Source organism: Gilliamella sp. LMG 34362 (assembly GCF_984569125.1).
The window spans coordinates 1,382,779-2,305,524 of sequence record NZ_OZ474902.1 but is presented as its reverse complement, the minus strand read 5'-3'; the positions used below and the strand labels follow the sequence as shown (position 1 = coordinate 2,305,524).

The 922,746-nt window shown below is 33.3% G+C and carries 803 protein-coding genes, 19 tRNA genes, 2 other RNA genes, 8 pseudogenes, 2 CRISPR repeat arrays, 3 riboswitches and 1 other annotated feature (2 of these 838 cut by a window edge); of the genes and pseudogenes, 507 read left to right on the top strand and 325 right to left on the bottom strand.

From position 1 onward, the window contains the following. Window positions 1-857, bottom strand: partial view of a tRNA modification radical SAM protein MnmL/YtqA gene (gene mnmL / locus AC5LWZ_RS10525; RefSeq protein ID WP_086353886.1) — the 5' portion only. The gene continues 70 nt to the left of window position 1, outside the view; only the first 857 of its 927 coding nucleotides appear in the window; its start codon is at window positions 855-857; its stop codon lies beyond the left edge, outside the window. A 370-nt stretch (window positions 858-1,227) separates the two neighbouring features. Here mnmL and glyA point away from each other — a divergent pair, with 370 nt between their 5' ends. After that, window positions 1,228-2,484, top strand: coding sequence for a serine hydroxymethyltransferase (gene glyA / locus AC5LWZ_RS10520; RefSeq protein ID WP_086353885.1), 1,257 nt, complete (start codon window positions 1,228-1,230; stop codon window positions 2,482-2,484). 60 nt (window positions 2,485-2,544) lie between these two features. On the opposite strand, the gene AC5LWZ_RS10515 is transcribed toward glyA, so the two are convergent. Next, window positions 2,545-4,716, bottom strand: coding sequence for a phage holin family protein (locus tag AC5LWZ_RS10515; RefSeq protein WP_493463662.1), 2,172 nt, complete (start codon window positions 4,714-4,716; stop codon window positions 2,545-2,547). A 199-nt stretch (window positions 4,717-4,915) separates the two neighbouring features. On the opposite strand from AC5LWZ_RS10515, the gene AC5LWZ_RS10510 reads away from it, so the two are divergent. Further along, complete coding sequence (locus AC5LWZ_RS10510) at window positions 4,916-6,850, top strand: ABC transporter ATP-binding protein (protein ID WP_493457094.1); 1,935 nt, start codon at window positions 4,916-4,918, stop codon at window positions 6,848-6,850. Window positions 6,851-6,877: 27 nt separating this feature from the next. Here AC5LWZ_RS10510 and AC5LWZ_RS10505 read toward each other — a convergent pair whose 3' ends face one another. After that, a complete protein-coding gene (locus AC5LWZ_RS10505; RefSeq protein WP_370547582.1) occupies window positions 6,878-8,044 on the bottom strand; it encodes a sugar transporter in 1,167 nt (388 codons plus the stop codon). Between the two features lie 171 nt (window positions 8,045-8,215). On the opposite strand from AC5LWZ_RS10505, the gene AC5LWZ_RS10500 reads away from it, so the two are divergent. Both AC5LWZ_RS10500 and AC5LWZ_RS10495 read left to right on the top strand, forming a co-directional pair. Then, window positions 8,216-8,590 (top strand): DMT family protein, encoded by a 375-nt coding sequence (locus tag AC5LWZ_RS10500; RefSeq protein ID WP_493463661.1) that lies wholly within the window; start codon window positions 8,216-8,218, stop codon window positions 8,588-8,590. Window positions 8,591-8,858: 268 nt separating this feature from the next. Further along, complete coding sequence (locus AC5LWZ_RS10495) at window positions 8,859-9,599, top strand: acid phosphatase (protein ID WP_493463660.1); 741 nt, start codon at window positions 8,859-8,861, stop codon at window positions 9,597-9,599. Between the two features lie 76 nt (window positions 9,600-9,675). On the opposite strand, the gene apbC is transcribed toward AC5LWZ_RS10495, so the two are convergent. Next, window positions 9,676-10,743: an iron-sulfur cluster carrier protein ApbC gene (gene apbC / locus AC5LWZ_RS10490; RefSeq protein WP_198200756.1), complete on the bottom strand. Its 1,068-nt coding sequence runs from the start codon at window positions 10,741-10,743 to the stop codon at window positions 9,676-9,678. Window positions 10,744-10,996: 253 nt separating this feature from the next. On the opposite strand from apbC, the gene metG reads away from it, so the two are divergent. Both metG and AC5LWZ_RS10480 read left to right on the top strand, forming a co-directional pair. Then, the gene (metG, locus tag AC5LWZ_RS10485; RefSeq protein ID WP_493463659.1) at window positions 10,997-13,024 is read left to right on the top strand and encodes a methionine--tRNA ligase; all 2,028 of its coding nucleotides are present in this window, start codon (window positions 10,997-10,999) and stop codon (window positions 13,022-13,024) included. Window positions 13,025-13,938: 914 nt separating this feature from the next. Further along, window positions 13,939-15,429 carry a hypothetical protein gene (locus AC5LWZ_RS10480; protein ID WP_493463658.1) on the top strand — a complete coding sequence of 497 codons (1,491 nt, stop codon included), beginning with the start codon at window positions 13,939-13,941 and terminating at the stop codon, window positions 15,427-15,429. Window positions 15,430-15,864: 435 nt separating this feature from the next. Here the strand turns inward: AC5LWZ_RS10480 and AC5LWZ_RS10475 are convergent, their stop codons facing one another. Then, window positions 15,865-16,644 (bottom strand): SDR family NAD(P)-dependent oxidoreductase, encoded by a 780-nt coding sequence (locus AC5LWZ_RS10475; RefSeq protein ID WP_493463657.1) that lies wholly within the window; start codon window positions 16,642-16,644, stop codon window positions 15,865-15,867. A 228-nt stretch (window positions 16,645-16,872) separates the two neighbouring features. On the opposite strand from AC5LWZ_RS10475, the gene AC5LWZ_RS10470 reads away from it, so the two are divergent. Then, on the top strand, window positions 16,873-17,763 hold the full coding sequence (locus tag AC5LWZ_RS10470) for a LysR family transcriptional regulator (protein WP_294892653.1): 891 nt from the start codon (window positions 16,873-16,875) through the stop codon (window positions 17,761-17,763). 112 nt (window positions 17,764-17,875) lie between these two features. On the opposite strand, the gene tolC is transcribed toward AC5LWZ_RS10470, so the two are convergent. Next, a complete protein-coding gene (gene tolC, locus AC5LWZ_RS10465) occupies window positions 17,876-19,222 on the bottom strand; it encodes an outer membrane channel protein TolC (RefSeq protein ID WP_198200747.1) in 1,347 nt (448 codons plus the stop codon). A 140-nt stretch (window positions 19,223-19,362) separates the two neighbouring features. On the opposite strand from tolC, the gene nudF reads away from it, so the two are divergent. Continuing rightward, on the top strand, window positions 19,363-19,992 hold the full coding sequence (gene nudF / locus AC5LWZ_RS10460) for an ADP-ribose diphosphatase (protein ID WP_110447250.1): 630 nt from the start codon (window positions 19,363-19,365) through the stop codon (window positions 19,990-19,992). 172 nt (window positions 19,993-20,164) lie between these two features. Continuing rightward, window positions 20,165-20,983: a 3',5'-cyclic-AMP phosphodiesterase gene (gene cpdA / locus AC5LWZ_RS10455; RefSeq protein WP_493463656.1), complete on the top strand. Its 819-nt coding sequence runs from the start codon at window positions 20,165-20,167 to the stop codon at window positions 20,981-20,983. Window positions 20,984-21,016: 33 nt separating this feature from the next. Here the strand turns inward: cpdA and cls are convergent, their stop codons facing one another. The 5 genes from cls to fldA form a co-directional block, all read right to left on the bottom strand. Next, window positions 21,017-22,480, bottom strand: coding sequence for a cardiolipin synthase (gene cls, locus AC5LWZ_RS10450; RefSeq protein ID WP_110447252.1), 1,464 nt, complete (start codon window positions 22,478-22,480; stop codon window positions 21,017-21,019). 5 nt (window positions 22,481-22,485) lie between these two features. Beyond that, window positions 22,486-22,944, bottom strand: coding sequence for an acyl-CoA thioester hydrolase YciA (gene yciA / locus AC5LWZ_RS10445; RefSeq protein WP_110447253.1), 459 nt, complete (start codon window positions 22,942-22,944; stop codon window positions 22,486-22,488). Window positions 22,945-22,971: 27 nt separating this feature from the next. Next, a complete protein-coding gene (locus AC5LWZ_RS10440; RefSeq protein ID WP_110447254.1) occupies window positions 22,972-23,514 on the bottom strand; it encodes an inner membrane-spanning protein YciB in 543 nt (180 codons plus the stop codon). A gap of 68 nt (window positions 23,515-23,582) precedes the next feature. Further along, window positions 23,583-24,041, bottom strand: a complete 459-nt coding sequence (gene fur, locus AC5LWZ_RS10435) for a ferric iron uptake transcriptional regulator (protein ID WP_086364310.1) — start codon at window positions 24,039-24,041, stop codon at window positions 23,583-23,585. A 78-nt stretch (window positions 24,042-24,119) separates the two neighbouring features. Further along, window positions 24,120-24,632: a flavodoxin FldA gene (fldA, locus tag AC5LWZ_RS10430; protein ID WP_110447255.1), complete on the bottom strand. Its 513-nt coding sequence runs from the start codon at window positions 24,630-24,632 to the stop codon at window positions 24,120-24,122. Window positions 24,633-24,808: 176 nt separating this feature from the next. On the opposite strand from fldA, the gene sucC reads away from it, so the two are divergent. The 11 genes from sucC (at window position 24,809) to hslU (ending at window position 34,695) form a co-directional block, all read left to right on the top strand. Then, on the top strand, window positions 24,809-25,981 hold the full coding sequence (sucC, locus tag AC5LWZ_RS10425; RefSeq protein WP_493463655.1) for an ADP-forming succinate--CoA ligase subunit beta: 1,173 nt from the start codon (window positions 24,809-24,811) through the stop codon (window positions 25,979-25,981). Window positions 25,982-26,005: 24 nt separating this feature from the next. Further along, entirely contained in the window at window positions 26,006-26,872 is an 867-nt protein-coding gene (sucD, locus tag AC5LWZ_RS10420) for a succinate--CoA ligase subunit alpha (protein ID WP_493463654.1), read from the top strand. A 107-nt stretch (window positions 26,873-26,979) separates the two neighbouring features. Then, a complete protein-coding gene (locus tag AC5LWZ_RS10415) occupies window positions 26,980-28,551 on the top strand; it encodes a cytochrome ubiquinol oxidase subunit I (protein ID WP_110447258.1) in 1,572 nt (523 codons plus the stop codon). Between the two features lie 19 nt (window positions 28,552-28,570). After that, window positions 28,571-29,707, top strand: coding sequence for a cytochrome d ubiquinol oxidase subunit II (cydB, locus tag AC5LWZ_RS10410; protein ID WP_493463653.1), 1,137 nt, complete (start codon window positions 28,571-28,573; stop codon window positions 29,705-29,707). A 9-nt stretch (window positions 29,708-29,716) separates the two neighbouring features. Next, window positions 29,717-29,827: a cytochrome bd oxidase small subunit, CydX/CbdX family gene (locus tag AC5LWZ_RS10405; protein WP_110447260.1), complete on the top strand. Its 111-nt coding sequence runs from the start codon at window positions 29,717-29,719 to the stop codon at window positions 29,825-29,827. Between the two features lie 183 nt (window positions 29,828-30,010). Continuing rightward, the gene (gene ybgC, locus AC5LWZ_RS10400; protein ID WP_198200729.1) at window positions 30,011-30,406 is read left to right on the top strand and encodes a tol-pal system-associated acyl-CoA thioesterase; all 396 of its coding nucleotides are present in this window, start codon (window positions 30,011-30,013) and stop codon (window positions 30,404-30,406) included. A 51-nt stretch (window positions 30,407-30,457) separates the two neighbouring features. Continuing rightward, window positions 30,458-31,078 (top strand): protein TolQ, encoded by a 621-nt coding sequence (gene tolQ, locus AC5LWZ_RS10395; protein ID WP_232350151.1) that lies wholly within the window; start codon window positions 30,458-30,460, stop codon window positions 31,076-31,078. A 2-nt stretch (window positions 31,079-31,080) separates the two neighbouring features. Further along, window positions 31,081-31,500, top strand: a complete 420-nt coding sequence (tolR, locus tag AC5LWZ_RS10390; protein WP_306243546.1) for a colicin uptake protein TolR — start codon at window positions 31,081-31,083, stop codon at window positions 31,498-31,500. Between the two features lie 32 nt (window positions 31,501-31,532). After that, window positions 31,533-32,645, top strand: a complete 1,113-nt coding sequence (gene tolA, locus AC5LWZ_RS10385) for a cell envelope integrity protein TolA (RefSeq protein ID WP_493463652.1) — start codon at window positions 31,533-31,535, stop codon at window positions 32,643-32,645. Window positions 32,646-32,811: 166 nt separating this feature from the next. After that, entirely contained in the window at window positions 32,812-33,339 is a 528-nt protein-coding gene (gene hslV, locus AC5LWZ_RS10380; protein ID WP_025316169.1) for an ATP-dependent protease subunit HslV, read from the top strand. A gap of 27 nt (window positions 33,340-33,366) precedes the next feature. After that, the gene (hslU, locus tag AC5LWZ_RS10375) at window positions 33,367-34,695 is read left to right on the top strand and encodes an ATP-dependent protease ATPase subunit HslU (protein WP_110447264.1); all 1,329 of its coding nucleotides are present in this window, start codon (window positions 33,367-33,369) and stop codon (window positions 34,693-34,695) included. Between the two features lie 76 nt (window positions 34,696-34,771). Here hslU and asmA read toward each other — a convergent pair whose 3' ends face one another. The 3 genes from asmA to mltA all read right to left on the bottom strand — a co-directional run bounded on the left by asmA (window position 34,772) and on the right by mltA (window position 38,433). Continuing rightward, on the bottom strand, window positions 34,772-36,670 hold the full coding sequence (gene asmA / locus AC5LWZ_RS10370; protein ID WP_493463651.1) for an outer membrane assembly protein AsmA: 1,899 nt from the start codon (window positions 36,668-36,670) through the stop codon (window positions 34,772-34,774). A 33-nt stretch (window positions 36,671-36,703) separates the two neighbouring features. Continuing rightward, window positions 36,704-37,285, bottom strand: coding sequence for a dCTP deaminase (dcd, locus tag AC5LWZ_RS10365; RefSeq protein WP_065650757.1), 582 nt, complete (start codon window positions 37,283-37,285; stop codon window positions 36,704-36,706). Window positions 37,286-37,353: 68 nt separating this feature from the next. Then, window positions 37,354-38,433 (bottom strand): murein transglycosylase A, encoded by a 1,080-nt coding sequence (gene mltA, locus AC5LWZ_RS10360; protein ID WP_493463650.1) that lies wholly within the window; start codon window positions 38,431-38,433, stop codon window positions 37,354-37,356. Between the two features lie 198 nt (window positions 38,434-38,631). On the opposite strand from mltA, the gene cycA reads away from it, so the two are divergent. Then, window positions 38,632-40,005: a D-serine/D-alanine/glycine transporter gene (gene cycA, locus AC5LWZ_RS10355; RefSeq protein ID WP_110447267.1), complete on the top strand. Its 1,374-nt coding sequence runs from the start codon at window positions 38,632-38,634 to the stop codon at window positions 40,003-40,005. Window positions 40,006-40,053: 48 nt separating this feature from the next. Here cycA and AC5LWZ_RS10350 read toward each other — a convergent pair whose 3' ends face one another. Then, window positions 40,054-41,076 (bottom strand): TerC/Alx family metal homeostasis membrane protein, encoded by a 1,023-nt coding sequence (locus AC5LWZ_RS10350; RefSeq protein WP_110447268.1) that lies wholly within the window; start codon window positions 41,074-41,076, stop codon window positions 40,054-40,056. A gap of 179 nt (window positions 41,077-41,255) precedes the next feature. Between AC5LWZ_RS10350 and dacB the strand changes: the two genes are divergently transcribed. After that, window positions 41,256-42,689: a serine-type D-Ala-D-Ala carboxypeptidase gene (dacB, locus tag AC5LWZ_RS10345; protein WP_493463649.1), complete on the top strand. Its 1,434-nt coding sequence runs from the start codon at window positions 41,256-41,258 to the stop codon at window positions 42,687-42,689. A 49-nt stretch (window positions 42,690-42,738) separates the two neighbouring features. Here dacB and AC5LWZ_RS10340 read toward each other — a convergent pair whose 3' ends face one another. Both AC5LWZ_RS10340 and AC5LWZ_RS10335 read right to left on the bottom strand, forming a co-directional pair. Beyond that, entirely contained in the window at window positions 42,739-44,574 is a 1,836-nt protein-coding gene (locus AC5LWZ_RS10340) for an ABC transporter ATP-binding protein (RefSeq protein ID WP_493463648.1), read from the bottom strand. Between the two features lie 258 nt (window positions 44,575-44,832). Further along, window positions 44,833-45,516, bottom strand: coding sequence for a LexA family transcriptional regulator (locus AC5LWZ_RS10335; protein WP_110447271.1), 684 nt, complete (start codon window positions 45,514-45,516; stop codon window positions 44,833-44,835). 655 nt (window positions 45,517-46,171) lie between these two features. Between AC5LWZ_RS10335 and tatA the strand changes: the two genes are divergently transcribed. Further along, window positions 46,172-46,348 (top strand): Sec-independent protein translocase subunit TatA, encoded by a 177-nt coding sequence (gene tatA, locus AC5LWZ_RS10330; protein ID WP_081300038.1) that lies wholly within the window; start codon window positions 46,172-46,174, stop codon window positions 46,346-46,348. A 12-nt stretch (window positions 46,349-46,360) separates the two neighbouring features. After that, complete coding sequence (locus tag AC5LWZ_RS10325; RefSeq protein WP_493463647.1) at window positions 46,361-47,545, top strand: FAD-dependent monooxygenase; 1,185 nt, start codon at window positions 46,361-46,363, stop codon at window positions 47,543-47,545. Window positions 47,546-47,588: 43 nt separating this feature from the next. Here the strand turns inward: AC5LWZ_RS10325 and AC5LWZ_RS10320 are convergent, their stop codons facing one another. From AC5LWZ_RS10320 to raiA, 5 genes are all read right to left on the bottom strand, one after another. After that, window positions 47,589-48,629 (bottom strand): NADH:flavin oxidoreductase/NADH oxidase, encoded by a 1,041-nt coding sequence (locus AC5LWZ_RS10320; protein ID WP_493463646.1) that lies wholly within the window; start codon window positions 48,627-48,629, stop codon window positions 47,589-47,591. A 134-nt stretch (window positions 48,630-48,763) separates the two neighbouring features. Next, window positions 48,764-49,960 carry an MFS transporter gene (locus AC5LWZ_RS10315; protein WP_493463645.1) on the bottom strand — a complete coding sequence of 399 codons (1,197 nt, stop codon included), beginning with the start codon at window positions 49,958-49,960 and terminating at the stop codon, window positions 48,764-48,766. A 74-nt stretch (window positions 49,961-50,034) separates the two neighbouring features. Further along, window positions 50,035-51,072, bottom strand: a complete 1,038-nt coding sequence (mutY, locus tag AC5LWZ_RS10310; RefSeq protein WP_493463644.1) for an A/G-specific adenine glycosylase — start codon at window positions 51,070-51,072, stop codon at window positions 50,035-50,037. An 8-nt stretch (window positions 51,073-51,080) separates the two neighbouring features. Further along, window positions 51,081-52,232 carry a bifunctional chorismate mutase/prephenate dehydratase gene (gene pheA, locus AC5LWZ_RS10305; RefSeq protein WP_110447275.1) on the bottom strand — a complete coding sequence of 384 codons (1,152 nt, stop codon included), beginning with the start codon at window positions 52,230-52,232 and terminating at the stop codon, window positions 51,081-51,083. A gap of 97 nt (window positions 52,233-52,329) precedes the next feature. Continuing rightward, complete coding sequence (raiA, locus tag AC5LWZ_RS10300; RefSeq protein WP_110447276.1) at window positions 52,330-52,662, bottom strand: ribosome-associated translation inhibitor RaiA; 333 nt, start codon at window positions 52,660-52,662, stop codon at window positions 52,330-52,332. A gap of 308 nt (window positions 52,663-52,970) precedes the next feature. Here raiA and trmJ point away from each other — a divergent pair, with 308 nt between their 5' ends. Continuing rightward, entirely contained in the window at window positions 52,971-53,651 is a 681-nt protein-coding gene (gene trmJ / locus AC5LWZ_RS10295; RefSeq protein WP_493464202.1) for a tRNA (cytosine(32)/uridine(32)-2'-O)-methyltransferase TrmJ, read from the top strand. Window positions 53,652-53,707: 56 nt separating this feature from the next. Here trmJ and cysS read toward each other — a convergent pair whose 3' ends face one another. The 5 genes from cysS to mog form a co-directional block, all read right to left on the bottom strand. Then, window positions 53,708-55,099, bottom strand: coding sequence for a cysteine--tRNA ligase (gene cysS, locus AC5LWZ_RS10290; RefSeq protein WP_493457076.1), 1,392 nt, complete (start codon window positions 55,097-55,099; stop codon window positions 53,708-53,710). Between the two features lie 226 nt (window positions 55,100-55,325). Further along, the gene (locus AC5LWZ_RS10285; RefSeq protein ID WP_065578554.1) at window positions 55,326-55,568 is read right to left on the bottom strand and encodes a GlsB/YeaQ/YmgE family stress response membrane protein; all 243 of its coding nucleotides are present in this window, start codon (window positions 55,566-55,568) and stop codon (window positions 55,326-55,328) included. 342 nt (window positions 55,569-55,910) lie between these two features. Further along, window positions 55,911-57,272 (bottom strand): lysine-sensitive aspartokinase 3, encoded by a 1,362-nt coding sequence (gene lysC / locus AC5LWZ_RS10280; RefSeq protein WP_198247433.1) that lies wholly within the window; start codon window positions 57,270-57,272, stop codon window positions 55,911-55,913. A gap of 74 nt (window positions 57,273-57,346) precedes the next feature. After that, window positions 57,347-57,521, bottom strand: a riboswitch (Lysine riboswitch). 111 nt (window positions 57,522-57,632) lie between these two features. Then, window positions 57,633-58,091: a transcriptional regulator ArgR gene (argR, locus tag AC5LWZ_RS10275; RefSeq protein ID WP_034905059.1), complete on the bottom strand. Its 459-nt coding sequence runs from the start codon at window positions 58,089-58,091 to the stop codon at window positions 57,633-57,635. Window positions 58,092-58,287: 196 nt separating this feature from the next. Then, the gene (gene mog, locus AC5LWZ_RS10270) at window positions 58,288-58,866 is read right to left on the bottom strand and encodes a molybdopterin adenylyltransferase (RefSeq protein ID WP_493463643.1); all 579 of its coding nucleotides are present in this window, start codon (window positions 58,864-58,866) and stop codon (window positions 58,288-58,290) included. A gap of 150 nt (window positions 58,867-59,016) precedes the next feature. Here mog and AC5LWZ_RS10265 point away from each other — a divergent pair, with 150 nt between their 5' ends. Together AC5LWZ_RS10265 and AC5LWZ_RS10260 are read left to right on the top strand one after the other, a co-directional pair. Then, window positions 59,017-59,961: an ABC transporter ATP-binding protein gene (locus AC5LWZ_RS10265; RefSeq protein WP_294892626.1), complete on the top strand. Its 945-nt coding sequence runs from the start codon at window positions 59,017-59,019 to the stop codon at window positions 59,959-59,961. Beyond that, a complete protein-coding gene (locus AC5LWZ_RS10260) occupies window positions 59,954-60,724 on the top strand; it encodes an ABC transporter permease (protein WP_086363041.1) in 771 nt (256 codons plus the stop codon). The genes AC5LWZ_RS10265 and AC5LWZ_RS10260 overlap by 8 nt, the downstream gene beginning before the upstream one ends. Before the next feature lie 55 nt (window positions 60,725-60,779). On the opposite strand, the gene AC5LWZ_RS10255 is transcribed toward AC5LWZ_RS10260, so the two are convergent. The 3 genes from AC5LWZ_RS10255 to accB form a co-directional block, all read right to left on the bottom strand. Further along, window positions 60,780-61,418, bottom strand: coding sequence for a bifunctional 4-hydroxy-2-oxoglutarate aldolase/2-dehydro-3-deoxy-phosphogluconate aldolase (locus AC5LWZ_RS10255; protein WP_110447283.1), 639 nt, complete (start codon window positions 61,416-61,418; stop codon window positions 60,780-60,782). Between the two features lie 66 nt (window positions 61,419-61,484). Continuing rightward, complete coding sequence (gene accC / locus AC5LWZ_RS10250; protein WP_493463642.1) at window positions 61,485-62,831, bottom strand: acetyl-CoA carboxylase biotin carboxylase subunit; 1,347 nt, start codon at window positions 62,829-62,831, stop codon at window positions 61,485-61,487. Window positions 62,832-62,872: 41 nt separating this feature from the next. Then, window positions 62,873-63,328 (bottom strand): acetyl-CoA carboxylase biotin carboxyl carrier protein, encoded by a 456-nt coding sequence (accB, locus tag AC5LWZ_RS10245; protein WP_110447285.1) that lies wholly within the window; start codon window positions 63,326-63,328, stop codon window positions 62,873-62,875. A gap of 371 nt (window positions 63,329-63,699) precedes the next feature. Here accB and AC5LWZ_RS10240 point away from each other — a divergent pair, with 371 nt between their 5' ends. From AC5LWZ_RS10240 to AC5LWZ_RS10215, 6 genes are all read left to right on the top strand, one after another. Then, a complete protein-coding gene (locus AC5LWZ_RS10240) occupies window positions 63,700-64,743 on the top strand; it encodes a rod shape-determining protein (protein WP_065562215.1) in 1,044 nt (347 codons plus the stop codon). Window positions 64,744-64,858: 115 nt separating this feature from the next. After that, complete coding sequence (gene mreC / locus AC5LWZ_RS10235; protein ID WP_198220813.1) at window positions 64,859-65,701, top strand: rod shape-determining protein MreC; 843 nt, start codon at window positions 64,859-64,861, stop codon at window positions 65,699-65,701. Continuing rightward, window positions 65,688-66,179 carry a rod shape-determining protein MreD gene (gene mreD, locus AC5LWZ_RS10230; protein ID WP_198220811.1) on the top strand — a complete coding sequence of 164 codons (492 nt, stop codon included), beginning with the start codon at window positions 65,688-65,690 and terminating at the stop codon, window positions 66,177-66,179. The genes mreC and mreD overlap by 14 nt, the downstream gene beginning before the upstream one ends. A gap of 12 nt (window positions 66,180-66,191) precedes the next feature. Then, complete coding sequence (rng, locus tag AC5LWZ_RS10225) at window positions 66,192-67,667, top strand: ribonuclease G (RefSeq protein WP_110447288.1); 1,476 nt, start codon at window positions 66,192-66,194, stop codon at window positions 67,665-67,667. A gap of 101 nt (window positions 67,668-67,768) precedes the next feature. Continuing rightward, entirely contained in the window at window positions 67,769-69,226 is a 1,458-nt protein-coding gene (gene tldD, locus AC5LWZ_RS10220) for a metalloprotease TldD (protein WP_493463641.1), read from the top strand. A 30-nt stretch (window positions 69,227-69,256) separates the two neighbouring features. Further along, window positions 69,257-69,946 carry a DedA family protein gene (locus AC5LWZ_RS10215; RefSeq protein ID WP_110447290.1) on the top strand — a complete coding sequence of 230 codons (690 nt, stop codon included), beginning with the start codon at window positions 69,257-69,259 and terminating at the stop codon, window positions 69,944-69,946. Between the two features lie 2 nt (window positions 69,947-69,948). Here AC5LWZ_RS10215 and rnpB read toward each other — a convergent pair. The 3 genes from rnpB to AC5LWZ_RS10200 all read right to left on the bottom strand — a co-directional run bounded on the left by rnpB (window position 69,949) and on the right by AC5LWZ_RS10200 (window position 71,374). Then, an RNA gene (gene rnpB / locus AC5LWZ_RS10210) (RNase P RNA component class A) lies at window positions 69,949-70,337 on the bottom strand. Between the two features lie 184 nt (window positions 70,338-70,521). After that, the gene (locus tag AC5LWZ_RS10205) at window positions 70,522-70,884 is read right to left on the bottom strand and encodes an outer membrane protein assembly factor BamE domain-containing protein (protein WP_110447291.1); all 363 of its coding nucleotides are present in this window, start codon (window positions 70,882-70,884) and stop codon (window positions 70,522-70,524) included. A 217-nt stretch (window positions 70,885-71,101) separates the two neighbouring features. Next, on the bottom strand, window positions 71,102-71,374 hold the full coding sequence (locus tag AC5LWZ_RS10200) for a helix-turn-helix domain-containing protein (protein ID WP_110447292.1): 273 nt from the start codon (window positions 71,372-71,374) through the stop codon (window positions 71,102-71,104). A 178-nt stretch (window positions 71,375-71,552) separates the two neighbouring features. On the opposite strand from AC5LWZ_RS10200, the gene AC5LWZ_RS10195 reads away from it, so the two are divergent. From AC5LWZ_RS10195 to AC5LWZ_RS10160, 8 genes are all read left to right on the top strand, one after another. Beyond that, window positions 71,553-71,909, top strand: a complete 357-nt coding sequence (locus AC5LWZ_RS10195) for a DNA-binding protein (RefSeq protein ID WP_110447293.1) — start codon at window positions 71,553-71,555, stop codon at window positions 71,907-71,909. Between the two features lie 66 nt (window positions 71,910-71,975). After that, the gene (gene proQ, locus AC5LWZ_RS10190) at window positions 71,976-72,512 is read left to right on the top strand and encodes an RNA chaperone ProQ (RefSeq protein WP_110447294.1); all 537 of its coding nucleotides are present in this window, start codon (window positions 71,976-71,978) and stop codon (window positions 72,510-72,512) included. Between the two features lie 9 nt (window positions 72,513-72,521). Next, window positions 72,522-74,594 (top strand): carboxy terminal-processing peptidase, encoded by a 2,073-nt coding sequence (gene prc / locus AC5LWZ_RS10185; protein WP_493463640.1) that lies wholly within the window; start codon window positions 72,522-72,524, stop codon window positions 74,592-74,594. Window positions 74,595-74,623: 29 nt separating this feature from the next. Beyond that, complete coding sequence (gene cydH, locus AC5LWZ_RS10180) at window positions 74,624-74,713, top strand: cytochrome bd-I oxidase subunit CydH (RefSeq protein WP_110447296.1); 90 nt, start codon at window positions 74,624-74,626, stop codon at window positions 74,711-74,713. A 67-nt stretch (window positions 74,714-74,780) separates the two neighbouring features. Further along, window positions 74,781-74,868: transfer RNA gene (locus tag AC5LWZ_RS10175), tRNA-Ser, on the top strand. Between the two features lie 150 nt (window positions 74,869-75,018). After that, a complete protein-coding gene (prmB, locus tag AC5LWZ_RS10170; RefSeq protein ID WP_493463639.1) occupies window positions 75,019-75,912 on the top strand; it encodes a 50S ribosomal protein L3 N(5)-glutamine methyltransferase in 894 nt (297 codons plus the stop codon). 34 nt (window positions 75,913-75,946) lie between these two features. Then, window positions 75,947-77,014: a chorismate synthase gene (gene aroC / locus AC5LWZ_RS10165; RefSeq protein WP_198247438.1), complete on the top strand. Its 1,068-nt coding sequence runs from the start codon at window positions 75,947-75,949 to the stop codon at window positions 77,012-77,014. 2 nt (window positions 77,015-77,016) lie between these two features. Next, the gene (locus AC5LWZ_RS10160) at window positions 77,017-77,769 is read left to right on the top strand and encodes a TSUP family transporter (RefSeq protein ID WP_110447299.1); all 753 of its coding nucleotides are present in this window, start codon (window positions 77,017-77,019) and stop codon (window positions 77,767-77,769) included. Window positions 77,770-78,309: 540 nt separating this feature from the next. Here the strand turns inward: AC5LWZ_RS10160 and AC5LWZ_RS10155 are convergent. Beyond that, complete coding sequence (locus AC5LWZ_RS10155; protein ID WP_493463638.1) at window positions 78,310-79,674, bottom strand: MFS transporter; 1,365 nt, start codon at window positions 79,672-79,674, stop codon at window positions 78,310-78,312. Window positions 79,675-79,993: 319 nt separating this feature from the next. Here AC5LWZ_RS10155 and AC5LWZ_RS10150 point away from each other — a divergent pair, with 319 nt between their 5' ends. From AC5LWZ_RS10150 to AC5LWZ_RS10090, 13 genes are all read left to right on the top strand, one after another. Beyond that, the gene (locus tag AC5LWZ_RS10150; RefSeq protein ID WP_493463637.1) at window positions 79,994-80,848 is read left to right on the top strand and encodes an AraC family transcriptional regulator; all 855 of its coding nucleotides are present in this window, start codon (window positions 79,994-79,996) and stop codon (window positions 80,846-80,848) included. 370 nt (window positions 80,849-81,218) lie between these two features. Beyond that, the gene (gene cas1f, locus AC5LWZ_RS10145; RefSeq protein WP_493463636.1) at window positions 81,219-82,172 is read left to right on the top strand and encodes a type I-F CRISPR-associated endonuclease Cas1f; all 954 of its coding nucleotides are present in this window, start codon (window positions 81,219-81,221) and stop codon (window positions 82,170-82,172) included. Then, window positions 82,169-85,504, top strand: a complete 3,336-nt coding sequence (cas3f, locus tag AC5LWZ_RS10140) for a type I-F CRISPR-associated helicase Cas3f (protein ID WP_493463635.1) — start codon at window positions 82,169-82,171, stop codon at window positions 85,502-85,504. The genes cas1f and cas3f overlap by 4 nt, the downstream gene beginning before the upstream one ends. Before the next feature lie 445 nt (window positions 85,505-85,949). After that, a complete protein-coding gene (locus AC5LWZ_RS10135; protein WP_493463634.1) occupies window positions 85,950-86,273 on the top strand; it encodes a hypothetical protein in 324 nt (107 codons plus the stop codon). A gap of 68 nt (window positions 86,274-86,341) precedes the next feature. Next, window positions 86,342-87,718 carry a type I-F CRISPR-associated protein Csy1 gene (csy1, locus tag AC5LWZ_RS10130; RefSeq protein ID WP_493463633.1) on the top strand — a complete coding sequence of 459 codons (1,377 nt, stop codon included), beginning with the start codon at window positions 86,342-86,344 and terminating at the stop codon, window positions 87,716-87,718. Next, entirely contained in the window at window positions 87,718-88,635 is a 918-nt protein-coding gene (csy2, locus tag AC5LWZ_RS10125) for a type I-F CRISPR-associated protein Csy2 (protein ID WP_493463632.1), read from the top strand. The genes csy1 and csy2 overlap by 1 nt, the downstream gene beginning before the upstream one ends. Window positions 88,636-88,670: 35 nt before the next feature. Further along, window positions 88,671-89,684, top strand: a complete 1,014-nt coding sequence (gene csy3 / locus AC5LWZ_RS10120) for a type I-F CRISPR-associated protein Csy3 (RefSeq protein WP_493463631.1) — start codon at window positions 88,671-88,673, stop codon at window positions 89,682-89,684. A 4-nt stretch (window positions 89,685-89,688) separates the two neighbouring features. After that, on the top strand, window positions 89,689-90,258 hold the full coding sequence (cas6f, locus tag AC5LWZ_RS10115) for a type I-F CRISPR-associated endoribonuclease Cas6/Csy4 (protein ID WP_493463630.1): 570 nt from the start codon (window positions 89,689-89,691) through the stop codon (window positions 90,256-90,258). Window positions 90,259-92,108: 1,850 nt separating this feature from the next. Further along, a complete protein-coding gene (locus tag AC5LWZ_RS10110) occupies window positions 92,109-93,032 on the top strand; it encodes a LysR family transcriptional regulator (RefSeq protein WP_065651727.1) in 924 nt (307 codons plus the stop codon). A 147-nt stretch (window positions 93,033-93,179) separates the two neighbouring features. Beyond that, window positions 93,180-93,449 (top strand): 30S ribosomal protein S15, encoded by a 270-nt coding sequence (gene rpsO, locus AC5LWZ_RS10105; protein WP_065578587.1) that lies wholly within the window; start codon window positions 93,180-93,182, stop codon window positions 93,447-93,449. Between the two features lie 317 nt (window positions 93,450-93,766). Next, complete coding sequence (gene pnp / locus AC5LWZ_RS10100) at window positions 93,767-95,881, top strand: polyribonucleotide nucleotidyltransferase (RefSeq protein WP_110448026.1); 2,115 nt, start codon at window positions 93,767-93,769, stop codon at window positions 95,879-95,881. Window positions 95,882-95,905: 24 nt separating this feature from the next. Beyond that, window positions 95,906-96,757, top strand: a complete 852-nt coding sequence (gene nlpI / locus AC5LWZ_RS10095) for a lipoprotein NlpI (protein WP_110447308.1) — start codon at window positions 95,906-95,908, stop codon at window positions 96,755-96,757. Between the two features lie 347 nt (window positions 96,758-97,104). Further along, on the top strand, window positions 97,105-98,871 hold the full coding sequence (locus AC5LWZ_RS10090) for a DEAD/DEAH family ATP-dependent RNA helicase (protein ID WP_493463629.1): 1,767 nt from the start codon (window positions 97,105-97,107) through the stop codon (window positions 98,869-98,871). A 50-nt stretch (window positions 98,872-98,921) separates the two neighbouring features. On the opposite strand, the gene AC5LWZ_RS10085 is transcribed toward AC5LWZ_RS10090, so the two are convergent. Next, on the bottom strand, window positions 98,922-100,319 hold the full coding sequence (locus tag AC5LWZ_RS10085; RefSeq protein WP_110447310.1) for an MFS transporter: 1,398 nt from the start codon (window positions 100,317-100,319) through the stop codon (window positions 98,922-98,924). 151 nt (window positions 100,320-100,470) lie between these two features. Here AC5LWZ_RS10085 and AC5LWZ_RS10080 point away from each other — a divergent pair, with 151 nt between their 5' ends. The 4 genes from AC5LWZ_RS10080 (at window position 100,471) to AC5LWZ_RS10065 (ending at window position 107,220) form a co-directional block, all read left to right on the top strand. Continuing rightward, entirely contained in the window at window positions 100,471-100,767 is a 297-nt protein-coding gene (locus AC5LWZ_RS10080) for a YfcZ/YiiS family protein (RefSeq protein ID WP_065651730.1), read from the top strand. 25 nt (window positions 100,768-100,792) lie between these two features. Then, on the top strand, window positions 100,793-101,236 hold the full coding sequence (sixA, locus tag AC5LWZ_RS10075; protein ID WP_198200636.1) for a phosphohistidine phosphatase SixA: 444 nt from the start codon (window positions 100,793-100,795) through the stop codon (window positions 101,234-101,236). Further along, window positions 101,215-104,700: an exodeoxyribonuclease V subunit beta gene (recB, locus tag AC5LWZ_RS10070; protein WP_493463628.1), complete on the top strand. Its 3,486-nt coding sequence runs from the start codon at window positions 101,215-101,217 to the stop codon at window positions 104,698-104,700. Before sixA ends, recB begins: the two co-directional genes overlap by 22 nt. A 777-nt stretch (window positions 104,701-105,477) precedes the next feature. Beyond that, a complete protein-coding gene (locus AC5LWZ_RS10065) occupies window positions 105,478-107,220 on the top strand; it encodes a carbohydrate porin (RefSeq protein WP_493463627.1) in 1,743 nt (580 codons plus the stop codon). 98 nt (window positions 107,221-107,318) lie between these two features. Here the strand turns inward: AC5LWZ_RS10065 and AC5LWZ_RS10060 are convergent, their stop codons facing one another. Beyond that, on the bottom strand, window positions 107,319-108,323 hold the full coding sequence (locus tag AC5LWZ_RS10060; RefSeq protein WP_493463626.1) for a substrate-binding domain-containing protein: 1,005 nt from the start codon (window positions 108,321-108,323) through the stop codon (window positions 107,319-107,321). Window positions 108,324-109,338: 1,015 nt separating this feature from the next. Between AC5LWZ_RS10060 and AC5LWZ_RS10055 the strand changes: the two genes are divergently transcribed. The 6 genes from AC5LWZ_RS10055 to AC5LWZ_RS10030 all read left to right on the top strand — a co-directional run bounded on the left by AC5LWZ_RS10055 (window position 109,339) and on the right by AC5LWZ_RS10030 (window position 111,674). Continuing rightward, window positions 109,339-109,953, top strand: coding sequence for a TIGR04211 family SH3 domain-containing protein (locus AC5LWZ_RS10055; RefSeq protein ID WP_493463625.1), 615 nt, complete (start codon window positions 109,339-109,341; stop codon window positions 109,951-109,953). Then, the gene (locus AC5LWZ_RS10050) at window positions 109,954-111,051 is read left to right on the top strand and encodes a tRNA nucleotidyltransferase/poly(A) polymerase-related protein (RefSeq protein WP_493463624.1); all 1,098 of its coding nucleotides are present in this window, start codon (window positions 109,954-109,956) and stop codon (window positions 111,049-111,051) included. It abuts the gene before it with no gap. A 117-nt stretch (window positions 111,052-111,168) separates the two neighbouring features. Continuing rightward, window positions 111,169-111,245, top strand: a tRNA-Met gene (locus AC5LWZ_RS10045). Between the two features lie 37 nt (window positions 111,246-111,282). Further along, a tRNA-Leu gene (locus tag AC5LWZ_RS10040) sits at window positions 111,283-111,367 on the top strand. A gap of 26 nt (window positions 111,368-111,393) precedes the next feature. Next, window positions 111,394-111,468: transfer RNA gene (locus tag AC5LWZ_RS10035), tRNA-Gln, on the top strand. 131 nt (window positions 111,469-111,599) lie between these two features. Continuing rightward, window positions 111,600-111,674: transfer RNA gene (locus AC5LWZ_RS10030), tRNA-Gln, on the top strand. A 251-nt stretch (window positions 111,675-111,925) separates the two neighbouring features. Here AC5LWZ_RS10030 and AC5LWZ_RS10025 read toward each other — a convergent pair. From AC5LWZ_RS10025 to AC5LWZ_RS10015, 3 genes are all read right to left on the bottom strand, one after another. Next, window positions 111,926-113,431, bottom strand: coding sequence for a hypothetical protein (locus AC5LWZ_RS10025; RefSeq protein ID WP_493463623.1), 1,506 nt, complete (start codon window positions 113,429-113,431; stop codon window positions 111,926-111,928). 233 nt (window positions 113,432-113,664) lie between these two features. After that, the gene (locus tag AC5LWZ_RS10020) at window positions 113,665-114,465 is read right to left on the bottom strand and encodes a YdgH/BhsA/McbA-like domain containing protein (RefSeq protein WP_198220773.1); all 801 of its coding nucleotides are present in this window, start codon (window positions 114,463-114,465) and stop codon (window positions 113,665-113,667) included. A 300-nt stretch (window positions 114,466-114,765) separates the two neighbouring features. Beyond that, window positions 114,766-115,389, bottom strand: coding sequence for an NUDIX hydrolase (locus tag AC5LWZ_RS10015; protein WP_493463622.1), 624 nt, complete (start codon window positions 115,387-115,389; stop codon window positions 114,766-114,768). Window positions 115,390-115,497: 108 nt separating this feature from the next. Here AC5LWZ_RS10015 and AC5LWZ_RS10010 point away from each other — a divergent pair, with 108 nt between their 5' ends. From AC5LWZ_RS10010 to purD, 10 genes are all read left to right on the top strand, one after another. Further along, window positions 115,498-117,969, top strand: coding sequence for a class I adenylate cyclase (locus tag AC5LWZ_RS10010; RefSeq protein ID WP_493463621.1), 2,472 nt, complete (start codon window positions 115,498-115,500; stop codon window positions 117,967-117,969). A gap of 201 nt (window positions 117,970-118,170) precedes the next feature. Next, entirely contained in the window at window positions 118,171-118,743 is a 573-nt protein-coding gene (gene rpoE / locus AC5LWZ_RS10005; RefSeq protein ID WP_198200610.1) for an RNA polymerase sigma factor RpoE, read from the top strand. Between the two features lie 35 nt (window positions 118,744-118,778). Next, complete coding sequence (locus AC5LWZ_RS10000) at window positions 118,779-119,339, top strand: RseA family anti-sigma factor (protein ID WP_493463620.1); 561 nt, start codon at window positions 118,779-118,781, stop codon at window positions 119,337-119,339. Between the two features lie 99 nt (window positions 119,340-119,438). Continuing rightward, the gene (locus tag AC5LWZ_RS09995) at window positions 119,439-120,347 is read left to right on the top strand and encodes a MucB/RseB C-terminal domain-containing protein (protein WP_493463619.1); all 909 of its coding nucleotides are present in this window, start codon (window positions 119,439-119,441) and stop codon (window positions 120,345-120,347) included. A gap of 127 nt (window positions 120,348-120,474) precedes the next feature. Further along, the gene (gene lepA, locus AC5LWZ_RS09990) at window positions 120,475-122,271 is read left to right on the top strand and encodes a translation elongation factor 4 (RefSeq protein WP_065578602.1); all 1,797 of its coding nucleotides are present in this window, start codon (window positions 120,475-120,477) and stop codon (window positions 122,269-122,271) included. A 20-nt stretch (window positions 122,272-122,291) separates the two neighbouring features. Beyond that, window positions 122,292-123,293, top strand: coding sequence for a signal peptidase I (lepB, locus tag AC5LWZ_RS09985; RefSeq protein WP_110447323.1), 1,002 nt, complete (start codon window positions 122,292-122,294; stop codon window positions 123,291-123,293). An 11-nt stretch (window positions 123,294-123,304) separates the two neighbouring features. Then, window positions 123,305-123,979 carry a ribonuclease III gene (gene rnc / locus AC5LWZ_RS09980; protein WP_110448027.1) on the top strand — a complete coding sequence of 225 codons (675 nt, stop codon included), beginning with the start codon at window positions 123,305-123,307 and terminating at the stop codon, window positions 123,977-123,979. Further along, the gene (era, locus tag AC5LWZ_RS09975) at window positions 123,976-124,881 is read left to right on the top strand and encodes a GTPase Era (RefSeq protein ID WP_110447324.1); all 906 of its coding nucleotides are present in this window, start codon (window positions 123,976-123,978) and stop codon (window positions 124,879-124,881) included. Before rnc ends, era begins: the two co-directional genes overlap by 4 nt. A 174-nt stretch (window positions 124,882-125,055) precedes the next feature. Then, complete coding sequence (gene purH / locus AC5LWZ_RS09970; protein ID WP_493463618.1) at window positions 125,056-126,648, top strand: bifunctional phosphoribosylaminoimidazolecarboxamide formyltransferase/IMP cyclohydrolase; 1,593 nt, start codon at window positions 125,056-125,058, stop codon at window positions 126,646-126,648. Window positions 126,649-126,675: 27 nt separating this feature from the next. Beyond that, window positions 126,676-127,965, top strand: a complete 1,290-nt coding sequence (gene purD / locus AC5LWZ_RS09965) for a phosphoribosylamine--glycine ligase (protein WP_493463617.1) — start codon at window positions 126,676-126,678, stop codon at window positions 127,963-127,965. A gap of 187 nt (window positions 127,966-128,152) precedes the next feature. On the opposite strand, the gene AC5LWZ_RS09960 is transcribed toward purD, so the two are convergent. The 16 genes from AC5LWZ_RS09960 to AC5LWZ_RS09885 are packed head-to-tail and all read right to left on the bottom strand — an operon-like array spanning window position 128,153 to window position 141,702. Then, window positions 128,153-129,379: a beta-ketoacyl-ACP synthase gene (locus AC5LWZ_RS09960; RefSeq protein WP_086354114.1), complete on the bottom strand. Its 1,227-nt coding sequence runs from the start codon at window positions 129,377-129,379 to the stop codon at window positions 128,153-128,155. Continuing rightward, window positions 129,376-130,107 carry a 3-ketoacyl-ACP reductase FabG2 gene (locus tag AC5LWZ_RS09955; protein ID WP_086354113.1) on the bottom strand — a complete coding sequence of 244 codons (732 nt, stop codon included), beginning with the start codon at window positions 130,105-130,107 and terminating at the stop codon, window positions 129,376-129,378. Before AC5LWZ_RS09955 ends, AC5LWZ_RS09960 begins: the two co-directional genes overlap by 4 nt. A gap of 5 nt (window positions 130,108-130,112) precedes the next feature. Beyond that, window positions 130,113-130,586 (bottom strand): hotdog family protein, encoded by a 474-nt coding sequence (locus AC5LWZ_RS09950; protein ID WP_198191815.1) that lies wholly within the window; start codon window positions 130,584-130,586, stop codon window positions 130,113-130,115. Continuing rightward, complete coding sequence (locus AC5LWZ_RS09945; protein ID WP_493463616.1) at window positions 130,586-131,767, bottom strand: beta-ketoacyl-[acyl-carrier-protein] synthase family protein; 1,182 nt, start codon at window positions 131,765-131,767, stop codon at window positions 130,586-130,588. Before AC5LWZ_RS09945 ends, AC5LWZ_RS09950 begins: the two co-directional genes overlap by 1 nt. A 3-nt stretch (window positions 131,768-131,770) precedes the next feature. Continuing rightward, window positions 131,771-132,340: a DUF3261 domain-containing protein gene (locus AC5LWZ_RS09940; RefSeq protein WP_198191813.1), complete on the bottom strand. Its 570-nt coding sequence runs from the start codon at window positions 132,338-132,340 to the stop codon at window positions 131,771-131,773. Between the two features lie 30 nt (window positions 132,341-132,370). After that, window positions 132,371-134,614 (bottom strand): MMPL family transporter, encoded by a 2,244-nt coding sequence (locus tag AC5LWZ_RS09935; RefSeq protein WP_493463615.1) that lies wholly within the window; start codon window positions 134,612-134,614, stop codon window positions 132,371-132,373. A 43-nt stretch (window positions 134,615-134,657) separates the two neighbouring features. Then, window positions 134,658-135,263: a LolA family protein gene (locus AC5LWZ_RS09930; RefSeq protein WP_493463614.1), complete on the bottom strand. Its 606-nt coding sequence runs from the start codon at window positions 135,261-135,263 to the stop codon at window positions 134,658-134,660. Then, the gene (locus AC5LWZ_RS09925) at window positions 135,260-135,682 is read right to left on the bottom strand and encodes an acyl-CoA thioesterase (protein ID WP_294910744.1); all 423 of its coding nucleotides are present in this window, start codon (window positions 135,680-135,682) and stop codon (window positions 135,260-135,262) included. The genes AC5LWZ_RS09930 and AC5LWZ_RS09925 overlap by 4 nt, the downstream gene beginning before the upstream one ends. Continuing rightward, window positions 135,675-137,408, bottom strand: a complete 1,734-nt coding sequence (locus AC5LWZ_RS09920; RefSeq protein WP_493463613.1) for a glycosyltransferase family 2 protein — start codon at window positions 137,406-137,408, stop codon at window positions 135,675-135,677. The genes AC5LWZ_RS09925 and AC5LWZ_RS09920 overlap by 8 nt, the downstream gene beginning before the upstream one ends. Continuing rightward, window positions 137,399-137,761 carry a 3-hydroxyacyl-ACP dehydratase FabZ family protein gene (locus tag AC5LWZ_RS09915; protein ID WP_294883490.1) on the bottom strand — a complete coding sequence of 121 codons (363 nt, stop codon included), beginning with the start codon at window positions 137,759-137,761 and terminating at the stop codon, window positions 137,399-137,401. The genes AC5LWZ_RS09920 and AC5LWZ_RS09915 overlap by 10 nt, the downstream gene beginning before the upstream one ends. Beyond that, complete coding sequence (locus tag AC5LWZ_RS09910; protein ID WP_493463612.1) at window positions 137,758-139,128, bottom strand: AMP-binding protein; 1,371 nt, start codon at window positions 139,126-139,128, stop codon at window positions 137,758-137,760. The genes AC5LWZ_RS09915 and AC5LWZ_RS09910 overlap by 4 nt, the downstream gene beginning before the upstream one ends. Beyond that, complete coding sequence (locus AC5LWZ_RS09905; RefSeq protein ID WP_294883494.1) at window positions 139,098-139,661, bottom strand: COG4648 family protein; 564 nt, start codon at window positions 139,659-139,661, stop codon at window positions 139,098-139,100. Before AC5LWZ_RS09905 ends, AC5LWZ_RS09910 begins: the two co-directional genes overlap by 31 nt. Before the next feature lie 4 nt (window positions 139,662-139,665). Further along, entirely contained in the window at window positions 139,666-139,914 is a 249-nt protein-coding gene (locus tag AC5LWZ_RS09900; RefSeq protein WP_034904287.1) for an acyl carrier protein, read from the bottom strand. Between the two features lie 15 nt (window positions 139,915-139,929). Next, complete coding sequence (locus AC5LWZ_RS09895; protein WP_065578618.1) at window positions 139,930-140,184, bottom strand: phosphopantetheine-binding protein; 255 nt, start codon at window positions 140,182-140,184, stop codon at window positions 139,930-139,932. A gap of 19 nt (window positions 140,185-140,203) precedes the next feature. Next, window positions 140,204-141,001, bottom strand: coding sequence for a lysophospholipid acyltransferase family protein (locus tag AC5LWZ_RS09890; protein ID WP_294883498.1), 798 nt, complete (start codon window positions 140,999-141,001; stop codon window positions 140,204-140,206). Beyond that, window positions 140,983-141,702 carry a beta-ketoacyl synthase chain length factor gene (locus AC5LWZ_RS09885; protein WP_294883500.1) on the bottom strand — a complete coding sequence of 240 codons (720 nt, stop codon included), beginning with the start codon at window positions 141,700-141,702 and terminating at the stop codon, window positions 140,983-140,985. The genes AC5LWZ_RS09890 and AC5LWZ_RS09885 overlap by 19 nt, the downstream gene beginning before the upstream one ends. Window positions 141,703-141,841: 139 nt before the next feature. On the opposite strand from AC5LWZ_RS09885, the gene AC5LWZ_RS09880 reads away from it, so the two are divergent. From AC5LWZ_RS09880 to AC5LWZ_RS09825, 12 genes are all read left to right on the top strand, one after another. Further along, window positions 141,842-142,909: a methyltransferase gene (locus AC5LWZ_RS09880; protein ID WP_363317476.1), complete on the top strand. Its 1,068-nt coding sequence runs from the start codon at window positions 141,842-141,844 to the stop codon at window positions 142,907-142,909. A 26-nt stretch (window positions 142,910-142,935) separates the two neighbouring features. Next, window positions 142,936-143,334 carry a hypothetical protein gene (locus AC5LWZ_RS09875; protein WP_294883504.1) on the top strand — a complete coding sequence of 133 codons (399 nt, stop codon included), beginning with the start codon at window positions 142,936-142,938 and terminating at the stop codon, window positions 143,332-143,334. Window positions 143,335-144,314: 980 nt separating this feature from the next. Then, a complete protein-coding gene (locus AC5LWZ_RS09870) occupies window positions 144,315-159,197 on the top strand; it encodes a non-ribosomal peptide synthetase (RefSeq protein WP_493463611.1) in 14,883 nt (4,960 codons plus the stop codon). Window positions 159,198-159,260: 63 nt separating this feature from the next. Continuing rightward, the gene (locus AC5LWZ_RS09865) at window positions 159,261-159,926 is read left to right on the top strand and encodes a 4'-phosphopantetheinyl transferase family protein (protein WP_198247463.1); all 666 of its coding nucleotides are present in this window, start codon (window positions 159,261-159,263) and stop codon (window positions 159,924-159,926) included. 185 nt (window positions 159,927-160,111) lie between these two features. Then, entirely contained in the window at window positions 160,112-161,812 is a 1,701-nt protein-coding gene (gene aspT, locus AC5LWZ_RS09860; RefSeq protein ID WP_493463610.1) for an aspartate-alanine antiporter, read from the top strand. A gap of 29 nt (window positions 161,813-161,841) precedes the next feature. After that, window positions 161,842-163,443 carry a bifunctional aspartate transaminase/aspartate 4-decarboxylase gene (locus tag AC5LWZ_RS09855; RefSeq protein ID WP_086363303.1) on the top strand — a complete coding sequence of 534 codons (1,602 nt, stop codon included), beginning with the start codon at window positions 161,842-161,844 and terminating at the stop codon, window positions 163,441-163,443. Window positions 163,444-163,633: 190 nt separating this feature from the next. Beyond that, window positions 163,634-163,837 (top strand): hypothetical protein, encoded by a 204-nt coding sequence (locus AC5LWZ_RS09850; RefSeq protein ID WP_493463609.1) that lies wholly within the window; start codon window positions 163,634-163,636, stop codon window positions 163,835-163,837. Between the two features lie 205 nt (window positions 163,838-164,042). Beyond that, window positions 164,043-165,257, top strand: coding sequence for an MFS transporter (locus AC5LWZ_RS09845; RefSeq protein WP_086359347.1), 1,215 nt, complete (start codon window positions 164,043-164,045; stop codon window positions 165,255-165,257). A gap of 59 nt (window positions 165,258-165,316) precedes the next feature. After that, window positions 165,317-166,081 carry an ABC transporter ATP-binding protein gene (locus tag AC5LWZ_RS09840; protein WP_086363302.1) on the top strand — a complete coding sequence of 255 codons (765 nt, stop codon included), beginning with the start codon at window positions 165,317-165,319 and terminating at the stop codon, window positions 166,079-166,081. Then, window positions 166,078-166,986 (top strand): iron-siderophore ABC transporter substrate-binding protein, encoded by a 909-nt coding sequence (locus AC5LWZ_RS09835; RefSeq protein ID WP_493463608.1) that lies wholly within the window; start codon window positions 166,078-166,080, stop codon window positions 166,984-166,986. Before AC5LWZ_RS09840 ends, AC5LWZ_RS09835 begins: the two co-directional genes overlap by 4 nt. Before the next feature lie 4 nt (window positions 166,987-166,990). Next, window positions 166,991-168,964: a Fe(3+)-hydroxamate ABC transporter permease FhuB gene (fhuB, locus tag AC5LWZ_RS09830; protein WP_493463607.1), complete on the top strand. Its 1,974-nt coding sequence runs from the start codon at window positions 166,991-166,993 to the stop codon at window positions 168,962-168,964. 153 nt (window positions 168,965-169,117) lie between these two features. Next, window positions 169,118-171,154 (top strand): TonB-dependent siderophore receptor, encoded by a 2,037-nt coding sequence (locus tag AC5LWZ_RS09825; protein WP_493463606.1) that lies wholly within the window; start codon window positions 169,118-169,120, stop codon window positions 171,152-171,154. 144 nt (window positions 171,155-171,298) lie between these two features. Here AC5LWZ_RS09825 and AC5LWZ_RS09820 read toward each other — a convergent pair whose 3' ends face one another. Further along, window positions 171,299-171,886: a hypothetical protein gene (locus AC5LWZ_RS09820; RefSeq protein ID WP_110447333.1), complete on the bottom strand. Its 588-nt coding sequence runs from the start codon at window positions 171,884-171,886 to the stop codon at window positions 171,299-171,301. 332 nt (window positions 171,887-172,218) lie between these two features. On the opposite strand from AC5LWZ_RS09820, the gene AC5LWZ_RS09815 reads away from it, so the two are divergent. The 3 genes and pseudogenes from AC5LWZ_RS09815 to AC5LWZ_RS09805 all read left to right on the top strand — a co-directional run. After that, a complete protein-coding gene (locus AC5LWZ_RS09815; RefSeq protein ID WP_493463605.1) occupies window positions 172,219-173,574 on the top strand; it encodes an SWIM zinc finger family protein in 1,356 nt (451 codons plus the stop codon). Beyond that, the gene (locus AC5LWZ_RS09810) at window positions 173,564-176,959 is read left to right on the top strand and encodes a hypothetical protein (protein ID WP_493463604.1); all 3,396 of its coding nucleotides are present in this window, start codon (window positions 173,564-173,566) and stop codon (window positions 176,957-176,959) included. The genes AC5LWZ_RS09815 and AC5LWZ_RS09810 overlap by 11 nt, the downstream gene beginning before the upstream one ends. Window positions 176,960-177,523: 564 nt before the next feature. Continuing rightward, window positions 177,524-177,685, top strand: a pseudogene (locus AC5LWZ_RS09805) (KilA-N domain-containing protein); the annotation flags it as partial. Between the two features lie 28 nt (window positions 177,686-177,713). Here the strand turns inward: AC5LWZ_RS09805 and AC5LWZ_RS09800 are convergent. Continuing rightward, the gene (locus AC5LWZ_RS09800) at window positions 177,714-178,532 is read right to left on the bottom strand and encodes a helix-turn-helix domain-containing protein (RefSeq protein ID WP_110447336.1); all 819 of its coding nucleotides are present in this window, start codon (window positions 178,530-178,532) and stop codon (window positions 177,714-177,716) included. 220 nt (window positions 178,533-178,752) lie between these two features. On the opposite strand from AC5LWZ_RS09800, the gene AC5LWZ_RS09795 reads away from it, so the two are divergent. Continuing rightward, entirely contained in the window at window positions 178,753-179,349 is a 597-nt protein-coding gene (locus AC5LWZ_RS09795) for a 4'-phosphopantetheinyl transferase family protein (protein WP_493463603.1), read from the top strand. Window positions 179,350-179,365: 16 nt separating this feature from the next. Here AC5LWZ_RS09795 and AC5LWZ_RS09790 read toward each other — a convergent pair whose 3' ends face one another. Together AC5LWZ_RS09790 and AC5LWZ_RS09785 are read right to left on the bottom strand one after the other, a co-directional pair. Further along, complete coding sequence (locus tag AC5LWZ_RS09790) at window positions 179,366-180,895, bottom strand: DHA2 family efflux MFS transporter permease subunit (protein ID WP_198214993.1); 1,530 nt, start codon at window positions 180,893-180,895, stop codon at window positions 179,366-179,368. An 8-nt stretch (window positions 180,896-180,903) separates the two neighbouring features. After that, entirely contained in the window at window positions 180,904-181,923 is a 1,020-nt protein-coding gene (locus AC5LWZ_RS09785; RefSeq protein WP_493463602.1) for an HlyD family secretion protein, read from the bottom strand. A gap of 814 nt (window positions 181,924-182,737) precedes the next feature. On the opposite strand from AC5LWZ_RS09785, the gene AC5LWZ_RS09780 reads away from it, so the two are divergent. Both AC5LWZ_RS09780 and AC5LWZ_RS09775 read left to right on the top strand, forming a co-directional pair. Then, window positions 182,738-183,160 carry a hypothetical protein gene (locus tag AC5LWZ_RS09780; protein WP_493463601.1) on the top strand — a complete coding sequence of 141 codons (423 nt, stop codon included), beginning with the start codon at window positions 182,738-182,740 and terminating at the stop codon, window positions 183,158-183,160. Further along, window positions 183,157-183,927, top strand: a complete 771-nt coding sequence (locus AC5LWZ_RS09775) for an MBL fold metallo-hydrolase (RefSeq protein WP_198247471.1) — start codon at window positions 183,157-183,159, stop codon at window positions 183,925-183,927. The genes AC5LWZ_RS09780 and AC5LWZ_RS09775 overlap by 4 nt, the downstream gene beginning before the upstream one ends. 612 nt (window positions 183,928-184,539) lie before the next feature. On the opposite strand, the gene AC5LWZ_RS09770 is transcribed toward AC5LWZ_RS09775, so the two are convergent. Beyond that, window positions 184,540-184,627 (bottom strand) — tRNA-Ser (locus AC5LWZ_RS09770). Window positions 184,628-184,820: 193 nt separating this feature from the next. On the opposite strand from AC5LWZ_RS09770, the gene AC5LWZ_RS09765 reads away from it, so the two are divergent. The 6 genes from AC5LWZ_RS09765 (at window position 184,821) to AC5LWZ_RS09740 (ending at window position 188,324) form a co-directional block, all read left to right on the top strand. After that, window positions 184,821-185,138 (top strand): TusE/DsrC/DsvC family sulfur relay protein, encoded by a 318-nt coding sequence (locus AC5LWZ_RS09765; RefSeq protein ID WP_034902173.1) that lies wholly within the window; start codon window positions 184,821-184,823, stop codon window positions 185,136-185,138. Between the two features lie 21 nt (window positions 185,139-185,159). Then, window positions 185,160-185,450: a cell division protein FtsB gene (gene ftsB, locus AC5LWZ_RS09760; protein WP_198200554.1), complete on the top strand. Its 291-nt coding sequence runs from the start codon at window positions 185,160-185,162 to the stop codon at window positions 185,448-185,450. A gap of 68 nt (window positions 185,451-185,518) precedes the next feature. Continuing rightward, window positions 185,519-186,157, top strand: coding sequence for a 2-C-methyl-D-erythritol 4-phosphate cytidylyltransferase (ispD, locus tag AC5LWZ_RS09755; protein WP_220000075.1), 639 nt, complete (start codon window positions 185,519-185,521; stop codon window positions 186,155-186,157). A 12-nt stretch (window positions 186,158-186,169) separates the two neighbouring features. Then, entirely contained in the window at window positions 186,170-186,643 is a 474-nt protein-coding gene (gene ispF / locus AC5LWZ_RS09750; protein WP_198220731.1) for a 2-C-methyl-D-erythritol 2,4-cyclodiphosphate synthase, read from the top strand. Window positions 186,644-186,669: 26 nt separating this feature from the next. Next, a complete protein-coding gene (truD, locus tag AC5LWZ_RS09745; RefSeq protein WP_294911178.1) occupies window positions 186,670-187,692 on the top strand; it encodes a tRNA pseudouridine(13) synthase TruD in 1,023 nt (340 codons plus the stop codon). 5 nt (window positions 187,693-187,697) lie between these two features. After that, a complete protein-coding gene (locus AC5LWZ_RS09740; RefSeq protein ID WP_110447412.1) occupies window positions 187,698-188,324 on the top strand; it encodes a protein-L-isoaspartate(D-aspartate) O-methyltransferase in 627 nt (208 codons plus the stop codon). A gap of 71 nt (window positions 188,325-188,395) precedes the next feature. Here AC5LWZ_RS09740 and pnuC read toward each other — a convergent pair whose 3' ends face one another. Together pnuC and nadR are read right to left on the bottom strand one after the other, a co-directional pair. After that, window positions 188,396-189,100: a nicotinamide riboside transporter PnuC gene (pnuC, locus tag AC5LWZ_RS09735; RefSeq protein ID WP_493463600.1), complete on the bottom strand. Its 705-nt coding sequence runs from the start codon at window positions 189,098-189,100 to the stop codon at window positions 188,396-188,398. A gap of 5 nt (window positions 189,101-189,105) precedes the next feature. After that, window positions 189,106-190,338, bottom strand: coding sequence for a multifunctional transcriptional regulator/nicotinamide-nucleotide adenylyltransferase/ribosylnicotinamide kinase NadR (gene nadR, locus AC5LWZ_RS09730; RefSeq protein WP_493463599.1), 1,233 nt, complete (start codon window positions 190,336-190,338; stop codon window positions 189,106-189,108). Window positions 190,339-190,568: 230 nt separating this feature from the next. Here nadR and AC5LWZ_RS09725 point away from each other — a divergent pair, with 230 nt between their 5' ends. Further along, on the top strand, window positions 190,569-192,146 hold the full coding sequence (locus tag AC5LWZ_RS09725; RefSeq protein WP_493463598.1) for a DUF4139 domain-containing protein: 1,578 nt from the start codon (window positions 190,569-190,571) through the stop codon (window positions 192,144-192,146). Between the two features lie 24 nt (window positions 192,147-192,170). Further along, the gene (gene recD / locus AC5LWZ_RS09720; protein WP_493463597.1) at window positions 192,171-194,027 is read left to right on the top strand and encodes an exodeoxyribonuclease V subunit alpha; all 1,857 of its coding nucleotides are present in this window, start codon (window positions 192,171-192,173) and stop codon (window positions 194,025-194,027) included. A gap of 75 nt (window positions 194,028-194,102) precedes the next feature. Here the strand turns inward: recD and AC5LWZ_RS09715 are convergent, their stop codons facing one another. The 9 genes from AC5LWZ_RS09715 to rsfS all read right to left on the bottom strand — a co-directional run bounded on the left by AC5LWZ_RS09715 (window position 194,103) and on the right by rsfS (window position 201,243). Next, window positions 194,103-194,828 carry an amino acid ABC transporter ATP-binding protein gene (locus AC5LWZ_RS09715; RefSeq protein ID WP_198220721.1) on the bottom strand — a complete coding sequence of 242 codons (726 nt, stop codon included), beginning with the start codon at window positions 194,826-194,828 and terminating at the stop codon, window positions 194,103-194,105. Next, a complete protein-coding gene (locus AC5LWZ_RS09710; protein WP_198247476.1) occupies window positions 194,825-195,526 on the bottom strand; it encodes an ABC transporter permease subunit in 702 nt (233 codons plus the stop codon). The genes AC5LWZ_RS09715 and AC5LWZ_RS09710 overlap by 4 nt, the downstream gene beginning before the upstream one ends. Window position 195,527: 1 nt before the next feature. After that, entirely contained in the window at window positions 195,528-196,262 is a 735-nt protein-coding gene (locus AC5LWZ_RS09705; RefSeq protein WP_110447418.1) for an amino acid ABC transporter permease, read from the bottom strand. 82 nt (window positions 196,263-196,344) lie between these two features. After that, window positions 196,345-197,253 (bottom strand): glutamate/aspartate ABC transporter substrate-binding protein, encoded by a 909-nt coding sequence (locus AC5LWZ_RS09700; protein WP_110447419.1) that lies wholly within the window; start codon window positions 197,251-197,253, stop codon window positions 196,345-196,347. A gap of 226 nt (window positions 197,254-197,479) precedes the next feature. Beyond that, window positions 197,480-199,021: an apolipoprotein N-acyltransferase gene (gene lnt, locus AC5LWZ_RS09695; protein WP_493463596.1), complete on the bottom strand. Its 1,542-nt coding sequence runs from the start codon at window positions 199,019-199,021 to the stop codon at window positions 197,480-197,482. After that, entirely contained in the window at window positions 199,014-199,886 is an 873-nt protein-coding gene (gene corC, locus AC5LWZ_RS09690) for a CNNM family magnesium/cobalt transport protein CorC (protein WP_110447421.1), read from the bottom strand. Before corC ends, lnt begins: the two co-directional genes overlap by 8 nt. Before the next feature lie 86 nt (window positions 199,887-199,972). Beyond that, a complete protein-coding gene (gene ybeY / locus AC5LWZ_RS09685; protein WP_294883723.1) occupies window positions 199,973-200,437 on the bottom strand; it encodes an rRNA maturation RNase YbeY in 465 nt (154 codons plus the stop codon). 13 nt (window positions 200,438-200,450) lie between these two features. Continuing rightward, complete coding sequence (rlmH, locus tag AC5LWZ_RS09680) at window positions 200,451-200,921, bottom strand: 23S rRNA (pseudouridine(1915)-N(3))-methyltransferase RlmH (protein WP_110447423.1); 471 nt, start codon at window positions 200,919-200,921, stop codon at window positions 200,451-200,453. A gap of 4 nt (window positions 200,922-200,925) precedes the next feature. Continuing rightward, a complete protein-coding gene (rsfS, locus tag AC5LWZ_RS09675; protein ID WP_294883737.1) occupies window positions 200,926-201,243 on the bottom strand; it encodes a ribosome silencing factor in 318 nt (105 codons plus the stop codon). Window positions 201,244-201,904: 661 nt separating this feature from the next. Between rsfS and AC5LWZ_RS09670 the strand changes: the two genes are divergently transcribed. Continuing rightward, window positions 201,905-203,149: a hypothetical protein gene (locus tag AC5LWZ_RS09670; RefSeq protein WP_493463595.1), complete on the top strand. Its 1,245-nt coding sequence runs from the start codon at window positions 201,905-201,907 to the stop codon at window positions 203,147-203,149. A gap of 209 nt (window positions 203,150-203,358) precedes the next feature. Here the strand turns inward: AC5LWZ_RS09670 and cydC are convergent, their stop codons facing one another. From cydC to AC5LWZ_RS09645, 5 genes are all read right to left on the bottom strand, one after another. Beyond that, window positions 203,359-204,990 carry a heme ABC transporter ATP-binding protein/permease CydC gene (gene cydC, locus AC5LWZ_RS09665; RefSeq protein WP_493463594.1) on the bottom strand — a complete coding sequence of 544 codons (1,632 nt, stop codon included), beginning with the start codon at window positions 204,988-204,990 and terminating at the stop codon, window positions 203,359-203,361. Beyond that, window positions 204,984-206,723 (bottom strand): heme ABC transporter permease/ATP-binding protein CydD, encoded by a 1,740-nt coding sequence (gene cydD, locus AC5LWZ_RS09660; RefSeq protein WP_493463593.1) that lies wholly within the window; start codon window positions 206,721-206,723, stop codon window positions 204,984-204,986. Before cydD ends, cydC begins: the two co-directional genes overlap by 7 nt. A 15-nt stretch (window positions 206,724-206,738) precedes the next feature. Next, window positions 206,739-207,692: a thioredoxin-disulfide reductase gene (gene trxB / locus AC5LWZ_RS09655; protein WP_198200524.1), complete on the bottom strand. Its 954-nt coding sequence runs from the start codon at window positions 207,690-207,692 to the stop codon at window positions 206,739-206,741. 545 nt (window positions 207,693-208,237) lie between these two features. Then, window positions 208,238-208,891 (bottom strand): NAD(P)H-dependent oxidoreductase, encoded by a 654-nt coding sequence (locus AC5LWZ_RS09650; RefSeq protein ID WP_181414634.1) that lies wholly within the window; start codon window positions 208,889-208,891, stop codon window positions 208,238-208,240. Window positions 208,892-208,899: 8 nt separating this feature from the next. Next, complete coding sequence (locus tag AC5LWZ_RS09645; RefSeq protein ID WP_198220705.1) at window positions 208,900-210,162, bottom strand: AmpG family muropeptide MFS transporter; 1,263 nt, start codon at window positions 210,160-210,162, stop codon at window positions 208,900-208,902. A 266-nt stretch (window positions 210,163-210,428) separates the two neighbouring features. Here AC5LWZ_RS09645 and AC5LWZ_RS09640 point away from each other — a divergent pair, with 266 nt between their 5' ends. The 6 genes from AC5LWZ_RS09640 to AC5LWZ_RS09615 all read left to right on the top strand — a co-directional run bounded on the left by AC5LWZ_RS09640 (window position 210,429) and on the right by AC5LWZ_RS09615 (window position 220,492). After that, a complete protein-coding gene (locus AC5LWZ_RS09640) occupies window positions 210,429-211,418 on the top strand; it encodes a 2-hydroxyacid dehydrogenase (protein ID WP_363317486.1) in 990 nt (329 codons plus the stop codon). Between the two features lie 55 nt (window positions 211,419-211,473). After that, window positions 211,474-212,547 carry a lytic murein transglycosylase B gene (gene mltB / locus AC5LWZ_RS09635; protein WP_198200523.1) on the top strand — a complete coding sequence of 358 codons (1,074 nt, stop codon included), beginning with the start codon at window positions 211,474-211,476 and terminating at the stop codon, window positions 212,545-212,547. A 766-nt stretch (window positions 212,548-213,313) separates the two neighbouring features. After that, window positions 213,314-214,648 (top strand): hypothetical protein, encoded by a 1,335-nt coding sequence (locus AC5LWZ_RS09630; RefSeq protein ID WP_493463592.1) that lies wholly within the window; start codon window positions 213,314-213,316, stop codon window positions 214,646-214,648. A 608-nt stretch (window positions 214,649-215,256) separates the two neighbouring features. Further along, window positions 215,257-216,639, top strand: coding sequence for a hypothetical protein (locus AC5LWZ_RS09625; protein WP_493463591.1), 1,383 nt, complete (start codon window positions 215,257-215,259; stop codon window positions 216,637-216,639). Between the two features lie 352 nt (window positions 216,640-216,991). After that, entirely contained in the window at window positions 216,992-218,458 is a 1,467-nt protein-coding gene (locus AC5LWZ_RS09620; RefSeq protein WP_493463590.1) for a hypothetical protein, read from the top strand. A gap of 690 nt (window positions 218,459-219,148) precedes the next feature. Then, window positions 219,149-220,492 (top strand): hypothetical protein, encoded by a 1,344-nt coding sequence (locus AC5LWZ_RS09615; protein ID WP_493463589.1) that lies wholly within the window; start codon window positions 219,149-219,151, stop codon window positions 220,490-220,492. 141 nt (window positions 220,493-220,633) lie between these two features. On the opposite strand, the gene AC5LWZ_RS09610 is transcribed toward AC5LWZ_RS09615, so the two are convergent. Beyond that, window positions 220,634-221,440, bottom strand: a complete 807-nt coding sequence (locus tag AC5LWZ_RS09610; protein ID WP_198200515.1) for a sulfite exporter TauE/SafE family protein — start codon at window positions 221,438-221,440, stop codon at window positions 220,634-220,636. A 276-nt stretch (window positions 221,441-221,716) separates the two neighbouring features. Here AC5LWZ_RS09610 and AC5LWZ_RS09605 point away from each other — a divergent pair, with 276 nt between their 5' ends. From AC5LWZ_RS09605 to AC5LWZ_RS09595, 3 genes are all read left to right on the top strand, one after another. Further along, entirely contained in the window at window positions 221,717-222,136 is a 420-nt protein-coding gene (locus tag AC5LWZ_RS09605) for an OsmC family protein (protein ID WP_110447437.1), read from the top strand. Between the two features lie 112 nt (window positions 222,137-222,248). After that, the gene (locus tag AC5LWZ_RS09600) at window positions 222,249-223,595 is read left to right on the top strand and encodes an APC family permease (RefSeq protein ID WP_198200513.1); all 1,347 of its coding nucleotides are present in this window, start codon (window positions 222,249-222,251) and stop codon (window positions 223,593-223,595) included. Between the two features lie 688 nt (window positions 223,596-224,283). After that, a complete protein-coding gene (locus AC5LWZ_RS09595) occupies window positions 224,284-224,910 on the top strand; it encodes a LysE/ArgO family amino acid transporter (protein ID WP_173795321.1) in 627 nt (208 codons plus the stop codon). A 36-nt stretch (window positions 224,911-224,946) separates the two neighbouring features. Here the strand turns inward: AC5LWZ_RS09595 and AC5LWZ_RS09590 are convergent, their stop codons facing one another. Beyond that, window positions 224,947-225,903 (bottom strand): tetratricopeptide repeat protein, encoded by a 957-nt coding sequence (locus tag AC5LWZ_RS09590; RefSeq protein WP_493463588.1) that lies wholly within the window; start codon window positions 225,901-225,903, stop codon window positions 224,947-224,949. Window positions 225,904-226,298: 395 nt separating this feature from the next. Here AC5LWZ_RS09590 and AC5LWZ_RS09585 point away from each other — a divergent pair, with 395 nt between their 5' ends. Next, the gene (locus AC5LWZ_RS09585; RefSeq protein WP_110447440.1) at window positions 226,299-228,260 is read left to right on the top strand and encodes a glycoside hydrolase family 3 protein; all 1,962 of its coding nucleotides are present in this window, start codon (window positions 226,299-226,301) and stop codon (window positions 228,258-228,260) included. A 115-nt stretch (window positions 228,261-228,375) separates the two neighbouring features. Here AC5LWZ_RS09585 and AC5LWZ_RS09580 read toward each other — a convergent pair whose 3' ends face one another. Continuing rightward, the gene (locus tag AC5LWZ_RS09580; protein WP_493463587.1) at window positions 228,376-228,993 is read right to left on the bottom strand and encodes a tetratricopeptide repeat protein; all 618 of its coding nucleotides are present in this window, start codon (window positions 228,991-228,993) and stop codon (window positions 228,376-228,378) included. Between the two features lie 139 nt (window positions 228,994-229,132). Here AC5LWZ_RS09580 and AC5LWZ_RS09575 point away from each other — a divergent pair, with 139 nt between their 5' ends. Next, window positions 229,133-229,258, top strand: a complete 126-nt coding sequence (locus tag AC5LWZ_RS09575) for a hypothetical protein (RefSeq protein ID WP_493463586.1) — start codon at window positions 229,133-229,135, stop codon at window positions 229,256-229,258. Window positions 229,259-229,776: 518 nt separating this feature from the next. On the opposite strand, the gene AC5LWZ_RS09570 is transcribed toward AC5LWZ_RS09575, so the two are convergent. The 3 genes from AC5LWZ_RS09570 to AC5LWZ_RS09560 all read right to left on the bottom strand — a co-directional run bounded on the left by AC5LWZ_RS09570 (window position 229,777) and on the right by AC5LWZ_RS09560 (window position 230,055). Next, a tRNA-Lys gene (locus AC5LWZ_RS09570) sits at window positions 229,777-229,852 on the bottom strand. Window positions 229,853-229,868: 16 nt separating this feature from the next. Next, window positions 229,869-229,944: transfer RNA gene (locus tag AC5LWZ_RS09565), tRNA-Val, on the bottom strand. Between the two features lie 35 nt (window positions 229,945-229,979). Beyond that, window positions 229,980-230,055, bottom strand: a tRNA-Val gene (locus AC5LWZ_RS09560). Between the two features lie 200 nt (window positions 230,056-230,255). Here AC5LWZ_RS09560 and AC5LWZ_RS09555 point away from each other — a divergent pair. The 6 genes from AC5LWZ_RS09555 to tusA all read left to right on the top strand — a co-directional run bounded on the left by AC5LWZ_RS09555 (window position 230,256) and on the right by tusA (window position 234,539). Next, a complete protein-coding gene (locus tag AC5LWZ_RS09555) occupies window positions 230,256-231,203 on the top strand; it encodes a PilN domain-containing protein (RefSeq protein WP_493463585.1) in 948 nt (315 codons plus the stop codon). Then, complete coding sequence (locus tag AC5LWZ_RS09550; protein WP_110447443.1) at window positions 231,196-231,669, top strand: hypothetical protein; 474 nt, start codon at window positions 231,196-231,198, stop codon at window positions 231,667-231,669. Before AC5LWZ_RS09555 ends, AC5LWZ_RS09550 begins: the two co-directional genes overlap by 8 nt. Further along, on the top strand, window positions 231,666-232,037 hold the full coding sequence (locus AC5LWZ_RS09545; RefSeq protein ID WP_493463584.1) for a hypothetical protein: 372 nt from the start codon (window positions 231,666-231,668) through the stop codon (window positions 232,035-232,037). The genes AC5LWZ_RS09550 and AC5LWZ_RS09545 overlap by 4 nt, the downstream gene beginning before the upstream one ends. Before the next feature lie 29 nt (window positions 232,038-232,066). Then, window positions 232,067-233,359, top strand: a complete 1,293-nt coding sequence (locus tag AC5LWZ_RS09540; RefSeq protein ID WP_493463583.1) for a secretin GspD/PilQ domain-containing protein — start codon at window positions 232,067-232,069, stop codon at window positions 233,357-233,359. A gap of 116 nt (window positions 233,360-233,475) precedes the next feature. After that, window positions 233,476-234,282, top strand: coding sequence for a Cof-type HAD-IIB family hydrolase (locus AC5LWZ_RS09535; protein ID WP_110447446.1), 807 nt, complete (start codon window positions 233,476-233,478; stop codon window positions 234,280-234,282). 26 nt (window positions 234,283-234,308) lie between these two features. Continuing rightward, window positions 234,309-234,539: a sulfurtransferase TusA gene (gene tusA / locus AC5LWZ_RS09530; RefSeq protein ID WP_110447447.1), complete on the top strand. Its 231-nt coding sequence runs from the start codon at window positions 234,309-234,311 to the stop codon at window positions 234,537-234,539. A 39-nt stretch (window positions 234,540-234,578) separates the two neighbouring features. Here tusA and AC5LWZ_RS09525 read toward each other — a convergent pair whose 3' ends face one another. Continuing rightward, window positions 234,579-234,983: a protein YgfX gene (locus AC5LWZ_RS09525; protein ID WP_110447448.1), complete on the bottom strand. Its 405-nt coding sequence runs from the start codon at window positions 234,981-234,983 to the stop codon at window positions 234,579-234,581. Between the two features lie 434 nt (window positions 234,984-235,417). On the opposite strand from AC5LWZ_RS09525, the gene AC5LWZ_RS09520 reads away from it, so the two are divergent. The 5 genes from AC5LWZ_RS09520 (at window position 235,418) to AC5LWZ_RS09500 (ending at window position 239,932) form a co-directional block, all read left to right on the top strand. After that, window positions 235,418-237,958 carry a penicillin-binding protein 1A gene (locus AC5LWZ_RS09520; RefSeq protein ID WP_493463582.1) on the top strand — a complete coding sequence of 847 codons (2,541 nt, stop codon included), beginning with the start codon at window positions 235,418-235,420 and terminating at the stop codon, window positions 237,956-237,958. A gap of 13 nt (window positions 237,959-237,971) precedes the next feature. Further along, a complete protein-coding gene (gene rsmD / locus AC5LWZ_RS09515; RefSeq protein ID WP_198220677.1) occupies window positions 237,972-238,535 on the top strand; it encodes a 16S rRNA (guanine(966)-N(2))-methyltransferase RsmD in 564 nt (187 codons plus the stop codon). Continuing rightward, window positions 238,535-238,792, top strand: a complete 258-nt coding sequence (locus tag AC5LWZ_RS09510) for a DUF1145 domain-containing protein (RefSeq protein WP_086364237.1) — start codon at window positions 238,535-238,537, stop codon at window positions 238,790-238,792. Before rsmD ends, AC5LWZ_RS09510 begins: the two co-directional genes overlap by 1 nt. Before the next feature lie 71 nt (window positions 238,793-238,863). Then, window positions 238,864-238,939 (top strand) — tRNA-Gly (locus AC5LWZ_RS09505). A 717-nt stretch (window positions 238,940-239,656) separates the two neighbouring features. Continuing rightward, the gene (locus AC5LWZ_RS09500; protein ID WP_110447450.1) at window positions 239,657-239,932 is read left to right on the top strand and encodes a hypothetical protein; all 276 of its coding nucleotides are present in this window, start codon (window positions 239,657-239,659) and stop codon (window positions 239,930-239,932) included. An 18-nt stretch (window positions 239,933-239,950) separates the two neighbouring features. Here the strand turns inward: AC5LWZ_RS09500 and AC5LWZ_RS09495 are convergent, their stop codons facing one another. Then, complete coding sequence (locus AC5LWZ_RS09495; protein ID WP_493463581.1) at window positions 239,951-240,082, bottom strand: hypothetical protein; 132 nt, start codon at window positions 240,080-240,082, stop codon at window positions 239,951-239,953. 648 nt (window positions 240,083-240,730) lie between these two features. Further along, the gene (locus AC5LWZ_RS09490; RefSeq protein WP_493463580.1) at window positions 240,731-241,660 is read right to left on the bottom strand and encodes a LysR family transcriptional regulator; all 930 of its coding nucleotides are present in this window, start codon (window positions 241,658-241,660) and stop codon (window positions 240,731-240,733) included. 111 nt (window positions 241,661-241,771) lie between these two features. On the opposite strand from AC5LWZ_RS09490, the pseudogene AC5LWZ_RS09485 reads away from it, so the two are divergent. The 3 genes and pseudogenes from AC5LWZ_RS09485 (at window position 241,772) to AC5LWZ_RS09475 (ending at window position 243,666) form a co-directional block, all read left to right on the top strand. After that, a pseudogene (locus AC5LWZ_RS09485) lies at window positions 241,772-242,518 on the top strand (SDR family NAD(P)-dependent oxidoreductase). Between the two features lie 189 nt (window positions 242,519-242,707). Beyond that, complete coding sequence (locus AC5LWZ_RS09480; protein WP_493463579.1) at window positions 242,708-243,229, top strand: DUF2867 domain-containing protein; 522 nt, start codon at window positions 242,708-242,710, stop codon at window positions 243,227-243,229. A 155-nt stretch (window positions 243,230-243,384) separates the two neighbouring features. Further along, window positions 243,385-243,666: a YciI family protein gene (locus AC5LWZ_RS09475; RefSeq protein ID WP_086364228.1), complete on the top strand. Its 282-nt coding sequence runs from the start codon at window positions 243,385-243,387 to the stop codon at window positions 243,664-243,666. 103 nt (window positions 243,667-243,769) lie between these two features. Here AC5LWZ_RS09475 and AC5LWZ_RS09470 read toward each other — a convergent pair whose 3' ends face one another. Genes AC5LWZ_RS09470 through AC5LWZ_RS09460 form a run of 3 tightly spaced genes read right to left on the bottom strand, consistent with a single transcriptional unit; the run spans window position 243,770 to window position 247,722 of the window. Continuing rightward, a complete protein-coding gene (locus AC5LWZ_RS09470; RefSeq protein WP_493463578.1) occupies window positions 243,770-245,197 on the bottom strand; it encodes a hypothetical protein in 1,428 nt (475 codons plus the stop codon). A gap of 3 nt (window positions 245,198-245,200) precedes the next feature. Further along, the gene (locus AC5LWZ_RS09465; RefSeq protein WP_493463577.1) at window positions 245,201-246,571 is read right to left on the bottom strand and encodes a DUF6384 family protein; all 1,371 of its coding nucleotides are present in this window, start codon (window positions 246,569-246,571) and stop codon (window positions 245,201-245,203) included. Further along, the gene (locus tag AC5LWZ_RS09460; RefSeq protein WP_198220665.1) at window positions 246,571-247,722 is read right to left on the bottom strand and encodes a hypothetical protein; all 1,152 of its coding nucleotides are present in this window, start codon (window positions 247,720-247,722) and stop codon (window positions 246,571-246,573) included. Before AC5LWZ_RS09460 ends, AC5LWZ_RS09465 begins: the two co-directional genes overlap by 1 nt. 724 nt (window positions 247,723-248,446) lie before the next feature. Between AC5LWZ_RS09460 and AC5LWZ_RS09455 the strand changes: the two genes are divergently transcribed. Next, window positions 248,447-253,465, top strand: coding sequence for an autotransporter outer membrane beta-barrel domain-containing protein (locus tag AC5LWZ_RS09455; protein ID WP_493463576.1), 5,019 nt, complete (start codon window positions 248,447-248,449; stop codon window positions 253,463-253,465). A 106-nt stretch (window positions 253,466-253,571) separates the two neighbouring features. On the opposite strand, the gene AC5LWZ_RS09450 is transcribed toward AC5LWZ_RS09455, so the two are convergent. After that, window positions 253,572-254,420, bottom strand: coding sequence for an aldo/keto reductase (locus AC5LWZ_RS09450; RefSeq protein WP_198220662.1), 849 nt, complete (start codon window positions 254,418-254,420; stop codon window positions 253,572-253,574). A 665-nt stretch (window positions 254,421-255,085) separates the two neighbouring features. Here AC5LWZ_RS09450 and AC5LWZ_RS09445 point away from each other — a divergent pair. From AC5LWZ_RS09445 to acuI, 6 genes are all read left to right on the top strand, one after another. Continuing rightward, window positions 255,086-256,321, top strand: coding sequence for an NRAMP family divalent metal transporter (locus tag AC5LWZ_RS09445; RefSeq protein WP_493463575.1), 1,236 nt, complete (start codon window positions 255,086-255,088; stop codon window positions 256,319-256,321). A gap of 8 nt (window positions 256,322-256,329) precedes the next feature. Then, the gene (locus AC5LWZ_RS09440; protein ID WP_198220658.1) at window positions 256,330-257,112 is read left to right on the top strand and encodes a LamB/YcsF family protein; all 783 of its coding nucleotides are present in this window, start codon (window positions 256,330-256,332) and stop codon (window positions 257,110-257,112) included. A gap of 102 nt (window positions 257,113-257,214) precedes the next feature. Continuing rightward, window positions 257,215-258,822 (top strand): 5-oxoprolinase subunit B/C family protein, encoded by a 1,608-nt coding sequence (locus AC5LWZ_RS09435; RefSeq protein ID WP_493463574.1) that lies wholly within the window; start codon window positions 257,215-257,217, stop codon window positions 258,820-258,822. Then, window positions 258,815-260,563 (top strand): acetyl/propionyl/methylcrotonyl-CoA carboxylase subunit alpha, encoded by a 1,749-nt coding sequence (locus AC5LWZ_RS09430; RefSeq protein WP_493463573.1) that lies wholly within the window; start codon window positions 258,815-258,817, stop codon window positions 260,561-260,563. Before AC5LWZ_RS09435 ends, AC5LWZ_RS09430 begins: the two co-directional genes overlap by 8 nt. Before the next feature lie 483 nt (window positions 260,564-261,046). Next, window positions 261,047-262,279 (top strand): serine/threonine transporter SstT, encoded by a 1,233-nt coding sequence (gene sstT / locus AC5LWZ_RS09425; RefSeq protein WP_110447462.1) that lies wholly within the window; start codon window positions 261,047-261,049, stop codon window positions 262,277-262,279. A 156-nt stretch (window positions 262,280-262,435) separates the two neighbouring features. Further along, window positions 262,436-263,428, top strand: coding sequence for an acrylyl-CoA reductase (NADPH) (acuI, locus tag AC5LWZ_RS09420; RefSeq protein WP_493463572.1), 993 nt, complete (start codon window positions 262,436-262,438; stop codon window positions 263,426-263,428). A 64-nt stretch (window positions 263,429-263,492) separates the two neighbouring features. Here the strand turns inward: acuI and AC5LWZ_RS09415 are convergent, their stop codons facing one another. After that, window positions 263,493-264,629: a DUF3829 domain-containing protein gene (locus tag AC5LWZ_RS09415; protein ID WP_493463571.1), complete on the bottom strand. Its 1,137-nt coding sequence runs from the start codon at window positions 264,627-264,629 to the stop codon at window positions 263,493-263,495. A gap of 293 nt (window positions 264,630-264,922) precedes the next feature. On the opposite strand from AC5LWZ_RS09415, the gene AC5LWZ_RS09410 reads away from it, so the two are divergent. The 13 genes from AC5LWZ_RS09410 to ggt all read left to right on the top strand — a co-directional run bounded on the left by AC5LWZ_RS09410 (window position 264,923) and on the right by ggt (window position 275,249). Further along, on the top strand, window positions 264,923-265,150 hold the full coding sequence (locus AC5LWZ_RS09410; protein WP_493463570.1) for a ChaB family protein: 228 nt from the start codon (window positions 264,923-264,925) through the stop codon (window positions 265,148-265,150). 113 nt (window positions 265,151-265,263) lie between these two features. Further along, window positions 265,264-265,548: a YciI family protein gene (locus tag AC5LWZ_RS09405; RefSeq protein ID WP_493464201.1), complete on the top strand. Its 285-nt coding sequence runs from the start codon at window positions 265,264-265,266 to the stop codon at window positions 265,546-265,548. A gap of 262 nt (window positions 265,549-265,810) precedes the next feature. Continuing rightward, on the top strand, window positions 265,811-266,050 hold the full coding sequence (locus AC5LWZ_RS09400; protein ID WP_493463569.1) for an RNA polymerase sigma factor: 240 nt from the start codon (window positions 265,811-265,813) through the stop codon (window positions 266,048-266,050). A 102-nt stretch (window positions 266,051-266,152) separates the two neighbouring features. Then, entirely contained in the window at window positions 266,153-266,344 is a 192-nt protein-coding gene (locus AC5LWZ_RS09395) for a sigma factor-like helix-turn-helix DNA-binding protein (protein ID WP_493463568.1), read from the top strand. 20 nt (window positions 266,345-266,364) lie between these two features. Further along, window positions 266,365-266,574, top strand: a complete 210-nt coding sequence (locus AC5LWZ_RS09390; RefSeq protein WP_493463567.1) for a hypothetical protein — start codon at window positions 266,365-266,367, stop codon at window positions 266,572-266,574. Next, window positions 266,567-266,896, top strand: a complete 330-nt coding sequence (locus AC5LWZ_RS09385; protein WP_493463566.1) for a carboxymuconolactone decarboxylase family protein — start codon at window positions 266,567-266,569, stop codon at window positions 266,894-266,896. The genes AC5LWZ_RS09390 and AC5LWZ_RS09385 overlap by 8 nt, the downstream gene beginning before the upstream one ends. 255 nt (window positions 266,897-267,151) lie before the next feature. Beyond that, window positions 267,152-268,588 carry a 6-phospho-beta-glucosidase gene (locus tag AC5LWZ_RS09380; protein ID WP_493463565.1) on the top strand — a complete coding sequence of 479 codons (1,437 nt, stop codon included), beginning with the start codon at window positions 267,152-267,154 and terminating at the stop codon, window positions 268,586-268,588. 25 nt (window positions 268,589-268,613) lie between these two features. Further along, a complete protein-coding gene (locus AC5LWZ_RS09375; RefSeq protein WP_110448036.1) occupies window positions 268,614-268,931 on the top strand; it encodes a PTS cellobiose transporter subunit IIB in 318 nt (105 codons plus the stop codon). Between the two features lie 148 nt (window positions 268,932-269,079). Then, window positions 269,080-271,089 (top strand): BglG family transcription antiterminator, encoded by a 2,010-nt coding sequence (locus tag AC5LWZ_RS09370; protein WP_493463564.1) that lies wholly within the window; start codon window positions 269,080-269,082, stop codon window positions 271,087-271,089. Between the two features lie 2 nt (window positions 271,090-271,091). Continuing rightward, entirely contained in the window at window positions 271,092-271,433 is a 342-nt protein-coding gene (locus tag AC5LWZ_RS09365) for a PTS cellobiose transporter subunit IIA (protein ID WP_086364133.1), read from the top strand. Between the two features lie 11 nt (window positions 271,434-271,444). After that, on the top strand, window positions 271,445-271,942 hold the full coding sequence (locus AC5LWZ_RS09360) for a hypothetical protein (RefSeq protein ID WP_086364132.1): 498 nt from the start codon (window positions 271,445-271,447) through the stop codon (window positions 271,940-271,942). Window positions 271,943-271,956: 14 nt separating this feature from the next. Continuing rightward, on the top strand, window positions 271,957-273,294 hold the full coding sequence (gene celB, locus AC5LWZ_RS09355) for a PTS cellobiose transporter subunit IIC (protein WP_110447472.1): 1,338 nt from the start codon (window positions 271,957-271,959) through the stop codon (window positions 273,292-273,294). A gap of 251 nt (window positions 273,295-273,545) precedes the next feature. Continuing rightward, window positions 273,546-275,249, top strand: a complete 1,704-nt coding sequence (gene ggt, locus AC5LWZ_RS09350; RefSeq protein ID WP_493463563.1) for a gamma-glutamyltransferase — start codon at window positions 273,546-273,548, stop codon at window positions 275,247-275,249. Between the two features lie 126 nt (window positions 275,250-275,375). Here ggt and rplI read toward each other — a convergent pair whose 3' ends face one another. The 4 genes from rplI to rpsF are packed head-to-tail and all read right to left on the bottom strand — an operon-like array spanning window position 275,376 to window position 276,758. Continuing rightward, window positions 275,376-275,825 (bottom strand): 50S ribosomal protein L9, encoded by a 450-nt coding sequence (gene rplI / locus AC5LWZ_RS09345; RefSeq protein WP_065579335.1) that lies wholly within the window; start codon window positions 275,823-275,825, stop codon window positions 275,376-275,378. 22 nt (window positions 275,826-275,847) lie between these two features. Then, window positions 275,848-276,075 carry a 30S ribosomal protein S18 gene (rpsR, locus tag AC5LWZ_RS09340; protein WP_025314965.1) on the bottom strand — a complete coding sequence of 76 codons (228 nt, stop codon included), beginning with the start codon at window positions 276,073-276,075 and terminating at the stop codon, window positions 275,848-275,850. A gap of 4 nt (window positions 276,076-276,079) precedes the next feature. Further along, entirely contained in the window at window positions 276,080-276,406 is a 327-nt protein-coding gene (gene priB / locus AC5LWZ_RS09335) for a primosomal replication protein N (RefSeq protein WP_366940012.1), read from the bottom strand. Next, window positions 276,375-276,758 carry a 30S ribosomal protein S6 gene (gene rpsF / locus AC5LWZ_RS09330; RefSeq protein WP_065579333.1) on the bottom strand — a complete coding sequence of 128 codons (384 nt, stop codon included), beginning with the start codon at window positions 276,756-276,758 and terminating at the stop codon, window positions 276,375-276,377. The genes priB and rpsF overlap by 32 nt, the downstream gene beginning before the upstream one ends. 332 nt (window positions 276,759-277,090) lie before the next feature. On the opposite strand from rpsF, the gene AC5LWZ_RS09325 reads away from it, so the two are divergent. The 18 genes and pseudogenes from AC5LWZ_RS09325 (at window position 277,091) to msbA (AC5LWZ_RS09240) (ending at window position 294,762) form a co-directional block, all read left to right on the top strand. Next, entirely contained in the window at window positions 277,091-277,438 is a 348-nt protein-coding gene (locus AC5LWZ_RS09325) for an HIT domain-containing protein (protein WP_198247510.1), read from the top strand. A gap of 5 nt (window positions 277,439-277,443) precedes the next feature. Beyond that, on the top strand, window positions 277,444-278,061 hold the full coding sequence (locus AC5LWZ_RS09320) for a penicillin-binding protein activator LpoB (protein ID WP_493463562.1): 618 nt from the start codon (window positions 277,444-277,446) through the stop codon (window positions 278,059-278,061). After that, window positions 278,061-279,107, top strand: a complete 1,047-nt coding sequence (gene nagZ, locus AC5LWZ_RS09315; RefSeq protein WP_493463561.1) for a beta-N-acetylhexosaminidase — start codon at window positions 278,061-278,063, stop codon at window positions 279,105-279,107. Before AC5LWZ_RS09320 ends, nagZ begins: the two co-directional genes overlap by 1 nt. A 352-nt stretch (window positions 279,108-279,459) precedes the next feature. Beyond that, a pseudogene (locus AC5LWZ_RS09310) lies at window positions 279,460-280,329 on the top strand (sigma 54-interacting transcriptional regulator); the annotation flags it as partial. Between the two features lie 25 nt (window positions 280,330-280,354). Beyond that, entirely contained in the window at window positions 280,355-280,864 is a 510-nt protein-coding gene (locus AC5LWZ_RS09305; protein WP_493463560.1) for a GDP-mannose 4,6-dehydratase, read from the top strand. Between the two features lie 499 nt (window positions 280,865-281,363). After that, entirely contained in the window at window positions 281,364-282,359 is a 996-nt protein-coding gene (locus tag AC5LWZ_RS09300) for a WavE lipopolysaccharide synthesis family protein (protein WP_493463559.1), read from the top strand. 61 nt (window positions 282,360-282,420) lie between these two features. Continuing rightward, the gene (locus AC5LWZ_RS09295; protein ID WP_493463558.1) at window positions 282,421-283,170 is read left to right on the top strand and encodes a glycosyltransferase family 2 protein; all 750 of its coding nucleotides are present in this window, start codon (window positions 282,421-282,423) and stop codon (window positions 283,168-283,170) included. Then, window positions 283,167-283,793, top strand: a complete 627-nt coding sequence (locus AC5LWZ_RS09290; protein ID WP_493463557.1) for a PI-PLC domain-containing protein — start codon at window positions 283,167-283,169, stop codon at window positions 283,791-283,793. The genes AC5LWZ_RS09295 and AC5LWZ_RS09290 overlap by 4 nt, the downstream gene beginning before the upstream one ends. Further along, window positions 283,783-284,415, top strand: coding sequence for an HAD family hydrolase (locus AC5LWZ_RS09285; RefSeq protein WP_493463556.1), 633 nt, complete (start codon window positions 283,783-283,785; stop codon window positions 284,413-284,415). Before AC5LWZ_RS09290 ends, AC5LWZ_RS09285 begins: the two co-directional genes overlap by 11 nt. Beyond that, on the top strand, window positions 284,415-285,149 hold the full coding sequence (locus AC5LWZ_RS09280) for a glycosyltransferase family 2 protein (protein ID WP_493463555.1): 735 nt from the start codon (window positions 284,415-284,417) through the stop codon (window positions 285,147-285,149). Before AC5LWZ_RS09285 ends, AC5LWZ_RS09280 begins: the two co-directional genes overlap by 1 nt. Continuing rightward, entirely contained in the window at window positions 285,149-285,472 is a 324-nt protein-coding gene (locus tag AC5LWZ_RS09275; RefSeq protein ID WP_493463554.1) for a hypothetical protein, read from the top strand. The genes AC5LWZ_RS09280 and AC5LWZ_RS09275 overlap by 1 nt, the downstream gene beginning before the upstream one ends. 41 nt (window positions 285,473-285,513) lie before the next feature. Then, entirely contained in the window at window positions 285,514-286,308 is a 795-nt protein-coding gene (locus tag AC5LWZ_RS09270) for a hypothetical protein (RefSeq protein ID WP_493463553.1), read from the top strand. 296 nt (window positions 286,309-286,604) lie between these two features. Next, on the top strand, window positions 286,605-287,780 hold the full coding sequence (locus tag AC5LWZ_RS09265) for a glycosyltransferase family 4 protein (RefSeq protein WP_493463552.1): 1,176 nt from the start codon (window positions 286,605-286,607) through the stop codon (window positions 287,778-287,780). A gap of 37 nt (window positions 287,781-287,817) precedes the next feature. Next, the gene (locus AC5LWZ_RS09260) at window positions 287,818-288,873 is read left to right on the top strand and encodes a WavE lipopolysaccharide synthesis family protein (RefSeq protein WP_493463551.1); all 1,056 of its coding nucleotides are present in this window, start codon (window positions 287,818-287,820) and stop codon (window positions 288,871-288,873) included. Between the two features lie 148 nt (window positions 288,874-289,021). Beyond that, a complete protein-coding gene (locus tag AC5LWZ_RS09255; RefSeq protein WP_493463550.1) occupies window positions 289,022-289,966 on the top strand; it encodes a DUF7796 domain-containing protein in 945 nt (314 codons plus the stop codon). 75 nt (window positions 289,967-290,041) lie between these two features. Continuing rightward, on the top strand, window positions 290,042-291,124 hold the full coding sequence (locus tag AC5LWZ_RS09250) for a glycosyltransferase family 2 protein (protein ID WP_493463549.1): 1,083 nt from the start codon (window positions 290,042-290,044) through the stop codon (window positions 291,122-291,124). Window positions 291,125-291,226: 102 nt separating this feature from the next. Then, entirely contained in the window at window positions 291,227-292,981 is a 1,755-nt protein-coding gene (gene msbA, locus AC5LWZ_RS09245) for a lipid A export permease/ATP-binding protein MsbA (RefSeq protein ID WP_493463548.1), read from the top strand. An 8-nt stretch (window positions 292,982-292,989) separates the two neighbouring features. Next, a complete protein-coding gene (gene msbA, locus AC5LWZ_RS09240; RefSeq protein WP_493463547.1) occupies window positions 292,990-294,762 on the top strand; it encodes a lipid A export permease/ATP-binding protein MsbA in 1,773 nt (590 codons plus the stop codon). Window positions 294,763-294,801: 39 nt separating this feature from the next. Here the strand turns inward: msbA (AC5LWZ_RS09240) and AC5LWZ_RS09235 are convergent, their stop codons facing one another. After that, window positions 294,802-295,869 carry a glycosyltransferase gene (locus tag AC5LWZ_RS09235; protein ID WP_086360122.1) on the bottom strand — a complete coding sequence of 356 codons (1,068 nt, stop codon included), beginning with the start codon at window positions 295,867-295,869 and terminating at the stop codon, window positions 294,802-294,804. Between the two features lie 18 nt (window positions 295,870-295,887). Next, window positions 295,888-296,865, bottom strand: coding sequence for a glycosyltransferase family 8 protein (locus tag AC5LWZ_RS09230; RefSeq protein WP_198220619.1), 978 nt, complete (start codon window positions 296,863-296,865; stop codon window positions 295,888-295,890). 192 nt (window positions 296,866-297,057) lie between these two features. Between AC5LWZ_RS09230 and AC5LWZ_RS09225 the strand changes: the two genes are divergently transcribed. After that, on the top strand, window positions 297,058-298,026 hold the full coding sequence (locus AC5LWZ_RS09225) for a glycosyltransferase family 8 protein (RefSeq protein WP_493463546.1): 969 nt from the start codon (window positions 297,058-297,060) through the stop codon (window positions 298,024-298,026). Here the strand turns inward: AC5LWZ_RS09225 and AC5LWZ_RS09220 are convergent, their stop codons facing one another. Continuing rightward, the gene (locus AC5LWZ_RS09220) at window positions 298,027-298,983 is read right to left on the bottom strand and encodes a glycosyltransferase family 8 protein (protein ID WP_086366005.1); all 957 of its coding nucleotides are present in this window, start codon (window positions 298,981-298,983) and stop codon (window positions 298,027-298,029) included. It lies immediately after the preceding gene. A gap of 147 nt (window positions 298,984-299,130) precedes the next feature. Between AC5LWZ_RS09220 and AC5LWZ_RS09215 the strand changes: the two genes are divergently transcribed. The 4 genes from AC5LWZ_RS09215 (at window position 299,131) to tsaB (ending at window position 303,999) form a co-directional block, all read left to right on the top strand. Further along, the gene (locus AC5LWZ_RS09215) at window positions 299,131-300,111 is read left to right on the top strand and encodes a glycosyltransferase family 8 protein (RefSeq protein WP_198200423.1); all 981 of its coding nucleotides are present in this window, start codon (window positions 299,131-299,133) and stop codon (window positions 300,109-300,111) included. A gap of 10 nt (window positions 300,112-300,121) precedes the next feature. Next, window positions 300,122-301,096, top strand: coding sequence for a glycosyltransferase family 8 protein (locus AC5LWZ_RS09210; RefSeq protein ID WP_493463545.1), 975 nt, complete (start codon window positions 300,122-300,124; stop codon window positions 301,094-301,096). A 291-nt stretch (window positions 301,097-301,387) separates the two neighbouring features. Then, the gene (gene yoaA, locus AC5LWZ_RS09205) at window positions 301,388-303,322 is read left to right on the top strand and encodes a DNA repair helicase YoaA (protein ID WP_198220611.1); all 1,935 of its coding nucleotides are present in this window, start codon (window positions 301,388-301,390) and stop codon (window positions 303,320-303,322) included. Next, window positions 303,319-303,999, top strand: a complete 681-nt coding sequence (gene tsaB, locus AC5LWZ_RS09200; protein WP_493463544.1) for a tRNA (adenosine(37)-N6)-threonylcarbamoyltransferase complex dimerization subunit type 1 TsaB — start codon at window positions 303,319-303,321, stop codon at window positions 303,997-303,999. Before yoaA ends, tsaB begins: the two co-directional genes overlap by 4 nt. Before the next feature lie 52 nt (window positions 304,000-304,051). On the opposite strand, the gene AC5LWZ_RS09195 is transcribed toward tsaB, so the two are convergent. Beyond that, a complete protein-coding gene (locus tag AC5LWZ_RS09195; protein WP_065579308.1) occupies window positions 304,052-304,318 on the bottom strand; it encodes a GrxA family glutaredoxin in 267 nt (88 codons plus the stop codon). A 280-nt stretch (window positions 304,319-304,598) separates the two neighbouring features. Here AC5LWZ_RS09195 and AC5LWZ_RS09190 point away from each other — a divergent pair, with 280 nt between their 5' ends. From AC5LWZ_RS09190 to AC5LWZ_RS09175, 4 genes are all read left to right on the top strand, one after another. Further along, entirely contained in the window at window positions 304,599-305,291 is a 693-nt protein-coding gene (locus AC5LWZ_RS09190; protein ID WP_198200409.1) for a DUF2884 family protein, read from the top strand. A gap of 70 nt (window positions 305,292-305,361) precedes the next feature. Beyond that, entirely contained in the window at window positions 305,362-306,213 is an 852-nt protein-coding gene (gene folD / locus AC5LWZ_RS09185) for a bifunctional methylenetetrahydrofolate dehydrogenase/methenyltetrahydrofolate cyclohydrolase FolD (protein WP_110447506.1), read from the top strand. Window positions 306,214-306,283: 70 nt separating this feature from the next. After that, window positions 306,284-306,775 carry a peptidylprolyl isomerase B gene (gene ppiB / locus AC5LWZ_RS09180; protein ID WP_110447507.1) on the top strand — a complete coding sequence of 164 codons (492 nt, stop codon included), beginning with the start codon at window positions 306,284-306,286 and terminating at the stop codon, window positions 306,773-306,775. Continuing rightward, window positions 306,768-307,520 carry a UDP-2,3-diacylglucosamine diphosphatase gene (locus tag AC5LWZ_RS09175; RefSeq protein WP_086364030.1) on the top strand — a complete coding sequence of 251 codons (753 nt, stop codon included), beginning with the start codon at window positions 306,768-306,770 and terminating at the stop codon, window positions 307,518-307,520. Before ppiB ends, AC5LWZ_RS09175 begins: the two co-directional genes overlap by 8 nt. Here AC5LWZ_RS09175 and modC read toward each other — a convergent pair. From modC to modA, 3 genes are read right to left on the bottom strand one after another with little or no spacing between them, the layout of a single operon-like run. Next, window positions 307,499-308,179: a molybdenum ABC transporter ATP-binding protein gene (modC, locus tag AC5LWZ_RS09170; protein WP_086364029.1), complete on the bottom strand. Its 681-nt coding sequence runs from the start codon at window positions 308,177-308,179 to the stop codon at window positions 307,499-307,501. The genes AC5LWZ_RS09175 and modC overlap by 22 nt on opposite strands. A 6-nt stretch (window positions 308,180-308,185) precedes the next feature. Next, the gene (gene modB, locus AC5LWZ_RS09165) at window positions 308,186-308,875 is read right to left on the bottom strand and encodes a molybdate ABC transporter permease subunit (RefSeq protein ID WP_493463543.1); all 690 of its coding nucleotides are present in this window, start codon (window positions 308,873-308,875) and stop codon (window positions 308,186-308,188) included. 12 nt (window positions 308,876-308,887) lie between these two features. Beyond that, a complete protein-coding gene (gene modA, locus AC5LWZ_RS09160; protein WP_493463542.1) occupies window positions 308,888-309,652 on the bottom strand; it encodes a molybdate ABC transporter substrate-binding protein in 765 nt (254 codons plus the stop codon). A gap of 196 nt (window positions 309,653-309,848) precedes the next feature. Between modA and AC5LWZ_RS09155 the strand changes: the two genes are divergently transcribed. The 9 genes from AC5LWZ_RS09155 to amtB all read left to right on the top strand — a co-directional run bounded on the left by AC5LWZ_RS09155 (window position 309,849) and on the right by amtB (window position 320,022). Further along, complete coding sequence (locus AC5LWZ_RS09155; RefSeq protein WP_493463541.1) at window positions 309,849-310,625, top strand: TOBE domain-containing protein; 777 nt, start codon at window positions 309,849-309,851, stop codon at window positions 310,623-310,625. Window positions 310,626-310,640: 15 nt separating this feature from the next. Beyond that, complete coding sequence (gene modF, locus AC5LWZ_RS09150; protein WP_493463540.1) at window positions 310,641-312,101, top strand: molybdate ABC transporter ATP-binding protein ModF; 1,461 nt, start codon at window positions 310,641-310,643, stop codon at window positions 312,099-312,101. A 395-nt stretch (window positions 312,102-312,496) separates the two neighbouring features. Next, the gene (gene uvrB, locus AC5LWZ_RS09145) at window positions 312,497-314,500 is read left to right on the top strand and encodes an excinuclease ABC subunit UvrB (RefSeq protein ID WP_493463539.1); all 2,004 of its coding nucleotides are present in this window, start codon (window positions 312,497-312,499) and stop codon (window positions 314,498-314,500) included. A gap of 24 nt (window positions 314,501-314,524) precedes the next feature. Continuing rightward, window positions 314,525-314,875, top strand: a complete 351-nt coding sequence (locus AC5LWZ_RS09140; RefSeq protein ID WP_086359936.1) for a RidA family protein — start codon at window positions 314,525-314,527, stop codon at window positions 314,873-314,875. A 201-nt stretch (window positions 314,876-315,076) separates the two neighbouring features. Next, window positions 315,077-315,577: a 5-(carboxyamino)imidazole ribonucleotide mutase gene (gene purE, locus AC5LWZ_RS09135; protein ID WP_198200399.1), complete on the top strand. Its 501-nt coding sequence runs from the start codon at window positions 315,077-315,079 to the stop codon at window positions 315,575-315,577. A gap of 7 nt (window positions 315,578-315,584) precedes the next feature. Then, window positions 315,585-316,649, top strand: a complete 1,065-nt coding sequence (gene purK / locus AC5LWZ_RS09130) for a 5-(carboxyamino)imidazole ribonucleotide synthase (RefSeq protein WP_493464200.1) — start codon at window positions 315,585-315,587, stop codon at window positions 316,647-316,649. Window positions 316,650-316,672: 23 nt separating this feature from the next. Further along, window positions 316,673-318,157 carry a dGTPase gene (dgt, locus tag AC5LWZ_RS09125; protein ID WP_493463538.1) on the top strand — a complete coding sequence of 495 codons (1,485 nt, stop codon included), beginning with the start codon at window positions 316,673-316,675 and terminating at the stop codon, window positions 318,155-318,157. Window positions 318,158-318,382: 225 nt separating this feature from the next. Further along, entirely contained in the window at window positions 318,383-318,721 is a 339-nt protein-coding gene (gene glnK / locus AC5LWZ_RS09120; protein ID WP_086359933.1) for a P-II family nitrogen regulator, read from the top strand. 20 nt (window positions 318,722-318,741) lie between these two features. Further along, window positions 318,742-320,022 carry an ammonium transporter AmtB gene (amtB, locus tag AC5LWZ_RS09115; protein WP_493463537.1) on the top strand — a complete coding sequence of 427 codons (1,281 nt, stop codon included), beginning with the start codon at window positions 318,742-318,744 and terminating at the stop codon, window positions 320,020-320,022. 81 nt (window positions 320,023-320,103) lie between these two features. Here the strand turns inward: amtB and AC5LWZ_RS09110 are convergent, their stop codons facing one another. After that, complete coding sequence (locus AC5LWZ_RS09110; protein WP_110447516.1) at window positions 320,104-320,580, bottom strand: hypothetical protein; 477 nt, start codon at window positions 320,578-320,580, stop codon at window positions 320,104-320,106. Between the two features lie 1,057 nt (window positions 320,581-321,637). Here AC5LWZ_RS09110 and dsdC (AC5LWZ_RS09105) point away from each other — a divergent pair. Then, window positions 321,638-322,579, top strand: coding sequence for a DNA-binding transcriptional regulator DsdC (gene dsdC / locus AC5LWZ_RS09105; RefSeq protein WP_198200393.1), 942 nt, complete (start codon window positions 321,638-321,640; stop codon window positions 322,577-322,579). A gap of 61 nt (window positions 322,580-322,640) precedes the next feature. Here the strand turns inward: dsdC (AC5LWZ_RS09105) and AC5LWZ_RS09100 are convergent, their stop codons facing one another. The 4 genes from AC5LWZ_RS09100 to fdhD form a co-directional block, all read right to left on the bottom strand. After that, a complete protein-coding gene (locus AC5LWZ_RS09100; protein WP_110447518.1) occupies window positions 322,641-323,540 on the bottom strand; it encodes an EamA family transporter in 900 nt (299 codons plus the stop codon). 175 nt (window positions 323,541-323,715) lie between these two features. Then, complete coding sequence (locus AC5LWZ_RS09095; RefSeq protein WP_493463536.1) at window positions 323,716-324,954, bottom strand: nucleoside permease; 1,239 nt, start codon at window positions 324,952-324,954, stop codon at window positions 323,716-323,718. Between the two features lie 75 nt (window positions 324,955-325,029). Further along, a complete protein-coding gene (locus AC5LWZ_RS09090) occupies window positions 325,030-325,848 on the bottom strand; it encodes a purine-nucleoside phosphorylase (RefSeq protein ID WP_065651819.1) in 819 nt (272 codons plus the stop codon). Between the two features lie 385 nt (window positions 325,849-326,233). Further along, the gene (gene fdhD, locus AC5LWZ_RS09085) at window positions 326,234-327,046 is read right to left on the bottom strand and encodes a formate dehydrogenase accessory sulfurtransferase FdhD (protein ID WP_294910072.1); all 813 of its coding nucleotides are present in this window, start codon (window positions 327,044-327,046) and stop codon (window positions 326,234-326,236) included. A gap of 198 nt (window positions 327,047-327,244) precedes the next feature. Between fdhD and AC5LWZ_RS09080 the strand changes: the two genes are divergently transcribed. Further along, window positions 327,245-327,775, top strand: coding sequence for a DedA family protein (locus AC5LWZ_RS09080; RefSeq protein ID WP_086360037.1), 531 nt, complete (start codon window positions 327,245-327,247; stop codon window positions 327,773-327,775). On the opposite strand, the pseudogene mscM reads toward AC5LWZ_RS09080, so the two are convergent. Both mscM and asd read right to left on the bottom strand, forming a co-directional pair. Beyond that, window positions 327,772-330,255 (bottom strand): annotated as a pseudogene (gene mscM / locus AC5LWZ_RS09075) (miniconductance mechanosensitive channel MscM); the annotation flags it as partial. The gene AC5LWZ_RS09080 and the pseudogene mscM sit on opposite strands and share 4 nt — an antisense overlap. Window positions 330,256-330,393: 138 nt before the next feature. Beyond that, the gene (gene asd / locus AC5LWZ_RS09070) at window positions 330,394-331,242 is read right to left on the bottom strand and encodes an archaetidylserine decarboxylase (protein WP_110447522.1); all 849 of its coding nucleotides are present in this window, start codon (window positions 331,240-331,242) and stop codon (window positions 330,394-330,396) included. Between the two features lie 225 nt (window positions 331,243-331,467). Between asd and rhaB the strand changes: the two genes are divergently transcribed. From rhaB to rhaM, 6 genes are all read left to right on the top strand, one after another. Further along, window positions 331,468-332,877: a rhamnulokinase gene (gene rhaB, locus AC5LWZ_RS09065; protein WP_493464199.1), complete on the top strand. Its 1,410-nt coding sequence runs from the start codon at window positions 331,468-331,470 to the stop codon at window positions 332,875-332,877. 10 nt (window positions 332,878-332,887) lie between these two features. After that, window positions 332,888-334,141 carry an L-rhamnose isomerase gene (locus tag AC5LWZ_RS09060; protein ID WP_294893159.1) on the top strand — a complete coding sequence of 418 codons (1,254 nt, stop codon included), beginning with the start codon at window positions 332,888-332,890 and terminating at the stop codon, window positions 334,139-334,141. A 10-nt stretch (window positions 334,142-334,151) separates the two neighbouring features. Then, window positions 334,152-334,976: a rhamnulose-1-phosphate aldolase gene (gene rhaD / locus AC5LWZ_RS09055; RefSeq protein ID WP_493463535.1), complete on the top strand. Its 825-nt coding sequence runs from the start codon at window positions 334,152-334,154 to the stop codon at window positions 334,974-334,976. 31 nt (window positions 334,977-335,007) lie between these two features. Continuing rightward, entirely contained in the window at window positions 335,008-336,042 is a 1,035-nt protein-coding gene (gene rhaT, locus AC5LWZ_RS09050; RefSeq protein ID WP_198247533.1) for an L-rhamnose/proton symporter RhaT, read from the top strand. A 16-nt stretch (window positions 336,043-336,058) separates the two neighbouring features. Further along, on the top strand, window positions 336,059-337,213 hold the full coding sequence (gene fucO, locus AC5LWZ_RS09045; protein ID WP_493463534.1) for a lactaldehyde reductase: 1,155 nt from the start codon (window positions 336,059-336,061) through the stop codon (window positions 337,211-337,213). A gap of 68 nt (window positions 337,214-337,281) precedes the next feature. Beyond that, window positions 337,282-337,596 carry an L-rhamnose mutarotase gene (rhaM, locus tag AC5LWZ_RS09040; RefSeq protein WP_493463533.1) on the top strand — a complete coding sequence of 105 codons (315 nt, stop codon included), beginning with the start codon at window positions 337,282-337,284 and terminating at the stop codon, window positions 337,594-337,596. Between the two features lie 70 nt (window positions 337,597-337,666). Here rhaM and AC5LWZ_RS09035 read toward each other — a convergent pair whose 3' ends face one another. The 3 genes from AC5LWZ_RS09035 to AC5LWZ_RS09025 form a co-directional block, all read right to left on the bottom strand. Beyond that, window positions 337,667-338,512: a helix-turn-helix domain-containing protein gene (locus AC5LWZ_RS09035; protein ID WP_110447529.1), complete on the bottom strand. Its 846-nt coding sequence runs from the start codon at window positions 338,510-338,512 to the stop codon at window positions 337,667-337,669. Window positions 338,513-338,529: 17 nt separating this feature from the next. Continuing rightward, window positions 338,530-339,348, bottom strand: coding sequence for an HTH-type transcriptional activator RhaS (gene rhaS, locus AC5LWZ_RS09030; RefSeq protein ID WP_493463532.1), 819 nt, complete (start codon window positions 339,346-339,348; stop codon window positions 338,530-338,532). 872 nt (window positions 339,349-340,220) lie between these two features. Continuing rightward, window positions 340,221-341,639 (bottom strand): sodium:proton antiporter, encoded by a 1,419-nt coding sequence (locus AC5LWZ_RS09025; protein ID WP_493463531.1) that lies wholly within the window; start codon window positions 341,637-341,639, stop codon window positions 340,221-340,223. A gap of 202 nt (window positions 341,640-341,841) precedes the next feature. Between AC5LWZ_RS09025 and rlmF the strand changes: the two genes are divergently transcribed. The 5 genes from rlmF to AC5LWZ_RS09000 all read left to right on the top strand — a co-directional run bounded on the left by rlmF (window position 341,842) and on the right by AC5LWZ_RS09000 (window position 347,068). Then, window positions 341,842-342,801: a 23S rRNA (adenine(1618)-N(6))-methyltransferase RlmF gene (rlmF, locus tag AC5LWZ_RS09020; protein ID WP_493463530.1), complete on the top strand. Its 960-nt coding sequence runs from the start codon at window positions 341,842-341,844 to the stop codon at window positions 342,799-342,801. A 259-nt stretch (window positions 342,802-343,060) separates the two neighbouring features. Continuing rightward, complete coding sequence (locus AC5LWZ_RS09015) at window positions 343,061-344,581, top strand: hypothetical protein (protein ID WP_493463529.1); 1,521 nt, start codon at window positions 343,061-343,063, stop codon at window positions 344,579-344,581. Between the two features lie 32 nt (window positions 344,582-344,613). After that, on the top strand, window positions 344,614-345,147 hold the full coding sequence (locus AC5LWZ_RS09010; RefSeq protein WP_493463528.1) for a hypothetical protein: 534 nt from the start codon (window positions 344,614-344,616) through the stop codon (window positions 345,145-345,147). Window positions 345,148-345,687: 540 nt separating this feature from the next. After that, window positions 345,688-346,476: a siderophore-interacting protein gene (locus AC5LWZ_RS09005; RefSeq protein ID WP_181414642.1), complete on the top strand. Its 789-nt coding sequence runs from the start codon at window positions 345,688-345,690 to the stop codon at window positions 346,474-346,476. Window positions 346,477-346,492: 16 nt separating this feature from the next. Next, window positions 346,493-347,068, top strand: coding sequence for an acyl carrier protein phosphodiesterase (locus tag AC5LWZ_RS09000; RefSeq protein ID WP_493463527.1), 576 nt, complete (start codon window positions 346,493-346,495; stop codon window positions 347,066-347,068). A 74-nt stretch (window positions 347,069-347,142) separates the two neighbouring features. On the opposite strand, the gene AC5LWZ_RS08995 is transcribed toward AC5LWZ_RS09000, so the two are convergent. Together AC5LWZ_RS08995 and ilvY are read right to left on the bottom strand one after the other, a co-directional pair. After that, a complete protein-coding gene (locus tag AC5LWZ_RS08995; protein ID WP_493463526.1) occupies window positions 347,143-349,194 on the bottom strand; it encodes a 3-hydroxybutyrate oligomer hydrolase family protein in 2,052 nt (683 codons plus the stop codon). A gap of 63 nt (window positions 349,195-349,257) precedes the next feature. After that, window positions 349,258-350,160 carry an HTH-type transcriptional activator IlvY gene (gene ilvY / locus AC5LWZ_RS08990; RefSeq protein WP_493463525.1) on the bottom strand — a complete coding sequence of 301 codons (903 nt, stop codon included), beginning with the start codon at window positions 350,158-350,160 and terminating at the stop codon, window positions 349,258-349,260. 199 nt (window positions 350,161-350,359) lie between these two features. On the opposite strand from ilvY, the gene prfC reads away from it, so the two are divergent. From prfC to AC5LWZ_RS08930, 12 genes are all read left to right on the top strand, one after another. Next, the gene (gene prfC, locus AC5LWZ_RS08985) at window positions 350,360-351,952 is read left to right on the top strand and encodes a peptide chain release factor 3 (RefSeq protein ID WP_198200353.1); all 1,593 of its coding nucleotides are present in this window, start codon (window positions 350,360-350,362) and stop codon (window positions 351,950-351,952) included. Between the two features lie 340 nt (window positions 351,953-352,292). Next, window positions 352,293-355,172, top strand: coding sequence for a pitrilysin (ptrA, locus tag AC5LWZ_RS08980; protein WP_493463524.1), 2,880 nt, complete (start codon window positions 352,293-352,295; stop codon window positions 355,170-355,172). Window positions 355,173-355,272: 100 nt separating this feature from the next. Next, window positions 355,273-356,145: a helix-turn-helix domain-containing protein gene (locus AC5LWZ_RS08975; RefSeq protein ID WP_306243150.1), complete on the top strand. Its 873-nt coding sequence runs from the start codon at window positions 355,273-355,275 to the stop codon at window positions 356,143-356,145. A 27-nt stretch (window positions 356,146-356,172) separates the two neighbouring features. Further along, complete coding sequence (gene aroA / locus AC5LWZ_RS08970) at window positions 356,173-357,456, top strand: 3-phosphoshikimate 1-carboxyvinyltransferase (RefSeq protein ID WP_493464198.1); 1,284 nt, start codon at window positions 356,173-356,175, stop codon at window positions 357,454-357,456. 1 nt (window position 357,457) lies between these two features. Next, the gene (cmk, locus tag AC5LWZ_RS08965) at window positions 357,458-358,138 is read left to right on the top strand and encodes a (d)CMP kinase (protein WP_493463523.1); all 681 of its coding nucleotides are present in this window, start codon (window positions 357,458-357,460) and stop codon (window positions 358,136-358,138) included. Between the two features lie 127 nt (window positions 358,139-358,265). Next, window positions 358,266-359,948, top strand: coding sequence for a 30S ribosomal protein S1 (gene rpsA / locus AC5LWZ_RS08960; RefSeq protein WP_493463522.1), 1,683 nt, complete (start codon window positions 358,266-358,268; stop codon window positions 359,946-359,948). A gap of 99 nt (window positions 359,949-360,047) precedes the next feature. Continuing rightward, window positions 360,048-360,338 carry an integration host factor subunit beta gene (gene ihfB, locus AC5LWZ_RS08955; protein WP_034901983.1) on the top strand — a complete coding sequence of 97 codons (291 nt, stop codon included), beginning with the start codon at window positions 360,048-360,050 and terminating at the stop codon, window positions 360,336-360,338. 222 nt (window positions 360,339-360,560) lie between these two features. Continuing rightward, window positions 360,561-362,846 (top strand): DNA internalization-related competence protein ComEC/Rec2, encoded by a 2,286-nt coding sequence (locus AC5LWZ_RS08950; protein ID WP_493463521.1) that lies wholly within the window; start codon window positions 360,561-360,563, stop codon window positions 362,844-362,846. 90 nt (window positions 362,847-362,936) lie between these two features. Beyond that, entirely contained in the window at window positions 362,937-363,950 is a 1,014-nt protein-coding gene (lpxK, locus tag AC5LWZ_RS08945) for a tetraacyldisaccharide 4'-kinase (RefSeq protein ID WP_493457779.1), read from the top strand. Further along, window positions 363,947-364,132 (top strand): Trm112 family protein, encoded by a 186-nt coding sequence (locus AC5LWZ_RS08940; protein WP_493463520.1) that lies wholly within the window; start codon window positions 363,947-363,949, stop codon window positions 364,130-364,132. The genes lpxK and AC5LWZ_RS08940 overlap by 4 nt, the downstream gene beginning before the upstream one ends. A 21-nt stretch (window positions 364,133-364,153) precedes the next feature. Then, window positions 364,154-364,918, top strand: a complete 765-nt coding sequence (gene kdsB / locus AC5LWZ_RS08935; RefSeq protein ID WP_493463519.1) for a 3-deoxy-manno-octulosonate cytidylyltransferase — start codon at window positions 364,154-364,156, stop codon at window positions 364,916-364,918. Between the two features lie 3 nt (window positions 364,919-364,921). Next, window positions 364,922-365,614 (top strand): DUF2461 domain-containing protein, encoded by a 693-nt coding sequence (locus AC5LWZ_RS08930; protein ID WP_110447545.1) that lies wholly within the window; start codon window positions 364,922-364,924, stop codon window positions 365,612-365,614. 44 nt (window positions 365,615-365,658) lie between these two features. Here AC5LWZ_RS08930 and AC5LWZ_RS08925 read toward each other — a convergent pair whose 3' ends face one another. Both AC5LWZ_RS08925 and AC5LWZ_RS08920 read right to left on the bottom strand, forming a co-directional pair. Beyond that, entirely contained in the window at window positions 365,659-366,321 is a 663-nt protein-coding gene (locus AC5LWZ_RS08925; RefSeq protein WP_133052222.1) for a MarC family NAAT transporter, read from the bottom strand. Window positions 366,322-366,432: 111 nt separating this feature from the next. Further along, window positions 366,433-367,329 carry a DMT family transporter gene (locus AC5LWZ_RS08920; protein ID WP_493463518.1) on the bottom strand — a complete coding sequence of 299 codons (897 nt, stop codon included), beginning with the start codon at window positions 367,327-367,329 and terminating at the stop codon, window positions 366,433-366,435. A 175-nt stretch (window positions 367,330-367,504) separates the two neighbouring features. On the opposite strand from AC5LWZ_RS08920, the gene AC5LWZ_RS08915 reads away from it, so the two are divergent. Next, window positions 367,505-368,239 (top strand): helix-turn-helix domain-containing protein, encoded by a 735-nt coding sequence (locus tag AC5LWZ_RS08915; RefSeq protein WP_294883217.1) that lies wholly within the window; start codon window positions 367,505-367,507, stop codon window positions 368,237-368,239. A 101-nt stretch (window positions 368,240-368,340) separates the two neighbouring features. Here AC5LWZ_RS08915 and AC5LWZ_RS08910 read toward each other — a convergent pair whose 3' ends face one another. Then, complete coding sequence (locus AC5LWZ_RS08910) at window positions 368,341-368,856, bottom strand: single-stranded DNA-binding protein (RefSeq protein WP_110447548.1); 516 nt, start codon at window positions 368,854-368,856, stop codon at window positions 368,341-368,343. 215 nt (window positions 368,857-369,071) lie between these two features. Between AC5LWZ_RS08910 and corA the strand changes: the two genes are divergently transcribed. From corA to AC5LWZ_RS08890, 4 genes are all read left to right on the top strand, one after another. Beyond that, window positions 369,072-370,013: a magnesium/cobalt transporter CorA gene (gene corA / locus AC5LWZ_RS08905; RefSeq protein WP_110447549.1), complete on the top strand. Its 942-nt coding sequence runs from the start codon at window positions 369,072-369,074 to the stop codon at window positions 370,011-370,013. Between the two features lie 198 nt (window positions 370,014-370,211). Beyond that, a complete protein-coding gene (locus AC5LWZ_RS08900) occupies window positions 370,212-371,171 on the top strand; it encodes a glucokinase (RefSeq protein WP_493463517.1) in 960 nt (319 codons plus the stop codon). A gap of 22 nt (window positions 371,172-371,193) precedes the next feature. Next, window positions 371,194-371,442, top strand: coding sequence for a YcgL domain-containing protein (locus AC5LWZ_RS08895; protein WP_493463516.1), 249 nt, complete (start codon window positions 371,194-371,196; stop codon window positions 371,440-371,442). After that, entirely contained in the window at window positions 371,439-371,861 is a 423-nt protein-coding gene (locus AC5LWZ_RS08890) for a YcgN family cysteine cluster protein (RefSeq protein WP_086363791.1), read from the top strand. Before AC5LWZ_RS08895 ends, AC5LWZ_RS08890 begins: the two co-directional genes overlap by 4 nt. A gap of 27 nt (window positions 371,862-371,888) precedes the next feature. Here AC5LWZ_RS08890 and AC5LWZ_RS08885 read toward each other — a convergent pair whose 3' ends face one another. Both AC5LWZ_RS08885 and AC5LWZ_RS08880 read right to left on the bottom strand, forming a co-directional pair. Then, window positions 371,889-372,446: a YggT family protein gene (locus AC5LWZ_RS08885; RefSeq protein WP_198220561.1), complete on the bottom strand. Its 558-nt coding sequence runs from the start codon at window positions 372,444-372,446 to the stop codon at window positions 371,889-371,891. A 36-nt stretch (window positions 372,447-372,482) separates the two neighbouring features. After that, window positions 372,483-373,184, bottom strand: a complete 702-nt coding sequence (locus AC5LWZ_RS08880) for a YggS family pyridoxal phosphate-dependent enzyme (protein ID WP_493463515.1) — start codon at window positions 373,182-373,184, stop codon at window positions 372,483-372,485. Between the two features lie 36 nt (window positions 373,185-373,220). Between AC5LWZ_RS08880 and AC5LWZ_RS08875 the strand changes: the two genes are divergently transcribed. From AC5LWZ_RS08875 to cspE, 5 genes are all read left to right on the top strand, one after another. Further along, window positions 373,221-374,165: a type IV pilus twitching motility protein PilT gene (locus AC5LWZ_RS08875; protein ID WP_493463514.1), complete on the top strand. Its 945-nt coding sequence runs from the start codon at window positions 373,221-373,223 to the stop codon at window positions 374,163-374,165. Between the two features lie 477 nt (window positions 374,166-374,642). After that, window positions 374,643-376,052, top strand: a complete 1,410-nt coding sequence (locus AC5LWZ_RS08870; RefSeq protein ID WP_493463513.1) for a hypothetical protein — start codon at window positions 374,643-374,645, stop codon at window positions 376,050-376,052. 141 nt (window positions 376,053-376,193) lie between these two features. Next, entirely contained in the window at window positions 376,194-376,748 is a 555-nt protein-coding gene (locus tag AC5LWZ_RS08865) for a hypothetical protein (protein WP_493463512.1), read from the top strand. Window positions 376,749-376,819: 71 nt separating this feature from the next. Next, window positions 376,820-377,629 (top strand): pyrroline-5-carboxylate reductase, encoded by an 810-nt coding sequence (gene proC / locus AC5LWZ_RS08860; RefSeq protein ID WP_110447556.1) that lies wholly within the window; start codon window positions 376,820-376,822, stop codon window positions 377,627-377,629. A gap of 291 nt (window positions 377,630-377,920) precedes the next feature. Next, a complete protein-coding gene (gene cspE, locus AC5LWZ_RS08855) occupies window positions 377,921-378,130 on the top strand; it encodes a transcription antiterminator/RNA stability regulator CspE (protein WP_065579252.1) in 210 nt (69 codons plus the stop codon). Between the two features lie 417 nt (window positions 378,131-378,547). Here cspE and AC5LWZ_RS08850 read toward each other — a convergent pair whose 3' ends face one another. The 3 genes from AC5LWZ_RS08850 to AC5LWZ_RS08840 all read right to left on the bottom strand — a co-directional run bounded on the left by AC5LWZ_RS08850 (window position 378,548) and on the right by AC5LWZ_RS08840 (window position 381,558). Next, window positions 378,548-379,030, bottom strand: coding sequence for a thermonuclease family protein (locus AC5LWZ_RS08850; protein ID WP_198200336.1), 483 nt, complete (start codon window positions 379,028-379,030; stop codon window positions 378,548-378,550). Window positions 379,031-379,123: 93 nt separating this feature from the next. Continuing rightward, window positions 379,124-379,645 carry a bifunctional 3-hydroxydecanoyl-ACP dehydratase/trans-2-decenoyl-ACP isomerase gene (fabA, locus tag AC5LWZ_RS08845; RefSeq protein ID WP_065579250.1) on the bottom strand — a complete coding sequence of 174 codons (522 nt, stop codon included), beginning with the start codon at window positions 379,643-379,645 and terminating at the stop codon, window positions 379,124-379,126. 137 nt (window positions 379,646-379,782) lie between these two features. Then, on the bottom strand, window positions 379,783-381,558 hold the full coding sequence (locus tag AC5LWZ_RS08840; protein ID WP_493463511.1) for an AAA family ATPase: 1,776 nt from the start codon (window positions 381,556-381,558) through the stop codon (window positions 379,783-379,785). Window positions 381,559-381,748: 190 nt separating this feature from the next. Here AC5LWZ_RS08840 and AC5LWZ_RS08835 point away from each other — a divergent pair, with 190 nt between their 5' ends. Further along, window positions 381,749-383,521, top strand: a complete 1,773-nt coding sequence (locus AC5LWZ_RS08835; protein ID WP_493463510.1) for a DUF3413 domain-containing protein — start codon at window positions 381,749-381,751, stop codon at window positions 383,519-383,521. Between the two features lie 25 nt (window positions 383,522-383,546). Here the strand turns inward: AC5LWZ_RS08835 and lipA are convergent, their stop codons facing one another. Further along, on the bottom strand, window positions 383,547-384,506 hold the full coding sequence (gene lipA / locus AC5LWZ_RS08830) for a lipoyl synthase (RefSeq protein WP_110447560.1): 960 nt from the start codon (window positions 384,504-384,506) through the stop codon (window positions 383,547-383,549). A 10-nt stretch (window positions 384,507-384,516) separates the two neighbouring features. Further along, window positions 384,517-385,137, bottom strand: a complete 621-nt coding sequence (gene lipB / locus AC5LWZ_RS08825) for a lipoyl(octanoyl) transferase LipB (protein ID WP_110447561.1) — start codon at window positions 385,135-385,137, stop codon at window positions 384,517-384,519. Window positions 385,138-385,513: 376 nt separating this feature from the next. Between lipB and aceE the strand changes: the two genes are divergently transcribed. The 7 genes from aceE (at window position 385,514) to AC5LWZ_RS08790 (ending at window position 395,715) form a co-directional block, all read left to right on the top strand. Continuing rightward, complete coding sequence (aceE, locus tag AC5LWZ_RS08820; RefSeq protein WP_086363801.1) at window positions 385,514-388,180, top strand: pyruvate dehydrogenase (acetyl-transferring), homodimeric type; 2,667 nt, start codon at window positions 385,514-385,516, stop codon at window positions 388,178-388,180. A gap of 13 nt (window positions 388,181-388,193) precedes the next feature. Beyond that, window positions 388,194-389,783: a pyruvate dehydrogenase complex dihydrolipoyllysine-residue acetyltransferase gene (gene aceF, locus AC5LWZ_RS08815; RefSeq protein ID WP_493463509.1), complete on the top strand. Its 1,590-nt coding sequence runs from the start codon at window positions 388,194-388,196 to the stop codon at window positions 389,781-389,783. A gap of 15 nt (window positions 389,784-389,798) precedes the next feature. Continuing rightward, entirely contained in the window at window positions 389,799-391,223 is a 1,425-nt protein-coding gene (lpdA, locus tag AC5LWZ_RS08810) for a dihydrolipoyl dehydrogenase (protein WP_110447564.1), read from the top strand. A gap of 581 nt (window positions 391,224-391,804) precedes the next feature. Beyond that, complete coding sequence (locus AC5LWZ_RS08805) at window positions 391,805-393,106, top strand: PTS sugar transporter subunit IIC (protein ID WP_110447565.1); 1,302 nt, start codon at window positions 391,805-391,807, stop codon at window positions 393,104-393,106. Between the two features lie 27 nt (window positions 393,107-393,133). Further along, a complete protein-coding gene (locus tag AC5LWZ_RS08800; protein WP_493463508.1) occupies window positions 393,134-394,561 on the top strand; it encodes a glycoside hydrolase family 1 protein in 1,428 nt (475 codons plus the stop codon). A gap of 10 nt (window positions 394,562-394,571) precedes the next feature. Continuing rightward, window positions 394,572-394,892 carry a PTS sugar transporter subunit IIB gene (locus tag AC5LWZ_RS08795; protein ID WP_110447567.1) on the top strand — a complete coding sequence of 107 codons (321 nt, stop codon included), beginning with the start codon at window positions 394,572-394,574 and terminating at the stop codon, window positions 394,890-394,892. A gap of 67 nt (window positions 394,893-394,959) precedes the next feature. Further along, entirely contained in the window at window positions 394,960-395,715 is a 756-nt protein-coding gene (locus tag AC5LWZ_RS08790; protein ID WP_110447568.1) for a GntR family transcriptional regulator, read from the top strand. Between the two features lie 116 nt (window positions 395,716-395,831). On the opposite strand, the gene AC5LWZ_RS08785 is transcribed toward AC5LWZ_RS08790, so the two are convergent. Genes AC5LWZ_RS08785 through AC5LWZ_RS08770 form a run of 4 tightly spaced genes read right to left on the bottom strand, consistent with a single transcriptional unit; the run spans window position 395,832 to window position 398,464 of the window. After that, window positions 395,832-396,656: a PTS system mannose/fructose/sorbose family transporter subunit IID gene (locus AC5LWZ_RS08785; protein ID WP_086359482.1), complete on the bottom strand. Its 825-nt coding sequence runs from the start codon at window positions 396,654-396,656 to the stop codon at window positions 395,832-395,834. 14 nt (window positions 396,657-396,670) lie between these two features. After that, window positions 396,671-397,501, bottom strand: coding sequence for a PTS mannose/fructose/sorbose/N-acetylgalactosamine transporter subunit IIC (locus tag AC5LWZ_RS08780; RefSeq protein ID WP_110447569.1), 831 nt, complete (start codon window positions 397,499-397,501; stop codon window positions 396,671-396,673). Window positions 397,502-397,525: 24 nt separating this feature from the next. Further along, entirely contained in the window at window positions 397,526-398,017 is a 492-nt protein-coding gene (locus tag AC5LWZ_RS08775; protein WP_110447570.1) for a PTS sugar transporter subunit IIB, read from the bottom strand. Between the two features lie 27 nt (window positions 398,018-398,044). Continuing rightward, window positions 398,045-398,464 carry a PTS sugar transporter subunit IIA gene (locus AC5LWZ_RS08770; RefSeq protein ID WP_110447571.1) on the bottom strand — a complete coding sequence of 140 codons (420 nt, stop codon included), beginning with the start codon at window positions 398,462-398,464 and terminating at the stop codon, window positions 398,045-398,047. 181 nt (window positions 398,465-398,645) lie between these two features. Here AC5LWZ_RS08770 and deoC point away from each other — a divergent pair, with 181 nt between their 5' ends. Further along, window positions 398,646-399,356: a deoxyribose-phosphate aldolase gene (deoC, locus tag AC5LWZ_RS08765; RefSeq protein WP_493463507.1), complete on the top strand. Its 711-nt coding sequence runs from the start codon at window positions 398,646-398,648 to the stop codon at window positions 399,354-399,356. 56 nt (window positions 399,357-399,412) lie between these two features. Here the strand turns inward: deoC and AC5LWZ_RS08760 are convergent, their stop codons facing one another. Next, the gene (locus tag AC5LWZ_RS08760) at window positions 399,413-400,141 is read right to left on the bottom strand and encodes a GntR family transcriptional regulator (RefSeq protein ID WP_198200316.1); all 729 of its coding nucleotides are present in this window, start codon (window positions 400,139-400,141) and stop codon (window positions 399,413-399,415) included. Window positions 400,142-400,252: 111 nt separating this feature from the next. Continuing rightward, window positions 400,253-401,440: a mannose-6-phosphate isomerase, class I gene (gene manA, locus AC5LWZ_RS08755; protein WP_493463506.1), complete on the bottom strand. Its 1,188-nt coding sequence runs from the start codon at window positions 401,438-401,440 to the stop codon at window positions 400,253-400,255. A gap of 776 nt (window positions 401,441-402,216) precedes the next feature. Between manA and prfA the strand changes: the two genes are divergently transcribed. From prfA to AC5LWZ_RS08730, 5 genes are all read left to right on the top strand, one after another. After that, window positions 402,217-403,302, top strand: coding sequence for a peptide chain release factor 1 (prfA, locus tag AC5LWZ_RS08750; protein ID WP_086359489.1), 1,086 nt, complete (start codon window positions 402,217-402,219; stop codon window positions 403,300-403,302). Then, window positions 403,299-404,135: a peptide chain release factor N(5)-glutamine methyltransferase gene (gene prmC / locus AC5LWZ_RS08745; RefSeq protein ID WP_065579243.1), complete on the top strand. Its 837-nt coding sequence runs from the start codon at window positions 403,299-403,301 to the stop codon at window positions 404,133-404,135. Before prfA ends, prmC begins: the two co-directional genes overlap by 4 nt. 17 nt (window positions 404,136-404,152) lie before the next feature. After that, the gene (kdsA, locus tag AC5LWZ_RS08740; RefSeq protein WP_110448040.1) at window positions 404,153-405,007 is read left to right on the top strand and encodes a 3-deoxy-8-phosphooctulonate synthase; all 855 of its coding nucleotides are present in this window, start codon (window positions 404,153-404,155) and stop codon (window positions 405,005-405,007) included. Between the two features lie 431 nt (window positions 405,008-405,438). Then, the gene (locus AC5LWZ_RS08735; RefSeq protein ID WP_493463505.1) at window positions 405,439-406,854 is read left to right on the top strand and encodes an OprD family outer membrane porin; all 1,416 of its coding nucleotides are present in this window, start codon (window positions 405,439-405,441) and stop codon (window positions 406,852-406,854) included. Window positions 406,855-406,863: 9 nt separating this feature from the next. Further along, window positions 406,864-409,542, top strand: coding sequence for a beta-N-acetylhexosaminidase (locus AC5LWZ_RS08730; RefSeq protein WP_493463504.1), 2,679 nt, complete (start codon window positions 406,864-406,866; stop codon window positions 409,540-409,542). Between the two features lie 67 nt (window positions 409,543-409,609). Here the strand turns inward: AC5LWZ_RS08730 and rraB are convergent, their stop codons facing one another. After that, on the bottom strand, window positions 409,610-410,005 hold the full coding sequence (rraB, locus tag AC5LWZ_RS08725) for a ribonuclease E inhibitor RraB (RefSeq protein WP_110447577.1): 396 nt from the start codon (window positions 410,003-410,005) through the stop codon (window positions 409,610-409,612). Between the two features lie 28 nt (window positions 410,006-410,033). Between rraB and rnm the strand changes: the two genes are divergently transcribed. The 6 genes from rnm to AC5LWZ_RS08695 all read left to right on the top strand — a co-directional run bounded on the left by rnm (window position 410,034) and on the right by AC5LWZ_RS08695 (window position 416,926). Then, on the top strand, window positions 410,034-410,906 hold the full coding sequence (gene rnm / locus AC5LWZ_RS08720; RefSeq protein ID WP_493463503.1) for an RNase RNM: 873 nt from the start codon (window positions 410,034-410,036) through the stop codon (window positions 410,904-410,906). 102 nt (window positions 410,907-411,008) lie between these two features. Beyond that, on the top strand, window positions 411,009-411,629 hold the full coding sequence (locus AC5LWZ_RS08715) for an L-threonylcarbamoyladenylate synthase (protein WP_086320192.1): 621 nt from the start codon (window positions 411,009-411,011) through the stop codon (window positions 411,627-411,629). A gap of 71 nt (window positions 411,630-411,700) precedes the next feature. After that, a complete protein-coding gene (gene rluB / locus AC5LWZ_RS08710) occupies window positions 411,701-412,705 on the top strand; it encodes a 23S rRNA pseudouridine(2605) synthase RluB (protein ID WP_493463502.1) in 1,005 nt (334 codons plus the stop codon). A 283-nt stretch (window positions 412,706-412,988) separates the two neighbouring features. Beyond that, entirely contained in the window at window positions 412,989-414,374 is a 1,386-nt protein-coding gene (locus AC5LWZ_RS08705; RefSeq protein WP_493463501.1) for a hypothetical protein, read from the top strand. Window positions 414,375-414,399: 25 nt separating this feature from the next. Further along, window positions 414,400-415,566, top strand: coding sequence for a hypothetical protein (locus tag AC5LWZ_RS08700; protein ID WP_493463500.1), 1,167 nt, complete (start codon window positions 414,400-414,402; stop codon window positions 415,564-415,566). A 25-nt stretch (window positions 415,567-415,591) separates the two neighbouring features. Beyond that, window positions 415,592-416,926 carry a hypothetical protein gene (locus AC5LWZ_RS08695; protein WP_493463499.1) on the top strand — a complete coding sequence of 445 codons (1,335 nt, stop codon included), beginning with the start codon at window positions 415,592-415,594 and terminating at the stop codon, window positions 416,924-416,926. Between the two features lie 96 nt (window positions 416,927-417,022). Here the strand turns inward: AC5LWZ_RS08695 and AC5LWZ_RS08690 are convergent, their stop codons facing one another. Further along, window positions 417,023-418,039: an amidohydrolase family protein gene (locus tag AC5LWZ_RS08690; protein ID WP_493463498.1), complete on the bottom strand. Its 1,017-nt coding sequence runs from the start codon at window positions 418,037-418,039 to the stop codon at window positions 417,023-417,025. Window positions 418,040-418,481: 442 nt separating this feature from the next. Here AC5LWZ_RS08690 and AC5LWZ_RS08685 point away from each other — a divergent pair, with 442 nt between their 5' ends. Then, complete coding sequence (locus tag AC5LWZ_RS08685) at window positions 418,482-418,775, top strand: putative quinol monooxygenase (RefSeq protein WP_294909971.1); 294 nt, start codon at window positions 418,482-418,484, stop codon at window positions 418,773-418,775. Between the two features lie 59 nt (window positions 418,776-418,834). Here AC5LWZ_RS08685 and argS read toward each other — a convergent pair whose 3' ends face one another. After that, the gene (argS, locus tag AC5LWZ_RS08680; RefSeq protein ID WP_294909972.1) at window positions 418,835-420,568 is read right to left on the bottom strand and encodes an arginine--tRNA ligase; all 1,734 of its coding nucleotides are present in this window, start codon (window positions 420,566-420,568) and stop codon (window positions 418,835-418,837) included. A gap of 161 nt (window positions 420,569-420,729) precedes the next feature. After that, window positions 420,730-420,838, top strand: a riboswitch (TPP riboswitch). Between the two features lie 40 nt (window positions 420,839-420,878). Here argS and thiB point away from each other — a divergent pair. The 7 genes from thiB (at window position 420,879) to dinB (ending at window position 430,211) form a co-directional block, all read left to right on the top strand. Beyond that, window positions 420,879-421,877, top strand: a complete 999-nt coding sequence (thiB, locus tag AC5LWZ_RS08675) for a thiamine ABC transporter substrate binding subunit (RefSeq protein ID WP_198247556.1) — start codon at window positions 420,879-420,881, stop codon at window positions 421,875-421,877. Between the two features lie 13 nt (window positions 421,878-421,890). After that, entirely contained in the window at window positions 421,891-423,471 is a 1,581-nt protein-coding gene (thiP, locus tag AC5LWZ_RS08670; protein WP_493463497.1) for a thiamine/thiamine pyrophosphate ABC transporter permease, read from the top strand. Then, window positions 423,449-424,144 (top strand): thiamine ABC transporter ATP-binding protein ThiQ, encoded by a 696-nt coding sequence (gene thiQ, locus AC5LWZ_RS08665; RefSeq protein ID WP_198200292.1) that lies wholly within the window; start codon window positions 423,449-423,451, stop codon window positions 424,142-424,144. The genes thiP and thiQ overlap by 23 nt, the downstream gene beginning before the upstream one ends. A 479-nt stretch (window positions 424,145-424,623) precedes the next feature. Next, entirely contained in the window at window positions 424,624-426,120 is a 1,497-nt protein-coding gene (locus tag AC5LWZ_RS08660) for a hypothetical protein (RefSeq protein ID WP_493463496.1), read from the top strand. 261 nt (window positions 426,121-426,381) lie between these two features. Further along, window positions 426,382-426,576, top strand: a complete 195-nt coding sequence (locus AC5LWZ_RS08655) for a hypothetical protein (protein ID WP_493463495.1) — start codon at window positions 426,382-426,384, stop codon at window positions 426,574-426,576. Window positions 426,577-427,369: 793 nt separating this feature from the next. Beyond that, window positions 427,370-429,076: a phosphoethanolamine transferase CptA gene (cptA, locus tag AC5LWZ_RS08650; RefSeq protein ID WP_493463494.1), complete on the top strand. Its 1,707-nt coding sequence runs from the start codon at window positions 427,370-427,372 to the stop codon at window positions 429,074-429,076. Window positions 429,077-429,155: 79 nt separating this feature from the next. Then, entirely contained in the window at window positions 429,156-430,211 is a 1,056-nt protein-coding gene (gene dinB / locus AC5LWZ_RS08645; RefSeq protein ID WP_198200287.1) for a DNA polymerase IV, read from the top strand. Window positions 430,212-430,340: 129 nt separating this feature from the next. On the opposite strand, the gene AC5LWZ_RS08640 is transcribed toward dinB, so the two are convergent. Further along, a complete protein-coding gene (locus AC5LWZ_RS08640; RefSeq protein WP_493463493.1) occupies window positions 430,341-431,777 on the bottom strand; it encodes a 6-phospho-beta-glucosidase in 1,437 nt (478 codons plus the stop codon). 13 nt (window positions 431,778-431,790) lie between these two features. Continuing rightward, complete coding sequence (locus tag AC5LWZ_RS08635) at window positions 431,791-433,662, bottom strand: glucose PTS transporter subunit IIA (protein ID WP_493463492.1); 1,872 nt, start codon at window positions 433,660-433,662, stop codon at window positions 431,791-431,793. 173 nt (window positions 433,663-433,835) lie between these two features. On the opposite strand from AC5LWZ_RS08635, the gene AC5LWZ_RS08630 reads away from it, so the two are divergent. Next, window positions 433,836-434,540 carry a GntR family transcriptional regulator gene (locus AC5LWZ_RS08630; protein ID WP_198200276.1) on the top strand — a complete coding sequence of 235 codons (705 nt, stop codon included), beginning with the start codon at window positions 433,836-433,838 and terminating at the stop codon, window positions 434,538-434,540. Between the two features lie 83 nt (window positions 434,541-434,623). Here the strand turns inward: AC5LWZ_RS08630 and AC5LWZ_RS08625 are convergent, their stop codons facing one another. The 3 genes from AC5LWZ_RS08625 to rph all read right to left on the bottom strand — a co-directional run bounded on the left by AC5LWZ_RS08625 (window position 434,624) and on the right by rph (window position 437,252). After that, the gene (locus AC5LWZ_RS08625) at window positions 434,624-435,730 is read right to left on the bottom strand and encodes an SIMPL domain-containing protein (RefSeq protein ID WP_493463491.1); all 1,107 of its coding nucleotides are present in this window, start codon (window positions 435,728-435,730) and stop codon (window positions 434,624-434,626) included. A 144-nt stretch (window positions 435,731-435,874) separates the two neighbouring features. Continuing rightward, window positions 435,875-436,522, bottom strand: a complete 648-nt coding sequence (gene pyrE / locus AC5LWZ_RS08620) for an orotate phosphoribosyltransferase (RefSeq protein ID WP_493463490.1) — start codon at window positions 436,520-436,522, stop codon at window positions 435,875-435,877. A gap of 13 nt (window positions 436,523-436,535) precedes the next feature. Next, window positions 436,536-437,252, bottom strand: a complete 717-nt coding sequence (gene rph / locus AC5LWZ_RS08615) for a ribonuclease PH (RefSeq protein WP_086363570.1) — start codon at window positions 437,250-437,252, stop codon at window positions 436,536-436,538. A 163-nt stretch (window positions 437,253-437,415) separates the two neighbouring features. Between rph and AC5LWZ_RS08610 the strand changes: the two genes are divergently transcribed. From AC5LWZ_RS08610 to AC5LWZ_RS08600, 3 genes are all read left to right on the top strand, one after another. Continuing rightward, window positions 437,416-438,282, top strand: coding sequence for a YicC/YloC family endoribonuclease (locus tag AC5LWZ_RS08610; RefSeq protein ID WP_110447593.1), 867 nt, complete (start codon window positions 437,416-437,418; stop codon window positions 438,280-438,282). 11 nt (window positions 438,283-438,293) lie between these two features. Continuing rightward, entirely contained in the window at window positions 438,294-439,181 is an 888-nt protein-coding gene (locus AC5LWZ_RS08605) for a DMT family transporter (protein ID WP_198220503.1), read from the top strand. A 257-nt stretch (window positions 439,182-439,438) separates the two neighbouring features. Next, the gene (locus AC5LWZ_RS08600) at window positions 439,439-440,125 is read left to right on the top strand and encodes a tetratricopeptide repeat protein (RefSeq protein ID WP_110447595.1); all 687 of its coding nucleotides are present in this window, start codon (window positions 439,439-439,441) and stop codon (window positions 440,123-440,125) included. Window positions 440,126-440,271: 146 nt separating this feature from the next. Here the strand turns inward: AC5LWZ_RS08600 and AC5LWZ_RS08595 are convergent, their stop codons facing one another. Next, the gene (locus AC5LWZ_RS08595; RefSeq protein WP_493463489.1) at window positions 440,272-441,651 is read right to left on the bottom strand and encodes an MATE family efflux transporter; all 1,380 of its coding nucleotides are present in this window, start codon (window positions 441,649-441,651) and stop codon (window positions 440,272-440,274) included. A 183-nt stretch (window positions 441,652-441,834) separates the two neighbouring features. Between AC5LWZ_RS08595 and yejK the strand changes: the two genes are divergently transcribed. The 5 genes from yejK to AC5LWZ_RS08570 all read left to right on the top strand — a co-directional run bounded on the left by yejK (window position 441,835) and on the right by AC5LWZ_RS08570 (window position 448,687). Continuing rightward, window positions 441,835-442,842 (top strand): nucleoid-associated protein YejK, encoded by a 1,008-nt coding sequence (yejK, locus tag AC5LWZ_RS08590; protein ID WP_198200267.1) that lies wholly within the window; start codon window positions 441,835-441,837, stop codon window positions 442,840-442,842. A 14-nt stretch (window positions 442,843-442,856) separates the two neighbouring features. Further along, entirely contained in the window at window positions 442,857-443,702 is an 846-nt protein-coding gene (gene nfo, locus AC5LWZ_RS08585; protein ID WP_198247800.1) for a deoxyribonuclease IV, read from the top strand. 964 nt (window positions 443,703-444,666) lie between these two features. After that, window positions 444,667-445,995, top strand: a complete 1,329-nt coding sequence (locus tag AC5LWZ_RS08580; protein ID WP_493463488.1) for a hypothetical protein — start codon at window positions 444,667-444,669, stop codon at window positions 445,993-445,995. An 83-nt stretch (window positions 445,996-446,078) separates the two neighbouring features. After that, the gene (locus AC5LWZ_RS08575) at window positions 446,079-448,403 is read left to right on the top strand and encodes a DUF4132 domain-containing protein (protein WP_493463487.1); all 2,325 of its coding nucleotides are present in this window, start codon (window positions 446,079-446,081) and stop codon (window positions 448,401-448,403) included. Then, window positions 448,397-448,687, top strand: a complete 291-nt coding sequence (locus AC5LWZ_RS08570) for a hypothetical protein (protein WP_493463486.1) — start codon at window positions 448,397-448,399, stop codon at window positions 448,685-448,687. The genes AC5LWZ_RS08575 and AC5LWZ_RS08570 overlap by 7 nt, the downstream gene beginning before the upstream one ends. Window positions 448,688-449,875: 1,188 nt before the next feature. On the opposite strand, the gene yccS is transcribed toward AC5LWZ_RS08570, so the two are convergent. Further along, window positions 449,876-451,954, bottom strand: coding sequence for a YccS family putative transporter (yccS, locus tag AC5LWZ_RS08565; RefSeq protein WP_493463485.1), 2,079 nt, complete (start codon window positions 451,952-451,954; stop codon window positions 449,876-449,878). Between the two features lie 356 nt (window positions 451,955-452,310). On the opposite strand from yccS, the gene AC5LWZ_RS08560 reads away from it, so the two are divergent. The 3 genes from AC5LWZ_RS08560 to hisM are packed head-to-tail and all read left to right on the top strand — an operon-like array spanning window position 452,311 to window position 454,521. Continuing rightward, window positions 452,311-453,099 (top strand): lysine/arginine/ornithine ABC transporter substrate-binding protein, encoded by a 789-nt coding sequence (locus tag AC5LWZ_RS08560; protein WP_110447603.1) that lies wholly within the window; start codon window positions 452,311-452,313, stop codon window positions 453,097-453,099. 3 nt (window positions 453,100-453,102) lie between these two features. Next, window positions 453,103-453,786 carry an ABC transporter permease gene (locus AC5LWZ_RS08555; RefSeq protein WP_110447604.1) on the top strand — a complete coding sequence of 228 codons (684 nt, stop codon included), beginning with the start codon at window positions 453,103-453,105 and terminating at the stop codon, window positions 453,784-453,786. A 12-nt stretch (window positions 453,787-453,798) separates the two neighbouring features. Then, entirely contained in the window at window positions 453,799-454,521 is a 723-nt protein-coding gene (gene hisM / locus AC5LWZ_RS08550; protein WP_110447605.1) for a histidine ABC transporter permease HisM, read from the top strand. 48 nt (window positions 454,522-454,569) lie between these two features. Here the strand turns inward: hisM and AC5LWZ_RS08545 are convergent, their stop codons facing one another. After that, a complete protein-coding gene (locus AC5LWZ_RS08545; protein ID WP_110447606.1) occupies window positions 454,570-454,944 on the bottom strand; it encodes a hypothetical protein in 375 nt (124 codons plus the stop codon). 50 nt (window positions 454,945-454,994) lie between these two features. Further along, window positions 454,995-455,621, bottom strand: a complete 627-nt coding sequence (gene lexA / locus AC5LWZ_RS08540) for a transcriptional repressor LexA (protein ID WP_086358542.1) — start codon at window positions 455,619-455,621, stop codon at window positions 454,995-454,997. Window positions 455,622-455,992: 371 nt separating this feature from the next. Here lexA and coaE point away from each other — a divergent pair, with 371 nt between their 5' ends. The 4 genes from coaE to tsaD are packed head-to-tail and all read left to right on the top strand — an operon-like array spanning window position 455,993 to window position 458,608. Beyond that, window positions 455,993-456,607, top strand: coding sequence for a dephospho-CoA kinase (gene coaE, locus AC5LWZ_RS08535; protein WP_493463484.1), 615 nt, complete (start codon window positions 455,993-455,995; stop codon window positions 456,605-456,607). Beyond that, window positions 456,600-457,337, top strand: a complete 738-nt coding sequence (gene zapD, locus AC5LWZ_RS08530; RefSeq protein WP_198200251.1) for a cell division protein ZapD — start codon at window positions 456,600-456,602, stop codon at window positions 457,335-457,337. Before coaE ends, zapD begins: the two co-directional genes overlap by 8 nt. Window positions 457,338-457,361: 24 nt before the next feature. Beyond that, a complete protein-coding gene (gene yacG, locus AC5LWZ_RS08525) occupies window positions 457,362-457,580 on the top strand; it encodes a DNA gyrase inhibitor YacG (RefSeq protein ID WP_493463483.1) in 219 nt (72 codons plus the stop codon). Next, the gene (gene tsaD, locus AC5LWZ_RS08520; protein ID WP_110447611.1) at window positions 457,580-458,608 is read left to right on the top strand and encodes a tRNA (adenosine(37)-N6)-threonylcarbamoyltransferase complex transferase subunit TsaD; all 1,029 of its coding nucleotides are present in this window, start codon (window positions 457,580-457,582) and stop codon (window positions 458,606-458,608) included. Before yacG ends, tsaD begins: the two co-directional genes overlap by 1 nt. Window positions 458,609-458,681: 73 nt before the next feature. Here tsaD and AC5LWZ_RS08515 read toward each other — a convergent pair whose 3' ends face one another. Continuing rightward, window positions 458,682-459,008 carry a DUF4282 domain-containing protein gene (locus AC5LWZ_RS08515; RefSeq protein WP_110447612.1) on the bottom strand — a complete coding sequence of 109 codons (327 nt, stop codon included), beginning with the start codon at window positions 459,006-459,008 and terminating at the stop codon, window positions 458,682-458,684. A gap of 124 nt (window positions 459,009-459,132) precedes the next feature. On the opposite strand from AC5LWZ_RS08515, the gene ycaO reads away from it, so the two are divergent. Together ycaO and AC5LWZ_RS08505 are read left to right on the top strand one after the other, a co-directional pair. After that, window positions 459,133-460,896 carry a 30S ribosomal protein S12 methylthiotransferase accessory factor YcaO gene (gene ycaO / locus AC5LWZ_RS08510; protein ID WP_493463482.1) on the top strand — a complete coding sequence of 588 codons (1,764 nt, stop codon included), beginning with the start codon at window positions 459,133-459,135 and terminating at the stop codon, window positions 460,894-460,896. A 359-nt stretch (window positions 460,897-461,255) separates the two neighbouring features. Beyond that, a complete protein-coding gene (locus AC5LWZ_RS08505; protein WP_493463481.1) occupies window positions 461,256-462,215 on the top strand; it encodes a carbohydrate kinase family protein in 960 nt (319 codons plus the stop codon). A 482-nt stretch (window positions 462,216-462,697) separates the two neighbouring features. Here the strand turns inward: AC5LWZ_RS08505 and AC5LWZ_RS08500 are convergent, their stop codons facing one another. Then, window positions 462,698-463,528, bottom strand: coding sequence for a shikimate 5-dehydrogenase (locus AC5LWZ_RS08500; protein WP_493463480.1), 831 nt, complete (start codon window positions 463,526-463,528; stop codon window positions 462,698-462,700). A gap of 72 nt (window positions 463,529-463,600) precedes the next feature. On the opposite strand from AC5LWZ_RS08500, the gene AC5LWZ_RS08495 reads away from it, so the two are divergent. The 6 genes from AC5LWZ_RS08495 (at window position 463,601) to tkt (ending at window position 470,688) form a co-directional block, all read left to right on the top strand. Further along, entirely contained in the window at window positions 463,601-463,942 is a 342-nt protein-coding gene (locus AC5LWZ_RS08495) for a nitrous oxide-stimulated promoter family protein (RefSeq protein ID WP_086363911.1), read from the top strand. A gap of 233 nt (window positions 463,943-464,175) precedes the next feature. Continuing rightward, window positions 464,176-464,415 (top strand): FeoA family protein, encoded by a 240-nt coding sequence (locus AC5LWZ_RS08490; protein ID WP_294892956.1) that lies wholly within the window; start codon window positions 464,176-464,178, stop codon window positions 464,413-464,415. Further along, window positions 464,412-466,739, top strand: a complete 2,328-nt coding sequence (gene feoB, locus AC5LWZ_RS08485; protein ID WP_493463479.1) for a Fe(2+) transporter permease subunit FeoB — start codon at window positions 464,412-464,414, stop codon at window positions 466,737-466,739. Before AC5LWZ_RS08490 ends, feoB begins: the two co-directional genes overlap by 4 nt. Window positions 466,740-466,770: 31 nt before the next feature. After that, the gene (locus AC5LWZ_RS08480) at window positions 466,771-467,007 is read left to right on the top strand and encodes a FeoC-like transcriptional regulator (protein ID WP_110447618.1); all 237 of its coding nucleotides are present in this window, start codon (window positions 466,771-466,773) and stop codon (window positions 467,005-467,007) included. Between the two features lie 609 nt (window positions 467,008-467,616). Then, window positions 467,617-468,567 (top strand): transaldolase, encoded by a 951-nt coding sequence (gene tal, locus AC5LWZ_RS08475; RefSeq protein WP_198247787.1) that lies wholly within the window; start codon window positions 467,617-467,619, stop codon window positions 468,565-468,567. A 114-nt stretch (window positions 468,568-468,681) separates the two neighbouring features. Continuing rightward, window positions 468,682-470,688: a transketolase gene (gene tkt / locus AC5LWZ_RS08470; RefSeq protein WP_493464197.1), complete on the top strand. Its 2,007-nt coding sequence runs from the start codon at window positions 468,682-468,684 to the stop codon at window positions 470,686-470,688. A 108-nt stretch (window positions 470,689-470,796) separates the two neighbouring features. Here the strand turns inward: tkt and AC5LWZ_RS08465 are convergent, their stop codons facing one another. The 4 genes from AC5LWZ_RS08465 to AC5LWZ_RS08450 all read right to left on the bottom strand — a co-directional run bounded on the left by AC5LWZ_RS08465 (window position 470,797) and on the right by AC5LWZ_RS08450 (window position 475,746). After that, complete coding sequence (locus AC5LWZ_RS08465; RefSeq protein WP_493463478.1) at window positions 470,797-472,185, bottom strand: MATE family efflux transporter; 1,389 nt, start codon at window positions 472,183-472,185, stop codon at window positions 470,797-470,799. Between the two features lie 9 nt (window positions 472,186-472,194). After that, window positions 472,195-473,517 carry a 30S ribosomal protein S12 methylthiotransferase RimO gene (gene rimO, locus AC5LWZ_RS08460; RefSeq protein ID WP_110447622.1) on the bottom strand — a complete coding sequence of 441 codons (1,323 nt, stop codon included), beginning with the start codon at window positions 473,515-473,517 and terminating at the stop codon, window positions 472,195-472,197. A gap of 542 nt (window positions 473,518-474,059) precedes the next feature. Continuing rightward, window positions 474,060-474,641, bottom strand: a complete 582-nt coding sequence (locus AC5LWZ_RS08455; RefSeq protein WP_110447623.1) for a hypothetical protein — start codon at window positions 474,639-474,641, stop codon at window positions 474,060-474,062. Window positions 474,642-474,825: 184 nt separating this feature from the next. Beyond that, entirely contained in the window at window positions 474,826-475,746 is a 921-nt protein-coding gene (locus AC5LWZ_RS08450; protein ID WP_493463477.1) for an ABC transporter substrate-binding protein, read from the bottom strand. Window positions 475,747-475,916: 170 nt separating this feature from the next. On the opposite strand from AC5LWZ_RS08450, the gene AC5LWZ_RS08445 reads away from it, so the two are divergent. The 3 genes from AC5LWZ_RS08445 (at window position 475,917) to AC5LWZ_RS08435 (ending at window position 479,610) form a co-directional block, all read left to right on the top strand. Next, window positions 475,917-477,890, top strand: coding sequence for a TonB-dependent receptor domain-containing protein (locus tag AC5LWZ_RS08445; protein WP_493463476.1), 1,974 nt, complete (start codon window positions 475,917-475,919; stop codon window positions 477,888-477,890). 193 nt (window positions 477,891-478,083) lie between these two features. Then, the gene (locus tag AC5LWZ_RS08440) at window positions 478,084-478,377 is read left to right on the top strand and encodes a hypothetical protein (RefSeq protein WP_493463475.1); all 294 of its coding nucleotides are present in this window, start codon (window positions 478,084-478,086) and stop codon (window positions 478,375-478,377) included. Between the two features lie 261 nt (window positions 478,378-478,638). Continuing rightward, the gene (locus AC5LWZ_RS08435; protein ID WP_065613193.1) at window positions 478,639-479,610 is read left to right on the top strand and encodes a sugar-binding transcriptional regulator; all 972 of its coding nucleotides are present in this window, start codon (window positions 478,639-478,641) and stop codon (window positions 479,608-479,610) included. A 64-nt stretch (window positions 479,611-479,674) separates the two neighbouring features. Here AC5LWZ_RS08435 and pssA read toward each other — a convergent pair whose 3' ends face one another. Both pssA and ydiK read right to left on the bottom strand, forming a co-directional pair. Beyond that, window positions 479,675-481,030, bottom strand: a complete 1,356-nt coding sequence (gene pssA, locus AC5LWZ_RS08430; protein ID WP_493463474.1) for a CDP-diacylglycerol--serine O-phosphatidyltransferase — start codon at window positions 481,028-481,030, stop codon at window positions 479,675-479,677. 138 nt (window positions 481,031-481,168) lie between these two features. Next, window positions 481,169-482,221: an AI-2E family transporter YdiK gene (gene ydiK / locus AC5LWZ_RS08425; protein ID WP_198200224.1), complete on the bottom strand. Its 1,053-nt coding sequence runs from the start codon at window positions 482,219-482,221 to the stop codon at window positions 481,169-481,171. Window positions 482,222-482,325: 104 nt separating this feature from the next. Between ydiK and eco the strand changes: the two genes are divergently transcribed. The 8 genes and pseudogenes from eco to AC5LWZ_RS08385 all read left to right on the top strand — a co-directional run bounded on the left by eco (window position 482,326) and on the right by AC5LWZ_RS08385 (window position 492,135). Continuing rightward, window positions 482,326-482,820, top strand: a complete 495-nt coding sequence (eco, locus tag AC5LWZ_RS08420; protein ID WP_232350096.1) for a serine protease inhibitor ecotin — start codon at window positions 482,326-482,328, stop codon at window positions 482,818-482,820. Between the two features lie 312 nt (window positions 482,821-483,132). Beyond that, window positions 483,133-484,242, top strand: coding sequence for an extracellular solute-binding protein (locus tag AC5LWZ_RS08415; RefSeq protein WP_198201144.1), 1,110 nt, complete (start codon window positions 483,133-483,135; stop codon window positions 484,240-484,242). 143 nt (window positions 484,243-484,385) lie between these two features. Then, window positions 484,386-485,480: a putrescine ABC transporter ATP-binding subunit PotG gene (potG, locus tag AC5LWZ_RS08410; RefSeq protein WP_198201142.1), complete on the top strand. Its 1,095-nt coding sequence runs from the start codon at window positions 484,386-484,388 to the stop codon at window positions 485,478-485,480. Between the two features lie 327 nt (window positions 485,481-485,807). Then, window positions 485,808-486,677: pseudogene (gene potH, locus AC5LWZ_RS08405) on the top strand (putrescine ABC transporter permease PotH); the annotation flags it as partial. Window positions 486,678-486,920: 243 nt separating this feature from the next. Beyond that, window positions 486,921-487,679 (top strand): ABC transporter permease subunit, encoded by a 759-nt coding sequence (locus AC5LWZ_RS08400; RefSeq protein WP_493464196.1) that lies wholly within the window; start codon window positions 486,921-486,923, stop codon window positions 487,677-487,679. 107 nt (window positions 487,680-487,786) lie between these two features. Then, window positions 487,787-487,925: riboswitch (FMN riboswitch) on the top strand. Between the two features lie 147 nt (window positions 487,926-488,072). Then, entirely contained in the window at window positions 488,073-488,711 is a 639-nt protein-coding gene (gene ribB / locus AC5LWZ_RS08395; protein WP_493463473.1) for a 3,4-dihydroxy-2-butanone-4-phosphate synthase, read from the top strand. Window positions 488,712-488,842: 131 nt separating this feature from the next. Then, window positions 488,843-489,772: an alpha/beta hydrolase gene (locus AC5LWZ_RS08390; protein WP_493463472.1), complete on the top strand. Its 930-nt coding sequence runs from the start codon at window positions 488,843-488,845 to the stop codon at window positions 489,770-489,772. A 116-nt stretch (window positions 489,773-489,888) separates the two neighbouring features. Continuing rightward, a complete protein-coding gene (locus AC5LWZ_RS08385) occupies window positions 489,889-492,135 on the top strand; it encodes a TonB-dependent siderophore receptor (protein WP_493463471.1) in 2,247 nt (748 codons plus the stop codon). 47 nt (window positions 492,136-492,182) lie between these two features. Here the strand turns inward: AC5LWZ_RS08385 and AC5LWZ_RS08380 are convergent, their stop codons facing one another. The 3 genes from AC5LWZ_RS08380 to AC5LWZ_RS08370 are packed head-to-tail and all read right to left on the bottom strand — an operon-like array spanning window position 492,183 to window position 494,420. Next, window positions 492,183-493,283 carry a M20 peptidase aminoacylase family protein gene (locus AC5LWZ_RS08380; protein WP_493463470.1) on the bottom strand — a complete coding sequence of 367 codons (1,101 nt, stop codon included), beginning with the start codon at window positions 493,281-493,283 and terminating at the stop codon, window positions 492,183-492,185. Between the two features lie 14 nt (window positions 493,284-493,297). Then, window positions 493,298-493,771: a YjiG family protein gene (locus tag AC5LWZ_RS08375; protein ID WP_110447635.1), complete on the bottom strand. Its 474-nt coding sequence runs from the start codon at window positions 493,769-493,771 to the stop codon at window positions 493,298-493,300. Beyond that, on the bottom strand, window positions 493,764-494,420 hold the full coding sequence (locus tag AC5LWZ_RS08370) for a nucleoside recognition domain-containing protein (protein WP_110447636.1): 657 nt from the start codon (window positions 494,418-494,420) through the stop codon (window positions 493,764-493,766). The genes AC5LWZ_RS08375 and AC5LWZ_RS08370 overlap by 8 nt, the downstream gene beginning before the upstream one ends. A 613-nt stretch (window positions 494,421-495,033) precedes the next feature. On the opposite strand from AC5LWZ_RS08370, the gene AC5LWZ_RS08365 reads away from it, so the two are divergent. The 5 genes from AC5LWZ_RS08365 to AC5LWZ_RS08345 all read left to right on the top strand — a co-directional run bounded on the left by AC5LWZ_RS08365 (window position 495,034) and on the right by AC5LWZ_RS08345 (window position 497,851). After that, the gene (locus tag AC5LWZ_RS08365) at window positions 495,034-495,357 is read left to right on the top strand and encodes a DMT family transporter (RefSeq protein ID WP_110447637.1); all 324 of its coding nucleotides are present in this window, start codon (window positions 495,034-495,036) and stop codon (window positions 495,355-495,357) included. A 24-nt stretch (window positions 495,358-495,381) separates the two neighbouring features. Then, window positions 495,382-495,696: a DMT family transporter gene (locus tag AC5LWZ_RS08360; RefSeq protein ID WP_198200209.1), complete on the top strand. Its 315-nt coding sequence runs from the start codon at window positions 495,382-495,384 to the stop codon at window positions 495,694-495,696. 105 nt (window positions 495,697-495,801) lie between these two features. Then, window positions 495,802-495,877 (top strand) — tRNA-Lys (locus AC5LWZ_RS08355). A gap of 192 nt (window positions 495,878-496,069) precedes the next feature. Further along, window positions 496,070-497,305: a tyrosine-type recombinase/integrase gene (locus AC5LWZ_RS08350; RefSeq protein ID WP_493463469.1), complete on the top strand. Its 1,236-nt coding sequence runs from the start codon at window positions 496,070-496,072 to the stop codon at window positions 497,303-497,305. A gap of 45 nt (window positions 497,306-497,350) precedes the next feature. Beyond that, on the top strand, window positions 497,351-497,851 hold the full coding sequence (locus AC5LWZ_RS08345; protein WP_493463468.1) for a helix-turn-helix transcriptional regulator: 501 nt from the start codon (window positions 497,351-497,353) through the stop codon (window positions 497,849-497,851). 47 nt (window positions 497,852-497,898) lie between these two features. Here AC5LWZ_RS08345 and AC5LWZ_RS08340 read toward each other — a convergent pair whose 3' ends face one another. Both AC5LWZ_RS08340 and AC5LWZ_RS08335 read right to left on the bottom strand, forming a co-directional pair. Continuing rightward, complete coding sequence (locus tag AC5LWZ_RS08340) at window positions 497,899-498,285, bottom strand: hypothetical protein (protein WP_493463467.1); 387 nt, start codon at window positions 498,283-498,285, stop codon at window positions 497,899-497,901. 17 nt (window positions 498,286-498,302) lie between these two features. After that, window positions 498,303-498,749 carry a hypothetical protein gene (locus AC5LWZ_RS08335; protein WP_493463466.1) on the bottom strand — a complete coding sequence of 149 codons (447 nt, stop codon included), beginning with the start codon at window positions 498,747-498,749 and terminating at the stop codon, window positions 498,303-498,305. Window positions 498,750-499,026: 277 nt separating this feature from the next. Here AC5LWZ_RS08335 and AC5LWZ_RS08330 point away from each other — a divergent pair, with 277 nt between their 5' ends. From AC5LWZ_RS08330 to AC5LWZ_RS08320, 3 genes are all read left to right on the top strand, one after another. After that, the gene (locus tag AC5LWZ_RS08330; RefSeq protein WP_493463465.1) at window positions 499,027-499,257 is read left to right on the top strand and encodes a hypothetical protein; all 231 of its coding nucleotides are present in this window, start codon (window positions 499,027-499,029) and stop codon (window positions 499,255-499,257) included. 17 nt (window positions 499,258-499,274) lie between these two features. Further along, window positions 499,275-499,622: a hypothetical protein gene (locus AC5LWZ_RS08325; RefSeq protein WP_493463464.1), complete on the top strand. Its 348-nt coding sequence runs from the start codon at window positions 499,275-499,277 to the stop codon at window positions 499,620-499,622. 570 nt (window positions 499,623-500,192) lie between these two features. Next, window positions 500,193-501,347, top strand: a complete 1,155-nt coding sequence (locus AC5LWZ_RS08320; protein WP_493463463.1) for a hypothetical protein — start codon at window positions 500,193-500,195, stop codon at window positions 501,345-501,347. 127 nt (window positions 501,348-501,474) lie between these two features. Here the strand turns inward: AC5LWZ_RS08320 and AC5LWZ_RS08315 are convergent, their stop codons facing one another. Beyond that, window positions 501,475-502,365, bottom strand: a complete 891-nt coding sequence (locus AC5LWZ_RS08315) for a hypothetical protein (RefSeq protein ID WP_493463462.1) — start codon at window positions 502,363-502,365, stop codon at window positions 501,475-501,477. 637 nt (window positions 502,366-503,002) lie between these two features. Here AC5LWZ_RS08315 and AC5LWZ_RS08310 point away from each other — a divergent pair. From AC5LWZ_RS08310 to AC5LWZ_RS08290, 5 genes are all read left to right on the top strand, one after another. Then, complete coding sequence (locus AC5LWZ_RS08310; RefSeq protein ID WP_493463461.1) at window positions 503,003-503,968, top strand: replication initiation protein; 966 nt, start codon at window positions 503,003-503,005, stop codon at window positions 503,966-503,968. A gap of 1,413 nt (window positions 503,969-505,381) precedes the next feature. Next, the gene (locus tag AC5LWZ_RS08305) at window positions 505,382-506,008 is read left to right on the top strand and encodes a hypothetical protein (protein ID WP_146208315.1); all 627 of its coding nucleotides are present in this window, start codon (window positions 505,382-505,384) and stop codon (window positions 506,006-506,008) included. A gap of 661 nt (window positions 506,009-506,669) precedes the next feature. Next, complete coding sequence (locus AC5LWZ_RS08300) at window positions 506,670-506,870, top strand: hypothetical protein (protein WP_086364385.1); 201 nt, start codon at window positions 506,670-506,672, stop codon at window positions 506,868-506,870. 388 nt (window positions 506,871-507,258) lie between these two features. Beyond that, window positions 507,259-507,687 carry a hypothetical protein gene (locus AC5LWZ_RS08295; protein WP_198200206.1) on the top strand — a complete coding sequence of 143 codons (429 nt, stop codon included), beginning with the start codon at window positions 507,259-507,261 and terminating at the stop codon, window positions 507,685-507,687. A 250-nt stretch (window positions 507,688-507,937) separates the two neighbouring features. Then, complete coding sequence (locus AC5LWZ_RS08290) at window positions 507,938-508,135, top strand: phage integrase (RefSeq protein WP_493457637.1); 198 nt, start codon at window positions 507,938-507,940, stop codon at window positions 508,133-508,135. Window positions 508,136-508,980: 845 nt separating this feature from the next. On the opposite strand, the gene AC5LWZ_RS08285 is transcribed toward AC5LWZ_RS08290, so the two are convergent. After that, window positions 508,981-509,190: a hypothetical protein gene (locus AC5LWZ_RS08285; RefSeq protein ID WP_086364383.1), complete on the bottom strand. Its 210-nt coding sequence runs from the start codon at window positions 509,188-509,190 to the stop codon at window positions 508,981-508,983. 777 nt (window positions 509,191-509,967) lie between these two features. On the opposite strand from AC5LWZ_RS08285, the gene AC5LWZ_RS08280 reads away from it, so the two are divergent. Then, entirely contained in the window at window positions 509,968-510,300 is a 333-nt protein-coding gene (locus tag AC5LWZ_RS08280; protein ID WP_110447651.1) for a DMT family transporter, read from the top strand. A 127-nt stretch (window positions 510,301-510,427) separates the two neighbouring features. Here AC5LWZ_RS08280 and AC5LWZ_RS08275 read toward each other — a convergent pair whose 3' ends face one another. Both AC5LWZ_RS08275 and srmB read right to left on the bottom strand, forming a co-directional pair. Continuing rightward, window positions 510,428-511,030, bottom strand: a complete 603-nt coding sequence (locus tag AC5LWZ_RS08275; RefSeq protein ID WP_034902551.1) for a peroxiredoxin C — start codon at window positions 511,028-511,030, stop codon at window positions 510,428-510,430. A gap of 123 nt (window positions 511,031-511,153) precedes the next feature. Beyond that, window positions 511,154-512,464, bottom strand: coding sequence for an ATP-dependent RNA helicase SrmB (gene srmB, locus AC5LWZ_RS08270; protein WP_493463460.1), 1,311 nt, complete (start codon window positions 512,462-512,464; stop codon window positions 511,154-511,156). A 268-nt stretch (window positions 512,465-512,732) separates the two neighbouring features. On the opposite strand from srmB, the gene trmA reads away from it, so the two are divergent. The 3 genes from trmA (at window position 512,733) to AC5LWZ_RS08255 (ending at window position 516,267) form a co-directional block, all read left to right on the top strand. Further along, window positions 512,733-513,830, top strand: coding sequence for a tRNA (uridine(54)-C5)-methyltransferase TrmA (trmA, locus tag AC5LWZ_RS08265; RefSeq protein WP_493463459.1), 1,098 nt, complete (start codon window positions 512,733-512,735; stop codon window positions 513,828-513,830). A gap of 360 nt (window positions 513,831-514,190) precedes the next feature. Next, window positions 514,191-514,877, top strand: a complete 687-nt coding sequence (locus AC5LWZ_RS08260; protein WP_034902561.1) for a heavy metal response regulator transcription factor — start codon at window positions 514,191-514,193, stop codon at window positions 514,875-514,877. Then, window positions 514,864-516,267: a heavy metal sensor histidine kinase gene (locus tag AC5LWZ_RS08255; RefSeq protein WP_493463458.1), complete on the top strand. Its 1,404-nt coding sequence runs from the start codon at window positions 514,864-514,866 to the stop codon at window positions 516,265-516,267. The genes AC5LWZ_RS08260 and AC5LWZ_RS08255 overlap by 14 nt, the downstream gene beginning before the upstream one ends. On the opposite strand, the gene AC5LWZ_RS08250 is transcribed toward AC5LWZ_RS08255, so the two are convergent. The 5 genes from AC5LWZ_RS08250 to AC5LWZ_RS08230 form a co-directional block, all read right to left on the bottom strand. Further along, entirely contained in the window at window positions 516,260-516,460 is a 201-nt protein-coding gene (locus tag AC5LWZ_RS08250; protein ID WP_198200194.1) for a YaeP family protein, read from the bottom strand. The genes AC5LWZ_RS08255 and AC5LWZ_RS08250 overlap by 8 nt on opposite strands. Window positions 516,461-516,498: 38 nt before the next feature. Next, a complete protein-coding gene (gene rfaC, locus AC5LWZ_RS08245) occupies window positions 516,499-517,461 on the bottom strand; it encodes a lipopolysaccharide heptosyltransferase RfaC (protein WP_198200193.1) in 963 nt (320 codons plus the stop codon). Between the two features lie 2 nt (window positions 517,462-517,463). Continuing rightward, on the bottom strand, window positions 517,464-518,510 hold the full coding sequence (gene rfaF / locus AC5LWZ_RS08240; RefSeq protein ID WP_493463457.1) for an ADP-heptose--LPS heptosyltransferase RfaF: 1,047 nt from the start codon (window positions 518,508-518,510) through the stop codon (window positions 517,464-517,466). A 10-nt stretch (window positions 518,511-518,520) separates the two neighbouring features. Further along, the gene (gene rfaD, locus AC5LWZ_RS08235) at window positions 518,521-519,447 is read right to left on the bottom strand and encodes an ADP-glyceromanno-heptose 6-epimerase (RefSeq protein ID WP_493463456.1); all 927 of its coding nucleotides are present in this window, start codon (window positions 519,445-519,447) and stop codon (window positions 518,521-518,523) included. Window positions 519,448-519,569: 122 nt separating this feature from the next. Beyond that, window positions 519,570-520,565, bottom strand: a complete 996-nt coding sequence (locus tag AC5LWZ_RS08230) for a KpsF/GutQ family sugar-phosphate isomerase (protein ID WP_493463455.1) — start codon at window positions 520,563-520,565, stop codon at window positions 519,570-519,572. Between the two features lie 240 nt (window positions 520,566-520,805). On the opposite strand from AC5LWZ_RS08230, the gene AC5LWZ_RS08225 reads away from it, so the two are divergent. The 4 genes from AC5LWZ_RS08225 (at window position 520,806) to AC5LWZ_RS08210 (ending at window position 525,567) form a co-directional block, all read left to right on the top strand. Continuing rightward, complete coding sequence (locus AC5LWZ_RS08225; RefSeq protein WP_086360826.1) at window positions 520,806-521,561, top strand: DeoR/GlpR family DNA-binding transcription regulator; 756 nt, start codon at window positions 520,806-520,808, stop codon at window positions 521,559-521,561. An 84-nt stretch (window positions 521,562-521,645) separates the two neighbouring features. Next, window positions 521,646-522,944 carry a four-carbon acid sugar kinase family protein gene (locus AC5LWZ_RS08220; protein WP_198247767.1) on the top strand — a complete coding sequence of 433 codons (1,299 nt, stop codon included), beginning with the start codon at window positions 521,646-521,648 and terminating at the stop codon, window positions 522,942-522,944. A gap of 75 nt (window positions 522,945-523,019) precedes the next feature. Continuing rightward, window positions 523,020-524,021, top strand: coding sequence for a 4-hydroxythreonine-4-phosphate dehydrogenase PdxA (pdxA, locus tag AC5LWZ_RS08215; RefSeq protein ID WP_065651908.1), 1,002 nt, complete (start codon window positions 523,020-523,022; stop codon window positions 524,019-524,021). 205 nt (window positions 524,022-524,226) lie between these two features. Beyond that, on the top strand, window positions 524,227-525,567 hold the full coding sequence (locus AC5LWZ_RS08210) for a GntP family permease (protein WP_363317448.1): 1,341 nt from the start codon (window positions 524,227-524,229) through the stop codon (window positions 525,565-525,567). Window positions 525,568-525,617: 50 nt separating this feature from the next. Here AC5LWZ_RS08210 and cmoM read toward each other — a convergent pair whose 3' ends face one another. Beyond that, window positions 525,618-526,394 (bottom strand): tRNA uridine 5-oxyacetic acid(34) methyltransferase CmoM, encoded by a 777-nt coding sequence (gene cmoM, locus AC5LWZ_RS08205; RefSeq protein WP_198200185.1) that lies wholly within the window; start codon window positions 526,392-526,394, stop codon window positions 525,618-525,620. Window positions 526,395-526,415: 21 nt separating this feature from the next. After that, entirely contained in the window at window positions 526,416-527,144 is a 729-nt protein-coding gene (locus tag AC5LWZ_RS08200; RefSeq protein WP_198200183.1) for a 1-acylglycerol-3-phosphate O-acyltransferase, read from the bottom strand. Between the two features lie 85 nt (window positions 527,145-527,229). Here AC5LWZ_RS08200 and mnmC2 point away from each other — a divergent pair, with 85 nt between their 5' ends. Further along, window positions 527,230-527,943 carry a tRNA (5-methylaminomethyl-2-thiouridine)(34)-methyltransferase MnmC2 gene (mnmC2, locus tag AC5LWZ_RS08195; RefSeq protein WP_294882367.1) on the top strand — a complete coding sequence of 238 codons (714 nt, stop codon included), beginning with the start codon at window positions 527,230-527,232 and terminating at the stop codon, window positions 527,941-527,943. A 49-nt stretch (window positions 527,944-527,992) separates the two neighbouring features. On the opposite strand, the gene tamB is transcribed toward mnmC2, so the two are convergent. The 5 genes from tamB to dapB form a co-directional block, all read right to left on the bottom strand. Then, on the bottom strand, window positions 527,993-531,793 hold the full coding sequence (tamB, locus tag AC5LWZ_RS08190) for an autotransporter assembly complex protein TamB (RefSeq protein ID WP_493463454.1): 3,801 nt from the start codon (window positions 531,791-531,793) through the stop codon (window positions 527,993-527,995). Between the two features lies 1 nt (window position 531,794). After that, entirely contained in the window at window positions 531,795-533,477 is a 1,683-nt protein-coding gene (gene tamA / locus AC5LWZ_RS08185) for an autotransporter assembly complex protein TamA (RefSeq protein ID WP_181414675.1), read from the bottom strand. Between the two features lie 53 nt (window positions 533,478-533,530). Beyond that, window positions 533,531-534,070 (bottom strand): hypoxanthine phosphoribosyltransferase, encoded by a 540-nt coding sequence (hpt, locus tag AC5LWZ_RS08180; RefSeq protein WP_110447667.1) that lies wholly within the window; start codon window positions 534,068-534,070, stop codon window positions 533,531-533,533. Between the two features lie 160 nt (window positions 534,071-534,230). Continuing rightward, the gene (tadA, locus tag AC5LWZ_RS08175) at window positions 534,231-534,701 is read right to left on the bottom strand and encodes a tRNA adenosine(34) deaminase TadA (protein WP_110447668.1); all 471 of its coding nucleotides are present in this window, start codon (window positions 534,699-534,701) and stop codon (window positions 534,231-534,233) included. 9 nt (window positions 534,702-534,710) lie between these two features. Beyond that, window positions 534,711-535,532 (bottom strand): 4-hydroxy-tetrahydrodipicolinate reductase, encoded by an 822-nt coding sequence (gene dapB, locus AC5LWZ_RS08170; RefSeq protein WP_493463453.1) that lies wholly within the window; start codon window positions 535,530-535,532, stop codon window positions 534,711-534,713. 134 nt (window positions 535,533-535,666) lie between these two features. On the opposite strand from dapB, the gene AC5LWZ_RS08165 reads away from it, so the two are divergent. Next, the gene (locus AC5LWZ_RS08165; protein ID WP_198200175.1) at window positions 535,667-536,860 is read left to right on the top strand and encodes an MFS transporter; all 1,194 of its coding nucleotides are present in this window, start codon (window positions 535,667-535,669) and stop codon (window positions 536,858-536,860) included. Between the two features lie 37 nt (window positions 536,861-536,897). Here AC5LWZ_RS08165 and bamJ read toward each other — a convergent pair whose 3' ends face one another. Next, on the bottom strand, window positions 536,898-537,509 hold the full coding sequence (gene bamJ, locus AC5LWZ_RS08160; protein ID WP_110447671.1) for a BamJ family beta-barrel-assembly machinery protein: 612 nt from the start codon (window positions 537,507-537,509) through the stop codon (window positions 536,898-536,900). Window positions 537,510-537,719: 210 nt separating this feature from the next. On the opposite strand from bamJ, the gene bamE reads away from it, so the two are divergent. Next, window positions 537,720-538,187 carry an outer membrane protein assembly factor BamE gene (bamE, locus tag AC5LWZ_RS08155; RefSeq protein WP_110447672.1) on the top strand — a complete coding sequence of 156 codons (468 nt, stop codon included), beginning with the start codon at window positions 537,720-537,722 and terminating at the stop codon, window positions 538,185-538,187. 80 nt (window positions 538,188-538,267) lie between these two features. Here the strand turns inward: bamE and AC5LWZ_RS08150 are convergent, their stop codons facing one another. Then, window positions 538,268-538,642 (bottom strand): DUF5362 family protein, encoded by a 375-nt coding sequence (locus AC5LWZ_RS08150; protein ID WP_493463452.1) that lies wholly within the window; start codon window positions 538,640-538,642, stop codon window positions 538,268-538,270. Between the two features lie 125 nt (window positions 538,643-538,767). Here AC5LWZ_RS08150 and dusA point away from each other — a divergent pair, with 125 nt between their 5' ends. The 3 genes from dusA to AC5LWZ_RS08135 all read left to right on the top strand — a co-directional run bounded on the left by dusA (window position 538,768) and on the right by AC5LWZ_RS08135 (window position 542,189). Continuing rightward, window positions 538,768-539,694: a tRNA dihydrouridine(20/20a) synthase DusA gene (gene dusA, locus AC5LWZ_RS08145; protein WP_493464195.1), complete on the top strand. Its 927-nt coding sequence runs from the start codon at window positions 538,768-538,770 to the stop codon at window positions 539,692-539,694. A 96-nt stretch (window positions 539,695-539,790) separates the two neighbouring features. Next, window positions 539,791-541,806, top strand: a complete 2,016-nt coding sequence (rep, locus tag AC5LWZ_RS08140) for a DNA helicase Rep (protein ID WP_493463451.1) — start codon at window positions 539,791-539,793, stop codon at window positions 541,804-541,806. 306 nt (window positions 541,807-542,112) lie between these two features. Continuing rightward, a tRNA-Arg gene (locus AC5LWZ_RS08135) sits at window positions 542,113-542,189 on the top strand. Between the two features lie 1,008 nt (window positions 542,190-543,197). On the opposite strand, the gene AC5LWZ_RS08130 is transcribed toward AC5LWZ_RS08135, so the two are convergent. The 4 genes from AC5LWZ_RS08130 to AC5LWZ_RS08115 all read right to left on the bottom strand — a co-directional run bounded on the left by AC5LWZ_RS08130 (window position 543,198) and on the right by AC5LWZ_RS08115 (window position 550,078). After that, window positions 543,198-545,501, bottom strand: coding sequence for a TonB-dependent receptor domain-containing protein (locus AC5LWZ_RS08130; RefSeq protein WP_493463450.1), 2,304 nt, complete (start codon window positions 545,499-545,501; stop codon window positions 543,198-543,200). Between the two features lie 90 nt (window positions 545,502-545,591). Continuing rightward, window positions 545,592-546,443 carry a heme/hemin ABC transporter substrate-binding protein gene (locus tag AC5LWZ_RS08125; RefSeq protein ID WP_110447700.1) on the bottom strand — a complete coding sequence of 284 codons (852 nt, stop codon included), beginning with the start codon at window positions 546,441-546,443 and terminating at the stop codon, window positions 545,592-545,594. 368 nt (window positions 546,444-546,811) lie between these two features. After that, window positions 546,812-549,115 (bottom strand): TonB-dependent receptor domain-containing protein, encoded by a 2,304-nt coding sequence (locus tag AC5LWZ_RS08120; RefSeq protein WP_493463449.1) that lies wholly within the window; start codon window positions 549,113-549,115, stop codon window positions 546,812-546,814. 111 nt (window positions 549,116-549,226) lie between these two features. Beyond that, window positions 549,227-550,078: a heme/hemin ABC transporter substrate-binding protein gene (locus AC5LWZ_RS08115; RefSeq protein ID WP_493463448.1), complete on the bottom strand. Its 852-nt coding sequence runs from the start codon at window positions 550,076-550,078 to the stop codon at window positions 549,227-549,229. Window positions 550,079-550,330: 252 nt separating this feature from the next. On the opposite strand from AC5LWZ_RS08115, the gene hutW reads away from it, so the two are divergent. The 8 genes from hutW to AC5LWZ_RS08075 all read left to right on the top strand — a co-directional run bounded on the left by hutW (window position 550,331) and on the right by AC5LWZ_RS08075 (window position 558,535). Beyond that, window positions 550,331-551,746, top strand: coding sequence for a heme anaerobic degradation radical SAM methyltransferase ChuW/HutW (hutW, locus tag AC5LWZ_RS08110; protein WP_493463447.1), 1,416 nt, complete (start codon window positions 550,331-550,333; stop codon window positions 551,744-551,746). 15 nt (window positions 551,747-551,761) lie between these two features. Next, entirely contained in the window at window positions 551,762-552,262 is a 501-nt protein-coding gene (hutX, locus tag AC5LWZ_RS08105; RefSeq protein ID WP_493463446.1) for a heme utilization cystosolic carrier protein HutX, read from the top strand. 17 nt (window positions 552,263-552,279) lie between these two features. Continuing rightward, window positions 552,280-552,918: an NAD(P)H-binding protein gene (locus AC5LWZ_RS08100; RefSeq protein WP_493463445.1), complete on the top strand. Its 639-nt coding sequence runs from the start codon at window positions 552,280-552,282 to the stop codon at window positions 552,916-552,918. Between the two features lie 83 nt (window positions 552,919-553,001). After that, complete coding sequence (locus AC5LWZ_RS08095; protein ID WP_493464194.1) at window positions 553,002-553,928, top strand: FecCD family ABC transporter permease; 927 nt, start codon at window positions 553,002-553,004, stop codon at window positions 553,926-553,928. Window positions 553,929-553,986: 58 nt separating this feature from the next. Next, complete coding sequence (locus AC5LWZ_RS08090) at window positions 553,987-554,718, top strand: heme ABC transporter ATP-binding protein (RefSeq protein WP_232354888.1); 732 nt, start codon at window positions 553,987-553,989, stop codon at window positions 554,716-554,718. A gap of 85 nt (window positions 554,719-554,803) precedes the next feature. Next, the gene (zntB, locus tag AC5LWZ_RS08085) at window positions 554,804-555,808 is read left to right on the top strand and encodes a zinc transporter ZntB (protein ID WP_493463444.1); all 1,005 of its coding nucleotides are present in this window, start codon (window positions 554,804-554,806) and stop codon (window positions 555,806-555,808) included. A 426-nt stretch (window positions 555,809-556,234) separates the two neighbouring features. Then, the gene (locus tag AC5LWZ_RS08080) at window positions 556,235-556,429 is read left to right on the top strand and encodes a GNAT family N-acetyltransferase (RefSeq protein ID WP_110447707.1); all 195 of its coding nucleotides are present in this window, start codon (window positions 556,235-556,237) and stop codon (window positions 556,427-556,429) included. A 189-nt stretch (window positions 556,430-556,618) separates the two neighbouring features. Next, entirely contained in the window at window positions 556,619-558,535 is a 1,917-nt protein-coding gene (locus tag AC5LWZ_RS08075; protein WP_493463443.1) for a DNA topoisomerase III, read from the top strand. A gap of 57 nt (window positions 558,536-558,592) precedes the next feature. Here the strand turns inward: AC5LWZ_RS08075 and AC5LWZ_RS08070 are convergent, their stop codons facing one another. Then, entirely contained in the window at window positions 558,593-559,279 is a 687-nt protein-coding gene (locus AC5LWZ_RS08070) for a hypothetical protein (RefSeq protein ID WP_493463442.1), read from the bottom strand. A 698-nt stretch (window positions 559,280-559,977) separates the two neighbouring features. On the opposite strand from AC5LWZ_RS08070, the gene mgtA reads away from it, so the two are divergent. Next, window positions 559,978-562,686, top strand: coding sequence for a magnesium-translocating P-type ATPase (gene mgtA, locus AC5LWZ_RS08065; protein ID WP_493463441.1), 2,709 nt, complete (start codon window positions 559,978-559,980; stop codon window positions 562,684-562,686). Window positions 562,687-563,070: 384 nt separating this feature from the next. Here the strand turns inward: mgtA and AC5LWZ_RS08060 are convergent, their stop codons facing one another. Then, window positions 563,071-563,286 (bottom strand): HP1242/YdcH family protein, encoded by a 216-nt coding sequence (locus AC5LWZ_RS08060; RefSeq protein ID WP_493463440.1) that lies wholly within the window; start codon window positions 563,284-563,286, stop codon window positions 563,071-563,073. 108 nt (window positions 563,287-563,394) lie between these two features. On the opposite strand from AC5LWZ_RS08060, the gene AC5LWZ_RS08055 reads away from it, so the two are divergent. Next, window positions 563,395-564,912, top strand: a complete 1,518-nt coding sequence (locus tag AC5LWZ_RS08055; RefSeq protein WP_493463439.1) for a helicase HerA-like C-terminal domain-containing protein — start codon at window positions 563,395-563,397, stop codon at window positions 564,910-564,912. Between the two features lie 49 nt (window positions 564,913-564,961). Beyond that, on the top strand, window positions 564,962-566,050 hold the full coding sequence (locus AC5LWZ_RS08050; protein ID WP_493463438.1) for an AI-2E family transporter: 1,089 nt from the start codon (window positions 564,962-564,964) through the stop codon (window positions 566,048-566,050). Window positions 566,051-566,331: 281 nt separating this feature from the next. Here AC5LWZ_RS08050 and AC5LWZ_RS08045 read toward each other — a convergent pair whose 3' ends face one another. After that, the gene (locus AC5LWZ_RS08045; RefSeq protein ID WP_110447714.1) at window positions 566,332-566,616 is read right to left on the bottom strand and encodes an ArsR/SmtB family transcription factor; all 285 of its coding nucleotides are present in this window, start codon (window positions 566,614-566,616) and stop codon (window positions 566,332-566,334) included. 480 nt (window positions 566,617-567,096) lie between these two features. On the opposite strand from AC5LWZ_RS08045, the gene AC5LWZ_RS08040 reads away from it, so the two are divergent. After that, complete coding sequence (locus AC5LWZ_RS08040; RefSeq protein ID WP_294893067.1) at window positions 567,097-568,623, top strand: MFS transporter; 1,527 nt, start codon at window positions 567,097-567,099, stop codon at window positions 568,621-568,623. Window positions 568,624-568,776: 153 nt separating this feature from the next. Here AC5LWZ_RS08040 and bcp read toward each other — a convergent pair whose 3' ends face one another. Together bcp and hemL are read right to left on the bottom strand one after the other, a co-directional pair. Further along, window positions 568,777-569,250: a thioredoxin-dependent thiol peroxidase gene (gene bcp / locus AC5LWZ_RS08035; RefSeq protein WP_294893066.1), complete on the bottom strand. Its 474-nt coding sequence runs from the start codon at window positions 569,248-569,250 to the stop codon at window positions 568,777-568,779. Between the two features lie 69 nt (window positions 569,251-569,319). Continuing rightward, the gene (gene hemL, locus AC5LWZ_RS08030) at window positions 569,320-570,612 is read right to left on the bottom strand and encodes a glutamate-1-semialdehyde 2,1-aminomutase (protein WP_493464193.1); all 1,293 of its coding nucleotides are present in this window, start codon (window positions 570,610-570,612) and stop codon (window positions 569,320-569,322) included. Between the two features lie 158 nt (window positions 570,613-570,770). Between hemL and erpA the strand changes: the two genes are divergently transcribed. The 14 genes from erpA (at window position 570,771) to AC5LWZ_RS07960 (ending at window position 580,464) form a co-directional block, all read left to right on the top strand. Then, the gene (gene erpA, locus AC5LWZ_RS08025) at window positions 570,771-571,109 is read left to right on the top strand and encodes an iron-sulfur cluster insertion protein ErpA (RefSeq protein WP_034914816.1); all 339 of its coding nucleotides are present in this window, start codon (window positions 570,771-570,773) and stop codon (window positions 571,107-571,109) included. Window positions 571,110-571,310: 201 nt separating this feature from the next. Further along, window positions 571,311-571,398 (top strand) — tRNA-Leu (locus tag AC5LWZ_RS08020). Between the two features lie 17 nt (window positions 571,399-571,415). Then, window positions 571,416-571,491: transfer RNA gene (locus AC5LWZ_RS08015), tRNA-Gly, on the top strand. A gap of 501 nt (window positions 571,492-571,992) precedes the next feature. Further along, window positions 571,993-572,457: a PTS sugar transporter subunit IIA gene (locus tag AC5LWZ_RS08010; RefSeq protein ID WP_493463437.1), complete on the top strand. Its 465-nt coding sequence runs from the start codon at window positions 571,993-571,995 to the stop codon at window positions 572,455-572,457. Continuing rightward, on the top strand, window positions 572,450-572,740 hold the full coding sequence (locus AC5LWZ_RS08005) for a PTS sugar transporter subunit IIB (RefSeq protein WP_065578057.1): 291 nt from the start codon (window positions 572,450-572,452) through the stop codon (window positions 572,738-572,740). The genes AC5LWZ_RS08010 and AC5LWZ_RS08005 overlap by 8 nt, the downstream gene beginning before the upstream one ends. Window positions 572,741-572,757: 17 nt before the next feature. Continuing rightward, complete coding sequence (gene ulaA, locus AC5LWZ_RS08000; RefSeq protein WP_065578058.1) at window positions 572,758-574,017, top strand: PTS ascorbate transporter subunit IIC; 1,260 nt, start codon at window positions 572,758-572,760, stop codon at window positions 574,015-574,017. Between the two features lie 75 nt (window positions 574,018-574,092). Beyond that, entirely contained in the window at window positions 574,093-574,689 is a 597-nt protein-coding gene (locus AC5LWZ_RS07995; RefSeq protein ID WP_198220418.1) for an SIS domain-containing protein, read from the top strand. Then, window positions 574,683-575,564 (top strand): 4-hydroxy-tetrahydrodipicolinate synthase, encoded by an 882-nt coding sequence (gene dapA, locus AC5LWZ_RS07990; protein WP_198220417.1) that lies wholly within the window; start codon window positions 574,683-574,685, stop codon window positions 575,562-575,564. Before AC5LWZ_RS07995 ends, dapA begins: the two co-directional genes overlap by 7 nt. 18 nt (window positions 575,565-575,582) lie before the next feature. After that, window positions 575,583-576,221, top strand: coding sequence for a beta/alpha barrel domain-containing protein (locus AC5LWZ_RS07985; RefSeq protein ID WP_065651934.1), 639 nt, complete (start codon window positions 575,583-575,585; stop codon window positions 576,219-576,221). Between the two features lie 51 nt (window positions 576,222-576,272). Then, window positions 576,273-578,333, top strand: coding sequence for a BglG family transcription antiterminator (locus tag AC5LWZ_RS07980; RefSeq protein ID WP_198200114.1), 2,061 nt, complete (start codon window positions 576,273-576,275; stop codon window positions 578,331-578,333). Window positions 578,334-578,657: 324 nt separating this feature from the next. Continuing rightward, entirely contained in the window at window positions 578,658-578,969 is a 312-nt protein-coding gene (locus AC5LWZ_RS07975; RefSeq protein ID WP_493463436.1) for a hypothetical protein, read from the top strand. Continuing rightward, entirely contained in the window at window positions 578,956-579,114 is a 159-nt protein-coding gene (locus AC5LWZ_RS07970) for a hypothetical protein (RefSeq protein WP_493463435.1), read from the top strand. The genes AC5LWZ_RS07975 and AC5LWZ_RS07970 overlap by 14 nt, the downstream gene beginning before the upstream one ends. A 148-nt stretch (window positions 579,115-579,262) precedes the next feature. After that, window positions 579,263-579,754 carry a hypothetical protein gene (locus AC5LWZ_RS07965; RefSeq protein ID WP_493463434.1) on the top strand — a complete coding sequence of 164 codons (492 nt, stop codon included), beginning with the start codon at window positions 579,263-579,265 and terminating at the stop codon, window positions 579,752-579,754. 251 nt (window positions 579,755-580,005) lie between these two features. Then, window positions 580,006-580,464 carry a hypothetical protein gene (locus AC5LWZ_RS07960; RefSeq protein WP_493463433.1) on the top strand — a complete coding sequence of 153 codons (459 nt, stop codon included), beginning with the start codon at window positions 580,006-580,008 and terminating at the stop codon, window positions 580,462-580,464. A gap of 253 nt (window positions 580,465-580,717) precedes the next feature. Here AC5LWZ_RS07960 and AC5LWZ_RS07955 read toward each other — a convergent pair whose 3' ends face one another. From AC5LWZ_RS07955 to AC5LWZ_RS07930, 6 genes are all read right to left on the bottom strand, one after another. Continuing rightward, a complete protein-coding gene (locus AC5LWZ_RS07955; protein ID WP_493463432.1) occupies window positions 580,718-581,269 on the bottom strand; it encodes a TetR/AcrR family transcriptional regulator in 552 nt (183 codons plus the stop codon). A 585-nt stretch (window positions 581,270-581,854) separates the two neighbouring features. Next, on the bottom strand, window positions 581,855-583,066 hold the full coding sequence (locus AC5LWZ_RS07950; RefSeq protein ID WP_198220414.1) for an MFS transporter: 1,212 nt from the start codon (window positions 583,064-583,066) through the stop codon (window positions 581,855-581,857). Between the two features lie 251 nt (window positions 583,067-583,317). Next, the gene (locus AC5LWZ_RS07945) at window positions 583,318-584,175 is read right to left on the bottom strand and encodes a methylated-DNA--[protein]-cysteine S-methyltransferase (protein ID WP_493464192.1); all 858 of its coding nucleotides are present in this window, start codon (window positions 584,173-584,175) and stop codon (window positions 583,318-583,320) included. A gap of 336 nt (window positions 584,176-584,511) precedes the next feature. Further along, on the bottom strand, window positions 584,512-585,444 hold the full coding sequence (locus AC5LWZ_RS07940; RefSeq protein WP_493463431.1) for a DUF1848 domain-containing protein: 933 nt from the start codon (window positions 585,442-585,444) through the stop codon (window positions 584,512-584,514). Between the two features lie 3 nt (window positions 585,445-585,447). Continuing rightward, a complete protein-coding gene (locus tag AC5LWZ_RS07935; RefSeq protein WP_198247743.1) occupies window positions 585,448-586,140 on the bottom strand; it encodes a DNA alkylation repair protein in 693 nt (230 codons plus the stop codon). Between the two features lie 138 nt (window positions 586,141-586,278). Continuing rightward, the gene (locus AC5LWZ_RS07930) at window positions 586,279-586,443 is read right to left on the bottom strand and encodes a TetR/AcrR family transcriptional regulator (RefSeq protein ID WP_198247742.1); all 165 of its coding nucleotides are present in this window, start codon (window positions 586,441-586,443) and stop codon (window positions 586,279-586,281) included. A gap of 115 nt (window positions 586,444-586,558) precedes the next feature. On the opposite strand from AC5LWZ_RS07930, the gene AC5LWZ_RS07925 reads away from it, so the two are divergent. After that, window positions 586,559-587,098 (top strand): HPP family protein, encoded by a 540-nt coding sequence (locus tag AC5LWZ_RS07925; protein ID WP_198247741.1) that lies wholly within the window; start codon window positions 586,559-586,561, stop codon window positions 587,096-587,098. A 341-nt stretch (window positions 587,099-587,439) separates the two neighbouring features. Here AC5LWZ_RS07925 and AC5LWZ_RS07920 read toward each other — a convergent pair whose 3' ends face one another. Beyond that, on the bottom strand, window positions 587,440-587,649 hold the full coding sequence (locus tag AC5LWZ_RS07920; protein WP_493463430.1) for a hypothetical protein: 210 nt from the start codon (window positions 587,647-587,649) through the stop codon (window positions 587,440-587,442). Window positions 587,650-587,854: 205 nt separating this feature from the next. On the opposite strand from AC5LWZ_RS07920, the gene AC5LWZ_RS07915 reads away from it, so the two are divergent. Continuing rightward, a complete protein-coding gene (locus AC5LWZ_RS07915; protein ID WP_144188008.1) occupies window positions 587,855-588,517 on the top strand; it encodes a DUF421 domain-containing protein in 663 nt (220 codons plus the stop codon). Window positions 588,518-588,578: 61 nt separating this feature from the next. Here the strand turns inward: AC5LWZ_RS07915 and AC5LWZ_RS07910 are convergent, their stop codons facing one another. Next, window positions 588,579-588,851 carry a DksA/TraR family C4-type zinc finger protein gene (locus AC5LWZ_RS07910; RefSeq protein WP_110447727.1) on the bottom strand — a complete coding sequence of 91 codons (273 nt, stop codon included), beginning with the start codon at window positions 588,849-588,851 and terminating at the stop codon, window positions 588,579-588,581. A gap of 153 nt (window positions 588,852-589,004) precedes the next feature. Between AC5LWZ_RS07910 and msrA the strand changes: the two genes are divergently transcribed. Genes msrA through msrB form a run of 3 tightly spaced genes read left to right on the top strand, consistent with a single transcriptional unit; the run spans window position 589,005 to window position 590,585 of the window. Further along, window positions 589,005-589,553, top strand: coding sequence for a peptide-methionine (S)-S-oxide reductase MsrA (gene msrA / locus AC5LWZ_RS07905; RefSeq protein WP_493463429.1), 549 nt, complete (start codon window positions 589,005-589,007; stop codon window positions 589,551-589,553). A gap of 3 nt (window positions 589,554-589,556) precedes the next feature. Then, window positions 589,557-590,087, top strand: coding sequence for a cytochrome b (locus AC5LWZ_RS07900; RefSeq protein ID WP_493463428.1), 531 nt, complete (start codon window positions 589,557-589,559; stop codon window positions 590,085-590,087). A 60-nt stretch (window positions 590,088-590,147) separates the two neighbouring features. Continuing rightward, window positions 590,148-590,585: a peptide-methionine (R)-S-oxide reductase MsrB gene (gene msrB / locus AC5LWZ_RS07895; protein WP_493463427.1), complete on the top strand. Its 438-nt coding sequence runs from the start codon at window positions 590,148-590,150 to the stop codon at window positions 590,583-590,585. Window positions 590,586-590,800: 215 nt separating this feature from the next. On the opposite strand, the gene lptG is transcribed toward msrB, so the two are convergent. Together lptG and lptF are read right to left on the bottom strand one after the other, a co-directional pair. Further along, window positions 590,801-591,865, bottom strand: coding sequence for an LPS export ABC transporter permease LptG (gene lptG, locus AC5LWZ_RS07890; RefSeq protein WP_493463426.1), 1,065 nt, complete (start codon window positions 591,863-591,865; stop codon window positions 590,801-590,803). A gap of 10 nt (window positions 591,866-591,875) precedes the next feature. Next, entirely contained in the window at window positions 591,876-592,979 is a 1,104-nt protein-coding gene (gene lptF / locus AC5LWZ_RS07885; RefSeq protein ID WP_493463425.1) for an LPS export ABC transporter permease LptF, read from the bottom strand. A 138-nt stretch (window positions 592,980-593,117) separates the two neighbouring features. Between lptF and AC5LWZ_RS07880 the strand changes: the two genes are divergently transcribed. From AC5LWZ_RS07880 to AC5LWZ_RS07860, 5 genes are all read left to right on the top strand, one after another. Further along, on the top strand, window positions 593,118-594,602 hold the full coding sequence (locus tag AC5LWZ_RS07880) for a leucyl aminopeptidase (protein WP_493463424.1): 1,485 nt from the start codon (window positions 593,118-593,120) through the stop codon (window positions 594,600-594,602). A 13-nt stretch (window positions 594,603-594,615) separates the two neighbouring features. Beyond that, a complete protein-coding gene (locus AC5LWZ_RS07875) occupies window positions 594,616-595,071 on the top strand; it encodes a DNA polymerase III subunit chi (RefSeq protein WP_493463423.1) in 456 nt (151 codons plus the stop codon). Between the two features lie 626 nt (window positions 595,072-595,697). Beyond that, the gene (locus tag AC5LWZ_RS07870) at window positions 595,698-597,179 is read left to right on the top strand and encodes a hypothetical protein (RefSeq protein ID WP_493463422.1); all 1,482 of its coding nucleotides are present in this window, start codon (window positions 595,698-595,700) and stop codon (window positions 597,177-597,179) included. 582 nt (window positions 597,180-597,761) lie between these two features. After that, the gene (locus AC5LWZ_RS07865) at window positions 597,762-599,597 is read left to right on the top strand and encodes a hypothetical protein (RefSeq protein ID WP_493463421.1); all 1,836 of its coding nucleotides are present in this window, start codon (window positions 597,762-597,764) and stop codon (window positions 599,595-599,597) included. Between the two features lie 293 nt (window positions 599,598-599,890). Further along, window positions 599,891-600,550 (top strand): DUF7424 family protein, encoded by a 660-nt coding sequence (locus AC5LWZ_RS07860; protein WP_294884364.1) that lies wholly within the window; start codon window positions 599,891-599,893, stop codon window positions 600,548-600,550. 244 nt (window positions 600,551-600,794) lie between these two features. Here AC5LWZ_RS07860 and AC5LWZ_RS07855 read toward each other — a convergent pair whose 3' ends face one another. Next, on the bottom strand, window positions 600,795-601,118 hold the full coding sequence (locus AC5LWZ_RS07855) for a YnfA family protein (RefSeq protein WP_086364555.1): 324 nt from the start codon (window positions 601,116-601,118) through the stop codon (window positions 600,795-600,797). A 479-nt stretch (window positions 601,119-601,597) separates the two neighbouring features. Here AC5LWZ_RS07855 and AC5LWZ_RS07850 point away from each other — a divergent pair, with 479 nt between their 5' ends. From AC5LWZ_RS07850 to AC5LWZ_RS07835, 4 genes are all read left to right on the top strand, one after another. Further along, window positions 601,598-602,443 (top strand): Rossmann-like and DUF2520 domain-containing protein, encoded by an 846-nt coding sequence (locus AC5LWZ_RS07850; protein WP_493463420.1) that lies wholly within the window; start codon window positions 601,598-601,600, stop codon window positions 602,441-602,443. After that, window positions 602,440-603,282 carry a 3-methyl-2-oxobutanoate hydroxymethyltransferase gene (panB, locus tag AC5LWZ_RS07845; RefSeq protein ID WP_110447740.1) on the top strand — a complete coding sequence of 281 codons (843 nt, stop codon included), beginning with the start codon at window positions 602,440-602,442 and terminating at the stop codon, window positions 603,280-603,282. The genes AC5LWZ_RS07850 and panB overlap by 4 nt, the downstream gene beginning before the upstream one ends. Window positions 603,283-603,300: 18 nt before the next feature. Continuing rightward, window positions 603,301-604,146 (top strand): pantoate--beta-alanine ligase, encoded by an 846-nt coding sequence (gene panC, locus AC5LWZ_RS07840; RefSeq protein WP_493463419.1) that lies wholly within the window; start codon window positions 603,301-603,303, stop codon window positions 604,144-604,146. A gap of 192 nt (window positions 604,147-604,338) precedes the next feature. Beyond that, a complete protein-coding gene (locus AC5LWZ_RS07835) occupies window positions 604,339-607,197 on the top strand; it encodes a valine--tRNA ligase (RefSeq protein ID WP_493463418.1) in 2,859 nt (952 codons plus the stop codon). A gap of 53 nt (window positions 607,198-607,250) precedes the next feature. On the opposite strand, the gene AC5LWZ_RS07830 is transcribed toward AC5LWZ_RS07835, so the two are convergent. From AC5LWZ_RS07830 to AC5LWZ_RS07815, 4 genes are all read right to left on the bottom strand, one after another. After that, window positions 607,251-608,771 (bottom strand): glycoside hydrolase family 43 protein, encoded by a 1,521-nt coding sequence (locus AC5LWZ_RS07830; RefSeq protein WP_493463417.1) that lies wholly within the window; start codon window positions 608,769-608,771, stop codon window positions 607,251-607,253. A gap of 44 nt (window positions 608,772-608,815) precedes the next feature. Then, window positions 608,816-610,201 carry a glycoside-pentoside-hexuronide (GPH):cation symporter gene (locus AC5LWZ_RS07825; protein ID WP_493464191.1) on the bottom strand — a complete coding sequence of 462 codons (1,386 nt, stop codon included), beginning with the start codon at window positions 610,199-610,201 and terminating at the stop codon, window positions 608,816-608,818. Window positions 610,202-610,559: 358 nt separating this feature from the next. After that, window positions 610,560-611,231: an OmpW/AlkL family protein gene (locus tag AC5LWZ_RS07820; RefSeq protein ID WP_198200059.1), complete on the bottom strand. Its 672-nt coding sequence runs from the start codon at window positions 611,229-611,231 to the stop codon at window positions 610,560-610,562. A 586-nt stretch (window positions 611,232-611,817) separates the two neighbouring features. After that, on the bottom strand, window positions 611,818-613,230 hold the full coding sequence (locus tag AC5LWZ_RS07815) for an EmmdR/YeeO family multidrug/toxin efflux MATE transporter (protein WP_110447746.1): 1,413 nt from the start codon (window positions 613,228-613,230) through the stop codon (window positions 611,818-611,820). Between the two features lie 225 nt (window positions 613,231-613,455). On the opposite strand from AC5LWZ_RS07815, the gene AC5LWZ_RS07810 reads away from it, so the two are divergent. Further along, the gene (locus AC5LWZ_RS07810) at window positions 613,456-613,884 is read left to right on the top strand and encodes a hypothetical protein (protein ID WP_493457371.1); all 429 of its coding nucleotides are present in this window, start codon (window positions 613,456-613,458) and stop codon (window positions 613,882-613,884) included. 141 nt (window positions 613,885-614,025) lie between these two features. On the opposite strand, the gene AC5LWZ_RS07805 is transcribed toward AC5LWZ_RS07810, so the two are convergent. After that, window positions 614,026-614,178, bottom strand: coding sequence for a hypothetical protein (locus AC5LWZ_RS07805; RefSeq protein ID WP_493463416.1), 153 nt, complete (start codon window positions 614,176-614,178; stop codon window positions 614,026-614,028). 317 nt (window positions 614,179-614,495) lie between these two features. Between AC5LWZ_RS07805 and AC5LWZ_RS07800 the strand changes: the two genes are divergently transcribed. From AC5LWZ_RS07800 to AC5LWZ_RS07750, 11 genes are all read left to right on the top strand, one after another. Beyond that, window positions 614,496-615,524: a hypothetical protein gene (locus AC5LWZ_RS07800; protein ID WP_493463415.1), complete on the top strand. Its 1,029-nt coding sequence runs from the start codon at window positions 614,496-614,498 to the stop codon at window positions 615,522-615,524. Between the two features lie 414 nt (window positions 615,525-615,938). Then, entirely contained in the window at window positions 615,939-616,406 is a 468-nt protein-coding gene (locus AC5LWZ_RS07795) for a hypothetical protein (protein WP_493463414.1), read from the top strand. A gap of 625 nt (window positions 616,407-617,031) precedes the next feature. After that, window positions 617,032-617,577: a hypothetical protein gene (locus AC5LWZ_RS07790; protein WP_065578649.1), complete on the top strand. Its 546-nt coding sequence runs from the start codon at window positions 617,032-617,034 to the stop codon at window positions 617,575-617,577. A 470-nt stretch (window positions 617,578-618,047) separates the two neighbouring features. Continuing rightward, window positions 618,048-618,764, top strand: a complete 717-nt coding sequence (locus AC5LWZ_RS07785; protein WP_493463413.1) for an epoxyqueuosine reductase QueH — start codon at window positions 618,048-618,050, stop codon at window positions 618,762-618,764. A 212-nt stretch (window positions 618,765-618,976) separates the two neighbouring features. Next, the gene (locus AC5LWZ_RS07780; protein ID WP_493463412.1) at window positions 618,977-623,251 is read left to right on the top strand and encodes an acyl-CoA dehydratase activase-related protein; all 4,275 of its coding nucleotides are present in this window, start codon (window positions 618,977-618,979) and stop codon (window positions 623,249-623,251) included. A gap of 21 nt (window positions 623,252-623,272) precedes the next feature. Beyond that, window positions 623,273-623,890: a CDP-alcohol phosphatidyltransferase family protein gene (locus AC5LWZ_RS07775; RefSeq protein ID WP_198200052.1), complete on the top strand. Its 618-nt coding sequence runs from the start codon at window positions 623,273-623,275 to the stop codon at window positions 623,888-623,890. A 3-nt stretch (window positions 623,891-623,893) separates the two neighbouring features. Beyond that, window positions 623,894-625,651, top strand: coding sequence for a bifunctional alpha/beta hydrolase/class I SAM-dependent methyltransferase (locus AC5LWZ_RS07770; protein WP_493463411.1), 1,758 nt, complete (start codon window positions 623,894-623,896; stop codon window positions 625,649-625,651). A 2-nt stretch (window positions 625,652-625,653) separates the two neighbouring features. After that, window positions 625,654-626,976, top strand: coding sequence for a phosphatase PAP2/dual specificity phosphatase family protein (locus AC5LWZ_RS07765; RefSeq protein WP_493463410.1), 1,323 nt, complete (start codon window positions 625,654-625,656; stop codon window positions 626,974-626,976). Continuing rightward, window positions 626,970-627,434 (top strand): hypothetical protein, encoded by a 465-nt coding sequence (locus AC5LWZ_RS07760; protein ID WP_110447754.1) that lies wholly within the window; start codon window positions 626,970-626,972, stop codon window positions 627,432-627,434. The genes AC5LWZ_RS07765 and AC5LWZ_RS07760 overlap by 7 nt, the downstream gene beginning before the upstream one ends. A 35-nt stretch (window positions 627,435-627,469) precedes the next feature. Beyond that, the gene (locus tag AC5LWZ_RS07755; RefSeq protein WP_294883516.1) at window positions 627,470-628,411 is read left to right on the top strand and encodes a phosphatidate cytidylyltransferase; all 942 of its coding nucleotides are present in this window, start codon (window positions 627,470-627,472) and stop codon (window positions 628,409-628,411) included. A gap of 144 nt (window positions 628,412-628,555) precedes the next feature. Next, entirely contained in the window at window positions 628,556-628,819 is a 264-nt protein-coding gene (locus AC5LWZ_RS07750; RefSeq protein ID WP_034913021.1) for an HPr family phosphocarrier protein, read from the top strand. Window positions 628,820-628,942: 123 nt separating this feature from the next. On the opposite strand, the gene AC5LWZ_RS07745 is transcribed toward AC5LWZ_RS07750, so the two are convergent. Together AC5LWZ_RS07745 and AC5LWZ_RS07740 are read right to left on the bottom strand one after the other, a co-directional pair. Further along, window positions 628,943-630,325, bottom strand: a complete 1,383-nt coding sequence (locus AC5LWZ_RS07745) for an APC family permease (RefSeq protein ID WP_493464190.1) — start codon at window positions 630,323-630,325, stop codon at window positions 628,943-628,945. 363 nt (window positions 630,326-630,688) lie between these two features. Further along, the gene (locus AC5LWZ_RS07740) at window positions 630,689-632,371 is read right to left on the bottom strand and encodes an amidohydrolase (protein WP_493463409.1); all 1,683 of its coding nucleotides are present in this window, start codon (window positions 632,369-632,371) and stop codon (window positions 630,689-630,691) included. A gap of 148 nt (window positions 632,372-632,519) precedes the next feature. On the opposite strand from AC5LWZ_RS07740, the gene matP reads away from it, so the two are divergent. The 3 genes from matP to cysB all read left to right on the top strand — a co-directional run bounded on the left by matP (window position 632,520) and on the right by cysB (window position 636,763). Then, entirely contained in the window at window positions 632,520-632,984 is a 465-nt protein-coding gene (gene matP, locus AC5LWZ_RS07735) for a macrodomain Ter protein MatP (protein ID WP_110448052.1), read from the top strand. A gap of 29 nt (window positions 632,985-633,013) precedes the next feature. Then, the gene (topA, locus tag AC5LWZ_RS07730) at window positions 633,014-635,614 is read left to right on the top strand and encodes a type I DNA topoisomerase (protein ID WP_493463408.1); all 2,601 of its coding nucleotides are present in this window, start codon (window positions 633,014-633,016) and stop codon (window positions 635,612-635,614) included. Between the two features lie 177 nt (window positions 635,615-635,791). Next, complete coding sequence (gene cysB, locus AC5LWZ_RS07725; RefSeq protein ID WP_198220340.1) at window positions 635,792-636,763, top strand: HTH-type transcriptional regulator CysB; 972 nt, start codon at window positions 635,792-635,794, stop codon at window positions 636,761-636,763. Between the two features lie 65 nt (window positions 636,764-636,828). Here the strand turns inward: cysB and hisIE are convergent, their stop codons facing one another. The 9 genes from hisIE to AC5LWZ_RS07680 form a co-directional block, all read right to left on the bottom strand. Beyond that, window positions 636,829-637,428, bottom strand: coding sequence for a bifunctional phosphoribosyl-AMP cyclohydrolase/phosphoribosyl-ATP diphosphatase HisIE (hisIE, locus tag AC5LWZ_RS07720; RefSeq protein WP_493464189.1), 600 nt, complete (start codon window positions 637,426-637,428; stop codon window positions 636,829-636,831). Window positions 637,429-637,448: 20 nt separating this feature from the next. Continuing rightward, complete coding sequence (gene hisF, locus AC5LWZ_RS07715; protein WP_065613040.1) at window positions 637,449-638,225, bottom strand: imidazole glycerol phosphate synthase subunit HisF; 777 nt, start codon at window positions 638,223-638,225, stop codon at window positions 637,449-637,451. Beyond that, the gene (gene hisA / locus AC5LWZ_RS07710; RefSeq protein WP_493464188.1) at window positions 638,207-638,944 is read right to left on the bottom strand and encodes a 1-(5-phosphoribosyl)-5-[(5-phosphoribosylamino)methylideneamino]imidazole-4-carboxamide isomerase; all 738 of its coding nucleotides are present in this window, start codon (window positions 638,942-638,944) and stop codon (window positions 638,207-638,209) included. The genes hisF and hisA overlap by 19 nt, the downstream gene beginning before the upstream one ends. Window positions 638,945-638,961: 17 nt before the next feature. Next, window positions 638,962-639,549, bottom strand: a complete 588-nt coding sequence (gene hisH, locus AC5LWZ_RS07705) for an imidazole glycerol phosphate synthase subunit HisH (protein WP_086363954.1) — start codon at window positions 639,547-639,549, stop codon at window positions 638,962-638,964. Next, window positions 639,550-640,617, bottom strand: coding sequence for a bifunctional histidinol-phosphatase/imidazoleglycerol-phosphate dehydratase HisB (gene hisB / locus AC5LWZ_RS07700; RefSeq protein ID WP_493463407.1), 1,068 nt, complete (start codon window positions 640,615-640,617; stop codon window positions 639,550-639,552). 11 nt (window positions 640,618-640,628) lie between these two features. Next, window positions 640,629-641,684: a histidinol-phosphate transaminase gene (gene hisC / locus AC5LWZ_RS07695; protein ID WP_493463406.1), complete on the bottom strand. Its 1,056-nt coding sequence runs from the start codon at window positions 641,682-641,684 to the stop codon at window positions 640,629-640,631. A 9-nt stretch (window positions 641,685-641,693) separates the two neighbouring features. After that, window positions 641,694-642,995, bottom strand: a complete 1,302-nt coding sequence (gene hisD / locus AC5LWZ_RS07690) for a histidinol dehydrogenase (protein ID WP_493463405.1) — start codon at window positions 642,993-642,995, stop codon at window positions 641,694-641,696. A 4-nt stretch (window positions 642,996-642,999) separates the two neighbouring features. Beyond that, window positions 643,000-643,899, bottom strand: a complete 900-nt coding sequence (hisG, locus tag AC5LWZ_RS07685) for an ATP phosphoribosyltransferase (RefSeq protein WP_198247262.1) — start codon at window positions 643,897-643,899, stop codon at window positions 643,000-643,002. Between the two features lie 39 nt (window positions 643,900-643,938). After that, window positions 643,939-644,064: a sequence feature (His leader region), on the bottom strand. Between the two features lie 195 nt (window positions 644,065-644,259). Further along, window positions 644,260-644,652 carry an Lrp/AsnC family transcriptional regulator gene (locus AC5LWZ_RS07680; protein WP_493463404.1) on the bottom strand — a complete coding sequence of 131 codons (393 nt, stop codon included), beginning with the start codon at window positions 644,650-644,652 and terminating at the stop codon, window positions 644,260-644,262. A gap of 106 nt (window positions 644,653-644,758) precedes the next feature. Here AC5LWZ_RS07680 and AC5LWZ_RS07675 point away from each other — a divergent pair, with 106 nt between their 5' ends. Then, window positions 644,759-645,310, top strand: coding sequence for a cysteine hydrolase family protein (locus AC5LWZ_RS07675; RefSeq protein ID WP_493463403.1), 552 nt, complete (start codon window positions 644,759-644,761; stop codon window positions 645,308-645,310). Window positions 645,311-645,957: 647 nt separating this feature from the next. Continuing rightward, window positions 645,958-646,833 (top strand): DUF4261 domain-containing protein, encoded by an 876-nt coding sequence (locus AC5LWZ_RS07670; RefSeq protein WP_493463402.1) that lies wholly within the window; start codon window positions 645,958-645,960, stop codon window positions 646,831-646,833. Between the two features lie 69 nt (window positions 646,834-646,902). Here the strand turns inward: AC5LWZ_RS07670 and AC5LWZ_RS07665 are convergent, their stop codons facing one another. The 3 genes from AC5LWZ_RS07665 to AC5LWZ_RS07655 form a co-directional block, all read right to left on the bottom strand. Further along, entirely contained in the window at window positions 646,903-647,319 is a 417-nt protein-coding gene (locus tag AC5LWZ_RS07665) for a DoxX family protein (RefSeq protein WP_110447771.1), read from the bottom strand. 253 nt (window positions 647,320-647,572) lie between these two features. Further along, the gene (locus tag AC5LWZ_RS07660; protein WP_493463401.1) at window positions 647,573-648,406 is read right to left on the bottom strand and encodes a phosphoenolpyruvate hydrolase family protein; all 834 of its coding nucleotides are present in this window, start codon (window positions 648,404-648,406) and stop codon (window positions 647,573-647,575) included. Between the two features lie 16 nt (window positions 648,407-648,422). Further along, window positions 648,423-649,634, bottom strand: a complete 1,212-nt coding sequence (locus AC5LWZ_RS07655; RefSeq protein ID WP_198200020.1) for a Tm-1-like ATP-binding domain-containing protein — start codon at window positions 649,632-649,634, stop codon at window positions 648,423-648,425. A gap of 219 nt (window positions 649,635-649,853) precedes the next feature. Between AC5LWZ_RS07655 and AC5LWZ_RS07650 the strand changes: the two genes are divergently transcribed. Further along, the gene (locus AC5LWZ_RS07650; protein ID WP_493463400.1) at window positions 649,854-650,480 is read left to right on the top strand and encodes a TetR/AcrR family transcriptional regulator; all 627 of its coding nucleotides are present in this window, start codon (window positions 649,854-649,856) and stop codon (window positions 650,478-650,480) included. Between the two features lie 606 nt (window positions 650,481-651,086). Here the strand turns inward: AC5LWZ_RS07650 and AC5LWZ_RS07645 are convergent. Both AC5LWZ_RS07645 and crcB read right to left on the bottom strand, forming a co-directional pair. Next, the gene (locus tag AC5LWZ_RS07645; protein WP_110447774.1) at window positions 651,087-651,485 is read right to left on the bottom strand and encodes a cell division inhibitor SulA; all 399 of its coding nucleotides are present in this window, start codon (window positions 651,483-651,485) and stop codon (window positions 651,087-651,089) included. Window positions 651,486-651,590: 105 nt separating this feature from the next. Further along, complete coding sequence (gene crcB, locus AC5LWZ_RS07640; protein WP_086357986.1) at window positions 651,591-651,968, bottom strand: fluoride efflux transporter CrcB; 378 nt, start codon at window positions 651,966-651,968, stop codon at window positions 651,591-651,593. Window positions 651,969-652,162: 194 nt separating this feature from the next. Here crcB and AC5LWZ_RS07635 point away from each other — a divergent pair, with 194 nt between their 5' ends. From AC5LWZ_RS07635 to hxlB, 10 genes are all read left to right on the top strand, one after another. After that, on the top strand, window positions 652,163-652,771 hold the full coding sequence (locus tag AC5LWZ_RS07635; RefSeq protein ID WP_110447775.1) for a riboflavin synthase subunit alpha: 609 nt from the start codon (window positions 652,163-652,165) through the stop codon (window positions 652,769-652,771). Window positions 652,772-652,872: 101 nt separating this feature from the next. Beyond that, the gene (locus tag AC5LWZ_RS07630; RefSeq protein WP_493463399.1) at window positions 652,873-653,427 is read left to right on the top strand and encodes a YbhB/YbcL family Raf kinase inhibitor-like protein; all 555 of its coding nucleotides are present in this window, start codon (window positions 652,873-652,875) and stop codon (window positions 653,425-653,427) included. Between the two features lie 25 nt (window positions 653,428-653,452). Beyond that, a complete protein-coding gene (locus tag AC5LWZ_RS07625; RefSeq protein ID WP_493463398.1) occupies window positions 653,453-654,253 on the top strand; it encodes a helix-turn-helix domain-containing protein in 801 nt (266 codons plus the stop codon). 226 nt (window positions 654,254-654,479) lie between these two features. Continuing rightward, complete coding sequence (locus AC5LWZ_RS07620) at window positions 654,480-656,456, top strand: BglG family transcription antiterminator (protein ID WP_110447778.1); 1,977 nt, start codon at window positions 654,480-654,482, stop codon at window positions 656,454-656,456. Next, window positions 656,446-656,901, top strand: coding sequence for a PTS sugar transporter subunit IIA (locus AC5LWZ_RS07615; RefSeq protein WP_086364284.1), 456 nt, complete (start codon window positions 656,446-656,448; stop codon window positions 656,899-656,901). Before AC5LWZ_RS07620 ends, AC5LWZ_RS07615 begins: the two co-directional genes overlap by 11 nt. 29 nt (window positions 656,902-656,930) lie before the next feature. Then, a complete protein-coding gene (locus tag AC5LWZ_RS07610) occupies window positions 656,931-658,268 on the top strand; it encodes a PTS galactitol transporter subunit IIC (RefSeq protein WP_294884049.1) in 1,338 nt (445 codons plus the stop codon). A gap of 14 nt (window positions 658,269-658,282) precedes the next feature. Beyond that, window positions 658,283-658,567 carry a PTS sugar transporter subunit IIB gene (locus AC5LWZ_RS07605; protein WP_034901958.1) on the top strand — a complete coding sequence of 95 codons (285 nt, stop codon included), beginning with the start codon at window positions 658,283-658,285 and terminating at the stop codon, window positions 658,565-658,567. Between the two features lie 96 nt (window positions 658,568-658,663). Continuing rightward, window positions 658,664-659,179, top strand: coding sequence for a YjbQ family protein (locus tag AC5LWZ_RS07600; protein ID WP_086357980.1), 516 nt, complete (start codon window positions 658,664-658,666; stop codon window positions 659,177-659,179). Window positions 659,180-659,194: 15 nt separating this feature from the next. Beyond that, entirely contained in the window at window positions 659,195-659,845 is a 651-nt protein-coding gene (locus tag AC5LWZ_RS07595) for a ribulose-phosphate 3-epimerase (RefSeq protein WP_493463397.1), read from the top strand. A gap of 10 nt (window positions 659,846-659,855) precedes the next feature. Next, window positions 659,856-660,392, top strand: a complete 537-nt coding sequence (hxlB, locus tag AC5LWZ_RS07590) for a 6-phospho-3-hexuloisomerase (RefSeq protein WP_086360713.1) — start codon at window positions 659,856-659,858, stop codon at window positions 660,390-660,392. 270 nt (window positions 660,393-660,662) lie between these two features. On the opposite strand, the gene mmuM is transcribed toward hxlB, so the two are convergent. The 5 genes from mmuM to mfd all read right to left on the bottom strand — a co-directional run bounded on the left by mmuM (window position 660,663) and on the right by mfd (window position 669,567). Continuing rightward, window positions 660,663-661,607, bottom strand: coding sequence for a homocysteine S-methyltransferase (gene mmuM / locus AC5LWZ_RS07585; RefSeq protein WP_493463396.1), 945 nt, complete (start codon window positions 661,605-661,607; stop codon window positions 660,663-660,665). After that, on the bottom strand, window positions 661,607-662,998 hold the full coding sequence (gene mmuP / locus AC5LWZ_RS07580; RefSeq protein ID WP_198220323.1) for an S-methylmethionine permease: 1,392 nt from the start codon (window positions 662,996-662,998) through the stop codon (window positions 661,607-661,609). The genes mmuM and mmuP overlap by 1 nt, the downstream gene beginning before the upstream one ends. A 68-nt stretch (window positions 662,999-663,066) precedes the next feature. After that, window positions 663,067-664,452, bottom strand: a complete 1,386-nt coding sequence (locus AC5LWZ_RS07575) for a YdgA family protein (RefSeq protein WP_493463395.1) — start codon at window positions 664,450-664,452, stop codon at window positions 663,067-663,069. A 94-nt stretch (window positions 664,453-664,546) separates the two neighbouring features. Further along, a complete protein-coding gene (locus tag AC5LWZ_RS07570) occupies window positions 664,547-666,073 on the bottom strand; it encodes a DUF945 family protein (RefSeq protein WP_493463394.1) in 1,527 nt (508 codons plus the stop codon). A 32-nt stretch (window positions 666,074-666,105) separates the two neighbouring features. After that, complete coding sequence (gene mfd, locus AC5LWZ_RS07565) at window positions 666,106-669,567, bottom strand: transcription-repair coupling factor (RefSeq protein WP_493463393.1); 3,462 nt, start codon at window positions 669,565-669,567, stop codon at window positions 666,106-666,108. A gap of 159 nt (window positions 669,568-669,726) precedes the next feature. On the opposite strand from mfd, the gene lolC reads away from it, so the two are divergent. From lolC to lolE, 3 genes are read left to right on the top strand one after another with little or no spacing between them, the layout of a single operon-like run. Beyond that, complete coding sequence (gene lolC, locus AC5LWZ_RS07560) at window positions 669,727-670,929, top strand: lipoprotein-releasing ABC transporter permease subunit LolC (protein ID WP_493464187.1); 1,203 nt, start codon at window positions 669,727-669,729, stop codon at window positions 670,927-670,929. Beyond that, window positions 670,922-671,620 (top strand): lipoprotein-releasing ABC transporter ATP-binding protein LolD, encoded by a 699-nt coding sequence (lolD, locus tag AC5LWZ_RS07555; RefSeq protein WP_110447785.1) that lies wholly within the window; start codon window positions 670,922-670,924, stop codon window positions 671,618-671,620. The genes lolC and lolD overlap by 8 nt, the downstream gene beginning before the upstream one ends. Before the next feature lie 20 nt (window positions 671,621-671,640). After that, window positions 671,641-672,879: a lipoprotein-releasing ABC transporter permease subunit LolE gene (lolE, locus tag AC5LWZ_RS07550; protein ID WP_110447786.1), complete on the top strand. Its 1,239-nt coding sequence runs from the start codon at window positions 671,641-671,643 to the stop codon at window positions 672,877-672,879. 48 nt (window positions 672,880-672,927) lie between these two features. Here lolE and AC5LWZ_RS07545 read toward each other — a convergent pair whose 3' ends face one another. Both AC5LWZ_RS07545 and AC5LWZ_RS07540 read right to left on the bottom strand, forming a co-directional pair. Next, entirely contained in the window at window positions 672,928-673,656 is a 729-nt protein-coding gene (locus AC5LWZ_RS07545) for a rhomboid family intramembrane serine protease (protein WP_198200001.1), read from the bottom strand. Window positions 673,657-673,702: 46 nt separating this feature from the next. Next, a complete protein-coding gene (locus tag AC5LWZ_RS07540) occupies window positions 673,703-674,197 on the bottom strand; it encodes a GNAT family N-acetyltransferase (RefSeq protein ID WP_198199999.1) in 495 nt (164 codons plus the stop codon). A gap of 351 nt (window positions 674,198-674,548) precedes the next feature. Between AC5LWZ_RS07540 and AC5LWZ_RS07535 the strand changes: the two genes are divergently transcribed. Both AC5LWZ_RS07535 and AC5LWZ_RS07530 read left to right on the top strand, forming a co-directional pair. After that, on the top strand, window positions 674,549-676,090 hold the full coding sequence (locus AC5LWZ_RS07535) for a hypothetical protein (protein WP_493463392.1): 1,542 nt from the start codon (window positions 674,549-674,551) through the stop codon (window positions 676,088-676,090). Between the two features lie 151 nt (window positions 676,091-676,241). Further along, entirely contained in the window at window positions 676,242-676,775 is a 534-nt protein-coding gene (locus tag AC5LWZ_RS07530; protein WP_493463391.1) for a hypothetical protein, read from the top strand. A 73-nt stretch (window positions 676,776-676,848) separates the two neighbouring features. Here AC5LWZ_RS07530 and AC5LWZ_RS07525 read toward each other — a convergent pair whose 3' ends face one another. Continuing rightward, window positions 676,849-677,808, bottom strand: a complete 960-nt coding sequence (locus tag AC5LWZ_RS07525; protein ID WP_493463390.1) for a LysR family transcriptional regulator — start codon at window positions 677,806-677,808, stop codon at window positions 676,849-676,851. A 174-nt stretch (window positions 677,809-677,982) separates the two neighbouring features. On the opposite strand from AC5LWZ_RS07525, the gene AC5LWZ_RS07520 reads away from it, so the two are divergent. The 3 genes from AC5LWZ_RS07520 to AC5LWZ_RS07510 all read left to right on the top strand — a co-directional run bounded on the left by AC5LWZ_RS07520 (window position 677,983) and on the right by AC5LWZ_RS07510 (window position 680,854). Beyond that, window positions 677,983-679,185, top strand: a complete 1,203-nt coding sequence (locus AC5LWZ_RS07520) for an MFS transporter (protein WP_493463389.1) — start codon at window positions 677,983-677,985, stop codon at window positions 679,183-679,185. A gap of 33 nt (window positions 679,186-679,218) precedes the next feature. Then, on the top strand, window positions 679,219-680,010 hold the full coding sequence (locus AC5LWZ_RS07515) for a Vgb family protein (protein ID WP_110447794.1): 792 nt from the start codon (window positions 679,219-679,221) through the stop codon (window positions 680,008-680,010). Window positions 680,011-680,203: 193 nt separating this feature from the next. Then, the gene (locus AC5LWZ_RS07510) at window positions 680,204-680,854 is read left to right on the top strand and encodes a hypothetical protein (protein ID WP_493463388.1); all 651 of its coding nucleotides are present in this window, start codon (window positions 680,204-680,206) and stop codon (window positions 680,852-680,854) included. Between the two features lie 198 nt (window positions 680,855-681,052). Further along, a CRISPR array of direct repeats spans window positions 681,053-681,386; the repeat unit is 29 nt; unit sequence CGGTTTATCCCTATGTGTATAGGGAACAC. A 95-nt stretch (window positions 681,387-681,481) separates the two neighbouring features. Here the strand turns inward: AC5LWZ_RS07510 and AC5LWZ_RS07505 are convergent. Then, complete coding sequence (locus tag AC5LWZ_RS07505; protein WP_198247239.1) at window positions 681,482-682,063, bottom strand: IMPACT family protein; 582 nt, start codon at window positions 682,061-682,063, stop codon at window positions 681,482-681,484. 60 nt (window positions 682,064-682,123) lie between these two features. Between AC5LWZ_RS07505 and nfi the strand changes: the two genes are divergently transcribed. Together nfi and AC5LWZ_RS07495 are read left to right on the top strand one after the other, a co-directional pair. Further along, window positions 682,124-682,789 carry a deoxyribonuclease V gene (gene nfi, locus AC5LWZ_RS07500; RefSeq protein ID WP_198221108.1) on the top strand — a complete coding sequence of 222 codons (666 nt, stop codon included), beginning with the start codon at window positions 682,124-682,126 and terminating at the stop codon, window positions 682,787-682,789. Beyond that, window positions 682,779-683,525: a tRNA1(Val) (adenine(37)-N6)-methyltransferase gene (locus tag AC5LWZ_RS07495; RefSeq protein ID WP_493463387.1), complete on the top strand. Its 747-nt coding sequence runs from the start codon at window positions 682,779-682,781 to the stop codon at window positions 683,523-683,525. Before nfi ends, AC5LWZ_RS07495 begins: the two co-directional genes overlap by 11 nt. 15 nt (window positions 683,526-683,540) lie before the next feature. Here AC5LWZ_RS07495 and AC5LWZ_RS07490 read toward each other — a convergent pair whose 3' ends face one another. From AC5LWZ_RS07490 to apt, 3 genes are all read right to left on the bottom strand, one after another. Continuing rightward, a complete protein-coding gene (locus AC5LWZ_RS07490; protein ID WP_493463386.1) occupies window positions 683,541-684,950 on the bottom strand; it encodes a basic amino acid/polyamine antiporter in 1,410 nt (469 codons plus the stop codon). Between the two features lie 44 nt (window positions 684,951-684,994). After that, window positions 684,995-685,765 carry a dimethylargininase gene (ddaH, locus tag AC5LWZ_RS07485; RefSeq protein WP_493463385.1) on the bottom strand — a complete coding sequence of 257 codons (771 nt, stop codon included), beginning with the start codon at window positions 685,763-685,765 and terminating at the stop codon, window positions 684,995-684,997. Between the two features lie 242 nt (window positions 685,766-686,007). After that, entirely contained in the window at window positions 686,008-686,553 is a 546-nt protein-coding gene (gene apt / locus AC5LWZ_RS07480; RefSeq protein ID WP_086320681.1) for an adenine phosphoribosyltransferase, read from the bottom strand. Window positions 686,554-686,823: 270 nt separating this feature from the next. Here apt and AC5LWZ_RS07475 point away from each other — a divergent pair, with 270 nt between their 5' ends. The 3 genes from AC5LWZ_RS07475 to AC5LWZ_RS07465 are packed head-to-tail and all read left to right on the top strand — an operon-like array spanning window position 686,824 to window position 690,303. Then, window positions 686,824-688,170 (top strand): vWA domain-containing protein, encoded by a 1,347-nt coding sequence (locus tag AC5LWZ_RS07475; RefSeq protein WP_110447802.1) that lies wholly within the window; start codon window positions 686,824-686,826, stop codon window positions 688,168-688,170. A 2-nt stretch (window positions 688,171-688,172) separates the two neighbouring features. Further along, a complete protein-coding gene (locus tag AC5LWZ_RS07470; RefSeq protein ID WP_493463384.1) occupies window positions 688,173-689,615 on the top strand; it encodes a sensor histidine kinase in 1,443 nt (480 codons plus the stop codon). A 4-nt stretch (window positions 689,616-689,619) separates the two neighbouring features. Further along, window positions 689,620-690,303 carry a response regulator transcription factor gene (locus AC5LWZ_RS07465; RefSeq protein ID WP_110447803.1) on the top strand — a complete coding sequence of 228 codons (684 nt, stop codon included), beginning with the start codon at window positions 689,620-689,622 and terminating at the stop codon, window positions 690,301-690,303. Between the two features lie 183 nt (window positions 690,304-690,486). Here the strand turns inward: AC5LWZ_RS07465 and AC5LWZ_RS07460 are convergent, their stop codons facing one another. Beyond that, the gene (locus AC5LWZ_RS07460; RefSeq protein WP_493463383.1) at window positions 690,487-691,548 is read right to left on the bottom strand and encodes a bifunctional transcriptional activator/DNA repair enzyme AdaA; all 1,062 of its coding nucleotides are present in this window, start codon (window positions 691,546-691,548) and stop codon (window positions 690,487-690,489) included. A gap of 335 nt (window positions 691,549-691,883) precedes the next feature. On the opposite strand from AC5LWZ_RS07460, the gene AC5LWZ_RS07455 reads away from it, so the two are divergent. Next, window positions 691,884-692,534, top strand: coding sequence for a DUF421 domain-containing protein (locus AC5LWZ_RS07455; RefSeq protein WP_294892275.1), 651 nt, complete (start codon window positions 691,884-691,886; stop codon window positions 692,532-692,534). 82 nt (window positions 692,535-692,616) lie between these two features. Here AC5LWZ_RS07455 and ispE read toward each other — a convergent pair whose 3' ends face one another. Both ispE and lolB read right to left on the bottom strand, forming a co-directional pair. After that, window positions 692,617-693,459: a 4-(cytidine 5'-diphospho)-2-C-methyl-D-erythritol kinase gene (ispE, locus tag AC5LWZ_RS07450; protein WP_493464186.1), complete on the bottom strand. Its 843-nt coding sequence runs from the start codon at window positions 693,457-693,459 to the stop codon at window positions 692,617-692,619. 9 nt (window positions 693,460-693,468) lie between these two features. Continuing rightward, window positions 693,469-694,089: a lipoprotein insertase outer membrane protein LolB gene (lolB, locus tag AC5LWZ_RS07445; RefSeq protein WP_493457341.1), complete on the bottom strand. Its 621-nt coding sequence runs from the start codon at window positions 694,087-694,089 to the stop codon at window positions 693,469-693,471. A gap of 159 nt (window positions 694,090-694,248) precedes the next feature. On the opposite strand from lolB, the gene hemA reads away from it, so the two are divergent. The 22 genes and pseudogenes from hemA to AC5LWZ_RS07335 all read left to right on the top strand — a co-directional run bounded on the left by hemA (window position 694,249) and on the right by AC5LWZ_RS07335 (window position 714,904). Then, entirely contained in the window at window positions 694,249-695,520 is a 1,272-nt protein-coding gene (gene hemA, locus AC5LWZ_RS07440; RefSeq protein ID WP_294892272.1) for a glutamyl-tRNA reductase, read from the top strand. Window positions 695,521-695,608: 88 nt separating this feature from the next. After that, on the top strand, window positions 695,609-695,809 hold the full coding sequence (locus AC5LWZ_RS07435) for a DUF1289 domain-containing protein (RefSeq protein WP_198199975.1): 201 nt from the start codon (window positions 695,609-695,611) through the stop codon (window positions 695,807-695,809). Window positions 695,810-695,925: 116 nt separating this feature from the next. Then, window positions 695,926-696,168 (top strand): zinc ribbon domain-containing protein, encoded by a 243-nt coding sequence (locus AC5LWZ_RS07430; protein ID WP_198220307.1) that lies wholly within the window; start codon window positions 695,926-695,928, stop codon window positions 696,166-696,168. A gap of 99 nt (window positions 696,169-696,267) precedes the next feature. After that, a tRNA-Leu gene (locus AC5LWZ_RS07425) sits at window positions 696,268-696,354 on the top strand. A gap of 832 nt (window positions 696,355-697,186) precedes the next feature. Beyond that, window positions 697,187-697,744: a hypothetical protein gene (locus AC5LWZ_RS07420; protein WP_493463382.1), complete on the top strand. Its 558-nt coding sequence runs from the start codon at window positions 697,187-697,189 to the stop codon at window positions 697,742-697,744. 680 nt (window positions 697,745-698,424) lie between these two features. Then, window positions 698,425-698,895 (top strand): VENN motif pre-toxin domain-containing protein, encoded by a 471-nt coding sequence (locus AC5LWZ_RS07415; RefSeq protein ID WP_493463381.1) that lies wholly within the window; start codon window positions 698,425-698,427, stop codon window positions 698,893-698,895. 9 nt (window positions 698,896-698,904) lie between these two features. Further along, on the top strand, window positions 698,905-699,615 hold the full coding sequence (locus AC5LWZ_RS07410) for a hypothetical protein (RefSeq protein ID WP_493463380.1): 711 nt from the start codon (window positions 698,905-698,907) through the stop codon (window positions 699,613-699,615). Window positions 699,616-699,620: 5 nt separating this feature from the next. Continuing rightward, window positions 699,621-700,010, top strand: a complete 390-nt coding sequence (locus AC5LWZ_RS07405) for a DUF596 domain-containing protein (RefSeq protein ID WP_294911101.1) — start codon at window positions 699,621-699,623, stop codon at window positions 700,008-700,010. A 234-nt stretch (window positions 700,011-700,244) separates the two neighbouring features. Continuing rightward, complete coding sequence (locus AC5LWZ_RS07400) at window positions 700,245-701,318, top strand: VENN motif pre-toxin domain-containing protein (RefSeq protein ID WP_493463379.1); 1,074 nt, start codon at window positions 700,245-700,247, stop codon at window positions 701,316-701,318. Window position 701,319: 1 nt separating this feature from the next. Continuing rightward, the gene (locus tag AC5LWZ_RS07395) at window positions 701,320-701,562 is read left to right on the top strand and encodes a hypothetical protein (RefSeq protein WP_034885008.1); all 243 of its coding nucleotides are present in this window, start codon (window positions 701,320-701,322) and stop codon (window positions 701,560-701,562) included. A 460-nt stretch (window positions 701,563-702,022) separates the two neighbouring features. Continuing rightward, window positions 702,023-703,213 (top strand): VENN motif pre-toxin domain-containing protein, encoded by a 1,191-nt coding sequence (locus AC5LWZ_RS07390; RefSeq protein ID WP_493463378.1) that lies wholly within the window; start codon window positions 702,023-702,025, stop codon window positions 703,211-703,213. 7 nt (window positions 703,214-703,220) lie between these two features. Continuing rightward, window positions 703,221-703,571, top strand: a complete 351-nt coding sequence (locus AC5LWZ_RS07385; protein ID WP_493463377.1) for a DUF596 domain-containing protein — start codon at window positions 703,221-703,223, stop codon at window positions 703,569-703,571. A gap of 264 nt (window positions 703,572-703,835) precedes the next feature. Further along, entirely contained in the window at window positions 703,836-704,327 is a 492-nt protein-coding gene (locus tag AC5LWZ_RS07380; protein WP_493458272.1) for a hypothetical protein, read from the top strand. A 118-nt stretch (window positions 704,328-704,445) separates the two neighbouring features. Next, window positions 704,446-705,672, top strand: coding sequence for a VENN motif pre-toxin domain-containing protein (locus AC5LWZ_RS07375; RefSeq protein WP_493463376.1), 1,227 nt, complete (start codon window positions 704,446-704,448; stop codon window positions 705,670-705,672). 1 nt (window position 705,673) lies between these two features. Beyond that, the gene (locus AC5LWZ_RS07370) at window positions 705,674-706,138 is read left to right on the top strand and encodes a DUF6392 family protein (RefSeq protein ID WP_086362890.1); all 465 of its coding nucleotides are present in this window, start codon (window positions 705,674-705,676) and stop codon (window positions 706,136-706,138) included. Between the two features lie 1,224 nt (window positions 706,139-707,362). Beyond that, window positions 707,363-708,091, top strand: a pseudogene (locus AC5LWZ_RS07365) (ABC transporter substrate-binding protein); the annotation flags it as partial. Window positions 708,092-708,229: 138 nt separating this feature from the next. Then, the gene (locus AC5LWZ_RS07360) at window positions 708,230-709,744 is read left to right on the top strand and encodes an amino acid ABC transporter permease/ATP-binding protein (RefSeq protein WP_493464185.1); all 1,515 of its coding nucleotides are present in this window, start codon (window positions 708,230-708,232) and stop codon (window positions 709,742-709,744) included. Window positions 709,745-709,797: 53 nt separating this feature from the next. Next, on the top strand, window positions 709,798-710,283 hold the full coding sequence (locus tag AC5LWZ_RS07355) for an L-2-amino-thiazoline-4-carboxylic acid hydrolase (protein ID WP_086363667.1): 486 nt from the start codon (window positions 709,798-709,800) through the stop codon (window positions 710,281-710,283). Then, on the top strand, window positions 710,276-711,511 hold the full coding sequence (locus AC5LWZ_RS07350; protein WP_493463375.1) for a M20 family metallo-hydrolase: 1,236 nt from the start codon (window positions 710,276-710,278) through the stop codon (window positions 711,509-711,511). Before AC5LWZ_RS07355 ends, AC5LWZ_RS07350 begins: the two co-directional genes overlap by 8 nt. Window positions 711,512-711,591: 80 nt before the next feature. Beyond that, window positions 711,592-712,173, top strand: a complete 582-nt coding sequence (locus AC5LWZ_RS07345; RefSeq protein ID WP_493463374.1) for a hypothetical protein — start codon at window positions 711,592-711,594, stop codon at window positions 712,171-712,173. A gap of 364 nt (window positions 712,174-712,537) precedes the next feature. Beyond that, window positions 712,538-713,329, top strand: coding sequence for an acid phosphatase (locus AC5LWZ_RS07340; protein ID WP_181414662.1), 792 nt, complete (start codon window positions 712,538-712,540; stop codon window positions 713,327-713,329). A 177-nt stretch (window positions 713,330-713,506) separates the two neighbouring features. Beyond that, window positions 713,507-714,904: an FAD-binding oxidoreductase gene (locus tag AC5LWZ_RS07335; protein ID WP_493463373.1), complete on the top strand. Its 1,398-nt coding sequence runs from the start codon at window positions 713,507-713,509 to the stop codon at window positions 714,902-714,904. 234 nt (window positions 714,905-715,138) lie between these two features. Here the strand turns inward: AC5LWZ_RS07335 and AC5LWZ_RS07330 are convergent, their stop codons facing one another. Further along, complete coding sequence (locus AC5LWZ_RS07330; RefSeq protein WP_294884194.1) at window positions 715,139-716,020, bottom strand: LysR family transcriptional regulator; 882 nt, start codon at window positions 716,018-716,020, stop codon at window positions 715,139-715,141. Window positions 716,021-716,180: 160 nt separating this feature from the next. Here AC5LWZ_RS07330 and AC5LWZ_RS07325 point away from each other — a divergent pair, with 160 nt between their 5' ends. Then, window positions 716,181-717,143, top strand: a complete 963-nt coding sequence (locus AC5LWZ_RS07325; RefSeq protein ID WP_493463372.1) for an aldo/keto reductase — start codon at window positions 716,181-716,183, stop codon at window positions 717,141-717,143. 66 nt (window positions 717,144-717,209) lie between these two features. On the opposite strand, the gene dsdA is transcribed toward AC5LWZ_RS07325, so the two are convergent. Together dsdA and dsdX are read right to left on the bottom strand one after the other, a co-directional pair. Beyond that, window positions 717,210-718,541, bottom strand: coding sequence for a D-serine ammonia-lyase (gene dsdA / locus AC5LWZ_RS07320; RefSeq protein WP_294892262.1), 1,332 nt, complete (start codon window positions 718,539-718,541; stop codon window positions 717,210-717,212). Between the two features lie 20 nt (window positions 718,542-718,561). Continuing rightward, complete coding sequence (gene dsdX, locus AC5LWZ_RS07315) at window positions 718,562-719,899, bottom strand: D-serine transporter DsdX (protein ID WP_493463371.1); 1,338 nt, start codon at window positions 719,897-719,899, stop codon at window positions 718,562-718,564. Window positions 719,900-720,111: 212 nt separating this feature from the next. On the opposite strand from dsdX, the gene dsdC (AC5LWZ_RS07310) reads away from it, so the two are divergent. From dsdC (AC5LWZ_RS07310) to AC5LWZ_RS07285, 6 genes are all read left to right on the top strand, one after another. Further along, entirely contained in the window at window positions 720,112-721,074 is a 963-nt protein-coding gene (gene dsdC, locus AC5LWZ_RS07310) for a DNA-binding transcriptional regulator DsdC (protein WP_294892260.1), read from the top strand. 162 nt (window positions 721,075-721,236) lie between these two features. Next, window positions 721,237-722,061 (top strand): MetQ/NlpA family ABC transporter substrate-binding protein, encoded by an 825-nt coding sequence (locus AC5LWZ_RS07305; protein WP_493463370.1) that lies wholly within the window; start codon window positions 721,237-721,239, stop codon window positions 722,059-722,061. A 247-nt stretch (window positions 722,062-722,308) separates the two neighbouring features. After that, a complete protein-coding gene (locus tag AC5LWZ_RS07300; protein ID WP_493463369.1) occupies window positions 722,309-723,244 on the top strand; it encodes a hypothetical protein in 936 nt (311 codons plus the stop codon). Between the two features lie 152 nt (window positions 723,245-723,396). After that, entirely contained in the window at window positions 723,397-724,326 is a 930-nt protein-coding gene (locus AC5LWZ_RS07295; protein ID WP_493463368.1) for a hypothetical protein, read from the top strand. 150 nt (window positions 724,327-724,476) lie between these two features. Next, window positions 724,477-725,403, top strand: a complete 927-nt coding sequence (locus AC5LWZ_RS07290) for a hypothetical protein (protein WP_493463367.1) — start codon at window positions 724,477-724,479, stop codon at window positions 725,401-725,403. A 239-nt stretch (window positions 725,404-725,642) separates the two neighbouring features. After that, entirely contained in the window at window positions 725,643-726,542 is a 900-nt protein-coding gene (locus tag AC5LWZ_RS07285) for an endonuclease/exonuclease/phosphatase family protein (RefSeq protein ID WP_294884736.1), read from the top strand. Window positions 726,543-726,674: 132 nt separating this feature from the next. Here AC5LWZ_RS07285 and cmoB read toward each other — a convergent pair whose 3' ends face one another. Both cmoB and cmoA read right to left on the bottom strand, forming a co-directional pair. Beyond that, window positions 726,675-727,643 (bottom strand): tRNA 5-methoxyuridine(34)/uridine 5-oxyacetic acid(34) synthase CmoB, encoded by a 969-nt coding sequence (gene cmoB, locus AC5LWZ_RS07280; RefSeq protein WP_493463366.1) that lies wholly within the window; start codon window positions 727,641-727,643, stop codon window positions 726,675-726,677. A 35-nt stretch (window positions 727,644-727,678) separates the two neighbouring features. Beyond that, window positions 727,679-728,449 (bottom strand): carboxy-S-adenosyl-L-methionine synthase CmoA, encoded by a 771-nt coding sequence (gene cmoA / locus AC5LWZ_RS07275; protein ID WP_232354826.1) that lies wholly within the window; start codon window positions 728,447-728,449, stop codon window positions 727,679-727,681. A gap of 32 nt (window positions 728,450-728,481) precedes the next feature. Here cmoA and AC5LWZ_RS07270 point away from each other — a divergent pair, with 32 nt between their 5' ends. Further along, window positions 728,482-729,636, top strand: a complete 1,155-nt coding sequence (locus AC5LWZ_RS07270; protein ID WP_198247220.1) for a metallophosphoesterase — start codon at window positions 728,482-728,484, stop codon at window positions 729,634-729,636. 24 nt (window positions 729,637-729,660) lie between these two features. Continuing rightward, on the top strand, window positions 729,661-730,749 hold the full coding sequence (gene rnd / locus AC5LWZ_RS07265) for a ribonuclease D (RefSeq protein WP_294910548.1): 1,089 nt from the start codon (window positions 729,661-729,663) through the stop codon (window positions 730,747-730,749). Between the two features lie 71 nt (window positions 730,750-730,820). On the opposite strand, the gene AC5LWZ_RS07260 is transcribed toward rnd, so the two are convergent. Further along, window positions 730,821-731,513, bottom strand: a complete 693-nt coding sequence (locus tag AC5LWZ_RS07260; RefSeq protein ID WP_294884730.1) for a 5'-methylthioadenosine/adenosylhomocysteine nucleosidase — start codon at window positions 731,511-731,513, stop codon at window positions 730,821-730,823. Window positions 731,514-731,612: 99 nt separating this feature from the next. Between AC5LWZ_RS07260 and AC5LWZ_RS07255 the strand changes: the two genes are divergently transcribed. Next, entirely contained in the window at window positions 731,613-732,383 is a 771-nt protein-coding gene (locus AC5LWZ_RS07255; RefSeq protein WP_110447834.1) for an SDR family oxidoreductase, read from the top strand. A 28-nt stretch (window positions 732,384-732,411) separates the two neighbouring features. Continuing rightward, a complete protein-coding gene (locus AC5LWZ_RS07250; RefSeq protein WP_110447835.1) occupies window positions 732,412-733,281 on the top strand; it encodes a co-chaperone YbbN in 870 nt (289 codons plus the stop codon). A 203-nt stretch (window positions 733,282-733,484) separates the two neighbouring features. Here AC5LWZ_RS07250 and map read toward each other — a convergent pair whose 3' ends face one another. Then, the gene (gene map / locus AC5LWZ_RS07245) at window positions 733,485-734,273 is read right to left on the bottom strand and encodes a type I methionyl aminopeptidase (RefSeq protein WP_110447836.1); all 789 of its coding nucleotides are present in this window, start codon (window positions 734,271-734,273) and stop codon (window positions 733,485-733,487) included. A gap of 214 nt (window positions 734,274-734,487) precedes the next feature. Here map and rlmC point away from each other — a divergent pair, with 214 nt between their 5' ends. The 6 genes from rlmC to AC5LWZ_RS07215 all read left to right on the top strand — a co-directional run bounded on the left by rlmC (window position 734,488) and on the right by AC5LWZ_RS07215 (window position 743,039). Then, a complete protein-coding gene (rlmC, locus tag AC5LWZ_RS07240; RefSeq protein ID WP_493457328.1) occupies window positions 734,488-735,633 on the top strand; it encodes a 23S rRNA (uracil(747)-C(5))-methyltransferase RlmC in 1,146 nt (381 codons plus the stop codon). 300 nt (window positions 735,634-735,933) lie between these two features. After that, complete coding sequence (locus tag AC5LWZ_RS07235; protein WP_493463365.1) at window positions 735,934-738,129, top strand: TonB-dependent hemoglobin/transferrin/lactoferrin family receptor; 2,196 nt, start codon at window positions 735,934-735,936, stop codon at window positions 738,127-738,129. 119 nt (window positions 738,130-738,248) lie between these two features. Then, window positions 738,249-739,895 carry an ABC transporter ATP-binding protein/permease gene (locus AC5LWZ_RS07230; RefSeq protein ID WP_493457384.1) on the top strand — a complete coding sequence of 549 codons (1,647 nt, stop codon included), beginning with the start codon at window positions 738,249-738,251 and terminating at the stop codon, window positions 739,893-739,895. A gap of 51 nt (window positions 739,896-739,946) precedes the next feature. Then, complete coding sequence (locus AC5LWZ_RS07225; protein WP_493463364.1) at window positions 739,947-740,471, top strand: HugZ family pyridoxamine 5'-phosphate oxidase; 525 nt, start codon at window positions 739,947-739,949, stop codon at window positions 740,469-740,471. A gap of 230 nt (window positions 740,472-740,701) precedes the next feature. Further along, window positions 740,702-742,264: a glutamate--cysteine ligase gene (gene gshA, locus AC5LWZ_RS07220; RefSeq protein WP_493463363.1), complete on the top strand. Its 1,563-nt coding sequence runs from the start codon at window positions 740,702-740,704 to the stop codon at window positions 742,262-742,264. A 1-nt stretch (window position 742,265) separates the two neighbouring features. Beyond that, a complete protein-coding gene (locus AC5LWZ_RS07215) occupies window positions 742,266-743,039 on the top strand; it encodes an endonuclease/exonuclease/phosphatase family protein (RefSeq protein ID WP_110447842.1) in 774 nt (257 codons plus the stop codon). Here the strand turns inward: AC5LWZ_RS07215 and AC5LWZ_RS07210 are convergent. The 3 genes from AC5LWZ_RS07210 to rnhA are packed head-to-tail and all read right to left on the bottom strand — an operon-like array spanning window position 743,026 to window position 745,547. Continuing rightward, window positions 743,026-744,276, bottom strand: a complete 1,251-nt coding sequence (locus tag AC5LWZ_RS07210; protein ID WP_493463362.1) for a transglycosylase SLT domain-containing protein — start codon at window positions 744,274-744,276, stop codon at window positions 743,026-743,028. The two genes, AC5LWZ_RS07215 and AC5LWZ_RS07210, sit on opposite strands and share 14 nt — an antisense overlap. A 42-nt stretch (window positions 744,277-744,318) precedes the next feature. Further along, window positions 744,319-745,047 (bottom strand): hydroxyacylglutathione hydrolase, encoded by a 729-nt coding sequence (gene gloB, locus AC5LWZ_RS07205; protein WP_493463361.1) that lies wholly within the window; start codon window positions 745,045-745,047, stop codon window positions 744,319-744,321. Window positions 745,048-745,073: 26 nt separating this feature from the next. Next, a complete protein-coding gene (gene rnhA, locus AC5LWZ_RS07200) occupies window positions 745,074-745,547 on the bottom strand; it encodes a ribonuclease HI (RefSeq protein ID WP_110447845.1) in 474 nt (157 codons plus the stop codon). A 196-nt stretch (window positions 745,548-745,743) separates the two neighbouring features. Between rnhA and dnaQ the strand changes: the two genes are divergently transcribed. The 3 genes from dnaQ (at window position 745,744) to AC5LWZ_RS07185 (ending at window position 747,375) form a co-directional block, all read left to right on the top strand. Continuing rightward, window positions 745,744-746,478 carry a DNA polymerase III subunit epsilon gene (gene dnaQ / locus AC5LWZ_RS07195; protein WP_493463360.1) on the top strand — a complete coding sequence of 245 codons (735 nt, stop codon included), beginning with the start codon at window positions 745,744-745,746 and terminating at the stop codon, window positions 746,476-746,478. Between the two features lie 113 nt (window positions 746,479-746,591). Continuing rightward, window positions 746,592-746,668 (top strand) — tRNA-Asp (locus AC5LWZ_RS07190). Between the two features lie 341 nt (window positions 746,669-747,009). Beyond that, complete coding sequence (locus tag AC5LWZ_RS07185) at window positions 747,010-747,375, top strand: YbaN family protein (RefSeq protein WP_493463359.1); 366 nt, start codon at window positions 747,010-747,012, stop codon at window positions 747,373-747,375. An 84-nt stretch (window positions 747,376-747,459) separates the two neighbouring features. Here AC5LWZ_RS07185 and AC5LWZ_RS07180 read toward each other — a convergent pair whose 3' ends face one another. Further along, window positions 747,460-748,512 carry a beta/alpha barrel domain-containing protein gene (locus AC5LWZ_RS07180; protein ID WP_294910566.1) on the bottom strand — a complete coding sequence of 351 codons (1,053 nt, stop codon included), beginning with the start codon at window positions 748,510-748,512 and terminating at the stop codon, window positions 747,460-747,462. A gap of 524 nt (window positions 748,513-749,036) precedes the next feature. Here AC5LWZ_RS07180 and AC5LWZ_RS07175 point away from each other — a divergent pair. From AC5LWZ_RS07175 to AC5LWZ_RS07165, 3 genes are all read left to right on the top strand, one after another. Further along, window positions 749,037-751,805: a flavocytochrome c gene (locus tag AC5LWZ_RS07175; protein ID WP_493463358.1), complete on the top strand. Its 2,769-nt coding sequence runs from the start codon at window positions 749,037-749,039 to the stop codon at window positions 751,803-751,805. An 18-nt stretch (window positions 751,806-751,823) separates the two neighbouring features. Further along, window positions 751,824-752,786, top strand: coding sequence for an FAD:protein FMN transferase (locus AC5LWZ_RS07170; protein WP_493463357.1), 963 nt, complete (start codon window positions 751,824-751,826; stop codon window positions 752,784-752,786). A gap of 87 nt (window positions 752,787-752,873) precedes the next feature. After that, window positions 752,874-754,334, top strand: a complete 1,461-nt coding sequence (locus tag AC5LWZ_RS07165) for a DASS family sodium-coupled anion symporter (protein ID WP_198199896.1) — start codon at window positions 752,874-752,876, stop codon at window positions 754,332-754,334. A gap of 79 nt (window positions 754,335-754,413) precedes the next feature. Here the strand turns inward: AC5LWZ_RS07165 and AC5LWZ_RS07160 are convergent, their stop codons facing one another. From AC5LWZ_RS07160 to AC5LWZ_RS07145, 4 genes are all read right to left on the bottom strand, one after another. Beyond that, window positions 754,414-755,937, bottom strand: coding sequence for a Ppx/GppA phosphatase family protein (locus AC5LWZ_RS07160; RefSeq protein ID WP_220000058.1), 1,524 nt, complete (start codon window positions 755,935-755,937; stop codon window positions 754,414-754,416). A gap of 10 nt (window positions 755,938-755,947) precedes the next feature. Continuing rightward, window positions 755,948-758,005 (bottom strand): polyphosphate kinase 1, encoded by a 2,058-nt coding sequence (gene ppk1 / locus AC5LWZ_RS07155; RefSeq protein ID WP_110447852.1) that lies wholly within the window; start codon window positions 758,003-758,005, stop codon window positions 755,948-755,950. Between the two features lie 111 nt (window positions 758,006-758,116). Further along, on the bottom strand, window positions 758,117-759,529 hold the full coding sequence (gene pykF / locus AC5LWZ_RS07150; RefSeq protein ID WP_086358947.1) for a pyruvate kinase PykF: 1,413 nt from the start codon (window positions 759,527-759,529) through the stop codon (window positions 758,117-758,119). 332 nt (window positions 759,530-759,861) lie between these two features. Then, complete coding sequence (locus AC5LWZ_RS07145; RefSeq protein ID WP_493463356.1) at window positions 759,862-760,278, bottom strand: META domain-containing protein; 417 nt, start codon at window positions 760,276-760,278, stop codon at window positions 759,862-759,864. A gap of 75 nt (window positions 760,279-760,353) precedes the next feature. On the opposite strand from AC5LWZ_RS07145, the gene hrpA reads away from it, so the two are divergent. Then, complete coding sequence (gene hrpA / locus AC5LWZ_RS07140; RefSeq protein ID WP_493463355.1) at window positions 760,354-764,223, top strand: ATP-dependent RNA helicase HrpA; 3,870 nt, start codon at window positions 760,354-760,356, stop codon at window positions 764,221-764,223. 66 nt (window positions 764,224-764,289) lie between these two features. Here the strand turns inward: hrpA and AC5LWZ_RS07135 are convergent, their stop codons facing one another. From AC5LWZ_RS07135 to AC5LWZ_RS07000, 28 genes are all read right to left on the bottom strand, one after another. Further along, complete coding sequence (locus tag AC5LWZ_RS07135; RefSeq protein WP_493463354.1) at window positions 764,290-765,339, bottom strand: YdgH/BhsA/McbA-like domain containing protein; 1,050 nt, start codon at window positions 765,337-765,339, stop codon at window positions 764,290-764,292. Between the two features lie 45 nt (window positions 765,340-765,384). Next, window positions 765,385-766,098 carry a helix-turn-helix domain-containing protein gene (locus AC5LWZ_RS07130; RefSeq protein WP_110447856.1) on the bottom strand — a complete coding sequence of 238 codons (714 nt, stop codon included), beginning with the start codon at window positions 766,096-766,098 and terminating at the stop codon, window positions 765,385-765,387. A gap of 297 nt (window positions 766,099-766,395) precedes the next feature. After that, window positions 766,396-766,596, bottom strand: a complete 201-nt coding sequence (locus AC5LWZ_RS07125) for a phage/plasmid replication protein, II/X family (protein WP_493463353.1) — start codon at window positions 766,594-766,596, stop codon at window positions 766,396-766,398. 434 nt (window positions 766,597-767,030) lie between these two features. Next, window positions 767,031-767,324 (bottom strand): Aca2/YdiL-like domain-containing protein, encoded by a 294-nt coding sequence (locus tag AC5LWZ_RS07120; RefSeq protein WP_110447859.1) that lies wholly within the window; start codon window positions 767,322-767,324, stop codon window positions 767,031-767,033. Window positions 767,325-767,725: 401 nt separating this feature from the next. Further along, window positions 767,726-769,660, bottom strand: coding sequence for a peptidase U32 family protein (locus tag AC5LWZ_RS07115; RefSeq protein ID WP_493464184.1), 1,935 nt, complete (start codon window positions 769,658-769,660; stop codon window positions 767,726-767,728). Between the two features lie 111 nt (window positions 769,661-769,771). Continuing rightward, a complete protein-coding gene (gene htpX, locus AC5LWZ_RS07110) occupies window positions 769,772-770,641 on the bottom strand; it encodes a protease HtpX (RefSeq protein ID WP_110447860.1) in 870 nt (289 codons plus the stop codon). A gap of 600 nt (window positions 770,642-771,241) precedes the next feature. Continuing rightward, a complete protein-coding gene (locus AC5LWZ_RS07105) occupies window positions 771,242-775,366 on the bottom strand; it encodes a bifunctional glycosyltransferase/CDP-glycerol:glycerophosphate glycerophosphotransferase (RefSeq protein WP_493463352.1) in 4,125 nt (1,374 codons plus the stop codon). Between the two features lie 67 nt (window positions 775,367-775,433). Continuing rightward, window positions 775,434-776,516 carry a stealth family protein gene (locus AC5LWZ_RS07100; RefSeq protein ID WP_493463351.1) on the bottom strand — a complete coding sequence of 361 codons (1,083 nt, stop codon included), beginning with the start codon at window positions 776,514-776,516 and terminating at the stop codon, window positions 775,434-775,436. 34 nt (window positions 776,517-776,550) lie between these two features. Beyond that, entirely contained in the window at window positions 776,551-777,759 is a 1,209-nt protein-coding gene (locus tag AC5LWZ_RS07095) for an acyltransferase (protein WP_493463350.1), read from the bottom strand. A gap of 28 nt (window positions 777,760-777,787) precedes the next feature. Beyond that, window positions 777,788-778,981: a capsule polysaccharide biogenesis protein gene (locus tag AC5LWZ_RS07090; RefSeq protein WP_493463349.1), complete on the bottom strand. Its 1,194-nt coding sequence runs from the start codon at window positions 778,979-778,981 to the stop codon at window positions 777,788-777,790. 369 nt (window positions 778,982-779,350) lie between these two features. Continuing rightward, window positions 779,351-781,435: a capsule polysaccharide biogenesis protein gene (locus AC5LWZ_RS07085; RefSeq protein WP_493463348.1), complete on the bottom strand. Its 2,085-nt coding sequence runs from the start codon at window positions 781,433-781,435 to the stop codon at window positions 779,351-779,353. 27 nt (window positions 781,436-781,462) lie between these two features. After that, window positions 781,463-782,122 carry an ABC transporter ATP-binding protein gene (locus AC5LWZ_RS07080; RefSeq protein WP_493463347.1) on the bottom strand — a complete coding sequence of 220 codons (660 nt, stop codon included), beginning with the start codon at window positions 782,120-782,122 and terminating at the stop codon, window positions 781,463-781,465. Then, window positions 782,122-782,922 (bottom strand): ABC transporter permease, encoded by an 801-nt coding sequence (locus tag AC5LWZ_RS07075; RefSeq protein ID WP_493463346.1) that lies wholly within the window; start codon window positions 782,920-782,922, stop codon window positions 782,122-782,124. The genes AC5LWZ_RS07080 and AC5LWZ_RS07075 overlap by 1 nt, the downstream gene beginning before the upstream one ends. Next, window positions 782,922-783,788, bottom strand: a complete 867-nt coding sequence (locus AC5LWZ_RS07070) for a KpsE/RkpR family capsule polysaccharide export protein (RefSeq protein ID WP_493463345.1) — start codon at window positions 783,786-783,788, stop codon at window positions 782,922-782,924. Before AC5LWZ_RS07070 ends, AC5LWZ_RS07075 begins: the two co-directional genes overlap by 1 nt. 63 nt (window positions 783,789-783,851) lie before the next feature. Then, window positions 783,852-784,973, bottom strand: coding sequence for a polysaccharide biosynthesis/export family protein (locus tag AC5LWZ_RS07065; protein WP_493463344.1), 1,122 nt, complete (start codon window positions 784,971-784,973; stop codon window positions 783,852-783,854). 142 nt (window positions 784,974-785,115) lie between these two features. Continuing rightward, window positions 785,116-785,211: signal recognition particle sRNA small type (gene ffs, locus AC5LWZ_RS07060), an RNA gene on the bottom strand. Between the two features lie 139 nt (window positions 785,212-785,350). Continuing rightward, window positions 785,351-785,644 (bottom strand): integration host factor subunit alpha, encoded by a 294-nt coding sequence (locus AC5LWZ_RS07055; protein WP_034882129.1) that lies wholly within the window; start codon window positions 785,642-785,644, stop codon window positions 785,351-785,353. A 5-nt stretch (window positions 785,645-785,649) separates the two neighbouring features. Next, window positions 785,650-788,037: a phenylalanine--tRNA ligase subunit beta gene (gene pheT / locus AC5LWZ_RS07050; protein WP_493463343.1), complete on the bottom strand. Its 2,388-nt coding sequence runs from the start codon at window positions 788,035-788,037 to the stop codon at window positions 785,650-785,652. 16 nt (window positions 788,038-788,053) lie between these two features. Next, entirely contained in the window at window positions 788,054-789,037 is a 984-nt protein-coding gene (pheS, locus tag AC5LWZ_RS07045; protein WP_110447862.1) for a phenylalanine--tRNA ligase subunit alpha, read from the bottom strand. Window positions 789,038-789,241: 204 nt separating this feature from the next. Continuing rightward, complete coding sequence (gene rplT, locus AC5LWZ_RS07040) at window positions 789,242-789,595, bottom strand: 50S ribosomal protein L20 (protein WP_024496189.1); 354 nt, start codon at window positions 789,593-789,595, stop codon at window positions 789,242-789,244. A 32-nt stretch (window positions 789,596-789,627) separates the two neighbouring features. Beyond that, window positions 789,628-789,825: a 50S ribosomal protein L35 gene (gene rpmI, locus AC5LWZ_RS07035; protein ID WP_065557738.1), complete on the bottom strand. Its 198-nt coding sequence runs from the start codon at window positions 789,823-789,825 to the stop codon at window positions 789,628-789,630. Window positions 789,826-789,909: 84 nt separating this feature from the next. After that, a complete protein-coding gene (gene infC, locus AC5LWZ_RS07030) occupies window positions 789,910-790,449 on the bottom strand; it encodes a translation initiation factor IF-3 (protein WP_065612958.1) in 540 nt (179 codons plus the stop codon). A gap of 27 nt (window positions 790,450-790,476) precedes the next feature. Next, on the bottom strand, window positions 790,477-792,402 hold the full coding sequence (gene thrS, locus AC5LWZ_RS07025) for a threonine--tRNA ligase (protein ID WP_110447863.1): 1,926 nt from the start codon (window positions 792,400-792,402) through the stop codon (window positions 790,477-790,479). Between the two features lie 320 nt (window positions 792,403-792,722). Beyond that, window positions 792,723-793,610, bottom strand: a complete 888-nt coding sequence (locus AC5LWZ_RS07020) for a carbohydrate kinase family protein (protein ID WP_110447864.1) — start codon at window positions 793,608-793,610, stop codon at window positions 792,723-792,725. Then, complete coding sequence (locus tag AC5LWZ_RS07015) at window positions 793,603-795,009, bottom strand: hypothetical protein (RefSeq protein WP_493463342.1); 1,407 nt, start codon at window positions 795,007-795,009, stop codon at window positions 793,603-793,605. The genes AC5LWZ_RS07020 and AC5LWZ_RS07015 overlap by 8 nt, the downstream gene beginning before the upstream one ends. A 61-nt stretch (window positions 795,010-795,070) precedes the next feature. Beyond that, on the bottom strand, window positions 795,071-796,054 hold the full coding sequence (locus AC5LWZ_RS07010) for an ABC transporter permease (protein WP_370527360.1): 984 nt from the start codon (window positions 796,052-796,054) through the stop codon (window positions 795,071-795,073). A gap of 34 nt (window positions 796,055-796,088) precedes the next feature. Continuing rightward, window positions 796,089-797,579 (bottom strand): sugar ABC transporter ATP-binding protein, encoded by a 1,491-nt coding sequence (locus AC5LWZ_RS07005; RefSeq protein WP_110447866.1) that lies wholly within the window; start codon window positions 797,577-797,579, stop codon window positions 796,089-796,091. A gap of 52 nt (window positions 797,580-797,631) precedes the next feature. Then, window positions 797,632-798,576: a sugar ABC transporter substrate-binding protein gene (locus AC5LWZ_RS07000; protein ID WP_110447867.1), complete on the bottom strand. Its 945-nt coding sequence runs from the start codon at window positions 798,574-798,576 to the stop codon at window positions 797,632-797,634. 249 nt (window positions 798,577-798,825) lie between these two features. Between AC5LWZ_RS07000 and AC5LWZ_RS06995 the strand changes: the two genes are divergently transcribed. Both AC5LWZ_RS06995 and AC5LWZ_RS06990 read left to right on the top strand, forming a co-directional pair. Next, complete coding sequence (locus AC5LWZ_RS06995; RefSeq protein WP_110447868.1) at window positions 798,826-799,923, top strand: GntR family transcriptional regulator; 1,098 nt, start codon at window positions 798,826-798,828, stop codon at window positions 799,921-799,923. Window positions 799,924-800,042: 119 nt separating this feature from the next. Next, the gene (locus AC5LWZ_RS06990; protein WP_493463341.1) at window positions 800,043-800,780 is read left to right on the top strand and encodes a hypothetical protein; all 738 of its coding nucleotides are present in this window, start codon (window positions 800,043-800,045) and stop codon (window positions 800,778-800,780) included. Window positions 800,781-800,853: 73 nt separating this feature from the next. Here the strand turns inward: AC5LWZ_RS06990 and recO are convergent, their stop codons facing one another. Then, window positions 800,854-801,546: a DNA repair protein RecO gene (recO, locus tag AC5LWZ_RS06985; RefSeq protein ID WP_493463340.1), complete on the bottom strand. Its 693-nt coding sequence runs from the start codon at window positions 801,544-801,546 to the stop codon at window positions 800,854-800,856. Between the two features lie 151 nt (window positions 801,547-801,697). On the opposite strand from recO, the gene AC5LWZ_RS06980 reads away from it, so the two are divergent. The 3 genes from AC5LWZ_RS06980 (at window position 801,698) to AC5LWZ_RS06970 (ending at window position 805,124) form a co-directional block, all read left to right on the top strand. After that, window positions 801,698-803,326 carry a Na+/H+ antiporter gene (locus tag AC5LWZ_RS06980; protein ID WP_198192049.1) on the top strand — a complete coding sequence of 543 codons (1,629 nt, stop codon included), beginning with the start codon at window positions 801,698-801,700 and terminating at the stop codon, window positions 803,324-803,326. After that, complete coding sequence (ubiT, locus tag AC5LWZ_RS06975) at window positions 803,327-803,833, top strand: ubiquinone anaerobic biosynthesis accessory factor UbiT (RefSeq protein WP_110447872.1); 507 nt, start codon at window positions 803,327-803,329, stop codon at window positions 803,831-803,833. Window positions 803,834-804,062: 229 nt separating this feature from the next. Beyond that, complete coding sequence (locus AC5LWZ_RS06970) at window positions 804,063-805,124, top strand: alpha/beta fold hydrolase (RefSeq protein ID WP_493463339.1); 1,062 nt, start codon at window positions 804,063-804,065, stop codon at window positions 805,122-805,124. Window positions 805,125-805,436: 312 nt separating this feature from the next. On the opposite strand, the gene AC5LWZ_RS06965 is transcribed toward AC5LWZ_RS06970, so the two are convergent. The 3 genes from AC5LWZ_RS06965 to AC5LWZ_RS06955 form a co-directional block, all read right to left on the bottom strand. Then, window positions 805,437-805,823, bottom strand: coding sequence for a hypothetical protein (locus AC5LWZ_RS06965; RefSeq protein WP_198247199.1), 387 nt, complete (start codon window positions 805,821-805,823; stop codon window positions 805,437-805,439). After that, complete coding sequence (locus AC5LWZ_RS06960; protein WP_493463338.1) at window positions 805,823-806,701, bottom strand: endonuclease; 879 nt, start codon at window positions 806,699-806,701, stop codon at window positions 805,823-805,825. Before AC5LWZ_RS06960 ends, AC5LWZ_RS06965 begins: the two co-directional genes overlap by 1 nt. Before the next feature lie 547 nt (window positions 806,702-807,248). Continuing rightward, complete coding sequence (locus AC5LWZ_RS06955) at window positions 807,249-807,641, bottom strand: hypothetical protein (protein WP_110447876.1); 393 nt, start codon at window positions 807,639-807,641, stop codon at window positions 807,249-807,251. A gap of 420 nt (window positions 807,642-808,061) precedes the next feature. On the opposite strand from AC5LWZ_RS06955, the gene sbcB reads away from it, so the two are divergent. The 12 genes from sbcB to AC5LWZ_RS06895 all read left to right on the top strand — a co-directional run bounded on the left by sbcB (window position 808,062) and on the right by AC5LWZ_RS06895 (window position 817,609). After that, window positions 808,062-809,495 carry an exodeoxyribonuclease I gene (sbcB, locus tag AC5LWZ_RS06950; protein ID WP_493463337.1) on the top strand — a complete coding sequence of 478 codons (1,434 nt, stop codon included), beginning with the start codon at window positions 808,062-808,064 and terminating at the stop codon, window positions 809,493-809,495. A gap of 106 nt (window positions 809,496-809,601) precedes the next feature. Then, a complete protein-coding gene (locus tag AC5LWZ_RS06945) occupies window positions 809,602-810,045 on the top strand; it encodes a CidA/LrgA family protein (RefSeq protein WP_493463336.1) in 444 nt (147 codons plus the stop codon). Then, window positions 810,042-810,731, top strand: coding sequence for a CidB/LrgB family autolysis modulator (locus AC5LWZ_RS06940; RefSeq protein ID WP_493463335.1), 690 nt, complete (start codon window positions 810,042-810,044; stop codon window positions 810,729-810,731). Before AC5LWZ_RS06945 ends, AC5LWZ_RS06940 begins: the two co-directional genes overlap by 4 nt. Before the next feature lies 1 nt (window position 810,732). Then, window positions 810,733-811,380, top strand: a complete 648-nt coding sequence (locus AC5LWZ_RS06935) for an ElyC/SanA/YdcF family protein (RefSeq protein WP_493463334.1) — start codon at window positions 810,733-810,735, stop codon at window positions 811,378-811,380. Between the two features lie 296 nt (window positions 811,381-811,676). Beyond that, window positions 811,677-812,405 (top strand): arginine ABC transporter ATP-binding protein ArtP, encoded by a 729-nt coding sequence (gene artP, locus AC5LWZ_RS06930; RefSeq protein ID WP_086360008.1) that lies wholly within the window; start codon window positions 811,677-811,679, stop codon window positions 812,403-812,405. Between the two features lie 29 nt (window positions 812,406-812,434). Then, the gene (locus AC5LWZ_RS06925) at window positions 812,435-813,169 is read left to right on the top strand and encodes a transporter substrate-binding domain-containing protein (RefSeq protein ID WP_086360009.1); all 735 of its coding nucleotides are present in this window, start codon (window positions 812,435-812,437) and stop codon (window positions 813,167-813,169) included. A gap of 83 nt (window positions 813,170-813,252) precedes the next feature. Continuing rightward, on the top strand, window positions 813,253-814,029 hold the full coding sequence (gene artQ / locus AC5LWZ_RS06920) for an arginine ABC transporter permease ArtQ (RefSeq protein WP_216819478.1): 777 nt from the start codon (window positions 813,253-813,255) through the stop codon (window positions 814,027-814,029). A 9-nt stretch (window positions 814,030-814,038) separates the two neighbouring features. Continuing rightward, window positions 814,039-814,716 (top strand): arginine ABC transporter permease ArtM, encoded by a 678-nt coding sequence (gene artM / locus AC5LWZ_RS06915; protein WP_086354161.1) that lies wholly within the window; start codon window positions 814,039-814,041, stop codon window positions 814,714-814,716. A gap of 1 nt (window position 814,717) precedes the next feature. Continuing rightward, the gene (gene uvrC / locus AC5LWZ_RS06910) at window positions 814,718-816,553 is read left to right on the top strand and encodes an excinuclease ABC subunit UvrC (RefSeq protein ID WP_198199858.1); all 1,836 of its coding nucleotides are present in this window, start codon (window positions 814,718-814,720) and stop codon (window positions 816,551-816,553) included. Between the two features lie 107 nt (window positions 816,554-816,660). Then, on the top strand, window positions 816,661-817,215 hold the full coding sequence (gene pgsA, locus AC5LWZ_RS06905; RefSeq protein ID WP_493463333.1) for a CDP-diacylglycerol--glycerol-3-phosphate 3-phosphatidyltransferase: 555 nt from the start codon (window positions 816,661-816,663) through the stop codon (window positions 817,213-817,215). 213 nt (window positions 817,216-817,428) lie between these two features. Continuing rightward, window positions 817,429-817,516: transfer RNA gene (locus AC5LWZ_RS06900), tRNA-Leu, on the top strand. A gap of 17 nt (window positions 817,517-817,533) precedes the next feature. Continuing rightward, window positions 817,534-817,609, top strand: a tRNA-Gly gene (locus tag AC5LWZ_RS06895). A gap of 237 nt (window positions 817,610-817,846) precedes the next feature. On the opposite strand, the gene AC5LWZ_RS06890 is transcribed toward AC5LWZ_RS06895, so the two are convergent. The 3 genes and pseudogenes from AC5LWZ_RS06890 to AC5LWZ_RS06880 form a co-directional block, all read right to left on the bottom strand. After that, window positions 817,847-818,077 (bottom strand): LysR substrate-binding domain-containing protein, encoded by a 231-nt coding sequence (locus AC5LWZ_RS06890; RefSeq protein WP_110447884.1) that lies wholly within the window; start codon window positions 818,075-818,077, stop codon window positions 817,847-817,849. Window positions 818,078-818,284: 207 nt separating this feature from the next. Next, window positions 818,285-819,376 carry a hypothetical protein gene (locus AC5LWZ_RS06885; RefSeq protein WP_198221354.1) on the bottom strand — a complete coding sequence of 364 codons (1,092 nt, stop codon included), beginning with the start codon at window positions 819,374-819,376 and terminating at the stop codon, window positions 818,285-818,287. Window positions 819,377-819,645: 269 nt separating this feature from the next. Continuing rightward, a pseudogene (locus AC5LWZ_RS06880) lies at window positions 819,646-819,967 on the bottom strand (carboxymuconolactone decarboxylase family protein); the annotation flags it as partial. 824 nt (window positions 819,968-820,791) lie between these two features. On the opposite strand from AC5LWZ_RS06880, the gene AC5LWZ_RS06875 reads away from it, so the two are divergent. Further along, a complete protein-coding gene (locus AC5LWZ_RS06875; RefSeq protein ID WP_493463332.1) occupies window positions 820,792-823,008 on the top strand; it encodes a TonB-dependent receptor in 2,217 nt (738 codons plus the stop codon). A gap of 63 nt (window positions 823,009-823,071) precedes the next feature. Here the strand turns inward: AC5LWZ_RS06875 and AC5LWZ_RS06870 are convergent, their stop codons facing one another. Further along, a complete protein-coding gene (locus tag AC5LWZ_RS06870; RefSeq protein ID WP_493463331.1) occupies window positions 823,072-823,983 on the bottom strand; it encodes a helix-turn-helix transcriptional regulator in 912 nt (303 codons plus the stop codon). Between the two features lie 138 nt (window positions 823,984-824,121). Between AC5LWZ_RS06870 and AC5LWZ_RS06865 the strand changes: the two genes are divergently transcribed. Then, window positions 824,122-825,330 carry an MFS transporter gene (locus AC5LWZ_RS06865; protein ID WP_493463330.1) on the top strand — a complete coding sequence of 403 codons (1,209 nt, stop codon included), beginning with the start codon at window positions 824,122-824,124 and terminating at the stop codon, window positions 825,328-825,330. Window positions 825,331-825,543: 213 nt separating this feature from the next. Here the strand turns inward: AC5LWZ_RS06865 and AC5LWZ_RS06860 are convergent, their stop codons facing one another. After that, window positions 825,544-825,969 carry a hypothetical protein gene (locus AC5LWZ_RS06860; protein WP_493463329.1) on the bottom strand — a complete coding sequence of 142 codons (426 nt, stop codon included), beginning with the start codon at window positions 825,967-825,969 and terminating at the stop codon, window positions 825,544-825,546. A 309-nt stretch (window positions 825,970-826,278) separates the two neighbouring features. Between AC5LWZ_RS06860 and AC5LWZ_RS06855 the strand changes: the two genes are divergently transcribed. After that, complete coding sequence (locus AC5LWZ_RS06855; protein ID WP_110447890.1) at window positions 826,279-827,100, top strand: DeoR/GlpR family DNA-binding transcription regulator; 822 nt, start codon at window positions 826,279-826,281, stop codon at window positions 827,098-827,100. 354 nt (window positions 827,101-827,454) lie between these two features. Here AC5LWZ_RS06855 and AC5LWZ_RS06850 read toward each other — a convergent pair whose 3' ends face one another. The 4 genes from AC5LWZ_RS06850 to AC5LWZ_RS06835 are packed head-to-tail and all read right to left on the bottom strand — an operon-like array spanning window position 827,455 to window position 831,816. Then, a complete protein-coding gene (locus AC5LWZ_RS06850) occupies window positions 827,455-828,387 on the bottom strand; it encodes a sugar kinase (RefSeq protein ID WP_493463328.1) in 933 nt (310 codons plus the stop codon). Window positions 828,388-828,403: 16 nt separating this feature from the next. Then, window positions 828,404-829,387 (bottom strand): ABC transporter permease, encoded by a 984-nt coding sequence (locus AC5LWZ_RS06845; RefSeq protein WP_220000061.1) that lies wholly within the window; start codon window positions 829,385-829,387, stop codon window positions 828,404-828,406. Beyond that, the gene (locus AC5LWZ_RS06840) at window positions 829,384-830,877 is read right to left on the bottom strand and encodes a sugar ABC transporter ATP-binding protein (RefSeq protein WP_198199849.1); all 1,494 of its coding nucleotides are present in this window, start codon (window positions 830,875-830,877) and stop codon (window positions 829,384-829,386) included. Before AC5LWZ_RS06840 ends, AC5LWZ_RS06845 begins: the two co-directional genes overlap by 4 nt. Before the next feature lie 51 nt (window positions 830,878-830,928). Next, window positions 830,929-831,816, bottom strand: coding sequence for a substrate-binding domain-containing protein (locus AC5LWZ_RS06835; protein WP_198199847.1), 888 nt, complete (start codon window positions 831,814-831,816; stop codon window positions 830,929-830,931). Window positions 831,817-832,323: 507 nt separating this feature from the next. Between AC5LWZ_RS06835 and AC5LWZ_RS06830 the strand changes: the two genes are divergently transcribed. Together AC5LWZ_RS06830 and AC5LWZ_RS06825 are read left to right on the top strand one after the other, a co-directional pair. Beyond that, window positions 832,324-833,064, top strand: coding sequence for an Imm52 family immunity protein (locus AC5LWZ_RS06830; protein ID WP_198221364.1), 741 nt, complete (start codon window positions 832,324-832,326; stop codon window positions 833,062-833,064). A gap of 34 nt (window positions 833,065-833,098) precedes the next feature. Then, on the top strand, window positions 833,099-833,677 hold the full coding sequence (locus AC5LWZ_RS06825) for a hypothetical protein (protein ID WP_493463327.1): 579 nt from the start codon (window positions 833,099-833,101) through the stop codon (window positions 833,675-833,677). 96 nt (window positions 833,678-833,773) lie between these two features. Here AC5LWZ_RS06825 and AC5LWZ_RS06820 read toward each other — a convergent pair whose 3' ends face one another. The 6 genes from AC5LWZ_RS06820 to AC5LWZ_RS06795 form a co-directional block, all read right to left on the bottom strand. After that, on the bottom strand, window positions 833,774-836,107 hold the full coding sequence (locus AC5LWZ_RS06820) for a TonB-dependent hemoglobin/transferrin/lactoferrin family receptor (protein ID WP_110447896.1): 2,334 nt from the start codon (window positions 836,105-836,107) through the stop codon (window positions 833,774-833,776). A 216-nt stretch (window positions 836,108-836,323) separates the two neighbouring features. After that, window positions 836,324-837,184, bottom strand: coding sequence for a class II fructose-1,6-bisphosphate aldolase (gene fba, locus AC5LWZ_RS06815; protein WP_232350080.1), 861 nt, complete (start codon window positions 837,182-837,184; stop codon window positions 836,324-836,326). A gap of 33 nt (window positions 837,185-837,217) precedes the next feature. Further along, window positions 837,218-838,177 (bottom strand): carbohydrate kinase family protein, encoded by a 960-nt coding sequence (locus AC5LWZ_RS06810; protein ID WP_294910016.1) that lies wholly within the window; start codon window positions 838,175-838,177, stop codon window positions 837,218-837,220. 116 nt (window positions 838,178-838,293) lie between these two features. After that, a complete protein-coding gene (ulaA, locus tag AC5LWZ_RS06805; protein WP_086358910.1) occupies window positions 838,294-839,664 on the bottom strand; it encodes a PTS ascorbate transporter subunit IIC in 1,371 nt (456 codons plus the stop codon). Between the two features lie 24 nt (window positions 839,665-839,688). Then, window positions 839,689-839,970: a PTS sugar transporter subunit IIB gene (locus AC5LWZ_RS06800; RefSeq protein WP_086358909.1), complete on the bottom strand. Its 282-nt coding sequence runs from the start codon at window positions 839,968-839,970 to the stop codon at window positions 839,689-839,691. A gap of 512 nt (window positions 839,971-840,482) precedes the next feature. After that, window positions 840,483-840,953 (bottom strand): nuclear transport factor 2 family protein, encoded by a 471-nt coding sequence (locus AC5LWZ_RS06795; RefSeq protein WP_493463326.1) that lies wholly within the window; start codon window positions 840,951-840,953, stop codon window positions 840,483-840,485. A gap of 184 nt (window positions 840,954-841,137) precedes the next feature. Here AC5LWZ_RS06795 and AC5LWZ_RS06790 point away from each other — a divergent pair, with 184 nt between their 5' ends. Continuing rightward, on the top strand, window positions 841,138-841,503 hold the full coding sequence (locus AC5LWZ_RS06790) for a winged helix-turn-helix transcriptional regulator (RefSeq protein ID WP_086358907.1): 366 nt from the start codon (window positions 841,138-841,140) through the stop codon (window positions 841,501-841,503). A gap of 71 nt (window positions 841,504-841,574) precedes the next feature. On the opposite strand, the gene AC5LWZ_RS06785 is transcribed toward AC5LWZ_RS06790, so the two are convergent. From AC5LWZ_RS06785 to AC5LWZ_RS06775, 3 genes are all read right to left on the bottom strand, one after another. Next, a complete protein-coding gene (locus AC5LWZ_RS06785) occupies window positions 841,575-843,104 on the bottom strand; it encodes a tannase/feruloyl esterase family alpha/beta hydrolase (protein WP_493463325.1) in 1,530 nt (509 codons plus the stop codon). 222 nt (window positions 843,105-843,326) lie between these two features. After that, the gene (gene prfH / locus AC5LWZ_RS06780) at window positions 843,327-843,947 is read right to left on the bottom strand and encodes a peptide chain release factor H (protein ID WP_493463324.1); all 621 of its coding nucleotides are present in this window, start codon (window positions 843,945-843,947) and stop codon (window positions 843,327-843,329) included. Next, window positions 843,947-845,035, bottom strand: a complete 1,089-nt coding sequence (locus tag AC5LWZ_RS06775; RefSeq protein ID WP_086364459.1) for an RNA ligase RtcB family protein — start codon at window positions 845,033-845,035, stop codon at window positions 843,947-843,949. Before AC5LWZ_RS06775 ends, prfH begins: the two co-directional genes overlap by 1 nt. A gap of 541 nt (window positions 845,036-845,576) precedes the next feature. Here AC5LWZ_RS06775 and AC5LWZ_RS06770 point away from each other — a divergent pair. Then, complete coding sequence (locus tag AC5LWZ_RS06770) at window positions 845,577-846,023, top strand: LexA family protein (RefSeq protein WP_198221378.1); 447 nt, start codon at window positions 845,577-845,579, stop codon at window positions 846,021-846,023. Continuing rightward, on the top strand, window positions 846,020-847,285 hold the full coding sequence (locus AC5LWZ_RS06765) for a Y-family DNA polymerase (protein ID WP_493463323.1): 1,266 nt from the start codon (window positions 846,020-846,022) through the stop codon (window positions 847,283-847,285). Before AC5LWZ_RS06770 ends, AC5LWZ_RS06765 begins: the two co-directional genes overlap by 4 nt. Before the next feature lie 28 nt (window positions 847,286-847,313). Here AC5LWZ_RS06765 and AC5LWZ_RS06760 read toward each other — a convergent pair whose 3' ends face one another. From AC5LWZ_RS06760 to AC5LWZ_RS06740, 5 genes are all read right to left on the bottom strand, one after another. Beyond that, window positions 847,314-847,739 carry a hypothetical protein gene (locus AC5LWZ_RS06760; RefSeq protein ID WP_493463322.1) on the bottom strand — a complete coding sequence of 142 codons (426 nt, stop codon included), beginning with the start codon at window positions 847,737-847,739 and terminating at the stop codon, window positions 847,314-847,316. 71 nt (window positions 847,740-847,810) lie between these two features. Continuing rightward, the gene (locus AC5LWZ_RS06755; protein ID WP_110447903.1) at window positions 847,811-848,941 is read right to left on the bottom strand and encodes an ABC transporter permease; all 1,131 of its coding nucleotides are present in this window, start codon (window positions 848,939-848,941) and stop codon (window positions 847,811-847,813) included. 5 nt (window positions 848,942-848,946) lie between these two features. Next, window positions 848,947-851,748, bottom strand: coding sequence for a ribosome-associated ATPase/putative transporter RbbA (gene rbbA, locus AC5LWZ_RS06750; RefSeq protein WP_198247182.1), 2,802 nt, complete (start codon window positions 851,746-851,748; stop codon window positions 848,947-848,949). Between the two features lie 13 nt (window positions 851,749-851,761). After that, window positions 851,762-852,835 carry an HlyD family secretion protein gene (locus AC5LWZ_RS06745; RefSeq protein ID WP_198247181.1) on the bottom strand — a complete coding sequence of 358 codons (1,074 nt, stop codon included), beginning with the start codon at window positions 852,833-852,835 and terminating at the stop codon, window positions 851,762-851,764. A 370-nt stretch (window positions 852,836-853,205) separates the two neighbouring features. Then, window positions 853,206-853,829: a hypothetical protein gene (locus AC5LWZ_RS06740; RefSeq protein ID WP_493463321.1), complete on the bottom strand. Its 624-nt coding sequence runs from the start codon at window positions 853,827-853,829 to the stop codon at window positions 853,206-853,208. A 258-nt stretch (window positions 853,830-854,087) separates the two neighbouring features. Between AC5LWZ_RS06740 and argE the strand changes: the two genes are divergently transcribed. After that, window positions 854,088-855,245: an acetylornithine deacetylase gene (gene argE, locus AC5LWZ_RS06735; RefSeq protein ID WP_493463320.1), complete on the top strand. Its 1,158-nt coding sequence runs from the start codon at window positions 854,088-854,090 to the stop codon at window positions 855,243-855,245. Between the two features lie 287 nt (window positions 855,246-855,532). On the opposite strand, the gene AC5LWZ_RS06730 is transcribed toward argE, so the two are convergent. Further along, window positions 855,533-855,880: a winged helix-turn-helix transcriptional regulator gene (locus AC5LWZ_RS06730; protein WP_110447908.1), complete on the bottom strand. Its 348-nt coding sequence runs from the start codon at window positions 855,878-855,880 to the stop codon at window positions 855,533-855,535. Between the two features lie 112 nt (window positions 855,881-855,992). On the opposite strand from AC5LWZ_RS06730, the gene AC5LWZ_RS06725 reads away from it, so the two are divergent. Then, window positions 855,993-856,553 (top strand): NAD(P)H-dependent oxidoreductase, encoded by a 561-nt coding sequence (locus tag AC5LWZ_RS06725; protein ID WP_493463319.1) that lies wholly within the window; start codon window positions 855,993-855,995, stop codon window positions 856,551-856,553. Between the two features lie 247 nt (window positions 856,554-856,800). Here the strand turns inward: AC5LWZ_RS06725 and rnz are convergent, their stop codons facing one another. The 3 genes from rnz to AC5LWZ_RS06710 form a co-directional block, all read right to left on the bottom strand. After that, the gene (rnz, locus tag AC5LWZ_RS06720; protein WP_493463318.1) at window positions 856,801-857,718 is read right to left on the bottom strand and encodes a ribonuclease Z; all 918 of its coding nucleotides are present in this window, start codon (window positions 857,716-857,718) and stop codon (window positions 856,801-856,803) included. Between the two features lie 198 nt (window positions 857,719-857,916). Further along, window positions 857,917-858,345 carry a lysozyme inhibitor LprI family protein gene (locus AC5LWZ_RS06715; RefSeq protein WP_086358893.1) on the bottom strand — a complete coding sequence of 143 codons (429 nt, stop codon included), beginning with the start codon at window positions 858,343-858,345 and terminating at the stop codon, window positions 857,917-857,919. Window positions 858,346-858,406: 61 nt separating this feature from the next. Then, window positions 858,407-858,634: a YccJ family protein gene (locus AC5LWZ_RS06710; RefSeq protein WP_086364319.1), complete on the bottom strand. Its 228-nt coding sequence runs from the start codon at window positions 858,632-858,634 to the stop codon at window positions 858,407-858,409. Between the two features lie 76 nt (window positions 858,635-858,710). On the opposite strand from AC5LWZ_RS06710, the gene yaaA reads away from it, so the two are divergent. After that, complete coding sequence (gene yaaA / locus AC5LWZ_RS06705) at window positions 858,711-859,484, top strand: peroxide stress protein YaaA (RefSeq protein ID WP_493463317.1); 774 nt, start codon at window positions 858,711-858,713, stop codon at window positions 859,482-859,484. Window positions 859,485-859,498: 14 nt separating this feature from the next. Further along, a complete protein-coding gene (locus AC5LWZ_RS06700) occupies window positions 859,499-860,458 on the top strand; it encodes an AEC family transporter (protein ID WP_493463316.1) in 960 nt (319 codons plus the stop codon). 7 nt (window positions 860,459-860,465) lie between these two features. Here AC5LWZ_RS06700 and AC5LWZ_RS06695 read toward each other — a convergent pair whose 3' ends face one another. Both AC5LWZ_RS06695 and AC5LWZ_RS06690 read right to left on the bottom strand, forming a co-directional pair. Continuing rightward, entirely contained in the window at window positions 860,466-861,323 is an 858-nt protein-coding gene (locus AC5LWZ_RS06695) for a carboxylate/amino acid/amine transporter (RefSeq protein WP_493463315.1), read from the bottom strand. Window positions 861,324-861,438: 115 nt separating this feature from the next. Further along, on the bottom strand, window positions 861,439-862,125 hold the full coding sequence (locus AC5LWZ_RS06690; protein WP_493463314.1) for a hypothetical protein: 687 nt from the start codon (window positions 862,123-862,125) through the stop codon (window positions 861,439-861,441). 799 nt (window positions 862,126-862,924) lie between these two features. On the opposite strand from AC5LWZ_RS06690, the gene AC5LWZ_RS06685 reads away from it, so the two are divergent. Next, entirely contained in the window at window positions 862,925-864,517 is a 1,593-nt protein-coding gene (locus AC5LWZ_RS06685) for an ABC-F family ATPase (RefSeq protein ID WP_065651174.1), read from the top strand. 67 nt (window positions 864,518-864,584) lie between these two features. Here AC5LWZ_RS06685 and AC5LWZ_RS06680 read toward each other — a convergent pair whose 3' ends face one another. Both AC5LWZ_RS06680 and rhlE read right to left on the bottom strand, forming a co-directional pair. Beyond that, the gene (locus tag AC5LWZ_RS06680) at window positions 864,585-864,926 is read right to left on the bottom strand and encodes a YggL family protein (protein WP_065651175.1); all 342 of its coding nucleotides are present in this window, start codon (window positions 864,924-864,926) and stop codon (window positions 864,585-864,587) included. Between the two features lie 26 nt (window positions 864,927-864,952). Next, complete coding sequence (gene rhlE / locus AC5LWZ_RS06675; protein ID WP_493457289.1) at window positions 864,953-866,257, bottom strand: ATP-dependent RNA helicase RhlE; 1,305 nt, start codon at window positions 866,255-866,257, stop codon at window positions 864,953-864,955. A gap of 278 nt (window positions 866,258-866,535) precedes the next feature. Between rhlE and nikA the strand changes: the two genes are divergently transcribed. From nikA to clcA, 7 genes are all read left to right on the top strand, one after another. Continuing rightward, window positions 866,536-868,101, top strand: a complete 1,566-nt coding sequence (nikA, locus tag AC5LWZ_RS06670; RefSeq protein WP_493463313.1) for a nickel ABC transporter substrate-binding protein — start codon at window positions 866,536-866,538, stop codon at window positions 868,099-868,101. A 23-nt stretch (window positions 868,102-868,124) separates the two neighbouring features. Then, window positions 868,125-869,069, top strand: a complete 945-nt coding sequence (gene opp1B / locus AC5LWZ_RS06665; RefSeq protein ID WP_493463312.1) for a nickel/cobalt ABC transporter permease — start codon at window positions 868,125-868,127, stop codon at window positions 869,067-869,069. 2 nt (window positions 869,070-869,071) lie between these two features. Next, window positions 869,072-869,899, top strand: a complete 828-nt coding sequence (opp1C, locus tag AC5LWZ_RS06660) for a nickel/cobalt ABC transporter permease (protein WP_493464183.1) — start codon at window positions 869,072-869,074, stop codon at window positions 869,897-869,899. Then, window positions 869,892-870,758 (top strand): ABC transporter ATP-binding protein, encoded by an 867-nt coding sequence (locus AC5LWZ_RS06655; protein WP_493463311.1) that lies wholly within the window; start codon window positions 869,892-869,894, stop codon window positions 870,756-870,758. Before opp1C ends, AC5LWZ_RS06655 begins: the two co-directional genes overlap by 8 nt. Further along, complete coding sequence (locus tag AC5LWZ_RS06650; protein WP_198221411.1) at window positions 870,758-871,537, top strand: ABC transporter ATP-binding protein; 780 nt, start codon at window positions 870,758-870,760, stop codon at window positions 871,535-871,537. The genes AC5LWZ_RS06655 and AC5LWZ_RS06650 overlap by 1 nt, the downstream gene beginning before the upstream one ends. Window positions 871,538-871,540: 3 nt before the next feature. Beyond that, complete coding sequence (locus tag AC5LWZ_RS06645; protein ID WP_493463310.1) at window positions 871,541-872,866, top strand: MATE family efflux transporter; 1,326 nt, start codon at window positions 871,541-871,543, stop codon at window positions 872,864-872,866. A gap of 149 nt (window positions 872,867-873,015) precedes the next feature. After that, window positions 873,016-874,392 (top strand): H(+)/Cl(-) exchange transporter ClcA, encoded by a 1,377-nt coding sequence (clcA, locus tag AC5LWZ_RS06640; RefSeq protein WP_493464182.1) that lies wholly within the window; start codon window positions 873,016-873,018, stop codon window positions 874,390-874,392. A gap of 156 nt (window positions 874,393-874,548) precedes the next feature. Here the strand turns inward: clcA and AC5LWZ_RS06635 are convergent, their stop codons facing one another. From AC5LWZ_RS06635 to AC5LWZ_RS06610, 6 genes are all read right to left on the bottom strand, one after another. After that, entirely contained in the window at window positions 874,549-874,986 is a 438-nt protein-coding gene (locus AC5LWZ_RS06635) for a hypothetical protein (protein ID WP_493463309.1), read from the bottom strand. Between the two features lie 495 nt (window positions 874,987-875,481). After that, on the bottom strand, window positions 875,482-877,395 hold the full coding sequence (locus AC5LWZ_RS06630; protein ID WP_493463308.1) for an enterotoxin: 1,914 nt from the start codon (window positions 877,393-877,395) through the stop codon (window positions 875,482-875,484). Window positions 877,396-877,813: 418 nt separating this feature from the next. Further along, a complete protein-coding gene (locus AC5LWZ_RS06625) occupies window positions 877,814-878,020 on the bottom strand; it encodes a hypothetical protein (RefSeq protein WP_065578823.1) in 207 nt (68 codons plus the stop codon). Window positions 878,021-878,363: 343 nt separating this feature from the next. Further along, complete coding sequence (locus tag AC5LWZ_RS06620) at window positions 878,364-878,834, bottom strand: hypothetical protein (protein ID WP_110447926.1); 471 nt, start codon at window positions 878,832-878,834, stop codon at window positions 878,364-878,366. A 184-nt stretch (window positions 878,835-879,018) separates the two neighbouring features. After that, window positions 879,019-879,468 (bottom strand): hypothetical protein, encoded by a 450-nt coding sequence (locus AC5LWZ_RS06615; RefSeq protein WP_086365413.1) that lies wholly within the window; start codon window positions 879,466-879,468, stop codon window positions 879,019-879,021. A gap of 277 nt (window positions 879,469-879,745) precedes the next feature. After that, the gene (locus AC5LWZ_RS06610) at window positions 879,746-880,789 is read right to left on the bottom strand and encodes a type II asparaginase (protein ID WP_493463307.1); all 1,044 of its coding nucleotides are present in this window, start codon (window positions 880,787-880,789) and stop codon (window positions 879,746-879,748) included. Between the two features lie 1,108 nt (window positions 880,790-881,897). On the opposite strand from AC5LWZ_RS06610, the gene AC5LWZ_RS06605 reads away from it, so the two are divergent. Together AC5LWZ_RS06605 and AC5LWZ_RS06600 are read left to right on the top strand one after the other, a co-directional pair. Next, window positions 881,898-885,047 (top strand): alpha-mannosidase, encoded by a 3,150-nt coding sequence (locus tag AC5LWZ_RS06605; protein WP_493463306.1) that lies wholly within the window; start codon window positions 881,898-881,900, stop codon window positions 885,045-885,047. A gap of 29 nt (window positions 885,048-885,076) precedes the next feature. Then, complete coding sequence (locus AC5LWZ_RS06600; RefSeq protein WP_294913153.1) at window positions 885,077-886,570, top strand: MFS transporter; 1,494 nt, start codon at window positions 885,077-885,079, stop codon at window positions 886,568-886,570. A gap of 493 nt (window positions 886,571-887,063) precedes the next feature. Here AC5LWZ_RS06600 and AC5LWZ_RS06595 read toward each other — a convergent pair whose 3' ends face one another. After that, window positions 887,064-887,705 (bottom strand): hypothetical protein, encoded by a 642-nt coding sequence (locus AC5LWZ_RS06595; RefSeq protein WP_493463305.1) that lies wholly within the window; start codon window positions 887,703-887,705, stop codon window positions 887,064-887,066. A gap of 314 nt (window positions 887,706-888,019) precedes the next feature. Here AC5LWZ_RS06595 and AC5LWZ_RS06590 point away from each other — a divergent pair, with 314 nt between their 5' ends. Then, window positions 888,020-889,174: an MFS transporter gene (locus AC5LWZ_RS06590; protein WP_493463304.1), complete on the top strand. Its 1,155-nt coding sequence runs from the start codon at window positions 888,020-888,022 to the stop codon at window positions 889,172-889,174. A gap of 388 nt (window positions 889,175-889,562) precedes the next feature. Here AC5LWZ_RS06590 and AC5LWZ_RS06585 read toward each other — a convergent pair whose 3' ends face one another. From AC5LWZ_RS06585 to AC5LWZ_RS06575, 3 genes are read right to left on the bottom strand one after another with little or no spacing between them, the layout of a single operon-like run. After that, window positions 889,563-890,207: a hypothetical protein gene (locus AC5LWZ_RS06585; RefSeq protein WP_493463303.1), complete on the bottom strand. Its 645-nt coding sequence runs from the start codon at window positions 890,205-890,207 to the stop codon at window positions 889,563-889,565. Window positions 890,208-890,217: 10 nt separating this feature from the next. Next, window positions 890,218-891,219 carry a phage integrase gene (locus AC5LWZ_RS06580; protein ID WP_493463302.1) on the bottom strand — a complete coding sequence of 334 codons (1,002 nt, stop codon included), beginning with the start codon at window positions 891,217-891,219 and terminating at the stop codon, window positions 890,218-890,220. 24 nt (window positions 891,220-891,243) lie between these two features. Next, window positions 891,244-891,600, bottom strand: a complete 357-nt coding sequence (locus tag AC5LWZ_RS06575; RefSeq protein WP_086365444.1) for a helix-turn-helix domain-containing protein — start codon at window positions 891,598-891,600, stop codon at window positions 891,244-891,246. Window positions 891,601-891,742: 142 nt separating this feature from the next. Here AC5LWZ_RS06575 and AC5LWZ_RS06570 point away from each other — a divergent pair, with 142 nt between their 5' ends. The 11 genes from AC5LWZ_RS06570 to lysC (AC5LWZ_RS06520) all read left to right on the top strand — a co-directional run bounded on the left by AC5LWZ_RS06570 (window position 891,743) and on the right by lysC (AC5LWZ_RS06520) (window position 897,289). Continuing rightward, window positions 891,743-891,982 (top strand): MerR family transcriptional regulator, encoded by a 240-nt coding sequence (locus AC5LWZ_RS06570; RefSeq protein ID WP_493463301.1) that lies wholly within the window; start codon window positions 891,743-891,745, stop codon window positions 891,980-891,982. A gap of 1 nt (window position 891,983) precedes the next feature. Further along, window positions 891,984-892,127: a hypothetical protein gene (locus AC5LWZ_RS06565; RefSeq protein ID WP_165601668.1), complete on the top strand. Its 144-nt coding sequence runs from the start codon at window positions 891,984-891,986 to the stop codon at window positions 892,125-892,127. Between the two features lie 89 nt (window positions 892,128-892,216). Further along, window positions 892,217-892,519, top strand: a complete 303-nt coding sequence (locus AC5LWZ_RS06560) for a hypothetical protein (protein ID WP_493463300.1) — start codon at window positions 892,217-892,219, stop codon at window positions 892,517-892,519. Between the two features lie 25 nt (window positions 892,520-892,544). Further along, window positions 892,545-892,760, top strand: coding sequence for a DUF2732 family protein (locus tag AC5LWZ_RS06555; protein ID WP_493463299.1), 216 nt, complete (start codon window positions 892,545-892,547; stop codon window positions 892,758-892,760). Next, complete coding sequence (locus AC5LWZ_RS06550; RefSeq protein WP_493463298.1) at window positions 892,760-892,966, top strand: TraR/DksA family transcriptional regulator; 207 nt, start codon at window positions 892,760-892,762, stop codon at window positions 892,964-892,966. Before AC5LWZ_RS06555 ends, AC5LWZ_RS06550 begins: the two co-directional genes overlap by 1 nt. Beyond that, window positions 892,953-895,133, top strand: a complete 2,181-nt coding sequence (locus AC5LWZ_RS06545; protein ID WP_493463297.1) for a replication endonuclease — start codon at window positions 892,953-892,955, stop codon at window positions 895,131-895,133. The genes AC5LWZ_RS06550 and AC5LWZ_RS06545 overlap by 14 nt, the downstream gene beginning before the upstream one ends. 190 nt (window positions 895,134-895,323) lie before the next feature. After that, window positions 895,324-895,506 (top strand): hypothetical protein, encoded by a 183-nt coding sequence (locus AC5LWZ_RS06540; RefSeq protein WP_065651193.1) that lies wholly within the window; start codon window positions 895,324-895,326, stop codon window positions 895,504-895,506. A gap of 559 nt (window positions 895,507-896,065) precedes the next feature. Further along, entirely contained in the window at window positions 896,066-896,329 is a 264-nt protein-coding gene (locus AC5LWZ_RS06535) for a hypothetical protein (protein WP_493463296.1), read from the top strand. A gap of 48 nt (window positions 896,330-896,377) precedes the next feature. Then, window positions 896,378-896,818 (top strand): D-Ala-D-Ala carboxypeptidase family metallohydrolase, encoded by a 441-nt coding sequence (locus tag AC5LWZ_RS06530; protein ID WP_493463295.1) that lies wholly within the window; start codon window positions 896,378-896,380, stop codon window positions 896,816-896,818. Next, window positions 896,815-897,162: a hypothetical protein gene (locus tag AC5LWZ_RS06525; RefSeq protein ID WP_493464217.1), complete on the top strand. Its 348-nt coding sequence runs from the start codon at window positions 896,815-896,817 to the stop codon at window positions 897,160-897,162. The genes AC5LWZ_RS06530 and AC5LWZ_RS06525 overlap by 4 nt, the downstream gene beginning before the upstream one ends. Continuing rightward, window positions 897,059-897,289: an Rz1-like lysis system protein LysC gene (gene lysC / locus AC5LWZ_RS06520; RefSeq protein WP_493464181.1), complete on the top strand. Its 231-nt coding sequence runs from the start codon at window positions 897,059-897,061 to the stop codon at window positions 897,287-897,289. Before AC5LWZ_RS06525 ends, lysC (AC5LWZ_RS06520) begins: the two co-directional genes overlap by 104 nt. Before the next feature lie 89 nt (window positions 897,290-897,378). Here lysC (AC5LWZ_RS06520) and AC5LWZ_RS06515 read toward each other — a convergent pair whose 3' ends face one another. Then, the gene (locus AC5LWZ_RS06515; RefSeq protein ID WP_493463294.1) at window positions 897,379-897,528 is read right to left on the bottom strand and encodes a hypothetical protein; all 150 of its coding nucleotides are present in this window, start codon (window positions 897,526-897,528) and stop codon (window positions 897,379-897,381) included. Between the two features lie 291 nt (window positions 897,529-897,819). Further along, window positions 897,820-898,023, bottom strand: coding sequence for a hypothetical protein (locus AC5LWZ_RS06510; RefSeq protein ID WP_493463293.1), 204 nt, complete (start codon window positions 898,021-898,023; stop codon window positions 897,820-897,822). 429 nt (window positions 898,024-898,452) lie between these two features. On the opposite strand from AC5LWZ_RS06510, the gene AC5LWZ_RS06505 reads away from it, so the two are divergent. The 4 genes from AC5LWZ_RS06505 to AC5LWZ_RS06490 all read left to right on the top strand — a co-directional run bounded on the left by AC5LWZ_RS06505 (window position 898,453) and on the right by AC5LWZ_RS06490 (window position 899,952). Continuing rightward, window positions 898,453-898,656, top strand: coding sequence for a tail protein X (locus AC5LWZ_RS06505; protein ID WP_110453473.1), 204 nt, complete (start codon window positions 898,453-898,455; stop codon window positions 898,654-898,656). Between the two features lie 4 nt (window positions 898,657-898,660). Beyond that, window positions 898,661-899,038, top strand: a complete 378-nt coding sequence (locus tag AC5LWZ_RS06500; protein WP_065651199.1) for a putative holin — start codon at window positions 898,661-898,663, stop codon at window positions 899,036-899,038. Then, window positions 899,035-899,316: a phage holin family protein gene (locus tag AC5LWZ_RS06495; protein ID WP_198215136.1), complete on the top strand. Its 282-nt coding sequence runs from the start codon at window positions 899,035-899,037 to the stop codon at window positions 899,314-899,316. Before AC5LWZ_RS06500 ends, AC5LWZ_RS06495 begins: the two co-directional genes overlap by 4 nt. 204 nt (window positions 899,317-899,520) lie before the next feature. After that, a complete protein-coding gene (locus AC5LWZ_RS06490) occupies window positions 899,521-899,952 on the top strand; it encodes a phage tail protein (protein WP_493463292.1) in 432 nt (143 codons plus the stop codon). Window positions 899,953-900,420: 468 nt separating this feature from the next. On the opposite strand, the gene AC5LWZ_RS06485 is transcribed toward AC5LWZ_RS06490, so the two are convergent. Beyond that, the gene (locus AC5LWZ_RS06485; protein WP_493463291.1) at window positions 900,421-900,888 is read right to left on the bottom strand and encodes a hypothetical protein; all 468 of its coding nucleotides are present in this window, start codon (window positions 900,886-900,888) and stop codon (window positions 900,421-900,423) included. Window positions 900,889-901,098: 210 nt separating this feature from the next. Next, on the bottom strand, window positions 901,099-902,040 hold the full coding sequence (locus AC5LWZ_RS06480; protein ID WP_493463290.1) for an Abi family protein: 942 nt from the start codon (window positions 902,038-902,040) through the stop codon (window positions 901,099-901,101). Between the two features lie 326 nt (window positions 902,041-902,366). Then, window positions 902,367-902,994: a CRISPR direct-repeat array (repeat unit 28 nt; unit sequence TTTCTAAACTACCTACACGGCAGTGAAC). Between the two features lie 264 nt (window positions 902,995-903,258). On the opposite strand from AC5LWZ_RS06480, the gene AC5LWZ_RS06475 reads away from it, so the two are divergent. The 16 genes from AC5LWZ_RS06475 to AC5LWZ_RS06400 all read left to right on the top strand — a co-directional run bounded on the left by AC5LWZ_RS06475 (window position 903,259) and on the right by AC5LWZ_RS06400 (window position 916,945). Continuing rightward, window positions 903,259-903,897 carry a phage baseplate assembly protein V gene (locus tag AC5LWZ_RS06475; RefSeq protein WP_493463289.1) on the top strand — a complete coding sequence of 213 codons (639 nt, stop codon included), beginning with the start codon at window positions 903,259-903,261 and terminating at the stop codon, window positions 903,895-903,897. Beyond that, window positions 903,894-904,247 carry a GPW/gp25 family protein gene (locus tag AC5LWZ_RS06470; RefSeq protein ID WP_086359666.1) on the top strand — a complete coding sequence of 118 codons (354 nt, stop codon included), beginning with the start codon at window positions 903,894-903,896 and terminating at the stop codon, window positions 904,245-904,247. The genes AC5LWZ_RS06475 and AC5LWZ_RS06470 overlap by 4 nt, the downstream gene beginning before the upstream one ends. Beyond that, on the top strand, window positions 904,235-905,146 hold the full coding sequence (locus AC5LWZ_RS06465; protein ID WP_493463288.1) for a baseplate J/gp47 family protein: 912 nt from the start codon (window positions 904,235-904,237) through the stop codon (window positions 905,144-905,146). The genes AC5LWZ_RS06470 and AC5LWZ_RS06465 overlap by 13 nt, the downstream gene beginning before the upstream one ends. Then, window positions 905,136-905,741, top strand: a complete 606-nt coding sequence (locus AC5LWZ_RS06460; protein ID WP_493463287.1) for a phage tail protein I — start codon at window positions 905,136-905,138, stop codon at window positions 905,739-905,741. The genes AC5LWZ_RS06465 and AC5LWZ_RS06460 overlap by 11 nt, the downstream gene beginning before the upstream one ends. Further along, window positions 905,738-907,171 (top strand): phage tail-collar fiber domain-containing protein, encoded by a 1,434-nt coding sequence (locus AC5LWZ_RS06455; RefSeq protein WP_493463286.1) that lies wholly within the window; start codon window positions 905,738-905,740, stop codon window positions 907,169-907,171. The genes AC5LWZ_RS06460 and AC5LWZ_RS06455 overlap by 4 nt, the downstream gene beginning before the upstream one ends. Before the next feature lie 17 nt (window positions 907,172-907,188). Then, window positions 907,189-907,794 (top strand): tail fiber assembly protein, encoded by a 606-nt coding sequence (locus tag AC5LWZ_RS06450; protein ID WP_493463285.1) that lies wholly within the window; start codon window positions 907,189-907,191, stop codon window positions 907,792-907,794. A gap of 284 nt (window positions 907,795-908,078) precedes the next feature. After that, window positions 908,079-909,383, top strand: a complete 1,305-nt coding sequence (locus tag AC5LWZ_RS06445; RefSeq protein ID WP_493463284.1) for a phage tail-collar fiber domain-containing protein — start codon at window positions 908,079-908,081, stop codon at window positions 909,381-909,383. Between the two features lie 15 nt (window positions 909,384-909,398). Further along, a complete protein-coding gene (locus AC5LWZ_RS06440) occupies window positions 909,399-910,007 on the top strand; it encodes a tail fiber assembly protein (RefSeq protein ID WP_493463283.1) in 609 nt (202 codons plus the stop codon). A gap of 211 nt (window positions 910,008-910,218) precedes the next feature. Beyond that, entirely contained in the window at window positions 910,219-911,394 is a 1,176-nt protein-coding gene (locus tag AC5LWZ_RS06435) for a phage tail sheath protein (protein WP_493463282.1), read from the top strand. Between the two features lie 13 nt (window positions 911,395-911,407). Then, window positions 911,408-911,920 (top strand): phage major tail tube protein, encoded by a 513-nt coding sequence (locus AC5LWZ_RS06430; RefSeq protein ID WP_065651211.1) that lies wholly within the window; start codon window positions 911,408-911,410, stop codon window positions 911,918-911,920. Window positions 911,921-911,985: 65 nt separating this feature from the next. Then, window positions 911,986-912,285, top strand: a complete 300-nt coding sequence (locus AC5LWZ_RS06425; RefSeq protein WP_086359675.1) for a phage tail assembly protein — start codon at window positions 911,986-911,988, stop codon at window positions 912,283-912,285. 8 nt (window positions 912,286-912,293) lie between these two features. Next, window positions 912,294-912,416, top strand: coding sequence for a GpE family phage tail protein (locus AC5LWZ_RS06420; RefSeq protein ID WP_086359676.1), 123 nt, complete (start codon window positions 912,294-912,296; stop codon window positions 912,414-912,416). Window positions 912,417-912,558: 142 nt separating this feature from the next. Further along, window positions 912,559-914,889, top strand: a complete 2,331-nt coding sequence (locus AC5LWZ_RS06415) for a phage tail tape measure protein (protein ID WP_493463281.1) — start codon at window positions 912,559-912,561, stop codon at window positions 914,887-914,889. Window position 914,890: 1 nt separating this feature from the next. Then, window positions 914,891-915,319 carry a phage tail protein gene (locus AC5LWZ_RS06410; protein WP_065651214.1) on the top strand — a complete coding sequence of 143 codons (429 nt, stop codon included), beginning with the start codon at window positions 914,891-914,893 and terminating at the stop codon, window positions 915,317-915,319. Window positions 915,320-915,326: 7 nt separating this feature from the next. Then, a complete protein-coding gene (locus AC5LWZ_RS06405) occupies window positions 915,327-916,463 on the top strand; it encodes a contractile injection system protein, VgrG/Pvc8 family (protein WP_493463280.1) in 1,137 nt (378 codons plus the stop codon). A 263-nt stretch (window positions 916,464-916,726) separates the two neighbouring features. After that, a complete protein-coding gene (locus AC5LWZ_RS06400; protein ID WP_082205083.1) occupies window positions 916,727-916,945 on the top strand; it encodes an Ogr/Delta-like zinc finger protein in 219 nt (72 codons plus the stop codon). A gap of 292 nt (window positions 916,946-917,237) precedes the next feature. Here the strand turns inward: AC5LWZ_RS06400 and AC5LWZ_RS06395 are convergent. Continuing rightward, window positions 917,238-917,314, bottom strand: a tRNA-Ile gene (locus AC5LWZ_RS06395). 220 nt (window positions 917,315-917,534) lie between these two features. Between AC5LWZ_RS06395 and AC5LWZ_RS06390 the strand changes: the two genes are divergently transcribed. Next, the gene (locus AC5LWZ_RS06390; RefSeq protein WP_493463279.1) at window positions 917,535-917,894 is read left to right on the top strand and encodes a DUF4156 domain-containing protein; all 360 of its coding nucleotides are present in this window, start codon (window positions 917,535-917,537) and stop codon (window positions 917,892-917,894) included. A 63-nt stretch (window positions 917,895-917,957) separates the two neighbouring features. Here the strand turns inward: AC5LWZ_RS06390 and serC are convergent, their stop codons facing one another. From serC to argB, 4 genes and pseudogenes are all read right to left on the bottom strand, one after another. Beyond that, window positions 917,958-919,043 (bottom strand): 3-phosphoserine/phosphohydroxythreonine transaminase, encoded by a 1,086-nt coding sequence (serC, locus tag AC5LWZ_RS06385; RefSeq protein ID WP_198199744.1) that lies wholly within the window; start codon window positions 919,041-919,043, stop codon window positions 917,958-917,960. 157 nt (window positions 919,044-919,200) lie between these two features. Beyond that, window positions 919,201-920,577: an argininosuccinate lyase gene (gene argH, locus AC5LWZ_RS06380; protein ID WP_110447948.1), complete on the bottom strand. Its 1,377-nt coding sequence runs from the start codon at window positions 920,575-920,577 to the stop codon at window positions 919,201-919,203. A 251-nt stretch (window positions 920,578-920,828) separates the two neighbouring features. Next, window positions 920,829-922,040 (bottom strand): annotated as a pseudogene (locus AC5LWZ_RS06375) (argininosuccinate synthase); the annotation flags it as partial. 107 nt (window positions 922,041-922,147) lie between these two features. After that, window positions 922,148-922,746 carry the 3' portion of an acetylglutamate kinase gene (gene argB / locus AC5LWZ_RS06370; protein WP_493463278.1) on the bottom strand. The gene runs 181 nt beyond the window's last position, so 599 of the gene's 780 nt are visible here — the last part of the coding sequence; the start codon falls outside the window, past its right edge; its stop codon occupies window positions 922,148-922,150.

Here is a 922,746-nt window from a genome sequence, read left to right as displayed (position 1 = left end):
ACTGCATTCATTGATTGCCAATGGTTTTCACACCAATCAGGGGCCAGTAAGGTTGGTTTTCTGGCATTGGCTGAAATCCGATGATATAAAATATTGGCTGGTGTTTGTCGAATAATATCACCGGCAATATCGACATAATCTTCAAGAGATAACACATTGATCCGCCCAGCTCGCCATGCTTTGGCCATAATACTGCCTTCAACAATATGTAAAGGATGAATTTTTAAACCATCCACTCCACTGTCTAATACTTTGTTTAAAGTGATGAGATTGTCGGGTTTATTCTCTTTGGGTAAACCAATAATAAGGTGAGTACACACTTTTATGCCTAATTGTCGTGCTTTTTGTACCGTTTGGTGATAATCCGCAAAGGTATGACCACGATTAATATGATGTAATGTATTGTCATGTGCGGTCTGTAATCCGAGTTCTAACCAAACTTCATAACCGCTGGATTGGTAATGTGCCAGCAAATCAAGAGCTTCATCGGGGACACAATCTGGTCGTGTGCCGACGCAAAGCCCGACAATATCAGCACTATTCAGCGCTTCTTCATACATATTTTTAAGAATTTCAACTTCAGCATAGGTACTAGTATAAGCCTGAAAATAAGCAAGGTACCGTTTAGATTTTTTCATCTGTTGCGCTTGCGACATAAGCTGCTGCGAAATTGATTTAACCTGTATAGACTCATCAATGATTGACGCTACATTGCAAAAAGTACACCCACCCTGACCAATGGTACCATCACGATTGGGACAGCTAAAACCACCGTGTAAAGTGAGCTTATAGATTTTTTCGCCATAGCGACGTTGTAGATCGGAACCAAATGTATTAACGACTAAATGAAGTTGCATGTTATACCAAATAAAATTTTTGCTTATTCTACCAAGATATTCCAGATACTCAATTGCAATTGAGCTAGAGATAATGATTAATAAGATTATTATTCTCTAATAGATTGTTTGCATTATCAAACTAGATAATTTATCAATGATAATGGTTTTAAAAATTTTGAGGAAAGGGGTTTTTAGTAGGCTAAATGATATTGTGCTGTAAAGCATTTTAATTATTATTCTAACTATCTATAAATATTATTTATAACTTCAAAAAAAGATTGAAATTAAAGGTCGATTAAGTAAGGATAGTAACCCATGATGTTTTTTTGTGCTAATTAAATACAGTAACAAATCGTTACGTTGATGTAATTGCCTACAAGGAGCCAATATGTTTACTAAACAAATGACAATTGCCGATTATGATCAAGAGCTATGGGATGCCATTAAAGGCGAAGAACAACGCCAAGAAGATCACTTAGAACTTATTGCATCGGAAAACTATACAAGTCCAAGAGTGATGCAGGCACAAGGTACTCAACTAACCAATAAATATGCTGAAGGCTATCCTGGTAGGCGCTACTATGGCGGTTGTGAATATGTTGATATTGTTGAGCAGTTAGCTATTGATCGTGCTAAAGAACTATTTGGTGCTGATTATGCTAACGTTCAACCGCATTCTGGCTCACAAGCCAATTTTGCTGTTTATATGGCATTGTTAAAACCGGGTGATACGGTGCTAGGCATGAACTTGTCACAAGGAGGGCATTTAACGCATGGTTCACCAGTCAGTTTTTCAGGTAAGTTGTATAACGTGGTTGCTTATGGCGTAGACGAAACGGGACATATTGATTATGAGCAATTAGCGAAAATTGCTTTAGAGTCAAAACCAAAAATGATTATAGGTGGTTTTTCTGCTTATTCTGGTGTAGTTGATTGGCAGCGCATGCGTGAGATTGCTGATAGTGTAGGAGCCTTCTTATTTGTTGATATGGCTCATGTGGCTGGTTTGGTGGCTGCTGGTGTCTATCCAAATCCAGTGCCTTTTGCTCATGTTGTGACGACAACGACGCACAAAACCCTCGGCGGACCGCGTGGTGGACTTATTTTAGCTAAAGGTGGTAGTGAAGAACTTTACAAAAAATTGAATTCTTCTGTATTTCCAGGTGCACAAGGTGGCCCATTAATGCATGTGATAGCGGCAAAAGCAGTTGCTTTAAAAGAGGCGATGGAGCCAGCTTATAAAGAATATCAACAACAAGTTGTGAAAAATGCCCAAGCGATGGTTGATGTGATCATCAAACGTGGTTATAAAGTCGTATCTGGTGAAACAAAAAATCACTTATTTTTAATAGATTTAGTTGATAAAAATATCACCGGTAAAGAAGCTGATGCTGCTTTAGGTAGTGCTAATATTACCGTGAATAAAAATAGTGTGCCAAATGATCCGCAAAGTCCATTTGTAACATCTGGTGTGCGGATTGGTACACCTGCAGTGACTCGTCGTGGTTTCAACGAAGAAGAGTCTCGTGAATTAGCTAATTGGATTTGTGACGTATTAGATAACATTGATGACGAACAAGCTATTCAAGCGGTTAAACAAAAAGTGTTGGCGATTTGCCGACGATTACCTGTTTATCAACATTAATCATAAAATATTCGCCGACTTAATGTCGGCGAAAAATTATTAAGTATAATTCAATAGTTGCTATTGCTTTTCAGTAGTATTATTTTGTTGCTGACTTAACAGCTGTTGCTGCTGTTTAAAATAATTGGCAATATCATTTTTAAACCAAAAAGCCGTACCGACGATTACTACGCCTAGTAAAATTGCTGACCAAAATAGTATTCGCGCTTTTTTATTACGTTTTTTTAAAGGGTCAGTTAAATTACGTCTTGCGTTGGTAGGTAATTCGGCTTTACTGGTCAGCAGACCACCAAGCAGTAAATTGATTTTAACTTGTCCATTTATCGCCCAACCCGAAGCTTCAAGTAATGGCCCAAGTGTTCTTCTTCTTAATTTTAACCAAGCCAATATTACAGATGGTCCCGATATAATCAAGAACAAGCCGAAAATCACTAATGGGAATTGCCACCATGTAAGCGAGAAGATAGCTTGAAAAATAGTCGCTAAAGCGGTACCAATGGCGCCAATAGCTAAACCGATAGCTGCAAAGATACCAACACTTTTACCAATATCAAATTTGCTTTCTGGATTTTGTACCGCTTGTGTACTGGTTTTCTCTATGTCAGTATCTTTATTGCTTGCCCATTTATTAATTTGTTCAGTGATTAAACGGCCTATACGTTGATAAGGTGCCCAAATAGCTTGTTGGATACTAATTGGTTTAGTAATCATCTTAACAACACTTGCATCCCAATCATTACCTTCATTATCAATAAAAACGCCATTGCGGCCTTCCATTAATAAATCACCTTGTCCAGCGGTAATTGCTGCAGCAATTGTCTGCTTTTTACCATGCCTTGTACATTCACAATATAATAAACATAGTTCAGAATAATTAGCCATAGTTGAATGTTTAGCTATATTATCTACGGCAACACAGAGGGTAGCACAACGACCGTCAATATAAAGTTTACCTAATTGAAATGCCGCATAATGGTCAAGTGAAAAGAATTCAGCAAACGAAGCAAAGTTAATCAATAAACGATAGAGATGTTTTTGAAATAAGACTAGCTTTTCTAATACAAAAACATCTGAGGCTGAAATTGGTGTTTGGTTATCCTGTTCAACCATGCTTTCAAATTCGTTTAGTAAATTATCATCAACTAAATTAGCAATTTGATTGCCAGTAAGATCCTCAATGCTAGCGGTTGGTTTAGTTGTTACACTTAATTGTTGCATCTCAGGTTTAGAACTGATTAGTGTTGTGTAAGCATTAAGATCTGCCTGAATATCTTGCCATTCTTGTGCAGTTAGTTGTTTGGGATCGGCTAAGTGTGAAGCGATTAAATCTCTAAATCGAATGATTTTAGTTTTCCACAGTGGATTAAGGCCATTAACCAGATCTAATGTGTTATTGGTATCTATTTTAGATAGAGGTAGCTCAGATAAAGCTTCATCAGAAAGTAATCCGTTTTGGGATGGGACAATATATTTCTCGTCAACATTTAACGCCGTTTGTGCTTGAGGTGCATATTGTGCTAATTCAACACGCAAAAAGTAGTCATCAATTTTTGGCTTTAATTCTTGAACTAATTTCCATATTTCTGAGCGGTTTTCGCCAAAAGGTGTTTGGGTATTACTGATATCGTTTTGCCATTTTTGCCAACTTTTTAAGTTTTTAACAAAAGTTTGCGCAATCTCTAGATTAATTCCATCCTGACCACTCATATCTTTTTCCGCACCAGTTGTTTTTATTGCTGCTTGAATAAAATTTTGCAGCTCTGGCGATAATTCGGCTGAAGGAGGAAAAATTAAATCACCATTGTAGAGTTTGCTGGCATTAATTTTAAGTGATTGTTGCACATCATCTTGCGTTAAATAATCAGCTTGGTTTTTATTTAAGTTCGCTAAAATGCTATGGGCGGTAATTAATAATTTTTTACCTTGTTCGTTTGAATCATCAATTTGCGATAATGATAAAGTTTGTGATGATTGAACAATATTATCAAAAGAAACTATTTTATCTTTAAGCCAATTAATTGCCTCTAAAATATCGGGAATACGAATGCGACCATCGTTATCTGAATCTAATAATTGTAATGTTCTTTGATCAAAATCTAGCCCTGTGGTTGGGCAACTGAGTGCAACCCATAATTTAGGATCTAAATTGGGTAAATTGATAATGTCATCGGCATTTTTTAATACGACTTGATCTAATCCACCAACACGTTGAAATGTCCAAGTATGACTCATAATTACCTCCATACCGAAATATTATTAATATATTCAATTATTAATAATTATAACAGTATTCATTTTTTTAGAAGAGAATTGGAATGCTCACGTTTTAAGAGCCGTTAATTGTATCTTTGATAATTGATTTTGGTTGCCAACCGCAACTTTATGATAGAATACCGCCTTATTATTTAATATCCAAATAAAAACCACAAATATGTCATTAATTAATCTTACCAATGCCTATTTATCATTTAGTGATGCTCCACTTCTTGATCATATTGATATGTCGATAGAAACTAACGAGCGAGTATGTCTTGTTGGTCGTAACGGTGCCGGTAAATCAACTTTGCTAAAAGTGCTAAATAAAGAAGTACCGCTCGATGAAGGACAAATTGTTTATGAAAACAACGTTATTGTCTCTCGATTGCAGCAAGATCCTCCTCGAGATATTCAAGGAAATGTTTTTGATTTTGTTGCGGAAGGTTTAAAAGAACAAGCGCAATTATTAAAAGATTACTATGCATTGTCACACTTGGTTGAAACTGATCCAAGTGAGGGTAATCTATCTAAATTAGCTAAAATGCAAGAACAGCTTGATCACCAAAATGGTTGGCAATTGGATAATCGTATTCGTAATGTCATTTCCTCATTATCGTTAGATGGTGAGGCATTATTGTCTTCGTTATCGGGTGGTTGGTTGCGTAAAGCGGCATTAGCAAAGGCGCTAGTTTGCCAACCATCAGTATTATTATTGGATGAACCAACTAACCATTTAGATATCGATACCATTAGATGGCTGGAAGAGTTTTTAAAAAGCTTTAATGGCAGTATTGTTTTTATATCGCATGACCGATCCTTTATTCGGCAAATGGCGACTCGGATTATTGATTTAGACCGTGGTAAGATTGCTTCTTGGGGCGGTGATTATGACAGTTATTTGCTAGGTAAAGAAGAAGCGCTGCGTGTTGAAGAGTTACAAAATGCCGAATTTGATAAGAAGTTAGCACAAGAAGAAGTCTGGATCCGTCAAGGTATTAAAGCTCGTCGAACTCGTAATGAGGGTAGAGTGAGAGCATTAAAAGCGATGAGACAAGAATATTCACAGCGTCGTCAAGTCATGGGCAATGCGAAAATGCAGATCGAGGAAGCACTGCGTTCAGGTAAAATTGTCTTTGAGCTAGATAATGTCAGTTATCAAATCGATGATAAAGTGTTAGTTAAGGACTTCACGGTACAAGTGTTACGTGGTGATAAAATTGCTCTAATAGGCCCCAATGGTATTGGTAAAACCACATTATTAAAACTGATGCTAGGTAGTTTAGCACCGACCTCAGGAAGTGTTCATTGCGGAACCAAACTTGAAGTGGCTTATTTTGATCAGTATCGATTAGAGCTTGATCCAGAAAAAACCGTTATGGATAACCTTGCAGAAGGTAAGCAAGAGGTGATGGTAAATGGTCGCTCAAGACATGTGCTTGGCTATTTACAAGATTTCCTATTTCCACCAAAACGAGCTCGAACACCGGTTAGAGCACTCTCGGGTGGTGAACGAAATCGTTTACTATTAGCAAAATTATTTTTAAAACCAAGTAATTTATTGGTGCTTGATGAACCAACTAATGACCTTGATATTGAAACTTTAGAGCTATTAGAAGAACTTGTGAATGATTATCAAGGAACGGTTTTATTAGTTAGCCATGATAGACAATTTGTCGATAACGTGGTTACTCAGTGTTGGTTTTTTGAAGAACAAGGACGAATTGGTATTTATGCTGGTGGTTATACAGATGCATTACAGCAACAACAGCAAGCTAAACCAGTGAGTGCTCAAGTCACCAGTAGTAAGAGCAATGAATCAGCTAAAAGTGACACCAACAAAACCAATAGCTCAGACCTAACGCCAGAGCAAGCGACTAAAAAGAAGGTTAAATTAAGCTATAACGAACAACGAGAACTCGCCCAGTTACCTAATAAAATCGAGGAATTAGAAACAGCTATTGCGGATCTTCAAGCACAAATTGGTCATAGTGACTTTTTCAATCAACCTCATGAAGTAACGAGCCCAATATTGCAATCTTTAGCCGATAAAGAAGCCGAGCTTGAAGTGGTATTTGAACGTTGGGAACAGTTAGAAGCATTAACTCAATAAGCGCTCAATGTGAGCGCTTATTCATGACTACCAAGTTTTTCTTGATAAAAAGTAAAAAAGTATTAAGGCAATAATCACAAAAATAGCGCCAACAAAGCCAATATAATGGGTGGATAAGTAAACTAGCACTTGGCTACCGACAAAGGCGCCACCACCTATACCGATATTATAAATACCCGAATAAACCGAGGTCGCAATATCGGCAGCATCAGGTGCAGCATCAATAACTTTACTCTGCATCACCATACCAATAATAGTAATCGCAAGCCCCCAAACCATACCTTGTAGTATTGCGGTTATGAGACTAAAAGAACAAACATAAAGCGATAATAAACAGATAATTAATAATATCACCGGCATGACTAAAATGGCGGTTGGGTGCGGTTCAGCATATTTAGCAAAAATTAAACTACCTATCATGCCTGAAAAACCGACAGCTAATAATAAGCTCACGACAATTTGTTCGCTAAAGCCACCAACATTAAGCATAAATGGGGTTATATAAGTATAAGCGGTAAAATGGCCGGTAATAATAATAGCAGTTAACAAATAAATGTTTAGTAATACAGGTCGTTTAAGTACTTTAGGAATGGCTTTTAGTGAAATTGTGTTCATACTAGGAACAGCTGGTAATAAATAAAGTAATGAAGCCATTACACAAAATGCGATAAACCCGATACATAAAAATGTGACTCGCCAGCCAACTAATTGGCCGATCATTGTTCCAATAGGAATCCCTAATACTGTTGCCATTGAGGTGCCAACTACAATAAAGCCCATCGCTTTAGCTTTTTTACCATTGGGTGCTAATCGAACCGCTAAAGGCGTGGTAATTGCCCAAAATACAGCATGGGCGCAAGCAATGCCGATTCTAGCAACCATTAAACTATAAAAACTCCAAGCAAAGCCAGCCAAGATGTGACTACCAATAAATAAACAAAATAGAAATATAAGTAGTTTACGGCGTTCCATTTTTGCGGTTAATACCGTTAAAGGTAAAGATAATAACGATACAGCCCAAGCATAAATAGTTAATAATAGCCCGGCATGCGCAACATCCATCGAAAAACTTTCAGCAATATTCGGCAGTAATCCAACTGGTACAAACTCTGTGGTATTGAATATAAACGCAGCAAGGGCAAGGCAGAGAATCGACGACCAGATTCGAGACCGTTTATTAGCATTATTCATGATTAATGTTATAGAAGGGATTGAGATTCAATAAGCTGATTATAGCTGAATATTATCAACTATTAAACAATGATGACAAATAAATCATCAGATTAAATTAGTTACTTTTTGTTTAATCAGTGAACTATTTTACGACATTAAATCATATAACGTTATATAATATCGCCACCTACAATGAATCGTTCGATTAAATATCAAGAATCAACTTTTGAACACAGTTGTCTACTAACCTATAGTAATATTTTTATGACTTTTGCTTGGTACGGTCATTTACGGTTTTTGCATAATCAAGTTTGGATTGTCGCCGTATTTATCAGTTGGGGTTTTGCACTGTTTGAATATTTACTACAAGTCCCTGCAAATCGGATTGGCTTTCAAGTCGCCAGTGCCGGGCAATTAAAGATACTTCAAGAAGTGATTAGTTTGTCTGTATTTATTCCCTTTTCAGTTTACATTCTAAAAGAATCATTTAAAACCGATTATATTTGGGCGGGTTTATGTTTGCTCGGAGCAGTATTTTTTATGTTCAAGGATAAAATTATCTCTTAATAGCGATATTCATAGTCGGGATATTATACAATATGTTTATCCATCGCCATAAATTATTCGGTTATCAAAAATCTTAAGTAATAAATAGTAATGTGCTGTTCTTCATAAAAAGATTTTTGCTAACTAATGTTTACTGTTTTATTATCAAACAGTGCTGTATTTATAATAATTATTGCTAATCTCATTATATATAAAACTTGTTGTTTCTTTATTTGTTCTATTAAGTTGCGTTGTCATCACTAATTAAAATAGTACTTAGGAGATATCTATGCGTAAAAATTTTTTATATTTATTAGTAGTATCTATTTTATTTTGTTTTAGTGTCCATGCCATTGAGGTTAAAGATGTAAACACTGATCCGAATGATTTTTATCTTACCCAAGAACAAGCACCAGATAGTTTACATTTATTACCGCCACCACCAGCATTTAATAGCATTGATTTTTTAAGAGATAAAGCAATGTATGATTGGGGAAAATCCATGCGAAATACTGAGCGAGGTAAACAAGCTTATCTTGATGCTGATTCGAGTAAAAATAATGTTACTAAACAGTTTTCAGCCGCTTTTGGATATGATATTTCAATTGATACCTCGCCTGAGATTTATAAACTTATTACCACAATGAAAGAAGATGCTGGTGATCTTGCTACTCGATCGGCTAAACAGTATTACAACCGCATTAGACCATTCTCATTCTTTAATGAAGCCACTTGTCGACCAGAAGACGAAAAAACATTATCGACTAATGGCTCATATCCTTCCGGACATACCACAATGGGATTTGCTATAGCCTTAGTTTTAGCTGAAATACATCCAGAACGGCAAAATGAAATTTTAAAACGAGGTTACGAAGTTGGTGAAAGCCGAGTTATTTGTGGTTATCATTGGCAAAGTGACGTTGATGCCGCAAGAGTCATGGCGGCGGCAGTAGTTGCACAATTACATACTAATTCTGCATTTATTGAGCAATTAGCTAAAGCAAAAGCTGAACTAAATCAATTTCTATAACTATAGGGTGTTAATGGACAACTAAATCATTTATTTATATTGGTTGTTATCCTTTAACAACCAATATAAATTTCCGTTATAACGCCTTAAATGATATATCTGGCAAAATTGTTTCTCCTTGCCAATACAGTTGACTAGCAACTTGTGCGGCAATATTACAATATAGTTGTGTAAATTCACTATCAGGATGGCTGACTACCGTTGGTTGTCCAGAATCGAGATCTTGGCGTAATAAACGATGAAGCGGCATTTGACCAAGTAATTTTGTTTGGTATTTTTCAGCTAATCGCTTAGCACCATCCTCACCAAAAATCGCTTCATGGTGACCACAATTTTCACAGATGTGATAACTCATATTTTCAATAATACCAATGGTTGGAATATTCACTTTATTAAACATCGTGATGCCTTTTTGCGCATCAATTAATGCAATATCTTGTGGTGTGGTAACAATAACTGCTGCTGTAACAGGAATGTTTTGTGCCAATGTTAATTGGATATCACCAGTACCTGGTGGCATATCAATAACCAAATAATCAAGTTCAGGCCAGAGTGTATCTTGTAAAATTTGCAAAAGCGCTTTACTTGCCATTGGTCCTCGCCAAACCATCGCACCATCGGCATCAACTAAATAGCCAATAGAATTACTAGCAAGGCCATAAGCCATAATCGCTGACATATGTTTATTGTCAGGCGTTAATGGTTGTTCTTTTTCAGTGCCAAGCATTGTTGGGATTGACGGGCCGTAAATATCAGCATCTAAAATACCTACTTTAGCCCCTTGTTTTTGTAACGCTAAAGCTAAATTAACTGCAGTTGAGGATTTACCAACTCCCCCTTTACCGGAACTTATCGCAATAATATTTTTGATATTCTTAATAGCATGATGACTATTGGCTCGCTTCAATGTGGCAATATTATAGTTAATATTCCAATTAACATTTTCAACATCATCTAATTCAAGTAATAATGGCGTAACTGTTGTTTTCAGATCTTCAAAACCAGTTTGCCAAGCAAAAGGCATGGTCAAGCTAATCATTAGTTCTTGATTAACCCGTTCACATTGGGAAATAGCGCCAAGTTCAATCAAATTTTTCTGTAAAGTAGGGTGACGAAAATTCTCAAGAATTTTTTTTGCTTCCATGTTAATAAACCTTGTATCTAGCTCGTTGGTATATATTTAGTTATTTTACTTCAATTTGTTATAGATATTATCAATAACTTTAATGGACAATAAATTACAAAATTATCTTTTTTACATTCCAATAAAAATACAACCAGTTCAAAATTGATTGGTTTTATAAAGAAATTTAGGCAAATTATGGCATAAATCTAGCGATAATCACACGATTGTTGTACTATTTCTGCCATTATGAAATTAAAGGTAATAATTTAACATGACAACTCAACGCAAAATATTGGTGACTTGTGCGCTTCCATACGCAAACGGTTCAATTCACTTAGGTCATATGCTTGAACATATTCAAGCTGATGTATGGGTTCGCTACCAGCGCATGCGTGGTAATGAAATCTATTTTATTTGTGCCGATGATGCGCATGGAACGCCGATTATGCTAAAAGCTCAGCAATTAGGCATTACTCCTGAGCAGATGATCGCGGAAGTAAAAGTCGAACACCAACGTGATTTTGCCGGATTTAACATTAGTTTTGATAATTATCATTCAACCCATAGCCCTGAAAATCGTGAAATATCAGAACAAATATATAAACGTTTAAAAGAGAATGGTTATATTAAAACGAAGGTTATTTCACAACTGTTCGACCCTGAAAAACAGATGTTTTTACCTGATCGTTTTGTAAAAGGTACATGTCCTCGTTGTAAAGCCGCAGACCAATATGGTGACAATTGTGAGGTTTGTAGTGCTACTTATAATCCTACTGATTTAATTGATCCTAAATCGGTTGTTTCTGGTGCGACGCCAATTTTGAAACAATCTGAGCATTTCTTCTTTGATTTACCTGAGTTTGCCACAATGTTACAAACTTGGATACGTTCAGGGACTTTACAAGAACAAGTTGCTAATAAAATGCAAGAATGGTTTGAGGCTGGTTTACAACCTTGGGATATCAGTCGTGATGCACCATATTTTGGTTTTGAAATTCCTGATGCGCCAGGTAAATATTTTTATGTTTGGTTAGATGCGCCAATTGGCTATATGGGCTCTTTCCTTAACTATTGTAATAAAAATAATAAAGCGATTTTTGATGAATTCTGGAATAAAGATTCAACGACAGAGCTTTATCATTTTATTGGTAAAGATATTGTTTATTTCCATAGTTTGTTTTGGCCAGCAATGTTAGATGGTAGTGAACATCGCAAACCATCAAATATTTTTGTACACGGTTATGTAACCGTTGATGGCGCTAAAATGTCAAAATCACGTGGTACTTTTATTCAAGCAAGTACCTATCTAAAACATTTGGATCCAGATTGTTTACGTTACTATTATGCCGCTAAATTGTCGCCACATATTGATGATATCGATCTTAATCTTGAAGATTTTGTTCAACGAGTTAATAGCGATTTGGTGAATAAAGTGGTTAACATCGCATCGCGTTCGGCTGGATTTATCAGTAAAAGATTCGACGGCAAATTATCTGATAATATTGCTGCACCAGAACTTTACGCCTTATTTGTGGAAAAATCGCAAGTTATTGCTGATGCTTTTGAAAAACGAGAATCAGGTAAAGCGGTACGTGAAATTATGGCTTTAGCTGACGAAGCTAACCGCTACATTGATGAAAAAGCGCCGTGGGTGGTTGCTAAACAAGAAGGGCAAGATCAGCAGTTACAAGATATTTGTTCAATGGGGATCCATTTATTCCGTATTTTAATGACCTATTTAAAACCTATCGTACCTTCATTAGCTGAACGTAGTGAAGCATTTTTAAATAGTCAATTACAATGGCATACAATTGATAAAGCCTTAACCGGTCATAAAATTAACAGTTTTAAAGCGTTATTCAACCGAATTGATATGGATAAAATCACAGCCATGATTGAAGAAACTAAACAGCAAGCGGCAGCAACCACACCAGCAAAAGAAAAGGTAGCCGAACCAATTGCGGAAACTATAAATTTTGACGATTTTGCTAAAGTAGATATGCGCGTTGCCTTAATCAAAAACGCCAGTTTTGTGGAAGGCTCAGATAAATTATTGCAATTAACGCTAGATATTGGCGATGAAACCCGAAACATCTTTTCCGGAATCAAACAATACTACCCAGATCCGCAAGTATTAATCGGCCGTTTAACCATTATGATTGCTAACTTGGCACCTCGTAAAATGCGTTTTGGTGTTTCAGAGGGTATGGTGCTTTGTGCTAGTGGTAAAGATGACAATGAAGGTGTTTATCTATTATCACCAGATAGTGGTGCAAAACCGGGGATGCGAATCTCGTAAAGATATGTAATCAATTCTTTAATCTGTATCTTAACAAGCTATTAGGCTTGTTAAGATGCTTAAATAAAATAATATTACAAGTATAAGTTTGTTCTGTTACTCAATTGATTGTTTACTAAAATAATAATTTGCAACCATTTTAGTTTTGCCTTGTAAGCGAATAAAATCCCATTTAATTGCTATAGTTAATCAGAATCCCGATAATATTCAAGAACCAATAACCAACTAGTCACTATAGTTTTCATCATATATCGTTAAAATATTTCAGAATTTAAATAAAAAATTTTGAGGAACGGGTTTTTTTAAGTCAAAATCTAGCCAATGAATTGCTAAAGTGGTTATAGAATTTGTTAGTGCCAATAATAAAAGTTTATTTTTATAAATCAGTTTGGTGTAATTAATTTAGCAATATCAACAACCTGCTGACAACTGAGAGAGATTAGTATGGCAAACAGAGATGTTTGGTTGGGTTATTGTTTGTCAGGAACAAATCACCGCCGGTGCGTTAACAGCGAACGAAGGCGGAAGGCCGTTACATTATGACCATTTGCTTAGTCGCCGCGTGAGTTGATAAAGAGGATTCGCTCAAATGCTCTTTACACAGACTTAATCACCATATAAAACCAACCACCAAACAACAAAACGTCCGAAACTAAAATAACAAAAAATTAAGGAACGGGGTTTTTAAAGCCAAAAAATCCTCCAATAACTTCTTCGAAATTGGTTTTAAAGGAATAATTAAAGTGTAATATTACATTAAACTTTACAAAAATTAACAATTTAACAGTCGAAATAAGTTGCATGGTTTTTTTCAATCACTATACTTTTATAAAATATTTATATGAATGGATGAGTTTTTATGCAAAAGGATTTAAAATTTCAAATAAATCATTAAGTTAATAATGGCTTCGGGTATGTATTATAATTTACAACACCAAACCTGTCCAATCTCTAATTTAACGTTAGTAAAGTTAAGCTCGCATCGTCTAGTACTTCACTATAGTTTATTTTCCCAGCAACTTCGGCAAAATTTTTCAAACTTTCTTGGTTTAGTCTTTTTATCTCGGCAAGTTTTTTTAGTATTAACCGTTGTTGTTTTATTGTCTATCTCTTTTTCTAATCATGCATTAACATCTAAAACTGCCTATGTTATTCATGGCTCAGCCCCATATTTAACGTTTGATGGTGGGCGTACACGAGTGACTGATACTGACGGTCTGCTTGCAATATCTTTATCTAATGGTGAACAATATACCCCATCGTATAGTAATTCGAGTATAACAAAACCAATCGAGTTGCCTATTGCTGGTCAAACTTTTGCGGATATTGGTATGTTAGTGCCAACAAATACTAATTCTATTGCATTAAGTTCACTTATTGGTACGCCTTATAATTATTGGGGGGATGATGATGGTGATGGTCAGGGGATTAATGATATAACCGCGACAGGTAGTTTAAGCTTAACCATTGTTGATAAATATAATCAGGCTGTCGCCCGTAATGAAGTGCTGACTATTTGTAAGTCCCCGTATAAATTAACCTTATCTAATACTGGTGGTACATTAAAAACACGTTATGGTATACCTAATGAAAGTCGTTTTAGTGCCAGTAATGCCACTTATTATATTAATCCTAAGGCAACACCAGTGATTTGTTTTGTCAAGCCTAACTTGGTTAATGGTTCTTCATATTACACTGGTCCTGCTAACATTTGGAACCCTAATAAAGGATTTCTTACTCAGTCAGTTACGCCATCGTCTTATGGTTTAAACTTTCCGACTACTGGCGCTCATAATTTGTTTTTTGATTTGGATATTGCAGGTAATAATCAGGCCTTATATTGGAAGGCGGTTTCTCCTAATGGTGATATTAAGGCTAAGATGACCAAATCAACAAAAAATAGCGTTCGTGTCACCCTAACTGGTCCTGCCGTTACAGACTCTTCGCAACAGCGTTCAGATAATCCACGTCGTATCAAAAGGCCATCTTTGCCTCAGACTTTCGAGTTAGTTGGTCGTGATAGAAAAGGTAAAGCGGTCGTCAAGTATGGTTTTGTATTAAAGCAGTGGTTTGTCAATCGTGGTAAGGTTTATTACACTTATTCGAGTACATCGTCGTGGTGTACAAAAATTGGTGATTATCGGTTGCCTAAGGTTAAGGATTTAACTAATACGGTTTGTCAGGATTCAAATTCTTGGGGGTGTCAAGATGCTGTCGGTGTTAAATCATCATCACCTAATAATATATACCAGCGTCATATTGAAGCAGGGTTCTTCTCGGAATGGGGGAGCATGTACACTTACACAGGTGCTGGCTTTGGTAGTAATTCTTATTGGACGAGTGATGCAAATAGTAATAACCCGTTTGTCGTTTTTCTCGCACACGGGTTATGTGTATCACTTTAGTTCGAGCTACTACGGGCATTGCCTTTGCTAGGCAATTATTTTTTAATGTCCTAACGCTATTTTTCATATCTTCAACTCAACAGCTCAATGACTAAGGACTAAAAAATAAGGATAGGAGCAATGGTGCTGACAACAGAGAGATTAGTATGGCAAACAGGGATGTTTGACAAGGCTGTTGTTTGTCAGGAACAAATCACAGTCAGTGCGTTAACAGCGAACGAAGGCGGAATGCAGTTACATTGTGACCATTTTCGTGGTCGCCGCGTGAGTTAGTAAAGAGAGTTGCTCAAATGCGCTTTACTCGGACGTAATCACCATATAAAACCAACCACTAAACAACAAAACGTCCGAAACTAAAATAACAAAAAATTGAGGAACGGGGTTTTTGAAACCCCAAAATCCTTTATATAAATAACTTTAATTGTTATTAATTATTTATTTCTGATTTTCTGCTGGATTACCCGAATAAGGTAATATATTATTTTTTAAACTGAATGAGAAATCCTTCGTGCTGATCTCGCCAATGATTTTGTCGCTATCATAAAGGGCTAATAAAAACTCAGCCATTTGATCAGCAGAATGATATTTAGCAAAACTTTTATCATAATCATATTTATCAACATTATTGGCTTTTTTGCCAAATTCCGTTTGTGTTGCGGCCGGAGCTAGTACTTTTGCTCTTAATTGAGCCTTAGCCTGTATCAGTTCTTGGGCAAGCCCTTCAGTGAAAGCATTAACATAAAATTTCGTGGCACAATAGGTAACAGCATTTGGCACAATAGTATAGCCACCGCGAGATGATATATTAATCAACTGAGTATTTGCTTGATCTTTATATTTACGTACATAAAGCGTTGATAGAATGGTTAATGCTTCAATATTTAAATGCAGCATTGATTCAATCTTTGTTAAATCTTGATCGTTTACACTGCCATAATGACCAAAACCGGCATTATTAACCCAAGTTTCGATAAAATAATTTTCTAATTCATCAAATAAATTATAATTAGACTGTATGTTGGTTAAATCGTAAACTTTTATAATAACTTCAATTTTTGGATTTATCTCTGCAATTTGTTGCTGTAATGATTCTAAATTTTCTTTTCTTCGAGCAATTACGATCAGATTTTTGTTTCTTTTGGCAAATGCGATTGCTGTTGCATAACCTATTCCTGAGCTAGCGCCAGTGATAAGAGTATATTTTTTATTTTCCATTTTTAATCCTTTTGTTTCTTAGATTGGTAGCTATATTTTAATGAGTTGACATCACAAGATTATTAGCTGACATAAAAGTAGTTATGCAAATTTAATCAGCAAAACTTTGTTTGATGATTATATGCTCACTAAATTTCCGTATTTAATTGAAGATCTGTATTATATTCATTGATAAAATGACAATAAATAATATTAAAATTGATTTATTAACAACTGAGGGTTACTAATATGGATTTAGTTAAATGTATGGAAGCATTTGTTATAACAGTAAAAACAGGCTCTTTTGCTGCAACGTCTATTTCATTAAATACCTCCCCACAAATGATAGCTAAATATATTCTTTTTTTAGAAAATTATTTGGGTCTGAAATTGCTTAATCGAACGACAAGATCGCAGCATTTAACTGAATTTGGCAAACAGTATTATGAACGATGTTTGTTTATTCTAGGTGAAATCAAAAGCACCAAAACATTAGCCCAACAATTTAGCCAAGAGCCTAAAGGAAGGTTAAGGATTAGTGCCCCGATTAGTTATGGTCAATTTAATTTGATACCAGTAATAAGTCGCTTTATGAAATGTTATCCGAAAGTGAATATTGATATGCAATTAAGCGATCGTTATGTTGACTTAGTTAAAGATGATTTTGATGTGGTGTTTCGAATTGGCTCGTTAAATGATTCAAGTTTAATTGCTCGTAAACTAAGTGACTTACAGCTGATTTTTGCTGCTTCACCAAGCTATTTAGCTCAGAATGGCATACCATCAATACCTGATGATTTGAAGAAACATCAATGCTTAATTTATCAATATGTCACTCCGACCAAAAAAGATAATTTTTGGCCATTTACTATCAATGGTAAGTTAACTAATATCGCTATTTCTGGCGCATTTCAAAGTAATAATACCACTGCATTGGCTACAGCGGCTATTGAGGGATTAGGTATCACGATGTTACCTGAGTCGGTACTAAATGAGTCTATAAAACAAAGTAAGTTGATTCCTATTTTGCAAGATTTTTTACCTCCGCCCAGAGAAGCTCATCTTTTATATACAGCAGATAAGCAAAGGTTACCTAAACTTAATATTTTTATTGAGTTTATGGTTAATGCTCTGTCTTGATAAATATTGCGATACACTTATTAATTGAATTAAATTAGATAAATTAATCACCCAAAATAGCAAAAGCGATCTTATGATCGCTTTTTTATGTCTAATTTAACTTTATAGTTGATTATTTTATTGTTGCAATTGTACTAACTTCTTTACCTAACATGTTGTTTAAGTAAACTAAATCATTTGCAGTTAAAGTACCAACAGAATATTTCAGCTGTAATAAACTCGTTAAATAGTTGTATTTAGCATCAGATAGATTTCGTTTTGAGCTATAAAGTTGTGTGGTGGCATTAAGTACATCAACAATAGTACGCGTACCCACTTGATAACCAGAAGATGTAGCTTCTAATGAACTTTGTGCAGAAACAACCGCTTGTTGATATGCTCTAATCGCACTAATAGATGATGAAATATTGTTATAAGATGAACGAACTTGGTTAATCACACTACGATTAGTACTTTCAAGTTTTTCACTAAAACTGACAAAATTATGCTGTGCTTGTTGAACTTGTGAAACGGTCGCACCACCAGAGAAAAGCGGTAAACTTACGCTTACACCAACTCTATTCTCTCCAGAATATTTTTTACCAGCAGTATGTCGTTGATAATTTGCATTACCATAACTATCAGATTTATTTAAGTTAGTTGATGCATCAAGACTTGCTGTAGGCATAAAACCTGATTGTGCCATTTTTATTTGATCACGAGCAATCTCTTGATTTAGCTTCATAGTTAATAAGTTAAGATTGGCTGTTTCAGATTGTTTTAGCAATGTATTAATTTGTGTTGGCGCTTGAGTTTTAAAGGTTTTGGTATCAACACTTGCTAGCTTAGAGTAAAAGCGACCACTAACTTGACGCAATGCTTCAATAGCGTTATTTAAGTCATTTAATGCATTAACTTGTTGTGCTACCGTTAAATCGTAATTTGCTTGTGCATTTTGTACATCTGTAATGGCAACTAAACCAACTTTATGTTGTTGGCGAGTTTGCTCTAATTGACGACCAATTGCTTTTTTCTGTGCATCGATAAAGCTTAATGCATCAAGACATTTAAGTACATTAAAGTAAGCTACAGAAGTGTTTAAAATTAATGTTTGTCCTTGATATTGATAAGAAATATCCGCAATAGTTGCTTGTTTTTTCGTGATATCTAGAGCTTTCCAATTAGAAAAATTAAAGATACTTTGCGATACGGCGACTTGATATAAGCTACCACTTTTAGTTTTAATACCGCTGTTGTCTCGACGCCCATGCGCTACCCCATAAGAAGCACTTAGACCCACTTGCGGGAGTAAACTTGCACGAGAACCTGAAATTGCTGAATAAGCTTTATCTTTTTCAGCCAATGAACTGCGTAAATCTGGATTGGTTTCTTTTGCTTGTTCATAAACTTGAACTAAGTTTTCAGCAAACACAGTTTGACTTAATGCTAAGCCAATTAAAAAGGTTAAAGTTTTTTTCATCAATCTTTCTCTTTAAAAGCAATAAAATAGAATAATATTTTTCAATTGCGTAATTTTAACAGATAATTAGCATATAGAAAGTGCCCATATTGGTTATTCGCACTTTTTATTAAAATTTAGCTTAAAATCGAGAACTTAATATGAAATATAAATCTACCCCAGTAATTTTTAACAAAAAAGATGTGTTTAATTTAACTAAACGAATTTTATATAAAGGTTTTTTCTCGTTGTTTGAATATCGTTTTCAATATCGTAAGTTTGATGGTTCTGTAAGCGAAATGGTTTCGCGTGAAATTCTAGAACGCGGTCATGCTGTGGTGCTTTTAGCTTATGATGATAAACGAGATGAAGTTGTCCTTATAGAACAAATTCGTATCGCAGCTATTGATACTCAAGCTAGCCCATGGATATTAGAATTAATTGCCGGCATGATGGATCATGATAATGAGTCGACTGAAGAAGTAGCAAGACGAGAAGCGATGGAAGAGGCAGGTATTGTTATTGGACAATGTAAGCCGATCATTAGTTATTTAGCTTCACCAGGCGGCTTAACTGAGCAGTTGCATATTTTGGTTGGTCAAGTTGATTCTTCGACCGCAAAAGGTGTACATGGTTTGGCCGAAGAAAACGAAGATATTAAGGTTCATGTAGTAAGTCGTGAACAAGCGTATAAATGGGTTGAAGAAGGAGTAATTAATAATGCCGCTTCAATTATTGCACTACAGTGGTTACAACTTAATCATCTAACACTAAAGAATGAGTGGAAATAAGCAGTTTTTTGTTAAACTAAGCAATTATTACTTTCCTAAAAATAGAATTTATTTTACAATTTAGTATAACATCATGATTTAAAATAAAAATTGTGATGTTGATCACAATATCAATTCTATTACTGGCATGATTTCATATAATAAATGATAGAGGTAGATTTTGGAGTCACTTTTGAAGCTTCAAATACGTAATAAGCATTGTGCAAAAATACTGCATATTACTGATACACATCTGTTTGCTGATGATAATGGCGCACTACTAGGTGTTAAGTCAAATGCCAGTTTTTTATCAGTTATTTCTGAAATTGAGCGCAGCAATAAGAAGTTTGATTTGATTGTTGCAACGGGTGATTTTGTCCAAGATGGTGCTAAAAAATCATATGCACGCTTTGCTGAGCAAATTCAAAAATTTGCTACACCGTGTGTTTGGTTAGCTGGTAATCATGATAACTATAGTTATATGCAAGAGGTATTTTCGAATTATCAACTTGCTGAAAATAAAAGTATATTACTCGGCGATAACTGGTTAATTGTGTTATTAAATAGTCAAGTTGTAGGGCGGGCTTATGGAATGTTGCCTGAATCTGAATTGCAGTTTTTAGAAAATACCTTAACTGCACATGCCGATAAAAATGCACTAGTATTTTTGCATCATCATCCGATCTCCTCGGGTTGTGATTGGTTGGATGAGCATATTTTAAAAAATAGTTACAAACTAGAAGAAATCATCAAGCATAATCCTATTATAAAAGGAGTAGGTTGGGGACATATTCATCAACAACAAGATCATATTTGGCATAATTGTCATGCATTTTCGACGCCTTCTACATGTTTTCAATTTAAACCTAATTGTTATGATTTTCAGTTATCTAATGAAGATGCACCTGGGTGGCGAGAAATTGTTCTTAATCAAGATGGGGTGATTGAATCTAAAGTTTTTCGTATCGCGGATAATCAATTTCTACCTGATATATCACAAAAAGGCTATTAAGGGCTCTTTTGCCTGTTAATTATCTAAAATTACCTAGAGTAAAGGGGCAAAAAAGTAGAATAATCTTTCAATCACACGTTGCCAGATTGGTCGTTTATTCCATTTTTGGATATTAATTTCTTCTGACTGTGATAAATATTGTTTTAGTAGCTGTGATAGTGATTTGGCAAATTGAGCGTCATCAATTACAGTAGTGATTTCAAAATTTAACCATAAACTGCGCATATCTAAATTAACGGTTCCAACTAGGCTAAGTTGATTATCAACTAGAACACTTTTTGTATGTAATAAATTATCATTAAATTGATAAAGTTTAACGCCACTATTTAATAATTCTGAAAAGAAAGCGCGACTAGCCCATTTAACCATTAATGAGTCGTTCTTTTTCGGCGTAATGATAATAACTTCAACTCCACGTTGGGCGGCAGTGCAGATTGCATGTAAAATATCATCACTAGGTACTAAATAAGGTGTAGTAAAAATAATTTTTTCTTGAGCAGAATAAATTGCTGTCAATAACACTTGATGGATCATGTTTTCGGTATAACCAGGACCAGAAGGAATAAGCTGCATAATATGTTTCTTTTCTTCTGGTGGTTCAGCAAAATCCGTAATTTGCGGTAGAGCTAAATGTTTCCCTGTTTCAAGTTCCCAATCACTCGCGTATATAGCCCCCATTAAGGTGGTAACCGGTCCATTCATTCTAATCATGATATCAACCCATTCTCCAACATGCTTGTTTTGTTTAAAGAATCTAGGGTCAACAATATTCATACTTCCGGTATAGGATATATAATTATCTATAATGGCTACCTTACGGTGTTGACGCAAATCAAGTCGTCTAAACATAAATCTTAATAGATTAACTTGTAATGCCTCTATAATGATAATACCTGCATCACGCATTCTTTGACAGGCTTTCGATCTAATAAAATGTCTACTTCCTGCTGAATCAATCATTAATCGACAGGTAACGCCTCTTTGTGTAGCTTGTATTAGTGCTTGTTCAACATCATCCGCTTTACCGCCTTCATTCCAGATATAAAATACCATTTCTATATTGGAGTTTGCATTATTGATATCTTCAATAAGACGATTGAAAATGGTGTCGGTATCACTTAATAATTCAATATGATTGCCTTTTATACCGTCAAGTCCTGTTTGATGTTTACAAAGTTGAAAAATAGGCTTACTAACTTGACTGACTTTAGCGGTAAAAATATCAGGAAAAGCGCATAATTGCTTAATAAATTTGGTGATCGTTGGGCGCATTTTTTGCGCACGCTTAGCTCGCTGTTGCCCTAAGTGGGTCTCGCCTAATGCGAAGTAGAGAATAATGCCAATAATAGGTAATATATAAATGACCAACATCCATGCAATCACGTAAGTAGTTGGTCTTCTTTTGAAGACAATACGTAGCGTGGTCGACACAATAAGCAACCAGTAAACGAGAAAAATTAATGTACTTATTAATGCATGGAATGATGTAAATTGCATATTTATCAGCTATAAGTTAAGTTTAATTTGCTAATAGGATCTTTAGTACAATCATAATGTTGAAATATTTCTGGCAAAGGTTTTGGATTATTGTGTTTATCTACAGAAACATAAGTAAAAGTAGCATCAGTGATACGAAAACGCTGTGTAGCAATTTCTGAATCGGTTACTTTTTTAATCCAAACTTCAATCTCGATGGTAATCGAGGTAGTGCCAGTTTTTATACAATGAGCATAACAGCATACTACATCGCCAACCATTGCCGGTTTGTGAAAAGTAATACTACTTGCATTAACTGTCACTACTCTTCTTTTGGCAATTTCTTTAGCTAAAATACCTCCAGCTAAGTCCATTTGCGACATGATCCATCCGCCAAAAATATGGCCATGTGGATTAGTGTCTGCCGGCATAGCTAAGGTTCGTAATACTAATTGTCCCTTAGGGATGTTGTCATTTTGTGTCATGTTGATAATACTCCTACCTAAATAATTTTATCCGTTGTCAGTGGCCTTACTCATATTTCGGTAAATATAAATACCCGAGATCAAAGACATTATTAAAGATACAGCCGGTAAAATAAATACTTTAAAAATCCAGAAGAAGTCATCTGTTGCATAATATGTTGCAATTAAACTGAAAGTTCCACAGGCAATAAAAAATACAATCCATATTAGATTCAACTTATTCCAGACTGTTATATCAAGCTGTATCTCTTTACCTAACATTTTTTGTATAAGATTTTTCTTGAAAATAAACTGACTAACAGATAAAGCAGTAGCAAATAAAAAGTTAATAATGGTTACTTTCCATTTGATAATATTAGGTTCGCGAGTTAACAATGTCACGCCACCAAAAATCATTACCATCAGATAAGATATCAGCTCAACTTTGTCAATTTTTTTATACATAACAAGAATAATTAAAAAGGATATTGTTGAGGCAATCATTAATGCTTGGACGCCGACAAAAATATCGTAAATTGTTAAAAATATAAAAAATACTATAAGTGGGATAAAATTTAAAAGCTGCTTCATGTGATTATTAACCTGACAGATAAAAGTATGTATTATTCTCAATAAGTAAAAAAGCCTATAAAATAGGCTTATTTTTTAGTATGAAGTTCGGGATGAGCTTTACAGTTACCAGCTTTACAATGTCCGTAAAGATATAAGCTATGAAAAGTGAGGGTAACGCCATATTGTTCTGCAATTTCTTTTTGACGTTGATTAATTGTTTCATCTCGAAATTCAAACACTTCGCCACAATCTAAACAAATTAAATGATCGTGGTGTTTTTGTGAAGCAAGTTCGAAAACAGCTCTGCCACCTTCAAAATTGTGTCGAGTCACAATTCCGGCATCGTCAAATTGATTCAATACTCGATAAACCGTTGCAAGGCCAATTTCTTCACCCATATCAAGTAGTTTTTTATAAAGATCTTCTACAGTAATGTGTTGGCATGAAGGGTCTCGTAATAATTCTAAAATTTTTAATCGTGGTAAGGTAACTTTTAAGCCGGCACTTTTCAGTGCTGCATTATTATCTTTATCATGATTCGTCATATTACATTCCAGTTGAGTTGTTTAATAAAACATATTATAAAAATATGTACGGAAAATAAAATAAATCACTTTGATAGATCAAATATTCATTTCGGTTTTTACTTGTTTCACCCAATTATTAATGCGTTCTTCGGTTAATTCTGGTTGACGATCTTCATCAATGGCTAAACCAACAAAATGATTATCATCAACTAAACTTTTCGATGCTTCAAAGCTGTATCCTTCTGTTGACCAATGACCAACAATTTTTGCCCCTTTAGGTTCGATAATATCGCGAATTGTTCCCATCGCATCACAAAAATATTCAGCGTAATCTTCTTGATCACCACAGCCAAAAATTGCTACAGTTTTACCATTAAAATCAATTTGTTCCAAATTAGGGAAAAAATCGTCCCAATCAGCTTGAGATTCGCCATAATACCAAGTTGGGATACCAAAAAATAAGCAGTCATATTTTTCGATATGTTCTTTTGTAGTTTTTGCAATATCGAAAAGATCTGCTTTATCTGTACCTAAAATTTGTTGGATTTGTTTAGCTACATTCTCTGTATTACCGGTGTCACTACCAAAAAAGATTCCAACTTGTGTCATATTTTTACCTTTACTGTTTTTACAATATCAATATATTTTTGAGTATATCATTGTCGGTAGTTATCAGCAATAATTCTCAATTACTATAAACATAAGTAATTATTTACTACACAATCTTTACATCTTGAATTAAAATTAGCCACTATTTTTGGCAATCAAAGCTTTGGGATTTATTTATGAACTTGCATGAGTATCAATCAAAACACCTATTTAAACAGTATAATTTGCCAGTGCCCGAAGGTTATGTATGTAACTCTATTGATGAAATACAAGAAACCTTGGCTGAACTTTCCTCGCAAACAACGACCAGCGTTTGGGTTGCAAAATGTCAAGTACATGCTGGGGGCCGAGGTAAATCTGGCGGGGTCATTTGTACTAAGGATTTTAATGAAATAAAGCTTTTTGCTGAAAAATGGCTAGGCCAGTATTTAGTCACTTATCAAACAACATCTAAAGGTCAACCCGTTAATCAGATTTTAATTGAGAAGGCCTCCAATATAGCTAAAGAGCTTTATTTAGGTGCAGTAATTGATCGTAGTAACAAACGTATTGTGGTGATGGCATCGACCGAAGGTGGCGTTGATATTGAAAAAGTTGCTGAAACCTCGCCGCATTTAATTCACAAGATATCGCTTGACCCATTAACAGGACCATGCGGTTATCAAGGTCGTGAACTCGCATTCAAGCTCGGTCTTAGCGGTAAACTAGTCAATCAATTTGCCAAATTATTTGTCAATTTTGCTAATCTTTTTATCAATAATGATGTTTCATTAGCTGAGGTAAATCCTTTAGTTATTACTGATTCACAAGAATTAATTTGTTTAGATGCTAAAGTTGTGTTAGATGATAATGCTATGTTCAGACATCCTGAATTAGCAATATTAAGAGATACTACCCAAGAAGATGAACGTGAATCAATTGCAGCTAAACAAGGTATTAGCTATGTTTCACTGGAAGGTAATATCGGTTGTATGGTTAATGGTGCCGGCCTGGCGATGGCAACAATGGATATGATCAAACTTTATGGTGGTGAGCCAGCGAACTTTTTAGATGTAGGCGGCGGCACAACCAAAGAGCGCGTAGCGGAAGCGTTCAAATTAATTTTATCAGATAAAAATGTCAAAGCCATTTTAGTCAATATTTTTGGTGGTATTGTTCGTTGTGATCTTATTGCTAATGGCATTATTGATGCAATTAAAGAGATAGGTTTGACCGTGCCTGTTGTTGTTCGTCTTGAAGGTAATAATGCTGAGCTAGCAAGAGAGATTTTGGCTAAAAGCGAATTGAATGTTATCACAGCAAAAGGTTTAGTCGATGCAGCCCAACAAATTGTTGCTGTTGCACAATAATAGGATGGGTGGAGAATAATTACTATGTCAATTTTGATTAATAAAGAAACAAAAGTGATTTGTCAGGGATTCACTGGTAGTCAGGGGACTTTCCATTGTGAGCAAGCAATTGCTTATGGAACAAAAATCGTTGGTGGCGTAACGCCAGGTAAAGGCGGTTCCATGCATTTAGGCTTACCTGTGTTTAATACGGTTAAAGAAGCTGTTGCCGCAACAGGTGCAACAGCAACGGTGATTTATGTCCCTGCTGCATTTGGTAAAGACTCGATTTTAGAAGCAATTGATGCAGGTATCAAACTAATAGTATGTATTACAGAAGGTATTCCAACTTTGGATATGCTTATCGTTAAACAAAAATTAGTTGAAAATGATGTTGTTATGATAGGGCCTAATTGTCCTGGAATTATTGTACCTGATGAGTGTAAAATAGGTATTATGCCTGGACATATTCATTTGGCTGGAAAAGTAGGTATTGTTTCTCGTTCGGGGACTTTGACTTATGAAGCTGTAAAACAGACTACCGATATCGGATTAGGCCAATCAGTTTGTGTTGGAATTGGCGGCGATGCTATTCCGGGTAGTGATTTTATCTCCATTCTAAAATTACTTCAGCAAGATCCTAAGACAGAGGCTATTGTTATGATAGGTGAAATTGGTGGTAGTGCCGAAGAAGAAGCTGCTAATTACATCAAACAAAATGTCACTAAGCCTGTTATCGCTTATATTGCTGGTGTTTCGGCACCTGTAGGTAAACGTATGGGCCATGCTGGGGCAATCATTTCTGGAAATAAAGGGACTGCTGCCGATAAAACTAAAGCATTACAAGCCGCAGGAATCATTGTCGTAAATAGTTTGGCTGAAATCGGTGAAACGGTAAAAAAACACCTTTAATTTCATTTTTTTGACATTCATCAAGTTTTATTTTTACAATAATATTGTAAAATACAATAAATAACGACAAAAAATTTGTGGGTATTTAAGGATAAAGGGAGCACATTATGTTTGATATTGTAGAATTATCAAGACTTCAGTTTGCACTCACCGCAATGTATCATTTTATTTTTGTTCCATTAACGTTAGGTATGGCGTTTATGCTTGCAATTATGGAAACAGTATATGTGGTTAGTGGCAAGCAAGTTTGGAAAGATATGACTAAATTCTGGGGTAAACTGTTCGGTATTAATTTTGCCGTTGGTGTTGCTACCGGTTTAACCATGGAGTTCCAATTTGGGACTAACTGGTCTTATTACTCGCATTATGTAGGTGATATATTTGGTGCACCGCTTGCGATTGAAGGATTAATGGCATTTTTCTTAGAATCAACGATGGTTGGTTTATTCTTTTTTGGTTGGGATAGATTAAGTCGTGGTAAACATTTAATGGTTACCTGGTGTGTAGCTTTTGGTTCTAATTTCTCAGCACTTTGGATTTTAGTTGCCAATGGTTGGATGCAATTTCCAATCGGCTCAGACTTTAACCCAATTACCTCTCGTATGGAAATGGCCAGTTTCTTTGAATTAATTACTAATACTGTCGCACAATACAAGTTTGTTCACACTGTTGCAGCTGGATATTTAACCGGTGCTATCTTTGTTTTAAGTATTAGTTCATATTATCTATTGAAAAAACGAGATTTGCCTTTTGCAAAACGTTCTTTTGCTGTAGCAGCTGTGTTTGGTTTTATTATGTCAATTGTTGTCGCAATCATGGGGGATGAGGCTGGTCATGAGTTGACAACTGTACAACCAGCAAAACTTGCGGCAATTGAAGGTGAATGGGAAACTCAACCTGCACCTGCATCATTTAATGTTATCGCATTCCCGTCGCAAGAGAAGAAAGAAAATTTATTTGCTCTTGAAATTCCTTATATAATGGGAATCATGACTACTCGTTCCTTCGATACCCAAGTTACTGGTTTAAGAGATATCTTAACTAATAATGAAACTCGAATTCGTAATGGTATTCTCGCTTATACGAATTTGGAAAAAATTCAGAAAGGTGATCAGGATCCTACTGTCTTAAAAGCCTTTGAAGATAATAAAGTTGATTTAGGTTATGGTTATTTAGTTAAACGTTATACTGATCGTGATAATTTAACAATTCCGGAAGCGACTGAACAACATATTAAAGCTGCAACTGAAGATTCAATTCCTACTGTATGGCCTCTGTTCTGGGCATTTAGAGGTATGGTTGGTTTGGGCTTATTAATGATTTTAGGTACTGGACTTGCTGTATGGACAACCTATAAAGGCCGAATTGGTGAAAAACGTTGGTTATATCGTTTACTTCTATTATCTTTACCATTCCCTTGGTTAGCATGTGAATGTGGTTGGTTTGTTGCTGAATATGGTCGTCAACCATGGGCAATTCAAGATATTTTACCAACAGGTGTCGCTAATTCTTCGCTAACCGCAGGTGAGGTATTATTTACTATGGTGCTAATTTGTGGACTTTATACTCTGTTCTTGGTTGCTGAACTGTTCTTGATGTTTAAGTTTGCACGATTAGGGCCTAGTTCATTAGGTACTGGTAGCTACCATTATGAAAAAACACAATCAATATCGGAATAAGGCATAGGGAGTATATACAATGATTGATTACGAAATTGTACGCGTCATCTGGTGGGTGTTGATTAGTGTTGTTTTAATCGCTTTCGTTATCACTGATGGCTTCGATATGGGTGTCGGTATTTTATTACCTTTTATTGGCAAAACCGATACTGAACGCCGAATCATGATAAATGCAATCGCACCTCACTGGGATGGAAACCAAGTTTGGTTAATTACCGGTGGTGCAGGTATTTTTGCTGCATGGCCTACGGCTTATGCAGTATCTTTTTCCGGTTTTTATATTGCGATGATTTTAGTGCTCTGTGCGCTATTCTTTAGACCAATTGGTTTTGATTACCGTAGTAAACTGGAAAATTCTAAATGGCGTAATATGTGGGATATCGCAATCTTTTTTGGTAGTTTTGTACCAGCACTTGTTTTCGGGGTTGCATTTGGCAATTTATTAGAAGGTGTACCATTTAGATTTGATATGACTAAACGTGCTTTTTATGATGGTTCATTCTTTGAATTATTGAACCTATTTGCAATATTAGCTGGTATTGTGAGTTTGATGTTAATCGTTGCTCATGGCGGTGCTTGGTTGCAAATGAAAACCTCAGGTGAACTTTACTTAAGAGCGAGAAAAGCAACGCAAATAGCAAGTTTGGTTATGCTAATTGCTTTTGTATTGGCTGGTGTTTGGGTTGCATTCGGTATTCATGGCTATGAAATTACAAGTGCTATAGATCATAATGGAGTATCAAATCCATTAGTTAAAACTGTATCAACAGATTCTTCATGGTTAAACAATTACATGAATTATCCTATTTTATGGGCGGTTCCAGCATTAGGCGTATTATTACCATTATTAACTATTTTCTTTTCTAGTATGAATAAAAATGGCTTAGTGTTTTTATCTTCTTCACTAACTATTGCTTGTGTATTACTTACCTATGGAATTGCAACATTCCCATTCATTATGCCATCAAGCATTATGCCAAACGCTAGTTTGACTATTTGGGATGCAACTTCTAGTCAATTAACACTTAATATTATGTTTGGTGTTGTAGTAATCTTTTTACCAATTGTTCTTTTCTACACTATCTGGTCTTACATTAAAATGTTTGGGCGTTTAGATAAAAACCATATAGAAAATAATAAACATTCACTTTATTAAGGATTAATTATGTATTACGTTTTATGGTTCATTGGAATAATTGCAGCTTGTATGTTAGCTGTTGTTACTGGACTTTTGGTTGAAAATTCTAGTAATGAAAAAGAAACTAACAATAAATAATATAATAAAATAACGAATATAAAGGTGGCAAATTGTCACCTTTTTACTTATAGGTCTGAACGAAATATAAATAATTCACAAATGATAATTGTTTTCATTTAACTATTTTTATATCATAGTGCAGCGAATTTCATATTCATATATAATATGGTCAATTTTTTAGGCTAAATTAGATCGAACAATATGAAACAATTCAATTGGAATGCAAGAGTCTATTATGAAGACACAGATGCTGGTGGGGTAGTTTATCATGCTCGGTATCTTGCTTTTTTTGAGCGAGCTAGAACAGAAATGCTTAGGCAACTGGATATTAGTCAACAAAAGTTGCTGCAAGAAGGTATTGCTTTTGTTGTTAAAAAGATGGATATTAGCTACGACTTTCCAGCACGTTTAGATGATATGTTATCTATCAGCACTAAGATTGAACAAATTCGTAAGGCGTCTATTATTTTTAAACAGACAATTTTAAACCAGAATAAGCAAATTATCAGCAGTGCTGATGTGGTGATTGCTTGTGTCAATATGACTAAAATGAAGCCTTGTGCGCTTCCAAAGTCATTATTTTTGGAGTTAATTTAAGTGAATATTATTGATCTATTTTTACAGGCAGGACTTTTAGTACAAGGCGTTATGCTATTGTTACTCATGTTTTCTGTTATGTCTTGGGCTTTTATTTTTCAACGTAGTAGCGTTTTAAGCAAGGCTAAAAAACAAGTTGAGCAATTTGACAATAGTTTTTGGGCTGCTGATGACTTAAATGTGCTCTTTGATAAAGCAAAATTCAATAAAGAAGAGATCTGTGGTACAGAACATATTTTCTATTCGGGATTTAAAGAGTTTTCTCGTTTATATCAAATTAATCCAAATATGCCAGAAGCAGCGTTAGATGGCGCATCTCGTTCAATGCGTTTAGCGATGAATCGTGAATTAGATAATTTAGAATTGCATATACCTTTTTTAGGTACTGTAGGGTCAATTAGCCCATATATTGGTTTATTTGGTACTGTTTGGGGAATTATGCATGCTTTTATTTCACTTGGCGAGGTCAAGCAAGCAACATTGCAAATGGTTGCTCCCGGTATTGCTGAAGCGTTAATTGCGACCGCTATTGGTTTATTTGCCGCGATTCCTGCTGTTTTAGCTTATAACCGATTATCATTGCGTGTAAGTCGAATGGAACAAAGTTATTTGAACTTTATTGATGAGTTTTCATCAATTTTACAACGTCAAGCAGTAGCTGTTAGGAAATAATTATGAGCAGACGTTCACGTTATTCAACCAAATCAGAGATCAATATTGTACCTTTGCTAGATGTATTATTGGTATTGGTGTTGATTTTTATGGCTACAGCCCCAATAATAAGCCAAAGTGTTGAAGTTGATCTTCCAGAAGCAACAGAATCAAAAACTGTTTCGCCTTCTGATAATAAACCTATAATTATCGAAGTATCTGGAGTAGGGGAGTATGCAATTATTATAGATCAGAATCGACAATCGAATATTCCTCAAGAGCAAATTGTTGCGGAAGTTAAGCAGCAAATGTCACTTAATGATAAAGCTGTTTTTTTAGTTGGTGGTGCGAAACAAGTTCCTTATGAAGAGATTATAAAGGCTTTAAATTTGCTTCAATCAGCAGGTGTCAAATCTGTTGGTCTGATGACTCAACCAATTTAACTTAATAATTATTAAATATAAAAATGTCAGCAATGTCTAGTAAGTTAAACTCAAAATTAAGTTTACCGGTTATCATTTCCATTCTTTTACATGGCATATTAATTATTGCCTTGGGATATAAGTTTGTAAGTGATACTGGTGAAAACTATGGTACTATCAATGGTAATTCGATTGATGCTATCATGATTGATCCATCGGTTATGACCGAACAATATCAAAGACAATTGCAGACTAAAACTAATCAACAAAAAGCAGATCAAAAGAGTCAAGAACTTTTAGATAAACAAATAAAAGAACTCACTGAAAAAGCGGAAGCAGAGAAAGCAGCTGCAGAAAAAGCTGCCGCTGAAAAGGCAGCAGTAGAGAAAGCCGCCGCTGAAAAGGCAGCAGCAGAGAAAGCTGCCGCTGAAAAAGCCGCTGCAGAAAAGGCAGCAGCAGAAAAAGCAGCAACTGAAAAAGCCGCTGCAGAAAAGGCAGCCGCAGAAAAGGCAGCAGCAGAAAAAGCTGCCGCTGAAAAGGCAGCAGCAGAGAAAGCCGCCGCTGAAAAAGCAGCAGCAGAAAAAGTCGCCGCTGAAAAGGCCGCGGCAGAAAAAGCAGCAGCAGAGAAAGCTGCCGCTGAAAAGGCAGCAGCAGAAAAAGCTGCCGCTGAAAAGGCAGCTGCAGAGAAAGCTGCCGCTGAAAAGGCCGCAGCAGAAAAAGCAGCAGCAGAGAAAGCTGCCGCTGAAAAAGTAGCAGCAGAAAAAGCTGCTGCCGAAAAAAAAGCCAAACAGAAGGCTGAGCAAGCTAAAAAAGATAAAGCTCTCAACGATCTTTTAGGTGGGCTTACCTCAGGAACACCAAGTTCTGGAGGAGCTGCCAGTCGTAAAGGTGTATCCGATGGTGAGCTAGATAAATATAAATCGTTAGTACAAAATGCAATAAGTAATAAATTTATTAATCCACCAAATGTTTATCGTGGCAAAACTTGTGAATTACAAATTCAGATAGCACCTGATGGACTATTGCTTAATGTCACTTCAAAAGGTGGTGATGCTGATCTATGTAGAGAAGCGCTTGCTGCAACTAAATTAGCGGTTATACCAAAACCAGCAAGTAGTTTTTATAGTGAAGTAAAAACCATGAATATCGAATTTCAACCAAAGTAAATAATTTGATAGTTATCTGATTTTTAAAATTTATTTATGTTATGTCATTTATTGATGAATAAATATTCCGCATCTTGATAATCTGATATTGAAAATTTACTAATCACCCCAATATATTCTCTATTCATTTCCGAATTAAGTTTTTATGTAAAAGAAGGAGCAGAATATGACAACAATTGTCAGTGTTCGTCGTGAAGGTCAAGTCGTTATTGGTGGCGATGGACAAGTTACATTAGGTGAGCGCATTATTATGAAAGGTAATGCTCGTAAAGTTCGCCGATTGTACAACAACAAAGTGATTGCAGGATTTGCTGGAGGTACTGCTGATGCTTTTACGCTATTTGAATTATTTGAGAGAAAGCTAGAAATGCATCAAGGTCATTTAACTAAGGCTGCTGTAGAGCTAGCTAAAGATTGGCGGACAGATAGAATGCTTCGTAAATTAGAAGCACTACTTGCCGTTGCAGATGAAAGCGCATCGTTGATTATCACCGGTACTGGAGATGTAATTCAACCAGAAGATGATTTGATAGCGATTGGATCTGGTGGACCTTATGCTCAAGCAGCTGCAAGAGCCTTATTAGATAATACCTCATTATCTGCACATGATATTGTGCAAAAATCTCTATCAATAGCGGGCGATATTTGTGTTTACACAAATAACTTCCAAACTATTGAAGAGCTTAATTACTAATTAATCTGATTTAAGAGAAATACTACTATGTCTGAAATGACTCCTCGCGAAATTGTAAGCGAACTAAACCAACATATTATTGGACAAGATAAAGCAAAACGTTCTGTTGCCATTGCTTTACGTAATCGCTGGCGTCGTATGCAACTTGATGAAGCATTACGTCATGAAGTTACGCCAAAAAATATTCTTATGATCGGCCCTACAGGGGTAGGTAAAACTGAAATTGCTAGACGATTAGCTAAATTAGCTCATGCACCTTTTATTAAAGTAGAAGCTACCAAATTTACTGAAGTTGGTTATGTCGGTAAAGAAGTTGACTCGATTATTCGAGATCTTACTGACTCTGCTGTGAAAATGATTCGCCAAGAAGCTATCGAAAAAAATCGTAATCGAGCTGAAGAACTAGCTGAAGAGCGTATTTTAGATGTGCTTGTTCCACCAGCTAAAGATGGTTGGGGGCAAGTTGAAAATAATAATGATTCAACAGCTAGACAAGCATTTAGAAAAAAATTACGTGAAGGTGCACTTGACGATAAAGAAATTGAAATTGAAGTAGCTGGCGTCAATATAGGTGTAGAAATTATGGCTCCTCCAGGTATGGAAGAGATGACTAACCAACTACAGTCGATGTTCCAAAATTTAGGTGGTCAAAAAACTAAAGCGCGTAAAATGAAGATCAAAGATGCCTTCAAACAGCTAATAGAAGAAGAGGCTGCGAAGTTGGTTAATCCTGATGATCTTAAACACGAAGCCATTGAAGCTGTTGAGCAAAATGGAATTGTATTTATCGATGAGATCGATAAAGTGTGTAAACGAGGTAATTCATCTGGACCGGATGTTTCTCGTGAAGGTGTGCAACGCGATTTACTACCACTTGTTGAAGGTTGTACCGTTTCAACTAAACATGGTTCAGTAAAAACTGATCATATTTTGTTTATTGCATCGGGCGCGTTCCAAACTGCTAATCCATCAGATTTAATTCCTGAGTTGCAAGGACGTTTACCAATTCGAGTTGAATTACAAGCGTTAACAAGCGAAGATTTTGAACGAATTCTAACTGAACCGAATGCATCATTGACAGTCCAATATAAAGCATTAATGGCAACTGAAGGTGTTAATATTGACTTTACACCAGATGGTATCCGTAAAATTGCTGAATCTGCATGGCAAGTTAATGAACAAAATGAAAATATTGGTGCTCGCCGTTTGCATACAGTGCTTGAACGTTTAATGGAAGATGTCTCTTTCGAGGCCAGTGAATTGGGTGGTCAAACTATCACAATTGATGCTAAATATGTTAGTGATCATCTAGATAAGCTTGTTGCAGATGAAGATTTGAGCAAGTTCATTTTATAATAAAAGATGTTGTTAAATTAAAAGGTGAGTTAGATAACTCACCTTTTTTATCTTTATTATTTAGTTAATGAGAAATTTATTTCTTTAGTAATCCGCCTAATATATCGACTGCTTTAGACTTTAATTTGTCTTTGTCTTTGTCTTTGTCTTTATCCTTGCCATTGCGATTTTCTAATTTATCACGTAGTTTATCTAAACGCTGTTGTAATTTATCACTAAACACATCGGACAGTATTTGAGCTATATCTAACTGATAGCGTAAATTAGAAAACTGACCATATATACGTAGTGGTATAGTCACTTTCTGTAATTTGGCAATGGTGTCGCTTTTACTATTCCAACCACCAAGCAACTTGATATTTAAATTAACATCCAAATCATGATTAAGCATTCCCACTTTGCCTGAACCACTTATTATATCTAAGGTTTCTGAATTGGCATTGAGCAAATTAAGTTCTATATTACCTTGATTTAAATAAGCATTGGTGTTGATTTTATGAAACTCAGTATATTTCTTTTGATTACCCGATTTGTCATTGCCGTTGCCATATTTTGCAGCTGCACTTTCGATAATATTTTGAATATTAATGTTATTCAATTTAGCATTGGTAATGACGATATTCGCATTACCTTTGAGACTTTCTAATAATTTATTTGTTGTTAAGCTATTGGTTTCTAATATCCCTGAAGCATTAAATATACCATCTAGATCATACGCCATATCCATTTGGGTAAAAAAAGAATTTAAATTAATATTGTTAATTTTGGTATTAAGTTTAATCTGCGGTGTTTTCTGTTTGCCGTTAGCAGTGCCAGTTGCGGTTATATGTCCATTAGCAAAATCAAAATTTAAATCTTTAAATGTCGCTATTCCATCCTGATTATCAACGTTTAGTTTAACATTGTTCATGATGATTTTATTTGCTTTAATTTCCTTGATATTTATCGTTGTTTTGCCATCAAATGCATTAAGAATACTTAATTGATTATTATCTTTGGCAACACTAGAAACAACAGGTGAAGTTTGTTGTACGGGAATGTCTTTGTTTGATTTTGCATTTTGTTGTAAAAAAGGCGTTAAATCTAATTTTTCTGAACTCAATTGTAAATCGACGTATGGTTTATTATCAAAACGAGTATTGATTTTACTGGTAAAATTATTGTCATTAACGGAAAAAACTAAGTTTTGGCTATTTAATTGCTTAGGGCTTTTTTGATAATTAAATACACCAGTTGCACTTCCTTTGAGTGCTTTGTTTGAACTCGCAATGCCGTTATAGCTGTAATCTAACTTTTTAAGGTCGATAATGGCTTTTTCTGGGAATTGAGTTAAATCGACATTGGCATTAACCGAATAAAATAGATCTTGCTGATTTTTATCAATATTTCCTTTTAATTCGATTGAAAGATTCTTATCGTTATTTTGTTCTAATAACAAATTGATATTTCTGAAATTTATCAAATCATTATTATATTGTAAGGCCACCGTACTATCGGCTATTTCAAATTTATTTAAGCTGAATTTCCAATTAGATACATTCTTTTTATTTTCAGATATATCTGTGTTTGGTTGCGATGGAGGAGTTAGAGTTTGGGTATATTTTTTAGCATTATCACCTTTACTTTCGTCAGTAATATTGATTAATGCTGATTTGATAAATACATTTTTAATCGCTAAATTTTTTGAAAAAAGCGGTAGAAGTTCAACATCAAGTCGCATATTGTCTGCAGTTAATAGCGGTTTTGTTGCACCGTTATCAGATAATTTAACTGCATCAGTTAAGATGCTGACCTGAGGCCAGATATGCCAGCGTAAGTCACCTTCAATAGTTAATTCATAACCAGTTTTATCTTTTACTGTTTGAGATATATATCCGCGAAAATGATTTGGATCAACAAACACAATAAGAGAAACAATGCTGATAACAATAACCAAAATTAAGATAAATAGAATAACCAGTATCTTTTTTATCATATGAATGTTCCTATATTAAGGTGATAAATGTTATTAATCTTTATCAATACGACTGGCAACAGCGCCATGTTGGTCTTTATATTTAGCATCTTGTCTTCGATTATATGGTCGTGCAGCTGGGCCACTAAGGGTTTCAAAACTTAGTGCACCAATGGTCATACCTGGTCTTAATGCTACTGGGATTTTTCCAGAATTGTAAAATTCTAAAACGATTTGTCCATGCCAGCCTGGATCAATGCGATGGGCAGTAACGTGAACCATAAGTCCTAGACGCGCTAACGATGAACGCCCATCTAACCAACCAACTAAATCATCAGGGATGGTTACCGATTCAAGCGTTACGGCTAAAGCTAACTCGCCAGGATGTAAATAGAAAGCATCACCTTCAGATAGTATCATCTCTTCGCTCATGACACGCTCTAAAACAGCAGAAACTTCTTCTTTTGGACCACTTAAATCAATATAGGGGGTAGTATGTTCTTTAAAAGTACGAAATTGATTACCAAGTCGAACGTCAACAGTTGCACCATTAATACAACTCAGTTCTGGTTGTGGCGTGATTTTTAATTTACCACTATCTAAATATGCTTCAATATCACGGTCACATAATCTCATAAGTTATCCTTAATTCTGCTTTTTAACGTATTCTAGCAGGTTCTTTTGTTGACGTCGATGTTGGTAAATTAAGGTTTGATAACCCAAGCTCGGCCAAAATGATTATAGTAACCAGCTTGTTTACCAGCTTTATCACCAATGCCTAAATAAAGATCAAAATGATGGCCTTTAATTGCACCACCAACATCAAGTGCCACCATCAATCGTACTTCTCGTCTACCACGATACTGACCATCATTATCGAGAAGTGGTACATCCACTAATACGACAGAACCTGTTGGTACTAATAATTTATCTGATGCCACTGAAGCATTAGCAATTAAAGGTACTGCGGCAGATCCTTTTACTTCAGCATTATATTGTGGTTTAAAAAAGACAAATGATCGATTTTGAATCAATAGCGTTTTAAGTTGTTTTTCACTTTTATTTTTAGCCCAATTTTTAATTGCTTGAATGGACATATCTTCCTTGGCTATTTCTCCCTGCTCAACTAATAAACGCCCGATACTTGAGTAACCGTGACCATTTTTACCACCATAACAGAAGAAAACTAATGGTGTGCCATCTTCAAAATCAATATAGGCACTTCCTTGTACTTCCATTATAAAGTTATCCATTAATGAATTACTGTAAGCAATTTCGAGCCCTTTACCGGTTAATGCTCCATTATAGATTTGTTCACGACTTGGTAAGCGACCTTTAGACTTAGCTGGCATTCTATAAATTGGATATTTAAATTCACCGGTTGGTTGGTGTCTAGCTTTGATTACCGGAGTATAATAACCAGTTAAATGAACATTGCCATATCCATCTTTACCTGCCATTTCATAGCTTTTTAGCCCTACTTTATGGAATTCTGCTGAACCTAGCGAACGATTAATCCAAGCGTCAACGGCTTTATAAATATGTTCATTTCTCTGATACAGCGAAGGTGATGTTGTTCTTAATTTTTCAATTTGAATAGTATAATCAGAAATATTGACTGGAACGGCTAACAGGGGACGGCTGATATTGAAATCATTGGATAGTTTTCCATCTCTAAATTGCTTACTTTTTGCATTTGAATCACTTTGACAGCCAGTTAATAATGATAGAATTAATAAAATAGATAATATGAAAATATTAGATTTACAGTTGTTTTCTTTCATTTTGAATAATTTATTGTAGTTAGTTATATGATATAGATGGATATGCTACACAATTATATTATAAGAGACTATCAATAATTATTAGAATGTCATAAAAAGTTTTGATAACGATTCAGCTTGCGATTTAAGGCTATTAACTTTATAGTCATCTATTCCACATAAAATAGAAAATTGTAAAAACGATAGGTAATCAATAAGATGAACACTACGTCTTCAAATCAAGATCTTAAGCGAAATCTCTCCAGCCGACACATTCAATTAATAGCAATTAGTGGTGCAATTGGTACGGGTTTATTTATGGGCTCAGGAAAGACGATTAGTCTTGCTGGACCATCTATTATTTTTGTCTACATGATTATTGGGTTTGTTTTATTTTTCGTTATGCGAGCTATGGGCGAAATTTTATTGTCCAATTTGAATTATAAATCTTTCAGTGATTTTGCTAACGATTTATTAGGTCCGTGGGCAGGTTTTTTTACTGGTTGGACCTATTGGTTTTGTTGGGTTATTACTGGAATTGCTGATGTTGTGGCTATCGCAGGATATGCACAGCATTGGTTTCCTGAGCTACAAGCGTGGATCCCGATGCTACTTACTGTCATCGTTCTATTAACCTTGAATTTGTTGACGGTAAAAATGTTTGGTGAAACTGAGTTTTGGTTTTCGATGATTAAAATTGTCGCTATTTTAGCTTTAATTGCTATTGGACTTGTTTTAGTTGTTACCGCCTATCATTCGGAACAAACTAATACTACTGCTGCATTTTCTAATCTTTGGCAATATGGTGGTTTCTTCCCTCATGGTACTATGGGTTTTTTTGCAGGTTTCCAAATTGCAATTTTTGCTTTTGTCGGGATTGAGTTAGTTGGAACGACGGCAGCTGAAACCCTCGATCCGAATAAAAATTTACCTCGAGCGATCAATTCCGTGCCAGCCCGTATTATTTTCTTCTATGTCTTTGCGTTGATTATCATTATGAGCGTAACGCCTTGGCAGTTTATTTCACCAAATAAAAGTCCATTTGTTGAGTTGTTTACGTTAATTGGCTTACCTGCTGCAGCCAGTATTATTAACTTTGTGGTACTTACTTCAGCTGCTTCTTCTGCTAATAGTGGTATTTACTCAACCAGTCGAATGTTATTTGGCCTTGCTAAAAAGCAGGATGCACCTGAACCATTTGGTAAATTATCAAGACGTTCTGTTCCTGCTAATGGCTTGCTATTTTCATGTACTTGCTTGTTTGGTGGGGTAGTACTGATTTATTTAGTACCTAATGTTATGGAAGCATTTACCATTGTAACGACTATTTCTGCAATATTATTTATGTTTATTTGGTCGATGATTTTAATTTCTTACATTGCCTATCGTCGTAAAAAAGCTAAATTACATCAAGAATCACAATTTAAGATGCCGGGGGGCGTTTTAATGTGTTTTATTTGCCTTGCTTTTTTTGCTTTTGTGATTGTGTTATTAACTTTTGAAACAGATACTTGCCAAGCACTTATGGCAACACCTATTTGGTTTGTTATTTTAGGTATTAGTTACTATATTCGATCATTAAAACGGGTATAACTTTTAATTCTTAGTCGGCAGGTTGCCTGCCGATTATCTCCTCATATCTTATTTTTTTGTTTGGTTAGGCCAAATAACACTCGCAATAATACCTAACAATAATATACCTAATACCACATAAAGACTGGTGGTTGGGCTAATACTAATTCCATAACCAAATAGATGTTCAGTTGCATTTAAAGCAAGTTTTGCGGCAATAAAAAATAATAGGCAAATTACTGCTTTACCTAAATGAACAAGATATTGTTGCATTGCCTCTAAAACAAAATACATGGTTCGTAAGCCTAAAATAGCGAATATCATTGCACTATATACAATTAATGGCTCTTGGCTAACCGCAATTACTGCAGGGACCGAATCAAATGCAAACATAACATCACTTAACTCAATCACAACGATACACAAGAAGAGTGGTGTTGCATATAATGCACTTTTGGGCATTTTGTTGATCAGTTCACTATTCTCTGGTTTGGCTAGTTCTATGTTGAGTTGTTTTTGCGTTAATAAGAAATGGTGCCCGACTATTTTAGGGTAGGAAGGAAAAATACGTTTAGCAATACGATAAGCAAAATGTTCTGAATAATCTTTTATCTCATCATCATTGCCTTGGTTTTTTAGCATCATCAATCCAGTTAAGGCAACCACGACAGAGAAAACCAGCTCCATCCAAGGCCCTAAGGATAATAGACCAGTACCAATAATGACAAAAACAGCTCGGAAGATGATTGCACCAATTACTCCCCAATAAAGTAACCGATGTCGATAATTGTTGGGGATAGCAAACCAAGAAAACAGTGCCATAATAACAAATAAATTATCAACAGAGAGTGCTTTTTCAAGTACATAACCAGTAATAAACAGGCTAGCTATTTCACTACCGTGATGTATATACAGATACAGCGCAAATCCTAACGCCACGAAAATCCAAAATAAAGACCACATAACTGCACTAGTTAAGCTAATGGGCTTATCATTATGATGAGCGTATAAATCAATTATAATCGCAGCTAAAGCCAAAACGATAAACATCAGCACGGTTTCAATGGGAAAGCCTAATGAATGTTGAATCATAGCTATGTTACCTATATTAAGTTATTTTTTTGAAATAAATAGAAAAATATTATGAGTATTGATATTTGGAACATATTTTTAAAAGTGATTGAGTATATATTGATAGGCCAAGCAAAAAAAGATATATTTATCATCTTTACTTAACTATCATTATTCAATACTCATGTGAGCATACGTTCATGACTAATATAAAGGTATCTTTTTTCTTCATTGTTACTTTTTTTTCATGTTTATTACCAGCACAGTCAGTGGAACCATATATCTCATCCTTACCTAAAGGAAGTGATTTATCCATTTTAGTGCAAACTGTTGAGGGAAAACCTAAAACTTTAGCAAAATACAAAAGTGATCAATTTAAACAACCTGCTAGTACGCAAAAAGTAATAACGGCATTAGCTGCACAACTTGAACTTGGTGACAATTTTCGGTTTATTACTGGTATGTATACCAATGGTTCTCTAAATAATAAACAGCTTAGTGGTGATCTTATTATCAAGTTGAGTGGGGATCCAACTTTTAATCGTGCTAGGTTAAAGAATATGTTTACCGCTTTACGTCAAAAAGGCGTAGAAAAGATCTCAGGTAATGTTATTTTAGATACTTCTATTTTTGCTAGTCATGATAAAGCAGAAGGTTGGTCATGGAATAATTTAACTGCTTGTTATAATGCCCCTGCATCGGCTGCAACAATTGATGATAATTGCTTTGTTGCAAGCATTACTCCAGGTAAAACCGGTTCCAAAGCTTCGATATCAGTATCACCTAATATACCGGTTATGGTTACTGGTGATGTCAGAACAATTGCTGCCAATAGCAAAGATTTAAATGATAGATATTGTGAACTTGATGTTAGTGCTGATAAAAATCGTTACCATTTATCTGGTTGTATCGCGTCGAATGCTGATAAAACACCATTAAAGTTTGCGGTAATTGATCCAACCGAATATTTTTCAACAATTTTAAAAAATGAACTAAAACAACAAAAGATTACTTTTAATGGTCGAGTTGTTGAAAGAAAACAAAAAGCAGCAGGTGGGTTAACATTACTGACTTCCAGTCAATCAGCGCCACTTTCAGAGTTATTAACCGTCATGCTCAAAAAATCAAATAATTTATATGCTGATACTATTTTTAGAACCTTAGGTGCGCATTATTATAATGTGTCAGGAACTTGGCGTAATGGTGGTGATGCGGTAAAACAAATTTTACGTAAAAAAGCCGGAATTGATTTAGAAAATTTAGTTATTGCCGATGGTTCTGGTTTATCACGTCTAAACTTGGTTAGTGCGAATAAATTAATGGAGATTTTGCAATATATTTCTGTACATAATAATCAATTAGCTTTTATTGAAAAATTACCGATTGCTGGCGTAGATGGAACGTTACAAAATCGTAAAAGTTTTAATCAAGCTCCATTTAAAGAAGCAGTTATGGCTAAAACGGGTTATATTCAAGGTAGCTATAATTTAGCTGGGTTTATTCAAAAATCAGATGGTCGTTATATTGCCTTTGTTCAGTTATTATCCGGCTATCGAGCTGATAGTCAAGGTGAGCCAAAAAATGGTGCAATTATGCGATTTGAATCTGAATTTTATAAAAACTTTATTAATTAATATATAGAATTAGTATAAGGGCGATGTTTAATCGCCCTTATATTTTTAGTTAGAAATTATCCGCTAGGAAGCCACCACTTTGATGTTTCCAAAGTTGTGCATAAAGACCATTTTTACTGAGTAATTCTTGATGTGTTCCTTGTTCAATGATTTTACCTTGATCTAAAACGATTAATCGATCCATTGCTGCGATCGTTGATAAGCGATGGGCAATAGCAATAACCGTTTTACCTTCCATTAAGGTATATAAACTTTCTTGGATGGCTTGTTCAATTTCAGAATCCAGTGCACTTGTAGCTTCATCTAATAACAGTATTGGTGCATTTTTTAAAATAACACGAGCAATAGCGATCCGTTGACGTTGTCCGCCAGATAATTTAATTCCTCGTTCACCAACAAAAGCATCGTAGCCGGTTCTACCATTAGCATCAACTAAACCTTCAATAAAACTGTCAGCATGGGCTTTTTGGGCAGCGATTATCATCTCTTGTTCAGTAGCATGATTATTTCCGTATAGTAAATTGTCTCTTACTGAACGATGTAACAGAGACGTATCTTGGGTTACCATACCAATTTGAGCACGTAAACTCTCTTGATTTACTTTAGTAATATCCTGGCCATCAATGGTGATCTCACCATGTTGTAAATCATAAAATCGCAACAATAAATTGATTAATGTTGATTTGCCAGCTCCAGATCTGCCAACTAAACCAATTTTTTCCCCAGGTTTGATGGTTAAATTTAAATTCTCAATAATTGCATTATTTAGTTTTTCATCGTAACTGAAATCTATCTGTTTAAATTCAATTTTACCTTCAGTTACTTTAAGTGTAGGTGCATTTGGTTGATCAACAACCGTTTTCGCTGCAGAAAATGTATTAATACCATCTTTAACTACGCCAATGTTTTCAAATAGTGAAGCCATTTCCCACATAATCCAATGTGAAAATCCATTTAATCTTAGCGCTACTGCGGTTGTGGTTGCAATTGCACCGACACCAACGAAATCATTGCTCCATAACCATAATGATAAGCCGGTAGTGCCCAGTACTAGGAAAATAGACAATAAATGATTAACAATTTCAAAGCTACTGACTAAACGCATTTGCTTATTAACTGTAACCATAAATTCATCCATCGATTCTTGTGCATATTTTGCCTCATTACCTGCATGAGAAAACAGTTTTACCGTCATGATATTTGTGTAAGCATCTGTTACACGGCCAGTCATGGTTGAACGCGCATCTGCTTGCATACTTGCTACTTTACTTAATCGTGGAATGAAGTAATACATAGCAATGCCATAAAAAAAACACCAGACTATAAATGGAACTAATAACCAAAGATCTAATTGACCTATGATTGTTGCCATGGTGACAAATGAAATTAGAACATAAATAAAGATATCAGCGACTAAAAAGCAAGTATCTCTTACAGCAAGTGCAGTTTGCATGACTTTTGCTGATATTCTACCGGCGAATTCATCTTGAAAAAAACGCATGCTTTGATTTAGAACTAATCTGTGCAAATTCCAACGCAAACGCATTGGAAAATTTCCAGCTAAGCATTGATGCTTAATGATGGTTTGTAAGGCAATAATAATCGTGCTAGCTAATATAATGATGGCAAATACGATTAAAGTTGTTTTTTCTTGTTGCCAAAATTGATTTGGTGATACAGCAGCAAGCCAATCAACAACTTTACCAAGTGCTGCATATAAAAATGCCTCAAATGCACCAGCTAGCGCACTCAATATTATTAATAGTAATAAGAAACAGCGAGTTCCTTTAGTGGATTGCCAAATAAAGCTAAAAAAATCTTTAGCCATTGGTTGTGGTTCATCTTTGGGATAAGGTGATACCAATTTTTCAAAAAATCGATACATAGTTGACCTAATTAGTTAAAAGGTTATTCACTGATAATTTATCAATGATATAAAAAGTGAGGTTTGTGTTGCTAAATACTTATTGCTGTAGTTGCAAACATAAATCTGAAATTAGTAAATTAAAATCACTTGAATATATACCTATTAAACTGATGTTATGTGTTATGAAAAACGTAACGTTTTGAGGAAAGGGGGTTTTTATACTTTCCTCATGTAATAAATTATATCTTGAAAAATTTTAGATTACTAATAATTGTCTTAAAAGACATCTTTGATAACTTGCACTACTCGGCCGACAATGTTGTATTTTTCAAAATGAGCTTTAGGTACTTCAATTGTTGGGTATTGATCATTATTACAGATTAATATCCAATTACCGAGAGTTAAGCGTATTTTTCTTAATAATGTAAAATTTTCATATTCTAATAAATAAATAGCACCATCAATAATTTCGTTTACATCGGTATTAATAATTAAGCCGTTATTATTTTCGATATCAGGCGCCATCAAATCACCTTTAGCCCAGTAAAGAATTAATTTTTTAATATCTAAACCGCGATGAGATGCCCAACCTTCAATTACAGGATAATTCATCACAGGAGGAGTTTCGCGAACATAACGTTGGTTTTGTGCTTCTTCTTTAGTTGGTAACTGTTTTTTATAAACGGGAATACGATAGATATTTTCATTATAGACTTCATCATCATCTTTAGGATTTAAAATTTCTAGCTTATAACCTGTTGCTAACCAGTTAAATGATACGTTACATTTCTCGGCAATCACTTCTAAACGGGTCAATGATGGATAAGTTTTTCCTGACAAATAATCACGAATTACTGTTTCTGACATATCACATTTTTTTGCAAAAGCGGATACAGATAGACCTTGCATTGAAGTATGGAGTCTGTCTTTAAAAGTTTTGACATTTTTATTTTTAATCATATTTATTTTTGTCTCGTTTTTATTTATTCATCCGATTTATGATTATATTGTATTTTTTATGAGTTTTATATAAGTGATTAAATGAATATTCTTAACATTATAGTTTTTAAATATGAATATTCTTTAAAGTTCGTTTTATATTTTGTTATTTTATTGAATTTTCATATAAAAACAAACGTTTTTTGTTTTTTTAATAAATTTATTTCGTTGTTTTTTTTGTTGTATTTCTTTGTTTTTCCGCGAGGTTGTTTTCCGATTTATGGGCTAAAAATGGCTTTTTTTAGTGAGTAAGTATTGAATAAATATGCTTAAATTACATTTGTGTCATTTTCTGTTTGTTTTGTTAATATTTTATTAACGCTATTTATTATTCGTGTAAATTTGATTATTTTCGCTAAAATCCAAATAAAAACGTTGACTGAGGCGAAAAAAAATGGATAATAAGCTGCGTAAGGATTTTTCATTGTTTTCTTTCCTTATATTCCTTATATTTCATGTTGGCCTGCATAATTTTTATGCAGGTCTTTTTTTTATTTAAAATTAACTTGTCATGAAATCCCAGTTTAAAAAGAGTATAATTAATCCCATTATTTAAAATCTATTTGCTGAGTAACAGAGTCCAAATAGAGATATATCTTTAAAAGAGGTTTTAATTATGTCATTTAGCATCCCACATCTTTTGGTCTTTCTAGCTGTAGTTGTGTTAATTTTTGGAACCAAAAAATTACGCAATTTAGGTTCTGATCTTGGCTCAGCATTAAAAGGTTTTAAAAAAGCAATGAATGATGATGAAGTTGAAACCAAAAATGATAATAAGCTTGATAAGCAATAACAAAATATTGATATGAAAACGCAATTCGATGTCGCCATTGTTGGTGGTGGGTTAGTTGGTTTGGCTACAGCCTGTGCATTAAGCAGATACGATTTAACGGTAGCCATTATTGATACTAAAGTTGATGAATGGCAAGATTTTAAGTTTGATGACATAGGTATAAGAGCGTCGGCGATAAATGGTGCCAGCCAGAGATATTTTTCTCAAATTGGTATTTGGCATGATCTTTGTGCTAGCAATCGAGTTCATTCATTTAGTGAAATTGGTGTCTGGGAAAAGAATGGTTTAGCTCATCTTTCGGCTCATGCTAAAGATTATGGTTATGAAAATCTCGGCTATATTATTGAAAATAATCTCATCGCTTACCATTTGTATCAACTTGCGGCAGCAACAGATAATATTACTATTTTCAATCAGGTGGCTATAGATAATAATTATACTGATGATTATGCCTTTTTGACCTTAGCAGATAATACGACTTTACAAGCTAAATTAATTATTGGTGCTGATGGTGCTCATTCTTGGTTACGTAGACATGAAAAAATATCAGTATTTGAGCGTAATTATCTTCACCACGCAGTGATTACTACTGTTGAAACACAATTCCCTCATCAAGCATGCGCCAGACAGATTTTTTACCCGAATGGTATTGTTGCATTTTTACCGCTTTGGCAAGCTAATAAAAGCTGTTTGGTATGGTCAACTAAACCTGCACAAGCAGAAATTTTAACTTCGCTGACAGAATCTGATTTTTGCCACGAATTGTTCAAATTAGCAGGTGATAAAGTAGGGCAATGTCAGTTGGTTAATCCACGAATGGTCTTTCCATTAAAAGCTCGTTTTGCCAAACAATTTATTAAACACCGATTAGCCTTAATTGGTGATGCAGCTCATACTATTCATCCATTAGCAGGACAAGGCGTTAATTTAGGTTTTCAAGATTCTGCATTGTTGGTGGCTACTATTAAAAAGCTTATTGATGAGCAAAAAGATATTGGTTTAGTGGAAAACTTAAAATCATTCCAATTTACTCGTCGTAAAGATGCATTAGTGATGCTAACAGCTATGCGAACGATCCAAGATATGTTTAATGGGGATAATGCCTTTAAAAAGATGGTTAGAACGGTTGGTATGAATGCTATTGACAACTTTTCACCAATAAAGAAACAGTTGATCAAATACGCCATGCAAATTTAATTTATTACTCATCCTGTATTTGTGAACACAGGATGAGTAGCTATTATTTGAAAGATATTTGATAAGAAGTTGGTATAAATGGTGACGATGGAATTCGTAACGGCCAATAAGGATCTTTCAATAACCCTCGACCAATTCCAACTAAATCAGCATTCCCAGTGCTTAGCACATAATCGGCAACATAAGGATCTTCAAGCATACCAACAGTGATAATCGGTAAATCGGTTACCTGTCTAATTGATCGGGCTAAATAAACTTGGTAACCAGCATGAAAATCAGGTGTGCGTTCTGGATCCAGTTTTCCATCTCCACCACCACTAACATCTAAAACATCGGCACCAGCTTGAGCTAATCGTTTGGCAATTTGGCAGCCATAATCAATATCATAACCGTTAGTACCGTATTCTTTAGCCGAAAAGCGCACAATTAATGGCATATCTTTTGGCATAACAGATTTTGCAGCTTTAATAACTTGTTCAGCGAATAATAATTTATCTTGACCATATTCATCGGTTCTTAAATTCGTTTTTGGCGAACAGAATTGGTGAATTAAATAACCATGAGCACCATGTAATTCAATGGCATCAAAACCTGCTTCCACTGCTCGTTTCGTTGATTGTTTAAATTTTTCGATGATGTCGATAATTTCATCTTTGGTTAATTCTCTTGGCATTTGGTATTGCCATTCCGGATTAGCTTCGACATTGCCATCATAGCGGGTTGCAGAACATGAAACCACATCAGACTCACCTAAAGCTTTTCGACCAGCATGGGCAATTTGAATAGCAATTTTACCATTTTGTGCATGAACAGCATCGACAATACCTTTCAGTTGATCTCGTTGTTTATCATTCCATAATCCCAAACAGTTAGGTGTAATTCGCCCATTAGGCGCTACATTGGTCATTTCTAAAATAATTAAGCCGACACCACCAATCGCCCGAGAAACGTAATGAACAAAGTGCCAATCATTAGCTACCCCATCTTTTGCTTGATATTGACACATTGGTGGCATAACGATGCGATTTTTGAGTGATAAATTTTTTACTTTAAATGGCGTATTAAGATAAGATATTTTTGCCATAAGTAACTCCTGTTTTAATAATGGTTCAAATACTAACTAGTTATATTAACAGATAAATAATATATGGTGTTTAATATCTGAAACTTAAAGAGGATAATGGTTAAAAACCCCGTTCCTCAAAATTTTTAGTTTAATTAAGCCTTATGTTTAGGATGGTGAACGGTTTTAAGATAATAGATCCAACAGAGTATACCTAAGAGTCCTAAAACGGTTCCGGAAATAATTATTGCTATCCAACCATAATTGCTATACAAGTAAGTAGAAGCAATAGAGCCTAACATACCACCGATAAAATAACTGACCATGTAACCAGTATTCATACGGCTACGAGCTTCTGGACGAATTTGATAAATAGCATTCATATTGGATACATGGGTAACTTGCACAGCAAAATCTAATAAGATTACACCAAAAATTAAGGCCACGAGAGAATACTTGGCAATAGAAAGCGGTAGCCAAGCAGCAAGTAATAATGTCAAACCAATGGAAGTGGCTAACCAGCCTTTTCCTTGATCTGATAATTTGCCTACGATGGGGGAACCTAATGCGCCTGCTGCACCAGCCAAACCGAACAAACCAATAATAAAGTCAGAATAATGATAAGGAGCATCACTTAATAAGAAGGCCAGCGGTGTCCATAATAATGAAAATAAAGCAAAGGAAATAATCGCTAACAATGACCTGATGCGTAAAACAGCTTCTTGTTTGTACAATGAACCAATTGACAATAACAGTTGGAAATAGTTAATGTCGATGTTGTTTTTATAAGTTGGTAATGATAACCAAAGTAATAAAGTGACTAAGGTCATAATTGACGAGGCAATCCAATAAACATAATGCCAATCGGCTATTGATGAAACAAAACCCGCAAATGTTCTACCTAGTAGAATACCAAGTAACATACCGCTCATTAGTGTGCCGACAATTTTACCTCGATGTTCAGGACGTGATAGCGTTGCAGCAAAAGGAATGAGTACTTGGGCAACGGTCGAAAATAGGCCTGTCATTGCAGTACCTAATATCAACATCCATAAATGCTTTGATATCGCACTAATTATTAGTCCACAGATTGATAATATCATTAATGTAAGTATTAGCTGTTTACGTTCAATTTTATCTCCGAGTGGGGTGATAAATAGTAAACCAACAGCATAACTAAATTGAGCTGCCATAATGATTAAACCTGCATGTTTAACTGCAATATGTAAATCATCAGTTATTGAGTGTAATAGCGGTTGTGCATAATAATTACTGGCAACTGTAATGCCAATGGCAAAAGCCATTAAAAAAACTAACCACGCAGATAGCCCTTGGGATTGTTTGCGACTCATAGTAAAAAGATAAGAAAATAAATAATGACTAATTATATATCAAAAGTTTATTAGATACTGTTAAATAGTGGTGTTTAAGCTAATTGATTCAATAAATTATAAACAGGCGTAGCTAAGCCAATTTTGGTATTCTCCGAGTTAAGTTTATACCAATAACCATTTGAATCCTCCAAACACTTAGTGTTATTTTTCATCTCACAGTAAATTGGGATAATATCTAAGTGAAAATGGCTAAACGTATGACGAAAGGCTATTAACTGTTTAGGTTTGCTGGTTTCAATACCATGCGTTTCCAGCCAGTCAGTTAATGCTTGCTCGCTTGAGAATTGTGGTAAGCAATATAAACCGCCCCAAATCCCAGCCGGAGGTCTTTTTTCTAGCCAAATAGCTTTACTATTTTCGAGCATTAAAAAATAGGCCATTTTTTCAGGTATAGTTTTTTTAGGTTTTTTGGTTGGATATTGTTGCCAACTGTCACTCTGATAAGCAAGGCATGAGTAGTTTAATGGGCATAAATTGCATTTTGGTTTCGAACGTGTACAGACCATTGCACCAATATCCATCATTGCTTGATTAAATTTTGCAACGTTATGTTTAGGCGTCACTTGTTCACTTAATTGCCAAAGTTGATTCTCAACAAATTTATTCCCTGGCCAACCTTCTATTGCAAAAGATCGGGTTAAAACTCGCTTTACATTGCCATCAAGTATCGGGTAATGTTGATTTTGTGATAGAGATAAAATGGCACCAGCGGTTGAACGCCCAACTCCTGGCAAGGCAATCACATCTTCAAATTTAGTTGGAAATTTGCCATCAAAATTTTCAGCGATAACCTGTGCTGCTTTATGTAAATTGCGTGCCCTAGCATAATAGCCCAGTCCGGTCCAAAGATGTAATATATCGTCAATTGGCGCTTTAGCTAAATCAGTAATTTTAGGGAATTGTGCAATAAAACGCTTAAAGTATGGAATAACCGTTGCTACTTGTGTCTGCTGTAACATGACTTCGGATAACCAAACATGATAGGGGCTTTTTTCAATTTGCCATGGTAGTGATTTTCTACCGTACTGTTCATACCAATCAAGTACAGCATTTGCAAAATTTTTTGTCATGCTAGTCATTACATAATAGCGGTAATTGAATCACTAGGATAACAGCCAAGTACTTTGGTATATAAAGTGATTGCAGCTAATTCTTTAAGCGCGACTTGCATTTCATAATCATGAACATTACCTTGTAGATCAATATAAAACATCTCTTCCCATGGTGTACCATGGATAGGTCGTGATTCAAGTTTTGTCATAACAATATTATGATTACGTAAAACGGATAGGGCATCAACTAGAGCACCTGCTTGTTGGCCAGTTTTCATTAAGATCGTGGTTTTAGCTGGAATTTGTTCGGAAACTTCGATTGGATCGCGCGCTAAAACAATAAAACGGGTAATATTCTCTTTTTGATTAGCAAAATTGTGCTCAAGAACCTGTAAACCGTATAATTCCCCCCCGTCTTTGTTACCCATAGCAGCAATATTAGGTTGATTTAATTTAGCAACAGTTTCCATTGCTGATGAAGTGCTATCACAATAAACGATTTTCCAATGTGGATAATTTTCTAGGAAATTACTGCATTGTTGGAAAGGTTGCGGGTGGCTATAAATGGTATCTATTTGCTCAAGTTTAGCACTAGGAATGGCTAAAACGCAGTGATCAATCGGTAATGATAGTTCACCAATAATATGTAAATTGGTTTTTTGTAACAAATCATAAACTTCATTGATAGAGCCGGAACTAGAATTCTCTATTGGCAAAATTCCATAATCAACAACTTTTGATTCGATCTTTTCAAACACATCTTTAAACGTACTGCAGCTTGATTCAGTTAACTGATCAAAGTGGGTACTCGCATAACGGCGGGCTGCTGAATGTGAATATGATCCTTTGGGTCCTAAAAAGGCAATATTTGCTGAGGAAATAGCCCCTTGATTCAATTTTTCTTGTAAAAGTTTCTGTTGTAGTAGCACTGAATCTTCAATAATAATTTGATACAGGCGCTTAATTAAAATATCATCAAGATTGTATTGTTTACCTTGTTCGATTAATGCCTTAATGAGTGAGCGTTCACGAGCTAAATCACGTAAAGGTATGTTAGCCGCTATTTTAGTTTGAATAACTTCGGTTGAAACTTGACGTCTTTCAGCAAGGATTTCAATTAATTTTTGATCGAGTCGGTTAATTTTTTCGCGTAAAGGCAATAAAGGATTGGTAGTCATATTCATTAATATAATAAAAAATAGATGGGCAATATTATAGCAAGCTAAAAAATAAAGGCACTATTAAAGTGCCTTTTTATTACTTTTGAATTATTAATTAATATTCTTCTTCAACTACTGTATTTTTTATACTGTCAAATGCACGGCGAGATTCGCCTTTATGTTGGATTTTATTCAGTTGTTTTTCAAGTTTAGCAACTAAATCATTAATTGCAGCATACATATCTGAGTGTTTAGCGGAAGCAACTAGTGGAGAACCTTTGGTTGCAATTGTCGCATCAACAATAAATCCATCAGGTTCTTTAGATAAAATAAAGTGAGGGTTAATTAACAGTGCTCTCCATTTATCTAATTTCGAAAACTTATCTTCTAGATAGCTACGAATTGCAGGGGTAATATCCATTTGTTTACTGGTAATACTTAAAGTCATAATTGACCTCCACTATGTTTACTTACAAATTGAGCTAATATAATTATTCTATTGATTACATTGACAAATTTTTTGCAATTCGTCAATAGGTTATTTCAATTTGATTAAACTTTTTGTGAACTTTGTCTAAAATAATGAATCTCTAGTTACGATTAACCTTTGTGAAACTGCTTTTAAACTATTTTTTATTATATACTGTAGTTTATTTGTGTTAATTTGAAGTATAAGTTGTGTTATTTAATGAGGAATATGTGAACTATTTAAATAATGTTAAGATTGTTTTAGTTGAAACTTCCCATACGGGTAATATGGGTTCTGCAGCTCGTGCAATGAAAACCATGGGATTAACTAATCTCTGTTTGGTTAATCCGATAATAAAGCCAGACTCTCAGTCTATTTCACTGGCAGCTGGAGCCAGTGATATTATCAAACAGGCACAAATATTTTCCTCTTTAGAAGAAGCTGTTGCGGATTGTTCTTTAGTTATTGGTACTAGTGCTCGGCCACGAAGCCTACAATGGCCAAATTTAACACCAAAAGAGTGCGGGGATAAAATAATTGCCGAAGCTTCTCATCATGCTCAAGTGGCTTTAGTTTTTGGTCGTGAACGAGTTGGGTTAACTAACGATGAATTACAAAAATGCCACTTCCATGTCGGTATACCTGCTAATCCTGACTATAGCTCTTTAAATTTAGCAATGTCAGTACAAGTTCTTTGTTACGAAATCAGGATGTCGATGTTGTCTGCTCAAGACGCATTATCACAATTAGTTGATCAGAATGTAAATGACATACAATATCCTAAAGATGAAGATATTGAACGATTTTATCAGCATTTAGAGCAAACCTTATTACAAACAGGTTTTATTAATCCTAATCATCCGGGACAAATTATGGGGCGTTTACGAAGATTATTTACTCGTGCCCGTATTGAACAACAAGAACTGAATATATTAAGGGGAATTTTAACCTCAATAGATAAAAAATAATTAATCTATCCCCTAGTAATTTTTTATTAAATCTAGGGGATTTTAGGTTTATTGCATTAACTTTTTTTACGCCAAGTTGTGCCGTTAGCACCGTCTTCTAAAATAATATTCATTTGATTGAGTTTATCTCGTGCTTCATCAGCTAAAGCCCAATTTTTACTAGCACGAGCATCATTACGTTGTTTAATTAAAGCTTCAATGAGTTGTGTTTCACTATCATCCTGATTACTACCTTGTAAAAATTTAACTGGATCTTGTTCAAGTAAACCAAGTACAGAAGATAAATAGCGTAATTCAGCAGCAAGTTCATTGGCTAATTGCATATCATTTTCTGCTTTAGCTTTATTTATCTCTCGAGCTAAATCAAATAAGGTTGAATATGCTTCTGGAGTATTGAAATCATCATTCATTGCCTGACAAAATTGTCGATAATAATCACTATCAGGCGTGTTATGTGGATAATTAGTATCAGTATCTCGTAAAGCAGTATAAAGTCTTTCTAAAGCAGTTCTAGCTTGCTTTAAATTTTCCTCACTATAATTAAGCTGGCTACGATAATGACCTGATAATAAAAAGTAACGCACAGTCTCTGCATCATAATGCTCTAATACATCACGAATGGTGAAAAAATTATTAAGTGATTTAGACATCTTTTCTTGGTCAATCATCACCATACCTGAGTGCATCCAGTAATTTACATATTGACCATTATGGGCACAGGTTGATTGGGCGATTTCATTTTCATGATGTGGGAACATTAAGTCAGATCCGCCACCATGGATATCAAAATGATTGCCTAACTGATGACTATTCATAGCCGAGCATTCAATATGCCAACCTGGTCGGCCTTTACCCCATGGAGAATCCCAACTCGGTTCGTTAGGTTTTGACATTTTCCAAAGCACAAAATCCATTGGATTGCGTTTTACATCAACGACATCAACGCGCGCGCCTGCTTGTAACTGTTCTAAATTTTGACGTGATAAAATGCCGTAGTTAGGATCACTATCGACAGAAAACATGACATCACCATTATCAGCGATATAAGCGTGCTCTTTTTTAATTAACTCTTCGACAAGCTGGATAATTTGCGGCATATGACGAGTTGCTCGAGGCTCTACATCAGGTCGTTTTATATTCAGTGCGTCAAAATCGGCATACATCTCTTTTAACATGCGATCCGTTAATTCATCACAGGTTTCGCCATTTTCAAGCGCACGTTTAATGATTTTGTCATCAACATCGGTAATATTACGCACATAAGTCAGATCGTAACCTAAAAAACGTAAATAGCGAGTAACAACATCAAATGCAACAAAAGTACGACCATGGCCAATGTGGCAAAGATCATAAATGGTAACGCCACAGACATATAGTCCAACTTTATTAGCTGTAATAGGTTGAAATATCTCTTTTTCTCGAGTTAGTGTATTAAAGATTTTTAACATTATAAATTACTGCTCATGTCAGATTGTGATTAATCGTTAATATAACAAAAATCAGAGTATGGCGGAATGACTTTTGCTAATCTTAAAGATTAAAAACAGTACAAATAGTGATTGTATTAAAATTGTTTATGGTTTAATCAGTGCAGATTAAAATTGTTAGAAGAGGATTTGATTGAATTTGATATAAAATGACGAGTAAATGTCCTCGTCATTTTATTAAATAATTTTATTTTATTAACCGATAAATATAAATCAATAAAATAGCGCCAAGAACCGAAATAAATAAACTTGGGAAGTTAAAACCAGTTACACTACCCCAACCGAAGAATGTACTAATGTAACCACCAACTAATGCACCAGCCACACCAAGTAGAATGGTTTTAAGCACACCAACTTGTCCTAACGGCATAAAAAACTTAGCAATCCATCCAGCAATTAATCCTAGAATAATCCAGCTTAAAATACCCATGATAGTTTCCTTCGTCTAATTAAGTTAAAAGTTACTTTTTGTATAGCTTAAAACATATTGAAGATGAAAATAATCGTTGTGAAAGATATAACTAATTAATAAAACGTAATATTTACAGCTTTAAAAAAATTGTTATCAAAGAATGAAGAAAAATGATTAATACTAAGAACTGTGTAGCGATAAATGTATGTCACAGCATTACCTACAATAGCCTTCCATACAAATATTGAGTGTAGTTTACAATTATTTTTTCAAATATTCTAGAAATTTTTAGTATTGCTTAAGTGAAGATTAATATCATTATTTACAAGGAGCGATAATATAATCGCTCCCATTAAGTCATTATTCAAAAATAGTTTTGTGTAAAACTTTGATCACATCTTCTGCATCATTACTTCTTGCTAGTAAGCAAAGATTATGCGTGCTAGCACCATAACAACATAGACGAATAATAAAATCATCTAAAGCACCGAAAACTTCTTTTGCTATACCTTTAGTTGAGGTCAGATTATTACCAATTATAGCAATCAACGCTAAATCTTCTTCAACTTCAACATGGCAAACCGTTGATAACTCATCAAATAACGCTTTAGTTAATAAGCTGTTACCATTGGTATTTGTGCCTGTGGTATCAATGGTTAATGCAATGCTGACTTCAGAGGTTGTCACTAAATCGACCGAGATATTGTGTTTAGCCAATATAGTAAATACATTAGCTAAAAAGCCTTGTGCATGTAGCATATTTAAACTGGTTAAAGTCAATAATGTCTGTTGACGACGAAGTGCTAATGCTCTGAACGAAGGTAATGAAGATTTAATACTATGAGTATTATAGACAATAGTTCCTCCGTCTTGTGGTGCTTTGCTTGATCCAACAAATACCGGAATATTGCTACGCACTGCTGGTACTAGTGTTGCTGGGTGCAAAACTTTAGCTCCAAAAGTAGCCATTTCAGCGGCTTCAGCAAACGATATTTCATCAATACGTTTTGCAGCAGAGGTAATCCGAGGATCAGTGGTATAAATACCAGCAACATCGGTCCAGATATCAATTTGAGTAGCATTTAATGCTTCGCCAAGTAAAGCCGCTGTATAATCGCTTCCGCCTCGGCCTAAGGTTGTGGTTTTACCTGAACTTTCACTGCCAATAAATCCTTGAGTAACGACGATAGTTTCTGGATTGAGGGATTTTAAATGTGCACAACAAAGTTGTTTGATTTCATCAATTTTTGGTACTGCTTTACCAAATTTATCATCGGTTCGCATTACTTTACGGACATCAAACCAAATGGCATTTTTTTGTTGATGTTTTAGTATTTCAACAAACAGTTTTGATGACATTATTTCACCATGGCTAACTAATTCATCGGTTAATGCCGGTGAGGTTGCTAAACTTGCGGCTTCAGATAATGAAGCAATATTGGCAATAATTTGGTCAATTTCAGTGCGTAGAGCTTGATTTTCAGGTAGATTTTCTAAGATATTATATTGAATTGATTGAATTTTGGCGATGTGTTTTGCTCTGACATTGGCATCACGACCCTCAGCTAATGCTACCAATAAATTGGTTATACCTGCTGAGGCAGATAATACGACAACTTTGACATTAGGATTAGCTAGAACAATATTGGCACTGTTGACCATTGCTGGATAATCTGCAACGCTAGTACCACCAAATTTAGCAATTATAAATGATGTTTCCATGGATTCCTCATATTAAAAATTCTTATTTTTAACAGAGATAGAGCGGGCATGCCTTACTACCGTTTAAAAAACACATACCGTGAAGCGCTCCACCTGTTAGGGTGACAACCCAAGGGATTCAGCCCTTGTAGCCGATTCAATTGCTTTCTGGAATAACAATCGAACCTCGGCATTACACCCCCTTAATCATCTTTTTACGGTTCCAGTTCCTAAAATGATCTACCTGAGTAATGCGCCTCTTCTTTTTTTTGTAATATTGGTTACAAAATCAGTGTTATATAGGATTAACGATTTAACCAAGTGTGTCAATAGCTTAAATATTAAAAAAAATTATTGGTCTGGCTTAAAATAAATTCTTTTTTATAAGCTTCGCTCAAATAATTCAATAATAGTTTGATACAGTTTCTTAACCGAACAATCTTTAGTTGGAGTGCTAAAAATCGTATCATCACCTGCAATTGAGCCTAAGATCCCTTCTGATTTACCAATTGAATCTAAAAGTCTAGCAATTAGTTGAGCTGCGCCAGGACTGGTACGGATAACGACCATTGAACTATTGTAATCAATATCCAATACTAAATTCTTCAGTGGACTACTAGTGGTTGGTACGCTCATTTCGGCTGGTAAGCAGTAGACCATTTCAGATTTTGCATTGCGAGTTCTTACTGCGCCAAATTTGGTTAACATTCTGGATACTTTGGACTGATTTATATTATCAAACCCTTGTTCCTGTAAGGCCTGTACGATACCTATCTGAGAACTAAACTTTTCTTGTAATAACATTTCTTTAAAAGTTTTAGTGAGATCATTTTGTTTCATACTGTTCCTTTAAATTAAATTTATGACCTATTACGCCAGTAGTGTTTATTAATCATATTAACTCGTTATCTAAAATTACCTAATTATCATCTTAAATAACGTCATTATTGGCCATTAAGGTAATGTTGCTATTATCAATCTTACCAGCGCTGTTAAAAGATTAATTTACATAATTATGCATGATATTTGCATAAAATTAAAGATTAGATTTGCTAGCATTTTTAGGTCGAAAAGCTTGAACAACATGATTATGAGTTTCGATATAAGGGCCATCTAATAAATCAATACAATATGGAACACTTGCAAAAATACCTTTAACAATAGTATTTCCTTGTTCATCTTTCACGCCTTCAAGGGTTTCTTTAATTGATTTAGGCCTGCCTGGTAAGTTTAAAATTAAACATTGCTTTCTAATGACACCCACTTGTCTGGATAAAATTGCCGTCGGAACAAAATGCAAACTAATTTGCCGCATTTGTTCGCCAAAACCTGGCATTAATCGGTCAGCAATTGCTAAGGTTGCATCTGGAGTAACATCTCTAATTGCTGGCCCAGTACCGCCAGTAGTTAATATTAGATGGCATTGCAACTTATCTACCAATTCGCATAAAGTTTCTTCAATGATTAGTTGTTCATCAGGAATAATACGTTGTTCGGTAATAAATGGTGTTTTTAAGGCTGTTTGTAACCATGATAACAGCGCTGGAATACCTTCATCTTGATAAACGCCTTGTGATGCTCTATCCGATACTGAAACCAAACCAATTTTGATCATAACCTGTAATCCTTAATCTTATATTCATCTAATCATTATATTGTTAGCATTAAAAATTGAATTAATCTTAAAATCATAACAATATTGTCGATCGGTCAAACATGATATCATATTATATAAATAACAAATTATAGAATTAGGATTCATTTTATGTCATCAACGCCCGCACTAGAGCTCATAGCGCTCAAGAAAAAATATAAAAATGGTGTAGAAGCATTAAAAGGAATTAATTTAACCGTGCAAGCAGGGGATTTTTACGCTTTGCTCGGTCCTAATGGTGCAGGTAAATCAACCACCATTGGTATAATTAGTTCTTTAGTTACCAAAACCTCTGGGCAGGTTAAAATCTTTGGATATGATTTAGACAGCGATGTTGTTAATGCAAAAAGGCAATTAGGTCTGGTGCCGCAGGAGTTCAATTTTAACCAATTTGAAGAAGTCTTACAAATTGTTACTAATCAAGGTGGTTACTATGGCTTGCCACGCAAATTAGCTTTGCAACGAGCAGAAAAATATCTACGTATTTTGGATTTGTGGGATAAACGTCATAGTCGAGCCTGTATGTTATCTGGCGGAATGAAAAGACGGCTGATGATAGCTAGAGCACTTATCCATGAACCAAAATTACTCATTCTTGATGAACCAACCGCAGGGGTTGATATTGAAGTACGCCGTTCTATGTGGGATTTTCTACGAGAAATTAATCGTCAAGGTATTACCATTATATTAACGACTCACTATTTGGAAGAAGCTGAAATGCTATGTCGCCATATAGGTATTATTCAGCGTGGTGAATTAGTTGCTAATTCATCAATGCGTGATCTGCTAGCAAAAAGTCAGTCTGAAACCATTATTATTGATTATGTTCCGACCGCTACACCTATTGCGCTAAATGGTTATACTTTTACGGATGTTGAGTCAGGTATGTTAGAGGTTAAAGTAGATAAACAACATGGATTAAATCAACTATTTGAACAACTCAATCAACAAAATATTAAAGTGATTAGTGTTCGCAATAAAGCCAATCGACTAGAAGAATTATTTGTAGATTTATTACATAACGATACAAAAGCTAAAGGAGCTATTGATGAATAATTTATATTGGATTGCCTTAAAAAGTATTTGGCGTAAAGAAGTTACCCGATTTTTAAGGATTTGGATCCAAACATTAATTCCTCCAGTTATTACTATGTCACTTTATTTTGTTATTTTTGGTAATTTGATTGGTTCTCGAGTTGGAGACATGGGGGGGTTTAGCTATATGGCATTTATTGTCCCTGGTCTAATTATGATGTCGGTAATTACAAACTCTTATACTAACGTTTGTTCTTCATTTTTTAGTGCTAAATTTCAACGAAATATTGAGGAGCTATTAGTTGCACCAGTACCTACTCATATTATTATTTTGGGATATGTCGGTGGTGGCGTCATGCGTGGCTTATTAACAGGCGTTTTAGTTACTATTGTGTCGCTATTGTTTGTAAGATACCAAGTTTATTCATGGCCTTTTGTCATTTTCACCTTATTACTAACCTCAATTTTGTTTTCATTAGCAGGGTTATTAAATGCAGTATTTGCCAAGACATTTGATGATATTAGCATTATTCCGACCTTTGTATTGACTCCGTTAACTTATTTGGGGGGCGTTTTTTATTCAATCACCATGTTACCCACTTTTTGGCAATGGGTTTCTAAACTTAATCCAATTGTTTATATGATTAATGGTTTTCGTTATGGCTTTTTAGGTGTTAGTGATGTGTCATTGATAATTACTTTTTCAATGTTATTACTGTTTGTCAGTATATTATATCTGTTAGCGTGGAAGTTTATTGAAAGTGGCAGAGGGCTTAGAAGTTAATTAAATCAGAATAGCGAATCAAAATAAACCGCCGACCAATGTCGGCGGAAAAGTATTATTTAGCACCGGCAACCGCTTCTTTAGCCATTTCAGTGATTTTAGCAAAATCACCTTTAGCTATTGCATCGGTAGGGATAAACCAAGTTCCACCAACACATAGTACATTATCAAGAGCTAGATAATCGCGATAGTTTTTCGGATTTACACCGCCAGTTGGGCAAAACTTCATATAACCACAAGGACCAGCAAAAGCTTTTAACGCCGCAACACCGCCATTGATTTCTGCTGGGAAGAATTTTAATGCAGTCAAACCATATTCTTGAGCGGTTAATAATTCTGAAATTGTTGCTATTCCTGGAATAACAGGAACTGTCCCTTCAACTGCTGCTTTTAAAATTGAATCTGTAATCCCTGGTGTAATAATAAATTCAACACCAGCTTCAGTTACTTGTTTAAGTTGTTCAACAGTGGTTACTGTTCCTGCACCAACTACAGCTTCAGGCACTTCCTTGATGATTTTTTTAATGGCATCAAGTGCACATTCAGTTCTTAATGTAACCTCTAGAACTTTAACTCCTCCAGCAATTAATGCTTTTGCTAATGGAACAGCATCTTCTAAACGTTCAATAACAATAACCGGTACAACAGGGCCTAATGTTAAGATTTCCTCAGCGGTTTTTTTCCAACTCTTCATATGTGTTACCTATACTTTATTTACTTCTATACAGCAATAAGCCCTCAACGTAGTGAGGGCTTATTTTTACTCATAAATACCTAATTTCTTTTCTAAATAATGAATGTTTGTGCCACCTTTCATGAAGCCTTCATCATTCATAATTTCTATATGAAGTTCGATATTGGTTTTTATTCCATCGATAACCAGTTCTGCTAATGCATTTTTCATGCGGGCAATAGCAACTTCTCGAGTCTCTCCATAAGCGATTAACTTACCAATCATTGAATCATAATAAGGTGGTACCGCATAACCAGCATAAATATGAGATTCCCAACGAATACCAAACCCACCTGGTGCATGGAAGCGAGTGATTTTACCTGGAGATGGCATAAACGTTTTTGGATCTTCAGCATTTATTCGACATTCAATGGCATGACCTTTAATTTCAATATCGCTTTGCTTGATAGATAAAGGTTGCCCAGCAGCAATAAGAATCTGCTCACGAATTAGATCAACGCCTGTCACCATTTCAGTAACTGGATGTTCTACTTGAATACGGGTATTCATTTCAATGAAATAGAATTCACCGTTTTCAAATAAAAATTCAAAAGTACCTGCACCACGATAACCAATTTCAATACATGCATTTACACAACGTTCGCCGATAAATTTACGCATTTCTGGTGTGATGCCAACAGCCGGTGCTTCTTCAACGACTTTTTGATGGCGTCGTTGCATTGAACAGTCACGTTCGCCTAAGTAAACGGCATGACCTTGGCCATCAGATAGCACTTGAATTTCAATATGACGTGGATTTTCAAGGAATTTTTCCATATAAACCATGTCATTATTAAACGCTGTTTTTGCTTCAAGTTTAGTCATTTTGATTGATTGTTCGAGGTCTTTTTCTTCTCGAACAATACGCATTCCGCGGCCACCGCCACCGCCAGATGCTTTAATAATCACTGGATAACCAATTTTTTTCGCAATCTGTTTATTGGTGTCCATATTGTTACCAAGTGGACCATCAGAACCAGGAACACAAGGTACACCAGCTTTTTTCATTGCTTCAATTGCAGATACTTTATCGCCCATTAAGCGGATAGTATCTGGTTTTGGACCAATAAATATAAAGCCAGAACGTTCGACTTGTTCAGCAAAGTCTGCATTTTCAGATAAAAAACCATATCCTGGATGAATAGCTGCTGCGCCTGTTACTTCGGCGGCAGAAATTAAGGCTGGGATATTAAGATAACTTTTGGCAGAAGCTGCTGGACCAATGCAAACCGTTTCGTCTGCAAGTAAAACATGTTTTAAATCTTTATCTGCCGAAGAGTGAACAGCGACAGTTTTAATTCCAAGTTCTTTACATGCTCGTAAGATGCGAAGAGCAATTTCTCCGCGGTTAGCAATAAGAATTTTATCAAGCATATTCAATCTCTTAATCGTCTAAGTTAATTAATAATTTCAGATTATTCAATAATGAATAGCGGTTGATCGAATTCAACTGGTTGACCATTTTCAACTAAAATAGCTTTAATAGTCCCTGCTTTTTCTGATTCAATTTGGTTCATCATTTTCATCGCTTCAACAATGCAAAGCACATCACCAACATTTACTGATTGGCCGACTTCAACAAATGCTTTCGATTCCGGACTAGGGGTACGATAAAATGTACCAACCATTGGTGATTTTATTGTTGTACCATTAATTGTATTGGTATCTGCGATGACTTCTGCTTCAACCGTTGGGGCAACCACAACTGGAGTTGGTTGAGGAATTTGAATATTTTGCACTGGCGCAGAATAGTTTGCGGCAGGCATAGCTCGACTAATCCGAACTGATTCTTCACCTTCAGAAATTTCAAGTTCAGAAATACCTGACTCTTCTACTAATTCAATTAACTTTTTAATTTTGCGTATATCCATGAATTACACCGTGTTTATTTGAAATAAATAAAAATTATTTTAATGTATACTTAATACTTTAAAAGTTACCTTTTAATACGATACTAAGTTTGTAACTCAACATTAACGCGGAAGGATACACTGTAAATCGTAATTTGTCATTATATATCTCCTTTACAAACACTTGTTATACTATTTTCTAGGTATTATTTTAGAATTGCGATACAATAGTAACCCTTAATTATAATTGAGGCTGGCTGTGGTTTTTATCTGCTAAATAATCTCTTATTTATCGGATAAAATTTAGAAATATATATTCTGTAGATGCCTTAGTTTGCTTCTAAATACTCAAATATATACAAACAAGATTAATTCTAGGAAGAGTTTTTATTATGTTCAAAAAAGTTCGCGGCTTGTTTTCAAATGATTTATCGATTGATTTAGGTACAGCCAATACGCTTATTTATGTTAAAGGGCAAGGCATTGTACTTAACGAACCTTCAGTTGTTGCCATTCGTCAAGATCGCTCTGGAACACCTAAAAGTGTTGCTGCAGTTGGCCATGCTGCGAAACAGATGCTAGGACGAACACCTGGTAATATTGCAGCGATTAGACCAATGAAAGATGGTGTAATTGCAGACTTTTCCGTAACTGAGAAAATGTTACAGTACTTTATCCGACAAGTTCATAGTCATAGTTTTTTAAGACCAAGTCCGCGTGTACTAGTTTGCGTACCTGTAGGTGCTACTCAAGTTGAACGCAGGGCTATTCGTGAATCAGCTTTAGGTGCTGGCGCACGTGAAGTTTATTTAATTGAAGAACCAATGGCTGCGGCTATTGGCGCTGATTTACCTGTTTCAGCACCGACTGGTTCAATGGTGGTTGATATCGGTGGTGGTACAACTGAAGTCGCCGTTATTTCGTTAAATGGTGTGGTTTATTCCGCGTCGGCACGTATTGGTGGTGACCGCTTTGATGAAGCAATTATCAATTATGTTCGTCGTAATTATGGTGCATTAATTGGTGAGGCAACCGCTGAGAAAATTAAGCACTTTATTGGTAGCGCTTATCCAGGTGATGAAGTGCTTGAAATTGAAGTGCGTGGCCGTAATTTAGCTGAAGGTGTACCACGTAGCTTTACCTTAAATTCAAATGAAATATTAGAAGCATTGCAAGAGCCATTAAGTGGCATTGTTAGCGCGGTTAAAGTAGCGCTTGAACAATGTCCACCAGAACTTGCTTCAGATATTTCTGAACATGGTATGGTATTAACTGGTGGCGGTGCATTATTACGTAATATTGATAAATTGTTATCCGCTGAAACTGGTATCCATGTTGTTGTCGCTGAAGATCCACTAACTTGTGTAGCGCGTGGTGGTGGTAAAGCACTTGATATGGTTGATATGCATGGTGGTGATCTCTTTAGTGAAGAATAACATTAAATAATTACTAATAAGTAACCAACTATTTCATTTTATCCGCCGACATTGTCGGCGGAGTCATATATTAGAATAGTTAACTACTAAGTATATAACAGGTAAATACTGAACAATGAAATTACTTTTTTCTAAGCGTTCGCCTCTGAGTGTACAATTATTTATTGCACTAACACTCGCTCTGGTGCTAATCGTATTAGATATTAATTATCGTCCTTTTAAAGAGGTTCGTTATTATTTAGATACCCTAATTTCACCATTTTATAATGTTTCAAATGCGCCAAAATCATCATTTGACTCCCTTTATGAAATGTCAAAAACACAAGAAGCATTAATTAATGAAAATACCAAATTGCAAGAAACGTTAATGCAACAGAAAAGTGATCTACTATTACTTGAACATTTAAAACATGAAAACGATCGCCTTAGAGGATTATTAGGCTCACCGTTAAGGCATGATGAACATAAAATGGCTGCTCAAGTTTTACTGGCTGATACTGATCCTTATATTTATCAAGTTGTGATCAATAAGGGGAAAAATAATGGTGTTTATGTTGGCCAACCAGTTGTAGATGAGAAAGGAATTGTTGGACAAATTTATCAAACAGCCCAATCAACCAGCCGTGCGATATTAGTCTGTGATTATCAACATGCAATCCCTGTACAAGTACTAAGAAACGATATTTCTATGGTGGCAGTTGGTAATGGATGTAGTAATGATTTAACCCTTGATTTTTTACCTAACAATGTTGATATCAAAGTTGGTGATGTTTTAGTTACTTCGGGACTTGATGGTCGCTTCCCTGAAGGCTATCCAGTGGCTGTGGTAAGCTCAGTGAAACTTGATATTAGTGATTCAACTCCAATTATTTCTGCTACACCTACTGCGGATTTAAAACGTTTACGCTATTTATTATTACTATGGGGCGAGCAAGGAGTAAAACATGAGGGGGAATAATCGATTTAGTATTTTGATTATCTGGTTAACACTGTTGATTGGTTTATGTGTGCAGATTATTCCATGGTCAGCTGATTATAATATGCTTAAACCGCATTTATTAATGTTAATTATGGCTTATTGGTTAATAGCACTTCCTCATCGCATTGGAATGGGCATGGCTTTTATACTAGGCATAGTCTTGGATTTATTTTCCGGATCTATTCTCGGTATTCATGCGTTTATTTTTTCCTGTATGGCTTACTTGCTACTATTTAAATTTCAATTAATTCGTAATTTAGCGCTCTGGCAGCAAGCAATTGTCATCTTTGCTGTATCACTTTGTTACAATTTTTTAGTATTTATGTTTCAGGTTACTATTTATCACACCATAACGATTTCGCCTTTAATTTTAGTATCTAGTTGTGTTGATGGGCTACTATGGATAGTGATTTATCTATTCTTACGAATAATAAGACGGAACTTTGCTATCAATTAAAAAGGAATCATTATGTCTGTTGAATTATTAATGAATGTGACACCTTCAGAGACTCGTGTTGCTTATATTGAAGACGGTATTTTACAAGAGATCCATGTTGATCGTGAATCGCGCCGCGGAATTGTTGGCAATATTTATAAAGGAAAAGTGATTCGTATCTTACCTGGTATGCAGGCCGCTTTTGTGGATATTGGGCTTGAAAAAGCTGCTTTTTTGCATGCTTCAGATATTATGCCACATACTGAATGTGTCTCCGATAGCGATCAAGAGCAATTTCAAGTTAAAGATATTTCTGAACTGGTTCGCCAAGGTCAAGATCTAATGGTGCAAGTGGTTAAAGATCCTTTAGGAACTAAAGGTGCAAGGTTGACTACTGACATAACTTTACCTTCACGGTATTTAGTTTTAATGCCAGGACCAAATTCGACTCATGTTGCTACATCGCAACGAATAGAATCTGAAGAAGAGCGAGAACGGCTGAAAAAAATCGTTGAACAGTATGTCTCTGATGAAGGCGGTTTTATTGTTAGAACAGCGGCAGAAGGGGCAAACGCCCATGAGCTTGAACAAGATGCTAATTTTTTAAAACGGCTATGGACAAAAATTCAAGAAAGAATGGCTCGTCCGGTTAGTAAAAATTTAGTATATGGAGAGCTAGCTTTATCGCAACGAGTATTACGAGATTTCGTTGGTGATCCAATCGAACGTATATTAGTTGACTCGAAATTAACTTATGACTTGTTACTTGAATTTACTCAGGAATTTATGCCTGAAGTAACTAGTAAACTAACCCATTATCGTGGCAATATTCCAATTTTCGATCTGTATGATATTGAAAATGAAATTCAACGAGCACTAGATAGAAAAGTTAAATTAAAATCTGGTGGTTATTTGATTATCGACCAAACCGAAGCCATGACTACCATTGATATCAATACCGGTGCATTTGTCGGTCATCGTAATTTAGAAGAAACCATTTTCAATACCAATATCGAAGCAACGATTGCAATTGCTCGCCAATTAAGATTACGTAATTTAGGTGGCATTATTATTATCGATTTTATCGATATGCAAGAAGATATTCACCGTGAGCGGGTATTACAATCATTACAAGATTTTTTAGCTAAAGATCGAGCACGAACATCCGTTAATACTTTCTCTGGTTTAGGGTTAGTTGAAATGACACGTAAGCGTACGCGTGAAAGTATTGGCCATATTCTTTGTGAAGAATGTCCCTCTTGTAAAGGTCGTGGTATTGTTAAATCTGTCGAGACAGTATGTAATGAAATATTGCGTGAGATTGTCCGTGTTTATAAAGCTCATCGCTCGGAGTACTTCTTAGTTTATGCATCAGCCGCAGTAGCTAATGCATTAACCAATGATGAGTCTCATGCTTTAGCCGAAGTTGAAGTCTTTGTGGGTAAACGAGTTGAAGTAAAAGTTGAACCACTTTATATACAAGAACAGTATGATGTTGTACTTATGTAATTAGTTTAATTGTATTAACCATAAAACTAAGTAAAATCTATTGATAAGTGATAGTCAGAAACAAATTTTTTTATTTTTATAATCAGTAAATTAAGGAATTTATGAAAGTAACTCAAGTGAGTGAAAGGTTACTCCACCCAAATAACTTAAATCAACAAAATATAGCGAATTTACTTGATATGTTAAGTTCAAGAAAAATTGATTTTGGTGATTTATATTTTCTATCCGGTTATTATGAAAGTTGGTCACTTGAAGATAGTATAATCAAAAATGCTTCTTTCCATCGTGATCAAGGTGTAGGTGTGAGAGCAATTATTGGTGAAAAAACAGGTTTTGCTTATACCGATCAATTATCATTAGCTCGCTTAGAACAAAGTGTATTGGCTGCTAATTCAATTACTAAACAGCAAACGCCTATAGCAGTTACACCATTTAAAACTGCGGAAAATATTACGCTCTATCCTTCGATAAATCCAATAAACAGTTTTGCTCAAGAACAAAAGATTGCCATATTACAGCAAGTGGATAAATTAGCTCGATCGCTCGATTCAAGAGTAATCGAAGTATCGGCAAGCTTAATTGGTAGTTATGAAGATATCTTAATTGCGGCTACTGATGGTACTTTATGTGCGGATGTTCGTCCATTAGTTCGCTTATCGGTATCAGTTCTTGTAGAACAAGATGGTAAACGTGAACGAGGTAGCAGTGGTGGCGGTGGCAGATTTGGTTATGACTATTTTTTAACGACTAACGTTAAAACAGGTGAAAGCCATATTGATAGTTATACTCGCGAAGCGGTGCGCCAAGCTTTAGTATTGCTTTCAGCTAAGCCTGCACCGGCAGGCACTATGCCAGTGGTGTTAGGCGCAGGTTGGCCCGGCGTATTACTACATGAGGCAGTAGGTCATGGATTAGAAGGTGACTTTAATCGTAAAAATAGTTCGGTATTTTCCGGTAAAATTGGTCAACAAGTTACCTCAGAACTTTGTACGATAGTTGATGATGGTACCATCGCTAATCGTCGAGGTTCGCTTTCTATTGATGATGAAGGTACACCTAGCCAAAAAACGGTATTAATTGAAAATGGCATTTTAAAAGGTTATATGTTTGATAAGCTTAATGCAAAATTAATGAATTGTCTTTCGACTGGTAATGGTCGTCGTGAAGGTTACGCATACTTACCAATGCCTAGAATGACAAATACCTATATGCTTGCAGGGACATCGAGCTTTGATGATATTATTCAAAGTGTTGATTATGGTTTATATGCCCCTAACTTTGCTGGTGGGCAAGTTGATATAACTTCGGGTAAATTTGTTTTTTCAACTTCAGAAGCTTATTTAATTGAAAAAGGTAAAATTACTACGCCGGTTAAAGGTGCAACACTCATTGGATCTGGTATTGAAACTATGCAACAGATTTCAATGGTAGGGAATGATTTAGAATTAGATTCAGGTGTTGGCGTTTGTGGTAAAGCAGGGCAAAGTGTACCGGTTGGTGTTGGACAACCGACTTTAAAAGTGAATAATTTAACAGTAGGTGGTACTATTAACCACTAACAATAATACATTAATGAGAAATTAAGCTAAATGGATACAATCATTACACTCTATCAAGCATTTGTTCATATGGATCTTGCAACACTCTCAAATCCAGATGTGTTATGGATATTATATGGCATGCTTTTTGTTATCATTTTATTAGAAAATGGTGTATTACCGGCAGCCTTTTTACCGGGAGACAGTTTACTGTTTCTAACCGGTGTATTGATTAGTCTTGATGTTTTTCATTTTGGTCTAATAAACTTAATTCTAATTGCGGGCGCCGCATTTGGTACATGGCTTGGTTATGCGCAGGGGCGCTGGCTTGGCAATACTAAAATTGTGCAAAATTGGATGGCACATTTGCCCGAAAAATATCATCGTAAATCAGAAGTTTTATTTCATAAATACGGATTACAAGCCTTATTTATCGGACGATTTATTGCATTTGTGCGTACTTTATTACCGATGATGGCGGGATTATCGGGTTTACATAGTCGCAAGTTTCATATCTATAACTGGATTAGTGCGACATTATGGATTTTCTTAATTGTTACATTAGGGTATCTATTCGGCTTATCGCCGGTTTTCAAAACCTATGAAAAGCAAATCATGTCGTTGCTTATGTTAATTCCGGTAATTTTATTGCTATTGGGTTTGCTTTTTACAATTTGGCTAGCATTTAAACGTTGGTTGAATAATAAAAAGCAAGTGAAACAAGATACAACAGAAAAGTAAAAGAGCGAAATTAACCGATAAGCCGGGTTCTGTCGTGGACAATCATTCCTCTAGGCTAATACTCACGCATTAGCTCAAGCAGTCTACCCGGATTCAACGCGGGCCGCGCCAATGAATCCCTATTTGACCTTGCTCCGAGTGGAGTTTACCGTGCCACAACTGTTACCAGTTGCGCGGTGCGCTCTTACCGCACCCTTTCACCCTTACCTGATCTTATTACTAAGCCATCGGCGGTATACTCTCTGTTGCACTAGTCGTGAATTTTAGCTCTCGCCAAAACCCCCCAGGCGTTACCTGGCACTCTGCCCTATGGAGCCCGGACTTTCCTCCCCTCTGTTTGTCTCCCTTTTGCAAAGGACTACAACAAAGCAGCGATTGTCTGGTTAATTTCGGCAAAGAGTATAACCTAATCGTTATTTTTGTCCAGAACAGAATAAGTATTATGGCTGCAATCTGTGCAAAAGTATTAATTTAAGCATAATTAAATTAGTGTTTGCTGAATAAGCCGTGTAGTCAGAGAAAATAAAGCAAAAAGCACATCAATGTGATGTGCCTTACTTAATACGTAATGAGAATTACCATTTTTTCTGTTTATTATTTTGATCATAGTTAAACCAAGTCACCACACCTTGGTTAACAATAACTTCTAATGTACCTTCAAGAATATTGTAATTGGTTTCACCTAATAAAACGTGACTAGTTGAACTTTTTTTCAGATATTTATAAGTCCATTTAGTTTCATTACTATTGATAACTGTTTTAGCTGTTGGTTCACCAAATATATGTAAAAGCTGTGCTTCAGTAGTTGATCCTTCCACTATTTTATTCACCTTTTCGTGATTAAGAGGAGTACCTTGTTCATAATAATTTTTTTGTGAACATGCTGCTAATGCCAATATTGAAAAAAGAACGATCAAGATTTTACTAAGGTTTTTCATGGGTTATTGCCTATTAATTATGATTTTTAACAAAAGATAGCTAATCATAACATAGCTTTACAGTTGTAGAAAATGAAGAAATCAAAGATTTCAACAATAGCAATTAACAGCAATTATTAACATAAAAAGATAAAATGAATATATGGAAACATATAATGTTTCTTGATGTTTCCAATTATTTTTTAAATGGATAAGATATTTATATCTATTTATTGTTTTATGCGGTATCGTCTCGTTTTTTTCTTAATACTCGTTTAATTGGTTGTTTTGTCATGGAATTAATATAACGACTAGGCCAAATTTGCGAAGGTTTCAAATTAAGTGCTTTGGCTATAATCGTTTCTCCTTTGGTCCATGGTCTCACCAATGCATTGCTTAATGTTGATGAACTTAAACCTGATTTGCGAGATAGTTCTGCTAGAGTTGTGCCTTTCTTTTTTAATGCTGCAATTATATCTGCTTTGTGCCAGTCGTTAGATTTTATTTCCATTTTTTCTTCCTTCTTAGTTTATAACATTAAATATCTATGTTATGCTTTCATGTTATCAAAACCAGTAAGTTTATAATTTAACTTTTAACATCATTAATAAGTTGTTTCTTATTATTGTAACAAAGTTTCTTTAATTTCTATAACTTTTTTCTTGTTTCTTAAAAGTAGGGTAATTAAAATGAAAGAATGGTTTTCTCCCAAAGAATTGTTAAGCATTGCTGGAATGCCTTCAACAACACAAGGGATTAACCGTAAAGCAAGAGCTGAAAAGTGGACTTCTCGAAAACGATCTGGTGTTCGTGGTAAAGCACTTGAATATCATATAAGTAGTTTATCGATAGATGTGAAAAAAGCTTTATGTCTTGAAGAAGAAAGTGCGACTTATGTGGTTTCGCCGATTGATCCACTACAACTTTGGATAACTGCATTTGAGCAGTTATCTACTGAAGAACGAACAATTGTCAGTTCATGGCTAATGCGTAATGGTATTAAAGATTTCATTACCTTTATTAATAAACATAAAAAAGATAATTAGTGTTATTGTATAAGCTGATATATACTTTAACGTCAGAAAATTTTAGTTGCTACTATGGAATAACCAATGGAAAATCAGTTTCAATTAACGAATAGTAAAGAGATTATTATTTATTTAGCTCAACAGTTTCCGAATTGTTTTACAATTGAAGGGGAAGCCAAACCTTTAAAAATTGGCATCTTTCAAGATATTCTTTCTCGTCTTGAAAATAGTGAAGTACTAAGTAAAACGAAACTCCGTGTTGCATTAAGAGGTTACACAATGGGGTGGCGTTATCTATATAGTATAAAAGAAGGCACACATCGAGTTGATTTAGATGGTAACCCAACTGAAGTTATCACCAAAGAACAAGAGGAACATGCTCAACAGCAATTAAAAGAAAGCAAAGAACAAGCTAAAGAACGAGCAAAACAAAAACGTAAAGCGGCCCCAAAACCGGCTAGAAAGCCACGAGCTTTGAAATTAGGTGATTTTGTCAAAGTTAATGTTGGTAATAAACCAATAAAAGGACAAATCATCACAATTGAAAAGGAACATATCAAAGTTAAAGTAGGCGCTGGAATGGAATTAATGGTCAAACCTGAGCATATTATTAACAGATAGAGAATTTATATGAATAAGCTACTGAAAAGTTTTTTTAAATTCGGTCTCATTTTATGCATAATTAGTACTGCCGCTCAGGCTAAAACGTCGGCAACAGAACAAATTCCTGTTTTAAAGCAAGACGAAGTACATCAAGTGGTTGCCAAACGCGTGACCAATTTTTTTACGCAATCACATTACCGTGACTTTTCGTTAGATGGTGCTTTTTCTGCTAAAATTTTCGATCGTTATTTCAAATTGTTAGATGGTAATAAGACCATCTTTCTTCAAGATGATGTAAATAAATTTCGTAATCGTCAAGAACAATTGGGGCAAGAACTCATGGATGGCGATTTAAAAACTGCATACGATATTTACAATCTTTTCTTGCAAAAACGTTATAATCGTTACCAATATGCGCTTGAGGTTTTACAGCGTCCGATGGACTTTAATACTAAAGACCAAATAAATTTCAAACGTGAAGATATGGCGTGGCCAACTTCTGAAAAAGAGCTTGATGAATATTGGGATAAACGGGTTAAATATGATGAGTTAAATTTATCTTTAACTGGTAAAAATGAAGGCCAAATTCGTGAAGTTCTAACCAAACGTTATCAACGAGTATTAAAAACCATTGTCCAATCCAATAATGAAGATTGTTTCCAAGTATTTATGAATGCCTTTGCGCGAGAAATTGATCCTCATACCAGTTATTTAGCGCCACGTAAAAAACGCGATTTTGATTCAGAAATGAGTCTTTCCTTTGAAGGTATTGGGGCAACGCTTAGCCAACAAGATGATTATACTGTTATTATGTCTTTTGTGACTGGTGGTCCAGCCGAGAAAAGTAAATTATTATCAGTCGGTGACAGAATTATTGGGGTAGGACAAAGTAATTCTGCAATTGAAGATGTCATCGGTTGGCGTTTAGACGATATTGTTGACAAAATACGTGGACCTAAGAATACCGTAGTTAAATTAGAAATTTTACCCGTTGGTAATAACAGTAAACCGAAAGTGATTGAAATCACTCGTGATAAAATTCATTTTGAAGACCGTGAAGCTAAATTAAAAACTATCGATAATAGACGTGGAAAAATCGGTGTGATTGAAATACCGAGTTTTTATATTGGTTTAACCAAAAAAGTTGAATCTTTAATTATAGAAGCCAATAGCGCAAAATTACAAGGTTTGGTTATCGATTTACGTGATAACGGCGGTGGTTCATTAGCTGAAGTAATTGAATTAACAGGATTATTTATCGATAGTGGTCCAGTTGTACAAGTACGTGATAATTTACAGAAGATCACCACTTACAATGACAAAAATAAAGGAATTGAATATGCTGGCCCAATTGTTGTCATGATTAATCGTTATAGTGCATCAGCATCAGAAATTTTTTCAGCAGCGATGCAAGATTATGGTCGAGCTATTATTGTTGGTGAAACTACCTATGGTAAAGGTACAGTACAAACTTCTCGTAATATTTCATACCCAGTAGATGCCAGATTGCATCCTAAATGGCCAGAACTTGGTGGTGCGCAATACACGGTACAAAAATTTTACCGTATTAATGGTGGAAGTACTCAATTAAAAGGTGTCGTACCTGATATCGAGATGACGAAAAGTCAGTATGTTGATGAAACTGGAGAACGCTTCTTAGATAATGCTATGCCGTGGGATAAAATTCCATCCGCTGATTATCTTACTGTTGCTAATATTAAACCATTGCTAGCTAACTTAAAATCACAGCATCAAGCTCGTATAGCTAATAATCCTGAATTTAATTATATTGAAGAGGATATTAAGCGATTTAATGATAAAAAAGATAATGAATATTTGGTTTCTTTGAATAAAAATGAACGAGAAACAGAACAAAAGGCTAACGATGATCGTGATTTAAAAAGAATGAATGAACGTTTAAATCGTGCTGGGTTAGCACAAATTACCAAATTAAAAGATTTGCCTAAAGATTATAAACAACCAGATGCATTTTTAGATGAGGCGGTCGAAATCCTACTTGATTTAATACCAAATTATCCTAGCATTGAAGCTAGTAAAATTAGAGGTGGATTTCTTTCTTTAGATAAACCAATTGAATAGTTATAAACAAAAAGTAAGGAATAAGTATTATGAGTATCAATTTAAAATATGCTTTAATCGCAACGGTTCTTGTTTTAGCTGTTTTTGCTGTATTTGGAACCATCGTTTGCATGAATTAACACTTGATTAATTGTTTGCAGATAATTATAGTATGCACCCTGCTTTCAAAAAGCAGGGCTAAATTAAGGTGAGGTGTCCGAGTGGTTGAAGGAGCACGCCTGGAAAGTGTGTATACGGCAACGTATCAAGGGTTCGAATCCCTTCCTCACCGCCATAAATATTTATTTAGTCATCGAAGGAAAGAGCCATTAGGTTCTTTAGCATTGCCAATAAAATCTATTAATATGGTCTTGGCATTTACCTCAGCTTTAATGACCTGACGTGACGATTAATCTCTTCCTCTCCACGATCTTTCGGAGTTACTATGGAAAACTTACGCACTGTTCAGGATTATATACGCTGGACCACTTCGCAACTTAGTCAATCGGATATCTTTTTAGGCCATGGCACCGATAACCCTATCGATGAAGCTAAACAACTTATCTTAGCTACGCTAGGCTTATCACTATTTATTCCTCCAGAATTTTATGCTGCAAATCTGACTAATGATGAAAAACAACAACTAAATGAGATCATCAACAAACGTATTAATGATCGCTTACCAACACCTTACCTAACTAATCAAGCGTGGTTCTGTGGTCATAGTTTTTACGTTGATGAACGGGTCTTAATTCCACGTTCTCCTATTGGTGAACTGATTAATAATCAGTTTAAAGATATAATCAGTAGTGAACCCAAAAATATTTTAGATCTCTGTACTGGTAGTGGGTGTATTGGTATTGCTTGTGCTTATGCATTTCCTGATGCTCAAGTAGATATTACCGATATTTCATTAGAAGCATTAGATGTCGCTCAAACTAATATTGAATTGCATGATATGCAATATCAAGTTACACCAATTTTATCCGATCTATTTAATCAATTAGATAATAAAAAATATGACCTAATTGTGACTAATCCTCCTTACGTTGATGATGAAGATATGAGTGATCTTCCTGACGAGTTTTTATATGAACCAAAATTAGCACTCGAAGCAGGATTTGATGGATTAGACTTAGCAAAAAGAATTTTACACGATGCTTGTGACTATCTAACACCTAATGGTGTATTAGTCTGTGAAGTTGGTAATAGTTGGGTATCTTTACAAGAACAATATCCAGATGTACCCTTTAACTGGATCAGTTTTGAGCATGGTGGGTTTGGCGTATTTGCAATCACGCAGGCTGACTTGAAGACTTATCAGCACTATTTTAAATAAATTAACTATAAAATAAAAAATTGGAATAAGAACTATGGCTGGAAATTCAATTGGTAAATTATTTAAAGTCACTACCTTTGGTGAATCACATGGTACTGCATTAGGTTGTATTGTTGATGGCGTACCACCCGGAATGAATTTAAGCGAATCCGATATGCAACACGATCTTGATCGCCGCCGTCCTGGTTCATCTCGTTACACTACGCAACGTCGAGAAGCTGATCAAGTAAAAATCCTATCCGGGGTATTTGAAGGTGTGACTACAGGTACAAGTATTGGATTATTAATTGAAAACACCGATCAACGTTCACAAGATTACAGCAAAATAAAAGATATTTTTAGACCGAGCCATGCCGATTATACCTACCAAAAAAAATATGGTATTCGGGATTACCGTGGTGGGGGTCGGTCATCGGCACGTGAAACTGCCATGCGTGTTGCGGCAGGTGCTATTGCCAAAAAATATTTACATGAAAAGTTAGGTATTACCATTCGTGGTTATTTAGCACAAATGGGTGATATCCAGTGTCAATTAAATGATTGGCAACAGGTCGATCAAAATCCTTTTTTCTGCCCAGATGAAAGTAAACTAGAAGCACTTGATCAACTATTAAGGCAGCTTAAAAAAGATGGCGATTCAGTTGGCGCTAAAGTCTGCATTGTGGCAGAAAATGTTCCGGTAGGTTTAGGAGAGCCCGTCTTTGATAAATTAGATGCTGATCTTGCCCATGCATTAATGAGCATTAATGCAGTAAAAGGGGTTGAAATTGGTGATGGTTTTGCTGCGGTTAATAAACGTGGTAGTGAAAATCGTGACGAAATAACCCCGCAAGGATTTTTATCAAATCATGCTGGTGGTATTTTGGGGGGAATTAGCTCGGGACAAACTATCATTAGCAGCATAGCATTAAAACCAACTCCAAGTATTGAGATTGCTGGACAATCAATTAATATTAATGGAGAAAGTGTTGAAGTTTCAACCCATGGTAGACATGATCCTTGTGTCGGTATTCGAGCAGTGCCTATTGCTGAAGCAATGGTCGCTATCGTATTAATGGATCATTATCTTCGCTATCGGGCTCAATGTAGTGATGTAAAATAATCATGAGTTACGAATTACTGGTTTTACTTTTTTTAATTGCGACGTTAGCAGGCTTTATTGATTCAATTGCTGGTGGCGGTGGACTATTAACGGTACCGGCACTACTTGCTGTAGGATTACCACCAGCTAGTGCATTAGCCACTAATAAATTACAAAGTTGTGGCGGTTCGTTTTCTGCTAGTTTCTATTTTATTCGTCAGCGTATGGTTGATTTAAAACAGCAAAAATGGGCGATTGCTTGTGCATTCATTGGTTCCGCTCTTGGCACATTATCAGTCATGCATATACAAGCGGATTTCTTAAAATTATTGTTACCAATATTAACCATTAGTGTAGGACTTTATTTTCTACTATCACCAACAATCGGAGATAGTGATCGTAATAGTCGGCTTTCGGTTTTACAGTTTGCTTTGATTCCTGCGTTGATTATTGGCTTTTATGATGGTTTTTTTGGGCCCGGTGCAGGATCATTCTATGCACTCGCATATATTACTCTGGCTGGATTCAATTTAACTAAAGCAACCGCTCATACCAAAGTACTCAATTTTACCTCTAATTTAGCAGGATTAATCTTCTTTATTGCTGGCGGTGAAGTGGTATGGTCAATTGGTTTAGTTATGTTAGTTGGCCAATTTATCGGCGCAAGATTAGGTGCAAAAATGGTTATTGCTAAAGGACGAAAATTAATAAGACCAATGTTAATTACCGTTTCTACCATTATGAGTGTCAAATTAATCTATGAAAACTTCTTTTAATCATTGCTAATAAAATTTAGAACCAGTTTTAGTACAATCAATAAGCTAACAACCAAGAATACATTAGCCAATTAAAAACCCCGTTCCTCAAAATTTTGAGGAACGGGGTTTTTGCATTTCCCAAAGTCTATATTTTAAATCAATAATAAACCCTTTTTTTTACATCAAAATTAATCTGATAAAAATCAGATAGTTGAAATTAACCGCAAAAAAAGGGTTTTTAATATCAAAATTGTCATTTACCTTTATTTGAACAATGATTATATTATATTGGTTTCTAGTTCAACGCCGTATAGGTGGTTTAGAAAATGTCTTACGAGAAACAGGGATAGGTGTTGGTGTTCAACGCCGTATAGGTGGTTTAGAAAGTTGTACTGGTAATCGAAGCGCCAAGATTTTGGTTCAACGCCGTATAGGTGGTTTAGAAAAACACAGATTGCATTAAAAGAAAAAGTGGAGTGTTCAACGCCGTATAGGTGGTTTAGTGGTATTGCTAAATAAGCTAAAAAACTGAACTCATATGTTCAGTTTTTTTGTATACTAACTTTTTGTATTCACTCGATAAGAGAAAATATAGGCAATAACAGCAATAATACCAAATACAAGAGATAGAAAAAACATTATCTGATAGGCGCAATTTACTGAAATTATTTGATCTAGAGTTAGGTTGATTAATATTCCTGATAATACGCTTCCAAATGCACCTCCAATTTGCTGTATCACACGAGTGATAGCACTTGTATCCTTAATCTGATTTTTTTCACAAAACTCAAATGGAGAAGAGAGAACAGCAATCGTAGCAACACCTAATCCGGAGCCTCGAACAGTAAAACCGATGATTTCAGAGGCGTTTCCACCTACTTGAATTATTAATATACTTATTGCTGATATTATTAGACCTATACCAATAATTAGAAATGAATTTATCTCACTTAAAGATTTATAAATAAATTTTCTCGCCAACCAAGCTCCTACACCTTGTAAGGCAAGTAGCAGACCAATATAAGTAATGGATATATTATTATTTATTGCTTGTATTAAAGGAAAAAAAATCATGAAACCGAAAAAGATAAGTGATGTCAGAAATCCCATCATTATTGACATTGAATATTGAGGACTATTAAATGCACTTAAATCGATTAGTTTATTGTCTGACTTATTATTAGTAATAAATGAAACCATCATCAAACCAATTGCGAAAACCAGCATAATAATATTAGAAGTACCAAAAAAATGTTCTGTCGTGATATTTTTAATTGAGATGAAAAATAGGATTAAAGCAATTAAAAATGTCATAAATACATAAATATTCATATTATATTTAGATGTTTTAGTCTCTGGTATTGTTGTCCTACCAAAGAAAAAAGCTAAAAGCACCAAAGGTATGTTGATAAAAAAAGCAATTCTCCAATTTAATTGTTCCGATAATATTGCGCCAAAAATTGGTCCTAGTGCTGGGGCAAAGACTGACGGAATAGCAATCAATGCCATAACCGGTTTTAGCCTTTGCTTAGCAAAATGAGTCGCTATTATCGATTGAGTGATAGGTATTAATATTCCTGCACCAAAACCTTGTAGGCATCTGAACAAGATTAAAGAAACCAGATTATATGAAAATCCAACTAATATAGAACTAATAAGAAAAACAAAAATTGAGCCGATCCATGCTTTCTTGAGTCCAAAATTTTCATGTATATAAGGTGATAGTAATATGCCAGCTGCGCAAGCAAGCATATATATGGTAACCGCCCATTGTATATAAGCATAAGAGGCATTAATGTCATTCGAAATTGCGGGTAAAATAACATTAATAATACTGCTATCTAATAATGGTAATATACTAGATAGCGTCATCGCAAATACTAACTTTCTTTCTGAAATGGTCAGGTCTAGCGATTGTTTCATATTAAATCCTTTCCATATTATATTTAGTTGCGCCTTGTGTATATATTCCATTGAATGTTGATGATGTAATTTCTTTATAATTTTTATGTTTTTCTTTCATGTATCTGTTTCCTTATTAAAACCAGACTATTAAGCAATTAATAAATTTGAAAATTACCAATTAATTTGTCTAAAAAACGATTATTTTGTTGATTTACAACTTATCTATTTATTGCTAACGTGTTACCTTTAACTTAATTGAGAAGACTTTAGGATAGCCAGTAGAATAGCGTTTTACTAGCCAATTTAAGCCACAAAATATCCCATCGGGGCCATATAAATGAATACTCCACTCATTTCTCCACAGTTTGCTTCTTCTGATAGCGAACCGATGATCATATCAACAGCCAGCCACTCTTCACAAAGAGTGACACAACGTCATGGTCATTCGAGAGGACAGTTACTTGGTACATTACAGGGATTAATTTCAATTGAAGCAGAAAGTAGTCAATGGGTAGTGCCTGCAACTCATGCTGTCTGGATCCCCCCGAATGTACAACATAGTCTTCTTGGAACGCATGGACAATTTGAAGGATGGAGTATCTATATACAAAAAAATGCATGTGCTAAACTACCTATCAAACCATGCATTTTAGAATTATCTGACTTATTGCGCGAAGCAATTAACCGAACCATGTCATGGCATAATTCAGAACTGCAACCAGAACAGAAGCGATTAATTGCCGTGATACTTGACGAGATTAGAACAATCCCGCAAGTTGAGCTAGCACTGCCAATGCCTAAAGATATGCGTCTGTTAAAAATCGCTTTAGCTTTGTCTGATAATCCTAGTGATAATAGAAACATTAATGAATGGGGCGTTTGGGCTGGTATTTCCCGACGTTCATTAACTCGTCGATTTACCAATGAAACCGGATTTAATTTTACAGAATGGCGTCAGAAACTGCGCATGTTAAAAGCGTTAGAATTGCTTGCAGCTGGAAAACCAATTACAGAAATATCTTTATATTTAGGTTATGACAATATAAGTGGGTTTATTGCTATTTTCCGGCGAAATTTTGGGGTAACACCAGGTAGTTATCAAAGAGCCATGCGAAACCGTCTCTCATGGCGAAACTTTACTTATACTTCTATTCAAAATGATAATCATATTAATGATAAATTAATCAAATAAATTTTTTCTAAGTCTCGTAATGTAATTAGCAATAAAAGTCGGTTTTAGTAAATAGATCAATTTTTAGAGCAATATAATTTTTTTAATAGAAATAAAAAACTTGTACTTGATAAGTTAATCCCAAAATACCTTCAGATTTAAAAAATCATCTAAGCTATTCAATAATAATTAGCAAAAACCTCAATTAAACAGTTTATTATATGATTTAAGTATTAACTTAAAAAGAAAATAACTTACTATGAGATTCATGCCGTATAGGCGGTAAAATCATTTATTAAATCTCTTAGATAATTATTTAAAAGACTCGTTTTATAAATAAAACAATGTTAATTTATTGCTATCTAGAACTTGAGTTTATTTACTTATTATCATGGATTTAATTCATTCGTCTGATCTTAAAACGATTTTACATTCTAAGCGTGCAAATATCTATTATTTGGAGCATTGTCGAGTTTTAGTCAATGGCGGTCGAGTTGAATATGTGACTGATCAAGGGCAGCAGTCATTATATTGGAACATTCCAATAGCTAATACTAGCTGTATTTTACTTGGTACCGGCACTTCATTAACTCAAGCTGCTGTGCGTGAACTTTCTCGTGCAGGAGTCATGATTGGCTTTTGTGGGGGAGGGGGAACGCCTCTATTTTCCTCGACAGAATCAGAATTTGCCTGCCAATTTTTTTCACCGCAAAGTGAATATCGTGCAACCGAATATCTGCAAAGTTGGTGTCAATTCTGGTTTGACGATAATCTTCGCCTACAAGCCGCTAAAACCCTTCAACAACAGCGACTCAAAATTATTCAACAATGTTGGCCGAAATTTGATTGGCAAATTGACGATAAGCAACTCACTACGTTGTTAAACGATGCTGAAAAACAAATTCAAGATGCGGCAACGAGTCAAGCATTGTTAGCTGCTGAAGGGCGCATCAGCAAACGCCTTTATGGCATGGCAAATCAACTGACTTTACAAGATGATAATTTTAAACGGGAGCAAGGCTCACGCGGCAAGCATTATGATCCTGCTAATCAATTTTTAGATCATGGTAATTATTTAGCTTATGGATTAGGAGCAACAGCTTGTTGGGTATTAGGCTTACCACATGGTTTGGCTATATTACATGGCAAAACTAGGCGAGGAGGGCTAGTATTTGATGCTGCTGATATTATTAAAGATGGTATTGTGTTACCCCAAGCTTTTATATCAGCTAAACAAGGTGATAGTGAAAAAGAGTTGCGACAGGCATGTATTTCACAGTTTGCGCAATTAGGTGCGCTGGATATGATTATTGATACATTGAAGCAGATAGCAGATAAAACATGAATATTTTACTGGTTAGCCAATGCAAGAAAAATGCATTAACTCAGACTCGTCGTATTATCGATCAGTTTGCTGAACGTTGTGGTGAACGAACTTGGCAAACGCCGATGACTACCGATGGTTTGCAGACACTGTATAAATTATTACGTAAAACAGCACGAAAAAATACTGCCGTTGCTTGTTACTGGACGCACGGAAAAAACCTAACCGATCTACTCTGGATTGTTGGTGATAAAAGCCAATTTAATCAACAAGGCCGAGTGCCAACTAATCGTACTAAGCGTAATATATTACGCAATGATAGTGAAAATAGTTGGCAATATGCCACATCTATCCAACTTATCGCAACCATTGCTGCACTATTGCATGATTTGGGTAAGGCGACAGTCGGTTTTCAAGATAAATTACGTAAAAGTCGACCGGCAGGTGATCCGTTTCGTCATGAATGGATTTCATTACAGTTATTCTTATTGATGATTCGTGATTGTAATACTAATCAAGATGTTTTAGTTCGATTAACCAATTTTGCTGATTATCAACAATTAAGACCTGATTGGTATAGAGAGCTAGCAAAGACAGAAAAAAACGATCTCTCTCAATTGCCATTATTGGCCCAATGGATTGGCTGGTTAATTGTTTCACACCATCGCATGCCTTTTTTAAAAACTTCATTAGGAGGTGATAAAGATAAGAAGCTACTGAGAGATATGTTTCTATCTGGTCTAAAACTAAAAAGTTTTTTTAGCACTTTTACTGCTGTTGAAAACTGGGTTAGAAATAGTAATATTGAAGACAGCGCCGATTTTTGGCAACTTAAAAGTGATATAACCTTAAGCCAATCTTGGCTTAAAAAATTAAGTCGCTATGCAAACAAGGCAATTCATCACACTCCTTTAATGCAACTAACCAATATTGATTCATTATTATTACATTTATCACGATTAAGCCTTATGGTTGCTGACCATAACTATTCCAGCATATCAAGCAATGATGAAGAAGCAGAAGAAGTTAAAGATATTCTTATCGCCAATACCAATAAAAGCCAGCACGCCAATCAACGATTAGATGATCATCTATTAGGTGTTGCTAATTTTGCCGCTCGTTTTGCTCGCTTGCTACCTAAAATCAACACTGAATTACCAGCAATTAATCAGCATAAACCATTTATGCAACGCACTACCATTAAACGCTTTCAATGGCAAAACCATGCTTTTGATTTAGCTAAAAGTTATCAACAATTAAGTGATGATAATGGCTTTTTTGGCGTTAATATGGCATCGACCGGCTGTGGTAAAACCTTAGCTAATGGGCGAATTATGTATGCATTATCAAATCCACAGCGTGGGGTGCGATTTACGATTGCTTTAGGATTACGAGTATTAACCTTACAAACTGGTAAAGCATTACGTGAAAGATTGCATTTAACCGATGAACATTTGGCTATTTTGGTTGGTGGTCGGGCAACAAAGACCCTATTTGAGTTAGAAAATCAAGCGGAAATTGATAAAAATGAAAATGATAAAGATAAAGAGATCAATCCCGAAACTCTTGGTTGTGAATCGACAGAATCGTTAGTCGATGAATATATTGATGTGGCAGAGAGTGGTATTGCTGACTGTGAACTCGGTACCATTATCGAAAACAGTAAGGCTCGTCAATTAATCTATGCGCCAATTGTGACATGTACTGTTGATCACTTAATGCAAGCTAGCGAATGTCTCAGAGGTGGCAAATATATTGCCCCTACCTTAAGGTTGCTTACAGCGGATTTAATCTTAGATGAACCGGATGATTTTGATCAGCGAGATTTACCTGCTTTGGCAAGGTTAGTTCATTTAGCCGGGCTTTATGGCAGTAAAGTGTTACTCTCATCAGCCACTTTAACGCCAGACCTTATTGCTGGTTTATTTGATGCTTATCAAGCTGGTCGAAAAATTTGGAATCAGAATACAGGAAGGTCTAATCAGGGGATTATTTGTGGATGGTTTGATGAATATCAGCAGTCAGTCGAACAAATAGCTGATACTGTTAATTTTAAACATCATCATACGAAGTTTATCGAAAAAAGAATAGATAAGTTGCAACAAGGGACAATTCGTCGTCGAGGACAAATTTTAGAATTATTAAATTACTCATTACATAAAAAAGAAAATTCAGATCTCGGCTATGCTCTATTGGCGCAACAGTTATTAGATCAAGCTTATCATTTTCATTTACAGCATCATCAACAAGATCCGCAAACCAACAAAAAAATTAGTCTCGGTTTAATGCGCTTTGCGCACATTGATGATGTGATGTCGCTCACTAAGCAAATCTACCAGCAAACTGAGTTACCGGCAAATGTTCAATTTCATCTGGTGGTTTATCATGCCAGACAACTGCTATTATTGCGCAGTCAACTAGAAGAGAAACTGGATAGAATTTTAAACCGTGGTGATGCTAATAAATTATTTCAACAACCTGAAATCCGTGCAGCAATAAAAGACAGTGATAAACAACATCACATATTTATTGTCATCGGCACACCGGTTACTGAAGTTGGACGTGATCATGATTATGATTGGGCTATTGTAGAGCCATCTTCAATGCGTTCAATTATTCAGTTAGTAGGACGCGTTTGGCGGCATAGACCGGAAAAAATAGCCGAAAGTGCCAATGTGGCGATTCTAGGCAGTAATTTAGAAGCGATGAAAAACGGCAATAATTTAGGTGTTAATAGCGCTTGTTTTACTAAACCGGGGTTTGAGCAAAAACCATTATTTTTATTAAAAACGCATAAGACTGAACAACTGATAACGTCAGAACAATTAAAAAATATTAATGCGACTCCTCGCATTATGACTGATTCGCAAGCAGGCTTAACATTAGCAGAACTAGAACATAAGGTTATGGCAAATTTATTTCCAATCAATGCGCGCAAAAGTAATTATGTTACCAGTTATTGGCAAACCGATTTGGCACATCACCATTGTGTCCATCTACAGTTAATCTCGCCTTTCAGGCTGCAAGAGCAACCACAAGAGGAGTATATCTGCCAACTTGATGACAATGGCGAATACCGATTTAGTTATGCCGAAATCGCTTGGCAAACGCCAAATGAACTTTGTGGTGATCCGCAAAACGAAAATTTTAAATATGATAATTGGCAATTTAGCAATCCATTGATACAGCCATGGCTTACCAATACCGTTGAGCAAGCGATTACTCAAATAGCAGAATATTTTCCAGATAAAAATCATTATCGGCTAGCTAATGAATTTTGTACTATTAATGTGAATAGCGAAACACGCTGGTGTTTTCATCCCTATTTTGGTTTTTATAAAGATAGAAGCTAAAAGAAGAGGTTATTTATTATTTTTAGAAAAATTTATATTTAAAAAAAGTTTTTTACATAACTAGTTTTATAGAAAATAATCAGCTGAGTTGTGCATGCTAGTAATGTTAGAGTAATTACTCTATACTTAACTGCACTGCCGTATAGGTAGTTTAGAAATATGAAATTATGATAAATGTTAATTTTATTTATTACCGCCGAATAGGCGGTTTTTCCTTATTTATCAATAGTAAATGATTTTTCTTTCTGGGTAAATGTCCCTATGAAATTATTTTAGCAAAAAAATAATTGACTAATGTTTGGTTAATATATAACATTACAAACATGTAATGAAAGTTACATGTTTTAAGTATTAAATTTTATACGATCTAAAAACAACAAAACCTTAGTTGGGCCAACAACTAAGGTTTTAAATTTCAACCCTAAGAACAATAGGAGAAAAAATTATGCCTAATAATAATTCTTTAGTATTGGCCTGTCAAATTTCAATTGACAAATTTGAGTTAAATAAATTGCAAAAAATTGTAATTGACAATCAAGCTGCAAATGATGAACTTATTCTAGATTTAGCATCAAATTCTAATTATTATTCAATAAAAGATATTATGAAAATACTTAATATCTCAACTAGAAAAGAAGTTGAATTATTAATTAAAAATTTGCAGTTAAATAAAGAAAAATATCGTCATTTAAGCGCTAATAATGAGTTGAAATATAATAATGACGCACTTAATATTTTAAAGTTATATTTGATTTATAAAGTAGCATAAAAATAAAGGCTTATACTAAAAAGTATAAGCCTTTTTTTGTTTCATTTTTACAAATATAAGGAGGGCCAATGAATAATATTTCTTGGCAAGATATAAGAAAGGTTATTGTCGACTTTCTTCAGCAACGGCTTGCTAATAACAGCAGTTATAAAAGTGAATTGACCAAATTAGAAAAAGCTACACAAGCAGGCGATCAAAAGGCTGTAAATGAATCTCAACAGAAGATGTCAGAACTGAGTAAAAAATTTGATTTTGAAAATTGGATGGAAGATGCTGCAACTCGACGTATTTTCTGGATATCGGTGTGTAATACAACTTCTAAAGGCATTCATTCTTCAAGTTTAGGCAATAATATTAACTTTTTTACAATAGCAAGACCTAATGAGCAGCAATATGTTTCTTCATTAACCCCATTAACTATTAAAGCAGACTGTTCGGGAAACGCTGCTTCTCTTGATATCTTTTCTCTTCTAAATCAAACCGTAAATAATAAAACATTATTAGAATTAATTATTGACGATCATCCAGCTGTATTAAAAGCGCTATCTGATGATGAGCAGAAAGCAGCAATCTATTTAGCCAATTTTAAAAAAGTTATTTTTAATGATTTTGAAAAACCGAAAGCTGACGAACTTAATAAGCAACTTTATTGGCCGAATAGTGAAGAGAGTTATTTGTCACAACAAGAAGATAATTATCGATTGCTTGTTCCTCTGCATCCCACATCTTTGTGTAATGTAGTCTATCAAAAAGTACAAACCCGCTTTTCCGAAGAAAATAAAAAAGCTCGTGAACAACGGCGCTTGAAAGGAGTAGAACATCAACCTTATTTTACTTTCCATCACTTAGCAGTGGTAAAACTTGGTGGTAGTAATCCACAAGGGGTAAGTCAATTAACCAGTAATCAAGGCGGTCGTAATTTTTTACTACCTTCAATGCCACCTAAATTCGAGCGCTCTCAATTTCCGTCAATTGGTCAAAAAAAAGAAAGTGTATTTGACAATTCCTTACAGTATTTCTGCCGATTTGGTTTTCGCTTACTGTTCGATATGGTTGCTGCACCCAAAAATGTAGTTGAAGAGCGTGATAATCGAAAAGATGCCTTTGCGGTTATTTTAACTTTATTGCTTAAATTTGCTCGGAATATACAAACTTCAATGCCGGCAGGTTGGAGTCGTGATTATTCGTTGCTGATGTCACAAAAACTTTGGCTTGATCCTAATCGGGCTGAACTTGAAGATGAAGAAAACTTTAAACATCAGTATGAGCAAGGTAATTGGGTTGTTGAATTAGAAAAGGATTTTGCTTTTTGGATTAAAAATGCCTTAATAGAAAAATTCGACAATACTAAAAAACAATTCTCTGATGCTGAATCTCAAGAGTGGCGTCGCGAATTTCGCGAAGCAGTAAAAGCCAGTCAACGTAGGAAGGAGGGGATCTTCTAATGGCAGATTTAACATTCTATCTCTTTTTTGATCATGTCAAAATTCATAATGCCAATGCCATCTCCAGTCCGTTAACTTATGGTTTTCCGGCTATTTCGGGATTTTTAGGGGCGATTCATGCTTTAAATCGAAAAATTGAGTCGGATCATCCTATCTATCTGGATGGTGTATTAATCGCTTGTCATGATTGTGATGTACAAGTTTATCGACCTAATAACTATTCTGATTATACATTTCGACTCACTCGCAATCCGTTAGCTAAAAATGGTGATACTCGTTCAATTATTGAAGAAGGTCGAGTTCATCTTGATGTCTCATTGCTAATAGAGGTGAAAATAGACGATGTTGAAACCTTATACAATACTGAGCAACAAAAAGCATTTATTAAGCAGATGAAGCAAAAATTTTATCAGCAACGTATTGCCGGTGGTCAGGTTATATCAATAGAAAATGTCTCATTACTTTCTTCAGATGAGTCAGATAAATCCTTATCAAAACTTTTATTACCAGCATTTGTTTTAGTAGAAGCACAGCAAGAGTTACAGGAAATTACTGCCGAGCTACAACAAAAAGATCCGAATGCTACTGCACTTGATGCGTTAGTTGAAACTGCCATGTTGCATCATCATCCGCAAGAAAAAGAGCATTGGCAAACCACATCGGTCAAGCAGGGACGAGGTTGGTTAGTGCCGATACCACTTGGTTATCAAGCTATTTCACCACTGTTTGACGCAGGAATGGTTGAACATGCCCGTAGTAATCAACATCCAACACAATTTGTCGAATGTATTTATGGATTAGGTAAGTGGGTATTTCCACTAAGGTTACAAGAAAATTTATCACAAGCATTTTGGCGTTATAAATGCAGCGAACTGCAATCGAATGACGCAGATATTTATATTATTAATCAAGATTAATTAAACAAGTTTAGCATTGAAAAAAGGAATGAATTATGAGTAAAGATAAAATCACTACCGCATCAGTATTAGCCTTTGAACGTAGTTTTGATATTTCTGATGCCATTTTTGCCCAGCAAAAGAGCTATGATGACCAAAAATTAACGCCAGTTTTATTATCTGAAAAATCTGTTCGCGGTACCATTTCAAATCGGCTTAAAAATGCTTTAGCAAATGATCCGGCTAAATTAGATGCTGAAATTCAAAAAGCTAATTTACAAACAGTCGATGTTGCAGCGCTTGATGCCGATAAAGATACCTTAGTGGTTAAATGGAGCTGTAAAGTACTACCTTTCTTAGGTTCGCCATCAGTCTGTAATGATATTGATTACCAAGAAGAGTTAACCAAAACGACTCAAAGCTATATTAAGGCTGAAGGGATGCAAGCACTAGCTAAACGTTATGCTATCAATATATTAAATGGCCGTTGGTTATGGCGTAATCGTATGGCTGCTGAACAAATCAGTATTAGCATTACTCGTAAAAAAGATGACAAAATAGCAACGATTGAAGTGAGTGATGTTAAGCAATATCAATTAAATTCATTTGATTATGATGACAAATCAGTAAATGACCTCGCTGCTTTGATTGAGGCAGGATTATTAGGCAAAGAGTTTGTTATTTTCGATATTCAAGCTAAATTAAAAATGGGATTAGGGCAAGAGGTCTATCCATCACAAGAATTGATTTTGGATACTGGTAAAGAAAAAAGTAAAGTCTTGTATGAAAAAAACGGTCAAGCAGCAATGCACTCGCAAAAAATCAGCAATGCCATTCGAACTATTGACACCTGGTATGCAGAAAACGCCGAGTTTCCGATTGCCATTGAACCTTATGGTGCAGTTACCACTATGGGACATGCTTTTAGACAACCTAAACAAAAACAGGATTTTTATACCTTATTTGATAATTGGGTACTGAAAGGTGAAAAACCAACGCTTGAACAACAACATTATGTTATTGCAGTTCTGATTCGTGGTGGTGTATTTGGTGCTAGTGGTAAGGAGTAATATTATGCTTACTCACTATTTTGAACTACGGGCAATTCCACAACTGGAGATAACTGAAACTGAAGTGATTAATCAAGTTATGCAATCACTGCATCAGGTGTTAGTTAATCATCAAGGCAATATTGCGGTTAGCTTTCCTTGTTATAATGTCCACAGAACATTAGGCGGGATTATCCGGTTATTTGGCGATGAAGCGCAGTTACAACAATTTAAAATGGCTTTACAGCAGCAGGCCGTAGTTAGTGATTACACATTAGCTTTGCCAATAGCATCTGTACCAACTAGCGTTAAAGGTTACCTACGCTTAATTCGTATCAATCCTAAAGGACAAAGTGCTTTAAGACGAGCCGAAAAACGTTTAACCGCACAAGGTAAATGGTCAGCCGAGGTAAAAAGCAAAATGGTTGAAAAATGGGGTAGCGTTCATTTGAACTATCCACACCTCCATTTTGCTAGCAAAAGCACTGGGCAACATTTTATTATGTGGCTGAAACAACAAAAATGTGCAACGGCTGTTGAAGGAACATTTAATAGTTACGGACTCAGCAAAACAGCAACTGTTCCTGATTTTTAACTAAATAATAAGGGCATTATTATAATGCCCTTAGCTGCCAATAATTAACAATATTAACGGTACAAATTTTGAGGAGCGTACTTTTTAAAGCTAAAAAATTTGAGGAAAGGGGTTTTTAAAACCTAAATACCATGCAGTGTTAACCCTTTTTTTTAACTAAAAATAAAATTTTTAAAAATCAATTAATTGAAAAGCCACCAAAAAAAAGGGTTTTTGCAAAGTAAAATAGACTTTGCCTTTTGCACAACAATGTTTATAGTATTTGAGTTTCTACTTCAAGGCTGCATAAGCCGTTTAGAAACCGATAAACTGTGAAAATGGCAATAATTTTTTCTTCAAGGCTGCATAAGCCGTTTAGAAAATTGAAACAGTGGCGATTCAGATAAATAAACTCTTCAAGGCTGCATAAGCCGTTTAGAAAAACTAAAAAGCTTGATAATCAAGCCCACCAACCTTCAAGGCTGCATAAGCCGTTTAGAAACAACTTATCAAATGCCCAAAGTTCAAGGCTGTAAAAGTGGAAAATTTTGAGGAGCGGGGTTTTTAAGACTAAAATCCATCCGATAAATCACTAAAATTAGTTATAACATCAGCTAGGGTCAATAATAAAAGTTTATTTTTATCAATTAGTTTAGTGCTTCTCATTTAGCGACATGAGCAATGTGTTGATAACTGAGTGAGGTTAGCATGGCAAACAGGGATGTTTGACAAGGCTGTTTTTTTGTTAGGAACAAATAACCGCTGGTGCTTTAAAACGAACGAAGGCGGAAGGCTGTCACATCGTGACCACTTGCGTGGTCGCCGCGGGAGTTGGTAAAGAGGGTTCGCGTGAACCCTCTTTGCTCGGACGTAATCGTCGTATAGAACTAGCTACCAAATAAAAAAACGTCCGAAATCCACCGAATAAAAAAATTTGAGGAGTGGGGTTTTTAAAGCCTAAAATCCATCCGATAAATCACTAAAACCAGCTATAACATCAGCTAGGGCCAATAATAAAAGTTTTTTTATCAATCAGTTTAGTGCTTCTCATTTAGCGACATCAGCAATGTGCTGACAACTGAGTGAGATTAGCATGACAAACAGGGATGTTTGACAAGGCTGTTGTTTGTCAGAAACAAATCACAGCCGGTGCGTTAAGAGCGAACGATGGCGGAAGGCAGTCACATCGTGACCACTTGCGTAGTCGCCGCGGGAGTTGGTAAAGAGGGTTCGCGTGAACCCTCTTTGCTCGGACGTAATTGTCGTATAGAACTAGCTACCAAACAACAAAACGTCCGAAACTCACCGCATAAAAAAATTTGAGGAGTGGGGTTTTTAAAGCCTAAAATCCATCCGATAAATCACTAAAACCAGCTATAACATTAGCTAGTTCGAATAATAATAGTTTATTGCTTGCAAAGTAAGTTTGGTGAATTTTATCTAGCGACATGAGCAATGTGTTGATAACTGAGTGAGGTTAGCATGGCAAACAGGGATGTTTGACAAGGCTGTTTTTTTGTTAGGAACAAATAACCGCTGGTGCTTTAAAACGAACGAAGGCGGAAGGCTGTCACATCGTGACCACTTGCGTGGTCGCCGCGGGAGTTGGTAAAGAGGGTTCGCGTGAACCCTCTTTGCTCGGACGTAATCGTCGTATAGAACTAGCTACCAAATAAAAAAACGTCCGAAATCCACCGAATAAAAAAATTTGAGGAGTGGGGTTTTTAAAGCCTAAAATCTTCTAAAAAAACAATTCTACGGTATTAGGTTGCGCAAAAACAGCTATTTGCCTTTTGCTGTACATTATTCCAGACAATGTTTATAGTAGTTTATATTCTGAATTAATATTGGTTTTAATTACTAACGATATTATGAAGCTTCAACAGTTACGTTACATTTTAGAAATTGCCCGCTCAGGCTCAATCAATGAGGCTGCTAAAAATTTGTATATTACTCAACCAAGTTTATCAACTGCAGTGAAGGAGTTGGAAGCTGAATTTGGTATTGAAATTTTTGTACGGACATCTAAAGGAGTTTCATTATCGACTGATGGAGTTGAATTTTTAGGTTATGCAAAACAGGTTTTAGATCAAGCTCAGCTACTAGAACAGCACTATGCCAAAAAAGTACCTTCCAAACAACTGTGTAGCATTTCAACCCAACATTATGCATTTGCGGTAAACGCTTTTGTTAATTTAATCAAAAAGAATCATACTGATGAATATGAGTTTACCCTACGTGAAACTCGCACTTACGATATTATAACTGATGTTGCTAATTTACGTAGTGAAGTAGGTATTTTGTATCTAACTGATTTTAATCAAAAAGTTATTTTACGCTTGCTTAAAGAACATCGTTTAACTTTTAATCCACTATTTGAGGCTGATCCACATGTATTTATCAGTACCAATCATCCTTTGGCGGCCATGAAGTCTTTAACGTTAGATGATTTAGAGGATTTTCCCTATCTTTCATTTGAACAAGGCGAATATAACTCTTTTTATTTTTCCGAAGAGATTTTAAGTACTGTGTATCATAAAAAGAGTATTCATGTCAGTGATAGGGCAACGTTATTTAATTTATTGCATGGATTAAATGGCTATACAATTAGTACTGGTGTGCTCAGTACTGATTTAAATGGTTCAGACATTCTATCTATCCCTTTAGATGTCGAAGAAAAGATATTAATTGGTTGGATAACATCACAAAAAGCACAGCTAAGTTTATCGGCACAAAATTATATCGAAGCGTTGAAAAAGCTTATTCAAGAAGAGTATGGTTTTAAGCTTAAATAAGCGTTTGCGATTAATAAATCAAATTGCTATTTCAGTAAATTCCAGTATAATTGCGCACGATTCATATATTTATTATATGGATGCCGAGGGATGTCTGAATTAGAGATCGGTCATTCCATTTTTTATATTTATTTTAAGAGGTTTATTATGTCTCTAACTGTAGAAGCTAAAGCGAAAATCGTTGCTGAATATGGTCGTGGTACTAACGACACTGGTTCAACTGAAGTTCAAGTTGCTCTTTTAACTGCACGCATTAATGACTTACAAGGTCATTTTTCTGAGCATAAAAAAGATCACCATAGCCGCCGTGGTTTATTACGCATGGTGTCTAGCCGTCGTAAATTATTAGATTATTTACGTCGTAAAGACTTTGAACGTTATAGCCAATTAATTCAAAGACTAGGTTTACGTCGCTAATTATTTATCTACTTGAAAAGAGGCTTAGGCCTCTTTTTTCGTTGTGAAAATTCAAGGCTTTGATATAATGCAGAGTCCGAAAAGCTAAATAAATGCTTTGAAGATAGAAATTAATAAAATAAAAGATTGTATCTCATGTTTCGCGCGACTAATGAGAGCTCTATAGTTTATAGATTTGTCATTAGTCGTGACAGTGAAATAATCTTTTGTTTAGTATCCCACACATAGTTGAAGTGTGTATCAATATGTTCCAGCGTCATGCTGCTTCCTGTCGAAATATCAAACTTCAACGTGATTTATTACAAGAGGACATTATTTTGTTTAATCCGACATATCAAAAATTCCAATATGGTCGCCATACTGTTACTTTAGAAACGGGTATTATGGCGCGTCAAGCAACTGCTGCAGTTATGGTTAACATGGACGATACTGCGGTATTTGTCACTGTAGTTGCTAATAAAAAAGTTAAAGAAGGACAAGACTTTTTCCCTTTAACCGTTAACTATCAAGAACGTACTTATGCTGCTGGTCGTATTCCTGGTGGCTTTTTCAAACGCGAAGGTCGCCCAAGTGAAGGCGAAACATTAATTGCCCGTTTAATCGACCGTCCACTTCGTCCATTATTTCCTGAAGGTTTTGTCAATGAAATTCAAATCATTGCAACAGTGGTATCAGTGAATCCTGAAGTAAGCCCTGATTTAGTTGCTATGATTGGTGCATCAGCTGCACTTTGTTTATCTGGCGTTCCTTTCCATGGCCCAATTGGTGCTGCTCGTGTAGGCTTTATTAATGATGAATTTGTGTTAAATCCATCAGTAAAAGAATTAGCAACTAGTCGTTTAGATTTAGTTGTAGCAGGTACCAAAAGTGCTGTATTAATGGTTGAATCAGAAGCTGATTTATTAACTGAAGACCAAATGTTAGCGGCAGTGGTATTTGGGCATGATCAACAACAAGTTGTAATTGATAATATCAATGAATTTGTTGCTAAAGCGAATTGTGAAAAATGGGATTGGGTTGCACCAGCTAAAAATGAAGAGCTATTTAATGCGGTTTCTGAATTAGCTAAAGATCGTTTAGGTGAAGCCTATCGTATTACTGAAAAACAAGCTCGTTATGCGCAAATCGATTTAATTAAAGAAGAAGTGTTAGCTGCACTTAAAGAAAAAGATGAAGAGCTTGACGAAAACGAAGTTATCAACATTATTGTTGATTTAGAAAGCCAAATCGTTCGTCAACGTGTTATTGCTGGTGAACCACGTATCGATGGTCGTGAAAAAGATATGATTCGTGCTCTGGATATTCGTACCAATGTATTACCAAGAACTCATGGTAGTGCATTATTTACTCGTGGCGAAACGCAAGCATTAGTTACCGCAACTTTAGGTACTGAACGTGATGCACAGATCATTGATGAGTTAACTGGTGAATATACCGAACGTTTCCTTTTACATTATAACTTCCCTCCATATTCAGTTGGTGAAACAGGTATGGTTGGTTCACCAAAACGTCGTGAAATTGGTCATGGTCGTTTAGCAAAACGTGGTGTTGCTGCGGTAATGCCAAGCAAAGAAGAATTTCCATATACTGTACGTGTAGTTTCTGAAATTACTGAATCTAATGGATCTTCTTCAATGGCTTCAGTTTGTGGCGCATCATTGGCATTAATGGATGCTGGTGTTCCAATTAAGTCTTCTGTTGCTGGTATTGCAATGGGCCTTGTTAAAGAAGGTGATAATTTTGTAGTATTATCTGATATTTTAGGTGATGAAGACCATCTTGGTGATATGGACTTTAAAGTAGCTGGTACCCGTGAAGGTGTAAGTGCACTACAAATGGATATCAAAATTGAAGGTATCACTAAAGAAATTATGCAAGTTGCATTAAACCAAGCTAAAGGGGCACGTTTGCATATTTTAGGAGTAATGGAACAAGCGATTAATAAACCTCGTCAAGAGATATCTGAATTTGCTCCTCGTATCTATACGATGAATGTTAATCCAGATAAAATTCGTGATATCATCGGTAAAGGCGGTGCAACGATTCGTGCATTAACTGAAGAAACCGGTACTACTATTGAAATTGCAGATGATGGTACAGTGAAAATTGCGGCATCTGATGGTAATAAAGCACAAGATGCAATCGCACGTATCAATAATTTAGTTGCTGATGTTGAAATTGGTAAAATCTATACTGGTAAAGTAACACGTATTGTTGATTTTGGTGCTTTCGTTTCAGTTATTGGTGGAAAAGAAGGACTTGTTCACGTTTCACAAATCGCTGATCATCGAGTGGAAAAAGTTGCTGACTACTTAAAAGTAGGTCAAGAAGTGAATGTTAAAGTACTAGAAATTGATCGCCAAGGTCGAATTCGTTTAAGTATGAAAGATGCAGTTGAGTCTACACCAGAAGTTACGCCAACTGCTGAATAAAATCTGATCCACTAGGAGCTTAATATGAGATTATTCAACCTGAGAATGTTGTGCTGTATTTTTGCAGTCATTATCTTGTCAGGTTGTTCTAATTCTCTACCTTTACTTGCTGTTCCTGAGCAAGTTTCGTATGATGATGAGTTGAAAATAGCTGAAATAAGTCAACAGTTATCAAGACGAGATCTTGATACTGTTTCTCGAATGCAGCTGATTTTCGAACGAGGAATTGTTTACGATTCATTAGGTTTTAAAGCATTTGCACAAAGTGATTTTAATCACCTTTTAAGTTTTAATCCTGAAATACCTGATGTTTATAATTTTCTTGGTACTTATGCACTAAGAGATGGTGATTTCGATAATGCTATGATGGCATTTAATACTACACTAGAAATAGATCCATCTTATGCTTTTGCTTATTTGAATCGTGCAATTACTTTATATCGTACAGGACATTATCAAGCTGCACAGCTTGATGCACAAAAATTCTATCAATATGATGTCAACGAACCTATTCGTGTTTTATGGCTTTATTTGATTGAAAAAGAAATAGATAAACAAGCTGCCCTAGCTCAGTTGCAAAATCGTTACGATAAACTAAACGATAAAATGAGTTATGGTGGTGATATCATTGCATTTTATTTAGGTAATATTAGTGAATCTAAATTAATGCAAAACCTTCAACAAGGTGTTGAAAATGACCGGCAATTAGCCGAACGCCTATGTGAAGCGTACTTTTATTTAGGTAAATATTACCTAGGTAAAGGTAACAATGAGCGTGCCAAAATATTATTTAAATATGCTTTAGCTAATAATATTTATAACTTTGTTGAACATCAACAGGCACTCTACGAAATTAAGTTACTTGAAGAAAAGTAACAAGGGTCATGCCAGTTTTAAAAGTGAAAATATTGTTATAGCGTAGTTCTGATTTGCCCATAATATTCTCAATTATTTTTATGCTATCTATCTTTTGTATTAAATAAAGTAATTATTTAAGCAACAGTTATGCATGTTTGATTGTTGATTATTGGCAGTTAGTTATTGGGGTGAGTTGTAAATTTTCAATTTAGTGAGCTGGCATAAATTTATATAGTGTTTTATTTAGGTAATGTAATATTTTATGAGCAATATTGTAATCCTCATAAATTATCTTGATTAGTAATTATCAGGTGTGTTGCTAACTTAAAAGTAAGCCTATATATCCAATTTGCAAGCGAGTTTACATGACAACAGAAATATCTTTTATTGACCTTGGTTTATCTGAGGAAATCCTTAACGCATTAAATGATCTTGGTTTTACTAAACCATCGCCAATCCAAGCAGAATGCATACCTTTACTTTTACAAGGGAATGATGTGTTGGGTATGGCTCAAACGGGTAGTGGTAAAACGGCTGCTTTTTCCATTCCTTTTTTGATGAATATTGATGCTAATTTAAAAGCACCACAATTATTGGTTTTAGCACCAACTCGTGAATTGGCAATTCAAGTTGCTGATGCCTGTGCTGAATATGCAAAATATGTGAAAGGCGTAAAAGTTTTACCACTGTATGGTGGTCAACGTTATGACGTGCAATTACGTGCATTAAAACAAGGTCCACAAATTGTAGTGGGTACTCCAGGTCGATTGCTAGATCATTTAAATCGTAAAACATTAGATCTTTCAAACCTTAAAGGTTTAGTTTTAGATGAAGCCGACGAAATGTTAAGAATGGGCTTTATTGATGATGTTGAAAGTATTATGGCTACGATCCCAGAAGATCATCAAACAGCACTATTTTCAGCAACAATGCCGGCACCAATTCGTCGTATTACTAAACGTTTTATGCATAACCCGAAAGAAGTACAAATTAAAGGTACTAATCAAACTGCACCTGATATTGATCAAAGCTATTGGTTAGTACGCGGTATGCGTAAAAACGAAGCAATTGTACGCTTTTTAGAAGCTGAAGATTTTGATGCAGCAATTATTTTTGTTCGTACCAAAACAGCAACATTAGAGGTCGCTGAAGTATTAGAAAAAAATGGTTATAGTTGTGCTGCTTTGAATGGTGATATGACTCAGCAACTTCGTGAGCAAACGCTTGATCGTTTACGTAATGGCCGATTAGATATCCTAATTGCAACTGATGTGGCTGCTCGAGGTTTAGATGTTGAGCGTATCAGTTTAGTTATTAACTATGATATCACTCTTGATTCAGAATCTTATGTTCACCGTATTGGGCGAACTGGTCGTGCAGGTCGTGCAGGACGAGCAATTTTATTTGTTGATAGTCGTGAACGTCGTTTACTTAAGAATATTGAACAAACAATTAAAAAGCCGATTCCTGAAGTAGCATTACCATCTAAAGAGTTGCTTGAAAAACGTCGTTTAGCGAAATTTAGTCAGAAAATTCAGCAACAATTAGAAAGTGCCGATTTAGATCAATATCAAGCGTTATTAGAGCAAATCCAAGCAGATAGTGGCGCAGATCTTGAAACGATTGCAACAGCATTATTGAGATTAGCTCAGAGTGATCGTCCGTTGATTCTACCGCCAGATCCAGTATTTAAACCATCAAGAGAATTTCGTGATCGTGATAATCGAAATGGTGAACGTCGCTTACGTGGCGATAATCGTGAATCACCAAAACGTCGTGAACGCCGAGATGTGGGTGAAATGGATATGTATCGTATCGAAATTGGTAAAGAAAACGGTGTTGAAGTGCGTCATATTGTTGGTGCAATTGCTAATGAAGCCGATATTAGTAGTCGCTATATTGGTAATATCAAACTTTATGAAACTTATTCAACCGTTGAGTTACCAAAAGGCATGCCGAAAGATATTCTTAAGCATTTTGAACGGGTTAGAGTACTTAATCAACCAATGAAAATGAGCTTGGTAGCAGGTAAGCCATCTGAAGCTAAACGTGGACGTAAAAGTAGTAAAACAGAATCTAATGACAAAGGTTTTGCGAAAAAACGTGGCCGTCCTAGCGCACCTAAGTTCTAATATTTTTTAGGTTTGCTTCTTAAGAACCTCTGCCAAATGGCTGGGGTTTTTTATTGCTTATCTTTTAGATTGTTACCTGCATTTTTCGGCAAGGTAATAAAGTCAATCATTGCTAACAAGGTCATTCCTGCTACCATTAATAGTGCTAACCTAAAATCTTCTACCATTAAACCAGTTTGGCTATGGCCATTATAGCTAGATGCAATAAATAGAAATAAAGCACTTAACACAATGCCGAGTACGTTATTTAGCTGCTGGAAAATGGTAGATAAAATGTTAGCGCTCTGTATTTCTGTTTTATCAATTTCTGAAAAACTAAGCGTGGTGATGGTAGTAAATTGAATAGAACGAGCACCACCGGAAAAGAATAGCACTAATATAATCCAGATGATAGGTGTTTGTGGCGTGAAAAGCGCACATAACACAAAACTTGAAGATAATAACAGCCCATTGATAATCAGAATTTTGCGGAATCCAAACTTATGAATTAAAGGTGTGTTTACTGTTTTAAGCAGGATATTGCCGGCAAATAATGATAGCAGTAGTGAACCTGCAGTTAACGGTGACCAACCAAAACCGACTTGAAACATTAGCGGTAAGATAAACGGAGCACTATTTAAGCCAATACGTATTAATGAACCACCAAAAAAGGTCATTCTAAATGTACGTTTAGAAAAGGCATATAGACTAATTAATGGGTGTTGAGTATGAGCTAAATGATAGTAGGCAAAGATTAATATTAGGCTACCAACCAAAGATAGTGTTACTCCTACCCAGAGACTACTATTTGAATGAGAAATCATTTCAAGCCCATAAACAAATAGTAGTAGGCCTAAACCACAAGTGATAAATCCAACACTGTCAAATGTACGTTTTTCAGGTAATTCTTTGGGTAATAATCGATGAGCGAAAAATAGGGCGATAAAACCTAATGGAATATTAAGAAGAAATATCCAGTGCCATGTTAGATATTGAGCAAAGAAGCCACCAATAATCGGTCCCATTAATGGCGCAATTAAGCCTGGCCAAACTAAAATAGAAATAGTGCTGACTAAATGTTGTTTTTCCGTTCGACTTAATACCACCGTTCTGCCTACAGGCACCATTAATGATCCACCTAAACCTTGAATTAATCTTGCGATGGTAAACATGGTCAGATTAGTCGATATGGCACACAATATTGATGCTAACATAAATAAAATAATCGAAATCGAAAAGACTCGATAGGCGGTGAAACGGTTAGCGATCCAGCCACTGGCAGGTAAACCAATTGTAAGTGCTAGCATATAGGCGCTAATCCCAATAGATAAATCTTGAGGATTGGTTAAAAATGATTTTGCCATAGCTGGAATTGCCGTGGTGATCACTGTAGCGTCTAGATTTTCCATGAAAAACGTCGCAGCGACTAAAATCGCCATTTTTCGAACGTGACTATTTTGTTGCATCATGTGGTTTGATTAATTCAGAAAAATAACAATAAAACTTTAATATACGCCAAAAATTTGTGTTGTGGTAAAGGTTTTTAACATTTTGCCCTTAATTGTGATTAAGAGTATACTAATGCCATATTAATCGGTAAAACAGAGGTAGAGGTACACAATGACAGATTCTTTAAATAAATGTAAAGCTAACGAAACACCTGCATGTTGTTGCGTTGATGTAGGTACAATTATAGACAATGAAGATTGTAGTGCAGAATATGAGCATGTTTTTACATCTGAATCAGAAGCAAATGCCAAATTAGCTACATTAACTCAAGCTGCAAAAGCTGTTGAAACAGAGCCTTGTGAAATTAACAGCAGCATCGATAAAGTTGAAAATGGCTATAAATTAACAGCTAAATTTACTTTCTGCTGTGGCGCTGAATGTATGATTTTCCAATTGAAATTACGTTAATTATTCATTTATGAAAGTTTGTATTATGAGACATGGTGAGGCAGGTTTTGCTGCTTCATCTGATGCAAGTCGTACTTTAACTGATTATGGTTTAAAACAAGCCTGTCAAGCTGGACTATGGCTTAATCAACAAAATTTTAAATTTGATTTAGGGTTAGTCAGTCCTTATTTAAGAGCCCAACAGACTTTCACTGAATTATCCTCTCACTGCCGAGTTTCTCAATTCGAAACTGATAATCTTTTGGTACCTGGTGGTAGCCCTTCTCATATTGCTGATTTATTAATGACACTGCCCGATCGTGGTATCGAAAATGTGATTATTGTTTCGCATCTACCTCTAGTTGGTTATTTGGTTAATGAGTTATGTCCAGATGTATCACCGCCAATGTTTCCTACAGCTGCTATTGCTTGTGTTGATTTATCCGCCAATACGGCAGGGAAGCTAGAATGGTTTCATGTAGTGGAATAAAAAAGCTTAACTTATTTGATTTGCCTTTAACTGGTCGAACGCTAATCGAAGCGTCAGCAGGAACGGGTAAAACCTATTCGCTCGCATTTATTTATCTGCGATTATTATTGGGGATTGGTAAAAACAGTTATCCCACACCTCTTGATGTTAATCAGATTTTAGTGGTGACCTTTACTAAAGCCGCTACTCAAGAACTGCGATCTCGTATCAGGCAAAATATTCAAGAATTACGATTAGGGTTGTTAAAAGGTCATCATGATGATCCAATTTATCAACAATTAATTGATTTAGTTGATGATAGCAACCAAGCAATACAGAAATTAACCCAAGCACAACAATCAATGGATGATGCGGCGATTTATACGATTCATGGTTTTTGTCAACGTATATTGACTAGTCATGCTTTCGAATCAGGTGTACTGTTTGAACAAACATTGATAACTGATGAACAAGATCTAAAGTTACAAGTTGTGCAAGATTTTTGGCGTCACTACTTTGTTCCTCTCGACAAAGCATTAGCCTACCTGATTCTTGACTATTGGCAGGATCCAGAAAGATTGCTATCCGATATCAGACCTTATTTAAATTTTGAATTTGATGAGCAGCAAGAAGAACATATTGATATCAGTGGCAAGATTCAGCAATTTTATCAAAAATATTTTCAGCAGATCAGTCTGATCAAAAAACAGTGGTTAGATTCAATTGCCGATCTGCCAGAAATAATTGCTCAATCAGACGTTAATAAACAATCCTATAGTAGCCGTAATTTACCTAATTGGTTGGCTAAAGTTACTGCTTGGGCGCAGATGCCAATCCGTTCATTTAAACTGCCTAGTGAGTTAACTAAATTTAGTCAGTCGATTTTAATTGAAAAAACTAAGCAAGGTAAAAATCCTCCGACTCATGCCGTTTTTGAGCGTATTGAAGCGCTATGTAATAGTTCTATTGATTTACGTGGCGAAGTTCTAATGGATATCGTTAAAGTCATTCAAAAGCGTATTTATATTCAGAAGGTAAAACGTGGTGAAATGAGTTTTGATGATCTCTTAAGCCAGTTGAACCGAGCTCTACGTGCTAGAAATGGTAATCGATTAGCTGAGAGTATTGCGAAAAAATACTGTGTAGCGCTGATTGATGAATTTCAAGATACTGATCCGGTGCAGTATAAAATTTTTGATCGTATCTATAATCGTTATCCGAAAGAGACGGGTTTACTGTTTATTGGTGATCCTAAACAAGCGATTTATAGCTTCCGTGGTGCGGATATTTTTACATATCTAAAAGCAAAATCCTCAACCGGTGAAAATAATTTTACTATGCAGGTCAACCACCGTTCTTCATCATCCATGGTGAATGCGGTTAATGCATTATTTAATCATCATGATAATCCGTTTATTTTTGATAATATTCCATTTTTACCAATGGAAAGTGCCGAACGTAATCAACAAAAAGGTTTAATTATCAATAATCAAGAGGTTAATGCTTTAGCGGCATACTTATTACCTGATGAAGTTATCTCAAAAACGGATTATCAAGAACATATCGCTAACTGTTGTGCTAAGCAGATTGTGACGTGGTTGATGGATCCGACCATTTTATTGAAGGATAAAGATGGTCAACGACCAATTACAACTGCTGATATTGCCATTTTAGTCCGTACCGGATACGAAGCTGAGATTATCCAACAAAAGTTAACCAGTGTTGGAGTTAAAAGCGTTTATTTATCTAATCGGAGTAGTGTCTTTCTGGCTAAAGAAGCACAGGAGGTCCTGTGTTTATTACAAGCAGTGCTTATGCCAGAAAACGAATCGGCTCTACGCTTAGCTTTAATGACGACACTGTTGGGTCAAACCATGACTGAACTTGAGCAAATAACTGACGATCAAGATATATGGGAAGGTTTGATAGAGGAGTTTAAACAGTATCAGATTATCTGGCAATATTATGGTGTGTTAGTCATGTTGCGCCGGATGATGAAAAAACGTCAGTTAGCTGAAAATATATTAGCTAGCCCAAATGGTGAACGTACTTTAACTAATTTGATGCATCTAGGCGAGCTATTGCAAGAAGCGGCCGACGAACTTGATAGTCCACATGCTTTGGTTCGTTGGTTATCAAGACAAATTGTCAGTCCTGATGCAAATTTAGAAAATCATGAGCAACGATTAGAAAGTGATGAAAATTTAGTAAAAATTATTACTATTCATAAATCTAAAGGTTTAGAGTTTCCTATTGTTTGGTTACCATTTGCAGCTCAATTTCGAAATTCAGATAGTCAGTTTTATCATGACAAAAATAATGACTATCAACCAACTTATGCTTGGCTATTAACCGATGAAATAAAACAACAGATTGAAGATGAACGTTTAGCCGAAGATTTACGTTTACTTTATGTTGCTATGACACGTTCAATCTTTCATTGTAGCGTTGGGTTAGCATCATTAAAAAACAGTCAGTCTGCGATTGACTATTTATTAAAAAGTGACTTACGTTCAATTGCTAAATTTGCTGATTTGATTGAATTACAATTACCTATTTTAGGTGAGCAGTATAATGCTGAATTAGCCGCTAATCTTTCACTTACCGCCAATGTATTTAAACGTAAATTATCTAATAGTTGGCGTGTAACCAGTTATACCGAATTACAAAAGCATAATAATTTGGTTGGTCTTAATTCAACTATGATTAGTGATTGGCGTGAAAATATTCCCGAATCCGCCGATTCATTATCTACTGAAGAGCAATATGATATCCATCATTTTCCAAAAGGTGCATATGTGGGTACATTATTGCATTCCATTATGGAAAATCTAACGCCAACTAATGCCGATGATTTGTGCGCTAATACGATTAAAAAATTGAGTTTATCACCACATTGGTTAACAGTGCTAAGTGATTGGTTGCAACACGTTTTAGCAACTAAACTAAATAAAAAAACAGATCAAACTCAAGAGGGCCCGTTATTAGCCGATATATTAAATAGCCAATGTATTAATGAATTACAATTTTATTTTCCCATTCGCAGTGCAGTGACCAGTAAGCAATTAGATAGTTTATGTAAAGAGTATGATGATTTATCCAAACAATGTCCTTCATTAGATTTTGAAACTGTACAAGGTATGCTAAAAGGATTTATCGATTTAGTGTTTGAGTATCAGGGTAAATATTATATTGTTGATTATAAATCAAATTGGTTAGGTGACGGGGTGGAGGCTTATACCGAGTCAGCCTTAAATCAAGTTATGTGTGAGCATCGTTATGATCTTCAGTATCAAATTTATTGCTTAGCTCTGCATCGATTTTTACGAAGCCGTTTAGCTGATTATCGATATGAAACTCATTTTGGTGGTGTCTATTATCTATTTTTACGGGGACTTCCTAAACAAGGGATTTTTTATCATCTACCAAAGCAACAGTTTATTGAGAAACTAGATAAATTATTTGATGGGAAAGATTTAAGTTAAATAACTAGGCTTAAATACTTATGATTTTGCGATATCTGGACAACAAAATTGTGTTGATTTTATCATTAACTATCTATTTATTATGATAATTTTTTAGTCAGTACATATTCACTATTATCATTTGATTGGTAACCGCCAATACGACAATGCATACTTATTTTCAATTATTGTAATATGGCCATTAAGTTAGCAGTTGCTGAGAATTTTTACATGCCTAAACAAATCACTTTTAGATAAAATCATACGCACAAATAAATATTGTTGTTCATTGTTCTTCCTGCTTGCTATCAATTTTTCTATCGTGATCATTTTTTTGATGAAAATACTGATAAATAATCTTTATTTTTGTCTGTTGACCATTTCAGCAATAATCAAATTATTAGATTGTCTTTTCAATAGTTTGTAGTTTAACAATTGTTAATTAATATTATGATTTTACTTGCTAAGCATAAATATTTGTTTGCTAAAAAATAGTTTTACCAATATTTTTTTGTAATCGGTTACATTAAATTTTATTTAAAAATATTATAAAAAACAATGAACTTTGACAGACGTAAAATATTAATGTGACAAGTGTCACATTCCAAAGATTTATTTGTTAAATGATCAAGTTTATTGGTTATAGTAAATAAGCTTATTTAATAAGCGTTGGATTGCTACCGTAGCAGTATAACGGGCAAAACCTAAAGCATAGATTATTAATCTACGCTTTAGGTTTTTTTTTGTCTCAATTTTCTGAGACTTCTTTAATCTCTATTAAATAATGAGTAGAAAAAAATGAAATATTTAACTAAAGCAGTATTAAAAGTAAAACCTAAACGAATTGTTTTAATTACTTTACTTGGCTTGTGCTATATACCGAACTCTTTTGCTACTACTCAAGATGAGTTAGAGGCTAGAATATCAATGTTAGAGCAAAAATTATTAGCACTATCTCAAGAGTCAATAGATTTAAAAAAACAAGTTATTGAATCGAATAAACAACTCGCACAATTGAATAAAAATATTCAACAACAACAGGTTGTGATTAATAATCAACAGAAAGCATTGAAAAAACAGAGTATAGCTGTAGCAAATGTTCAAAACAATGCCGATTCTAAAGTTGTTGCACAACATCAGCCCGCACTAGATAATCAAATTGTGTTAATTAATGACTCCAAAGCAAACGGTAGTAAAGACGAGTCGACAGCAACTAAAACAATTAAAAATGCCTATACCCTTTCTGAGTTTAAAGATTTTATCAAAGATGAAATTGGTTTTTCATTTAATGGTTATTTCCGTGGTGGTTGGTCTACTTCAAAAAATGGCAAACCAAAAAATTATGCTGAAGGGGCCCTAGGTAGATTTGGTAATGAGTATGGTGGTTGGTATGATTTGGTATTCAAACAAAAGGTGTATGATGAAGATGGTCATAGGGTTGATGCCATTGTTATGATTGATGGTAATGTGGCTACGAATAAGGCTGCTGGTTTGTTTAATACCCAAGATGATAATATCATGCAGTTTTCTGATATCTATTTATCGACTAAAGGATTTATCCCAGGTTTTCCTGATGCAAATTTATGGGTAGGTAAACATTCACTTCCATATAATGAAATTCAAATGTTGGATTGGAAAACGCAAAAAACCCCTGCAGGTGGCGGAATCGGTATTGAAGGTTTAGATGTTGGCGTTGGTAAACTTGATTTAGCTTTAGTAAGAGCTGATGTTAATGTCAAACAAACTAAAAAAACCGAGGTTGTTGAGAACGGTAAAACTGAAATAAAAGAAGTCACTAAGCGTGAAGAAGTTGATTTAAACGAAGTAGAGTTTCGCTATCGAGATATTCCTTTATGGCAAGATGCAACCTTGGCGATTAATGGCCGTTACTCGGCACCAAATAAATCGAAAATCCAAGATAGTGTTAGTGTCAAAAATGCTTGGTTAGGTAGTTTTGTTCTAAGACAAAATAATTTCTTTGGTGGATTTAATCAATTAACCTTACAAACTGCAACTAATTCAGTGGCTTCTCAATTAGCTAATATTAATACTAATAACCCTGAATTTGCAGCTAATTCTGATAACGATTATATTGGTACACATACTGGCGGTAAGGCTTATCGTTTAGTATCTGAAGGTGAGGCTTATTTAGCTGATAAAGTCATAGTCGCTCATGCTTTAGCTCTAACAACCGGTAAAGATGTTTACTCGTATGACTTGAATTTAGCTCATACTGATTTTACTAGTTTCAAATCGGCAATAAGACCAGCCTATATTTGGGATACTTACAATCAAAGTGGTGTCGAGTTAGGTTACTTTAAACAAAAAAATAAAGTTAAAGGTAAAAATTATACTGAGGAAGGTTTTAAAACAACACTCTTCCATTCGTTTAAAGTGGGTGAGAGTATCTTAACTTCAAGACCAGATATTCGTTTTTATGTTTCGTATATCGAATCAATGCAAAATGAAATTAGTAAATTTGACTTTAATGGCAAAAAGAACCAAATTAGCTTTGGCGTGCAAACCGAAGTTTGGTTTTAGATAATCTTGTCTGGGTAAAATATAACATTAATGTCGAAAACAATAATTATAGGTTTTCGACATTTTCTAATGGCTTTGTTAGCTTTAAACTTAATATATTAGCCGATATTGTTAACTGAGTATCGCTTTGTTAACGTTGGAGTAAATACATTAATTAAGTTAGTCGGAGGCGATTCTCCTTTTGCTAATCGTAATGCAAGTTCAGCAGCTTGTTCGGCCATTGTGTGTAGTGGATAACGAATGGTTGTTAGCTTAGGATGTAGATACCGAGCAATTAAAAGATCATCAAAGCCAATGATTGAAACATCATTCGGAATTTTTATATCGTTATCATATAATACTGACATAGCCCCAGCTGCCATTGAATCATTGTAACAGGCAATTGCCGTAATTTGTCGATTTCGTTCTAAAAGAGACATCATGGCTTGTTCTCCACCTTCTTCATTAGGCGAAGCGAAGGCAATAAAGTTATCATTAATATCAATATTATGTTCGATTAATGCATCTTTATAGCCCTGCAATCTATCTATTGCATCAGATATGCTATGTTTAGAACTTAAATATCCAATGTTGGTATGACCATGCTGAATTAAATGTTTAACTGCTAGGTATGAGCCATAACGACTATCAAGCGCAATACAGCGTTTTTCAAAACCTTTTAATATCCGATTAATTAGAACCATACCAGGTATTTGTTGCATTAATTTTATTAATTGATCATCGGGTAACATTTTTGCATGCACAACTAAAGAAGAACAACGATGTTCTATAAGATTGGTTATAGCTCTATATTCTTGCTGTTTATTATGATATCCATTACCAATCAGCAAAAAATGGCCGTTTTTCGCTGCAACTTTTTCAACAGTACTAATCATTGCGCCAGAAAATGGATCGGATAGGTCTGCTACCACGATGCCAATAGTATTAGAGTTTTGTTGGGATAACGCTCGGGCGTTAGCATCAGGATAATAATTTAATTTTTCCATGGCTCTTTTTACTGTTTCACGAGTCTTATCACTTACATTGTCAGCGTCATTAATTACCCGTGATACCGTTGCAACGGAAACTTTTGCTAGCTTTGCAACATCTTTTATTGTCGCCATAAAAAATCCTTTTAACTTTTTAACTCATTGCCAATATAGAGTTTTTAGATTATCGATTGGTTAGAATAAATATCTCGTAAATTGGCGGAAAACCTAAGATTCAAATATTTCGATTATATTCGCTATTGATACAACCTGTAATATTCTGAATATCTACTTAACTGGTTATAATAGAACAAAATTTTTAGTTTGCCAATAAGCTCATTTTTATATGAATCGTTTCAGTAAAAAAATATTAATGTAGCAGATTGAATATATTAAGCTGTAAAATTTAATGAAAAAATTAAACATCTTAGTTTGTTATTACTCCTATTAACATGGTGTAATTAGGTTTAGTTCTAGTAATAGTAAATAAATATTCATTAACCAATGGTGTTGGATGATAGATTGCATAGCATAATTATTGATTATTAACTCGATATTTTGTTGAGTTCTAAAATTTTAATCTGGTGTAGTTCATTAGTAATCATATTAGTGATGCTAATTTAGCTCTCAACGAATCAGTTTTTTATGTAAATTTAGCAATGATAAATTTATAAATATAGATATTTTTTGATGCCAATTTGCTACATGATAATTTTATATTATAAGACTGCTGTCAAGCGTTAATTAGATGCTCTCCCCTTTAAGAAATAGCTTATTTCTATGTTAATTGGTAAATCCCTTACAGTTACTATCAGTACAATTATCAGGTAGATATTTATTTTAATGTAATCGATTACATTTTAAGTTATAAATAGCATAGGTTTGACTGACTAAAATGCTCCATATATCTAGGTTATTTAAGATAGATTATCTATATTTATCATTATTTTTCTAATATTAATATTATGATTTTTAATTGATTGATATCATTAAGTTGTTCTTTTTTATTCATATAGTGAATCGATATATTCGATTTTATTTTGTTATTAATAAAGAGTTAAACTTCACAAATTTTTATTACAAATGGTTGTGCGAAAAGCCTACATTTTGTGTTATTATGTTTTTATTGTGGGTAAAAATTTAAAATATCATGAAAAAACAGAATATTATTACTTTACTTTCTTTTATTGCTGTAGCTTTTAGTGCCAATGCTGTTGATAAATATGTTACTGAAAATGTTGATATTTATTTACGTCGAGGTCCTGGTTCACAATATGCTTATTCAAACGCAGTTAAAGCCGGTCAAAAAGTAATTGAACTTGAAAAAAGTGCTGATGGCAAATACACAAGGATACAGCTTTCTAATGGTAGTTCAGCTTGGATTGAGTCTAATAAATTAAAAGATCAACCTAGTTTTAAAGAACTTGTGCCATCATTAGAAGCACAACTCGCTGAGTATAAAGATAAAGTTGATAATGCAGAAAAAAATCAACAAAATGCTATCCGAGATTATGCGGAAAAACTACAAAAAGCTGAACAATCAATTGAAAGCCTACAAGCTAAGAATAATGAGTTAGAACAACTTAATAAACAGCAAGATACGAAGCTTGAGTCTATGTTAAATCAAGTTGATGATAAGCGCCGTGATCTAATTGTAACTTGGTTTACTTATGGTGGCTTAGTTGCTGGTGGTGGTTTCCTTCTAGGTCTTATTTTGCCGGCTATTATGCCTGGTCGTCGTAAAAAAGATCGTTGGATGCGTTAAATGAGTAAAATCTATCTTGTTGGTGGTTCAGTTAGAGATAGATTGCTACATCTCCCTGTTGTTGATCGAGATTGGGTTGTGGTTGGTGCAACCCCAGATGAACTTCTGGCATTAGGTTACCAACAAGTTGGTAAAGATTTTCCTGTTTTTTTACACCCTAAAACTAAAGAAGAGTATGCTTTGGCTCGAACAGAGCGGAAATCAGGTAAAGGCTATACAGGCTTTATATGTGACTTTAGTAAAGATATTACTTTAGAGCAAGATCTTATTCGACGAGATCTTACTATAAATGCGATTGCCATGGATCAAGAAGGCAATATTGTCGATCCTTATCATGGTGTTAATGATATTAAGCTTAAATTATTACGCCATGTTTCTCCTGCGTTCAGAGAAGATCCACTACGGATTTTGCGAGTGGCCCGTTTTGCTGCCCGTTATCACCATTTAGGTTTTAGAATCGTTGATGAAACGAGTAATTTAATGAAAGAGATGGTCTCTGCAGGTGAAATAAATACCCTTACAGCAGAAAGAGTATGGAAAGAGACTGAAAAGGCGCTAGCGACTGGGGATCCTCAAGTTTATTTTCAAGTATTGGAACAATGTGGTGCTTTAGCGTTATTATTTCCATCTCTCAAACTTTCCAGCGCTATTACTGATGCATTAAAAAAATCGACTTTATTGACTGATGATTTGACTGTGCGCTTTGCAGTCTTGTGTAGTGAGTTTGCATCCAAAACTGAGCTAGAAAAGCTTTGTTTAAAAATTAAAGCCCCCAATCAATATACGAAATTAGCAATTATGGTACAGCAATTTCACAATAGTGTTGCTAATGTGACACAGTTAACTGCGGAACAAATTATCGAATTGTTCAATAAGATAGATGTATGGCGCAATCCAGCCCATCTTAATCAATTGATAATTGCTAGCCAATCTTATGCTAAAAAGGAATTATTTCCTCAAGCTCAATACCTTGAACAAGCATATAAATTAGCTCTAGCTGTCGATGTTCAAAATATTATTGCCGAAGGTTATACTGGAAAGTTAATTCATAATGAGTTACAAAAAAGGCGAATTGAAGTGTTATTAAACGGTATTTGATTGCATCTTAATCAATCGTCACTTTTTTTTAAAATATCTAAAAAAAAGGGTTGACGATTTGCCGTAACACAAGCATAATGCGCCTCGCAGTGTTGGTTATGACGTTGCGAATGAAATGGCTACGTAGCTCAGCTGGTTAGAGCACATCACTCATAATGATGGGGTCACAGGTTCGAATCCCGTCGTAGCCACCATTAAGGTTAGTTTGTATTTTTACCGAAAGTATACAGTGCGGGTGTGGCGAAATTGGTAGACGCACCAGATTTAGGTTCTGGCGCCGCAAGGTGTGTGAGTTCAAGTCTCTCCACCCGCACCATTTTAATCTTAATGTCTATCCTTTATTGGGGTATAGCCAAGCGGTAAGGCAGCGGGTTTTGATCCCGCCACGCCCAGGTTCGAATCCTGGTACCCCAGCCATTCCAATCTGCTCATATTTTTATATCTGACTTTTTAGTCTATTTTTTATATTGGAACTTTGCCACTATAATCAATTCTATAAAAATATGCGGAATTAGTAGATTTACTAGATATCTAATCTCCATTCATATTGGGGTATAGCCAAGCGGTAAGGCAGCGGGTTTTGATCCCGCCATGCCCAGGTTCGAATCCTGGTACCCCAGCCATTTAATTTTCAAACATTATCTATGTATCACTTTTTTGAGTGAATTAATAATCATCTTTGAAAAATTAGCCACTATTTATTTTTTGATTAAGTTTACTTGTCTTATTTAGTATATAAATGAAGAGTTGCTTTTAACAGTAAATACTAAAGTAGATTATCTGCTTTTTAAAAGCTAAATTAGAATTATTCTAACTATAATAAGAATAAAAATTGCGCTATACCTTCTTATAACGCAATTTATGAATGTATTTTCTATTTCAGCACACAAACAAAATATAATTCATTATCTTTTAACTGCCATTCAATAGCGCCTTTTGTTGCACCTACTACATATTGGTTATTACTATCTCTTTCGTCCGAAGTCCAATATAAACGTCCTTTAGGGAAATGGTTACCGGGATAGGTGTGATGATAATAGTTTTCTTCGTTAGTTACATCACCCCATTCAGCTAAAAGATTGTTTCCAACCCGACGATAATAGTGATTTGTTGTAATAGCTAGACAATTATCTGAGTTATTATCAGACTGGCAAGCACCACCACTCGTTATAAGACTTTGGTCACTGTTGGTTAAATCTTCAATAGATGGAATGATATAGTTTCCCTGACAAATACTTCTACGTTGATTATAAGGATAAAAATCTTGGCTGGGTGCGGAAAACCATTTCTTAATAGTAAACGAATAAATATCTTCACCGTTGGATTTTATAGAAAATGTAGGATTTGCTTCAGTGGCTTCTCCTAGCAATTTGACTTGAACAGCCGTGTTAGCTAGGTGGCTATCTACATCATTATCACTAATTTTTTTTATCTCTACATTTACTCCCTTTGAACTATTTGATGATGTTATTGTCGATAAATCAAATGGTACGCCAGCTATAAACATGAGAAATCGTGCTTGATCAAACCCTGTATTTGGAAAACCACCAGAACTGACTTTATTAACGAAACCAGAATCAACTATGTATTGATTGTTATCGCCCCAAGTTAAATGGGCCCAGTCGCCAGTATAATCTCTATTTTCGAAAGGAAATGAGTTTACAATTGATGGTCGATTGGCACAAACGGTAGGTTTGATCGCATTGTAAATCAAAAAATCACTCTTGGGCGTAGAATAAATTGTATAATTTGGTATGCCATATTCAGAGACTAAAGCGATGGTGCCTGAAATTCTGATATACGGATTCCACCCCAACCGTGCTAGTTCACAAAAGGTTCTATCTCTATCTGGTTCCAATAATAAATAAGATATATTGGCTGCTCGATAGAACCAATCTATTTTAAAACCGTCATCAGGTGGGGTTATTTTGGCTATAACATCGCCGTCATCATCAGAGACATTCTGGCTATCAATTGGATTAGTAGGTGAAAATGGCATTATTATAGGTTCAAAACCATAATCAGACTTTAACATCGTTAACAATTGATTGGGTGTGGTGGTATTAGGATCAACCTGAGGGAAATTTATGGATTTTATTGTGTTATTTAAACTATTCAATTCAGCGTTTATTGTAGTTTGTAATTTTACTCCAAAATAGTGAAAGTTTTGTTGATTATATTCTCGAGATCCATTTATGCCTATCGCATCTGGGTTAATAAAATAGGGGGCGGAACCATGAATAACTGCTACTGTTTTTGCATCCAAAGCCAAAGCTAAATCGTTCATTAAAAACACTGAAATTAAAAAGAATATGATAAATCGTGTTAACCATGGAAATTGAGAAAACAGAATAAATTTAAATCCTTTCAATAACATCATCTTACCTTACCTTTTAATTCTTAAATTTAAATAAAAAATACATTTATTGTGTTTAAATTATGCTGATACTTATTACTACAAACTTAGATCGTAAAAAGCTTAATTCTTGGATAAAAATGTTTTTCTTATGAATTGCATTATTAGGTAGAGCTTGAAACTAAAAGTTTAGTTACGTAAAAAATCCATGTGTGAAAATATGGCATTTAACACATGGATAATTATGTAGTGGATCGTTATTTATATAAATTTACATAAACTGTTTGAGCTGTGTCGGCACGATTGGCAGAGACTTCTTTAACATAATAGAAATGAGCATCATTAGCGATAGCATATTTTTGTGCAGCGGCACTAATTTCGCTAGTATTATTAAATGTGCCATGGAACACAATAGTTTGATAAGGTTTCATTACTTTGAAAGCATCACTAGTGATTTCATAAGCATCTTGACCTGCAATTGCTTTAGAGATAATAAAGTCACGGACAGGTGCATCTTTTTTATATAAAGCAACATCGATTTCCTGCTCATTATTTTTAACATCATCGGCAGTAATTGAATACACATAAAATGCATAAGCATTTTTTTCAGCAGCTATTTTACTTGCTGAATCCATTATTTCAGATGTGTTGTTGTAGCTACCTTTGAATTTGACTATTTCAAATGGTAAATAATAAAGAGCTTTAGATCGTGGATAAAGCACAATGCCGTTATGGGTAGCTTCATCTTTGCTTACAGCAATTGGTGCATTTGATAAATAAATATCAGCATAAACAATAGCACGATCGGTTGAAGTTCCAGTAGCTGGTTGTTCAATACCAGTGATATGATAATATTTTGCTCCAGCTTCATCAGCAGCTTTAGATATATCATCTGCTGCATTTTGTGCTTGTAAATAGCTACCAGTTACTGAAATTTCTTTGTAAGGAATGAGGTTATTACTTTCTTCAGCTGTTAATGGTAATGCCGCATAAGTATTGGCAACAGGTAAAGATAATAGTAAAGCTAATGCAATAGATGATTTATTAAAACGTTTCATAATAATGTCCTTCATATTTATGTTATAAAAATTAAAAAACAATTTGTAACGCTTATTCTATGAGGGTATTGCATGAGAGTTTTTTAAACAAGAATAACGCTCTCGAAATAATTTTTTTACTAATTTTTTCAGACAGCTAGATAAAACAGGGTAGAAATGATAGAAATGAGAAATAACCGATTAATAGTATATATTAATCAAAATATTTGTGTAGGTACCACTTGGTTTTTTTTGAAAAAATTTTTCTTAAAGCATTTTATGTTAAAGTCAAAACTGAATCATATTTAATTTAGCTGTAATTTATAATTGGGCATTACATTTGATGGTTCTTATAAAACTATTAATAATTTGTGCAGTTAATCCCCAAATAACAAAATTTTCATATTTATAAAAATAAACATCATGTTGTGACTTTTGTTGCCAATTTGCTGTTCGATTAGGTACCAATTCAAATGGAAAATTGTCGTCAGGTTTAAAACCAACTAACATAGTGGCTTGTTTCGGTTGATGGTTAATAAACCATTCAAGTGGAACCGTAAAAATAGATTCAACTTCATCTTGATTAAGTAGCAAATTATCTAAAGATTCAATTTTTGCGACAAATGGATAAATCATCATCCCTAATGAAGCAATAAATTTCGGTAATTGTCCTAAAATAGTTATTTGATCAATAGTAATGCCTAACTCTTCAAAGGTTTCACGTTTAGCTGTATATTCAGGGTTATCATCAGTTGCTTCAACGCGACCACCAGGAAAACAAATATCACCGGGTTGCCATTTAAGTTTCTTTGAACGTACTTGAAAGAGTAGGTGTAATTGATTTTCGATAGTTATAATTGGGATTAAAACAGCAGCTTTATTAATAGTATGAAATTGGTTTTTGGTTTTTGTTAAAGATTGTGATATTTTTTTTATTGTGGCCATAATATTTATTTCGTTTTATTTTTAGATTTACATTCTTTTTACGTTATAATATAAACTTATTGGAGAAATTGTTCGTCAATAGTACATCTGTTTCACCTGAATCATACTATGCAATACGATATTAATAACATAAAAAAAGAACTTGATGATCTTGCTATTCTGAAACATGAGCGAGCTCGGAGTGGAATGCCTTTGGAATTCCAACGAGTTTTTTCATTGTTACCAGTGCTTTTTCATTTTCATCATCCAGATCTTCCCGGTTATCTAAATATAGAAACGCCATCAGGTATTGCATACTATCAACCTTCAAACGAGGTTATTGAACAACTACAACATTGTTTCAATTTTAATAACACTACACAGAAAAAATATTCTGATATATCTGCACTATATTCAATGGGTAGTACTTGCTCTATAGGACAGGCAGTTACCTCGGATCTTGATATATGGGTTTGTATCGAAAATAATTTATCTACGGTTAAAAAGCAAGCTTTAATAACAAAGTGTCGATTGATTGAAGAGTGGGCTGAAAAACTTGGTGTAAAACTTACTTTATTTGTCGTTGATGTCGATCGATTTATCAACCAACATCATGAATGTTTGATGGGTGAAAACTGTGGTTCAGCACAACATATTTTATTGCTTGAAGAGTTCTATCGTTCGGCCAATCTTTTAGCTGGTAAACGACTGCTATGGTTTGCAGTTCCAGCTGATTTTACAATTAATGATGTTACTTACCCAACTTATGAAACATGTGTTCAAGCATTGGTGGTTGCTAATATAATCAAACGTGAAGAATGGATCGATTTTGGACCACTTACAGGATTGTCTGCAGAAGAGTATTTTGGTGCAAGTTTATGGCAACTCTATAAAAGTATCGATTCACCATTTAAAGCTGTATTAAAAACATTACTACTTGAAGTTTATTCTTCAATCTATCCTGAAAATAGACCAATTGCTTATGAAATGCGCGAGTATATTCAAAAAGGTGAAATTCATGTTCATCATTATCTTGATTCATACTCTATGTTGTTAGATCGAATTTCTAATTATCTAATTGAAATTAGAGATTTTCAACGTCTTGAGTTGGTAAGACATTGCTTTTATTTAAAAGTAAATGAAAAATTATCAGATAATGATCAACCATCATCATGGCGTCGTAAAATATTACATGAATTAGTACAACAATGGGGATGGAAGCATAAGTTATTGGTAAAATTGGATGCCAGTAAAACATGGAAAATAGAACAAGTACGTGAAATACACGAAATAATGCTCCACACAATGATGACAGGTTATCGTAATTTACTCAATTTTGGACGTCGTAATAACTTAGATTCACTTATTAGCCCACAAGATTTGGCCATACTGACTCGTAAATTATATGCCTCTTTTGAAGTTTTACCGGGTAAAATTTCAACATTAAAACTTAATATTTCGGATAATCTGCAAGAAGAGGTATTAACTTTTATTCATGTCAAAGAAGATCGTATTAATCGAGCCGGTTGGTATGTTTATAATCAAACACCTAAACTAAATTCTATTATCGGTCATCAATACTTAGAATATAGTAAATACTTAGTCAAATTAGTTGGTTGGTGTTACTTTAATGGTTTAATTTCTGATTCAACTAATTTTTATTATTACGATGGTGATGAACGAGAAAATCAAAGAATAACCAAGCTCATCGAAGATCTGAAAAATTATTTTCCGATAGATGTACCTACCGCGACTGAGGAACAGTTATATGGGCCTTGTGAAATACGCCATTTAGCTATTATCTTGAATTTAGAAGATGATCCAACTATTAATTTAGAACTTGAGGATGAAATTAGTACTAATGTTTTAAATTATGGTAAGCAAGAATTAAGTTTAGTTGGTTCTATCGATTTACTTTATCGTAACTCATGGAATGAGATTCGCGTGTTACATTTTAGCGGTTCTTTATGTGTACTTGAAGCTATAAAAGCATTACTTAATCGTATGCATAAAGATGCCGATTTACCTAACTCAGTCGAAATTTTTTGTTATAGTAAATATCTTAGTCATGAAATCCGTAAACAAATGAAAAAACTGATGGATGACTGTGTTGATTTACGATTAACTACTACTAAAAATAACTTAACTCAAGTCAAACCACTTAGAATAGATGGTGCTTCATGGTATCTATTTTTTGAACGATTTGGCGTTTCATTTCATCAGTTTGAAAATGCTATTGATTTTTATGGAGCGGTATCGAATAATAAGGTTCAAGGTAGGCCGTTAAATATCTTAGATGAAAGCAATGAATTACCTAAAGAGATAGATAGCGTCGCTTATGAAGGTATTATTCAATTCTTCTTTGAAGATACCATTTCAGGATTTGACTTATATATTTTAAATGAACATAATCAAATAGAAATATACCGTAATTGTAATGGTACTAAAGAAAATATGGTTAAAGATATCAATGATTTTTATGTATTATCTGATGACCGTTTTACTTTCACTACCAGTAGCTCAGTTAATTTTAATTTACCGCAATTTTATCAGATCACATATAATGATGCGGGTGAGCGCGAAATCTTCTTATTGAATTAATTATCTAAAAAAATTTATCCAAAAATTTAATAAAATCATTATCTTTTAGTATATAAATAATTAAAAATGAAAATGATTGATTCAAAAAATGAAATTTCTATTAAAATAATGGGAACTTTTTTTAAATTTACGAATCTAACTGTTAGAGTGCACAGTTTTGGGCCAACTAATAGTTATTAACATAATAAGGAATGGCCTTTAATGGGGGAGCAAATAACAGACCAAGTTTTAGTTGATCGCGTTTTAAACGGAGATAAAAATGCGTTTAATTTACTTGTTGTTCGTTATCAAAATAAGCTAGCTCATTTGGTATCACGTTACGTTTTACCTTCTGAGGTCCCTGATGTTGTGCAAGAAACCTTTATCAAAGCTTATCGTTCGTTAAGTTCTTTTAAGGGTGAAAGTATTTTTTATACTTGGTTGTACCGAATTGCGGTTAATACAGCAAAAAATTATTTAATTTCGCAAGGTCGACGACCGCCATCTTCGGATATTGATGCTAGTGAAGCTGAAAGTTATGAAGGTGCCGACTCATTGAGAGTTGTCGATAACCCAGAAAGTTTGGTTCTTTCTAAAGAAGTTGAAAAAGTTGTATTTGATGCAATTGAAGCATTACCTGATGATTTGAGAACTGCTATCACATTACGTGAAATTGACGGTCTAAGTTATGAGGAAATTGCCGAGATTATGGGAACACCGGTTGGAACAGTTAGATCACGAATTTTTAGAGCTCGTGATGCTATTGATGAAAAAATTAAACCTTTAATTGGTTAAATAAATTAAGTAGCAAGACATTTAAGGTATCTACTATGCAAATAGAACAGAAACAGCAACTTTCATTATTAATGGATGGTGAGTTAACTGATCAACACTTTGTTGAAATGGTTACTCATGATGAAAGTTTGCAATCCTGCTGGCATCGTTATCATATTGCAAGAGACGCAATGCGAGGAGAATTGCACGGTAGTTCATTAACATTAGATATTACTAATCAAGTTGCTTTGGCGATTGCTGGTGATGATTTATATCCACAATTAACTGAGCAACCATCTCAAAATGAGATTTCAATTCCAAAAGCCGAAAATCTATTCTGGATACGAATGAAAGATATTATGGCTAAAGTTAGTCAAGTTGGATTAGCTGCTTGTGTTACATTAGCTATTATTGCTGGAGTTCAATATCATCAAGGTCAATCAGATGAAGCTAGTGGTGCGCCTACGCTAAATACTATCCCTATGGGGGTAAACGTTGCGCCTGTTGGTGGTATACAGCAACATAATGATCAGCAACTTCTTGAAAAAAGACAATATGATAAGATTAGGTTGTTGGTTCAAGATTATGAATTACAAAAAAGGTTAAATGCTCGTTAACTTAAAATGAATGTTCTTTATTCTTTGATAAGACTTAAGCTGAAACAGAGTAACAATTTTATTATTACTCTGTTTTTTATATTTTTCTCCGCATCAGTTATGGCTGAAGAAACACATGATGCTTTGAGTTTACTCAATAAAATGACCAAAGCGGTGCAGACAAGAGATTATCAAATTCATTTTGTTGCCCAAGATAAAGATCAATATGCAACTACTTTTGAATATAATCATTTAGGTGCTAATAAGAAAGAGAATATTAATGCTCAACTGCTTTATCTTGAAGGTCCAGCTAAAGAGATAATTTTACATAATAATACCACTAGTTATTTTCAACCTGATAGTCCTTCTTTTTCGATTTCAAGTTCCCGCATTACAGAAGCTTTTCCTGACGTTGTTTATAATGATTTTAATTCATTATCTAATATCTATGATTTTATTTTATTAGGAAAAGCTAGAACGGCTAAGCGAGGCGCTCAATTAGTCAAAATTATTGCTAAAGATAAAGATCGTTACAGTTATGTTATATGGATCGATGACGAAAATTTTTTACCTCTTCGCATTGATTTATTAGATGAAGATAATGATATTGTTAATCAATTAAAAGTGGTTGATCTTGATAAAGACTTTGATGCAAAAAAATTTAAAAATTATATTGATAATCGAACCTATCCAATTTTATTATCAATTGAAAAACAAAATAATCTTCTTGATGCATGGCATTTAGCATGGTTACCTAAAGGGTTTAAAGAAATAGCTGCTTATAATGTTAATTTTTATAGCTCTGATATAGCGACTAAGCTGTTTTCTGATGGTGTGTTTTCATTTACTGTAAATGTTTCTTTAGAGCAGGCCAGTCAATTAAATCAGATTATACAGCAAGGTGGCCGAACGATTTTCTCAACTAACATGGGTAATAAAAATATTATAATTATTGGCAATTTACCACAAGTGACAATAGAAAAAATTGCACAAAATATTGTTGAGAAATCACCGGAAAACTCTCGATAACACTATGCTTACTCACTATTAATGTGTAGAATGTCTGCTTTCAAATTCGTGATTATTTGACTTGTTATTTATAGCCAATAACATTAATGATAATTAACAGTACATAACTAAAATATAACTTATTGATATGAATAAAAATATCCGCAATTTTTCAATTATTGCTCATATTGACCATGGTAAATCAACGCTTTCTGATCGTATTATCCAAATTTGTGGTGGACTTTCTGATCGCGAAATGGAAGCTCAAGTTCTAGACTCGATGGATTTGGAACGTGAACGAGGGATTACGATTAAAGCTCAAAGTGTTACTTTAGATTTTCATGCTAAAGATGGCCAAACATATCAGCTGAATTTTATTGATACTCCTGGACATGTCGACTTCTCTTATGAAGTATCACGCTCGTTAGCTGCATGCGAAGGAGCATTATTGGTAGTCGATGCTGGACAAGGTGTTGAAGCGCAAACACTTGCCAATTGTTATACGGCACTCGATATGGATCTAGAAGTCGTGCCAGTACTTAATAAGATCGATTTACCTGCCGCTGAACCTGAACGAGTGGCAGAAGAGATTGAAGACATTGTTGGTATAGATGCTAGCAATGCAGTCAGATGTTCAGCGAAAACCGGTGTTGGAGTAGTTGATGTACTTGAACAACTTGTTCATGATATTCCTGCACCCGAAGGTGATTCCAATGCACCATTACAAGCGCTAATTATTGACTCATGGTTTGATAACTACCTAGGTGTTGTATCACTAATTCGTATTAAAAATGGTGAACTGCGCAAAGGTGAGAAAATCAAAGTTATGAGTACCGGAATGACTTATAATGTTGATCGTTTAGGTATCTTTACACCAAAACAAGTTGATAAAGACTGTTTACATTGCGGTGAAGTAGGTTGGGTGGTTTGTGCTATTAAAGATATCTTAGGTGCACCAGTCGGTGATACCTTAACATCAGCTAGAGCACCTGCTGAGAAAGCATTACCAGGTTTTAAGAAAGTTAAACCACAAGTCTATGCAGGTTTGTTTCCAACTAGCTCAGATGATTACGAAGCATTTCGTGATGCATTAGGTAAATTAAGCCTTAACGATGCTTCACTTTTTTATGAACCAGAAAATTCAGGTGCATTAGGATTTGGTTTCCGTTGTGGTTTCCTTGGCTTGTTGCATATGGAAATCATTCAAGAACGATTAGAGCGCGAATATAACCTTGATCTTATTACAACAGCTCCAACGGTAGTTTATGAGGTTTTAACCACTCAAAATGAAATCATTTATGTTGATAGCCCTGCTAAACTACCGGCCGTAAACAATATTCAAGAACTGCGTGAGCCGATAGCTGAATGTAATATTTTAGTACCACAAACTTACTTAGGTAATGTAATAACATTATGTGCTGAAAAACGTGGTGTACAAGTTAATATGGTTTATCATGGCAATCAAGTTGCATTAACTTACGAAATACCAATGACCGAAGTTGTGTTGGATTTCTTTGATAAACTTAAGTCGACTTCACGTGGTTATGCTTCCTTAGATTATAGTTTTAAACGTTTCCAAGTTGCTGACATGGTAAGACTTGATGTATTGATTAATGGTGAACGAGTTGATGCATTGGCACTTATCACGCACAAAGATAATGCACCTTACCGTGGCCGAGAATTAGTGGAAAAGATGAAAGATCTTATTCCTCGTCAACAGTTTGATATAGCAATTCAAGCGGCAATTGGTAATCATGTAATAGCACGTTCTACAGTAAAACAATTACGCAAAAACGTATTAGCCAAATGTTATGGCGGTGACGTTAGTCGTAAAAAGAAACTTTTACAGAAGCAAAAAGAGGGTAAAAAACGCATGAAGCAAGTAGGTAATGTTGAACTGCCTCAAGAAGCGTTTTTAGCAATTTTGCATGTAGGAAAAGATTAATCAGTTAAAGAGGAAAACAAATGGCTGGAACATTTGCCATCATATTAACACTAGCAACCTTTATTACCGCAATCTTCTGGTTTTTAGAAAAATTTAGATGGAAACCAGCTAGACAACGTAAAGTAGAAGAAGTGCGTAAAGCCCATAATGGTGAGGTTGATGGGCGAATCCTTGCTGAGGTTGGAAAACCAAAAGGTTGGGTAGAAAGCTTAGCATCTTTTTTTCCGGTTTTATTCGTGGTTTTTGTTATTCGTTCATTTATCTATGAACCCTTTCAGATTCCTTCAGGGTCAATGATGCAAACTTTATTAATTGGTGATTTTATTGCTGTAGAAAAATTTTCTTATGGCTTAAAAAATCCAATTAACAATAAAGTACTAATTGCTACAGGAAAACCCCAAAGAGGTGACGTTGCTGTATTTAAGCACCCTAACATACCGCAAATGGATCTAATTAAACGTGTGGTTGGTTTACCTGGTGATAAGATTGTTTATTTGGTTAATGAAAAGAAAATAGTTATTTATCCTGCGTGTCAAACAGCGGATAATAATTGTGTTGGTCAACGATCTGAACCATTAGATTTGCACTATACTCAACCACAACCAAGTAATTGGAAACAAGTACACGAAAAAGATAAATCTAACCCAAGTTTTTATACCTTGGAACAATATAAGGACAAAGGTATTGTTGATTCTCAATCCATGAGAACGTTTGATATAAAAATTCAACAAGAAACCTTGGGTAACAAGTCGCATGATATTTTAACCACGTCAGGAATAGAGGAAGATCCGAGTTATTATTATCATCAAAAAGGTCAACCGGTTGCTACTTGGGTAGTACCACAAGGTAATTACTTTATGATGGGTGACAATCGTGATAATAGTGGTGATAGCCGATATTTTGGTTTTGTTCCCGAAGAAAACTTTGTTGGTCGTGCAACCGCCATTTGGATTAGTTTTGAAAAACAACCTGATGAATGGCCTACAGGAATTCGATTCAGCCGTATCGGTGGGATCCACTAACTGTGATAACTATGAAAAATTTGAATCAAATACAACAATCGATTGGTTATCATTTTAATGATACATCTTTACTGCAACTCGCACTAACTCATCGCAGTGCGAATAAAATGCACAATGAGCGGCTAGAGTTTTTAGGTGATTCAATCCTTAGTTTTGTTATTGCTGATGAACTTTATCATCGATTTAGCAAGCAAGATGAAGGTGATCTTAGCCAAATGAGAGCAAGTTTAGTTTGTGGTCAAACTCTTGCTGAAATGGGTAAAGCGTTTAAATTAGGTGATTACCTTATCTTAGGTCAAGGCGAATTAAAAAGTGGTGGTTATCGCCGTGAGTCGATTATTTCTGATGCCGTGGAAGCTATCATCGGTGCTGTTTATTTAGATAGTAATATTGAAAATATTCGTCAGTTAATTTTAGCTTGGTATACAACACGTTTAAACGAAATTAAACCGGGCATTAAGCAAAAAGATGCTAAAACACGATTACAGGAATATTTGCAAGGTATTCGACATGAACGACCATGCTATTTAATTCTTGAAGTTACTGGTGATAATCATGAGCAAGAGTTTCTCATTCAATGTAAAATTGACAATGATGATCATCAATATTTAGGACGAGGTTTAAGCCGTCGTAAGGCTGAACAAGCCGCAGCTCAAGAAGCACTAAACCAATTAGGTATAAAATGACAGAATCAAAACAACATTGTGGATTTGTTGCCATCGTCGGGAGACCAAATGTCGGCAAATCAACTTTATTAAATCAACTACTTGGCCAAAAAGTATCAATCACTTCACGTAAGGCACAAACTACACGCCACCGTATTGTAGGTATTGATACTCAAGGTGATGATCAAATTATCTATATTGATACCCCCGGTCTTCATATTGAAGAAAAAAGAGCGATTAACCGTTTAATGAATCGTGCTGCTAGCAGTTCAATTGGCGATGTTGAATTGGTTATCTTTGTTGTTGAAGGCACGCACTGGACTGATGATGATGAAATGGTTGCAGGCAAACTTAAAGATTGTAAGGCCCCCGTATTGCTGGTGATCAATAAAATTGACAATGTTACGGATAAAACCCAACTGTTGCCTCATATTCAAGAAATCAGCCAAAAGATCAACTTTTTGGATGTTGTGCCTATTAGTGCTGAAAAAGGCGAAGGTGTTGATATCATCAAAGACATTGTTAAAAAACATTTACCTGTTGGTGAACATCATTTCCCAGAAGATTATATTACTGATCGTTCACAACGGTTTATGGCATCAGAAATCATCCGTGAAAAATTGATGCGCTTTTTAGGTGATGAATTACCTTATTCTGTCACGGTTGAAATAGAACAATTTAAAGTCGATGAACGTACAGGCATGTACCGTATCAATGGTTTAATTTTGGTTGAACGTGATGGTCAAAAGAAAATGGTCATTGGTAATAAAGGTGAAAAAATCAAAAAAATTGGCATAGAAGCACGTAAAGATATGCAATTATTTTTTGATAATAAAGTTCATTTAGAATTATGGGTAAAAGTTAAAGCCGGCTGGGCTGATGATGAGCGAGCACTTCGAAGTTTAGGCTATAGTGACGATTAACCCAAATTCTTTTGTATAAAAATCAGGCAAGATTTTGCCTGATGATTACTTTCTAATTTATTAACTCCTGTTCCGATTTATTTTTCAAAAGTTAATGCTAAACATCTACTCTGGTTTTATATATAATAGCCTCTCACTGACTTGGATTTAGAATTTTAATTTCGGAGCTTTTTCATGCAGCAGTTTCGTCCTATCCGTCGTGCTCTACTTAGTGTTTCTGATAAAACAGGAATTATTGAATTTGCCAAAGCCTTATCAGAGCGTAATGTAGAACTCCTTTCCACTGGTGGTACCGCCAAACTATTAATTGACAACCATATTCCTGTTACAGAAGTATCTAATTATACTGGTTTTCCTGAAATGATGGATGGTCGAGTTAAAACCTTACATCCTAAAATACATGGTGGTATTTTAGGTCGTCGGGGTGTTGATGATGACATCATGCAACAACACCAGATCGATCCAATTGATATGGTTGTTGTGAACTTATACCCTTTTGCAAAAACTGTTGCTGATCCAAATTGTAGTTTAGAAGATGCGATAGAAAATATCGATATTGGTGGGCCAACCATGGTACGTTCTGCAGCTAAAAATAATAAAGATGTTGCGATTGTGGTTGATTGTCAGGATTATAACACAATCATTGATATGTTGGATAATCAACAAAATTGCCTCTCCTTTAAATATCGTTTTAGTCTAGCAATAAAAGCTTTTGAACATACAGCTCAATATGACGGCATGATTGCTAACTATTTTGGTAAACTTGTCCCACCATATTATGGTGACACTGATAAGCCTGCTGGAGAGTTTCCTCGAACTTTAAATCTGCAGTTTATTAAAAAACAAGATATGCGATATGGTGAAAATGCTCATCAACAAGCTGCGTTTTATGTTGAAGAACAACTTGAGCAAGCCTCTATTGCAACCGCTAAACAGCTACAAGGTAAAGAATTATCCTATAATAATATTGCCGATACTGATGCTGCATTGGAATGTGTAAAATCCTTTGATGAACCTGCTTGTGTAATTGTTAAACACGCCAATCCATGTGGTGTTGCAGTGAGTGATAATATTTTAACTGCATATTTAAATGCTTTTAAAACTGACCCAACCTCTGCATTTGGTGGCATTATTGCTTTTAATCGCCCTTTAGATGCTAAGACCACCCAAACTATTGTCGATAAACAATTTGTTGAAGTGATTATTGCACCTTCAATTGACCAAGAAGCATTAGCTATCACACAAACTAAAAAGAATGTTCGTGTACTTGAATGTGGTAGTTGGTCGAGTAATTCTACAACTAGTTTAGATTTTAAACGTGTTAATGGTGGGGTTCTTGTACAAGAAAAAGATTTAGGTATGGTTACTAAAGATCAGTTAAAAGTTGTTACCAAACGCCAACCAACTGAAAAAGAACTATCCGATGCGCTATTTTGTTGGAAGGTAGCAAAATTTGTTAAATCTAACGCCATTGTTTATGCCAAAGATAATATGACAATTGGTATTGGTGCAGGGCAAATGAGCCGTGTTTATTCAGCGAAAATTGCCGGCATCAAAGCAAAAGATGAAAACCTAGAAGTTGCTGGTTCGGTAGTTGCTTCTGATGCTTTCTTTCCATTTAGAGATGGCGTAGATGCAGCCGCTGCGGTGGGCGTTACTTGCGTTATTCAACCGGGTGGATCGATTCGTGATGATGAAGTGATTCAAGCCGCAAACGAGCATAATATTGCGATGATTTTTACCAATATGCGTCATTTTAGGCATTAATCTTTAAAAGTATTGAAAGGACCTTGTATGAAAGTTTTAGTTATCGGTAATGGTGGGCGTGAACATGCCTTAGCATGGAAAGCAGCACAATCACCATTAGTGACCAAAGTATTTGTTGCGCCGGGTAATGCAGGTACCGCACTTGAAACAAATTTAGAAAACATCAATATAAAAGCAACCGACATTGCCGGACTATTAAATTTTGCACAGGAGCAACAAATAGACTTAACCATAGTCGGACCAGAAGCGCCATTAGTTATCGGCATTGTTGACAGTTTTCAAAAAGCTGGATTGAAAATTTTTGGCCCATCTAAAGCGGCTGCACAGTTAGAGGGATCAAAAGCTTTTACTAAAGACTTCTTAGCTCGTCACAATATCCCAACGGCTGAATACCAGAATTTTACCGAAATTGAGCCTGCTATTGCATATATTCGCCAAAAAGGTGCGCCAATTGTGATAAAAGCCGATGGTTTAGCTGCTGGTAAAGGTGTGATTGTCGCTATGACGCTAAAAGAAGCCGAAGATGCTGTACATGATATGTTAGCGGATAATGCCTTTGGTGATGCAGGTCATCGAGTTGTCATTGAAGAGTTTCTTGATGGTGAGGAAGCCAGTTTTATTGTTATGGTCGATGGTGAACATGTTGAACCAATGGCAACTAGCCAAGACCATAAACGAGTGGGCGATGGTGATACAGGTCTTAATACTGGTGGAATGGGAGCTTATTCACCAGCGCCAGTGGTAACTGATGATGTATTTACTAAAGTGATGGAACAAGTCATCTATCCAACAGTTAATGGCATGGCACAGGAAGGTAATGTGTATGTTGGCTTTCTTTATGCCGGTTTAATGATTGATAAACAAGGTAATCCAAAAGTTATTGAATTTAACTGTCGATTTGGTGATCCTGAAACCCAACCAATAATGATGCGAATGCAATCTGATTTGGTTGAACTCTGTTTAGCTGCTGTAGAGGGTAAATTAAACACAGTTAAATCACAATGGGATCCAAGACCTGCTTTAGGGGTAGTTCTTGCTGCAGGTGGATACCCTGGTGATTACAATACTAAAGATGTCATTTTAGGCTTACCTGCTGAAATAGATCAAGATTACAAAGTCTTTCATGCTGGAACCAGCTTAGAAAATGGACAAGTATATACTAATGGTGGGCGAGTTCTTTGTGTTACTGCACTAGGTAACACGGTATCTGATGCTCAACAATATGCCTATGAACAACTTAAAAATATCTATTGGCATGGTTGTTACTATCGTCATGATATTGGTTATCGAGCTATTGAACGAGAAAAAAATAGTTAGAAGACTAATCAATAAAAATAGCGCTGTATAGCGCTATTTTTTATCTGTTAATAAGTTAAAAAAAATTGAGGAGAGGGGTTTTTTAACCCCAAAAAGTTAAGCATAGCCTCTTTATAGCACAAATAGAACCAAAAAAAATTTTCTTAAAAAATTTGTTTGGGGTATTTGTAATGTCTAAAAGAGTAAACTATATTCTTTTGATTATAATTGAAGTATTAATACCACCAAAAGCAAAATTATTAGTTTGAAAGTATTCAATATCTAAATTTCGCCCTTCACCGACAATATAATCAAGATCACCGCATTGTGGATCCACATCATTTAAGTTAATAGTTGGGTTAAACCAACCTGAGTGCATCATTTCTAACGTTAACCACGCTTCTATTGCACCACAAGCACCAAGGGTATGACCAAAATAACTTTTTAATGATGATATTGGTGTTTTATTACCATAAATATTTGCAACCGCGTTACTTTCAGCTACATCTCCTCGTGCGGTAGCGGTGCCGTGCGCACTAATGTAACCAATTTGGTTAGCATCTAATCCTGCATCTTTTAATGATTGTTCGATACAATACTGGATTGTTTCTTGTCTTGGCTGAGTAATATGACTGGCGTCACAGTTAGTTTTGAAGCCAATAATTTCACCATAAATTTTCGCTCCGCGAGCTTTGGCATGTTCATATTCTTCCAAAACTAATGCTCCTGCACCTTCACCAATAACTAAACCATCGCGATCGCGATCATACGGCCGTGGTGATAGTTTAGGCGTGTCGTTAAGTTGACTAGTAGCAAATAGAGTATCAAAGACTGCTGCTTCCGATGGACATAATTCTTCGGCACCACCAGCTACCATTATTTTTTGCATACCGTATTTTATTGCCTCGTAAGCATAGCCAATCGCTTGGCTGCCAGATGTACAAGCACTTGATGTTGTGATCAATCTACCTTTCAAACCAAAAAATAAGCCAGTATTAACAGCAGTAGTATGCGGCATCATTTGAATATAGGTTGTTGCAGTGATGTTATTGGTATGTTTTTCATTTAACATAGTTGCAAATGACGCAACTGGTTGAGTACTACCTGTTGATGATCCAAATGCGATGCCAGTATTGCCATTAGTTAGTTCGGGGTCATCTAACAATCCTGCTTTTTCTAAGGCAATTTCAGTTGCCTTGGTTGAGAGTAGAGAAACTCTGCCCATAGAACGGGTTTTTTTTCTTGTATAGTGTTCAGGCAATACAAAATTATCAATAGGAGCACCAAGCTTGGTATGTAATCCGTCATAGATTTCCCATTCAGGCATGTATCGAACAGCATTGTCTAATTGTTTTAATTTGTGTTCAATTTCGGTCCATTCGCTACCAAATGCAGTAATGCCACCAACTCCTGTTATGACTACTCGTTTTGTCATACCATTCCTCCATTTATTGAAATGACTTGCCGTGTTATATACCCAGCATTGTCTGACATTAAATAACTTGCAAGTCCTGCAACTTCGTCAACGTGTCCCATTCTTTTCAGTGGAATCATGTTCATTGCTTCTTTTAAAGCTATTGGTTCCATATCCAATATCCCAGTATCAATTAAACCTGGTGCAATGCAATTAACAGTAATTTTTCGTTTAGCTAGTTCAAGGGCTAACGCTTTGGTTGCACCAATTACACCTGCTTTGGCAGCACTATAATTAACTTGCCCTCGATTGCCAACGATACCTGAAACTGATGATATAACAATAATTCTTCCACCATCACGTAATCCAATCATGGGCATAATACATGGGTGTAACACATTGTAAAAACTATTAAGATCGGTATGAATTACCGATTTCCAGTCATCTTGAGTTAGAGCAGGAAAAGCCCCATCTCGAATAATTCCAGCATTATTCACAACACCGTAATAAGCACCATGCAGTTCAATATCGGCTTCAATTACTTGTTGGCATTGTTCTGTGTTGCTGATATCAAATTGTATGAGTCTGCTTTTTTGACCTGTTTGTTCTATGAATTTTTGCGTTTCAAGCGCACCTTGTTTATCACTATGGTAGTGTATAACGATATCAAAACCATCTAATGATAATTTGCAAGCAATTGCTTTACCAATTCCTTTACTTGCTCCAGTGACAAGTATTGTTCGATTCATTATCCTTATCCTCCTAGTCGCTGGGAACCAAAAAGTTGAGCCAATTCGCTTTGATCGGGTTCATAAACATTTAGTTTACCAGATGCAACACATTGTTGATTGATAGTAATGTGGCAATCAAAATTAGCCAATTTTGCATCAAAAAGAACTAAATTGGCGGTTATTATTAATTCACTATTAAGAGCAAATGCTGGTAATGTAGTTTTTATTGCTCTGCCACCTAGTAACATACCCAATTGTGGTGAGTGATTTTTTTTTGTGTCATGATATCCATTCCAAACACCAATGGTTTGGGCCATTAATTCGATAGCAAAAAAGTTGGGTAGTTGATCATCATCATTTAAAAATGGGGAGAGCATGCCATCTTTCGTCACTTTCACACTACAGATACTTTGTTTATCGTCAACTAAATGAACTTTATCGATCATGATCATTGGCGTTTTGTGTGGTAAATAGAAACTTGCTGATTGATATTGCATTATACTTTTCCAATAATAAGTGATGCATTATTGCCACCAAAAGCAAAAGAGTTTGACATTATAATTGGTGTTTGTAGCATCATTTTTTCTGTAACTATATTGATTTTGTCTAGATTTTTATCATAAGGAGAAGTCGAAAAATCTTGCTGTGGTAAATAAATATTTTGGTTAAGTAACAAATAGCCTATGGCCAATTCAGTAATTGCTGCACTACCTAATGTATGCCCAGTTAGATGTTTAGTTGAACTGCAATAAGGCAAGTTTTGATTAAATAAACGATAAACAGCCTTACTTTCAGCTTGGTCATTAAGAATTGTTGCTGTGCCATGTAAATTGAGATAGCCAATTTGATCTGGTGTTAAGTTAGCATTGTGTAATGCCATTTCCATTGCAGCTTGTGCTCCAAATCCTTCCGGATGAGGGGATGAAATATGATAAGCATCCGAGGATTCTCCAGTGCCTAATAGTACAATATCGCTCGATTCTTCTTTGGTTAATAAGATTATGCCACTAGCTTCACCAATGTTTATGCCGTTGCGATCTTGAGCGAAAGGCATGCAAGGGTTATCTGATAGTGCTTCAAGTGCATTAAAGCCATTAAGTGGCATTCTGCTTAAGCTGTCAGCACCTCCAACAATCGCTGCATCAACTAAACCTAATTCAATCAATCGTTGTCCACTCATTACAGCTTTAGCACTAGATGTACAAGCGGTTGAAATGCTGTAACTAGGACCTTTTAAGTTTAGTAGTTCTGTCAAAAATCTAGATGGATCCCCTAATTCTTGTTGATGGTAATGAAAATTTGGCTGACAATGCTGTGTTTTTAGATAGTGCTTAATATTGTTGTCACCTTCATGTATTCCCGAAGTACTTGTACCCATTATGACCGCTATTCGTTTGGCACCATATTTTTCGATAGCTTGTTGTATCGGTTGTTTAATTTGCAAATATGCCGCATAGAGTAATTGATTATTTCTTGTTGAATATTGCACCAGATGCTCAGGAATAGAGGGTAAATCATCAGTAACTTTCCCTAACCAAGTTTTTTGGCCATTAAATAACCATCCTTCTTCTTTTGTTAAGCAATGTTTAGCACAATAATTTTTTAATAAATTATTAGCGATTTGTTGTTTATTGTTTCCTAAAGTGTTTATAGCGCCAAGCGCAGCAATATAAATCATCTATTATTGTTCCATACTTTGAATTGCAATTTGATAACCAAATACAGCATGTTCAATTTTAATTGGTTTTCGTATAACAGCTGCGGGCTGTTTATTATAGGTGATATTAATAATAGTTTCGTGTTGGCCATTAATAAGGGTTCTAGATAAATCGCTATCAATGAGTTGCCAATCAGTAGGTAATACTAGTTGCCATGCAGCTGTCGGCAAAATGCTCAACATGATGTCCGATAATACTTGTTCTGGTGGAGGTAGTTGTTGGATAAATATATGTTGTTTCGCTTTGATTTCACTGCCGTTGTATTGAATTTCAAACAGACGAATACCGATAGTTGAAAGTCCCATTACGGTTAACTGATTATTTTTGATGTCAACAATTGTGATAATTGAGTTTTCTTTATTATTGTATTTGAATGTTAACAATTGTTGATCATGATATTTTTGATTGATATCTAATTTTGGTAAGTTAACTTTAGTTTCTTTGGTCAACCAAGCTTCTGATTTAGGTTGAGATGAGCAAGCTGAAATCAATAGACTTAATAATAACAAAGTTAAATTTAAATATTTCTTCATCCTTTTATACCTAATATTTCATTATTTGTTTTATTTATTATTGATAACTAATGGAGCAAATAAAAAAGCAGTAAAAATGCCACTGGTTAATACCAATCCAAACCCCTTGATTGCGACAGTATGGCTTATTATTAATAGGCCAAAAGATAATATTGTGGTTAACGCAGCCATAAAAACTGCTAATAACGCACTTTGAGTTTGGCTTTTATCATTACTAAGAAATAAACTATAGTCGATACCAATACCAATAACAAGAATTAGTGCTAACATTGAGAATAAATTAAGAGTTTGATTAGTTATGCCATGCATAGCTAATGCTATTCCAATTGATAATAATGTTGGTAATGTGCTTTTTAATGCTGCTTTTATACCATATTTACGATGATAAAATATAAAGCACAAGCAAATAATGGTTACAGCACCAGCAATAAGTTGGGATAAGTGTATTCTATAGAAGGCAAACATAGTGTTAAATTCATCTCGGCGATCAAGCCAATGAATACCTTGATCAACGTCAGATAATTTTCTAATTTCATTAATATTTTTAATACCACTTATTGGAATTAATGTAGCACTTTGTCCTGATTGTAAAGTTAACCAAAGTAATTTTCTACCTTGACTAAGTTCACTTTGTTGCCATTGCTCTGGTGTAATAATCGCTTGTTTCTTATTAAGGTCAGGTAACTTAGTTTTAATTCCCATTTGCGTTAATGAGGATAAAATTTCTGGACTGTATTGTTTTACTAATTCAATATTTTGTTGTTGTTTCTGTATCGAAGGTAAATTTATACTTTGATATTGTTCAAAATAACCTGCTAATTTGGCTTGTTCAAGTTTGAGTGAAAATTGTTCTAGTCGTTGCAAGGTTTGTTCAGCTGTATCACCAAACACGATAAACCATTTTTGATCAGTTGTCTGATGGGTGATGCTGATAATTTTTTGTTCTTGTTGTTGTAATTGTACTGGTAATGCTTGTAGTTTTCCAATATCGTCATCGACCTTTAAATTAATTAAGCCATAACCAATAAATAATACTGCAATCGATACCATTAACCATTGCATCTGTTTATATTGCCATAAATTTAACCAGCGATTTAATAATTTATAACCAACATGTTCACGGACAGGCAATTTGTTAACTAGTAATGGATACCAGCATATAACGGTTAAAAAAGCACCTATCAAGCCAAATACTGCAAATATGGATAGCTGTTTTAAACCAGGAAAAGGTGCAATTAGTAAAATAATATAAGCAATAAAACTTGTACATAATGCTAAAGTTAGCGTTGATATTAGTTTTTTTAAACTGGCATAAGGTGATTCTTGATTCCCATGTAACAGTCGTTCTGTTAAGTAGTGAAGTGAATAATCAACGGTTATACCTATGACACTAGTGCTCATAACTAGTGTCATAATATGAATTTCACCAAATAGAGTTAAAACCGCAATTAAACCACAAATTAAACCAATAAAAATTGACAGTAAAGATAGAATTATCGGCCTTATGGATCGAAATATACTAATAATTAATATTACAATACCGATAATTGATAGACTACCAATTGTGGTGATATCATCTTTAGCTTCACTACTGGCATAATCGCTATAGAACAGCACACCTCTTTTTAAAATTTCAACACTTGGCCATTGTTCATGTAATTGTTTGGTAAGATCATTTAACTGAGAGGTGATCTGATGTGATTGACTCATATTAAATGATGAATCATTTAACTCAGCGTAAATCATATACCATTGATTGCCTAGGTTGTCTTGTCCAGACAACCAATTATTTTGGATAGTTAATCCACCTGAGTTTGCTAGTTGATTCAATTGTGATGAGCGTGTTAGTAAAAGCGGATCATTTTCTAATTCAGTCGCACTTATCCCGCTAAAAGGAGAATATAATTGGCTTTGAATCCAATTTAGTTGCGTATGATTTTTTAATCTTTCTTGGGTTTTCGTATCGAGCAATTGGTAGCGATATTTGAATGCAAACTCTCCCCACTTTGTTTGAAATTGTTCGTCGAAATAACCATTTACTTCACCGATAAAAGATTGCTTTTTTAAAGTTTGATACCACCAATTTACAGGTTCTAATTCATTATTTTCCGGCTTAATTAACCAGACTAACTGTTTGTCCAATCGATTTTGGAAGCCGTCAATGAGTTCAGTTGGAACATTGTTGGTTTGTTCTTTTGGCAATAAAGATAAAACACTACTATTGATTTTACTGCTAACTAAAAGATTATATGCAGTAAAAATCAGACAGACCACTATTATTAACCATAGAATTGCTCTTCTTGTTAATATTAATCGATTATCGGAATAACAATTGTTCATTTTGACTTAATTTCATTGTTTTATGATTTGCGAATGTCAGCTCTGTTTTATCATCTTGCATATCATTAATGGTAACTTTTTCCAAATAAGATTTACCATTGAGAATTATCTGTTTGAAAATTTTGTTTAAAGGCGCTAATTTTGGTTGTAGTGTTACGGTCCAATATTTATTTTGTTCGGTTAGCGTTATATCAAAATTACTTTCAAGCATATCTTTATCGGCAGTGAAAATTGCGGTTAAGAGATGGTTAAATTGAAAAAGTTGTGGCTGTTTTTCAGCAGTTATAATTTCTGGATCTTGGCCTTCTATTCGTTGTTCCATCCGTTGTTGATTCATTTTTAATGTCATCGCAAAAGGTGTCTTTTGTTGCCACCATAATCCTAATTCTTTGGATATGATCATTTTTCCTGTTGAATGAATGGGTGCAGTTAAACCATTAATATAGCGATCTTGAACAAAATCAGCACGAACAACTTGGTTTTTACTAAATAACTGTTGTAAATCAGTTAACGTTATTGCACTGGATATAGTTGAAAAGGTTAATAGTAGTGCCGAGAATAAAATAGTAAGGTATTTTTTCATTTGATTAATCCAAAACATTGCAAAAATATGTCAGGTGTGACAAAGGTCATTTCTTGATTAGCAGCCGATACCGCAACTTGAATTGTATAGCCTGATGTCGTTTTTTTACCTGTTTTTTTATCTTTTATTAGGTAGCTTATTTTTATTCTATGCTCATATTCTTCAAGTTTGGCATTAATTTCTAAGGTTTGTTCAGCTAGCACTGGTGCGGTATATTTGATTTTGGCATCTACAATCGGCCATAGATAACCGGAATCAATCATTTCTTTATAACCGTAGTTAAATTTTCTAAATAAGGCTTCGCGAGCTTTTTCGAAAAATTTAAGATAATTACCATGCCAAACAACACCCATAGCATCAGTATCATGAAAAGATGGGGTATAGTCGATAGTGATATAGCAGTTGTTAAAATTATTCATCTTTATTACTAAGTGTTTCAGGTGGATTAAATTGCCAAAAATCGAAAAAATTGAACCAATCAAGTGGTGATTGTAGACAATAATATTCTAGCCTATTAGCGTAAAACTGTACGATTTGTTCAAGTTCTTCTTGTCTGTTTTTTCTTGATAGTTTTAACTCATCAGTAAAGTGTTCAAGGTATATTTGGAATCGCCCGTTTGGTTTTAATCCCCAGCAAAAGTAAACAGGAAATTTTAATGCAGAAGATAATACAAACGGTCCTTTAGGAAAGGGAGCAGGTTTACCAAGAAAGTTTGCCCAAATAATTGAGTTTTCGGGTACTCTCTGATATGGATTAACCGAAGTCCTATCTGCAATGATAGCGACCCATTCACCAGCTTCTAGTTTTTGCTGAAGTAATATGGCTGTATCTGCACCTAAAGTTGCGACTTCAATTAAATTAATAATCGAAGCTTCATTAACTTGTTTTAATACTTGATTAAATCGTACTGCATTACGTTTATGAACTAGGGCATTAATTTTCACATTATGTGATATTTCAGCTAGTGCTCGACACATTTCAATATCACCTAGATGGGAACAAATTAATATAATGCCTTTTTGTTCAGAAACTAACTTTAAAAATTCGTTTTTATTCGGTGCATAAATGTCATCAAGTTTTATATCACCTTGCCAGCTGGCAAGTTTGTCTAAGAGTGATTCACCAAAATGTTGAAAATGTTGGAAAGAAGTTAATTTTTTCTTCTCTATTAAAGGAACATTTTGATATTGTTTAAGAATTTTTTCTAAATATATTTTGGATGCTTGCCGTTGTTTTTTTCCAGTTAACCAGAAATAACTAATTACCGGGAACATGATTATTTGAGCCGCTCGACGACCTAATAGGCGATATAACATTAAAATTAATTTAATACCAAATAGACCTTTGCGTTCTTCAGTTTGTGACCAGTGCGTACCTTTATTTTTCTTCAATCGGTTATGTTTTATTAATTTTGGTATTCGTGGCAACATGCCAAAAAAAAGTCGTGTATGCATCCAACTAATTAATAGGTTATCTTTGCAGGCTTTAAAGTGAGAAACTCCATCAATGGGATAAGTCACATGAGTTGGTACAAAAACTGAATCGATGCCTTGCCAATATAATCGAACCATGATGTCGGTATCAAAGTCCATTTTTTTACCAATTTGGTATTGTTTTGTCAGTTTACATGTTGGTTTTAAAGGATAAATACGAAATCCGCACATACTGTCTTTTATATTAAAAGATAAGGTTTCTATCCATACCCAAAAATGGGTTATATACCTTGCAATGAGGCGATGTTTTGGCACTGAATCATCATAGACAGGACAACCAGATATCAATGCATTCGGGTTTAATTTAGATTGTTCGATAAGTTGCCTTACAATTTTACTATCATGTTGACCATCTGCATCAATCTGTATGGCATAATCAAAATTTTGATTAAATGCATGGTTAAATCCACACATCACAGCCGCACCTTTACCTTTATTTGAAGATAATCGAACTAGATTTACCCATGGGTATCGATTACTGATTTCAATTAGTTTTTGTGCTTGTTCATATGCACTACCATCATCAATTAAAAAGCAAGGAATCTGATATTGCTCAATATTTTTGAGTACATTGGCTAATGCATCACTATGATTATAACAAGGGATAATAAAACAATAACTATCAGACAAGTGCGGTGCTGCTACTGACATAGGGTAAGCTTTCCTGTGCTTGCTATCTTATTGTTATTGTACTTGGTAATAAAACTATAAGTAAATTTTAGTTTTTGGGTATCTTTATCCCAAATTAAGGTTAATTTTAGATGATCATTGGGTAATATCGGTGATTGAAATTTTACTACTTCAATGGATGATATTGATAAATTAAAATTGAATAGCTTTTGGGCATAACCAAGAACCCAATTAAGCTGTGTCACCCCAGGTAATACTGGTTGTGTAGGGAAATGCCCTTGAAACCAAAAAAGATCTGGTGGTATGGTGATTTCAATATTAGCTTCTGTTTCAGTTTTTATAATGTTTATTTCTGTGGCTAACTCTTTTTTCATATCTTATCTGTTGCATCAAATAATGCTTTTAAGTCAGTATAAGTGCATTTACCCTGTGAATTTTTCGGAAAATTTTCAATAAAACGCCATTTTTTCGGCATTTCGACTAATGATAATGTATCTTTCAGTAAATGTCGAAAATATTGTGTAAGTTTAAAGTGGTTAAAGTTATCTATTTCTTTACTATTTGTTAAGTTTATTTTGATAATGGCGCCTAAAATGGTTCGATTATTTTGTTCTAATGGAATCACAATTACTTGTTCAACTACTGCAAGTTTATTTATTTGTTTTTCTATAAATGTAAGGGATAAGCGTTGTTCGGCAATCTTGACTATTTTATCTATGCGACCTTTTAAATAGAATTTTGTATCATCTATTTTTTGTAATTTATCGCTTAGTAATTCAGCCTGCTGCAGTAATGGTGATATCAATAGTGGTTGATGATCTGAGGTGTATTTTATTTGGATTGGGTAAAAAAGTTCCCAAGGTGTATTTAACGATTTTTGCTTTCTTTTGGCTATAATTCCTGTTTCACTTGAACCATAAATTTCACAAGGTAATACGTTGAAATTTTGTAAGCAAGATTGAGCATTGTCGAAACTCAGTTTTCCACCAGAAGAAAACACCTCTTCACACTTAATAATTGGTAATTTATTATCTAAATTTTTAATAATTGATGGCGTTGTAATATAAGTTATTTTTTGGGATTGGTAAGTCGCTAATTGCTCTTGATAGAGTATTGTTTCGCATACAAAAGGTATTTTACAACTTAACGATAACATTATTTTGAAAGTTAGCCCATACATATGTTCATGTGACACAGAAGCAACAAATAGATCATTGGTTGGTGCGCCTAAATTATTTATCAATATCGCAATTTCATCTTCAAGTTGAGAAATTGACTTCTTAATTGGTTTGGGTAATCCAGTTGAACCTGAGGTAAATAATGTTAATGATGGTTGTTTAAATTTTGGATTGATTGTACTAATTTTCCCATCTAATTGAAGCTGATTGATATCAATGATTGGTATTGTAGTTGGTAAATTAATATTTGCGATATCAATATCAGTTAATATTGCCTGATAATAGTGTTGTAACTCAATATAGTTAGGATTTAGTAGCAGTGGATGTTTTCCTGAATATAGGAGAGCGAAAAGTCCTGCAACAAAATTAAAACTGTCATCCATGAATAAAACCCAGTTTTTTTCTGGATGTTTTCTAATTTTGCTGACAATAGTATTGGTTAGTTTTTTTAAATCACCAACTGTAAGTGGTAGGTGTTTTCTGTATGCTATTATTTCATAATCAGGGCGTAATAATTGCTCCGATAATAAAACTAATGTTTTAGTTTTTGACGAACAATCCATTCTCCCCCCATTAATAGTCCAGTAAAGATATAACTTATTAATCCGTTATATATTGTCCACCAATACATATCATTAATGAAACATGTAATTAGTGCAATTGAACCATTTAATATAAAAAGTAAACACCAACAAATAGTTACTTTTCTTGTATATTCAATCGTACTCGGTGTTAAATTACCTTCTTTTAATCTGGCAAATTTTTCAATAATATTTTGTGGTTGATATAATGAGTAGCCAAAAAAGATTAAGAATAGTAGGTTAGTTGCTACAGGGTAATAAAGTAAGAATTGAAATTCGTTAAATACCCAACTAATTAATGCTAATAACAACCCAAAGCACGTTACAACTTTAGCTAACCAACCTATATTTGAAAATAAATTAGGTAATGTAATTAGTCTCAATATTAAGAATGTAACAATACATAAAATAGCAATATTGATTACTTGATATTTGAAAGATAAGTAAATAACCAGAGGGTAGCAAAACAGGATAACCCCTGTTATTGCTTTTATTATTAACTTTACCTTATTCATTAAGCTATTTAGTATTCATTAAATTGTCTACTGCATCAACAACGTCTTGAACAGTTCTAACTGCTTTAAATGTTTCTGGATCGACTTTTTTGCCAATCTTTTTTTGTAAATGTACGACTAAATCTACAGCATCAATACTGTCTAAGTCTAATTCTTCAAAAAGTTTAGATTCTGGCTTAATCTGATCGGCAGGTAATTCAAAAAGTTGCACTAGTGCAGATTGAACTTGTTGAAAAATTTGTTGCTTATCCATTAAAAAACTTCCTTATTACTGTTGAGAACTAATTAAATCAGCTAAAGTTGCGACTGAGTAAAATGCTTTTTTGGTTTCTTCACTTTCAGATGATAAAACAATACCATATTGATTTTTGATCGCAAGACCTAGTTCTAGTGCGTCTATTGAATCTAAACCTAATCCATCTCCAAATAGTGGGGCTTGCGTATCAATATCTTCTGGTGTGATATCTTCTAAATTAAGAACATCAATTATTAATGCCTTTATATCATGATGTAGAGTTTCCATTTTATTTCCTTTGTATCTATTATTCTTTTAATGGTTCTAGGGTTAACAATGATGCAAGATGTCTTGTCAGTTTTCTTGCGGCAATAGTAGTATTTTGATCTAAAAAATCTTCAATTTTAATCTTTTCACCGACAGTGATATTAAACACGGCCTTTCTTTTAGGAATGTCATACCATTTTTGTTGTTTTATCAACCACGGTGGATTGCAATGAATATGTATGATTCGAATATCTGCATGGCACCGCAATGCTATATTTGCAGCTCCCCTTTGTAATGTTATAGGGTTATTGGGTATGCTTCTTGTTCCTTCTGGAAAAATCAAAATTTTACCCTTGTTAGATAAGATTTTGTTGCATTGTGGTAGTATCCTGCTTGATTCTCCATTAAGAATATAACCTGCCGTTTTAATAATACGACTGATGAAAATATTATTAAGTAAAGCTCCTTTAACCAAGCAATCACATCTACGCATAACGGATACCAGCAATACAACATCTAATAAAGAGGGATGATTTGCAATGATTAAACAACCTTCATCGTGTTTTAATTTTTCAATTCCTGTAAATTGATAATTAAAAATACCTAGATATTTTATTATCCACAAAAATACTTTAAAACTTATACTAATGCTATATTGAGCAATTATTGTTCTTTTCTGTTTATTCCATACGAATAATCTTAATAAACTAAACCAGATTATCGAAAGAACGATTAATCCATAAAGACCAAATATAATAAAACCCAATGCGGTTGCGAATAATCGCCACCACTGATTTAAGGTATATGATTTTTGTTTGTTTATGTATTGAGAGTCCATTGCCAATCTTGAGATAAACCTTTTATGATGAATTGTTGCTTTTTATTTAAAAATGCATTTAAAAAAGCTAACGATTGAGGATAGTCGATTTGATTTGATTGTGATGTTTTTTCAATACTTTGACAAGTAAATTGATTACCTTTAGTTAAAATATATCCTACCGCATAGTAAGGAATTAATTGGTGAACAATTGTTTGATAAGATTGAGGTATCATACCATCAAAATCAATTAATAGTACTTTTTTATCTTTTTGAAGTAATGTCGGTAATGCTTCTAACAAACTTTGCTGAAAACTATCATCATTTGCACTAAGTGAAGTGACGGGTACTGTTTGTTTGGCAATAATCGTGAATAATCCTGATGCTGTATTATGTACTGATAATGCGAAGTCAGTTGGTGAAATATCAACATTTTGATTTAACGATTTAAGTATTTTATATGTTCTTTCAAGTTCACCATGCCTACTTGAGAATATAGCTAAGTCAAATTTGTTATTTTCAATAAGCTCTAAACCAACTTCAACAGCTAGGCGTGATGAAATACTCATCCTCCTTGCTTGCATCATAGGTAGTTTATTGAGTTTGGGAAGTGGTAAATCCCAATTGTGGTTAATCTGTTTTGACCATAATTGCCAGTCAGATTTAGAAGATAAACCAGCAGATAAAGCAAACCAATTTTCGATTGAAAAAGAAAATTTCATAGTAATGTTTTTAATTAATTCTTTACTTAGTTACTTTTTGTAATATTATTACAATCAATAATTCTGGAGAAACATCAAATTTAATTTATACAATACAGTAAAACAATAAAAAGGCAATAGATTGACAGAACAAGAAAACATCAGGTATGGATTTAATAAAGAGATTTATACTGCATTAGAAGCAATTACAGAAGCCCAAAAAATAGCCTTTGCACCAATTTTATTCCAAGCAATCATCGCTATGAAAAATCATGGTATTTTATCTCACATTGATCAGGCTGGAAAAAATGGTATTAATTTAGATGATCTAACTAAAAAAGTTTCTTTATCTTCTTATGCAATTGAACTACTGTTAGATGTTGCACTTAGCATGCGTGTCATTTATCAACAAGATTCAAACTATGTTTTAGGTAAAATAGGTCATTTTTTATTACATGACAAAATGACAGAAATTAACCTCAATTTTTCCCAAGATGTTTGTTATCAAAGCATGTTTTTCCTTCAAGAGGCGCTTGAAAAAGGTGAACCAAGCGGCTTGAAAATTTTTGGTGAGGGAAAAACGATTTATCCAATGTTACAATCATTACCAAAGCAAGCTAAAAAAAGTTGGTTTGAATTCGATCATTTCTATTCGGATAACTCTTTTCCTGCTGCTTTGCCTTACATTAGTGAATTAAAACCAAAACATATTTATGATGTTGGCGGAAATACAGGTAAGTGGGCGATTTTTTGTGCTAAACATTTACAGAAAACTCAAGTAACAATCTTAGATTTACCTGAACAAATAACTGTCGCCAACGAAAACATCAAACAAGCAGGCTATGATGATCGTATTGATGGTGTTTGTGTTAATGTATTAGATGCTCAAATTTTACCTAATCAAGCAGATGTATGGTGGATGAGTCAGTTTCTAGATTGCTTTAATTCGGATCAAATTACCCAGATATTAAAATTAATCCACCGTAGTATGCAAGATGATGCTACAGTCTGTATTATGGATCTTTTTTGGGATCGCCAAAATTTTGAAGCAGGGGCTTTAAGCTTAAATGCTTCCTCTCTCTATTTTACTTGTTTAGCTAACGGTAATAGCCGTTTTTATCATTCCAAAGTGTTTTATCAATGTTTGAATGAAGCTGGTTTTCACGTTGAGAAAGATATTGATGGACTTGGATTTGGACATACTTTACTTATATGTAAAAAACGTTAATAACAAAAATCTTAAAGGAGTAAACAATGAAATTTTTTAAATATATTGCTGCATTTTTCTTAGTTTCACTATTGTTTGGTTGTGCAGGTAAATATCAAGCACCAAACAATATTACCACCCCAGTTAATGGTTTAACTAAAGCACAGGTTAAACAAGCTATTTTAGATAGTGGAACAAAAGGTAAAGCAGCATTCGGTACTTGGAAAATGGAAGTCTTAAATAGCAATACTATTAGAGGTCATTTATTCAACCGTAAATTTGAAGTTGTAGTTGATATCCCTTATTCAGCGACAAGTTATTCAATCAATTACGTGTCTGTTAGTCCAAACTTGCAAGGTAGTAATGGAAAAGTTCATCGTAATTACAATCGCTGGGTAAATAATCTTGATGTTAAAATTAGAGAAAGTATTTTCAGAGCTAAATAAAAACTTAATCTAAAAATTATGTTATTCTAAAATAAAGTTCTACTAAGCCCAAAATTTTTTGGGCTTTTTTTGTTGAATTCATTATCGATATTATATTTTTCTATTCACTGTTTTTGACAATATAATGTGATTAACTGTGAATTAGAACATGATAGATAATAACAAAATGGTAAGATAAATGGGATGTAACAAAATAAAAGGGAAATAATGAAATTGTTTTTTGAAATAGTTTTACTAAATATGAAATAAAAAATTGAATTGTTGAACGCTTCGTAATGACCATGTTTAATGTTGTATTATAATCTTTATTATTGATATAAGCCGCTCGCAAGAAAGGTTGTATTCTCATCCTCTAGTCTAATCATTATTATTATTGGACTTTTTGGTAGGTCATAAGCCTAAAAATCAAGCTGATTTAATTAATTTGTCCCCAATATAGCTTATAAATAATATTATTGCTTATATTGAAGAGAAAAACATAATTAACCCATCACCATGATACTTAATACACATAAAAGAGTTTTGTTTGGCGTTTTCTAACTGATGAATAAAGCCGTTATCACTTTCATTAGTTGATTAAAAATACAGCAAACTCACTGTTTTCCATCTAATAAAAACTTTAGCAGAAAAATGTAAGGTTTTGTTAATATTTTTAAATTATTTTAAATATTTGTTTTTTGTAAAATATTTTTTTTCGCCAAAGAAAATCCATTTTAATAACTCACTCAAAAAAATTGATTTTTATAAAATTGAATCAAAAAACACAATAAAAAATTATAGGTTTAATGCGATTTAATTGAAACCGTTTACACAAACAGATAATATATATAGTATATAAATTAAAAAATATTTCTAAGTTATCAATGTTAGTTATTAGGTTTTCATAAAGGAATCGAAAACTTGTGTAGTAGCCCAAAAAAGGAGTAGTACGAAATGATTGTAATTTTATAAAACAAATACTATTTTTATAGGCAAGAAAGATGAAGAAAATAAGACTTACTCCCTATCAATCAATTTTTTATTATGAATGGTTAGCAAACCCATCAAGAAGTGATTACAACATTGTATGTGATAATATAATCTCTGGAGAACTCAATCGAAAAAAACTTTTTGAAAGTTTTAAGAATGTGGTTAATGAACATTTTGTTTTCAGGAGTTTCATTGTAAATCAGGAAGATGGTATTTTCTGGCAAAAAAGAGAGTCAATCACAGAAGATAAATTAAAAACATTATTAGTTTATCACGATCAGCCCTTAACTAACGAAGATATCAGTAAAATAGTTTCGGAACCCTTTGATTTAGAAAAGGATATTTCTGCGAGACTTCATGTTATTCGAGTTGACCATCAACAATATCGAATTATTTTAGTATTTCATCATATTTTAGTTGATGGAGTAAGTACACAAGAGTTTTGGGATAAACTAAGTCAATATTATAACGATATACCTTATGAGCTACCGTCATATGAAGCACAAGCTCAATTGCATGAAAAACTTAATGATTCGTATCATGAAATTTTAACAACGCAAAAACAGCAGATGGAAGATTTCTGGAAAGAAGAGTTACAAGATGTAAAAAATATCGACTTTACTTTCTTAAAGTTAGCAACCGAAAAACCAAAGCCATTAAATCAATTTAAACCTTATATTAGTGAATTTACTTTTAGCTATGATGAAAACATTTATAATCAAGTTAAAGCAATACGACGTAAATATAAGATAACACCTTACTTATTCGGTCAATTAGTAGCGGCGTTGTTATTAAACAAAATGACGTCTCAAAGCGCAATTCCTCTTGTTTATCCAATTGCTTTTAATGAAGGTAAAGAATTAATCTACGGCGCTCATATTAATACATTACCAGTTGTTTACCATTTTGAAGAAAATTCAACTTTAGAATCTGTTATACAAAATATTTTGCTTCATTATAAAAAGGTTAAACAAACTGGCGCTAGATACTTACCAGTTTACGATATTATGCAATTTGCTGAGAATGCTAATATTCTAGATGTGGCGTTTGTGCAAACCTTTGTTCGAGATCATAAAATGAATCTGAATGGGATGATTGATGAAGCTGTTAATCATGAATTTCAAATAGATTTATCTAATAAATTGGTGTTTGAGCAAGAAGAACATAACAACCAAATTAACTATCGCGTTAAATTTAGTGAACAGCAATTTGATAAACAACTGGTTGAACAACTTGTGATGTTCTATCAGAGATTGTTTATAAAATTACTTAACTATTTAAGTAATGATCAAGCCGATATTTTAGTAAATGATATTGAGGTACTGGATGAAGATGAATTAAAAGTTTTAATTCATGATATAAATCAAACTCAACAACCTTATAAAAGGGATAAAATAATTGCTCAATTATTTGAAGAGCAATGTCAAAAAACACCAAACAATACCGCTGTGTTATTTGAACAAATTGAGATGTCCTACTCTGAATTAAACAACAAAGCCAATCAATTTGCTCACTACCTTCAAGATCACTTTTCTATCAAACCAAATGATTTAGTGGGCCTTTATTTAGATCGTACTGAACAAATTATTGTTGCTATTATAGCAGTACTTAAATCTGGAGCCGCCTATGTTCCGATCGATCCAACTGCACCTCCTGAACGTAATAAATATATTTTAGAGGATGCCAGTATTCGTGCAGTTATTACACAATCTCATTATGTTGATAAACTGAATGAGTTAATGCCAACTGTTGCAAGTGTTCCGGTTGATGATCCATCTTTTATTGCAACCTTACAAAATTATTCAACAGATAATACTGTTATCGAAACTAAACCTAATGATTTAGCTTATGTTATTTATACTAGCGGAACAACGGGAAATCCAAAGGGAACATTAATTGAGCAACACTGTGTTAATCGTTTAGTCGTTGATGCTAATTACGTCGAAGTTGATGAGTCAGATCGCATATTATGTATTGCAGGATATCATTTTGATGCATCAATTTATGAAATATTCATGGCTTTACTCAATGGTGCTGGCGTCGTTATTACCGCTAAAGAAAATCTTTTAGATTTAGATAAATTTAATCAGTTAATTGAGCAATATGATATTACCAATATCCTAGCTATATCAACATTTTTCAACACGTTAGTTGATGCTCAGTTACCTAATATAGCAAAATTACGCTATATTCTAGCAGCAGGAGAAGCTTTATCAGCGGTTCACGTAAATAAATGCCTTAAGTTATACCCAAATGTTAACCTCTTGAATGCTTATGGCCCAACAGAAACGACTTGTCTTGCTACAACTTATCTAACTAATCAATGTCAAACAACATTCGTTAACAATGTTCCTATTGGTGTAGCCTTACCAAATACCTCTTTATATGTTTTAAATCCACAACGTCGCCCATTACCTGTTGGCTGTATTGGTGAGCTTTATATTGGCGGTGCAGGAGTCGGTCGTGGTTATCTGAACAATGTTGAGATGACTAATAAAGTATTCATTAAAAATCCATTTCAAACTGAAGATGAACGAAAACAAAACTATAATGATCGTATTTATAAAACAGGTGATTTAGTCCGTTTGTTGCCTGATGGTAATATTGAATATATCGGTCGTAATGACTTCCAAGTAAAAATACGTGGTTTCCGTATCGAGCTTGGTGAGATCGAAACGCATTTAATGATGCATCCACAGATCAAACAAGCCACGGTATTAGCACTAAATAATCAAGGTGGTTATAAATATTTAGCAGCATATTATGTCGCTGATAATGAACTTGATACAGAAGAATTGGTAGCGTATTTAAACAATGTGTTACCTGAATATATGGTTCCTTCAGCATTTGTTCATTTACTCGCTATGCCTATGACGATTAATGGTAAAACTGATCAAAGAGCATTACCAAAACCAACCTTAATGACCCAAACTAGCTATGTTGCACCTAGCTCAACCACTGAGCATTCAATTGTAGAGGCAATCGCCAGTTTATTAGGATTTGAAGAGAGTGCTATCAGTATCACAGATGATTTCTTCCGTTTAGGTGGTAATAGTATTTTAGCTATCAAATTATCAAGTAAGTTGACTCGAGAATTTGATCGTTCTATTCGAGTGGCTGATATTTTTACTTTACGTACCACACAAAAAATAGCTCAATTCATTAATAAGAACCAAGAAAAAAGACAGATAATTAATGTCATACCTGTTGAACATATTGAGCAACAATTATTATCTTTTGCGCAAGAACGTCTATGGTTTATCGATTCTTATGAAGGTGGTAGTAATGCTTACAATGTTCCATTGGCATTTAAACTAACAAGCACGACAGATATTAATCTACTTGAAAAAGCAATATACGCAATTATCGAACGACACGAAGTTTTACGTTCTTTAATTAAAACGAATGCACAAGGTATTGGCTATCAGCAAGTTATTGATTTACAAAAATTCCCATGGAAGATTAATAAACAAAACTGTTCAAACAAAGCAGAACTTGAAGCGACAATTTATGAGGATCTGCATAGAATATTTAATTTATCCGAAGAATTACCGATTTATGTTTGCTGTTATCAATTTGCTGGTGAAAGTTATTTAAGCATTGTCATTCATCATATTGCATTTGATGGTTGGTCAACAGATGTCTTTTTAGACGAGTTAGTTAATCTTTATCATTATGTTACGGCTTTATCTCAAGGAGATAACCAATACGCTGAAACATTACGCTTACCGGCAGTCGAAGTTCAATATAAAGATTTCGCTTTATGGCAACGTGATCTTTTAAAAGGTGATTTTTTAAATAATCAATTAAATTTCTGGAAAAGACAGTTAGAAGATTTTGAACAACTTAATCTGCCTACTGATTACCCGCGTCCACGTGAGATTGATTACACTGGTCATGATATTCCTTTTGAACTTAATGAACAAATAAGTCAACAAATCCGTTCATTAGCTAATGAACTTAATGTGAGTGTCTATTCGGTATTGTTGAGTGGTTTCTATCTATTATTAGGTACTTTTAGCAATCAGAAAGATGTAGTTGTTGGTTCTCCAATTGCGGGTAGAAATTATTCAGGTATTGAAAATACTATAGGCTTTTTTGTTAATACTATCGCACTACGTAAATGTATTGATCCGAAAGACAGTTTAAAATCATTCATTTTACAAACCAGTGAGTTAGTCACCCAAGCTCAACAATATCAAGATTTGCCATTTGAACGATTAGTTGATGCATTAGCTATTGAAAAAGATTCTTCACGGCATCCAATATTCCAAGTAATGTTTGGTGTACAATCATTTGGGTCAGCGATACATAATGGTAAAATTGAAGAGCTATTAAGTTTATATCAAAGTGAAATTGTTAATTATCAATCTGCTAAGTTTGATATGACGGTAATGCTTGATGACTCTAAATCAGCTATTACTGGTCTATTTAATTATGCTTGCAAACTCTATCGCCAAGAAACAATTGAGCACTACATCACTATTTATCAAACTATTTTAGAACAGTTTGCTCAAATGTGTCAGTTAGAACAACCGTTAACTGAAATGCGGTTAGTTGATGCGGCTACTTTCGATAGATTGGTCTTTGATAAAAATAAACCGTTTCAACCTTATGCAAGGGACAAGTCTATTGCAGAATTGTTTGAAGAAAAAGCTCAGCAAATACCTGATAATATTGCAGTCATTTTCCAAAACAATGAGCTGTCTTATCAACAAATTAATGAGCAATCCAATCAGCTAGCGCGTTACCTTAAAGAGCATTTTGATATAAAACCTAACGATTTGATTGGTCTTTATCTCGATCGTTCACAATATATCTTGATCTGCTTCTTAGCTATTTTGAAGGCTGGTGGCGCCTATGTTCCATTGGATCCTAATGCGCCAGATACACGTAACGAATTCATAATGCAAGATGCGCAAGTTAAAGCAGTTCTTACAACCGAAAATCATTGTAATAAATTAACTGGTTTAGCCTCTAATTTATCCATAGTAGCTGTTGATCAAGCTGATTTTGTTGACAATCTACAACATTATGCGAAAGATAATCTTTTGATTAAAGTGAAACCGCATGATTTAGCTTATGTTATCTATACGAGTGGAACAACCGGAAATCCAAAAGGAACACTCATAGAGCATAGAAATCTTAATAACTATATTGTTAATGCTAATTATGTCAAAATCAATTCTGACGATCGTTTACTAAGTATCTCAGGTTATCAATTTGACGGTTCTGTTTATGATTTTTACACACCTATACTTAATGGTGTACCGTTAGTTATTATTGAAAAAGAGACATTTTTAGATTTAGAACAGTTTAATGAGTTAATTGCTGATAAAAAAATTACTAATTTCTTCTGTACAACCACCTTTTTCAATGCGTTAATCGATAATGAAGTTGCTAATTTAAAATTATTAAATTACATACTTGTCGGTGGTGAAGCTTTATCGGCACATCATATTAATAAATGCCATCAACTTTATCCGCATGTCAAAGTGGTTAATGGTTATGGTCCAACCGAAACCACTGTATTTGCTGTTACTTATTTAACTAATTTAGCTCAAGAACCATTTATTTACAGTGTTCCTATCGGTAAAGCGTTGACAAATACTTCATTGTATATTTTAGATGAACAACTTCGTCCAGTACCTGAAGGGGCAATTGGTGAACTTTATATTGGAGGGGAAGGTGTTGGTCGTGGTTATTTACATAAACCAGAACTGACAGATAAAGTATTTATTCAAAACCCATTCCAGACTGTTGTTGAAAAGGCGCAAAATTATAATGCGCGAATCTATAAAACAGGTGATTTAGTTCGTTATTTAGCTGACGGTAATGTTGATTATATTGGTCGTAATGATTTCCAAGTTAAAATTCGTGGATTCAGAATTGAACTTGCAGAAATTGAAGCTTGCTTAATTAGTCATCCAGATATTCAACAAGCTGCTGTACTAGCTTTGAAAAATAGTGCTGGAGCTAAATATATTGCAGCTTATTATGTGGCTAAACAACCATTGACTCAAGATCAACTAATTGATTATTTACAGAAGTCTCTTCCTGAATATATGATTCCAGCTGCGTTTGTTTATCTTGACGCTATGCCAATGAACATGAATGGTAAATTGGATCGTAAAGCGTTACCAACACCACAGCTTCTTGATGAGCAAAACTACGTTGGTCCAACAAATGAAACTGAAGCTATTTTTTGTCAAACCTTTGCCAATATACTTGGTTTACAAGCCAATGAAATCAGTATTCATGATGACTTCTTTAAACTCGGTGCGGACAGTATTAGCAGTATCCAGCTTACCAACCGAATTAAACAGGCTCTTAATTATTATCTATCCATTAAAGATATTTTTAATTTAAGAACAGTAGAAGCTTTAAGCAATCATGTGATTAATAATCGCCATGAATCAAAAGTCAATGTGGAAACAGAACAAGGAATTTTAACTGGAACTCTTGAACTTTCACCTATTCAACAGTGGTTCTTTAAAGAAGTTGAAGTTGGCCGATTCCAAGACTATCACCATTGGAATCAAGCCTTTTTGCTTAAAGTTCCAATGCTAAACGTTGATTTACTCAAACTAAGTGTCCAAAAATTGCTTGAATATCATGATATGTTACGGGTTAATTATCATGATTCAGCCGCAACATATCAATCATTGCCTGATCTGTTGCCATTTTCTACTCAAAATATATCTGGTTGGTCACAAGATAAGATTCAACAATTATTGACTGATTGGCAAAGCCATTTTACCTTTAATCAAGGGGCGTTATGTCATTTTGGTTATTTAACTGGTTTTGATGATAATTCTGCTCGTATTCATGTCGCTGCACATCATTTAAATATTGATGTAGTAAGTTGGCGTATCATTAAAGATGACATAGAAGCTATTTATCAATATTTAAGCCAACAATCATCCGTTGATGCCAATATCAATGTTAAAGATATTCTTGGTGAAAAAGGTAGTAGTTATCGTCAATGGGTCAATAAACAACAGCAGTATTCAACGCTAATTGCCAATGAGCAAGAATCTGCTTATTGGCAAACTATATTGGCTGATATTAATCAGTATCATAATCACCTTGATCAACATCGTGTTGATACGCTATATCAAGCTAAAATGCAGCTATCTAAGACGCAAACATCTCGTTTACTTAGCCAAGTTAATAAGGTATATGGCACAGAAATTAACGATATTTTATTAACAGCGCTCGCGCAAGCGTTAAAATTGGTATTCAGTGGTAATGATCACTATATTTTATTAGAAGGTCATGGACGAGAAGATCTCTACAGTGAAATTGATATTAATAACACGGTTGGTTGGTTTACCAGTATGTATCCAGTTAAACTAATGGTAAATAATCAGAATGTTATTAATAATGTTGCCATGATTAAAGATACCTTAAGACAAATACCTAACCATGGTGTAGGTTACGGTTATTTGGTGGGGTATATTAAACAAGCTTTACCAGCGATTAGTTTTAACTATTTAGGCCAATTTGATAGTACTGAAAAAGCTAATAAATGGCGATTTAGCGATGAAGATAGTGGTTTAGAAATGTCTCCAAATAATCGCATGACTGACTTTTTATCCGTTAATGGCGGTATTTTGGATGATCAATTACAATTTGCTATTACAGGATACGTCAATAATGTACATGGTGAAGCTTTAGTTACGGCATTTACTCAGCAGCTTAATGAGCTCATTGATCAACTAGTACTGATTGAACGAAGCTATTTGACACAATCTGATATTAATAACGTGATCTCTCCAACACTGCTTAATTCATTACAAAGCTATAAAGAAATAGAGGCAATTTATCCTGCAAATAGTTTACAGCAAGGGTTTATCTATCATGCTGTTTCGCAGGGAGATTCGGATAATGCTTATCGAATTCAGATGATTTGGGATTATCACAATTCACTAGATATCAATTTGCTTAAACAAGCATGGCATCTTACACAGCAAAAATTCCCATCATTACGATTACGTTTCTCATGGGTGGAAGAGCTGGTACAGATTATTGATAAACAATCTGATTTTGCTTGGCAATTTGTTGATCTTAGCAATCAAACTCAAGAGCAACAACAAGTCAGTATCAATCAATTGATTAAACAAGATGAACAAATCGGTTATGATTTAATGAAAGGCCAACTATTTAGAGTGACTTTAGTTAAATGTTCTGATGAGTATTATCGATGTTTATTTAATAATCATCATGCTATTTTAGACGGTTGGAGTTTACCTATCTTACTCAATGATGTACATCAAAATTATTTATCTTTATTACATCAAAAAGAGGTTATTATCCAAGAAGATAGTAGCTATTTAGCTGCACAATCTTACTTACAAAGTAAAACCAATGAGACGGCATCATTCTGGAAACAATACCTTAATGTTGAACTTGAACCTGAAAATCTAGAGAGCTTACTTAAAGCGGATTTAGGGCATATTAATTTATCTGACCATAAATATGTTGAAGATCCACAAGAAATTTCGATAGAGATTGGTTCCCAACAATGTGAAGAATTAAAATCTTTATGTAAAAACAATGAGTTTACATTAAATGCTTTGGTTCAATATTGCTGGCATCAACAATTAAGCATTTTTGGTAATAGCAACACTACCGTTGTTGGTATGACATTATCAGGTCGTAATTTACCGATTGACGGTATAGAAAACTCTATCGGACTTTATATTAATACATTACCTGTAATTTTAGAGCATACTGATGGTAGCGTCATTGAAACTATCAAAATGTTACAATCACATATTAATAATGTGAATAATAACAGTAATATCAATCTGATTGAATTACAAAAATCTGGTACACGTTTATTTAACTCATTATTCGTATTTGAAAATTATCCATTATCAGAAAGCGAACAAGATGAATTAAAAATTGTGTTTCAAGGTGGTCATGAAAAACTTGATTATCCTCTCGGAATTGTGGTCTTCGAGAGTGCAGGTAAGTTATCGATTAAAATCAAATATGCTGGAGAACTCTTTAATGACACAGCTATAGAACGTGTATTGAAAGGAATAGAATTAACCTTAACACATTTAGCTAAAAATCCAGCTATAGAGGCATCTAAGCTTAACTTATTAACTGAGCAAGAGTATGACCAATTAATCGTTAACCAACAAAAAAATATCGTTCCATTTGAAAATCATAAACTGGCGAGCAGATTGTTTGAAGAGCAAGTTCAGAAAACACCTGACTCTATTGCAGTTGTTTATGAAGGGATAACATTAACCTATCAAAGTTTGAATGAACAAGCGAATCAACTGGCAAATTATTTACGATCTCAATTATCAATTCAACCTGATGATTTAATTGCGTTATATTTAGATAAATCGCAATATATGATAGTAAGTATTTTAGCTGTGCTGAAAGCAGGCGCTGCTTATGTGCCGATTAGTCCAAGTACGCCAGCAGAACGAGTAGAGTTAATTCTTAATGATACTAAAGCGAAAGGAGTGTTAACTCACGCTCATTATGCTAAAGAATTAATTCAATTAAAAACGGAACTTCAACCAGAAGTTATTGCTGTTGATGATCCATCAATGAATAACAAATTTTCACAGTTTGATAAGCACAATCTGGTTACATCAACACAAGCCCATCATTTGGCCTATGTGATTTATACGAGTGGTACCACTGGACTACCAAAAGGGGTAATGATCGAACACCATGGAATAGCTAATTTAGCAACAGTTCAGCAAGACATTTTAGATCTACAACCATGTCATCATGAACAAGAACAAAAAAATGTTCTGTGGTATTCAAATTATATTTTTGATGCGCATGCTTTCGAAATATATAACGCCTTACTTAATGGTCATAAGTTGCACATTCTGTCAGAAGATAAACGTTTAGACTTTATAGCATTATCAAAATATACCCAAGATCAACATATTGATTTTGCCTTTATTCCACCAGCTTTACTCGATCAAGATGAACTGCTTTCTGTTCCTGTTTTGACCGTGGGTGGTGAAGCAGTTAATGCTAAATTAGTTAATCTTTACTGCCAGCAGGGTATCAAGTTAATTAATGTTTATGGACCAAGTGAAACGACTGTTTGGGCTATGGCTCATCGTTATAATAAAGATGACTTAAATACAGATTTGGGAACAGCCATTAAAAACGTGACTTTATATGTTCTTGATGAATATTTGCGTCCTGTGCCTTCTGGTGTCATTGGTGAATTATATATCGGTGGTGCTGGTGTTGGTCGTGGTTATCTAAATAACCCTGAATTAACAAATCAGACATTTATCGCAAATCCATTCCAAACCAGTGAGGAAAAAGCGCAAAATTATAATGCTCGAATCTATAAAACTGGCGATCTGGTTCGTTATTTGCCAAACGGTCATATTGAATATATTGGTCGTAATGATTTTCAGGTTAAAATTCGTGGTTTCAGAATTGAATTAGGTGAGATTGAAACGCGATTAATCAGTCATCCTCAAATTAAGCAGGTACTTGTTGTGGCACTGACTAATAACCAAGGTAATAAATATCTTGCTGCTTATTATGTATCTGATACAGCAATAGATCAGACTGAATTAACCAGCTATTTAGAAAAAACATTACCTGAATATATGGTTCCTGCAGCCTTTGTACACCTAACGGTTATGCCTGTTAATGTGAATGGTAAAATTGATCGTAAAGCATTGCCAAAACCTAACTTTGTTATGCAAGAAAGTTATGTTGCTCCTAGTACAGTGACTGAACAACAGTTAGTTGCTGATATAGCTGAATTATTAGATATGGATATTGACTCAATTAGTGTAGTCGATGACTTCTTCAGATTAGGTGGTAACAGTATTTTAGCTATTAAGTTGTCAAGTAGAATAGCCAAAACTTTTGAACGTGATGTGCGTGTAGGTGATATTTTTACATATCGTACCATTCAGGAAATTGCGAAATTTATTGACAGTAATCATCAAAAACGTCAATCAATTACCATACAGAAGGTGGCTAATGAACAAGAACAGAGATTATCCTTTGCGCAGGAACGCTTATGGTTCATCGATTGTTATGAAGGCGGTAGCAACGCATACAATATACCACTAGTATTTAAACTTCTGCCAGAGACTAAAATCTCGTTTGTTGAGCAAGCTTTACACGAAATTGTTCAGCGTCATGAAGTATTGCGTTCATTAATTAAAAATACAGCAGATGGTGTTGCCTACCAACAAGTGATAAGTTTGCAACAGCAACCGTTGGTAATCGAAAATCATTATTGTGATAGCCAAGCTGAATTAGATAAAGCGATTCATAATCATATATACAAAGTAATAATGTTATCTCATGAGTTACCGATTTCGATTTGTCGCTATCAATTAGCTCAAGAGTATTATATGAGTATTGTGATCCACCATATTGCATTTGATGGTTGGTCAATTGATCTGTTCATTAATGAGTTCAGACAGTTATATCAATACTATGAGGTTTTATCTTTAGGTGATAGTAATCAAACGGTAACACTTAACTTACCACCTGTCGACGTGCAATATAAAGACTTTGCTTTATGGCAGCGGCAGTATTTGCAAGGTGATATTTTGAATCAGCAATTGCAGTTCTGGCAAGATCAACTAGCTGATTTTGAACCGCTTAATTTGCCGACTGACTATGTTCGTCCACAACAAATTGATTATACAGGTCAAAATGTTATGTTTGAGCTTGATTATGATGTCAGCCAACAAATACGTTCATTGGCAAAAGAACTCAATGTTAGTGTTTATTCTGTACTACTCAGTGGTTTCTATTTACTACTTAGTTCATTCAGTAATCAAAAAGATATTGTCATTGGTTCACCAATTGCAGGAAGAAATTATCAGGGTACAGAAAATACCATTGGCTTCTTTGTTAATACATTAGCATTAAGAAAATGTATTGAACCAAGCGACAGTCTAAAAATGTTCATTTTGCAGACTAGTGAATTAATTACACAAGCTCAACAATATCAAGATCTACCATTTGAGCGCTTAGTGGATGCGTTATCTATTGAAAAAGATACTTCGCGACATCCTATTTTCCAAGTAATGTTTGGCGTACAGTCATTTGGTGAAGATGGGAAAGAGGGTAATTTATTGCAGCGTTATAATAATGACAATGCAAGTTATCAAGCTGCTAAGTTTGATATGACCGTGATGCTTGATGATTCTAAACCAGCGATAACTGGCTTATTCAACTATGCGACTAAACTCTATAAGCCGCAGACTATTGAACACTATATCACTATTTATAAATCAATCTTGCAGCAATTTACAAAGATGTATCAACAGCAACAAGTTCTGTCAGACTTACGTTTAATTGATAACTTAACTTATCAAAAAGTGATCTTTGATTGGAATAAGACGCGTTGCGATTATCCAACAGATGTGACAATGCATCAATTGTTTGAAAGACAAGTATTAAAAACACCAAATAATCTAGCTTTAGTTTATGAAAATGATCGCTTGACCTATCGAGAGCTTAATGAACAAGCTAATCAGCTAGCACATTATCTGCGTGAAAACTTTGATATTCAGCCTGATGATTTGGTGGCAATCTGTCTTGAACGTTGTAAATATATGTTAGTAAGTATCTTAGCTATCTTGAAGGCAGGAGGAGCTTATGTACCAATGGATCCTAATATGCCAGAAGATCGTCTCAGTTATATGATCGAAGATACAAAAGCTAAGGTTGTATTAACTACTAACTTAAGTTATGAAAAAATCAATTCGTTAGTTTCTAAGGATCAAGTTGCATTGAACTTGCAATCCTCACAAACTATTGATTGCTTAAGTAAATATCCAACAACTAACCCAACACCATTAGCTCAGCCTAAAAATTTAGCTTATGTGATTTATACCAGTGGTACGACCGGTATGCCAAAAGGTGTAATGTTAGAGCATCAAGGCGCGGTTAACCGTATTATTTGGATGAATAACGAATATCCGATTACTGAAAAGGATCATATTTTACAAAAAACGAATTATACCTTTGATGTCTCGGTGTGGGAGCTATTTTGGGCGAATTGGTATGGTGCTTGTATTGTCTTTGCTCATTCAGAACTTTATAAAGATAATGTCTATCTTGCAGAGTTGATTGAAGCTGAACAAATCACCGTATTACATTTTGTGCCATCTATGTTAGTTGCATTTGTGGAAACATTAGAAGCACAACCTAATTTGGTTCCAAAAGTTCAGGGATTAAAATATCTGTTCTGTAGTGGTGAAGCACTTAACCTTTATGAAGTGAAAAAATGTCAAGTGTTGATGCCAAACTGTGAGATACACAATCTTTATGGACCAACAGAAGCAACCATTGATGTACTTTATTATGATTGTAATAATCCGAATATTTCACAAGTATTAATTGGTAAACCTGTTGCTAATACTTCAGCTTATGTTCTTAATGAATTATTACAACCAGTACCTATTGGCGGAATAGGTGAGTTGTATGTCGGTGGTGATAATGTTGCTAGAGGTTATCTAAATAACATTCCATTATCGAATGAACGTTTTATTGCTAATCCGTTCCAAACAGAAGCAGAAAAAGCGCAAGATTACAATGGTCGAATTTATAAAACTGGCGATCTTGTTCGTTCTTTAGTTGATGGTAATATTGAGTATTTAGGTCGTAATGACTTCCAAGTTAAAATTCGTGGATTCAGAATTGAACTTGGTGAAATTGAAGCTCGATTAACGCAATATGATGGAATCAAACATAGTATCGTTATCGCTTATGAACAGGCTTCGGGCAGCAAATATTTGGTTGCTTATTATCTTGCTAATGAGGAGATTGATAGCCAATTATTACAAGCTCATTTAAGTGAAACTTTACCAGGATATATGATTCCGTCAGCATTTATATATTTAACTGAATTACCAATTACCTCAAATGGTAAGTTAAATCGTCGAGCGCTACCAAAACCAGAGCTTACCGATAAGGTTGAGTATGTCGCGCCAGAAAATGATGCTGAAAGAACATTATGTGAAGTCGTTGCTAATATCCTTAAAATTCCTGCTGAAGAAATTAGTATGCAAGATAGTTTCTTCCGATTAGGTGGTAATAGTATCTTAGCTATGATGCTTAATAACCGAATTAATGATGCGTTTAAAGTTAAAATGCGTTTAGTTGATATTTTAAGCGTTAATACAATTCGGGAGTTAGCGAAAAAAATCTCAACGACTCAACAGCAGTTTAATCCTATTGTGGAATTAAGAACTAATCATGAAAAACCACAAATTTTCATGATCCACCCAGGATTAAGCGGTTGTGATGTTTATCAATCATTAGCGAATAAGTTATCCTCAAAATACAGCTGTTTTGGTGTAGATTCTTACAATTTATATCATGACAAACCTATCGAGGATCTCAATGTATTAGCGCAATATTATCTGGATCATATCAGTAAAGTTGCAACAAAAGATCTGCCAATAAAATTATTTGGTTGGTCTTTAGGTGGCAACATTGCGTTACAAATCGCAGTACTACTTGAACAGCAAGGAATCGAAAATATTGAAGTTTATCTATTGGATTCTTGGCTATTAAAAGAGCGGGATTTAGATCAATATAAGCATCCAGTTAACATTACTCGTGCTATGGATCGATTAAATATACCTGCACATGTACGCGGTGAAATTGAGAATTTTGCAAAAATTGATAACAAGCTCGTTGTACAGCCATTATCTGCTCAATTGAAACAGACTCAAGTAGTGTTGTTTAAAGCTACACAGATTGAACAAGGTGGAGATATAGCTGAAAAATATGTATTAAATAATATTGATACTTATTTAGAAGATAATTCTCAATTAAAATTGGTTAAGTTAGATTGTGGTCACTACACAATTTTATCTCATGAACAAGAGATCTTAGCTCAGATTTTATAACCTTAATGTTAATTATCCCCTTAAAAAATCTTATTTTAAGGGGATGCTTTTTAGGTAAAGATAATGAACTTTATTTATTTAGCGAATATCAATAATCTGTCGTGGTCTGTTTTAAAAGATCAAAAAAAAATACTTAGCCACTCTGCACAGTTAGATATCGAGAAATTTAGATTTGATCGAGATAAATGTCGCAATTTAGTTGGCAAACTGCTGTTGCTTTATTCTTTGCAGCGTCATGAACAATTTGAACAATCCTGTTTACCCGTCATTGATTACGGTCCTTATCGAAAACCATTTATTCATTCAATGCAAGGACATTTCAATATTTCACATGCTCATAATTGGGTTGCTTGTGTATATAGTACTAATGGCGAAGTTGGCATTGATATTGAATATATTACGCCAATTAACATTATTGATTATCAGAATGTTATGACTGAAAATGAGTATCAAATTGCACTTAATAATCCACATTTTGATTTCTTTCAATTATGGACATTAAAAGAAGCAATTATGAAAGCTCAAGGGCAGGGGTTTTATCTTTCACCATCTTCGTTTGAGTTACCATTCCCTTTTTGTAATGATGAGATCGTTGAAATTAACCACACACGCTGGTTCGTTTATAGTCAAAGCTTTGCCAATGAATATCGGTTGTCTTTGGCTTCTTTATATCCAATAGTTGGCAATATACAAGTTATTCCTTTGCAACTTGATCAATTTTGGCAGTAATCAATTATCACGCCTTACTTCATTACTGACAATAATATTAATCGTTAAAATTAACTATCTATTCTTGGTATTGAAGTTTAAAATATATCCATATTCATAAATTAGTATGAATATTATTCAAGTTCCAATCTTTTCTTTTCTATCTTTTTCTATTTCATAAATCTTAGCACTTGAGGACAATTATTATGTTTCAATGGCTTTCAAATTGGATTTTAGATGGACTTAAGCATTCACCCGAAATACTTTTATTTCTTTCTTTAAGTTTAGGGTATTTGATTGGTGGAATTCGAATCGGTAAATTTCAATTAGGTGGCGTTGCTGGTTCATTATTGGTGGCAGTGGCATTAAGTGTATTTGGTGTTACTGTCGATGCTGGCGTTAAAGCTGTGCTTTTCGCCCTATTTATTTATGCTGTCGGGTTCGAAAGTGGACCACAATTTTTCCGTTCATTAGGAGTTAAAACTCTGCGTGAAATCTTTTTAGCGTTATTTATTGCTGTTGCTGGTTTTGTAACGGTAGTAGTTTTAGCCAAATTATTCAATTTAGATAAAGGCCTTGCTGCTGGTTTAGCTGCCGGAGGATTAACACAATCAGCTATTATGGGTACAGCATCTGACGCGTTGACTCAGCTAGGTTTAAGTCCAGAAGAGTTAAGCAGATTACAAGGTAATGTGACCATTGGTTATGCTGTGACTTATATCTTCGGTTCACTTGGCGCTATTATTGTCTGTGTAAATATTTTGCCGAAAATTATGGGGCGTGAAATTAATGATGATGCAATTCAGGCCGAAGCAGAACAATTACATGGTTCGCTTTTATTAGGTACTGGCCAGAATTTTGCTTTGTCTGATGTAACTGGTCGCTTATACCGAATTACTAATAAGGTTAATCAAACCGTTGAAAGTTTAGAAAAGGTGATTAATGGTATTAGTATTGAACGAATCAAACGTGGCAATCGTATTATTGAAGCTGCACCTGAAACCTTATTAAAAGCCAAAGATATTATTTTAGTTGTTGGTCATCGGGATGCCATGATTGCTGCAGCTGATTTATTGGGTGAAGAAGTGAATTCAGCACAAGGTATGGATGTGGTGATGAATACTCAAGATGTTGAAATGCGTAATATTCGATATGTCGGTCAAAATTTAACGCAAGTGCTTTCATCTGACGAAGTGATGAAGTTAAAGCATGGTATTTATTTAATTGCTGTTCATCGTGATGGACAACCATTGCCATTAAATAATGATATGGTATTTAAGTTAGGTGATGTCATTACTATTTATGGTACTGATGGTGACTTAAGACGTGTAGTAGATAGAATTGGTGCGCCGATTACCAAAAGTGAAAAAACTGATTGGATATTCCATGGTTTAGGTCTTGTTGTTGGACTTATAATTGGTCTTATTGTGATTAGAGTCAGTGATATTCCAATCACTTTAGGTGCAGGTGGTGGTGCATTATTATCAGGATTATTGTTTGGTTGGTATCGCTCCTTGCATCAAACTGTTGGAAATATTCCAACCGGAGCTGTGCAACTACTTAAAGATTTTGGCTTAGCTGGTTTTGTAGCAGTGGTTGGTCTTAGCTCAGGTTTACAAGCCATTAATACGATTAAAGATCAAGGTCTTTCATTATTCTTAATTGGTGTTGTAGTGACTTTATTGCCGATGTTACTTGGCATTTATTTTGGCAAGTATGTACTAGGTTATAAAAATTCAGCGGTATTTGCTGGAGCTTTAGCTGGCTCTCGTAGTGCGAATCCTGCTTTTGGTGAAGTACTTAATAAAGCTGGTAACTCAACGCCTACCAATTCTTTTGCTATTACCTATGCTTTAGCTAATGTTTTCCTAACATTATTGGGACCATTAGTTGTTGCTTTTGTTTAATTGACATCTCAAATTAAGGATACATGGTTATGAAAAGTAATAATGAATATGCAAAATATGCGAATTTAAGTCCTTTTGAATTGAAAGATAACTTAATTAAACTAGCACAAAGCCATACTGACCGTGTGATGTTAAATGCAGGGCGTGGTAATCCTAATTTTTTGGCAACATGGCCACGACAAGCATTTTTTCAACTTGGTGTTTTTGCCCTACAAGAATCCGAAATGTCATTTTCATATATGAATGAAGGTGTTGGTGGTATGCCAATTAAGGCTGGTTTAACTGGTCGTTTTGAACATTTTGTTCGTCAAAATTATCAAACACCTGGCGTGTCATTTTTAGGTAAAGCATTTTCTTATATTCGCGATCAGCTCGGCCTAGATGAAAATGCATTTTTACAAGAGATGGTGGAAGGTATTTTAGGTTGTAATTATCCTGTACCAGATAGAATGTTACGCTTTAGCGAAGAGGTAGTTAAAGCATATGTGCTTACACAAATGGGAGCACAATATCTTGGTCGTGATGATCTTGATCTGTTTGCCGTTGAAGGTGGTACTGCAGCAATGGCTTATATTTTCAATTCTATGAAAGAAAATAACTTAATCGAAAAAGGCGACAAAATTGCGATTGGCGCACCTATTTTTACACCATATTTAGAAATTCCAGAGCTTAATGATTATCAATTAGTAGAGGTATTAGTTAATTCTGATCCTGATGCGAATTGGCAATATCCAGAAGCTGAATTACGTAAATTAGAAGATCCTACTATTAAAGCTTTTTACTTAGTTAATCCATCTAATCCCCCATCAGTAAAAATTGATGATAAAAGCTTGCAGATCATTGCTGATATTGTGAAAAAACGTCCTGATTTAATTATTTTAACTGATGATGTTTATGGCACATTTGCCGATAATTTCCAATCTTTGTTTGCTATTTGTCCAAAAAATACGATTTTAGTTTATTCATTTTCTAAATACTTTGGTGCAACTGGTTGGCGTTTAGGTGTTATTGCTACAGCACGTGATAATATATTCGATAAAAAAATTAAGGCATTGCCTAGCAAAACGAGACAAATTTTAGATAAACGCTATAGTTCTATTGTAACTGATCCTGAAAATTTAAAATTTATTGATCGTTTAGTGGCCGATAGTCGTGCAGTTGCACTAAATCATACCGCTGGGCTTTCAACTCCACAACAAGTACAAATGGTGTTATTTGCATTGTGTGAAATGATGGATACCGATCAAAGTTATAAAGCAGCATTAAAATCATTGATCCGTCGTCGAGCGGCTTCGTTATATCAACATTTAGGACTTACGCATCATACTGATGAAAATAGTGTTGATTACTATACCTTAATTGATCTAGAACATATTTGTCGTGAGCTTTATGATGACAAATTTGCTAAATGGATCTTAAAAAATAAAAATCCATCTGAAATGTTATTTAGAATTGCCGATGAAGCTGGCGTTGTTTTATTGCCAGGTAAAGGATTTGCTGTACAACATCCTTCGGCTCGAGCTTCATTAGCCAACTTAAATGAATATCAATATGCAGCGATTGGTTTATCAATGCGAAAACTTGCTCAAGAGTATTATGCTGAGTATCAAAGTAAAGCTAAGAAAAAATAGTTAATCATTTAGATTAATTCATCTGTCTACATATCAAACCCTAGTTTAACTAGGGTTTTTTATTTATATATCATTTAACTTGATTATAAATTTTAGTTATTCCTTCTGAATAAAATCAAGTTAATTTAATAATATTGATTTTTTTTAAACAGTAATTTGACAGCTTATTTTCCAATCTATATGATTGCAAATGAAAATCATTATCAACTGTGCGATTCGGATGAAAAAAATAACTGCAAAATTTAATTTATTTAGCTTGTGCCTTATAAGCTGTTATAGCTCTATTGTTCTAGCTGAAAATAAAATTAAAGATATCAAGGAAGATAATGAAAAAGATAAATTGGAGACAATTACTGTTACTGGTGAAGGGGTCCAACGTAGTGAATTGACATAGTAAGCCTTATGTCCTTATCTTCTCGATATAGTACTTATCAGCAACCATGACAAGTAGGTATTTCTGCACAAATAACCTATTGATAAATCAGTTAAATATTATATGTACGAAAGGTCTAAATTTGTTTTATTTTTTACTACTAAAGAATGGTATTAATGAAAATATTATGACCACAAAATAGGTACTGCAAAAGGAAAATTAGTAAATGAATGACAAAGCAACAATTAAATTACCTAAAAATGTATGGTTATTATTTGTAAGTCTTTATATTACAGAATATGTTGGTATTGGCTTTTTGACTATCGCCTTAGCTTTAATCCTAAGAAAAGATGGCATGGAGTTAGACCAATTAAGTCTTATTCCTTTAATGATGTTACCAATTGGTTTAAAAATTTTATGGGCACCTGTTATTGATAAATATTTAAAAAGACGAATATCTCATTATCGCAATTGGTTATTTATCTCTTTAACGCTAATGTTAGTATGCTTAATCTTTATAGCTTTGTTAGATCCTATAAAACAGTTTTATATCATTTTACCCATCATTTTTATTTTTTCGACCATGACTGCAACTCAAGAATTAGCCATATCAGGATTAGCCTGTAATATTTTTTTAGTTCAGCAACGTTATCTAATTTCAAGTATCAAAACCAGTGGTTCTATGATAGGTAATATTTTAGGTGGCGGAGTAATTTTACTACTTTATGCCTATATTGGTTGGATGGGTTGTTTATTATTAATTGCTATTTTAATTGGATTTACATTAATTCAACTTTTCTTTTTTGAAGAGTACCGTTACTGTCAAAATAAACCAATATATGAAAATATGGATCCTAAATATTGGAAAGATCTGATTATCATCTGGAAAGGTAGAATTAATTGGTTAATTATTTTGATACTTATGCCGTTTAGTTTCTTACCGGCTTATAATCTATTATCACCAATACTTGTCGATGATGGTTGGGCATTATCAGATATTGCTATTTTATTAAAAGTATTTGGATCCATTGTTAGCTTAGTGGCTGTTATATTAGTTGCAAAAATCCTCAAGCGATTATCTAGGAAACAAAGTTTAACATATTCATTACTTTTTCATGCTTTTGGTTTACTTGCATTCATCCCGATCTCGTTAGGTTATGTTAATATTTTTAATGTCTATTTAGCCTGTTTTCTTTACTTCTTTAGTTTACCTTTAATGTCTATTGCGATTACTGCCATCATAATGGACAACTCAGATAGTTCACAGGCACGTTCTACTGCTTGTAATGCTCAATCAGCGCCAAGTTTTATATGTGGATTTATCGTAATATCACTAAGTTATTATCTTGCACAAAAATTTGGTTATTTTCCAGTTGTAATCGGCTCAATAGTATTGGCATTTTTAAATGCATTTTATGCAAGTCGAACAATGGGAAAATAGTATCAGAATAGGTAGATAGGATAACTTTAAAGCGTAATTGGATGGATAATTAAATTAGTATGCTTATTGCTCAAGATATTGAATACCAAATTCAAGATACCCTTGTTGTTAATCATGTAACGACTCAATTTCAACCAGGGCTTGTCTATGGTATTGTTGGTCATAACGGTTCTGGCAAATCGACATTTATTAAATTATTAGCAAAGCAAATTGCCGCAACATCTGGTGTTATCACATTAGATGAAAAAGAACTGACTCACTATTCACATAAACAGCTCGCGAGAATACTGAGTTATTTACCACAATATTTGCCTACTGACATTAATCTGCCGGTTAAAGAACTGGTTAAATTAGGGCGATTTGCATGGCATGGTGTACTTGATCGCTATACGGAAAAAGATTATAAAATTGTTGATCAAGCATTAATACAAACAAATACTGCACATCTTAAAGAACGCTACTTAAGCTCACTGTCAGGAGGAGAACGTCAACGAGTTTGGTTATCCATGTGTTTAGCTCAGCAAAGTCAATATCTTTTACTTGATGAACCTCTTTCAGCGTTAGATATTAATTATCAAATTGAAGTAATGAAATTACTTCGACAGCTGGCCCAAAAGCATCGAATAACCACTATTATTGTTCTTCATGATATTAATTTGGCCAGTGAGTTTTGTGACCAGCTATTAGCTTTTAAACAAGGTCACTTAATTTTTGATTTACCGACAAAACAGATGATTACACCATCTATTTTACAGAAAATTTATGGTGTTCATTTTGAGATCATTGATCATCCTACTCGAAGTCATAAGGTTGCTTTAGCATGAAGTTCAAAATAACCCTAATTAGCCTTGTGATTGTAAGCTCTATTTTATGGATAACGCATTTACCTGATAGTAATCAGGATTATGCACAATTTGATAACCCAACTAGAATTATCACTACGGATTGGACTATTGCAGAAACATTATTAGCTTTACAAGCACCGTTAGTGGGAGTAGGTGATACAAAAGAGTATGCCACGTGGGTAAGTGAACCTATCTTAAATGATAATATTGTTGATTTAGGGTTACGATCACAACCTAATTTAGAAGTGATTGCTAATTTAAAACCGACTCTATTGATAAATTCAACTTGGACACAAAATCTGATCCCTAAAAATATTATTCCCATAAATTTAGCTGCAATTGATTTTTACACAAATGAAGGTACAAGTTGGTCGCACATCGTGCAAACAACAGAAAAATTAGCACAACTAGTCAACAAAACCACACAAGCTCAGATATTGATAAGCCAGACCGAAAAACAGTTTACCGATAATATCCAACGATTAAAGAAAATACCAAAACAGTCCTATGCAGTTGTGCAATTTATTGATTCTCATCAATTACGTATCTATGGCGCCAATAGTTTATACGGTGTGGTATTAACCAAATTGAATTTAGATAATGCATGGCAACATTCGACAAATGCATGGGGATTTAGTCAAATTAGTTTAATTGACTTAACGACATTACCTAAAAATACGAGTCTTATTATTGTTAAACCTTATCCAGCTAATGTTAATCAGCAATTAGAAAAGAATTCATTATGGCAAAAGTTGCCATTTAGTCAGCAGGGAAATTATTATATTTTACCCTCCGTGTGGGGATTTGGATCGTTACCTTCAATGCAACGGTTTAGTTATTCATTAACTAACGCTTTAACTAAGCAAACAGTGAATACATGGTGATTGTATGTCGGCATTGAAGAAAATCATCTTAATTAATTTATCTCTTTTTTTACTTGCACTGATAGCAATCGTTTGGATTATTGTGCATGAGTTACATCAGCCTTTTTTGCAAGTTGATTTAATTCAAGTAAGTGTATTAAAACGTATAATTCTTGTCGATAACTGGTTACCTCGCTTTACTATGGCTTTATTGGTTGGAGGGGCATTAGGTATTAGTACCATCATTCTACAGCAAGTTACTTATAATCCCTTAGCCTCTGATTCAACGTTAGCTGTAAGTAGCGGTGCTTATATTGCCCTACTGGGCACTCATCTTTTTATACCATCATTATTACTTTGGTTAAGTAGTGCAATGATTGCATTCTTTGGTGGACTTGCCAGTTTACTGCTTGTGTTTATGATGTCTTATCGTAATCAATTTTTACCAATCAGGATGCTACTGTCAGGTTTGATATTAAATTTATATTTGGGAGCATTAGCCACAGCATTAGTTATATTCCATCCTGAAGCGGCTAAAAATATTTTTGCTTGGCAAGCTGGCTCATTAATTCAAGATAGTTGGCATGATGTCAAACAGATAGTTATTGTCTCTTTGATTGCATTTTCCATCCTGATTTTATTATTGCGCGCATTTGAAGTTATGCAATTAGGTGAAACTCAAGCAAAAAGTTTAGGTGTACCGGTAGTGGTGATCCGTGTTGTCTGTATTTTGTTTGTCGCTTATTTATGTGCTACAACACTAAGTTTAGTAGGGATGATTGGATTTATCGGCCTAGCCGCAGCTACCATGATTAATCAATTGCAGTTAACTAAAGCCTGGCACAAGCTTCTCTTTTCATATACAACAGCAGGATTAATTTTATTATTAACAGATTGTCTTTTAGTTATTATCCAGTTCTATTGTTCTTTTTATTTGCCTGTCGGCACAGTCAGTGCATTTATTGGAACACCTTTATTACTTTATTTAATTTTCAAAGCGTTACCTACAACAATTAGTATATCAAGTAATAACTCTTTAACTCGATGTGATTTTTTAACGCCTATAAAAACAAGGGGACACTGGATATTAGCGATATTAATAATCTTAATATTATTATGGTTTAGTTTAACAATCAGTAATACACAATACGGTTTTATATTGACTGGTTGGAATCATTCTCTTATAAACATTAAATTACCAAGAATTATCACCGCCATTTCGGCTGGAATCATGTTAAGCACGTGTGGCGTTTTACTGCAATGCATGACCCATAATTCTCTGGCTAGCCCTGATTTGTTAGGTATTAGCTCAGGTGCAGCTATTGCTATTATTGTCATAGTTATGACGATGGGGTCTGACATCATGCCACTTTGGTTGCCGGGATTATTGGGTGCTCTACTGACCTTTTTATTTATTATTGCAATTAATATTAAAAATAAATTCCAACCTGAAAAAGTGGTTTTAACGGGAATAGCTTTTGCCGCTTTTTTAACGGCTCTGATTCAATTATTTTTAGTTACTGGCGATCCGCGTATTCAATATTTATTAATATGGTTATCGGGATCAACATACAGTAGTGGGCTACTAAGTAGTGTGGTGATATTTTTAGTAGCATTATTCATTTTATTTATATTATTAATATTTTCACGGTCAATAAGCTTGTTGGAATTGCCAGAAAATATGAGTAATGCATTAGGAATGAATAGCAATATTGTCCGTTTTTTATTAATTGTCGTTTCGACCATTTTAATTACTTTAGCCACATTACAAATTGGACCACTTAGTTTCATTGGTCTACTTGCGCCATTAATGACTCGGATTATTGGTTTTCATTTCATCCGTAACCAATTACTCATGTCATCGCTAATTGGAAGCATATTAATGATCGCTGCTGATTGGTTAGGTCGTAATATTATGTTTCCTTATGAAATTCCGACAGGAGTTATGGCATCACTGATTGGTGGGTCTTGCTTTATCTATCTAATAAGGCGTTCTTGATAATGTCGGCTTTTTTGCAAACTTTTAAACCATATGGTCATACTATTTTTGCTATTAGTCATGATAACAATATTTTGAGCATACTGATGGCATTATTGAGGAGTTCAATGATCAACTATATGAACTCAGTTCATCACCAAAAAGGAGAAAACTATGAGTTATTCAACTCATTTTAAACCTAAAAATCGCATTTTAGCTTGTTCTATATTATCTGTTTTACCTATCATCGCATATGCTGAAACAACCGATACAATGGAAGTTGTTGGTTCAATGGCTAAAACAGGCACGGTCAAATTTTATGATACGCAATCAACAGATTCTATTGATGAAAAGCAGATTAAAGATAAAGACTATAAAAAAGTTGACGAAGCACTATCTTATACTTCTGGCGTATTGAATAGTTCATATGGTCATGATGGCCGAACAAATTGGTTGAAAATTAGAGGGTTAGATGCTTCTTTTACTTTAGACGGTATGCCTCAATTTACTTATAGTTATTTTGGTTCAACACCTGAAATTTTCGGACTGGAAAAAATAGAAATATTAAAGGGCGCAAGTTCTCAACTATATGGTTCATCTAAACCTGGCGGTACTGTCAATATGATAACCAAACGCCCCAAAAATACTCCGGCTGGTGAAGTTAATGTGTTTTATGGAACACATGCACAAGTAGGAATAAATGGAGATTATAGTGGCATATTAACTGATGATATACGATATCGAGTAGTGGGTGCCTATCGAGATGAAAATGGACAACAAACTAAAACTGGATTAAAGCATTATTATTTTGCGCCGAGTTTAACATGGGACATAAATGAACTAACTTCTTTAACTTTATTATCAAGTTTTCAACGTGATTTTGGCATTCCTGAAAATGGATTTTTCCCTGCTTATGGCACGCTATTTCATTCTAAATATGGGAAAGTAGCAAGGGATACTTATTATGGTGATAAAGATTTTGATAATTTTAATCGTAAATCAGAAACAGTCGGTTATGAATTTAGACATCAATTTAATAATGGATTTGTTTTTACACAAAACTATAAATATGCTCATCAAGATTTAGATTTATCAGGTGTTTATGGTATGGATTTCACACCAACAGTTGATGGAAAAAATTATTCACGTTTTGCATATTCTCAAATAGGTATTAACAATACTCATACAATTGATAATCGCCTTTCTAAAGATTTTGAATATGGAAATTGGCGAGACACATTATTAATTGGAATTGATTATTTAAATACCTATATGAGTGGAAATAATTTTAGTGGCAGCGCTAGTACAGTGAATCGTTTTAAACCAAGATTAACCCATTCAAATATTACAGGTAGTTATTCGCCTTTTAAATTAAAAGCACAAGAATTAGGTGCATATGTACAAAATCAACTGACTTTTGATAATAAACTGATTTTCAATCAAGGTATGCGTCATAGCAAAATAAAAAATGATGGATACTGGAGTGGTTCTGATTTTAATCGTGATTATAACCACAATGCCTACAATGCAGGTTTAATGTATATTTTTGATAGTAATATCGCACCTTATATAAATTATTCAGAATCATTTTTGCCAGTGTATGGTTATGATAGTGTCAACAAAACAATGTATCGACCTTATGAAGCAAAACAGTGGGAAGTAGGGGGGAAGTATGAGCCTGATTGGTTTAATGGTACATTCACTCTGGCCTATTTTGATATTAAATCTCAGAATTCATTTGTTTCTAATGGGACAGGGCAAGCATCACAAACATTAGAAACACGCAGTAAAGGTGTAGAGTTACAAATAAAGGCTGATATTACTAAAAGTATAGATATGGATTTTGCTTATACTTACACTCATGCTAAAACAGATCAAACAGCTTCATTGACAACACGTAGTTCATTAATTCCAAAACATGCTGCTTCAGCTTGGGTAAATTATAAATTTGATGGTCAGTTTGATGGGTTAACTGTTGGATCAGGGCTTCGTTATATTGGTAAAACTGTTGATGAAGTCTATTATCCAAATGAAAGTGTACCTAGTTATACCTTATGGGATGCAATGGTTAAATATCAGTTTAATAAATCATGGTCAGTACAAGTTAATGCAACTAACTTAACCGACAAAAAATATATATCAGGTTGTAGTTATTGGTGTTATTACGGTGCGGAACGCAGTGTGGTTGGAACGCTTAGCTATAAATGGTAGCTATCAACTTTAAACTAATAAAATGCAAACAATTGTTTGCATTTTTTATACTATTTAAAAAGGTATCATTAAAATAAGACAGTTAGAAAGTTCATCCTTGTTGGTTTATATTTGAACAGTTTAAAATGAAATTAGCTTTCTATATTATGGTTTGACTTTAGGTCCATAACTCCAGTCTAGAATGTATGGTTTATAATTAATATCTTGTTCATTATACTTTATAGAAGAGTCCATATCTTCCTCTTCATCTGAAGGAATTTTACCAACAAAATCATTCAAATCACCTACTTTAGGTATTGTAGCAAATTCTTCAATAGTGACTAATTTATCGTTTTTAACGTAAGTTATCTTCCAAATGTAATCTGTAGGCTCTTCACCTCGATAAAAAGTATCAGCAAATTTTTCTACCGTAGTTAACAATGTAAATAACTCACCACATAGATCTGATTCATCAACACAAAACTCAACCGAAACTACACGATAAATATTGTTACCGATGATATATCTTGCGACCGCTTCTCTGGAATAATCGTTTTTATCAGAATAATTATTAATAATAAATACAAAGCGACCATCATCAATATCTGCTGAGTAAGTTAAATATTCTATTCCATCATTTAAAACTTCTTTCTGTTTTTTAAATATGGATATATTTTCAGTATTTGGGGTGGCAAATAATGGAGCAGCAAACAACAAAGATAATATAGTGATTTGTTTTAATAGTTCTTTCATGTGTCATATTCCTATATTTTTATATGCAACAAATTATCTAAATATGCATTTCAATAAAGATCGCCGTTTATTGCATTTCAATTTGGTTATTGTAGAAATGTTTGGCGCTCAATATTGCCAACAAAATGGACAGATAAGAGTAAAAAACAGATATTTTTCATAAAAAACCGAACATAAATAATCTTCTAATAAATAAATGCTAAAAGCAATGTTTCCCTTTAAAAAAACTCACTTTTTTGGTGTTTTTTGATAAACTAATTATTAATAAACAATATAATCGTAACAGATATAATATGTAGTATTTGTTTTAATTTTTTTATTTAGGAAAAAACGTGCGAGCTTTTTTTCAGCAATCAAATTTTACTGATGGAGCACTAGCTTTAGCGCTTTCTCCTGCATTGACGCCAACAGGTATTGTTAATCATCCGGTATTTTTTTCTGGTTTTGCTCTTTACCCTCAAATTATTGCAAGAGGATTGCTTGTATTAGCAGACATTACTTCTACGAACTATTTCCAGTATAAGCCTGAGTTTCAAAAAGATCCGGTACTTTCAGCGCAAGGTGATCGTATAAGAGCAGAGTGTTTTTCTGCCTGTAATGGGGTATATGCACGTTTAGATTTATTAAGAGAAGGCCTTGATGGAGAGATTTATCGAGGTACTACTAATGTTGATATTGGTATTGGTTTAAGACAAGCTCTTGCTAAGGTTAATAGTAAAGACAGACTTCATTTAAATATAGGTGATCAAGGGTTAGTAACACGGTATATAGAGGATAAAGGCAATCATCTCAAAGGGTTAGATAAAATCATTTTACAACGGCCTGTTCAAATGCCTAATCGGTGGATAAGAGCTTTAGGCAATATCGCTGAAATCCATAAAAACATGAAGCCAGTTTTTACAATAAAAGGACCTCAAGCACAAATGTTTGTGAGTACTCTACCTAATGTAACGAGTAAAAATCAATCTGGTTGGCTTGTATTATCGCGTTCAGGTATTAAATTAATGTCTAGAAGCGATACGCATAGTGTTTATATATCTGGCTTGCATCGTCTCAATGCACTTAAACGGCTAATAACTAATATTATAAGTTTAACCTTTTACTGTTTGCAAAATAACGAGCAGGGGCCATGCATGATTGAAGTAAGCCTTTTGGGCGCTCGTTTAACACTCAGCTTAACAGCTGAAGCATGGCAAGGATATTCTGGTGAAGGAGCATTGTTAACCTCTTTAGTTTCATCAGCAGAACAAAAAGATTCAAAAATAGTGAATGATCTTTTACAGTTTGATGCGCTTATTAATAAAGAACAATTGTCAAATGCTTCAGCATTAGAGGATTATCGCATTGAGCGGGCACTTGCTTATCTTGCCGTTTGTGGAAAACTTGGGTTTGATGCATATGAAGGTTCTTATTTTCATCGCGAGTTACCAGAAGATCCGAACCGAGTTTTAAAAGATAACCCACGGCTTATTGGTGCGCATAAATTAGTTGATCGGATCGAAAAAATTGATGAGATGACATGGATAGTCAATTCTACAGATGATAGTTATCGAGTGTCTATTCCTACAAATCAATTGAATTGCAATCCTCAATGTACATGTAGTTGGTATCTTAAGAATCAACAGAAAAAAGGTCCCTGTAAGCACGTTTTAGCTGTACAAATCAAGGAAGGTATTTATGAACGCTAAGCTTGAAGAAGCCGTCGCTATTTTTAACTCTTTGGGATGGGAAAAAGTAACTATAGATACCATATTACAGCAACCACTAGGAACAAAAGAACAACAAAAAATTGCGCTGAATGGTCTAAAAAATGGAGACTGGGAGCGTCTTATTAAAAGAGAAGCGAACAGTACTTACACCAATGAAGGATATATTGAATGCAATCTCAAACATATTACATTGTATGCTATTAGGATTGGAGTTTCTATCACCCGTGCTCTAGAGTTCGCTTATTTTGCTGATAGGCCATTATTACTGCCTATTATTAAGGATAAGGGTGAAAAGTATGCGACTAACTTTATCAGCAAAGCTTGCGTATCCAGAAGAAGAGTATTTGAACACTCTTCAAGTGTATTTGGTGATATTGCAGTTCAACTTGTTGATCAGTTAAATTTAGCTATTCCTGAAAGCTACGAATATATGAAAGATTGGGCCGTTTATGCTGCTTTGTCCATGGGATTACCTGCTGAAGACTATTCTAGAGCAGTATCGACACAAGAGTTACCAACACAAGAACAAATAAAACGCAGGTTTTCTGAGCATATTAAAATAGCGATTGCCGTCAATGTACCTGCAACCGGACCATTCTTTTCTGTATTTATCGAAGGTGTTAAACAAGGTTGGCTCTCAAAACACGATGCAATAGAGTTTATCTTTTTTGCGTTAGATAATGCTATTCGACCTGGGGATAGAAAGGTTTGGGTTAGTGCTATAGATGAGTTGGGGATAAGTACTACAACGTTACATGAAAGAGCAGCAATTTTGATTCCTTTACTTGCCAAAGGTGAATCAAGTGTAATTGCAAAAATTGCTCCTATATTGATTGAGAATGTTGATGATGAACTTTTTAATGAGGTAATGATAGCCTCATTTTCAGCAAAGGTTAAATCAACAAAACAGTTAGTTTTAAAAACAGCAATGACAAGAGTAGCCCCTAATGATGTAGCGCAACTCACACCATGGCTGGCGATATGGTGTGACGATAAAGATAAATCTATTGCAAAGTTAGCTCGTCAATTGGCTAACCATTGGCAACTCAATTATGCACAAATTGAAGAAAGTCATACACAGGACATTAAACATCTTTGGCAAAAAACACCATCTTTATGGATATGTCCTCAATTTGATTGGGGAGAAGTTACACCTCAAGCACTAACAGAGCTTGCCAGTGAACTGGTTAATCGAAGAGAGTTTGTTTGTGATACTGTTGCTGAAAGATTTTTAGCTGTTGCAAATAAGATCGCTTATACCGATCCTCAATCGGCTAAAACAAGTTTGGCTGGATTGAAAACAATATCTTTTGATGTGCTATTTTATTTAATTGCTTGTTGGGTGAAAGGAATCGAACCTGAAGGCTATTGGGGCGCTGATCAGAAAGATATGGTACATGAAGTATTGCATGCTCGTAATTATGTAGTTTGTAAAAATTTAGATCAATTACCTTGTATTTTATCAACTCCCAGTAAGAGTGATCTTTCAATTACAGTTGATGATCTTTGTAAACGGCTAGAAAAATATCAGAAAAATAATATTCATGCACTTGAAGCAGATATATTTTTAGCTTTAACTCGTTTGGATACCAAAACACAAAGTAGTAAAAATTTAAACTTATTAAAAACGTTAAAGGTTGATGTCATTTTACAATCAGGTAAAAAAATGCCTGTTAACGCTGGTGACATAGTTTTAGCTTATCTTGATTGCCCTGTAAAAGAAGTTTTATTAGATTATAATGAGGAATATTTTGGGGATATAAAAATTCCAACCACTCCATCATTACAATACTTTCCTAAACGGTTTGATTCTTTAGCTGATTTGACTACTAGTGCATTTTCTGTGTTTCCGCTCTGGGGTGATGCGGCTATACGACTGAGTGTTTCCTCATTCAATGAAATGGAGCATGCCAAAGGCCTCATTTTTAGGCAAATTGCAAAACGGCAAATACCGTTTACTGCTGGTGTTGCAATGAATATTCTCGCTGCACAGCGTTCAGCATCACCCCGTGCTATAGCTGATATAGCCTTAGCCATGAATGAGGCATGGGAAAGAGGTTTGCTTATACCAGGAATTGCTGATGTTTTCTTACTAGACTGGATAAATAGCACTCCTTCTAAATTAGTTAGCTTAGTTGCAACGCTGTCAAATATTGCTCAGCAAGGGCTTTTATCAGTTGTATGGCCAATTTTAGACGAATTAATTTTAGCCTCTTTAAAAGCGCCGAGATTACTAGTGGGAACTGATGAAATTGTAAATGCTATAGCAGAATTTTTACCCGAAGTTCAGTTTGCAGTTACTAATGGACTTGCGTCGCCAAATCAACTGGATCTTTTAGGTTTGAGAACTTTAGCTGAAAAAACAGGCAGTTCACGGGTAATCAATGTAGCAAAATATATTATTACTCAATTACCAGACATTAAGTCTGTTAAATCAAAAAAATCTAATGAAGTTAATGTAACTGATTTTGATAAAATTTGGCCTAAAAAAGAAAAAAACATTCCGGTACTTGATGATGGCGCTATTATCTCAATTGATTTATTTGAGCAAAGCAAATCTAATTCTGCTTTCATTTTTACATTGAAACTACCAGATATTAATGACCGAGTTTTTCATATAGTAAAAACAAATTGGTTTTATGATTTAGAAGAAGGGCAATGTCAAGCATATCCAGCCCCCATAGAACACCCTAAATTTACAACGGATAGCCAGAAAAGTGTTTATTTGCATTGGGATAATGATAAAAAAGCCTTACTGGTCAGCAAATATCGAAATTGGTTAAAAAATGAAGATGGCCCATTGTCTAGTACAAAAATACCCGCATTATCAAATGTTTCATTATTTCTAAATTGGCTAAGTAATAAATATGAACCATTATCTAGTACAGAAATACCCGCATTATCGAATACTTTATTAATGGTTGTTATTGGGCTTCTTGCTCAAGATGGCGAGGGTGCCTATTTTGCTGAAAATTATGTTTTAACGGGTCGTATTGATGAAGGAACTGTTCGTAGAGCAATTTTACTATTTTTAAAAAATCCCATTGTAAGTCCTGCAAAACTTATTAGGTCATTAGAAAAAGAAATTAAATTTTTACCGCTACTTTGGCCTATTTTAATTGAATGTGTTCGTTTTGTTGGTAATCTTGTTAGTCGAGGGGAAAAAATACCAGTCTGGACAAATCGTATTTTAGATATATCGTTACAGTATGCTGCTTATTTGAAAGAAGCTGCATTGCGTGGTTACATAACAAACAAAGATGCTAAATGGGAAGGTCTACATACAATAGCTTCATCAAAATTAAAGTCAACAGCAGTTGCGAAAGCAAAACAGTTGCAAGAAGCTTTGAATATTAACCTTTAATCAAAGATTGTTACAGCACTATTAAATCTATATTTATTTAGTTATTTATAGTGCACTATCAATTTTAATGCCTAAGTAGGATGTTATACTTTTGTAGTAGTATGTCTATTTAGGTAATTGTTTTTTAGTTAGAATGAGCCTTAAGCATAGCTAACTCCTCTATCCATAATTATCCAAACGAGAACAGGTTATTAATCCCCAAACATTAATGTGATGGTATACACTCCTCAATTATTTTTACAAATAAATGGTGAAGTGATACTACAGGGCAGAAAAATAAGTAACACTACAATGAAAATGACTTATCCTGAAATCAGTTATTTCTTTACCAAAAAATTCCAGATAGAATACTTGCAAATATATATTTTTTATATAGTTATATTCTCGGTTCAACGTATATTGATTAAATTTAATTTTTTATCATAATAACGATGTGTATGAGGGATAGGTGTTCCTCTAGTTTTGTACTCAATATGAAAATGTAACATACTATCTTCAATATTTATCAAGTGTATTTTTTCCATATTCGGATGCATTGTTAATTGTTTACATAATGATTCAAAAGAGCAATTAGTCATTTTATCTAATTTGGAAAGTATTAACTCAGTCTTAATTCATCAAGGTATAAGTGCTTGCGAACGCTTGATACAGCTCAATGGTATTGCGATTAATCAAATGCAATCTTTGGTCAATATTTCTGAAATGAAGAATCTTATATTCAGTTAGTAGTATATAAACGATAATACAGTATATTTTAGGTATGTAATGCCTGAAATACGCTGTACAAACAGTAATGTTTTCCGCATATAGTGTCTTTATTATCAATTATTAAAGCTCGTTTCAGTTGTGATGGTCTCAGCCCCAAACTAGATAAACATGTTCTGCTAAAATGAGCCGAATCAGAAAATCCCATATCATTGGCTAATTTTGTCAGTGTTGTAGGGGAGTCGAGTGTATCAATTACATCCTGTAATCTTTTCCACAATAGATAACCCCTGAAATTAATACCCAACTCAGAACGAAAAAGATGAAGAAAGCGACTTTCAGAAAGGTGTATTTTTTCGGCGATTTCCCTCGATGAAATTTGCTTTATGGGTAATGATGAAATAATAGAGACTGCTTTATTAATGCGGTTATCTTGATCACATGAACAATTAGGATCTGACTCACGTAATAACTTATAGACGTGATAAAGATCAAATGGTTGGCTAATCGTAACAGATTTCATAAAATAACTGGCAATTTTTAATGCTTCTTCTTTAGTTAGAAAATAAACAGGATTAGTTTCAGTAAAATGCGATAATAAGTGATAATAGGGATTTTCTGGGTCAATAAGCAAATTAATACAACAGACATCTGGTGCGCTCAGTTTATGAGGAACATTTGATTGAATAATAAAACCAAACACATCTTTTTTTTCATCTGGTGTTTCTAGCTCAAAAGACATATTGTGCAATGATATTGTCAATTGAAGAGAAGGGTGACGATGCCAATCCGTCGTGATATTGTTTATAAAAAGCAATGTAGATAAATTTTGTCGGTGCACTTTAACTAACAAATCATTGTCTAACATGATATTTTATCCTTGCTAAATAAACATCCTTGTCATTAAAAACAGTAACATAAACCATATGTAAAGACTATATATACGTAATTCGATTAACTAAAACTAACTAAAGGATAACACATATCATATATAAAGTTAATCAAGAACAATACAAGCGTATTTTTGGCTATTTTAAACCTATCACCAAAAATTTTATTATAGGATCTCAAAATATTTCGCAATCTTTTTGCCATTTTCAGTAGATAATTTTAATATTAATAATTTTGATGATTTACCATTAAAATTAAAAAAAGATGTTCAATACTTTCCAGTAAGAAGAAAAATAGAGTTCTTAGCTAGTAGAATGTGTTCAGCTACGGCATTAGAAAACTTATTGCGTGAGGGAGAATATTACTGGAGACTAAAAAGTTCCAACGGAGCCGTTTTATGGCCTAAAAACATAGCTGGTTCAATATCTCAATCTAATAATTTTGTAACTGTGGTTACAATAAAACACTCAAATGAGGTTGAAAGCATAGGCGTTGATATAGAAAAAATAATGTCCACTCAAAAAGTAATTGATTTAAGTCAAACGATCCTAAAATGTCCTACTCCCAGTGATATCATAATGGACATAACACATTACATTACTTTAGTATTTTCAGCCCAAGAGAGTTTATATAAGGCGTTTAGCTCAACTGGTATTACACTTTCATATGAAGATATTTTTTGCATAGGTATAAACAAAGAAAAAACATGTACATTGCATGTAGATAATCCCATCAATAAAGTTTTTGAAGTTCATTTTTATTTTTCAAAATATTATAATCTTGTTATTAATTAAGTGCTTATCCAACCAACTATTTTTCTATTTCATTCTTTGATGTAATAGTTGATTTTGCAAACCAAACAACTATGATTAATAGTAGAAAAATAATTCCATATAGCCAAAAAATTTCGTTGGTTGCGATTACCAGCCCCTGATTAGTAATATTTTGTGCTAGTTTTGCCGAAGCTTGAGTTTCAGAAAAACCTTGCAACTGAAACTGCTGATAAGTGTATTCTAGCGTTTGTATATTTTGATTCATTAGATCAGTTAGTTGGTTGTGATGAATTGCTTCACGATGTTCCCATAATGAATTTGTTAAAGAAGTACCAATGGAAGTAGATAATGTTCTAAAAAAATTAAATAAACTTCCTGCTGCCGCTAACTTGTGAGAAGGTATATCAGTTAAAATTATTATATTCAAAGGCATAACAAAGCAAGCTATCGCAAATCCTTGAAAGAATTGGGGCCATGCTGAACTCGAAAAATCCATATTAGGCTCAAACGAGTAAGCTCTCCAAAAAAAGCACAAAGCAAAAACAATGAAACCAAAAGTCACAAGCTTCCTCATATCTAAATAAGGAACCAAACGGCCGACAATTGGAGCAAGAACGATAGGAACTAAACCGATGGGAGACAATGCTAATCCTGCCCACGTTGCAGTATAACCAAAAACTCGTTGTAATAGCTGTGGTTGCATAACTAATGTTCCTATATGTAGCAAAAATGCCAAACTTATGCAAATCGTCCCTACTGTAAAATTTCTTGATCTAAATAAAGATAGATCAACAATAGGATGATTCGATGTCATTTCCCAAAGAACAAAAAAAGAAAGTGTTACTAACGCTATCACAGATAAAATAATAATTTCAGATGAATTAAACCAATCCAGTTCTTTTCCTCTATCTAAAATAAGCTGTAAACTACCAACACCAAATATTAATAAAGCAAGCCCGATAGTATCTATTCGAGATTTACTTATTTCTGTTTCTCGTCCTTTTAATAATATTCTAATACTTATCCATGCTATTAGACCAATTGGCACATTTAGTAAAAAAATCCAGCCCCAAAATAAATTGTCACTTATCCATCCACCCAAAATAGGTCCGCAGACGGGAGCAATAATAATAGTCATCGACCATATTGCTAAAGACATATTTTTTTTGGAATCTGGAGAGTTAGCTAATAATAAGCTTTGAGAAAGAGGAATAATTGGTCCAGAAACCGCACCTTGTAGTACTCGTGAAATAATTAACATTTCAAGGCTGTTGGACACACCACATAACCAAGAAGCAAATACAAACAACAAAATTGAAAACAAAAATAATTTAACTTCCCCAAAGTATTTAGCTAGCCATCCAGATAAAGGAATTGAAATGGCATTGGATACGGCAAATGATGTAATTACCCATGTTGCTTGACTACTTGATGTTCCTAGGTTTCCAGCAATAGTAGAGAGAGCTACATTGGCAATTGTTAAATCTAAAATTTGTAAGAAGGCCACTGTTGCCAATGCAACAATAAGCCCAATTAATTTTGCACCTGATAGATATAATGGTGACATTTTATGATTCACTGAATATTACTCTCTAAAATTAAGTTATTTTGCATAATTTCTCGTACTAGTTCCTCGAATTCATCTAAGTCGTAAGCAAGTACATCTGTTTGATATTTAATTTCTTGAGGTGAAATATCAGTAAGTAATTTTCCACTTACATCACTGGTATCCACTGTTACATACATAGATAACCCTACCCGTAATGGATATTCCTTAATTTGCTCTTTATTCAATTCAATACGAACAGGTAAACGCTGAACTACTTTAATCCAATTTCCTGTTGCATTTTGTGCTGGTAATAACGAAAATGCACTTCCCGTTCCCATAGCAATTCCTGTAATCACCCCGTCGAATTTAATATCATCTCCATAAAAATCACTAGTTAACTTAACTTTTTGTCCTATTCGAATGTGTTTTAATTGAACTTCTTTAAAGTTAGCTTCTACCCAAACTTGATCCAAAGGAACAATAACTAATAATCGTTCTCCTCTATTAACCTGTGTTCCAACTTGGACTTGGCGCCTCGAAACATATCCAGTGACAGGGGAAACAATTGTTACTCGTTTTAAGTTAAGCCAAGCTTCCTTTAGTTTAGAAATAGCTTGCTGAATACGTGGTTGTTGTAATAATGAATTCTGCATTAATAGGGCATTATTAATTTCTAACTCTTGCTTGGAAATTTTTAAGTCATTTAACGCAATTAATACATCTTGCCTAGCATGCTCTATTTCTTCTTTTGAAATAGCATTACGAGACCAAAGGCCTTCTCTCCGAGCTAAATCTTTTTCTAATTTATCTAATGTCGCTTGCTTTAATTGAATACTTGCTGACAATTTTTCAGTTGTCAGTTTGATCTGTTGAATTTCTCTTATTACCTTGGCTAATTCATTTTTTGCATAACTAAAATTATTTTCAGCATCAATTGATTCTAATTGAGCGATAACATCTTTTTTTCTTACAAAGTCATTATCATCAACGTAAATGGAGGAGATTCCTCCGCTTATTTGAGTATGAATTGGAATTTGATTTCCCATAACATACGCATTATCTGTAGATTCTGTAAACCGAGAAAACATGTACCAAAAAATGAAATATCCTATCCCTGAAACAAGGAAAATAACAGATAAAATAATCAATTTTTTATATCGTGTTAAACCATTGAATTGTCGGTCATCGGTGTTGTTTTCCATCGTACACTCCATTTACATCTTTTATTTTAATCATTGCTTCTATGAACAGCATCACAAAATACTGTTTCATTAAGCAGACATTCCACCATCAATAACTAGAGTTTGACCCGTAATATAATTACCCTCACAACCGAGTAAAAAATTCACAGACATAGCCACTTCCATATTATTTTTTATTATGTTACTCCATCTCTTGTTTGGTTATTAGATTGTGAAAAGTTAACGACATTATATAAATGGGTGACTAATATTGTCTTGAACAAATAAGCTGACTTCATTTTATAAAATAAAATTATTGATTTATTTAACTCTTTATATTTCAAATAGTTATTTATTCCTTGACAATTATTTTCATTTAAAAAAAAGAATGAGAGATCTAATATAGCTAGTTTATTCAATTAAATAACCTTTGAATTGATACATGCTCACCCAACATATATCTATTAGAGGATAAAATTCATGACTTACGACAGTGTAATCATTGGTGCTGGGCAAGCTGAACTGTGTTTATCATCATTTCTGACTAAAAAAATATCACTGTTCTTATATTAGAAATGGAAATACATGATTTTTACATGGAAAAAGTGACGGAGAAGAAATTGATGGCTCTAATCACTATAGAAAACAAGCTGTATCGCCTTACGTTATGCCTATATATGTGAATAAATTAATAAGAAAAATAAAAAAAGATTCTAAAGTAGATATAAAATCATTCTATGTTAGTGAAAAAAATATGGCCGATAGATTTAAAAGAGATATAAAAAGCAAAATAACATCCAATCCTGCTTTCAGACAATCAAACCAAGACGTTTTTATGGAAGTCGGTGGGGAGAATTTTCTGGTTATTAAAAATAATAAGCCTACATGTGCAACAGGAAATGCAGCAACATGTAGAGCAATAAGATATTTAGTGACATCAAATAAAATTTTTGATAATTATATATCTCATATTGGAGTTTTCCCTCTTTCTTCATTGGATAATGTATTAAATGGGTATGGAGCTGCTACTTCTTTCTTTGGAAATCTCAATTTACCATGCTTGTTAGTTTTTTTGGAAAATCATGTTTTGAGTAGTATATGAAAATAAAATTATTAATTAATGATATTAGAGGCTTCAAATTAAGTCCCAATAAAGGTGTTAGTTTCTATATTGAAGATGATAATACAAAAATTCTAATGGATTGTGGATCTGAATGGAGTGAAAATTTAACTCTAAATAACATAACTTATATAGTTTTATCACACGGTCATTATGATCATTCTGGTGGAATAAAACATGTAAATATAAATCAGGATACATTAGAAAAAATAACGCTAATAGCGCATCCTGATGCATTAGAAAAAAGATATGCCATCAATCCACTAAAAATTCGATCGGATGGCAGGTTATCTTTGGAAAAATTGAAAACAAAATTTGATATAAAGTTAACAACAGAAGCTATTTGGTTAACAAAAAAAATGGTATTTCTTGGTGATGTTGGTGGATGCAAATTACCCACAGGAATTATTAAAACTGATAATAAAATAAGGTTAGACTATATTAATGATGATTCTAGTTTAGTTTATTGTTCAGAAAAGGGATTAGTCATTATTACCGGATGCAATCATGCTGGTTTGAAGAAACATATAAATAAAGCTATCAGAATAACTGGGGATAAAAGAGTTTATGCAATAGTTGGTGGATTACATTTTAATGGGCTTTCTGTATTAAAATTACCATTCGTGCTTAGAATTTTAAAAAAAACAAATACGACTAATTTTTATACATGTCATTGTACAGGTAAAATTGCAGAAAAAATATTAAATTCAAAAAAAATGTCTACTGGTGATATATTAGAGTTTATATAATCTATATTTTTTGTCTTAATGATAGTGCTGTTATGTTAAAAACTTTAAATATGTGATGGCTTGTTTGTCGACCATTCACTTTACGTCCAAATAAATATAACCATCCTTGTTTTCTTCAACTGTTTTTTTCTCTTAACAACTTTCGACAGTTGCGCGCTTCTTCTCTTACTTCCGACAAACAAACAATATATGTAGCGCCAAGTCTGATTCAATACTCTCTTTTTAAAATTAAAACGAAATATCTAAGATTTTGCTCCTGATTCTCTAGCGCAAAGTCCACCTCCATCGTCATAACAATCAGCTGTATTTATTTTTTTCACAGATAAAGCTGTCAGTTTTTCAATTAGCCTTGCCATGAATAATCCCCCAACATTTTTTTAATGTGTTGAATTATGTAGAACGAGATAGGCGCATTTAATAAAAAATACAAAACGGTCCAGTATTTTTAGGTGGACGTTTTGGTACAAGTTCTAAGCGTGGATTGAAATGATTTACTCTGGATGAGCATAAGATTAATGAAAAAGCGGAAATAAAAAAATCCACGTAACCTCATGACTACCAAGATTCTAGTGGATTCTATTACATTGCAGTGGATTCTGCCATAAAAATAAATGGCGGAAGCGCAGAGATTCGAACTCTGGGAGGGTCGCCCCTCGCCGGTTTTCAAGACCGGTGCTTTCAACCGCTCAGCCACACTTCCGCAATGGCTGTGAATATTAAAGGAGACGGACTTGTTTGTAAATAGTAAATTTAATATTTTTTATCGACTGCTTTAATTTTCGCCAAATTCGGGCGAAATTCAGCAAAACTAGATTGTTTACTCGCCAAAACTAGTGTTGCAATCTTATTAATCGAGTATAATACGCAGCAAATATTAAGTTATGTTTTGAAAAATGTTAAATCAAATAGACACTGATGATAAAGGGTATTTAAAAAATTGGCAGGATTGGACTGTTGATTTAGTACCTGAATTAGCTACTTTAGAATCTATAGAGTTAACTGATGCTCACTGGGAAGTGATTTTATTTGTTCGTGATTTTTACTTAGAATATAAAACTTCACCGGCAATTCGAGCATTGGTTAAAGCAATGGAAAAAAAATTTGGTCCAGAAAAGGGCAATAGTCGCTATTTATATAAGTTATTTCCTGATGGTCCAGCTAAACAAGCAACTAAACTAGCAGGCTTACCAAAACCTGTTAAATGTATTTAAGTTAAGAGATAAATTAAACTCATGATTAGGTGGAAAATTCCATTTTTATTACTACTAGTGCTGGGTTATTTACAGTACTCATTGTGGTATGGGAAGAATAACATTTATGATTATCAAGAAAATGTGCAAATATTACAGAATCTGCATCGAGAGAATGATATGTTGAAAGCACGTAACGAACAGATGTTTGCGGAAGTTGACGATTTGCAGAAAGGCTATGAAGCGATTGAAGAAAGAGCGCGCAGCCATTTAGGTATGGTTAAAGCCAATGAGTATTTTTATCGAATAATTATTGATTCTAAAGCAAAATAATAAGGTATTACGTGACAAATAATAGTGATATTATCGCAATCGTTCCTGCGGCAGGAGTGGGTTGTCGCATGAAAAGCCAATTACCTAAACAATATCTAAAAATTGGTCCAATGACAATATTGGAACATACTATACAAAAATTGTTAACTCATCCCAATATCTCCTGTGTAGTGGTGGTCATCAGTCCTGAAGATAAGTTTTTTAATACACTTGAACTCGCTTTGCAAGACAATGTTAAAGTGGCTTATGGCGGTGAAACTCGAGCTGATTCTGTATTAGCTGGTTTGAATTTAGTTAATGATCACCAATGGGCCTTAGTTCATGATGCCGCAAGGCCATGTGTGACTCATGAAGATATTACAAAATTAATAAATCGAGTATTACAAGAAAATAAGGGTGGAATATTAGCAACACCACTAAGTGATACGATTAAACAAGCTTATAGAGATAATCAAACTGTTATTGATCACTCTATCGATCGAACTTATTTATGGGGCGCTGCTACGCCGCAATTATTTAATGCTGGTGAACTTAAAATGTGTTTAAGTGAAGCATTAAAAAATAACATTGCAATTACTGATGAAGCATCGGCTATAGAGTATTGTGGTGGTCATCCATTATTGGTGGAATGTCGTCGAGATAATATAAAAATTACTCGACCAGAAGATTTAAACTTAGCATCATTTTATTTAACTAATCAAAATTAATATAGGTAGATTATGCGAATCGGTCATGGGTTTGATGTCCATAAATTTGGTGGTGAAGGACCAATTATATTAGCTGGAGTGAAAATCCCTTATCAGTTTGGTCTTGTTGCTCATTCTGATGGTGATGTGGTTTTACATGCTATTACTGATGCATTAATTGGTGCATTGGCCTTAGGTGACATTGGTAAATTGTTTCCAGATACAGATCCTAAATACAAAGGTATAGATAGCCGATTATTATTGAAAGAAGTGTATGGTATTATCCAATCTAAAGGTTATAAATTAATTAATTTAGATACGACCATTATTGCACAAGAACCGAAAATGAGACCTCATGTAGATCAAATGCGGGTTAATATTGCTGAAGATTTGCAAGTACATTTTGATCAGATTAGTGTTAAAGCAACGACGACTGAACAATTGGGTTTTACTGGCCGTAAAGAAGGTATAGCTTGTGAAGCCGTAGTGTTATTAGCAAAGAAATAGAAACAAATTAGACAATAGGCGATTACGTGTTAGCACAACTCAATTATTTTTATGGTAAACCAACAAGCTATGGTTTATATAAGCAACAATATGAAGATTTTATTGTTATCGAAGAACTAGGTTTTGATTTAACTGGTGAAGGTGAACATATTTTAGTGTATCTCGAAAAGAAAGATTGTAATACGGTCTTTGTGGCTGAACAGTTAGCTAAATATGTTGGCATTTCAGCCAAAAATGTCAGTTATGCAGGCCTTAAAGATCGCCAAGCAGTCACCCAACAATGGTTTAGTCTACATATGCCTGGCCAAGATACTCCAGATTTTTCACAATTTGATTTAACTGGCTGTCAAATATTGCAGGTTACTCGGCATAATAAAAAATTGAAAATAGGGGCTTTAAAAGGTAACCGATTTAAAATTGTTTTAAGAAATTTGACTGATAAACAAGAAGTCGAATCAAAATTAGACTTAATTAAACAGCATGGTGTTCCTAATTATTTTGGCGAACAACGATTTGGACGTGAGCAAAATAATATTAATCAAGCAATAAAGTGGGCCAATGGTGAAATTTCAGTTAAAGACCGTAAAAAAAGAAGCTTTTATCTTTCTGCGGCACGAAGTGCTATTTTTAATGATATAGTCAGTCAAAGGATTCAACGCCAGATTCAGCAAACAGTTATTGATGGGGATATATTACAATTATCAAAAAGTAATAGTTGGTTTTTGTCTAAAACTGAGGAATTATCACTTTTACAGCAACGTTTACAAAATGGTGAGATTAATATTACCGCTCCTTTGGTGGGAGATTCAGGATTAGGTACTGAATCTATTGCTTTAACATTTGAACAAAGTTGTTTGGAAAATTGGTCTTGTTTTACTGAGTTATTTAGAAAGGAACGCGTTGAAACGATGCGACGCTCAATATTGTTGCGCCCTGAGCAACTAGAGTGGCAATGGCGAGATGAAAATAACTTAGACATCAGTTTTTATTTACCTTCAGGTTGTTATGCAACAAGTGTATTACGTGAATTGATTATTGAAAATGAGTAACTAAAATGCAAAGTTTAAAAAGGCAGCGGTTGATTGACTTATTACGCCAGCAGGGCATAAAAGATGATCGTGTTTTAGAGGCTATAGCTTCAATACCACGTGAAAAGTTCGTTGATGAAGCGCTTTCACATCAAGCTTATGATGATTGCTCGTTACCTATTGGTAGTGGTCAAACTATTTCTCAACCTTATATTGTTGCTAAAATGACGGAGTTATTAAACTTAACGCCTAATGCAAAGGTACTTGAAATCGGTACTGGTTCAGGATATCAAACGGCAGTTTTAGCCAAGTTAGTAAATCATGTTTGTTCAGTAGAAAGAATTAAAAGTTTACAATGGAATACCAAACGAAGATTAAAATTACTAGATATCCATAATATTTCAACTCGTCATGGCAATGGTTGGCAAGGTTGGCCAGAACGAGGGCCATTTGATGGTATAATTGTAACTGCAGCGGCAACGGAAGTGCCTTCGAGTCTGCTGACACAACTAGCTGATAAAGGGCGGTTAGTATTACCTGTAGGTAAAAATCAGCAAACGTTACAATTAATTGAACGCGATGGTGATAATTTTATTACCAAGAATATCGGTGAAGTGAAATTCGTACCGCTTGTAGATGGCGATATAGAATAATGAAAAAGAAGCAAATAATTTGATTATTTGCTTCTTTTTCAATTTAACTATTCTCTTTCATTTATTAAAAATTAATTTTTCTTCTCTTTTTCATTTTGTTCGGAAAGTTTCCACTCACAAATACCGTATATTGCATTAAACAGATAAATTAAATACTGGGTTGCGATAACAATATTGTCAGTATAAATATTTAAACTAATAACTAATACATTTAATAAGACCCATAAATACCAATTGAAAGCATATCTCATCATTAATAAAAGTTGAGCAACTACGCCCAGACCGAATATAAAGCAGTTAGTAATAAGTTGGTAGGAGGTATTTATTGCGCCGATTTCATTAGTTAAATAAATATTGAAAAAAGCAGCCGCAATGAGGAATATTAACGCATATAAAAAGGCATTTTCATTTAAAGTACGAACTTTAACGCTTTTATTATTATCTAGATTTTTTTGCCAAGTTAATATGCCATAAATATGTGAGCCAAAATAGTAAAACGTTGGCAAACCCGCCCCAATATTGCCCCCAAGGAAATTTGCACAACATTCAGCAATTACCGCTAGCATACCAAGCACATTACCTAAATTTTTTCGTTTTGCTAATAAGATCACACATAACAAGCCAAAAAATGCACCAGCATATGATACTGCATAGCGTAAATTGAAATCATTAATTGGATCCGTATATATATATGCTCCGGTGACACAGATAATACAAAACAATGGATAAAATTTATTGCGGCCAATAGCTATGGCAAAATGGCTTAATTTATTCATAATTATTACTCTTCATCATTAATAAGTTGATTGACTAGTTCGATACTTCGCAAATAACGCTCTTCATAATCTGGTGAATCAATTTGGATGTATTTGATATGATTTTTTTCTAACAATGAGATCAGTAATTGTTGAAAATCTTTTCGTTGTTTTGGACTGCCTAAACTTCTTAATCCATCAGCAACCCACGGTGTGTTATTACCTAATAAGATAACTAAATCGAATCGATAATTATTGATCATAGCTTGTAAAAAAGGATGTTCTTTACCTTCATACTTTTTACAAAATGCTTGAGTGGTAATAAAATCAGTATCAATAAATGACACTTTATTAGCATGTTTGATAGCAAAATCAATATATTGAGCATGCCCTAATGCAATTTTATCATAGTCAGCATATTGCAATGCACGTTCATCGCCACCAAGATGAGAAAATACATAATCACGGCCATATTCCCAAGCACTAGTGGTATTAAACATATTGGCTAATTTATTTACTAATGTCGATTTACCGCTTGATTCACCACCAAGAATAGCCACCGTTCTCACAAAAAATGGTCTCACTTCTGTTGGTATATATTGCCAATTTTTTAATGGGGCTTGACGAATTTGAGTACCACTGACTTGCATAAATTGCCGAGTAGGATCGATAAGTACTGTGTCTAAATCGAATAAATCTTTATACATGGCTACATCTTGTGGTTCACTTGAATAGACGCAACTAGGATTAATGCCTTTTTCTTTAAATAATTTTTTGACTCTATCACTCCATTCATTCCAACCATTTGGATAAGCCGGAATACCATCTTCTTCTAAAAGTTCAATATGGATATTTTTTTGATATTTGAATGTTTGTAACAACCAACGAATCCTATCATTGATCGTTGGTTGGCGTGACATAGCACTTTCTTCAAATAACGCCATATCCCGGATGGTGTCGGAACAAAGAATAATATAAAGTTCATCAACTTGGCTAATTGCACGTTGAATCAAATAAATATGACCAGTATGCAATGGATAAAATTTTCCAAAAATCACTCCAACTTTTTTATTTTTGTTGGCTAAGTCTATTTGTAAATAATGATGCAGTGATTGTAATTTCTGTGCGCTTGGATTTTTAATTTTATTATTAATCAATTGGCTCAAATAACCTTTAGTCATTTGACAAGCATCAGCAACAGTCTGTAATGATAAGTTTTTGCGTTTTATGGCTGCTTTTAAATAATTGAAACCATCCATACCGCCTCCTTTTCGTTTTTTATTTTTTACAAAATTTACATCATTTTTTATAAATGTTCAATATACTAAACAAAAAATAAATATTTTTGATTTGTAATTTAAATCTTATGCTGATTAAATATAAAATAATGAGTATTTTTATCATAAAAAACTGTAGATAATTATATTTTTAATTACATTAATTTAGTAGATTAATAAATAAAATCATGGTGATATAGGGAAATGCTAATATGAAAATTCATAAAATTGCATTGGCGATTGCATTAATTTCAGGGAGTGCTTTGGCAAATAATAATGTTACATTAAATAAAGTAACTTTGTTTTTACAAGGTGCCGAATTACAAGGTCAGTCAACTGTTTTATTAACTAAAGGTAAAAGTGAAATCATATTAACAGGTATCGCTAATAATGTTAAGCCTGATTCAATCAATGTTGGTTTTGGTAATAATGATGTCAAAATATTGTCGACATCATTAAATAATAAATATGCTGGAAGTATTAATAATGATCAGGATATTCAAAAAGTTATTGATAAACTGCAACAACTACAAGAAAAGCATGATATTGTAGAAATTCAATTAAAAGTGGTGAATGAACAAGTTTCACTTTTGCAAGGTAATCGCTTAGATAGTTTAGTTAAAAGTGGATCTGCTGATTTAGTTGCCATGAAAAATGCACTTGATTTTGTGAAAGCTAATCTAATTTTGACATTAAATGAACAAAGTCGATTACAAAAAGAAATTGATTTGTTAGATGAACAAATTAAACAATGCCAAACCCAAATAGATGAAATGCAAGAAGCTGACAAATTACATAATGCGGTTGTTGTCAAAGTCATTTCCAATAAAGATATTACATTACCTATTACACTTTCATATGTTACCTCTGAAGCTGGTTGGGAACCAATTTATGATGTCCGAGTTGCCGATATTAATTCGCCTTTACAATTGACCTATAAAGCAGCAATTTATCAAAACAGTGGTTTAGATTGGCAAAATGTCGATTTTAGTTTATCAACCTCTAATCCAAGTAAAGGTATATCTGCCCCAGAAATTAATCCATGGTATATTGATGTTTATAGTGAAAAAAGTGGTCTATTTTTTTCCAAGTCCGAGAAAGAAGAATATTACGAACGAGAATCAAAATCAAGATTGGTAGAACCTGGCCAAAATACCAAAGTTAATACTTTAGGTATCAATACCCATTTTGATGTTAAATTACCTCATACTATCAAAACCAATAGTGAAAATAATATTCTTACATTGCAGACAAAAGAAGTTGAAGCTAGTTATCATTATATTTCAACGCCTAAATTAGATAGTAGTGTTTATTTACTAGCACAGATAAGAGACTGGGATAAACTGAATCTATTCTCAGGAAAAGCCAATATCTTCTTTAATGGAGATTTTGTTGGTGAGACAACTATCTCAACCCAAAGTGCTAAAGAGACATTGGATTTTTCATTAGGACGTGATAAAAACATTTTAATCGCCCGCAATCGTAATGTTAAAGAAACCTCAACTCCATTACTATCTGGTGATGATATTTCACAAAAGTATGCTTATACTATTGATGTCAAAAATAATAAAACATTGCCAATTGATATAGAAGTTAATGATCAGCTACCGGTAATTTTAAATAAAACCGTAATACTTGCTGATACCAAATATGATGGTGCTCAATATGATAAACAAACTGGATTATTAACTTGGCGATTTACTTTAAATCCAAATGAAACTAAAGATCTTAATTTAGGTTTTAAACTCACTTATCCAAATGATAAAGAAGAAGATATATATGGTTTATAAACCTCATAAAATAAAGTATAACCTATGTTAACTAATTGGTTCGAGCAATTTAAGCAAAACAGTCAGATCAGTTTACTTGATCTTCATTTGGCCCAATTTTTGGTAAATAAAGTTGATGGCAACGATGAAATTATTAGCAAACGTTTTGCCTTTTTAATTATATCGTTAAGTCAAGAAGTCAGGTCAGGTCATGTTTGTCTTGATATTACTCGCCTGAATCAACAAGTTATTGATCCGCAACTTTGGCAGGAGCTCAATACTCCAACCGTTGAAGATTGGGTTAATGTACTCATTGTAGCTTCAAATAAACAAGTAGTAAGTGATGGAGAACAACTTGCACCACTTATTTTTATTGAAAATAAACTTTATTTTCAACGTATGTGGCTAGATGAACGTCATGTTGCTCAGTATTTTAATCAACCACAATTGAATATTGCATCAAGTAAACCGATCGACTTAAAAAATATTCTTGACCAACTATTTGTTGATGATAATACAACTGTTGATTGGCAAAAAATTGCGGTTGCGGTGGCACTAACTCGTAAAGTAGCCATTATTTCAGGTGGCCCAGGTACAGGTAAAACAACCACAGTAGCTAAAATTTTGGCCGGAATAGTGTTAAATGATCCTACCACGCGAATCGTGGCCGCAGCACCAACAGGCAAAGCTGCATCAAGGTTAACCGAATCTCTTAGTCGAGCAATTGAACAGTTATCTTTTGAATCATTAAATATTAAAACCGAAGCAGTGACTCTGCACCGTTTATTGGGTGCAAAAACTGATAATCGCTCATTTAATTATAATAAACACAATCAATTACATATTGATGTTCTTGTGGTTGATGAAGCTTCAATGGTTGATCTGAATATGATGGCAAGAATCATTGAAGCTCTGCCTGATTGTGCTCGCTTAATCTTGTTGGGTGATAAAGATCAGCTATCTTCTGTGGAAGCAGGTGCGGTATTTGGTGACTTATGTGACTTTATTTTAAATGGATATAGTCAATCTAGGGCGGATGAACTAAGTCGATTAACTGGCTATGCTATTCCAATCGCAGACCAACCTGCAAGCATGATCACCGATAGTATTTGCTTATTGAAAAAAAGTTATCGTTTTAATGAGTATTCAGGAATAGGCTTGTTGGCTAATGCGGTGAAAGAAGGTCAATTGCAAGCGGTTAAAAAACTGCTAACCAATAAATCTTTACCAGATGCTTGTTATTATGAATTATCTTCAAGTCAAACTTACCAAGCTGTTTTAGATGATTGTGTCGCACATTATAAAAATTATCTAAATGCTATTAAACATCATCAAAATAATGATATTGCCAGTATTTTAGGCAAATTTGCTGAGTGTCGTTTACTGTGTGCTTTACGTGAAGGTAAGTTTGGGGTAGGAGGGTTAAATAAACAAATTGAGTTATTATTGACCAAACATAAATTGATTAAATTAAATAATCGTGATCAATGGTATATTGGCCGACCAATTATGATCTTACGTAATAGTACCGCATTAGGTTTATATAATGGTGATATTGGTATTACACTTAGGGCTGAACATGATCACTCAAAACTACGGGTTTATTTCCCTTTTTCTGATGGTTCTATTAAAGGCTTTTCTCCCTATCGATTACCCGAGCATGAAACAGCCTATGCAATGACAATCCATAAATCTCAAGGTTCTGAATTTGATCATGTCAATATTATTCTACCAACAGAATTTTCACCATTACTTAATCGATCATTGCTCTATACAGCAATAACAAGGGCTAAAAAAACAGTTTCAATTTATGCTGATGCTAAAATTTTAGATCGTGTAGTGAAAAGTCAAATACATCGAGAAAGTGGCTTAGTGGAACAGATAAAAAATGTTTTACAATAGTATCGACACTTAAATTATTGCTGATAAAGATAAAGCACCAACTTATTGTATTATAGTTGGTGCTCTTTTTATTTATTAGTGGATGATCTTAGCTAAAAAGTCTTTAGCTCGATCTGATCGTGGATTGGTAAAGAATTGTTCTTTTGAGGTATCTTCAATGATTTCACCTGCATCCATAAAGATTACTCGGTGTGCAACTTTACGTGCAAAGCCCATCTCATGGGTAACAACCATCATTGTCATACCTTCATAAGCTAATTCAACCATAACATCTAGTACTTCATTAACCATTTCTGGATCAAGAGCCGAGGTTGGTTCATCAAATAGCATAACGACAGGATCCATACATAGTGCTCGAGCGATTGCAACACGTTGTTGTTGACCGCCAGATAGTTGAGCAGGGAATTTATCCGCATGAGCTAATAAGCCAACACGATCTAATAGCGATAGCGCTTTTTCACGCGCTTCTTCGTTTGATCGGCCTAATACCTTAATTTGAGCAAGTGTCAAATTTTTCAAAATGGTTAAATGAGGGAAAAGCTCGAAGTGCTGAAATACCATTCCCACTTTTGAACGCAGTTTTGCTAAATTAGTCGATGGATTAGTAATCTCAGTACCATCAATAATAATTTTACCTTGTTGAATAGGTTCTAGAGCATTTACGGTTTTGATTAGTGTTGATTTACCTGAACCAGAAGGCCCACAAACAACAACAACTTCACCTTTACCTACTCTTGTAGTACAGTTTTTTAATACTTGAAATTTTCCGTACCATTTTGATACATTTTGTAAGGAGATCATCGACTTATCCCTTTCTTGAAATAATTAACTAAACGAGAAGCAGTATAACAAATTATAAAGTAACTTATTGCTGCAAAAATAATCATTGAATATTTAACTGTGCCACCCTGAACTGTACCGATTTGGGTCACACTGGCACCAAATAAATCAATTAAGCTCATCACATAAACCAAAGAGGTATCTTGGAACAAGATAATACCTTGTGTTAACAACAATGGCACCATTGATCTAAATGCTTGTGGTAATATTATCAAACGCATTGCCTGACTTTTGGTCATACCTAATGCGTAAGCTGCATGATATTGACCTCTAGCAACCGCATTAATTCCTGCTCGTATGATTTCAGAATAGTAAGCTGCTTCAAATAAAGCAAATGCAATCATTGCTGAAACAATCCTAACATCAGCATAAGGCGGTAAATTAAATATATGTTTAATAACTTGTGGTAATGCTAAATAGAACCATAACAAAACTAACAGTAATGGAATGGAACGGAATAAATTGACATAACATTTAGCAAAAATATTTAGTAGTTTATTATTTGATAAACGCATTAAAGCTAATACTGTCCCCCAAACAATACCAAATACAACGGCAGTAAATGTAATTTTAGCGGTTAACCACAATCCACTTAATAGTAAATGATAATTGTTTAATACCAATGAAGGTATATCTGCAATCCAATTTAGTAGTTGCATATTATCCTCCATGACTCATATTAGGTAAGCGGGTTTGTTTTTCAACAAAACGCATAATGGTAAGTACGGCATAGTTTATCAACATAAATGCAATTGTTACTCCACATAATATTTCAACAATGCTGTTGGTTGCATCGTTAATGCGATCTATTTGACCAATCAAATCTATCAATCCAATGGTGGATGCAACTGATGAATTTTTAATGATATTGGTCATTTCAGACGTAAGTGGTGGAATAATACGACGATAAGCGTTAGGTAGTAAAACATACATATATGCTTGTCGATTTGTTAAACCAAGTGCAATAGCGGCATAACGTTGACCTTTAGGTAAAGTTTGAATACCGGTTCTAACTTGTTCCGCAATACGCGCAGAAGTAAACAAACCTAAAGCAATTGCTGCCGTAATAAATGCACTAACATCCGGTGATAAGCCAGATATAAACCATGTTTTTAAACTTCCAGATAGAATTTCTGGAAATAACATGTACCATAAAAACATTTGTACTAGTAATGGGATATTACGGAATAGTTGGATATAACCGGCTGCAAAACGATTTAGAAATTTATTTTCTAATGTTCTACAGATTCCCACTAGTGATCCTAGTATGAATGCAATGATCCAAGCAGTAACCGCTAATGAAACGGTTACAATAATACCGTCCAAAAGCCAGTTTAAGTAAATTCCATCACCATACGGGGTGGATTCAAGAAATAGTGTCCAATTGAAACTCATAATATATTTATTTCACTAAATTAGATTATGTACTAAATGTAACGACCATTTAGTACATAGGATTAGAAAGATAAGAAAAGTATTAATCTAATGCTTTATCATTTGGATTTGCAAAAAGCTCAACCATTTTTGGTGAAATTTCTAGAGCCATATTCGCTCCTTTTGGTGGAACAGGCTGAGTGAACCATTTGTTATAAGATTCTAATGCTTTTCCTGATTTTTGGGCATCAGCAATGGTTTTATCCATTAATTGTTTAAATTGGGTATCACCTTTTCTTAACATACAACCATAAGATTCATAAGATAATGGCTCACCGACAATTTTCCATTCTGCAGGATTAATTGCACGTGAACGTTCGCCCGCTAAAAGTGCATCATCCATTAAAAATGCTACAGCTCGACCAGTTTCGAGAGCATTAAATGCATCACCATGATCTTTTGGTGTAATAATACGAATACCCAATTTTTCTTTATTGTTGATTTGATTTAAACGGACTTCAGATGTAGTACCAGCGGTAGTCACCACATTTTTTCCTTTTAAGTCTTCAATACTATTGATATTACTATCTGCTTTAACAAGGAATCGGGTACCTACAATAAAAATACTGTCAGAAAAATCTACAGTCTTTTGACGTTCAAGATTGTTTGTTGTAGAACCACACTCAAAATCATAGGTATAGTTATTTAGTAATTGAATTCGAGTCTTAGAAGTAACAGGTAAATATTTAACTTTAAGATCCGGTAAGTTTAGTTCTTTTTTGACTGCATCTACAATTAAGTTAGAGTAATCTTGAGAATAACCGATAACTTCTTGTTTTTCACCATAGTAGGAAAATGGGATAGAAGACTCTCGATGACCAACAACAATTACACCGCTTTCTTTGATCTTAGCCAATGTACCACTTAGTTCTTCTGCAACTGCGGCACCACTCATTAGGCCTAGCATTGCTAATGATAACACTAATTTGGTTAGTTTTGTCTTTTTGTACATACTCATCTCCTACTGTTTAATTTGTATCATATTAAATAAATTTAATATTTTTACAAAGGGCGTATATTATAACTTATTTTTTAGCATAAAAGTACTTTTTACTGTTTATTTATCGTTTAAAAGGACAAGCTACAGTCAAGAAATTCTATGATCTTTATCAATTCTTAACGTAGCCAATTTTCTGAATTTCAATAATATAGAAGCAATATTTATGCCAAAATATTGCTTAGCGACGGTTTTTTACAAAAATCAGAATAAATAGTATTGAAATAATTAGGTAATAGGAAAGGTTTCCAAACCTTGCATAAGGGGTTAAACCAACGGTAGGTGATAATTTGTAATTTAAAACCTGAGTTTGAAATTGTGGTAATTGTTTAACAATTTGACCGTGATGATCAATAATTGCTGTAATGCCTGTATTGGTACTACGAATCATTGGTCTGCCAAATTCTAAGGCTCTTGCTTGCGCCATTTGTAAATGTTGTTTGGGGCCAATACTGTTACCAAACCAAGCATCATTAGATACAGTTAGTAAAAAATCTGTGTCTGCCGTAAAGTTTTTCAATATTAAGTCGGATAAAATAACTTCATAGCATATTGCTGTAGTAAATTTAAAGCCTTTTATCTCAAGTGGTGGTTGTTTTTCAGCCCCCGCTTGCATGGATGACATTGGGATATCAAGCATTTGCGCAATAGGATCAAGTAATGATTCAAAAGGAGTAAATTCACCGAACGGCACTAAATGATGTTTCTGATAACGATTGGTGTTAGGGTATTGATATGGTGTTTTTCCACCTAACACTAGCAATGTGTTATAAATATCAGGATTTTCTTGATAACCGTAATTTTCTAAACGGTAATCAATAATACCAACAGCTATTTCACTATTATTTGCTCTTGCTTCGTTGTCTAAAAATTGGAGGAACGGTTGCTGATTAATTTCGTAATCTGTGATACTTGCTTCAGACCAAATAATAATTTTATCTTTAGCAAGATTTTGTTCGGTTAATGAACCATAAGTTTGCAGAGTATTATTTAGTTGCTCTCTGGTCCAGCGAAGAGATTGTGAAATATTACCTTGAATTAAGCTAAAATCAGCAGAACGGCTGTGGTCAATTGTTGTCCAATTAATTAAATTGAATGATATTGGTGCAATAAAGAGCGTTAATAGTGCGAATATTGCACCAATTGGGTGCTTTTTAGTCGAGTGGCTTAATGCCATATTTAAACAATAGATGACCAAACCACAGCAGATAGTCAATATTAATGTGACACCATTTATTCCAACTATTGGGAAGTAGCCTCTTAATGGACTGTCTAGTTGACTATATCCTAATTCTAACCAAGCAAAACCAGTTAAAACATAACCACGTAAAAATTCAGTAAGCTGCCATAATATAGGGGCTAGAAAAACCAATTGTTTTATTGAGAATTTTGGTGCGAAGCTGTCACATACTCTTAACAATAATGCAAATAACATAGGATAAAATGCTAAGTATGCGATTAGAAGCCCTAAAATAATTACCGCTACCGGAGTTGGTACTTCACCATATTGTTTAATGCTTATATAAACCCAATGAGCACCAGATAGAAAATAGCCAATTCCCCAGCTAAAACCAATAAGCATTGCTTTCTTTTTCGGTTTATCAGCAATTAACCATAAAAGGCCAGCAAATGCTACAAAAGCAAGTGGCCAGATATGAAAGGGCGCATAGCTGAATACAGCAATTGCACCAAAGATAAAGCTCAATAAAATCTGCTTAAGCATTTTCTGATTGCTCTAAATTAGGTATAGCGGCATTTTCAGGGATTGTGACATGCAATTGAATAATTCGTCTTCGGTCAGCAATGGTTACTTTAAATTGATAACCATCAATAGTAATCGTTTCGCCACGGATTGGTAAACGGCCAAAATGTTGCATGACCAGTCCGCCAATAGTATCCATTTCATCATCACTAAACGTGGTAGCAAAAATTTCATTAAAATCTTCTACTGAAGTAAGGGCTCGGACAGAATAAACTGATGGTGATAAACGGCGAATATCACGATCTTCAACTTCATCGTATTCATCCTCGATATCCCCAACAATAAGTTCCAAAATATCCTCGATAGTGACTAAACCTGAAACACCACCAAACTCGTCAATCGCCATCGCCATATGATAGCGTTGCATGCGGAATTCTTTTAACATATGGTCAACTCGTTTACTTTCAGGAACGACAACAGTTGGTCTTAGGATCTTTTTCAAATCAAAATCGTTGACACCTTGTCGAATATAAATGAGTAAATCTTTGGCTAATAGAACCCCTTCGATATGGTCTCGATCTTCACTAATTACTGGATAACGTGAATGGCCATGTTCAGAAATAATATCTAAACATTCATCAAGGGTGAAATTATCTTTGATTGTTACAATTTGAGAGCGGGGTATCATGATATCACGAACGCGTTGATCGGCTATATCCATTACACCTTCGATCATATCAAGGGTATCAGGATCAATGAGTTGGTTTTCTTCAGCCTCACGAATAACTTCGATCAGTTCTTCTTTATCCTTTGGTTCTGAATTGAATAATTGACTTAACCATAATGTAAACCCTTTTTTGGGTCTCCGGTGATTATCATCACTCATTTTGCTCTCTTCCTTTTGTAATACCAAATATAATTGGATTTATTGTTATTGTTCTAATATCTAAACAGATTATTAGTCATATTTATTTAATCAATTAGTTGATAAGGATTATCAAAACCTAATTGTGCCATGATGTCGATTTCGATATTTTCCATTTCTTCAGCTTCTTCGTCAAGAAGATGATCATACCCTAATAAATGCAAACATCCATGGACAATCATATGTGCCCAATGCGATGTTAATGATTTATGCTGTTCGCTAGCTTCGATTTCAACCACTTGTTTACAAATCACTAAATCACCGAGTAATGGCACATCGATTTCAATTGGTGATTCAAATGGGAATGATAAGACATTTGTCGGTTTATCTTTATTACGATAAGTGTAATTAAGATGTTGGCTCTCTTCTTCGTCGACAATACGTATAGTAATTTCGGCATTATCCATAAATTGCGGTAAGATCACTTCTAGCCATTGCATAATTTGTTGTTCTGTTGGTAGATTCTCATGATGCTCACTAGCAATTTGCAAATCTAAAATAATAGTGCTCATTTTATAATTCGACCTATTCACGATGATAAGGATGATTAGCCGTTAAACTCCATGCACGATAAAGGCTTTCAGAAACAATGACTCGTACTAATGGATGAGGCAATGTTAAAGGCGATAATGACCAACTTTGGTCAGCAGCCGCTTTACAGGCTGGCGACAAACCTTCAGGACCGCCAATTAACAAACTGACATCACGACCATCGGTTTTCCAACGTTCAAGTTGTTTTGCTAAATCATGGGTCGTATAAGGTTTGCCTGGAATATCCAATGTGACAATGCGATTACCTTTGCCGCATGCAGCTAGCATTAATTCACCTTCTTTATCTAAAATTCGCACAATATCGGCATTTTTAGTCCGTTTTCCTGCTGCTATTTCGATAAGTTCTAAAGGCATATCTTTGGGGAAACGGGATTGGTAATCATTAAAAGCAGTGGTTACCCAATTGGGCATTTTATTGCCAACAGCAATAAGCTGTATTTTCACGTCACTAACTCCAAAGTTTCTCGAGTTCGTAAAGTTGTCGGCTCTGTTCTTGCATGATATGTACAATGACAGAATCCATATCAACTACCACCCAATCAGCATCATATTGGCCTTCACTTCCTAATACAAGATGGCCTTGTTTTTTTGCTTCATCAAGTAAGTGTCCTGCTATTGATGCAACATGACGGTTAGATGTGCCTGTACAGATAATCATATAATCGGTAATACTTGATTTACCACGAACATCAAGGGTAACAATATCTTTGCCTTTAAGGTCATCAATTTTATCAATAATAAAATCTTGTAATGATTGTTGCAAAATAATCTCTCTACAATTTTAAATAAAGCATTAGTATAACATATTTTTTTTTAATCGCCTTGAAAATAGAATTTCTCTGAAATAACTCTCTATTTTTAAAAAGTCACAAAAAAAATTTTAACAAGAGCTATTTTAATCAAAAAAATAAAGAAAAGGGGTTTTTAACGGATTGAAAATATGATTTAACTGGTTATCTCACTAATAATATTTACAAAAGTTAACAATTTAACTTTTAAAAAGCAGTTGCATTGGTTATTTTCAGTTACTATACTTTTAGCAGATTTTAAGTACAATAATCGACGAGTATTTAGTCGAAAAGAATTAAAAAAACCAAATAAAACATAAGTTTACTTGACAGGATTGTCGCTATGCATTATAATTTACAACACCAAACACCAAACACCAAATCTGCCCAACCTATAATTTAAAATTATTTCATTATTGCAATCAGAGTTTTATATTTCTCAATATTTTAATTTTTCCTCAATTTATAAGATTTATTTTATTCTTACCGTTTTTTTTAGTTATAGCAGTTGTTTTAGTTTTATCCTTTTCACCATGTAGTTATGCATTATCAGTATATACAACTAACGTTATTCATGGTAGTGCACCATATTTAACTTTTGATAAAGGTCATACTCGTATTACTGATACAAATAATCTATTGGCAATAACCTTATCTGATGGTAGAAAAATTACCCCTGAAACAAATGATTCATTGATAACGCCAATTGAATTACCCCGTGTTGGTGATAGTTTTGCTGATATAGGTATGTTAGTTCCGACCAATATTAATAAAATTGCAATGAATACACTTATTGGGGCACCTTATAACTATTGGGGCGATGATGATGGTGATGGTCAAGGAAGTAATAATATTTCAGCTACTGGCGATTTAACTTTAACCATTGTTGATAAAAATAATAGATCTGTGCCTCGTAATGAAATACCATCAATTTGTAATTCTCCGTATAAACTATCATTGAGTAGTTCTGCTGGTTATTTAACTACACGTTATGGTTTTCCTAATCGAAGTAGTTTTAGTACTGGTAGTGTCAGCTATTATATTAATCCTAAAGCATCACCATCCGTTTGTTTTGCAAAACCCAACTTAAAATATGGTGGAGAAAAGGATAGGGTTAATGGTGATATTGTAGACTATCGAGGTCCAGAATGGATGTGGAATACCTATAAAGGTTTTTTAACCCAGTCAACGACACCATCATCTTATCATCTAAATTTTCCTACAACTGGTGCTGATCATCTATATTTTGATTTAGACATTGGTGGTTATAATGGGCCTTTGACATGGACACCCGTTACGCGAAGTGGCATTACGGCAACTATGAGACCTAATTCAAACAATACTAGTGTTCGTGTTACATTAACCGGCCCTGTAGCTTCCGCTTCTCAATGGAACACAAGTTCTCCTGACCCGATAACTCAACCTGATTTACCACAAACTTTTGAATTAGTTGGTAAAGATAGCAATGGTAAAGAAGTAGTAAAATATGGTTTTGTGCTACGACAGTGGTTTGTCCAGCGTCGTATTAATAGTACTTATTCTCAAGCGTTGTACTGGTGCAAAAATATTGGTTATCGTCTTGCACAAGTTAAAGATTTAACCAATGCTTCTTGTCAAGGCACTTTATCTGACGATCGTTGTGTAGGCGCTGTCGGTGCAACGCCATCATCACCGAATAATCGTTATCAACGCACAATCAATGCTGGTTTTTTCTCGGAGTGGGGATTTATGGATTACTATGTTGGCGCTAATTTTTCTAATACTTTTTATTGGACAGTTGATTTACAAAGTTCAAGAACTGGGTTTGTGGTATATTCAGATGATGCAGATGTTCATCGTAGAGATATTACTACAAAAACTTTGGCCGTCTGTGTTACGCCTTAGTGTTAATTATGTATTGATTAGCTAATTGCCATAATAAATACACTTTAGTAAAAAATAATATAGATTATATAGGAATAAACCACCCCATATCATCCAAAGATGGTATGGGGTGTATTTAATAATCACAGTTAGTTAATTGAGAGTCATTTTGAAGATAAATTTTACTCTATTAATTAATATGTCCTGAATCGGTTATCTAAATCTAAAACTTACAATTCAACCACTCGATCAAACAATGGACTATCGGTTAATCTATGGGTGACCATTAGTAATGTTTTATTCTTACAGATTTGTTTAATCAGCTCGATGATCTGCTGTTCGGTTTGTTGGTCAAGGCTTTCAGTTGGTTCATCCATTAGGATTAGTGGTGAGTTATGTAATAATGCTCGAGCAATGCCGATACGGCGAATTTCGCCGCCAGATAGAGCGCGCCCACCTTGTCCTAATGGTAAATTCAAACCTTGATCAGTTGCTAACAATTTTGATAGTTCAACTTGATGTAATACATCGATCAACTGTTGGTCAGATGCCTGTCGGTTACCAATTAGCAAATTCTGTTTAAGTGTATCACTAAAAATAGTAATAACCTGAGGTACAACCGCAATGGTTTGGCGGAGTGTAGCTTCATCAAGTTGATCAACTGGAATATCATTGATCAAAATTTTTCCAGAGTTTGCTTCCCATGTGCGAGTAACTAAATTAAGCAGTGTTGATTTGCCGCAGCCAGTTTTACCTATTAAACCAACATGTTGACCGGAATTTATGGTTAATGAAAAGTGACTTAAAATAGCAAAAGGTTGATTGGGATAACTAAAACTAATGTCATCGAATTGTAGTTTAGCAATAGATAAATCGATAGTTTTGCCTTGTTCAATAAATTTGATATGAGGTGTTTGGTTAAATAAAGTTGTTGTGCGTGTTGCGGATGTTAATACCTGTCCTAAAAAGATAAATGCTCCTGGTATGGGCGCTAGAATTTCACTACTAGCCAAGCAAACAAAAACAAATAAGGCAACTAAAGGTGATAATGTGTATTGAGTGATCAACCACAGTACCAATAAAGTTAAAAAACCAGCAATCAATACGACGAGCGCACTTGATAGTGCCATTAATGTTGATTGGCGTTGTTGATGAAAAAGCCAGTCTGATTCAAGTTTATCTAGTTTTGTACGATAACGATGTTGCGCATTAAATAACGTTAGTTCAGCTTGACCTTGTAAATAATTAATTAATAACGCCCTATATTCACTTTGTTGTTTAGCTAATGTTTCTCCTAACTGTTTGCCTGCATGATAAAAAATGACAGGTATAGCAAGTAAGGTAATTGTTAACACGATAGTAATGATTAAGGCAATGGGTAAATTGATATAACTTAGCCCGACAAACAGCAACAAAATCATGACTAATGCTGTAACAATTGGTGAAAATAGTTTTAAGTAGAGATGATCAAGTGCATCAATATCGACAATAAAACGGTTAAGTAAATCAGCTTTTTGATATTGAGCTAATTGGTTAGCACTGAGTGGTAAAATCTTTCTAAATGCTAACGTTCTTAAATAAGCTAAAATTTTAAAGGTAGTGTTATGATCAACTAAGCGCTCAACATAGCGTGATGCTGTTCGGGTAATTGCTGCTGCTCTTACACCAGCTGCAGGTAACATGTAATTAAAGGTATATAAACCTGCAACACCTACAACGGCTGTAGAGGCTAAAAACCATCCCGATAATGAGAGCAAAAAGACACTGGCAAATAGCGTAAGAATAGATAAACTAAGCCCAATAACGATTTGCCAAAAGTAGTGCTTATAAAGAGCAATATAAGGACGTAATAGCGTTAGCATGAACTCTCCTTAATAGCGTTAATTTGTCCTTTTGAAAGTTTCCAAACTAGCTCAAAATCATGCATATCATCATGTTGATGAGTTATGGTAATACTGTTAGTGGCAATATCATATGGTGCTAACAATTCTACTGTCTGTTTATCTAAACTTGCGGTTGGTTCATCTAGGATTAGTAATTGGCAAGGTTTTAGCATTGCTCTGGCAAGCGCTACACGTTGGGCTTGTCCTACTGATAATCGTACCGCATCATCACCGACCTGTGTCTCCACTCCTTCAGGCAGTTTAGCGATAACATCAGATAATTGTGCTTTGGCTATCACTTCATCAAGCTCACTAGTGGTTGCAGTGGGTTTACCAAGTAGAATATTTTCACGAATCGAACCGTTAATGAGATAAGGATTTTGGCCAATCCAACTTATTTGTTGTTGCCAACTTTTTAAATCTAAATGATTAAATTCAATACCATTAATTTTGAGTGAACCTTGATAAGGCAAAAATCCAAGTAATACTTGCATGAGCGAGCTTTTTCCTTCACCACTAGTGCCAATTAAAGCTAGTTTAAAGGGCGCATGTAATGAAAAGCTAAGTGGCCCAACAATCGGCAGAGCTTCATTGGATAGTACGATCAGATCTTTGGCTTCAATTGTTTTTAAAACCCCAATATCTAGATAATTGTTTGCTTGCAATTGATTCAAGTTAGTTTTTGGCTGAGCGTTATCAACTTGTTTCGGTAAATTTTTATTTAAAAAAGTTTCGATATTATCAGCAGCAGCAATAGCTTCGGCTTTAGCATGATAATAGACTCCGAGATCTCGTAAGGGTTGAAAATACTCAGGTGCTAAAATTAATGCAAAAAAACCAGCAAATAAAGTAACAGTTCCATTATAGGCACCAAAATCAAATTCGCCTAAATAAGAAAAACCAAAATAGACAGCCACAATAGCAATTGAAATTGAGGTAAAAAACTCTAACACAGCAGAGGATAAAAAGGCCATTTTTAACACTTGCATGGTTTTAACTCGGAAATCTTCAGATGCTCGAACGATTTCTTCCGTTTGTTGTTCACCTTGATGGAATAAACGAATTGTGTTAAGTCCTTTTAATCGATCTAAGAAATGGCCACTTAAATAAGCTAACGCTTTAAAATGGCGTCGATTAATGTCAGCTGCTCCCATTCCCACTAAAATCATAAAAATAGGGATCAGGGGGGCTGTGCAAAGCAAAATAACGGCAGCAGCCCAGTTGAAAGGGAAGATAGCAATACAAATTAATATTGGTACCATGCTGGCTAAACGCATTTGCGGTAAATAACGAGCAAAAAAATCATGTAAATTATCGACTTGTTCAATAACTAACGTACTCCATGCTCCGGTAGTGCTTTGATTTAAATAAGCAGGACCAAATAATTCAAACTGATCGATTAATTTTTTTCTAATTTGTTTACGGATCTTTTGACCTAAAGCAAAGTTAATCTTTTCACGAAAATAAATTAACGATCCTCGAGCCAGTAAAATGAAAATTAAAGATAAAAAGTAAGGAATAACCGTCAAAAAAGACTGTTGTTCAATAATTAATCTTTGTAAAATAATCGCCAAAAAAGCTGCTTGAGCAATCATTAAAATACTTAACATAAATCCAGTTAAAACCGAAGCCCGTAAATCTGACTTGTGTATTTTGGTGTGTTGTTTTAACCAGTTAAGTAAATAAGTTTGGCGTTGTTTATCTAAAGACATATTATTTAGCTGATTCTATTTTAAATTGTCTAAATAATGTTCAGCATCTAACGCTGCCATACATCCCGTTCCAGCTGATGTAATTGCTTGTCGATAAATATGATCCATAACATCACCGGCAGCAAAAATACCCTCAATGCTAGTTTGAGTTGCATTACCTTGTGTGCCTGATTGCACTTTTATATAGCCATTATTTAGTTCAAGTTGGCCGTCAAAAATAGCAGTATTAGGTTTGTGACCTATAGCAATAAAAACGCCCATTACATTAATTTCTTCGCTAATATTGGGATCCTGGCTACTACGAATTCTAACTCCTGTTACGCCCATATTATCACCTAGAATTTCATCAATAATTTGATGGGTATGCAATATAACTTTACCTTCTTGTACTTTTTCATATAAGCGGTCCATTAATATTTTTTCAGCCCTAAAACCATCACGACGATGGATCAAATGAACTTCACTAGCGATATTGGCTAAATAGAGAGTTTCTTCAACAGCAGTATTGCCTCCACCGACAACAGCAACTTTTTGGTTACGATAGAAGAAACCGTCACAAGTAGCACAAGCTGACACTCCTTTACTTTTAAATGCTTCCTCCGATGGTAAACCAAGATATTGTGCTGATGCGCCTGTTGCGATGATTAATGCATCACAACTATATTCAGTATCACTGCCAAAAAGTTTGAATGGTTTTTGGCTAAAGTCAACACGATCAATATGATCTAAAATGATTTCTGTATTAAATCGTTCTGCTTGTTGTTGCATTTTTATCATTAATTCTGGCCCAGTAAGTTCCGGGTCGCCAGCCGGCCAGTTTTCTATTTCGGTGGTTGTAGTAAGCTGCCCACCTTGTTGCGTACCAGTAATTAATACTGGTGATAAGTTTGCTCGTGCAGCATAAACAGCCGCTGTGTAGCCAGCAGGTCCTGACCCTAGTATCAATAAACGGGCATGTTTGGTCTTCATGTTATATCCTTCTTTATTCTAATATTCTGGCTAATTTGAATATGGTTAGCGCAATTTATAGTTGATAAGTCTAACATTATCAAGCTTTATCGTGCAAAAAAATTGGTTATCATAGCGATAGGTAGCGGTGATAATTTGAATCGCTATTGAATTTTTTATTTCTTTATATTTTTATTTTTTTTATTAGGTTTTACGTTTAAACGTTTTGTGTTGTTTATATTAATTTTTTAAGTTTTCAATTAGATCTTAAAGATTATTGTTATTAAATAATGAGATTAAATCAGTTTCATTTAAAAGCAAATACTATGATTACACCCTCACAATAAACAGTGGAAGCTCTGTTAGCTAAAACAAAGTGGGTAAAAAACTCCAAATTCCAAGCAAAAAATATTAGTGATCTGTAAATTGGTAATATTTTATTTGGTATTAAATTTATTTTTCAGTCGCTATCGTTAATGTTGCAATATTGTATCCGTTGATGAATTGATTTTTTAGATATTGGCCTTCATGCCGCCGGTTGGCGACAGAAGGAAATTTGTAATTGATTATGATAAATAAGTGGTTACATCTTGAAGTGACCAGCGGATATGTGGTTGTTGCTCATTAACTCGATAACCAAATGCTAAACAGAGTCCAACTCCAAAAGTTTCACCACTAAACTGTGGAATATGTTTTTCTAAAATCTGTATGACTTTATCATGTTCAAATCCACCAATAGCACAAGAATCTATACCTCGATAAGCCGCTGCTGTCATCATATTTGCTGCAGCTAGATAATCTTGCATTTCTGACCAATGATTTACAGTTAAACCATTTGCTAAACCAAATTTAGTAAAATTAATAAAATCTTGGCAAGCAATATCAATTGCGGTTTGATCATTTTGATCAGGTAACGTTCTCGCTACAGCTTGACGTAAATAGTGACTTTGTGAAGTAAAGTTACTGGCTTTCCGATAAAGTACAATCACATAGTGTGAGCAACTAGTAACTTGCTCTTGGTTATAACAAATAGCACGTAATTCAGTTTTAATATCTGCATTATCGACAACTACAAAATGCCAAGGCTCCATCCCAAATGATGAAGGTGATAAACGACCAGCCTCTAAAATTGCTTCAAGATCTTCATGATTAATTTTTTTTGATTCATCAAACCGTTTACAAGCGTGTCTAAACTCGAAAGCTAGAGATAGTTTATCCATAGTGTCTCCTAAGATTTTAAATTCCATGGCGCAACTTTTAATAATAACACCATACCAGGTATGGCTAGCATCGTACATAAACCGAAAAAGCTTGTCCAGCCTAAATAATCGACCATAATTCCTGTTGTCGAATTAATAAGTGTTCGAGGAATAGAGGCAATACTGGTAAATAACGCAAACTGTGTTGCAGTATATAATGGATTTGTGGTCTTAGCGATAAAAGCAACAAATGCTGCTGAGCCAAGGCCTACACCTAATGCTTCAAATCCAATGACTAATGCTAATAAAATTTTTTGATGTGTATTGATCTCATCAAAAGGCCCTTCGATCGATAACCAAGCAAAACCTAAAATAGAGATAACTTGGACAAAACCAAAACACCATAAAGCGCGATTAATTCCTATTTTTATCATTAATATACCGCCAATTAGAGCACCAAAAACACTTGGCCATAATGATGCATTTTTAGCAATCCAACCCACATCAAAACGGCTAAAGCCCATTTTTAGATAAAATGGGGTAGCTAAGGACGTTGCCATGCTGTCCCCTAATTTATATAAAAAGATAAAAGCTAAAATCAATACGGCACTTTTAACACCTTGGCGTGTAATAAATTCACTAAAAGGTTTAATAATAATTTCATCTAAACTATGAGTCTTGGGAATTTGATTGATTGGTTCTTTGACCAGTAATGTCATAATAATTGCTGGTAACATAAATAATGCAGTAATGAGAAAAACACTGTTCCAAGGTAAATAATTTGATAGTATTAATGATAGTGAGCCTGGCACCAATCCGGCAATACGATAAGCATTAGTATGAATACTGTTACCTAATCCAAGTTCTTTATCGAGTAATAATTCACGTCGAAAAGCGTCTAAAGCAATGTCTTGGGTTGCTGAAAAGAGTGCGATAATAAAACAGATATTAGCGATTAACCAAATATCTAACTTTGGGGAGAAAATACCTAAAATCGCAATCGAAAAGAGTAAAACTAGTTGTGAAATAAACATCCAACCTCGACGTCGCCCAAGTTTGAATAGAGAAATATTATCCATAAATGGCGCCCAGATAAATTTGAAAATATATGGCATCTGGGTTAAAGAGAAAATGCCAATGGTTTTTATGTTGATATCTTCGCTAGCCAGCCATGCAGGTAATAGTTGAATTAATAAATAAAAGGGCAATCCGGATGCAAAACCAGTGAAAATGCAGATTAGCATTTTTGTATTAAAAATAGTTTTGAAAATAGAATCTTGCGGATTATTCATTATTTAATATTATTGGTGAGTTTTTAGTGAGGTGCTATCATAGCATAATAATATAAAAAGTAATTGCTAAAGCCATCATAAAACGTTTTACTATAATATAGATTTGTTGATGCCCAGTTTTTTTAAGGCTAAAAAACCAATTAAATCAAATTTCAGTATTCAATGTTGTCAAAATTAGCATGTGACAATGTTTTTCAATCATCATTTAAAATAAAAAATTATATATAAAGTTACCTTAAAAGGGAGTAGCCGTTATGAAAAAAACTGTGAAAGTTGCTGTTTTTAGCAGTAAACATTACGACAGAGAACATCTAGAAATTGCAAATAAACATTTCGGATTTGAAATTGAATATTATGAACATAAATTAAGTCATAAAACGGTGGTTACTGCTGAAGGATATGATGCTGTATGTGTTTTTGTAAATGATGAAGTGGATAAACGAGTATTACAAAAATTGGCTCATTATGGAATCAAAATTTTAGCTTTGCGCTGCGCTGGTTTTGATAATGTCGATCTAGCTGAAGCTAAAAAATTAGGTATTACTGTAGTGCGTGTTCCTGCTTATTCGCCAGAGGCTGTGGCTGAACATGCTGTTGCATTAATGATGACATTAAACCGTAGAACACATAAAGCTTATCAACGTACACGTGATGCCAACTTTTCTTTAGAAGGATTGACAGGTTTTAATATGCATAATCGTACCGCTGGGGTTATTGGCACAGGTAAAATAGGTCAAGCTGTTACTCGTATTCTAAAAGGATTTGGCATGAATATTTTAGCTTATGATCCTTATCCTAATGATATCGTTGTTGAGTTAGGTGCACAGTATGTTCAGTTAGATGAACTGTATGCTAAATCAGACGTGATTACTTTACATTGTCCGATGTCACCAGAAAATTATCATTTGCTCAATAAAGAGGCATTTGACAAAATGAAAAAAGGTGTGATGATTATTAATACCAGCCGTGGTGGTTTATTAGATGCAACAGCAGCCATTGAAGCGTTAAAACAAACTAAAATTGGTGCATTAGGGATGGATGTGTATGAAAACGAACGTGATCTGTTTTTCGAAGATAAATCCAACGATGTTATTTTAGATGATGTATTCCGTCGTTTATCATCATGTCATAACGTGTTATTCACTGGTCATCAAGCATTTTTAACCCAAGAAGCATTGTTAAATATTTCCGATACAACATTAAATAATATTGCCCAAATTTCAGAAGGCAAAGAATGTCAAAATATTGTTAAATAACAAGAAATAATTTAATATGTCGCCGTTATTTTAATTAATTAAATATGGATGATTTATGCAACGTATCGTTATTTGTCTCATGATGATTTTATGGCTTGCTGCTTGTTCTAGTGGCGGTTCTTCTAAAACTCCAATGCAGAAACATCGAGGACATTCAGATGTAAAAGGTGGTGTTTATTTAGAGAAACAGCATGAACAGCCGAAACCTGATAGTGCACCTTTATCTGTTGATAAAGAAAAGTTTATTGCCATGATGGTAAAAAAACATGGTTTTAATCGTCAACAACTTCGTACAGTTTTAGAACAGACAAACAAACTTGATTGGGTAATTGGTTTAATGGATAAACAAGCACCTAAATCAGGCTCTTCAAATGTACCGAATGGCGCTTGGATTCGCTATAAAAATAAATTCATTACACCAAATAATTTGCCTAAAGGTGTTGATTTTTGGAATAAATATGATAAAGATTTACAACGAGCATATAAAGAATATGGTGTACCACCTGAAATCATCGTCGGTATTATTGGCGTTGAGACAGGTTGGGGACGAGTAATGGGCAAAACAAAAATAATTGATGCATTATCAACGCTAGCATTCCACTATCCTAGAAGATCACAATATTTTGCTAAAGAATTGGAAGATTTTTTAATTATGTGTCGTGATGAAGGAGTGGATCCTTTTGATTTAAATGGATCATTTGCAGGTGCTATGGGATATGGTCAGTTTATGCCATCAGCATTTAGAAATCATGCGGTTGACTTTAATCATGATGGTCATATTGATTTATGGGATCCTGTTGATGCGATTGGTAGTGTGGCTAATTATTTCAAATCACATGGTTGGCAACGCAATAGAAAAGTTGCTGTAGTTGCTGATGGGCAAGCGCTTTCTCTGGATACAGGTTTTAGTACCAAATATTCAATTGAGCATTTGGCTAAATCAGGACTAAAACCGAAAAGCTCCTTAGAAGGCCATAAAGAAGTTAGTTTGTTACGTTTAGATATGGGTGATAGTTATCAATTTTGGTATGGTTTACCTAATTTTTATGTCATTACTCGTTATAATCATAGTACACATTATGCGATGGCGGTATGGCAATTAGGATTAGCGGTTAAACAAGCCAGATAAAATAACGCAAAATCCAAAAACTGTAGGTCGCAATTTGCGACCTTTTTTATTAATTCCTGTAAACGCCACTCAAAAATTGAGGAGAGGGGTTTTTATAACCTGAAAATTAGTTAAATCAAAGTAAATAACTATTCTAGATGCTTGCAAAAATACTATCGATTCCCACAATATTTTATTGCTAAAAAAATAATGTTCTGAGGTTTATGTTTTTACGTGTGCTGATAATCAATGGCATTTAGGATGGAAAATATCAAAGAATGCTTTATTAGAACTTAATAAAAAAATAATTAATCATATAATGATTATTTTTGTTTAGCTGTATTAATAATAATTCTACGAAAATAAAATAATCTAGCTAAAACTTAAACTCTTTTAATAATCAAACTTAGAACGATAAAATGGTTTAAGATTATCTTAATAGCTTAGAATTAAGATCGATTCATTCTGCATCGAAACAATTTTTTTTTACAAAACTTAACAATTTTTAGCCTAAAAAATTGTTGCATAGTTTTTCCCAGTAATTATACTTTTTCCGTTCACTGCAAAAAGTGATTAGATAGATTATTATTTAGTTATTTGAGCAAGGAAAGTTCAAATTAAACATTAATTTAATTGACAGGATTGTCGCGATGCATTATAATTTTAACACCAAACACCAAACACCAAACCTGTAAAACTAACTTTATTTTCAAGTTTATTTTTATCAAGTCCACTCTATTTAGTTCCAGTACTATTTTTTTTATCACTTCCATTTAATAGCTACGCTTTGACGACGAGTACAACGAATTTTGTTCATGGTAATGCACCTTATTTAACCTTCGATGATGGTCAAACTCGCGTTACTGATATGAGTAATTTACTTGGTATCAGCTTATCTGATGGTAGAACTTATTTACCAAATAATAATTCAGCGACCAATCCGATTGTATTGCCGGATATAAATGAAACATTAATTAATGTTAATATGTTAGTACCAACCAATGTGGACTCAATCGCATTAAATACGCTTATTGGAGCGCCCTATAATTATTGGGGAGATGATGATGGCGATGGCCAAGGCAGTAATGGTATTGCAGTGACTGGTAATTTAACGCTCACCATTACTGATAAAAATAATCAAAAAGTACTGCGTAATACCGCATTAGATATTTGTAATGCACCTTATAAAGTCGTATTGAGTAGTGATGGTGGTACATTATCTACCCAGTATGGTATGCCTAATAGTAGTGATTTTAGTGGTGGTAGTGCGACTTATTACATTAATCCTAAAGATCGTCCAAAGACCTGTTTTGCTAGGCCAATATTAACATATGGTTCAAATACTGAGATTAGTGACATAGACTTTCGCGGTCCGGCTTCAATGTGGGATCCAAGTAGAGGTTTTATTGTGCAGTCTACGGATCCATCATCTTATGGTTTGAATTTCCCAACAACTGGTGCTAATAATCTATATTTTGATTTAGATATTGGTGGTGTAGGGGCATTGAGATGGGATCCGGTTACTCATGATGGAGTAACCGCGACCATGACGCCGAACTCTTCCGGTAGCTATGTTCGTGTTACACTTACCGGTCCTGCAGCAAACGAAGTTCAATCGGAATCGGATTCTCCCGGTATTATATATAGACCTTCTTTACCTCAGACATTCGAGTTGGTTGGTAGAGATAGTTTAGGTAATGCAATTATTAAATATGGTTTTCAGTTAAAACAATGGTTCGTTAATCGTAGAACTGTTTATCGCAATTATTTTAATACATTATCATGGTGTGACAGTATCGGTTATCGGATGGTACAGGTTAAAGACTTAACTAATGCTATTTGTACTGGCGTATGGAGCGGTAGTCATTGTCAAGGTTCTGTCGCGGCTAAACCACCATCAACTGGTAATAATTACCAACGTAGAATCGGTTCAGGTTTTTTTTCCGAGTGGGGGTACATGGATTTTTATTTTAATGCCAGTGTTGATGATTATCGATACAACTATTGGACTAGCGATATTACTTCGGATGGTATCCAGTTTTCAGTTTATCCTAACAATGGTCATGTAAATAGGAATCATTCTAGCGAGACAACCTTAAGGGGGACGTGTTCTATGCCTTAAGATTGCATTATTAGCTATCATAAATCGATATGAATATTTAATGGTTAACTTTAGGACAGAATGCTAAAGATCAAGGAAATCAATTAGAAAAAGATGAACAGTTATTATATTAATAGTGATTTTTATTGTGTATTAGTCATTAGTGTCTATTTTTTTCAAATTACATAATTAAGATGCCTAGAAATATTTGGAAATCATATTAAAAAGCAACAATCTTTGAGAATGACATCAAAAAAATAATAATAGGTTCAATCGTTTAAATCTTATAAAATAAATACTTACTTGATAAGTATATGAGCAATTATTTACAAAAGTTAACAATTTTTAGGAAAAAAAATTGTTGCATAGTTTTTCCTAGTAATTATACTTTTCCCGTTTACTCACAAAAAGTGATTAGATAGATTATTATTTAGCTATTTGAGCAGGGAAAGTTCAAATTAAACATTAAGTTACTTGACAGGGGTTGTCGCAATGCATTATAATTTTAACACCAAACACCAAACACCAAACCTGTAAAACCAACCTTATTTTTAAGTTTATTTTTATCAAGTCCACTCTATTTAGTTCCAGTACTATTTTTTTTATCACTTCCATTTAGTAGCCATGCTTTGACGACGAGTACAACGAATTTTATTCATGGTAATGCACCTTATTTAACTTTCGATGATGGTCAAACTCGCGTTACTGATATGAGTAATTTACTTGGTATCAGTTTATCTGATGGTAGAACTTATTCGCCAAATAATAATTCAGCAACCAACCCAATTGTATTGCCCGAAATGAATGAGACATTAATTAATGTTAATATGTTAGTACCAACCAATGTGAACTCAATCGCATTAAATACGCTTATTGGAGCACCCTATAATTATTGGGGGGATGATGATGGCGATGGTCAAGGTAGTAATGGTATTGCAGTAACAGGTAATTTAACCCTTACCATTACTGATAAAAATAATAAAAAAGTACTGCGTAATACCGCATTAGATATCTGTAATGCACCTTATAAGGTCGTATTAAGTAGTGATGGTGGTACATTATCTACCCAGTATGGTGTACCTAATAGTACTAATTTTAATGCTAGTCGTGCGACTTATTACATTAACCCTAAGGCGCTGCCAAAATTATGCTTTGTTCGTCCTGAATTGAAATTTGGATCGGATAAGGTGATTAAAGGTACAGACTTTGGTGGTCCAGCTTCAATGTGGAATCCGAATGAAGGTTTTATTCCGCAGTCTAAGGATCCTTCATCTTACGGTTTAAATTTCCCTACAACTGGTGCTAACAATTTGTATTTTTATTTAAAATTAGCTGGTAAAAACTCTTTATCATGGGCGAGTCCTATTTCTCGAGGTGGTATTACTGCTACCATAACACCTAATTCATCTGGTACTAGTGTTCGTGTTAAATTGACAGGTCCTTTTGCGAATGAATCACAATGGAGGTTAGATTCACCAGCTCGTATTACAAAACCAACATTACCACAGACATTTGAATTAGCTGGTAAAGATAGTAAAGGTAATGTAGTGGTTAAGTATGGCTTTCAAATAAAAAAATGGTTCGTTAATCGTGGAACTGTTTATCAAAACTATTCAAATACATTGTCATGGTGTAATAGTATCGGTTATCGTATCGTAAAGGTTCAGGATTTAACTAACGCATCTTGTAATGGCAAAGGTTCTGGTTCTCATTGTCAAGGTGCTGTGGGTGTTAAACCATCATCACTTAACAATAATTACCAACGTAGAATTGGTGGGGGATTGTTTTCGGAGTGGGGCTACATGAATAACTACACGGGAGCTAACTTTGACTCAGACTATCATGATAGTAATGCTCAAGGTAAGCAGAATAGTTCTAATTCAAGCATTGGCCATGCCTATTGGACAAGTGATCCTATCGGTAATGATAATTTTGTCGTATCCTCTAGTAGTGGTTATATCAATCGTTTTAGTTTGGATTATGGTCACGATGGAGTGTGTACCTATCCTTAATGATATGGAGCCTCAGAGCCCGAGCAGCCAATAAATAATGGCTGCTTAAAATTCAATAGAACTGGCATATTTCTATTTCGATTTAGGGGGATTAAATTTTGAGGAACGGTGTTTTTAGATACAAAGATCTTTAAAATCTAAAATCACCACAATATCATGTACCAATAGTAATTTCATTAATATACTAATTGAGTATATTTACAAAAGTTAACATTTTTTAGAAAAAAATTGTTGCATAGTTTTTCCCAGTAATTATACTCTTTCCGTTCACTACAAAAAGTGATTAGATAGATTATTATTTAGCTGTTTGAGCAAGGAAAGTTCAAATTAAACATTAATTTAATTGACAGGATTGTCGCAATGGATTATAATTTTAACACCAAACACCAAACCTGTAAAACTAACCTTATTTTCAAGTTTATTTTTATCAAGTCCACTCTATTTAGTTTCAGTACTATTTTTTTTATCACTTCCATTTAGTTGCCACGCTTTGACGACGAGTACAACGAATTTTATTCATGGTAATGCACCTTATTTAACTTTCGATGATGGCCAAACTCACGTTACTGATATGAGTAATTTACTTGGTATCAGCTTATCTGACGGTAGAACTTATTCGCCAAATAATAATTCAGCGACCAATCCGATTGTATTGCCGGATATAAATGAGACATTAATTAATGTTAATATGTTAGTACCAACCAATGCGGACTCAATCGCATTAAATACGCTTATTGGAGCGCCCTATAATTATTGGGGGGATGATGATGGCGATGGTCAAGGCAGTAATGGTATTGCAGTAACAGGTAATTTAACGCTCACCATTACTGATAAAAATAATCAAAAAGTACTGCGTAATACCGCATTAGATATTTGTAATGCACCTTATAAAGTGGTATTGAGTAGTGATGGTGGTACATTATCTACCCAGTATGGTGTACCTAATAGTAGTGATTTTAGTGGTGGTAGTGCGACTTATTATATTAATCCTAAAGATCGTCCAAAGGTCTGTTTTGCGAAACCTACATTGAGATATGGTTCAGATACTGAGATTAGAGGTATAGACTTTCGTGGTCCGGCTTCAATGTGGGATCCGAATAAAGGTTTTATTGTGCAGTCTAGGGATCCATTATCTTATGGTTTGAATTTCCCAACAACTGGTGCTAATAATCTATATTTTGATTTAGATATTGGTGGTGTAGGGCCATTGAGATGGGATCCGGTTACTCACGATGGAATAACCGCGACCATGACGCCGAACTCCTCCGGTACCACTGTTCGTGTTACACTCACTGGTCCTGTTGCTAACGAAGCCCAATGGCAATCAGATTCTCCTGGTATTATATATAGACCTTCTTTACCTCAGGCATTCGAGTTGGTTGGTAGAGATAGTTTAGATAATGAAATTCTTAAATATGGTTTTCAATTAAAGCAATGGTTTATCAATCGAGGCGTTAACAAATACATTTATGAAAGTACTTCTTCATGGTGTAGTAATATAGGTTATCGTATTCCTACAGTAAAAGATTTAACTAATTCAGTTTGTGAGGGTATATGGAGTCACTCTCGTTGTAAGGATATGGAAGGTGGGATGCCTCCTTCCTCCGGTAATCATTACCAACGCACAATAGGGGCAGGATTTTTTTCTGAATGGGGATTCATGTATTATTACACGGACGCTAATTTTGGTCATAGTGATTACTATTGGACGAGTGAACTTGGGGGTAACGAACGGTTAGATGTTAGCTCTGATGGTGGGCATGTGTTTTGGGCTGGTTATTCATCTTACAGTGTTTATGGTATTTGCTTATTACCTTAGTTATCAATTCTAGGTTTGATAAGTAATATAGTACAAATAGAATCAAATAGAATTATTCGAGTTTAAGATAAATAAAATTATCATATGGATAGATGATCGTACCGGTAATGATAATTTTGTCGTTCTCGCTAGTAGTGGTTATATTAATCGTTTTAGTTTAGATTATGGTCACGATGGAGTGTGCACCTATCCTTAATGGTATGGAGCCTCAGAGTCCGAGCAGCCAATAATGGCTGCTTAAAATTCAATAGAACTGGCATATTTCTATTTCGATTTAGGGGGATTAAATTTTGAGGAACGGTGTTTTTAGATACTAGGATCTTTAAAATCTAAAATCACATGAAATATCATGTACCAATAGTAATTTCATTGAAACACTAATTAAGTATATTTACAAAAGTTAACATTTTTTAGAAAAAAATTGTTGCATAGTTTTTCGCAGTAATTATACTTTTGCCGTTCACTGCAAAAAGTGATTATATAGATTATTATTTCGCTATTTGAGCAAGGAAAGTTCAAATTAAACATTAAGTTACTTGACAGGATTGTCGCGATGCATTATAATTTTAACACCAAACACCAAACACCAAACCTGTAAAACTAACCTTATTTTCAAGTTTATTTTTATCAAGTCCACTCTATTTAGTTCCAGTACTATTTTTTTTATCACTTCCATTTAGTAGCTATGCTTTGACGACGAGTACAACGAATTTTATTCATGGTAATGCACCTTATTTAACTTTCGATGATGGTCAAAGTCGCGTTACTGATATGAGTAATTTACTTGGTATCAGTTTATCTGATGGTAGAACTTATTCGCCAAATAATAATTCAGCAACCAACCCAATTGTATTGCCCGAAATGAATGAGACATTAATTAATGTCAATATGTTAGTACCAACCAATGCGGACTCAATTGCATTAAATACGCTTATTGGAGCGCCCTATAATTATTGGGGGGATGATGATGGCGATGGTCAAGGCAGTAATGGTATTGCAGTAACAGGTAATTTAACGCTTACCATTACTGATAAAAATAATAAAAAAGTACTGCGTAATACCGCATTAGATATTTGTAATGCACCTTATAAAGTGGTATTGAGTAGTGATGGTGGTACATTATCTACCCAGTATGGTGTACCTAATAGTAGTGATTTTAGTGGTGGTAGTGCGACTTATTATATTAATCCTAAAGATCGTCCAAAGGTCTGTTTTGCGAAACCTACATTGAGATATGGTTCAGATACTGAGATTAGTGGTATAGACTTTCGTGGTCCGGCTTCAATGTGGGATCCGAATAAAGGTTTTATTGTGCAGTCTAGGGATCCTTCATCTTATGGTTTGAATTTCCCAACAACTGGTGCTAATAATCTATATTTTGATTTAGATATTGGTGGTGTAGGGGCATTGAGATGGGATCCGGTTACTCACGATGGAATAACCGCGACCATGACGCCGAACTCTTCCGGTACCACTGTTCGCGTTACACTTACCGGTCCTGTTGCTAACGAAGCTCAATGGCAATCAGATTCTCCTGGTATTATATATAGACCTTCTTTACCTCAGACATTCGAGTTGGTTGGTAGAGATAGTTTAGATAATGAAATTCTTAAATATGGTTTTCAATTAAAGAAATGGTTCATCAATCGAGGTAATAAAAGTTCTAATTATAGTTTAGCATTATCATGGTGTAGGAGTATTGGTTACAGTGTACCTCAAGTTAAGGATTTAACTAATGCGGTTTGTTCAGGGCCATGGAGTGGTGATAACTGTCAGGGTGCTATCGGAGCCATACCTTCATCTACTGGTAATTACTACCAGCGTCGAATAAATGCTGGATTTTTTACTGAATGGGGATACCTAACCAACTACATTGGTGCGGGTACAGGTCATTATTATTTGTATTGGACTAGAGATCAATCAGGAAGTGAGCAGTTTATTGTTTACCCGTATGGAGGGGATGTTTATATGTACAATCCAGCTATTGACTTTTACGAACCCTACAGTTTTTATGCTCTGTGTACTTCATCTTAGTTGTTGTTTCTTGAATCGAGATTGAATAACTAAAATAGAGTCACGTAAAATTATTCTTGTTTAGGATAAATAGAGAAGTCATATTAACCGCTCTAAATAAGAGCGGTTAATATTTTTGAGAACAGGGATTTTAAGTATAAATTAAGAAACGATTAGTTTGACTGAAATTAATAATAAGAAGATACCAAAATATCTAATTAGTTTATTTATTGATAATTTTTGAGCAATTTGAACTCCGACTTTTGCCATGGGTATGCTAGCTAACATAATTGATAATACTGCGGGTAAATAGACGAAACCTAAACTGTATTCTGGCAGTTCTTTGATATTCCATCCAGCAATGATATAACCAATAGTACCACCTAAGGCTACAGGTAAGGTAAATGCCGCAGAAGTACCGATCGCTTTTCGCATATCCACGCCGCATTTCTTTAAAAAAGGTACCACTAACACACCACCACCTACACCAACTAATGCGGCGAATACACCAATTAATCCGCCGATGAAGATATAGATTGTGTTAGGTAATAATGTCGCTTGGCTATTTTGTTTTTTCGCAACTTTTCCAGTTTTTAGAATAAATTTACTGCCTGTATAGATGAGGAAAACAATAAAAATCCATTTGAGCCAAATACCGGGAATATAAGGTGTCATGTAGGATCCGCCAATAGTGCCAATAATGCAACCTAATACCATCTTTTTTAAGATCGACCAGACAATATTATTATTTTTATTCTGAACCCAACTTGATGATAAGCTAGTACCAATGATCGTTGCTAAAGATGAGGCCACTGCGATATGGTTTATCCATTGCCCACCATGACCAAAATAATCGAGTAGCATAAGTAATGCAGGCACAATTAATGCTCCACCACCAATACCGAACATACCTGCAAGTAACCCAGCCAATGCGCCTATACAAAGCAAGATAATAAATTCAACAATCATACTCTATCCTTAAGTTGTGCATTCATAAAACTAATTATTTGATTATTTAATAGTTATAATAAGTTTTTTGGCAAGTTTATTTAAAATAGTATTGGTTATGTACTATGGCAATATTGTACTGAGGCTAGCTAAAAATACTAGTAGCTAGTTAATTATTGATGACTTATATCAGAAAAAATAATTCAAAAGATGACATATCGTTTAAAAAGACTTATGTTATTTAGCAATTAATATGAATAAATATGTTTAGTTAATTTTTGATGAAAGGGGAAAATAATGAAAGATCGTTTGAAATGGATTGATGAGTTTGGTTTTTTAGCTGAAACTGCAAGTGGGCACTCCTTAGTAATGGATGGCGGTATTGAACATGGTGGTCGAAACCGTGGTGCGAGACCTATGGAGCTTTTGTTACATGGTGCTGCAGGTTGTATGGCTTACGACATTATTGCTATTTTGAAAAATAATAAAAAGGATGTTCGAGATCTTTGGATCGACATTGATAAAACTCAAGCCACCTCTTCGCCAAAAGTGTATACCTCAATTAATTTTCATATTGTAATTACTGGTAATAATATCGATAACGAGGCTGTTGAAAAGGCGATTAAACTTGCATCTGAAAAATATTGTAGTGCTTCAATTATGTTAGGTAAGACAGCCAAAATGTCCTACACTTATGAAATAAGGGATCATGTTTAATAACTTTTTTATAACTGATAGTTATAAATAAATAACCAGCTGATATTAGTCTGAATTGCATTAATCCTTTAAGATTTCATCCTTTATCAGGAAGAAAACAACGAGAGTGATTATGCAACAATTAAGTAAAAATATGCGGTTTCGAGATTTAGTTATTTTGGGATTGCTTTTTATTGGCCCCGCAGCTCCAGTAGGGCTATTTGGAGTTTTAGATGTTATAAGCGATGGTGCCATTGCACTAGTTTATATTGTTGCGACTTTTGTGATGGCGTTTACGGCATTTTCTTATGCAAGAATGTCAAATGCTTTGCCCCATGCAGGCGCTGTATATGCTTATTGTTCTATTGGTATTCATCCTAATGCTGGATTTCTTGTAGGTTGGTTACTTCTACTAGACTATCTGTTTATTCCTGCTGTTGCCTATTTATTTAGTGGTATTTCATTAAATGCCTTAATTCCAGAAGTTCCTGTTTGGATATGGACCTGTTTTGCAGTAGTTATCACTACCATGCTTAATTTAATTGGTGTTAAAAAATCGGCTAGAATCACATTAGTTATCTTAGTCGTTGAGATTGCAGTCCTGTTTGCTGTGCTTTTAGTTGGTATTTGGATTATTACCACGCATGGAACTAAACAAGATTGGCTTACTCCGTTTATTGGTGGTGAGTTATTTAATTGGAGTAGCCTTTTTAATGCGGTCTCTATTGCTGTGCTTTCTTATTTAGGGTTCGATGCTATAGCAACTTTTTCAGAAGAACACAGTGGTAAGCGAAACTTAGTAAGTAAAGCTATTATTAGCTGTTTAATTCTTGCTGGTTGTTTATTTGTAATACAAATTTATATTGGAGCTTTACTTAATCCTTATGATAGCGAATATTTACGTAACCATCCTGAGCTACAAGGCAAAGCTTATTATAATATAGTTAATAATGAAATTAATTTATGGTTAGGATGGTCTCTTAGTTTAATGAAAGCTGTCGGGGCATCATTTGCCGCTATGGTCGGTCAAGCTGCGGCAAGTCGTCTATTATTTAGTATGGGGCGAGATAAAAGATTACCTGCTTTTTTTGCTAAGATTGGTAAGAAAAGTGGTGTGCCTTCGAGAGCAATTTTATTTTCTGCATTGTTTAATCTATTGTTGGTATTTATTGCTGCCAATCATGCTAAGGGATTACCAATGTTAGTTTCATTTGTCGATGTTGGTGCTTTATGTGCATTTATTATGTTACATGTATCAGTAATAGGTTATTTTAAATTTAAAAAACGTTCGAATGGTTGGCGAGCTAATTTATTTGATATTTTAATCCCTATTATTGGCATTGTCGTATTGTTACCTGTGTTGTTACATATTGATAATTATGCAAAAATTATTGGTGGTATTTGGTTAATTATAGGAGTGATTATTCTTATTTTAAGTAAAAATCAAGGCCAAATCGGTTGGTTAGAAGCAAATAAATAATCAAGATTTTGTTTAATCATTTTAGATGCAAAATTTTTTATAAAATCTGAAAAAATTGTCTGTTATATCTATTTAGCACGGCAATTTACTTTTTGCTATTTTTTGGGGTTAATGGTAATTTTTTATTGATGAGCAAGAGTATTGATGACAGCTAAATGATAATTATGGATATTCATCTTCTATTTAATGCTTTATTGTTGCTGTGTTAATGTTTAATCAAGCTGTTAGTTGTCTGAATTTATAACTGATAAAATGTTTTAAAAGCATTTTTAAGCCAAAAAATTTGAGGAAAGGGGTTTTTTAACCTCTTCCTCAAGTAATCATAAGTTTTACTGTAACGAATAACAGGAAGATAGCAAAATAGTTAATCAGTTTCTTTATTGATAGTTACCTTGCAATTTATCTAACAATGTTTGCTATAAGCTTAATAGAGAATACTACCGCTTTTACCAATCTACAAATAAGCTGATAATTGTATTTGTGCTAAATAAGATAATAAACTCAAAGATAATAAAACTTTCTTGTGTACTTTTTTAATTAATCATATTTTGATTAGTTAACTTCTAGATTTTTAATAATTAATAATTGTATCACTGTTTTTTTATAAAGGATGCATAATCATTGTTGTTTTAATAGTTATACTCATAACCTTTTTGTATAATGCTTCTTATTTACGATGTTAAGTTCAATGCTGACAGAAATATTACGTGGCTCGATGATTTCGGCAAGTTTGATTATAGCTATTGGTGCACAAAATTTGTTTGTACTTAAACAGGGGTTATTAAAAAATCATATCTTTTTTGTCGCTGGTATTTGTTTTATCTGTGATTTTACTTTGATGGCTATCGGTATTTGGGGAGTCGGAGCATTTATTAGTCGTAATCCTATCATAACCGACGTGCTTGCCATTTTAGGCGCTTTATTTTTGATTTGGTATGGATTTAATGCCTGCAAGAGTGCAATACAAGGTAACAGCACTATGCAAATTGATTCTACTCAGCAACAAAAGAATGCGTTAACTAAGGTTATATTGTCTACTTTGGCTGTTACTTTACTTAATCCCCATGTTTATTTAGATACAATTGTAATTGTTGGTGGTATAGCTGGCACTTTATCAACTGAGCAAAAATGGGCATTTTTAATTGGTGCTGTTTGTGTTTCTTTTATTTGGTTTTTTGGTATTGGTTACGGTGCTAGGTTACTTATACCATTATTTAAACAAAAAAGAATGTGGGTTATATTGGACTCAATTGTAGGCGTCGTAATGTTCTATATTGCTTACCGACTTATTTTTTATGTTATTTATGGCAGTTGAATGTTGTTAATTTCCCCACAACATTCAACTTGAAAATCAATTAGCATTAGCTTGAGTACAACTTTCTTCATAGCCATTTTGGCAAGCTAGATAATAATAATGTTTGGCTCGTTCTGGATCTTTATCAACTCCCAGCCCTTGTTCATAGATAATTGCTAACATGTATTGGGAGCCTGCTTCGTTTTGAGCGGCTGCAAACTCAAATGATTTTCTGGCTTTGGTATAGTCTTGCTTAAAATAAGTACCTTCATAGAAAAATAAGCCTAAATTGTATTGTGCTAATGGTGATCCTTGTTTGGCAGCTTCGATATCCAATTTTACACCTTTAGCCAAATCTTTGGTTAGTCCAGCATAACCATTGTAGTACATTATAGCCAAATTATGCTTTGCATGACGATCACCACCTTTTGCAGCTATTTCATAATATTTTCTTGCTTTAAATTCATCTTTTTCAACACCACGACCATTTGCATAAAGAACGCCTAAATTATAAGTTGCTTGCATATTTCCTTGTTGTGCGGCTTTTTCATACCATTCTCTAGCTTTGACAAAGTCTTGATAAAAACCTCTATCATCTATATTTTTTTCAATTCCTTTGTATGTCTTTTGGGGTTCGGCTTCTTCATATAGAACACCAAAGTAAAATTGACCGATGGGATCTCCACTTAATGCTGATTCTTCAATCAGTTCTTTACCTTTTTGTTTATTTTTATCAATTCCATAACCAAAAAAGTACATTGAACCCAAAACTGCTTGTGCACTCATATGATGTTGTTCTGTTGCTTTTTCAAACCATTCCTTTGCCTTGGTAAAATCTTGTTTAACTCCTTCACCCTTTAGATACATGCGGCCTAAATAGAATTGAGCTTCAGCATCATTTTGCTGCGTTGCTTTTTTATATTGCTCATCAAAAAAAGCCTCAATATTTTCAACTGCAAAGCTGGTATTTATTGCAAATAAAAATAAGCTAATCATTACTATTAATCTGGTCACTGTTTCACCTTATTTGTCCCTAAAATTTAATATTTATTGTTACTAAATACATTTATATATGGATCTTTAATAAACTAATTGGCATTAAAAATTATTACCATTACATGTATAACTAGAATATGCTGAAATTATCTAATAATAACGTGATATTTATCACAATTATAATATTTTTTGTTTATAACAAAAGTAAGTTTTTAATATTATGCTAATTTATAAATTTGGATTGTTACTGTTTAGTTGACATAACTATTCGGGCAAAACCTAAACATCTTACTCAATGAGGTGTTTAGGTTTTTTTGCTTTAAGAAAGCCAAATATATTAACAACTAGGGAATATCAGTTTTAGCGGGTATGCAAAATTAATTGGATACTGAGTAAATAGGCAAGGAGTTCTTATGACAAACAAACGAGTGAAATTAGCATTATTGGTTAGTGCAGCTTTGGCTGTTGGTCAAGCAGTTGCTATTGAGCAGGTTGAGATTAAAAGTCATCAATTAAAGAAAATTGTAATTGATAATCTAGAATTTAAAGACTTTGATAAAGATGGCAAATTGTCTCCTTTTGAAGATTGGCGTTTGTCGCCTGAAGTTCGTGCTAAAGATCTACTTAGCAAATTGTCGTTAGAAGAAAAAGCAGGGCTGATGATGCATGGTAATGCCAAAAGTTTAGGCGATGAGCTTGGTCATGGAGATAAGTATAATTTAGAAGAAATTAAACAGTTAGTGCTTGATGATAAGGTAAATAGTTTAATTACTCGTTTAGAAGTGAATCCAAAAGATTTTGCTGAGCAAAATAATCAATTACAACAAATTGCAGAGTCCTCTCGTCTGGCTATTCCTCTGACCATTAGTGTTGATCCGCGAAACACTTTCTATTATGGCAATAAAGTAACGAGTAACGCTGGATTTAGCCAATGGCCAGGAACATTAGGCATGGCTGCGATTGGTAACGAGTCTATTATAAATGAGTACGGAAACATTATTCGACAAGAGTATCGTTCACTAGGGGTAACTCAGGCTTTATCTCCCATGGCAGATTTGGGAACCGAACCACGTTGGTCTCGTTTTGAAGGTACATTTGGCGAAGATCCAATGCTAAGTAAAAGTATGGTGCGAGGTTATATTTCAGGTATGCAAAATGGCAAACTTGGCTTAAATTCACAAAGTGTGGCTGCCGTCGTTAAACATTGGGTTGGTTATGGTGCTGCAGAAGAGGGGTTAGATAGTCATAACTCTTATGGTAAATATGCACTCTATACTCATAAAAACAGTTTAGAACAACATATCATACCATTCACTGGCGCATTTGAGGTCAATGTAGCTGCAATTATGCCGACTTATTCTATTTTAAAAAATGCCCAATTAAATGATCATAAAATTGAACCTGTCGGCGGAGGTTTTAATCGCTATTTATTGAAAGATCTATTAAGAGATACTTATCAATTTAAAGGGGTGATTATTAGTGATTGGAATATTACAAAAGATTGTAATGAAGTTTGTATCAACGGTAACCCACCTGATATAGCGCCTAAAGCGGAAGGAATGCCATGGGGAGTAGAAGATCTCACTGTTGAGCAACGTTTTATTAAAGCTATTCAAGCCGGTGTTCAACAATTTGGTGGAGTGAGTGATAGCTCTGTTATTGTGTCAGCTGTAAAAAACAATAAACTGGATGAAAAAACTATTGATAGTGCAGTTTTAGCAATCTTGACGCAAAAATTTGCTTTAGGACAATTTGAAAATCCTTATGTGGATCCTACTGAAGCAAGCCGTTTTGTTGGTAATCAAGATTTCCAAAAAGTTGCTGATAAAGCGCAATTTGATTCATTGGTTTTATTAGAAAATAAAGATAAGATTCTGCCATTGAAATCCAGTAGTAAAGTCTATTTATATGGTTTTACTGAGGATGCTAAAAACTCCTTAAAAGGTAAAATTACTATTGTTGATAAATTGGATCAAGCTGATGTGGTTGTTGCTAGAGTTAATGCGCCTTATGAACAAAAACATAAAAATTACTTCTTTGGTGCAAGATATCATGAAGGTTCATTAGAATATACTGCTGATGATAAAGATATAAAATTTATTAATGAAGCAAGTAAAAAACATCCCGTTGTTGTCACTGTTTATTTAGATAGACCGGCAGTTTTAACTCCAGTAAAACAAATAGCAAATGCAGTGGTTGCAAATTTTGGTGTAAATGATGATGTGTTATTTAAACGTTTATTAGATAGTAAACCATTCAGCGCTAAATTACCATTTGCATTACCAGACTCAATGGATAGTGTTATAAAACAATCTTCTGATTTAGCAAACGATATGCAGGCATTATATCCATTAGGTTATGGTTTAACGCTTTAAGTCGTCTATTTTGTGCTATTGAATTATGTTAAGGCAATAGCACAATTATTATTTTCAGTAGAGTTTTTAATTATAAATAAGCAATAAATTGAAAAATATGATAATTTTTTCAACATTAACTACATCCACAATCAACACTGCTAGTTTTTTGTTTTTTTGCTTGATTATTTTTCTTGATAATTGCTTGAACTTTTTTGGAAACTACTGATAAATGGTCTTTAGAGTCTAAATAGTTTTGTTCTGCGGCTTTAGCAAACCATTGTTTCGCTTTAAAATAATTCTGTTTAACACCGGTGCCTTTATAATACATAGTTGCTAAAGTATATTGTGCTACAGGATCTCCTTTTTGTGCTGCTTTAGTATCCCATTCAATACCCTTTAGATAATTTTGCTTAGTACCTTGTCCGTTATAATACAACATAGCTAAACTATGCTGAGCACCAATATGTCCTTGTTTAGCTGCTTTTTCAAACCATTCTTTTGCTTTACTATAATCTGGTTCAGTTTTTTGTTCGGGCTTATCAATTGCCCCTTGTTCAATACCTTTAAATATCCGTTTTTTAACTGTATAACCATTAAAATACATTATTCCAACATGATATTGAGCCTCAGGATCATTTTGTTCTGTAGCTTTTTGATATTCACTTTCAAAATTTAATTCAGGTTTTTCATCAGCAAAAGCCGAACCATAAGTGAACAAACCTAATGATAGGATTAGAATTAATTTTTTCATTATATACCCAGTAATTTTATTACTGTAAAAAGACTGTAGCGAATTTATTCGTTATAGATAAATCTATTGTCGTTATGTAATTTAGCTATTTTATAAGCAAGTTTACAAAAGTATCAATAGTTTTCTTTTGGTTAGTAAAATGTTGGGTCGTGAGCCAGATTATTCGGCACATCGTGTGCCTGACCCTTTCAGGGCCAACACAAGTGTTGTTCAAATTCGTTCCAGACGAATTAGTCGAACGCTAGCCGTTCTTATCGCTAAATAATTTATTCGTAATGGAGTAAGTGAAAAAGAAAAAAATTGGTGGGTCGTGAGCTAGATTATTCGGCACATCGTGTGCCTCACCCTTTCAGGGCCAACACTTTGTGTTGTTTAAATTCGTTCCAGACGAATTAGTCGAACGCAAGCGCTATCATCGCTGAGTAATTTATCTGTAATGGAATAGGTGAAAGAGAAAAAAGTGGTGGGTCGTGAGCTAGATTATTCGGCACATCGTGTGCCTCACCCTTTCAGGGCCAACACTTTGTGTTGTTCAAATTCGTTCCAGACGAATTAGTCGAACGCTAGCCGTTCTTATCGCTAAATAATTTATTCGTAATGGAGTAAGTGAAAAAGAAAAAAATTGGTGGGTCGTGAGCTAGATTATTCGGCACATCGTGTGCCTCACCCTTTCAGGGCCAACACTTTGTGTTGTTCAAATTCGTTCCAGACGAATTTGTCGAACGCTAGCGTTCTCATCGCTGAGTAATTTATCTGTAACGGAATAGATGAAAGAGAAAAAAGTGGTGGGTCGTGAGCGATTCGAACGCTCGACAAACGGATTAAAAGTCCGCTGCTCTACCGACTGAGCTAACAACCCATTAAGATAGTAAAAGTGGTGGGTGATACCGGGTTCGAACCAGTGACCCCCTCCTTGTAAGGGAGGTGCTCTCCCAACTGAGCTAATCACCCCAAGTGTTTTATTTCTAAAACATCACGGTAAGAATTGGTGGGTGATACCGGGTTCGAACCAGTGACCCCCTCCTTGTAAGGGAGGTGCTCTCCCAACTGAGCTAATCACCCTTACCGTGTGGATGTGCATTATAAGGCACGTCTTATTTCAGTCAACCTTTTTTTTAAAATTTTCTTAAAATTGACCCTGTTCGGTTTAATTTTAGACATTTTTTGGATGATACTTCGCAAATATGCATATTGTTGGCTTATATCCAGCTAATTATGATTATGATTTTTGATATCACCAATCAACATTATTTAAGATACATATGATGGTTTTTAATAAAAAATGTGCTGTTATTACAATCGAACCAGAAATATTACGCTATCAAGTGGTAACTGTTAAAGCCCTTAACGGACATTCTAATAATGAAAATTTAGCTGATATTACTTATCAAAACTCGACTGATATTGAGCAACTGATACAAAATTTAAAAAAACAGCAGCCAAAATTAACCGCAATAGCACTGAATTTAGGCCAAAGTTACGTTCAGTTTCAGAAAACGGCTTATCCTGAGGTGAAATTAAATTCAGCAGAATTAACTTTATATATAAAAGCAATAATCAATAAACTATTTCAATTACCGGCAAACAATATGTTTTTCGATTTTGTGTCATTAGCAGGCCCTCAAAAAACTATTATGATTGCTATTTGTGATAGTGATGCAGCCAATTATTGGATAGATTTATCCAAAAAGCATGGTTTAACTTTGCTTTCTATTAATAGTAAGTTGGAAAATATAAGATTTAATTTTTTACCGTGGCGCCAGCAAAAAGCAAGGCAGCATCAGTTTCAATTACTACTTTTCATGGTTAGCTTCATTGGTTTACTGAGTTGTTTCTTCTTTTATCTTTTACTTGATGGCCAAACTACATTTACTCAATATTCGAAACAGCTATCAACACAACAAGTGCTAGAACAGCAATTGTCTGCTCAATTAGCAAGTTTTATTCCTAATCCTTCACCTAGTCAAAAACAGATTCAACAATCGCTACAAATGTTTGCAGAAATGCTGCCAGAGACAATTTGGTTAAGATTGTATGAATATGAAGCACAGCATATAAAAATTATCGGTCAAAGTATTAATTATGTCGATATTATTAATTTTAATCAGCAACTTTTATCCAGTCATGAGGTAAATAGTAGCTTGGTAAAAAATATCGAAAATAGTGGAGATAGTTTGTTGTTTCAACTGGATATTGAATTAAATGAATAATGATTTTTTTTATAGACCTATTTGGCAACAATACTTAATCAGCTTTTTGCTACCTTCAATTGTGTTTTTCATTTGTTATCAGTTTTTTATTCAAGAACTAAAACAACAAACAGAGATGCAAATTACGATATATGAAGAAAAGAAAACGGCAATTAAATTACTTCAATCAAAAATTGAACGTTATCAATCTGCTAAAAAAAGTTCGTTAACTTTACTAACAGAACTTGAGTTTGCTAAAGCAATCAAACGTAATCAATTGCACTTAACTTCCTTTAAATATGAGAAAAATGAATTGTCAAGTTATTGGCATATTGAGCTACGAGGGCAGTTTATTAATTTTATGCAATTTATTAGTGAGTTAAATGACAATTTTTATTATTTAAATTTTCAGAATTTTACTATTGATAAGCAAGATACTTATTTGCAAATTAAATTTAACATATTGATTAAAAGGGATATTAAATGAATTATTATCTTATTATCAGTTATTTTTCATTAATGATTTATTGTTTTAATGTTAATGCAGATATTCATTTAACAAGGGATCCTTTTTTACAAACTATTAATTTTAGTTGTCAGGAGCAGACAGATCTCCTTAATAAACAGATCCAAGTTTGGCAATATAAAGGTTATATCCAACGCATAGAGAACCATTACCAACAATTATGGCTTTTTTCTGAAAATAATTGGTTAGCAATTACTGATAATACCGTACCGCATATTTTGTTTCCATGGACTGTAAGTGCTGTATTAGACGATAAACTTTTATGGCAAGCAAGTTTACCTAACTATTGCAATCATACTGTGTTATGGACAATGCCTTTGACAAAATAAGTGACTATTATAGTTTAAGGATATAATTAATGTTTAAAATTAGCCAAATATTAAAAAGTTTAGCAAAAAAATATTTAAATATTGTTATTTTAGTTATGCTTTTTTCTATGTCATGTTGGGCAAATCCTAAAACTTTATCAAGCGCTGAATCGGACGATCTAATTTCTATAAATTTTTATCAAACAGACATTGCTATAATTTTGCAAGCACTTGCTGACAATAAACAGATGAACTTAGTTATGGTCGATGATTTGTCAACCAAACAAACCATTAAACTGCAAAATGTTAAATGGCAAAAAGCATTAACAGTTGTTTTAAATTCTGCAAATTTACGCGCTGAAATTGACGATAATATCTTATTTATATCAAAAGCTGTTGATCCAGAGGTGTTGCTTCAAAAAAAATTACTAGAACAAAAAGAGTTGCAATTAAATAAGCCATTAAATTTGCTGACTATTCCAGTTAATCATGCCGACCTTAATAATCTAGTTGAAACTATTCAATCACAAGGATTATTATCCGAACGAGGAAAAGCGATTATCGATAAAAGAACTAACTCAATCATTATTACCGATATGTCTACACAATTTTCCAATATCAAAAAATTAGCTAAAAGTTTGGATCAGCCAATTCCTCAAGTGCATATTTCGGCTCATATTGTCACAATGAATAAGCAAAGTATGGATGAGTTAGGTATAAAGTGGGGATATACTGGGCACTCATCACAAGTATTAAGTAAGTTTGATGTTGACTTTGGTGTCACCAATGCAGCATCTTCTGTCGGTTTCAATTTAGCAAAACTTTCCGGTAGTTTGTTAAATCTTGAACTTTCGGCATTAGAATCAGAAAACCAGTTAGAAATTATAGCAAGTCCGAATTTGTTAACGGCAAATCAAAATATGGCTTCAATAAAGCAAGGTACAGAAATTCCTTATGAAGTTTCAAATGGTGGTAATGGAGCTACATCTGTTGAATTTAAACAAGCTGTATTAGGTTTAGAGGTTACCCCAAAAATTATTGCTAACGATCAAATGATATTAGATTTATATATTACGCAAAATACGGCTGGTCGTTCAATAAAGCGACGTGATGGGGGCGAAGCGTTAGCTATTGAAACACAGGAAATTAGAACGCAAGTCAAAATTAAAAGTGGCGAAACTGTTGTATTAGGTGGAATTTTCCAACAAATTAATAATGTTAGTAAAAATAGTGTTCCAGGCATTAGCAATGTACCCATTATCGGTAATGCTTTTAAAAATAAAACAAAAAAACAACAAAAACGAGAATTAGTTATCTTTATTACTCCGCAATTAGTTGAGTAAATAGCCATGGAGTTGTATCATACTCAATCTTATTTTGTTACTTTGTTTTGAGCCTATTAACTCAATGCAAAATATAGTCACTAGAATTACAATTTATTATAAAAGTTGAGAATATCATGTTTCATTTTGTCGCTTCTGATTTAGATGGCACTTTGCTAAATACTGAGCATAGCTTATCGCCATTTACTAAAAAAATTCTTCAAGCTTTACGTCAAATGGGGATTCACTTTGCCTTTGCTACTGGTCGACATCATATCGATGTTGGTCAAATGCGTGAAAATATGGAAATCGACGCTTTTATGATAACCTCAAATGGTGCTAGAGTTCATGATAGTCGAGGTAATTTAGTTTTTAGTCGTAGCTTTGAGCCTAATCTAGCCTGTGAGTTAGCACAAATTTGTCAAGACAGTTCATATATTTATACGCATGTTTATCGTGGTGATGATTGGTTAATTAATAAACCAGATGCATATTCGCTTAGTTTTTTTACTGACACGCAATTTAAATATCAATTTTTCGATCCGCGTAATTTTGTCGCTGATGATATTGCCAAAATTTATTTTACCACTTCTGATGTTGCACATAACCATCATTTGGTTGAACTAAAACACAAAATTGAACAACAATTCGGCAAAAAAGTTAGTATCGCTTTTTCTACAGCAAACTGTCTTGAAGTGATGGCGGAAAATGTAACTAAAGGTAGTGCATTAAAATTAGTGGTTGAAAGTTTAGGTTATCAGCTTAAAGATAGTATTGCCTTTGGTGATGGAATGAATGACTATGAAATGTTAAAAATAGCAGGGAAGGGTTGTATCATGAAAGATGCAAGTCCTGAACTTAAGTCATTACTTCCTGAACTTGAAGTAATTGGCTCTAATGCTGATGATGCTGTACCTCACTATTTAGCTAATCTTTTACTTTAATTTGAATAGTTATATTAACCATAAATATGATTGTTGATAAAGATCTTAATACTCTGGGCTTGCGTTGCCCAGAACCCATTATGCTGGTTCGTAAAGCGATTAGAGAATTAGCTGTTGGTCAAATCTTACATGTTATAGCTGATGATTTGGCTACAACTCGTGATATTCCTAGCTTTTGTCGGCATATGGATCATCAATTAGTTAATGCTCAGATTGAATCTATACCATTTGAATATTGGATTAAAAAATCACATTAATAAATTGATCTGAATAATTTTCAGTTAAATTCATTTTTATTACGATAAATCAATTTGTTTTAAATGATAGTGTAGTGTGCGCCAATCATTAGGTGCAAGATTATCGATCATTAAAAATAATACTCTTCTTTTGCCATCACGACATGATTTTAAATTTAAAATTACCATATAACGTAAAAGCAGTGGTTTTCGCATTAAATGCCAACGTTGTTTATGCCAATAAATTTGGTGTATATATTCAAATAATGCCAATTCACCTTTAATAGTTCTGAAATAATTGACACTACGCCACCATTCAACGATTAAAACTAAAATTAAAATATAGATATAACAATTCAAGAATGTATCGGCTAACTGAATAAAACTTATCATAATTAAAATTAAATAAAAACAACTAGAACCCAATAATTGTAAAAAAGATCGAGTAAGATTTGTGCTCCACATATTAATATTCTTAAATTGATGTAAAGCACAATTATTTAATTGTTTTATCTGTTTTATTTAAAAATATAAAAATATTGTGAGATAATACGCAAAATTCTTGAATAATTTAGTAATAATACGGTTAACATCGTCAATTTATTAGCTATTTGGTTGTTGTTTTATAACGTATTGGTTGTAGTAATTTATTAATCAATGTATTAGTAACGATATATAAAAATGGCAATTAACTTTAATTTAAATTTCTTGTTTAAATTAAAAGAATTAATGGTTAAAAATTTGATTCAAGTATTATTTGCAATATAGATAATTATTGCTTTTTATTTTGAGTCTTATCGAGTAAGTAGTATACTCGTCGGTTAAAAATGATATTAATAAATATAACAACAGTTTTATTATCTTTCTTTGATTAAAAATCAATTGGATAGGAATGATTTGTGATAATACTAAAAATATTAAAATTTTGCCTTAAACTTTTTATAGGTTTATTTCTTTGTGGTTTAATTATTGGCATAGCTGGTTATAGCTATTATTCAAAAGATCTACCGGATGTTGCAACATTAAAAGATGTTAGATTGCAAACACCTATGCAAGTTCTCAGTAAAGATGGTGAATTGATTGCTGTTTTTGGTGAACGTCGACGAATACCATTAAAATACGATCAAATTCCACCTGTTGTCGTAAATGCTGTTATCGCTACTGAAGATGCTCGTTTTCATGAACATTTTGGCATTGACCCAATTGGTATTGTGCGAGCAATGTATGTAGGATTAAAGCAAAAAGGTTTTTCACAAGGTGGTAGTACTATCACCCAACAAGTTGCTAAGAACTTTTTCTTAACACCTGAAAAAAGCATATCTCGTAAAGTAAAAGAGATGATTATTGCTATACGTATGGAGCAAGAATTATCTAAAGACGAGATAATGGCGTTATACCTTAATATGATCAATTTTGGATCACGAGCTTATGGTATAGCAGCCGCATCATTTACTTTTTTTGGTAAAACTCCAGATCAGTTAACCATAGATGAAGCTGCATTGCTTGCTGGTTTACCAAATGCACCTTCAGCATTCAATCCGATTTCTCATCCAGATAAAGCGTTAATTAGACGTAACTGGGTATTGGGACGAATGTTAGACCAATCTTATATTACTCAAGCTGAATATGATGAAGCAATTAAGCAACCATTAAATGCAAGTTACCATACACCAAATATTGAATTTTCTGCGCCATATGTTGCTGAAATGGCGAGACAATTTATGTACGATAAATTTGGTGAAAATGCTTATACTGATGGTTACAAAGTTTATACGACAATCTCTAAAACAGATCAAGTTGCAGCAACAGAAGCAGTTCAAAAACATATTATTGATTATGATATGCGACATGGCTATCGTGGCCCTGAAAAAATTTTATGGGAAAATAATGAGCCAGCCTTAGATGAAGATCAAATCCAAGCAGCCTTACATAAATATATCTGCTACAGCGGTATGTGTCCAGCAGTGGTATTAGAATCGAATGATAAAGAAGCAAAAGCTGTATTATCTGATAAAAGTAATATTACCATTGCTTATCAAGATATGAAGTGGGCAAGAAAATTTATTAATGATAATCAACAAGGTGCTTCACCAAGAAAAGTTAACGATACATTAAAAGCAGGTCAATTAATTTGGGTGAAAAAATCTGGTGATAACTGGGCTTTAGCGCAAATACCTGCTGTTAATGCTGCATTGGTTTCTCTTGATTCGGATAATGGGGCAATTAAGGCTATTGTTGGTGGTTACGATTTCAATTTAAGTAAATTTAATCGTGCAACACAAGCATTACGTCAGTTGGGCTCTAATATTAAACCATTTATCTATACAGCAACTTTAGAACAGGGCTTAACTATGGCAACTCTGCTTAATGATGCACCTATTGTGCGGACTACTGGTAGTGTGACATGGCGTCCTAAAAATTCACCACCAACCTACGCAGGGCCATTAAGAATGCGAATCGGTTTAGGAATGTCTAAAAACGTGATGATGGTAAGGGCACTACGTGCTATAGGTATCGACTATGCGGCAACCTATTTAGAACGTTTCGGATTCCCGAAAGAAAATATTTCTCATAATGAATCATTAGCCTTAGGTTCAGCATCATTTACACCATTACAAGTTGCTAGGGCATATTCAGTAATCGTGAACGGTGGTTATTTAATCACGCCATATTTAATTGAAAAAATCGAGCACGATAATGGCAGAGGAGTGTTTTATCAACACCAACCATTGATTGCTTGTCATAATTGTAAAGATGAGGTTGTGAAATTTGATTCAGTTTCAGTATCGTTAGATAATGTTGAAAACGAATCGAATGAACTTGGTAATGAAGAGCCTGAAGAGGCTAATCTTAAGTCAGAAGATAATTTAATCTTACCTGATATTAATAATGATAACAAAACCGCTGATGTAACACCTAAATATGCGCCACATACGGTTGATAGTGGTATTGCTTATATTATGAAAGATGGTTTACGTACCATCGTGTTTGGTGGCTCTGATTGGCAAGGTACAGCGTGGCGTGTAAAAGCCTTGGGTCGAAGAGACGTTGGTGGTAAAACTGGTACTACTAACCAATCGAAAGATGTTTGGTTTTCTGGGTTTGGTGGCAACATTGTAACATCGGTTTGGATGGGCTTTGATGATCACCGTCGTGCTTTAGGGCGGACTTTCCGTGCCGAAGCTGGTGCAGTTACAGCTAATCCAGTCTGGGTTGATTATATGAAAGTAGCTCTTAAAGATGTGCCAGAAAAACAAGATGTAAAACCAGATAATGTGATTTCAGTGACAATTGATCAACGAACAGGCATGTTACCAGGTTCTGGTGCAAGAACAATGTCAGAATATTTTATTAAAGGAACTGAGCCAACTACATATGGATCACAAGAAGTTGGTACTAGTGTGACGGATTCACAAGGCAATACTCAAGAACTATTCTAAGTAAGGTTATTATATGAATGGTTCAATAAGAATTATTGGTGGTAAATGGCGCGGTAGAAAATTGTCGGTTCTTGATAAGCAAGGCCTGCGCCCAACCACAGATAGGGTAAAAGAAACTTTGTATAATTGGTTAATGCCAATTATACAAAATAGCAATTGTTTAGATTGTTTTTCAGGTAGTGGTTCATTAGGTTTTGAAGCTGCATCACGTGGAGCTCAATCAGTCACTTTATTAGAGAAAGACAAGCAGGTGGCTAATCAGCTGAAAAAAAATAAACAACTCATTGCAAGTGATAATATTGACATTTATGCAACTGATACTTTTCAATGGTTAAATAAACCTGCGCAAAAACAATTTGATATTGTTTTTATCGATCCACCTTTTCATCAATCATTGATTGAAAAGACAGTGAAACTCCTTGAAAATAATCATTGGCTTAATTTATCCGCTTATATTTACATCGAGACTGAAACCACTCATGATTTAACTAGCTATATTCCATCAAATTGGTATTTACATAGAGAGAAAACAGCCGGACAAGTTCATAGCTATCTATTTATACGAGAAGACAAATAATGTTTATACTTTTGGGTAAATTAATCTATTCATTTATATGGTTATTTTTATTATTTAACTTAGTTCATCCATTTCCAAAGCCAGCCAATGTTGTTGCATACGTTGGATTGGCCGCTTTTGTTATAACACATGGCTTACAAGCTTGGTTATTACAATCAACGATGACCAATCAAGAAAAGCAGCAGGATAAATTTAAAGCACTTAGACTTTTTATTTTTGGTGTTTTTGAAACACTTAGCTGGAAGAACAAAAAATAACGATTAAAAAAGGTTGCCATACACGAATATTTTTGTATAATGCTCACCACTTCTTTCGAAGCATTCAATATGCGGGAATAGCTCAGTTGGTAGAGCGCAACCTTGCCAAGGTTGAGGTCGCGAGTTCGAACCTCGTTTCCCGCTCCAATTTAAGATTTATAGTATCCTATAATCAACAGTTAACATATTTCCCTTTTTGGAACTGTCAATAATTGCCATCTCTGTGTCTATATAAGTACGTAAATGAAATGCATCAATTCTACTACAGACATACCGACTCAATTATAGAACTCACTAATCAACAAGGTACTATTGTTTTGTGAGCCAATTATAAAACATGGTGTAAAGTTGATAGCTTATGTATCAATAAATTTGAACAAAACCTAAAATATCAAAGCTAATATTTTGGTGAAGAAGCCTGATTATATTACGAAACTTTTAAGTTTTATGAGAAGTAAATAGGGAGATTTATCACTCCAAATCCGATTATGTTATTGGTTGGGATTAACTTATATTAGTATACTTCTAATCCAATAGTTTGGTTTGATCCTTTTGGAATAGATTCTATGTCAGATAAAGTCATTGTTTGTAGAAGATGAGTTTGTTTTCCAGATTGATTGGCGATAAAATAGACAAAAAGAAAATTCGTAAAATGTTTCTGTTAACTATAGATTTACAAAAACATTAGATAATTAGGTAATGGAATATAACGTAATAATGTTGGTGACATACGAGCAACAGGAGGGAGATATCCCCTCCAAATGCTTCTAATCCAAATCATGCAAGCTTATAAGGAATGAATCGTTAAAAAGCGGCATAGTTAATGGATATTTCAAAATTATTGTAGAAGAAAGGTAATTTTTAATGAAAAGTATACTTACAGATCAGGAACTTAAAGAAATATCAGATCGTTGTAGTAAAGCAACAAATGGTCCTTGGATTTCTTATGTAGAAGGAAGGGATCACGTTAGTGGTTCAAATTTTATCATGACTGGTTTAGATGATAATAGAGGTGAAGATATAGAGTTATTCGGTGCAACAATCGATGATCAAGATTTTATTGCTCATGCTCGACAAGACATTCCAAAATTATTAGCGGAAATAGAGTCATTAAAGAAGCAACTTAAAATAATAAGTTAATAATTATGGTATACAGGACTATGCTGCACAAGCAAAATAGAGAAACTTACTTCTATAAAATAGGTAGCTACGCCCAGTTAGATCTATTGATACCAAAATATAAAATAGATCAAGTCTATTACAACCATAATGGCGGATGGGTTTATCCATATCCCTCATTAATGAATAGGGAACAATCGTTTGATAAGTCAATTACAAAGCATGAGGCGAGATAGATAGTTTTTGCATTAATGAAATAGAGAAAAATCTGCGTTCTCAATGCAATGACTTTGATAAAAAACTGAGTTACATTACAATATCTTCAGGTATTATGATAAGCATTTACTATTGAAAGACGCGATTGGTTTATTAGAAAGGAAGAATCTTTGCTTATAAACCTGATCCTATTACTTAAATTGATCTGCGTAGATTATTATTTATAATTTAAAAGACCAAACCAAATACAGAAACTCACCATAATACTACACCCCATAAGTTAAATAGAGTGTTTAACCAAAAGATAGCTAATATCGCATAAGTAATCGTATCAAAATGATGTTTGTTCTTTACTTTTTTGTAATTTGAATTGATATACTCGCCATATCACTAATTGAATTATTATTCATAAATTAAAAAACTCTGAAAGCATAGACTAATGACAATATTTTTATTGTTTCTTAATACCTATCTATTTTATCGCCTTATCTACTCTTATTGAGGTCAGAAGTTTGGTAGTGGCTACACGAATTTAAAAGAAGTAAGTCCCAACTATGAATCGATTGTATTTCTATTATAGAGTAGAATAGTTTTTTTATTTAATTATAAATAATCTTGTTTTGTTATGCTCATATATTCTATTAAACTATCAACAAATAACCTTACATTCAGCGGTAGGTATTTGGCATGTGGGTATAATAAAAAGAATGGCCGTGTTGCGCCATTAAATTCCTTCAATACCTCAACGAGTTCACCACTTTTTAATTCTTTTTCTATTGAAAAACGATAAACTTGCATAAGGCCAGCATGATTTTTGACTAATTCATTAGTTGCCAAAAAATCATCCAATATAGTAAAGTTGCCTTTTATTTCTAACTCTATTGGTTTTCCTTTTTTACAGAAATGCCATAATATTTTACGTCCTGTACTCGGTAATTCAAATTCAATACAATTATGTTTTTTTAAATCTTCTAACATAACTGGGATCCCCATATTTTGTAAATATGTTGGGGTTGCCACAACAATTAATTCTGAATCCTCTAATTTTCTGGCGATTAGATTACAGTCTTTCGGTTTTTGTCCTCTTATTGCTATATCAAAATTATCTTCGGAAAAAATTATATTGCGATTACTAGAATGTATATCAATATGGATATTTGGATACTTTTTCTGAAATAGTAGCAAAAAGGGAATTAGTCTAAAATGGGTAAATGGTGTTGGTGCACTTATTCTTATCAAACCGTGCAATGAACTTTGTGTGTTCTTTATTGTAAGTTCTGCATCATTTAACTGATTTAACGCTTGTCGGCATTGATCATAATATTCCTGCCCGAAAGATGTAACGCGCAATTGGCGTGTTGTTCTGACAAACAATCGGACATTTAATCTATCTTCTAAACGAGCAATTGATCGGCTAACCGCTGATGGTGTAATACATAGCATGTTTGCAGCTGCTGTAAAACTGCCTTTTTCAACAGTAAGGCAAAAGTGTTCGATACTACTTAACTGAAAATCTTTGTAATGACGTGACATAATTCCATTAATTACATTATGTAATTAATGGAATTAATTATAGCCTGTTTTTCAATTTTAAAACATAGATTACAGTATTGCTAAATGTTAAATATATTACTGGAGAGTTTCATGAGTATTTCAAATAAAACAGCTATTATTACTGGCGCTGCTGGGGGGATAGGTTCAGCACTTGTCAAAGCATATCTAGAGTTAAATTATAATGTTGTGGCTAATGGCCGTAATAGTGCTAATTTAGAGGCTATGGCTGTTAAGTTGGGTAACCCTGAGCGTTTACTTCTTATTTCTGGCGATATCGGTAAACCAGAAACTTCGAAAAAATTATTTGCCAAAGCGATAGAGCGTTTTAATAAAGTTGATGTTTTAATTAATAATGCAGGAATTTTTATTGCCAAACCTATCATTAATTATACTGAGGAAGATGTTGATACAATCATCAATACCAATTTGAAAGGCTTTTTTTATCCATCACAAACAGCTGCTAACCATATGATGAACAATGGCGCTGGTCATATCATTAATATAACTGCATCAATTGCTATTTAGCCGAATGCTAAGTTACCTACATTATTACCTGTATTGATCAAAGGTGGAATAAATCAAGCTACGCGAGCATTAGCTTTAGAATTATCTTCATCAAATATACAAGTGAATGCCATTGCTCCAGGTGTAATTGATACCCCCCTTAATGCAATTCATAATGCACAAGATAGAGAAAATTTAGCTAAAATGTCTCCCATGGGAAAAATTGGCAATCCGCAAAATATCGTTGATGCAGCTGTTTATTTAACGCAAAGTGAATTTGTGACAGGAACGACAATGATAGTAGATGGCGGATACTCAACGGGTGTTTGGTAGAAAAATAACTAAAATTAAATAAAACTGTAAGTAATAATTATTTATATTTTATTGATTGATAAATATATAATTATATTGCAAAATTAGCTAATAATGTTATTTACTTGCCAATTGAATTATTAGTTAAAAGTATATTTTTTATGCTTTTAACCTAGCCAATAAGTAAGTTACAACTTAATTGAGTTAGTCATGGATGCTAAGAAAACAAATATTATTAATAAATTAAATAGGTTATTAAACCGTCAGGTTGCTTTAATTGCGGAAGATATTGATTATTTAAGTTACCAAACAGCCTCTATTCCTAGCGATATTTCTGCTTATGACGCTTATAGAATGATGACTCAATCTCAACCTAAATGGCTTAAAATATTATTTAAGATGAGAGATTTTTTAGGCAGAATGGTAGGAATTAGAACAATAAAAGGTTTTGAACAGTTAAGTAAAAATATACCTAATGTTGGCGATAAAGTGCATTTTTTTAACGTTATTGAGTTAGAAAAAGATAAATTAACTTTAATCATTAGAGATCATCATCTAGATGTTTGTTTGCATCTTTACTTAGTTAATGATAATGATAAACAAAATAAATTATATGTGATTACATCAGTCAAAAATCATAATTTAATTGGCAAGTTATATATGGTGCCAGTTTCTGTTCTACATCCATTTATTGTCAATAGACTATTGAGAAATCTTAACGCTAAAAAATGATTGTATTCGTAAATCAGGATTGATTTTGAATTGAACTATTAACTTTTTTACCCTTTTTTGTATGACAACAGACTTCATAATAAGTAAAATTTTTTAGCTAGAGAAATTTAGCTAAATATTTACGTAACTAATTTAAAATATATAAGGAATGTATAATGATAATTGTAACATTTAAGTTTAAAAGACCTTTGGAAGAACTATTAGCTAAATTTGAAGAACATAACAAATTTTTAGATGAGTATTTTGCCAACAATAAGTTTATCGCGTCTGGTCCTTTAGAGAATAAAACAGGTGCAATTATTGTAGTAATGAGTGATTCACTTGAAGAAGTTAAAAGTATTATGAAATTAGATCCATTTTGTATTTATGATCTTGTTGATTTAGAATTTACCTTATTTCAAGCGAATAAAATCTCGCCTAACTTATTAAGTAATTAAATTTACATTATCTGATCTGATGTGTTAAAAGTAGGTTGCATTTAATGCACCTACTTAAACGAATAATTTAATAAATAACTTGCATAAAACTAATTTTGTTTATCTAAAAACTATCCGTAGTACGATATCCACCGCCACCAGATGAAGAGCTCGATGAATAACTATTCCCACTGGATGACGAACTTGAAGAACTTGATGAAGTTCGACTACTACTAGATGACCAGCTTGATGATGAGCGACTTGAGCGCTTAGAAGAAGATGAACTAGAGCTACTTAATATCGACCAGCCACTATTTGTACTTGAGGAAGTTGTATTATTTCTTAGCACGCGTCTAGCTAAAAGTTCCATAACTATTTTTTCAGGAGAATCACCATATTCTATTAAATTATTTAGTAGGTTATTAAGTGTGTTTGAAGAAATTTTATATTCATAAAAAGAACTAGGTATATTATTTTGCCTAAATAAATTTAACGTTTGATTAAAGCGAATAAAAATATCTTCAAGATTTCCAATTGATTGTTGAAAATGTGGAATACGTTGTTCAAGTTTTTTTATCTGTTTATCTAATTCAGGAATTTTTTTAAGTAATATATCATCTTCTTTGGATTTAGTTTGTAAGGTTAGCTGCTCAAGTTTTTTAATTGACTGATTTTCTAGTAACTTAGCTAGCTTTGAAGATAAATTTTTAAACTGAACGCTTTGTCCTGATTGTGTGTCATTTAATGTATTATAAGCCTCTTGCTTCTGGCATTCAGCTTTATCTAAATCCTGTTCAATTTTAGCTAATTCAGTTTTTAATTGCGGTAGCTTCAAACTGTTTTCAACCAGTTGTTCTTTGTTATTTTTTTGTTTTAAGGCCAAATCGTATAATTTTTTCTGATTATCGTATTTAAATTGCGATTCTTTCATTAAAGATTCGAGTATTTTTTGGTTTTTATAATTTTCATTAAAATGAACAAATTCAGCTAGCGATTCATCCAGATTTCTAAAAATCCAACGACCTTTATAATTATCTTCGCCATAGTTTCTTTTGATTAAATAATTGTAATAGTTATTTTTACTGTACTCGGCTAATTTTTTTGAGAATTCTTTTTGGCATACTTCATAATCTTTGGTTATTTTTTCTAAATTTTCTTGTTCGATAGTAAAACGATTAAACGATGAAACGTAATCAGGATCGCTTTCCAGTTGTAGCACCTTTTGGGTAGTAAGTTCATCTAACTTTGCAAGAGTATTTGTTAATTGCTGTTGATATTGACCAGTTTGTTTTTCTAATTTACTAAGCTTGCTAGTTAAGTCACTATATAGTCCCTGCAATTGCTTAATAATATTCTGGACTTGAGAATCACTATTTTCCGGTGATTCTTTTAAATATATGGTAGCAATTTTTTGATAAATACTAGCCTGTTCATTCTTCAAATTCAAAATTTTATCAAGGGTATCTTGTCTTTCTTTATAAGCCGTATCTAAAGTGGCTTTAATACCCTGTGCTTGTTCATAAATTTTATTTTCAATTATTTTGGACTGCATGGTTTACCACTCTAAAATCCTTCCAGATTTCACTGATTTTGGACAATTGAAGATTAAACGTCCTTTCGGTTTGGTACAAAGTTTATTGTTATCAATATGCCCATCTTGCATTTTATCGCTTTTAACACTGTTATATTGTTCTAAAATGACTTGTTGGCCAAATGTATTTACCAATTTTGATTCTCCAGTTTCAATACTTTGTACCCATAATGAATCTGAATGGTTATTGGTTGTCATCGGTCTGACAATCAAGTACCACGATTTACCATTAGTATTGTCATGAGTACGCTCCACTCCCGATTTATAATCTGGATGATCAACAATAGTTAACGTTAAATTGGTTTGAGCTAGTTTTATATAGTAAGCCATCATTTCTTGATAATGTTCGACATGCTCAAAATTCAAATTTTTTAAATCAGCAGTTAAGGCATTTTGTAAAGTAATAACTTCACTCATATCAGAGTTAGGTACGTTTAATGTTTGTAGTTGTTTAGTATCAGATAGAATTTTATTTTCAAGAGCTTCAGCACGTCCAACGGAATGAAAAAGTGTTTCTATTGGTTCAACATCAATATCTTGTTGTCCTTGATTGAGATTATCAAGAATTTTATCAACTGAAATTTGTAAAATAGGATATTTTTTAGTTGCCTCTATAAACTCTTTACTTTGAATTAAGTTGGCCAATTTTTTATCCTTTTCAAGTAATTCACTTAATTCTGTTATTTGTTTTGTGATCTCAGGTAAAGTAGAGGAGATTGAGTTATCAAGTTCTTTTAGATCATTAAGTGTTTTCTGATTCATCTCAAACGTTGGCGATGAAATCTCCGTTGATTCAGTAACATGAAGATTAATCTCTTGATTGAGTAAATGAGTAATTGAGTCTTTTAATTTTTTTACGGGAACTTGTGCAAAGTAAACAGGAAGTTTATCAATTTGCAAAAATTTATTGTTAAGATCATTTAAGGTATTTTTTTGGGATAAAATATGACTATAAGTTGTATCGATATTATCATTAATTTTTAGAATATTTTTTAATATGCTGAAGTTGAGCAACAATAAAATAACTAAGATCACACCGATAAAAGGATAAAGTATATTTCTTTTTATGTAACAAAAAGCAAAAAAACGAATTAACCAACTACGTTTAGGTGCAATAAATTGTAATCTTTGGTTAAACCAAAGATTAATTCCCTTCTCAATGATTTCGTCATTAACAATTTGCCCCTTAGCTTGATAATAATTTTTTATATTTTCTGCTAAGTTTGTACGCAAAGCGTTATGATCAAGGTGCTCAAGTAATAATTGTTGCTTTTGATAAAGTTCGTCAATGATTGCCATTGCACCTAGTTGGTCACTAAGCTTAATATTTGACATTAATTATTAGCCTTTAAAATAATATTATTAAAGCGTTGTTTACCATCTTCAACAATACGATCTATCTCTTTCGCATTATCAATTGATTCATTACGTAATTCGGCAATTAGCTGTTGACTTGATTCTTGATAATTGACAATTGCGTCGACTAAAGCACGTAACGAATCAGCTTTAATGGTTGAGCTATATCCAGCACGTAAGCTTTCTTCTAATTGTTTATTACCCGCAGATGCAATGCTTTCAATACCTTTATTCATGCCATCTTTCATCGCGTCTAACGTTTTAGTACTTTCGCTTAAACCAGTTAAAGAAGTGATTGATGCACTTAATGCAGTAAAAACAATTTCATTGGTGGAAAAAAAGCTTACACTTTGTTGATAAACTCGTTCTTTCACTGAGGTTGTTTGTTGTATACGGGCAAAGACTGCTTCTGCTGAATTATAAGAAACGGTTAAATTATTGGCTAAATCCAATATTATTTGATAACGGTTATCTTCTTGTTGGACATTACGTAATGCTTCATCGCGGATAAGCTCTAAACGCGCTTTTGCCACATGATCATCTTCTTTAAAATTATCTACATCGGCAATGGCTAAAGATAATTTATTTTTACATTCTTCAAGACGAGCAGTTGCTATTTGAACTAATTCTTCGGCAGTGATTTGAGCTTGTTTCAATCCAAATCGAAAATCTTGATAGGCATTTAGAATAATATGCTCACGCTCAATTTGATTACCGGTTTCTTGCGATACCTGTAAATAGGTCTTTTTTATCAGATTGAATCGGTCGGGAATAGAGCCTCGTTGAAGTTTCATCCAACCTATTTTTATTCTTTCAAAAAAATCTAATCGACCATCATCAAGCCAACCTAGCATTTTTTCCATATCCGTTCGGATACTATCAAAATGATTAACAATTTTGGTGTAACGTTGTGAAACTTCAACACCATCTATTTGTTCGCGAACCACTTGGTTAAAAGCACTTTGTTGTTGTAAGGTTCGTGCTATTGCGATAACTCGATTTTTATCAATTTCGGCAACATTATCCAATAACTTTAAAATTGGTGCATCGGCTTGTGGTTTAATAATAATTCCGATTTTATTTAATAATTGTACTGCTCTATCAATATAAGGTATGACCTGGCTAGACATTTATAAATCCTTTAATTTTTATTATTACATCGACAAATCTTCTAAATTATATCTTAATATATTGTTTACAACAATTTATCTCAATATTCTTTATGATTCTAAAAAGAATTATTAAAACTAAGAATTTTGAGCATAGTAGGATATTAATTATAAAATAGTTTATTTAATGGGTAGTTTTTTGCTTGATTTTCTATTTTAATTTTTGAGTAAAATTGTTATTTTAGAATTTAAGTTATTGCAATCGGCTATAATCTTGCTTAACTTATTAAATAATTAAGTTTACATTATCTAAGCCAATTAGCTAAAAGACGATTGCATATAATGGATTGAATAATTTAGGAAATACTAATAAAGCCACCGATATAAAACTCATTTTCTTTTTACACACATTAATATATTTTATTCTTTTTAATTGCCAATTTACCTACTATGTGGTAAAAATGAGCGTTGTTCCAGTCAGTTTTCTTTTTGTGATAATCAAATTATCTATAACATAGTTTTTCTTTTTCTATTTTAAATTATTTACTAATTTAGTCTTATCATTTGATAAATAAAGTCTTTTTTATTTGTTCGAAATTTTTGCCACGCTCCACAATTGTCTTGATTTTTTAGCTGTAAAAAGCAAATTGTCATGCACTTAATAGCACTACTTAAAAATTCTCTATTAGATTTTTCAAATAAAAATGTTGTTTTACCAATATAGATTTATTTTGGAGAGGAAATAATGAATAAAGTATTTAAGTTAGTTTGGAATGCACAGCGTCAGGCGTACGTCGTTACATCAGAAAAAGCACAATCTAAAGGTCGATTGTTTTTACTTAATTTAGTTTCAGCTATCAGTGTAACATTAGTCATGACACCAATGAGTTATGCTCAATGTGATAGTTCGTTACTAAAAAATAATTGTGCCCGAAACGTTACTAATGAGATTGTTAATAAAAATTTATATAATAATCAATTTATTAGTAAACAAATTAGTGTTGATGTTAATTCACTTTTTGGTGCTACTAACTTCAACAACTCAGTAGAAATATTATTATCTAAGCATATTGAATCTGTTGATGATGGCTATAACTATATTAGTGATAATAGTGTTAGTGACATAACTTTACATCAATCTGCAGGAGATATTATTGGTGGTAAAAATGGTATTAATCTTAACCATAATGGTAATGGTTCAAACGGTATTACGATTTCAGGTGAGGTCACGGGTAAACAGGGTGATGGTATAAGAACTATAAATAGCACCTCGACTCAAGATCTAAATATTACCGAACTTGTTGGCGCCAATGTTCATGGTCAAGGCAATGGAATTAACGCCTTAAATAATGGACACGGTATAACAATAATTTCAACTGCGGACTCGGTTATCGGTGATGAGCTTGATGGTATTTTGGCTGTAAACGATGGTGATACTCAAGGTTTAAAAATAATCCAATCAGCAGGTGATGTTCATGGGAAAAAAAATGGTATTAATGCTGATAATAAAGGTAAAGGTAGAACCAATATTACTTCCAATGGAGAGGTGGTTGGTGATGAAAATGACGGTATTAATGCCGTTAATGAACAAAATGCAGGTGATTTACTGATTTCACAAAATGGTGGCTCTATTACTGGTGGACTTAATGGTATCAAAGCTAATAATCTGGGCAATGGTTCTACTACAATTGCGGTTTCAGCTAATATTCTTGGTCAACAAAATGATGGGATCTATGCCAATAATAGCAGCAACACTCATGATTTATCGGTGACTCAAAATTCAGGCGTTATTAATGGTAAATTAAACGGTATTAATGCTGTTAATAATGGCAATGGATCAACTATTGTCACAACTTCAGGTACAGTTACTGGTAATGAAAACGATGGGGTAAATATTACTAATCAAGCCAATACGAATAAATTAACTTTTAATCAGTTAAAAGGTGAAATTACAGGTAAAGAATACGGCATAAATATAGTTAATAATGGTAATGGTATAACTTCGATTTCAAGTCATGGTGCGATCGAAGGACAACAAAGAGATGGTATATTGGCTACAGGTAGTGCCAACACAACTGATTTAAACGTTAATCAAACCAGTGGTAGTATAAAAGGTGCAATTAATGGAATGAATCTCACTAATCAAGGTACTGGTTCAACTTTAATTACTACTAATGGTGAGGTCATTGGCCAACAAAATGATGGCCTTTATGCCGTTAATCAAGCTAATACCCACGATATGACGGTTAATCAATCTGCAGGCACGATTTCTGGCCAATCTAATGGTATTTATATTCACAATGGTGGCAATGGATCTTCTATTATTGGTAGCTCTGGTGATATAACCGGTGAGACTAATTATGGTATTGTTGCTGTTAATGAGACCAATACCAAAGATCTTACAATTATCCAATCGTTAGGTAATATCAATGGTAACCAAGATGGCATTAATATTGAACATAAAGGGACTGGGTCAACAACGATTTCAACTGCAGGGCAAGTATTAGGCCATCAAGGTAATGGTATTTATGCTCTAACTCAAACAAACAGTCAAAATTTAACAGCAAAACAATCATCAGGCCGTATCTATGGCAAAAAAAGTGGTATTAATTTTAATAATAATGGTAATGGATCTACATATGTAAATACTTTTGGTGATGTCATTGGTGAAGAGAATGAAGGGATCTTAATTAATAATGACAGTCATAGCCAAGATGTCAATGTGATGCAGACATCAGGGCTGATTAAAGGTAATACTAATGGGATTAATATTAGTAATAAAGGTAGTGGTAAAACAACAGTAACTTCGTCTGGTGACATTATTGGTAGTCAATATAATGCCATTACATTACTCAATGATCAAAATAGCCAAGATATCACAGTGTCACAATTAGATGGTAATATGCAAGGGGAGTCATACGGCATGTATATCACTAATAATGGCAAAAGTACTACAGCGATCACTACTTCAGGCAATGTAACTGGTGCTGGGAATGATGCAATCCGTGTGTTTAACAATAATAGTGCTACGGATTTAAAAATCAATCAATTAAAAGGCTCTATAACCGGTAATCAAGATGGTATAAATATAGAAAATGATGGTCAAGGATTAACCAATATTACTACTTCAGATAACGTTATCGGTAAACAACGAGATGGTATAGCAGCGAAAAATGGTACTAGCTCTAAAAGTCTTAATGTTATCCAATCAGCTGGTGAAATTAATGGTCATCGCTATGGAATATATGCGGTCAATAGTGGTCAAAGCTCTACGGTAATTAGTATTGCAGGTAAAGTGATTGGTAATAATAGTGACGCCATTTTTGCTGTTGCTGAGTCAGCTACAAACAATTTACTTTTTAGTCAAAATAAAGGTAGTGAGATTAATGGCAAGCTCAATAGTGTCAATCTTACCAACAATGGGCAAGGTTCAACGAATATTAAAGTTGCTGGTCAAATTGTTAGTCAAACTTTAGATGCCATTATTGTAGCTAATGATGCCAATACGAGTAGTCTATCCTTTAGACAAGAAGCGGATAGTAATATTCAGGGAGAGATGAATGGCGTTAATCTTACCAATAATGGACGAGGTTTAACGAATATTATAGCTGAAGGTGATATTAGTGCTAATCAAGGTTCAAGCATATTAGCCGTTAATGGTGATACCGCAACAGATCTATTTGTTAAACAATCTAATGGCATTATCAATGGTTTTGATAATGGTATTATGGTAACCAATAATGGCACAGGTATGACTGTACTTGATATATCAGGAAAGGTAGTTGGCCAAAATAATATCACTGGAATAGGCATTAATACTTCTGGTAAAGAAGGTCTTAAAACTTATATCAATTTAAATGAGGGCGCTGATATATCCTCTGCTAGTGGTATTGCGATTAAAAATGAAACAACTGATTCAATTATTTCCCTCAATAATGGTTCTAAAGTTAGTGGTCAAATTAGATTGGGTACTGGCAATGATACCTTATTTATCAATGAGGGTGCAGATATATCGCAATTGACTGTTGTTGATGGGGGCAATAAATTACTTCGCGTAGATGGATCGTCTGATGTTGATAGCCTTAACCTTAATACACATCTTATTGGTTCATCAACCTCTAATGGTACGATAGGTGATGTGGCTATTATTGGTTGGGAAAATATTAATCTTAGCAGTATTGCTAGACTAACACTCACTGGCGATTTAAATACTGATAAATTAACCATTAATTCAGGAGCTATGGTGGATCTTAAAACTGGTCTGCACCAATCTAATATTAGTGGTAGTGTTTATAATAGTGGTGTGATTACCCTCGGTAATCAATTTGCAGGTGACCGTTTAACGATTGCAGGTGATTATATTGGAGATAATGGTAAGTTAATCTTTGACACGGTTGTGCAAGATAGTGATAGTCCAACCGATCGATTATTTGTACAAGGTAATGTTTCGGGTAATACTTTTATAGAGATTAATAATATTGATGGTTTAGGTGCTGATACTAGTAATACTAATGGTATTGAATTAGTGCATGTTGATGGAGCGAGTAGTAATGATGCTTTCAAAATGCAACAAGAGCATCTAGATGTGGGTGCATATGAATATTATTTACATAAAGGGGATCTTAATAATCAAAATAATAACTGGTATTTACGTTCTTACTTACCTAATAACCCAACTGACCCTACAGAACCAACAGATCCTAATGAACCGACACATCCAGTTGATCCAGTAGATCCTTCAACTCCAATTAAACCAATCGACCCAACTGACCCTACGAGACCAATAGATCCTGAACCAGAAAAACCAGCCAGAATAAAAACTTATCGTAAAGAAGTATCAATGTTTGGTGCAATAGCTGAACAACTTCGTTTAGCAGATAACCTTATGCAAAGTAATTTACATCAACGTATTGGTAATGCGCCATTGCAGGATTCATTAATAGGGTGGGGAAGAATTATCACTAAACGTATTAATGTAAAACAGAATGGTACTGCAAATGCACACAGTAAAGGCAACTACTCAGGTTTCCAATTGGGCAGTGATATTTGGCAAAATAACGATTGGCGAATAGGGGGATATTTCGGTTATCTACATGGTAATTTAAGTGTTGATGGCTTTGCTAGTGGTAGATATGGGCGTGTAGGTAGTAATGGTATTAATTCATACTTTATGGCTGCTTATGGTACCTATATGCAAAACGATGGCGGGTATTTCGATATGGTTTTACAAGCTGCTCGTCACCGAGTTGATGTAAATCCAAATAGTAATAAAAATAGCAAACAAAAAGCAAATAGTCTGAATGCCTCCATGGAAACAGGTAAACCATTTGATTTATTTGATACTAATTGGAAAATCGAACCTCAAGCGCAAGTAATTCACCAATGGTTAGATTTAAAAGATAGCCATATCAATGGTAAAACTAAAGTAAAACATAGTGATAATAATGCTTGGCTATTCCGTATTGGGGCTAGATTTGAAGGTGACTATAAAGCTGATAATGAATTATGGCGCCCTTATGCACGGGTAAACCTTTTCTATTCACCAAGTGGTGCTGATCATGTCACTTTTGCTAGTAAAAATGCTGCTACTGAATTTAGTAATGGGGTTAAATCATTCAGTTCTGAATTAGCCATTGGTGGTAGTTATGAAGTTAATAATCAAATTAATGCATATAGTGAAATAGGGCACACATGGACTCATGGTGGCGATGCCAGAGTTAAAGCTCCAATTAGTGCTTCTGTAGGTATCCGTGCTAATTGGTAATCGTTAAATAAAATTTTGTTAACTTTGCTAAGCCGATATTACCTAGTAAATATCGGCTTAATTAATTATTTTTAGTTTTTTGTCAAACTTTCATTCAATTGAAAAATTAAATATTAGGGTTACGTTTAGTTAGCCACTCGACAATTGCTGGATCACGATGTGAGAAGAATGCACTAGTTGCAGTATCAATTGCGGTAATATTGATGAGATCTTGATTTGAAAGTTCAAAATCAAAAACATTAAAATTTTCAGCCATTCGTTCTTTTCTAGTTGATTTTGCTAAGCAAACAATTTGTCTTTGTATTAACCAGCGTAAAATAATTTGGCCAACTGATTTATTATGTTTATTGGCAATAACAGTTAATACAGGGTGATTAAAAATATCGTTTTTTCCCTCAGCGAATGGCGCCCACGCTTCTGGCTGAATAGTTCTACTTTGCATCCAAGGTACTGTCTGCAATTGTTGATTAAATGGATTAATTTCGATTTGATTGATGGCTGGCTTAATTTTATTAAAAGCTATCAAGTCAGCAACACGGTCTGAATGAAAATTACTTACACCAATGGCTTTAATTTTTCCTTGTTGATACAACTCTTCCATTGCTCGCCAAGCGCCATGTATATCACCAAAAGGTTGGTGGATTAAATATAGATCAATGTAATCTGATTGTAGTAAATTTAGCGATTGTTCAAATTGAATTTTAGCACCTTCATAGCTAGCACGATTTAACCAAAGTTTGGAAGTAATAAAAAGATCTTTTCGGTTAATTCCACTCACTTTAATCGCATTTCCGACTTGGCGTTCATTTTGATAAGCTGTAGCGGTATCAATTAGGCGATAACCAACATCAATTGCATCTAATACCGCTCGCTCACACTGTTTTTCATCAATTTGATAAACACCAAAGCCTAAAATAGGCATTTCAATGCCGTTATTTAATTTTGTGCTTTTCATAATGCACACCTCTAATATTAAAATTAACTGAAAATATTAACGGTTGTCTTTTCGAATGATTATTTATTAATCTCACTATTAAGTAAAGCGGAAATGTTATCTCATTAGCCAACAAATAACTTGTTTTATAGTAGTTTTACTAGCTATTTACCTTTATGTTTATCTTCAAAAAACCTTTCCTCAATTTTTTAATCTTAAATAAATTATTATTTAGTTAGTAAAGTGATTATTACTTCAATAAAAACTATTTATTTAAAAAGTGTATTAAATAAAAAAAGAAGAATTATTGGTGGATAGGAAACAAGCTGAGTGAATGGATCAGTTATAGTGCAATGGTTATTTGATTTACCAATTATTATAAAAATAATTATTTTTGAAAAAAATATAATATTTATTTTTAAAATATTAGTAATTATTATTTAATTTTTTGCTAACTTCATTAAGTTATATCATGATTATTAAATGATATTAGATATCGCTATAGGTTTATTCTTTGCACATCATTAATCATTATAATTTTTTTTAATTAGTTTTTTGTTAAAAAAATAGTAATTATATTTGCTATTGTTTTTTGAAATATGTTAGAAATATTGGCATAGTAATTGCATGCATTAATATCAGATTAATCATAATTACAGAGAAGTTTAGTAAAGAGGAACATGCGTATGGAAAATCATAGCAGCAGTACCGTTGCTTTTATAAAAAATAGGCGAGCATCGCTGATTAGTGCAATCTTTTTGATGGCAACTTCGGCAATTGGCCCCGGTTTTATCACTCAAACAGCTACTTTTACCGTGACACTTGGCACTGCTTTTGGTTTTGGTATTTTGGCCTCTATCATTATAGATTTTGTGGTTCAGCAAAATATTTGGCGAGTAGTTGCATTAACAAAAATGAACTCATCAGATATCGCTAATAGTACTATACCTTTTAGTGGTTATATATTAGCAATACTAATTATATTTGGTGGTTTAGTTTTTAATATAGGTAATATAGCTGGAGCCGGTTTAGGATTAAATGCATTAGTTGGCCTTGATCCTAAGTGGGGTGGGGCAATTAGTGCTCTAATGGCAGTTTATATATTTTCATCACGTAAAGCGAGTAATTTTATTGATCGCCTAATGATTGGTTTAGGTTTATTGATGATCATTTTGACAATGTTTGTGGTCTTTGCTTCTCATCCTCCTGTTGGTGAGGCTTTCAAAGAGACAGTAATACCATCAAATATTGATTTTGCTTCAATTACAACCATTGTTGGTGGTACTGTTGGTGGTTATATCTCCTATGCTGGTGCTCATCGCTTACTTGATAAAGGTATGGTTGGCGTAGAACATATAGACTATGTATCTGGTGCAGCAACAAAAGGGATCATGGTAGTTGGTTTAATGCGTTATATTTTGTTTTTAGCCATTCTAGGTGTAGTAGCTAGTGGCGTAACAATCGATATTTCGAGTTATGCCGCTAATCCGGCATCACAAGCATTCCAAGCGGCTTTAGGCGAATTAGGTTTGCGTATTTTTGGTTTGATACTATGGGCAGCTGCCATCACGAGTATTATAGGTGCCGCTTATACCTCAATGACTTTTATTACACCTTTTAAACGTAATATCAGTGAAAAACAACGCCAATTTGCTACTATTGTTTTTATTGCAGCCTCATTGGCGATTTATTTAATTATGGGTACCGCGCCTGTATCATTGCTGGTTTTTGCTGGTGGGTTTAATGGTTTAGTATTACCGCTTGGTTTAACTATCTTTGTTTACATAGGATGGAAACGGGCTGATTTAATGTCTGGTTATCATTATCCTAGATGGCTATTGTGGTCAGGACTTTTGGTTTGTGCTATCACGTGGTATATGGGAGCAATGTCTGTTTTCACTATTTTTAATTATTTAAAATGAAGGGCATCATGATTACTAATAAGATTATTGATTTAAACAGTGATCTTGGCGAAAGTTTTGGTCAATGGCAAATGGGTAATGATGAGGCAATGCTGAAAGTTGTTAGCAGTGCCAATATTGCCTGTGGCTTTCATGCCGGTTCGCCAGAAGGAATTTTAAAAACATTAAAAGCAGCCAAGTTAAATAATGTAAGTATTGGTGCTCATGTTGGATATCCTGATTTAGTTGGTTTTGGCCGACGAAATATGGATATTGGCTCTGAAGAATTAATTGCTGATGTTATTTATCAGATTGGCGCATTAACTGGATTAGCAAAATCTATTGATGCTGAAGTTAGTTATGTTAAACCGCATGGTGCTTTATATAACACGATAGCGCATGATAAGCGCCAAGCAATGGCAACGATTGATGCTATTCGACTGATTAATCCTCATCTTGTTTTAGTCGCTTTGGCTGGATCACCATTAATCAGTTGGGCTAAAGAAAGTGGCTTGAAAGTTGTTGCTGAGGCATTTGCTGATAGAGCGTATCATACCGATGGTACCTTAGTCTCTCGTAAGGAGGTTGGTGCAGTCTTACATGATCCAGATGTTGTTGCTAATCGTATGTTACAACTTGTTAATGACGGTGGTTTGATATCAATTGAAGGCGAGTTTGTTGAGGTTGATGCTGGATCAATTTGTGTTCATGGTGATAGTATGGGCGCTTTAGCGATGGCGCAAAAAGTTAGCCAACAATTACAAAATAATGGCGTTAAAATTGCTTCATTTACCGATGTTATTAATGAGTAATTTGCAGTAGATATTGCAACAATATAATTCAATTATTTGCCGTAATTATCAAATAAAGATTTACTTATAATCAATCTTCTTTGCGGCTTTTAGAGGTGCATAATGCGTTTTTTACCAGTTAATATTGATGCTCTGCTTGTCGAGTTAGAGACTCTAGAACAAGTGATGGCATTAACTGATGCATTACAATATAAAAAAGATGTATGGAATATAAATGAAATAATACCAGCAGCTCGGACTGTTTTAGTTCGATATAATTCCATTATTTTGGATGGAAATAAACTTGCCCAATATATAGCTCAATTAGATGTATCCTCAGGGCAATTAAGATCAGGTGAATTAGTTACCATTCCAGTTAGTTATAATGGCGAGGATTTAGGTTTTGTAGCAGAATATTTAGGCATTAGCGTTGCTGATGTTATTTCTAGACATACAAGCAATGAATATCAGGTTGCTTTTTGCGGATTTGCACCTGGTTTTGCTTATATGGTAGCGAAGGATATTCAGCTTAATGTTCCTCGCCGTCAATCTCCCCGGGTTCGTATTCCTGCTGGCTCTGTAGCCCTAGCTGGTGAATTTAGTAGTGTTTATCCACAAGCAAGCCCCGGCGGTTGGCAACTGATTGGTGTTACCAACGTTAAAGTCTGGGATATTTATCGTGACGAGCCAGCACTCTTTAAACCAGGTACACGAGTAAATTTTATTGATGCAAGTAAGACTGCTACTAAATATAGCTTACCACAATCGAAAAAAGTGACCCTACCGGTTGAACAACAAGAGCAATCTCAAGATATTGAGATATTAGCCACTGGAATTCAAACTTTATTACAAGATAATGGCCGCATAGGACAAGCTGAATTAGGTATTTCAGAATCAGGTGCAATGGATAAAGCAGCTTTGCATAGTGCCAATCGTATACTAGGTAATTCGACTAATGAGGCTGTTTTAGAAATAACTCAAGGTGGTTTTAAAGCTCGTATTAATAGCGCTATGTTAATTGCTGTGACAGGGGCGTCATGTGAGATTAAAGTTACTACAGTTAGCGGTGAAAGCTATTTCGCTCATATGTATCAACCGATCCAATTAGAACAAGGTGATATTGTTCATTTAGGTAACGCGCAGTATGGCGTACGCAGTTATGTTGCTGTACGTGGTGGTTTGCAAATTCAACCAATTTTAGCTAGTTGTTCTTTTGATACATTGGCGCAAGTTGGCCCTAATCCGCTAAAAGTTGGTCAAACATTGGCGATTAAGAATAGTCAGACTTTTAATGCGCTTTCATTAAATGAAACTCCCGTTATCTCTTATCCGTGTAAAGATGATGTTGTCGAATTGGATATAATGTTTGGCCCTCGTACCGATTGGTTTACACAACAAGCTATACAACAATTAACTTCACAATTGTGGCAAGTGACCCCTGCATCAAATCGTATTGGTTTACGTCTTTTGGGGGAAATTCCTTTAGAGCGCGAAAAACAACAAGAATTACCAAGTGAAGGCACTTGTATGGGGGCAATACAAATTCCTGCTAATGGTCAACCAGTACTATTTTTAAATGATCATCCTCTAACAGGCGGTTATCCGGTTATTGCAGCAGTATGTAATTATCATTTGGATTTGGCTGGTCAAATTCCAGTTAATGCCAAAATAAAATTTAATCCGATTGGAGTTTTTAAAGAATTTGAAGGGAGCCATGTTAATCATGTCTGAAATTAATAAACAAGTTGCACACAAAGTATTGATTGCTAATCGTGGTGAAATTGCCGTTCGGATTATTCGTGCTTGTCGAGATATGAATTTTGCATCGATAGCGATTTATGCCGATGTTGATATGGATGCACTGCATGTGCAAATGGCTGATGAGGCTTATGGATTATCAGGTAATACACCGAGTGATACCTATCTAAATATTGATAAGATTATTGCGATTGCGCAAAAATCTGGAGCCACAATGGTTCATCCCGGTTATGGCTTTTTGTCTGAGCGAGTTGAATTCGCCAAAGCGGTACAAGATGCTGGTTTAATTTGGATTGGTCCTAACCCTGAAACAATAGCTGTTTTGGGCGATAAAGTAAAAGCGCGACAACTTGCTATCGAAGTAGGGGCACCACTAGTTACCGGTACGGATAAACCTGTACAAAATGCCAAAGAAGTTGTTGAATTTGCACATAAACATGGATTACCAATTGCAATTAAAGCAGCATTTGGCGGTGGAGGCCGAGGACTTAAAGTTGCTTGGCAAATGGATGAAGTAGAAGAACTCTATGATTCAGCTGTGCGTGAAGCAACGGTAGCATTTGGACGTGGTGAATGTTTCTTAGAACAATTTTTACATCATCCTCGACATATTGAAGCACAGGTTATCGCTGATACTCATGGTAATGTTGTTGTCGTTGGTACTCGTGATTGTTCTTTACAGCGTCGTAATCAAAAGTTGATAGAAGAATCACCAGCACCTTTTTTAGATGAAAAAATAGAAAAACAAATAGTTAAAGCATCAATCGATATCTGTGCTAAAGCAAATTATATTGGCGTTGGTACCGTTGAATTTTTACTGAGTCAGGATGGTAAACTGTCTTTTTTAGAAGTAAATACTCGATTACAAGTTGAACATCCTGTGACGGAAGAAACAACAGGAATTGACCTCGTGATAGAACAGTTACGAATAGCGCAAGGATTACCCGTTAGTATTAAACAAATGCCTCAACCACAAGGGCATGCTATTGAATTTCGCATAAATGCAGAAGATGCTGCTAATGGTTTTTTACCGGTGGCCGGAACGATAACTCATTTTGATATACCGACAGGCCCAGGTGTTCGCTTAGATAGTGGCGTTCATGCAGGATCAGTAATTCCTGCTACATTTGATTCACTCATGGCTAAACTTATTATTGTTGGTAATAATCGCCAACAGGCTTTGGCAAGAGCTCGTCGTGCATTAGCCGAGTTTACCATTAAGGGAGTTGCTAGTGTGCTACCATTTGATCAAAAAGTGATAGACCATCCTGATTTTTGCCAGCAGTTTAATGTGCATACTCGTTGGATTGAAACGGACTTTAATGCAGAACTTGAACCAGCCAAAAGACAACTTCCGCAGCAAGAAGATATATTGACCCATACCTTTATTGAAATTGATGGTAAACGTTGTAAGCTTGGTTTACCTGCGAAACTATTTTCTGGATTATCTATCAGCCAGACCAATAGCGAAGCCCAATCAGTTGTAACCACTAACACAAATCTTGATTTAATTGTTCCAGCTCCAGTGTCTGGTAATTTGTTTAAATGGTTGGTTGAGGATAATCAAAAGGTTGAACAAGGTGATATGATTGCAATTATCGAGGCAATGAAAATGGAAATTCAAGTAATAGCTCATCGTGAAGGTATTTTGAAACATTCTCATACCGAAGGTACGTATGTTAATGCTGATGATTCTATTGCTGAAATTATTTAGTATTAAAAATAATTTATAAATTAATAATAACAATATGTTTTATTAGATTCTTGCAGTTGGTAAAACATATTGTTTTTTATATTAAGATTATTAGTATTGTCTTTTCGAATCAGTTATATCGGCGATTAATATGTAATTTAAATTTCCTGCTGGTTTTAATATAAATCTCTCTAATCTTATTGTTTGGGATCTTAACTGATAAATTAAACGATATAATATCTAGTATTCATCTCTAATTTGAATTAGTTACCTATTGCTATTCTCGTTTTATCATTATCAAAAACCCCTTTCCTCAAAATTTTTTATTGAATAATAATAGTTATTGGTGACTCTCTCTAATCCTTATATAGATTCAGGATAATAATTAAACTTAATAATTGAACAAAGTAATATAAAAAATAGTTATCATGATAATTTTTTTATAGTTTTAGTTTTAATTTATGATAAGGTTGCCGTTTTGTATTTTATACATAGGGAAGCACTATGACACATTCAACCAATAAATTGGTTCGTTTTTATTTCAAAGTAGGATTAATACCACAAATTATTTTGGGGTTAATCTTAGGTATTGCATTAGCGGCAATTTCAAAAGATGTCGCATTAGATATGTCCTTTATTGGATCACTTTTTATTAATGCTTTGAAATCAGTAGCCCCAATCTTGGTACTTATTTTAGTTATTGCTTCAATATCTAATCACCAACATGGTAAACGGGCCAATATGGGAGAACTATTGGCTCTTTATTTTGCAGGGATGATGTTAGCGGCTTTATTAGCAACTGTTGCTAGTTTTATCTTTCCTTCTGATATCTCTTTAGGTGATACCGCTAATCAAACTAAATTGACACCGCCTGGTAGCGTTATTGAAGTACTAAAAACTTTATTTAACAAGATGATCGACAATCCAATTAATGCGCTGGTTAACGCTAACTATATCGGTCTTATTATTTGGGGTGTTGGTATTGGGATTGCATTAAGACATTCAAGTGAAACCACGAAAACAATGATGAATGATCTTTCTGTAGCCATTTCATTTATCGTTAGAATTATTATTCGTTTTGCGCCATTAGGTGTATTTGGTTTAGTCGCTTCAACTCTTGCTGAAACAGGCTTTGGAGAATTACTTAAATATGCCCATTTAATTCTTGTATTGGTGTCTAGTATGTTAATTGTAGCATTGATCATTAATCCATTACTGGCGTATATGGTCATGCGTAAGAATCCGTATCCATTAGTATTAACTTCATTAAAAGAGAGTGCTATTCCAGCCTTTTTTACTCGAAGTTCGGCAGCAAATATACCGGTTAATATGGAAATTTGTCGAAAACTAAAAATGGATGAAGATACCTATTCCGTGGCGGTACCGTTAGGGGCAGCCATTAATATGTCAGGTGCAGCTATCACTATTACTATTTTAACCTTAGCAACTGTTAATTCATTACATATAGAAGTTGATGTTCTTTCTGCCGTATTGCTTTGTATTGTAACGAGTGTTTGTGCTTGTGGAGCATCGGGAATTGCTGGTGGTTCATTACTGTTGATTCCTGTTGCTTGTAGTATGTTTGGTATACCTAATGAAATTTCAGCAAAAGTCATTGGTATTGGTATTGCAATTGGCGTAATTCAAGATTCAGTTGAAACAGCACTTAATTCATCAAGTGATGTGGTATTTATTGGTGCTGTTTCAGAGAAAGTACAGCGTAATAAAGCAAAATAGAATCAATTTATTCGTTAGCCAATTTATAATGACTATTAAGCCTGATAGATATCAGGCTTTTTTATAAATTGAAAACAGAATCAGTAGCTCAATGATTGCATTTACTCTGATGAATATTTATCATGATTTACATATTAAATGTATTAAGGAATTATCATGTCATTCAATGCAATTATGTTAGGGAAAGATGAGGTTACTGGATTTTCGAATTCCTTAAAGACTATTACTAAACAGCTGTTATTGCAGCAGCAGGGAGATACTTTAGTCCAAATTCATTATTCAAGCATCAATTATAAAGATGCTTTAGCCTTGACGAATAAAAGTCCTATAGTTCGACAATGGCCAATGGTACCGGGTATTGATGGTGTGGGTACCGTCATTGAGTGCCATAGTGGCCGTTATCAAGCAGGTGACTTAGTTATTTTAAATGGCTGGGGATGTGGAGAAACTCATTGGGGATGTTTAGCACAATATGCCTATCTAAAATCAGATTGGTTAATCTCTCTACCTAATAACCTTACTACTTATCAGTCAATGGCTATGGGCACAGCCGGTTATACCGCTGCACTTTGTGTAAAACGCATTATTGATTATGGCGTTAAACCAGAAGATGGCAAGGTTTTAGTTACTGGTGCAACAGGTGGTGTTGGTTCTGTGGCCATTGCATTATTGTCTAAATTGGGTTTTAACGTTACAGCATCAACAAGTAAAACTTTTGATAAAGAGTATTTATCAAAACTAGGTGCGGTTGATATTATTGATAGTCAATCATTGAAAAAGCCGAATAAACCGTTACAAAAAGAGTTATGGTCAGCTGCAATAGATGTCGTTGGTTCAAACACATTAGCTAATATTTGTGCTCAAACTCAATATGGTGGCATAGTCGCATGTTGTGGTTTGGCGCAAGGTATTGACTTACCTGCAACCGTGGCACCATTTATTTTACGCGGCGTAACACTATCGGGAGTGGATAGTGTGATGGCAAGTTATGATAAACGGGTTGCAGCTTGGCAATTAATAGCAGAAAACATGGACGAGAAACTGTATACTCACATAGCTAAAATTATTACATTAGATCAATGTTCTGAGATAGCACATAAGATGATCTCTGGTGAAATTAAAGGACGCTTTGTGGTTGATGTGAATTAGTGAACTTTATACTTAAATAAGCAGAATAAATATGCAGCATAGATTAATGCTGCATATTTATTAACTAGTTGGTTGAATTATTGTATAGTTGAATTAAAGAGTTTTCAGTTGTATTTAATGATTTAATTTCTTGGTTAACATCTTTATCATCTAACTTATTTAAAACAAGCTTGATTTGCGTAATCATTTTCGGTAAATAATCAACAAATCCATCATAGTAAATGCGATTTAAGCCTTGTGTTTTTATTACAGAGTCATTACCTTTATATTTTTTTAAATTATCAGAAATATCTACAATTTGTTGAATTTTCAGTTCAATAGCTTGTGTATCTAAATTTTTGAAATTGTTTTTTTCATCAAACGTATTATTAATTAATCCGACAATTTCTTTTGTTATATCCATTATTTCCATACAATCATATTGAAGAGTTAATCCTCTTTTTTTAAAATCCAATTTTTGAATATCATGTATTTCATTGTATAATTTATTATAAATAAGTTTAGCTGAGTGTTGTGTTTGCATAAACTCATTATATGAATTAGCTAGTTGATTAAAAAGGTTCGGTGCTTTTTGGTAATTATCTGATTGATATTCACCATTAAGAGCGTATTTTTGTAGTTCATTCAAAGCTAATGCTAATTTGACATAATTTTCAGCAAATTTTTTACCTTCTATATCTAATTCGAGTAATTGTGGTTCGCTTTTTTCTAATTCATCAATTAATAGTTTGTAGTTATGTAGTAATTTTTCAGAAGGTAGAGATAAATTCAAAACAAGAGAAAAATTTTTTAAAGGATCCTTTTTGATTGCTTTCAATGTACATGCATTATTTTTTTCGCCACAATTTTGAAGAACTTTTTTTGCCTTTTGATCTAAATTAATTAAAGTAGAAGTATTTTTTACGTTTTTATTTAACTTTCGTCCAAAATAACCATAATCATAATTAAATACGGATAGCCAAAGGTTCATTTTCTCGGATTGAGCATATGCTTGACGCGTATTTTCATCCATTGTTTGTTCTATTGATTGAGAAGGTTCTGATTCTGGCTCTGATTCTGAAGCAGGAGTAGGAGCTTGTTCTATCGCTGATATATTGGTAGATTCTACAGGTTGTTGGTCAGCTGGTTGTTGTTTTGTTTTATCATCGCAACTAATTATTAATAAACTAGCTAAAATTAAAGTGAATATTTTTGTTGTCATTTAATTCTTCCATTTAATATAAATAATAACATCAACTAGTTAAGCTTTTTGTATGTAATAGTTTATTAAATAATCGACATTAACTCAATTTGTTATTTTTTAATCAATAAGTAAACCTATTTAGGCTCTTTTGTATCAAATTAAGGTTTATATTAATAACAATATATTTCGAAAAATTTTTTTTCAGTAAAATCAGATTAGATTCAATCTAACTTAACTATTTTGCAGTGATGTTCGTAGTTACCAATCAAAGTTATCAATAATCTGTGATTAATTTCGAAGGGGAATATGATATGCCATATCAAACAAGAGATGATTTACCTGAATCAGTCCGACATGTTTTACCTACCCATGCTCAAGATATTTTTAAAGAAGCTTTTAATAGTGCTATAAAAGAGTATCAAGATCCGATAAAAAGACGCGATAAAAGTGATGCTGAACAAGTTGCTTTTCGTGTTGCTTGGTCAGCGGTTGAAAAGGTCTATCATAAGGATGAGCATGGCAAATGGGTAGCTAAATAAAACTTAAAACATTTTAGATAGCTTGTTTTATTATTTAATAATGCTATAAATAAGAATAAATGCTAAGCTGACATGGATAGTTGGCTTATTCATATTTAAATTAAGGAGTTATGATGTTCATTTTTTCTCTTTCTTATCTCAAACCTATTAGTCAAGTTGAAAAATATTTACAAGCACATATTGATTATCTAGAGCGTTATTATCAATTAGGGCATTTTATCGCTTCAGGTCGCAAAATTCCTCGCACTGGTGGTGTTATTATTTGTCGTGCTGAGAGTCATGAACAAGCCATGTCTATCATACAACAAGATCCATTTTATATTCACCAAATTGCTCAATATGAATTAATTGAATTTGTTCCTAGCAAATATGCCAAAGGGTTTGATAATTTTATCTAATGATTATCTAAAACATTAACAATGCTGTTAGTGAAATTGATAAACATATTGTTAATTATCGCAAAGCAGCTAAATTCATATTAGCTTATTTAATTATTCCTATTCTTAAATCCTCATTTCAACAAAATTAATAAAAAATTTGAACCTTTTTTATATTTTTTAACCTCTAATATAAGTATGGTCATTTTATCAATGAAATTATATTAAACTCATTTAAACTTAATATTTCATTACGATTTTATTAGCTAGAGATTAAAAACTAATGAGTAAAAATAAACAACAACTCATCGAATTAGCTTGTAAGGGCGATAAGCAAGCACTGGAAAATTTGCTAGTCATTTGTCAACCAGATATAAAAAGATTTGCAAGACGAACCTGTTCAAGCTCGGAAGATATTGATGATGCGGTGCAAATTGCACTATGGCAGTTATATCGAAAAATAAGCATGTTGAAAACGGTGGTTACCTTCAGTAGTTGGTTATTTCGAATTGTCGAACGTTAATGTTATCGATTATTCAAAATTAGGAATTCGAAAAATATTGATTCAGGTTTTGATTTCGATAGCTTCAAAATAGCATATACAGATATCGATCTCAAAATTGATTTGATCAATGCAATTCTTGTTTTGCCAATAATCTATCGAGAAGTTCTAATTTTAAGAGATATTAGGGAATATTTATTCCCAGAAGTCGCTGACCAACTAGGTATTAATGTTGAGGCGGTAAAAAGCCGATTGCATCGAGCTAGAATGCTAATAAAAGAAAAAATTAATTCACGAAAACTTTCAAGTTTTTAAATAACATGTAGGAGAACTCTATGTATTGTCGTAACTCAATCATTTTACATTTAATAAGAGGTATAGCTGCAATTTCGTTGATATATGCTGTATTTTTATTTCAACTTCCGCTTTTGCTTAAATTGTTTTTGGTTGTGGGTGCCATTTTGCTGTTACAAGGTTGTCCTGCCTGTTGGTTGTTAAGTTTAATAAATAAATTACAAACTCAAAAAGGAACACAATATGAGTGATTATCAATCGAGAGAAGATTTTAAATATTTAGCATGTTTATTGAAATCAGCTCCAAATGAAACACAAGCATTTATTGATTTTGATCAGCAAACGATTAAGCGAAATGATGGAAATATTCCAATAAAAACTCGAGAGTTAATAGCTTTAGCTATCGCACTAACAACGCAATGTGCTTATTGCATTGATGTTCATGTCAAAGGTGCAAAACGAGCAGGAGCTAGTTTAGAAGAGTTGGCTGAATTAATTTCCTTTTCCGCATCGGTAAGAGCAGGTGCAACTATGGCGCATGGTTTGTTAGCAATGCGATTATTTGAACAATAAAATTGTTAACAGGTTAGCATTATTGTTCAAATGGCAGCTATTTAGTCAAAAATTAGCTACCAAATTTTTATTCTCTTAAATTTAAATTTACAACTCCCTGTTTTCTTCCAGATTCTCTTCGTTATCCAAATTTAAGATAAATTTTCCTTATTCTATTTACAATTTTCCTTATCAATACGGAAAAAGTTGGTTAGTAATTATTTATTTTTCCTTTTATACTAAATTTGAATCATCAATAAACATAGGTAATTGATTATGAATAATAAAGGTTTACCAAAAGATTTTTTATGGGGCGGTGCTGTTGCTGCTCACCAATTGGAAGGTGCTTGGCAAGTTGGCGGCAAAGGTATGAGTGTTGCTGATGTGATGACAGTCGGATCGCCGAAAAGTTATCGCAAAATCACTGAAGGTATTATTCCTGGTGAGTATTATCCTAATCACGAAGCTATCGATTTTTATCATCATTATAAAGATGATATTAAGTTATTTGCTGAAATGGGGTTTAAGTGTTTTCGAACTTCAATTGCTTGGACGCGAATTTTTCCAAAAGGTGATGAGCTTGAACCAAATGAAGAAGGTTTAAAGTTTTACGATGATTTGTTTGATGAATGTTTAAAATATAACATTGAACCTGTGGTCACTCTTTCTCATTTCGAATTACCTTATTATTTAGTAACCGAATATGGTGGTTTTCGTAATCGTAAATTAATCGATTTCTTTGTTCGCTTTGCCGAAGTCTGTTTTGATCGTTATAAAAATAAAGTCAAATATTGGATGACCTTTAATGAAATTAATAACCAAGCTAATTTTGACGAAGATTTTGCTCCTTTCACTAATTCTGGTATCTATTATAAAGAAGGTGATAATCGTGAAGAGATCATGTATCAAGCCGCTCATTATGAATTAGTTGCCAGTGCAAAAGCAGTTCAAATTGGTCATGCGATTAACCCTGATTTTCAAATTGGATGCATGATTGCACTAGTGCCAATCTATCCTGAAACTTGCAAACCAAGCGACATCCTAATGGCACAAAAAGTTATGGAACGTAAATACTTCTTTACTGATGTTCATGTGCATGGCAAATACCCAAATTACATTAAAAAATATTGGCAACGTAAAAATATCAAGTTAGATATTACTTCGCAAGATTTAGAAGAGTTAACGAGAGGAACCGTAGACTATATTGGCTTTAGTTATTACATGTCCAATGTTGTTAGGCACAATCAAGGCAATGATCATTATGATTATAATGAAAAAACTGATTTAGTTGGTAATCAATATGTTAAAAAATCAGATTGGGGTTGGCAAATTGATCCAGAAGGCTTACGTTATACCTTAAATTGGCTAACTGACACCTATCAATTACCGCTATTCATTGTGGAAAATGGTTTTGGTGCTTATGACAAAGTTGAGTCTGATGGTAGCGTTCATGATAATTATCGAATTGAATATCTACGTGAACATATAAAACAAATGAAGTTAGCCGTTATTGAAGATGGCGTTGACTTGATGGGGTATACACCATGGGGTTGTATTGATCTCGTTTCTGCTGGTACTGGTGAAATGGAAAAACGTTACGGTTTTATCTATGTAGATAAAGATAATAAAGGCAATGGTACCTTAAAACGTAGTCGTAAAGATTCTTTTGCTTGGTATAAAAAAGTCATTGAGTCGAATGGTGAAATTTTATAACGATTTAAATTCATTAGGAGAAATTATGAAAAAAGCGTTAATTATTTGTGCAGCAGGTATGTCATCATCACTAATGGCTAAAAAAGTTACTGAATTTTTTGCTAACCAAAATAAAGCTATTGAACTTGATGCGGTATCAGCAACTGAAGGTAGTAATAAGATTAAAAATAGTGATTTTTCACTGTTCTTAATTAGCCCTCAAACCATGATGATGTTTGATAAATTAAAAGCATTAGGTGATGAAGTAGGAAAACCAGTGGTGAGTATTCCTTTTCAGGCATATATCCCAATACCATCTGGTATTGAACAATTAGCTAAATTAGTCGAGGATAATATTAACTAATATTCAAGAAAATCTTTGTTCTACCGATCTTAATATGATGCGATTTTTTTATGAATGATCGCATCATAAATGGCTTAAGTTTCACATTGCCATTTTAGTAACTTAACCCTTTGGATAAATTTCATTAATAGTTAAGGTGTAGTAGATAATGATAAAACAAAAACAACGAGAACTAATTAGTTTACTTGTTCGTTCTAAAAATGAATATAAAAGTAGTCAAGAACTAGCTACGCAATTATCGTTATCTGATCGTACCGTACGTACCTACCTTAAAGATTTAAAAACTATAGTTGAAAGTAATGGCGGTAATATAATAAGTAAACAAGGTTACGGTTTTCAATTACAAATTGAAGATCGAAATGCATTTAATTTATTTTTAATTGAACACCATTTATTAGATAAAAATGTTGAACAATTTCAATGTCGAGAAGCGAGTGAACGAAAACATTATATTTTGAATTTATTGTTATTAGAGAGTCAAAAAATTGATGTTGAAGCATTATCAGAACAACTATTTATCAGCTCATCTCAATTAAATAAAGATATTACCGAAATTAAATCTCAATTACTTCCTTATGAACTAACGATTAAAAAAAATCATTCACTAGTTTTTGTTGATGGTGAAGAAAAAGCTAAACGTCATTTTATAATGAGCTATTTTTTTCATGAGGATTCAATTAATTTTCTACACCATTTGTCCTATTTTAATCAAGCTTGTGAAACCATTAGTTTTGATTCATTAACTATTATTATTTTAGATGAATGTCGTGAGGCAAATATTAAATTATCAGATGTGATGATACAAAATATTGTCTTGCATTTATCATTAAGTATTAAGCGTTTACAATCGGGACTTTCGATTCAAAATCTTGATTTGCCTGTTTCAACAAATTCATCACTTGAATATCAAGTTGCCGAGCGAATTATCGCTCGCATTGAATCGATTATTGGTTTTCATTTTCCTAAAGAAGAACAGATGTACCTTACTTTACATTTGATGAGTAAATCTAATTTAATTCAAGATGATCTGGATGATGATTTAGGTTCGTCACTAACAAATTTGCTATTAAAGATCCAACAAGAAACAGGCTATCCTTTTTTGCATGATGAACAATTAAAAAATGGATTAATCCAACATTTAAAACCAATGTTAGTACGTTTACAACAGAATATTAAATTAGATAATCCATTAATAGATGAAATTAAACACCAATACTGTGAGGTTTTTGGGTTAGTTAAGCGTTATTTCAATCAATTACCCAATTTACAACAATATGAAGTGAATGATGATGAATGGGGATATTTAGCACTGCACTTTTTAGCATCACTTGAAAAACTAAAAAATGAACAGAAAGCCAAAGTGTTAATTATCTGTGCAACCGGTCTCGGTAGTGCTCAATTACTTAAAAATCGAGTGGAAAATGAATTTGATGAAAGAGTGAAAATTGTGGCAACGCGAGGTTATTATGAAATTGATCCCGAAATGTTAAATGACATCGATTTTATTATTTCTTCGGTCGATTTATCGTCAAAAATATTTAAAGTACCGGTATTTCATGTTTCAGTATTTTTTTGTGAAGAAGACGTTCAAGCGATTCGTCGTTATCTTTCCCATAGACAAAAACCTAATTCATTGCCAAAAAATTCATTTGTGACAACGTTTGATGATAAACAGCAAAATCATTCACATTATATTAGCCAAATCTTTGATGATATTGCCGCAGATTATTTTTATTTGTGCTCAAACAAACCATCTAAACAAGCTGTATTGGATCATTTGCTTGATCTCTTATCTATTAATGAGGCAAAAAGCTTTAAACGAGAAATGCAAAAGCAAATGGAAAAACGGATGGTTATTGGTGAGATACTTTTTAGTCCAACCATTGTGGTTCCTCATCCAGCCATTCCAGTAGGTAAAATAGCTAAAATAGCGACTGCCATTATTCCAGAAGGACTTTGTTGGGATGAAAACTACCCAGATGTAAAGTTCGTTTTTATGATTTCACCGTCAATTTATCAAAATTCTCATTTAGCAATGATGACTAAAGCAATTGTCAATTTAATCGATGATTCGGTCATGCAACAAGCCATGTTAAAAATTGCAAATTTTAACCAGTTTAAATCACTTTTTATCCAACTTATTGAAAAAGGAGCGTAACAATGAATGACCAAATGAGCTCAGAGGATATTCAAATTACCGCATTTAATATTATTTTACACAGTGGTAATGCCAAAACCAAAATTCATGCTGCTTTCAAAGCAATGAGAAACGCCGAATTTGATACAGCAAATCAGCTGTTAGAAGAGGCCAATGAGGAAATATTAGAAGCACATAAATCGCAAACCGATCTTCTACAATCTTATGCTAATGGTTGTAAAATTGAGATGGAAATTATCATGGTGCATGCTCAGGATCATCTAATGACTACAATGACGTTGCGCGAAGTTGCCATTGAGATGTGTAATCTCTATCAAAAAACCTATAAGTTATCAAATCAATAAAGAGGTTAGCGATGAATACTCCACTAGAAAGCCAACTTAAAATGCATAAAAAAGTCAGTTTGACTAATCTTTATTTTAATCGCTTTTTAGCGGTTCGTTATGCGACAGCCTTCTTTCTATTTATTAACCTGTATTGGGCTGTCTTTCTGTTGGGTAGCTTATCAATTGCTATAGCACTACCACTGTTGCTTATCGTGATGGCTACATTAACCAGTTTTGAGCAAATTAAGCTTTATCGTAATCATAAAAATCATTTACGTTATGCTCGTTTATTGTACCGAACATTATTAATATCCATTATCGTGTTAATGGTTTTGATTTATACCCCATTGTTTCACTTTTTCTTTCCATTTCTAAAAAATTCACCGGAGGCGGTAAACATTATATTAGGCATTTTGGCAGCAAGTTTAGTTTTTACTATTTTTATATTAATAAAACTAAAAAAAATTGAGCGTAATGAGGATAAACATTTTAAAAGAATCCAAGCTTATCAAGAAATCATCAATTGAATGAGGAAAACAAAATGAATACCGGATTTGTGTTGTTACAAAAGTATCTAATGACTCCGATGGCAAAAATATCGCAGTTTAAGATTGTTCGAGCAGTAATGGCAGCTGGAATGGCGTCAGTACCTTTTTGTATAGTTGGATCGATGTTTTTGGTGTTTAATACTTTGCCGATGACATTTACTGGCTTAGAAACAGTATTTGAAAATACTATTTTCAAAGTAAGTGATCTTTATATGATAGCAAATACAGCAACAATGGGGATATTAGCACTCTATTTTAATATTGTTGTTGGTTATGAATTAACTAAAATTGAAGAAGAAGAAACTGGTTTAAAAGTAAATGCACTTAATGGTGCTATGTTATCGGTATTTGCTTTTGTTATGACTCTACCAGAATTGGTGATGCAAAGCGGTGCAATGGTTTTACTTAATGACCAAAGTGAATTAGTTTTTAATGGGTTACGTTTAAAACCATTTGTTTATCGCTTAGGTACATCTGGTATCTTTATTGCCATTGTTATGGCGATTATTGCAACACAGTTGTATTTCCTTTGTGTACGTCGTAATTGGGTGGTTAAAATGCCGGAAACCGTTCCATTAGGCGTATCTCGATCATTCACTGCATTAATTCCAACTTTTGTTATTGCTTTCACAATTCTTATTCTAAACGGAATTTTGGTGTATTTTGGTACGGATATATTTGATATTATCGGTGTTCCATTTACCTTTGTAACCAATTTAACTAAAAGTTGGCTTGGTATAATGGTGATTCTATTTTTAATCCATGCGCTTTGGGTTGTTGGTATTCACGGTGCTAGTATAATTGGGGCATTCATTACGCCTATAATGCTTAGTAATATGAATGAAAACGTTGGCGGCGCACATATTCCATTTGCTGGTGAGTTCAATAATTCATTGGTAATTTTAGGCGGTTCAGGTTCAACGTTACTTATGACTTTCTTTATTGCTTTTTGTGCTAAATCGAGTCAATTAAAAATTTTGGGTCGAGCTTCAGCTGTCCCGGCAATTTTTAATATCAATGAGCCAATTATTTTCGGTATGCCGATAGTATATAACCCATATCTTGCCTTACCGTTTTTATTAGCACCAATGGCATGTGGTACTTTAGGTTATTTTGCGATTAGTAGTGGGTTTATGAATCCAATTATTGCATTAATACCATGGCCATCACCAATGGGATTAGGGGCGTTTATTGGTACTGGTGGGGACTATCGAGCTATGTTTGTTGCGATACTTTCAGCAATTTTAGCGTTAGTAATTTACCTACCTTTTGTCAAAATGTACGACAACAAGCTTTATAAAGAAGAACAAGCTAAATCAGACAATCAATAGCTTAATTTATTACTTTACAGATTAACGCACGGAATTAACTCAATTTCGTGCTTTTTTGCTTTGTAATATACTCAATTATAATCATCGCTAAACTAATATTAGTTTTTTTCATGGTTAATCTCTGAACGATACAGCCATTTTCTATGCTATATTTAAAATTCCTTTTGATCAAATAATGAATAAAAATCTGAATTTTTTTATCAATATTAGAATAGAAGGGAATAATTATTTTTTTAATAAGGAGATGTGAAATGTACTGTATCAAACACAAGTTAAGAAAGTATTGTTGCATTATCTTTCTTCTATCAATAAGTCAATATGTAGCGGCCATAGAAAATGTAAAACATAAGTTTGAAGCTGGTGCTGTGGCTTCTCCCGATTATTATGGCGCCATCGCCGCAGAAGAAATCTTAAAAAAGGGTGGTAATGCAGTTGATGCCGGTGTCGCTACTGCATTTGCTTTAGCTGTAACCTATCCAGAAGCGGGCAATATCGGTGGTGGCGGATTTATGACCATTTGGATGGAAGGAAAACCTTATTTTATCGATTATCGAGAGACAGCACCTAATCAAGCCTCTAAAGATATGTTTCTCGATAAACAGAAAAATGTAGTGGCTGATTTAAGCTTATATTCGCATAAAGCATCAGGTGTTCCAGGAACTGTAGCAGGAATGTGGGCGGTTCATCAGCGATTTGGCAAACTTAGTTGGCAAGAAGTGATAGCACCAGCTATTCGGTTTGCAAACCAAGGTTTTACGGTTGATAAACAGCTGATTATACGTTATCAGGAAGTACAGGATCTGGCACCGACCAATGGACATTTTAAACCGTACTTTGGTGCTATGCAGGAAGGAAAAATTTTCAAGCAACCTGAATTAGGTGCTGTGTTAACGCGTATCGCAAAGGACGGTGCTGATGAATTTTACCGAGGTAAAACAGCCCAATTAATTGTGCAAGAAATGGCAAAAAATGGTGGTTTAATCACACAAAATGATTTAGCTAACTATCAAGCTAAATGGCGAGACCCGATCATAGCCAATTGGCATGATATGCAAGTAGTAACGGCACCACCGCCAAGTTCAGGTGGCGTTGGGTTGATTCAATTATTATTAATGAAACAAAAATTAGCTGATGATTTCAAAGATGTTAAAGTAAACTCTGCTCAGTATGTTCACTTATTAGCAGAGATCGAAAAACGTGTTTTTGCTGACCGCGCTGAATACATGGGTGATCCTGATTTCGTTAGTGTACCCGTTGCTAAATTAGTTGATGATAGTTATTTAGCTAATCGGGCTAAATCTATTAATGCCAATGCGGTTTCAATTACTGAGCAAGTAAAACCTGGACTAGATAATAATCATGAAAAATTACAAACTACTCATTTTTCAGTTGTAGACAAATGGGGAAATGCTGTTTCTAATACTTATACTTTAAATGGTTGGTTTGGATCTGCTGTTGTTGTAGAAGGAACCGGTATTGTTTTAAACAACGAAATGGATGATTTTAGTAGTAAGCCTGGTATTGCCAATCAATTTGGTGTTGTAGGTAAAGATGCTAATGCGATAGAGCCAAATAAACGTCCACTATCATCTATGTCACCTAGTATCTTAGTTAAAGATAATGAAGTGGTTATGGTTATTGGTACCCCTGGTGGTTCGAGAATATTCACTTCTATTTTTCAAGTTGTAACAAATATTTTTGATAATAACATGACATTAAAATCGGCTATGGATGCGCCACGTTACCACCATCAATTATTACCAAATAATGTGATTTTTATCGAGCCTTTTCAGGCTGAAGTACCAATTGATCTAAAAAATCAACTTGAGAAAATGGGATATCAATTTGAAAAACAGGATTTCAGCGGTGATATTCAAGCGATTAGAATTATTAATAATAAACCTCAACCGGTATCTGATCCACGTGGCAGAGGAACGTCGATTATTGTTAAATAATCGAGTGAATATTCCTTAACAAAGGAATATAGAATATCCAATGTTAACTTTATTTTTAGCTAATAACTAAATAGTATAAAAAAACCCGTTTAATTAAACGGGTTTTTTGTCACTGTTATTTGATGATTATTCAGGAATAATATCAACAATAACTTTTGCAAAAGCTTCGCTGTGTACTTGGAATAACACTTCGTGTTCACCAGTAGTACGCAATACACCATTTGGTAAACGAACTTCGCTTTTTGATACTTGAATACCACGAGCTTTAACTGCATCAGCGATATCACGAGTACCAATTGAACCAAATAAACGACCTTCATCACCTGCTTTAGAAGTAATAGTTACTTTACCTAAAGCATTGATTTCAGCAACGCGTTGTTCAGCTGCTTTTAATGTTTCAGCTAATTTTGCTTCTAATTCAGCACGACGAGCTTCGAAGAATTCAATATTCTTTTTAGTTGCTGGTACTGCTTTACCTTGTGGAATCAAAAAGTTACGAGCGTAACCCGCTTTAACATTAACTTGATCACCTAAGCTGCCTAAATTAGCAACTTTATCGAGTAGAATAATTTGCATTATATGTTCCCTCTGTTGCTAATTACTGATGATTGTCAGTATATGGTAATAATGCCAAGTAACGAGCGCGTTTGATAGCGCGAGCTAGTTGACGTTGATATTTTGCGCTAGTACCAGTAATACGGCTTGGTACGATTTTACCACTTTCTGTGATATAGCTTTTTAATAAAGAAACATCTTTATAATCAATTTCTTTAACGCCTTCTGCTGTAAAACGGCAGAATTTGCGACGACGGAAGTAACGTGCCATTTGGCTATTCTCCTAATAGTTTAATTTGGTCAGCATGTAAAACTATTTGACTGGTTTTATCTCGTTTAGTATGTGTACTAATAAAGCCACTTACCAAAACTTTGCTGCCTTTTTTAATACTGTAACTTAACTCTTGTTGTCCACTGACAATAACGGGCATTATGCACCATGCTTGTCTTGAGAGTCCTGCTTCGATTTGTTCAGAAACATGTTCTAAATAAAACTGACAGTGTGATATCCCACTTGGACTCATTTTTTTAATCGGGGTTTTAGTAATCAATCCCGATAAAACTAAACGATTATTCTTCCGAATCATCGTCCATGTTTGCATCGCTAAAATCTTCTTCAGAACTACGACGTTCATCTTTAGCTTTTAGCATTGGTGATGTTTCAGTTACAGAATGTTTGGTACGCATAATTAAACTGCGAATTACTGCATCATTGAAACGGAAGTTATCTTCAAGTTCATTTACTGCTTCTTGAGTAGCTTCAACATTCATTAACACATAATGTGCTTTATGCAATTTTTCGATAGGATATGCTAATTGACGACGACCCCAATCTTCTAAACGATGGATTTTGCCACCATCAGTGGTTAACGTACCAGTATAACGTTCGATCATACCAGGTACTTGTTCACTTTGATCTGGGTGAACCATAAATACAATTTCGTAATGACGCATTATCGCTCCCTACGGATTAATCAGCTTTCTGTCGGGGCAACCGCAACCCATTGAAAGCAAGGAACATGAAAATTAAGCGGTTGAAATCGACGGGGCATTATATATCAAAATAATTACTTTAACAAATGAATAAATAATAAAAATAATCCGTTAATCATAACTAAAAATCGATTATAAATAGAATAAAAAAAACTTTTCGACAAAGTTTTTACTAGAACAAGTGAATTAGGTGTAAAAATGTAACGATATCTATACATCTTTGTTATCAAAATATGTTATTCTTTATAAGATAAAAGTTTAATGTTAATAGCTATTTTTAAAGGAGTGCTTATATGGCTGAAGAAACCATTTTTAGTAAAATAATTCGCCGTGAAATTCCTGCTGATATTGTTTTTCAAGATGATCAGGTCACTGCTTTTCGGGATATTTCTCCTCAAGCCCCTACACATATTTTAATTATTCCCAATAAATTGATCCCAACCGTAAATCATATTGCAGAGTCTGATGAAGCTCTGCTTGGTCATATGATGGTTGTTGCGGCTAAAATTGCTAAGCAAGAAGAGATTGATGAAAGTGGTTATCGTTTAATAATGAATTGTAATAAAGATGCAGGACAAGAAGTCTTTCATATTCACATGCATTTATTAGGTGGTAAAAATTTAGGGCGATTAATAGGTTAGCTTATATGAAACAGTTTAAACGTATCATTGGAATGGGCATGCTTGCTTTTAGTTTAGCTGGATGTCAACTTCTTGGTTATAATCAAAAAACTGAAGTCAATCCGCCAGTAGAAATCCCCGATAACACTGGGGTGGTAGATACTCCGCCACAGATAGTTAAAACAACTGATTGGAATGATATATTATCTCCAGTTGTAAATAAAATATTGCAATCTTCATCAGCAATTGAAGGTAATAAAGTGTTGTTAATTAGTGATATCCAAAATCGTAGTGGTGATTATTTAGCAACAAATCAGATTGATACAACGTTACATAATATACTGAATAAGCAAAGTATTTTCTCTGTGGCAGATAGACAATCGATCAGTCAAGCTAAACAAGCGTTAGGTATTTCTGTTGATGATAAACTTGTTTCTCGCAGTAAAATGATCGGTTTGGCAAAGTCAATAAATGCTGGGTATGTGCTTTTTACCACACTTTATAAGTTACCAGCCGAAAATGAAGATTCCAACCTTTCTATGGAATTACTTTCAACCCAAACGGGTGAAATTTTACAACGTGTGACAACAAAGGATATCCAATCCCAAAATTCTGTTAATCATGCTCAAGGAGCTGCTGAATAATGGGGCCTTTATTGATCGATGTGCCGAGTACATCATTAACCAATGATGATATAGCGCTTTTAAAAAATCCAATGGTAGCAGGGATTATTTTATTTAGTCGTAATTATCAGTCTCCTGAGCAATTGACTGATTTGATAAAGCAAATTCGTTCAGTAACATCAGAACGTTTATTAATTTCTGTTGATCATGAAGGTGGTCGAGTTCAACGTTTCAAGCAAGGCTTTACTCTAATTCCTCCTGCGCAATCTTTTGCTTTGCTTAATGATTTAGAAAAAGCGAAATCATTAGCATTTGACGCGGGTTGGTTACTAGCGATGGAATTGATTGCCTACGACATTGATTTAAGTTATGCACCTGTACTTGATTTAGGTCATGATTGTTTAGCCATTGGAAGTCGATCATTTCATCATGATAGTTATATTGCTTATCAAATTGCATCGTCAATGATTGATGGTATGCATTCGGCAGGCATGAAAACAACTGGTAAACATTTTCCTGGCCATGGCCATGTTATTGCTGATTCTCATAAAGAAACACCAATCGATTATCGTTCGAAAGAACTCATTGAAAATGATATGCAGATTTTTGCCAAATTAATCGCTGAAAAGAAACTCGATGCAATTATGCCTGCTCATGTTATTTATCCTGAATTTAATGATAAACCAGCTAGCGGGTCAGTGTTTTGGCTAAAAACAGTGTTACGTGAAAAGTTACATTTTGATGGTGTTATATTTTCTGATGATTTATCGATGGAAGGAGCTTCTGTTTTGGGGGATCACGCTGAACGAGCTAAAGCAGCGCTTAATGCTGGTTGTGATTTATTATTGGCTTGTAATAATCGAAATGGCACATTAGCTATTTTAGATGCATTAACTCGTTTAAATGAAAAACAGCCATTATTAACCGATAAAGCAAAACTACTATTAACTAATACCAAAGTAAATTATGCCGATTTGATAAAGAGTTATGATTGGCAGAATCGTCATCAAAATTTAATGAAGTTGAATGAAAAGTGGGAGCATTATAATGCAAGCAGCCATCATTAAAATCGACAATAATACACATTTAGTTGCTTATAATGATGCAGCAAAAGCATTATTTTCTAGTAATTTATTAAGTTTAGATCAGCCATTTGATTATCGAAATGCATTTAGTTTGGATGCAACATTTGATTTATCTGAACATGACGATACGATTATTGTATTAAACTCGCAGTATTTTTTATTGCAGAAAATTAATGAATCATCCCTTATTACCTTTGTTTTGCAACCAGTTGAATATCTAAAAAAACGGTTATCAAAAATTAATGTTGTTGGACGTCATGCTTTTGATATTTTTGCTGTTAAAAGCCAATCAATGCAAAAATTAATTGCTCAAGCTAAAGCTTTTTCAATGCAAAGGGAGCCACTATTGATTACCGGTGAAACTGGCACAGGTAAAGATTTGTTGGCTAGTGCATGTCATCAATATAGCCCTAGGGGGGATCAAACTTTTTTAGGTCTCAATTGTGCCGCTATGCCTGATGATGTTGTTGAAAGTGAGCTTTATGGCCATGCCGCAGGGGCTTATCCAGGAGCACTTGAAAGCAAAAAAGGTTTTTTTGAACAGGCTAATGGTGGTTCTGTATTACTTGATGGCATCGATGAAATGTCATTCCAAATGCAAACCAAATTATTGCGTTTTATTAACGATGGCTTTTTTAGACGAGTCGGCGATGATAACGAAGTTTATGTAGATGTTAGAATCATCTGTGCCACTAAAGTTGATTTAGCTGAATTGGTGGAACAAGGAAAGTTTAGGAAAGATCTTTATTATCGCTTGAATGTGTTGTCCTTAAATTTACCTTCACTACAAGAACGTCAGGAAGATATTGCACCGCTCACACAAATTTTTATTGATGAATTTGCTAATAAGCAGGGAATTACACCGCCAACAGTTAATCAAGATGTTATTCCTTATTTAGCTCAATACTCATGGCCAGGTAATGTAAGACAGCTTAAAAATGTACTTTATTCAGCATTGGCTCAGTTAACATCTTCACAATTGACGGTAAAAGACATTGTTTTACCAGCAATAACTTCAACTCAGATCTCATTGATTAGGGATATTGACAATAAAACGCTAGATGAAATGACTAAAAACTATGAAAAAGAAGTCCTAAAAAGTCTCTATGTCAAATATCCAAGCTCAAGAAAACTTGCCAAAAGACTAGGAGTATCCCACACCGCAATTGCGAATAAACTTCGGGATTATGGGATAGGGCGGTAAATTGACGAATTTATCAGAAAATCCCATGAAGATTTTAATTACTGGTGGTGCTGGTTTTATAGGTTCTGCTGTTGTTCGATTTATTATCAAAAATAGCCCTCATTATGTTATTAATATTGATAAATTGACTTATGCCGCAAATCTCAAAGGGCTCGAAAGTGTTTCTTACAGTGAGAAATATATCTTTGAAAAAGTTGATATTTGTAATCGGCAACAATTAGAGCATGTTTTTGAGCTATATCAACCTCATGCAGTGATCCACTTAGCAGCTGAAAGTCATGTAGATCGCTCGATAGATAATCCATTTACATTTATAGAAAATAATATTATTGGAACTTTTACATTACTTGAGGCTACTCGAAACTATTTAAATTACACATCTAAAAAAACGAAAGAGAATTTTCGTTTTATTCATGTTTCAACCGATGAGGTATATGGTGAATTAAAAAGTAAAGAATCCTCGTTTAATGAATCTTCATGTTATTCACCAGATAGTTCTTATTCGACATCAAAAGTATTTCAAGTGAATATTTGATTTTTGCATCCACGTATTGGAACTTAAACGATTGTAACCCTTCATTCAAATAATTATCGACTTCATCAACCTCTCGAGCAATTAATTCTAGCAACTAATACTAATATTTTAGAAAATAAATTAATTAAAATTCATGTAAAAGATATTACTCAGACATTATATTTTATTTTAAATAATGGTAAAATTGGCAAACATATAGGATTGGTGTCGGTAAATAGTGTACCAATCTTAATATAGTCCGAAACGTATGTTCTATACTTGATAAACTTAAATCAATACAAAAATGGTATTAAGTGTTACAAATAATTAATCTATTTTGTTATAAATAGCCCTACCCGTGATTACAGATACGCTATAGATTCATCTAAAATTCGACAATTAGGTTGGATGTCATTAGAAGGTTCTGATTCTGGATTGATAAAAACTATTGTACTTATTTTAGATGTAAAAATAAATAAAAACATAGTCTTATTAATAATACATTACTGAATCATAACTTATGAATAATAAAATAAAATTCAAAGATATTTCGGTTGTAGTTCAGGGGGCTATTTGTCCCGATATTACATACTTAACTTTGTTAAGTATCAGAAAATATTTACCTAATGCTAAGATTATATTATCAACTTGGCATGGAGCCAATATAGAAAAATTGGAATTTGATAAATTGATACTTAGTAAGGATCCAGGTGGGTTTCAACATTCTTATTATAGTGAAATAAAAGTTAATAATGTAAATAGACTAATTCTTTCAACTCTTAATGGAATTAAAGCTGTAGAAACTGAATACGTAATGAAGATTCGTTCTGATTTCTTGCTAACAGGTAATTCTTTTTTAAAATTTTTCGACCTATACGATTCTGTTGAGTCTGAATTTGCTTTATTTAAGCATAAGATTTTAGCATGTAGCTATTTTTCGCGTAGTCCAAATTGTGTTAACTTGGCTTATCATCCATCAGACATCGCTTTTTTTGGACATAGTTTAGATTTATTGAATTTATTTGATATTAATTTAATGAATAAATCAGATGAATTTTATATTCATCAAGATTTCGGTTGGATAAGGAAATATGCTCCTGAACAGTATATTTTTCTGAGTTGTTTAAAAAAAAATAATAAAAAAGTATCACTGAATAATCAGTTACCTATGACAAAAAAACAAATAACTCTTACCGAAAGATATTTTGCTTCCAATTTTATTTTTTTGGAGTGGCGTTTATTTAATTTGAAACCACCACGAAAATTTTATGATTATAGAAAATTTGATCAATTTTCTTGCATTACGTATATAGAGTGGAAAAAATTATATTATAAGTATGTAACTCATAAATCTTGTTATTTTATAGGGTGTGATATAGAAAGAATTAAGTTAAATTTAATTCTTGACTATTATAGTCTTTTGAGGTTTTTTGCAAAATTAATTACCATTTTTATTATAGGCAAAAGAAATAAAAATTTAAGAAAAAAAATTAGAAAGAAAATAACAAGAATTTAGCATCTTTTTTTGATAAAATACTTTTATCAAAATTTATCCATATTATAAAAACGAGAATAATATGTTAAACATTGTATTGCCTATGGCTGGTCGGGGAAGTAGGTTTGCAGATGCTGGATATTCTATTCCTAAACCCTTCATTCCTATTCATGATATTCCCATGATAAAAGTTGTTGTTGATAATTTATCACCATCATGTGAGCATCGTTTTATTTTTGTTTGTCAGCAACAACATATAGATCAATATAATTTAATACCGAAATTAAAATCATATGCTAAAAATGTTGAAATTATTGGTATTAATGGTATCACTGAAGGACAAGTATGTACTGCATTGCTGGCTAAGAAGTTTTTTAATAATGATGAACCTTTAATGAATGCCAATGCCGATCAATATATTGATTTTGATATTAATGAGTATTTAGAAATTATTTCTTCTAGAAATTTAGATGGAATGATTATGACAATGAAATCTCAAGATCCTAAATGGTCATATGCTAAAACGAATAGCGATGGTTTTGTTATTGAAACAGCGGAAAAGAAAGTGATATCAGATGATGCAACAGTCGGTATTTTTAACTTTTCAAAAGGGAAAGATTTAGTTCGAGCGGCAGAACAAATGATCCAAGATAATATCCGTGTTAATAATGAATTTTACACTTGTCCTTGTTATAACTACTTAATAAAAGAAGGCAAGAAAATAGGTATTTATGGGATTGGAGAGGAATATAATGGTATGTATGGATTAGGAATACCAACAGATTTAGAATTTTTTATAAATCATCCAATTTCTCAGAAGGTAAAGGTATGATTGTTCTTTCTCATAGAGGGTATTGGAAATTTAGCGATGAAAAAAATACCGTTGCTGCTTTTGAAAGAAGCTTTAACATGGGTTTTGGAACAGAAACAGATTTGAGAGATCATAATGGTGAAATCGTTATTGCACATGATATGCCTAATGGCAATGAAATAACTTTTGAAGAATTGTTAATCATTATGAATGGGAGAAATTTGCCGCTTGCCCTAAATATTAAAGCTGATGGTTTATCTAAAAACATTAAAAGTTTATTAGACAAATATAATCATACTAATTATTTTACATTTGATATGTCTATACCTGATATGGTTTGTCAAATAAAAAATAAACTCAAAGTTTATACCGGATTAAGTGATATTTTAACGCAGCCAGCTTTATTATCTGATTGTGAAGGGGTTTGGTTAGACTGTTTTAATTCTAATTGGTATGATTCATCAGTCATTGATAATCTTTTGGATCAAGGTAAAAAAGTTTGTTTAGTTTCAGCTGAATTACATAAAAGAGAAAATTTGAATCAGTGGTTTATTATTCAAAATAGTGAATTTTTGAATAGTGATAATTTAATGATTTGTACAGATTTTCCTGAGAAAGCAACGGAGTTTTTCAATGAAAATTAAAGCTGTTTTATTTGATATGGATGGAGTATTGATTGAAGCTAAAGATTGGCATTATGAAGCTCTTAATCGTGCTCTAAAATTATTCGGTTATGAAATAAGCAGATTTGAACATTTAACTAGTTATGATGGTTTACCCACTTCTATGAAATTAAAAAAATTAACTCTAGAAAAAGGTTTACCAACACAATTACATAGTTTTATAAATGAAATGAAACAACAATACACAGTTTCAATGATACAAAATCTATGCCGTCCTCGTTTTAATCATGAGTATGCTTTGTCAAAGTTAAAATCTGAAGGTTATAGACTTGCAGTTGGTTCAAACTCTATAAAAATGACTATAGAAATGATGATGAACTATGCAAAACTAACAGACTATTTCGAGTTCATGCTAAGTAATCAGGATGTAAAAAATGCAAAACCAGATCCTGAAATCTATCTTGCAGCAATGTCAAAAATGAATTTACAACCAAAAGATTGTTTGATTGTTGAAGACAATGAAAATGGTATCAAAGCAGCAATTGCTTCAGGAGCACATGTACTTGTTGTTAAAACTGTTGATGAAGTGAACTATGATAACATCAAAAATCGTATTTTAGAAATAGAAGAGGGGCTTAATTGATGCAAATCATTTTTTTAATGGGTGGGCAAAATTTTGAGAAAAATAGTGAAGAATACCCTCTTTATTTAACAGAAATCAGTGAAAAGTTAATAATTGAAAAACAAATTGATTACTGTCGAGGATTAAAACCTAGGAAGTTTTTGTTTTGTGTTAAAGATAATGATATACAAAATTTTCAAGTAGATTCGGTTATTAAACAATTAGTGCCTGATAGTGAAATTATTATTATAAATGATAGAACAATGGGCGCTGTTTGTACCGCTTTACTTAGTATAGAATTTATAAATAATGAAGAAGAGCTCATACTACTTGCGGTAGATGATTTTATTGAAGTATCAAGTGAGAATATTCTGCAATTTTTCAGGGAAAGTAACAGTGATGCTGGAGTTGTGTCTTTTAACTCTGTTCATCCGAGATATTCATTTGCAAAATTAGACGCTCAAAATTTGGTAATTGAAGTATCCGAAAAAAAACCTATCAGTAAAAATGCGCTTGTTTCATTTTATTATTATAAGAGAGGTTCTGATTTTGTTGAATCTGCTAAAAATGTAATTCGAAAAGATAATCTAATTAATGGTGCTTTTTACTTAAGTCAAACTTTAAATGAGATGATTTTGGAACAAAAAAAAGTTTCTATATATAAAATCAATAATGAGAAATTTCACCCATTAAAAACCGAAATACAACTAGCTCAATATATTTCTGAGTTGATGGATGTTAAGGACAGCAAATAATGAGAGTTGCAAAACTTGATGATATGTTTAAAGGTTGGTTTATTGGAAATTTTGAACCATCTCTTTGCAAAACTAATGATGTAGAGGTTGCAGTAAAAAAATATAATAAAGGTGATTATGAAGAGAGGCATTATCATAAAATCGCAACCGAATATACCTTAATTATTTCAGGTAGAGTGAAAATGAATAATAGAGAATATCAGGTTGGTGATATTATTATTATTGAACCAAATGAATCTACAGATTTTGAATGTTTGGAAGATAATACTATAAATGTCGTAGTAAAATTGCCAGGTGCAAACAATGATAAATATTTGAAATAATTCTTATGATTATTTAGCTAATAAATTATTAGGAGTATGATATGAAGAATAAAAAAATAGCTTTTATTTGCCCTACCCATACTCCGCATTTTGTTTTTGCGAAATCACTTATTTCTTCCTTTGTTAAGAATGGGTATTTGACTCAATGTGATTTATGGTTTGTTTTTACAAATGTTAATGAAGCAGATAATTTTGGGAATTATGATTATAAATTAATTCTTCCTTCCAATTTTTGTATATTTGACAGAAATGGAATAATAAATATAAAAAAAATTTGGGCCGTTAAATATTTGTATTCCTCATATCAATATCTAATAACTATAGATTCAGAAACTTTATTTACTCGAAATATTGATCTTTTAGACTTATGTAATAATTTTTTCGAAAACAAAATTTTACTTGGAAATAAAGTTTTACCGCAAGGCAAAGAGTTAACAGAAAAAATTAAAAAAAGTTGTAAAGAATTTTTTCCAAATGATTTTCAAGATAAGTTAGATTCAGAGTTCTATCTTTGGTTTAATCAACCTTGTATTTACAAAACAGCAAATATAGATAAATTCTTTGCAATAACTAGAATTTATGAAAAATTAACTTTAATTGATTGGTTCCAGTTTGATTATTATGTATATATGTATTTTTTGATACTATATGAACAGTTTTCAATAATTGATATGGAAATAGAATCAAGTTATGGTGTTTTAGAGTCAAGTGATGATTTAATCAATATAAAATCATGTAAATATAAGAAATTAAGAATAATGAATTGTACTCAAAAAAATTTTTATTTATTTGATAATTCGTGGTTATTTTTAATAATTCAAGTTGACAGAAAATAATATAAGTGTGTTTTTCAAGCTTCATAAAAATTATTCTTCGTTCTAACGAAAAATAATCATTCGTAACCTAAAATTTATTTTTAACTTTTTATTTTGAAAGTTAATTTAATTAGTATCATAAAATACAAAAATTTCATTCTTAAAGATTTTTTTAGTTCTTTTAGTCTCTTTACAATATGTAACCTTAAATTAAGGTTAGAAAATGATTTTATTTTAGTAAACGGTATGTTTTACCTAATAAGTAAATTAAATTTGTAATTATTTCATCCACAATTTTAATTTTTAAAGAGAAAAATATGCATAAAAAAATTGTTTTTGTTGCACATGAATTTGGAATGTATTCTGGACATGGTGGTATAGCATCTTATTTATATAATATTTGCAAATATTTATTAGAAAATACTGAACACCAAATTTATGTAATGGCAGAGATGTATGATAATGAATCGGATTTATTTGTAAATCAACGATTTTCTTTTAGTGCTATTCCTCATGGCGATTTGATTAATAAAAGACAAGCAATATTAGTTAAAATGAATGAGTTCCAGCCTGATTATATCGAATTTGCAGATTATTTAGCTTTGGGTTTGCATTGTATGATTGAAAAAGCTAGAAAGAACTTTTTTCATAATACAACTTTAGTTACAAATCACCATACTGCAACTAGAGAATGTTTTGAATGGAGTACCAATAAAGATATTTTATTTGCTTCTATACATACTCAACAGTTAGTTAGAGAAGAACAATTACAAATGGAATTAAGCGATTATAATTTCTCACCGTCAACTTTCTTAGCTGATTATGTTTATATAAAATATAAACTTAATGAAAAACCTTTATTTTTTGCTAATCCGTTTTATTCTAAACTTGAAAGTCGCTATGAATTGAGAGATAAATATAAAGATGAAATTGATTTTAATTTATATTCTGAATCTTTTAATATTGTGTTAATTACTCGATTTGAAGGAAGGAAAAGACATAATAAGTTAGTTAATGCTTTTATCAAATTATTAGATCAGAATATAGATTGTAATTTATTTCTAATTGGAAATTCAACTCATGATCCGTTAACAAATTTGGATTGTCGGTATGAGCTTTATAAAAATATTGATGAAAAATATATAGAAAATATTTTTTTCTATGATTTTATGACTATAAAACAGCAAGAAAAATTTCTAGCAATAGCTGATTTGACAGTAATGCCATCTTGTTATGAAAATCAACCAATGGCAATGATAGAATGTATTTTAAGAGGTATTCCTGTAATTGCTTCAAAGTTTTCAGGATGTAAGGATTATTCGCCGGTTTCTATGCTTTTTGACCCATTTGATCATGATGATTTACTTAATACTATATCGGATTTTATAAATTTATCAAAAGATGATAGAAAAAAAATTATAGAGCAACAAAAGACTTTATTGAAAAAAATAACTTCTCCAGAAGTTTGTATTTTACCAAGATTTGAACTGTGACTTATTCTTATTTGTTAATTTCAATGTGAGGTTGAATATGGAAAATGTTTCTCTTATTATTCATGGGGAAGGTTGTCGACATTGGCTTGAGCAAATTTTTACAGATATAAAAAAATCAAAATTTATTTTTAAAGAGATTGTAATTGTATGCTATAGAAATGACATACAAGTTTATAATAACTATTTAGAAAAGAATAGGCTTAACTCTGAGATAAAGCTCGTACAATGCTCTGATTTACTCAACCCTGGATTTTTCAATGTAAACAGGCAAATAAATAGTATAAGAGTAGGTCTGGATAAAATATCGCATGATTCATATGTTATTAAACTTAGAAATGATCAAAGTGTAAACTTTTCTCTCTTAATTCCACATTTGAAAAATTTAGATAACTCTATGATTCTATCAACAAATTGCTATACTAGATCGGATCGTTTATATCATCCTTCTGATATGTTATTAGCTGGAAAAAAAGTTGATATGGTACATTATTTTTCCTGCCCTTTAATGAAAAATACTCATTTAGGGCATATGTTACAAAATCAAAAAGAATTTGAAGCGTCTAATTATACCTTAAAAGCACTTGACTGCACTCCTGAATCTTATTTATTCAAAAATTACATTCAATCAAAAGGTTGGGATGTTAAAAACACTCAAGAAGATAGTTTATTGGCATTGAAAAAGTTTATTTATTTAATCGATAGTTGGGATATAAGTTATCGTTGGAAAGAGAATCGAGTACCTTTTCTTCCTAAAGGGTATCTAGTTCTTCCGTATTACTTTGATATGGCGCCGTTTAAAGATGGCCCACTGGAAAGGTGTCGTTGTATCAATAAACATGAGTTCATAAATAAAAGGGCTACGTTAAAAAGTATATGGTTTATTTTATTAAGTAGAATACTTTATGGCCTTAAATTTAATTCAAATTTGAAAAAAAATCGGTATAAGTTAACTTATAAATCGTTAAAAATAGTAAAATTGTTTGCCTATATTTTCCCATATATAATTATTTCGAAAAGTATTTATAATCTAAATAATCACATCGAAAGCTCAAAAAGAAAATATAAAGTGTTTAAAAATGTCGACAATAGATGAATAATGATTATATTTGTAATCATTATTAAGTAAATATTATTTACTTTTCGAATAATAGACTTCTATAACAAATGAATGTAAGGTAATGATAAATAGTTTGTTTCATTAAGTGTATAGCATTAATTTTATAATTTATGGTGTTTTTTTTATGGAAGATGTAAGAAGAATTGCAGTTCAGCTTTTTGGTCATTTGAGAACCTTTGAATATACATTCAATTCGTTTGAACAAAATTTATTAAAAGAAAATATACAAGACGGTTATCATATAGATATTTTTATTCATACTTGGGAAGAATTAGATCATTCTACCATCAACTATCGTAATGTTGATGGAAAGCCTTTAACGGAAAAAACATTAACTAGTGAAAAATTATTATTAGTTAATCAACTTTATCAACCTAAAAAGATGCTTGTTGAACCGCAATTAGATTGTTCAGATGATGTATTAGTAGAAAAAATAGGTCAACATCCAAGAGCTAAAAAAGGATGTTTAAATAATGCTTATACTATTTATATGAGCAATAAATTACGTAATGAATATGAAATCGAAAATGATATTGAATACGATTGGGTAATAGTAACCAGACCAGACATATTTTTCAAAAAGCCATTTAGAATTAATTCATTTATAAACTGTTATTCTGAATTTAAATTAGCAATACCACAAAATGCAATTTTTCATGGTTTTAATCCATTTGGACGTGGAAATATGATTGAGGATCCTCGTTTTTTGGCTGGTTCAGATTTGATTTTTTTTGGACGTCCAAATATTATAAATGAAGCGTCATCATTATATATTGATTTTGAACGCAATCTACAATCTGATGATTTTTATTGTATGGAGGTTTGGTGGGCTGATTTTTGGCGATATAAAGCGATAAAACCACTGCCGATTAATTTTAAACATGGTCCTAGTTTTGATGTTATTAAAATTGAATTTGTTGAAAAGAAAAAACTAAAACAATACTCACAATCTAAGTATATTAAAAGGAAAGTAATCATTTCTTTATTAAATTTATTACCTTATTGTTTTGTAAAAAATCAAATATATAAATTGCAAAAAAAAATCATGAAAATGCGGGGTGAATTGTAATAGACCGTTATGAGTTTTTTATCAGATTTTACAAGTTATTTAAGTATTAATAAAAACAATTAAGGATTATTTTTAATGGAGCCAATTTTATCAATAATTGTTCCTGTATATAATACGGAAAAATATTTAATAAAATGTTTAGATAGTTTAATTAATCAAAGCTTAAAGAATATTGAAATTATTTGTGTTAATGATGGATCAACCGATGACTCTCTAAATATATTAGAATTCTATCAAAAGATTGATAATCGAATCAAAATTATTAGTAAAATAAATGGTGGTTTATCTTCAGCACGAAATATAGGAATCAGACAATCTAACGGAGAATATATTACTTTTGTTGATTCAGATGATTTTATTGAACTAGATACATACGAGAAAGCGATTGAAAAATTTAATAAATCGGAAGTTGATTTAGTCTATTTTTCGACTAATCTCATAGTTGAAAACAATCTTAGCCGAATCCAAGACGAACGCTATTTTGAACATAAATATAACGGTTTTATTAAATTATCTAATGATGTCTTGAAGAAGATGGATGTATGTGCTTGGAATAAAGTTTATAAACTTTCAATTATTAGGCAATACGATATTATATTTCCGGAAGGGCTTTGGTATGAAGATAATCCTTTTTTCTGGTCTTATGCATTGTTATGTGATGGAGCATATTTTATCAATGATAAATATTATAACTATCTAATAAGAGATGGTTCTATTATGAGTTATAAGAAAGGAAATCAGAAAAATAGCATCATTTCCCATGAATTAGATTCATTATTATGTTTTGAACACTTATTGCAATTTGTTATTCGTTGGCAGTTATTTGACAAGTTTAAACCTGTTTTAGTTGACTTATTTCAGGATAAGTTGATAGAGTCGATGCGCCGTTTGCCTAAAAAGAATAGGGCATTAGCTTTAAATAAAGCTACTCAAATTGTTAATCAATTTGGTTTGACATCTTATTTTCCTAATAATACATTCTTACATTCAATTTCTGAAAAAAACTATCATATTATCGGAAAAATAAATCAATTATTTTTAAATAAAAGACAACGCTTGATTGGATTTTGGGACGCTGATAAATTTTATATTTTATGTTTTTTAGGGATTAAGATTAAAATAAAAAAGAAATTAAATATATCATCTAAGATAAATTAGGATTATATGACGAATTATTATGTAATCATAACACAATAAAATTAACGTGAAAGTTTTAGATAGTGTATAATTATCCATAATTTATTATTTTAATATTCTATTATGCCTCAAAAATTAAACTCAATTACGACGTTAAAAAAACTTTGGCCATTTATTAAACCATATAAAAAAGCATTAATTGTAGCCGTGTTTGGACTTTTATTGAATGCTGCTACAGATGCTACCCTAATATCTCTTACTAAGCCTTTACTTGACTATGGTTTAATGGATAAAAATTATTCTCTTTTGATCGTAATCGCAATTGCAATTATTGGATTAATTTTACTAAGAGGATTATCTAATTATATTTCAACATATTGCCTTTCTTGGTTATCAGGAAAAGTTGTAACTAAGTTTAGACAAATGATTTTCAATCATTTGATTAAAAGTCCTATTAGTTTTCATGATAAGCAATCTATTGGAGATCTGGTTTCTGTTATTACTTTTAATACTCAGATGCTATCAAAAGCTTCATCTGACGCTTTAATAATACTTATTCGTGAAATAACTTATGCGGTGGGCTTGTGTCTTGTTATGTTATATGGCAGTTGGAAATTAGCTTCAGTATTGATTATTTTAGTTCCATTAATTATTTTTGTTGCTCAGTTTATTGCTAAAAAATTTAGGAAAACAATTGCATCTATGCAAGCTGGAATGGGACAAATTACTATAGCAAGTGACGAAATGTTAAAAGGCCATAAAGAAGTTTTGATTTTTAATGCTAAAGAATATGAAAAAAATAATTTCAATCGCATAACAGATAGTGTTAGGCGAGGTATGCTGAAAATTGAAATAGTTTCAAGGTTATCGACCCCCATAATTCAGTTGATTGCAACAATTGGCTTAGGTTTTATACTCTATTTAGTCGCAAGTCAAAATTTAGATATTACTCCAGGTTCATTTACTGTTGTTTTTTCGGCAATGGTTGCCGTAATGCGTCCGTTACGTGAATTAACAAGTTTACATGTAGAACTCCAAAAAGGTGCTGTTGCTTGTGAATCTCTATTTGCACTTTTAGATTCTCCATTAGAAGATGACAATGGAACTATTGTAGCTGAAAGAGTAAAAGGAAACATTGAATTTAAGAATGTTACTTATACTTATCCAACAAGAAATACTCCAGCACTTAATAATTTTTGTTTAAAAATAGAAGCTGGACAAACGATAGCCTTAGTTGGGCGTTCTGGTGCAGGTAAATCAACAATTGCTAGCTTATTACCACGTTTTTATGATGTGTCAAAAGGCGAGATTTTATTAGACTCTATAAATATTCAAGAATATACATTGAAATCTTTACGCCAGCAAATTGGTTATGTGTCGCAAAATGTTCATTTATTTAATGGTACAATTGCTGAAAATATTGCATATGGTGAAAAAGAATTTCATAGTGAAGAGGATATTATAAGAGCTGCTAAGCTAGCAAACGCAATTGAGTTTATTAGCAAGTTGGAAAACGGCATTAACACTGAAATAGGTGATAATGGCATTTTATTGTCGGGTGGGCAAAGACAAAGAATTGCAATAGCGCGAGTTTTATTACGTGATAATCCGATACTAATTTTTGATGAAGCAACTTCAGCATTGGATAACGAATCAGAAAGACTAGTACAAGAAGCAATAGAAATACTACAGAAGAATAGAACATCTATTATTATTGCTCATCGTTTGTCTACTATTGAAAGAGCGGATCGTATTCTAGTTATTGATGATGGAAAAGTTATCGAAGATGGCAATCATCAATCATTGATCAATTTAAATGGAATTTATGCACAAATGCATGAAATGCAATTTAATACTCAGAGTAAACACAATAAATAATGAATAATATGAATGAAAAAAATAGCCAATACAATCCTAATGACATAGATAAAGATTCTTCTACATGGAAAACTTTTTTAAAGTTGTTTCCATTAATTATGGAACATAAATTCTTTTTATTTTTGTCGGTTATTTTACTTATTGCAAGCGCATTTGCTGATACCTCATTGATAGCATTATTACGGCCTTTATTGGATCGTGGTTTTTCAATGAATGATCAAGATTTTTTACTAATGGCACCTTTTTACATTTTTGGATTAGTAGTATTGCGTGGAATTGCAAACTATGGTTACTCTATATTTTTGTCATTAATATCTGGAAATATTGTGATGAAAATTCGACAAAGACTATTTAGTCATTTTGTGGATTCTCCTGTTAGTTATTATGATCAAAATTCAACAGGACGATTGTTATCACGTATTACTTATGACACAGATCAGGTAGCAGCATCTTCATCTGACGCATTAATAACAATAATACGTGAAACTGCATTTATTTGCGGTCTATTTTATACAATGTTTTATAATAGTTGGCAATTATCTCTTTCTTTAATCATTATTACACCAATAGTGATAAGCCTTATTACTTTTATCTCTATAAGATTTAGGAGATTAGCGAAAAATATGCAAAATTCAATGGGCAATGTGACAATGTCTGTTGAGCAAATGTTAAAAGGTTATCGAGAAATTATTATCTTTGGGGCTCAAGAAGAAGAAAATAGAAACTTTGAAAAAGTAAGTAATAAATTTCGTCGTGATAACATGCGATTAGTTTCTATTTCAGCATTATCAACACCTATCGTTCAAGTTGTTATTTCATTTGCTATAGCTTTTGTATTACTTACAGCAAGTAATCCTGATTTAAATATTACCCCTGGTGAGTTTACTGTCGTTTTTTCATCATTAGTTGCTTTAATGCAACCGATCAAAAGTCTAACTAGTGTAAATGCAGGATTCCAAAAGGGTATGGCTGCCTGCCAAACATTGTTTTCTCTATTAGAACAACCAATTGAACAAGATAATGGTAATGTCAATATTGATAAAGTTAAAGGAAATATTATTTTTAAAAATGTTTCGTTTAAATATGCCACAAGACAAGATTTAGCATTAAACAATATTAGTTTTTCAGTGGCTGCTGGTAAAACAGTGGCTTTAGTTGGGAAGTCAGGATCAGGGAAAACGACAATTGCGAATCTATTAACTCGTTTCTATGATATCTCTGATGGAGAAATAACTATTGATGGAATTAATCTGAGTAATTACACATTGTACTGTTTAAGGAATCAAATAGGATTAGTATCACAGCATGTGCATTTATTTAATGACACTATCGCAAATAATATAGCATATGGAAAAATTGGTGAATTTTCTCTGGAGCAAATAGAAGAAGCTGCTAAAAAAGCAAATGCTTATGATTTTATAAAACAATTCGATAAAGGTTTTGATACAGTTGTTGGTGAAAATGGTGTTTTATTATCAGGTGGTCAACGCCAACGTATTGCTATTGCAAGAGCACTATTAAGAGATAACCCTATTCTGATTTTAGATGAAGCCACATCTGCATTAGATACCGAGTCAGAAAAAGAAATACAGAAAGCATTAGATATATTACAAAAGGGAAGAACATCTATTGTTATCGCTCACAGATTATCTACTATTGAAAATGCTGATCAAATATTAGTAATGAATGAGGGAAGTATTATTGAGCAAGGTACACATACCGAGTTATTGAAAAAAGATGGCGCATATACAAAATTATATAAAAGTAATTTTAATGAATAATAATTTATTGATTGTGTAATAAATATGCTTAATATATTTTTAAAATTTATTTAAAGATGAATAGGATTTGTAATCTTTTTTGATATTTAAATCAGGATATTTTTTAGTTATAGCACATTTTAGCAGTGCTTTTTTTACAGAAAATGAACAAGGGTTCTTTTTTGTAAATTTGAGTATATAAAAAATATTTCTTATAGCATTCGATTTCTTATTATTAATGATACGTATCATTAATTTCAGGAAACCGAGTTCTTTTACAATATTATCCTTTATTTTTGTTGTAAATATTTTATCTGATCTTAATAGTGATTCTAAATAGGTTATATTCATGGCAAAAATGTAATTGCATTTTGCTTTATCGGATAATGGTAGTTTATTAATTTTTGTTATGCACTGATTTAAAACTTTTATTAAAGTTTTTAAATTTAAATCATCAATATATTGTTCTGATAAAGAGGAAGAGCGAACTCGATGAAAGTAACAATTTTTATCAATGAAATAATAAGTTAATTTCGCTTTTGAGATAATAGAAAGCGAAATATTATGATCTTCGTGATTTTTCTCAATGAATTTTTCTGATAACAATTTTCGGTTAAAAATTAATCGCCATACAACGCCAGAATAATTTCTTTTTTCTAGTAAATAATTTAATAACTCTATTCCTGTAGTGAAACTTTTTGTTTTTATTGTCTCCAAATTAGTCGCATAAGAGATTATTTCTGTCTCTTTAAAAGATGTATAATCAAAATAAAAACAATCTAATTGAGGCATAATACTTAAACTGTCTAAGAATTTTTTGAGTAAATCAGAATTTATAATATCATCTGAATCAATGAATAAAATGTACTTACCATTTGAATACTCAATGCCTTTATTTCTAGCTTGACTAACTCCTTGATTTTGTTGCTTGATTATTCTGATATTTTCGAATTTATAACGATATTGTTCAAGTATGTGCTGTGTATTATCGGTTGAACCATCATCAATACATATGATCTCAATTGAATTAGAGTTATATTTTGTTACAGAATCTAGACAATCTATAATGTAGTTTTCAACATTATAACAGGGTATAATTATAGAAAGACAAACGGTGTTATTTATCATAAACTTTTAATTAGATAATTACTTTTTGAGAAATAATTTATATTTTAAATAAATAATATAGTAATAAATAGATTTATAATAGTACCTTTGTTTAAATAAATATTTAGCATAATTTCTTATAGATGAACTATTACCACTTAAAGGCAACTGTTCATCTTTCCAAGGAGATAAAGCTAAATAATACTCAAAAATTTTAGAAAGATAGACTTTAAACCAAGGCTTGTTTTGCGAAATATAGTGTAAAATGACAGTATATGGCCTGATTTCTTTTTCTTGATGTGCGTCGATTGAAATTTTTATTTTAGTATTAAATTTTATAGGCAATAATAGCGTTTTATTTTCCAATAGAATATTTAAAACATCCTGATCTGCAAATTTATAAATATTACCATCATTAATTAATGTTAATGCTTTTTCAGAAATCTTTTCTTCACACCATTTCTTGGTATTTATCAATAAAACTCCAGCATTAAAGTATTTTGTCGAATCAATATCATACATTTTACTAATAGCTTGTTGCATATCTTTAGTATCACTAACAACACCTGCTATATAATCGTCAATATTGAATTCAGCTAATTTAGCTAATGATTTTAAGCAAATTACATCACTATCAAGGTAAATTAATTTGTCAGTCACTGAGACTAGGAGCTTTGGCATAATAAAACGAATACAAGTTGATACAGTTGAAATATGCAAAACCAATGTTTTAGGATTAATGATAAAATTATTATTCAAGTAATATAATGTAATTGATACATTAGAAGAGTTAATTTTTTTAAACTTATCAATGTTTATTGGTGAAACATTATCAACAAATAAGTGGAAATGAAGATTGTAATTCGGAGTGTTTTGGATAACTGATGATATTGTTACGCCTGCAGGCATTGCATAATTATCATCAAAACCTAAAGCAATGTGAAGAGTTGGAAACTGTTGACTATGATTATTACTTATCGGTTCAATCTTGTCAATAAAGTTATTAACGTTATACATTTAATTAATTCTAATTCTTATTTTTCTAACAAAAGATGTGGCTAATTATATATTCGATTGTTAACAAAATATAGGTAAAAATTTTAATATAAATAAAAATCTGGTAAATTCAAAGTTTTTAATTTATCAAATGAATTTACACATTTAATGTATTTATTTAGAATAGAAAAAATTTATAAAGTGAAATAATCAATGTTTAATTCAGAAAAATATATAAGTAAAATTGAAAGATTTGCACTAACAAATACTGAAGATAATGAGATAGTGCATATTGCACTTGCATTTGATGATAAATATGCAATGCCTGCAGGGGTAACTATAACTTCAGTAATTGAAAATAATGATAGTTTACATTTTTGTTTTCATCTTCTTGTTGATAACGTCTCTATTGCTAATATAGCTAAGCTAAAAGAACTTGTTCAATATAATGTCAGTATAAAAATATACTATTTAAATGGTAATTTTGATATTAATCCAGATACCTTAGTATTAGGTTATTTATCCGCTGTTTCTTGTGTTCGTTTTATTCTACCTGCTCTATTACATTCTCAGGTAAAAAAATTTTTATATCTTGACAGTGATATTCTTTGTTTGAAATCAATTTCAGAATTATATAATACGGATATATCAAATTGTGTTGCAGGAGTTATTCCTGATGATAAACCAATGCAAAATGAAATAAAAACTTTATATTCTATTGACGCAGAGAAATATTTTAATTCTGGTGTGTTATTAATTAATACTGAAAAGTGGATGGAAAATGATCTAACAAATAAATGTATTAAAAAAGTAAATGATGGGAATATTTATCGTTTTGCTGATCAAGATGTTCTTAATATTTTATTAGAAAACAAAACTATTCTTTTACCTATTAAATATAATACAAAAATTCATATCACCATACCTTGTAGTGAAGAGAAAAAAATTGCGAAATATACCGTTTTGTTACATTATGTGACAGGGTATAAACCATGGTATCAAACGTTTGATTCTCTATTATTTAAGAAATATTATCAATTATCTCCTTGGAAAGATTTAGAACGTCCATTAGCATTAAAAAAATCTTGGTTACGTAATTATGCAAAGTATTGTTTTAAAGAAAAACATTATATGTCGGCTATAAAATTTTATTATTTATATTTACTAAGAAAAGTAAATTAATTACTTTTTGAATAGTTTTAATTTAATATAATGTAAGAAATATTTTGCGCTTTCTTTAAATTTTTTCTGTTTGAAAAAAGATATAGAATAAATTCGATAATCATTTACTCTCATTTTAGATTTATAACTTTTTAAATTATAGTTAGCCCATGGGGTAAAATGTTTATAAAAACAATAAATATTTTGGGCAAGACCTGTATGTTCTTGATACCATATCTTTCTTGCGCCAGTGAAATGCACAAAACATGGTAATGATTGTTTATTATGGAAAAAAGATTCTTTTTCTTGATCATTCATCCAAGTAAATAAATAATTCCACTTTACATTAATAAAACTAATTTGTTTTTGCAAAACAATGTTTAATGCATCTTGATCTGGGTATATAAGATTATAATTTTGCGGAGATAATAATATTTGGTTAGCTTTATCTTCGGTATCAAATTTTTTCCAATTTTGAGTATTTATATATAAAAAACCAGAGTTAAAATATTTTTCAGATGCTAAACCTAAACGGTTTCTATTTTGTAACATATTATTTACGTCTAAAGAGTCGGCCGTCACAGCACAAACTACCGAATCAATATCGATATTCAAAATAGAAGATATATCACTAAAGCATAGTATATCTGCATCTAAATAAATAAACTTATCAACATAATCAGGTAATAATCTTGGTACAGATAAGCGAATATACATTGAGCGATTTATATGCTTTATCTTATCATTCTGAATTTCAGAATATTTATCTAACTCATCTGTTGGGATAGAATAAAGATTAATTAAAGGACTAATTTCCTTGAGCTTGTTTTTATCTTCTTCCGAAACATCATATAAAAAAATATGAAAATGAATATTATGATTTTTATTATTAAGTATGATTGAAGTAATAGATACACCAACATGTTCTAAATAATTCGCATCTGTACAATATACAATATTAATAATACTATTATTCATTTCAAATACTCATTGATACGTTGCTTTTAAATATAACATAGCTATTTTGTTATTACAAAATAGCTATGTTATATTCATATTTAATTTTTTCATAAAAATTGATTATGTTACAATAAATAAATTTCTAATTTTGGACATTAAGCCTTGATGTTAGCAGAAAATCTTTTTATTAGTAAGGTCACTACTTTATTTAGTCATACAATTGAATCACAAGAAACAGTTCATATTGCTTTTTGTTTTGATGATAATTATGCAATGCCAGCAGGTATTGCTATGTCATCAGTTATGATTAATAATTCCGATAAAAATTTGGTTTTTCATTTATTTGCCAACAACGTATCTGATGAGAAAATACAAAAATTTCATCAATTAAGTGAAAAAAACACCACAATAATCTGTTACGAAGTTAGCGATGAGTTTTCTATAAATCCAGATACTCTAGTGTTACATGTTTCTGCGTCAACGTGTTTACGTTTTGTCGTACCTCAAATACTAAATAAAATAACATCCAGAGTGTTATATTTAGATTGTGATATTCTTTGTACTAACAATCTGAATCATTTGATCAATACCGACTTATCCGATAAATATGCCGCTGTAGTGCCTGATGTAAAGAAAACTCAAGAAAAACAATGTTCAGCCTGTGATATTCCATATGGCGAATATTTTAATGCGGGTATGATTTATATCAATACTGATATGTGGGTAGATAATAATCTTACCGAAAAAGCTTTTGCAATGATTAATAGTGGTAAAGTTTACAAATTTGCCGATCAGGATGTTCTGAATATATTAATGCAAGGTAAAACTCAATTTCTACCGAAAATATTTAATCAACTCACATCACTGACTGTTGGTGGAAAAGAAGATAGCGTTTTAAGTGATGATACTGTTATTATTCATTATGTGACAGGTAATAAACCATGGTATCAATTATATTTAACGTCTATTTATCAACGTTATATTGCTACTTCGCCATGGGCTAATCAAAAATTATTATTAGCTAATGAGAATGCGCCATCAACTACAAGGCGTTATGCAAAACTGTTAGCTAGCCAAAAAAAATATTTTTCGGCTTGTAAATATTATTTGCTTTACCTCAAGCATAAAGCGTCTAAGAAACGATAAGGATGAACTTGTGATTCAAGTCGATAAATTTATTAATAAAAGAAATGAGTTTTTGTCATGTAATTTTGATAATAACCAATCTATATTAGATATTTTATTATGTTTTGATGATAATTATGCCTTGCCTGCTGGAGTAAATATTTTTTCTATTGTTGAGAGTAATCCTTTTCAGCAGATCCATTTTCATTTATTTACGCACAATCTTTCCGATGAAAATAGACGTAAATTTAGCGGAATTAAATTTGATAACATAGCAATAACTGAATATGTGATTAATGATGAATTTAAAATAGATGAACAAAATACCGAACAATTTCCACTTTCAGCCTGTGTTCGCTTAATAGCGCCAATAATACTAAAAAAGACTACTGATAAATTACTCTATGTAGATAGTGATACATTATGTATTAACAGTTTGGCAGATATTGATCGCATCGATTTAAAGGAAATTATCGTCGCGGCTATTGCAGATGTTCCATATATGCAACAAACTCAATGTGCTAAATATGACGTGGTTCCGGGCACTTATTTTAACTCTGGGGTTATGTTAATTAACATTTCACTTTGGTGTGAAGAAGAAATTACAGATAAAACATTGAAATTATTAAATAGCGGCGAAAAATATCAATATCCTGATCAAGATGTTTTAAATATTTGTGTTGGTCAAAAAAGGCTAATATTACCAAGAAAATTTAATAATTTATTGGCATTATCAATTAATGGAAATGACGATGCAAATGTTCCTAACGGAACAATATTTATCCATTACATTACTAAAAATAAGCCTTGGCACCAACCGTATCGTTCGAAATTATTTGATTCTTATTTAGAAAAATCACCATGGCGAAATGATAATTTACCATTGTATTGTCCTAAAAAGACTTCTTCAATCCGTGCTTATGCAAAATTAATGTTTAGGCAAAAGAAATATCTAGCAGGAATAAAACATTATATTATTTATTTGAAAACTAAATTTAAAAAATAATATTAGGTTAATAATTTTGTTGCTTTCAAGCTTATTTAGTTAATAGATTAGAAAAATTTCAATCTATTTCTAATTAAGCTTTTTATTTATAGTTAAAGTTCATGTATATATTTTTGCCTTGGTTATTGGTATAGTATACCTCGTTGTCTTGATGGTTAATTATCCAATTTTATGACTATTATTTCATGCCGATTTTAAGAGGACGTTATATTTTACTAACGTTAATTATTTCTTTAACAAATTTTCTAGAAAATATAAATAGGGCTTATCTTTTGATTAGGTGTATTTTAAGTGATTGATGATTTTGCAGAAAATGGTTTACTTGCGACAGCTATTGATGGTTTTGTTGCAAGATCGCCACAAAGACAGATGGCAAATAAAGTCACTAAAGCAATACAAGCGCAACAATCACTGGTAGTTGAAGCGGGAACCGGTACAGGTAAGACCTTTGCTTATTTAGTTCCTGCATTACGAAGTGAAAAGAAAGTCATTATTTCAACTGGCTCAAAAAATTTGCAAGAACAGTTGTATAGTAAAGATTTGCCGATTATCAAAAAAGCTTTGGACTATACCGGTAAAATTTCACTTCTTAAAGGTCGAGCCAACTATCTCTGTTTAGAACGTATGTATCATCAATATGCAGCTGCCGGTGATTTAGATAAGAATTTACGTACAGACCTTGTCCGTGTCAAAAATTGGTCAATTAAAACCAAAGACGGTGATATTAGTAAATGTACAACGGTAACCGAAGATAATCCAATTTGGCCAATTTTAACTAGTACTAATGATAATTGTTTAGGAAGTGAATGCGAGCACTATAATGATTGTTATGTGGTTAAAGCTCGTAAGCGAGCGTTAAATGCTGATATTGTTGTGGTCAATCATCATCTGTTTTTAGCGGATGTAGTGGTAAAAGATACAGGGTTTGGTGAATTGATTCCTAAAGCTGATGTGATGATATTCGATGAAGCTCATCAACTTCCAGACTTAGCATGCCATTATTTTGGGGAACAGTTAACCAGCCGACAACTTTTTGATTTAGCCAAAGAGATAAATTTAGCTTATCGAACCGAAGTCAAAGATATGTCTCAGTTACAGCAATGTGCTGATAAACTACAAAAATGTACCCAAGATTTACGATTATTAATAAATCAGCAAAATAATAAAGGCAATCTACGTTATTTATTTAATCAAGCTAAAATTAAACAAGAATTATCTTATTTATTTGATGCTCTTGATTTTTGCAAAGAAGTTCTTTTATTAGCAATAGGGCGCTCTACTACCTTAGATAATTGTTTTGATCGCGTTAACCAGTATCAACTATTGCTAAAGCGTCTAACAGAAACACATGTATCTGGTTTTAGTTACTGGTATGAAAGCTCATATAGTTCTTTTTTATTCGCATTAACACCATTGTCGGTAGCTGAAAAATTTGCAGAGTTATTAATCGAGCGCAAAGGGAGCTGGATCTTTACATCAGCAACCTTATCCGTTGATAATCAATTAGATTATTTCACCAAACGTTTGGGGTTAACCAATTCTGACTCATTGATTTTAGAAAGTCCTTTCGACTATAACAACCAGACAATAATGTGTGTGCCGCGTTATATTCCATCACCAAATGAACAAGGTAATGCTGAAAAACTGGTTGATATTTTATTACCCGTTATTGAAGCTAACAAAGGTCGCTGTTTTTTCCTCTGTACTTCATATGCTATGATGAATGCCTTAGCGACACAGTTTCGAGAATTAACCAAACTACCTGTTTTAGTTCAAGGTGATACCAGTAAAGTAAAATTATTGGAACAGTTTATTCATAGTGGTAACGCTCTATTAATTGCAACTAGCAGTTTTTGGGAAGGAATAGATGTTAGAGGTGACATTCTTTCTTGTGTTATTATTGATAAATTACCTTTTACTTCACCTGATGAGCCTTTAATTAAAGCTCGAATGGAAGATTGCCAAATGCAAGGTGGTGATGCATTTAATGAGGTCCAATTACCTGAAGCTGTTATTACCTTAAAACAAGGAGTAGGGCGATTAATTCGCCATCACAATGATCGTGGAGCAATTATTATTTGCGATAATCGATTAGTCATGCGACCATATGGCGCAACATTTATTAATAGCTTACCACCTTCGCCAAGAACGCGAGATATAAATAAGGTCATCAATTTTTTATTATCTAACAGTGAATCGATAATCGATAATTTGGAAAACAAATGAGTACTATTTTAGCCATTGATACTTCAACAGAAGCTTGTTCAGTCGCATTATTTTATCAAAATGAAATCACTCATGATTTCATTATTTCAGAGCGAGATCACACCAAGAAAATCTTGCCTATGGTTGATAATATTTTGCATCAAGCTGGGTGTAGTCTTTCACAACTAGATGCAATTGCTTTTGCTCAAGGTCCGGGTAGCTTTACTGGAGTGCGAATAGGGATTGGAGTAGCTCAAGGCTTAGCTCTCGGCATTGATGTACCAATGATAGCTGTATCAACATTGCAAACTTTAGCACAAGGTGCTTATAGAACTAAATGTGCAACTAAAGTTATTCCAGCAATAGACGCTAGAATGGGAGAAGTCTATTTAGGACAATACCATTATCAAGATCAACAATGGCAAGCGATCACTCCTGAATGTGTAATTAAACCTGAAGATGTGGTAACTAAAATCAAAAGTATTGATAATGAAGATTATTCGGCTGGCACTGGTTGGCAAACTTATCCTAATATGTTAGCAATGATTAAACCAAGTGAAGTGTTGTTACCTGAAGCACAAGATTTGGTGGTTATCGCTCAGCAAAAATGGTTAAGAAAGGAAGTGGTTAAAGTTGAAGATGTTGAGCCAACATATTTGCGCAATGAAGTTACATGGCAAAAATTACCAGGTCGATAACAGCAGATAAGCGCTCGAAATGCGTTATCTGCTGTGAAATTAGGTTTACTGCTTATTCTTGAAATAATCCCAAATTCGCTTTGGCATATGCTTCAAAATCAGTACAACCACCAATTGGTTTTTCATCAATAAAAATTTGGGGTACGGTTTCAACTGGTTTACCAACACTTTTTGAAAGATCTTCTTTGGTAATACCTTCAGCATTGATATCAACATAACGATATGAAAAGTCATCTCGTTCTTGTGATAGTTTTTCTGCTAACTCTTTAGCTCGTACACAATATGGACATCCTTGACGTCCGAAAATTACAGCATACATAGTTCACCTCTAATAGTTAAATTTAATTGTTGTATTAACTATACTTCAGTTTTAAATAAAAAAAAGTAGTTAAATCTAGTTGATATAATAGATTATACCTATTGATATTAAACTTGCAAAGTTAGTAAGGTATACGTTTTAATCATTTAGATACTTTATTGAATATTTTACCTGTTATTACAAAAAAATGTGAGGAAAGGGGTTTTTTAAGCCTCAAAAATAGTGCTAATTTGATATTACTCGTTATAATTTTAATTTCAACCATTAAATGGATGTCAGTATGCTAAAAAAAATGATATTTATTTTGTCATTAACTTTATCGATAACCTCGTTTGCAGCACAAAAAGAGTGCCCTGTAAAACCAAGTTACGACATTGTAATAAATAAAGACAATATCCATATATATAATAAATCTAATGATTTATCTATTATGAATGATGGTCAGATAATATTGAATAAAAAAATAATATCACCAAATCCATCATTGCGAAAAAAACTTGATCAGTTTCAAAAAGGTTTACGCTCACAATTACCTCAATTAGAGCAGCAATCATTAAGCTTATTGTCTGAAGTAAAAGTTGCTTTTGATCAGGCAATCACCAAAAAGTTGAGTGATGATCGTGAACTGCATAGCGAGTTAAATAAATTATATAAAAGATTAGTGAAACTATTACATGGTTCCCTTATTAGCGAGAATGGCAGCACAAAATTTTATTATCAAAATTTTAATAAATTAAAAAAAGATGGGCACGATATTGGTGAACGTATTTTTTATAATGTTATTGGCGGCAGTATTTTAGAGTTTAATTTATTTAAAAACATCTCCGCTATTAAAGATATTTCGAAAAATGAATGGAAGGCTCAAAAACCAAAACTTAAAGCCTTTGATGCTCATATTTGCTCAGTTATTACGGATGTTGACCAACAATATCAACAGATTTTAACAGAACTTAGTCAATCGGCCGACAAGTGAATAGACAATAATCAAAACTTTTGCGAGAATATCTTATCTACAATCATCAGGTAAAAGAAGTAATCGGCTTATGACTGCAAATATAATTGATGGCAAAGCGTTAGCATTGCAAATACGCAATGAAATTGCTCAAAAAGTAAAAAAACGTACTGAACAAGGTTTATCTGTTCCCGGCTTGGCTGTTATACAAGTTGGTTCGGATCCTGCCTCGAAAATTTATGTTAAAAATAAACAAAAAGCTTGTGATGATGTTGGTTTTGCTTCTTTTGCTTATGATTTTCCATCGTCAACCACTGATGAATTATTAGCATTAATTGATGAATTGAACCAACGATCCGATGTTCATGGTATCTTAGTTCAATTACCTTTACCGGATAATATTGATAAAACTAAAGTGCTAGAGCGTATCGATCCTCGTAAAGATGTCGATGGTTTTCATCCTTATAATATTGGCCATTTATTACAACGTGATCCAATACTACGACCATGTACACCATATGGTGTTGTTAAGATGTTAGAATCAACCGGTATTAATTTATCGGGTTTAAATGCGACAGTTGTTGGTGCATCGAGTATTGTTGGTCGTCCTATGGCATTAGAATTATTACTTTTAGGATGCACAACCACAATTACCCATAGTCGAACAGTGGATGTAGCAAAGCATGTTGGTAATGCTGATATTGTTGTGGCTGGTGTCGGTATACCTAATTATGTCAAAGGCGAATGGATAAAACCGGGTGCTATTGTGATTGATGTTGGTATTAATCGTTTACCTGATGGGAAATTAGTTGGTGATGTGGAATTTGATGTTGCTAGCCAGCGAGCCGGCTGGATCACTCCAGTACCCGGCGGTGTTGGGCCGATGACGGTAGCAATGTTAATGAGTAATACATTAGAAGCATGTGAAAGATTTAGTGAGTAAGCATATTAAAAAGATATTGCTCACCTTTTTAACAATTTTTATGTAATAAAATGAAATTAAGGAACATTTTATGATTATATTTCATACTTCATTAGGCGATATTAAGATTAATACTTTTGAAGACAAAGCTCCAGAAACGGTAAAAAATTTTGTTGAATATTGCCAAGAAGGTTTTTATAACAACACCATTTTCCATCGTGTCATTAATAATTTTATGATTCAAGGTGGTGGTTTTGAACCAGGTATGAAACAGAAAAAAACTAAAGCTCCAATTAAGAATGAAGCTGATAATGGTTTAAAAAATAATCGTGGTACATTAGCCATGGCTCGTACTAGTGATCCTCATTCTGCTACAGCACAATTTTTTATCAATGTCGTTGATAATGATTATTTAAATTATCGCTCATCGGATATCAATGGCTATGGTTATTGTGTTTTCGCTGAAGTTGTCGATGGTATGGATGTGGTTGATAAGATTAAAGCGGTTAAAACAGGTCGTAGTGGCATGCATTCTGATGTTCCTGTAGAAGATGTCATAATTAAGAGTGTAACGGTTGAATAATCCGGTTCGTTTTTTTATTGCAGATATTCATCTTGCAGACAATCAGCCTGCTGTAGATCATTTTGATATAACAGCAGGTTTTTTGTCTTTTCTTAAGCAATTACCTAATCAATGTGAGCTTTATATACTTGGTGATTTATTCGATTATTGGGTAGGTGATGATGTACAGTCAATATTACATAATCAAATTGCTGATGCTTTAAAAGAACTCACCTTACGCCATATTAAAAAATTCTTTGTACATGGGAACCGTGATTTTTTGATTGGTAAGCATTACGCTAAACGCTGTGATATGAATTTATTAAGCGATATTAATTGTTTAGTTAATCAGAATAAAAATATTGTATTTCTGCATGGTGATTTGCTTTGCATTGATGATCCTCAATATCAAAAATTCCGCAAAATCATGCATAAAAAATGGCTACAAAAATTATTTCTATTACTGCCATTAAAAATACGTTTAAAAATTGCCACTAAATTACGCAAAGAGAGCAGCCAGCATAATCAAATCAAATCTGAAACTATTATGGATGTAAATCCAAAAGCTGTCATTGATATGATGATTGCCAATAACGCTAGTATTATGGTTCATGGACATACTCATAAACCTGCTACACATCATCTTTATATTAATGACGAGCCAGCAACTAGAATTGTGTTAGGCGCTTGGCATGATGGCATTTCGTATATAAAACAAGAAAAAAATAGCGCTACTTTAGAACTTTATAACCACTCTTTCAAATAATCACTTTGTAGAATTTGTTCAGTATCACCATAGGTTTGTAATTTCCCTTGCTCTAAAACCGCTACGTGTTGTGCAATGCGTTTAACTTCATTGATATTGTGCGTTACATAAACAATAGGGATATTTAGATCATTTACTAGTTTATCAATATAACTTAATAGCTCTTTTTTACGAGGCATATCTAAAGCTGAGAGTGGTTCATCCATTAGTAATAATTTTGGTTCAGCTAATAGCGCTCGACCAATGGCAACACGTTGTTTCTCACCACCCGATAACATTGCTGGATAACGATTAAGAAGTGAACCAATGTTGAGTACCGAAACTATTTCGTCAAATCTTTCTGTATTCAATGATTTTGCACCATAAGTTAAGTTTTTTAAAACTTTATAATGGGGAAAAAGCAATGCATCTTGAAAGACAGTACCAATTTGTCTTTTTTCTGGGGTTGTAAAAATTCCTTTTTCAGTATCAACCAAAGTAGTTTGATTTAGTTTAATATAACCGATATCTGGTTTAATCAAACCATTAATAAGGTTAATCAGTGTTGATTTCCCTGAACCGGAGACACCTAAAATTGCCGTCACGCCATGACAGTGAATTTCATGTTTAAACTGGAAAGCATACGAGGCGAGTTTTTTGCTCACATTTATATTTAACATGACGAACTATCCTGTTAACTTCTTTTTATGCCAACGATTAAGCATTTCTGATAAAAATAAGGCAATTAATGATAATACTATCGAAACAATGCAAAGCCGTAATGCACCGGACTCGCCATCAGGGATCTGTAATAAGGTATACATAGCCAAAGGAATTGTACGAGTTTCACCTTGAATATTTGAAACGAAGGTAATTGTTGCGCCAAATTCACCTAGACAACGCGCGAAACCAAGTACGGTTCCCATTAAAATGCCCGGAAATGCTAATGGTAAAGTAATGGTTATAAAAACACGAAATGGTTTAGCGCCAAGGGTTCTTGCGACTTTTTCTAATCTTGAATCAATTGATTCAATCGCTAATCGAATCGATCTGACCATAAGAGGGAATGCCACCACAGCAGAGGCTAAGGCAGCACCTTGCCAATTAAAACTGAAACTGAGATGGAAATAGTTATTTAGCCATTCACCAATAATACCATGACGTCCCATCGTCAAAAGTAGTAGATAGCCTAAAACAACAGGCGGTAAAACTAATGGAAGATGAACAATACTATCAAACAATGATTTACCTATGAATTGACATCTTGCTAAAATCCAAGCAGTTAAGATCCCTAATGGTAGGCTAAAGATTATTGCTGCTCCAGCTATTTTTAAGCTTAGCAGCAATGTTTGCCATTCAAATTCAGTTAATATCATCTTTTCAAAATACTATTTAGTTAAAAAACCATATTTTTGGAAAATATTTTGTGCTGTTTGTGAATTTAAATATTGATAAAACTCTTTTGCTTTAGGTTTCAATAATGTTATTGGATATTCAATAGCTTTAAATGTATCGGCAGGAAAATTACCAACGATCTTCACTTTATCACTTACTTTTGCATCAGTGCTATACACAATCCCTAATGTAGCTTCATTGCGTTCAACTAACATTAACGCATCACGAACATTACTTGCTGGAGCCATTTGTGGTAACAATTTATCAAATACGCCTAAATTAGTTAAAGACTCTTTAGCATAAAGTCCCGCAGGGACATGGTCAGGATCACCGACAGCTAATCTTTCGCCTTTGGGTAAAATTGTTTGCCAGTTAGTCTCTGCATTGATATCTACTTTGTCTAATTTAGATTGTTTTGGCGCTATTAAAACTAAGCCGTTTTTTAACAAATTTTGTTTTTCTGTTGTAATTTTATGTTCAATAAGATAATTCATCCATTTTTGATCTGCTGACATAAAAATATCTGCAGGAGCACCTTGTTCAATTTGTTTAGCTAATACTGAAGAAGAAGCAAATGAAAATACGATTTCGGTATCTTTATGCTCTTTTTTATAACTAGTTGCGATATCTTGCATTGCATTCGTCAATGAGGCTGCAGCAAATACTGTAATTTTTTGACTGGCTGTTGCTGATAAGCTGACAAGTAAAGTTGTTAATGATAGTAGTAATGCAATGATTCTTTCCATGTTATTTTTCATACTCGTTATATAATATAATACATAACGATGCTATCAAACTTTACCTATAATGTACAATTAATCTTTACTCGTTAGCGAAATTTTATTGATCATAAAACGATATGAGGACAATTTTTGGTGAAAAATAAAAAAACGTCTACAATAGAACAACATTACCATTAATAATGGTTTATTAAATCTAATAAGGCACGAAGTAATGTTGTCAGCAGAAATTTTATTAACTTTAAACTTAAATCAGCAACTATTTACTGACCCAAGGCGAATTGCCTTATTAAAAGCGATAGAGCAAACAGGTTCATTAAGTCAAGCCGCCAAACAAATCGGTATAAGTTATAAAACAGCATGGGATGCGGTTAATGAAATCAATAGTTTGGCGCCAAAACCCTTTTTGATTACTGTTACGGGAGGAAAAAATGGTGGAGGTACCAAGCTTAGTGCTTACGCAGTTAGATTTATACAGCTTTATGATCTATTAACTCAGCTACAGTATAATGCATTTAATATTTTAAATAATGACAATATTCCGTTGGATGATATTTTAAAAATTACTGCTAAATTATCATTGCAAACCAGTGCTCGTAATCAAATTTATGGCAGTGTTGTAAGTATTGAAACCAATAATATTGCCGGATTTGTAAAGGTTAAATTGAATGATAATCAAACAGAACTAAAAGCTTATATTACTCAGCAAAGTGTTGAACGCCTAAAAATAGATATTAATAAAACTGTGCTATTACTTATCAAAGCACCTTTGATTGAATTGAATGATTTAAATGAAAATCAATTAACGGTTCAAGTAGAAAAAATAATCACTGATGGTCAGTTATCTGAAATTTCATTTTCATTACCATCAGGAATGATACTTTACGCAAGCAAATTAACCAGCGAGGTTAATCGTGTAAAGTTAATTGAAGGTCAGCAAACAACCATATCTATCGATCCTCAGCATATTATCATTGCCACATTAGTTTAGTCATTTGAGGTAGTTATGTTACAAATTGAAAATACAATATATAAAATTAGTGATTTCCGCGTTTTTACTATCGAATCTTTGATGATTAATGCTGGCGATATTGTTGCTTTTGTCGGCCGAAATGGATCGGGTAAATCAATATTAGCCAAAGCGTTAGCTGGTGATCAAACAATATTATCTGGGAAAGTAATTAATCGTTTTAAATCAATCGCGCACATCTCCTTTGAGCACTTACAAAAAATAATCGATGATGAATGGAAACGAAATAATACTGACATGCTAAGTGATAAAGAAGATGATACTGGATTAACTACGTCTGAGATTATTCAAGAATATAATCAAGATCAAACGCTTTGTGAAAATTTAGCATTACAATTTGGTATAGCACATCTTTTAAATCGTCGTTTTAAATATCTTTCCACTGGAGAAACACGTAAAACCTTAATTTGTCGCACATTAATGAGTAAACCTGAACTATTAATTTTAGATGAGCCATTTGATGGTTTAGATGTTGCTTCTCGAGCTAATTTAGCTGAAATACTTAGCCAACTATCAAAACAAAATATTACTATTGTAATGGTATTAAATCGTTTTAATGAAATTCCGCTATTTGTTAAATATATTGGATTACTGGCTAATTGTCAGCTATTGAAATATGGCACAAAAGACACCATATTAGATGACGTAGCCGTCAAACAACTTGCTAATTTAGAACATTTATCTAATTTTACTTTACCAGATCCAGATGAAATTTCTGTGCCATTACCTAACGATTTAGATCGGATTATTTTAAATAATGGTTTTGTTCAATATGATGGTAAAGCAATTATTAATGGATTAAGTTGGCAAGTTAGAGCTAATGAAAATTGGCAAATTATTGGCCCAAATGGAGCAGGTAAATCCACATTACTCAGTTTAATAACTGGCGATCATCCACAGGGCTATAGTAATGATTTAACACTATTTGGACGTAGGCGAGGCTCAGGTGAAACTATATGGGATATCAAGCGTCATATTGGCTATGTAAGTAGTAGTTTTCATCTTGATTACCGAGTTAGTTTAAGTGTAGAAAATGTATTGGCATCGGGTTATTTTGATTCAATTGGCTTATATCAAGCACCAAGTGATAAACAATTAAAATTAGTTAAACAGTGGTTGCAATTATTGGATTTAACGGAGTTAGCAGAGAAACCATTTCAATCACTTTCATGGGGTTTGCAACGTTTAGTCCTAATTGCTAGGGCTTTAGTTAAACACCCAACGCTACTTATTTTAGATGAACCATTACAGGGACTTGATTATTTGAATCGTGAACTGGTCAAAAGTTGGATTGATAATTTAATTGATAGAGGTAATACACAATTATTGTTTGTTTCCCATCATACAGAAGATGCGCCAAAATGCATCACTCATCGATTAACTTTTGTGCCTAATGAGCCTGTTGGCTATCAATATAAAATAGAAAGTATGAAATAATTTCTTAGGCAAAAACTATTAAACTAAGTTTTAAAAATAGAAACAACCAATAAAAAAAATTTTTAAAACTGTGCGAAATTTAGTCAAAATCCGGAAAAAAGTTTATATTGACTATACTTAGCAAGTTATCCCCTATGCCTGTGGATAAGTCTGTGAGTAGTTTATTGAAAAGTGTGTTAACCTCAATGTTCATCAGGTTTTTATTTGATTTGATTACAACTTAAGCATGATTTTAAATATTTATATATATCAATTTGTTATAATAAATCAAGGGTTGTTTGTTAAGACGTCTTTACATTCTTTTAGCTTAACTGAGCAAAAAATATAACATTTCTAAAGGTCAAGTGTTTTTGGGGATAATTTTTATTAATAGGTAAAATTTTAGGTTGCGAGTAATGAGAAAATTTAAATTATGTTCTGATTTTAAACCTGCTGGTGATCAGCCTGCGGCAATTGATCGGATAAATCAAAATCTTGATGATGGGATTGCACATCAAACATTATTAGGTGTTACAGGCTCAGGTAAAACATTTACTATGGCCAATGTCATTGCCAAGCATAATCGCCCAACTATTATTTTAGCACCTAATAAAACTTTGGCGGCGCAGTTATATGGTGAAATGAAAGCATTCTTTCCAGATAATGCAGTGGAATATTTTGTGTCTTACTATGATTATTATCAACCAGAATCATATGTGCCTTCTACAGACACATTTATTGAGAAAGATGCCTCAATTAACGAGCATATTGAGCAAATGCGTTTATCGGCTACTAAATCGTTATTAGAACGCCGTGATGTAGTGATTGTGGCTTCAGTGTCTGCTATATATGGATTAGGTGCGCCTGAAACTTATATGTCCATGATTTTACATTTGGCAAGAGGTACCATCACTGATCAGCGTTCAATCTTAACGCGTTTAGCGGAATTACAATATACCCGTAATGAAATTGGTTTTAGTCGTGGTACGTTTCGGGTACGAGGTGATGTTATTGATATATTTCCTGCTGATTCTGATGAACTAGCTGTACGTGTTGAGCTTTTTGATGATGAAGTTGAACGGATAGTTATGTTTGATCCATTAACTGGTAATGCGATTAATGAGGTACCTCGTATTACAATTTATCCCAAAACGCACTATGTCACCCCAAGAAATATTATGGACAATGCGATTGCTGAAATTAAGCAAGAGCTTCAAGAACGCCAAAAAGTTTTGTTGGATAATAATCGACTTTTAGAAGAACAACGATTAACTCAGCGGACTCTATTTGATATAGAGATGATGACTGAACTTGGTTACTGTTCAGGAATCGAAAATTATTCCCGATATTTAGCTCAACGTAAAGCAGGAGATCCGCCAGCAACATTATTTGATTATTTGCCGGCTGACGGATTATTATTTATTGATGAATCTCATGTGGCAATTCCGCAATTAGGGGCGATGTATAATGGTGATAGATCACGGAAACTTAATTTAGTTGAATTCGGTTTTCGTTTACCATCAGCATTAGATAATCGACCACTAAAATTTTCAGAATTTGAAAACATAATGCCACAAACAATTTATGTTTCAGCAACACCAGCTAAATATGAAATTGAAAAATCGGGTGGTGAAATTATCGAGCAGGTTGTTAGACCTACAGGCTTATTAGATCCAATTATTGAGGTTAGGCCGGTAGCTACTCAAGTTGATGATCTATTATCTGAAATTAAAGTGAGAATAAATCAAGATGAGCGAGTATTAGTCACCACTTTGACTAAACGTATGGCTGAAAACTTAACTGATTATTTATCTGAACATAATGTTAATGTTAAATATTTGCATTCGGATATTAATACCGTTGAACGAATGGAAATTATACGCGATCTTCGTCTTGGTAAGGTTGATGTGTTAGTAGGTATCAACTTATTACGTGAAGGATTGGATATTCCCGAAGTATCATTAATTGCAATTTTAGATGCTGACCGAGAAGGCTTTTTGCGTTCAGAAAGTTCATTAATCCAAACGGTTGGTCGTGCAGCTCGAAATGTGAATGGTAAAGCGATTTTATACGCCGATAAAATTACTCCGGCTATGCAGAAAACGATCGACGAAACAGCGCGCCGTCGTAAAAAACAAGAAGATTTTAATGAAGCTCATGGTATTACACCAAAATCAGTACGTAAAGAAATTAAAGATGTTTTAGATGCAGGTTTGAGCACGAAAAAAGCTACGGCTAAAGTACAAGCTTTTGAACCAGGTGGACAGTATAATTATGTTTCGGTCAAAGAAGTTCAAGCAAGAGTTAAAGAGCTTGAAGCTATGATGTATGAAGCCGCCCAAAATCTAGAATTTGAAAAAGCAGGTGTTTTACGTGATGAGATCAAAAAATTACGAGCTGATTTCATCAAAGTATCTTAATAAAAAGTTTTTAAGGAAAATATAATGACAATTACTCGTATAGATCCCGAAGATAGATGGTCGGAAGCGGTGATCCATAATAATGTGATCTATTATACAAGCGTACCAACAGATTTGCGTGATGATGCTTATACGCAAACCCAAAGTGCCTTAGCTGAAATAGATAAAATTTTAGCAAGAGCGAATAGTGATAAAAGTCGCATTTTAGATGCAACCCTTTTTTTGGTAAATAAAAGTGATTTTCCAGCCATGAACAAAGCTTGGGATGAATGGGTAGTGAAAGGGAAAGCTCCAGTTCGTTGTACTGTTCAGGCAGGATTAATGAAAAAAGAGTATTTGATTGAAATTAAAATCGTTGCTGCCGTTAATTCATAAATTTATATGATTATCCGCCATATATTGGCGGATTTAATAACGTTGTATTATGAGATTAACTGTTTTATTTATGCATTAACTTAAATTGTCCGAATATTGAGTTTAACTTATTGATAAGAAGTCATAGTTCTTGCTATCCCATTTAGCGAATTTTAGTGTATACTTTCGACACTTAATATTTACATCTCCTTATAATCATCTATGCATACTCAACCAAAAATTGCCATTGTAATGGGGTCGAAAAGTGATTGGGCTACTATGCAGCATGCTGCTGATATTTTAGATACTTTAGCCATTACTTATCATGTTGAAATTATTTCTGCCCATCGTACTCCAGATAAATTATTCGAATTTGCTGAAAATGCTAAAACAAAAGGCTTTGATGTTATCATCGCTGGTGCAGGCGGTGCAGCTCATCTACCGGGGATGTTAGCAGCAAAAACCTTAGTTCCTGTTTTAGGCGTGCCGGTTCAAAGTGCAGCATTAAGTGGTGTGGATAGTCTTTATTCAATCGTGCAAATGCCAAAAGGAATTCCTGTTGGAACTTTAGCTATTGGTAAAGCTGGAGCTGCAAATGCAGCCTTATTAGCTGCGCAAATTCTGGCATTACATAACCAAGAAATTTATCAACGTTTATCTAATTGGCGATTGAGTCAAACTGATGAAGTTTTAAATAATCCTGATCCGAGAGTAGCGATATAATATGACAATTCGATCTGTTTGTGTATTAGGAAATGGCCAGTTAGGGCGTATGCTTCGACAGGCAGGTGAACCATTAGGTATTCATGTTTATCCTGTAGGACTAGATGTTGAACCGGCATCAATTCCTTATCAAAATTCTGTAATTACTGCTGAAATTGAACGTTGGCCTGAAACGCAATTTACGCAAATTTTAGCTAGTCATCCTCAGTTTGTTAATCGAGATGTATTTCCTATTATTGCGGACCGTTTAACTCAAAAACAGCTACTTGATGAACTGAAATTACCAACAGCTAAATGGTTTGCTGTTAAAAATCAGTATGATTGGCCGAGTTTTTTTGAAAAATTAGGTGATTTACTAATTGTTAAGCGTCGAACCGGTGGTTATGATGGTCGTGGGCAATGGCGACTTTCAGTAGGTGATGACATCACTGTGCCAAATGACGTTTATGAAAATGCTATTGTTGAACAAGCCATTCCTTTTGAAAAAGAGGTGTCGTTGGTTGGGGCTCGAAATGCCAAAGGGGAAACAGTTTTTTATCCTTTGACTAATAATTTGCATCAAGATGGCATATTAAAAATGAGTGTTGCTATCCCATGTGAAAATGAGACATTACAGATAAGCGCTGAGCAGATGCTAGCAAAGATTATGCATAAACTTAATTATGTTGGTGTTATGGCAATGGAATGTTTTGTCATTGGTGATAGCTTATTAATTAACGAATTGGCCCCAAGGGTACATAATAGTGGCCATTGGACGCAAAACGGTGCTTCTATTAGCCAGTTTGAATTACATTTACGGGCTATTTTAGATTTACCGTTACCTAAGCCGGACGTTTTTTGTCCATCAGTGATGGTGAATTTAATTGGTACTGAATTCAACATTAATTGGTTAGCGGTAGATTTAGTTCATTTGCATTGGTATGAAAAAGAAGTAAGAGTAGGGCGTAAAGTTGGCCATATCAATTTAAGCCATCAACATCGCCAAAAATTGATTGAAGCCTTAAATCAACTTGATTCTATGTTACCAGCAGAATATGGTTCACCAATCGAGTGGGCAAAACAGAAATTATAGCTGATTGAACCTCAGGTTGCGATATGATCGATTTTAATAAAAAAATTAATTATCAACGATATGCCAGTAAACAACGACAAGCATCTGATGAATATTCTGTCTTGCGTTTTTTTGAAAGTGATCGTGGTCGCATTCTTAATTCAGCAGCTATACGGCGTTTACAGCAGAAAACACAAGTATTTCCTTTAGAGCGTAATTCTGTTGTGCGAACTCGGCTTACTCATTCAATGGAAGTACAACAAGTTGGTCGTTATATCGTCAAGGAGATTGTCAATCGTCTTAGTCTCTCTGGAAAATTAAAGACGTTTGGCCTAGATAAATCTGTCATGTCTATAGAAAGCTTAGTTGAAATGGCTTGTTTAATGCATGATATTGGTAATCCGCCATTTGGCCATTTTGGTGAAGCTGCGATCAATCAGTGGTTTACTACGCGTTTGGGAATTGATAAAGATTCAAGCTACCCAATACTTAATATTAATGAGAGCGATGCACAATCACTCAAATCATTAAAATTAAAAATTCGCCAAGATCTTGCAAATTTTGAAGGTAATGCCCAAGCGATTAGATTAGTTCATACTATTCTACGACTTAACTTGACCTATTCACAAATTGCTTCAATTCTAAAATATTCCAAACCTGCTTATTGGTCTAATGATATTCCAGATGAATTCAGCTATTTGATGAAAAAACCTGGATACTATTTGTCTGAAGAATCTTTTGTTAATGAATTATCACAGCAACTGGATATCCAACCATTTCATCGCTATCCACTTACTTATATTATGGAAGCGGCGGATGATATTTCCTACTGTATTGCCGATCTGGAAGATGCAGTAGAAAAGAAAATTTTGACTGTGCAACAGCTTTACCACTATTTAAAAGAAGCATGGGGCCCAGTTAAAAAAGGTGATTTATTTGATGAAGTTGTTAATAAACCTTATGACAATTTGAAAAAAAATGAATTTGAAGCGATAGGTATTGACCAATTCTTTATGTATTTACGGGTAAATACTATTGCTAAATTGGTACCTCATGCGGCAGAGCGATTCATTGAAAACATTGAAACAATCTATCATGGTTCATTTAATCACGCTTTACTTGAAGATCATGAAGCTGAGTATAAATTACTGAATATATTCAAAACAGTTGGATTTGAACATATATTTAATCATGAGATGGTTGAAAATATTGAATTACAAGGTTATAGAATAATAACGGGTTTGTTGGATATTTATAGTCCACTGCTAAATATGTCAACAGATGATTTTATTAACTTAGCCAAAACAAGTAATCATAAAAACTATCCTATCGAAACAAGGTTGTATCATAAATTATCGGCAAAACATTGTGTTGCTTATCAACAAGCTATTGCATCATTGGACAAAGGGCATTGTAACTTTAAATGTTGGGAATTTTATTATCGTTGCCGGTTAATTCAAGACTATATTAGTGGTATGACTGATCATTTTGCTTATGACGAATATCGCAAACTAATGGTAACATTCTGATTATTAATATCTATCGGCACCAAAAATAGGCATAAGCACCAAATTGGTGCGATAGAAAGCTTATTTTTATCTTTAAAAACCCCTTTCCTCAAAATTTTTTACTTAACAATAATTACCGACCAATTTTAAAAATAGCAAATATTTCAATGGTTAATCATTCTATACTAATTTTGGCATGCTCCTTGCATTAACTTAAATAACATTAATAGTAATAAGGAGTAATGGATGAAATTTGTCACCGTAGTTATAAAACCTTTCAAATTAGAAGAGGTTAGAGAATCACTATCAAATATTGGAATTACTGGTTTAACCGTAACTGAAGTTAAGGGATTTGGGCGACAAAAAGGTCATGCCGAACTATACCGTGGGGCAGAATATAATGTCAACTTTCTACCTAAAGTAAAAATTGAGCTAGCAATTAGTGATGAATTGCTCGATGAGGTAATTAGTACCATTACTAAAGCTGCTTATACAGGAAAAATAGGGGATGGGAAAATTTTTGTTACTCCGCTAGAACATGTTGTTCGTATTCGTACCGGTGAAACTGATGAGTCAGCACTGTAATTATCAATAAGGATATCATTATGTTGAAAAAATTTATTCTCTGTTTCGGATTCGCTTTAGCAAGTCCAGTGTTTGCTGATGAAGTGGCAATTGCAGATAAAGCTGACAATGGTTTTATGATGATTTGTACTGCATTAGTTTTATTTATGTCAGTACCTGGTATTGCACTTTTTTACGGTGGCTTATTAAGATCTAAAAACGTTTTATCCATGCTGTCACAAGTATTAGTAACATTTTCGTTGATTGCGGTGTTATGGATAGTTTATGGCTACTCTTTAGCCTTTGGTGAAGGTAACTGGTTTTTTGGTAACTTTGACCATTTTTTATTGGTTAATGTTGGTATTACTGATATTTCTGGTTCGATCTATGAAATGATCTGGATTGCATTTCAAGGTTCTTTTGCTTGCATCACTTGCTGTTTAATCTTGGGTGCCTTTGCAGAAAGAATTCGTTTTTCGGCAGTTCTTATCTTTATGGTGTTATGGTTCACTTTCTCATATATTCCGATGGCTCATATGGTCTGGGGTGGTGGAATTCTTGGTGATGAAGGCGCATTAGATTTTGCTGGTGGTACTGTGGTACATATCAATGCAGCTGTTGCTGGTTTACTCGGTGCTTATATGCTTAAAAATCGTATTGGTTACAATCGAGAACCATTAAAACCGTTTAACTTACCTTATGTTTATTTAGGTGCAGCTATCTTATATATCGGTTGGTTTGGTTTCAATGCCGGATCGTCAACACATGCTGATGAAATTGCTGGTTTAGCTTTTATTAATACCATTGCCGCAACTGCTGCCGCTGTTTTAGCGTGGTCATTCGCCGAATGGATATTACGTGGTAAACCATCATGTTTGGGGGCAGCATCAGGCGTGATTGCTGGATTAGTGGGTATCACTCCAGCAGCAGGATTTGTTGGTGTTGGTGGTGCAATGTTAATTGGTCTTATTTGTGGGGTTGCCGGTGTTTGGGGTGTTTCATCTTTAAAAAGGATTTTAAAAGTTGATGATACCTGTGATGTATTTGGTGTACATGGCGTATGTGGTATTGTTGGTTGTCTACTAACTGGGGTTTTTGCTTCTGAGTCATTAGGTGGAACAGGTTATGCCGATGGTATCACTATGACAAGTCAAGTAGGTATACAATTAATGAGTGTCATCACTTGTGTCATTTGGACGGCAATAATAGCTTATATTGCGTATAAAATTGCTGATCTTAGTGTTGGTTTGCGAGTTTCTGAAGAGCATGAACGTGAAGGACTTGATATTAACAGTCATGGTGAAAGTGCATTTAACAGTTAAGATTATTTAGAAGGTTAAAATAAAAAATCTACAGTATGTCAATACTGTAGATTTTGCCTTATTAATTATTGTTAAGTTTTTTTAGTCATCCCAAAGCATAATAGTATTATCCTCAGTTAAGACTAAAGGTGGAGCGAAAAGGTAATCTTTAAATCTAGTTGGTAGCGATTGAACATTGTTCAAGTTAAATTGTATTTCAGGGTAAAACTTCGCAAATTCCTTTAAACGTTCATTTAGCAATTTCTTTACTCTATTTGATTCTTTGGCAATTAATATCTCGTCTTTTAACATGCCAATTTGCTTTTTATGATGTTCTGATTCAAATATTTCTTGAAAAATAAAAGAAAAACCTGACTTGTTATTATTTTGTTTATCATCATGATATTCCCTATATTCAGAATGGTGAAGTTTCAATTCCTTAATACGTAAACCAATAACTTCATCAATATGATCTGTATAATCATTTAATGTTGGGTCAAGATACGCTAAGGTTTTATGCTCAGGTATAGCATCATTGCTATGCACCAAGGTAAATAATGGTTTTTTATATGTCTTCATTCTGTAACTTCCTTTTAATTCAGGGTAAAAATAGAACAATAAATTTGACAACTAAACAGCGTTAATACTCATTATTGTCAAGGCATATCTGTTTAACTTTATGCTTACACATATAAAACAACTAATACTTTTACTATACTGCTATTTACAACTGACTATTAAAACTAATGATTTAATAAAAAAATCATCTTGTTACGATATAAATAAGACTAACATGCTATTTGATAGCTTGTTTTAAACCTACTATTTTGCTGTGCCTCCTGTAATGTTATATAAATATTTATTAATAAAAATCTTTAGTTAATATTTACTATATCTAACGGAGATATAGTAATAACTATATAGCTTTACTTGATTGGTTTAAGATAAATTGAATAAATCTTAATATGCTTGTTTATCTAGTTATTAATCTATAATAATAAACTGCATGTCTTAGGATGGTGATTTAGATTTGAGATATATTGATACCTCGAATTCCAATCACTGGTTGATATAAGTCCATTTTAGAAGTATCAAATCTTCTGGAAAATGTTTACTAAAAAAGGATAGACTTTATTAAGTTATCATATCGGACTTAATTTTTATGTTATTACGCTACTAAAAATATTTTTTGAAAACAACTTATTTTTATTCTTTTAAAAGCAACGCTAATCATTCTTAATTGAGAATATCAATAATGATATTGAGACGATCAATAAACTTTTCAATACCTACAGATAACATTACTTCATTTGTGTCATTTTACTAAATGTACTAAATAACAAAATATATCAACCACGGTAAAGACTTTATTTTATAGATGCTAAAACTTATAAAAAATATAGATTACTTTTCTTTGCTATTTTTGATAACACTATACTTTTTTATGCTAATAGATACTAGTATTTTTTATGTTTTTTGTCCAGTATTTGACAAATGATCTATTATTAACTTTGCATGAGCTAAATTGTTGCAACATTATCTTTACGTAAAACTGATAAAAAACAGTGGCTTTCTGAATGGTAATAGATTAGATTAGTAAGATGATCTTGTATGGTGTTCTTTGGGATCACTGTAAATGAATAGTGAAGATAAAGTGTCAAATAGTAGCCGTTTTATTAACCGTTATCAGTTATCAAAGTTACATACATTTGAGTCTGCTGCTCGCCATTTATCTTTTGCTTCCGCCGCAGAAGAGCTCTGTATTAGTCCAAGTGCTGTAAGTCATCAAATCAACAAACTGGAAGAAGAACTGAATTTTAAATTATTTAACCGATTTCATCGTAGGATAACTTTGACCAATGATGGTAAAAATTTATTTGCAGTGGTTAAGAAGTCATTAAGTATTTTAAATCAAGAAATTGTTGATATTAAAAATAAAGATGTTACCGGTGCTATTACTATCTATTCTTGCCCATCTTTTATTCAAGAATGTTTGATTCCAAAGTTATCGCAATTTACGGAATCTTACCCCTATATCATTTTGAATATGATATCAGGCAATACCCCAATTAATTTTAACCAATATCCAGTTGATTTAGCAATCTATTATGATTCTTTGCATTATGATGAATTAGATTGTGAACATTTAATTAGTGAAACACTTATTCCAGTATGTACCCCTGATTATGCTAAGCAATTTAATCTATATAATAATATCGAAAATTTAAAAAAATGTACTTTATTACATTATAACACAGGCGATATGTTAGATTTTAGTTTTGATGAATGGCAAACATGGGCAAATTACTTTTCGTTATCTTTTGATTTTATTAAGATGCAAAATTTGCTATTCGATCGTTCAGACCATGTTGTTGCTGCAGCAATCAATAATGCTGGTATTGCTATAGGTAGAAAACAGACTCTCAAGAAATATCTAGAATCTGGGAAACTGATTGCCCCTTTTTTAGATATGGAAGCACCATGTGCACAGCGTTATTATATTTGCCGATCACATGAAAGATATAATCCTAAAATAGATGTTTTTGTGCAATGGCTTAAAAGCCATATACAAGAATAATTATGATTCAGACAATTAAGTGCAGTAATTCTATTACTACACTTAATACATTGTAGGATTATTATTTTTTTAGGTGTTTTAAATTAGGTAAGGCAATGGCCAACAAAATAATGATCACTCCAATCCATTGGTTGAAATATACCGATTCTCTCAAATAGAAATAAGAGCATGTTACTGCAACGGGAAGTTCTGCTGCTGATAGAATAGCACTTAATGAAATGCCAATTTTTGGAATACCTACCGAGAATAAAAAAGGTGGTAAGACAGTTCCTAATAATGCCAGTAAAAAACCTAATTGGTAAATTTTATCACCAATACTGAATTCAAAGAAAAATAGTGGTGGAAAAATAATAAAGGTGACAATACAAGCTCCGGTTATCATGAGTGCACTTTTTTCTAATTTTGGTAATTCGTTACCAATATTGCTACTAGTGGTAATAAATAGCGAATACATTAATGCGGCTAAAAAACCAAATAAACATCCAGTTAAATTCAACTTAATGGTTTGATTGAATATACCTGCGGCTAAACAACTACCAATGATAATTGTAATGATTGTTACTAACTGAATAGGCGTTGGTTTATTTTTAAAAATAACAAAATCAATAATGACACTTATCCATAAATATTGCATAAGCAAAATAATAGCAATAGATGCAGGAACCAATTGCACGCATTGATAATAACAAATCCCAACTAAGCCTGGAAATATACCAACGGCACACATATGCCATTTTTTAGTTGAGCTTTTTTTGTGTTTATTCGTTACTTTATTTTTATTGGTGGCTTTTACTATAAAATGGATCCCCCATAGTATCAGCATACCAAAGAAACATTGAACTCCAGTCACTTGGCCTAGTGTATAACCTGATTTATAAGCGGTCTTTACAATAGAAGAGAGAACGCCGAAGCTACAAGCGCCTAAAAAAACTAATAAACCACCTAAAAATTTTTCTTTCATAGCTAAATCTCATTACTTTTAAAACTATATGTGTCGTCAATTATTGGCACATAAAAATTATAACCAACAAGAAATATCCTGTGGCTTTATGTCACTATTTTTACGGTATGGGAATACTCAAAAAAACAGAGGATAAATAAGGGATAAGTTATCCCTTATTTATATTGATAAGTTATTACTTCGCAGATTCGGTTTTATGTTGGTCATAGTTAAAGGTAAAATAAAACACTATACCTAAAACTAATGCATAAGCTGCAAAACTTAACCATATTGAGTGCCAATCTTTTAATCCATCATGTGTATTGATATCAACCACAATACCACTAATAAATGAACCTATAATAGCACCGATACCATTAACCATGGTCATAAATAACCCTTGGGCACTAGCACGTATATTAGCATTAACTTCTTTTTCAATAAAGATGGATCCTGAGATATTAAAGAAGTCAAATGCACAACCATATACAATCATTGATAGCATCAATAATACAAAACCAAATGGTGTTGGATCACCATAGGCAAAGAAGCCAAATCTAAGTGTCCAGGCAATTAAGCTGATCATTATGACTTTCTTTATGCCAAATTTGTTAAGAAAATATGGGATAGTCAAAATAAAAGCAACTTCTGCCATTTGCGAAACAGATAATAATATCGCTGGATGTTGAACAATTATGCTGTCTTGAAATTCGGCAATTTTGCCAAAATCTTTTAAAAATGCACCACCAAAGGTATTAGTGATTTGTAATATAGCACCTAATAACATCGAAAACAGAAAAAATATCAACATTACTGGTTTTTTAAATAACACAAATGCATCTAAACCTAAACGTGAAATCCATGATTGTTGTTGGTTTTTGGTGATTTCAATATTGGGTAATGTCGCACTATAGATAACTAAAATAATGGAAGCCGTACAAGCAATATAGAGCTGAGCATTGCTTATATCGAATTTTAGTAAACTGATGGTCCACATTGCGATAATAAAACCTACCGTTCCAAAAACGCGGATTTTTGGAAAAACCGTAACAGTGTCTAAATTACTCCTATCTAAACAGTGATAACTTAATGAATTAGATAATGCTATAGTTGGCATAAAAGCCATTGCATTAACCAGCATCACCCAATACAGTTGATTTGGTGTTGTTACTGAGGCTGCATAAAATAACGCAATAGCACACATAGTATGACAAAGCATAAATAAGTATTTAGGTGGAATAAATTTATCGGCAATAATACCAATAATAAACGGCATAATTAATGCAGCAAAGCCTTTAGTACTGTAAACCAAACCAACGTCATAACCAGAAAAATTTAACGTGTTGATTAAATAAATACCAAAAGTCGTTAACCAGCTTCCCCAAATAAAATATTGGAAAAACATCATGACTTGTAATCTATGTTTTATGTTCATTATTTATATCCAAAATAAAGTGAACTGCTAGTATAAAATTATAAAAAATTACTTTTTAGAATTACCTATTAAAAACTAAAAACGAGCAATTGTTTTAGTAATCAATTGTAAAAAAGTTGATTTAACTCGTTCAGCGGTTTCAATAACTTCTTCATGACCTAAAGGTTGATCTAAAATGCCACAAGCCATATTGGTTAAACATGAGATTCCGATGGTTTTAATACCTGAATGATGAGCAATAATTGCTTCTGGTACGGTTGACATACCAACAGCATCAGCACCTAATACTCTGATCATTCTAATTTCTGCTGGCGTTTCATAAGTCGGGCCAGTCCACCATGCATAAACACCTTGTTGTAACGTGATATTAAGTTCTTTAGCAACTTCGCTAACTGTTGCGCGTAATTGTTTATTATATACTTCGCTTACATCAAGAAAACGTACACCTAATTCAGGATTATTCGGCCCCATTAATGGGTTATTAGCGGTTAAGTTAATGTGATCTGTAATTATCATTAAATCACCCGGTTTAAAGCTGGTATTAACCGCTCCACAGGCATTGGTAATGATAAGTTTTTCTACGCCAAGCATTTTCATTACCCGAACAGGGAAGGTAACTTGATCCAATGAAAAACCTTCGTAATAATGAAAACGCCCTTTCATGGCAACAATGGTTTTATCGCCACAGTTACCAATAACTAATTCATTAGCATGACCGACAGCAGCAGATTTGGCAAAATGAGGGATATTGTCATAAGGAATATGTACTGCATCTTCAAGAGTATCGGCAAAAGGGCCTAAACCAGATCCAAGTATAATTCCAATTGTAGGTTTTTTATCTGTTTGTTGTTGAATATAGTTTACTGCTTGTTGTATATCTGCTGTTTGATGCATGACTCTATCCTTTCAAATTTAAGTATACGCTTAATTGATAACACGATTAAAAATCATTATTTAAGAAACTTTTTTACTAATGCTTTAATTTTAAATTCAAGAAAATCATTATGATTATTAATCAGTTATGTAAAATTATTTATAATATCAATAACTGACAATTGATTAAAATTAGAACAATCATTTAAAAAAGAATATATAATAAAAACAAAGTTGTTCTTATTTTCGGCGTATATTATGATGATCTTCGATAAATAAAGAAAGATGTGAAATAATATATATTGAACTAAATTTATTTTTATATCAAAAAATCAATAAGTTGAATGGTTAATTATTTTATTGGTTATTTAAAATAATTGTTTAGTCTGAATTTATTATTGATAGCTTATTTCTCAGTGATTCGTTCACTATCGGTATAAATTACTCCTTGGGTGTTTCTAAAAAAACCAACTAAAGTTAAATTACTTTGTTTGGCTAGTTCAATTGCCATTGTCGTTGCTGCTGATACGGCAAATAGAATTTCTACACCACAACGAGCTGTTTTTTGTACCATTTCATAACTAGCTCGGCTTGAAACAAGAATTATTCCTTGTATGTTTTGCTTAGTTTCTTGTTGTATTTTTGCTCGATAACCTAACAATTTATCTAATGCAACATGTCTGCCGATATCTTCAAATCCAGCAATAAAATTACCAGTTAAATCCAACCATACAGCCGCATGCGTACAACCGGTTTGTCCCCCAACAGTTTGAACTTGCGTTAGATAATCAAGGGCATGATGAAAATCAGATAAACGGATTTTATCGTTTGATAAAAGAGGTGGAATAAATTGACAAACTTGCTCTATTTGTTCTGTGCCACAAATACCACAACCAGTAAGACCGGCTAAATTGCGACGCTTTTCTTTTAATTGCATAAACCGTCTTGACGATAGTTCAATATGGACTTCAATACCTTGTACTGTTTCAATAATATCAATGCTATAAATTTCACTAACTGATTCTATAATTTTTTCAGTTAATGAAAAACCAATAGCAAAATAATTAAGATCTTTTGGGGTTGCCATCATGACGACATGAGAAATACCATTATAAATTAGTGCCACTGGCTTTTCTGTGGCTACGGTATCATCTTCTGATGGTTGCAATTGACCATGTTTAAATTTATTTACATTAAAGTTTTTAATGCCCACTGTCATGGTTTATCTCGTAATAATTGTATGACTGAATCTAGCTATTATTTTAAATATAATAACTTAGCTTAGTATCAATAAAAAGCCCAATATTTAGATTAGTTGATTTTGTAAGATTCTACCAATGGTTAATCCCATTAGAATTATCATATATTTGTTGTGTTAGAATAAAGCCTATCCAAAATGATTATGCGAGGCAACTTTATGTCATTAAATGAAATTACGCATACGATTATGCAGTTTATTGAAACTCATCAAGTGTGGTCTCTGCCAATTATTTTTTTATTAGCATTTGGTGAATCATTGGCTATCATTTCTTTACTAGTTCCTGCTACAGCAATTTTATTAGGAGCCGGAGCTTTGATTGGAACTGGAGTGATTTCGTTTGTTCCAGTTTTGATCGCTGCATCGTTAGGAGCTATTATTGGCGATTTAATTTCTTACTGGTTAGGCAAACATTATCATCAACAGGTAATTGCTTCATGGCCATTGAATAAATACCCGAAAATGGTGTTTCGTGCTGAACAGTTTTTTCAGCGTTATGGGACATTTGGGGTGTTTATTGGACGATTTTTTGGTCCTTTGCGGGCAGTAGTTCCTTTGATTGCTGGCACCATGCATATGCCAGCAACAAAATTCAATATTGCCAATGTGGCTTCTGCTCCTATTTGGGCATTTGTCCTATTGGCACCGGGAGCTTTTGGGGTGCCATGGTTAGAAACAATTTTTGGCTAAACTGTGCCAATACTGTAACTTCGGCGACCACTTTTACGACCAAGTGCTTCTAAGTTCGTTTGCAATGGCGGGAATGGTAAGGTCAAGTTATGACGTCGATAAGCATCTAAAATGAGTTTATGTATGGCACTGCGTAGTTTCATTCGATGTCCCATTTCTGCCGCAAATACGCGTAATTCAAACAGTTGAATTCCTTCTTGAATATCAACTAAAAAGACTTGTGGTTCTGGATCGTTAAGTACAAATTCACACTCTTCACAAGCTTGTTGTAAAAGTTTCATAACCAGTTCACTATCTGCATCAATGGTTGCTGGTATGGTTAATACTATACGAGTTATTGAATCGGATAGGGACCAGTTGACTAATTGTTCTGTGATAAACGCCTTATTAGGCATGACAATTTCTTTACGATCCCAATCGACAATTGTAATAGCTCGTGTACTAATTTTAGTGATATTACCGGTTAAATCTCGAATCGTAACGGTATCACCAATCCGCACTGGTTTTTCAAACAAAATAATTAAACCGGAAATAAAATTAGCAAAGATCTCTTGTAGACCAAAACCTAGACCAACACCTAGTGCTGCAATTAACCACTGAATTTTTGCCCAATCTATACCAATGAATGAAAAAGCAATCATACATCCTATCATCAAAATAATGTACTTCGATACCGTTGTAATCGCATACCCAGTACCTGGCGCTAAATCTAAATGTTGTAAAATGCCTAACTCAAGTAATGCCGGTAAATTTTTAACCAATTGAACAGTAATGGTCATGACTAAAATAGCGATACATACCGCACCAAGCGTGATATGTTGTTCAATCTCAGTACCATTGATAATGGTACTTGTACCCCAAAGCTTTATATTATTCATAAAGGCAAAAGCCGAATGAAGTTCCGACCAAAGTAAGATCATACTGATTAATGCTATAAGCATAATAATTGATCTGACTAATTGTAATGATTGGGCACTAATCGCATCTAAATCGATAATAGGTTCATCAACACTATCATTGATTGAGTTTATATCTTCTTCGATGCCTTTGGCGCGTTGCATACGCTCTAATCGGCGTTGTTTAGTCCGTTCGAATTCAATACGACGTTTTTGTATCCACATCCAACGGCGAATCATAAAATAGATAACAAGCAAGCCAAACCAGATTATGACAGAGGCTTCTAATCTGCCTAATAAAACTTCTGCCGTCGATAAATAACCTAAACAAGCAGCAATAATAGCTAGCCATGGTGCACTTAATAGCATAAACCACAAAATATGACTTAATACGTTATCACCCGAACCTTTCTTATCAATATAAAGAGGAACGCCAGCTCGATGAATTGAGTTAGTCATAAACACTAAAGCAAAACAGAGGATAATAAATGCTATACGACCAATAGTTGCAGCAAATTGGCGATTACTAAACTGATCAAAACTCATCACAACGACAACTAATGGAATCACGACCCAAACAGATAGTTGATAGTATTTCATTGCGTGACGAACATTTTGTTTTGCCCAACCAAAGTGAGTAATAAATAATCCATTTGGAGATGCAAAGTGTGCCGTAATGATGAATACCCACAAAATAGGCGCAGCGGCATTGACACCATAACCTAAAGCAACTGCGACAGGGTAATCCCAATTAATTTGTAGCGCATAACCTAACGCTGCCCACAAAATAGGTACAGGTAATGCCATTATCAATGAAAAAATAATGACTTTTAAAGTTAAAGAATAATTATCTTGAGTGACTTTGCCGACTCGAGTAGCTGATTTATTTAAGAATGTGTTGTATTTGCCTCGCATTTTAAAATGCACATATACAAACATTATCGATAATACTAAAAAGAATAGTGGTTTTGGTGCACTAAGCACTTCTAAACAAGCATTGTAGAGTTGTGATAACGTATCGATTGAAACGGTGATATACACCACATCTTTGGCTAAGTCTAAAGGAAAACTAAGTGAAATAGGGTTAACATCAGCAACCCAAAAGAAGTAACGATGAGCAGCATCATTAACTTCATCGATAGCATTGGTTAATTGATTATTGGAAATTTTTAATTTAGTTAATTCAAGAATCGTGGTATCGGTTCCTGAAATTAATGTTTTAAGTAGTTCACTTTGCTCACGTAACAATCGTCGATATTGACTGGCTGATTTAAGATTATTTAAAGGAATGCTTAATGTCGGATAATTATCTAATCCGTTTAAGGTATTTGAATAATTAAGCTGTTGTACTTTCGCTTCAGCGATTTCTGCATCTAGTGGTTGAGACTTTGGTTTTTCTGGTAATCGCAATAATTGTTGGCGCAAAGTTTCGCCTAAGGCGGTTGAAAAACTTAACCATTCGCCTTGTTCAGCAAGTGTTGCAAGGGTATTTTGAACATGTGAAATTTGGGTATTAATATTATTTTGTTCATTAATGATGCTGGTTAAATGTGATTTTTGGTACTCCATATTCTGGCGAAGATCTTCATTTTTTTCATCAAGTTTAGTAATCACTTCTGCAAGTTGATCTTCATTATCAATAACAGGTATTGATTCTTCAGCTACAGCAAAGCATGAAATAGCAAGTAATATCCAACACAAAAAACCACGCATCAACATAGATTAGATCCTTTCTGCTAGTTTTTGACCTACTCGGGTAATATCACCATGTTTTAGATGGCTATCAAATTCAACAGCGTTGGAGGCAAATAAGGTGATAACGGTTGAGCCTAATTTAAAGCATCCCATATCTTGGCCTTTTGCTAATTTAACTTCCCCAGCATAAGTCCAACGTTTCATCACTCCATCACGAGGTGGTGTAATTATACCAGCCCAATTTAATTCAATACTACCAACGATAGTCGCGCCTACCATAATTTGAGCCATTGGTCCAAATTCGGTTTCAAATAAACAAATTACTCGTTCATTTCGGGCAAAAATATTTGGAATGGTTTCAGTTGTTGCTTTGTTAACTGAAAACAGAGAGCCTGGTACATAAATCATTTCACGTAATATACCATCACAAGGCATATGAAAACGATGATAGTTTTTAGGTGATAAATAAGTGGTAGCAAAAGAGCCATTTTTAAAAAACTTTATCATATCCGGATGACAAGCAAGTAAAGATTCTAATGAGTAAAAATGGCCTTTAGCTTGTAATAATAAATTATCTTGAATATTACCGAATTGACTAATTACACCATCTGCTGGCATGACAATTGAACTTGCCGCAGGATCAATAGGTCTCGCATCTTCATTGAGTTCACGAGCAAAAAAATCGTTAAATGTTGGATAATCTTTAGCATCAGTTAACTTCGCTTCACTTAGATCAATTTTGTATAGCTTACAAAAACCAATAATCATCCATGTTGTGACTTTTCCTAAACGTTTGTTGGCTAACCAACCAAATATAACTGTTAATAACTGTTTAGGTAAAAGATACTGAATTATTGCTTTTAATTGATTTAACATAAATAGCTCTCAATTTATTTATTAAATGAACCATTATATCAATATTTATTATGAAAGTATAAAAACACCATCTTTGTTCTTATTTTGTGGTACAGATCACAAGCATTTTAAAAATTTTGCCAAACTTATTTAACAATGGCCATCGATTAAAAGTGTAAATAAAAATAGTTCACTAGACTGTCTTCATTAGTAAAAGTGAGGGTAGTTATAATGGCAAATAGATATATTGCTGCAATTGATCTAGGCGCATCAAGTGGCAGAGTCATGTTGTCGAGTTTTCGATCTCAAACAGGAAAATTAACACTAACTGAGATACATCGATTTAGTAATGGATATAAAAGTGATGGTAAAAATTTTTGTTGGGATTTGACATACTTAGAACAAGAAATCATAACCGGATTAAACAAAATTATCCAACAAGATATCAAACTCGATAGTATCGGTATTGATACATGGGGGGTTGATTATGTGTTGCTTGATAAACAAGGTCAAATTGTCGGCCCTACTTACTCTTATCGAGATCATCGTACTGACAACATTATGTCAAAAGTACAAGATGACATTGGTCTAGAAAATATTTATCAAAAAACGGGAATTCAGTTTTTAACCTTTAACACACTTTATCAACTTAGGGCAATGATGCTTGAATCACCAGAATGGTTATCACGAGTAACTGATTTTGTCATGATTCCTGATTATCTGATTTACCGATTAACCGGTGTATTAAATCGAGAATATACCAATGCAACCACCACACAACTTGTCAATGTGACGACTCAAGATTGGGATAAAGATTTACTTGATTATCTTGGTATACCACGTAAATGGTTTGGTGATATCAGTAAGCCTGGAAATCAAGTTGGATATTGGAAAAGTGCCAAGGGTGATCATATCCCTGTAATAGCAGTCGCAAGTCATGATACTGCTAGTGCGGTTATTGCTGCACCAATCATCAATTTACATAGTGCTTATTTATGTTCGGGTACTTGGTCATTAATGGGATTGGAATCAAAACAACCACTGATAAGCAAACAAGCATTAAAAGCCAATATTACCAATGAAGGTGGTGTAGATGGTAATTATCGAGTATTAAAAAACATCATGGGATTATGGTTATTTCAACGGGTTTGTGCTGAAAATAACGTTAAAGATATTATTGAATTAATCGCATCGGCAAAACAAGAACAACCTTTTACGTTTCTTATAAATCCCAATGATCCACGGTTTTTAAATCCGGACTCCATGACAGAAACCATTAAACAGGTTTGTTTAGAAAACAGTGGTCAAACGCCTAAAAACCTCGCTCAATTAGTCAGATGTATTTTTGACAGCCTAGCTTATTTATATCGAGATGTATTACACGAATTATCGACACTGAGTGGTAATCCCATTAAGACATTACACATTGTCGGTGGAGGTTGTCAAAATGCTTTTTTAAACCAGTTATGTGCTGACTTATGCAATGTTAATGTCACCGCTGGACCTATTGAATCTTCGGCATTAGGAAATGTTGGCTATCAGTTAATTTCATTAGGTGAAATTGCGGATATTGATGCATTAAGACAGTTAATTTCACAGAATTTTGACACTAAATTTTATCAACCAAATTGTATTGAAAATTTTTATATTAATTAAGGAGTGCTACATGAACACAATTGAAAATGCTTATCAGATCGCTAAAGCAAGATTTGCTGAAATTGGGGTAGATACAGATGCTGCAATAGCAGCAATGGCAAAATTACCGATTTCAGTTCATTGCTGGCAAGGAGATGATGTTGGTGGTTTTGAAAAGCAAGAAGGTGAATTAACTGGTGGTATTCAAGCAACTGGTAATTATCCAGGTAAGGCTCGTACAGCTGATGAATTAAGAGCAGATTTAGATAAAGCCTTTAGCCTTATACCAGGCCCTAAACGACTAAATCTACATGCTTCTTATTTAGAATCAGATCAAAAAGTCGATCGTAATGAAGTTAAACCGGAACACTTTGCCAATTGGGTCAAATGGGCTAAAAAACATCAAATCGGTTTAGATTTTAATCCAACTTATTTTTCACATCCTTTAAGTAATGAAGGCACTTTAACCCATGTTAATCCAGAAATTCGTCAATTTTGGATAGAACACGGCAAAGCATGTCGTAAAGTATCAGAATATTTTGGTAAAGAATTAGGCACACCTTCTGTTATGAATATCTGGCTACCTGATGGTATGAAAGATATTACTGTCGACAAATTTAGTCCTAGACAACATTTAGTTGAATCATTGGATGAAATTATTCGTGAAAGAATTGACCCAAAATATCATATTGATGCGGTTGAAAGTAAATTGTTTGGTATTGGTCTTGAATCTTATACCGCTGGTTCAAATGAATTTTATTTAGCTTATGCGACATCACGTAAAACTGCATTATGTTTAGACGCTGGGCATTTCCATCCAACGGAAGTGATTTCCGACAAAATTTCTGCCGTTATGCCATTTGTTGAACATCTATTACTTCATGTTAGCCGCCCTGTACGTTGGGATAGTGATCACGTGGTACTTTTCGATGATGAAACGCAAAATATTGCAAGTGAAATCATCCGAAACAAACTATTTGACCGTGTGCATATTGGTCTAGATTTCTTTGACGCTTCTATTAACCGTATTGCAGCATGGGTAATTGGTACTCGTAATATGAAAAAATGCTTATTGAAAGCATTATTAGAACCAACAGAAAGATTAAAAAAATATGAACATGATCGTGATTTTACCTCACGACTCGCATTACTAGAAGAACAAAAATCATTACCTTGGCAAGCAGTTTGGGATCAGTACTGTTTATTAAATGAAGTTCCAGTTGGTGGTCAATGGCTAGATGAGGTTCGTCAATATGAAACAACTGTCTTAACTAAACGATCATAAGGAACATAAAATGCAACAGATTCTTTCTTCTTGGTTTGTAAAAGGAATGATCAAAGCCACTTATGATATGTGGCTAAAAGGCTGGGATGAGCGTAATGGTGGTAATGTCAGTTTAAGGTTACTTGAAAGTGATGTGATCTCTTTTCAAAATGAGTTTTATGAAAAACCACGTCATGTATCTTTGACGCAAGATGTCACTAAACTTGCTGACCAGTACTTTATTGTCACTGGATCTGGTAAGTATTTCCGCAATGTCATATTAGATCCTGCTGACACGTTAGCTATTGTTAAAATCGATGAACAGGGCAAAGGTTATTACATCATGTGGGGATTGATAAATGGTGGTTTACCAACTTCTGAACTAGCTGCTCATCTTCAATCTCATATTGTAAGAATTGAGCAAAGCCAAGGAAAAGATAGAGTCATCATGCACTGTCATGCAACTAATTTAATTGCTTTAACATATGTCCTAGAGCTTGATACTGCGGTAATTACCAGATGGTTGTGGGAAATGAGCACCGAATGTTTAGTTGTATTTCCTGATGGTGTTGGTGTGGTGCCTTGGATGGTTCCGGGTAAAGATGAGATTGGTTATGCCACTGCAAAACAGATGGCAAAACATAGTTTAGTTTTATGGGCTTTTCACGGTGTATTTGGAACAGGTCCAACCTTAGATGAAGCTTTTGGCTTAATTGATACAGCTGAAAAATCGGCAGAAGTTTTAGTCAAAGTGTTATCAATGGGAGGCAAACGTCAAACTATCACTTCGGAAGAGTTTAAATTGTTAGCTGAGCGTTTTGGTGTCACTCCATTGGAAGATGCTATAAAACAGTAAAAATTGCTAATAAAAATATAAGGATAAGGATATGGGTAGTTCAATTATTTTAGGCATATTCTGGCACTTTGTTGGTGCTGCTTCTGCTGCTTGTTTTTACGCACCACTTAAAAAAGTAAAAAACTGGTCATGGGAAACCATGTGGTCAATCGCAGGGTTATTTTCTTGGATTATATTACCATGGACAATAAGTTATTTTTTATTACCAGATTTTTGGGCTTACTATGGTTCGTTTGGTTCAGACATATTAATTCCGGTCTTCTTATTCGGCGCAATGTGGGGAGTCGGTAACATTGGTTATGGCTTAACAATGCGTTATTTAGGTATGTCGATGGGAATAGGTATCGCTATTGGGATAACCTTAATCGTCGGCACTCTAATGACTCCAATATTACAAGGTAAATTTGGTGAATTATTGGCCTCGACTGGCGGTAAAATGACATTATTAGGCGTAGTCGTTGCTGTTATTGGGGTTGCTATAGTAACTTACGCCGGCTTATTGAAAGAAAAAACCTTAGGTGTACAAGTTGAAGATTTTAACTTAAAGAAAGGCCTTCTTCTTGCCATCATGTGTGGTATTTTCTCGGCTGGTATGTCATTTGCTATGAGCGCTGCAGTACCTATGCATGAAAAAGCGGCTGAGCTTGGTGTGGATCATTTATACGTGGCACTTCCAAGTTATGTCATTATCATGGGTGGGGGGGCAATTATTAATCTCGGTTTCTGTATAAGTCGACTCTGCGTTAAAAAAGACTTATCCTTCAAAAAGGATATCTCTGTTGCCAAAGCCTTATTAATTAGCAATATTCTTTTTGCTATCTTAGGTGGTGCAATGTGGTATCTCCAATTCTTCTTCTATGCTTGGGGGCATGCAAATATTCCAACAGAATATGGCTTTATGAGTTGGATGTTACATATGAGTTTCTATGTACTTTGTGGTGGGATTGTTGGTTTAGCACTAAAAGAGTGGTTTGGTACCGGTAAAAAACCAGTACGTATTCTTTGTATTGGTTGTTTAGTAATCATTGTTGCTGCCAATATTGTTGGTTTAGGAATGACTAGTTAATTAAAAGGAAAACATTATGGCTTATAGAATGATTTTAAATGAAACATCTTATTTTGGTGCAGGCTCAATCAGTCAAATCGTAGAAGAAGTTAAAAAACGTGGTTTTAAAAAAGCGTTAGTAGTTACGGATAAAGATCTAATCAAATTCAAAGTAGCAACTAAAGTAACACAATTACTAGATAACAATGGTTTTTCTTATCAAGTATTTGATGAAGTTATGCCAAATCCAACCATTAGTATTGTTCAAAAAGGGGTTGAAGTTTTCAAACAATCTGGTGCAGATTATTTGATTGCGATTGGTGGGGGGTCCCCCCAAGATACCGCAAAAGCTATCGGTATTATCATCAATAATCCAGAATTTGCGGATGTTCGTAGTCTTGAAGGCGTTGCGCCAACTAAAAAAACAGCAGTACCTACGATCGCAATTCCTACGACAGCAGGTACAGCTGCTGAAGTGACCATTAATTACGTAATCACAGATGAAGAAAATAAACGCAAATTTGTCTGTGTTGATCCACACGATATTCCGGCTGTTGCAATTATTGATTCAGATATGATGACAAGTATGCCTGCTAGTTTAAAAGCAGCAACTGGTGTTGATGCCTTAACTCACGCGATTGAAGGTTATATAACTAAAGGGGCGTGGGAATTATCAGACATGTTCCACTTGAAAGCGATTGAAGTTATTTCTCGCTCATTACGTGACTCGGTAAGCGGGATCGCTAAAGGTAGTGAAGACATGGCATTAGGACAATATATTGCTGGAATGGGTTTTTCAAATGTGGGCTTAGGATTAGTTCATGGAATGGCACATCCATTAGGAGCTTTTTATGGTACGCCTCATGGTGTGGCTAATGCCGTCCTTTTACCTCATATAATGGCTTACAATGCTGAATTTACTGGTGAGAAATATCGCGATATCGCTAAAGCAATGGGAGTCGCTTTGACGGAAAACATGACAATCGAACAAGTGAGAAAAGCTGCTGTTAATGCAGTTAAACAACTTAACATTGATGTCGGTATTCCTGCAACATTAAAAGAGATCGGTGTAAAATTAAATGATATTCCTGCGCTAGCCCAAGCTGCTTTTGATGATGTTTGTACCGGAGGTAATCCTCGCGATACTAACGTAAGAGAAATTGAGCAATTATATCATTCTATTTACCAATAAAAATGACACAATGAAAGTGAAATAGGTTAAACATAAAGTTAACCTATTTCAAGTAAAAAGGAATTATTATGATAAGAAAAGCGAGTATTATGCAGGTTCATCCTGATAAACATGCAGAGTATAAGAAGCGGCATGATGAAATATTTCCTGACTTAGTGAAAGAACTTAAATCACATGGAGCTCACAATTACTCAATCTTTTTAGACAGCAAAAGAAATTTACTTTTTGCCTATGTCGAAATTGAATCTGAGGAACGTTGGGATGCTGTAGCTATAACAGCTGCTTGTCAAAAATGGTGGGCATTTATGAAAGATATCATGCCAAGCAATTCTGATAATAGCCCGATTAGTGAATCATTAACTGAAGTTTTTTATTTATTATAAAATATTCCTCTCTTTAATACACATCAAAGAGAGGAAACTAAATATATAATCATTTCTACACACTCAATTATCACTTCTTATCGTTAAATAGGGCTCGATATTCGGAAGGAGTCTGATTGGTCAGCTTTTTAAACACAGATGAAAAATAGTTACTATCATCATAACCACATTCTGCCGCAATCATACTAATCGAATAATCAGTAGTTCTAAGTAAAGACATTGCATCACATAGACGTCTTTTTTGTAAGTAGCCAGTAATAGTCATCCCTGTTTGACTTTTAAATAAGCGACTAAGTGAACGGCTTGCGATATGATTGTCTTTGCAAAAAACATCAATATTAAATGGGGTTGCAATACTGTTATGAAGAGCAGTGAACAATAAATCCAATTGATGAGTAGCAGTAGGTAGAGCTACCGTAGGAACTTGTTTAATCCGGTCTAACAAAATAACCAACTGCAAAAAAAGAGCCTCAGATAAATGAACGGAGGCTAAATTGTTTTTCTTAGACTCAACATCTAACTGTTCAATAAGTGGTGATAAAAGTTTAAGGGATGAAGGTTGAATACGCCAAGACCGTTCATTATGTCTAGCAGTCACTTTAGGTAAATAAGACTCAATAGTGGATGATAAAAATAGTGATTCTCTCAAATATAAAATATTATCCAATCTAAGGTCATTAACAGATTCATAGCCATGCACATCTTTCGGATTAATATATAAAATATCACCACTGGTAATCGGATAAACATATTCATTCCAATGATGTAGCCCATTACCAGAACAGACAATCACAATTTCATTAAAATCGTGGTTATGCAAAGGAAAGGGTTGTTGATGATCACGTCTTTCGACAGTAACAGTATTTATCTCCGAAATAAAATAGTCTTGTTTATATAAACGTAAACATTTTTCCATAGACTGTTCCTGATTGATTAATGATAACGTTTATCTGGATTATTACGTAATGTTTGTGGCGAAAACGTAAATTCTTGTTTAAAACAGGTTGAAAAATAAGCACTATCATTAAAACCACATTCTTGTGCAATAGTTGTGATGGATTTATTGCTGTAAATTAACTGTGTGTAAGCATTAGCCAACCGTAGTTTTATTAGATATTTTTGTGGTGTGACACCAATTTCATTCTTTATATGTCGATGAAAAGAGCGTAATGATAATGAAAATTGCTCAGTTAATTGTGCCCAATTAATTTGCTCCTTAAAATTGATTTGTAACCAACGTAGAAGTTGTTTAACGCGATTATCATAGGAACCAGAACCCTGATTAACATAAAGATTATTATTAAAAATCAAAAGTAATTGTAAAAATAAACTCTCCTGAATAGCATTTGATTGATTTGGCGTTAATTGCTTAATAATCGATTGAATATTTTCATAAGATTTTTTATCAAAAAAGTAATGCGATTGAATTGGATCAGGATTTGGAATTAATTGATTTATTCCATTGATAAAATGAAAATTTTTAGGATCTCTAAACAAAATATTGGTCAAATGCAAATCATGAACGCTCTCGTACAAATGACAGTCGGAAGCCTTAATATAAAACATCATGCCTGGATACAAATCAAAAAGTCGCCCATTCAATATGTGTTTACCGTATCCACTAGTTACAATAACGATCTCATTGAAATTATGGGTATGTTCAGGATAGACGGGTTGTGGTGTTCGAGGCTCAATGGCGATATTTTGATCGCTAGACGAGAAAAAATCTTTATCAAGTAACATTTCAATCATTCTGAACCTCACTTCTTTTTAAAACTTACAACCACATTCTAAAAAGTAAATCGAAATCTCACCTTTAATATTTGGACAGCTAACATAATATTTTGGCTATAAATTATAGCTATGCATGACTTTTTATTAAAAATGTGCGAAGCTTCACATTTTTAAAATTTTTCCGTTTAAAAGTTCATCAGAACGCGATTGAATACCAAGCAGTTGAAGTTTTTTTATAGAATAAAAATTCTAAAATTTTTATTTGTTTCGATAACGTTAGTTATGATATTTATTGTTTGCTATAAATTGATTTATAGTAAAAATAAAAAATATATATGGTGATATTAATTATTTTTCTGACTTGGTGAGGGTGTTTTTTATACAAAATAGCAGAGCATTTTTAATTATCATCAAAACTTTCAGGTATATCTGTTTCTTTCAAAATTCAAAAAAATAATTAACCGTGAACTAAAAAACTACTCCAGTTAGTCTGACTTATTATGGAGGTGCTCATTTTTTTAGTTATAGTTTATAGAGCGATGATAGCAAAGATAATAAAAGAGAAAAATATCACTTGTGCAACACTTAAGGGAAGCCAACAGAAAGAGCGGTTGAATGTTAGCCTATCATAGTTACCTACACAAATTCATTGATGTTGCAATTGAAATTTATCTTAATTATTCATAACGAACAATGGAACATTTTACCACTGGGAGAAAATGCGGCCAAAGTTATAGGATACGCCAAATAGTTAACCATAATGATTCAACCGTTGATTGGCTATCAGGAATTTTCATTTAGTACATCACTTCACTTCTGAAAAAGTTTACCGATACAGTATTGCTTAATTACAGCCTCAATTAAAGAATTTTATATTCATCTTATTTTAGCTAACACAATACAAAAAATACCAAATTATCAATAATAAATATTGGAATTAAAATCCCTATTGACCATTTCATATAGCCAAAAAAGCTTGGCATATTAATTTTATGTTGTGTGGCAATACTTTTAACCATAAAGTTAGGTGCATTACCAATGTAACTTAATGCGCCCATAAATACAGAACCCATTGAAATTGCCAATAGTGTGTCTGCATAAGTGGTCATTAATGTAGTTGCATTACCCGAAGCTAAATTAAAAAACACCAGATAAGTTGGTGCATTATCTAAAAATCCTGACAATGATCCCGATAACCAAAAATACATACTGTTTATTGGTGTGGCTTGTTCACTGGTGACCAATGATACTACAGAACTCAAAGCACCGTCATTGCCGGCACGCAAAATTGCCAGAACGGGCACTATAGTAATAAAGATACCAATAAACAATTTGGCAACTTCTTTGATTGGATCCCAATTAAATTCATTGCCAGCTCGTACTTGCTTTGGCGTGATCAATATTGAAATAATCGTTATAGCAATAAAAAGGCCATCACGAACTAGATTTTGTAATTCAACTTGCGATCCTAATAGTGTGAAATTTATCGCCGGATGCCAAATGCCAGATAAAAGCACACTAGCAATTATCGCCACTAGTAAGCCGATATTTTTTAGACCATATAATTTAACTGCTTCTGAACTATGGTAAAGAGTAATATTGCCATATTGCTTACAATAATAATATCTATCGATAAAATAATAAATAATGAGTAATAAACCGGATGTCAAAATAACTGGTAATAACATATGTTTAACTGTCCAGAAAAAATCCACTCCTTTTAAAAAACCAATAAATAATGGTGGATCACCTAACGGCGTCAAACCACCACCAATATTGGCGACTAAAAAGATAAAGAAAATTACTGTGTGGACTGAATGGTGTCGTTGCCGATTAGCTCGCAGTATTGGCCGAATCATTAACATAGCTGCGCCAGTTGTTCCCATAATTGAAGCTAATACCACTCCAATGGCTAATAAAATAACATTTGATTTTGGCGTGCTTATTTTATCACTTTTGATAAGAATACCACCAGAAACAGTGAACAATGCCAAAAGTAATAATATAAAGGGGATATACTCTTCAATAATGGCATGAGCTGTTAATTGAATTGTGGTAGATAAACCAAAAGAAAATAACGCAGAGCCTAGAAATAGTAACGACCAAACCAGAACAATTTTGCCATAATGATGATGCCACAGCCGTGCTAGAAATAATGGGCATAATGCGATAGAAAGCAAAATTCCAACAAATGGGATAGCCCAAAATAACGATAACTCCTGCCCATTAAACTCGCTTGCATGCAGTTGAAAAGAGATTAGCATTAAACTAATAAATGGTATTATTGATAATTTGGATAGACGTTTCATTGCGTTATTATGTGAATTAAAAGTGGCAGATTATAACAAATCCACAGTTAATTTTCGAATTAGTTACACTTAAATAAATTTTAGTTTAACAGTAATAAAAAATTTGAGGAAAGGGGTTTTTACTATCTAAAAGCTTTGGCTATTTTCGCATATTTGTGTAAAAAGACTATAATAATCGGCAATTTTTCATATTGGATTATTCATGCAGACAACATCGCCAACAATTAAAAAAGATGTTTTACATCATCGTAATAAGCATATTAATGGCTACCCATTTGATTTACTTATTAAAACTTTACCAGCATTATCTAACTTTGTTAAACCTAACCAATATGGTCGGGTAACGATTGATTTTTCTAATCCTGTTGCCGTGAAGATGCTAAATAAAGCACTTTTATTACACTATTATCAACTCTCTTATTGGGATATTCCAGACGATTACCTATGCCCTCCAATTCCAGGGCGAGCAGATTATATCCACTATTTGGCTGATTTATTAGCGCAAGATAATCAGAATAAGATCCCTATGGGTAAGAGAATTAGCATTTTAGATATTGGGGTTGGTGCAAATGCCATTTATCCGATTATTGGCTGTGCTGAGTATGGTTGGTCATTTGTTGGTAGTGATATCAATCCAACATCAATCAAGGTTGCGTCGTTAATAAAAAAATCTAATGAACTATTAAAAAATAGCCTACAATGTCGTTTACAACCCAACAGAGAGGCTATTTTGGCAAATATCATTAAACCGAAAGAATTTTACCTAGCAACTTTATGCAATCCTCCTTTTCATAATTCAAAGCAACAGGCTCAAGCGAGTGCTCATACAAAACTACAAAAATTGGGTAAATTAAGTTCAGAAAAAGATCAAGTTGTGCTTAATTTTGGTGGACAACATGCTGAACTTTGGTGCAAAGGAGGAGAAAGTGCATTTATAACCAAAATAATTGCCGAAAGTGTTAACTATAAAACACAATGCCTATGGTTTACTTCGTTGGTTTCGAAAAAAGAATCACTGACAAACATAAAAAAACAGTTAAAAAAATCATCTGTAACTGAATACAAAATTATCCCTATGGCTCAAGGTCAAAAAATAAGCCGTTTTGTTGCGTGGACGTTTTTTGATCGAGAACAACGACAAAAGCAGATCAAAAAATTTTGAGGAAAGAGGAATTGTCTTCCTAATAAAAGTGTTTTTTATTTTATAAAGTGACTAACTTGCTGTATTTATGTAAAACATTTTATTAACAAATTTTTACATAAAAAGTTATTACAAATCTGATATTTTACTTTACTATATAACAGATGTATTTTTTTACATTCACTATTTAGAATAATATTATTTTTTTTATGATATTTAATGTATGTGTTTGAAAATTATATGTAAATTATAGCAAGGATTAGCGAAAATATGTTAAAATATGGTCTTAATCGGGCATCGGGCATCGGGCATCGGGCATCGGGCATCGGGCATCGGGCATCGGGCATCGGGCAATAAACACTTATCAATAAATAATTTTAGTCTATTACGTATAAAGATACGTTATTCATATAAATCTCCCAATTTAATTTATTCATTATATTTATTTATCTTATTATTATCGAGCTTTAATATTAATGCATTAATCGTTCAAACTGTTAACGTTATTCATGGGAATACCCCTGAAGTTATAAATACACAGATAGCTGCGGATAAACATGGTTTTATGGTAGACGGTGTATTTTATAGTGAATCTACCGGTAATATCAAAGAAAACGAAATTAAAGAGTTTGATGGTAATTTAACGTTTAATCAATTCGCCATACAGTGGTTTAACTATCAATCATTAGACAATCGTAAAAACTATGAAGATTTAGATGGTGATGATATCGATCCTATTCAACCATTTCTAACCACGGAAACCACTTGGCAATGGTTTGATGCTAATGGCAACAAAATTCCGACTAGTGATAAAAATAAGATAATTGGCTGTGGAAGTGGTTATCCAATGCCATTAATGTTAGTGATAAGTAATCAAGCGCAAACTTTTTCACAATATGGCATTCCAAGAACAAGTGATTTTGTAACAATAAAAAAAGCATACAAAATTGCGGCAAAATCAGAGTTGTGTTATGCCAAACCTTATGCGACTGAATTAGTGCCCGCATATCAATGGGATGGTATTAACCCAGATGATAGTTATAGTTGGAATGATCCTAATTTTACGCAAAGGGATCCAAAGAATGGAGGTGGTTATTCAAGTGATTATGTTCCTAATATGGGTTATAAAGTTAATCCGACTGAGTCATCAGGGAGAAAATTTCCAACTACAGGATTTTCTGGGGCAAAATTTCAGCTAGTTATGACGGGGGCTCAAACGGATTATCAATTTAGTATTCCAGTTAATCCTGATAATAAGGTCAGTATTGATAGTAGGGGTTATATTACATTAAATGATAAACCTACAGGACCAGTTACTGTACGTGCAACACTGATTCGAAATAATAATGTCATCCATGAATATACTTTTAATCCTACTAATATATGGGTTATTCCACATATTGGACAGATCACTATTGAGCAAGCAGTGCAGATTTGTGGCGGTCGTAATAACATGCTATCTATAACAGAACTTTCAGATTCACCTCGCTCTTATGATTTTTATAACCTAAGCTCAGCAGATCATTTAAGTAATAGCTTTACCAGACAAATTGGGAAATCGGTGTTTGGTGAATGGGGATGGGCTACTAAAGATGGTTATCCTGATTCAAACTGGCAAAAAATGGGGCATGATGTAAGTTCATTTGTTGGAAATTATTGGGCAAAGGAAATTAGTAAGGATAATCCTAGATGGGGATTTGTAGTTCATAGTCATGATGGTTTTGTCGGTCTACAACCATATGATTTTTTTATTGGGCCAACATATCGTACTCACTATGCGAATGCTCTTTGTAGAAAATAAATTGGGTAATTATTTATTAGACAAAAATCATTATGAATATGTTACAAAAATTTTATCAACAAGATCAATTTAAAGGCATATTACTATTTAAAGAAGGTATGTTTTTACGTGCTTATAATCAAGGTGCTTTTCTTTTAACTGAGTATTTAGGCTGTTGCCTAAATCTACGTTTTATGCAGTTTAAAAAATATCCAAATCGTCAGATTGTGGTGTGTGGTTTTCCCGAATCAAAGTTGACCGAGCGATTGCCGAAAGCGGTGAAAACCGTTTTTGGCGCTGAGCTTAGGATGGATTACGATACTGAACGATATCATCAGTGGTTAAAGCGACGTTGGCATGAAGAGAGAGTAGCGAACGAAATGTCAAAAGCCGACATCGAGCCGTTGAAAACGAGCAAGGCGTCGGCGTCGGAGCTAGCGGATATAGATAAAAAACTATACAATATAGAATTAAAATTAAGTAAACAACAACTTATTTATTTAAAATATTGGCAAAGCGACAGCCATATAACCGATACTGATAGAGAGTTAATCAAAAATATAAAAAATCAATTATTCAAGACATGATCTAGTTACTTTCTGAATTTAAAGTTAAGTAGATTATTATTGTCTTTCGTATAATTTCAGAAAAGTATGATATATATGCACTATATATCAAATAGTTAGATTTATAAATAATTGGGTAATCCTCAAATTTTGAGGAAAGGTAGTTTTTATGTAATAGCTTAATAACGATATCGTTAATTAACTATAAATTAACTTACACTTCCATAGTCAAAATTAATAGTATTAGATATTTTTTGAGAATATTAAGTTCTATATGATATTTATCTCACTGAAGGCCGATATAATAATTTTGAGTTTTAGCAGTATTATTCTTATTTAGTGATTCTGATTATTGAACTCTGTTTAGATTAACGAAAATTAGTTTAATGATCTGTATTATTTAATCTATTAATCATATTTAATCTCAAACTTTATTTCCTGAATTCTGACAATAAACGATATTAATTATTTTGATTATTTTCTTATTTAAAAAATATCCTAATCTAATCTATTTTTTGTTGTATGATGTTTCTGTTATATCAGCAATATAAGGATCATCACATGCAAGAGAAACCAAGAAAAGCAATTATTAATGCGCTATTAACAGTTATCAAAGTTGAACAGTTATCCCGTAGTTTTTTACGTTTGCATTTTAGCTGTGATAAACCATTGATGGTCAATCCGCGTTGGATTTGTCCTCATTTAAAATTACTCTTTGCAGATCCTTTGACTGGTGAAATTACTTTTCCGCAATTAGATGAAAATAATAAAATCATGGTCAGTGATCGAATTCGCCAGTTAGCACGTAGTTACAGTATTCGTGGTTATGATGAATCCACTAATCAACTAATAATTGATTTTGCTATTCATTCTCAAGGATTAGCGACGGTTTGGGCTCAAAAGGCCAAAATAGGTGATCAAGTTGGTATTGTAGGTACTGCTGGTAAATTAGAATTTGATAATCAATTTTTAGTTTTGATGGGCGATATTTCTGCAGTACCGAGTATCTGTTATACGCTTGAAAATTTGCCTAGTTCTCAAACGGCATTAGCTTTTATTGAAGTTAATCACAAAACGGATATTGTTGACCTACCAATCAACAAAAATGTAAAAGTTCAATGGTTTGTTAAGGATTTAAATGCTCCTAATCAATTAGTTGACGCGGTGATGAACATCAATTTTAGTGATCAAGATAATATATTGTTTTGGGGGGGAATGGAAAGATCATTGGCACAACAATTACGTCATTCAATCAAAGATAAATATCCCAATTTAGAACCTAATGCTATTCAGATTACCAGTTATTGGCGAGAGGGATTTGCGGAAGGAGAATTTAAACATCGTGATTGATTGTTGGTAGAAAGTTGTGAATATACTTGCGCATTTACATTTAGCAACCATTGCCAATAGCTCGCTAATTGGCAATACTGTTGCTGATTTTGTAAAAGGTGACCCTTATCAGCAATTTCCAACTGAGATAGCTGATGGTATTATGTTGCATAGAAAAATTGATAGTTTTACTGATAGTTTTCCTACTGTTAAACAAGCAAAATTGTTATTTCGAAATAGTCATCAACGTGTTGCTCCAATAACGCTTGATATTGTTTGGGATCATTTTTTATCAAAGTATTGGCATGATTTTGGTTCAAGTCAAACTTTATCATCATTTAATATTATGACTAAAAGGTATATCCAACCTTATATAACTAATTATCCTACAGATTATCAACATTTTATGAATGCGATGTGGCAAGAATCATGGTTAGAAAATTACGCTTCAATAGATTTTATTGCGAAAGTATTAAAAGGTATGGCTCAGCGAAGACCAAAACTTTATTTATTGCAAGAAACCATTATTGATATTAAACAAAACTATAGTGCATTAGAATCACATTTTTTTGATTTATATCCGAAAATATGTACAGGTATAAAATTGGTATAAGCTTATGAGATAATAGTTACCGAATAATTTAACTACATAAATTTATTCGATAACCATTAAAAAGTTGGATAGTTTTATTTAGGTAAACTGATTTTTCTATCTTCAATTATAATCAAGTTACTGCTATCCGGTTTTTGTGCTATTGGTACCAAGTTTTCAAGTGTTGCTTGCGGAGCTTGGCTAATGCTGCCACCTCTTGGCTTAGTACGAATTACCTGACTTTCAGGTAATGTAGTATTGTTAGTTAGATTGGCCCATAACCATTCGATGGCATCTTCACCGTAATAGTCAATAGCTAATAGCGTGTTATCAAATGGTGATTTTCCGTCGAGATAACTAGCATTTTCAACTTCGATATAACGTAGTTGCGATTCTTTTCCTTCTACTCCACTATTTAAAGCAACATACGGACGAGATGTATGATTTATTAACTGTTTGACATTATTTTGTCCATGTACAATAAACGTTTTAATTTTATTTAAATTTCCGGTTGCTTGTACTTGTTTTAGTCCATCATTAACTCGTTTCTCGGTTATTTTCTCTCGTAAACAAATAGCCCCTTTAGTACCATAATCTATCTGATTTTTAATTTCAGAGCTTGAGAACCACTCTCTTCTTGGTGAATCGATATCCTTATTTGCGACAAGATCGATTGCGGTAACATCTTTATTGGCCCAAATAGGTAAATGACCATTAGATAGTGACCAGATTTCAGAGAATTTTACTTCTTTTAATGGCATTACTTCACCAAAATTATAGAGTGGATCTTGTTGCGTACTGGCAACAGAATAATCACACATGTTTTCTGTAACATCAAAGCGACCATATGAACTAATATATTGATACGGAAAAGCAATTGATTCTTTATTATAAAAATAGGGTAACTGAATTTCCATCTCTGGACGCCAACCATAACTATATAACTTTTCTAGAGCTTCTTTAGGGGTACCTTTAGTTAATAAATTAGCTTTTTTTAGTGCATCACAGCGATTTTGCGAATAAAAATATTTTGACGCATAAGGAACATAACTGTCTGCTTTATTGGGCTCAATTGCTGGGATGGCACAAGGAATGTAAAGCGCAGCTGTAGTAGCATAATCAGGGATTGAATTATATTTGAAACTTCTTACACTAGTTCCTTCTTGGATAGTAAGTGAGGCAATCTCTGGATTGGGTTGTATTTGTGGATTAACCGCAACAATACCATTAATGGTTCCGATCTTATCTAATTCACCGGCATTCAAGGCTGCACTAGCACCATCCTCGGCACCATAGATCAATATTAATGTATTATAGCTGGTAAAGTTTCGAGTATTTGTGGCTGAAAATCTATCATTGATTTCATAAAGTGCAAATTCAATTGACTGTAAAACATATTTGCCCCAATTATGTTCAGGGTTCTGTTTTGAGTGTAACTGTTTAACAGCATATCTATTGGGGTAATTTTTTATAAAATTTTCTCTATTTTTGATCTTAGGATTAAATAATAGATTATCTTTTGCAATTTTTCCTTCTATAGTAAAGCCTTGTTGACTACTAATATCATAAATACCATTGCCCAATCCTTTATCATTATAAACTACTGCACAATTGTGTTTTAATCCCCAAAGCCCGCGAATTTGTATATCTTTGGCGTTATATAAACCGTCATAATTGCTAGCTGGAATGGCAACAATACATGGTTTTTTCTTATTAAAATCAACCGGAATGTGTAATAGTACACCGACATTTCCTTCTTTAATTGTCGCTAAAATTTCGGTGCCGGCTATTTTTCCGTCGAACAATGGTGACAAGTTTTGCTGTCTAAATCCAAATAATTGACCTTCACCGGTTTTTGTATCAATAAAGCGATTTAATTTGGCTTGACGGAGCTCATGTGTTGTTGGATTATCTGGATCAGCAAATTTGAATTCTTGTATCATTGATGATAAAGGTGTAAAGCCAATGCCGGCAGTAACTAAATCGTCGCTATCTCCATCATAGTAGTTTGAACTGTGAATAGTAATCCATTGTGGTTTTGGATTGTAGGGATTATTTTGATCAGTATAGCCAATATTTGGAATTGCAAGTATTGGTAAAAATAGTAATGATGTTAAAGTTTTTATATTTTTGATTATCAAAGTCATTACACTAACTTCCCATTTTTTAATTAACTTAGTTTTCCATATCATGGATGATAATTATATAATTTATCCGTTAGATGGTAAATTTTTGCTACCAAGAGCCCAAAAGGCTGAAATAATTTTTTCGGATAATCGCCTTTTTTGGACGCATATACCCACATCAAATGGTTCCATTAAATTGGTTGACCATTCAGTAATTCGTTCGCGAACTCTTTCTGGACTGTTTTCCATTACCACTTTTGGCAATAATGCTACACCGCATCCTAAAGCAACCATAGATACAATTGCTTCATGTCCTGCAACTGTTGCATAAATTCTAGGACTGGTTATTTTCTGTTGTTTGAACCATAAATCAATTCTCTGTCGGCTGGGGCCATGTTCTGGCAAAATGAAAGGAATATTATGCCAATCTGGCGTTTTTTGATGTAATTTATCACTAAATGAGCTATTGAGCTTAGGAATTAATAAGACCATTTCGATCTCACCTAATTTTATAAATTCAACACCAGCCGGTAATTGTTTAGGTTTGCCTGCAATAGCGAGATCAGCCTGATTAGATTGAATTTTTTCAACTGCATCAGCAGCATCACCAGTAGATAGCTTAATTTCAACTAGTGGATAATGAATGCGGAAGCGATCTAATATATCAGGTAAATGACTATAGGCCGCCGTTACTGAGCAAAATAGGGCTAATTCGCCAACCAATTGTTGATCTGATTGATCTAAATCTTGCTTTAATTGTTGATGTAGATTTACAACTTGTAGAGCAAAACGTTTTACTTTTTCGCCTTCATGAGTAATTTGAACTTGTCGGTTGTCGCGTACAAATAATTGATGCCCAAATTGTTCCTCAAGGCGTTGGATTTGCCTTGAAAGCGTGGAAGGACTTACATGCATTGCATCAGCGCTCATGCCAAAATGGCATGTCTCACACAAATGTAAAAACAATTTTAGGTCACGAATATTCATATTAATGGTTATTTTCAGATATTTCTAATATTAAACACTATTATCAAATAGTGATTATATCACCATCAGTATTAAATGCCGCTATTATTCACAGATATATAAATAAGGCAAATAGCAAAATAGTCTTCTTCAATGGCAATATAGATGTAGACCTGTTAGAATACGCCATTATTTTTGCTTAGCTAAATTGATTAATTTTATGACAGAACAAGCTTATTTAGACGAAGTTAATGCTCGTCGTACTTTTGCTATTATCTCTCACCCGGATGCGGGTAAAACGACTATCACCGAAAAAGTATTGTTGTTTGGACAAGCGATTCAAACTGCGGGTACAGTTAAGGGGCGTGGTGCTAATGCTCAACACGCTAAATCAGATTGGATGGAAATGGAAAAACAACGTGGTATTTCCATCACCACATCGGTCATGCAATTTCCTTATAATGATTGTTTAGTTAACTTACTTGATACTCCTGGGCATGAGGACTTCTCTGAAGATACTTATCGAACGTTAACTGCTGTTGATAGTTGTTTAATGGTTATTGATGCAGCAAAAGGTGTTGAAGATAGAACACGTAAATTGATGGAAGTAACGCGTTTACGTAATACGCCAATTTTGACTTTTATGAATAAACTTGATCGTGATATACGTGACCCGATGGAGTTACTTGATGAAGTTGAAAATGAACTTAATATCATGTGTGCACCTATTACCTGGCCAATTGGTTGTGGTAAATTATTCAAAGGTGTCTATCATTTAGCGAAAGATGAGACCTATCTTTATCAAACAGGTAAAGGCCATACTATTCAAGAAGTTCGTATTATCAAAGGGCTAGATAATCCAGAACTCGATACCACAATTGGCGATGATTTAGCACAGCAACTTCGTGATGAGCTTGAATTAGTACAAGGTGCATCAAATGAGTTTGATCTGGAAGCATTTTTATCTGGTGATTTAACTCCAGTATTTTTTGGTACTGCATTAGGAAATTTTGGTGTTGATCATATGCTTGATGGGTTGACTGCTTGGGCTCCGACGCCTCAACCTCGCCAGACCGATAAACGAGAAGTTGCAGCTACTGAAGAAAAATTTACTGGTTTTGTATTTAAGATCCAAGCCAATATGGATCCTAAACATCGTGACAGAGTTGCTTTTATGCGTATTGTATCGGGTAAATACGAAAAAGGCATGAAGTTGCGTCATGTTCGTATCGCAAAAGATGTGAATATTTCTGATGCGTTAACCTTTATGGCTGGTGATCGAGATCATGTTGAACAAGCTTATGCTGGTGATATTATTGGTTTACATAATCATGGCACTATACAGATTGGTGATACTTTCACTCAAGGTGAAGATCTTAAATTTACCGGTATTCCTAATTTTGCCCCTGAGCTATTTCGTCGTATTCGTTTAAAAGATCCTCTTAAACAGAAACAATTATTAAAAGGTTTAGTTCAGCTTTCGGAAGAAGGTGCAGTACAAGTATTCCGTCCAATTGCTAACAATGATTTAATTGTTGGAGCGGTAGGGGTGTTGCAATTTGACGTAGTTGTTGCGCGTTTAAAATCTGAATACAACGTAGAAGCGATTTATGAACCAGTAAATGTAACAACGGCTCGTTGGGTTGAATGTAGTGATGCTAAGAAACTTGAAGATTTTAAACGAAAATGTGAGCAAAATTTGGCACTAGATGGTGGTGATAATCTATCTTATATTGCGCCGAGTATGGTTAATCTAAATCTGACACAAGAACGTTATCCAGATGTTGAATTTAGAAAAACACGTGAGCATTAATCGGTTACTCGGTAATTAAGATTAACAATGAGAACACTATTAATTATCTGATAATGAGGAGGGGCTATTTTTTAGCCCTTTTTTTATTTATTAATTTATTGTATTTTAAATACGATAATGTTAGTTTAACAATATCTTTTAGATAATTGCTATTTTTATGCAAAATCGATTATCACTATATTGCTCTCTTCTATTAATAAAGCTGTAATTAATCATACCTTCTATATACCTTTATATTCTTGAATTTTGACTGTAATTTTGTATTCCAAATAATAAATTTTTCTTTTTCATTTATATTTATATTTCGATTATACTGTCTTTTAAATTAGGCGAGAATTCTATGAATAACATGAAAACTAAAACACTATTTATTACTGCATTAACCGTTTTTACATTTAATAGTTCATTTGCTATTGAGAATAAGCATGAATATTCTGTGTTATCAAATAAAGTTCACCAAAGCGAACGAGATGATCGTCAATATGAAGTAATTGAACTTAATAATAAAATGCGAGTTTTATTAGTTTCAGATCCGAAAGCAACCAAATCACTTGGTTCAATAGCACTGCCTGTTGGATCATTATATGATCCAGTACTTCAACAAGGATTAGCTCATTACACAGAACATATGGTGCTAATGGGCTCGAAAAAGTATCCTCAACCGTCAAGCTTTACTGAGTTTTTGTCACGTCATGCAGGTAATTATAATGCTACTACTAGTGGTAATCGGACTGCATTCTTCTTTGAAGTTGAAAACGGTGTGATTAATACTGCGTTAGATTATTTAGCTGATGCGATTGCTGAGCCAATTTTTGATCCTAAATTTGCTGATAAAGAACGTAATGCCGTTAGTTCTGAAATGACGATGTACCGATCAAGCGATGGTTTTCGCATTCAGCAAGTTGATTCTGAAACGATTAATCCTAATCATCCTGCAGCACAATTTTCTGGAGGCAATTTAGATACTTTAAGTGATAAAGACAATAGTAAATTGCAAGATGAATTAGTTAACTTTCATGATAAATACTATTCAGCTAATATTATGGTTGGGGTTATTTATAGTAATCAACCCATTGAAAAATTAGAAACTTTGGCTGAATCTACTTACGGTCAAATTCCTAATAAAAATATCGTTGTTCCACCAATTACTAAACCAGCGATAACTCAGGAGTTTACTGGTAAAGAAATTACCATGATACCAGCTCAACCTAGAAAAATGTTGTCTCTAAAATTTCCAATCGAAAATGACATCGATAAATTTGCAGATAAAACCAATGAATATCTTATCTATTTAATTAGTAATAATAGTAAAAATACCTTAGCTGATCAGTTACAAAAACAAGGCTTGATTGAAGCTATCCAAGCAACTTGTGATAGTAAATATTATGGTAATAGTGGGACATTTAATATTAATGTTATTTTAACTGATGAAGGCTTGGCACAAAAAGACAAGGTGATTGCAGCTATATTCAATTATTTACAATTAATTGAAAAACAGGGCGTTTCAGAAGCTTATTACGATGAGATAAAAAAAGTTTTTGCGTTGTCGTTTAAGTATAAAGATGTTAACCGCGATATGTCTTATGTTGAATGGTTATCTGATCAGATGCTACTTTATCCAGTTAAAAATGTATTAGATGCGGATTATGTTGCTGAACATTTGAATAAAGAGGCTATCATCACTCGACTCAAAAATTTTACTCCCGATAATGCTAGAGTGTGGTTGATTGCCCCAAATCAAAACACCGATAAAACTGCATATTTCCTCAATGCGCCTTATAAAGTCGATAATATTACAGATCAATTAAAAGCAACGTGGACTAATTTAGCTAAGGATTTTTCGTTTAGTCTGCCTGAATTAAATCCTTATATTCCTGATAATTTTAGTATAACTGCACAAAATGAAGATCAGATTCAACCAGCTACATTTAGTAAACGTGGTAATCATATTCATTTTGTTAGTCGTCATTTTAGTAATGATCCTAAGGCTGTGATTGCTGTTTCTTTACGTAATAATCAGGCTTTTAAAGATGCAAAAACATCAATTGCTTTTGAGTTACTTGATTACATAGTTAGTCGTGATTTAACTCAATTACAATTTCAAGCTGGTAATGCCGGAATGTCATTATCCACAGGTACTGATAATGGTTTAATGATAACAGCTGCTGGTTTTAATCAACATTTACCAGAAATGGTATTGGCTATTCTTAATAGTTATCGTCAAGTGACTATTGATGAACAAAGTTTAGCATTAGCTAAATCATGGTATCTGCAACGACTTGATGGGGCAGATCATTTCGAAAGTATTCGATTAGCGTCCGAGCCAGTTCTTGCATTATCTAAATTGCCGCACTATTTTGAACGAGATGAAAGACGACAAATTACAAATACTATCACTATTAGTGATGTTGAAGCTTATCGTGATAACTTGATGTCTCAATCGATACCTTACATGATTAGTTTAGGTAATATTTCAAATGAAGATTCTCTGGATCTTTATCATGCAGTGCAAAAGACATTAAAACGCAATGTTGAATTTACACCTTTGGATGATATAGCAATTAAAACTTCGTTTACAGCGAGAATCACCCAACAAGCGAAAAGTACCGATAGCGCATTGTTAATGACTTATTTCCCAACTAATTATGATCCAACTAAAAGCCAAGTAGTTGGCTATACATTAGCTAATATTATGTCACCATGGTTTTTTGATCAATTACGGAGCAATGAACAATTGGGATATCTTGTAGGTATTTTTCCATTTTTCATCGGTGAATCAGTAGGGCTGGGTTTTGCTGTGCAAACTAATCAGTGGGATCCTGCTTATCTATTACAACGTTATCAAGCCTTTTACCCAGCAATGTTAAATAAATTAGATGCGTTAACTGATGAGGATATTGAAGAGTATAAAAGAAGTATCATTGATGAACAGACAATGCCTCCGCAATCCTTAGATGAAGAGTTTGAACGTTTAATTTCAGATTATCGTTTATCTCGTTTTCAATTCGATTCTCGTGATAAAAAAATAGAACTACTTAAGAAAATCACTAAACAAGATTTAATTGATTTTTATAAAAATACCGTTATTGAACAAAAAGGTTTAGTAATAGCATCACAAGTGATAGGAAAAACGGAAAAAGAAGAAAAGCAACCGGAAGCTATCACTGACTATACTGAATTTAAAAATGCATCATCATTACAAAATGAATTATTAAAATAAAAGACTCAAGCATGTATTTAGTCTGAAATATCATTACATTAAATTGGCATTGTACCTACCATATGGTACACTGCCAAAATCCCAATAGTTTGAGTATATTATGATTACTGGATCGATTGATTATTGTGCTATCGGACAGCGATTGCGGGCTTACCGTATCGCTGCTTCTCTCAGAGCTGAAGATGTTGCAGAAAGTCTTAAAATCTCTAGAGCTGCAGTTTACCGTTTAGAAAAAGGCGAAATTGTCAAAATAGAAACGCTTGAACGTTTAGCCTCATTATTAGATACTTCATTTGCTAGTTTGCTTGGCATTGACACTGAATACTATTCGAGTGGTGATGGTTTTTTTGAACGCATGCGTCAATTAGAAGAACAATCTACGCACATTTATTCCCATTTTGATCCTTTTTCTTTTCTATTAACTTCATCTGATTATCTTGCTCATTTAGGTATGATGTTAAATGAGTCGAGTGAATCCATTGCAGCGCAAAGATATGCAACATCATTATCGATTTTAAATGAGCGTAAGACACAGTTTTATCAATCTGTACCAAAAGTGATTAATCTAATCAGTTTGCGTAATGTTGAGCGATTTTTGCACATCGGTTTGGTTGGCAATTTAACTATTTCTCCAGGCAAGAAATCTGAAAGAATGTTGTTAGCTCGTAAAGAAATTTATCATTTGATCAAATTGATAGAAGATCAAGCTTATGCACCAACAATTGCGATTACGGAACAAGCTATCCCATCCATCGCATTTCAAATATTTTATCAAAATGAAGATGCGTTAGCATTGGCAATGAGTCCTTTTCGATTAGGTGAACTACCTAATATAACCACAGGGATTGCCTCAATCACATCTTCAGAAGATGCAATTAAACGTTATCGCCACTTATTTGATAAATTATGGCAAAATAGTGCGAAAGATCATAAAGCAATCGATCTATTAAAAACCACCTTAGAAAATTTTTAAAGAATATTAAAATTACTAAAGAGAGTCATTATGTTATCTTTAACATTACAACCGATAAAAAAATTTAGTGGTACCATTAATTTACCTGGTTCTAAAAGTGTATCAAATCGTGCACTATTATTATCTGCACTTAGTCAAGGTAAAACAAGATTAACTAATTTACTTGATAGTGATGATGTTCGCTATATGCTTGACGCTTTAAAAGCGTTGAACATCAAATATCATCTGTCAGATGACCGAACAATTTGTGATATAGAAGGGGTAGGTGGTAAATTACATTCTGCTCACCCATTAGAACTATTTTTAGGAAATGCCGGGACAGCTATGCGTCCTTTAGCTGCCGCACTTTGTTTAGCCGATAATAATATTGTATTAACGGGTGAACCTCGTATGAAAGAGCGTCCAATTGGTCATTTGGTGGATGCATTACGTCAAGGTGGCGCTAAAATTGATTATCTTGAAAATGAAGGTTATCCGCCACTTCATATCCATGGTGGTTTTACTGGAGGTAAGATTGCTGTAAATGGCTCAGTATCAAGTCAATTTTTGACTGCACTATTGATGGCCGCCCCTTTAGCTAGCAATGATACTGAAATTACTATTATTGGCGATCTAGTTTCTAAACCATATATTGATATTACAATAAAAATGATGGCAATGTTTGGTGTATCGGTTATCAATAATCAATATCAGACATTTGTCATTAAAGCTAATCAAACTTATCAATCGCCTGGTAGTTATTTGGTAGAAGGTGATGCCTCTTCAGCATCCTATTTCTTAGCGGCAGCAGCAATTAAAGGTGGCACTGTTCGTGTTACTGGAGTTGGTAAAAAAAGTTTACAAGGAGATACTCAATTTGCCCATATGCTTGAAAAAATGGGTGCCAAAATAACTTGGGCTGATGATTATATTGAGTGTACTCACGGTGAATTAAATGGTGTCGATATGGATATGAATCATATTCCTGATGCTGCAATGACAATTGCAACAACTGCACTCTTTGCTGATGGAACAACGACAATTCGAAATATTTACAATTGGCGAGTAAAAGAGACCGATCGCTTATCGGCTATGGCCAACGAATTACGTAAAGTTGGTGCTACTGTTGAGGAAGGAGAGGATTATATTACTATAACTCCTCCTGCAAAACTCAATCATGCAGAAATCAAAACTTATAATGACCATCGTATGGCTATGTGCTTCTCATTAGTTGCACTCTCTGATACGCCAGTAACTATTTTAGATCCGAAGTGTACAATGAAAACATTTCCTGATTATTTTGAACAATTTAAACGATTAAGCGAAATATAACATGACAAAAAATATTCCTGTTATTGCTGTTGATGGTCCAAGTGGTGTAGGTAAGGGTACATTATGTCAAGCGTTAGCAAATCACTTCAACTGGCATCTTTTGGATTCAGGTGCTATCTATCGTGTGTTAGCGCTAGCGGCGTTAAAACAAAATATTGCTTTAGATGATATTAATCAGCTAACTGTGCTCGCATTGAATTTACCGTTAACATTTGATAGCAGTCATGGTGATGTCAAAGTATTGTTGGCTGGGGTTGATGTTTCAAAAGAGATTCGTACCGAACAAACTGGTGGAGCAGCTTCAAAAGTAGCTGCAATAAATGAAGTAAGAACAGCCTTATTACAGCGTCAACGTGATTTTCGACAATTGCCTGGATTAATTGCCGATGGCCGTGATATGGGCACAGTCGTGTTCAGCGATGCCCCTGTAAAAATATTTCTTGATGCTAGCGCTCAATCAAGAGCAGAAAGAAGAATGAAACAGTTGCAAGATAAGCAAATTCATGCTAAATTCCCCGAAATTTTGCAGGAGATAACTGCGCGTGATGAGCGAGATCGAAATCGAGCGGTTGCGCCCTTAAAGCCTGCAGTTGATGCATTAATAATTGATACCACATCTCTCTCTATCGAAGATGTTTTTAATCAAGCTATTATGTATATAAAAGAAAAACTTGCGCTATAAGTTTATATTGTATGTAAACTTATTGTGTAAACGAAGCTCCATTATAAGGATGTAAGTGGAGTAACATAAACAACCCCACAAGACAGGATGTAATGTGGACGTTAATATTAATTTAAGTATATAAAATATGACTGAATCTTTTGCTCAACTCTTTGAAGAGTCTTTAAATCAACTAGACACTCGTTCTGGTAATATGATCCGTGGTACTGTCGTTGCAATCGACAAAGATGTTGTTTTAGTTGATGCTGGTTTAAAATCTGAATCAGCAATTCCAGTAGAGCAGTTTAAAAATGCCCAAGGTGAATTAGAAGTTCAAGTTGGCGACGTTGTAGACGTTGTTCTTGATTCTATTGAAGATGGCTTTGGCGAAACAATCTTATCTCGTGAAAAAGCTAAACGTCATGAAGCGTGGCTAACATTAGAAAAAGCAGTTGAAGATGCTGCAACAGTTTTAGGTGTTATCAATGGTAAAGTTAAAGGTGGCTTTACGGTTGATCTTAATGGCGTTCGTGCGTTCCTACCAGGTTCGCTTGTTGATGTTCGTCCATTACGCGATACTTCTCATATTGAAAATAGAGAGATCGAATTAAAAGTTATTAAATTAGATCAAAAACGCAACAACGTAGTTGTTTCACGTCGTGCAGTAATTGAATCTGAAAATAGCGCAGAAAGAGAACAACTTCTTGAAAATCTACAAGAAGGTTCTGAAGTTAAAGGTATTATCAAAAATCTTACTGATTACGGTGCATTCGTTGATCTTGGTGGGGTTGATGGTTTACTACATATCACTGATATGGCTTGGAAACGTGTTAAACATCCAAGCGAAGTGGTTGAAGTTGGTCAAGAATTACTTGTTAAAGTTCTTAAATTCGATAAAGACCGTTCACGTGTTTCTCTTGGCTTAAAACAATTAGGCGAAGATCCTTGGGTTTCAATTGCTAAACGTTACCCAGAAGGTACTAAAGTAACTGGTAAAGTAACTAACTTAACTGATTACGGTTGTTTCGTTGAAATCGAAACTGGTGTTGAAGGTTTAGTACACGTTTCTGAAATGGATTGGACTAACAAAAATATTCATCCATCTAAAGTAGTTAGCTTAGGTGATGAAGTTGAAGTTGTAGTTCTTGAAATTGATGAAGAACGTCGTCGTATTTCTCTTGGTCTTAAACAATGTAAACCAAATCCATGGTTACAATTTGCTGAATCACACAATAAAGGTGATAAAGTTAGTGGTAAGATCAAATCAATCACTGATTTCGGTATCTTCATCGGTTTAGATGGTGGTATTGATGGTCTAGTGCATCTTTCTGATATTTCTTGGAATATGCCAGGTGAAGAAGCTGTTAAAGCTTATAAGAAAGGTGACGATATTGAAGCTGTTGTTTTACAAGTTGATGCTGACCGTGAACGTATCTCATTAGGTATCAAACAACTTGAAGACGATCCATTCAGCAGCTTTGCATCTAACTTCAAAAAAGGCGCAATTGTTAAAGGTAAAGTTACTGCAGTTGATGCTAAGGGTGCAACAGTTGAAATCGCTGACGGTATCGAAGGTTACTTAAAAGCACAAGATATTGCTCGTGAACGTATTGAAGATGCAACTACTGCATTAAATGTTGGTGATGAAGTAGAAGCGAAAATCGTAAATATCGATCGTAAAACTCGTGCAATTTCACTATCTATACGTGCTAAAGATGAAGCTGATGAGAAAGAAGCATTAGCAGCTGTAAATAATACTGCAACTCAAGAAGATGCATCATTTACTAATGCAATGGCTGAAGCATTTAAAGCAGCATCAAAAACTGAGTAAAAAATATTTATTCAAAGAGTAAAGAGGGCTTGCCCTCTTTTTCTTTTGTGGTATAAAATGAATAAAATATATACCACATAAAATAAATTAGGAGTGACCATGAACAGATCCGATTTAGCAGAAAGAATAGTCAACTGGCGGGCACACCTTCCTGTGCAACTTGTTGATGATGCTGTTAGAGACATTATTGAACAAATTGCTTTAGCGATGGAAAGTAATGATCGTGTTGAAATACGCGGTTTTGGTAGTTTTAGTCTTAACTACCGCGCTCCACGTAAAGCTAGAAACCCTAGAACAGGAGGAAATGTTGAGGTTAAACACAAATATATCCCTCACTTTAAACCTGGGAAAGAGTTACGTGAACGTGTAAATAATGCAGCTAAAGCATAATTTCAATCCATTTAATAAAAAAGCCTTTGAGTAAAATCAAAGGCTTTTTTATTAATTAGATGAATGATTCTCAATAGAAACAGAAATAGTAATTTTTAAATTGGAATGTAGCTCTAAAATTAAAGGTAAAATAATCCATAGAAAGTTCTAACATATTAGATTGAATATTTGAACAATATTAATATGTAGAAATTGATGCGGCATTACGGTTCAATAGATTTAATGGCAATTGTATTCACCTTAGGATGTGTGCCATTAATGTTTTTGCCATCATTGCCTTCAGAAACAAGTTGGCTTGTTTTGGCTGGGGTATTCATTGTTATTATTTTAGTATGGTCAATACGACGCCATTACTATCTTTGTGTGATTGCTGTTTTTATATTAAGTTTTCTCTGGTCTACAGCAAATGCAAAACAATATTTAAGCCTAATTGAACCATATATTGACCAGACATTAGTCGTCACAGCAAAAGTTGAAACTATTAATACTCAAATTTATTCCCCCAAAAAAAACAATCCGTATTATGCAAAATTTTCCATTTTAAAAATTTCAGATCAGATTTTATCATCACCAATACCTATTATTATTTATTGGCAACAATCAGATTTAATTAAAGCAGGGCAAATTTGGCAATTAACCATAAAAACTAAAGTGACGCAAAGTTATTTAAATGAAGGCTCATTTGATAAACAACGTTTTGCCATTGCAAATCATACTTTGTTAAAAGCTAAAGTTATTAAATCAGTTTTGCTCGAAAAAAAGTTTAATATTCGACAAAGTATTGCTGATAAATGTTTAGCTTATATTAATCTGTTTAGTTATCGAGGCATTTTATTAGCATTAGGATTTGGTGACCGTTCACAGATTTCTGATCATAATCGTTTAACTATGATGCAAACCGGTGTTGCTCATTTAATGGCAATTTCAGGAATGCATATACTGTTAGTATTCTATATTAGTTGTATTTTGCTAAAAGGATTAGTGTTTTTTTTACCACAACGCTATAGCCATTTATTGTTACCCATATTAATTGGTTGGTTAACAACGTTATGTTATACATGGTTGACTGGTTTTAATCCTCCAGCATTACGTGCTATTTTAGCTCTATCAATTTGGATATATTTGCGTTATAAAAATAATCACATCAGCGCATGGCAGAAAATCAACCGTATTATAGCGTTATTATTAATTTTGGATCCACTAATGATACTATCTGAAAGTTTTTGGATGTCCTGTTATGCTGTGGTTAGCTTGATTTTTTTATTTGAATGGTTGCCACTAGCTAGCACGTTAAAAAATAAAAAACGATGGTACTTCATTAGATTATTACATTTACAATTTGGTTTAACATTATTATTGCTTCCTATCCAATTATTTATTTTTCATGGTATAAGTGTTGTTGCGTTGTTAACTAACTTAATTGCAATTCCTATTGTTTCGTTAATCACCTTTCCAGCGATTTTATTGGCATTATTATTTAGTCTAATGGACTGTTTTTATCTTGCTTTATGGTTATGGTTTGTTGCGCAAATTTCGCTAGAATGGCTTTTTTATTGCTTAGAATATTTAAATATTTTATGGCTAAATATACCAGCGAATTTTTATTTGTTTAGTGGTATTGGATGGTTAACTATTATCATTATTCGGATAGAATTTTGGCGACGTTTCAGCTTTACTATTATTATTGTTATAACAATATTATTTTCGCCAATTTATAAACAGCCCGATTATATATGGCGAATGGATATGTTGGATGTTGGACATGGATTGGCCATTGTGATTCACAATGGTAAATCAGCCATTTTGTATGATACTGGCGCAAAATGGGAAAATAGTTCAGCTGCTGAACGAGTAATCATCCCTTTTTTACAATGGCATAATCTGAATGTTGAAGGCATTATTATTAGCCATAGTCATAATGATCATATTGGTGGTTTAAGCTATTTACGACAACGTTATCCTGATGCGTGGTTAATGAGTTCATCTTCAAGTTTGAGTAATGATTATAACTGTTTAGCTGATCATAAATTTCATTGGCAACATTTACGCTTCAATGTGTTATGGCCAACCAAATTAGTGAGCGATCCTAATAACGGCGATTCATGTGTAATACAAATTACTGATGGTCAATTTTCAGTGTTATTGACTGGCGATTTAGAACGTAAACAAGAATATGATTTAGTGGTTAAATATAAACGTAATCTACACTCAACTATTCTACAAACTCCTCATCATGGTAGTACTACTTCATCAAGTTATCCATTCTTAAATTATGTTAATCCTTTTAATTCACTAACTTCAACATCACGTTATAACCCATGGAGATTACCTTCCAATAAGATAACTAATCGTTATAAAGCGCTAAATATTAATTATTATGTTACAGGTAAGGAGGGGCAAATAAGTCTATTTTTTTATACATCATCATGGCAACAAAAAACTATGCGACAAGATATCAATCCAAGATGGTATCATGATTGGTTTGGTAGTTTATCATTTTATGAGTAAAATAGAATTATTGTTAGTATGGTTTATAAATTATGTATTTATCCACTATATAAAAATAAAATTATTGGAATTAGAGAGCATAATAAAGTTATGATTGAGAAACTATGGTATGGTAAAAATAAATCATTTTGGTTGTTGTTGCCATTTTCATTATTGTATGGATGTATTAGCTTTATTCGTCGTCAATTATACAAGTTTGGTATATTCAAAGCATGGCAATCTCCAATTCCCATTATTGTCATTGGTAATTTATCAGCAGGAGGTAATGGTAAAACGCCTCTGGCAATCAGTTTAATTGAAGCCTTAAAGGCTAAAGGCCTGAAGGTTGGATTAGTCTCTCGTGGTTATGGTGGAAAATCCGACCATTATCCATTAATTTTAGATGAACATACTACCACTGCTCAAGCTGGTGATGAACCAATTTTAATTTATCAAAGAACTCAAATACCAATTGCGGTCGCACCTAAGCGAGTCGAGGCAGTTAAAGAATTATTAAAATCATATCAATTGGATGTTGTTTTAACTGATGATGGTTTACAACATTATGCATTAGCTCGTGATATTGAGATCGTAGTCGTTGATGGTAAACGACTATTCGGAAACGGTTGGTGGATCCCAGCAGGTCCTATGAGAGAGCGAACAAATCGGTTGAAATCAGTAGATTTAATTATGATAAATGGTGACAGCTCGGGCGATATATCAAATCAGTATCCAGATAAAACTTATACTATGCAATTAACCCCTAGTTACGCGGTAAATCTACTAACCAATGAAAAAAGCCAATTATCGGCATTACATCATATTTGTGCCATTGCTGGTATTAGTAATCCAAAGCGATTCTTTGATATGTTAATAAAAATGAATGCAGATTTGTTACATACAGAATCTTTTGCTGATCATCAAAATTTTAGCCTGCCATTGTTAGAGAAAATAGCTGAAAGTAATCAAACACTTTTAATGACCGAAAAAGATGCAGTGAAATGTCGACAATTTGCATTACCTAATTGGTGGTATTTACCAATTGATGCTACGATACCCAATCAGGCTATTGAAAAGATTTATTCACTATTTGTAGAAAGAAAATTACAAAGAGAAAAAAAATGAAACAACTGTTATTAAGTGCTATTGCTTGTCCTAAATGCCATGGACAATTAGAATACGATAAGCAACATCAACAATTAGTTTGCCAAAATGATAGGTTAGTTTACTCAATAAAAGAAGGGATACCGGTATTATTAGCAAGCGAAGCGAATTCACTAAATCAATCTAATTGTAATCAAGAATAATTAAAGTTTTGAGGTAATTTTATGAGTTTTACAGTAATTATTCCTGCTAGATATGCTTCCAGCCGTTTACCGGGAAAACCACTTGCTGATATCCATGGCAAACCGATGATAATTCGAGTGATGGAGCAAGCGCAAAAGTCATCAGCTAGTCGAGTCATCATTGCTACTGATAACCAACAAGTTTCTGATGTAGTGAAAAGCTATGGTGGTGAGGTCATTTTAACGAGTGATAAGCATAACTCAGGAACTGAACGTTTAGCTGAAGTCATTAATACTTTTCAACTGGCTGATGATGAAGTCATTGTAAACGTCCAAGGCGATGAACCATTAATTCCACCGATTATTATTGATCAAGTAGCTGATAATTTAGTGAAATACAAAACAGGAATGGCAACGTTAGCTGTGCCGATTGATTCCGTTGAAGAAGCATTTAATCCAGGTGCTGTAAAAGTGGTTATGGATAAAGATGGTTATGCACTCTATTTTTCACGTGCGACTATTCCGTGGGAGCGTGATCGTTTTGCTAAATTGAGTGAACAAAATAAACTAGATTCGATTGGTGATTTTTACCTACGTCATATTGGTATTTATGCATATCGTGCGGGTTTTATTCGTCAATATATTCAATGGGCACCTTCTGCTTTAGAACAGATAGAAATGTTAGAACAATTAAGAGTTCTTTGGTATGGTGAGAAAATACATGTAGCGGTGGCCAAACAAGCTCCGGCTATTGGGGTTGATACCCAAGAGGACTTAGACAAAGTTAGAGCATTATATCAGGAATAAAATATGGCAAATTTTACTGGCTTTACTCAAGAAGGGTTAAATTTTTTACAAGATGCTTGGATTAACAATAGTAGAGTTTGGTTTGAAGAGCATAGATCAATTTATGACAATGATTTGATCAAACCTTTTCGATTATTGGTTGAGCAACTAACACCAACCATGCTTAAAATTGATGAATGGTTTGAAACGCGTCCAGCTATAGGTAAAACAATTTCACGAATTCATCGTGATACGCGATTCTCTAAAGATAAGTCATTATACCGTAGTCGTTTATGGTTGACGTTTAAACGCCCTAATCGTGATTGGAAAGAAGCTCCAGCCTATTTTTTTGAAATTGGTCCAGATAGCTATAGATATGGTTTAGGTTATTATTGTGCTTCAAAATCTACTATGGATATCTTTAGAGAAGAAATACTAAATGACCCCTCTAAATTTTTGGCGGTAATTAATTGTGTTAAAAAACCATTTGAATTAGTAGGGGAAATGTATAAAAGACCATTAATCAAAGATCAAGATGAAAAATTATCGACATGGTACAATCGAAAGAACATTGCTGTAATGGTAACCAATAATCATATTGAAGATGTTCTAAATGGTGATTTACCGAATAAACTTGCTAAAGGTTTTAAACAACTTTTACCTCTATATGATTATTTGATGCGAGTAGAAATGATAAAAAATATCCCAAATCTATAGTTAATCAATAAGATAAAAAAATTGTAATAAAAAAATAGCCTTTTTCAAATATTTGGGAAGTTTAATATTAATTCTTTAACGCCATTTATAATAAATTGTGTACCAACACAGACCAGTAAAAAGCCCATTATTCTTGATGTGGCTTCTATACCACTTTTACCCATAAAGCGCATTATGCTACCAGCACTACGCATACAGAACCATAAAATAATACATAATAATAAAGGGACAAGTATTGATGAAGTATAAACAACCCAAGTCGATACATTATATCCACCACTTTTTACAGTGGAAGCCATACTGATTATCATAGCAATTGTTCCCGGTCCAGCAGTACTTGGCATTGCAAGTGGAACAAAAGCGATATTATTGGAAACTTCTTTCTTTTTTGCATCTGCTTCTAATGTTTTATGCGAGGGTTGTTGAGGAAAAAGCATTCTAAAACCGATAATGCCAACAATCATACCACCAGCGATTCGTAAACCAGGGATAGATATACCGAATGTGCTCATGACCAATTGTCCACAATAAAATGAAACAATCATGATGATGAAAACATAAATACAAGTCATTTTCGACTGGTAATTACGTTCCTCATTGGTCATATCTCCAGATAGACCTAATAGCAGTACAACGGTAGTTAACGGGTTTGTTAATGGAATAAACAGAATTAAACCAAAACCGACTGTTTGTATAAGTTCCAACATAACATCAATCTAAATCGTAATAAAAGTTCTAATTAAGTATAGATGAAATTTATAAAAAAGATACATTAACTTAGGTGAAAACTAAATAAATATTAGTGCAGTACTGTTTAGTTATGAATCTTTATTTGAAGTCTTGATTTTAAACAATGGTGCTTTTAAGTTTTGTGCTAATATAACGCCGATAAATGACATACCGCCACCAATTAAATGGTAACTACACAGTGTTTCATGCAAAAATAGTATTGAAATTATTGCAGTGATAACCGGTGTTAAATTTAAGAAAAGGGCGGTTTTATTTGTACCTAATTTTTTTATAGCTATAATCCAAACAAATGGTGCAATAATTGAAGCCGGTATACCTGCATAAATAACAAGCCAAACATTGTCAGAATTTACAGTTAAATTGTTACTCATTAAAAAGCCTGGCAATAACATTAATGTACCAAACAAAATTTGAACATAGACTGAGTGCCAATTTGTGATTTTCATTGTCCATTTTTTGGTTAATACTCCATAAAGCGCATAAGACAGGGCAGCCATTAACATTAAAATTTCACCTTGACCAATCCCAAGTTCGAGAAGCCTAGTTGGCTCACCACCACTAATCAGCCAGATTAATCCAATAAAAGATAAAATACTGCCAATTAGTACCCCTTGAGTTGGTGGTGTTTTTAAAATGAATATGCTTAATAGGATAGTTAACAAAGGAATAATAGACATAATGATCCCCATCGTTAACACACTAATTGTTGCCGCTGCATAATAAGCAAGGCATTGATATAAAGCCATACCTAATAAACTAAGCACCATTAATTTAAGAGCTTGAGGAAAGATTTGCGGTAAGTTCTTAATAATTCCTCTTAGAAAAAATGGGGTTAATAGAATAAGTGCTAAAAACCAACGGTAGAAAGAGATAACCTCAGGTTCAATTGCGCCGACAGATAATTTATTGACAACTTGATTGCCAGCCCAAATAAATACTGCCATCAATGGGTATAAATAAGCCATATATTTCTTATGTAAACAATAGTAAAAGTTATTCGATGTAGTTTAACTTGTCTTAATTTATAAATATCACTAGAATCAGACAAAAAGAGCTATTATAAGACAATATTTATATTATTTAATTACCATGAATTTAATTTTTTAAACTAATTTGAATGATAAGGAATCTAAAAGATTTATGTTTCTTCATGATGAAGCATTTAATGCAGAGACTGAATATTCTTCCCATCAGCATAATTGGGGGCAAATTATATGTGTTAAGTCAGGTATTTTTGTCTTGAAAGTTCAAGGGCATAGATATTTGGCTCCTTCAGGATTTGCATTATGGATTCCGCCATATACCGAACACGCATGTTACAACAAAGAATTAACATGGTTTCGTACAATTAATATAACTAATTGCCAAATTATGCCTGATTACACTTGTTTGTTTGGTTTAAATAAAATCAGCCATGCTATTATTGATTCATTCTTTGAGCGAAATATTCTGGAGCCAGAAAGTGAACAGGATCTTCGTTTAGGACAAGTGTTAATCGATCAGCTCTTAATAGAATCTAACCTCACATTCTATTTGCCAAGTTCGAACGATAAATATTTAGCTCCTATTTTAAAAGAGTTAGAATTAGACCCAGCTAATAATAAGACTCTAGAACAGTGGGCTCAAACAGTATTTACAACCGAACGAACCCTTGCAAGACGTTGCCAACAAAAATTAGGTATGTCATTTAGAATGTGGCGTCAACGGTTACGATTTTTGTATAGTATCTCGCTTTTAGAACAAGATAAATCGATTCAAGATATCGCATTTTCTGTTGGTTATAGTTCAGTATCCGCTTTTATTACTATGTTTAAAAATATCGCAGGAGTTACACCTGATCTTTACCGTTCTAATACAGGTTTTAAGAAAAGTTAAATACAATAAATTGTTATTATTTGATAAAAGCATGTATGAATATGCATTGAACAAAGGCGTAATTTATACGCCTAGGTAATATAGAATTGAATAAATAACCATTAAAATGGAATATCGTCATCGAAGTCCATTGGTGGTTCAGGCATAGTTGGTTGACTAGCTGCTGGTTCATTTGCTGTTGAAGAACGAGGTGTACTAGGAGCAGACGAAGTATTATTAGCACTTTGTCCCCAGTTTTGTGAGCCATCATTAAAACTATCACCAGATCGAGAGCCTAAAATCTGTAATGTGCCACCTACAGCATTTATCACTACTTCAGTAGTATAACGATCATTACCCGCTTGGTCTTGCCATTTACGTGTTTGTAATTGTCCTTCTAAGTAAACTTGAGTACCTTTTTTGACATATTCGCCAGCAATTTCAGCTAATTTACCAAATACAACAACGCGATGCCATTCGGTACGATCTCTGTTTTCACCAGTTTGTTTATCTTTCCAAGATTCTGATGTGGCAACACTAAAATTTGCGACAGCGTTACCGTTTGGCATGTAACGAATTTCTGGATCCTGACCTAAATTACCTACTAAAATGACTTTATTAATACCTCGGTTTGCCATTATACACTCCTAACAATTACATAAATATCTGATATGTATTATTGTATCATGAGACTTAATTAACATCACCGAATTTAATTTAAATTTGGAATTAAGTATCCAAAATTTTAAAATACAGAAAGATTCGCTTTATCATAGGAATTTTTTACTATAACGAGTATAATGCCTGCCATTTGTAGATGTTATATCTTAAATATTTTTCTCTTGGAGGCCTTATGATTAATGCGTTTGGATTAAAAAACAAACAATTAGTAAAAATTAATGAAGGCGATATTAAAAATGCGATCTGGATTGACTTAATTGAACCAGAAGAAGCTGATCGTGAAGTGATTTTGACTAATTTAGGCCAAAATCTAGCGACAAGTATTGAACTTGATGATATTGAGGCATCAGCCCGTTTTTTCGAAGATAATGAAGGACTACATGTTCACTCGTTCTTCTTTTATGAAGATGCGGAAGACCGAGCCGGTAACTCAACAGTTGCATTTACGGTACACAATGGTCGCTTGTTTACATTACGTGAACGTGATTTACCAGCTTTCCGTCTGTACCGAATGCGTTCACGTTATCAAGGCATGAATGATGGTAATCCATACGAAGTGTTATTGGATTTATTTGAAGTTAAAGTTGAGCAATTAGCTGATCAGATTGAAAATATTTATAGTGAGCTTGAAGAGTTAAGCTTAATTATTATGGATCGCTCAGCTCAAGAACATTATGATGAGGCTATTACATCTTTAGCAGAACTAGAAGATACTGCGTGGAAAGTACGGCTTTGTTTGATGGATAGTCAACGTGCGGTTAACTATTTAGTGCGCCGAGCAAAGATGCCTACAGATCAGTTAGAGCAAGCACGAGAGGTAATACGAGATATTGAATCATTGGTACCTCATAATGAATCTTTGTTCCAAAAAGTAAACTTTTTGATGCAAGCGGCTACCAGTTTTATCAATATTGAGCAAAGCCGAATAATTAAAATTTTCTCAGTTGTTTCGGTTGTATTCCTACCCCCAACTGTGGTTGCATCGGCTTATGGAATGAACTTTGAAAACATGCCTGAATTGAAGTGGGAATATGGCTATCCTTTATCCTTATTATTGATGTTGCTAGCAGGTGTTGCCCCTTACATTTACTTTAAAGTTAAAAAGTGGTTATAGTTGGTTATTTCCTCCAAATTTCAAATATTAGCCGCTAATATTTTATTAGCGGCAATAATTCCATTAGTGAATTCAGTTAAAGCAATCTAGTTAAATCAATCTAAATAGTCCATAATATTACTCATTATGTTATAGCATTAATTGAATTGATTAAATTAATGGTTATCTAGAAAGATTTTATTTTTAAAAGGGAATCACATGAGTAAATATGCACTAGTTACTGATATTGGTGGAACCAATGCCCGATTTGCACTTTATAATTTAGATAGTAATGAATTATCAGCGATAACTAAAATCCTCATTTCAAAAGATGATGTATTGCTTAATCTGATTAAGACTTATTTAGCATCACAATCTGTAACTATTGAGATGGCTTGTATTGCTATAGCATGTCCAATTAATGATGGTGATTTAATTGAAATGACGAATAATAATTTGTCATTTTCTCGCTCTGAACTGATTAGAGAATTGAGTTTAACTAAGCTTGAAGTTATCAATGATTTTACTGCAGTGTCGTATTCCATCCCTCGATTATCATCAAATGATGTAGTAAAAGTTGGTGGTGGTGAAGCTAATCTTAATTGTCCAATAGCAATCTATGGTGCAGGAACGGGCTTAGGCGTTTCACATTTAATCAAATTAAACGAACATTGGCTTAGTTTATCCGGTGAAGGTGGGCACACTGAATTACCAATGATTAATGAAGAAGAAGATCGAATTTTACAACAGTTACGTAACAAATTTGGTCGGGTGTCTTCAGAAAGATTTCTATCTGGTAATGGTATTGTTAATATTTATCAAGCATTGTTACAAATCAATAATCAACCGATTGAAGATATCACGCCAGATATAATCGTTAATAAAGCATTGTCTAATAGTTGTCCGCTCTGCTTAGCAACTTTAAATTATTTCTGTACTTTTATGGGACGATTTGGTGGCAATTTGGCTTTAACTCTTAATACCCAAGGCGGTGTGTATATTGCGGGTGGCATTGTTCCCCGATTCATCGAATTTTTTAAATCATCGCCATTTAGAGAAGCATTTGAACACAAAGGTCGTATGTCTTTTTTAGTTAAAAAAATTCCTGTTTATGTCATAACGCATAAAGATCCGGGATTATTTGGCGCTGGTGTTTATTTACAAAATAGCCTGAAATAATTGAGAGGTAAGATGTAATTTTATGATGTGGTGTTATATCTATAGAAGTAGCAAAAAAGAAAACTGTTATTTATATATGGAACGTGAAAATGATTTTTCACATATACCGGAAAAGATAATGTCAATTTTTGGTGCGCCTGTCTTTGTTATGAAAGTATTGCTTGATGGTAAAAGGCGTTTTGTTGTTGGAACAGCAAATGAAATTGAAGAAAAGATCAACGAGGATGGATTTTTTTTACAAATGTTAAATGAAGATGATTTTAAAGTATGATTGAACCTTTTTGGGAACATAAAACCTTAGATCAGATGAGTGATGATGAATGGGAACAACTTTGTGATGGATGTGGCCAGTGCTGTCTAAATAAATTAATGGACGAAGATACTGACGAAATCCTATATACTAATGTTGCCTGTAATTTGCTTGATTCAAATACTTGTCAATGTAAGCATTATCATACCCGTTTTGATTATGAGCCTGATTGTATAAAATTAACACGGGAAAATTTACTGACTATTGAATGGTTACCAGAAACTTGTACTTACCGTTATTTTTCCGAAACAGGAGTATTACCAGAATGGCATCCGCTGATTGTCGGTAATAAAAAATTAATGCATAAGTTAAAAATATCAGTTAAAAATAGAATTGTTTATGAAAAGGATGTTATTTTTTGGGAAGATCATATTATTTAAAAGAGAGCATAGGCTCTCTTTTATTTTTTAGAATGCTAGCCACAAATTACCGAGAAAATCGATTGCTAATAAATTCAAAAACATCAATATAAACACAACAACCATAAATGAAAGATCAATCATGCCAATTGGTGGAATAATCCGGCGAATTGGCGCAACTAATGGTTCTGTCAATTGAGCAAGTAATTCATCTGCGACTGATTGACCACGACTAACCCAACTTAAGATAGCTCTAAAGAATAATAACCAAAATAATAAATGACCAAAAGCATGCACCATGGCAGCTAAAGCAAATAAAAGATAATAAGGGCTCCAAATCGGTGCATCTATGCCCTCGAAACGATAAATAAACATAACTTTAAGTAATGCAAACAGATAAAAAATGAGCCAAGTTGCTGTATCAATACGTCCGATAGATGGCATTAATTTACGTAATGGACCAATTATCGGTTGGGTAATACGCACAATAAATTGGGTAAATGGGTTATAAAAGTTGACTCTTGCCTGTTGCATCCACAATCGTAGAATAACAACGTATAAGCAAATAGTTAAAACAGCTCTTCCTAAGAAGATTAACGATATCATTGATTACTCCTAAAAAATAACTTGCTCAGCAATATATCATACATATTGTCTGGCACCAAAAATTGCACTGCCAATACGAGCCATTGTACTTCCAGCCTCAATAGCAGCGTGCATATCACCAGACATCCCCATAGATAATGTATCTAAAAATGGATAATCAGTTTTTAAAGAACCCAAAAGCTGATTCATTTGTTTAAACACAGCAAATTGTTTCGCAAAATCATTTTCAATTTCAGGGATAGCCATTAAACCACGTAATCTTAAATTAGGTAATGTAATAATTTGTTTTATCAAATCAGCTACCTCATCTATTGCAACGCCGGATTTGGTCTGTTCATTGCTAATATTTACCTGAATAAGGACATTTAATTTGTCCATATTTGTTGGGCGTTGTGAATCAAGGCGTTGGGCAATTTTGAAACGATTAATGGTATGCATCCAATCAAAATTTTCAGCCACTAATTTAGTTTTGTTCGATTGTAATGGGCCGATAAAATGCCAGACAACAGGGATATCAGGCATACAATGTTTAAAGTGTGTAATCTTCTCAACACCTTCTTGAACATAATTTTCCCCAAATGATAATTGACCAGCATTTATCGCTTGTGAGATTAATTCTACAGGTTTGGTTTTACTAACTGCAATAAGTTCGATTGACTTGGGATCTCTATCGCAATCTAAAGCAATTTTGTTAATTTTGTTTTTAATTGTTATTAAATTGTCATGTACTGTGTTCATGTGAATTCCCAATAAAAGAATGGTTAATTAAAAATAATGTTAAATTCAATGTTGACCTTTAGTGTAACGCAAAAAGCCTCTGATTTGCATCTTTCTAGTGGTGAAGCTCCGTGCATTCGCATTAATGGAAAATTGAAATTTATCTCAAGTGATAAATTATCACCAATTAAGCTAAAAATTGAGTTATTAAATCTACTTGATGATGAGCAAAAAGTAACTTTACAACAACATCAGCAGATTGATTTTGCTTATTATCTTGAGAATGTGGGAAGATTTAGGGTAAACATTTTCTATCAACAACGAGGAATTTCAGCTGCATTTAGAATTATTAACCAACAAATCCCAACTTTATGTGAAATTGAGGCACCAGAAATATTGAAAAAACTGGTAAATGTAGAATCAGGAATTATTTTAGTTACTGGTGCAACTGGTAGTGGGAAATCAACAACATTAGCGTCTTTAATTCAATATATTAATCAAGTTGCAGCTAAACATATTATTACATTAGAAGATCCTATTGAGTTTATTTATCAAAATGAAAAGTCTCTAATCCAGCAAAGAGAAATTTCACATTTTGGTGAAGCTATTGATAGCTTATTAAGACAAGATCCGGATATTATTATGTTAGGTGAATTACGTAATAAAATCACTATTCAAGCCGCATTAACTGCTGCCGAAACTGGGCATTTAGTTTTTGCTACTCTACATACTAATTCAGCAATTCAAACGATTAATCGAATAATTGATGTATTTGAATACGGATCACGTGAGTTAATTCGAACACAATTGTCTAGTAGTTTACAAGCAATTATCTGTCAAAAACTAATCTCATATAATGATACTCGTAAAGCGATATTTGAAGTACTTATCAATACACCAGCAGTGAGTAATTTAATTAGTGAAGGAAAAATAAAGCAAATATTGTCGTTAATGCAGACTGGTCAAAAAAGTGGAATGAAAGTGATGAGTGAAGAAAAATAATAACTTTAAGAATCTTAAAAAAAATTAACAAATTGAGTTTGCCAGATTTTGCAAATTTAATTATAATTTAAGACTTGATTATATTATGAAAATTTGATCAAGTCGTAAAATTAACATTATGACAAAGGACTGAAAATATGTTAAAATACAGTTGTTTAGAGGCCAGCCAGCCAGCCAGCCAGCCAGCCAGCCAGCCAGCCAGCCAGCCAGCCAGCCAGCCAGCCAGCCAGCCAGCCAGCCAGCCAGCCAGCCATTAATGATCCGTCATCGAATTTAGTTTCTTGTTCTTTTTATAGAATTCTAATCGAATTCCTGCAATTTTTACAAAAAAAGATAGTTCCAAAATTTAATAATTGTTTATTTTCTATATTTAATTCTAGCATCTGTTTTTTATTATCTAGCTTATTAAGCAACAAAATTTATACATTTTGTTTTACATTTCAAAAAAGAACTATTAATAAGCGAAAATTTTTAATTGTGTTATTTATTGTATTATCTTTTAGTTCATTAACTATAGATGCTGTATTTGCTTTGACTTCTCACACTGTTAATGTGGTACATGGTAGTAGCCCTTATATTAGTTTTGATGGAGGGGATACCGCTACGGATTCTGTCTTGCCATTAATATCAATAACATTACCAGAGAATAAGGTAATAAATTCTGCAGAAGATAGATCAACACCATCAAATCCTATATTTATAGATAAAGTTTCTCCAATATTCAGCGATATTAATACTTATTTGCCCCATGATAAATACCCATCAGTGGGGTTGTCTAATGTAATATTCACCAATAATTTTTGGGCGGATAATGATGGAGATGAATTGAATATTATTACTGGCAATTTAAATGTGAAATGGCAGAACTCATTAGGTGAGGATATAACTGAGTTTGTTAAATCAAACCCAAATAGTGATTTAGATGCTTGTAAATCTCCTTATAAATTAACAATTACTGTAGATGATGGAATTTTAGTTACTAATTATGGTATTCCTAATCAAGGTACTTTTATCGGAGGTAGCCATAGTTATTATATTTCTACAAATTCACCAAAAGCATGTTATGCAAAACCAAGTATTTTAAATGGTACAGGAGTTTTTTTAGGTCCTCCTGAACAATGGGATGAAAATAAAGGTTTCAAACGACAAAATATTGGAATTCCTGATAGCAATTTTCCGACTACAGGTTCACATGGTTTAGATTTTGAACTATTACTTGAGGGAGTAACTTCTCAACAAGTGATATTAGTTAATGGTACAACTATTTCGCCGATATCAGGAAATGGCGTTTCTTTATTATTAACACCTAAAAGTAATAATGTACTAAATATTAAATTACTTGGCCCTAATCATAAATCGGCATCTAAAATATTTTCACCATCATTATTTAAAATTTATGCCGATAATGCAAAAAAACAGCTATTGTATAGTTTTAATCTATCTCGTTGGTATATCGCTAATTCTGAAGGACCAAGAGAAAAAGGGGATGTCAATACAACCTTTGAGACTGCTAAAATTTATTGTCAGCAGTTAGGCGCCTATCGATTGCCTAGTGTTCGAGATTATAGCAATGGTAATAGTGCAGACTGGCATGAAGGGATACCTAACTTTAATCATTTTGAATATCAACGACGCATTAGTTATAAAAATACTCAATCACAATGGGTTGGTGGCATTTTTAACGAATGGGGGATGACTTATACTGATGAAGGTGAATATATAGATAGTGATTGGCTTTATTGGCATGGCTATTGGAGTAGTGATGTATATGTTGATGGAAATCCATATTATGTCGATCCAAGTGATTTAGGTGGCGGTAGTGGTATTGTTCATACCTATCCTGCTACTTATACAAATGTCAGAGTTGCATGTGTAAATGCATATTAGTATAGCAATTAGTAAGCTTGTAGTGCGTAGCACACCAAGCGTTGAATTTAGTAACAAATGCATAACGAACCTTATTGTGCATAGCACGGTAAGGTTCGTCATGTCATCTACTTAAAAAATATACAGTGAAAATAATGAGTAATGAATATTGAAGATAAAATTAAATTAACAGAACAATCTTTAGCAATATACTTTATCAAGGATAGTGGGCTATTTTGTCGAATGTATAATCAGTCAGCGTATATAGTGACCCATTTACTAAAGCATAAACTAAAATTACAAGTCAAACAAATTAAAAAAATGAATAACCAATTTATTATTAGTTGTGGGCTTCCAATAGATAGCGTTTTAAACCGTTTTCCTGATGTAAAAAAGACTGACTGGGGATATATTTTATCGAAAAAGTTTGATATGAGTTGTTATCAAGACTGGCGTTTATATCATATTCATCAGGCAAAAGCTAAAATGGTAAAAGATAGCCAATATTCTCAATATGAGAACGTATATAATAATCAAAAAATCAATAGGATAGAGTTATTAAGTGAAAACTTTAGATTAACATCGGAACAAATAGTATATTTATTAAAGCGAAAAGAGGGTAAGTATCCAACCAATTTTGATCATAACTTTTTATCGGAGCTAGCATTAAATATTAGATCATTTTCTCAAAAACATTTATCGGGTAAAACTAAATAGCAAACTTTGAGTATTTATTGAAAAATGTACTATAATTATCCAACTGACTTTTTTGATAGAGGTGTAAATAAATGGAACAGCGTATAGGTTTTATCGGTATAGGTAATATGGGGAATGCTATTTTACAGGGTATTTTGGTAAGTAATATTGTACCTGGCACGCAAATTTATGTTTATGATCCTCACCTTGAAAAAGGCCAAGCATTAAATCAGTCTTATTCAATTAATAACTTGACTTCGGCAAGGGATGTGGCACGAGAATCTGATATTGTGTTTGTAGCCGTCAAACCCAACATTATTGCTGATGTATTAAGTGATATTCAAAAAGAATTAAAAAAGAATACTATTGTTATCTCCATTGCTGCTGGTGTAACAATTAAAACTATAGCGAAATGTGTTGGTTATGAGCAAAAAATAGTGAGAGTAATGCCAAATACTCCAGCATTAGTCAATGCCGCAATGTGTTCAATAACACCTAATACCGAAGTTACAGATGAAGAATTAGCTGTTGTGCAGAAATTATTAAATTGTATCGGTGAAACAGAAGTCGTACCTGAGTATTTAATTGATGCCGTAGTGGGAGCGAGTGGTTCCTCACCAGCTTTCGTATTTATGTTTATTGAAGCGCTTGCCGATGGAGCGGTAAAAGGTGGTTTATCTAGAAAACAAGCGTATAAATTTGCCGCGCAGGCGGTATTGGGCTCGGCAAAATTGCTACTTGAAACAGGTAAGCATCCTGGTGAGTTAAAGGATATGGTTTGTTCACCCGCCGGTACGACAATTGAAGGTGTACAAATGCTAGAGGCAAAAGGGTTTAGATCTGCCATAATTGAGGCTGTAGATGCTGCTATTAAAAAATCTAAAGAATTAGCAGAAAAATAAAAAAATTAACATGATTAATAACAATTGGTTACTAATCATGTTAAGAATATTTGCAAATTAATAAAAACATTGCTTGTATTGATCATCTTTTTATGAGTTAATAGTCACCAGCATATTACATGCAGATTTATTTTGTAACATTTAGATTTATGCAGTTTGTAGTTTACTTTAATCACGTTTGTATTAGTTTTCTTCAGTCTTGTCTTCTCTTTGTTAATAAGTAGTCTAGGTTTTATGTTTTTAAGTATTGCCTTTTATGGTAGAGATTAATTTATTTATAGGAAGATTATTATGTCTAAAAAAACTGGTCAAGTTAAATGGTTCAATGAAAGTAAAGGTTTCGGTTTTATTTCTCCTTCAGACGGAAGTAAAGATGTGTTTGTTCACTTCTCTGCAATTTCTGGTGATGGTTTTAAAACTCTAGGCGAAGGTCAACAAGTAGAATTTTCTATCCAAGATAGTGCTCGTGGTCCAGCTGCTGCAGATGTTACAATCATCTAACTGATTGTTTAATCTTACCAGTAATATTTTTACTGGTAAGATTCTCTTCTACTATAGAACTTGCCTTATTCCATTCTTTATTCTCAGATTATCCCTAGAACATAAATAAAATTTTATTTTTATAAAATTATTAATTTAGAAATAAAAATTCTAAAAAAATAAGTCCTATTTTTGACTTTGTTTCGTTTCTCTTCGCTCTGTATGGATGAATTAATTGAAAATTGTAAAACTTATTTTGATAAAGTGTATAGTATCTGATGATAAAGTTAATTACCGACAAATGGCTTTGAATAAGCTAAATTTAGAATCAGTTAAACAATGTATTTCGACGAAGTTAGTTGAGAGTCAAGAAGAAGGTTATTAGCAATTAGAAGAAACATTGCAACTATTGGAAGCTATTAGCAAAAAAATTTAAAATTATTTATTACGATAACGAAATTCCCATGGCGCTATCGGACGTTTATCTTTCCATAACCCTTTTTTATTTTGTTTGGCTTTTGACTCAAGTTTCAGCATATTGTTATTATTGACGATGCCTTTATAGCGATAAGCCCACGCAAAACCATTTGCTACCATTTTGGCGTTAATATTGATTTGTTCTAGGTATATGGTTCCTAATGTACGTTGATAGATATCTTTATTACTTTCTTGAACAAAAACATTTTTTCCGGCAATTAATGAGGCTAAGTATTTTCTTGAAGCCTTACCATATGCTTGTTGGCTTTCTGGTGCATCAATATCAAGCAAACGAACGCGAATTTTTTGTTTTTTCGGGGTGAGTATATCTACAGTATCACCATCAATAACTTTAATCACTTTACCATTGAAATCAGCGTGAACTTGGCTAATTACAGTTAAGAATAATGCAATTGAGAGTAAAAATTTGCGAAGAAAATACATTATAGGCCAGCTTTAGAATAGCAAATAAAAAAATACTCCCTGCTAATATTCAGTCAATCACTGACACTAAACAAGGAGTTCTATTTTCAGAAATTAAAATTCAGAAGTATCTTTGAATAATCCAACTTTAAGATCAGTTGCTTCGTAAATTAATTTACCATCAACATAAACTTCGCCATCACCGATACCCATAATTAATTTACGGTTAATAACGCGTTTAAAATTAATTTTATAAGTAACTTTTTTATTATGAGGTAATATTTGGCCTTTTAATTTTAATTCACCAACACCAAGTGCTCGCCCTTTACCTTTACCACCGATCCAGCCTAGATAAAATCCAACTAATTGCCATAATGCATCAAGGCCAAGACAACCAGGCATTACTGGATCATTTTTGAAATGACATTTAAAAAACCATAAATCAGGGTTAATATCTAATTCAGCTTCAACATAGCCTTTACCAAAACTACCACCGTCTTCGTTCATTTCGATGACACGATCCATCATTAGCATTAAATCAGAAGGTAATGGCGGTCCATCATGACCAAATAATTCACTATTGCCTGATTTAATCAAATCTGCTTTATCATACGAAGATTTACGTTCAAATGTCATAAAAAAACCTTTTATTTTGTTGTCATTACCTGATTGCTTATAAAAGCATTATTTAATATAAAACAAATAACTATTATAAGCTGTAAAGTTTTACTTTATTATCTTTTTGATTCCATCAATGGAATTTTGGTCTCAGTTTATTGTGTATTGTTACTTTTTGCAATTTTTTTCCAGCGACCAAGCCAACCATCGTGTTTTCTCTCTTGAACTAACATTGATTGCATACGCGCATGAATCAATTTATAAAGACTAATTTTGTTTTCATCTTTAAAAGGAATGCCGGTTAATAAATAGAGTGCATCTGCGACATTTTCGACAGCCCAAATTGAAAATTTACCATTATTAATGGCATCAATAACTTCATCACTTAGACTCAAATGACGTTGATTACTAGCTGGAATGATTACACCCTGTTGACCAGTTAAACCTTGATGCTGACAAACAGCAAAAAAGCCTTCGATTTTTTCATTTACGCCACCAATTGATTGAACATGCCCAAATTGATCAACCGATCCTGTGACAGCTAATTGTTGATCGATAGGTTGATTAGACAGTGCACTAATAAGGGCGCAAAGACCAGCAAGCGAGGCGCTATCGCCATCAATCTCACTATATGATTGTTCAAACACCAAAGATGTAGAAAATGGCAGTTGATGATTAATTGCAAACTCCGACATAACAAATGCTTGCATAATCATCATTCCTTTAGAATGAATATTACCTGCAAGATCGGTTTTACGTTCAATATCAATCAATTCACCGTCACCAAAATGAACTAAACAGCTTAAACGTGTTGGTTCGCCAATGGCTTTAGGATAGCCCGGGTACTCGATAACCGATAATCCATTAATCTGGCCAACCACTTGCGACTTAGTATCAATCATGATTTGATTGGTAAAGAACTCATCATGGAATCGCTCGGTTAAATAATTTTCTCGCCATGCTTTCTGTTCTAAAGCTTTGCTGACCGCTAATTCATCAATATTCTCATTTTGTACAAAATAAGATGAATTTAGTAATAGTGATTGAATCCACTCAATGCTGAGCGGTAGGTAATATTGATCACCGGTATATCTTGTTGCATGCTTGTAAATTTTAGCAAAAGCTGTTTTTTCAATTGTTGATAATGCTAGTTTGCGACTAATAAATTGTAAATAATTCATCCAATCATTGATTTGGGCAGATTCAGTTATTTTTAATTCACTTTCAAATTCAGCATAAATAGATGATGAATAAAATTCAGGTTCAAATTCCTGTAATTCTGCTAAAGATAATCTATCACCAACTAAGATGATTCGTAGATCTAACGGCATGGCAGGAATCGATAATGGTAATGGGTGCGAATCATCTGCTGAAAACCATTCAAAGGTTTGCGACATAACCATTTGTTTTAATTTAGTCCAAACAATTGGTTGAGCAAGCAGAGAACGTAAGCCTAAAATTAAAACACCACCATTAGCTTGGTGAACTAATCCCGCTTGTAATTTAATTGGACTGTTTTCTGGTTGGCGAACACAACCAAAAAGTTTTTCAATATCAACTACTGTTGCTGTTAAACAATTATCTTGAACAGCAAAATTATCTTGTTTACTTTTCGCTTGCGTTAATGTGATTTTATTTTCACTAAAATAATAACTATAACCTAGCGTTGTAGTAGTTAAACTTGCTTTAACCGATTGTTTAAGGAGATCAAAAAAAAGTTCGCTTTCAGAAGCTTTTAGTAGCATAAAACGCGAGCGATAATGTGTATTATTATTTTTACACAATAGTGACACAGCAGCGGCAACGCGAGGTTGCCATGATAGTACATTTGTTAATCCATCACTGAATAAATCTGTTTTAATATCGTTATTAGTTAAAATGTAATTTATATCAGGTTGGACTTCTTGAGAGTTGAGTTGTTTGATTGCCAAAGTATTGTCTTTTCTATTAGCTATATTATTAAATTAAATTATAACAAGTATCGATTATAACGCCAACAAATAACCAATCCCTTTGTGCTAACAAATAAAAAAATTACAGAAAGATTTTTAAAAATCAGTTAAACTGTTGGGTAAATTTAGTTTAGTTTTTCTTGATTACTACCACTAACAACAATTAAATATGCTCAAACTCAAAAATAATCATATCAAAGATGATCAAACCTCGCAGATAGTCAGTTGGGGGCATTGGTTTACCCTATTTAATATTTTTGTTGTTATTGTACTTGGTAGTCAATATTTGTTAATTGCTGATTGGCCTCGAACTTTTATGGGGCGTTTTTATGCAATCATTAGTGCTATAGGTCATTTTAGTTTTCTCACCTTTATAGCCTATTTGATTTTGTTGTTTCCATTAAGTTTTTTTATTCACTCTTCGCGTTGGCAACGAATTATTGCTACTGTGATCGCCACAATAGGTATTAGTTTACTTCTGATTGATATTGAAGTGTTTTCTCATTTCAGAATGCACCTTAATCTATCTATATGGCAATTATTTACTTCGGACAAAACGTCTTTTTTAAATAGTGCTTTTATTCTTATTCCTTTTATTCTTTTAATTGAGATATTATTTGCCATATGGAGTTGGAAAAAACTACGTAGCTTAAGTAAACGGAAACGTTATGCTAGACCTGTAGTTATTGGTTTTATTCTTTGTTTTGTTTCATCGCATTTAATTCATATTTGGGCCGATGCTAATTTCTATCGCCCAATTACTATGCAACGTTCTAGTTTACCGCTCTCTTATCCATTAACTGCTCGCCACTTTCTGGAGCGTTATGGATTTATTGCCGAAAATGATTACCGAAATAGAACTATTCAGGAAGGTAATCCATTTGCAATTGCTATTGAATATCCACTCGCTCGAATTAGTTTTGATGAACAACAAAATAAGAAAAATGTTTTAATAATCAACATTGATGGTTGGAATAATCAATTATTGGCGAACAATATGCCTTGGCTTAAGGAATTTGCTAATCAGAATACTAATTTTACTAATCATTATGCTACTAGTAGTCAGGCTTATTTAAATAATTTCTCACTATTTTATGGATTAGATCCTAATTACTATAATAGTATCCTTGCCGGTCATAAGACATCGGTTTTATTCGATACAGTAACAAAACAGCATTATAACATCGGTTTATTCTCTGCTGACGGTTTTTCTGAACCACTTTACCGTTATGCGTTATTGTCTAATTTCTCAATTCCTAATGGTAAAAAACAAACTAATAAACTTACCACTGATTATTGGATGGCATGGCATGACGAACAAAATAAACTTGAGAATCATGCGCCTTTATTTTCTGTCATTCAATATTCTTTTGCGACTAAAAATAAAAAAATACCAATGGTTGAATTAGAAGCAGAAGCTAAAAAACTCGATCAATATTTAGAATCTTTGATTGCTTATTTAAAATTATCTAATGCATATGAGAACACGATAATAATCATTACTGGTTCAAATGATCTAAAAATAGATGAAGCCAAAAAATTAGTACAACGTAATACTGAAAATAGCTTTAATCGTGAGGAATTAAAAGTACCATTGATTATTTCATGGCCAGGAAGGGAAATAAAACAAATTAGTACTATTACCTCACAAACCGATATCTTAAGAACATTAATGCAAGATGCATTTAAAGTTACCACCCCAGCGCAGCAGTACAGTCAGGGGCGAAATTTATTTAATGAGTCTACTCGGGAATGGATTTTAGCAGGCAGTGAAAATCAAATTGCTGCGCTTTATGATTATAAAACAGTGGTAATTGATGCATATGGACGGTCTAAAATTTATGATTTAAATGGTAAGCAATTGAAAGACGAAAAAATTAGCTTACCAATCTTCTTACAAATTGTTACTGAAAATCGCCGTTTTATTGTTGTCGATAATTAAATACTAAATTAATAGGAGGTGATATTTATTTCACCTCTTTTCCCATTGCTTGTAAATCGGCATGATAAGAAGAACGGACAAACGGCCCACAAGCAGCGTGGGTGAATCCCATTGCTAAAGCAGTCTGTTTTAATTCTTCAAATTCTTGAGGTGATACATAACGTTCAACTGGTAAATGATATTTACTTGGTTGTAGATACTGACCTAAAGTTAACATAGTTACGCCATTACTGCGTAAATCTTTTAATACTTGAATGAGTTCTTCATTTGTTTCACCTAATCCAACCATTAAACCTGATTTAGTCGGAATTTTTGGATGTTTTTCTTTAAAAGAAGCAAGTAATTTTAATGATCCCTCATAATTAGCACCGGGGCGAATTTTTTTGTATAAGCGTGGAATGTTTTCTAAATTATGGTTAAACACATCTGGTGGATTTTCGCTTAAAACCTCTACTGCTTCATCAATACAACCTCGGAAATCAGGTGTTAATGTTTCAACTTTGATATTCGGGCTTAATGCGCGAATTTCTTGAGTACAAGCTGCAAAATGGCTAGCTCCTCCATCTTTTAAATCGTCTCGGTCAACAGATGTGATGACTACATAACGTAATTTCATCTCTTGAATAGTTAAGGCTAGTTTGCTCGGTTCTTCACGATCAGGTGGTAATGGACGGCCATGTGCAACATCACAGAAAGGACAACGGCGAGTACAAATATCGCCTAATATCATAAAAGTTGCTGTACCGTGATTAAAGCATTCAGCCAAATTTGGGCAAGATGCTTCTTCACACACAGAATGTAATCCATGCTTACGCATAGTGTTTTTAATATGGGCAATATTATCGTTATGAGCAGATAATTTAATTCTCATCCAATCAGGTTTTTTTAATGGAGCGATATCCTCAACTGTAATGGTTGGAATGAGACGCGTTTTATCAGCGTCACGATATTTGGAACTGCGGATTTGATTTTCAGTATTTTGCATATTTAATATCTTAGTTGTTTGGTAACTGATTAATAAAATTATCAGTTAATAACTGGTTAATCTCTTGACGATCAATTTGTGCAATATAATGCTTCATGTGAGTCATTTTTAAACCTGCATAGCCACACGGATTAATATAATTAAACGGTGTTAAATCCATATCAATATTAAGTGCTAAACCATGTAATGTACAACCATGCTTAATATGTAATCCTAGTGAGCAGATTTTTTGTTGATTGATATAGACGCCAGGTGCATCCGATTTTGAATAAGCGGTAATGTCATAGTGCTGTAAAGTTTGAATAACACTATTTTCTAAATAACTAACCACATCTCGTATACCTATTTTACGTCTTTTTAAATCAAACAAAATATACATAATTTGTTGGCCAGGGCCATGATAGGTAATTTGACCGCCACGATCAGTTTGCACCACTTGAATGTCAGTAGTGGTCAGTAAATGTTCAGGTTTACCTACTTTACCTTGAGTGAAAACCGGTAAATGCTCAACAAGCCAGATTTCATCTAAGGTTTGCGCATCACGCAGTTTAGTAAAATCGTGCATAGCTTGATAAGTTTTTAGATAAGGCAACATACCTAATTGTTTAATAACAACGTCTTTATTTGGCATATCCAACACTGGTTAAGTTGTAATTTATCAATAAATTTACATCTATATAGCAGATTTTGCTATAACTTGACAACCATCACTCATTCAATGTATAACTCATAACACAAGATTCTTACTATACCCACAAATTAAATTTGATTTTTATCAAATAATTATCATTTTTATCAAATTAATAATTGAAATAGTTGATTAATTTAATAGGAATTAACATTCTTTTATAACCGTCAGTTTACTTTACTTTTTTTAGGAAGATGGCAGACTTATAGCAATAAAGCATCCGTAATGCAAAGTTGGAGCTTATAGAGTTAGTTATGACGTCTGTTATAGCTAAGGATAGCAAAAACTGCATTTTTTAAAACAAAAAAGAGGTTTTTATATGTCGGACATGCAAGTGAATGATATTGATCCAGTAGAAACGCAAGATTGGCTTAAAAGTTTAGAGTCAATTATTCGTGAAGAAGGCGTAGAACGAGCGCAATATATTATTGAACAAATTGTAAATAAAGCCAGAGATGGTGGAGTTCCTTTACTATTTGGTTCATCAACTAGTAACTATATTAATACTATTCCTGTCGATGAACAACCAGCCTATCCAGGTGATTGGGAAATTGAAAGACGTATTCGTTCTATTGTCCGCTGGAATGCAATGATGATGGTTCTTCGCGCTTCTAAAAAAGATTTAGAACTGGGTGGTCACATGGCATCATTCCAATCTGCAGCGACATTTTATGAAGTCTGTTTTAACCATTTTTTCCGTGCTCGTAATGAAAAAGATGGTGGTGACTTAATTTATTTCCAAGGTCATATCTCTCCAGGTGTTTATTCTCGTGCATTTATTGAAGGCCGACTAACTGAAGAACAATTAGATAATTTCCGTCAAGAAGTACATGGAAAAGGATTATCATCTTATCCTCATCCTAAATTAATGCCTGAATTTTGGCAATTCCCAACTGTTTCAATGGGGTTAGGTCCAGTTAGCGCTATTTACCAAGCTCGCTTTTTAAAATATCTGAATCATCGTGGATTGAAAGATACTACTGAACAAACTGTTTATGCATTTTTAGGTGATGGCGAGATGGATGAACCAGAATCAAAAGGTGCAATCACAATTGCTACACGTGAAAAATTGGATAACTTAGTATTTGTAATTAACTGTAATTTACAACGCTTAGATGGCCCAGTTACAGGTAACGGCAAAATTGTTAATGAATTAGAAGGCGTATTTGCTGGAGCTGGTTGGAATGTAATTAAAGTGCTTTGGGGTGATCGCTGGGATAAATTATTACAAAAAGATAAATCAGGAAAATTAATTCGCTTAATGAATGAAACACTTGATGGTGATTACCAAACCTTTAAATCTAAAGATGGTGCTTATGTTCGTGAGCATTTCTTTGGTAAATACCCAGAAACTGCAGAATTAGTAAAAGATATGTCTGATGAAGAAATTTTCAGACTTAATCGTGGTGGTCAAGATCCAGAAAAAATGTTTGCTGCATTTGCTAGAGCAAAAGAAACCAAAGATCGTCCAACAGTGATTTTAGCACATACTATTAAAGGTTATGGTATGGGTGCAGCAGCAGAAGCTAAGAATATTGCGCACCAAGTGAAAAAAATGAATATGGACGGTGTTCGCCATGTTCGTGATTTCTTCAATATTCCAGTTACAGATGATGCACTTGAAAAATTACCTTACATTAAATTTGAAGAACATACTCCTGAATACAAATATATTCATGAACGTCGTCAAGCCTTACACGGTTATGTGCCGTCAAGATTGACTAAATTCTCAGGAACTGTATCAATTCCTTCTTTAACTGAATTTGCACCATTACTTGAAGCGCAATCGAAAGAAATTTCAACCACAATTGCCTTTGTACGAGCACTTAACATTATGTTAAAAGATAAAGAATTAGCGCCTCGTTTAGTGCCGATTCTTGCTGACGAAGCTCGTACCTTTGGGATGGAAGGTTTATTCCGTCAGATAGGAATTTATAATCCACATGGTCAACAATATACTCCGCAAGATAAAGAACAAGTTGCTTACTATCGTGAAGATGAAAAAGGCCAAATCTTGCAAGAAGGTATTAATGAATGTGGTGCAACAGCATCGTGGTTAGCAGCTGCAACTTCTTATAGTACTAATGATTTACCAATGATTCCTTTCTACATTTATTACTCTATGTTTGGTTTCCAACGTATTGGTGATTTAATGTGGGCGGCAGGCGATCAACAAGCTCGCGGCTTTATGATCGGTGGTACTTCTGGTCGTACTACATTAAATGGTGAAGGATTACAACATCAAGATGGTCATAGTCATATTCAAGCGTTAACTATCCCTAACTGTGTATCTTATGATCCAGCTTATGCATATGAAGTTGCTGTTATTATGCAAGATGGTTTACGTCGCATGTATGGTGAACAAGAAAATGTTTACTATTATATTACTACACTTAATGAAAACTATGCTCAACCTGCAATGCCAGAAGGGGCTGAAGAGGGTATCCGTCGTGGTATTTATAAATTAGATACTGTTGAAGGACAACAAGGTAAACCTACTGTTCAATTATTAGGCTCTGGTTCAATATTACGCCATGTTCGTGAAGCTGCAGATATCCTAGCTAAAAATTACGGTATTAGCTCAGAAGTGTATAGTGTAACTTCGTTCACCGAATTAGCTAGAGATGGTCAAGATTGTGAACGTTACAATATGTTACATCCGAGTGAACCAGAGAAAGTACCTTATGTTGCTCAAATAATGAATAATAATCCAGCAGTTGTTTCAACTGATTATATGAAAATTTATGCAGAACAAATTCGTGGATTTGTACCGGCAGAAAGCTACAGAGTATTAGGTACGGATGGATTCGGTCGCAGTGACAGTCGAGAAAATTTACGTCATCATTTTGAAGTCGATGCATCTTATGTTGTGATTGCAGCATTAGGAGAACTAGCTAAACGTGGTGATATTCAAACAAGTGTTGTTGAAGACGCGATTAAAAAGTTCGACATCAATGCTGATAAGCTCAATCCACGTAATGCATAAGAGGTAAAAAATAATGACTATTGAAATAAAATTACCCGATATCGGAAGTGATGAAGTTGAAGTAACAGAGATTTTAGTTAAAGTTGGCGACAAAGTTGAAGCTGATCAATCGTTATTAACGGTTGAGGGCGATAAAGCCTCAATGGAAATTCCTGCTCCACAAGCAGGAATTGTAAAATCAATCATTGTTAAAATCGGCGATAAAGTTACCACTGGTGTAAGTATTATGGAATTTGATGACAGCGGAACAGAGGCTGCAGCAGATAAACAACAAACGGCCGCATTAGTTGCTGCACCATCAGCCCCAAGTGCAAGCCAAGTGGTTGATGTTAACGTACCTGATATTGGTGGTGATGAAGTTGAGGTCACTGAAATTTTAGTTAAAGTTGGTGATTCAGTTTCCGTTGATGATTCACTTATAACAGTAGAAGGCGATAAAGCCTCAATGGAAGTGCCTGCTACTATTGCTGGTGTTGTGAAAAGCATTTCAGTAAAAATTGGTGATAAAGTTAAAACTGGCTCAAAAATTATGGAATTTGAGACAGTTGCTAGCAGTGCACCAGTAAAAACTGATGTTGCACCTGTGGCAGCAGAAAAACCAGCTATTGCAACTCCAGTTGCGAATACTAACAATAATTCTGCTGCGCCAGCCGCATCAGCAAATACCAATGAATTTGTAGAGAATGATGCTTATGCACATGCAACTCCTTCTGTTCGTCGTTTAGCTCGTGAGTTTGGTGTTAACCTTGCTAAGGTACAACCTACTGGCCCTAAACATCGCATTTTACGTGAAGATATTCAAGCTTACGTAAAAAATGCTGTAAAACAGATAGAAAATGGTGGTACCGGTGGTGCATTACCTGGTTTATTACCGTGGCCTAAAGTTGATTTTAGTAAATTTGGTGAAGTTGAATCATTACCATTAACTAAAATTCAAAAAGTATCTGGTGCAAACTTACATCGTAATTGGGTAATGATTCCACATGTTACTGAGTTTGATGAAACAGATATCACTGAATTAGAAGCTTTCCGTAAACACCAAAATGCCGAAGCTGAAAAGAAAAAACTGGATCTGAAAATTACGCCACTAGTGTTTATTATGAAAGCAGTAGCCAGCGCTTTAACCGCTTATCCTCGTTTTAATAGTTCATTGTCTGAAGATGCACAAACTCTTATCATCAAAAAATACATTAATATCGGTGTAGCCGTTGATACGCCTAATGGTTTAGTTGTGCCGGTATTTAAAGATGTGAATAAAAAAGGCATTATTGAACTTTCTCGTGAACTTGCAGAAATTTCCAAAAAAGCTCGTGATGGCAAACTAACCGGTAGTGATATGCAAGGTGGTTGTTTCACCATTTCTAGCCTAGGTGGTATCGGAACGACTTCATTTACACCAATTGTAAATGCACCTGAAGTAGGTATTTTAGGTGTATCTCGTTCAAGTATGAAACCAGTTTGGAATGGTAAAGAATTTACACCACGCCTAATGTTACCTTTATCATTATCATTCGATCACCGAGTAATTGATGGGGCTGATGGTGCACGCTTCTTAAGCCATATTGTTAATGTTTTATCCGACTTACGTCGATTAGTGATGTAGTGGGGGAAATGAATTATGAGTCAAGAAGTTAAAACACAAGTTGTTGTCTTAGGAGCGGGTCCAGCGGGTTATTCCGCTGCCTTCCGAGCTGCCGATCTTGGATTAGATGTTACCTTAGTAGAACGTTATTCAACTTTAGGTGGTGTTTGTTTAAATGTTGGTTGTATACCATCTAAAGCATTACTCCATGTTGCCAAAGTAATGGATGAAGCAAAATCATTGACTGAACATGGTATTCATTTTGGTACGCCTAAACTTGAATTAGATAAAGTTCGTGGTTGGAAAGAAAAAGTTATAAACCAACTAACTAATGGGCTTGCCGGCATGGCTAAAATGCGTAAAGTCAATGTTATTCAAGGTGAAGCACAATTCACTGGTAGTCATACTATGGATGTTACTTCATCCAAGGGTATAACTAAAATTACTTTTGATAATGCCATCATTGCCGCGGGTTCAAGACCAATAACTTTACCATTTATTCCACATGAAGATCCTCGTATTTGGGATTCGACAGATGCATTAGCATTAACTACTATTCCTAAAAAACTACTTTTAATGGGTGGTGGTATTATCGGTTTAGAAATGGGGACGGTTTATCATGCATTAGGCTCAGAAGTAGATGTGGTTGAAATGCTTGATCAGGTTATTCCAGCTGCTGATAAAGATGTGGTAAAAATCTTTACTAAACAAATTCAAAAGAAATTTACTTTGAGATTAGAAACTAAAGTAAGTACTGTTGAAGCAAAACATGATGCAATTTATGTCACCATGGAGAAAAAAGATGGAACCATTGAAACTCATACTTATGATGCGGTATTAGTTGCAATAGGCCGTACTCCAAATGGTAAACTAATCAACGCTGAAAAAGCAGGTGTAAATGTGACTGATCGTGGTTTTATCGAAGTAGATAAACAGATGAGAACGAATGTGCCTCATATTTATGCTATTGGCGATATTGTTGGTCAACCGATGCTTGCGCATAAAGGTGTTCATGAAGGTCATGTGGCAGCAGAAGTTATTGCTGGTAAAAAACATTATTTTGATCCAAAAACTATACCATCAATTGCTTATACTGAACCTGAAGTTGCTTGGGTTGGCTTAACTGAAAAAGAAGCTAAAGCAAAAGGTTTAGATTATGAGGTTGCTATATTCCCATGGGCTGCATCAGGTCGTGCGATTGCTTCTGATTGTTCAGAAGGGATGACTAAATTAATCTTTAATAAAGCTGACAATCGTCTTCTTGGTGGTGCTGTCGTAGGGGCAAATGGTGGCGAATTACTTGGGGAAATTACATTGGCCGTTGAAATGGGTTGCGATGCTGAAGATATTGCATTGACCATTCATGCTCACCCAACGTTACATGAATCAATAGGCTTAGCGTCTGAGATTTATGAAGGATCGGTAACTGATTTGCCGAATGCGAAAGCAGTTAAAAAATAGAGACTATTTATTTTATTGTTATCATTGAAATAATGCCGTTAGTTTGCTAACGGCATTTTATTTTTCTAATCAAGATTTCCAATATTTCTAAGTTTACCCGAAATAAGTGTATAACCGTAATAACTTTCAATTTCAATAATCATCTTGCTAAAGCGCTAACTTAATCTTTTAATTATTCATGAAATTATTGTTTATGATTGATTTAAAACTCATTTAATCTTAATAGAAAATTTTGAGGAAAGGGGTTTTTTAATCAAAAATAACCCACTAATTTTAAAATAAATATAAAAAATAACCTTATATTAATGATTATTTGTTTATTACGCTATCAAATCCAATAGATTGAATATATTGTCATACCAAATTCCCATAATTTTCTTGTGATAAAAAATATTTGGCAGGATTTTGCAAATTATTTTTGCATTTTGGTATGCCAATAAATGACATTTATCACATTTTTAGATATTAATGGAATTCCAATTTTGAATGTTGTGAGTAGGATCACAGATTACCTCCCTTATAAGTATTATTTTTTGATTGTCAAAAAATCTCATCTTTCCCCCTAATTGGAGATTGTAAATATGTCTAGAGTAAATGAAGTTATTGATAAACTAGGTAAATTTGCCAATAAATTTAATAGTTTAAGATATATAATGGCAATTAAAGCGGCATTTATTACTTTAATGCCAGTGATAATCGTTGGCGCTTTTGCGGTGCTAATGTCAAATATTGTTTTTGATAAACAAAACGGATTAGCTTATTTTGATTGTTTATCTTTTTTAGCAGTATTAAAGCCCATTGCTAGTAATTTAAATTATGCGACATTGAATTTTCTAACCATTGGCGCTGTGTTTTTAATCGCTATTGAATTAGGACGCATAAATGGTAATAAAACCTTATTTCCTGGATTGTTGGCTATTATATGTTTTATTTCCGTACAACCAACATTTACAGACGTTGTAGTTGAAGGCCAAAAATTTCAAGTAACTAATGTATTAGCACGGCAATTTACTGATACTAAAAGCCTTTTTCTAGGTATGTTTATCGCTATTATATCGGTAGAAATATACTCTAAATTATTAAAAGTAGATAAGCTAAGAGTAAAAATGCCAGATAGTGTTCCATCAAATGTCTCCGCTTCATTTTCAGCACTTATTCCAGCAATAATTACTACTTCAGTCGTAGCGGCTTTTGGTTTTGTATTCTACAAATTAACTGGAATGTATTTGTATGATGCTATCTATATGGTGGTGCAACAGCCGCTTGAGTCTGTCATGCAAAGCCTACCGGGATTATTGTTATTAATGTTTGTCGCACAAATATTTTGGGTTATAGGGATTCATGGTAATCAAATGATAAAACCAATTCGCGAACCCTTATTACTTGGTGCAATAATGGTTAACATGAGTGATTTCGAACAAGGTATTGAGCCAACCAATATTATTACTATGCCGTTTTGGGATGTTTACATGAGTATAGGTGGTTCAGGTTGTACGATTGGATTGTTGATGGCTATTTTTATTGCAATAAAACGCAAAGAAATGAGAGAAATAGCAAAATTATCACTGGGTCCAGGTATTTTCAATATCAATGAACCTGTAATTTTTGGTTTACCAATAATGTTAAACCCGATTTTAGCCATTCCATTTATTATTACACCGTTAATTACTGGCACAATAGGTTATATCGCAACAAGTATTGGTTTTGCAGGTAAAGCCGTGGTTATGGTGCCGTGGACTACGCCACCAATAATTAGTGCTTACTTATCAACAGCCGGATCCTTAGGTGCTGTTGTTACCCAGATCTTCTGTATTATTATTGCTATTTTCATTTATTTACCTTTCCTAAAAATAGCGGCTAAACGTTCTGAAATTCAATCCTAAATTGAATCAACATTCAAGGAGTCAATAATGAGTAAATTAACAATGGATATCCCTAAAAACTTTATTTTAGGCGCTTCAACATCGGCATGGCAAACTGAAGGTTGGTGTGGTAAGAAAGAGAATCAAGATTCATATTTAGATATTTGGTATAAAAACGATCGTGATGTATGGCATGAAGGTTATGGTCCTGCAATTGCTACTGATTTAATTAATCGCTATCAGGAAGAAGTAGATCTAATGAAAAAGGTAGGACTTACACACTATCGAACATCAATTAACTGGTCGCGTTTTTTAACTGACTACGAAAATGCAATTGTTGATGAAGATTATGCTAAATATTATGACGATTTTCTAATAAAAATAGTCGAAAACGGTATAGTTCCAATGCTCTGTCTAGAACATTACGAAGTTCCTGCCGAACTATTCAATAAATATGGTGGTTGGAATTCGAAACATGTAGTTGAACTATTTGTTAAATTTGCTGAAAAAGTTTTTGAACGTTATCATAATACCGTTAAACGGTGGTTTGTCTTTAATGAACCAATTGTCATTCAAACACGAGTGTATCTTGATGCTGAACGTTGGCCTTATGAACAAAATACCAATAAATGGATGCAGTGGAATCACCATAAAAATTTAGCTACGGCCAAAGTTGTTCAGCTATTTCGTCACAAAAATTATCAAGGAAGCATTGGCACTATTTTAAATCCAGAGGTGACTTATCCTCGTTCTTCCTCTAAAGAAGATCAACAAGCTGCGAAAATGTATGATCTTTTTTATAATAGAGTTTTTCTTGATCCGGCTTTTAATGGTGAATATCCTCAAGAGCTTATTGATTTATTGGCTAAACATAAAGTTCAGTGGGATTATACCAATCAAGAACTTGAAATAATTAAAAAATTTCCAGTTGATGAAGTTGCTATTAATTTATATTTTCCTCATCGTGTTAAAGCACCTACAAAACAATGGCACAAAGATGCGCCATTTCATCCCGCGTTTTATTACGAATCCTTTACATTACCTGGAAGAAAAATGAATAAATCTAGAGGTTGGGAAATTTATCCTAAAATTGTTTATGATTTCGCAATGCGAGTTAAACAACAATATAACAATAAATCATGGTTTATTTGTGAAAATGGCATGGGTATTGAAGATGAGCAACGATTTAAAGATGATCAAGGCATGATTCAAGATGATTATCGAATTGATTTTATTTCGAAGCATCTTTATTGGACGTTAAAAGCTATCAATGATGGAGCTAATTGTGGTGGTTATATGCTGTGGGCATTTACAGACAATGTTTCACCAATGAATGCATTCAAAAATCGTTATGGACTAATCGAAATTGATCTTGAACAAAATAGAAACAGAAGGTTGAAGAAATCAGCGTTATGGTTCAAAGATTTATCTAAAACAAGACAACTAACTGTAAATCTAGATGATGAAGATAAATAAGGAGTAAAAGATGAAACAAGTTATTTTTGCCTGTGCCGGTGGTATGTCAACCTCATTATTAGTCAACAAAATAAGAAAAGAAGCACTAGAACGATCGTTAGATTTTGATTTTATAGCAATAAGTGAGCAACTTTTATATCAACATCTTAATAGTGATAGTGATAAAATTATCGCGGTATTATTAGGACCACAAATGAGATTCGCCTTAGATGAGAGCAGAAAACAAACAGAAAAATATGGCATACCAATTGACATTATTGATCCAGTTGCTTATGGTACAATGAATGCTGGTAAAGTTTTAGATCAAATTTTGCAAATGATCGAAGCATAATCATAGGAATTAATACAAACATTAGAATATTCGATTTTAATGTTTGTATTTTTGTAGGAACAGGTGAATGTTAACGGACAATATATCGAATCAATATTCTAAAAAACAGTATCAAGAAATAGCAGAACTATTATTGGATAAAATTAGAATGGATGAATATCCATTAGGTTCTAAATTACCACCAGAAAGAACTATTGCCGATGCCTATGGCGTAAGTCGTACTATTGTTCGTGAAGCGTTAATCGCATTGGAAGTAAAAGGTTTTGTATCGATAAAGCAAAGTTCAGGTATTTATGTTATTAATAAACCTGATTCAAATTATTCTCGAGTACTCGGTCCTTTTGAACTACTACAAGCTAGCCAACTGATTGAGACTAATATTGCTTCTTTTGCTTCTCAGATGATAACCATTGCCAATATAGAAAGCTTAAAGAAAATATTAGAGCAAGAATTGCATGCGACTATGAATAACGAATTCAATAACAATAATGATTTCAATTTTCATCTCAATATCGCCGAAGCAACCCAAAATCAGATGTTAGTGAATTCACTTAAGAATTTATGGGAACACAAACAGAACTCATTTAATTGGCAGCAACTTACTGAACATACTAATACTAAAGGCTATCGACTAAAATGGTATGCTGATCATCAACAAATCTTAGCAGCACTATGTCGTCGTGACAGTGTTGGGGCTTATAAAGCCATGTGGCAACATATTGAAAACGAAAAAAATATTTTAATGAATTTATCTGATAAAACATCTATTGATTTTGATGGCTATATTTTTTCATCGATCAATTTATTTGAAAACTTTATCTAAAATATTAATTAGTATTTTAAAATTAATAATCCAATTAAATAAATCCCCATAGTATTACAAAATATTATGGGGATTATTAAATTGTTCAATAAAACAAATGTTGTTAATTAATTATTTTAAAATACGCCAAGTACTACACCAACTGCTGCGATTGCAGTCAAAATTAAAATAACTTTGGTTGCAGACATCTGTTTAGCTGATACTAACCACCATGCTAATAACACCATGGATAATGGCAGTATTTTTGGAAAGATGCCATCAAGTACACTTTGTAATGATCGCATGCTTTCTCCCATCGGAATTTCTAATACTGAATTAAGTACAATATTACCGGCAGCTAAACCACCAACCACCATAATTCCAAGTATGTTAAATGCGTCGGTGATCCGTTTGACGTTATCACCAATAATATTATCAATTGCATTAACGCCTAATTTATAACCGTAATGGAAGCTAAGATAGGAAATTAAAGGGCCTAAAATACCATAAGATAAAATATAGAAAATAGGGCCTATAGCATTACCTCCTGCTGCCATTCCCATAGCAATTGATAACAAAATTGGCACAATAATACCTTGAATCAATGAATCTCCAATTCCAGCTAAAGGGCCCATTAGTGTCGCTTTAATATTTACAGGTAGTTCTTCTGGAACATTTTTGCCTAAAGCAATCTCTTCTTCCATTGACGCAACAATACCGTTAATAATTTGACCGGTTTGTGGTTCAGTATTATAAAACATAGAATGTCTAACTAATAAACGGCGTTTTGCTTCAGGATCATTCTTATAATATTTTTCGGCAAAAGGGATATAGGAAAAAGCCCACGCATGTGCTTGTAATTTCTCATAGCTCATTGATGATAAATGAGTAAAGCCCCAACGATACCAAATTTGGCGTAATTCTCGTTTTGTTAAACGTTGTTCCTCAATTAATTTATCCATTTTAGTTCTCCTTTTTAGAACAAATCATCATCTTCAAAAACATCTGAATTTGGTGAATTTGTTTCTTTAATTGGTGTTGTTGCCGATTTATTGCTTGCAATAAAGTATAAGTAAGCAACTAAAGCGGAGATGAATACTAGTGCTATCATACTTAACCCTGCAAAAGCTAATAACACGAAACCAGCGAAGAAAAAGATCAGCTGAATTTTCGATTTAATCACGATATTCATAAGCATAGCGATACCTAATGCAGGGAGTACACCACCTAGCACTGAGATAATCTTGGTAATAACTTCAGGAACATTAGCTAATAACCATTCAACTAAACCAGAGCCAAAATAGATCGCTAAAAAGACTGGAACGGCACGTAATAAGAATGTTGTAACTTGAGGATAAAATAGATGATTTAGAACGATACCTCGGGTATTGTTAGTTTCAGCTGCATGTTGTGCTTTATTATTCCAGAACGAGTATAATGCCATTCGAGTATTGTAAAATATCAAACCGAAAGTCTGGCCCAATAAAACCGAAAGAGTTACCGCGACAGCAGGATCTTTAGTTGTGGCAAGTGCTAAACCAATTCCACCATAAGCTGCATAGGTTATTTCACTATTTGTTGCCCCTCCAGTTGATAAATTTGCAATAAAAACAGCTTGTACCGCTAAACCACATAATACACCGGCTTGTACATCACCAAAGGCTAAACCAACTAATAACCCAGCAACTAGTGGCCTACCAACTATATAAAAACCACCTGACATACCAAAAAGCCATGGTGATTCAATCGCGCCTAAGTAACAAAATATCCCTGTTAATAAAGCGGGAATAAAAAGAGTTGTTTCCATAATTTTTCCCTCTAAATATGAAAGTTATAAAGTGTCATATTTCTTTTTCATTACGTTCCAATTTTTAGCTTCATCATCTGGCAACAATTGAAATTCAATTTTAATTCCTTGACTTTCAATGTAATCAAATGCTTTATAATCATTCTCATCAATGGCAACAGTTCGTCCTAATACTTTTGCTCCTGCTCGAGTATTCATACAGCCAATATTTAAAGTTGATGGTAATTTAGCACCCGCTTTTAACAATTTTTCAAATGTTTGTGGTGAATCACTAATTAAAAAAAAGTTTTTATTTGACTCTGTACCTTGTTTTATTTTCTCTACACCTTGTTCTACTGTGTAAATACCAATTTTTAATGTTCCCGCAGCCGCTTTTAATACTCGTTTGCGTAACTCATCTGAAGCGATATTGTCACCCACTACAAGGATGCCATCGACAGGTCTGACTTTTGTCCAACGCGTCATGATTTGACCATGAATAACACGATCATCGACTCTGGTTAATGTAATTGCCATATTTATTCACTCCTATCGTCTCACTAATTAAAAATCTAAATCTTCACTACTATTTTCGGTTATTGGTGCAATGGATATTGAGGCTTGACCTGCTTCCAGAATTGAATTAATAGCTTCATCTATATTGGGCTCATTAATTATTGTTGCTGCTTGAATTAACATTGATAAATTTAATCCAGCCATAAGATAAACTTTATTTGGATTAGCCAGCATATAACGGAAAGTTTCGTTATAAGGTGTACCCCCCATGATGTCACTTAAAACAATGACAACTTCATTTTTCATAGTTTGTTCATCTAACACGGTTGTTAATCTTGAAGAAAAGTCGCTAATTCCCTTATCGTCAAGTTTGACAGAGATAAATTGTGATATATCACCCGCAATCATTTGATAACTTGATAAGATCCCTTCGCATAATTCGCCGTGAGAAGTAACTACTATTTTCATTTGCAAGTCCCTCTTAAAATAATATTTAAATATATATTTACATATTTATTTTTTAAAACAAATATATTAAGAGTTATTTTTAATGAAATGAGATGTTTATCACATATTTTATCTATTTTAGTTGACGATAAATAAATTTTATTTAAAATATGTAATTACATATGAGGTTGAGGTAAAAAACATGAAAAATTATTCTTTACGAGATTTAAGTCGACTTATTGATCACACTAATTTAAAACCAGATGCAACAACGGCCATGATGAAAAAGCTATGTCAAGAAGCTATTGACTACCATTTCAAGATGGTTGCAATCAATCAAGTTCAGTCAAAATTGTGTGCTGAACTACTAAAAGATACTGATGTAGATATTGGTGCAGCGATAGCATTTCCTTTAGGCCAAACAACGATAGAATCAAAATGCTTCGAAACGAAAAATGCAATTGAAATTGGGGCAACTGAAATTGATTACGTAATTAATATTTCTGAATTAAAGGCGGGAAATTTGAATTATATTGAACGGGAAATGTCAGAAATCGTTAAGATTTGTCGTCAATATAATGTTACATCAAAAGTCATTTTTGAAAATTGTTATTTAACCGATGAAGAAAAAATAGCACTTTGCCAAATTGCAGTTAAAGTTAAACCAGACTTTATAAAAACATCAACAGGATTTGGTCCTTCCGGTGCGACACTTGAAGATGTTAAATTAATGAAGCAACATGTAGGCGATGTTGTAAAAGTGAAAGCTGCTGGCGGTATTCGTAATGCCGATACATTTAAAAAGATGATTGCAGCGGGGGCGGAACGAATCGGAACAAGTGCCGGTATTGCAATTATTGAAGAGATAAAAAAAGATTTACAAACAACACAAGCGCAAACAATCAAAATTTAAACTTTAATATTTTTGTTGATTAATATACCCACTTATTAGTGGGTATATTTATTATATTAGCTGGAATGATTTAACTCAAAGATAAATGAATTAATATCACCACGATATTTAGATATTGAATATTCGATTGGAGTTCGATCGTGGCTATATCCAATAGAATGGAAATAGAAAATAGGATCTCCTTCTTCAATATCTAATAAATCACTAGTTGTTTCATCGGCTTTTAATACGTCTAATTTTCGACGTATTTGGAGAATTGGAAAATTCATTTTTTCTAAAACTGAATACAGTTTTTCTTGTTTAAAGTCATTATCTAAAAAATTAGGCAATGCTTTTACTGGCAAATAAGTTGTCACAAGTACTATTGGCTTGTTTTCGGCATAACGTAGACGCACTAATTTATACACAGCATCAAATTCATTGATGTCTAAATGTTTAGCAATATCAACGGTCGCTTTATCCAATTTAAAGGTTAAAACTTTTGTTTTAGGGTGAAGTCCCTTGCGATTCATTTCAGAATCATAACTTTCGATAATATGGGTAAATTCTTGATTAATTTTTTGTTGCTTAACTATTGTTCCTCGACGTTTGCGACGTTCAAGGTATCCATCGTTGACCAAAAACTGAATAGCTTGGCGAACAGTTGGCCGACTGACTTGATAAATATCTGTTAATTCAGATTCTTTAGGAATTAATTGCCCTTCAGCATATTCACCTGACTTGATTTTTTTTAATAAATCTTGCTGAATAAACAAATGGCGTGGAATTTTATTATTAGAATCCATGATGCTTATTTTTAATTATTATATTACTACATATTAATATATTAGTGTAAATATGTAAAACAACCATATTTAACCTATTAAAAAAACTTAATTTTTATTTTTATCCAAAAGCTAATCAAATGCTTTAGCTAATACGCCTAAACCTTGATAATGATATACATCAGTTTGGTAAGCGATTAAAGCCGATTCACCTTTGTGTAAAGTTAATGATTGTGATTCAGTTGATAAGGAGATTTTTCCATCAAGACATAACACAATTAGAGCACTATCTACTTTTTCACTACGCAAATTTTGGTCACTTTTTATGATCTCAAATTTAAAATCATTAACCGGTACGGGAAAATCAATTTTATTATCTTTGATAACTGGTTTAGTTAATAATTGATTTAACGCCATACTTTCAAAATTAGTATTATTAATTAGTTCTAAACTATCAATATATTTATGGGTGAGGCCAGCTCTTAATACATTGTCGGAATTAGCCATAATCTCTAGGCCGGTACCAGATAGGTAGGCATGCGGTGTTTTGGCTGATAGAAACATAGCTTGTCCTGGTTTCAGTTCAATTACATTTAATAATAATGGCATGAATAAACCAATATCATCAGGATAATCTTTAGCTAGAGTCTTAATGGTTAAATAGGGTTCGTCATTAAAAGTACTGATTTTCATCAAAAGCTGTTTAATTAACGCGGTCTTTGTTTGAGTTGGAAGAGTTAATAAGTATTCAAAAAAATGTTTTAATTGGTCAGGATGACGGTTGTTTTTTAATTGTGATATTGGGATAGTTAAATCGGATAAGGCAATTTTTTCAAACAACATGATAATTTCATCAATAGCACGGAATGAACGCATAGCTTTGAATGGAGTTAATGCATAAATAAGTTCAGGCTTATGATTGGGATCTTTATAATTTCGATTGGGTGCATCACTAGCAATATCTAGTTGGTTCTCTTTTGCAAAGCCAATTTTGGCATTTTCCAATGTTGGGTGAACTTGAATAGATAATGCTTTGTTTGCTGAAAGAATTTTGAATAAAAAGGGGAGTGAACCAAAATGCTGAAAGGTTTTATTACCTAAAATTTGCTGTGGATTGTCTTTTATTAACTTATCAAGCCTTATTTTACCTAGCTTTTCATCAATTGCTAAAGAGCAACCAAGTGGATGCATGCCCATCCAAATTTCAGCCATAGGTTCCGACGTCGGATTGGGAATAGCAAATAAATTGGTTATGCCATCGATACTCCCCCAATCATAGTGTTTGATAGTATTGTCTAGTTTCCATATAGTTTGGTTCATTTTCGCATCCTTTTAAAATTTTTTATCACAGTAATCTCCACCGGATATAACATAACTATACACTTGATATAATAACTTTCAATCAGTAATAAAAAACATTTCAGAATTCACTTATTAATCTGATTTTTAAGATATTAATTTAGATTAATCAATAAAAGTATTTTGATTTTATACCAATAACTTAATGCTTATCTTAGTAGTAAATGTCATTTATTTCTATCGGCTAAGAAAAAGGGGGCAGCTATTTCATTAGCAGTCAGTTTAATCATGATTATAGATTCTGTTTTCGCGATTGGTTTTAATAATATTCGCCTTTGAAATATTACTATTTTGTTCAGATAAAAAAGGGTATAGACAGAGTTATTTTTCTTAATGACTTTATAGTTATGATAAATCCCAATAGCTATTTGACTTTAAGCAATCAGGCTATGGGAGATAGATCATAAAATTAAATTATGGAATGATTAATGTGTTTAGCGAGATTTATCACTTTAAAAATCATTTTTCACTAAAAAGTGAAAGCTTTAATTAATATGGTTTTGCTTGATTTATTTTTGAATATCTAAAAATATTAAATCGTTTTGAAACTAATAAATAGAAAAATCGCTGATACATATAATCATTATTTAAAGAGACAATTAATTATTTAATACCAATATGTTGTTATTCATTGATTAATTTAGCTTCGTCATAAATAAGTAGGAACTGTATTTTACAGGCAATTAAGTATATAATGCCGAGCTAATTCATTTAATCATTAGCAAAAATACAGAGTTATGAAACCTTCAATTATCAGTAAGTTGGAAACGCTACAAGAGCGTTATGAAGAGGTTCAAGCATTACTATCTGATGCAGCGGTTATAGCCGATCAAAACCGATTTCGTACCCTTTCAAAAGAATATGCACAGTTAACCGATGTGGTTAAATGCTTTGCTAATTGGAAGCAAACACAAGAAGATATTGAAACTGCCAAAATGATGCTTTCTGATCCGGAAATGAGTGAAATGGCTCAAGAAGAATTAAACGAAGCATTAAGCCAAGTAGAGCAGCAAGAAAAACAATTACAAGTTCTATTGTTACCTAAAGATCCAAATGATGATTATAACTGTTTTGTTGAAGTGCGGGCTGGTACTGGTGGTGATGAAGCGGCTATTTTTGCTGGTGATTTAGCGAGAATGTATACTAGATATGCTGAATCTCGCAATTGGCGTGTCGAAATCATGAGTTCAAATGATGGAGAACATGGCGGATATAAAGAAGTTATCATGTTAGTAAGTGGTGATGGTGTATATGGACAGTTAAAATTCGAATCTGGTGGTCATCGAGTCCAACGTGTACCAGAGACTGAATCACAAGGACGAATTCACACTTCGGCATGTACTGTTGCTGTTTTACCAGAAATTCCAGAGGCTGAAATGCCAGAAATCAATCCTGCAGATTTGAAAATTGATACTTATCGATCATCAGGTGCTGGTGGTCAGCATGTTAATACTACCGATTCAGCAATTCGTATTACCCATATTCCAACTGGAATTGTAGTTGAATGTCAGGATGAACGTTCACAGCACAAAAATAAAGCTAAAGCGATGTCAGTATTAGCTGCCCGTATTCAAGATGCTGAAATGCGTAAACGTCAACAAGAGGAAGCGTCAACCAGACGTAATTTACTCGGTTCAGGTGATCGTTCGGATCGTATTCGAACTTATAACTATCCTCAAGGCCGAGTTACCGATCATCGTATTAATCTTACTATTTATCGTCTAGATGAGGTCATGGAAGGTAAATTGGATATGTTGATTGAACCAATTGTACAAGAATATCAAGCAGATCAACTTGCAGCTTTATCGGAACAGGATGAATGACCTATTTACAATGGCTTAAATCTGCATCACAAACTTTAACCGACAGCGAAAGTCCAAAACGTGATGCTGAAATTTTATTAAGTTTTGTCACACATAAAACACGTACCTTTTTGATGGCTTTTAGTGAAACATTATTAACTGATGATGAACTAATTGCTTTAGATGGCTATTTAAAAAGACGTCAAGAAGGGGAGCCCATTGCCTATATCACTGGAGAAAAGGAGTTTTGGTCATTGAAATTTAATGTTTCAAATTCGACCTTAATTCCAAGACCTGATACAGAAAAAGTTGTTGAACTAGGTTTAGAATATTTGCCGAAAGTCCCTTGTGAAGTTTTAGATTTGGGAACAGGAACTGGTGCTATTGCTATTGCTATGGCAACTGAGCGACCAGATTGTTTATTTACTGCAATTGAGAAAAATAAAGATGCTTTGATTTTAGCCCAAAAAAATGCCAATCAAATAGGCGTAAACAATGTTTATTTTTTACAGGGTGATTGGTATAAACCAATTAAAAATCGTAAATTCTCAATGATCACTAGTAATCCACCCTATATCGAGCCAACTGATATTCACTTATCTCAAGGTGATGTTCGCTATGAACCTAGAAGCGCCTTAGTTTCTGAGGATGATGGCCTTGCTGATATTAAAGTCATTATTCAAGGGGCAACCAAGCATTTAAATCAATATGGTTGGTTGCTTATCGAACATGGCTGGAAGCAGGGTTTAGCGGTACAAACTATTTTTAAACAACACGGATTTCAATTAGTTGAAACCATCACCGATTATAGTGGCAATGACAGAGTCACCCTAGGTCGTTGGTTTAAACCTTAACTAGGAATAAATTTATGATTAAACAAAAAAGAGTAAAAGTTGGTAATATTACGGTAGCAAATGATTTACCCTTCGTTTTATTCGGCGGCATGAATGTGCTTGAGTCTCGCGATTTAGCAATGAGAATATGTGAGCACTACGTAACGGTAACCGATAAATTAAATATTCCTTACATTTTTAAGGCTTCTTTTGATAAAGCGAATCGTTCATCCATTCACTCTTATCGAGGGCCTGGATTAGAAGAAGGAATGAAAATATTCCAAGAATTAAAACAGCAGTTAGGGGTTAAAATTATTACTGACGTTCATACTGAAGAACAGTGTCAACCTGTGGCTGATGTTGTTGATGTTATTCAATTACCGGCTTTTTTAGCAAGACAAACTGATTTGGTTGTTGCAATGGCTAAAACAGGTGCTGTAATTAATGTTAAAAAACCCCAATTTGTTAGCCCTGGCCAAATGGGTAATATTGTCGAAAAATTTGAAGAAGCAGGTAATGACCAAGTGATTCTCTGTGATCGTGGTAGTTGTTTTGGTTATGATAATCTAGTTGTTGATATGCTCGGTTTTAATGTCATGAAAAAAGCCAGCAATGGCTCGCCAGTAATTTTCGATGTTACCCATGCTCTACAATGTCGTGACCCAATGGGCGCAGCATCTGGTGGTCGTCGTGGTCAAGTTACTGAGCTTGCTCGTTCGGGAATGGCTGTTGGTATTGCAGGACTATTTTTAGAGTCTCACCCAGATCCGAGTAGTGCAAAATGCGATGGTCCTTCCGCATTACCATTAGCAAAACTTGAACCTTTCTTAAAACAGATGAAAGCAATTGATGAATTAGTGAAAAGTTTTGAAGAATTGGATACCGAAAATTAAAACAACTGTTTTCATTTTTATCTAAATCAATTATCAAGAGAAATGTTATACATTTCTCTTTTTTATTATTTGTTTATTATTGTTTTTATTCAGATATATATATTTTATAAGTTGGTTCCTTTTAAATTTTTTGGTTGAAGAATAATTAATTTTTTGTGTAAAAAAAGTGAGGGTGATTTTACTTTTAAAAGTTAAAAATTAATTTTTTTGGTGATTTAGATCACGGATTTAGATTAATTAATTTGCGAACTAAAATATGTTTATGCATTATAAAAATGCATATTTATCCTATTTCCACCTTAAGTATGTTTCATAAATGTTGTCTAGATAGCAATTCAAAGCAGTAATACATTCAGTTTGACTTATAAAAACCAATTAAATATTAGGGAATTTTGTGGTCAGTTACACAGTATAATTTTAGGGAAGCAACTATGAATCATAATAATTTACCGATTTTACCTTATCGTTTTAATCTTTTTACTAAGCTTTTTTTATCTATTACCGTGTTAACCTGCATATGTCCTGCACAAGCAGAATATACTAATGATTTTATTGATGATGCGTCATTAACTGGTCATGTATTTTTCTGGAATCGTGATCGCGAAAGAAAAAATCTTGTTGAACATAAATATGAAAAAAACCTCAGACATTCGTCATTTAATACTAATTTAGATTTTAAGTCAGGTTATATCGCTGATCGACTCGCTATTGAGTTGGGCGGTTATGGTGCTTGGGAAGTCAGTAATGGCGGTAAAGGGCATCCGAATGAAATTGGTTTTAGTGGTGCGAAAACACGTTGGGATGAAGATTGGAAAAAAGATGTCAGTGGCTTAAGTTTTTATAAAGCGCAACTTAACTTTAAGATTGATGAATTGTTTTGGGTCAAAGCTGGTTATATTCAACCTTCTGGGCAAACTTTACTAGCTCCACACTGGAGTTTATTACCCGGTACCTATCGTGGAGTAGAACTTGGTAGCGTTATTGATTTTGACGATGCGGGTGCTTTATCTATGTCCTATATGTGGGCGGATAAGTACAAAGCACCTTGGTATAAACGTCTTTATGAATTCAAACGTTGGCAAAATGGTAAAAAAATCGATTTTTTACACTCAGCCGGTATGAAATATGATTTTAAGAATGATCTTGTACTTGAAAGCGCCTTTGGCCAAGCACAGAATTATATGAATCAATTTTTTGCTAAAGCTTCTTATAAAACGGATGTATTAAATAGTCCATTAACAATGAGTTATCAGTTTTATGGCGCTAAAGACCAATCTCATAAAGGCGCCAATGTTTATGATGGTTTAGCGTGGTTACAAGCAGCTACTTTAGGTTACCAAGTTGGTCCTGTTGGTTTACGACTTGAAGGTGTGTCTGTAAAAGCAGAAGGGGAGCAAGGATTCTTTTTACAACGTATGACGCCCGATTATGCCTCATCTAATGGGCGGTTAGATGTTTGGTGGAATTCACGTTCTGACTTTAATGCCAATGGCGAAAAAGCGGCATTTTTTGAGGTCACCTATGATCTAGGCCATTTAAACCATTATTTAACAGGTTGGAAAACCGGCGCATCTTATGCTTATGGTTGGGATGCTAAACCAGATTCAAAAGCAAAAAATCAAAAAAATCGTTTAGTAGAATCGGCTTATAATTTTGATTTAGGTTATACCATTCAAGATACATGGGCTAAGGATACTTCATTCCAATTACACTATACCAAATATAACAACCATGAAAGTCATATAAACAGCTGGGGTGGTGGATATGGCAATATTTTCCAAGATGAACGCGATATCAAATTTATTGTTACTTTCCCTTTCACCATTTTCAATGCTAAACAAAAATAGGTAACCGATATGAAAAAGTTTAAATCAGCTATACTTGCTACTTCAATCACATCATTATTAACTCTAGGAGCCAGTCAATCAGTTAATGCTTCACAACACATAGTTGATACGATGAGTTCACAACTGCGTTTAAATTATCAAATAGTCGATAATAATGCCGTTAATGATGGGGTAGATTGTGCTGCATTAGGTGCAGATTGGGCTGCTTGTAACAAAGTTACTTTAACGCTTAAAAACACTGGCCCAGCAATAACAAGTAAAGATTGGGCAATCTATTTTCACAATATTCGAATGATTTTAGCGGTTAATAATGACCAATATAAAATTACCCACGTCACCGGCGATTTACATAAATTAGAACCAACAGATAGATTTACCAATATTTCCGCCAACTCAGTAGTAACTATTCCATTTATTGGTGAATATTGGCAAATAAGTGAAAGTGATGTGATGCCTCGCTGGTATGTAACTTCAACTGATGCTAAACCTAAAATAATTGCCAACACCAATACTGATTCTGATAATTTGTCGGCATTTGTGGCTCCATTAGGTGAACAATGGAAGATATCACCTAATGATCATAATATATTAATGACCCCAAAAAACCGCTATCAACGTAATAATGATATTCAAAAAATTGATGCTGATTTATTAAAAGGTCAAATTTTACCAACACCAGTTAAATTAACGGTTGGTAAAGAATCTATTACCCTAAATCAAAGTGGTGTTAATCTCATACTTAATGGCTTAGCAAAACCAAGCCAATTAGTGTTAGAAAATCATTTCAAACAATTAAATATTGCTGTGACAAAGCAAGGGTTCAAAGTCAATGCATCAATTGATAAAACTGCATTTGAAAAAGGTGTAAATGGCAGTTATAAACTAGATATAACCCCACAAGGTGCAACTATCGTGGCATTTGATGAAAGTGGGATTTTTTATGCTGTAGAATCGATATTATCGTCAATAACAGTTAGTAAACCGCAAATTATTAACACACTTTCAGTTGAAGATGCTCCTCGTTTTGAGTATCGGGGTATGATGCTAGATATCGGTCGAAACTTTAAAAGCAAAAAAGCGGTATTACAGTTACTTGATATGATGTCAAAATATAAGATGAATAAATTCCACTTCCATTTAAGTGATGATGAAGGGTGGCGAATTGAGATTCCCGGCTTACCAGAACTCACTGATTTTGGTAGTAAACGTTGTCATGATTTAACTGAAAAGCAGTGCTTATTACCGCAACTTGGATCTGGGCCAAACAGTGATAATAATGGCAGTGGCTACTTTACTCGCGCAGATTATATCGAAATTGTTAAATATGCCAATGCGCGATTTATTGAAGTTATTCCAGAAATCGACATGCCAGCACATGCCAGAGCAGCTATTTTGTCAATGGAAGTGAGATATCAACGCTTAATGAAGCAAGGAAAAACCGAAGCTGCGAATGAATATCGATTACTTGATCCTACAGATACTTCGAATACTACTACGGTGCAATTCTACAATCGCCAAAGTTATCTAAATCCATGTTTAGATTCTTCGAAAAAATTTGCTAATAAAGTTATTAGTGAAATTGCCAAAATGCACGTTGAAGCTGGACAACCGATTTCAACATGGCATTTTGGTGGTGATGAAGCGAAAAATATTCACTTTGGTAATGGTTATCAAGATATCCATGTAGCTAAAAAAGAGGCTGGTAAAGGCTTAATAGATCAAAGCGTTGAAGATCATCCATGGGCAAAATCACAAGCGTGCCAAACTTTTGTTAGTAATGGTGTTGTGGAAAATATCGAGCATTTGCCAAGTTATTTTGCTATCGAAGTAAGTAAAATCATCAAAAATAATGGTATTAATCGCATGCAAGCTTGGCAAGATGGCGTAAAATTTGCTACCAATGCAAAAGCTTTTGCCACTGATGATGTTGTTGTCAATTTCTGGGATAACTTATATTGGGGAGGATACGATTCAGTCAATGAGTTTGCCAATAAAGGCTACAGAGTGATAGTTTCAAATCCTGATTATGTCTATTTAGATATGCCTTATGAAGTTAATCCTAAAGAAAGTGGCTACTATTGGGCTGCGCGTTTCAATGATGAACGCAAGATTTTCAGTTTTGCACCGAATAATTTACCACAAAATGCTGAAACTTCGTTCGATCGCAATGGTGACGCTTTTGCAGCCAAAGGTACTATGGATTGGCCAGGAGCCTATGGATTATCAGCACAAATCTGGACTGAGAATATTCGTACAGAAGATAAAATGGCTTATATGATCTATCCAAGATTGCTTAGTGTTGCAGAGCGTGCATGGCATAAAGCTGATTGGGAAACCAATTATCAAAAAGATCGCGAATTTGAAAAAGGTAAAACAAAATATGTTGATCAGCAAAAACTGCTAAATGATTGGAATCAATTTGCTAATTTAATTGGCCAACGTGAGTTAACTAAATTAGATCTTGCAGCTATTGACTATCGTTTACCATTACCTGGTGCCAAAATTGAAAGCGGTAAATTAATTGCAAATGTTGTTTTTCCGGGCTTAACTATCGAATATTCGACAGATCAAGGTAAAAATTGGTATTCGTACAATGGCCCTGTAGCGATAAATAACAACGCTTCGGTTTCGCTTCGTACTGCAACGGCTGATCACAAACGAACTAGCCGTGTTGAACAACTAAATTAAATGTTAACACTATTCTTATCCGTCTGGTGGCGGATAAGAATAGTCATAATTAACAGTTGATTATTTATTAATGAATGGTCTCGCTAACGTCATCTTCATCGAATTGGTCATCACTACCATCTTCAAAATAGGTTCCCCAACCGTCATAATTAACACCAAATTGGTTTGCCAGAGTTATAATTTCGGCGATTTGAGCATTAATTAATTCCGCATTTAACGGACTTTCAGTAATAATATCAAAACCAATTACCACATTACCTGCATCGTCAACATCTTCATCAGGGTCGGTTGCTTCATAGCCTAATTTATAAGCTTCAACAGCGACTTTTTCTAGTTTATCAAAGTCTTGTGATGAAATATGATGTTCAATAATATACAGAGCATGTGGATCACTTCCATCTTCTAAAAGTTCTTGAATAATAGCTAGCGTATCTTGCTGAGCAAGCAGAATTTGATCTTTCATAATATACCTTTTAGTGGTCGTGCAAATTGTGTGGTATATTACACGTTTAAAAATAATTTTCGAGAAAAAAGTGATTGTTGACTTACATTCGCACACAACTGCATCAGATGGAATTTTAACGCCAAGTGAACTGGTCAAAAGAGCTGCTGATAATCAAATCAATATGCTAGCGATTACCGATCACGATACTATCAAGGGATTGCTAGAAGCGAAAGCGACCATAGCACGAGATAATTTGCCGGTTAAATTAATCTATGGGGTTGAATTGTCAACAATGTGGAAGAATAATGAAATTCATATTGTTGGTTTGAATATCGATATTCAAAATTCTCACTTGCTTGAATTATTAACTGCACAAGAACAAAGTCGTATTGATAGAGCAATCAGTATTAGTGAAAAATTAGCTAAAGTAAGCATAGACAATGCTTATGAGCAAGCTCAACAATTTTCTAAAGGTGATATTGTATCTCGAGCTCATTTTGCGCGCTTTTTAGTCGCTAATAATTATGTTAAAGATATTAAACGAGCATTTAAAAAATATCTAGGTAAAAGTGGTTATGCTTATGTTCCTGCCAAATGGTGCAGTATTGCTGATGCGGTTAATGCGATACATGCGGCAGGTGGACAGGCGGTTTTAGCTCACCCGACACGCTATGATTTGACCTTAACTAAACTAAAATTATTAATTAGTGAATTTAAATCATATGGTGGTGATGGTATTGAAGTTTCTCAGAGTCGCCAAACTCAAGATGATTTACAACGATTAGCAAAACTGGCTAATGAATTTGAATTACTTGCGTCACAAGGTTCGGATTTCCATGATTTGCTTAATTATCTTGATCTTGGTAAAACTACACCATTGCCTGGTAGCGTTACACCTATTTGGCAGAACTGGATATAATAAATATATTGAACTAAAATAGTATCAATTAGCGCTATAAACCGTGATGAAAAAGCCCTTTCCTCACATTTTTTTAACCTGCTGTCAATAAAGAAGAATATTATGAGCCAAACTTTTTATATTCATCCTGATAACCCTCAAACAAGGTTATTAGATCAAGTCGTCAAAATATTAAATGATGGTGGCGTTATTGCTTTTCCTACTGATTCAGGTTATTCGCTAGGTTGTTTACTTGATAATAAATATGGTGTAGATCGTATTTGTCAAATCCGTAATCTGGATAAACACCATAACTTTACCTTAATGTGCCGTGATTTATCTGAGCTTTCTTCTTATGCTTTTGTTGATAACACCACCTTTCGATTATTAAAAAATAATACCCCAGGTAAATATGTTTTTATCTTACAAGCGAGCAAAGAAGTACCACGACGTTTGATGAATGAAAAACGTAAAACAATTGGATTGCGTATTCCTGATAATAAAATTGATTTAGCGCTTCTTGAATTATTGGGACAACCTTTAATGACAACTACGCTTATTTTACCTAATGAAAACGAAGCTCAATCTGATCCCGAAGAAATTGAAGATAAAATTGGTCACCAACTAGATGCTATCGTTCATGGTGGTTATATTAGTGAACAGCCAACAACCGTGATTGATTTAACTAACGATTATCCAGATATTATTCGTCAAGGTAGTGGTGATATCAAACCATTCGAGTAAACACATTAATAACATATCAATGAGTCATTGAGTTAACAAATGATACCTGAGAAGGTAACAGTGAGGATTATATGAAACAAAATAGATCTGCATTTTCCAAAAAACAACGTGGAGCAGATAAACTAATTGAGCAAGAAAGTGATATCGCTCGTAAAAAAAATACCAAATTAAGCCAAACGTCGAATCGTAAAAGTTCACAATCAGATAATACTGAAAAATTACAAAAAGTATTAGCCAACTTAGGCAATGGTTCACGTCGTGAAATTGAAGCTATGATTGTGGCCGGAAAAATTAGTGTTGATGGCAAAATCGCGACTTTAGGTGATCGCGTAGATGTCAATGCTAGTCCAAAAATTCGTATCAATGGTCATTTAGTTCAGTTAAGAAGTAAAGAAAAAGAGGTTTGTCGTGTTCTAGCTTATTATAAACCTGAAGGTGAAATTTGTTCTCGAAATGATCCACAAGGGCGAGCAACAGTGTTTGAGCGATTACCTCGCTTAAAAAACGCACGCTGGATTAACATTGGTCGACTTGATATAAATACCTCGGGTTTATTGCTATTCACAACGGATGGCGAATTGGCAAATCGCCTAATGCATCCACGGCATGAAATTGAACGTGAGTATGCTGTTCGAGTATTTGGTAATATTACCGATCAACAACTTAATCAACTTCGCAAAGGCGTTCAGTTAGAAGATGGGCCAGCTGCATTTAACTCAATTAAACCTCAAGGTGGTGATGGATTGAATCAATGGTTTAATGTCGTTATTACCGAAGGTCGCAATCGAGAAGTCCGCCGTATGTGGGAAGCAATTGATGTTCAAGTTAGCCGTTTGTTACGCATTCGTTATGGTAATATTACTTTACCAAAAGGTTTATCTCGTGGCACATGGATGGAATTAGGTATTGATTCTGTTAATTATTTACGTGAGTTAGTTGGTTTACCTGCTGAAATAAAAAGCTTTACAACCAAATCTTCCTCTGACAAACGGATTGTTAGACCAAAACGTATTAAACTCAATCAGAACAGCAGAACTGCTCGTCAAAAGGTAAATAAAAAACCAACTCGAATTTAACATTTTGCTGACCCTTAAGTAAAATAATTACTTTATTTAAGGGTTAAAATCATCCCATCGCATTTAATCTAATCATTTTATAAATCCTAATAAATCAGTTAATAGCATTAATTGTTAATAATTAACAAATAACAATTTGATATTAGCAAAAAAGGTTAATAAATACCTTCAAGTTTATAATAAACTCAGCTGACAGTTTTTCTTTAAACTGATAATAAATAGCCATTTTTAATAAAAAGATGGAAATATAGAGTAATGAATGGAACGTTTTGAAAGGTGATTTATGCGCACGATTATTGCTATTTTTTGTATATTTTTATTAACGGCATGCCACACTCGAACAGCAGAAGATGCATTTAAGGAAGGCCGCTATATAGAAAGTATCAATCTTTTAACTGCCAGTTTGGATGAAAAAGGGCCTGCAAAGTTTGATCAAGAGGATGTTAAGCGCCTACAAACTATTGTTAGTAGTGTAATGCAGTTTTACGAAAAAGACCTAAATCACTTCCATAAATATGATTATCCACAAAAAATAGATGCATATAAGCATTTATTAACTATGAAAGAGATATTAAGTAATCGCTTTTACTCTGATCAGATCAGTTTTTTCAATGACAAGTATGACATTAGGCAATTAAAACAAACGCTTGCTAAAGAATATTATGATTATGGTAATTACATCACAGGCACTGACAGTGAAAGTTATCGAACAAAAGCTGAATTATATAAAAATAGTTTGTCATACGACAATTATAAAAATGCCGCTACTTTATATAAAAATGCCAATACCAAATATATGCAGATGGCTGCCAAAAGTTACTATGAGCAAGGAAAACAATTCGAACAACAAGGAAACTATAAAGCTGCCGCTCAAGCTTTTAATCAAGCTTCATCAATACATAAGCCATTAGGTAAATATAAAGATAGTGACAAACGCGCGATAGATAATGACAAAAAATATGCTACCCAGCAGGCCGAAGAAGCTTACCGAGAAGCCAAACAACTCGCAATGAATGCGACAAAGCGTTATGAATATCGGGAAGTAGCCAAGTATTATGCGCGAGCTGCATCTATTTATCGGCCATATGGACAATATTTTGATGCAAGTTCATTAGCTGAAACTTATGAGAGAAAAGGAATAATTAAAGTATATTGTTATTCTTCTTATTTCATTGATGAAATAAGAAACCGATTAAATGCGAATTATATTAAATTTGTTAACTACTCTCGAGATGCAGATATAGATATAAAAATAGATTATGACGATGATTTTGTCTCTCATGGAAAATCTGTAGAAAACGAAACTAAAATTGAAAAAATATTTGATAAATATGTTGAAGTTGAAGATAAAGATGGCAATAAAACTCAAGTAAAAACCTATAAAGATCAAAGATATAATTTGCAAACGGTAACGCATAGTAACAAATTAACCTTTACAACCAGCATTGAGGCTCATGGCATCTATAGTTATAGTAAATCCTTTAAGGTTGAAGAAACCTCTTTTAAATATGACTATATTTATAGTGGTGATGTGCCAGCAAGATTTTATAATCACAGTAATGGTCGATTAAAATCGAAAGATGAATTATATACACAAGGAAAAAGAAATCTATTAACTCAAGTAAACTCAATATTAGACAATATTGCTAAAGATCTATCATACCTATAATGGACAATTTTCAATAAGGATATACATGATGAGAATTATTATTGCAAGTTTATTAATGTTTTTATTAGTGAGTTGTAGTCACGAACGCACATCTCAAAATGCTTATGCTGAAGGAAACTATCTTGAAAGCATCAATCTATTAGCTGCCACAATAGAAGAAAAAAGTGAAGCAAACTTTAAGCTAACTGATGCCGCACAGCTGCGTCAGTTAGTGACTGATGTAATGAACAAATATGAGGATGAATTAGCAAGCACCAATAACACAGATTATAAAAAGCGCATTGAAATCTATGAAAAACTGTTAGAGATGAATAAGCGTTTAAGTAACCGTTTTTACAGTGCGGAATTAGTAAACGTTTTAGATAAATATCCTGATGAAAATTTGAGACAAAACATTGCTAAAAATTTGTATGACCAAGGTGTAAATTTCGAAACCCAAAACGACTATAAAGCTGCATCTGAGGCATTTAGTCAAGCATCATCAGTATATCAACCTCTAGGTAAATATAAAGACAGTGACAAACGTGCGTATAATAATGGTAAAAAACAGGCTACTTTAATGGCTGAAGAGGCTTATCAGCAGGCAAAAATGCTTTCAGAAATTGCAATGCAACGCCTAGAATTTCGTCAAGTTGCCAAATATTATGAGCAAGCCGTGGATGCTTATCGTCATTATGGACGTTATAAAGATGCTACTTCTTTAGCTAACACCTATAAACGCAAAGGGATAATAAAAGTTTATTGCTATGCTTCCGAATACTGCTCTGAGGTAAAATTGGTACTAAATAAGGATTATATCACCTTTGTTTCTTCTCCAGTTGGTGCTGATCTCAAAATTAAAATAACTGTTGATAAAGAATATAACAATACAAGATCACAGATTGACATACCAAACACCCGAAAAGTATTTGATAAATACATAGAACATATCGATGCTCAAGGGAATAGGATTCAAATCCCAACGTTAAAAGATGAAACTTACTATACGAAATTGGATACTAATAACAATAGTTTAAGTCTAGAGACAGTAGTAAGGATGGAAGGAATTATTGACTTTTCTGACACTATCTACGCAAGAGCTTCAAGCTATTATGAAAATGAAGATGATTTACTACCAGTAGCAAAAAGAGAACAGATCACTAAATTAAGATCATTGCTAGAAAGTACTGCTCAAGATCTTTCTTCCCTTTAATGGACAATTTTCAACAAGGAAAAACATGATAAGAATTATTATTGCCGGTTTATTAATGTTTTTATTAGTGAGTTGTAGTCACGAACGCACATTTCAAGAAGCGTACGCTGAAGGAAGTTATATTGAAAGTATCAATTTATTAGCGATAAACATAGAAGAAAAAAGTGAAGCAAACTTTAAGCAAACTGATGCAGCCCAGCTGCGTCAGTTAGTTACTGAGGTGATGAACAAATATGAAAATGAATTAGCTAATACCACAAAGACCAATGATGAACAACGCCAAGAAACATATGAGAAATTATTAGAGCTTAATCAGCGGTTGAGTGATCACTTTTACAGTTCCGAATTAGCATTCTTTTTGGATAAATATCCTAGTGAACGTCTAAAACAAAATATTGCTAACTTTTATACTCAACAAGCAAATGCTATCCCAATTAAATCTGCTGGTGATTATGAAAAAAGAGCAGAGTTATATAAAAAATCTTTAGATAGATATTACGATAAAAATATCGAAAAAGCCTATATTCATGCGGATACTAAATATAGGCAGCTTGTGGCACAAACATTATACAATCTTGCTAAACAGGAAATACGCAGAGGTGATTATAATGCAGCGGTAGCTTGTTTTAGAACTATTATTGATATTTATAAGCCATTAGGTCATTACAAAGATACTGAAAAATTAGCTCATTACTATGAAAAAAAAGCGATCAGCCAAGAAGCGTTTAATTCTTATTCTCAAGGTGAAAAAATAGCTAAAAATGCGACTCGGAGTTATCAATATCGACAAGCAGCAACAAATTATCAACATGCCGCGAATACTTATGCAAAGTATGGTAATTATCGAGATTCGCAACAAAAAGCAAGAGACTATGCCAACAAGGGTAAAATAAGACTATATGTGACAGGAAATGCAAATTCATTTTCTAATTTTGTTGAAGATTATTTCAAAAATGATGATGCTATTATATTAGTTTACAACAGCAGTGATAGTGACATTACTATTAATCTTAGTGAAGATGAGCGATATTCTGAAGATGGCGGTTCAGTAACAAATGACACTAAAAAGAATGGTGAAAAAGAATATAACTTAAGAACTGAAACATTAGTAAATAATTATAGTTTAAACCTTAGCGTAAATGTTTCTGGATTAAGTGGTTATTATGACAGTTTTTTAGCTGAAAAAAGTTCAAGGCAAGTTAAGTATACTTATACAGGTGATAAACCTAGTTATGAATTTGATCGTACAGATGGTAATTATTATTCTCGAAGTGAATTAAGACAACAAGCTGAAGATGAAATAAAATCAAGACTTAGTAATTACTTTTCTCGGGTTTCTTCAGCAATTCATCAATTATAAACGATCGCCAATAAATAAAATCCCACTCAGTTATTCTCTAGGTGGGATTTTTATTATTAAGATGTTTAAATCTCAGTTAAATTTTTAATCAAACCATTATGCAAGACCTAAAACCATTCGTCCATTTCGTGTAGCAACATTAACTACATTATCTAAATCTGTATAACGGCATCCAGTCACTAATAATTTAAGTTCTTCCCACATATTACCGGTTGAAAAAGGTAACATATAATCACTGACGTTATCAGTCCCAATAGCAACAGGTATCCCAGCTGCAGCAAGTTCATCGACTGGTGTTAATGAATTTCGGGTTGGGCCATGTTCTTCACGGCGCGGGCTATCGATCCAAGCAAATGGGCAAGCAATTACCATCATTTTAGCTTCTTTCATTTTTTGATAGAGTTTTTGACGATATTCCAAACTATGAGCGGTAATTGAAATACTATGAATAGCCACCACGCGACCATGCATACCATGCTCAATGGTTTTATCAGTAAGTTGCTCGGTTTCGATTTCATCTGATGAGTTAAATTGGTCAACATGGACATGTACCATTTTGCCTAATGTTTTACCGGTTTGCATTAACACATCTAAATGTTTTAATCCCATGCCTTCACCATGATCTCGCTCATCACGACGCGGCAAACCACCAATAATATCCACTAAATCAGCACCTTTATCAAACCAGTATCGGGCTTCTTTATCAATGACTCCTTTAAGAGTTTGATTGACTAATTTAATCGTAATATCGTTTTTATATGTTTCACGAGCGCGCAGAGCTCCTCTAATTGCTCGCTCTTCGGCAATCGGATCAATATCAACAAATGAACCCATGGCAGTAACACCTTGTTCAATCATGCGTTCAACCGCCATGCTAAAATGTCGATAATAATCATCTTCGGTCATTGCTGCTTTCACTTTATCAAGCGTGTCCCATTTTTCAATTAAAGTCTGTTTTTGGTAGACATCAAAACTATCTACAGAGATAGTAAAAGCACGATCAGCATGCATATGTGAATTAACCCAACCACCATGTTGTTTAATTTTGTTCATCAAATATGCTTTCAAACTCTGATCTCGACTAGTTGATAACATTTGTTTATTATCGGTCATAATGCGCCTCTAAAATTTGGTTACTATTAAGTTTTAATAAAAAATGGATAAAAAAAATCCCCCAAAAAGGAGGATCAAAATAAACCAGTTAGGATATTTCTTATAGTAATGAAAATACAAGTTGTCATGGAAGTTTACACTTTATTATTATTCCTAAGTGGGAGAGATTTTAATGGATCCATTGTTAAGATCAAGTATTTTAATTTTGAAAATATTTAAATAAATGAAATGGTTAAAGTATTATTTTTTAGATTTTTCAAATTAAAAAAAGTCTATTTATACTCTTAAAGAGTAAACTATTAAATTACATATGCCTAACTTACTATTTAATAATAAGTAAAGTGGTCGAAAAAATGAGATTAGCATGGTTATTAAAAAGCTGTTTATTCTTAACAGTAGGATTTCAATCATTACAAAACAAATTTACTTATAAGGGTGAAATATGTCACAACTAAACATTATTGCCACTATTACGATAAAACCAGAGTATCATGAAGCATTTAAACCTATATTTAAACGATTAGTTATCGGTAGTCGAGCTGAACACGGTTGTGTTCGGTATGAGCTGAATCAAAGTATTGAGAATCCAAATATTTATATAGTAGTAGAAACGTGGCAATCACAGCAGGCGATTGACTTGCATAATACAACGCCACATTTAGTTGAATTTGCTAATTTTGCTAAGGAGCGTGTTGATGGATTATCGATTTGTATAGCTAAACAGGTTGATGTCTAAGCGGATAAATAAACATCAATAAAACCACCGATATTTAATCATATCGGTGGCAAATGAGCTTACATTTTGTCAACGGTTTTAATGCCAAGCATATCTAAACCCGTTTTAAGCGTTTTGGCTGTTAATGAGGCCAGTTTCAATCTGCTAATTTTTAGATTTTCATTTTCTGCGGCTAAAATAGGGCAGTGTTCATAAAAACTTGAAAATAGGGTAGCGATATCATACAGATACGCACAAAGAACATGTGGAGTACCTTCTGCGGCAACAGTTGTGATTGTTTCATCAAATTGATTCAAACGAATTGCTAACGCTCGTTCTTTTTCAGTACCTAAATCGATATGACCATCTAGATTATCTTCATTGATATTTGATTTTTTAAATACTGAAAGTACACGGGTATAGGCATACTGCAAATAAGGCGCTGTATTGCCTTCAAATGACAGCATATTATCCCAATCAAATACATAATCAGTCGTTCTATTTTTGGATAGATCAGCATATTTAACCGCACCAATGGCAACTGCATCAACCACTTGAGCCAGCTCGACATCAGAAAGATCAGGATTTTTGCTTTTAATTAATGTTGCTGCTCGCTCGGTTGCTTCATCGAGTAGATCGTTTAGTTTAACTGTATCACCTGAACGCGTTTTAAATGGTTTACCATCTTTACCTAACATCATACCAAACATATGATGTTCAAGTTTTAAAGATTCTGGGACATATTTTGCTTTATGCACAATCGCCCAAACTTGTTCTAAATGTTGGTGTTGGCGTGAATCGGTATAATATAAAATACGATCCGCGTGTAAAGTTTCATAACGATATTTTGCACAGGCAATATCGGTTGTTGCATAAAGATAACCACCATCTCGTTTTTGGATGATAACACCCATTGGTTCGCCTTCTTTATTTTTATACTCATCTAAAAACACAACGATAGCGCCTTCACTTTCAACGGCTAATTTTTTCTGTTTAAGATCGGCAACAATGCCCGGAAGCATACTATTATAGATACTTTCACCCATGGTATCTTCTAGTGAAAGTGTGACATTGAGTCGTTTATATGTGGCAATATTTTGCGTCATGGTAATATCAACCAGTTTTCGCCACATTTCACGGCAATACTCATCACCACCTTGAAGCTTAACGACATAATTACGGGCTTTTTCAGCAAAGACTTCATCTTCGTCATAATGTTTTTTTGCTGCACGATAAAAAGATTCTAGATCCGATAGATCCATATCGTTGGCCTGTTCGTTTTGCATTTTTTCAAGGTAAGCGATTAACATACCAAATTGGGTTCCCCAATCACCAACGTGATTAGCTCGAATCACATTGTGGCCAAGAAAATTTAAGACTCTAACACTCGCATCACCAATAATCGTTGAGCGTAAATGACCAACATGCATCTCTTTTGCTACGTTTGGTGCTGAGTAATCAACCACAATAGTTTGTGGTTTAGCCGGTAAGGTGATATTCAATTTATCGCTACTTAATGCTACTTCGTTCTGCTCGGCAATCCAACTATTTTTTAAAAAGATATTAATAAAACCCGGTCCAGCAATTTCTACTTTATCGGCAATATCTTCAATATCCAGATGTTGTAATACTTTTTCTGCCAATGCGCGTGGTGGCATACCCAATTTTTTAGCGGTAGCCATGATACCATTTGCTTGATAGTCACCAAATTGAACTTTGGCTGATTGCTTGATTAAAGCATCACAGTTTTTATCTGCACCAGCCATAATCATTGCTTGCGAAACTCGTTGCGTTAATAGTTGTTGAATGTTCACATTGTACCTAATCAATAATCATAAAATGAGGCATATAATACCGACAAACACAACAATTGTCACTGATTGCCTGTAATCTTACCTTGTTTTAATTTGTCTAAATTTGTATTTATCAACACATCGCCTGTTTACAATTCTATTTGCTACCACTAAACTACTCATCGTTCTCAACGGGGTGCCCTGAAGGGCTGAGAGTGTCAGAAAAACTGACATAACTCGTCGAACCTGAACTGGATAATGCCAGCGGAGGGATTTGAGTTATTATATCTGCTCAAACCTTTTGTCTTTTACACATTACTTTGGAGGCAAAATGTTTCGTAAAAACTTTTTACTATCTGTTATATTTTCATTTTCACTATTTAGTCATCTAGCTAATGCACAACAACCAACTCTAACCGTTTATAGTTACAATTCATTTATGTCACAGTGGGGGCCGGGTGAAACAATTAAAAAAGGCTTCGAAGCGCAATGTCATTGCCAACTTGATGTTGTCACATTGGGAGATGGCGTATCTGTTTTAAATCGGATTCGCCTCGAAGGCGACAAAACAAATGCTGATGTTATTTTAGGATTAGATAACAACCTATTAGCACAAGCCAAGCAAGCGGATATCTTAATTCCGCATCAAATTAGTAAACCCGATAATCTCAATACTGATTGGTGGGATGATAGTTTTATTCCTTATGATTTTGGCTATTTCGCTTTTATCTATAATCAAGATAAAATTAAAAATCCTCCTCATTCATTACATGAATTGATCGAAAACAAAGCTAATTGGAAAATCATTTATCAAGATCCAAGAACCAGTACTCCAGGATTAGGTTTTTTGTTTTGGATGAAAAAGGTCTATGGTGACGAGGTGGCAAATGCATGGCAACAAGTGGCTAAACATACGGTCACAGTAACCAAGGGTTGGAGTGAAGCTTATGGTATGTTCTTAAAAGATGAGGCTGATTTGGTATTAAGTTATAGCACATCGCCGATAGCACATATTATTAATGAAAATAATCATAGCTACGCAGCCGCGATTTTTGATGAAGGTCACTATCGCCAAGTCGAAGTGGCTGGCATCATTAAATATAGCCAAGAAGTCGATTTAGCTCGACAATTTTTACGTTACTTACTAACACCTGAGATACAACGGCAATTTGCTGAAAAAAATGTGATGTATCCAATTATTAAAACCGATCTACCCGATGCTTATAAGCAAATTAATATCATTGATAAATCGCTAGAATTTACACCGGAAGAGATTGAAAAACATCAAAAAGGCTGGATTCGTGAGTGGCAGTCAGCAATAAGTAAATAGTTAAGTATTATTAATGTTAAAATTCAGATCGTTATTACCAGGTATCAGTGCTGCTAGTTTAATTTTAATCATATTAAGTTCAGCACTTTTCGCTATCTGGAAATTTGCCTTGCAGTCAGGAAATTTAAGCATCTATTTTGATAGTTACATATTGCATATTATCTGGATAACTTTTTACCAAGCTGTATTGTCGACGTTATTATCACTAATCGCTGCTATATTAATGGCTAAAGCATTATCTTTAGTGGATTTTAAAGGTAAAAAGTTGTTATTGAAAATGATGCCTATTACCTTTATCTTACCAACACTAGTTGTTGTGACTGGTTTACTATCGGTTTACGGGCGACAAGGTTTATTATCAAATATCTGCCAAATATTACACATACCATTCTCATTTTCAATTTATGGTTTACAAGGCATTTTATTGGCGCATGTATTTCTGAATTTCCCTTATGCCTGCTGTCTATTTTATCAAACCTTACAAAGCGTACCTATTGAACAAAAACATTTAGCTGCGCAATTAAATTTTAGCAATGTAACTTTTTTTAAAATTATTGAATGGCCATTACTGCGTAGACAAATATTACCTATGGCGGCATTAATTTTTATGTTATGTTTTTCAAGTTTTTCCATTGTTTTAGCATTAGGTGGCGGACCTAAATATACCACGCTTGAAGTTGCTATTTATCAAGCAATTCGTGATTTTGATCTGTTACAAGCATCATTACTAGCCTGTTTACAACTAGTTTGTTGTATTGCCTTCATTGGATTAATGCAAAAGATAAACAGAATCGATAAAAAATTAACGGTAAACTTTACTCAAACAGACTATCGTTTACCTTTACCCAAAAGATTAAAAATTGTTAGTTCAGTGCTAATTTTGATCGGTGGATTATTTATATTGTTACCTATGCTGACTATCCTGTTTCAAGGTATCTATTTCTTTCAATTCTCATTGTTGACCTTTTCATTACAGCAAGCTTTACTTTTTTCAATCATTATTGCTTTTGGTTCATCAATTATTGCCATGATACTGGGGTTACTATTACTTTGGACCAATAGTCGATTACTGATAAATAGACAACCTCGATTGAGTAATGGACTATTATTAATTGCATCACTTATTCTAGCCATACCAAGTATGGTATTGGCATCAGGATTATTTTTATTACTATTTGACTATAGTAATAATGCCATTTTTATCTGCTTATTGATGATGGTTTGTAATGGATTGATGGCGTTACCATTTATTATAAAAAATCTTGCCGTACCAATGTATGATATTACCGCTCGATATTGGCGACTCACCCAATCACTGAATATCAATGGTTTAACTCACTTTTATTTAATTGATTTTAGAGGGTTAAGAAGAATAATATTAATGAGTTTTGCATTTGCTGGCATATTGTCATTGGGCGATTTTGGTGTAATTGCCTTATTTGGTGGGCAGTCAGTCACCACTTTACCTTATTATTTATATCAACAAATATCGCATTATCATTACAAAGAAAGTATAGTAACAGCGGCAATTTTATTAATTTTATCATTTAGCTTATTGGTTGTTATGGATTATGATCGAACTTCAAAATACTGAGTATCAATATGATAACTTCAACATGCACTTTGTGCTTAATATTGCCGCTAAAGAAAGAGTGGTCATTGTTGGCCCAAGCGGTGCAGGCAAAAGTACATTACTCAGTTTAATAGCCGGATTCATTTTTCCCAATGGCGGACAAATCATTCTCAATCAGCAAAATGTTACTACCACTTTACCGGGTAAACGACCCGTATCGATGCTATTCCAAAACAATAATTTATTCAGCCATCTTACCGTCGAACAAAATATAGCGTTAGGTATTAAACCATTATTAAAACTTAGCCGAGCAGAACAGACAATAATTGGTGACATATTAGTGCGTGTCGGATTGGAAGGCTTTAACCAACGTTATCCCGAACAACTTTCAGGAGGTCAACGGCAACGTGTTGCACTGGCACGCTGTTTAATACAACATCGTCCAATTTTACTCCTTGATGAACCATTTTCTGCGCTTGACCAAGCATTACGTTTTGAAATGCTAGCTCTTGTTAATCAAGTTTGTAGCGAATTCAACCTTACTTTAATGATGGTCTCGCATTATTTGGATGATTCTCTTCACCACTTCTCACGTTGCCTCGTTATTGATAATGGAAAAATTATTTTTAATGCAGCTCCAAATCAGCTTAATGAAAATCAAAAGATAGCGGAGTTATTAGGTATTGAAAGTTAGGATTTTAAGTTGAAAAAGTTGAGGAGAGTTTTTTAAATAATTAAAAACTGTGATTTAGCTGGTTATCTTACTAATAATATTTACAAAATTTAACAATTTAGCCTCAAAAAGTGGTTGCGAGGTTTTTTTATGTCTTTATAATTTTAAACAATTTTCAGTAGGATTATCGATCATTATTTAGTTAATCAAACTAACAATTGAAGATAAAATATCAAATTAAACATAAAGTTAATTGACAGGATGTCGAATATGTATTATAATTTAAAACACCAAACACCAAACACCAAACCTGCTCAACCTATAATTTAATTTCAGCTAATTACCTCAATTCAAGTTTACTTTTTCTCGATAGTTTATCTTTTCACAGAAAATCCAAGTTAATATCTAGTCTTAGTCCATATCAATTTAGCCAAAGAACAAAAAAAACAAAACGTTGTTTAGTTCAGCTTTCACCTGGTGGAGATTTGATAGCAAATACAATGCGTTGTATTTTTGCTTTAACAAATTCTTCATTATTATCCGTTTGTGTATCTCTGGTTAAACCGTTTATTTATATTCTATTTATTTTATGCTTTTTAGGCGTCAGTCAAAAAAGCCTAGCACTTACAGCACATAGTATAAATGTCATTATTGGTAATAAACCGAAAGTTGTCGATATTGAAGGGGCATCGAAAAAACATGGTTTTACTGTTAATGGTGTTTTATATAGTTCAAATACCAATAACTTAAGTGACACACAAATCAATCAGTTTGATGGTAATTTAACAATTAAAGACTTTATTATTAAAGATTATGCAATGAATGATTTAGATGTGACGGCTAATTATGATGATACCGATGGTGATGGCATTCGCAATAACACTCCGTTCACCGTAGAAAAAACAACCTATAGTTGGTTTGATAATAAAGGGATAAAAATCGAAAATAATGAAAAAATAATTGGTTGTGGTAGTGACATTTCCATGCCGTTAACTTTAACTATTACAACGAAAGTAAAAACCTATTCCGAATATGGTGTTCCTAATGAAAGCGAATATGTTGATATCACTCAAAAATATAAAATTATGGCTAAACCTGACATTTGTTATGCAAAACCAAATCAGATGATAACTTTTCCTACTATGACATGGGGAAGTGCCCGTCCAATTGAATACCAAGGTAGGATAGAATGTATTTTGACGGGTTATGCTGATAATGAATTTGAATTATCTTTGGATGAAGATTTTGTAGATCTTAGAGTGACAAGAGGTTGGAATTTTGATAATTCGAGAGTAAGAAATAGTTATTGCGGTGGTGGTTATAATGCGAATGTTTTTGATCCAATTAATGGTTTTAAAGTGTCAGCTTCTCCTCATTTCCCTACCACTGGTTTTCCAGGAGCGAAATTTCAATTAGTTATGACTGGTCATCAAGAGGATTTTGATTATAACGTTTCCGCAAATCCTAAAGATAGTGTGGTTGTTGATAAAGCGGGTAATGTTATGTTGAAAAAAAAACCAATAGGACTGGTGACTATAACCGCGAAGTTCAAGCATAGTGAACAAATACCCGAACAAGTCTATTCCTTTAATTTATCAGGAGTTTGGGCTGTACCACATGGTCAAGGAGATAATCATTATACATATGAACAAATAGTACATTTGTGTGGAGGGGAACAAAATATACCTTCACGGGCAGAAATGTCAAATTCCCCGAATGCACCAGCTTCATGGACGAAATACCCACTGGCATGGGATGCATTTACTCGGACGATAGGTGAGGGATTGTTAAGTGAATGGGGAATGTCAACTAAGTATAGTTACCCGGATTCTGACTGGCCAAGAAGTGGATTACTTTGGTTTTATACAAGAGATCAATATGATGTATCATCAGATATAGCTAAAGGTTTGTCTGATCGGTTTGCTGCTGACGCATGGATTGGGCAAATAGGTGTTTGGGCCTACGCTCAACAACTAAGAGGCGTATGTATTCAATAAGAGAATAATATTAATAAAATACAATGTGGATGAATTTTAGTGATAATTCTCGTAGATGATTTTGATACATGGAGTGAAATACGTTATTAAACAGTCGGTTAAGTGTATAATAGTTAATGCATTTTCGAAAATATGGATTTTAGTTAAAAGTACTTATCATTTGAAACTTTTATTTATAAATTATTCCTCATAAAACCATCTTTTTCGGATGGAGGTCGTTATTGGCGTCATATTGGTGGAGGATTATTTAGTGAATCGGGGATGTCAATTAAATATAGCTATCCGGATTCTGACTGGCCAAGAAGTGGATTACTTTGGTTTTATACAAGAGATCAATATGATGTATCATCAGATATAGCTAAAGGTTTGTCTGATCGGTTTGCTGCTGACGCATGGATTGGGCAAATAGGTGTTTGGGCCTACGCTCAACAACTAAGAGGCGTATGTATTCAATAAGAGAATAATATTAATAAAATACAATGTGGATGAATTTTGGTGATAATTCTCGTAGATGATTTTGAGGGATGGAATGTAATACATTATTAAATTAAGTAACTAATAGAAATCTATAATAGTAAAACATTATGGATTATTATTTAATTATGGTATGTTTTATATGCATATAATCAAGGCGTGTATATATTAACTGAATTGCTAGGTTATCCATTTAAAGTACGGGTAATAAAATTAAAAACACTTAAAAACAAATCGATAACGACCTGTGCATTTCCACTGAATACACTAGCCACTAGCAAAACGGCTATCTAACGTTAATATAACTGAATTTGGGGTAAGTTATCCGTATGCTTATAATCATGAAAGTTATAGTTTGTGGTTTCAGCGACATTGTCATGAAGAGATCTTTGCAAACGAAAAGGCAATAGCCCGCCGTGAGCCATTGAAAATGCGCGATCGGCGGGCGTCGGCGCTAGCGATTAAAAAATCGCACTATAGAGAAAAATACTAACAGTATCTATCTAAAATTAAATCAAAAACAAATTAATTATCTTTCAAATTAGCAACAAGGCTGTTATTCGCTTGAAGTAAATTATGCATTTATCCGAAGTTTAAAAAATAAACTTAATTCTTGATCTAAAAATGATGATATTTATTATTAATATAAATCCAATCTATCCAAATTATTGATATATTATTTAGCCACTTTTCGGGGCTTTTATTTGCGCTTAAGGTTTTGTTAATCTGATTTTGTTAGTTTAGTGACCATTATTAATTGTGAATAATGGCAGCTATGCAAAAGTTAGATAATTCTGGAAGTTTTAATTGGCGTTCATTGATCTATGTAATTTTATTTTTTTGTTACTTTTCTTGTAGTTTGCAGCTCTATATTGCTTTGTCTGGACATGCTAATTTTATTGGTTTACGTGATTCAATTATTTACAGCATGATTTGGCTGGTACCGGTATTATTTTTCCCTCGTTACACAAAAACAATTGCTACTGTTTATGGCATTATAATTGGGGGATTATCATTAATTTCTATTGGCTATTTCACCATATATCGACAAGAGTTTTCACAGAGTGTCTTTTTTGTAATAGCCGAGTCCAATTATAATGAATCACATGAGTTTATCTCTCAATATTTAAGCATTAAGTTAGTTATAGTATTGCTGATCTATATTTTGCTTGGTTTTTTTCTATGGCTTAAAGTCAAACCTATTTATGTTAAAAATATGACTAAATGGTTAGTGTCTATATTCATTGTTGTTTATGCATTAATGCCGCTTTGTATTGGTGTTGTAATAAAAAAAATGTCATTTGCACAAGCCACTCAACATTTACAAGAACGTATGGAAACTACAGTGCCGTGGCAATTGATCAACAGTTATTTAGCTTATCGTTCGCAACTTTCAAATATGGAGAATATCTTAAATCATCTGCAAACACTGCCTGAGTTTGAAAATTTAACGGATGCTAATGGTGATACGCCAAGAACATTAGTGTTAGTGATTGGTGAATCGACTACACGTAATCGTATGGGGATTTATGGTTATGAACGCAATACTACGCCGTTGATTGAACAATTTAAGCAAGATAATCCTGATTTTGTTGTGTTTAATGATGTGGTTTCATCAAGACCTTATACTATTGAAATATTACAGCAAGCCCTAACTTTGGCAGATGAACAAAATCCAGATTTATATCTTAGCAAACCATCTCTTATTCACCTTATGAAGCAAGCTGGTTATAAAACCTTTTGGATCACTAATCAACAGACTATGACAAAACGTAATACGATGTTAACTATGTTTTCTAAACAAGCTGATGAACAGTTTTATATGAATAACGATCGTAATCAAAGTTCACGACAATATGACTCATCGGTATTTGAACCATTTAAAAAAGTATTACATGATCCTGCTGAAAAGAAATTTATCGTCATTCACCTGCTTGGTACGCATATGAAATATGAATTGCGCTATCCTCAAAGTACTGATTATCAGCGTTTTAATAATAGATCAGATTTAGCATTTAAACTTGATGATGATAAGTTAAAGGTTTATAACAGTTATGATAATGCAATAACCTATAATGACTTTGTAACAACCAAACTATTTAATTTATTTAAAGATAGTCAGGAAAATGGTTTTATGTTGTATTTTTCTGATCATGGTGAAGATGTTTATCAAACCCCTCCGCATGATATTCTAGGTCGTAATGAAAAAGCGCCTACTAAGGTGATGTATACTGTACCATTCATGCTATGGCAGTCACCAAAATGGCTAGCTAGTCATCCCAATCACTATCAGTCCTATGTGAATAGAAAATTCAGTACTCAAGACTTGATTCATACTTGGTCTGATTTAGCAGGGCTTAGTTATAAATCCTATGCTCCAGAAAAAAGTATAGTAAATCCGAAATTTGAACAATCGATTCGTTGGATTGGCGATCCTCATGATAAAAAAGGCTTATCTGATTTTGATAAGTTAACTAAATAATAGTGAGTAATTTGCAGATAAAGTTAAGGTGTGATATTGTATATTTATACAGTTATTTTTAAATGCTATTACACCTATTATGCGAAAAATTATTCATGTCGATATGGATTGTTTTTATGCCGCTGTCGAAATGAGAGACAATCCCCGTTATCGCAATATTCCTATTGCGGTAGGGGGGGATCCGCGTAAGCGAGGTGTGGTATCAACTGCAAATTACTTAGCTCGTCAATTTGGTGTTCATAGTGCTATGTCCATGGCACAGGCAATTAAGCTATGTCCTAATCTTAAAGTTATCCCCGGTCGGCATGCTGTTTATAAAGAAGTTTCTAATCAAATTCAGCAAATCTTTAAACGATATACTCAAGCTATTGAAACACTCTCCCTTGATGAAGCTTATTTAGATGTGACTGATTGTAAGCTTTTTCACGGCTCAGCTACTTTAATTGCTCAAGATATCCGTCAAGCGATATATAAAGAACTCGAACTTACTGCTTCGGCTGGCGTTGCTCCACTTAAGTTCTTAGCCAAAATAGCTTCTGACATGAATAAGCCTAACGGACAGTATGTAATTACACCTGAACAAGTAGGGAGTTTTATTGAACAGTTACCGCTAAAAAAAATTCCTGGTGTGGGTAAAGTAACTGAGAAAAAGCTAACTGAATTGGGATTATATACTTGTAAGGATGTTGTCAATTATGACCTAACAAAATTGCTTAATCAGTTTGGTAAGTTTGGTCGAATTTTATATGAACGTTGTCAAGGTATAGATGAACGTGAAGTTTGTAATGACAGACAACGTAAATCCGTAGGTGTAGAGCGTACTTTAGTTGATGATATTCATAGTTGGGATGAGTGTTTAGCTCAATTTGAACCGTTATTTGATGAACTAGAAAAAAGATTAAGCAAAGTTCGTGCTGATTTATCGATTGCAAGGCAAGGTGTCAAATTTAAATTTGATGATTTTCAACTGACAACCCAAGAGCATGTATGGTCAAAATTGGATAAGGATGATCTGATTGAACAGGCTTATAAAGTGTGGTCAGAAAGACGAAATAATCGAGGTGTAAGATTAATTGGTTTTCATGTCACTTTAATTGATCCTCAAGTTGAAAAACAGCTAATTTTTCAATTTTGATTGCTAACTGACGATTAAATAGTAATTTTTTACTGTTAGATCATGGTGAGATTTATTAATGATAAAGGATCTGATTTAATTTTGATAAATCAGATCCTTGATTGTTATTTTAAATATATAGCTAAATGATTATTTTAAATTTTGGCCATTAGTCTTAATTACATTTTTATACCATTCAAATGATTCTTTTTTATAGCGCTTCATGCTGCCGTTACCTTCATTGTCACGATCAACATAAATTACGCCATAACGTTTTTTCATTTCACCAGTAGTGAAAGATACTACGTCGATAATTCCCCATGCTGTATAACCAATCACATCAATACCATCGTAATCCATCGCTTTTTGCATCGCTTTGATATGAGCGCCAAGGTATTCAATACGTGGTTTATCATGAATTTGGTTATCATGTTCTAGTTCATCGATCGCACCAAAACCATTTTCAACAATGAATAGGGGTAATTGATAACGATCATATAAACGGTTAAGAGTATAACGCAATCCTTCCGGATCGATTGGCCATCCCCAGTCACTGCTTTTAATATATGGATTTTCTACCGCATTTGGTAGCGCACCATTAACAATATTGTCACGATGTTCATTTTTAGCATCAGCTTTTACCACTGTTGACATGTAATAACTAAAGCCAATGTAGTCAACTGTTCCTTGTTTCAAACAGGCTAAATCATCTTCAGTGATATCAAGTTTGTAACCTTCTCGTTCAAACTCTTTTAATGCATAAGCAGGGTAATAACCACGTACATGTACATCAGGGAAGAAGAAGCGTTGATGCATAGCAATTTCTGATGCCATCATATCTTCAGGATTACAAGAATATGGATAGATTGGCACATGCGAAATCATACAACCAATTTCAAAATTAGGATTAATTTTCTTACCAGCAATCACTGCTTTAGCACTTGCTAATAATTCATAGTGAGCCACTTGATAAAGTACTTCTTGTGGATTTTCACCAGGTTCAACTTGCACACCTGAATTAGTCCAAAAGAAGATTGGATTACTGGTATCCATTTGATTATTAATCTCGTTGAACGTCATCCAATATTTGACTTTATTTTTGTAGCGCTCAAAACAACTAATTGCGAAACGTTCGAAAAATTCAACGGTTTTACGATTTCTAAATCCACCATAATGACGAGCAATATGTAATGGAATTTCAAAGTGTGAAAGGGTGATAACCGGTTCAATTCCATTAGCAATAAGTTCATCAAACACATCATCATAAAACTGTAGACCAGCTTCATTTGGTTCTAACTCATCACCATTAGGAAAGATTCGTGTCCAAGCAATTGAAGTACGTAAACATTTCAAACCTAATTCAGCAAATAACTTAATATCCTCTTTATAATGATGATAAAAATCAATTGCAGTGTGATTTGGATAAAATTTACCTGCTTCGATATCTTGAGTGATTTGTCTTGCAACGCCATGAGCACCAGCGGTCATGACATCAACCACGCTCGGTCCTTTTCCTCCTTCATTCCAACCGCCTTCAAATTGGTGAGCAGCTAATGCGCCACCCCATAAAAATGGTTTCTTAGTCATTTTTGGTTCCTTGTTATTGCTTAATTTCGAATATGATATCGTCAAGATTTACGTCTTTATTTTCAGTTAATGTGATCAATTGGTACTGATCAGTATTAACAATAATAATTGGTGTGATTAATGGGTAACCAGCTTGTTTAATTGCTTGTGGATCAAAGCTAATTAATAAATCACCCGTTTTAACTTGTTGTCCCATACTCACATGGTAACTAAATTCATTGTTAGTTAGATTAACAGTGTCAATACCAACGTGAATTAATAATTCTACGCCATTATCTAAAGTTAAACCGATAGCATGTTTTGAACTTTCAAAAACGGCGGTCACTTTACCATTATAAGGTGCATAAACATGGTTCTCAGTTGGTTCTATTGCAATACCTTCACCCATCAATTTCTGAGCAAATGCTGGATCTGGTACTTCACTCAGAGGTAATGCTTTACCGATCATGGGACTAGTAATATTGATTTTATCAAGAACAATTTTTGGCGTATCATTTTCAATTTTTTCATTATTTTGGTTATTTTCATTGGTACCAAAAATTTGTATAAGAATAACTGGTCCAAATAACGCAATTAAGGAACCAATGGATACACCGATTACTGAATTATAATGTTCTGGATTAATCGTATTAACAATAGTTAATGGACCGGCTAATGGGGCATAAGCGTAGAAGTAAGGTGTAAAGAAACCTGCGACAATACCACCAATTGATGCACACGCACAACCATAAATAAATGGTTTTTTGAAGCGTAAGTTAACCCCATAAATTGCTGGTTCAGTAATACCAAATAGACCAGTTACAAATGCTGATATTGATACCCCTTTCATCTCGGAAGAACGTGTTTTGATATAGAATCCAAGTGCGGCACCAACTTGACCAATTACCGCAATAGTTTGATAAGCTTGGAATGAATCTTGACCATGTAGCTTCATGTTTTCTAAAACTATTGGAGTTATTCCCCAATGGACGCCGAATATAACAAGTACTTGCCAAAATGCCCCGATAATAGCACCAGCTAACCATGGAGCAAAATCAACTAAATAGTTGTATCCGATTGATATATAGCGTGCAGCCTCAGCAGTAAGAGGTCCAACTACTAGTAATGTTAGTGGTACCATGATAACTAAACAGATGAATGGCATGAACAATGGTTTAATAATGCTATGTAATCTAGGTTCTAAGAAACGTTCTAAATAAGACAGCAACCAAACTAAAAATAGTGGTGGTAATACGGTAGACATATAAGTGGTTTCAGACAGTGGTAAACCAAATAAATCAAATGTTCCACCTTCTTTAATAAATTTTGCTATCTCTGCCCAGGTCGGTGAAAGTAGTGCTGCACAACACGCTACCGCAATATAGATATTACAACGGAAATGTTGCGATGCGGTAATGGCAATAAATATAGGTAAAAAAGTGAATGGAGCCCAAGAGATAAAACTAAATACTTGACAAGTGCTCGTTTTATCAAAACCAGGGAAGGCCAGATTAATTAAAATCAAGATACCTTGTAATATCCCTGCACCAGCTAATACATAAACAAATGGAGCAAAAACGGCTGACATAGTGGCAATAACACGGTTTAAAATGCTACTTTTACTATTTACATCTACTTTATTATCACTTTTCAGTAATTGGGTAAAGGCATTATAGACTTTATCTACATTAGTACCGATAACAATTTGAATTTGTCCACCTTTTTCAACTACCGTGATAACACCCGAAAAACTGGCAATTTTTTCTTTGGCATTTTCGGGGGTAGATTGCGTCACGACACGTAAGCGAGTTGCACAACGTGCAACAGAAACAATATTATTTTCACCGCCTAACTCATTTAAAATATCAACGGCCAATTTATTATAATCTCTAATTTTGGATGACATTAACTAAGCTCCTTTTCATAGAATTGTGAGCTTATATTATCCTTAAATAAAAAATTGTTAATGACCAATTTTATTGTTTGTGATCTAGATCCCGTTTTCTCGCAATTTTGATTTAATAATTAATTTACAGGTATAAAATAAAAACTATTTATAACAATAATAAAGAATAACAAATGTTAAAATATCAAGATGTAGCGAAAAAAATCCAGCAAGCGATTTATCAGCAAAATTTGCCTAAAGGTACGCAGTTGCCTAATATCGAAGGTTTAATTCAGCAATATCAAGTCAGTCGAACCACTATTATTAAGGCACTAAATCGTCTTGAAAGACATGGCGTAATTTATCAAATCCAAGGTAGTGGTATTTTTGTTCGGCAACCCAAAAAACGAGGTTATCTAAATTTCTTAGAAAGTCATGGGTTTAGTGTCGATCTCAATGATTTACCTGGCTCATCGCAAGTATTTAATGTTGATGTTATGCAACCTAATGCCAAAGTTAAAGAATACCTCCAGTGCGAAGATGATGAGTATGTTTATTATATAAAACGGTTGCGTTTGGTTGAAGGTAAAGTATATGGCTTTGAACAATCTTATTATCGAAAAAAAATTGTTTCTTATTTAAATAAAGAAATTGCTGAAAACTCAATTTTTAGTTATGTAAAAGATATTTGCAACGTCAATATCGGTTTTTCAGACAAATATTTTAAAGCTATAAAATTAGATGAAGATATCGCCCCTTATTTAGGTTTAAATGCTGGCGATCCCGCTTTATGTGTTGAAGAGATCTTTTATACTTCTTCTGGTGAACCTTTCGATTTTTCACAAATTATCTATCATTACGATAATGCGAAATTCTTTGTTCAAAGTCATTCAAAATAGTCTGCAAGATTTCATTTAGTTAATAAATTATTAACCAAATGAAATCTAATCAATCTAAAGACTTTATATAAATTTACATCAAATTAGTTTTGCTCGACCTTTTTAAGAGTTTCGAATGAGCCTGATAAGGTTAGGGTGATTTCATATTCAGGTGGTGTATAAATATCAACATTACTATAGTTCTTCATTGAAACCATTTTGAACATCATTTGATCACTACTAGAGTTATTTCTTTCATAAATTGCTTCAGGATATCTTGATTGAATTTCAAGTGAAATAGGTGCACCAACGACATATTGTTTAGCCATTAAACGTTGAACTTTAGTAGTTAATTGGTTTAATAAAAGAGTTTCATGCTCTTTTACTGCAGTTTGAATGGCTTCTGGTGATACGCTATAAGAGATGTCATTATTGACTTTCATTTTTAACTCTTGTGCTTTGGCAATAATCTTACCGATAAGATCGAGTCTATTTATTTTTATTTGTAAAGTGTTATTAACAAAATAACGTTGCTCATTAATTTTGTCTGTATCAATTTGTCTGACAAACGAGCTCTTAATTGAAACATTTGTTAAACCAATATTTTTTAAATCATTCGCGATATTAGTATATTTTTGGTATAGATCTTCTTTTGCTTTACTTTCACTATTAGCGACTGCAGTAATTTGGAATAGATAATAGTTAGTTAACTTCTCTTCTTCAAGCTGAGAAATATCATTTATATTATATTTATCAAGGGCTTTATTTAGATTGATAAAACTGTCATTATCATCAATAGTTAATACAATATTAAGAAACGCTTGATAATGGTTATCTTCTTGATTGTTTTCTTTCGCAATTGTTTTAACTCTGTTTTTGTAGTCTATGGTGACTAAATTATCATCGGTGATATTAAGTGTGTTTAGGTAATTTTTTAATTTCTTCATTGTCTCAACGTTAAGATCTGAAGCTTCAGTAGGTGTTGCACCTTCTGTTTCTAAAGTAATAGAAAATTCAACTGTATCAGGTTTTAATTTAATGCTATCAATAATACTTGAATTAATTTGCCCCACAGGAATGAGATCTTTTCCATATTTTAATTGTTGCAGTTCTAAATAAGAGTTACTGACGTTTAACTCGTTATAGTTTGCCTGAGATGGAAATATGGTGCTTATATTGAGTAACAAAATTAATATAAATGTTTTTTTCATTTTATTTCCTTAATTCAGTCTAGAGAAATGGGCTTAAGTAAATTAATGTAGAAAGATAGGAAAAATTATAATTAATTTAATTGAAAAGTTGTCAAATAATTGTAAAAACTTGCAAATATAAAAAAAGCGTCTTACGACGCTTGGTTATTTAATGCCATATTCAGAACGATATGCTTCGACTTGGACTACTTGGTCTTTACGTGATGGATCACGATAAAGATATTGGATCAAATCATCTAAAGTAATAATCGAAATTACGTCACAACTATAAGTTTGTTTGATTTCTTGAATAGCGGATAATTCACCTCTACCTTTTTCTTGACGATCAAGACAGATTAATACGCCAGCAAGTTTAGATTGATTATCTTCTAAAATTCGCATTGATTCACGAATTGCAGTACCAGCGGTAATTACATCATCAACTAACATGACGCGTTGTTGATAAATAGAACTACCAACTAAATTACCACCTTCACCATGATCTTTAGCTTCTTTTCGGTTAAAGCAATAAGGTACATCAACATTGTGGTGCTCGGATAAAGCCACAACTGTAGATGAAACAATTGGGATACCTTTGTAGGCAGGACCAAAGATGACATCATATTGTAAATTTGCATCCATTAATGCAGCGGCATAAAAACGACCTAATAACGCCAAATCCTTTCCGGTATTAAATAGTCCTGCATTAAAAAAATAGGGACTTTTCCGTCCTGATTTTAAGGTAAACTCACCAAATTTTAATGCTTGCCTATCTAAAGCAAATTCTATAAATTCACTCTTATATGATTTCATCGATCCTCTCCAATTAATCTTTTAAAGCTTGTTTTTGTGCTTCTATAATGGTTGTAATGCCATTTTTTGCCAGTTCTAATAAAGTTAATAATTCTTCATGACTAAATGGTTCACCTTCGGCAGTACCTTGAACTTCAATGATACGACCATCATCAGTCATTACCACATTCATATCGGTTTCGGCATTAGAATCTTCAATATATTCTAAGTCGCATACCGCTTCACTATTAACAATGCCTACCGATACGGCAGCCACTAAAGATTTAATTGGGTTTTGCTTGATTTTACCACTTTCTAACATCATGTTTATTGCGTCAACTAATGCCACACTAGCACCAGTTATTGATGCTGTTCTAGTGCCTCCATCAGCTTGGATAACATCACAATCTAATGTAATGGTATATTCCCCTAATAATTTTAGATCAATCATTGCGCGTAATGAACGGGCAATAAGGCGTTGAATTTCCATCGTACGGCCTGTTTGTTTTCCTTTTGCCGCTTCACGTTGAGTTCTTGAATTGGTTGCTCGAGGCAACATACCATATTCAGCGGTTACCCAACCTTGATTTTGACCTTTTAAAAAGCGAGGTACAGATTCTTCAATTGTTGCATTACAAAGTACTTTTGTTTCACCAAACTCGACTAATACAGAACCTTCTGCATGCTTAGTGTAATGACGGGTTATTTTGATTGGGCGGACTTGTTCCGCGGATCGACCAGACGGGCGCATGCAATTCTCCAGCAGTTTTATTTTAAAATTTATCTTTGAACTTATTAAATCATTTAGGAGGACATCAACAAGAAAGCGTTGATGTTTAGCCTAAGCTAAGAGCACATTATACAGAATTTGTGATACAATGCCCAGCAAGTTTTTTATAAATTTAGGACCTATTATGATTTCTAGTATGACCGCATATGCGCGAAAAGAGTTGAACCAATCATGGGGTAGTGCTTCTTGGGAGTTACGTTCGGTCAATCAACGCTACTTAGAAACCTATATTCGTTTACCCGAACAGTTTCGTTCTCTGGAGCCAATTATTCGTGAACGACTTCGTGCACGATTAACGCGCGGAAAAGTCGAATGTAATTTACGTTTCGAATTAGATCCAGCAGCACAACATCAAGAATTGTCATTAAACATTGAACTTGCTAAACAAATATTAGCTGCTGGTGACTGGATAAAACGTGAGTATCAAACGGGACAAATAAATCCGCTTGATGTTTTACGTTGGCCTGGTGTCATGTCAAGTAAAGAACAAAATTTGGATACTATTTCGCAAGAAATTTTGGCTTTACTTGAAACCGCTATTGATGAGTTTATCGCCGTTCGGGAGCGTGAAGGTAAAGCGCTTTGTGAATTAATTACTCAACGCTTACAAGCGATAACCGTGGAAGTTGATAAAATTCGTACTTGGATGCCGCAGATTTTAGAATGGCAAAAAGAACGATTAAAAAGTAAGCTTGAAGAAGCTAATATTGATCTTGATAATTCACGTTTAGAACAAGAAATTGTTATGGTTGCCCAAAAAATTGATGTCGCTGAAGAACTAGATCGGTTAATGACGCATGTTAACGAAACATATTCGATCTTAAAGAAAAATGAGGCAGTAGGTCGTCGACTCGATTTTATGATGCAAGAGTTCAACCGTGAATCTAATACTATTGCTTCAAAATCAATTAATGCTGATGTAACCGCTAGCGCGATTGAACTCAAAGTGTTGATTGAGCAAATCCGCGAGCAAGTACAAAATATCGAATAATTTACTTGTTGATGAATAAGTATCTCGGTATTTTTGCTGTTATTTTGGCATCGCTATTATGGGGCACAACTGGCACAGCAGCCACTTTTGCTCCTACTTTATCTCCTTTATTTGTTGGTTCATTCGCAATGGGCATTGGTGGGATATTGCAATGCGGATTAGCTATTTATAATATCAAGCAAAACCACTCATCATTAACAACTCATAGCCGTTTTTTAATTGTAGGTGCCTTAGCCGTGGCTATCTATCCTTTGGCATTTTATTCATCGATGCGTTTATCGGGTGTTACTATCGGTACGGTTGTTTCAATAGGATCAGCGCCAATCTTATCAGCTATAATTGAATATATTAGTCGTGATTTCCAAGTGACAAAACAATGGGTTATTGGTGCTTTATTGGGTATTATCGGCATGACTATGTTAGCATTTTCTGAAAATGCTTCGACCACAGTTGAATATAATCATGTTGGTTTGGGAATTTTATTAGGACTTATTGCTGGTTTTACTTATGCTCTTTACTCATGGTCAGCACGACAATTAATGTTAAAAGGTATAGATAGCAAAGCGGCCATGGGTGCTACATTTGGTTGTGGCGGTTTATTACTGATTCCAGTGATGCTAATAACGGGAACGACATTTTTTGCAGCATGGAATAATATTGCAGTTGGCTGTTATATGGCATTGATTCCAATGTTTTTAGGATATCTATGCTATGGATATGGATTATCGAAAATATCTGCCAGTTTAGCAACTACTATTAGTCTATTGGAACCGGTTATTGCTGCAATTCTCGCTATGATAATTGTTGGCGAATCGCTGTCATTAATAGCTTGGATTGGTATGTTATTTATCTTTGTCTGTTTGATTATAGTTACATTATCAAGCGTAATTAATAATTAAAAACGATATTATTAATTGAATTTAATTGAACGATTGAATTATTGAACTAAAGACAATAATTTCACTAATCTGATCATTGATTTGCTGATAACTAAGAATAGATTAATTTTCTAATTTGACTGTCTTGTATTCCTATTTTAAACCTCTAAAATCTATTTTTTCTTCTACTTGAAAATCAATTAAATATTGCTAATATAATGATATTATTTTTGTTGTAAATATATAAAAATATTAAAGGATGAAAAGGAATAACTAATATGAAAAAAATGCTTACAAGTGGTTTATTAATTTTATTTTTTGCATGTTCGGTTAATGCAGCTAAATATGATAATGTACCATATGATGAAGTGCTAAAAATTGCCACCGAGCAAAATGATCCAGTTGCACTAAATGAGTTAGGCTATAGATACCTCAATGGGGTAGATGGTGTTGAAAAAGACTATGTTAAAGCGAGAGAATGGTTTGATAAAGCTATTGCACTAGGCAATGGAAGAGCCGAATCCAATGTAGGTACTATGTATGATAAGGGTAATGGCGTTGAACAAGACTATGCTAAAGCGAAAGAGTGGTATGAAAAAGGTGTGGCAAAAAATGATATGTATGCACAATTAAATTTAGGTGGCATGTATAAAGAAGGACGAGGAGTTGAAAAAGATCTATTAAAAGCAAAAGAACTACTTGAAAAATCAGCAGAACAAGGTTTGTCTTATGCTCAATCTTTTTTAGGTGATATGTATTTTTTTGGTCAAGGTATTAAAAAAGATGCAATTAAAGCTCGATACTGGTATGAAAAAGCAGCTGAACAAGGTATACCTGAAGCTCAGTTTAATTTAGCTGTCATGTATGAAAATGGTATGGCTGGCTTAAAAAAAGATCACAATAAAGCGATGGATTTATTTGAAAAAGCTTGTGAAGGCGGTGTGGAGCATCCAATTTGTCAATAATTTTTGGTTAATTAGAATTTAGTTTTAGTGAGAATTAACTAAACTACAGTTAAATTCAAATGAAAAAGGCGGACCAAGTCCGCCTTTTTCATTTTTTAGAGTTATAAAATCAATCTTCATCAACTAATTGCTTAATATAAACCTGCTTAAGCTAATCGATGTCTTCTTTTTATCGATTTAAAATACCAATATAACGCAGTATAAGCAATACCCGTTGATAAAAGGTCTGCAGTTGGTGATGCTGCCCAAACGCCATCTAAATCGAAGAATAATGGTAGAATATAAAGTGTTGGTAGTAAAATTAGAAGTTGTCTTGAAAGGCTTAACAAAATAGAAATCTTTGCCATCCCGATACATTGGAAAAAACTAGTTGTTACCATCTGAAAACCGACTAATGCAAATGAAAACGTAGTATAACGTAATGCAATAGCCGATATCGCCACTAAATCGACATCAGAACTAAACGCTTTAACCAACACGTCAGGAATAAAGCAACCAAATATAAAGCCAACACTGGTGATAACTGTGGCAATTTTAACTGCATAGATAAACGTTTCTTTCACCCGAACATAATTTTTAGAGCCGTAATTATAACCAATAATCGGTTGCATACCTTGATTTACGCCGATGACAATCATGATAATCAGTGTAATTAATCGGTTAGCGTTAGAGTAACCAGCAATCGCATCATCACTTGAAACATGTGAAATCGGGGCATAACGGGTTAACTGCCAGTTTATAAAAACAACTACCACTGAGGCGGCAACTTGCATAGCAAATGGTGACATGCCAATCGACAAAATCGACTTAATGTAAGTAAAATCGAGCCTAAAGTTACGACGATATAGCTTTATATTACTGTTTTTGCTAATAAAGTGCTGCATCACAAATAAAAAGCTTATGAACATTGCGAGAGTGGTAGCAAAAGCTGCTCCTCTCATTCCCCAACCTAAAGCAATAATAAAAATTGGTGCAAGAATAATATTCGCAATCACACTAATAAACATAGTCACCATGGCTTTAAACGGATAGCCACTGGCGCGCATCATATTGTTGTAATTAAATGTTAATGTGATAAATATACTGCCCGGTAAAAACACCTCTAAAAACTCACGAGCATAAATATGGTTGGTTGGGCTTGAACCAATAAAGTGTAAAACAGGATCGATAAAATAGAGTAGTAAGGCTAAAGTGATGCCACTAAGTACGGCAGTTAACATAAAAGAAGTTCCTGCTACTTTTTCTGCTTTATCGATTTCACCTCTGCCTAAAAAGATAGATATTCGGCTGGCAGAACCAATACCTACCAGCATGCCAATGCCCGCAGCAAGATTCATTACCGGTAAAATAATACCTGCACCACTCAGTGCTTCACGACCAATCCAATGGCCAATAAAAATTCCATCAATAATGTTATACAGCGTATTCACTGTTGTGCCGATAATAGATGGAAGGGCATATTGCCAAAACAATAAGCTGATTTTTTTATGTTTAAAATCATCATAAATATCGTGTGAGTTTGTCATTTTGATTCACATTGATAAAAGGTTAAAAGTTATAAAGAAGTTTTAGAACAAGGATACGTAAAAGTATAAAATTGACTACAACAATATTGCTTAGTTTAGCAGAGTTATAAATTGATGATAGCACTTTTTTAGTGCTTTGTTAAAATATACCCCATTAAATTGTCGATCCAAATAGGAATCTCCATGAGCGTACAAATTGAGAATATAGTTTTACATAAATTAATTAGAAAAAGTGATACTGAAATTGAACTACAACTTCGTGATTCACTCCTCGGTAATGAACAAGCTGTTGCAAACTTGATTGAAGATATTAATAGAATTTACAATAATAAAAGTAAAGCATATGGTTTATTTAGTAGTGAAAGTCTTTTTGAGCAATCACTTAAAGAGTTACGTTTAGGTAATCAAGATTTTCTTAATTTTAGTCAAGAATCGACCAAACAGCTGCGTAATGAATTAGCAAAATATCCATTTGCAGAAGGTGGTACAGTTGTTTTTTGCCACTATCGATACCTTGCAGTTGAATATCTAATTATTGCTGTATTAAATAGTTGCTTAAGTATGTTAGTGAATGAGGAGCTTAATATCTCTGAAACCCAATATTTAGATATCGATCATGCTGATATTATTGCCCGTATTGATATTACTGAATGGGAAACCGCACCAGAGTCAAAACGTTATTTAACTTTTTTAAAAGGCCGAGTCGGGCGAAAAGTATCTGATTTTTTCATGGACTACTTAGGTGCCAGTGAAGGATTAGACGCAAAAGCGCAAAATAAAACCCTTGTTAAAGCGGTAGATGATTACTGTCAAGAGATGCAATTTGACAAACAAGATAAAACTAGTGCTCGTGAAAATGTCTATAACTATTGTCAAGCTCAATTACAAGCAGGGGAAGAGATCGAGCTGAAAAATCTTGCTAACGAATTACCAACAAGTGACGAAAATAACTTTATGGAATTTGTAAAAAATAGCGAATATGATTTAGAAGATACATTCCCAGTTGATCGTAGTGCCTTACGTCAATTGAAAAAATTCTCCGGTAGTGGTGGTGGATTAACCATAAGTTTTAACTCTGACCTATTAGGTGAACGTATAAAATGGGACCCGCAAACTGATTCACTCGTTATTAAGGGTGTTCCACCTAATTTACGTGATCAACTTCAACGCAATAGTGGCTCAAACGAATAATTAGAGGGAAAAATATGAAATACATTGGTGCACATGTGAGTGCAGCTGGTGGTGTGGATAATGCGCCAATAAATGCCTATCAAATTGGCGCTACAGCTTTCGCTCTATTTACTAAAAATCAGCGGCAATGGCATGCAAAACCGCTTGAAACTGCAGTGATTGATAGTTTCAAAAAACGTTGTGAACGATATGGATTCACCAGTAAACAAATTCTACCACATGATAGTTATCTAATTAATTTAGGTAGCCCAGATAGTGAACAATTGGCAAAATCTCGTACTGCTTTTTTAGATGAGATGCAACGTTGTGAACAATTAGGTTTAACGTTACTCAATTTTCATCCAGGTAGTCATTTACAAAAAATTTCAGTTGATGAATGTTTATCCCGCATTTCGGAGTCAATCAATATTACCTTAGATAAAACTAAAGATGTCGTTGCGGTTATCGAAAACACTGCTGGACAAGGTTCTAACTTAGGCTATAAATTTGAACATCTTGCGCAAATTATCGATAAAGTAGAAGACAAAAGCCGTGTTGGCGTTTGTATTGATACTTGTCACGCTTTTGCTGCCGGTTATGATTTGCGCAGCGAAAAAGCCTGCAAAGAAACTTTTGATGAATTTGAAAAAATTGTTGGTTTTAAATATTTACGTGGTATGCATTTAAATGACGCCAAAAGTGAACTCGCCAGCCATGTTGACCGTCATGACAGCTTAGGTAAAGGTACCATTGGTGAAATCGCATTTAAATTTATTATGCAAGACTCGCGAATTGATGAAATACCACTTATTCTTGAAACGATTAACCCAGATATTTGGGCACAAGAAATAGCATGGTTAAAAGAACAAGAAAACAGATAACTAACTAGTTTATATATTACAACCTAGTTTTAGCTTAATACAGTCATGTTGGTTTGAACTAATATTATTAAATATGCTGATAGACTTTTTGACTAGCGATAACTAAATTGATATCGGTATTAATAGTACATTAAATAATCTTCAAACAAAAAGAATGTTTTGCTAAAACTAGGTGCTTTGAACAAACATTTGTAATGAAAACCATAGAAGTTAAACCAATAAAAATAGTTTTCCATTTATCTATATAATAAATTACTCACTATTATCAAGCTAGCAATAAATTTAGCGAAATTAATTGTGATACTTATCTGATTACAGCTGTAGCTTTATTTTTACTTTCTAATTATTAAAACTCATTCGATAATCAAATCTACCTTCAATTTTTAGCTTACAAATCATATTTGGTCATGAAAATATGATGGATTTTCTACGTTACTAATAATGAATTATTTTAAATTATATATTGGTCAACTAATTCTAAATAAGATAAAATAAATCAAAATGATAAATTTCTTGCTAGTTTATGTTGAACACTAATTAGCATAAATTAAAGATAATATTGTTTGATGCGATATCACTATCATATAGGTAATTTTTTACCAACTAAAAAGATTGATTTTATCTTTTGATAAAGATATGGCTAATCAGGTAATTGGTGGTTAATTGTTCTCATTATTAAGTAATTAGAAAAGCGAATTTGATAATCATTATTTTTGTAAGATGACAAAATTTTGCCAGAGGTCATCAGGCAAGGGGAAAGGCTGAAAAATAGATTAACAAAACAACAAAGATTTTTGAGTAAACATAACTAGCTTATTGATGATGAAGGAATGAATTATATTGATAATATTTATAATGATTTAAATGGCAAAATTGAATCGGAACAATTAGCGAATAAATATAATGCACAATACTGTTGCAAAGGTATGCCAAAGTTTTGATGTTTTATGTGAGAAAAAGGAATATGAAAAAAATAGAACAATTATCACCAGAACAATTAATTAAGACTATTTTTGAACCATTAAGCGTACAGGATCAAAGCCTACCATCCCGTATTAGCCAATATATTTTACAAGCTTATGAACTAGAGGTGTTGGACGATTTTGATAAATTATGCCAAACTTCTAAAACAGCTTATAAAATCTATGAATATATGCGCAGGCCTTGCGAGCTTTATAGCGTTGCTACTTTTAGCAAAACTCATGAAGCAGAACAAGCTCGTCTTGAGTTTTATCGCCGTTGGACTGGAACTTTTTCGCCAGAACAAATAATTCGCTTTGCTCGTGTCTTTGCGACCTTATGTGACCATTTACCTTTCGTTAAAGTGTCTAGTGAGAAATTACCAACATGGTTCATCTATCTGTTATATGATGGACTTATTACCACGTTACCAACTTATTGTGAAAACGAAGAAAAAATTGATCAACGTGAAAGTTGGACAATTCAGCAATTACATCAATTACTTGAAATTGAACAAATAGGTTTAGGCGAAAACTTACTGTTTGCAATCTTTGATCGGCAAAATATTAGCGTTCTATCTCATAGCCACTTCAAATACTTTTTTATGATAAATGGTTTATTGCCCTATATTCAGAAGCATATAACATTATTTAAGCAACTACCGACTCAAGGGTTAGCGATCTTAGGGCAAATAGATCAGTTAAAATATATTCAAAAGCATATGGAACTTCAATTGCCTTTGGCTGATTTTATTACCATGCAGGCATTAAATACTAATAAGCAGATCAATCAATTAGCTACTGAAATTCTGTTTAGCTTACCAAGTGATATTATTCAAATTCAGTTACAATCTTTTTTAACATCTGGTTCAGTTAAGCAACGTAGTAATGCGGCTGTCTTACTAACTAGAATTGTTGCTGATCCTATAATTTTAAAACAAGCATTGGCAGACGAAACCAATAAAACGGTAATTACTGCGATTGAAAGTGCTTTAACACGATTGGAAAGTGCCAATACGGTTAAACGACAATCTGATTTAGTTATTCCTAGTTTTGAACCTCTTATTGACACGCCATTGTCAATAAGTGCTCGTGATTTGTTACAGCAAAATTTTCAAGAATTTTTGATCGAGTGTGAAAAGGATGCACAAAAAGAGATTGAAAATAATCAAAAAAATGGTTTGCCGTGGGTTCATTTGCAAGAACGTTATCAATTATTGAAAAAAACTACCAGCAAAGATTTAGATAATATCTTTGAATATTTGAATGGTAAAATAGAACATTCAATATTAGTAAAAAAAATCAAAAAAATATCGATTTTCGATTTTTGTTGAGAAAAAAAAGATTACAAAATTTACCTGAGTTTACTTTATTTCACTTACTTCGTGCGACTATATTAGTTGAAGGTCCTACTAATATGAATAGTGAATATTGTTTTCTAAATATATATAGAAAATATGATGTAATAAGAAATTTTGATCTTCGACAAATCGCCGATATCTTTGAAAAGTTAAACTACTATAAAGGTATTCAATCCATTAAACATATTCAACATATTATCGCAATACCATTTTTAACCAGTGATATTTTTCATGATGTTTATGAAACTGAACCATACAAATTATGGGCTTTTTTTGCTGAGAATGAATTTTTATTGGACGAAGTATTAGGATTTGCTCGCCAACAAAAATACTGGTTCGACTCTTATGTTGATAGAATCAATGCGATAAAAATATTAACCCTTTTTCCAATTATTCCAGTTAAATATGTAACTTACCTATTTGAATTAGCTTTAGATGAACCTAAACAAATTCGTCACGCTGCACAGGATGTGCTAAGCGCAATCCCAAATATACATAATCAAGTTGAACAAGCTTTATCATCGGCTAAACAAGAAGTTCGTCTTGCTGCTGCTGAATGGTTAGCAGAACTAGGCAATAAAAATTCCATTGAAGCCTTAATTGTAGCTTTGAAAAAAGAGAAGCGTGAAATAGTGCAAGCAGCAATATTAATCGCATTGGAAAAAATGGATGAAGACATTAGTCGATATTTAACCGCGAAACAATTATTGACTGCAGCTCAAAAAGGTTTGAAAGGCAAAAAGTCAGCTGATTTTGATTGGTTTGATTTTAACTTAATACCCACTTTGACTTGGCAAAATGGTGATAAAGTTGATCCTCAAATTATTGAGTGGTGGATCTGTTTAGCATTTAAATTAAAAGATCCTAGTCATTCGCTATTCATCACTTATACTCAATTATTAAGTAAACAAAGCCAACAACAATTAGGCGAATTTATTTTACAAAGCTTTATCCAACAAGATACCTTAATGCCAACGATCGAGGAAGCAGAAGCGCAAGCGAGTTCATTAGCTGATAAACGTCTACAACAATATATGAGAGCTTATCAACGTTATCCAAAGCATTATCCTCATTATAATAATATTACTTATGAACAAGTTTTTGACGAAATTAAAAATGAAATACTGGCCAATTATCTAGGTTCAGCCATTAAAGCCAAAGGGATACTATCTTTAACAAGCGGTATTAAAGGGCAGGTTGCTGTATCATTAATAACCCGTTTTATGAGAGAGCATTCTCAACGGCGAGCTCAGATCGAAGCGATACTAGAACCTATGGCGTACAGTAACGATCCTTTTATCATTCAACTGTTATTATCATTAGCACGTCGATATCGTACAGCTTCAATTCAAGACAAGGCCAGAAATTTAGTAGAACATATTGCTAAGCGTAGTGGTTGGAGTACTGATGAACTGGCTGATCGTACCATATCGACCGCAGGTTTAGATGATAATGGCTTGTTAATTCTTGATTATGGTGAGCGTATTTTTATTGCTAGTTTGGATGATAAATTTAAATGGCAATTAAAAAATGCTGAGGGAGAAAAGCTTAAAGCATTACCTGAAGCACGTAACAGCGAAAATCCTGAACTTGTCAAAGAGGCAAAAAAACTGTTCAACAACAGTAAAAAAGAGTTTAGCCAATTACTGACTATGCAAAGTAGCCGTTTTTACGAAGCCATGTGTGCCCAGCGGCAATGGAGAATAGAAGATTGGCAAAAATATTTACAGCATCATCCAGTTGTAGGTCGATTAATTCAAGGTTTAGTTTGGTTACAATTAGATAAAAGTGGCCATATCGTTAATAGTTTTAGACCAACGGAAAATAGTCGTTTAGTGACTAATCAAAACGATGAAATCTTCGTTGATCAAAATCACATTATTACACTAGCCCATTCAGCATTAATGTCCAGTACGGATATTGCACAATGGCAAGTGTATTTTAAACATCACAAACTCAATCAGTTATTTGATCAGTTTAACCATCCATTACCTGACATTAGTAAAATTGACGACGGTATTATTAATGATCGACTAGGTTGGTTAACAGATAGTTTCACTATACGAGGTATTTTAACTAAATTAGGTTATAGACATGGTGATATCAAAGATGGAGGCAGTTTTTATGGTTATTATAAATATTTTGCCAATTATAAACTTTATATCAATATTGACTTTAGTGGTAGTATGCTACCAGAGGAAAATATTCCTGTCGTGCTGTATAACCTTTATTTCAGCAAAACACCAGGTTTTATAGAAAGTGCAATTGCACTAGATAATCTACCCAAAGTGTTATTAGCCGAAGGTTACGCTAATTATATGGCGGTAGCTGACGCATCGAATGGTTTTGATCCTAATTGGCAGGATAAATTAATATGGTAAAAAATAACCGAGACCTGATGGAAAAGGTCATTCTTGATTGTTTTACTGGTTTACATGATTTAGAACCATCAATGCCTGAACGGATTTGTCATTATATATTATATGGCAAAGATCCCATGGTTCTTGATGATCTATATAAATTAACAAAATCTAATACTTCTAATGAATATGATAAACAGGTTTATAGTTTACTAGGTTGTCCTAGTTTTGTTCTTCTTGCTTATTTTGATGACAGTAATAAACCACAGCAAAGCGTTCGAGACAAAATTACAATACTAATGTGACACTCTTGGTTTAAATACTCTAAGCCACACTTTAAACAAACTAACGCAAAACCCACCAATCAAAATTAAGCATATTCTACAAACTGCTTATCTTTGTCATTTCATGAATGAAGACCACTATCAATTGCCAATTGTAATAATAGAAAATGAGGAATAAACTAAAATAAACTAACGCCAACTAATAAAATAATTACAACCCCAAAAAATAGTTTAGCTAATCATTTTGTTATTGAGTTTTTAATTAATAACATAGAAGGTAACTTTCTAAAATCATTCACAAATAATATTATGATGGTATAGACTCCTTAATATTTTTTACAAGCTTATGGATTAATTTTGGAGTTAATAATTACATTAAACATTACTATTAGCTTTATTAAATAACGAAAAAGAGACGCATAAATATTAACCATATTTTACGAGCGGATTGTCTTTGCTATTTGATCAATGAAATCCACTATCAATCGCCAATTGTAATAACAGAAAATGAGGAATAAACAAAAATCAACTAACGCCAACTAATAAAATAATTCTAACTAAACAAAATAGTTTAGCAAATAATTTTGTTATTGAGTTTTTAATTAATAACATAGAAGGTAACTATCTAAAATCATTCACAAATACCATTATGATGGTATAGACTTCTCAATATTTTTTACAAGATTTTTGGCTAATTTTTAAGTTAAAAATCATCTTGATTATCTGAATATTTTTATAAATAACTTTATGATGAAATAGACTCCTTAATATTTTTTGCCACTTATGGATTAATTTTAGAGTTAATAATTACATTAAATATTATTATTAGCTTTATTAAATAGCGAAAAAAGATGCATAAATATTTACCATATTCTACCAACAGATTATCTTTGTCATTTCACGAATGAAACCCACTATCAATTACCAATTGTAATAACAGAAAATGAGGAATAGACAAAAATCAACCAATGCTAACTAATAAAATAATTACAACTAAACAAAATAGTTTAGCTAATCATTTTCTTATTGATTTTTTAATTAATAATATAGAGGTAATTATTTAAAATTATTCATAAATACCATTATGATGGTATAGACTCCTCAATATTTTTTACAAGTTATCTAATTCAATCGTTATATTGAAAAATTACCTTAATATAAGGTTTTTTATTTCATTGCAAAAGATAATAACCGTTTAAAACAATCCTATTAAGCAGTCTTATTATTCAATTCACAAATAAGAGAAATTATTTCAGGCAATATATCTAAGATTAAGGCTAATTGCTGCATAACAAGCAGATCATTATTGCTTTGGTCATCATTGGTTGATAGTGATTCAATATAATCAGCAACCACTTTTTTCAATGGTTGATATTCAGAATCGATTTTTTGGTCACTTAGCATAGTAATTATATAAACCGATATATCATCAAAAATTTCCAAAGTATGCGGTGAAATACTTTTATCGCGATGCGCTCCCAAAGTGGATAGATAACTGATTAAAGTGTGATTAAGGGTCAATAATCTAAAACCTTGGTCAATCACATCTTGTTTAACATGTGGCTCTTTAGTCATTAAGCTGATTAAGGAGGATAAATCTGCATTACTATCATGAGCCGCGCGTCGTGCAACACGGTATTTGGGATCATTAGTTTTACCGGAGACATATTGACTACCTATTACTGCTAAATAGTGGCTATCTTCGTGACAAACTCGATCAAGTAATTTAGGTAAATTTCTAAACTTCCAATCAGGCCAGATAAAACTTACAGCAAACCAAGCAATAAAACAGCCAATTAAGGTAGCTATAATGCGTGAAATAGCAACAGAGATACTGCTTTCACCGATTAAACTAAAACTGAAAAATACTAATAAGGTAATAAAGGCAGTGGCATAAGCATATTGTGAGTTTTTGAATAGGAAAAATAACCATCCAGTTATAATGATCAATACTAATTGCGCTTCAATACTAGGAAACAAGTAAGTTAAAGGAATACCGGCAATTATTCCTAAAATAGTACCAAAAACACGCAATTTTAAGCGATATTTCGTAGTTGAATAGTTTGGTTGGCAAACAAATAAGCTGGTTAAAATAATCCAATAACCATGTGAAAGGTTAGAAAAATAAATCACCATATATCCAACAAATAACACAATACTCATACGAATGGCATGTCGAAAGAGTGACGATTTGATGGTTAAGTTTTGCTTAATTTTGGCAAAAATATCATGAAAACGGGTGAGTTCTTCATCAATTAATTGGTTATCATCTTGGATTTTCGATAAATGTTGTTCTGTATCGATATGGGCTAATAATAAATCGATCGCTAGCAGATTTTGATATAAATTTTGTAATGATTTGATGAGTAATAAATTAGCCTTATTTTGTTGTTGATATTCATTTATTGCTTCTTCAAGATAGGCAAAGTAGCGAGCAAATAATGGATCATGTTGGTAAGTTTGATTTAACTTAATTGACAGAGCCAATTTAGCACAGGCTTTAGCTTGTAAATTTAAGATTCTCGCAAAGCGAAATAAAAGATCACTATGTTTAAAATGGTGGCTTAACGCTTTATAATCGCCATGTGATGAACTGGCTCGTTCATGAATATCTTGAGCGACAAAATAGTAACTAAGCATCTTTCTAATATAGCCTTGTCCACGAAAACCTTTTAGTCGATTAAATAATGAACGTTTAGCGTCATTGAATACATTAATAACCTGAGTATTACAGGTCGTTAGCTCAAGAGTTTGTCGCTTAAACCCATCTGTTTCATCAGGATCGAACATTGCTGCTTTTGCATCAAGATAAAAACTTAATTTTATAAAACAATTGGCTAAAGTTTGTTGTGTAGTGCGGATAGGTTGCACAATTGATTCAATTAGTGAAACAAGGTTATACCAAAGTGCACCTAACAATAAAAAACAAGGAAGAGTGTAATTATCAGCAAATAAATTATGTCCGAGCATGGTATAAGCTGCAATTAATAAGGAGCCAAAGGCAATAACACCATAACGTTGCCCCAATGAACCGAGCATAATAAATAGAAACGTTGAGCTAACTAAGCCAATAATAAACAATAGTGGATCATGGAATAGAAATTCGACCGAAAATGTCGCAATTGCAAAACAAATTAGTGTTAATAATATATTAATACAACGGCTTAATAAGCGTGTATCAATCTCTGTCAATCCTGCTGCAACTACTCCCAATGTGAGTGGGATCACTAAAGGTACTGAATCAAAGTACCATGGTACTAATGTAGATCCAGTCAAACTAACCAGCATACGAATACTAAACAGTAAATTACTGCTATAAAAAACTTTGCGTAAGGACAGGATAAATGAATGCACGTTGTTTAGTGTTTGAATTGAGTTGTCATAATAATAGTAAGGATACTATATTGTTATCTTTAGCGAAAGCAAATAAGTATGATGATAATAATTATTTAAATTAGTGGTTTACTGTTTTAGCTATCTATCTTATTTAAAATAGAATTAACTTTATATTATCTATTAAGTTAACTGGTTGTAACTATAATCATGGCATAAGCAAATCAGATAGGCTGATAATTTTTTTTTATTATAAATTAATTTAAGAAAACGTTATATTATGCCTTCAAAAATCATTATGGGATGAAAACATGAAAAACTTATTTAAAGTGGTATCGGCGTTAGCATTGTTAAGTTGCGCTTGTCTAAGTGATGCTAAATTACCAGAATCAATCAAAATTGGTTCGGATACATCTTATGCTCCATTTGATTTTATAGATAAAAATGGTGAAATTACTGGTTTTAATATTGAAATTACTAAAGCACTTTGTGAAAAAGCTAATATTAAGTGTGAATTTCAATCGACTGATTTCGATGCATTAATTCCTTCTTTATTGTCACGTAAAATAGATATGATTTCATCATCATTAATGATGACTGAAAAACGCAAAAAACAAATTGCTTTTTCAGATGAAATTTTTCTTACCAATTCTCGATTAATTACTAAACAAGGTGCTAATTTATTACCAAATGTTGAGTCATTAAAAGGCAAAAGAGTAGGCGTTGAACAAGGTACTTCCCAGGAACACTTTGTTAATGACAAATGGCGTCCAAATGGCGTTATCATTGTGCCATATCAAAATCAATTACAGGTATTCTCAGATTTAGTAGCAGGTCGTTTAGATGCCGCATTACAAGATGAGGTCACGGGAAGTTATGCATTTTTAAAACAACCACAAGGAAAAGATTTCGCTTTTGCTGGAGAAATTTTAAGCGATAAAGGTTATTTTGATGTTGGTGTCGGTTTAGGATTCCGTAAAAAAGATGATGAACTGCGTGAAGCTTTCAATAAAGCACTAGTTGAAATTTTAAATGACGGTACTTATCAAAAAATAAATGACAAATATTTTGACTTTAACGTTTATAGTAATAAAAAATAGTTCATGCAAGGTTATCGTTCTCTAATATTACAAGGTGCCTTGATCACTATTGAATTAGCGATTTTTTCGCTAATTCTTGCTATTATTATTGGCGTTATTTGTGCACTTGGTAAATTATCAAAAAGGTCAGTATTACGACTAGCTTGTCAGGCATATACATCATTGATTCGCGGTGTGCCGGATTTGGTTTTAATGATGTTGATCTTTTTTGGCCTTCAATTTTTATTAAATAACATTACCGATTTTTTTGATGTAGATATGTTGGAAATTGATCCATTTGTGGCAGGTATTATTACGTTAGGTTTTATTTATGGTGCCTATTTTACTGAGACGTTTCGTGGTGCATTTCAAGCTGTTCCAAAAACATTAATTGACGCAGCAACTGCATTAGGTATGAATAAATGCCACACCTTTATATATGTCAGGTTCCCATTAATGATGCGTTTTGCTTTACCTGGCATTGCTAATAATTGGTTAGTGATTTTAAAAGCAACAGCATTAGTATCATTATTGGGATTGTTTGACCTTGTTAAAGCCACTAAAACAGCTGGTGAAGCAACATATCAACCGCTATTTTTTGCACTTATAGCTGGCGCTTTTTATCTATTTTTCACCTCTATTTCAAATATTATTCTATGGTGGCTTGAAAAGCATTATTCCACCGGTATCACTAAAGCTAAATTATAAACGAGCAATGTTATGTTAGAAATCCTTCAAGATTATTGGAAAGCTTTGTTATGGTCAGATGGCTATCATATTACTGGATTAGCAATGACCTTGTGGATCTTGATTTTATCCGTATCTTTAGGAGGATTATTTGCATTAGTGTTAGCGGTAGGCCGTAATTCAGAATATTTTTTTATAAAATGGCCTATTTGGCTATTTACTTATGTTTTTCGTGGAACGCCATTATATGTACAGTTATTAATTATCTACACGGGTATATATACATTAAGTTTTGTTAATCAACATCAATCTTTAAATGACTTTTTCCAAAGTGGATTAAATTGTACTATTTTAGCCTTTACTTTAAATACTTGTGCTTATACTACAGAGATATTTGCTGGTGCTATTCGCAACGTTCCTAATGGTGAAATTGAAGCTGCTACGGCACTTGGTTTTAATCGTTGCCAATTATATCGATACATTATTTTACCCAGAGCCTTCCGAATTGCATTACCAGCTTATAGTAATGAAGTCATTTTTATGTTGCATTCGACAGCTTTAGCTTTTACTGTGACAGTTCAAGATTTGATGAAAATCGCACGTGATATCTATGCCGAAACTTATCAACCTTTCCATGCTTTTGGTATTGCGGCGGTGATCTATTTATGTGTAAGTTTTGTTTTGATTTTTGGTTTTAGACAACTTGAAAAACATTACTTGCTTTATATGAATATTAGTGGGTCAAAGACTTGTTAAAATAGTAACAGGCAATATTCAATATTGCCTGAAGATATATGAATAAAATTAATTAATTAAATTATCAGCAGGAATTCCATTATCATTGCTATCATGATCTTTTGAACCTGGTAATGCGCGAGTACGATCAATAGGTAAATAACTACCATTTGTTGTTTCGATTTGACATTCACTCCAAAAGATTGAATATTTCGTATTTGCATGCATACTTTCGCCACGGAAATAACAACGGGCTGCATTATATAAATCGCCCCGGCAAAGTATAGCAATTAATAACCAAACGCCAACAACGCTCCATGCAACCCATTTCAAATTATGCCATAAGAAAGACCAAAAACCTTTTTTACTGAAATGGCAATAAGCAAAAATTAATAGTATAACGCCAACAAATCCCAAAAATTCATACAACCAAAATAGCCACATATGGTTAACTCCTAAGCAACAGTACTTAGTATTCTATACTATCTTTAAATTTACATCCACGAACCATTGCGAATAATACCAACAGCAATTCCTTCAATAGCAAAACTTTGTTGTTCTAAGTCGACATCAATGGGAGCAAACTCCGCATTTTCAGCTAATAATTTAACGTGACGACCTTTTTGCGATAATCTTTTAACAGTTACTTCATCATCGATTCGCGCAACAACAACTTGACCATTTTTAACATTTTGCGTTTTGTGAACTGCTAATAAATCACCATCTAATATACCAATATCTTTCATCGACATACCCTCAACTCTTAATAAAAAATCGGCTTGAGGTTTAAATAAACTTGGCGATACTTGATAATGACTTTCGATATGTTCTTGCGCTAAAATTGGCGATCCGGCAGCGACCTTACCAATTAGCGGTAAACCTTCAAGTTCATTGGGATCATCAGGTTGTTCTAATAATAAACGAATTCCACGTGATGAACCGGCAATCATTTCAATAGCTCCTTTTTTAGCTAAAGCTTTAAGATGTTCTTCAGCTGCGTTAGCTGAACGAAATCCTAATTTTTGGGCAATTTCTGCTCGCGTTGGTGGCATTCCGGTAGTTTGAATGTTTTCTTTAATCAAATCATAAATTTGTTGTTGTCGTTCGGTTAATGGTCTCATGGCAAATTCCTGTTTTTATATACAGATACATGTGATTATATACAGCTAAAAAAACAAAACAACTGTTTTATCTATTTTTTTTTAGAATAATGGATAAAAATGGTAACTAAAGTGAGATTTTCGATCTAAATCACATAATAGTATGGAAAATTTTCATAAAACTATTTAAAAAAACAATTTTATGCTACAAACAATCTATCTATCTATCTATCTATCTAGCTAACTAGCTAACTAACTAACTAACTAACTAACTAACAAAGTAATGCTTAGCGTAAATTTAATGGCTAATTTAGCAATTTATTGCCATGTATTCTGTTTAATAGTTGTATGATATAATTATTATTAAAATGATTATTTATTGGAAGTAGTGTATGTCTTATATTGTTGCACTTAGTGGTGGCATTGCCAGTGGTAAAAGTACCATTGCCAATCTATTTGCGCAATTAGGTACACCAATTATTGACGCTGATGTAATTGCTCGTAAAGTTGTTGCTACAGGATCCTTTGCTCTAACACAGATTGTAAAGCATTTTAGTCAAGAGATCTTGTTAGAAAATGGAGAGTTAGATCGAAGTCAATTAAGAGAAATTATTTTCAACAATGATCATGAACGGTTATGGTTGAACAATTTATTGCATCCGATTATTGCACAAGAAACCCAAAAGCAGATTGTAAAACAAACAGCTCCTTATATTATTTGGGTCGTACCATTATTAATTGAAAATAATCTACATCAATTAGCTGATCGGGTGTTAATAATTGATACTCCAGAGGCGTTACAACTTGAGCGCTTAATCGATCGCGATAAAATAAGTGAGTCATTAGCCAAGAGAATGATTGATTCACAAGTTTCATTAAGTGATCGTTTAGCATTTGCGGATGATATTATTGTTAATGACGGTAATTTGGTGTCATTAAAAATGCAAATAAATGATTTACATGAAAAATATTTGCATAACTCTAAAATTAAGAATAGCTATGAATAACATTGTTTTTGAACATCCATTAAATGAAAAAATGCGTACTTGGTTACGGCTTGAATTTTTACTTAATCAATTAAACACGCATCATCGTTTCGAGCAAAATAATGCTTTATTGTTTTTTCATGCTTTATCTGAATTACTCGAAATTATTGAACGAAATGATGTTAAAGGGGATTTGATTAAAGAGATTGAATCGCAAAAGCAAAAATTACTTTCTTGGATTGATATTGATGGTGTTGATAAAGAATTGCTTGGTGACATGATTAACCAATATGAACTGTTTTTAACTAAATTTAATTCAAGTTTACGTTTAGGACAGCCGCTAAAAGATGATCGATTTATCATGGCGATTCGTCAGCGTTTGATGATTCCCGGTGGATGTTGTAGTTTTGATTTACCATCTTTCCATTTGTGGTTAAATCAACCGCAAGAAAAACGTAATATGCAAGTTGATAACTGGTTGCAGCATATTACAATACTAGATGAAACGTTAAAAGCATGTTTACAGTTTATTAGGCAACTAGGTGAATTTAAAACTTTTATCTGTACCAATAATTTTTTTCAAGAAACTAATGGTGATGTAAATTTGATTCGAATTCGTGTTGCTTTCGAGAAAAATGTTTACCCACAAGTTTCTGGTCATATGTCCCGTTATAGTATTCGTTTTTTACCCCTTTATGCTGGCGATAATAGTAATATTGATGCAATTGAATTTGAACTTGCTTGTTGTTAGCCCAATTAATTTAAGAGTGTTTAGATGAATAAAAATACTGTTACTATCGTAAAGTGTCCAACCTGTCAAAAAAAAGTTGAATGGTCTGAAAAGAGTTTATATCGACCATTTTGTAGTAAACGCTGTCAATTAATTGATTTAGGTGATTGGGCTGCCGAAGAGCATCGCATTGCGGATAAGGAACTGAGTGAACAAGATCTTTGGAGTGAAGATGATCTTGCCGATTTAGCGAGTAAACATTAATGAAGATTTTAGGTATTGAAACATCGTGCGATGAAACAGGCATTGCTATTTATGATGATAAGCATGGACTTATTGCCAATCAGCTCTATTCGCAAATTAAATTACATGCTGATTATGGTGGGGTTGTACCAGAACTGGCCTCTCGAGATCATATTCGTAAAACTGTACCATTGATACAAGCTGCACTACAAGAAGCTAATTTGCGTGCAAGTGATATAGACGGTGTGGCGTATACTGCTGGCCCTGGTTTGATTGGTGCTTTAATGGTTGGCGCATCTATTGGACGTTCACTGGCTTATGCATGGGACGTACCCGCTATTGCTGTGCATCATATGGAAGGTCACTTGTTAGCTCCTATGCTAGAAGATAATCCTCCCGAGTTTCCATTTGTCGCTTTGTTAGTGTCAGGCGGACATACTCAGTTAATTAAAGTAACTGGTATTGGCCAATATCAATTACTGGGTGAATCAATTGATGATGCTGCAGGGGAAGCATTTGATAAAACAGCCAAATTGTTAGGCCTTGATTATCCCGGTGGAGCCAAATTATCGAAATTAGCTGAACTTGGTGATGCAACACGGTTCCGTTTTCCTCGACCGATGACGGATAGACCTGGCTTAGATTTTAGCTTTTCAGGGCTTAAAACCGCTGCTGCAAATACCATTCATCAACAGAGTTGTGGTCAGGATCTTGATGATCAAACCAGAGCAGATATAGCTAAGGCTTTTGAAGATGCTTTAGTTGATACTTTATTAATAAAGTCACGTCGAGCATTAGATCAAACAGGCTTTAATCGATTGGTTATTGCTGGTGGAGTGAGTGCTAATAAAACTTTACGTCGCCAACTCGCCGAGCTTATGGCTCAACGTAAAGGACAAGTTTATTATCCTCGTTTAGAATTTTGTACTGATAATGGTGCGATGATAGCTTATGCTGGAATGATTCATCTTAAAGCATCCCAATTTGTTGATCTAGCTATTGAGGTTAAACCTAGATGGCCACTAAGTGAATTAAACGCGAAAGAATAATATCAAATTAAAAATTAATATTATAGAATTTTATTGTGGGGTAAATTCCCCACAGGTTTTCTTAATATAATACTTATTGATTATCTTCAGTTGATTTATCTAAAGCTAGTTTTTCGATATTTCGGTTAATACTGAATAAAACACAAATTAATTCATATCCGATACGGGTGAATATAGAACCACCAATGATGGTTACAAAACCACTTAGTATGCCTAGTAGTGCAGAACCAAAACTATAACGCATTAGTAGAAAACTTGAGAAGATGAGAACTAGGCCTGAAAATACAATAAAAACTAAGCTAATCCAATAAATTACAGTAATAATTTTAGGAGTGAACATTTTATCAAAAAAGAAAAAGTCTTTAAAAGAAAGTCCACTGGTATCTACTATTTTTTTCATTTTATTTCCTTAATTAAGTTTTATTTATTTTATTGCTTTGACTTTGGTCAAAAAACCGATACATTTAATATCAAATAAATCAATAAAGCAACGTTATTTTTAAAAAGGTTTTTTAAATTTTAATATGAAAACATTCATTCCCGGTAAAGATGCAGCACTTGAAGATTCCATTAACTATTTTCAGCAACAATTAGATAAATATGATTTGACTGTTAAAGAGGCCTCTTGGCTTAATCCAGTACCTAACGTTTGGTCGGTACATATTCAAAATACAAAATGTCCACTATGCTTTGCTAATGGTAAAGGAGCGAGTAAAAAAGCTGCGTTAGCTTCTGCTTTAGGGGAATATTTTGAGAGACTTTCAACTAACTACTTTTTTTCTGATTTTTATTTAGGAGATACAGTCGCTAATAGTGAATTTGTACACTATCCGTCGGAAAAATGGTTTGCAATTCCTGATGATAATAGTTTACCTAAAGGTTTATTGTCACAAAAGTTACTTAATTTTTATGATCCTGACCAGGAATTAACAGCAACGGATCTCGTTGATTTACAGTCTAGCAATGGTGAGAGAGGGATTTGTGCATTGCCATTTGTTCAACAATCTGATGGCAAAACCATTTATGTACCAGTGAATTTAATTGCTAACTTATATGCATCAAATGGCATGTCAGCGGGAAATACACCAAATGAGGCACGAGTTCAAGCTTTATCTGAAATATTTGAACGTTATACCAAAAATAAAATTATTGCAGAAGCTATTAGCTTACCACTTATACCCGAAACAGTAATTAATCGTTATCCTACTGTATTAGCGGCTATCGAAACACTTGAAAAGGAAGGTTTTCCGATATACTGTTTTGATGCTTCTTTAGCTGGCGAATTTCCGGTGATTTGTGTTGTGCTATTTAACCCTCAAAACGGTACATGCTATGCCTCATTCGGTGCTCATCCTAATTTTGGTGTAGCACTTGAACGAACAGTGACTGAATTATTACAAGGTCGAAGTCTTAACGATCTTGATGTTTTTTCACCGCCAAGTTTTGACAATGACGACGTAGCTGATCTAAGTAATTTAGAAACGCATTTTATTGATTCTAGTGGCTTAATTTCATGGGATCTTTTTAATCAAAAATCGGATTATGAGTTTGTAGATTGGGATTTTTCTGGTACAACCGAGCAGGAATTTACTAACTTAATGGCGATATTTGATCGTCACCAAATTGAAGTATTAATAATGGATTATCAGCATCTTGGGGTTTATGCTTGTCGAATTTTAGCTGTTGGTATGTCAGAAATTTATCCGCCAGAGGATCTGTTAATTGCTAATAATAATATGGTGATCCATCTTCGTGATTTGATTTTATCGCTTCCTTATCAAAAACGTACTAACAAGCAATTACTCGACATTATTGAACTGTTTGATGATGAAGGTTTAGATGATTTTGCTCGAGTTCGCGAATTACTAGGTATTGCAACAGGTAGAGATAATGCATGGTTAACATTGAGAATTGGTGAATTAAAAGCTATGCTGGCGTTAGCTGCACAGGATTTACCGCAAGCTAAATTATGGATAGATTGGACGATTGAAATGAATGAGTCTATCTTTAGTTCTGAACGCAATCATGCCTATCGTTGTTTGCAAACTTTAGTTAATTTTATTATAGAGCGAGGTGCAAACCAATTTGATAATTATCAATCTGCTTTTAGTAAAATGTATGGCAGTTCATGTGTAACTGAAATGTGGTTGTATGCAACAGCAAAAAAACAATTTTTTGGGCTAACGGATTTAGATCACTCTGATGCAGATAGCGATAGTTTACTGAATCAATTTACCATGCATAAAAAGCTTTTAGAGGTATATCACAAATTACATCAAATTATGTAGTAATAATTATTATTAATCATCAGTAAAAGCTAACCGTTAATAGTTATTACTGATGATTGCAATAGTTTTTATAAAAAAAATTTTAATTAATACTTATCAAACGGGGTTAAATAGCATATTATATAATCGATCTTTGATTAGATTTGTTAGATGAGTAAGATGTCAAAATTTAGATTTACATATCCAAAAGATCTTTGAGGCATTGTTGTATGATATTAAAGCAGTAAGTTTACTTCCCTTATTGCTTTCTTTTTCTCTCTCAATTCGTAGTAACCAATAGCACAATTACGTTCAAAATCGCTAAGTTAACTTATTTTCAATATTTGTTTTTTTTAAATTATATAATTTATTAAGGATAAATGATGACAATATTTACCGTTGGTTTTGCTTGTTTAGATTTATTGTGTTTCACTTCATCTAGTTTGGAACAAAACGGTTCAATTACCTCGGATAATTTTGTCCATTGTGGTGGTGGGTCCGTTGCTAATACGGCATATCTATTAGCGCTATGGGGAGAAGATATTTATCATATTGGTCATCTCAACAATGATCATCATGGCAATCAAATTGAGACAGAACTAGCTAATGTTGGCGTTAATACTCGGCAATTTATTTTTTCGGAGAAAATGATCACGCCATTAGAAGCCATCACCATTGATGAGCAAAGTAATACCTACAGTATTATATCGCATCGTTTGATACAACCGCCTAAATTGACAATAACAGAAAAAGATAAATTAGTTCACTTTATTCGGACAGTCAGTGAAAATAAACACGAGATAGTTATGTTAGCTGATGGCTATGAGGCAGAATTGAGTGAGTACCTAATTGAGCATTTACCCAAAGTCAAAGTGATTATGAGTGTCGATAATCTATCAGCTAATAGTCTGTACTTAGCTCAACAAGCTGATTATTTAATTGTAACAGAACAATTTGCTAGTGCTTTTGTCAAATTAAAAGCTTTCTATAATAGCGAGCAGATCAAAAATGCATTGAGAAAATTACGCAATTTAACTAACGGTAAAATTATTATTCGTATGCATAATAAAGATTGTGTATATCTGGATCATCAACAAGTTGTGATAATCTCTGGCTTTAATAAACAAACTGCTGATAACATTACTGAAAATGATATTTTTCAAGGGGCTTTTACTTATGGTATCAGCTATGGTTGGCCGTTAGCGAAAACGATATTGTTTGCCAATCTAGCAATAGCTGCAGCCAATAAACAGAAAAGAGGGCGTAGTGCAATGCCTAACTTGGTTGACATCAATCTAGCAGGTAAAGATCTTATTAAAGATTTTAAATACTTTTTTTGAGTTATCACTAAGATCATTGATCGCTCAAATTGTTCTATTTAAGCGATTGCTAGACCTCTTAAACGGCTTTTCCTAACCTATTATGAGGGATATTAAGTTTTTCTTTTTCTCTTATTTGAGGAAAATCTAAATTTTTTATGCTCATTTTATTAAGTTTATTTCTTTTGAGCAGAGCGTGTTTACACAAGGCCACTTTATCAATCACTGTTATCATTCTGGTATATTTTCTAAAACTTTTTTCTCTTATAGGCAACTTTTGCCAAAATATTTGTCAAAAATAGCTAATATAAAACGGTCGGCTTATGGTAGCCTTTTATCGTTTAGTTTTAACCGTCTGAAGGTTATTTTCAATATAAACGACAATTTTGTTGAACTTCCTTGTTTAACATGTTTACCTAACCCAGTTATTAATTCTTTGCCTTGTTCTTAACTCTGACGTTCCAGTCAGTTAGAATCCATTTCAGGGTAATTTTATATTGTGATTAATCTTGTCTGGCGAATTCACCGGCTTGCTGGATCAATTCTTCGCTGGGGGTGACGCCAGTATATAAAATGAATTGTTCAACAGCTTGTAATACGGCGACATCAGCTCCAGAAATAATAGTTTTATTTAAGTTTTTAGCATACTTTATAAGTGGTGTTTCAACAGGTAAGGCGACAACATCGAACACAATATCAGCATGATTAATTATTGTTTCACTAAATGCCAGTTGGTTCGCTTCGCTACCGCCTTGCATACCAATTGGCGTCACATTGATAATCAATTTTGCTTGTTCCGGTGTAATAGTAGATTCATCTTTTTGCCATTGGTAATTATAACGCTCAGCTAAAGCTTCCCCTTTTTGCTGATTTCTGGCACAGACAATGCCATGTTTAAAACCGGCATCGTAAAACGCTCCAATTACAGCATTGGCCATACCACCACTACCTTTTAAAACAAATGGTGTGTTATTACAGATATGATTAGCCTTAATTAGTTTTTCCACAGCAATATAATCAGTGTTGTAGGCCTTCAAATAGTGATCGGTATTAACAATAGTATTAACCGCTTGAATTGATTGTACCGAAACATCTAATTCATCAATAAATTCAATGCACGCTTGTTTATAAGGCATTGAGATAGCACAACCACGAATTGATAATGCTTTAATTCCATTAATAGCATCTTTTAAATTATTGGTTGTAAAAGCTTTATATAGATAATTTAAATCTAATTTTTCATATAAAAAATTGTGAAAACGAGTACCAAAATTACTTGGTCTTGCTGAAAGTGACATACAAACAATAGTATCTTTATTGATAATTCTTGCCATTAACCAAAATCCTTGTGATCATAATAACTAATTCTGTATTCTATCATCTTTTTAACTAGCATATATTTGATTATGGTTGCAAACAATACTGGTCCGAAAATAACTCAAGAAAAAGTTACCGTAGAAGTGATGATACACCTATATTGTCACCAAAAACACCATACTCCTAAAAAACAACTATGTGCTGAATGTAGTGATCTCTTACAATACGCCATGCAACGCTTAACAATGTGCCGATTTGGTGAAAAGAAAACCACCTGCGAAAAATGTCCAAAACATTGTTATCGCAAAGATTATAAACAGAAAATTAAAGAAGTAATGCGTTATGCAGGGCCAAGAATGATGCTCCATCATCCAATCATGGCGGTTAAACATTTGTATAAAAATTTAAAAACCATTTTGAAGGTATTTTAACAAAAGCATTTTTTCACAATTAAAAAGTTGAGGAGAGGGGTTTTTGGCTTATTTTTATCACTTATTTTTTTGATTTCATCAATGTTGCATTCGTTTTTTCTATCAATACAATAATTTTCACTTATTTTAGATGTTTTTTGCAATTTACTCGCAGTTAAATGCTAAAAATGCGAATGATTATCTTTTAAAATACTGTCATTTTTAAAATACAACCTTATTTGATAGGAAGTATAATGTCTGCATTTACGCTTGATCACCTTTCTCAAGGACGTGAAGCTGTTATTAAACGTCTATTACCTGACTCTTTACCTTTTCGTCAAAAGCTTTTAGCTATGGGAATGACGCCCGGATGTAAGTTGACTGTGATGCAAATCGCTCCATTAGGTGATCCAATCGAAATTAATTTGCGTGGTTTTCTATTGTGTTTACGCCGTCGTGAAGCGGCTGCAATTGAGGTTGAGATAGTCGTATGAAAATTGCATTGGTCGGTAATCCCAATTGTGGCAAAACGACATTATTTAATTTATTAACTGGTTCAAAACAGCGTGTAGGTAATTGGCCAGGGGTAACAGTTGAGCACAAATCTGGTTCGTTTGCTTATCAAAATAACCACTATGATATTGTTGATTTACCGGGAACTTACTCTGTTGAGCCAGATCCAATCGGTATTGCTCAAGATGAATTTATTACTCGGCAGTTTCTATTAGCTGATAACAATAGCTTGATAGTTAATGTTATTGATGCAACAAATTTACAACGCAGTTTATATTTAACATTTCAGTTAATTGATATGCAAGTACCTATGGTAATTGTGCTTAATATGGTTGATGCACTTAAAGCTATGGGAGAAAGATTAAATATCGATAAATTAACCAAAGCTTTAGGTTGTCCGGTTATTGCGATTTCGTCTACGCGAAAAACTGGATTATCAAAATTTTATCAGCAAATTGAAGCTAGCACATCGAATTTAAAGATTGCAATGCCAACCATTGATACGTTAAGTAGTGATGCACAAGCTGTATTTAACCGATATTTAGCTGAATTGCCTGCAACCAGTAGGATACAACAATTTAATCGTTGGCAGTTAATTGAAGCCTTGCTTAATGGGGCAAATGAATCTTTAGATTTTTTAGAAAACGAAAAGTTAGCTGCTTGTCGTTGTTTATTGTCTATCAATTTCGATAATCAGATTGACGTAGCACTTGCAAGTGCACGTTATGATACGATTGATACGCTTTGCAAGATGGTGATTGATAAGCCTAGAGAAGCCAATATTAATCTTACTGAAAAATTGGATAAATTAGCTTTAGGGCGTTTTACTGGTATTCCATTCTTTTTACTCGCAATGTATAGCATGTTTTTTATTGCGATTAATTTTGGTTCAGTTTTTGTCGATTTTTTTGAAGGGGTATTTAGTACCATTTTTGTTAATGACTTTACTTATCTCTTAAATATGCTAGATACACCAACTTGGTTAACGGTTATTTTAGCTGATGGGGTTGGTAATGGCATCACCACGGTATCGACTTTTATACCGGTTATTGCGGCGATGTTTTTTGTGCTATCTTTTTTGGAAGATTCAGGTTATTTAGCGCGAGCAGCAATGATTGTTGATCGTTTTATGCGATGCATCGGTTTACCCGGTAAAGCGTTTGTACCCATGTTAATGGGGTTTGGTTGTGGAGTACCCGCAATTATGGCAACGAGGACACTTGATAGCCCTCGTGATCGTATTTTATCAATTTGTTTAATTCCGTTTATGTCTTGCAGTGCTCGATTACCCATTTATGCTTTGTTTGCTGTAATATTTTTTCCTAATCATGGATCGATTATTGTCTTTATGCTGTATTTGCTGGGTATTTTAGTAGCTATGCTAACGGGATTTATATTAAAAAATACTCTGTTACAAGGTAAATTAACGCCATTTATTATGGAAATGCCTGTTTATCGCATTCCGACATTACGAAGTATGTTGAGAATAACTTTTCAACGTTTGAAAAGCTTTGTTTTACGAGCAGGAAAAGCCATTGTCGTTATGGTAACCGTACTTAGCTTCTTTAATTCCTTAGGAACTGATGGTTCATTTGGGAATGAAAATTCAAATCACTCTGTGTTATCAGTTATGGGACAAAAAGTTACCCCTGTATTTTCACCTATGGGAATTGATAAGCAAAATTGGCCTGCGACAGTAGGTATTTTTACTGGGATATTTGCTAAAGAGTCAGTTGTGGCAACTTTAAATTCACTCTATTCAATGGATCATCAAACTGAACAACCGGAGCATTTTTCTTTTTATAATAGCATCAAGTCAGCGTTAGAAACCATTCCAGATCATTTTATTGATTTAACTAACGCAATTTTTGATCCGCTAGGTCTATCAAGTATTAATCAAGATGAAAACAGTCTACAAAATGAATTGTTTATCGACTCAACTACGGTATCGAAAATAAGTAATTCATTTGTTACATCATCTTCAGCTATTGCCTATCTTATTTTCGTGTTGCTTTATACACCTTGTGCAGCAGCATTAGGCACAATCTATCGTGAAACAGGGCTAAAATGGATGATATTTGTGGCTATTTGGACCTTTGTTATAGGTTGGTTGTCTGCAACGATTTATTACCAATTTAGTTTATTAGGCCAATCTTCATGTGCGCCTTATTGGTTGATAGCTATTGGAGGATTTATTACTTTCATTTTTATCATTATGCGTAAAATCGGTCGTTTACCTTGCTTTAATCAATATTACTTACCAAAACCACGATCTTACAAAAACCAATCAGCTTGTTGTGAATAAAATTAGTGGTTAATGTTAAATATTGAATAATATGTTAATTACTGCAATTCGTGATTATATTCAGTTACAAGGACGAGCTAATCTACAAGATGTGGCTCGTCACTTTCGTTTGTCTACCAGCGCTGTTGAACCTATGCTAAATTTTTGGGTTAAAAAAGGGTTAATAAAATTAATTAAACGTGATTTATTAACTTGTGCAGGTAAACAGTGTTCAACGTGTATAAGTTGTAATTTAGACGCTTATGCAAGCTATGTATGGATTGAGTAGAATATCTTATACAATCAATTGATGGCTAAAATTAATTTGATTGTATCAAAAGTATTAGTATCTAACCTTTGATAAATTCCAGCCAAATTATTTTAATTTTTTGCTTTTTTTAGAGTTGAATCCACTTTTTTATCCGCCATTAAAAATTAAATTATCTTTAATTTGCTATTTTTTTGCGACTTATGTCACAAAATTAAATTTATTTGTATCTCAAAATTACAAATGATATTAATATGAACTTATGTTCATTTTGGTGAAAAAAAAGAAAAATATAAAACCGATAAAAGTAATAAAAAGATATCCTTGGTTTGAATTTAATTAAAAAATTTACTAACTATTGAATTAGATAATTAGATAAATATTAAGAGTCAACTTGTTACATTAATTACTTGTTGATTTTGATGTGCTAAAAAGTTAGTTAATGTTTATGGAATAAAAATATTTTTCGTTTTTATCGATAGCTTATTCAGATCAAATTGTAGTTTTATCGTTCTTGTTCATTTTTAGCCAAAAAGACCTTAACCGAAACGACGAAACCTTGTCGTTTTATCACTTAATAAATGTTATTATAACTATGTTTAAAAAACATGTAGTAGAGGAATTAGATGTATGAGTCAATTAGATGAATTCAAAAAATTAACTGTAGTTGTTGCTGATACTGGTGATATCGATTCGATTAAACAGTTTTCTCCTGAAGATGCAACAACTAATCCATCGCTTGTTTTAAAAGCTGCTCAACTTCCTCAATATCGTTATTTAATTGATTCTGCTATTGAAACAGCTAAAAAACTAGGTGGTAGTAAAGCTGAGCAATTGGTTAATGCCTGTGACCAAGTAGCGGTAAACATAGGCGCTGAAATTTTAAAATCTATTCCGGGACGAATCTCAACTGAAGTTGATGCAAGATTATCATTTGATACCCAAGCTTGTATTGAAAAAGCTCGTCGAATTGTTGAACTTTATAAACAAAAAGGCATTGATAAATCAAAAATTCTGATTAAAATCGCTTCTACTTGGGAAGGTATTAAAGCTGCTGAAGTTTTAGAAAAAGAAGGGATTAACTGTAATTTAACTTTATTGTTTTCTTTCGCTCAAGCGCGTGCTTGTGCCGAGATTAATGCCTTTTTAATTTCCCCATTTGTTGGTCGTATTTATGATTGGTATCAAGCTAAGAAACCTATTGATCCTTATATTGCTGACCAAGATCCAGGTGTAGTTTCAGTACGTAATATCTATAACTATTATAAACAACATGGTTATAAGACTATTGTCATGGGGGCTAGTTTTAGACAAGTTGATCAAATTTTAGCATTGGCTGGTTGTGATCGTTTAACTATTTCCCCTAATTTATTGTCTGAGATGCAAAAATCAAGTGCCCCAGTAGTGCGTAAATTAGATCCAAATCAAACCTTAGTTGAGCGTCCTACATTAATGACTGAAGCTGAGTTTAGATGGCAGCATAATAGTGATGCAATGGCCGTTGAAAAATTAGCTGAAGGCATCCGTGCATTTGCTGTCGATCAGGGTAAACTAGAAGATATGATCGGAGCACTACTTTAATTAATAGAATAGGGGAATATATTCCCCTTTTTGTTTTGTTACGAAAGCGTTTTATTTGTCTACTATTTGTAGACAATCAATGAATATTTAAAATATATTTTGGAGAATATGAACATGAATGTAACCACACTATCCCACCGCGAACTAGCCAATGCGATAAGAGCATTAAGCATGGATGGCGTGCAAAAAGCGAAATCAGGCCATCCAGGTGCGCCGATGGGGATGGCAGACATGGCTGAAGTCCTTTGGCGAGGATTTTTAAAACACAATCCTACCAATCCTAATTGGGCTGATCGGGATAGATTTGTATTATCAAATGGTCATGCATCAATGTTAATTTATAGCTTATTACATTTGACTGGTTATAACGTAACGCTCGATGACATAAAAAACTTTCGTCAATTAAATGCTAAAACCGCAGGTCATCCTGAATTTGGACATCTTCCGGGAATTGAAACAACAACAGGTCCATTAGGTCAAGGTATTGCTAATGCTGTCGGTATGGCTATTGCTGAAAGAACATTAGCAGCTCAATTTAACAAACCTGCACATACCATTGTTGATCACCATACTTATGTATTTATGGGTGATGGTTGTATGATGGAAGGGATTTCCCATGAAGTATGTTCATTAGCTGGTACACTTAAATTAGGCAAATTAATTGCTTTTTATGATGATAATGGTATTTCAATTGATGGTGAAATTGAAGGTTGGTTTACCGACGATACCGCTAAACGTTTTGAAGCATATGGCTGGCATGTTATTCGTGGTATTGATGGCCATGATGCTAAGGCATTAGCTGAGGCTATTGAGCAAGCACAAGCGGTAACTGATAAACCATCATTATTAATGTGTAAGACTGTTATTGGTTTTGGTTCTCCAAATAAAGCTGGAAGTCATGATTGCCATGGTGCACCACTTGGTGATGCTGAAATAGAAGCAACTCGTAAAGCTTTAGGTTGGTCATATCCTGCATTTGAAATTCCAAAAGATTATTATGATGCATGGGATGCAAAAGCTACTGGTAAACAACGTGAAGATGAGTGGAATGCTCGCTTTGATGCATATGCAAAAGCTTATCCAGAATTAGCAAAAGAATTCAAACGTCGTATGGATGGTGATTTACCAAATAATTGGCAACAAGTTGCTAAAGATTTTGTTAATAAGCTACAAGCAAATCCAGCAACAATTGCTACCCGTAAAGCTTCGCAAAATGCCATTGAAGCTTTTGCGCCTGTGTTAACTGAATTTTTAGGTGGTTCAGCTGACTTAGCACCAAGTAATTTAACTATGTGGTCAGGCTCTAAAGAGATTTTAGCTAATCCAGATGGTAACTACATTCATTATGGTGTCCGCGAATTTGGTATGTCTGCAATCATGAATGGTATTGCTTTACATGGTGGCTTTATTCCTTATGGTGCAACTTTCTTGATGTTTATGGAGTATGCGCGTAACGCAGTCCGTATGGCCGCTTTAATGAAAATTCGTTCTTTATTTGTCTACACGCATGACTCAATTGGTTTAGGTGAAGATGGTCCAACTCACCAACCTGTTGAGCAGATGGCAAGCTTACGTGTTACTCCAAATGTTAGTACTTGGCGTCCTTGTGATCAAGTTGAATCAGCTATTGCTTGGCAATATGCTGTTGAACGTAAAGACGGTCCAACTGCGTTAATTTTCTCTAGACAAAATCTTAAACAACAAGAACGTACCGAACAACAATTAGCCAATGTTTATCGTGGTGGCTACATTTTAAATGATTGTAATGGCACTCCTGAACTTATTTTAATTGCAACTGGTTCTGAAGTCGAACTAGCAGTTGAGGCTTATCATAAACTTACTGAAGCAGGTAAAAAAGTACGTGTTGTTTCAATGCCATCAACCGATGCATTTGATAAACAAGATCAAGCTTATAAAGAATCAGTATTACCATCTTCAGTCTCTGCACGAGTTGCTATTGAGGCTGGCATCAGTGACTATTGGTATAAATATGTTGGTCTAAATGGTAAGATTATCGGTATGACAAGCTTTGGTGAGTCAGGTCCAGCAGAACAATTATTTGCTAAATTCGGCTTTACAGTTGAAAACGTTCTAGAACAAGCAAATAGTTTATTAAAATAATAAAGTTATTTTAATAGTAAAAAGCCACCTTATCGGTGGCTTTTTTTAATCTAATTAAATTAAGAGACTATAATTTGAATATTTGTTTACTTTGGTATATTAATTAAATTATCGCGATGCTCGTTTTAATATTATTTGTGTTGGTTGTTTTTGTAGATAAACCATTCTCGCAATTAACAGAAACGCAGCAACAGCAAGTCCTAATATAATCCCTATCCAAAATCCGGCAGCACCAATTGGTTGCATGACCAGATCTGTTAAGCCTAGAACATAACCAACAGGTAATCCAACAACCCAATAAGATAATAAAGTAATAAAAAAGATGCTTTTTGTATCTTTGTAACCACGTAATACATTACTTGCCACTACTTGTAAATAATCTGAAGCTTGGTAAATAGCTAATAGGATAATGAGTTGTAGACAAATAGCTATAACCGCAGCCTCTTTAGTAAATATCGTAACAATAGGTGTTCTAAATACCACTAAAATTAGTGCTACGATAACAGCAATGACTAACGATATGAGCAAACTGATGAAAGCTGTTTGTTTAGCTAAACTTGGTTTTCCTTTTCCTAACAGATAACCGACGCGAATACTGGTTGCCACACCAAGAGATAATGGAATTGCAAATGTTAAGCTACTGATGGTAAAAATAATTTGATGTGCAGCCACAGTTATTTGTCCGAGAGGGGCAATAAGTAAAGCAACGACAGCAAACAAGCTCATTTCAAAAAAGTAAGCAAGGGCTAGAGGCATTCCTAAAACCACTATTTTTTTGATGATGGAAAAATCAACAAGTTTTGTTAATGGTGTTTTACGAATATCTTGTTGGCTAGCAGTAGTTAAAGTATATAAACGGATTAAAATGAACATTAACCAGAAAATTATTGCTGCAGTAATGCCACAACCAACACCACCAAACGCAGGTAAGCCTAATTTGCCATAAATCAAAATATAGTTAATTGGAATATTAGCTAGTAAAGCAATGAATATAATCACCATGGCAGGTTTTGTGTTAGATAAACCTTCACATTGATTGCGGTAAACTAAAAATAGTAGAAATGCAGGTACTCCCCACATAATTGCACGTAAAAAAGAGACGGCAACTTCGACCATTTCTGGATCAATCGGGTTATCATTAGAGCTTCTTAAACTAATTATTCTATCTGAATGATAGAGAATTAACATTATGATCACCGATAAAATTAATGCGATCACCACACCTTGCCGTGTATGATCGGCAACTTGCTCACGTTTAGCTGCACCATTTAAGTTTGATATAATGGGGGTTAATACAGTCAATAGCCCTTGACCAAATAAAACTGTAGGTAACCAAATGGATACCGCAATAGCAACACCTGATAAGGCTGTTTTACTGTAATTGCCAGCCATAATTGTATCAACAAACGTTATTGCTGTTTGTGATATTTGGGCAATCATGACAGGAATAGCTAAGGTGATTAAATTATTAATTTCACTTCGATAATGTAATTTCATTGATTGTATTTACTGTTGTACAGTTCCCCATAAATCGTATTCATCTGAATGTTCAATATTGACTTGAACAATATCACCAACTTTAACAGCTTTTTCTTCATTTAGATAGACAACGCCATCTATTTCTGGTGCATCAGCCATACTCCGTCCAATTGCACCTTCATCATCCACTTCATCGATAAGGACAGACAATGTTTTACCAATTTTGTTTTGTAGCTTACAGGTTGAAATTGTCTGTTGTAATTGCATAAAACGATCGAAGCGTTCTTGTTTTATATGTTCAGGTATTTGGTCGGCTAATTGATTAGCTGCAGCACCTTCAACTGGGCTATATGGGAAACAACCGACACGATCTAACTGTGCTTGAGAAAGAAAATCAAGCAGTAATTCAAAATCTTGTTCGGTTTCACCTGGATAACCGACGATAAAAGTTGAACGTAGGGTGATTTCTGGACAAATATCTCGCCACTTATGAATTCTTTCAAGTGTTCTTTCAATTGTACCTGGTCGCTTCATTGATTTTAATACTGTAGGGCTAGCGTGTTGTAATGGTACATCTAAATAAGGTAAGATTTTGCCATCAGCCATTAATGGAATTAAATTATCCACACTAGGGTAAGGATACATATAATGTAGACGTACCCAAATACCAAGACTAGATAATTGTTCACAAAGGGTATGAATATCGGTTTTTAACGGCATACCATTCCAAAAATTGGTTCGGTTTTTTATATCAATACCATAAGCCGATGTATCTTGAGCTATAACTAATAGTTCTTTTACTCCTCCATCAACCAAACGTTTTGCTTCATCAAGCACATTACCAATCGGTCGACTGATCATTTCGCCACGTAATGAAGGGATAATACAGAATGAACAACTATGGTTGCAGCCTTCTGATATTTTCAAATAAGCATAATGTTTGGGTGTTAGTTTTACGCCTTGTTCGGGCACTAAACTAATAAATGGATTATAGGAAGGTTTTGGCGCATATTTATTAACATGTTCAAGAACAGCTTCATAACTGTGTGGTCCTGATATTTCAAGTACTTTAGGATGCACATCACGGATTTGATCTTCTTTTGCGCCAAGACAACCAGTCACAATAACTTTTCCATTTTCATTTAGCGCTTCGCCAATGGCTTCTAATGATTCTTGTACCGCACTATCAATAAAACCACAGGTGTTAACAATTACTAAATCTGCATTATCGTAGCTAGGTACAACTTGATAACCCTGTGTACGTAATTCAGTTAAAATTCGCTCAGAGTCAACTAAATTTTTAGGACAACCAAGGCTCACAAATCCAATAGTAGGGGATGATGTATTCATAATATTTATAATAATTTAAAATTTATTGAGGTATTTATCGAGAATTTAAAAGTTTGCCAATTTAGATTATGACAACAGGCGGGCATTTTAACATATTTAATTTGAACCAAATAAAAAATTTTTAGCGAGTTATTATCTGAATTAATATAATTTCTTATGGCATGTATTATAACACGCCATCTATCGTAAATAAGTTGAAGTGTATCCGTAATAAAGGATGCTTCAATGTCTGTAATTTAATCTTATTGGTTGATTATGTGTAACCGATAATATCGATAAACCGTATTTGTCGGTTTACTAATATTAATATCCTTTGCATCTATTCTTTCCTTTCAATATTCAATTATTACATTATTTTTATAAGCTCTATATTATTGAGCTACTTTATCTAACAAGATTTGACTTATTGTTTAATTATTTTTATTTTCAATATGTTAGATTAATATGCGATAACTTATTAACTTAGTTTTTAATTCTAATTAATATCAATTAAAAATATCCTCTCTAACCATATCAAATTAAGAGTTATTAAAACTGTTTTATTAAAGCCCTTCATAAATTTTACTTTCTTCTTGTATGTCTTCATTCCCATAATATTCGAAGAAAAGATCGGATTCATATATAATTTTCAATTTACCTTCTGCATGGCTATTTCCTTCTAGCAGTAAACTAATACCAGATTGTTTGAAGTTAGAAAAATAGACGCCACAACCTTGATACCCTAAACATTGATAAAATTCGTCATTTTCTCTATATACTTTTAGGCCGATTTCTTCAAGAGATTCCGCTTTGCCATATTTTTTTGTTAATGCTTCTTTATATTTAAAATATGCATTTTTACCTTCAACTCCATAGGGATCTCTTGTAATTTCCTCACTTAATACTACTTTTATCAAACCTAATTGCTTATGAGCTAATAACTTATATGAAGTAAAATTAGGTAACGTTATAGGAGGGTTAGGTAGTTCATATATGATCAAATCATTTTGTTCAATTATTTCTTTTGCTTTATATTTTGAAACAATGTCCGATATTGGTGCCCCCCATGTTAAACCTATTGGAGCATCCGCACGCGCGTGAACCATAAAAGGAAATAATACTGCAACTAACAATAGTTTTTTCATTAATGTTTACTCACCTTATATTAAATTGGCGTGTAATAATAAACAATAAAAAACATTTATCAATCATTTGATAGGGAGTATGTGAAATATTCTGAGGAAGGGCAAGGCAAAGCTGTTAATTAAAAAGCCCTTATAATGATAAGGGCTTTTGTGAAAGGAAGTTAATTTATCATAAAAAATTAAATTATTTTAATATATTAATTACTTCATCAATTTGACGGTCTAAGCTTTCTGCACCACCGCCAGACAAGTACCAAAGATCTGGTGTTAAATAAACCACTTCAGTTTTGCTCTTTGCTAATACTTTTGCATTGAAGAAGTCATCTTTCATCGCAGACTGACCAATTGCTTTACTGCGGTCTACAACATAAATAATGTCTGGTTTGACTTTACTAATGTAACTATTATCAATAAAAGTTGGTTTTGGTTTTCCAATACCATTGGTTGGTTGTGGCGCTAATGGTACTGCGCGTTTTACATGTAACACATCGTGAATTAATGCTGCGCTAGAGCTTGCATTGATAAGGATCATTTTACCGTCATTGTGAATAGCTACAATTGCTTTTTTATCACTAGCTTGAGCAACAGATTGAGCTTTACTTAATTTGGCATCTAATGATTGAATTAGGTTGTTAGCTGTTTCTTCAGTACCAGTAATATTTGCTAATACATTGATATGGTTTTTGGTTGATTCAAGATAGTTTTTGGCATCAACGCTTAAATTAATGACTGGTGCAATTTTAGTGAATTCTTCCGTATGGCTTGCTTGTCGGCCATCAATGATAATTAATTGTGGTTTAGCTTGTTTGATTGCATCAATATTTGGTTCTTTCATATTACCTGTATCAATAACGTTTGCATTTTTATATTGTTGAAGATAAGTCGGAAGAACAGAAAGCGGTGTTGCTGTAACAATTGATCCTTTACCTAAAGCATCTAATGTATCTAAGGCTCCATAATTCATCACTACAATTTTATTTGGTGATTTAGGCACAACAACTGATTGTTTATTATCTGGATTTACTGTAATTGACGATTGACAACCAGTCAAACCTAACATTAACGCTGCTAAGCTACTTAATAATAGTTTTTTCTTAGTATTCATAATTAGTTCCTATATGTATGATGCAAATGATAACTATTATTGTTTAAGGTGTGTTAATTGTCTAGCAATAAATAATTTTTCGTAAGGATATTGATAATTATTCTCATATAGTATATTGTTATCGGCAGATTTCTTTGCAAAATATCAATATAATTAATAGGGTTATAACAATGAATACGAAGTTTAAGTTGGCTACACATGTCTTAAATACAAGTATTTTATTATCATTATCAGGTTTAGCGATGGCGGCTGATGATAAAAATACTGATACTATGGTGGTGACAGCATCAGGATTTTCACAACAAATTAAAGAGGCTCCTGCAACAATTTCAGTGATCACACCAGAAGAAATTAGCAAAAAGCCTTATCGTGATGTCACCGATGCTCTGAAAGATATTCCCGGTGTCACAATTACTGGCGGCGGTGATTCAACTGATATTAGCATTCGTGGTATGGATGCCAAATATACCTTATTATTGATTGACGGTAAAAAAGTGAGCACTCGTGAAACTAGACCAAATAGTGATAATTCTGGTTTTGAACAAGGTTGGCTGCCTCCATTAACCATTATTGAGCGTATTGAGGTTGTACGTGGACCTATGTCTTCTTTATATGGCTCAGATGCTATGGGTGGTGTTGTTAATATTATTACTAAAAAAGTATCAAACAAATGGCATGGTGGTTTAAGGGTTGAATCAATTGTCCCTTATCGTTCTGATGAAAAAAATACTTACATTGGTAGTTTTTCGACTATGGGGCCAATTATTGATGATATTTTAGGTATTCAGTTATTTGGTCAATATAGCAAGCGTAGTGAAGATAAATTCTTAAATGGTCATTCAGGACAAAAATTACGCAGTCTGAATGGAAAACTATCGCTTAATGTTACTGATACCCAGACATTTGATCTCGACTTTGGCCGATCTTTACAAAATAGTAATGCTACAGGTGGAAAAACAAGACCTGTTAATCGCGGTGATTTCAATAGAGATAACCGTCGCAACTCTTTTGCTTTAACGCATAATGGTTTATTTGGCGATGTATCAACGACATCCTTTATTTCTCATGAAGGTAATAATAATCCAGAAAGAAAAATGAAAATTCGTAATACTAACGTTGACTCACGTGTGACAATTCCTTTCTCGATTAATATGTTAACTGCTGGTGGAGCATATACTTATCAAGAACTTCATGATAGAGGTAATCAATTAAACAAAACTCTAACAAAAATTGATCGTTGGAGTTATGCATTATTCGCTGAGGATGAAATAAGTATCTTTGATAACTGGAGTATAACGGCTGGTTTGCGTTATAACAAAGATGAAAACTATGGTAGCAACTGGAATCCAAGAGTCTATAGTGTCTGGAATATTGATGATAACTTTACCTTAAAGGGTGGTTATTCAACTGGATTTGCAACACCGCAACTCCGCCAAGTTGTTTCAGATTGGGGACAGGTTACAGGTGGATCTGGAACAGGTAACAAAGGAATGATAATGGGTAATCCCGATTTAAAACCTGAAAAAACGGATTCATTTGAAATAGGCGTTGGTTATACCAATGATTATGGTATTGATGCATCTGCAACAGCTTTTTATACTAAATATAAAGATAAAATCCAGTCTTATTATATTTGTCGTGGTAATGCAGGATCAAGAAATTGCAAAATCAATGGTTATAGAGAAAAATTTGATTTTGTTCAAGGCCGTGAGAATGTGGATAAAGCAGATCTTAAAGGTTTAGAACTATCATTTAAAACACCATTGTTTACTGATTTCTTGCTAAGTTCTAACTATTCTTGGACTAAAACAGAACAAAAAACTGGTAAAAATAAAGGTAAACCTTTAAATCGTACACCTAAGCAAAAATTCAATACCCAGCTTGATTGGAATTTAACCCAACAATTGGATTTATGGACTAAAGTTGCTTACTACGGAGTGGAATCAACCACGGATCGTAGTGGTAAAAAAATTGAATATCCTGGTTATACCTTCTGGGATGTAGGAACATCTTTCAAAATAAATCAAAATGCTAAGATTTATGGTGGTGTTTATAACTTATTTGATAGAGATGTTTCTAACGATGATTTCGGTAAAACCTTAGAAGGTCGTCGCTATTTTATTGGTACTGAAATTAATTTCTAATTAATATTCATCAATAAAACTGTTATTATAAATATTGAGTGGCTGTTAATTCAGCCATTTTTTATTAATAATATACTATACATAAATATTTTAGTTTATTCGTTATGATTTCGGATTATTTCAAAAAGGGATTTTAAATTAATTCATGTCCAAATTTGGCTGTAAGATTATATTTATTGTTATATTGATTTTAATGTACTCACCTGCATATGCTAATAATATTGTATTAGTTAATCTATCTAGATCTAAATTTGTCTTTGATCCATATGCAGCAATATTTGTTGTAGTTTTACTTTTTGTTTTATGGCAAGTGTTTAAAATACGGTCAACACGGAAGATTAAGCAATGGGAAAAAGAAGAACAGCAACAAAAGCAGCAGAAGAAGGCTGAAAGAGATCGGTTATTTGCTGAGTCAAGAACAAGAATGCGCTTAAAAAAACAATTAACTAAACAAAAATCACGGAAGAAAAAAACACCAGAAAAGTAATATTAGCCCCTAGCCTGTATTTATTCAGCTCAGCTAATTTTTTAATTATAAAAATTTTGAGTAAAGGGGTTTTTTAGACTTTCAATTCATCAAGATTTCCTATCAATTATCATTGATAGATAACAAACTTATCAAGCTTAATTAAATATCCTATCTCATTGAATTATTTATTGGTCGTAATACATAGCAAGCTAAAGGATTTTGTAATATATTATCTGTTATGAATGCAATAAGTTGCTAAAGTGTTGAAAGGCAAATTTAATGGTTATATTTGAAGATAAACAAGAGTCGGAATTACTTACTGAAATTGCAGTCGCATACTATGAGTATGAACAAACTCAAGAAGAAATTGCTCAGCGATTTGGTCTTTCACGCATTAAAGTTGGTCGTTTGCTAAAAAAAGCTAGGGCAGAAGGAATCGTTGAAATAAGTGTTAAATATCATCCGATATTTAGTTCTCGCATTGAACAGCAATTTGTCAACCATTTTGGTATTAAACGAGCTTTAATTGCTTTAGATCATCAAGACGAAGAAGAGCAACGTAGACAAGTTGCTGCACTGGTATCAAATTATCTGTCTAGTACTTTAAAAAATGGTATGACAGTGGCGGTGGGACAAGGGCGTAATGTTGCTGCTATTGCCAGCCATGTTGGTGTGTTTCCTGAAAAACAGTGTAAATTTATTTGTGGCATAGGAGGTACTCAGCGTGTTGGTGAAATTATAGATGCTGATCATATTAGTCGAAGTTTAGCCAGAAAATTTAGTGCAACTAGTGAAACTTTGTATGCGCCAGCTTATGTAGAAAACAGTGAACTCAAAAGGGCATTTACCCAAAATCGGGTTATTAAAGACACATTAGAAAGAGCGGCTAAAGCCGATATTGCTTTAGTTGGTATTGGCGATATGAATGAAAACTGTTATATGGTGCAATTGGGTTGGTTTACTCCACAAGAAGTGACCTATGCAACATTAAATCAGGGTGTTATTGGTGATATTGCCGGATATGGATTTTTTGATATCAATGGCAATCCTGTTGATACAACCATGAATGATCGAGTGATTGGTTTAAGTATTGAAGAATTACGTAATATCCCGTGTGTTATTGCTATTGCTTCGGAAAATACTAAAGCAACAGCAATTTTAGGAGCACTACGTTCCGGCGTAATTGATATCATTGCGACAAGTGCTTCAAACGCTAGAACTATATTAAGTTTACAACAAAATAAAATATAATTTAGCTAATAAGCTATTTGTATACACATTACAAATAGCATTGATTAATCTAAATAGAATTTAATTATAATAATCGCTTAATAATTCTGTCCACTCTAATCCGGCTTAAACGTTTAATTAATTTATGTACCTGTTTGGGATAGAATTGGCTAGCTTGAATTTGTTGGAAATGGGTAACGATTGTTGTCTTTTCACGAATAGTTATGAGTTCTTGATTCATCTGTTGCTGTAATTCATGTTTAGGATCATGAACAAGTATGGCATTTTCCAAATCTAAACGCCAAGCTCTTGGATTAAGGTTATTACCTGTAATCATCATCCACTCATCATCAACCCAAATACCTTTTAAATGATAAGTTTGATCTTCATCTTTCCATAATCTAATAGTTAACTGTTGTTTATCTATATAATTTTGTAAGCGTTCAACAAAATTTCTTAGGTTAATTTCGTATAAATAAGGTAAACCACCGGAGATGTTGAATGGTTTATCTTCTGGAATATAAAAATCATTAGCTACTTTATCACCAATAATGATTTCAACTTGCTTACCTTTTCTTAATAAACGGATGATGTCACGCACTAATATATTAGGTAAGTTAAAATAAGGCGTACAAAATGTGACTTTTTGTTCAGTCGTGTTTATTAGATGGTGAATAATTTTATTTAGCTGATTATTTCGGCCAAGACCTACAATTGGTGCAACGGATAAAGTATCGTTATCACAATTTCCCGTATATTGATAATTAGCATCCATAAGATGTTGGCGTAGTTGTTTAATTTCTGACTTAATTTGTTTACGTGTTTTATGTTCACTGACATCTAACCGTTGAACGCCATCAAGTGGCAGAAAATTATCATTAACATAATTTACCATTGTATCCGCTAAAACTTTATTAGTGATAAAGTGATATCGGTCATAACGGTATTTATCAAGTTTATATAAATAAACATTATTTATGCTAGCACCACTATAGGTTACAGTGTCGTCAATTATGAATCCTTTTAAATGTAATACACCTAGAACTTCTCGACGATTAACCGGCACCCCATAAACCGGAATATCAATAGATGGATGTTGTTGTTTCAAATCATAATAGTAACGCGCATTCGTTTTAGTTTTATCTTCACCAATTCGACCTCGTTGAGCACGATGCCAATCAACAAAAATTTTAATATCTAAGTTTGGTTGTTGAATTTTTGCTTGATAAAGCGCATCAAGAATTTCTCGGCCAGCTTCATCTTGTTCTAAATAAAGTGCAACAATATAGATACGATGTTGAGCTTTTTTAATCTGTTCAAGCAACGCAACTCTATAAGATTTAGGATCGTAAACAATTTGATATTGTTCGGCTTTTTGTTCAAGCTTGGCTAATTCATTTAAATGTTTTTGATGATTATATTTTATAAAGGGTATTCGCATGTTCTAAATATCATTAAAACTGACACAAAGTGTAGAATACCACAATTTGCGTCAGAACATAATACTCCTATTATTCAGGGGGTAATCTATAATTTAATAGATCGGTTTATTGACTCTTTTCTATACCTAATTATGTTTTTAAGCTTGTTCATTAACCCATTGTTGAATAATTTTATAGCTTAAGGCTAAGACTACAGGGCCGATGAATAAACCCATAATTCCGAAGGCTAGAATTCCGCCAATTACCCCAAATAAGATAAGTAGGAAGGGGAGATCGGCGCCTTTCTTTATCAAATATGCTCGCATTACACTATCTAGGGTGGTCAAAATGATAGCCACAACAATTAAAACTATTCCTGATATAATATGCCCATCCCAAAATTGCCAAATGATACAACCTAACATCACAATAACAGGTCCAATTTGAGCGACGCAGCAGATAAATAATATTAACGTTAAAATGCCTGGAAATGGCATTTTTGTAAAGATAAAACTCATTCCGCCAATTAATGCTAATGTAATAGCAGTGACAACTACGCCTAATGCCACCGCTCGTATTGATTGGCCTGCTAAGGTAACAGTAGTTGTGCCGTATTGTTTAGATAGACGATTAGCCAAAACATAAACATATTTAGTGATACTTTCGCCTTTAAGAAACAATAATAGACTAAAAATAATCATGACACCGGCATGGAAAATAAAAACTCCAATATTGGTTACTTGCTCTAAAAGCCAACCAATCATGATGCCTATATAAGGTTGAATATCGGATATTAATTGTGAACCATCTGTTTTGATAAGCTCAAGCCATTTTTGGTGAACTTCTTCGCCAAACATAGGAATATTTACCAACCAGTCGAAGGTAGGTAATTCTCGATGTGATAAAGTTCTAACCCATTCGACCAGATAGTGACCATTTTGAGCAACACTACTAATGATTAAAATAAAAGGAATAACGCAGACAAATGCCAGAATTATTGCCATGACTAATAAAGATAACCAACGTTTATTAAAAAGTTTTTGTTGAATTTTGATCATTAATGGCCAAGTTGCAATAACCACCATTACTGCCCAAAAAAAGCCAAATAGGAATACTTCAATCACTCGATAAGTTAGAACAATAAGTAAGCCTATTAAGAGTAAATTCAGAATTAATTTTAATAAATCATCAGTTTTTTTTTCTGCTGGCATTTTTATCTCATATTCTTTAATCTAGATAATGTTATTATACGCATTATGTTCTAAAAAGCATACGTTGACGTATTAAGTTAGACAATTTTATTGGAGAAATAAACATGAAAAAATTAATGTTATTAGCTTTGATGGGTGTGGCATTATCTGCTTGCGCAAATACGCAAAAAGCGCCGCAAGAAGTTCAAAAACTAAATGAAATTGCTCCCTATCCGGATGCAAAAGTAGGCTCTACTCGTTATGTTATTCATCTACCTAACTTAAAAGATGAAGTTAATGCTAAAGTAGAGATTTTAATTGGTAAAGAGATGAATGTTGATTGCAATACTCAAAGTTTAGGTGGAATTGTTAAAGAAGAAGAGCTTAAAGGTTGGGGATATTCTTACTATGTCGTTGAAGAAACTAAAGGTAGCATTTCTACAATGATGGCTTGCCCTGAAGGCGCTAACGAGAATAAATTTGTTTCTATCAACCATAAGTTAGGTTTATTGAATTATAACAGCCGTTTACCATTAGTATTCTACGTTCCAAACGATTTGACGGTTAAATATCGTGTATGGCAACCAGAAGCAAAAATTTTGCAAGCTAGTGCCGAATAAAAAAAGTAAATTAATTGTTAATAGCTAGCTAAAAAAGGGTTGATTGATTAAAATATAGTCACTTAGCCCTTAATCTTAGAATATTTGATTTTTTAAGTAGACATCTGAAAAAAAAAAGGTATTTTATCCCTCGTAATGCAAGGTTAGCTCGACATGTTCATTAATTATATTAATAACTTGTGATTGCCTGATTACCTCGGTTTCACCATATTATTTAATTAGTAATAATGGTAAAATTTGGGGGTCCGTTGTATTAAACAATGGGCTTGTGTCTAACATGTAATATCCCTAACTAGAGGAGAAGTGGTGAGCATGTTTACTCAACGTAAAACAATTCTTTCAATCATCGCTGGTGTATCACTAGCATTATCTCAATCTGCTGTAGCTAAAGACCGTGTGGTGCATTTTTATAACTGGGCCGGTCAAATTGGTAATAGCACAATCACTGATTTTGAAAAATCAACTGGTATTAAACTGGTTTATGATGTGTATGATTCCAATGAAGCTCTTGAAGGTAAATTAATGGCCGGTCATTCTGGTTTTGATGTAGTTTCACCTTCAGATAGTTTTTTAGCTAGACAGATTAAAGCTGATATTTATCTACCGTTAGATAAAAGTAAATTGCCTAATTGGAAAAATCTTGATCCTAATTTAATGAAATTAATGGCTAACCATGATCCAGATAATAAGTATGCAATCCCTTATGTATGGATGACTACTGGTATTGGTTATAACATTGATAAAGTTAAAGAACGTCTTGGAGAGGATGCTCCTGTTGACAGTTGGGATTTAGTTTTCAAACCCGAAAATATGGAAAAACTTAAAGATTGTGGTGTGGCATTCTTAGATGCTCCAACTGAAATCTTAGCAAGTGCTCTTCAATATTTAGGTAAAGATCCAAATAGTACTGATGCAAAAGATTATACTGGTGCAGCTTACGAATTGTTGGAAAAAGTAAGACCAAATATCCGTTATTTCCATTCATCTCAATATATTACTGATTTAGCTAATGGTGATATTTGTGTGATTTTAGGTTGGTCAGGTGATATTTTACAATCCCGTGATAGAGCGAACGAAGCTAAAAATGGTGTGCATGTTGGATATCAAATTCCGAAAGAGGGCGCATTAGTGTTCTTTGATACTTTTGCTATTCCAAAAGATTCTGCAAATCCTGATGAGGCTCATGAGTTTTTGAACTTTGTTATGAAACCTGAAATTGCAGCTCAAGTTACTAATGATGTTAATTTCGCTAGCGCTAATAAAGTTGCAAATGATCAGTTTGTTAAGCCAGAAGTGAAAAATGATCCAGCGGTTTATCCAAAACCAGAAGTGATGGAAAAATTATTCACTTTAACGGTGAAAGAACCTAAACTTGAACGTGTGATTACTCGCACATGGACAAAATTGAAAACGGGTAAATAACCGTTTGAAAATGTCAACTAATTGACTTATATATTCTAGACGGGGAGATTTTAAATCTTTCCGTCTCGTTTTTTTTGGCTTGTTGTTATGAGGAAAAAAGCGTGAACGATAAAACAACAAATCAGGTACAGCCTAAAAAAAAGATGATAACTCCATTGTTGGAGATCAAAAATTTAACTAAAGTTTTTAATGATGATTATTATGCCGTTGATGATGTAAATTTAACCATTTATACCGGAGAGATTTTTGCTTTATTGGGCGCTTCTGGTAGTGGTAAATCAACTTTATTGCGGATGCTTGCCGGTTTTGAACAACCGACTTCTGGACAAATTATTTTAGATGGTAAAGATTTATCACAAGTACCTCCTTATAATCGTCCTATTAATATGATGTTTCAATCGTATGCTCTTTTTCCTCACATGACGGTTGAGCAAAATATTGCCTTTGGGTTAAAACAAGATAAATTAGATAAACATGAAATTAAACATCGTGTTGAAGAAATGTTGGCGCTTGTGCATATGGAGCAGTTTGGCAAACGTAAACCTCATCAACTATCAGGTGGTCAAAGACAACGCGTTGCTTTAGCTCGAAGTTTAGCTAAAAGACCTAAATTACTATTGTTAGATGAACCAATGGGGGCATTGGACAAACAACTTCGTGATCGAATGCAGCTTGAAGTAGTTAGCATTTTAGAACAAGTAGGCGCAACCTGTGTAATGGTTACCCATGATCAAGAGGAAGCTATGACCATGGCTGGTCGTATTGCGATTATGAATAAAGGCCAATTTGTGCAAATAGGTGAGCCTGAAGAAATCTATGAACATCCAAACAGCCGTTATAGTGCCGAGTTTATTGGTTCAGTAAATGTATTTGATGGCATCTTACAAGAAACCTTAGAAGATGGATTAATCATCAGTTGTCCTATGATTAAACATCCATTAAAAGTTGATTATGATTCACCTGCAGTAGAAGGTGTACCAATTCAAGTTGCATTACGGCCTGAAAAAATTAAACTTTGTGATGAAATCCCAGACAATGGTTACAATGTTGCAACTGGTGAAGTAGTTGAAATTGCCTATTTAGGTGATCTCTCTATTTATCACGTTAAATTACAAAGTGGACAAATTATTATTGCTCAACTACAAAATGAACATCGTTATCGTAAAGGAATGCCAACTTGGGGTGATATTGTTAATCTTAGTTGGGAAATTGATAGTTGCGTTGTGCTTACCGAATAAACACAAGAGGATATATTGATGCGATCCATTTTATGGGGTTTGTTGTTAAATGCCTTAGTGTTACTTGGTGTTTATTTACGTTTTGTAACCATCAATGCATTTGACAATCTGTTTTTAGATGCGTTATTCACGGCAATGGTATTAAGTCTATTATTATCCTGTCTAGGCACATATTTGGCACATTATAAGCCATCTAAATTTGCTTATCGGCTAATTATAGCGGGTAGTATTGTCTATATACCTGCAGGGTTAGGTTTAGTTGCGATCTATTATGCTTATCGAAAGATGCGATTACAACGTGATGAATCCGACCTGATGACACTATATGGCCGTCTATTGGTAATAGCTATTCCATATTTTTGGATGTTGTTATTATTCTTATTACCGTTTTTGATTGTATTTCGAATCAGCTTTTCTGAAGTAGCGATAGCCGTGCCACCTTATACCGAACTGTTTAGTTATGAAGATGGCCTAGTTAATATTGTTTTAAATGTTGGTAATTATTTTAATCTACTCGAAGATACAATTTATCTAGACTCGTATTTACAATCATTAAAAGTTGCTGCAATTTCAACTTTGTTATGTATTTTGATCGGTTATCCTTTAGCTTGGGCTATTTCGCAATGTAAACCGTCAACCAGAAATATTTTATTACTATTAATCATATTGCCATCATGGACTTCGTTTCTAATTCGGGTTTATGCATGGATTGGTATTTTAAATCCTAATGGTCTATTAAATAATTTCTTGATGTGGTTAGGGGTTATTGATCAGCCATTAATCATCATGAAAACTTACCTAGCTGTTTATATCGGTATTGTTTATTCTTACTTACCTTTTGTGGTATTACCAATTTATACCTCATTAAGTAAAGTCGATACAACGCTGATTGAAGCTGCGTTAGATCTTGGTTGTAAACCAATTAAAACTTTCTTTAAGATTATTGTACCGTTAACCAAAAATGGCGTTATTGCCGGTGGGATGTTGGTCTTTATTCCTGCGGTAGGTGAATATGTTATTCCTGAATTATTAGGTCCTTCTGATGGTTTAATGATTGGTACCCAATTATGGGCTGAATTCTTTAATAATCACGATTGGCCAGCCGCTTCAGCCGTTGCAACAGTGATGTTATTGATATTAATTGTGCCTATTTACTACTTTAATAAGTTTCAAAACCGACAAATGGGAGGTAAATAAATGAATAATTTACCATTAGTCATGCGCTCAGCATTGATTGTTTTTATCTCTGCATTATTAGGTTCAATAGTGCTATCGGTTTTGATTTCTGCATCAGGATTTGCGTTATTAGGTAGTGGTAGCTTATATGTAGGGTGTTTTCTATTTAGCCTTATCCTAACAATTATTGTCACAATTGCATTATTAGTGAGATGTTTAAAAGGGTTAATTCTATTAGTAGTTTTTTCTTTTTTATATATCCCTATGGTCATTTTAATTGTTTATTCGTTCAATAGCTCAAGGCTAGTGACGGTTTGGGCGGAATTTTCAACTAAATGGTATGTTGAATTAATACATAATGAAGCTTTACTTAAAGCAGTAGGATTGAGTTTGACTATTGCGGCAGGCGCAGCTTCGTTGGCGATTGTTCTTGGTACTTTAGCCGCTTTTGCCATCATTCGATTTAGACGATTCCGTGGCTCTAATTTGTTCTCGTTTATGACTACAGCACCATTAGTTATGCCTGATGTCATTACTGGTTTAGCTTTGTTATTGCTATTCGTAGGTATGGGGCAAGCGATTGGTTGGCCAAAAGAACGCGGTGCAATGACTATTTGGATGGCTCATGCAACATTTTGTACCGCTTATGTAACAGTTGTTATTAGTGCAAGATTACGCGAGTTAGATAAGTCAATTGAGGAAGCTGCTTTAGATCTTGGTGCCAATCCATTGAAGGTATTTTTCATTATTACCTTACCGATGATTGCACCGGCATTGGTTTCTGGTTGGTTATTGGCATTTACTTTATCACTTGATGATGTGGTTATTGCTAATTTTGTTACAGGACCTGGTGCAATGACATTACCAAAACTAGTATTTTCTAAGGTTCGCTTAGGTGTCGATCCACAAGTTAATGCTTTAGCAACAATTATTTTACTAATTGTTGGTATTATTGGTTTTATTTCGTGGCTTTGGATGCGACGAGTCGAAAAAAGACATTTGCGTGAAATTCGTATGCGATAATCTATCGATTAATTATTGCCGCTTAATGCGGCAATTTTTTTATCTTAATAAAATATCCGTGTTTTTTTACCTATTTTATATTATAGTGTGCGCAGTCAGTTTACTGACAAAATTCTCAGGGCGGGGTGTAATTCCCCACCGGTGGTATAGCCCACGAGCGCTTAGTAAAAGTCGATTTTATTAAGGACAGCAGATTTGGTGAGATTCCAAAGCCGACAGTTAAAGTCTGGATGAAAGAGAGTGGCTTATCTTTTCTATAATTAGCGTTATAGCTAAATCACTATGGTCAAGCACTTGCCCTGATTCTGGTATTTAATATATTTAAAACTTAATAAATTTTTAATAATTAAGGATAAATATAATTAGTTTAATAAAACAGGATAGGTATCTACCATGAATCAGTTTAATTTAAATGAATTTGGCACATCAATCGAGCGAGTAAACAAAGCAATTTCTTCAATCAAAGCTGGATCTGGTGTGTTAGTTTTGGATGATGAAGATCGGGAAAACGAAGGTGACATTATCTGGGCAGCACAAACTATTACCACTCAGCAAATGGCATTAACGATTCGTTATGGCAGCGGTATAGTTTGTTTATGTATGCCACAATCTTATTGTGATAAATTAGAATTACCGATGATGGTAGCAAATAATACTAGTAAAAATCATACTGCTTTTACTATTTCTATCGAAGCGGCAAAAGGTGTTACAACAGGGGTATCTGCAGCAGATCGAGTAACGACTATCAAGGCAGCGGTAGCTGATGATGCTAAACCAACAGATTTAAATCACCCTGGTCATGTATTTCCGCTAGTTGCCAAAGAAGGTGGAGTACTAAGCCGCCGAGGACATACTGAAGCGTCGGTTGATTTAGTAACATTAGCGGGGTTTAAACCAGCAGCAGTAATTTGTGAAATAACTAATGATGATGGTTCAATGGCAAGAGCTCCACAAGTTGTCGCGTTTGCTAAACAACACCAACTACCAGTGGTAACCATTGAAGATATTGTCGCTTATCTTAAATCAAAGTAGTTGTAACCGACTATTAGCTGTCGGATTAATTATTCGACAGTACTCTCAGTTTTATTTAGTTTATTATTGGTAAATTTCTCTTATTTAGCATATCTTATACTTCTTTGATAATTGAGTTTCTGGCGTAATTTATGTCACGACTAAATTTTTTGTATATTCTAATGATTTTTATCCTAACTGGCTGTCAGTCAAAATCTAATCTATCAAAAAATGTGATTGTTCCAAACACAAAAACTGAAATATTTCATTCAACATCAAATGGCGATTATAAAGTAACTATTTATACCCCTAATAAAACCACTCCCGAGGGTGGTTGGCCAATTATTTATTTACTTGATGGTGACAGCTACTTTTTAACAACTAACGAGATAATTACCAATCAGGCTTGTGAACGTTGTGTTATTCAAGAAGGTATAATTGTCGCCATTGATTATTTTAATCAAACCCGTCGTGATCTTGATTTTCTCCCCAAACCTGAGAATTATGTTTTTGAAGTTTTACCTAATAAGCAAATCAATTTATCAGGTAAATATGGTGGTGCTGATGCCTTTTATGATTTTTTAACTCAAGAACTTAAACCTGAAATAGAAAAGCGCTATGTTATTAATCCTAATCAGCAAGCCATTTTTGGTCATTCATATGGAGGATTATTTAATTTATACATTTTTTTAACTAAACCTGCCATTTTTAATACCTATGTGATATCAAGCCCATCTTTATGGTTTAGTGATGGTTATATGTTTAGTGTATTATCAAAATATCTACTAAATCATCAACATTCTTTAAAACAACCTGTTAATTTGTTGATCTCTGTGGGTGGAGCTGAACAATCTTTATTGCCGGTTGATTATAATTTACCAGAACAAAAACGAAAACTTTTACTAAAACATCGTCAGAATCGGAAAATGGTTGATTATTCAAAACAATTATTTACTCGATTAAAACAGGCTAATATTCATAACCTAACGATAAGTTACAAAATTTATCCTGAACAATCCCATAAAACTGCTGCTGTCGTTGCTCTGCAAGATGGTATTCAATTAAATTTTAGAGTTAAATAAAAACTTATTTAGCCAAATATTCAGAATCAGCTTGAATATAGATAATTTTAATTTATATTACTCCGACCTAATTAATAATGATAACCATTATTAATAAAAATTGTCAGGGATAATATATGAATACAAAATATAAATCGACTTGTTTGTTAGCAGCACTTATCGGTTTTGCTTGTCACAATGCATATGCAGATAATGCTCACTCATCAGTTAATAACGACAACGATTCAGATGAGGTTATGGTTGTAACAGCAGCTGAGCAGACCAAACAAGCTCTGGGTGTTTCAGTGATTACGCAAAAAGATTTAACTAAAATGCCACCCAAAAATGATATTTCAGAAATCATTCGAACCATGCCTGGTGTCAGTTTGACGGGTAACTCAACTAGTGGCCAACGGGGTAATAACCGACAAATTGATATTCGAGGTATGGGGCCAGAAAACACATTAATTTTAGTTGATGGTCGACCAGTAAAAAGTCGTATGTCAGTTCGCTATGGTTGGCGAGGTGAGCGGGATACTCGAGGGGATACCAATTGGGTACCTTCTGATATTATCGAAAGAATTGATGTCCTTCGTGGTCCAGCCGCTGCTCGTTATGGTGATGGTGCTGCCGGTGGTGTAGTGAATATTATCACTAAGCAGCCAAACAAAGAGTGGCATATTTCGTGGAATAGCTATTTAAATCTACCTTCACATAGTAAAGAAGGGGCAACCCAAAGAACAAATATCTTATTAACAGGTGGATTAACGGATAATCTAAGTATGCGTTTATATGGTAATCTCAACAAAACTGAGGCTGATGATTGGGATATCAATAAAAAACATCAAATTAATCCAAGTTCGGTTAGTGCAGGTCGTGAAGGTGTGCGTAATAAAGATATAAATGGCATTCTTCGTTGGGATATCTCTGATAAACAATCACTAGAATTTGAGACAAGTGTTAGTCGTCAAGGTAATATTTACGCTGGTGACACTCAAAATAATAATCCTGATGAATTGGTTAGTCGATTTTATAACGATGAAACTAATAGAATGAATCGTCAAAATTACTCAGTTACTCATCGTGGTTATTGGGACAATGGCGTAAATACCATGTCTTATATCCAACTTGAAAAAACACGGAATACTCGTTTGAATGAAGGTTTAGCTGGTGGCACTGAAGGCCGCTTTAAAGATGATAATTTTTCAACGATTAAATATAATAATTTTACCTTACATAATGAAACTAATTTTCCTTTAACCATCCTGTTACCACAAACCATGACTATTGGTGGTGAGTATAATCATCAAAAGATGAAAGATCCAACTTCAAATACACAAACTTTTACAGAAGGTGAAAGTATACCATGGATTAAAAATAAATATCGTAGTGAAAATGCCTCGGCTAATCTTTGGGGTGTGTTTGTCGAGGATAATATCGAACTGACTCAAACTACTATGTTGACGCCAACATTACGCTATAATCATCAAAGTGAATCAGGAAGTAACTGGAGCCTAGGGTTGAATTTATTTCAGGAAATGGGTGACTATTTTAGTTTGAAACTAGGTATTGCTAGAGCCTATAAAGCGCCTAATTTATATCAAACTAATCCTAATTATCTGCTTTATAGCCGTGGACAAGGCTGTTATGGTGCGGGTGGTAGTTGCTACTTAATAGGTAACAAAAACTTAAAAGCGGAAACAAGTGTAAATAAAGAAATTGGTTTAGAGTTTCACAATAATGAAGGCTTAATTGCGGGCTTAACTTATTTTCGTAATGATTACCATGATAAGATTGATTCAGGATCAAAGCCAGTTGGAAGTGCGGAAGGTGGAAAAAATAAATTTAAAAATTCTAATATTTTTCAGTGGCAAAATGTACCTAAATCGGTGGTTGAAGGACTGGAAGGTAGTTTAACTATTCCTGTTACTTCAAAAATTAATTTTCGTAATAATCTAACTTGGATGTGGCAGTCAAAAAATAAAAAAACGGGTGATTATTTGTCAATCATTCCAAAATACACTATAAATTCTTCAATAGATTGGCAAGCAACTGACAAATTTTCATTGTTAACTGCTGTTACTTGGTATGGTAAACAACGACCGAGAAAATATGATTATTTTGGTGATAAACTGACTGATAGTTCAACTAATCAACTTAGTCCTTATGCTCTATTAAATTTAAGTGGGCAATATCAATTTAACAAGCATTTTACATTCACTGCTGGTGTTGATAATTTGTTTGATAAACGTTTATTTAGAGAAGGTAATTCTTCAACAGTAAGACAATCAAGAAATGGTAGAGTAACCGTTCGTGGGGCTGGTGCAGCAACTTATAATGAACCAGGTAGAACGCTATTTATTAATACTAACATCTCATTTTAAAGTATTATTTACAAGGAACCGCCGAAGTAATCGGCGGATTTATTCGCTTAACCTAAAACCTTTAAAGCACAAGTTTTAGTAATTTTTACACCATTTTCTAATGCTGATGTATCAAAAGTCATATCAGGATGATGTAAACCTGGTGTTAAATCGACACCTAAGCCCCAAAAACCAGATTTTACATCTCTTTCACGTGGATAATTGAAGAAATCTTCGCCACCAGGTGTGAAAATAGGATCTTTTAATCCCTCTTTTCCGAGTACATCGGTAATAGATTCAGCAATGATTTTAGTTACTTCATCGTCTATTTCGGCTGCTGGAATTTCTTTAGATACTTTGATATCAGCTTTAGCACCAATCGATGCTACACTTAATTCAATCGCTTTGAGTGTTTTGGCTTTTAATTCATCCATAGCTGGGTTGGTTGGTGCTCGTAAATCCCAACAAACATAAGCCTCTGATGGAATAGCATTTGTTACACCTGCATCACATATACAACGTGTTGCTTTGACGCTATATGTTAAACTAGGAGCAAGATGAATGGTGTTCACCGCTTGAATGGCCATAGTTGCCGCATCTAAAGCGTTAACGCCTAAATGAGGTCTTGCCCCATGAGCAGGAATACCATGAATATTTACTTCAACTGTGGTTGAAGCGGAATAGAACATAGCCGCTGATGCAAAGCCTTTAGGGCATTCATCTTTAGGGCGAACATGTAAACCGATGATCATATCAACATCATCAATTGCACCGCCTTCAATCATAGCCAGTGCACCAGAACCTAACTCTTCAGCTGGTTGAAAAATCAATTTTAGTTTACCTTTTTTGATATTTCCTTCTTTGATAAGCTCTTGAGCTGCGGTCAATAACATTGATGAATGGCCATCGTGGCCACAAGTGTGTCTGGCACAATGTTGGCCATCAATAATGTGTCCTAAGGCATCCATATCCGCACGTAATGCCAGTACAGGACCTGATTTACCACTGTCATATTCTGCAACAATACCTGTAGTATTATTTATATTACGGGTTACTTTATAGCCAGCTTCTTCTAGTTTATTTGCTATATAGTTTGATGTTTTAACTTCTTCAAATCCTAGCTCAGGAATTTGGTGCAAGTAGTGATAGTGCTCGAGTACATTCGACATAGATATCTCCTTTATCACACAATAAATCGCATAATGATCATAGCTATTAACGCATTAACAATACTATTAATCATTAATAGTGGCCAATATTTTTTAGGCACATCAGCGACACCAAGTAGACGGCCCATATATTGTAATTGTGAGCCCATTAAGAAGATAGCTGGTGCTATAATAGTGATATCAGTACCAGTGAGAATACCACCACTAATTAAATTTACAGCAACACCAGTTCCAGCGGAAGCTGATAACCAAGCTGTCAATAAAACGGTAATTGCTTCACCAGGTAATCCAAATAGTCCCATAACTGGGGCAAATACTTCACCAATTAATTGCATTAGACCGAGTCTTTTTAAGATTTCGGTAATAACAAATGCCATAATAATATTTGGCATTAAATTGTTAATGGCAATATTAAAGCCCTTACGAGCGCCAATTACAAAAATATCTAAAGGGTTGTTAGTCTGTTTTTGATTGCTTGAATTACTCATTGATGAAATCCTTTTTGTAAACTGAATTTAATACAAGGCGGACAAAAATTGCACCGACAAATTTCAATACAATCATAATGACCAGTGGCGTAAATATTGCAACAGACATCGACGCAAAAAGCGCTGAACCAATAGAAAAATAGTTATTTATTAACCCTGCACCAGAATATTGCCATGCACTAATAATGACGAGATCTTTTTTAGTGATCTGTTTTTCATCGTATAATTCTTTGGTTAACACCGCTCCAGCATCAGTACTTTGTAAATCCGTAATTAATGCCAAACCTGTTTTACCCGGAACACCTAATATAGGTTTAAGTAATGGTGTTAACAATTTGTGAGCCGCACGGATCGTACCATAGTGGGTAAAGATTTCTAAGACCCCTAATGCAAGCATTACAGTTGGAATTAATGAAAGAGCGAAAATAAAGCCGGCTCTGGCGCTATTACCACCTTCACCAACAAATGTATTTTTCTCCGGATGGAGCATTGTACCAAACTTACCACTTAAACTGGTAAAATCAAATGCGCCTAACCAAGCTTTTCCATCTACGTTATAAAATAGTCCGGAAAAGAACAGTATGGCCACAATAAGTGACACATAAGCCTTTATGCCGACTTTAAATTCATTGTCCGATTTTTTTGACATTGTCGATTCCTTTTGATTTATTTGATTTATTCTTTAATCGCAGTATTAAATAAGTTTATTCAATGGACCTTATTTGTTTTGATTCTCAGAGTTAAATAAAGTGCCAAGTTTTGTATTCTATATTGATTTTATTTTAAAAAAACCCCTTTCCTCAAAATATTTTATAAATTAATTTATTTTAATATTCCTAACTTGCCTTGATAATTGGGTTACAAGCAAACTATCTAAATTAAAATTGAAAAATGCAATTACAGCTTTTGATAGGTTTCTTAATAATAACAAGATTGGCTAAATGAAGGTTTCAAAATATCTTATTCTTAATAAGAAAGTTATTTAAAAGCATTGAATTATCAATAATTATAGACTTGCCATTTTTTATCCTTCGTTATAGAATTATTTATGCAGGATAAAAAATGATAATGAAATATTACAAAAATATTTCAATAATTATCTTGCAATTTATATAAGGTTGAATTGTTTTTCTGCATAAACATCATAATCTTTAGGTGGCAAACGTTCTTGTTTGCGAACCATCATTTGTTTCATTGAACACATTAATGAAAAAACAATACTAAGCAATAAAAATTGAAAAAAATTAATCGATGAGGTCGTTATGAACAGCAGGAATAAAGAGTGGGCGTTTGTTGTTCTCACCTGCTTTTTTGAATTGTGTTGGGTATTTGGTTTCACTACCGCAAGTCAGTGGTGGCATTGGGTTATTGTCATAATGGTAATCGTTGTTGATTTTACCTTTTTAACCAGTGCATGTAAGACTATTCCTACAGGTACAGTGTATGCGATTTTTTCTGGTGTAGGTGCGATTGGTTCATTAGTTATAGATATGGTCTTGTTTGGTAAAGAAATCAAACTTATTGAAATATTTTTTGTTGCATTAATTATTATTGGTGTTGTGCAACTTAAACGAGCTGATAGCTAATTAACTAAAATTTGGATATATCATATGGGATGGTTATTTATTTTAACTGCTGCAATATTTGAAGTTATTGGTGCTATAGGTCTTAAACTTTATTCACAACAAAAAAATTTATTCCGATTAACGCTATATTGGGGAGGTTTTTTTGTTTCGTTTTCATTATTTTATTTTTCATTAAAGTATCTGGATTTAAGTATTGTGTATCCAGTATGGGTAGGGCTAGGTACTTCAGGTGCAGTATTGGCTAATATGTTTATTTTTAAGGAACCGAAAAATTTTAGTCGAATATTCGGTCTTACTATAATTGTGGTTGGTATTGTAGGTTTGCATTTAACTATGTAATGCAAAATTAATTTATTTTTTTAAATTAGTCGGTTAGGCTGTATTTATTTTAGAGTATTTGCATTAAAACCTAAACTTCTATACAATAGCTTTTATTCCTTTAGTGGGTTGTTAGCTCAGTCGGTAGAGCAGTTGACTCTTAATCAATTGGTCGCGGGTTCGATCCCCTCACAACCCACCACTCCTCTTTTTTAACTTCATGTACAATCATTAAAAATTCCTTGTGGCACAAGGCTTTGTGCTAAAAACATTACTTGCATTTTATTGCGTAAAATTGCGTCAAATTGCACTAAATTGCATATGCATTTGTATACGTTTTTGTATACGCTTATAATATTCATATAAACGTATACAAATATGTTAGGGAAAGCTTGTGGCAATTAACAAATTGACAGATCTAAAAATTAAAAATTTAAAAATTAAAGATAAAAATTATGAAGCAAGTGATGGTAATAATTTATCAATTTTAATTAAAAAAAATGGCTCTAAAATTTGGCGGTTTAGATATTTAAGACCCGATACTAAAAAACCAAATCAATTAAGCTTGGGTGAATATCCTTATATTTCTCTTGCTGAAGCTAGGGAAATAAGGGATAAGTATAAAACTTTGGTATTAGATGGTGTAGATCCTGCTAATTATAAAGAATTAGAAGAAGAACAAAAACACAAAGAAAACAAACTAAAATTTATCAATATTTTCTGGGAATGGGTAAATCATCAAAAATTAAATTTTTTGGACAAAAATGAAATAACGGAAGGGACTTTTAGACGAAATAGAAATATTATAGTAAATCATATTTTAGATTATGATGATTTAGTTAATAAATCTATCAAAGAATTAATACCCGCTGATTTTAAAGAGTATTTACAGCCATTAATCAATCAAAACAAGACTGATCTTGTTTCTAGAATTTGTCAAGTGTTAGGGCGTATTTTTGAATATGCTAAAGTCATGGGATACATAGAATATAATAAATTTTTAAATCTTAAATTTGCAACTCATAGATCTAAAAATATGCCAACTTTACCGCCCAATGAATTACCATTAGTTTTAAAAGCTATTAATGATTATCCTGCGACACAACAAACTAAATTGCTTGCTTATTTTCAGTTATTGACATTAGTTAGACCAGGAGAAGCTGCTACTGCTAAATGGGTGGATATTAATACAGAAAAAGCTTTATGGATTATACCAGAAGATAGTATAAAAATGCGTAGGGAGCATATAGTGCCATTGTCTACACAAGCTTTAAAAATTTTAGAAAAAATGAAAGCTATTACTCCGCCAAATTATGATTATGTATTTATAAATCGAAAATATTCAAAAGACAAAACCAAACACACTAGTAAAGAAACAGTTAATACAATGCTTAAAAGAATGGGCTATAAAGACAAATTAGTTGCGCACGGTTTTAGGTCTATTGCTTCGACAGTTTTAAATGAGAGTTTAGAATTCCATCCTGATCTTATTGAAATATCATTGTCTCACGTTGATAAAAATACTGTTAGAGCAATTTATAACAATGCTAAATATATAAGTAAAAGATTTGAGTTGATGCAGTGGTGGGGGAATTACGTTGAAAAAGCTAGTAATATTTCAATTTTGTAATATTATATTTAATATGTTATTTATTGTTATTTCGAATGTTTTTTTATGAAAAAATACTTATCCGATTTTAAAGTATCTATACAAACAATAAGTTTTGCGGAGCTTGCTAATGCACTTGGTTGTAATGAATCTACGATTTATAGATGGTTGAATGATGAGACTATTAAACTACCCAAACCAATACAAATTGGAAAAAAAAAGATGTGTTTTTTGTTCGAAGAAATAAAAGATTGGCTATATAACAGACCCAGATTTAATAGTTTTTATGATGCAAATGAAGATAAAATTGTTGTTGAGAATACGCAAAATTTAGAAAAAGAATTAGATATAAATAGATTGATTACTAAACAAACAGCTTTAAAAGAATTACAAAAATATAAACATAATTTTTTAACTAATAAAGGTTTTGTTATGCCGTGTATAAAAATTGATGAAGTTGATTTGTTTTTTGCTGGTAATGTAGAAAAATATATTGTTTTAAATGAAGTTTTACCAAAAAAAGATAATTCATCTTCCAAAAAACTTATATTAAAAAAAGTATTATGAAAAAGAGGGTAAACCCTCTTTTATATTATTGTTAAGATGTTTTTTTGTTATTTGTCAGGTCTTACAATTATATAACTTAACGCACAACAGATAATACCTGTCGCAAATAAGTAAAAACCAACAAAAACAAACATTTGTGTACCAGATCCTAGACCTGCAAAAATTTTTATTATTTTTATTGGATTAGCTGTATTAAAAATTGAACTAAATATAAATGTAGTTAATAAATACTCAAAAACAAAAGTTAATAACCAAAAGATTAAGTTTTTTCTACAAATTGCTTTTTGTTGTTCAATTCTATTTTTCTCTAATTTTTTTTGAAGTTCTATTCTTTTTTGTTCTTCAATTTTTTGTTGTTCTTCTTGTTGTTTTTGTTTTTCTTTTTGCGTTTTATCAAAATCATTAATTATATCATCAATTCCTTTATAACTCATTGTTTATAATCCTTATATTATTGAAAATTAGGAAAATTTAGAACTGGGTTATGTTTGATTTTGTCAGGGTTTTTAACTTCCCAAATTAGTTTTTCTGAAAAATTTTCTTGATAAACCCAGTTTTTGAATTTTTGTTTATATTGTTCATCAGCTTCTTTTTCTGATTTAACTTTATTCAAAAAATTAATAAAAAATTGCTTTGTTTGATGATCAGTCTTTGTTAAAAATTGATTAATTGCTATTAGCAAAAAATCCCTTTGAAACAATAAGTTATAAATGACCTCAGCGTCATTTTGAATATTTAATTTATAGCTAGCAATTTGACTTGCCATTTTTTTTACTTTTTTTTCATATTCAGCTTCAACTTGAGCACCATTTAATGGAGGAATTACATTTGGTTCCCCTCTCATTTTTTCTTGTTCTCTAATAATATCTTTAACAATACCGCTATAACTATAAGGCATGTTTACCTCCTTTTTTGAATAAAAATAAACCAAGTGAGTATATAACGATCGGTTTTGCAGATCAATTAATTATAATACAATAGTCGTTTCCTATCATAAATCGCATAACTGATCGTTCAAATCTTTCAAAAAAAATATTAAAAAGTAACAACTTATAAATAATAAGTATAAAAATGATTTATTTGCTTTAAATGACAAAAAAGCTTATAAAGTTGTGTTGACAATATTAAAAAAATGAATAAATAAATATATATACATAATAAAATGAGGTATATATATGGAATTAATATTTATAAATACGGGAATTATAGTTTTTTTCTTAGCATGGGCATTTATACTAATTTTAAAAAGTTCTGGGGTTGAAGTAAAAGATGATGATTTGGCGTGGCAAAAATATGTAGAAAGCAGAATAAAACGCAATAAATATGATGAAAATCAACAAATTAAACAATTAAAAGAACAACAAAGAATAAATAGAGCTTTTGAAAAAGCTAAAAAAATTAAATAACACAGGAGCACATTATTATGAATAAAAAAATAAGAGATTTAATTATAAAAATTACAAAATTGAAAAAAAAACCTGTAGAGGAGCTTACAGAAGATGAAAAATTATCATTAAAAGTTTTGTTGTCTGAATTAAGATCTTTACTATATGAAAAGCTTAAAAAATTTGTAGAAAACCTGCAAATAAAACTAAAAAATGAAAAAAAAGAAGAACAAGAAGAAGAAGAAAACGAAGAAAAAAAACTTATAGAATTAATAACTATTTTATTAACTTTTTATACTTTTAATAGTAATGAGTTCGGTGAAATTTTAGAAAAAATTTTATTTTTAACAGAACCAAAAAACACCCCCAAAATTAAAATCAATTAAAATAAAATAAAATAAAATAAAACTAACAAAAGATACTTTTTTAAAAGTATCTTTTTTTTTGCTTTTTTATGTGTTTTGGTTATTGACAAAGCTTAAAAAATTAATAAAAAAGTATATATGAGGGTACAAAATCCGACAAAATTTTTTCATTAAATATGACAAAATACTAATTAAAACAATACATTAATTCCGACATTAAAAATTGTCGGAATAATGTGGTAAGTGGTCATGTTTTTTTTTGATTTGAAGCGTAGCGAAAAGCAGAAAAAATATGATTGGCGATGAGCCAAAACTTACACATTATTGTATCGAGCATGAGAACCAGCAAGCGAAGCGAGCGAGTGAACGTTGCGACGATAGAATAATTGAGCATGATTTTTTAGTTTATGTTTTGATTTGAAGCGTGAGCGAAAAGCAAAAAAATAAGCTAAAAAACATAGCGAACAATACAAGCAAAGCTTGTATTTACAATGCTGAATATGCCCTCGAAATTTTAAATTTTTTGCTATTTTTGAAGCAAGTTTTAAGCAAAAAAAGGCTTAAACGAGATGAAAAAATAACTAAAAATTAATGAATAAAAATAAAAAAATGGGGGTAAAAATGAAGTTAACAACACAACAAAAAGACTTATTAAAATTTTATGAGCTGAAAGCTGAAGTACTAGCTTCTGATACTGAAAAACCAGTAGGTTTATGCAAAAATTATTATATTAATAAGATTTTAAAAGAGCTAAATTTAAATACAACAAAAAATGAAAAAACGCATAAACAATATTTAAAAACATATGAAAGATTGTTAAGACATAATGAAAATATAGAGAAAAATGAAGTTAATTTATTACTACATAAAGCTAAAACTAAAGCAACGTATGATTTGTATAGAACATCAATTAAATTTGGGTTAATTAATGAAATAAAAGATTTACAAAAAAAATCTGATGAACAAAGAAAGAAAAAAAATATTGAAGAAATGAAAGAAATTACTAATAAAGCATTTGAATTAGCAGTGCTTTTGAAAGAACAATTTGAAATTAATATACAAAAACCAAGTTTTAAAAAAAATAATAGTAAAAAAAAGACATTAAAAAAGTTAGAAAATATAAACACAATAATAAATGGATTGACAGAAAAACAACAAGCAAAATATACCGAACAATTATTAGTGTATAGCTTATTTGGTTTGAGACCTGCAGAATTCCGACAAAGTGTTGAATTAAAGGCCGTTTTTGAGGGTAAAAACTATTTTATAGAGGCAAAAATAAAAGGAGCAAAAGTAAATAAACAATCAGGGCAGGATTTGAGAACTTGTAAAGTTAGTATAGATTTTAACAATAATTTATATAAACAATTTTTTAAAAAAATTTTAAAGTGTAATTTTTCTAATGAAAATTATGTAATTACACAGTCACAAAAAGATTATGATAGTTTAAGTCAAATTTTTTATAGAAAATATAAAAGTGATGTGTCGCTTTATAGTTTTCGTCATAAAGTAGCCAGTGACTTAAAAAAATCAAAAATTGATGATGATACAATTGCAAAGTTTTTGGGGCATAGAACAGATAAAAGCCAAGTTGAGTATGGCAATTATCAGCAAGGTTCAAATAGCAATAAAAGTTTTTTTGCAACTGCAACACATAAAATTAAACACACAAAAAATAAAGATTTTACTTATATTTATAATAAAAACAAAGCATTAAATAATGATAAAACGTTTAAACCGTATTAATTAATAATAGAAATCTTTAAAAATAATAAAATAACGGAATTATTTTATTATTTTTGAAGATTAGAAGCGTAGCGGAATTTAAAAACCCTTATAAAATAAGGGTTTAATATTGTTAAAAAGGTTCAAATCATTTTATTCTAAATTTTTTTGGTTTTGTTTTAGTTAATTTATTAAATGCTTTATTTACTAAATCAATAACATCTAATTCGTTATTTTTTATAATATTTTTTTGAATAAAGTTTATTAAATCATTTTTATTATAATTTTCTTTTAATAGATCTTTTATAATTAACAAGTATTTGTCAAAATTTGTTATATCCTTATGTTTAATATCAATAATTTTTAATTTTTCTTTCCATTTTTCTTTTGTTATTGTTCTATTTTCATCTTCTTTTATTGTTGTTTCTTCAATTTTTTCTTCTTTTATGAGTTTTTTAATTCTTTTTACTAATAAATCAATGAGATACGCTTGTTTAATATAAGTTGCATGAATTTTAAATTTTTCTTTTTCATCATCTTCATCATTTATTTCTTCATCAAAATTATTAATAACAAAATCATCAAAAAAACAATAAAATCCATAAAGATTTTCTTTTTTAGTTTTACTATATTTTCTTATTAAGTATTTGTATATTAATAAATAATCTTCTTCTTTCAAAACTAATTTATCAAGCTTTATTAAAATTTGACAGTGAGTTTTACTTGTATATACAACTAAGTTTATAAAAATTGAGCTAAGTAATTTTTTTATTTCATCTAATTTTTTTATTTCTACTTCATCTAAAATCATATAGTAAAAAAATTTATTTACAGGTTTTATATAAATATTCCACTTTTTTTTATTGTTTAAAATTCTTAATTTTTTAATTAGTTCATTATGTTCAAGCAAATAATTTGCAATTTTTGACTTAGTAATTAATGGATTTTTAAAAGACTTGTCCTTTTTAAACTTTGTAATAATAAAATGTTCTGCTTCTAAAACTTGCTTTAATGTTGTTTTATAATCATCATCGTACATATTTATACTCCTTTTTTATTGTTTTTATTATGTATATATATTTATTTATTCATTTTTTTTACATTGTCAACACAAGCCCATAAGTTTTTATGTTGCGTGGTTAGTTTTTGTTGTCGCCTATTCTTTTTTATTGTTATACCTCATTCACATCGGTGAATGGGGCTTGAGCTTCGCTAGAAGCGAATCTAAACAAAAAACAAAAAAATAAATAAAATACTCTTCGCAAGAAGATAAGCCCCCATGCGTGGGGGTTTGGGGGTTGGTAACAATGACGTAATTTTTTAAAATTACGACATTATTTTTTATACACAAGTCTTATTTTTTAAAGTGTTTATATTTTTTATTTTTGTTTATTTAGTACTTGTTTATATATTTAGACATAGCGCAACCCCTTATGCTGAAAAGGTTTAAAAATCATGTTGACATAAAAAACTAACCTGAACGACAACAAAAACTAATCACGAAACAACAAAAACTAACTAATGCGACATTAAAAACTAACCTACATAACAACAAAAACTAACCATACAACATAAAAAACTAACCACATAACAAAAATATTTTTGTCTTTTTGTTGACAAACACATATATTTTTTTATAACAAAATTATAAAAACAATAAAAAATGGAGAATAATTATGATAATAGATAATAGTAATAATGCTTTTGATTTATTCGATGATGATATTGATATTGATGATGAAATAATTAAAGAATTTGATGAAGCTGTTGCTAAAAACAGTGTTATGCCTGTAAGCAAAGAAGAATATAAAAATAAAAAAGAATTGACGACAACAAAAACAGAAGAACAACAACAAAAATTACTCGTATACAAAAGTAATTATTTAGTGAATGCGAGCTACAAACTAACTTTAAATGAACAAAGAATTATTTTATTAGCAATATCTAAGCTTGATTCACGAGAAGAATTTTGCGAAAGAACAATACAAATAAAATCAAAAGAGTTTTGTGATAGATTTAAAATTAAAAAAAGTGACTTTTATAACACAATAAACTTAACGTTAGATTTACTTTTTAATAGAGTTGTTAGAATTAGAAATGATGAAATAAAACATGAATTTAGATTTATTTCATCAAAAAAATATTACAATAATTTGTCTTTTTTTGAAATAACATTTAGTAATGAAATTATGAATTATCTCGTTGATTTAAAAGATAATTTTAGTAGATATGACTTAAAACATGTTGTTAATTTTAAAAATAAACATTCTGTGCGGATTTATGAAATGTTAAATGAGTTTAGATATAAAAACATTAAAAAAAGAGTTATAGCAATAAAGGAATTAAAAGAATGTTTAGACTTAAAAAATGAGTATTCAAGATTTAATTCATTCAGACAAAGTGTTATAGACAAAGCTATAGATGAGATTAATAAACATACAAATATAAATGTTAAATATAATAAAATTTATAATAGTAGTAAAAGCGTTGAAGCTATTGAGTTTGTTTTTAACTTTAAATACTCTGATGTAGAAAATAAAGCAAAAATAAATACTGATAAAAAATTTTATAACAAAAGAAAAATGGAAGAAAAAAATAGTGATATTAAAGCAAAAAAAATAGGTATGGGACTAGTCTTGTGATTTTTTGAAAGGTACTATTAAGTACCTTTTTTATTATGTTATACTAAACACATTGTTATGAATATAACAGAAAAAAATTGTATACGTTTTTGTATACGGTAGGTTGAATTGGTAAAATTAATTAAATATAATTAATATGATATTTTTTAAAGTGATGCCCTCACAACCCACCATTAAAATTCTATAAAATCAATAACTTACCTGTTGCCTTTCCTTCCGATAAAATCTTAAAAAATATTAAGTGGCGTTAACTATATTTTTAATATGGTTTATATTTTGCCTGTTTATCTAATCTTAAATAACCCCTGTCATAAAAATACTCTTTTGTTAAATTGGATTAATGCTAGCAAAATTTAACGTCGAGATTGAACTCTTGTTAGTTCAACGGTGTATAAACCACTTAAGTGGAATTTTTATGCGTAAAGCTTAGTCACGTCTATTTATGGTGGGCTGGTAAAGGGCTAGAAAGAGCGCCGTTTCATTGAGTGGTAAGACTAACCTTGTTCTGTTCTCAAAATAATATTAATTATAGTACGTTTATTCATCATAAGTATCTATTTCGCTAATCATTTGAACGAATAGAAAATGATTATTTAATTTTAGGAAATTGTTATTTAGGAAAACGCGCAAACATGATGAGGCAAATCGATGGGTTAAAAATAACGTTGGCAAAATATACCTGTGAGCCGTTGAATCAAGCCAATATTGGTACATATATCAAAATTTTGAGGATCACGAATTCAAAAAGGCCCGATATGGAATATGTTAGCGCCTGATATCAATCAAGACATTTATGAATTACCCAAATTTCTAGCTCCCATTAATTCGATTTGGCTGGATAACCTAGAGATAGTATTTAGGCAGCGTTATGTTAAAAATGATTCGCATGCCTAATTTATTTTATATTTATCAAATCAATTACGTAATGAAAAAGATATTGATGAACTAAAAAAGGCGATACAAACAGTCGCGGACTAGGTAACTTTCGTAATTTATTAATGTATGTTCCTAATGGTAAATAGGATGATTTAAAACTTATTCTAGTTGGTGGGGTTGCAGCTAAAGATAATTTTATCGATATTAAATCAGTCATTCAAGATGATGTCTTAACAGCACACCGAGTACCACCATCATTGATGGGGATCTCTCCTAAAAATACGAGTGGATTTGGTGATCCAGAAAAGGCATCAAAAGTATTTGCCCGAAACGAAATTAAACCACTTTAGGTCAGGTTTTTACAGCTCAATGATTGGATGGGAGAGGAGATTGTAATATTTGAACCTTATTTACTTGATTAATTGGCAATATTTATATATAAGAGATAATCGAAACAGATGTAATTAGCATCTGTTTTTTAATCTTAATTTAGGTATAGATAATATGATATGTTTTTGTTGTAAAAAAGAGATACCATTGGATTCAACATTTTGTTGCTATTGTGGAGAAAAACAAAAATCTCTTAATCAATCAATAATAAATCACAATAAAATAAACGGCGATAATAATATAAATAACAATATACTGGGAAATAATTATGGTCCAATAGTTATCAATAATCCTCAAGTTGCTAAAAATGATTGTTTTATGAGTCGAAATAGCATTAAGAAACTAAGTATTGTAGGGAAAACAGTAAAAACAAAATGGATAAGTATTATTAGTGCTATAGGTTTATTAGCTGATATTATAACCATTTTTACAAATGCTTTTACAGATATTTTAAATGTAAACTATTTTGTGATTTTTCTGTTTATACTGTTTTTGGGGATTTTGGCGGTAACTTTTGTAATTGGGTTATTACTAATTAGATGCCGCTTTCTTCTTTTACCATTAGGGTATAGCCTTGAATCAAATAGATATGGAGCGGTTTTTATTACAAAAATTACAGGGAAATGTAATGTACATAAATGTGATGGAAACTTATCACTTAGACAAATAAAAATAAATAAAAATTATAGTGAAAATATTGTGCAATGTAATAGAAATCCAAGTCACAAATGGAAATTCGATTATTCTATTTTTGATGATTCTGATTTGAAATAATGACCTATCTTTCTATAACGATACCTGTGAGATTTTTTTATATATATACAGTTTGTCAGAATTTAAAATATTGTTTGATCCTCCGTTGATCTTTCGTTTTCGTGCAGTGTAGTCATACAGTTCAAAATTACAACTTTATTTATACAAAAATGAAATTTATGATATAACTTTTATATTGATTTTTAGAAAGAATTAGTAAGGAAGTAATAAAATGGCATATACAAACAAAGAAAAAATAAAGTTTGAAAGATGTTTATTTAAAATTGCTGAACCAGAGTTAAAAAAAATTTATGGTGATTTCAATATTGTTGAAAATCAAACAGATACTTAACACAGCTATTATATTAAATAATATAGTAGAAGAATTAGCATTGAAATTGTAACAGCTGACTCTAAAGAATTAATAGAGAACTTAAATGGAATACGGATGGCTAATCAATTAGCAGTACAACGAGTTATAAATGGTAATCAGATTGCGACATTGATAACTAAAGTAAGAGATAGTTTTAATAGTAACTAGTTATTTCCTAAATACACGTCATCCGCATTTTATAAACTGCCATATTTTAACTACTATAATTATGCTTTTAGAAAAAATTTTCTTTACGATAAATTAATTTATGTTTAATATCAAAATAACTCTGAACTAGATGGAGCTATTTTGATTTTCGATAAAAATAAAGAGTATGCTCTTAATTATTTATCAACTTACTGTCAATTATGTAAAAGCTTGTTTTCAGAAGACGAAATGAAATTAATGGTCAAAGTAAATACGGAAGTAAATATAAATAACATTGCAGCAGGATCATCAATTCAAGAAAAGTTAATTGAACAGCGATTAGATCAAAAAAGAAAAAACTGAAATAAGTATTAATTCACTTTCTTAATTTTATTATTATTAACCGTAAATTAGTAATTCAGCTTAGTGAAATTGAGAATTTGCTTATATTGATATAAGTGTAATCACTACAATCACAATTTGGCAGTGAACTGAACAAGGTTGGTATACCGCTTTTACGAGAACACGGCGAGCGTTTCAGCTCTCAGGGATTAATCTCAAATGGCTATATACAGGTAAAGAAAGCCCTAACATCAATGACAACATATTGAAAAATCTATTGAATTTTTAAACGATGATTTGGAGAAATTAAAGCGTATTTCGAAATTAAAAAAAGAAGAAGCAATAGCAGATGATGAATATATGCTATTAAAAAATAGTATTTTTAAGAACTAAAAATAAGGATAGGGAGATGAAAAAAATTATTGCATTAGCTTTACCTTTGGCTGCATGCGTTTTATTTACATCACCAAGTTTTGCTGATAAAAGCGATGTACTAAGAGAACTAGCTGAAATTGCAAAAAAAAATTATGAAAAAAAATTCGGTGATTTTCCAATAGAAGTTGACGATAAGATGTCATTAAGAAATATAATTTCATCCGATGAATCAATAATTCATGATTACCGTTATAAAGGTAGCATAGATGAATTTCTTCAAAAAGATGTTGATATATATGCAGATATATTTTTTGATAAAAAACTCTGTAAAAACGAAAAATTTGTATCATCTTTTGAAAACTATCTTGTTGATCTTGATCTTTTATATACATTTAACGATAAGACATCGGTATCAACGTTCAATATTAATGGGCTTTGTGAATATTTATATAGCGACGACTAACAATTATGTCTATCAGAAAACAAAAAAATGGCAAGTGGCTTTTTGAGAAATATCTGGAAGATGGGTTGTGCATTCGAAAAACGTTTGTCACAAAAGGCGAGGCCGCATACGAAAACTATATAAAGGAGCAAGCAATAACTAAGCATTAGATTGCTGAAAAAATGATAGGTGGTGCTTATTAGCTCTAATCGAAATTTGGCTCGACGCCCGTGGTAAGGCGTTAAGTGATGGTGAAAATGTGTAAACTAGTTTGCTATTTATTTCTAAAAGCATTAATAATCCACTAGCTAATAAATTTACATCGAAAATTTTTACAGACTACCGCACCAAGCGGCTGAATGGTGAAATATATCGCCCAGAACGAGTTAAAACCGTTGTACCTCGAACGTTAAACCTTGAGTTAGCCTATATAAAATCGATGTTTAATGAACTGATACTAATGGGATAATAGAAACATAAAAAACCGGTTGAGCGCATCAGACAATTTACAATTGATGAGCAAGAAATGGCGTACCTGCTCCCAGACCAAATAAAATTGTTACTAGCATCAGCGGAGTAGAGCAAAGCAAAAGATTTAACGGTCATTGTTAAAATTGGTTTAGCAACTGATGCCATATGGAGTGCAGTTGAAAGTTTAAAAAGCTCTCAAGTCAAAGACGAGAAAATTACCTATATTAATACTTAAGGCAAGCATAACCCCCGTCCCTATAAATGATGAACTTTTTAATTAAATTCCAAAAAAATGTTCAGCTTTTTACTCCGTATTACTTGGCTTTCCGTTCTGCCATTAAAAGAGCTGAAATAGAGTTACCAGATCAGCAATTATTGTATGTTTTGCGTTATACCTTTGTGACCTTTTTTATGATGAATGGTGATAATATATTACTATTGCAAAAAATACTTGGTCATACAGATATTAAAATGACAATGCGTTAGGCTCAATTTGCACCCAATCACTTTGAGGATGCCATTAGACAAAATCCATTTAATAACATCTAAGTGGTGGTAAAATGGCAGCCGTAATTGGTTTTAATCAGTTTTGGTCGGTTATTAATATTATTTTAATATGATTGTCTTCAAAACTTTTTTAATGACTGTTTCTGCGATCTATTTATAAGATAAATGACTTCGGTTAGCATAAATTGCCGATTGATACGTCATTTAGAGTCATTCTTGAGATGTAGTGGGAAAATAAAAAATCTTTCACAATGGTATATTTCCTATGAATCTGAAATCTATCAGATCAGTCGAATTATCTCTAAACTCTATGATTAGAATTAATTGCGCGAACGATTAATCAATAATTATTTTATCTTTTTTTAATTTTTCATCTAATAGCTCTAACCCGGCAAAAATAGCTTTTTTTTGAGTCCCGCAGATTGTGGCTAATTTTTTGAGGAGCTCACTTTCTTGTTCTGTTAAATATGTACCAGGCAAACGAGGACGTCCAGCGTTCCTGTCTCGGTAAGCTTGTTCATTTTTTCGTTGTCTTTCTCTATTCATAATTTAATTCTGTATCAGATGAAATATAACATTCATCGCTGGGCGATGATTGATAACGATAAACGTATAACTTTTTGCTATTGCAAGTCATTAATAATAGATGCTTATTATCATACTGCGTATTATACAATTGCCAAAAAGCGGCTTTTGCTAGCTCAAAAGTTTGTTGTGTTTGTTCTCGTTTCTAGAAGTACTTTACTTCCGCCTTTTCTTTGTTTTAATACATAAATGCGGTAGTTTTTTAAATCTTGAGGTGCAACTAATTTCATTCTCTTAAATCGTTGTAACTTTCTGTTATTGTACTGAACTTGTACTTTAATGACACTGTATAATAATAAATTGGTCTAGGGTTATTCCTTCACGATCAACTATTAAACATCTTCCTTTTTAAGGATCTTCAAAAAATTAACAATCAAATTCAAAGATAACATATTTTCGTTTTTGAAATTTATATTATTAATTAACATTATTATTAGAGTAAAAAACTTTAGATTTGTACAATCTAAAAAGGCACTGCTAAGTCACTAAATTTTAGGTATAATGAATAAGTCATATAGAAATAGCTGACTTTTTGTATTTATTTTTGTAAATAGTGGCAAATTGTTATTCATACTAATTGGTTATTAATAGTTATTATAAAGCCACCATTTAACGCATGTAATATTTCATAAATTATTAACGATTTAGTTCGCTTAATTATCTCAATTGTTCACAAAATATATCATAACAAGTCTATATTCTATTTATTAAAATTTTAACCAATTTGAGAGTAAAACTATGAACGCATATCTGCTACTTTTCGCTGCAATTATCTGTGAAGTGATTGCAACATCTTCACTCAAATTATCTAATGGATTTACTAATCTGACTTTTTCAATAATTACCATAATTGGTTATAGTGCTTCTTTTTATATTTTATCATTAGCTTTAAAAACGATACCGGTTGGTATTGCTTATGCAATTTGGTCGGGAATAGGGATTATCATTATTAGTTTAATTGCTTGGATTTTTTTAAAACAGTCATTGGATCTTGCTGCATTGATTGGTATGGGATTTATTATTTTTGGAGTAGTAATTATTAATCTTTTTTCAAATATTTCAGGACATTGATATAGATTTAAACCCTAATAATAAAAATATTAATTAAGTTTTTTGCATTTTAAAAATAAAAAAACCGGAGTTAAACTCCGGTAAAAGTTAGAAGAAAGGTATGTAAAAATATCAACTTTGAATAAAATTAGATTTCACTTGCGTGTTGTTTTAAGTAGCTAGCAACACCATTTGGATTTGCTTGCATACCTTGTTTACCTTTAGTCCATTGTGCAGGACAAACTTCACCATGTTCTTCGTGGAATTGGAAAGCATCAACAATACGTAGCATTTCATCAACGTTACGTCCAATTGGAAGATCATTGATAGTTTCATGACGAACAACGCCTGATTTATCAATAAAGAATGAAGCACGAAGTGCAACACCTGCTTCAGGATGTTCAACACCGTAAGCTTGCATAATGCTATGTTTGATATCTGCAACGATAGGGAATTTTACTTCACCAATACCACCTTTATCTTGTGGAGTATTGCGCCATGCATTATGGACATATTCAGAATCCATTGATACACCAATAACTTCTACACCACGTTTTTTGAATTCTTCAAGACGGTGATCAAAAGCAATGATTTCTGATGGACATACAAAAGTAAAATCCATAGGCCAAAAGAATACGACTGCATATTTGCCTTTGATATGTTCGGCTAAATTAAAATTATTTACTATTTCACCAGAACCAAGCACTGCAGATGAAGTAAAGTCTGGTGCCTTACGAGTTACTAATGTCATAAAATGTCTCCTTGTGTAACTAAATTTGTAATTTATTTGCGGTGAATTATAGCAGTATGTATCAATACGCCAAGCTGTTATCAGCGATTGATTTCATAAGTTTAAACTATGATAAATAAATTATTATTCGGTTTTAATTATCGTTTTCTTTGGTTTACCTTTGTTTTTAGTATCTCGATGACGCTGTTTTACCTTTTTCTTTTTCGTATCTTCTTGCTTTTTAGCTACACTTTTTTGTTTAGCTTTTTGTGACGGTTTCTTTTTGGTCACAGCTTTAGGTGCTTTAGTTTTTGGTCGCAATTCATCAATGGTTCTTAATTTAATCGGTTCACGTATATAACGTTCAATTTTTAGTAATAACTCATTATCGTGAGCTTCAACTAACATTATTGCGGTACCTTTTTTTCCAGCACGAGCAGTACGACCAATGCGATGTAAGTAAACATCAGCGGTTTTAGGCGCATCGAAATTGATAACATGGCTTATATCGTCAATATCTATTCCTCTAGCGGCAACATCTGTTGCAACCAACACATTTACGGTGTCATTACTAATTCTTTTGATTGCTTCATTACGTTTGGCTTGAACCATTTCGCCTTCTAGATAACAACTTTGAATACCTGCTTGATGAAGTAATGTTACTAATTCATGTACTCTTTCCCGTTTACGAACAAAGACAATCGTTTTTTTCACTTCTTCTTGTTTCAATAAATGCGTTAATAATGCAATTTTATGGGTAAAATCATCAGCGCGATAATAAAATTGCAAAATCTTTTTTCGTTCTTTTCGCGAAGGGTCGGCATTGATTTCGACGGGTTGTTCAAGAATACGATTAGCAAAGCTATGTAATCCATCACCTTCAAGCGTAGCTGAAAATAGTAACGTCTGTTTGCGCCAACGAGTTTCTGCAGAGATAGTTTCTACATCCTGAGCAAATCCCATATCTAACATGCGATCTGCTTCATCCAATATTAACATTTCAACCGCACGACAATCGAAGTTTTCTTCTTTAATATACTGTAATAATCGACCAGTAGTGGCTATGACAATATCTTGATTTTTACTAAACACTTCAGCATGGTTCATATAAGCAACTCCACCAGTAATGGTGGCGATACTTAGGTGAGTTGATTGCGTAAGCAATTTTGCTTGCTCAGCTATTTGGATTGCGAGTTCTCGAGTAGGGGTTAGTATCAAAATTCGTGGTGGTCCTGGTTTTCGACGAGGAAAATCAAGTAAATGTTGTACCGCTGGAATCAAAAAAGCTAAGGTTTTACCGGTTCCGGTTGGCGCCGATCCTAAAACATCCTTACCGTCTAATGCTACTGGTATAGTTTGTGCTTGGATTACCGTTGGTGTATTAATATTTTGTGTTTGTAGATTGTCAATTAGGATATCATCTAACTGTAAATCGGAAAAAGTTTGTGTAGTCATAGTGCTCTTTTATCTATCATTTTGTCCCACATTATAACGGCAATTGTTATAACTACAATGTTTATCCTTAACTAACATAATCTTTGAGTAACAGAGCCGAAAATAGTTAAGAATAAAACAATTTTTAATCATAAACATACTATTTATTGGCTAATCATGAATGGTTAAACTTATCATAATTTATGGTTTATGCTAAAATCAGTAAAATAACAAGGTAGCAAACTTAACACTATTCTTTTTTAGTTAAATTGATGATCGAATTATAAATATGACAGAATCTTTTTCTAACGACAAATATAACCAGCAGTTACAAAATAAAATAATCAACTTAAAAACATTATTATCTGATTTTTCATTACCCGATTTACAGGTTTTCTCTTCACCAATTAGTCACTATCGTATGCGAGCTGAATTTAGAATTTGGCATAACGGTGAGGAGCTTTATCATATTATGTATGATAAAAAAACTAAAAAAAGAGTAAGAATTGATAGCTTCCCAATTGCATCACAATTAATTAATCGTGCCATGCAAACAATTTTACCGTTACTTCAATATAACGATAAGTTGCGCCATCAACTTTTTCAGATTGATTATTTTTCCACGTTGAGCGGCCAGTTATTAATAACACTCTTATATCATAAAAAATTAGATGACCAATGGATAATAGAAGCTGAGCGTTTAAAACAACAATTAGCGGAGCAGGGTATTATTGCCAATTTGGTTGGTCGAGCTAGTAATCAAAAAATTGCTGTAAATGTTGATTATGTCGATGAGACTTTACCCATATTTGATAATAACTTTAGTTATCGACAAGTGGAAAACAGTTTTACCCAACCTAATGCGGCTATCAACATTAAAATGTTGGAGTGGGCAATATCGGTTACTAAATATTCTAAAGGTGATCTTCTCGAATTTTATTGTGGTAACGGTAATTTTTCGATTGCATTAGCACAAAATTTTAGGAAGGTGTTGGCAACTGAAATCGCAAAAGCATCGGTTTATTCTGCACAACATAATATTAAAGTAAATAATATTGATAACTTAATTATTGCCAGATTATCGGCCGAAGAATTTACCAGTGCAATTAAAAAAGAACGACAATTTAATCGATTGCAGGGTATTAATTTAGATGATTATCAATGTCAAACCGTATTAGTCGATCCTCCACGAGCAGGATTAGACGATAATACGCTTGAGATTATCCAAAGTTATCAAACAATTATTTATATTTCTTGTAATCCTAATACGTTGAAAAATAATTTAGAACAACTTACTAAAACGCATCAAATTGAACATTTTGCCATGTTCGATCAATTTCCTTATACCGATCATATTGAAACCGGTATTGTTCTTCGTAAAAACTAACATCAACCATATTCAATTACGGTTAAATTTGCTAAAATAAAATTAGTTTTATAGTGAATTAGCCGTAATCCATGGATAAATTTACGTCAGTAAGTATTAGAGTCAAAAAAAAACCCTAGATCAACTAGGGCTGCATTAAATTGCAAGGAATGGATGAAAGGAAATAAAACAATGAAACAATACTGTCTAGCCTCATGAATCATTGTGGCGATACTATAACAAATCTAATCCGACTATTTAATGACCATTAGATTACAAAATAGTCATTGAATTGTCATGATGCCATTTCCCTTTTTCATATATCCTATTACTGCATTATGCAATTTCGATAACCTGATAGAACATTAAGGAATATTCAATATGAAATTGTTAGTTGTTGAAGATGAACAAAAAACAGGTGAATATCTACGCCAAGGATTAGTTGAGTCAGGATTTATTGTTGATCTCACCGATAATGGCTTAGATGGCTATCATCGAGCAATGACTGAAGATTATGATTTAATTATTCTAGATGTAATGCTCCCTGATATTGTTGGTTGGAAGATAGTGCAGTCTTTACGAGAAGCAGGTAAAGATACGCAAATTATTCTGCTGACGGCAATGGGGAGTGTTGAAGATAAAGTCAAAGGACTCAATTTAGGCGCTGATGATTATTTAGTTAAACCATTTTCTTTTGCCGAACTATTAGCAAGAGTTAAATCATTATTAAGACGAAATGTACCACAAGTTAATAATTATCAATTAAGTATTGCTGATCTTGTTATGGACTTACCTAAACGAACCGTGACCAGGGGTGATAAGAGAATTGATTTAACCAATAAAGAGTTTTTATTACTGGAATATTTTTTACGTTATCCTGGTGAAGTACTTCCTAGATCACTTATCGCTTCTCAAGTATGGGATATGAATTTTGACAGTGATACCAATGTTATTGATGTGGCAATTAGGCGTTTGCGGAACAAGATCGATGCTGATTTTGAACCGAAATTAATTCATACAGTCCGAGGAATGGGATATAAATTAGATGTATTGGATGAAGAAAACTAACATCATATCATTTCGTATACCACTTATTGTATGCCTACTGACCTGTGGGCTACTTTATTGTTTTAGCTATCTTATTGAACATACTTTTGAAAAAATTTCTATTCAGCAAAATGTTACAGAACTGAATTCTGTCATCACCTCAATCGAGCGTGAGCTTACCTATTATTCGCCCGATGAAAACCGTGATGAATTCTTTCAAAATCTTTTACTTATTTTAACCGGCCATCATCATTTATTTGTTTATATTATTGATGATTCAGGGAAAATTGTCTATCGCACCCGAGGTCCAAATTTATCTATTGCTTTATCACAAGAAGATTTTGATCGTTTAATTACCGAAAATAGCACTGCAATTTGGAACATTGATAAATCATCTTATCGTATCGGAGCCTCTAGAGTACTATTGGACGAAGGTCGCCAATATACGACGATAGTTGCAGTAGCGCGTGATTTACAGCTTGAATTTATTAAGCGACTAAGAAATGGTTTGGGTTTACTTATCGTTATTGCTTGTGTTTTGGCTTTAATCGGTTCATTAATCTCAATATATTTTACGCAAAAACCAATCAATCGTTTAATTAAAAAGATTGAAGGTATTAATATGAAAAGTTTAAATTATCGTATTTCAACCAAGTCGGTACCGGTGAAATATGTTAGTTTGGTTAAAGCTTTTAACAATATGCTTCATCGAATGGAAGATGTTTTTGATCGGCAACGCAATTTTACTGCTGATATCGCTCATGAAATGCGCACGCCAATTACTAATTTAACCACACAAACACAAATAGTATTAAATAATGCGCGATCAACTGATGAATATCGAGAAATTTTATATTCTAATTTAGAAGAGTATGAAAAAATGTCTCAAATGATTTCTGATATGCTGTTTTTAGCTCAAGCAGATAATCATCAATTAGTTCCTAATCTTATTGATATTGATCTTCATTCAATGATTAGTTTGATGTGTGAGTATTTTGAACCTTTAGCCGATGAAAAAAATATAACTTTTCAAATAGAAGGTAGTTGTTCTCATATAGAAGGGGATAAAATGATGTTAGGGCGAGCGATAAGTAATATATTATCCAATGCTATTCGATATACTCCTGCAAATCAGACAATTAAAATTAGCTTGAGTCAAGTAAATCAAAAACGAATCCAAATTATTATTGCTAATCCAGGTAAAAAGATTGAAAGTCGCCATTTACCACATCTTTTTGATCGCTTCTATCGAGTTGATGAATCACGGCACCGTAATGGTAAAGATAGCTCGGGAACAGGGATTGGTTTAGCAATCGTTAAATCTATTATCGACACGCATAAAGGTCATATTCATGTCGAATCTGATGATTTATCAACTCGATTTATTATTAAACTTCCTACCGTTATTTAACGTCAAAATCGCTGATTAGTAGATTAGCTGCAGCATATGCGGCTTTTTCTCGCAATTCAGTTGGTACTTGTTGATTATCAACTATCTCATTGAGAACTGTCATTACTGCACCTAAAGCATCATCAATATAACCTAAATCATTACTACCAATTTGTGCATATTTTTCCCGAATTAGCTCACTATATTTGTTCATTTTTACTATCCTATAGATTAAAAAAATTTAAATATGATTTAAATAAATGTTATTAACTGTTGATAAACTTCGTCAGCTGTTATGGTTTGCATCATTTTATCTGCTGAAATGATGCTATGTTGGTTTTTTCCATATCCGCCAATAAGCTTCGGATCGGTATTACCAAATAAAGTAATATTAGGTCTATCTAATGCTGCTGTTAAGTGGCTTAATCCAGTATCGACGGATACTACAGCTTTGGCTCCGGCAATAACCGTTGCAATTTCATTGAGAGATAATTTAGGTAATACTTCAACGTGTTTGAATCCTTGGGCTAATCGCAATGCACGTTCTTGTTCATGCGGTGCTCCCCATGGAAGTTTAATTTTAAGGCCAGTAGGCTCAATTAACTCAATTAAATTACGCCATGCCGATTCTGTCCAATGTTTTTCATCCCGGGTAGTTGCATGTAGGAAAATCAAGTATTTTTGGTTATCAGGTGGTAATGATGTTAAAAAATGATCAGCAATAGCATAGTCACCAATCGAATCTGGTTGTGAATAGTTAAGACTTTTTGCAAATAACATACGAACACGTTCAATGGCATGCATCTGTTTAGGAACATGATGTTTTACATCATAAAACCAACTAGCAATTGGTTCCTTTATGCTTTGGCGATCCAAACCATGTTTAATACCTTTCGCTTTACGAGTGATTAAAAACGCACTTTTAATTAGCCCTTGAGCATCAATAATGCAATCATACTGTTTACGCTGTAAGTGTTCTATAAATTGATGTCGTTCTTGGCGAATGGGCTTAGCGAACCAGTTTTTTCGCCAACGTCTGATAGCAACCGGAATGATGTCATTTACTGCAAAATGCCAACTGGGAATTTGACAAAAGTTTTCTTCAACCACCCAGTCAAATGTTATGTTAGGTATGCTATTAGCAGCATCAGTTAAAGCAGGTAAAGTATGCAATACATCACCCATAGATGAAGTTTTAACAATTAACACGCGCATAATTAACAGCTCTTTTCACAGCGAACGATAAGATTCATTAATGTTTCAAATACTAAATCTGGTTTTATATCAATAAGGCTTTGATGATAGCCTTGTTCAGCATCACCTTTACGAACGCGATGATAGCCAGTGATTAAACGGATTACTTCTGCTTTATTGGATAGTGGTGGGGTAAAATCAGGACTACTTGGCCCATAAAGTGCGACTAAAGGTTTATCCAGCGCTGCTGCTACATGCATTAGTCCTGAGTCGTTGGTGACGACAGCTTTACACGCAGCAATCAGATTTATTGCTTGTCCTAATTCCGTTTGTCCAGCAAGGTTAATACAGTGTTCTCCATGATTCATTTTAGCAATGATTTGTTCGCCAACTATTTTATCTTTTCCTGAACCGAAAATAATAATTTTAGCATGTTGTTTAACTATCTTATCGGCTAATGCAGCATAATGATAATCAGGCCAGCGTTTGGCTGGGCCAAATTCGGCTCCAGGGCAAAAACCAATTAATGGTTCTTCACTGGTAATATTAAATGTAGATAATGTTTGTTCAACCTCATCGGTTAAAACATTAAGTTTTGGCCATAAAATTGGTTGAGGAATATCTTTTGCTGAGTGGATATTCTGCTTAGGATAGGCGAGAGCGACATAGCGTTCTACCATTAATGGAAAGGCTTGTTTATCCAGCACTCGTAAATCATTTAATAAGCCATAACGCATCTCACCTTTCCAACCAGTACGTTTAGCAATTTTAGCAAAAAAAGGAATGAGTGCTGATTTAAAAGAGTTAGGTAAGATGATAGCTTGATCGTATTGATTATTGCGTAATTCCTTTCCTAACTGATAACGTTTGCTTAAAGCAAACTCACCATGGCTGATAGGCATAGCGATTGACTGATTTACTTCAGGCATTTTATCTAATAAAGCTCGGCACCAAGCTGGTGCCATCACATCAATTTCAATAGATGGATCTAACTGTTTTAATGTGCGATATAAGCTTTGTGACATCATCATGTCTCCAACCCATGAAGGACCAATAATCAACGTTTTCATTGAGGTTCCTTTATTGTTGGTTTAACCATTGCATATATTCAGTTGTTCCTTGAGACACTGTTTTGAACTCAATAGGACAACCTGTTTTCCTGAATTTAGTCAGATCAGCTTGAGTAAAGCTTTGATAGCGACCTTTTAAGTGTTCAGGGAATGGAATATAATCGATTTCGCCTTTTTTATGATAATCTAAAACTGCATCAGCAACTGATTGGAATGATTCTGCACGACCAGTTCCACAATTAAAAATGCCAGAAACTTTATTTTTCCAGAACCATAAGTTAACCTCAACCACATCGCCAACGTAAATAAAATCACGTCTAAAATTATCACTACCCGAAAATAATTTTGGCTTTTCGCCTTTGGTTATTTGTTCATTCAAGTGATATGCAACGCTAGCCATGCTACCTTTATGATTTTCACGAGGTCCATAAACATTGAAATAACGGAAACCGCAAATTTGCGAATTTGCATTTGGTAAAATTTCTCGTACGTATTGATCGAATAAAAACTTTGAATAACCATATACATTTAAAGGTTTTTCATAAACTCTATCTTCAATAAAATTGTCACTACGTCCACCATAAGTTGCGGCGGAAGAAGCGTATAAAAAAGGAATATCAAAATCTAAACAATAATGTAGCAAATCTTTTGAATAGTTGTAATTATTTTCCATCATAAATTTGCCATCCCATTCAGTAGTAGATGAACATGCTCCTTGATGAAAAATAACTTCAATGTCCAGATTTTCACCGGAGACTATTGCTGAAATAAACTCATCTTTATCCATATAATCAGCAATATCTAAATCTGCTAAATTGGCAAATTTAGTTCCATCGGTTAAATCGTCTACTACTAAAATATCTTTTCGGCCTAAATCATTCAAACCTTTAACAATATTACTTCCAATAAAACCGGCACCACCAGTAACAACTATCATAATTACAACCTTCAGCTAATGAAATTAATGACACTATAATAACGATTTATTGGCAAATTTTCGAGTGCTCTTTTAGTTATCTTAATTTTGTCTGTTGTTACTTGATGATAATAAGATTTGATTTAGTGATATATATCTGTGATATGTATCATGCCAATAAATTGTTTTTTATTATCAATCACAGGTAAAACGGTTATTGGCCTAGGTTTATGTTGTTCCATTTTATATAAAGCCTCTGATACATATTGGCTATGTTCAATGGTTATTGGTGTGGTTATCATTAACTCAGAAACTTGAATATCTAACAAATTAGGTTGGTATTGTAATTGTCTACGAATATCACCATCTGTAATTATACCAAGTAATACATTATTGTTATCAACTATCGCAACAGCGCCTATCCCCGAATTCGTCATAGCAAAAATAGCGTCAGAAATAGATTTTTCTGTGGTAATAGCAACCTTTCTATTATGTTTTTCAACTAACTGTTGCACTGTCATTAAACGTATTTGGCCTAGATTTCCGCCTGGATGATAAAAAGCAAAATCTTGTAAGCTGAATTTCTTTGCATGCATCACTGATATTGCCAATGCATCAGTTAAGGCTAATTCTACCGTTGTACTTGTTGTTGGTGCTAAATTGAGAGGGCATGCTTCATGGGATACATGGGCATCTAAATTGTAGGTTGCAAAGCGAGCTAAAGTTGATAATGGATTACCACAAATTGAGATTAACGGAATATTAATTTGTTTTATGGTCGGTAAAATATTAATAATTTCGGCTGTTTCTCCACTGTTTGAGAGGGCAATAATAGTGTCATCTTTGGTAATGCAACCTAAATCACCATGAATAGCTTCTGCTGGATGCAAATAAAAAGACGGAGTACCGGTGCTCATAAATGTAGCGGAAAGTTTACGAGCAATATAGCCAGGTTTTCCCATTCCTGTCACGATAACTCTTCCTTTGGTACGCAAAATTAATTCTACTGCATGTAAAAAAGTTTCATTAATTGAGTTAACAATTTCTTCTATTGCAGCAGCTTCTTGTTTTAAAACTTGTTTGGCAAGTTGCAAAGTTTCATTTTTGCTTACCAAAGAACTTTCTGATTTTGTTGTCATATCCAAATTATCCTTATTTATGAATTAAATTAACTCTGGTGAAGATTGAAAAAATAGAAGCATAAATTGTATGCATAAAACCGAAAATAATTTTATTGATTCACAAAAAACTAACCAAGAAAAAGTGAAAGTTTGATTCAGATCACATTTGTTAAACTGGGTTGTGAAAGTGTTAAAAGATTAACATTTTGTTGATTATTTTATTACTACAATGGCGCCAACTTAATTGGGAAACTCACTATGAAACAAGAATTACCAAGATATAAAAGAATTTTAGAGTACTTAGATGAATATGATGTTGCCAATATCAATTTACTATCTAATTTATTTTCCGTTTCACATATGAGTATCAGACGGGACTTAAAACTTTTACAAGAAAAAGGATTAATCAAAGTATCGTATGGAGGTGAAATAAAAAGAAGTTTTTTAAATGGCACCCCCCTATATAACATCAAACAGAATAGATTTTCTGAAGGTAAGAAAAGAGTAGGGAAAATAGCGGTAAGTTTATTACAACCAGGGATGGTAATTTTTATTGATGCAGGAACAACGATGCGTGAATTTGCCTTGAATATCAATGTTCCAATTACAGTGATTACTTTAGATTTACATGTGGCTTTGGAATTATCTTCCCGGCCAGAAGTAAACACGATTATTTGTCCTGGTGAAATACAAACAACAAATGCGTCAGCTTATAACACTCAAGCCATGAAGTATCTATCAGAGCAGGTTATTGATTTAGCCTTTATTGGTGCGGATGGTTTTAATCTAGAAGATGGTGCATTGACCACTACACAGATTAAAGCTGACTGTAAATGGATGGCATTATCTAGATCTATTCAATCGGTTCTATTGGTTGATAGCAGTAAATTGGGGCTTAGATGTCGTTTTAAAATCTGCGATTTAAATCGATTTAATTATCTTATAACTGAAAAGCAATTTCCTAGTAATTTTGAAAAACAATTAATAAAACAGGATATTAAATATATTTATTAAGTGATGTAACTAATAGTTAGTTAATTTTGGTAGATGTATAAAAAGTTCATTTATTGAGCTTAATTTTTGAGAGGAAGCAAAAATATGAAAGTTGCCGTTGTAGCTGATGATTTGACAGGTGCTAATGCTACCTGTGCTTTATTAAGCAAAAAAGGGTTTAATGCAATTACATGTTTAGAAAAATTTAATGAAGATCTTTCTAGATTTGATGTGATTTCATTTGCAACTGATTCACGTTCAATACCTTATAAAGAGGCGTATTCACGGGTTGTCGATTGCATAAGCCAGTTTAGCAAATATCAACCTTTAATTAGTAAACGTATAGACTCCACGCTGCGAGGTAATTTAGGGGCAGAAGTTGATGCGGTTATCGACAATGATCCTAATCTAATGGCTTTAGTTGTACCTGTGTATCCATCTAGTGATCGAATTTGTGTTGGCGGATCTTTATTAGTTAATGGTATCCCATTACAGAATACAGCAATGCGTAATGATCCTAAAAATCCGATGACGGAGTCTTCAATTTTAGAATTATTTCGTTGCCAGTCTCGATATCCAGTCTCACATATTGCTCTCAAGGATGTTTTAGAAGGTAAAGATAGAATTGAGCAGCGTTTAAAACAAATATATCAACAAGGTGGTCGAATTGTCATATTTGATGCGACTACGGATACTGACATTAGTGTGATAGCGCAAGCAGCGAATAATGTTAATTTGCCTGTTTTTTGTGTTGATCCGGGGCCATTTACTGCCCAATTTGCTGATCTACGTTATTCATCAGAACGAAAGATGGCCAACAAAGTGTTTGTCGCAATAGGCAGTGTGTCTGATCTTACTCAAAGACAAATAAGAAAATTGAAATATGACCGAAAAGTTTGGTTAGAAACGATATTGGTTGATGAATTGATAGAAATTTCTAAAGACATCAAGAAAGCTAAACCAATTGTAGATAAATTACTGGAAAAGGTTGATCAATTTGATGTGATCGGCATTGATACCGTTGAAATGCCAGAGCATGTTTGTGATTTAGCTAAGTTAGCTGCTAGCAATAATATGAGTATGAGTGAAATTAGTAATACCTTGAATCAGGCTATTGCCGAAATAACTGCTCAAGTCTTATTCCACCCTGAATCTATTATTAGAGGTATTTATACCAGTGGTGGAGATGTCACTGTAAATGTTGTAAATCGATTAGGAAGTAGTGGTTTCTTACTTAAAGATGAAGTTGAGCCATTAACGGTTTATGGACACCTTGTCGGAGGGAAATGTGATGGTTATTCGATAGTAACAAAAGGTGGATTTGTCGGTAACGATAATACTTTAGTTCATTGTATCGACTATTTGAGTACCAAGATTTCATCACATGAAAGCATGAAGCATTAATACCTTATAACTGGTTCAACTTAGATAAAACAACATAAGTTGAGCAAATTTTGAGTAATTTTAAAGGAGTAATAAATGAAACGTCGTTGTTTAATCGGAGTTCCTATGGGCGATCCGGCTGGTATAGGCCCTGAAATTGTCGTGAAAAGTATTGCAGCACCAGAAACATATGAATATGGATGTGTACTGGTAACAGGCGATAAAAAGGTGTTAGCTGATGCGTGTAAGTTTTCAAAAGTAAACTTACAAATTAATGAAATTACCGATCTAACTCAAATACAAGATAAACCTAATGTATTGAATCTTATTCAGTGTGGCGAATTAAATTATGAAACGTTTAAAATTGGCCAAATTGAAGGACAATGTGGTCAAGCAGCATTCAACTATATTAAAGTTATCACTGAGCTTGCTATGGAAAAAAAACTTGATGCCATTGCAACAACACCTATCAATAAAGAATCCCTTAAAGCTGGTAATGTTAACTATATTGGTCATACCGAGATATTAGCAGATCTTACTGGCAGTCAAGATCCACTTACTATGTTTCAAGTTCGAGATTTAAGAGTATTTTTCTTAACTCGTCATTTAGCATTGGTTAAAGCTATTGAATCATTAACGCCAGAAAGAGTCTGTGATTATGCAATTCGTTGTAACGATGCATTGGTTAAATTGGGGATCAATAAACCGAGAATGACGGTTGCCGGTATTAATCCACATTGCGGAGAGCATGGTCTTTTTGGTCATGAGGATGATGATGTTTTATTACCAGGTATTGAAATGGCTCGTAAACAAGGGATTGATATTAATGGCCCTAAACCAGCTGATAGTGTTTTCCATTTTGCTATGGGTGGTGGCTATGATGCTGTTTTATCTCCGTATCATGACCAAGGTCATATTGCAACAAAAATGGTTGATTTTCATCGTACCATTTCTATCACTAATGGAATGCCGATTCTTCGCACATCTGTTGACCATGGCACAGCAAATGATATTGCCGGAAAAGGAATCGCTAATCCAGTAAGTTTGATTGAGGCTATACGTTTAGCTGCGCTATACGCACCAAATTTCAAACGTTAATAAGTAGCTATTCTTACTTATAACAATTTATTTTTCGGTAATGATTATGTCATTATCGAAGGAGGGTTTGCATATGTCTAAAAAAGAAAATAATAATAAATCACTTTATCCTTATGTCTTATTAAATGGCATTATTTTAGTGGTTGTCGGATTAATTGTTTTTTATCTAGGAAGTTTACATAGCATTGAAAAGAGCAGCTGGCGAATGGTTGCCGGTCTACTTGTTGCAATTACTTTGTTACTATTTATGATTTTGAAAACAAGAATTCAGGCATTTCCTGCATTGATTATATCCGCTTTAATTACTGGCTCACTCGGTGGTATGCCTGGTGAATTTATGATTGCAACGATTAGTAAAGGCTTTGGTAATACGCTCGGTAACATAGGGATCGTTATTGGCTTTGGCGTTATGATGGGGTCAGTTTTGCAGATGAGTGGTGCAGCGCAAAAAATGGCTCAAGTTTTTATTAACCTTTTAGGAAAAGGCAGAGAAGAGTTAGCATTAGTCATTATCGGTTTATTAGTGAGTTTGGCTGTATTTTGTGATTCAGCATTTATTGTTCTATTACCGTTAGTGAAAGCTATTTCGCGTAGTACCGGTAAATCTGTAGTCGGACTTGGTTCAACATTGGCTATGGGACTTGTTATAAGCCACAGTATGATTCCACCAGCGGTAGGACCATTTGGTGTAGTTTCACAATTTGGTATTGGCCTTGGTGAATATATGCTATGGGCAATGGTTGTTGCTATACCTATTACTATTGCTGGATTTATTTATACTCGCCATGTTGGTCGTAGTATTTATCAAATTCCTACGGAGGATGGTGAGAATTTTACCCGTGAACGTCTAACAGTTACTTCGCAAAATTTAGAAGATGATCAACAATTACCAAGTGCATTAGCATCGTTTGCACCAATTGTCACTCCGATTATTTTGATATTAACCGCTACTTTAGTAAATGAAATGAAATGGGATAATTCTATTGCCATTATGTTAAAAACAATTGGACACCCAATTGTAGCTGTGGGCATTGGTTTATTAATTGCTATCATGGCATTAACTAACTCATTTCCTCGAAAAGATGTTGTGCATCAAATGGAAAATTCAATTCGTTCTGCTGGTATTATATTGCTTGTTATTGGCGGTGGTGGCGCATTAGGAATGGTGTTACGTGACTCAGGAACAGGTCAAATTATTGCTGAATATATTGTAAAAATTGGTGTGCCTGGTATTTTGTTACCATTGACAATTTCAACTTTGATTCGCTTAATTCAAGGTTCTGGTGTAGTTGCCATGATTACCGCAGCAAGTATTACTGCACCAATGATTGGAACATTGGGGGTAAATCCGATTATGGCTGGATTAGGCTGCTCTATTGGTTCATTTATGTTTTCTCATTTCAATGATGCTTATTTTTGGGTAGTGAATCGTTCACTAGGCGTTACTGAAGTTAAAGAACAAATTAAAGTTTGGAGTATGACAACTACCGTACTTTGGGCTGCAGGAACAGTGACATTATTAATTGTTAATGCCATTTTCTTCTAAGAAAATAGGGGAGTGTAAAGGAATATGCTTCCCCTAATCTTTTCTCTAAATTAGTTGTTATTAATTTTTGCGGTAACTAAAATATACCTTGCCAAACTGAGATAGGGTTCAGTTTGGCAAAACTGTTTTTCAATTTCTAATAATTGCTTAAAATGTGTTTCGGCTTTTGACTTATTGGTTAAATAGTCATGAAATAATCGAATACCTATTTTATTGATGATCTCAAAATTTTGTTGGTTCAACCATTGATATACTTGATTTGGATCTCGAGGATAATCGGGAGATAAGGTTTTCTTTTTACGTTTATTAAGACCGGCTTGAGTATATCCAAAATTACCTAAAGTCACTGTTTTAAATAATAGCCCGTGATAGTTATAGAACATTAATGACAAATAACCATCTTGTTTAAGATATTGTTTTAGCGACTGTATTATTTGGATTGGATCGGCTACCCATTCTAAAACGGCATGACAAATCACAATATCAAATTGTATTTTAATGAATTGCTTTAGATCTTGAATAGGGCAATGAATAAAATTTAAACTTAGATTTTCTTGTTCGGCTTGCTTTCTTGCTAATTCCAGCATTTGCTCGGAAATATCACAAACAGTAATGTTATGACCTAATTTTGCTAGTCGACAAGCAATCTGACCTTGTCCACCGCCTGCATCTAAAATAGTTAATGGTTTATTCGATGGATAGCTAGCTAATATATTTTCTAGCTCTTGCCAAACGATAGCTTCTCGAATCTTACCTTTGTTTGTGCCATAAATGTTTTTGGCAAATTTATGGCTGATATCATCAAAATTACGATCAATTTTTGTCATAGTATAGAGTTATTATTTCAATTATTTGTTATTTAATTTAGTCACTTCTAAATTAATTTGGGCAATTTTTTCTGACATCAATTGATAGCACTGTTCCATTAATATTCTAGCATCTTCTTTACGTAGATTTTGGGTTTCGATTGGCGGAAGCATCTCAACGATCATATGGCCATTATTAAGGCGGTTAAGTTTTATATTATTGGTATCTGATACGCAAATTGGCACAATAGGAACGCCAGCGGCTATAGCAGCTTTAAAGGCACCAGTTTTAAATGGTAATAATCCGCGTCCACGACTTCGAGTACCTTCGGGGAACATCCATATAGATATTCCTCGTTTTTTTATTTCGTTAACAACTAAGTTAATGGTGTCTCGAGCTTTTGATTTATTATTACGGTCAATCAAAATATTGCCTGTTAAGTAATAAAGTTGTCCAAAAAAGGGAATCAAAGCAAGGCTTTTCTTACCCACTGTAACGGTTTTGGGTTGTACAATGTCAGCAGCAACCACCATATCATAGTTGTTTTGGTGATTAGCAATAAATACGCAACTGCCTAAATTGTTAATATTTGCTTGTCTACGTGTATCAACCTTTACACCTAAAATTGGTTTGAAGAAAAAACTAAAAAGATGGGCAAATCTAGCCACATTTTTAGGGTTACGAGGATTGAATAAACAAAAAATAACGCCTAGCACACAAGTTATAATACCAATAAATAACACACTGATTAAGCGAAAAAGAAAAACCATAATTTACCTCATAAGTTAACTTAGCGTATTATATACGTAATCTATATGAATATACAGTTTGTTAAATATCGCTTAAAGGATGTTTATGCTCGAATCAACTATCATTTGGGATGATAATCAAATTCCACTCTCTCGTTACTTTGATGATGTCTATTTTAATACTGACGGTGCAGTAGATGAAACTCGTTATGTTTTTATTGAAGGGAATTGTTTATATGAGCGATTTTTACAACATCAGCAAGAGACTTTTACTATTGGTGAAACCGGTTTTGGTTCAGGTTTAAGTTTTTTAGTTGCTTGGCAAACTTTTAAACAATTTAGACAGAAAAATCCAAATAGTAATTTGAAAAAATTGAATTTTTTTAGTGTTGAAAAATATCCTTTATCTGCCAGTGAAATATCAAAAATTCATGATAAAGTTATTAATAGTGAAGATTCTTTATCTCCATTAGCTAAGCAATTGCAAGATTTCTTAATAAAATCCGATGTTGGCAGTTTAGATGAAACGAATTTATTGATATGTTATGACGATATTAGCTGCTTTGCCGATTTCCTAGTTCAACAAAATAGTTTAATTGATGCATGGTTTTTTGATGGTTTTTCGCCAGCCAAAAATCCTGATATGTGGAATGAATCTCTATTTAAACGTTGTTATCAATTAACGAGAGAGAAAGGAACATTTGCAACTTTTACCGCAGCTGGTTTTGTCCGACGTAATTTAATTAATGCTGGATTTAATGTTGAAAAACGGAAAGGATTTGGTCTAAAACGTGAAATGCTAATCGGCCAAAAAATCTAAATTAGTTCGCCAATTTAACTTTTGGCGAACTAATACGAATTAATTAATATTAATTAAACTCGAATTGATAGATAAGATCTAGTGTTTGCGCAATACCAGAAGCTGCTTCGACATATAAATTTGGCAATAAACGATAACGTAAGGTAAATGTAGCTAGTGAGTCAAATATACCTACACCATATTTTAGCTGTAGATGAGGTAATATATAACCACTTACAACCACTTTTGAATTATTTCCTGCCCCTTGAGTATCTAAAGAGAGATTCTTAATGCCAAATGCATTACCTATATCACCGATAAATTGTCCTGTTTTGGCGGTTCCAACACCAACTAAAAACGCTGTCATCATATCATTATCACTTTGGTCAGAACTATCAAGACCTTGACCGCGAATTAGATAAGAGAGAGCTTCTTGTTGTGACATAGCCGGATCGGAGAAAATCTCAATTTTAGGATCTGTTGATGATCCCTTAACTCGGATACCTGCCGTAATATTACTGTTATCCATTGCTTCAGGATTACGAATGGCTTCTATTTCTAACATAGCTTGGTCCGTTGGACCAGAAAAAGTGATAATGCCTTTATTAATGATTAAGTCTTGACCATAAGCATGAAATCGACCGTTAGGAATTAATATTTCACCGTGTAAGTCTAGTCCTTTATTTGTCTGTGTTGCAATGAGTTTACCTTTTAATGAGGCTTGCAAACCAAAAGCATCTACAGTGACTTTATCACCGATATTGATTTCAATATGGCTATTAATTTTCATGCCAAATTTTTGTGCTTGAATCTGTTTGTGGTTTCGATCCAACATGACTTCATCTGGTGACACATCAATACTTGACGGTGGAAGCGAATCAACAGTGATTTTACCTTTAGGAATTGAAACTTTACCAAGAATTGTCAGTTCATCTTGTGTTGCTTCTATTTTAATATCTGGAATGACTGACATGACAATCATTGGTGGTACAGTGACATCCATGGCCGCACCATTAACATTTAAGGTTGCTTGCCATTTTTCCAAATTATTCCAACTGGCTTGACCATTAATATTAATATTACCTGACTTAGTGGCTAATATTCCTTTCATTGTTGAAGTTTTACCATTGAATTTAATATCAAGCATAGCCGATTTGATATCGATTGGTAATTGGCTAGATTTTATGTCACTATGTTTTAAATTGAAACCACCGGTTAAACTAGGATCGATTAAAGAACCGGAAAATTTAACCATACCATTGATGGCGCCATTAGCATATTCATCTTTACTTAATAGCGGATTGATAATTGCTAGGGCTAAATTATCGATATTGAGTTGGCCACTTAAATCTTTCTTCCCAGTTGGATCAATTATTGAAAGATCACCATTTATTTTACCTAATTTATTTAAACCAAAACGCCAATCTAATTTAGCTTGTTGTTCATTAAAATCTGCATTGATATTAAACACATCAAATGGAATTGGCAGAGCTTGATTATTGATCATCTGTTTAATATAAACTCTATTACTGGTTATATTGGCTTTGATACTTGGAATTTTGCTAGCATCATTGAATTTAATATCTGCTTTGCCATTAATAAAACCATCAATTTTTGTTTCACCATCAGTAGGTATTGGTAATTTAGCAAGATCAATATCTTTTAGTGTTATAGTTGTCTGGTTATTGTTAGTTATTGATAACGATTTATCTAAACAGATACTAGAATTATTGCTACGCCAACAATGCGCACCTATAGTTGGAACGTGGTTAGTAATATCATAAGATAGAGAGATAGGTTTAGCTAATTGCCAACGATTATTATTAGCTAATGTAAGTAAACTATGCGGTATATTTGCGGTCCATTTGTTCTGTTGTTTATCTAATTGTCCACTCAATGATGTTACCATCGATAATGGGCTACCTTCAAAATTTATGTTTAAAGCGTGGCGAGCTTCATTACCTGATAGTTCAATATTAGCTTTTTTAATATTTTGGTTAGCGATATCGATATTTTGAGCAATTAGCTTCAATTGCCCGCTAAGTTGATCGTTGTATTGGATTTTGCCTGATAGATTTGCTTTAGCGATTGAAATATTTTCATAATTTAAATCGTTAATATTTATATTGTTTTCAATAACAGGTGAGGCTTTATTACCTGTCATTCTAATATTTCCTATGATGGCGCCATTTAGATTATCAGCTAATAATGACAAAGACTTTAAATTAAGTTGGCTATTTAAATTACCTTTGTCAGTAGAACCACTAATATTTAATTGGTTTTTGCCCCAAAGCATAGTTAGATTTTTGGATACTAAAGTACGATTAGAATCGATAAATAGATCGCCATTAGCTGAAAAATTAGCTTGTTTTATGTTACCTTTTAATTGTATATCAGGAATCTTTAATTGCCATAAATCACCTTCGAGCATACCCGAAGTTTTTAGTTGACCGGCTAAGCGAATAGGAAAGGTTGGTAACTCTTTAGTTATATCAACATTATTAAGTTTAACACTAGCATCCCATTTAAGAGCTTTTTGCCAATCTAATTGACCGGTAAGATTAATATCACCTTGTGGAAACTTAATATTGGCATGCTCAAAAGAGGCAGATTGGTTGGTACCATCACCAATAATATCAACAGAGGTATCAGGTAAGTCATCTCCCTTAATCAAACCTTTAGCAAGCATATTATATTTTTGTGCATTGCCATTTAAGCTTATAGCAAAATTATCAAGCTGATATTGCGGAGTTCCCTCAATTGGCCATTGGATATGTTTACCTTCTAGTTTTGTAATTAATGGTAAATATTTTTCAATAAAATTTATCTGCCCTTCAATAGCAATTTGATTTAACCCAGCAACATGAGTATAAGTTGATAATTTACCTAATAAGTGTCCTGAAAACTGCCCATTAAGATGATTTTTCTCTGTATCGGCCTTAACATAAGCAAAAATAGGCCAATTATCACCTAAGGTTATTTCACCTGATACATAAGCATGACCACTCGAATAAGGTGTTATTGCATTGGTGTCGACATGTTTAACCATAATATGATTATTAATCATCTCTGTTTTGATATTCACTTGATTGAAATGATAATCTTGCCCTGCAATGTGTAATAACCAATTGTTCCCGGTTAAACTTGTAACATTAATATCGAGTGGAATACTAACTTGTGGCAGTGAGTTTATTAAAGGTTGATTAAATAGTTGCCTAATTTGTTGGTCAAGCGGTAGATTATCATCTATCTGGTTATTAGACTTTTTTGCAGGATAATCTGCAAATATTGCTTGTAAATCCATAGCAATAGCAGGATATACATAGATTTTTTCATTGACCCAGTTAGCTTTGCCTGTAAAGTCTGACATACCAAATTGCATATCGTTAACTTTTACTATGACATCTGAAATATGGGTTTGTTTTAATTCAATAGGTAATGGTGTTTTAATTATTTGTCGTTTTTCTGACGTTGATTCATCAGGTGAAAGTTCTATTTCGTCAGTATTAATTACAACATTAACCCCATCAGCATCAAATTGTTTAACACAAATTTTTGTCTGTATTAAACATAAACCAGACAATTTGAATGTTGCATCTTTCACCTGTACATTGACACCAGGTAGTTCAAGTGACAGTCCTTTAATATGTAAATCATGGAATGTACCTTCAACTTGTGCTATTTTTAATTCAGGTAAATATTTATTAAGAACATAGGTTGTTAGTTTTACACCTAAAGAGGTGTAAATCATTAAAATTATAAACGTGATAAGGAAAACAAAAATGGAAAGCACGACAATGCTACGTTTTTTCCATTTACGTATTCGTTTTATTTTTTCAGCCTTTTTCGCTCTTATTGGATTTTTTGCCATTTTATAGTTCGCTTCCTAAACCAATATATAGGTGTATTGAGCCTTTATCTTTTTTATTTAGTGGTGTTGCTAAATCAAACTTAATTGGCCCAACAGGAGAAGCCCAGCGAATACCTAGGCCGGTACCGGTATAAAATTTAGCTGTATCGACTTTATCTATTGCTTCTCCAGTATCAACAAAAGCAGCACCCCACCAAGAACCGGTTAGGTTGTATTGGTATTCCGCTGATCCTGTGATCATTTTTGAAGCCCCCTTAAGTTTACCTTTTTTATCTTTAGGTGAGATAGATTGATAGCTGTATCCACGAATACTGCGATCACCACCAGCAAAAAATCTAAAAGAAGGTGGCACTCTATCAAAGTTACTTGCTTGAATAATGCCGAAATTACCTCTAGCTATAAAACGATGTGATTGTTTAATTGAACGAATCCACGTTTGTTGGGCTTGAAAACGGACTAAATTAATATCAGATCCTAACGATTCGGCAGCGCCTTCAACCGAATAACGTTGAGAGTCGCCCCACATAGATAATAAATTACCGTCATTACGAATACGCGAAATACTAAGTGATGGATAGTATAAAAAGGTTTTAAAACTTGCATCCCCTTGAGTAAAGTCGTCATGTAACATATTAAAACCTAGAGCTGTTTGCCAACCATCAAAGTTATCCCAATTACGCAGAGCACCTAAGGTATAAGAGCGCGAGTAGGTATCATTATTATCAATTTTTTTATAACCACCTTGAATGGTATAGTATTGTTCAATAGGTGATTTTTTCAAAGGTATTTTATAACTCATCGTAATAATTTGCTCAGGTGATGATAGAGATAAATTACTTTGAAAACTATGTCCTCGGCTATTGATCCAAGGTTTATTCCAACCAATTTTACCATGCACGCCGTTATCTGTTGAAAAACCTAAACCCAGATCCATGGCATTTTTTTTACGTGGCGTGGTTACCACATCAATAGGTAACGCTTTGTCTGCTGTTAGATTAGGAAAATCCGGTGTAACAACCACTGAGTTAAACCAGTTTGTTGAACTAAGGCGTCGGTTTAATAATGATAGCTGTTCAGCCGAATATTCATCCCCCTCTTTAAAAGGTACGATGTTGGCAAGATAATCTTGGCGAATTTTTGCGTCTGGAAATTTAACCTCGCTAAACTTATAGCGTTTACCGGTATTAAAATCGATATTCCAAAAAGCTTGATGATCGTATTGAGATACAGCTAATTGATGGGTTGGCATTTCAGCATCAAAATAGCCTTTTTTTAATGATAAGCTTTCTAAGCCTTTTTTGAATGCTTCGTAAGTGCCATGATTTAAAATTTCACCGATTTTAGGCAGTTGTTTAGCTAATAATTCTTGAAAATCTTTATCTTGTTTACCTTCACCATTAATATTAATATTTAATTGTTTAATTCTAACCGGTTCGCCAAGTGATACCTTAACAACGAGGATTTTAGGATCACTTTCGTCGTAACTAAAAGTAGGGGAATAATACCCTAATGCTCGGAGGGCTTTTTGTGCTTCACTTTCAAAATATCGCTTAAAACTAGACGAATTATTGATTTTATCTGGTGTGATTAACGAAATGCGTGCATCAACGTTTTCCGCAAGTTCTCCCGACAATCCTTTAATTGATAACTTCATATCGGCATAACTTGATGTGGCTGTTACCATTAAAAGTATGCATAATGAGCGAGTAAATCGTGACACATACACCTCGATAAAGTTTAGGATTCAAGTAATTTTACATGTCCAATATATGGTAAATGGCGATAATGCTGCGCATAATCTATACCATAACCTACTACAAACTCGTCAGGAATTGAAAAACCGATATACTTTACAGGTACTACAACTTCACGGCGTGAAGGTTTATCTAATAATGTACAAATCTCGATACTACGAGGATGACGTAGTTTTAAAATAGCCATTACCTTGCTAAGCGTATTGCCAGTATCAATAATATCTTCAACAATCAGTACATCTTTGTCACGAATATCTTCATCTAAATCTTTTAAAATTTTGACATCTCTATTACTTACCACTGCATTGCCATAACTTGAGGCCGTCATAAAGTCGACTTCGTGACCAACGCTAATTGCTCGGCTTAGATCTGCCATAAAGATAAAAGAACCTCTTAACAAACCAACTAAAATAAGCTCATTTTGACTGCCTGCATAATCTTGACTTATCTGTTGACCTATTTCATTTACCCGCTTTTGGATATCTTCAGCAGATATCATGGTTTCTAATGTATGTTTTTTCATTAATAATGCTCAGTATATATCTTAAAAAATCAGAATAGATTTTAGCAATTTTCGCAGGTAAAAAGAATAACTAAGCCAATATTTTATCAAATAATTAACAAATGATTTATAGAATTCATTTTTTAATATTAAGTCAATGGTTAACTGTAATATGACAATATTATTTATTTTGTTTTTTTTCTAAACGACGTTTTTTGAAAAAGTTGCTTAACATTGAGCTACATTCACTAGCTAAAACACCACTAGTTATTTGGGCAAAATGATTAATGCCCGTTCTGGAAAGAATATTGATATAAGAACCAGCAGCACCAGTTTTATAATCACTAGCACCATACACTACACGTTTGATTCGACTATGTATAATAGCACCTGCACACATAATACAAGGTTCAAGAGTAACATACAATGTTGTATTGACTAAACGGTAGTTGTGTAAAAATCGACCTGCTTGTTCAATCGCCATGATTTCTGCATGAGCAGTTGGGTTATGCTTAATAATTGATTGATTAAATCCTTCACCAATAAGTTGTCCGTTTTCATCAACAATTACTGCGCCGACCGGAATTTCTCCTATAGATTCAGCGCATTTTGCCAATTCTAATGCATGACGCATCCAAATTTCATCTGTCATGCTTTAATATTATAAATTATTTAGATTAAGTACATCACGCATATCATAAAGTCCAACCGGCTGCTTAGCAAGCCATAATGCAGCACGTACTGCTCCATTAGCAAATGTCATTCGACTTGAAGCTTTATGACTAATTTCAACTCGTTCCCCAACATCAGCAAAGATAGCAGTATGTTCACCTACAATATCACCAGCTCGAATAGTAGCAAAACCAATTGCACCTTTTTGTCTTTCTCCGGTATGGCCTTCTCGGCAATAAACTGCACGTTCATTTAAGTTACAACCAAGTGCATCAGCAATAGCTTCGCCCATAGCAAGAGCGGTACCTGATGGGGCATCGACTTTATGACGATGATGGGCTTCGATAATTTCGATATCAGTATAATCACCCATAATTTGGGTGGCTTTTTCAAGTAATTTAAGTACTAAGTTAACACCAACGCTGAAGTTAGCAGCAAATACAATTGCAATTTGTTGTGCGGCATTAGCAATTGCTTGTTTACCTGCTTCATCAAAGCCAGTTGTGCCGATTATCATCATTTTCTTATGTTCGACACAAAAAGTTAGATGTGCTAGAGTCCCTTCAGGACGAGTAAAATCAATTAATACATCAAACTGATCTTTTGCTTTTAATAGATTATCAGTGACTTTTACACCACACAGTCCAATACCAGCAAGCTCACCAGCATCACTACCTATCAACGATGATCCTACTCTTTCAAAAGCAGCGCCTAAAGTCACACCTTCAATTTGAGATACAGCTTGAATGAGTTGACGACCCATCTTACCTCCGGCGCCAGCAATAGCGATGCGAATCATACTTGTAGACATATAACTTTCCTTACATTATCACCTTACATACATAAACAAATATTATAGCGGAAAACTATTAAGTTATATACCAGCTAAAAGGCAAAATGTTATACTTTGTTCCTATTATTCTTATAATAAAAATAGGATACGTTATGTGTTGTAAATGGTATTTTGGGTGGAACATTGTTATTGCAGCAGCGTTGTTAACTCTACTTTCAAGTGGATTACGTATGAGCATGGGGGTATTCTTTTTACCTATTGCCAATGATCTACAATTTAGCCGTAGTACTTTATCAAGTATTATTGCCATTGGTATGCTGTTTTCAGGAATTGCGATGCCAATAGCCGGTTATTTAGTTAGCAAATATGGAACACGCTTTGTATTATTATTAGGTTCAATAATTATTATTATTTCGTCTGTTTGGGCTGCTAATATAACTGATTATTGGAATTTTTTATTATCCTTTGGTATCGCGTTATCTTTTGGTACCTCGTTTGTCGGTTCGGTAAGTTTTACACCGATTGTTGTTCGCTGGTTTAGCAAACATCGCGGATTGGCCTTGTTTATTTTATCGAGTGGTAGTATGGCGGGCATTGCCGTTATGTTACCTGTATTTGCTTATTTTATTCCACATTATGGATGGCAAACTACATTGATAGCATTTTCACTATTTTTTATGCTTTTAGCTTTACCGATAGCGCTCTTTATTATGAAAGATAAAAAAAGTGATACTGAAACAACTGAAAGTAATCATGATTTAAAACCTGAAATGACGTTAGGTCAAGTCTTAAAAACGCGACCTTTTTGGTTACTTAGTTTTGGTTTGTTTACTTGTGGATTTAGCATGAATTTACTTGGGACTCACGGTGTTCCTATGTTAATGGATCATGGGTTTGATTCAATAACCAGTTCTTCTGGACTAGGTTTAATTGGTCTGGTGGCAATATTTAGCACATTACTGCTTGGCTATATTTCAGATATTGTGCCACGAAAATTTGTATTAGCTATGATCTATTTTGTTCGGGGTATAGGATTTATAGCATTAGTTATTGCAGCAACGCAATGGCAACTTTATACCATAGCCTTATTAGGTGGGTTAGTCTGGGCTGGCGCTTTATCTTTATCAAGTGCCATATCTGCTGATATTTACGGTGTAAAAATTGTTGGTTTGCTTTCAGGTTTAACCTATTTAGGTCACCAAATTGGCGCAATGATTGGTTCGTGGTTGGGTGGATGGGCCTATGACACATGGCATAATCACTTTATTGCCTTTGGTATAGCCAGTGCTTTATTATTGTTAGCTGCGTTATGTACTTGCTACTTACCTAAAATACGTAATAGTTAAATATAACAAAAATGGACGCTATCTACGTCCATTTTTATTAGAGAACCTTTAACAATTCAACATCAAAAATTAGAGTACTATACGGTGGAATCGACGCTCCTGCACCTTGAGAACCATAAGCTAATTCTTGAGGAATATATAACCGCCATTTTGAGCCTTCAGGCATTAATTGTAACGCTTCAACCCAACCACGAATAACACCATTAACAGGGAATTCAGCCGGTTGACCTCGTTCAACTGAACTATCAAATACCGTGCCATCGATTAGCTGTCCAGTATAATGAACTTGCACTCGGTCAGTTGCTTTTGGATATGCGCCAGTACCTTGTTTAACTATTTCGTATTGTAAACCTGATTCAGTTGATTTTATGCCGTCTTTTTTAAGATTTTCCGTTAAAAAGTCTTTTCCTGCTTGGGCAATTTTTTCAGCTTGCTTCGCTTTTTCTTTAGAAGCTTGTTCATGAACGTGACGAAGAGCATCATGCAATTCTTGTAAAGGTAAAGCCGGTTGGTTACCACTTAATACATCTTCCATAGCTAATTTTAGTGCATTAAGTTCTAAATTATTTAAGCCCGACTCTTTCAGTTGCTGGCCAATTTGTAGTCCAATTGCGTAACTTGCTTTTTGCTCAATAGTATCTAATTTCATTTTTTACCTGTCATATTGTTAATATTAAGTTAGTTATTATAGAGCATTACGATTAAAGATAAGAAGAAAAATATCAACTCCTATTAATTATCATCAATATAACAATGCTTTCTAATATAAATTTAGAGAAGAATTTACTATTTTATCTAGCGCTTAGTTAAAATATCAGCGATAATAAGTTTTATTGTATTTTTGAATGGATGATTTTAAATGCCGTTTCGTAAATCTATTTCGCTTGCTATTGTGACCAGTATGTTACTAACTGGTTGTTCACTTGTTGATCGTTGGGTTTATCGACCTGATATCAATCAAGGTAATTATGTAACAAAAGATGCAATAGAATTATTACAAGTAGGCCAAAGCAAAGAGCAGGTGGTATTTATTATGGGATCGCCAATGTTAACCTCATCTTTTGGGGATAATGTTTGGTATTATGTTTTTCGCCAACAGCCACGCCATGGTAATGTGAGCCAAATCACTTATGCCGTTTATTTTGATGGGATGGGGGTAGTGAGTGATATTAAAACTTCTACATTAGAAGGTTCTTTGTCATTAGAGGAAATGAATAAACAGGAAATTTCAGATCCTATTGACATTAAGTCTGAAGATGACAATGATAATCTAACTAATCAACAATCATCGGAAACTTCATCAGAACTCGAATCGGAATCAGAATAGAATCAAAAAAACCTCGTTAATAATAACGAGGTTTTTTATATCTATGTTCAATCAATGTTAAATTCGATTAAATCGGTCTATTAGTAGTGACCACCAATAGAAGAAATAAGAGCCACTATAAGAATCATATAAATGATGAAAAATACAATTGAACAAATAAAAGCAATTAATGTAAACTTCCAATAACCATGTAAATTTTCAATAGCTTCAACAAGATTTCGTTCGTTATCAAAATTTGCAGCCATACCAAATGTGCTGCCTGATTTGAATAGTTTTACGCCAGCTAAAATTACCGGAATACCGATGATAGCGGATATGATCCCTAAACAAGATAAGGCGCCGATAATTATCATTATAACTCCATAGATTTGTTGCATTATTGCTATAAATTTCATCTGTTTTTTTAACATTTCAGTTGAATTAATAGTAATACTTTTCGATTGATTAAGATCCATATTTATTCCTTAAATTATATATTGTTGTACTATCAAAAAATGGCGGATAGAATAACATTTTATTTTTTTATGTCGAGGCTAATTTGCAAAAAAAATCTACATTAAATCGTTTTTCAATAGCTCCCATGTTGGATTGGACGGATAAACATTGTCGTTATTTTCATCGTATTTTGACTAAACAGACGTTACTTTATAGTGAAATGGTAACTACAGGGGCAATTTTATTTGGTAAAGGCGATTATTTAGCTTTTAATAGCCAAGAACATCCTTTGAGTCTTCAACTAGGTGGAAGTGATCCTATTGCATTGGCTAAATGTGCAAAATTAGCCGAAGAACGAGGATATGACGAAATCAATCTCAATGTCGGATGCCCTTCCGACCGCGTACAAAATGGCATGTTTGGTGCCTGTTTAATGGCGAAAGCTGATTTAGTCGCAAATTGTATTAATGCAATGCAAAATGCAGTTAGTATTCCCGTAACGGTAAAAACACGTATTGGTATTGATAATCAAGATAGTTATGAATTTTTATGTGAATTTATTGAAAAAGTTATGCCTTATAGCGAAACATTTATTGTACATGCTCGTAAAGCTTGGCTTTCCGGACTTAGTCCAAAAGAAAATCGCGAAGTGCCACCACTTGATTATGAGCGAGTATATCAATTGAAACGTGATTATCCTCATCTAACAATCGCCATAAATGGAGGAATTAAAACCATTGATGAAATCAAACAGCATTTAACTTTTGTTGATGGTGTTATGGTTGGTCGCGAGGCTTATCAAAATCCTATTCTACTTACGCAAATTGATCAACAAATCTTTGGTTCTGATGCTCCAATTCCTGAGCCTATAGCTGCAATACAAGAACTTTATCCTTATATTGAAACGCAGCTAACTCAAGGTGCTCAACTCAATCATATTATGCGCCATACTTTAGGTATCTTTAATGGTAGAAAGGGGGCTAAACAGTGGCGACGCTATTTGAGTGAAAATGCCCATAAAAAAGGGGTAGGAATAGAAGTTGTTGAACAGGCATTAACTTTTATTCAATAGCAACAAATGTTATGAGATGTTTCGAAGTATGCTTGATTGCACATGCTTGACGGTTCAGTATATACTAGCGAACAATTTTACTTAGGGTTCTCTTCTGTGCGTTTAAATTCAAGTCAACAACAAGCTGTCGAATATGTTTCAGGGCCTTGTCTGGTACTAGCAGGTGCGGGTTCAGGTAAAACTCGAGTAATTATTAATAAAATTGCTTATTTAATTCGGATAAAAGAATATTTGCCTCGACATATTGTTGCCGTGACTTTTACTAATAAAGCGGCTCGGGAAATGAAAGAACGCATAGCCCAATCGTTGAGTAAGCCTGAGGCAAGAGGGTTAAAAATTTCAACCTTCCATACCTTAGGACTAGATATTGTACGTCGAGAATATAAACATCTTGGTATTAAAGCTAATTTTTCACTATTTGATGATCATGATCAATTCGCTTTGCTCAAAGAGCTTACCCAGCAATGGTTAGATGGTGATAAAGATCTTATTAATCAGTTACGTTCAACTATTTCGAATTGGAAGAATGATATTGTTGATTCAACCATTGCAATGGCGAGAGCACAAACTAATAAAGAAAAGCTATTTGCTCATTGTTATCAACTTTATGAAAAGCAACTTAAAGCATGTAGCATATTAGATTTTGACGATCTTATTTTATTACCGACATTGCTATTAAAAACCAATGAAGAAGTTAGAGAAAAATGGCAAAACCGTATTCGTTATCTATTAATTGATGAGTATCAAGATACCAATACTAGTCAATATGAATTTATTAAATTATTGGTAGGTAGCCGAGCTAAATTTACGGTTGTCGGCGATGATGATCAATCAATTTATTCATGGCGTGGTGCCCGTCCTAAAAATTTAGTTTTACTCAAGCAGGACTTTCCTCAACTAGAAGTAATTAAGTTAGAACAAAATTACCGATCATCAGGAAGAATATTAAAAGTTGCCAATATTTTAATTGAAAATAACCCTCACATCTTTGAAAAGAAATTATTTTCCGAACTCGGTTATGGAGAACATCTAAAAGTTATATCAGCTGATAATGAAGAACATGAAGCAGAAAAAGTGGTTAATGACTTAATTGGACATCGATTTGCCAATAATAGCCAATATGGTCAATATGCCATTTTGTATCGAGGTAACCATCAATCTCGTTTAATTGAAAAAATGCTAATGCAATATCGAATTCCTTATCGAATTTCAGGCGGTACATCTTTTTTTGCTCGAATTGAAATCAAAGATTTAATGGCCTATCTTCGATTATTAACCAATCCTGACGATGATAATGCATTTATTCGGATTATTAATACCCCAAAACGTGAAATTGGACCTGCAACCATCCAAAAATTAGGGGAGTGGGCAAATCATCGTGGAGTTAGCTTATATAAAGCAAGCCATGATATGGGATTAACGGAATTACTTTCAGGTAAACGCATGGAGACATTGCATACCTTTATTCACTGGTTTGATTCTTTGATTGAAAAATCACATATAGAGCCGATGGCTGCCATTCATGAACTCTTACATGGTATTCATTATGAAAGTTGGATCTATGAAACCTCATCTTCGCCAACGGCTGGGCAAATGCGCATGCGTAATGTAGAACAGTTGGTGAGCTGGTTAAATGATATGTTACAGGGTGATGATATCGATGAAGGATTAACTTTAGAGCAGGCTGTAGCTAGATTTACCTTGCGTGATATGTTAGAGCGTAATGAAACAGAAGAAGAGCTGGATCAAGTACAATTAATGACATTACATGCGTCTAAAGGGCTTGAGTTTCCTTATGTATACTTAATTGGCATGTCAGAAGGATTATTGCCACATCAAACCAGTATAGATGAAGATAATATTGAAGAAGAACGACGGCTTGCTTATGTTGGCATCACTCGAGCACAACGGGAATTGACCTTTTCATTTAGTCGACAGAGAAAACAATTTGGAGAAACAGTTTATGTAGAACCAAGCCGCTTTTTACTTGAACTTCCTCAAGACGATTTAGTATGGCAAGATCAGCGTCATGAATTATCACCTGAGAAAAAGATGCAACAAGGGCAAAGTCGTTTAGCTATGCTAAAAGCACAAATAGCCAATGCTAAATAAAAGACTAATATTTCAATTGAGATAAGACAGCCATCGAATTGCTATCATGATTTATAATTAAATCAGACTAAATTAACAATAATATAAAATATTGAGGAAAGGGGTTTTTTAGGCTTAATAATAAATAAATTTTTATTTATTTTTAGCAAAATACTCGATTTTTTATTAGAAAAATTTTCAATATAGCGATTATGCCATTAAATTGATGATATTTTGACTATATAACCTAATAATCGATTAAAAAGCATTGACGGATCAAAATAGCTTTATATAATACTCTGCGTTATATTAATTCTGCTACTTAATGTCTCCTTAGCTCAGCTGGATAGAGCAACGGCCTTCTAAGCCGTAGGTCACAGGTTCGAATCCTGTAGGGGACGCCATCCGAATTTCAAATAAGTTTAAATATATTCTAAAAATCCCTCAATAAGTAGTTTTATATGATAATACTGACACAAGATTATTAACACGGCATTACATTCCTGAATATCTGCTTACTCAGGCGGCTAATAAAAAAAGCTTTGTTTTGATTTTTTCATTATAAATAAAATATCATTAACTATTTGATTTTTATTTTTACAATGAAAAAACCGATAAAATTATTTAACAACAATTAATTATCTTCTAAGTTTCAATGCGGTAGGGATTATATAAAAATTATTAACAAGCAAGTTGTTAATAATAATGGCTTAAGTGTTGTGTATTTTAAGAAGCTTTTTTTATCATCTCCAACGTTTTATTGTTATTTAATTCATTTTGGCGAATTAATTGTGTCTAGTTTTCAGTTGCTTTGATACTCATATTGTAGTTTGGTTGTTATTAACACAATTATAGCTTTAGATTTGTTTTATAGTGACTTATTAATAATATCTATTTTTCACATGCTTTTAAATTTTTCAAATAATGATAGAATCTATGGCAGTAGATAAAAAACGATTTAAAAGGAATTAAATATGGTGTTAAATGGTTGGGGAGTGTTTTTACTTACCTTGATTATTTATTGGTGGGTTTATTTTGCTGTATTAGCGATTGGTATATTGCTTTTATTCTCATCTCATAAATTTTTAAGAATTACCGGGATATTTTTTATAATTGTTCCTATATGTTGTTATCTTTTCATGTTTCTCTTCTTAATTTTTGCACCTAGATTTTCAGTTGGATAAAAAAGAGCATAATATAACAAAGATTACAATAATCATGTAATTATTTGATTTAATTAAATGATTAAATAGTTTATTTTTGCTTGAAATTAAAGTATAGCTAAAAAGATTAAACTGATTTTGCTATATACTCTTATTATTCAAAAAATAAAGTTAATCAATAGTTATATCAGTTATGATAATCAAATAACCCGCAAAAGCGGGTTATTTGATTCTTGGGATAATTTGATTTTAGAAATCAATGTCTAAACCTAGTTGGAATGTACGGCCAGGTGCAGTAAACATATCTAGGTATTTATGATCTGATGTACTGTATAATTTATTATTACTTAGATAATCCCAATATTTTTGATCAGTAAGATTGTAGATCCCACCATTTAGTTTCACATTTTTGGTGATATTGATATAACCTGTTAAATCAACAATACCATGACCAGCAATTCTAAAGTAATCATCTTTAGATTTAGCAATTGGTTTACCATCATTACCATAACTTTCACGAGATGTTGCTTCAGTTTTTTTGCCTTTTTGGAAAGTTGCCGTAATTGCTACACCATAAAATTTGTTCGGATCGTCCCATGCTAAGCCGATAGTGCTTTTCATTGGGGCAATAGAATCCATTTCAATATATTTATCCCCTAAATAACTCGATTTTGATTTGCCTTGGTTATAACCAATTGCGAATCTGGCACTTAAACCATTAACCGGTTCAATCCATTTTCCAATATTGAATTCACTGCTTAGTTCAGCACCATAAATATAGGCTTTATCACGGTTCTCTGCTTGATAAACAATACGGTTACCAACGCCAACGAAGTTTTTATTATAGCGAGTATAAGCGATAAAGTTTTTATATTTATTATAAAAAGCTGATGATGAAAGTGTCACACCTGATACAGGTTGCCCTTTTAAACCTAATTCAAAGTTGTCACTAGTTTCAGTTTTTAGGTTTGAATCACCCACTAATACATACTTAGTGTTATGTGCTAAATAAGAGCCATAAAGTTGGTTCTGATTTGGCATTTGTGCAGCTCGCTTATATTGTAAATAAGCAGTAAAATCAGGGGTAATATCATACATAAATGCCATGGATGGTAATACTTTAAAATCGCTATTGCTATTGTATTGTTTACCCAATTGACTACTATTTATTTTTGATAATGACATATTTTCAAGGTTGCGCGGTTTAGTATTTTGGTAAACAGCTCTGACACCGGGAACTAAATAAAAATTATTACTGTCATTAACATTAAAGTTTATCCGATCTTCGAAGAAGCCACCGAGTTGATAACTACGGCTATCGGCTTGAGGTTTACTATAATCTCCATCAGGAAAAAATGATGCATTTGGAGATTTAGCTGATGAGAAGAATGGCGATTCATCTTCGCTCCATTTACCATTTAATCCAGCACTAATGCTTTGATTATCATAACTTTTGATTAGAGTTGTAATAAAGTTATAAGATTTCGTGTTATAGTTAGTTTGGGTATTAAAATTGCCTTTAGTTTTATGACGGAGGTCGGTACTGTCATAAACATTAGTTCGTTGATAATTCAATTGTGTGGTTAAACTATCAATCCAATTGATATTTGTCGGTTTCCATTGATCTTTAATTGCAAGATTGAAACGATTGTTTTTGCTTCTTTGTTTATCAAATGATTCAACTTTTTTACCATATCTATCCCAAGTATCATAATGAGCGTTTTTGGTTTTATTATTGTAATCAACAGTGGTGTTGATTAAATGTTCATCGGTCATTTGCCAACCAAAACCAGCTAAGATTGAATTAGAATGCCAATTTTCTGGATAGCTACTGATTGAATCGCCATGATTACGCGTTTGTTGCCCATCGCGTCGACTTAATACCAAAATACCATTGAGATACTCATCACCACCAGCCATGGTTAAACCCTGATGATAACTTCGGTCGGCGCTATCATAGTTGTTTTGGAAACCGAAATAACTGGTTTTTCCTGGATAAAGATAATAACTGGCGGTTTTAGTTTGAAATGATACGGAGCCTCCTAAAGCATTGTTAGCGTTACTTACCGAGGTTGCGCCTGATTGGATATCAACTTTATTGTACATATAAGTATCGATATAATCTCGCCCGATACCATAAGATCCAAATCCAGCTCGACCTACTGAATTAACCCGACCTTGGGCAATAGGTAATGGCATACCATCAATATCGATTGAAACACGGTTAGCATCTAAACCACGGATGTTATAACCAGTAAATCCACCTCGGTCCCAACTGCTTTTGCCACTACCTGAGCCGGAAATACTACCAGATGCTGATATCAGCGGTTGATAACGCATAATGGTGCCAAAATTAGTCCCACCATCACGGCGAATATCTTGTTCCGAAATTTCGGTATTTGTTCCGGGTTTTTTCGTTGCTTCATGAGCGGTAACGGTAATAGTATCAATATCGTTTTGCTCATTAGGTTTATCAGCAGCAATAGCAGGTAACGCTAAGGTTAAACCTATTGCTAATGAACTGGTATTTTTTAAATATTTAAACTTTAACATGTTAGTCCTTTCAAACCTGATATACTAAATAATAAAGTGCACATCTATTGCTTCAATTATTAAAAATTTTATTAAATTCTTTAAAATAACTTATTGTGGATAAAAACTTTGGAAAAGTATTTTGGCTGCTTCATCAACTCGTGGGCCAATGCCGAACAAATAGCTATCATCAATAATGGTAATTCGATTATTTTTAAACGCTGCAGTTTCAATAATACCTGGAATAGTATTAACTTTATCTAGTCCGCCTAGTTGATCAATTGAATGTTTATTCAATATGATGACTTCCGGATTAAGAGTAATTAATGATTCGGCAGTATAACTTTTAAAGCTATTATGATTAGCAAGATTTTCACCACCAGCAATGGTGATTAATGCATCAATAGTTGTGTTTTTCCCTGCTACTGAGTTAGTTCCTCCCATGCTCATTAAAGCTAAAACCTTAGTTTTTTGTGGGTGTGTAGTAATTTTCGTTTCTAGGTCAGCAAGATTCGTCCTGATTTGATTGATGAGCACTTGACCTTCTTTTTGTTTATCTAATTTAACTGCAATTTTATTAATATTTTCGTAAAGTAATTCAATTGTCCCTGGTACACGTTTCAACGCTAGAACATCTACTTTTGACTGATTAACTTGATCAATAATATTTTCAGGTTCAACATCATTTAACGTGATAAACAGTGATGGTTTTAACGATAAAATGCCTTCAATGTTTAATAATTTCCAATAACCAATTTGTGGCAATTGTTTAACTTTTTCAGGAAAACTACTTGTTTTATCTACGCCGACAACCTGATCACCAGCACCCAGAGCAAACACAATTTCAGTAAGGGCGCCGCCGGCAATAACGATTCTTTGACTAGCTGAACAAACATTAATAAAGCTATTAATACTGAAAATTAGCAAAAATAGCACCAATTTTCCCATAAACTTCTTTTTCATGATTTATGTACCTACCATGGCTTAAAAATTAGACTGGATAATATAGTGAAAATGATAACCATTATCAACATAAAATCTATAGGGATTTGCTGTAGCAGGGCAAAAAAAAAAGCAAATTTAAGAATAAAAATAAACTTTTTTTTAAATAAATAATAAATTTATAATCAATAAATTATAAAAATAAAATTGAAAAAATTTTTTCAAATACTCCCAATTATTAGCTAAATAATCAACAATTACAGCTATAAATGCAGGTTAAGTCATCATTTGATGATAATTAATAATGAATTTTAGTTGTTATTTTTTCTCTGAAAAAAACTATTTTTATCAACTCCACCAATTATCGGTGGAGTGATTATTTTTTAAGATTAAAAATCAATATTTAAACCTAATTGGAAAGTACGACTTGGTGCCGTAAACATATCTAGGTATTTATGATCTGATGTACTATATAATTTATTATTACTTAGATAATCCCAATATTTTTGATCAGTAAGATTGTAGATCCCACCATTTAGTTTCACATTTTTTGTAATATTGATATAACCTGTTAAATCGACAATACCATGACCAGCAATTCTAAAGTAATCATCTTTGGAATTAGGGATAGGTTTACCTTCATTGTTATAAGTTTCACGAGATGTAGCTTCCTTTTTTTTGCCTTTTTGGAAAGTTGCCGTAATTGCTATACCATAAAACTTATTTGGATCATCCCATGCTAAGCCGATAATGCTTTTTATTGGAGCAATAGAGTCCATTTCAATATATTTATCTCCTAAATAACTTGATTTTGATTTGCCTTGGTTATAACCAATTGCAAATCTGGCACTTAAACCATTAACCGGTTCAATCCATTTTCCAATATTGAATTCACTGCTTAGTTCAGCACCATAAATATAAGCTTTATCACGGTTCTCTGCTTGATAAACAATACGATTACCAATGCCTAAAAAATCTTTTTTATAGCGAGTATAAGCGATAAAGTTTTTATATTTATTATAAAAAGCTGATGATGAAAGTGTCACACCTGATACAGGTTGGCCTTTTAAACCTAATTCAAAGTTGTCACTAGTTTCGGTTTTAAGATTTGAATCACCAACTAATAAAGCAATACTACTATGGGCTAAATAAGAGCCATAAAGCTGATTCTGATTAGGCATTTGTGCTGCACGTTGATACTGTAAATAGGCAGTAAAATCAGGGGTAATGTCATACATAAATGCTATCGAAGGCAATACTTTAAAATCGCTGTTACTATTGTATTGTTTACCTAATCGATTGCTATTAATATTCGTCACTGACATATTTTCAAGATTACGCGGTTTAGTATTTTGGTAAACAGCTCTGACACCGGGGACTAAATAAAAATTATTACTGTCATTAACATTAAAGTTTATCTGATCTTCGAAGAAGCCACCGAGTTGATAACTACGACTATCGGCTTGTGGCTTACTATATGGACCATCGGGAAGAATAATGATATTTTCTGATTCAGCCGATGTAAAAAATGGTGATTCATCTTCACTCCATTTACCATTTAATCCAGCACTAATGCGTTGATTATCATAACTTTTGATTAAAGTGGTAATAAAGTTATAAGCTTTGGTATTGTAGTTCGTTTGGGTATTAAAATTACCTCTAGTTTTGTGACGGAGATCGGTACTGTCATAGACATGGGTTTGTTGATAATTCAACTGTGTGGTTAAACTATCAATCCAACTGATATTTGTCGGTTTCCATTGATCTTTAATTGCAAGATTGAAACGATTGTTTTTGCTTCTTTGTTTATCAAATGATTCAATCTTTTTACCATACCTATCCCAAGTATCATAATGAGCGTTTTTGGTTTTATTATTGTAATCAACAGTGGTGTTGATTAAATGTTCATCGGTCATTTGCCAACCAAAACCGGCTAAGATTGAATTAGAATGCCAATTTTCTGGATAACTATTGATTGAATCGCCATGATTACGCGTTTGTTGCCCATCGTGTCGACTTAATACCAAAATACCATTGAGATACTCATCACCACCAGCCATGGTTAAACCCTGATGATAACTTCGGTCGGCACTGTCATAGTTGTTTTGAAAACCGAAATAACTGGTTTTTCCTGGATAAAGATAATAACTGGCGGTTTTAGTTTGAAATGATACGGAGCCTCCTAAAGCATTGTTAGCGTTACTTACCGAGGTTGCGCCTGATTGGATATCAACTTTATTGTACATATAAGTATCAATATAATCTCGTCCAATACCATAAGAACCAAATCCGGCCCGACCAACACCATTAACTCGACCTTGGGCAATAGGTAATGGCATACCATCAATATCGATTGAAACACGGTTAGCATCTAAACCACGGATGTTATAACCAGTAAATCCACCACGATCCCAACTGCTTTTACCACTACCTGAGCCGGAAATACTACCAGATGCTGATATCAGCGGTTGATAACGCATAATGGTGCCAAAATTAGTCCCACCATCTCGGCGAATATCTTGTTCCGAAATTTCGGAACTTGTTCCAGATTTTTTTGTCGTTTCATGGGCGGTAACGGTAATAGTATCAATATCGTTTTGCTCATTAGGTTTATCAGCAGCAATAGCAGGTAACGCTAAGGTTAAACCTATTGCTAATGAACTGGTATTTTTTAAAAATTTAAAATTTAACATTTAACATTCTAGTCCTTTAATCGATAATGTAATAAATAACAAGAACGCTCATTTATTGCTTCAAATGATAAAAATATTAATAAAAAATATAAAAATAGTTATTCTAAAAATTTATTGAGGGTAAAAACCTTGAAAGAGTATTTTTACTGCATCATCTACTCTTGGGCCAATGCCGAACAAATAGCTATCATCAATAATGATAATTCGATTATTTTTAAATGCCTCTGTCTCTGAAATACCAGGAATAGTATTGATTTTATCTAAACCACCTAATTCATTGATTGAATGTGTGGTTAAAATAATAGCTTCTGGATTCATAGCAATTAAGGATTCAGTTGTATAAGTTTTAACACTGTTATGAGTAGCAAGATTTTCACCACCAGCAATAGTGATTAAAGCGTCTGTAGTCGTATTTTTTCCTGCAATCAAAATGCTTCCCCCCATATTCATGATACACAACACTTTTATTTTATGTGGTTGCGTCGCTATTTGAGTTTGGATATTAGAAAGATTCTTTTTGATTTGATTGATTAGTTCTTGGCCTTTTTCTTGTTTATCCAATTTTACGGCAATCTTATTAATATTTTCATAAAGTAAATCAATTGTGGCTGGTACACGTTTCAACGCTAGAACAGCAACTTTTGCTTGGGTTATTTGCTGAAGAATCTTATCGGTTTCAGTATCATTGAAACTAATAACTAGTGAGGGATTAAGAGATAGTATTGACTCAATATTTAGTAATTTTAAATAACCAATTTGAGGAAGTTGTTTTACTGTTTGAGGAAAGTGACTGGTGCTATCAACACCGACAACCTGATCACCAGCACCCAGAGCAAACACAATTTCAGTCAGTGCGCCACCAGCGATAACAATTCTCTCATTTGCATAACTGAAATTAGTAAAGTTATGTACACTAAAAATGAATATGAATAATAAAATATTTGCCATAAATTTCTTTTTCATTCTGTATTTTCTCATTAAAAAGTTTACAAATAGACCAATCAATATATTGAAAATGATAATCATTATCAATATGTATTAATAATAATTTATAAGAAGTTTTAAAAAAATAGGAACTAAAACTAAAATAATTTTATTATTCAAATAAATAGTAAATTCATATTACATAACAAATAAATAAATAATGAAAAAAATATTGATAAATGAGAATAATTATTATTTAATTCTGCAAGATTATTTTTATGAATGGAAGTTATGAAATCATTTGATGTAAGTGCCTATTACGCTTTAAATTCAGTTTTACCCTTTAAAGATCGTTGGGCTGTAATGCCATTACAAGCCAGTTTACCTGTTCCGCCTCCAGAATTAGAGCAACAATGGAATAACCTACTAAATTCAAATTTAGCTGGCAAAAAAAGGTTAATTTATTTACATATTCCTTTTTGTGATATTCATTGCCAGTTTTGTGGTTTTTATCAAAATCCATTACGTAAGTTTGATACCAAAACTTATATAGACTATTTACTACAGGAAATATCTTTAGAAATCAATAGTAAAGCAATGCAGTCGGCCCCAATTCATGCTATTTATTTTGGTGGTGGAACACCTTCAGCATTGGCGACTGGACAATTAGCTCGAGTAATTAGTTATTTTAAACAACATGCCCCTTTAGCGCCTGATTGTGAGATTACCGTAGAAGGTCGAATTTCTGATTTTGATGATGAAAAAATTGATAGTTATATTGAGTCTGGAGCTAATCGTTTTTCGATAGGTGTACAAACATTTAATACTGAAATTAGACAAAAATTAGGGCGCCAATCATCGGAAAAGGAGATTATTCAACGTTTCGAAAACATTGCTTCACGAGATAGTGTGGCACTAGTTTGTGATTTAATGTTTGGTTTACCTAATCAAACAACGGCTACATGGCAAAGAGATTTAGCAATTGCCGATCAACTTCCGCTTGATGGCGTTGATCTTTATTCTTTAAATCTTTTGCCAACTACTCCTTTAGCGAAAGGGGTTGAAAATAGAAGAATTGAATTACCATCGGTTATTGATAAATGTGGTTTTTACCATCAAGGTGCCAAGTATTTAGCTAAACAAGGCTGGACACATTTAACTAATGCTCATTGGGCTAAAACCAGTCGTGAGCGCAATTTATATAATTTTCTCATAAAGCAAGGCTCACATTTTTTTGGATTTGGTTCTTGTGCTGGTGGTAAATTAAATGGTCAATCCTATATGATCCATCGTGATTTAAATCAGTATTATGCATTATTAGACCAAGGTAAGAAACCAATAATGATGTTAACAGATAAACCATTACTTGGCGATTGGTTACATAAGTTACAAGCTGGTATCGAGAAAGGCCGAATTGATTTAACTCAGTTAACCGATCGTGCAGAATTGTTTGATCCACTAATCAAACAATGGCATGAAGTAGGGCTATTACAAAATGAAGATCACTGTTTACGACTTACCTTATCGGGACGATTTTGGTCGAGTAATCTATTACAAGCCTTACAGCAACTGTTATTACAACTTAATAATCCTGAACATCTCGAATTACAAAAACAAATGGCACAAGCTAGACAAACCATGCAAAAAAGTAATGGTGTAGCTAAAGCTCATCCTCATATGCAAAATATCCATTTAAAAAACAAATGATTAAAGGAAATTACTATGGCAGATAAACCAACTGTTTTAAATAATCTTGCAACTTATATGCAATCAAATCCAGAAGAATTATTAGAAAAAATCGCGCAAGATTATAAAGTGACACTTACACAAGTAATCCAAGCAATACCTGATGTTAAAATTGTTGATGGTAGCAATTTTGATATGATTTGGCAGGAGGTAACAACTTGGGGTGACGTATTATTTTTAATTCATACTGGGGATATTATTGCCGAGATTTCTGGAGAACTGCCCCCTGGAACGCATAGTCAAAAATATTTTAATTTACGTCATCAAAAAGGCTTAAGTGGTCATATCAAAGCGGAACATTGTCTACATATTGCGTTTATCGAACGAAAATTTATGAAAATGTCGACAGCATCGATAATTTTCCTTAATCATTTAGGTCAATCAATGTTTAAAATTTTTGTCGGTCGTGATGAAAAACACCAATTAAAAGCAGATCAACTTGAAAAATTCCGAGCATTAGCCGAAAAAATCAATTAATTTTAAGAATTATACAAATGAAAACATTAATTATTTTTGGTGTAAGCGCACATCTGGGTACTGGCTATCAAGTATCTCAATTAGTAAAACAATGCCATCCTCAGTGGCGTTGTATTGTATTAGTTCGAGATGCTGTATTTGCTAAACAATTAGCGGAACAAGGTATTGAAACTCATGTTGGTGATGCAACCGATAAAGAACTAGTTAAAAAGATCTGTCAGCAAGCAGGGCCTGAAGCTATTATTATTTCAACGCTAGGTGGTGAAACGGGGAATTATATTGCTCAACGTATTATTATCAATTGTGCTGAACAAGCTGGTGTTAAACAGATGCTTTTAGTCACTTCACTTGGTTGTGGCGACTCATGGACAACACTATCCCTACGTGCTAAACAAGCTTTTGGTTATGCTGTCCGGGAAAAATCACTAGCTGAAGTTTGGTTACAAACAAGTTTATTAAATTATGTGATTTTAAGACCTGGTGGTTTGCGTGATGGCGAGATAACCGGTAAAGGTCAGTGCTATACCGCTCAAGAAGTTCATGGCTTTGTATATCGAAAAGAATTAGCCAGAATAATCATTGATAAAATTGCTAATCAACAATTTGATAACTGTATATATAGTGTTGTCGACCCAAATCTAACAGTAAATTATTAGTATTAAATATATGAGGTTAATTGGTGCGCAAATCTAGCCAAGCAATATTATTATTGGGATTATTTATTTTGCTATTAATTTTAATGATCTATTCTGCAAACACAGGAGCATTAAAATTATCATTTACACAACTAATGAATTTGTCATTTGATGATCCTTTATGGAATATCTGGTGCAATATTCGCCTTCCAAGAATTATTTTAGCGATAATTGTTGGTATGGCATTAGCAAGCGCAGGAGCTGTGATGCAAGGGTTATTTAGAAATCCTTTAGCTGATCCTGGTTTGTTAGGTATTAGTAGTGGAGCAAGTTTAATGGTTGGTGTGACAATTTTATTTCCTGCTGTTTTCCCGCCAATTATGATGCTTTACGGCAAAATGGTTGCAGCATTTGCTGGTAGCTTATTTATTTGTGCACTTATTTATCTTTATAGCCTTAATGAACAATGTAATCTAGCTAAAATGATTTTACTCGGTGTTGCTATTAATGCCATCATTGGGGCTGTAATGGGCGGCTTGAGTTATATCAGCGATGAATCTCAACTAAGACAAATTTCTTTATGGTCAATGGGCCATTTAGGTAAAGGTTCATGGGATCTGGTGATTGTGTCGCTATCGTTAATTTTTCCAGCATTATTATGCTTAATTAAGCTAGCTCACCAGCTTAACATATTACAATTAGGTGATGAAGATGCCCATTATTTAGGCATTAATGTTGAACGCACTAAACGCTATCTTTTACTTCTTTGTGCTGTGTTAATTGGTACATCAGTTGCGGTAAGTGGCATCATTGCTTTTGTTGGTCTAGTTGTTCCGCATATGATTCGTTTGCAAATTGGAGCAAATCATAAATGGTTAATTCCGGGATCTGCATTAGGTGGAGCCTGTTTACTTCTGTTAGCAGATACCTTAGCTAGGACGTTAGTTGCCCCGACAGAAATTCCTGTTGGTCTCTTAACGAGCCTTATTGGTGGTCCATATTTTCTTTGGCTTATTTTAAGACATAAATAATTGGTGGAACTTTATAGTGTTAATTGCTAAAAATCTGACATTTGCTTATAGCAGCCGCATGATAATTGACGATGTTTCTTTATCGATAAAATCTGGTGAAATTGTTATTATTATTGGCCCTAATGGTGCTGGTAAATCAACCTTGTTACGCCTATTAACTGGTTATCAAAAACCATCTTCTGGTGAATGCTATTTACTTGACCGTCCCTTGTCCCAATGGCCTCAAAAACAATTGGCTAAAACAAGAACAGTGATGCTGCAACAAAGCCAACTTACTTTTCCATTCAAGGTAAAAGAAGTTATTGCTATGGGGCGAGCACCTTATGGTAAAGTCCATTTTAATGAAGCAATTGATGAAGTTATGTCACAAACGGATTGTTTGCAATTTGCTGAACGTGATTACCGAGGATTATCTGGCGGAGAACAACAAAGGGTACAATTGGCCAGAGTTTTAGCACAATTATGGCAACCGGAACCTAGTGAAAAATTATTGTTTTTAGATGAACCTACATCAGCTCTCGATCTCTATCATCAACAACATACATTACGATTATTAAAGCAATTAGCAGTTAAACAAAAATTAGCCGTTTGTTGTGTTTTACATGACCTTAATCTAGCAGCCTTATATGCGGATAAAATAATTTTGCTTAATAAAGGTAAAATTGTTGAACAAGGAGCCCCATCACAAGTACTGACAGTGGAGAATATTCAACGTTGGTATGGGGTCGATTTAGGTATTTTGGTTCATCCTAGCCAATCATCAATACCGCAAATCTATTTGAATCCTTAATAGTAAAAAATATCGATTACTAATCATTCGCTGCATTTTAACGCAAAATCAGTATATAATTAAGCAAACTTAATAAATGGGGCTGATGATGACTAACGAAAATAGTGATAACTCTATTCTGGTTTCAGATCTACTTGCAGCACAACCTGTTTTTAGTTGCCAATTGGATGGTAAAGGAAAAGCAAATCCTTTAAACGATAAAACTAAAGCTTCTACTAAGCAACCATATTGGATTCATCTGGATTTTGCTAAAACTGAAACTATTAATTGGATTAATCAAACAAATTTAATACCGGAACTTGTTAAACATGAGTTGATTAAAGCTAATCAATTTCCAAAGGAGATCCGTTGTGATTCAGGTATTTTAGTGGTCTTGAAAGGGGTCAACTTTACTCCAAATGAATTACCTGATCCTATTGTTACTTTTCGTTTTTATATCACCGATAATTTAATCATTTCAACCAGACATCAAAAAATAGATGCAATCATTAAATTAAAAGAAAATTTAGAAAAAGGTATTGGCCCTGTTGATGTTGCCGATTGGCTGATACAACTTTCAGAATTAATATGTGATCAAGTGAATTTATCTTTTGATGGTGTTCACAATAAAATAATAAAATTAGAAGATTTATTATTAAATCAGCGGATATTTTCCCATAAAGAAATCGGTAGGGTGCGCAAACAACTTTTCATACTGCGTCGTCTACTTTCGCCACAGCGTGATATTTTTGTAAAAATTTCTACCGAAAGAATATCTTGGATTGATGATAATGATCGTCAACGGCTTCATGATATTTCCAATCAACAAAATCATTATGTTTCTGAAATTGATAGTTGCCTAATCAGGATTGGTTCAGTTATGGAGCAAATAAATAGTATTTTGGCTGAATCGACCAATAAGCGTATCTATTTAATGTCACTATTTACCATTATTTTTACGCCAATTACATTTATAACAAGTTTACTTGGGGTTAATTTGGCTGGTATTCCTTTCAATGAAAAAGAGTGGTCTTTTGTTGGCTTAATCGTACTATTAATTGTGATTAGCATAGTATCTGTTTTATGGCTTAAGTTAAAAAAATGGTGGTAAAGGGACTGACTTTTAAAATAAATAAAAAATGGCAAATATTCATGAAATTAGGAATAAACAGAAAATAAAGTTGTTATTTGCAAGCGTACCACAAACACTTTTAATCGCCGATAGGAAAAAAGATCTAAGCAATACTTATACAGATAACGCATTACAAGCTAATTTGGTAGCAATCAATATTGGTTGCTTGTTTTGTAGATGTTAAACCGAAACCTTAACTGATTAGTTATATTTCACAAAGATGTAATAAGGATGATACTAACATTGTTCCAATTAATAAATTATGGAAAATTTAATTGAAAGCACCTATAACTATAGTGATGAAAAAACAATTGGCTACAGCTTTCATATAAATCTGTTAATTATTATGAATAGATGAATCTTTATTCATGCAAAATTGCTGAAAAAATTATCAACTAAAACTAATTGCTAAATTATTTTCAGCAAATTCTTAGACTTGAATGGACTAAAAAGTTGTGTAACAATCTCAATTTCTATGCAAAATTGGTTAATGCTGGCGTAAGACTTCTTATTTTAACAAATGAAATTATAGTTGCAGATATATTATCTTATTTTGCTAATAATGAGATTATGAAAATAGACGTTGAATCTATAGAATAGGTGAAAGGCGAGGAGCGAGTGCTAATTAGTTCAGCAAAGCTGATCTTAGCTTGGTTACTAAATCATATATCATTTTATTGCAATGCAAGTAATCAGGCTGCTATTAAGCTTACTAGCAAATTAAGTTATAGTTTAAATAAACCAGATAATGGGTACGTCGTTTAAAATTTATGATTAATAATAATTATTATGCAATCTAATCAATCTTTTCGCTTATTTATTGCCGAAAAGCCCAGCTTAGCTAGGGCTATTGCTGATGTTTTGCCGAAACCTCATCAAAAAGGGAATGGATTTATAAAAGCCAGTAATGGTGATATTGTTAGTTGGTGTATTGGCCATTTACTAGAACAAGCCACACCTGAAGTATATGATGAACGATATAAAAAATGGGCACTTGATGATTTGCCTATAGTACCTGATAAATGGATATTGATGCCTAAAAGTAGTACTGAAAAGCAATTCAATATTTTAGTGGATTTGATTAAATCTGCAGATCAGATTGTTCATGCTGGTGACCCAGATCGAGAAGGGCAGTTATTGGTGGATGAAGTACTAAACTATTGTCAGCTAACACCGGAAAAACGTAAAACTATCCAGCGTTGTTTGATTAGTGATTTAAATGCCAGTGCTGTTGAAAAGTCACTTGAACAGTTACGTAGTAATCAAGACTTTATTCCTTTGTCCACCTCGGCATTAGCTCGAGCGAGGGCTGATTGGCTGTATGGCATGAATATGAGCCGAGTCTGTACTCTGGTTGGTCAACGTAATGGTTATCGAGGCGTTTTATCAATTGGCCGAGTACAAACTCCTATTTTAGGCTTAGTCGTTAGGCGTGATTTAGAGATAACTCAATTTGTTCCTAAACCATTCTATGAAGTATTTGCTATATTGCAAACCAAACATAACGAAATATTTAAAGCCAAATGGCAACCAAGTGAAGCTTGTGCACCTTATCAGGATGAAGAAGGTCGTGTATTGGTTAAACGGTTGGCTGAAAATGTTTGCCAACGAATAAAAGATCAGTCGGGCATTATTGATAAAGTCAGTAACAAAAAGAAAGAATTAGCGCCACCAATGCCGTTTAATTTATCGGCTCTACAAATTGAAATGGCAAAAAGGAATGGTTTAAGTGCGCAAGAAGTACTTGATATCTGCCAATCTTTATATGAAAAATATAAGTTAATTACTTATCCTCGTTCAGATTGTCGTTTTTTACCAGAAGAGCATTTAAAACAGATTAATGGTGTAAAAGCCGCCATCGAGAATAATTGTTTAGAACTGCAAACTGCGGTTAATGATGCTGATTTTACTCTACGTTCTAAAGCATGGAATGATAAAAAAGTTGAAGCACACCATGCCATTATTCCAACTTTACGTAAAACCAAAATGGATAATTTATCTTCTAACGAGCAAGCAGTATATCAAGTGATAGCTACACAGTATTTGGCACAATTTTATCCTGTTTATAAATATGCCGAATTACAAATAGATGTTGATATTGGTGGTGGTAAGTTTACTTCTAAAGCCAATCAAATGTTAGATGAAGGTTGGAAAGTTCTATTTAGAAGTAAAAATTATCAAGCCGAGAGTGATAAAGATAGCAACGAGAATAATGGCTTATTAACCAAATTAGTTAAAAAAGGCGAATTGGTACAATGTATTGATACAGAGTTACTTAGTAAAGAAACACAACCTCCACGACCTTTTACCGATGCAACTCTACTTTCAGCAATGACGGGTATAGCAAGATTTGTTAAAGACCCTGAGATAAAAAAAATCTTACGCGAAACAGATGGGTTGGGCACTGAAGCGACACGTGCAGGAATAATTGAACTTTTATTCAAACGGCAATTTTTGACCAGACAAGGTAAATCAATACGTTCAACACCAATTGGTCAGAATTTAATTCTATCATTGCCCGAAAGTGTCTCAATGCCAGATATGACTGCACATTGGGAGTTACAACTAGAAGAAATTAGTAAAAAAGAGTTTAGCTATCAGCAGTTTATGTATCAATTAAATTCATCTTTGCTGAGTCTGGTTGAACAACTAAAACATTCACGATTGAAAATTCAATCTGCATCCCCAAATATGAAAAAAGGATAATCGATAATATCGCAATTATTGATTATCCTTTTAATGGATAAATCCAAATAATTTTAATTAGTCTGTTGTTTCTTCATTTGCAACTTCTTGTGAAACGATAGACTCATTTAGTTCCTGATTTTCAGCAAGTATATTCGTAAATTCTTGATTTGCTCTGTTTAAAAAGTCACTATCTTTCAAAATTAAGCGATAAGTATTTAATCTTTTTAATGGTCCTTTAGCAAATTGACTAATTATAAAAATCATAATAAAAATTGTTAAAAGAGAAATAATCACATTAATAATCCAAGTTGATTTAAAGATGGTATGCAAATTGGTTATTAACATAATAAATGTAAACAGACAAACAGCGGCACTTAAAATTATCTCTTTAATTAAAAAAGGTTTTAGTAACGTAAGTCGATTTTGTTCGATAGCAAAATATTGAGTGAATTGATTTAATTGTGATAGTTCAATAATGTTATGTTTATCCGCATTAACTAATGAGATAGCAATTCTCTCTTTATTAATATTACCTGATTTATAGAAGCAGACTTTTTCCCAAATTAGTTTCTTCTTAATGTTATTTAAATAATCTTTTTGATAATTTGGTTGTGGTGTTTTTTCTAAAATATCTGCATATTTAATAATATTGTCAAAGTAGTTTTTTGGCGTGTTTTTTTTATAAATAAAGCCAACAAAAGAGAGTATAAAAATAAGAAATAAATTAAACCAATTATCTTGTAATAGTTGTGTAAGATCCATTCAGATTAACCAATGTTGATGACAATTGGGCAATTGTAACTGATATTGTATAAAACAGGTATTAATTCTATACAATATTTTTTAATAACTGCATTATTAGTGCTGTTTTTAGGCAGTTATAAGTCTATTTTTACATATTATGTTGACTTCTTAAATTTAAAAGCGTATAAAGTGCTCGCCTTTGAGCTTTTCTTACTTTTTTAACTATAAGGTGGTTAAAAATGATGGTTAAGAAAAGTTGAAATACAAAGTGATGAGTTCAATTTACAGGAGAAATATGGACACTCAATCGGGTCACCCCAAAATGCGGGGAGATAAATTCAAACACATCATTATCGGTTAATGAACCTGTCTAAATAGTAATTTTTTCAGTTCACGAGCCGAAATTGATAAAAACGGTAACGGTGAACGATATGCAATTTTCTACACGCTATCACACAAACTCAAAACATCATTGTGCTCATAAAGTACTTTTACGAGTATTGTATCTTACTGATAAACATTTAGAGCCACCTAGTTGTATCTAATTCTTAATTAAATTTATTTTTCAATAATTTTATTTCGTGCCAAGCATTAGCTTTATTGGCTACTTATTGCTTTGCATTTAAATTTTGGTCAATTAAAACTTATTAATGCCTTGTTATGTTTAACTAAGGAATAGGTTTCTTTTGTCTAAAAAATATAGATAGGTACCAACTATGATTAAAAACAAATTTAAAGTAAAGACAGAAAATACTTTAACTATAAAAGCACTTGAGGAAGCTCAAAACAGTCTAGATAACATTTTATCTAAATTTCAATCAAGCCTTTCTGGTTTAACCCAAGAAAATGCAAAATCAAGATTGGAACAATATGGTAAAAATGAAGTAGCTCGGGAAAAAGTTCCTTCAGCTTTTGTTCAGTTGTTACTAGCATTCAAAAATCCATTTATTTTTGTCTTGTTGACATTAGCTATAGTTAGTTTTGTGACTGACTATTGGTTACCACTACAAAGTGGTGAAGAGACTGATCTAACAGGCATTATTATCATTTTAACCATGGTAACATTAAGTGGCTTACTCCGTTTTTGGCAGGAGTTTCGCTCAAATAGAGCTGCCGAGGCACTCAAATCGATGATTCGAACCACAGCTACAGTTCTACGTCGGCCAAATAAAAATATGCCAGCTGAACATATCGAAGTGCCTCTAAGTGATATTGTCCCGGGTGATATTGTATTGTTATCTGCCGGCGATATGATTCCAGCGGATATTCGTTTAATCGAATCAAGAGATCTATTTGTCAGCCAAGCAGTATTAACCGGTGAATCAATTCCAGTTGAAAAATACGATACCTTAGGTGCGGTATCACAAAAAACGTCAGAAGAGGTGAATCCATCTGAAATTAATAAAGATAATGTTCTTGATGTCAATAATATCTGTTTTATGGGTACCAATGTAGTCAGTGGCACTGCAAAAGCGATTGTTGTGGCAACTGGTGCAGATACACATTTTGGTTCGTTAGCAAAATCCATTGTGGGCTCCAGAGCTGAAACTTCCTTCGATCGGGGCGTAAATAGCGTGAGTTGGTTATTGATTCGCTTCATGTTAGTAATGGTTCCGATTGTATTATTGATAAATGGTTTTACTAAAGGTGATTGGGGAGAAGCTGTATTATTTGCCTTAGCAGTGGCGGTTGGTTTAACGCCTGAAATGTTACCGATGATTGTTAGCGCCAACCTAGCCAAAGGTGCGGTAGGAATGGCAAAACGCAAAGTGGTGGTTAAAAGGTTAAACGCAATACAAAATTTTGGTGCGATGGATATTTTATGTACTGATAAAACCGGTACCTTAACCCAAGATAAAATTATTTTAGAACATCACTTAGACATTAACGGTCAAGTTGATCCATCTGTGTTACAACTTGCCTGGCTTAATAGTTACTACCAAAGCGGAATGAAAAACTTGATGGATAAAGCAATCATCCGTTTTGCTGAAGAAAAAACCAGTGTTAAAAAAGTCGGCGTTGGTCTTTATCGTAAGATTGATGAATTACCGTTTGATTTTGTTCGTCGTCGTTTATCTGTAGTTGTGCAAGGCAATGATGATAATCACTTAATGATCTGTAAAGGTGCAGTTGAAGAAATGCTATCTATTTCGGATTTCGTTTATGAAAATGGTGAATATTTACCGTTGGATGAAAATCGCAAACAAGCATTAATTGAACTGGCACATAACTATAATAAAGATGGTTTTAGAGTATTAGCTGTTGGCGTCAAAGATATTTCAGCTGAACAAACTAAAACACAATACAATGTCCAAGATGAGAAAGCATTAGCTATTCGTGGTTTCTTAACTTTCTTAGATCCACCTAAAGAGAGTGCTTATGAGGCTATTTCTGCATTAAATGAACATGGTGTTGCGGTTAAAGTTTTAACTGGTGACAACGAAATTATCACTATTAAAGTGTGTCGTGAAGTTGGCTTAGAGCCTGGTATTCCTTTATTAGGTACTGAAATTGAAACAATGGATGATGCAGAGCTAAAAGTAGAAATTGAACAACGTACTATTTTTGCTAAGTTAACTCCGTTACAAAAATCTCGCATAATTCGATTATTACAAGATAACGGTCATACAGTTGGTTTTTTAGGCGATGGTATTAATGATGCTCCAGCGTTACGCGATGCCGATGTTGGTATTTCGGTGGATACTGCAACGGATATTGCTAAAGAATCAGCCGATATTATTTTGCTGGAAAAAAGCTTAATGGTATTAGAAGAGGGGGTAATATGTGGTCGTGAAACCTTCGGTAATATCATGAAATACCTTAATATGACGGCAAGTTCTAATTTTGGTAATATTTTCTCGGTATTAGTTGCGAGTGCATTTTTACCATTCTTACCAATGTTGGCGATTCATTTACTTATCCAGAACTTGTTATATGATATTTCACAATTATCATTACCATGGGATAAGATGGATGAAGAGTTTTTACAAAAACCACGTAAATGGGATGCACCAAATATTGGACGCTTTATGATCTGGATCGGCCCAACATCTTCCATTTTTGATATTACAACTTATGCATTAATGTGGTTTGTCTTTGGTGCTAATAGTGTAGCAGCTGAATCGCTGTTCCATTCAGGTTGGTTTATCGAAGGATTGTTATCCCAAACCTTAGTAGTACATATGCTAAGAACACAAAAAATTCCATTTATTCAAAGCACAGCAGCATTCCCAGTGATTGTTATGACTATGCTAATTATGGCGGTGGGTATTTATATTCCATTTTCACCAATTGGCAGCTTAATTGGTCTTCAACCATTACCATGGTCCTATTTCCCATGGTTGGTTGCAACATTATTGAGTTACTGTGTTGTTGCCCAAATAATGAAAAAGATTTACATCAAACGCTTTGGACAATGGTTCTAAAATAATATCCTTGATGTAAGTTATGCTTACATCATTAACTAAAAAATGTATAAATATCGAACTATTATGTTATAGTAATGACATCATTGAAAAAGCGATTAAACATTATTATTAATAAACTAATATTTATACATTTAATCAGCATCTTTAAAATATTTTAAGGAGCATTCATTTAACAATAACAACAAGAGGAGTAAAAAATGAAAACCCCACACAAAAATTTAATTACACTAATTAAAAACCGTAAATTGAAAAAAGCACAAGAACAAGTCAATAAACAATAAACGGTAGATTAGAGGCAAAAGATAAATTGAGATAAACCCCATAATTTGGGGTTTTTTTATAGCTTAAAGTAGAATTAATCAAGATTATTGTTTTGAAATATCAGGCTGTTGCTTTTTTCAAAACTTCATAAATTTGGTCTTTTAATTTTAATTTCTGTTTTTTCAAACTTTCAATCGTTTCAGAAGTATCAACGGTAATACCCGTTTCAATATTCCTAATTTTTTGGTCGAGTTGATTGTGTTCTTCAAACAGTTTTTGAAAATGTAAATCAGTGTTTTTTAACTTAGAGATTAAATCACGATATTCTGGAAACATACTGCCCCCTTACAAGATGAGTTAAAATAATAACAATAGCAGTTATTACTATTTCAGCTTACAATATTCTTGATTGTTTTAATAGCAATTTTTGAACGGGAGATGTTTATGAGTGAAAAGATCGTTATTGCAAAAAGTGAAGGTAATGATTTATACATCCTTGCATCGTTGGCAAATCGCCATGGTTTAATAACTGGTGCTACAGGTACCGGTAAAACTGTAACCCTACAAAAGATAGCAGAAAATTTTTCGCAAATTGGTGTACCGATTTTTCTTGCCGATGTCAAAGGTGACTTGACTGGTTTAGGAGAAAAAGGGGTACTATCTGACAAATTACAATCACGATTGGCAAATATAGGCGTAACTGATTGGCGCCCTGATTCATCACCTTTAGCGTTATGGGATGTATTTGCTGAAAAAGGGATCCCAGTTCGTAGTACGGTTTCCGATATTGGTCCTATTTTATTGGCTAGATTATTAAATTTGAATGATGTTCAATCAGGCGTTTTACAACTTGTATTTAAAATAGCGGATGATAATGGTCTGTTATTGCTTGATTTTAAAGATTTACGCACCTTAATACAGTTTATTGGTGATAATGCCAAAAAATTTACCACGCAATATGGCAATATTAGTGCTTCATCAATAGGTGCAATACAACGAGGATTATTATCTCTTGAACAGCAAGGTGCCGAATTCTTCTTAGGCGAACCTATGTTAGATATTAATGATTTACTACAAGTTAATGAACAAGGTCGTGGCATTATCAATATTTTATCAGCAGATAAACTCTATAATTCGCCCAAACTATATTCAGTATTTTTATTATGGTTGTTATCTGAATTGTTTGAGCATTTACCAGAAGTTGGCGATCTTGATAAGCCGAAACTGGTATTCTTTTTTGATGAAGCTCATTTATTATTTAATGATATTTCTCCAGCTTTATTAGAAAAAATCGAACAAGTTGTTCGTCTTATTCGCTCTAAAGGTGTTGGTATTTATTTTGCTACACAAAGTCCAACCGATATTCCAGAAACTATTCTTGGCCAACTAGGTAATCGCGTTCAACATGCATTACGAGCTTTTACACCTAAAGATCAAAAAGCGGTTAAAGTAGCAGCGCAAACCATGCGATCCAATCCAAACTTTGATACAGAAAAAGCGATAATGGAACTTGGGGTTGGTGAGGCATTAATATCATTTTTAGATGAAAAAGGGCGTCCTAATGTAGTACAAAGGGGAATGGTAATTGCTCCAGAATCGAAAATGGGAACCATGACTTTAGAAGATCAATTAGCAATAATCCATCAATCCCGCTTTTATTCTAAATATTCAAATACTATAGATCGTGAATCAGCTTATGAAAAACTTAAACAAGGTTTCACGATCAATAGCGAAAATAATCAACATCCTGCAGAGATAAATTCAGAGCAGAATCAATTAAATAACGACCAACATGGTGGAGTAATGGATTTTCTAGGATCACTTATTTTTGGTTGGAAAGGCGCTAAGGGCGGGCAACATGATGGTGTCGTGCAAAGCGTAGCTAAAAGTGCCACTAGGCAAGTCGCTAATCAAATAGGCAGGCAAATTACTCGAGGGATATTGGGTGGTTTTAAAAAGTAAGTTTAATTAACAACAAATAGACTAATAAAACAACAAGAAGGAGTTATAGATGTTAAAATTGTTTATTGAATGGTATAAAAAACGCTTTAGCGATCCTCATGTGGTATCGTTACTGATTGTTATCATTGTGTTATTTTTTATCATCTATTTCTTCAACAAAATTTTACTACCTATCTTAATTGCGATTGTTTTATCTTATCTACTCGATAGGCCGGTTAATTATTTGCAACGCAAAAAGGTTCCTCATACATTAGCCGTCGTGATCGTGCTGCTACTATTTATGTTTGTCGGATTAACCGGCATTATGATTTTGTTACCGCTAATTTGGCAACAAAGTGTTAGCTTAATCACTAATATTCCCAATATGTTGAATTTTGCAAATAAATTTATTACATCTTTACCAGAACACTATCCTGAATTAATTGATGTTGGTCTATTCGATTCAATAATTCAGAGTATAACCAGTAGAGTTGTGCAAACAGGCAATTCACTATTACAGTTTTCAATTAGTTCTTTATTTAGCTTAGTTTCAGTGGCCATTAATGCAGTTTTAGTACCAATTATTATGTTTTTCTTATTGAAAGATAAAGCGAAAATATGGGGTTACTGTTCTAAGGCATTGCCTAAGAATCGTACCATATTAAATAAAGTCGCCTCTGAAATGGATATGCAAATTTCCAACTATATAGTCGGCAATGTTTTACACATTGTTATATTAACTATCTGTGTTTATATCCCATTTTGGTATTTTGGTTTAGATTATGGCTTATTATTAGCTGTTTTAGTTGGCCTTTCCGTACTGATCCCTTATATTGGTATTATTATCTCTAGTATTCCGGTGGTATTAATCGCACTCTTTCAATGGGGCTTCACGGCACAATTTGGTTATTTAATTTTCTTCTATATTCTAATTCAAGCTCTTGATGGTAATTTATTGGTTCCCTATCTGTTTTCTGAAAAACTCAATCTTCATCCATTGGTTATTATTGTTGCTGTTATTATATTTGGCGGCTTATGGGGATTTTGGGGTGTATTTTTTGCCATACCGCTTGCGACATTAGTTAAAGCCATTATTAATGCATGGCCAAATCTTGAAGAGATAAATAATATTAAAAGCGAAAAAAAGCCGATTAATTAAATAATCGGCTTTAGTTGAAAAATTAATAATGGTTTGGTTGGCTTTGATTTAGACTAATTAGAGGATCTCTTTTTATTGCCTCTTATATATTGAAATTATTTAATAGGAATACTGTTTTTTGCTTTCTAAATTATTCAAAAAGCTGTATTGTCAGTTTTTGAATATTTTACAGATGTATAAACTCTTTGAAAATAAAAGGTTTTGCGAAAGTTAGTTTTTTTAAAAAAAATAATTTTTAAAATGTTATTGCTAAATATTACTATAAGAAAACTTTAATTCTTTTACATAGGTTGCCAGTTAGTCGAAATTAATTCCAATAATCCAGGAAACTCTTTTTCAATTTCCTCGCGTCTTAAAGTTGCTAGAGAACAATTTCCCCTGTCTACCTGTGATATCAGTCCTGCCTCTCTTAAGATTTTGAAATGATGTGAGCGAGTCGCCCTTGTTAATTGCAATCCAAATGATGTGCAATGTCGTTCAGCTCCCGGCTCATCTTCTATTAGGCTTTTGATGATCAATAAGCGATTAGGATCGCTTAATGCTTTAAATATTTGAATTAAATTCATTTTATTCTTATAACTTCATTTTCTTGTTTAATTAAAATTATACTATTAGTCAAAAAATAGTCGCTAATATCAAAAAAAATTGACATATCTAAAAAGCGTATTAATAATATTAATGTTCGATTATCATCGAACCTATCATGTAAATAGAACATTATCTGTCGATAATAATATAAGGTTATTAAAACATAATTAAAATTTTAAGTATATTGCTTGAAATAGTAAAGGAATAAAGACTATGTTGAATAAAACTAGGTAAAAGTTTTAAATTGCAAAGTGTAATAATCAAGGAAATAGTCATTTTTAACGAATACAAAACCTAAAGTCCTAATTATTATTTATTGCTATGTTATTTTGGCAAGTCTACATTCCTAATGCATATGCTTTTTTGTATTAAAGAATCGTTTTTTGATGCTCTCTAATAGATTACCCATTCAGATTTAATTTTTAACCAGTTATAAAATATTTCTAGAGAATTGACATATGAACTCAAGGATTGAAAACTCTAAAACAACCATTGTTTTAACCTCCATATTACTAGCTGTATTTGTAGTGCCAACCTCCATTTCAGGAACGGCAATTGCTTTACCTTTTATTGGTGCAAATCTTTCTGCTAACTCAACCTCACTACAATGGATTGTTAATAGTTTTAATTTAACTTTCGCTTGTTTTACTTTATTGTGGGGAGCATTTGCTGATAATTTTGGTCATAAAAGAGTCTTTATAATTGGCGCCATGGTTTACACAATTGCTTCTTTATTATCCTCTATCTCTATCAACCCTCTAATGCTGGATATAGCTAGAGGCTTCGCAGGTGTTGGTGGTGCAGCTATATTTTCATGTGGGAGTGCTATACTCATCAAAACATTTAGTGGTGAGAAGAGAACTAAAGCTTTTGCATTTTTTGGCACCACGGCAGGTTTAGGGATTACATTTGGACCAACAATTTCTGGGTTTTTATTGGATATATTTAGCTGGCGTGCTATTTTTATATTACATACTGTTGTCTTGACAATAGTTATATCTATGACGCCAGCTATTACTAAAGATAGTTTAAATAAATATAAAACTCCATTTGATAAAATTGGTTCAATAATTTTCACTATAGCTTTGTTTTTGTTGATGCTTCTTATTAGCAACAGCACTGAACAAGGTGGGGTAAATTTAAAAACCTTACTATTAATAGCTATGACGATTCTTTTGGTCTTTACCTTTGTAATTTATGAAAAATCTATTACCAATCCAGTCTTGAATCTCAATTTATTAAAAAATAAAAAATACATGGGGTTGATTCTTGTACCTGTTGTTGCAAGTTTTAGCTTTGTTACTTTGCTTACCTATTACCCAAGCTATTTAACGGGGGTGATGCAATTTAGTCCCACTTATGCTGGTATAATTATGATCACATTGACGGTCCCTGTGTTATTTTGTCCTTTGCTTGCTGGAAAAATTGTTTCATGTGGTATATCTGCAATATCTATTATTATTGTTAGTTTAGCTTTAATGATTTTGGGCGCAATTTTATTATTTTTTGGTGGTGGTGTTGATGGGTTAATATATCTGATCTGTTTGGCCTTATTTATGATTGGAACAGGTATGGGGCTAACTGCAGGACTTGTTGATGGTCTAGCGTTAAGCTGTGTTAATCCTGACCAGACCGGTATGGCTGCTGGCTTATTAAACACCTTCCGATTAGGTAGTGAAGCTATCGCTGTTGCACTTTATGGCTCATTATTATCTGTTAAGCTTAATGATGTATTACCAAATCTATTAATAAAATATAGTTCATCAGTCGATGAAATCAATGACTGGATAACTTCTGTGGCTAGTGGGAATCTTGCCTTACCACTATCTAATATTCCGACAGATATGCAGTCAATTATGCTTAGTGATATTATTGGTAGTTATCATAAAGCCTTTAATGGTACTTTAATTATATTAACCATTATCAGTGTAATAATTAGTTTATTTTGTTTACTGCTTTTGAAAATAAAAGAGAATTTAGATTAAATAATGTATAATTTTTAGAATAAATATTGATAATGACAATGGCGATTTGTCGTTATGAGCTGATTATTGATGGTTGATCAAATTTTGCAAAGATAAATAATATGAAAAGCGAAAGAAAGCCGATTAATTAAATAATCGGCTTTAGTTGAAAAATTAACAATGGTTTTTAAGATAATCTAAAACCACGGTATGATGATTGGCGGTTTTGAAATCATCGAAAACTTTTTCGATCTTACCATCTTTACCAATCAAGAAACTTATGCGATGAATACCATCATAAGTTTTTCCCATAAATTCTTTTTCACCCCAAACGCCAAAAGTGTCACAAGTTTTATGATCTTCATCTGAAAGTAGGGTAAAATTTAATAATTCTTTATCAACAAAACGTGATAATTTTTCTGGTTTATCTGTACTAATACCAATAACAACTACATTATATTTTTTAAAATCGTCAGCACTATCACGTAAATTACACGCTTGTACTGTACAACCTGGTGTCATCGCTTTTGGGTAAAAATAGAGCAAAATTCGCTGACCTTCAAAATCATTGGAACTTACTAGTTCACCATCTTGGTCAGGTAGAGAAAATTGAGGTGCTTCTTCACCTTCTTTTATCGGATTAACCATAAATTTATTACCTATGTTTTAGTTTAAAATTTTAATCGCTATGGGTATAAATTACTTTATTTTATCAACTTAACTTAAATTTTTAAAAAAATGACTAGCTACATCAATCGTATGATTGATTTCTTTATCTGTGTGCCTAAGTGACATGAAACCTGCTTCGAAAGCTGATGGTGCAAAATAAACACCTTCAGCGAGCATATGATGATAGAATTTTTTGAATAATTCAATATCACAATTCATAACATCTTTATAACTGCTCACTTCTACAGCATTTGTAAAGAAAAAACCAAACATAGCTCCGGCATGATTGACAATAAAAGGAACATTGAAACGTTTTGCAGCAGATAACAGGCCATTAACTAAGTAAGAAGTTTTCTCTTCTAATTCCTGATAAATACCAACATCCATCAATTTTTTCAAAGTAGTATAACCGGCCGCCATTGCAACTGGATTACCGGAAAGCGTTCCCGCTTGATAAATTGGGCCAGTTGGTGCTAATTTTTGCATTATTTCCGAACGACCACCAAAAGCACCGACCGGCATTCCGCCACCAATGATTTTACCTAAACAAGTTAAATCAGGAACAACGCCATAGTATTCTTGAGCACCACCTAAAGCAACTCTGAAACCTGTCATTACTTCATCAATAATAAGTAATGCACCATAATTGTCGCATAAGCTTCTTAATCCTTGTAAAAACGCTTTTTTAGCTGGTATACAATTCATATTACCAGCAACTGGTTCAATAATTATTGCAGCTATTTCGTTGGGATACCGCTCAAATTGTTTTTTGACGGATTCTAAATCGTTATAATCGCAAACTAAAGTGTTTTTAACAAAATCTTCAGGAACACCGGGTGAAGTAGGGTGACCAAAAGTTAGTGCTCCGGATCCAGCCTTAACTAATAAATAATCCGCATGACCATGATAACACCCCTCAAATTTAATAATTTTATCACGGCCAGTATAACCCCGAGCAAGGCGAATAGCACTCATAGTCGCTTCAGTACCTGAATTCACCATACGCAGCATCTCAATAGATGGCATCAGCTCAGTCACTAGATTGGCCATTTTAGTTTCAATCTCAGTTGGCGCACCATAGCTTAATCCATTGCGTACCGCATTAATAACAGCATTGGCAACATCAGGGTCATTGTGTCCTAAAATCATCGGCCCCCACGATAAAACATAATCAACATAAGCTTTTTGATCTACATCATAAATATAAGCACCATCAGCTCTTTCTATAAATAATGGCGTACCACCAACCCCATTAAAGGCTCGTACAGGTGAGTTAACACCACCAGGCATAAAAGCTAATGCTTCACGGTAAAGTTTTTCAGATTTAAAGGTGTTATGCATAATCATGATTATCTCTATAATTAAGGTTGTGGTATTTATTCACAAAATTAAGCTAAATTCAAGCTAGCTAACACAAATTTATCTAATCGACGTTTTCGTTTTGTATTTTCTTTTTTCAAAGGTATATAATATAACAGTAATAAAAGTAGGAGAATAAAATGAGCGATGCGTTACCAATTAACTTTACTGATGCGGCAGCAAATAAAGTTAAATCTCTAGTAACAGAAGAAGAAAATCCGAATCTAAAATTGAGAGTCTATATAACTGGTGGTGGTTGCAGTGGTTTTCAGTATGGTTTCACATTTGATGAAAAAGTAAATGAAGACGATCTCGCTATCGAAAAAAATGGTGTTTCTTTGGTTATCGATCCGATGAGTCTGCAATATTTAGTTGGTGGCACCATAGATTATGTTGAAGGTTTACAAGGTTCACGATTTGTCGTCGATAACCCGAATGCAACGACTACTTGTGGTTGTGGTTCTTCATTTAGCGTTTAATTTAAGTCAGATTATTAATCAAATTTTTGATTCTTAATCCTAGGAAAACTGAATTTTAAGGGAATTGATTAAAAATTCCCTTAAATGTGACAAACATTGAGCAATTAGACAATTATTTTAAATTTTCTATTGACGTAAAAATTAAGATCGGTAAAATGCACAGCATCCAAAACGCAGTTACCTTTCGGAACTCAGTTTTGAGCCCGGGTGGTGAAATCGGTAGACACAAGGGATTTAAAATCCCTCGGCCTTTTTGGCCGTGCGAGTTCAAGTCTCGCCCCGGGCACCATTTAAAACACTTCTCATGCGGGAATAGCTCAGTTGGTAGAGCGCAACCTTGCCAAGGTTGAGGTCGCGAGTTCGAACCTCGTTTCCCGCTCCAATTTCAAATATCAAAAAATTCAATAATAAAGAAATGTTTCAGTTATTTTATCCAACATTTTCCCTTAAAATATTATCGAAATATTGTTGATTCTATAATTTTGGTGTCAATAACTTCGATTCTACAATAATATTGGACTAGTAATTCTCAATTTTTGCTTATATTTAAACATAAAAAGTTCTCTAACAAAGCGATTCTATTATTTTAATATCACATAAGAACGTTGGTTATTCTGTTATTATTCTGCAATTAATCTTCTCTTAGTTATAGATGATCAATCAATATCAAGCACAATCCAGACAAATTTGAATGACTTGATGTTTTGTCTGTAACAATAAAATTCTTCGTCATTATCTCCGGTTATCTATTTTTTATTTTTAAGAGTCACTTTTTGTTTTTTATTTGTTTTTTCTCAACAAAAAGTAATCCCAATAATCATTGTCTAATATCAAGGCCTTCGTATAATCAAATTGAAATGGATTTTGCAAAAGGAGAAAATCTTTGTTAACTAAACTTATCAAAGCTTCTTATATTCAACTTGATATTGAAGCTAGTAGCTTTGAGGAAGCAATAGAATTAGCGATGTCACCATTAGTTATTGATGAAGCTGTTACGACAGATTACGTCGAGAAAGTTATCTCTATATTAAGAGAAATTGGTCCTTATATTGTCATTACCAAAAATATTGCCATTCCTCATGCTCCATCGGATTCTGGCGCTAAAAAACTTGCTATAGGATTTACCAGACTGAAGAACGCTATCGTTTCAGGGAACTCAGCCAATGACCCAGTCAAGTTTTTGTTCAGCTTAAGTTCACCAACCGGAGATGAACATTTATCCGCATTATCAGAATTAGCATCTTTGTTTAGTGATGAGAAATTTTTAGCTTTTATACAAGATGTAAAAGAGCCGCACGATTTTATAGATTTTTTAGAAAACTTTGAGAGGAGTATAGAAAATGATTAAAGCATTAGTTGCCTGCCGTGCAGGAGTTGGGTCAAGTTTAATGTTAAAAATTAAATTGAATGAAGTCATCAAAGAAAATGCCTTTCCAATTGCCCTTGAGCACTCTTCATTAGATGGTGTTCCTGGATTTAATGGTAAATATATCATTACGTTACCTGACGTTGCCGAAGATTTAGAAAAGAAGAATCTTCCACAACGTATTATCGGAATCAAAAATATTATGGATAAAAATGAAATAAAAGAAAAATTAGAGCTTGCGCTTAAAGAAGATGGATTAATTTAATTGATAAGAGGTCTAAAATGGATTTTATAATTAGTTTTCTTAGCACTCCAGCTGTTTTACTTGGCGTAGTTGCCTTTGTCGGCTTATTAGCCCAAAAGAAACAGTTGGTAGAAGTTTTTACTGGCACATTTAAAACAACCATTGGTTTTTTAATTTTTAGTGCTGGTGGCGCTCTTATGACAGGTGCTCTACAAAATTTCAATAAATTATTTCAAGAAGGTTTTCATATTGTTGGTATCGTTGCATCACCAGAAGCAGCTGCTGGTATGGCGCAAACAGAATATGCTTTAGTGACTTCTGTTACGCTAATATTAGGTTTTGCAATGAATTTAGTTTTTGCCAGAATCACACCATTTAAAAATATTTTCTTTACCACTGGCCATAGTCTATTCTTTGCTTGTGTATTATCACTAATCCTAAAATCTTATGGTTTATCTAATACTGCAGCCATTTTAATCGGTGGAACGATTTTAGGTTTCGCTTCAAGTGCATTGCCACAATTATGTCAACCATTCATGCGAAGAATTACTGGCAGCGATGTGCAAGCAATCGGTCATTTTAATATGTTTGGATATGCACTTTCTGGCTTATTAGGTAAAGTATTTAGCAAATATAGCGACAAAACAACTGAAGATATTCATTTCCCTAAATGGTTATCTTTCTTCCGCGATTTTTTAATGGGCGTTGCAGTTGTTATGCTCGTCTTGTTCTATATTTCAGCATTTAAAGCAGGTGAGACCTTTACTCAAGGATTAGCTGGTAAAGTGCATTGGTTAGTATTTCCTTTCATTCAAGCATTTACTTTTACTGCAGGAATGTCAATTTTAATGACTGGTGTAAGAATGTTTTTAGCAGAAATCACCTCAGCATTCGTCTCTATTTCTGAAAAATTCATTCCAAACTCACGTCCTGCGTTGGATGTCCCAACTGTATTTCCTTTTGCGCCAACGGCTGTAATTATCGGTTTCCTTTGTTCTTATGCTGCTGGTTTAGTTGGTGTAACCATAATGGTTGCATTGGATTTTCCAGTTGTCATTATTCCTGCTGCTCATATCTGTTTTTTTTCTGGTGGTACCGCAGGTGTATTTGGTAATTCAACAGGTGGTTGGCGTGGCGCTATGTTAGGTTCTTTTGTGGTTGGACTCTTGTTAGCCTTTTTACCTACCGTTTTATATCCGATATTTGGCAATATGGGAATAGAAGGCTCAACCTTCCCAAATATTGACTACAACGTTGTTGGTATTTTGTTGGAAAAAATACTTCATTTCACCATGTAATGTATGAGGGTTTGATTAAAGATGATTTGAAAAGTAATCATCTTTTTCAAATCATTGAGTAAGTAGAGGAATTGTATGTTAGAAAAATATATTGATTGTATCAAATCGGAATTGTCAGAATATATTAAATATATTGGTGAAGAAAATTTAAATAAAGCAAAGGATTTAATTATCAGCAAAAAAAATGAAGGTAGTCGGGTACATGTCACAGGAATCGGTAAACCTTCTTATGTTGCTCATTATATTGCTTCGTTATTCTCATCAATAGGAATACCTGCTTATTTTTTAGATGGAACTGAAACTATTCATGGTTCGGCAGGGCAAGTTTTACCTGGTGATATCGTGATTGCGATTTCCAATAGTGGTGAAACTGAAGAGTTAAAAAAAGCAATTTGTACTTTGCAAAAACTAGGTACAAAAATTATTGGTGTTGCGGGAAATAACAATTCTTGGTTAGCTCAACACTGTGACATATTTTTATTTGCTGGAGTAAAACAAGAAGGGGACAACTTAAATAAACCTCCGCGAATATCAATACTTGCTGAAGTCATTATTTTACAGTGTTTATCAATAAAACTTCAAGAATCCGTAGGTTTAACCGAAAATATGTATTATCAGTGGCATCCAGGTGGCAGTTTAGGTGCTTCTATAAGAGGAGAGAAAGTATGTTAAATGGAATTATAACTGCAATGGTTACACCATTCGAATCCTCTGGAAATATTGATATTAAAACAACAGAAATTTTAATTGAAAAATTAATTGCAAATGGTGTTCAAGGTATTTTTGTATTAGGAACCAATGGCGAATTTCATGTTATAGAAAATGATATGAAAATTAAATTTGCTAAAATAGTTGTAGAAATAGTGGCTAAAAGAGTTCCGGTTTATGCTGGCGCTGGTGGTAACTCCACTGACGAAGTCATTAAACTGGGTAAGCATATGATAGCTGTCGGGGTGGATGCGTTATCGGTAATTACGCCGTACTTTGTTTTATTGAAAGAAAATGAATTATATAATCATTATAAAATGATTGCCGAAAACCTTGCTATTCCAATAGTACTTTATAATATACCTAAAAATACCGGAATTAATTTATCCTTTGAGCTAGTTTCTAAACTGTCTAAAATCAGTAATATCATTGGTATAAAAGATAGTAGTGGTGATATTAATAATATTGCTGGCTATATAGATAACACATCTCGAGATGAGTTTTCAGTTCTTTCTGGTTCTGACTCCCTCATCCTAAAAGCATTGAAAATAGGTGCTACTGGTGCTATTTCAGCTACATCTAATTTACTAACCACCAACAATGTTGAAATATATAAGCAATTTATTGCCGGTAATTTAGATAAAGCTGAACAATGGCAACAATCTCTTGAAGAATTTCGCCGGATTTTAAAATATGCTTCCATTCCTTCTGTTCTTAAACAAAGTTTATCTTTATCTGGTATTGAAGTTGGCGTACCTCGATTACCTGTCTTACCTGTCACGAATCCAAATGATAACCAAGACATAGTCAATACGATAAAAAACTATTATCACTTATAAATAGAGTGGGGAATTATCATGTTTAAAACCAATATACTTACTCGGTTAGAACAAAGTAAATTTTTAGTGATAGCTAGAGTTGAAACATTCAAAAGAGCTCAAGAAATCATCGAGGGTATTTTAGCCGGTGGTATTGATTGTGTAGAAATTAGTTACACAAACAATAACGCTGGGCAAATAATTCAGCAACTTAACCAAGAATATGGTGACAAAATTTTAGTCGGTGCAGGGACAGTACTGGATAGTGAAACCGCCCGATTAGCAATTCTTGCTGGCGCCAAATTTATCATAGCACCTAATTATAGTGAAGCAGTATGCAAAATATGCAATCGTTATCAAATACCCTATATGCCTGGTTGTACCACCATGACAGAAATTGTCACGGCTTTAGAGAATGGTGCTGCTATGATCAAAGCTTTTCCTATTTCAAATTATTATGGCAAATCTTTAGTTAATATCATTAAAACACCGATGCCTTATGTGCCTATTATGTCTTCGGGTGGCGTTACGTTAGAAAATGTTGATGATTGGCTAAATACGGATATTGAATGTATTGGTATTGGTTCCTTATTAACTAAAGGATCGGTTGAGGAAATAAGTAAAAATGCAATTAGCCTTGCAAATGCATTAAAAAAATATAAGGAAAAACATCCGTGATATTACTAATAAATTATGTAATTCATTGATATTTTTAGTAAGGAAGAAGGTATGATTGACTTAAATTCAAAGAAAATTATCCTAACTTTGATTGAAAAATCTTGTGATCAGGAGTATTTATTGAATTTATTGAATATAACTAAACGACAATTACATTATTCAATTTTAAAAATTAATGCATACCTCTCTTCAAATGAACAAAGTGTGGTTGTTCAAAATGCCCTGTATTACTCTTTGCCTGATAAAAGTAAAGCGTTTCTAATTAAGAATTTAATTAACGGAAAAATTGGCAAAAATTATATTTTTTCAACAGAGGAAAGACAAAAATATATTTTTTTAATGTTGCTCTATCACGTAAATACTTATCTTTCTTCATTACATTTTTTATCAGCATTAAATATTAGTAAAACAACTTTAAACAATGATATCAAACAGCTAGAACTTTTATTAAGTTCCGAAGATATTTTAATCACTTATACTAGAGAAAAAGGTTATTCGTTAGTTGGAGATGAATTATCGATCCGTAATTTTTTTCTAAAAAATTTACTCAAAGATTTATCCAATAATTTAGATGATACATTCCTATATGATCTTTTCTTAAACCAAGAGAAGGTTGACTACCTTGATATCAAAAACGATATCAATGAAATTATGCTAAAAAATGAAATTTTATTAGGTGAAAAGAGGAAAAAAGAATTTATCTATACAGTGATATTCCTATTGCCTAGAATGGCTAAAAAACTGGAATATATTCCTGTTATTTCAATGCCAAATAAAATCATAATAAAGTTGAAAGAGTATCATATATCATCAGAATTGCTGAAATTATATAAAATAGATGATAACACTTATGAAGTACAATACCTAACTTCTCTACTACTGGGCAATTCAGTTGGCAATCGTGATATAAAGACGGTAGATCAGGAGCTGATTTTAAATATTGTACAAATTATTCTATCGAGATTTGAGCAGCTTTTAGGCATAAAATTTGATAACAATGATGATATTTCGAAAAAACTCTATAGCCATTTTAGACCCGCGTATTACCGAATACTTTTTCGTTTGCCAATCATTAATCCAATTTTAGATAAAGTAAAAGAAGAGTTTAATAAACTATTTTTGATTGTAAAAGAAACCTTAAAAGTTATCTATCCGATCATTAATAATGATATTCCAGATGATGAAATATCTTTTTTAACCATCTATTTTGCGGCAATTCTAGACGAAAATAAAATATCAACTAATCAGCAAATCGTTGCCGTAATTATTTGTCAAAATGGTATTGGCAGTTCTTCAATTGTCTATAATAGATTAAAGTTTCTTTTCCCTGATTTTCTATTTTTAGGGCCAATGGAAACTGCAGAAGCCTTAGAGCTGACCAATTTTTTCGATATAATCTTTAGTACTGTAAATAATTTGGTTTTTTATAACCAAAATAAACCGTTTTTTATCGTATCGCCAATCATGTCCGATGAAGAAGAGTATTTATTGCTGGAGCGCGTTTATTCGCAAATTAACTCTTATTTGACCTATCCGAAGATAACTGACTTGATCGATATTTTTAAAAAATACGGTACAATTTCCAATGAAAATGGTATTAAAAAAGAGCTTTATCAGTATTTTTATAAAACAGATAAAAATACCACGATAGAAAATCAAAGTTTAGGCATTCGCCATTTGATCCAAGAAGATTTGATTCAAATAAATGTCTCTGCTAACGATTGGCAAAGTGCCTTATTTACAGCTGCATTGCCATTATTACAAAAGAACTATATCAACCGAAGTTACATAGAGAAAATTATTGAAAATGTTAATTCAAATAGAACAAGTTTTTTGATAACCAAAAATGTCTCTCTTGCTCATGCTAAACCAGAAGATGGTGTTAACTCTCTGTCGTTAAGTATAACGGTATTGAAAAAACCAATTATTTTTAAGAATGATAAAATTCCCACGCAATATATTTTTACTTTAGCAGCAGTTAATAAAACCAGCCATATTAACGCAATGTCAGAGCTGGTTGCTTTGCTTGAGATGCCCGATTTTTATGAAATATTAAACACTGCAACTCAAGCAAACGATATTCTGACATTTATAAGATCTCGATTTCCTTAAGTAATTCGATAAAAGTATGCTCCTCAACATTTTTTATAACTATTTAAGGGCGCTTTACTCTACAATAACTAAAAATATGCCCTAAATCATTTTTATATAGTGGGTAATATTGGATCAATGAACGATCGATATTTGTATTTAAAAGTTTAAAGTTAAGTTATTAAAGGATTCCGTTGCTATTCAAATTCTGTATTTTTTCTACGCCTCTCTCTGTTACGTAATTATCAAAATTCTATTAGCAATTATATGATTAATTTAGAGTATGCTATAAAAGTAGTTAAATAAGGACACATCAAGATGATATTGGATAATTAGGATTTATTTATGAGAATATTAGGTTATAGTTTTTCTCTTTTAGCAAAAGTAATATTATTATCTGGTTGTATTTATGGTGATATAGATAAGAGCATTCGATATTTTGTAACTACTGGGGCGACGAGATATTGTGAAGCTAATCATTATCCATATTGTGAAATTTATGCACAATGTTATAGAGATTTTTTAGAGCAAATGCCAGCAATGACATATTCTTTATCAGCGTTTTGGGGTATGTCTAGAGATTATCTTGATGATAACGAAGCCCCAAAAGAAATGGATAATATTTACGCTAAAATAAAAGATAATGAAAAAAGGTAGAGAAGATTTAAGTTTAAATGATAGTTATCTATTATTTCCGCATAATAGATGTTCATCGATTATTAATGCTAAACAATATGATATTAGCAATTATCAAGAAGCGATCGATAAATGGATAAAAAGCTATAAACTCTATAATGAATAAAATGTTTTAGGATTCTCTCAATACTGCTTTGAAAATAATAGATATAAATTAAATTGTAAAATTTTGCATATTTGTTGGCTAATAAAAATTAGGGAAATAACTGTTTTCATCCTTTCGGCAAAGGATGAAAATTTAAACGGAGATTAAAATGAATATATTAAGGTGTAAAATTGTTATTCTAGCACCATTGTTATTACTTAGTGCATGTAGTTCAAATCATGAAAAGTTAGAGGAAAAAGCTGGAATTGAGATTAAGGATAAATTGACTGAATCTTGTCAGGCTAACAATTATTCTTACTGTGAAATCTATAGCAAATGCTATATCAATATTTTCAATCAATTAAATAAAAGCGCACAATATACACTCGAATTACTATCTAATATCATGCCGGAATCGGAACAAAATACGTTTAATATGCAGAAAAATCCAATGGATATCATCTACTCTAAATTAAAAGATAGTGAAGAAAAGAGTGATAAAAATTCTATTTTCAATTATAGCGCTATGTTATATCCTCATAATCAATGCTCCTCAATAATTAATGCTAAATCATATGATATTACTCGTCATCATTATCATATTGATAAAATGTTGTACGAAAAGAAAAGCAAAATAATAATGAAAAATTTAGATATGTAATAGGAATTTTAATATAAAAAAGTATTAATATTATTTGAGTTGAACGCTTTAATTAGAAATCATTAACCAATCTAAAGCAACCAATGCTGGACGTTAGATTAATAATTGTGTTGATTATAATTACAGATCTTAAAAAAACTCCACAAAAATATCAAAAATTTGTTAGCAATTATACGATTAATTTAGAATATGCTATAAAAACAGTTAAATAAGGACATATCAAGATGATATTGGATAATTAGGATTTATTTATGAGAATATTAGGTTACAGTTTTTCTCTTTTAGCAACAGTAATATTATTATCTGGTTGTATTTATGGTGATATAGATAAGAGCATGCGATATTTTGTAACTACTGAAGCAACGAGATATTGTGAAGCTAATCATTATTCATATTGTGAAATTTATGCACAATGTTATAGAGATTTTTTAGAGCAAATGCCAGCAATGACATATTCTTTATCAGCGTTTTGGGGTATGTCTAGAGATTATCTTGATGATAACGAAGCCCCAAAAGAAATGGATAATATTTACGCTCAAATAAAAGATAATGAAAAAAAAGGTAGAGAAGATTTAAGTTTAGATTATAGTTATCTATTATTTCCGCATAATAGATGTTCATCGATTATTAATGCTAAACAATATGATATTAGCAATTATCAAGAAACGATCGATAAAGGGATAAAAAGCTATAAACTCTATAATGAATAAAATGTTTTAGGATTTTCTTAATACTGCTTTGAAAGTAATAGATATAAATTAAATTGTAAAATTTTGCATATTTGTTGGCTAATAAAAATATGCAAAATAACTGTTTTTATCCTTTGAATAAGATTCGTTTTCTTTAATCAATAATTATTCGATATTATTTAGCTCAATTATTGATAATATTTTCAGTAGATTCTAATTTATTATTCACATTCATCATTACTTGAATAGCTATAAAATTGAGTATGTTTACCTATTAGTTACCAAGAAGATTGGTAATTAAAGCAAAACTATCATTAATCATCGCATCATAAAGTGTTTTATCATCTTTGTAGACAACACTAATATTAAGTAATCCTTCTAATACTACCATTAATTGGTTAGTTAAAGTTATATGTAGTGGCGTTTGAGGGAGTTGTTGACTAATGAGTTGACGAATGAATTCTTTATGTTCAATTGCTAGTTGCTTGATAGCCTGATCATGATGAAGCTCTTCGCTTGCTCTTATAAATAAACAGCCATTAAAATTATCTTGCTTAAACCAAGTTAGGTGCCATTTGAATATCTGAATGATTGCATTATTTTGGTCGAGATCTTTAATCGCCGTGCTAAGATCTTGTTGAAAGCGCAAATTCCTTATCTTCAAAACCTCAAAAATTAAGTTATCTTTATTACCAAAATGTTTATATAGCGTTGTTTTAGAGCAACCTGATTGGTCTCGTATCTCATCAACACCGACATTAGCAAACCCTTTTTGATAAAAGAGTTGTTCAGCTGTATCCGCTATTAATTTAGGTGTTTTTTTCATTTTTGATCCAAATAGTTTGATATATGAACAGATCTGTACCAATATAAAAGTGTGCAAAGTTGTTCATTTCTCGGCGTTGTACATATATTTTACTCATTTAATAGGATAAAAGAATAATGAAATCATTTTTTTTCAGCAAGTAAAAGTTGCCACCAAAATCTAAAAATATTGAATTATTGCAAAATTTAGTTATTGATTTTGATTCTATAATATTCCTTATTATTTTTAGCCAATTTACACATTACACCATTTATGATGCACCTTTTGTAGCAAGTTATGTAATTTTATTGGCGTTATTTCAGCAGCCATTAGCCTAATCCAGAATTAGGCATTAATTACCGTTTTTGTTAAATTAGTTTTTTAAAATTAATTGGTTATAATACCATTCTAAAGTGTTGTTAGCTTTGGTCGGAGAACGTACATTAAGCTAGTTTGTAGGAGAGTTAATATAATAGGTAGTCTTATATTTCAATTGATAACTAGAGTCCTGTGGATGTAATTAAATTTAAGGTCTGATTAGTGAGCACGGCCAAAATATTGGACATTGCTCACCTCTATAATATTATTATTTAATTAATACAGTTTTTATTCTTCTGCATCAGATAAATTGTTTAATTTGGCCGGTTTTGAAAAAAGAATGATGATCAACTGAATTAAAAAACCGATTAAAACTGCAGAAATACAAGCATTAACACCTAAATTTGCACTTATGTACACACCTAAAGCAGCTCCCAAAGGCCGAGCTCCAAATGTAACTGTCATGATCACCGATGATACTTTAGCTATCATATTACTAGGTGTGACTAGTTGTCTTAGTGATACTGTTGATATAGTCCATATAATAGGCCCAAACCCGAAAAGGAAAAAAGCAATAAAAACTAGTGATTTGGAATGATATATAATGGTTAAGAACATCAAAATGGAGGCAATAAAAGCAGATATAGGTCCTAAAGTCAGTTGAAAACCAAAATTTATTTTTTTCGATATAATTTTGTATAAAAATGAGCCTATTAACATTCCTAAACCGATTAGACTTAATGAAGCTCCAACTTCAAAAGAAGTAAAGGATAGATTATTGATAACATAATAAGCAAAAATTGATAATAACAAGTATTGCGATAAATTAAATACAAAAGCCGTGATAGTTATTGGCATAAGATATTTATTTTTAACTAAAAAAATCAAACCATCACAAAGTTCTTGAAGTATATTTCTTCCAGATTTTTTTAAAAGTGGTTCCTTAGGTAAACATATCAGAAAAATAGCACTTACTATAGAGAGTAAAAAAGCTAAGATGAATGCTAACCCGCCAGATAAATAACTAGCAAGAATACCACCTAAAGCTGGCCCGGCAGTAAAAGCCACGCTTTTGGCAATTTCTATTGATCTATTGGCATTAATCAGTTGTTCTTTTATGATGAAAGATGCTACTAAAGCCGGACTTGCCACACTGTAAATAACTGTACCCATGGCTATAAAAAAACCAAATAATGCAATTTTATTGATTGATAGACTTCCAGAGAACGTCAAATAAAATAATAGAAATATAGCCGTTGCTCGAACTATTTCTATTAGGATCATTAGTTTTTTTCTTGATACTCTATCTGCAATTACTCCCATAGGAATAGAGAGTAATAGAAAAGGCAAAGTATTTATCATTTGTATAAAAGCTGTTTCAGCTGCTGAAGCATTCATAGATAACACAGCTATAATCGGCAGTACTGCTATTATTATTTGTTCGGAGAACTGCGCACATAAATTTGAATAAGAAATCTTATGAATTAGTAATTTATTCATCTTCTCTTCCCATTATTTTTTTATTTTTAACATTTTCCATTTGTCCTATTCCTTATTTGTACTCTATTGTTTATTTTTAGGTTATTGTAAAATTTGTTCAGCCTAAAAAATTTTATTTTCAGTTTTCATGTGCATTTCTGAATTGCAGTTTAGCTTTTCGTAGATATTTTATTTTTAATAACAATCAAACTTTATTGGTTCTGTCTTAATTCTTTTTGTTACTTTTGTATGAAGCTCACTTTGATTTTTACTTAGCTTATAGATGTTGAACCATCTGTTTTAGCTCCTTCCCAACCAATCATTGCGGCTTTGCGATCACATCCCCAATGATATTGTCCTAGTAATCCTGTTGATTTTATAACTCTATGGCAGGGAATTAAGAATGCTACCGGATTATCACCAATAGCCGAGCCAACCGCACGGCTAGCCTTTGGATTATTTATTTTGTCTGCTATGTTGCTATAGGTTGAGAGTTTTCCCATAGGGATAGTCAATAAAGCCTGCCATACCTTCAGTTGAAAATCGGTACCTTTGATATGTAACTTAATTTTATCTAGTCTTGACCAATCTTGTGTAAATACAAGGATTGCATTTTGTTGAATCTGATCTCTATGTTTTTGGAATTGAGCATTAGGATATTGGTCTTTTAATAATTTAAGTGATGACACTTCATCATTAACAAAAGCAATATAACAAATCCCCTTTGTTGTTGATGCAACGATGGTTTTTCCAAAAGGGCTTTCAACAAAACTATAGTTAATTGCTAAGTTTTCACCGCCATTTTTATACTCTCCTGGAGTCATACCTTCAATATCAATAAACAAATCATGTAAACGGCTTGTACTCGACAATCCCAACTCATAGGCGGTATCCAATAATGAGGCTTTTTCTTCTATTAGAAGTTTTTTAGCGTGAGTTATACTGATGTATCTTAGGAATTGTTTAGGACTAACACCTGCCCAGCTAGAAAACATGCGTTGAAAATGATAAGGACTTAAATGTACATGCTCTGCGGCTTGTACAAGTGTTGGTTGAGATTTATAGTTTTCATTCAAATATCCGATAGCTTTTCTTATTCGAGCAAAATCGATTTGTTCTTGTTTTTGCATCATGAATACTCCATTTCACCGAACTAAGGTTGCTACATAGAAAGTTATTATTTATTTGAATATTGACCGACTTGTTCTTACTCACGGAATAACAAACTTTATTCACAAAAAAACATGTGCGTCAAAACCTCAATTCGTAGTAGCTCCAAACTTTCTTCTTAAGTTTTTTCAATGTAAGTTACTTGAATTTCTTTATTAACATGTGCCTTATAACACTACTATCAACCAGTCTTAAATAAACATTTTTAGATAACTTTTTCATGCTTTCTTTATTTTAATTAATGATACATCTCATAATATTTAAAGTTTCAAAAATTAAAAATCCGAATCTTGCTATTAAAATAATTCATTTTGTAAAGAAAATAACGATCGCATTGGCTTATTTTTGATTATGTCTGTTTCAAGTAGATCCCCCACTAATTTCGGTGAATATTGATTATGTAGACGCTTATTAGCTTGTACATTTCTCTTTGAAGTGGTTGCATAACAATATATACATCCAAAAGAACAGGTATCATATGTTCCAATATCAATACTTTCTAAACATTGGCAGTTGTTTCGCTGATTTTTATCTTTCTTAGCCAATAATAAGCTGCCGGTTATCTTTTCAATACGTGTTTTATCGATACAAGCACCATGAGAAATATTGCAATTCAATAACTCAATTTCCTCGGCACATGTTTGTAAAATTAGTTGATTATCACTAGTAATTTCAGATAATGAACTGCAAAGATTTAATATGTCAACTACCTGTAATCGATTGATATCTTCTTTGATTAGTGATTGTCGTATGTGCGGATAATCATCAATAAAACTAATGATACAACTATCCGTGTAGCCGCGAAGAGAGGAAGCAATTTTATTAAAAAAATCGATGTGATAATCAATGGTATAATGTTTATTAATTAATATAGGATCATATCGCCAAATAACACGATCTTGTCCAACTTGCTCAGCTAATTGCTTGAATATAGCTATTCGTTTTTGCAAAGCAGGAAGATGTTTTTCAATGTCTGCTTCATAAGCTGTTAATGTAAACTGAAAATAAAAAGGATACTCAGAAAGCTTTACCAGTTTATTTAACATAGAAGATGGGTTTTTAGTCCAAAATACAATACAATCAACTATATCGGGTGATAGAAAAATGCGACTTAACTGCTTTGAATTCCTCGGATTAGGAACCAGTACAAAACCATCTTTTAGACGGTTAAAAAACCACGAAGAGTAAAAAGCAGGAATATCTGTTCGGCGGCTAGCACTAATAATCATAATTTATTTATTTTTCTTTCTTTTCATGGTTCGAATGATGATTTTTGTATTACAATCCACTTTCAAAGATTCAGTTATTTTTTGTAATGCTTTATTATAAGTCCAATCATCTAGTTGATTTTTCTGTAAGTATGCCATCGTTAACTTAGGTAACTCTCGGAAGTAGATAGAAATAGCCCATGCAACAGCCATCTTAACATAGTAATCATCGTTTTTGATTTGGTTGAACAAAGTAAATACTTTCTGCAAATATTCATCATTCACAAAATGAAAAAGCAACATGACGACAGCAAAGCGAATATCATATGGGGCATCTGATGCAAAATAGGGTTGTAGAAACTGCCATACAATCTCTTTTTCTGAGGCTTTAAACTTCAATCCACAACAAAAACTATCACAGATTGACCAATTATTAATTTTAGAAGTAAAGTGTTTCACATAACGTGAACGTTCATTCCATGGTAATTTTATTTCACCTATAATCATACCTTGTAACATCACTTCCTCGAAGTATAAGGGATCATCCATCGCAAGGTAGTATTCATAGTCGAGCTGTGCTATTTTTTTTGCTATTTTACGGAGTCTAGGTAATCTCACACCTAATAAATTATCAACATTGGGAATCAGCTTTGTAGCAAAGATTCGATAATTTTCTTCTGCTATTTTTTCAAGCTCTATGCGTATTTTTTCTCTCATAATAGGATTTTATAAATTCTATTATGTATTACAATCTGAATCTTGCTATTTGATAACTATATTCTTTATATTGTAAAAAATGTCTGCGTTTCGCTCAAAACTGACTATCAGATTTAATTTTTCTAATCAAGAATTACGTTAAAATTTCAAAATTAGATTATCTTTATTACCAAAATGTTTATATAGCGATGTTTTAGAGCAACCTGATTGGTCTCGTATCTCATCAACTCCGACATTAGCAAACCCTTTTTGATAAAAGAGTTGTTCGGCGGTATCCGCTATTAATTTAGGTGTTTTTTTCATTTTTGATCCAAAGAGTTTGATATATGAACAGATCTGTACTAATATAAAAGCGTACAAAGTTGTTCATTTTTGGTGTTGTACATATATTTTACTCATTTAATAGGATAAAAGAATAATGAAATCATTTATTTTCGGCAAGGAGAAATTGCCACTTAAACCGCAAAAAATTGAGTTGTTACAAAGCTTGATAGGTGGTTTTGTTAGTATATTGTTTCTTATTGGCCTAACGCAATTTACTGATAATGACTATATAATGGCTCCATTTGGAGCTAGTTGTGTAATTTTATTTGCGGTATCTTACTCGCCCTTAGCCCAACCAAGAAATGTCATCTTTGGTCATTTGATATCGGCTTTTGTTGGATTAGTGTTTCTTAAATTATTCGGTAACGATATAATTGTTGCTGCGTCAGCCGTGGGGGTTGCAATTGCCGCAATGCAATATTTTCGTTCTGTGCATCCGCCTGCAGGTGCTAATCCATTAGTTATTTTACTAACTGCAGATAAAATAGATTATGATTTTACTTTTCTTTTATTTCCGGTGTTGTCTGGTGCAGTAATATTAGTTGCTATTGCTTATATAATTAATAATCTTTTCAATAAAAAACATTGGCCTATTTACTGGTTGGCACTATTTAATAATAACAAGGAATCATAGTTTATTGATATAACTGCTATTAGCAAAAAAACAGCATACTATTCAATTTTAAACAATTTGGTTTGTTGATCTAAATAGGTAAGTAAATCTGGCATGCGATGTTTGCCTGCCATAGATTTAATATGATCTGCAGTTTTAGTTAACTCTATTCCTAATGACGTGACATATAAAGGCTTATTACTTTGGCCGCGAATCACTTCTATCACATATTGGCTATTATCAGCAAAGAACTTTTTAGCAACACCAATAATAGGTATCTTTTATCAAGAGTTTGATATAGATGACCACCTGAACCAAGTTCACCTTCATTTAAACGGACATAACCATCCACAATAATCGTCTCAATCGCAATGAAATCGACTTGATAAAATAGAGCTAATAACATGGTAAATCAAGTTGATAGAATTGCCTGATTGATATGGTGCAACTTTCGATTGGTAATCAGTGATAACGGATTTTATCTCCTTGATTCTGTCAGCAAACTGTTCAAATAAAATACCGACGGTTTTCGCTTTATCATCTAAATAGTAAATATCTATGACAAGTATCATATTTTTTTTAAATCCTTTTTAGAGTAAAATAGCAATGCTTTCATTTTATTGTCAAATCACCATTAGAAAATAATCTGTCTTTTGTTTCAAATAAATAAAAATTTAGCTAGTCCTTAATACATCTTGTTTAACTGTTACTTATTCGATTACACCATATTTAATTAATGTTGGTCATTGTGGTTGGATAGACACTAGGAGGTTAGAAATGTATTTACTCGAAATGGCTCCAAAATTTTTAGTTGCTCTTATTATTTTACTTATTTATGTCAAATTATCTGGTAAAAGCCAAATAGCGCCTATGTCGCAATTAGATCAAGTAGGGAGTATGGTTATTGGTGCATTAGTAGGAGGAACGTTACTTAATGCTAATGTCTCCGCGTGGGAGTCAGCTGGAGCAGTAGCGATTTGGGCGGGACTGCTTATTTTAGTTCGATTCATCAAATCTAAAAACTCAAAATTACGCGATGCCATCGACGGTGAACCGATACAATTAGTTAAAAATGGTCATCTGCTATCTGACAATTTTATTAAAGCGAATTTACCAGTTAGAGATTTCGAAACGTTAATTAATATTCAAGGTATTTGCGCATTTAGTGAATTAAAACAAGTTTGGTACGAATTAAATGGCTCTTTAACTATTATCAAAAAAGGCGATAAAGATATCGCGGTATTGGTGATTGAAAATGGGGCGATTAGTCAGGATAATCTTGAACAATTACATAAAAATGAAACTTGGCTTAAGCATGAAATTAAAAAACAAGGATATAAAGATATCAAAGATATTTTTTGTGCTGAATGGTTTGATGATAAATTATTAGTTTATCCCTATGATGAAGTGCGTAAAGCTGAACATGATAATAAAAAATAATTAATAACAGTAAACAATAATAAAGGGAGGGACCATTCTCTCCCTCCCATCAACAGATAGATTATCGAAGTTGACTATCTTTACTGCCACGACGGTTATATAAGATTGCCGACTTAGCCAATTGCTTATCCATTTCTTGTTGACAATTAACACAGTATTGTACGCCAGGCAAAGCAAGTTGTCTTGCTTTAGCAATTGCATCACCACATTCAACACAAAAATCAGTACTTGGTTTATCGTGTTTTAGTTGGCGTCTGGCAAGTTCAATAGCATCAATAATTGTGCTTTCAATTTGTTGGTTAACAGCATCATCAGATGCCCAGCCACTAGCCATTATTTCACCTCCTAAACAATTACATTAGATTAATAATATGGTGATTATTTGACCAGTTTCAAGTAATATAACCGCAAAGCTATCAAGCAAAAGTAAGTGTTGTGTTTTAAAATAAAGATCATTTCTATTAATATCATTTAATTGGAGGTTTTTATGCAACAATATGAACAAGCAACATTTGCCGGTGGTTGTTTTTGGTGTATGGTAAAACCTTTCGACAAATATGAAGGTGTGATTAGTGTGATTTCTGGGTATACGGGAGGCCACACAGTAAATCCAACTTATCAACAAGTTTGCCAAGGCAATACTGGCCATACTGAAGCTGTACAGATAACGTTTGACCCAACTATGATCAGCTATAAAAAATTACTGGAAATTTTTTGGCAACAAATTGATCCAACTGATTCACAAGGACAATTTGCTGATCGGGGAGATTCTTATCGACCGGTGATTTTTTATCATAATAAATTTCAACAGCAGCAAGCAATCGCATCTAAACAAACATTAGAAGAAAGTAAACGATTTAGTCATCCCATTAATGTTGCTATAGAGCCAGCAACAACATTTTATCCGGCAGAAGATTATCATCAAGATTACTATAAAAAACAACCAGAACATTATAACCGTTATTATCGCTTATCTGGACGATCCAATTTTATTGCTGACAATTGGCAAGATAAGCCTGCAACAAAAAGTGAGTAAGCAATGCAAAGTTATCCACAGTATAGCAATAAACAAAAATGGATCCATTGGTCATCAGCCTTGTTAATCGTGATTGTTACTTTATTGCTTTTAGCTAAAGTGACAATGTCGAATATTTTAGGTGGTATGCCAATTGTTTATTTATTGCATAAATCTTTGGGTGTTGTTGTTTTGCTATTAATGATATGGCGAATAATAGTAATTAGAGACCAAGGTGTACCTGATGTTTTACTTAAAGAACAAAAACTACAACGGATATTGTCTAAATCTACTCAAGGATTTATCTATATTTTACTGCTCGTTGCACCGCTATCTGGTTATTTGATGAGTGGCCGAGATCTAAATGTCTTTGGTCTAATATCTGTTCCGGCCATTGCTATGCCAAATTCGACACATCAAATGTTTCATTCAATGCATCTAATCAGTGCTTACATTTTAGCTATATTGGTTATTATTCATATATTAGGTGCGTTGTATCATTATTTTTGGCTTAAAGATAAAGTATTGCAATCGATGTTGAGCTGTAACGACTAATATCAACTTAAAATTGGTAATATTAATAGCATCTATAACGCAACGTGAGGCAGATAAATCATGAATAAATCAGTGAAAGATAAGGCTATAGCAGCATTAACACCTATGCAATATCATGTTACTCAACAAAATGGCACTGAGCCCCCATTTGACAACCAATACAATGCCAACTATCGGGAAGGTATCTATGTCGATATTGTCTCAGGGGAACCACTATTTACGTCATTAGATAAGTTTGATTCTGGCTGTGGTTGGCCCAGTTTTTCTAAACCAATTAATCAGCAACAAATTATAGAAAAAGAAGATAACAGTCACGGCATGAACCGGATAGAAGTGCGTTCATCAAAGGCTGACTCCCATCTTGGTCATGTCTTTACTGATGGCCCTGCAGGGTTAGGTGGATTACGTTATTGTATTAATTCAGCTGCGCTAAAATTTATCCCGAAAGAAGAACTTGAAACGCAAGGTTATGGTGAATATTTAAGGCTATTTAAATAAATTAATTTAATCGATCTTTTATCAAATTAATAGATGCTAAAAATAAAATTACCTGAATGAATTTCTACTCCTAATAAACAAATATATAAGTAAATCTGCTTATATTTACTGTGAACGTTTTGCTTGATTGATATGAAAGATAATATAGGCATATATCAGAGCATTGTATATGCCAATACCATTTTTAATGAGCAATGATAATTCTCATAAATATGCTAATTTTTACGCTTAAATAAAATATAACTAATTAATAAAAACACTAAGCTGGTTAGCATTGAACCTACAATAGGATAAATTCCCATTACAATACTGACTTGAGCAAAAAGATTATCGGCAATATAGAAAATAAATCCAAAACTAATACCAATAATCACTCTAACCCCCATCGAAACACTACGTAACGGGCCAAAAATGAAAGATAAAGCCAATAGTAACATCACCGCTACTGACACAGGTTTAATCAGCTTTTTCCAAAATAGTAGGTCATAATATTTGGTATCTTGCCCAGAATCCTTCAAATATTGCGAATATTGATATAAACCAGATGCGGATAGAGATTCTGGATCAAAGGCGACAATACTTAATTTATCGGGAGTAATATTGGTTTTCCATTGCATTGTCAACATATTGATGCCAGTTACTTGGTCGGAATTGTTTAAATCGTTTTTTTCAATTTCTGACAGAGTCCAAACTCCATTTTCAAATACACCATTATTAGCATGGGTGATCGAAAGAAGTTTATTTTTATCTACGCTATAAATATCAATATTCGATATTGAGCTGTCATTGTTAACATGACCAATATAGACATAGTCATTACCATCTTTAGCCCACAAACTCCCTTGCTGTGCTAATAAGGAATCACCATAAAGTTTTTCTGAACGCATATTGCGAGCGGTTTGTTCACTGATTGGGGCAACCCATTCACCAATAGCCATAGTTAAAATAACTAAAGGTAAGGCTGTTTTCATTACAGCTAAAGCAATTTTAAATCGGCTAAATCCAGATGTTTCCATGACAATGAGCTCACTGCGTGAGGCTAATATACCTAAACCGATTAAGCCACCCAGAAGTGCCGCCATGGGGAAGAATAATTCTAAATCTTTTGGCACCATAAGTAGAGAATAAAAACCAACAGAAACCGCATCATAATCCACTTTTATTCTTCTAAGTTGATCAATAAAACGAATAATTCCTGATAGACTAATTAATAAAAATAAACAAATCCCAATGGTATTTAAAATAGTTTTACCTATATAACGATCTAAAATCGAAAACATCGTTCACCCCTTATAATGCACTATATTTTAAACGAAGTTTACGCATAAATAAGTTATCCCAACAATTTAGAATTAAAGCTAAAATAAAATAACCTATATTAATGAGATAAAACCATAAAGCAGGATCTAATCGGCCTTTGCCCGCATTAGCTTTAACTGAGCTGGAAATTAAAAAATACACTAGATAAAGTAATAATGCTGGTAGAATTTGCGCTAATCTACCTTGCCGTGGGTTTGAAACACTTAATGGTATGACTAAAAAAGCCATCAAAGGAACTGAAATAATTAGCGTTAAGCGCCAATACAATTCAGCTTGGGCTTTTGCGGTAGAATTCTGGTGTAGTTCAAGTAACCCTAATTGTTGCACATCAGCTTTATCATCATCAACATTTGTATCTAACTCTTTAGGTTTTATGATGCCCAAATAGTTATGAAAATTCGATATACGAAAATCTTTTAACTGGGCAGTGCCTTCATAACGATTAGCATCTTCAAGGGTAATAATTTGATTACCATCGGCATCTTCTTCTGTTTTTCCTTTATTGGCAATAATGATAGAAGGGCGTTGATTATTTCTAGGATTGATCTGGGCAATAAACACATTGTCTAACTTATTGTTATCAACATTGCCAATATAAATGACTGAATTGCCATCCGGTGTTTGTTGAAATTGTCCTGCAAGTAGACCAGCTAAACTTGGATTAATTTTTGCGTTCTCAACTAATTGATCTTGTTTTACACTAGACCAAGGGCCAAACCAGAGACTATTAAGTGCAGTTAATGTACATGTCATTACACAAAGTAAAAATACGACTTGATAGTTAAGTCTTTTTTTTACGCCACAAGCATGCATCGCGACCATCTCGCTATCAGAATAAAGACGACCAAAGGTAACAAGCACACCTAAAAAAAGACTTAACGGCAAGATAAGGTCAGCCATATTTGATACACCTAACACCAATAATGGCATAATCAAATCTCGAGGAATGCTGCCATCAATTGCGCTGGATAAAACTCTGATTAATTTTTGAGAAAAGAAAATCAGCAATAATATAAATAATATTGCCCCTTGAGTTTTCATTGTCTCTTTAATTAAATATCGGCGAATTATCACATTATTACCTATCTATTCGTCTTATAAAATCTAACTATTATAATCCGATTTGTACTATTTCGTTATCTTTTTGTTGCTATCGTTTAATGAACCGATAAAATGTTATTATTCATATTCGATACTTTTTAAGAGAAACCTATGCAATACGCAATCAAAAACAACCTTGCTATAACTAAACAAAAAGAAGAATGTTTAGTTATTACTGTCCAATTAGGTAAATCACAATCTAATTTAATCAAAGAGATAGATGAAGAAAATAATGGTTTGATTAGTCAATTGATAAAATCAGGTGATATTAATTGTCAGTTAGGTAAAACTACATTTTTATATACATTGGCAAATTCAACCAAACAAAAAATATTAGTAGTGGGGTGTGGTGACGTAAAAAGTTTTGATTTAAATGCCGCCAAAAAAGTGATTCAAGCTACAATTAAAGAGCTTGCTAGCAAAAAAATTAACCACATATGTTGGGATATTTTGACCTTAAACTCAGCAATAAGTGGTGAAATTGCTAAGCAACTACCGCAAATTGTTAGCGAATTAACTTATTGTTTTGATGAGTTCAAATCAACAAAATCAGAACAACCGTGCTTACAAAAATTGACACTGCTTTATGGCGACAAAAAGACTGTCAACCAAGTTGAAGGCCAATTATCGCAAGGGCAAATTATTGCAAAAGCTATTAGTAGCACGAAAAATATAGCTAACATGCCATCGAATGTCTGTAATGCTAAATACTTAGCTGAACAAGGTAAAAGTTTAGGTCAACAACATACTAATTTAAAAGTCACCTGTTTTGGCGAAAAAGAATTAGCAAAACTCAACATGAATGCTTATTTAGCTGTAGGACGAGGATCTGCTAATGAATCAATTATGACTGTGATTGAATACCATGGCGCTAAAGACAAAAAAGCCCAACCTTATGTATTAGTCGGTAAAGGATTAACTTTCGATTCAGGCGGTATATCTATTAAACCTTCTGCTGGTATGGACGAAATGAAGTATGATATGTGTGGTGCGGCAACCGTGTTTGGCGTAATGCAAGCAGTAGCCGAGCTGAAATTACCAATCAATGTCATCGGTGTAATGGCTGGTTGTGAAAATATGCCTGATGGTAACGCTTATCGTCCAGGTGATATTTTAACGACCATGTCAGGTATTACTGTTGAAGTGATTAATACCGATGCTGAAGGCCGTTTAGTCTTAAGTGATACCTTAACTTATGTTGAACGTTTTAACCCCAAAACAGTCATTGATATTGCGACATTAACCGGTGCTTGTATTGTGGCTCTCGGTCACCATTACACTGGTGTAATGGGTAACAATCCACAATTGGTGGAACAACTTGTTACCTCATCAAATAAAGCTGGTGATAAGGCATGGTCTTTACCGATTGATAGTGATTTCCAAGATCAAATCAAATCGACTTGCGCTGATATTGTCAACGCTGGTGGTCGAGATGGCGGTACAATTACTGCTGCTTGTTTCTTATCACGCTTTACTGAAAAATATCAATGGGCACATCTTGATATAGCAGGTACAGCTTGGAAATCAGGTGCCAACAAAGGTGCAACTGGCCGACCAGTTGCGATGTTAATTCAATACTTACTTGATCAAAAATAAATAGATAAACATCATGAAAAAAGTGATTTTCTATTTACTGGAAAACTCAGCCCCAGCTAATGATGCTGGGGTATTATTTCAAGAAAAATTAGCCTGCGAAAAAATTGTCGAAGCATGGCACAGCAAACAGCGTGTGCTGGTTGCTTGCCAAGATCAAGCGCAAGCTGAGCGAATTGATGAATATTTATGGCAACTTGATACCGATGATTTTGTTCCACATAACTTAGCTGGTGAAGGTTTAAAAGGTGGATCGCCAGTTGAAATCTGCTGGCCACAAAAGCGCAGTAGTGGTGCACGACATTTATTAATAAATTTACAACAACAATTTCCAGAATTTGCCAGTGTTTATCGTGATATTATCGATTTCGTTCCTGTCGACGATCAACAAAAATCGTTGGCTAGAGAAAGATATAAAGCTTATAAAGAAGCCGGTTTTAATCTCAAAACTATTCCAATTACATGTCGATGATCAAAAGTGTCAAAAATTGACTTTAGCCAAACTAATTTATAGAAATATGATAAATAAAATATAAAAAAAACCAATGAAATACTTTTTATTTACTCCGACATAATCACCATATAGAACTAATCATCAAACAAAAAAAACGTCCGAAAAGCAAAGAACCAAAAAATTCGAGGAACGGGTTTTTTAACGCTATTATTTGATCCTTTAAAAGTCTAATATGCTAATAATATTTACAAAATTTAACAATTTAGCCTCAAAAAGTGGTTGCGAGGTTTTTTTGTGTCTTTATAATTTTAAATAGTTTTAAGTAGGCTTATCGATCTTTATTTAGTTAATCAAACTAACAATGGAAGATAAAATATCAAATTAAACATAAAGTTAATTGACAGGATGTCGAATATGCATTATAATTTTAAACACCAAACACCAAACACCAAACCTGCTCAACCTATAATTTAATTACAGCTAATTACCTCAATCCAAGTTTACTTTTTCACGATAATTTATATTTTCACAGAAAATCCAAGTTAATATCTAGTCTTAGTCCATATCCATTTAGTCAAAGAACAAAAAAAACAAAACGCTGTTTAGTTCAGCTTTCACCTGGTGGAGATTTGATAGCAAATACAATGGGTTGTATTTTTGCTTTAACAAATTCTTCATTATTATCCGTTTGTTTATCTCTGGTTAAACCGTTTATTTATATTTTATTTATTTTATGCTTTTTAGGCGTCAGTCAAAAAAGCCTAGCACTTACAGCACATAGTATAAATGTCATTATTGGTAATAAACCGAAAGTTGTCGATATTGAAGGGGCATCGAAAAAACATGGTTTTACTGTTAATGGTGTTTTATATAGTTCAAATACCAATAACTTAAGTGACACACAAATCAATCAGTTTGATGGTAATTTAACAATTAAAGACTTTATTATTAAAGATTATGCAATGAATGATTTAGATGTGATGGCTAATTATGATGATACCGATGGTGATGGCATTCGCAATAATACTCCGTTCACCGTAGAAGAAACAAATTATAGCTGGTTTGATAATAAAGGGATAAAAATCGAAAATAATGAAAAAATAATTGGTTGTGGTAGTGGTATTTCCATGCCGTTAACTTTAACTATTACAACTAAAGTAAAAACCTATTCCGAATATGGTATTCCTAATGAAAGCGAGTATGTTGATATCACTCAAAAATACAAAATTATGGCTAAACCTGAAATCTGTTATGCTAAACCTTATGGAATGATACTGTATCCACAATATGTTTGGGGAAGTGTTAGACCAGTACCATATCAAGGAAGTCTTGATTGTCTTTTATCTGGTTATGCTGAGCATGAATTTGAATCATCGCTTTTTGATGACAGTAAACACTGGGTTAATGGTTGGAATTATGATAATAGTCGAGTAAGGGATAGCTATTGTGGTGGAGGTTATGATGCTAAGGTTTTCGATCCTAATAATGGTTTTAAAGTATCGGTGGTACCGCACTTTCCAACAACTGGTTTTCCGGGAGCAAAATTTCAATTAGTCATGACTGGTCATCAAGATGATTTTGAATATACATTTTCGGCAAGTCCAAATGATAGTATTACGGTTGATAAACAAGGTTATGTTATGTTGATTAAAAAACCGATAGGTCCTGTTACAATAACTGCAAAATTTAAACATGATCGACAAGTTCCTGAACAAAACTATACTTTCAATTTAACCGGTATATGGGCAGTACCATATGGGAATGACTATTATACTTATCAGCAAACAGTCAATTTATGTGGTGGAGAAGCGAATATTCCGTCAAGGGCTGAAATGTCAAATTCTCCAAATGCACCAATGTCATGGACAGAATGGCCACTTGAATGGGATGCCTTTACTCGTACTATAGGACAAGGACTTTTGAGCGAATGGGGTATGACAATTAAGAATACTTACCCTGATTCAAATTGGTTTAGTGGATTTTTGTGGTTTTATTCTCGAGATCAATATATTGATCCTGTGAGTGATTCAGACTATTTTATGGATAGATTTGCTATTGATGCTTGGATTGGGCAGATTAAAGTTTACAAAAAATCAAACGATTTACATGCAGTTTGTAAACAATAAAAAGTTTATTGAAAAATATTATTAATTAAATGAAAACATGCAAGTACTCTACCATTTACTCTTCTTTATTTTTGAATTTGAGAATAAAGAAGAGGATTATTAAGTTGCTAAATGCACAACAAAAATGTTTTACGCAAGCGTAAGCTTTATTCAGAAAAAGCTAACATCTAAATAAACCCCAAATACAACAAACGCTTTTATAAAAAACTGAAAAATTTTGTGTAAAGGGTATATTTTTCTTAAAAAAAATGGCATTATTTAAACCGACATAGCTTGATTTATCAATCAAGTTTTAGAACTACCAAGCTACTCGTATTATTTATGTGAAAATAAGTAATAAACCGATCCACAAATATTAATGCAATTCTTAATTTCAAAGTACTATAAGAGCGTTTAATTCGTCATAAAGATATCAATAGTTGTATTGTCAAACATAAAATAAGTTTTTGGTTATTCTGTATTTGCCTGCTTAATTAATATTTATTATTGGTATTGTTATATCTTGATTACTGAATTTTTTAACAATTTAAAATTTCTGTTGGTGCTTTATTTTTTATAAAAACATAAGGTGGAGCCTTACAAATGTTAAAATACAGTCGGTTAATGACATATCTATACGCTACTAGAAAATTAGCGACTAATTTCGGGATTAAATCTGCAAGATATACCACAAGATTTCATATTCGATATTACTCATTATTTCATTTACTTAATCAATATTCCAAAAGGCTACTATTAACGCAAAGATTATATGATTTTAGTCGTTTAATCTTTATTGTTAATATTATTCTGGCGACTAATGCTTATGGTTTAAATGTAATTAATATAACGACATCCAACGCCATTCAGGGCCACGAACCCTATTTTACTATTGATAATGGTTCCAGCAAACTAGATAAGTTTGATGATTTTTTTTGGATCACTTTATCAGATGGTACAACTATCCAAGCTTCACAAGATACTTCTAGCTTCAATAACCCGATAGAATTACCATTAGACATGGAAACCTTTGCTAGTATCAAAACTTTTGTTCCTTTATCTAGTGCCGGTGATGCCAGTTATCCCAAATTAGATATGGCGGAGTTGTTAAAAACACCTTATAGTTATTTTGGTGATGATGATGGTGACGGTTACGATACTACTGGAGAAATTACCGCCACAGCAACAGGTAATCTCAGTTTAAAGTGGGAATCGCCGTATCCTGGGCAATCCACCTTTTATGACATTACGCCAATAGTTCAACAAAATATCAATGCATTAATGAATAACTGTAATGGCCCGTATAAATTAACCATCACTGCCAGTGATACCACATTAATCACACCTTATGGTGATCCCCAACAAAACACTATTCCCTCTAGTAGCCATTCTTATTACATCAAACCGAATAAATTATTAGCAACGACTTGTTATGCTCAACCTAGTTTGGTTTATCATAATCAAATTCTTCCATCAGGAGGTTATGACGTATCAGGTACATTATGGGACGAAGGTTTTTCATCTAATGATGGAGGAATAACACGTATACCAGGTAGAGGATATAAAGTTATAAGTGCCTCAAATAGCGGTGATTATGATGGTGCAAATCAGATAATTAAGAACAACTTTCCCAGCACTGGCTCTCATGGGCTCTATTTTTACTTAATATTTGGTGGTATAGATCCTCAAACTGTCTTAAATGCTAATGGCCAAACAGTAAACGCAGAAGAAGGGGGAAATGTGACCTTATCACTGAGTGCTGGCTCGACTGAGAAATGGGAATATTTCGGTGGTTCCTTTGGAATAATCGAACCTGCTTTAAAAGTAAAGTTAAATGGTCCACGTTACAATTCAAATGATAAACTATTTAGGCCATCCACTTTTAAAATATATCTTGATAGGGCTAAAACTAAGTTACTGTATGAATTTAGATTAATGCGATGGTACATTCCTCAACCAGTTGTCAATTATGCCAAGAGTACATCGTCTTTGTCTGAAGTTATTGCTGCTCAAAATAAGGCTAAAGAATATTGTAGCAATTTTGGTTTTGGTTATCGTTTGGCTGAAGTGAATGATTATGTCAATACACTGAGTCCAAAAAATGGATGGAATATTGGTATCCCTAATCGCAATGGTACATGGTATTCTCGTCAGTTAAGTTATCGAGATAATGGACAATGGATCGGTGGAATTAATAGCGAATGGGGATGCATGGTTAATGATTGGAATGCGACAACGCAATATTCACTTCAGTGCTCAGGCTATTCTGGTAGTGATTGGGATTCCTATTATTACTTAACCGCCAGTCAAGCAAGCAATGCAACCGTATCAGCCAATAATGGCAAACCAATCATTAATCATTTGAATTTTGGTATACCGCTTGTGTATGACTTTAACCAATATGGCGATATATACCGTGTTGCTTGTGTAACACCTTAGTCTTAAATTAAAAAATTAAGCAAAGTCTATTTGTTAATTTTCTATTTTTTTAACTGTAAATAGAACATTCATGGCAGCGGAAAAATTGACAATTATTAAATTTATTTTCAAATGAGCTTCAATTTCAATAATATTATAAATATGAAGGTTATACAAAATGTTATGAAATGTAATCATTATTCAGTTTATTAAAGTTGTTTAGTAATGCTTAATTAGTCTATATATAGGACATTGAAATGGGGTTTTGATTTTGTTATTTTGTTGCGTTTTTAAACATGAATAGGAAATAACATATGAAGAAAGCATTAGTAACACTCTCAATAGTTATGTCGTTAACTGGCTGTAAAGTCGAGCTAGCACCAATAGTAAATCTAAGTGACATTAACAGTGAATCGGCTAAAACAGTACAATCAAAATTAATTGTTGAAGTTATGTCATGTAAAAGTTATGAAGATTCAAGACAAGAGTCATCAGATGTAAAGGATGCTAAAGAAGCTATTGCTAAAGTGTTTAATAATGCTAAATATATTGAATGTTATACTGAAAAAATGGATTCAAAAGCGTTATTTGAAATTCCGATTACGGTGGGTGGTAAAAATTCAGTTGATGGTATTCAAATTACCAATACGGATATTGGCGGTGGAATGGTAATTAAAATGTCAGATAATTTAAAACATAATTTTGAACGTCAAAAAAAAGCATCATTTATTGATATAAATCCACTAATAAAAATAACCATAAATAATGACATCAATAAAGATCAAGATATTGTTGTTCATGGTATTTTGGCAAATAATAAAACTTACCTTCCTTATTCATGGTATAATATAAAAGCAAATGAAAATCAAATATTTAATCTATCTGATGTTTCGGTATCTTCGTTGATTCAAAATGGGGAAACGCTGGTATATGAAGATTTTGATAAACGTGTTGAGATAACAAAACCAGAATAATAAATAGTCAAAAACCCTCATCAGAGGGTTTTATATTATCTTAACTGAATCAGTTTTGACGATCTTTTAGCTCAATTATTAAAATAACCATATGAAAAATATTTAATTATAATTATTTTTGCATGGTAATTAAAATAATTACTGTAACAGGTGAATATTAATAGTAGAAAATTTCCTTTATTTTTTAGCAAAAGCTTTTGATAAAACTTAAATAATCAGAGTTAGTTAACTATTTTTCATAAAATCATGAGCGCCAGCCAGAAATAATAACCACAGTTCCCAATAAAATAATACCCGCGCCAATTAAGTCAAAACTAGACAATTTAACATTATCAACCAATCTAAGCCAAATCATTGATACGATAATATAGATACCGCCATAGGTAGCATAAATACGGCCACTTGCTTCTGGATGTAATGATAGTAACCAAGCAAATAACATTAAACTTAGTATAGCTAATCCCAAAAAACAATGAGATGCTGTTTTTTTGAACCAAATATAGACACAATAGCAGCCAAAGATTTCAGCTAAAGCAGTTAAAAAGAAAAGACTAATAATTTTCAGCATAATGTAATCCTAAAAGAATCAATATAACTATTTTATCATAATGCATTGTGTTACTTGTTGGCAATTTACAGGCATGCATTTATCATTGAAAAGTAATATGCTAAAGATTATTTATTATCGATTGGGGTAATACCGACCCAAGAGGAGAAAAAATTCCTATGTATATTAAAGTTACAAGCATGGGATAAGATAACTAAGCAATACCAAAAAGTTCCATTTATTCTTTATCCAGGTAAATAATTATTTACATTATTCTAAACCGCTTATAAAGCGGTTTAGAATTGATTACCGAGATAAAAAACTGACAACAAATTAAATTCTTCTATTTAAAAAATCCCACAGCAAATTCCCCCCAAAAAAATTAAGAAGAGGGGTTTTTAATCATAGTTAATCCTATATTGCTTGGTCTTTCTGGTTAAAAATTGAATCTATATCAAATTAGGCTATAATGCCGCATCGTTTAATTTTTGTTATTAAAGATGAATATTGGTTTTATTGGCGCAGGTAAAGTGGGTTGTACTTTGGCTAAATATTTTAGTCTTTGTGGTCTGCAAATTACTGGTTTTTATAGTCGTGATTATCAACAAACACAAGCGGCAAGTGAATTTATTGGTAGTGAAGCATATTTAATTTTATCTAACTTAGTAGAGGATTGTGATTGTCTATTTTTGACAGTGCCGGATAGTCAAATTAGTTCTGTATGGCAAGAGCTTAGTCGATTGCCGATTGAGAATAAATTAGTTGGCCATTGCAGTGGTTTGCTGACATCGCAGTTATTTACTATCGATCATATTGTTCATCCTTTAGCATTTTCGCTACACCCTTTATCGGCAATTTATGATCGTTTTATCTGCTACAAGGACATGGCTAAGGTATCTTTCACTTTAGAAACCAATAATCCCTTAGCATTAGCTAAATTACAACAGATGTTATCACCTTTGGTTAATGCGATAGCAATATTATCGGCAGAACATAAAGCGCTTTATCATGCTGCTTGCGTTATGCTAAGTAATCATGTCATTGCCTTAGCTCAAGTTGGCAGTGATATGTTGGCATGGTGTGGTTTAGATCCCCACTTTTGCCAACAAGCATGGCATGATCTATTTTTAGCGAATGCCAAAAATATTTGTAATGTTGGTACTATAAATGCATTAACAGGTCCGGTTGAACGCAATGATGCAAATACTATAAAACAACATTTACTCAACTTACCTGCTGATATAAAACCTTTATACCAACAATTATCGATAGTATTACTTAATCTTAGTCGGCAAAAACATCCTAATAGGGACTATCATCAATTAGAACTGGAGCTGTTACCTTGAAAAATACAATTCTAACTTTACAACAACGCAAACAAAATCAACAAAAGATCACCATGTTAACTGCTTATGACTACACAACGGCAAAATTGATGGACGATAGCGGTGTAGATTGTTTATTAGTTGGTGATTCATTAGGAATGGTGATGCTAGGTTATGAAAGTACGGTTTCTGTCACCATGGAAGATATGATTCATCACTCTAAAGCTGTGGCAAAAGGCGCTAAAAACGCGTTAGTTGTGACGGATTTACCGTTTATGTCTTACCATGCTTCTATTTATGATGCTGTACATAATGCTGGCCGTTTGATTCAAGAAGGCAATGCACAGGTTGTAAAACTAGAAGGGGGGCGAGCATTTTGTGAACATATTAAGATGATTGCTCAAGCATCGATTCCCGTTATTGCCCATATTGGTTTGATGCCACAATCAGTATTAGCATTAGGCGGTTACAAAGTACAAGGTAGAGATTACCAAGCGGCTAAAGATATAATTTTGGATGCATTAGCAGTTGAACAAGCCGGTGCTACAGCTATTTTACTCGAATGTGTACCTGCCGATTTGGCTAAATTTATTACTGAACTTGTTAGCATACCAACGATCGGTATTGGTGCTGGTCATGGTTGTGATGGTCAAGTGTTAGTTTATCAAGATATGTTGTCAATGTATGATGGCGTATCATCTAAATTTGTTAAATCTTTTGCGCCAATCGGTGATCAAATGAAGCAAGCATTTGCCGATTATTGCCAAGAGGTAAAACAGCAACAATACCCAGCATCAATGCATGAGTTTGCCATTGACGGTGAGATTATGATTCAACTCAAATCTGAATTTTCAAAATAGCCAGAAAGGATAATAATTGTGAAAGTTGTAACAACAATTGATGAAGTTCGTCAGCAGGTTAAATCGTGGCGTAAAAACGGTGCAACCATTGGTTTAGTACCAACTATGGGGTATCTGCATGAAGGTCATCAGAGCTTAATGGCTGCGGCTAAACAAGATAATCAAAAAGTGATTGTCACCATTTTTGTCAATCCAATGCAGTTTGGCCCGAAAGAAGACTTAGCCAGTTATCCTCGTGACTTAGAACGCGACAAAAACGCCTGTCAACAAATGGGGGTTGATTTGATTTTTTGTCCATCAGCCAGTGAAATGTATGATGCCAATTTTAATAGCTATGTGAATGTTAATGGCCTAACTGATGCGCTTTGCGGCAAAAAGCGACCCGGCCATTTTAAAGGCGTTTGTACTGTGGTTACTAAGTTATTTAATATCACGCAACCTGATCGAGCCTATTTTGGTCAAAAAGATGCTCAACAACTAGCTGTTATTCAGCGTATGGTAAGTGATCTTAATGTTGACATCGAAATTATCGGTTGCCCAATTGTGCGTGAAAGTGATGGACTAGCTAAAAGTTCTCGCAATAGCTATTTATCGCAATATGAACGTTTAGCCGCTATCTGTTTGTATCAATCAATCGAGTGTGCCCAGCAAATGATTCAAACCGGTGAAAAATCAGTACAAACCATCTTAACCGCGATGAAGAATATTATAAATGCACAGCCGTTAGCTAAAATTGATTATATTGAATTTGTTGATTATGCAACATTAACCGCGGTTGATCGTTTAAATCAAGATAGTTTATGTGCTTTGGCGGTTTATATTGGTAAAACCAGATTGATTGATAACTTTATTTATCATCATTAGTATTTACTATTCAAATTGTTCATAACGTTAAGACCACTTACTAACAAGTGGTTTTTTTATACTAATTTCATTGTTATCTGATTTAAATTTGATTTAATCAAACACTTTATTCGTCTAGTAATTTATTGTTAAATCATTTTACGGTAGAATAATCACATTTTTATGCCTTGAATTAGGATTGATAGCTTTATTATGAAAAACACGACTTATAATCCACAAGAAATCGAACAACCTATTTATCAACATTGGGAGGAAAGTGGTTACTTTAAGCCTAATGGTGACAAATCTCAGCCAAGTTATTGTATTGCTATTCCACCACCAAATGTAACTGGTAGTTTGCATATGGGACATGCTTTCCAACAAACCATTATGGATGCGCTAATACGCTATCATCGAATGCAAGGCAATAATACACTATGGCAATCTGGCAGTGATCATGCCGGCATTGCAACGCAAATGGTGGTAGAACGTAAAATTGCTGCTGAAGAAAACAAAACTCGTCATGACTATGGTCGTGAAGCTTTTATCGAAAAAATTTGGCAATGGAAAGCAGAATCAGGTGGTAGCATTACTAAACAGATGCGACGTTTAGGCGATTCGGTTGATTGGGATCGTGAACGCTTTACTATGGATGAAGGTCTCTCAAATGCGGTTAAAGAAGTTTTTGTAAGACTTTATCAAGAAGACCTAATTTATCGTGGTAAACGCTTAGTTAACTGGGATCCTAAATTACGTACCGCAATTTCTGATCTTGAGGTAGAGAATCGTGAAGTAAAAGGTTCAATGTGGCATTTACGTTATCCACTAGCGGATGGTGTTAAAACTGCAGAAGGCAAAGATTACCTAGTTGTCGCTACAACTCGTCCTGAAACATTATTTGGTGATACTGGTGTTGCCGTTAATCCAGAAGATCCTCGTTATAAAGATTTGATTGGTAAATTTGTCATATTACCATTTGTTAATCGCCGAATTCCGATTGTTGGCGATGAACATGCGGATATGACAAAAGGTACTGGCTGTGTAAAGATTACTCCTGCACATGACTTTAATGACTATGAAGTTGGGCGTCGTCATCAATTACCAATGATTAACATCTTAACTTTTGATGGTGACATTCGTGCTCAAGCTGAAGTGTTTGATACTAATGGTGAGCCAAGTACTGCACACACAACCGATATTCCGGCACAATTCCAGAATTTAGAACGCTTTGCTGCGCGTAAATTAGTTGTTGCGCAGTGTGAAGCTCAAGGTATTTTAGAAAAAATTGAACCGCATGACTTAACTATCCCTTATGGCGATCGTGGTGGTGTGGTAATCGAACCTATGTTAACCGACCAATGGTATGTGAGAGCAAAAGTATTAGCGCAACCAGCTATTGAGGCGGTAAAAAATGGTGATATCCAATTCGTGCCTAAACAATATGAAAATATGTATTTTTCATGGATGAATGATATTCAAGATTGGTGTATTTCACGACAATTATGGTGGGGACACCGAATTCCAGCTTGGTATGATAACCAAGGCAACGTCTATGTTGGTCGTGATGAGGCTGAAGTTCGCCGTGAAAATAATCTTGCAGCAGACATCGAATTGTCTCAAGATGACGATGTTCTTGATACATGGTTTTCTTCAGCACTATGGACATTTTCAACTTTAGGGTGGCCAGAAAAGACTGATGATTTAACTACTTTCCATCCAACTAATGTGCTAGTGACAGGTTTTGATATTATTTTCTTCTGGGTTGCTAGAATGATTATGATGACCATGCATTTCATTAAAGATGAACATGGTAAACCACAAGTACCGTTTAAAACGGTATATGTGACAGGGCTAATTCGAGATGAAGAAGGGCAAAAAATGTCTAAATCTAAAGGTAATGTTATCGATCCTTTAGATATGATTGATGGTATTTCACTTGCTGATTTATTAGAAAAACGTACTGGTAATATGATGCAGCCACAATTAGCGGAAAAAATTGCTAAACGTACAGAAAAACAGTTCCCGAATGGTATTGAAGCGCATGGTACTGATGCCTTACGTTTTACCTTAGCCGCGCTTGCATCTACTGGTCGTGATATTAATTGGGATTTAAAACGTTTAGAGGGTTATCGTAACTTCTGTAATAAACTATGGAATGCCAGTCGTTATGTACTGATGAATACCCAAGACCATGATTGTGGCTTTAATGGTGGAGAGTTAGATTATTCATTAGCGGATAAATGGATCTTGGCGGAATTTAACCAAACCGTGAAAACTTATCGAGAAGCATTCGATACTTACCGTTTTGATTTAGCTGCTAATATCCTATATGAATTCACTTGGAATCAGTTCTGTGACTGGTATTTAGAGTTAACTAAATCAGTATTGGCAAATGGTGAACAGAATCAGCAACGTGCTGCTCGCCATACCTTAGTAACGGTACTTGAAGCCTTACTACGTTTGGCTCATCCAATCATTCCATTTATTACTGAAGCTATTTGGCAAAGTGTCAAACCACTAATGGCAATCAAAGCTGATACCATTATGTTACAACCAATGCCAGCATTTGATAGCAAATTAGTTGATGATAAAGCGGTTGCCGATATCAATTGGATTAAAGACGCTGTCATTGCGGTTCGTAATATCCGTGCTGAAATGAATATAGCACCAAGCAAACCATTACAGCTATTGATTAGAAAAGCATCACCAGCTGTACATCGTATAATTAGTGACAACGTCACGTTTATCGAGTCATTAGCAAGATTATCAGAAATTGTCTTGTTAGATGAAGGTGATGTAGGGCCATTATCAGTCACTAAATTGGTTGATGGCGCCGAACTCCTCATTCCAATGGCTGGACTTATTAATAAAGAAGATGAGCTAGCTCGTCTTGAAAAAGAAATCGCTCGTATTGATGGTGAAATTGCGCGTATTGATAATAAATTATCTAATGCTAGCTTTGTAGATAAAGCTCCAGCAGCGGTCGTTGCGAAAGAGAAAGAAAAACAACAAGGCTATATTGATGATAAAGCAAAATTGCAAGAGCAGCATGCAGCCATAAAAAGTCTTTAACAACTTGAATAAAAAACCTCTCATATGAGAGGTTTTTTTATCTAATTAAACCGTTAACTAATCTTGAAGTAATCAAAATGGCAATGGCCAATGGCATTATCTGCTTCAGTTGCGGCAAAAATTCCTACTTTAGCACCCACCCATTTACCTTTTCCAGCAGCGAAGCTAGGTTCAATTAAAATCCAGTCTGTTTCATGATCTTTATAGTAAAATTGACAGATACCATTCAAACCGACTTCGACTTTAAGTTGACAATGCTCTGAAGATAATTGAGTGATAATTTGTTGATATTCGTCAACTTGACCTGAATCTTTCATCCACCCATATCGATAATAAAGCTTATACTGCCCATTATTATAACCGACCATAATTGCTGCATAACGTTCACCATAAACGATTAAACCGCCCAAATCACCTGTTTGCTTAGCATTCATTCTAAGTTGAGTTTGCGCCGTAAATTGCCATGCTGAAAATTTTTGCAGTAATAAGTTTGCTGCAAAATAGAGTGTTTGTTGTTGATGACGAATAGGTAATGGATAACAACTTAAGGTTAATCCTTGATCACTTGCTATTAGCCAATCTGGATTAGGATTAGCCTGCCATTGCCACTGTAAACCAAATTTACCATGCTGGAAATCGTCACTTGTTTGTATTCTATACTCTTCTGAGTGATGGGACACAGTTGGTTTTTTATATGATAATACCGGTTGTCCTGTAAAGTCATTATTGATACTCTCACCAATGCGAGGCCAATCATCATCACCCCAATACATTGGTTGTAAATGAACAATACGACCATATAAATGCGCATCTTGGAAATGTACAAACCAGCACTCATTGTTGTCCAATTCGATCCATCCACCTTGATGAGGGCCATTGATTGTCGTATTGCCTTGAAATAGCACATTGCGTGCAGTCCAAGGGCCAGTTAAATCACGGCTACGTAACACTGATTGCCAGCCATTTTCAACACCGCCAGCAGGTGCAAAAATGTAATACCAACCATTGCGCTTATAAAGTTTTGGTCCTTCAAGTGTCGGTAAATCAGCGGTACCATCATAAATAATTTGACCTTCGCCGATTAATGTTGACCCATCGTTGGCCATTTCAAACAGCTGCAATTTATGTTTTACACCACAACGACTTTGCGCAAAGGCATGCACTAACCATGCTCGACCATCATCATCCCAAAATGGACAAGGATCAATCCAACCGAGTGCTGGTTGTAAGCAGTGTGGTTTGCTCCATTCACTCCAAGGATCAGTGGTATAAGACATAAAAATACCTTCATCAGGGGTACTAAAAAACACCCAAAGTTTTTCATCATGATAGCGAATCGATGGCGCCCAAACTCCTTTACCAGGTTGGACTGCATCATAACCGGGTAAGTCAAGTGCATCAAAAACATGATTGATAATTTGCCAATTTACCAAGTCTTTTGAGTGTAGGATCGGTAATGCTGGCATATGGTTAAAGCTAGATGAAACCATAAAGAAATCATCATTTACTTTGACAATATCGGGATCGGAATAATCACCGCAGATAATAGGATTTTGGTAATAATCTAAACTCATATAATTAACCTTTAATTGTAACTATTACTTATCGACATTCTATCTTAGTCATCACTATCTTTATTTTGTTGTCTAGCAAGTAAATCACTTTGAATTTTTTCCATCATTTTGTCATCTAATTTATAAAAACGCATTAACCACCAAAGTAATAAATAAGAAAATGCTGGTCCAATAGTTAAAAGACCAATAATGCCCATTGTGGCTAATGGTGTTTGTTCATTTACACCAGCTTGATAACCTAATAAACCTAAACTAATTCCGACTAAAGCCCCCGCGATTGCCATGCCAAGTTTTAAGGCAAATAAATTACCTGAGAAAGATAGACCAGTTGCTCGGCGTCCAAATTTCCATTCACCATAATCAGCAGCATTGGCCATCATATTCCATTTGAATGGTTGATACATGGAATGGAAAAAGCCAATTAAAAAATAGAGTGGGAAAATAACCGCTAACCACACAGGTGGAACAAAAAACATCACCACACCAATAACAAACAACGTTAAATTAATATTTTTAAATAATTGAATAGCAGTAAAACGTTTAGCAAAATAACCAGCAGCCATCGCGCCTAATATAGTACCAACCACTGATGTTGACACAAAGGCTGATTTCATCGCAGTACCCGCTGCTGAGCTAATGCCACCCATCATCAAGTAAGTTGCATAGTAAAGCGTTGCTGAACTACGCATAACGCCAGCCATACTTGAAAAGAAGGTAATAAGAGCCACAATACACCACTGATCATTGCCTAATAAGCATTTTAAATCTTTTTTAACACTGACATTTTTATCTTCAATTGGTACCACTCTTTCTTTAGTGGTTGCAAAACAGAATACTAACATACCAATTGCAATAACGCCCATTATCGCCATGGTTAACTGAAATCCGAGTTGCTTATTTTCTTTTCCTAACCAATCGACTAAGAATAATGTACCGATTGATACCATAAGCCCTGATGCCGATGAAATAGTAAACCGATAGGATTGCGCAGATAAACGATCTTTCTCATCACGAGCAATAACACCACCTAGAGCACAATAAGGGATATTAATAAATGTATAACAAAGCATTAATAATGCATAGGTAATGTATGCATATAAAAGTTTACCTGAATAACCAAAATCTGGTGTTGTATAAGTCATAACAGCTAGTACAGCATAAGGAATAGCAAACCAAATTAACCATGGTCTAAATCGTCCCCATCTTGTTTTAGTACGATCAGCGACCATACCTGTAATCGGATCGATAATAGCATCAAAAATTCGTGTAGCGAGGAACATTATGCCAACCGCAGCGGCAGAAAGGCCATAAATATCAGTATAAAAATAGGTCAAAAACATCGTCACCGAGGAATAGACAATACCACAGGCTGCATCCCCCATCCCAAAGCCGATTTTTTCCATGACTGATAATTTTTTATTATTATCCATCATAAACTCCTTTTAGTTATCAAAATATGATTTGCATAAAACTGTCATTATTTAATTATCGGTTGCGTTAACAACTTATTGAAAAAATAACAATAAATAGAGTTTATAAAATTCATTTTCAAAACAGTATTATGATTTTGCATACCTTAATTACGTTATATGGTTAATGTGATAGATATCACAAATTTATAGCGCCATTTTGGACACAAATAATGTAGGAGGTATCGATATTTGACGAGCTTTAATGGCAAGAAGAACTGAATTCTCGAGGTTTATTTTGATAATTTAGATTAATTGTGGTAGAGCATTGAATAATGTATTAAAAAACCTCTCATGGAGAGGTTATTTATTAATTACATTAAAATTTATAACCAACACCAAGCATCATCACCCAAGGATCAAGTTTATACTTTGCAGTTACTTTAGTATTGCCCAGATGAGTAGTGGCTTTAGTTTCAATATCAATATAACGGACTTGAGCATTGACTAGCCAATTATCGTTAAAAGTATAATCGGCACCGACTTGAGCAGCCCAACCCCAAGAACTATCCAAATCTAGACCATGAAAACCTGCTTTTTTGGCTTCGCCACTGAGTTTTTCATCAAAAAAGAAAGTGTAATTGACACCAAGTCCTACATAAGGTTGGAGTTCATAATTACTATCAAGTGGATACCAAACTGCGCTTAATGTCGGTGGTAAATGTTTAATTTTACCTAATTTTGCACCAGCCAATCCGGTAGAATTACCTCCACCCAGTTTAACTTGATGACTAAATGGTGTAGCGCCTAATAATTCGATACCGAAATTATCAGTAACCATATATTGAAAGTTTAGCCCAAGTTGCGTGTCATTATTAGCTTTGGCTTTAAGATCGCTTTTTGCTCCACCAACTTTAACATGATCACTTTTATCTTGTGGATGAACATAGACTGGACCGCCACGAATAATGATTTGATCAGCACTATGAGCGAAAGCAGCTGAACTGGCTAATCCAAATGTGACTAGCATAGCTATTGACGTTACCTTCATTTATTATCTCCTTATGTTACTTATATCTACTGACAATTTAACCAGAAATACGAGTTTAATTATCAGACCTTGCTGAAGTAAAAATCTTAATCAATTGAAGAAATATAGCTAAAAGTAATTAGTGATATGTTATCACTATAATTAGTGTATTGATATGCTGTTGAAATAATTTTCATCTAAATAATTGTTTATTAATTGCATAATTGATTCAGAGTCAATAGGTCGATATTGAATTTGTTTAAAATCATTTTTTGTAAACGAATTTAGGGCTTTCTAGGATGGATTTTAGGCTTTTAAAACCTCGTTCCTCAAATTTTTTGGTTGGTTGAGTTTTGGACGTTTTGTTATTTGGTGGCTATTTATATATGTTGTTTCCGTTTGAATAAAGAGTGTTTAAGTGAATGCTCTTTACCAACTTCCACGGCGACCACGCAAGTGGTCACGATGTGACAGCCTACCGCCTGCGTTCGCTTTTAATGCGTCTATGTTTGTCATGCTAACTTCACTCAGTTGTCAGCACATTGTTGATATCGTTAAATTAAATACTCCAAACTTATTTGTAAGAAATAGATTTTCAGTATTGGTACTAGCTGATTTTTTGATGACGCCATAGCCATTTACCACTAATAAGTCGATAATAAAAGAAAATACTTCTAATAATCCAATCTAAAAACATACCGAACCAAACACCAATAACTCCAAATCCAAAATAGACGCCAAAAATATAACCCACAACAATCCGACACATCCACATACTAGCAATAGCGACCCACATGGTATAACTTGCATCTTTCGCACCTTTAAAACCATATGGTAAAACAAAGGATGAAGCCCAAAAAGGGGTAAATAAGGCATTAAACCAAAGTAAATGTTTGGAGATTTCTATAACTTCTTTATCATTAGTGTAAAGCGAGCTTAATAATCCTGCGAATGGGATCGATAAAAAGGCTAAAAAACAGAGTAATAAACTGGTTAGATGAAAAATAAATTTAAGTTGCCGTGTTGGTTGATAAATTTGTCCCATACCAATACGTTTACCTACAATAATTGTTGATGTTGCACCAAGTGTTCCACCTGGTAAATTAAGCAATCCGGCAATTGAAAACGCAATAAAATTAGCAGCTATAGTTGAGGTGCCCATACCTGCGACAAAGGTTTGCGTAAGCAATTTTCCGATATTAAACATTACCGATTCCACACTAGCAGGAATTCCAATACTTAAAATATCAATTAAAATTTTGCCATTAAATGAATGAAAATAACTACGGAGAGGAATAAATAACGCTCGACTTGGTTTTATGGTTAAGACTAATAAAATAAAGAACATGCCACAATAGCGTGAAATTGTTAAGCCGATACCTGCGCCAATAAAGCCTAATCCTTGCCAACCAAAAGCGCCGTAGATTAGCACATAACTGATCGTTAAGTTTAAAATGTTCATGATAATGTTTAAGTACATTGGTAATTTGGTATTGCCAGCACCACGTAATGCACCACAACCAACTAAAATAAAGGCAAGAGCGGGGTAGCCTAAAACGGTTAATCTTAGAAAAGTAAGCGTTAATTCCTTCACTTCAGGATCGGCTTTACCTGCAATAATTTCGACAATCCAATAACCAGAGAACTCGACAAACAAAAACAGTAAAATCGAAATTATTACTAACAAAGTAATGGATTGCCTTGCTGCGACCACCGCTTTTTTACGATTATGTCGCCCTAAGCTAAACGCCACCACCACAGATGTCCCTAGTGCAACTGCCATAAAGAATGACATGACAATCATATTAAAGCTTTCCGCAAGACCGACGGCAGCCATCTCGGCCTTACCAATCCAACTCACTAAAAACGTACTAAAAATCCCCATCAAAATGACCGACAAATTCTCAATCAAAATTGGCATAGCTAAAGGGTAAATTTCGCGCCAGAAAAGCACATTATTTGAACGTCGTTTTTTATAAAGTTGAAGATTCTTTAATCGACTAACAAGTTGAAAATCCAATTTCAGGCCTAAAATTTTATTTAGAAAATTGAGTATATTATAACGCCTTTATTTGCTAAAAATGAAATTAAGTTTTATAAAAAAATCAAAATCAATAATTATCATTATCAATAGAGCGTAGCTCTATTTCAAGGCTTATAAATTATAAATAAATTGAGGAATGGAGTTTTATTGTCAAAATTAAATAAATAAAATACCATTGCTAAAAATTTTTGGAGGAAAGGTATGAAGAAATTATTGGTTGGTGGCTTTTTAACCTTAGTTTTAATTGGATGTTCTACTAGACCACCAGCTGAACATGAAATAAAACAAGTACCAGAAGCAAGAATATTCAATCATCAAGCTAAACTAGATAATAATGCGACATTAGTGTTTATCAGAGATAAAGGATTGACTGGTAGCGGATGTTACATAAATTTATTTTTAAATGGGCAAGAAGTTGCTAAGTTTGAAACTAAAGAAAGGGCAACTTTTTATCTGCCTGCTGGTGAAGTTATTATTGGTGCATCTATACAAGGTCACGGATTGTGTAGTTTTAATGCTCCCCGTCGTGAACGTGATTTTAATTTAAATAACAATGAGAAAAAAATCTTTAGATTATTTATAGACCAAAATGGAAACACTGACATAATTCCAACAACTTTATATCAATGATTCAAAAGTTTAAAAAGAACCTGTATTGCAGGTTCTTTTATTTCTTAAATTATTATAAGTAAATCAAAATTTAAATAATCAAATCAGATAAAAGTATATTACTTTATTACAAATCAATATGATGAGTCTTGTTTAGTGACATTAGCAAAGTGCTGACAATTGAGTGAGATTATCATGACAAAGCAGTTGTTTGTCAGGAAAAAATACAGCCAGTACGTTAAAAGCGAACGATGACGGAAGACAGTTACGCAAACCTTCTTTACTCGGATGTAATCGCCGTATAGAAATAGCCATCAAACAACAAAACGTCCGAAATAGATCGAATAAAAAATTTGAGGAACGGGATTTTTGAAATCTAAAACATCCTATTACTAATTATTTTTTTGACTTAAAATAAAATATTTAAAAATCAATATATTGAAGAATAGCTCAAAAAAAGGTTTTTATTGGTAAAATTAGACTTTGCCTTTTTACCAACAACATTTATAGTATATCGGGTTCTAGTTCACTGCCGTGTAGGTAGTTAAAAATTCATACAAACCGCCCTAGTGGTGGTTTTTTATTGCTCCTAATCCTTAAATAACATACCATTACCTAAAAAAGGAGATGGTATGAAAAAGATATTATGTTATTTAATGCTGGTTTTAACTTGTATTTCATTTGATTCGTTGGGCGCTGTAAAAAAAGAAAAATATAATCCCGAAGGTAAAGAGTTGTTCATTTTTAATGAATATGATTCTTCTGCTATTGGACGTAAGGTGTATGGCGGATTATATACCTCTCCAAATATATATTCATTATATTATCCACCATACAAAAAATATAAAGGAATGGAAGGTTATTTGGATAAAGAAGTTAAAGTTGGACGTGATACATATCAGAAAATAATTTTAAAAAACGGGGAGGTTTTTTATCTTTCTGACTTAAAATATTATAATGAATTTGAAAGCCTTAAAAACTATAAAAAACGGTTAGAGCAAATTGAGAAGTTTAAAAATATTAAATTTCCTAATATAGATGAATTATCAGTAACAGAAGTTGTAACAGAATCAAAAGATATTTATATAATTACGTTTTCAAATGGTCAAAAGCTATATAATGAGCAACTAGAAGGACTTTTACAGTTATCTAAAAAAATAACAGATGCAAATGACTTTCGCCAATTGCTTAATGCTATTAATACAAAAAATATACATTTTTCATATGACCCAATTGATGATTTAGCGGAAATTAAGCTAGATAGTGATTATTTAAAAATATACATATCAATTCTTAAAGAAAGAGTTTATCTAACAACAGTTCAAGTTATTTGTAGTAGCTATGATGAAATTTCAGTTAAGAATTTCAAAATATATCAAAGCGGCAATACATATAATTCTCCTAGTGATCTTACATTTAAAAGAGAATATGGCAGCTATGTCTATGAGTGGTATAACTTTATATTAAATAATGAATTTATTTCATATATCAATTCACTTGATGATACCCAAGACGCCATTATTAGATTTTACGGCTTGAAAAGAAATAGTGATGATAATATAGATTCAAAATCTATTTCTGAAATAAAAAACATGCTCGCTTTAAACAAAACATTAGCTAAATATTTAGAGTTTGCAAATGATAATGAAACAATTAAATAAGTTATAAAATTATTTTCTAAAAGTTACATTTGTATTGACTATCAAATTAATTCAAACCCTCTTAGAGGGGTTTTTTATTAATTATTTTGAAGAGTGTTTATGTGTTCCCTGTGTATACAGGGATAAACCGGACGAAAAGACTTCATTGGCATCACACAACAGTTTTCCCTATATACATAGGGATAAACCCGGCGCAGAAATAGCAACACCTGTTATAGCATCGCGAGTTCCCCGTGCTCACAGGGATAAACCGAATAGTGGTTTCTGAACAAAGTTTATTGTGTATAATGTTCTAGTTCACTGCCGTGTAGGTAGTTAAAAATTTACATAAACCGCCTTCGTGCGGTTTTTTTATTGCTCCAAATCCCTAAATAACATACTATTACAAAAAGACTCAAAGATTAAGGGAATGATTTGAAGAAGATTATATTGTGTTTGTTATTATTTCCACTTTTTGTATTTGCCAAAGAAATTAAGTATAAGGAATGGAGTGTTATAATCGATACTGATCCAATAACAGATAAAAAAAGTACTATGATATTCGCTATTGATAAGACGAAAACAAAGGCTATTGATAGTGCTGCTCTTATGTTTAATTGCCAAGGAGCGGGTCTTTTACCTTCAACAAACTACTGGAAGGACAATCAAGACAGTGCTATTAAAGTCATTTTTAGAGTAGATAAAGAAAAGCCAATTGAAATGGAATGGGAATTGGATAAAGACATCGTATCCGCAAAAAGAGAAAATTTTATGAATAAAGCACTTCAAAATGGTAAAAAGATCGTCGTAAGGGCTGGCTCTAACTTTACAAGGGATTTTACTTTTTCTCTACTAGGTTACAAAAAAGCTTATGAACATCTCGAAAAAGAATGTGCAAATTGAAGTACCGATAACTTTAAGTTCATCACAAAAAACTCTAAGAGGTTTTATTGTGCCAAAGAGTAAATAATTATTTAAAATAATAAAAACTAATTCAACCGCCTAATGGCGGTTTTTTTATGCCTGTCATTCGACCACTCAGCAGATGAAGTAACCAAACTCTTACAAAGAGCTAAAATTATCATTGATGTACAAAAAAGAAAGCAATGATAAGCTATGTGAAAAATTGCAGGTAAGGATTATTTTAAAGATGACTATGAAAATTGTCTCAATATTGAGTTCTCGTTTGTTGATTATGAAGCTAAAAATGATTTTGTGTTGATTTAAAAAACACTTCAATATGTTATTTTTATTCTATTTTAATAGGAAATGAATATTTTATCTTCCCAGATTTTGATAAAATGGCGATCTCAAATAAAATATATAGTTCTATTGATTTAATGACATCAATAGAACATTTTCATTCTTCTTTATTTGATATTGGAAAAATAAGTATTGTCGATAAAATATCGTACCAGATTGATAAAAATAATTTCCTCTATTATGAGAATGATTGAATTAATAACTTTTATTGCACTTGGCTAACAAATTTTATACTATCTATCAAAATTATTTATAGGAGAATGGGGTGAAAAAATTATTATTATTAACGTGTTTAGGTTTTGTTTTCTCAGGTTGTAGTGTTCATCATCAGTTTAATGATAGGTTGTCTTATCAATCATTAAAGCAAATAAAATCAGAGATACATATTACTAAAAAACAAAGCTTGGATATTACATGGATTCCTAGTGATTTTACGTCACGAATTGATATACAAGGGGCCTCAGGATTTGTTGGTGGTGGGACTCGTACTAGAATTCCGATTGGAATAGGTCTTTCATCAAGAATTGAAGAAGCAATTAGCACGTACGCAGATTTAAATTCTGGCGGTAGAAAGTTAACATTAATAGTTAATAATGCTAAAACAAAATTCACTTATGGAGTAACGAATATTGATAGTGCGAGCGTAATTTTAAATGTAACATTTGAATTATCAGGCAATAGATGGACTAAAGAATTTTCTACTAAACAGAATGATAGCGGAGTAAAAGATGCAAAAGTTACTTCGGTTATTGAGTATGCGTGGGATCAGATAGCTTTAGACGTGGCTAGAGAAATAGCTACACACTTATAATCAAACCCTCTAAAAGGGTTTTATAACATGTTCCCTATATGCATAGTGATAAACCGGATCCGATATTATTGAGAAATAAAACTAATCCGAGTTCCCTATACATAAAGGGATAAAAATAAAAAAATATTACAAACTGCCTAAGTGTTAGTTTAGAAAGTTAGCGGTGATAATGATATCGTCTGCGATTAGTTCACTGCCGCATAGTTAGTCAAAAAATTTTGTTGAAACAGTTTATTAAAAATGTCTAACTCATGATTTAGGCATTAGTCACTTTTTGACAGCTGCAAAATGATGAAATTAGCATTTAAAAATTTGAGGAAAAGGGTTTTTAATAACCGCAAATTTAGCGTAAAAATTAAATGTTAATCCCGAAAAACAAAATTGTAACTTAAACTTGAACGCTAAAGTAGAACACTATATTATACGCGCCTTAAAATTCATCAATCAGCCTGATACTTGAAAGAGTCCCAATGTTAATTAATGCCAAAGATATTCTCGAAAAATTAAATCCACATAATAAAGTGAATTATGATTCGATTTTGAAAGAGGTGATTGCTGATTGGCAGTTAGCATCAGCAAGACCAAAGTTACTAATTCATAGTTGCTGTGCACCATGTAGTACTTATGTACTGGAGTATTTGGCTCAGTATGCAGATATTACTATTTATTTTGCTAATTCGAATATTCATCCGCGAGTAGAATATGAGTATCGTAGTGTTGTGCAACAAAAATTTATTGCTGATTTTAATCAAAAAACCGGCAACAATGTTCAGTTTTTAGAAGCCCCGTATCAACCAGCAGAATTTATTAAGAAGGTTGAGCATCTACGTGATGCTCCAGAAGGCGGAGAACGTTGCCATCTTTGTTATAAGATGCGATTAGATTTAGCAGCGATTAAAGCACAAGAGTTAGGCTTTGATTATTTCGCTAGTGCTTTAACGCTAAGCCCGAAAAAGAATAGTCAGAAAATTAATCAAATTGGTTTTGAAATTCAAGAACTTTTTTCGGTAAATTATCTGCCTTCTGATTTCAAAAAGAATAATGGTTATAAACGATCTATCGAACTTTGTAAGGAGTATGATGTTTATCGTCAATGTTATTGTGGTTGCATTTTTGCTGCAAAAGCACAAGGGGTTGATTTAAAGAATGTTATTGCCACTGCTAAGCAAGGTTTGGCAAATGCATAACTTTAATTTAGCGGATTTTGTATTTGAAACTCCGTTGAATTTTTATTAGTCAAAAAATATCCAAAAATATCCAAAAATGTCATTTTTTAAACAAATAGATTAAAAATTAGAAAGATTTCGCTATAATAATTCCACAATAAAAATATAGTTATTTAGTAATATTTGTGACCCTTTTATAGGTTAAGTCTAATTTTGCAAATGTGAGTTTGTTTATGCCAAAAATGTATAGACTTGGATTGGATGTCGGATCTACTACAGCAAAATGTGTCGTGCTTGATAAGCAAGATAATTTTGTTTATACCAATTATGTTCGCCATAATACCCATATTGTTCCAACAGTTTTATCACTATTAGATGAAATTAAACAACAATTGGGTGAAGAGATTGTATTATCGGTCAAGGTGACTGGTTCTGCTGGGATGGGTATTTCAGAAAAAGCCGATATCGCCTTCATTCAAGAGGTGGTTGCCGCATCGGAAGTGGTACAGCGCAAATATCCAGAGGTTAGAACGTTAATCGATATTGGTGGTGAAGATAGTAAGATGATCTTCTTTTTTCCTGACCGCCCGCCTGATATTCGAATGAATGGTAGTTGTGCTGGAGGTACTGGGGCATTTATCGATCAGATGGCGACCTTGCTCAATACTCCAGTACAAGAATTTGATCTTCTAGCAACTCAACATGATAAAGTCTTTCCTATTGCATCACGTTGTGGTGTATTTGCTAAGACTGATGTGCAAAATTTAATTAGCCGTAATGTATCAAAAGAGAATATTGCCTATTCAGTTTTACATGCTGTCTGTATTCAATTGGTCAATACGTTAGCTCGTGGTTATGATATCGTACCCAAAGTAATGTTGATTGGTGGACCGTTTTCGTTTATTCCAACGTTAGGCAAGGCCGCGTTAGAGACACTAAAGTTAAATGAAGACCAGATAGTTACCACCGAGCATCCTACTTTGTTGTCCGCTTGGGGCGCAGCGATTCATGCAATTGAACGTAGTCAACTTACACTTACTGAATTTATTGATAGATTAAATGCCTCAACCAAGATTCAAGTCAATCAGTCTTTTAGGTTAAAACCACTTTTTAATCAAGCCTTGTCTTTTGATGATTGGCAACAAAAACGCAACTATATTCAAATCCCCCGTCTAGCTTTAACAGCTTACCAAAAACAGAAAGCGTATTTGGGAATTGATAGCGGTTCAACTACCACTAAAATTACCTTAATTAGTGAGGATGACGAGCTACTTTTTACTTATTATGCGCCTAATAATGGCCACTCAATCACCGCATTAATTAAAGGGTTAACGGTATTAAAGGATGAGATTGCTGCATCAGGTAAAGAGATTATTATTGCTCGCACAGGTGTCACTGGTTATGGTGAGGAACTACTAAAAGCCGCTTTTGCGATTGATGATGGTCTAGTCGAAACAATGGCGCATTTTGCTGCCGCTAAACATATTGAGCCTAAGGTCAGTTTTATCATGGATATTGGTGGTCAAGATATGAAAGCCATCTTTATTGCCAATGGTGTCGTAAATCATATTGAGTTAAATGAAGCATGTTCTTCTGGCTGTGGTTCATTTATTGAAACCTTCGCAAAATCACTCAATTCAAATACTATTGATTTTGCTGACGCAGCATGTAAGTCCAATAATCCCTGTGATCTGGGTACCCGTTGCACAGTTTTTATGAACTCAAAAGTGAAACAGGCACTGCGTGAAAACGCAACAATGGGCGATATTTCTGCAGGGTTGGCTTTTTCAGTGATTAAAAATGCCATTCATAAAGTACTGAAATTACATGATATGCGCAAATTAGGTGATCATATTGTGGTGCAAGGAGGGACGTTTAAAAATCCTGCGGTGTTTCGTGCCTTAGAGCAGTTAACTGGGGCTCAAATTGCTAGTTCAAATATTCCTGAACTCATGGGGGCTTATGGTGCAGCATTAGTGGCAAAAAACCATTATGCGCAACAACCAACACCTTCGCAATTTATTGGATTAGATAATCTACATAAAGCTGAAGATAATAAAGCGAAACCATCACGCTGTAAGGGGTGTGAAAATAAATGTGATATTATGATTTATCGTTTTGCCAATGGTCAGCGTTATTATTCTGGTAATAAATGCGAACGCTTTTTGAGTAATAATCAATATCAAGATAAAAATGCATTTAATATGTTTGATTATAAAAATGCGTTATTATTTGAGCGAACCAATATCCATAATACTGAATCTAAGCTCAATGTTGGTATTCCTCGTGTTTTAGGACAATACGAAAATTTTCCATTTTGGCACACGTTGTTAACCAATAGTGGTATTAATGTAACGTTATCACCATACTCGACGCATGAGATTTATGAAAAGGGCGCAGGTACAGTAATGTCGGATAGTATCTGTTTTCCTGCCAAATTGGTTCATGGGCATATTATGGAGCTGATTGAGCAAAAGGTTGATCGTATTTTTATGCCGATGGTGGTGTTTGAATCTGATCAGTTTACTAATGCAGTTAACAGCTATAACTGTCCAATTGTCAGTAGCTATGCTGAGGTGGTAAATAGTGCTATCAATCCTAACCAAAAATATAACGTGCCACTGGATTATCCAGTAATCAATTTCAGTAATCAAAAATTATTGAAAAAGGGCTGTATTAATTATTTAACTTCGCTTGGTATTGCAGAAAAGATAGCTAATCAAGCATTTTCTGATGCATTAGCTGCTCAAGCGGAATATAAAAAATCGCTGTATAGCAAAGCGGTTGAAGTACTGAATAATGCTAAACAAACGGGGCGTTATGTATTTATTTTGGCAGGTCGTCCTTATCATAGTGATAGCTTAATTAATCATAAAACGCCAGAGATCTTAAATGCGCTTGGTTGCGATGTAATAACCGAAGATTCAGTGTTAGGTGCGATCAGCCAATTATCGCCTGAACTGCAAATTTGCTCGCAATGGAGTTATCCAAATCGCTTATATGCAGCAGCTAGTTTTGTTGCTGAACAACCGAAAAATATTCAGTTTGTACAACTTAATTCGTTTGGTTGTGGCCCTGATGCGATTGTTACCGATGAATGTAAAGCTATCTTAGAGTCTAAGGGTAAAACGTGCACTATCATTCGTGTTGATGAGATCACGGCAACAGGTTCGGTGCGATTGCGATTACGTTCGATAATTGAGTCAATTCGAATGAATCATCAACAACCGTTAAAAGTGGTTGAACGTAAGCAGACAGCTATTTTTGCTAAGCAAGATAAGCAGCGTCGTACTATTTTGGCGCCATATATTTCAGACTTCTATTCACCTCTTTTAGCGCCGATTTTTGCCTTGTCAGGTTATAAACTTGAAACCTTGCCAAAACCTGATAAAAGTTCTGTTGAGTGGGGACTTAAATATTGCAATAACGAGATATGCTATCCAGCGACCATTATTGTTGGTGATATTATTAAAGCACTTAATTCAGGTAAATATCAACGTGATGAAGTGGCTATCGGCATTACTCAAACGGGTGGACAGTGTCGAGCGAGTAGTTATCTTTCTTTAATTAAGAAAGCAATGATTAGTAATGGTTTCGAAGATATTCCTATCGTGTCACTCAGTACCGGTAATATTAATGAAATTGAGCAACCAGGTTTTAGAATTAATTGGCTAAAAACTTTACCAACGACGTTTTTTGCGATGTTATTTACTGATTCGATTTCGAAGATGTTCTACTCGATTGCGCCTAGAGCCAAATTTAAACAACAAGCTAATCAATTGAAAGAGCTTTATATTAGAAAATTACAACAACTTATCAATCAACATAAAGGCAAAAAGGCGATCTTTGCGTTGTTAAAAGAGGCGGTAGAGCATTTCAATCAAATCGAGACATTAAATAAAGATTGCCCACAAATTGGTATTGTTGGTGAAATTTATGTTAAATATAACAGTTTTGGTAATCAACATAGTGTTGATTGGCTAGTTGATCAGGGTATTGAACCTGTTATTCCGCCAATGATTGAGTTTTTTGCACAATGTTTTGTTAACTATGATAGTAATGTTGACAATTATATTGTTAACAAGAGTTTCGTCGCTTATTTTGTTCACTTTTTTGAAAAGGTAGCGCAAAAGTATATTGCTCAAACTAATCAGATTTTATCTGATTTTAAACACTATCAACCATTTCATAATATTCGTGATATGGCGAAAAAGGCAGAAGAAATTTTAAATTTAGCCAGTCAATATGGTGAGGGTTGGTTAATTCCTGCAGGAATTATGACCTTTGCTGAGCATGGCATCAATAATGTTATTAGTTTGCAACCATTTGGCTGCATTGCTAATCATGTTGTTTCTAAAGGGGTTGAGAAACGTATGCGTGATCTTAATCCAAAATTGAATCTACTCTATTTGGATTTTGATGATGGCGCAGGTGAAGTCAATGTACTCAATCGTTTGCATTTTATGGTAAGTTCATTAAAGTATGCTCAATTACAAAGAATTGTATAATTATATATTAAGGATCGATCTGTGTTTTCTATTTATCAATTAAAATCTCGCTTTCAAACATTGCTTCGTCCTTATGTTAATTCGCTTTATTATTCACGAATAACCGCCAATCAAGTCACGTTAGCTGCTTGTGCTGGATCGATATTGATTGCTTTATTAGTTGGCTTTTTTGCAGATCATCAATGGCTGTTTTTGTTAATACCCGTATGGATGTTTATCCGGATGGCTCTTAATGCTATTGATGGTATGTTAGCCAGAGAATATCGTCAGAAATCCAATTTAGGAGCCTATTTAAATGAGATTTGTGATGTGATTTCCGATTGTGCTCTGCTGTTAATCTTTACTCAAATAAATCAAGTTAATACCAATTTAATGATATTAGTAATCTTGTTATCATTTCTAACCGAATACGCAGGCGTACTAGGTGTGATGATTGGTAGCTCTCGACGTTATGATGGACCTATGGGGAAAAGCGATCGAGCTTTAGCTTTCAGCCTAATTAGTTTAGGAATTGCAACCTATTTATTGCCTCTTGAATGGCTAAATGTTCTATTGTGGTTTATCACCTTTTTGTTATTAATTACTGTGATTAATAGAGTGAAAAAAGGATTGCAAGAAGCGAAAAATAATAAGGAATAAGGAATGCGTGAACAGCAGCAAAACACATTTATTGGTCATGATGACTGTCAATTATTTTATCGTTATTGGCCTGCAGTCGATAGTGATACTAAAACGCCTTCAAAAGCAATTGTACTTTTTCATCGTGGGCATGAACATTCTGGACGAATTGCCCATTTAGCTGAAGAGCTGGAATTACCTGATTTCCATATTTTTGCTTGGGATGCGCGAGGAAATGGCCAATCTGATGGTCAACGTGGTGATGCGGTAAATTTTGCCACTCTGATAAAAGATGCTAACTGTTTTATACAGCATATCATTAAAGAATATGCGATTGAAATGCAAGATATTGCTATTATTGCACAAAGTGTTGGTGCAGTAATTGCTGCTGGTTGGGTGCATGATTATGTACCGAATATTCGCGCTTTAGTTTTAGGTGCTCCAGCTTTTAGCGTTAAATTATATGTGCCATTAGCGGTACCTGGACTTAAGTTATTATATAACTTGAAAGGCAATTTCTTTGTAAATAGTTATGTCAAACCGAATTTACTAACTCATGATGACAGTCGAGCAGATTCTTTTAATAAAGATCCTTTAATTACTAAACCCATTTCGGTTAGATTACTGCTTGATTTGTATGCGGTAGCGGATCGAATTGTTAAGGATGCCAACGCGATCACTGTTCCTACACAGTTATTAGTTTCTGGTTGTGATTTTGTGGTGCGACGAAAACCACAACAGGCGTTTTATGATAATTTAGGAACCAATCAAAAAGAGTTTCATATCCTACCAAAATTTTATCATGATACCTTTGGTGAAAAAGATCGTTATATGGCAATTGATAGAGCAAGGCGATTTATTCAAGGTTGTTTTGCTAATCAACCCAATGTTCCAAAGTTAACTAATGCCGATCGGGTAGGTTATACTCGATCCGAAACCGATAAGTTAGCTTTACCACCTTCGGGTTGGCTTAAACCATGGTATTGGAAGTTAGTCAAAGCGACCTTGAAATATGCTAGTAATATGTCGGATGGAATTAAACTAGGATTTGAAACAGGTTTTGATTCCGGTAGTACACTTGATTATGTTTATCGAAATGAGCCATCCGGCACTTCAAAATTGGGGCAATTTTTTGATTATCTCTATTTACAATCTATTGGTTGGCGAGGGATTCGACAACGAAAAATTCATCTTGAACTGCTCTTAAAGCAAGCTATTGAACTGTTACAACAACAATCTACTGAAGTAAATATTGTTGATATAGCCGCAGGGCATGGTCGATATATTTTAGAAACCATTAATCAAATCGCTAATAAACCTAATTCGGTTTTGTTGCGCGATTATAGTGATATTAATATCCGTGATGGACAAGCACTAATTGAGCAACAAGGTTTAAGCGACATAGTTCGTTTTGAAAAAGGCGATGCATTTAACCGTGAGCAACTCGCACAATTATCTCCGCAGCCTAATTTAGCTGTGGTATCAGGATTGTATGAATTATTTGGTGATAATCAACTGTTACAGCAATCTTTATCTGGCTTGGCTGATGCAATTCCACAAGGTGGGTATTTACTTTATACCAATCAACCTTGGCATCCTCAATTAGAGTTTATTGCTAGAGCGTTAACTTCACATCGAGAAGGGCAACCATGGATCATGCGACGCCGAACACAGATCGAGATGGATCAGTTAGTTGCCGAAGCAGGTTTTAGTAAAGTGACCATGTTAGTAGACCAGTGGGGGATTTTTACCGTATCACTGGCACAACGAACTTCGCATTGATTATGTTAAAACTCTTTAGCCGACTTAATGTCTATAAATGTGTATGGTTAGCCGGTTTATCAGTATTCTTTTTTGCTAGCTATAATTTTGCCAACTGGCTATCATCTCAACGTGAGGATGTAACAAGTCTATTTTTTAGTTGGGAATATTCTATTCCACTTTGGTCATGGACGATAATTCCTTATTGGTCTATCGATCTGATGTATGGATTAGCTATTCTTTTAACATCTTCTTGGCAATCACTTAAAAATCTTGGTTTACGGCTGTTAACGGCACAAGTGATTTGTATCACCTGTTTTCTAATTTTCCCGCTTAAGTTCTATTTTGAACGCCCAGCTTTGGATGGATTTTTGGGCTTGATGTTTGATATTTTAATGGGATTCGATAAACCGTTTAATCAAGCTCCTTCATTACACATCACATTATTAGTTATTTTATGGCAATTTTTTGCTCAATATTTTCGGGGGATTGGACGTTATATATTACATGCTTGGTGTTTTTTAATTGCACTTTCGGTTTTAACGACTTGGCAACATCATTTTTTCGATATTCCAACTGGATTATGGGTAGGGTGTTTTTCTATTTGGTTATGGCCCGATAATATGACGACGCCATTAAAACATCGACCATTAACTAAAAACTATATTTGGGCGATGATCTATTTTTGTTTATTCCTACTGTCACTCACTATAGCTATTTACTTTTCTGGCTGGGCACTCTGGTTGTTATGGTTGGCTGGTGCCTGGTTATTGATTGCAACTAATTATTTGTTGTTTGGCACCTCCGGTTTGCAAAAACAGCAAGATGGTCATTTTAAGTTAGCCGTTTATCTGCTCTATTTGCCATTTTTTGCTATTATGTGGCTCAATTCAAGGTTATGGACAATTAAACATCCAACTGATGATTTGATTATTGATGAAGTTTATTTAGGTCGCATTCCATCCTCAAAAACGCTAAATCAAAATCATTTTATATCGGTTGTCGATCTTTGTGCCGAGTTGCCAATTGGATTTTTTAACGGTAACTATAAGCTTATTCCTGTTTTAGATATGACCCCCTTATCACAACAAGAGTGTCAGCAGGCTGCACAAGCTATCGAATATTATCGACAGCAGGGTAAACTATTAGTCTGTTGTGCTTTAGGTTATTCGAGAAGTGCAACTGCAGTTATTGCATGGTTATTGTGGACTAAAAGAGCTAATACTCTGCAACAGGCGATAGGAATAGTAAAAGAACAGCGGAATTCAATTGTAATTTCTAGCCAGCAACAACTGATTTTATCCAATTGGTTGGTTAACTTTAAAGATGAGATAGCGATATGTTGAGTAGTAATAATAGGTCGCAAAATAGTGTAACTAAAATAGATATAGTAACGTTTTGTTGTTTTTTATCGATAAGTAAACATATTGATCTTTTTTCGATACTATTAACCATATTAGCTGCTATTGTCGCTTTGATTCATATTTCGCTAACATCATTAACTATCAGTTGTCTAATCATTTTTATTCTAGGTTTAATGAGTAAGTATTATGCAATAAGGATAGATTTTGATAGAAAATTGTTTGAATATTTATCTGAGCATGTTGATCATTTACCAGAAGAGCTGCTAGCTATGGACATAGCATTAGCCAATTTGCAACTAATCAAACCTCATCAATCATCAAGAACGCTGTCTGAACGGCAAAAAGGGATTTTATCACTGTTTAAAAGGCAGGTAGTACTATTTTTATTACAAAATTGTTTAATCGTTTTTATAATGATTAATGCTATTATCACAAGTTAATAGATTACCACCACAGCAATATAAGGAGCGCTGAAATGTCCCATTTCCAATATGATACACTATTATTATTTTTGGGCATCGGCTTGTTTTTATTAGTGGCAACAATTATTGGTCAATTGTTAAAATATCGTCTTACATCGCCTAATAGTGTTATCGATAATTTAAATACTCGCATCAATGCGTGGTGGGTAATGGTTGCCATTATTGGTTTAGCATTTTGGTTTGGACAACTGGCAGTAATTTTTTTGTTTTTTGTTATTTCAGCTTTAGCATTGCGAGAGTTTCTTATTTTAACGCCTATCAATCATTCTGATTATTTTGCCCTAATATTTGCTTTTGCAGTTGCTTTACCCATGCAATATATTTTGGTCGCCTTAGCATGGTATGGTTTATTTAGTATCTTTATTCCTGTTTATGCTTTCTTGTTTCTGGCGATATTTGCCACAATAACTGGTTCAACCGCTAATTTTTTGGCGAGAATAGCCGATGTGCAATGGGGATTAATGATTACGGTATATAGTATCTCGTGTGTGCCAGCATTATTAGTATTAGATATCGAAAATTACCAAGGCCGTAATCTATTACTCATTGCTTATTTAGTATTAATCGTTCAGTTATCTGATGTGTTGCAGTACGTATTTGGCAAATTGTTTGGTAAACATAAAATTAGCCCAAACGTATCACCATCAAAGACGATTGAAGGCTTTATTGGTGGTGTTTTATCTGCTAGTTTTATTGGTGCCTGTATGTGTTGGATCACTCCGTTTACTTTTATACAATCAGGACTTATTTCTTTAATGATCACTTTGTTAGGATTTATGGGTGGTCTGGTTATGTCTGCTATTAAACGCGATCGTGGCGTAAAAGATTGGGGTAAACTAATAGGTGGTCACGGTGGAATACTTGATCGTTTTGATTCTATTTGCTTTGCTGCGCCGATATTTTTTCATATCGTAAGATATTTTTGGGCAGTTTAGTTTTTAATGTGATGAAAAATATTAGCAAAACTATCATATAATCAAATAATTTCAAAAATTGATGCTAAAAAAGAGCAAAAAAAGTTAATTTATGATATAAATACATGCATTGTATTAACGTTAGAAATATGTAAGGACTATAATATGTTAAAAGAGCAAATGGTAGTAAAAAATTCAACTGGTTTACATGCACGCCCAGTAACAACGCTTGTTAAATTAGCTGGCCGTTATAAATCATCAATTGAACTTGTTTATAACGACAAAGCCATTAAATTAAAAAGCATGATGGGTTTACTTGGTGCTGGCGTTAAAGGTGGTTCAACTGTTGAAATCATCTGTGACGGTGAAGATGAACAAGCAGCAATGGATGAAATCCGTGAATTATTTGCTACAGGTTTTGGTGAATAATTTTAAGCGATTTTAACTTAGCTTATTTTATTTACTGAGAAATGAAAATTCCGTCGACCTTGGTCGACGGAATTGTTTTAAAAGGGCATCAACTAAATACTTTTAAGTAGACCTAATAGATTACTAATCTTTGATGATTGAATCCAATTCTGTATGATCAATAGAAGGCAATGATTTGGTAAAACATCGAGTTAAATAAAGCAAATAACAAAATCCAATTACTAACCAAATTAAACCTACCGTCATCGCTGTCGTTTCAAGACTGGTCCATAGCCATAACGAAAGTGATACGCCAATTGCTGGCATTAATCCATATTTTAAAAGCATTGGTACTGTTTTTTCCGTACCACTTAGGTAGCTTTTGATTACGCATAGGTTAACGAAGGTAAAGGCTACTAAGGCGCCAAAACTGATCATTGAAACGACTAAACTTAAATCAAGTACCAAAGAGAGTAGTGAAAAACAGGAAACAAAAATAATTGATAAATAAGGTGTTCGAAAACGAGGATGAATTTTATAGAAGATCTGTTTTGGTAACACACCTTCACGCCCCATTGCATAAAAGATTCGTGACACACTAGTTTGTGCGGTCATTGTAGAGGCAAATACACCTGTCAAATAAGCGGTTTGGAAGAAATTATACATAAAATCATTACCGTATTTGCCAAGTATACTGGTTAGATGACTTATGCTATCAACTTTACGCATTACATCTAAACTGGCAGTATCTTTATTATCAACAAAATCTGTCCATTGTGGGTAAGCTAAATGTGCACAATATGAGACAACTAAAAATATACAACCAGCAATCAATACGGTGCCGATAATTGCTCTTGGTAAGGTTTTTTTCGCATCATTGGATTCTTCTGCTAGTGTTGCTATAGCATCAAAACCTAAGAAGGCAAGACATAATATGGCAGCTCCAGAAAATAAACCACTAAAATCATCGGTTGTGACGGATATTGGTTTTAACATTGTTTCAGGTGTCAAATGAACATTTGTCAATGTCAAAATAATAAACAATACGATGAATAATGCTTGAAAGAAATTCAAAGTAATATTGGCCCAATTAATTAACTTGATTCCAAGGTAATTTAATACACTTACACCTACAATTGATGCCAATACATATACATAAGCTGGAATACTATCATATAGTTCATGTAGATAGATCCCTAAAACCAAGTAATTTAATATTGGTAAAAATAGGTAATCAAGAATTTGTGCCCAACCAACTAAGAAACCTGCTTTTCCACCAAAAGTTCGTTGTACATAGGTATAAGCCGAACCAGCAATAGGTAGTTTATTTGCCATTCGGCAATAACTTAATGCTGTGAAAAAGATCATGGCAAGGGTGATGATATAGGCTACAGGTAAGTGTCCATTACTGACAACGGTAACTTCCCCATAAGTGGTAAAGATCCCTAAAGGAACCATATAAGCTAAACCAAATGCAATCAATGCAGGTGTGGTTAAAACTCGTTTCATTTTTATTGCGGACATGATTTAATTTGCTCCTCTGTCCCAAAAAACAATAAAAAACTACTAAGTATAGTTTTGCCTTTTTACCCGCTTAAAGCGGCAGGGAATTCTCCCACATTATTATAATTATGCAAGCTAATTTTTAGTAAAGATCATAAGTCCGCGTAATTTGTGAGCTTTTTTTGATAAAAAAAATAAGTCAGCTTGTTAATTGTGTTCAATAAATACTAAAGTTGAATAATTTAATTGGCTATTTGATGGCTTTATTGTTGTTTGAAAAATGTATTTTCCAATCGATTGTTGCATAGGTTTGATGTTGATTAGTTATAAAAAAACACCCTGACAATGGCAGGGTGTTATATTTTTTAAAACAATAGGTTAGTTCAATTATGCTTGTTGGTAAACTGTTTTGCCGCCTACAATTGTGGTTAATACTTTGACGTTTTGTATATCTGTTGCCGGAATGGTAAATGGATTACGATCTAAAATAATTACATCAGCAAACTTACCTTTCTCAATAGATCCGATATAGTCTTCTTGTTTTAAAACATAAGCAGCACCGATGGTCGCACAGCGTAGTACTTCAAGTGCTGTTAAATTGCGATCACTGTTTAAACGTGGATGTTCAGCATCAATCTGTCTAGTCATAGCTATTTGGAAATCATACCATTCATTAAGCGGATCAATTGGCCAATCACTACCAAAAGCACAAGTTACCCCAGCATCAATATATTGACCGTGTGCTTCTAAACCATTATAACGTTCAGCACCAAATAATGTTTTATACTGTTCAATCATTGCAGAACTACAGCCGGCCCACTGGAATGAAAAAACAACATTTGCATTTAATTGTTTATAACGGTCAAATTGATGCATCGCACTAAGTTCATTATGAGCTGTGCTTGGTCTAATATCTGCATTGGGTAGTGCTTTACGCATTTTTTCAATCGCATTAAGCACCACTTCAATGGCTCCTTCGCCAACGGTGTGCATGTGTGGATGAAAGCCTGCCCGTGATGATTCTAAAATTAATGCATCAAGCATTTCTATCGAATAATAGAGGTCACCATAGCGATCTTTTTCATTTTCTAATTGATAAGGTTGTAATAAACGAGCTGTCATTAATGGAGCTTGCATTACACCATCGACAAATAATTTGGTATGAGATACTTTAATTCCTGGTTTTGGTTGCCAGTTTTTGTCATTATAATGCTCAGCAAATTGTTTAACGCGATCAATAACTGCTGGAATATCTTCTATACTACCAACATCATCAGGTGGTAATTCTCGGGCTCCAAATAATCGGATCGACAGTTGGTCTTGTTGTTGTAATTTTAGAAATGCATCAGCTTGGGTTTCTGTTATCCGCGCATCCATTACCGCTGTTACACCTTGCTTATTTAATTCTTCTTGTGATAATTTAGCAATGTTTACTGCTTGTTCGTCGGTAAGTTTGGAAATACTGTCAAATGCACGCATTGCAGGGGCATCTTCTAATATACCGTTTAAATCACCATCCTGAGTACGCCCAATTTTGCCATCAGATGGTTCAGGTGTATTACGATCAAGGCCAAATTTTTCTAATGCAATGCTGTTGGCAACTAGCGTATGACAGTCATTTGAAAATAGAATGATAGGACGCTGAGTATTAAGTTTATCTAAATCGAATCGAGTAATATCTGTACCAATTGGTAAAACTTCTTGGCGCAACCAGCCTCGAACTTGTAACCAACTACTACTATTGTGAACGGAATCATTGTCTAAATATTGTTGAATAATGGCTAAAGTATCATCTACAGTTAAACTCTGGTAATTTAGATTACATGAGGATAATTGCATGCCGCCCCAAAAGGTATGTAAATGGGCATCAATAATCCCTGGCATCATAGTTTTACCTTGTAGGTCATAGATTATCGTGGAATTATCAACATATTGACTGTTATTTATCTCTTGCGTGCAGCCGGTTGCAATAATATAGCCATTTTGAATTGCAATCGCTTCACAAACCGTATCGTGTTGGTCAGCAGTATAGATGTAACCATTAATATAAATAACATCGGCTTTTGCCATTATTTTTGATTCCTTAAAAAAGATCTGAAATTAAGGGTGAACGATAGCAGATTTATAAAAAATTTGTCAAATGCAATAATTTTCTTTATTGTGTGTCAAGATTATGTTACAACTAACATATTTAGTTACAGCGTCACAAGGTGAACCGATGAAATATCAGCAGTTAGAAAACCTTGAATGCGGTTGGAAGTGGCACTATTTAGTAAAAAGGCATTTGGAAGGGGAGCTTATCACTCGTTATATTGAAAAGAGTGCTGCTCAACAAGCCGTAAATGAATTATTGTTATTGGAACACAGACCGACTGCGGTTATTGATTGGATTAAGCAGCATCTAAATCCAGATTTAGATAATCGTATGAAGCAAACCATTCGAGCACGACGAAAACGACATTTTAATGCCGAACAGCAAAATACACGTAAAAAGTCTATTGATTTGGAATTTCTAGTCTGGCAACGATTGGCTAATTTAGCTAAGCGCCGAGGATGTACGCTGTCACAAACAATTACACAACTAATTGAAGATGCAGAGCAAAAAGAGCAATATGCTAGTAAAGTATCGACAATTAAAGATGATTTACTGTCATTACTTGATGTCAATATAGACGGTAAATAACTTAAACTACAGGATAAATAGGTTTAATTATGGGAAAATCCCTTGTTATTGTGGAATCACCAGCCAAAGCAAAAACGATTAATAAATATCTTGGCAAAGATTTCGTAGTTAAATCAAGTGTCGGACATATTCGCGATCTTCCAGTGAGTGGTAGTAGTCAACGCACTGAAAAAACAAGTAAAGATAAAGCCGAGAAAAAAGTTAAACGATCGGAAAGACAAGTGTTAGTCGATCGTATGAGCGTTGATCCTTACAATGGCTGGCAAGCGCATTATGAAATTTTACCTGGCAAAGAACGAGTGGTTGCCGAACTTAAAAAGTTAGCCAAAGATGCCGATATGATTTATCTCGCAACCGACTTGGATAGAGAAGGGGAAGCTATCGCTTGGCATCTAAAAGACGTTATTGGTGGTGATGATAATAAGTATCGTCGAGTCGTATTTAACGAGATAACCAAAACGGCGATTAAAAATGCTTTTAACCATCCAGCCATGTTGGATATGGATCGGGTTAACGCTCAACAAGCAAGACGATTTATGGATCGTGTGGTTGGCTTTATGCTATCACCACTACTTTGGAAAAAAGTCGCTCGTGGCTTATCAGCAGGTCGTGTTCAATCAGTTGCGGTACGCTTAGTGGTTGAACGTGAGCGAGAAATTCATGCATTTATTCCTGAAGAGTATTGGGATCTTTATGCTGATTTAAAAACTGCTCATCAAGAACAATTAACAATGCAAGTAACGCATTATAAAAATGATGCGTTTGAACCTAAAGATCGTGTTGCTATTGATATTGCTTTGGATGAATTAAATAAAAGCCAATATCAAGTCACTAATATTGAAGAAAAACCGACTAAAAGTAATCCAACAGCGCCGTTTATTACTTCAACTTTGCAACAAGCGGCAAGTACCCGTTTAGGTTTTGGTGTTAAAAAGACGATGATGTTAGCACAACGCCTATATGAAGCTGGTTATATTACTTATATGCGTACCGACTCTACTAATTTGAGTCAGGATGCGTTAACCATGGTTCGGGACTACATTGGACAAAACTTCGGTGAGAAGTATTTGCCTAAATCAGCTAACGTTTATAGCAGTAAGAAAAATTCGCAAGAGGCGCATGAGGCAATTCGTCCATCAGACGTGAATATTCTAGCGGATAGTCTTGGCGATGTTGAGGCTGATGCAGCTAAATTATATCAATTAATTTGGCGTCAATTTGTGGCTTGCCAAATGACATCAGCCGAATACAACTCAACAACTATTACAGTTAAAGCGGGTGATTTTACCTTAAAAGCTAAAGGTCGAACCTTGCGTTTCGATGGTTGGACAAAAGTGCAACCACAATTAACTAAAAATAATGAAGATAAGATGTTGTCAGCAGTATCTATGCAAGATATGTTGGAATTAATAGGCTTAGATCCTAATCAACACTTTACTAAGCCTCCAGCTCGTTACAACGAAGCTTCATTAGTTAAGGAACTTGAAAAACGAGAGATTGGTCGTCCTTCTACTTATGCAACGATTATATCAACTATTCAAGATCGTGGTTATGTACGATTAGATAATCGTCGTTTTTATGCGGAAAAAATTGGCGAAATTGTCACAGATCGTTTAAGTGAAAATTTCAATGACTTAATGAGTTACGATTTTACTGCTCGCATGGAGCATGCACTTGATGAAATTGCCAATAAAAAGCAAGAATGGCGTGAAGTTTTAGATCAATTTTTTGATGATTTCAGCCAACACTTAACCATTGCAGAACAAGATCCTGATCGTGGAGGTATGCAACTTAATCCACTAGTTTTAACACCAGAAATTAAATGCCCTAATTGTGGTCGTGAAATGGGCATTAAAACTGCTGGTACCGGTGTATTTTTAGCGTGTTCTGGTTATGCGTTACCTCCTAAAGAGCGTTGTAAGCAAACAATTAATTTAATTCCCGAATATGAAACCTTGAATATTTTGGAAGAGGCAGAGACAGCCGAAACTGACGCGTTGAGAGCACTTAAACGTTGTCCTAAATGTCATACGGCTATGGACAGTTATTTGCTCGATAATGAACGTAAATTACATATTTGTGGTAATAATCCAATCTGTGATGGTTCATTGGTTGAAAAAGGCACATTTAAGGTAAAAAGCTATGAAGGTCCAATTATTGAATGTGAAAAATGTGGATCAGAAATGCATCTTAAATCAGGCCGTTTTGGACTTTACATGGGATGTACCAATCAAGATTGTAAAAACACTCGTAAGATCTTAAAAAATGGTGATGTAGCGCCACCTAAAGAAGATCCTGTTGATCTGCCTGAGTTAAAATGTACTAAGTCAGATGCACATTTTGTATTACGAGATGGTGCTTCAGGTATCTTTTTAGCTGCACATAATTTTCCAAAATCAAGAGAAACTCGTGCACCACTAATTGAAGAACTACAACGTTTTAAAGATCGTCTACCCGAAAAATTTATTTATTTAACGCAAGCGCCGAGTCAAGATCCAGAAGGTAATCCAGCTATTGTGCGATTTAGTCGTAAAAGTAAACAGCAGTACGTTACTTCCGAAGTCAATGGCAAATCGACTGGCTGGGTAATGCAATACGTTGATGGTAAATGGGTTAATAGTAAAAAATAGGTAAGAACACCTGATGATTTATGTAAAATCGCTCAGGTTAAGGAATCGTTTTAGTATAAAAAGCTGTTTTTTGTTTGTGCTAAAGTGTGAAAGGAATTACCTTACGATTTCCCTCTTTTTGACTTTTTATATAGTTTTAAAAAGGGGGAAAGGTATACAGTTAAAGGAGCCTTTGTCATGAAGTTGCAACAACTGCGTTATATTGTTGAAGTCGTCAATAACGATCTTAATGTGTCACTTACCTCTGAAAAACTGTATACTTCTCAGCCAGGGATCAGTAAACAGATCAAATTGTTGGAAGATGAACTTAATGTGCAAATTTTTACTCGTGTCGGTAAACATCTTTCCGAAGTTACCCCCGTTGGTGAGAAGATTATTGCGTTAGCTAGAGAGATTTTAACTAAATCGCAAGATATTAAAATTATTGCTAAAGAATTTAGTCAGCCTAATCAAGGCTCATTAACCATTACTACAACTTATACTCAAGCTCGTTATACTTTACCAATTGTTATTCAGCAATTCATGCAACAGTATCCAAGTATAACACTCCATATGGAGCAAGGATCATCTCCGCAATGTCTTTTACAAGCGCAAACAGGCCAAGCTGATTTTGCTATCATAACTGATTTATCTGAACTTAGCGATGATATGATTGCCATACCTTGTTATCATTGGAACCAAGCTGTGATTGTAATGAAAGATCATCCATTAGCTAAAAGTAGTTTAATTACTATCGATGAATTGTCTAAATATCCTTTAGTCAGTTATGATTTTTCTAATGATGGGTCTGATTTGAATCAAGCTTTTATCAAAGCTAATCAAATTCCTAATATTGTTTTTAGTACTACTGATGCGGAACTGATCAAAACTTATGTTAAGTTAGGGGTTGGCGTTGGCATTGTCGCTAAAATGGCGGTTAATGAAAGCTCTGATAGTGATTTTGTGGTACTTAATGCTGGACACATATTTCCATATAGTACCACTTATATTGCCTTTGCTCGTTCGCTATTTTTACGCAATTATATGTATGATTTTATTAATCAGTTTTCGGCACATTTAAATAGGCAAACAGTTGATAGACTTATCTTATGTGAAAATAATGTAGCAGTACAGGCTATGTTTAATGGGATTAAATTACCTGTTAGGTAGTAGGAAAATCTTTTGCTTATAAATTTTAAAGACCAAGCACAACAGATTGTGCTTGGTGACTAATGTTATTTATGTCTAGCTTTTAAAATAGCAATGACATTTTGCATTGAGAGATTTTGATCTTGTAGTAAGACCAATAAGTGATAAATTAAATCGGCTGATTCATTTTTTAACTCTTCTTTGTCGTGTACTGTAGCTGCAAGTGCAGTTTCAACACCTTCTTCTCCCACTTTTTGGGCAATACGCTTCGTACCATCATGGTAGAGTTTTGCTGTATAAGATGATTTAGGGTCAGCATTTTTACGAGCACCAAGTAATTGTTCTAAATCGTATAAAAATCCCCATTCAGTTTGGTTATTGTTAAAACAGCTATTTGTTCCTGTGTGACAAGTAGGACCAATTGGATTAACTAAAATAAGTAGGGTATCATTATCACAATCGGTCGAGATACTTACCACATTTAAAAAATTACCTGATGTTTCACCTTTGGTCCATAAGCGTTGTTTGGTACGAGAGTAGAAGGTTACTTTGCCACTAGTTTGTGTCTGAGTTAATGCTTCTTGATTCATATAGCCAAGCATAAGCACTTCACCAGAAACATAGTGTTGTATGATAACCGGCATTAAATTATCAACTTTTTGCCAATCAAGTTGTTTAGTGTCTATTTGTATTTGGGAATGTTGAGTTAACATAATCGGATTTCTACTCCATGTTGAGCTAAATATTGTTTAAGTTCGCCAATATTAATTATTTGTTTGTGAAAGACGGAAGCGGCTAATGCACCATCAACATTGGCTTCTTGAAAAGCTTGCAAAAAGTGCTCCATAGTTCCAGCGCCACCAGATGCAATCAGAGGTACATGACAAACTTCTCGAATTGTTTTTAGTTGTTTTAGATCATAACCATTACGGACACCATCTTGATTCATCATGTTTAGCACTATTTCACCTGCCCCTCGTTTTTGTACTTCTTGCACCCAATCAAGTGTATTCCATTTGGTTGCCACAGTGCGCTTTTCATCGCCGGTAAATTGATAAACATGATAACTATCGGAATCTTTATCATACCAAGTATCAATCCCTACCACGATACATTGTACTCCATAACAATCAGCTAACTCAGTAATTAAACTCGGATTAGCTAACGCAGGAGAGTTGATTGAAATTTTATCAGCACCAAAAGTTAAAATTTGTCCTGCATCTTCAACCGTTTTTATACCGCCAGCGACACAAAAGGGGATATCTATTACTTCAGCGACTTTTGCCACCCAACTTTTGTCAACTACTCGACCGTCGGATGAGGCTGTAATATCATAGAATACCAATTCGTCGGCCCCTTCTTCGGCATAGCGTTTGGCTAATGGTACAATATCACCAATGATTTCATGATTACGAAATTGTACACCTTTTACAACTTGTCCATCACGGACATCTAAACAAGGTATTATCCTTTTTGCCAACATGAAATCGCCTCCTGAACTGTAAATTTACTTTCTAATAATGCTCTACCAACAATAACGCCGGCAACACCACTATCTTTTAATGCTTTAACATCATCTATTTGACCAATACCACCAGAAGCTTGAAACGCAATTTGTGGATATTTTTGGCTGATCTCTTGATAGAGTTTTACATTAGAGCCACTTAGCGTTCCATCTTTAGAAATATCTGTACATAGTACATGTTTCAAGCCATAGGGTAGATAATCATCAATAACTTGTTCCAATGTCTGTTTAGAATCCTCTTGCCAACCATGGATAGCGACGTTTTTGTTACCTTGTTGGTCAATACGAACATCTAAGGCTAATACCAACGATTCAGGGCCATAAGTATCAAACCATTTTTTTACTAAATCAGGTTGTTTAATAGCTGTTGAACCAATAACTACTCGAGTTGCACCTGCGGATAATAATGCTTTAACATCTTCTTCTGTCCGAATTCCACCACCAATTTGTACTGGAACTTGTACACCATTAATCAGGGATTTTATCAATGAGATTTGTCGAGCTTTCGGATCTTTAGCTCCAGTTAAATCAACCAGATGTAATAGTTTCGCACCTTGCTTTTGATAATCTTGTAGACGAGCTAAGGGATCATTACCATAATCTCGTTTTTGATCATAATCACCTTGATGTAACCGCACAACAGTACCATCAATTAAATCAAGCGCGGGAATAATAATAGGATAAACTGCCATAGTTACATCTCCAAAAAGTTTTTGAGCAATTTTGCACCGGCTAAGCCAGAACGCTCTGGATGAAATTGCACACCGTAAAAGTTGTCTTTTTGTACGGCAGCAGTAAAGCTTTCGCCGTAATTGGTTTCTGCGATAGTTGATGAGCATAATGGTAAGGCGTATCCATGTACAAAGTAAAAGTAAGCACCATCAGGAATATCTCTAAATAGATGATGTCCGGCTTTGGGATTGACTTGATTCCAGCCCATATGTGGTAGTGGTAATCCACAATCAGGAATTTGTACTACTTTTTCGTGAATAATACCTAAGGTATCGACATGACCTTCATTACTATAATCAGCTAAAAGTTGCATACCGAGGCAGATACCTAATACTGGTTGAGTACAGACTTTGATAAGCTCAATTAAATTACGTTCTTCTAATTTTTGCATTGCAGCAGAAGCTGAACCGACACCTGGTAAAAACAGTTTGTCTGATTCGAGTACTGTATCAGGATCAAGGCTGATAATTGGATTATAGCCTAATCTCTGTATTGCATATTTGACTGAGGAAAGATTAGCACAGCCAGTATCTAGAATGACAATTTTCATCTATAACACTCCTTTCGAGCTAGGTAATCTATCACTTTCAATTTTAATCGCCTGTTTGAGTGTTCTGGCAAAAGCTTTAAATAAGCTTTCGATACGATGGTGGTCATTATCACCGGTTGTTTCAATGTGCAAGGTAATTGCCATAGTATAACTTAGAGAATAGAAGAAATGTTCAACCATTTGTGTACTCATATCGCCAACTTTCGGATCACTGAATTGTGCTGAAAACTTGAGGTAAGGCCGACCTGAAATATCCATTGCACATTTTGCTAAACACTCATCCATTGGAATAACTGATGCATAACGAGTGATACCTCGTTTATCGCCAAGTGCTTTTTTTAGTGCTTCGCCTAAGGCAAGACCTGTATCTTCAATAGTGTGGTGATCATCAATATGTAAATCGCCTTCTACTTGAATGTTTAATTTGATACCGCCATGCGTGGCGATTTGGTCAAGCATATGATCAAAAAAACCAATGCCAGTATTAATTTGACTGCCACCTTGTCTATCTAACCAAACTTCAACTAAAATTTTGGTTTCTTTGGTATTTCGTTCGACTTTGGCATAACGATCTGCAGTGGTTAAACGTTGGGCTATTTCATTCCAATTAAGTGATTCTGGATTATAGTGTAATCCTTTTATTTGCATATTTTCAGCAAATTGCATATCTGTGACCCTGTCACCGATAACGTAACTATTTTGTTTATCTAACTTACCACTGGTTAAATAAGGTAGAACTAAAGTGATTTTCGGCTTACGACATTCACAATTATCTTGAGGAAAATGAGGGCAGATCAGTACATCTTCAAAGTTAACACCTTGTGATTCGAATATTTGCATCATTAAATTATGCGGTCCATCAAAATCAGCTTGCGGATAACTACTGGTTCCTAATCCATCTTGATTGGTAACCATAACCAATTTGTAACCAGCAGCTTGTAGTTTTAGTAGTGCTGGGATCACATTAGGTTCAAATGCAAGTTTTTCAAAACTATCAACTTGATAATCAATAGGGGGTTCAACTATTAATGTTCCATCACGGTCGATAAATAAATATTTTTGTAACATACTTGCTCCTATTATATCGCTTTGAGTGCTGTTATTACTGCTTCACATTCTGCTTGTGTACCAATCGAAATTCGAATAAAACCATCTTGGCCTATTGATTTGCTTTGATCACGCAAAATAATGCCTTCATTCCATAATTTGCTAAATACCTCTTTATTGCTTTGGAATTTAACACATAAATAATTAGCTTCGCTAGGATAAACTTTTTCAACGATTTCTAAAGCCGAAAGTTGATTCGCTAATTTCTCTTTTTGATTATTGAGATTGATAACATGTAACTTCATGGTATTTATACCATCTTTACTTAATGCTTGGGTTGCTATATCAGCAACCGGTGTTGCTAAAGGATAAGGTGCAATGACTTTCTGTAAAGCATCTATTACTGGTTTATTTGCTAAAGTAAAGCCGCAACGTAGTCCTGCTAGTGCAAAAGCCTTCGATAAAGTTCGTAAAATAACTAAGTGAGGATAATTTGCAAGCCAGCTCACAACTGTTGAATTTGGAGAAAACTCAATATAAGCTTCATCAATAATCACTAAAGCGCGATTTTCAGCTAGTTTAAGTAAAGTTTTAATATCATCTTGGTCTATCAAATTACCAGTTGGATTATTAGGTGAACATACATAGATCAATTTAACATTGTCTAGATTTTGTTTAATTCCGTCTAAATCGAGTTGCCAATTAGATTTAGTTGGTACGGTTTTGGTTTTTATACCTAGTGTTTCGGCACTGACTTGATACATACCATAAGTTGGAGGGCAGTAAAGCACTGTATCGGTTTCAGGTTCACAAAAAGCTCGCATTAATAATTCTATTGCTTCATCGGCCCCCCGACTAACAATCACTTGCTCTGGAGTGACACCCGCATATTGCGCATAACGATTAATCACTTGTTCGGGTTGTGCTTCAGGATAGCGGTTTAAGTTTTGCTCAGTTAACTGAAAATTGGGTGCAACAGGGTATTCATTGGCATTTAGCCATACATCACCATTACCACCTATACGCCTAGCTGATTGATAAGGAGTCAACTTTTGTACGTTCTTTCTGACTAATTGATTAATGTCCATTTTATTCACCTATTTTTCAGAATCTGAGTTAAGTTTAGCTAAACGAATAGTTACGGCATTTTTATGGGCGGTAAGTTGCTCTGCTTGAGCCATTAGCTCAACAGCATTACCGATTGCTTGCAAACCTTCAGCAGTCAATTTTTGTACTGTCATACGTTTTTGAAAATCAGCTAAACCAAGGCTCGAATAAGTAGCTGTATAACCATAAGTAGGTAAAACATGATTAGTACCCGATGCATAATCACCTGCTGATTCAGGTGACCAATCACCTAAAAATATCGAGCCAGCGCTATTAATTTTATCAACTAATTCATCAGCATTTTGCGTTTGAATAATTAAATGTTCCGGTCCATAGCGATTACTAATATTCACACATTCTTCTAAATCTTTAGTAACAATAAGTCGGCTTTCTTGTAAAGCTTTTTCTGCGATCTCTTGGCGTGACAGTTGTGCTAGTTGTTTATCTACTTCAATTGAAACAGCTTGAGCAATTTTTTCATCGGGTGTTAGTAGTACTACTTGAGAGTCTGGACCATGTTCAGCTTGAGAAAGTAGATCAGCGGCAATAAATGCTGGATTAGCAAAACTGTCAGCAATCACCAATACTTCTGAAGGTCCAGCTGGCATATCTATAGCTGCACCATCTAGCCTTTGACTAACTTGACGCTTCGCTTCGGTCACATAGGCATTACCTGGGCCAAATATTTTATCAACTTTTGGTACTGATGCAGTACCTAATGCCATTGCAGCAATTGCTTGTGCACCACCTAGCTGATAAATCTCGCTCACTCCACATAGTTCTGCTGCATATAAAATTTCATCGGCAATAGGTGGTGGTGAACATAAAATTACTTTACGGCAACCAGCAATTTTAGCTGGTATTGCTAGCATCAATACGGTAGATAATAAAGGTGCCGAACCTCCTGGTATATACAGTCCTACCGAATCAATTGGTCTGGTTACTGACTGACATTTGATGCCCGGCATCGTTTCCACAGTTATAGTTTGTCTAACTTGTGCTTGGTGGAATTTTTCGATGTTACTTACAGCTAATTGCATCGCTTGTTTTAATTCTGGTTTAACACGGCTTGTCGCAGTTTTTATTTCATCTTCTGTTAATTTGATTTGCTTAATTTGTACTTTATCAAATTTATTACTTAATTCTTTTAGGGCTTCATCGCCATTTTGTTTTACTTGAATCAAAATATCTTTAACCGCTTGGCTAATAGTATCAGAAGCAGCTATAGCAGGACGAGTTAGTAATTCTGCTTGTTTTTCTTTAGAACATTGTTGCCAATATGATAGTTTCATTTAATTACTCCATCATTTTTTCAATTGGTAATACAAGGATTGAGCTTGCGCCTAAATCTTTCAATTTTTCCATGGTTTCCCAGAATAATGATTCAGTACTCACCATATGTAGTGCTACCCGATTTTGTTCACCTGTTAATGGTAAAATGGTTGGGTTTTCTGCACCAGGTAATAATGATACAACTTGATCTAAAACGGCTGTTGGAGCGTGTAACATAATGTATTTGGATTCACGAGCTTGAATTACCCCTTGAATACGCGTCATCACTTTGTCGATTAATGCTTGTTTTGTTGGTGACATTTCACCTTCTCGTTGAATTAAACAAGCTTTCGATTTATAAATAACTTCAATTTCTTGTAGACCATTAGCTTCAAGTGTGGCCCCACTAGATACTAAATCACAAATTACATCTGCAAGGCCTGCTCGTGGTGCAACTTCAACAGAACCATTAAGTAAACAGGTTTTAAAATTGACATTGTATTGTGAAAGGTAACGGCGGAGCAGGTGAGGATAAGTGGTTGCAATGCGTAAATTATTTAAACATTCTGGTCCGCTGTAAACAAAATCACGAGGAGCTGCAATTGATAAGCGACAGCCACCAAAATCTAGGCGACGCAAGGTTTTATATTGTGGATTTTCACCTTCGGCTCTTCTATCAAGAACTTCTTCTTCTAACACATTCTCACCGACAATACCAATATCGACAACACCATCAATCACTAGTCCTGGAATATCGTCATCGCGAACTCGTAAAATATCGATTGGCATATTTTCGGCAAAAGCAATTAAGCGTTGTTCTTGCAAATTGATTTTTACGCCACATTGAGCCAATAATTTTTTCGACTCATCGCTTAAACGTCCCGATTTTTGCATTGCTATACGTAAACGTGAATTATCCAACATATTATTCTCCAACTTGTTTAAATAAATTTATAAACCACAAATAAAAAACCCTCGGAAGACTGATCTTCCGAGGGTTCTCTAAATGCTTTTGCGATATCACCGGAAGACCTTTTGTCTTCCAGCACCAATCGCCCGAAGACTATTCAGGAATGATGGTGATGATGATGTTTAGTAACGAAAACACAAAAACAATTCATAAAAAATAAAACCTTTAAATTTAACTGTTGTACAACATATAACACAAATGACTAACTCGCAACTTATTTTTGTCGATTTATTAAAAAAATATAAAAAATTGAAATTTTTTAATTATCTATCTTATTTATTTTTGTCATGTTTAAATAACAGAAATAGATTAAATTATAAAATTTGTTTTAATTGATGGCTGACCTTATATCGGCCAAAGTTCGAGATTTTTGTTAAGAAAGCATCTAATGCATCATTTTCAAAACAGCTAACAATCATATAACAACCGTCACCAGTAATCTTATAAAACTCAGAAATTTCATTAACAGATTTTACTAATTTTTCAAAAGATTCAAATTGATTTGAGTTCATGTAAATAGTGATAAATTGTAATTGATGTTTTGGTTCTTTGATTGTGAACTGTTCTATAATATGATTATTTAGCAACTCTTGTACACGTTGCCCCACAGCTTGACTTGATAAGAATACCTTCTCGCCGATCTCGCGCCAGGATTGACGACTATTTTGTCTTAATTGATTTAAGATAGCGTGGTCTTTTTTATCCATATTTCCAATTTGAAAGCAAACCGAGATTTATTACTTCAATTTGCTATGTCATTTAGAGGTTGATTATTTCGAAATAATAACACAAAACATTACAAAGGAGAGCAAAATGACTCAAGCATTGATGATTATTGATGTACAAAATGATTATTTTCCCAATAGAAAATACCCATTAAACAATACCGAACAGACATTGCAATGTACCTTAAAGCTACAAAATTATTTCCGCCAAAAGCAATTACCGATTATTTATATCCAGCACGTTAACCAAGATGCTAATGCTGTTTTCTTTGTTAAAAATAGTTATGGTTGTCAGTTACATCCTAAATTACTTCCTATTCAAGAATATAATGAATTTGTGATTGAAAAGGCTTATCCGAATAGTTTTTATCAAACACAATTACAGCAGAAGTTAAAGCAAGCAGAAATAACCCAGCTGGTCATTTGTGGCATGATGAGTCATATGTGTGTTGATTCTACAACTCGTTGTGCATATGAACTCAATTACCAACCAATTTTAATTCATGATGCTTGTACTACCCGTGATCTTGAATTTAACGGTAATATTATTTCATCGTCAGATGTTCATAATAGCTTTATGTCGGCATTGATGCGATTTGCAACAGTAATGAATATTGAATCATTCATTGAAACAAATTAATAAGTTAAAATACTTTTTCTTAATTTTTGAGGATTAATAAAAAATCCTCATTTTTTGACATAAATATTTATCCGTGATAATCCTAACTGAAAGGAATTTTGTTATAGCTAGTTTTATAAATTGGATTTTATATGGCTCATCCTGTTAATCATATTAATAGTTATATTTTTTTGGGTTTTTCATGCTACCAATTTTTTATGGTATTTATACATTTTCGTTAATATTTGTATTTGTACGGATACATTGGATTATCATGGCCCATACTAGATGCAAATGATTTAAATGAAGCAAATTTATTTGAATTTAATGATTGGCTAGAAGCAATAAAAACTTATCGGCACCCCCTATAGAAACAATAAACCATTATTAATATTTGATTAAATCATCGATGTTTTAATATTTATTAATTAATAGGATTTAAATATTTATGCTATTTACCCAAGTCGCAAATTATTACCACTTAGAACTCGATGTTTGATTGACTTTTTAATTATTGAATTAAAAAATTTACAATGGTGAAAATTGATAAATAAAATATTTACTTAATATATGTAAGTGGATATTATTGTTTAAGTTTTATATCGTCAATTACTATAAAATACACAAAATTTGATTTAATTTAGAATAGTTGTCATAAGGAATATGAAATGGGTATATTTTCTCGTTTTTTTGGTAAAAAAACAGAATCAAAACAGATGGATAATTCGATTGTCCCAAATCCTGATATTGAAAATGCCGTTAGCTTAAGTATCGTATTTAGCGGTGCGCTTAACATTAATAACGACGAATTATTAGCAAAACTTAAATCGATTAATCCGACCATAAAAGATATTCGATATGAAACGCCGTTCGGACAACTTGAAGAAGGTATGTGTATTTTAGTAAGTTGGGGTAAACATGTTATTAGAATATTTGGTCTCAATGCGCCTTATCCTAAAGCTGTATTAGAAGCATGTGTTACTCCTGCTAGTTATAGTCAAGAAATAAAACAACAAGTTTATGAAAGTGATAGTCATTTATTATTATATTATGTTGGCTATGAACAAGATGTATTAGAGCAGTACTTAGCTTTAACTCGTTTAGTAGCATGCTTTGAACAATTTAATGCGTTAGCAGTAATTAATGAAGATGCTCATACTTCATTACCAGTTAATTTTATTAATTCACTAGCTTCGGAAAAAGATGGTTTATCCACTTTAGGGGAATGTTTACCTTTATTGTTTTGTGGTTTTGTTAAATATGAGATAGAAAATATTAAAGGGATTTGGATGCGTACTTATGGTGCTAATAAATTTGGTTTACCTAATTTTGCTGCATTAGCCAATAGTTATGAAGAAAGTGAATATTATTTTGATATGTTTAGTAACATTTTAAATTATTTGCGACAAAGTCAAGCAATAATGAATCCTGGCGATACCATTGAAATGGGGGATAATCGTATGATGTCATTACGAGCGCCTCAAGATGATGAGTATTTCTTAAAAGATCAGGGTGATCTTTTAGTAATTGAAATTAATAACTAATTTTATATTATTCGAGTTTTAGGAAAGGTAATAAATATTTGGCTTTACCTTTCCTAAATACTTAGCATCTTATTGTTGAATCGTTTGTGGATATTTTTTACCAGCTAAAACACTAAATCGCCCAGTTCCTAATAATGCCAAACTAAAAGCGGTTAATGACATAAAAGCTGGATACTCCCAACCACCACCAGGATTGGTAAATGACCAACCATTAGTCCAATGTACAATGGTTATTATTGCTAGTTGAAAAAAAGCAATTAGCGCTACTGCACGGGTTAAAATACCGAGTAACAATAGTGCGCCACCACCAATTTCAAAAACGATAACGATATAAGAAAAAAAGCTAGGAAAGCCAAGAGTATGAAAATACTCGGCGGTACCTTCAGGGGTTAGAACAAGTAGTTTGGTAAAACCATGGGCTAAAAACATCATACCTAAAGCAATTCGTAATACAAATGCAGCTACATCAGTTTGATATTCTTTCATTTTGGTTTCCTATATTAAGTTAGCAAAATAACAATAATGAAACTCATAAAGATTTCTTAAAAACGTTATTACTCTTTTAAAACATAGGATACTGCAATTAAGATTGTCTCACAGTTAACAATCAATAGTAAAGTAATAGACAATTATCATCAATTTTTATAACTGAAAATTAAGATGATATAAGTATAATTTGCTTATGTTTGTGAATAGAAAAAATAGCAGTGCGACGAGTCGTCGCACCGTTATTGCTTACTTATTGTTGGTGTCGAATAGACTTAAATCTTTCTGTTGTCTGAGTTAATGCTGTTTCTGTAGGCAAACGTTCCATTGAACTTGCGCCGTAAAAACCATTACAATCAGGACAATTTTGTAAAATATATTCTGCATCTTCAGGGGATGAAATAGGTCCACCATGGCAAAGTATAATAATATCTGGACGAATTGCTTTAGCTACTTTAGCCCATTGATTGATTAAAGGTACACAATCCGCAAGTTTTAATGCGGTTTGGGCGCCAATACTACCACCGGTGGTTAAGCCCATATGTGGAACTAAAATATCCGCTCCAGCTTTGGTCATATCAATAGCATCTTGCTCACTAAATACATATGGTGTAGTTAACAGATCTTTTTCATGTGCTTTGCGAATCATCTCAACTTCTAACGCATAGCCCATACCTGTTTCTTCAAGATTAGCTCTAAAATTACCATCAATTAAACCGACAGTAGGGAAGTTTTGTACGCCAGCAAAACCGGTAGCTTTAATTTGATCTAAAAACTGATCAAATTGGCAGAAAGGATCGGTGCCATTTACACCAGCTAAAACAGGAGTATGTTTTACAACCGGTAATACTTCTTTTGCCATATCCATAACAATTTCATTGGCATTACCATAAGCTAATAAGCCAGCTAGCGATCCGCGACCCGCCATACGATAACGACCAGAATTGTAAATTACAATCAGATCAATACCACCAGCTTCTTCGCATTTCGCCGATAATCCTGTACCAGCTCCTCCACCGATGATAGGTTGACCTTTAGCAATCATATCATGGAATTTTTTTAATAATTGAGCACGTTTACTACTCATAATTTTCTCCATTACTTTATTTAATTATATTTTTAAATTCGTTAATAACTAAATTACAAAATTCTGGTGAATTAATATGATGCGAGGTTTTTATTAACCGTCGTTTTTCAGTTTGAATAAAGACTTTTTCAAACTCATCTATGAAAGCTTGATCCGCTTGCGGTGACCAAAAATCCCCATTTTCAATATCAAGTGCAGAAAAACCACTTTCAGGAATAATAAAAACGACTTCACCTTGACATTTATTTAGTTTAGTAGCGATCCAATTTGCCATGATTTTATTCTCTTCTGGCGTGGTTCGCATTAAAGTAACTTGTGGATTATGAGGATAAAACAGACGATCTCGATATTTTTCTGGAATAGTATCTGGGCTACCGAAATTAACCATATCAAGGGCACCACATGATCCAATATATGGAACTTGACTTCTTGCAATGGCTTCAAATCGATCTTCATCACAAGCAAGTACTCCATCAAATAGATGATCACAAACTTCAGTGGTCGTAATATCAAGTACACCTTTTAATAAATGGCTATCAGCTAATTTTTCCATTGCCTTACCGCCACTACCCGTTGCATGAAAAACTAAGCAATCGTATTTATCATTTAATTTTGCTGAAAGTGATTGAACACACGGGGTAGTAACACCGAACATGGTTAATCCAATTGCTGGCTTATCTTCAACTTGTTCTTGCGTTTTAAATAACACTGAACCTGCGATAGAATTAGCTGCATTGGCGAGTACTTTTCTTGAGATAACATTTACGCCAGCAATATCTGTAACGGAATAGAGCATGGCAATATCACTTGCACCGATATATCCTGATATATCACCTGAAGCCATAGTTGAAACCATCAACTTTGGTACGCCAATAGGCAGTGCTTGCATAGCTGGAGTGATTAATGCGGTACCACCCGAACCACCTAAACCGAGTATAGCGTCAACATCATTTTGCGCTATTAAAAATTGTTTAAATGCATTAGCCATTGCAACGATAGCCTTTCCTCTATCGGTGACAAAAACAGCTTTTTCACCCTCGGGATGATATTTAGCAACAGTGCTAGCACTAATATCAGCAATGTGATTAAAAGAATGTGGTTGCTTAGTGGAGATATCAACGATTTTACTTTCAACATTTCTTTTACTAAGTAAATGTTTGACGTAAACAATCTCTTCTCCTTTTGTGTCTAGTGTCGCGACCAAGTAAACCATATTATGCGATGCCATTTATTTCTCCTTAACAGATAAAATAGAACTCGATACTTCTTACTCAACTATCAGCGATTACTACTTTGACGATTATAAGCTAAAAATGAGACATTAGTCTCATTTTTTTTAAATTTTTTTAAAAATTTTTTTAATATTATAGTTATGTTAAAAAAAGTTGTATAATTTACAAAAGTTTACTAATTGGCAATAAATAAAAATATGAATATAGATAGCTTAATGATTTCTAAGAAATATTCTGGAGCCAAAAAAAGAACTTACGATCGTCTTATCGAAACTGCGATTGAGGCTTTAGAGCAGGGTAAAGAGATATCTATCACTGAATTATCAGATAGAACAGGTATTTCTAGAGCTACTGCTTATCGCTATTTTCCGACTAAAACCGATTTAATATCAGCGGCTGTTGAACAATCACTTAGCCCAATATTTTTATGGCAATCAGATAAAGAAAATGTCGAAGATCGGATAAATGATTTTTTAGCTTTTGCTTTGCCACAAATGTTAAAACATGAGGGAACATTACGCGCAGCTTTAAGCCTCTCTTTAAAACAATGGGCAGATGAACGGTCACAATTAACTGAAAAGACTAAAAAACTTGTGCGAGGTAATCGTAAGGAAATTCTTACCAATTTATTACAGCCACTCAAAGCACAATTATCTGACGATCTTTTTGATAAAGTTATCTACTCAATTTCAATCATATATGGTTCTGAAATATTCATGGTGTTAAAAGATATTTGGAACTTTGACAGTGAGCAAGTGATAGATCTTTCACAATGGATTGTTAAAGCTATCATTAATCAAGCTAAACAAGAAGTGCAAGATGAATCGATTACTGAATCTTGATTGTTCTAAGTTCGGTTAAAAATTTTTAATTACATTTTAGCAATAGTTTTAACCAAAATTATAACTTATATTTAAAATACAGTAAGTTAGAATACGCTAGTTTAATTTATGCATTAAGTATAAATAAGTCTAATAAAGAGTAATCTTAAATTCCCTCTTTTCGATAACAATATTTAACCTATTATCAATTTTAATCTTAATTAGAATAATAAATACAGTGTCTTATTAGGTAAGTTTAAAAATATTTTTAATAGCAGCATTCAATTGATTAGAAACTTTAAAGTCTTGTAGCGCAATTTACCATTATTTTCTTAAATAAAAACCAATATTAGTTTGCCAACCTTTTGATGGTTTTAATGTTATTCGTTTGTTAAAAAAGTGATTAAAAACTTAATCCAACATTTAATAAATTTTTTAAAAGTTCGCTTATTCTTTCACAGTAGTAAACAATTTAGCTTATCAGGTGATTTAACATTAATGATCGGATAATAAATAAAAAAGACACTGCTAGATTAGATAGTGTCTTTTTATGATAATTGAAGTTAGTAAAGAAAATAATTAAATTGTATGCCAAATACTTTTATATTTGAAAGGTTAATTTTCAAATTAGTGGTATTGAACAGATTGCTGACTTTGCTCATCGTGAACTAAGAATAAACAAGTATCGCTGGTTAAAACGGCTTGTTCTATACGTTGTTTATCTTGCTCATTAAGATCGTTAATACAAGCAACCACATAACTACAGGTTTTACTTTGTAATGCCTTTTCAATAGTCGAGACTAAATTATTATTAGTTAGGTTAGCTAAATGTACGACTTTTTGTTTATCAAGCCCAGCAATATTCAGCCATGAACGTTTTAACATTGGACGATCTGATAGCCATAATTGCCATTTCTTTTCTTTATTGAACGAACGTAATAAAGGTCTCTGCTGTTGCAACACTTGTTGAAAAGGTGTTTCAAAATTGATAGCCATAAGTTGTGGTGATGAATGTTCAATAAGCATAATAATCTCTACACTGTTTATTTACACAGTGTATATTAATACAGTATTTTGAGGTTGTAAATACCGTTTTGCTCATTTTTTATATTATTATAGTGTAATATATCTTCATGAACGAAAATATTGATAGGTCAAAATCCCTAAAAACGTCATTAATACTGAACCTGCAACATGAATAGCGATGGTAGTTAATCCCCAACCAATACGTCCTTCTTGAAGAAAATTGACAATCTCAGCTGAAAAGGTGGAGAAAGTCGATAATCCACCACAAAAACCAGTAATTATTAACAATCTCCATTCAGAAGATAGGGTAGAGTGATTAAAAAAGGCAATGGCGAAACCAATAATATAACCAGCAATTAAATTAGCAACTAATGTCCCTAACGGAATAGTAAAAGCAATCACATTTAACTTTAACGATAAAAACCAGCGTAATAAACCACCAGCAACTGAACCGACCGAAATTGCTAAAATAAGTTTTAACATAAATGGTAAACCTTTAAATCATTAATTAACCATGATCATATCAGTAGACTAATAAAATGGGTATCTTTTTGCTGAGTAAATTATTTCATTTATTAGCTAGGCTAACCAAAATCATTTGATTGTAATCATTATTATTTTTTATTGGTTTGCGTTAAAATAGCTGATAATAATGATGAATTATAAAGGTTAAAATAATGTTTACAGGAATCGTTCAAGGTGTTGGTCAAATTATTGATATCATCGATCAAGATAAATTACGTACTTATAAGGTAAAATTACCAGCAAAATTAACACCGAATATCGAAATTGGTGCATCCATTGCTAACGACGGATGTTGTTTAACTGTGACCGATTTTAAAGATGATTGGGTTACTTTTGATATTATGCAAGAAACGTTAGCCTTAACAACTCTCGGTAGTAAAAAGTTAAATGATTTGGTAAATATTGAACGAAGTGCAAAATATGGTGATGAAATTGGTGGTCATGTAATGTCAGGTCATGTATCTTGCCGAGCCACCATTATTGACATCCAAAAAACAGCAACTAACTGTCAAATGACGTTAGCCATGCCAGAAAAATTTATGAAATATGTTTTATATAAAGGTTTTATTGGTATAGATGGTGCAAGTTTAACGGTAGGAGAAGTAAAAGATAATCAATTTAATATCCATCTAATTCCTGAAACATTAGCGATTACCTCTCTAGATAGTAAAAAAATTGGTGATGAAGTAAATATTGAAATTGACTCACAAACTCAAGCTATCGTTGATACGGTGGAAAGGGTATTAGCAACGAAAAAATAAAGTTAAGCTAATTTGTACCTAAATTGGCTGATAGTGTACTGATTGTTAGTTAATAATGGTTTATTGTTAAACATTCATACGTTAATAAAAAAGGAAACAACATGTTTATAGTAAAACACTTTAAACCATTATTATTAAGCATGGCGATGCTTGCACCTTTTAATTGTTTAGCCGATCAATTAAAATTAATCATTCCAGAATTAGCTAAAGATGGATTTACTAGTAAATTTATTTCCAATCAATTTGGTTGTACTGGCGATAACATCTCACCGCAAATTGAATGGCAGAATGTTCCAACTAATGCTAAAAGTTTAGTATTGACCATGTATGATCCTGATGCACCGACGGGATCCGGTTGGTGGCATTGGCAGGTGGTAAATATTCCTGTGCAAAGCCAACTTATTACTGAATCAGCTGGTAATCAACCTAAATTATTACCTAAAGGTAGTCAATTAATTCGCAATGACTATGGTACGATTAATTATGGTGGTCCATGCCCACCGGAAAACAGCAATCACCGTTATCAGTTTACACTTTATGCTCTTGATATTGACCATATTGATGTGACTGATCAAACAACACCCGCGATGATAGGATTTATTGCAAATGCACATCAAATAGCCAAAACAAGTATCACTTATCATTACACTCGTTAGGCAATAATTAATAGGTTAGACTAAATTGGATTTTAAATTAATCGGGCAGATTATTCATATTACTCAACATGGTAACCATAAGTTAAAATATATTGAAAACAGTCAGCCGTTACTGGTATATGTTATTAGTGGTGAAAAATTAGTTGAGTGGAATGGTGAAACACTTAGTGTTAAAGCAGGGCAGATTATTGCTATTCCTGCGAATACCATTTTGAATATGACTAATTTGTCGATTAATAATACACCTTACCAAGCAATATGTTTTAGTTGGTATGATGAATTACTAAATCAATTTGCATCTTCTAATAAACAAATTATTCCTAAACCCCTTAAAAAGATTAAAGTCGAAACTGATTTAAGAGATAATTTTATTAATCGTTTATCACAAATAGAATCTGAATTGATAAATAGCTCAGTGAACGATTCTAGGATGAATTTGATGTTAGTTAAACATCTATTTTTAGAATTATTAATCAGGTTATCCTCAATAGGCATTGTTTTTAAAGCCAATAATAACACTAGCATCAGTTACCAGATAAGACAAATGATTAGCCAACAATCTGATAAAAAATGGAAACTAAGAGTTATCGCTGATCAATTTGCAATGAGCGAATCAACTTTAAGGCGTTATTTAGCTCGAGAAGGGCAAAATTTATCACAAATTATTTTAGATGTACGTTTAAATTATGGGTTGGTCTTATTACAAACTACCCAAAAATCAATATTAACTATTGCTCAATCAGTTGGTTATGATAGTGGTTCTCGCTTTACCCATTATTTTAAAAAACGCTTTGGCATTTCGCCTAAGATGTTACGTTCTGAATAAGTTTCTATCTCAATATCCACCAATTATTGGTTATCTACATTAAAACAAATACCCCATCTTAAGCTTGATATTCAGTCAATCTCATTATTTTACATTGATTAAGATCACATTCTATTCCAGATTAATCTGGAAAAAAATGTAATCGTCTTATTTATTTAACTAACTATACTTTAAATCATCAAGTTATGAATGTATTGCAACAACAATTAGAAAAAGGAGTTGAGTAATGGAACGACAAATCAAATTACTTAAACTACTTTTTAGCCAATCGGAATTTAAACCGGCTGCTTTTTTTAGTTCAAAATTATCAATTTCAACTAAAACTGTATATTACGATATTGAAAAACTAAATGAACAGTTAATAACGGTACCGAATACGGATATTCGAATCGAAAAGTCTCCCCGTAAAGGGCTAATGCTAGTAGGTGAAAAAACGGATGTTGAGCCGATTATTAGCTATTTAGAACAAAAAAATAGTCATAGCTATTTCAATCAAAAATCACGACGCTTAAGTCCTGAATACCGTCGATTAGATATCGTAAAACGCTGTTTGCTTAAAAGCGAATCAGTATCATTGGAACAATTATCTGATGATTATTTAGTCAGTAAAACATCGTTACACAAAGATATTGAATTTATTAATCGGGCTCTTGAGCAAGAAAATATTCTATTAAATGTCACTCATAAAGGAATTTGTATTGACGGTAATGAAAATCAAATTCAACGAGCGATTAAACATTTCTTATCTTTGTATATTCATAAACAAGATGATTATTATCTCAATCAATTGATGAAATCATTTATTGGTGATAACTCTTTTGAACAGATAACTCAGTTATTATTTGAACGTTTTGAATCAGTAGTCGTACAATCTTCAGAGCATTATTTATCTTCATTACTGATATCCATCACCATTCAGCTAAAAAGATTGTGTTTAGGTTATTCAATTCCGGAAGAGAGTGATTTCTTATTTAATCATATCCGATATATGCAATCTTATTTGATTGCCTCGGAACTGGCTAAAACGTTAGAGTTAACTTTTACTGTGACGTTTTCGACCAATGATATTAAATACCTAAGTAAATTGTTTTTTGCTCATCGCATTATTGATGAAAATGTCATTGTTGATGATAGTTTTTATGAGCAAATTATTCGTAGAATTATCAAAAAAATAGGCGATATTGAAAGTGTCGATCTCTCTGGTGATGGAAAATTATTTCACTCATTATTGTCGCATTTCCCACCGATGATTACTCGGTTGCAAAAGCAAATTCGTATTATTAATCCAATATTAGATGAAATAAAACAGGAATATTCGAAATTATTTAGTGTGTTATGGTATGCGCTTTCAGACTTAGAACGTAAATTTGATATTCATTTAAATGATCATGAAATTTCATTTTTGTTGATTCATTTCCAAATAGCCTTAGATAAAGCCGCTGATGCCAATAACATCGTTATTATTTGTCAATATGGATGTTCATCATCAAATTTAATCTTAAATAAAGTCCGCAAATTTTTGCCATCTAAAGATAATATTGAAGTGTATTCTGTGGCTAAACTGAATTCGACTAAGCTTAGTAATGTCGACTTGATCATCACCACTCTGGATATCAAAAATATTAATAAACCGATGGTCAAAATATCATCTTTGTTGAACAAACAAGACTATCAAAATATTATCCAAGCTTACGCTAACTATGTCTTGAATAAACAATCCGATTTTTCAGACAAAGGTAATTATTACCCATCTACCGCCAAATTTGTCAATGCGGATTTAATTGAATTAAATGTTGATATTCAACATAAAAGTGAATGTCTTAATTTGCTGATAAGTAAGTTAGAAGATAAAGGCTTAGTGACTAAAAACTATCGTGACTCAGTTTTATATCGAGAAGAAATCGGCGACACTTCAATCGAAAACGGTATTGCTTTACCGCATGGTTCGCCAATGTTTGTTATTAAATCGAGTATCTCAATTATGACCCTCAAACGACCAATAAAATGGGGCATGATTGATGTCAGTATTATTATTATGGTTAGTCTTTCCGAAGACAATATCAATAGCATTAATGACGTTTTTACCGAAATTTATGAAATTGTTTCAAATAAACAAGCAATTTCATCCTTAAAAAATCTCACAAATTTTAAACAACTTAAACAATTTTTGGATAATCAAAGAGGAATCAAGAATGTACTTTGATCAACATTTATGCCTATTTAACATTGAGGCAAAAACCAAAGAAGAGATCTTAACCACAATGGCACAAATGTTATTGTCACATGGCATTGTTAAACAAGATTATTTAACAGGTATTTTAGAAAGAGAACAGCAATACCCTACAGGTTTATTAGTTAATTCGATTGGTTTTGCAATTCCCCACACCGATTCCTCAAAAGTGAATCAATCACAAATTTGTTTTGCATCACTAAAAAATCCGGTGATTTTTTCTGGTATGACCGATGATAAAGAGCAAATACCAGTCAAATTTATTTTCATGTTAGCAATGAAAGAGCCACATGAACAAGTTGAGAATTTACAAAATTTAATCGGCTTATTTCAAAATGAGGAGCAAATAAAATTATTAGAACAATGTCAATCAACTAACGAATTTATCTCTATTTTAAATAGCGCTGGTGTTAAATAGGATGGATTATTTTTATTAAGGAGTTACAAATGGATAGTGTCATTAATATTTTTCAATGGCTAATAAATTTAGGTGGGGTCGTTTTTTTACCTATCATCATTTTTATTATTGCCTTGTTTTTTAGAGTTAGCTTTTCCAAAGCGATGATGTCAGGTATTACCGTCGGTATTGGTATTGTCGGTCTTGGTTTAGTTATTGGTTTATTATCAGATACGTTAGGTGTTGCGATTCAAAAAATGGGTGAGCAATATGGAACGTCATTAAGCATCATGGATATTGGTTGTGGAGTAGGCGGCCCGTTAGCATTCTCAACCACATTGGGATTATTACTCATTCCTGCTTCATTAATTATTAACTTTTTATTTATTTCACTAGGTTGGACTAGAACGTTAAATGTTGATATTTGGAACTTCTGGTTTGCAATTTTCCTCGGCTTAGTGGCTTATTCAGTAACAGGTGAATATTGGGTTGGTATTATTGGTTGTATCACTGCAGTAATGTTGCAATGGTTTTTAGCTGATCTTTTACAAAAACCAATTAGTTCATTCTTTGGATATCCGGGTATTGCCGTTACTCACCTTATGGCATTATCAGGGGCAATTGTTGCAATTCCATTAAATTGGATATTTGACCGTATTCCAGGACTAAACAAATTAAATGCTGATTCAGAAACATTAACCAAACGATTTGGGATTTTCGGTGATACAGTGGTAATTGGTTTAATCATCGGTATTGTTGTTGGCATCTTAGCTAATTATGATGTTCCTCAAATTGGTAAATTAGCAATTTCAACAGCTGCAATCATGAAAATTATGCCGAAAATGGTGGCAATGTTTATGGAAGGCTTACTTCCAGTAGCTGATGCTGCTCGTGAATTTACCAGTAAAAAACTCAATGGCAAACAAGTTAACATCGGTATGGATGCTGCGTTAACTGTTGGTCATCCTGCGGTAATGGCAACTGCGTTAATTATGGTACCAGTTTCATTATTATTAGCCTTAATTTTACCGGGTAATAAAGTGCTACCTTTTGGTGATTTAGCTTTCTATGCCTTTGGCATCTGTTTAATGGTACCGTTTTTCAAAGGGAATATTATTCGTTCAATTTTAGGTGGCACCATCTATTTGGTCGTCTGCTTATATATGGCAACATGGCTTGCACCAGTTATTACTGATGTATTCCATTTGGCTAATTACGATGTAGGTACTGCTGGTATTGTTACTGTCATTTTATGTGGATTATGGCCAGTAACCTTATTCGTACTGTTGTTATCTCAGCTTGGTTTTATTGGTCTAATCGGTTTAGCGCTAGTTATTCTTTGCTTGCTTATCTATATCAACAAAATCAAAAAAATTGAAATGTATTAAAAGGAAATAATCATATGAAGAATTTACTTATCATGTGTGGTGCAGGGCATGCAACTTCGACTATCGCAGTAAGCAAAGTGAATAAATGGCTTAGTGATGAAAAATTAACAGATCAGGTAAAAATTTATCAATCTAAGATTGCTGATGAACTTAATAAGATTGACTCTTATGATGTGGTTGTAAGCACAACTATTGTACCGGATTCAATTAAAGCAAAAGTAATTAATGGATTACCACTACTTACTGGTGTTGGATTAAATGAATTTTTTGCTGAATTGAAAAAGCGTTTAGCTATTTAATTTAAATTCAACTTTAAGTTTTGATAATGATCGCCTCATTTATTTTGTGAAGCTTAGCTACAAAGTAGATGGGGCTATAATAAGGAATAAACTATTATGAATATTATTCATCATGCCATTGAAATCAACACGGTTGCAGGTAGGCATTCATACCACGATATTACTGAGCAATTAAAACAGTTTGTAAAGCAATCCAATATCCAAAATGGTCAATTAACGATAGCTACTAGCCATACAACATGTTCACTTTTTTTTGAAGAATGTATGCACGATACTAATTTTTTTGGTGATGAATTTCTGCAAGTTGATATCAACAATACATTAGAAAAAATTGCTCCACGGATGACCAGCGAAAATCAATATAACTCACCGGGTCCAAAGCATGTTGAATTTGGTTTAAGCCTCAGTGACCCTAATTATCCAGCTGAAAAATGGGTTATGTTAAATACAGATGCTCATATCAAATCATCACTGTTTGGTCATTTTTCAATTGTATTAATTATTAAAGATGGCCAGCCGTTATTAGGGCAGTTAGGACGAATTTATTTTGTCGATTGGGATGCACTACGTGAAAGAAAACGTAATGTGAATTTTATGCTGATGGGTCGTTAATAAAAGGAGATAATTATGATACTGTCTCCATCACTATTTAATTCTGATCTTTATCAGATCAAAGAAACTCTAGAAAATCTACAAACTTTAGGTATTCGCCAACTACATATTGATGTAATGGATAATCATTATGTACCCAATCTAGGCTTTAATGCTAGTTTTGTTAAAAATCTAAAAGCGCATACTGATTTTATTTTAGATTGCCATCTAATGGTTGAAAAACCTGAATTAGCCATAGTTGATTTTATTGATGCTAAAGCTGATATTATTACCTTTCATTATGAAGCAACGGCGCATCATTCATATATTATTAATAAAATTAAAAATAGTAATATTAAAGTCGGTATAGCTATAAACCCTTGTACACCAGTTGAAAATCTGAAGCTCTTATTACCTCAGGTCGATCAGGTTTTAGTCATGACGGTCAATCCTGGCCAAAAAAATGAAAGTTTTTTACCTTTTACGTTACCAAAAATAGAACAATTGAAAAGTATAAAACAAATCGGTAATTATCATTACGATATTCAGGTTGATGGCAATATTAGCGATCAAAACATATCTTCATGTGTTACGGCTGGCGCAAACAGTATCGTATCGGGGGGATTTATCTTTAAAAATAATCCGCTTGAAAGCAACATAGAAAGATTAAAAGCGGCAATCAAATAGGGAAATAATAATGGATACCAAAGATGTATTATCAAAAATATTAACTGAAATATCAGCACAAGTAAGCTCCATCAATGAGGAACAACTTAGCCAATTTAAAAATGCCATTATTGCAGCAAAACACATCTTTCTTGCTGGGACCGGTCGCTCTGGGTTAATGATTGGGGCATTTGCTAATCGATTAATGCATTTGGGCTTGAATGTTAGCTTGATAACTGAAATTAGTAAACCAAAAGCAAATGTCGGTGATTTATTAATTTTAGGATCGAGTTCCGGTGAAACCAAAAGCTTAATTGCTTATGCTAATCAAGCAAAAGCACTTGGCGTTAAAATAATACTATTTACTACCAATGGTAACTCTAGCTTAGCTAAGTTAGCGGATAATATTGTGGCAATTCCAATAAAAGTGCTTGAACTAAATCAACCGATGGGCAGTACGTTTGAACAACTATCATTACTCACTTATGACAGCATTGTTTACAGTCTAATGACAGAATTGCAACAGACGCCAGAATTAATGAAAAACCGTCATGCTAATATCGAATAGAATGCAAACTAAACTTACACCCTTGAGATAAAATTCTACTTATTACAGTAGTTCCAATCTTAAATGAGAACGATAAATATTTCATTATTAAATGTGAGCCAAAAAATTTTGAGGAAAGCACTTTTTTGAAGCAAAAAATTTGAGGAGAGGGGCTTTTTAGGTTATGAAATTCTTAATTATATAACAAAACACCGTTAATTTATCTTATCGATTTAATTAACGGTGCTGATTTATTGGTCTATAGCTATAAATGTAAACTATCGATTATACTTAATTAGCTGCTTTTAAATAATGAGCAATTTGTGCAATATCATTTGGAGTTGTTTGACAGCAGCCACCAATCAATTTGGCCCCTAACTTGATCCAAACTGGCAATTGATTATCAAAGCTACAATTATGTTGATGATCTTTGTGCCATAGTTTAGTGGTTGGATCATATTGCTCACCTGAATTAGGATAAACAATTAAAGGTTTCGCCGTGAGTGTTTGTAATTCGGTTAATGCTAGAGAGACCTTTTCTAAGGCAATACAATTAATACCGATACTGACTACCTGATCAATCTGATTTAGATAATCAATCACTTCGACAAGTGGAGTTCCATCACTAAGGTGATTGGCATCTTTTAACGTTAACGAAAACCATGCTGTCATTGTTGGATATTGTTGTAGCAATTTAGCTAACGCTTTTATTTCAACAAATTTGGGTAGGGTTTCACAAGCTAAAATATCAACTTTTGCTTCAATGAGTGCTTGCATTCTGGCCTGATGAAAATCAATAAACTCATTTTCACTAAGTTGATAATTACCAGTATATTCTGAACCGTCTGCCAAATAGGCTCCGTAGGGCCCTACCGAACCAGCGATAACTAATAACTTATCTGACTTAATTTGATCTAGATATTGCTGCTTGGCTTGTTGAGCTAGTGCTACACTTTGTTTTATCAAATTTATTGATTCGGCAAGTGATATCCCTTTTTGGGCAAAACCTAATGGTGTCGCTTGATAGCTAGCGGTAATAGCACAATCCGCCCCTGCATTAAAATAGTCATAATGAACTTGTCTAATAAGATTGGGTTGTTCAATTAATACTTTAGCTGACCATAAGCTATCATTAAGATCACAACCACGGCGCTGTAGCTCACTTGCTAAAGCACCGTCAATAATTACGTAGTTATTTTGGTTTAATAACTGCGATAGAGGATTTTCTTTTGACATTATCGATTTACTCGTTGTTGATAAGCTCGGGTAACATGATAGGCGATATAGCAAACCACTACAAATGGAATACCACAATAAAGGGCAATCCGTTGTTCAGGATCGAAAGCCAGTCCAATACAAGCAATTAAACATAATATAAACCCTAAAATTGGCACTAATGGATAAAGTGGGGCTTTATATTTTAGTGATTGTATTTCAGATGTTGAGAGTTGTTTTCTAAAAAAGTAATGTGAAGCACAAATACTTAACCAAACAGCAACAACGGCAAATCCTGAAATTGCCGTTAAGCCTACAAATACAGTATCGGGAGCAATAACACTGGAGAACAAAGCTAATAATCCTCCAATCATACTAACGGCAATAGCAGTAGTTGGAATACCTTTTGGATTTAATTTACCAAAGCATTTTGGCAATGTACCTTGATTAGATAGCGACCACAACATGCGACCAGATGCATATAATCCAGAGTTAGCTGCGGATAAAATAGCAGTTAAAATGACAAAATTCATAATGTCAGCAGCATAAGGAATACCGATACTTTCAAATACTTCAACAAATGGACTTTTAATAACGCCAGCTTGTTTCATTGGTAATAGGGCTGCTAACACAAAAATAGTACCAACAAAAAAGATAATCAATCGTAGAATAGTCGTTTTGATGGCTAGTGGAATGGTTTTTTCCGGTTGATGGGTTTCGCCAGCGGCTATACCGATAAGTTCTGTTCCTGAAAATGCGAAATTCACTGATACCATGGTCATTACAATCGGAATAATACCATTAGGAAACCAGCCATGTTCGGTAATATTGTGCAAAAATGGGGCAGGTAGGTTATTTTTCATTGGAATAAACCCAAAGATAGCGGCACTACCAGCGATGATAAATACAATAATGGTAATCACTTTAATAATGGAAAACCAAAATTCACTTTCGGCAAAAAATTGTGCGGTAATAATATTTAATAAGAAAATCACTACACAGAAAACTAAGCACCAAATCCAAACTGATACTTGTGGGAACCAATATTGCATACATAAACCAGCTGCAGTAAAACTTGAGCCTAATGCCACAGTCCAGGTTAACCAATAGAGCCAAGCAACAGTATAGCCGGTTGCAGGACTAATAAATTTTGATGCATAAGTATGAAATGCGCCAGTTTCAGGCATCGCAACGGCCAGTTCTCCCAAGCAAAGCATAACTAAATAGACAACAATTGCACCAATTAAATAAGCAATAATAGCACCAATAGCGCCAGCAGTAGCGATGATATACCCAGTATTAAAAAATAATCCAGTTCCAATAACACCTCCTAGTGATAACATGATTAAGTGGCGTGTCTTCATTGATCGTTTAAATTGATTTTCAGGCACAGCAGAAGAGTTTTTGTTCATATAAGTTTTGACTCATTAAATTGTGTTTTAAATGGTATTCCGCCTGATGATAGGCGGAATTTTTTAGATTAGAAGTTTAAATTGTTTAGAAATTCTTGTTTGCTAATTTTATTGCCATTGATAGTCACTTGATCGTTTGATTTTAAGTAATCAAGTTCGCTAAATATACCAGAGGTATTACCTTTTTTAAAGGTGACTAATGGCGATCTGCTCAGTGCCATTTGTGTCATTAATTGTAAATTATTGCTTGCTCTTTGTAGCTGATTATCGGTTATTTGTTCTGACTCAGGAGCTTCTATTTGTGACATAAATCTCGCTATTACAGCAAATGGTGCTTCAAGATTTATTGAAAGTTGGTTAATTTTGTCAATGTCTCTATCATAAATTGTCATTTGGTTAAGGTTAGCAATATCAACTAATGCACTAAAATTGAAATCACCAGAAGCATTGTGCCAATGAAATTTTTTAATGTCTATTTTAGTATTGGTGATGTTTGAGTTATTAGCTGAATCTAATAACCAAGATATTTGCTCAAAATTGTCAAAAAATGATTTATCTAACCCTTGAACATTAAGTTCAAAAGTACCATTTCCCATTTGTTGCTTGCCGTAATTAAAAGCATCAATTGCAATATCCATATTACCTTCAAGGCCAGTTGTTTTATTGGTGAATTTATAGTCCATTGCAAAATTTTTAAGCGCAATTGTTGGTTTATCGGTATTAGCCTTTAAATTAACAAATAAATCATCAACACTATTTTGTGCTTCGAAGAAATAATTTTTATAATCAATTTTATTATCAACTTTTAAATTTTTTAGTTTAATCTCATCACCATCGTGTCTTTTATAATTTAAATTATCAATAACCAATGAAAAAGAAGGTGTTTCAAATCCTAGGTTACCAGACACACTATAATCAATTTGGCCTAGTTCGAGTTTACCTTCAAGAAATTGATAATTAGGATCTTGATCACTCAAAACAATCGGTTGTGTTGTCAGGTTAATGGTTAGATTATCAGAATAAGATAAATTGATATGCCCTTTTGCAAATGGTTTGTTACCAGCAAGTTTCCATAAAATTGGGTTAGATTTTTCTGTACCTTGATACTCAAGCCAAGCCATTTGTGGCGAAAAAGTGCCTTGTTTTAAGGCGGCTAGCGGGAATGGTCCATGATGGATGATAACATCTTCATCATATAGCGTGATAGTCGAGGATGCACTTGCAGATTCAGCGATAATTTTTATATGTGTTTTAGTTGAAAAAATACCCTTTTCATCATTGGAATGGGTGATTTGAACTTCAACATCATTTTGTAAACTATTAACTTGTTTTGTTAGATCTTTTAATGTGTTATCTAATTCAGCTTCAATTACATTGCCTGTATGCCAAGCTATACCAACATAACCAAGGCCTAATATTGTAATAACGCCAATAGCCAGTGTACTTTTCTTCATGTTTACTCTCTCAATTTTTTTACTTTTAATTATTTTTTAATATAACTTACTTTCATGATTTTCGATTAAAAAATGATGTATCGCCTTTTGTTGATTATTCAAAAAGATCTAAAACCTCACTTTTGTTATAAATTTGACCATTAATATTAGCCTCGTTACTGTCTTTAAGTATATCAATATCGATAAATAAACCTTGTTCTTCACCTTTGCTAAATTTAAATATCGCAGAATCATCGAACATATATACCAAGTTTTTTTGGACCGTTTTTTTCGATTCGTTAAACTGTTGCTCACTGAGCTCACTATGGTGAGGATCATTATATTGGGCATAGCTGTAGGCAATTACATTAAGGGGGGCATTAACATGCAATGAAAGATTATTAATGCTATCTAAAGGATTATTTTGACTATAAATATCATCAAGCTTTGCGACATCAAGTGATCCTTTAATATTGACATCGCCATTAACATTACGCCAGTTTAAATTTTTAAGCTCAAATTTACTGTTAATGGGTTGATCATAGTGAGTTTCTTCATCGATAAATTCTTCGCCAAATATTTTTTTATCTAAACCTTGATAATCAATATCTATTTCTGCTTTACCTAAATTTTGTTGTCCATATAAGATTGAATCAACACTGCTAATAAATGAGCCATTAAGAACTCGAGTATCACTTAAATCAGTTTTTTGTTTGATAGATAGTTTGTTTAATATGATGAAGGGGCGTTCATCATCTGACTCAGGAATTAGGGTAAATTTATCAAGATTAGCATTTAAGGTAATATTTTGATTGATGGAATCAATAGTTCCACTTGCCTTTAAATTCTCGATTGAAAAGGTGTCATTATCAGTTTCGGCATAGTCATAATCATCTAGATAATAAAGATAAATATCTCTTAAATTTGTTTTTAAAGAATCTAAATGCAAATTATAACCAATCATAGTTGACTGTTTTTCGCCATCAAGATCAATGTGAAGCTTATCTAACGTAAGATAGTAAACGGTTTTTTGAGTATGAAATTTATCTAAATCTAGTGTTATCGAAGGGATAGCTGAGTCCATATTACTAATAAATGTAAAACTACCTTTGCCTAATTGGTATTCAAATTTAACATTATCTTCAATTTCTCTATAATGACTGATTTCCTTGCTAAAAAGCTTTACAATCATATTTTCACTATAATCCAAACTAATATAGCCGGTAATAAAGGGTTGATTATCACTAGTCTTCCATGCGGAAGGATTGGATTCTTTGCTAGTTTCAAATTCCACCCAAGCCATTTGTGGTGAAAAAATACCTTGCTTTAAAGCGGCAAGTGGGAAAGGGCCATGATGAATAGTGAAATCCTTATCAGCTAGTGTAAATACCTCAGCAAAACTACCATCTTTAGAGGATAAGGTCATATTAATATGGGTTTTGGTTGAAAATAGCTGTTTTTTATCATTAGAATGGCTGATGTTAATTTTAAATATATTTTGGCTATTATTAAATTGCTCAGTAGCTAGTGTTAACGATTTATCTAAATCATTTTCAATCACGTTACCAGTATGCCAGGCAATACCAACATAACTTAAACCTAATACAGCAATAACGCCTAAAGCCAGTGTCTTCTTTTTCATTTTTACTCTTTATATTCTGTTATATTTTTTAGCTAGTTTTCTTGATGCTCGGCAAAATCCGCTAATAAATTTTTAATATAATCAATACGATCTACTCGCTGTAAATCAGATTTAAGCAATTTTAATCGATTTGTACCTTCTAGGCGATAATTTTTTGGCGATTTTTGAATCGTTTCGATTAAATAATCTATTGAAATTTTGTTGTTAGAACCAAATTCTATAAAGCCGCCTTTTTCACCATATTCAATTTTTGTAATGCCCAATTTACTTGCTTGATAGCGGATTTTAGTTGTTTTTAATAAAAATAGCACCGGATCGGGTAATTGACCAAAACGATCGCGCATTTCAACTTGTATATCGGTGAGTTCATCTAGGTTTTCAATACTAGCAATTCGTTTATATAGTGATAATCGGGTATTAACGTCTGGGATAAAATCATCCGGAATTAGGGTTGGTAATCGTAATTCAACTTCAGTTTGTTGATTATTAAGTAGTGATTCGAGGGTAGGCTCTTTCCCCTCTTTAAGCGATTTAACCGCATCATCAAGTAATTCAATGTAAAGATTAAAACCTATTGTTTCAATTTGACCACTTTGATCACTACCGAGTAATTCACCGGCACCTCGTATTTCAAGATCATGGGTGGCTAAAGCAAACCCAGCACCTAAATCTTCTAAAGTAGCAATAGCATCAAGGCGTTTTTTAGCATCTTTAGTTAATAATTTTGGATGTGGCGTCAATAAATAAGCGTAAGCTTGGTGATATGAACGCCCAACTCGACCTCGTAATTGATGTAACTGAGCAAGACCAAATTTATCAGCACGATCGATAATAATGGTATTGGCATTGGGAATGTCAATTCCAGTTTCGACAATAGTGGTACACACTAATAAATTGAATCGTTGGTGATGAAAATCATTCATAACTCGCTCAAGATCACGTTCATGCATCTGACCATGACCTATAGCAACACGTGCTTCAGGCACGAGTTCAGATAGTTTTTCGGCCACTTTTTCAATATCCGAGACATCATTGTGTAGATAATAAATCTGACCTCCACGCAAAATTTCTCGTAGAATTGCTTCACGAATGACTAAATCATCAGATTCTCGAACAAAGGTCTTTATAGCTAATCGACGCGCAGGCGGTGTGGCAATAATTGATAAATCACGCATACCACTCATTGCCATATTTAGGGTACGTGGAATAGGGGTGGCGGTCAAAGTGAGTATATCGATATTGGCTCGCATTGCTTTGATTCGTTCTTTTTGACGAACACCAAAGCGATGTTCTTCATCAACAATTAATAAGCCTAAATCTTTCCATTTTACATCTTCTTGTAATAATTTATGGGTACCGATGACGATATCGATTTTACCTTCAGCAAGTTCTTGAATAATGGCTTGCTGTTGTTTAGCGGTTTTGAATCGAGACAAACTTTCGATACGGATTGGCCAATTGGCAAATCTATCACAAAAACTTTCATAATGTTGCTGGGCCAGTAATGTAGTCGGTACTAATACGGCGGTCTGCTTATGATTGATCACAGCTAAGAATGCGGCACGAATAGCCACTTCAGTTTTACCAAAACCAACATCACCACAGACTAATCGATCCATTGCGTAAGGTGAGCACATATCGCCAATAACCGCACCAATGGCATTTTGTTGGTCGTCGGTTTCTTGATACGGGAAAGCTTGGCAAAACAGCTCATATTGTTCACGATCTTGTTTAAATTCAAAACCGGGTTTACTTTCTCGTTCAGCATAAATATCAAGTAATTCAGCGGCAACATCACGTACTTTTTCGGCTGCCTTTTGTCTTGCCTTACTCCAGGCATCAGTGCCTAACTTGTTTAGTGGGGCATTATCTTCATCACCGCCAGAATAACGGCTAATTAAATTTAGTGATGAAACAGGAACATAGAGCTTAGTATCATTTGCATAGAGCAGTATAAGGTATTCGGCAGTGATACCACCAGTTTCTAATGTCGTTAAACCCGCATAACGACCAACACCATGCTCTAAATGTACCACTGGTTTACCGGGTGTTAATTCGGCTAAGCTACGAATTAAACTATCGGTATTGATTGCCTGTTTGCTCTCTTTTTTTCGACGAATAACCCGACGACCTAATAGTTCGTTTTCAGTGATAAAGGCGAAATTTTGTTGCTGATCGATAAAACCTTGTTCACTAGCACCTATCATTAAAAAGTAGCGATTTTCGGCATTGGCTAATTGATCAAGTTGTGAGATGGATGTCGGATGTATTCGCATTCGACCTAAGATTTCTTGCAATGCATCTTTACGGCCTTCCGATTCAACAGAAAAGATAATTTTACCTTGGAAATCTTGAGTAAATTGCTCAAAATGTAAATAAGGTTGTTTTTGCTGAATTTGGATCGCAATCTCTGGCAATAAACTAAATGGTAAATTAATGTTTTTGTTTGAATCAATAATTTCAGAATGTGATACTGTAATTCGAGGGTATTGTTTAAAATGGGCAAAGATTTCATCGGTTTTTGACCAAATTACCGCTGGCGTTAACAATGGTCGCATCGGATCGACTTTGCGACTTTCATAACGTTGCGTAATATCTTGCCAATATTTATTAGCAAATTGTTCAATATTTGCTGTGTTAATGATCAACGTATTGGATAAAAAGTAAGAAAATAATGGAGTAAGTGGCTCGTTAAAAAATAGTGCCTGCCAATATTCGATACCTGTAGGTAAAATATTTTTACTGACTTGTTGATAGATACTTTCAGGATCAAGTCTTACTTCAAATTGCTCTCGCCATTGACTACGAAATAATTCGATGGATGTTTTATCAAATGGAAACTCATGGGCTGGAAGAAGTTGAATTTCATTAATTTCATCGAGTGTTCTCTGACTTTCAACATCAAAAGTGCGAATACTATCAATTTCGTCATCAAAAAAGTCGATACGATATGGCTTCTCACTACCCATCGGGTAGATATCAAATAGCGCACCGCGAGTAGCATATTCACCATGCTCCATAACTTGACTGACTGAACGATAACCGGCATTTTCAAGTTGTAATCGCAGACTTTCACGACTTATGGCTAAGCCTTTCTTCATCATAAATACATGCCCACCTAAGTAGTTTTGTGGACACACTTTTTGCATAAGAGTATTAATTGGTAGGATTAAGGCACCCTTAGTTAAATGGCCTAGCTGATAAAGACAAGATAGTCGCTCGGAAACAATATCTTGATGCGGCGAAAAACTATCATAAGGTAGTGTTTCCCAATCGGGAAAAAAAATCGATGGGAAAGTTGAAAATTGTTTCAACTCTTCATGAAGACGAGTTGTTTGTTGCATGTCATCTGTAACAATCACCACTAAACCATCGTGCGCAGCAATAGCCTGTGCACAAAATTGGGATAAGGAAGAACCAACAAGTTGACCGACTTGTTTTACTTCACCTGATTTTTTAGGAATGATGTTAGAAATATTGTATGTTTTTGACATGTTAGAGTAATAGATAATTGCGACAAAGTTAGCCTAAGATTATAACGTAATTATATGGTTGTTTTCTATAACTGTTTAATCCTGTATGATAAGCAGTTAAAATTTAACTGGTTAAACTTAATTGAAAACTTTAGGTACTTTATAACTATTATGTCAAAAATATTTCGTCCATTAGTATTTTATATAGGTTTACGCTATGTATACGGGCAAAAAACCGATGGGTTTGGTCGCTTTGTTTCTTGGCTATCTATGATTGGCATCATGCTCGGTTCTATCGGTTTGATTGTGGTTTTGTCGGTAATGAATGGATTGGAAGATCAGATGCAAAACAGTATCTTAAAGTTTTTCCCCCAAGCGCAAATTACTACAAAAACCGGAAGAATCAATACAACTGTTATTGATTCTAAACAATTTGAAAATATCCATGGCGTTGAACGAATTACGCCAGTAATTACCAGTGATGTGGTATTACAAAGTCAGCAAAGTATTACGGTTAGTACCTTAATGGGTATCACCGCAGAGGATCATGATCCAATAGAAAATTATGTTTATACAGGTTCAATCGATTCATTACAAGCGGGTAGCTATAATGTGATACTGGGACAGACATTGGCTAATCAACTTGGTGTTTTGGTTGGTGACAAAATTCGCTTAATGGTCACCGATGCTAGCCAGATAACGCCAGTTGGACGCATTCCTTCACAACGTTTATTTACTATAAGTGGTTTATTTTCGGTCAATCATGATATTAACCAAGCGTTAATCTATATCAATCAATCTGATGCCAAAAATTTATTACGGTATCCAGCGAATAATATTAGTGGCTGGCGATTATTTTTAACACATCCACTGGAAATCGCATCAGTAACTAACCGTTCGTTACCCGATGATTTAGTTTTTACTGATTGGCGAGCTAAACGTGGTGAATTGTTTCAAGCAATCAAGATGGAAAAAAATGTAATGGGCTTATTAATTAGTTTGATTGTGATTGTGGCGGCTTTTAACATTATTACTTCATTAAGTTTGTTGGTTATGGAAAAACAAGGGGAAGTCGCGATTTTAAAAACGCAAGGCTTGTCACGTTTTAAAATTATGCTGATTTTTATTATTCAAGGTGCGAGTTCTGGTGTCATTGGTACCTTACTCGGTAGTGCCATAGGGCTGTTACTTGCTTCCTATCTCAATGAATTGATGTCAGTGCTTGGATTATCCTTTGCTGGTATTGAATTACCTAGTTTGGTTGAGCCTTCACAGATAGTATTTATTATTTTCGGATTACTTATGTTATCACTAATTTCCACACTTTATCCTGCGTATCGTGCAGCCAATATTCAACCAGCGGAGGCTTTACGTTATGAATAATTTACAGCCACTTCTTTCAGCTAAAAATCTTTATAAAACCTATAAAGAAGGCAAAATGGTTACTGAAGTACTAAAAAATGTTTCATTTGATATTTATCCGCAATCATTACTCGCTATTATTGGTAGCTCAGGATCAGGAAAAAGTACTTTATTGCATCTATTAGGTGGATTAGACAAACCAACTTCAGGTGAAATTATATTTAAATCACAACAGCTTAATCGGTTATCAGAACAAGAAAAAGCACATTTACGTAATCAAGAAATTGGTTTCGTATATCAGTTTCATCATCTTCTTCCTGACTTTACCGCATTGGAAAATGTGGCGATGCCGTTATTAATTGCGGGTACTTCACCAAATGAGGCTAAAAAACGGGCTATGGCAATGTTAGAGTCGGTGAATTTAGTTAAACGAGCTAATCACCGCCCAGCAGAGTTATCTGGTGGTGAACGTCAACGAGTGGCAATAGGCAGGGCTTTAATTAATAATCCTGCTTTAGTGATGGCCGATGAACCTACTGGTAACTTAGATAAATCGACCGCTGACGCCATTTTTGATCTGTTAATTAAACTTAATCGAGAACATGGCACGGCATTTTTAGTTGTTACCCATGATTTAGTTTTAGCGAATAAACTTGATCAACAATTGATTATGAGTGATGGCCAGTTGTCTACCAGTAATTCTGTGAAATAAAGCTGAACGGATAATTAAATATGAATTTATCATTAATTACAGCCATTAAATTTCGTAAAGGTCGCCGTAAAAGTGGCATGGTTTCGTTGATATCAATTATTTCAACCTTGAGCATTGCTATTGGTATTGCTGCATTGATTATTGGTTTAAGCGCTATGAATGGTTTTGAACGAGAACTCAACGATCGGGTGTTATCAGTAGTACCACATGGTCAAATTTATTCACAATATGGCAACTTAGATAATTGGCAGCATGTTCAAACCGAGTTACAAGAGAACAAAAATATCTTATCGGTGACGCCTTATGTTAGTTTTACCGGATTGATTGAAAATGGTAGTAAGCTTGGTGCTGTTGAAGTACAAGGATTTGATCCAGAACTAGAACAGAAAATCAGTTCATTACCCAACTATGTCCTTAATAATAGATGGCAAGATTTTAAGGCTGACAGCCAGCAAATCATTCTAGGAGCAGGATTAGCTAAATCATTAGCGGTTAATGAAGGGCAGTGGGTTACCTTACTTATTCCTGTATCAAACAATCCTGAGCAACTTAAGCCCCCTCGGCGTGTTCGTTTGCAAGTACACGGTATTTTAGATCTAAGTGGTACGTTAAGTAACAATGTTGCTTTATTGCCATTAGCTGATTCACAACAGTTACTTGCTATTGGTGACAGTGTCACGGGGTTGATGATTAATGTTGATAATGTCTATCAAGCTAGTGCTATTATTGGTCATGCAACATTAAATCTTGAAGAAGATCTTAGTTTTAATAGTTGGGAACATACCTTTGGCTTCATGTATCGTGATATTCAAATGATTAGACAAATTATGTATTTAGCGATGATTGTGGTTATTGGTGTGGCTTGCTTCAATATTGTGTCGACGTTGGTTATTGCGGTAAAAGATAAACAACGTGATATTGCTATCCTTAAAACACTTGGGGCGACTAATCGCTTAATAAAACGTATTTTTATTTGGTATGGTGTACTTTCAGGATTAATCGGTAGTGTGATTGGTGTATTGCTTGGATCTATATTGGCATGGCAGCTTTCTAATATTATGGCAGCGGTTGAATCAATGATGGGACATAAGTTTTTAAACAGTAATATCTATTTTGTTGATTTTTTACCATCAGAAATTCATCTTTTGGATGTCATCATGGTATTTATTACGGCCATGCTGCTAAGTTTGATTGCCAGTTATTATCCAGCGCAAAGAGCTTGTAAAATCGATCCGGCTCGCGTGCTAAGTAGCTATTAATGATAATGAAACATAAACAAGGCGCAATATCAGATTTGCGCCTTATTTTTAATAATATTGATAGCCACTTATCAATTGATAATGCTGATAGCCCCAATATAAAAGTAAAGATGACATTATTAATATCGTGATAATTAATAGTGTGCAGATCTGTTTTTGATAGCGGAATTTTTCTAAACAAACACTAATTAGTCCGCCTAAAATAAGGCCAGTGATAGCTCCACCAATATGTGCCATATTATCAATAGAAGGTAGCAATCCTAACCCAAAGGTCAGTAATAAACTGACTACGATTGATTTGATTGGCATCTCTTGTAAGTCAGTACGATTAATTAAACAATACGCAAGTAATGCCGTAATAATTCCTAAAATTGCACCTGATGCGCCACAACTAATGACATTATGATTAATAGTGGCAACATCACTGGCTAAACTACCAAATAATCCTGATAATAGATAAATGCCAATAAAGGCTAATGGTGGTAGCAAGCGTTCTAGAATAGTGCCAATACTCCACAATGCTAACATATTCATGGCAAGATGGGTTAAGCTAACATGCATAAAAATATTAGTAAATAAGCGCCAATATTGACCTGAAAAAGTTAACTGAGCAACATCAGCACCCCAATCAATCAAGAATCTATTTTGACTAAATGTTGAGAATCCCCGATCATCGAGTAGTCGAGAAATAAAAAAACAAGCTATATTAATCAGTATTAAAATACTGGTAATTTTTGCTTGATTATAGATCGATTGAACATTTTTTAAGATAGACATATGCTAAAGTTTCCGTTGAAAACGCACATTAAATTGGATGATTAGTTTAATCAAATCGTTTACCTAAAATAACCAAATCACGTTTAATACCATCAAGTTCAGCAATTTTGGGGAGTAATGCCCATTGTTGATAATGCATTTTTTCGAATAGCTTAATGCTTGGAATATTATGGCCAAAAACATAGCTCAATATAGCGTCAATACCCACTTGTTTGGCAAATGACTCAATTTCTCGAACAGCAGTTTGACCAATTTTTTTGCCTCTAAAATCTTGATGAATATATAGGCTTATCTCAACTGTTTTATCATAAGCTGGACGACCATAAAAAGATGACAAACTGACCCAACCACAAGGTTGATTTTGATATTTGATTAACCAAAGTGGACGTTTTTGCGGATTATGCTGTTCAAACCATGCAATTCGGCTTTCAACCGACACCGGCTGCAAATCGGCCGTTACCTGACGACTGGCAATAGTCGAATTATAAACCTCCACGATAAAAGGTAAATCATCTAAAGTCGCATTAACATAAGTGATCATAGGAATAAAAGAGTTATGGTTAATTGTGCTTCATTGTAATGGCTTTGCTATTAGCAAGCAATATTTGTTAAAATAGATCGAAATATGAAAAATTACAAATTTGTAGCAATAACTTAATCAAAAAAGATTTTCCGTAATGTTTTTATTATTGCTTAATTTTTTCTTAACAAATGTTTACATAAAAAATTATTGCATATCATTAATTTTATATTAATATTCCTTGCACATCTTTAATGATTTTAGTTTGATGTTTATTTAAACTAATAAACATGAAGTTAGATATTTATCTAATTGTTTTAATTGAAAATTAAGCGTAAATTACAGCAGGGACTAGCGAAAATATGTTAAAATGTGGTCTTAATCGGGCATCGGGCATCGGGCATCGGGCATCGGGCATCGGGCATCGGGCATCGGGCATCGGGCATCGGGCATCGGGCATCGGGTTTATTATTAACACAGAAATGTTTTTATATCCATTCAATAAAAAGTGTATCAAATTGTTTACAAAAATCACTTCAACAACATATATCGTTAAATAATTTATTATTCTATTCTTTTAAGCAATTTTTTGTACCAAAGTGGCTTCTTATTTTCTTATATCTATCTATGGTGCCTAATTCTTATGGTTTAAGTAGTTTTACAGTCAATGTTATTCAAGGAAATAGCCCTAAGGTTGTTAATTTAAAAACAGCCTCAGATAAGCTTGGTTTCACGGTAAATGGTGTATTTTATAGTGAATCAACAGGTAATATAAAAGAAGGTGAAATTAAAGAGTTTGACGGTAATTTAGATCTAAATCAATTTATTGTAAAACAATATAATTATCAAACGTTAGACAATAAAATTAATTATCAAGATTTAGACGGTGATGCTATCGATCCAACGCAGCCCTTTTTAATGACGGCAACTGTGTGGCAATGGTTTGATGCTAATGATAATAAAATAACTGCCAAAGATAAAACTGAGTTAACAGACTGTGGAGAAGATTACTCATTTCCATTAAGGTTAGAGATAAGTAATCAAGTGCAAGCACTTTCACAATATGGTCAGCCAAGAAAAAGTGATTTTGTCACAATAAAAAAAGTATACAAAATCTCATTAACATCGAAGCTTTGTTATGTAAAACCTTATGCGATAGAAAGAAATCCTAGAAATCAATGGTTAAGCTTTGGTAGTAATAATAGATTTATCAGATGGAATGATCCTAATTATACATCCAGAACAGCTGCTGGTGGCGGTTATAATTCAGATTATGTGCCAAATTTAGGGTTTAAAATCAATCCTACTGAATCAGGAGGTAAAAAATTTCCTACAACCGGATTTGAGGGTGCTAAATTTCAGTTGATTTTTACTCGTCCAGTAAGTGATTATACATTTACTATTACAAATAACCCTGGAGAACAAGTAGTCGTCGATGAAAAAGGCTATGTTACTTTAAATGGTAAACCTAGTGGATATGTAACTGTTCGAGCTACATTAAAACAAGATTCAAATGTCAAACATGACTATACTTTTAATCCTACTAGTGTATGGGTAAATCCAGTTAAAGGTTTTTTTGATTGGTGGAAGCCTGCAATCCAAATATGTGGTGAGGATCAATTATTATCATACAAAGAACTAACTAATGCTCCTCAATATAATATGAATGATACTCAAAATACTGCTAATGGTTATACACGAGCAATTGGTGAGGGTCTTTTTCCTGAATGGGGATATACAGTTCGTACATCTTATCCTGACTCTGGTTGGGAGAAAGCCAATGATAGATATTGGACGAAAGATCGTTATTATGGTAGCAATTATGGTAATCATGTTGATGTTAATGCAGGAACAGGGCTAATTGGTGTTGATGCGGAAAGATCGAATGCACCTGGTTATCTTGTTTGCAGATAATTACTGATTGTTATATTAGATTTTTTATGAGCATTATAAGTTTATAATTATAAGATAAATCGTTAGAACTCAAGTTTGAAAAAGAAAGTCGCCCAGTCACCGGCGTGATGACGCGATTAGCGTTATCACGCCGAAAAAAACAGAATAAAAAATGAACATTAAAATTAATGACAAATTAGAAATTAGTCAAAGACAAGGTTTTTTAAGCCTAATTGATGAAGGTTCTTTTTTACGAATTTATAATCAATCGGCTTTTATTGTTACGCAAATATTGCAACATAATTTTAAAATATCAGCATATACAATTGGAAAATTCCAACAATATCATTTTGTTTATTGTGCTTTTCCAAAACGGAATTTGCATTTTCATTTTGAAAATATTCGCAAAACTGCTTGGGGTTATGAATTAGCTGGTGAATATGACTTAGCTGATTATGATAATTGGTTTAGGCAGTTTTTTGCTCAAACTAACAATAATCTAAATAAAAATATTACTGATCAACAATCTGATTCACATTTAACTTCTGAACATTTATTTTCAAATGAGCGAAGCGTAGAAATTGAAGGTAAGCCTATATACCTAAATCCTAAACAAATCATGTTTTTAAGAAATTGGCAACGTGGATATAATAACAATATTGTTATAGAAAACTTTATTGAAAGTTTGCAACGCAAATTACGATAAATACCAATTTATTAAAAAATGAAAATTTTGAGGAAAGGGGGTTTTTGCAATCCTAATGAAGCCATTCTATACTTTAACCGCGTTTAAAATAATTTATTATCGCCTGATTAACTGCGGTGATTTTTAAATCTTTACGCCAAATCAGATAAATATTTATTTTTAATCTTTTATCTTGATTTGAGATCAATTTTTTATAGGTAACTCCTTCAACTTTAGCTTGTGCCATTGATTGTGGTAGAAGCATCATTGCTTTACCTAATGCAACCTCTAGCAGCATAGATAAATTATCTGCAAGTTCGGCTCGACGAGATAGTGGATGGGCGAGTTTATTGAATACTTGTTCACATTGATCGTAAAAAAAAGGATTTACTTGTTGTTTAAACCAAAACAATGGTAAATCAGTGACATCATCAAGATTTACTTTGTTTTGTTGACAACATGGATGACTTGCCGGTAATACTAATGTTACTGGTTCTTGATAAATGAGTAATGAGTTTTCACTAAAATCTCTAGTTGGGTAATCGGAGACAATTGCAAAATCAATATTGCCTTTTTGTAGTTCAATAAGTAGCTCTTTCGAAGTATAGTTATGTTTATATATTTTAGTCTCATCTCTAAATTCTGATAAAAATAATTTAAAGAAAGGAATATAATCAAAAGATAAGGTTTTTGTTGTCCCTACCGTGACCTTTTCAAGAATACTTGTCTTAGTTGCTTTAGTGATAGAGCAAAGATCATTTAATAATTGTGTTACTTTTGATTTTAATATTTCCCCTTCTTTGGTTAATACAACGTTGTGTGAGTTTCGCAAAAATAATGTGCTTTGTAACTTGTCTTCTAAATTTCTAATTTGAGTTGAAAGAGGGGGTTGACTAATGCCCAGTTTTTCAGCTGCACCAGTAAAACTGAGTTCTTCACAAACAGCAATAAAATATTGTAATTGTTTAATCGTTGGTAATCTTTTGCTATAGATGTCCATAAATTTTACTATCCCTAATAAACTATTTCGCTGAGTTGTAAGCGTTTGTGTCATTTATCTATCTAAATTAGATTATTATTATTATGAATGAGAACTTTGTTTTTTGCATTTGTTTATATGATTTTTTCTGCGATACGAATTTCGTATAACAAAATATGTATTTCTATATTGCTGTATTGTTAGATAACCTCTCTCAAGTTTAATCAATTAGCAATTGGTATTTTGTTCATGGAATCCATCTCTACAGAAGAGCCAATACAGACAAAACCGCGTTTAGTGCTGTCAGCATTATTAATCGTGCTGTTAGTCGGATCGGTTTATATAAGTCAACTTATCTTTCAAGAGATCTCTCAAACTTATGATATCGATATTTTAGCCGCCAGAAATGTATTCAGCTTATCGTGTTTTTTTTATGCTATCTCGTTTTTTATTTATGGCCCTTTATCGGATAAAGTTTCAACCAAGTTGTTAGTTTTGGTTGGCAGTATTGGAACTGTTTGTTGCCTAGAGTTATCTATGATTGTAGATAGTTTCAATTTATATTTGGTGGTTATGTCATTGATCGGATTTTTTGCCGCAGCGGTTCCGGCAGCATTGTTTGCTTATACAGCTAAAAACACGCCTAATCATAAGTTACCGCAAGCAATGGGTATTATGATTTCAGCTTCAATTATAGGTATTATTTTTAGTCGAAGTTTGGTTGCTATGTTAACTGATTTTTGGTCTTGGCAAGTTGCCTTTGCCATATATGCCGGTTTGATAACGATCGCATGTCTTTTTGTTCCTTTCGCGATAAAACAATCAAGCCATCAATCTTCAACCACCAGTGTAATTGGTACATATTTGACGGCAATTAAAATATTATTTGATAAAACAGTGATAATATTTCTATCTGTTGGTTTTCTACTTTTCTTTGTTTATTTAGGATTATCTTCACTACTCACTTTTTATCTAAAAAGTGCACCTTTTTCTTTATCTGCAACAGTTTTGGGATGGCTTAATTTTGCTGGGCTTAGTGCGATTATTGGAACCATAATTACGAGTAAATTATTACGGGTTATAAATGAACGCTATCTTTTAATCATTTATTTGTTAGCTGTATGTGTAACGGTTGTGACTATTGGTTATAGCTCAAGGTTATATGTTATTGGGTTAGGGATTTTTAGTTTGTTTTTGTTTGTATTTGGTATTCAACCATTAGTTATTGCCATGCTTAATAAAAATGTACCCATTAATTCACGCGGAGCTATTTCATCCTTATATTTACTTTCTTGTTTGGCAGGAGGCAGTATTGGTACCTATTTATTAGGTATCGTTTATCAAAATATGGCTTGGAATGGCGTGATAGCTATTTGTGTCTTATTGACAATTGTTAATCTAGTTTTAGCGTTAGTTGGTATTCAACTTATCAAAAGTAATCATAGAAAATAAAATTGTAGGTATTAATTATTAAGGAGACTCATCATGAAAAAAAGATTGTTACAATTTTCACTATTTATATTTTGTTGTTTTTATGGAGCATTCTGTATGGCTGATTTAACTAAAATTTCTTCAAGCTTTAGTGCACCAACAGGCATTGCGTTTGATAGTAAGGGATTAATGTATGTAACCAATTGGTCAGGTAACTCAGTTACGAGAGTCAAATCAAATGGTGAAACAGAGACTTTTTATTCAGGTATATCTTCACCAGCTGGTATCGTTATTGATGCAGAAGATAATGTTTATGTTTCATCATATGGCGATGATTATATTGTAAAAATTGATAGTAATGGTAAATCAGAAAAAATATCTGATGGTTATCATACTCCTACTGGTATCGCTTTTTCTAATCAAGGCCAATTACTCATTACTAATCGTTCAACTGGTGAGATAGTTTCTCTTGATCTTAAAACTAAGAAAAAAAGCATTATTGCTCGTGGATTGACCACACCAGTTGGTGTAACTCAATTAGCTGATAACAGTTTAGTTGTTTCACAATACAGTGGTCGTTTAACCATGATCAGCCCAAATGGCACTAAAACTGAGCTAGGTTCGGATTTCAATCGCCCAGGTGTTGGTATTGTTACAGTTGCACCAAATGTTGCCGCCGTTATTGATAATGGTGCTGGAATGGTTCGACAAATTGATGTAAAAACTAAAAAAGTATCGACCTTAGTTGGCAATTTATCTGGAGCAGTAGCGTTAGCTTATCATAATGGTAGCTATTATATTGGTACTTGGGGTGACGGTACTGTATATGAATTGAAAGATAAATAAAATTATCTTCAATATTTTAATAAGTTTTACAAAGATATTAGCTAACAATAAATATTAATAGGAGAATTAACTACATAAAATTATAAGGGAATTCCTATATGTGATAGAAAAGTGAAAGAGGTAATTTACAACTAATCGTGATGTTCTATAATAATTCTGTTTATCATTAAAAGAAATCGTATTAGGAATATCAATGAAACAACGAGTAAAAGAACCTTATTATGCTTTCAATCCTAAAGAGGCGCATTTTTTGTTTGAGCGTACAATTAGATTTGAATCACGAGCAGAGCTTTTGGCAAAAATTTCCCGAATAATACATCGTATGTATTTTCCTAAAAAGGCAATAATCACTTTTTTTGCTGTGATTATTGCCTTTATCCTCGCCATTATAGTAACTTACTTAATTAATTTATTTTCGCCTTCTTTGGCCAACAAAATTGGAAAGTATTTGGCTTTAATTCCATTAATTGACATAGGAATTTTAGTCTATCTTGTAAATCATTATTTCAATATATATTTAGAAATACGTTCTGTTAAGAAGCTTTATAAAAAAAATGTTGAATGGCCTGTTGAATGTTATTGTGCTTATTTCCAAGAAGGTATCTACATAAAATCGATCGATATGGAAGGTATTTTTTATTGGGACGATTTTATGGCTATGGGTTGTAGCAAGGATGCACTTGTTTTCCATTTTTGTCCGGCAAGAACCCCAAGTGGAAAATTTTTCAAGCAATATTATCCTCGATTAGATAATGTTTATATTTTTATTGATGGTGATGAACAAGTTAGGTCGTTAATAGCTGCTGTAAATGAACATTATAAAGGTTTAGTAGCGTTTAAATAATCAAAGCGAAAATTTAACTCTCTTTTAGCAAGTTTTTGACCAGTAATATTGAGTTTTACTGGTCAAAAATAGTTGAATTTTACAAGAAAACGACCAAAAAAATAATTCCAGCTCTTTGTGTCATATTCATCCATTTTGAATCTATCTTTATATTGGTAGGGAACACGATGCAATATCTAATAGGTCACTAAAATCAAGCGGTTTATCCCTATGTGTATAGGGAACACCTGATTCAAAGTGCATTTGCCTCTTACGGGCCCGGTTTATCCCTATGTGTATAGGGAACACTATTAATCGTCGCTGGAGCTAAAGGCTCTTTGCGGTTTATCCCTATGTGTATAGGGAACACCTTACGGTTGCGTGCTCACTAACTATTAATCGCGGTTTATCCCTATGTGTATAGGGAACACAGGGTTAGTCATGTTTAATGGTTTAGAGATCGAGGTTTATCCCTATGTGTATAGGGAACACTGGGTCAATATCGACAAATTTAAAACGGTTTTCGGTTTATCCCTATGTGTATAGGGAACACTCTAATTATAACCATTTGTTTTATAATTAAAATACTCAGTCTACAATTTCTACCAATTTTTTTGTTATATTTAACTGTGTGTTTATACAGATATTTTAAGTCTTGATAATCACTCTACCGCGAGTAATATCGCTAATATTTTTTTTGAGTATAGCTAGATTATCTAGTGTGATAGCAATACTGACAGTTACGCCTTCAGCATCAAAATCTTGTTGTTCAATGAGCGCATCCAGTTCTTTTAAACGGTTTTCGATAATTGGCCATTCATTGTAATAGCAGTGAAATTGCAAAGAAATTCTAGTGATAAGTTCAATTAATTCTGCTTGTTGTAAACAATGACTAGCCGAACCACCGTAAGCCCGAATGAGTCCACCTGTACCTAATTTGATACCACCAAAATAGCGGGTAACTACCACTACCACCTGATCACAATCTTGACCTTCGATGGCAGATAAAATAGGGCGGCCTGCGGTACTGGTTGGTTCACCATCATCATTAAAGCGATATTGTTGACCAATTTTCCATGCCCAACAATTATGTGTTGCATTTGGATCACTGACGCTGTCGATAAACTCGGCTGCCTGTTGAGCATTAATAATTGGAGCCGCATTGACAATAAAGCGGCTTTTTTTTATCTCTTCGGTTAATTGGCTAGGATTTGTTAATGTATAAGACATACTAATTCTGGTAAAATCGTTTTATTGCAACTCATAATACTCAGCAGAATTGAAATGTCTATCAATTTAGCACAATTAAAACATTCACAACAACAACTAGCCGAACAGGTGAGGCTGGTTGATGAATTTAATCCTGCAATCAAATTAATTGCTGGTACAGATGTTGGTTTTGAGCAAGATGGAACAGTAACTAGAGCTGCGATAGTGACATTGACTTTCCCTGATTTTGATGTGGTTGAGTATCATATTGCTCGATTAGCGACAAGTTTTCCCTATATTCCGGGATATCTATCTTTTCGAGAATACCCAGCATTGTTAAATGCATGGCAACAGCTTAAACATAAACCAGATTTACTATTAGTTGATGGTCAGGGGATAGCGCATCCAAGACGTTTAGGAATTGCTAGTCATCTTGGTTTATTGTTAGATATGCCAACTATAGGTGTCGCAAAAAGCAAATTATGTGGGCAATATCAAGAGCAAGCAAAACAAGCGGGTAATGTAACCCCTTTACTAGATAAACATGAGCAAATTGGTTGGGTATTGCAGAGTAAAAATAATTGTAATCCGTTATTTATTTCAGCAGGACACAAAATTAGTCAAACTAGTGCATTACATTGGGTAAAACAGTGTTTACGAGGTTATCGATTGCCTGAACCAACTCGCTGGGCTGACGCAATTGCATCGAATAAACCATTATTTAGAAAATTTAAGCATGGCAAATAATCAATTACCATTAAAACAAGGTGGATTTACCTTTAGACGTTTTTTTATTGCTCACGACAAAAGTCCAATGAAGGTGACAACTGACAGTTGTTTATTAGGTGCATGGGTACCAATTAAAGGTGATGTACAACATGTTTTAGATATCGGTACTGGATGTGGCGTAATTGCCTTAATGTTGGCTCAACGTTTAGAACATCAGGCATGTCAAATTGATGCGATTGATATCGATATGCAAGCTATATTGCAATGTCGAGAGAATAGCTTAAATGCAGGCTTTAAAAATATTAAGCCATTAAATATCGATGTGAATCAATTTAGGACTACTGAGCGAAGATGTTATGATTTAATTGTCACTAATCCTCCTTATTTTCAGTCTGCTGTAGAGTGTCGTAGTACAGAACGGCAATTAGCCCGTTATACAGAAAGTCTTAACTATCAGCAACTTATTGATGTAGTAAAACGATTATTAAATCCGCAAGGGTTGTTTGGTTTAGTTTTACCTTATCATCTTACTGAACAATTTAAACAATTAACTGCGTTAAACCAGTTATATTTATGTCATGAACTGCAAGTTAAATATACAGCAAATAAAGACTATTCGTTAGTACTGATGGCATTTTCATTTAATCAGCATGCTAGTGTTGAACGCCAATCACTGTGTATGCGAGATGAACAAGGGCGTTATTCCCAACAATTTAGACAACTGTTGGCCGACTTTTATCTATTTCGTAAATAACGCCTTAATTATTGATTAATGAGGAATGATATAAAAATAAACAATGGCTATAATGGCAAGTACCACTATAGCTATGGCATAAATTTTATCATGTAAATAGCTAAACGCTGATAGTTGTCTTTGCTTTCTGGCATAAAGATAAAACAGTAGCCCAACACTATATAAGATCATTGATAGTAGTAAATATGATACGCCACCAGCATAGATCAACCAAAATCCATATAGCGAGCCAAATGCACCAATGAAAATGAGATATTTTCTAGGTTGATGTATTGCTAATTTAAACATAAACAGTGCTGAAAGTAGATAGGGGATAAGCACCATAGATGTTGATAATTGAATCAGCGTGTTATAACCAGATTCATAAAAATGAGCAAGTATAATTAACAAGCTAATTAAGCTGGTTGTTAACCATAAAGCATTAGCTGGTGTGCTGTTTTTATTAAGTTTACCAAAGCATCTAGGAACAGTATGTTGTTTACCTTGACCGGCTAAAAATAACATTTCTGCAGCTAACATTAACCATGATAATAATCCACCACTTACTGAAACTATCAAACCAATATTAATAAATGTGGCGCCCCAACTACCAACGACATGTTCAATGACTAGTGCCATTGACGGATTTTTCATTTGTGCGAGTTCATGTTGTGGCACAATGCCTAATGAAAGAACGGAAACACAAACTAATAAAAGACTAGTAATGGCAAAACCAAAAAAGGTGGCTCGACTTATACTGATTATATTTTTCGCTCGTGCAGCATAGACAGTAGCACTTTCAATCCCCAAATAAACCCATACAGTATAAAGCATAGTATATTTTACCTGATCAATGATTGAACCTAATTGTGGTGTTCCCCAAAAATCAGTGTTAAAAGTTGAAATTTTAAAGGCTAAGATAACACAAACGATAAATAAACCGATAGGTACAATTTTAGCTAGCGTTACTAGGCAATTAAGTAAAAATGCTTGGTAAATTCCGTTAATGACAAAAAAGTGCATAATCCATAAAAGGATAAGTCCGGCAATAACGGCAGGAATTGTCGTACCATTACCAAAAAATGCAAAACAATCAAAAGAGCCTAATGCACTAAATAAGATAACTAAATAGCTAGTACAAGACATCCAAGCTGATATCCAATAACCCCACGCGGCATTAAAACCGATATAATCCCCAAATCCTTCACGAACATAACCATATAAACCTTCATTAATTTTATAAAACCGAATAGAAAGATATTGAAATATTCGTGTCAACATAAACATGCCGAATAATGTCACGGCCCATGCGATAAGTATTGCTCCGGCACCGGCGCCTTCGGCCATATTTTGTGGTAGGCTAAAAATACCACTACCGACAATACTTCCCACCACCAGTAATGTGAGAGGAAGTATGCCAAGCTTTTTTCTTACTGGTGTATTCATATTGTTTTCTTATTTAGTTGGTTTAATTTTTGTGGTTTTTTAAATTAAAATCGCAATGACATACAGCTTACTCCACCATCGATTTTGCGATATTCTGAAGTATCAACTTCAATGACCTGATAACCGAGTGCTTCAATTTTTGCTTTAGTAATAGGATAACCAGCTGGCATTATCACTCGTTCATTGACCCATATACAGTTAGCGGCATAACTTTCTTGTACAGGGATCTCAATGATATTGAGATGTTGAAATTCTGGCTTAGTAATAAATTCACCTGCAGCTAATAAGTTATTGTGTTCCAAATAGGCAAGTCCCGTTTTTAAGTGTAATACTTTTTCTAAAGTGACGACCGAACCAGTTAAACCGTATTTTTCCAATATTGCAATCATTTGGTTTGCACCTTCTTGATTGGTTCGAGCGGAAAGACCAATGTAAAAGTGATTTTCAACCATCATGATGTCACCCGCTTCTACGGTGCCAGGCGCCTTAATATATTCAACTTTATTTGGATAAAAACGACTAACTGCTTCCGTGATTAACTCTATTTCAGCTCGACGAGATTCCGCGCCTGGTCTAGTAATGATTACGCAATGAGGTGTACAAAGGGCAACATCTTCAACAAAAACTGAATCAGGAAATTGTTCGCTAGCTGGTAGGATGGTGATATCGACATCACATTGTTGTAATGCTCGAATGTAGCTGTTATGTTGATCGAGCGCTTTTTGATAGTCAGGTTTGCCTAGATTAGCTGACGTTAAGCCATTAATTAATGATTTCGCCGGTGTTCTAGCAATGATATGACTAAATTTTTTCATCTTATAAATTCCTTGTAATAATTATGCAGTAATTTTGAATAATAATTCATTAAAAAAACAAAATCAAGCTTTTTGATTAGCTTATAGGTTTGTAATATGCATTTTTATGCTATTTTGTTGATCAGAAATATTGAGAGGAATTTATAAATGGTGAGCAACAACAATTAATTGTTTATATTTAAAATAAGCATCGCTAATATGAGATTAGAAGTAGGGCGAATTATCGCCCGATAATATAAAGATTATTCACCAGCAAAATCGACTAACGTATAGCAGTTGATTCCCATAGCGGTTAATTTGGTTTTACCCTGTAAATCAGGTAAATTGATGACAAAAGCGGCATCTTCAGCGATCCCTCCCGCTTTTTGAATTAATTTAGCGGTTGCTGCAACGGTCCCTCCTGTTGCTAGTAGATCGTCAATAATCAATACTCGCTCATTAGGTTTTATGGCATCACAATGCATTTCTAAAGTATCGGTACCATATTCGAGTTGATATTCTTCTCTATAAACGTGACGCGGTAACTTATTCGGTTTTCTAACAGGCACAAAACCAACACCTAAGGCTAAAGCAAGAGGGGCGGCAAAAATAAAACCACGCGCTTCGGTGCCAACAACTTTATCAATTTTTTTATCTTTATAATGCTCAATTAAAAGATCGATTGATGTTCTGAAGGCGATTGGGTCTTCTAATAAACTGGTAATATCCCGAAATAAAATCCCTTGTTTAGGATAATTAGGTATAGTAATAATACTATTTCTGATAAGTTCAAGTTTTGATTGAGTCATATTAAATGTTCTCTAACTATTCTCTTTAAGAGCAAATAATATTTTATTATATACCTATGCGGTTTTGACTGGCAATAAACAAACAGTTAACACACCGTAAAATCTAGAGATTGGTTAGTTTAAGTACGAATAGACATATTTTTAAACGATAATTTTATCTCGGTTATGATTTTACTTTTTACAAATTTTTACAATTAAATACATTAATTAGACAGTTTATTTGGCAATTGGTGAATAATTGAATAAACTTTATACAGGAAGGGAAACACTATGAAATTTATTAAAATATTTGCCATGTTGGGGCTTTCTATTTGTAGCTTATTAAGCTATGCAGAACAAAACAGTGGGGTGAAACAAATTCAAGTTCGTTCAGAATTGTCTTCACCAGTTATAATGGAAGGCCATCCAGAAAAAAATTACTTAAAAGTCTCATTATCAGGCCAAAAAATTGATACCAATAAACGCGTTCCTATTAATTTAGCTATTGTTATTGATAAATCAGGTTCAATGGGTGGGGAGCGCATCGAAAAAGCGAGAGAAGCAGCTATTTTTGCGGTTAATTTATTGAACGAAGAAGATACGCTATCTATTGTTGCTTATGATAATGAAGCAAAAGTGATTGTGCCTGCAACCAAAGTAAAAAATAAACAAAAAATTATACAATTAATTAATAAAAATGTTTTTGCCGGTGGAGGAACAGCTTTATTTGCTGGCTTAAGTAAAGGTATTAAGCAAGTTGAAAATCAACTGACAAAAGATAAAGTTAATCGTATTATTTTGCTATCTGATGGTCAGGCTAATGTTGGTCCAAGCTCAGTAAATGAGCTATCTGAATTGGCTATTATTGCCGCGAAAAAGAATATTGCTATTACCACTATGGGGATAGGTTCTGATTATAATGAATTATTAATGTCATCGATCGCAAGTTATAGTGATGGAAATCATGTGTTTGTAAATAATTCTGCCGATCTCGAAAATGTGTTTGTTCACGAATTTACTGATGTAATGTCAACTATTGCTCAAGACGTTGTGATTACTATTCAATTGAAAGATGGTGTTAAACCTGTGCGTTTACTTGGTCGAGATGGCGTGATCAAAGAGAATCAAGTCACGGTTAAAATGAATCAATTGTTTTCCAACCAAGAAAAGTATGTATTGTTAGAAGTGATACCTGATGAAGGTAAAGTGGGTCAAAATAAAACTTTAGCTCAAGTTGATTTGAAGTATGATAATTTATTGGTAAATAAGATTGAACATCAAACGCAATCGGTTAACATTGCGTATACCAATAATCAAAAATTGGTCGAGGATTCAATAATCCAAGATGTCTTAGCAGAGTCAGAAATTCAAAAAGTGACAATTGCGAATGAAAAAGCATTAGAGCTCTATGATCAAGGTATGCAAGAGCAAGCAGAAATGATGCTTATAGAAAATAGCAGTAGACTTGCATCATTTTCAGACATAATCGTATCACCTTCGTCAAAAGCGAGATTAGATGGCCAAATTGAGAAAAATAATATTATGGCTGATGCCGTTAAAAATCAGAATAGAAATGTTTCTCGTAAAATAATAACTCAACAACAGTTTGAGTCAAAAAGTAATGTAATTAAAAAATAGTTATGAAGAAATTAACAACGATTTTATCTTTATTGATATTAATGACATTTATAAGTTATTTAGGTTGGCGAAGCGTTGAACATGAGGTTTTATTAAGAGAAAATAATGAAACCTTACTCGCTAAAAGTCATATGAATAATATCAAATTATCGATTGAATCGTTGTTGAATCAACGTCTATCTTATCTTAATAGTTTGGCATTACAAATTGATAATGACTATGGTAAAGCTGAGGATTTATTAGAAACGGAAACGGATTTTAAGAATATTTTTATCATCAACAAAAATAGGATTTTATTTTTAAGTGATTCTGATGATTCTCAATGGCACAATCTGGTTGAATCAATTGCATTAGATAATTCTGTTTTGATCAATCAACAAGATTATTCAGAACAATCTCAACCAAGCTCTGGTTGGTATCAAATATATAACCACTTAATTTATTGGACAATTCAATCGGATAATATTATTGGTTTTGAATTTTCCAATATAAAGTTTTCATTTGATGTTATTAGTTTATTAGATACATATGATTCTGATGATAATTTTAAATTATCCGATGGCGATAAACAGATATATAGTAATGGTGAAAAATTCGATAATGAAATTTCTCTAAGGCTTAATTATCCCCTACAAAATTGGCATTTAACCTATTATTATTCTTCACCAAACTTAGTTAATTTATATTTATTAGGTTCAGGCGTTATTGGATTATTTTTTATCGTTTTGCTTGGGTTTATTGGTTACGGTTATCGAGAATATACCCGAACACTACGTTTAGCAAAACAACAAGTAAGTTTTGTTGGGCAGGTTTCGCATGAATTTAAAACGCCTTTAACCAATATCTCTCTTTATTCAGAAATGTTATCTGAATGTTTAGAAGATGAGCCGGACCCTGTTCCTGATTATCTGCATATAATTAGTGCAGAAAGTAAACGACTTACGCGATTGGTGCAAAATGTTTTAACTTTTAATAAGCCAAGTCGTTTAAATATAAAACAAGTAAATTTAACCATACTAATTAAACAGATATATCAAACTTTTAAACCTATTTTAGAGGCTAAATCATTACAACTGAACATCACTACTCTTGAAAATGATTGTATAGTTGATACTGATGAAGATAGTGTCATGCAAATTCTCAATAACTTTTTGAGCAATGCCGAGAAATATGCTTTTAATGGTAAGCGAATTGATTTATCTTTGACCAGAAAAGGAAAACTGGTCACAATTACTGTTCGTGATTATGGAGATGGTATTGCCAGCCATCTATTAAAACAGATTTTTGAACCATTTTATCGAGTCAATTCATCGATAACTGAAGGCGTTTCGGGTACAGGAATCGGTTTGACGATTGCCAAGCAGTTAGCTAGTCAGATCCACGGAGAGATTAAAGTTATGAATCATAATCCGGGAATGGCATTTTCACTGATATTAATGGAGTAGTATAATGAAAATTTTAATTGCTGAAGACGATAAGCACATTCTTAATGGCATGTCAGATTTGTTAGAAAAAGAGGGCTACATTATTATTAAAGCTGTTAATGGTAAAGTTGCGCTGGAACTATTCAATCAATATCAACCCGATTTTATTATTTTAGACATTATGATGCCCGAGCTTGATGGCTATTCTGTTTGCCGTGCAATTCGTAAATTAAATGAAGATGTGCCAATTTTATTTTTATCCGCTAAGGATGAAGAAATCGATCGGGTTATTGGTTTAGAACTAGGTGCTGATGATTATATGAATAAACCTTTTGGTATTCATGAGCTTAGAGCAAGAATTAAGGCTATTGCTAAACGTTATTTAAAATCTAAACATCTAACTCTTTCTAAAGAAGATTATTTTCAATTTGGCGATTTAAATGTATATCCTACCGAATTGTACGCTAAAAGAAATGATCAGATAATTGAATTAACTTTACGAGAAATTAAGATTTTAGAATGTTTATATCAATATAAAAATCAAGTTGTTACTCGAGATATGCTTTTTGATTATGTGTGGGGATATGATTTTCTACCTAATAGTCGAACTCTTGATCAACATATTTCAAAATTAAGAAAACAAATAGAAATTAACCCATCCATACCCACTTTAATAAAAACGGTACATGGAATTGGTTATAGACATTAAATTAGCTATAAAATTCTATTGAGCTGAGTTTTTTAGTATTTTAAGTCATCATCTCAAAAAGAGATGACGTTATATTGAGCAATTAATTTAGGTTAGGTGAGACATGACATAAGGTATCACAGCAATTTTTTTCTATAGCTTTTGTAATATTATTGATTGACTGATAATTATTATTTTCAATAATTATCGATGGTTACGATTTTTATTTTCATGTTCAATTAACCATTTTTTTCTTTCTAATCCACCGCCATAACCAACTAGTTCTCCATTCGATCCTATTACTCGATGACAAGGGACAATAATCGCCACTCTATTATAACCATTGGCATTGGCGACAGCTCGAATTGCTTGTGGATTATTAATTCTTTGTGCTTGCTGTTTATAAGTGGTTAATTCTCCATAGGGAATGTGTTTTAAGCAATCCCAAACGGTTTGTTGAAATAGGGTGCCTGGTGTATGTAAGGCAACGGTAAAGTTTGTTCTTGTCCCTGCAAAATATTCGGCAATTTCAACCTTAGCTTGTTTGATATGTTCATTTTCGCCAAAAATAATCTTCATTTTAAGGAGGCTTTGTAGTTGTTCAAATTCTGTTTCTAACATTCTTCTATCTACAAACTCTAATAAACAAATTCCTTGATTTGTTGCACAAATAAACATAGGACCTAAAGGGGAGGTTAATCTATCGATTAAAATAACGTCTTGCTGTTGGTTTGCTGAAGGTGACTTTTTCATGATTTTTTTATAAGTATAACCAAAACCACTTAAGGAATTGTAACCAGTATCAAAGGCAGTATTAATAACATTTTTTCCTGATTTTAATTCTTGAAAAGCACTGTTAATTCGATACATTCGTTGATAAGCATGAAAAGTAATTCCGTAATGTTTTTTAAACCAACGGCGAAGAGTTTCAGGACTTAGTTTATTTTGTCTGAGCTGATAATCAGTGATCTTTTGTTTAGGATTATTATTAATTAATGCTAGGGCTTTAATTATTTCATCTGGTGCTTGATTAGCATTTTCGGTTGGTTTGCATATTTTGCAAGGTCGATAACCGGCATCAAGCGCTGATTTGAATGAATCGAAAAATTCGACATTAGCAAATTTTGGTTTTCTTGCTCGGCAAGTTGCAATACAAAATACCGAAGTGGTTTTGACTCCGACATAAAAGATCCCAATATAGCTATGATCTCTTTCAAGTAAAGCTCGGTAATAAGTCTCTTTTTGATTAGGGTTAGTTATTAGCATTTTATTCTATCTTGTCTAAATTTCGGTAATTTATGAACTAAGCTTATTAAAAATGCTATTCGTTGCGCAACCGAAAAATTGACAACTATTTTTATTCACTTTCTTCGTAAATTTTTTAGCTGTTTAATAAAAATAAATTGCTAAAATGACCATTATCAATCTAATATTGATACATCACTTGTTATCACTCAAGATTTTTATTATTTAATAGTCATTCCTTCGTTCATTGTTGTTAATATTTTTTGTAAATACTTAATATTTAAATCTGTTTTTATGACCAATTTTAGTACTAATTGCTTCTATTGCCTTAGGCATTTATTATTTTGGAGAGTACTATGCTTAGTTATCTTGATTTCCTTATTATTGCTTTAAAGTTGTTGGTTGTATTTATCTGTATTCTGTTATTTTTAAAAATAACCGGCAAAACTTCACTGTCACAAATGTCGAGCATTGATTTTATTGGAAATATGATTTTAGGTGGCATTGCTGGCGGGATTATCTATAACCCCAAATTAACCATATATGATTTTATTGTCGTTTTGTTGATGTGGACGGCAATTATGTATAGCTCTAATTATTTAAAAAAACGCAGTCAAAATGCTAAGGCATTTATTGTCGGTAATCCAATTATATTGATGGATCAAGGTAAATTAAAATTGGACGCTTTCACCTCAATTAATTTAGATCTAGCTAGTTTTGCTGTATTGCTTAGAATGAAAAATGTTTTTACTATTCATGATGTTGAAAAAGCAATTTTGGAACCGAATGGGCAATTATCTATTGTAAAAAAAGGTGACAAAGATATATCGGTTATTGTATTAGAAAATGAACAACCAGTAGATGATGTTTTAAAACAAATTGGTAAAGATGAAAAATGGTTAACATCAAACTTAGCAAAACAAGGTTATAAAAGTTTCCAAGGGCTTTATTGTGTGGAATATTATGATCATCGACTTTTTGTAATACCTAATGATGCAGTAAAATGAGTTTATGTTTTTATAACTAACCACTGACCATATAAATTTAAATTATTTATATGGTCAATGATTATTGCTTTAAGAAAATTATTTAATTAGCGTAAAGTGGTGATATGTTTAATGATTTAGCAATAAAGCTTTTTACGGAGTTGGATTTAAGTTCGCTCTGTATTGATAACGCATGTTGCTTTGACTCACAACGTGTAAATACACAAGCGCCGGTGCCAGTTAATCTGGTTGGCGCATATCGCGATAACTGCTGAATATGGTTATCAATTTCAGGGTAACGCTGACGCACTACGGTTTCACAATCATTACTAAAATCATCAACAGAAATGGACATCAGTTGTTCAATACTACGCTTAGGTGTATTTCGTGGTAAATTCGGATCATTAAACACCGTAACCGTTGAAATTTCTATATTAGGGTTGCTGACTAAATACCAATATTGAGGTATATCAACTTGTTGCAACTGATCACCAATACCTTCTGCAAAAGCAGCATGACCATAAATAAAAATAGGTACATCGGCACCGATTGTGCTACCTATTTCCATCAAGGTAGTTTGCGACAGATGTAAACCCCATAATTGATTTAACGCAACCAACACTGTCGCGGCATTTGACGAAGCGCCACCAAGTCCACCGCCCATGGGGATCATTTTATCTATGGCAATATCTGCACCAAGCTTATTAGTGTTTACATAAGATTTTAAACGCTTAGCGGCTATAATAATTAGATTTTTATCTGCTGGGATATTATCAAATTGCGTTAATAGATTAATTTGCCCATCATCACGAGTCGTAATAGTCAATTTGTCGCAAATATCAATAAATTGAAACAAAGTTTGTAAATCATGATAATTGTCTGGGCGTCGTCCAGTTATATATAAAAAAAGATTTAATTTAGCTGGTGATAACCATTGAGTCATAATCATTATCTGTTATCTTAATATCCAATTACTAATTTTTAAACGAATTAACTCATCATCATGAGAGAGTTCAATAATAGCAGGTAAATCAATTTTTTTATTTTTATAGGTATAAGTAGCATAGCTGCTAATCTTTAATGACCATTTATTGTTATTTTGCATAAATGAGGTGGAAGATAATCTGCCTGAGCTGTCAATTTTATCAGCTTGGCTATCATCAGAAAAACCTTTCAACCAATTATGTAACGAATTGAGTGGGATATTAATATTGGATATTTTCTTCATTAATAGTTCCACATTAACATCATGGTAGCGAACGTCGTTGTTATCAATTAATTCGGCGTAATTAGGTTCAGCTTTTAAGGTTAAAATATTTGTGCCAATTGGCGTAGTTAATTTAACGTCATAATAATTTTCAGATTGCTGTGTAATAATAAAACGGCCATAACTTTTAGTTTTCGTTCCTATATGAGCAATACTACCATTAACTTGAAATGAATTAATTTGTGCAAGAACTTGTTTATGGTTTTGCCATTGCTGTTCTACAGATACATTAGTTTGATATTTTGTTGTTTGGCATGCACTAAGTATAAACGGCAGAATGAATATGAACACATATTTGATTTTAGACATAAATTAACTCTTTAGTTGTGTATGGTCAAAAGTAAGGCGTATTATAGCTGATAATTGGCTGAATAAGAAAAAGTAACTGAAATTAACCTTTATTATTTTTTTTAGGTATAATGAGTTCTTAATAAAAACTTTACAAACTATTACAAAAGAATCAATGCAATGTCTATTACTGTATTAGGTGTCAATCATAAAACAGCACCCGTTTCTTTAAGAGAAAAACTGGCCTTTTCTAATGAGGTTATTGATAAAGCATTATATAGTTTATATCAGCATCCTTTAATTGCTGGCTGTGTCATCCTATCAACCTGTAATCGAACCGAAATTTACTTAAGTTATGATCATGAAAGTGATTTTCTGCGGGTAAGACAATCGGTTGAAAATTGGTTAACACAATATCATAGTTTAGATTTAGCTTTATTTAAATCATCTCTTTACTGTTATGATGGTCGGCAAGCAGTTGAACATCTTATGTCGGTAGCTTGTGGCATCGATTCATTAATTATTGGTGAACCGCAAATTTTAGGTCAAGTTAAACAAGCATATAGTTTTTCACAACAAAACAATTGTTTATCAGCAGAATTGGAAAAACTTTTTCAATCCATTTTTCATGTAGCTAAAATTGTTCGTACTGAAACGAATATTGGCGCCAATACTGCATCGGTTGCTTATGCAGCCTGCCTAGTGGCTCGTGATGTTTTTACTGATACGTCTGCATTAAGTGTGATGTTAGTCGGAGCTGGTGAAACAATCGAACTAATTTCACGTTATCTCAAACCTCATGGTTTTAAACATGTCATTGTTGCCAATCGAACTCGAGACAAAGCATTAAAATTAGCTTCATTTATTGAGGCTGAAATTATTTCATTACCAGATATAGCTAATCGGCTGAAAGATGTTGATATTGTTATTAGCTCAACTGCTAGCCCATTACCTATCATTGGCAAGGGGATGGTAGAGCGCACTATGCATGATCGAAATAATAAAAAGATGTTATTTATTGATTTAGCTGTACCTCGAGATGTTGAGTCAGAAATTAGCCAATTGGAAGATGTGCATCTATTTACTGTCGATGATCTACAACAAACGGTACAAAATAATCTTGAGCAACGAGTAATAGCAGCCAATGAAGCCAAGTACATAATTCAAGAACAAGCAGAGCAATATATTGATTGGTTAAAAACACGCCATGCAGTAGAGTATGTTAAACAGTACCGTAATAATGCTCAAACTATCAAACGTCAATTAGAATTAAAAGCATTAAATGCGATTAAACAAGGCGCCAATATTGATGATGTTATTTTTGAATTTTCACATAAATTAACCAATAAATTAATCCATGCACCAACTCAAATACTGCTGGATGCTGCAACGCATGACTGTGATGATTGTTTTAAAGTCTTAAGTAAGGGATTAGGCCTAGAAGATAATTAATCTTTGATGGGATCTACAAAGGATGATGTAGTTATTGGACCAAATTGAATTTTTTGACATACCAAGCCCTTGCCAAAGAGTATGTCAAATGGATAGGCAAGGGTATTGTATAAAATGCTATCGTTCTCGAGACGAAAGATTTAATTGGCTAAATTATTCTAATTATCAAAAACAAGAAGTTTTGCGATTATGTAGACAAAGGGCCATAAGACGTTATTATCAATTCTTGCAGCAGCAACGACAACAAAATAATCAAATTACTTTTTCACAAATCGATTTTAATTTTTGATATTTAAACATCCATTTCCTATAACTTGTAATCCTGCTCAACTCGGAGTAGCATTTTTAAATATATTATTATGGTTTTGTATTAATTACCTTCGCTAATTAATGGGGATAGAAAATATGAAAATGTGTATTGCATGTGGTATGCCCATGACGGCTATTGCTGATTATCCTCTGCATGATATGTCAAAAAACTACTGTAAACATTGTGCTCATAGCGATGGAACAATGAAATCATTTGACGAAAAATGGCACGAGGTAACTCTTAAGTATGCTAATAATCATAATATTGATTATTGTGTTGCCAAAGAGACCGCTTATACAATTTTAAAAAAATTACCAGCCTGGAAACGTAGATGGTAGTAGAATTTTTAGGCAACTAACCGCATTTAGAATAATATCTGTTGCAGATATTGCAAAGCTTAGTATAATTGCCAACGTTTACTTTTTTACACTTCTAATGCCAGTGTGGCGAAATTGGTAGACGCAGCGGATTCAAAATCCGCCGCCCTTAAAAGCGTGTCGGTTCGAGTCCGACCACTGGCACCAACAAAATCAATTAGTTAATTCTCATTCTTTTGTAAGTCTAATATCAAAAAATTTTGAATGACGGTAAAATGGTTAGTGATTTTTCTTTTGAAAATTTTTAACCAACCTTAAATTCATCAATCATATTTAATTTCTCATATCAATATTCATTTAATAAATCTATCAATAGTTAGCAGATAACGATCATTATAATTGAAGATGCTAACCGGTTAGTTAATGATCTCAGTAAAAAGGGGGGATTGATTGGAAAAGTGGCTATTTGGGTGAGGGTACTTTCGAAATAGTAAATCAAACAGGATTATGAAGTGCAATGATATGGGATCAAGGTAATAAGGTTGGTCACTAGGAGAGTTGTTAAAGGAACAGATAAAGTTAGTAATGTTTTAATTCATTATCCTTGAAAAGGCACTAGTTATAAAATGACTCAATAAGAATTTAAAAAGGTATATAATGAGAGCGCAGTTTATATTTTAATCCATGTTAATGATAGTTTTATTCCAACAGGGACAGATCTATATCAGTTTAAGAAATGGCACCCTGAATACTAGAAAAATAGAGCGAATGAATTTAAAAAATAGGTATATTATGAGTACATAACTCGCAAAAGATTTCGGTATTTTTTTTAAAGAAACAATTTTAGAGGCAAAAGAAAATTGGTAATTTTTTTTGATCCTATTATGGGCGCTCTAACGCAGACTCTGCTTAAGCAAAATTGGTTAACAATGATCGAGTATAAGAATGGACCTGATGTAAACATTCTAACCAAACTAAATAATAAAACTCTATCAATTTGATGAATTAATAAATTCTATTGTCCCAAGAGATGGTAAAGATGGTAATAAATAGTGAATTTAGTAAACAGTTATTATTAGAAAGGGAAAGATTTGAAAATCCTCCAGATCATACTGTTAAAGCTACAGGGGTTGGTATAGCTAGGTTTATTATTCGTTGTAATAATAATGCTGATGAAGTGTTAAACTTAGCTAAACGAGTGTTAGTGATAGTAAACTATAATTCAGAGTTAGTTTGGCCTTCTTTTGAATTATGGAAAAAAATATTACCTGATATATTTATTAATCATTGTGCTAAAGAATTAACTGAAGAAGAAGTAAAAAATCAACAAATATATTGGGATAGCTTAAGTTATGAGCAAAAAATAGAAGAAGCTAAAAAAGATGAAGCATGGACTTTATCTAATTGGTTAGCATGGCTAGAGCCTGATTGTAGAGAGTGGTTTTGGTGGAATGCTCATAAATTTGATGGTGAAATTGAAAATACACATTTTTTAATCGAGGTTACAGCATTAGATGATCCTTTTTCATCAGGTGCATTGAAATGGTTATTTAGAGCTTGTGGTGCAATTGATGTCGTATGTACAGATGATCTTTAGTTTATGCATCTGTCATCTAGTTCTGCGAGACTAGTCGCAGAACTGAACTAACTATTTATCCACTCAGTGATCTAGTTCACAAATTGAACAATTAACTCGTCTTTTTAAGTGGTAATGGTGAATGGTCTGTGTTGGATCAGAATTTACCCAACTAGAGGGTTTTAAAGATAATCAGTGAAGAGTAACATCCTTTGTTATAGTTATCTTTTTTACACATAATTCCCAAAGACTATGACCACTTCATTCATATTCTAATATCAATAAGACGGTATAGACTCCTCAATTGTTTTTACAAATAAACCTCAATAAACTAAATCAAAATAACCATAATCTAAAAAATATAATCACCAATTAGAACTGTTACTAGTAATGACAGTTTTTCACCGACCAGTAGCCAACCAACCGTTTATGACCATAACGATGAAGCCTCGAATATTACGCACTCGGCAATCAGTGACGGTGAGTTAATCATTCGTGACCAAGATAAGCAAACACAAGATATTAATGAACTCAGTCATGATACCGAAAATGCCCATAGTAAGCTCAAACCTATCTTTAATAAAGAGAATGAACAGACCAAACAAAACATTGTCACTAGCTTACAAGAGTTAGCGTCACAGGTTAAAGAGCTTGAGCGCACCATTCATAAAGATGCCGGTAAAGACTCAAAAGATGGTAAAATGGGCAATGACTTTAGTAAAGGCGTTGACTCAGCCGTAGCAATTATTACCAGCATTATCACTGGCGATATTGCTGGTGGCCTTGCTGGCGCCAGTGCACCATGGTTAGCGGAGCAGATAAAACTGCATACAGGCGATAATGAAGCTGCAAGGTTAATTGCGCATTCCATACTCGGCGCAGTGGTTGCGGAACTACAAGGTAATTCAGGACTTGCCGGCGGAGCCGGTGCAGTAATAGGTGAAGTTGCAGCAGATATCATCCGTAAACAACTGTATGGAAAAGAAGTCAAAGATTTAACCGAAGAGGAAAAAGAAACCATCAGTGCACTATCTCAACTAGCCTCCGGCCTTGCGGTAGCTGCCGGAGGTGGTAATATTGGCGATGCTAGTGCAGCAATTAGTAGCAGTAAAAATGCAGTTGAGAATAATGGTTTGGCCAAACCTATACTCAAAGGATTAGAAAAAGGCTAGGAGTTTTGCATGAAAAATGCAACCTGTCGAAATGGTCTTGCACAATTAGGTGTTAACTTTGGCCTAACAAATGACCAAATTCAAGAGGCCATGGATGCAGGTAAGAGTAGAGATCCGGAAAAAATTAAGGAACTTTCACCGGAACAAGTAGCTTGGTTAGATGCACAAATTCTAGCAAAAAAAGGATTAGCACCTATCATGTTTGGTAATGAAACATGGGGGGACAAGATTTATAATGAATCATCAAATAATGAATTAAACAACTCAGAAGCTACTTCGGTAGGTGGCGCGCCAATATTACCGCCCGATGATGACAATAATAAGAAGAATGAAAATAATCAGAAACAAAGGCAACAAGAAAGATTTGATGAACTAAAAGATGTTTTTGATAAGGATAATCCTAAAACTGATTTAAAAATTGATGGACAAACCATCCAACAAGGACCAGGAGGTAATCGTTATACAACAAGAATTTATGAAAGCCAAAATTTAACAGATAGACAAATATATAACTATACTGAAGAACTAGCAGGGCAACCCTTAAATAAAGTTCAAGATGGTATTTATAACACAAGATTACAAGATGGTACGAATATTACATTAAGGAATGTCTCCCATTCTGATACTGGAGCTCGTTGGATTATTGAAATTAGAAATAGCCCAAATTTAGCAAGATTATATAGTGGTCTAAAAAATAAAGTAGAAATTAAATTTAGGTAAATAACATGAATAAACTTAAGCAAGAAGAATACGAGGAAATCGTTAAATATGCAGCGTTTCAATCTTTTACTGGATTGTGGGCATATATAGCACCAAATATGATTCCATCATTAAATTTTTCAGGAGATCAATTACCTTTTCAAACAAGAAAAGAATTATTTTTTTATTTTGTACAAAGATTATTGAATGAAGGACATCTTAAATTGGCAAAAAATGGGCATTTGTTGACCGGTACAATTGATGAGCAGCTAAAAATATTTCATGATGCGTTTCCTAACAATGAGGATGAAATGTTCGATCCTCAACACTTAATGGATGATTATTGGTTTTATGATAAATCTTGCCCTGCTGAAGCAGTATGGGTTCGAAATGATGGAACATTAGAATGGACCTAATATAAGCTTTTCTTGCTAAGCTCAACAACAAAATTTCATATCTATTAAGGAATAAACTTAACAAATTAAATTATCACCGGCGGCCTCGCTGGCGCCAGCGCACCATGGCTAGCTAAACAGATAAAGATACAAGCCGGTGATAATGAAACCGCGAGGTTAGTTGCTCATGCAATACTTGGCGCAGTAGTCGCTGAGCTACAAGGCAACTCAGGACTTGCCGGTGGAGCTGGTGCTGTGGTCGGAGAAATAGCAGCAGATATCATCCGCAAACAACTGTATGGCAAAGAAGTCAAAGATTTAACCGAAGAGGAAAAAGAAACCATCAGCGCACTATCTCAACTAGCCTCCGGCCTTGCGGTAGCTGCCGGCGGTGGTAATATTGGCGATGCTAGTGCAGCAATTAGTAGCAGTAAAAATGCAGTTGAGAATAATTATTTAAAACAGGAAACGATGTTATCTCTTGATAAAGAAATGGCTGAATGTAAATCTAAAGGAGGAAACTGTGATGAGATTGTTCAAAAGTACATTGATATAAGTAATGAAAATAGTATGGAATTACAAAAGCAATGTTCAGATGGCGGAATTCTTTGTGTTACCATTGAAGAATTTGTACAATCTTTACTCGGTTTTTCACAAGCTTCTTCCGATCGATTTATTTTTGGTGAAATTATGAAAGATGAGCATGCCAAAGCATTAGCTCAGATTTTAAACGGGGCTGATTTGAAGTTTTTATCTCAAAAAATATCAACAACTGATAGGGTCTTAGCTATTGTAACCGATCCTTATTCTTGGCCATTTTTAATTTATGGGTCAAAGAATATAATAGTAAATTTAGTGAATAAACCTAAAGGAACGATAGGAATTGCAACTATAGTAGGTGGTACAAATGCCGGTATCCAATATGCATTTGATGGAAATGTGAAGTTATCAGATGTAATAGGTGCTGGATTTACAGCTATGATTACAAAAGGAAAGGGTTACAATGCAACCATAAATTGGAATACTGTAAACGGCTATTATACGGCAAAAATAAACGGAGATGATCCATTAACGGGGGCAATAATAAGTAGAACAGGAAGCGGGGTTGGTTATTGGTTTGGAAATAAAATAAAAAGTCCACTTGATAAAATATTCAATAAAGTATCCAAAAAATATGAAATGCAACCAACAGGTATTTGGACTATAACTAAACCTATTCCTCCAAGTAATGTACCATCTGCGATGGGAAATCTTGGCGATTCAATTATTTCTGGATCTACTTCTAAATGGCTTGAAAAAAAATCGGAAAGTAAGATAAAAGGTAAATAAAATGATTAAAGATTTAATTGTATTAATTAAATTATTTCTATTAATTGGATATGCTTGTTTCGGGACCGGATTTTTAATTGGAGGATTTTTCGAATTATTAATATATATACGTGATGGCGAAACAGATTTTGTTTTATTGTTTAGATGCTTAAAAGGGGCAACTATTGGGACTATTATTGCAAGTTTGATATATTGGTTTACTGAATACTTGTGGAATAAATATAAAAATAAAAATACATTTTGAAAAAATTGCGATCTGCATTTAATTATTCGAGGAAAGACGCGCATCAAATGTGCGTCTTTCCATTTATCTTTACAAATACACTTCAATAAACCAACTCAAAATAACCATAATCTAAAAAATATAATCACCAATTAGAACTGTTACTAGTAATGACAGTTTTTCACCGACCAGTGGCCAACCAACCATTTACGACCACAACGATGAAGCCTCGAATATTACCCACTCGGCAATCAGTGACGGTGAGTTAATCATTCGTGACCAAGATAAGCAAACACAAGATATTAATGAACTTAGTCGTGATACCGAAAATGCCCATAGCAAACTCAAACCTATCTTTAATAAAGAGAATGAACAGACCAAACAAAACATTGTCACTAGCTTACAAGAGTTAGCGTCACAGGTTAAAGAGCTTGAGCGCACCATTCATAAAGATGCCGGTAAAGACTCAAAAGATGGTAAAATGGGCAATGACTTTAGTAAAGGCGTTGACTCAGCCGTAGCAATTATTACCAGCATTATCACTGGCGATATTGCTGGTGGCCTTGCTGGCGCCAGTGCACCATGGTTAGCGGAGCAGATAAAACTGCATACAGGCGATAATGAAGCTGCAAGGTTAATTGCGCATTCCATACTCGGCGCAGTGGTTGCGGAACTACAAGGTAACTCAGGACTTGCCGGTGGAGCTGGTGCTGTGGTCGGAGAAATAGCAGCAGATATCATCCGCAAACAACTGTATGGCAAAGAAGTCAAAGATTTAACCGAAGAGGAAAAAGAAACCATCAGTGCACTATCTCAACTAGCCTCCGGCCTTGCGGTAGCTGCCGGAGGTGGTAATATTGGTGATGCTAGTGCAGCTATTAGTAGCAGTAAAAATGCGGTTGAGAATAATGGTTTGGCCAAACCTATACTCAAAGGATTAGAAAAAGGCTACGAGTTTTGCATGAAAAATGCAACCTGTCGAAATGGTCTTGCACAATTAGGTGTTAACTTTGGCCTAACAAATGACCAAATTCAAGAGGCCATGGATGCAGGTAGGAGTAGAGATCCGGAAAAAATTAAGGAACTTTCACCGGAACAAGTAGCTTGGTTAGATGCACAAATTCTAGCAAAAAAAGGATTAGCACCTATCATGTTTGGTAATGAAACATGGGGGGACAAGATTTATAATGAATCATCAAATAATGAATTAAACAACTCAGAAGCTACTTCGGTAGGTGGCGCGCCAATATTACCGCCCGATGATGACAATAATAAGAAGAATGAAAATAATCAGAAACAAAGGCAACAAGAAAGATTTGATGAACTAAAAGATGTTTTTGATAAGGATAATCCTAAAACTGATTTAAAAATTGATGGACAATCAATTAGACAAAATGGGGGTAATCGTTATACAACAAGAATTTACGATAGCCAAAATTTGACTGATAAACAAATACAAAATTATGCAGAAGAATTGGCTGGTCAACCATTAACAAAAAGAGCCGACGGTATTTATACTGCTCGATTACAAGATGGAACAAACATTACATTAAGAAATGTATCAAACTCAGCGGACAAAACTGGGGCACGTTGGACTGTTGATATAAGAGGAAATCCTCAAATGATGAGACTTGAGAATGGTCTTAAAAATATAGAATTGAAATTTAGGTAATATAAATATGCTAACATCACAAGAGTATAATCGTATAAAGACTTATTCTGAATTTGGATCTTTCTATTTATTATGGGGGCAATGTTTTCCTGCTTCTAGTGAAGTCAGTAACTATTCATATGAAGAAAATAAAAAAATTTTTTTTGAAGTATTAAGTAAGTTGTTAAAAGATGGTTATTTAAAGCTACATAAAAAAGGGGTTTTGTTAAAAGGATCTATTGATAAGCAAATACAAAAATTTTATATGGCCTTCCCTAATACTGAAGAAGATATGGAGGATGGGCTTTGGTTTTATTTTGATGATTGTCCTGCTGAGCCCGCTTGGTTAAAAAAAGATGGGACAATAGAGTTTTGTTAATTTAACTAATAAAAAAATTTTTTATTCAATTCTGCAATAGAAATTACAGAAATAAATTAATTATTTATTAACTTTATTATTTAACTTAAACGTCAAACTGAAAAGGAAATAAAAAGTGCTTTTGAAAATTCAAAACCACATCCTGAAAATAACGAAATGTGGATAGGAACGTCTTCAAGTGGAATAGAAATGGAAGGTTTCTATAAAATACCAAATGGTACTGGCGCAACAGCGTGGCCGATTTATAATAAAGGTAAATAATGTATGAAAAATAGAAAAATATATTTTTATTGGAGAGATTTTTATGAAAATTTCCGTCCATCAGGAAGATTGCCTGAGGAAAATATTCGATATACACCTAAACAAGGTTACGGTGTATGTGAGATTGCATGTTTTCTATCAGATGAAATCCGATACTCAGTTAACTCAGTCAATATCTGGATTAATAATCTAACCGATTTAGCAAATAGTCGATCACCGGAAGGCAAGTTTGCTGTTGGTAATGCTCATTGGGTATTGATTACCGGCGATTACGTTTTTATTGGTAATGAATATGTTGAAGAGCAACAGGTGATCCTTACTAGAGAACAGCTTTTATATGTTCTGGAACAATATAAAGCCTTTTTAGAAGGGAACTACGAAGATCCTAATAATCCACCCGCTCCGATAGATGTAGAGTTTATTGCCGAAGGGCAAGAGGCGGTTGATCTCTATAATAGTTTAGAAGGAAGTCATCAAGTTTTCTATCTTGAATAACGAGGATGAGTAGACCAAATAAAACATTGTTATTAGCTTAAAAGAGTTAGGAGAGCAGGTAAAAGAGCTCGAACGGACTATTCATAAAGATGCCGATAAAGACTCGCAAGATGGCAAAATGGGCAATGACTTTAGTAAAGGCGTTGACTCAGCCGTATCAATTATTACCGGCATTATCACTGGCGATATAACCGGAGGCTTAGCTGGCGCTAGTGCACCATGGTTAGCGGAGCAGATAAAACTGCACACCGGGCACCTAGACACGGATGGTGAATGGGTCACTGATAACCTTGCCGGTAACTTAATCTCTCATGCAATACTTGGTGCGGTAGTGGCTGAACTGCAAGGGAATTCAGCTGTAGCCGGTGGTGCTGGAGCGGTAGCTGGTGAACTAGCAAGTAAAGCGATTATTGGTATACTTTACGGTGATAAAAAAATAAGTGAGTTGAGCGAAGATGAAAAGCAAACTGTTAGTGCTTTATCTCAATTAGCGACAGGTCTTGCTACTGCCGCTACAGGAGGTAATTTTGGTGATGCCAGTGCAGCTATTAGTAGTAGTAAAAATGCGGTTGAGAATAACTTGTTGAATAAAGATCCATATTGGACAGAACAAGAGAAAAAAGAAGCTTCAGAAAGGATAAAACAAGGATTTATCAATAATCATTGTGGTGGAGTTGATGATGCAGCTTGTACTCAGAAAAGACAAGAACTAGTTATTGAGAATTTGAAAACGATAGGTGGTTTAATTGTTGATTTTACGCCAGTGGTTGGGGATGTTAAAGCTTATGCAGAAGCTGAAGATAGTATTGATTATGCCATTGCAACAGTTGGATTAATACCTGGTTTAGGTGATGCTGTTGGTAAGGTATTAAAAGAAGCAAAAGCCGCATTAAAATTAGGCGATACAAAAAAAGCCAGTGAGTTGGTTCAAGAAGCTCAGAATAAAGTAAAAGCTCTTGATGTTGGTGCTCAACGAGAGTTAAAAGCTAAAGAACAAGTTGGTGATATGTTGGAGCATGATCATATTCCATCATTCGCTGCATTAAAAAAAGCTGAAGAAAAAAAATTAGGACGTGAGTTAACAGTAAAAGAAGAGCGAGCATTATACAAAGAGTCTATTGCTGTTGAAGTTCCTAAAGATGTGCATCAAGCGGGACCAACATATGGTGGTAAAAATACAGCAGAACAGATCGAAAAAGATGCAGCCGATCTATGTGGTGCTATTTGTCGGGATACCGATGCGTTGCGTAAAAATATGATAGAAAGAGGATATGATCCAAAACAAGTTGAAGATGCAATAAATAAAATTATAGAGAGAAATCGACAAATGGGAGTAATTAAATAAAATGGTCAAGTGGCAAAAACTTATCAATGCCTTAGGGAAACCTGAAAATTCAGAAGAATTCTTTATTTTGAAAGAATCTATTGGCGAAAAACCAAAATTATCTGAAACGCCCATTGAATACAATGACCCAAATAGCACTAAGTATTATGAGTTTTTTAAAAATGGAATATTAATTAATTTCCGACATAATAAGCTGACACAAATTCACTTATATTTAATAAATGACGATGATTATTTGCAATATCATGATGAATTACCTTCAGGAATAAATCCATCATATGATAAAAATAGAATAACTAACTTATTAGGGCTCCCGGTTAACGACGGGGGAGGTTATCCTGATAAGTTATTAGGCTATATCAATAAGTGGATTGCATATTATATAGATGATAGTTATTCATTACGATTTGAATTTAATCAAAAAGATAGGCTTTCAGCTGTAACATTGACAACACTACCTATCTAATTAAATCATTTTAAATATTGCGACAAATGTCGCAATATTTACCTAATCATTTATCAACAATGCGATCTCCTTCGCAAGTTGTACAATTAACTTACCTTTTTTAGTGCTAATGGTGATGAATTGTCCTGTGGTGAATCTAAGTTTATTTATCCAGTTGCATTTTATGGTGAATTGTGGAGAGGAGAAATCATAAAACATGAAGTATGTTTTATTAATTTGAGCTAAAAAATTTTAAAATATCTATATAGAAAGATTCTCTATCAAATGTTCACCTTTTCCATCATAAAATTCAAATATCAATAAGACGGTATAGACTCCTCAATTATTTTTACAAAAAAATCTCAATAAACTAAATCAAAATAACCATTATCTAGAAATATAATCATCAATTAGAACTGTTACTAATAATGACTGTTTTTTAACTGACTAGGGTGCAACCAATTTTTTATGACCATAACAATGAAGCAAGAATAATAAATAGAAATTTATAACAAAACAGGTAAAACTTCTTATACAAATCAATTATTATCTTATAAAGTACCGTAACAACAAGTACTTTGCTTATTGATAGTAGGGTGGTATCGAAAAGAAAATAGTTATGTAAACTCGAACTTGACGAACAGAAAAATAAACTAAATTGGGATGGTCCAATATAAGTACAATATATTTAATAGAATGTTGAATTTTCATTAAAAATGATAAGGTAAAGAAATGATGTCAATAAAAATTGGTTTTACAGGTGGCATCCGCATAGTTGAATTAGTTACAGACAGCGATATTTGATGCATATTTTAAAGCATTTTATGAGAGTATTGAATGTGCTATAAGAAATTATGAATGGTTCAAATCAGATCCCGATTATAAATATTAATCAGTAATGGTAACAATTTCTACCATTCCTTATTGTATGAGCTACAGTAAGATCCCTTTATCTGTTTTCGATAATTTACAATCGGACGAGAAACCAATTTGGTGGACTGGCAAAATTCCTAAAACCACAACGTAGTTACTTTTATTTTACCTCTCATCCCTCTTTTCCTCAAAATTTTAAGGAAAGTAGTTGATGTTTTACATCATAATTTATGATGGCATATATTTAAATGCTATAACAATATAACTATTTATTATTATTCAAATAATTCTTTATTACTATAATCAAGTACATCCTGATGATAATTAACAATATCTCTAATTAAATAGAGACTTACACAAGGATGGAAAATTATGCGCTCTTTCCTGTCTTTTTATAAAAACATTTTTGCCGTGATTATTGGCGTTGTTTTTCTTTTTATACCCCCTTTAGCGGTAGCAAAAATTGATAATGATTCAAATGTGCTAAGAATTGGCATTGATTTGACCTATGCGCCTTTTGCTTATCTGGAAAATAATCAAGCTGAAGGTTTTGACCCTGATTTTATGCGTTTGTTAGCACAAAAGTCTCATAAGATAGCTGAGTTTAATGATACTCGAATTGAAAATATTATTATTGGACTGGAATCAGGCCATTATGATGTTGTAGCTAGTGCTTTATATGTTAATGGTACACGAGCTAAACAAGTTGATTTTATTCCTTATTTACAGACTGGTGGTGTGCTATTAGTTCGACAAGATGATAAATTTAATCCACAAACCTTAGAAGATTTATGTGGTAAGAGTGTATCGTCTATGAAAGGGGCGGCATGGATTGAAACAATGAATCAGATCAGTGAGACATATTGTAAATCTCACCATCTTCAGGCCATTATGGTCAAAGAGTACCCAAGTGCTCCAGAAGCTTCTCAAGCGCTCCTTTCACATGGTGTTGATGTGCAATATGAAGATGCTGCGGTGGCAAATATGGTGATCAAACAACTAAATAACAGTTTGAAAATCACTAGCAAAAATATGATAAATCCTGTTCTGATTGGTTTGGCTGTGCGCAAGAATGATACGGAATTCAAGCAATATTTGCTCGATCTTATTAAATCGGTACGACAATCGGGCGAATACGATCTATTGTTAAAAAAATATAATTTAGCTTATCCCAATCAAACATTACTACAAGATAACATCGATTTTATTGCTACCGATTTGGCAGGCAATTTAAAACAAATTCAGAATGTTGAACAGAAAGGCTTTAATTGGAGTTATTTTTTTAATGAGTTGATTAATCCTAATTTTGCAAAAGCTAGTTGTACTGTTATTTCTTTAAGTGGTTTGGCGTGGCTAAGTGCTTTAGTTTTTGGACTATTATTAGCTTTGGGTAATCGCTCAAAGCGCTTAGTATTGGTAAAAATAACCGCATTTTATATCTGGTTATTCAGAAGTTTACCATTATTAGTTTTGTTAATTTATATCTATAGTTTACCTAGATTTTGGCAAGCAAGTAGTGTTGTATTATCTAATCCTTTTTGGGCAGGGTTGATTGCATTAATTCTCAGTGAAAGTGCCTATATGGCTGAAATTCATCGTGGGGCGTTACAAGCAATTTCCAAAGATCAAATTGATGCAGGTAGAGCCTTAGGTATAAGGTACTGGTCAATTCAAGCTAAAATCGTTTTCCCTCAAGCACTGAGAATAGCCTTACCACCACTAACAAATCAATTTGTTACCATTATAAAATTAACATCGTTAGTATCGGTTATTTCATTAACTGAAATTTTATTAGTTGGTCAACAGCTTTATACCCGTAACTTTTTAGTTATTGAAACGCTAACTATTGTTGCGATTTATTATGTGGCTATAGTGACTATAGTAACTTGGCTAATCAAGCGTTTTGAAGTCTCTTTGGATGTTACAAAACGTTCCAACATTGCGACAATTGAAGCAAATGAATTTAAGTCAATTTCTCATAAAGAGAATAATCTTTTATCAACAAGTAAACCAAGTAAGTATGTGTTAGAGTTGCAACATTTGTCTAAAAATTATGGTAATACAAAAGTTCTAAAAGACATTAATTTAGATGTCAATTGGGGGGATGTTATATCGATTATAGGTCCATCAGGTTCAGGCAAAACAACCCTTATTCGAACCATTAATGGTTTATCCGACTTAGATGAAGGAACGATTAAATTTGAAGGAATTCCCTTTATTAATGGCGGACAAATACATGATAAACAATTCTATAATCGAATTGTGCATTTAGGAATGGTATTTCAAAATTATAACTTATTTCCCCATAAGACTGTTTTAGATAATCTACTTTTAGCGCCTGAATATCATGGCAAAGATTTAGCGATAACGAAACAATTAGCTTTAGCTTTATTAGATAAAGTAGGGATGTTAGATCATGCCTATAAATATCCGCATCAGTTATCTGGTGGACAGCAGCAAAGGGTAGCAATTGCTAGGGCTTTGGTTATGGAGCCAAGTATTATGTTGTTTGATGAACCTACATCAGCCCTCGATCCTGAACTGGTTAATGAGGTTTTACAAGTTATTGCAAAACTGGCAACAGAAGGGATGACTATGTTAATTGTTACTCATGAAATGTCTTTTGCATTTAAAGTTTCCAATCGTATCCTCTTTATGGAAGAAGGACAGATTATTCATGATGATTTGCCTAATGTTTTAAAAAATAGTGATGATAAACGTTTACAACAATTTCTTAATCAGAATGAACGTTGATAATAAAAATTTAAACTTAAAAAATAATAGTTAGAATGATTGAGGTATAAGTGATGCAAGAATTTCCCGAAATAGGTATTTTACATCGTCGTAAAATTGAAGCAGAAATAATAAAACCTATATATGAAATATTAACACGCGATTATGGTAAAGAGGTCGCTAAGGCGGTTATTGGCGAAGCGGTTGCCCAAGCAGCAGTTGAATCTGGAAAAGAGTTTGCTGCAAAGGAGCCCAATGGTACTAGCGTTGAAAGTTTTGTAGCCTTACAACATCTGTGGGAACAAGATGATGCTTTAATAATTACTGTCGTTGAAAACAGTCATGAGCGATATGACTATAATGTCCATCGATGTCGATACGCAGAAATGTATCAGCAAATGGGATTAGCTGAAATTGGTTTTTTATTATCCTGTAATCGCGATAGTAAATTTATCGAAGGCTATGCTCCGCAAGTTAAATTAGATCGTCCTCATACTATTATGATGGGTGATGGTATTTGTGATTTTCGTTACTGCCTAAGGGGCAAAAATAATGAGTAGTTTACAACCCAAAATTAATATTACACGCCTTGAAAAATTGCTTGATGATTTTGCTCAAATAGGCAAGACTAAAAATGGCGGTGTGACACGTTTAACATTAACGAGTTTAGATAAACAAGCCCGTGATTTACTTATTCAAATTAGTCAATCTGCTGGTTTTAAAGTTCAAGTCGATGCGATAGGTAATATTTTTATACGTCGAGAAGGCCTTAAAGATTTACCAGTAGTGATGACCGGTTCACATGGTGATAGTCAACCAAAGGGTGGCCGGTATGATGGGATCTATGGCGTATTAGCTGGTTTAGAAGTTTTACTAACGTTAAATGATTATAATATTCAAACTAATCACCCTATAGAATTAGTGATGTGGACTAATGAAGAAGGTTCACGTTTTGCGCCAGCCATGATGGGATCAGCTGTTTTTACTGGCAAGCTGGATCTTGAGCAAGCTTATGCGATAAAAGATCAAGATGGTATTACGGTTAAACAAGCATTAGAAGATATTGGTTATTTGGGTAATGCTAAAATAGCCAATCAATCAATTAAAGCCATTATTGAGGCTCATATTGAACAAGGTCCTATACTTGAACAACAAAATCAAACAATTGGTATTGTTAAAGGTGCGTTTGCCCAGCGTTGGTATGAAGTCACATTGACGGGTTTAGCTGCCCATGCAGGAACAACGCCAGTCAATATGCGCCAAGATGCGGTGGTGGGATTATCTGAATCTGTGACTGCTTTAAACCGACTGGCATTACATCCAGACAGCAAAGATATTAGGTTAACCGTGGGTATGATAACTGTCAGCCCAAATTCTCGTAATGTAGTTGCGGATCATTGTTTTTTTACTATAGATCTACGACATTATGATTCTGAATTATTGGCAAACTTTGAAACGCTTATCTATGCTCAATTATCTGAAATTGCTGAGAAATTAAATTTAAAACTGGAAATAAAAAAAGTGCTTAGCATGCCATCTATCCATTTTGATCTAAACTGCATAACGTCAGTTAGAAAGGCGGCAATAAAAAATAATTATTCGGCAATTGAAATGGTTTCTGGTGCAGGTCATGATGCTTGTCATTTGAGTAGCATTGCGCCGACTTCAATGATATTTATTCCTTGTATCAAAGGGATAAGTCATAATGAAGCTGAATCGATAACTACTTCCTGGTGCAAAGCCGGAGCAGATGTTTTATTGGATACTTTATTAGAATTATCGCAATAAACGATATTATTTTCCTCTAATAAAGACATAATTTGATTATTTAAATTAAATCCATTGTTTACAAGATTAAAGGATTAAAAATGAAAAAAATAATTTATTTTGTTTTGGCTATTTTCATTATTGGATGTGCTCCTAAAGATTCTGTTCGTATGGTTCCCCCCAAAGAGTATGATAGATACAACACAGGTATAAAAATCAAATATTGTGTGTTTAATACAGATAAAAATCAATGTAACGAATATATAGGTAAAAATGCTCTCTATATTTTTGTTGGCAAAAAAAATGATTATAGGCAATATTATACATATTTTAATGACATACTTTTAACTTATCCTAAAATTGAAGCTGCCCAAATTGACGATGCAATAAAAGAACTTGTCAATTTTTTAAAATGGGCAAATTTACCTGCACAAGAGCGTTCTTTAAAACAAAAAGAATATGAAGATAATATAAAATTAGGCGTATTAGGTAGAAAATATTTAATAAATAATAATATTCCTTATATATCTCAGACCCTTATTGATAACGGTATTTTTGGCTTATTTAAGTCTGAAAGACGTTATTTAGTCGATGAAGTTACAACTAAAAAAATATTAGTTCAATTACTAATTTGGAAAAAATTTATTCAAAAAACGAATATTTCCTTAGATAATAAAAAATAATCTCAATTAATTATTTTAAGTGAATAAATGAATTAATATATTTTCATAAGGTCGTATACTCGACCTTATAAGAAGTAATAAAGTTTTCGTACTTCGATATTCAGTATTTCAATGCTTTTAATATCAGTTTAAATACAATTGAACTTTTCTCGCATTTACGTTCGAATGACTAATCTAACAAAGATATAATCCATTACAATTAGATTAGTTTTTCCATTTTCAGTCAAACAATTGATAAAAAACTAGAAATGTTTGTGCAATGTTAGATGTTTCTTTCACTTTTTATTTATAAAAATTTTTTTAAGATCCCTTAATTTAATTAATTGTTTTTTTAAATCAATCAACCAAGTAATAGGAGTAAATAATGGCTAAAAATGTTAAGAACAGAAAACTAACTATCTTTATTTCAACGCTATATTGCTCTTTGATTTTTTCTTCATCGTTATTTGCTTTCCAAAAAGGTTCAACTGAGGATTTTCTAGGCCATGAAGTAGGGATTACTTATCACACTGCCGAGCAAGCGGTGAGTAGTAAAGAGTATTTACCTGTTTATCCAGAAGAAGGGACACCTGAATTTGAAGCAGATAAAATAGCTTATTTACATGGTTATAACCTTAAAGGTACAGAGCGTTGGCAACAAGCGATACAGGATGCTGATTTGCATATTGCGAATGTGGCTAAAATATTTTCTCAATCGCTCGGTATCACAATTTCGCCAGAGACTACGCCTACTTTATATAAAATGTTTGGCGATCTATTAGTCGATTCAGCAGACAATGCGACTAAAACTGCCAAAGAATTTTACATGAGAAAACGTCCATTTGTCTATTTTGGTAATCATTCTTGTCAACCGATTGAGGAAGAGGATCGATTACGTCAAAATGGATCTTTCCCATCAGGTCATACAGCTTATGGTTGGACATTAGCATTAGTTTTAGCTCAAATTGCTCCTTCACATGCCGAAACAATAATAAAACGTGGTTATGAGTTTGGTCAAAGTAGAGTGATTTGCGGTGCTCATTGGCAGACAGATGTTAACGCTGGTCGTATAGTCGGTGCTGTAGAATACTCAAAATTACAAACTATTGCAAAATTTCAAGAAGACCTTCGCAAAGCTAGCGAAGAAATTAATCAACAATATAGTTTATTAAAATAAGTAGTCTATCTCCCCTGAGTGAATAAAGAATCTAGTTTATAATAGGCTTAGGGGAGCACTATTATGAATTTTTAAAGTTATCTAACTCTATATTTTTCAATAAAATAATGGAACTATATATTTATACTAGTTAAGATAATCATTCTAGCTATATTTGATTTGCAATTAGTATTTAAAATGAAAAAAATAAATTTATTATTATCTGTATTTGGTTTTTTATTGCCCTTGACTGTCATGGCAGTAGAAGTTAATGATGTAACTGGAATGACACCAGTTCAAGTTGCTACAGTTGTGCAACCAGAATCTACTCAACAAGTTGTTGATATAGTTAAAAAGGCTAGCGGGCCAATTAGTATTGCTGGTGGTAAATATAGTATGGGAGGACAAACCGCAATTCAGGGTGCCGTACAAATAGATACTCGCAAATTAAATCACGTTATTGATTTTAAACCTGAACAAAAGTTGCTAACTATCGAGACCGGTGCCACATGGCATCAAGTCCAAGCGCTTATAGACCCTTATGATTTATCTGTAAAAATAATGCAAAGTTATGCTAATTTTAGTATTGGTGGATCATTAAGTGTTAATGTTCATGGCCGTTATATAGGTGAAGGACCTATAATTCTTTCGGTAAAACAATTTAAAATTGTGTTAGCTGATGGCAAAGTAGTAATAGCTAGTCCTGAGCAAAATCAAGATATATTCTATGGTGCTATTGGGGGTTATGGTGGCTTAGGTATAATCACCGAAGTGACTTTACAACTTGCAGATAATGTTAAAGTCAAACGTTTTAGTAAAGCTATGCCAATTACCAACTATTATCAATATTTTACCCAACATATTCGTTCTGATAAAAAATCGATATTCCATAATGCGATAATTTATCCACCAGATTATAAAAGAGTGAGATCCGTTACTTATAAACAGACTGAAGAACCATTAACGATTTTGCAACGATTAAGATCTGATGATAAAAAATCGCATAATCTGGAAAAGCCAATCAAAATTGTATCTTCCTCGACTACTGGTAAAAATTTACGTAAATTATTTGATGATTTTTATTACATAAAAAAACCAGTAATGTGGCCTAATTATGAGGCTAGTTATGATGTCTCGTATTTACAACCGATAGCGACTAAAAATAAAAGCTTTGTTTTGCAAGAATATTTTATACCGGTTGAACAATTTGATCACTTTTATCCAAAATTAGTCACTATTTTGAAAAAATATAAAGTTAATGTTATTAATATTTCTATTCGTCATGCCAACCAAGATAGTGGTTCATTACTGGCTTGGGCAAAATCGGAAGTATTTGCTTTTGTGGTCTATTATCAGCAAGACACTGATGAATTGAGCAAACAACATGTTGGTAATTGGACAAGGGAATTAATAGATGCTGTTTTGGAAAATCAAGGAAGTTACTATCTACCTTATCAATTACATGCGACAACAGAACAATTTCAAAGAGCATATCCACAGGCTGAGCAATTTTTTAAACTTAAAGCTCGTTTAGATCCACACAATAAATTCAGTAATATGTTATTGAAACGCTACCATATTCAAACCGTTCAATAACATAGTGCCAGCAAGATAATTAGTTATTTTTTGTTAAATAACTAATTATTTAAGCTGATATTAGATAATATCAATAAAGTTCAATACATTGTTTAACATTAGAAAAGATTTTATTTTTAAACTTATGTGAGCTTCATTTTAATGTACTATATAACGAGTATTAGACATAAAAATTGTTTGTAGATTTAAATATTAATTTTTCATGTCATTTTTTATCAACCATTTGAAACTAAACTAGTTTTTTAATGCTTCTAATACTAGTCTAAATACATTTGAATGCCCCTTACGACTTGGATAATAAATATAAAAAGGTTCATATGTAATTGAATATTCAGGTAATAATTCTATAAGTTGTCCTGATGCTAATTCATTTTTTACATCTGGATAACCAATCCAACTAATACCTAAGCCATCAAGAGTAGCTTGTTTTCTTAAATGATTATTGATTGTGAAGTGAGAAATAGGGTGATATTGAATAATATTGCCTTTATCGGAAAACTCCCATATCGATTCCATTCCATATTGGGTTGAAACTTTTTTGCCAATTAATAAATGTTGATCTAAATCATTTATCTGTTTTGGTTTTGTTCTCTGACGCAAATAATCAGGACTAGCCACTAAAGCCATTCGCAAAGGTTCTGATATTTTTACTGCTACCATCTCTTTTGCCAAATCATTTCCGATTCGGCAGCCCATATCGAAACCTTGTTTGACAATATCAACTAAGTTATTGTCACATTGAATTTCAATTTTAATTTGTGGATAGCGTAGTGAAAATTGGCTTAATTTAGGGTATATAAAATTTTCAATAGCAATATTCGATGCATTAATTCTAATGGTACCCGATGGAGTATCAAGGTAATCACCAAGAGCAGCAACTTCTTCATTAATTTGTCGATATAAAGGGGATATTTGTTTATAAAGTTGTTCTCCTGCCTCTGTCAATGATAGGCTTCGAGTCGTGCGATTAAATAGTCGTAAACTCAGACGTGTTTCTAAGTTTCGCATGCTATGACTTAGTGCTGAGGACGAAACACCTAAAGATTTAGCTGCACCAACAAAGCTTTTTGCTTTAGCTATAGTAATAAAATAGTTTAGTTCATTATAGTTATACATCGGATATAAATAGAAAATTAATGAATTTAATTCATGATACTATAAATGAATAATACGTTTATCTCAATAAAAGTTAACGATAAAATAATCATAATTAAAATTGAATTTTTAACAATTTATTAAATTATTCAATCTATTATTAACTAGTAAGGTAAAAAGTATGGATTATATAAAATTAGGTAATTCTGATATTGAAGTCTCACGATTTTGTTTAGGATGTATGAGTTTTGGCGATCCTGCTAGTAAAATGCATGATTGGACACTTAATCCAGAACAAAGCGAAACAATTATTAAACATGCCTTAGATCTAGGAATTAATTTTATTGATACAGCAAATACATACTCTAGTGGTACCAGCGAAGAATATGTAGGAAGAGCGATTAAACGAAATATAGCTCGAGACAAAGTAATTCTGGCTACTAAAGTCTATTTTAATGAAGGGCATTTATCTAAAACAGCAATTGAACGAGAAATTGATGGATCCCTGAGACGATTAGGTACTGATTATGTTGATTTATATATTATCCATCGTTTTGATTACAGTACACCAATTGAGGAAACCATGGCTGCGTTACATCATTTAGTTCAGAGTGGTAAAGTACGAGCATTAGGTGCTTCTGCGATGTATGGTTATCAATTTTATAATATGCAATTAGCCGCTAAAAAAAATGGTTGGACGCCGTTTGTTTCGATGCAGAATCACTATAATTTATTATATCGTGAAGATGAAAGAGAATTAATTCCTATCTGTAAGCAATTCAATGTTTCATTAACCCCTTATAGCCCTTTAGCTGCAGGTAGACTATCCCGGTTAGAATGGCAGACCAATACACTACGTAGTAAAACTGATAAAACGGCTGTTGCTAAATACGATAGTACCCAACAAATCGACATGAATATAGTGAAAAGAGTTAATGAAATTGCGCAAAAATACACTGTAACCATGACTCAAATTGCTCTTGCATGGCAATTTGCCAAAGGCGTTGCTTCACCAATCATTGGGGCAACCAAAACGCAATATTTGGATGATTCGGTAGGGGCATTAAAGGTTTCATTAACTAAAGAAGATATTGCTTATCTTGAAGAACTTTACTTGCCTCATCGTATTGTCGGCGCGCTTTAATTGGTTGCAATGCACAAGATTAAATTTACTGACAAATATTATTGGGATATTTGTCAGTAACTGTTACTAAATTTTTCCTAAATTTAAATATTTTTGCATCTCCTCTTTCGGTACCATTCCGCCGCCAGTTGCCCATACTAAATGAGTTGCATTTTGTAGTTGCTGATGGGTAAATTGCATACGTTCTAAATATTTCGAATTGTTAGTTACAATGACGGGACCTTGCATACCAGCTAAAGCAGAAGGTTCAAGTTGCATGTTTTCGGTTTTATCCAGTAATACTAACAAATCATACATATCCTGATCAGACAGGGTGTAATATCCATCTAAGAGACGTTGCATCGCTCGTCCAACAAATCCAGAAGGCCGACCCACAGCCAAACCATCTGCGGCAGTAATATTATCAATGCCGATCTCTTGTACCGAAATTTTGTCATGTAAACCAGTATAAACCCCTAGTAACATACACGGTGAATGGGTCGGTTCAGCAAAAATACAATGTACATTATCACCGAATGCCATTTTTAAACCAAAAGCAACACCGCCAGGGCCACCACCTACACCACATGGTAAATAGACAAAAAGAGGATGATCTTTATCAACTTTAATTCCCAACTCATTGAATTGTTGTTTCGTGCGTTCACCTGCGACTGAATAGCCTAAAAATAGGGTAGTAGAATTTTCATCGTCGATGAAGAAACATTTTGGATCAGATTCTGCTGCTTTACGGCCTTGTTCAACGGCAACACCATAGTCTTGTTCATATTCAATAACATTAACACCATGATCTCGTAATTTCTTTTTTTTCCATTCTCGGGCATCTGCCGACATATGTACGCTAACTTGAAACCCGAGTTTAGCGCTCATTATGCCAATTGATAAACCAAGGTTACCTGTTGAACCTACCGCAATACGATATTGACTAAAAAACTGTTTAAACTTATCGGAATAGAATTTGCTGTAATCATCATGTTCTGATAATAATCCATTTTCAATAGCTAGTTTTTCAGCATAAGTTAAGACTTCATAAATACCGCCGCGAGCTTTAATTGAGCCAGAAATAGGTAAATGACTATCTTTTTTCAAATAAAGTTGACCGGCGATAGCAACATTATATCTGGCTTCAAGGGCCTGTTTCATATTAGTAATTTCAACTAATTGTGATTCAATAATACCCTTGGTTGTTGCTGTTTCAGGGAAAGCTAATGCTAAATAAGGTGCAAAACGTATTAAACGATCACTCGCTTTTTTTATATCGGTTTGATCAAGCCCAACGTAAGGAAGACCTATTGCTAAAGTAGTTATATTAGGATTAAACCAGCTGCATGGTTGAAGCTGAATTAATTTTTCTACTAATGGTTTATCGGTAATAAGTGTTTTTATCTCTATTTGATTCATATTCGCTCCTTGAAAGATATCTAGATAAAATTAGATAATAAAAAAGTACCCATTAATGCCACTAATGAAGCAATGAATGTTGCGGTGGTGTAGTATTTTAAAATTTCGCTCATAGTTGCACCACAATATTGCTTAACAAGCCAAAATAATGAATCAGTAACAATGGTGCAACCAATAGCACCCGAACCTATAGCTAATGTAATGATTTCCGGACTGATATCAGGATAAAGAACTAGCATCGGTGATACGATTGCAGTGGCGCCCATCATTGCTACCGTGGCTGAACCTACTGCCGCATGCAAAATTATTGCTACTAACCAAGCTAATAAAATTGGATGCATATCTAGATGGGATAAAATACTTGCTAAACTATCACTCAAGCCACTCGCTTTTAACATTCCGTTAAATGCACCACCAGCGGCGATAATTAACAAAATATTGCCAATTGTTGAAAAACAATCTTCAGTTTTATTGAGTAGGTCAGCCATTTTCATGTTATGTCTTAAACCTAGCATATAATAGGCAGCAAATGCAGCAATAAACATAGCAGTAATAGGATTGCCGATAAATTCTAAAACTGTATGAATTGACGTGTTTTTATCCATGTTTAACTCAGCAGTTGTTTTAATCAGCATGAGAAAAATGGGTAATAACACTGTAAACAATGTTGCACTTAATGAAGGTAATTCTTCTGCAGTTCTTACTTTTAAATTGGAAAATTGTTCCGGTACAGCTTTAAATGGAATTCTATCTTTGATTATTCTTAAAAAAATAGGGCCTCCAGCTAATGATGCGATTATTCCAATAATTAATCCATATAAAATAACACTGCCGATATCAGCGCCTAAAGCATTAGTCACATACAGTGCAGCGGGATGAGGAGGAACAATACAATGAACAGCCATTAATGCAGTACATAATGGAATCGCTAACATTAATAATGAAGTTTTGGTTTTTTTAGCAATTGAAAAGGCTAATGGTATCAAGAGTACAACGCCGACCTCAACAAATAACGTTATACCGCAAATCATACCAATCAATACTATAATAACATCTGGTGATAACCAGCGGCATTTTTGTAAGGTAATACCGATGCGTTCAGCTGCACCTGATATTTCCATCATTTTTCCTAGAATGGTACCTAAACCAATTACTGCAGCTAAAAAGCCAAGTGTACCACCAATACCATCTTCGATTGAGGAAATCATTGCTAATGGCTTCATTCCCATTAATGCACCTACGTAAAAACTGGATAATAATAAGGCTAAAAATGGATGAAGTTTAAATTTGATAATACTTATTACGATTAATAAAATACTCGTTATTAAAACACCTAAAACCCAAATCGGTGAATCCATAATGTTTTCCTAGTTCAATGAAAGTGAAAATGAGCGCGTATTAGATTTTACGGGAAGATATCTGACAAATGATTATAAATCATTTTCACATGAGTAATAATCGGTTGAATAAGTTTTAGGCTATAAAAAAGTAGTAGTCATTAATTTAATTAATTGTATTTGAGTTGTCATTTTTAGTTAAATATTAAAAAATAGGTAAGGAAAGATGTACAATGTTTGATGATGATCGTTTTATTACCACTAACCGATTGGTATCTGGATATCAATTGGCTAAATTCCACACTTTTGAAGCTGCTGCACGTTATTGTTCTTTTATGCGCGCAGCAGAAGAGTTATGTATTACCCCAAGTGCCGTTAGCCATCAAATTAATAAACTTGAAGAAGAATTAAACTTTAAGCTATTTAACCGGTTTCATCGCCGGATTGAGTTGACCCCTAATGGTGAAAATTTATTCAATATTTTAAAAAAGTCATTGGCGATATTAAATAGAGAAATTTTTGAAATAAAAAGTCAGGAATTAAGCGGGCAGTTGACTATTTATTCGCGTCCTTCCTTTGCGCAAGGCTGGCTTGTTCCAAGAATATCTGAATTTAACAAAAAACATCCTTATATTACCTTAAATATATTAACAGGTAATGAAATAATCAATTTTGATCGTCATCGTATCGATTTAGCCATTTACTTTGATGATTTAGAGTATAACGACTTGGATGTTTATCATTTAATAAATGAAACAATTGTACCAGTGTGTAGCCCTGAATATGCGGAAAATAATCAAATTACTGAAGATATTGAAAACCTTAAAAATTGCTTAATAATACATGATAATCAAGCTTGGGGATATGACACCAACTTCGACGAATGGCAATCTTGGGGTAAGCACTTTAATCTAGATCTTGATTTCAAAGATTTGCCGACGATGTTATTTGATCGATCCGATTTAGCTATCATCGCAGCTATTAATCATTCTGGTATTGCCATGGGAAGAAAACATATAATTAATAAATATATTGCTTCAGGCGAGTTAATCACACCATTTCCAAATATGACTTTAACATGCAAACAGCGTTACTATGTAGTATCTGCCACTAGACACCGCAATCCAAAAGTGAAGGCTTTTGTTAGATGGTTAAAAGAAAATCTGGCTGAGCAGCCGGTTGAAAATGTTATCTAAAAATTAGTGAAAAATAAAGAGTAATTTTATATATCTATTATGAATATAGATATAATTTTTTCGTATTATCCCAATAGTTAATCACTATCTATAATGTTATCTCTAAATAATAGAATTAGTTGTTCAATTAGATTAACTTACTGATTGAAATAGGGAGTGATAATGAAAAAATATATTTACTTAATTCTGCTGTTGGGTTTGACTCTGATTGGCTGTGACAATAAGTCAGAATCAGCCAAAGAAAGTCAGCAAGACAAAAAAGAGATCATTGTTGGTTTACCGCCAAGTATGCATAACATCATGATGGAGAAAATCGTTAAGCCAGCTTTAGAACAAAAGGGTTATAAAGTTAAATTGGTAAATTTCAGCTCTCTTAGAGACTCAAATACCGCTTTAGTTGAAGGAAGTATTGATCTTAATGCAGCACAACATCAAGCTTATCTTGATGTATATAATAAAGAAACTAAAAGCGATCTTGTTTCTTTAGTCCATATTCCTTCGATTTCTGCTGCGTTATTTTCTCAATTGCATCATTCGGTTGATGAAATAGCAAATGACCAAACAATTGTTATTCCTAATGATCCTTCAAATAAAGCAAGGTCACTATTATTTTTGCAAAGCTTAAATTGGATTACTTTAAAACCTGAGAGTAAATCAGGGACATTAGATTTAAATGACATTGCTGACAATAGATATAATTTGAAATTTAAATCGATATTATCGGAATTAATTCCTCGAACTCTTGGTGAAGTTGATTATGCGATAATGCCGGGTGGTGTCGCATGGTTAAGTAAAGTTCCAGCTGATAATGTTTTAGTACAAGAAAAGTTAACACCTAATCTAGAATTAATGGTGGTTGTAAAAAAAGAAAATTTGAACAGTAAATGGGCTCAAGAGATAAAACAACTTTACCAATCAGATGCACTTAAAAAATTCATTAGTGAAGATTCTGATGCGAAAGGTCGTTTTATCTGGCCACAACAATAAGCAAACAATTATCTATAAACTATTCTAGTAATAAATTAGGATAGTTTATGTTGTTGTACATAACATTGCATATTTATAAATAATTAAAATAAATTTATTGTGTAGGTTGTTATAGCATCAAAGGTTTGATTTGATTTTAGTATTTCTTAATAAAGAGTTTTAGATTTTGATGATTTACTCTAAAATTCGTTGTGTTAATATTTACGCACTTCGATGTGAAAATTATATAAAAAAGTAGTTAAATGTGATGAAAAAAATAAAATATTCTTTTATATTAGCTTGTAGCATAACGCTTTGTAGCTGCTTTAATGGTCCAACCTCACAAGTTCGTTTAATTGATAATCCTACTGCCAATGAAATTAAGTTAGTTATTGATGGTAAAGATGTTGTCATTCCAGCTAATTCAAATATCAAGTATACTTTTGAATATGGTAAACATAATCTAGCTTATAATAATGAGTCAATTGACTTTGTTGTAAAACCTGTAAAATTCAATGGTCGAGGCTTTATTAATCCAACCCAAAGCAACTATATGTTACACACTTTTATCTATGCAACTGACAACACCAGTGATGAAACGTATGACAAATTATTTGAGAAATCACTTAATAAAGTTGATGTTATCTTAGATGGTGAGCAAGTAGAGATTGATCTTCCTGTGAAAGTGGTTAACGATTTCTTTATTGAAGATCGAGATAATAGATGGGATTACTCTATTGATGAAAATATTCCTGACGAAATTACTGAAAATCTTAATAAAAATCAATCTTATCAATCTCGTAAAATTAAAATGTATCGTGAAAGCGAATATTTAAAGTTTTTACAAGAAGATTGGTTAGAAGAGGAAGATGAGGTTAGTTTTCCTAATAAACCTAAAAAATTGTCTGAAATTAATCAGTATCTATTTCCGAAACTTGATTTAGAAAGCATAACATGTAATGAAGGTAAAAAATATTTACAGGACACATTAGATAAGTGGCAACAACTTTTTAATTTAACAGGAAGTGATTTTGCAAGTAAGTATGAAGGATTAGGGGGATATGATGGTATGCATGCCTTACTTGATTCTAAAAAACTTTGTCCTAACGAAAAAGATCCTGAACAAACTTATTCCAAAGCTATTAGGCCGTTAAACGACGCTTTAACTAAAGGTCGTGATATATACTTTTTTGTAATCAAATAAATCTGAAAATATTTTAAAGATCAAATTATAAAAAATAAAAGGCACTAAATCTTATAATTAGGTTTAGTACCTTTTGATTTTTCTGTTAACAACATTATTTTTTTTATGTTAAAATTTGTACTCTTATAATATAAATAAAACAAATGGATGTTATGAAAAGTTTAAAGTATTCTTTTATATTAGCTTGCAGTATAACACTTTGTAGCTGCTTTAATGGTCCAACTTCACAAGTTCGTTTAATTGATAATCCTACTGCCAATGAAATTAAGTTAGTTATTGATGGTAAAGATGTTGTCATTCCTGCTAACTCAAAAATTAAGTATACTTTTGAATATGGTAAACATAATTTAGCTTATAATAATGAGTCGATTGAGTTTTTTGTAAAGCCTGTAAAATTTGATGGTCGAGGCTTTATTAATCCAACCCAAAGCAATTATATGTTACACACTTTTATTTATGCAACTGACAACACCAGTGATGAAACATACGACAAATTATATGAGAAATCGCTTAATAAAGTTGAAGTGATCTTGAATGGTGAACAAGTAGAGGTTGAACTTCCGGTAAAAGTAGTTAATGATTTCTTTATTGAAGATCGAGATAATAGATGGGATTACTCTATTGATGAAAATATTCCCGACGAAATTACTGAAAATATTAATAAAAATCAATCTTATCAATCTCGTAAAATTAAAATGTATCGTGAAAGCGAATATTTGAAGTTTTTAAAAGAAGATGGTATAGAAGATGAAATTAGTTTTCCTAATAAACCTAAAAAATTGTCTGAAATTAATCAGTATCTATTTCCGAAACTTGATTTAGAAAGCATAACATGTGATGAAGGTAAAAAATATTTACAGGACACATTAGATAAATGGCAACAACTTTTCACTTTAACGGGTAGTGACGTTGCAAGTAAGTATGAAGGATTTGGGGGATATGATGGTATGCATGCCTTACTTGGTTCTAAAAAACTTTGTCCTAACGAAAAAGATCCTGAACAAACTTATTCCAAAGCTATTAGGCCGTTAGACGACGCTTTAACTAAAGGACGTGATATATACTTTTTTGTAATCAAATAAATCTGAAAATATTTTAAAGATCAAATCATAAAAAATAAAAGGCACTAAATCTTATAATTAGGTTTAGTGCCTTTTGATTTTTCTGTTAACAACATCATTTTTTATGTTAAGATTTGTACTCTTGTAATATAAACTATATAAATGGATGTTATGAAAAGATTTAAATATTCTCTGCTTTTGGTATGTAGCCTTTCTTTGGTGGGTTGCTTTGAATCAAGCACTACAGGAAAATCTGTAAAACGTTTGATTGATAATCCAACAGACAAGGAGATAAAAGTAGCAATTGATGGTAATGAGTTAGCTATTCCCGCTAAATCAAGCGTTAAATATGAATTTGAATATGGTAAACATCAGTTGACTTATAATGGCCAATCATTAAACTTTTTAGCTAAACCTTCAACATTTAATAACACTGGATTTATCAATCCAACTCAATCCAATTATTATATGTATCGAACATATTATACGAATAGTCAAGAAAATTACGAAAGTAGAATTAAAGATCATCTTAAAACGTTCGAAGTGACTATCAATGGTGAACCTCATGAGATAGAACTTCCTATTAAAATTATTAATGATGTATTTATTGAAAGAAATGACGATAGATATGAGAATGCATGGGATTATGGCATAAATGATAAGTTGCCAGATGAAATAAGAAGTAACGGTATTACTAAAAAGGATAAATTGTTTCGTGAAGCTGATTTTATTGATTATCTAGCTGAATCTGAAGAAGATCTTAAGACAATACAATTTCCAAACCAACCAAAGAAATATGCTGATTTAACTAAATATATTGTTCCCAATATTAATTTAGATAAAATTAAATGTGATGAGGGGCGAGAATTTGTAAAACAACATTTAGCTGATTGGAATAACCTTTTCACCTTAAAAGGAGATGATTTGACTAAATTATATAATCAAATAAAATCCGATGAAACTTTCAGAACAAAACACGATATCATGAGAAGATGTGTTGGAGATATAGATCCAGAACACACATATATGTATGCTACTAGAGAAATTGAATCAGCATTAGAGGATAGTGATGAATTAAATCTTATTATTATTGAATGATTATTTAATTATTGATTGATAATATATTATATGTGGCACCTAATTGAACAATTAGGTGCTTTTTTCTTGGTAAGTAAAAAATATTATTTAGATAAATATTTTCAGGATTGACAGCAGTTAATTAGCACAATTTGTAAATGATTTTATTGATATAACTCACATAAATTACAAAAAAACTTTTGGTTAAAGTTAAATCGATATAGTATTAATGTGATATTAATAATAGAAAGGAATATCTTATGAATAAAACTAAGTTGAAAATTGTCGCATTGATTAGTGGAATTATTCTTAGTACCTCTAGCGCTTTTGCCTCACTTGATGATGCTAAACAACTAAAAATCATTAGTTATAACGTCTATAATGGTATGAAGTTAGATGAGAGTGAAGGGAAACAGAAATATATTGATTGGGCCAAAGCACAAGATGCCGATATTATTGCTTGGCAAGAAATGAATTTTTTTACTCGTGAAAAACTTGAAAAATTTGCAGCTAGTTATGGTCATAAATATGCGGTTCTTTTAAAAGAATCACCAGAAGATGCTGCTTTTTTCCCTGTAGCTATTACTTCAAAGTATCCAATAGTTAATGTTAATAAAGTAGTTGATAATTTGTGGCATGGGGCACTCTATGCAGACATTGGAAATTATCATTTTGTAATTACGCATATGAATCCATTTTGGACGGCTAAACGAATTGATGAGATTAATTTAATTATCGATTCAATCAAATATAGTCGTGATCCTAAAGGGAAATGGATAATTGCCGGAGATTTGAACTCGTTTTCACCAGCAGATAAATCTGACTATGATAAAAGTACCCTTTTAGAGGATATTAAAGAAAAGCAAAAGAAAAGACCAATTTTAGAAAATTTGGTTGATGGTAAACTAAGTTATACTGTACAACAAAATCTTCTGGATGCTGGTTTTATTGATGCATTAAAAATTAAGCATAAAGAATTTGTTGCAACTGCACCAACTAAAGTATTTTATGATCAAGCATCAGTTCCATTACGCTATGATTATATCTATGTTTCACCACCACTTAAAAATAATGTCATTGATGTTGAAGTAATAAAAGATGATTTTACGGACAAATATTCCGATCATTATCCTGTTCAAATGATCATAAAAAATAATTAATATTTATCGAACTTAATTTATATAAAAGATATTGATAGATTAAACGGGCAAAAGCCCGTTTTTTTATTGTGTTTATCTATTTTAAAAGACTAGAAAAATAACCATTACTTTTAATCCAACGTAATTAAAAAATCACTTTCTTGCAACAAATACTGCCCGCATTGGCGCAGGATAACCTTCTACTGTTTTGGATAAATCGTTCGGATCTAAAAATTCCGCTAATGAATCTGATTCCATCCATTCTGTTTTGCGTTGTTCATCCAAACTGGTTTTGGATATATCAACCATTTTTATATCTTTAAAACCACATTTATGTAACCAATTTATCATGGTTGGTACTGATGGAATAAAATAGACATTTCGCATTTGAGCATAACGTTCACCAGGCATTAATGCTTGATGTTCGGTTCCCTCAATAACCAATGTTTCGAGTACTAATTCGCCACCATCAACTAATTGATCTTTCAATTGATAAAGATGATCAAGCGGTGAGCGACGATGATATAATACTCCCATTGAAAAAACCGTATCAAATGCGTTTAATTTTGGTAATTCCTCAATTCCTAATGGAAGTAAGTGAGCTCGCTGATCATTGCCTAATAGTTTTCTTATTGCTTCAAATTGGCAAAGGTAAAGAGCCATTGGGTCAATACCAACAGCAAGTTTGGCTCCCGCACCAATCATTCGCCATAAATGATAACCACTATTACAACCAACATCGAGAACTGTTTTACCTTCTAAATTATCGATATGATTAATCAATCTTTGCCATTTCCAATCGGAACGCCATTCAGTATCAATATCAACGCCATAAATATGAAAAGGGCCTTTACGCCATGGCATCATGGTTTTTAATAATTGTGTGATACGTTGCTGTTCGCCAGAAGATAATGGTTGCGCTGTTTTTACAGTTACACTATGTAATAGATCAACTTGAAAAGGAGTAATTGCAGGCAAGTGCTTTATACTATTTATCCATTGACTAAAACGGTTATCTAAATTTTGTTTTTGCCAATTAGACAATTGCGCAGGTAAAACTTCAAGCCAATTTTTAAGCTTATTTTTTGCGATAATTTGGTAAAAATCACCAAAATCAATCATTCTTTTTTCCTTTATAGTCAAATTAAATCTAGAGGTTATTTGATAGCAATAATCGAGCCAAAATTAAAACATTGAAACCAAGTATCAACATGCTCAAACCCTGCTGTTATCAGACGTTGTTTATGGGTCGCAACGGTGTCTGTAAGCATGACATTTTCTAGCATATTACGTTTTTGGCTTATTTCCAGTTCACTATAGCCATTGGCTCTTTTAAAATCATGATGCATATTAAATAATAATTCATCGACAGTTACATCACTAAAACTAAACTTTTCCGATAAGACTAATATGCCATTTGGTCGCAAAGCTTGATAAATATTATTTAAAACCCGTTGTCGATTTTCGGGAGTTAAAAATTGCAAGGTAAAATTAAGAACTACCATTGATGCATTTTGCATATTTACATTACAAATATCTTCACAGATAACATCGACAGGCGTATTTGATTTATAAGCATCAATATGTTTTTTGCATCGCTCTACCATAGGTAATGAGTTATCAATAGCGATAATGTGACAATTTTCGTGTTTGATATTACGGCGAATGGCGAGAGTGGCAGCGCCTAACGAGCAGCCTAAATCATAAATAATGGAGTTAGGTTGTACAAATCGGTCAGCTAACATACCAATCATTGATATTATATTCGAATAACCGGGTACCGATCGTTGCACCATATCAGGGAAAACTTCGGCAACTTTTTCGTCAAAAGTCCAATCACCTAATTTGTCGATCGGAGTTGCAAATAGCTGGTCTTTTTTGGTATCCATAAAAGTTATTGGTACTATAGAATCTAATTCTGTTATCATACCATTTTTTGCGTCCAATTGTTCGAGTAATTATGACTTTTGTTGATTTTATAGCCATTTTTGCAACGATTATTATCACTATTTCGGTCACATTTTTATTAGGAAAACGCTGGCAGTTTTGGTTTAACCTTCAGTTAAGCGGTTATGGTCGAATTATTTATTGGCTGACTATTGGTTTGGCCGGTGGATCGTTAATTCTTGCTAGAGTATTAAATGATATTTTAACCTCGGGATTACATCTGTTTCTGCTAACGATTTCTGGTTTGATGATCTGTAGTGTTTTTATAACACTCATTTTTGAAATTGTTTATCGGTTTTGTAAAAAGCAAATTAAGCCCAATCTTTGGCATAAAATCAGTTTTATTATTGCGGTTGTGGCTTTGTTTTGTTTTGGTCATGAAATGGCGATAAATCCTAAAATAGTTGATTATCAGGTTGTAATTAATAAATCAGCCAACGTTGATCGTCTAAGAATTGTGCAACTTTCTGACATTCATATTAATGAGCATACCTCTGCAAGTATGATTCAAAACATGATTGACAAGGTAAATAACTTAAAGGCTGATTTTATTGTGATAACTGGCGATACATTAGATAAACGATTAAAACCTTTCCTCGAAAATGGATTTATTGAACAGTTCCAACAATTAAAGTCGAAATACGGCAATTATATTATTTTTGGTAATCATGAATATTTAGGTACCCATGATAATAATAATCGTGAAGAAGATATCATTAATGCATTCAAACAGGCGCATTTAAAAGTATTGAAAGATGATATTGTTTATCTTGATGAGGTTGGCATTACGTTGATAGGGCGTGATGACTTTTCATCATATAAGTACGATGTTAAGCGCGCCTCATTATCCGATTTAATTATGTTTTCTGATACTGATAGACCAATAATTTTACTAGATCACCAACCACGAGATATTAAAGATGTAGCAGAACAACAAGTAGATTTAATGTTATCTGGACATACTCATGGTGGTCAAATCTTTCCTATCAATATATTGGTGGCGATGATGTACAAAAATGCCAATGGTATTTATCACGATACAGATCATCATTTCACCAGTATAGTCAATAGCGGTTACGGATTTGGTGGCCCACCAATTCGATTAATGACTCGCTCTGAAATCGTTGTAATCGATGTATCTTTTGTCAACAAAACTACCATTCAATAGATTATCTTAAATAGGAAGCGTACTTTGAATTATCAATTTATTATTAGTAATGATGAATTATCCAATTATTGTCAAAAGATCAAGAATAGTAGTGCTATAGCATTGGATACTGAATTTGTACGAACTAGGACTTTTTATCCTCATTTAGGGCTGTTACAGGTTTTTGATGGTAAACATGCCGCCTTAATTGATCCGCGTAATATTAACGATTGGCAGGAATTATTAGTGATTTTAACCAATCCTAAAATTGAAAAATATTTTCATTCCTGCAGCGAAGATATTGAAGTGTTTCTACATACATTTAATTGTGTTCCTTCTCCAGTAATTGATAGCCAAATTTTAGCTTCTTTTTTGGATAATCCAATTAGTAGTGGTTATGCAAGTTTAGTTAATAAATATCTTGGCGTTGAGTTAGATAAAAGCGAAACACGAACTGATTGGTTAAAACGCCCTTTGACAGAAAAACAGTGTGATTATGCTATTAATGATGTTTTATATCTGTTTCCATTAATGAATAGTTTAAAATCTCAGCTTATATCGATTGATTATTTAGCGGCTGCTTATCAAGAGTGTCAAAATGCAATTGCACGTAAATGTGAAACATTTGATCCTCAAAAGGCTTACTTAAATATTAAAAATAGCTGGCAATTGAAAGGGGATAGTTTAGGGCAATTAGCTAAACTTGCTTGCTGGCGTTATCAATTTGCCAAAACTCACGATATAGCGTTGAATTTTGTGGTACATGAAGAGATTTTATGGAAAATAGCTCGTTATCAACCAACTTCTTTAGCTGAACTGGATAAATTGGGTATGAAAGGTAAAGATATCCGTTCATATGGCCAAACAATTTTGGATATATTGCTTCAACCTATACCTATTATTCCGGCAATTCAACGTATTAATAGTTATCCAAATTATAAAAATATTGCTGATTCATTGAAACAAATCGCTGAAACAATAGCATCAAAAACAGGACTTAACAGCGAATTAATACTTTCAAGACGATTAATCAATCAGTATGTAAAATGGCAAAATGATAGGAAAGGTGAGATTCCTGAAATTCTGTCAGGATGGCGTAAACCATTATTTGAACAATATGACCTACCTAATTGATTAAGTCATAATGTAAGAATGACAAAATTTTAGTTAAAAGGTGTCAAATTCGATTGACACCAATTTTTATTTTAAGCTAGTTCACTTAGCATCGATTCAACAATTTTTGATGATTGGGCAGCAGCAAGTTTTAAAAATGATTGAAAATCAACTGCCGATTCATTATCACCATTATCCGAAATTGCTCTCACCACCACAAAAGGTACTTTAAATAACCAACAAACATGGCCAATAGCGGCGGCTTCCATTTCAACAGCGATAGCATTAGGAAAAGTTTCTTTAATCCGTTCTAAATTGTTTTTACCATTTATAAAGGCATCACCACTGCCAATTGAGCCATCAACAGCGTTGACCCCATGTTTCTTTATACATTGCTTAGCTAATGATTGATAATTAATATCAGCAGCAAACGAAACAGGACAACCTGACATTTGACCTGGTTTATATCCAAAGGCGGTTAAATCAACATCATGATAAAATACATCTTTTGATACAATAATATCTCCGATATTCAGTTCCGTTGATAGACCACCCGCTGAACCGGTATTAATAACTGCATCAACTTGATAATTATTTAATAATAATGTTGTTCCTGAGGCTGCAGCAACTTTACCTATGCCTGATTGTAATAATACAATTTCACAATTGGCTATTTTACCAATATGAAAATCACATCCTAAATGACGCTCTAATTGATAATTGGTAATTTTACTCTTTAGTATGGCTACTTCTTCTTCCATAGCAGCGATAATAGCAATTTTCATATGGTCCTCTTGGCTTATTAACCGTATATTTATTTTAAATGTGCTATCATAATTGCTGTAAGTTAACTTGACAATAAATGAATATAACGGAGATAAAATTTGCGTACAATTTTTATAACAGGTTGTTCAAGCGGTATAGGATTGATTTCAGCTATCGCATTGAAAAAACGAGGTTATCGTGTCATTGCATCATGTCGCAAAATAGCAGACCAACAAAAATTAATTGAGCAAGGTTTTGAAACCGTTTTGTTAGACTTAGACGATGCCAATTCAATTAATCAAGCTGCACAACAAGTATTAACCTTGTGTGAGGGTAAATTATATGCATTATTTAACAATGCTGGATTTGGCGTTTACGGCCGTTTAAACACTATTAGTCGATCACAATTAGAATCACAGTTTTCTACTAACTTTTTTGGTGTTCATCAATTGACTCAATTACTATTACCGGCAATGATTGAACAAAATGAAGGTAGAATAATTCAAACTAGCTCGATTGTTGGAATAGTCGCAACACCAGGAAGAGGCGCATATTCTGCCAGCAAATATGCTTTAGAAGCATGGTCTGATGTACTGCGTTTAGAGTTAGCTAACACCAATATTAAAGTTTGTTTAATCGAACCTGGTCCATTGAAAACCTATTTTTCAAATAATGTAAATCAGACCGAAAAAGAAAAAATAGTAAAAAATCCACCTATTGCCAAACGCTTTACGTTAGCTCCTGAAGCGATATTACCCTATCTGTATCACGCATTAGAGCATAATAAACCAAAAATACGTTACAGGGTAACAAAAGTAACTAAACTGGCGGCAATAGCTAAACGTTTGCTTCCAGATAGATTAATGGATAAAATTTTACAAAATAAATAAACAGTTAAACATATTTATAGGATAGATTATGTCAAATCAATTTATTTTTGATGTTAATGAACAGAATATTCAAGAAATTATCGAAAAATCAACCAGTAATCCAGTGTTGTTCTATTTTTGGTCACCAAGAAGTCCTAATTATCAAGAAATGACAAATACGTTAACCAAATTAGCAACACAACATCACGGACAATTCATTCTTGCTAGCGTAAATTGTGATGAACAACAAATGTTAGCAGCTCAATTTGGGCTTAGAGCAATTCCAACCGTTTATATGTTTCAAAATGGTCAACCTGTTGATGGTTTTCAGGGGCCACAAAATGAAGAAACTATTAAAACTTTTTTAGATAAAATTTTACCCAATGAAGATGAACTGAAGCTTATTGAAGCACAACAATTATTTAATGAAGGCCAATATGCGCAAGCATTACCTTTATTAAAACAAACTTGGACTGTACTTAAAGATCATTTAGGCAAACCAAGATCAGATATTGCGTTAATGTTAGCGAAAAGCCAAATAGAACAAAAACAACTAGCTGAAGCAAAGGAGGTTTTGACAACTATTCCATTGCAAGATCAGGATACAGCATACCACGGTTTACAAGCCGAAATTGAGTTACTCGAACAAGCAGCGAATTCACCTGAATTACAGCAATTACAAGCTGAATTAGCTAAACAGCCAGATAATGTTGAGTTAATGATTCAACTTTCATCGCAATTAATGCAGGTTGGCCGGCACGAAGAAGCCTTAGAACTGTTGTTCAAACCTTTAACAAAAGATCTGAATGCTGGCGAAGGGCAGGTGAAGAAAACTTTACTAGATCTATTAGCAGCTTTAGGAACGAATAACGCACTTGCTAGTAGCTATCGCCGTAAGCTTTATACGTTATTATATTAAAATTGCTAAAACCAAAGCTTGAAGGATTTTGGACGCTTTTTTATGAGCTACTGGATATTAGGGACGAATATCACAACCTAGAAATATATGTCGCAGTAAAGTTAATGAATTCAAAAATCGCGGGAAATTGAATTCTAGATAGTTAGGTTAAGCTATATAAAATGAAGAGATTCAACAATTGAGCATTGTTGAATCTTTTTTGTTTAGTGTTCGATAACGCGAGGAAAGTTTTCATTACTGCGAAGGGTTAGAACTTCAACACCATTATCTGTAACTAAAATCGTGTGTTCATATTGGGCTGACAATCCATGATCTTTGGTTTTAACTGTCCAACCATCTTTCATGGTACGAGTACGCCAATCCCCAGTATTTACCATCGGTTCAATAGTAAAGGTCATACCTGGTTTTAAAATCACACCACCATCGTCAGCATCATAATGTAAAACTTGTGGTTCATCATGATATACTTCACCTATACCATGACCACAATATTCACGAACAGAAGAAAATCCAAATTTATCAACATATTTTTGAATTGCTTTACCGATTTCTTTTAATCTGATCCCTGGTTTAATTATTTTAATGGCTTCGTATAAACTCTCTTGTGTGACTTGACATAGTTTTTCTCCGGCAACAGTTGGTTTTCCTGCAATGTACATTTTTGATGTATCCCCATGAAAACCATCTTTAATTACCGTCACATCAATATTAAGAATATCACCATCTTTTAACTTTTTATCAAAACTTGGAATACCATGACATACTACATCGTTAATTGAAATGCAGCTGGTATGCTGAAAACCATGATAACCAATGTTGGCAGGAATAGCCTTTTGCACATTAACAATGTGTTCATAACAGATCTTATCTAGCTCACCAGTGCTAATACCTGGTTTGACATAAGGTTCAATCATTTCTAAAACTTCTGCTGCTAATTTGCCAGCGATTCGCATTTTTTCGATTTCAGCGGGGGTTTTTAACTTAATAGACATTAATGAGTTCCTATAATTTGCATGGCAATATCCTATCATATACCGCTATTTCGTCAAATCATAGCTATTGATAAATCAAGTATAACGATTAAATTTAAGATTTTTGTTAAAAAATTTTGAGGAAAGGGGTTTTTGGACATAAAAAAAGAAAACTAATACAGCTTAAAACCATTTAATTATATAATAATGCATTATAAAAAAAGGTTTTCATAAAATGCAATGTAGCTATTATCAAGAAAATAAATGTTTGTCTTGTCATAAAATAAATCAACCATATAAGTCTCAACTAAATGAAAAGCAAAACCAATTAATTGAAACTTTAGCAAAGTTTAATCCTAAAGAAGTTAAAGATCCTTCTGCTAGCCCTGAATTAGGTTTTCGTAATAAAGCTAAAATGGCGGTGCTAGGCACGGTTGAAAAACCCATATTGGGTATTCAAAATGATAACCAAATTATTGATCTGTGTGATTGCCCGCTTTATAGCGTAAATATGCAAAGTATCCTAAAAATGGTTCGCACCTATATCCGTAAACAAGGATTGGTCCCTTATAATATTAATAAGCGGAAAGGGGAGTTAAAATTTGTCATTATTACCGAAAGTGTTATCGATGATAAAAGCCACTTTATGCTACGGTTTGTATTAAAATCACATAAATTTGTCGAGAAGATAAGCAATAGTTTGCACAATTTAATCAATAAGATAAATAATCTACAAGTCGTATCGATTAATATTCAACCTAATCATGCCGCCATATTAGAGGGTAACGAAGAGTTAATTTTAACGGATAATCCTTTTCTAGAATTTAGGTTAAATCACATACCACTTTATATAAAATCAAAAAGCTTCTTTCAAACAAATAGCTATATTGCTGAAAAATTATATAAAACGGCTAGTGATTGGCTGGCGAATTTAGATGTAAACTCTATATGGGATCTCTTTTGTGGTGTAGGTGGATTTGGTTTGCATTGTGTTCGTCATGCTAATAACGATAATATTCAATTAACAGGAATTGAAATTAGTTCTGATGCTATTGAATGTGCATCAAAATCTGCTAAACAGCTAGGTTATGACAAACTTAATTTTGAATCCTTAGATGCCACTAAATATGCAACCCATCAAAAGCAGACGCCTGATTTAGTTTTACTTAATCCACCAAGACGAGGGGCAGGTAGAGTACTGGTCGAATACTTGGAAAATATACAACCCAACTATATTTTGTATTCAAGTTGTAATTTGTCATCATTAGCACAAGATCTACAATTATTGACTAATTACCAAATGACCAAAGTGCAATTATTTGATATGTTCCCTCATACATCTCATATGGAAGTGCTAGTTTTGTTAGAAAAAATCAGATAAATCATTACTAATATAGGCTAGTTTTTATAATAAATATTAATAAATCTAGCCTAACCAATTTTGTGAATTCTTTTGTTCTTACCTTTTATTTTCATCATATAAAGATTTCTTATCCTGATTCTATTCAATTTTTATAATTACAGCAATAACATTAAATGATAATCATTAGCAAATGTTAATAATTATTATTAACATTGATCATGTTTATAATTTTTGCTAGATTAATGGGCCAAAAATGATAATTATCAAATATTGGGGCATTGGTTAAAGCAGTTCATTAATCTAATTTTGTGGTGAAAAATGAAAATAAATAAGATATTTCTAATGATGTTGGCGGCTTCAATACCTTTCCCTGTATTTGCTGATAATGATGATATAGAAACAATTACGGTTACGGCGAGCAGACAAAAGAAAGCTAAATTGGCTATCCCTGAAACGGTTGATGTTGTGACTAAGAAAAATATAGATGATCATCAAATGTCAACGATGGAAGATTTAGTTAGATATATGCCAGGTATATCGGTAAATCGACAAACTTCTGGTACCGATCCTTTTGGGAATCTCGGTGGAATTAGAATACGTGGCATGTCGGGTAACCGTGTTCAGTTACAAGTAGATGGCTCAAGGGTTATTGAAAGTATACAAGACGGAAACAGAAATTTTATTGATTTATCAAATATCAAAACCGTGGAAGTTATTCGTGGACCAGGATCAGTTTTATGGGGAGCCGATGCAGTTGGTGGTGTTGTGGCATTTAAAACATTAGATCCTAGTGATTTACTTAAAGGCAGATCATATGCAGTTAGAGTTAATGGTGGTTATGATAGTTTGAATAAACAAAATACTAAAACCGGTATGTTAGCTGTTGAACTAATGTCTAATTTAGAAGGTTTATTAAGTTTTAGTCGTCGAGATTATCAAGAGGCGAGATTAAGCAAAGCTAAAGCGAATGGTGGTATTTGGGGATGTCCGCGTGGAGAAGATGCCATACGATGTAATAAATTAAACCCTTTAGATGCGAAAGCAGAAAATATGCTCACTAAACTTGTTTATCATAATGATAATCGGGAAACAAAATTAACATATGAAAATTTTCGATCTAACTCGTTTGTAAAACAGCTATATGATTACGGTTTGCAATCTAATGGATCTTTCAATGGTGATTATCGAAGAACGCAAATACAAACTCGTAAAAGGTTTGCCATCGATGATAGTTGGATGCCATCATTAGGGTTTGTGGATCAAATTAAAACCATGCTCTCTTATTCTCCTCAAGAACGTTATTTAAAATCACATCGTCAGCAAAAAGATAAAAAACAAAATCCGATTTATACCTATACAACTAATGATTATAAAGAAAAATTCTGGCAATTGGATTTACAATTGAACTCAAACTTTGACTTTTTAAACAGTAATCATGATTTAGTTTATGGTTTTCAGGGCGATATTACCCGCAGTTACTATCGTAATGCAAGTACAAAAAATGGTATAAAAAGCATTGGTGGAGGGTTTAATTTTGCTAATTCTAAAACACAAAGAGCTGATATCTATTTTCAAGATGAATTTCATTTGATTAGTGAACGATTTAAAATTAAGCCAGGTGTCCGCTATGCAACTTACAAAATCAAACCCAATCCAGATAGCCATTATGCGGTAATCGAAGGAAAAGAACCTCGTGAGGTTACATCACATCGTTTTATTCCTCAATTAGGTGCTTTGTTTAACATTAACGATCAATACTCAGTTTATGCTCGTTATGCTGAAGGTTTTAAAATGCCAACAGCTCAACAGTTATATACTTCTTTGCCATCATTTAGCATGAATCTAATCCCTAATCCTAAATTGAAGCCAGAAAAAGTAAAATCATATGAAACAGGGTTAAGAGGCGATTTTTCTAAAGGCTGGTTTAGTGTAGGCTTTTTTAAAGCTGATTATAGTGATTATATAAAGAATTTTATTCGTGTTGGACCAAAAGATTATACCTATAAAAATTTATCCAAAGTTAATCTTTGGGGTATTGAATCATCGGCTGAATGGCAATTTTATCCAAATTGGACATTAAATGCGTCGACTTCGTATCAATATGGTAAAAAACAAGAATCACCTGAACAGAAAAAATCTTATTTTAATGATGCCATGCCATTACAAGGTAATCTAGGTCTAAAATGGCATCTTCCTGATTTCAATTTTGATACTGAAGTATTAGCTACATTTTCTAAAGCGGTTTCACATGTATCCAAAGATAGCTCGTCTTCAGATGAAGTATTTAAGCCAAGTGGTTATGCCATTTATAATGCTTATTTAAATTGGCATCCAAGCAAGAATATTACTATTAGGGGTTCAGTATTAAATATCTTCGATCGTCGTTATTTTAAATGGCCTATGTTTAGTAGTTATTATAAAAATCCGCAAACTAATGTAAAAGTGACGAATCCTATCGAGTTACAAACAGCGCCAGGAAGAACATTTGCCATAAGTGCGGTTATAAATTTCTAATAATTAAGGATGATTACTACTATCAAAATTTTAATAACGATATTGATGGTAGTAAATAGAAAAAATATTTAGTTTCGAGAATATAAGTTTTGCAAACATTAAAAAATATCATATTGCTTATGAAGCTCTGTTTCAAATCCAAGCAAGGAAAGTTAGGTTTTGGTTATGCTTTTATTATTATAAGTTTAAATATTATTCTAATCAGAATCAGTCTAGAAATGATTAATTGGAATAAAAACTTTTATAACGCATTAGAAAAGTACGATATGCAAGCGGTAATAACGCAATTATTAGTTTTTATCATGTTAACTTTTTTTGGTGCAATTACCTATTTGATCATCGAGTATTTAAGAAAAACATTGGTTATAACTTGGCGTAAAGTTTTAAATGACACGATAATAAATCATTGGCTCAATCATAAAGCCTATTGGTTTATAAATAATAATCAAGCAAACATAGACAATCCAGATCAGCGTATTTCTGAAGATTGCCTTTTATTTATCGAAAGATTAACTAACGAAGGATTTTCATTTATTACACAATTTATAGGTCTTTTTTCATATTTTATGCTTTTATGGCAAATAACCGATAATTTTGTTTTAGAATTTAGCCTATTCAATATTGATATAAGCATTTCACATTATCTAATTTGGTTAGCCCCTATTTATGTCATTTTAACTTCATATGTTGCCCACAAGTTGGGAAGCCCATTAAAAAATTTACTCATTCAGCAACAACATTTAGAAGCAAATTACCGTTTTGTTTTAACTCGATTTAGAGAAGCGAAAGAATCTATTGCATTATTAGAGGGAGAACAGGTTGAACAACAACAATTTGATCAACATTTTGATAGCATTGTAAAAAATTGGTATAAACTGATTAAACGACAATTTATTTTAGGTTGTTTTACACGTCCTTACTATTTAACAGTGTTAAGTATTCCGACCTTTTTTTCTCTACCAATCTATTTAATCGGTAAAGTTAGTTTGGGATCATTGATGCAAATTAGTAAATCATTTAGTAATGTAGTGACTAATTTATCTTGGTTTATTTTCAATTATAATAAACTGGCCGAACTGATTGCCTGTAGTTATCGTTTAAGCCAATTTATTCAACAGTCTGAAAAAGTCTCTTACCAGTTTAAACAACTTAATCAAGTTGAAAATGGAGATGAATGTTTATTATTGGAAAATTTAATCATAAACAAACCTGATGGAAAGATTTTACTAAAATTACCTGATCTCCATATTAACAAAGGGGAGTCAGTTGTTTTATCTGGTGCATCGGGTATAGGTAAATCAACACTTTTTAAAATAATATCTGGTCTTTATCCATATTATGATGGAGTGGTCAAGGTTCCTAAATTTAAGAAACTTTTTTTATCACAAAATGCTTACTTTCCTATGGGAGGATTGGCTCATGCAGTAAGTTATCCAGAACCATTGTTTGAGAAGGATCTTACTGTTATTAAACAACTACTATTAGATGTGGGTTTTTCTTCTGAAAATATTGATAAAAATTTACTTAATGATAATTTAAATACACTTTCTGGTGGCGAAAAACAACGTTTAGTTATTGCGAGAATTTTAATGCATAAACCGGATTGGATTTTTATGGATGAAACCACCAATGCTTTAGATAAAGTAGCCGAAAAGCAATTGCTAAAATTGTTACAGACTAACTTACCAACAAGTAGTTTTATTATAATTTCTCATAGTGATATATCGAACTACTTTAATAAGTGTTATCAATTAAATTTATCGTGATTTTAAAAACAGATTATTTAACAAAATATTAAAACAAATCAAGGAGTAATTATGGCTGAGTCCAAAAATGATGTTGTGCAAAAAACAATAGATGATTTACATGTAACAATGCAAACTATCATACTTTCAACAATCACCGAAACAGGAGAGGTTGATACTAGCTATTCACCTTATTTCTTTGACGGTAATGACTATTACATCTTAATTTCAGACTTAGCACCACATAGTAAAAATATCAAAGCTAATTCAAACATATCTTTTTTAATTATTGATGATGAATCTAATACTAAGAATATTTATGCTCGTAGAAGATTGTCTTTCCATGCTTCGGCAACTATTGTTGAAAGAGGATCTGAACAATTTGATTCTGTTGTCGATCTGCTAGCTAAAAAAGTGAGCAAAATGGTTTATATGTTAGCTGAAATGAATGATTTTAATTTATTTAAATTAACCCCAAAAGAGGGTAGATTAGTAGTTGGTTTTGGTAAAACCTATATTATCGATCCACAAAATAAAACGGTAATAACAGTAGATGAAGATTATGTCGCTAAGCAAAAACAACAATCTACTAATTAATATCATTATCTAAGCATTATCTATATTATTGCCATTACTTATTAACTCAGTAATGGCTTTTTTCATCACTCCACTTTTTGCTTAAATGTTTTAAATAATAGTTTTTTTATTTTCGATTGAGGATTCATATTCTTAAAATAGCTTCACTCAATCAAGAAAACTGCCTATCTAAAGCAGTAAACTATGTTAAAATTGAGCCAACATAAACTGAATTTAGGATAGTTAATATTATGGTTCCTGATGTTTCGAAAGCTCTCAGTTGGTTAGAAAAACATTATACTATTTTACAAGGCATTCAGAGAGGCCTTGAACGTGAGACATTACGAATTTTACCTGATGGTTCGCTGTCAAAAACGCCGTTTCCTGAAAAAATTGGTGCTGCATTAACTCATCCATGGATCACGACTGACTTTGCAGAATCTTTATTAGAGTTTATTACTCCAGTTAATACCAATATCGATTATATGTTAACTTTTTTACGAGATTTACACCGTTATGCCAGTGTAAATATTGGTGATGAGTTAATGTGGCCACTGAGCATGCCTTGTTTTGTTGCCAAAGAAGATGACATTATCTTAGCTCAATATGGAAAATCTAATGAAGGACGTTTTAAAACGGTTTATCGTGAAGGTTTAAAAAATCGTTATGGTGCCATGATGCAAACTATTTCAGGGGTTCATTATAACTTTTCATTACCCATGGCATTTTGGCAAGCAAGAGATGGTGTTAAAAACAGTGAAGAGGGTAAGGCTGTTATTTCGGAAGGTTATTTCACTCTAATTCGCAATTACTACCGTTTTGGTTGGGTTATCCCTTATCTATTTGGTGCATCGCCATCAATGTGCTCGTCATTTATTCAAGATCCAGAAAAAGCAAAAGCTTTCATCGAACAAACTAATGGTAACTGCTATTTACCTTATGCTACATCATTACGATTGAGTGATATTGGTTATACTAATAATGCCCAGAAACAATTAGGGATCACCTTTAATCATCTAGATACTTATGTTGAAGGTTTAAAGCGGGCTACCAAGACAAAATCAGCCGAATTTGGCAAATTAGGCATTAAGGTTGATGGCCATTATCGACAGTTGAATGATAACGTATTACAAATTGAGAATGAATTTTATGCACCAATTCGACCGAAACGAGTTCCAAGATCTGGGGAATCACCATCCGATGCTTTACTACGTGGTGGCATAGAATATATAGAAGTTCGAGCACTTGATGTTAATCCATTTTCACCAATTGGTATTACCGAGGAACAAATTCGATTTATCGACCTATTTTTAATTTGGTGTGCTTTAGCGCCTGCTCCTGAAATGAGTAGTGCAGAGCTAGAATGTGCAAAATTAAATTGGAATAGAGTGATTATTGAAGGCCGTAAACCAGGATTAGAAATTGGATTAGGCTGTGATAGCTATCGACAACCGTTAGCTAAAGTAGGGCACGAACTTTTCAAAGATTTACTTCGAGTCGCCGATGTACTTGATCATCAAGACGACAAACAACAATATCGAAAAGTTTGTGAACGGCTTGATCTTATGTTTGATCAACCGGAATTGACACTATCGGCGAGAACTTTAGCCGCTATTAGTGATTTGGGAACAGCCAAATTTGGTTTAGCTTTAGCTACTCAATATAAAAAACAACTTAGCTCAGAACCCTTATCAGTTCTAACTGAAGATGATTTTAATCAGCAACGAATGTTATCGATTGAAAAACAACAGAAAATAGAACAAAATGACACTATGTCCTTTGATGAATTTTTAAAAGAAAAATTGAACAGCTAAAATGTTTAAACATCGCGATTATACATTACGATATCAAGGAAAATGTGATGTTGAATTAATATTACCAAACCATAAAATTATGCATAATGAACCGTTAATTGGCCAACAACCTTTTTCGGTTTTGGTTTGGAATATTTTTAAACAGAAGAGGGCGGATTGTATTAATATCCTCGAGCAATATGCTCATCAAACCAAGTTGATATTATTACAGGAAGCTCAAACCACCTCACAATTATTAAATTTTATTGCTGAAAATAATAAAATTGCTGATCATGTACCAGCCTATAGTTTAAACGATATTTATGCTGGAGTTATGACAATAACTGACACAACACCAACACAAATTTTATCCTTTAGAGAAAGAGAACCATTCATTCGAGTACCAAAATCAGCATTAATTACTCTTTATCCAATAAAAAATTCAACGCAACAACTTTTAGTTGCTAATATTCATGCTATTAATTTTAGTCTAGGGGTGAAAGTTTACCGCCAACAAATTTATATGTTATTAAATTATATCGAACAACATCATGGGCCAGTAATTTTGGCGGGCGACTTTAATGCCTGGAGTCGGCAACGATTAAGCCTACTTTATCATTTAATTCGTTCAATAAATCTTAAACCAGTTAATTTCTCTAATGATATAAGAAAAACATTTTTAGGTAGGCCACTTGATTTTGTATTTTATCGAGGATTGAAGCTTAATGCGGCTAATATAGTCAATACAGCCGCATCAGATCATAATCCATTATTTGTGAAATTTAAATTGGATTAGAATTGACCAAATTGATCGTTAAGATATCACCTTCTTTAACACGCATATTTTTTAATTTATTCCATTGCAAAAGATCGGTGATTTTAACTCGGTAATTTTGAGCGATAGTATAAAGGTTATCACCCGCTTTAACTTGATAAGTAATCTGTTTTTTGCCACCATTCAACATTGATTTGGTATCTTTCGCATTGGTACCTGTATATTGAATAGTAGTAGATTTTATTTCAAACGGCATATTGTTATGTGGAACATCTTCTAAAAGTTCAGTCACTTGATTAACAACTAAATTTTCAGATTTTAACTTTTTAAATAATTTATCTGCATGAGAATAAGGTACTAATAGATGGAAAGGGCCATTTACTGTTTGTTGTACATAACCTGCATTGTATGTCATTAAATCGTTAAGTGATAATTCTGAATATTGCGCTATTTTAGCTAATGATACGTTTTTAGACATATCGATTCTAACTAATGAATTTTCATAATTACAATCAGGTAATTTAATACCATATCGTTTATTATTTTTAACAATATCAATGATAGCTAATATTTTTGGCACATAATGCATTGTTTCTGCCGGTAAATCTAACGACCAATAATCAGTTGATAAACCTTTAGCTTTATTTTTATCAATAGCTCTTTGAATTCTACCTTCACCAGCATTATATGCAGCTAATGTTAACAGCCAATCGCCATTAAATCGATTATTAAGGTTTTGTAACAAAGAAATTGCTGAACCAGTTGATGCAATTAGATCTCGACGGCCATCAAAACTACTACTACGTTTTAAACCATATTCTTTAGCAGTGATAGGTACAAATTGCCATAAACCAGCAGCTTGAGCAGGAGATGTGGCTAAAGGATCGTAAGCACTTTCTATTAATGGGATTAAAGCTAGTTCGACCGGTAATTTATTTTTTCGTAACTGATTAATGATGTAATACACATAAGGCTCAGATCGTAACGCAATATTTTCAAATCCTTTTGGATTACGTAATAAACGTTCGCGTTCGGCAACAACTCGGCTATTATTAGGTACATTAACGTTAATTTGCGTTAACATATAACGCCAAGGATTTTGCGTAACTGAAGCGTAATTAACACCACCACTTTTAACGCTAGAATTAACTATTGATTTAGTATTATATTTTTTTGAGCCAGCGTTGTATCGTGAACCATGATTCTGACACCCGACTAAAAAAGCACATAACACTGTAAATATTAATAATTTTTTCATTAGATTATAAGTTAGGACATTAATTTAAGCTGATTATTATACCTAAAAAATGTCCTTTTGGCTCCTAAAAAAAGCAAACAACTCTAACTCATTGTTACAATTAAATTTATTTTGTAAGTTTTTTTCCTCACAACGTAAAAATAAGTTGATCTGTTTTTCTTTGGTTAAAATAGAAGGCAAAGTAATTTTCTTTCTGCAGGTAAAATCATAATACTCACGGATAACTTGATCCCCAGGAACCAGCATTTGAGTAAAATCTAAATTAGTTAAGGTATATTCATGTCCTGCACAAATAAGGGTATCATCAGGTAACTGCTTTAATTTATTCAGTGAACTTAGCATTTGCTTATGATCACCTTCAAAAATTCTTCCACAACCAGCGGAAAACAATGTATCACCACAAAATAAATATGGCTGACAATAATAAGCTAAATGTCCTAATGTATGTCCCGGTACTGAAATAACCTCATATCGAAAATCAGCAATCAATAATTCATTGATGTTTTCGAGATGGTTAATCTGCAAATTAATTTCACTTGGCCCAAAAGCTTCAATATCGGGATAAGCTGCTTTTAGCTCAGTTACCCCACCAGTGTGATCGATATGGTGATGAGTGAGTAAAATTGCAAGGGGTGCTAAGTGATATTTTTTTAGATAACTTAGCACTGGAGCAGCTTCACCAGGATCTATAATAACTACCTGTTTATTAGCATTTTCAAGTAACCAAATATAATTATCTTTTAGAGCAGGGATAATATGTAGCTGATACATTGTTATTATACCTTTATTTTATCGGATTAATCAGTTAATGATGCTTCAAAAATAGTATCGTGTAAGGTAGGTGATTCAGCTTGCGTTTTAGCGATAACATCACAGCGTTCGTTCTCAATATGACCTGCATGGCCTTTTACCCAAATCCATTCGATCGTATGTAGCTTAGCTAATTCATCTAAACGTTGCCATAAATCAACGTTTTTCACTGGTTGTTTTTTAGCGGTTCTCCAGCCGTTTTTTTTCCAACCATGAATCCAATTTGAAATACCATTGCGTAAATATTGGCTGTCAGAATAAAGCTTAATTTGACAGGGTTCTTTCAGTAATGCTAACGCAACAATGGCAGCAAGTAACTCCATACGATTATTAGTGGTGTTGAAATAACCTTGAGCTAGTACTTTTTCATTTTGTTTGTATTTTAAAATCGCTGCATATCCACCAGGTCCTGGATTACCCAAACAAGATCCATCAGTGAATATTTCAATACTTTTTTGCATATGTGGCCTAATTTATAAACTTTTATCGTGATTATTTTTCGAGAAATTTTGGCTTAATATAAATATTAATAAACCATTATTAATGTTGTATCAATCATTGACTAAAACAGTGTAGGTATCAACATCAGAGCGTTTTGGTGTTAGACTATACCACTAATTTGTTAAATTCCCAATTATAGATAAAGAAGAGTATATTGTGATAACACATTCAACCCGCCAAATTGTATTAGATACAGAAACTACAGGTATGAATCAAGACGGTAATAATCATTATGAAGGTCATAAGATTATTGAGATTGGTGCAGTTGAGGTATTAAATCGACGATTAACAGGAAATCATTTCCATGTTTACATCAATCCAGAACGTTTAATTGATGAAGAAGCCTTTAAAGTTCATGGTATCAGTGATGGATTTGTTAAAGACAAACCGATTTTTAAAAATATTGCACATGATTTTATTAAGTTTATAGATGGTGCTGAATTAGTTATTCATAACGCCTCGTTTGACGTTGGTTTTATGGACTATGAGTTTCGTCTTTGTGGGTTAGACTATAAAACAGCTGATCACTGTATTATTACCGATACATTAGCTATGGCTCGCCGTCTTTTCCCTGGTAAACGTAATAATTTGGATGCATTGTGCGAGCGTTATCAAATTGATAATTCACATCGTACCTTACATGGAGCCTTACTGGATGCTGAAATACTTGCTGAAGTTTATTTAGCAATGACCGGAGGACAAACCACTTTGGCATTTAGTTCGGACGATAATTTATCTGCATCAATGACGAATAATGCCGTGAAAAAAATTGAACGTAGTGGGATACCGCTAACAGTAATTAAAGCTAACGAAGCAGAATTAGCTGCGCATGATTCAATTTTAGAAAAAATTGATAAAAAAAGTGGTGGAGCCCTTTGGAAAGTGCATTAATGATTGTTTTCTATTCAATTGAACATAATTTTTAAAATTTATATTGACGAAAATAATAATAATCTTTAATATCACGCCTACTTTAATCTTCTGCATTAAAGAGTCTAAAAAGCGGAGCGGTAGTTCAGTTGGTTAGAATACCTGCCTGTCACGCAGGGGGTCGCGGGTTCGAGCCCCGTCCGTTCCGCCAATTCTTAAAAGTTTTACTCACTTTGAGTATAATTCAAAAACACTCATTCTATATAAAACTCATAACATTTCTGAATTAATTTTAACTATACTTCAATACTATTTTTGTATCCTTTTTTTGTTCCAATTTTAAATATATGAGATATCACGTCAAGAAACTAACTTAGCCGTAATCTTTTGATTTAAATTTTCTATAGCTACTTATATCTAGTCTTTCTCTAAAGAATATGGTTAGAGCTTAATAGTTCTGTCATTTGATATTTAGTGGTAACTTTCTCTATATATTTATGTTATCTTCAATAATTATTTACACAAATTAAAATTATTTGAATTGATTTAAATATGTTAAAGAAATCGCTATTTATTTTTTTAGGAGGGCTTTCCTTTGTATTAGGAACAGTGGGGATTTTTATTCCTATTTTACCTACTGTACCTTTTTATTTGCTTACTGCATATCTATGGTTAAACAGTTCTGATCGCCTGTACAACTATTTTACCCAAACTCATTATTATCAAACCTATGTGCAGAAAATGCTTATTGAGAAAAAAGTATCAAAAAAAGGATTGATAAAAATGTTAACCATGGTTTTCATCATTTTATTTATTCCATTTATTTTATTTGATTCTTTGCATGTCAGAATTATTTTAGCAATAGTCTTCTTTGCACATGTTATTTTTGGTGGGTATTATTTTCTCAAGAAGAGATAATATAGTTGTTGGTAGGAATAAAATTACAGGGCAAATAAGTTACCCTGTAACAATTACTTAGTAATATAGTGAGATAACTGATAACTATTTAAGACTTTTTTTAATCTCAATAGCTAATAATGGGTTCCACATTGCACCTGTAGCACTCATTACCGCATCAGCGCCATTTTGAATAAACTGATGATAATGTTCACTATTGCTGACACCACCAACGCCAATAATGGCAAAATTTAAATCCAGTTGTTGACGATATTTTGCCAAACGACTCACCATATCAAGTCCAGCCCAACGAATTGCATCACCACATATGCCACCTTCTTTGCGGTTTTCGCCTAGTGCCGGATGTCCACTTGCATCTACCGGTTTCGCCGAAAGGGTATTAATAGTACTCAATCCATCAATAATTTTTCCGACACGAGTTAATAGAGATATAATGCGTTCATCATCAGGAAAATAGGCTAATTTTAAAATAAGAGGGCGATCTGGTACCGCATTCTTAATTTCATTCACAATTCGTTCTACTTTATCGACATCAAAACACAGTAGTTTACTTGCTCCTTCGTTTGGACAACTCAAATTAGCTTCTAATATAGGCGCATTAGTTTCTCTCACTAATTTAGCCGCTAAAGCATAATCTTTTTCTATCTCACCATTACCTTGGGTACCTTGGAAACTACCTATTACACATTGTCCAGCACCGGCCGCATTTACCGCATCAGCCATATCAGGTTGCCAAATATCCGGTGCAAATGATGGCACACCAAAGGAATTAGTAATTGATAAAGGTTGATCGTAGTTTCTATCAGCCAAAACAGTATCTAGGTTAGGTGATAACTTACCTTTAGGATGAACAGATAAAACATTCGGTAATGGATGACATTTGTGAAACTTGGTTCTAACCGTTTTATAAACACATAAGTCAAATCCATAAGCAAAAGCAGCTTTGATATAATTAGCATTTAGTAACGGACCTGCAGGTTGACCAAATGGAAGATTAACATCGACATTTAAAAATTTTGTTGGTTTAGTTGCGACCTGTTCAGCCTTATCTAATTCAGCAAAAAGTCCAAAAGGGCCTTGAGCATAATTATCTTCGTAACTTATGCTTGGATTATAAAAAGGGATCAAAGGTTTCATGCTATCTCCTGTCTATGGCTATTTTTGATGTGATTTTGGTTTAAAATTTGATATAAATTCGAAAAGTTAAAGTTGCAGACATAAAAAATCCTCCATAAAGGAGGATCAATATTCAAAAGAAAAAGACAATTCAATTTTATTTTTGCTATTGGTCTGTGTGTTTGAACCACAATCATAATCAAATTCTCTTTTCTAAAATTGCTAAGCATTCTAGCCGAATATAAATAAAGTTCAAGTGGTATATGAATAAAAATATATAAGTAAATGAAATGGTTACAATGTTTTTTTTTAGACTGTTAGGCTTGAAATCGTTTTATAAGTCAACAAATACCGCAAAAAATGAACAGTCATTATTTGAGATTTGACAATTTTTGCCATTAACTCTCTAAAAATATTTGATATTTTCCTGTCGAAAAAATGATATTTTTTGACTAATGAAACTTATGTAAGTGGAGAAGAGTAATTTGAAATGGTATTATGCTCGCCAAAATTTTAATTTGAATATTAATGATTAGGTATTAAAAATGAAAAAAGATATTTTCAAGTCAGTAACTTTACCCAATGGAGTGGCATTAAAAAATCGCATTATGATGGCGCCTATGACCACTTGTTCAGGGTTTTATGAAGGATCAGTTACCAATGATTTAATCGAATATTATCGAGCAAGAGCCGGAGAAATAGGCACAATTATTGTTGAATGTGGCTTTGTTGACAATAAAGGATTAGCCTTTCCTGGTGCAATCGGTCTAGATAGCGATGATAAAATTGAAGGTCTTGCTAAAATAGCTCAAGCTATTAAAGAAAAAGGTTCAAAAGCAGTTATTCAAGTTTATCATGGCGGTAGAATGGTTGAACCAAAACTTATTGGCGGTCAAACGCCTGTTGGTCCAAGTGCTATTGCCGCCCCAAGGCCAGGAGCTGCTACACCGATAGAATTAACTGCCGATGAAGTTGATCAAATGATTGATAAGTTTGGTCAAGCAGTACGTCGAGCCATTCAAGCTGGTTTTGATGGCGTGGAAATTCATGGTGCTAATACTTATTTGATTCAACAATTTTATTCACCAAATTCAAATCAACGAAATGATAAATGGGGTGGCAGTCGCGATAATCGAGCTCGATTTCCACTAGCGGTTTTAGATATCACCTATAATATGGTCAAACAGTATGCAAATTCAGACTTTATTGTTGGTTACCGTTTCTCACCAGAAGAAATAGAAGAGCCAGGAATTCGTTTTGATGATTCAATGTATTTACTTGAAAAGCTTGCGGAGAAAGGCTTAGATTATATTCACTTTTCAATGGGGGCTATTTTAAGACCTTCGATAGTTGATACTCAAGATCCAACACCATTAATTAATAAATATATAGCAATGCGTTCAGAAACTTTAGCTAAAATTCCAGTTGTTGGGGTGGGTAACGTTGTTAATGAAAGCGATGTTAGAACTGCATTAGATAATGGATTTGACTTTGTTGCTGTTGGCCGAGCGTGTATTGCTTATCCAGATTGGACTGCTCGCATCATGAAAGGTGAAAAATTAGAACTATTCATCAATAGTGATAAACGAGAAGAACTTAATATTCCCGAACCTTTGTGGCATTTTTCTCTTGTCGAAAGTTTAATTCGTGATGTGAATTTAAATGTTAAAAAGTTTAAACCTGGTAATTATCAAGAAAAAGTTAATGATGAGTCTTATGAATTTGTGATTAATGTTGAGCTTGGTAAAGATTTTATCAAAGATATGCAATTAGTTAATGCCAATAATTTTGATAATGAGGTATTAAATAATTTTTCAGAAATTAAGCATCGCATTATTGAGTCAAATAGTCCTCATGTAGATGCGATTTCTGGTGCTACATCACAAAGTGAAGCCTTCAAAAAAGCAGTTACTAAGGCGATGGCTCAATCAAACAAAGAAGCGATTATTGCTGAAGGTGGTGATCCAAATGCCAAAGCCTATGATGTTGTTGTTGTCGGTAGTGGTGGTGCCGGTCTTGCTGCAGCGATTCAAGCCCATGACCTTGGTGCTAATGTTGTTGTGATTGAAAAAATGTCAGTTATTGGCGGTAATACCAATAAAGCTTCAGCAGGTATGAATGCTGCGGAAACCAAATTCCAAAAACTTAAAGGTATTGTCGATAGTAAAGATCTGTTTTATCAAGAAACCATGATTGGTGGTAAAAACAAAAATAATCCAGAACTATTACGCTATTTTGTTGAGAATGCGCCTGATGCTATTGATTGGTTAGATAATAATGGCATTGAACTCAGCGGTATTACAACTACTGGTGGTATGAGTATTGATCGTACTCATCGTCCTGCAAGTGGTGCTGCAGTCGGCGGTTTTTTAATTAGTGGTTTAGTTAAAAATATTAACCGACGTGGCATTGAAGTAATGCTTGATTGTAATGTTACTGAAATTATTACTGAAAATCATAAAGTTGTTGGTGTTAAAGTGACTGAAGAAGATGGTTCAATACAAACCATAAAAGCTAAAGCAGTTATAATTGCTACCGGTGGTTTTAGTGCCAATCATGAAATGGTTGAAAAATATCGTCCAGATCTTAAAGGATTTGTCACCACCAATCACAAAGGAGCAACTGGCTCTGGTATTATGATTTTAGAAAAATTAGGTGCCGGAACAGTGGATATGAAAGAAATTCAAATTCATCCGACTGTTGAGCAGACTACATCTTACTTAATTTCTGAATCAATTCGTGGTGGTGGTGCGATTTTAGTATCACAAAAAGGTGAACGTTTTGTTAATGAATTAAATACACGTGATAAAGTTTCTGCCGAAATCATTAAGTTGCCTGAACATTATTCGTATATTTTATTTGATCAACAAATTCGCGATGAAAATAAATCTGTTGAGGAATATGTATCGCAAGATCTAACTGTACAAGCTGATTCAATTAATGAGTTAGCACAAAAACTGTCAATTGATGCGAATACCTTACATAAAACCATTGAACGATATAATCATTTTGTTAATAACAAACAAGATGAAGATTTTGGCCGAACTACTGGTTTACGTCATCCAATTGATAAAGCACCTTTTTATGCGATCAAAATTGCTCCAGGTATTCATCATACTATGGGTGGGGTAACGATTAATACTGAAACCCAAGTTCTTGATACCGAGAAAAATGTCATCAGTGGGGTATTTGCGGCTGGTGAAGTTGTTGGTGGAGTACATGGCGCCAATCGTATCGGTGGTAACGCCGTAGCTGATATTATCATTTTTGGTATGCAAGCAGGTAAACAAGCTACAGATTATATTCATCAATAACTGAATAGCAATTTTTGAATGCATCATTCACGCTATGAATATACTCAAGCTATGATGGGAACAACGGTATCATTAATGCTTTTTGAGCCTAATGAAACCGTTGTGCAACATGTTTTTAATACCATTAATCAGCTTGAAAATAAATTAACGGTTAATAGACCCGTATCGGAAGTTATGTCAATCAACAATGCGGCAGGAAAGCATCCGATAAGAGTTAGTCATGCCGTTTATTCGCTTATTGAGCAAGCTTGGAAAGTCAGTTTAATGCCAGATAGTTGCTTTAATGTTGCTATTGGCCCCTTAGTTAAACTTTGGAAGATTGGTTTTTCTGGACATCAGGTCCCCGATCCCGAGCAAATTGTTGAAAAAAGATCTTTGATTGATCCTAATGATATTGAATTAGATCCTAATTCTTGTTCGGTATTTTTAAAAAAAGTAGGCATGGAGATTGATTTAGGCGCAATAGCCAAAGGTTATATTGCCGATGTGATTAAACTAGTTTTGCAACAGCACCAAGTTTATCAGGCAATAATAAACTTAGGTGGTAATGTGCTAACTATAGGCGACTCACCCATTGATGCTGAAGGTTATTGGCATATAGGGTTAAAAAAACCCTTTTCCTCAGTCGAAAATGAGTTAGTAGGTCTTATTAAAGTAAAAAATAAATCTGTTGTTACATCGGGAATTTACGAACGTTACTTTATTGAAAATCAACATGTTTATCATCACATTCTGGATTCTAAAACGGGTTATCCCTTAGATAATGAGTTAGAAAGTATTACTGTTATTTCGGATACATCCCTTGAAGGTGATATTTATTCAACAATCTTATATGGATTTGGTATTGAAAAGACTAAACAATTATTGAAAAATCAGCAAAATTTATCTGCTATATTTTTATTGAAGGATAAAACAATAAAGATAGTCAATCCTGATAATTTTGCTTTTGAACTGCTCAATAGAGAATATGAAGTAATCTAAATATTGCGAATAAAATAAAGATTTTACAAATTATATCATTTCATTATCAATTTGATTAAATTGATATTTAATTTAAAAGGAAATATTATGAGTACAGTAAAAAAACCGCCAGTTAAATGGCTTCCTCTTATTATTATTGCAGGGATATCGGCAATATTGTGGCTTTTTATATCTCCACCAGAAGGTATTAGTTTAGAAGGTTGGCGAACAAGTATTATATTTGTGGCAACCATCGCTTGTATCGTGGCAGAAATCATGCCTATAGGTGCAATTGGATTATTAGCTATTACGGTATTTGCTGTTCTAAGACCATCAGGAGCGACAACTGCTGCCGAATCAGTCAAAATATCATTAAGTGAATTAAACAGTAGTTTAATTTGGTTGATTGTTATCGCGTTTATGATAGCTCGAGGGTTTATTAAAACTGGTTTAAGTAAACGTATGGCTTATTTTTTAGTAAAAATTTTAGGTAAAAACACCTTAGGTTTAGCCTATGGATTATCAGTAACCGATGTTGCTTTAGCACCTGCGATTCCTAGTACTACGGCTCGAGCTGGTGGTGTAATTTATCCAATTGCTGAAGCATTAGCAATCAACTTTAATTCAAATCCTAAAGATGAATCAAGAAATCGTATTGGTACTTTTTTAATGCTAACCATCAGCCACGTTAACGACATTACTTCGGCAATGTTTTTAACAGCTTTTACTGGTAATTTATTAGCGGCAAAATTAGTGACTTCATCACTTGGCATTACTTTGGGTTGGGGACAATGGTTTATTGCTGCAATTGTTCCTTGTTTAGTGTCATTTGTTGTTATTCCTTTAGTTATTTATTTCTTAACTAATCCAGAATTGAAAAAAACACCTGAAGCACCAAAATTAGCTGCTGAAGAACTTAAGAAAATGGGTTCAATTACCTTAAAAGAAATCATTATGGGTTCTACAGTCGTTTTATTATTAGCACTTTGGATTTTTGGTAAAAATATTGGTATCGATTCAACTACAACTGCATTTATTGGTTTAACTATTTTAATTTTAACTGGTGTATTAAGTTGGGATGATATTAAAGGTGAAAAAGCTGCTTGGGATACATTAATCTGGTTTGCTGCTTTATTAATGATGGCAGGTCAAGTCAACAAACTTGGTGTCACTAAATGGTTAGGCGATACCATTGGCTCTGCAGTGAAAGGGCATTTAGGGGATAGTAGTTGGATTTTTGTTATCATTATTTTATGCGTTGCTTATGTTTATTTACACTATTTCTTTGCCAGTGGTAATGCACATATTGCAGCTCTGTTCCCCGTGTTCTTATCCGTTGCTATTGCCTTAGGGGTACCGCAATTAATTGCTATTTTTGCTTTAGTCATTTGTACCAATTACTTTGGTTCTCTAACCCAATTTGCTAATGCTCGAAATCCATTATTATTTGCTGAAGGCTTCGTACCTGTAAAAACTTGGTGGAAAGTAGGCTTTATTTGTAGTGTAGTTAATCTAATTATTGTTTTCACCATTGGTATTTTATGGTGGAAAATTATTGGATTAGGTTAAAACCTCTATAATCTACTTTTATCGACAAATAAAAACCGCCATTTTTAGGCGGTTTTTTATTGTAATCAATTGGTAAATCTCAAAAAGTTTCAATTGATAATTTCCAATTATTAACCGCTTTCCAATATTTTTGCTCTTGTTCCAAATCTAATAGAATCAACCTATTATTTTCAACAAACAGCTTATCTATTGCTAGTGTCACTTTGGTGAACTTTTCTTGCGACAAAATTAACTTGAAAGCATCAAGATCTAGATCGTTACTGCGTTGATTATTTATGAGTATTGATAATCTGAGAATTTGTAACATTGCTATAATATGTTTAAATTCAAACAAACTAAAATAAGGAAACTCTTCTATATTAATCGATTTTCGATGGTAACGAACCAACGTTGATAACAATAATTGTTGTTCTTCATTAAATCCAGGTAAATTACTATTCTTTAGAATATAACTAGAATGTTTATGGATAGAAGAAAAGTTAATTTTTAAACCTACCTCATGCAATTGCGCAGCCCAATATAAAATGGATTCAACACTTTGAGGTATGATCATGGATGATTGTGCTTTCCATTGAGAAAAAAAGTATTTTGCCGTTTTTACAATTTGTTTAGCATGGCGCTCATCAATATTATAGTGTTGCGATAGCGATTCAGCTGTTGTTTGTCTGATATCTCGATAGTTCGGCCCATCAATAAGTTCGTAAAGAACACCTTCACGTAAAGCACTCGGACTAAATTGTAATTCTTTTAAACCTAATGCATTAAAGACGCCACTGAAGATGGCTAGCCCACTGACAAAAACATTTTTTCTTTCCTCGGATAGAGATGGGAAATCAATTTCATGAAAATCATTAAATTCTAATACATAACTGATTAAATCATCCAAACGTTTAGGGGTGATAATTCCGTCACTAACGCCAATATCGAGTAAAATTTTATAAATGCTTTTAATGGTACCGGAGGTACCGAAAGCAGCACTAATATTATGTTTTTTTATTAAGTTAATTAAATTTTCAATTTGTTGTTCTGCAGCTAGTTTTGCTTGTTGAAATGAATGGTAATCGATTTTCTTTTGTGGAAAGAATTGTTTAGTATAAGTGACACACCCCATTGGTCTGCTAGCTACTAGTATTGGTTTTAAATCATTACCTTTACCAATAGCAATTTCAGTAGAGCCACCACCAATATCAACCACGAATTTGCTATCATTTTCATTGGTTGACTCTGCAGTCATTGTACCTAGATAAATAAGTCTAGCTTCCTCTTGACCAGAAATGATTTCAATAGGGTAAGGTAATATTTTAGCTGCTTCGTTTAAAAATTTAAGTCTATTTTTCGCAATTCGTAAAGTATAAGTAGCGACAATTCTTACATTTTCTGTTGGAAATCCATTTAATCGTTCAGCAAATAAAGCTAAACATTCAATACCGCGATTAATACTTGATTCACTTAATTCGTTATATTCATTTAACCCAGTAGCAAGATGAATATTCTTTTTATGTTTATATATGATTTGTCTAGCCCCATCGATATTGCGAGCGATGATCATATGAAAACTATTAGAGCCTAAATCGACGACAGCATATTCATTAAATTTATTCACGTTAAAATCCTTATACCGATGATTCCATGTGTTTTAAATAGTCATAAATGGCATGTTGTGCTCTTATTTTTTTCTTATTGCCTCGTTGTACATAATTATTCATATTATCTTTATCGATGATTCTTGCTTTGACATTATCATTGCATTGCAAGTTAAAGATATCATGTATAGTAGATTTTAATACTGGATCAAAAATTTTAACGCCAACTTCAATTCGATTATCTAAGTTACGAGGCATCCAGTCTGCTGATGAAATATAAGTGTCTTTTTTACCATCGTTTTCAAAAATATATACGCGAGCGTGCTCTAAATATTGATCGACAATACTAGTTACATAGATGTTTTCGCTTAAATTAGGAATTTGAGGAACTAACACACAAGTCCCCCTAACAATCATTCTAATATTTACACCTGCACAGGAAGCTCGATAAAGTTGGTCAATCATCTCTTTATCAGTGATCGCATTCAATTTTAAATAAATACCAGAAGGTTTTCCTGCTTTGGCATTATTAATTTCACGTTCAATAAACTCATAAAAACGTTGGCGAGTATTTTGTGGAGATACCAGTAAGTGATTAAACGAAACAGGTTTAAATGGATTTTCAATGAAATTAAATACTTTAATAACTTCATCGGTAATGGCTGGATCAGAAGTTAATAGAGAAAAATCAGTATAGACTCGTGCTGTTTTTTCATTAAAGTTACCTGAGCCAATATGTGCATAGCGAACAATTCTATCTTCTTCTCGTCGATCAATTAAAAATAATTTAGCATGGATCTTGAGTTTTGGTTGTGAATAGATAACTTTAATACCACTACGAATTAATCTTTTAGCCCATTTTATATTTGCTTCTTCATCAAAGCGAGCCTGAAGTTCAACCACTACTGTAACTTTTTTACCATTATTGGCGGCATTAATTGCTGCGTGTATAAATCGTGAATCTTTCGCAACCCGATAAATATTCATGCGAATATGGGTCACAGCTGGATCGAAAGAGGCTTGACGCATGATCTCAAGTACATGACCAAATGAATAATAAGGATAGTAGAGCAATACATCTCGATCCTTAATTGTCGCAAAAGCATTCCTAAATTTTTTAAATCGATTATAAGCAAGACTAGGTAAACGTTTATTAAGTAAATTTTTAACGCCTAAATCAGGAAAATTAGCTAAATCTTTAAAATTAGGATAACGTCCGCCAGGCATTGCATCTTGTTCTGTTAATCTTAATTTATTAATCAATAATTCAAATAATGCTTTAGGCATATCTTTTTGATAGGTAAAGCGTACTGGTTGTGCGGTTAAACGTTGTTTCAAACCTTGTGACATTAATTCTAGTAAACTATCCAGTTCACTATTTAATTCATATTCCGCATCACGATTAATGTTGATTGAATAAGCATTTAATTCAACAGCATCAAAAAAGACTTTGAAAATATCGTCTAAACAGTAACGTAAAATATTATCTAAAAAGATAATTGATTTGTTTTTGGTTGAGAATTCCGATGGTAATAATACAAAACGAGGAGCATTGTCGGTAGGTAGCTCCAATAAGGCATAACTAATATTGTCTTTACAAATAATTTCCACCGCCAAATAAGCATGATCATCTTTGAGAAATTGGATCAATTCGGTATGACTATCAAGAAGAATAGGGGTGATATATTGTCTTAAATTTTGTTTATAGTAATTTTTTATCCAATTTTCTTGATAACTGGTAAGTTGCCTTTCATTTATTAGAAAAATCTGGTTTCTGGCCATTTCTAATAAGAGTTCGTTATAGAGCTGATCAAATTGTAACTCAAGTTGAATAACCTTTTGGTTAACTTGTCTTAATAAATGTTTCGCATTGGAGGTAGATTGAGATTGTTCTTGCTCAATAAGAACATATTTTTTTAAGTTTGCAAATTGAACTTTATAAAATTCATCTAGATTACTGGAGTAAATACCTAAAAAACGGATTCGTTCTATAAGAGGATTACTTTCGTCAGCGGCCTCTTGTAGTACACGTTGATTAAAGGATAACCAACTGAGTTCTTTGGGTAAATATACTTTTTCTATAATCATGTCTTATTTGGTCCATTCCACAAATTGAATATCTAACAGCATAACGGAAGTTAAAAAAAAAGCTAGCATATCGCTAGCTTTTTATCATTCATTTAAACAAATTTAAAATGATTAGATGCGGTGTACCGAAGTTGTATTAGTAGTACCACTTGGAACCAATGCACCTGATACCATAACAATAGTATCGCCTTGTTTTGCGTTACAAACTTTAACCGCCATTTCTTTACCTAAACGGTAGAAATCATCAGTTGAATTAATCGCATCAATTAAAATTGGTTCAACACCTTTAGATAATGCTAATTGATTAACTGTTTTTTGACTTGAAGATAGCGCTAAAATACGAGCTGTCGGGAAGTAATGACGAAGTTCACGAGCAGATTTACCACTACGAGTAGCAACAACAATTAATGGCACATTTAAACGTTCAGCAATTTCAACTGCACCACAACATACTGCAGCAGTAATACGTAATGTTTCTTCTTTGGTTGTTAATTCAAGTTTAGCTGGAATAGTACCATCAGTACGTTTACAGATAGTAGCCATCACATTTACTGCTTCAAATGGATATTTACCTTTAGCACTTTCACCTGATAACATAACTGCGTCAGTTCCATCAATGATTGCATTAGCAACGTCACCAGCTTCAGCACGAGTAGGACGAGGGTTTTTAATCATTGAGTCTAACATTTGTGTTGCAGTAATAACTGGTTTTGACGCTTTATTACATTTTTTGATCATCATTTTTTGAGCAAAAATAACTTCTTCAACAGCGATTTCCACACCTAAGTCACCACGAGCAACCATGATACCGTCAGAAGCTTCTAAAATTTCATCAAAATTATCTAAACCTTCTTGGTTTTCAATTTTAGAAATAATTTTGATTTCTTCACCACCGTGAGCTTTAAGATGAGCACGGATATCTTCAACGTCAGAACGTTTACGAATAAAAGATGCAGCAATAAAGTCAACGCCTTGCTCACAACCAAAAATTAAATCATTTTTATCTTTTTCAGCAAGTGCCGGTAATTTAATAGAAACACCTGGTAAGTTAATACCTTTATTTTCACCTAAATCACCATTATTTAATACTTTACAAACAACTTCATTACCGTTAATTTCGACAACGTCCATAGCGATTAAACCATCATCAACTAATACACGATTGCCTGGTTTAAGATCTTGAGCAAAACCTTTATAAGTAACCGCAACACGTTCTGAATTACCAACTACGGTTTCATCGGTAGTAAAAGTAAAAGTTTGACCAGCAACAAGTGATACATCATTACCGCCTTCTAACTTAATAGTACGGATTTCTGGACCTTTAGTATCCAACATAATTGCCGCTTTTAAGCCTGTTTCTTGCATTACTTCACGTAAATTTTTGATTCGATTACCGTGTTCTTCATAATCACCATGAGAGAAGTTTAAACGCATTACATTCATGCCTGCATTTAATAATTTGGTTAACATCTCTTTTGATTCTGATTTTGGTCCTATAGTACAAACAATTTTTGTCTTTTTCATAATATTATCACTACTTGTTAAGGTTAATGTTTAAATTTCATATAAACTGGGTATATGTCTAAATGCAAAATATTCTTATTGGATTGAAAGGGATATAAGAAGGATCGAGTAACTGAAAAATAGTTACTTAATTTTATTTCAGTATCTGAAAAATTGACTATTTTCATTAAAATATAGACCCTCAAAAAACTGGCTTCATTATAGACTTAACTCTATTTTAAATAAAGTTTTTTTATCATCAAATCTGTTTTAAGTTTATACAATTAGTAAAGATAACAGATTGGATAATAACAATAGATTTTATAAAAATTTTGAGGAAAGGGGTTTTTTAGTTACATATAATCTTTTAATTGAAAGATAAGTGTGTCTTGGTTATTTTTTAGCACTAATTTAGTGTCAATTAATTGAATATTTGCCCCATCAATAATCAGTTTTTTAATCACATTATCGAGTAAATCTAATTGTTTGTTCTGACATTTAATGTTGGTCATATTGATTATCTGGCCTTTGATCATATTATTTTCAAGTTTGATTTGAGCTGAAAATTCACTACACATTTTTCCAATCATAATCATATTTTCGCCAAATTCTAAATCAGCTTTTTTGAAAACAGGCAAGCTCAAACCATTATTTTCCATCAGGACATAATGATGATGCATAAGATCCTGTTCTGTGATGCTATTAGACGAAGTGCACCCACTTAAGTTAAATATTACCGAAACTGATAATAGTAATAGTGATTTCTTCATTTAATCTCCTATAAATAAAGAATATTTGCTATAATTTATAATAATTATAATTGTAAATAATATACTCAACGCCTTATGGTATCTCAACAACAATTAAACAAATTGTCGTCAATGACTTTCTTAGATCAACTAAAAATAAGAAAGCTTATTAATAAAAAACAAAATGTTGCTGAAATCGAATCAGCAATAAATTTAGCTGTCGAACATTATAATGTTCGATTACAATCTTTACCTAATCATATTGATTTTCCTAGTAATTTACCGGTAGTTGAAAAAAAACAGGCTATTTATGAAGCAATTAAACATCATCAAGTAGTCATCATTGCTGGCGAAACAGGCTCAGGTAAAACCACACAAATTCCCAAAATATGTCTAGAATTAGGACTAGGTGTAAAAGGCTATATTGGTCATACTCAACCGAGAAGATTAGCCGCTCGTTCGGTAGCTAACCGTATTGCTGAAGAATTAAAGACGGAAATAGGGCAATTAGTCGGCTACAAAGTTAGATTTTCAGATCATGTAAGTGATAGTACATTGGTTAAATTGATGACTGATGGAATTTTATTAGCAGAAATTCAACAAGATAAGCTATTACTGCAATATGATACTATCATTATTGATGAGGCCCATGAACGTAGTTTAAATATAGATTTCATTTTAGGATATTTAAAACAACTATTACCTAAGCGTCCTGATTTAAAAGTTATTATTACTTCGGCAACAATAGATGTTGAACGTTTCTCTAATCATTTCAATCATGCTCCGATAATTGAAGTATCTGGCAGAACCTATCCGGTTGAAGTTAGGTATCGGCCAGTGATTTTTAGTGAGGATTCTGAAAGTGATAAAAACAATGATTTTCAACCGATCATTAATGCTATTGATGAGCTTTCATTGGAAAGTGCTGGTGATATACTCATTTTTCTAACGGGAGAACGTGAAATACGAGATCTTGCTGATACATTAAGAAAATTAGAATTGAAACATACTGAAATTCTACCTTTATACGCAAGACTATCGGCATCAGAACAAAATCGCATTTTCCAACCGCATAATGGGCGACGGATTGTATTAGCAACTAATGTTGCTGAAACGTCGTTAACTGTTCCAGGCATTAAATATGTTATTGACCCCGGTTTAGCCAGAATTAGTCGTTATAGCTATCGTACTAAAGTACAACGATTACCAATTGAACCAATTTCTCAAGCATCGGCAAATCAAAGAAAAGGGCGTTGTGGTAGAACATCGGACGGTATTTGTATTCGGCTTTATGATGAACAAGATTTTTTATCAAGACCTGAATTTACAGAACCAGAAATATTACGAACAAATTTAGCTTCAGTTATATTACAAATGACATCATTAGGATTAGGTGATATTGCTGCTTTTCCGTTTGTGGAATCACCTGATTCTAGGTATATTCGTGATGGTATACGACTATTAGAAGAACTTGGAGCTATTTATACTAAACATCATCATTATCACTTAACTGATATAGGTCGAATTTTATCTCAGTTGCCTATAGATCCTCGATTAGCGAGAATGTTAGTTGAAGCAAGGCAATTAGGTTGTATAAAAGAAGTGATGATTATTACAGCAGCATTATCAATACAAGATCCTAGAGAACGTCCATTTGATAAACAGCAAGCTTCTGATGAAAAACATCGACGATTTGCCGATAAAGAATCAGACTTTATCTCTTTTATTAATTTATGGAATTATATTGCCAGTCAACAAGCAGAATTATCGGGTAATCAATTTAGACGCTTATGTCAAAAAGAATACCTCAATTATCTGCGTATTCGTGAATGGCAAGATGTTTATACGCAAATTAGGCAAACAGTTAAACAACTAGCATTTCCGATCAATAGCCAATTACCGGATTATCGTTCATTACACATTGCACTATTAAGTGGTTTATTATCGCATGCTGGGATGAAAGAAATCGAAAAACATGAATATATTGGTGCCCGTAATATCAAATTTGCTATTTTCCCTAATTCAGCGATTTTTAAAAATCAACCAAAATGGTGTATAGCTAGTGAATTAGTTGAAACCAGCCGATTGTGGGGCAGAACTGCAGCCAAAATTGAAGCTGAATGGATCGAACCAATAGCTAAACATTTAGTTAAATACAGTTACAGTGAACCGAGATGGTCTAAAAAACAAGGCACAACCATTGCAAACGAAAAAGTCACTTTATACGGATTACCAATTGTTGCTAGTCGTACGGTTAATTACAGTAAAATTGATCCAATATTAAGTCGCTCTTTATTTATACGCCATGCGTTAGTGGAAGGTGATTGGCAAACTAACCACAGTTTTTATAAGCAAAATCAAAAATTAATCAATGAAGTTGAAGAGCTTGAGCATAAGTCTCGACGTCAAGATATTCTGATTGATGATGATGACCTATATAATTTTTATGATGAACGAATAGATAAATCAGTGATTTCTGCAAAGCATTTTGATACATGGTGGAAAACTAAACAAAAAATTGATCCAGAATTTCTCAATGTCGAAAAAAATATGTTGATCAAAAAGTCTGCACAACCGGTAAAAGTGAATGATTATCCAGATTTTTGGTATCAAGACAACTTAAAGCTACCTTTGAGTTATCAGTTTGATCTTGGTAATGCTCGTGACGGTGTCACAATTACTATTCCACTCAACATCCTTAATCAGATAAAAAATAGTGGTTTTGATTGGCAAGTTCCTGGTTTTCGCTATGATTTAATCATTTCATTAATCAAATCATTACCTAAATCATTACGTAAAAGTTTGGTACCTGCACCAAATTATGCTGAAGCTTTTTTGAATAGAGCCAATTCAACAGCATCGCCGTTACTTGAAACGTTACAAAATGAATTTAGAAAAATGACAGGTACTAGGATTGAGCCTTCAGATTGGCAACTTGATCAAGTACCTAGTTACTTAAAGATGAATTTCAGTATTGTTGATCATAATAGTGAAATAGCTTTCGGTAAAGATTTAGTTAAGATTCAAGAACAACTTAAAACAGAAGTTCAACAAGCGTTATCATCTTTAACCCAGAAAAAATCGGTTAAAATAGAAAAGAACAACATTATTGATTGGGATTTTGGTTCTTTACCAACAATCTATGAAGAAAAACAAAACAATTACATAATTAAAGCTTATCCAGCGATTATTGATAATCAACATTCAGTTAGTATCAAACTTGTTGATTCGTTGGAAGAACAAAAGCGATTAAGTAAATTAGGTATTCGTCGATTATTAATCCTCAATATTCCATCACCAATAAAATATTTACATGAAAAACTGCCAAACAAATCTAAGTTAGGCTTATATTTTAATTCATTTGGCACAGTACTTAATCTTATTGATGATTGTATTGCTTGTGGCGTTGATCATTTAATAGAAAAAAACAACCAACTTATTGATAATCAACAACAATATCAACTACTTCTAACTTATACGAAAAGCCATATCAATGAAACTGTTGTTGATATTGCTAAACAAGTAGAATCAATATTAACGTTACACTTTAATATTAATAAAAAATTAAAAGGTCGAGTAGATCTATCCCTTGCTTTTGCTTTATCTGATATAAAACAGCAAGTCAGCGAATTAGTCTATAAAGGGTTTGTTGCACAAACCGGTTATGACAAGCTTCCTGATATTTATCGCTATTTATCTGCGATTGAAAAACGTTTAGAAAAGCTTGGTTCGAATATGGCTAAAGATAGACAAGCAATGAATATAATAGAAGAAGTTAAGAATGAATATCAAACTTGGCTAAATAGTTTGCCCGAAAATCAAAAATCATTAAGTAAAGTGACTAACATTAAATGGATGATTGAAGAACTAAGAGTTAATCTTTTTGCCCAACAATTAGGAACGCCATACCCAATTTCTGCAAAACGCATAAGACAACAAATAGAGACTGTATCGACAGAGTTATAATTTTAGAATCTATAATCTGATAAGTTATGATAATAAAAAGAAGGGCGCTTAGGCGCCCATTTTTTATTATCGATAAAGATCAATAAATACCGTAATATTTGGACCTTTAGTATCATGTGCTACACGAGCAATATGGTAATATTTTGCGCCAGCCTCAATCGCACGTTTACCTGCTTGATAAGAAATTTCTTGATCAGTGACATAATAGCCTCTAAATTTCAATGTATCAAATGCAACCATTTTAGCTGCTGTAGCATCATTAAGTTCTTGAATTTTTCTTCCATCCGGTAATGTTACAGTGTAACGAGTTACTCTTTGAGGTTCTGTAACAACAGAAGTCGTTGTTTCAGTACTTGATGATGTTGCAACTTTAGCTACAGTAGCAGTTGTTGTAGTGGTAGCCGTTTTATCGATAACTTTATTATTAAACTTATCGGCATAATATTTTTCATTGAACGCTGAAGGAGAATAATACCCTGGTTTTTCAACCTGCATTGCAGCATCACCACCTTTAGCTAAAGCTAATTGCCCCGCTTCAGAATCATAAGGAATAGCATCTTCTGGTTGTAATTTACGTTCTGGTGCATCTTTTTTGAATATATAAGCTGCAATTTGTAAATTACTACCTATTTCTGAACGTGAATCAATATAAAATCCATAAGCCCCTTGAGCTGATGCTTCTTTAGCAATTGCTTGATTAATATCATAATCGGTTGGAAAATAACCACGAATACGGACAATATTAAATGGTTCTAAACGAATTGCTTTTGATTTTGGATACTCATAAACACCTTCAAACTTACGTAAACTTTCCGCTTTTTCAACAGCTTTAGGAGCGTCTGATTTATACAATTTAGCATAAACAATTCGTAAAGTATCATTAGAAGGACTAATATTGGTAGTAGTAATATAGAAAGAAGCCGCACCTTCATTATCAGCAGCTTTTGACATAGCCATAACGTAATCGCTATCAGTATAAAAAGCACCTCGAATAGTAATGCTTTTGTAAGATTGCATGCTATTAGCTTGTTCTTCAGTTAATTGTTGTGCAGCAAATGAAGAACAGGGAATAAGAGCAATAGTCGCAGCGATAAATGTTTTCTTTAAACTTGTCATATAAAAACCTTACAGTAAATTTTAATTAATTTAGCACAGATAAATTTAGTTACATATTTCTATTAAAGCTTCTAACTTATTAATATATATGAACTTTCCTTTGGCTGTTAAAATATTTTGTTCTTGTAATTTTGTTAAATTTCGGCTGACTGTTTCAATCGTTAATCCTAAGTAATTGGCTATATCAGCACGACTCATTGCTAGTTTAATATTTAAAGAGGTATGTCCTCTTTGCTGATATCTAAGATAAAGAGAATAGATAAAAGTAGCAAGACGTTCTTCAGATTTTTTTTGCGAATAACATAGAATTAATTTTTGATAATTATAAATATCTGTGCTTAATAACTTAAATATCAAATCACGAACATCTTTGTTACTATCAATTAATGACATTAATTCATCATAGTAAAGTTCACAAAGCAAGGTATTACCTAATGTTTGAATATTACTATTATAGACTTTAGTCGAAATAGAGTCTAAACCAACGATATCTCCAGGTAAATAAAATCCATTAATTTGTTCAGTATTTTCTGGAGTAGTGACAAACGTCTTTAATGCGCCAGAATGAACAATATAAAACTTCTTAAATGGAGTTTTTGATTTAACAACGATTTCATCTTTTAAATATGATTTTTTCCGTTCTAAAACATCACTTAGTGAATTATTAAGTAACATTGGGATACACAATCCACCAATGCTACATAATTCACAAGGAACGGAATAACTATTGCTGCGCAATGTTTTATAAATAGTATGCATATAAACCTAAATAGAACCGTTAAAGATTTTGATTGTTAAGATTACCATATTTTATGATAAAACAAAAACTAACTATATAGTTTATATTCTATTATTCAATAAATAGAAAGGGAATAGAAAATTATTATTAAATAATTAAATTACCATTTTTTGGTAAATTATTTTGATTTTTAATTTACTAAAAATCAAAATAAGTCGAGTAGGATAGAGAGATTATAGAAGATATATTTCATCTTATATTATTTAACATAATATACATTATGCGCACCAATACAGATTTATAAGAGGGGTGCTAAATCATGATGCAAATTTAAATAACAAAAGGTTTTCATCGTTATCATAAAATGATGTTGGTTCTTGATACCATGCTGGACGTTGTTTATTAAAATCAATATCAATAACTCTAAACATCGGAATTACATTATTTTTCTGTTGTTGCAGATTTTGTAATTGCAACTTACTTAAACCAATAGATTCAATTACTTGTTGAGCAATCAATTCATTAGATAGTATTTTATTCCTGCTCGGTTAAAAAAATCCAATATTTAAATTCTTTAAATTTCATTTACGATTATCGAACTTTATTTATAAAATTCAGGTTTCATTGAACATCCGAAATCAAAATCTAATGTTATATTGAATTGCTATCGCTTTTGATATATTTTTAATTGCATCATGATTTTTCGATGAACTATTATTAATTATAAAAAAGTTTTCTTATATAGAGTTTAAGAGCTATAAATTGAAAATAAGATCATCAAGAGGAAAAAATATACTCAATTCATATAATGATTATAGATCATACGTGTATAATCTTTTAAAAATTTCAGAATTCAATTGAAAGAGAAAAACAGTGTTTTACATTATTAATGCACATTTTTCGATTTTTAACCGACGTTGTTTGCTGAAGCTATAAAAAATATGATGTAAACTTAATAGATTATTTTATCAATAAAACCTTTAGAATAAAGCTCAGCTTTTACTGAATCAATTAACCTTGAATAAACCAAATTACTGAATAAGTTATCAGTCTGTAATAATAAAAGTAATTCAGTCCTTTCTTCTTTAAGTTTATTCATGATGTTTATAACATCATCTGAAATTTTTCTGCTTCCACTTTCCCAATATTGCCATGCTCGCTTTGAGCATTTACCGATATATGTTGCGGCATCAGCAACATCAAGAAAAAATAAACGCCTAAGCGCTTTCAATTCGATATTAGTCATATAAACTGTTAGCTAATGAAAAGGGTCTATATCATAATTTTTGTCATAAAACTATTGAATAAAATCCATAATATTTATCACAATAAGAATTGATTCAAGTCAAATATTGCTTATTCTATAATGCCTTAATAAATATAAGCTTCTAAACAATTATTAATAAAACATCATTAGTTGAGTGCTACTATAATGATTTTTGTTATTAATAATAAATAAATTATTATTTTGGGAGTTATTAGAGGAGTAATATAATCGCCCTTTTCTTTTGAGGTAATTTTATTATAAATCAGATATTTAAAGTTATAATAATGTATATTATGTTAAATATAGTTCATTATTACGAACTCAATTCTTCTTTTAAAAAGAACTGAGTTATTCAGTAAATTTCGATTCTTTGACTGTAATTATTTATTGGTCAATAAAATCAATTCACTTCCTGGTAATGGCATTTTTAAAATATGATTTTTGATTTTACCCCAAACTTGCATTTCACAGGCTTTACAATTAAATTTCAGTATTAATTCTTCATTATTATTTTGTACTAATTTCATTGGTGTTACTTTTGTTTTCACACCTTGAATACCTTTAGCTTGTTTAGGACATAAATTAAACGCAAATCTCAAACAATGTTTTGTAATCATTAATGGCGCATCATCTTTAACTTCATGTGCTTCAAAAGCACTTTCAATTAGTTTAACGCCATGCTGAGTATAAAATTCTCTAGCCTTATGATTATAAATATTTGCTAAGAAGCTTAAATGCTCTTCTGGATAAATTGGCGAAGGTTCCGTTTGTGGTTTACGTAACTTTCTTTGGTAATGAGTTAGCCGTTCCAATGTTAATTTATCAATAATATCTCGTCGTAATTGATTTAATTGGCTACTTGGAATAAAAAATATCTCGGTCAAATTAACCTCTAAATCAGTAAGGTAATATATCGTTTGACCAAGTTTTGATAAGCTATCTTTTATATTTTTGAGAGCTTTATCAGATTGTTCAGCTAATTCAAACTCACCTTTTAAAGCAATTTTTACACTACAGCCCTCTTCACTCGTTGCTATCAATTGAACAACATTTGATTGATTTATCAATTCAAATGCTACACCAATTCGACGATTACTCGATTCTTTTAATAAAACTTGTTGCCAATTATGATCTAGGTTACGGTTAATTTGATAAGGTAATTTTAAGGAATGAAATACCTTAGGTAATTCATTAGGAAACACTCGATAATGATTATTAGCAATTTTTTCAACTTTATCAGCCCTGAATCCTACGATTTCACGTTTTACCAAAACGTTTAATCCATCACCATTAGTTAAAACTTTTTCAGATTTAATATCAATTGCTTGGTTAGTAACTTTCGTCATCTCACCGATAGGTAAGCCAATAAATTTAGGTGAATCAAAAGCGCCAATATTGGATTGTCTACCCCGAACAAAATAATCAGTAGCACCTCGATGAAATGTTTTATTTGGGTCTGGAGTGAATGAGTGTTGAGTTCTACCACTTGATGCACTTACAAAATCATCCGATTTTTCTAAAATTTCATCTAGTTTTTTACGGTAAAAAGCAGTTATATTTTTTACATAACTTAAATCTTTATAACGTCCTTCTATTTTAAATGACCTAACTCCAGCTTGTATCAATTCGATTAAGTTTTCGGATTGATTATTATCTTTCATTGATAAAAGATGTTTTTCATAAGCAATAACACGACCTTGATCATCCTTTAATGTAAATGGTAAACGGCATGCTTGCGAACAATCACCTCGATTTGCACTTCTGCCCGTTTGAGCATGAGAAATATAACATTGACCTGAAAATGCAACACATAAAGCACCATGAATAAAAAATTCTATATTGGCATCTATTTGTTGATAAATATTCGCTATTTCAGTTAAGTTTAATTCTCGAGCTAAAACTATTTGTGAAAAACCAACATCAGAAAGAAATTTAGCTTTTTCTGGGGTTCGAATATCCATTTGCGTGCTAGCATGTAAATCTATCGGCGGAATATCCATGGCTAATATGCCCATATCTTGAACAATTAAGGCATCAACTCCCGCATCATATAATTGCCAGATCAATTGCTGAGCCATCTCAAGTTCATTATCGTGCAAAATAGTATTTAATGTGACAAAAACTTTGGCATAAAAACGATGCGCAAACTCAACTAATTCGGCTATATCACTGACTGAATTACCGGCATTATGACGGGCACCGAAATGCGGGCCTCCAATATAAACTGCATCAGCTCCATGTAAGATTGCTTGTTTGGCAATGTCTATGTTTTTCGCAGGACTAAGTAATTCAAGTTTATTATTGTTGGTTTGCAGGTACATATTAAATCTCTAGGAATATTATCGATTGATAAAATAAATGGCAAATATTATTACTATTTGCCATTAAAGTTTCATTTGTTTATTAAACCAATATTTAAAGTTTAATTAACCAATAATTGATTGGTTTTTTAAAGCTTCAATTCGTTTTTCTAAAGGTGGATGTGATAAGAATAGTTGCGAAAGTCTGGCTTTCTTCTCACCATTAATGCAAAAAGCTAAAATTGACGCTTCTTCATTTGGTTCATGGCTTACTTTTAGTTTTTCTAATGCGGCAATCATTTTTGCAGAACCTACCAATTTTGCAGAACCTGCATCGGCATGAAATTCGCGGTAACGCGAGAACCACATGGCAACCATACTTGCTAAGATTCCAAAGATAGTTTCGAATATCATTGCTATTACATAATAGGCTATATCTGCTAATGCTTCACTACGATCTTCAATCACTTTAGCAAACATTGACGCTATAATCCGTGAAATAAAGATAACAAAGGTATTTAATACACCTTGTAGTAGTGCCATGGTCACCATATCACCATTTGCTACGTGACTCATTTCATGACCAATTACCGCTTCTGCTTCATCTTGAGTCATTGCTGATAATAATCCAGTACTTACCGCAACTAAAGAACGGTTTTTGGTCGCCCCTGTTGCAAAAGCATTAATATCATCTGCTTCATAAATAGCTACCGCCGGCATCTTTAATTTAAGTTGATCTGATTGGCGACGCACTACATCAAGTAACCACTGTTCTTGATCATTACGAGGCTCTTTGATCACTTCACCGCCAACAGAACGTAATGCCGTTCGTTTAGATAAAAGAAGAGAAATAAATGAACCACCAAAACCAAAAATAGCGGCAAAAATAAGTAATCCTAAGGTACTATGGGCGTTAACCCCTAAAATACTCAGAATTATACCAAATACAAACATAACCGCTAAGTTAGTTAGAAGAAATAATCCAACTCGCATCATATACAAATTCCTTATTACTATACTTAATATAAATAATTTTATTTAAAAAACTAAATAAAATTTGATATATTTTCGCAAAAATGCTGTTTTACTACAACCTGTTTTAATTTCCAAATTTATTATTTTATTATTTTATTATTTAAATTAATTATGATTATTGAAACTTCTAATTTTTTAAAATTTATTAGGATGAATCGCAAAGTATTCTATTTGGATTAACTCATTGTAATAATTTAAATCAGTCTTAATTGATGAAAAATAACTTTTTATTCTTTACAGCTCTTGAAAACTATTAGGATGATATAGGTTTGTAGTGTAATCATAATTCAAACATTGTTATATTTTAATTAGAGGAAAAATGAAACAAACTATATGAAATGCTTCATTTTCAATGATTATAGTCATTTGCATTTTTATAGAAATTTATGGCTTGAATTTGCATTACAAAAAAGCCAGATTTGATTTTTTTGTATGGAAATATACATTGTTCAATGTTTTAACGAAAAATCAATATTATTGAAAAAAATTAATTAATATTAAATTTATCTTATTATTTGTTGACAACCTATCTATTAATAAATAGGTTGTCACTTTTAAAATTTATCTTTTATCTGCGAATTCAACAATCTTATCTAAATTTGCTATTTCGTTATTAACAGACATAGTTAATGCTTCAATATAATCAGATAAAACTGATGGCGTCATTAACTGATAATTATTATTAAATAGCTTATTCAATAAATTAATAACCTTTTGATAGTTTTTTTGTGCAAGAGCCAATTTTACTCTTTGTATATTACACTCCATATCATTAGGTGTATGTTTTTCAAAATCCTCTAATAATTTATTCATTTTTTCAAATTTTTCAATTTCAAGGAATATATCAGCTAAAATTAATTGTGGTTTGTATTTTCTCAGAAAATATTTACAATTATTAGCAGTTATAAAAGGATTAAGCAGAGTAACAGCTTCGTCCCATTTTTGTTGTGTCATATATACAAGTGCATTTAATACATCTATTTCTTTTTGCTCAAAAACATGTTTATTTAAAAAATCAGTTTTAATTTTAATTGCACATGATGAATTATGTGTAACATAACAGCAAATTAACAAATAGAAGAAATCTATTGCTTTTTTATCTGTTACTCTTTTCCAGTATTGAAAAGCGTCACTCCATTTTTCTTGAGTCATTAAAAGGAATGCCTTAGTTTTAGCATCTTTAATGTCTTCAATTTTAACTTTAACATTATCAAAAAATAAGGATGGTGTAAATTTTCTATAACTTGCTTCAGCTAACATTTGTTGCGCAACAACTCCCCATTCATTTTGCATCTTCAACAATATATTTGAACAGGTTATAATTTCTTCCCAATTTGCAGACATTTTTAACGCTTCAACATAAACATTTAAGGCAGAAATAGGACTTATCATAAAATTATTGTTAAATGTTTTTTTAAAATAATTTAGCACATTAGAATAATCTTTTTTCAATAAAGATAACTTAATTTTCTGCAATTCAAATTCAAAGTTGTTGGTTTTATGTTTTTCAAAATTAACTAATTGTGTTTGACATTTATCAGGTTCATTATTTTTTCTATATACGTCTGCCAGAATTAACTCAGGAAAAAACTTTTTCAGAAAATGTTCATTCACATTACTTTTAAGTAAAATATTCAATTGCTCTATAGAATTATTCCAATTTTTCTCGGCTGCTGATATTAATGCATTAATCAATAATGACATTTTTTGATCATAATCTGAGCATTGCGAAAACTCATTTTGAATTTTAACAATATAATCATTATTATTGGTTATGTGCTGACAACAAACTAACTGGAAAAAAAGTTTTGTACTTGAATTTTCATTTACTCTATTCCAACTATCATAAGCTTTCTCCCATTGTTCTAATCCCATATAAACAAATGCTTTGACTTTATCATTTTTAATATTTTTAATATCAGTTGGAAATATTGAGGGATTTCGTTGATAATAACTTGCCTCAGCCAAAATAAGGTTGGCTATATCTTCTTGTGTTTTATCAATAGATAATAATCTTTTTGCGCGGTTTATTGCTATAGGCCAGTTTAGTTCCTCATACGATCTTAGTAGGAAATCAGCTAATATTGTAAAATCTACTTCTTCTGAAGTTTCATTAGGTTTATCTAAATCTTTAATTGCTTCGAAAGTCCTTTCACAACATTTACCATCCCGGTAAGGATAAACATTTTTTATTCTCGAAAAATATGGTTCTTTAATAGCAAAATTATTTTTAACAATATCTTTCAAAGCTTTATTCAAATCTTTTTCTGTTGTAACAACAGGACCAAAAGCGTGTTGTCTATAGTCAAAATAACCTTTTGAAAAGGTGTGTTTTCCTAAAAAAAATTCATCCTCATCAAATTGATAATAAAGGACCTGTTTTTCTAGATAGGCCATTTCGAATGCTACTGATGAATAGTCAGTTATTAAGAGTGTTGCTTTCAAAAATAGTTCTTGAATACTATAGCTTTTAGAATGCCATTGATCAATATATGAAGGTATTTCAAACTCATCTATATAGGGTTCTATATTTTTATGTAGCGCAAAAATAATTTTCACACCACTATTTGTTATTTTTTTTAACTCTTTACTATGTAAAAAACTTTTCCAATGGGTAGCATAATCAGTTAACATAAAGTCAGGGTTTCTATCACGCTCGGAACGATCAGTTTTTGCTTTAGGTAAGAGTGAGTCACGCCATGTAGGCATTATTAAAATTGTTTTTTGATTTGATTCAAATTTGTTTTTTTGTTGCAATAAAACATCATGCCTAGGGAAACCTGTTAATTTTACTTCTTTACTTGTTAAATAATATTTATCATCAAATGCAATTGAATTAAACTCCGGTTTAGTACTTGTTACCATAATACTAATATTTTTTTTGGTATTAATCCAATTTGATAAATCGTCTTTGGTTACCCCATGTTGTAAGAACACAAATTGTTGTTTTAACATTGAACCATCAGGAAAATAATCATTAATATATTTATCAATATGACTACTAATTACTTTCGATGCAGTTTTTAATAATCTTTTATGTTCAAATGACCCAAAATTTAATAAGTTAAAATTGTCTTTTTTCAGACGATTCCAATCATGAGATTTATTTGATAATACAAAATATATATCTTGCTCAGGATGTTCTGTTCTAATATATCTATACAAATGCTCAGCATTATCATCAGCGACAGAGTCTCTATCCATAAGGATCCAATGATCTCTTTTATTTTTTTGAATAAACTTAGATAAATATTGCTTCATTTTTTCATGATTAACCCCGTTATAAAAAAAGGTATCTTTGATATAAATTTTTGAGTGTCTGCCATTAGATTTAATTTCTAATAAATTAAATTTATCAGGTAATGGAACCCATAATTTATACGTTGTTACAAAATATTTATCTCCAAAAGTGTGTTTTTTCTTTGTTTGATATTTGGGAATTGTATCTTTATTATCAAATAATATAGTAATATTGCTATCATTATAACTATGATATGAAATTAGTATCTCTTTTTTAATATGGTCATATTTTTCAATATATGCAATCTGATTTATATCTGTTATACCTTTAAAAGCTCCTAATAACCCTACTTTAAACAAAAACCATATTCCAGCTAATTCAAAACTCATAATTATTTCTTTATCTATATAAGATAAAATCTTTTCAGCATTTTCATAAAATTTTATTTTTTCTTCAGCATTTAAAATATTCAATGGGTTAGGATTGTTTAACAAACGTTTACAAATCCAAGCGAAATCATATAAAGCCTGTCTTTGAATGAAATCTGGTATTTGTTGCATTTTTTCTTTGTAAAATTTCAAAACAAATATTGGACCTCGTTCTAAAGCATCTAAAAATTTTCGTTTATCGTTCCAAGATGTATCTAAAGTTGAGGAGTTATCTTCTCTTTTTCTATAATAATATTTAGCGGCTGGTAAAAAAGCCACTTTTAACGATTTAATATAATATATGTATTCGGATGCAAAACGAGCATCTTCAAATGAAGGTCTCAGTCTTGTATCAAAGAATAGATCATTCTCAAGGATTATATTTGTAGAAAATACTCCTGAATTAACCGACATTACGATATTTTTACCAAAATCAAAATTTGATACATAATTGATTCCATTAGCAAAACGATATTTTAACGGATGAGTATCACTATATTGATTCAAATTTTCATTATAAAAAATAAAATTACAACTGATTAAACCAATATCTTTTTCATTTTTATCAATTATTTTTGCAACTTCTTCAAAATAATTTAAACTAATAAAATCATCAGGATCAATGAAACTTACCCATTTGGTTTTAACATAATCCATACCATAATTACGTGCAGATGCTTGTCCACCATTTTCTTTATGAATATAAGTAATATTATTTGGATATTTTTTTAACCATTTTTTGATAATTTGTTCGGAATTATCTTGAGAATCATCGTCAACTAGAATTAAATGTATATGCTCACTAAATCCAATGGTTTGATTGACTAAGGTTTTAAAATAATCATCTAAATATCTTTCAACACCATAAACAGCTGATACTACAGAAAACTTTTGTTTGGTCTTGTATTTTATTGATGGAGAATGCTTTAATATTACATTTCTTCGTTTTTCATACATATCGGAAAAAAAGAGTTTAGGATTTCTTTTTAATTTATTCCATTTTTTTCTTATTGACATAATGTGTTAAAACCTATAAATCATGAAATTATTAGATTAAAGAAAATTTTAATCTATTGTTATTTAATTATCGATAAAATCCATCAAGAAACTTTAATAAGTTATCCCTGTAGTTTATCCCGTTAATATTTTCTGATGAAAAATCATTTGCACAAAAAGAGTGAGGTAATGACTTAAATTTGTTATTGAGAAAAGTATAATGCGTTTTAGCTGAAGCTGAACGAATATTAAAATAGTAACAAATATCACGTGATAATTTGGATTTACCATCTAGATATATCATCCAAGGAACTAGAAAAGTTGCCAGGTTAAGATCATTTTCATTTCTAAACCGATTAGAAAGGAACTTCTCAATTTCATTTGAAAACAATGACCATGCTAACTCAAAATATGTTTTTTTTAATGGCACGTAAGTATGAGCTAAAGTTTTATTTATTTTTTTGTTATACTTTCTAAATAGTAATAACCTACAATTTAAACTAGCAGATAAAGTTGGTGTATTTATTCCTTTTTGAATCATTTGCTCCAGATTCTTTCTATTTAAAAATAGAGATGACAAATTATTACCACTCAGAAAATGTGTTTTAGGTAGATATCTAGCTACAAAAACATCATCATTAAAATAAATAAAATTTTCAGATAGTCCTGGAATATTATGTAAATGAGCTTCAATTACATGAGAATTAAATGTCGGAAGATATTTACTATTTATTATTTGTTTGTGATCAATTATTTTAACTTTATTAGATAACGGAAATTCTGGGATTTGATTATCTGTAACTAAAAATATTGAATTTACCCAAGGTATGTGAGATTCAATGCTTTTTATTACATAATATAATTCACCATGATTTTCAAACCTTGAACTATCAATGGATAAACGATTAAGCTCAATTTTATTATGAGCTTTATAATATTCTAGTTTTTTTACCCAATTTGGATCATTATTATTAACCCAAGTAATAACTACATCAATAGTTTCTGAAGATTGATTTTCATAAATGTTATATAACCTAAAATCATCCGTAATCAATATATTTTCATGGATAACATTGTGACCTTGCTCATCAAATGATAAAGGATATTTTTTTATAAAATAGTCCCTAAAAAATATACCTGGATTTCTTATAAACTTATTGAATTTACTCATACTATCAAATTAACATTTACTCATAATACAAAACTTATTTTAATTTTTTACTTACTTTCTCAAAATAAACAGAGTGTTTAACACAATATAACTTTAAAATAATTTCTGAATCTTGATAAACTGACTCTTTCAAATTTTCAATTTTTAGATCACTGTAATATTCCAATTCGTTAAAGGTTGACTTCACCCCTAGTTTATAAATACCATCAGGAATATCATCAATTAATAAACCTTCATTTTTAAATGTAAACATTCCAGCTTTATCATAACTAATATAATCTCCATTAAATAATTTCCGACTAATATTTGGATCTGAAAATTTTGCTAACTGTTTTTGATAATATGAATTCTCTTGACTAAATAATAAGAAGTTTTTTATACAAGGAGTATAATCAGGGCAAGGGATGCCAATAATAGCAGCGATACCTGTTAAATAGAGTTTATTATTTTTTAAGAAGATGTTATACAATTCAACATAATGATGACATTTTTTTTCATCAATAGAATCTCTTATAGGTGAGAGTTTATAGATATTATGAAATACTCCTTGACCTACATATATTGGCTTATTTTTAATTGTCTTATTCCAATAACGCTTTTGCGCTTTTATTTGACTAGCATGTGTTCTAATCCAGGGCTCAGTTAACATGATATTTTGCCGTTCCCAAGCAATATCTTTTTTAGTGGTCCTAGCAGGAGTTCCAACAATTACACAGTTGTTTGGATATTTTCCTTTTACAACGCTGGCAAAACCAATTACAGAACCTTCACCTATTTGACTCCCAGATAAAACGACAGAATTAAAAGCAAACCATACATGCTCACCTATAATAATATCTTTTGATTTATTTACTCGATCTCCTGAATTAACATCATAAATTGCATGAGCATCATCCGAACGAATTTGATTACCTGTTGCGAACATGCAGTCATCTCCAACTACAATTTTCGTTTTTTCTGCTGATGTTATATATATTTTATTAGTACAAGTTACATTATCGCCAATGTTAATATTACAACAATAACCAGCTCTTATTTGTCCTGACAAGTTTCCATTTTCACCAATTATAATAACTGCATTATGTGATGGAAAATCAAAATTAAGATTACGAATTTTACTTGTATCTGCAATGATTAATTTATTGTTTCCGCCAACAAAATTCACTGTAACATTATGTAAATTTTTAGGCGCGAAAACCAAATTTCCATTATTGTCTGAATAATTTCCAGTTATATTTGTCACTCTCGTTTTCCCTATAATATTTTTTAGATTAATTAATGTTTAATCGAAAATCACGATAATACACAGATCCCTTTATTTGAGATTTAGAGCATAGATAACTACGATATCTTTCAAATAATTCAACATCAGGCTTTTCCCCTTCTTTCCAAAAACGGTCTAGTCCCTTTTGAAAAGTTAATCCTTTAATATCATAATGAGCATTACCTAATGCTACTACTGGTAACCCATGAATAAGAGCAGAAAGCCCGCAAGTACTATTTACAGTAACTAATCCTTTCGCTTTTCTTAATAATATTGGCATAGGAACACCATGTATATATATCACTCTTTCAGTAACACCATAACGATGGGCTAACTTTTTAATCAAATGACTATAATTGTTAAAACCTTCATCCATTGGATGATGTTTAATTAATAGATAGCTTTTATCATCAGCAAATAATGAAAATGAGCGAATTACTCTAAAAATATATGATTTCATAGAATGGTAATTACTATGAACTTGAATTTGAAAATCTTGATTACACTGTAATGGGAAAATATAAAATGGTTTATATTCATTATTAATTATATTCTTTATGAATTTAGGCTGAATTAACTTGGCTTTGATTTTTCTTATCAAAGCTAAGCTCCATTTTGAAGCATAAAAAAATAATGAAGTTTTTCTATGATGTATATAGTTAGAATATTTGTTTCTTTTTAAAAACATAAATAAATAATAGACAATACTATAATAAATCATCGAATAATAATGAGATTTTTCTTTATTTTCATCAATTGGTATGATTTCAACATTCTGATAAAAATCGTGATTCTTAGGAATTAGAGAAAAACCATTAACCCCATCCTTTTCAAAAGTAATGTAATGAGGTCTTAAATAACCTTCCTCAAAAACCCAAAATGACAAATCGGTTCTAGAATCAACTAGTGTTTTGGCAATTTTATGGTAAATCCTACAATCGCCAAAAACAACAATAGCATCAATATGATTTTTTAAAATATAGGACTCAAGAAACTGACGGAATAAACTAACGTTATCATTGAAAGAAACACTGTTACGAGGATAAAATTTTTCATCACCCCCATTAAAATTGATTTTGTGGACATTACAACCTGATTCTTCTAACCATATAGCAACATTCCTAAAAAATGGACCTATTGGGCCTTGTAAAAGTAATATATTTTTTCTAGGGTTTACTAGTTCGTAAAAATAGTGATTCATTGACTTATTAACATTAAAAATTACTAATAAAACTAATGGTTTCTATTTATATAGAAGAATTTTAAAAGTAGTTAATGTTTTCCTTTATATTTTTTAACAAAATTCCCTTTTCTAAGCAATGCTTAATTGAATCTAGAACTTTGAATAAATGAGTTAATTTGTTGACTTATAAAACTGTGTAAAACTAGCATTAACAAAATTATTTTTGTATATAATATGCTAATTCTTTTTATGTATGTATTACGTAAAATGATATCGGATTATGATAATTGATTATTAATTTATTGTAAACATCATCAATGTATATAGTTAGAGTTTTGTTATGTATTTTTTAACAAAATTAAATGGTATTTGAGCTAATATAAATTATTATATCTTAAATTTTTGTATTTTTAATTTATATATTAGTAAAGCAATTTGTTTTAATTTATTAACTTGTTTTTTCAGCCAATTCTGTTTAATTAAACGTTTATTTATTATTTTTTTAGTATTTAAATAATTTATTAATATTTCTGGTTCTGTAAATTCAAATGAATCGGGATGGATATAAACCGCATACTCATACATAACGATATAAATTAACTCATCAAGTGTTAACTTTCTAACTCTTCTGGAAACAGGATATTTATCAATAGTTAGTCCCCAGCTTGAATAAAATGGTTGACCGTAACATATCACTTTTTTACCACGAATTAGTGCTTCAAAGCCAGCTAAAGACGTCATTGTATGAATTTCATCTATTTGTTCTATACAATCAATGATATCTACAAATTCGATAATTTTATCAACATACTTATTAATTTCAGTCGAATCTACCATACCTTTTCTATTGCCACTTAATACATCGGGATGTGGTTTATAAATTATATAGTCATTTGGGTTATTTTTTCTTACTATTTTTATTAGATCTATGTTGGTTTTGATAATAGGTGAACCGTACAGTATAGATGCATCATCTTCTACTTGACCAGGAATCAATATGACTTTTTTATCATTATCAGGTCTAATTTTCATATTTTGACCAACATTATATTTACCTAATCTAGTTTTAATAAGTAAATATCTAATGTTCTGTCCCTTTTGTATTTGTGCTTTAGTTAATTGTTTGTTAGCTAATAAAAACTCTAATTCACTAATATTATTAGAATTAAAATAAATACCCAATTCATCAATCACTAATGAATATGGCATATTAAGATTTGAGCCCAAACCTAAAGATCTTACAAAACCATCTTCCATTCTTATAGGATTCAAATCATTAATAAAAGAAAGCAATTTTTTTTTGCCTTGCCCCCATATTAATAATTTTTGATTTTGAATTTTCAATTTTTGATTTCTATCATTAACAATCTTAATAAATTGATTTATAGAATGATAACTAAGTTTTATTGAAGGTAACTGCAAATATGGTAGTAATACCCTTTTTTTCCAAAAAGAAAAACCAATTAGATTTATGGTTCCTCGCAGTTTATTATTAAGAAATTTTATTTTATTTAAATAATTAATAACATCAAATATTGTTCCTTGTTTACCTGTATATGGATTTATATAATTACAATATAATACATAAGCTGCAGTAAATAATTCTAGTATATTGGCATGAGTCCTTCTATCATTTCTTTTCAAATCGTTTATTTTTTCATTACGATCATCAGTCACTCCCCAACCTGCATACCAAGGTAATCCGAATGTTATAACTGGTTTACCTATTAAAAGAGCTTCAAATCCCATGTGAGATGTGACTACATATACTTTATCGACTTTTTTGAGTAATGAAATTGAATTAACATCTTCATTAAACAAAATTACGTTTGGTATAGATATGTTTGTTAAATAACCTTTTTTGTGCTTATTAATAACGTCTGTATGGGTTTTTACATATATGGTAGAATCAGGATTCTCTTTAATCGCGGTTTCAAGCATTATCGAAAAAGTTTCTTTGTTAGCGCCACCTAATTGAACTGCCATATCCCCTAGCGTTTGATCTACAACTAGTACCTTTTCATTTTTTTCTTTACTTAATTCATTAAATCCACAGAAATTAGCAGCATGATTATATTTTGTTAACTCAAAATTTTTAATTAATTCCATTGCTAGAACTGCATCTTTATTATGCTTTTTTAATAGAATTTTATTTTTAATTAAATTCTCAAGCTTTGAAGGTGTTCTTGAATCGTAATAGATACCAATTTCATCAGCAATAAGTGACAGAGGAGGATATCCATCTAAACCAAGACCAATTGAACGCAAAAAACCATCTTCAAGGGAAATAAATATTAAGGAATTTTTTTCAGCATAAGATCTAGCTTTAATAGTTGTTGGCCTATATCCCCAACCAGCTATAGCATCTGCTTTTATATTCTTATTTTTATAAAAGAATGTTAAGAGAGGAAAGAACTGATGGATATTTTTTATAGATAAAATTTTTTTTGAAAAGACAATCGTTTTCTTCATTCTAAACACAACGCAATAAAATAAATATTAAATAATTTTCTGTTGATTTTTGTGATATTGCAACGCTTTTTCAACAGTGTCAAATTGATACAAGCTACCTGCCTCCAATACCATTGCTTTATCACAATAATTTTTAATTGCATTCATGTTATGTGAAACTAATATGATTGCTCTATCTTTTTTATTTTCAAACAACTCTCTTTTACATTTTTCAGTAAATCTAGAATCTCCAACGGCAATAACTTCATCAATTAAATAACAATCAAATTCTATTGATAACGATAATGCAAAAGCCAATCGGGCTTTCATTCCTGAAGAATATTTTTTCACAGGTTCATATAAATAATCGCCTAATTCAGCAAAATCCTCAACATACTTTTGGGTCTTTTCTATAGAGACGCCATAGATTCGACAAATAAATTTTAAGTTATCCATTCCTGTTAAACTACCTTGAAATCCACCTGAAAAAGCCAATGGCCAGGAAATAGACATATTTCTTATTATTGAACCGGATGTAGGTTTTTCTATTTCACTGATAATTCTGATTAGGGTAGATTTACCAGCTCCGTTGCGACCTAAAATACCTATTTTATCTCCTTTTTTAAGAGAAAAAGATATATTTTTCAATACTTTTTTATAACCTTTCCTAGTATGATATTCTTTGCTGACATTATCAATAATTATCATTAATTATTCTCTAGTATGTATGACTCATTATTTTTCACCATGGTCAATCCCATAAAAAATAAAATAATATTACATAAAATTAGGTAGTTAACATCATAATGAGTAGTTACAGATGAACCAAAGTAACCATGCCGAAACATTTCGGTACCATGTATGGGAGGTATAAATAGTAATAGTTTTTGTATGTTTTGTGGAAAAGTATCAACCCAAAAAAATGCACCTGATATAGGCATAAACAAAAAACTTAAAGGTACCCACATTTTACTAAAAACTTCATATTTAGTTGATAATACAAAAATAATTAATCCCAAACCAACTGAAAACCAGCACATCAAACCCCAAGCACATAACATATTAAACGAATCATATGGAATAGCAATTAATCCAAGAAAAATAAAAATTAATATGACAAATACTTGAGCTGCAGTCGCGCCCATCATTTCTAGCAATATGCGCGCAAAAACTAAATCTAAAATTCTAATATTACGATGATATAGTAAAGCTAAATTTGCACTAACAGCTTTTGTTGCTCTTGATGTAGCGTTTCGCCACATCATTACCATTGGGTAGCCTGTTAATACAAATGCAATAATGTTTAAATTTGATAAAGAGTTTATTCTAAAAAAAAACCACATCATGCTTATCAGCAAAGTAAAGGACATCGGTTCAAAAAACAACCAAAGAAAACCTATATTATTACGACCATAACGTGTAATAATTTCTCTTAAAATTAAGGCTTTCAATATTCTAATTTGTATTCTAAACGAATACATGAATGAATTTTTAGATAAATTAGTCATTAATCTTTATGCTCTCTTATACCTGCGAAAAGTAAGTTAAGTATGCCATAGATTAATAAAGTAATTATAAAAGTTGAAATAATATTGTAAATTCTTGAAGGTTTAAAAGAGGCATCTGATAAACTTGGTTGCTCAATCCGCTCTAGATAAAGTTGCTTTTTAGTTATTTCTACTTGAGCATTTCGTAATGATAAAGTGGCAGCTTCAAATTGCTGTTTAGCTACTGTATTATTGATTAATATTTGTTGGTATTCAGCTAAATTAGCGTCAGTATTCTTGTTCTTTTGGAATTCAGCTAATGCTTGAGCTTCTTTTTTCATTTGTAGCTCAGCATTTTTTAATTCAGCTAATGATGCAGTAATAAGATCCTGTTTAGCTCTTAAATTTATTTGATTTACAAAACCTTCAGCTTGTTTTAATAATTGCTCGTTAATTGCAAATGCGTCTCTTGCATCAAAAGCATTTACACTTATTGTCGCAATACCAGTAGCGCTATCAAAATTGACACTTATCATGTCATTCATATATCTATAAAAATATTCCTTTTTATTATAAAAATCGAGATTAAATCCATTAAAACGAGATATTACATCTCCTTTTTGGGTATACCAATTTTGTATTGGTAAAAATTTTTCAATAGATGATAGTGCATCTCTAGATTTAATATAAGACAAAATAACGTAAGAATCATCATTTGAACGTGATACACCGACTTTCGAAAAAAAACTACCTAAGCCACCCAAGGACGATTGGGTATCAGAAGAACGTATGATATACGTAGCTTCTGAAGTATAAATATTTTCGGCAACAAAACCAAAATAAACTATTGCTAACAAAGTAGGTAAAGTCACTATTAATTGTAACATCCAGTTTATTTTCATTTTAACTATTGCACTCATAATGTATCTCAGAAAATATTAATCAAAAAATTAGTCACTAACTTGGTTTACTTGATTAATAACCCCTACACTTGGAGTGAAAATTGCATATAAGAACTTTTGGAGTTCAATAATTGGAGCTGATGCAACATAAACAATATCATCATTTTGAATTTGAAAGTTTTTCATTATAAAAAAAGAATTAGGATTTGTTAGATCTATTTGATAAACCGTTGGAAAAGATTTTTCTTCATTATCATCTTTATGCCTAAAAACGAATACACCTCGAGCATCAGATTGGTTATCACGTAAACCACCAATACGAGCTAAAGCTTGAGATAAATTGATTCCATTTGCTTCAAATCGAACTTCTTTAGTTGCGCCCGTAGCACCCATTGAAATAAAAGAACTAGGTTTATTTATTAATGTAATTACATCATTATTTTGAAGTTTTATATTAAATTTTGGATTAGATAAAACTAAACTTAATGGAATCTTGTTAACTTTATTATTTCTAGTAATTTGAATTAAAGTATCTTTAATATCATACATATTACTGCCTAACATCGTAACAGCATCAAGTAGTTGTTCTTGTTTAGCAGTTAATGGCATTTTACCACTGAACTGATCTCCAATGATTATAACATTTGATGATTTTTTCTCTACAACCGTAACTATTACTTGAGGTCTATTTGCTATACCTGATAGTTTATCTGTTATTTCTTTTTTTATTTGTATTGGATTTTTATTGACAACTGTTATCTCACCAATAAATGGTAAAGAAATAAGACCTTTAGAGTCAACAATAACTGAAGGTAACTCAGTAAATCCTGTTTTAGGCGCATTGGTATCGCTGGAGCTATTAAATAGTATTGCAGGAGGTGTTTCAATAATTGAAATTTTTAAAGTATCACCTTTTCCTATATTATCAGCTTTGAAATTTATATTATTTGTTTCAAATATTATTTTGGCAGGGTTAGTATTACTATTTTTTATTGATTCATCGGAAGTGTTTAAGTTGACTATTCTTACACTATTATAAACTTTATCAAATTCAGTATTTTGCTGTTCTATTTTCTTTATAGATGAAAAACTGGGTCCAGCATGAGGTAATATTGAACAACCGTTTAAAAGCATTACTAATGTTATTGGTAAAAGAGATGGTAATTTCAAAGTGAATTTTCCTTTTCATCAATTTTTTTATATTATAGTTCTTTTTTCAGAGAACTATAAAGTTATTTAATTATTTTTTATAGTAATTCTATGTTTGATCAATAAAGTTTGACAAACTTCTATACGAAAATTCTGGAGGAGACCCTATCAGCCACATCCCACACACATATTTTTTACTTTGGCTGCTTCCTTCCGGACCTGACCTGATGAGCAAAAAAATGTTGCAAGAGGACCCATAGAGCCTCCATTGAGGAGGTGTATTATGCTTGATTCAGCAATTAATTACAATAATTTTTTACAAAAAAGTAAACAACCTTTTTGCGTTGTAATAACAACAAAAAGGCTATTACTTACAAAAACAAATTTTAAAAATTTAATTATAAAGTTAAATTTTTCTCAATTCGTTCTCTAAATTTAATACCTGGTCTAAATGTGACAACTCGTCGAGCTGAGATATCAACACTCTCACCTGTTTTAGGATTACGACCTGGGCGTGAATTTTTATCACGAACAGCAAAATTGCCGAATCCAGAAAGTTTAACAGGTTCACCTTTTTCTAAAGCAACGCGAATCTCTTCAAAAAAGAGTTCAACAAGGACTTTAGCTTCTTGACGATCAATATCAAATTTATCGGCAAGACGATCTGCAATATCAGCTTTAGTTAATGTCATAATTATCATTCTCTTAATAAGGCATTGAAACGATTCTGTAAAGCAATAACACAATTGCTTACAATGTTTGTTATATCTTCTTCTTCCAGTGTACGTGATTTGTCTTGTAAAATCAAACTGATAGCAAGACTTTTTTGATCTTTATCAATTTTATCACCTTGATAAACATCAAACAAGTTAACTTTTACTAGTTGCTCACCACCAGCACGCTTACACTCAGAGATAATATCCGCTGCTGGAATTGTATTTGATACGACGACAGCTATATCACGTTTATTTGATGGATATTTAGATAGCTCTTGAGCAACAGGCACTTTTTTATCATTAATTTTAGCTAAATTTATTTCAAAAACAAGCGTTTTACTGTTTAAAGATAATTTTTTTTCAATTTCAGGGTGTAAAACACCAAAATTGCCGATAACTTCGCCATTAAAAAGAATTGCTGCACTTTGTCCTGGATGTAATGCATCAAGTTCCGAACGTTGATATTCAATATCATCAGAACAACCTAAAAGAATAAATAACTGCTCTAAATCACCTTTTACATCATAAAAATCGACATTTTGTTTAGGTAATGTCCAATGCTCTTTATATAAATTTCCTGTAATAACGCCGGATAACATTAATTCTTGGCGAACACCAAATTCAGAGCTTTCATCAGGTATAAATCGTAATCCAGTTTCGAATAATCGCATACGAGATTGTTGGCGATTTTGGTTATATAAAACTGCTTCTAATAAACCAGACCATAATGACAAACGCATAACCGACATTTCACTCGAAATTGGGTTCGGTAATGTAATCTGTGGTTGTTGTGGATGTAATGTTTGCTGAATTTTAGGATCAACAAAACTATAAGTAACGGCCTCTTGATAACCTTTGTCCACTAGTAGATTTTTTACTCTAGATAAAGAAATTTTATTTTCAGGTTTTGGCTTCATCACAGATTCAATTTTCATATTCACATTAGGAATATTGTTATAACCATAAATCCGTGCAACCTCTTCAACTAGATCTTCTTCGAGTTGTAAATCAAATCGCCAGCTAGGTGATTTAACCTTCCAACTATCATCATTATAAATAACTTCACAACCTAATCTTACAAGAATATCGGTAATCTTTTGAGTTTCAATATGATAACCAATAATGCGATCAATTCTGTTTCGACGTAATTCAATTGTTGCTTGAACTGGAAGCTCATTCTCATTCACAACTTCAGTAATAGGTCCTACTTCACCGCCACAGATTTCAACAATCAATTGAGTTGCTCTTTCGATTGCAGCTGATTGTAAATAAGGATCAACACCTCTTTCATAACGATGAGAAGCTTCAGTATGTAAACCATATTCACGTGCTTTACCCGTTATCACTAATGGAGAAAAGAACGCTGATTCAAGGAAAATATCTTTCGTTGATGCAGTTACACCTGATTTTTCACCGCCCATAATACCGGCGATTGCTAATGCTTTTTGCTGATCAGCTATGACTAATGTTTTTTCATCAAGCTTAACCTCATTACCATTAAGTAAGACAAGCTTTTCATCTTTATTGGCATAACGCACAACAATGCCTTTGTCAATCTCAGCTAAGTCAAAAGCGTGCATTGGATGACCGAGTTCTAATAAAACGTAGTTAGTAACATCAACAATGGCATCAACAGAACGAATACCACCTCTACGTAACTTTTCTTTCATCCATAGCGGAGTTAAAGCATCAACTTTAACATTTTTGATAATACGACCTAAATAACGAGGGGTTGCTTTAGCTGCATCAACCTGAATAGGTAAAGTATCATTAATTGTATGAGTGATATTTTCAACTTTTAGTTCTTTCATTGGGATATTGTTTACAGCAGAAATATCTCTCGCGACACCAATGATACCAAAACAATCGGCACGATTTGGTGTAACGCTAATATCAATCATTACATCATCTAAATTTAAATATTGTCTTATATCTTGTCCTAAAGGGGCATCCTCTGGTAATTCAATAATTCCATTATGATCATCAGAAATGCCTAACTCAGAATAAGAACACAACATCCCTTCCGATGGTTCACCACGAAGTTTTGCTGCTTTGATTTTAAAATCACCAGGTAATACAGCACCAATTGTGGCACAAGCTACAGTTAAACCTTGACGGCAATTAGGTGCACCACAAACAATATCCAATAATTCAGGTTTACCAATATCTACTTTGGTCACTCGTAATTTGTCAGCATTTGGATGTTGTTTACATTCAACAACTTTACCCACCACAACACCGGTAAAATCACCAGCAACTTTTTCAATTTCATCTACTTCTAAACCAGCCATAGTTAACTGATCTGATAATTTATCGCTACTTATTTCTGGATTGATCCATTCACGTAGCCAACTTTCACTAAATTTCATGTTTTGATCTCCAGAACTAATTAAATTGCTTTAAAAAACGTAAATCATTTTCAAAGAAAGAACGTAAATCTGTGACACCGTAACGTAACATGGTTAATCTTTCGATTCCCATTCCAAATGCAAAACCACAATACTCTTCAGGATCAATACCTACGTTACGTAACACATTAGGATGAACCATGCCACAGCCTAACACTTCTAACCATTTACCATTTTTAGCTTTAATATCAACTTCTGCTGAAGGTTCAGTAAATGGAAAATATGCAGGTCTAAATCTTATTTCCATATTATCTTCAAAGAAACAGTGAAGAAAATCATGTAATAAACCTTTTAAATGCGTAAAACTAATATCTTTATCTACCAACAACCCTTCCATTTGATGGAACATCGGAGTATGGGTTTGATCATAATCGTTTCGGTAGGTTCTGCCTGGAGCAATAATTCGAATTGGTGGTTTTTGATTTTCCATAGTTCGAATTTGAACTGTTGAAGTTTGGGTACGTAATAACCGTTTTGCATCAAACCAGAATGTATCATGATCAGCACGAGCAGGATGATGTGCAGGAATATTTAAAGCATCGAAGTTATGATAATCATCTTCTATTTCGGGTCCTGTTTCAACAGCAAAACCTAATTGCCCAAAAAACTCAACCAAACGGTTAATAGTTTTAGTTACTGGATGCAATCCACCTAATTCAAGTGATTTACCAGGAAGAGTAATATCAATGGTTTCATTGGCTAATTTTGCATTAAGAGTCTGACGCTCTAAAAAGTTACGTTTTTGGTTTAATAACTCAACAACTTCTTGCTTTGCATCATTAATTTTCTGACCTACGGCTGGCCGTTGATCAGCTGGAACATCACGTAAAGACGCCATTTGCATGGTAAAATAGCCCTTTTTACCAAAATACTCCACTCGAATCTGTTCGATAGTATTAATATCATTAGCACTTTCAATAGCGGATTTGGCATTGCTTACCAGTTCAACTAATTGAGACATACAGTTCTCCTGCTTATTGTTTATTACATAAAAAAAGCCTCTCCTGAGGCTTTTATAATTATTTTTCGTTTCTCATTTGCCTCACAAACGAATAAGCTTATCGAAGCTAAAAAAGAAACGAAAAACAACTAAATTCATAATCAATCAACTCTTAAATATCGTTAAAACGATAAAAGCCGAGATAACTCGGCTCTTATAAAGCTATTAAAGTGCAGCTTTTGCTTTTTCAACTAATGCAGCGAATGCATTTTTATCGAATACTGCGATATCTGCAAGGATCTTACGATCGATTTCAATTGAAGCTTTCTTTAAACCATTGATAAAACGGCTGTAAGATAAACCACATTGACGAGCAGCAGCATTGATACGAACAATCCATAATTGACGGAATTGACGTTTACGTTGACGACGGTCACGATACGCATATTGTCCAGCTTTAATTACTGCTTGGAAAGCAACACGATATACGCGTGAACGAGCACCATAATACCCTTTTGCTTGTTTTAAAATTTTCTTGTGACGTGCACGAGCAATAACACCACGTTTAACACGAGCCATAAACTATATCCTCTAAATAATTAATCAATAAATTAAGCGTATGGAACACACGCCACTACTAAACCTAAATCGCCTTTTGACACAGTAGTCAAACCACGTAAATGACGTTTACGTTTAGTTGATTTTTTAGTTAGGATATGGCTCTTGTTAGCTTGCTTATGCTTAAAGCCACCAGATGCTGTTTTTTTAAAGCGCTTTGCTGCGCCTTTTACAGTTTTAATTTTAGGCATTTTATAAATTTCCACTTCGCATTGTTAATAAAAATAAAATAATGGTGTAATTATTAGTAAACTAAAAATTAGCTTGTTAAACCATTACTTCTTCTTCGGCGCTAGCACCATAATCATTTGACGACCTTCAATCTTAGTTGGATAAGATTCAATGATAGCCAAATCAGCTAAGTCTTCTTTAATGCGATCAAGCATTTCAGTACCTAACTGTTGGTGAGCCATTTCACGTCCACGAAAACGCAACGTAACTTTAGCTTTATCGCCATCTTCAAGAAAGCGTATCAGGCTGCGGAGTTTTACCTGATAGTCGCCTTCGTCTGTACCAGGTCGGAACTTAATTTCCTTAACCTGAACAACCTTTTGCTTCTTCTTCTGTTCTTTTGTTGCTTTACTCTTTTCATAGAGGAACTTGCCATAATCCATAATTCGACAAACAGGTGGCTCTGCATTAGGACTTATTTCAACTAAATCTAATGTTGCTTCCTCAGCTTGTTTTAAAGCTTCGTCTAAGCTAACAATGCCGAGCTGTTCACCATCGACGCCGGTTAACCTCACCTCGCGAGCGGTAATTTCATCGTTGATTTTGTGCGCGCGTGTTGACTGAATTCGTTTACTGACTTTAATATCTCATTCCTCCAAATTAATTTATCATTAATTCATTTGTTCTAATGAACGACTATGAATTTCATTAAGCAATAATTCTATAACATGTTTCACTTCAAAGCTACCAAGATCTTTACCTTGACGAGTTCGAACTGAAATTGTTCCTGATTCCATCTCTTTGTCTCCACAGACAAACATATAAGGAACGCGTTTTAGAGTATGCTCACGAATTTTAAACCCTATTTTCTCATTTCTCAAGTCCGCTTTTGCTCTAATGCCAACTTTTTGTAGTTGCTCGGTTAATTGTTTGGCATAATCGGCTTGATTATCAGTGATATTAATAACCGCTACTTGTAATGGTGCTAACCAAGTTGGGAAGAATCCAGCACAATCTTCGGTCAATATGCCCATGAATCGTTCCATTGAACCAAGTATAGCTCGGTGAATCATAACAGGAACATGGCGTTCATTATCCTCACCAACATAAGTTGCATCTAATCGTTCTGGTAACATAAAGTCAAGTTGAACTGTACCACATTGCCATGCTCGACCTAAGCAATCATGTAAAGTAAATTCAATTTTTGGACCATAGAATGCCCCTTCGCCAGGTAAATATTCAAATTCAATGCCATTTTCTTGCAAACATTCAGCTAAATCTTTTTCTGCTAAATCCCAAGTTTCATCTTTACCAATACGTTTTTCTGGACGAGTCGATAATTTAACCGTGATATCTTTAAAGCCAAACGTACTATAAGTATCATAGACCATTTTGATACAGCTATTTACTTCACTTCGAATTTGCCCTTCGGTACAAAAGATATGCGCATCATCTTGAGTAAAACCACGCACACGCATTAATCCGTGCAAAGAACCTGAAGGTTCATTTCGATGACAACTACCAAATTCCGCCATACGTAATGGAAGATCACGATAAGATTTAAGACCTTGATTAAAAATTTGCACATGGCCAGGACAGTTCATTGGCTTAATACAATATTCTCGGTTTTCTGATGAAGTAACAAACATTAATTCTTTATAGTTACCCCAATGCCCTGTTTTCTCCCAAAGTACACGGTCCATCATAAATGGACCTTTCACTTCTTGATAATCATATTCTTTCAGTTTGGTACGAACAAAAACTTCCAATTCACGGAAAATAATCCAACCATCATTATGCCAAAATACCATACCTGGTGCTTCTTCTTGCATATGATAAAGATCAAGTTGTTTACCAATTTTACGATGATCGCGTTTTGCCGCTTCTTCTAGAAATTGTAAATAACTGTCGAGTTGTTTTTTATCTGCCCATGCAGTTCCATAGATGCGTTGTAACATTTTGTTATCACTATTACCACGCCAATAAGCGCCAGCAACTTTTTGTAATTTAAAATGGTGACAAAAACGCATATTAGGAACATGAGGCCCACGACACATATCAATATATTCTTCATGATGATAAAGTGCTGGTGTAGAATCTTTAGGAATGTTTTCATCTAAAATAGCAATTTTATAAGGTTCGTGACGTTCCCAAAACACTTCTCTTGCACGTTCCCAACTCACTACTTCTTTTTTAACTTCATAATCTTTTTTAGCCAATTCATGCATTCGTTTTTCTAAAGCATCAAGATCTTCCTGAGTTAAAGAGTGATCTAAATCGACATCATAATAAAAGCCATTATCAATAGTAGGCCCGATAGCCATCTGAGTATTAGGCCATAATTGTTTGATGGCATGTCCTAATAAATGAGCACAAGAATGACGGATAATTTCAAGTCCATCTTCATCTTTGGCGGTAATAATAGCTAACGTTGCGTCATGCTCGATAACATCACACGCATCTTTACGTTCACCATTAACACGGCCTGCGATACAGGCTTTAGCAAGTCCTGCACCAATACTTTGTGCTACTTCTAATACAGTAACTGGTTTATCAAATTGACGTTGACTTCCATCAGGAAGAGTAATAATTGGCATAATAAATCCTTATAACAGTGGTGCGCCACACGAAAGCGCACATGCGTACATAAATAAATAGACGGAGTATACTATCACTTATCATAAGGATTTTAAATAGGCTTGAACTTGATTTAAAAATAGATTTATCTCTAGCGATTAAACTCATCCTGTTTTAGTAACCACTAAAAACAAACAGTACCCTATTTTTAATTATTAATAGCTTTTTTAGTGGTTATTTTTGATTAGGAATTAATAAAACAATGGTGTAATCAAATATGACAAGAATAGTTATGACCTAGCTATTATTCATTAATTAAAAAGCTAGGCCTGAAAAGAAATTATAATTCGGCTATATATGCTTGCGGTAAAATAGGCATAGGTCCGCTTTGAGTACAAACATATGCTGCAATATGATTTGCTTTACTATTAATTTCCTGTAATTGTTTACCTTTTAAATATAACACGCTACTTATTGCCATAAATGAATCACCAGCACCAACAGTATCAATTGGGGTGATTTTTTCAGCAGGACAATGATTCTGTTCATTTTGGGTAATAAGATGACTACCTTCACTACCACAGGTATAAATTAATAATTCAAGTTGATAATGTTGATTTAGATAATTGAAAAGCGCTTGTGGATCTGCCTTTATCTTTAATAAATCAGCAACAATTGGTAATTCTTCATCATTTAACTTCAAAATATTGGCATGTTCAATACAAAGAAGTAAAGTTGCGTGGTTATAATGATTTTGACGTAAATTAATATCAACAATAATTTTGCTTTTTTGAGACCTGTGGTTAATAATCTTTTGCAATAATTCATGATTATGTATATTACGTTGAATTAAACTGCCGAAATAGATTGCATCTAAATCATCTTGCTGGATAAGTTCTAATAGTTGATTTGTTAATTGAATATCATCCCAAGCTACAGGATTAACAATATCATAAGTGGGTTTACCAGCTGAATCTAATTTAACTAATACCGTTCCAGTTGGATAATTTGCAGATATTTGAATTTGTTGTGGGATTTGCAGTTTTTCAATCTGTTCACGTAATTCTCTACCATTGTCGTCATCGCCAATTGCAGAAACTAATATTGCATTTGCTCCAGCTGATTTAGCATGATAACAAAAGTTGGCGGCAGCTCCGCCAATCTTTTTCCCATTAGGTAAACAATCCCATAAAAATTCACCTATTGCAACAATCTTTATGTCATTCATCTTCGATTAACCCTTGTTTGACATCAATATTTTTTTCCATACTATCGGCTTGCTTCTGCCAATCATCAAATTGACCATATGCAGTATAAATCGTTGAACCGGTAGGTAATTCTGGATACTCATTTTCACCATTAGTACCCCAATTAACCCAACCTGAATCTTTACGTTGAACAATTTGATAACGTCCGACAATATTACTCGTATACCAAACCATAGCATAACCTGATTCGGGATTTATTTCAGCCGTTTTATTTGCAGCAAGTGGAAAAATCGTTTGTTCTGGGACACTATTAACATCCACATCTTTAGCAAATAATACTTCTTTGTTTCGAGAGCTATTATGCACAACATGATGAGCTTTACGCAGAATGGTTTTGACATGTGATTTTATTTCTTCATCACTTAAAATGCCTTCTTTAACACAAAATAGTCTCCAGAAAAAATCCCAAGAAACTGCATTAATATTATCACCAATAGACTCTCGATAAAGTCTTGCATTCAGAGGAAGTTGATCTAGTGGTTGCGATAAAATTCGATTAACTTCATCAGCTAGAATATTGGCATAAAGATCGCCTTGTCGATAATAAGTACCACCATAACTAGCAAAACGTGAAAATACCACATTATTTTGACCACTTTCATACTCATCACCAACGGTGATCTTATTTATGACCGGCATACCATCAACAGAAGTTTCAAAATCATCAACATAATAAGTACGTCTAAACCATGGTGATTGATAGAAAAATTCCCACACAATTGAGAATGATTTATCATGCAAAGCTGGATCTAAGCCATTGGGAATTTTTCCATTGAAACGATATCGACAATAGATTGGCCCTTCGACCTCTGTTTGGCACTCTACGATGGTATGCTCCGGTGGATTAATTAAACCATTAGCAGGAGTAAAAAAGGGGCCATAAAAACCACCTATAGCATTAGAGCAATCCTTAATCAAATTCCGGCCTTCAGCTTTAGCAGAAAAGTAACGAATACCCCATTTCCCATATGATGTTCCGTCAGCAGTACCACGACATAATTCTAAAATATAATGCCCTGTATCAAGTCGTTTTACACCATCATTTAAAGTTGGCGCTAGTTGTTTTATGCCACTTACATTGCTTATTGACGTTTTTTCATCAAGAAACAAAGTATAATTTTCAACTAACTGATCTAAATTGGTTACTATAAAGGCGATTGAGCAAACAGAGATTAATGTATTAGTATCATCATAAACGATATCAAACAATTGATGTGGTATAACTTTTCCTTGCTCATTAACTAGTTTTAATTTAGACGGATCTATTGGCTGTTCTTTGAAAAAAAGACGCGCGATTACCGGTTCATTATATCGAGTAATACCATCTGGGTTATTTAACATCAAAGTACATTTTTTCATTCTATTATCCTATTAATTAAATTGGTTATTATTCATATATTAAAAAACAAATTAGCCTAAATTAGTTTGCTTTCTTGCGTTTTAGCATATCGACATAGACGGCTAAAAAGATGATTACGCCTTTTGCAACTAATTGCCAAAATGAATTAACACCTAATAAATTCAAACCATTATTAATAATGCCGATAACAATCACGCCTAAAATAGTGCCACTAATGCGACCTATTCCACCTGACATCGAAATACCTCCAAGCACACAAGCAGCTATGGCATCCATTTCATAACCTTGTGCAACTGATGGTTGTCCTGAATACATTCTTGCTGCAAGCACTATTCCTGCGAAAGCAGCTAAAAAACCAGCAATGGTATATACAATGATTTCAACACGTTTAATGGCTATACCTGATAACCTTGCAGCCTCACGGTTACCTCCGAGAGCATAAATATAGGTACCTAAACGAGTTCGATTAACAACTACCAACATAACAACAATAAATACCAACATATAGATAACTGGATATGGAATCATGCCTAAGTAACCAGTACCTATGCTGGTAAAACTCTCATCAAAAATACGAATTGATTGGCCGCCACTATAAATATAACCTACGCCACGGGCGATCATCATCATAGCTAATGTAACGATGAATGGTGGGATACCGGTATAAGCAATAGCAACACCATTTGCCGCACCGCATAAAGTACCGATAAACAAACCTAACAGAATAGCTGGAACAATGCCCATTTCACCAATTGAAATAAATCCAACTGTGAGTGTACCCGCCATAGCGACTATCGATCCAACAGATAAATCAATTCCTCCCAATATGATAATTAATGTCATACCTAAGGCTAAACACATATTAGTGGATACTTGTCTTAACACTGAGAGCATATTTTCTTGGGAAAGAAATACCGGACTGGCAAAACTTAAAATGATACTAATTAATAGAAGCGCAATTAAAATCCCTATATTATTAGTAATAAAATTTTTGAAACTTCTAATAATGATATTATTGGTTATTGTAGTATGATGATAGCTCATATCATCTGATTGTTTCATAGATTGGCTAGCCATTTTAAGCTCTCCCTGTTGCTAATTTCATAATTTTTTCCTGTGTTAATTCTGATTGCGATAATTCACCTTGAATTTGTCCATTCGCAACAACACAAACACGATCACACATATTGATAATTTCTGGTAATTCTGAGGAAATCATAATAATAGCCATGCCGCTTGCGCAAAGTTCATCAATAATTTGATAAATTTCGGCTTTAGCACCAATATCAATTCCTCGAGTAGGCTCGTCTAAAATGATGATTTTCGGTTTAGTTGCTAACCACTTAGCTATTACAACTTTTTGTTGATTTCCACCACTAAGCTGACCAACAATTTTGTCAGCATTTGGCGTTTTTATATTGAGCTTATTAATATAGTATTGAATGATATCTTTTTGTTTTTGTTGATTAACTAAACAACCATGCATAAATTGTTTCAATACTGTTAATGTTAAATTGAACGCAATACTATTACCTAAAATAAGACCTTGTTTTTTCCTATCTTCTGGAACTAAGGCTATTCCTATATCAATAGCATCTTGTGGCGATTTGAGCTTAACAAGCTGATTGTCAAAATAAATTTCACCACTATCATATTGGTCTGCTCCAAAAACTGCTTGCATGATTTCGCTCCTACCAGCCCCCATAAGACCGGCAAAACCTAAAATCTCTCCTTTCTTTAAATGAAAATTAACGTTATTAAATACTCCTTTTTTCGAAAGATTTTTTACTTCTAATAAACGTTCTCCATTTTCTTGATAATGACGTTGATAATAATTATTTAAGTTACGCCCAACCATCAATTTGACTAATTCATCAATATTGGTTTGTTTAGTATTGACGGTATCTATATAACTACCATCTCTAATTACAGTTATTCTGTCAGTGATAGTAAATAACTCATCCATGCGATGAGAAATATAAATAATACTAACGTTATGTTCGGTTAGTTTTTTAATCATAATAAAAAGCTGTTCAACTTCTTTATCAGTTAAAGAAGATGTTGGCTCATCCATGATCAAGATTCGAACGTTAAATGAAATAGCTTTGACGATTTCGATAAGTTGTTGTTGTGCAATGGTTAACTCATGTACGGGCCGTAACACATCGATCGTTAACCCCATACTTTCCATCATTATTTTGGCTTTGGCGATCATTTGACGATGATCTTTAAAGCCTAAGCGTGTTCTCGGTTCACGACCTAAGAAAATATTTTCATATACACTAATATAAGGAACTAAGACAATTTCCTGATGAATAACATTAATTCCTCTTGCTTGAGCATCTTTAATACCATTAATTATCTCAGTCTTACCATTAATCTTAATTTCACCGGCATCTGGTTTATAGATGCCGCCGATAATTTTGATTAAGGTTGATTTGCCAGCACCATTTTCACCCAATAATCCATGAACTTCACATTGTTTAAGATTAAAGTGCATATCTTTTAACGCATGGACACCAGCAAATTTTTTTTCTATATGAGATAGTTGTAATGCAACTTGTTCCATATAAATATCACCTTATTGATTTCAATAGATATAACTTGATTAAAGTCAATGATTACTGCCAGACTTTTACTCCATATTGATCAATCATTTCTTTGGTAATTGGAAAAGTTGGCACTAATATTTCTTTAGCAACGCTTTCTCCAGCTAGAACCTGTTTACCGACTTTATAGGTTTCTTTAGCTAATTGAATTGGAGCTTGAGCTACAGTTAACGTTATATCGCCATCGCTAAATGCTTTTTTACCATCAGGTGAACCATCAACAGTATAGACCTTAACATTTTTAAGTTTATTTGATGCTTTCAAAGCAACAACAACACCTAAAGCAGAGGGATCATTTACGGCGAAAAATGCTTGTAAATCAGGATGAGCTTGAATAATATCTTCGGCAATTGGCATGGTGACTTCTAAAGCACATTTACCATTTTGTTGAGAAACTACTTCAAACTTACTTCTGTTTTCACCTAATCCGGCATAAAAACCATCAGCTCTTAGAACACTAGCACGATTAAAAGGACAATCAATAACAGCAATTTTGGCGCCATTAGGATAATCTTTAGCCATTTGTTCGCCATTAATTTTACCGGCTAAGAAATTATCTGAAGCCACAGTGCTAACCACTAAATCATCATCACTAATAGGATTATCAATCACTACCACTGGAATCTGTTTTTGTTTTGCTGCCAATAATCCTTGGCGAATACCTTCTGAATCAACAGCGATTAAGTAAATAATGTCAACTTTTTGATTAATGACATCTTCCATCATTGAAATTTGTTTAGCTTGATCATATTGAGGATCGACAAGAATGTATTGATCACCATTTTGTTTGGCAATTTCAGAAAATGTATCGGATATTGCAGTAAAAAATGAATTGTTTAAAGTTGAAGTAATAAAAGCAAATTTAATAGGCTTTTTTTCATCAGCATTTACAAGTTGAAAGAAACTTGTAAAGATAATAAATGTAATTGTTAAAAACGATGTTATGAATTTTTTCATAAACCCACCTCAGATAATCAAATGATTTGTAATAATAATTTCCTTAAAAACTAAAACCCAAAAATATTTTGTAATATATTTTGAGTAAATTCAGTCTAATTATCTGCACCAAACTTAACAATATTAATCTATTTCTTTTTATTATTTATGATATCAAAGTCACTTTTTTTGAAAACTTGTAAAATTTAATTTATCAAGTTTGATGGTTATGTCATACTAGGAATATTCAATTAATGTTCTATAGGTAATATGATGGCAAATAAATGTGAGCAGATTTATCAGGAAATATTATTGCAGATCAAAAGTGGAATTTTAGATTGTAATAGTGCCCTTCCCTCTTCATCTAATTTAAGCACAATATATAAGACTTCCCGACCAACAATAAGTAAAGTATTTTCAAGATTAAAAACGGAAGGTTACATTGAAGGTAAACAAGGTGGTAAGTTTTATGTTAGACAACCTAAAGATCAACAAGTAAGCAAATATATTTTTGGAATATTAGCTCCTCGTTTAGAACAAGATGAAAGTAGAATGATTCTTGATAGTTTATATTCTGAGATAGCAAGTTTAGCCAATAATTATCAGTTTTCTCTTTTATGGGCTGGGATGCTGACCAAAAGTCAGGATATACAATCTATTTTAAATGACGTAGAAAGAGTCATCATAAATTATACAAAAAATAATATTAACGGAATATTTTTCACGCCTTTAGAGTTTCACCCTTACGCAAATATCATTAATAAAAGAATAATGGATTATCTGACACTCTACAATATTCCTTGTATATTGTTAGAGAGAGACTATTGTGTTTTCCCTTCTCGAGGTAAAGCTGACTTAGTCAGTATTGATAATATTGCTGCAGGTTACGTTGTCACAAATCATTTCATTGAACAGAAAAATACTCGAATAGCATTTGTATCAAAAAGTGATTCAGCTAATACTGTTGCTTTAAGAACAATTGGTTATAAACAAGCATTATATGATGCAGGAATTACAAAAATTAACGATTGGATAATTCAAGTGCCACAAATTGATGAAAAAGTAATTAATCAATTGGCAAAATTGAACATTAAACATGTAGTTTGTGGTAATGACTTTACGGCAATGCAATTAATCTCATTGAATCAAAGAATAAATCCAAAACAAAAATTATTTACCATTAGCTTTGATGATGCTGATTATGCCGGTCATCTATCTACCCCACTGTCTACTTATAAACAACCGTTAGCAAGTATAGCTTTGACTGCAGTAGAAACTTTAATCCAAAGGATAAATAATTCAACCTTACCAATTCGTACTATATACGTAAATGGCGAATTAGTTATCCGTGCATCAAGTGGAGCATAATAAAGGACTCAATAATCAATCGATAAAATACAGCCTACAAAATTATTATATATTTATATAATATTCAAATATATAATAATATATATAATTACTGAACATAATTAGAAAAGGAAATCTTAATGAATAAATTTTATAACATATATAATGTATTAGTGATTGGCTTAATCAGTTTATTTTTAAGTGGATGTCAACAGGCAATCAATACAAATAATACTTTAAATAATACTTCAAATGATAGAGGTATTGGAACGCAATGGGGCGATGGGGTCGAATCTCATGTTCGAGAAGTTAAATTAGCACGTATTAATAACACACCAATAGACGTTGCAGTAATTCATTATTCTAAGAAAGCATTTGTGCATGGAAAAAAAGTTCAAGAACTTATGCTTAATGGCGATGTTGGTATGTCAATAATTGATGATAACAATAATAAATGGTCGCTTTTTAAACAGGATGATGAAATCAATATGTCTGGTGAAGCGGGCAAAAATTATCAACTTTATTATGTCAATTATTCAAGAAATACTTATGAAATTGTAGCAACTGTTGATGGACTAGATGTTATCAACGGAAAAGCAGGTTCATTGAACAATAATGGTTATATTTTAAGACCGTATAGTACGCTATCAATTAAAGGATTTCGAAAAAATGAGCGTGAAGTTGCCTCATTTACATTTTCGCAAGCATCTAAAGCTTATGCGAATCATACCGATGAAGGTTCAGCGAACAATATTGGGGTGATTGGTACAGCAATTTTCCAATTGGAAAATAGTAATCAATATAAGAAATCACCGAATTCTAACGCTTTTCCTGCCGATAGTTATAATAGCAAATATGCTAAACCACCAAGATACTAAGTTTAATCGAATAAATTAAAGTTAATAAACTATTCCACCAATAATCATTGGTGGAATAGTGAAATAAAAAAAGCTAAATTTTCAAGAATAATTCTCTACTCTTAAAAGGTTTTGAACCTACATAAGGTTTTAAAGCCATTCGAGTAAAACGTTTAGCAGCTTTAAGTGTATCAATAGTTAGAAACTCTCTTTTACCCAAAGCTAAGACTTGTTCGCCAGTGAAACTGGTACTATTTTGTAGCAAACTACTAATAAAACCTTTTTCTGATTGATATTGATAATACATGGTTTCAACAATATCATCGCCCGTTGCACTGCAATGAAAAAAGTCAACGTGATAGCCTAAATTCTCAAGTAATGCCAATTCAAATGCACGCAACACATTTTCAGCCGGCACTTGTTGTGCCAATTGTTGTAGGCTTATCAAATAATCATCAAATAGCGTGTTAGTTTCGGTTTCAGCCAATAAGACTCTATGTAAAAGCTCATTTAAATAAAAAGCGCTGTATAGAAAAACTGATACAAGTGGTAATGTCAGAGATATTGCTTCAACCTGACGTAAATTCTTAATTTCCCCTTGACCTGAATACTGAACAATCAATGGTGTAAAAGGTTGTAAAATTCCCTTCAATACTGATTTTTTACGTCTAGCCCCTTTAGCTAGGATAGTTACTTTTCCTACATTCTCAACAAATAAGTCAACTACTAAGCTACTTTCGCTATAGGTACGAGTATGAAGAACAAATGCTCTTTGCCAGTTTTCCATCAATAATTTCCGTCAATTAAAATGCTTGTTTTTTTATTCAAAAAACGAGAATGATTAAAAATTGTGTGATTTAGGCAATTTTAATCTGAAATTTTGTTAAAAATCCGATATAATCAATAGTTAATTATAGGATAATAACAAAAGAGTAACTATGGAACTATTTTCAACAATATTACTTCTGGTCTTAATTGTATCACTTTCTGGTGTTGTTATAAAAATGTTGCCGATCCAAATTCCTTTGCCGTTAATGCAAATACTATTGGGTTGTCTCTTAGCTGCTTTGGGTGTGTATTTGAAATTCGATCCAGAACTCTTTCTCGTATTATTCATACCTCCCTTACTATTTGCTGATGGTCGAAAAACTTCGGTGAAAGATTTTGTCTACAATTTTAGAGAAATTGTCGGACTAGCGCTGGTGTTAGTCGTAATTTCTATTATTGCATTAGGATATCTGCTTTATTGGATGCTTCCAAATGTTGAATTACCAGCAGCTTTAGCATTAGCAGCAGTACTATCTCCTACTGACGCCGTTGCTCTTAGTGGAATTGTTGGTAAAGGAAGAATTGAAAAAGAAAAAATGGAAATCATTGAAGGAGAAGCATTAATGAACGATGCTTCTGGCCTTGTTTCATTAAAATTTGCCATCGCAATAGCAGCAGGCGCTTTGCAATTTAACCTATTACAAATCAGTATTTCTTTTTTCGTTGTTGCAATTGGTGGACTTGCGGTTGGGGTTTTATTTACTTGGTTATATGCACGTATCTTACGTAAAATAAACCAATTAACTCATAATGATCCCGCTATTCAAATTGTATTACTATTCTTACTACCATTTGCGGCTTATATCATAGCAGAAGAATGTCATTGTTCTGGAATTTTAGCTGCTGTTAGTGCTGGTATGACAGTAAACCAATCAGGCATGATGCGCAATGCACCATTAACTGCTCGCCTACAATCTGATAGCACATGGTCAATGTTAACCTTCGTATTTAATGGTTTTGTATTCCTTTTATTAGGTATTCAATTACCGAGTATCTTATCAACTACCTTTACTGAAAATCAGACCGATGCTTCAATTGAACTATGGCAATTATGTTTGATTGTTTTATTTGTTTTTGTAGTCTTAATGGGTACTCGATTCGCATGGTTATGGGCAATGAAACATATGCCAACAATGCCTTTCGGCACAAAACGCCCATTAGCATTCAGAGCCTATACCAATCGTGATCTTTGGATTTCCACCTTTGCTGGTGTTCGTGGGGCAATTACTTTAGCAGGTGTATTATCAATTCCAATGACTATCGGAGGTCGTTACCAATTAGTATTTATTGCTGCCGGGATTATATTAGTATCATTAATTTCAGCTGTAATCATATTACCTATCCTATTACGTGGTAGTGTTATTTTGGACAATTCTGAACAAGATAATGAGATTTTAACAGTTAAAGGACAAATGGCAGAAGAAGCTATCGTTAGCCTAGAAAAAATGCAAACCAGTCTTTTACAAGAAACCTCAGAAGAAGGTTTAGATCAAGAGATTATTCATGAAGTCGGATCGCGGGTAATTGGTTCATTAAGACGTAGAACAGGACTTAAAGATTTAGAACAAAAAGCACTTGAGGCTGAAAACCTAGAAAGACGTATGCGTTTGGTGGCGATTGGAGCTGAACGTACAGCATTACTTCAAATGAAAATTCGCAATGAAGTAAGTGAAGAAACATATGAACATCTGAACACTGATTTAGATATTTATGAGAAGATGATTTCTGGAGATGCATAAATGATTGGCAATAAACACCAATTACTTGGCAAAATTCATTCTCAATTTGTCGATAAAGCACCACAAGTGTTAGGTTTAACTTTACGCTGTATACCTTTCGATTTGAAAAAACGAACGATTGAACAATTGTTGCAATTACAGTTCAAAAATTCGCTTGATGATGGTGATCTCGACTTTTTAGAAAATCGTTGGCTTAAAATACAAGTAACAGATCTGCAATTAGTTTGGTTTGTGAGTTTAATTGATAACAAACTAGTTGTGAGTCGTGAAGAAATTCCTGATGTTAGTTTCATTGGTAATGCTAACGATTTGATTATGATTGCGACTAGAAGACAAGATCCTGACACACTATTTTTCCAACGTCGACTAATTGTTGAAGGTGATACAGAATTAGGTCTTTATGTAAAAAACCTAATGGATTCAATTGAAATAGAAGCTATGCCAAAGTTTTTGAGAATAACACTGGAAAAATTAGCAGATATTATTGAAAGTGCACCTAAAAACTGAATCACACTAAAAAGGGAATAATAAATTCCCTTTTTTATTAACTGATATTATTTAGATATTAATTATTTTGAGTAAATAGTAATCATTTTTTTATTGAAAAATTAGTATTGATTAAATTAATATGCATATTAACGATGGATCAATACTTCGTTAATTATTATCTACCTGCCCCATCTCTTACCGTTAAAACAATGTTAGCTTTGCATAAGTATAATGGAGAGAACCAATTATGAATAATATAACAAAAACACTATTATTTTTTATTTCCTTTATCATTGTTCCGCCAGGATTTTGTACTGATTTTTACAATAGAAATGAAGGTGATTATATTATTAAAAACTTTCGATTTAATGATGGTAATACGGTCAAAAATTTAAAAATTCATTATGTCACACTTGGAAATCCTAAGGGCAAACCAGTTTTAATTTTACATGGTACAACTGGTGATGGTAATTCTATGCTTAATGATAGTTTCGGGCATGCATTATTTGATAAAGGAAAACCGTTAGACGCTGAAAAATATTTTATTATATTACCTGATGCAATTGGTACGGGAAAATCATCAAAACCTTCTGATGAACTAAAAGGAAATTTTCCTCATTATGATTATGGTGACATGGTTAATGCTCAATACCAACTATTGAAAAATGGATTAGGCATAAATCACCTTGAACTTATTATTGGTAACTCAATGGGAGGCATGAACACCTGGTTATGGATAACTAAATATCCTGACTATATGACAGCTGCAATTCCAATGGCAGCAACCCCTGCTCCAATGTCTAGTCGAAATTGGATTATGAGAAAAATGCTTATCAATTCAATTAAAGAAGATCCTGATTGGAACAATGGTTTTTATACTAAACAACCAGAAAAATTTCAAACTGTTTATCATTATTATGACATAGCAACTAATGGTGGCGATATTGCTTGGCAAAATAAAGCCTATAATACGGCAAAAACAGAAGAAATATTATCAGACAAGTTAAAAGAACGTGTTAGCATGGATGCTAATGACTTTTTATATCAATGGGATGCGGCAAGAAACTTTGATCCAACTCAAGATTTAACTAAGATAAAAGCTTTTATTTTAGTCATTAATTCAGAAGATGATGAAAGAAATCCTCCAAATACAGGAGTAATGCATAAAGCGTTAAAAGATATTGTAGCAGCAAAATATTATCTAATTCCTGCCAGTAACAAAACAAGTGGTCATAGTACAACGATGAATGCAAACTTTTGGATTGAGGAATTAAAAATATTTTTAAAAGAAATTGAAACCTATTACTAAATTAAAACAACGATTAAAGGTGAATATTATATCCCTATATTCACTTTTAATATTCTGATTAGTAATGCAAAGATAATATAACTCTTCAAAAACAAACATAATAAAGTAACAATATAAATTTCATCACGTTTTAACTATATCAAATATAGTCTTATTGAAAGATCAAACAATACCTTTTGCTATAGATAATTTAAAATAAAATATAAAGTGATTTTATTCAAGTTACAGTTATCAGACATAATGTCGAATAAAAGCATATAGCGATTTATTAGCTAATAATGACCTTAAAACATCAATAGTAATCAAGACATTTTATCTTTTTTTTCTATATTTCTTAAGTTTATACACTTCGACTTTAGGAGCCATCGCTTTTTTAATTGCTCTAGCTTCCTCTAATTTTATTCGCTCAAGTTCATTACGCTTTTCTTTCTCTTCTGCTAATAATTTATCTTTAGCTTCTTTACACTCTTGAATTACCGATATTGCTGATAGAAAAAATATACCAAGAAAGAAAATGATAAAAATACTTAAAAAAATATTATCTAACGGTGTTTCGTTGCCCGTTCCTCTACTAGAATGGAAAGTATGAAAAGAATAGGTACGAACCCGAGGAACATATGTTCTATAATGAGCAGCACCATAAGCATTTTGTATAACTGTAATAAAAAAGACCAAAACTAAGATAATTTTTGTTTTCATTATTTACACTGTTCACTAATAAACTTGTTGTCATTACCCTGAATTTTTTCTATTTGTCGATTTCTATCACATTCCCATTGTTTAGGTGGATACATCTCATTCCACGCTATCATCAACTTATTATCAGAATCAGATAAATTTATATTGTATTTATTCTGCATGTAGAAATATGTTCGTGCTATTACGCCTCGAATTTGTTGTCTAGGTTGAAAAACTCGTGCTTTAAAATCAACTGCAGATTGACATTGGCCATATTGACTAAATTCTTTAGTAAATTGTGAATATCTATAATTAGATCGGTCACCATTCACCTCACCAATAGCTGGTTGTAAATTATGCAAATCACCTTCCATTGCATTAAATATACTATCCTGCTTACACCCTTTACGCCCCCCTTCTTGCCAACATTGCAAATGACGACCAAAATTTTCAGCAGGCATAACATGCTCCCATTCGATACGAGATGCTCTTTGTTCATTTTTTCTTGGTTTATAACCACATTGACTAAAATCTATAGAACCTTTTTTACCGTCAAATGAAAAGTTACATCCGCAATAAAATGTTGTTTGCTCAGGGTTTTCTTTATAGATTTTAACTAAATGAGTTTTGGCGGTGTTAAAATTTTGCTTACTAATTGCAACTATTGAAGATTCAACTTCAGCAGAAGTTGAAGTTGAAGTTGAAGTTGAAGTTGAAGTTGAAGCAGATTTTGGTTGCGATTTACCAGAAACAGGATAAGAATCAATCCTACATGTTTTGTTGGCTGATATACATGAGTTACCACAAGGTATACCCTTTTTACAGTTTTTAGCATAACAATTTGCGGTCAAAACGAAACAAATAGCTAAAGCTAGACTAATTTTTTTTGCGAAATCCATTTCAAAATACCAATGTTAAAATAATAAATTATTTACATTCCATGTAAGCTAGCTCAAAAGCATAATCATCAACAAGATGGCTGATAACATCACACTATTTTTTAGATAACGACTTAAGAAGAATTACAGTGAAATAGTTATTTTAATTCTGCTACTACTGCTACTAATAGTAAGCTTGATAGCTTACTATATAGCCAAAAGGTTGTTTTTTATAAATTTAATTTAATTATAACAATAATTTAACTAAAAAATCAAGATAGTTTAATTGGTTTTAATTAGAGCTGAAATAAATCTACATAGTAGCGAAAATTGTAGTATAAAAATAAAAGATTTAAATTAAGTATCGATAAAATAGCGGTGATCAAACAAACTGCTATTGATATTAATATGTCAGGAGCCGACCAAGTCGGTAGAAGCGAATAATTTCTTTAAAGACAATAAAAAACCTTATAAAAGGCTTTCCTGATAATTCAATATCGAACGTTGTTCTTGCTGTCGTCCTTAGCTTTTAGTTTTCATACAATTTTTATATAAAATAATGATAAATCTATTTTTTGATATGTGTTATTTTTATATTAAATCCATCTTCAGCTAAATCAACAAGATTAACATCATTTCCTTTATAGTGCTCAATCATAAACGGTCTTAAACGTATAAATATATCATAAAAACTTCTATCAACATGTGCTTCTATAGCTGAATCAAAATAAGTATGTATTAATTCCTTATCATCATCTTCTTCGAAATAAAAACCAAAGTAGTGAGCTATACCTTTATTTCGCTTATCAATATCTGAAGTTTGTTCATTTTTTTCAATAAGATCAGGAACAAACTCGATACTGACAACATCATCTGATACTTTAATCTCGGTAAAAATAAAATGAAATAATTTTATATTTCCATCAATCACTACATCATCTCGAAGATAAACTAATAACATAATTATTCATCCAAATTAACTGTTCTTACGATTCTAAACTCTTTGTTCAATACAAATACAAATAAAATAAATTTAGATGATTAGTTAATAACAACAAATATTATATAAAATAAGATAAAAAGCACATTAGCTATTTATTAACCTATCAATCTTTCGATTAGTAATCATTAAAACATTATATTTGTGACAGGGTAACAAATTAATTGTTCTAATAAATTTATCACAAAACCTTTGTTTTGAATATTATTATAAATAAAGTTAATTAAAATAAATTTTTATAGTTCACAGTAAAGTCAGTTTAAAGATTAACTATTGGAATTTATCTATTCTTACATCATTGTAATGTTCATAAATAAGATTAGCTAAATAATGATATAATCAATTGAAATTAAAATGAAAACTTAAGAGCAAAATAACGGAATGAAAAACGATCAAATACAGCCTACTTTTTACTTCCATGATTACGAAACTTTTGGTATCAACCCCGCTTTAGATCGTCCAGCACAATTTGCCGGTATTCGAACAGATAGTGATTTTAATATTATTGAAAAACCATTAGTCATTTATAGCCAAATTGCGCAAGATTATTTACCCAATCCTGAAGCTGTACTTATTACCGGTATCACACCACAAAAAGCAAATCAAAATGGGTTATGTGAAGCTGAATTCAGCAAACTAATTCATCAAGAATTTAGTCGACCGAATACTTGCATCTTAGGTTATAACAACATTCGTTTTGATGATGAAGTGACTCGCAATATTTTATATCGTAATTTTTATGATCCTTACTCTTATAGTTGGCGTAATGGTAATTCACGGTGGGATCTGCTTGATGTCGTTAGAGCATGTTATGCATTAAGACCCGAAGGTATTAACTGGCCAACTAATGATGCTGGTTTACCGAGTTTTCGTTTAGAAGATTTAACTAAAGCAAATAATATAGCCCACGAGCATGCCCATGATGCAATGTCAGATGTTTATGCAACTATAGCTATGGCAAAACTTATCAAACAAGCCCAACCAAAGTTATTCAATTATTTCTATACATTACGTAACAAAAACAGAGTTGCCGAGCTTATTGACGTTGTAAATATGACACCTATTGTTCATGTATCTGGAATGTTAGGTAGCCATAGAGGCAATATGTCATTAGTCTGCCCTATTGCATGGCATCCAACGCAAAATAATGCAGTTATAGTCTGTGATCTAACTGGAGATATTGATTCAATTATTGATTTACCAGTCGAGACTATTCAGGAAAAACTTTACACCAAAACAACTGATCTTGAGTTAGACGAACAACGTATTCCATTAAAACTGATTCATATAAATAAATGTCCAATTATTGCGCCATTAAGCACATTATTAGTTGATAACGCAAAGCGTTTTAATTTAGATAAACAACAATGTTTAATTAATCAACAAAAACTACTACAAAACCAAAATAAATTACAGGATAAAATGCGTGAGCTATTTAGTATCAATAATGATTATCCAGTTAACAGTGATGTTGATGCACAAATTTATAGTGGATTTTTAAATGGTCAAGATCTATTACGTTGTGAAACTATAAGAACCACGCCAGTTCATTTATTAGAAACTTTATCAATCACTTTCGATGATCCACGATTAACCACATTATTCTTTCGCTACAAAGCGAGAAATTATCCGCAAGCATTAACCGAACAAGAACAACGCATTTGGCAAGATCACTGTCGAGATAAACTCAATACCATTGAGATACAAAATTATTTACAATCACTTGAACAACTAACCGAAATTTATATACAGAAACCGGAAAAGCTCACTTTATTAAAGCAACTTTACCAATATTGTCATTATTTAGTTGGATAATTGAATTACAGGGGCGTATTATATGTTTCTGATTTTAGTTCTCCGCCCTTTCTAAACGACGGACATACCGTCAATATTTAATTTTAAGACAATTAGTATATAAACTATGAAACATTTTTTAGCCAAACATGCAACAATTAAGCATCGACTTTATTCTTTATATTACACACTATTTAGTTATGGTCGGGGCTTAATTATTTTAACCCTCTGTTTATGGGCTGGTAATATTGTTTCGGCAATCTTACCAATCATGATCCCTGGTAGTATTATTGGTCTATTAATCTTGTTTTTTTTATTAGCATTTCAACTTATACCAACGTGTTGGATCAAAAACAGTTGCAATCTTTTTATGCGCTATATGACTGTGCTATTTATTCCTGCTGCAATGGGGATCATGGATAATTATTCACTACTTTTAGCTAATTGGGTACCGATTATTTTCGCCAGTGTTGGCGGTTCAATTATTGTCTTATTTTTAACCGGATATCTTACAGAGCATTTGCATAAACCAGCGGTAAAATCGTCTGATAATAAGGGGAAACAATCATGATATGGATGTTACCATTAACTATTTTAGTTTTTCTTATGATTCGTAAAATTTCCTTTAAAATCAAAAATCCACTATTTAATCCATTAGTGATTTCGGTTATTGTTTTAATTCCTATTTTACTAATTACACAGACTAGTTATATTGAATATGTAAAAAACGTAAAAATTATTAATGACTTACTCCCTTATTCAGTTGTTGCTTTGGCTTACCCTTTGTATGAATTAATACCACAAATAAAAGCCCGTTGGAAATCCATCATGATAATAACCTTTACCGCTTCAATTGCTTCTATGGTGACAGGTGTTTGTATTGCATTTTGGTTAGGAGGTAGTAATGAAATTGCCGCCTCGGTACTGCCTAAATCAGTTACCACTGCCATAGCGGTAACTATCGCAGAAAATCAAGGTGGTGTTCCATCTATTGCCGCATTATGTGTAATACTTGTTGGAACTTTAGGAGGAATTTTTGCTCATCAATTGCTAAATTGGGCTAAAATCAAAACAGCCTCTGCCAGAGGTTTATCAATCGGTGCTGTATCACACGCTGTTGGTACAGCTCGCTGTATTGAAGTAGATTATAATGAAGGAGCTTATAGCTCTTTATCACTGGTACTATGTGGTATTATGACTTCATTGACAGCACCATTTTTATTTCCAATAATGGTATTTATTTTAAATTGGTTTTAGCATGATATTAAAAAAGTTAATAACTTATTTAATCACCTTCCTATTGTTTTTAATAACGGTAACACTCAGTCTCGACTTTTGGATAAGCTATAAAACGGCCCCCTACATTTATCATGATGAAAATAAACTTCCCTATCGAACAATTGGTGTAGTATTAGGTACATCTAAATATGTAAAAGGTGGTGGTATAAACGGCTTTTATCGCAATCGCATCGATGGCGCTATTGATCTATATTGGCAAGGAAAAGTCGATTATTTATTAGTCAGTGGTGATAATGCGCATTTAAATTATAATGAACCAATCACAATGCAAAAAGATTTGATTAAAGCTGGTATTCCTAGAGAATCAATTGTATTAGATTATGCTGGTTTTAGAACCTTCGATTCAGTTGTTCGGGCTAATAAAGTTTTTAATGCTGATGATTTTACTATAATTACGCAAGAGTTCCATTGTGAACGAGCTATTTTTATTGCTCTTGCGCAAGATATTCAAGCACAGTGTTTTGCCGTTCCTGCCCCAAAGAGTATGAAGTTAGTTCGTATCCGCGAGATGTTCGCTCGTGTTAGTGCTTTTATTGATTTGTATATAATGAATAAAAAACCTAAATATCTTGGACCTATTATCCCTATCATAAGTAATAATGATTAAATTTACTTAAAACCTATAAAAATTTTGAGGAAAGGGGTTTTTAAGTGATTAATTGATGCGAATTGGTTAAGCTATTACTGAATGTCGCCTTTTCCTACCATAATATATCAGCCTAGTAGATATTTTTAATTATAACTCATTGATTGAATATGAAACTAAGCAGTAAAAATTTAAAACTAATATTTTTTGGCTAACAATCTATCAATAAAACGATTGTCTAATAATTTAGATTGCATTTTTATGCAAAAAAAAGTAATATTTAGTCAATTAAAATTTAAATAATTTATCTAATACTAATGAATATTGAATTAAGCCATATTAACTGTTTTTATGGTACTCATCAGGCATTGAATGACGTCTCGTTATGTTACCCTTTGGGTGAAACAATCGTTTTACTTGGTCAAAGTGGTGCAGGCAAAAGTTCTTTGTTGAAAGTATTTAATTTACTTGAAATTCCCACATCAGGTGAAATGACGATTGCCGATTCACATTTCGATTTTTCGCAAAAGATAAGTGAATCCACTATTCGGACATTACGCAAAAATGTTGGCATGGTTTTTCAAAATTACAATCTATGGCCACATTTAACTGTTTTGGAAAATTTAATTGAAGCACCATGCCAAGTATTAAAATTATCGAAAAAAGAAGCTAGTGATAAAGCAATGTCAATTTTAGCTCGTCTACAAATTGATGAAATGGCGCATCGATACCCTCTCCATCTTTCTGGTGGTCAACAGCAACGTGTTGCTATTGCCAGAGCATTAATGATGGAACCGAAAATTTTATTATTTGATGAACCAACAGCGGCATTAGATCCAGCAATTACATCACAAATTGCTGAGATTATTAATGAACTGTCACAAACCGGAATTACACAAATTATTGTTACTCATGAAGTCGATTTTGCGCGTAAAGTTGCTTCACAAGTGATTTACATGGAACAAGGTAAGATTATTGAGCAGGGACAACTTGAGTGTTTTGCTCATCCAAAAACCGAAGAGTTTAAAGCTTATCTATCACACTAACATTAATTAAAACCAGATTGGGTGGAAATATGAAAAAAACATTACTAGCGATTTTATTTGCTGGATCTGCTTTTGCAGCTCAAGCAGCAGAAACATTAACTATTGGTACCGAAGCAACTTATGCGCCATTCGAATTTACTAACGATAAAAATGAAATTGTTGGTTTCGATATCGATGTTATGAATAAACTTTGTGAAGAAATGAAAGTATCTTGCAAAATTGTTAACCAATCATTCGATGGTTTAATTCCTAGCCTTAAAACTCGACGAATTGATGCAGCAATTGCAGGTATTGATGTTACTCCAGAGCGTCAAAAACAAGTTGCATTTACTAAAATCTACTACGACGACAGCTCAATCCAATTCATTACTTTAAAAGACTCTTTAACCAGTCTTGATCAATTGAAAGGTAAAAAAGTTGGCATCCAGAAAGGTACAACTTATTCAAAATACTTAAATGAAAAGTACCCTGATGTTAAAGCAGTCAGTTATGACAGCTATCAATTTGCGTTTCTAGATTTAAAAGCAAAACGTATTGATGCCATTGTCTCAAGCTCATTTGTTGCTGGAGAATGGTTAGGTAAAGATGCTGACATTGTTGCTTTAGGTGACAAAATTACCGATCATGAATTTTTTGGTGAAGGCTTAGGTATCGCTTTACGTCAAGGAAATGATCAATTACTTGAACAATTCAACCAAGCAATTGATAAATTAAAAGCAAATGGTGAATTAGATATTATCTATAAAAAATGGTTTAGTAAATAATATTATTTACTAAAATCTGTATTTTGAGATCTCGCCGCATACTCTGCGGCGAGTTTATTTTTTAAATTAATTACGGTTTTTTTATGTCAGACTTTTTTGCACACGGTATCGACTGGTTACTCTCTTCTATGGATGGGTATATTTTGCCGCTAACTAAAGCAACCACAATAACGTTATCACTAGCTTTTGTATCGTTAATTGTCGGTATGTTTTTTGCGTTCATTTTTACTATTTTAGAATCAGTTCCTTTCAAACCTGTTGCATGGTTAATGTCACTATTTAATTTAACTATTCGAGCTTTACCTGAATTATTAATTGTGGTGGCAATCTATACAGGTTTACCGCTGTTATTGATGGCATTAGATGATGGTTTTACCATTCCACTTGGTTTTACATCATTTACCGTAAAAATGAATATTGAAAATACTCAGCCAGATCCATTTTTATGCGGTGTTTTTGCTTTATCCTTACTTTATGCTGTTTATGCATCTCAAACTTTACGTGGAGCATTTAAAGCGATTCCAAGTGGACAAAAACAAGCAGCTCAAGTATTAGGCCTTAGTAAATCTCGTACTTTTTTCCGTATAATAATGCCGCAAATGTGGCGCCATGCATTACCTGGTTTGAGTAATCAATGGTTAATTTTATTAAAAGATACCGCCCTTGTATCTGCGATAGCGATTGATGATTTAATGATGCAAACCAAAACAATTGTTGCAAGAACCAACCAACCTTTCTTATGGTATTTTATTGCTATGCTTGTTTATTTAGTGATATCAGTTTTAAGTCAACGAGTTATTTCTCGTATTGAAAAACGTTCTACCAAATTTGAACAACCGTCATCAGCTAATAGTCAGTAAGGTCATTTTATGTCTGATAATTTTATTTACTATCTAAAAATCATTCTTCAAGGTCTACCTGATACTTTAAGCTTAAGTATTGCAGGCATATTATCAGCTGGTTTTTTAGCTATCGTTTTTTCTTGTCTTTTATCTTTAAATTCGAAGTTTTTAACTAAAACGATACGTGGTTATATTGTTATTTTTACTGGTTCACCTTTATTGGTACAACTTTTTTTAATCTATTATGGACCTTCACAATTTGGCGAAATTTTAAGTAAAGTACCGGCTTTTTATGAATTTATTTCATCGCCATGGTTTTGCGCTTATTTAGCTTTAACGCTTAATAGTGCAGCTTACACTACTCAAATTTTCTATGGTGCTTTAAAAGCTGTTCCACAAGGACAATGGCAAGCATGTAGTGCATTAGGCATGAATAAAAGACAAACACTTAAAATTGTAATGCCATATGCATTAAAACGAGCACTGTCTACTTACTCTAATGAAGTTGTCTTCGTGGTTAAAGGAACTGCACTAGCATCAATGATTCCTGTTATGGATCTTATGGGATATAGTAATACACTAAATGGTGAATACTATGACTTCTCAATTTTTGTTGTTGCAGGGCTTATCTACCTCTTGATAAATGGTATTTTAAGCACCATTATGAGGATAATAGAGAAAAAAGCCCTCACCTTTGAAAACTAATATGAGCCAATTTGATTCTGTATCTTTCTTAAAAACTGTCCCACATAAACCAGGTATCTATCAAATGTTTAATGATAAAGATACCATCATTTATGTGGGAAAAGCGAAAGACCTCAATAATCGTTTAAAAAGTTACTTTAATAGTAGTAAAAAAACCATCAAAACCGATCGATTGGTGAGTCATATTCATCGCGTAGAATTTACCATCACCAATACCGAAACAGAAGCACTTTTACTTGAACAGACTTATATCAAAAAATATCAACCACGATATAATGTTTTACTTAAAGATGACAAAAGCTATCCGTTTATTAAATTAAGTAAAGAACGCCATCCACAATTATCTTTATACCGCGGAGCAGTTAATCGTAAAAAAGATGAGTTTTTTGGCCCTTACCCTAGTGGCTATGCAGTTAAACAAATTCTTGCATTATTACAAAAAACCTTTCCGATAAGGCAATGTCTTAATAGTACTTATCGTAATCGAACACGTCCTTGTTTGCAGTACCAAATTAAACGTTGTTTAGGCCCTTGTGTACCGGGTTTAGTCAGCGATGAAGATTACAATGAACAAGTGAATTATGTTAGATTATTTTTATCTGGACAGTCAGATGAAATCTTAAAAAAAATCACTGCTGATATGTTGAAAGCTAGTAGTGAGCTTAATTTTGAAAAAGCAGCAGCGCTACGTGATCAGTTACAAGCAATCAAACACATTAATGAAAAACAAGCTATCTACAATAATAATGATAATTTAGATGTAATTGGTTTTCATTATGAACTCGGCCTAGCTTGTATTTATGTACTTTTTATCCGTAATGGACAAACATTTGGCCATCGTTCTTATTTTCCTAAAGTTCCCTCTAACACTGAACTTGAAGAAGTTATTGAGACATTTTTAGGACAATTTTATCTACAAGGTAATCAAAACAGGAATATTCCAAAGAAAATTCTTCTGAATTTTTCGTTGTCAGATAAACAAGCGATGGAAGAAACTTTATCCATCGTCGCCGAACATCAAGTTAAATTAGTTGATGAACCAAAAGGTGATAATCTTAAATTATTAAATATTGCAACAGTTAACGCTCAAACGGAAGTTAAAAATAAACTATTAGAAAACTCAACCATTAAACAAAGATATGATGCTTTAAAAGCCTTTTTAGGTATTGAGAAAATCAATAGAATGGAATGTTTTGATATCAGCCATTTTATGGGCAAAAACACTATCGCTTCTTGTGTTGTGTTTGATGATAAAGGACCGGTTAAATCTGAATTCCGTCGCTATAATATTAGCGGTATCACCCCAGGTGATGACTATGCAGCAATGGAACAGGTATTAACTCGCCGTTATAGTAAAAAAGATCTCCCTGAAGATAAAATCCCTGATATTATCTTTATTGATGGTGGAAAAGGACAACTTAATCAAGCTTTACAAGTATTTGAGAAGTTACAAGTAAACTGGGATAAACATCATCCTATTTTAATCGGGGTGGCTAAAGGTGCTGAGCGTAAAGAAGGTTTAGAAACACTCTTCTTTGAAGCCCATGGTAAAGGTTATTATTTAGATGATCATTCCCCTGCTCTATTATTAATTCAACAAATCCGTAACGCATCACATGACCATGCGATTGTAGGTCAGCGTAAAAAAGGTGTTAAACAATTAACTGATAGTGCATTAGAACATATAGAAGGCGTTGGCGGAAAAAGACGCCAAGCATTATTAAAACATTTTGGCGGACTTAGAGAGCTAAAAAATGCTAGTATAGATGAAATAGCCCAAGTACAAGGCATATCCAAATCGCTAGCTGAAAAAATTTATCTAAATTTACAGCAATAACACATTGAAAAATTAACATTTTTCAGGCAACATAATCAGTAAGAAAACACTGTTTTTTTAATTATCACTAACCAATTGATTAATAAGACAAAATGAGCTAATGTCACATGAAAATCAACTTACCTACATTTTTAACATTATTTCGAGTAATACTTATTCCTTTTTTTGTGTTGGCATTTTATCTATTTCCTCATGAATGGTCTGGCTTTTTTTCATCATTAATATTCTTAATAGCTGCAGTAACAGATGTTTTTGATGGTTACCTCGCTCGTCGATTAGGCCAAACTACTAAATTTGGTGCCTTTTTAGATCCTGTTGCCGATAAAATTATGGTCACTATCGCTTTAGTTTTAATAACCCAATATTATCAAACATGGTGGATTTCTATTCCAGCAATCATCATCGTCTCTCGAGAGATCATCATTTCAGCATTAAGAGAGTGGATGGCTGAAATTGGTAAACGAAATAATGTTGCCGTCTCATCAATTGGTAAAATAAAAACTATTGCTCAAATGACTGCATTAACATGGTTACTTTGGAGACCTTGCGATCTAGTTATTTATGCCGGACTTGCAGCCTTGTTTATTGCTACAGTATTAACCCTATTATCGATGATGCAATATTTATGGATTGCTCAAGTCGATTTATTAGATAACGATTAACATAATAAATTTGATGTGTAATGTCTAAATATTCAAATTGAAAAAATAGCATTGCACTTTAGTTAAAAATGAAAAAATAGAGTAATTTAACCTCGAATCAGTCAAACATTGAGCAATCAAACGATTAATTTAAAATTTTTATTGACTGAAATGATAAGATAGGTAAAATGCACAGCATCCAAAGCGTAGTTACCCTTCGGTACTAAGTTTTGAGCCCGGGTGGTGAAATCGGTAGACACAAGGGATTTAAAATCCCTCGGCCTTTTTGGCCGTGCGAGTTCAAGTCTCGCCCCGGGCACCATTTAAAACACTTCTCATGCGGGAATAGCTCAGTTGGTAGAGCGCAACCTTGCCAAGGTTGAGGTCGCGAGTTCGAACCTCGTTTCCCGCTCCAATTTAAATTCAATCGATAATCATAGCAAACTATTATCTACAATAAACTATATGTTTTCACTTAGTAGTATAAAATCATATAGAGCCACAAAAAAATACAGTTATATCTATTGCTTTATAGACATTGTATTTATAAATATCTTTATACTATGAAAGCATACAATGTCCACCTAGATAATAAATAACATACTGCAATTAACCTTTATAATTAAAGTGTCAGATGGATATATTTAAGATGTTAAATTTGATAATTAACATTTTCATCTTTAATGTATTGCTCTATATATTGTTTAAATATTTTTACTCTATTAGGGATATAGCATCTATCTCTAACCATCACATAAACTGGACGAGGGATACCAACCCACTCGGTTAAAATTGGAATTAACTCTCCATTCTGAATCTCATCATGAACAAATTGCTCAGAAACAAAACAAATACCTAAATCCTGCTTAGAAGCATTTATCATCAACTGTGTTTTATGTAATCAAAGAACCACATTAGTATTTATTCTTATAATTCACTGTTTTCAAGAATTATTTTGCCCATATACAGCGTTTTACAGATGTGACTATAACCTTAGCATACATGAAGTATATAATTTTTGAATAATGGTAGACCATGCCGAAAATTATAGATTAATTCATCTTAACTATATTGGCTTAGTTGTTGTTATTCAGAGCTCTTTCGGCCAATGTCCTGTGGTTTGATATAACCATTTTAAAACTCGTTTGGCATAGGAACGATCATTAAGATATGAAAATAGTGTATAAAATAGTAACAGGAGTAAAGGAATAATTTGTGCTCCGGATATTATCCATAAAAAACCATTCATTATAAAATCAAACTCTTTAATTGGATATATAATTATCTGTAATAATAAAAATGCAATTGGGGCAAAAATAGTATAAAAATACCAATTACGTAATAACGTTTTCGCTTTTTGTTTACTTATCCAAATACAATGAGGAATTAAATAGCTTGAACCATCGGTATGATTAATAATCCCATGTATTTTATTATTTTCAAATATTAAACTGAGTTTATCTCCTGATGCAATAAACGTCGGATGGCAAAAAGAATAAACAACCGGTATATGATCATTATCTAAAGCAAGTTCATCGAAAAATAGTCTAACACCGCTAAAATCAAATAATATTTTCCTTCGTTCCGATCGATAAATTAATTGTCTATCTATATTAGTTGCAATTCCTTCATATACAGGTAAGTCTGTTGATGAACAATTAACGGTTTTACGATGTTCTAAAAACGAGGTTTTCATAAAACTAAGATCGCCTTTTTTTAATTTATGATATCGCTGACGTAAAAAAAATTGTTTAGGTAAAACCAAATTTATTAAACGAAATAGCGTTGAACAAATACACCATATCAAAATTAGAAACAACCCAGTGGCTAAAAATAGTGTTATAAATTGAAGATCCAGCCAAAATCCTATCAAGATCAAAAATGGTAAAATTAATGTAGAAGGATGAGGGAAAGCACAATGTAATTTATTACGAATAGCCAAGTCTCCTTTCCATGAAACTAACCAGTGGAGCCAAAAAGTGCCATCATTAAGTGCGTGAGAAGCAATATGGATAACATCGCCTTCATTTAATTTATCTAAGACACTTACATCGATAAATTGGTTTTTATAAAAAAAATAAACTCCCTCATTGGTAATAATACGATAACAATCAGTATGTCCATAGGGAATGTAGTCATATCGATAAAATTTATTAGTAATAAATTGGCAATTATCTTTCATTTTGTGTTCTTAGTCTTTTAGAACGCAATCCACTTATTCGTTGGTATATCAATGTATCAGCATTGTTTAAATTGTGGCATTACATAATTTCATAGTAAATATTATTTGCTATTTTAACCTTTTATTTCAAATTTAACAGGTCAGTAATGATATAAATACGAATAGTATTCAATACATATTAATTCAACACTATCTTTTCTAAAAAATGGATTTAATTATCTTATTCAAGTTTATTTTACAATTTCTTTGTAATTCTGTAGTAAAAACTAATCTTTCCAAATCTCTTTTGCTATACGAAACGCAGCCCATGCTTTAGGCCAACCAACGTAAAATGCTACATGAGTTAAAATTTCTGCTATTTTTTGCTTAGTGATACCGTTATTTTTTTGCAATCTGCAAATGAAATTGTAAAGAACTATCTAAGATACTACTGGCAAGTAATGCCGTAACTGTGACTAAACTTCTATCTCTTGCTGAGAGCTCTTTTTCTCTAGACCAAACTTCGCCAAATAATATAACATCATTAAGCTCAGCAAACTTAGGAACGAATTCGCCTAGTACATCTCTTCCCGCTGTTACTTTGTTCTTAATTTTTTCTTTTATTTTGTATTATGAAAAAATCAAATTAAAAAATCTAACAAATTTGGAGATTTCAATAAGATATTGTTCTCTTTTAATCATAATGAATAATTATCTTAATGAAGAAATAACTGAGGAAAACAATTATTATCAATAAATCTTTTCAGTTAATTACAGTTTGTTCATTTTCTCTCTTCGGTCTTTAATCGCCTAATTTCGTATTCTGCCTAACTATCAATATCTAATTTCTTGAAAAAATTATGGATTAATTAAGTTATATTCTCGCTATCCATAGTTAGGATTTTCATCTTTTTATTAACACAAAAATATTAAAACATTATCTTCAATTATAAGTAAATTGAAAATAACGGGTAGCCATATTCCACTCTCTATAAAAATAGACTAATAGAACACTAGAACTCAAACTAACTTATTCCCCAACCAATTTCATTGCAAATTAATTAGCAAAATTATCCACTATCCGCCATTTATAGTGAATACAAATCACTTACTTTACAATATTACCTAATACGAATTAGTTAAATAATATTCTTAATATCGTTAAATATTTAAAGAGTATCAAATATATTTTCCCTTAAAAATTAATTTATTAATTAAAAAAAAATTAAATTTAAAAGAATTTAGAACTGATTCGGTTATTTTTGCCCAATATGGGGAGTCCTTTGCTAGCAAAACATTTACATTATAAATGATAATCATTCTTAATTAAATATGTTAATGATGCTACTAGCTAGTACATTTAATAATCATTTATTAATTTACCAAAAGTATTCCCTATTGATTATGTAGGTTATGGTTGAATTTAGGAAAATAATATGAGATACAAATTAGTTTTTACCAATAAAATAACTAATAAAGCATTAGTTTGTTCTAACAAAAGCATTATTGGTTCACCGTGGTTAATGGCCGGTATTTTATGTTTATCGTTTAACGCAATGGCAGATACAGTTGAAGAAAAAGACGATAGCAATCAAGTAGAACAATTAATAGTTACTGCTAGGCATGTAAAAGAGTCAGCCAAGGATATTCCATTTACGGTCAATATTGTTGACGACAAAAAACTGGTTGACCGGCGGGAGACCACTTTAGAAAAAGCTTTAAATGATACTGTCGGTGTACAAGTAATTAGTAATATGGGGGCAGCGAAATCTATTCGAATGCGTGGTGTCGGTTCTGTATTACCTATGAGTGGCGATGACAGCTCGGTTAGTATTAACGTGGATGGGATGCCACAGTCAAAAAGTAATACGACCTTAAATTTACTTGATGTTCAGCGTGTCGAAGTATTAAAAGGCCCGCAAGGGACATTATTTGGCCGAAATAGCGAGGCTGGTGCTATCAACGTTATTTCGAAAAAACCAACTCGCTATTTTGAATCAGCTTTTAGAACCGAATTCGGACAAAATAATCAAATATTAACCGAAGGCGTCATCAGTGGCCCTTTATCCGATCAATTAAGTGCTCGATTTGCTGTCCGTTATGATGAAGCAGATAGCATTCTAGAAAATGTTAATGACCATAAACCGGTGAGTATTCTTAGAAATAAAATCGCTAGAGGCACATTATTATGGGAAGCTTCAGAACTCACTTCTATCTCATTTATTACCGAAATAGAAGAGGCTATGGGTATGGACGATATGTATATGATGCGCCCATATGGACATCACCCTAAGATTGACATTCCAAATAGCAGTGACAAGAATGACAAAAATATTTATCGTTTCAATTTAAAAGTGGAACATGAGTTGGATAATAGCTTATTGAGTTCTATTACCGGTTATTCGTATAGCAAAAGTGACAGAAGATCACCAATTTATGAAGGTAGGTTATACCACCATTTGAGCGGTATGTCACCACCATCTAATTGGTCTTATTTAACCAAAGAAGATCTTTTCACTCAAGAATTTAGAATTTCATCTAAACCTGAAGCACCAATATTTTGGGTAGCAGGTATAAATTACTATACCAATGATCGTCATAGAAATACTTATGATGTTATGGATGTGTTTTATCCAAGTAATGCATTGAATGCTAACATTAGAAGACAGTTCGAAACAGATAATGTCGGAGTGTTTGGTGAAGTCACCTACCCTGTTACCGAAAAACTCAAATTAACAGCCGGTCTTCGTCAATCTTACGAAAAGAAGAATTATCATGCAAAATGGCTAGCTAACTCAATTTATGCTGAAAATAATAAAGATAAACCAACCTTGGCTTTTGATAAGCAAAAAATAACCGATAACTTTACTACTGGCCGATTAGGTTTGAATTTTTTACTTAATGATTATGCTACCCTGTATGGACTTTACTCAAGAGGATATAAAACAGGTGGTTTCAATGATGAAGGTACGGATTTTGCTACTATTGGTCGTTCAGATCAAGCCTATAAATCAGCGTATGTAAACGCTTATGAAATAGGGTTAAAAGCTGAAAATAATACGGTAGGATTAAACACGGCATTCTTTTATAACGATACTAAACGTGAACATCTAATGGCTTATAATCCAGCGACGTTTGTTTCTGTGGTTGAAAATTATGATATCCGAAGTTATGGTGTAGAGCTAGATGGTTTTTGGAAAGCACCAGGAAATTTAGACTTTTCAGGCGGCATAGGTTACACCAATGCTAAAATAGTCGGTACGCCTAACAAAAGTTTAGCTCATGTAAAAAAACATAACGAAGTGCCGGATACATCTCATTGGAATGCTAACTTAACCATTCTACACTCTATACCACTAAATTTAGCTTCAGGAATATCATTAGAAACGCAAATAACTGAGCGTTATATTGGTTCTCGCCAAGCTGATGTGCAAAATAAATTTGGCTTAAAAGCTTATAACAAACTTGATGCTCGAATTGCTGTCAAAACAGAAAATGCTGAGTTTTATGTGTGGGGTGACAATCTACTAAATAAATCCTACGATTTATGGGGATATCATATTCCAGCACTGTCTCATGATGGCCCTGATGCAACAATTGGTTCGCCAGGTAGAGGCCGAACTTTAGGAGTTGGTTTTATTTATAACTATTAACAATACTTAATTTTAAAGGGATACACTTTAAATCAGTTAAATAATAGCTTAACCATGCCGTCATTATTCGAGAATCTTAGACGAATACTGGCGGCGTATCTCTTTAGGTAATACTCCAAACTGTTTTCTAAATGCTGAACTAAAATGACTAATATTGCTATAACCCATCATAATTGCCGTTTCTGTAACACTATATTCGGCTAATAACTGTTTAGCTTTATGCATCCTTTCTGCCAAAAAATAAGCATAAATACTTTTACCAAAAATCTGCTTGAAACCTTTTTTTAACTTACTCTGATTGAGACCTGTTTGTTTAGCTAAACAATTGATAGTAGGAGGACAGGTTAAATCACTTATTAAACAATTACGAGCATGGTTAAGTTGTTGATATTCCCATTGCGTAAATTCATGTTTAGTAGATTGTTGTTCAAAAGACTTAAAATACCAATTTAAGTACTTTAAAACATGGGCATATAACAATAGACGGTTGGTGATTTTACAATCAGTGTTTTGCATTAAATAAAATAGTTGTCGAGCACAAGATAATACATTTTTGTTTTGCTGTTTCTGATAATGCTGCAAAAAGAAATTGATCTTTTCATCTAAACAAGAAAATTGAAAATCCATATCACCAATTAAAACATCCAATAATTTTGGCATTATCATAACCTCAATATTGCAAAAATCCTTGGAATGTTGTAAATGAAAAATCTCACCATCAGCGAAACCAAAGGTTAAATCGCCTTCTTTACTTACAAATTTCTTATCTTTAATCTGTACACTCAATTTACCTTGTAACTGGCAATTAAAGCATAAGCAATTTTCACTACTCGAAAACGTTTTACTAACATCCACAGCATTTAGATCTGCAGCACTGTTAATGCATATAGCTAAGCCTGGTTGTAACTCAATATATGATAGACCTTTACCGCTATAATTTAGATTTTTATTGGTTAATTGATTATCAAAACACATACATCCTCCAAACAATGCAAACGATAACAAATATCATTTGCATTTACAACATAATAAAGCTACTATTCTTAAGTTGTAATGCTTAGGAGTATAGAATATGTAATAAGATAATTATTATATATTCATATAGAAATTTTCATGGATAATAAAACCATTCCTTATTATAAGCAGAAAAGTTATTTTTTATTTATTATTGCGCAACTCTATATCATACAAGGTATTCCCGTTGGATTAGCTTTTGACGCCTACCCTATCTTATTACGTGATTCAGGTGTTTCGTTAGCCGTGATAGCAATGATTCCACTAGCGGGTTTGCCTTGGGTTATCAAATTTATATGGGCTCCGTTAGTCGAAAATCACTGGATAAATAAAATAGGTTATCGAAAAAGTTGGTTACTACCAATGCAATGTCTATTAGCAATTTTGATAACCATTATTGCTTTCACCCCTTTCACATCAGAAACCACTACTTATCTTCTACTAGTTATTATTTTATCCTGTATCGTTTCTGCAACACTCGATATTGCAACTGACGGACTGGCAGCAGATTTATCGCAAAACAACACTATTAGCCAAATAAATAGTATTCAAGTAATGGGCAATATTACTGGTATGCTTATTGGCGGAGCAGGAGTAACCGTTTGTTATGATTATTTAGGAAAAACCTATAGTATTTTACTGTTAGTTGTAATTATTTTTGTATCGATTATACAACTCACTATATGGACAGAGCCTAATTTAGGCTACAATTCGCGATCCAATTCCCGAGCAAGAATCCACAATTTTTTTAAACGAAAAAATGCTTACCATATGCTATTTCTTGCGATCATGATACCTTTTGCTGGTTCGGTAATTTTAACCACAACTAAATTTATTTTACTGGATCATGGGTTCTCTGTGAGTGATGTTGGTATTTATACAGGTATTGGTGGTTATTTAACCATGCTTTTAGGTTGTGCCATTGCAGCCTATTTATTAAAAACTAAACAACCTTATCAAACACTAAAAATTGGTTTTGCTCTACTCTTTTTTCTAATTCTGTTTTGGTGTTTACTTTACAATATGCCTGACTATATTAATCCTATTACGACTACCATTATGATGACTATTTTAGGTATTGGTATTGGAACGATTAATGTTAGTATTTACACCATTACAATGATTTTTGCCAAACAAGGAAAGCAAACTGCTACAGATTATGCTATTTTTCAAAGTAGCTTATTATTCTCTGAAATAATCGGTTCCTCAATTTCAATGACAATCGCTGAATACTTTAATTATCTCATTGCCTTTTTATTGGCGCTAATAAGTATAATTGTTATTAACTTAATGATTAGAAATAAATAATAAGTTGTAATTTTTCGACATTTTTGTATAGCCCTTTTGAGTATAACAATAAGTTTTAGTCTATTAATAAATAACTTTAAATTATTGTTTGATTAATGATAAAAATGTATTACAACTTACGCAACTAATTTTTACACCAAAATAATTAATCTATTGATTTAATTATAATATTAGTTAAATGACGATATCAATCATATAAAGTTTTGAATCGTATTAAACATTATTTTTTATACTAAAGTATCTCGTTAATGAAAATGGTCGCTTCACCAATAATGTTGGAAATAAATACGTTAGCGATCTTTTCGGTTTATCAAATAACTCTAATGTCCAACCACCTTCGATCAGAAAATCAAAAGAAATCCTATTTTCTGAAAGAATCACTAAATCACTGAAAAAATCTGTATAATACATTTGATATATTTTCGCTTTATCAATTATTCGATTTTGTTGTAAATCTAATAAATAAATAGCTAAAATTTCTTCAAATGGACAATCAAAAGTAACAAATAACAAAATATAATTGTCATTTACTAGTAGAGCCGCCTCTAAGCAAGTTCCATCAACATGAATCTTACTTTCATGGCCATCAATGATGATTGTATTGTTATGAATTTGTATATTGGTTAATTTTTTAATCACAACGCATTCACTTTTATTAGCTTCTAACTAATGTTAGCTCACCATTTATACAAAATAAAGCAGATAATAAAGCTAAATATATATTTAATCTTTCAATTTAGTAATAATATAAGTGAAATAATCTGCTTTATATTATTTTTATGTATGCATCATTATAATCAACAAATTCATTATACTGATATTAATAAAGATTATTTCTGATTTAGTAACGTGCAAGATATCTCAACTTTAAATTTTATTTGCACAAGTATTTAATCATCTGTTTTTGTATAGTTCATTAACACATAATTTTTAAAGAGGTAAATAAAATTGGCTAAAGGAAATACTTCACTGTTAAAAAGACGATTAGATATTGCCGAAATAGTTAGAAAGCAAGGTGAAGTGAAAGTTGATGAATTATCTGAATTATTAAATGTATCTGGTGTCACTATACGACAAGATTTAAATTATTTAGAACAACAAGGTTATCTTAAACGATCCTTTGGTGGAGCCATATATTTACAACCTAAAGATAGTTTTGATAAATCTCATCAAGAATCAAACAATGAAGCCAAAAACGCTTACTCTGATATTAGTTTGATTATGCGATGTTTATCATTCATCAATGATGGCGATACGCTATGTTTGTTAAATGGTAAAATAACTAGAAAACTCATACCATATTTATATAATAAAAAAAATCTCACTCTGATCGTTAATGATTTAAGCTTTGCTATGTTAGCAAAAGATTATATTCAGGGTGAAATCGTGTTAATTGGTGGAGTATTTAATCAAAAATATACTAATTTTGATAAAAATGATGTGCAAACTCTATTAGCAAAATATGAATTATCTACCGTTATATTTGAAATAGAGGCAATCAATACCGATGATGAAATTGCCATATCGAATAGTCAATTGATGGAAGGTTATCAATTATTATTAAACAACGCTAATTGTCGCATCGCGCTTCTACCCAGTCGAATTGAAGAAAATGATACTTTTGGATTTGCTTCACTTCAGCAAATTGATGTTATCATTCTTTCTAACTCAACAATGGCAGAATATCATCAGCAGATAACTAATTGTTCATTTAAACAATCTAGTGTTAATAAAGATAGCGTTATTTATCAAAACTCAATGAAAAAATAAAATTAATTCACAATTTATGTTTATAAATATTTACCAAATAAATAGTTAGAATAAAACTATACTATTGATTTTTCTATAATTAACAACACTTTGAATAGTATAATATCAACTATTATTTAACTAGATTTTTTATTTAATATTGTAAGCTAATTCTAGTTAAGATTTGCCTTAAAATTAGTGACAACGTCACACAAATAAGCAAAAATTTAAATCGCTATTTTCAATATTATTGATTTCTGAAGGCATAAAACAATATATAAAAAATTATTGAAAATTTTAAATAATGTAATGTTTTTTATTGCAAATTTAATAAAAAAAGCCCCTAATTAGGGGCTTAATCATAATTGAAATCAACTATTTTTGTAGGAATTTTTCAATCTGCTCTAATGTTGACGTACCTTGCATTGGTCCTTGTTTTGTCACCGCCAACGCACCGCAAGCATTGGCATAAGTTAAGGCTTTTTTGGCTGTAAAACCTTTATGAATTAAGGCGACATATGCACCACCAAAACAATCCCCTGCACCAGTCGGATCTATTTCGGTAACTAAATGAGGTTGCACATCAAAAGATTCACTTGCCGAATAATAACTCGCGCCCTTATTACCTTTTTTTATAACAATAGAAGATATACCATTATTTAAAAAATAATCGATCGCTTGCTTCTCATTATCCGTATCGGCTAACAGTGTGACTTCACTTTCACTTGGTAAGTAAATATCGGTTTGCTGTAATATTGCTAACAGCGCCTCTTTAACGCCTGGCAGATTTAACATTTCCTTACGGATATTAGGATCAAAGGAAATGATACCTTTATTTTGTTTAACTATTGCTATAGCTTTCTTAGCGGTATCAAGAATTTGTTTAGAAAACAGCGAAGATCCCATTATATGTAGATGATCGCAATCTTCTAAAATCTTTTGGCTAACCATGTCTTCATTAATCAGAGCACAAGCAGCATTTTTTATATTAAAAATAAAATCCCGACTACCATCCTCATGATAAGTTACAAATGCGCTTCCCGTAGTTTGGTCATCCATAACTTTAATATGAGAGATATCAACACCATCATCAGCCAGTTTTTTTATATTTAACTCACCAAAGCCATCATTACCAACACAACTTATCATCGCTGCTGGTTCATCTAATTTCGCCACTTGATCGATAAAAATTGCTGGAGCACCACTGGCAAATGGGCCCTTCCATAGTCCATCATGTGTAAATAATTGCCCTTTTTGGTTAGCCATAATTTCGACAACAATTTCACCTAGTGTAAATATTTTTTTCATATTAATTCAACTCCATTTAAACTCTGTTTTTCTTATTACGAACATCAATATATACAGCTAATAGAATGACTAATCCTTTAACAACTAGTTGATAAAAATAAGGAATGTTCATCAAGTTCATGCCGTTATTAATAACACCGATGATTAGAGCGCCTATCATTGTTCCAATAATTGTGCCGTGACCACCATTTAAGCTTGTTCCGCCTAAAACTGCTGAAGCAATAGCATCTAATTCATAACCTTGCGCAGTACTTGGTTGACCTGAATAAAGTCTTGATGCTAACAATAATCCACTGATCCCTGCCATTAACGCAGTTATCATGAAAACTTGTATTTTTAATTTTTTAACATTAATTCCAGAATAAACAGCGGCTTCTTTGTTGCCACCAGTGATATAAATTTTTCGACCAAATGTCGTTTTAGATAAGATGAAATGATTGACTAATAACAATATTAATAGCACCCATATTGGATTAGGAATTGAAAAAATATCACCATTACCTAATTCAAGAAATACATCATCCATAATCATTTCAGGTTTACCATCTGTAATGATATAAGCAATCCCACGGAAAATCCCCATAGTTGCTACAGTCACAATAAACGATGGAATACCAGCAAGTGCCGTTAAACTACCATTGATAAAACCAACCGCAATTGAAAGTAACAAAGCTATAACTATGGCAAGATAAAATGGTAATCCCCAAAGTAAAGCAAGTGCCGCTAATGTACCTGTTAACGCTATAGTTGAACCGACGGATAAATCGATATCACCAAGCAGCAATACATATGTCATACCAAATGCCGTAATCGCAATAATTGATACTTGCAAGACAATATTCATAATGTTGGTACTAGTTAAAAAGTTACTATTCATAAATGAAAACAGAATGAATAAAGCAATTAGCCCGATAACAATTCCACCATATTGACGGAATACTTTAAAAAAAGATTCTTTAAAATTACTATTATTCATCGAGGTATTTTCTTTAGTATTCATGCACATGCTCCTGTTGCTATATTCATTACTTCTGGTTGAGTTAACCCTTCAGTATTAAATTCCTTTACAATTTTCTTATTACGCATAACAAATAAACGATCACTAATAGACATCACCTCGGGTAGTTCTGATGAGATCATAATGATTGCAGTACCTTTTGATGATAGTTCTCTTATTAATTTATAAATTTCCAATTTGGCACCGATATCAATTCCCCGAGTGGGTTCGTCTAAAATCAAAATTTTAGGTGGCTTCACTAACCATTTGGCAATAACGATTTTTTGTTGGTTACCACCACTTAAACTACCGGTTACTTGGAATGGATTATTGGTTTTGATAGCCATCTTCTTTATATATTTAGTCGAATTTAATAATTCTTTTCTATTATTGATGATAAATGATGGCTCATATTGAAAGGCAATATGATTAATATTTGAATGAACATCATGCATCAAAACCAAGCCTTCTTCTTTACGATTTTCGGTAACAAAAGCAAGGCCATGTTCAATGGCTTGAGTTGGTGAATTAATATTGACTTTTTTACCTGAAATAAAAATTTCACCTTGGTATTTAGTTACCCCAAACAATGCTTTCATCACTTCTGACCGACCAGCACCAACTAAACCAAAAAAACCAACTACTTCACCAGAATGCACCTTAAAGCTAATATTCTTGAATTCTCTAAAATGATCTAAGTTTCTAACTTCTAATAAAGGCGGATCTTCCTGAATTTGGTGTGGTAATTTTGGTGGATAAATATTTTGTACTTCACGGCCAACCATTTCAGCAATCAGCTGATCTATGGTGGTTTCGTTTTTTTGGTGGGTGGCAATATACTCGCCATCACGCATAACTGAAATATCATCAGAGATACGCATGATCTCATCCATTCGATGCGAAATATATATAATTGCAACATCTTTTTGTTTAAGTTTTTCTATTATATTGAAGAGTAGTTCTGCTTCATTATCACTTAATGACGAAGTTGGTTCATCCATAATTAATACTTTCGCGTCATAACTAAGTGCTTTTGCAATTTCAACCAATTGCCGTTGCGCCATAGACATGGTTCCAACAATTTGTGTTGGATTTAATTTGATTCCATACTCCGCAAATAATGCATTACAATTTTTAATCATTTGATTATCAGAAATAATGCCATATTTATTTGGTTCATTATTGGCATAAATATTCTGAGCAATCGTTAGGTTATTACTTAAACTCAATTCTTGGAAAACTATAGCAATCCCTATCTTTCTTGATTCTGTTGGATTCTTTATAGTGATAACATTGCCTTGATAGGTAATTGTTCCACTACTTGGCGGATAAATACCGGCTAGGATTTTCATTAATGTAGATTTTCCTGCGCCATTTTCGCCCAATAGCGTATGAACTCTACCTTGGTAGATGTCTAAACTAACATTTTTCAAAGCTTGAATCGGACCAAAATTTTTGGCAATAGAATCCACAGATAATATGATATTATTCATTAGTTGATTCCTTGTGGAAGGGATAGATATTACCCTATCCCTTATTGTGAATTATTTTTTTCCTGTATATACGCCAGGAGTGACTGGGATTACTTCATCGACTTTTTTACCATTTAAGTAGTCAATTGCAGTAGCTACAGCGATTTCACCTAACTTATTTGGATATTGTTGGATTACAGCTACGAATGTTTTTTCTTTATCTACAGCTTTTCTTGCTTCATCCATGCCATCAAAACCAATGATTTTTATATCATTATTTTTAACAGATTTCGCCGCGATAACCGCTGATAATGCAGCATCATCACCAAAACCAAAAATTCCATTTAAGTCTGGGTATGCTTGTAACATATTTTGTGCAACAACAAGAGCTTCTGCACGGGTAATTCCGGTTTGAATAGACACTATTTTCACGTCTGGAGTTTTAGACAATCCTTCTTTAAATCCATCAACACGATCAACAACTGATTGCACCATAGGATAATCAATAACACCAACCGTTCCTTTACCGTTTAATAATTGCCCCATTAACTCACCGGCAGTAACACCACCAGCATAATTGTTGGTCGCAATATGACTAACGACTTTGACGCCAACGGCAGGAACATCAACAGTAATAACTGGAATATTCGCCTTTTCAGCTTTCATAATCGCAGCTTGTACACCTTTTGAATCAACTGGTGATAAAATAATTAAATCCACTTTTTTAATAATAAAATCTTCAATGTCTGAAATTTGTTTATTAAGATCTTGGCTAGCGATAGATAGTGATAAATCAACATTTTCCTGTTGAGCTTTTTGTTTTATAGCATCTGCTAATGAGATATAAAAAGGATGTTGTTGGGTTAATAATGAAACACCTATATGATATTGCTTAGCATGTGCGCCGAAAGTGAAAAAAAATAGAAAACACACAAAAAAGAGTTTAGATATTTTTTTCATAGAAAGAGCTCCTTAATTTTAAGCATGATAATTAACCTTATAGGAAAGAAAGAATAAATCATCCAATCTTTTATTCTTTATCATCATGCAACTATCAAAATACAATACAAAGAAAAATATTTTTAAAAAGATTTGAACCATAATTTTTCTCTATTTACTGCAATATTCGTAACTTTACGCTACGTATTATTAGTATAGTTTTTGAAACAAATTTTATTGTGACGAAGCTCTCAAATTTTCAAAATAAAAGCAAAAATATAAAAATATATTTTCATTTTAAAAGTTAATCGTTATTTATAGAAGATTTAAAAGTAAGCTAGCAACATCAATATTGACTACGACAAACTCAATTCGAAACAGACAAATTAACCTAGTTAGACCGATTTAATCGTCAAATCTTAGTTTATTTAAATAAAAAAATAATAAGTAAAACTACTTTCATTTTTAATGATAAATAATGTTATGATTAATTTGTAAAAATGAAAGATAAAAAATAAGGATGTTTACATGGAAATAAACAAGACGCAATTTGATATTAAAATTCATCTTCCCAGAATGCAGCAAATTGTATTTACCGATCTTAATCAACAACTACATGACATATTAAATATTTATCAATACTGTATAGATGACAATGCCCATTGGTACCCAGATCGAAGTACAGCCAAAGGTAAGCCCAAAGCTTTAATTTATAGTCCTGAAGGATTTACCGAATATGGATTAAAAAAACTATCGCGTGCTTGTAAACAAATCGACACAAGAGGCAGTGTTTTATTTTTTTTTGCCGATAGTCAAAAATTATCTAATTGTAATCTGATGTCCTATTCCGGATACAAAGCTATCGAAGGTTTTCAGGCGGGTGAATCTTCCGTTGGTTTCTATTTTAATTTACCTGAAAGTAAACAAATTATTGATAAAATGGCATCGTTTATAACTGGATTAGCGCAAAAATTTAGCCATAACTTTATTACTATGAATAGTAGAGAAATTCCTAGTTCAATTTATATCTTTCCTCCACGCATAAACTTATCTTTAATGGCTTACATACCTAGTCCACTACAACATAAGGATTATCCAGAAGTTTATCAATTAATACCAATTATAAAAGAGAATACCCATGTTGGTACTGTCATTGTTTTATTCGATCATTTTCCTAATAGACAAAATATTAATGATATTAAAACTATGTATAGTGTGGAATTGAAATTGCGAGAAGCAGATCTTTTACCAATGAAACACGATTTATAATCTATGACATTAATATAAAAATTTGAGAATTAAAATGGTTAAAATTATAAACAATAAATCTACTTTGTTAGATGCAACTAAAATTCTAGTTAATACTGCGGCAATTATTGCTGTAATAAAATATGATCCTGATCTCAACCCTTCACGCAGTGATATTGAAGCGATGAAAGCGATCGAAGACGGACAGAAAACAATTAATAGCAACTCAAGATTAACGGTAGAACAAAAAGCTAAAATAACTCAAGACTTTGCTGAAAAATTAGCCGAAGAAATACTTTTAAACAGAACAATTTATCATGTTGATGAAAATAGTTATATCAATGAATTAATTACCAATATGCAACGTGAACATATTTCATTACCTAATGAAAAATCAGCGCAATTATTTCAGCGATTATTAGCTGCTTATCATTATTTAGTCGATTTAAAATTTACTGAAATTAAAATCATTGAAACTTATTTATACGCCTATGCTTCTGATCCATCTTTTAAAGATAACCCTATTATTAAAGCGTGGATTGAAAAAACGGATCAATCAGCCCAACAACAATTTCAAGATATGATTTATGTAGCTCGTAAATTCAATTTTATTAAAAATTATCTTAACCAATAATAAAATATATAAAACAAAGCCCTTCTTTATAAGGGCTTTTATGAGTCTTGAATAAAAAACAATTAATCAATATCGCAAAAAACGATATCTTAATTATCAGAATCGATAAGAAAAACTGGCTTTAAAGTTACGTGCCATACCATAAGTATTTTCACCAAGATAGAGTCTATAATCCTTGTTAAATAAATTATCTACAGATAGTTTAACTTCTGCTTTTGGTAAAAAGGTTGGTTGCCAACTAGCAAATAAGTTATGTAATGAATACCCTGATGAAGGTCCTAATGAATAAGCACCAAGATCAGGTAAACCATCATGATTTCTATCTTCATGCCCGGTTCGATCCTGTTTTCTGACAAATTGAGCATTCCATCCGGCTCTTATATTCCATTCTGGTATTTTAAATCCGGCAGTTAACGTGGCTGTACGAGGAGCAATAGTCGCTACATAGGTTTTGTTATGCATCCAAGGTGCTTGAGGTGCGGTATCTCGTTCCCCTTTCTGTATAGAATATGTCGCACTTGAAAACCAATATTTACTATCATAATATGCTTCAAGTTCAAAGCCTTTCACAATTAATTTACCCGGAAGATTTCGATAATTAGATTGGCCTAAAGGACATGATTTATTGGGCCCACAAATCGATCCATTAAAGCCACGAGTAACAAATATTTCATTAGTGACACGTTGCCTAAATAGCGTACTACGAACCTGTATTTTATCGTTTTCCAATATTAAATTATTAAAATCTAAAATATTACCAATTCGAATTGATAAATCGCGTTCTTTATCTAAATTACGGCTCGTCGCAGTAATCTTACCACTTCCACCATTTTTAGGCGTAAATTGCACTTCATAAGTTTGATCTATGGTTGGCGCTTGCCATGCGTAACTGATGTCACCAAAAAAGCCAATATTATTGGTTGCTTGCCAATAAGTACCAAATCGTGGCGTCCAACCACTATATGTCACCGGAGAATAATCATGTCCAAAACGTGGATCAGGATCATTATAAGCAGAGGCATAATTTTTTGTGCCATGATTTCTTACATAATCATATCGTAGGCTAGGCGTTAAAACAAAATTGCTAACAGAAATTTCATCTTGTACATAAAAACTATAAGTTTGCTGTTTACCCGATGGCATATATGCTGGTTGAAAATAACCATGATGATAGTTTGGTTTTTTTTCATAATTCTTATAATACATTAATGTATCACGATCATGTAAATGAGCTTGTGTGCCAATCTTTAATGCGTTCTTCACATCACCAATATTAATTAAACTTACATTTTCCAATTCAATCGTTTTATCAGTATAACTGACCCAACTTTCATTACCCATGGTTCCTAACGAAGAAACTGGATTATATTTAGCTGGGCGCTTATCATGTTGTTTAGTTTTAGAGTATGTAGTATGTAGTGTTAAATCAATGAGCGGATTATAAGTTGGTTGGTAATTCCATTTAAATTGGGCTGAATCATCTGTTTGGTATCTTTTTACCAATTTCCTTAACCATGCAGCTTTATAACCATATTTTTTTATCTGTGCTGCTGTAGGAGGAGTCATTTTTTCGACATATTTTGCCGCCCACGGTTGCCAAGAATCACGTTTAGAGTGAATACCTGATAACGTAAAAGTGTGTTCTTCATTAGGTCTAATATTCAACTTACCCATGTAGCTATCCATATCATCCTCAGAAAAAACAAACCTTGATCCATCTGGCCGTTTAAAATTACCGCTATTTCGCTTGGTATAGTAAACTAAACCATCAAAAAAATTATTCTTAGTACGACCATAGACAGCGCCTGTTTCCATATTTTGATGATTATTGGAATGAAAACTATATTTAAGCAATCCTCCCACATATTTATCTGGGTCAAGTAAATCAATGGCATCTTTAGTTTCCATTTTAACCACACCACCAAATCCACCATTACCAAATTTGACATCATGTGGACCTTTATTAACTTCAACTTGTTTCAATAATTCTGGTTCCACAAAAACCGAACCTTGTTGATATTTTTGGAAACCTTTTTGAGCACCGTCAACAATTATTTTGACATCTTCAACTTTACCAAATCCCCAAATATTTAATGTTTGTCCTCCCGGCCTTACCGAACCAGCAGAACTTACACCAGGTAAGGTATTAAGTAATTCGGCGACATTATCTGCTTGCTTTTGTTCAATTAAACCAGAAGAAAGTGTAGAACGACCAGCAATCACACTATTGATTTTTTTTAATTCATCCTGCGATGACGAACGAGCAATAACTGTCATGACATCATCAATATCTTCATTAACTGTTTTGCTTTTATTATTTTTTTGTTGTTCTGTTATATTGTTAGACAATTTATTCTCTTCAGGCTGTGGTGCAGCTTGAAGAGAAAAACTCATAAAGAGCATTATGGTACTCACCTTCTTATAATTCATATTTCATTCCTTCATAAAATGCATTTTTAAATTAAATTAACCACACAAATAATAATGATAATGATTATCATTACCATGTGGGAGGGATGGCAAGTATATTGGGTTTAACAAAAAATAAACAGCAAAATATAAAATTTATTTAATTTCCAATATTATTTTTAATAAAAAAAGCCATCATGATAGATGGCTTTATTTTTCGTTAAATAAAAGGAATGATTAATATCGATTAACTGATCCAAATAATTTCATTCGTTCTGTTATTTTTTCTGCTACCGGACTTAATCCATGATTAATCACTTTACGAGGGTCATTAATGTCATGATCTTTTTGTTCAGCAAATAATTTTCCAACAGCAACACACCACGTATACATATTTTCAGTATTAACATTAATTTTTGCTGTCCCTAAAGAAATCGCATGTAACATATCTTCATCACAAATTCCTGTTCCACCATGAAGCACTAATGGTATTTTTATTAAATTAGAAATATGCTGCATTTCATTAAATCCTAATTTAGCTTTTCCTTTATATAGACCGTGAGTAGAGCCCAATGCTGCAGCTAAACAATCAACATTAGTTTCTTTTACCATGGTTAAACATTGATGTGGATCTGCATAGATTACTTGAGAATTAACTATTCCATCTTCACTTCCTGCAATAGTTCCTAATTCAGCTTCTACCGAAACCCCTCTTTTGTGCGCATAATCTACTATACGTTTGGTAATTTCGAGATTTTCTGCAAATGGTAAATGCGAACCATCAAACATTACTGAACTGAATCCTGCATTAATTGCGGCAAAACAAGATTCATAACTTTGGCCATGATCCAAATGTAAAGCAATCGGTACATCAATATCTAAATAATCCATTGCATTTTTGACAATAGCATGGATAGTGTTAAAGCCCAACATATGCTTAATTGTACCGCCTGATACACCAAGAATTGCTGGCGATCGATTCTCTTTTGCTGTTTTTAAAACTGTAGCTACCCATTCCAAATTATTGATATTAAATTGTCCTACAGCATAATGTTCATGATAAGCATTATTTAGCATATCTTTCATTGAAACTAACATAATCTACCTCTTAATCCTTTATTTATTAATTAGTTATTTAAAATATTTAGTCAAATTTCTTTCAAATCTACGTTGTGCTTTATTGACTTCAGATAAATTAGGCATTGCTTTACGAACACCTTTACGTTCAATCGAAATTGCTGCGGTTAAACTTGCAAATGAAATAATCTCTTCAATGTTCCAACCATAACTTACCCCATAGGAAAATGCCCCATGAAATATGTCTCCAGCACCTGTCGTATCAATTGATTGACAAAGAAAGCTTGGGCTAACTTTAACTTTTTTATCTTCCATATAAGCACATCCCTTTTCGCCTAATGTTATAAAAGCCGAACCTCTAGCTATTGATGTTAGTTTTTTCAATGCACTCTCTAATGACTTTTTATTTGTAAATTCATCTAAATGGGCATAAGCAAGTGCAAAATTTTCACTTGCAACTAGATAATCCGTATATTTGGCTAAATAGAGATTACTATCTCGTAACGATCCAGCATCCATGACAACTTTGACATTAGGTAATTGTTTAATGACATATTCACTTAATTCTGGTTCATGACCATCGATGAGAATAACTAAATCACGCTTATTTTCTTGTAAATATCGAATAAACTGATTCAATTTATTTTTTTCGGTAGTCGTTATTGATGGTGGAGTATTTAATTTTCGCGTAATAATAGTTCGCGAGCCATTTTCTTTATTGACGGTAATAGCAGCAAGTGGCGTAATCATCTCATCTGAAAAAATAATTTGGTCAGTTTTCACGCCAATTTGTTTAAATTCAGAGACAATTTTGTTACCGTATATATCATCATGCAAATGTCCTAAGTGGTAAATATCTTCTCCCCATAGCCCCAATAAATAAGCCGCATTTGCACACGGGCCACCACCGCTTTCAATAAAATCATAAGCAAATGATTTACTGTTCTCTTTTGGATAACTAGTTGTAAAATAGAACTGATCATAACAAGCTAGTCCAATTGTCAGTATTGCCATAATTAATCCTTAATTATTCATTTAACTATAAAAATTGTTTTTACTAAGATTCATTAATTGCAAATAATGAGTAACTCATGGTTGAGAATAAAATTACTCGACCATGAAGTCGCAAATTATGATTGGTCTATATTTCTTGAATCACCAACAACTTTGATAGATTTAAAGAAGAATGGCACACAAAGAACAATGATTAAAATTAAACAGATAAAATAGATAGCAGTTTGACCGAAAATATTAAATAGTTTACCAATGATGATCCCCCAAACTGCAAAATCAAAATCAGCAAAAGTTGAGTTTTGGAAACCTAAATCGCCTAATGTAGGTAATAATAATGCTGGCAAGAACGCTAATAATATTCCACCAATAAAAGATGCGATAATACAACCTCGTTTGCCACCTAATTTATCCGCAAATACACCTGAGGTACCGCCACAGAAGAAATGAGGCACCATACCTGGAATAATTAATGCCATCCCCATTCCACCTAAAATAAACATACCAATTAATCCACCGATAAATGAACAAATAAAACCAACGACAACAGCGGTAGGACTAAAGGTAAAAAATACAGCACAATCGACTGCCGGTATTGAATTAGGAATAAGTTTTTGACTTATACCTTGGAAGGCTGGAACAAGATCACCTAGAATTAATCTAACACCGTTATAAACAATAGCCACACCAACCGCAAATTGTAAACCACTCAGAATGGAAAAGATGATTGGGCTTTGTTCGGTAATAGTAGCCATATATTCACTTCCGGCAACTAAGCTACAAAAAATATATATGATTACCATTACGATACCAGTTGTTACAGTTGTATCTCGTAAAAATCCCCATTTTTCAGATATTTCGGTATCGGCAAAGGAATTATTTTTATCCCCGACTCTTTTAGCAATAAACGCAGATAAATAATAACCAATCGAACCAAAATGCCCCATGGCAATCCCGCCATCATCTGTCACTTGCTTTGTGTAATTTTGACCAATTGCAGGTGAAATCGCTGACCATGAACCTAATAAAAAACCACCAATAATAATGAGTTCCCAACCATCAAATTTAGCCGCGCGTAGAACAGCTGAAAATAAACAGGCAAGAAAGAATGAATGATGACCAGTTAAAAATATATATTTATATTTAGTAAACCGAGCAATAATTAAATTTATAATAAAGCCCAGCAACAAAATACTCATGGTTTCAACACCTAAAACTTTTTGTGCTACCGATACTATTGCTTCATTATTAGGAATAACACCACGAATACCAAATCCAGCTTCAATAATGCTACCCAATGGATTTAAGTTGCTAATAATTACACCAGCACCAGCACTTAACATTAAGTAACCTAAAATTGGTTTTAAAGTTCCTGTCAAAAGTTTATTTAATGGAGAACGCAAACAAACTAATCCTACAAAAGCAATAATTCCCATTAAAAAAGCTGGTTGACTAAAAATCTCCGTTAAAAATGAAAGTAACAATTGCATAAGAATATCTCCTTTGAAAAAACATCAAATTTCAGCTAATTGCTGTAATTTTTCACTAATGTCTTCCTCAATTTGCTTTTTATTGACATAACTACGAATAATGACAACTTTTGATTGATCAGAAAATTGTTTAGCTAAATCTTTAATGGTCACATATAGATCTGCTTTTTCACCTTCGGCATTAGCAAAATCTATTGACGCCACATCAGCCTTGATATTCAAAGTAGCACAGATATTCTTTACGTGATTAGCCGCCATTAATGAACTACCAATACCATTTCCACATACTGTCCGAATTTTTAACATTGCTAATCTCCTTTTTTCGATTTTTGCCTAACATTGAGTTTTTACTAAAAAAGTAAAATATAAATTTCTTACAAATTTCTTATTTATTAAGCTATTTGCTGATTTTTATATTAAATAATGAAAACTTACCGATTCGTGATACATATCACACTGTTTGATACGGCGAGTGATTCAAGTCACAAAATAATCATAAAAACGAAGCTAAAATAAGTTGCTGAAAGGACAATATAAAAAATTAACATCATGATTATTTTAAATAAATTAAAAATTCATTTAAACTAATAGAAAAGTGATAAATTGAATTATTCAATGTTAAAACGCTTATTTTTGTGATCCAGTTCAAAAAAGACACCATCAAAAGCACAAAAAAACAGCGATTTTTATATAAAATACAAATAGCTGGATCGTAAATAGAAATGACAAATAAATTTTTACTTAATATTTGAAGTTAAAAAAATTAAAAAGAACGAAAAAAGCGCCATTAAGGCGCTTATAAGTTATCGAATCAATCATTAAAACATCGTATTATTATTTTCTGCCTGCTCTGGTACATTTTGGATCACATCCCAATGTTCCACTATTTTTCCATCTTTAACTCGGAATATATCAACTACCGCTTTACCAAGATCATCATTATTGATTTTAGAATGGACATGTAACCATACAATATCGCCTTCTACTGATGAACGAATTATAGTATTACTTGATTGTGGATTTTGTTTAAAGAAGCCTTCGAAATACGTAATCGCAGGAGCCCTACCATTAGCGACATAGGGATTATGTTGTTTATAATCTTCAGCCAACGTTTTAGTTGCCTCAGCCACTTGATGCTTATTAAAGAAGTTATTATAAAAATTGATAACCAGTGTACGATTTTCTTCCTCTTGAACGAGATTTCTTTGCTTTAGATCTTTTGCAACGGCAATACCAGTAAAACTCAACAAACAAATACCAATAACAAAGCTTTTTTTAATTATATTCATACCAACTCCAATTTCTATTTTAATTTAGATAAACTCTATCTATAATGTGTTATTAGTCTATAATGTAGACTGCTTGAATGGTAACAATAAAAACCAAATAAAACAATAAGTAACATAAACATGACCAGGTCAGCTCAATGTGACTTAATCTGTTTAGGGAAACTAGATAACGAAAATTATGACAATGACTAAAACGACAAGAAGTGAACTATTTGAATTTGACCATCCATGTCCTATTCGTGATGTTCTCGATAGAATTGGCGATCAATGGAGTCTGTTAATTCTAAAATCATTAGAACATAATGCTATGCGATTCAATTCTTTACATAGAGAAATTGGCGATATATCACGACAAATGCTGTCACGAACATTAAAAAGACTAGAAAAAGATGGTTATATCACTCGAACCGTTTATGCACAAGTCCCAGCTCGTGTAGAGTACGCTCTAGCTGAACTTGGTATATCATTTCTTAAACCAATGAATACATTAATACAGTGGGCCGATGAAAATCATCAAGCGATTTGTCGAGCGAGAAAACGACAAAATTAGTAATTATTTGAATAGTTATTTTTGAAAGGATAAAAAAGCTAACCAAATATATTGGTTAGCTAATGATTTAATTACTGACAAACAAAGTTTTCAGGATTATTAGTATCCCCTTTACCTTGATAAATCGTTTTTTGTGGATATTGGCATAAAGGACGTTGTAGAGTGACCTGACCATTTTCAATTTTTTGGGCAATTAATCTGTTTGGCGCTTGTTTTTTCTCAACCCAATTAACGAGCGACTCAAAACCATTAATTTTATCTGGGCCATCGCCTCCATTACAATGGTCAACACCAGGAGCGAGGTAGAATTTTGCAAAATCATCTACTGAATCTTTACCGCCCATAATCTTCAATACATTATTATAATATTGAATTGTTCCTTTTGGTGCGATCAGGCGATCATTCAAGCCATGCCAAATAATCATTTTACCACCCAATTTTTTAAATTGACTCAAATCGGCATTATCAGTTCCCATTATTGGACGGAATAACTCTACTGATTCATTAAAATAGTTATCAAAACCGCTGTAACCTAAGGTTTTCCAGTCAAAATTAGGATCTTGTTTAATCCAATACTTTAAATAATCCTCTGGAATAGGAAAAGGTCCTTTATTACTAGCTAAAACATCAAGTGGTGCAGTCGGTTCAATGCTAAACCATAAAGATTTGCCATTTTGATCTGTTGGTCCTTGCCAAATTTTTCTTAATGTGCGAACTTCGTCCTTATCAAGTCCTGCTTTATATAGCAATTCATCACTGATATCTACTGCTGCTGGATCACTAACTAGACCATCTTTAATACCATCTTTTTCATCAGTCAGTTCAATAATCGCTTTTCTAACTTTTTCCAGTTTATCACTATCGATCGGTTTACCTAGCTCTTGTTGCATAACAATTTGAGGCCATATTTCTGCTGGTATAAATTTATCCCAATGGATCGCTGGTGCTGCAATATACAAACCATCATAATCCGCCGGATACCTTTGTGCTTCCATTAGCCCTTGTCTTCCACCCGTTGAACAACCATTCCAATATGCATAATTAGCAGCTTGACCATAATATGACACTATGATTTGTTTGGTTTTTACTGTCATCTCGTGTACACTGCGATAAGCAAAATCAGTTACCGAATCGGCCTGTAATTTGCCATCTTTAAAGACAAATTTGCCTTCAACTAAATTACCGGTATGTCCAGTATCTGTAGCAGCTGCAACATAACCATTTTTAGCAGCTACGGCTAATTTATCAAATGGTATAAATCCTGCATATCCACCGCCACCTATTGCTTGTAATCGTTGATTCCAATTAGTCGGCAACCAAACTTCGACATTAATAGCCGGTTCTATGGATAATTCGACGCGACAAATCTGCGGTAAATCAACAATTTCTTTAGCTTTAGCGCCTCTTAAAGTATCAGCTAATTTAGAACTTGGTGAAAAACGATCGGCAATTAATTCGCTACTTACTACTTTAGCATTCTCTAATTTCAAATTTGCCAATGCGTGACAACGCTCTTCGACATTAGCTTTCGTGGAAGTCGCATAAGCAGAAGATGCTAAACAACTTAACACCGATAAAAACAATAAACTGTATTTCATCATATCCTCATTCCTATCCTCAAAAAATATAATTTATAAAACTAGTTATCATTAATATTAGTCATTAGCCGTATAAATAACAACATTAATCATGATTATTTCTATCAGTGAATATCTCTTATCGATAGTAATTTAATACCTAAGATTATTTATAGAGATTAACTTAAATTAAAACAATAATTAAACAAAATTATCCGCCGTTATAGAACCGACGGATTTATTTTTTCAGTCTTTTCTCTGCTGAAACTTTTCACCGTAAAAGACCAATTGGCTGTTGCCTCTCAATATAGAATAGTGAAATTGTTGACGGATATTTTTTTGCTGCTGGGTTTGTTCAGCTGCATATTCAACTAATTTATGTGCCAATAACAATTTAGCTAACCGTTTATTTGCATGTTGACTACGTTCGGTTTGTACTTTAACACTAATTCCTGTTGCTAAATGTGTTGCTCGTACCGCTGATTCAGTTTTATTCACATGTTGACCACCTGCTCCAGATGATTTCATAGTGGTAAATTCAATGGTATTGTCATTTAACTCCATCGGGTTTGCTAAACAAGTTACGCCCAAAAACCAATTTTTTCGCTTATGGTTTGGGCGATAAGGACTTTGACAGATCCATTGTATTGTCCCTAACCAACGTTGAATTAATTGTTCACATTCAACACCTTCGATCGATAGTAATACTGATCGAAAAGTATTGGGTTTATCACCCAATACGCTTTCGATAATTTCAGTGGTTAGTGACTGTTGCTCAGCCTCTTTTAAAAATTGCGTTACTGCTTTAGCAACTGCTAAAGTACACTCATCGGGTCCTCTAGCAGAAGAGAAAAACAACAAAGCCATCAGTGACCTCCCTGTGTTTTATAGTTCAATATTGGTGTCAATTGTGCAATGACAGTAACAATATTAGCTTGCTGCATTGATTCAATTACACTATCAATTGATTTATAAGCTTGCGGCGCTTCTTCAAAAATAAGGCTACTATCTTCACAAATAACACGACTACCTAGTTTAGTCCGTTTGAGTTCTTGCATTGAATAGCGATTATCCAACTTACCTTTACAGTCAGCTCGACGCCATTTACGCCCAGCACCATGTGCTAATGACATAAGTAGATCATCTCGTTGAATCGGTTTGACAAGATAGCTGTAATCACCTCGTGAACCAGGCACAATCACCAGTTCATCCATTGCCGACGATGCACCTTTTCGATGTAACCAATAGCTCTGTTTATCTATGGTGACTTTTTGTAAAAAATTGTGACAAACATTAAGTACTTCATGGCCTTGAGTATTCAAATTGGTCATTAATCTTTCCGCCACAACTTGACGATTTAATCTTGCAAAAGCAACTGCATTATCATGTTTTTCAAGATAACTTAATGCATCATCACTATCATCTGCTAAGCCTTGATAACCAAAGCGTGATAATTGATTTTGCAAAATAGCATGTCCTAAACCTCTTGAGCCACTATGCACTAATAAAAAAAGTTTTTTGGCATTAAGTTGGTATTGATTAAATAATGTTGCATCAAAAATCTTACTGACTTTTTGAATTTCAGCAAAATGATTACCGCCACCAATAGTACCTAAATTATATTTGTGACGAGTATCAGGCAAATCAATATTCCCTATTTGCTTTTCTAACTTATCAATACTCAATTTGGCAAGGTTAATGTCAGTTTGCCAAAATCCCATGCCACAGCCGATATCACTACCAATTAATGCCGGATAAATTATTTCACGACTTAAATATGCTGCGCCTATTGGATAGCCTTTGCCGGGATGAAGATCGGGCATCCCCATTACTTTAACCATATTAGGTAAATTAGCTGTTGTCAGTAATTGTTGTATTGCTAAACCTTCGATCCAGGTATTTTTAGATGCTATTAACCACGTTTTATCTGATAGCACCTGTATAGAATTGTCCATATATCAATCCATTTAAATAAATATTATTGTTATTTTTTTCAATACTGTTTAAAGACAAATTTTTAAATGAACCCATCAAATAAAACGCATACGCAACTTAACATTAATTGTTAAGAAATGTTTAATTTTATCCAGTGACAATACGATCACTCTCAATACGATTTATCAATAATTGGTTTTACTTGAACGATATCAAGTTATCTTTAAACAATGGGTATAAATTAATTGGCAGGCAAAGATCAGCTAAGTGAATTGAAGTAAGAATAGAAAAAGTTACTTAATTATTGGCGGATCAACCTGCAAAGGTTTGTTAAACAAATCATAATAAAAATCTCCTTTGCTATTTATAATGGCGCGTATGCTAATTAAATTTTAGTCAGTTGTAAAGTAACAAATTATCTTTTTTTAATCATCTATTTTTATTTTTTTACACTCGTTTTTATTGAATTAAGTATTTTATACTGTATATTTATACATATAATTATTTTTAATACGAATCATCTGGCACTATTCGTTTTTATTAATTTTTCGGAGTCTTTTCTTGAATAAATATTGTGTTGTCCTTGGGCAAGCTAATAGTTCGCTCACTGCTTATTTACCTTTAGTTGATACACCAGTAAGAGCTGGATTTCCATCTCCTGCTGATGATTATTTAGAAACAAAACTAGATCTAACAAGTCATTTAGTGAAGCATCCTAGTGCAACTTACTATATTAAAGCAATTGGTGACTCAATGATTGATTATGGCATTTATAGTGGTGATCTCCTTGTTGTCGACCGATCTTTACAACCAAAAGTAGATGATATTGTTGTTGCTGCTGTGGATGGTGAATTAACCTGTAAATGTTTAAGTTTTATCAATGGCGAACATCATTTATTGTCTGGCAATAAACTTTACCCTCCAATTTCATTAGTTGGCAAAGACGTACATATTTGGGGAGTGGTAATACATACCATTCATTCCCTACGTAAACGGGGACACTCATGATTGGCTTAATTGATTGTAATAATTTTTACGCATCTTGTGAACGGGTATTTAATCCCAAATTAGAAGGAAAACCAATTGGTATTCTTTCAAATAATGATGGTTGTGTAATAGCTCGCTCTAATGAACTCAAACCGTTAGTCGCGATGGGCATGCCGGCCTATCAAATCCCCTCCCATATTCAAAAAAAAATTACCTTATTAAGCTCTAATTATGAACTTTATGGTGATATGAGTCAGCGAGTATTTGATACCGTTCGCCATTATACTGCGGATATCGAGCTCTATTCGATCGATGAGGCTTTCATTCATCTAAACGGGTTTAGTCATGTTTTAAGTCATTGTCAAAATTTAAAAGCAATAGTAAAACGAGATACGGGTATCCCTGTCAGTATCGGGATTGCTACAACTCGCACGCTAGCAAAATTAGCTAATCATATCGCCAAAAAACACCCTATCCATCAAGGTGTTTATTGTTTTCCGACGGATCAGGAAGAAAAAATAACTATCTTAAAGCAATTCTCAGTTGCAGATATATGGGGGGTTGGTTGGCGAATTACGCAAAGATTAAAAGAACTAGGTATTCATACCGCTTGGGATTTACATCAAGCAAATTTAAAACAAATTAGACAGTCATTTTCTGTTGTCCTTGAGCGTACCATACTTGAGTTACGTGGTATGAATTGTATTGAATTAGATGATCTGCATACAGCTAAAAAAAATATTATGACATCACGTAGTTTTGGTCATTTAACCAATGACCTATTTGATATACAAGAAGCAATTCGTGTGCATGCAAGCCGTGGCGCAGAAAAATTGAGAAAGCAAAAATCAGTTGCTAATGCCGTACTGGTATTTTTAAAAACTAATCGATTTCGACCTGAATTAGTAGAATATAATCCGTCAATTGTGGTGCCATTGCTATCGGCGAGCGATGATTCAAGATTAATTATTCATGCGGCTCAAAAAGGGTTACAATCCATTTATAAACCAGGTTTTTTATTTATGAAATCAGGTGTGATGTTACTTGATCTAAAAACTAAAGATAATTATTGCCAATCGGATTTATTTACAGCTGAAACATCAGCAACTGAAAAACACAAAAGTGAACAATTAATGAAAACCATGGATTACATTAATCAGAAAATGGGAAAAAACACTATTCATTTAGGCGGTATCAGACAAACTGCAGCATGGCAAATCAAGCGAGAGCGACTTAGCCAACGGTATACGACTCGTTGGGACGAGTTACCTTTTGTAAAATAGATAACGGATTAACCGCTAAGATAATAATTTAATCAATTGATTGAATTGAATTACCTTGTTCATTGCGAACATGCACATCAATATCCCATTTTTTTCTATATCTATCATCCTTCGATTTTTCACAAGAAATAGAAATAACATATCGAAAAGGAATTTTACCGCCATGAACTTCTGCTTTCTTCCAACCAGCTTTCAATGGTACAAGACAACGAGGTAAATAATCTTTTCCATTTACTTCGACAATATGTAAATTAGTATGATGCGCTTTATTATAAGCGGTAATAAATTCAGTTGCCTTGTTATTGATATCTAAAAATTCAGTTCTTGAATCATAGACGGGAATAGCTTCAGTTGTATTACTATCAACATTATCTGAAGACTCGGCCATTGCAAAAGGAACAGTAATAACAGTTAAAATTGCAATAATATATTTTTGTAAATGAATCTTTTTCATAAAAAAACTTCAATAATTTAAATTGTTAAGTAAAAAATAAAGTTAATTTTTGCACATTATTATTAATAAAATTAAGAGCCCATATTAACAATTGAACTACGAAAACGTTTAAGCGCAATAAGGAAAAACACACTACCGATTCCTAATAGCCACGCATACGAGGTCCAAACCACACTTAAACCAGCCCCTCGATATAAAATTGCCTGCCCTAATTCGACAAAATGGGTTGTTGGTGCAAATAACATAATATTTTGCACCACTTCCGGCATACTTTCTCTTGGCGTGCTACCACCTGAAAGCATCTGTAACGGTAGAAGAATCAAAATAAATAGCATCGCAAATTGTGCGGTTGATTTAGCCACCGTCGCCATAAAGATACCGAGTGACGTTGTCACGAATAAATGCAAAGCAGCACCAATCAAAAATAAAGTAATCGAGCCCTCAATTGGCACATTTAACCAACCATGAACAACGACTAACAGTGCCCCCCACGTTGAAACAAGCACCACCAGCCCCATAGACCAAACTTTAGAAATCATGATTTGAAATGGTGTCACAGGCATTGACAGCAAGTGATCGATAGTACCATGCTCACGCTCTTTCATTAATGCCGCACCGGTTAAAATAATCGACAATGTGGTAACAATATTGATAATCTCCATGACGGAGCCAAACCAGGAACGAGTTAAATTAGGATTAAATGCCGCATGAACCTCAATATTAACCGGCAAACTGGTTGGTTTATCAATTTGATTAAAGTATTTAGTTATTTCGCTGGTAACAATTTGCGTAATATAACCATTACCTACAAAAGCCTGTCCCATTCGGGTTGCATCAATATTCAGCTGAATTTCTGGATTTTGGTTATTTAACACATCGCGTTGAAAATTAGGTGGTATATTTAATGCAAAAGTATAACTATCGGTATCCATTCCACGATCAACTTCATCCATTGAATTTAATTTAACTGGCTTATTAAACATTGGTGGATAAAGCGCTGCGATAATTTGCCTTGATAAAGGCGAATCGTCTTCATCAACCACCGCAATTGAAGCATGATGAAGTGAATCTGAAGTTGCGGTGGCTGCGGTATAAATATCCAGCGTAAAGCAGTAGGCGATTAACAATAACATGATTGGATCACGAATCAATCCCCATAACTCTTTAATACCTAAGCGATAAATATTAATAAAACTTTGCATAATATCTATCCTTCTTGTTTCTTGAGGAGGAATATACTTGCACCAAGTATAATCGGAATAGTGATAAGTAAAGTAAATATCGAGTTATGTAAATCAAAAAATCCTAATGCCTTATTGAAAACACCCCGAGCAATAATAAGCATATGGGTAGTTGGATAGACTTCACCAATATATCTCCCACTCCCTTCTAATGATGCTACTGGATTGAGTAACCCCGAAAATTGTATCGCCGGTAACATAGTACCAACACATGTCAAAAATATAACCGCAATTTGACTACGTGTTACGGTTGAGGCAAGTAAGCCAAAGCCTGTCGCAATAATACAATAAGCCAATCCAGCTAAACATAAAGTTAGCAAACTTCCTTTTATCGGTACACCAAATATCGTAACCGCCATAAGTAGCAGTAATAAGAAGCTAAGCATCGAAATAACAATATAAGGAACTTGTTTACCTAATAAAAACTCAGTTCGAGTAACAGGCGTTACATATAAGTTAATTATTGATCCCATCTCTTTTTCACGCACTACGGATAATGCCGCTAACATTGACGGAATCATTAAGAGTAAAATAGGAATGACCGCAGGCACCATCGCTTGCAAACTTTTAATATCTGGATTATAACGATAACGGGTCTCAATATTTGCCAATGAGCTAGATGCGGTACCGGTGGTGGTTTTTATTTTGTCACTTAACCACGCAAGGTGCATACCTTGTACATATCCTTTAATCGTGTCGGCACGTAATGGCATAGCCCCATCAATCCAGATACCGATATTAACTGGATCACCGCGTTGAATATCATGGCCAAAATTAGGTGGCATTTCAATAGCCAACGCTATCTCATTACTTCTCATCCTATGATCCATATCATCATAATCAGTAATTGGCGGTTTCTCGATAAAATAACGCTTAGAGCCAGATAAATTAGTAATATAGTTTTGACTGGTAATCGTTTGATCACGATCTAATACTGCAAAATTTAAGTCCTCAACATCCATCGTGATACCATAACCCATTACCAACATTAATATCGCTGAACCTAACAGTGCCAATAAAGCGCGCAATGGATCTCGAGATAACTCAAGTGTTTCACGCCATAGACAACCAATCAAACGAGTTAGACTAAATCCTTGTAGATGATGCGCATTGATTTTAACTTGCTCATTATCATTAGCTACAGCTTTAGGCATTTCACTAACTTTTTCATCATTACTCGTATCATCAGCACCTGCATCAACTAAATATCGAATAAAGGCCTCTTCAAGGGTTTTCGCATCTTTAGAATGAATGATATTATCTGGCGTATCACTGGCTAAAACTTTACCAGCATGCATTAACGAAATCCTATCACAACGTGCCGCTTCATTCATAAAATGAGTAGTGATAAATACGGTAACTTTATCTTTTCGGGAAAGCTCAATAATTAAACGCCAAAAGTCATCACGAGCAATCGGATCGACACCAGAAGTAGGTTCATCCAGAATAAGTATTTCAGGGTTGTGAACCACAGCGACCGATAAAGAAAGTCTTTGCTTAACGCCTAACGGTAGACTATCTGGCAAACTTTTTAATTCATTTTCCAGACCAAAACGCTTAACTAACTCCTCGACTCTTGCTGGTATTTTACTTTCTTCAATACCAAACAGACGAGCATGTAACACGAGGTTTTGTTCAACCGTCAATTCACTATAAAGTGAGAATGCCTGCGACATATAACCTAAATGGCGTCTTACATTAATATCACTGGCATCAACCGGTTTACCAAATAACCACGCTTCACCTGACGAAATTGGTAATAGACCAGTTAACATCTTCATGGTGGTTGATTTACCGCAACCATTTGAGCCTAAAAAGCCAAAAATCTCACCTTGTTTTATGGAAAAATTAACATGATCAACCGCAATAAAATCGCCAAATTGCTTAGTTAATCCTTTTGCTTCGATTGCTACTTTTAAATCTTGATTTAGATCTAATGGTGGGATTTCAACGGCTTGATAACCTTCTCTAGCATCTTCAGGCATTAATTGAATAAAAGCATCATCTAAATTATCTTTTGCTGTTTTGGCTAACAACGCTTGTGGTGTACCTGTTTCGAGGATCTTACCACCATACATTGCCACTAACCAATCAAAGTTTTGTGCCTCATCCATATACGCGGTAGCAACAATGACACTCATTTGTGGTCGTTGCTCACGGATTTTATTAATGAGTTGCCAAAATTGTGCACGAGAAAGCGGATCAACGCCGGTTGTTGGTTCATCAAGAATCAGTAAATCGGGGTCATGAATTAAAGCCGAACATAAACTTACCTTTTGTTTCATCCCACCAGAAAGACGACCTGCAGGCCGAGATAAAAAAGGATATAAACCGGTACTTTTGGTTAACTCATCGATACGTCGCCGTCTTTCGGCTGCATCATTACCAAATAAACGGGCAAAAAATTGTAAATTTTCTTCGACTGACAGTGTTGGATAAAGATTTTTACCTAATCCTTGTGGCATATAAGCAATACGGGTACATACGTTTTGACGATGGGTTTTATCTTTCATATCCCCATCTAATACGTAAACTAATCCCTCTTGGATGACATGCGCGCCAGCTATCAAAGACAATAGACTCGATTTACCCACCCCATCGGGACCAATCAATCCCACCATGCATCTTGGTGGGATGGCAATACTGACATCATTGAGTGCACAAGTTTTTTTATAATGTAATGTTACATTGCTGACATTAACAACTGCATCTTCAATGGTTTTACCTTCTGCAAGTAACGTCAAATCCTTTTTATCCGATTCTGACATATGCTATCTCCAATTATTTTGTTTGGCATTTTGCAACATCAGATAAACCAGCAGGCCATTCCGTATTAGGATCAAGTCTAACCCATGCAACGCCTGGAAGACCGGTTTTAACATGAGTGATATAACACCTTAACAATTCTGGGCTTAATTGTGCTTTAACTCTAAACATCAATTTTTGACGTTCATCTTTGGTTTCAACAGTTTTAGGCGTGAATTGTGCAACACTAGATACAAATGAAATTTTGGCTGAAATAGCTTTACCAGGTAAAGCATCCAACACTAATCTTACTTCATCACCAATTCCTACTTTTCCAGCAATCATTTCAGGTAAAAAGAAAGTCAAATAAACATCTGACAGATTGACTAGATTTAATACTTTTCCGCCTGAAGGTAAAACTTCACCAGGTTGGGCTATACGATATTGAATACGTCCATCAACAGGAGCAGTTAAGGTACTATCATTAATATCAGCTTGAATTTTATTGATATTCGCTAACGCTACATTTATCGCTGATTTAGCACTTTCTACACCTGCTTGAGCAGCTTCAATTGCGGCATCGGCAGCGGTAACTTGTGATTTAGCTGAATCTAATGCCGCTTTGGCACTATTTACCTTAGCTGTATCATCATCAAATTGTTGTACTGAAATCGCTCCTTTTTGATAAAGCGCTGTCGTACGTTGTAAATGTTTTTTAGCTATATCTAAGTCACTTTCTCTTTGCGTAACACCCGCTAAAGCTGCAACTTTATCACTCATTTTTAAAGCTACTTGTGCTTTTGATGTCGCTTCATTACTCATAGCTTGTCGATGTTGAGCTTGAGCTTCATTTAATTGCGCTTGTAACGTATCAGTTTGCATAATAACTAGCGGTTGACCTGCAGCGACAAAATCACCTTCTTCAACATTAATCTTTTCAATTCTACCGGCTAGCTTAGTAGAGATGTTGATTTCAGTAGCTTCAATACGTCCGTTGCCACTAGTAAAATCGGCACCATAGCCATCAGGTTTAAATTGCTGCCACAAAATAAAACCAATAACAACAACCACAACTGCAATAACAATCCATTTTTTGTTTATTTGTTTCATGAATAACACCTTATTCTAAAGTGACAAATCTATAATAAACCTTAACGAAAAATTTAATCGTTAGAAGCGATTTATTTTCAATATGATCATCATAGCAAATGTATTTTATAAATAATATCAACTCTCAAAACAAACGCAGTAAAAGCTAAAAAAGGTCATTTATAATTTTAAATATAGATCACAATAAACGTAGATGATGATTTATAAAGACAAGCAAAAAAATGAATATCTAATTAATTTAATTGAAAATATTTTAATATCTTATTGATTCAGTCAATGGAATAAGGTTAATAAAAAAACTAAACTCCAAATCAATATAAAATTAATTTGGAGTTATCTTATAAATGTTAAACTATTATTTTGAAAAAGATCATAAATCCGGTCTAAATCGTCTTAATTCTTTTAATGGAATATCACCTTGAACTGTGCATTGAATCATGACTTTGCCACTAAACCTATCATATTCAAGAAACAATAAATTTTCAGCGGTGCCTCTTACTGGAGAGTCATTGGTTAATACATGTTTATTCTCAGACCAAACTCCATTTTTATAAAATAACGCATTGGCAACATCAAGCGTGCCATCAGCCGATATCTGCCAATCAACCCATGGTAACGCACTTTTAATCTCTTCAAAGGTATTATCGGTGTTAAATCCCCAATAATAGTACTTTAGATGATCATCGTTAATATATTGAGACTGATCAAAACTTTCGATTTTTAAACCATTAAAGATAATCGGTGGATCAAATGTAAGTCTATTTTTTTGGGGATGATTAATAGATTTAGTGGCAAATTTGCTATAACCATTTGGTAAATTTACGATTGGAAAATAATTACGATATTTTTTTTGATTTAAATCCGAAAAAAAAGTCTTATCACATTGGGTAAAGCTTTTTAATAAATGACTAAAATCATCATCAAATGATGGATTTTGTGCATTTGCGAAAAATGGCATGAGTAAACCAATAAACCATAATGATTTAATCTTCACTGTCTATTTCCTTATTAGTGATTGATAATAAATTTTTACTTTGAGTAGCTTTAAAATAAGTTATTATAACAATAATGACAAATAATATTTAGCCTATCTTTAACTATAATAGTAGCGAAATATTCAATGATTAAACAATTAGTTGCTAATCAATAACCGTCTAACAAAATAGCAACAAACTATTGCTAGCAGTGCTGTAAGGAAATATAGTAATTAAATATATTTTTCCCAGCTGACTTATTTAATAAAGGTGATTTTATGGCTCTTCCTTCTTTTTTGACAATTTATAATGAATTAATATCCACGCCAACTATCAGTAATGTAACCAATGAAAAATTAGATTATTCCAATAAGCCACTAATTGACAAATTAGCGCAATGGTTTGCTGATTTAGGTTTTACAATTGACATTCAACCTGTACCAAATACTCGTAATAAATTTAATATGTTAGCCACCTATTCCAATAGTGACAATAAAACTCAAGGCGGCCTATTATTGAGTGGTCATAGTGATACTGTGCCATTTGATGATGGGCAATGGACAAAAGATCCATTCAAGTTAACCGAAGAAAATAATAAGCTCTATGGGCTAGGCACGGCAGATATGAAAGGATTTTTTGCATTTATATTAGATGCATTACGTGATATCGATCTTAAAACATTAACTAAACCAATTTATGTATTAGCAACCGCAGACGAAGAGACATCAATGGCTGGCGCTTCATTTTTTGCCCAACAAACGCAACTACAACCAGACTGCACGATTATCGGCGAACCTACCTCATTAATTCCTATTCGTGCTCATAAAGGATTTATATCTAATTCAATTAGAGTTATTGGTAAGTCAGGCCATTCAAGTGATCCAGACAAAGGTATTAATGCTATCGAAATCATGCATTTAGTGATTGAGAGATTACTTATTTTGAAACAAAAATTCAAAGAACAATATCACAATGATGGCTTTAGCGTACCTTATCCAACCATGAATCTTGGCGTTATTCATGGTGGTGATGCAGCTAATCGTATCTGTGGCTGTTGTGAATTGATTATTGATATTCGGGTATTACCAGATAACGATATTGACTCACTTTATAGTGCCCTTTGTGAAGCATTACAACCCGTTATGGACCAATATCCTAATCGAGTTTCCATCGAATATGAGGTATCACCAATACCGGGCTATGAATGTAAAAAAGATCATCCAGCATTAAATCATATCGAAAAACTGGTTGGTCACACCGCGCAAACTGTTAACTACAGTACTGAAGCGCCATATTTAAATCAAATCTCCCCAACCATTGTATTAGGGCCAGGCTCAATTGAGCAAGCTCATCAACCAGATGAATTTATCTCTATGGATTTCTTAAAACCGACCAAATTAACCATTGAAAATTTAATTAAAGATTTTTGCTTATAAATCAATATATTCGCCGGCAAAGTCGGCGAATCAGTTTAAGGCTATTAGAGTAAATAGCTCATTATTTTTATATTAAGATGGTATAGACTCCCCAATATTTTTTACAAAAACTTACTTTTTCATCCTACATTTATCACTTAATAAAATTTATTTATAAAGTTATCTAACCACTACAATCATCAATAAAATTTTTCTGTAAATAGTGATACTAAATGATATTAATGAATCATTTTCATCTTAAGGCGGTATACACTTCTCAATATTTTTTACAAAAATTAGCTTCTAAATTAATCCAAGCTATCATCTTTATGTATATTTCCCCATTGGCAAAGCATATCTAATACAGGCACTAGTGTTTTACCCCGTTCTAATAGTCCATATTCAACTTTTGGTGGAATTTGCGGGTGTTCTTTTCTAAAAATTAATTTATCTCTCTCCATTTCTTTTAAAGTATTACTCAATGTTTTAAAGGAAATTTCTTTAATGCTACGTTTTAGTTCATTAAAGCGCATAGATGGTTGATTTTCATTTAACCAATAAAGAATAATAATCTTATATTTTCCTCTGATCATCGAGAGCGTGTAATTAAATCCACTATTCTCGAAATTATCTTCTGCACAATGATGCTTTTCCATATTTACACTCTCCTTAAAGATAGTACATAACAACAATTACCGTACTTCAAAAATAATTGTATCAATATTACTATGACAAGATGATTTATCACAACAAAAAGGAATATTGAGAATGAAACGAACTTTAGTGATTGTAGCCCATCCAAATTTATCATCATCAAGTGTTAATCGATGCTGGCTTAATAAATTAAATCAATACTATGAACAACTAACCATACATGATATATATTCATGCTATCCAACCCAACAAATAGACGTTAAATTTGAACAAAATTTAATTGAAAACCATCAGAATTTAGTCATTCAGTTCCCAATATATTGGTTTAATTGTCCACCACTGTTAAAACAATGGTTTGACGACGTTTTTACTTATGGTTGGGCTTTCGGTTCTTTAGGCGATAAATTAAATAACAAAAAAGTGGCTTTAGCGGTTTCAGCTGGTATTAAGAAAACAGATTATTCCTGCACAGGACAATATCAATATACGCTTGAGGAAATATTAAAACCTTTCGAATTAACAATGAATTACATTCATGCTGATTATCAGCCTATGTTTGCACTTTATGGCGCAAACAATGAACCAGATTACCCAGATAAAATTACTTTGAATGAGGTAAATAAAAGTGCAGATGATTATGTTAATTGGATGAAAAAATTAGGAATATTAATCTAAATGACATAATTATTATCAAAATCACAAATAAAATAATTTTATTAAGGCCGTTTAATAACCAAATTAGTCCTAAGGAATTAAGTTCAGATAAGCAAAAATAAGATGGTATAGACTTCTCAATATTTTTTACAAATATGGTCATCTCGATATAGTAAAAATATATAAGAAAAGTCATGTTTTAATTATTGTTATAGTTTTAATTTTGATTAGTTTGATTAGTAATAGCCGACAATGTCGGCGTAATTGATTAAACTTGAAAAGAGGCAAAATCAGTGGCAATTTCAGTATTAGCAAAGACGCTCCTTGCTTCATTAACCAGTTTTTGATTATCTTGTATACTATATCTAGGGCTAATATGCGTTATGATTAACCTTTTAGCCTTAGCTTGCTTAGCAATGTTGGCGGCATGTATTGTCGTTGAGTGCCCACGTTCAATGGCTTTTGCCTCAAAAGCTTGCTCCTGAGTGGCCTCATGCACTAATAAATCGACGTTTTCGGCTAAATCAATGGATGCTTGACAAGGAATGGTATCACCCAATATAGCTACTTTTTTGCCTCGTTTAATATCGCCTTGATAATCCTTACCATCAATCGTTCTACCATCATCTAAAGTAACAGTTAACCCTTCTTTTAAAACGGCGTAGTGTACACCAGGATTAATATTATCTTGCTGCAATTTGTCAATATCTAAGCTTGGAGGCAAATCCTTTTCAACAATACGATAACCAAAACAAGGGACTCGATGTTGCAATAATTTAGCTTCAACGCGAAATTTATTATCTTCAAATACTAAGCTATCTTGTTCAAGTTCAATAATATTTAAAGGGTAAGTAAGCCATGAAGAACTAATTTCAATCACTGTTTGAATAAATTGTTTAATACCTTTAGGTCCAACTAACGTTAATGCCGATTGCTTTTGCATTAATGAACGAGTGGTTAACACACCAGGTAAACCAAATAGATGATCACCATGCAAATGAGTCAAAAATATCATCTCCAATTTAGCTAAACTAAAATTGGCCTTTTGCATTTGCATCTGCGTTGCTTCACCACTATCAAACAGCCATAATCGCCCTCGTTCTTGTCGAAGATCAAGCATAACACTACTTACATTACGTTCTGCGGTTGGTGAACCGGCACTTGTCCCTAAAAAAGTTAATTTCATATCAAGATCAAATTGTCATTTAAAATTTTATTATATACTGAGAATAACTATTGATAATTTTATTTTGCTATAAGAAATAGAAAAATTATTATAATAGTAACTATAATAATTAATTCATTTATAACAGAACGTTAAAACCAAAATGGTTATATCACACAAATCAGTACAATAATTTAAATAAAGATTTAATCTTGTACTTTATTTAAGATAAAGATCTAGTTGTTTTGCTCGTTGAAAATTTAGTTCAGCAAGGCAAGAAAATTTCATCATATCTAGCGCATTATCAATTGCTCCACCACCTAACGAACGTGCAAAATCACACTGCAGAGTGCGATATTTAATAAATTCTTGGTTAGATTTTTCCAATCTAGTTTTAGCAATTACGATGTATTCTTTATCTTCCCACCAATTATCAAGTTTATTGAAAAATTTCTTTTGCGATTTATCTAACTCAGCTTGACTAATATAAAAAATTTTTTCTAAACATTCAGTCAGGGCTGCTTCTGAAGGCTCACGACCACAGTAGATGCGCAATTCGTACTGATTTAAATCAGCATATTTTGAATTAGCAAAAACCACTAGTGGCATAAAAATAATAAATATAGTCATTAATTTCATTATTTTCATAAAATTTTAAAATCCTTTTGATCACTTAAAATAAATCTAACCAATTGATTTTTAATACATATTATACGTTTTTACGTTCAATAGTCTGTTCACCCCAAAAGAGCTTATCAGCTTTAGTTTTAGCGAAAGCGCGTTGTAACACTTCATCGCTACCTTCTTCCCAAATTTGTTCTGCTAATTTTTCATCATCATTAGCTAGTTCAAAAATAGCCTCGGCAATTTCAATAGAAGTTTCACGAATATTTGCCCAAGATCGAATATCATGTATTTCTTTTTTGGTACTATTCATATTTATTCTCCTTATTTGCTAAGATTACAGGTAAAATATACCCAATTCGCACAAAACACAATAGGTAACACTTTTTATGCTAACTATCATCTCTCCAGCCAAAACCCTTGACTATCAAAGTCCATTAATCACTACAACCCATACCCTACCTGACTGTTTAGAGGCAACAAAACAACTTATTGCTGTTTGTAAAAAGCTAACTAGCGATGATTTAGCTAAATTAATGTCTATCAGCCCCAAACTTGCGGCAGTTAATTATGAAAGATTCCAGAATTGGCATCCTGATTTTAATTTACAAAATGCCAGACAAGCGATCCTAGCGTTTAAAGGCGATGTATACGAAGGTCTACATGTTGAAGATTTTACTGCTAGTGACTTGCAATTTGCGCAATCGCATTTACGTATTCTGTCTGGATTATATGGTTTATTAAAACCACTTGATTTAATTCAACCTTACCGTTTAGAAATGGGTATCCGGTTAAAAAATGGTGACAAGACTAATCTTTACCAATTTTGGGGAGAAAGCTTAACCGATAAACTCAACGAAGAGTTAGCAAAATCATCTCAACCAACCTTAATTAACTTAGCCTCTAATGAATATTTTAAAGCGATTCAAGTTAAACACCTAAATGGCAAAATTATTCAACCGATATTTTTAGATAAAAGCAAAGATGATTATAAAGTGATCAGCTTTTACGCTAAAAAAGCGCGCGGATTAATGAGCCGATTTATTATAAAAAATAACATTAATAATTGTAATGATATTAAAAGTTTTAATTTAGATGGCTACCAATTTGATTCTCATCGCTCAACTGAATTAGAATGGTACTTCACCAGAAAACATGCATAGAAAGATATATTAAGATGGAATTTTTAATCACATTATGGCAGCAGTTTTTAACGACCTTACCTTTATTTATCTTAATTTTGTTAGGTTATATTGCTGTAAAAATGGGCCGTTGGCAAAAAACGGTAACCGATAGTGTCACTAAATTCACTTTTTATATTGCTTTCCCAATTATGCTCTTTCAAATTATGAGCCACTTTTCTGAACATTCAGAAATCGATATTAATCTTTTATTAGTATTTTTTGGTGGCTCATTTATTGTTTTTGCCTTGAGTTGCTTTATTGCGGTTAAATTTTTTAAACTTAATGGTTCTGAAAGTACCATGTTTGCTATGGGTGGAATTTACACAAATACGGTATTTGTTGGTATTCCAATTATTAATATGTTATTGGGTGAAAAAGCGATTCCTATAGTCGCCATTATCGTAATATTTAATGCTTTAATTTTATGGACTTTAGCAACAGTATCCATTGAATTTGTGCAAATGGGTAAACTATCAAGCAAAGGGTTTATCAAAGCCTTTAAAAATGTATCAAAAAATCCAATCATCATCGGCATATTTGTCGGTATAGCCGTTAATTACTCTGGTATACCTTTACCTATATTTATCGAAAAATCGACCCAAATGGTCAGTGACATGACCGCACCGCTATCATTAATCGTATTAGGTATGGGGCTGGCTGAATATAAAATTCGTAATGATTTACATATCACTATAGTAATCTGTATTATCAAACTATTTGTTTTACCAATTGCGACTTATATTTTAGGTAAATTGTTAGGATTACCTCTTTTAGAGCTACAAGTTATTGTATTATTAAGTTCCGTATCAATAGCCATAAATTGCTATATGATGGCAAGACAGTTTGAGGTTTTACAAGGACCTATCGCATCTAGCTTATTGATATCAACGGCATTGTCATCGATAACAACACCGTTAATTCTATCAATAATGTTACAGTTACCTTTTGCTTAAGATTAACTTATTTCACCGCAAAATTTTTGAATTTGTAGTGTAAAATCAAAGCAAAAACAATAACTGCACTACCAACAGTGAATCGCCCCCAATCTATTGATTGGTGCCAAATAACAACATTAACTAAAATACCAGCCGGAATAACCAAATTATTCATAATCGCCAATGTACCAGAATCGACTTTAGTCGCACCTAAATTCCATAAAAAATAACATAATCCCGAAGCCACAACACCTAACCAAATAATAATCCCCCACTGTAATTGAGTGGTTGGCAGTTTGTCAGCATTACCAAATAATAACCAACCAATAGTTGCTACAACTATTGCGCCAAAATAGACCCAAGCAAAAGCTTGATGTTGCGGTAATGGATAGAGTTCCATAATACGTTTATAGCCGACTTGCCCTAAAGCAAAGACGATATTGGCCCCCTGAATTAATAAAAAGCCAATGATAAAATCACGACTGATGTGATCATAACGGATAATTGCCGCACCAATTACCGCTATAATGGCCGTTAATAAATAATTAAGTCTTAGTCGATGCCCTTGCAGTAAATCATAGATGATGGTGACATAAATTGGCGTTGAAATGGTAAATAATAGAACCTCTGGCACCGAAATATATTGAAATGAGTTGTAATAAAAGAAGTACATAATTCCTAATTGGCATGCACCTACTCCCATCAAAAGCAACATCTGCTTTACAGAGACATTTTTAAAACGTAAAAAAGGAATAAAGGTAATAAAAGCCAGCAAAACGCGCATGACTACCGCAAACCAAGTATCAACTTGACCACTTAAATAAACCGCAATAAAACTAAATGAAAACGACCAAACAATGGTGACAAAAATAAGGTAATACATAGCAAATTTGTACCGAAAATAAAAAGTCAGGCATGGTAACAATTCATATATCGGTTGTAAACCTTTTGATGTGCTAATTGATTACAACCATGACAATAATTACTTCTTACTCCAATTATTCATTGATTGTTTTTTCAATATAGATATATTTATTTTCATCCGTTATTGGAATATCGTCAGGATTCCACATATAATTTCTAGCAATCTTAAATAAAAACTTATTATTTTTTCTATAAATTGAAATAAAATATTTTGGATTGATATAAATTTCATCAAAATTTTCAGCATTATCGATATTCAATTCTGGTAACTCTTTATTATCTGTAGCATTATCTTGTAATAATTGTTTAGCTTGGTCAAACGAATAGATACCGGCTCTGCCATAATCAAGGTAGAAATGATTAACCAATTTAGTTTTATCAAAGATTAAAACATAGTAACCAACTGAACCACGTTCAGACTCGCCCTCAATAAGAAACACGTTAAATAAATTATTTGCAGAACTTTTGTACAAATATCCATTAAATGAAGTACTGTCAATGAAACTACCGAGTGGTATAGAAAAATCAAATTTTTTATTTGATTTTAAAAAAAGTAAATTACAATTAAATTCTTCTATATCTTCGAACCAATCACATTTAATTCGATTATCATCAAATACCCACAACTCTCCCTCTGTTGATTGTATTGGAATTTCCTGATCGTAATACTGCCAAGATGTTAAATCTTTGAAATTTGTTGCTTTACAACAACTAATCCAGCTTAGATAAAAAAACATTATCGATAACCAAAAATATTTCATATATTGTCCCTATTATTCGAAATCCTTTTTATTCATATTGATATCATACAAGGCTTGATTTATGAGCGATAACAAATCAAGCCTTTTATTGCAATTCCGCCAATTCTACAATTAAAACGTATTAATGATACTATTATTCTAATTGAAACAACAAGATAGGATTTTATTATAATTTACCAATGTTTAAGTTTTGATTAGAAAATGATAGCAGCATTTTTGTTTTTATCGATGGCTTGCTCATTTACTATGACAAATATAGTTACCCAATTAAATAATAATCGAATAATGATTACTTCGACGCTGAAATACAACAGCGAGCATCAATTGATATGATATGAATTACTCTATAAAACATAAAGTTAATTGCATATTTTCAATTAAATTTAGATTAAGTATTAACAATACTTATGACTTAATTTTTAAATATTTTTGCTAATAAAATCAAAAAATCTTATTGTGATGATGATTTCTAAGTTATAGAAGTATATTGGGAATATTTTCAATATTCTTTGAGTTGGAGATACAGCTATTGTTATCTCTCACTTTCACTGCTTAAGACTAATATAATATTTTCTAAACCACTTTTTCTCATTAAAGTTTTTATATATTGCTTTTAACAAAATTTTTGTTTGTTAAAAAATAACAAACATGAAAATCAATAGTAAATTCATAGAGATAAAACTGAATTATTCAAAAAGTGTTAAATATGCCATAATATAAAGAAATTTATTTTAATGGTGTTATATGTATTTTTGTTATATATAACTGCCTCCTTTTGTCAATTCGAGAGTAATTATCAGTGTTAACAACAAGCAATATCACAATGCAATTCGGCAGTAAGCCTCTATTTGAAAATATTTCTGTCAAATTTGGTAATGGTAATCGTTATGGATTAATTGGTGCTAATGGGAGTGGTAAATCCACCTTTATGAAAATTATTGGTGGCGATTTAGTGCCAACTTCAGGCAATGTATCGCTTGATCCACATGAAAGATTGGGTAAATTACGCCAAGATCAATTTGCTTTCGAGGAGTTTACTGTTCTCGATACCGTAATTATGGGACATACAGAATTATGGCAAATCAAGCAAGAACGTGATCGCATTTATTCGTTAGCAGAAATGAGTGAGGAAGACGGTTTTAAAGTCGCTGATTTAGAGACCCAATATGCCGAAATGGATGGTTATAGTGCGGAGGCGAGAGCTGGTGAATTATTGCTTGGAGTTGGTATTCCTATCGAACAACATTATGGTCTAATGAGCGAAATTGCTCCAGGTTGGAAACTACGGGTATTATTAGCCCAAGCGCTATTTTCAAATCCAGATATTTTATTACTCGACGAACCAACCAATAACTTAGATATTGATACTATCCGTTGGTTAGAAGATACCTTAAATGAACGTGAAAGCACAATGATCATCATATCCCATGATCGCCATTTTCTTAACATGGTCTGTACCCATATGGCCGATATGGATTATGGTGAACTTCGTATTTATCCTGGCAATTATGATGATTATATGACTGCCGCTACTCAAGCAAGAGAACGTTTATTAGCTGATAATGCGAAAAAGAAAGCACAAATAAGTGAATTACAATCCTTCGTCAGTCGCTTTAGTGCTAATGCCGCTAAATCAAAACAAGCAACATCTCGAGCTAGACAAATTGAAAAAATAAAACTGGAAGAAGTCAAGGCATCCAGCCGACAAAACCCATTTATTCGCTTTGAGCAAGATAAAAAACTATTTCGTAATGCACTAGTGGTAGAAAACCTCACTAAAGGTTTCGACAATGGTCCTTTATTTAAAAATCTTAATCTCATGGTCGAAGTTGGCGAAAAAGTAGCAATTTTAGGGACTAACGGTATCGGTAAAACTACCCTACTTAAAACCTTGATGAATGAATTAACACCAGAACAAGGTGATATTAAATGGTCAGAAAATGCCAATATTGGTTATTATGCGCAAGATCATGAATATGAGTTTGAACAGGACTTAACGGTATTTGAATGGATGAGTCAATGGAAACAACCTAATGATGATGAACAAGCGGTACGTAGTATTTTAGGTCGATTATTGTTCTCCCAAGATGATATTAAAAAGCAAGTTAAAGTTCTATCTGGTGGTGAAAAAGGCCGTATGCTGTTTGGCAAATTGATGATGCAACGACCAAATATCATTGTCATGGATGAACCGACTAATCACCTTGATATGGAATCGATCGAATCATTAAATATGGCATTAGAGCTTTATCAAGGAACGTTATTTTTTGTATCGCATGATCGCGAATTTGTCAGCTCACTGGCTAGCCGTATTATTGAAATCACGCCAGAAAAAGTGATTGATTATACAGGTAATTATGAAGATTACTTGCGAAGTCAAGGCATCGAATAAAGCTGCATAAAAATCAATAAAAATAGCCACATAAGTGGCTATTTTTTTATTGGCTGGTTATAAAGAATTAAAAATCTAATTCATCCCACCAAATATCGATTAAAGCGCTGGTTTTAACATTTTTTAAACCATGACTCTCAAGCCATTTAGTGACATTGTCACGATCTTCTTCAGTACAGTTACCTAATTTCTGGGTACAAATAATCCCCTTCCAAGTCAAATAACCACTTCCTTCGTAAGCCAAACCATTAGCTTGTATTGCTTCAACGATAAATTGATCGACAACGTTATCGATGGTTTCTTCATTAGTACCTTCGTCAAATGACCAGCTTACAGTAAAACCTAACTCTTTAAATTCTTCAATATGTAATTTTTTTCTTAAACGACGACTGCGATTAACCTTAGCCATAATAATATCCTTCTGCTTTAAATAATTTAGTTAGTTTTAGAATATGTATGATGGCTTGATTGCTTCATACTATTCTGATGATTTTTAGAAGTTCGAGATTTATCAGCACTTCTTCTTTTTGTTGGAGCTCGTTTTGCTGGCGCTTTTTTGGCTGGCTCCGCTTTAATTTTAGGATCGACTTCAAATCCTTGAGTAAAAATTTCTGGAATCGGCTTTCTAAGCAATTTCTCAATTGATTTTAATTGAGGAAGTTCATCAATACAAACTAGCGATATAGCTTGACCTTGATTTTGCGCTCGCCCTGTTCGACCAATTCGATGAACATAATCTTCTGCTACTTGTGGCAGCTCATAATTAATAACATAAGGTAATAACTCAATATCCAATCCTCTGGCGGCAATATCTGTAGCGACTAATGCTCGTATTTGTCCCGACTTAAAATCAGCTAACGCTTTCGTTCTGGCGCCCTGACTCTTATTACCATGAATTGCTGATGCTTTAATGCCATCTTTGGTTAACTGTTCCGCTAGATGGTTAGCGCCATACTTGGTTCGAGTAAAAATTAACACCTGTTGCCATTGATTTTTGCCAATTAAATAAGAGAGCAATTCACGCTTACGACGCTTATCCACTCGATGCACATATTGCGTAATTTGCTCAGATGCACTATTGGTTTTCGCCACAGCAATCGATTCAGGCGAATTTAAGATGGTATTCGCTAATCCTTTTATCTCGTCAGAAAAGGTGGCAGAAAAAAGTAAATTTTGGCGTTTTTTCGGTAATTTAGCGATCACACGTCGGATATCATGGATAAAGCCCATATCTAACATACGATCAGCCTCATCCAGAACTAAAACTTTTACCGGCGAAAGATCGACAGCATTTTGCTGCACTAAATCTAATAATCGTCCTGGTGTGGCAATTAAAATATCCACCCCACCGCGAAGTTTCATCATTTGTGGATTGATACTAACACCACCAAATACCACTAATGAACGAATAGATAAATATCGACTATAATCACGAATATTTTCACCGATTTGCGCTGCTAGCTCACGTGTTGGCGCTAAAATTAATGCATATAAAGGACGTTTACCTTTTTTCGGTTCTGAGTTAGGTGAATTTTTTAATTGCATTTGATGCAATTTTTGCAATATGGGTAAACCAAAACCAGCAGTTTTACCGGTACCGGTTTGGGCACTAGCCATTAAATCTTTACCTGACAGTATTACGGGAATAGCTTGTTGTTGGATAGGAGTGGGATCGGTATAGTGTTGCTCTTCAATAGCTTTTAATATCTTGGCATCTAAGCCAAGAGAGTCAAATGACATGTAATGATTCCTAAATAATCGAAAAAAATAAATAAGCAACAACATTATAAAGCAATTTAATAATAATTGTCTGATTATTTTATCTTTTCATTGCTAGTTATGTAATATATGTTACTATTTTAGGGAATAACCTTATAAAGTATAGAGTTATTAATCGCTTAAAATATGTTCATAATATATTGCTCATTTTTTAGGTAGATTGGAAAAATGATATTGATTATCATTATCATTTATTGTATTGTTGCAAACCCAAAACATAATTATTTCATGGAATAGATATGTCTTTTAACTTCCCTCATTTAAAAAAATTATTTATCTTCTTAATGTTAAGTTGCTTTAGTTTAAATTGTTTAGCCAAAGATGATATTACTTTCGCAAACTTTCGTGATATTCGTGATTTAAATCCACATTTATATTCAGGTGAAATGTGGGCGCAAAATATGTTGTATGAATCATTAGTTCACTATAATGAAGATGGCACTTTTTCTCCATGGTTGGCAGAAAGCTGGACTATTACTAACGAAGGTAAAACTTACACCTTTAAATTAAGAAAAGACGTCACATTTAGTGATGGAGCAAAATTTGATGCGCACAGTGCCAAACTGAATTGGGATGCCGTGTTATCCAACAAAGTTCGTCATACTTGGTTAGAAATGGTGCGTTTAATAACCGAAGTCAAAGCAGTCGATGATTATACTCTTGAGGTTAATCTTTCTGAGCCTTACTACCCTTTCATGATTGAAATTGCCGTCACTCGCCCTATGCGATTTATTTCCCCAAATTCTATGATTGATGGTGAAACTAAAAATGGCGTGAAATCTTATATTGGTACCGGCCCATATGTTTTAGGTGATCATAAGAAAGATCAGTATGCAGTGTTTAATGCCAATCCAACTTATTGGGGGGCTAAGCCGTTATTGAAAAAAGTGACTATGAAAGTAATCGCAGATAATCAAAGTCGGCTAATGGCCCTTGAAAAAGGTGAAATAGATCTGATTTATGGTAAAAATATGGTTGATGCGGATTCATTTGAGCGTTTTTCTAGCATGGATAAGTTTCAAACCTTAATGTCTAAACCGGTTTCCAGTCGAATTGTTTTAATGAATACGACAAGAAGCCAATTGAGTGATGTTAATGTCCGCCAAGCTATCGAACATATTATCAATAAGAAAGATATCTCAGAAGGTATTTTTAATAATAGCGAAGCACCAGCGGATACATTGATGGCAACCAATATTCCTTATGCCAACATTGGTTTAAAACCTTATGTCTACGATACAAAATTAGCTGAAACACTACTTGATAAAGCTGGTTGGCTAAAAGTTAAAGGTGAAGATTATCGCCAAAAAGAGGGTAAACCGTTTGAGATCACTCTTTATTATGATAGTAATACTGCCTCTCAAAAAACCATTGCACAATATATGCAAGACGAATTTGAGCAAGTGGGATTAAAGCTTAATATCCATGGTGAAGAAGAGCAAGGTTATCGTGATCGCCAAAAAGCGGGTGATTTTGATATGGTATTCGATATTTCATGGGGAACACCATATGATCCGCAATCATTTTTATCGGGAATGAAATTACCGGTTTATGGTGATTATATGGCGCAACAAGGCTTGAAAGAAAAGCCACAAATTGATGCGAGTATTAGTAAAGCATTAATTTCAACTGCTGAAAAAGAGCGGCAAGATCTATTCCGTTATGTACTAGAAACGCTGCACAATCAGGCCGTTTATATCCCATTAACTTATGAACGTAATCGTGCTATTGCAGTTAAATCATTAAAAGGAATTGAATTCGCTCCTTCTCAATTTGATATTCCATTTGAGAAAATGCATTTTTAATAAACTAATATTATTGACGAATAATGTTAAATTATATTATTAAACGTTTAACCATGATGATACCGATATTATTCGGTATCTCTTTTATCGCTTTTTTTCTTATTAATTTAGCCCCCTCCGATCCTGCTGAAGTTGCATTACGCTTAAACGAAATCATGCCAACACCAGATGCTATTGAAAGTATGCGTCAAGAATTGGGATTGAATAAACCTTTTTTAGAACGCTATTTTATTTGGCTATATGATGTTTTACATCTTGATTTTGGTCGTTCATTTATTCATCGAGATAGACTAGTTTGGGATGAGATGATCCGCAGTTTAATTCCGACATTAATTTTAGCAATGTCGGCATTTGCATTTACACTTATCATCAGTTTAATTTTAGGTGTTTTATGTGCCATCTTTGCCAATTCAGTATTCGATCATATTGTTCGTATTATTATCTTTCTAGGTACTGCAATGCCTAGTTATTGGTTAGGTTTGCTATTTATTTGGCTGTTTGCCAATTATTTAGATTTACTGCCAACCAACGGTTACGGAACATGGCAAAATCTCATTTTACCTACCTTAACCTTATCGTTTGTCTATATCTCAACTTATATTCGTTTTATCCGTAATAACATGTTGGAAAATATGCATAATTATTCGGTATTTTATGCTCGTAGCCGTGGTTTAAAAGAAACAACGATAATTGTTAAACATGTGTTAGTTAATTCTCTACATACTACTATCACGGCTTTAGGTATGACTATTCCGCAATTAATAGCTGGATCTTTTGTTGTCGAATATATCTTTTCGTGGCCGGGACTTGGTCGTTTATGTATAGCAGCTATCATGAACCGTGATTATCCGGTCATTCAAGCTTATATTCTTATCATGGCTATTCTATTTGTAGTTTGTAATTTTATTGTTGATATCATTCATCAATGGTTAGATCCACGATTACGAGATAATGGTGGTACCGTATGAATATAACTAAACAACTAATTAACAATAAAACAGCTTTAATCTGTTTAATCATCATCACCACAATCGTTATATTAGGTATTTTAGCACCTTATATCGCACCGTATGATCCTAATAAAGTTCGTATAGTGCGTAAATATGCCACCATGTCTAGTCAACATTGGCTTGGTTGTGATCATCTTGGTCGCGATATTTTATCGCGTTTGCTTTATGGTATCCGTTCTACCCTATTTTTATCCTTACTTACCATGATCATCACTATCGTAGTTGGTAGTCTGATCGGCCTTATCTCAGGTTATCAACGAGGCAAACTTGATGAATGCATCATGCGCCTTTGTGACATTATGCTGTCGTTTCCTAGTCAAGTAATGATTTTAGCGATTGTTGGTGTGTTAGGCGTAGGTATTGAAAACGTCATTATAGCCAATATTGTGGTTAAATGGGCATGGTATAGCCGCATGATTCGTAGTTCAGTCATCAAATATAGCCGAAAAAATTATATTCTTTTTTCACGGGCTATTGGCGCACCACATTCGTTTATTATTTGCCGTCATTTATTACCTAATGTTATGTCAGAGCTAGTGGTATTAGCAACCTTAGATACAGGTTGGGTAATCTTAAATATCTCAGCACTATCCTTTATTGGATTAGGTGTTCAAGCACCTACTGCCGAGTGGGGGTTAATGTTAAGCGAAGCGAAAAATGTCATGACCCAACATCCGATGCAGATGGTCTTTCCTGGCATCGCAATTTTAATTGTCGTTGCAGCATTTAATATGTTAGGTGATTGTTTAAGAGATATTTTAGATCCAAAGGACAAAAAGCATGAGTAGCTCGCTATTAGAAGTGAATAAACTTACGGTTACCCTCGACAATGGTAACAAGCTATTAGATGATGTCTCATTTAAAATTAATCGTCATTCATGTTTAGGTATCGTTGGTGAAAGTGGCAGTGGCAAAAGTTTAACATGTAAAGCCATTATCGGATTATTAGAGCCCTATTTTAATGTGTCAGGTCAAATATTATTTAAGTCACACCAAGCTAAACTAACCTTAGCTAATAATGGCGATCTATTACAACAGAATAAACAGACCTTAAAGCAGATACGTGGTAAGGTAATTTCGATAATACTACAACATCCTATGAGTGCCTTCGATCCGTTATATTGTATTGGCAAGCAAGTGGTTGAAACACTACAAGCGCATCAAGTTATTAGCAAAAAGCAAGCCATGACAAAAGCGTTAGAAATGATTGAAAATATTGGCCTTAATAATCCACAAGAGATCTATAGAAAATATCCTCATCAATTAAGTGGTGGCATGTTACAGAGAATAATGATTGGTTTGGCATTGATGCTTGAACCTGAACTCATCATTGCTGATGAACCTACTACAGCACTCGATTCAATTAGCCAATTTCATATTTTAAAAATGTTTACCGAGATAAAACAGAACTTGAAAACAACCGTGATTTTTATTTCTCATGATTTAGGTGTGATTCATCATATTGCTGATGATATCATTGTGATGAATAAAGGAAAGATTGTGGAATCGGGTAGTCGTGAACAAATTTTTTACCATCCTCAACATGACTATACTCGTTACTTGATAGACACACGTAAACAGTTATTGAATAAGTTCAATGCTATTATTGGTTTCAATAATCCAAATTTGATTACGGAGACAACTTAATGCCACCGTTATTACACGTTGAAAATGTAAAAAAGTCTTTTTTACAGCCGAATCAGAATCTATTTAGCCGAACAAAAAATACCGTTATCAATGGCGTTTCATTCGAGCTAAAACAAGGTGAATGTCTTGGCATTATTGGCGAAAGTGGTAGTGGCAAAAGTACCTTAGGTAAACTGATTTTAGGTTTAGAAAAACCTGATAGTGGTAATATCTATTTTAATGGCCAAGATATAGCTAAACGGGCGTGGAAAAAGTCAACAATGCGTAAAGCTATCAGTGCGGTATTTCAAGATTATAATGCCTCGGTCAATCCGTATTTTACTGCATCCCAAATCATTGCTGAACCAATTGATATCTATGAAAAACTAGCCAAAGATGACCGTAAGCTGCGTATTAATGCTTTATTAGAACAAGTCGGTTTAGATAGCTCTTTTTATCATCGTTTTGCTCACCAAATGAGTGGTGGTCAATTACAGCGTGTTTGCATTGCCAGAGCAATTGCCTGCTCTCCGCAATTTATCTTATTTGATGAAGCTGTGAGTTCATTAGATATCTCAGTACAAACCCAAATATTGTCACTACTTGCCGATTTACAAAAGCAACTCAATCTTACCAGTATTTTTATCACCCATGACCTAACCACCATTACTTATCTTTGTAACAAAGTGGCATTTTTTTATAAAGGTGAGATCATTGAATATATTGATAGTATAGATAAACTTAATCAAGTCAAAAACCCTTACTCTATCCAACTTCTCGAATCAGTTTTAGGTTTTTAAAAAATGGCAAACTCATCAACATCAAATCAAAAATATCAGTTTAGCGATTATCTTAAGTTGGTGATCCCCTTTGTACTGTCTACTATTACCACTCCCCTACTTGGCGTCGTTGATACCGCTTTAGTTGGTCATTTACCTAATCCAGCTTTTATTGCTGGCATTGCCATAGGAACAGTAATATTCAATACCATTTACTGGTTATTTGGTTTTTTAAGAGTCAGTACCACAGGTTTCGCAGCCCAAGCCTTGGATAACATATTGTTACTAAAATCTTCGCTTATTCGGCCCCTGTTTATTGCGATTTTTTTAGGTTTGGTATTTATTATTTTTCAAAAGTTCATTTTTTCTGCTTCAATGCAGATCATCAAGCCTAATCAAGAAGTTCAACACTATGCTGATAGCTATTTTTCCGTGTTAATTTGGGGGGCACCTTTTGTACTTATCAATTATGTATTAGTTGGTTGGTTAATGGGTATCTCTAAAGTAAAAGCAGTATTATTTTTACAAGTTTTCATCAATGTACTTAATATTATAATGGCGATGCTTTTTGTCTGGTGGTTTCATTGGGACATCAAAGGAGTCGCATTCGCAACGTTAATCGCCCAAATAAGTTGCTCTTTAATCGGGATTTTGTTCATCTATCGATATCTACCGAAAACACATCAAAAAACCGACTTAAAAGCAATTTTGTCATGGCAATCATTAAAAGGAGTCATTTTAGTCAATACCAATCTAATGATAAGGACTATCTGTTTATTAATCGTCACCAATCATTTTATTTCGATTGGTTCAACATTTGATACCGAAGTATTGGCCGCTAATGCCGTCTTATTCCAGATCCATTATATGATGGCATATCTGTTTGATGGTTTTGCTAATGCATCAAGTGTATTTAGTGGCCGCGCGAAGGGCAATAAAAATATGGGTCTCTATAACCAAACTCTACGTTGGTCATTGCAAGCCTGTTTTATTTGCCCAATTATAATAATTGCTATTTGGTTGGCGTTTGACACCTCAATTATCAAGCTACTTACTAATCAAACGGAAATTATAAATCTTACTCTGCAATATCAATCATGGTTAATTATATTCCCTATCGTTGCCGCGGGTGGATTGATCTATTATGGTGTTTTTTCAGGTATTAGTTACACTTCATCAATCCGTGATTCAATGTTATTAGCGTTATTGCTTTGGTTGATAGCACAATATTTTGCAGTACCAATTTGGGGAAATCATGGATTATGGCTGGCCTACAGTTTATTTAGTTTTGGCCGAACAATATTTTTAATTATTTGGATTAAAAAATCGCGCAGCTATATTACTGCTTAATGGCGAATTATCACAGATTTTCAATTAAATAATTCACCTACTAGCGAGGGTTTTAGCGCAAATTTGAAACTATCTTTTTCAATTAAACAAGCGTAAAATTTACCTTCATTATTCTAATTATAGTCAATATTGTGCCTAGTTATTCTGCCATCAAAAAAAGAATTCAACTTTATCATAAAATACGTAGTTTTCAGGATAAAGCCCCACTAATCGTACTAATAGTTGCCGGCGTTATCGGCACAATCACTGGTATTGTTGGCGTATTATTTCAGTATGCGGTGAATTGGGTAATCTCACTGCGTAAAACATTATTATTTAATCTGGTCGACAATCTAGTAATTAATTATCTATTAATCTTTGCTATCACTGGGACAATGGGTGGGTTAGCTTACTATTTGGTCAAACGTTTTGCACCAGAATCTGGCGGTTCAGGTATACCAGAAATTGAAGGTGCATTACTTGATTTACGTCCAGTTCGTTGGCGATCTGTCTTACCGGTTAAATTTATTGGTGGCATCGGTGCTTTGGGCTCTGGTATGGTGTTAGGTCGTGAAGGCCCTACGGTTCAACTCGGTGGTAATATTGGTGCAATGGTTTCCGATCTGCTTAAAGTTAAAAATAAAGCTTATCGACATACTTTTTTAGCAACGGGAGCCGCCGCAGGGATTACTGCAGCTTTTAACGCGCCGTTAGCTGGAATACTGTTTATTATAGAAGAGATGCGCCCACAATTTCGCTATAATTTGACCTCAATAAAAGCTATTTTTGTTGGTGTTATTATGGCCAGCATTATGTATCAATTTTTATATAATCAGGAATCTGTCTTTCATATCGGTCACTTTAATGCCGTTCCTATTGAATCTTTATGGTTATATCTCTTATTAGGGACTTTTTTTGGTGCTATGGGTGTTTTATCAAATAAATGTATATTAACCTTACAAGAGCGATTCAAACAGTTTTATCTATTGCATAAAGTTTATTTCGTTATCACTGGATTTTGCCTAGCGGGATTATTTGGTGTGGTAAGTTTTATCATTCCAGAAATAACTGGTAGCGGTTTTGATTTTATTCCTAATGCAGTTGCAGGTAATTATGCAATTAATAGTTTGATAATGATTTTATGCTTGCGCTTTATCACTACCGTTTTATGCTTTAGTTCCGGCGCTCCAGGTGGCATTTTTGCCCCAACTTTAGCCCTAGGGACAACGGTTGGGATCGCTTTTGGTGTGATAGCACAACAAATTTACCCCAATTATCATATTGAACTTGGTGCTTGCGCTATCATTGGAATGGGAGGATTATTTGCAGCAACCGTACGTGCGCCCCTCACAGGGATTGTCTTGGTAATGGAAATGTCAGATAATTATCAGCTTATTTTACCGATGATTATTACTTGCTTAGGTGCAACACTCATAGCCCAAGCGCTAGGAGGAATGCCACTATATACGTCTATTTTGGAAAAAATCTTATTAAGAAACAAACTTCAATCAGATAACACTACTCAGCTAACGACTAGTAATTCTTGATAAATCACAGCATAAGCAAACTCGCTGTTGAGGATGGTTGAAAAATAAGAACAAGATTTGAGTTAAGCCATTAACTTAGTAATGAATCAAAATTAATATCTCAATGTTTCGATTCATTACTAAAATTCGCTTAATTAAGAATAGTCTTATAGTTACCTATTCTAACTCACAGATTTCTTTGATTGATAAAGTGGTAGGAATATTACGCTCATCAGTGAATTGAAAACGGAAAATAAAACGAATGTCATAAGTTTTTAGAACATTCACAACATCAGATTTATCACAAAATTGACTATTAAGCCCTAATCTAACATTTTCCATAAAATCATCTAAAGGTGTGTTTTGGCTATCTGAAGGCATGTTATATTCAAAAACCACATTATTAAGGTTCGCGGTAATATTGGTGACTTCATAACCGGCCTCTACTTGAATAGGAAACTTACCTTTTTCTCCTAACAATGAACGTTTTGCGCTATCTGCTAACGCTTTAGTAACCTTTACTCCAGTAGTTTTATCAGCTTCAGCTGCATTTGCGGTCGTAAACATAAAAAGGCTTGAAAGCAACACGGCCAAATTAACAACTTTTTTCATCATTTTTCCTTACTTTATCCCTTATAACTCTATTTCCAATCAAATCTATTGATAAATAATTAGATTTTTATAGTTATCATAAATATTTTAATTCATTTAATAGTCTAAATAATAGTGAATAATAAAATTATCTGCTATCTTACACAATATTTCTGATAAAAAAAGCCAACTTAACAATTTATTGTAAGAATTTATATTAAACTACACAAATATTGACCATTTCAACTTTAACTATTTTTATCATTGAATCTAATTGATGTTCATAAATTTTGCCTGAATTTAATAATCTTTCAACCAAAATAAGCAATGAATTTTAATTAGATTTGGGTATTATTAAGCTTTAATTCGGAGATACCCAAATATATAGGTTATACAGGATAAGTTGAATTTTTTTGGCAAAATCTATCTACTAAATTCATCTGTAATAGTAAACATAATTGCAAATAAAATCGCAGAAAATCAAGTGCCTTACCTTTTCATGGTAAGACACTTTATAGGTTATTGTGGAGTTAATGACATGATAACTGTTTCAAAAGGCTCAAGCGTTAACATTGCTGTTTTCGAAATAGTTGTTGGTTTTTTTGCATGTAACTTACTAGCATAATCAATTTTAATTTGAAAACGGTCAGTTGCATTAGTTGGTAATTCTAAATCATTTTGCAAATCTAGATAATAAACTTGCTGTCTATCGGAAGGATTACGTAAAGTGATGATTGCTTTATCTTTACTCCAACCAGCCCAACCATATACACCTAATTTTGTCGGGTCTTTACCTATCCAATGGCTATCAAATAAAACATCTTTATTAGTTCTTGCCCATTTTGCGGCTGTAGCCAGCGTATCCCAATTTTGGGGCGTTAATAATTCAGGTGTAATATACATTTCTTGCAATTGAGTACCTGTTGCAAAGTAACTCCAGACCTGATCAGAAAAATCTGTTTCACTTTCTTGATCAAGATTTTTCGCTTGTTTTGCATAGACAATACCATGCAACATTAAGGAGTTAAGTGGGAATAACGGACCTTTTAAAACTATAGAACGATAAGTTTCAGCATCACGATAAGTTAACCACTGTTGCACTTTGCTACCAGGCCCATAGTAGTTAACATCATCCCCACCTCGCCATATTGAATCGGCATAGAATAACCATGAAGGCGTTGCTTGAGTACCGGTGGTTAAATTGATGTAGAGATTTGGATTAGCACTGCGCATATCTTCAATTAAATGGATAGCAGCATCAAAATCACTAGTGAATTGACTACCAGCAATAACCTTATCAGCATTACCCGTTCCATCAAGTTTAAACATGGTTATGTTTTGGTTATTAATCAATTCGAGGATTCGTTTATGGAAGTTAGTATAATAATTTGGGCCTGATAAGGCTAATTTACCATCCATAGTTTCATAACCAAATTCAGGCGCGTTAGCAACACGTTTATCACGTGGTTTATTATAACCGCCCCATGGTGATAACCAAATACCGAGTGCCGTTTGATATTTATCAGAAGCTGTTTTCAAATTATTAAATTCATTAGGGAAATTCGCACTAAATCCCCAGTTTCCTTTTAGATTATCCCAACCATCGTCAAATAAATATCCATCCAATTTTACCTGACGTTTTTTTACCAACTCCTCACCATATTGATCAATTCTTAATAAAGCCTCTTTTTCGGTATAAGGATTAAAGAATCCTATATCAAGCCATGAATTATAGTGTAAATATGGATTATATGGACGTTGACGAACACTATCAATAAACTGATTAATGTTACGTCTTAACTGTCCTTTTTCATAAGTACCAATATAAGTTTTATAACTTAAAGTGTGTTCAGCTTGCAGTGGAATAGCTTGTGGGATTTTTTGTGATACACCGCCTTCATAAGCAACTGTATTGGTTAGTGGATTTTCTGGAATGATAAAAAAAGTATCACTAATAATCGGTGAACTTACTACTGAACCATACACAAATGGTGCCTGTGAATGGAATGGCATTAATGAAACTGATGACATTAAAAGTGCTTTATTTTTAGGCGTGATTCTTAATTCATAACTCGCAAAATGTTTATCATCATTTAGATTAACAACAGTTTCAATCGACATATCATGACCAGTGTAATTTAATGTCATGCCTGTATCTTGTTGTTGCACTTTATCCAGTGAAAAATCTTTATCGGTTAACTTATCTCCGGATGCTAAAACAATTTCAAACAACGTTTCAATTTTCACCGAATCATTAGTAACTGGATTGATAATATTTAGTGCTGTAATACTATTTTGACTGTCATCCTTAGCTAATTTAACTTGTGCATTTTTTCCTGATAACTGATAATCTTTGGCCCAAGCTGCACCTGTTGGTAAACACAATGCTGATAATATGCCTAACACAACCAATTTTTTCATGTTTTTTTTCATTATTACCTCCTAAAGGATAAACAATTTTATTTCCATAAGTACATATTGGACTTAGTATAGGCATCAAATAGTAATGAAATTGTGATCTTCTTGGCAGTTTATTAGAATTGCAAAATTGCCAAAAAATGACTAAATTTACTTTGTAGTGAAAGAGATATATTTGATTGAAATTGATTACAACTAATTTTTTATTACCATAAATCAAGTCGTTTCTTAATTAGCTATAGGTAATAATGAAAGGTAGGTTTAGCAAAGGACGAGACATTGCTTTTATTTTTCAACGTGATAAAGATCACAATTTTAAAATAAAGTTATTAGCAAAAAACAAAAACTCAAAAGTAAAATTTAATGATGATGACAAATAATCAAAAAGGTAACACTAAGTGTTACCTTTCAAAGTTACAACATAGAACGAGTGCTATTTTTTAGTATGATGAGGATCTTTTACTGAATCACCTTGACCACTCACCACATACCAACCATTCTTACTATGTGGTTTTTTATTATGATCAGGACAAGGGGGTAACGATTTTTTACTTTGGTTTGAATATACATAGCCACAATCAGCACATTTATAAGTGCCAGCTGAAACATCACTACCGTATGCAGCAAATTTTTGTACCATTATAAGCTCCTCCAGTAAAATGTTATAAATAATAAGCCGATTTGCTTATTACAATAATATATAAACGCTGATTAAACCAAAAATCAAGTCAAGATTGAATAAATCTCTCAATATCTTCGCTAAAAAAGCTTTAAAATATAAAAAAATTTAGATTTTTAAGTTTAAATACTCGATAAAATAAGCAACGTAATTCTGTCTTATCTCAAATTGATAATAATGGCATATTGAAAGAAATTAACAAATAACAAATGAGAAAAGGTACTCAATCATTTTAAAATAACTGGCAAATACTTAATAAAATTCAACTAATTTTTTAAAAGACTTTTTTTAAAAATATTCTATTTTACGGATAAGAGTTATTGACTTGTTTAACAGATAAATAACAATATAAACATCTTAATATTTTAATCAATACTAAAATAATGTAACCGAAAAAACAACCGAGTACAGGAATGAACATCGCAATGATGAATCCTATATCATCGTAACCATTACTAACATACTCAAAATAAAAATATAAAATACCAAACCAACAAAAAGAAAAAACTAATCCACAAAATAATCCTAAAAAAGAAGTTAATACATGTGTCTGAGGGATAATAAATAATTTTATTAATTGTATTAGGAAAAAAACAATTTCAGAGATTATTATTATACAAAATATTATAAAAAGGATATGTGGAGCTGCATCACTAATGTAGAATTCGCTTCTTAATGAAAAAATATTAAAAGTAACTATAAATGTCAAATAAGCAACCCAAAAAAGACAGATCCATAATTTATCTTTAGATAAATATTTAATAATTTTTGGCATAATTAATCCTTAAAAAACTTAAGTTAACTTCACTATTAACCTAAAAAATCCCATCCAATTAGATATGGTTACACTCTGATAAAATTAATATTTAACTGCTTAATAATCAGTTATTCATTCTACTTTAGATGGTTAAATAATTCTCTTAAGCAATATCTAAAAATGACAGTTAATCAAAAAAATTTCATTTAGATCTTTCAACAAATAAAACACAATATAAAAAATATAACATTCTGATAAGTATTAAAACAATATAACTCATAAAACAGCCAATCGCAGGCAAAAACGCCCAACCAAGAAATCCAAAACCATTCCATCCCCAACTATGAAATCGGACGAAACAAATATATAAAATAAATAGCCAAATAAAAGAAAATGCTAGCCCTAAAATTAATCCTAAATAAGAGGTTAACAAATGTGTACTATTAGCAACAAATAGTTTTATCAACATTGAAAGAAAGAAAATAATTTCAACTACAACCGCTATAGCAAATAAAATATCAACAGTTGGCTTACCTATTTTGCTAATAAACGAATGAGGATTTTCTAAAACAACATAATAAGTTATGTCCATACTAAAGTAGAATATGAAAAAGAGACCGATCAATACAGAATCTTTAAATAAATATTTCATAATGCTTAACACCTCTAATCCTTGAAAATATCATTAAACCTCCCTATTAATCGGTTGGAGAATTGTTTAATAATAATTTTTTTAGGGATTTAGATTAGTTTAATATTATTAAAAAAGCAAATTAGGTATGGTGAAATTGATATCTATATTTTAAAAAATTATTATCACTGATAATGTGTAAAAAAATTGCTTTTCGCACCTTTTTAATTGTTTTTGTTTGGGATTGAGCTGCAAGTATCTATCTTGCAGCCCTTTGAATTATAATAAATCATGATAACTAATAAGTATGAAAATATTGCTGAATTAATTCAGGATCTTTAGTTTTAGTTAATGCTGTCATGAGTAAAATTCGAGCTTTTTCAGTATTAAGTGAATCTGAAACTAATCCTGGTAATGTTTTGTTTACAGGAACTATCCCACTCCCCGTTCGAGATGAACGTACAACAACAATACCCGCATTTTCTGCTTTTTTTATGCCTCTATCACTTCTAACAGAAGTAGAGCCAGCTCCAGAACCAGCATAAACAATACCATCTACATGGTTTTCGATAGCAGCATCGAACAAATACTCTGGATCATCCTGATAACCATATAAAATAATCACTTTAGGTAACGCTTTAACACCGCTAAGATCAAAAATAGAATTTGATGTATGAAGTTTGTCAATTTTGGTTTCAAAGTGTGGTTTTGCAGCTATAAAAACACCTAAATATCCCTGTTCTGCGGCTTTAAAGGTATCTGTGGTTGTGCCATTAGTCTTTGTTATAAATCGGGCTGAGCCTATTCTATCGTTAAGTACAACCATGACACCTCGCCCTTTAGCTTCTGAAGTAGATGCCAATGTCACAGCTTCTAATAGATTCATTGGTCCATCGGCACTGATAGCGGTCGCGGGACGCATGGCTGCGGTCAAGACAACGGGTTTATCACTTTTTACCGTTAAATGAAGAAAATAGGCTGTTTCTTCAAGTGTATCTGTACCATGGGTAATTACAACGCCATCAACATCATCTTTTGCTAATAGTTCATTCACACGGTTTGATAGTTTTAAAATAATATTACTGGTCATATCATTACTGCCGATATTAGCAACTTGCTCACCATCAATTTGAGCGATATTTTTTAATTCAGGAACCGCATCAATTAATGTTTGCACGCCCAATTCACCAGCTTTATAACTAACGGTATCGGTATTGCTTGCAGCCGAACCGGCAATTGTTCCCCCAGTTGCCAAAATAACAACATGGGGAAGTTTTGTCTCACCAAAACAGAATGTACTCATTAAGAATAGAGTGGTGAAAAGTATTATTTTATATTTCATCTTTTTTCCTTATAGATAGTTAATAAATATCCTTTTATTTAAAATGCAAGATCTAGACCAATTTAAATAAAATTAAACTGCCACTCTCTATATCTCAATGAATTAATTAACTTATTAAAAGATAGAGTAAAATTAATTAATAAAGTTTATTATCTATTATCAAAATGAACGCACCCAAATGGTGCAATTTGCTCTTAATGATTCAACCTTGATCCTCAAATTTGAGCAAATATAGATAGCTAATTCGTTTTATATTGTGAATTTACCATTATTAATAATGATTAGGAATAAAAATACAACCTAATACCGTTCTTTTTAATCATTGGGCAACTTTATTAATTAATAATAAACAGTGATAAAACATTTGGTAGATTTTACTACTGGACTTGAACCTGTTACTGCTCGATTATGGATTCTTAAATATAATTTTTAATACAGTAAATGACCATTTAAAGGTTTAAGAGTGAATATATTCACATTAAATTCTATGAAATCATTTTCAACCATCGCTTTATTGTCACTATTAAACGAAGAAATCGAATTATCCTCAATATTTTACACTGAGCATTCTAATAAAATAAGATGTATGATTTTCAACTTACATGAGTAATATAAATATTATAATTTTGACTGTGTTTTTGGTGAAAATCTATCTTTTTGGGCAACCTCATCCTATCATTTTAGTAAAACTAATTTGTATTACCAATTCATCTATTATTGATGAACCAATTTACAAATCACCAGTTTACTTATCAATTGATAATATTAACATTAGACACTTCATGATCAACCAATTATCGCTTATTTTTCTTCATTTTCACAGTAAAATCAAAATCCTAATAAAAATTCATATAGATAAAGTTTGTTCTATTAGACTTTATTATACTAATCAAAACTCCTCTTAAATTTATTATCAATAAATCAGTTGAAATTAAAAGTTATTATACCTTTTCAAAAACACTTAGAACCGATTATTAAATTAATTAAATTAAATTTTTGTGATCTCAGTCACCAAATTTGGTTTTTATATTTGTGAACTACAACTTTATTATTTAACTTATTATACCAATTGTTTGTTTTTGTATATTTATCTAAATTAGAGGGAATTATGTTTTTTACAGAAAGGAAATTAAAACAACGCGTTGAAGAACTATTGCGGTTTGAATTACATGATATTCAAACAATACAAAGTTTTGATTTTTGTTATGACCGTAAAGGAGTTAATGGTGCCCCGCCCCCTAATGAAAATGCCGATTGGCAAAATATTGAGCAAGGATTTGAGTGGAAAGAAAAGGATATCTATGTTTGGTTAAGGTTAAGCCATACTTTCCCTAAAACCGATCCGAATCGTTCCACTCATATAGGTCTTTTTAATTTTTCATTATCTTTTCTACGTGATGAATATGAAGCGTTACTCTATGTTAATGGTAAACCATGGCATGGTTTAGATAAAAACCATAATGTTATTTCATTTCCGGACGACTTTTCTGGTAAAACAATTAGATTTGATATTCGTATATGGTCAGGCGTACTTGAAGGTAAAGTTAGACAACATTTTGATGAGTTTCATGTTGGTAACAGTATAAAACAAGTTGCCTTCGGTTTAAGAGATAAAGCCACTCATGATTTGTACGTGACTTCTACCGCTATATTACAAACATTAGATGTTATCTCTAACAATGATTTTTATTATTCGAGATTACTTAATCTATTAGATAGCTCTTTTCTACTCATTAATTGGCAAAACCCATCTAGTAAAGAATTTTACCAATCAATCAGTAATGCATCTAGGTATTTAGAAGAAAATTACAGCAAAGATGCGGTGAAATCGCCAGTTGTGATTAATTGTGTAGGCCATACTCATATCGATCTCGCCTTTTTATGGCAAATAAAACATACCAGAGAAAAATGTGCGCGCTCGTTTTCGACTGTTTTGAAGTTAATGAAACAATTTCCAAAATATAATTTTTTCCAGTCTCAACCACAACTCTATGAATATGTTAAAAATGATTATCCTGAAATTTATGATCAAATAAAACAACGTGTCAAAGATGGGCGCTGGCAAGTTGATGGTGCTATGTGGGTTGAAGCTGATTGTAATATACCCTCTGGTGAATCATTTGTCAGACAAATTATGTATGGCAAAAATTTCATGGAAACCGAGTTTGGCATAACGCCTGAATGCTTATGGTTACCAGATGTATTTGGATATTCTTGGGCATTACCACAAATTTTAAAAAAATCAGGCATTAAATATTTCATGACAACAAAAATTAGTTGGAATGAATTTAATCAACTGCCACACGATACTTTTAAATGGCGAGGCATTGATGGCAGTGATATTTTAGCGCATTTTGTTACAACACCTGAAGAAGGACATCCACGATATACCTATAATGGCATTGTTAATGCTAAATCTGTTCAGGGGTTATGGGATAACTATAAAGATAAAGGTTTAACAAAAACAATGTTGCTACCATTTGGTTATGGTGATGGTGGTGGTGGGCCAAATGAGCAGATGCTTGAATTATTAGAACGATTCGAAAAAATGCCAGTATTACCTAATATTCAATTTGGTACTGTTAAGCAATTCTTTCATGAACTAGAGGATAATATCAATCATAGCAATGATTGGTTCCATACTTGGGATGGCGAATTATACTTTGAAACTCATCGCGGAACATACACCAGCCAAGCGCAAATTAAAAAAGCGAATCGATTAGCCGAATTAGATATTCGTTTCATCGAATGGTTATCGGCGACTAACTCAATCTTAAATAATGACTGGTCTGTTTATGAAAAAAATAAACTAGATTATTGTTGGAAACTCATTCTTAGAAATCAATTTCATGACATTATTCCTGGTTCATCTATACATGAAGTCTATCAAGATGCCAAACTTGAATTTCAGGATTTAAATAATAGACATAACGAAATTCTTAGACCTCTGTTAAAAAATATTACAGATAGTGATGTTAATAGCAAAATTATCATCAATAGCTCTAACTTTATGAGAAAAAATGACGTTGTTTATTTTGATACTTATGCAGAAAATCTCACTATAAAAGATGATTCCAATCAATATTTCACTATACAAAAATCAAAACAAAATGATGGTTATTTTGTTGAAATACCATCAATAGCGCCACTAAGTTGTATAAATGTAAGTTATGAAAATAACGTTACATCTGAAAGTAATAAGGCAAAAGATGCTTTTATCTATAATGATGATGAAATAGATACACCTTTTTATCTCATTAAGTGGAATAAATTTGGCCACCTTACCCGTATTTTTGATAAAAAGAATAACCGAGAGGTATTGTCAGGTTGTGGCAATGTATTGACTGTATATGAAGATAAACCAATGAAATATGATGCTTGGGATATTGAAATATTTCATATTCAGAAAAAATCACCTGTTGTACAGTTACAATCTGTCGAACTGACTGAATTAGGGCCATTAATTTGTGAAATCACATTTAAATGGATTTTTAATAACAGTTCAATTTGCCAGAAAATGCGAGTCTATAGTAATAATCCAAAAATTGATTTTATAACTGATATTGATTGGCATGACTGCAATCAACTACTTAAAACAGTATTTCCAGTCGATATTAGAGCAGTTGAAGCAACGTACGACATTCAATTTGGTAATGTTAAACGCTCAACTACTTGGAATACTAGTTGGGATTATGCAAAATTTGAAAGTGTAGCACATCAATGGGCCGATTTATCCGAATACGGTTATGGCGTCAGCCTATTAAATAATTGCAAATATGGTCATGCTATTAGAGACAATATAATGCAATTAACCCTCATCAAATCAGCTATAAGCCCTGATTTACAAGCTGACCAAGGACAACATCAATTTACATATTCTTTATTTCCTCATACGAAGAATTGGCAAGAAGGTCATGTTGCCCAAGAAGCTTGGTTCTTAAATGAACCGCTAAGAATTTATGATGGCAAATTAAAATCATTTATTAAGCCATCTAATCTATCAATTCTTACATTAGATAATCATTTAGTTCAGGTTGATGCTTTGAAAAAAGCAGAATCAGGTGATTGGTTAATTCTCAGAATTCATGATTTCTCCGGTGGAACACAAAATGTCAATATCAGCTCTCACTACAAAATCAACTGGTGGAGAGAGTGTGATTTGATGGAGAACTTTATTGATCAAAACATAAATAAAGGAAATTTAAAAATAAAATTAAGTCCTTTTGAAATTAAAACTTATGCAATTTCAATAAATTAATTGCTTAATTCTATTATGAGGTTTGGAAAATGAAAAATAAAAAAATAATCACTATTCCTAAAGCTATAGGTTTTGGAATGATTGACATCATTGGAGGGGGAGCATTCACCATTATAGGTGCATGGTTGTTATACTTTTTTACTACTTTTGTTGGATTGAGCCCAATTGAAGCGGCATCAATTGTGGCAATTGCTCGAATATTAGACGCCATATTATGCCTTTTCATGGGGAGTTTCACCGATCACTTTTATAAAAATAAATTAGGTAAAAAATTTGGACGCAGAAGATTCTTCTTAATAATTGGCGCACCATTAATGCTTTCCTATGCATTATTATGGATTAATGGCATGGGCTACTTATATTATCTAGCTATCTATTTAACTTTTGAGGTGGTTGTAGCCATGGTAATGATTCCTTGGGAAACTTTACCATCTGAAATGACCAGTGATTATGCAGGAAGAACCAAACTATCTACTTGTCGAATGTTTATTTCTGCAGTAGGTACTTTTATGGCAACATTTGTACCAGGCAGATTAATTGCAATCTATGGTGAAAATGATCCAAATGCTTATTTATTTAATGGTATATTTTTTGCTGTCTTATTCATGATTTGCGTGATTATATCCTACTTTTCAACTTGGGAAAGACCACTAACTCCGGAGATGTTAAAAGAATTAGAAAAATCTAAAGCTGAGAAAAAAGTAAATCCAGTTACCTTTGTTTTTGGTCTGTTTAAAGAATATTTCTCTACACTGAAAGTTAGAGCCTTCAGAAAACATTTAGCTATCTATTTATTATCTTTTACTGGTAAAGATATTTATAACACTGTATTTGTATTTTTCTGTGTATATTGTTTAACGCTTGATGCTTCTGTAGCTGGAAGCCTTTTATCTTTAAGTATCATTGGATTACCAGTTACATTAGTAGCAGGATTCGCATTCGTTAAATATGGGCCGAAAAAACTACTTGTTGGTGCTTATTCGACTATGCTTTTATGTTTAGCTGCGACCTATTTAGTTTTTGTATTTAATCCATCATCAAAAATAGCCATACTGTTTGTTATTGGTACTGTATATCAAATAGGCCGATGCCTGATGGAGTTCACACCATGGAATATTTTCCCATTCATTCCAGATATTGATGAAATGATCACTAAAAAAAGAAGAGAAGGCTTATTTGCTGCTGTTATGACATTCTCTAGAAAAACGACAGTCGCCCTATCAACTCTTTGTGTTGGATTAATATTAGAATTTGGTGGTTTTGTTCAAAAACAAGCAGATCAAACTCCTGAAGCAATAACCACAATTGCATTAATTCTATTTTTAGGAACTGGATTACTTGTTTTCTTAGCTATGTTAGTGACACTCACCTTTAATCTAGATAAAGAAAAACATGGATTATTAGTTAATGCAATTGATGTCTTACAATCAAATGGCGATGTAAATGAGTTATCTGAAGAAACTAAATTCGTAGTAGAAGACTTAACAGGCTATCCGTGTGAAAAATTATTTGAGAAAAAATAAACCCTATTTATACGTTGTAATTACGAATAAAATGACTATAAATAGTCCTAACATAAATTAGTAACCGTAAAAATTAGATACTAGATGAAATTCAGCTAGTATCTAATACCTAATATTCTTAATATATTCTATATTAAAACCATTATGAATAGCTAGTGACCAAAGACTAACTATTATCATAATTTACTGTTCTTTAATCGATAAACATATATTTTTAATAACAACTCAAAAAAACTATATAAGCTCAAAATCAAATTTTCTTCAAAAAATTTTAAAACTCAGATAATAAGAGTATTTTAGTTAACAATAAAAAAACATAAAAGTATCATTCCCCAAAAAACACAAAGCACAGCAAAAACTAAGAGACAACACAATAATTTAAAGAAGAAATTTATTTACCCAAATGTCTATACCCCGTTACTCACATTCAATTAATACAACAGGAAGATTTTTCATGCATGTGGAATTAAACATTTAGTTGGATTGGATTAGGTTAATTAACATTAACAACATTTACTTGTTCTTTTGGTATAAAGAGTATTTCAGTTCTTATATTACAATCTAAACTTAATGCTACAATATTCCCTGCATATACCTTTAAAATTCCATATTTATGTCCCTCATATTCAATCGAATTCAGTTCATTTCTTTTTGCAGAATCTATTTCTGCACATTTTCCACCAAATTCAAATGCAAAAGAAAATAAAATAATAGGTAATAAAATTGTAGATATATTAAGACTCCATCGAGTGAATCTTGCTTTTTTATAGAGAAACATAATGAATAATGACAAATTAAAAAAAACTAACAATACTTTAATTAATAAAGGTTTCATTAAATTATTTATATTAGGATCTAGATACAAACCTAATATAAAGCTATTTACTAAAACTAAAATGATTAAATAGTGACGTAGTTTTCCATTAATCAAAAATATAGTAATACTTATAATATAATAAAAGATAAAAAGTAAAAATCCGCCCAAAAACACAAAATTAAGTAAATCTACAGAAATAAAATATACACTAAATCCAATCTTTTTAGCATAACCTAATTCAAATCCATAACAGATAAAATACGCAACTGAAGTTATTATAAAAATAACTATAGTATCATTAATTTTTATATTTTCCATTTACCTTCCTATAATATTAGGGCATTAAATATTATCTCATAATTTTCTTATATTTATATATATCAAAGATTTCAAGTATTTTTAATCTATACTAACAATTACAGTTAATAAAAAGTCATCATATTCACTTTTAAAAGATTTATTTTCAGTCATTGCTCCTTGCATTTTTATATTTCGAATTAAAAATAACTAGATTTTATATATTCTAATTTGTTTTTAAAACAAATAGAAAATCAAAAGCGAAGCAATTGTTGTTAAACTACAATAATTAGATCTATAATTCAAAAATTATATTTATATAGCAGATAAAAATAGTGAAATATAAATTATTAACAGGAACTTTCTTTGTACCCATTATCGCCCTATCGGTAGTAACTCAGTTATATATACTTATTCCCGTTTATTCTGATTTAGTACTTTTCATAAAAGGGGCAACTTTAAATAACATTGGCTTACTGACATCTTTATTCGCTATTTTTTATGCAATTGGATTTATTATCTGGGGTGGCTTATCCGATCGAATAGGAAAAGAACGTACTTTATCCATAGGGTTATTGCTATTAGCAACAATTAGTTTCATTATGCCGTTTATTACTAACTATTATTGGTTACTTATTTGTCGAACACTCCAAGGATTTTGTGCTGCATCGTATCCGCCTGTGGCAATTGCTTGGATTACGTTAAATCTATCGGAACCATCGAAGTCTAAGGCTGTATCAATTATTAGTTGTGCTTTTCTGTTAGCTGGTATTATTGGGCAGTGGTTTGGCTCTTTGATGATCACAAATGCTCTTTATCCAGCTATGTGGATTTTAATGAGCATCTATATTTTTGGTTCGCTGTTATTTTTCTATCATACTCCTAAAAAAACTCACCAAGAAAATTCTAGTAATATGAAAGCTTCACTATTTTCAATATTCAAGCAATTACCGCGAGTTTTATTTAGTAAAAAACTATTTCCGATTTATTTATGTGCTTTAATTGTTTTATTAAGTTTTGTCACACTTTATTCTATTTTACCGAGTAATAATATTGCAGAATACATCCCGACACTAAGAAAGATTGGCATTGTTGCGATGCTATTTAGCCTTACCGCAAGTTATCTATTTAGATATATTAAGCCAGTTTATGTCCTTACTTTAAGTCTATTTTTAATGACAAGTTCTCTTCTTATACATTATCTTTATTTAAATGAACAGTTAAATAATATTTATTTACTTTTCATTAGTCATTTCATATTTATCGTTGCACTTGCTTACGCAGTCCCATCGATGATTACCAGTGTAGCCACTCAATCAGCAATTGAGGACAGAGGCATTGCAACATCTCTGTATACTTGTATTCTCTTCATTGGTGCAAGTTTGGGCTCATTTTTGCCTATTATTTTTAAGTCTAACACCCTAATTCTATTCATCTCAATTTGTATCTTTATTGCTTTAGTACAACTTATATTACTTAATAAAAAATGATTGATAGTAAATGTTAGATTTAATGTAATAAAAGACTTCTTAGGAGGTTATGGTCAGATAAAAATATTATATTTTTTAAGCAAGATCTCGAATGAGATTTAATAAAAACTGGCCGTCAGACACAGAATTGTTTACATATCAGTTGGTTAAGTAAATTAAAATAGCAAAAATTTCTCCTTAAAATAAGAAATAAATTTAAAAACAATTAATATCAATTCAAAAGATAATAATCCTACTGGACTTGAACCAGTGACCAATCGATTATGAGTTCTTTAAAGCTGTATTTAAAATCAATAACTTACAATTAAATCAAGCGGTTAGAAATACATATATAGACATATTTTACTATATAAAAATATTCTCAACCGCCATTTTACCGCCAATTATTTTAATCAACAAATTCAGGTTCTTTTATAAGAAAAGCTTTATTAGGGAAAAATAATGAATATATACCTATATTTTTATTTGTAATTTCTAATTCTTCATTATTAATTTTAAAATGAAGCGTTGCATAAATAAGTTTTTTTCCGGATATATAATTAAAAACTTCTGCATCAAAATTACTTTTTAATGGTGATTTATTTCCAGCTAATAGCATGATGTTATTTTGCATACAAATTAGCTTTATATCTACTATTAAGTTTTCTGATTGTTCTTGATGATTACAGAAATCAAGAAACGCCGAACTATTAATTACACCTGTAACCTGATGATCTTTTACTCTTAACTCAACATTTATCGTAACATCAGACTCATTTTTTAAAATTATCCTAGGGATAATATCGATATAACCTTCACTACTATTAGTCCACTTTCCTGAAAATTGTGCTGAACTACCAAACCATACCCAAAAATCCTTATATTTTGATAATAATGTATCAATTGATGAAATAATATTAGCTGTATTCGTAATAATTGTAATAAAAAAAATAATGATGACAACAGGATTTGTTATCACTCTATTCAACCAACTTTTATTATTGCTTGTAGTTTGTACTTTTTTGATCTTTCTATTCTTTTTCTTTCTAGCCATATTTTTTAAATTAGTTTAGATTCAACGGATTCAATCTTACTGCATCTTCAAAGTGATCTGGGGCAAAGTGGGCGTAGCGCATGGTCATTTTGATGTCGGTGTGGCCTAATATTTTTTGTAGGACTAATATGTTGCCACCATTCATCATAAAGTGGCTGGCAAAGGTGTGGCGTAATACATGGGTTAGTTGGCGATCAGGTAGTTCGATGCCAGTTCTATCTAATGCAGATCGGAAAGCCGAGTAGCAACCAGTAAAAAGCTGGCCATGTTTATTGGGAATTTGTTTAAATAGTTCTTCACTGATAGGAATGGTGCGGTTCCGTTTACCTTTAGTATTGATGTAGGTGATTTTTCCATCTTTGACTTGTGCACTTTTTAAGCTTTCAGCTTCGCTCCATCTGGCACCGGTTGCTAAACAAATTTTAACAATAATGGTTAAATCGGACGCACTACTCTGCTGACAAGAGTTGAGTAAAGCTTGAATTTGTTCTTTGGATAAATAAGCCATCTCTTGTTCGTCGGTTTTAAATGAACGAACCAGTTCCAAAGGATTTTTATGTTGCCACTCCCCTAACCGAATTAATTCGTTAAACATCGCCTTAAAATAGGTTAGTTCAAGGTTCATTGTCCTAGGAGCAACAGTTTTAATGCGATCGGTTCGATATATCTCACCATCAATTCGTTTTTGGCGATAACTGGTAAATTGTTTGGCAGTGAAGTTTGTTGCTAATGGGTTATCCATACATTCACTGGCAAATAGCATGGCTTTTAAGCGAGTTTGCCCATCTTTAAGGGTTTGGCCATGCAACGAATACCAGCTTTGGATTAATTCTGATAAACGGCGTTTATCTATTTTTTCATTGATCCATGGTTTTTGGTTAGCTTGTTCTTCAAGATAATTTTCATATGCCAGTGCTTCTCCTTTGGTGGCAAAGTTTTTTCGTATTCGACGGCCACCAGGGAGATATTTTTCAAATAACCATTTCCCATTAGGTTGTTTTCTTACTGACATACGTGCAATTAATCCTATACTAACCTAAATCAACTGTGCTTTTAATTCGCTAAACTCTTGTTCGGTAATAGCGCCTTTATCTTTTAGAGTAGCTAATCGCTCAAGTTTGACTAAAGTTTCATCGGAAATAACCGTCTCTTTAGATTGTTCTGCTGGGTTAAATTGCCCTTCACCAGTTGCTAACCATTGTAATGATGCGCCTGTTTCATCCATACATTTAACAACCAGATCGGAAGGGAAGAGATCGCGTCGATAGCGGATTGATAAACTCGCTGCAGAAGTACCTAAATAGTTACTGTACTCTACTTTGGATTTAAACCCATAAGCCTCAATGATTCTGTCCAATACTTTGGCACCACCAGAATTAAAATTAATACTCATTTTAAATTAAGCCTAAGTTAATTAAAAAATAAAAATATGATTGACATTAAGCTAAGCTTAATGTTAAATTATATTTAACTTAAATACACATATAAATACACATAATTACACATAAGCATATTTATGTTAGGAATAATGCACCATGATGACAACAATTTCAATCACTATTTCTGCGCCTTATGTCACTGTTGATGAATTTGCTCGAGTTTCGGGCATGAATCCACGTACCGTTAAAAAGTATGTGCACGAAGGATTGCTGCCGACAAGAAAGAAAAAAATCACCGGTAAGCATGACCGTTCGACAACGTTAATTAATATGACCGCCCTGACGCTTGAAGGCGCCAAAGCGTTTAATCCTGAACTAAATTTGAAGGAACAATAATATGAGTCAGGCTATCTATTTAAGTCAAAAATCGACGACGCAACCTTTAGTCATTTTTATTCAAACGAATAAACATAATCCAAATGGTTGGATCGAAAAAAGTAATGGTAAAACCGTTAAATTATGGCCAGTTAAACATCGTTAACCCGAACTTAAATCAGTTAATAACACCGTTGCCTTTTTCGTAAGAAATGGCTCTTTTTTGATTCAAACACAGTCATGGTAGGAAGAGCGATGAATAATATTGAACGAGCTCGTCAACTTGAACATATAAGACATTTATATCAATTGATACATGGATATCGCAGCTTAGTACGTAGCAATTTTAATCGGCTAAAGCCTGGACAAAAAAGACTGTTATTAGCAGCAGCAGGCATAACACCATTAAACACAAGATTGCCATATTCAGAACGTAATCTGAACTTTGATCAGCTTAACGATAATGAAGTAGATAATTTACAGATAGGACTTCGCCGGTTGCAAGCAATCGTTGATGTTTTTGCCCACTGTGAATCACAAGATTTTACCAAACAATAATGAATAACAAGATGAGGAAAAGCATATGAACTCAAACAGCATTACCCAATCGAAATTTCAAGATATATCGGGACAAATTAAACAAGAAACCGAACAACGACTTTGTGATCTATATATTAATCGCTTAATGCAAATAGGTGGTCATATTTTAGATCAGGATTTAACCGCTAATGAAGTAAATGAACTGCTTAATCAAGAAGCTGAAAAACTTCGCCATCAAAGTTATGAGACAAATGCCTAATGCGAGATATTGTAGACCAAGCAAATGATTTGGCTCAACTTGAACTGGATAATCTATTGGCTAATCGGCAAACCTTTGCCGGTCAATCAGCAAAGGATTGTCTGGAATGTGGAGAGCCAATCCCAGAAAAACGTCGACAATTGTTAAAAGGTTGTCAACTTTGTGTCGATTGTCAAAGTCTAAAAGAGCTATTTGCCAAACGATAATTACTACCGAGAATTTATGATCAGCCAACCATTCTCCTTGCCTGTTATTCCAGCTAAAAATAAACATTCTTTATTATTAGCTTTGCGTGATTACTATGAAAATATAGGGCAATATTCACCGAATAAAAAAATAGTAAGAACGCCAATAGCCCAGTTTGATTGTGGTAAAAAAATGCCACAATCTATCAGCTATAGTGAAATCAAATTGTGGCAAGTTGACCAAGAAGATCATCCCTTCCGTGCACAATATTTTGCTGATTTACCTAATTTTTTAGCTGGCTATTTTGCTGATAAATATATTAATCTTTTTCAAGCTGAAGGACGAAAAGCTGCCAACAGCTTTTTACGGCAAACCTTAGGTGGCAATATTCAGGTACGATTATCGCAAGTCAAAGCCCGTTATCAAGTTGCTTGTCCTAGCGCTTTAGCGATTAATTTTGCTGATGAATTTGCTAAATTAGCCACTGTAAGTGCCAAAAAGTTAGCTAAATTAAGTGTTGAAATAGCCAATTATCTCAATAAACACATCCAAACCTGCCTTGCGGATCAGGACTTTTGCTTGACCGCTAATCATATTGAAAATAACAGTTTGGAGCAAAAACTCTATCGTACTGTTTTAAAAGAATTAAACGGTATTAATATTACTCCACCCTATTTTAATGATTTCAAAAATCACAAATTAACCAATGATAATTGTGTTAAAGCATTGGCGAAAATAACTAATTATGAATGGTGGCAACGCAAATTAAAAACTCGTCGAGATTTCGAACATGAACATTTAGCCATTGCGGTCGGTCAAGTACAAAAAAAGGCATCGCCATATGCAAGTCGTAGCTGTCAAATGGAATGGCAAGAGCAAAAACGTCGCAATCAAAAATATTTGGAGAAAATGGCGATAGAAAATCCAGAAACAGGTGAACAAATACCGTTGGATTTACAAGTTTATAAATCCATAGCTAACCCCGCAATAAGGCGTGTAGAGCTTATGACTCGTATGCGTGGCTTTGAAGATTTAGCAGATCAGCTAGGTTATCAAGGCGCTTTTATCACCTTGACTGCACCAGCAAAATATCACAGTGCGCATGCGAAAGGCGGTTTTGTTGAAAACTGGCAAGGCAATACTCCACGAGAAACACAGGCCTATCTATGCAAAGTTTGGTCACGAATTCGAGCTAAATTAAATCGGGAAAATATTCAATTTTTTGGTTTTCGAGTTGCCGAACCTCACCATGACGGTACCCCTCACTGGCATATTTTAATCTTTATGCGCCCAGAAGATATCCAAAAAGCTTTTTATAGTATGTGGATATATGCCATGGATGAAGATGGTGATGAAAAAGGAGCCGCCATCAATCGCTTTGAATTTAAAGATATTGATAAGAAAAAAGGATCGGCAACCGGTTATATCGCCAAATATATTGCCAAAAACATTGACGGATATGCGCTCGAAAATGAAATAGATACCCAAACTGGCGAAAACTTAAAAGCGTCATCGAAAGCGATCACCGCTTGGGCTAGTCGCTGGAAGATTCGCCAATTTCAACAATTAGGTGGCGCCCCAGTCAGTGTATGGCGTGAGTTGCGTCGTTTGAAAAGTAAAAAAGTAACCGATGCTATTATCGATCCGGTGTTAGCTTCAGCCGATATTGGTGATTGGGCGGCTTATACCGCTCATCAAGGCGGCCCCTTAGTCAAACGTAAAGATATTAAAGTCCGCCTTGCTTATGAGGATAAAATTAATCAATACGAAGAGATCATCAAAAAAATAAAAGGAGTTTATGCGCCAATCCATGGACTGGCATCTTTTATATGTACTAGATTAATTAAATGGAAGTTAGTAGCTAAAAGTAACCACAATATCGTAAAAACTAGAGATGTATCATTATTGCGGGCGGAACGCACGCCTTGGAGTTCTGTCAATAACTGTACTCACATTAATAATTCTGAACAGCAACGACAAATCATTAAACAACAACTGAAAATTATCGGTTTACCGGATAATGATTTAAATGTGAACCGCCTCTATTTAAGGCAAAGTATCAAACTCAATCCTCATCAGCATCTTAAATTATCTGACACGTTAAATGGGCTTCATTTAATAATTACTGACCACTGTACAGGTGCGAAAAAAAGGCCGCCTAAAAAATCATATCATGATTACTTTTAACTGAAGAAAAAAAGCCATAATTTGTGGTTTGAACCAGGTGAAAAGCATAAAAATTAAGCAAAAAAAATAATAAATATCAATGTACTAAATATTAGTGTCTAGTTGGCCCAAAGTTTTTAAAAAATATACTTGATCGAAAAGCTAATTATTATATACTGTATATAAATACAGTGTTGAAGGGTAAATAAAAATGAACGAATTGGAAAAAATGAAAACAATTGAACGCGCTGAATTACTTTCACGAATCATTACTGAATATATTCATTTACGTGAAAATGATAAAGACATAATACTGTTTTGGTTTCGAGATTTACTCGAGCCACTAAAAGAACAACTGGCCGCTAAGCAAACTGATAATTCAAATAATTCATAAACACGTCAGGATAGTTGAAAATAGTTCATACCCACTTAACAACCATCATCAACTATCCTTCTTTTCTGCCATCTCATTTCATAGCAGTTTCCAAAATTTTGAGGAACGGGGTTTTTTAAAGCCTAATCGTTCCAGTTAATCCCATATTTACTAATAATTATCTTCAAAATCATATTAGTCATGATTATCTTTATTAATTAAACCTTAATGGCAAAGTTTTTAATTAATCTGTTAAACCTGGCAAATAGCTATTTATTTAAGCTAAAAATAAAGGATTTTAATTGTAAAATTATCCATTACAAACCCCCCATTAAAACAAACATATAATTCATTAATTAATAACAATTTTTAATGGTAGCTTTTCAATCAATTTGTCCTTATAAATTAGGTTGAAATTACAAAAAACTGTATAATTAAACAGTATTAAGTGGCCACTTAATTTGTTTCATATAGCCTATCAAGATTGAAAGAGACATATAAAAAAGATAATCAATTTATTATTTTTATAATGTAGGTCTGAAAACTTACTTAGCGGCCATTTAAATATTGAGAGTCAATAATGCTGATTAACGATCCTGAAAATTTAGGTTGGCAGGTGGTTATTTATTTGTTCATCATCATTTCGTTTGCATCATTAGCAAGTTACTTTTATAAAACATTAAACGGCAACAAATCAGCTATTAACACATTAATTGCTCAAATAGTTATTTCTATTTTTGTGGCAATCTTGATCTTTTTAACTGTTAGCTATTTTGATTTGTCATTTGTACTTGCTGTACATGATTGCTTACCTAGCAGATTGCTCAGGAACAACCTTAATTAAAACTCTGGATGAAAGATTCGTAATATAGATCAAAGGAGATGAAGAGTCATGAGATTAACAGAACACTTCAGATTAGAAGAATTTACTCGCTCAACAACAGCTACTCGGCTAAAAATAGATAATCATGTGCCAGATGAATTAATGGCCAATATTCAGCTAACGGCAAATCAACTAGAATTTGTTAGAAAAGCTTTGGCACATCCAATAATCATCACATCTGGATATCGCTGCCCTACTCTAAATAGTAAAGTTGGAGGCTCGCAAACTAGCGCACATACCAAAGGTTTAGCCGTTGATTTCCACAGTGCCTATGGCAATCCCAAACAAATTTGTCAACGTTTAATCACGGCTGGCATCGAATTTGACAAAATCATTCAAGAATATAATCAATGGGTTCACATTGAATTTAGTCATAGCAACCAACGCAGACGTGTTATTACTGCGGTAAAACAAAACGGCAAAACAATTTATTTACCCGGATTAGTATGAACAAAACCAACTTCACTATTGCTTTCACATTTCTATTACTCATTTTTATCATTACTGATTTATTGCATGCAAAACAATCGGCAAAAAATGAAGTCAATCAATTAACGCAAAAGTTAGGCCAGTTGCAACAAACAATTATCAGGAATAATCAGATTATCGCTGATAACGAAAAAAATAAACAATCTTTGGAACAGCAATCGCTACAAAATCAGGAGCAGATCAATGGTCAACTCAAAGAGAATTATTGCGCTAACCAGCTGGTGCCTATGCCCATTTCTGGTAGCTTGTACAACCGAGCGAAAAATCTTCGTCAATCAACCAATACCCGCGCATCTACTCATTAGTTGTCAGCCAAATTTACCCCCGCAACCAATGACCTTTGGGGATAGTCTAAAATACAACGAACATTTATTGCATGTCATCGAAAAATGCAATGCTGATAAACAAGCGATCTGGGAGATTAATCAGTAAAATTTTATTTATAACAAAATTGATGGGAGTAGATTTACATCATATTTGCAATTTATTGGTCGACATTTTGGGAGTGGTAAATACAAAATTTAATCTTTATTACTTGTTCTACCTTTGAGATATGCTGCAATCAATCCAGCAATATTAAAACCAACAGCTGATGCTCCGAATATTTCATAACCACAAAAAGTAGCGACAACACCTGTTGTAATAATAAGGAAACTCAAAATAAATGCCATCCATTGAGCACGTTTATCACTTTTTATTGCGCCATCAATAGATTTATTATCAATACTATGTCGATGATTCTGTTCTTTTTCGAAATGTTGAAAGATTATCTTTGAAAATGAAGGATCGATTTCATCATATTTTTTTAATATATCAGGATGAGGAAGTGGACCTTTATAAGATTCAATTTTATGGATAACGGTTTGTTGTATTAAAGGACTTTCAAATAGTTGATCTAATATCTCGGGATTTTTTTGATAGCTTTTTCCATCTCCAGAACAACATCTGAAGATGGCACTTTATTAGTAGGAACATTTTCGTTTTTTTTCTGACTCGTAAAGCTCTAAAGCTCTCCTTAAATCTGCCGCTACTTTATTTATATCTGTCTGTGTAGCATTATTATAATCAGATTTATCAACCGAAGTATAAGAGCGATAATCTGTTTTAGGATTTAAATTCATTATACCTCCCGCTGAACGAGAAAAATTTCTGCAAGCAAAAGCCATGAATATATATCCAAATATAAATATATAAAAACACACTAACAATTTTTCGTGTACACGATAACTAGACTATAATTACCTAATGGTAAATAGTAAAGACCTAAAGGTCATATAATAAGGTTAGTCATTTTCTAATCATTATCAGATGTTTTGTATTAATTTTATAACTACTTGAGTTAATAGCTTATTGTATCGAATCTATTATAGATCATATTGTATTTCAATTTGTCACAATTTTAGTTAATTGCCTAAAAATCAGTTAACAACGACCATAATATCAAATAACTATTTATAACGAGTGACCCTCACACCTCGGCGGTGCAATGGTTTAAGCGATTCGACACCTTTGTTTTCCGCCGAGCCCTATTTATTGAAACACCATCAATGTTGCTGTTAAAAATAAATCCAAATCAACTATGGAGTAATTAAAGAATGATTGTTTATACCATGCAAAATGAAACTATTGATGCATTAGCTTATCGAGTTTTTGGTAAAACAGCCGGAATTGTCGAAATAATTTATCAAAACAACCCAAAACTTTGTGAATTACCAGCAATATTACCTATGGGTATTGAAGTCAACGTACCTGAATCAGTACCTGAAAAAGATTCTAATTCTATTAATTTATGGGACTAATTTAATGACAGAGCCCACCAGTCTAACTTTTACCGCAGTTATTAGCGCTTTTTCACTATCAATGATTTATCCTAACATTGAAAATGGCATTATTTTAGGCGCACTTTGTGGTTCGATTTTACTTGTGATTAGTGAACAATACATTTCTGTTTTGCGCCGCATCGTCCTATTTTTTATCTCATTTGCTATGGGATTACTGTTAGCAGAAATGACGCTGTATTTACTCATCCCTATTTTCCCAGCCAATATTCAAACTAAGATGCCACTAGGTTTAGGTGCATTAGTTGCATCGGCTATTAGTGTCAAATTGTTATTATGGCTAATTAAAAAATTCGATGATCCAACAGATTTATTCAATAACTTTAGAGGCAAAAAATCATGATAATGACGCTCAATGCTATTTTTTGTTTAATGATTGCGGTGAGATTATTTACCTTCGATCGCAACCATTGTCGCTACAAAGTTAAATACAGTTGGTTAGCATGGTTGATGATAGTTTCAAGTGCTGCTGTTTGCTTATTTTCATTTTTCAATCTACCACATCGCGCTTATCTAGCCCAAGTTGTAATGAACATCACATTATTACTCTGTTTATTAAAAAGCAAAGGCAACATAGCTATCTTTTGCCGTTCAGTAAATTCGACTAACAACAGTAATTGACAATAATGGCGACAAAATAAATGCAGTTAGTTGAAAATCACCATTTAAGCATATGAATAGCTAAGTTTAATATTCAGGTCAATACATTTGGATCGAGGATTGATAATTAACCGTTATTTTATTTCAACTTCAGCTCTATTTCATTGCATTGATAATCACTGTTTTACTGCCATCAAGATTATTTATAAAGATTAAAGGATCCGTATGAAAAAAATTAACCAATTAAAACACTATTTGTTTGAGAAGAATCTGTTAAATGCTAATTTAACGGTGGAAAATCAATTTATCATCAAAGATGGCATTGTTGAGCCTTTCTCAGTGGACAATTCAGGATTTCAATACCATTTCACGTTAACGTTAAATCTACCAGGTTATTACTACCCTTTTAATGATTTAACCGCCAACATAGTTAGTTGGATGCAGAACAATCAACCAGATGCATTGATTAGCGCCCATAATCGCCAACAAGCAATTAAGTTTCATGTTAACAATATCACTGACAACCAATGTGATTTAACCATTGAATTAAGATTATCGGAACGAATCAAACCAACGCAAAAAAAAGAAAAAACAGAATTTAACGCATTAACCGACCAAATAATATTACAGGAACCATTAGAAAAATATGGCTATTAATAACTGTTGCTTTGTATAGCCAATAAAATACTAATCCTAACATTAATGTTTTAAATATATTAGCTAAAAGTTGATTTTAGGGGCTTAAAAAACCCCTTTCCTCAAATTTTTTAATGTCAAAAAAGTGCTCTCCTCAAAATTTTAACTAAAAAATTTATCGGTCAAAAAGCATTAATTAATAATTGCAGATTATGGCAATTGTTATAATCTTCAGCTTGAGTAATCAACTAGAGCAAAATTCGGATAAACCGACTGCTTCCTAACAATAATAAACAAATTAATACCAGGTTAAAATGTATATTGAGGCATTGATTATTATCTGATTTTAAATGGATTAGAGGCAATTTAGCTAATAATTTGTATTAGTCGAAAACCCGTTCTTCGAACATGCAACTTTAAATTAGCTATAATAGAACAATAAAAAACCCGCCGAAGCGGGCTCTAATCAATTTATTTTTGCTATTAAATTTAATGCACTACTTTAATACAGTTTTCTTCAATCTTTTGTCTTGAATTATCTTTTGTTTGCTCTTCCTCTGAAAGACTTTTATAAACTTTCTCTATAATCAACGTATGTTTATATTCTTTATCAGAAATGTATTCAAATTTACTAGATATATAAGATCTGGAAAATTCCGATATGTTTAGATTTTTTACGTCTTGAATCGAAAGATTTGATGAGACAGAATACCAATCACCCTTAGTAAGATCATTACCCCTCCCTCTCATTAATAACCCGTCATAAATTTTGTATGTAATTAAAGCTTTTTCGCTTTTGATCTCTCCAAAATCCTGAAAAGTTCCATTTTTCCATTTTGCTTTTTGGTCGTTTTGCGTACACTCCCAATCCCCTAAAAGCATTTCTTCAGTGACCTTTTTCTCGCCACAGCCAAACAACGCAAAGCAAGCCAATCCTAATAACATAACTCTTTTCATACCATCTCCTTCAATTTTTCGGGTAAATGGTATGTTATTTAAGGATTATAGGCAATAAAAAAACCGCCTCAAGGGCGGTTGGTGTGAATTTAATAACTCTAGTCGGCAATTAATATCCGTGTATATAAAAGGTAGTAGGTTCAAGGATAAATTTAGATGTAAATGATACTAAAATATATTATTTTAGTTATCTATCATTGAGATTAGCTATTATAAGGTAAGCAAATAATCTAAGGTTAATTTTTCGTCGAATCCCATATTGATAACTGATGTATTTGCTATATTAGGTTTAGATTTAATATGTTCCACTATCTCGATTAACCATGATTTATTTGTGGTCATAAGCTTTGTAATTCCCCAAATTGCACAAATAATACTAGCTAATTTAGTATGATTAATTTTTTTCTGAATTTGAATATAATCTTCAATATCCGATAAATTAATTGTCTTGATTGATCCAATTGGAAAATAGCTGTTTAGTTTACAATCCCATAATCTAGAATGATGTGCACATTTATTTCTGACTATATTTAGACAATGTAAAATCGTTTTCAAATCTTTAGTTCTTTCAATCTTTAATTTTTCACTAATTATTTTTTTACAATTCCTGTTTAAGACTTCATAAAATTTTGACAGCATACCAAAATCCCAAACTTCAACGCTAACCCAAATTGGAACTTGTTCATAATTTTTTTTATTCCATTGAATGAATTTATCTTTGCTATCTTCTATTTTTTTATCTAGCTTTTTTGTCCATTTTTCATAATCTTCTTTATGTTTAGCAATATTGATAAATTCAGGCATCAGATGTGCTTTTGGATTTAAACTACCTATTTCATAGGCAATTATCGCCTTTAAATATATCTCTATCCTCTCGATTCCATACAAAATCAGATTTCTTAATTTAGTATCAAACAGGTAGAAATCACAAATAGATTCAAATGAAGTATTTATTTCAAATTGATCTACTTTCCTACCATCAATTTCTTTTTTTGCGGGAAACCAATAACCAGATAATCGGTAATAACCGATATGAGATAATTTTTTTATGGCAAATTCTTGATTATGAATCAATAAACCTCTATCTAAAAGAAGCTGCAATTGCTGTTGATAGGTTAAGTGTGGTTTGCAAGGTAAAAGAGATTTAGACATTATACTATATTTTAAAGAAAGACCCTGACGTGAAAATATCCGATATTAAACCGAAATAAAAACAGAGGAACAGGGCACTGTTAAGGCTAAGTATAATTGTTTTTTATAATATGTCTACTAATGTTTATTAACGTTTATTGCTTTTTATTTGTATGCAATTAAGCATTTTCTAACGAAATACCACATGTAGTTATCTTCTTATAAATCACTCATACATATAGTGTTTGTAGAAAAATTAATAGCCTGTTTAATTGATTGTTTTTTGCTCTTTTCTAATAAGCATTTTTTAAAGTTCATTTATTAATTAAAGAAAATATAATTATGGTTTTCTAAACTACCTACACGGCAGTGAACAAAATTGATAATTGATATAGCTGAATCGCACATTTCTAAACTACCTACACGGCAGTGAACCGCCAGTATTTGTGCCAATAGCGTACTAATACTTTCTAAACTACCTACACGGCAGTGAACAAAATATTATTAGGCGAGCAGTTAAAACGGATTTTCTAAACTACCTACACGGCAGTGAACAGTTTTTCACATCGTGACAGATTATTACAGATTTTCTAAACTACCTACACGGCAGTGAACTTTCCCTCCTATTGATATTGCCTGACCCCCAATTTCTAAACTACCTACACGGCAGTGAACTATTGGCGTTGTAGCGTGCGTGGGAAGCTATATTTCTAAACTACCTACACGGCAGTGAACTACATTATCTGACCCATCTATTACCACAACGTTTTCTAAACTACCTACACGGCAGTGAACCTATATATGCATCAATCGCCTTTTCGTTTTCATTTCTAAACTACCTACACGGCAGTGAACCCGATCTCATTGAGCTTTGGCATGGCGCACATTTTCTAAACTACCTACACGGCAGTGAACCCCTTTTTTGTATGGTTTTGGTTGGCTGTGAATTTCTAAACTACCTACACGGCAGTGAACTAGGAACCGATATACTATAAATGTTGTTGGCAAAAAGACAAAGTCTATTTTTAACAATAAAAACCCTTTTTTTGAGCCATTTTATAACATATTGATTTTTAGATATTTTATTTTTAGTCCGAAAAAAGGGTTAACTCGATTGTTAATTATTAAGTTATGCCAAATAAACCATAAGTACAATATAACTCATTGAAAATTTGTAACCCCAACCACTACAACTACGCTTACTTTATTTTTAATTGATAAAATTTCATTATAGTCGTTATGAAAAATTATCATCCCGCCGACTTAGTCGACATTCTACGAAAAATTGAAAACCTGATCCGCCCTGGTGTTATTTATCAAACCAATGGCGATCAGGTTAAAGTCCGTACCGGTGATTTAATTACTACCTGGTTACCTTGGTTTACTCATCGTGCTGGTAAAAGTCGCACATGGTGGCGGCCATCGGTTGGTGAACAAGTATTTATTTTAAGTCCTAATGGTAACCTTTCGTTAGGTTGCGTATTACCTAGCATATATTGTGATGCTAATCCTGCCCCATCTAAATCTGAGGATGGATATTTTGTAACCTTTCCCGATGGAGCATCATTTGAATATGAACCAGAAACCAGCCAATTAACTATCAAGGGAATCAAAACGGCTGTGATTGAAGCAAGTGAACAAATCACCGCTAAAGCTGGCAGTAAAATTCAACTTGATACACCATTGGTTGAATGTAGTGATCATATAACATTCAAATCATTTAGTGCTAGCGGTGGTGGCGCCAAAGGTAGTACAGGAACCTTAACAGGTAACGTCATTCATAAACAAGGTCAATTATCATCGAACGGCATTATATTAGACTCTCACACCCATATTGGCGTTAAAGCTGGTGGTGATTCAACAGGAAAACCGCAATGAGTTACATAGGAATGAATAGCAAAACAGGGCGAACAATTAACGATATGGATCATATCAACCAATCGATTAAAGATATTCTTACAACACCGATTGGTTCGAGAATTGAGCGTCGTAGTTATGGTTCGTTACTGTTTTTACTTTTAGATAATCCAAATACAGAAGCAACAAAATTACGAGTGATTTCGGCAACGGTATTGGCGCTTGCTCAATGGGAACCCAGAATAAAACTTGATGCTGTCGATGTATTTCCTGATAAAGAAAAATTAACCTTACAAATAACCGGTTCCCGAATAGACAAACCAAACCAAACATTTACTAGCGAAATCGAGGTAGCAACATGGCCACATTAACAGATCTTTCAAAATTACCTTCCCCAGATGTGATTGAATCTTTAGATTTTGAGGAGATCTTTAATCGTCGCAAAGCTAAATTCCTATCACTTTATAACGAGCAAGATCAGCTTGAAGTTGCTAAAACATTACAATTTGAAAGTGAGCCAATCGTTAAGCTATTGCAAGAAAGTAGCTATTATGAACTACTTTTACGGCAACGAATAAACGAAGCGTCACAAGCACTTATGATTGCTCACGCCAAAGATCAGGATTTAGATAATTTAGGGGCAAACTTTAATGTTTATCGTTTAACCATTCAAGCTGAAGATAATAGTGTCGTGCCTGCCATTAAAGAAATCAAAGAAGCTGATAGTGACTTTCGAGTGCGAATTCAATCGGCATTTGAAGGATTATCAGTTGCAGGCCCTCGAGCCGCTTATGAATTTTTTGCACGAAGTGCCGATGGTCGAGTATTAGATGCCGCAGCAGAAAGTCCTTCACCTGCATGTGTTACATTAGCGATATTAGCTCGCGACAATAATGGTATAGCTTCTGATGAATTAATTGACATTGTTAAAAAAGCGGTTAATCAAGATGACCGTCGTCCGATTGCCGATAGGGTAACAGTTAAATCGGTAGAATTAATTAACTATCAAATCAAAGCTAAACTTTACTTATATCCAGGACCAGAATCAGAGCCGATAAAAAAAACAGCCATGGATAATTTAAAAGCTTATATTAGCGAAAAGCATCGAATTGGCCGAAGAATCAGTCGCAGTGCAATCATTTCTGCATTACATGCGGTTGGTGTACAACGTGTTGAACTTCAAGAGCCAGCACAAGATATTATCATCAGCCGAGAACAAGCTAGTTACTGTTCAGACTATCAGATTGAGGTAGCAGGTTATGGCGAATAAAACGCTACTCCCCCCTACTGCAACCAAACTGGAAAAAAATCTTTCACAAGCGATGGCGTGTGAGCCACCAATGCCACTACGTTCACTTTGGGATCCACAAACTTGTCCATATGAATTACTCCCTTACTTAGCATGGCAATATAGTGTCGATCGTTGGGATGAAAAATGGTCAGAGCAGATTAAACGCAAAGTTATCGCCGAAGCATTTGAGATCCATAAACTGAAAGGTACCAAAGACGCAATTCGCCGGGCCGTAGAACCATTTGGTTATTTAATTAAAATTATCGAATGGTGGCAAAACAATCAAACACCAGGCTCGTTTGCCCTGGAAATTGGCGTATTAGATACCGGCATAACCGAAGAATCCTATAACGAACTTAGTCGTATAATTGATGATGTAAAACCAGTATCACGTCAATTATCAAATTTGGCGATTCAATTAGTCTCTAAAGGATCATTAACCATTGGCGCCAGTAGTTATGATGGTAATACTTTAGACATCTATCCTTATATTGCTGAAACAGTCACAACACAATCTGAAGGCCATTTAGGCGCAACTATTCATTTAATCGATACTATGAGCATAACACCATGAATCAAACTTACTATACAATTATAACTAAACAAGGAGCGGCATTGTTAGCCAATGCTACTGCACTGGGCGTGCCACTTAAAATAACTCAAATGGCAGTTGGAGATGGCAACGGTAAAATACCAAAACCTGATGCAAACCAAACCAAATTAGTGCACGAAGTTAGACGTGCAGCTATCAACACACTATTTGTCGATAAAGAAAACCCCAATCAAATTATTGTCGAACAAGTTATACCCGAATCTGATGGCGGCTGGTTTATTCATGAAATTGGCTTATTTGATGAAAAGGGTAATTTAATCGCCGTAGGTAACTGCCCTGCTACCTATAAGCCTAAATTAGTGGAAGGCAGTGGCCGCACACAAGTGATTAGAATGGTCATTATTGTCGACAATACCCAATCAATTCAACTAAAAATCGATCCGGCAGTGGTATTGGCTACCCGAGAATATGTTGATAATTTAATTACCGCAAAAATGACAGCTCATGAAAAGTCAACTAATCATCCAAATGCCTCTACAAAATCAAAAGGCTTTGTACAATTAAATTCAGCCATTGACTCTAATCTCGAAAATCAAGCAGCAACGCCATTAGCTGTCAAAAAAGCCTATGATGTAGCAAATGGCGCAGTAAAACGTTCTGGTGATAATATGACTGGTCCCTTAAACATAAAAGGCCAACCAGTATTAACTAAACGTTCCTACGGAATTGGCGTATCACATGTTCTTGGTGATGAATCCATAGATGAAACGAAAAATCAATATAGTGGTTTTTTATTTAGTCAAGAACAATCACAGGGAACCACCCCATTTGATTTCTGTCATGTAATACGTTCTTATGTTTTGGACTCATTTAGTGACATAGCAATTGATACTAAAAGCAAACGAGTTAAGTTTAGATCTGTTATTACCGATAAACAAAATCCTTATTTTACGGGTGATTATAACTGGAGTGAATTTATAACTTCTAATAATATTTCCAACTATATCCCTGTTGGGATGCCTCAACCATGGCCTAAAATGACACCGCCATCAGGATGGTTTGAGTGTAATGGTTCAACATTTGATAAAAACAAATTTCCAAAATTAGCTGACACTTACCCATTGGGAAAATTACCCGATTTAAGAGGCGTATTTATTAGAGGACTGGATAGCGGTTCTGGATTAGATCCTAATAGAGGTATTTTAAGTTATCAAGGCGATGCAATTAGAAATATATCAGGACGTATAAATACTCTTGTTACCGGTGAACTAAATCCTGTTGGTTTTGGAGTATTTTCGACAACTGGCACTCTAATAGGTGCATACGCTCGCTCATCAAATGCTGGCGGTTCACATCAAACTATTAATTTTGACACATCCCGTGTTGTCCCTGTTGCAAATGAAAATCGACCTCACAACGTCGCATTTATGTATATCGTTAAAGCAGAATAATAAAGGAAAGACAAATAATGAAATATGAATTACAACCACAATCAGCAGTATTAGATAATAACGGCTTAACTATTTCAGCAGGCTGGACTGTTGTTTATAATGTTGACGCTAAAGGTGAATTTTTACAAGCCACTTATCAATATTTACCAATCGGCGTTGGTTTACCGGCTAATGCTTATCTAGACGCACCGAAAAGCGTTAAAGATAATCAAGCCATTATTCACAATGGCCAACAATGGACCTACCCTAAAGATTTGCGTGGCACGATAATTTACTCAACCGAAACGGGTGTGGAAACGACCATGCAAGAAGTGGGTGAAATCCCCGAAGGCTATACAACATCAAAACCAACCAGTGAATTTGATAGCTGGGATGGTAAAAAATGGCAATTAGATGTCAGCAAGCAGCATCAATATGAAGTCAATCAAGCTTCAGCTAAGAAAAATCAGTTTATTGCTGATGCAACAGCGCAAATCAGTTATTTACAAGATGCGGTCGAATCAGAAATTGCCAGTGAACAAGAAACACAATTACTCGCTAAATGGAAAAAATATCGTGTGCTAGTTAATCGCATTGATATCGAACAAGCGCCAAATATTGATTGGCCTAGCCAACCCAAATAGCATTAATTAATCAACAAAAACCTTAGTATTTTCACTAAGGTTTTTTATTCATATTTTATAGCCCTTATTGGTTATCATCGTAGCTACTTGTAATAAATTTTATTACAAATCCATTCATTAACTAACTTTTTTAGATTATGTCACTATCTTTATTAAGCATTTTATGAAATGTAAATTCAATGCATTTTATAAAGTATTCATAAACTAGACATTTAAAACAAACTTAATCAGCTCATTCGATCGCCTTATTGGCGATTCGAATTTTTATTTATAGGAATGAAAATATGAGTCAAAAATTTTATACGTTAATTACCCAACAAGGGGCGGTATTACTAGCGAATGCTACAGCTTTAGGTACTCCCCTCAAATTAAGTAAGATGGCTGTTGGTGATGCAAATGGTAAGGCGACAACACCCAATGCTAGCCAAACAAAACTAATTCACAAAGTGTATCAAGCACCACTAAATTCATTAACCATTGATGAAAAAAATCCTAATCAAATTATTGCTGAGTTGGTCATTCCTGAAAATCAGGGCGGTTGGTTTATTAATGAAATTGGTTTATATGATGAAAATGATACCTTAGTCGCTGTTGGTAATTGCCCTGCCACCTATAAACCTCAACTATCAGAAGGCAGTGGTCGAACACAAATTATACGAATGATTATTGTAGTTGATAATATTAATGCTGTGGCGCTTAAAATCGACCCATCAGTGGTATTAGCGACTCGTCAATATGTGGATGATTTGATTACTTCTAAAATGAAAGCTCATGAAAAATCAACTAATCACCCAAATGCCACCACTAAATCAAAAGGATTTGTACAATTAAATTCAGCTATTGATTCTAATCTCGAAAACCAAGCTGCAACGCCACTCGCAGTTAAAAAAGTCAATGATCGGGTAAATATAATTACAGATAAATTCGTACCAGTTTCTAACGAGACTCGCGTCTATTCGGCAGATAAACGCTTTTACACGTTGATCAGAAATGACGGCGTGATGGGTATGTATAGTAACGTAAAAAAAGGGTTTGCATGGCAGGTAAATCATGATGGTTGGATGGATGGTTATATGTCAGCGGATAGAGTCGGTGGATTAGATAAATTTGTTAGAGACAGAGCCTTACCAGTCGGTATTCCTCAGCCATGGCCTAAGATTCAACTACCTACTGGTTGGCTTGAATGTAATGGTTCAACATTTGATAAAAGCAAATTTCCAAAATTAGCTGTAGCATACCCAACGGGAATATTACCAGATTTACGTGGTGAATTTATTCGAGGATGGGATAATGGGCGAGGTATTGATAATACTCGAAATTTATTAAGTACTCAATGCGGCTCATTAGCAATTGCTGATACAGATCCAAAAGGAATTGATCTTTGTGGTTTACGCTATATAGACTCTTCTAATCCAAACAAAACTGAAGGAATTGGTTGTGACAAAGTTCCTGTGAATGACTATCCGGACAATGTTTATGCTGTATGGAGAGATGTTTCTGCAAATAGTCAATTAAAAAACTATTCATCTCTATTTGGAGTTGTCCGCCCCCGCAATATCGCATTTATGTATATCGTTAAAGCAGAATAAATAGGAGAAAAAATAATGAAATATGAATTACAACCACAATCAGCAGTATTAGATAATAACAGCTTAACAATTTCACCAGGCTGGGCTGTTGTTTATAATGTTGATACTAAAGGTGAATTTTTACAAGCCACCTATCAATATTTACCAATCGGCGTTGGTTTACCCGCTAATGCTTATTTAGACGCACCAAAAAGCGTTAAAGATAATCAAGCCATTATTCACAATGGCCAACAATGGACCTACCCTAAAGATTTACGTGGCACGATAATTTACTCAACCGAAACGGGTGCGGAAACGACCATGCAAGAAGTGGGTGAAATCCCTGATGGCTATACAACATCAAAACCAACCAGTGAATTTGATAGCTGGGATGGTAAAAAATGGCAATTAGATGTCAGCAAGCAGCATCAATATGAAGTCAATCAAGCTTCAGTTAAGAAAAATCAGCTTATTACTGATGCAACAGCACAAATTAGTTATTTACAAGATGCGGTTGATGCTGAGATTGCCAGTGAGCAAGAAACACAATTACTTGCCGAATGGAAAAAATATCGTGTGCTAGTTAATCGCATTGATATCGAACAAGCGCCAAATATTGATTGGCCAAATAATCCAAATAACTAATTTTTGTATCAATTACTGTCATTTACTTATTCGATTTAGCATAGTAAATGACAGTTTCTTTGCCTGTTATATTCATTCTATCTGATAAACATTTTTACTATAAATTGTAACAATTTCCACTACAAATCCAATCACTAACTCCTTTGTTTTAAATATGTAAATATTGATAAGTACATTAACTTTACGATATGTAAACCACAACGGAGAACTTATGGCTAACGACTATCATCACGGCGTCCGAGTCATCGAAATCAATGAAGGTTCACGCTCTATCAGAACAGTATCAACTGCTGTTATTGGTATTGTTTGTACTGGCGATGATGCCGATGCGACGCATTTTCCACTTAACACCCCAGTTTTGATTACCAATGTCAATACTGCTATCGGTAAAGCTGGCTCAACAGGAACACTCAAACCAACACTAGAAGCAATTGCAGATCAGTGTTCACCGGTTATTGTTGCTGTTCGTGTTGAAACAGGTGCAACTGTTGCAGAAACAGAAGCAAATATTATTGGTACCACGACTGAAGACGGCAAATATACTGGTATGAAAGCACTACTTTCAGCACAAACGCAATTGAAAGTAAAACCACGTATTTTAGGTGTACCTGGTTATGACTCATTACCAGTTTCTACTGCGCTAGTTTCATTAGCACAAAAATTACGTGCCTTTTGTTATGTTTCTGCTTATGGCGCTAAAACCAAAGAGCAAGCAGTACTTTATCGCGATAAATTAGGAGCTCGAGAAGCGATGGTAATTTGGCCTGATTTTGTCGGCTTTGATACCACACAAAAACAAAATGTTACTTTAGCTGCAACGGCTAGAGCGTTAGGTCTACGTGCCCAAATCGACCAAAAAGTTGGCTGGCATAAAACATTATCAAATGTTCCTGTCAATGGCGTCACAGGCATTTCTAACGATGTATTTTGGGATTTGCAAGAAGAAAGCTCAGATTCAAATTACTTAAACGAACACGATGTAACAACTTTAATTTGCAATCAAGGCTATCGCTTCTGGGGCTCTCGTACCTGTTCTGCTGATACATTATTTGCGTTTGAAAACTACACTCGTACTGCACAAGTATTAGCTGACACTATCGCTGAAGCTCAATTCCAATTAGTTGATGCTCCAATGCATGCTTCTTTAATTAAAGATTTAATTGAATCAATCAATAATAAATTCCGTGAATTAAAATCTAACGGCTACATTATTGATGGTAAAGCATGGTTTGATCCTGAAGCTAATACAGCAGACATTCTAAAAGCAGGCAAATTATATATCGATTATGATTATACCCCTGTCCCGCCACTTGAAAATCTTATGTTACGCCAACGCATTACCGATAAATATTTGGTTGAGCTGGCTAATTCAGTCGCCACTAACTAAGGAGAACAATTAAATGGCTCTACCTAAAAAACTCAAATACTTTAACGTCTATGTCAACGGGACATCTTTTGCTGGTGAAGTCGAATCATTCACACCACCAAAACTAACCCGAAAATTTGAAAACTATCGTGGTGCAGGTATGCCTGGTAGTGTACCAATCGACATGGGATATGAAGATGATGCATTAAATGTTGAATGGACAATCGGTGGGTTAGCTCATGAAGTGCTAAAACAGCATGGCGGCTTACTCAATGGCGTTACATTACGTTTTGCTGGTGCTTACCAAAAAGATGATAGTGAAGATTTTATTAAAGTCGAAATCATCGTTAACGGACGTCATAAAGAACAAGACCGTGGTGAACTAAAACAAGGTGAAAGCAACTCGACCAAAATCACTACGCAATGTACTTACTATAAAGAGATCATCAACAACGAAGAGATTACAGAAATCGACCTTATCAACATGATCGACAAAGTAAACGGCGAAGATCGTTTATCCAAAGCACGCAGTGCCATTGGACTATAACAATTAATTTAAAATTAACCATTTAAATAAAAAAGCCCGCAAGGGCTTCTTACGAGGGAAAACAAATGACTATCAGCAAAAAAATTACGTTAAAAACTGGACTAAAATCAGGTAAAACAACCATAAACGAAATTACTGTCCGCAAACCTTTAACTGGTGATTTACGTGGCGTTAAATTAATCGAATTTATTGATTTAGATATCGACTCATTAGCAAAAGTATTACCACGCATTACTACTCCATCAATTGCTGAACATGAAGTATTTAATTTAGATTTAATTGACTTATCAGAAATCACTAAAGAGGTAATCAATTTTTTGTCCCAGAACTCGAACGATGCCAACAAGGAATCCCCAACCGAGTAGAGGAGGCAATGGCAGATATTGCGCTAATCTTTCACTGGCAACCGTCTGCCATGGATGAATTAAACTTATCTGAACTTATGGAATGGCGAGAGCATGCTCGCGTCAGAAACGGTACCAATAATCCTGAATAATCATTACCAAAATTATCCAAAATAAAAGGTACCGTTTGACTATATTGATTTTTAAATAATTTAAATAATCGAATCAGTACTTAATTAATGCGCTCAACATAAACATCATTAATCAAAATCAGAAAATAAAAGTTTATTAATTATGGCCAAAAATTTTAACAAAAAATCAAAAAAAAATAATAGATACAAGGGAAATAATACAAACAAGCCTCAGTATAAAACCAAGTCTTCTGAAACAAGTCAGGAAAAAAATATTAATGAACAGGTTAATGCAAAAATTGCTGACAAAAATTCCGATGATGAAGAAAAAAGAATCTCGAAAAGTGAAAAACTAAAAGAGTTTGGCACAAATCTTGGTAAACCAATATTAAGTTCGGTTGGCTCCTTTATTGAACTTGAACAAGCTATGAATAAAGTCGCTAGACAAGTTAAAGGGCTATATGACCTACAAGGAAAACCGACTAAACTATTTGACAGCATGAAAGAACAAATTCAATCACTAAGTCAACAAATACCAACTGCCAAAGGAGCATTAGATATTGCTGAACAGGTAGAATCCAATGCCAAATTAGGGCTAACTAAACAAAGCGATCCTATAAGCGAACAACATAAACAACTGCTAAACTTTACCAAAATCTCGGCAATTTCAGCCAATACATTTGGCTTACCGGCAAAAGAATTAGCCACAGATATGAGTGAAATTGCCAAATTATTTAATATTCCAATAGAAAATATTGAAAACTTATCCGACACCATTAATTACCTAAGTGATAACACCGATGCTAATGCAGCAGATATCATAAGTTCACTAAAAAGTATGGATGATATTGCTGATAAACTCGATTTCAAACAAGTTATGGCATTAAATTCAGCATTTTTAAACATGAATATAAAACCAGATGGTGCGATTGCCGCCACCAATGCTATCGTCAACAGTTTATCAAAAGCGACAACGCAATCGGAGCAATTCCAACAAACATTACAATCACTTGGATTTGATGCCACACAAATAGAAAAAAATATGTCAATCGATGCCATTGACACAATACAAAAAGTACTAACAACCATTAAACAACAGAATACAACCCAACAAACAGAAATCCTTAGTCAGTTATTTGGTAGCGAACAGGCGCAAAACACCGGCAAACTTACCAATAATTTGCCTTTACTCACCCAACAACAATCAGTAATTAATAACCCCAATGCCATGGGTTCTTTACAAATAAAAGCCGATATTGACAGTAAAAGTTTTGCGTCACAATTTGAAATATTAAAAGCCACACTAACTAATATCTCAAGTTCTATGGGTGGGTCCATGCAAGGACCAATAGTTAGTGCAATGCCATGGTTAACAGATCTCATGGCAAATACTCAGCAATGGGTAAATAACCACCCTACTTTTGTTGCTACCTTTATGGAAATTATTTCAATCACCTCCATGGCAAGTACCGCATTAGGTGCATTAGGAGAAATTCCAATTAAAACCTTAACCAGTGCATTTCAAGGTTTAGGCACCGTTATCACGACAGTTGGTCGAGCATTTTTACTTAACCCTATCGGCCTTGTCGTTATGGCTATTGCCGCGGCAGCACTAGTAATTCGAAAATTCTGGGAGCCAATCAGCGCATTCTTCACTGGTTTCTGGCAAGGACTCACCAATGAAATACAGCCAGTTATTGATGCTTTCTCATTCTTAGGTCCGATATTTACCGCTATAGGTGATGCAATAGGCGGCGTAATCAACTGGTTTAGTGAATTATTATCACCAATGAAATTAACAGATGAACAGTTTGAAAGTTGTAAATCGACCGGAGCATCTTTTGGTTCAGTTGTTGGTAGCATTCTAATGGCACCAATAAAACTATTTGAAAGTCTTGCAAAAATAGTCGGTGACACATGGGATCTTATCATGACACTACCTGACAAAATGGCTGAAATACCAAACAAAATAAAAGAACTTTTCACGGGTGAAAATGGACTACTAACCATGTTTGCTAAATTCGGTAGTGATATCATCGACGGACTTATAAATGGAATCAAAAATGCCTGGAACAGTTTAAAAGATAGCATATCAGATGTCGCTAGTAATATATGCGGTTGGTTCAAATCAAAACTAGGAATTAATTCACCATCGAAAATCTTTAAAGAATTTGGTGTTAACACTATTGAAGGCTATCAAATTGGGATTGATGGAACGCAAGATTTAGCTTTAGATTCAATGAGTAAATTTGCTGACAAAGTGACGACTACTGCGCCACAAATGCCATTTAATGGCATGAATAATAGCACAAATTCTATCGCCAATCCAGGTATGGGTAATATTCAAGGAGGAACCTCACAATATTATATTACCATTAATGCAGCACCAGGCATGAATGAACAAGAGTTAGTCAAAGTTATCACTCAAGAACTTGATCGTCGAGAACAACAACAATTATTTCAAATTAGAAGCAGTTTAAGGGATATCTACTAAAATGATGATGTGTTATGGCTTTTTTGTTTTCTGCTTAAAAACATTACCTTACAAAAATATGAGAATAAACAAAAGTTGGAACTGGGCAAGTAATAATAGAGTCAACAAACGCTCAGCATTACAGTTTACCGGACCTAATAACGAAACAATAAGTTTATCTGGTTCAGTATACAGCGAAATAACCCATGGCAGAGTCAGCCTTGAAGTCTTAGAACGCATGGCATATTTATCCATACCAATGCCACTAATTGAAGGTGACGGTGTTCCGCTTGGCTTTTTTGTATTAAATAGTGTTGAGAAAACCTATACCGAACTAAATCGTCATGGCTCACCACTAAAAATCGATTTCACGATAAACCTGACTAAAGTCGATATTCCTGACTTCTTTGGTGAAGGCGCAATCAAAGATATTATTGATATTATTATATAGGTATAACATGGCAAGTCCATTTTACAAAATTATCTTATTAGATGATAACAAGAAACAAGACATTACCAAAAAATTTGACAATCGTCTTATCTCAATGACTTATGTCGACAATAATGGCTTTCAAGCAGATACAATTAGCATAGTCATTGATGATTCCGATCAGAAAGTTAATTTACCCACTCGAGGTGCTAAATTGGAAATTACCCTTGGTTGGAAAGCTGATAACAAAAAAACCACGCTGGACGATCAAGAAGCGGTGATCTTTGATGCAAATATAAAAAATGTATTCACCATCAAGCAAGTTACCCATTCTGGTACACCAGATGTCATTACTATACAAGGAGATAGTGCTAATGAATTAGATAAAATCAACAATGAAGTTCTCGAAAAATCTTATCACGATCTCACCTTAGGCGATATAATCGCAATTATTGCTAAACGCAGAAATTTAAGTTATCGCTGTGATAAACTGTTAGGTTCCAAATATATCTCACATATTGACCAAACAAAAGAAACAGATAGTTCTTTTCTTACTCGCTTAGTTAATGATTATGGCGGAGGCGTAACGGTTAAAAATGATATCTTAATAGCATTTAATAAAGGCCAAGGGATAACTGTAAATGGCAAAAAAATCCCCCTAGCTAAAATCAAAAGACAGTCAGGAAATTCACACAGCTACACCATCATCGATAGTCAATATCAAGGTGTAAAAGCCTATTGGTATAGTTATAGACATCCCACCAAAAAACCGTACAAAATTATTTATAAACAACAGATTGAAAAAAGTAAAACTCACGTAGAGGGTGTTGATAAGAAAAAAGCCGAAAAAGAAGAAATGAAAGGTAAAATCAAAGAACTTAGATATGTTTATGCAAATGAAAAAAGTGCAATAGAAGCGGCTAAAAGTGAATTGAAAAAAATTGAACAAGGAATAGCACAATTTAAACTTAAACTAGCACTAGGTCGTCCCGATTTATTTACTGAAATGCCTGTTGAAGTGGATGGATTTAAACCAGAAATAAATTCAACCAAATGGACCATTGCTAAATGTTCACATTCATTAAATAAAAGTGGTGGATTCACAACTGAAGTAGAATTAGAGATTAAACCAGAGGAAGAAAGTTATGAAAATATATATAATTAAAGCCTTAAAAAAGTAATGAAATAATCTTAGCAAAATTAATCTATAGTTTGATGCCTATCAAATGATGACTCCCACAAAGAGTCATCACTCAATTAAAAAAACAACTTAAATTAATAATTAACCAAGTTATGGTTCAGCTAAACTTTACCGCCATTAAATAAAAACCCCAGTAAAATTGTATAAAAACAAAAATACAAAAAAACTAGACTTAAACTTAAATTAATGTAAAATTAATCTAAGCTTAATAAAAAGAGGTTTGTCACATGAAATGTCCACATTGCCGAAACAAAACATTTATACGATCTAGTGAAGAAATTAGTAACTTAACTCGCAAACAGTATTATCAATGCTCCAACATATATTGTGGGCATACATTTACTGCAATGCAATCAATATCTGAAACAATTGTACCAAGCGCAATTCCAGATCCAAAAGTCAACATTCCTATTTCGCCATATAGCCGACACGCCAAAAAAGCCTAAAACATCACCAGGTTGCATCTCATAGCAATCTGGCCCATCCTATTCCTAGCACTGCCTCTACTAACTACTAACTACTAACTACTAACTACTAACTACTAACTACTAACTACTAACTACTAACTACTAACTACTAACTACTAACTACTAACTACTAACTACTAACTACTAACTAGCAAGATTAAACCGTAAAATAAGCATAATATCAACCGCCATTTTATCGCCACAGCATAAAATAACTCGACAAACTAAACATTATAAAAGTAGGTAAACAATTGAATTTAAACAAATTTGATGGTGGCCCCTACTGGACTTGAACCAGTGACCAATCGATTATGAGTCGACTGCTCTGACCAACTGAGCTAAGGGGCCATGTTTTGATGTACTACTGACTTAGTAGGGTTGCGATTATAATAGAGTTAAAATTAATTTGCTACAATTAATTAATTAAATAGGTTGATTTGGTTAATTATTAAGCTGACATTTGTCATAATAGCATCATTTATAATAAGCGATATTTTTTAATCAATTATCCTGATACAATGTTTTATATTATCATTACTCATGTTCGTTTATTGGTTGAGGAAATATTATGTCTATCAAAAAAACTCTTTTTATTAGTGCTGCGCTGTCAATGACTTTATTTTTAAATGGTTGTAGTAATTCAGATTATCAAGCTACCTCGGCTGGTCGCCAAGTTCAATTTATTGATACTAAACCAGCAGAGACCTGTCAATTTATTGGTAAAGCTGAAGGTCGTCGCAGTACTTTCTTTTCTGGCTTAAAAACGCATAGTGAATTAATCCGTGATGCAGCAACTGATTTAATGAATAAGGCTGCAGCTATGGGTGGTAACGTAATTTATAATGCACAAGATGCATCTTTACAATATGTTTCTGATATTGCACCAACAGATGCTGTTATGGTTGGTGAAGTTTTCAGCTGTAAATAGCTAATCAGCAAATAAAAAAAGGGATATATTGATATCCCTTTTTAGTAAAATTTACCAAAATAATTAGCCATTTTGCTTTTCAAACTGTTGCATAAATTCAATAAGGTATTTGACACCTTCAATTTCCATTGCATTGTAAATTGATGCGCGCATTCCGCCTGCAATTCGGTGACCTTTAATGCCAATAATATTCGCTTGAGTAGCCTCACTAACAAACTTTTTATCGAGTTCTTCATTTGGCGATAAAAAGGTTACATTCATAATGGAACGATTGTTTACCGCTACAGTATTGCGGTAAAAATCAGACTGATCAATAAATTGATAAAGTAATTGTGCTTTTGCTTGATTTCGTTGTTGCATCGCACTTAAGCCACCTAAACTCTTAATCCATTTGAAGACTAAACCTGACATATACCAAGCAAAAGTTGGTGGAGTATTAAACATTGAATCATGATCTAATAATATTTTGTAATCAAGTACCGAAGGTAAGACTTTTTGCGCATAACCAATCAGATCTTCACGAACAATGACAATAGTAATTCCTGATGGGCCGATATTTTTCTGTGCACCGGCATAAATAATACCGTAACGCTTAACATCGATAGGTTGTGATAAAATACAAGAAGATAAATCTGCTACGACAGTTTTATCGGCAAAGTCAGGTTGTTCAAATATTTCAACGCCATCAATGGTTTCATTGGGACAATAATGAACATAAGCACTGTTATCGCTTAATTGCCATTCAGACATTGGTTTGATCGAGGTTATTCCTGCATTTTTGATAACGACATTTTTCTCAATTACATTACAATATTTTGCCGCTTCTTTCGCTGCACACTGACTCCAATAGCCACTATTGATGTAATCAGCGTGAGTATTATTAGCTAAAATATTTAATGGTACAGCAGCAAACTGAGCTCTAGCTCCACCTTGGCAAAATAAGATTTTATAATTTTCTGGTACATTTAAAAGATCACGAAGGTCATTAGTTGCTTCAATCGCACATGCATCAAATTCTTTACCTCGATGACTTAGTTCCATCACCGATGCACCGGTGTTTTGCCAATTTAATAATTCAGCTTGTACTTGCTTTAAAACATCCGCCGGTAGTTTGGCTGGGCCTGCACTAAAATTATAACTTTTACTCATTGCGATTCACTTTCATCCATCAAAAAATAGAAAATCTATTTTTACACTCTATGAACCAATATACAATCAGATTTTTAGCAAAAAATTTTGAGGAACGGGGTTTTTGAAGCATAAAAATACCGACAATAGTCGGCATTTGTCGCAAAGAAAATGAAATTTAGAGAGCTAGTTGCTGTTTAGCGTTTTCGATGGCGAATTTTACTTGTTGCGGTGATACGCCACCTTTTGCAGATCGTTTCGCTAAGCAAGATTCTAAAGATAATATAGAATAAACATCATCCTCAATGACTTGGCTGTATTGTTTTAATTCATCTATAGTTAGCTCTTCTAATGCTTTTTGTTTCGCAATCGCTCCTACTACCGCCTCACCAACAATATGGTGCGCTTGTCTAAATGGAATGCCTTTAGCCACAAGATAATCAGCAAGTTCTGTCGCATTAGAATAACCTTGTTTGGCAGCACTTTGACAATTTTGGTAATTGATTTTTATATCTTCAAGTACTAATACCGCCATATCTAAACACGCTTGCCAACTGTCAAGTGCATCAAATAAGTGCTCTTTATCTTCTTGTAGATCTTTATTATATGCCAGAGGTAATCCTTTAAATGTGACTAATGCTCCTGTTAATGCGCCAACCACTCGCCCTGCTTTACCGCGAATTAATTCCAATGCATCTGGATTTTTTTTCTGCGGCATTAATGAAGATCCTGAAGTAACGCGGTCAGATAATTCAACGAAGTCCGCTTCACCACTATTAAAAATAATTAAATCTTCAGCAAAACGTGATAAATGCACCATACCGATTGATGCATTATTGAGTAGTTCAAGCACATGATCCCTATCAGACACCGTATCCAAGCTATTATTGGTTGCAGTTGCGAAACCTAACCAGTTGGCTAACATATCACGATCCATAGGATAAGCTGTACCGGCTAAAGCACCACAGCCTAAAGGACTAACATCCAAGCGTTTTAGAGTATCTTGTAAACGACTTTCATCACGCGTTAACATTTCATAATACGCTAAACACCAATGCGCAAAAGTTATTGGTTGAGCACGTTGTAAGTGAGTATAACCAGGCATAACCGCATCTTGATGTTGTTCTGCAGTTAACACCAGTGTTTTACGTAATTGATTGATAGCAGAGATAAGATGAGCAATTTCATCTTTACACCATAATTTTAGATCGGTAGTTGACTGATCATTACGACTGCGACCTGTATGAAGTTTTTTACCTAAATCACCGACTTTTTCTATTAGTTTTTGTTCTACCCAACTATGAATATCTTCAGCGTCACTTTGTAAGATCTGCTGCGGATCTTGTCGTACCGAACTCAATAATTCATTTAACGCTTGTTCTAACTGTTGTTGTTCATCATGAGATAAAACGTTCACAGTGACCAATGCTTTCGACCATGCAATTGATCCAATGATATCTTGCTCTGCAAGCCGATAGTCAAAGCGCAGAGAATCATTAAAGTGTTTAAATCTTTGATCTGCTGCCTGGCTAAAACGCCCACCCCATAACGCCATAATCACCTCAAATGTTTTATTTCAAATCAATCTTAAACGATTAAAAATTTATCGTTTTTTTAATAATTTTAATGATAAGTTTATCTATAACTAACGATACTACCGAAAAATATATACAGACCTAAGTCTGTATATATTAGGTTTTATATCTAGCTAAAAAGTCTTAAAAATTACTTTTTAGTTTTAGTATTACTTTTTGATTTTGTGGTTTCTTTCGCTGCCGATTTAGCTTTTTTAGTCGGCTGATTTTTCTTACCTTCATTTAAAGCACGGATGCGTGAAGATAGAGAGAATAGACGAATAAAGCCACCGGCATGACTGTGATCGTAAACCTCATCTTCACCAAACGTTGCAAACTCTTCGCTATATAAGCTATTTGGTGATTTCTTCTGTACTGCGGTTGCATTACCTTTATAAAGTTTAACTACAACTTCACCAGTCATATCTTCTGCTAACACTTCTGCAGCGGCTTGAAGAGAACGACGATATGGTGCAAACCAGCGACCATCATAAACAACATAAGCCATTTCTAAACCAAGTTGTTCACGCCATTTGAAGCTATCACGATCTAAGATCAGTTGTTCTAAACCACGTAACGCAGTCATCATGATAGTTCCGCCAGGGGTTTCGTAACAACCACGCGATTTGATGCCGACTAAACGGTTTTCAATAATATCTACTCGACCTACACCATGTTTTGAACCAATTTTATTCAGCGTGGCTACACAGTTATATGGTGATAATATTTTTCCATTAACGGCAACAACTTCGCCTTTTTCAATACCAATAGTGACAAATTCTGCTTCATCTGGTGCATCTTCTGGTGATACAGTCCATGCCCAACAATCAGCATTGGCTTGATTCCAAGTGCTTTCTAACACTCCACCTTCGGTTGAAATATGCCATGCGTTTTCATCACGGCTGTAAATTTTTTCAACTGTTGCTGTAGTAGGAATTTTTCTCACTTTTAGATAGTCAATTAACGCTTCACGTGAACGTAAATCCCATTCACGCCATGGTGCAATAACTTTTAGTTGTGGTGCTAAAGCGGTATAAGTTGTTTCAAAACGGACTTGGTCATTACCTTTACCGGTCGCACCATGACAAAGGGTATCAGCACCAACTTCTAATGCATATTCAACTTGAGCTTTAGCGATGATTGGGCGAGCCATTGAAGTACCAAGATAATACGTTCCTTCATATAATGCGCCAGTTTTTAAAACAGGGTAAACATAGTCTTTAACAAACTCTTCGCGTAAATCAACAACTTTACATGCTACTGCGCCAGATGCTTTGGCCTTTTTTTCCACATCTTTTAGTTCTTTAGGATCTTGTCCAACGTTGGCGACTAAAGCATAAACTTCACAATCGCCATAATTCTCTTTTAACCAAGGAATAATAGCTGATGTATCTAAGCCACCCGAATAGGCTAAAACTACTTTTTTTGTTGCACTTTTTTTCATGTTATACCCTTTCATAATTTACTGACGAAAAAAATAAATGTTTTAAACACTAAGCCAAGTATATCTAACAATAAATATACTTGTTTAATATACTGACTGATTTATGTTTAAGCAATAATTCTTGTACCCGTTATACCTGATTTTCCATTAAATAATTCAATGAGTTTATCTGATTCTTTCCAGCTTGCGATATCTATTGGTCGGCCTAATGTTTTAGCCGCTTCAAAAGCAGAATTCACTTTTACGATCATTCCATCGGTAATAGTTCCTTGAGCAATTAGATGATCTGCCTCAGCTTGCGTTAACGATTCGATTAATTGTTTGTTTTCATCTAAAACACCAGATACATCAGATAGTAAAATTAAATCTGCATCTAAAGTTTTTGCCAAGGCAACAGCTGCGTGATCGGCATTGACATTCATCATCTTGCCTTCATCGGTAATCCCAATTGAACTAACAATAGGTAAATAACCATTAGTAAGGAGTAAATTGATTAAGGCAGGATCGCCTTGTTCGGCTTCACCTACATAACCTAACTCTTCAGAAATTTGCTTAACTTTAACGCTATCACCATCGGCTAAGCAGAGTCCAATACTGGCTATTTGTAATTTTTTAGCTTCTGACAAAATTGTGGTATTCGCACTACCGGCAAGGCTACCAACAATCACATCTATTTGATCTGCCGGTGTAACGCGTAAACCATTAC

Excerpts from the sequence above, each read along its gene's own strand:
- glyA (WP_086353885.1), top strand. The coding sequence starts at position 1,228 with ATGTTTACTAAACAAATGACAATTGCCGATTATGATCAAGAGCTATGG.
- AC5LWZ_RS10515 (WP_493463662.1), bottom strand. The coding sequence starts at position 4,716 with ATGAGTCATACTTGGACATTTCAACGTGTTGGTGGATTAGATCAAGTC.
- AC5LWZ_RS10510 (WP_493457094.1), top strand. The coding sequence starts at position 4,916 with ATGTCATTAATTAATCTTACCAATGCCTATTTATCATTTAGTGATGCT.
- AC5LWZ_RS10500 (WP_493463661.1), top strand. The coding sequence starts at position 8,216 with ATGAATCGTTCGATTAAATATCAAGAATCAACTTTTGAACACAGTTGT.
- AC5LWZ_RS10495 (WP_493463660.1), top strand. The coding sequence starts at position 8,859 with ATGCGTAAAAATTTTTTATATTTATTAGTAGTATCTATTTTATTTTGT.
- apbC (WP_198200756.1), bottom strand. The coding sequence starts at position 10,743 with ATGGAAGCAAAAAAAATTCTTGAGAATTTTCGTCACCCTACTTTACAG.
- metG (WP_493463659.1), top strand. The coding sequence starts at position 10,997 with ATGACAACTCAACGCAAAATATTGGTGACTTGTGCGCTTCCATACGCA.
- AC5LWZ_RS10480 (WP_493463658.1), top strand. The coding sequence starts at position 13,939 with ATGTATTATAATTTACAACACCAAACCTGTCCAATCTCTAATTTAACG.
- AC5LWZ_RS10475 (WP_493463657.1), bottom strand. The coding sequence starts at position 16,644 with ATGGAAAATAAAAAATATACTCTTATCACTGGCGCTAGCTCAGGAATA.
- AC5LWZ_RS10470 (WP_294892653.1), top strand. The coding sequence starts at position 16,873 with ATGGATTTAGTTAAATGTATGGAAGCATTTGTTATAACAGTAAAAACA.
- tolC (WP_198200747.1), bottom strand. The coding sequence starts at position 19,222 with ATGAAAAAAACTTTAACCTTTTTAATTGGCTTAGCATTAAGTCAAACT.
- nudF (WP_110447250.1), top strand. The coding sequence starts at position 19,363 with ATGAAATATAAATCTACCCCAGTAATTTTTAACAAAAAAGATGTGTTT.
- cls (WP_110447252.1), bottom strand. The coding sequence starts at position 22,480 with ATGCAATTTACATCATTCCATGCATTAATAAGTACATTAATTTTTCTC.
- yciA (WP_110447253.1), bottom strand. The coding sequence starts at position 22,944 with ATGACACAAAATGACAACATCCCTAAGGGACAATTAGTATTACGAACC.
- AC5LWZ_RS10440 (WP_110447254.1), bottom strand. The coding sequence starts at position 23,514 with ATGAAGCAGCTTTTAAATTTTATCCCACTTATAGTATTTTTTATATTT.
- fur (WP_086364310.1), bottom strand. The coding sequence starts at position 24,041 with ATGACGAATCATGATAAAGATAATAATGCAGCACTGAAAAGTGCCGGC.
- fldA (WP_110447255.1), bottom strand. The coding sequence starts at position 24,632 with ATGACACAAGTTGGAATCTTTTTTGGTAGTGACACCGGTAATACAGAG.
- sucC (WP_493463655.1), top strand. The coding sequence starts at position 24,809 with ATGAACTTGCATGAGTATCAATCAAAACACCTATTTAAACAGTATAAT.
- sucD (WP_493463654.1), top strand. The coding sequence starts at position 26,006 with ATGTCAATTTTGATTAATAAAGAAACAAAAGTGATTTGTCAGGGATTC.
- AC5LWZ_RS10415 (WP_110447258.1), top strand. The coding sequence starts at position 26,980 with ATGTTTGATATTGTAGAATTATCAAGACTTCAGTTTGCACTCACCGCA.
- cydB (WP_493463653.1), top strand. The coding sequence starts at position 28,571 with ATGATTGATTACGAAATTGTACGCGTCATCTGGTGGGTGTTGATTAGT.
- AC5LWZ_RS10405 (WP_110447260.1), top strand. The coding sequence starts at position 29,717 with ATGTATTACGTTTTATGGTTCATTGGAATAATTGCAGCTTGTATGTTA.
- ybgC (WP_198200729.1), top strand. The coding sequence starts at position 30,011 with ATGAAACAATTCAATTGGAATGCAAGAGTCTATTATGAAGACACAGAT.
- tolQ (WP_232350151.1), top strand. The coding sequence starts at position 30,458 with ATGCTATTGTTACTCATGTTTTCTGTTATGTCTTGGGCTTTTATTTTT.
- tolR (WP_306243546.1), top strand. The coding sequence starts at position 31,081 with ATGAGCAGACGTTCACGTTATTCAACCAAATCAGAGATCAATATTGTA.
- tolA (WP_493463652.1), top strand. The coding sequence starts at position 31,533 with ATGTCTAGTAAGTTAAACTCAAAATTAAGTTTACCGGTTATCATTTCC.
- hslV (WP_025316169.1), top strand. The coding sequence starts at position 32,812 with ATGACAACAATTGTCAGTGTTCGTCGTGAAGGTCAAGTCGTTATTGGT.
- hslU (WP_110447264.1), top strand. The coding sequence starts at position 33,367 with ATGTCTGAAATGACTCCTCGCGAAATTGTAAGCGAACTAAACCAACAT.
- asmA (WP_493463651.1), bottom strand. The coding sequence starts at position 36,670 with ATGATAAAAAAGATACTGGTTATTCTATTTATCTTAATTTTGGTTATT.
- dcd (WP_065650757.1), bottom strand. The coding sequence starts at position 37,285 with ATGAGATTATGTGACCGTGATATTGAAGCATATTTAGATAGTGGTAAA.
- mltA (WP_493463650.1), bottom strand. The coding sequence starts at position 38,433 with ATGAAAGAAAACAACTGTAAATCTAATATTTTCATATTATCTATTTTA.
- cycA (WP_110447267.1), top strand. The coding sequence starts at position 38,632 with ATGAACACTACGTCTTCAAATCAAGATCTTAAGCGAAATCTCTCCAGC.
- AC5LWZ_RS10350 (WP_110447268.1), bottom strand. The coding sequence starts at position 41,076 with ATGATTCAACATTCATTAGGCTTTCCCATTGAAACCGTGCTGATGTTT.
- dacB (WP_493463649.1), top strand. The coding sequence starts at position 41,256 with ATGACTAATATAAAGGTATCTTTTTTCTTCATTGTTACTTTTTTTTCA.
- AC5LWZ_RS10340 (WP_493463648.1), bottom strand. The coding sequence starts at position 44,574 with ATGTATCGATTTTTTGAAAAATTGGTATCACCTTATCCCAAAGATGAA.
- AC5LWZ_RS10335 (WP_110447271.1), bottom strand. The coding sequence starts at position 45,516 with ATGATTAAAAATAAAAATGTCAAAACTTTTAAAGACAGACTCCATACT.
- tatA (WP_081300038.1), top strand. The coding sequence starts at position 46,172 with ATGTCATTTAGCATCCCACATCTTTTGGTCTTTCTAGCTGTAGTTGTG.
- AC5LWZ_RS10325 (WP_493463647.1), top strand. The coding sequence starts at position 46,361 with ATGAAAACGCAATTCGATGTCGCCATTGTTGGTGGTGGGTTAGTTGGT.
- AC5LWZ_RS10320 (WP_493463646.1), bottom strand. The coding sequence starts at position 48,629 with ATGGCAAAAATATCTTATCTTAATACGCCATTTAAAGTAAAAAATTTA.
- AC5LWZ_RS10315 (WP_493463645.1), bottom strand. The coding sequence starts at position 49,960 with ATGAGTCGCAAACAATCCCAAGGGCTATCTGCGTGGTTAGTTTTTTTA.
- mutY (WP_493463644.1), bottom strand. The coding sequence starts at position 51,072 with ATGACAAAAAATTTTGCAAATGCTGTACTTGATTGGTATGAACAGTAC.
- pheA (WP_110447275.1), bottom strand. The coding sequence starts at position 52,232 with ATGACTACCAATCCTTTATTGCCTTTACGCGAAAAAATTAACCGACTC.
- raiA (WP_110447276.1), bottom strand. The coding sequence starts at position 52,662 with ATGACTTTAAGTATTACCAGTAAACAAATGGATATTACCCCTGCAATT.
- trmJ (WP_493464202.1), top strand. The coding sequence starts at position 52,971 with ATGGGTTCTGCAGCTCGTGCAATGAAAACCATGGGATTAACTAATCTC.
- cysS (WP_493457076.1), bottom strand. The coding sequence starts at position 55,099 with ATGTTAAAAATCTTTAATACACTAACTCGAGAAAAAGAGATATTTCAA.
- AC5LWZ_RS10285 (WP_065578554.1), bottom strand. The coding sequence starts at position 55,568 with ATGGGTATTTTAAGCTGGATTATTCTAGGATTAATTGCTGGATGGATT.
- lysC (WP_198247433.1), bottom strand. The coding sequence starts at position 57,272 with ATGGAAACATCATTTATAATTGCTAAATTTGGTGGTACTAGCGTTGCA.
- argR (WP_034905059.1), bottom strand. The coding sequence starts at position 58,091 with ATGAAACAAAATGATCTCACTAAAACTTTTAAAGAAATGTTATTACAA.
- mog (WP_493463643.1), bottom strand. The coding sequence starts at position 58,866 with ATGATCAAAATTGGTTTGGTTTCAGTATCGGATAGAGCATCACAAGGC.
- AC5LWZ_RS10265 (WP_294892626.1), top strand. The coding sequence starts at position 59,017 with ATGTCATCAACGCCCGCACTAGAGCTCATAGCGCTCAAGAAAAAATAT.
- AC5LWZ_RS10260 (WP_086363041.1), top strand. The coding sequence starts at position 59,954 with ATGAATAATTTATATTGGATTGCCTTAAAAAGTATTTGGCGTAAAGAA.
- AC5LWZ_RS10255 (WP_110447283.1), bottom strand. The coding sequence starts at position 61,418 with ATGAAGAGTTGGAAAAAAACCGCTGAGGAAATCTTAACATTAGGCCCT.
- accC (WP_493463642.1), bottom strand. The coding sequence starts at position 62,831 with ATGCTTGATAAAATTCTTATTGCTAACCGCGGAGAAATTGCTCTTCGC.
- accB (WP_110447285.1), bottom strand. The coding sequence starts at position 63,328 with ATGGATATACGCAAAATTAAAAAGTTAATTGAATTAGTAGAAGAGTCA.
- AC5LWZ_RS10240 (WP_065562215.1), top strand. The coding sequence starts at position 63,700 with ATGTTCAAAAAAGTTCGCGGCTTGTTTTCAAATGATTTATCGATTGAT.
- mreC (WP_198220813.1), top strand. The coding sequence starts at position 64,859 with ATGAAATTACTTTTTTCTAAGCGTTCGCCTCTGAGTGTACAATTATTT.
- mreD (WP_198220811.1), top strand. The coding sequence starts at position 65,688 with ATGAGGGGGAATAATCGATTTAGTATTTTGATTATCTGGTTAACACTG.
- rng (WP_110447288.1), top strand. The coding sequence starts at position 66,192 with ATGTCTGTTGAATTATTAATGAATGTGACACCTTCAGAGACTCGTGTT.
- tldD (WP_493463641.1), top strand. The coding sequence starts at position 67,769 with ATGAAAGTAACTCAAGTGAGTGAAAGGTTACTCCACCCAAATAACTTA.
- AC5LWZ_RS10215 (WP_110447290.1), top strand. The coding sequence starts at position 69,257 with ATGGATACAATCATTACACTCTATCAAGCATTTGTTCATATGGATCTT.
- AC5LWZ_RS10205 (WP_110447291.1), bottom strand. The coding sequence starts at position 70,884 with ATGAAAAACCTTAGTAAAATCTTGATCGTTCTTTTTTCAATATTGGCA.
- AC5LWZ_RS10200 (WP_110447292.1), bottom strand. The coding sequence starts at position 71,374 with ATGGAAATAAAATCTAACGACTGGCACAAAGCAGATATAATTGCAGCA.
- AC5LWZ_RS10195 (WP_110447293.1), top strand. The coding sequence starts at position 71,553 with ATGAAAGAATGGTTTTCTCCCAAAGAATTGTTAAGCATTGCTGGAATG.
- proQ (WP_110447294.1), top strand. The coding sequence starts at position 71,976 with ATGGAAAATCAGTTTCAATTAACGAATAGTAAAGAGATTATTATTTAT.
- prc (WP_493463640.1), top strand. The coding sequence starts at position 72,522 with ATGAATAAGCTACTGAAAAGTTTTTTTAAATTCGGTCTCATTTTATGC.
- cydH (WP_110447296.1), top strand. The coding sequence starts at position 74,624 with ATGAGTATCAATTTAAAATATGCTTTAATCGCAACGGTTCTTGTTTTA.
- prmB (WP_493463639.1), top strand. The coding sequence starts at position 75,019 with ATGGAAAACTTACGCACTGTTCAGGATTATATACGCTGGACCACTTCG.
- aroC (WP_198247438.1), top strand. The coding sequence starts at position 75,947 with ATGGCTGGAAATTCAATTGGTAAATTATTTAAAGTCACTACCTTTGGT.
- AC5LWZ_RS10160 (WP_110447299.1), top strand. The coding sequence starts at position 77,017 with ATGAGTTACGAATTACTGGTTTTACTTTTTTTAATTGCGACGTTAGCA.
- AC5LWZ_RS10155 (WP_493463638.1), bottom strand. The coding sequence starts at position 79,674 with ATGAAACAATCGCTAGACCTGACCATTTCAGAAAGAAAGTTAGTATTT.
- AC5LWZ_RS10150 (WP_493463637.1), top strand. The coding sequence starts at position 79,994 with ATGAATACTCCACTCATTTCTCCACAGTTTGCTTCTTCTGATAGCGAA.
- cas1f (WP_493463636.1), top strand. The coding sequence starts at position 81,219 with ATGGATTTAATTCATTCGTCTGATCTTAAAACGATTTTACATTCTAAG.
- cas3f (WP_493463635.1), top strand. The coding sequence starts at position 82,169 with ATGAATATTTTACTGGTTAGCCAATGCAAGAAAAATGCATTAACTCAG.
- AC5LWZ_RS10135 (WP_493463634.1), top strand. The coding sequence starts at position 85,950 with ATGCCTAATAATAATTCTTTAGTATTGGCCTGTCAAATTTCAATTGAC.
- csy1 (WP_493463633.1), top strand. The coding sequence starts at position 86,342 with ATGAATAATATTTCTTGGCAAGATATAAGAAAGGTTATTGTCGACTTT.
- csy2 (WP_493463632.1), top strand. The coding sequence starts at position 87,718 with ATGGCAGATTTAACATTCTATCTCTTTTTTGATCATGTCAAAATTCAT.
- csy3 (WP_493463631.1), top strand. The coding sequence starts at position 88,671 with ATGAGTAAAGATAAAATCACTACCGCATCAGTATTAGCCTTTGAACGT.
- cas6f (WP_493463630.1), top strand. The coding sequence starts at position 89,689 with ATGCTTACTCACTATTTTGAACTACGGGCAATTCCACAACTGGAGATA.
- AC5LWZ_RS10110 (WP_065651727.1), top strand. The coding sequence starts at position 92,109 with ATGAAGCTTCAACAGTTACGTTACATTTTAGAAATTGCCCGCTCAGGC.
- rpsO (WP_065578587.1), top strand. The coding sequence starts at position 93,180 with ATGTCTCTAACTGTAGAAGCTAAAGCGAAAATCGTTGCTGAATATGGT.
- nlpI (WP_110447308.1), top strand. The coding sequence starts at position 95,906 with ATGAGATTATTCAACCTGAGAATGTTGTGCTGTATTTTTGCAGTCATT.
- AC5LWZ_RS10090 (WP_493463629.1), top strand. The coding sequence starts at position 97,105 with ATGACAACAGAAATATCTTTTATTGACCTTGGTTTATCTGAGGAAATC.
- AC5LWZ_RS10085 (WP_110447310.1), bottom strand. The coding sequence starts at position 100,319 with ATGATGCAACAAAATAGTCACGTTCGAAAAATGGCGATTTTAGTCGCT.
- AC5LWZ_RS10080 (WP_065651730.1), top strand. The coding sequence starts at position 100,471 with ATGACAGATTCTTTAAATAAATGTAAAGCTAACGAAACACCTGCATGT.
- sixA (WP_198200636.1), top strand. The coding sequence starts at position 100,793 with ATGAGACATGGTGAGGCAGGTTTTGCTGCTTCATCTGATGCAAGTCGT.
- recB (WP_493463628.1), top strand. The coding sequence starts at position 101,215 with ATGGTTTCATGTAGTGGAATAAAAAAGCTTAACTTATTTGATTTGCCT.
- AC5LWZ_RS10065 (WP_493463627.1), top strand. The coding sequence starts at position 105,478 with ATGAAATATTTAACTAAAGCAGTATTAAAAGTAAAACCTAAACGAATT.
- AC5LWZ_RS10060 (WP_493463626.1), bottom strand. The coding sequence starts at position 108,323 with ATGGCGACAATAAAAGATGTTGCAAAGCTAGCAAAAGTTTCCGTTGCA.
- AC5LWZ_RS10055 (WP_493463625.1), top strand. The coding sequence starts at position 109,339 with ATGAAAAAACAGAATATTATTACTTTACTTTCTTTTATTGCTGTAGCT.
- AC5LWZ_RS10050 (WP_493463624.1), top strand. The coding sequence starts at position 109,954 with ATGAGTAAAATCTATCTTGTTGGTGGTTCAGTTAGAGATAGATTGCTA.
- AC5LWZ_RS10025 (WP_493463623.1), bottom strand. The coding sequence starts at position 113,431 with ATGATGTTATTGAAAGGATTTAAATTTATTCTGTTTTCTCAATTTCCA.
- AC5LWZ_RS10020 (WP_198220773.1), bottom strand. The coding sequence starts at position 114,465 with ATGAAACGTTTTAATAAATCATCTATTGCATTAGCTTTACTATTATCT.
- AC5LWZ_RS10015 (WP_493463622.1), bottom strand. The coding sequence starts at position 115,389 with ATGGCCACAATAAAAAAAATATCACAATCTTTAACAAAAACCAAAAAC.
- AC5LWZ_RS10010 (WP_493463621.1), top strand. The coding sequence starts at position 115,498 with ATGCAATACGATATTAATAACATAAAAAAAGAACTTGATGATCTTGCT.
- rpoE (WP_198200610.1), top strand. The coding sequence starts at position 118,171 with ATGGGGGAGCAAATAACAGACCAAGTTTTAGTTGATCGCGTTTTAAAC.
- AC5LWZ_RS10000 (WP_493463620.1), top strand. The coding sequence starts at position 118,779 with ATGCAAATAGAACAGAAACAGCAACTTTCATTATTAATGGATGGTGAG.
- AC5LWZ_RS09995 (WP_493463619.1), top strand. The coding sequence starts at position 119,439 with ATGGCTGAAGAAACACATGATGCTTTGAGTTTACTCAATAAAATGACC.
- lepA (WP_065578602.1), top strand. The coding sequence starts at position 120,475 with ATGAATAAAAATATCCGCAATTTTTCAATTATTGCTCATATTGACCAT.
- lepB (WP_110447323.1), top strand. The coding sequence starts at position 122,292 with ATGGCTGGAACATTTGCCATCATATTAACACTAGCAACCTTTATTACC.
- rnc (WP_110448027.1), top strand. The coding sequence starts at position 123,305 with ATGAAAAATTTGAATCAAATACAACAATCGATTGGTTATCATTTTAAT.
- era (WP_110447324.1), top strand. The coding sequence starts at position 123,976 with ATGACAGAATCAAAACAACATTGTGGATTTGTTGCCATCGTCGGGAGA.
- purH (WP_493463618.1), top strand. The coding sequence starts at position 125,056 with ATGCAGCAGTTTCGTCCTATCCGTCGTGCTCTACTTAGTGTTTCTGAT.
- purD (WP_493463617.1), top strand. The coding sequence starts at position 126,676 with ATGAAAGTTTTAGTTATCGGTAATGGTGGGCGTGAACATGCCTTAGCA.
- AC5LWZ_RS09960 (WP_086354114.1), bottom strand. The coding sequence starts at position 129,379 with ATGACAAAACGAGTAGTCATAACAGGAGTTGGTGGCATTACTGCATTT.
- AC5LWZ_RS09955 (WP_086354113.1), bottom strand. The coding sequence starts at position 130,107 with ATGAATCGAACAATACTTGTCACTGGAGCAAGTAAAGGAATTGGTAAA.
- AC5LWZ_RS09950 (WP_198191815.1), bottom strand. The coding sequence starts at position 130,586 with ATGCAATATCAATCAGCAAGTTTCTATTTACCACACAAAACGCCAATG.
- AC5LWZ_RS09945 (WP_493463616.1), bottom strand. The coding sequence starts at position 131,767 with ATGATTTATATTGCTGCGCTTGGCGCTATAAACACTTTAGGAAACAAT.
- AC5LWZ_RS09940 (WP_198191813.1), bottom strand. The coding sequence starts at position 132,340 with ATGAAGAAATATTTAAATTTAACTTTGTTATTATTAAGTCTATTGATT.
- AC5LWZ_RS09930 (WP_493463614.1), bottom strand. The coding sequence starts at position 135,263 with ATGAAAAAATACCTTACTATTTTATTCTCGGCACTACTATTAACCTTT.
- AC5LWZ_RS09925 (WP_294910744.1), bottom strand. The coding sequence starts at position 135,682 with ATGAATAATTTTAACAACTGCTATATCACTATCGACTATACCCCATCT.
- AC5LWZ_RS09920 (WP_493463613.1), bottom strand. The coding sequence starts at position 137,408 with ATGTCAGTAGCAGCACCGCACTTGTCTGATAGTTATTGTTTTATTATC.
- AC5LWZ_RS09915 (WP_294883490.1), bottom strand. The coding sequence starts at position 137,761 with ATGAAAAAAGAGTTAGCCACAGAAATAAACATTATAAAAACTGAAACA.
- AC5LWZ_RS09910 (WP_493463612.1), bottom strand. The coding sequence starts at position 139,128 with ATGGATTGTTCGTCAAAAACTAAAACATTAGTTTTATTATCGGAGCAA.
- AC5LWZ_RS09905 (WP_294883494.1), bottom strand. The coding sequence starts at position 139,661 with ATGAATAAGGTAAAGTTAATAATAAAAGCAATAACAGGGGTTATCCTG.
- AC5LWZ_RS09900 (WP_034904287.1), bottom strand. The coding sequence starts at position 139,914 with ATGGATAAGCAACAAATTTTTCAACAAGTTCAATCTGCACTAGTGCAA.
- AC5LWZ_RS09895 (WP_065578618.1), bottom strand. The coding sequence starts at position 140,184 with ATGGAAACTCTACATCATGATATAAAGGCATTAATAATTGATGTTCTT.
- AC5LWZ_RS09890 (WP_294883498.1), bottom strand. The coding sequence starts at position 141,001 with ATGGACTCTCAATACATAAACAAACAAAAATCATATACCTTAAATCAG.
- AC5LWZ_RS09885 (WP_294883500.1), bottom strand. The coding sequence starts at position 141,702 with ATGAAATTTTCTTTTTCAATCGAAAATTGGTTTGCTTTATCTGCTGGT.
- AC5LWZ_RS09875 (WP_294883504.1), top strand. The coding sequence starts at position 142,936 with ATGAAATTTTTTAAATATATTGCTGCATTTTTCTTAGTTTCACTATTG.
- AC5LWZ_RS09870 (WP_493463611.1), top strand. The coding sequence starts at position 144,315 with ATGAAGAAAATAAGACTTACTCCCTATCAATCAATTTTTTATTATGAA.
- AC5LWZ_RS09865 (WP_198247463.1), top strand. The coding sequence starts at position 159,261 with ATGAACTTTATTTATTTAGCGAATATCAATAATCTGTCGTGGTCTGTT.
- aspT (WP_493463610.1), top strand. The coding sequence starts at position 160,112 with ATGTTTCAATGGCTTTCAAATTGGATTTTAGATGGACTTAAGCATTCA.
- AC5LWZ_RS09855 (WP_086363303.1), top strand. The coding sequence starts at position 161,842 with ATGAAAAGTAATAATGAATATGCAAAATATGCGAATTTAAGTCCTTTT.
- AC5LWZ_RS09850 (WP_493463609.1), top strand. The coding sequence starts at position 163,634 with ATGAAAATCATTATCAACTGTGCGATTCGGATGAAAAAAATAACTGCA.
- AC5LWZ_RS09845 (WP_086359347.1), top strand. The coding sequence starts at position 164,043 with ATGAATGACAAAGCAACAATTAAATTACCTAAAAATGTATGGTTATTA.
- AC5LWZ_RS09840 (WP_086363302.1), top strand. The coding sequence starts at position 165,317 with ATGCTTATTGCTCAAGATATTGAATACCAAATTCAAGATACCCTTGTT.
- AC5LWZ_RS09835 (WP_493463608.1), top strand. The coding sequence starts at position 166,078 with ATGAAGTTCAAAATAACCCTAATTAGCCTTGTGATTGTAAGCTCTATT.
- fhuB (WP_493463607.1), top strand. The coding sequence starts at position 166,991 with ATGTCGGCATTGAAGAAAATCATCTTAATTAATTTATCTCTTTTTTTA.
- AC5LWZ_RS09825 (WP_493463606.1), top strand. The coding sequence starts at position 169,118 with ATGAGTTATTCAACTCATTTTAAACCTAAAAATCGCATTTTAGCTTGT.
- AC5LWZ_RS09820 (WP_110447333.1), bottom strand. The coding sequence starts at position 171,886 with ATGAAAGAACTATTAAAACAAATCACTATATTATCTTTGTTGTTTGCT.
- AC5LWZ_RS09810 (WP_493463604.1), top strand. The coding sequence starts at position 173,564 with ATGAACGCTAAGCTTGAAGAAGCCGTCGCTATTTTTAACTCTTTGGGA.
- AC5LWZ_RS09800 (WP_110447336.1), bottom strand. The coding sequence starts at position 178,532 with ATGTTAGACAATGATTTGTTAGTTAAAGTGCACCGACAAAATTTATCT.
- AC5LWZ_RS09790 (WP_198214993.1), bottom strand. The coding sequence starts at position 180,895 with ATGTCACCATTATATCTATCAGGTGCAAAATTAATTGGGCTTATTGTT.
- AC5LWZ_RS09785 (WP_493463602.1), bottom strand. The coding sequence starts at position 181,923 with ATGGGAAATCAAATTCCAATTCATACTCAAATAAGCGGAGGAATCTCC.
- AC5LWZ_RS09775 (WP_198247471.1), top strand. The coding sequence starts at position 183,157 with ATGAAAATAAAATTATTAATTAATGATATTAGAGGCTTCAAATTAAGT.
- AC5LWZ_RS09765 (WP_034902173.1), top strand. The coding sequence starts at position 184,821 with ATGTTAAATCAAATAGACACTGATGATAAAGGGTATTTAAAAAATTGG.
- ftsB (WP_198200554.1), top strand. The coding sequence starts at position 185,160 with ATGATTAGGTGGAAAATTCCATTTTTATTACTACTAGTGCTGGGTTAT.
- ispD (WP_220000075.1), top strand. The coding sequence starts at position 185,519 with ATGAAAAGCCAATTACCTAAACAATATCTAAAAATTGGTCCAATGACA.
- ispF (WP_198220731.1), top strand. The coding sequence starts at position 186,170 with ATGCGAATCGGTCATGGGTTTGATGTCCATAAATTTGGTGGTGAAGGA.
- AC5LWZ_RS09740 (WP_110447412.1), top strand. The coding sequence starts at position 187,698 with ATGCAAAGTTTAAAAAGGCAGCGGTTGATTGACTTATTACGCCAGCAG.
- pnuC (WP_493463600.1), bottom strand. The coding sequence starts at position 189,100 with ATGAATAAATTAAGCCATTTTGCCATAGCTATTGGCCGCAATAAATTT.
- nadR (WP_493463599.1), bottom strand. The coding sequence starts at position 190,338 with ATGGATGGTTTCAATTATTTAAAAGCAGCCATAAAACGCAAAAACTTA.
- AC5LWZ_RS09725 (WP_493463598.1), top strand. The coding sequence starts at position 190,569 with ATGAAAATTCATAAAATTGCATTGGCGATTGCATTAATTTCAGGGAGT.
- recD (WP_493463597.1), top strand. The coding sequence starts at position 192,171 with ATGTTAACTAATTGGTTCGAGCAATTTAAGCAAAACAGTCAGATCAGT.
- AC5LWZ_RS09715 (WP_198220721.1), bottom strand. The coding sequence starts at position 194,828 with ATGATCTCCTTACAAAATGTATCAAAATGGTACGGAAAATTTCAAGTA.
- AC5LWZ_RS09710 (WP_198247476.1), bottom strand. The coding sequence starts at position 195,526 with ATGCAACTACTAAATTGGATTGCAGATATACCTTCATTGGTATTAAAC.
- AC5LWZ_RS09705 (WP_110447418.1), bottom strand. The coding sequence starts at position 196,262 with ATGAGTTTCAATTGGACACTATTTCTTGAATCCACCCCGTATGGTGAT.
- AC5LWZ_RS09700 (WP_110447419.1), bottom strand. The coding sequence starts at position 197,253 with ATGTACAAAAAGACAAAACTAACCAAATTAGTGTTATCATTAGCAATG.
- lnt (WP_493463596.1), bottom strand. The coding sequence starts at position 199,021 with ATGCTTAAGCAGATTTTATTGAGCTTTATCTTTGGTGCAATTGCTGTA.
- corC (WP_110447421.1), bottom strand. The coding sequence starts at position 199,886 with ATGAGTGATGATAATCACCGGAGACCCAAAAAAGGGTTTACATTATGG.
- ybeY (WP_294883723.1), bottom strand. The coding sequence starts at position 200,437 with ATGAGCACTATTATTTTAGATTTGCAAATTGCTAGTGAGCATCATGAG.
- cydC (WP_493463594.1), bottom strand. The coding sequence starts at position 204,990 with ATGCTAACGCTATTACGTCCTTATATTGCTCTTTATAAGCACTACTTT.
- cydD (WP_493463593.1), bottom strand. The coding sequence starts at position 206,723 with ATGTCTTTAGATAAACAACGCCAAACTTATTTACTTAACTGGTTAAAA.
- trxB (WP_198200524.1), bottom strand. The coding sequence starts at position 207,692 with ATGAAGACCAAACATGCCCGTTTATTGATACTAGGGTCAGGACCTGCT.
- AC5LWZ_RS09650 (WP_181414634.1), bottom strand. The coding sequence starts at position 208,891 with ATGGATAAACTATCTCTAGCTTTCGAGTTTAGACACGCTTGTAAACGG.
- AC5LWZ_RS09645 (WP_198220705.1), bottom strand. The coding sequence starts at position 210,162 with ATGAATAATCCGCAAGATTCTATTTTCAAAACTATTTTTAATACAAAA.
- mltB (WP_198200523.1), top strand. The coding sequence starts at position 211,474 with ATGCAACGTATCGTTATTTGTCTCATGATGATTTTATGGCTTGCTGCT.
- AC5LWZ_RS09610 (WP_198200515.1), bottom strand. The coding sequence starts at position 221,440 with ATGATTGTTGAATTTATTATCTTGCTTTGTATAGGCGCATTGGCTGGG.
- AC5LWZ_RS09605 (WP_110447437.1), top strand. The coding sequence starts at position 221,717 with ATGAAAGATCGTTTGAAATGGATTGATGAGTTTGGTTTTTTAGCTGAA.
- AC5LWZ_RS09600 (WP_198200513.1), top strand. The coding sequence starts at position 222,249 with ATGCAACAATTAAGTAAAAATATGCGGTTTCGAGATTTAGTTATTTTG.
- AC5LWZ_RS09595 (WP_173795321.1), top strand. The coding sequence starts at position 224,284 with ATGCTGACAGAAATATTACGTGGCTCGATGATTTCGGCAAGTTTGATT.
- AC5LWZ_RS09585 (WP_110447440.1), top strand. The coding sequence starts at position 226,299 with ATGACAAACAAACGAGTGAAATTAGCATTATTGGTTAGTGCAGCTTTG.
- AC5LWZ_RS09580 (WP_493463587.1), bottom strand. The coding sequence starts at position 228,993 with ATGAAAAAATTAATTCTAATCCTATCATTAGGTTTGTTCACTTATGGT.
- AC5LWZ_RS09575 (WP_493463586.1), top strand. The coding sequence starts at position 229,133 with ATGTTGGGTCGTGAGCCAGATTATTCGGCACATCGTGTGCCTGACCCT.
- AC5LWZ_RS09555 (WP_493463585.1), top strand. The coding sequence starts at position 230,256 with ATGATGGTTTTTAATAAAAAATGTGCTGTTATTACAATCGAACCAGAA.
- AC5LWZ_RS09550 (WP_110447443.1), top strand. The coding sequence starts at position 231,196 with ATGAATAATGATTTTTTTTATAGACCTATTTGGCAACAATACTTAATC.
- AC5LWZ_RS09545 (WP_493463584.1), top strand. The coding sequence starts at position 231,666 with ATGAATTATTATCTTATTATCAGTTATTTTTCATTAATGATTTATTGT.
- AC5LWZ_RS09540 (WP_493463583.1), top strand. The coding sequence starts at position 232,067 with ATGTTTAAAATTAGCCAAATATTAAAAAGTTTAGCAAAAAAATATTTA.
- AC5LWZ_RS09535 (WP_110447446.1), top strand. The coding sequence starts at position 233,476 with ATGTTTCATTTTGTCGCTTCTGATTTAGATGGCACTTTGCTAAATACT.
- tusA (WP_110447447.1), top strand. The coding sequence starts at position 234,309 with ATGATTGTTGATAAAGATCTTAATACTCTGGGCTTGCGTTGCCCAGAA.
- AC5LWZ_RS09525 (WP_110447448.1), bottom strand. The coding sequence starts at position 234,983 with ATGTGGAGCACAAATCTTACTCGATCTTTTTTACAATTATTGGGTTCT.
- rsmD (WP_198220677.1), top strand. The coding sequence starts at position 237,972 with ATGAATGGTTCAATAAGAATTATTGGTGGTAAATGGCGCGGTAGAAAA.
- AC5LWZ_RS09510 (WP_086364237.1), top strand. The coding sequence starts at position 238,535 with ATGTTTATACTTTTGGGTAAATTAATCTATTCATTTATATGGTTATTT.
- AC5LWZ_RS09500 (WP_110447450.1), top strand. The coding sequence starts at position 239,657 with ATGAAAAGTATACTTACAGATCAGGAACTTAAAGAAATATCAGATCGT.
- AC5LWZ_RS09495 (WP_493463581.1), bottom strand. The coding sequence starts at position 240,082 with ATGGATAAACCCATCCGCCATTATGGTTGTAATAGACTTGATCTATTT.
- AC5LWZ_RS09490 (WP_493463580.1), bottom strand. The coding sequence starts at position 241,660 with ATGTCACGTCATTACAAAGATTTTCAGTTAAGTAGTATCGAACACTTT.
- AC5LWZ_RS09480 (WP_493463579.1), top strand. The coding sequence starts at position 242,708 with ATGGATGCTAAGAAAACAAATATTATTAATAAATTAAATAGGTTATTA.
- AC5LWZ_RS09475 (WP_086364228.1), top strand. The coding sequence starts at position 243,385 with ATGATAATTGTAACATTTAAGTTTAAAAGACCTTTGGAAGAACTATTA.
- AC5LWZ_RS09470 (WP_493463578.1), bottom strand. The coding sequence starts at position 245,197 with ATGCAGTCCAAAATAATTGAAAATAAAATTTATGAACAAGCACAGGGT.
- AC5LWZ_RS09465 (WP_493463577.1), bottom strand. The coding sequence starts at position 246,571 with ATGTCAAATATTAAGCTTAGTGACCAACTAGGTGCAATGGCAATCATT.
- AC5LWZ_RS09460 (WP_198220665.1), bottom strand. The coding sequence starts at position 247,722 with ATGTCTAGCCAGGTCATACCTTATATTGATAGAGCAGTACAATTATTA.
- AC5LWZ_RS09455 (WP_493463576.1), top strand. The coding sequence starts at position 248,447 with ATGAATAAAGTATTTAAGTTAGTTTGGAATGCACAGCGTCAGGCGTAC.
- AC5LWZ_RS09450 (WP_198220662.1), bottom strand. The coding sequence starts at position 254,420 with ATGAAAAGCACAAAATTAAATAACGGCATTGAAATGCCTATTTTAGGC.
- AC5LWZ_RS09445 (WP_493463575.1), top strand. The coding sequence starts at position 255,086 with ATGGAAAATCATAGCAGCAGTACCGTTGCTTTTATAAAAAATAGGCGA.
- AC5LWZ_RS09440 (WP_198220658.1), top strand. The coding sequence starts at position 256,330 with ATGATTACTAATAAGATTATTGATTTAAACAGTGATCTTGGCGAAAGT.
- AC5LWZ_RS09435 (WP_493463574.1), top strand. The coding sequence starts at position 257,215 with ATGCGTTTTTTACCAGTTAATATTGATGCTCTGCTTGTCGAGTTAGAG.
- AC5LWZ_RS09430 (WP_493463573.1), top strand. The coding sequence starts at position 258,815 with ATGTCTGAAATTAATAAACAAGTTGCACACAAAGTATTGATTGCTAAT.
- sstT (WP_110447462.1), top strand. The coding sequence starts at position 261,047 with ATGACACATTCAACCAATAAATTGGTTCGTTTTTATTTCAAAGTAGGA.
- acuI (WP_493463572.1), top strand. The coding sequence starts at position 262,436 with ATGTCATTCAATGCAATTATGTTAGGGAAAGATGAGGTTACTGGATTT.
- AC5LWZ_RS09415 (WP_493463571.1), bottom strand. The coding sequence starts at position 264,629 with ATGACAACAAAAATATTCACTTTAATTTTAGCTAGTTTATTAATAATT.
- AC5LWZ_RS09410 (WP_493463570.1), top strand. The coding sequence starts at position 264,923 with ATGCCATATCAAACAAGAGATGATTTACCTGAATCAGTCCGACATGTT.
- AC5LWZ_RS09405 (WP_493464201.1), top strand. The coding sequence starts at position 265,264 with ATGTTCATTTTTTCTCTTTCTTATCTCAAACCTATTAGTCAAGTTGAA.
- AC5LWZ_RS09400 (WP_493463569.1), top strand. The coding sequence starts at position 265,811 with ATGAGTAAAAATAAACAACAACTCATCGAATTAGCTTGTAAGGGCGAT.
- AC5LWZ_RS09390 (WP_493463567.1), top strand. The coding sequence starts at position 266,365 with ATGTATTGTCGTAACTCAATCATTTTACATTTAATAAGAGGTATAGCT.
- AC5LWZ_RS09385 (WP_493463566.1), top strand. The coding sequence starts at position 266,567 with ATGAGTGATTATCAATCGAGAGAAGATTTTAAATATTTAGCATGTTTA.
- AC5LWZ_RS09380 (WP_493463565.1), top strand. The coding sequence starts at position 267,152 with ATGAATAATAAAGGTTTACCAAAAGATTTTTTATGGGGCGGTGCTGTT.
- AC5LWZ_RS09375 (WP_110448036.1), top strand. The coding sequence starts at position 268,614 with ATGAAAAAAGCGTTAATTATTTGTGCAGCAGGTATGTCATCATCACTA.
- AC5LWZ_RS09370 (WP_493463564.1), top strand. The coding sequence starts at position 269,080 with ATGATAAAACAAAAACAACGAGAACTAATTAGTTTACTTGTTCGTTCT.
- AC5LWZ_RS09365 (WP_086364133.1), top strand. The coding sequence starts at position 271,092 with ATGAATGACCAAATGAGCTCAGAGGATATTCAAATTACCGCATTTAAT.
- AC5LWZ_RS09360 (WP_086364132.1), top strand. The coding sequence starts at position 271,445 with ATGAATACTCCACTAGAAAGCCAACTTAAAATGCATAAAAAAGTCAGT.
- celB (WP_110447472.1), top strand. The coding sequence starts at position 271,957 with ATGAATACCGGATTTGTGTTGTTACAAAAGTATCTAATGACTCCGATG.
- ggt (WP_493463563.1), top strand. The coding sequence starts at position 273,546 with ATGTACTGTATCAAACACAAGTTAAGAAAGTATTGTTGCATTATCTTT.
- rplI (WP_065579335.1), bottom strand. The coding sequence starts at position 275,825 with ATGCAAATTATTCTACTCGATAAAGTTGCTAATTTAGGCAGCTTAGGT.
- rpsR (WP_025314965.1), bottom strand. The coding sequence starts at position 276,075 with ATGGCACGTTACTTCCGTCGTCGCAAATTCTGCCGTTTTACAGCAGAA.
- priB (WP_366940012.1), bottom strand. The coding sequence starts at position 276,406 with ATGCAAACATGGACGATGATTCGGAAGAATAATCGTTTAGTTTTATCG.
- rpsF (WP_065579333.1), bottom strand. The coding sequence starts at position 276,758 with ATGCGTCATTACGAAATTGTATTTATGGTTCACCCAGATCAAAGTGAA.
- AC5LWZ_RS09325 (WP_198247510.1), top strand. The coding sequence starts at position 277,091 with ATGGCTGAAGAAACCATTTTTAGTAAAATAATTCGCCGTGAAATTCCT.
- AC5LWZ_RS09320 (WP_493463562.1), top strand. The coding sequence starts at position 277,444 with ATGAAACAGTTTAAACGTATCATTGGAATGGGCATGCTTGCTTTTAGT.
- nagZ (WP_493463561.1), top strand. The coding sequence starts at position 278,061 with ATGGGGCCTTTATTGATCGATGTGCCGAGTACATCATTAACCAATGAT.
- AC5LWZ_RS09305 (WP_493463560.1), top strand. The coding sequence starts at position 280,355 with ATGAAGATTTTAATTACTGGTGGTGCTGGTTTTATAGGTTCTGCTGTT.
- AC5LWZ_RS09300 (WP_493463559.1), top strand. The coding sequence starts at position 281,364 with ATGAATAATAAAATAAAATTCAAAGATATTTCGGTTGTAGTTCAGGGG.
- AC5LWZ_RS09295 (WP_493463558.1), top strand. The coding sequence starts at position 282,421 with ATGTTAAACATTGTATTGCCTATGGCTGGTCGGGGAAGTAGGTTTGCA.
- AC5LWZ_RS09290 (WP_493463557.1), top strand. The coding sequence starts at position 283,167 with ATGATTGTTCTTTCTCATAGAGGGTATTGGAAATTTAGCGATGAAAAA.
- AC5LWZ_RS09285 (WP_493463556.1), top strand. The coding sequence starts at position 283,783 with ATGAAAATTAAAGCTGTTTTATTTGATATGGATGGAGTATTGATTGAA.
- AC5LWZ_RS09280 (WP_493463555.1), top strand. The coding sequence starts at position 284,415 with ATGCAAATCATTTTTTTAATGGGTGGGCAAAATTTTGAGAAAAATAGT.
- AC5LWZ_RS09275 (WP_493463554.1), top strand. The coding sequence starts at position 285,149 with ATGAGAGTTGCAAAACTTGATGATATGTTTAAAGGTTGGTTTATTGGA.
- AC5LWZ_RS09270 (WP_493463553.1), top strand. The coding sequence starts at position 285,514 with ATGAAGAATAAAAAAATAGCTTTTATTTGCCCTACCCATACTCCGCAT.
- AC5LWZ_RS09265 (WP_493463552.1), top strand. The coding sequence starts at position 286,605 with ATGCATAAAAAAATTGTTTTTGTTGCACATGAATTTGGAATGTATTCT.
- AC5LWZ_RS09260 (WP_493463551.1), top strand. The coding sequence starts at position 287,818 with ATGGAAAATGTTTCTCTTATTATTCATGGGGAAGGTTGTCGACATTGG.
- AC5LWZ_RS09255 (WP_493463550.1), top strand. The coding sequence starts at position 289,022 with ATGGAAGATGTAAGAAGAATTGCAGTTCAGCTTTTTGGTCATTTGAGA.
- AC5LWZ_RS09250 (WP_493463549.1), top strand. The coding sequence starts at position 290,042 with ATGGAGCCAATTTTATCAATAATTGTTCCTGTATATAATACGGAAAAA.
- msbA (WP_493463548.1), top strand. The coding sequence starts at position 291,227 with ATGCCTCAAAAATTAAACTCAATTACGACGTTAAAAAAACTTTGGCCA.
- msbA (WP_493463547.1), top strand. The coding sequence starts at position 292,990 with ATGAATGAAAAAAATAGCCAATACAATCCTAATGACATAGATAAAGAT.
- AC5LWZ_RS09235 (WP_086360122.1), bottom strand. The coding sequence starts at position 295,869 with ATGATAAATAACACCGTTTGTCTTTCTATAATTATACCCTGTTATAAT.
- AC5LWZ_RS09230 (WP_198220619.1), bottom strand. The coding sequence starts at position 296,865 with ATGTATAACGTTAATAACTTTATTGACAAGATTGAACCGATAAGTAAT.
- AC5LWZ_RS09225 (WP_493463546.1), top strand. The coding sequence starts at position 297,058 with ATGTTTAATTCAGAAAAATATATAAGTAAAATTGAAAGATTTGCACTA.
- AC5LWZ_RS09220 (WP_086366005.1), bottom strand. The coding sequence starts at position 298,983 with ATGAATAATAGTATTATTAATATTGTATATTGTACAGATGCGAATTAT.
- AC5LWZ_RS09215 (WP_198200423.1), top strand. The coding sequence starts at position 299,131 with ATGTTAGCAGAAAATCTTTTTATTAGTAAGGTCACTACTTTATTTAGT.
- tsaB (WP_493463544.1), top strand. The coding sequence starts at position 303,319 with ATGAGTACTATTTTAGCCATTGATACTTCAACAGAAGCTTGTTCAGTC.
- AC5LWZ_RS09195 (WP_065579308.1), bottom strand. The coding sequence starts at position 304,318 with ATGTATGCTGTAATTTTCGGACGTCAAGGATGTCCATATTGTGTACGA.
- AC5LWZ_RS09190 (WP_198200409.1), top strand. The coding sequence starts at position 304,599 with ATGCTAAAAAAAATGATATTTATTTTGTCATTAACTTTATCGATAACC.
- folD (WP_110447506.1), top strand. The coding sequence starts at position 305,362 with ATGACTGCAAATATAATTGATGGCAAAGCGTTAGCATTGCAAATACGC.
- ppiB (WP_110447507.1), top strand. The coding sequence starts at position 306,284 with ATGATTATATTTCATACTTCATTAGGCGATATTAAGATTAATACTTTT.
- modC (WP_086364029.1), bottom strand. The coding sequence starts at position 308,179 with ATGTTAAATATAAATGTGAGCAAAAAACTCGCCTCGTATGCTTTCCAG.
- modB (WP_493463543.1), bottom strand. The coding sequence starts at position 308,875 with ATGATATTAACTGAATTTGAATGGCAAACATTGCTGCTAAGCTTAAAA.
- modA (WP_493463542.1), bottom strand. The coding sequence starts at position 309,652 with ATGAAAAATAACATGGAAAGAATCATTGCATTACTACTATCATTAACA.
- AC5LWZ_RS09155 (WP_493463541.1), top strand. The coding sequence starts at position 309,849 with ATGTTGTCAGCAGAAATTTTATTAACTTTAAACTTAAATCAGCAACTA.
- modF (WP_493463540.1), top strand. The coding sequence starts at position 310,641 with ATGTTACAAATTGAAAATACAATATATAAAATTAGTGATTTCCGCGTT.
- uvrB (WP_493463539.1), top strand. The coding sequence starts at position 312,497 with ATGAGAAAATTTAAATTATGTTCTGATTTTAAACCTGCTGGTGATCAG.
- AC5LWZ_RS09140 (WP_086359936.1), top strand. The coding sequence starts at position 314,525 with ATGACAATTACTCGTATAGATCCCGAAGATAGATGGTCGGAAGCGGTG.
- purE (WP_198200399.1), top strand. The coding sequence starts at position 315,077 with ATGCATACTCAACCAAAAATTGCCATTGTAATGGGGTCGAAAAGTGAT.
- dgt (WP_493463538.1), top strand. The coding sequence starts at position 316,673 with ATGATCGATTTTAATAAAAAAATTAATTATCAACGATATGCCAGTAAA.
- glnK (WP_086359933.1), top strand. The coding sequence starts at position 318,383 with ATGAAATTTGTCACCGTAGTTATAAAACCTTTCAAATTAGAAGAGGTT.
- amtB (WP_493463537.1), top strand. The coding sequence starts at position 318,742 with ATGTTGAAAAAATTTATTCTCTGTTTCGGATTCGCTTTAGCAAGTCCA.
- AC5LWZ_RS09110 (WP_110447516.1), bottom strand. The coding sequence starts at position 320,580 with ATGAAGACATATAAAAAACCATTATTTACCTTGGTGCATAGCAATGAT.
- dsdC (WP_198200393.1), top strand. The coding sequence starts at position 321,638 with ATGAATAGTGAAGATAAAGTGTCAAATAGTAGCCGTTTTATTAACCGT.
- AC5LWZ_RS09100 (WP_110447518.1), bottom strand. The coding sequence starts at position 323,540 with ATGAAAGAAAAATTTTTAGGTGGTTTATTAGTTTTTTTAGGCGCTTGT.
- AC5LWZ_RS09095 (WP_493463536.1), bottom strand. The coding sequence starts at position 324,954 with ATGAACATAAAACATAGATTACAAGTCATGATGTTTTTCCAATATTTT.
- AC5LWZ_RS09090 (WP_065651819.1), bottom strand. The coding sequence starts at position 325,848 with ATGCATCAAACAGCAGATATACAACAAGCAGTAAACTATATTCAACAA.
- fdhD (WP_294910072.1), bottom strand. The coding sequence starts at position 327,046 with ATGACAGTGGGCATTAAAAACTTTAATGTAAATAAATTTAAACATGGT.
- AC5LWZ_RS09080 (WP_086360037.1), top strand. The coding sequence starts at position 327,245 with ATGTCATTAAATGAAATTACGCATACGATTATGCAGTTTATTGAAACT.
- asd (WP_110447522.1), bottom strand. The coding sequence starts at position 331,242 with ATGTTAAATCAATTAAAAGCAATAATTCAGTATCTTTTACCTAAACAG.
- AC5LWZ_RS09060 (WP_294893159.1), top strand. The coding sequence starts at position 332,888 with ATGAACACAATTGAAAATGCTTATCAGATCGCTAAAGCAAGATTTGCT.
- rhaD (WP_493463535.1), top strand. The coding sequence starts at position 334,152 with ATGCAACAGATTCTTTCTTCTTGGTTTGTAAAAGGAATGATCAAAGCC.
- rhaT (WP_198247533.1), top strand. The coding sequence starts at position 335,008 with ATGGGTAGTTCAATTATTTTAGGCATATTCTGGCACTTTGTTGGTGCT.
- fucO (WP_493463534.1), top strand. The coding sequence starts at position 336,059 with ATGGCTTATAGAATGATTTTAAATGAAACATCTTATTTTGGTGCAGGC.
- rhaM (WP_493463533.1), top strand. The coding sequence starts at position 337,282 with ATGATAAGAAAAGCGAGTATTATGCAGGTTCATCCTGATAAACATGCA.
- AC5LWZ_RS09035 (WP_110447529.1), bottom strand. The coding sequence starts at position 338,512 with ATGGAAAAATGTTTACGTTTATATAAACAAGACTATTTTATTTCGGAG.
- rhaS (WP_493463532.1), bottom strand. The coding sequence starts at position 339,348 with ATGATTGAAATGTTACTTGATAAAGATTTTTTCTCGTCTAGCGATCAA.
- AC5LWZ_RS09025 (WP_493463531.1), bottom strand. The coding sequence starts at position 341,639 with ATGAAACGTCTATCCAAATTATCAATAATACCATTTATTAGTTTAATG.
- rlmF (WP_493463530.1), top strand. The coding sequence starts at position 341,842 with ATGCAGACAACATCGCCAACAATTAAAAAAGATGTTTTACATCATCGT.
- AC5LWZ_RS09015 (WP_493463529.1), top strand. The coding sequence starts at position 343,061 with ATGGTCTTAATCGGGCATCGGGCATCGGGCATCGGGCATCGGGCATCG.
- AC5LWZ_RS09010 (WP_493463528.1), top strand. The coding sequence starts at position 344,614 with ATGAATATGTTACAAAAATTTTATCAACAAGATCAATTTAAAGGCATA.
- AC5LWZ_RS09005 (WP_181414642.1), top strand. The coding sequence starts at position 345,688 with ATGCAAGAGAAACCAAGAAAAGCAATTATTAATGCGCTATTAACAGTT.
- AC5LWZ_RS08995 (WP_493463526.1), bottom strand. The coding sequence starts at position 349,194 with ATGACTTTGATAATCAAAAATATAAAAACTTTAACATCATTACTATTT.
- ilvY (WP_493463525.1), bottom strand. The coding sequence starts at position 350,160 with ATGAATATTCGTGACCTAAAATTGTTTTTACATTTGTGTGAGACATGC.
- prfC (WP_198200353.1), top strand. The coding sequence starts at position 350,360 with ATGACAGAACAAGCTTATTTAGACGAAGTTAATGCTCGTCGTACTTTT.
- ptrA (WP_493463524.1), top strand. The coding sequence starts at position 352,293 with ATGAATAACATGAAAACTAAAACACTATTTATTACTGCATTAACCGTT.
- AC5LWZ_RS08975 (WP_306243150.1), top strand. The coding sequence starts at position 355,273 with ATGATTACTGGATCGATTGATTATTGTGCTATCGGACAGCGATTGCGG.
- cmk (WP_493463523.1), top strand. The coding sequence starts at position 357,458 with ATGACAAAAAATATTCCTGTTATTGCTGTTGATGGTCCAAGTGGTGTA.
- rpsA (WP_493463522.1), top strand. The coding sequence starts at position 358,266 with ATGACTGAATCTTTTGCTCAACTCTTTGAAGAGTCTTTAAATCAACTA.
- ihfB (WP_034901983.1), top strand. The coding sequence starts at position 360,048 with ATGAACAGATCCGATTTAGCAGAAAGAATAGTCAACTGGCGGGCACAC.
- AC5LWZ_RS08950 (WP_493463521.1), top strand. The coding sequence starts at position 360,561 with ATGGCAATTGTATTCACCTTAGGATGTGTGCCATTAATGTTTTTGCCA.
- lpxK (WP_493457779.1), top strand. The coding sequence starts at position 362,937 with ATGATTGAGAAACTATGGTATGGTAAAAATAAATCATTTTGGTTGTTG.
- AC5LWZ_RS08940 (WP_493463520.1), top strand. The coding sequence starts at position 363,947 with ATGAAACAACTGTTATTAAGTGCTATTGCTTGTCCTAAATGCCATGGA.
- kdsB (WP_493463519.1), top strand. The coding sequence starts at position 364,154 with ATGAGTTTTACAGTAATTATTCCTGCTAGATATGCTTCCAGCCGTTTA.
- AC5LWZ_RS08930 (WP_110447545.1), top strand. The coding sequence starts at position 364,922 with ATGGCAAATTTTACTGGCTTTACTCAAGAAGGGTTAAATTTTTTACAA.
- AC5LWZ_RS08925 (WP_133052222.1), bottom strand. The coding sequence starts at position 366,321 with ATGTTGGAACTTATACAAACAGTCGGTTTTGGTTTAATTCTGTTTATT.
- AC5LWZ_RS08920 (WP_493463518.1), bottom strand. The coding sequence starts at position 367,329 with ATGGCTTATTTATACCCATTGATGGCAGTATTTATTTGGGCTGGCAAT.
- AC5LWZ_RS08915 (WP_294883217.1), top strand. The coding sequence starts at position 367,505 with ATGTTTCTTCATGATGAAGCATTTAATGCAGAGACTGAATATTCTTCC.
- AC5LWZ_RS08910 (WP_110447548.1), bottom strand. The coding sequence starts at position 368,856 with ATGGCAAACCGAGGTATTAATAAAGTCATTTTAGTAGGTAATTTAGGT.
- corA (WP_110447549.1), top strand. The coding sequence starts at position 369,072 with ATGATTAATGCGTTTGGATTAAAAAACAAACAATTAGTAAAAATTAAT.
- AC5LWZ_RS08900 (WP_493463517.1), top strand. The coding sequence starts at position 370,212 with ATGAGTAAATATGCACTAGTTACTGATATTGGTGGAACCAATGCCCGA.
- AC5LWZ_RS08895 (WP_493463516.1), top strand. The coding sequence starts at position 371,194 with ATGATGTGGTGTTATATCTATAGAAGTAGCAAAAAAGAAAACTGTTAT.
- AC5LWZ_RS08890 (WP_086363791.1), top strand. The coding sequence starts at position 371,439 with ATGATTGAACCTTTTTGGGAACATAAAACCTTAGATCAGATGAGTGAT.
- AC5LWZ_RS08885 (WP_198220561.1), bottom strand. The coding sequence starts at position 372,446 with ATGATATCGTTAATCTTCTTAGGAAGAGCTGTTTTAACTATTTGCTTA.
- AC5LWZ_RS08880 (WP_493463515.1), bottom strand. The coding sequence starts at position 373,184 with ATGAACACAGTACATGACAATTTAATAACAATTAAAAACAAAATTAAC.
- AC5LWZ_RS08875 (WP_493463514.1), top strand. The coding sequence starts at position 373,221 with ATGTTAAATTCAATGTTGACCTTTAGTGTAACGCAAAAAGCCTCTGAT.
- AC5LWZ_RS08865 (WP_493463512.1), top strand. The coding sequence starts at position 376,194 with ATGAATATTGAAGATAAAATTAAATTAACAGAACAATCTTTAGCAATA.
- proC (WP_110447556.1), top strand. The coding sequence starts at position 376,820 with ATGGAACAGCGTATAGGTTTTATCGGTATAGGTAATATGGGGAATGCT.
- cspE (WP_065579252.1), top strand. The coding sequence starts at position 377,921 with ATGTCTAAAAAAACTGGTCAAGTTAAATGGTTCAATGAAAGTAAAGGT.
- AC5LWZ_RS08850 (WP_198200336.1), bottom strand. The coding sequence starts at position 379,030 with ATGTATTTTCTTCGCAAATTTTTACTCTCAATTGCATTATTCTTAACT.
- fabA (WP_065579250.1), bottom strand. The coding sequence starts at position 379,645 with ATGACATTTGAACGTAAATCTTCGTATGATAAAGCAGATTTGATTAAA.
- AC5LWZ_RS08835 (WP_493463510.1), top strand. The coding sequence starts at position 381,749 with ATGCTCAAACTCAAAAATAATCATATCAAAGATGATCAAACCTCGCAG.
- lipA (WP_110447560.1), bottom strand. The coding sequence starts at position 384,506 with ATGCAAAATACTGAAAATCAAATCCGCAGTTCCAAATATCGTGACGCT.
- lipB (WP_110447561.1), bottom strand. The coding sequence starts at position 385,137 with ATGCCAAATAAAGACGTTGTTATTAAACAATTAGGTATGTTGCCTTAT.
- aceE (WP_086363801.1), top strand. The coding sequence starts at position 385,514 with ATGTCGGACATGCAAGTGAATGATATTGATCCAGTAGAAACGCAAGAT.
- aceF (WP_493463509.1), top strand. The coding sequence starts at position 388,194 with ATGACTATTGAAATAAAATTACCCGATATCGGAAGTGATGAAGTTGAA.
- lpdA (WP_110447564.1), top strand. The coding sequence starts at position 389,799 with ATGAGTCAAGAAGTTAAAACACAAGTTGTTGTCTTAGGAGCGGGTCCA.
- AC5LWZ_RS08805 (WP_110447565.1), top strand. The coding sequence starts at position 391,805 with ATGTCTAGAGTAAATGAAGTTATTGATAAACTAGGTAAATTTGCCAAT.
- AC5LWZ_RS08800 (WP_493463508.1), top strand. The coding sequence starts at position 393,134 with ATGAGTAAATTAACAATGGATATCCCTAAAAACTTTATTTTAGGCGCT.
- AC5LWZ_RS08795 (WP_110447567.1), top strand. The coding sequence starts at position 394,572 with ATGAAACAAGTTATTTTTGCCTGTGCCGGTGGTATGTCAACCTCATTA.
- AC5LWZ_RS08790 (WP_110447568.1), top strand. The coding sequence starts at position 394,960 with ATGTTAACGGACAATATATCGAATCAATATTCTAAAAAACAGTATCAA.
- AC5LWZ_RS08785 (WP_086359482.1), bottom strand. The coding sequence starts at position 396,656 with ATGGATAAATTAATTGAGGAACAACGTTTAACAAAACGAGAATTACGC.
- AC5LWZ_RS08780 (WP_110447569.1), bottom strand. The coding sequence starts at position 397,501 with ATGGAAACAACTCTTTTTATTCCCGCTTTATTAACAGGGATATTTTGT.
- AC5LWZ_RS08775 (WP_110447570.1), bottom strand. The coding sequence starts at position 398,017 with ATGGCAATTACATTAACCAGAGTCGATGATCGTGTTATTCATGGTCAA.
- AC5LWZ_RS08770 (WP_110447571.1), bottom strand. The coding sequence starts at position 398,464 with ATGAAAATAGTAGTTACTTCTCACGGCGAATTATGCGAAGGGATCTTA.
- deoC (WP_493463507.1), top strand. The coding sequence starts at position 398,646 with ATGAAAAATTATTCTTTACGAGATTTAAGTCGACTTATTGATCACACT.
- AC5LWZ_RS08760 (WP_198200316.1), bottom strand. The coding sequence starts at position 400,141 with ATGGATTCTAATAATAAAATTCCACGCCATTTGTTTATTCAGCAAGAT.
- manA (WP_493463506.1), bottom strand. The coding sequence starts at position 401,440 with ATGAACCAAACTATATGGAAACTAGACAATACTATCAAACACTATGAT.
- prfA (WP_086359489.1), top strand. The coding sequence starts at position 402,217 with ATGAAACCTTCAATTATCAGTAAGTTGGAAACGCTACAAGAGCGTTAT.
- prmC (WP_065579243.1), top strand. The coding sequence starts at position 403,299 with ATGACCTATTTACAATGGCTTAAATCTGCATCACAAACTTTAACCGAC.
- AC5LWZ_RS08735 (WP_493463505.1), top strand. The coding sequence starts at position 405,439 with ATGAATCATAATAATTTACCGATTTTACCTTATCGTTTTAATCTTTTT.
- AC5LWZ_RS08730 (WP_493463504.1), top strand. The coding sequence starts at position 406,864 with ATGAAAAAGTTTAAATCAGCTATACTTGCTACTTCAATCACATCATTA.
- rraB (WP_110447577.1), bottom strand. The coding sequence starts at position 410,005 with ATGAAAGATCAAATTCTGCTTGCTCAGCAAGATACGCTAGCTATTATT.
- AC5LWZ_RS08715 (WP_086320192.1), top strand. The coding sequence starts at position 411,009 with ATGAGCCAAACTTTTTATATTCATCCTGATAACCCTCAAACAAGGTTA.
- rluB (WP_493463502.1), top strand. The coding sequence starts at position 411,701 with ATGAAACAAAATAGATCTGCATTTTCCAAAAAACAACGTGGAGCAGAT.
- AC5LWZ_RS08705 (WP_493463501.1), top strand. The coding sequence starts at position 412,989 with ATGCGCACGATTATTGCTATTTTTTGTATATTTTTATTAACGGCATGC.
- AC5LWZ_RS08700 (WP_493463500.1), top strand. The coding sequence starts at position 414,400 with ATGATGAGAATTATTATTGCAAGTTTATTAATGTTTTTATTAGTGAGT.
- AC5LWZ_RS08695 (WP_493463499.1), top strand. The coding sequence starts at position 415,592 with ATGATAAGAATTATTATTGCCGGTTTATTAATGTTTTTATTAGTGAGT.
- AC5LWZ_RS08690 (WP_493463498.1), bottom strand. The coding sequence starts at position 418,039 with ATGACCGATAATAAACAAATGTTATCAACTAGTCGAGATCAGAGTTTG.
- AC5LWZ_RS08685 (WP_294909971.1), top strand. The coding sequence starts at position 418,482 with ATGTCACAACTAAACATTATTGCCACTATTACGATAAAACCAGAGTAT.
- thiB (WP_198247556.1), top strand. The coding sequence starts at position 420,879 with ATGTTTCGTAAAAACTTTTTACTATCTGTTATATTTTCATTTTCACTA.
- thiP (WP_493463497.1), top strand. The coding sequence starts at position 421,891 with ATGTTAAAATTCAGATCGTTATTACCAGGTATCAGTGCTGCTAGTTTA.
- thiQ (WP_198200292.1), top strand. The coding sequence starts at position 423,449 with ATGATCGAACTTCAAAATACTGAGTATCAATATGATAACTTCAACATG.
- AC5LWZ_RS08660 (WP_493463496.1), top strand. The coding sequence starts at position 424,624 with ATGCGTTGTATTTTTGCTTTAACAAATTCTTCATTATTATCCGTTTGT.
- AC5LWZ_RS08655 (WP_493463495.1), top strand. The coding sequence starts at position 426,382 with ATGTCAATTAAATATAGCTATCCGGATTCTGACTGGCCAAGAAGTGGA.
- cptA (WP_493463494.1), top strand. The coding sequence starts at position 427,370 with ATGCAAAAGTTAGATAATTCTGGAAGTTTTAATTGGCGTTCATTGATC.
- dinB (WP_198200287.1), top strand. The coding sequence starts at position 429,156 with ATGCGAAAAATTATTCATGTCGATATGGATTGTTTTTATGCCGCTGTC.
- AC5LWZ_RS08640 (WP_493463493.1), bottom strand. The coding sequence starts at position 431,777 with ATGACTAAGAAACCATTTTTATGGGGTGGCGCATTAGCTGCTCACCAA.
- AC5LWZ_RS08635 (WP_493463492.1), bottom strand. The coding sequence starts at position 433,662 with ATGTCATCCAAAATTAGAGATTATAATAAATTGGCCGTTGATATTTTA.
- AC5LWZ_RS08630 (WP_198200276.1), top strand. The coding sequence starts at position 433,836 with ATGTTAAAATATCAAGATGTAGCGAAAAAAATCCAGCAAGCGATTTAT.
- AC5LWZ_RS08625 (WP_493463491.1), bottom strand. The coding sequence starts at position 435,730 with ATGAAAAAAACATTTATATTAATTTTGTTACTCAATATAAGCACCATA.
- pyrE (WP_493463490.1), bottom strand. The coding sequence starts at position 436,522 with ATGAAATCATATAAGAGTGAATTTATAGAATTTGCTTTAGATAGGCAA.
- rph (WP_086363570.1), bottom strand. The coding sequence starts at position 437,252 with ATGCGCCCGTCTGGTCGATCCGCGGAACAAGTCCGCCCAATCAAAATA.
- AC5LWZ_RS08610 (WP_110447593.1), top strand. The coding sequence starts at position 437,416 with ATGATTTCTAGTATGACCGCATATGCGCGAAAAGAGTTGAACCAATCA.
- AC5LWZ_RS08605 (WP_198220503.1), top strand. The coding sequence starts at position 438,294 with ATGAATAAGTATCTCGGTATTTTTGCTGTTATTTTGGCATCGCTATTA.
- AC5LWZ_RS08600 (WP_110447595.1), top strand. The coding sequence starts at position 439,439 with ATGAAAAAAATGCTTACAAGTGGTTTATTAATTTTATTTTTTGCATGT.
- AC5LWZ_RS08595 (WP_493463489.1), bottom strand. The coding sequence starts at position 441,651 with ATGACAAACTCACACGATATTTATGATGATTTTAAACATAAAAAAATC.
- yejK (WP_198200267.1), top strand. The coding sequence starts at position 441,835 with ATGAGCGTACAAATTGAGAATATAGTTTTACATAAATTAATTAGAAAA.
- nfo (WP_198247800.1), top strand. The coding sequence starts at position 442,857 with ATGAAATACATTGGTGCACATGTGAGTGCAGCTGGTGGTGTGGATAAT.
- AC5LWZ_RS08580 (WP_493463488.1), top strand. The coding sequence starts at position 444,667 with ATGAAAAAAATAGAACAATTATCACCAGAACAATTAATTAAGACTATT.
- AC5LWZ_RS08575 (WP_493463487.1), top strand. The coding sequence starts at position 446,079 with ATGAATAGTGAATATTGTTTTCTAAATATATATAGAAAATATGATGTA.
- AC5LWZ_RS08570 (WP_493463486.1), top strand. The coding sequence starts at position 448,397 with ATGGTAAAAAATAACCGAGACCTGATGGAAAAGGTCATTCTTGATTGT.
- yccS (WP_493463485.1), bottom strand. The coding sequence starts at position 451,954 with ATGCTGGTTAGTTTGACTGGATCTACATTAGTACCATGGTACTTTGAT.
- AC5LWZ_RS08560 (WP_110447603.1), top strand. The coding sequence starts at position 452,311 with ATGAAAAACTTATTTAAAGTGGTATCGGCGTTAGCATTGTTAAGTTGC.
- AC5LWZ_RS08555 (WP_110447604.1), top strand. The coding sequence starts at position 453,103 with ATGCAAGGTTATCGTTCTCTAATATTACAAGGTGCCTTGATCACTATT.
- hisM (WP_110447605.1), top strand. The coding sequence starts at position 453,799 with ATGTTAGAAATCCTTCAAGATTATTGGAAAGCTTTGTTATGGTCAGAT.
- AC5LWZ_RS08545 (WP_110447606.1), bottom strand. The coding sequence starts at position 454,944 with ATGTGGCTATTTTGGTTGTATGAATTTTTGGGATTTGTTGGCGTTATA.
- lexA (WP_086358542.1), bottom strand. The coding sequence starts at position 455,621 with ATGAGACCATTAACCGAACGACAACAACAAATTTATGATTTGATTAAA.
- coaE (WP_493463484.1), top strand. The coding sequence starts at position 455,993 with ATGTCTTATATTGTTGCACTTAGTGGTGGCATTGCCAGTGGTAAAAGT.
- zapD (WP_198200251.1), top strand. The coding sequence starts at position 456,600 with ATGAATAACATTGTTTTTGAACATCCATTAAATGAAAAAATGCGTACT.
- yacG (WP_493463483.1), top strand. The coding sequence starts at position 457,362 with ATGAATAAAAATACTGTTACTATCGTAAAGTGTCCAACCTGTCAAAAA.
- tsaD (WP_110447611.1), top strand. The coding sequence starts at position 457,580 with ATGAAGATTTTAGGTATTGAAACATCGTGCGATGAAACAGGCATTGCT.
- AC5LWZ_RS08515 (WP_110447612.1), bottom strand. The coding sequence starts at position 459,008 with ATGAAAAAAATAGTAGATACCAGTGGACTTTCTTTTAAAGACTTTTTC.
- ycaO (WP_493463482.1), top strand. The coding sequence starts at position 459,133 with ATGAAAACATTCATTCCCGGTAAAGATGCAGCACTTGAAGATTCCATT.
- AC5LWZ_RS08505 (WP_493463481.1), top strand. The coding sequence starts at position 461,256 with ATGATGACAATATTTACCGTTGGTTTTGCTTGTTTAGATTTATTGTGT.
- AC5LWZ_RS08500 (WP_493463480.1), bottom strand. The coding sequence starts at position 463,528 with ATGGCAAGAATTATCAATAAAGATACTATTGTTTGTATGTCACTTTCA.
- AC5LWZ_RS08495 (WP_086363911.1), top strand. The coding sequence starts at position 463,601 with ATGGTTGCAAACAATACTGGTCCGAAAATAACTCAAGAAAAAGTTACC.
- AC5LWZ_RS08490 (WP_294892956.1), top strand. The coding sequence starts at position 464,176 with ATGTCTGCATTTACGCTTGATCACCTTTCTCAAGGACGTGAAGCTGTT.
- feoB (WP_493463479.1), top strand. The coding sequence starts at position 464,412 with ATGAAAATTGCATTGGTCGGTAATCCCAATTGTGGCAAAACGACATTA.
- AC5LWZ_RS08480 (WP_110447618.1), top strand. The coding sequence starts at position 466,771 with ATGTTAATTACTGCAATTCGTGATTATATTCAGTTACAAGGACGAGCT.
- tal (WP_198247787.1), top strand. The coding sequence starts at position 467,617 with ATGAGTCAATTAGATGAATTCAAAAAATTAACTGTAGTTGTTGCTGAT.
- tkt (WP_493464197.1), top strand. The coding sequence starts at position 468,682 with ATGAATGTAACCACACTATCCCACCGCGAACTAGCCAATGCGATAAGA.
- AC5LWZ_RS08465 (WP_493463478.1), bottom strand. The coding sequence starts at position 472,185 with ATGAAATTACATTATCGAAGTGAAATTAATAATTTAATCACCTTAGCT.
- rimO (WP_110447622.1), bottom strand. The coding sequence starts at position 473,517 with ATGAATACATCATCCCCTACTATTGGATTTGTGAGCCTTGGTTGTCCT.
- AC5LWZ_RS08455 (WP_110447623.1), bottom strand. The coding sequence starts at position 474,641 with ATGAAAAAACTATTGTTAGTTGCAGTATTATTTCCTTTTATGGTTCAC.
- AC5LWZ_RS08450 (WP_493463477.1), bottom strand. The coding sequence starts at position 475,746 with ATGAATACTAAGAAAAAACTATTATTAAGTAGCTTAGCAGCGTTAATG.
- AC5LWZ_RS08445 (WP_493463476.1), top strand. The coding sequence starts at position 475,917 with ATGAATACGAAGTTTAAGTTGGCTACACATGTCTTAAATACAAGTATT.
- AC5LWZ_RS08440 (WP_493463475.1), top strand. The coding sequence starts at position 478,084 with ATGTACTCACCTGCATATGCTAATAATATTGTATTAGTTAATCTATCT.
- AC5LWZ_RS08435 (WP_065613193.1), top strand. The coding sequence starts at position 478,639 with ATGGTTATATTTGAAGATAAACAAGAGTCGGAATTACTTACTGAAATT.
- pssA (WP_493463474.1), bottom strand. The coding sequence starts at position 481,030 with ATGCGAATACCCTTTATAAAATATAATCATCAAAAACATTTAAATGAA.
- ydiK (WP_198200224.1), bottom strand. The coding sequence starts at position 482,221 with ATGCCAGCAGAAAAAAAAACTGATGATTTATTAAAATTAATTCTGAAT.
- eco (WP_232350096.1), top strand. The coding sequence starts at position 482,326 with ATGAAAAAATTAATGTTATTAGCTTTGATGGGTGTGGCATTATCTGCT.
- AC5LWZ_RS08415 (WP_198201144.1), top strand. The coding sequence starts at position 483,133 with ATGTTTACTCAACGTAAAACAATTCTTTCAATCATCGCTGGTGTATCA.
- potG (WP_198201142.1), top strand. The coding sequence starts at position 484,386 with ATGATAACTCCATTGTTGGAGATCAAAAATTTAACTAAAGTTTTTAAT.
- AC5LWZ_RS08400 (WP_493464196.1), top strand. The coding sequence starts at position 486,921 with ATGGTCATTTTAATTGTTTATTCGTTCAATAGCTCAAGGCTAGTGACG.
- ribB (WP_493463473.1), top strand. The coding sequence starts at position 488,073 with ATGAATCAGTTTAATTTAAATGAATTTGGCACATCAATCGAGCGAGTA.
- AC5LWZ_RS08390 (WP_493463472.1), top strand. The coding sequence starts at position 488,843 with ATGTCACGACTAAATTTTTTGTATATTCTAATGATTTTTATCCTAACT.
- AC5LWZ_RS08385 (WP_493463471.1), top strand. The coding sequence starts at position 489,889 with ATGAATACAAAATATAAATCGACTTGTTTGTTAGCAGCACTTATCGGT.
- AC5LWZ_RS08380 (WP_493463470.1), bottom strand. The coding sequence starts at position 493,283 with ATGTCGAATGTACTCGAGCACTATCACTACTTGCACCAAATTCCTGAG.
- AC5LWZ_RS08375 (WP_110447635.1), bottom strand. The coding sequence starts at position 493,771 with ATGAGTAATTCAAGCAATCAAAAACAGACTAACAACCCTTTAGATATT.
- AC5LWZ_RS08370 (WP_110447636.1), bottom strand. The coding sequence starts at position 494,420 with ATGTCAAAAAAATCGGACAATGAATTTAAAGTCGGCATAAAGGCTTAT.
- AC5LWZ_RS08365 (WP_110447637.1), top strand. The coding sequence starts at position 495,034 with ATGAACAGCAGGAATAAAGAGTGGGCGTTTGTTGTTCTCACCTGCTTT.
- AC5LWZ_RS08360 (WP_198200209.1), top strand. The coding sequence starts at position 495,382 with ATGGGATGGTTATTTATTTTAACTGCTGCAATATTTGAAGTTATTGGT.
- AC5LWZ_RS08345 (WP_493463468.1), top strand. The coding sequence starts at position 497,351 with ATGAAAAAATACTTATCCGATTTTAAAGTATCTATACAAACAATAAGT.
- AC5LWZ_RS08340 (WP_493463467.1), bottom strand. The coding sequence starts at position 498,285 with ATGAGTTATAAAGGAATTGATGATATAATTAATGATTTTGATAAAACG.
- AC5LWZ_RS08335 (WP_493463466.1), bottom strand. The coding sequence starts at position 498,749 with ATGCCTTATAGTTATAGCGGTATTGTTAAAGATATTATTAGAGAACAA.
- AC5LWZ_RS08330 (WP_493463465.1), top strand. The coding sequence starts at position 499,027 with ATGGAATTAATATTTATAAATACGGGAATTATAGTTTTTTTCTTAGCA.
- AC5LWZ_RS08325 (WP_493463464.1), top strand. The coding sequence starts at position 499,275 with ATGAATAAAAAAATAAGAGATTTAATTATAAAAATTACAAAATTGAAA.
- AC5LWZ_RS08320 (WP_493463463.1), top strand. The coding sequence starts at position 500,193 with ATGAATAAAAATAAAAAAATGGGGGTAAAAATGAAGTTAACAACACAA.
- AC5LWZ_RS08315 (WP_493463462.1), bottom strand. The coding sequence starts at position 502,365 with ATGTACGATGATGATTATAAAACAACATTAAAGCAAGTTTTAGAAGCA.
- AC5LWZ_RS08310 (WP_493463461.1), top strand. The coding sequence starts at position 503,003 with ATGATAATAGATAATAGTAATAATGCTTTTGATTTATTCGATGATGAT.
- AC5LWZ_RS08295 (WP_198200206.1), top strand. The coding sequence starts at position 507,259 with ATGAAAAAAATTATTGCATTAGCTTTACCTTTGGCTGCATGCGTTTTA.
- AC5LWZ_RS08285 (WP_086364383.1), bottom strand. The coding sequence starts at position 509,190 with ATGAATAGAGAAAGACAACGAAAAAATGAACAAGCTTACCGAGACAGG.
- AC5LWZ_RS08280 (WP_110447651.1), top strand. The coding sequence starts at position 509,968 with ATGAACGCATATCTGCTACTTTTCGCTGCAATTATCTGTGAAGTGATT.
- AC5LWZ_RS08275 (WP_034902551.1), bottom strand. The coding sequence starts at position 511,030 with ATGACATTAGTAACTCGTAAGGCACCAGACTTTACTTCATCTGCAGTG.
- srmB (WP_493463460.1), bottom strand. The coding sequence starts at position 512,464 with ATGACTACACAAACTTTTTCCGATTTACAGTTAGATGATATCCTAATT.
- trmA (WP_493463459.1), top strand. The coding sequence starts at position 512,733 with ATGACAGAATCTTTTTCTAACGACAAATATAACCAGCAGTTACAAAAT.
- AC5LWZ_RS08260 (WP_034902561.1), top strand. The coding sequence starts at position 514,191 with ATGAAATTGTTAGTTGTTGAAGATGAACAAAAAACAGGTGAATATCTA.
- AC5LWZ_RS08255 (WP_493463458.1), top strand. The coding sequence starts at position 514,864 with ATGAAGAAAACTAACATCATATCATTTCGTATACCACTTATTGTATGC.
- AC5LWZ_RS08250 (WP_198200194.1), bottom strand. The coding sequence starts at position 516,460 with ATGAACAAATATAGTGAGCTAATTCGGGAAAAATATGCACAAATTGGT.
- rfaC (WP_198200193.1), bottom strand. The coding sequence starts at position 517,461 with ATGCGCGTGTTAATTGTTAAAACTTCATCTATGGGTGATGTATTGCAT.
- rfaF (WP_493463457.1), bottom strand. The coding sequence starts at position 518,510 with ATGAAAACGTTGATTATTGGTCCTTCATGGGTTGGAGACATGATGATG.
- rfaD (WP_493463456.1), bottom strand. The coding sequence starts at position 519,447 with ATGATAGTTGTTACTGGTGGTGCCGGTTTTATTGGAAGTAATATTGTT.
- AC5LWZ_RS08230 (WP_493463455.1), bottom strand. The coding sequence starts at position 520,565 with ATGACAACAAAATCAGAAAGTTCTTTGGTAAGCAAAAATGAAACTTTG.
- AC5LWZ_RS08225 (WP_086360826.1), top strand. The coding sequence starts at position 520,806 with ATGAAACAAGAATTACCAAGATATAAAAGAATTTTAGAGTACTTAGAT.
- AC5LWZ_RS08220 (WP_198247767.1), top strand. The coding sequence starts at position 521,646 with ATGAAAGTTGCCGTTGTAGCTGATGATTTGACAGGTGCTAATGCTACC.
- pdxA (WP_065651908.1), top strand. The coding sequence starts at position 523,020 with ATGAAACGTCGTTGTTTAATCGGAGTTCCTATGGGCGATCCGGCTGGT.
- AC5LWZ_RS08210 (WP_363317448.1), top strand. The coding sequence starts at position 524,227 with ATGGTTGCCGGTCTACTTGTTGCAATTACTTTGTTACTATTTATGATT.
- cmoM (WP_198200185.1), bottom strand. The coding sequence starts at position 526,394 with ATGACAAAAATTGATCGTAATTTTGATGATATCAGCCATAAATTTGCC.
- AC5LWZ_RS08200 (WP_198200183.1), bottom strand. The coding sequence starts at position 527,144 with ATGGTTTTTCTTTTTCGCTTAATCAGTGTGTTATTTATTGGTATTATA.
- mnmC2 (WP_294882367.1), top strand. The coding sequence starts at position 527,230 with ATGCTCGAATCAACTATCATTTGGGATGATAATCAAATTCCACTCTCT.
- tamB (WP_493463454.1), bottom strand. The coding sequence starts at position 531,793 with ATGGCAAAAAATCCAATAAGAGCGAAAAAGGCTGAAAAAATAAAACGA.
- tamA (WP_181414675.1), bottom strand. The coding sequence starts at position 533,477 with ATGGTAACAGCCACATCAAGTTATGCCGATATGAAGTTATCAATTAAA.
- hpt (WP_110447667.1), bottom strand. The coding sequence starts at position 534,070 with ATGAAAAAACATACATTAGAAACCATGATATCTGCTGAAGATATCCAA.
- tadA (WP_110447668.1), bottom strand. The coding sequence starts at position 534,701 with ATGACAGATGAAATTTGGATGCGTCATGCATTAGAATTGGCAAAATGC.
- dapB (WP_493463453.1), bottom strand. The coding sequence starts at position 535,532 with ATGTCTACAAGTATGATTCGCATCGCTATTGCTGGCGCCGGAGGTAAG.
- AC5LWZ_RS08165 (WP_198200175.1), top strand. The coding sequence starts at position 535,667 with ATGTGTTGTAAATGGTATTTTGGGTGGAACATTGTTATTGCAGCAGCG.
- bamJ (WP_110447671.1), bottom strand. The coding sequence starts at position 537,509 with ATGAAATTAGATACTATTGAGCAAAAAGCAAGTTACGCAATTGGACTA.
- bamE (WP_110447672.1), top strand. The coding sequence starts at position 537,720 with ATGCCGTTTCGTAAATCTATTTCGCTTGCTATTGTGACCAGTATGTTA.
- AC5LWZ_RS08150 (WP_493463452.1), bottom strand. The coding sequence starts at position 538,642 with ATGGATCTTAATCAATCGAAAAGTATTACTATTAATTCAACTGAAATG.
- dusA (WP_493464195.1), top strand. The coding sequence starts at position 538,768 with ATGTTGGATTGGACGGATAAACATTGTCGTTATTTTCATCGTATTTTG.
- AC5LWZ_RS08130 (WP_493463450.1), bottom strand. The coding sequence starts at position 545,501 with ATGTTAAAGTTTAAATATTTAAAAAATACCAGTTCATTAGCAATAGGT.
- AC5LWZ_RS08125 (WP_110447700.1), bottom strand. The coding sequence starts at position 546,443 with ATGAAAAAGAAGTTTATGGGAAAATTGGTGCTATTTTTGCTAATTTTC.
- AC5LWZ_RS08120 (WP_493463449.1), bottom strand. The coding sequence starts at position 549,115 with ATGTTAAATTTTAAATTTTTAAAAAATACCAGTTCATTAGCAATAGGT.
- AC5LWZ_RS08115 (WP_493463448.1), bottom strand. The coding sequence starts at position 550,078 with ATGAAAAAGAAATTTATGGCAAATATTTTATTATTCATATTCATTTTT.
- hutW (WP_493463447.1), top strand. The coding sequence starts at position 550,331 with ATGAAATCATTTGATGTAAGTGCCTATTACGCTTTAAATTCAGTTTTA.
- hutX (WP_493463446.1), top strand. The coding sequence starts at position 551,762 with ATGGCAGATAAACCAACTGTTTTAAATAATCTTGCAACTTATATGCAA.
- AC5LWZ_RS08100 (WP_493463445.1), top strand. The coding sequence starts at position 552,280 with ATGAAAACATTAATTATTTTTGGTGTAAGCGCACATCTGGGTACTGGC.
- AC5LWZ_RS08095 (WP_493464194.1), top strand. The coding sequence starts at position 553,002 with ATGATCTATTCTGCAAACACAGGAGCATTAAAATTATCATTTACACAA.
- AC5LWZ_RS08090 (WP_232354888.1), top strand. The coding sequence starts at position 553,987 with ATGATAATTGACGATGTTTCTTTATCGATAAAATCTGGTGAAATTGTT.
- zntB (WP_493463444.1), top strand. The coding sequence starts at position 554,804 with ATGATGACTAACGAAAATAGTGATAACTCTATTCTGGTTTCAGATCTA.
- AC5LWZ_RS08075 (WP_493463443.1), top strand. The coding sequence starts at position 556,619 with ATGCAATCTAATCAATCTTTTCGCTTATTTATTGCCGAAAAGCCCAGC.
- AC5LWZ_RS08070 (WP_493463442.1), bottom strand. The coding sequence starts at position 559,279 with ATGGATCTTACACAACTATTACAAGATAATTGGTTTAATTTATTTCTT.
- mgtA (WP_493463441.1), top strand. The coding sequence starts at position 559,978 with ATGATTAAAAACAAATTTAAAGTAAAGACAGAAAATACTTTAACTATA.
- AC5LWZ_RS08060 (WP_493463440.1), bottom strand. The coding sequence starts at position 563,286 with ATGTTTCCAGAATATCGTGATTTAATCTCTAAGTTAAAAAACACTGAT.
- AC5LWZ_RS08055 (WP_493463439.1), top strand. The coding sequence starts at position 563,395 with ATGAGTGAAAAGATCGTTATTGCAAAAAGTGAAGGTAATGATTTATAC.
- AC5LWZ_RS08050 (WP_493463438.1), top strand. The coding sequence starts at position 564,962 with ATGTTAAAATTGTTTATTGAATGGTATAAAAAACGCTTTAGCGATCCT.
- AC5LWZ_RS08045 (WP_110447714.1), bottom strand. The coding sequence starts at position 566,616 with ATGAATTTAATTCAAATATTTAAAGCATTAAGCGATCCTAATCGCTTA.
- AC5LWZ_RS08040 (WP_294893067.1), top strand. The coding sequence starts at position 567,097 with ATGAACTCAAGGATTGAAAACTCTAAAACAACCATTGTTTTAACCTCC.
- bcp (WP_294893066.1), bottom strand. The coding sequence starts at position 569,250 with ATGGTTAATCCGATAAAAGAAGGTGAAGAAGCACCTCAATTTTCTCTA.
- hemL (WP_493464193.1), bottom strand. The coding sequence starts at position 570,612 with ATGCATAACACCTTTAAATCTGAAAAACTTTACCGTGAAGCATTAGCT.
- erpA (WP_034914816.1), top strand. The coding sequence starts at position 570,771 with ATGAGCGATGCGTTACCAATTAACTTTACTGATGCGGCAGCAAATAAA.
- AC5LWZ_RS08005 (WP_065578057.1), top strand. The coding sequence starts at position 572,450 with ATGATTAAAGCATTAGTTGCCTGCCGTGCAGGAGTTGGGTCAAGTTTA.
- ulaA (WP_065578058.1), top strand. The coding sequence starts at position 572,758 with ATGGATTTTATAATTAGTTTTCTTAGCACTCCAGCTGTTTTACTTGGC.
- AC5LWZ_RS07995 (WP_198220418.1), top strand. The coding sequence starts at position 574,093 with ATGTTAGAAAAATATATTGATTGTATCAAATCGGAATTGTCAGAATAT.
- dapA (WP_198220417.1), top strand. The coding sequence starts at position 574,683 with ATGTTAAATGGAATTATAACTGCAATGGTTACACCATTCGAATCCTCT.
- AC5LWZ_RS07985 (WP_065651934.1), top strand. The coding sequence starts at position 575,583 with ATGTTTAAAACCAATATACTTACTCGGTTAGAACAAAGTAAATTTTTA.
- AC5LWZ_RS07980 (WP_198200114.1), top strand. The coding sequence starts at position 576,273 with ATGATTGACTTAAATTCAAAGAAAATTATCCTAACTTTGATTGAAAAA.
- AC5LWZ_RS07975 (WP_493463436.1), top strand. The coding sequence starts at position 578,658 with ATGAGAATATTAGGTTATAGTTTTTCTCTTTTAGCAAAAGTAATATTA.
- AC5LWZ_RS07970 (WP_493463435.1), top strand. The coding sequence starts at position 578,956 with ATGAAAAAAGGTAGAGAAGATTTAAGTTTAAATGATAGTTATCTATTA.
- AC5LWZ_RS07965 (WP_493463434.1), top strand. The coding sequence starts at position 579,263 with ATGAATATATTAAGGTGTAAAATTGTTATTCTAGCACCATTGTTATTA.
- AC5LWZ_RS07960 (WP_493463433.1), top strand. The coding sequence starts at position 580,006 with ATGAGAATATTAGGTTACAGTTTTTCTCTTTTAGCAACAGTAATATTA.
- AC5LWZ_RS07955 (WP_493463432.1), bottom strand. The coding sequence starts at position 581,269 with ATGAAAAAAACACCTAAATTAATAGCGGATACAGCTGAACAACTCTTT.
- AC5LWZ_RS07950 (WP_198220414.1), bottom strand. The coding sequence starts at position 583,066 with ATGAATAAATTACTAATTCATAAGATTTCTTATTCAAATTTATGTGCG.
- AC5LWZ_RS07945 (WP_493464192.1), bottom strand. The coding sequence starts at position 584,175 with ATGCAAAAACAAGAACAAATCGATTTTGCTCGAATAAGAAAAGCTATC.
- AC5LWZ_RS07940 (WP_493463431.1), bottom strand. The coding sequence starts at position 585,444 with ATGATTATTAGTGCTAGCCGCCGAACAGATATTCCTGCTTTTTACTCT.
- AC5LWZ_RS07935 (WP_198247743.1), bottom strand. The coding sequence starts at position 586,140 with ATGAGAGAAAAAATACGCATAGAGCTTGAAAAAATAGCAGAAGAAAAT.
- AC5LWZ_RS07930 (WP_198247742.1), bottom strand. The coding sequence starts at position 586,443 with ATGAAAAAAACACCTAAATTAATAGCGGATACCGCCGAACAACTCTTT.
- AC5LWZ_RS07925 (WP_198247741.1), top strand. The coding sequence starts at position 586,559 with ATGAAATCATTTATTTTCGGCAAGGAGAAATTGCCACTTAAACCGCAA.
- AC5LWZ_RS07920 (WP_493463430.1), bottom strand. The coding sequence starts at position 587,649 with ATGATACTTGTCATAGATATTTACTATTTAGATGATAAAGCGAAAACC.
- AC5LWZ_RS07915 (WP_144188008.1), top strand. The coding sequence starts at position 587,855 with ATGTATTTACTCGAAATGGCTCCAAAATTTTTAGTTGCTCTTATTATT.
- AC5LWZ_RS07910 (WP_110447727.1), bottom strand. The coding sequence starts at position 588,851 with ATGGCTAGTGGCTGGGCATCTGATGATGCTGTTAACCAACAAATTGAA.
- msrA (WP_493463429.1), top strand. The coding sequence starts at position 589,005 with ATGCAACAATATGAACAAGCAACATTTGCCGGTGGTTGTTTTTGGTGT.
- AC5LWZ_RS07900 (WP_493463428.1), top strand. The coding sequence starts at position 589,557 with ATGCAAAGTTATCCACAGTATAGCAATAAACAAAAATGGATCCATTGG.
- msrB (WP_493463427.1), top strand. The coding sequence starts at position 590,148 with ATGAATAAATCAGTGAAAGATAAGGCTATAGCAGCATTAACACCTATG.
- lptG (WP_493463426.1), bottom strand. The coding sequence starts at position 591,865 with ATGTTTTCGATTTTAGATCGTTATATAGGTAAAACTATTTTAAATACC.
- AC5LWZ_RS07880 (WP_493463424.1), top strand. The coding sequence starts at position 593,118 with ATGCAATACGCAATCAAAAACAACCTTGCTATAACTAAACAAAAAGAA.
- AC5LWZ_RS07875 (WP_493463423.1), top strand. The coding sequence starts at position 594,616 with ATGAAAAAAGTGATTTTCTATTTACTGGAAAACTCAGCCCCAGCTAAT.
- AC5LWZ_RS07870 (WP_493463422.1), top strand. The coding sequence starts at position 595,698 with ATGGGTTGTATTTTTGCTTTAACAAATTCTTCATTATTATCCGTTTGT.
- AC5LWZ_RS07865 (WP_493463421.1), top strand. The coding sequence starts at position 597,762 with ATGTTAAAATACAGTCGGTTAATGACATATCTATACGCTACTAGAAAA.
- AC5LWZ_RS07860 (WP_294884364.1), top strand. The coding sequence starts at position 599,891 with ATGAAGAAAGCATTAGTAACACTCTCAATAGTTATGTCGTTAACTGGC.
- AC5LWZ_RS07855 (WP_086364555.1), bottom strand. The coding sequence starts at position 601,118 with ATGCTGAAAATTATTAGTCTTTTCTTTTTAACTGCTTTAGCTGAAATC.
- AC5LWZ_RS07850 (WP_493463420.1), top strand. The coding sequence starts at position 601,598 with ATGAATATTGGTTTTATTGGCGCAGGTAAAGTGGGTTGTACTTTGGCT.
- AC5LWZ_RS07835 (WP_493463418.1), top strand. The coding sequence starts at position 604,339 with ATGAAAAACACGACTTATAATCCACAAGAAATCGAACAACCTATTTAT.
- AC5LWZ_RS07830 (WP_493463417.1), bottom strand. The coding sequence starts at position 608,771 with ATGAGTTTAGATTATTACCAAAATCCTATTATCTGCGGTGATTATTCC.
- AC5LWZ_RS07825 (WP_493464191.1), bottom strand. The coding sequence starts at position 610,201 with ATGGATAATAATAAAAAATTATCAGTCATGGAAAAAATCGGCTTTGGG.
- AC5LWZ_RS07820 (WP_198200059.1), bottom strand. The coding sequence starts at position 611,231 with ATGAAGGTAACGTCAATAGCTATGCTAGTCACATTTGGATTAGCCAGT.
- AC5LWZ_RS07810 (WP_493457371.1), top strand. The coding sequence starts at position 613,456 with ATGAAGAAATTATTGGTTGGTGGCTTTTTAACCTTAGTTTTAATTGGA.
- AC5LWZ_RS07805 (WP_493463416.1), bottom strand. The coding sequence starts at position 614,178 with ATGGCTATTTCTATACGGCGATTACATCCGAGTAAAGAAGGTTTGCGT.
- AC5LWZ_RS07800 (WP_493463415.1), top strand. The coding sequence starts at position 614,496 with ATGAAAAAGATATTATGTTATTTAATGCTGGTTTTAACTTGTATTTCA.
- AC5LWZ_RS07785 (WP_493463413.1), top strand. The coding sequence starts at position 618,048 with ATGTTAATTAATGCCAAAGATATTCTCGAAAAATTAAATCCACATAAT.
- AC5LWZ_RS07780 (WP_493463412.1), top strand. The coding sequence starts at position 618,977 with ATGCCAAAAATGTATAGACTTGGATTGGATGTCGGATCTACTACAGCA.
- AC5LWZ_RS07770 (WP_493463411.1), top strand. The coding sequence starts at position 623,894 with ATGCGTGAACAGCAGCAAAACACATTTATTGGTCATGATGACTGTCAA.
- AC5LWZ_RS07765 (WP_493463410.1), top strand. The coding sequence starts at position 625,654 with ATGTTAAAACTCTTTAGCCGACTTAATGTCTATAAATGTGTATGGTTA.
- AC5LWZ_RS07760 (WP_110447754.1), top strand. The coding sequence starts at position 626,970 with ATGTTGAGTAGTAATAATAGGTCGCAAAATAGTGTAACTAAAATAGAT.
- AC5LWZ_RS07755 (WP_294883516.1), top strand. The coding sequence starts at position 627,470 with ATGTCCCATTTCCAATATGATACACTATTATTATTTTTGGGCATCGGC.
- AC5LWZ_RS07750 (WP_034913021.1), top strand. The coding sequence starts at position 628,556 with ATGTTAAAAGAGCAAATGGTAGTAAAAAATTCAACTGGTTTACATGCA.
- AC5LWZ_RS07740 (WP_493463409.1), bottom strand. The coding sequence starts at position 632,371 with ATGGCAAAAGCCGATGTTATTTATATTAATGGTTACATCTATACTGCT.
- matP (WP_110448052.1), top strand. The coding sequence starts at position 632,520 with ATGAAATATCAGCAGTTAGAAAACCTTGAATGCGGTTGGAAGTGGCAC.
- topA (WP_493463408.1), top strand. The coding sequence starts at position 633,014 with ATGGGAAAATCCCTTGTTATTGTGGAATCACCAGCCAAAGCAAAAACG.
- cysB (WP_198220340.1), top strand. The coding sequence starts at position 635,792 with ATGAAGTTGCAACAACTGCGTTATATTGTTGAAGTCGTCAATAACGAT.
- hisF (WP_065613040.1), bottom strand. The coding sequence starts at position 638,225 with ATGTTGGCAAAAAGGATAATACCTTGTTTAGATGTCCGTGATGGACAA.
- hisH (WP_086363954.1), bottom strand. The coding sequence starts at position 639,549 with ATGAAAATTGTCATTCTAGATACTGGCTGTGCTAATCTTTCCTCAGTC.
- hisB (WP_493463407.1), bottom strand. The coding sequence starts at position 640,617 with ATGTTACAAAAATATTTATTTATCGACCGTGATGGAACATTAATAGTT.
- hisC (WP_493463406.1), bottom strand. The coding sequence starts at position 641,684 with ATGGACATTAATCAATTAGTCAGAAAGAACGTACAAAAGTTGACTCCT.
- hisD (WP_493463405.1), bottom strand. The coding sequence starts at position 642,995 with ATGAAACTATCATATTGGCAACAATGTTCTAAAGAAAAACAAGCAGAA.
- hisG (WP_198247262.1), bottom strand. The coding sequence starts at position 643,899 with ATGTTGGATAATTCACGTTTACGTATAGCAATGCAAAAATCGGGACGT.
- AC5LWZ_RS07680 (WP_493463404.1), bottom strand. The coding sequence starts at position 644,652 with ATGGATAAAAAAGACCACGCTATCTTAAATCAATTAAGACAAAATAGT.
- AC5LWZ_RS07675 (WP_493463403.1), top strand. The coding sequence starts at position 644,759 with ATGACTCAAGCATTGATGATTATTGATGTACAAAATGATTATTTTCCC.
- AC5LWZ_RS07670 (WP_493463402.1), top strand. The coding sequence starts at position 645,958 with ATGGGTATATTTTCTCGTTTTTTTGGTAAAAAAACAGAATCAAAACAG.
- AC5LWZ_RS07665 (WP_110447771.1), bottom strand. The coding sequence starts at position 647,319 with ATGAAAGAATATCAAACTGATGTAGCTGCATTTGTATTACGAATTGCT.
- AC5LWZ_RS07660 (WP_493463401.1), bottom strand. The coding sequence starts at position 648,406 with ATGAGTAGTAAACGTGCTCAATTATTAAAAAAATTCCATGATATGATT.
- AC5LWZ_RS07655 (WP_198200020.1), bottom strand. The coding sequence starts at position 649,634 with ATGGCATCGCATAATATGGTTTACTTGGTCGCGACACTAGACACAAAA.
- AC5LWZ_RS07650 (WP_493463400.1), top strand. The coding sequence starts at position 649,854 with ATGATTTCTAAGAAATATTCTGGAGCCAAAAAAAGAACTTACGATCGT.
- AC5LWZ_RS07645 (WP_110447774.1), bottom strand. The coding sequence starts at position 651,485 with ATGCTTATTGAACATTCATCACCACAACTTATGGCTATCAATTTTGAA.
- crcB (WP_086357986.1), bottom strand. The coding sequence starts at position 651,968 with ATGTTAAAACTTATTTTAGCAATTTCGGTCGGTTCAGTTGCTGGTGGT.
- AC5LWZ_RS07635 (WP_110447775.1), top strand. The coding sequence starts at position 652,163 with ATGTTTACAGGAATCGTTCAAGGTGTTGGTCAAATTATTGATATCATC.
- AC5LWZ_RS07630 (WP_493463399.1), top strand. The coding sequence starts at position 652,873 with ATGTTTATAGTAAAACACTTTAAACCATTATTATTAAGCATGGCGATG.
- AC5LWZ_RS07620 (WP_110447778.1), top strand. The coding sequence starts at position 654,480 with ATGGAACGACAAATCAAATTACTTAAACTACTTTTTAGCCAATCGGAA.
- AC5LWZ_RS07615 (WP_086364284.1), top strand. The coding sequence starts at position 656,446 with ATGTACTTTGATCAACATTTATGCCTATTTAACATTGAGGCAAAAACC.
- AC5LWZ_RS07610 (WP_294884049.1), top strand. The coding sequence starts at position 656,931 with ATGGATAGTGTCATTAATATTTTTCAATGGCTAATAAATTTAGGTGGG.
- AC5LWZ_RS07605 (WP_034901958.1), top strand. The coding sequence starts at position 658,283 with ATGAAGAATTTACTTATCATGTGTGGTGCAGGGCATGCAACTTCGACT.
- AC5LWZ_RS07600 (WP_086357980.1), top strand. The coding sequence starts at position 658,664 with ATGAATATTATTCATCATGCCATTGAAATCAACACGGTTGCAGGTAGG.
- AC5LWZ_RS07595 (WP_493463397.1), top strand. The coding sequence starts at position 659,195 with ATGATACTGTCTCCATCACTATTTAATTCTGATCTTTATCAGATCAAA.
- hxlB (WP_086360713.1), top strand. The coding sequence starts at position 659,856 with ATGGATACCAAAGATGTATTATCAAAAATATTAACTGAAATATCAGCA.
- mmuM (WP_493463396.1), bottom strand. The coding sequence starts at position 661,607 with ATGTCAAAAGAAAATCCTCTATCGCAGTTATTAAACCAAAATAACTAC.
- mmuP (WP_198220323.1), bottom strand. The coding sequence starts at position 662,998 with ATGAACAAAAACTCTTCTGCTGTGCCTGAAAATCAATTTAAACGATCA.
- AC5LWZ_RS07575 (WP_493463395.1), bottom strand. The coding sequence starts at position 664,452 with ATGAAGAAAAGTACACTGGCTATTGGCGTTATTACAATATTAGGCCTT.
- AC5LWZ_RS07570 (WP_493463394.1), bottom strand. The coding sequence starts at position 666,073 with ATGAAAAAGAAGACACTGGCTTTAGGCGTTATTGCTGTATTAGGTTTA.
- mfd (WP_493463393.1), bottom strand. The coding sequence starts at position 669,567 with ATGTCAAAAACATACAATATTTCTAACATCATTCCTAAAAAATCAGGT.
- lolD (WP_110447785.1), top strand. The coding sequence starts at position 670,922 with ATGAATAATTTACAGCCACTTCTTTCAGCTAAAAATCTTTATAAAACC.
- lolE (WP_110447786.1), top strand. The coding sequence starts at position 671,641 with ATGAATTTATCATTAATTACAGCCATTAAATTTCGTAAAGGTCGCCGT.
- AC5LWZ_RS07545 (WP_198200001.1), bottom strand. The coding sequence starts at position 673,656 with ATGTCTATCTTAAAAAATGTTCAATCGATCTATAATCAAGCAAAAATT.
- AC5LWZ_RS07540 (WP_198199999.1), bottom strand. The coding sequence starts at position 674,197 with ATGATCACTTATGTTAATGCGACTTTAGATGATTTACCTTTTATCGTG.
- AC5LWZ_RS07530 (WP_493463391.1), top strand. The coding sequence starts at position 676,242 with ATGAACATTAAAATTAATGACAAATTAGAAATTAGTCAAAGACAAGGT.
- AC5LWZ_RS07525 (WP_493463390.1), bottom strand. The coding sequence starts at position 677,808 with ATGACACAAACGCTTACAACTCAGCGAAATAGTTTATTAGGGATAGTA.
- AC5LWZ_RS07520 (WP_493463389.1), top strand. The coding sequence starts at position 677,983 with ATGGAATCCATCTCTACAGAAGAGCCAATACAGACAAAACCGCGTTTA.
- AC5LWZ_RS07515 (WP_110447794.1), top strand. The coding sequence starts at position 679,219 with ATGAAAAAAAGATTGTTACAATTTTCACTATTTATATTTTGTTGTTTT.
- AC5LWZ_RS07510 (WP_493463388.1), top strand. The coding sequence starts at position 680,204 with ATGAAACAACGAGTAAAAGAACCTTATTATGCTTTCAATCCTAAAGAG.
- AC5LWZ_RS07505 (WP_198247239.1), bottom strand. The coding sequence starts at position 682,063 with ATGTCTTATACATTAACAAATCCTAGCCAATTAACCGAAGAGATAAAA.
- AC5LWZ_RS07495 (WP_493463387.1), top strand. The coding sequence starts at position 682,779 with ATGGCAAATAATCAATTACCATTAAAACAAGGTGGATTTACCTTTAGA.
- AC5LWZ_RS07490 (WP_493463386.1), bottom strand. The coding sequence starts at position 684,950 with ATGAATACACCAGTAAGAAAAAAGCTTGGCATACTTCCTCTCACATTA.
- ddaH (WP_493463385.1), bottom strand. The coding sequence starts at position 685,765 with ATGAAAAAATTTAGTCATATCATTGCTAGAACACCGGCGAAATCATTA.
- apt (WP_086320681.1), bottom strand. The coding sequence starts at position 686,553 with ATGACTCAATCAAAACTTGAACTTATCAGAAATAGTATTATTACTATA.
- AC5LWZ_RS07475 (WP_110447802.1), top strand. The coding sequence starts at position 686,824 with ATGAAATTTATTAAAATATTTGCCATGTTGGGGCTTTCTATTTGTAGC.
- AC5LWZ_RS07470 (WP_493463384.1), top strand. The coding sequence starts at position 688,173 with ATGAAGAAATTAACAACGATTTTATCTTTATTGATATTAATGACATTT.
- AC5LWZ_RS07465 (WP_110447803.1), top strand. The coding sequence starts at position 689,620 with ATGAAAATTTTAATTGCTGAAGACGATAAGCACATTCTTAATGGCATG.
- AC5LWZ_RS07460 (WP_493463383.1), bottom strand. The coding sequence starts at position 691,548 with ATGCTAATAACTAACCCTAATCAAAAAGAGACTTATTACCGAGCTTTA.
- AC5LWZ_RS07455 (WP_294892275.1), top strand. The coding sequence starts at position 691,884 with ATGCTTAGTTATCTTGATTTCCTTATTATTGCTTTAAAGTTGTTGGTT.
- lolB (WP_493457341.1), bottom strand. The coding sequence starts at position 694,089 with ATGTCTAAAATCAAATATGTGTTCATATTCATTCTGCCGTTTATACTT.
- hemA (WP_294892272.1), top strand. The coding sequence starts at position 694,249 with ATGTCTATTACTGTATTAGGTGTCAATCATAAAACAGCACCCGTTTCT.
- AC5LWZ_RS07435 (WP_198199975.1), top strand. The coding sequence starts at position 695,609 with ATGGATAGGCAAGGGTATTGTATAAAATGCTATCGTTCTCGAGACGAA.
- AC5LWZ_RS07430 (WP_198220307.1), top strand. The coding sequence starts at position 695,926 with ATGAAAATGTGTATTGCATGTGGTATGCCCATGACGGCTATTGCTGAT.
- AC5LWZ_RS07420 (WP_493463382.1), top strand. The coding sequence starts at position 697,187 with ATGGTAATAAATAGTGAATTTAGTAAACAGTTATTATTAGAAAGGGAA.
- AC5LWZ_RS07415 (WP_493463381.1), top strand. The coding sequence starts at position 698,425 with ATGGGCAATGACTTTAGTAAAGGCGTTGACTCAGCCGTAGCAATTATT.
- AC5LWZ_RS07410 (WP_493463380.1), top strand. The coding sequence starts at position 698,905 with ATGAAAAATGCAACCTGTCGAAATGGTCTTGCACAATTAGGTGTTAAC.
- AC5LWZ_RS07405 (WP_294911101.1), top strand. The coding sequence starts at position 699,621 with ATGAATAAACTTAAGCAAGAAGAATACGAGGAAATCGTTAAATATGCA.
- AC5LWZ_RS07395 (WP_034885008.1), top strand. The coding sequence starts at position 701,320 with ATGATTAAAGATTTAATTGTATTAATTAAATTATTTCTATTAATTGGA.
- AC5LWZ_RS07390 (WP_493463378.1), top strand. The coding sequence starts at position 702,023 with ATGGGCAATGACTTTAGTAAAGGCGTTGACTCAGCCGTAGCAATTATT.
- AC5LWZ_RS07385 (WP_493463377.1), top strand. The coding sequence starts at position 703,221 with ATGCTAACATCACAAGAGTATAATCGTATAAAGACTTATTCTGAATTT.
- AC5LWZ_RS07380 (WP_493458272.1), top strand. The coding sequence starts at position 703,836 with ATGAAAAATAGAAAAATATATTTTTATTGGAGAGATTTTTATGAAAAT.
- AC5LWZ_RS07375 (WP_493463376.1), top strand. The coding sequence starts at position 704,446 with ATGGGCAATGACTTTAGTAAAGGCGTTGACTCAGCCGTATCAATTATT.
- AC5LWZ_RS07370 (WP_086362890.1), top strand. The coding sequence starts at position 705,674 with ATGGTCAAGTGGCAAAAACTTATCAATGCCTTAGGGAAACCTGAAAAT.
- AC5LWZ_RS07355 (WP_086363667.1), top strand. The coding sequence starts at position 709,798 with ATGCAAGAATTTCCCGAAATAGGTATTTTACATCGTCGTAAAATTGAA.
- AC5LWZ_RS07350 (WP_493463375.1), top strand. The coding sequence starts at position 710,276 with ATGAGTAGTTTACAACCCAAAATTAATATTACACGCCTTGAAAAATTG.
- AC5LWZ_RS07345 (WP_493463374.1), top strand. The coding sequence starts at position 711,592 with ATGAAAAAAATAATTTATTTTGTTTTGGCTATTTTCATTATTGGATGT.
- AC5LWZ_RS07340 (WP_181414662.1), top strand. The coding sequence starts at position 712,538 with ATGGCTAAAAATGTTAAGAACAGAAAACTAACTATCTTTATTTCAACG.
- AC5LWZ_RS07335 (WP_493463373.1), top strand. The coding sequence starts at position 713,507 with ATGAAAAAAATAAATTTATTATTATCTGTATTTGGTTTTTTATTGCCC.
- AC5LWZ_RS07330 (WP_294884194.1), bottom strand. The coding sequence starts at position 716,020 with ATGTATAACTATAATGAACTAAACTATTTTATTACTATAGCTAAAGCA.
- AC5LWZ_RS07325 (WP_493463372.1), top strand. The coding sequence starts at position 716,181 with ATGGATTATATAAAATTAGGTAATTCTGATATTGAAGTCTCACGATTT.
- dsdA (WP_294892262.1), bottom strand. The coding sequence starts at position 718,541 with ATGAATCAAATAGAGATAAAAACACTTATTACCGATAAACCATTAGTA.
- dsdX (WP_493463371.1), bottom strand. The coding sequence starts at position 719,899 with ATGGATTCACCGATTTGGGTTTTAGGTGTTTTAATAACGAGTATTTTA.
- dsdC (WP_294892260.1), top strand. The coding sequence starts at position 720,112 with ATGTTTGATGATGATCGTTTTATTACCACTAACCGATTGGTATCTGGA.
- AC5LWZ_RS07305 (WP_493463370.1), top strand. The coding sequence starts at position 721,237 with ATGAAAAAATATATTTACTTAATTCTGCTGTTGGGTTTGACTCTGATT.
- AC5LWZ_RS07300 (WP_493463369.1), top strand. The coding sequence starts at position 722,309 with ATGAAAAAAATAAAATATTCTTTTATATTAGCTTGTAGCATAACGCTT.
- AC5LWZ_RS07295 (WP_493463368.1), top strand. The coding sequence starts at position 723,397 with ATGAAAAGTTTAAAGTATTCTTTTATATTAGCTTGCAGTATAACACTT.
- AC5LWZ_RS07290 (WP_493463367.1), top strand. The coding sequence starts at position 724,477 with ATGAAAAGATTTAAATATTCTCTGCTTTTGGTATGTAGCCTTTCTTTG.
- AC5LWZ_RS07285 (WP_294884736.1), top strand. The coding sequence starts at position 725,643 with ATGAATAAAACTAAGTTGAAAATTGTCGCATTGATTAGTGGAATTATT.
- cmoB (WP_493463366.1), bottom strand. The coding sequence starts at position 727,643 with ATGATTGATTTTGGTGATTTTTACCAAATTATCGCAAAAAATAAGCTT.
- cmoA (WP_232354826.1), bottom strand. The coding sequence starts at position 728,449 with ATGATAACAGAATTAGATTCTATAGTACCAATAACTTTTATGGATACC.
- AC5LWZ_RS07270 (WP_198247220.1), top strand. The coding sequence starts at position 728,482 with ATGACTTTTGTTGATTTTATAGCCATTTTTGCAACGATTATTATCACT.
- AC5LWZ_RS07260 (WP_294884730.1), bottom strand. The coding sequence starts at position 731,513 with ATGAAAATTGCTATTATCGCTGCTATGGAAGAAGAAGTAGCCATACTA.
- AC5LWZ_RS07250 (WP_110447835.1), top strand. The coding sequence starts at position 732,412 with ATGTCAAATCAATTTATTTTTGATGTTAATGAACAGAATATTCAAGAA.
- map (WP_110447836.1), bottom strand. The coding sequence starts at position 734,273 with ATGTCTATTAAGTTAAAAACCCCCGCTGAAATCGAAAAAATGCGAATC.
- rlmC (WP_493457328.1), top strand. The coding sequence starts at position 734,488 with ATGCAATGTAGCTATTATCAAGAAAATAAATGTTTGTCTTGTCATAAA.
- AC5LWZ_RS07235 (WP_493463365.1), top strand. The coding sequence starts at position 735,934 with ATGAAAATAAATAAGATATTTCTAATGATGTTGGCGGCTTCAATACCT.
- AC5LWZ_RS07230 (WP_493457384.1), top strand. The coding sequence starts at position 738,249 with ATGAAGCTCTGTTTCAAATCCAAGCAAGGAAAGTTAGGTTTTGGTTAT.
- AC5LWZ_RS07225 (WP_493463364.1), top strand. The coding sequence starts at position 739,947 with ATGGCTGAGTCCAAAAATGATGTTGTGCAAAAAACAATAGATGATTTA.
- gshA (WP_493463363.1), top strand. The coding sequence starts at position 740,702 with ATGGTTCCTGATGTTTCGAAAGCTCTCAGTTGGTTAGAAAAACATTAT.
- AC5LWZ_RS07215 (WP_110447842.1), top strand. The coding sequence starts at position 742,266 with ATGTTTAAACATCGCGATTATACATTACGATATCAAGGAAAATGTGAT.
- AC5LWZ_RS07210 (WP_493463362.1), bottom strand. The coding sequence starts at position 744,276 with ATGAAAAAATTATTAATATTTACAGTGTTATGTGCTTTTTTAGTCGGG.
- gloB (WP_493463361.1), bottom strand. The coding sequence starts at position 745,047 with ATGTATCAGCTACATATTATCCCTGCTCTAAAAGATAATTATATTTGG.
- rnhA (WP_110447845.1), bottom strand. The coding sequence starts at position 745,547 with ATGCAAAAAAGTATTGAAATATTCACTGATGGATCTTGTTTGGGTAAT.
- AC5LWZ_RS07185 (WP_493463359.1), top strand. The coding sequence starts at position 747,010 with ATGTTAAAGAAATCGCTATTTATTTTTTTAGGAGGGCTTTCCTTTGTA.
- AC5LWZ_RS07180 (WP_294910566.1), bottom strand. The coding sequence starts at position 748,512 with ATGAAACCTTTGATCCCTTTTTATAATCCAAGCATAAGTTACGAAGAT.
- AC5LWZ_RS07175 (WP_493463358.1), top strand. The coding sequence starts at position 749,037 with ATGAAAAAAGATATTTTCAAGTCAGTAACTTTACCCAATGGAGTGGCA.
- AC5LWZ_RS07170 (WP_493463357.1), top strand. The coding sequence starts at position 751,824 with ATGCATCATTCACGCTATGAATATACTCAAGCTATGATGGGAACAACG.
- AC5LWZ_RS07165 (WP_198199896.1), top strand. The coding sequence starts at position 752,874 with ATGAGTACAGTAAAAAAACCGCCAGTTAAATGGCTTCCTCTTATTATT.
- ppk1 (WP_110447852.1), bottom strand. The coding sequence starts at position 758,005 with ATGATTATAGAAAAAGTATATTTACCCAAAGAACTCAGTTGGTTATCC.
- pykF (WP_086358947.1), bottom strand. The coding sequence starts at position 759,529 with ATGAAAAAGACAAAAATTGTTTGTACTATAGGACCAAAATCAGAATCA.
- AC5LWZ_RS07145 (WP_493463356.1), bottom strand. The coding sequence starts at position 760,278 with ATGAAGAAATCACTATTACTATTATCAGTTTCGGTAATATTTAACTTA.
- hrpA (WP_493463355.1), top strand. The coding sequence starts at position 760,354 with ATGGTATCTCAACAACAATTAAACAAATTGTCGTCAATGACTTTCTTA.
- AC5LWZ_RS07135 (WP_493463354.1), bottom strand. The coding sequence starts at position 765,339 with ATGACAAGTTTAAAGAAAACATTTATCGCTGCGACTATTGCTCTTATT.
- AC5LWZ_RS07130 (WP_110447856.1), bottom strand. The coding sequence starts at position 766,098 with ATGCATACTATTTATAAAACATTGCGCAGCAATAGTTATTCCGTTCCT.
- AC5LWZ_RS07120 (WP_110447859.1), bottom strand. The coding sequence starts at position 767,324 with ATGACTAATATCGAATTGAAAGCGCTTAGGCGTTTATTTTTTCTTGAT.
- htpX (WP_110447860.1), bottom strand. The coding sequence starts at position 770,641 with ATGATGCGAGTTGGATTATTTCTTCTAACTAACTTAGCGGTTATGTTT.
- AC5LWZ_RS07105 (WP_493463352.1), bottom strand. The coding sequence starts at position 775,366 with ATGTCAATAAGAAAAAAATGGAATAAATTAAAAAGAAATCCTAAACTC.
- AC5LWZ_RS07100 (WP_493463351.1), bottom strand. The coding sequence starts at position 776,516 with ATGAGTAAATTCAATAAGTTTATAAGAAATCCAGGTATATTTTTTAGG.
- AC5LWZ_RS07090 (WP_493463349.1), bottom strand. The coding sequence starts at position 778,981 with ATGAATCACTATTTTTACGAACTAGTAAACCCTAGAAAAAATATATTA.
- AC5LWZ_RS07085 (WP_493463348.1), bottom strand. The coding sequence starts at position 781,435 with ATGAAGAAAACGATTGTCTTTTCAAAAAAAATTTTATCTATAAAAAAT.
- AC5LWZ_RS07080 (WP_493463347.1), bottom strand. The coding sequence starts at position 782,122 with ATGATAATTATTGATAATGTCAGCAAAGAATATCATACTAGGAAAGGT.
- AC5LWZ_RS07075 (WP_493463346.1), bottom strand. The coding sequence starts at position 782,922 with ATGACTAATTTATCTAAAAATTCATTCATGTATTCGTTTAGAATACAA.
- AC5LWZ_RS07070 (WP_493463345.1), bottom strand. The coding sequence starts at position 783,788 with ATGTTACAATTAATAGTGACTTTACCTACTTTGTTAGCAATAGTTTAT.
- AC5LWZ_RS07055 (WP_034882129.1), bottom strand. The coding sequence starts at position 785,644 with ATGACATTAACTAAAGCTGATATTGCAGATCGTCTTGCCGATAAATTT.
- pheT (WP_493463343.1), bottom strand. The coding sequence starts at position 788,037 with ATGAAATTTAGTGAAAGTTGGCTACGTGAATGGATCAATCCAGAAATA.
- pheS (WP_110447862.1), bottom strand. The coding sequence starts at position 789,037 with ATGTCTCAATTAGTTGAACTGGTAAGCAATGCCAAATCCGCTATTGAA.
- rplT (WP_024496189.1), bottom strand. The coding sequence starts at position 789,595 with ATGGCTCGTGTTAAACGTGGTGTTATTGCTCGTGCACGTCACAAGAAA.
- rpmI (WP_065557738.1), bottom strand. The coding sequence starts at position 789,825 with ATGCCTAAAATTAAAACTGTAAAAGGCGCAGCAAAGCGCTTTAAAAAA.
- thrS (WP_110447863.1), bottom strand. The coding sequence starts at position 792,402 with ATGCCAATTATTACTCTTCCTGATGGAAGTCAACGTCAATTTGATAAA.
- AC5LWZ_RS07020 (WP_110447864.1), bottom strand. The coding sequence starts at position 793,610 with ATGAATGACATAAAGATTGTTGCAATAGGTGAATTTTTATGGGATTGT.
- AC5LWZ_RS07015 (WP_493463342.1), bottom strand. The coding sequence starts at position 795,009 with ATGAAAAAATGTACTTTGATGTTAAATAACCCAGATGGTATTACTCGA.
- AC5LWZ_RS07010 (WP_370527360.1), bottom strand. The coding sequence starts at position 796,054 with ATGAGCTATCATCATACTACAATAACCAATAATATCATTATTAGAAGT.
- AC5LWZ_RS07005 (WP_110447866.1), bottom strand. The coding sequence starts at position 797,579 with ATGGAACAAGTTGCATTACAACTATCTCATATAGAAAAAAAATTTGCT.
- AC5LWZ_RS07000 (WP_110447867.1), bottom strand. The coding sequence starts at position 798,576 with ATGAAAAAATTCATAACATCGTTTTTAACAATTACATTTATTATCTTT.
- AC5LWZ_RS06995 (WP_110447868.1), top strand. The coding sequence starts at position 798,826 with ATGATGGCAAATAAATGTGAGCAGATTTATCAGGAAATATTATTGCAG.
- AC5LWZ_RS06990 (WP_493463341.1), top strand. The coding sequence starts at position 800,043 with ATGAATAAATTTTATAACATATATAATGTATTAGTGATTGGCTTAATC.
- recO (WP_493463340.1), bottom strand. The coding sequence starts at position 801,546 with ATGGAAAACTGGCAAAGAGCATTTGTTCTTCATACTCGTACCTATAGC.
- AC5LWZ_RS06980 (WP_198192049.1), top strand. The coding sequence starts at position 801,698 with ATGGAACTATTTTCAACAATATTACTTCTGGTCTTAATTGTATCACTT.
- ubiT (WP_110447872.1), top strand. The coding sequence starts at position 803,327 with ATGATTGGCAATAAACACCAATTACTTGGCAAAATTCATTCTCAATTT.
- AC5LWZ_RS06970 (WP_493463339.1), top strand. The coding sequence starts at position 804,063 with ATGAATAATATAACAAAAACACTATTATTTTTTATTTCCTTTATCATT.
- AC5LWZ_RS06965 (WP_198247199.1), bottom strand. The coding sequence starts at position 805,823 with ATGAAAACAAAAATTATCTTAGTTTTGGTCTTTTTTATTACAGTTATA.
- AC5LWZ_RS06960 (WP_493463338.1), bottom strand. The coding sequence starts at position 806,701 with ATGGATTTCGCAAAAAAAATTAGTCTAGCTTTAGCTATTTGTTTCGTT.
- AC5LWZ_RS06955 (WP_110447876.1), bottom strand. The coding sequence starts at position 807,641 with ATGTTATTAGTTTATCTTCGAGATGATGTAGTGATTGATGGAAATATA.
- sbcB (WP_493463337.1), top strand. The coding sequence starts at position 808,062 with ATGAAAAACGATCAAATACAGCCTACTTTTTACTTCCATGATTACGAA.
- AC5LWZ_RS06945 (WP_493463336.1), top strand. The coding sequence starts at position 809,602 with ATGAAACATTTTTTAGCCAAACATGCAACAATTAAGCATCGACTTTAT.
- AC5LWZ_RS06940 (WP_493463335.1), top strand. The coding sequence starts at position 810,042 with ATGATATGGATGTTACCATTAACTATTTTAGTTTTTCTTATGATTCGT.
- AC5LWZ_RS06935 (WP_493463334.1), top strand. The coding sequence starts at position 810,733 with ATGATATTAAAAAAGTTAATAACTTATTTAATCACCTTCCTATTGTTT.
- artP (WP_086360008.1), top strand. The coding sequence starts at position 811,677 with ATGAATATTGAATTAAGCCATATTAACTGTTTTTATGGTACTCATCAG.
- AC5LWZ_RS06925 (WP_086360009.1), top strand. The coding sequence starts at position 812,435 with ATGAAAAAAACATTACTAGCGATTTTATTTGCTGGATCTGCTTTTGCA.
- artQ (WP_216819478.1), top strand. The coding sequence starts at position 813,253 with ATGTCAGACTTTTTTGCACACGGTATCGACTGGTTACTCTCTTCTATG.
- artM (WP_086354161.1), top strand. The coding sequence starts at position 814,039 with ATGTCTGATAATTTTATTTACTATCTAAAAATCATTCTTCAAGGTCTA.
- uvrC (WP_198199858.1), top strand. The coding sequence starts at position 814,718 with ATGAGCCAATTTGATTCTGTATCTTTCTTAAAAACTGTCCCACATAAA.
- pgsA (WP_493463333.1), top strand. The coding sequence starts at position 816,661 with ATGAAAATCAACTTACCTACATTTTTAACATTATTTCGAGTAATACTT.
- AC5LWZ_RS06890 (WP_110447884.1), bottom strand. The coding sequence starts at position 818,077 with ATGATAAATGCTTCTAAGCAGGATTTAGGTATTTGTTTTGTTTCTGAG.
- AC5LWZ_RS06885 (WP_198221354.1), bottom strand. The coding sequence starts at position 819,376 with ATGAAAGATAATTGCCAATTTATTACTAATAAATTTTATCGATATGAC.
- AC5LWZ_RS06875 (WP_493463332.1), top strand. The coding sequence starts at position 820,792 with ATGAGATACAAATTAGTTTTTACCAATAAAATAACTAATAAAGCATTA.
- AC5LWZ_RS06870 (WP_493463331.1), bottom strand. The coding sequence starts at position 823,983 with ATGTGTTTTGATAATCAATTAACCAATAAAAATCTAAATTATAGCGGT.
- AC5LWZ_RS06865 (WP_493463330.1), top strand. The coding sequence starts at position 824,122 with ATGGATAATAAAACCATTCCTTATTATAAGCAGAAAAGTTATTTTTTA.
- AC5LWZ_RS06850 (WP_493463328.1), bottom strand. The coding sequence starts at position 828,387 with ATGAAAAAAATATTTACACTAGGTGAAATTGTTGTCGAAATTATGGCT.
- AC5LWZ_RS06845 (WP_220000061.1), bottom strand. The coding sequence starts at position 829,387 with ATGAATACTAAAGAAAATACCTCGATGAATAATAGTAATTTTAAAGAA.
- AC5LWZ_RS06840 (WP_198199849.1), bottom strand. The coding sequence starts at position 830,877 with ATGAATAATATCATATTATCTGTGGATTCTATTGCCAAAAATTTTGGT.
- AC5LWZ_RS06835 (WP_198199847.1), bottom strand. The coding sequence starts at position 831,816 with ATGAAAAAAATATCTAAACTCTTTTTTGTGTGTTTTCTATTTTTTTTC.
- AC5LWZ_RS06830 (WP_198221364.1), top strand. The coding sequence starts at position 832,324 with ATGGAAATAAACAAGACGCAATTTGATATTAAAATTCATCTTCCCAGA.
- AC5LWZ_RS06825 (WP_493463327.1), top strand. The coding sequence starts at position 833,099 with ATGGTTAAAATTATAAACAATAAATCTACTTTGTTAGATGCAACTAAA.
- AC5LWZ_RS06820 (WP_110447896.1), bottom strand. The coding sequence starts at position 836,107 with ATGAATTATAAGAAGGTGAGTACCATAATGCTCTTTATGAGTTTTTCT.
- fba (WP_232350080.1), bottom strand. The coding sequence starts at position 837,184 with ATGTTAGTTTCAATGAAAGATATGCTAAATAATGCTTATCATGAACAT.
- AC5LWZ_RS06810 (WP_294910016.1), bottom strand. The coding sequence starts at position 838,177 with ATGGCAATACTGACAATTGGACTAGCTTGTTATGATCAGTTCTATTTT.
- ulaA (WP_086358910.1), bottom strand. The coding sequence starts at position 839,664 with ATGCAATTGTTACTTTCATTTTTAACGGAGATTTTTAGTCAACCAGCT.
- AC5LWZ_RS06800 (WP_086358909.1), bottom strand. The coding sequence starts at position 839,970 with ATGTTAAAAATTCGGACAGTATGTGGAAATGGTATTGGTAGTTCATTA.
- AC5LWZ_RS06795 (WP_493463326.1), bottom strand. The coding sequence starts at position 840,953 with ATGAATATAATTAAAAAAAGCTTTGTTATTGGTATTTGTTTGTTGAGT.
- AC5LWZ_RS06790 (WP_086358907.1), top strand. The coding sequence starts at position 841,138 with ATGACTAAAACGACAAGAAGTGAACTATTTGAATTTGACCATCCATGT.
- AC5LWZ_RS06785 (WP_493463325.1), bottom strand. The coding sequence starts at position 843,104 with ATGATGAAATACAGTTTATTGTTTTTATCGGTGTTAAGTTGTTTAGCA.
- prfH (WP_493463324.1), bottom strand. The coding sequence starts at position 843,947 with ATGGCTTTGTTGTTTTTCTCTTCTGCTAGAGGACCCGATGAGTGTACT.
- AC5LWZ_RS06775 (WP_086364459.1), bottom strand. The coding sequence starts at position 845,035 with ATGGACAATTCTATACAGGTGCTATCAGATAAAACGTGGTTAATAGCA.
- AC5LWZ_RS06765 (WP_493463323.1), top strand. The coding sequence starts at position 846,020 with ATGATTGGCTTAATTGATTGTAATAATTTTTACGCATCTTGTGAACGG.
- AC5LWZ_RS06760 (WP_493463322.1), bottom strand. The coding sequence starts at position 847,739 with ATGAAAAAGATTCATTTACAAAAATATATTATTGCAATTTTAACTGTT.
- AC5LWZ_RS06755 (WP_110447903.1), bottom strand. The coding sequence starts at position 848,941 with ATGCAAAGTTTTATTAATATTTATCGCTTAGGTATTAAAGAGTTATGG.
- rbbA (WP_198247182.1), bottom strand. The coding sequence starts at position 851,748 with ATGTCAGAATCGGATAAAAAGGATTTGACGTTACTTGCAGAAGGTAAA.
- AC5LWZ_RS06745 (WP_198247181.1), bottom strand. The coding sequence starts at position 852,835 with ATGAAACAAATAAACAAAAAATGGATTGTTATTGCAGTTGTGGTTGTT.
- argE (WP_493463320.1), top strand. The coding sequence starts at position 854,088 with ATGGCTCTTCCTTCTTTTTTGACAATTTATAATGAATTAATATCCACG.
- AC5LWZ_RS06730 (WP_110447908.1), bottom strand. The coding sequence starts at position 855,880 with ATGGAAAAGCATCATTGTGCAGAAGATAATTTCGAGAATAGTGGATTT.
- AC5LWZ_RS06725 (WP_493463319.1), top strand. The coding sequence starts at position 855,993 with ATGAAACGAACTTTAGTGATTGTAGCCCATCCAAATTTATCATCATCA.
- rnz (WP_493463318.1), bottom strand. The coding sequence starts at position 857,718 with ATGAAATTAACTTTTTTAGGGACAAGTGCCGGTTCACCAACCGCAGAA.
- AC5LWZ_RS06715 (WP_086358893.1), bottom strand. The coding sequence starts at position 858,345 with ATGAAAATAATGAAATTAATGACTATATTTATTATTTTTATGCCACTA.
- AC5LWZ_RS06710 (WP_086364319.1), bottom strand. The coding sequence starts at position 858,634 with ATGAATAGTACCAAAAAAGAAATACATGATATTCGATCTTGGGCAAAT.
- yaaA (WP_493463317.1), top strand. The coding sequence starts at position 858,711 with ATGCTAACTATCATCTCTCCAGCCAAAACCCTTGACTATCAAAGTCCA.
- AC5LWZ_RS06700 (WP_493463316.1), top strand. The coding sequence starts at position 859,499 with ATGGAATTTTTAATCACATTATGGCAGCAGTTTTTAACGACCTTACCT.
- AC5LWZ_RS06695 (WP_493463315.1), bottom strand. The coding sequence starts at position 861,323 with ATGTATTACCTTATTTTTGTCACCATTGTTTGGTCGTTTTCATTTAGT.
- AC5LWZ_RS06690 (WP_493463314.1), bottom strand. The coding sequence starts at position 862,125 with ATGAAATATTTTTGGTTATCGATAATGTTTTTTTATCTAAGCTGGATT.
- AC5LWZ_RS06680 (WP_065651175.1), bottom strand. The coding sequence starts at position 864,926 with ATGGCTAAGGTTAATCGCAGTCGTCGTTTAAGAAAAAAATTACATATT.
- rhlE (WP_493457289.1), bottom strand. The coding sequence starts at position 866,257 with ATGTCATTTGACTCTCTTGGCTTAGATGCCAAGATATTAAAAGCTATT.
- nikA (WP_493463313.1), top strand. The coding sequence starts at position 866,536 with ATGTCTTTTAACTTCCCTCATTTAAAAAAATTATTTATCTTCTTAATG.
- opp1B (WP_493463312.1), top strand. The coding sequence starts at position 868,125 with ATGTTAAATTATATTATTAAACGTTTAACCATGATGATACCGATATTA.
- AC5LWZ_RS06655 (WP_493463311.1), top strand. The coding sequence starts at position 869,892 with ATGAGTAGCTCGCTATTAGAAGTGAATAAACTTACGGTTACCCTCGAC.
- AC5LWZ_RS06650 (WP_198221411.1), top strand. The coding sequence starts at position 870,758 with ATGCCACCGTTATTACACGTTGAAAATGTAAAAAAGTCTTTTTTACAG.
- AC5LWZ_RS06645 (WP_493463310.1), top strand. The coding sequence starts at position 871,541 with ATGGCAAACTCATCAACATCAAATCAAAAATATCAGTTTAGCGATTAT.
- AC5LWZ_RS06635 (WP_493463309.1), bottom strand. The coding sequence starts at position 874,986 with ATGATGAAAAAAGTTGTTAATTTGGCCGTGTTGCTTTCAAGCCTTTTT.
- AC5LWZ_RS06630 (WP_493463308.1), bottom strand. The coding sequence starts at position 877,395 with ATGAAAAAAAACATGAAAAAATTGGTTGTGTTAGGCATATTATCAGCA.
- AC5LWZ_RS06625 (WP_065578823.1), bottom strand. The coding sequence starts at position 878,020 with ATGGTACAAAAATTTGCTGCATACGGTAGTGATGTTTCAGCTGGCACT.
- AC5LWZ_RS06620 (WP_110447926.1), bottom strand. The coding sequence starts at position 878,834 with ATGCCAAAAATTATTAAATATTTATCTAAAGATAAATTATGGATCTGT.
- AC5LWZ_RS06615 (WP_086365413.1), bottom strand. The coding sequence starts at position 879,468 with ATGAAATATTTATTTAAAGATTCTGTATTGATCGGTCTCTTTTTCATA.
- AC5LWZ_RS06610 (WP_493463307.1), bottom strand. The coding sequence starts at position 880,789 with ATGAAATATAAAATAATACTTTTCACCACTCTATTCTTAATGAGTACA.
- AC5LWZ_RS06605 (WP_493463306.1), top strand. The coding sequence starts at position 881,898 with ATGTTTTTTACAGAAAGGAAATTAAAACAACGCGTTGAAGAACTATTG.
- AC5LWZ_RS06600 (WP_294913153.1), top strand. The coding sequence starts at position 885,077 with ATGAAAAATAAAAAAATAATCACTATTCCTAAAGCTATAGGTTTTGGA.
- AC5LWZ_RS06595 (WP_493463305.1), bottom strand. The coding sequence starts at position 887,705 with ATGGAAAATATAAAAATTAATGATACTATAGTTATTTTTATAATAACT.
- AC5LWZ_RS06585 (WP_493463303.1), bottom strand. The coding sequence starts at position 890,207 with ATGGCTAGAAAGAAAAAGAATAGAAAGATCAAAAAAGTACAAACTACA.
- AC5LWZ_RS06580 (WP_493463302.1), bottom strand. The coding sequence starts at position 891,219 with ATGTCAGTAAGAAAACAACCTAATGGGAAATGGTTATTTGAAAAATAT.
- AC5LWZ_RS06575 (WP_086365444.1), bottom strand. The coding sequence starts at position 891,600 with ATGAGTATTAATTTTAATTCTGGTGGTGCCAAAGTATTGGACAGAATC.
- AC5LWZ_RS06570 (WP_493463301.1), top strand. The coding sequence starts at position 891,743 with ATGATGACAACAATTTCAATCACTATTTCTGCGCCTTATGTCACTGTT.
- AC5LWZ_RS06565 (WP_165601668.1), top strand. The coding sequence starts at position 891,984 with ATGAGTCAGGCTATCTATTTAAGTCAAAAATCGACGACGCAACCTTTA.
- AC5LWZ_RS06560 (WP_493463300.1), top strand. The coding sequence starts at position 892,217 with ATGAATAATATTGAACGAGCTCGTCAACTTGAACATATAAGACATTTA.
- AC5LWZ_RS06555 (WP_493463299.1), top strand. The coding sequence starts at position 892,545 with ATGAACTCAAACAGCATTACCCAATCGAAATTTCAAGATATATCGGGA.
- AC5LWZ_RS06550 (WP_493463298.1), top strand. The coding sequence starts at position 892,760 with ATGCGAGATATTGTAGACCAAGCAAATGATTTGGCTCAACTTGAACTG.
- AC5LWZ_RS06540 (WP_065651193.1), top strand. The coding sequence starts at position 895,324 with ATGAACGAATTGGAAAAAATGAAAACAATTGAACGCGCTGAATTACTT.
- AC5LWZ_RS06535 (WP_493463296.1), top strand. The coding sequence starts at position 896,066 with ATGCTGATTAACGATCCTGAAAATTTAGGTTGGCAGGTGGTTATTTAT.
- AC5LWZ_RS06530 (WP_493463295.1), top strand. The coding sequence starts at position 896,378 with ATGAGATTAACAGAACACTTCAGATTAGAAGAATTTACTCGCTCAACA.
- AC5LWZ_RS06525 (WP_493464217.1), top strand. The coding sequence starts at position 896,815 with ATGAACAAAACCAACTTCACTATTGCTTTCACATTTCTATTACTCATT.
- AC5LWZ_RS06515 (WP_493463294.1), bottom strand. The coding sequence starts at position 897,528 with ATGGCATTTATTTTGAGTTTCCTTATTATTACAACAGGTGTTGTCGCT.
- AC5LWZ_RS06510 (WP_493463293.1), bottom strand. The coding sequence starts at position 898,023 with ATGGCTTTTGCTTGCAGAAATTTTTCTCGTTCAGCGGGAGGTATAATG.
- AC5LWZ_RS06505 (WP_110453473.1), top strand. The coding sequence starts at position 898,453 with ATGATTGTTTATACCATGCAAAATGAAACTATTGATGCATTAGCTTAT.
- AC5LWZ_RS06500 (WP_065651199.1), top strand. The coding sequence starts at position 898,661 with ATGACAGAGCCCACCAGTCTAACTTTTACCGCAGTTATTAGCGCTTTT.
- AC5LWZ_RS06495 (WP_198215136.1), top strand. The coding sequence starts at position 899,035 with ATGATAATGACGCTCAATGCTATTTTTTGTTTAATGATTGCGGTGAGA.
- AC5LWZ_RS06490 (WP_493463292.1), top strand. The coding sequence starts at position 899,521 with ATGAAAAAAATTAACCAATTAAAACACTATTTGTTTGAGAAGAATCTG.
- AC5LWZ_RS06485 (WP_493463291.1), bottom strand. The coding sequence starts at position 900,888 with ATGAAAAGAGTTATGTTATTAGGATTGGCTTGCTTTGCGTTGTTTGGC.
- AC5LWZ_RS06480 (WP_493463290.1), bottom strand. The coding sequence starts at position 902,040 with ATGTCTAAATCTCTTTTACCTTGCAAACCACACTTAACCTATCAACAG.
- AC5LWZ_RS06475 (WP_493463289.1), top strand. The coding sequence starts at position 903,259 with ATGAAAAATTATCATCCCGCCGACTTAGTCGACATTCTACGAAAAATT.
- AC5LWZ_RS06470 (WP_086359666.1), top strand. The coding sequence starts at position 903,894 with ATGAGTTACATAGGAATGAATAGCAAAACAGGGCGAACAATTAACGAT.
- AC5LWZ_RS06465 (WP_493463288.1), top strand. The coding sequence starts at position 904,235 with ATGGCCACATTAACAGATCTTTCAAAATTACCTTCCCCAGATGTGATT.
- AC5LWZ_RS06460 (WP_493463287.1), top strand. The coding sequence starts at position 905,136 with ATGGCGAATAAAACGCTACTCCCCCCTACTGCAACCAAACTGGAAAAA.
- AC5LWZ_RS06455 (WP_493463286.1), top strand. The coding sequence starts at position 905,738 with ATGAATCAAACTTACTATACAATTATAACTAAACAAGGAGCGGCATTG.
- AC5LWZ_RS06450 (WP_493463285.1), top strand. The coding sequence starts at position 907,189 with ATGAAATATGAATTACAACCACAATCAGCAGTATTAGATAATAACGGC.
- AC5LWZ_RS06445 (WP_493463284.1), top strand. The coding sequence starts at position 908,079 with ATGAGTCAAAAATTTTATACGTTAATTACCCAACAAGGGGCGGTATTA.
- AC5LWZ_RS06440 (WP_493463283.1), top strand. The coding sequence starts at position 909,399 with ATGAAATATGAATTACAACCACAATCAGCAGTATTAGATAATAACAGC.
- AC5LWZ_RS06435 (WP_493463282.1), top strand. The coding sequence starts at position 910,219 with ATGGCTAACGACTATCATCACGGCGTCCGAGTCATCGAAATCAATGAA.
- AC5LWZ_RS06430 (WP_065651211.1), top strand. The coding sequence starts at position 911,408 with ATGGCTCTACCTAAAAAACTCAAATACTTTAACGTCTATGTCAACGGG.
- AC5LWZ_RS06425 (WP_086359675.1), top strand. The coding sequence starts at position 911,986 with ATGACTATCAGCAAAAAAATTACGTTAAAAACTGGACTAAAATCAGGT.
- AC5LWZ_RS06420 (WP_086359676.1), top strand. The coding sequence starts at position 912,294 with ATGGCAGATATTGCGCTAATCTTTCACTGGCAACCGTCTGCCATGGAT.
- AC5LWZ_RS06415 (WP_493463281.1), top strand. The coding sequence starts at position 912,559 with ATGGCCAAAAATTTTAACAAAAAATCAAAAAAAAATAATAGATACAAG.
- AC5LWZ_RS06410 (WP_065651214.1), top strand. The coding sequence starts at position 914,891 with ATGATGATGTGTTATGGCTTTTTTGTTTTCTGCTTAAAAACATTACCT.
- AC5LWZ_RS06405 (WP_493463280.1), top strand. The coding sequence starts at position 915,327 with ATGGCAAGTCCATTTTACAAAATTATCTTATTAGATGATAACAAGAAA.
- AC5LWZ_RS06400 (WP_082205083.1), top strand. The coding sequence starts at position 916,727 with ATGAAATGTCCACATTGCCGAAACAAAACATTTATACGATCTAGTGAA.
- AC5LWZ_RS06390 (WP_493463279.1), top strand. The coding sequence starts at position 917,535 with ATGTCTATCAAAAAAACTCTTTTTATTAGTGCTGCGCTGTCAATGACT.
- serC (WP_198199744.1), bottom strand. The coding sequence starts at position 919,043 with ATGAGTAAAAGTTATAATTTTAGTGCAGGCCCAGCCAAACTACCGGCG.
- argH (WP_110447948.1), bottom strand. The coding sequence starts at position 920,577 with ATGGCGTTATGGGGTGGGCGTTTTAGCCAGGCAGCAGATCAAAGATTT.